Here is a 922,746-nt window from a genome sequence, read left to right on the forward strand (position 1 = left end):
TGCTATGGCAAGTATACTCGAAGATATTATTGATAAAACGGAGCAAACGGAAGAAGAAAATGCCTATATCTATACATACACTGGCTATGATAAAACAGTGTATAAAGCTTTTGAAAAACCATTCTCCGTCGAGCTAACCGGATTCGACTTAGAAAACGATACAGATTTAGACGTCTCAATTACTGTCTCTAAAGACACATTTACGATAGAAAGTATGGATTATGAAATTTTAGCAGAAAATGACCTAGGTTCGATCTTTATGACGGTTTCGGTCGATTATTCAGATATGAATCAACTTGATCCAATCGAGATCCCTGAAACAGTGATTAACGAAGCTAACTAGTAAGGCGTCTATCACTAAACATTTCCGAGCTTTCCCACATGTAGTTCACTAGTTGGAAGGGTTCATCTTGTATTTAGCTTAATAAGACTATTTTAAAGGGGCGATCCACTTATGGACCACCCCTTTTAATCTCTTATCTCATGTCAGTAGCCAGACCAGCCAATGGTTATCCTTGATGATTCAATGCTTGTTTTAAGTCTTCTATTAAATCATCTGCATCCTCAATCCCTACTGAAATACGCACAAGACCATCTGTAATACCTAACTCAAGACGTCTATCCCGTGGAATTGAGGCATGCGTCATTTTAGCTGGAAGACTGATTAAGCTTTCCACTGCTCCTAAGCTTTCTGCAAGGGTAAAGTAGGTTGTTTCTCGCAACACTTTTTCTGCTCGTTCGCCACTACCAACATCAAATGATACCATACCGCCAAAGCCATTTGATTGGCTTTTATGCACATCATGACCAGGGTGACTTTCTAAACCTGGATAATAGATTGATTGAATATCATCTCTTGATGATAGATACTCAACGATTTTTGCTGTCGTTTTTTCTGTTTGCTCCATCCGTAAGCCTAGCGTTTTGATCCCTCTTATTAATAGCCATGAATCTTGTGGCCCTAGAATACCGCCGACAGAGTTTTGAATAAAGTGTAATTTCTCAGCAAGCTCTGCAGAGTTAACAACGACTAGTCCTGCTACCACATCACTGTGTCCACCTAAGTATTTAGTGGCACTGTGAAGGACGATATGAGCACCATGGATCATCGGATTTTGCCAGTAAGGCGTTGCAAAAGTATTATCCACGATAAACAATAAGTTATGTTCATTGGCGATTTTGCTTACCTCATTAAAGTTAGTAATCTTTAATAACGGATTTGTAGGTGTTTCTACAAATATAGCCTTCGTGTTCTCTTTAATCGCTTCTGTAATAGCTTCAGGCTTGCTCGTATCGACAAATGTCACGTCTATATTAAATCGTGTCATCACTTTGCTCATAAGACGGTACGTACCGCCGTATACATCATCTGTAAAAATGATATGGTCACCGCTGTCGAACAACATGATCACCGCAGAAATAGCTGCCATTCCTGACCCGAAAGCAAACCCGGCATGTCCTTGCTCTAAATCGGCAATTAAACTTTCTAACGCCTCACGCGTCGGGTTCCCTGTGCGTGAGTATTCATATTGAAAATTCCCAACCCCATCTTGTTTGTACGTACTCACTTGATAAATTGGGACAGACACAGCCCCTGTATGTTTATCTCCAACAATTCCACCGTGAATTAATTGTGTTTTCTTCTTCATATTATCTAACCTCCATATATATCGGTACTTAAATAGCGTTCACTGCTGTCAGGAAAAACGGTCACAAGAGTCGCACCTTCCTTTGCTTTCTCCGCTTCACGTAAAATGCCAGCAAAAGCAGCTCCCGATGAACTACCTACCAACAAGCCTTCTTTTTGAGCCAATTGTCTAACCATGTGAAAGGCCTCGCGATCTGTAATCGTATGAATGTCATCAAAAAAAGACCGATCCATAAAGTCAGGCAGGAATTCCATCCCAATTCCCTCTGTACGGTGGGGACCTGATTCACCCCCATTTAATACCGAGCCTTCTGGTTCCACAATGACCGTTTTTATGGAGGCGTCCTGTTCTTTTAAATAATTGGCTGTTCCCATAAAGGTACCACCAGTTCCGGCGCCAGCCACAAAAACATCGATATTTCCCTTCAGGTCCGCCATGAGTTCTGGACCGAGGGTTTTGTAATACGTTTGCGGGTTAGCAGCATTAGCAAATTGTGCTGGCGAAAATGAATTAGGCGTTATTTTGAGTAACTCGTTTGTTTTTGCAATAGCACCGGCCATTCCCTCTTTAGTGGGTGTATTTACAATAGTAGCGCCTAACGCTCTCATTAACTGCTGTTTCTCTTGACTAAATTTTTCTGGGACCACACATATAACCTTTAACTCTGTCCCTACCGCAGCCAATGCCAGCCCAATTCCTGTATTCCCTGCCGTCGGTTCAATGACAGTTCCCTTAGGTGTTATTTTCCCTTGGCTTATCGCATCTCGAATCAATTCTTGTCCAAGCCGGTCTTTTACACTACCTCCCGGATTAAAGGCTTCAAGCTTAGCATACACCTTCACATTAGTCGGTAAAGGAATGCGTGTAATTTCAAATAATGGTGTTTCACCAATTAATGAGTGAATACCGCTGTAAATTGTCATCGTTGCACCTCTTCTTTACATACCCGCTTTTAAGCAAATACGCGGGACCATTCATGCTTTGCAGCTAGCATATCTTTTGCTAACGCCTGTGCCCCTTCTAAAGAATGGGAAGCCGCCCAACCGCACTGCACTTCATTGCATGCCGGTACTTCTGTCGCTGCTAAAACATCATGTAACGTTTTTTCGAGTAATGTTAAGACATTCTCGTAACTGTCATCATTAATAATCGCTAAATAAAAGCCAGTTTGACATCCCATCGGACTAATATCAACAATATACTCGTGATGATTACGGGAAAGTTCAGCCATTAAATGCTCTAGTGAATGGAGCGCTGGCATTTTCATATGTTCCTTATTAGGTTGGCAAAACCTTAGATCATATTTATACAGTTTATCCCCGTTAGCTCACTCCGTCGTTCCTGCTAAACGCACATAAGGTGCTTTCACCTTCGTATGATCTAAGTTAAAGCTTTCAACATTCATCTTTTTAGTCATCCTTAGTCCCTCCTTTTCTCACAGATAACCGGCCGTAAAACTCCCACAAGAGATAAAGCTATACAGGCGGGAGATAACGGACGCTAATGGCCTAATTAACTCCACTACCAATCAGTGTGATAAAAACGGAAAACGTCCACTGATTGAAGGGCCGTTTTATGATTTCACCGCTTCCATCATCCAAACAAAGCTGTTCATTTTTTTAAAGTCCACAGTGAAGCCCTCTTGTTCAAATAAAGTTTGTAAAGTAGGGATTGTCGTATAATATTCAGTTTGTAAGTCTTGTGCCAAGTTCAAATAATTCATGGATTCTGCCTTTTTAATCATATCATGTTTGGCCTCATCATTTATGAAAATCGTATCAGCAAACACAACTTTCCCCCCTTGAGATAGTAACTGGCTATAAACTGCCGCTGCTTGTGATTTTTCTTTATCTGTAAGGTGATGGAAAGCATAAGTAGACACGATCGAATGAATCGGCCATGGCGGCTTTGGATAAGATAAGAAATCACCATCATAAAGTGCTATAGATAGCTTTTCTTCAGAGATTTTTCTCATTTTTTCAGACGGTTCAACACCCATGTATTTATAAGGTTTCTGTCGTAAAAGAGAGGCTAGGTTACCTGTACCTACTCCAAATTCTAAAATATTACCGGTAGCGCGTTGTGCGACCTCCTCTAAAATCGTATCATAGCCTTCAAATACGGCACGATACTCTTCTTCGACGCCTTGTACTGTTTTATCATAATTATCCGCCCAGCGATCAAATAGCTCCACGAATTCTCTTCCCAAATTAATCACTTCTTTCCAATAACATATAATACCTACCTGTTTAATGAGGATTACTTCTATTTATTATATGTGATAATGCACGAAAAGTGAAGGATTTAGCTTAAGAGAGATAACCTCTATTTAATGAGAAATCTAGAAGAATTAAAAGTTTCTTATGGGATCAAAGCGGCTAGTTTAAACCTCATTTAAGCCCGAGCACTATTTGAAATGATGCGTTACTTCTTTGTTGTATGTAAAAAAACGCGCACAATAGACCCAAAATAGGGCTATTGTGCGCAACGAAATTTTTAGGCTAATGATGAACTTTCTAAGCTTATCTTATTTAGTGGGGCATTTCTTCTTCATCATCCTTATTTCCTCTTATATAGGCATATTTATCCTCCAGTTCAGTTAATGTTAAGCGACTTAAATCACGCGTATCTGGCTGACTATCCTCATCTCCATGGAATTGTACTAAGCGGGTAATAATAAATTCTTTTCTTTTTTTAATTGCTTCTTGTAGGTATTTAGACATGGTCATCCTTCCTTTCCTTTATCTTAATGTCTTTTCTTCATTTACAAATGGACGCTAGAAGCTTAACTTACTTTGTCACGATACGAAGATATAAGCGTAATGTTCCGTTTCCTCTGGTCTCTATTCTTTACATAAGTGCTATTTTATAAAACTTCGCGAGCAATCGATTACAAATACCCGTTTGTAACTCATTCACTTAAAACATCCATACAAAAAACCTCTCCTAATTAATAAGAAGAGGTTACACGCTTTTTCCGTTTCATCTCTTCTTATCTTTTCAAACAATCACGTGTTTGCTGGAATTGGCACAGACCTGAGTTATTTACCAAGTAGCTGCCGAGGTTTCGCAGGGCCAGTCCCTCCACCTCTCTGGATAAGAATCAATTATATATGTGAGTTGTTATTTAATTTACAGCACTCAGTATCACCTGTCAACAGCTGTAACGTATCTTAATGATTTTTTAACCGCAACATCATATCAGTGTATTAACAAAACAATTCAGTCATTTTCTTTACAATGATCCTGTCCGTCAGAAAAAGACACCCATCTCTCAAGACGAAGGTGTCATTTCCCGGGAAATTATTAAGTTATTCTCCATTAACTGCACGTTTTCGATAGGTGACAACGGTGAGAATACACATAGCGATAAGCCAAAGCACGATGGTGCCAAAATAACTGCCTAAGTTTGTCCAACTAGCTCCTTCTTCCACACGTAAGGCTAAAAACTCTAGCTGAAAATTCGGGAAATATTCTAAAAACGACAGGATTGGATATTCACCGATAATTTCAATTAACAAGGTTCCCATTCCTAAAAGAAACATAATTGGTACAATCACAATAGATGCTTCAATCAGTGACCGGGTGACGAGGCCAAGCCACGTACCGAGTGCGATGTAAAAACTAATCACCAGGACAAAAGCGGTGATAATGATTGGTGCATCCCCAAGTGAATACCCCATAATGCGCATACATACAATTAAAGTAACCACCGTCATAATAGTACTTACGAGACTTTTCCCAATAAGAATTTCACCAATAGAAGCAGGAGACATCATCAGTCCTCTCAGCGTATTCTTTTCTTTTTCTTCTGCTATGAGAGCACTTTGGACAAATGTCGCTACTGTAGCAAAGGTTAGGTTTATAATTAAATAATGCATTTGCAATATGAGTTCATCTTGTCTTGAGAAAAGGAAAGCTAAAACAACGGGCGTAATAATCGTTGTGAGTACATACATATTTTTAGATAAATCTTTCAAGTCTTTATTAAAAATGGCGTACATTCTTTTCATTGAAAATGTCATACCAATTCCCTCCCTGTAATATTCACAAAAATGTCACCTAAAGTTGGTTCATTGGACGTGATAGCCATTACCTCTCCACTTTTCATAAGGTCATACAGGGATTGTGCGCTTTCTGTTCCCATTGATAAAACCCGTTTCTCTCCATTGGCTAATTCTACTGTTACCGTGTTGTCTGAAAACTGCCGCCGAAGTTTTCTTGGTTCATCAAGAAGTTGCACACGGCCTTTATTTAAAAACGCTACGCGATCGCACAATGTTTCCGCCTCAAACATGTCATGTGTCGTCAAAAAAATCGTCGTTCCCTTTTTATTCAATTCTCGTAATCCATTATGGATATGTTGCGAATTAGACGGATCAAGAGCTGCCGTCGGTTCATCAAGGAAAAGTAATTCTGGTTCATGCAAAATAGCCCTGGCAAGGAGCACTCTTTGAGTCATGCCCTTCGACAACTTCGACACTTGTTTTTTCTGTGAGTCTGACAGATTCACAACCTTCAACACATCACGTATTCGCTCTTTCGGATTCGGAACCTCGTACAACTCGGCATACAATTTCAGATTTTCATAAACATTTAGTCTTTGATATAAACCACTGTTATCAGTCATGATTCCCAAACGTTTTAGGTACTTTGGGGTTCCTACTGCCTTAGAGTCAACATTAAATAACGTGGCTTTTCCGCTAGTCGGAAGAAGTTGCCCCGTTAAAATTTTAATCGTCGTTGTTTTCCCTGCGCCGCTTGGGCCGAGAAAGCCAAAAATTTCTCCCTGTTTCACATCAAATGTTAGTCCATCCAGCGCTTTTTCATGAGAGAAATGTTTATTTAATTCCTCCACACTTATCATTGCGTTCATCATGCAGCCTCCTCATTTAATTGCTTTCGTTACATCATAAGCTTAGAGAATAGTGAGAGGAGGCGCAGCTGTTTTTCGATGAAAAGAGTATTTTAACAGTTGAATGGCGTTATTTTAACCCCAATATATCCTTTAATTCCGCCATTTTGTTTTTTGAAAGGGGAATTTGTGAATGTCCTTTGTCATCAATAATAAGGCTATAGCTATTTCTCGTCCACGTCATCACTTCTCTTACTTTTTGTAAGTTAACTATATAAGAACGATGACAGCGAAAAAAGCCGAAAGACCGTAATTTATCCTCTAACTCCTGCATGGTGAAAACACACTTAAAAGATTCATTGCGGATGTGTAAATGGGATTGACCACTATAGCTTTCTATATAGTCAATTTCTGTTGGATCAAACAGAATGAGTTTGTCGTTTACTTTCGATGGAATTTTGTTAATTTTAAAATCTGTTAGTTCGTCAATAGAAGCAGGGGGATCGGAATAGCCTGTCTTCATGTCCACAGTTTCTAATCCATTTTCATTAAGACGGTACACAGATTCACCAAAAGTTATAGCTGCCTCCATGTTACTTGTCAAAATTAACAGTGATTTCCCCTCTTCTTTAAGTTCATAAAGAAGATTAATGAAAATCCGTTTTGTTTCTATGTCCACATTTTGATCTGGCTCTTCTATCACCATAACCAGAGGATTTTGAAAATATAGCTTCGCCATAGTCAAGCGTCTCATTTCAGAATATGACAGATGCTTAGCTTTCGTTTGCAATCGATGTTCAAGCTGGAGTTTACGAGCGACAATATCAACCTTTTCCTTTGATTGAAAGAGTCTTTTTAAAAAAACAAGGTGATCTTTCACACTTAAACGTGGATATACGCCCTCCTCAAGAAATATCACACCCAATTCTGGCATATACGTCCAATCACCACTTGTTAGTTCACTGTTTCCAATACGTATTTCCCCACCTGTAATCGGGTCATTTCCAGTCAGCCAATTTAACAGTTGCTGGCGACCATCAGTCGTTGTATGAACTGATACTATTTCTCCTTCATTTATTGAAAGATGAAAAGGTGAAAAAACAATTGTATTTTCCCGCCGTTTTTCCACGTCTTTCATTTCAAATAAAACCATGACCCTTAACCTCCTCGTACGTGATACTATGCTTATCATACACTAATTTTTAAGATACAGGGCTATTTGATCAATGATCAAATAGCATTTAAACACCTTGTCCCAGTGTCTACTTCTATCGCTTCACTAACATTAAACGTATGATTTTATCCTTTTCTTTTCTCAGTAAACCATTGAGTTGAAAAATCAACGGCCTGTCGGAGTGAAAATAATCGTGTTTCAGCTTGACCCACTTGTCCTTTTACAACTTCATACTTCTGTTCAAAGGCATTACCCATTTTAGAAAACTCTTCTTCGGCAAGTATAATATCACGATACGTCATCCATTGGCTTTGACCGTTACATGTGACCGGGGCTCCCTGCCATTGTAAGTCATACGAGGGAGCACGATATTCTCCTAGATGAAAGCACGTATTAGTATCATATTGGGTGCCTAAAAATAAGACATAAGCATCCGCATCATATAATTTGGCTAGAGGTGACGCTTCACCTAATCCAAATGCTATTGGGTGATCCGCCATTATTTCAGCATTACTCTTTCCCCAAGCCGCAAAAGACAATGAAGGATGACCACTCCTTATAACACCAGGCCATGTCCGGAATAATTCAGCGATTTGTCCCATCCCGCATGTGGGGGTCTTATCAGGGTCATACGTTGGCATCGTCGACCTAATCTCTTCCCACCACTCTTTCGGTACAGCAGGTGACTGCCAATTTTTCGGATCACTTAAATCACCGCTTTGCGTAGGCATAACAAGTGTCCCTTCCTCGGTTACTACCTCTATTAACGCCTGTATCACAGCTACTGAACCACCGTTTGTCCACCCAAGGGCTGATAATGAGGAGTGGACGAGAAGAGGCTTCCCGCCTTGAACCCCCATCTGCTTTAAGCTGTCTGATAGTGACTCAACGGTATTCATCTTATCTGTCGTTTCAATTAACTGCTTCATTTTCGTCCTCCTCAAGGGACGCTAATTCAATGTAAAGCGCCTCCCTTTTCTTCTCTAATGCTTGATATTCATCGGCTGATCCCATCTCTTCTTCTAGTGCGTACAACTGGCTTTCCACTTGTTCAAGCGCCACTTCCACTTCGCCTACTGTTCGTCTCGTTTTTTGACTAACTAGCGCTGGCGTACTAGATGAGAGTATTTCCTTTTTCTTCACGTCCTCCATTTCTTTCATTTTCCGTTTAGCCCACTCATAATCCCCCTCAAACACGTGCAGCTTTCCCTTATTTAACCAACAAACACGGTCAAACAATTTATTAATGAAGTACCTATCATGTGACACCGCTAATACCGTACCATCGAACGATTCAAGGACTTCTTCTAAGACATCCCGTGACTCAATGTCAAGGTGATTGGTCGGCTCATCAAGTACAAGAAGATTAATATCTTGATACATTAACTGTGCTAGCCGTAGTCGCATTTTCTCTCCGCCACTAAGCTGAGAAATATTTTTATAAACGGCATAGCCAAAAAACAAAAACCGTGCTAAATGGTGACGAGCCTCCTCCTCTGACACAGCCACCACCTCACGATACACTTCCATCACAGATTTACCTTGCAGGACGTTATCATGAAATACGTGTTGAGCAAGGTAGCCAATCTTCACTCCGCTGCCTATTTTGACACTCCCCCTATCTGGCGTCAGCAAACCTAGAATAATGTGAAGAAGGGTTGATTTACCTGCACCATTGTTTCCAATAATGACGATGCGCTCTTTATACCGAAGATGCAGTGCAATATTTTGTAGCACGTTTTTTGTGTTAAAGACTTTCGAGAGATTATCCATTACAAGCACATCTGTACCACTTCGGTGAGTAGCCTCTAGGTGTAAAGCCATTTTCTTTTTGTCGATGGGAGGACGAGCTATTTTCGTCATTCGTTGTAAGGCTCTCTCCATATTCCTCGCTCGTTTGTGTAGCCCTTCATTAGGGGGATTCGCTCTATTTGCCCAGTCTCTTAAACGTTTAATGGCTTCTTTCATTTTTTTAATCTTTTTTTGTTGCTGTTCATATTTTTGAAACTCATCTAACAGCCGTTTTTCTTTTTCTTTCACATAGCGTGAATAATTCGTATGATAAATTGTTAGTTCGCCCTCTTCTAAATCCATTATTTTTGTCACCGTATCATCGAGAAAATAGCGATCATGCGAGACAATAACAACCGTTCCATCCACTCCTTTTAAGAAGCCAGTCAACCATTCGACAGCCTCTAAATCCAGATGGTTAGTCGGTTCATCTAAGAGTAATAGATCGGGTTTTTTAAGTAAGAGGACAGCTAAACAAACTTTTGTTTTCTCACCACCACTAATGCTGTTAAATGCGGTATCAAGGAGAGCCATTAGGTGAAGACCACAAGCAACTTTATTTAATTGACTCTCTATTTCATAACCTCCAACAGCACTAAAATGCTCTTGTTTTTCTCCGTAAAGACTGGCTAGCTTCATTAAAGCTTGTTCATCTCGTTCATCAGCCATTTGCTTTTCTAGCTCAATTAATTCTTTTTCCATCGCTCGCAAATTTTCGAAGGCTGTTAAAAGGACCTCCCTTACTGTCATTTCTTTAGGATAATGAGGTATTTGTGCTAAATATCCTATCGCCGTTCCTTTTTTCCAATGTATATGGCCACTAGTTGGTGTCTCTTCACTTGCTAATAGACGTAATAACGTTGTTTTCCCACTTCCATTCCGTCCTACAATGCCGATACGTTCTCCAGCTTTTATCTCAAAAGTAATATTAGTTAATATAGATTCACCAGTAAATGACTGGGTAATATTTTTCCCGCTGCATCTAATCATCGATTAGTCCTCCTTTTTATTTTACCAACACAAAAAACCGTGAGGAAGAAAATCCCCACGGCCCTAAATTTACATAAATTGTCTACAAAAAACACACATTTTACGTGTCTTCTGAAGACATGCGACGACATGTGTGACATAGGTGCAAACCTACATAACACCACTATAGCTTAAGTTTTTGCCTATAGAAAAAGAGAGCTTTAAGTAAGCTCTCCCACGTCGCTCGTTCTTATTATATCTTGGGATAGAGATGCTCTTACTGTTTTATTACTTTTTATGAAGTTGCTAAAAAAGGGCAGACTTCCCCCTTTGACGGCAACAGCATAAAAAACAGCACGAACAATATATAAAAATGTGACATAACGTTGTCGTGCTATGTTAAAAACAGCTTGATTCATCTCTATCCACCTCCGTTCTAAATTAACTCTACTCTTAGAATAGCTAACGTTTTGTTAATCGTCAAGTCCACTATGTCACATTATCCAACTAACTTCCAACGACTTAGTTAATCGATAGTTAACATAGAGCTATTGTCTCATCCATTTCCAAATCTCTTTAGGAGTAGCATTTTTTCCGTACATCAAAATACCTGTTTTGAAGATCTTCCCAGCTAATTTCATTAACAACCAAATACTTATGACAAGCACGACTAGTGCTAATATAAGTTCAATCCAAGGCCATTCTTCCAATATGGCTAATCGAATGAGCAAAACACCTGGAGCTGTTACAGGAATGAAGGAACCTACTTGAGCAATCAATCCTTCTGGGTCGTGTAAAATTGGCCCAATTAGAATAAATGGCAGCCATGGGAGCATGAAAATAAGCCCTTGAAAATTACTTGATGCTGTCATATCCTCCACGGTAGCCCCGATACCTACAAAGATAGCTGCAAACAGTAAGTAACCTGCTAAAGCGATGAATATTAAGACGGCTAGTTCAGGCACAAACAAATAAGTCATAACAGGGAGGTCAAATCGCCAAACGATTATTGGAGAAGCGACACCAATCCATACGATACTTTGAATAAGCCCTAATGCAAAATAGCCAATAATTTTTCCTTGCATAAGCTCTGTCGGTGTTAGTGACGACAACACCATCTCTGCTACCTTTTCTTTCTTCTCTTGAGACGCGCTTTGAAATATCATCATCCCTGTAATGACGACTGAAAATAAAATGAGTCCAGCGAATCCTGCCGGGATAATGCGTTCAAATGACGGCCCCATGTCTATGTCATTTTCATTCATTTCTGATGAAGTATCGGCGCTTTGTCGCTCTAAGGCGATCGGATTAACGGCAACGGCTACTTCATCATCTGTAAAGCCGTACTCTTCCAGCTGAGCTGCTTTTATAATCGGTTCAATCGCCATAAGCTGACTAAACTCAACCTCACCCAATTCTGTTGAAGCAAACACGTCAATCGTACCGGACGTTATGTTCTCTTCTGTTAAAGGAAGATACACCGCTCGTTCAGCCTCTTTTACTTCTTCTAACGCTTGCTCAGAATCAGCTGCTCTATGGACGACCCAATAATTCGCCATGTCTTGTACCAATCTTTCAATATCTTCTGTCACGCCTAACTCATCTGTAACATACACATCAACAATGAGCTCTTCTTGGTCATCGTCAGATCCTTGAAATAACGTGGGAACCGTAAAAAAGAAAATAAAAATTAGCGGCGTTAAGAATAATGAAATAAGAAATGACTTATGTTTTAAATTTCGTTTCACTTCCCACTTAGCTACCTTTAAACTGTTACGCATACGGCACCTCCTTATGACTGTCCTTTCCTGTGGCAATATCAATAAAGATTTCATGTAACGATATACGGTCAATTGCCATTTCTTGAATGGAGAGTGTTTTAGGAAGCTGTGGAATCCATTGGGAGGCATCCACGTCTCCATCTAAATAAAGCACTGATTTCCCTTCCGTATACTCAATACGCTGAACATTCGGAATTTTCTCTAAGAGAGTGCGATCATTAGCCCCTTTTATCGTACACTTAAAGTTAGCATACTGTTCCTTAACGTCATCCATTGTGCCGTAGATAACTTTTCGTCCTTGGTTAATCATGTAGAGACGATCACACAGCTCTTCCACTAGATTCATTTGATGAGAAGATAATAGAATCGCCGTTCCTTTGGCAGCGAGCGCGATGATTTCCTCTTTAAATAATTCTTGGCTGACGGGGTCCAGACCAGAAAACGGTTCGTCTAAAATGAGAAGTTCCGGTTCGTGGATAATGGATGCGATTAATTGCACTTTTTGTGCCATCCCTTTGGATAGCTCTTCCACAGAGCTTTTTTCTTTCCCTTCAAGCCCTAATTTTTTTAAATAGGTTAATGCTCGCTCCTTCGCTTTTTTTACAGGGTAATCTTTCAGTTCAGCAAAGTAGAGAAGCACATCCATCACATTGACATTTTTATAAAGTCCACGTTCTTCAGGTAAATAGCCGATGGAATGTCTCGGTAAATCTCCTTCTTGGTGGTTATGGAACGTAATCGTCCCCTCATCTGGATACATAATGCCCATGATGTTGCGGATTGTCGTGGATTTACCTGCGCCATTCGGGCCTAAAATAGCCATGATTTCTCCTCTGTTGACGTGAAAGGAAATATCTTTTATAGCTTGCGTGTTTTTAAATTTCTTACCCAATCCTTCCACACTCAATACCTTTTCCACATTTATCACTCCTTCATTTTAATGACCTCACACCTTCTCCTTTTGCCTATTCTCTTTTAAAAGCGCGTGTAAAATATCTGTGAAGCTAAGAGACTGGCGCATAACAACCTCATAATCTTTATTAGCCAGTATTTGCTCTGTTTCTGGTAATGCTTTTGTCATAACCTCGCATGCCGTACCACTAAGCTTTACGTCTATGACACCGGGGAGGTTTCGTAATTCTTCTTCTCTAGCAGTAACCCATATTCGACCGTATTGTTGCTGAAGCTCATCCTTTTCGTATGTCCCAGTTATCCCTCCCCCGTACATACATACAATATAATCTGCAAATTCTTTTACTTCTTCTGGGATATGGGTGGCAAATAATATAGCTCTTTCCGGATCTTCATCAAGGTAATTGACCCACAACTCTCTCATTTTAACTTGACTTTCTATATCTACCCCAGCTAACGGCTCATCCATAATAAGTAGCTTTGTTCTCCGTGCTAAGGCGAGTACAAAAAGTCCTTGTTTTTGCATACCAGTAGACATCGCATCGAGCCGTTTTGAAAGTGGCAGATCAAATATGTCTATTAATCTTTGAAAAGCCTCCTCATCCCACTCTTTAAACCCAATTCTGTAAAGGTCAGCTAACTGAGATAATGTAAAGTAGTCATAGCCAATCATTGTTTGGGGAACGTAACCGATGTGCTCTTTCCACTCCACATCCTTTATGTGAGAACTAAACCGCATAATTGTTCCGCCATCATTAAAGACCATCCCTGTCAATATGCGCAGTAATGTGCTTTTCCCTGCGCCATTGTTACCGATTAAAGCTGTCACTGTTCCCGGCTCAATCTTAAAATCAACTGGTCCGAATGTAAAGGTCTTATCAATTGTTTTCGTCACGCCTGTCATTTCAATCATACTGGTCAGCCTCCTTTAATAGTTCTTGAAATAAGCGAGATAATTCGTCATGTGAATATTGATAGCTTTTTCCAATACGGATAGCTTCGCTTAGCACCTCTTTAACCGCTTCCTGTTTTTGAATATCCTGATCCTCAATGTCTATTTCTTCCACAAACGTCCCTTTACCTTGAATGGTTTTAATATAACCATGTTGCTCCAAGTTTTGATAAGACCGTCGGGTTGTAATGACACTACATGATAAGGTAGAGGCTAACTTTCTAATTGAAGGAAGTGCCGTGCCAGCTGGTAATTTCCCACTGACGATTAACGCTTTTAATTGAGTTTCAATTTGGTCGTAAATCGGTGTTCTGCTATTTTCATTAATCGTAATCGGTAATAGTTCAGACATGGTAATCCACCTGCCTCATACTGACAGCGATTCGCCGATTCCAAAGGCTATAACTTGCAAGCAAGCTTCCCACACATAAGAATACATACTGTCTTATAGGTGTATGTTTTAGCTCAAAGCTCATTAACTGTCTTATCATGCTAAGACATCTCCTCTGCTAAACATCATAATTAGTCCTTTTCATATAGCGTTTCATATAATAGCACCATGCCCATGTAGCAATCATCGGCAATGGGAGCACGAGAAAAGGAAAGAGAGTTGGCATCGTTTTTATCCCTAATAACACCCATTCAAACAAGAAGGACCCAGTCATAAACCGCACTCCCAATACAAGTATGCCACCAAAAAGGACAATGACAATAAGCCAGAAGAATATTTCTACTGGTTTCATCACGTCACCTGGCTCGGCCGCAGGGATCATGCCGGCTAACACGAGAACGAGTAACACCCATACAGATGAAAAGGATATAAAATGAGGAAACATTTCCGTCAGTGTCTGTTGCGGTAAAAGACGATGAAAAGTTATAAGAAAGATGATACTCCACCCTAGTATCATGATACTATTCGCAATCATTCTGCTAGTCATGATCGTTTCAGGCTTAATCGCCATCTGCCGTAACATCAATTGAATAGGCGCCACATGCAAATTGTTTTTTACTTCCTTTAACGTGAATGCCTTAGGTCTATACAAGTATGCGTTTATGATGAGACCAAAGATAAACACGATGTCCAGCCCCATCACTTTATTCTCTGCTTGGAGCATTTCTGGCATCACCTGCGCACCAAAATACCCTGCCAAAATGGCTAGTGCACCATTTAATAAATAAAAGTAGAATGGGGTATTCGTCCATTCATATACTATTAATTGTCGACACTGCTTCCAATTCACAACTGTGACCTCCCTACCATATTCTTTAAAAGGCTAAACTGTTATTATCTATATATACAGTAACACACCTAAAGAACACAGTTCAAGATTTTTTTCCTAGGACAAGTCATCGTTGTATGTTTCGTATTTGGCATCTATAAGCAGAACTTAGCATCTAAGTCATTTACGTAAAAATCATGAGTTATAGAACGAACTTTCAATCAGTGGGGATTTGCGCTCTTCCACACTGATTAGTAGTTGTGGCAATCAAGACATTAGCGACCGTTAACTCTCGTCTAAATAGATTTAGCTTTTCACTTTATGTTAGCAGGGTTTTACGAACGCTTATCTGTGATAAAGTTCGTGCTCTCTCTCTATTGACTCTTTTTCTGTCCCAGTCGTATCGACATCCAATTCAATCTTATACACCCTCTTGAATGCTAACAAAATTAGTGTGTGTCCCTCCCTTATGTAATACGTATTAACACGGTTAAATTGGGCGCCATTCATATTTTTTAATAGTTTTCATTATGTATCGTTTCCTGATTGATCCCTCTCAGTTTAGCAACTACAAGGTACAACACTGGAATTAATACGACAATCCATGCATAGCCAACCCAGCTTTCGAGCAAAAAGTGGTACACCTCTGACGCATTCTCACTCATATGCATACTGAATCCAAAAAGAAAAAAGCCTATTGCAGGAACAAGCACGCGGTAATCTCTTAATCCACATACTTTTGCAGCAACGAGGGTAGCACTATAAAAACATATACACACTTTAATAACAACAGCATAAAACCATAGCGATATAAAAAACGGATCAACATTCTCTAAAAAATCAGCCACACTAATAGATCTCAGAAGTTCGTGTCCTGAATAAGTCATTTCCGCTGAAAGATACGGTCCAAATCGCATAATAATGTTTATTGTAAAAGGTAGAAAGACGAAAGTCGTCAAAAGCGAACCGACAAAAACACTTTTAATCGTTTTTTGCTGGCGGGCTAACGCATGATAAAAGAATACAATAACGACCATGTCTGCATACCACGGCGTTGTATACATGGCAGATTGTAATAAAACAGGTTTTATGACATGCGTTACAAATGCGATAGACATATCAAAATTTAGATCTTTCCCTAGTAAAAAGGGGATGATTAATGAACTGAAAATGGTAAACAGAAAGAATACTTGTGCAAAACGGAAAATCGGTTCTATTCCAGCTCGAACCGCCACTACAATTATGAACGTTATTAAAAATGCTATCATGGCATTTGGCGTACCCGGCAAGAAGGTTTGCACAATAAAATCGTTAAACTGTCTGACATAAAAGGCTGCTAAATGGAAGAAAAAAAAGCCTAAATACGCCATAAAAAGATAGTGCAAACACTTCCCGAGAACGAGATGCCCATCATCAATAAATGACGTGCTAGGCAATGAACGACATAAAATCACAGCTGCCCACACGATCACTCCCCCTATAACATTAGCCAACAACATCCCCGCCCCAGCGGCATAACTTCCCTTTTCTATTAATGGACTCATGAGAAAACCGTGGCTTCCAAACACAAAAAAGAACATCCCCATCATCAACTGTGTCTGTGAAATTCTCTCCAAATGACGCGTCATATCGTGAGCCATTCCAATGCGATGATATATTGAATGGGACGGAATATATCATGAATCACGAGGTTAGGTGTCGTAACAGCGGAAATGTCATACAACATAACCCATGCTGCATAGCCAACTGACATGACATAAATGCCAAGTGACAAAATGTATGTCCGTCTATCCATCCGACGCTTTTTCAGATAACGCCATTCGTAAATCATCACGAAGGCACTCACTAGCAGCAATACGATCACTTCGCTCACCTCTCATTTAAATCTCAATTTCCTCTTTTGCCCACGGTGGATTTTTCACTGAACCTGGTCTGTTAATTTTGATCGTGACGTCACAATCTAACATAACGTCACTATATTTCTCATGCCATTGTGGCCTAACCTCTTCCCAATAGTCAGGATAATACCATTCTATATATTGTCCGATATTAAAAACATCTGCTTGATGGACTTGGGTTTCTTTGAATGCGCCTTCAATTCTTTCTTTTATTGCAGCTGCAAATTGTTTTTCAAGTTTATGAAGAAGAGACGGCACTGTAACATCAATATCAGAATCGACTGCTAATAGATCATCATCTACTTCAATGGTCAGTTCAAATAGAACATTTCCATCTTTTATCTGGGGTTTCTTTTTTATGTCCGCATATAGGACAATGATACTCACCGGTTTTCCATCCGTGAACGAGTCTATTGTTATCACTGCATCCTCTGTTCGGCGTTCAAACCACATAGCACCACGCATAAGTGGCACTGATAGCTCACCTACCATTCTACCTTCATGAAAAAGAGCAGCCCCTCCAGTTCCTACCCATGTACTTTTCTCTCCCCCTTCACTTATCATCGGTTTTTCCCCTATCGTTAGAAGAGGAGCTAGCGTATTACCGCCATAATGATACGCCCTCATAAAATCTTTTACCTTCACATCAAGGGTCACTTCATGATTCACAAATTCATGGATCACCTCGGATGGCAGTCTCTCAAAGACCGGTGTTAAACTTGCAATGTCAGCTGCTTTATCTGACGTAATAAACACGGATGCCGTTAAGTGGAAATCTGGTTGGCGCGTGAAAAACTCAAGCGATTCATACACCCCATTTTCAGCAAATTCGCTACTAAAGACAATGACTCGTGTATGCCCCCAAGTAATTATTCGAGGTAAATCTGCTTGGATTTTTCGATAGGCTGTAGGAATATTTTCTGCTGTTTTTGTCACAGTAGCATATAAATCCCCACCATCAGCGGTTCCTCCGATGTCTCCAGGAATCATCCGTGTCGTTAACGGAAATCCAAGGGTAAGCTCTACAAGACCCTCTTCTGTTATATCCAAGTAGACAGCTGTCACTAAAGCATTATCATTAATTTCTATTAGTGACCAGCACCCTGGCATGATCAGAATTAAAACTATTAAAACTGTCCCTCGCCATTGTTTTTTCATCATGGTTTTTCTTCCTTGAGTTTGTGAGTGCCTGTTAAATCTTCTGTTCTGGCTTTGTTATGAGCAGTACCAAACAGGCTTGGTCGATTTTTCATCATTGTCCAAGGGACACGCACAAAAACATCCTTCCATTCAGACCAATTTAACGGCGTGAGATAAGGGGTACCGAGCGAACGTAACGTACATAAGTGAAGAATAATAAGAACGAAACAGATCATGATCCCGAAAACACCAAATACACTGGCCATAACAAGAACAGGAAAGCGAAGGAGACGAATTGAAGTACCTAAATTATTATGTGGGACCACATAAGAAGTGATTCCCGTCAATGACACAACGATGACCATAGGCGCTGAGACAATCCCTGCTTGAACAGCAGCCGTCCCGATTACGAGGGCACCAAGAATAGAAATGGCTTGTCCTAACGGTTTCGGAATACGAACACTCGCTTCCCGCAACACTTCAAAGGTCAGTTCCATCATCAACGCTTCCAATAATGCTGGAAATGGGACGATGTCTCTTGCTGCTGCAATGGTTAACATCAAGTTTGTGGGAAGCACCTCTGCATGAAACGTTGTAATCGCTACATATAATGAGGGAAGTGTTAGAGATAGTAGAATGGAAAAGAAACGAATCCACCTTACCCATGTGCCAACCATTGCTCGTTGATAATAATCTTCAGCTGCTTGCATTAACATAAAAAATGTGACGGGCGCTATCAAACAAACGGGTGACCCATCTAACAAAATGGCGATTCGACCTTCCAATAACGATGCCGCTGCGACATCCGGTCGCTCAGTATTCTCTAGCTGTGGAAACGGTGACATTGGTTCATCTTCCAGAAAAGCTTCTAAGTAACCTGAATCTAGTACACCGTCCAACTCAATCTTTCCTAGTCTTTCTTTCACTTCATGAACCAATTGTGCCTCACATACTCCGTTAATATATAGAACAGAAGCTTTTGTGTGAGTTAATTCTCCAAAACGCAACATTTCAACTGTTAACTTTTCACTTTTAATCTTCCGACGAAGTAAGCTTATATTTGTTTTTAAATCTTCTACAAAAGCTTCCTTAGGCCCACGTATGACGTTTTCATTGGTCGATTCATTCACTTGGCGCATCTCATATTTGCCTAATGGAAATGACGCCATCGTCACTTCTTGATCCATCAGTAACAAAACGGAGCCGTCCAATAATTCTTGCAAAGCGTTTCCGATGTCATGACAAATACGATAGCCAGCAACTGCAAGGTGCTTTTTCAAAAATACATTTTCAAGTAAGTCATGAAAGGATTGCTTTCGCTCATGACTTCTTATCAATGGTTCCAACACATACCGTTGAACACCTTCACGACTTACGATCCCTTCAATGTATACTAATGCACACGGTTGGCCGCTCCAGGTTGTAAAACAGTGATATACCACATCTGTCGACTTACCAAGCTGCTCTTGAATAAGCGCTAATTTCTCATGCAATATAACCTTGTGGGTCATTTAGTTCTCACCTACCAGCCTCCTAGTTGTTTTTCAGTATTTGTCCTTACAGGAAAATTATGCATACCATTCTTTTAGAGCAGACCTATCGTTCACTTTAAGTGTGGCTAAACGATGTTTGAAATTTCAAAACCGAACTTCTTAGTATTTAAAGCCATAAAGATCCATATTCAATTAAAGGTGGCTTCGTGAGGGGATGAATGGGGCCGGATAAGTCTATCCTTAGTTGAAAAGACTGGCACTTCGCAAAGGAGAAGTCTCCTTATAGTATTTAAAGCTACGTGACAAGACGGTGAAAAAAGTACTGGTTCACGCCTTAGGGATCGTGAGGATCGGTTTTTATCATGTGGAGGATCAGGTTTAGAACCCACTCTGAGAAATAGACGGAATAAATTCTCTTAAATAGTCATTAATCATGGCAATAGCTTAAATAGACGGAGGGATTCCGCTAATGAGCCGTAAAATATGAGAAATGGGGCATTTTGCTTTAGATAATCGGAAAATTTCCTCTTATATTCTCCATAATGAGCTCATCCCTCCATATAACCGAAAAATCTCCGCTTATTTTACTTCCCCAATGACGCGATTATTGCCAAAACTTCTTATCTAAAGATAAAGAGGGGCAGGTTCTAAAACGAACTTCATTCTTCTCCCACTGATCGGGAGTTGGGTAGCGTCCGTTATCTCCAGCCTATATAGCCTAACTTATCCTTCTGTCTTGATCCGGGAGATTTACGAACACGTTGATAAAATACAAAAAGGCGAGATATACTCTCACCTTTAACCGTCACTGCTCATAATCATCATTTAGTTAGCAATCATCATCATTTTCGCCACAACTTTCACCGCTGCTAGGCCATTTTGCTCGTTCCGTTGTTTCGAGTAGGTGTTTGATTTCTTCGTAGTCCATCATATCTTCAATTTTATAGCCATTCACGTAAATTGAAGGCACGACCTCAACGTCTAATCCACGCGTCACTTGCCTTGTTCGTCTGATAACATCATAATCAAGCTCAATCTCTTCCCACTCATTCAAGTCAAATTCTGAAGCTAAGCTTTCAATATACGCTTCTGACCCCCAATGGGCGTCTTCAAATGTTTCATATATTTTATGAGTGACATCAAAATATTGTTCAGGATAACGCTGTGCCACCTTCTCTGTAAATTCTGTCAGCGCCAGCGATTCTTTACTTAAAAATACTTGGGGCAAAATATAAAACTTTACATCTCCTGAATCAATATAATCGTCCTTCAACTGTCCATAAATCTCTTCTACCCATTCTTTACAATAAGGACAAGCATAATCTAACACGAAAATGACCTCATTTTCTGCCTCTTCTTCCCCCAAAAAGAGTCGATCCTCTATTAAATCAGCCGTTTGATAAGCCGTTGGTTCAATATATTCTCCCTCTTCCTCCCCTAAAACTGGCTCATCCTGATCAGTTGCCGGCCAAAAGACGACGATAACAAAGCTTAGCACGATGAGTAGAACAGCAATCATACCTACAATACTCGCAAACAGATGACTAACAAATGTATGTTTCATTCTATTATCACCTCGTTTTATTATCACAACTATCGATAGCATAGCTTATTAGCCTATTGTATAGCCGCTACCTTTCTTACAATCTCATGACTGTTTAGAACAAATTTAAAGAATAATCTTTTTCCATAGTGATACGGAAAAAACCTAGATTCAAATGTAAGCGCTTTTAAAATAAAATAAAATGTATAAACATCTAAAACATTTTACTAGAGAGGGGTTTACTAAATGAATATTTTGTTATGTTGTGCAGCCGGTATGTCAACAAGTCTTCTAGTGAGCAGAATGGAAAAAGCCGCAAAAGAGCAAGGGAAAGACTACACCATATGGGCGGTGCCTGGCGAACAGGCACGAAAACAAATTGACAAGGCTGATGTGTTGTTACTGGGACCCCAAGTGAGGTTTATGCTTAACGATATGGCTGAATTAGGAAAATCCAAAGGAGTACCCGTGGATGTTATTAACACCCTTCATTATGGTACAGCAGATGGTGCAGAAGTGTTAAAGCACGCAGAGTCAATGGCAGAAAAATAGGAGGGGATCACCGATGAGTAACTTCACTACACTATTAGAACGTAAGGTCATGCCGTTTGCAGGAAAGCTCGCTGCTCAAAGGCACCTCCAAGCTCTTAGAGACGGTATTATCCTTACAATGCCACTTATTATTGTTGGCTCAGTATTTTTGATTTTAGCCAATTTACCTGTTCCTGGATATACAGACTTTATGGCAAACATATTTGGTGACGAATGGGCCACCAAACTTCAATACCCCGTCGGTGTGACATTTGATATTATGGCGCTTATCGCAGGTTTCGGCGTCGCCTACCGGCTGGCAGAAAAGTATGAACTAGATGCCTTAACTTCTGGCGCCATTTCTTTAGCAGCTTTTTTATTGGCTACCCCTTATCAAGTGTCATTCATACCGAGCGGAGAATCGGAAGCCATCCTAGTGGATGGAGGGATTCCCCTAGCTTTAACTGGAAGTCAAGGACTGTTCATTGCTCTCATTATTGCAATGGTATCAACTGAAATTTACCGTTTTATTGTTAGTAAAAATTTAGTTATTAGAATGCCCGACGGCGTACCGCCTGCTGTAACTAAATCATTTATAGCTCTCATCCCAGGGTTTGCCGTCATTACAACGATTTGGATCGCCAGAATTGTGATTGAGATGACACCATTCGGTGATTTACACAATCTCGTTTTTCAGGTTGTTGGTGCCCCCCTCTCTCTCGTAGGAGGATCTCTTTTAGGCAGTCTGGTCGCTGTATTTATTATGATGTTTCTCTGGTCAGCAGGCATTCACGGCGCCAATATTGTAGGCGGTATTATGGCTCCAATTTGGTATGGCGCAATGGATGAAAATAGACTCGCTTTTCAGGCTGGGGAAGAACTACCGAATATATTTACACAGCAATTTTTTGAAGTATTTATTAATCTCGGGGGAAGCGGCGCAACCTTGGGCCTTGTCTTAATGATGTTGTTTTGGGCTAAGAGTAAACAAATGAAGCAACTAGGTAAACTAGCAGCAGGACCAGCGGCCTTTAACATCAATGAACCGGTGATTTTCGGAACGCCAGTAGTGCTAAACCCGATGCTCATCGTTCCCTTTATTTTGACCCCCTTAACATTAGTCGTCACAACGTATATAGGGATGTCCACTGGTTTAGTTGCTAAGCCAGCCGGGATTGCTGTTCCGTGGACGATGCCACCCATTATTTCTGGTTATCTCGCTACAGGGGGGAGTATTTCAGGTTCTATTATGCAGATTATTAATATTAGCATCGGTTTAATTATTTACTTTGGTTTTTTCAGACTATGGGATAGACAAAAATTTGCGGAAGAAACAACATCCAGCAGTAAAACTTCGAATAAAAGCCATGGATAACATAATTAAAGTCACGCGAATAGAAAAGGAGTAACCATATGGAAAATTTAGAGTCTACTATTTTTCAACTTATCCTTCACGGCGGTGACGGAAAAAGTCTTGCCATGGAGGCTCTGGCTGAAGCTAGAAAAGGGGACATCCCCTCTGCCAAAGAAAAAATTGATGCATGTGTTGACGCCTTGAATGAAGCCCACCATATTCAGACGTCACTCATCCAAAAAGAAACTAGCGGCAACCTAACAGTGATCTCACTTCTTATGGTTCACGCACAAGATCACTTGATGAATGCCATAACAGTCAAAGATATGGCAATAGAAATGATAGAGATTTATGATAAAATGAATCAAATCTCTCATTACCAACACGATAATCAATAGCCTGTTTAGTATTGATATTTTTTGAGGAAGGTAACTCTTTCACATGACTAACCCTCTCCCACTTAAACTACTAATAAGTGGGATGATTACCTTTCCGCCATCACACGTAATTTCGCACACCAAAGAGGGGAGGAGACATGTTAACTCAGCGTAAACAAGCTATTTTTAATGAACTATTGAAAGCAGACAACCCTGTCAGTAGTGATGACATTGCCTCTATTATTCACGTCACATCAAGAACTGTGCGAAACGACATTAAAGAGATGGAGCCTACACTTGTGGAAAATGGCATGAGACTTCAATCCATTCGAGGGCAAGGCTATCACCTTAAGGTTATTCACGAAACTACGTTTAAAAATTTTGTCACTCTCCTTTCAAGGAATACCAAAATTTCGCCCGAAACTCCCGCTGAACGGGTACGTTTTATGATTATAAGACTGCTATTAGCCAACAACTATATTAAATCAGACGATCTGGCTGCCGCTCTGCATATCAGTGAATCGACAATAAAAAATGATATAAAGGCGCTGAAAAAAGAATTAGAACGCTTTCATATCTCCTTAGCCCATAAACCAGGCCACGGCCTCCGTCTTCAAGGAGAAGAACGCCAACTTCGGTTTTGCATGTCTGAATATATCATGAACAGACGAGAGGTTGAACCAGATATCATCTCTTGTCCTGACACTCTTTTAGACCAAAAAATTCTCAAAATTATCCATCAGACAGTCTATAGTCAGTTGCAAGCTTCCAACATTCACCTGTCAGATGTGGCGATTAAAAATCTCATTATTCATATTGCGATTGCCTGCAAACGAATTAAAGAGAAAAATTATGTGGATATGGACAGTCCCGGATTAACTGATATTTGTACAAAACAAGAATTCCATATTGCTGAACTTATTCTTCATAAACTTGAAATACAGCTTAATGTCACTTTTCCAACATCAGAAATTGCTTATATTGCCCTTCATTTACTCGGAACTAATTTACGTAGTTTTTCAGATATAAATTCTTGTGAGTTAAAAGATATAATGGCTGAAGATATCTATCGTTTAACGATGTGTATGCTAAATAAAATAGACGAGAAACTTCATTTACGTTTATTCGACCAGGAGTTGATAGTTGCCCTTTGTACCCACTTACGTCCTGCTATTACGAGGCATAAATACGGTATGAATTTGCGCAATCCCTTACTACACGAAATCAAAAATCACTATCCAGTGGCGATGGAAGCTGCCATCATGGCTAGTCTTGTACTTAAAGAAGAACTGGACATCGATATCCACGAGAACGAAATTGGCTTTATTGCCCTTCATATCGGGGCAGCTATCGAACGAAAGAAGCTAACTAGTCACCGCAAAAAATGTATGATCGTCTGTGCCACAGGGATAGGTACCGCGAAACTTCTCTACTATAAATTACAAGCGAGCTTCGATGGGAAACTGGAGATCATAGGCACAACTGGCTATCATCACCTTCATAATTTAGAAAAGCATTCCCTCGATTTTATTGTTAGTACCGTACCTATTCGAAAAAATATTGGTATACCTGTCGTTGTCATTTCAGCTATTCCAACAAAGCATGATGTTGATCGTATTAGTCATGTTTTGAAAAATACCGACAGCACTGTCTCATTTAAATCCTATATTAATGAGGACTTTATTTTTCTTAATCACTCTTCTGAAACAAAAGAGGAGACTTTAACGTTTTTAGCTAAACAATTAATGACCAAAGGTATGGTTAATGACGGCTATTATGACGACTTAATGAGCCGGGAGAAGGTGTCCCCTACTTCGTTCGGCAATCTTATAGCTATTCCGCACCCACTTCACCCTCAAACGGAGCGGACTTTTTTAACATTTTGCACATTAAAAAAACCGATAAAATGGGGAGCGCAATCTGTCCAACTTATCTGCTTATTAAATATTGAAAAAAACAGTGACGAAGACTTTCAGCAAATGTACAAATGGTTAGCCAACCTCTTAGATAACTTTCAAAAGATTAAAGATTTAATAAAATGTACGAATAAGCAAGATTTTTTACACGCGCTTTATAAAGATAATACCTCATGTTAATAATCGTCATGACACTTTATAATTAAAAAGCTGTGGGCCAACTCTTATCGACCCACAGCTTTATTATCTGTTTAGCGATTAAATAACGCTTTTACATCCACATTTTCCCGTTTTTCTGGTGGTGCTTCAAACATTTCTCTTGAGGTAAAGCGGAAGAAACCAGCAATGATGTTTCCAGGAAAAACAGCGATAGATTTATTGAATTTACCGACATGCCCGTTATAGTTACGACGAGCTGCTTGAATTTGCTCTTCGATTTCATTAATAGACCGTTGAATGTGCAAATAGTTCTCGTTAAATTTGAGTTCTGGATAGCGCTCGATTGTGACAGTAATAGCTTGCATTTCTTTCGTCAACTGGTTATGCGCTTTGATTTTTTCATCTGGATTGCTTGCTTTTAAAATACCTTGACGTAGCCCAACAACATTTTCTAATGCTTCAATTTCTTTATCCGTCGCTTGACGCGCTGTTTGTATTAAGTTATCAAGCTGATCCACCCGTTTCATTAGAAAAGCATCGAGATCCGCAAATGCATTATCAACATTTACATTAAGCTTTTGAAAACTGTTGTAATTCATAATAAGGAAAAGTGCCACTACAACTAGTACGATGATTAAAATAACCATTATTATCCCCCTCTATTCTTTAGACCAAATACGTAAATTTAAGTTCAATTCGTCAACTAACTCTAATGATTTATTAATGTCTTCATAATACTCCTGCACTAGGCTCTTATTAATTGGGGTTAGAAGACCTGATTCGAAATGTTCTTTACCTGTGGAAAGTAAGAAATACATTTTTCCATCTCTAAATGAAAAATAGGCCACATTCCGAGCATCTTGACTCGCTCGTCTCTGATCGCCACCTACATTAAGCCCCACTTTAACTGCCTCTTTTAAAGTTTCTGGCTTTGGTGTGTCCTGTGGCTGAACCTCTCTTTTCTTCGTAGCAAACTCGTAGAGACGTCTCATAAATCCTGGTGTTAGAATATATCGCGCTTTAATTTGATCTGTTGTGCGAACTGTGAACTTATCCATAAATTCCATATCCTCTAACTCTACTTCTTCTAGACGTCGCCCTTTTTCACCCGATAAGAAACGAGGTAACGATATCTTCAACCCTTTTTGTTTCGGTACAACCGTTGTTAAACCTTCAAAATCCTTATTAAAATCTACAACAAAGATCATGCCTTGGAAAATGGTCGTAACCCGTTCCTGTGTTTTCCCATTTTTGTCTTTGTATTTCTCTACCTTCTCGGCTTTAATCTCTGAGAACGACAGCTCCGTTTTCGTTCCTTTAATACCATTAGCATCAACATCGTCATTTCCTACAAAACCTTTTATTAAATCATCCCCTGAATAACGATTCGGGTCATCTTTAAAAATATTTGATTTTATAAATTGATTGCGATGTACATAGCTCTTCGGTTTGTACGTAAAATTAGGATTAAGGAATTGAATAAGTGCGGTAAGAAGTTGTTCTTTTATCTTGACTCGCATTTTCTTTCTTTGCTCATAAACATCCTTAAACAAATACGCGCCATATGCAGCCAATGCCGCTATCACATAGATTCTAAAACCATCAAAGAAAATGATCATGGCAAGTGCTACCAGGGCAGGTATGATGAGTTTTTTCGCCTGTTCTTTTGCTAAAGACATCGTTTTTTGTCGCTCTTCCTCCAACTTTTCTGCTATTGGTTGAAGATCTTTTTCATAGTGTTCGTCAAATTCTGCTTGTGTTTTTGAAAATCTCTCAAGTTGGTAAGTAGCATCTTGTTTCCCTATTTTCATCCACTCCTTTTTTGTAGTTAATTATAAGTACGATGTCGAACTAGGAAAAGATTCACAGGATCATCATAATATATCCCATTAAAGGTTGTCATTAGTACATATATCACATGCTCCTCCAGGTACTTTCCGACTTATTTTAATAAATTATTACCAAATACCCCCACTTCCACTGACTCTAAAAGTAAAAAAGAGATATTTAATCCTATTTAAAATCCTTTTATTTCCTTTTATTTCTTTTAATTAGGGCTCTTTTTTTCTTGAAAAATGTTGGGTTTTATATATTTCTGTCATATAAATGACTTATCTTATAAAACGAACCTTCAATCAGGGGCGCTTTCGTTCTTCTTCCACTGATTGGTCATTGCGTGAATCAGGACACGAGCTCCCGATTAAATAGCTGAGCCGGAGTTTTACGGACGCTTATTGTGATAAACAGATCTTAGAAAACAATTTGATCGGATTTTTCTACTTGCTAAAACTTTAAAATGTAGTTTCTTACATAAGCACAACGTAAACATTGCCTTTTCTATAATGTATCGTTGATTGAAGAGCACAAATGGATCATCATTGAGATACCTAAAAAGACCATGACCCATAAAATCGGGTCATGGTCATATTACATTGTTTGAATAACAATAGGTCTTCGAAGACACTGTTTTGAGGGACATAATTATTCAATTAACTGAAAGGTGCCTAAGGCGGGCGTCGTCACATTATCTATCTTCTGGTACCTGTGTTGAAATATGCCAAGTAACACCATATTTATCTATTAATTGGCCGTAGGCAGGGCTAAATTGTGTCGCTTGCAGCGTCATAATGTCTTTTCCTCCCTCTTTCAAATTTGAATAAATCTCTTCTGCTTTTCCAGGGGCGTCTACATTTATCGCCACTGTCACATTCGTTCCTACTGTATGGGGTTGACCAGGGAAATTATCAGATAGCATTAAATCTGACTCTCCAATCTTAAGATGCGCATGCATAACACGCTCCTTTGCGTCAGAGGGTACAGGCATACCAGCATCATCTGGTAAATCTCCAAATGTCATAACACCAAGTACTTCAGCTGCCAATGCTTTTTCGTAAAATGACACAACTTCTTTTGCATTGCCGTTACATATCAAATACGGGTTTATACCTAAAATCATCACGATTCACCCTCCACCTTTATTTTGGTTAGTTTATTATGAACGTACAAGTGACTGTTTATGTTTTTTTCAACCTTGTTAGCCTATCACCTTAAAGATTGTCAACTTTCATAAAATGAACCTTCAACCAGTGGGGGGGGTTCGCTCTTCTCCCACTGATTGGTAGTTGAGTGAATTAGGACATTAGCCTCGTTATCTCCCGCCTAAATATTTTAGCTCCGCTCTCTACTTTGAGCCGGGAGTTTTACGGACGGTTTTCTGTATAAAATTTTTTGAGCAAAGGGGCGAGAGCTGTTGGTGCCACATCATGATCTTGCCCTTGTAAAATGTGATATTCTCCATCGTTAAGATGTTCTACCAGTTTTTTTGCACCATCATGAAAAAATGCTTCACTATGTTCGCCCGCTATCACACATGTAGCACACAATACGTTAGACCATTTTCCTTTAGGTAATGGCATTCCTTTCGCCACATCTTTTACAATCATGCCATCATAAGGTAATGTATGAGCAACATCCTCAAACTCTTGCCACATAGGGTCACGCTGCATCGGTTCAAGATACTGATTCGGTATTAATAACGCCTGTGACATAAAGATAGTAACAGCTTTTGTCCGATCCCCTTGTTGAATCGCGTCATTCAGTTGTTCAACGTAATGACTCGGAAGAGGTGGGCGACTTTCATCAAGAATGAGTGGCGGTTCAAACACTGCCAGTTTTGTTAGCTTGCCTGATAATTTATTCGCTGCCTCAAGAGCCAGCACCGCTCCAGAAGACATACCAAACAACGAGGCACTTCCCCCTTCATTATTAATCAATGCCTCAATATCTTCTATTTCTTTCATCACGGTATAAGGAACCGTATCACTACTTTCTCCCCGCCCACGACGATCGTAGTTAATGACGGTAAACTGATCAGCTAACAGTGATACCAGTTCCACCTGTTTTGGATGGGAACGATAGCCGAGAGCCCCATTCACAAGAATGACGACTGGGCCAGCTCCTACTTGATCATAAACAATGGCCGTGCCATCTTTTGATAAGACAGTTTTTTTAGTCATCACTCCGCCTCCTTCAGTTATGATTCCAAATTCAATTGCCACGAAACACCAAAACGATCATCCACCCACGCAAATTTGTCACTAAAACCGTAATTGGCTAGTGGCATGTGAACCTGTCCACCATCGGAAAGTGCCTTGAACACGTTAGTGATTTCTTCGCCACTACGACACTTTATATAAAAAGAGACGGCAGGTGTAAAGGTCCATTCATGTTTCACATTACTATCTATACACATCATATCTTGACCGTTTATTGAAAAAACGGCATGCATCACACTTCCTTCTTTACCTGCTTCCCCTGCCTTATAACGCGTTACATTTACGATTTTTGAATTTTCAAAAATTGAAGTGTAGAAATTCATTGCTTCTTCTGCTTGACCGAAAAAAGTCAGAAACGGCGTAACTTTCTGTGTGAACCCTTTCATAAATATCCTCCTTAATTATCAATACAGCCCACATATTATCCTCGTTTATAAAACGATCCTTCAATTCATAAGGTGTTTTTCGTTCTTCTCCCACTGTTTAATCGTTGAGTGAATCAGAACATTAGCGTCTGTTAAGTCGCTCCTAAATAGATTTATCTGCTCTATTTTGAGGCAGGAGTTTTAGGAACAGTTATCTGTGATAAATAAGTAAAACATTACCACAATTGAAACCTTTAGTTTTTACATGCGTTAGCCCTCGTATTTCTGTCTTAAATAGTCGGTTTCCGCTCCCTAAAACAACTGGATTGACAATGAGTCTATATTCATCAATAACCCCATTTCTCATAAATGTCTCAGCAATATTTGCTCCACCAAATAAAACCATATCTTTTCCTGGCTCCCTTTTCAGCCTGAGTAACTCTTCTACTGCCTTCTCCTTTACGAGCCTAGCATTCCAGGTTACCTTATTTAACGTTCTTGAAAATACAATTTTATTTAATTTATTCATTTTCTGTGCAAAAGCGCGATCTTCTGCTGTATTTCCGCCAGCGTTCTCTGCGGCTGGCCAATGATTTATCATCAATTCATAGACAGTACGTCCATAAAGGAGTGTATCTACTGTTTCTAAAAAATCAGACATATACTCCTGCATGTCCGCATCCCATACATGCCAGGAGATATCTCGATTCGTACTTTCAATATATCCGTCTAATGATACGGCCATTGACAAAATCACGTTCCTCATCGATATCCCCTTCTTTTTTCAGGTTCAAAGATATCAAGTTTGTTACCATATAAGTCCTCAAACCCAACCCCTTTTCCCCCGGTACAGATTGAGGGACCCCATGGAAAATGATACCGCGAGCTTTCATGTTCGCAAAGTCTTCCTCTATATTATCCGTTTCAAACATGACTATCACTTGGCTATCGGCTTGCTTTCCAACCAAACTCTTTTCTTCCGGGGTCTCAGCTTGAACGAATTCTAATACCGTTTCATTGTCATCTGCCGGTGAAACCGTCACATAACGCCATCCTGGAGAGAATTCTTCATCAGCACGTATGTTAAACCCTAATTTTTCCGTATAAAACACTTTAGCCTTCTGTTGATCATGAACAAATAGGGTACATTGCAAGACTGATTTAATCATAACCTACACCTACTCTCTCAACTGAATACAGGACATGAGTCACATCCCGATCACTAACCGTCTCTTTAACCGTTAAGGGAATGCGTTCAGAAAGGGACGTAAACAATCGGGTGCCTTCCCCCAACAAAACAGGAATATGATGGATATGCAATTCGTCAACAAGCCCCGCTACCAAACATTGCTGGGCTGTTCTGGCACCGGCCACACCCACATTTTTTCCTTCTGCCTTTTCTTTTGCCTCCCGTACTGCACGTTCAACCCCACTCGTGACAAATGATATAGGTGTGTTCCCTTCTGGCGGTGCTATTGATGGACGATGTGTCAAGATGACTACTGGAACTCCCGCCGGATGGTTACCTTCCCATCCACCTACCACATTATAGGTTCGTCTCCCCGTTAAAATAGCTCCTGTAGAATCGACTGATTTATCAAACACCTCTCTACTAATTCGATTCATTTTGAAAAATGAACTATGTCTACTTTCCAATTGACCATTAAACAGCCACTGTTGCAAAACCGCTCCACCTTCACCTAGTGGCTCTTTTTGGCTATCATTTACTCCGGCAATAAATCCATCCAGCGACATAGACATATCAACGACAACCTTGCCCATTGGAGCACCTCCTTTAATAGCCTTTTCTCTACTAGCGATTCGCTGCGTTTAACCGTCAAGACAAAACGATATATTGAAGTTATTGCTTTTTTGTAAGGACCGTCAAATATATGATTTAACTTCTCTATTACATGTCAAAGTGACACAGCAGTTACTCACTGTCACTCACACGTCTTTCTTTTCAATCACAAACGAGGTCAGCTCTTTTATTTTTCCACCCTTATGCTTGTTCATCTTGTAAATGTCACAAAATTCGTAAGCTGTCACATTACCCGAGGGACTTGTTCCTTCTATCACCCCATTAACAGCAGCTGTGGTCCCATGGGTAATCACCGTGTCGATCGTGAGGCGATACGTTGTGTCACTTTTCATGTTCTCTAAAAATCTAATGACTTCTTCTTTCCCTTTAACTTCTTTCTCACCGACCATCCGCCATACAACATCCTCAGCTAAACCATTTGCTATCGATGAGATATCATGTGCTGCAAAAGCGTGATTAAATGATTCGAGAAAATTATGAAAGTCTGATTTCATCACATATGCCCCTTTCGTGTTTTAACGTTATTTCCCTTAATCATATCAGAATCTGTTTTCGTAAATTTCTTATAGATTGCTTTATCACGGGCGCTAATGTCCTGACTCACGCAACGTCCAATCAGTGGTAGAAGTACGAAAGCGTCCACTCCTTGAAGGTTCGTGTTATATATGAAGCCGACTCAAAAAGCTCTTCATCAGTAAGGGAAGGGAAATTAGTATGGGTGGATCGTCCAGTTTAGGTGGGTAAAGCATGACATCTTGATGAGGGATAGAAGAAAACGGCTTGACCGTAATAGGGTATTTGGTTCTTGTTCGTAAGGTTTGATAAGGAAGCATGTAATCAATGGAAGTCATCCCCCACGAGACAGACGTAGCCATAAGGTAATATCTACCGGGTTTAACCTGTGTAAACCGGAAGTTTCCTTGGTCTAAGATGAGTGTGCCATAAAGCGGTCTCCCTTCTGGAATAGGCTTCGGAAAAAGACCAATGAGAATGATCCCCTTAAAAGGTTCTGATGTGCTCATCGTCCCTGTCATATCAGCGTATTCTCCTACATAATTGATCGATGACGTTGACCAGTTAGACAGCTTGCTTAGTGCTTCAAGATGGCTTGGCGCTTCGTGCGCTGTCTTACGAAAACGAGAAGGAGATAGACCTATTCGTTGAGTAAAACGTGTAGTGAACGTGCCAAGACTCTGCTGTCCAATTTCTAAACCGATATCACGTATAGTTAAGTCTGTTCGCAATAAGAGATCTTTGGCTTTTTGCATGCGTAATGATGCCACATAGTAGATTGGGGATAGACCTGTTTTTTGCTTAAAGAGCCGTGAAAAATGATAGGGACTGTAGGAAATATGGCGGGCTAAATGAGATAAAGACAAAGGGTCGTCTAAGTGTTGCTTCATATACAGAATAGCGTCCTCTATTTCTGAATAGTGATTGACCTTCGACATTCGTCTCCTCCAAATCTAGTTTAATTTTAAGAACATTCATCATGATTATTAAGCACTCTAACAACTTAGTAATATAGTTAATATTCTTTCTTAACATTGAAAACCCTTTTTTCAGTCAGTCTTAATTAAGGCTCACACATCCATCAGGGGAATGACATGATAAACCGGCTCCTCATAAGGGTGGATGTCTTCAATGATTTCTTTAACAGCTAGCACGTTGTTACAGTGGGTTTTAAATGTGACAAGGCATTCTGTGCCGTGGGATATCTTCCCTTCTTCCCCTTCAAATGGTTCGGCTCCTTCCAACGGTCTCCAATAACAATGAACATGGGAATAAGAGATAACATGATCATAATTCCCCTGCCTAATGACAGCTGCTTCATTTAATTTATTTCTCAATAATGCTATGTATCCTTCTGGCATAAGAACCTCAATTTTTACGTGTGTGAACTGCATGTGTGCTGAGCCTCCTAAATCTTCGTCATTTATGAGCTGATTCGTTATGTATCCACGTATATCGTTGCTCGTCAAAAACAATTATATGATAAGAATAACGTCTTTTCCCATCAAAAAGAACCCGAAACATTTTTAGATTAACGTCTCGGGTTCCAGACTGATCGCTTTAAAGCATTTAAATTGTTAAGGGGACCTGATACTTGCTCCTGTTTTCTCCACTCTAAAGGTGACCGAGTGTTTAACGGGACAGGGAGCGTCTTTCCGAATAAATAACTCCTAAATGGGAGGATTGATGTTAATTTAACAACTAAGATAGACAATCCTATACATGTTACCGTCGCAATAATTAAGTACAGAAAAGGATGTATAAGATTTATTTGAGGCATAAAGTGAAGGAAGACCGTGTGCAACAAATAAATATTAAAAGAGTATCTGCTAATGATGAGTATAAGTGAAGGTGTCTTATTCACTTGGGAAGCGAGAAGTAAAATAAACGCTATAACTGCTGTCGTAAACAGGACGTAATCAATTCTTTTCGAGGAGACAACAGATAATATGTCGGTGCGAACGAGTCCGAAAATGAGCACAGTAATGAGAAATGGAAGCACGTATACATACTGTTTATAAGGTTTTAATTTTTCTATGATGGTGTGGTAATGCTTACCACTGTAATAACCGACTGTAAAATAAAACAACCAACCGAAGACAGGTAGCCAATGACCTCTCTGCCAAAAGTACTCACCTAACCCAGAGGCTGGGGGTGGCGTGAAGTGAAAGAATGACAAATAAGCCACATTTATAACAAAAGAGCCTACCAATACTAATCGTGGCGACCATACTTTTAACCGCTTCTCCATCAACATATGTAACAGATAAAATTGAAAAATAACGAGTACAAAATAACCGGTATAGCCTCCCATAAAGAGATTTAGAACCACCTGATTAATAAATGAACCGCCTATCTCCCTCGTAATAGTAGCGAAAATAACGCCCATAAAAATAAAAGGCACTAACAAAAACTTAATCCGCTTCACAAAAAAACCTTTCGGCACACCGTTGGCATAAGAACAAGAAAGTAAAAACTCCGAAATAAAAACAAAAGTAGGGGTGCCAAATAGAAATATAAATCTTAAAGCAATTAAAAAGTATTCTTCTGCTTGACTCATTGTATCGACATAATGAGATAACGTCGTCGTAATACTATGCGTTAAAACAACTGCAAGACAGGCTATGGCCCGCAACCAATAAATTTCTTTTATGACATTAGATCTACCCAATACAATGCCCCCCTGCCTGTAAAAGCGTCTCTAATTTACCCTTCGCAAAAAGCAAAGAGTCTTTAGGGGTTTTTGTTCGATTGTCCGCATCTAACAAATAAGTCAGGTCATGAGGGGCTAAGGCATTATCTCCTATTAACACCTGTAAAGGACCAATCCTTCATGATTATGAAACAAAAAAATGGACAGCACGTCTCCCTCTTTTATACTCATAAATTTTTTAATTTCTGAGGGGATTCGGATTGTACCATTTTTGTTTACACTCATCTCATTATGATACGATTCAGGCCCAGGGCGAACAATTTTTATTTCATGTTGATTATCACCAAAAATAACCGAAACAGACTCCCTTTGTAGGAATGGAAGCTTCTTTCTGAGTTCGTAGGGCAGGCGAACAGTTTGGTGTCGACTAAACGTACACGTTAAATGTGTATTTATAAGGGTTAAGTGATGTGCATTCTCCATAATGATCCTCCTCAAAAGCCGATTATAACTGTGAGTTTAGGAGATAAATATGAAAAAAGTTTAAAGACTGACCACGGATCAATAACATTGTATAAGACCCCTCCCATTACAAGTTGCGAGTTCGACTTAAACAAATGTTTAATACCTCTAGACTTATCCTTTTGTAAAGAACCTAATTTCCCCATGATACACAATTACTTCACGGCACTTTCCTGCACAAAAAAACAAGCATTAGCACATCTTTGGCAATGGCTCTTAATCGTACTTCTTGTATTCAGATCTATATACTTTGTAAATAAGAGGACAAATACAATTGATATCATGAGTAAATGGTATTCACCGTTCTAATACTTGTTTGGCATACAAACACATGTCAGCACTTCCCAATCAAGAACATATACACTCGGCCATCATGTACCTTGCACTCTTTTAAACAGGCATTAAATAAGTGATGACAAGCTTTGAGTCAATCGTTTAATAGTGTCATTTATCTATCATCAGTTTGGGATATCATTTCTTCCCTGCTCATCCTATGTACTTGTTTTATTATCCGAAAATGATGATCATTAAACAAAAAAATAACTTACAATTAAGAGGGGCGCCCAACAGCAACTCATGAGTGGAAAAATGGTTGGTAACGTGTTCTATTGATTGTCCGTTTTCTCGTTGACTCGTCTTCACTCTCTCCAATCAGTTTAATGACTTCTCACAAGACACCATTGACCTTCGCGTCTTTTCCCTAGAATGGACGTTTTATTTAGCTCACTAATTGGTCACTTACTCCTACTAAGACTAAGTGACACTACTTCGCTTTTATGTACATATAAAAGCTTGAGCCTTTCCCCGGTTCACTTGTCACATCTACAAAGCCATCATGCGCCTCAGCAATTTGCTTAACGATGGCCAAACCTAAACCAGTCCCTCCATTGTTACGGCTTCGTGATGGGTCACCTTTATAAAACCTTTGCCAAATGTAGGTTGTTGTCTTTTTATCCATTCCTTCACCTGTATCAGTGACTTTGAAAACGACGTTATCTTTTTCTAGATGACACGCTAAGCAGATTTTCCCGCCCACAGGCGTAAAACGAATCGCATTCTCTATTAAATTTATTAATGCTTGAGCCACTCTAAACGAGTCTAGCATCACAGTAGTGTTTTCCAGATTAGGGTCGATAGCTAAGGACGCTGTAATTTCTTTTTGATCGAACATGATTGCTCGACTTTCAATCAGAGCTTCCAGCCAGCTTCTAACATATAGTGGCGCCACTTCTAATTGAATTTTCCCTTCTTCTAATTTAGTTAACAAGAAGAGGTCACTGACTAGATTTTCCATCCGTTTGGCTTCTTCATAGATGACACTGAGGTGTCGCCGCCAGTCTTCCTGTTCTGCCTGAGTAGCATCTTTCATTAATGCTGAATAGCCTTTAATATACGTAATTGGCGTTCTTAAATCATGAGAAATATGAGAGATAAATTGCCTTCTTGAATCTCTAAACTCTTTTAATTGGATTGTCATTTGCCGAATATTTTCACCAAGCCTACCTACTTCATCTTTACCAGTCACATGCAACTCAATATCAAAATCTCCTTTAGCAATATCTTCAGTACGTTGACTCATTTCATTTAGAGGATTTGATATTTTGCGGGTTAAATATGAAACTAGAACGTAACCAATCCCCAACGTTATCGCTCCCATCACGACCAAAAGAAGTAGGAGCTTTAATCGCGCACTGTTTAACTCCTCGGTATCTTGATCAATAAAAACGTATCCAGTGGCTTCCCCTTCATCATTGCGAATGACAGCCGCCCCCCACACATGAGGAATATGGAATGCCATTTGCATCTTTACCTCGTCTATCATCACGTCTTCGTCAACAGCCTCAAGCCTCACTTTGGCTGTTTCTATAAACTCTAAATAATCTTCTATAAATGCAGTTAACACATTATCTGTAGAAAAAAGCACCCGACCTTCACTGTCTGTCATGATCAAATAACTATTTTTTCCTGCTTCTAGCTGATTTAAGTACTGATAGATATCCTCTCCTCGCTGTTCTGCTAAAAGGATTTCTGCGTGAGCACGTAACCGCTCCTCCACTTCATTCTTCAAATGCTCTTGATAGAAGTTGGTCGTTATCCAATGAGCACCGCCCACTATGAGTAGAACGAGCACCATCAATACAGCCATCACCCATGTCGTGATTTTCTTCGCAAGGCTCTGTTTAACCGCCCTAATCAATGTGTTTATCATCTTCTATCACCTTATAACCGACTCCCCAAACCGTCTCAATAATTTCTTTATTATATCCTTCACTTTTCAACTTTTCCCGGATATTTTTAATATGGGCATCTACGGTTCGCAAATCCCCATCGTAACTCATGTCCCATTCAAGATCTAAAATCTGTTCTCGACTATAAACGCGGCCTGGATTAGAAGCAAGCCGATTTAGAATCGAGAACTCTTTTTTTGTCATCACCATTGATTTATCATGATATGTTATCTCATATTTATTAGGGAAAAAATGTAGTCCTGCTATTTCAAACGAATAATCCGTGTCTCTTTGTATAAAGGACCTTCTAATGACAGACGTAATTCTAGCTACCAATTCCTTTGGTTCAAATGGTTTCACAATGTAGTCATCAGCGCCTAAATGTAAGCCTTTCACCACCCTGTCAGTATCACCTAATGCTGATATAAGAATGACAGGTATACGCTTATCCAGTTCTTCTCTTAGTGCTTTTAATAATTCAAAACCATCAATTTCCGGCATCATAATATCTAATAATACAAGGTGGATGTCATTCTCTCTAATAACATTCAGCGCTTCCAAGCCATTGTTAGCTTCTAGTGTCGTGTAATTTTCTTGACTTAGACAAAGCTTTATTAATAGACGCATTTCGCCTTCATCATCAACGATTAAAATATTTTTTCCTGTCATTCATATGTCCTCCTTTTATTTTCTATAGCACAAGACCTTATATGCTGTTTCACGCTTAATAAAAAGGCTCTCTCTTGTAGATTGAGCCTTCATACCTTATTTTAATGATCCCCGTGTGCTCCGGAAATTTCAAGCTTTTCGTCTAAAATTCCTTGAACTTGAAAAGGCACCATCGTCTGGTCAGCTAATAAATACGAATGATTATAAGGGCCAGCCATTGGATTATCTTCAAATGTGGGCCTCACTTCAGCTAAATAGTCGAAAAGGTCATCACTTATATTGTTATTTTCTAGCCAGATAAGTGGTGCATGTTTCCCTAAATGACCTAAGGAAGCCCCTGCAATGGCCATCTCCGGTTTGTCAGATGACACAAAACTAAAGCCATGACCTGGGGTTGTTTGTCCCCACCCCACAAGTGTCTCTTCATCACGATATTTTGCAAATTCAATAGCCATTTGTTCAGGCGTGTTACCTGCTATACGCTCTACTTCCCCAAATTCAGCTAATTCAGTCAATGTTTCATCACTGATGGTCTCTTCATCTCCTAGTACGTACATGGCCGCTTCGCCACCTCGTTTTTCAAGCGCTTCTCGTGTTTCATCGGGTAAGCCATTAGCGCCTACATATAGTAACGACTCATTCATATGGGCAATCCAATTACTAGCAATCATTGTATAGAGCTGAGCCTCTTCCTCAGAGGAACCGATCAAAACAGCGTTCGGTGTCTCTTGAATAATGTCTGAAAAATACTGATCAACCTTAGCAGCAAAAGCGGCATTATTGTCCGCATTAAGCTCTTCAATACGGTAATCCTCCAGCTGAGAGCGTGCCTCTTCAGACATGTCCCCTATCACCATCAATTCAACCCCTTCATTATTTCCTTTAGGCTGAAGTCTTTCAATTTCTTGAGCTACCTCTTCTTCAATTTGACCATCTTCCATAAATAAAATGGGCCCATCATTAGGATGATGGATTAATGTTGTGCTTACAAGCGATTTTTGCCAATCATCAAGTGGTGCGATAATCACTGTATTAGGACGGTTTTCGTCATGAGTAGCCGGCCAAATAAGTTGTGACACATAGATAGACATCGTCAATTCAGCCGCTGTATCAAGCCTCGTCACATTTTTTGTTTGTGCATGGTGCACACTTTCATCAGCCAAAGGATTCATTTTATCAGGAGGTGAAGCAAAGTCATGATGCTGATCCTCATCATGTCCATGATCATTTATATCCATCTCATTTTGTTGCTTATTATTCTGTTCCAAATCATGAGTATCATTTTCGTTTTTTTCGTCAGGACTTACCTCCTCGTTAGGGTTTGCACATGCCGACATGATAAGTAGTAATGTTAAAGTAACAAAGGTTAACCTTATTTTTTTACTAATTGTCATTTGTCATTCCTCCTTCATTTAATCACTGCGAGCTTATGTCCTCCACCACTGATAAAAGAGAGAAAACACCCTCCTCTTCCAACGTTCATTTTAGCTTTTCGTTATACTTTCCCGAAAACCTCATACGCCTTTTCTACTTTTTCACACGTTTGATTTCAGTCTCATTAGCACCCACACCCTTTTATTTTCTTAAGCGATTATCAAGATGTCACAACTCCTGCAAGAAGGGAAGAGAAAAATATCGTATAACTACCCTAAATAACCATTTAGTTTTTAATAAGGACAAGTGATGGCAGTCATTCATTAATCTCATTTAGCTGACGATAGACCTGCAAAAAAGCGTACACTTAGAGTTTAAAATCAATACATTTTCTATTTAGAATTGGTTCACATACTACAAATAAAACGAACCTTCATCAGTGGGAGGTTTCGTCCTCCCCCCACTGATTAGTGGTTGAGTCAACCAGGACATTACCGACCGTTAGCTCCCGTCTAAGCAGATTTCTCTGCTCTCTATTTTGAGACAGGCGTTTTACGGACGGTTATCTGTGATAAAACGAAACTTCATCAGTGGGAGGTTTCGTCCTCCCCCCACTGATTAGTGGTTGAGTCAATCAGGACATTACCGACCGTTAGCTCCACCTAAATAGAATGACTCTTCTTTCTATTTTGAAGCGGGAGATTTACGGACGGTTATCTGTGATAAAACTGGCTAATAATGAAAATGGGACGGACACTGTTTACTATAATGCTGCTTTTTGAAGAAAATATGAAGATTAACTTCTTCATTAAAAGAAGCAAGGGGCACACCTGTTAATTGATTAAAAGGAGTGTATAGACAAATATGATGATGGCGACCTTAGTTTTTATCGTCTTAGTGAGTCAGAGCATCAGCCCACTTATAATAAATAACCATGACGCATACGCAAACAACATCCTATACGTTGAGAACCAGCAAATAGCTGAATCTCAAGCTTATACAACACTGAATGAACGTTTAACCGAACTGAGCAGTTCAGAGAGTAAAACTAGCAAACAAGCCACCCCAACTGTTAATGCGGACAGTTTAATTAACGATGCTAAAGGGTTAATTGGTTCACCATATGTTTGGGGCGGTACAACACCTGAGGGCTTTGATAGTAGTGGTTTTATTCATTATGTTTTTAAACAAAACGGGATAACCCTCTCTCGTACGCACCGTGAATATTGGGAGGAAGGTGAATCTGTTTCTGAGCCAGAACCGGGTGATGTTGTCTTTTTTGAAACATATCAGCCTGGCCCCTCACATGCAGGAATCTACATTGGCAATAACGAATTTATTCACAACAGTTCTTCAAAAGGCGTGATCATAACGAGCATGGATAACCCTTACTGGAAACCAAGGTATATTGGCGCCAAACGGTATTTTAAACCTTGAAGCTGTGAGACTTTACATTAATGGAAAAAGGCTTAAGAACAACGCATATTTCCTTAAGCAGTTTTGAAGGTTAATGACACCTTCACTTCTTCACCAAAATAACCTTCTAATGTTCATTCCCATAGCCATGTGGATTGACAAAAGTGGCAACCGTCACTAAGATGATGACATGGTGGTGATAATATGATAAACACTCGCTTGTCAGTCGCGATTCATATATTAGCTCTTATTACGACGCAACATGAAAGGCCAATGTCTTCTGATTTTATTGCTGGTAGTGTTAATACTAACCCTGTCGTAGTGAGACGGCTTAGCAGTTTGCTTAGAAAAGCTGATATTCTGACGTCTAGACCTGGTCAACCTGGAGCCAAATTAACGAGAGCCCCTGAAAACATCACATTGCTTGATGTCTACAAAGCGGTGCAAACACAGGATGAGCTCTTTGCCATTCATAATAAGCCAAATCCCAATTGTGACGTAGGTAGCCATATTCAAGCAACTCTCGATAAAACGTTTGACCGTGTTCAACAAGCGATGGAACAAGAATTAGCCAATCAGACGTTAGCCGATGTCATTAAAGAACTAGCTAATCAAATAAGTTAAAGCAATTGACAGAACAACAACTTGTAACTAAAATAGTTACTAGACCTCCTTTTAGCGAGGTTATTTTTCCAATTCGAATGTAACAATATAAGTTACAGTATGAATGTGTATACGAGTTTGGGAGACATTCTAATTCTATAAACACCCATGTGTAACTGTAACATGTTGTCACCCCACACTTTTATGCTACGATCAAAACAAACTCAAGGAGGTACGTACATGAAAATTGCAATTATCGGTGCTAGCGGGAAGTCTGGCAGTCTCATTATGAAAGAAGCGTTAGATAGAGGACACACTGTTACAGCACTCGTAAGAAACCCATCAAAAGTGACAGAACCTAATGTTAATGTCGTTGAGAAAGATATTTTTGATATCACAACCGAGGACATTAAAAACTTCGATATTGTCGTTAATGCGTTCAACCCTCCACATGGCAAGGAAGAACAACATATTGAAGCGGGAAGAGTATTAAATAACGCCTTTAAAGGAGCTCCTGACACTCGTTTAATCATTGTGGGCGGAGCGGGAACACTGTATGTGGATGAAGAAAAGAGCACACAACTAATTGATACGCCAGATTTTCCTGAGGTGGCAAAGCCCACCGCATCCAATATGCGTATTGCCTTTAATGAGCTATTGAATGAAACAGGTCTTACGTGGACATTTGTAAGTCCAGCTGGCTTTTTCGATCCTAATGGTAAACGCACTGGCTCCTATCAGACAGGAAAAGACCATGTGATTTTAAATTCCCAAGGAGACAGCTATATTAGTTATGCAGATTACGCCATTGCCATTGTCGATGAGATTGAGAAGCCCCAGCATATTAATGAGCGCTTTACTGTTGTCGGTGAGGCTCAGTAAAGCTTTCCACTACCATATCATCACTTCAAAGCTGTGAGATTCTCTATTCTCACAGCTTTTTGTGTGAATAGAGACAGCCTTTCATTTTTAAAGCTTTCTTGCTTACCTATAATTAGTGAGCATTTTATTTTTAAAGTTACATAACAATATGCTAAAGTTATGTTATGACACATTAAAACAGACGGAGGACAAGATGGAATACGTTCACCCGATTAAAGATGTCCGAAAAATTCGGTTAATGAAAAAACTTCTTAAGCTAAGATCAACTCGGGACCACCTTTTATTTGTACTCGGCATAAATACCGGATTACGCATTAGTGAGATGCTCCCCCTCACGTTTGGCGACATACTCATTGAGAGAGAGACATTGACATCTTTTATTACCATCCGTGGTAACACTATATTTTTGAATACTCGTGTGAAAGATGCTCTTAAACTACACATTTCTCACACTGCTTATACACGAGACGATTATTTATTTAGATCAAAAAAAGGCTCAGCCCCTATTACTAGGCAACAAGCGTACCGTATGATTCAAGAGGTTGCCAGACAAGCAGGGATAAAAGAAAAGATTGGGACACATACATTACGAAAGACCTTTGGGTATCACGCCTATCGTAAAGGGATCGCCATTTCACTTATTCAGCAACGCTTCCATCAATCTACACCTGCAGAAACAAGAAGATATATTGATGCCGACCGGTTTGATCCGATTGAACTAGACGTTAACTTATAGGGAACGTTATTTTTGAAGAGGGGAGGAGTGCCAATTGTTTTTAGAAACATTCTCAACTGAAGCGTTCATTTTTCTAAGCGCGTTTATCTTAATTAGTGGTGTCCTCGTTGCTAAGTTTTCTAATCGTTTGGGAGTACCTGCCCTTGTGTTATTTATCCTTGTCGGTATGCTAATTGGTAGTGATGGGCTCGGTATCGTCTATTTTGACAGCCCACAGGTGGCGCAAACAATTGGGATTTTTGCCCTTATTATTATTTTATTCGAAGGCGGCTTGCAAACGAAATGGGAGACTGTTCGTTCAGTCGCCGTCCCTTCTGCCTCTCTCGCCACGTTCGGCGTGCTGTTCACTTCGGCTATCGTCGGTTTTGCAGCTTACCTTATTTTTGATGTGACTTTTCTTGAAGCCCTTTTGTTCGGTGCTATCGTTGGCTCTACAGATGCGGCTGCTGTTTTTGCTACTTTAAAGGAACGTAACATTAAAGCTAAAATGGGTGCTACCCTTGAAGCGGAGTCAGGTGCAAATGATCCGATGGCTGTCTTTTTAACACTATCCTTTATTGAGCTTATACGTTACCCAGATATGAGTATCTGGACGCTAATCCCATCATTTTTTTGGCAAATGGGCATCGGACTTGGGATTGGCCTGTTACTAGGAAAAGTGGCTTCTTGGTCGATAAACCGAATAAAATTAGAATCTAGCGGCCTTTATCCACTGTTTGCTGTCGCCTTTGCGTTACTCACATTTAGTTTCGCTTCATATATAGAAGCCAGTGGCTTTCTCGCTGTTTACGCGGCAGCATTAGTTGTGGGTAATTCTGAATTAACGTATCGTTACTCTATTTTCCAAGTTAACGAAGGGTTCGCATGGATGGCACAAATCCTTATGTTTATTATTCTCGGTCTATTCGTATTCCCAGGTCAACTTTTCACCGCAACTGTGATGTTAAATGGCTTCTTATTATCATTTATCCTGATTATCATTGCCCGTCCAGCTGCTGTCTTTTTATCAACGCTTGGAATGTCGTACACACTGAAAGAAAAAGTGTTCCTTTCCTGGGCAGGATTGCGCGGAGCTGTACCGATCGTTCTTGCGACATTCCCTATTGTAGCCGGGCTGGAAAATGCGCAACTCTTCTTTAATGTGGTATTCTTTATCGTTCTAACGTCTACGCTCATTCAAGGCTCTAGCATTACCTATTTAGCAGAAAAATTAAAGCTCACTGGACCTGTCAAAGACAACCCGCACCATTCTATTGAACTTATTTCGATGGGTAAAGCAAATGCCGAAATGATCCAGTTTAAAACGACGAAGCAGTCAGCTATTGTAGGGAAAAAATTACATGAAATATCCTTTCCACAAAAAGCGAATATTAGCGCGATTGTAAGGGATGAGACATTGATTACACCATATGGTGAAACAGAAATTAAAGAAGAGGACTTCTTGTATATCCTCGTATCGTCAAAGTATAAAGAACCGTTAAAGAAAGTGTTAGAAGAAAAGAAAAAACAACGGCTAAAAAATTGAACGTAACGATATATTCAATATAAAACCACGGAGTTTATAATCTCTGTACCCTCCCCGTCTTGTGTACTCCAGCTGTTGAAAAGCATCTTTTCAACAGCCTTTTTGCTTTTTATCACAGATAAAATGCCACCTCAAAATAGAGAGATAAATATCTTCTTAAAAACAACTATTAAAGCACCAATTTTTACAATATGTCATTGAACAACTAGTACCCTTTCAATCATTCAGACCACATCAGCTATATCTAGCTAGTAAAATTTGAGCTAAACTAACTATACGAGGCTAATGAAAAAAATTCGTATTAGTTTTTCTATTGAATGCGTTAATATAGGTGTAAGAATTCTGAATCAGTTCAGAAAGGGGAGGATTAACTTATGACGATGCATATTGGTTTTTGCGGTTATTCCCATCACACAAAGGGTTATTCCCAACCTAAATCCGAATTATCGAGTTATCTTATCCGCTTACAAACAGAAGGATTTTGCGAAATTGTCGTTAATAATAGAAAGATGCCTCTCAAAAAAGGTGGACTCCTTTTAACAAGACCTGGAGATCTTTATGAAATAACAATTGCAGGCAGCCAAAATAGCGGTGACTATCATTTAATATGTAAAGGTACTTGGATCGATGACTGGTGGAAACGTTCTGAGAAACCAACCTTCTCTCAAATTAACTTAGATGAAAAACTACTTGCATTATGGCGGCACCTAATTGTTGAAGAACGTAGACCGTCAGGCGAAGAAGATAAGGAACTCTCTGGATACTTACTAAAAGCACTCTGTTTATCACTCGAACGTGCTGTTCATGAAACAGGCTCATTGGTCAGCCGCCCTTATCCAGTGACACGAATGCTACGATATATTGAAGAGCATGCAACGAACACATTCAAGGTGGAAGATGTAGCACAATCTGCGGATCTGAGTGTGTCTCGAGCTGCCCACCTGTTTAAAAGCTGTGTTGGTAAAACAATCATCGAATATGCTGTAGACATACGGTTATCTACAGCGATTAATCAAATGAAATATACGACGATGACACTGGAGCATATAGCTGAAAACTGTGGATTTGGCACTTACCCCTATTTTCATAGAGTATTTAAAAAGAAGTATGGGATATCACCTGGAGAATATAGACGTCAGGAATAAAACGAACCTTCAATCAGTGAGCCTGACTGTTAATCCATTAGCCAGATGTTCAAAAAGCTAATTGTGAGTTTTACGTACTAAAAGGGTTCTATATGGATTTTTAGGAGAGTAATCCCCCACCTAAACTTAAGTTTTGAGGTGGGGGATTACTCTCCTTTTTTTCTATTGAGTTAAAGTTGTAGAACTGAGAAATATAACACATCAATAGCCAAATAGTATATGTTTTTATTAAATAATCTATAGTTATATGTGAATTTTTCCCCTATTATAGAATCATATTTATCATAATGACACTCTTAGAAGATTATAAAGCAAATCTTCAATCAGAACATTAGCGTCCGTTGTCTCCCACCTGTAAAGGTTTAGCTCTTCGCTTTACTTAGGGCCAAGAGGTTTACGCACAATTACCTGTGATAAAACTCAGTCAACAAACGTACAAAGGATTATTAATCACTATATTTCCCATAAAAGGAGTGTTCATTTTGTTAAAAGAAGCCATTTACCACAGACCTAAAAATAATTACGCTTATGCATACGATAAGGATACGCTCCATATCCGCATACGTGTAAAAAAAGGGGATGCAACAAATGTAGACTTAATTTACGGCGACCCTTATGAATGGGACAATGGTCGTTGGATCAATGCTTCAAAGCCTATGTTATTAGAAGGTTCTGATCACCTATTTGATTATTGGTTTATAGAAATGAAACCAGAATTTGGCCGCTGCCGTTATGGATTTGAATTGCATAGTGAAAATGAACGCTTAATTTATGGTGAAGGGGGATTTTTTAACAGCATTCCAAACGATATAAATTTTTATTTCTGTTTTCCCTTTTTAAATGAAATTGATGTATTTAAAGCTCCTAAATGGGTCAAAAACACTGTTTGGTATCAAATTTTTCCTGAAAGGTTTTCTAATGCTGATCCTAAGCTTAATCCTCCTAACACATTACTATGGGGCAGCAAAGACCCTTCCCTTACCGATTTCTTCGGTGGTGATTTTCAAGGAATTATCAACAATATCGACCATTTAGTGAAACTTGGTATTACTGGTGTTTACCTCAACCCGATTTTTAAAGCAGCTACGAACCATAAGTATGACACAATTGATTACTTTGTAATTGATCCTCAGTTTGGTGATAAGATAACATTTAAAAAGCTAGTAGACACTTGTCATGAACATGGAATTAAAGTGATGTTGGACGCTGTTTTCAATCATAGCGGATTTTACTTCGCCCCATTTCAAGATGTTTTAAAAAATCAAGAAAAGTCTAACTACGTTGATTGGTTCCATTTAAGAGAATTCCCTGTTACACCTTTACCAGAACCGAATTACGATACGTTCGCCTTTACCCATGAAATGCCCAAATTAAATACCGAAAATCCTGAAGTAAAAGACTATCTTCTTCGTGTTGCAAAATATTGGATTGAAGAGTTTGATATTGACGGTTGGCGATTAGACGTAGCTAATGAAGTGGACCATCAATTTTGGCGGGAATTTAGAGCGATTGTCAAAAGGATTAAACCAGATGCTTATATCCTTGGGGAGATATGGCACGATGCTATACCTTGGCTTCAAGGGGATCAGTTTGATGCTGTCATGAACTATCCGTTTACGAATGCTACATTACGCTATATTGCAAAAGGTGACATTAACGCTGAAGAGTTTGCTAATCAAATCACCCGTGTATTAATTAGTTATCCAAAAAATGCAAATAAAGTGGCATTCAATTTACTTGGCAGTCATGATACACCGCGGATTTTAACGATGTGTCATGAAAATAAAGACAAACTTAAGCTTTTGTTCCTCTTTCAGCTTTCTTTTATTGGCACACCTAGTATTTACTATGGAGATGAAATCGGGTTAACTGGTGAAAATGACCCCGACTGTCGAAAATGTATGGAGTGGGACGAAGCTAAACAAGATCAAGAGTTATTGGAGCTAGTTCAGAGATTGATCTCATTGAGAAAAGAACACGCTGCATTTGGTAACAGTGGTGAATTTTCTATATTGGAAACAAACAATGAAACGAACCATATGACGTATAGCAAAAAAAATGCCAAGGAAACAATTATCATTACTATCAATAACTCTAAGAATCCAATTAATATAACAATCCCATTCGATTTCACAAACAAAAAACCAACTGATCTATGGCATAACAAGCCTTTAAAAGAAACGTCAAAGATCGAGTTGCCCCCATATGGATTCAGTATTATTCAAGTGAGAAATAAATAAAATGAGCCTTCAATCTTAGCGGCCGCTCTCTCCCGCTTAAATAGGTTTAGCTTTTCTCTATTTTGAGCCGGGAGTTTACCGGGCGGTTATCATGATAAATAGCTATGTAGTATAGATCATTTATCATTGTTTGTGATGAAAATTCAGTTGTGAATGCCATTCAAGCAACTATAATTTTCGAAATATTCATTCAATTATGTTGTGCCCTTTGATTGCCCCCCAGCCTTAGAACATCGTTTCACGTCATGTTAAGACCTCTTATGAAAAAATGCGTTTATTAGCTGCTAGTGAAAAATGCCTGTTTAAATAGGTCAGGATGCATGGGAGAGATTGAATAATTTATATCCGATTCAGTAACATTTAAAACAAGCAATAGTCATACGCTTTATCTTTTAGGAGACTGAAGAGCTTCATTTCTCGTTACGTGGTGCTGACGATCATAACAAAAAAGTCTTGAAAATGACTGAAAGCGTGAGGTAAATGAAGTCTATGTCTAATACTTCTCATGAGAGAAACAACATATTAGGAGCCGGATATGCTGAACACACACAACCATATGATATGTATATAGAAAAGATGGATAGTTACTTGTTCAGGATACAGAATGAAGGAATTGCTAAATACACCTCAATGGATGCAGATAACCTAGAAGTGCTTAAAGCAGGGGATTTTATCATTGTTCCCCCAGGTCGCCCATATAGATTAATGATTAATCCCCAGGTGCAACTTGATCAGACAAAAAGAGTGTATAGCTTCGATTATTTTCTGTTTCTTAAGGGGGCATGGATAGACCAATGGGCACAAAAAATGGAGCGCCCATCCAAGCTAAAAGTACCTTTAAACCAAGGTATTATTACTTATTTCCGTCAGCTAACCCACGAACATTTAAGACGTGGAGACGAAAGCAAAGAAATCTGTGATCACTTATCAAAAGCGCTCTGCCTGACAATCGATTGCATCATATCCAACCAACTGTCTTTTAATGGTCATTTCTTTATCGCTTGTCAAATGAAACAATTTATTGAGAAAAATATCACTACCCCATTTAAAGTTGAGGATGTTGCCAAACACGTAAATTTAAGCGTTTCTCGTACGACTACGTTATTTAAAATGGCATTTGGTAAAAGCATTATTCAATACACGTTAGACCTTCGTTTAGACATAGCTCGCGAACGCATTATGCTTGGACACTACCATCTCCAACATCTCGCAGAATCTTGTGGCTTTCAAAATTACAATTACTTTTATAAAGTATTCAAAAAGAAGTTTAACCTCTCTCCTAAAGAGTTTCGCACCAAATATTATCATTCTTTGGATTAAAAGAAGCAAGTGAAGAGCGAACTCGTTTCAACTTGCTGAAACATCGAGATGACTTCTCGACGCCACCTTACTAAAAGTCCCCACTTACACTAACGGTAAGGCAAGGGTATATAACCCTTAAAAACATGTAGGATTAAAACAGCAACTACCTTATCACCGCCTTCACCTAGTAATCGCTCAATATATTAAGACAAAAATGCTCAGAGCTTAGTACTCTGAGCATTTTTAAATATACCTAGTTGTTTTTAAAGGGTGGCGCCACAATTTTAAAGGTTAAATGAAGATAAGAGCTGAAGCGACCACATCTCTTTTAAAACAAATTTACAATCAGTGGACGTTTTCGTTCTTCCCCCACTGATTGGTAGTTGAGTGAATCAGGACACGAACGCCCGTTATTCCCCATCATAATAGATTCAACACATCTCTCTACTTTGAACAGGGCTTTTACGGACAGTTACCTGTGATAAGGGAAGTGGGAATCATACCTCTGCCCCTAAGTTCACGCTTAAATCTACACGCCACGACCTTAGATTTCCTTTTGGGTATGTCAATAGTTTACCCACTTATATCTTTTTGAGGCTCTACTAAGTTCCGAATCCACTTCTTCGAGTAGAGTCTCCCCAATCCTAGTCCCAGTCGAATGACTTCTTCTAATGTAAGTAGGAAATACACCCAGTAGACTGGCAATCCAAACACAAACGCAGATATGAATGCTACAGGTACCCCAAATCCCCAGGTCGTTGTCGTATCAATTACAAACAAATATTTTGTATCGCCTCCACTGGCTAAAACACCATGAGCCACAATCATATTTGACACTTTGACCCAAAATAATAGTGCAAAAACGATAATAACTGCGATGGAAAGATCGTGTGCTTCAGGGGAAATTTGATACAATGACACATATACGCTTGCACATAAAATAATCAAACCCGATAAGCTGATCGTTACGATGAGCCCCATTTTAAAAAATCGTTTGGCATATAAAAATGCCTCGTCATTCTGATTACCACCTAACAAATTTCCTACTAAAACGGTAGCGGCACTTGCAATACCAGATGCTAAACCAATACTTAATAATTGAATCGGCTCTGATACAGCCATTGCTGTAATTTCACTAGTTCCCATACGCCCATAGACAACACCGTATGTTGCTTCACCTGTTGCCCAAAAGAATTCAGTTAACACAATGGGGTAAGTAGTGATAGCAAATTTTTTCATTAAGGTTTTATCAATTTGAAACACGTCAAAAAAGGAATAGGCACCTGGTAGGCGTCGAGCATATATAATAGCCAGCATCATAGCAAATTCAATTGTTCGTGCAATGAATGTTCCAACTGCAGCGCCTTGAATACCTAATTCAGGCAAACCAAAATTTCCAAAGATAAGCATATAGTTCAATAATACATTGAGCCCAACAGAAATACCGCTCATGACCATAGGCAATTGGGCATGTCGTGTACTACGTAAAACAGCTGAATAGATGACCGTTAACATCATTGGTATATAACTTAAACTGACAATTTGCAAGTAGATACTTCCTGCTTCGATAATGGCCATATCCTTCGTAAACAAACTCATAATATGCTCGTTGAAAAAGAATATCATGATGGCAAAAGGTAAACAAATCGCGCCACCTATGACTAAGCCCAATCCCAACACGTGCCTAACCCTTGATCGATCTTTACTCCCCCAGTATTGTGCCACATAAATAGATACACCTGAGGCTATACCTGTTAAAACAAATAGCAAAATTCGAAAGAGTTTATTTGAAATACCTACCGCAGAGATCGATGCATCACCTAGTTGACCAATCATGACTTGGTCTGTCATATTAAGCGAGGCCATAATAACACCTTGCAAAGAAACCGGTATAGCTATCGCTAATACCGTTTTCAAAAACTTCTTATCCATAATGTTGTACCCCTTTATTTCCTTGTTCTATATGTTAATGTACACTATAACGAAATCAGACCTTTTTTCAGTGTGAACCAGACTCTATGAATTATGAACAACACTCATTCCACACTTTTCATTCCTGAAAAAATGACAGCTTGAAGTGGATTAATCCTAATAAGCTCGCTATGATTAACACTTCGCTTGGCAATTTGTTCTTCTGTATGAATCATCATGTCATAAGAAAAATATGAAAAAACAATGTGGTTTAGTGTTACATAAGATCTTTGATCCCCTATATTTAAACATAAGAGTAGTACGTGCTCTTCATTTTCATAGCCATAGATAACCAGTTCCTCAGGCGAGTCTGCCACAAAAAAATTTTCGACGAGCAATAAGTCTCGATGCTTTTTTTTACATGTATCTAAACTTTTAAATAGGTGAATCATCGCAGGAGCACCTTGATTGTTCCAATCAATGATCATTTTATTGAAAAAAGCCCTTGGGATACTTTCCCCACCAGTATTATCTGAGAGTCCACAATTCAACGGTTGTCGTTCATTTACTTCTTGCCCTGTCGTAATAAACGGAACACCATTTGGTAGAAAATGATTAAATACTGCCATAGCCCGTGCCAATTTCACTCCACCAGGTCTACTAACTATTCTCGGTGTATCGGCTGTTTCGGAACAAGCAAATATAGGCAACTTTAATGATGGTAACTCTTTGATATAGCCAATAAGATCCGGCTTGTTCAGCCTAGTCATCATCTCCCAGCCACTACCAAGCATCATGGTGTAACCATATTCAAACGTCCTCTTATGATTTTTGTTAAAAAGCTCTTCACTAATTAAAATTGCATCCGGCTTCTCTTCTCGTACAATGTGAAACAAGTGTTGCAACAAGGACACTGGTAGAGCGTGTCCAATATCTATTCTAAATCCATCAACCCCGTACTCTAATAAATTAAATGTGATGACTTCTTCTAAAAGATTCCAAAGCAATTGGTTAGGCATTTTCCCTGGAAACACATTTGATTTAATCGTATCGAATAGTACATAAGGGGGTTGATATGAGTCCAAATAAGGACGTACTTCTGGTGCCTCATCTAAATAAAACCTTAAAAAAGTAATGTCTGTCCATACAGGTTGCTCGTCGTTTATCCAATCTGAATGTGCTGGTGCTGTCGTAATCTCAAATTCTTTTTCTATTAACTCTAATAAATCTTCTCCCGTTTGTTTCGATTGTTTTTTCAATTTATCCCACAACTCTGGATTTATCACATCTGGCGAAGAAGAAAATTTCCTTAAATGTTCCTTTGTCTCAGAAGCTGTATATACCCGTTCGAGATGGTCATGCGTACATTCTTCGAATACACCTAACCCCGGTATTTTTGGCGGCTGAAATCCACTTTCATATTTTTTATAGATCCAATAGAACCAATCTGGATGATCATATATTAATGCGCTGTTTCTGGCCGCCGTTTTTGGGATAAAATCTTGAACAACTTTTATGCCCTGCATGTGACATGCTTCTACTAAAGCTTTGAATTCCTGATGAATCGTAAACCCTTTTAAATCATCTAAGAGAGGGTCATGTAAGTTTGCATCCAAATGAAAATAATTTTTAATTGCATAAGGAGATCCTAAGTCACCTTTTGGATGCATGTCACTATATTCATTAATAGGAAGTAGATATAGGATGTTTACCCCCATTTTTTTCAATAGGGGTAATAAAATAATCATCCGTAAAAAAGTTCCCGATTCAATATGACCATCTCGATTATAATCCCATGCCGCCGTGTACCTTACAAGCGATGAATAGATGGTTGCTTCTCGATATTCTAACGCGTGTTTATCGTTTGGATTGTTAGAATAATCCGATATATATTGAAATAACTCAAAGAAATAATGAAAAGGATTCACTTTAATCTGCCCAGATTGCTCTACTTCAGTATCCCTATAGCCGATTTCATTCCATATTTTCGGAATCCAAAAGTCAACCTTGTTTTTTTCAAGACGTTTCTCTTCTACAAACCGATATATTTGCTCAAAATTCTTTCGTTCACTCGATGTCAATTCACTCATGGCCCTTTCCCCACCTCTTTTATATGTTTACAAACTGAGACAGCATTCGATTAAAAAATGAAAAGTCTGTAAATCGATTGATTGTGATGACGGGATCGTGCATGTCTTGAACGTTAGACATGGCATGTGGGTAAAATAAAACTGTTCCAACATGTGCAGAAAGAGCTGCTTGTACACCTATTGCACTATCTTCAACTACTAATGCATGCTCAGGAGAAACAATTAACTTGTGCAAAGCTTTCGTGTACGGTTCTGGATCAGGCTTGGTGTTTACAACACTTTCCCTAGTAATTAAACAAGAGATACTGTCTAGTACTCCTATGATTTTCAAGTTTGCTTCTGCCACTTTTCGATTTGCTGTTGTGACACATGCTATCTTTATACCAGAGATTTTCAGCGCCTTTATTAATTCAGAAGCATAAGGACGTTCCATTTTACGATCAATGATTTGCACATATCTGTCTTCTACCTGTTGCATCCACTCACTTTTATTAGTAGTAACACGTCGTAGTTGAAGTTGATCAAACGTCTCTTCTAAGCTTAAACCTATTAACTCTTTACTTTTATCAATTGATATGACGTGACCTATTTCACTGCATATATCATTGACTGCTTGATGATGATAATGTTCACTGTCAACTAATACACCGTCGATATCGAAAATAACAGCCTCAAAGTGATGTTTATGCCTCATTTTCCTCTCCTTCAGGTTGAACGAGTATCTTTATCGCTGCGTCACATGCTCGAAATGCTTTATCTTCAAGGGACAGTCCTAAAAGTTTTACTGCTTGATGAAATTTTCTAACTGGTAACTTATGAGTGATTAATTTAGATCCAGGAATAGCGCCGTTTGCTAATAATGCTAAAGCTTCATTGAAAGAGTTGTTCAGACTATCTATTGATCCGTAAAAGCTGATACTTTCATCTGCAATCCAACCAAGGTCAATCCCAACCACTTGTTGTTTTAGTGCAATAGATAATACTTGCCCACCCCTAGATAGATGATGTAAGTAGTCATGAACAGCGCAACCCGAAGTATCGATGACCACATCTATTTGAGTGCCTGTCCCATCAAACACATCTAACGTTCCTTTTAAGTTTGTCGCCAATCTCCATTTAGGATCTATCACATCTTTGACTAGATGTTGTCTATTAATCTGATTTTCTACCACGACACCTGAATATCCCTTTGCCGCTAAAGCCAAACTATATAACAAGCCCATCGGTCCCCCACCGATAACAACGATGTTCATAGCGGTATGAAGCGTTAAGCACTTTATACCTGTTAAGACACAACTCAGCGGCTCCGTCAGGGTAGCTACTTCATAACTCAAATTGTCTGGTAGCTTATACAAGAAAGAATATTTTGTTTTGTGATAATTTGTAAAAGCACCATCACTGCTTACCCCTGTTTCCAATTGCGTTTTCGATTCACAATGGTTTTTTCGATTAGTTCTACAAAAACGACAATGACCACAATAATATGTGGGATCAACGACAACACGCTCTCCCACCTGAAGGTTTGGGACTGATTCACCTATTTGAATAACTTCCCCTACCGTTTCATGGCCCAGAATGGTGCCAGGTAAAGCTGCTTCATATTTACCTGTTATAATATTAAGGTCCGTTCCACAAATACCTGTCATTTTTACCTTTATCAACACTTCATCCGGCAATATGGTGAGATCAATTTTTTTATCCTGAACTTTGACGTCCCATGGGCCGTTATAAACAACTCCTAACATAACTAACGCCTCCCTATATCACTTCATCTAATGATTTTTTTAACATTTCGATGATCTCATATATCTCAGCTTTACTAGTTATAAGCGGAGGGCGTACTTTGACAACATTCCCAAAGCCATAACGAGAGGAACGAAGGATTAACCCATTTTTAAGACTTGTTTCCACTATTTTTTGTGTCATTTTTGGATCTTCATGCCCCTCACGATCGGAAATTTCCAATCCCCACATGTATCCTAATCCCCTAACATCAGAGATAAACGGGTACTGATTCATCAATTCAGTTAATTCCTCTCCCAATAAATCTCCATTTCCCCTTACATGTTCAAGAATATTTTCTTTTTCCAGTACATCTAAGTAAGTTTGTGCGGCTGATATGGCTAATAAATTTGCTCCTGAAGTAAATGAGTGTTCATAGCTTTCAAACACTTCTAAGCGTGATTCCATGAGAACAGCAGCAACTGGTATACCAATTCCCCCTAGTCCTTTCGCTAAAGTGATGATATTAGGTTTCATGTCAAAGTGATTACTAGCAAACATATGACCTGTTCGACCAAGTCCTGTCTGAACTTCATCAGATATTAGGATAATATCGTGTTCATCACATATTTTACGAATTAATTGAAAGTATTCTTTTGGAGGAACAATGTTTCCTCCGTTCCCCATAACAGGCTCAATAATCATACAAGCTACTTGATTTGATGAGGAATATTCAATAAAATCATTAATTCTTTCTGCACATAAAAGGCCACAATCTGGGTAAGTTTTTCCGTAAAAACAACGGTGACAGTACGGTGCAGGTACTTTAAGCGACTCCTGATAATTTAGAGATGGAAAAGATTCTCTTCGAAATGCGTTACCTGAAATTGATGTAGTTAATGCCGTCTGTCCATGATGTGACAACATCAAGCTTAATACACCCGTTTTCCCACTTGATTTCATCGCCATCTTGATAGCTGCTTCGTTTGCACTTGAACCAGTCAGATCTCTCATAAAAATTTTATTAATATTTTCTGGAGCTTCATCGAGTAACTTGCTAAAACCATTTTCAACAATAGGTTTTGTATAGGTTGAACTCGCATGACTTGCCTTTTTGATCTGGTCTGTTAAGGCATCTACCATTTCGGTGTGATTATAGCCCAACGGTAAGTTAAAAGTACCTGATGCTGCATCGATATAACTTTCTCCATCGATCTCAAATCTAATTCCATTGCCCGATAAGTGAGCTAATTTAATTTCGTTTTTAATGGCAAATGTCCTCATTGTGTAGATGTCCCCTTTCTTTTACCTATAAGGTCACTAGTCACGCTTTCTTTTTTTTCGAGCGCAAACGTTTGCTCATATGGTGCAAAAAAATACTTCCTTAAGAAAGATAAATAGGTTTCTCCCGTTTTGCTGATTGATACGGCCACCTAATATGTCTGTAACCTCTATTTCCATTTTTCTACTAGTTCCGTATCTTAAAAAATAAAGGCCCTCTACATGTCTTACGTCAAATTCATCTCAATCATTTGTTCCTTGGTATACTTGTCCTATCCTTCTAACTCTCCTTTTTTCATCCCTCCACGTTACTTACTTCCACAAACCATCATACATGTTCAATTCAAACATCTCCCCTCCTTTATTTAGTTATTAAATCATACTATTTTTGCCTTTTACATTAACAAATACTACAAAAAATGAACTATTTAACTATAATTCATCAATTTATACAAATGGGCATACACATAGCAAAGTATGAAGATAGTAACGAAGAAATTAGTCCATGACTATCAGATAGGGATTTATCTGTCATTTTATTGAAAGCTCAGTACTAGCCGAGTGACATTAGCGGCATTCGCTCGCTACAATCACGTTATGCGTGTGTATGTAAGTATTATCAACTGACGAACGCTATATGACGAACAACATAATGGGGCATTATCGTGTAAAAAACGTTACAATCTCATGTACTTTTTTCCTTGCAAAAGACATATACATACTAATATCCTCACTCCAAAAATGAAACCGCTTGCATTATTTTGTAATCGCTTTCTAAATTATAATAGAAATTAAGAAATTAGCAATAATTGAGGTCACACTCTGAAAACCATTTTTTACGGTCATGCGTGTTGGACGCCTTCTTAGCTACCTGCCCTTTTTAATAGTACTAGACTCAACATTACCTAATTTCCCCCTTTACTACTGGGAATTTTCTCGTCTTGTTAAATTATAATCATTCATTTGAAGGGTTAAGGAGCGAACAAAAAAGATCATAATAGAGGAGGATAAAAATGATGACTAAGAAAATAGGCCTGTTGCTTACTACTGGACTTACTGTCGCAATTTTGTCTACTGGCTGTCTACAAAAGACAAATACACCTTTAATATTTGACGAAGAGGATTTAAAGACGATTGAACCACACGGTGTCTATTATGAAATATTTGTAAGATCCTTTTATGATTCAACAGGAGATGGCATTGGTGACTTCCAAGGAGCCACATTACAGCTTGATTATTTACAAGAGTTAGGTGTGGAAGGCATCTGGTTAATGCCAATTAACCCGTCACCTAGCTACCACGGATATGATGTGGTTAATTATATGGATGTAAATCCAGAGTATGGGACACTCGATGATTTTAAAAAATTTGTTGCAGAAGCAAACAAAAAAGGAATAAAAGTCATCAAAGATTTTGTGGTCAACCATTCCAGTGAGGAACATCCGTGGTTCCAAGCTGCATTAAAACATGATGAAAAGTACCGTGATTACTATGTGTGGGCAGATGAAGATGCACATATTGGTCAAGAAGGTGAATGGGGTCAACAAGTCTGGCACGGTACAGGAAACAATGTATATGAAGGGATATTTTGGGAGGGAATGCCTGATTTGAATATGGATAACCCAAAAGTCCGAGAAGACATTTATGATATTGGTACTTTTTGGCTTGAAGAGGTTGGTGTTGATGGGTTCAGGTTAGACGCTGCCAAACATATATACAGTTCTTACCACGGAGATGATTATCAAGAGAAAAACCACCAGTTTTGGCGAGAATTTAGAACTGAAATGGAAAAAGTTAATCCCGATGTAATTCTTGTAGGCGAAATTTGGGATACAGCTGATGTTGTTGCACCCTATTTAGATGGTGGCTTACACTCCGCTTTTAATTTTGATTTATCGGGACACATATTAACTTCTGTAAAATCGGAAAGTGATGCAGGACTAGTGACAGAACTTGAAAAAACGAGAAATTACTTCACTACAAAGTCTGAAGATTTTATTGATTCAACTTTTATTACCAACCATGATATGAACCGAACGATGAGTGAATTAGCCAATAATATGGATCATGCTAGAATGGCCGCCTCGTTATTATTAACATTACCAGGAAACCCTTATCTCTATTATGGGGAAGAAATCGGTATGGAAGGTGAGAAGCCTGATGAAGACATCCGTTTGCCGATGAGGTGGTACAAAGATTCAGAAGATACAAAGCAAACGACATGGAGAGCTGATCGTTATCATAGTAATGACACTGATAATGCCATTGATGTAGAAAGCCAACTGCAAGATGAAAATTCCCTGCTCCATCACTATAAATCCTTAATTTATGCCCGTCGAGCTAGTGAAGCATTAATTATGGGTGAAATAAAAAGCACATCTATTACAGAAGATGGGATAGTATCATTTGAACGAATAGCAGAAAATGAAGAAAAACTTGTTATACACAACTTAAGCAATGTAACGAAAGAAATCAACCTTAGTGATGACCTAACTGAGTATAAAAACTATTTTTTCTATATCGGAGAATTAGATGATATTAGGTTGAAAGATAACGTAATAGAAATACCTGGCTATACAACTGTTATTTTAAAGAAGTAACTACTTAATCATTCATCAATATAGTAAAACAGTAAACATAATTGACTAACAAACTGGGACTAATCAGTTCACTAAAGTGAAAAAAACTTCCGCTAGTCAAACATGATAGTCGGAAGTTTTTTAGTTTGACTATACGAGGATGGGTGACGTATTCTCGTCTATTTATTTCCTCAAGCTCACCACTATGTGCACGTTGAAACGTATTTTCATCTTTTTCTTTGCCAAAAAGCCTTTCGCCATCTTCAAACTGCCTTCACAACGATCGTCATTTTCGCGAACTTGTTTAAGCAAGCTGAAACATCTAATTCAGGAGGCGTCTCGACGCCACCTGATTAAACGTTCCCACCTCCCCGTTAAGGTGGGGACTATCGCCCTTAAAACATTTAAGATTTAAGCCTCACCTAGTTTCATTCCCAAACGCACTGTATGACTAGCTGCGTCTTAGCTCTTTCACTCATTATCGTTATTTTCCAACTAGCTTTATTAAAATTATTTCATGCTTAGGGTGATGACATCATGAAACACCATTATAGCAAAATAGTGCATGTTTTAATTAGATAATCTATTTTTCTTAGAAGTTATATCGCTTATGATGAAGTCAAATAGGAAATAAGCAAATTGATAATGACATTGAAAAGGAATGGCACTATCGATTTTAAAATGATGAAGGACACAGAAAGTCATGGCCTGATTTTACTTAAATGGTGACTATAACAAAGGTGAGGAGAGAATCAACATGGTCAAGGTGACCGTATGGAATGAAAATCGTCATGAACAAAAAAAACCGCTTGTTAGAGACATTTATCCAGAAGGCATTCATGGCGCAATCGTTCACTTTTTAAAGGAAGATTTTGAGGTGATAACAGCTACATTAGATGATGACGAACATGGCCTTACTGATGACGTATTAAATGAAACGGATGTATTGCTTTGGTGGGGACATATGGCTCATGAGGAAGTAGATGATGCAGTCGTTGCAAAAGTAAAACAACGTGTCCTTAGTGGAATGGGTCTAATCGTTCTTCATTCAGGTCACTTTTCGAAAATTTTCAAATCACTAATGGGGACGACATGTGATCTTAAATGGCGGGAAGCTGGCGAAAAAGAAAGGTTATGGGTAATTGATCCAAGCCATCAGATTGCAGAAGGAATTGGCAACTATATTGAGCTTGAAAAAGAAGAAATGTATGGGGAACATTTTGATATTCCTCCTCCAGAAGAAGTCCTGTTTTTAAGCTGGTTTGAAGGAGGAGAAGTGTTTAGAAGTGGGTGCACTTACCGAAGAGGAAAAGGGAAAGTTTTTTATTTCCGACCTGGACATGAAACGTATCCAACTTATTACCACAAAGATATCCAACAGGTTATTAAAAACGCGGTTCAGTGGGCCATACCTACGAAACGAGTAAAGCCTGTTTATGGGAATGCAAAACCTTTAGAAGGTATTAAAAACTAATTAAAGAATGGGAGAGAAACCAAGTGCGACAACTAAAAATCGGAGTAATAGGTTGTGGGAGTATTGCAAAGCATCGGCACTTGATTGAGTATGCGCAAAATGAACAAGTAGAGATTGTTGCGGTATGCGATATTGTAAAAGAGCGCGCAGCTGAAATTGCAACGTTATATAAAGCAAAAGCATACACAAACTATGAAGAGCTAATTGCCAATAAGGAGATTGATGCAGTCAGTGTTTGTACCCCAAACTACTTGCACGCACCGATGACGATCGCGGCGTTAAAAGCTGGAAAGCATGTGCTATGTGAAAAACCAATGGCCACATCAAAGGCAGAAGCAGAAGACATGATTCAAGCTGCAAAAGCATCTGGTAAGAAACTCATGATCGCTCATAACCAGCGTTTCGTACCAGCGCATCAAAAAGCGAGACAATTCATTGAACAAGGTGAACTAGGGAAGATTTATAGTTTCCGTTCTGCTTTTGGTCATGGTGGGCCTGAAGGATGGAGTGCAGACGGTACTGATAGCTGGTTTTTCAAAAAAGAAGAGGCATTTATTGGCGCCTTGGGTGACCTTGGTGTCCACAAAACCGATTTATTACGATTTCTTTTAGATGAAGAGTTTGTTGAAGTAGGCGCATTTGTTGAAACAAGTTCTAAGAAAAAGGCTGATGTGGATGATACAGCTGTTTGTGTACTGAAGTCACAAAGTGGCATTATCGGGACGTTAGCAGCTAGCTGGTCATATGTGTCACAAGAAGATAATGCAACGGTTATTTATGGAGAAAAAGGCATCATGCGTTTATTAGATGATCCTGTTGATTCTCTCGTTATTCAGTATCAAAACGGTGAAGTGGCCAAATATGAGCTTGGTCAAATTCAAACGAATGAAGCCGGGGGCCAAACATCCTCAGGTGTGATTGACCGCTTTATAAGCTCAATCATGAATCAACAAGAATCACCGGTATCAGGGGTAGAAGGATTGCGTTCTCTTCAAGTTGTATTAGCGGCACTTGAATCACAAGAAACGAGCAAAATTATTAAAATATAGCGTAAGTAGCTGCCATCATTAATGAAAGAAGGCAATATGACGAAAGCATGACTTATGAAAGAGTTATATCGAACGATTACGATAAAACGAACCTTCAATCATTGGGAGTTTTAATTCTTCCCCCCATGATTGATAGTAAGTGAATTAGGACATTTACGCCCGTTATCTCCCGCCTAAATGATTTAGCTCTGATATCTATTTTAAGCTAGGAGTTTTACGGACGATTATATGGGATAAATGAGGAGGTTATGCGTTATGAAATTAGGTGTGTTCACCGTTTTATTTTCACAGAATAATTTTGAAGACATGTTAGATATCGTTCAAAAATCAGGCGTCCAAGCGGTAGAAATCGGTACGGGATGTTATCCAGGAAATGCCCATTGCCATCTCGATAAGCTATTAGAGAGTGAAGAATTACGTAAAGATTATTTAGAAAAAGTTGATTCTCGCGGCATCCAAATTAGTGCCTTTAGCTGTCATGGTAATCCCATTTCTCCAGATAAGTCATTTGCAAAAGAATCACATGAAACATTATTGAAAACGATTAAACTAGCTCATTTAATGAATGTTCCGGTTGTGAATTGTTTTTCTGGAACAGCAGGTGATTCTGATGAAGCTAAGTATCCAAACTGGCCTGTATCACCATGGCCAAATGAATATGCCGATGTGTTGACGTGGCAGTGGGAAGAAAAGCTCATTCCTTATTGGAAGGAAGTTGGACAGTTTGCCGAAGACCATAACGTAAAAATTGGTTTAGAACTTCATGGCGGCTTTTTAGTCCATACCCCATACACGCTTTTAAAATTAAGAGAGGCCACATGTGACGCCATCGGTGCTAACCTTGATCCGAGTCACATGTGGTGGCAAGGTATTGATCCAGTAGCAGCAATTAAAATTCTAGGTAAGGAAAATGCGCTTCACCACTTTCACGCAAAGGATACGTACATTGATCAAGAGAATGTCAACATGTACGGATTGACAGATATGCAACCTTATGGAGATGTTCAGACAAGAGCATGGACATTCCGTTCAGTAGGGTGTGGCCATAGCCTTCAAGAGTGGTCAGATATGATCAGTGCATTACGCACTTATGGATATGACTATGTTGTCAGTATTGAACATGAAGATCCACTCATGTCCATTGAAGAAGGGTTCCAACGAGCCGTAACAAACCTCAAATCCGTCATCATTGAAGAGAAGCCTACGGAAGCTTGGTGGGTGTAGAATTCGTAAGGAGAGTGGAGACATGGGAATGAAACTTGGCATTATCGGTTACGGGGGCATGGGTTATTGGCACGGCGAATATGCCCCTCGCGCCGGAGTAGACGTCGTTGCCGCTTATGACGTTGATCCAAAACGTTTAGAGATGGCGAAAGAAAACGGCATTAAAGCTTATGTTATTTTAGATGATTTTTTAAAACATGATGGCATGGATTTTGTTGTCATCGCAACACCTAATGACGTTCATAAAGAATTAGCGATCAAAGCGATGAATGCAGGAAAGCATGTCATGGTCGAAAAACCAGCCACTATGTCAGTAGCTGATTGGGATGAGATGGTAGCTGAAAGTGAGAAAACAGGTCGTATTTTAACTGTCCACCAAAACCGCCGCTGGGATAAAGATTACAATGTGATGCGCAAAGTTGTCGAAGAAGGAAAAATCGGTGATGTTTTATCTATCGAAAGTCGCGTATTTGGTACCGGTGGTGCATTCTTCGGCTGGCGCAGCTTCACAAAATACGGGGGCGGCATGATTTTCGATTGGGGCGTTCACCTCTTTGACCAATTATTAGATATGTACCGTGATACGAAAGTAACGAACGTCTATTCCAAACTCATGACTGTCCTTGATCAAAAGGTAGACGACTACTTTAAAGTGATACTGACATTAGATAATGGGACGTTGTTACATGTAGAAGTTGGGACATACGCATTTCACAAACTACCACGTTGGTATGTGATTGGCAATGAAGGCACCTTACAAATTGATGATTTTGATTGTGAAAAAGGGGGTTATACGAAACCGAGCTATACTGATACACCAGTGGCTGAAGTCGTTGTCATGACATCGGCAGGCCCAACACGTATGATGGCCCCTCGTCCACCTGAAACAAAAGAAGACTTTCCATTACCAGAGCTAGAAACAGATTGGACTGAATTATATCAAAATTTAGTAGGTGTGATGGCAGGTAAAGAGGATCTAATTGTTAAGCCTTATCAGGTTAGGAGAGTACTAACTTTGATGGAAGCCATTTTTCAATCAGCTGAGGAAAACCGCTCATTAGAAGTCAGTATTTAATCATATGATAAGCTTAATTAATATGTTACGCCTAGACGAATGCAAAAGAATATCTATTAGAGATGAATCGCACCAAATCGTATGATTAACAGTTCGAATAAACGCTGGGAAATAGACACTCTTTATTTCCCATGTCGTTTCTCCTCTATTAAATAGGCCTCTCTCCATTCGAGTCCTCTTGATCTCCGTCTTAAAACAATTAGCATTCCCCCTATGATGTAGGTTCACCCTTTGCGTTTAGTAGTTAATTTGAACTTTCTTCATTCTTCTTATCTTCCGCTAAGGACGGTCGCTTTCTCAGAAGCTCGTCATCAAACTATTATGATACGGTAAACCTTTCGTATCATTGGACTTTCAGGCAGCCCTGTTCTTCTGGGAATCACCGTCTTACGTTTCAGCCACTTTTCCCCATGGCATAAGAGAAGATCCCCACACTCCTTTTCTATCATTTGTTAATAGTGAGGCAGAAGAAACTACGAAAAAGCGAAAAGACACGAGTTACTTATCCTATAGCGTAGTATTAAAACAGTAAATACTAAATATTAGTAATTGGATATAATTTTAAAAAAATTCATAATTATTTATCATATGGTTTTTTTTTCATTTGTAATATATAATCAAAAAGCACCAGCAGAAACCCCTTCTAACGAGGACGATGGTAATAATAGAAAGGTGGTTTATACAATGAATGCTCTTCCTGTTTTAATTTTAGCTATAGCTGTTATTGGATTAATTGTGTACATTATAATTAAACTATTAAAAAAGCTTTAAATACTAAGGGGATCATTATGATCTTTGTAGTTTCAAAGAACAAAATCTCTTTTTGTCCCAGGCTGTTGAAGTTGTCTTTTCAATAGCCTTTTTATTTCCAGCTTCATTTAACAGGTAGAACCAGTTGAAAAACAGAGGTAAGCTTTAAATGAACTATTAAAGTTAAGACTTTCAGGAAAAAAATGGAAGAAGGTACGGATACAATGATGGAGTATTATTTTCTTTTTGTTTTCTTATTTATTGTTATCATCGGATTGATCTTATACGAGGTTATTAAACTCTTAAAAAAGCCTTAAACAAATAAAAAGAGCCTATCTAAATTAAAATAATAGTGAACGGAGGCGTTATATAGCATGGATTATACTCTAATTCTTATCCCAAGTATTATTGTCATTGGGTTACTCGTATACGGGTTAATTAAACTGTTTCAAAAGCTCTTAAACAAATAAAAGTAATAGTTTTTACAGCTTGTAAAAGCAAACGAATGCCCACCCTGTTGAAAACAATTTTTCAACAGTTTTTTTCATTTCATAAGCTTCCTCTGCTAAAATTGTAAATAAAGTCATTTATGTTCGTTGCCCCACAATTAAGATACATTATCTCTTAACAGTCATTCTTTACTAATTCATGAAGGCTCGTTGTCTCTTCATTACAAATGCAAATTTAAATGCCATGTGGCAAAAAAATACCACAATGACTTTGACAAAATACCAGCGACATTGTAAAATACTCAACATAGAGTATACAAAGGAGAATATACAGAGATGACACGATTACTCGTTCTTGGCATGCTCGATATGCATCCCATGTCAGGCTATGATGTTAAACAGATGCTACAATTAAATGATGCAGAGCGTTGGGCTGGCGTATTAATTGGCTCCATTTATCATGCGTTAAAAAAGTTAGAAAAAGAAGGTCACATTGAAATAACGAGTATTGAACATACAGGCCATCGCCAAAAAGCGATCTATCAAATAACTGATCAAGGGCGCAGTCACTTACATGAGTTAGTTGTAGACACACTCTCCTCACCAGCAGTTGTTTATCCGTCATCTCTATATTCTGGGTTATCTTTATCACATAAATTAGATAGTGAAGAAGCATTAGATGCGCTTAATAAACAGCAGGCTCATCTTGAAGAGGAGCGCCGTGCTCTCCAACACGGCCTTGAACTAAAAAATGCCACGATGCATAATACGATTCCACCAATGACTAAGCTCATTTTTGACCATATGTTCACAGTTATTGAGCAGCAACAAGTCTTTATAAATAAAGCGATTAACTTATTAGAAAACGATGACTAGCTCCTTCCTCGCGAGGGAGCAAAAAAATACTTTAATAGTCAACGTTGAATAAGCAATACTAAATATAGGAGGAGAAGTTTATGAAACAGTTAATTAAAGCGCGCGGGTTAAAAAAGACTTTTCGTCACCAATCCGTTGTGAAAGGCATTGATTTAGATGTACATGAAGGGGAGATAGTGGCCCTTATTGGCTCTAATGGTGCCGGAAAAACAACTACTATTGCCCTTTTACTAGGGATGATGAAGCCTGACGAAGGTACAATCATTCCTTGGATAAAAGATTACCAGCATCATGTTGGCGTCCAATTGCAAACGACGCCTTTTTTTGAAGGATATACGGTGGAGGAGAACTTAAAACTTTTTGCTGCGTTATATAATCGAAGGCTTTCTAAAGAGGACATTGTCCAAAAACTAGATGAATGCGGGCTTACAGATTCTATAAAAACGCCAGCAGTCCGCCTGTCGCTAGGACAACAAAAGCGATTATCACTTGCTATTACCACCATTCACAATCCGAAATTAGTCGTACTTGATGAGCCGTCTGCTGGTCTTGATCCTCTGGCTCGTCATGATATTAAAAAGATGATGTCACAGTTAGCAAAAAATGATGTCACTGTTTTATTTTCTTCCCATGACATGGATGAAGTCATGGAGGTGGCTCACCGCCTCATTTTCATGCATAACGGTACCGTGATTGCTTACGGAAAAATCGATGAATTATTAACGGACCATGATGTTGATAATTTGGACGCTCTTTACATTAAACTAGCGCAGCAAGCTACGGAAGGAGAATAAATGATGCAAATTGTTTTCGCACTTACATTAAAAGCCTCTGCAAGAGATCCTTATTTAGTGTTTTGGTCACTTATACTCCCTATTGGCGGCGTTGTCGGCTTATCCTTAATAAGTGACTCACCTGCTTATAATTTAGGTTTACTAGCTGGAATGACGAGTATAAGTATCTTATTTTTCACACTTATGACCACATCTTACGCTGTACTCGCTCAACGTCGCAGAGGTGTTTATCACCTTCTCCATGTCACGCCGATAGCTCTATGGAAGTATGTCCTTAGCCTCTCGTCAGCGTGGACAGTAACAGGCCTTTTTTGTGGCATGATCATTTTAACGATTGGGAGTCTAGTCATTGATACACAGCTCACAATGACCGCCTTTTTACTCGCATCATTCATTATGATGATAGCTGGACTTGGTTATGTGTTTCTTAGCTTTTTCATTGCTAGTCTCAGTCAAAACGAAGGTCATATCAGTATTATTACCAATATCATCACCATCCCGTTAATCCTTACAAGTAATGCGTTTTATTCTTTGCAAAACGCCCCTGCTTGGGTAACTACCCTTAACAGATTCAATCCATTTCAATGGTTCTTAAACGGGATTCAGAGCTCACTCACACTAGACATCAGCCAATATGTCGTGAGCCTAGCTTTGCTTTTATTGGTGGTACTTTGCGCATTGCTTTTAGCTGTGCGAACGTTTCGATATAGTGCCTAATAAGATAAAGATCGATACTAGCACACGCATTCTCTCAGTTCACCGGAAAATCAACTTTCCCCGGGCCCAAAATACGACTAAGCGAGCCCTCATCTTAAGAGGGCTCGTGGGGACCAAAAACAAGAGGCATAGGCAGGTAGTATCTATTGTTCTTGTTAGTTCTACTGTTTGAAACTCCCATTCTCATTTTCTCAATCTACACACGCTCTACTTCTTCACTCATTGATTCACTTGGTAGTTATCAATTTCACTCTTCATATAGCTCCTATTCACCTAACTTTGCTACTTTCGTAGTTCACACATTCTTTCTTCCGCCTTCTCATTCATCACTTATAACTATACCGAACGCTTTAGAAAACCCAATCGCTTGCTCAGAAGTCACGATACAGCCAGCCAATTTATCGAATGAAATCGTGATGTTATCAAATTCACACGTCGTGAAGTCGATCCCATCGAGACTCGTCTCAGCAAAATTTGAACTATCTAGTTGACATTCTTTAAAATCTACCTTTTTAAAAGCAGACTCGTAAAAATCGGCTTGGCGCAATGAACACATGCTAAATTGAACATGGCGCTGGTTACTAAAACCAAAGGCGGCCATATTGCCCATGCAATCATCAAATGTCACATGTCTTAGGGCTGCCCCCGAAAAATTGGCCCCTGTCAGCTTCGATTGCTTAAATTCAGCACGATGAATGACCGCATCACTAAAATCAGCATTAGAGAAGTTACATTTATCAAAAATCACATCCGTGATCTCAATTTGAGGAAAAGTGACATTCTCAAACGACACTCGGGAAAAAATAAGTTGATCAAAATGGAGGCGCTCGGCTGTTTGATACATATAATCTTCATCTGTCACATTATGTCCTTGATAATATTCCGCTTCGGTAAATGTAGATGGTAAGCTTCCTTCTAACAATGCGGGAGGTAGTTTAGGGCGTTGAATCTTAACAGACATAGTGTTAAAGCTCCTTTTCATATTGAGTTGTTGTATAAGCGTTAGACAAAATAGCTATATAATGCGGCAAGCGTGCGTAACATATGACGATCTCAAAATAAGACACACTCTATCATTTCGTTCCTCATGGCGATTATCCTTCTTCTTTCCCCTGTTTCGGCTCAGTTAAGACAAGCAATGATGAACGGTTCTATTGTTCCTCCGGGTTAAAACAAGTCTCTCAAAAAAGACTATCCTTTCCGCTTGACTATGGTGTAGCTCCATACTTTAGGATAGGTGTATTGACTATTTACACACTGGAGCTGATCACCATGACTATTTCAAAAGGAATAGGAAGAGAGCATACAATGAAATCATTGCTTTCATACGCTGCACCTACTATAGGTGTTATGATATTTGTTTCTATCTACACAATGATTGATGGTATCTTTGTAGCACGTTACGTGAATGCCACTGCATTATCTGCAGTGAATATTTTCATGCCTGTATATGCCTTAATCTTTGCTATTGCTTTAATGCTTGGTACAGGAGGAAGTGCCATAATCGCAAAAAAAATGGGCGAAAAGAAGTTTCAGGAAGCAAGGAGTAACTTCACGCTTATCGTCTTATTCGGTACTGTCATTGGCCTCTTGATCATGAGTTTAGGGTTATTATTTATTCAGCCATTGTTAGCGCTGATCGGAGCGACAGCTGATGAACAGCTTTTTAATTACACGTTTACTTACGCAAAAATATTATTAATGGTCAGTCCATTAATCACCATTCAAATGATGTTTGAAAACTTTTTTGTAACAGCAGGAAAACCCAATTTAAGTTTGGTTATCACACTTATCGGCGGAAGTTTGAACATTGCTTTAGATTATGTATTTATCGTTGTCATGAATATGGGAATTGAAGGGGCCGCCCTTGCAACTGCTATAGGCATTACCATCCCTGCATTTATCGGGATTGGCTACTTTTTATTCGCTAGACATAATATGCTTTATTTTTCCAAGCCAAAAGTTGATTGGAAAGTCATTCTAAACAGCTGTATTAACGGTTCTTCCGAAATGATAACTAACCTCTCCCTTTCATTTATAACTTTTGCTTTTAACCTGTTAATGCTTGATTATATTGGGGTAGAAGGTGTGGCAGCTGTTACAATCATGCTTTATTTAATGATGTTTTTAACCCCTGTTTTCATGGGATACTCTGTTGGTATTGCACCCATTATTAGCTATAATTACGGAAGCCAAAATAAGACACAGCTTAAACATATTTTTAAGATTAGCACGCTCGTAATTGGTATCAGCTCCATAGCCGTGTTTGCCCTATCCCTTTTGTTTGGGCCTTATCTTATCCAATTTATGGTTGAAAAAGGGAGTGACGTTTATCATATCGCCATTGACGGTTTTCGGATATTCTCTATCGGTTTCTTATTTATGGGAATCAATATCTTTACTTCCATGTTGTTCACTGCTCTTTCAAACGGGAAAGTGTCTGCTTTCATCTCACTGCTAAGAACATTCGTTTTCGTATTAACTGGGCTGTGGGTGTTACCATTATTATTAGGCGTTAACGGGATATGGCTGGCGATCCCATTAGCAGAATTTCTGTCGCTTATCGTCTGTACCATTTTTCTATTGAAACATAGAAACGTGTATAATGGCTCTAACAATGACTCATTACTTAAGGGGGAAATGAAGGTTTTATGACCATAAACCCACACGCTCATTTAACGACTGGCCAATTTGCAAAGCTAATGGATGTCAGCAAAGATACTTTGTTTTATTATGATAGAATTGGTGTGTTTTCACCGGAGATTATTGCTTCTAATGGTTATCGCTACTATTCTATCTACCAAGCAGATGTTTTCAACGTCATTTGGACACTAAAAGAATTAGATATGCCCTTAAAAGAAATTAAAGCATACCTTGATGACAGATCACCCAAAAAGTTGATTCATTTACTTGAGAAAGAAGCAAACGTTATTACTGCGAAAATCGCTCATCTGGAGAAAATGCGAAAGTTGATCGTAGACAAGATGACTGTCACAAAAGGAGCATTAGAAGTAGATACTTCAAAAATTATTATTGAATATAAAGAAGAGGAAGAATTCATTGTCATTACTGACTCAAAACCTTTAACAAACGCTAAAAACATCTATGATTCATTACAGACTCACTACAAATATTTAAATGAACATCATATTGAGACGTCCGCCTCTGAAGGATGGATGATCAGTGTTAAAAATGTTCTAAATGGAGAATCAGTTAACTATAACTATCTCTATTCAAAAGTAACTGAACCGACATATGCCCATCTCAAAATTAAAAAAGGGTCTTATTTAGTCGGTTATCATGATGGTTATCTTAGTATTGATCAGGCCTATGCCAAATTAGTAAAGTATGCAAAAGATAATGATCTCGTATTGCAAGATTATTTCTACGAAGAACTTCTGTTAGACGAGTTATCTGTTAAAGGCTTTGATAAGTACTTAATAAAGCTATATGTGCACGTTCTTGATTAAAATAGACTTTAAAAATAACTCACAATAGACGTGGCTGTACCAAAAGCATTGACTTTTTTGGGCAGTCTCTCTATTTTACCGCGATCACTATTATGAAAAGATTGGAACCCTGCTTTTACCCAAGGATACCACTGTAAGATCGGCGCCACATTACCTTGCCGTGTCTTAGTAGTCCGCCGAGTCATATTCCGCCTCCTCAAGAAAACCACCTTGCGGGATCTTCAGCTATTGCTTTTGCCGCTGGCGTTGCCCCCTGCCTTTGCGAGTATGTATCTTCCACAATTGATGTCGTGACACTTCCCGATCTTTAACGACACCAGCTAGCCCGCAAGTATGACATCCATAATAAAAACACCGGTAATCCCACCAATGACAACCAAAATTAAATTAACCTTTAACGCTGCAAGAATGAGCGCAGCAAGAGATCCCATAATAGCTGACTCAATATTTTCCACAGAGAAGAGAATATCAGGGAAAATAAGACTGGCCAATACAGCATATGGCACAAATTCAAGAAAACGTCTCATCCTCACTGGCAATTGGACCTTTTGTAAAAACACCATTGGGAGCATGCGTGGAATGTAGGTCACTAATCCCATTCCGATGACTAAAAAGATTAAGCTAGTCATGAGACTCACCTTCTTTCTCAGGGAAAATGGCTACGCCGATACTTGCTGCGATGACAGTAGACAGGATCACTCGCCAACCGTCTGACAATTGGATCATATCCGTCCAATAAATCAGGGAACTGATCGTGATCGCGATGAAGACAACAATAACTACCGAGCTAGATTTTTTTAGCGCTGGCACTAATAGGCCAATAAACATAGCAAAGAGAGCGATCCCCATACTGTTTTGTACGGATTGTGGTAGTCCCGACGCAAAAAATACCCCAATCCATGTCCCTATATTCCAAGCGGAAAAGGCAATGGTGTTTAGGCCGATGAGGTACATGGCTGGTAGATCTTTTTCTTCTTGGATTGATGCAACACTAAATGTTTCGTCTGTCACGCCGAATGATAGGAGAGACAATTGTTTCTTCGATGTGGTATCAGACACGCGTTGTGATAGCGAAGCAGTCATGAGGAAATGACGTAAATTCAGGATGAATGTCGTCAAAATAATTTCCCAATACATCACCCCAGCCATGATGAGATTCACACCGATGAATTGACTGGCACCGGCAAAAATAATGAGCGACATGAGAATTGTAACGAGATCTGGAATACCAGAAGCTTTAGCTAGGAGGCCAAAAGCAATGGCAATAGGAATATAACCTATGGCAACTGGAACACCTGCCTGCATCCCCCGCTTAAAATAATGACGGTGTGAAGGTTGTTTATAATCTATCGCGTCAAAAGAGTCTTTTTTCATAGTTTGATTAGACATCGTATCACCTCTTCGATACAATATAATATAGCATATTTTTTAATTAATATAAAATATATTATCACTTTTGTATGTTATAACATCCCTTTGTTATGGAAGGTGAACGTGAATGGATCCCATTAATATTACGATCGCTGAAAAATTAAGAAAAATTCGTAAGGAAAAAGGCCTGAGCTTGGATAAAGCAGCAGACCTAACCGGTGTGAGCAAAGCGATGCTCGGCCAAATTGAGCGAGGGGTATCAAATCCAACCGTCTCTATTTTATGGAAAATCGCTAACGGTTTAAAGGTCTCCTTTTCTTCTTTTGTGGAAGAAGATGAGCCTGCCGTATCCCTTGTAAAAATGGCGAATGTCAAACCTGTCGTTGATGAAGGCGGCAAATACCGTGTCTTCCCACTCTTTCCTTATCAGCAAGACAAATCGTTTGAGTTTTATACGATTTTCCTTGAGGAAGGGCACAGTCACAAGGCAGAGGCACACCATGCCGGCGTGGAAGAATATATAACTGTTTCAGAAGGGGAGCTGATCATTGACGTTGACGGGCAACGCTATACAATTTATGAAGGGGACGCCCTCCGATTTAAAGCAGACAGAGCCCATGTTTATATCAATGAAAGCACTGGTACGACACGCTTTCATCTCGTGATTTATTATCCACATTAAACTTAACGGAATTTCCACACGAGTTCTCTACGACTTGTCACGTGCGTCTTTTCAAAAATCGCTTTCAAGTGATCTTGGACCGTGTATGGAGAGATATAACAAGCTGCGGCAATTTCTTTAGTTGATAAGCCTTTCATCACTTTTTCTAAAACCTCTCGCTCTCTATTTGTCAGACGGTAAAGGTTTGTTAAATAAGGGAAAATAGCGTCCCGCTCAGCTCGTTGGATCAGCACGGCCAATGATATGATTTTTTTGTCCACGATTAAGGGCGTTGCTTCTAGCGTTAAAAAGGCCTCTCCTCTTAATCTCATCATAACTTTTTTATTCTTCAGGCTGGCTGTCGCAGCTGAACATATAGCTCTTATTGGCCTCGGTACGAGCCTGCTCCCCTGGATATTTTCCCGTTCCCTTAGCTTATCCAACCACATTGTTCCTCGCTCATTTCCAGCCATGAGTTCTATCTTTTCTGAAAAAGTTAAGACACCAGTATCTTCAGTAGATTTCTCCTGAAAGCTTAGAGACAATTGGTTTTCTATGCTCTCAAGTCCCTCAGCTATCGTCTGGGAAAGTTGAGATAGTATCTCCTCATCTTCGTCATTAAAAAGAGGGTGTTGATGCCCTCTAAATAACGTCATAAATCCTTTACACTCATGTTCTTTCATTACAACAACGCGTAGCTCATCAGTGAAACCTGCTGGACGTAAAACTTGCTGCCAACGGACACACGTCTTATTGTTTAACTGCATCGCTTGTCTTAAAGCTGCTGCACGACTATTGGAGGCAACTAATGCCTTATATGAATGAAGATCTTCCTGACGATATTCATTTTCAAACAAACGAGCATGAAGTTCCTCAATACACTCATCCGTCACCGCCCCTGTGGACAGTAACGTGTCTTTATCAACTGTTGTAAAACAACCTGCTTGATAGGGAACGATTCGCTTTAGACCATGAAGGATCCGTCTCTGATAATCACTTAACGATGTGGCTTTACTCTCGATCATCGTCAATGCGTTCTTTGCCTTTTCTATCTCCACCTTGTGCCTCCCTCTTAAACCCCACATTTCTGGGATCGATAAACGCTCATCATCTACTTATAATTGAGAATGATTCTTACTTAAGTTTAACCAATTACAGACTAAATAAAAAGAGGTGTTATTATGAAACATGCAAACATGAATTGGAACAATGATCATAAAGTGGCAACTTATCGAGAATCCATTCCATTAAAAATCCCCGCCTATCATACATTGCATACGATGATGTCTTCCTTTCTTACAGCAGGCATTAATGAGAAAGAACCCGGCATTTTAATCGTGGGCGGTGGCGGTGGAAAAGAACTAGATGTTCTGGCAAAACGCCATTCTCATTGGCACTATACGATCGTCGATCCTTCAAATCGTATGCTTGAACTGGCTGCCCGTGTTAAAGAACAACTACCTTTCCCGCATTCAGTCACCTTATGTCATGGTGACTTATCAACTGTCCCCTATGAGCGGCTTTATTCTGCCATTACTTGCTTACTTGTGGCCCATTTTATTGAAAATGAAAAGAAACCCGCTTTTTTGCAAGACATGTATCGGCGTTTAAAACCTGGTGGTATGTTAGTCATAACAACGATGAATGACTTGGAGAATCACCCTTCTAGATTAGTGTATGAGAACGCTTGGCTAGATTTTATGGAGCTGAAGGGTTGCTGCTCGGGACAGTGGAACACGTTCAAATCATCATTTGGCAAAACCACTCATTTAATGGCAAGTGACACATTTGAGCAGTTACTTACTACCACAGGTTTTCAACCACCTACACGGTTTTTCAGTTCATTTTTAATTGATGGATGGATAGCATTTAAGGAGGCGTAAAATATGAAGTCATCTATTGTCGTCATCGGTGGGTATGGGCAAACAGGAAGGACTATTTGTCAGGCTTTAAGCGACTACTATCCCGGTAACGTCTATGCAGCTGGCAGAAATAAAAAGAAAGCAGAGGCTTTTTCATACGAAACGGATAACAAAGTACGGCCATTTTGCTTGGATGTCAATGACATGACGGATTGGGATTGGCTTGATTCAACGAAACTTGTCATTGTCTGTTTGGACTTACACTCAACTTTATTGGCCGATAAGTGTGCCTCATCTGGCACTCATTACATGGATATCTCTTCGAACGGGATATTATTTAGCAAACTGAAGGAAAAAGCCCTTCCTCCAACACAATCTACGACGCTGTTAAGTGTTGGCCTAGCCCCAGGACTCACTAATTTACTGGCTCAGCACACCACAAATCTATTAGCTGACACAGAGCATATAGATATTAGTATTATATTAGGAATGGGAGATACTCATGGTGAGGCAGCCCTTTTATGGACAATGAAGCATTTAGCTTCCTCTTATCCAACGTTCACCACCTCTGGTCATAAAAAAGTAAGAAGCTTTTCAGGGAGGAAAAAAGTTGATTTTGGCAACACATTAGGTGTCCGCTCAGTGTATCGTTTCCCCTTTTCTGATCAACAGACATTACCTTGCACCTTAAATGTACCATCTGTCACTACCCGTCTAGGATTTGACTCATCCGTTTTAACGAACGGATTAGCTGTCATGCGTAACACAGGATTGTTGGGCCTATTAGCACATGAGCGGTTCACCACATATCTTTCTCAGTTCTTAACACGATATAAGAAGGGATCTGCTCTATTTGCTGTTAAAGTTGAAGCATCTGGGACACTGAATGGTCATCATACGAAACGAAGTGCTCTTGTAATAGGTGAAAATGAATCGCTTATAACAGCAAAAGTTGCCGCAGCAGCGGGAAGATTCCTATATGAAGACCTCCTTCCCCCAGGGACGTATCATAGTGACGAACTTTTCTCACTTACTGATACAGATGATGCATTATTCTTAAAATTGAAAACTGACTCTAGAGAAGAACCTGTCTCATCGATCGTTAAACATGAAAAAAACAGAGACAACTTCTTTTACACGCTCCTAACTTGACAAGTAGAAAGTGGTGCAATCAATTGACGTATTCCCCTTGCCCTTTCATGAAAAAAATGATACATTACATCATTAAGAGGTGATCACCATGGTTTTTGTGAATCCGTTGGTACAACTTCATCATCATAACTATTAGTCTTGCTAGCGATTTTTAAATCGTTTATAGGAAGACTATTTATACTGCAACCGCATGTGATAAGTTTAAACAACTTTTATCACGTGCGGTTTTTTTGTCATAGATAACCGTCCGTAAAACGCCACTGATTGAAGGTTCGTTTTATGTTGATGGAAAAAATAAAATAGAGGAGAATCAAGATGAAGAAAATGGCTTATCAAAATGTGAAAGGGACACAAGATTATTTACCACAAGCTGAAACAATCAGGCGGACAATTCGCCAAACGTTAGAACAGACGTTTATCACGTACGGCTATCAACCGTTAGAAACGCCGATTTTAAATTATACTGATTTACTTGCATCTAAATATGGCGGAGGAGCTGAAATTTTAAAGGAAATGTATCAATTAAGCGATCAAGGTCAACGGGATTTAGCCTTGCGTTATGATTTAACAATCCCCTTTGCTAAAGTAATTGGGTTAAACCCTTCTTTAAAAATGCCATTTAAACGTTATGAAATCGGCAAGGTTTTTCGAGACGGACCAATAAAAACAGGCAGGTTAAGAGAGTTTACACAATGCGATGTGGATATTACGGGCACCTCTTCTATTTTGGCTGAAGCCGAATTAATGCTAATGGCGTTAGATGCTTTTAAAAAGTTAGATTTGAAAGTGACGATTCAATATAATAACCGAAAATTATTAACAGGTCTACTCGCTTTTTTGGATACACCATCCGATCTGATAAATGAGACGATTTTGATACTTGATAAATTAGAGAAGATAGGTACTGAAGGCGTTATAAGCGAGTTAATGAAAAAGAACTTGCCATTAAATACTGTTCAAAAAATTAAGCGGTTTGTAGATGATTCTCACAACACTGACCTGACTTATTTAAAGAATGTCGCAGGGACAAATGAGACTTTCACACAAGGGCTAGAAGAATTAGAGGCCTTATCAACGTATTTAACGTACCTTAACGTGAATGACAAGTGTTCATTTAACCCTTTTTTAGCAAGAGGACTAGATATTTATACAGGCACTGTGTATGAAGTCTTTTTAACTGACAGTTCGATCACGTCAAGCATTGGGAGCGGTGGGAGATATGATCGTACGATCGGTGGACTTATTGGGGGAGACGACGTTTTTCCTACTGTGGGACTTTCCTTCGGTCTTGATGTTATTTACACCGCTTTAAAAGGTAGAGGCTCTGATGAGCGCGGCGAATCAGAGTACCTCGTCCTGCCTGTTACAACTTCCACAACTAAAGAAGCTCTTGCAGTGGCACAATTTTTACGAACGAGAGGTTACCAAGCGAATATTGAGATGAGTGGGCGAAAACTGAATAAAGTGATGGAAAAGGCTAATAAAGACAACATCCGTTATGTGGTAGTCATCGGCGAGGATGAGGTGCGACGCGGGGTGATGAACGTGAAAGATATGAGCACCGGAAAAACAGAGTTAAAAGCATTTAACTACGCTGCTCCCCTTTAAGGCATAAGTAGCTAGACCTTTATACAATGCTTATATTGTCCTTAGTGTCCTTAGAATAATTTTAAAAGCAGCTCAAGAGATCAGTCCTCCATGAGCTGCTTTTTCTGTATGTTAATCGGTATTATTATTTCAGATCCTTTTTAAACACATAGCTGGCTTTATCGTAAGCCATTTTTTTCTCATAAAACCGATGAGCATTTGTTCGTTTCAAGCCTGAAGAGAGTGCCACTTTTTTGTAGCTATGGGCCCTTGCCCACTCCTCTACATACGTCAACAGTTTTTCTCCGCAGCCATTAGATCGGCTCGCATTATCTGTAACAAGATCACAAACCCAAACAAATCGCGCATAGTATAACGTTATCATCGGTTTAAATCCTGCAACAGCAACCATTTTATCATTGTCAAATAAAGCGACTAGCCGGTACTGGTCATCTGCCATCGCTTCCTCTACGAGCGCTACATAGGTGTCCCTATCAAGGTGCGTGCGTAACTGCTTCATAATCGGGAACGTTTTTATAATATCATCACGCGTTGTCATCTCAATCACGTTTTCGGTAAGCATCGTATCCCTTCCCTCCTAAGGTTTTATGATATGACTCTTTAACCGTATATAAATGATAGCATACTCTTCTTTCCAAGCAATTCCTCTAACTAGAATATTTTAGCTTTCTCCCCCAGTAACATAACCACGAACAAATGCCCAACAGACTGGAAATCTCTTTTTCACCAGAAGGCACATACAAGTGAATGGGATGGCGCCACCTGAATAGCTTGGAAAATTGCTTAAAGACCTTTAATTCAGCACATATTAAAACAAGACAGCTCGTTTTAACGAATTGTCTTGTTTTCTTATCGTGCGTGCACCATCTATTGAACGAAGCCACCGATTAAATAATCATCTTGAATAAAGACCATATACGTGCCATCTTCTAAGCGACTTACTGTCACATCTACTTCAACAGGGTCTGCGCCATATATATGCATGTCCCCATATAAATCAATTAAAATTTCAACGTTTCTTTCAAAAATGTCCTCTTGATCCACGTCACCTGCTTCGACTTCCTCAATCAATTGTTGTTCAGCAACCGATTGGACAGCCCAATCTTGGAGCCCCTCGATTGATAATGTCACAACAATTTGCTGATTTGACGTCAATTGGGAGTCGACGACCTCGTAGGATGTTTGTGAAAGTGCCTCCATAAACGCATCTGTTAAAGCATCGATAGCGTCACTGGAAACCACTTCCCCCATATTTGCTTCTGTGTTTAACCGATAAAATTCTTTGAAGCTTTCTTTTTGTCGGTCTCCTTCCGATTGTTTCTCTTCAGGAGAACCAGAACCTGCTGCGTTCTCTCCAAAAACTTCGGCATTTTGATAAACGGTTGCTTCAATAAGTGCTTCTAAATAGTTAGCGGCTTCTTCTTCATATAGGGCTTGTTCTTCTTCACCGACTAACGTGTCTAACATGGCAGGTTTTTTTATCTCAGTAGTATTATGATTAGAATACGTATACGTATTTTCACCTATCACATCCGTCGTTATATCTTGTGATGTAACAGTATAATCTAGCACCTCATGAATTTCTTGAATTCTATCAGTCTCTTGATCTATCGTAATGGTAAGCTCTATCTTATTTGCAGAAACATCTGTGAATTCTGGTGCACTTAGGTCTTGTTTCCTGATTTCTTCGGCTAAACCTTCTGCATATAGTTGCTGCGCCTTATCATCCCCGATATACGTAAGAAGGTAGGCATCGTCTGTCACTTCCAGTTCAAATTTTTTTTCTATTTCCGCATCAAACTCTTTTAATCGTCTCATAGGATTTTCATGATGTTCTATAAAGTTCGTCATCACTGCTTTGTAACTATCGGCACTTGTTGCTTCAGGATGCATCACTGAGCCATTTATAATAATGCCTATATTATCACCCTCTTGATATAACTCTGCATACTCATCATCAGTCACTAAATAATACGTCTCATTTTTGTAATCTAGACTCATCATCCAGCTACTTTTTATGTCATCGACTTCTATATCAAATGACACATCCATAGAGTCCGTTACTGTGTGGACATCACTTGCAGTTTTAAACACCTCATCGGCAGCAGGCTCAGACTGACAAGCCACAACAGTAAAAAGACTAATAAATAAACAACCACCTAAGAATAATTTTTTCATATTTCCCCCTAAATCGTCTCTATTATTCGTTTGACCTTATATAACCCTGTCAATAACTTACTCAGTTTACCATTTTTTTGAGTGTTTGGATGTTCTCTATGCCATGCCAATCTAAAATAGTCCTTTAGACCTTCCCAACATGCTACAAGTATCAAGGGTTCACTTTTTCTAGAAGATTGTTCTATTAAAATAAACAATTCCTAAGACCTATAATCACGCACTAGATTAAGTCGTTAGAATCATTTTTACAACTAAATTAAAATTGTGACAAAAAACGACAACTTCTTAGTAAAAAATTTGTTAGGATATTGTTTGTTTGGTTTAATTGTCGAATAGCGGTTATTCGTTACAACCTCCTCACGTGACAAATAAGGGGCATTTTCATACTTCTGAAGTACGCACGCCTTTATTTATGAGCAGTATAGGGGTATTTTTATTTAACACTCTTCTACTTTATTAAAGAGAAAATGTGTTTATATATTATATTTTTTTAAAAAGGGGTTATAGAAATGAAAAAAACAAAAAAAATAATTTTAATGATGACATTAGGTTGTCTAGCTATTCTCGCAACAGCATGTAGTCCTACCAATGAACTTGTCGATTACTGGAACGACCACTACCTCGTTAATTATGCAGAACCTATAGATGAGTTTTTTGATAATTTAGCTGAGTATGAGAACTCAGAAATTATAAGTCAAGAAGATGAGATTGCAGCTATTCATGCTCTTCAAGAACAGCATGCTAATATTATTGCTACACTTGAAGACTTTGACATTTCTCATGATGAAACACAAGAGGTCCACGATATGCTATTAAGTGCTAATAAACATCGAACAGAAGGTTTAGCATCACTTGAAGAATCTATCTCCGCTTTTTTTGTAGATGACTGGGAAACAAATGAACAAGAGTGGGCCAACTACTATGAAAGCTTCACTAAAGCTAACGTTGAAGAAGAAAAATACCATGAAAAATGGGAAGAACTAATCGAAGAGTTTAATATAGAGGTTGAAGAAGAATAACTTAAAGCTGCCAAATTGGCAGCTTTTTATGGTCTTACAGTACCCTCTATACAGGACTATACACTATTTGGCAGTGTAAAGATTTTATTAAAAAATTCCCCCGTGCATTGAGTAATAGAGGTTACTTTGCTATTATCACCAAAGATATAATACTTGAACAGAAGGTGAAAAAATGGCTAACCACTCTCAATATACGTTTAAAACCTTATGGGAAATCTTTTTAGTATCATCACGCCTTGGTTTCACGTCATTTGGCGGACCAATCGCTCATTTAGGCTATTTTCACGATGAATACGTCCGTCGACGAAAATGGCTCAATGAACAGAATTATGCTGACCTCGTCGCATTGTGCCAATTCCTCCCTGGCCCAGCTAGCAGCCAAGTAGGCATCGGAATTGGTCTATTTCGTGGTAGCATTCTCGGGGCCATCATCTCATTCATCGGGTTTACATTGCCATCCGTTTTAGCTCTAATGGTATTCGCCCTTTTTTTACAAACATATGGCTTGAATGATACAGGCTGGATTAATGGGCTTAAACTAGTCGCTGTAGCTGTTGTTGCTCATGCCATTATAGGTATGGCAAAAAACTTAACTCCTGATACTACAAGAAAAACCATTGCCTTACTTGCGGTTATACTAACCGTGTTGTGGCAAACTGCTTATACACAAGTCGCAGTAATCTTAATTGCAGGGATGCTCGGCTATATCCTTTATCGTCAGAGTGTTACTGACTCGACCAGAGATGAAAGTGTTTTTCCATTATCGAAACGACTAGGTATTATCTGTTTAACGTTATTTTTTGGGCTCTTATTTGTTCTTCCAATACTGAGAGAGGTTACCTCTTATAACTGGATAGCAATCGTAGATAGTTTTTATCGCTCCGGTTCGCTTGTCTTTGGCGGAGGCCATGTTGTGTTGCCCTTACTCGAAAGAGAATTTGTTCCGACAGGCTGGCTTAGCGAAGAGCAATTTTTAACTGGGTATGGCGCTGCTCAAGCTGTTCCAGGGCCTCTTTTCACTTTCGCCACTTATCTCGGGACGGTTATTGCCGGGTGGCAAGGAGGGTTATTGGCAACTGCTGCTATTTTCTTGCCTGCTTTTTTACTTATTATCGGGGCACTCCCTTTCTGGAATGAGTTGAGGAAAAACCCCCATATGAAGGCTGCCTTAATGGGGGTAAATGCCGCTGTTGTTGGCATTTTAATTTCTGCTTTCTATGTCCCTATTTGGACGAGTACGATTGTGACTGCTTATGATTTCGCTTTTGCAGCGTTACTTTTCTCTATGCTCGCCTACTGGAAATTACCAGCGTGGATCGTCGTCCTAGCTGGAGCTTTCGGTGGTTTACTTATAGCTCTCATTTAACCCTTTCATAAGTAAGTGCTGGCGCTATCTATCTCGCTACCTTTGTCTAAACTTAGTCTGGCCAGTTGCCACAACTCACATTCTCATATCAACACACATAATTCTTCACGTCAAAAGCCTCTATGTGTGTATTCCTCCCTCTTTTAACTGAAAAATGACCTTTAAAAAAGGCTATGCTCGAATTGCTAATAGCAACCCGGCATAGCCTTCTGAAAATATTGCCATCTCTTTTTGCTCATAAAATCCATCTATAAACGTGATAATAACTTTTGTGGCAGCGTTTAATACGTTTGCTGAGAAATGGGGGATCAGCATGGTTGTCACGCAACTCTTTATTACTCTGGTGTTGATTGGAGCCATTACGTGGGTGATTGTAAAATTGACACAGGTTAAGCCATCTCCCGTTCTTGCAAGATCTTCACAGCGTTCAAAGGAAAGCCCATCTTATGAGGAGGAATTTGCTATGGAATATGAAGAAAGAAGAAAGATCGAAAAGGCTGTCGATAAAGAAGTTGCTGAAGAGCTAACACCACTTAAAGATCAATTAAAAAGTATCCAAACTAAAATGAGTGAACTGCAATCTTCACAGCAACAAGGCGGGAGTACGAGCCAAACGCAACAACAGGCTAATGACCTCGCCCAACAGTTACAACAGTTTAGTTCTCAAGCTCAACAGCAACAGCAGCAGACGATTCAACAACTTCAGAAGTCCATTCAACAGGCCTCTCAAACGTTGCAGGGAGTGGATCAATCTTTACAATCTTTCGGCGTATTAAGTCAAATAACTGACCAGATGAATCAGTCCCAAGATCAGCTGACTCAACAAATGAATCAGCAAAACCAACAAAATCAACAGAGTCAGCAATCACAATCCCAAACTAATGGTCAGTCTACCTCACAAACCTCGAGTCAATCTACGCTTCAATAAATCACATCAGAGGTACGAAGGCAGGTTTAAACTGCCTTCGTTTTTGATACGTTACCTTAAAAGCAGATAGCTATTGTCGCTCAATTTATAATTTAAATTTAGAAATGCTTTCCTGCATTTTTTCTGCAAGCTTTGCCAGTTCTTCACTTGAATGGGCAATCTCTGCCATAGACGCTGTCTGCTCTTGCACAGATGCTGTCGCTTCCTGAGTGCTGGCTGCATTTTGTTCTGAAATGGCAGATAAATTATTAATTAAATGAATGATCTCTTCTTTTTTATCTTGCATTAAATGATCCGATTCCAACATATTGGTCATCGCTTGCTTCATTTTTTCAACTGCTCCGTCAATGCCTGTAAATTGAGCATTCGTTGTTTCTAAACTCGTTAATTGTGAACTTGTATTTTCATCCACTAAGTTCATCGTTTTCACCGAGTTTTTCGTTTTCTCAGTTAATTCTTGTATGATCGTGACAATTTCTTCAGTGAAATCGTTCGACTGTTCAGCGAGCTTACGTACTTCATCAGCGACAACGGCAAAGCCTTGTCCTGCTTCTCCTGCTCTCGCTGCTTCAATAGCAGCATTTAAGGCAAGTAAATTGGTTTGTTCCGAAATACCTTTAATCATTTGACTAGCTGACGCGATTTTTTCTGCACTGGCATCTGTCGTTACAATCATTTCTTTTATTTCCTTTATGGATTTCGTATTCACTTCTGTTTTTTCCACAAGGTCTCTCAAACTTTCTAACCCATCATTTTTCAATTCACTGACATGGCCAGTGGCATCCATTACAGTCGTCACAAGATTCTTGTTATTATCCATTAAAACGCCCAATTCTTGCACTTGCTCTGAGCCTTTCTCTGTATCAGAGGCCTGCGCTGAAGCACCTGACGCAATGTCTTCAATCGCTGAAGACACTTCACCCGACGCATTCGAAGAATGTTGGCTTGTCGCTGTCAATTGTTGCGAAGCAGCCGACACTTGCTCTGAAAGCTGGCCTGTCATTTGAATTAACCCAACAAGATTACGTCTCATATTAGTTAATGATTGAATAATTGTCCCTATTTCATCTTGGCGTCCCGCGTATTTTTCCAGAGCACTATTTGATGCTTCTGATAAATCGTAATTTGCTAATCGTTCAATTTCTCCTGTAGCTGTCATCAATGGTTTGCTAATCGTGTTACTAACGAAATAAGTAGCGACGATCGCAATGATCAATAAGAACACCGAGACCAATAATAAAACCGTCCTTAATTGCACAAGTTCTGCTAAAAGATCTGCCTCATCCACTTCGATAGCAAGCACCCAGTTCGTTCCTTCAATTGGCGCATAACCTACTAGAATTTTCTCCCCTGCAAAGGTATGATCTCCATACCCTGTTTCTCCGTGCTGAATATGGTTTTCAAATAGAAGTGAAAGCCCTTCTATAGATTCACCTTCTTCCTCTTCTTCTGAAACGTCTTCATCGGCTTCAATATCCGCCATCCCCAACAGATTTAATTGCATTTCTACAATACCAGGTTCATGGTGCGCCTGAAACGTCCCCTCACGATTCGCAATGAAGGTCCGAGTAGATTCGTGTCCTTCAAAATCAAATTCATTAATTAAGTTTGTCAGAAAAACAGCATCTTGTTCGCCATATAGCACCCCGGCAATTGATCCATTTTCTAATACAGGCACCGCGTAAGTGATGATGGCATTTCCTGAATTCTCATTGACTATAACATCTGAGACAATCTGCTCACCATTTAATGCTGTGGATAAGTAATCATGCTCTGCTAAATTGATTTCTGCACCTGAAGTAGCAAAATTGGGAGCGCTCTCACCAGCTTCAATATATGAAATGCTGTTAAAGTTCGTCGCCTCCAATTGCTCAGTAAAGAACGATATTTTCTCACTTTCTGGCACGTCTTCAGTAATAATTGGATTGTGAGAAGCCCCCTCTAGATAAGCTAATTCTGCTTGTAAGTTTGCATTGAGAAATCGTGTCATTTCTTCTGCAGCACTTGATAAGCCTATTTCCGCCTCACTTCGTAAACTGGATGCACTACTATAAATAGATATTCCTGCTAGTCCAATAACTGTTAACGTAATTAACCCTGTAAAAAAAATAATGAGTCTTGCTCTAATTGATTTCACGTCTTCTCCTCCTAGTTGATATCCCTTATGGTTTAATATAGTCCTAAAGACTTACTCTTCTTATTATGTCGGTACACAAGTTAAGGGTCTTTATGTCTAATACACTGTTAAGTGATTATTTGAAAAAGGAAAGATAAAAGTCCTAATAATGATTATCGAATTATAACCATTATTTTCATAAGACATGATTATAAGGAAGGTAAAGACAGCAAAAAACCGGGAGAGAATCTCCACCGGTTTTGCCCTTATATGGATTTGAATACTGATTGATTAAGCTTGTACTTCTTCCTTTGTGTTTCCTTGTGACTGCTGTTCTTCTTGATAGGCTTTTTTATCCACTGCACGGAAGAATGGAAAGTAAATTAATCCCGCGATGATAAAATTAATCATCTGCATGACAATGAGGATAAACCCACCTTGCAAAAAGGCACTGACGATAACAGGTGTTCCTAAAGGCAGATGAGCACCTGCCACGTATGGGACGAGTCCAGCTGACATAGCAGCATACGGGATAATGGCACCTAGTAATGGCCCAACAATAAATGGAATAGCGAAATAAGGATTCAGCACGATTGGCAGACCGAAAATTAACGGTTCATTAATGCCAAAGAAAGACCCTGGAAGCGCTAAGCGTCCTAATGTTTTGTACCGCTTACTTTTAGCCCAAAAAGCCATTAATAGACATAAAGATAAGGTTAAGCCTGATCCACCTGCAATAACAAACGTCATGAAAAATCCTGTGTTGACGATGTTAGGCAGTGCTTCACCTGCTGCTAGTGCATCTAAATTTTCTACTCCTAACGGCATCCAAATACTATAATAAATCGGTAAAATAACTAACATCCCATGAATTCCGAGCAACCATAACACTTGAACAACTAAGGTTAGAATAATAAGTGACCAGAAACCACCACCTAAATTTTGTAATGGCGCTTGAACAAAGGAATAAATAAAGTCATGGGCACTCCCGAAGTTGGTATTTGCGAAAATGACATTGACAATAGTAAATAAGATAACAATTAAAATCGCTGGAATTAACCCTGCAAATGTTTTAGATACCGTTGGCGGAACCCCATCTGGCATTTTGATTGTAATGCCTCTATCCACAATAAAGACATACAATCTGGCGGAAATGAGACCGACAATAATGGCAACGAATAAGCCTTGCGCTCCTAGAAATTGAAAGGGTAAAACCCGTGACTCATCTTCCATAAACGTAAATGGTGTCAATAACAAGAAGGAGATGAGTGAAATAAGTCCTGCTGGTGCACCATCTTTATTAAATGAGACAGATAGTCGATAAGCAATAAAAAACGCTGCGTAAATCGATATAATATTGATTGTATAAATGGACGGAAGTTGTAAAATATCTTTTAAGCCTGTGTTTGTGATGAATTCCTGATAACTTTCAATAGCCATACTTGCAAGTAATGTAGAGAAAGCCCCGATAATTAATGCCGGCAATGTGGATAACAGCCCATCAGAAATCGCTTTCAAATATTTGTTGCCGCTAATTTTCCCTGCTGTTTCCTGAAGTTTCATCTGTAATTCTTGTGTTTTCATTATTATCACCTCGAAGGAGATTGTTCGACTGATTCCTCAGCCGAATCGACTCAATTATTATTTTCAATCGTATTTAGCGCCCAATCCAACACTTTTTTTCCATTCATTGTCCCGTAATCTAGACTATCAATCACCTCAACAGGAATACCTTTTGAACTATAGTCACTTTCATATTGCTTCTTTAAATAAGACACTTGTGGGCCCAACAAAAGTATGTGAGCATCCTCGATATACTTACTCACATCTCCTCCTGATGAGGCATTGATGTTAATCTCTTCCTCCTTTTCTTTTGCTGCTTCCTCCATTTTGTTCACAAGCATGCTCGTAGACATTCCTGCTGCACAAACTAACAAAATATTTTTCATCGTGACCTTCCTCCTTAAAATAATTTTTGCTCTATGCCATATTTGGATTCATGAAGTCCTCAAGTTTGATTTCTTCTGTCTAGCGAATTTTCTTCTCCCAGATGGATAGGCTTGTCCATTTCGCCTCCATCCATCTGCTAGTTTATTAATGTACTACGTTTATCCTTATCGACTCTCATCATTTTTTTCATACAGCGCAATAAATTCATTGGCCATATCTTTTACAGTCATTGCGTTCATTAAATGATCCTGAGCGTGAACCATAAGAAGAGTCACATCTGTATTTTCTCCTCTCGCCTCTCCTTGAATTAGATCCGTCTGCACCCGATGAGCCTTGGCTAAATCCTGCGCTGCCTCGTCTATTTTTTTTCTTGCTTGATCATAGTTACCTTCTTTGGCCTCTGATATTGCTTCCATTGATTTACTGCGGGCATTACCGCCATTCACGATAATCCCCATAATTGTCTCTTGATAGTCCATGTGCCCTCACCTCATACGTCAATTGTTTTTAGAAAACAGGATTCTTCACCGCTCTATAGAGAAAGGCTATCCCCGTTGTTATGACAATCTTTCTATTAATACTCAACTCTTATTTATCATGATAAAGGGGAATCGCTTACATTTACACATAACTCTTTTCCTTTAGAAAGAGGAAATCGTTTAAGATACCCTACAACGGAGCTCCCACTATTTAATATAAAACAAACCTTCAATCAGGACATGAGCGTCTGTTATCTGTGATAAAAGTGACGGGCGTCTGTCCAAACATCATTTCCTCAGCTCATGCCTTCACGTCAGCCATTCACATCACGGGTTTGTAGGAGACATTATTAGCTTGTCCCTTGAGTCAATTAATAAAGAGCTAGGAGGTCTCAATTTTCACGTCCCAACTCTTGTTCGCTTCGTACTGACTATTTTGTTATTTAGTTCACCGATTCAAAAATAGCGATCAGTTCATCTACCGTTTCACTGTTAATGAGCTGTTGTACGGTCTCTTTTCGATCAACAATGCGCACGAGTTTGTCATACATCGGTTTAAGTTCATCTTTATTTTGATAACTGACATTTAATAAACAGACAAATTGGACTTGCTTTCCTCCCCAATCCACTGGTTTTTTAAGTGTACAAATCATCCAAAACGTGTCATTTATCTTTGGGTCAAGGGGATGGGGGATCGCTACATAATTACCAAAACTAGTTGGTGATGCTTCCTCTCTTGCTAGCACTGAAGTGATATAGCTTTCATCCACTAATCGATCCTCCACTAATTTTCTACCAAGAAATTCAATGACCGCTTCCCTCGTTTGAAATGATTGCTGCAAAAAAACATAGTCTTTCTTTAAATAGTTATGGATGACGCTCTGTCTTTTCGTCATGATATCCTGTATTTTATCTAAGTCGTCATTGCCTAATATCGTGCTTACTACAAGACTCGGCACGCCTACGTTATCTTGAATGGGAATGGTACTAATGATGAAGTCTATATTTTCCAACGAGTAATGCTTCAAATTATAATATTCCGTTGTGCCTACGATCCTTAACTCGTCTCCAAACTGAGAACGTAATTTATAGTAGAGAAGTTGGGCACTCCCTGCGCCTGTAGCACAGACTAATAAGCACCTTTTTGTTTTTTTACCGGCATGACTTCTTTCAATGGCTGCCCCAAAATGGAGGGCTAGATAGCCAATTTCGTTCTCATCTATCGTAACGCGTGACTGTTTCTCAACCGTTTTAGATGCAATCACTGCTGCTTCAAAAGCAAATGGATAATTGGTTTTAATCGCTTCAAGCATTGGGTTTCTTAAATTCATGCCATAGTGAAACCTGTTCATCGCCGGCTTTAAGTGCAGTGCCAACGCCCCAACAAGCTCTTTATCTCCTGTTAAACTTAAACCGAGCTCATGATCGACCTCTTTAATCATCTGATGAACGATTGTGTAAATAGTCGAATCAATATAATGTGTGACCTCTTCCTCTTTTATGGACGGATGGAGTAGCATCTTAGTCCCTAGCAAATGCATAGCGACATAAGCAATTTCGCTGTCTGGGAAATTGACGCTTAAGCCTTTTTCAATGTTTCTTATAAGCTTTCCAGCAATTTTATACTCCTTTTGATGTTTAATTGTATCGAAGTCTTTTTTTATCATACTCACATAGTTTTCATCTCTTATACGTTTACATGCTATGGCGATATGAATAACGAGGTTTTGTAGCCCAACATCTGAGAGAACGAGCTTGTACTCTTTAGCATATTCCATAATTTTTTCGCGAATCATTTCGATCTCTTTCGGCGGCAGGATAATTAAATGCTTACCCGATATACCGAATTCTAGCTTATTTCTGTCAAATAAATATTCAGCCATGCAAAAGCGGATGTTTTTTTCTTTTCCAATAAGTTTTAAGCCAAAATTAGGTTTCTTTTCTAGCTTTAAGTCATATTTATCAAGAATAATTTTCACATCACGAATATCATTTTGAATGGTTGATCGGCTAATAAACAAATTATCAGCTAGTTCATCCAATTTTACATAATCATCCTGTAAGAGAAGTGTTTTAACAAGATAGGTCATACGATCTTCAGGCTCAACAGGTACTTCTTGTCTGTCGCTGTCAATATCTCTTTTAAGAAAGTTTTTGAATTTAACGTCATTCGTAATGTCAAGACGATAGCCTCTACCTTTTAATGCTGTAATGATAGCACCATTACGTGTCAAATAATGATCTAGTTGTTTAATATCATTTCTTATTGTTCTGGAGGTCACTTGAATGTGGGAGGCTAATTGTTCGCTTGTTACAGGTTCTCGTGCTCCCATAAGCTGTTTTAAAATGATCTGCATGCGATTATTCATGTTCGCCCCTCCTTGTTCTATATGATCCCCACTTCTCCTATCTAACACTATTATAAAAGCGCTTTCTAGTTCATTTAACATAACATTTTTCCTTTACGTATAGGAAAATCATTGTTACTACGTCATAAACTGAATCCGTTACTGGCGGACGCTTTCCGCGGGCAACGCTTCAGCCTCCTCATTCGCCAAAACACGCTCACTGCGGGGTCTTCCGCTGTTGCTTTTCCCGCTGGAGTCGCCGCCCTCCACTTCTTCGAGTGAATTAAAAAAAGAGTTTTCAAACCTTGCTGTAATTAGAAAATCAGTTCAAAATCTTATTCACCAGGAAGGTGGTTATGATGAATTTCATTTTAGAAGAATCCGCACAGCTTATCGGGCAATTTGATTCACCGGTCACACCAACAATATTTCAGGATGGAGAAACAATGTTCGTCCCCCTGGATATAGACGTGTCTCCGTTTGACAACTCAAACACCAAGAAGGAAGGGGTGAGTCGCAAGTATAAAGGGTGTGATGGTTATGCACCGAACTTCAGCTACCTTTTGGAATGAAATAGTTTGTTCAGCTTACAAAAAGTGCTTTTTGTGAGGCCTATTTAGTAAGTTTATAAAACAATCCTACATAAGAGTACCGTTGATATGACAGGAATTTACGAGACTCCTGCGGGAAAAGCGAGCCAGGCGAGACCCCGCAGAACGAAACGGAGTGGCGTTTGAGGAGGCTCGCGGTTCGCCCGCGGAAAGCGAGTAAATGGATGGCATATCAATACCTGACTTCACGGATTCAGGCATAAACTAATATACCAAATAATTAACCCTACGGGAGTGAAAACGTGACTAAGCTTTCCCTAGATCGAAGTAGTGTGACTCCTAAATGGCTTGAATTCGAACATATGGCATCTAAAAGAAGCTTTGTAGAAAACATTAGAAAAGCTACAGCCGTCCCTCTAAACATGAGGATAACTGTAGCTTATTGTACCTTTTCAATCATGGTTACGTTTCTATGTTATTGATAACTTTAAATCATCTCTTTACGGCTTATTTGTGCTAATAGATACGTTCCGTCTAATATGGGAATATCTTGGGCATCACCATTTAGTAGGGCTAGTGCGCCTTTGTAATGTTCGTCTACAGGTAAATCGATAATCTGTCCACCCGCTTTTTTCGAATCACCTTTTGGCTCACTCATCATCCAGTTGATACGATCATCGTCTGTTGAGGTAAAATGAACGGATTTAGGTGATTGACTCAATCCTGTTCCTAATGCTTTTAAAACGGCCTCTTTTCGAGTCCAATACGTATAAAAAACGTTTGGTTTATCTGCAGGCACTATATGATTAAAGTGGTCTAGTTCTTCATGACTAAGTATCTCGGAAACGGGTAAGTTCTCGATGTCTGTTTGAATTTTTTCAATATCAATGCCAACACGAAGGCATCGAGAAAAAGCAACAACGACTTCTTCTCCTGAATGAGACACAGACCAATAAATGTTTTCAGCTGGCAAGCGAGGCTGGCCGTGCGGTTTACCACACGTAGGGCACGTACGGATGATCGTTATATCAAGGGGATTTATAGCTAATTCCTTACCTAAAATAAATCTTGTCAAGACAGCACCAAGGACAAACCGTTTCCTGTCTATCACTTGGCGATACCGCTTTGCTCGTTGTACTTCCTCATGAGTAAGCATGTCTTCATAGTCCGGATGGTAGGCATGTGTCTTAATACTCCAAACATAACAGCCCTTTTCTTTTAATGGTGGAACAGTCGTTAATTGCGCCCATTCAGACATGGTTAGCGCCTACCTTTCTTAACATATAACGAACCTTCAATCAGGACATTACTGGCGGTTAGCTCACGCCTATATAAAGAAGGCTATCTCCAAAGCGCTGTATTTGGAGATAGCTTTTGAACTGAACTCTATTTTTCTTTCAAACTCGCTGGAGTTATATCTGACCAGTGATGTGTAACATAATCTACGCACGCTTCTCGGGTATTTTCAGAAAACACAACGTGCCAGCCTTCAGGAATTGCCATCACTGCTGGCCACAATGAATGTTGTCCTTCTTCATTTATTAAAACCATGTAATGATGTTCTGTACTTTCAAACGGATGTGCCAAAATGTCTCTCCCCTTTCACTAATTTTATGTGAAATGAACAGTATGCTTAGATTGATGAAGCTTCTTAGAAATAACACGGCCAATTTTTGCAAGCGGCTCTGGCTGACACATATCTTTATGTCGGCATGCCATATCATATTTCATCAATTTCCCGCTCACATATGGTTTCCATGTGTTAGGGTCAATTGGATCAAACCACTCTGGAATAATCGTTGATTTAAAAAATAACACATCCCCATTGAAAGGTTTTGGTTTGTATTCACCAAGCAGCTTAACTGAATTGGCGTACGTGAGCTTTAAATTTCTTATCGTCTCGTCGTCGAGACTAGCGAGTGCACTTCCATCACTACGGAGAATCTCAATCGTCCTTTCCATCGTCAACTTTCCTTCACCGACATTATCAGGATCATAACCTCCTAAAGCTAACAGGGCGACGAGTGCCTCCTCCTCACTCGGTTTTTGCATCATCGGAAGAAAATGACTCGGATAAGCATCTAACATCGCTACTAAGTCAACCTCCTCACCTCGCCGTTGTAACTCAACTGCCATGGCGTGTATGACATTTCCACCGAGCGACCAACCGACCAAATAATATGGTCCTTCAGGCTGAATTTTTTTCATATGATGAATATAGTCCAGAGCCATTTCTTCTAATGTGTTCGGTAATTGACCACCATGACTAATTCCTTTCGCTTGTATGCCATAAAGCGGCGTCTCTGCGTCTAAGGATTTCATCAGTCCTGCATAGCACCAGCTAAGTCCACCAGCAGGATGGACACAAAATAGCGGTGGTTTGGTGCCTGTGGCCCTTAAAGGTACTAAAACATCCAAGGCATTCGTGCTTTCACCCATTTCAAGCTTACTTGCTAGTCCTGCTACAGAAGGGGCATCAAATAAATCCCCAATGGTCAATTCAATGCCGAGAGTATCTCGAATACGACTCATCAGTTTTACCGCTAGCAATGAATGACCACCGAGCTCAAAGAAATGATCGTCAATACCAATCTCAGGGATTCCTAAACAATCAGCAAACAATTCACACAACAATTCCTCTTGTGGCGTTCTCGGCCCAGTCCCTATGACTTGTTCAGAAAAATCAGGAGCCGGTAGCTCTTTTCGATCAAGCTTACCGTTTGCCGTTAACGGCAGTTTGTCCATTATCATCATGACTGAAGGGACCATATAGTCTGGCAAAAATTCGCTAGCATATTGTTTAATGCTCGCTGGTTCGAGCTTCTCTTGTGGCACGATATAAGCCACGAGCCGCTTATCACCTGCATGTCTTTCCTTGACATCCACGGCTGCTTGAGCAATGCTATGGTGAGCTTCAAGTACCGATTCAATTTCCCCTAATTCAATTCTAAAACCACGTAATTTTACTTGATGATCGGATCGTCCGATGTACAAGAGTGTGCCATCCGTGTCGCGTTTGGCCACGTCACCTGTTCGATACATTCTTTCTCCATGCTTGCCAAATGGATCTGCTACAAAACGGTCAGACGTAAGATCTGGACGACCTAAGTAGCCCCTTGCCAATCCCTCACCAGTAATATACATTTCTCCAGCAACACCGTCTGGCACTGGCTGTAGACATTCATCTAGCACATAAACATGTAAATCAGGGATCGGTTCTCCTATGACACTCTCACTCCCATCAAGAGCCATTTGTTCTGTTAATGCTACATAACTAACATGCACGGTTGTCTCCGTAATCCCATACATATTGATCAGTTTCGGCTCATCCTCGGCATGTCGTTCATACCAGGTTTTCAATCGGCGCAATTCCAATGCTTCCCCGCCAAAAATCACGTATCGTAAATGTAGACGCTCAGAGCTTGTTTTATCTTGTGTGTCAGCGTGAATGAGTTGATAGAAAGCAGAAGGTGTTTGATTTAGAACAGTCACCTTTTCTGCCACAAGAAGTCGTAAAAATTGGTCTGGCGCTCGGCTCACTCCATAAGGAACAATAACGAGTTTTCCTCCATGAAGCAAAGCCCCCCATATTTCCCATACTGAAAAATCAAAGGCATAAGAGTGGAACATCGTCCAAACGTCATGCTCTGAAAACTGGAACCAATGGAAGGTCGCTTCAAACAGCCTCACCACGTTTTTATGTGGAATGACGACTCCCTTTGGCTTTCCTGTTGAACCAGAGGTGTAAATGATATAGGCTGCATGGTCAGATGAAAGTGGTGCAAGTCGCTCATCATTCGTGAGATTTTCATAACTTTCCATAACCAATGATTCCTGTATCCTTTTGTCATCAAGTTTAAGTTCGTCATGCGCTAAACGAGACATCAGCCCCTCGTTGGTCACTACCATCATCGGTTTGGCGTCTTCCACCATATAAGTAAGCCGCTCTTTCGGATAATCGGGATCTAACGGTAAATACGTTGCGCCAGCTTTTAACACAGCCAGAATAGCCACAATTAAGTCATGGGAGCGAGGCAACGCCAATGCCACAATACGATCTGGCCCCACCCCTTTTTTTAGAAAATGGCGTGCTAATTGATTGGCTTTTCGATTTAACGTATCATATGTCAACACTGTGCCATCTACTGTGACAGCTATATTATCAGGCGTTAAATTTGCCTGTTTTTCAAAGAGCTGCGGAATGGTCAATGACTGTGTCACAAGTTCGAAAGCATGGGTGCCTTTTAAAGTCGCCTCTTCTTCTGGTAACAAGATAGGATAACCACTAATTGGCTGAGTAGGGTCCTTCACTAACTCTACTAGTAATTGAGTAAACCGCTTGGCAATAGCCTCAACTCTTTCTCGTTTAAATAAATCTGCACTATATTCAAAAAGCCCTGTTAGACCAGCCGGTGACCCGTCTACCGTTTTCGTTTCTCTCAACTCTAATGTGAGATCAAATTTAGCGGATCCGACACTTTTAATATCAAAGTCACTGGACACTCCCGGCAAATCAAGTGATGGGTCTGGCGTATTTTGAAAGACAAACATCACCTGAAATAACGGATGTCTCGCGCGAGATCTAGATGGGTTCAACGCTTCTACAAGGTGTTCGAATGGAAGTTCCTGATGCTCATAAGCACCTAAATTAGTTTTTCTCACGCGTTGTAAAAGCTCGGTAAACGTAGGGTTGCCAGACAAATCTGTCCGTAAAACAATGGTGTTCACAAATAAACCTACAAGCTCTTCAAGTACATCATCTTGCCTTCCTGCCACAGGTGTACCAATCGGAATATCATAACCCGCCCCTAAACGACTGAGAAGGGTAGCAAAGGCTGCCTGTAATAGCATAAAGAGACTGACGTGATGCATTTTTGCTAAAGTAATTAGCTGCTCGTGCTGTTCCGCACTGAGGTTCAACGGGACTACTCCTCCCAAAAAACTGGACTCTGCCGGGCGAGAAAAATTAACTGGCAGCCTCAGCTCATCAGGAAGGTCAGTCAATTGTTCTTTCCAATAGGCCATATGTCGTGCAACAAAGGGAGAATTCGAGTGGTGAGTGCCTAAAACGTCGTGCTGCCAATACACATAGTCACCGTATTGGACAGGCAGCTCATCCCAAGTTACTGCCCCTTTAGACAAGCGTTCCCTATAGGCATGTGAGATATCTTGTAATAACGGTGTAAATGACCATCCGTCCACAATGATGTGATGCATTAACAGTAATAAGACGGCGTCTTTTTCAGTTGTTTTAAACAAATGTATACGAATAGGCGGTTCCTCATATAATTCAAAGCCATATGTGATAGCACTTTCTATATACCTCGCTAACTCCGTTTCCGTCACATTGGCACATCTCACTTTTGGCCGAACATGTCCTTTAGGCAAGATCTGTTGCCTAGCTGTTCCATCATCATTGGGAAAAATCGTTCTAAGCGTTTCATGCCGATCAATCACCTCATGAATAGCATCTTGCAAGCACTCTTTATCTAGCTCCCCTGTTAAACGTATGACCGCTGGAATATTATAAGTGGGACGAGGTCCTTCCATGTAATGTAGGAACCAAAGCCTCTGCTGAGCAAATGATAACGGCAAGTGATGAGAGCGTTCAACTCGTTTAACAGCTGGTATTGTGTCTTCTGTCCCTTGATTGATGACTTCCGTTAGTTCTGCCACTGTCGGTGCACCAAATAGAGCCCCGATTGGAAGATCAACTTTAAACATGTCACGAATACGGCTCATCACACTGACAGCATGCAATGAGTGCCCCCCTAAATCAAAGAAATGATCATCAATGGTTATATGAGAGATCGACAAGACCTCTGCAAATAACTTGCACAATAACTCTTCTTGAGATGTTCTCGGTTGGCGTCCACCCTTATGACTCTCCATCTCTGGAAGAGGCAGCGCTTTACGATCAATCTTTCCATTTGGTGTCAAAGGGAAAGATTCAAGTGGCACAACCGCAGAAGGCACCATATAGTTTGGTAAAGACGCACTAATATCATGCTTTAACCTCACGTCATCAAAAGTATCTCCAACCAACGGGACCACATAGGCCACCAGTCGTTTATCTCCTTGGGAATCTTCTAGGCTAACAACTGCTGCCCGTTCAATATAGGATTGGCGTTGAATGGCAGATTCAATTTCGCCCAGTTCAATACGAAAACCACGTATTTTTAATTGAAAGTCAGCTCGTCCAATGTAATGTAGTGACCCATCATCTTGCCAACTCACTAAATCACCTGTTCGATACATGCGACTACCCGCACGACCGTAAGGATTAGCTACAAACCGATCGAACGTCAAATCAGGTCGATTTAAGTAGCCTAAAGCAAGACCATCACCGGCAATATATAATTCCCCTGGTATGCCTGGAGGGACAGGCTGTAAATGATCATTCAGCACAAATACGTCCGTATTCCAGATCGGCCTTCCAATAGAAGGTGTTCCAGTCACATGAAATGAAATAGGCTGCAACGTGGACCAAATCGTCGTTTCTGTCGGACCATATAAATTTATGATGGCACACTGTTCATTTACCAGTTGATGACACAGCTTTTCCGATAAGGCTTCACCTCCAACTAACACTTTGAGACCACGTATACTCTGAGGTGTATATGTGACGAGCAGATGCCACAATGTTGGTGTAGCTTGCATGACTGAAATCTGTTCCTCTTCTAATAGTTGTGATAACTGAGACGGGTCTTTCACTGCATGTTTATTCGCAATGACAAGTCTAGCGCCACTAATTAATGGCAAATACATCTCTAAAGCAGATATATCAAACGCGATCGTTGTCACCGCCAGAAAGTTATCCGTTGTGTGCAGTCCTATCTTGTCATCCATCGCCATTAAAAAATTAGTAAGACTATGACGTGAAATCACGACTCCCTTCGGCTTGCCTGTAGAGCCAGATGTATAAATCACATAAGCCGGTTGTGCCGCTGTCACAGCTTTTGCCGTGTAAGGACCGTTTTCTTGATTCAGTTGCTCGATTGTTTTTGACTCATCAAGTTTGATGACGTCCATATAACTTGTAAGTGGCAGCTTCCTTTCCTCTTCAACTGTTGTGACGGCACATATAGGACGTGTATTCTCCACCATGTAATGGAGCCTTTCCACAGGATAATCCATATCCAAAGGTAAATACGCTGCCCCAGTTTTAAGAATAGCTAACATCGTGATCACAGTATCTTCCGTCCGAGGCAAGGCAACAGCTACGTAATCACCTGTACGAACTCCTTTATTTTCAAGCAGTTTGGCCAATCGGTTGATACGGATAGTCATTTCTTGATATGTTAAGTACCTATTTTCACATTTTAAGGCTAGTTGATGAGGCAACTTCGCCATTTGTTGTTCTAACCGCTGTATAAAATCACCATTCACTGTTTGGGCTGTGTTATTTCTTCCATTTGTCAGTACGAGTTGTTTTTCTTCACGTAATAGCACGTCGATTGAGGCAATAAGTGTAGTAGGTACCTGCTGACTAAGTGTCTGGAGCAAAGAAAGAAATCGCTGATGATGTGTTTGTAACTGTTCTACCGTGTAACTTGCCGCATTAGCTTCAAAATCAACCGACATACCATCGCCGCCAAGTCTGACGTTAATAGCCAGATCATCTACTGGACCTGTTGCTAACGGATGAATGTATCCTTTATGTCCTGCAAAATTTAACGTGTCATGAAAGGGCATGATGTTTACCTGTGGTCCAAATAACTGCTGACGGTCAGTCACTCGTTTTAAATCACGGCGTAATTGTTCATGGCGATATTTATGATGTGGTTTAATTCGAATAAACTCTTCTTTGATGGCTGTAATCAGTTGTGTTAATGTCATCGTATGTGTCACAAAAACGCGAAATGGTACGATATTCATGGCCATACAAGGGGTATTAATCGCTGCAGGCTCTAAGCGATTCATCACTGGTAACCCAATAATAATCTCTTCATTTCCTATCATTTTATAAAGATAGAGGGCAGTCGCTGCCATAACTAATTCATAACTATTAGCTTGAAGGTTCTTTTCGGTTTTCTTTAGATCCTCCACGTCTGTTTTCGTCAAGCATGCATTTGCTCGCACTAGCTTTGTTGCCCTCTTCCCATGACTTGAAGCAAGCGTGGCAACTTCCGAAAAAACTTTAAAATGGTTATTCCAAAAATCACGATCGTGTTCCTTTTTCTCAGACTCCTTATAGTGAAGATCCGCCTCTATCATTTTCATAAAGGAAGTAAATGTATTGTCAACCTTATTTCCTTGTATGAGCTGTGTATAGACAAAGGCCACTTTCTGAGACAGGAGCGAAAAACCATAACCATCAATGGCAATATGGTGAATCTTTTGGTACCACCAATAGCAATTATCTGCTATTTTAAATAAGACTTGCGTAAAAAGGGCGTCAGACATTAAATTTATTGGTTCCGCTATATCCACTTCCATCCACTGCAAAGCCATTGATTGAGGGTCCTTCTTTTGGCTGAAGTCTTTAAAGTGAAAGGTGATAGGATCAGATAAGGCAATAACTTGATAACTCTCTTCTCCCGTTTGATTAAACGTGGCATGAAGAGCTTCTGCTTCTTTTAATACAAGACGAACAGCTTGTTCGAAATAACGCGGATCAATGGCTCCCTCAATCGCCACATACTCCGCTGTATTATATAAAGGGTTCCCCTGGTCCAACTGTTGAGCGAACCAAATACCTGCCTGTGCTTCTGTTAGAGGCAGACGTTTTTGCTGTTGATCCATTTATTTTTTACCTCCCTCTTAACATTAATCGAACCTTCAATCTCTTAGTTTAGAAAAAATACGTTCATCTAAATTACTTAGTAAGATTAATAGATTGTTTCTGATGTTGCTGTAAGTAGAGCCCACCACTGCTCTAGCGTTGGTTGTTCAGCTAAATCAGTAAATGTCACCTCTGCCCCTCCCTGTCGCCATTTTTCAACAAGACTCATTATCCTAATAGAGTCCAAGCCTTTTTCGATCAAATTGTCACGTAACGTCATACTCTCTACTGATTCATCCATGATTTCAGCTACTTGCAGACGTAAATCATCCTTCGTCTCTGGTAAGGCGGAAGGGATTGCTTGTACAGGAGTATTCTCCTGCCAGTCCTCGATGAGTTGGTCTGTGGAACACACAACCCCGCAACGTTCTGCTACATAAGTGATGGCCATCCGATGATACTCAGCTGAAAAGTCTGCTATCGCATCTGTGATCATAAAAGGCTGGATATCCTCCATAAATGCCTCACCTGCTGTCATTAAGCAGCCTATATGCGCGTATACACCACATATCATCAGTTGATCTCGGCCCTTTTCTCGTAATATTTCAAGCAAATTCGTCTGCTTAAAGGCACTATAACGCCATTTCGTTAGTAATATATCGTTACCTGTCAGTGCCACCGAGTTATGAATCGCTGTTTTCTCCTCGTTATCCGGCACACCTTTTCCCCAAAAGTCATATAAGAGTCCCCGTTTTTCCAATGTTTGACCACCTGGCTGCGCGGAATAAATAACTGGAATATCTAGACGCTCACATTCTATTTTCAGTTGTTGAATATGTTGAATAAGTTCAGTAAATGGGGACGTTTCTTGATCATATTTGTCTAAAAAGTAATTCTCCATATCATGGATAAGAAGAGCAGAACGCTTTGGATCAGCATTCCACGGTACTTTATTTTCAGGGAGATTTGTCTTCGTTGGCATCTGATAAGGTTTAATCGTCGGTATTGCCATTAAGTCACTTCCTCTCTAAAATGGGTCATCACTAGCATGATAACGACAATTTTTTAGCTTCATTTTTTATTACGTTACTTTTTCGCCATATTATGTTCATTCAATTTAACTTTAATGAGACGTCGTAGCTCCTTTTTATTTACTTTACCTATCGCTGTTTTCGGAAAATTTGCCATCCATTCAATACGATCAGGCATCTTATAATCAGCCAGTCCTTCCGTTCGTAAAAAGGCTATCAGATCAGTTTCTTTCAAGTCTTGATCTCTAGAGATAACAAAGGCGCATGATTTTTCACCAAGCCATTTATCAGGCATGGCGACGATAGCCACATCTCTCACTGCTGGATGGGCCAGCAAATAATTTTCAACTTCCTCAGCAGCAATTTTTTCACCTGCACGATTAATTTGATCCTTCACGCGATCTATTACTGTTATATAGCCGTCCTCCGAGACACGAACTAAGTCCCCAGTTCGATAATAGCCATCTGCCGTAAAAGCCTTCTCATTATGCTCCTCGGCTTTATAATAGCCTCTAATGGTATAGGGGCCCCTTGTCAACAACTCGCCGATCTCTCCTTGTGCCACTTCATTATCTTCTTCATCGACGACACGAATGTCGTCATAAACTGACATTGGTTTTCCTTGTGTCTGTATAATCACGTCATCGGAATCATTAAGACGTGTGTAATTAACGAGCCCTTCTGCCATGCCATATACTTGTTGTAATGTACAACCAAAGACAGGCGTTACTTTTTTCGCAGCTTCCGCACTGAGTTTAGAACCTCCTACTTGTAGGACACGAAGGGATGATAAATCATAATGCCGTGTCGGAACTGCTTCAAGCCAAATTAACGCAAGAGGGGGTACAATCGCTGTTATGGTGACCCTTTCTTGTTCAATAAGTGGAAATGCTTCATCTGGGCTTGCTCCTTTAGAAAGGACAACTTTTCCTCCCGCATACATCGTTCCGAGCACGCCAGGTGAGCTTAACGGATAGTTATGAGCCGCTGGTAATACGGCTAAGTAAACGCTTGTCTCATCCAGTTGGCAGACGTCTGCACTCATTCGAAGACTATACATATATTCGTTATGTGTCCGGGCAATCATTTTCGGCAAGCCTGTGCTTCCACCTGACAATTGGAAGAATGCCACATCGTCTGCCTTTATGTCTGGTAATGCAGTCTCATTTTCATACAAGTTGTTTAATGAATAAAAATCGCCGCCATCCTCATCTGCCACGATAATGGTATCCACGCTTGTGACGTCTGTTTGTATTTTCTTAGCTAACTGTTTGAAGCCATAACCGTATCCATCTCCTGGAATGATATATGCTTTCGCTTCACTAAATTCACAAAAATAACGAATCTCACTGTCACGATGGGAAAGGAGTGAAAAAACAGGGATAGCGCCAAGTCGGAAAAGGGCGAAAATCACCTCTATAAAATCCAATGTATTCGGCAATTGAACGACGACCCGGTCCTCACGAGATAGTCCGATACGTTGAAGCCCTGCCGCCAACTGATTCACTCGGTTGTCTAATTCTTTATAGGTAACTCTTGACTGATGATCGACGATGGCCGTGCGGTCGCCGTATATGCTAGCACGATCGCTTAACATTTGACCGAACGTTTTGTCTTCCCAGCAGCCCAATTCTTTATAACGCGTTTTTAACTTTTCAGGCCAAGGCTTATAATGTTTCAGCATCCTTTCTCCCCCTTATCAAAACTGCCTCATCTCGAGACATCCCAATCGCTTGCAGCATCGTTTGGAATTTAGCGGAGGTCTCTGCTAGTTCGCCTTCTGGAGTAGAGCCGTTAACAATGCCAGCCCCTGCGAAAAGCTTCAGCGAATAATCTGCCACCTCCGCACATCGAATCGTCACTACCCATTCACCGTCTCCACGACTGTCATTCCAACCAACCATGCCTGTAAACAACCCACGATCAAAAGGCTCAATCGATTGAATCGCCTTTTTAGCAGTGATAGTCGGTGTCCCGCATACTGCTGGTGTCGGATGAAGTGCTTGAGCTAATTGAAGCGACGTCACTTCTTCAGATGCCAGCGTGCCTTCAATAACAGAAGATAAATGCCACATTGTTTTTGTATGAAGGAGCGACGGCTCTTCTGGCACATGGAGTGACTTACAAAAAGGTTTTAACGCTTCCACTACCGAGTCCACAACGACTGCATGCTCATGACGATCCTTTACAGATTTAAGTAAAGCGGATGAACGCTGAGCATCCTCATCCGGATTATGACTTCTTGGAGCAGAGCCAGCTAACGGATTGGCAGTTACTTTTAATCCGTTTTTTGAGATTAATAGCTCTGGACTTGCCCCAATTAACGCTCTCTGACCACTATCTAACGTTGTATCGTCATTTAGGTTCACAGCGAATGTATAGCCGTCAGGGTTCGCCATAGCAAGTCGATATAATAAGTCTCGGATGTTTACTTTTTCTTCCGTTTTGACTTCAAGTGATCGCGATAGGACAATTTTTTTCAGTTCTCCCGTGCTAATTCTCTTTAAGCCTTGATTGACTGCCTGTTCGTATTCCTCAGGCAATGGCACAGGTTTAATCGTGTATGACGACACCGGAGCTTCTCCTGATATATTCGTCATCTGTTTGAAAGGCAGAGCATCAGACCAACTTGTAAAAAGTGGGACCTTTAAATACGCTTGTTGCTCAGAATTGAAAGGTATAGCCCCTACTACTAGCGGATTCTCACTCAATCCATAGCGCTTAGCTTTATCTAATGCGGCATGCACCTGCTCTTGTAAGGAGTGATACTTAGACATAGCATCGTCTCTTAGACATGTGAAGACACCATTAGCCAATAATGTATGATTTGAAGAGGCTAAAAAGAAAGAAGATTCAGGCGTATAATCGTAAAGCAATTGTTCAGCTTTCTCTATATGTGGCATGCTTGTTTTCATCACATGTACCTCCATCCTGATTTAAACTCCAAGTGTTGCCCCACCATCAATACGAATGTCATGCATTGTAATATGACGCGATTTTTCAGATACGAGAAATAAAACAGCATCAGCAATATCTGTAGGTTCAGCTATTCTTTTCAACGGAATTCCCGTGCGATACTCTTGCTTATTCCCATTAATCACACGCTGTCCTCCATTGTCGTCTTTCCACATGTTTCGTTGCATAGGAGTATCTGTAGAGCCAGGAGATACACTATTACACCGGATATTATGCTGCGCCAATTCTAAACCAAGACACTTTGAGAACATCGTCGCTGCCGCTTTAGATGCAGCATAAGCTGACATATCCATCCGTGGTATATAAGCCGCATTAGAACCTACTGTCACGATCACGCCATCCTGGCGAGTGATCATAAACCGGCTGATAGCTTGCGATATATAAAACAAAGCGGTTGTGTTAACGGCAAATGTTGCATGCCAATCCTCCGTAGATAACTCATGTATAGCGCCTGTTTTTAAAATACCAGCAACATTCACTAAAATATCGATGGGACCAACTGTTGTCTCAATCGTTTGTATCAGATGATCAACACTTTCTTTCTCTGTCACATCGCACTTAAAACGGTGAACAGTTTCTTCATTTTCTGCTAACGATTGAGGCGGTTTCTCAACAAATGTCTCGCTACAATCGACCGCTGCTACTGTCGCTCCTTGATTTACCAAAGCTCGAACGATGGCTGCGCCAATCCCTTGTGCCCCGCCGGTGACAACAGCCACCTTTCCAGCTAACCCTTCATAAGTCATCGACTCCACCTCTTTTCATTTAAATTAATGATAATGATAATCATTATCATTTATGTGTATTTTTATAATACTGGTTATGCTCATTAAAATAAATGGTTCTTTTTTACTCTTTTTACAAAAAATAAATTGTTAACGGGTGGGTTCAAAACTTGAAGTATGTTGTTTGATTGCGATGATGAGGTAACAGAAATAAGAGGATAACATTGTGCCGTGAGATAAAAGCGAACCTTCAATCAGGACATTACCGGCGGTTAGCTGTGATAAAAATGATTAAAGACGGTATCCTCCCTGTTTTTAAAGCATAACAGGGAGGCGATCACGACTAGTTAATAGTTAGGAAGACAAGTTTTTCGCATCTGACATAGATGTTTTCTAAGGATCGTATGAATAGCGTATCGTTCGATTAATAAGGGGAAGCATGACAGAACCATGCCCTTCACCGGCAAATTCCACGTATTCAGACGTTAACCCTAGCCTTTCATACGGTTTAAGGATGCCATACATGTTCACAGCACACTGACCGATATTGCTTTTATGATAGCGCTCTTGTTCGCCTAAACCTATTACAACATGAGCCGATATATGTTGATTCACTAGACGATTCGGAAATTCACGGGCTAACCGTATCATTTTATCTGGATGCCAATGGATAGAAGGGCTTCCAGCAACATAATAGTGAAAGGAATATGGGGAGGATAACAAGGCATAAAGAACAAACAACCCACCTAGGGAGTGACCGAATAGGGTCTGTTTTTTTTTATTAATAGAATAGTTCCCTTCTATCAGCGGCTTTAATTCGGTATCTATAAATGACAAGAATTGCTCGGCTCCTCCATGTGGTGGCCACTTTCCCCCATCAGGCTTTAACATAACCGGGGAACCAGTTGTGTAATCAAAAAATCGTTCAGACGAAAATAAATGGTCGGTTTGGTAGCCGATAGCAACAATGATGGCGGGAGACACTCCTGTTTTCTCCTCCCTTTTCGACTGCATCGTAACAGCTTCAAAAAAAGTGCCAAAGACAGCATTCCCATCTAATGCATAAATCACTGGATAGCCATCAGGAGGTGGTTCTGTTTGTGGCACGGACACTAACAGGCGGTAATGACGGTTTCCATGTGAGACGATCTCGTACTGTCTCGTACCGGACAACATGACCTGGCTATTAGGAAAGTCACTCAAATTCATAACTATGACACCCTTTACACACTTGAAGTAGATTCTATTTTTTACATACGTACTTTAAATAATAAATAAACAAAATAAGGGACACCGATAATTGCAATAACAATTCCTACGGGTATTTCAGCTGGAGCCACTACCGTCCTTGCGATAAAATCTGACCCTATGACCAGCAACATTCCGATGAGTCCACAAACAGGCATGATATTTTTATGTTCATTGCCGACGATAAGTCTTGCCATATGTGGCGCCATTAAACCAACGAACGAAATACTGCCTGCGACTGACACACACGCACTAATAAGTCCGATACTACTTAATAACAGGATCGACTTCTCTTTTTCGACAGAGACACCAATGCTTATTAATGACTCTTCACTCATTCTAAAAAGATCTAGCATATACGTACGTCGCATAATCACAGGGACACAAATGAGAAACCACGGAATCACAGCCAACACAAACATCCAATTTGCACTGTAAATACTCCCTGATAGCCAGACTGTGGCCATTTCAAAATCTTGTGCCTTCATTTTTAATGATAGAAATATCGTAAACGCCCCAAAACCTGCCCCTGCAGCAATACCAGTTAATAGTAAACGTTGTGGATCCAATCTGCCTTGTTCCCATGAAATGAGATAAATAATCAAGGCTGCTGCAAGCCCCCCGACTAAGCCATAAATTGGCATTGTTAAAGTAAAGAGCCATGACGTACTAGAGACATAACCTTGGAAAAAGAACATGAAGACTACTATCGCTGCACCAGCGCCACTATTAATGCCTAAAATACCTGGATCAGCAAGACCGTTCTTTGTAATGCCTTGAAGTACACCTCCAGCTATGCCTAATCCTAAACCGATAAGACCTGCTAAAATGACGCGAGGTAACCGGAAGTGAAAAATGACGAGATCAATATTTTCAGACACATTTCGCCTTAAAAAAGCATCGATTAACTGTTGCAATGACACATCATAAATACCTACGGATAAGCTTATGTAAAAAAACACGATTAAGCCTATGCCACCTACTAACATAGCTGTCCTTAACTTAATAAACTTATTAGCGATGACTCCCCACTCCCCTCGTTTTAATTAAATAGAGAAAGAATGGGACCCCTATCATAGCTGTCACTACCCCAATAGGCGTTTCAAACGGATAATTGATATACAAGCTTAAGGAATCACTTAATGTTAGAAAAATACCGCCAATGACGGCTGAACAAGGAATCACCCACCTATAATCTGTCCCAGTAAAAAAACGGGTAATGTGTGGAATAATTAAACCTACAAAGCCTACTTTCCCTATTAAAGCGACGGAGATACCGGTCATAATGACGACAGAAAGCATGGTCAATGCTTTAATAAGACCTTTTCGTTGCCCAAGACCTACTGCTGTTTCATCACCTAATGACAGGATCGTCACAGAATTTGCCAAAGCAAGTGCTAATAAAATACCTGCTACAGCAAATGGGATCGTAAACCAAAGCAAGTCTGGACTCATTTGATGGATTCTCGCATTGTACCAAAAGCTCATCGTTTGCGAGACTTGAAAATACGTAGCTAATGCGGCTGAAATACTGCTAAAAAACGTCCCAATAATAGTTCCGATAATGGCCATTTTCACTGGCGAAAGTCCATTTCTGACGAGAGAAGCAATACCAAACACAACGCCGGTTCCTAAGGCGGACCCGACTAATGAAAGCATGACCATTTGAAGCGACGTTAACGCGGGTAAGAAAATAACCGACAATGTTATGGCAAAGGCAGCCCCATCTGATACCCCCATAATGGAAGGGGAGGCCAGATAATTCCTGGTCATCCCCTGCATTAAGGCACCGGACATAGCTAACAATGCCCCAATTAACATGGCCCCAACTGCTCTCGGCATACGAGAAGTCATAATAATAGTGTGAGTCACATTGTCGCTATCGAATGATAGAAAGGCCTCTATCACATCAGCAGGGTGAATCACCGTTGAGCCACTGAGAATAGATAAGAATATGACTAAGGTGATTGTGATAGGCGAAGACAAAAGAATGATATAACGTAAGTGACGTTTAACTCCCATAATAACCTCGTTCAGCTCTTATTCAGCCAGCGTCTCTTTCACCACATTTAGAAATTCCGTTTTACTCCAAGCTGTTCCTCCCGCTGCCAATGGATCAATGGCATTGACGTAGACGTTATCGGTTTTAACAGCTTCAATGCTATTCCAAATATCATTGTTTTCCAGCTCGTTCAAAGCTTCTGGTGCATCAGCATTTTCAGTTTCCTCAAATTGCACATAAATATGGTTTGGATTCATTTCAGCTAATTTTTCTAATGTGATCATTTCTTGGCTTTCTGCTGCCGCTACTTCACCTGGCACAGTTAAACCTAAATCACTATATAATACTGGGTTAAAGTACACATCTTCCCCGTACACAAAAATGTTGCCACTTCTAATTCTAACCATGATCACCTGCTGATCTTCTAGCGACTTAGCTAAACTTTCAGAAAGCTCAGCCGCATCAGCTTCATACTCCTCAATAATGCTTTCTGCCTCTTCTGTCTTTCCAGTTATTTCTGCTGTCACAAGTAAATTTTCTTTCCAATGTGTTGCAATATGAGAAATAGGAATCATCGGTGCAACTGAAGTCAAATTATCAACCACTTCAGGTTGGAACTTCGATGTCCCTAAAATCACATCAGGTTCTAACTGAAGCAATGTTTCATTACTCGGCTGCATTTTATCACCAATTTCAGTCGCTTCTGACATGGCGTCCCCTAGATACTCAGGGAATTCACCCGCATGAGCCACAGCACCAATCGGGGTAATGCCTAAAACAGCGGCATCTTCCATGGCCTCCTGACTAGCAGCAACTATTTTGTCTGTAGGTACCACCACACGATAATCTTCACCGAGATACGTCACGGTCGTCTCTTCTCCCTCAACCGCTTCGTCTGTGCCACTATGATTCTCATTATTTTGTTCAGCAGCATTTCCTTCTGTATTATTCGGACTTGCCGCTTCCCCTTCTTCATTCATTGTTTCTTCATTGCCACAAGCTGCTAACACAACGCTCATCATTAGCACAAGCGGTAGTAACTTCTTAAACATTCTTTCATCTCTCCCTTTTAGAGTTAACTATATGTGATAATGATTCTCAATTAGAATTATAAATGAGCCTTTGTAGATTTAACATGGACAAATTCCTATTTTATAGATGGATATTTTCCATATTCCTATCCTGTTATTAGCTAAAATCGGTGGGTGTTGCTGAAAATTTAAGGTTGATTGCTGAAAAATTAGAGGGAGTTGCTGATTTTTCAAGGCGCGATGCTGATTATCAAGGGATGATCGCTGAATTTTCTAGGGCCCATGTTGATACCAAGTTTAACCGAGTACAGCTAATACTTCATTCAATACCCGATCGTGGGCACTAGCTGAATATTCCCTCCAAGGGTCAGAGGAAATGAAGTGAATAGAATGATTTCTTACGGCCCTAATATCGTGCCATAACGATGATTGTTTCAGACTTTCCCAACTTTCAAGCGTCTTCGTTTCTTGGCAAACATTCAAAAGGATACTATCTGGATTTAGATGGATAATATCCTCTATGTTGATAGGATCATTCCGCTTGAACGACTTCTCACACGGGCATAAAGAGAGATGTAAATCACCGTAAAGGACATCTTCAATCGTCCGACTATTGTCATAATAGAGAGCACCCCTATGAAATCGTAAGGGCATAATCGTTCCGCCACCTTGGGTATTTTTCAGCTGCTGTCTCGTATAAGCCACTTTTTCATCGTAATGTTTTAACCATGTTTGCGCTTCTTCCTCTTCACCCAAAACGACTGCAATTAATTGAAACTGTTTGCGCCAATTAACTGACTGAGGATAATAAATAACTGGCGCAATTGTATCTAAATAGGCTTTTTCTCCTTGAGTAACGTTATCTTTAGCTAGGATGACATCCGGCGAATGCTTTTCTAAAAGAGCAATATTCGCTTGCCAATCTTTATTAACTTGGAAAGCACTTAAATGAATGGGGATGTCCTTGCGATAGTGATGAAAATAGTACGACGTCCACTTAGGGTGAATTGGGGCAGCAAACGGATAGATATTTAATGCTAACAGGTGACCAACTGAGAAAAAATCATAGGCGGCTATTTTTTTTGTCCGTCTCTCTCGATAGGCAGAAGGTGACACCCCGACTAATTGTTTAAATTTGCGGCTCAAATAGTATTCATCATTATAGCCGACTTCATTGGCAACATCCCGTATTTTAATATCCTTAACTAACAATGATTTTGCCTTATTTATTCTCAGTCTTGTGATATATTCCGTGACACTAATACCAAACTCTTTTTTAAATAAAGACGAAAAATATTTTGGACTAACGTCAATTCTAGAAGCAAGATGTTCAATAGACATATTTTCATGAAAATGATCTTCCATATACAAACGGCTTTTTTCAATCGCTTTGAGTGTATCCTTTGGAGCTGATTCTTTTATATGGTGAATGATCACGTGCAACAATCTTTCGAATAATATTCTTTGCTGAAATAAATCTATCTTACTATTATCTTCTTTCTGGTGTATCAGCTGCTTTCCTATCTCCATCATATAAGAGGTATCACTTACGGCACACCTTCCTCTTAGAGGGAATCTATCGCTTTCTTTATCTTGTAATCTCACAAATGGACGAGGACCATCATTCATATCTATAAAACACTCAAATGTCATTAAAAGATACTCAAATGGTTTATGTTTTGCTTTCAGGCTGTAAACTTGAGATGGATGAATGATACACACCTCTTCTTTAAATAGCAAAAAGCTTTCTTGATCTATAGTAAGGCGTGCCTTTCCACTCTTAACAATAAGAAGTTCAAATGTGTTGGTCAGTTTCGATGATTCCTTAGTCGTTTGAATGACCTCCACATCTAACAATTTATAAATAAAGTACTCCCAGTTAGTAGAAGATTCATGGTGGGTATGTTCGCTCGTCATTTACTCATCAACTCCTTTTCTCATACGAAGGTCGTCATTACAGATAGTGATAATGATAATCATTATCACTAATTATATCCGACTTAGATGCTTTTTGCATTAACGACTTTTCTCACTAGTTCACTAATCATGAGATGTCCTAATGAAAAAGAGGCATTCTCACTTACATGAAAATGCCCCCTTTTTTATTGATATGTGATAATATCTACTTTAAATCCTGCCGTTTCTTCACTGGAATCCATATAGCACTTTTGTGCGTTGAAAGATCCTCCTTCTCGTCTTCTGCATGCCAAAGTATTTCCGGGCCTTCTGCCGCTTCATATAATGAAGTCGGAAACCATTCCGAATATATTTGTCCCCATGTTTCTTGCAATGCTTCCGGATAAGGTCCTTCCACTTCAAACACTGCCCACGTCAATGACGGAACTTCTAGTACTGATAAGTGATCAGGAGCCGCTTTTGTAGTCGCGGCAGCAATATAATAATCCAATGTTCCCCCATCTTCTCTTCCTTCAGAAAAATTGGTACAGACACTTAATAATCCTGAAGGTGTTATATTAGATAGTTGTTTAATTTCTAACGCAGTATCCTCGGATAACGTCTTCCATAAAGAAGCTATTACTTGATTCTCTCCACGGTAAACAAGTGGAACCCGTTTTTTCACGCCCACAATACTAAAATGCTCTTTCTCTTCTAAACGATAGTTCATCTCATTCCCTCCTTTTATCGTTAATTGAAAGGTCATTTTAGGAAAAGCTTTCAAAGTAAGATCGCCTAATCTCACCTCTGATGGTTTTACATTGTGAACACTTTGGAACGCTCTTGCAAATGCATCAGGTGATTGATAGCCATACATCATTGCCACATCAATAACACGTAACGATGTCTCCCTCAATGTCAAAGCAGCCATTGTGAGACGTCTGCGGCGAATGTACTCAGATAGCGTTACCCCTGCTAGAAATGAAAACATTCGCTTGAAGTGATACTCAGAACAGCAAGCGATTCTCGCCACCTCTTTAAAATTAATCATCTCGGTTAAATGTTCCTCAATATAGGCCATGGCCTCATTCATTTTCTCTAGCGATTCCATGTCAACGACCTCCCTTTCTCTTAGAGAATATCATCCATTCCCACTCATCCACCGACTTCTCGTGCACATAAATGTCGGATCCAGTAGCCGCATGTACTTTTTTCCAATTAACATTTAAAATAACATTAACATGACATATTTAAAGGAGAGAATAATGACCTATATTCACATAAGTAAATCACATTTAAACGACCTGCATATTTGCTGTGCACTCGGTGCTAAGCAGTATTCAGCTGCTATCGACGCAAAAAAAGCATGGCTCAGTGACCGTATGAAGGAAGGACTCGTTTTCTACCGACTAGATGACAGGGCAAAGGTTTTTATTGAATATTTACCGGCAGAAGCAGCCTGGGCACCTATCCACGCTCCTAATTATATGTTTATTAATTGTCTATGGGTGTCTGGCCGCCACCAAGGGGGCGGCCACGCTACCCATTTGTTAGACAGATGCAAAGAAGATGCCATCTCACGGGGAATGGATGGTATCGTCCATATAGCTGGATCGAAGAAATTTCCCTTCTTAAGTGACCCACGCTTTTTGAAACATATGGGCTTTAATGTCGTTGATAAAGTTGCCCCTTACTTCCAGCTATACGCACACAAATTTCATGAACGTGGTGTCCAACCCACATTTAAAACCAACAAACCGCTTCCTGTAAAAGAACATGGTATTGATATTTTTTACACTGTCCAGTGCCCCTTCGCAAGCGGATTATTATCTGACTTAGAAGCCGTTGCGTTGGCTAAAGGTATCCCCTTTCACACTTATGAGATTACTTCGAGGGAAGAAGCGCAAAAGGCCCCTTCACCATGGACAACCTTTTCCATATTTTATAATGGCACATTTCAAACGCATCGCATGATGAGCGTTACCAAGTTCGAAGACTTCCTAGAAAACATTTCTACTCGCGGGACTGAAGTCTAGCACTATCGTTTCTTTTTCACCGACGGCCAATAACGACGTTCAACATGTTTGCTCATCGTCTCGAACACGGTCTTCCACTGTTCTTCACGCAATTGATTAATGCTCGTTTCACGGCTCACGTTCAATGTTTTTACAAGATGTGTTACTTGACGTGGGGTAAAGATGCCGCTAAGTGCCCGTGACAACGGCTGCTTCGGATAGGCGAGTGCATAGCTGACTAACGCATGAAAATGTTGGCCGTTCTTATAAGAAACGAGTGGTGTCGTTTTTCTTCGTATTTTTAACACAGCTGATGACACACTCGGAGGAGGCGAAAAATAACTTGCTGGAAGACGCTTTATAATCTTTAAATCAAACCACATACGCCACAAGATAATGTCAGGATTTTTCTGCGGGAAGCTTGTGAACCTTTTAGCTGCACCATATTCCATAACAATAACCCCATTCTGAAGCATTGACGCCGAGTCACTGAGGAGCTTCTTCATAATCTCCGTTGTAATAGCATAAGGGATATTGGCAACCACCTTAAACGGTCGTTTAGGAAGAGGAAATCCTAAGATATTTTGATGAAAAACGTGAATATTGTTAAAACACTTAGCTTTTTCCTTTAAATATGTGGCAAGTGCCTTATCATATTCCACCGCTAACACTCCACAACCTCTATCACTCAAAGGAAATGTCAAAGCGCCTTTACCTGCACCTATGTCTACGACTGTATCTTCAGAACCAATAGACGCAAGTTGAATTAGTTCACGTATCGTCGGCTTATGGTGCATAAAATGTTGGCCAGAAAAATTGGGACCTTCAATACATTTTCGTACCTTTCTGTTTCGTTTATTGTGTTTTCTCATACTCTACACGCCTCCAAATAATTAAAATCACAGGCGATCTGCCTGTGATTTTAGTAAATGGAAGTAACGAAAAGCTAGAAAGATGTATGAAAAAACCTCGTATACTCTACGTGGACGCCCTCTTAGTCAACATTAAAATGAGCCTTTCCCTAAAACATGGTGTACTGGGCTCTAATTTTTGAATACCACTTACCGCTTTAAAAGCATTTTTCTAAAAAACCCCGTCAGAAAAACCCTTTTTTGCGCGACTTCTTTGACTCGATTTTCCAGACGAAAAAAATAAACGGAGGATGACAAGACGTCTCCTCCGTTTATAGCATATAACCTCTAACAAGAACTAAAGGTCGATGATAGTAATGGCACACAAAACATGTTTATACTAATGTATAAAAAGGCAGACTACTTCCTTTTACTCTGCACACAGGCAGAGCCTTCAAACGCTATTCAATTAGCGGTTTAAAGTTTGGAATCTAAGTCTGCTAAATAACATGAATTGGAGCCTCCGTTCTTTTGTAAGATAGCCTTAGCTTAGCATAATGAGTTACTTTTAAGCAATAGACAATATGTGTATGGTGTCATCAAAGTATATTAGTTGATAACACCTACTCCAGAATGTTGTTCAACAGACGACTTAGCTTGAGTAGCTGATTGGACTTGGTAACTATATGGTGGTGTAAAGTTTGTTGTAGAGCTTAAATGACTATTCGGTGTATTAACAAATACATTTCCACGTAAATTCCAATATCCAGTACTCGGACTTCCATAGAACCAACCAACAGGCCCTTTAATAAAACCAGTCGTTGGGTCAGCTTGTCCTGATCCTACGTTGTCAAAATAGTTGTTTTCTACAAAGACACGGGCCCCTACACGACTGTTAATCGCTGTATCGTTAATGTCTTTAAAATAGTTATTGAACATATGGACATCAGCGTATCGAATAAGCGGGACACGTGAATTAAGATTATTAAAATAATTGTGATGGTACGTAATTTTATCTGGCGCTAATGAGGCATTATCAGTATGACCGACGAGCATCGTTTTCCAATGATTCTCAAACTTATTCCATGAAACCGTAATATATTCAGCGTTTCTTTTTATGTCTACGAGACCATCGTAATAATCTGAGTCTCCATTACCTGGAAATTCACTATAAAACTCGTTGTGATCGATCCACACGTTTTTACTCTCATCTGTCACTTCAATAGCCGTGCCTTCTCCCTCTCGCACATGATGAATTGATACATTTTGGATAATGATATTATGGGCGTTTGATAGTCTTATCCCAATGCCATCAAACTCTCCATTTGTTCCTACACCGATAATAGAGATGTTTTTAATTTCATGAGCTTTTCCACGGTGATTTTTAACATCTATAAGGGACTGTGGGGAATTTCCTTGTGTAATCGTTCCGTTTACATAAATCGTTAATGGTTCATCAGGGTTATTACTTCGGCTGCGATTATCTATCAATTGCTGAATTTGCGCTCCGGTGCTTGCATATTCGACACGGCCGCCTGCACCACCGGTTGTCCCTCCATTCATTGACGCATAGCCTTGTGGTCCGTTAGAAGTTGGCTGATTTGAAGCAGCTTGCGAGGCAGGAGAACTAAATGAGATAACTGGTAAAACGAGAGCTAATGCCAGTAACAATTTAAAGACTTTAGTCATGTTACTCACCCTTTCATTTTTGTAAGCGCTTCCTTAAATTCACCTCCTTATTAAAATTTAATAATTGACCCCATATTTTCACCAAATCTCTTAATCGCATCAATTTCTCATCTATAAACGAACCTTCACTCAACACAACTGCCTCCGATATCTCCCGCCTAAATAGAGTTACCTCTCCTCTCTATTTTGCCCCAGGAGGTTGACGGACGCTTATCTATGATAAATCTAAACTTCTTAGAAAAACGGCCATGGGATCGTTTAGTCATCATTGTTTAAACCTTAATGGTGAAAAACTAAGTTTACTCTATCATAAAGATAATCTATTACTGTTACATCATATTGTTATTTTTGTTACAATTTAGTAACTATTATTTTTGAGTTTATGAGTATGTATTTGGCAAGTAAGGAAATACGCTGATCCTTATTTTTATCCATATACGCCATGAGCTTGACACGGAGCCTCTATAAGTCATGGGATTAGGCAACACGGCAAGCTTGGAGCTCGTCTGGTATAATAGCCACCTATCATGACCCCTTCTCCGTATAAAGCCGTGATTATTCATGGTTTGCTGCATACGCTTTTGCTAAATAATGAGTATTATATAGGAATATATTATAAATAATTCCAATTATAATTTAGCAAATTTATGAATAACTAACCATAGAGTTTTATACCTATTTTTGTATTTTAATAGCAATGGTTTTCTATTACTTTTATATATCACCACCGCTTCAGGACTTTAAATGATATTAAAAGTGATATTATTTTTATCTTCCCTTTACCTTCACGCGCTTAATTATCTGCCATCTTGGGAAAACAAGAGTATTTACTAATCATCTATATTAAGTTCGTTTTCTAACATAGTACTATGACCGGTTTATTTAGTGGACACTTCTATCGGGAATCCCGACTGAATGTTTATTCACTTTTAAAATTTTGATTGTCAGCTGACCTTTTAATTATTTATAAAATGAACCTTCAATCAATGGGCGTTTTCGTTCTTCTCCCACTGATTGGTAGTTGAGTAAATCAGGGCTGCATCCGTTATCTCACCCCTATATAGATTTATCTCTTCTCTCTATTTTGACACGGCGTTTTATGGACGGTTTACTGTGATTAAAAAATCGCCTGATCCTTAACCATGTAAGTAGTTCTAACACACATGAAGGAGGCGAAAGATTTGTGTTCTTTTTTATGGCCCGAATTATATATTTTTTCACCAGCACATCATAAATAATATACCTGGTTTTAAAGGAGGTTTTGGACGGGCTATCAACTTTTTCTTTGCATAACATAACTTTAAGGAACATTAAAACTAGATACCACCAATTACAATAATTTACAATTAAAATCTTAATAGAGCAGAATTGCCATTAATACAACCTCGGTTTAATGTCTTTACCTAGATAAGAAATCTTGTCAATAATCGCGTCGTTAATGAGAGTAAATAAACGGATTTTTTTCGGTTAGATAAAGGAGAGGGGCCATTTAGGGGGGATATAGAGGGAAATTTTCCGATTATTCAAAGCAAAACAACCCATTTTTCAGATTTACCGGGTCATTAGCGGAATATCTCCGTCTATTTAAGCTATTGTCATCGCTAATATCTATTTAAGGGGATTTTTTCCGTCTATTTCTCAGATCGGGTTCTTAACCTGATCCCCCAACCGATAAGGAATCCCCACGATCCCAGACGGAAATCAACCTCTTTTTTTCAACTGAAGGAGAAAGCACTTTTTCACCCTCTTCTCACTTAGCTTTAAATACTAAGAAGTTTGGTGAAATTACAAACCACATTTATGGACATTTAATGAGATTTGTTATAAAGATAATTTTATTTAACTTGTGAATGCTAGAAAAAAAGATATAAATATGACAAGTCGCTGTAACTTTATTAATAGACTTCTTTTACTTGATAGAGTCTATCCTTTTACATACAGTCCTTCTATAAAACGAACCTTCAATCAGTGGGGGTTTTACAGACAGATCCTGCGATGGAATAAGGAGAGGACACCTAATCGTTAGGCGCCTCTCCTTTAATTTTTATAATCTCTTAAAAGTGTCCATTAATATTTAAATAGAGCCGCCACTACTTGGAAACCTGCTCCAACTGACCAAAATAAGACATAATCGCCCCTTTGTATTCGTGCCTCTTCCAAAGAATCGTGAAAAGCAAAAAATGGACTGCTCGTCCCTGTGTAGCCGTATTTATTACCAACATAAGCAATCCGTTCATCATCGAGTTCAAAATGTTGTTGGAATTTTTCAATATTACTTAAAGCAAACTGGGATAAACAAAACATCTTAATATCTTTCGCTGTTAAGTTGTTACGAGCAAGTAACGTCTCTATCATATCAAATGTTGGGGGCATACATACAGCGCCATCAAAAGGGAGCCATTTTATGTAGTCAGCTTCAGCAGTTCCTCGTAATGCTTGTGACAAACCACTTTCGGGGTATTTTATTTTATCACGGGTGGCGGAGTTATTAAAACTAATACTATCAATAAAGCCGTTTGATTCAGTCGTTTTTTCGAGAATCACTGCCGCTGCCCCGTCCCCATAATTAGCATACGTAATTTCTTCTTGTGGATTACTGATGAGACTATTGAAATCGGAGCCAACAATGAGTGCTCTCTGCATATACCGATTTGAGTTTAAATAGTGCGCCGCTTGCTCCACTGCTACCGTCATTCCCGCACAGTTGGCATTTGAATCATAGACTATCGTCTCATGGCTAGCATCAATAGCGTCGTGAACATACATCGCATTTGAAGGAAAAGTGGTTTCAGGCACTTGTGTGGAAAAGACAATCATATCCAAGTCCCTGCCTGTGAGCCCAGCTTTTGCTAATGCCCTCTTACTAGCATTTATCGCCATCGTCAAACCATTTTCATGATCATTATCAATAATGTAACGCTTTTCCCTCCCCATATGAGCGAGAAATTTTCTAATATCTTTTCCTTGCCTATTAAAGTGATCAATATAAAAATCATTATCTACAACATTATCAGGGTGATAAATAGCCACGTCTTTAATCTTAATATGATCCATGAAATCTCTCCCTTTACATATATTTCCGACAAACCAACTTAGACATATGCCTTTTTGTATTTAACGACTGAATCGTACTCACCTATCTCACTCTTCCCCTGACAAAGCCCACGATTATTTCTCTATATGAAAACAAGACTTCCTTATTGAAAGTCCTGTCGTCACTCATTCTTCAAACAAAGCGGGCATTATGACAAACTACTATCTCTCTGCCTTTTGATAACGTAGTCACTATCTGAAATGTTACAGTTCAACTATTTCTGCCGTCGTCAGCTTTGTGTTTCTCGCAAGGCGGCTAAGTTGCATTTTTAAAACAGATGACTTGACGTTAAGGATAACCTTTTTAAAGCCACTTTCTTTATACAATGTAAAAGCACCTTCCATAGACGGGACCATTTCTTGCTGTAAAATGTCTAACTTTGAGCAATCAATGTCTAAGGTGTACTCAGTGGCATTGATTTTATCCACTATTTTTTGATATTCATTCACAAAGTTCTCCACATCTTTTGGACTGAATGTCCCATTCACTTCCATCTCTACTTTTTTAGCAGGTGTGTTTAAACCTAATTTGTACTTTTCACTCAACGCATTCATCTCCTTTTTACTTCATTCTCACTTATGAGTATAATAGCCTATAAATTATAATAAATAAAGATTATCCATCTTTTATAAGAGAATTACCCAGTATAAAAATCTACTAAAATTACAATTTTAGCATTTTAAGTAGATCATAAGATACATTCTTTTTATTGGCTAATGTCCAGACTATGTTTGTAAGAATCACCCTCACTCCGCTCACAATTAAATCTTATAAAACCAATCTGCAATCAGTCGGTATTTTCGTCCTTCTCCCACTGACTAGGAGTTGCGTTAACCAGAACATTAGCGGCTATTATCTCTCCCCTCTATGTTGAGGCGGGAGGTGTGCGGACACTTAACTGTGATAAAAAGGGAATGTCACACTTGCGTTTTAACCTACAAAAGTTGAACAATGATAAATTGCCTCTACCGCACCACACGGCCTTTTTACAGATGTGCGTTGTATAGTAAATTGGACAATGTTCATTTGAAAAATCCGTTAGACATTTAGTCAGCAATTAATTGTTCGTAATTGCGGACGGTCCCACTCGGAAAAAAGCTGAATCAGTAGACTCATAAATTCATGCACATCATTCATATGTGACAAGTTGAGCCATAAAAGATTTCATTTCTTCGGATGTTTTATTTAACTTTTCAATATCATCCATAAACTCTGTAATTAATTTTACTTCCTGCTGAGAAGAGTCGTTTATATCATTGAAATCAAGCTGCATTTTTTCAATAGAGTTTTTAATATTACTTAGTGAACTTTCGATATTTGTCGTAGCTTGCTTTGTGTCTAATGATAATTTACGTACTTCATTTGCCACTACTCCAAATCCAGCGCCTTCTGCGCCTACCCTTGCGGCTTCAATGGCTGCATTTAAACCAAGAAGATTTGTTTGCTCAGAAATACCCCGGATTACACTTGTCACATCTGTCACCTTCGCTGAATTTTCTACAGCATATTTGGCATTTTCTGATATTTGTTCACTCGATGCAGACAACTCTTCTGAGTGAGCAGCGATATGCTGTATTTTATCTAGCAGCTGACTAGAAATGCCTTGCATTGTATCCATAATATCTTCTAATTTTTCTTGACGCTTCCGGCTTACCGCCACGTTCATTCCTGCTACTAGACGTCCCTCCTCATTTTTAATAGGGAGTGAAATAGAATCAAACGATACTCCAAACTCCTCAGCTGGAACTGGGACAACAACCGTTTTATTCGGGTCAACCATTTGAAAATCCACGTACTTAGGGGGTAATGGGTCCCCTTTTTTATGTTTAAAATCAAGCTCATTACTTGGGCTGTAAAACACATACTCTTTATCATCAAAAATAGTAATCATTACCTCTTCACGCATGATTTCCTTAATATAAGGCACCGAAGCGATGAGCGCTTGGACGATATCCATAGTGAAAACTCCTTCTAAATATTTCTATATTTTTTACGAATTCGTGTCAATTTTAACACGTTAATCGAGACTTTAATAATAGGACTTTTTATCTATTTTTAGGATATTCAAGATATATTCAATGAAATAGTGACTAAGTTCTGAGAGTATAGAATCATTACCATGATACACACATTATTAATTGAGAGGGTTGAAGGAAATGACAGATTTACAAGGAAAAATTGGAATTGTAACAGGGGGCGGCAGCGGAATTGGGCGTGAAGTCGCTTTAACGCTTGCTAAAAGAGGGGCTCATGTCACAATTGCAGATATTTCTGAAGAAGGCGGTAACGAAACTGTTCAGCTGATTGAAGCATTAGGTGCTAAAGCGCTCTTTGTAAAAACAGACGTCAGCCGTCTTGATGATGTAAAAAATTACGTTCACACAACACTCAACACGTTTAGTCGTATAGATATGTTTTTTAACAACGCAGGGATTGAAGGCCAAGTCATTCCTCTTGCTGATTACCCAGAAGAACTTTTCAACAAAGTCGTTGATATCAACCTTAAAGGTGCTTTTTACGGGATGAAATATGTCATCCAAGCGATGTTAAAAAATGGCGGTGGGGCTATCGTCAATACTGCATCTAATGCAGGGATTGTTGGCTCTCCGGGTGTTAGCCCATATGCTGGCACAAAACATGGCGTCATTGGGCTAACTAAGACAGCTGCCGGTGAATATGCGGCGCAAAATATACGCGTGAACGCTATCGCCCCTGGTCCTACAGCGACCAATATGATGGAGCGTTTTACTCAAGGGTCAGAAGAGGCTCATAATCAAGTTAAAGCCGGTATTCCAGCTGGAAGATATGGGACTCCTCAAGAAGTAGCTAATCTCGTTGCTTTCCTTCTTAGCGATGAGGCACCCATTATTAATGGTGCCGTTTATCCAATTGACGGCGGGCTAACTGCACTGTAAGACAAAGAAAAATAAAGATCATTCAATCGAAACCGTTAATGACCGACACTACTAAAAGCACTGAAAAATGCTTTTAGGTTGGCCAGAGATCCTACCATTAAAAAAAGACTATCATTCACTTAAAATGGCACCAATCACTTCAAATATGATTGGTGCCATTTATAACTTATATATACGCCGTTACGTTCATTGGACATTCAATTTATAGAGAATGTAGTTTTCTTCACCCGAGCTTTCTTCTTCGACAAGCTCTCCAGTTAGGTTCTCCCCACTCTCACCATAATGAGTCACGATGTAATCTAATTGATTATGTCTGTATGGCTTAAATTCAATGGCAAGGTTCATTTCCGCTTCGTCATCAATATCATCAGGATAATTAACAGATGCTGCAAAGGTGCCATCAGGGTTAATTGTCACCACATTTGAATAGCCAAAGGAGATATAATCAGGGAGCTCTACTTCAATATGGATATTCGCGCCCTCCTCCAAGTTTGTCCTTCCAGTCATATAAAAACGTTCGTCATCACGTTCAACTTCAACGTCATCAATCCAAACGTCTACATCCCCTTGATCTTCAGGGAAATTCCATTCGGGTGTTTGTGACGTAAGAGTAACGAATTTATCGTCTTCAGGAACATAGGCTAATTCTGATTTTAATTCATATACTTTTCCTTCCTCATCGCTATCCGCCACATATCGAAATGGCCCTTCTATAAGCTCCAATGATTCCCCATAATGAGCTAAAATCTCATCTGACTGACGGCCAACTCCAACGCTCACTTCAAGCACAATTTCTGTATCGTAAACTTGTGGATGCTGCAATTTTGTCTCAAAAGAACCATCTTCCTCAACATCTACGGTCGTATCATAGCCAACAAATGTATAATCATCAGACTTCGCTCGAATTCTAACAGTCGTTTCAGGCAATAAATTCGACTGACCGTTCACTACATAATGATCTTCCTGTTCTTCAATCTCAATCTCCCACCAACTATCGAAGTCACCTTGATCCTCAGGAGCCTCTTCTACCTCTTCATTAGCCACTGTTGTTTCCACTGGCTCTCGATTATCATTATTATTATCTTCAGTCTCATTTAAATTGTCCGCCTCATTATTACTAGCGGTATCCTCTTCACCCCCTGAAGCATTATTACACCCGACCATAACGGTCATCAACACACCACATATAAGTAATAATTGGGATGATTTTTGTCTAAACATATGCGTCCCCTCTCTAGTTAATAATATATGACTTTATAACGAACAATAGCCATTAAAGGCAATTATACGTAACAGATGCTACACCAATCAACCCCAATCTTGGATCCCCTAGCCATTTCACCATATTCCAGTTCAGGGCAAGAAAGCCTTTAGAGCAGCATAATCACACTTCTCTAAAGGCTGAACTAACAAAGCTATGGCAACTCATTTCCTGCTGAACGATATAATTCATACCACTCTTCACGGGATAATGTGATATTTGACGCTTGGCAAATTTGCTGAATTCTGTCGGGGTTCATCGATCCTATCACAGGTTGCATTCTCCCCGGATGACGCAAAATCCAGGCAATAGCGACCGCAGATGAGGTAATTCCTTTCTTTTCTGCTACTTCCTCCAGTTTAGCGTTCACTTTTGGATAATCGGTGTTTCCGATAAAAACACCTTCAATCATCCCATGCTGGAAAGGGGACCATGCTTGTACCGTCATATGATGAAGACGACTATATTCCAACAAATGACTATCCCTTACTACCGCTGCTTCGTTAAACATGTTTACATTTAATCCGGCATCGATCATAGGTGTATGGACAAGACTGAGTTGGAGCTGATTAATAATCAATTCCTCTGTCACATACTTTTTAAGTAAATCTACTTGCAGAGGATGGTGATTGCTCACACCGAAGTGGCGCACCTTTCCGCTTGTCTTTAACTCACTAAACGCTTCAGCTACTTCCTCCGGTTCTACTAAAGCATCAGGGCGATGAAGCAGCAAAATATCGAGGTGATCAGTTTGCAAGCGCTTTAAACTATCCTCGACAGAGGTCATAATATGTTTCTTTGAGAAATCAAAAAAGCCATCTCTAATACCACATTTTGATTGAAGAATAATGTCTTCACGCCGTACAGAAGACTGCTTTAAGGCTTGAGCAAATACGTCTTCAGATTTCCCCCCTCCATAAATATCAGCATGATCAAATAAATCAATGCCTGAGGCGAATGATGTTTCAATGACTTCCGTTGCCTTTTCTAACGATAACCCGGCCATACGCATACACCCTAGAGAAATATCCCCCGCTTCTAAGTTACTGTTACCTAATGTCAACTTACGCATGTCTTCACTCCTTATAATCAATGATACTAATAGTTTAGCGTATTTATGCCAATCTATCTAATTTGTTAGTTGAAAAAGAGGATGAGCAGTGCCATAATAATATAATCTTAAACGGATAATTGAGGTGACATGATGGAGATCACACATATTAACAGTCAACATGAACTAGAAAAAGCATTTGCTATTCGACAAGCGGTCTTTGTGGACGAACAAGGGGTATCTCTTGAAGAAGAATTCGATGAATACGAAGAATTAGCTGATCACCTTCTTGTTTGTACAGAAGGTCAAGCTGTAGGCACAGGTAGAATACGATTTGTCGAAAAAAAGGCCAAGCTTGAGCGTATTTGTATTCTTGATACTCATAGAAAAGAGGGAATCGGAGCTCTCATTATTAAGGAATTAGAAACTATCGCATTGAAACAAGGCTACAAACACTTTACCCTCCATGCCCAAACACATGCCAAAGGATTTTATGAAAAGCTCGGCTACTCTTCATGCTCTGACACGTTTATGGAAGAGGGGATTCCCCATATCATCATGGAAAAAAGGATCAGCCGAACTACTAGCAAATAGGCCGTCTCCACCAAAAGCTGTCAAGAAAACAGCTGAATCGGGAGACAGCCCACCTTTTTATCAAGAAAGCCTACTAACCACTTAACGATATTCTTTCACATGCGCAAATGATTAACGCCTTTCCATCAAGTTAGCACCAACACCCATACACACAACACCGAAGAGTAAGAGCATGGCCAGCGGTTGTGCTAAATCCATGACCCCGTACCTATTAAGAACTGCTTGGTGCAATGCTTCCATGCCATACGTGATTGGCATGGCTTTTGTTATCATGAGAATGATATCATTCGTAATTACCTCAAGCGGCCAGAATGCACCGCCTAACATAGCCATACTGACAGCTACGAGAGGAATCGCAACTTGAAGCTGTTGAGGCGACCGCACGATACCTATTAGTAGGACCCCTAAGGCGACAATCGCAAATACAAAGCATGCTGTGACCACCGCAATAACACCAAATTGTCCATTAAAACCAAAGTCTAATGTCATCTGGAAAAATAAAAATAAGATGAGTATTTGAGCATATCCGATGACAAAACTAAACAACAAATTGCCAAGGTACATCTGCCATTTTTTTAAAGGGGACAGAATCAAACGATCCCATGTGCCTGAGCGTTTTTCTTCCGACACATTCATTAAACTGAATAAAACCGTATAAATGGAAAAGAACAGCGTCATCCCAAACAGCACTTGCAGCCTATCTGCTTGTGCAAATTGATCGTCTTCTCCTAAGTGGGATGACGTTACCAAGTGTAATACTGGTTCCTCAAGATTGTTGGCAACATCTTCACGGAAAGTGTCATCCATTACTTGCCTTTCAGCTTCCTGCAATCTCATTTCTTCTGCAAAAACCCGATGAACATGCTGTTCCACCATGTGATAACTTACGTTTTCTGCCACTTTCACAATCCGATAATCGTCTTCATCTATTTGTAAAGCGAACTCAATATTACCCTTAGCTAGTGACTCTTTCGCCTCTTCTTCTTCAACCCAATCAAACACAAACACATCAGATGCGTTTAGCTTATCGTCCCATTCATCTCGTGTTTGGTCAGATAGCGATGGGGTTGAAAATGTCGTCACTGTCATCGTAGCATCCCCTACTCTACCCGCTAATAAAAACACAAACAAAACGGTTAAGCCCACCATTGAAAGGACCCAAACAGGCTCTCGCCACAATCGTTTCCATTGTAATAAAAAAATCGCAATCATGACGCTGCCTCCCTCCTTTTTGGAAATACCACGAGGCTTATCACAAATAGCAGAATAGCCATACAAATAACTTTCGCAAGTGGTGATATGATAAGTGATAGATCAACACCTTGCATCCATAGTAAAAAGCTCGTTAAAGCCGCACCATTTGGTGTCCATTCACCAACTGTTTGTAATACCCCGGAAACCGGAAAGAAGCTTCCACCTGCAAATGCAAGTAAACTAACTATGCCTGCTGAAAAGACATTTGATATAGAAGCACTTGTAAATCGAAGTGTCAGTGACGTTAATAATGTTGCCACACTACCGACACATAAAGAAAAAATACCTACAATTAACAACATCCCTGCAACAAATTCAACCGAATGAAATGTAAAGGAGTTGAATAAAAGAGCGGATAAACCAAATAAAATAAGTAATTGGAGACAAACCACTAAGAATGTGGCAAAAAATTTACCTAACAAATACACAAATGGATGCTTACCAGACAGTAAAATTCGATTAAATGCTTGCTGTTTCTTTTCAAGCAAAGCTCTTTCAGAAGTAGCAGAGGCCGTATATAAGGCGAACATAACTGCCATGCCAAGCGTATAGTACTCTAAGGATTGTATAGGTTCCCCTGCTGATACTGTCTCAGTACCTCCTAATTCATCATTATCTTCTGCTCCTGACACATAATTGCCGTTACTGGCATGAGCAATGGCTGTTTCAAAATTTAACGACCGTGTAAAGTTATCAAGTATATTACTGATGACCTTCGCGCCTAATGACCGATAATCAATGACCGTCAAATCGAACGTTTGACCATCCCCTTGATTTAAAAGCATTTTTTCTAAAGAGTGATACGTAAACCCTTCAGGAATCGTTAAAATCGCTATAACATCCTCATTATCTAGCGCTTTCTGTGCTTCTTCTGCTGTCATTTCTGTCTTTTCCACAATGTCACTGATTTGTCCGCTTTCCAACATACTCTCTAAGATCAGGAGGGGATGTGAGGACATTGCCATCGCCTCCAACTCTCCCTTTGTATCATCCGCTAAGTTAGAACGATCCAATTCAGCTGTAAATTGTGTAATGCCTTGTTCTACCTCGTCTTCGATGACGATTCCTAGCTCTAATGATAGCGTTTGACTGTCACTTCCCATAATCCCTTGCAATGAAAACCCTAAAATTGCCGTCAATACAAAAGGCATTAATAGCAAGGTAAGTAATCCCGTTTTATCTCTTATGAGAACGAGAATATCCTTTTTTAAAAAAGAAACCATCTTCTATTCACCCCCTTAATCTCTCAACGTCCGTCCTGTTAAATGTAGAAAGACGTCTTCAAGTGTTGGTGTTTGAACAGTCACATTGATTATTTGAGCATTATGAAGCTCAGCCGCCTGAAACACCCTACTTAACAGCCGTTGTCCCCTAGGAACGATTAACTTTAATCCTGTTTCTGTTTGGGTAGTTTTTAACACCCCTTTTATACTCTGGAGTTCAGATAATAGCTGTTCTGCATCAGTAGGTTGAGCTAAATCAATTAAAATAGCTTCTTCTGCAGATAAAATCTGTTTCAATTCATCTTTCGTTCCTGAGGCAATCATTTGACCGTGATCCATAATGTACACTCTGTCACAAAGCCTTTCGACCTCTTCCATATAATGACTTGTATAAAGAACAGTCATCCCTTTTTCTTCATTCAATTCTCTGACCGTCTCTAAAATATGATGCCTCGATTGCGGATCAATACCTACAGTCGGTTCATCCATAATAAGAATATCTGGTTCATGTAACATAGCGATCGCCATGTTGATACGTCTCTGCATTCCTCCTGAGTAAGTTTTAACTTGATCTTTTTGACGTTCTTCTAATCCAACCTGGCGAAGAACGTGTTGGATACTATCCTTTAATTTATTTCCTTTTAAACCATAAATCTGCCCGAAAAAAGCTAAATTTTCTGTGGCTGTCAATTCTGGATAGAGGGCAATATCTTGAGGGACAACACCAAGTACTTTTCTAATATGGTCCGGGTGCTTAATAATACTTTGGCCATGTATTCTTATATCTCCTGAAGAAGGCTTAACGAGCGAAGAAATCATGGATATAGTTGTAGATTTTCCAGCGCCATTAGGGCCTAACAATCCGATTGACTCACCTCTATCTAAATAGAGGTTAACCTTATCAACAGCAACATGTTTTTTAAAAACTTTTGTCAGGTCTTCTGTTTCCAACATAGCAGTTCATCTCCTTTACTCACTAGACGTTATTATGCCCTTAGTTACTCACGTCAAGTGATCAGTATCGTCTTATTTACACACAAAGTATACAAAGAAAAAGGCAGTGTTCCTACTGCCTTCCGTCATGACTTTTTCTCTTATACATGACCTGAGTCATTTTTATTGTGACATGTGGAGATAAGATTTATGATAACTCGTTTACTTATCTTTAACCTAAACGACGTTGTGCCTAATAGCATAAATAGCTAGCTGAGTTCGGTCACGCAGCTCTAGTTTATCAAGGATTTGACTAATATGATTTTTTACAGTCCCAACGGATAACCCTAATTCTTCTGAGATTTCCTTATTGCTTCTGCCTTCTCCAACTCGTTTTACAATATCTAACTCCCTCGGCGTGATTGTAGGATCAATCTCATGAGATATTGTCTGGTTAATTAACTTTGGCATCATTTTTGCTGCCACGAGACCTTCTAATTGAAGACCACCTGCTAAGCAATTTCGAATTGCACGAATGAGTTCTGTCGGCTCAGCATCTTTTAGCATATACCCTACTGCACCACTTTTCAGCGCTTCTAAAGCATATTCATCATCGTTAAAGGTGGTAAGCATCATCACTTTAGTATCTGGCCATCGGCTATTAATCGTTCTTGCCGCTGTTAACCCATCCATTACCGGCATGCGAATATCTAATAGCGCAAGATCAAATATAGCTGTTTCACATAACGAAATGGCCTCTTCCCCATTCGCCGCTTCTCCTGTTACACGCAACGTATCATCTGTCTCTATCATCATTTTTAATCCTTGGCGAACCAAACTTTGATCTTCTGCGAGCAAAATACGTATCACACATTTTCCTCCTTATTTAAAGGTAATACGCCACTCACCATAAAACAGCTGTCACTATGGCTTATATGACATTCGCCGCCTACCTCTTTAATTCTTTCTTTCATGGACGTGATGCCAAAGCCTTCACGCCATGGCTCTACATATGTTACAGGGTTGGAAACTTCAAAGCGAAAAACTCTTCCCCCTGGCACCTCAAATAGGATCTTGGCTTCGCGAACGTGACTGTGCCTCATGACATTTGTTAGTGCTTCCTGAACAGCACGATATATAGCAATCGTTTGATTATTTGTTAACGGTGCTGTAAAAGCTCCGTGTTTCACAGAGAAGTGAATTCTTAAATAACTTTCCGCTTCCAGCTGGCGTATCAATCGGATAATTGCCGAAACGCCCCCAATTTCTTTATCCTTCATCGTTTTAACTGCCCGTCTCGTTTCCTCTAGGCTCTCTTTCGCTAATGTTTTTAAGTTAGCAATCCGAGATCCCGTCTCGTGATCAGACTGCATTCTCTCCACTTCTAGTTGCATCACTAAAGCTGTGAGCTTGTGACCTACCGAGTCATGAATTTCACGACCAACTTCTATTCGTTCCTCTTCACGTGCCTGACTTTCATCAGTGGCTACTCGTCTTTTCAACTTACGATATTCACTAAGCAATGCATCATACCGAGCCTCCTGGTCTATTTCCAAAATACGCATGTTTTTAAGTATTATTAAAGCTACTGTTAGTAACACGCTGTAAAAACTAATAAAAAGGAGCGAGAAGCCACTTATTCCGATCAAAGCGGGAATCGCCACCCCAGCAAATAACAGGGTACCTACAATGCTTGCATAGAGGAGAGGTAATAGATAAAAAGCGTGTCCAGCCAAAAGTGACATCAACAGTAAGGCGTATAAGTTCATTTCTCCCTCTCCGTTAGGCCAAAATACTATCACCATCACACATGCAGCCCCACATTGAACAAGTGTTAATAGCCGAGCGTGCTTTTGTACTAAAGGAAATAAAAAATATAATGCAAAGAAACAAGCACTACTTAGTAAGCTCCACGTCACACTTACCGATGAAATAAATTGTTGCTGTCTTACCGCTAAAAACCAAGCGATTCCGATAAATAAAAGCCATAACCAAAATGAACGCATGACGTCACATCCCCACTAACTATTAACACCCTCGTGTTAAATGATAAGATTTGCTGCGCAATCGGTTTTTACGATTGTAGCCATGCCGCTGTCTGACACAATCGTCCAGATTGTACATCCATCCGCCTAGAATTATCACCATTTTATACGAAATAAGCAAGATAAAAAAGTCTATCCATCATCTGCTGTTTCTTGGTACACCTATGGACCTTAAACATTATTTACTAGTGAGCCATGAGCATGATTTACTTACTCATCCCCCATACTATAAACAAATAGGAGGTGATTGATAATGGTGGACAACAACAGAAACAACAGAAACAACAGAAACAACAGAAACAACAACAATAACAATAACAACAATAATAATGAATTAAATGTGGATAATGTGAATGAGGAATTTGCTTGTGAGAATGATGCTCAAGACCTAGACAACAACCGCAACAATAGAAATAACCGAAACAACAATAACAACAATTAACATGGTAGGCGCTTAACGCATTAGAACGCACAACAGTCCCTTGTGCGTTCTTTTTCATAACGCTTATCGGCTTGGAGGTATATGAATGAAAGCCGTCACTTATCAAGGTATTAAAGATGTGGTCGTTAAAGATGTGGCAGATCCAACTTTGCAAAAGAAAGATGATATCCTTGTAAAAATTACGAGCACAGCTATTTGTGGCTCTGATTTACACCTCGTTCATGGCATGGTACCAAACTTTCCTAAAGATTATATTATTGGTCACGAACCGATGGGAATAGTAGAAGAAACAGGGACGGAAGTAACGAAAGTAAAAAAAGGTGATCGTGTTATCATCCCATTTAATATTTCATGCGGACAGTGCTTTTATTGTCAAAATAAATTAGAAAGCCAATGTGACCATGCCAATCCCCACGGTCAATCTGGTGCCTATTTCGGTTTTTCTGACACATTCGGCGGCTATCCAGGGGGACAAGCTGAATTGCTAAGAGTCCCATATGGAAACTTCGTGCCATTCGTTGTACCAGAAAATAGCGAACTGGAAGATGACAAACTTCTTTTCTTATCAGATATTGTCCCAACTGCCTGGTGGGGGGTAGAACAAGCAGAGGTATCTTCTGGAAATACCGTTATCATACTTGGTTGTGGGCCTGTCGGATTACTGGCTCAAAAATTCGCATGGATGAAGGGCGCCTCTCGTGTTATCGCCGTTGATTATATTCAGTACCGGCTTAACCATGCCAAAAAGACAAATCATGTAGAAATATTTGATTTCACTAAACACGATGAACTTGGCACTCACCTAAAAGAGATGACGAAGGGAGGAGCAGATGCTGTCATCGACTGCGTGGGAATGGATGGAAAAAAGACGGCTGTTGAAATGGTCGAAACTGCTTTGAAACTTCAGGGTGGCTCAATGGGACCCATTCAATTGGCTAGCCAATGTGTTAGAAAAGGTGGCATTGTAAGTATTGTGGGGGTTTACGGCACGCGTTACAACATGTTTCCCCTCGGTGATTTTTTTGCAAGGAATATCACATTAAAAATGGGGCAAGCTCCAGTCATCCACTTCATTCCTGAGCTCTATCATAAAATCAAACAAGGGGACTTTGATCCAACTGATATCATTACGCACACTCTTCCCTTAACAGAAGCTGCCCATGGATATGATGTCTTTGACGAGAAGCATGACAACTGTATTAAAGTCGTGCTAAAACCATAACAATTAAAAAAATTGTTTAAGGCATCTAACAGGTCGTTCCTATGTCTTTTCGTATATATGTCCTGTTACGTTTAAAATACAAAATAAGCTAACACAACTAAAACGATCGGTATCATAAAGGAAACTGCATTTATAATGACCCCTGCAATAGCCAGCCCCTTCCCTCGATGAAGGGAGCTTCTCATTTCCCATAATGCAAAAAGGCCGATTACAAACCCTACGATACTCAGCGCCATAGCTACTAATGACACATAGACAAACATTAACGAAAGGACAGCCAATACAAACGAAAGGACGGCCTTTATATTTACTTTCACAGCTCGGATGCCAACATGTCGTCCAGTCATAGTCCTCTCCTTCAAACTTTATTTCTCGTATCTTCCCTTATATATAAAACCAACCTTCAATTACCCAGCTTTCGTCCTGATTGTTAGTTGAGTCAATCAGGACATGAGCGTTCGTTATTTCCCGCCTAATAGCATTACCTCTCTTTTTTGCCCCGGGGGTTACGGTTATCTGTACTAAATTTAAACAAACGTTTCATTAAATAGCCTACACATTAGAGCTCTCTAGTGACACACTTTACTTTGATATTTTCTTATCGCTTAAAGTCATCAACCAATCATCAAGGTTTTTTTTGTGATAGTAAACATTGCCATTTATTTTCATAGGAGGGACATCTGAATACGCATTAATGAGTGATCTAGCATCCTCCTTATATCCATTTTAAAGGACATATACATTTTTTCGTTAAACATTTATGAATAAAGTTATCACTATTATAATAGATACAGGCTTTCCAATGTTAGGACTAAATAATACATCTGAACTTATGATGAAAGCATTCTGAATTGGTATAAATGAGTCATGTCATAATGATGTTTTTAATGTCATAACACGAATTATATGCGGATGATAAAACGAACTTTCAACGGACGGTTGATTATCTGTGATAAATAGTGGCCGAAACGTAAGACAGTGGCCCCTTGAGGATTAAGCACAGACTTTTATTCTCATTTGAAAAGTTACCTTATTTATAAAAGAGAAGCCCCTGGTTATGGTAAACTATTTTCAAGGTAGCAGATCTAATTTACGTACGTATACGTGATACATAAAAAATAAGGGGTGAGGAGTTGACATACATAATCATCGTGTTTTCCTTATCCATATCTACGGCTGTCTCTGTTTTAACTTTAAAAAGGAAAAATAATAAATGGTTAGCGTTATTCATGGCGTTGTGTTCAAACACTTTATTATTAGTTGTAGCTACGTTGCTTGTCCCCCTTTTAAATGATGAGGTGAGACTGTTTGGCATCGGTCAAACTAACCTTTATCTCCTTATACTTTTTATCCCAATAATTACTTGGGTAAACTTTTTAATCCTTGAACTTCTAAGAAACAGAGGGATTAGAGCCGAACAGTGAAAACAGGAAATTGTCGAAAAACCCTCCGCTTTCCCTAAGCAGAGGGTTTCTTGACACATTGGGTTAGTTTTCTTTTACCACCGTTTGGGCAGCTCTATCAGCTCGTTTGAAATCACCACTATAGTAGACTTCTTGAGCAGAACTAAGCCCATTATGACGTTCATTTATTTTCTTGTGCGGCCACGGTTTGTTTTCCATATTATCTGCTCCTTTCTATCGTGAGAATTAGTTACACTCTTCCCCTAGACCAGATCATCTAAACCTTTTTGGATACCGTTTGACTCCTGAAGCACTTTTATGTATTATTTATATCGTATAAAGCGATATAAATAATAACATGGTGAAGGAGAAAAAATAGATGAAAGAAGCCACGCAATTAAACGAGAAATGGACAGATATTTATTATGCATTACACTATCCACACAATGACAAAATAACCCACCAAGCTGTACGTATCTTACAGCACATCCAAAAAAGTAGTCACTCAGGAATAAAAGATATTGCCTGTTATTTAGCTCTTTCTCATAATACTGCTTCAGAACATGTTAAACGCCTCATTGATAAAGGGTATATTATAAAGACAAAAGCAACAGAGGACGAGCGGAAGGTAATATTACAACTCACAACACGAGGAGAAAATATTTTACATACTAACTCATGCCTAGATGAAGAAAAACTAGCCGAGATTTTCCAATCATTAACGCCTGATGAAAAACATATGATCTTAAAGGCTTTTAGCTTATTAAGTGAGCGTGCAAAACAATGTATGTGACGATAAAGATTTTAACATCAGCAATTATCATCGCGATTATCTCTGAAGTAGCTAGACGTTTTCCAGTCTATGGTGGTATCCTTGCAGCGCTTCCCTTAGTTAGCTTATTAAGTATTTTGTGGCTCTCTGTACAAGGGGAATCACCTGAAGCTTTAAGCCGTTTCGCGTCAGGTGTGTTATATGGCCTTCCTGCTACTGCTATTATGTTAGCGGTCATCTACTTATCATTGAAACACTCTCTCCCACTAGTATTCTCCTTAGCACTAGGTCTAACATCGTGGGGGATTACTCTCATTGTGCAAAATAGTGCTATCAAGCTTATTTCTAGCTTCACTTGATTTTTGCCAATTACAATTATATAAAGCTTATTAATAGAAACACGCCAACAATGAGCGTATATTTAATTGGGAAACCACGTCTTCTTTTTTTGAACACATCATGTCTAATATCATATGCCCAGCTGCCTAGTAAACAAACAATTGTAAGCAGTGACATGACTTCAAGAAATACAAAAGCTCGAAGAAATATTCCCGTAACTATGACGATAAGAATAAGTGCAGCCAAACTAATTGGTAAAACTTCTAAAGCACATCTTTTAATTATTTTGTTCATAGTCGTCTCCTTAATAATGGTGATAGGACATACTATCTAAGTCTCTTGTGCTTAATAACGCACGATAAGTGCCGCTTTTAATAAAGTAATTCTACTTGTTGGTTAACTATTAACCTCATTATACTACTTTAGACCTTTATTAATAAGCCCTTATCGCTATGCGTTGAGACCTAATTTATAAGTGATGATTACCAGTTTTTCCACTTATGACATTCACTAAAAAGAACAAACAGGCAACGTTTTTTGAGCATGAACGTCACAGTTGATCAACACAGTCAAGCGAACAATCGGCCGAATATGAACCTTCGGAAAATCTCTGTCTATACGAAGAAGATCAAGGGATGAGGCGTTTTTTACAGGGGTGTTTTGAATGATGCTAAAACATACTTATACACCATGTAAAAGCCATATGTTCCACCGCCTTTATGGCCAGCTTTTTATCATTTAAGCAAAAGTTACATGTAAAACTATTGTGAGGCTAACCGAAATACCGTAGACATTATGATATTCCCCTCCCTTTATATACGACAGACATGAACGATTGGGTTTAGAATATACTTTGTAATAAAGCCACCACCATGAACTTGGAAGTGCAATTTACCCAATAATTAGTTGATATATGATGTTTAAACATCCACAAAAGCCTTATTTACGAAAAGTAAGGACTAACGTATCATTATTATATAACTATAAAACAAACCTTCAATCAGTGGAGGTAAAGTGAATCAGGATATTACCGGCTGCTAGCTCTCCTCTCTCTTTTGACGTAGGAGCTTTACGGATGGTTATTTGTGACCACCACAAAGTAAATAGTTTTAAGATATTTATTTCTTCCATGTTTTTTAGTATTAATAGAATTCAAAACTACCTTGTGAAACACTAACATCACGTTAATCACTGCAAGATTAACATTAGACTGGAGTTAATAATATGCCAATGGAAGAAAGTTTTAATTTTTATATCGTGGCACTCTCGATTGCCATTTCTATATTTGCCTCCTATTCGGCTTTAAGCATCATTGCGAAAGTGTCGGCATCTCAAGGTAAAATGCGATGCTTTTGGCTCTTATCAGGCTCTTTTGTAATGGGTGCAGGTATATGGTCCATGCATTTCGTTGGTATGATCGCTGTCACTTTACATGTTCCTGTAACGTATGACGTCAAACTCACACTTTTATCGTTAGTGGTTAGTGTCTCAGCTTCATTGATAGCCTTTATCATCACATTTCCTAAAGCCATAAACTTCCTGCATATTTGGATAGGTGGCTTAGTAATAGGAAGTGGTATAATAACGATGCATTATATTGGTATGGAAGCAATGATTATGCCGAAGGAAATGAGTCATAGTCCAGGTCTATTTTCTATATCTGTGGCGATCGCTCTCATTGCTTCATATGTCGCCCTTTTCCTTTTTATTAAATGGCGTGATCAAACAGGTTCAAGCTGGTTAAAATGGCTGTCGGCAATCATCATGGGTTTGGCCATTTGCGGCATGCATTATACGAGTATATTAGCTACCCAGTTTCACCCTCATTCCGAAGTCACGGATATAGTAGAGGAAGCACCTCTTAATATTTATTTACTTTTAGCTGTCACTTTAGCTATCCTTCTTATTTTAGCTGTCTCATGGGTTATAATTTTGTTCGATCGTCATGTTCTTGCTAAATTAGCTTATTCAGATACGATCACTGGACTGCCAAACCGAAATGATATGCACCGCTACTTTCAAAGTCTGCAAGAAAGGGAGGTCATTTCGCTACTTCTAATCGACCTTGATCAGTTTAAAGCGATTAATGACACACTAGGTCATGACACAGGAGATATTCTTGTCAAATATGTTGGGCTCCGCTTAGAACATTTTACTGATCACGATCATCATGCCTTTCGCATTGGAGGAGATTCCTTTTTAATCATTATTCAGCGACACTCCAAAGCACATGTTGAAAACATCGCTAACGACTTATTAGTCAGCTTACAAAAGCCCCATTTCATTGAAGGCAATGAGCTACGAGTCACTGCAAGCATCGGAATTAGTATAGGCCCCGTTCACCTAGAAGGTCGTTCCACGTTACTACAGCGAGCTGAAACTGCCATGTATCAAGCTAAAGCAGCTGGAAAAAATCAGTACTGTATTTATAACGAGGACATGGGTAAGGGAGAAGTACGAAAATTTGAACTTCAAAAAGACTTACAAAGTGCCCTAGACTATGAGCAATTTTATCTTGTTTATCAACCAAAATGGAACACTCTCAGTCATTCTTTAATTGGATTTGAAGCGTTAATTCGATGGCACCATCCTCGGGACGGCCTTATTTCTCCAGGGGAATTTATTCCCATTGCTGAAGAAAGTAGCTATATCATCCCGCTAACTAAATGGATATTAAAAACCGCCTGTATGCAAGCAAAACAATGGGACTCAGAAGGGTATCACCTTCCCGTATCCGTCAACTTATCTTCTAGTCATTTTCGCGCTGACAATGTGGCCGAACTTGTTCGAACTGTCTTAAATGAAACTGAGCTGAGCCCACACTTGCTTGAATTAGAAATTACTGAGTCGATGATGTTATATGATCTAAATAACGTCATTGAACAATTTCAAGCCATTCGTTCACTAGGTGTTAAAATTGCCATGGACGATTTCGGCACGGGCTATTCATCTATAGGGTTACTTGATCAAATTCCATTAGACACGTTGAAATTAGACCGTGTTTTCACACGTAACATCGACACTAAAAGTAAAAGAGCCATCGTTCGCGCCATCATCCTCATGGCAGAAAGCCTGCAAATTCAAGTCATTGCAGAAGGGGTGGAAACGCAGGAACATGTGGATTATTTAACGCAATTAGGCTGTCATTACATGCAAGGCTACTTCTACGCCAAACCAATGAAAGTAAACGACATAAATGAATGGCTTCCCCGACTATCTGCTAACATCGAATAAAAATGGCCCTTGATAATCGTCATGTTTCACAAAAGTAAGCCCCGTACGGGGCTTACTTTTTATCACAGATTAACCGTCCGTAAACCTCCCTGAACAAAATAGAGAACGGGAAGTAACGGCCGGTAATGTGCTGATTGAAGGTTCGTTTTAGATGGATGACTAAGCCAATCCTTTCTCTTCATCTTTATCCTCAGGCGGCGCCGTCCCTCTTACAAAAACATGATTCATTAACAATATAGCAACAATTCCCATAAAACTAAAAATAACCGTTAGCACACCCGATCCCACCCATTCGCTCAACATAATAAATCCACCGGCGGAAGCAACACCTGCATACGTGAAAAACATATAAAATCCTAAAAAGGTGCTTCGAGCTTGGTCAGGAATCATGTTTGCAAGTAAAACTTGCTTTGTGGGAAGATACATAATTTCACCAATAGAGGCAAAAGCCATCGCAATCAGTAAAATAAATACCACATCACTATGGCTTAAAATCACATACCCTGCAGCATACATAGTAAGACCTGTTACCAATACGACACGTTCATTTAATCGCTTTATAATAGAGACGATGATAGCTGTTAAACAGACGATAATTAGTGTATTTTGAGACTTTAACAAACCGATAAGTTGCGTGCCGTCCACGTCTAACGGTATAAACGGGGCCACTGCTTGTGGCGTAGTCATTTCATTTACAAATCTTATTCCCATCACATTCGTCAATTGCTCCTCAAGTGATACAATAAGTAGGTGCGCTCCTACAAACACTATAAACAAGCGATGACCAGCCAAACGTTTTAACAGTATTAGTCCTCCCTTATTCCCATTAAAATTTGGCCAATTGCTACAACTCCTCACCTTTTTTTCTGGTACATGCGTTTCACGAATACAACTAGCCGTGACGATAATTGAAACACATGTACAACTAGCAACACCGAGAAATAAATAAAAATGGTGGTTTGCGAACAAGAAAGCACCAGCCATCCCGCCAATGGCAGTGGCTAAATTGCGAAGCCAGTAGGACAATGTATAGATCGTCCTTCTTTCTCCCGGGGCACTAGCGTCAATAATGAGCGCTTGATAAACTGGCTCTGCCGCTCCAGTGGAAAATTGAATGAAGAGATACAAGACAAACGTGATGTAAGGCAAAGTAAGCCACGCTGAGTTTACGAAAGCTACGGCTAAAAAACCAACAGCAACGACGCTTTCAGCTAGTAATATCACTTTTTTCCTGCCTACCTTATCTGCCCAAAAGCCACCACACAACGTTCCAATGACACTGGCAATCATAACGCCGATAAACATCATTCCGGTCGTAACGCGACCAAGCATGGATAAAAAATACACGATGATATAAGGTAAAACAGACATCGTCCCTATCGTTGTTAAAAATTGAAGACATAATCGTATTTGTATAGCCCGATCCACGTGGAATATGTTCATCATTATCTCCTTAAATATAATGATCGATTAATCAATCATTTATTTGTGTAAAAAAAGGACCTTTTTAATGGTATCTCGGTCCAAATAATTGCAAAGCGATTGGAATAAACTTTGCCCATAGATCACTTGCGGGTTCATCGATTAAATTTAATCTAAGTCCCATTAATAAACTTGTATAACCAGTCACCGTATGCTCTATTTCCTGCTCCAATAAAACTCCTTTCTGCTGACCATTCTCTACAAGGCGAGCCACTTTCCCTTTTAGCGTCTCATGGAAAGCGTCCAATTCCTCAAACGTCTCAGGAAACAAATTGTGATGGCTGATCACATAGGAAACAAGATTTAAATAAGCACTTAACGAGGCATATGTCGCAATATGTTGGCCAATCATGTTCTCAAGCTCCTCTAATGGCTTTTCTGACGCATCATCAAAATCTAATATCTTTTTGGAAAAATGATCTAGTGGTTCCGTGACAGCCGCATGAAATAACGTCTCTTTCGTCTCAAAGTATGTAAACACGCTTCCGAAACTGATTCCTGCTTTTGCAGCCACTTGTTTGATCGTCGTGCCTTCATACCCCGCCTCTGCAAATAAGACAATCGCAGTCTCTAAAATGCGTGCTCGCTTTTGCTTCATTTTTTCTTTCTGTGCTTCTGACAATGGCATAATTTATCTCTCCCTAAACTTCACGATTGATTACTTAATCATTCATAAAGTATATGGGATTCCCCTTCAAAAGTAAACCGCTTTTAGCTATATATTTTTATGGTGAAATAGTAGAAAAGCATTGTTCTGACTAGCTATCTGCGCAGTAAACTTTTTTAAAATTCTAGTAAGTTTTTTTGTTACATTATAAAACGAACCTTCAATCAGTAGGCGGTCTTCGTTCTTCTCCCGCTGATTGGTAACTGAGTGAATCAGGACATTAGCGTCCGTTATCTGTGATAAACCATCATCGTTTTATTATAATCACTAGCCAACATAATTTAAAAATGACACTATGCATCACCTTGTTGTGCCATTTTCACTTGCCTTATCATATAGGCATACTTTGGGCCGTCTCTTTTAAATATTTAACCATCCTTAACGTGCTAAGTGTATGATGAATGTCAAACTTCACGCCACGCTGTCTCTTTACATGAGTCAATAACGAAAACGGGCCTTTACCCTCGCTGTTATTTCCAAATCCCCTGGTTCAATAGGCGTCGCCATCATCGTTTCCATAGCTAGCGTTCTTAACGGCCGTACCAAATCATAACTCTCCTCCTCTATTTTGACGGGTGTCGTATCAAGTGTTAAATTGAGCGTATCTGATAAGCTAACCGCCTTCGCTACCGCATCTTCTACCGCCCTATTTAAAGCGATTTTATAGTAGTAAGCATCATCACCTAGTGAAAAAGAAATATGAGAGATATAATTAGCTCCTGCATTTACAGCTAAATCAACGATGTCACCTAACCCCTCAACTGTTGGAAGTGTGACAGTGACTTGATTTGTAACATCATACGTATCAAAAACCTGTTGCCCATCGACAAAATGGTAGCGTGGTTGCACAGTGTATACGGTCGTTTGAATGTTTTCCTTAGGAATACCAGAGTCCCCTAACACATCCATTACCTCTCCCATTATCAAGGCATTACGCCGCTGCACTTCACTAAGCTCATCTCCTTCTGTTACGACCCCAATCTGAATAGTCGCAGTGTCAGGTATCGTACGAACTGCACCCTCTCCCATAACCGTTATACTACGAGACAAGGAAGAATACCTTTGCTCTCCATATAGATAGTACATCTAAATCCCCCTTTCGCACTTTTAATGAATGTATACATCATTAATAAGGAATTTAGTCTAAATAAAAAATGGGACAGTGTTCAAAAGTCACCTTTTGAACACTGTCCTTCTTTATAACATCATCATGCAGCTTACAAGGATGCTGATGATTCACCTGCTGATCCACTATTTTTTTTAGCTATTTTATTGACTATTAAGTTAATGGCACCATCCCCAGTTACATTCGTAGCTGTACCAAAGCTATCTTGTGCCATATACAAAGCAATCATTAAAGCGATGGCCCCGCCACTGAAACCAAGCATTGTTTCTAAAACACCTAATGCCGCCATAATCGCACCACCAGGTACGCCAGGGGCCGCGATCATAATAATCCCGAGCATAGCTATCACAGGTAGCATTTCTCCGATCGACGGAATACTATACTCACCTAATACTGACATGACAGCTACAGCACAAGTCACAATCGTAATAACACTACCAGACAGGTGGATAGTCGCACATAATGGTACTGCGAAATCAGCCACTTCTTCTTTCACATTATTTTTCTTTGTTTGCTTTAACGTGACAGGAATCGTCGCTGCACTACTCATCGTTCCGACACCTGTAAAATAAGCTGGAAGCATATTTTTAATAAGTTTAAATGGATCTTGTTGTGTCAGGATACCTGCTACAACATATTGAATCGTAATCCACACCCAATGAGAGATAATCACCATAAGTAACACGATACCAAAGACTTGAAGTGTGTTAAAAACCTCACCTTCAGCCGCCATTTCTACAAAAATCCCAGCGATATAAATAGGCAAGAATGGAATGATAATTTTAGTGATAACGAGTTCAATGATCTCTTTTCCTTCATCGAAAAACTTCCTGAGTGTCTCGCTATTCGTCTTCGCTATCCCTATACCGAATAAAAATGCTGTAACGAGAGCTGTTACCACTCCCATCATAGGCGCAATTTCTAGTTCAAAAAAGCCTGCTATACCTGATCCTTCTCCTACTTCGGATTCTGTAGCATGAATAAATGGCATAACTGTAGAGGCCACAATGAAAGCAAAAATCCCAGCAAGTATTGTTGAAGCATAAGCCGTTCCAACGGTAGCCCCTACCAATCGTCCAGAGCTACTTCCAAGCTTGGAAACACCTGATACGATAAAGAATAAAATAATAAAAGGAATTACAAACCCAATAAATTGACCGAAAATATCTTTAATCGTCACAAATAATTGCGTAATCCACTGCACATCCATAAGACCAATTAAAATACCGGCAATAATCCCAATAACTAACTTAGCAATGAGCTTCATCGTTTTTCTCCCACCCTCATTATTCTAAATATTTAGATATAACTGCCCTATTATAATGCGTAATTACCGACAGAAAAACAAGTCTTTCATAAATATTCAGAACAATCGGAATTAACTAATTTATATCAACTATCCTTAGTTTATGAGTGTGTAACCGCTTTAATGTCCTCTCAGAAAAAATAAAAATATTTCTCCAGAGGACACTCTGCTTTCTAGCCTTAAATTGGTTGTAAATGGATGTGTTGCTACTATTCAGCATTTTCCTTAGCTCACATCATACTTCTATTACCTTCTTTTCATGACATAAGCTCATTGGAAACTTGTCCCTGACAAATGGCAAAAAACACCTCTTTATGAGTGACTAAACATCACATGAGGCGATTTTTATCCGTATCGTATAGTGTGATAGAAGACTTCTGCTACTTATACTCTAGAATTAAAGCTCTTTGAATGCCCTTAACTTCGGGACTCTTAGCCATAAAGCATAAAGAAATTCAGCTCATGGCCATTTTGTTTTAAATAATTGTAGAGTTGAGAACGGTGATGAAACACATGCGTCACGACTTCAATCAGCCATTTAATTTGCACAACACCTTCCTCCATATAGAATGCTTTAGTGGACTTCGTTAGTAACTCTTCTTCACTTAACGACTGTATGTATGATTTGAATTGCTCAAAATTATACCGAAATTCTTCCACTAATCGAGCTGGTTCTGTGATTTCCGCAATGCGTAATTCTAATGACTGCACCTCTTCTTGAGATTTCTCTTGCATGATCATGAGGTCTGAGGCAGGAATTGACACGAGGTGGTGGACAACGTCTAACAATGTACGCATATTATCTGCCGGCCGAAAACGCTTGTCTGCTTCATCCATCCGGAAAATTAACTTTTCACTCGTTTTAACTGCTAGTTCCAGCTCATCTAAAAGATGGTCTCGAACGTTTAATACACTACTCATAGCTATCATCCTCTCTTTTAACTAATCCCTAAAGCAAGTTTAATCTTCTCTGAAATACTCGTATTGTAAAAAACGGACATTCCTTTGAACTAGTTGACATTCTTTTACTGCCTCTACTGGGGAGATGCCATAATACCTTTTAAAATCACGGATCATATGTGGCTGATCAAAAAAACCATAGACTAAGGCGAGCGCAGACCAATCGATAGATGGTGATGTTTGCATATAATGTACCATCGCCTGAAACCTTACAATTTCGCTAAACCTTTTCGGAGTAACCCCAATCCAATTTTGAAACTTTCGATTCAATTGGCGCGTGCTTATAACTTCCTTTTTTGCAATGGATTGAATTTGTGCACTTCCTCTCGATCTAAAAATATGATGAAGGACGCTTTTCATCGTATTATCCGTCCTCATCCTTTCCCAACTGAGCAAAGAAAGTAAAAACGCTTCAGCAAACCTTACTTTACCTACCAAGCTCTCCTCAGCAAAAAGTTGCTCTGCAGCTGTACTTTCACTTCTAGGTAAAAGAGCATCCAGCTCACATAATTGATTCTTTAAACAACTTAATGGCGTTTGAATAACACCGTATGCGCCACCGGGAAAGAATCGAATACCAAACCTACGTACGCGATTGTCCATACTGTACGAGATCACAAATGGCCGCTCCATTAACCCACAATATCTCACATAATAAGCATTATCAGCGATATGGTGTTCAAATAAAATATCACAGCATCCGTCCGGAATGACACGATCAACTGTTGTCTTACTAGCAATCTGCAATCTCGAATTGTCATTGTCTCCTTCAGGCTCTGAATACCAGTAACATGACACATAAGGACGCAAAGCTTCTGAAGGCGCTATTTCAGTATATGAACTCACAGCAGTTCGACCATTCGCTTGAACAGGATGAAACATTCTCTGTAATTTATCATCCATTAAAATCCCTCATTTTTCTGTCGTGTCTTCACTTTAACTATACGCTGAGAACGGAAAGAGCTCAATACAAGGCATTTGTCATCCTAGTTAGTTTGAGTCTACTTTTTTAATGCTAGAAATTAAAATCGTAGGCTATTTAATACGAATAAGGCTTAATTAAACGTTTGATTAACTAAAAGGTGTCCTATTTTAACCCACGTCACACTTAACTCTCTTAAATAACGATCGTTATTTGCCCGATCACAAAACGAACCTTCAATCAGGGGACGTTTGCTTTCTTCTCCCACTAATTGATAGTTGAGTTAACCAGGACTTTAGCAGCGGTTAGCTCCCATCCTATATTGATTGTGCTCTCTATTTTGAGCCGGAAGCTTTACGGACGGTAAATAGGGCTCATGACGAGTCCAAAATTCTCACACCTTACAAGAAACTGAATTAACGTTATAATAGACTAAACGAATGGCCATTGGGATTTATCTTAATGGGTAAGGAGGAATATGTGAATGTCTTTAGAAAAAGTGTTAACAATCGCTGGTTCAGATAGTAGCGGTGGTGCAGGAATTCAGGCAGATTTAAAAACGTTCCAGGATCTCGGTGTATATGGTATGAGTGCCCTCACAACTATCGTGACGATGGATCCTGATAATAATTGGTCCCACGGTGTTTTCCCTCAACAAACGGACACCGTACAGCAACAATTAAAGACGATCGTTGATGGCATCGGTGTCTCTGCTATGAAAACGGGCATGCTCGGTTCTGTAGAGATCGTTGAGCTTGTATCAAACACGATTAAAGCGAATAAACTTAAAAATACTGTTGTTGACCCTGTCATGGTTTGTAAAGGTGAAGATGACGTCCTTCACCCTGAAACGGCAGAAAGCATGAAACAGCTGTTAGTCCCTAAAGCAACCATTGTGACCCCAAATTTATTTGAAGCTTGGCAACTAAGCGGGGTTGGGCCAATTAAAACAGTCGAGCAAATGAAAGAAGCTGCTGAAAAAATTCATCGTTTAGGTGCTTCACATGTTCTAATTAAAGGAGGAAGTAAGCTGAGCCACGACAAAGCAGTGGATGTCTTATATGACGGTCATGCGTTTGAGTTACTAGAATCTGATAAAATTGAGACACCTTATGTGCACGGGGCTGGCTGTACGTATTCAGCTGCCATTACAGCGGAACTAGCGAAAGGCTCTGACGTAAAAACGGCTGTGCAGACAGCAAAAGCGTTTATTACCGAAGCCATTAAAGCATCGTTTAAACTAAATCAATTTATCGGACCTGTCAATCACGGCGCTTACCGCCGACAATTAAATGGCTAATAGGAAATAGGGGGATGCCTCAGCATTTTGGGGTGTCCTTTTCTTAATCGATTTTTTAATAACCTTATTAATGTTTCAGTTCCTTTTCAACATGTTTTCCTTGCTTTCTTAAGGACGGCGGGATTCCATTCCCTACATATTGCTCTCCCCTTATGAACTCATCGTTAAATCTCATATATGCTAAACAAGCGGTATTCGATTTGCTTTAATCCTAACTGGCACTCACTCTCATCGTTGTCTCGCGCACTGACCTTAAATTTCTCTACTTCTAATTCAATATCTTGGTAGTCTTCTAGCTCCCCAAGCATTTGCATTTTCCACTTTCGATTGTCATATTCCTTTTTGAACGCTTCCATACTTATTATCGCTTCACGCCATTCATGATTTTCCACTTGCTGTTGCATATGGCCAATATAGTCGAACAAAACCTGATCTTTTTCAGATTTCATGATTTCCCCTGTATGACAACCTGCAATAAGTGTCAAAATAAGAATCATCCTTGCGAGTTCACTGACTCTAACCATGTAATCACTCCCTGATGTTAAGTGTCTATATCAGTTTTCCCAACAACGACTAAAAATACATCTCACACTACTAGGAGGTTGTCATGACTGATCTAGGAAATGTCCTCATCCGCGGTATAATCGGCTTTGTATTATTACTCTTACTAGCACGCATAATGGGCAAAAAACATATCACTGACATGACGTTTTACGAGTACATTGTAGGTATTGCTATCGGGAGTATCGCAGCTGAATTAACATTCAGCCCTCACGTCAGAATGTCTAACTTTATTTTAGGTATGATCGTTTGGGCGCTCTTGCCTGTGATGGCTTCGAAAATAGAATTACACTCATTTCGTTTTCGTAAACTCTCTGAAGGTATGCCCACTGTTCTTATTGAAAACGGGAAAATATTAGAGGAAAACTTAAAAAAGGAGAGCTTAACAGTAGATGAGCTTATGATTCACTTGCGCCAAAAGGATGCGTTTTCTCTTGCTGATATAGAATCTGCTGTCATGGAAAAAAGCGGCCTTATTAGCGTTTTAAAGAAAAAGAATAGGCAACCCGTGACACCTAAAGACATTGGACTCCTTACGCCAAAAGAGTCGTTTCCTACTATCGTGATCATCGATGGAAATTTACTGGAAAGGAGTTTACAAGAGCATGGTTATACAAAGGAATGGCTCCTAGCAGAACTGATGAAACAAGGTGCAAATGATCCTCATGATGTTTTCCTTGCGCAAATTGATTCATCGGGCAATCTATATGTGGATTTTTATAACGACAACGACACACATGCTCCTAAAATGAAAGAGAAGCTATTAACGGCTGCAAGCGTAAAACAACTTCAAGCAGATTTAAAACGTTTTTCTATGGCATCAACGAATCAACAAGCGAAAACGTTGTATCAACACCATGCCGATCACATGGATCAGTTAATTAACGATCTATCAACCTACATGGTAGACTGACTTATCGTTTAGCTATATCATTGCTTAAAACACGGCTTCTTTACAGTTCTTTATACAGTGAAAGACGCCCTTCTATATACATAAAAACACTCGTCACCATATATAAAATGAACCTCCAATCAGTTGGGATTTTCGTTCTTTTTCCACTGATTGGTCGCTGAATGAATCAAAACAGCTCCCGCCTAAATAGCGTTACCTACCTCCCTCTCTATTTTGAGCAAGGGGGTTTACGGACGGTTATCTGTGATAAACTGATCTCCCTTTTCTTCTAATCAATCACTCACAAGTAAACCCTCCATTGAATGAAGATGGAGGGCTAAGTTATTCAGAGCTAACAGCTGCCTGTTGTTCGCTGGATGCCCGCGGTACCGTTTTCTTTATTTTAAAGGATAGTATGAAGCCAACGACGGTGAGTACACCGATCATACCCAGGGCGATAATTGCTCCAAATATATCCGGTCGTGCCACAATATCTCCAGCAGTTTGCTCTGCAGTGGTCATGGTACTGACTAATAAGGCGGTCCCAATTGACGCTGCCATCTGACGTATCGTGTTCGTCATGGCTGCACCATGTGGAATCCATTTACGCGGCATGGCATTTAACCCAGCAGTATTGACGGGCATCATCACCATAGAAAAACCAAACATGCGAACGGCGTACATAATCGTTAAATACATGAGCGACGTCGTTGTATCAATAAATAACAGGGCAAATGTTGAGATCGTCATAATCATTAAACCGGGAATGGCCAATGCCCTTGCCCCAATTTTGTCAAAAATCCTGCCGGTAATTGGTGCCATTAACCCGGCTATAAGCGCCCCTGGAAAGAGGACAATACCTGCTTCAACTGCTGAAAAGCCCCTCATATTTTGCATATACAGAGGAATGATCGTTTCAAGACCGATTAAACCTAAAAATCCGATACTACAGATAATTGTTGAAAGAGTAAAGATGCGTTTTTTAAATACCCGAAACTCAAGCATTGGATGAGCCATTCGCAACTGACGTAGGATAAATGCCACAACAGCGATCACAGCGACTAACAATACAATAATGGTAATCGGACTTCCCCATCCGTTATTGCCCGCACTTGTGAAACCGTACAATAACCCGCCGAACCCAAAGGACGATAATATAATAGATATAGGATCTACTTTCGGGTCCTTAAGATCCGTAACATTTGGCATCTTCACATAGGCCACCACAATCATGATCAGAGCTAAAGGAAGAATCCCATAGAATAAAAAGCGCCATTCATAATTAGAAGTCACCCATCCTGAGAGCGTGGGGCCAATAGCTGGCGCGAACGAAATGACTAAGCCGATATACCCCATCGCTGCCCCTCGGCGTTCTACAGGGAATATTAACAAAAAGACCGTTTGCATCAGCGGCAGCATGACGCCTGCGCCCGCTGATTGGATGATCCTTCCTGTTAACAGCACAGGATAATTCGTTGCGACAGCCCCTATCAACGTGCCTAGCGTAAAAATCCCCATCGCTGTCAAAAATAGCTGACGAGTCGTAAACTTTTCTAACAAAAAAGCAGAGATAGGAATCATAATACCGTTTACAAGCATAAAAACAGTTGTTAACCATTGTGCTGTATTCGCTGTAATATTCATCTCCTGCATAATCGGTGGAATGGCCGTAATCATCAGTGTTTGGTTTAGGATGGCAATAAATGAGCCTGCTATTAGTAACGCTGCAATCAAAACTTTACTGTAATTCTCTGTCTGTGTCATAAAAATCCCTCTTCACTATCTAAAATAGACTGTCCACCACCTTCAACCTTACCTTTTACTAACGACGATCAAAAAGACACCCAGCATAACACCTTGGCCAGGTTAACAGTTAATGTGAGTGAAAACAGATTGCCCCTATAAAACGAACTTTCAATCAGTGGTGCTTTCGTTTCCATTCCACTTATTGTTAGTTGCATAAATCAGGACATGAGCGTCCGTTGTCTCCCGCCTATATAGATTTATCTATTCTCTATTTTGACCTGGGAGTTTTACGTGGTTATCATCTATGATAAACGAAAGAATAAGCTTTATGTACCTTCCCTCTCCGTATCCTTTAAAATAACCGTATGATATTTCGTGTAACTAATTAAAATTATACTCCTCTTAACGGAACGTGACAAATGTATTTTTAACCAACAAAAAAGCTTGAGGTAACGAGTGTAAATCGTCCCCCAAGCTTAAAATTCATATATCTCACTATTCTAACGGTAAATCAAATTCTAATTCTAGACCTTTAAACAGATCTTGAGCTTCAGCGTCTCTAAAAGGGCCCACTTCTAATTTTAGTTCATCATAAATGTTAAAATATTTTTTCTGAAAAATAAATGTCAAATAAGCTTCACCTGATTGTCCTGGCTCTAGATCATTTTGTGACACTGCGCTTCCTGTAGATGATAAGTAACGTCCTTCACCATCATTTGCATTTACCATAGAATCTAACATGAATAAGCTCACTGTTTCATCTGACTCATTATCAACGAGTAACTTGGCTGTCAAAATAACGATGTCTTCTCCCTCAAAATTACTAAATCTTGCTTCATTGGCCTCATTAGGAACGAAATCCACATACTGAACGCCTTCCACTGTTGCCGTTACTCCCTCAAGTTCTTGAGAGTCATTTAAATCAGCCACCTCAGCAAACAATGTTTTTTCTCCCATATTGTTTGCTGTAAAATCATCACGGTAAAAATCATGTGCTTCCGTTGCTTCTCCCGCTTGTTCTTCAGTCACGTTAAAATCAAACGTTTGATCTCCTCCAAGGGAATCACTGTATTCTCCTGTTTCAGAAGCATTGCCTTCGATGATATAACGAGCACCATTTTCTAACATTTCGTCAAACTGATCGTTTGTCACACGAGATGCGAACCAAAATTCTTGTTCTGTATTAGCTTTAAACATATTGACATCAGCATCTGCCTTTAATTGACGTTCTTCAGGAACGTACATTCTTGCTGAATGAACAACATTATGATTATCTGCAAGTCTAATCCCTAAATTAGCATTATAGTACACATCATTATCCCGTGTATTTTCGAGCGTTGCTTTTGCTGTGACAACATAACCTTCCCGCTCATCGCCAAAATTGTTAGCATGATTAGCATGCATATCTGTCACTTTAACTACTTCATATGCTTCAACGGTAATGGTAAAACCATCCATATCGTTTACATAATTAGCATCAGTATTCGTATAAATAAGTTCTAAGTCTCCGTCTGTTTCCTCACCGACAAAGGTATTGAAGATTTCTCCTTCTGTCACTTCTGTCTCTGGTTGTTCGTCAACTTCTTCATTTTCTTCATTGTTAGTTTCTTCTTCGTCATTTACTTCTTCATTTTCTTCCGCATTCTCGTTCGCCGCAGCGGCTTCATTCTCATTATTGTTTTCGTCGTTCGCTCCACATGCTGCTAAAAGAACAAGTGTGGATAAGGCAACTCCTACTAATTTTTTACTGCGTAGCATACTAACATCCTTCCTCTTTCTGCGTAATAAAGAACATTATGGCATAAAGCGCCCTATTTCACATCCTCCTAAAAAATCAGGAAATAAGTCGGTATTTTTACAAATTTACTCCTGTATGATTACATAATATTAACTTAGATAATCATAAATCTATGACTTTTCACTAGTAAACAAGTTGATATCCTACCACATATTGATATATAAAGGGGATTTTTCATGTTGTTGGGACCTTTTCACTATTTCGCTCTTAACGACTTTGATCTATTCTATTAGACCTATAATTATTAAGTCTCATTTTTTAAAACATGAAACACCCTTTTGCTAGGCGTCTTTCCTTCATGACACCGCCCTCAATTAAATTCCCCCATACGTCACCGTGTTAGACGGGTCCTTCGTTCGCTCAGGATCCCCCTTATTTTTCTACCGAGACGATAGACACCATAGCCAACAAGGCTTCCAATTGATTGTAATATAATCTACATCAAAAACCCCTATTGCCACGATCCCTAAACAGCTTAATAAATGCCGTACACATCCCATAATAAAGGCTATACTAACACTTAAAACCAACACTTTTGACCACCGCATCATATTAAAATACCATCCTAAGAAAATGCCCAATGGTATAAAATTAAAAGCAATCATACATACATACTTGATGACGAATTGAGCTACTTCTATACTTGTATAATTTAAGAAATAAATAATCATTTCCAAAAATCGAAACGGTTTTAACTGAGGGTCCATCCATTCTACCCCCACCGGTGGAATATGAATAACAAGAAAGTATGAATCCAATAGAACAACCAAATAGCTTAAAAACAAATAAAAAACGAGCCTCCTTTTCAACGATTTTTTCGGATGTAACAAAAGATCATAAAAAATATAAATTCCTAATGCTATTGTAAGGCTCACAATACTACTTATAACCACAGCGTTCATCTCTCCTGGAAAGCCATTCATTGGTTCAAAGGATAGCTCCTTGTTTATTGTCACAATATGTCACTATACGGGGTGGAAGATAGTTATACAATAAGCGGTCTTACCTATTTTATTTACGATAGCGCCATGTTTCTTCAAAGCTATCACGCTCATTTCATGGCAAAATCATCGTTTTCATTAAGACTAACCGATTATATTCCCCCTTTAAAGTAACGATTTTTAAGTGTTTAGCCGTAAGTGCTGCTATTTCAGTTCACAGCCCTCTATCACAAATACCGTTTATTGACCTACACCCTTTGACCCATTTCTTTGAAACTATGGTAAACACATTGTCTTTTCCCACATTTCACATTAAGATTAAAGAAAACTGGCCAAATTTTTGTTCATAGATTTAGATAAGCTGGCTTGTTTTCTCGCTCATCCCCTTATATGCAAGTAAGGATGTTCACCTATCACTACCCACTATCTAAGGAGGCGTTGGATTGAATGAAGAAAAAGACGAGTCTTTCTGCACTGAGTGCCGTCGCAGCACTAACATTATTTTTAACAGCCTGTAACACGGATAACAATCTAGAAAACAATGAAAACAACAACAATACTGGCAATGACACGAACAACCAAAATAACGAACAAAATGAAGCTGGTGAAGAAGCGTTTAATTTAACGATTTTCCACACGAATGACACTCACGGCCGTACAAATATGTACCCACAATTAATCACCACATTAAATGAAGCGAAAGAAACTTATGGAGAAGGGTTGCTCCTTGATGCCGGTGATGTCTTTTCAGGCACACTTTATTTCAATGAATTCAGAGGCCAAGATGCTGTTGAGTTTATGAACCTTATGGAATATGATGCTTTCGTCCCAGGTAACCATGAATTTGACCTTGGAGATCCAGAAGAAGGGCATTCAGAATTAGCAGAGTTCTTTCAAGCAGCCGAATTCCCAATTGTTGCAGCGAATATGGACTTTTCTACAGATTCAAGCTTTGACGGTATGATTGGCGACAGTATCAGTTCTGATGCTGAAGGCGGTACGATTTATGATGGTATTATCATTGAACATGAAGGCGAACAAATTGGTATCTTCGGATTAAATACAGAAGACACGTTACATATTTCCAGTCCTGGTGAAGTGACATTCAACGATTATATTGAAACGGCACAAGACATGGTAGACCAATTTGAAGCTGAAGGTGTGAATAAGATCATAGCGTTAACCCACCTCGGTTATGATACAGATCCTAACGTAGGTAACGATCTCCTTCTCGCTGAGCAAGTAGAAGGAATCGACGTGATTATTGGCGGACACAGCCATACACAAGTGGATCCTCCTACCCTTGTTACTGAAAATGCCGATGGAGAAGCTATTGAACCGACTGTTGTGAGTCAGGCAGGTGAATATGGCCAATTCCTTGGTGTAACCATAGTGGCGTTTGATGAAAATGGCGTTGTCGTCAGTTCTGATGGTGAGCTTCTTGCTACCGAAGACAGAGAACCTGACAGCGAAGCAGCTGAACTGCTAGCACCTTATACAGAACAAATCGAAGAACTTCAAAATGAGCCTGCTGGCTCTACAGTCATAAGTGAATTACCTAACCCTCGTCATGGTGAAGATGGCGAAGAGGGTGACCCAGAAAGTGTTCGAGCTAATGAAACAGCTCTCGGTAACTTAATCTCTGACGCCCAATTAGCGGCAGCTCAATCCGTGGAAGAAAACACGATTATGGCGTTACAAAATGGCGGTGGCATTCGTACGCCGATTGCAGAAGGTGACGTGACGATTGGCGAACTCATTGAAGTACAGCCATTCGGAAATCGTCTCACCCTCCTCGAATTAACAGGGGAAGAGTTAATTGAAGCTTTCGAAGCAAGTGTTTATGACACACCGGAAGAAAATGGCGGTTTCCTCCAAGTGTCGTCCGGTACCCGTCTCACGTATGATAGCAGTGAGGAACCAGGACAACGGGTTGTGTCACTTGAAGTAGACATTGATGGGGAATATGTAGAAATAGACGAAGAGGAAACATACACGGTGGCAACTAACAACTTTACAGCCACTGGCGGTGATGACCATGCCGTCTTCGGAGCAGCTTATGACGATGGCCGCGGGACAATCGTTGGCTTTACCGATTGGGAAATGCTGCGTGACTACATGGCTGAACTTGGTGACGTAGATTACCATGTTGAAGATCGTCTCATCGATCTCTCTTCTGAAGACGAATAAATTAACTGATCCCGTCCTTTCAACGGACGGGATCGTTTTATAGTTTATACTAATCTTTATACACGACATAGGTTTTAGCCAGTTTGTCATGCAAGCCTGTTTTATTTTTGGTCAGACCGATCATAATAAAACCCGCAAAAAGTAATACATACGATAGCATTTGTGCAAAATATCTCCCAATCGCTTGACCGATAGATAGTTTCGTGTAGTGACCATTAGTAATTTTTAAGCCAAACACTACTTTACCTAAGGTAGCTTGATAAGATGTGAGCGGCATAGCGATGAAATACAACGTGCTTATGAAAACATACGGTATATAAAGAGCGGGAACCTGTTGGATTTCTGTCGTATCAAAAACCAGCACGCCAGCAAGCCAAAAAGGCATAAATACAAGCAAACTGTCAATCACATAAGACCCCAGTCGCACCCAAAACCCCGCGTGGCGATAATTAGCCATCTTCGACCTCCCTCTTTTACAGTGACTATTTATATTATACACATATGTCTTTCCCCCATTCTACAGCTATTAACCAACCTAAAGGCCTTTCCCATGACATGATCACCATTTTTGACCTTTCATCCTAAAATCATTTACTTACAAACAAAAACGTTTTCAGCTGATTTAACGACATGGATTTCCCTAGCTTATTGATAGAATCGACCTCACATTAACAGTAAAAAAGGTGCCTTTTAAGACGTAATAGAACGCCTTGCAGGTCACCTTTTCCCCTTAATTTCATTAATTTCTCTGTTCTGCTACAACTAAAGACATGAGCGTATGCACAGCTACACATAGAACATTTTCATGATAATCAAAGTTAGGTTGATGATGTAAACCGGCCAATGGGGAATGATAGAGCATATAGGTGGCTAATCCCCCTTGATCCTGCACAGCCTTCATCATCAGAGTAGCATCTTCAGATCCCCCTACCACACCGTCATCTATTATCTTTGTGACGATATGACTGTCTGTCAGTGCCTGTTTAACCTTGCCAACCCACTCACGATTAGAAGGAACAGATATACTTTCTCCCTGCTTCTTTGTCTCATACGTCACATTTTGCATACGAGCCGCTCCTTCAATAATACGATGCGCCTCGTTACTAATAAAGCTGTTAACCTCTGTTGTGCTTCCCCGTGTTTCAAACCCTATTTTGGCATAGTCTGCAATAATATTTTTCCCTTGTCCTCCACTTATTTGACCAACATTGATACGACTATCTCCTGCATGATGTCTCGATATACCATGCAATCCAATCGTCGCGTGTGCTGCAGCTAGTATAGCATTTGCCCCGCTATCTGGATTGGCACCGGCATGGGCTGAGCGCCCGTGAAAGGTCGTTTCGTATTTTGTTGAGGCGAGCTGGCCGTGTGTGGTAGCAGTGACAGTTCCCAATTCTCCTTCCATAATATGCCCGCTCAAAAATAAATCGACACCATCTAGCCATCCTTTCTCCACCATTGACCGCGCACCTCTCAACCCCTCTTCTGAAGGCTGAAACAATAATGTATACGTCCCAGTCAGTTCGTCTAAATGTTGATCTAAAAATTGTGCAAGCCCTAAACCAATTGCCGTATGACCATCATGAGCACACGCATGCATCGTCTGTTGCCTATTAGAACGAAAGCCTTCTTTTTCAGGGATATGATCTTTAAGTTCAACCTCTTGAATTGGAAGAGCATCAATATCAAAGCGAAACGCCATATGTTTACCTGGCTTCCCCGTCTCAAATTGGGCCACAACGCCTGTATGGCTTTGTGCGATCTCCTCTAAAAATTGAGAAGGACCTAGTTTCTCCTCTGCAAGCCGGTAGTAGAATTGTCGAATCTCTTCTGTAGGTAAACCTAACCGCTGATCTGATTTTGTCACTGCCTCTCCTGTATACACGTCACATTTCAACGGCTCCAATGCTTCTTTAATGTAAGAGGATGTGAGAAATTCACACCACCCTAACTCAGGGTGTTGATGTAAATACCGTCTCCATTTTGATAGTTTAGGTTGCAGGGATTTGCTATAATCATGTAAATAAGACGTACTTAAATCGTTCGATTTTGTCATCACTATAAACTCCTAACTTATAATTTATTTAAGGGGGCTATCATGTATCGTATTGCTATTATTACGGCTGTCCATTCACAAGCATTTATCGAAAAATCTTTGAACAAGGCCTTCCCAAATATTGATTTTATATACCTTTCATACTCTGATACTGAAGATGCTTTAAAGCATTATTACCAACACAAAGATTATGTGAATGGCATGCTTTTTAGCGGGGAGTTAACTTATTACTTCGTTAAACAGGAAATTTCACACTTCTCCCTGCCAGTTAGCTACTTAGAACTTACTCAAGAAGATTTTTACAAAACATTATTACCGCTTTTCAATGACCACCAACTAAAACTAGAACGAACCTGTATTGACTTCTTAAATAATGATAATGATTATATGGGATTGAAAGATATTACAGAGCCAGATAAGTTCCCTTATATTTTTGATGATCACTTATTTAATACATTATCTCCTACAATTGTAGATGATGTGGTAAATAGGCATAAAGAGCTCTATCATAATGGCAAAATTGACCTGTCTATCACGCGATTTAGTAATGCCACTAAAAAACTCAAGGCACTAAATATCCCAACGGTATTTCTGTTCCCATCTTCAAAATCCATTGTTAAGCAAATGCATACTCTTATAGCGGATATTAAAGGGGTGAAACTATTAGAAAATCAAATTGCGGTTGGAAAGTTAACTTTTTCTGCTACTGGACCTCCAGAAGATCTAGAAATCAAACAATTACATTTACATCGTCTCATATTAGAATTTGCTAAAATGAAAGGCTCTTCCTTCTTTGTCCAAAATAATCACGATCACTTTATTATTGTGACGACCTATGGGGAGCTTAAATTGATCACCAACATGTTAAAGCATGCCGAGCTTTTCGATTATCTTCAAAAGCACGCAGATGTGACGATAAAAATAGGTTGGGGTGTTGGTGGTTCAGTAGAACAAGCTCAAAAAAATGCTGATCAAGCGAAAAGTCTTCAAGGGATCTCCGGCCCATATATTGTAAGCGAAACGGATGTGTATGGACCATTAAGACTAGCTTATACCCCTGAAAAGACTGATGACAGCGAATTGGTACATATTAGTAACTATCACCATATTTCGCCGCATCACCTACAGCGGTTGCTCTATACTCTTGAAAAACTGAGTACCGATCATTTAACATCTGAAGATTTAGCAACACATTTAGGCATTTCCACTCGGAGCGCCAACCGTGTTCTGAATAAATTCGTAGATCAAGGCTTAGCTAAAGTGAAACATCAATCTGTTGGAAGAGGACGGCCACAAAAGGTATACGTGATTGATATTACAAAGCTTCAAGGTTAGCTTAGTAATACATATAAACCCCGGGCCCGACAGGTAAGCCAAGCAAGCTCCATATGACAAACAAAATAATCCAGCAAATTAACATGATAATAGCGAAAGGCAGCATAGCAGAAAATAATGTACCAATACCCGTCCTATAATCATACTGTTTCATTAACCCTAAAATTAAAATAGCGTAAGGGCTTGTGGGTGCCAACAGATTAGTGGCAGAGTCACCTATGCGAAAAGCCATTTGGATGTACCCTGGATCAAAGCCGATATTATAAAAAATCGGTAAGAAGACAGGTGCTAAAAGGGCCCACTGAGCTGAACCACTTGTGACAAATAAATTAATCACAGCGCAAAGAATGATGAACAAGACAACGGCCGGCAATCCTGTAAAATTCATGCTCTCCATTAAATTTGTACTACTTACTGCAATGATGGTACTCATGTTAGTCCAATTAAAATAAGCAATAAATTGAGCTGCGAAAAACACGAGTACAATGAAACCACTCATTTCAGCTATTGACTTCCCCATTAAAACGGGAACATCAGATAAAGAGGTCAGTGATTTAACAGTAAAGCCGTATGTGAGTGAAATAATGAGAAAGAACCCGAGTAAAAGAGGCACAATGCTTGAAAGAAATAAAGAATCTAAGAAGCTATCGCCCCCTCCACGTAAGAGGGCATTTTGCGGAATGGTGAGTATCGCTATAAAGGTCACATACAGGATTCCTGATAAAGCCGCATAACGGAGTCCTTTGATCTGTTGTTTTGAAATATGTGATTCTTTATGATTTAAAAATCCTTCTTCTGCCATTGACGAATTATATTCTCCAAACCTCGGTTCAATATATTTCTTCGCCACAAAGGCAATCACAACAACTAACATGCCTACTGATATCATCCCAAAAAACCAGTTAGCCACAGGTGTCACAGCACGAGCCGTGTCATTATAGCCCTGAATCACTTCTGTTGTAATACCTGATAGCAAAACATCTGTCCCTGCAATGATTAAATTCGCTGTAAATCCACCTATCGTAGCTGCATATCCGATCAGAAGACCTGCTATCGGATGGCGGTTTAGAGAATAATAGATCATCGCTGCCATAGCAGGAACAATCACAACCGCAGCATCTGACGCTATATTTCCAATTATCCCTGTAAAAATGACAGCATAGGTTACAAACCTACTTTGCACTTTTGTAAGTGAGACTCGCATAAACGTTTCGAAAAAACCGACCTGTTTAGCTAAACCAATCCCTAACATCATGACAAGTACTAAGCCAAGGGATGAAAACCCCGCAAAATTACTAATGAGAGACGTTAATATATAATCGATTCCTTCAGTAGACATAAGATTTTGCACGTGAACAGTTTCACCAGTTAACGGTTCCACGACGTTCACTCCTAAGGAGTTTAACAGCCAAGATATTAGAATGATAGCAAAGCTAAGATAAACGAAAAGCATGGCGGGGTGAGGTAACTTATTTCCCCCTTTTTCAATCACATTCATGAGTCTTTGCACAAAACGACTCTCTTGTTGCGATCCTTCTACTTGCAGATTTGCCTTCATAACCATACCTCCTCATCTCATTTAATGGGCTGTGGCTTTATACCATCAGGGATAAGTGATTCATACTGATCTCTACACCTTAACAGTCGATGCTCTTGCTGAGCTTTTTTTAGCACCTCTGGTGACGTAAGCAAAGCTAAACCTGTTCTTGCCATAACTTCAGCAGCATACATCATTGCTTTATGGGCAATTGTCGTCTTACCATGCGATACTATTTGCCATGAGTGCAATGTGGCCCCAAATGCATAGCAATTACTAAAACATTGTACAGTGGGGGCTATATGGCTCACATCACCTACATCGCTTGATCCATGGAGAAGCTGCGACTTTTCACTATAAGGAAGTATCTTATTCAGTAATGGCGGCGACTCAGATAGTAGGGTGTTCCACGTTTCATGCTCCCGTTCATCGATCATTTGAAAAATTTGCTTCTTATTTGATTCAATTTCTTCAGGCCGATAAGTGCTCACGTATTCTTCAGCAAGTCGCTTTTCAGCATCTGTATAATGAGGTAACGTCACCTGCTTCATCTGTTCATACATCAGTTTTTCAAGTGTTTTGTTCCGTACAACCCCAGAGCAGCCCTTATCAAATCGCGTCTTAACTGTTGTGTCGGTCATCATGGCCGCACCTTTTGCGATATTGACAACCCGTCTATAAATATCCTTTAACTGGTCATTCTGAGGCGCCCTCATTAAATAAAGCACTTCTGCTTTTTCCTGAACGACGTTAGGTGAAAGCCCCCCAGTATCTGTGACCGCATAATGAAGTCGTGCGTCTTGAACAAGATGCTCACGTAAGTAATTTACCCCTACATTCATCAGCTCTACAGCATCTAAAGCACTCCTTCCCAAATGAGGAGCGGCAGCAGCATGGGCAGCCCGTCCTTTAAATTCAAAAGCAATTTGATAATTGGCTAGCGTGTTCATTGAAAAAATCCCGTTAAACGTGTATGGATGCCAGCTGATTGCTACATCGATATCATCGAAAAGCCCTTCTTTCACCATAAAAGCTTTTCCAGAGCCCCCCTCTTCTCCTGGACATCCATAAAACCTAATCGTTCCTGTCCTCTTATTCTTCTCAAGCTCGTAGCGTAATGCTATAGCAGCTCCTGCGGCCCCAACACCTAGTAGATTATGGCCGCACCCATGCCCATTAATATTTCCCGTAAAGGGAGCAGGGTGTGTCGTACCAGCGGCTTGACTCATATGGGACAAGGCATCGTATTCCCCTAAAAAAGCCATAACCGGCTCTCCCTCTCCATATTCAGCTATAAACGCTGTTTCAATCCCCCCTATATTGGTTTTGACTGTAAATCCATGGTTGGTTAATAGTTTCTGCAAAATACTCATAGACGCTAATTCTTCAAATCGCAGTTCAGCTACTTCCCATATCGCATCGCTTGCATCTACCATCTCCTTTTGTATCGCTGCTAGATAGTCAGAAATGCCTTTTTTAGTCATGTATCCACCCCATTATTAATATTTTGAATTTTCAGTTTTATTAATCTTATACTAGATTAATAGTGAAGTCTATATTTATGACAGATTATTAGACACGTCTAATAATAAAGCCAACCTTTAATCAGTAGGAGCTATACGGACGGATACCTATGATAAACACTACTTATTCAATGCCTATAAATAAATCATTTGCCAATAAAAACAGCGCACCCTAATGAAAAGGGTACGCTGAATAATACGTTTCCATATAAAGTTAAACTTCAATCAGTGGGATAATTAATGAGAATAATGTCCTTATTAAATGACGAGCTGGCTTTCGTTTTGAAAAATCATGTCATGATGTTTAAAATAGTTTTCTAAATCACCTTGATACACGAGGTGAAACCTCTCATTCTCTATAAGGTCTTGAGGCGTCATAAAGAATGGCTCTTTCGTATAATTTAGAATACCGCATTCCTGAAGAAGGGTTGCAACAAACTGGGAACAAAAAAACGCATTTTTACGTATAAAACGTTTCTTAATTGTAATAGCAAATAAACCTAATAAATTATAACTGTATAAGTGCTTTTGCCTATCGATTTTATGAATAAACTGTTGCATGCTTTCGAATTGTTCAGTCGTGACATCACAGCTGTAAATAGCACACCTTGCCTGTTTAAAATAATGGGCACTCAAATTCTCTTTTACAAACCCCCCGATAAAAGGGTTTCTAGGCGTCTTTCTCCCGAAACTGTACACCTCAATCAAATGCTCATCAAACGCAATTGACGCATGATTATAGGGGGCTTTTGTATAAAGCTTAATCATCTTTGTAAGCAGTGTTCCTGTATCAGTAAGAAGGATGTATATTTTATTTTCGCGCATGTTGATCTCCCCTATAACTCGAAAAAATTGAACTATTACTCATGTAGCAACAGTCGTAGTGCATTTTGTTTTCAAAACGTAATAGACTTCTCTTTCCTAAGGACACCTTCATGTAGGAAAAGAATGCCATGATACTTATAATATATAATCTAGCAGCATAATGGAAGACACTTCCGGTTTATTTCTTCATAAAACTTTAGTCTTACTTATGCTCACCATTGAAATTGATAGTTGAATTCCCAGATGATGTTCTGTTCATACTCTATCTCACACTAAATGTAAAAAAAACAGCAGCAGCAGCACGCCTAAGTCATGTTCGCAATGTGTTACTGTACTCGCACCAATCATCCAAAAGAGCAACCTCACTCGTTTGTAGGGCACATGTTACAACCTCACACGATATAGTTACGATTTATTTCACAGTTAGTTTCATTCTAAAAAAATAGCGGTTAGTCTCCCGTTACCGCTATTTCTGATAAATAGTTAAGTCGTTTTATGCCATTCATATATTCCCCTATGACTAATGGCGTTCCGACATCACCCATTAGTCAACTTCAAAAAATACCTCTATTAATTGGATTCTGAGATGAATCGTGTTTTAATCAATAGCCACTTCGTATACATGCCGATCATTCCACGGTTGGACAGGCCGATTATTGGTTGGAAAGATCTCTGCGAATGTGTCAATTTGTTCTTGCGAGACGGAAATTGTTTTTTCGAGGACAACCCATTTTACACCTTCAGTACAAGGAGGCGTTGTAAGAGAACCACCATAGTGAAAGCCTTCATGGCTGCTTGGCAATAATGCATTAAGATCGATAGCATCCGTTAATTCAATCGTTTCATCCATCTCTTCTTGTGGCATTTCAGCCCATAGCTCTGTTAATGCGTCGTTCACATCCCCTTCTTCCATTAGGACACCCAGCACTGCCAGCTCCCCCTCTTGATTTTGATGGACAAAATGAAGCTCCATGTCTAAGTGTTCTCCATTTTTTTGGTGTTCAGAAGGGACATGGAAGTGAAATTGAATTAATTGATAATCCTCATCCTCTATCGAGATAGTATTATCCTCTGTTAGGGCATTAGCTTGAATCGTATGACCGTTATTTTCGATCTCAAACGAGCTCGGCTGATAGGCGATGCTGATATGAGCATCAGTAGTTGTCACCTCATCTGTCTCAATGTTGATCGGCGATTGTTCCTGCTCTTGTTCACATAATTCATAAGAGGCGTCTAACGATCCCCAATGCGTCGGTCCAGTTTCTCCAGTATATGACCAATGCCCCTCATGTTCGTCTTTTATTGCCTCTTCATGAGTGCCACTGCCATTTAATGAGTTAACTTCTTCGTCTCCTGATTGCGCTGTAGAACAGGCCGTTATGACGACACTTGACACTAAAACGACTACCACGCTTCCCCACCCTACTCTTCTTTTCATGTCTGTTCCTTCTTTCATGACGTCATTTTTCACTTAATCAACCAAGGTACAGGTAGCTACATAGTCATTATCCTTTGTGTTAGGCAGCATCCGGCTGATCACTTCTTTTGCCAATTGACCTTTACCAAAAAATGACTATGGAATAGCGTTATTATACTCCCATTTAATACGATAAAACATAGTCGTTAAGAATTATTTTTATAAAAGTAGATATAGGGACTATTCACTAACAACGGGAACCTTAAATAAAACCTACATCCGTGATGACATAATTTGCTCTTTGTATCAAACCTCAAAATCTTATGATTTAACTTTGTAGAGTGAATACTCGAATCCGTTACTGGTGGACGCTTTCCGCGGGCACGGCCTCAGCCTCCTCGACGCAAAAAACGCGTCTGTGGGGCCTTCGGCTCGCGCTGTTCCCGCTGGAGTCGCCACCATTCACTGCTTCGATTAAATAGAAAATTCTAAATGAAGTAGCCTAAAATTTTGTTAGAACTGGAATAGGGACTATTATTGAACATGGTACTTGTGAGCAGTTCTATAGTAAATTAAAAACGGACTTAGACCTTGAACGATTCCCTTCAAAGAGATTTTGTACAAATGATCTCATTTTACACTTGGGTTGCTTTGCTTATAATTTACTTCGTATTATTGGACAAGAAATCTAAAAGAAGAGGATGCCCGCTGAAGAAAAAATTCGTCGACGAGTGAAAACTGTGATTCAAAATTTAATGACACTTGCATCAAAAATGGTCTCACACGCAAGAAGGCTATATTTAAAGTTTGGTACTCACAGTCCGTGGTTTCCTATATTCAAACGAATATATTTATGTTTTCTCATTAAATAAATATCATTAACAGTGATTCTGAGCCTGAAAAATGATCAGTTTATCAGGCTTATTAAGCCCAATACAAATTATATATAGAAGTTGATATGACAGGAATCTAGGAGACTCCTGCGGGATCAAAGGCAAGGGTGAGACCCCCACAGACCGCAGGTCGAGGAGGCTCACCAGCCGCCCGCGGAAAGCGAGTAGATGGATGGCATATCAACACTTATCACGGATTCGGGTAAAAAACCAGCACTGCCATTAGTCATCAGACCAATGACAGTGCTGGTTACGTAAAACGAAGCTAAACATTTTGATCACGCCATTCCTTTTGGATCAATCGCTTGTATCACCTCATCGGTTAACAGCCCTTTTTCCATAAGGATTTGTTTAATCGTTTTATTCTCCTCATCCGCACTCATGCCAATTTGCGAGGCCATATCATAGCCTAAAGACGGGCTGAGTCCTGTGACGAGTGATAAGCTCTCATTCATCCACCTTTCACAATTGGCTTGATTCACATCAATGCCGTTAATACATTTTGGGACAAGCGTATTGATGGCATTGACCATTAAGTCGATCGCATGGAGGAAGGTATGGGCAATGACTGGCATCATTACATTAATCTCTAATTGTCCGGCAATACCTGCCGTAGCAACGGCTGTTTCATAGCCAATCACTTGGCAGCACACCATGTGTGTCATTTCTAATATCGCTGGATTGACTTTCCCAGGCATAATCGTTGATCCAGGCTGGACTGGCGGCAGCGTAATTTCGGCTAATCCTGTCCGAGGTCCTGAGCTAAGTAATCGTAAGTCGCTCGTTATTTTAATTAAATGGGTCGCCAATTCTTTCAGTGTGAGCATACACCGAATAGGCTCATTCATATTTTGCATAAATGAAAAGATGTTAGCTGGTTCGCGAAACGGCATATTCGTCCGCTTTCGAATTTCTTCCATCACCTTTGGTATGTAGCCAGGCTGTAAATTCACCTTTGTCCCTATAGCATTTCCACCTAAGCCAATTACATATAGCCCATCTAATCTCTCTGTAAGCTGTTGCCTCACAGTATTAACGGTTTCAGCATAACCTGAGAACTCCTGCCCTAATCGAATGGGGACACCGTCGTGTAAATGAGTTCTTCCCGCTTTTAAGATAGGCATAAACTGATCGGCTTTCTTTTGGAAAGCTTCTTGTAACTGGTTAAGAACAGGAAGGAGCCGTGCTGTTATCTCTTCGGCGGCAGCCATGTTAAGCGCTGACGGGAACGTATCGTTAGTGGACTGGGACATATTGACGTGATCATTTGGGTTAACGCGCTGCGTGCCGCCCACAAGCTCTGTTGCTCGGCTTGCGATCACTTCATTGACATTCATATTTTGCGACGTCCCTGCACCTGCCTGATACACGTCTACGACAAACTCATTATCCCACTTTCCCTCAATCACTTCCTCAGCTGCTTGAACGATGGCTTTTCCCATATCGGGGGCTAATGTCCCCATCGCCATATTAGTCGTGGCACTGGCCGCTTTAATAATGCCTTGCGCTTTTATAAACACCCGCGGTAATGTGATGCCGCTAATGTTAAAGTTGTCGATCGCTCGCTGCGTCTGTGACCCATAGTAAGCTGATTTAGGTACCATAATACTTCCTAACGTGTCATTTTCCATACGATACTGACTTGAAGCATCCATTGGCTACTCTCCTTCTCGTTCAAGACATTTACTTATCTTGTCGTTAGTGTAGCCATTCTCGGATGGAATAAACACGTGCACTCATATAGGGATGATGGATTTTCCACTTAGAATTAAACGTGAGACGTCTTCTAATTTCCATAATAATTTTTCACATGTTTTTCTTATAAACTCAACAGCATTGCATAAAACGAACCTTCAATCAGTGAGAGGAACTCCACTGATTGGTAATTTTAAAATCAGACATTAGCAGCCGTTAGCTCCCCCCTCTATTTTGAGCCGAGAGTTTTACGGAGGGTTATCTGTGATACAATAATGTCATCATTTTAATGATTCTAGTTGTTTAGAGCCAAAGAAGAGAACCCAGGTAGTGGATTTAGAGGATTACCATAGAGTTAAAGGAACATTAATCTAGATAACATTCGTGACATCCTATAATAGGTTGGCTTATCATTATTAAAAACCTTGGTTTAAATGTCTTTACCTGTAGAGAAGGTGTCTTGTCAATAATCGAGTCATTAGTGAGAGTAAAATAAGCGGAAATTTTTCGGTTAGAAGTAGCAGAGAGCTCATTTTGGTGAATATAAGGGGAAATTTTCCGATTATCCAAAGAAAAACGACCCATTTTTTAGATTTCCCGAGCCATTAACGGAATCTTTCCGTCTATTTAAGCTATTGGCATAGCTAATGACTATTTAAGAGAATTTTTTCCGTCTATATCTCAGAGCGAGTTCTTAACCTGATCCCCCAACTGATAAAAGCGAATCCTCAGCCTCTTTTTTCCAAGTTAAACGTTATCGGATAACACGTTACTTAGCTCAAAGACTGGCTATCATGATGCGCCCAGAAAAGACACTCACTTACAAGTTGTCTACAAAAAAGTGAACGGAGACATGAATAAAATGAAAAAGATCTTTTTAGGAACTTTGCTTTTAATCATCATACTAGCGGCAATTGCTTTCATCATTAACATCAACACGTCCCCCTCCGATGAGAACGAGACACGTCTTTTATTTTCAAACAATTATATGAGCGCTGCCTTAGAGGAAGAAGAGACGATCCCTTTTAATATTTTTGCGCTGAACGACCCAGACAGCCAGAAAAATTTTGACAGTGAGGCCGTTGCTGACGTCTCTTTAAATAATGAGAATATTGAGATCGTGGATTATACGATTGATGCTGGTATGACTGATGAAGGCTATCAATTGATCAACTTTATCTTGACATTAACCGTCAATGGCGATGAAATAGAAAAAGCCGAGACACTGTCCTTATTCTTCGAAGACGGAGAGACACTTACGTATGATATAGGGGAAGTGGTTTTGACAACTTATTCGGTAACAGAAGATCTTGAACAAGTGGGAGAAAACACAATCGCCTATCCCGAGCCTAGTCTAGACGTCCATTTAGAAAACACCCGAGACCAGGCCATAGAGTTAATCTCAATAAGTGATACAGGTGAAGTGATAAGCTATGATTTTAACCAACATGAAACCATCGCTGCGGATGAGACGTACCATTTAGTGATTGATAGTCTTCATACTGAAAAGATGTATGATTTTTATACGCTCACCCCTCTCTTAACCTATGAAATGGGAGAAGAACTAAAAAGCTATGTCATGGATCCTGTTTTATATGGTATCCTCGATCAAGACGAAGTAAAAGTGAGAAAAATATTAAGCCACAATGATATAACCATTCAGGATAATTAAGTCCTTTTAAAACCACATAGCCGATGAAAGTAAAAACAAGTGATTTAAGGGGCATATCCTATATCTCTATAGTGAATAGATGAAGGGGCTTCTTCCCAAACCAAACAGCTTGATTTGGGAAGAAGCCCTTTTTCATTTCCTCAGCTACTTTTGGACATGACATAATGCCCCTTCCGCATTTTTATTTTTCCCACCCCATCCGCTGGCGAAGGGAGGTAATATGGGCGAGATGATGACGACCATGCCACGCATAAATACCAATACTAATACCTAATTTCACAATACCTGATTCAGGGTGACGGAATGTTTTTTCTAAATCAACTGGCTCTAAACTCGTTAGAAGGGTCGTCCATCTGTTATGCAAAGCGTCTAATAAAGCTAATGAGACATCCACCGGCATTGAAGCATCCGGCAGCTCCGCCCATTCAGCTTCCAAATAAGGCTTAATCGTTGGCTTGTCTTCGGTAAGTGCCCATTTACATCGAATATACGCGTTCATATGACTATCTGGCAAGTGATGAACCACTTGTCTAACCGTCCAGCCGCCTTCCCGATAAGGTGTATCAAGCTGTTGATCAGTTAATCCTTTCACAGCTCCCCTCAAGTCTTCGGGGAACTTGGCCATCTCTTCTATCCACCCGTTTACTTGCTCTAGTGAATAAGCATTTTCCTCAAATTGACCGATTGGATAACGAAGATCCTCCATCTATACCTCCACCTTTCTTTTTATGTGAACTTGTTTCGACGCCACCTAATTAAACGTTACCGCCTATGCTACGCATTGAGGGGAGCTATAACCCTTAAAACATTTAAGGATTATACTTCACCCCGTTTTTGTCATGCCAAGCATGTTGCCATTTACGGAGAACAACCATTTGCCCTGTATGATAAGCGGTGTGAGTCGTCAAGTGAGCGATGTCAACTGCCCAGTCAAAGAGCTTTTGCTCATCTGCTTCTCCCACTACTTTCACCCATTCCGAGGTGATCACTGTTAAGCGTTCGACGGTATCATACCAACTCATTCCCTCACTGCCTTTAAACGTATTATCTTTGTGGATTTCATCGTCTTCTGTTCCTTTAAATCGCTTTAAGTAACGGTCACTATAATAGATAATATGATTGGTCAGCTCACATATCGAATAATCGGCCTCCTGTGGCTTCCACATCGCCTGTTCCTCTGTCAACTCATCAATGGCATTAAGCGTCGCCACATACCACGCATTTTCACGATGACACGTTTTTAACTGCGCTAACATACTCGTTTTAAGCGTCATACGTCCTCCTCCATTTTTGAATTTTGTTATGTTGATAACATTCAACATGAGCTCCTTTTAGTCCTTCTAACACTTACATGGGAAAAAACCGATCTCATAAAAAGATCGGTTACGCCTAATAGAAAACGAGATAAAACGAACCTTCATTCAATGGGAGTTTTCGTTCTTCTCCCACTGATAAGGAACACAAGCTAACGTCTTCGCGTCCTGCGAAAACGCTTTTGTGACCAACATCCTGTTGGCCCGAGTCAATCAGGACATTAGCTCCCGCCTAAATAACGTTACCTCTTCTCTCTATTTTGAGCTGGGAGGTTTACGGCCGCTTATCGTGATTAAAAAGCACCTCTCTAATACGCCTACCGTAAGAAGAGGTGCGAGTAAAATGGGTACGTCATTTGAAGGGGCTCTTCACTTTAATAGATGACCACAAAACACCCTATTAATTAACTCGCCAGATTTGAAAATAAGATCTCATGTGTTGGCAAACTCTTGTCAACAAGCTGAAAACATCGAGAAATCAGATGGCGCCTCAGCACCACCTAAGCTACGCCTTGAGGAGAAAATGCCTTTAACACATTTAGGATTAACGATCGTTATGAACTACTTATTATCAGCCGTAAGTGCTGTTGAGACCTTTTCGTCATTAATATGTTTCCCTAATACTCTAGCCAGAATCATATTTGGAATTAACAGAGCGAGCACAATAATTAATAGGATGCGATAGTTTATAGATAACGTCCCAAGGTCTATTAATGAGATAATGAGAATCAGAATACTTCCCATTAGAATCCCTAAAAGAATCCCTGCACTTATATACAGCATCACTTGCGTCGTGATGATTTTATTGATGCCTTTTTTAGTCACACCTATCGCTCTTAAAATCGCAAATTCTTTACGTTTTGAAAGCACATTGTTCATTAAAGAATTACATATACCGATAATAGCCGATATCACTAGTGTGCCCATGACGATAATAAAGATGGCCCACCTTTGCAAAAACATACGACCCATTTCAGCGGAAGTTTTTTCATAGCTATTTACTTTCAACTCAGGAAATTGTCTTTTAACCTCTTCTAGTTCCTGTAAGGTGCGAGAGACATCTGAAGAATCCACAAACATCTGGTTAAATTTAATAAAGTCATCCTTGAAACTCTCATTAGACCAATCCATATAAATAGGTGCATCTTCCTCATCGATTTCTCCACCAACTCGAAAAGTCCCTTTAGGAATAATTTGCTGGTCATCTTCTGAGAATAACCCTAACGGAATTTGATCACCTACCTCTAACTCATTCTCTTTGGCGAAATCATGTGAAATTAACACCGTCGTTTCCAATTCTTCCTCTGAAAGTACACGATCACTTTGTTCAGCTAACACAATATTTAGATCTCCTAAGCGATAATCTATCGACGTATAGCCATTATCACTTTTATATTCTACTAACCCAAATGTGCTCAAAACACTGGCGTTTGTCACACTTTCTAACGCTGTCACAGCCTCTCTTAACTGTTCGTCGTCAATTTGTGTCTCGTAATCTAGCCGACTTTCCAATACAATTGGCGTTGGAAATTGACTTTCTACATAATCTAATTGATTTTGGTGGATCGTATTTAACATCACAGACCCGAAAATGGCAATCACCATTAAGGAAGAAATCGCTAATATAATGAGCGTATTCTTTTTCATTTGAGGAACCATATTTTTAACAGCTATATATGCTTCCTTACCAAACCATCTTTTCACCTGTGGCAATATCCACATAAGCCCCTGATTAAGATAAACAGGGAAGATCATATAAATACCCATCATCATTAGAAGAGCTGAAACTAAAACAAATTGCGCATAATAAGGACTGACAATACTAAAAGCCATACATATTAAGGAGAGAATGATCACTAATTTCGCTAGCTTACTTATCGTATTTGGCGATCGATAATCGAGCTTTTCATTTTGCTGCATAATTTTGATCGGTAAGATCGTCGTACTTCTATAAACAGAAATCATAATAAACAGTTGAAAAACGAGCAAACAGACGCCACCAATTAGAATGGCACTTATTACGTTATACGTCACTGCCGCTGTAGGTAAATCAAGCCAATTTTCAATAACCCTTTTCGACAGACCTTGCCCGACTAACGTACACATAATACCTAAAGAAACCCCAGCCACATTAATTATACTTCCTTGAATGAGAATCACCTTACTCACCTGTGTGACTGTAGCACCAAGGGCACGTAAGATGGCAAGTTGATTTCTTAATTTATACAGCAACAGTTCTAGGTTCGAAACGACTAATAAAGAAGCCACGATAAGGACAAGGAAACTCAAGACAATGATAAAGGTCATCATATTAGCTAGATTCTCTTTAACATAGTGGTCTTCTTCCGTTATATCAATCCTAACGTGAGGATTGTTTTCCCGTATATCGCTAGCAAGCTCCAATACATTGGCATTGTCATGAGCTTTTACTAATAGATATGTCGCCTCAACATCTACAGCTTCGTTCTCTCGCAGAAACTCATTGACGACTTCGTGCTGTAGAATAAGAAGATCTGGTGTACTCACCGCACCCTCAATATCATCTATAATTTCATTTAAGCGAAAAGTGGCACCTTCAATAGCCAAAGCCTCTCCTACTTCTAGTTGAAGAGCTTCCGCTAAGTCTTTATTTAAGATGGCATCTTCTTTACCCAAATCATATGTAAAATGATAGCGACTTTTGGCAAGGTCATCATTTTCTACACCAACAGTGTATAGTGACACATTGGATTCATCGAGAGTCAGATGAGAAATAGATACTTTAGACATGGCTTTCATGTCGTCTAATTTAGCTAAGTCATCAATAAAGTCTGATGTTAATCTGTCCTCTTGCTCTATATTAAAACCGACAGCCAAGTCCATATCCCCGTAAAGGGCTCGCAAATCATTCTCTAATGTTTCTTTTGAGCTAAACGTGTATAACAACATCGTCATCACAAGCGTCGTCGCAATGAGGATACAGACGATTGAGGAAATAATAATCCATTTATTTCTATAAATGAGCTTCAATGCAAGTTTTCTTAAATTGGACATGTTAGTGATCACTTTCTGTCAGTTTTTTGAACTTAGCTAAAATCATATCTAAGTCATTCTTTTGTGTACATTTATACTTATCTTTTATTGTCCCATCCTGGAAAAATAGCACTCTATCAGCATATGTGGCAACCGTCGGGTCATGAGTCACCACAATAATACTTTGATTGAATTTATCTCTCATTTTGACGAGTACATTCAAAATATCTTTCGATGTGTTAAAATCAAGATTTCCGGTTGGCTCGTCCGCTAAAAGAATCGGCGGCTCTGTAATGATAGCTCGCCCAATCGCTACACGCTGTTGTTGGCCACCTGAAAGCTGGATCGGCCGGTGGTTACGCCATTCAGTTAACCCCATTAGCGCTATGATGTCCGAAACTTTTGTATCAATCTCTTTTTGGTCCATCTCCTTTAAAATTAACGGTATCGCTATATTTTCTTCCACCGTTAAATCCTTTAACAAGTGAAAAGACTGGAAGACAAATCCAATATTCTCCTGCCTGTATAATGACGCTGATGGCTCACTAAATTGATTTTTATCAAATTGCCCTTGCAGCTTCACCTTACCTGAAGTTGGTTCATCAAGTGCTCCTAATATATTTAATAATGTGCTTTTCCCCGATCCACTTGTCCCCATCACCGCTAAAATCTCACCTTTATATACTTGAAAGGAGACATTTTTTAATGCTTGCACCTTATAATTTGGACCTTCATACTCTTTTGATAACTTTTCGATTTCTAAAACGGCATCTCTTTCATCCATGCTTATCACCAGCTTCTGAAGTGTTAGTAAATTTATATTTTGATTAGATTGTTTTTGTATAAAACGAACCTTCAATCAGTGGGAGTTTTCGTTCTTCTCCCACTGATAAGGAACACAAGCTAACGTCTTCGCGTCCTGCGAAAACGCTTATGTGACCAACATCCTGTTGGCCCGAGTTAATCAGGGCATTAGCCGCCGTTATCTCCTGCCTAAATAGAGTTACCTCTCCTCTCTATTTTGAGCCGGGAGGTTTACGGACGCTTATCTGTGATAAATAGAGATTTGTGCATTCCCTCACATAATCCTATGTATTTTTAACTCTCTATTTATAAAATCCTAATAATAGAAGGCACATGGGAGCCAATGTCGTGACAGTATGACATATTAAGAGGCTATTACGCCTTAAAGCTATATATTGCTTTCAAGCCCGTCCTTCTCAAACTATCTCATTGCTAACTTAATATTATCGTAAAAAAATCTATTTTCAAGGTATTTTTGGCAAGTTTGCTAACCTATTCCTCTATTTTTTGAATTTGTCATGTTTTAACTTCACCAATAGTAGCCCCTCACAGCGTCCTCTTAAGTTATTAACGAAAAAACCGACCTTCTCGTCTTAAGAAAATCGGGTACCGTACATTTCCATATGATATTTTACAATTAGTCCATGGGGTTGCATCTGCTATCAAAGGGTATCTATTACCGGTAACGATGATGTATCGGGGTAAACAGATCGTCCTGACTATTTCTCACCACTGAAAAATGGTCCACATTGTAATGACCATGAAGAGCTCCTCATGTATCTGGAACCCTGCTCCTTTTCCACCAGCCACATCTAAATCTCTTATAAAGGTAACACTGACTGAGTCATGTATCGCTTTTTCAATCACACTATTAATGTTCGCAATGAGCCTCTCTTTTTCAAAAACCGCTTGTTCCCCTTCCATATTTCCCTCTATTAAATCTTGTTGCGCATCAATAACTAGTAAAGCCTGGTTCAATTGCATTCCTCCCTTGTTAGTGAGAGTCGCACTCCTAGAATTTCAATCCGTGCACTCATAGAGAGTGCGACTTTGTTGATTTATTTCATATGTTGAATTAATTGGTGAGTTACAGATTCTAATTCTTTGAATCTTTGTTATAATTTAATAAGTAAATATATAGATAAACCTATATGGAATCCAAAATTACCTACAATTGAGATTATATCTAATTCATTCATCTTAGTCCCCCTTCACAAAAGAGAACAAACGTTCCTATATTAATATTTTACATTAGGAGTATAATATAATCAATACTTTTATGATTTTTGTTAGATAGCAAATATATTATTAATGTATTGGGTATCAAATTTTAAAAAAGGGGTCGATCATTATAGACACATGGTTCATGATATCTTTTTTAGTAATTATGTTAGTAATACTTATAAGTGAATCTGGAATATTTAAGAATAAGCCAGTAAGGCATCTAATAGCTATTATAGCTTTAGCAGCGCTCTTAATTTTGGTTACTATTCAATTTGTTTTTCTAGAGGTGAATATATTTAATCTATTTGATTTTTCTTCTTTTATTATCATACTATTAAGTGTTGTAATTTATGGATACGGAAGCTACAGAATTTTCAAGCATTTCAAGATGTGGAAAGAAAGAAAAGGTGTTATTTAAAACACCTTTTCTTTTTATTTTGGATATGCAATGTAAGACCTTGTAATAGTTTTGGTTGCTATTTTTGCATTTTTTTCAGTTAACGCTGTCCATGTATACTTCAACTTATTATCTTTTGTATGTTCAATTTTCAAGCGTATTTTTTGTCCTGCTCTAGGAGATGGCAATTTATCCCATTCAGTATCGTAAGTATAGTACTCTCTTACAGCTTGTGAAATCGCAATAGTTGTAGCTGCTACTGTAAAGGCTATTCTGCCGGTCAACCCTGTCCCTATAAGGACTAAATTTAATATAAGCTTTCCTTTTTTAATTTTGTCTATATCACTTTTAGTATAAGTTTTTGTTGAAGTTTTCGAGCCGCTTAAACGTACCCATCTAAAAATATGGTCATGCTGATGTCCTCGAGACGTCTTTATTGAGACCTTATACTCTCCAAAATAAGGACATTGTATTGTTACGTTCCCACTGTTTTGTTTACTCGTGTACGTTTTGGTATAAATTGTCTTACCGTCCCCTGCACGTTGAACAGTCAACACTTTTTCTTGATTAGTACTTCTACTCCATTTAATTCTTAAAGATTTCGTTCCTGTTTTCGTAGCTGTTAAATTAAAGTCTGTGTTACCTCGGTTTTTTGCCATATGTTTCACTCCTTTGTTTGGTATGTCTTAATCTTAACTGCTAATCGATTATTCAAACTTTATAAAAACTACATGAAATCTCATATTTAACTCTATTAAAACTCTAATACCATCTTTTATATTGTGGCGTTCCTCATTCTACCATTACGACAAAGCTACCACATAATTTTGCACAATTAGCATAAAATCACACTTTAAGTCCGTAACGCAACGCATTTAATATTAACTTTGTAAAACCAAATAAATATATTTTCAAAAATCTTTTTATATAATAGTATTGCGAGGTGATATAAAATCTCCTTTAATCTCGAAGAGCTTCTGCAGAGAACACCAGATAACAACATGAGATTTTAACCTTTCACAATGGTGGTTGGTATCTCGCCTTTTAAATCTTCCTTAATAGCTTCTTGTACTTTTTCTAACAACTCTTCACGATTGATTGTACCTTCCTTAAAACCATAAAAAGCCCCAAAAAAGTGAGATCCCATGTATTTCCAATGCTCTTTTGCACCTCCCATAGCAATCACTAAAGCAATTTGTGTTTCTTCTAAAGCATCGGAAAACATTTCGTTTACTGGGTCTGCCGCCCTAAGTTGTTCTAAAACTTGATTGATTTGTTCGTCTTTTTCATATTTCAACCCACGCACTCCATAAAGAGTGCGACTCCTCGTTATATCGCCATTCGTCAGCATCATCCTGTATTTCAATCCACGCACTCATAAAGAGTGCGACCTTGTGTTTGGTTGTACTATTCATTAACAACTAATTTCAATCCACGCACTCATAAAGAGTGCGACCTATCAACAGGAAGCGAGAAAGTCCATTCAGGAGATTTCAATCCACGCACTCATAAAGAGTGCGACATTACACTTAAAGGAGAGGATAACATGATTAACTGATTTCAATCCACGCACTCATAAAGAGTGCGACCCTGAGACTAGAGATATGTTAGGTGGAAAAAGTATTTCAATCCACGCACTCATAAAGAGTGCGACAATGTATATGGCCCGTCGGCACAAACGGTTGTGTTATTTCAATCCACGCACTCATAAAGAGTGCGACTTAACGAGATGGACGCGACTCTTCCCGGCGAGGTGATTTCAATCCACGCACTCATAAAGAGTGCGACCGAATAAACGTAGATGCGCTCCCTGAGTAGGTCTATTTCAATCCACGCACTCATAAAGAGTGCGACAGGGAAAAGACAATAACAAAAATCGAGTTGTTTATTTCAATCCACGCACTCATAAAGAGTGCGACAATTCCATTAAGTGAGTTTGATGAATCCGTTACAATTTCAATCCACGCACTCATAAAGAGTGCGACCCTGTCGTACCAACACTCTACCATCACCTGTATGATCATTTCAATCCACGCACTCATAAAGAGTGCGACGCGACCCAATGCAAGCTATTGCCTCCCGTGTGTCTATTTCAATCCACGCACTCATAAAGAGTGCGACATGGGTAACATGCCACAAATACAAGCGACTATAATTTCAATCCACGCACTCATAAAGAGTGCGACGTGGCCAATAAATAATGTATAGGACATAAATAAAAATTTCAATCCACGCACTCATAAAGAGTGCGACAGCGAAAACATCCTAATATAAGGGAATATTCCGCCCACTTTAGGGTAAGTTTCGCTCTATCTTTATAAAAACACACCATTCCTTTTAAATCCATTACACACTTTTACATATTCCGCTCTATTTTCGGTGCGGGTCCCCTAGGGATTTTATGTGCGCTTAGGGTTCGCACCATTAAAAAATGAGTGGATCTTCTAACTTTAGTGATGGTTTAGTTCCGATATGGTCCACTTTTGTTTTGTAGTTGTTTCCTAAGCGATAGATGCGCAAACTATCTTTTTCTTCGTCAATTAAACTTGTTAGCTCCAATTTTAACGAGGTTAGTTGTGCCGAATCAACGATACATTCAAAAACGGAATTTTGCACGCGCTGTCCATAATTTTGACAGGCTTTGGCCACTTTTCTTAGCCTCGTCGTGCCTCCCATACTTGACGTTTGCACATCATACGTGATTAAGACAAGCATCTTGTCACCTACTTCCACAAGAATGGTGGGTATTCATCTAAATCTCCACGCAAGAAACGCGCTAACATTAAGGCTTGTGCATAAGGAACAAGTCCCCATGACATTTTTTCTCCGAGATAAGGGTGGGTAATTTTTTCTTGCTTCTTCGTTTGCCACGCCTTTAAAAATGTTTTACGCGCTTCATCAGTCATCAAGACAGCACCGTTTTCTTTTTTATAGAAGCCTTCCGCAGTCATCTCCTTACGATTAATAAGTGACAGTACAAAACGATCTGCATAAATACTTCGTAACTCTTCCATGAGATCTAATGCAAGCGACGCTCGCCCTGGGCGGTCTTGATGCATAAAACCTACATAGGCATCAAGACCGACAGTTTCCAGTGCAGCCGCAACATCATTGGCAAGTAACGTATAGGCAAACGACAGCATTGCATTCACGTTGTCTTTTGGTGGTCTTCTCGATCGTCCATGAAAGGAGAAATGATCTTTTTGCTGTAAAATCATATCATCGAACACTTTATTGTAGTTGATCGCTGCTTGCCCTTCCCAGCCACGCAAACTTTCTAAATTATCACAGCTACGGGCTTCCTGTAAAATAAGGGACATAAGCTGAGACACTGTTTTAAACTTGTCAACATCAACACGTAAGGCATGTTCCCTCGTCATTCGTTCAAGTATCCATTTGCTATTGTATATTTTCCCTATAATAAAATTTCGTGCAATGCTCGTTGACTGTTGTTCATTTTCGGATATACGGTATTGGGTCTTTCTTAACACGACATTACCCCGACTTTCTCCCACCACTCTCGCTAAAAAACGCCCGTTTTTCGTTAGAAACGTGATTGAAATGTTTCGATCTGCACAATAGCCCATTAAAGCGGGGCTTGCACCTGTATACCCAAAACTGACAATGGCCTCCAAATTATGCAGAGGGAGTCTACCGAGCTTTTCTTGTTCTTTCAACAACACGACGTTATCACCGTCAAGTGATAAATACGTATCAGGCTGAGTCACATACAAAGTATTTAATAACTTTTTCATTCGCCCAGCCTCCCCTCTATATAACTTTTCACTGTGCGTTTGGTCATCAGTTTTGGCAAACATACATGTTGTAATGAACAATTTTTACAAAAGGGGCCTGTTTTCACTTTTGGGGTGTGCCGATTCCCATAATAATGATGCATTTCTTTCGCCATTTTAATCACATTATTTCTTAATTCATCCGTGATTGGCACTTCCACGCGATGCTTAATCTCATTGTAAAATAAATAGCCTTTGTCAATGCGGCATACAAGCATTTCTTCAAGACACATGGCTTGAGCGACTAACTGAACCACATCTTCGTCGCCTTTCTTCGGTTTCCCACGCTTATACTCAACAGGATATGCTTGATAAGTTCCGGTTACACCTGAAAGACTTACACCGTCTCGGTGCTCCACAAATTCGACTACATCGCAAATACCACTTATTTGGAGCTGTCGAGATTGAATTGGCATCGCTCGGACAGTCAGTTTACTTCCCCGCTTTTCCTTAATGAACGGCTGATCCGCTTTTCGATGGAGGTGTTGCCCTTCAATCGTTCTCACATTTTCTTCCCATTGCTGTTCGATATGTATCAGCGCCCACTGCCTTTTACAGAATTGAAAATGCTGCAAGCCTGACAACATCAAATAGTGGTCTTCCTCATTACTGGCCATCGATAACATCAACATTTAAACCATCTAGTTCGTCCAACTCAATGCGATAATCATCAATGGTTTTTGGTGTATCTATACGCGATTCTACTTTTAACGAACGGTGTACTTTAGCAGATGAGTATTGCCCAAGTTTTGAAGAATGCTCCCACCAATACACTTTATAGACTTCCATACTGCCATCAGGGCGTGCCGAAGAACTGTCATTTTCAAAAAGTGTGATGAGAGCTTGCTTGATTTTGTCGGCATCCTCATGTGTAAAGCCCGTTTTCTCAGCCAGTTGGGTATTAATACTTCCTTTGAACACATAAACGCCAAAATCAACACGGTGCTTCATCCCCATTGTGTCAGAGCTACGTTTTTCCCCAGTAACAGAGTTAACACTTTTCGTGATTTGAGTGCTAACGATGTCAATTGGATCAACGCTCGTCGCTGTATGAATGGAAACAGGTCCACGGACGCCGACGGATAGGTTCGCCCCTTTAAAGGCAAATACTTGTCCGAAAGCACGAACGTCCAACCATTGTTGACAAGTAATGGTTGCAAACTCATCAGAAGATGCATTTTTCGCTTTCAACATTTTCGCCAACTCCGGGTGAGCATCTGCCCGGTCTCGTAAACTTTTAAAATCATCTATCTTTCTATCATCAGACTGAACAAATATAGCTTCTCCCATGTCCTGCAGACGATTACGAACCTTTCGTTTAATCGCCACATCGGAGATTTCTCCATGTCCATCATAGTTTTGGCGCGGGCGATTGCCGTTAAGCGGATCACCATTTGGATTTGCTTTAGAAACAGATACAACAACGGCAAAATCAATCTTGTGGTCAAGTGTACTCATCAGTTTGTTTCCTCCTCTTTTTTCTTATATAAGTCACGACGTTGGCTATAAAAACCTAGCAAATATTTTTCAGTTAAAGGCGTGTTGTTAAATTCTTCTACGCTAAATTGATCACTAATCTCGTCAATTAATTTTGATAAATAAGTTGCCTTTGTCCCCAATTTAGCTTGATATGGCTGGAGACTTTCCTGAATCGTTTTCCAAGTACGTCCAGGATTCTTTGAAAAAGAGTTCATATAACGAATGGCATTGGTTGCTCTCGTTTCATCTTTACTGAGCGCCCCTCTCTCTAGTACATCGGCAACTGCTAGCAAACGTCCAAACAAGTAACTACGATCCGTTGACTGTTTATCCAGTGGCACAGTCCACTCCTCCTTCTTTTCCATGTACATCTTTCGAATAAGTGCACATGTAATACTCAACGTTTTTTCCCATTCCCACCGCTCCATTGAGACAGGGTTTGATGCTCGTTGAAAAGCACTTCTGACAATGTCTTGCGGAATGGGGCGTTTATCAACGATACAAGGGAGCATGCGTTCCATTAGCCCTTTGACGATTTTTTCGCTGGCCCTTGGTCCATATGCAGCAAACGCAATATCTTTCGTTGCGGGTGCCCCGTAAAATGAAACAAAATCCTTTCCGTCCTTTCGATACCGATGTTCCCATGCACATGCATCATGCCACTGTTCTAATCGTTCTAAATAAAGTTCTTTATTTAGATGCCGATAATATAGGACCGCCATTCTTCCGGTTGTGGCAGAATCAATCACAAGAATGTTGACCTCGGGTTGGTAGTCTAAGTCATGACAATACCCTGCGATTGCTTTTTTTACTTCACCTGCAAAAATCTCTCCCGTATCTGGGTCCCTTTCCAATTCCCTAGTTGTATGAGCCATAATATCCATCGCATCGTCATCTAAGTTAGGCACAGGACTGTTGTCATTACTCCAAATAAGAAAAACTCGATTATCGATCGTTTTCCCTTGACGATGGATCAGCCATTTTAGGGCATTATGAGCTTTTTGGGACACATCATAGCTAATGCCAACCGCTTCTCGGCTTGTCTTAAAACGGCCTCGAAATGTAAAACCCGTATTGTCATTGGCAGATATTAATTTCGCTTTGTCTGCTGCATGGCGAATTTTGTTCGCATGCCGCTCTGTACTAGGAAGCCGCTCACCTGTCACGTAACAAATATCCTCTTCTCCTAATTTGTCACGATAATAAGCGATGAAAGAATCATACATGTCTGTGTCTTTCCACACGTCATCTAACGACTCAGGATGGTAAACATTGAACCTTACGAATGCGCTAAATTGGTCGGTAGCTCCACTTGAAAAAATAGCCGGTTTTTCACCGATTTTTTCTTCATATGTTTTGTCCCATTTTTCAATCAATTGCTCATTTTCATCAACTACAAGCACCCGCTCACTGACCAAATCCTCAATTAATCGGCCTTTCTTCAAATACGTATATATGCACGTCACCTTTTCCGTGGCATACGGTGAGTTTGCCCACTCAGCTAATTGATTGATATAGGCATCAAAGGGAACATTGTCTTGCTTTTTAACTGTCCCTCCATACTTGAGAAAGTCACCCGCTACATAACTTAATTTGTCGTGAAGTGGGTACGGTGCCACTTTTGAACCTGACCGACTAGCCGCTTCATCTGTACAAGGAATTAATGTACTTGCTTTACTTAGTACCCGTGCATCTTGGAAGTCCCCATCTTCATCAATCGTCACTTCAATATGGGCATTTTGCGTCGTATGAGAGACTGGCAGCAATGTATACTCCCGATCCTCTCCCTTCTTCACCGTTTTCCCTACTTGATCAAGACTCGCTTCATATGTTTCATATAAGTGAAGTAACCAACTCATCTTATTCACCTCCTAAATCATGGAGTAATTGCTCAGCGGATTGGATATTCTCAGAATTAAATACTTTCGGCTCCATCTCTTTGATAGGACGAACAATCGGACACTTTTCTGGCTTTGGAAACTTAATATAGCCATTCTCCATCACGGCAGACCATAAACGCACATCTAACTGGCTTTGTCCGGTCTCATCAGGATAGTTAAACCCGTGAACCATTGTTCCTAAATGGTGCTTTCCCTCTTCATCATAAAAACCTGTACCACTCCCAAACTCACATGGCGCCACATACCCTTGGCACTCTCTGGCTCCAAGGAAAATATCTCGACGTCCTCCTGCTTTTAACGAACGTTGCAAAATACTGTAATGCTTACCGTCTATACGATCGAAAGCCAAATCTGGACGATGAGGATTAAATTCAAAATGGGCGCGGATTTGGTAATGAACGTCCTTTAAATACGTATAATTGGCAAGTGTATTCCCACCACCGTAATCGATCGGTCGGACAGCCTTAGACTCCATTTGAATCGGCTTCATAACACGAAGCTCGTCAATGACAAACATAATCGTCGGTTTCCAGTAAATACTCTCAGCAATTCCTTTCAGAGCTTGGTACGTCGGCACGCTATACGAAAGCTTCTCCCCGCCAATTTTCGTGAGGGGATCCGTAAAAAGAGCGTAATCACCGAATAATTCAAAATGAAACTCGTTTTTCATAGGTTCGTTTCACCTCCTTGTTAAAATAAGATGGGCAGCCTGACATACCTTTTCATATCAGACTGCTAGATTTTCAAGCTAACACGTTCTTTTTTCGCTTACTTTAGCTATTTTTAATACAACTTTGGCATGGCGAAGATCTACTTTTACACTCATTGTCACTGTGTTGTTTAACTTCATATCGTATCACTATCTAACCTACACTACTTATATATAGATTAGATGATGGGTGTACTTACTTGTTATTGAATTATCATATTAAACACAGTTCTTATTTGAATGAATGTCAAAATTCGAACAATGATTGTGACCTTCACTTCAGACCGACGCTTTCCCGAGGGCTTGTCTTCAGCTAACTTTTGCTCAATACCACCTAGCAAAAGTGGATCTTCAGACTGCGCTCAACCCTCAGGGAGTCGCCGTCTTACATTTCGGTCACTTTTTATCACAGATAAGCGTCCATAAAACTCCCGCCTCAAAATAGAGAGGATAGAGCTAAATCTATTTAGGCGGGAGGTAACGGACACTAATGTCCCGATTGACTCGGGCCAACAGGATGTTGGTCACACAAGCGTTTTCGCAGGACGCGAAGACGTTAGCTTGTGTTCCTTATCAGTGAGAGAAGAACGCAACCCCCCCATTGATTGAAGGTTCGTTTTATCATCCGCATATTAAATGAAAGTTATTGCATATCATTCGTGTTATTGCTTTTTTAAAAACAGTATTATGAAATCGACTCATTTAAAGGACTTTATCATCTTCTTAAGATCAAGATCGCTATTAATGTGGAATTCAATTAAGAATTTAGGAGGGACAAGATAGGCTTTTTACCATGACATAAACCCCATCCCTCCTTCTCCTGTCATGTCCACTCCGTACTCATCGCTATACCAACCTTCTTTTAATTCAAAAACCATACCATCTAAATGTCTCACGATGGCGTTTTCTTGTATCAAACTTTCCATCTCCTGAGGATAAAGGTTAACGGTATATTGCTGTGCCGTTTTCAATACTTGCGATAAGTCGTCAAGCCACTCATCACTATTAAGTTGTGCAATGATCTCTTGCCCCTCCCCATATGGTGCGATAACTGACGTGGTCTTCTGCTCAATCACATGAAAATGGGCGGCTGCTGTTTTATAACTGCCATTTAACAGGAGTGGAAAAGCTGTACCAGTCTTCTTTTGATAGTAGGTCACATAGCTGTTTTCTTTATTGAGAGACATGAGGAGCTTTGTCATTTCCTTATCTACTTCTTTAACATAGTAATTTAAATTAACGTCCAATTTACGATAGTAGTAAAGAAAATACTCCCTTATGGCTGCTTGAGAGAGGATACTCCCTTCATATTTTTCAGGTTTCCTTTTAAACCTTGTCAGGATGTTTCCAGTAATCCCCTTCCCCACTTCAATTTCTTTCAACTTCGACAGTTTTTCTTCCATATGATCAATGACATACACGTGCCGAAGCTGATCCTCCCCATGTCGATTGCATCGCCCGGCTGCTTGGGCAACTGAATCAAGACCAGCGAGTGAACGTATAACACATTTAAAGCTCACATCCACACCTGCTTCAATGAGTTGAGTCGTGACGCAAATAAATGGCGTTCCTTCCTTAAGTAATTCTCGAATGGCCGCTAACTGATTTTTTCGATGTGCCGCACACATGGAGGTACTTAAATGATAGATAGGGAATGGACTATCTTTTAACCTTTCATATAAATCTTTGACGACTGATTTCGTATTTAAAATGACAAGGGTACTTCCCCACGAAGATACCTCCGTTTGGATCCACTCAGCTAACTTCTCATTGGTCAGCGGCTGATCCGTTTTATCAACAATATCGACCCGTTTAAAAGCCTGTGACACGTCTGATAAGTTGTGAACGATCTCTCCGTCTCTCTCTTTCAGCAAGCTATGTGTCACATTTTCCAGTGTAGGTTGGGTTGCTGTGCAAAGAAGGATACTCGAATGAGCAAACTCTTTTAAAAAATTTAGTGCCTCATTAAAAAGGGAGACACACGTCGTCGGTACTTTTTGGACCTCATCAAAAATGAGGACAGAATGGCTCAAGTTATGTAATCGGCGCGTATTGCGGTTGCCTTTGCCATAAAAAACATTAAGGAATTGCACAAGAGTTGTAAAAATAATGGGACTCTCCCAATTATCACGGGCAAGCTTCAGCTTCTCCTTTTTAGTAATGACACCATCATCCGGTTCATCTCCTGTTTCCTCTTCCTCAATCACATTGGAATGGTGCTCTAAAATATGGCCTTCATCTTCTAAAATATCTCTTACTTCTTGGGCATTCTGTTCGATGATCGTCGTGAAAGGCACAATATAAATTATCCGTTGTTTATGATGTTGTTGGGCATGTTTTAACGCATAGCGAAGGCTAGCAAGCGTCTTACCGCCCCCAGTGGGAATGGATAACGTGTAAATGCCTGATGGTCTTTCTGCAAATAATTCGCATTGTTTCGACATCTTGGCCCGCAATACATTAATTGGTTCTTGCGCTTTGCTGTTGTTTTGTAAGGCGGCAAGGTGGTTTAGTAATCGGTCATGATAATGCGCGAACAACCGGTGATGCTTAAGAGGCTTTTCTTCTTGAACTTGGTCTTCAAACATCCGCGTATTTGTACGATCTGCATCTATTAAACAACTAAATATGTATTTTGTAAGGAAAAAAGTTTGTGTCGGATCTAACGTCATAAATTGCGTTAACTCGCTAATTGCCGCTGTCACGTAGTGTTTAAAATCTTTTTTCGTCATCGTGTCTGCAAAAAAGCGCTCTTTAGCTAAGTCGTATTCTGGAAGTTCTTTTTCTTGCACTCGTCTTAAAAAATCCGATTCACATGTAGGAGAGATATAGTCATGGAGGTTTGCGTGATGTGAAATAATCGCATTGCCAACAATTTCGGCAAGCAGCTTTTCGTGTGGTGTTTGAGCTTTAGTATGATAATACTCAAACAGTAACCTACCGCCAGCGGTGGCGTGATCCACATCGCCTCGTTTGAATAGTGTTTTTTCTGGTTCCCAAACAGCTTGATATAGATACGTTTGAAAGCGGTCACTGTACTTCCCTAAGTCGTGAAGCAGCCCTGCTAAGCCGGCCACATGCTTGAGCCCCAATTTGGCACCAAAACCTTCTGCCAATTGTTTAGTCTCGAGCAAGTGCTCTTTCAACGCCTGTACCTTTTCATCCTCTTCTCGGACGTGAGCCCTATACATAGCCAATTCTCCCTATACTTTCGACTTAATTATGTACATTTTACCATATATTTTGGGAGAATCCAGCATAAAATAGACAAAATTCCCTGTTTTTCTATTAAAGTAACTTTTCTATTTGCCAAATATATAGTCTAAAAGACTTAATAAAGTCCAATTTAATGTTGAGTGTTTTTGATTAGCAAAAGTGAATTAGATGTTTTAAAAAAATTTTTGGCGCGTTAATTGTGGCTGTTCTGTCATCTCATAATAAAAAATAACCACCTATAGCCTAACTAGCTAATTAAGTGGTTATCCCCTATGGTGGACAAATCGTCCCCCCGTTGAAGAGCTTCTACACTATATCGTTGGTGTTCTTGCATAATCCACAACACTCATAATGAGTGCGACTGACACTACTACTAAATTCATGTATGAAATTATGATTTCAATCCACGCACTCATAAAGAGTGCGACCTTCTCCTAAAATTTCACCAACTGTCATACTGTCATTTCAATCCACGCACTCATAAAGAGTGCGACGCCGGTCCTTGCGGCGGGTAATCGTTTTTACTTATTTCAATCCACGCACTCATAAAGAGTGCGACAAAGCAGGAGACACCAGCTTTCCAAACACCAACGAGATTTCAATCCACGCACTCATAAAGAGTGCGACGACAATAAACTACGAACCTAGCGAATCGCAACGAGATTTCAATCCACGCACTCATAAAGAGTGCGACTAGCAGATTATGAGTATTATATCCAAACGCAGCGTATTTCAATCCACGCACTCATAAAGAGTGCGACTAGCAGATTATGAGTATTATATCCAAACGCAGCGTATTTCAATCCACGCACTCATAAAGAGTGCGACTGCGAAAACATCCTAATATAAGGGAATATTTCGCCCACTTTAGGGTAAGTTTTGCTCTATCTTTATAAAAAAACACCATTTCTTTTAAATCTATTACATATTTTTACATATTTCACTCTATTTTCGGTGCGGGTCCCCTAGGGATTTTATGTGCGCTTAGGGTTCGCACCGTTAGAAAATGAGTGGACCTTCTCAATCTGATGGGTTAATCGATATGTTCAAATTTTGGAATCTGTAACTGCATTTCCTAAAATCGTGAATCACCTCTGCTAATTCCGGTCACATGCTTTAATCCAAATTAGACACCAAAAAGTTCTTCCAATCATTTAGCTTCGAGCAGACGTTCTTTCAACGTATGTACCTTTTTATCAGATTTCCGAACATGAGCGATATACATAGCCCAAATCTCCTCACATCTTATGACGTAATTATGTACATTTTACCATAAATGAAAAGACTTTCACTATACCCCCTCTTAGATCATTTCATCTCTCCAGTCTTAATGACTGCATTCCAAGGCTACTTCTCGCATACTCCCCACACTCCCAATAAGGCTTTGCTTTCATTCCGTATAAGAAATATTTGCTTTATAATGCGGGACGATCTGAGGTATATAAATGTAAGATATTATTTATTACAATTTTTCTTGTTAAATACAAAAATATAGGTATTATAAAGTAGAGGATGTTGCTGATTAACAAAATGTTAACACTATTGATAGTTTTATTTTGTCTAGTTTTATTAATGGTTGTTCTTGGAATTATAGAAGGATTGATAGTAAATAGGCAGTCTGTCACTTTTAATTGGCAACTATTATTCTTTCAAATAATAAGCAGTATGATTATTCTTTCTGGATTCTCTTTAATCGGCTTTTTAGGTGCATTTATCACGCAGCGAGTGTACGGTGTTTTAATTGCAACGATATTACCTGTATTATTAGATCAGTTATCTGGATACCTTCCAATAGCTCAGTATTTTACTTTAAGCCATTATACTTCATCACTGATTGGGAATTCTTTTTATAATTTAAATAATGATCCACAAATTCAATATTACAACCTTAGTTCTTTATCTTATGAAAGCAGCCTTCTGATCAGTCTATTAATCATTCTATTGATGCTTTTTATTTACAGCTTTTTTAACTTGAAAAGGAATTTTAAAGCCTAGGAAGGAGGGACTTTTATATGAGAAAGATATTAATCGGTACTTTATTAACAGTTATCATTATTTTTATTGGTGTAAATGCTTTTTCAGATAGTGACTATAAATCAGATGGTCTTAACATTAATAATACTTACGTGGATGGATCAACGGAGTTGGTCACTGACATCAGCGTTTCAGGAAACCTGTTACAAAATAAAAAAATTCAGTTCAAGGTATTGTTGGAAGCAAATAATGTTATAAGTCTGACGAAGGAAGAGAATACAAGTGATATGACTTTAAACATTACAACTAAGAATGGGGATATCATTTTTTCAGAAACAATAATCGAAAGCCATGGCTTCTCTTTTGACGCAGTCGCTGGAGAAGGAGAATTAGAGTTGGAATTAAGCGATGGCGATCATGAATTTGAGATAATGATTAATGGAGAAAATCAATGAATGCATGGATAAAAGCAGAGAGCATCAAAATTAAAAACAATTTCCTGTTAATTACTAGTCTAGCTTAAAACATGCTATATTCTTATCGCTAGTTTTTCACTCACAAAAGTGACTACTTTATTTAGTTGGGTTGTGCATATTTTTTTAGGTGACCCAGGCCAGTTATTTATTTCACAGATCATTTTTCAAATCGTTTCAGTGAGTCTTATTTGTTTTTTTGGGGAGAATTAGCATTTGTAGTTGCACTTTTAACTAAAAATGTTGCATTTAGTATTGGAGCACTATTTTTATTAAATGCCCTCGAACCATCACTCTATCTTTCTTTTAATGAGAATTTGCTTAAATATTTTATAGTATTTAATCAGAAAGGGCTTTTGTCCCATATTTTCTCTAACTTAATCGAGGGTAGTTATATTATCGTACCTAAAGGTAATTATCCTTCTATTCTATGGAGCATCCTTTACCAAGCTATATTAATTAGTGTTATCCTATTTGTTTGATACCAGTACAATAAAAAAAAGCCCTATAAATAGTTAAGGAAGCAGGGAAGCGTTCTCTGCTTTTTTCGTGTTGGGAGAAAACTTGTTCCGATCTAAGAATCATCAACTAATCGGGTTAAGTATGGCTTTTTAGTATCTGGTCCAATCCCTTTTGAAACTTCTTTTCTAGAATGCTGACAAGGCTAGCCCTCATTGGTCACTATTAAATATAGGTTATATCCATTACCTAATACTGGTTTGGTCCATCGTTTTAAGCTGGAGGGTTAATACGTTTTCTTGACAGTATAGTGATTATGAAATTTAAAAGTATTTTTTGACTGTACGAGACTTCCAATTATAGTGTGACATGGGATTTGGAGTTACACCTTAACCGATATACCATTTCATCCACGCACTCATAAAGAGTGCGACGAAGAGAGAAGCGGTGGGAATCTGTTTACAGGTTTATTTCAATCCACGCACTCATAATGAGTGCGACATACCCTCTTTTTTCTGTTTAGGAGGGGCATAAAGTATTTCAATCCACGCACTCATAAAGAGTGCGACCGTGGTGAGTGGACAGGCAAGGAGATAACTAGCGATTTCAATCCACGCACTCATAAAGAGTGCGACTTTTATTAGGATTGGAACTGGCGAAGCTGAGAAAATATTTCAATCCACGCACTCATAAAGAGTGCGACATGAGCTTATTAATTATGACGATGACCGCAAGCAAATTTCAATCCACGCACTCATAAAGAGTGCGACTTAGATGCGGCAATTTTGAAGATTTTAATGAGAATTTCAATCCACGCACTCATAAAGAGTGCGACTGCGAAAACATCCTAATATAAGGGAATATTTCGCCCACTTTAGGGTAAGCTTCGCTCTATCTTTATAAAAACACATCATTCCTTTTAAATCCATTACACACTTTTACATATTTCTCTCTATTTTCGGTGCGGGTCCCCTAGGGATTTTATGTGCGCTTAGGGTTCGCACCAAAACTTCCCCTTTATTTTTGTCAATGTTATATTTGCAGCATAATACGCTCTTACAGTCCATAACTCAAAAAAAGTATTCTCTCTCTCTAATACCAATTTTAACACATGTTCATTCAACCCTTCTAGCATATACGTAACTCCACGATACGATATCTAACAAAGAGATCATTGTGTCCAATTCTCACCTACCTGCGACTAATTTTTTTCACCCCACCCTACGGCAAGTGGCCCTGATAATTTTCCACCAAAAAACGTTTTTTCTACTTCTACTACCCCTAACTTTCAAATTCGCAATAGGACATCAGCTATGACTATGCTGCAAAACACGCTCATCATGTTCGTGAACGTGGCAACGTAATAAGTTAATAATGATTATAGCTCATTGGGGGGGTTACTTTCCTTGTGGCACTGTTGCTTCGCTGAACGCTATTTCTTCGATGACCTCACCTGAGGCAGAGATGCCATGAAGACTTGCTTCCGTATAATCTTCCTTCTCACCTATGTAAAAAAAACAGTAGTTACGTCCAAGTACCACCAAATCGACAGATTCTTCCCAAATAGCTTTTTCCTGCTCTTCTAGCGCTTTAAATTCTCTAGATTTATTGCTCATATATACAGGAAGGGATATCATGGATTTTTTAAAATAGCGAAATATCCATAGTCACTATTAAGCTGTTCGTCATCTGTTTATCCCTCTGTCTAATTCGGACCTTCAGTTAACTTTAGTCACTTTACCTGATAGAAAAATACCCTAGAAAGACATCTAATCTCGATAATGAACCGTTAAATCATCATCTATATAGACTTCCCCATTAACTTGTCCGTCTTTTGAAAGTCCCCTAATTGTCGTGCCAGAAAAGTCTACACTCTCGCTTGGAATGAAATGCCATGAAAGATTGTTATTGAGAATGATATCCTGTCCACCATAGTGGGTCCCATCTTTTGTTTCGATTTCAATCTCTACCACGTCATCAAAAATTCGACCTACGATCACAGTTGATTCTGTCAATTCACTAACGGCAGCCGTATATGGTGCTTTCTGCGGCTTATCTTTCCACCCCGCCCTATGACTAGTGGCTCTGACAATGTCCCAGTCAAACAACGTTTTCTCTAACTCTACTACCCCTAACTTTTCACGAAACGGATGCCCCCAATGATAGGTGGCAATAGCGTATTGCTTGTCAACCAGTTCAATATCTACTTCATACAAAAATATATTAAACTCATTTAACACTTCTTCAATGTCTTCGATGTCATCACTTTGAAAGAATATATAAGTAAAAAAAGATATTGCTACAACACAGGCTATCATGATCATATATTTTCGTTTGAGCACAAGCAACCTCCTACACCTAAATTAGTTTAATTTACTTCTTCATTTTGCGGTTCTTCAAACCCTAAATCTATTAATACCTCCAAAAATCTACCATCAGCTAATCCACTTAAAATATACCTTCTAATTAAACGCTGACTTCCTAATTCACTTCCTAATTCACTTTTAGAAACAATGCTTGCATCATCATACATTTCATTTACAAGGACATGGAAAGACGAAAAATTTTCAGAAAACACCTCATTTACTGTAAGCCAGTCACCTTTTTTTATGGCCTCTTCTGGATAAACGATGACGGAATAGACCTCTGATAAATTCCTCCAACGACGTAAAGTGTCTTCTGTTTCAGCGGTTGGGATATAAACAAAATCATCACCATTCTCGTTCGTTTCGTATACATAATCTAGCTGATATTTACCGATTATATAATGGTAGTTTATAAATTCCTCTTCTTTTTCACTTTGATAGTTTTGAAAAAGCGTCAATCCAATAATGATTAAGCTCGGAATAATCATTATGATAAAGCTAATGGCAATTTTAAGTATTGTCCCTTTTGTAAACATCTCATTGTCACTCCCGTGGTATCTACCCATTTTCAGTTACCTTTTTCATTGTAGGACTCTCTCTAAATTCAATTACTCTACAAACTATCACTTACTCCCCATTTTGCTAATTCATTATCTTTTGCTTTCTTATACTACACCAGCTAGTTAAACGCCATTTTATTAACTACTTAGTATTTAATTATTAAGGTCTAACCGCGCGCCATTAAATACGCTTTCGTCCATTTCTGCAATCACGTTACCTTCCTCATCATATGCCTTCATCACGACATCAGATAAATTGTCATTTTCAGTTATTAGATACCATGTTCGCCCTACTATATTGTCTTCTTTAATTGTAGCCAAAAGCCCATCTGGCTCCTCTTTAAAATATACCTTTATATCAGACGTTTCCCCTCCCACATATCCAGTCAACACCGTGTATTGATCAAACTCCCTATAGAAAACCCCACGCGTCATGCTACGGGGAAACCTTTCACTCGACGATTCCACCATGTCCCACTCAAACCATGACTTTGATAACGTCATGACACCAACATTTCTACTACGCCATTCGAAAATCACAATCGCATCTGACCCACCATCTAGCATTTTAATCTCTATTATGCTTGCCTCTCCATAGACAGAACGTACTTCATCTCTAATTTGATCTTCATCACTTTTTAACGTGACAAAAAAGAAAACAGCATACCCTAATAAGATAATAAGACCAATGATAAGGACAGTGACTAGTCGCTTTTTCAATGTAACACCTCTTTTTGTACTTTAATTATTTGACTTATTAATAAAATCCTTTAATCCTGGGAGTTCTTCATCAGCAAGTATATAACTCTGGATCGTTCCTGATCGAAACCCCCTTTCTTCTCCATCAACTTCCCCTATATTGTTCACATCCTCTATAAATTGCTCATAAGCCACTAACCAGTCATTTTGTTCTATCGCTTCTGCGGGATAATTTATTTCTGAAAAATCCTCTGAGACCCATTTCCAGCGTTCCAGAATCTCTTGTGTAAACTCGGTAGGATATAACTCTATATGAGGTGAGTCATCAACCATGTAATAGTCACTTGATAGATGGAAGTCACTAACAATGCTCGAATAGTATCTTAAAACCCCATTTTCCTCTCCATCTTCTTCCCTGTTCGCATAATAATGAATTGAAAAATGCGCAATTACTAATACCGCTACTAAAATGAAAAATCGTTTATAATCACCCACATGGTCACTCCTTATTTAGTCATCTTCTGTTCGAACCTGTTTTCAAATGGAAGTTTTCTCAACTATCTCGTTAAGTGTTAAACCATTTTTTTAGATCGTTCACCTATAGAACGAACCTTCAATTAGAGTGAGTTTTCGTACTTCTCCCACTGATTGGCCGTTGCATGAATCAGGACATGAGCATCCGTTATATCCCATCTAAAATAGATTTATCTTTGCTCTCAATCTTGATAGCAGGAGTTTTTACGGAAGGTTATCTGATAAAGAAATCAACGCAATTTTATTTCTTAGTCAAAGAAATGACTAAGTTCAATGTGCTTTGAACTTAGCGCTAGTAGTCTCAATTGCTTAAGCATGAATAATTAATAAAAATATGTTCTTGTGTGAGATATTTCCTACTTCACCCTTTTTTCCAGGGCCTACCGATGTATATTTTTAACCGCTGTAATTTCTTCAATCACTTCCCCTGATTTTGACAAACCAGTAATGGTGGCCTCAGTAAAATCATCATCTTCGCCGATGAAGAACCAGTACTTTCTCCCATAGTCATCCTCTATTAGTGTTCCAGAATAAGTATGACCGCTTGTAGATAAAATGGTAATGTCCTCTATATCGGCGTTGTCCACTCGACCTCTCAAGACAGTCTTAGCACCTAATTCTGTCAATTGGGCTTCTAGCCTATCTTCACGTGATATATGAGTGGCATGGGCACTTTTAAACTCCCACGTAAATTGTGTTTTCTCAAGTTCCATAAAAGCCAGTTTTCTATGGTGAAGAATATTGCCCCATTGATAAAAAACGATGGCATGGTCATTTTCAATAAATTCAGTATGCAGGATATAAGGTCTCTGGTTAAGTGAATGGACTTGTTCTTCAATTTGTGTTAGATCATCAGCTAGCATTTTTATCGTGACGATAAAGCCTATGATCACACTTACTATTAAAAACACGCCACTTATAAGCTTTATTTTAGACATACACGTCCCTCTCTATCACTCTAGTCCCATTTCGGATTGATAGTCTTCGTTTATACCACCACGATTACCTGTTAGAATAAATCTCTCAATATCATCAGGATTCGGAGTAGATGCTTGAAATTCAGTATCTTCACGATATAAACGGCGAAGTCCTGCTAAACTATTTGTGAAAAACTCATTTACTGCGAACCAGTCATTTTCTTGAACAACTTCTTCTGGATAAGCCATATAGTTGATATCAGCATAATAGCGCGACACTAACTGCCACCTTTCTAGAACCTCATCCGTGTAGCCAGTTTTTACAAACGCCACATCCAGTGGTGGTTCATTGCTGTAATAAGCCACATCAAGGTAAAAGTTGTTGACCGTTGTATTATAAGCATTTAGAATTCTCACATTCTCATCGTCCTTTGATTCTTTATTATCTAAGTAGACTTCTAAATACGTTAATCCTGCTAATATTAGAATAACCCCCAATGTGATCATGACCCAGATATTCTTTAAACAAGTATTTAATTGCCTCATTAATTTAGTCACGACATTTATTCCCCCTCTCTTAAGATTGTTAAAACACGTATGTATCGTAAAGTGCTCGGCCATTGCTCTTGTTCTCTCACATTAAAAAGTCAATGCCTACTATTATAAGGAAATTAAACGGTTGTCGTAACATCCAAAAGTCATAATGGGGGTGCACATTAGACCGATTACCGTCAATCGTGTAGTTCTAAAGACACCGTTTGACTAAAAGCCATTCAAAAAACTGCATCGCCTTTCCTCTCGATGCAGCTTAATAACCCATGAACCATTTGAATCATTAACAATCGTTCATCCCTTTGTTTAATTAAGCTCCTTCTTCGGTTCATCCGGGGTATGAATAACGGTTTAGACTAAGCGCCCCATCTCTACCGGCTTTAATTAAGCGGGTTACTGACTGATACCTCTTCAATTGTTTCTCCGTCTCCTCCGTAAACTTTTACTGTAGCACCAGAAAAACCTTCATCCTCTACTATTAAAAACCATATGTTAAGTCCTTCTTGTTTTTCAGTAATCGTTGTTTCATATGTCCTGCCATCAGCTGTTTTCACTATAACATCATCAAAATCCGTATACATATCTCCTTTTAGAATGGTCCTTTTGGTTAGCTGTGAATGGTGGACAGCTGTTCTTCCTTCCAAAACACCAGATCTTATTTTTTCTACACTTATGACCTTCCATCCAAATAGTGTTTTCTCCAATTCTACTACCCCTACTGCCTCGAAGGAGACCCTCTCATAAAAAGCTATGGCATAGTCTTTTTCCACCAACTCAACATGCAAAACATCGATATGCAGAGGATCTAAATCAATCACTTTGTCTTTAATTTGCTGCTCAGCGTTTATTGCACTCATCATTATAAAGTAAGTGACTACCATTAAAGTAAGGCCTAACGCTACAAAGACAAAATATTTAGCCTTTGAATCCAACATCATGTCACCTCTTACTTTCCTCAGGAAGAACCCCTGACTCTCTTTCTCTTTTACTCATGACTTTCTTCCTTTAAATAATCTTTCAAATTATCCCTATCACTTAAGTTATTAGAGAATATGTAGTTTTTAATAGATCTCGGGTGTATTAGATCCGTTTTATCCGATGCTTCATATATGTCATCATAAGCAGTGAGTGTCTCTATCCATGCTCGCTCTACTTCCACCCAGTCGTTTCTTTCCACTGCTTCTGCTGGAGGATAGCTAATATCTTCAAATGCGGCTGCAACGCTCTCCCACCTCGAAAGCAGCTCCTCTGTTAACCGAGTAGGAGAAAGCTGGTCAGATTCAGGCTTTTCTGTTTGATAGTGGATATTTAATTCGAAATCCTTCGCTAGAAAAACAAGTTCATGAAAATAGTCATTCTCTTGCTTTATATGTCTGTGATGTTGGATGGCTACGAAAATCATGAACATGACAATCATAACGCTCCCACATAGCAAAAACGTGTGTGTTATCTCTTTGCTTCTATCCCTCATATATGAATGCTCCTTTCATAAGTTTTTCACTTACTATAACGTAAATGCTAATAACAGAGGCACCCCCTCTTCTCACACAAAACGCCCCACGTAAGTTGATTAATTCCGTGATAGAAGCTGAAAGTCCTTCACGTTCTTCACCAATGTATACCTTTATGTTAGAAGTATTCCAGCCTATTTTTCCTGCCAACACTGTGTATTCATCGTACTCTCTATAAAATACCCCGTTACTCATTGAATTTGGTAATCGTTCGCTCGATGATTCCTGCATTTCCCACTCAAACCATGACTTTGATAGCGTCATGGCTCCAAGGTGGTCAAAACCCCTTTCAAAAATCACAATGGCAGACGATCCTTCATCTGACATTTTAATCTCCACTATTCTTTTCCATTTCTGCTATACCAAACATTCTCAGGTTCATGTTGCCCCATTCATAAAAAACGATGGCATAATCATCTTCAATGAACGCCACATCGAGTACATTATAGATTGGCTCAGGGTATCTCAATGGTGTCAAGGCATTTTCTTCTAAATAGGCGCGATCGTCTACTGATACTAGGTTAATGATACCGACAAGTAGGATAATAACAATAATTACACCACTGACCAACGTCATTTTTCTTTTTATTGACACTCTTTTTCTCCTCTCTGCATGTGAATAGTTATCTATCCAATCCTAACTTATCTTTTAGATCTTCATCCATACTTATATAGCTACCCGTTTCTATATAACTCATGATGATTCCAAAGCTAGGATTAGCCTCTCTAAACTCTTCCTCCCCCATTTTACTTTTATATTGTTTTCTAATACCATCATATGCTGCTATCACTTCACGCCAGTCGTTGCGTGCGATCGCCTCTTCTGGATACGACAAAAACGGATACACTTCCGTAATCGCCTGCCACCGCTCAAGAAACTCTTCCGTACGATCTGTTGGTGAGAGTTCTACTTGGTAAGAGGAACCGTCACGATAATAAGCAATATTTAGGTGATAAGACAAAGCCAGTGTATGTTTATAAGAATCGAATCCGCTATTGTCCTCTTGCTTGTTTACGACAAATACTATTGTCATTGATACAGTTAATATAAATACTATTAATAGAATCGTGAGCCATTTTCGCTTAATTTTTTGCATAAATGTCTATTCCTTTCTACTTAATTAGATAAAGTTTGGCTTCTCAACGAAATAGTGAGCAGCCTATCCTGATGATGACGTCTTAAAAACACCTACTCATTCACATATAAAACGAACCTTCAATCAGGGGGAGTGAGTCAGGACATTCTCGGCCGTCTGCTCCGCCTAAATAGCATTACCTCTCCTCTCTATTTTGAGCTGGGAGGGTTACGGACGCTTATCTGTGATAAAGTCAATGCCTACTATTATAAGGAAAAGAAGGGACCGTGGTAACAGGCAAAAGTCATGTTCTGGGGAAAATGGAAGGAAGATAAGACAAGAAGGGTAGTTCTAAAGACTCTCGTTAACTTTCTGATTCTATTAAAAGTCTAAAAAGCTACATTGGGAAAGTTCCAATGTAGCTTAGTAACACTATAATCCTTTAGCTTGTTTACTCGACTGTTCGATTGAGCCCCTCATTCGGTTCATCAGGCATCTTTACTTCATTTAGTTTGTCACCATTTTTATCGTACGTGGTGACGATCGCTCCTGCTAAATCCTCTGTGTCGGAATAGTAAAACCAACGTCGATATGTATTTTCCCCTTTAACGATTGGTGCTGAGTATGACTCACCATTTTGAAGTTCCACAGTCACACTATCCACACCTGAATAAACTGCTTGTTGGATAATTGAGAAATGCATTAGTTCGATAAATTGTGGATTTCTCTCAACATCTTCAGTGTTTGCACTTATAAATTCCCAGCCAAACCACGTTTTCTTAAATTCCATGATCCCTGCATGCCAATCTCCCCGCTCATAAAAAGCTAATGCATACTTACCGTCTATTTCAATATGGGCTATATCTGGTATCGGCGTCCAGTAAAATTCATGTACCTTATCTTCTATCATTTGAGAATCATCTTTAATAACTAAATAGATAGAAAGGACTCCGATGAGCAGCACCATACCAACACATATAGCTAAACCCTTTTTAAATTTTTTGGACATTGTTCCACCTCTATTTAATGACATTACTGTGCTTCTTTCTCATAGTCTATCCCCGCTTCTTCAAACGCTTGTTGTAAATTGTCTGAGACGGAATCATTATAAATAAAACCTCTTATTCCCCCTTGTTTATCAAGCTTTTCTCGTTCCTCTTTTTCTTTTGTATCACGATAATTCTCATATTCAGTCAAACATTCCCTTAATATGTCATAAGCCTCAAGCCACTTATTTTCTGATATTAAGTCTTCAGGGTACTCAATGACTGGTAACGCTTCGGCGGCGATCTTCCATCTATCAACAACAGTTTGTGTCTCTGCTGTCGGATAAAATGTTACTTCAATTGAGCCATCATCTAAACGTTCATAATACGCACCTAGCCTGAAATTATTCACTACAATTTCATGCCGATCCCTCTCCCATACTTCTTCAAGCTTCTTTTCTTTTGCTTCATTATACTTAATAATGCTAAAAATTATTGTCATTATAATAAGAACCGTGATGACTAGTTTTAGATGTCTTTTTGTCATATTAAATTCAACCTCGCCTTACAATATAGTCATTACTAAATAATAGATTGATGCTTTGATGCTTGACACTGGTGTTACTCACCTATAAAGCCAACCTAATATTATATGGGGAAAAGAAAGACCTCTGTTAACACCCAAAAGTCATGGAGGAAATGAAAGTAAGATAAGAGGAAGGCATGTAGCACTAAAGATAGAAAGGAACTCGTTTAAAAACAAGCAAAAAGCTACATCAGCATCTTACCCAATGTAGCTCCACCTATAAATCAATAACTATTAATAGTCATTATCGTTCTTATACTGTGTGACTACTCCTCCACTCGGTTCATCAGGAATCTGTATTTCTTCCACTACTTGCCCGTCCTTATCATACGTGGTGACAGTGGCCTCTGCTAAATCCTCAGTGTCGGAATAGTAATACCAACGGTCGGGATTGATCGCATAAATCTCCTCACCCGTCCCATTTCCTTCCTTTAATAACGCCGGGTATGTATCACCATTTCTCAGCTTTACGTGCACCTCTTCTATATTAGGGCGATCTGAGTAATGAATAACAGAATAGTTTTCTAATTCAACAAATTGTAGACCGCCATATATCAATTCGCTTACTCCACTCGTCATTTTCCACCCTAACAGCGTTCTTTCAAATTCTATGATACCTGCATGCTGATCATTTCCCCATACATAAATAGCTAACGCATAATCATCATCTATCATTTCGATATGAGCGATATGTGTTCTCCATTGATTTAACGAATAAATCTCTTGTTCTATTTGTTTATAGTCATCTTTTAAAAAGAAGAACCAACTGATAAATAGAAGTAACGACACACCACATATAATAAGTGATATTTTTAGCTTTTTTGACATTTCCCTATCCCGCCTTACTCGATATTATGATTCACAAATGGTCGTGCTCGCTTACTCATACTCAATTCCCGCCTTATTAAACTTTTGTTGTACGTGGTCTCTCACACTACCAGAATAAATAAACGCCATAATTTGTTCAAATTCATCACCTTTGTTTTCCACTCTCATTTCATGACGCCATTCTTCCATAATCGCATCCGCTTTTAACCAATCATTATTGTTGATGGCTTCTTCTGGATAGATCACTTCTTCATAAATATTAGCGATAATTTCCCACCTCTCCATGATCAATTCGGTAGTTGGGGTCGGATAAAACGCCACTTCAATAGGGTCTGTACTCGTAAAATAAATTCCTAAGGAGTTCTGACTTGCTACTTCCCAGTATTCTAGTAACTCTTCATTCTCCACCATATCCTGGATAGCTGTATGATAGATGATTAAGAAAGCTGATATCACCATGATGGTCGGAATCAATATACTTTTCCAACGTTTTTTCATTTTTTCACCTTTTTCTTTTTTCAATTAAAAAGCTACACCGGCTGATTGCCCAATGTAGCTGACTCCATATTTATTTACCTCGTTACCATCAATCTAGTCCACTGTCCCACTCAACCCTTCATTCGGTTCAGCAGGCATCTTTACTTCATTTAGTTTGTCACCATTTTTATCGTACGTGGTGACGATTGCACCTCCTAAATCCTCTGTGTCAGAATAATAAAACCAACGCCGGTATGTATTTTCGCTGTTTACTATTGGGGGTGAGTATGTCTCACCATTTTGAAGTTCCACAGTCACACTGTCCACATTTGGATAAATTGCTTGTTGGATAATAGAGAAATGCGTTAGCTCGATAAATTGTGGATTTAACTTGGCATCTTCAGTAGTTGCACTTAAAAGTTCCCAGCCAAACCATGTTTTTTTAAGCTCCATGACTCCCGCATGTGATTGCCAATCTCCTCGTTCGTAAAAGGCTAACGCATACTGACCATCTATTTCAATATGGGCTATATCTGGTGTTCTTGCATAATAAGACACGACCTCATCTTCTATCATTTGATGATCATCTTTTATAACCAAATAGATAAAAATAGCTCCGATAAGCAGCCCCACACCACTACATATCGTCAGTACTTTTTTTAATTTATTGGACATTGTTTCACCTCTATTATCATGACATTACCGTTCTTCTCACTCATAGTCTATTCCGGCCTCGTCAAAAGCTTGTTGTAAGTTGTCTGAGACGTCATTACTTCCAATAAATCCTTTAACATCATCTTTTAATACAAACGTTTTTTGTCCTTCTTCACTTTTACTTTCATAGTACTCATCATATTCAATTAAAAGGTCTCCTAACATGTCATAAGCTTCAACCCACTTATTTTCCGATATTAAGTCTTCTGGATACACAATGACTGGTAACACTTTTGCAGCTAACTCCCATCTGTCTACCTTGTCCTGTGTAGCTTTGGACGGGTAAAAATTCGTTTCAATTGACCCATCCTCCAATCGCTCATAATACGTACTTAGGTCGAAGAAGATTACTACATATTCATACAAGCTTACTTCCCTCGCTTCTTCCTGCTTTTCCTCTTTTGCTTCTTGACACTTGTTAATACTAAAGATCACAGCGCTTATGATGAGAACCATGATGGCTAGTTTTAGATGTCTTTTTTTCATACTTTCACCTTTTCTTAATCGTCATCTTCTTGTTTTGTTGTAATCTCTTCAAGCGTTTTCCCATCCAGATCACCATCCAATATATAGTCGATCAGACCTATGTATAAATTACTTTCAGAAAATTCGGCTCTGACTTCCCCATAAACATCACCTACTTTATTCCAATCCTGATTGCGAACGGCTGCTTCAGGGAATGGTATATTAGGATTAACATGGTGAAGTTCTTCCCATCTGTCAATTCTCTCATACGACCTATCAGTAGTAAACAGCTGATACTGAGCATCAGAATATTTGTTTGTAGTTACAACCATCACTTCCATCTCAAGTGCATCTGCATTAATTTCTAAACCTTTTCGGTCTATCCTTGTTTCAAGGTCTTTTTTTCCTTCATAAAAATCCCCAAATGTCGACATAGCATCTAAGCCAATACCAACTCTCGGAATTTCACTCAATATTCTACCCGGCATTTCTTTCATCCAAAAGTTTTGACTATATCCTTCATACTCTTTTACTAACTCTAATTTTTCATCTTTTCCTAACTCTGCACCAGCCAACCTTCCATTGTAAATATTAACAGTATAAGTGTCCGACCTCATATATTGGTCCATCAAGTAGTGGGTTCTTCCCGAATCATATGAATATTTATTCCCTACTCTAATTTCTCCTGTCATCATATATTTATCTGGCTCATCCACAGATGCACTATCTAATTTTATCGTTATATCTAATTCTTCTAAATTGTCTTCCCTAGTTCTTAGCTTGGCAGTATTAATATAAGCTTTCGAATTTTTTAAAATGGCTAAGTACCCGTAAAGTAACTTATGGCCATTATCTGGTTCATAGTTACTTATTAATAAATAAGCTTGAAGTTCCGCAATATACTGATCGAGATCTTCTTCTGACTTTAGCAACTGATTTAAACGTGCTTCTACTTCTTCAAAATTCTCACTTCTAATTAACTCTGAAATCTCTTCAAATTCTTCAATCTTTTCATCCGTTAGTACTTCATTTTGTATATACTGATACAATATCTCCCTTTCAGCATACGTTAAGCCTTCTTCTGTTAACATTTTCTCCATTAAACGGGCGCACAGGACATCATCTTTAAACATAGCGGATTGTAGCTTCTCTATATCTAAAGCACCTAAGTTCGCTCCACCTTTACCTAAGTCACCTTTGAATGAATCTATCGTAGTAGAAAGTGCGATAAAGCCGTCTGTAGCTTGTTGAAAATTCGTTGCCGCTTCGCTATCCACTTCAACCATGTTCTCCCAGTAATTTGTTATTGCCGTGCGATTAAGTTTTGCAGCCTCATAATCTGCTTTTAAGTGTACGTCTTCATTTCCCCCTATGGCAACAAAGGCGTTTGTATAAGAAATATATTCTCCCATGACCAATGTATATTCAGTTAGCATGTCATTCAATTGTTGTCTATCTGCAATATAATTCCCCATATGACTCACCTCACATTTGTAATGTTCTTAGTGTACTTCTAGAACTGGCTATTTCCGCTTTTAATGAATGTATCCGGCTTCGGTTACTCGCCATGAGTTGGTCTAACTGCATTAATTTCGCCCGTTGGTTCTCTATCTGTTGTTCAAGGTCCTTTGCTTTTAATTCTTTATTATTAATTCTATCAGCCATTGTCAAAAGCTTAGATTGCTGCTCTTGTTGAATATCTACCAAACGGGCTTGCATTGCTTCAAATGCCTTGCTTTCTAAACGTCCGTGCTCAAAGAATTTGATTTTTTTCATCCGGGACCCTGCACCTTGTGTAAGCTCCTCAAGCTTTTCCAATTGTTGATCCATCTTCTTGATTTGTTCCAGTAATTTTTCTAATTCAACTTCAAGACTATGAATGACTCCCAACGTCTGATCATAAGCATTCTGATGAGATACATTCTGAGAATAAAGGGAGCTTAAACTATTTTCTCGAGAAGTAATTTGACCTTTGTACTTAGAAATTAACTGACTATTGTCCATTACGGTTATCACCCTTTGATAAATCGTTAGGAAAATTTAAAGCAGCTTCTTTAAATTTTCCTGCTTTCATTCTTTTCATATAATGTCAAAGCCTTTCTTACATAACCTTATTGTCCTTCAACATAATTATTCACTCGTCTTTCAAAGCTAGTGCTAATTTCTGCATCTTTTTCTTCAAACTTTTCGATCGACGTATCTAATGTAGCCAATATTTCTGTCATAAGAGACTGTGTTTTTTCTAGTGTCTTAAAGACATTTACACGCATATCTTCGTGGGCTTTTTGCGCTTCTCCTTCCCACGAAGCTGTGGCAACGTATAAATCATAAATTTTATCCTTCACATTATCCATACGTTCTGTCGGTACTTGTCTCGCTTTTCCTATTAAACTTTCAACAGCAGCTGGATCTACTTTTATTTGTAAAGTCATCCTATCACCTCATATATTTAATTGATCAATGTCATTAAGTCTGCTTTGATACTGTTCCACTACTAACTTTATCTCCTCAAAGGATAAGAGATATCTCGTTTCTAAATAGCTTCTTACTAATGTGCAATAAGTAGTGAACACTTCTGCTGATTGACCAGTAAAGGCTCCTTCACTCTCCATAATCTCAAGAGGCGTAAAAAAGTCATTTAACATGCTTTCCATTTCATCTTGAATTGCTTGGTATGTGGACAGTATTTCTTTAAGTTGGTCATCTGATATTTTTATTTTCTCCGGTCCATTTAATTGTGCTATCGCTTTAAATTCTGCCATGAAAAGTCCCCCATAAATAGGTATTTATCTATATAATTTACACACAAAGTCAATGCCTACTATTATAAGGTAAAAGAAGCAATCTAAGGAACATACGAAAGTCATGATTCCATGAAAAAATTGGGTTGATAATAATAAAAGACGTAGGTCAAAAGTTGTTCAATTCATTACTATTTTATTGGGTAGCTGAAAAAGAACCGCTCTTCATATGAAAACCTTGCAGGGATGTTTCATATTGGCGTGCTGCTTTGGTTATGTGCCACGTGGGATATCATTAAGACCAGTCTTTCCCCACCCTGACTTACATCATCTGACGTGGGGTCATTCCCGTCAAAATCGGTTGAGTTTAACACGAAAACGTCTCATTATTGTCTATCCTATTAGCCTTGCACTGTTAATAGGCAAGAATAGGTCTAAAGTCCAATTTCCGCAGTGAGAGGCAACATAAGGAAATTAGCTGACTGATATATCCAGTCATATAAGACATAGAAATATAAAAAACGGAATATCTTTAATCCGCACCAGCAAAAGGATTTGTGTTAAAAAGTGGGGATCGCCACTACAGACAAAATCGTCCGGGAAATGATGGGACAAGTTGTATAAAAGACGACTGCGAAGAGACACTAAAGCAGGCATTCACGACTATGGTGTGAGACTGGCGAAACATCATCTCAGTCATTTATCGTCTTTTTCCCGTGTAGGTCATGTGGATTAAACGTGGTATTAGGAACGTGTATTTATGGTTCCTTCATATGTTTCAAACGTCATCTTTTCCGTTTCCTTCTATATTAATATACAAAAAATCTGATGAACCCAATTATGAAGGGTTCATCAGATTGTATGAGGGGTCAGTGCTATGAAGATTATCGTTGTGCTATGTTAGGCAAACAAAGGGGCAACGGTGTTTTCACTGCCAACTATCCGAATTTTTGTTTTCACCATTTCTTTGGCCGCTTCTTTGGCTTTTTGCAAGTATGCCCGTGGATCTAGGCTGTCTGGATCGTGGGCAAAATGCTCACGGATCGCTTCGGAATAGATGTTTTTCAGTTCGGTAGATACGTTCACTTTCGCCATCCCCAACGCCACACAACGGCGAACATCTTCTTCTGGTACAGCTGATCCACCGTGAAGGACAAGGGGTACGTCCACCATTGTCGCTATTTCTGCAATCCGTTCAAAATCAATTTCCGGTTTGCCTTTGTAGATGCCATGAGCTGTGCCAATTGCTGGTGCCAGCGTCGGTACACCTGTGGCCTCAACAAATTGCCGACATTCTTCAGGGTCCGCTTTCTCAGCATCTGCTTCGTCCACGATGATGTCATCTTCCACACCGCCCACCTTGCCAAGTTCTGCTTCCACATTTACGCCTAAAGATGTGGCTAATTCTACTACTCGTTGAGTTCGGGCTACGTTTTCAGCAAATGGGTGCATGGAAGCGTCGATCATAACCGATGTGTAACCGGCCCGAATAGCGTCCTTAATAATGTCAAAGCCCGTACAATGATCTAAATGCAACCCTGTGGGCACTTGGTAATGTTCGGCTGCCGCTTTGGCACATTCCACGATATTTTTGGCGCCAAGGGATTGAATCGTGCCAACGGTCGTTTGCAAAATGACAGGGGACTTTAATTCAGCTGCTGCTTCAAGTACCCAGAAAATACTATCAAATGAATGAACATTAAATGCTACGATGCCATGTTTATTCGCTTTTGCTGTCTTCAGCATCAGTGTTGTAGAGTATAAGTCCATTATTCCCCATCTCCTTTAATAACTTTGTGGATGAGTGCGGCTATTTCCTTAGTAGATTGCGCCCGTAAAAGCGCTTGTCGCACCTTTTCATCCATTAAGGCCCCTGATAGGGCTGATAATGCTTGTAAGTGAGTCGTGCCAGCTTCTGCCTCTGGGATGAGGAGTGAGATAAAAAAGAAAGCTGGTTGACCATCAAACGCCTCCCATTCAATTTTCGTTTCCGTGCGAACGACGATGATCGCCGGTTGTGTGATCGCTTCTGACTTTGTATGAGGAATGGCAAATCCCTCTTGAAAGCCCGTTGTACTTTGGGATTCCCGTTGTTTTAGCCCCGCCGCTACGGGATTTGTATCAGTGGCAATCCCGTTTTGTACAGCTAACTCCGCAATCGTTTCAAACACACCCTCTTGGCTTGATACAGGTGATTGTATGACAACCTGATGTTCTGTAATCATCATTTTCTCTCCCTTTTCGTGTGCTTTATCCTTTAATAGGCTCGCTTCCCGCAATTTTTTTACGATAAAGGCCAAATATTAGGCCACCTATGATAGAGCCGGTGAAAATAGCTATGAGCCACTTTATTGCTCCTGTCACAACAGGTAAAACAAGGAATCCTCCGTGCGGCGCAGGCACTTGTACGCCAAAGTAATATGTCATAATGGCCGCAATGGAAGAGCCGAACATTAAGATTGGTAAGACGACAATCGGGTTTTTCGCAGCAAAGGGAATCGCCCCTTCGGTGATATGGGTTGAACCTAGAACAAAGTTAACCATGCCCGAGTTCCGTTCTTCCTTTGTAAAGTACTTTCCGTAAAAGAGAACAGCAAACGCGGTAATAAGAGGTGGTGCAATACACGCGGCTGATACACCTGCCATGAAATAAAGGTTACCTTGAGATAAGAGCACCGTGCCGGTTACATATGCGGCTTTGTTAACAGGTCCACCCATGTCAAAGGCACACATGGCTCCCACAATTAATCCCAATAAAAGAGGGCTGGACGTTTGCACAGATGATAAGAAGGTCATCATCCCTTCGTTTAACGCTGCAACGGGAGACATCAGCATATACATCACCCCGCCAATGAGGAAAATACCGAGTACAGGGAAGATAAAAATCGTTTTCAGTCCATCTAACGCTTTCGGCAACTTTTTAAAGAGATATTGTAAGAGTACGATTAAATAACCTGCGGCAAATCCAGCAATGATACCGCCTAAAAATCCAGCGCCTGACTCCACAGCTAGCAAACCACCGATAAACCCAGCCACCATACCAGAACGTTTGCCAATGGCTTCAGCTATATAAGCTGCCAAAATTGGCACCATGACACTAAAGCTTAAGCCGCCAATTGTGTTAAGAAATCCGGCAAATGCGTTATATGATTCATGGTCTGGATCGGCTGAATAAATACCAAACAAGAACGAAATAGCAATGAGGACCCCGCCTCCTACAACGAAAGGCAACATATGGGAAACCCCGTTCATCAGCGACTTATAAATGGACCGTCCAATATTCCCTTTTCCACCGGTAGATACGTCATCGCTGCTTGCACTTTCGCCGCCATCCTTCGCTTTGTATATAGGGGCTTTTTGGTCAATTATTTGCTGAATTAAATCTTCGGGATGGCGAAGAGCTTTCGCTACAGGGACATCCACGACCCGCTTCCCATGAAAACGTTCAGCATTGACATCTTTATCAGCTGCTACAATGACGCCATCGGCTTCTTCAATTTCCGATGCTGTTAAAGCGTTTTCAATTCCAACCTGACCATGTGTTTCTACTTTAATGTCAACCTCCACATCCATTTCTTGTGCGGCTTTCTTCAATGCAGCCGCCGCCATAAATGTATGGGCAATACCTGTTGGACAACCTGTTGCAGCGACGATTTTCACTTTTGCCATATCGAACTCCTCCTTCTTATATGAATCTGTTTAAGTAATTCTGGCACATCATACAAATCACTAAGACCTTTTGAAAAAGCAGTGGAAGCACCCGTTGCCGTGGCATACATTAAAGATTCTTCTAAGTCCGCGCCACTTTTTTGATATCCGATGAACGTTGCCAGCAAGGCATCTCCAGCACACGCTGTATTAATGACTGTGCCTATGGGGGAAGATGCCAGGAGACATGTGCTGTCATTTATGAAAATACTTCCTTCAGCCCCTCTGGAAATAAGCACTTGCTTTGCCCCTTGTTTAATAAGTTCTGATCCGTAATAAATTAACTCTTCTTCATTAAGGCGATGGGTAATGCCAAAAAAATCTGCCAACTCTTCTTCGTTCGGTTTCAATAAAAAGGGTTTGTGGCGCAAAATACCTGAAAGTGACTGGATACTTGTATCAAGCACAAAGGCAATACCTTTGTCTTCACAAATTGCTGCCATTTCTTCCAATATGGACTCAGGCACATTCTTTGGTAGGCTTCCTGATACGATCAACGTATCGCCTTGTTGAATCCTCCTGATTTTTTCTAGTAACTGGTGTTGCGCTTCTCGTGCAATAGTGGGGCCTTGGTTCACGATTTTGTATTCTGTATCAGCATTGATAAAGACATTAATGCGTGTCACCCCGTCTGCATAAACAAAATCAGTCATGATCCCCATTTTACGTAATGACTCTTCAATGTAACGTCCCGTAAAACCAGCGATAAAACCCAATGCCACACTGTTAATCCCCTGTTTTTCAAGCATAATGGACACGTTGACACCTTTCCCATTTGGCTGATAATCTTCGTCCATCGTTCTATTGACCGTTTGAGGTTCCAACCTGTCAAGTTCAACATAGAGATCAATGGCGGTATTCATCGTACACGTATAAATCATGGCCTCACCAACTTTCTTAATGCCCTTTATTGTTGATGAGTTCATTATGGCATACGCTGTGATGTAAATGTTTTCAGTTTGTGAACATGAAAATAATCCCAAGACAAGCACATCCCTTGCTGTATATGAAAAAAACCGTCTTCAGCTCTCCTGAGACGGTTTTACATTTTCGTTTGTACGGATGACATAGGCATCAAGTAATACTCTGGCAATAACATTTAAGGCTAAGCGTGAACGGACTTCATATTCAGGGATCGCCGATTTGTCACTGCGGTAACCAAGGAGGGTGATGTCTGACAATCGGTTCAGGGAAGAATGAGCCTTTGTCGTTAATGTAATCGTCGTCACTTGACGAATGGTTAAGTTTTGGCAGGCTTCGACCAGCTCCCCTGTTTCGCCATTTAAGGAAATGAAAATCGCCAAATCAGTTTGATGGTTCATTTTTCGGGATTTGATACGAATAATATTTGGATCATCATGCATTTCACATGTTTTATCAAGCACTTGCAATTTCACCGCCATCTCATGGGCTATCAATTGTGAAAAGCCCCGGGCGAAAATGTAAATCTTTTTGGCATCGTGCATTTTCTGCACAGCATCTTCAATTTGACCGATGCTTTGTAATTGAATCGTCCGCTGAACTTCTTCCTCATTCTTGTGAAGGGCTTGTTTAATAGCATGGTCTATCCCACTTAAACTCCCTTCCTTATCAATCATCTGTTTGTCTTGTTCAAGTCTGTACTTAAACGATGTATAACCTTTATAGCCGATTTTTTTCATCAAACGGACGATCGTCGCAGTCGATACTGCCGCCCGTTCACTTAATGTCACGATCGACATAGTCGCAATGTCATCCAAATGGTCATGAATATACGTCAACAAATACCGTTCTGTTTCACTTAATCGTTCAAACGTCTCGCGGGGAATATTAAACAAAAGCTGTTCCATAAGAAATCCCTCTTTTATGGTCTATTTGTTATGTATAAAAACTGCTAGTCATCAGGACGTATCCTACTACAGAAAATGCGCGCATAAGACTTTTTTATTATGATCTATTGCCTATTTTACTAGATAATCAAGCTCATACCATAAAACTTTTTAACTTAAATGACAGGTGACCAGTTAAAAAGATTTAAGACGAAGGTGAAATATGGTTATATAGCAAGGCGATGATGGCGGAACTGCGGGGGTAAATTCACCCGTACTTTTTACTTTACGCCAATGGTTGGTGTGTTCTATTATCATGCTAGCTTCTTTCGCCCCGTTTTTATTAACCGCCATGAATAAAGAGATTGTTTCCAAATATCATCCATGTTATAATGACCGCAACATAACACGAAAGGACTGATGGGTGGACAATGGATAACTAAGCCTATTTTTAAACGTTGAATCGCATTATTTCAACTGATAAAAAGTAGGATTAGTCTGCCCATTTTTACATGTAACCTATCTAGCCATTCGCTAAGTAGCTTATTAAGTGCGGTAATCAATGACTAATCCTTCCAACATAATTGGGAGGATTTTTTAGTTCTCCCGGAAAAAGGAGAGGATCTGTTTGAAAGAATTATTACAGCTAAACAATGTCAGCTTCCATGTGAAAGATCACGTCCTGTTCCAAAAGGTCAGTACCCATGTGCAAGAAGGCGATATAATCGGACTCATTGGTAAAAATGGGTCTGGGAAATCCACGTTTTTACACATGTTAAATGGTGATGTCTCTCCCACTACAGGGGAGATTAAATCAATAGTAAACGCCCTTAATATCGCGATGGTTGAGCAAGAAACGGTAGCGTATGTAAGTGGTGACATGACAAAAAAGGAGGTCACCTTATTAGAGAGTTGGCGTGTGCCTAACCGGCCCTATACACAATTAAGCGGGGGTGAAAAAGTGAAAGCACGTCTTGCAAAAGGGCTGGCATTAGACGCTGATATCCTCATGTTGGATGAACCGACGAATCACCTTGATGACGACAGTACCGCCTTTTTAATCAATCAACTTAAGGCGTACCGCGGGACGGTTATCCTCGTCTCGCATGACCGTTATTTTTTGGATGCTGTCGCCACCAAAATATGGTCACTGGAAAACGAGAGATTGATTGACCATAAAGGAAACTATACGAGCTACATGAAAGCTAGGAAACAAAAGCGTGAATCCCAGCAACGCCAATACGATAACCAACAAAAAATGGTGGCACGTATAGAAGGTCAACTAAAGGAACTCACCTCATGGTCGCAAAAGGCCCATGCACAATCGACGAAAAAGGAAGGCTATAAAGAGTATTACCGTTTGAAAGCCAAACGGATGGATGCTCAAGTAAAATCTAAGCAAAAGCGCTTGGAAAAAGAATTAGAAAAAATAAATGCGGCTCCTGTGGAACAAGACGATGACGTTCATTTTGCCATGACCGCCAATACAAAAGTAGGGAAACGGTTTTTAGAAGTAAAACAGCTGACAAAGTCGTTTGACGACCACCCTCTTTTTAAAGAGGCCAGCTTTACGATTCAACACGGAGAAAAGGTCGCTCTTATCGGCCCAAATGGCAGTGGAAAAACAACCTTTTTGAACATACTGATGGGTCACGAAACGGCTCAAGGGGATGTGTGGCTCTCACCCTCTGCCACGATCGGTTATTTAACACAAGACGTCTTTGACTTGCCACTGGATCAAACGCCTTCCCACTTGTTTGCACAAGACACTTATAAAGAGCGGGGCAAGGTTCAAAACTTAATGAAACATCTAGGATTTACTGCCTCCCAGTGGACACAACCTATTCGACATATGAGTATGGGAGAGCGGGTGAAGTGTAAACTTATGACGTATATTCTCGAAGAAAAAGAGGTGCTCGTGTTAGATGAACCGACAAATCATCTCGACCTCCCCTCACGAGAACAGTTGGAAGAGACGTTATCACATTATAACGGTACCCTTCTCATCGTCTCACATGATCGCTACTTTATTGAAAAAACGACCAACACGAGACTCGTTTTTTCCCAACAGCGGATTCAAAAGCAGCTTACTGACGACAAGCCCTCCCCTGAGCGTGACACGACAGCCGATAAACGGCTAGCTCTTGAAACAGAACGGCAGGACGTGTTAGGTAAATTGAGTCTGGCAAATCCCACAAGCCAAGACTACGCCGAGCTTGATCGGAAATTTAACGAATTGACGAGACAGTTGAAAGAGTTGGATTCCTAATAGTAATAATCCCCCTTTAAGACGGCTTCGTCTTAAAGGGGGATTTAATGGTTTTGCTTGTTTCACCCTGTACGTGTAAGTAACAAATAGTCTTGACTATAGGGGGGAGTCGCCCCCCTATTGAATGCTGAAGTGTCGATTGTTTTGTAACAGATAACCGTCCGAAAAACTCCCGTTGATTGATGTTCGTTTTATCACATGCAAAGAAAGAGTCATCGTTGAGGTGGCCGTCTCACTGATAGAAGAAGGGATTTTTTTGACACCCCATTCCCCTGTGCTCGCTCTGTCTCATCATTTAAATAAAGAATCATTTTAATGGTATAGCTTACTAGAAAATTAATATAAAAAGATATTAAAGAGTCTTTATATCTCTAATTAGTTCTAAAAAATAGCGGGTTCACATATAACCGCTATTTTTGGCAAGATCAGCTATTTTTTGCTCTTTCAAATAATCTTCCATGTTCTCTTCCGCCGATACCATCACCTTCTGAATCAAACATTCTGGTCCATGGTTCAAGTTGCAGTCAAACAATGAAGCTGTACCTTCAATTGCGTGAATGACATCAAGGAACGAAATCTCTTCCCAATTCCGTTTTAATCTATAACCACCATTGGCACCTGAAACGGACTCAACCATTCCCGATTTGGCGAGTTTCGTCAGTATTTTCGATAAATACGTAGGCGAAACCTTCTGCCGATCCGCCAGTTCCTGAACACCGACAAACTTATTTGGCGTCGCTACTGCAAGAAAAAGCATGGTATGTAGGGCATAGTCTGTCGCTTTCGAATACTTCATAATGCAGTGTTCACCTCTATTAAAGACTTTACATATCCATGATAACCCCCATATTAAGTAGCGTCAAGTTTTAGCTTATGCCTCGGCTCTTGTAAGTCTACCTTCTACATAATGACAGTGAGAGAAGGACGAAAACGCTCACTGATTGTAGATTCGTTTTATTGTAGGTCCACGTAGAAAAGGTGAAAAGGACTATCCAGCAAACATGCGCTGAATAGTCCCGATTTTTCCCCCTAAAGATGTCTGCTCACGATAACGTGCTAACCGCTTCGTTAATTGGCACATCACCAGTTACCACTTGAAATGCCTTGCCAATGGTTGCATCGTTCTCTAAGCTGGCCACGATCACTTTTGCCACATCTTCCCGTCGTACCTCTCTTATTTCTGATTCTTGATGTGTTTTTATCTGCCCAGTTCCTTCGTTATTCGTTAAAGCATCAGGATGGATGATCGTATAGTCTAAATCTGTGTCCTTTAACCACTCATCTGCATAATGCTTTGCTGCTACGTACGGTGCAAATGACGATGGTGCTGCTTGAATGGCTTCTCGCCTCCCATTTAAGTCAACATCATAATGAATGGCTTTACAAGATTAACTTTTAAACAATAAAAATATATTGAATATAATGGATAATAGTGTATAATAAATCCATCATTCCTGATTAATTACTAGATTACTAGAAGGAACGACCACACTATGTGTTTAAGGAGGGTATTATTAGTCCCCTCCTCTTTGAGAGGATGACCTTAAGTGATAGACAATAATTTTGTTCATGTGGTCGGTATCATTTTTCTTGCCATTATAATTATTGGTGACCTCATTATAAATCGACATAGCCAAAAACCCCTACTATGGCGCCTTGTTCTCTATAGTTTTTTATACTATATAATGAGTGTCATTAATTTAACTATTTTCCCTATAGATCCTTATAACTTTGGATTTATAGTCGAGCCGCAGCTTATTCCTTTTTACTTCATTTATGAGTCGATTCATTACGGTATCCAAAGTGCTTATGTGTACAACCTTATCATGCTGCTGCCTCTTGGAATATATATCCCATTGTTATTCCCAAAGATGAGAAATGTTATTAAGACCACACTAGTTGGGTTGTTTTTTTCCATAATAATAGAAATAACCCAATTAATAACAAATCGGACATTTGGAGCCATGCGGCAATTTAACGTTGATGATCTTATTTTGAACACATTAGGCACAGCTTTAGGCTTCTTTATTTTTTGTTTATTATGGAAAATATTAATAAAATATCGTATCCATGCTTATCTCGATAGACAAGAAAAAGCTTAAGAATACTTCTTTTGATAGGTTAGAAAGTAGACTTGACGTATATTTAAGGTGAAAAAGACTATTCAGCGTATAGGTCGCTGAATAGTCCCGTTTTTTCACCCTAAGATATCTGCTCACGATAACATGTTAACCGCTTCGTTAATTGGCACATCACCAGTCACCACTTGAAATGCCTTGCCAATGGTTGCATCGTTCTCTAAGCTGGCCACGATCACTTTTGCCACATCTTCCCGTGGTACCTCTCTTATTTCTGATTCTTGATGGGTTTTTATCTGCCCAGTTCCTTCGTCATTCGTTAAAGCACCAGGATGGATGATCGTATAGTCTAAATCCGTCCCTTTTAACCACTCATCTGCATAATGCTTTGCTGCTACGTACGGTGCAAATGACGATGGTGCTGCTTGAATGGCTTCTCTGCTCGTATCAAAGGACGAAATCATAATGAACCGCTTGACACCAGCCACTTTGGCGGCTTCAATTGTTTTCACCGCTCCGTCCAAATCGATCAGGATCGTTTTATCCTTCCCTGTATGTGGGCCGGAACCTGCGGTAAAGACAATGGCATCAACACCTTCAGCCGCTTTAGCAATAGGCTCCACATCATCCTCTAAATCAACGATCGCCGTTTCGGCCCCTAATTTTTCAAAAAAGGGCGCCTGTTCCTCCTTACGAATCATGGCTCTAGCTTCCAAGCCTTCACTCTCTTTAATGAAGGATACAAGATGTTTTCCAATTTGACCGTTCGCACCTACAACAAGAACTTTCATGCCATACATCCTTTCAATTCATCTCATTAGTCTATTTACCTCTATATATTGGCGTAGCATTATTTCTACTATTTTAAAAAACTCTAGGTGCGCGACACTCACAGTCTTGCTCTCGCTTGAGTGGCGCTAGTCCAGCAGGTGAGCGACACTCACGGCCTTGTTCTCGCCTGAGTAGCGCTTATTCAGACAGTTCGCGACACTCACAACCTTACTCTCAGCTGAGTGGCGCTTATCCAGACAGTTCGCGACACTCACAACCTTGCTCTCAGCTGAGTGGCTCTAATTCAGCCGATTCACGACACTCGCAGCCTTGCTCTCGCCTGAGTGGCGCTTGTTCAGCCGATTCGCGACACTCGCAGCCTTGCTCTCGCCTGAGTGGCGCTTATTCAGACAGTTCACGACACTCACGGCCTTGTTCTCGCCTGAGTGGCTCTAATTCAGCCAGTTCGCGACACTCGCAGCCTTGTTCTCGCCTGAGTGGCGCTTATTCAGACAGTTCACGACACTCACGGCCTTGTTCTCGCCTGAGTGACCCTTATTCAGCCGGTTCGCGACACTCGCAGTCTTGCTCTCGCCTGAGTGGCTCTAATTCAGCCGATTCACGACACTCGCAGCCTTGCTCTCGGCTGAGTGGCGCTTGTTCAGCTGATTCGCGACACTCGCAGCCTTGTTCTCGCCTGAGTGGCCAGTTTTGTTACTTCCCCGCCACTCTTGGCCTTTTTTCTAAAACGAAGATATTAAAAGGTAAATATTTACGCAACCTTAACACGATTAACTTCAATTAAATTTTACCGAGTGGAGGGTAAACAAAGCAACCTAGACGACTCGCTTAACACGAACCCACTATATTATCTTTATAATACCTCGTACATATTGGCGATTCTTAGTCATCAATTGGCAACGGTGCCTCAGGAGAAACGAAACCTTTGTCACGCAACTCTTGCCAAAATGCGCTCGGTATCTCTTCATGTAATGCTGCGATATTTTGTTCAATCCGTTCTGGTCGGGTAGTTCCTGGGATAACGGCTGCTACAGCTGGATGAGCCGCTGAAAATTGAAGGGCCGCAGCAATCAAGTTTACATCATGTGCATTAGCTATTTCGTTTAACTTGTCAACTCTTAAGCTGATCTCAGACGAAGCTTCACTGTATTCATAATGCGAACCTCCAGCAATAATGCCAGAACCGTATGGCGCACCGACGACAATATCTACTCCTTTTTCTTTTGCTAATGGCATAAGTCTTTTTAAAGCATGTTCATGATTTAGAAGTGTATACCTTGTCGCTTGAAGCGCAATGTCTGGCTTCGTTTCCTCCAATTCTAAGGCAAGCTCAATCGGCTCAGTTCGATTGACGCCTATTCCCCACGCTTTAATCACGCCTTCATCCCGAAGCCGTGTCAGTTCGCGAAAAGCCCCTGTTCTTGCCTCTTCAAATTTGGACAGCCACTCATCACCGTGAAAATCCGGTGAAATATCATGGACGTAAACAATATCAAGCCGGTCTGTCTGAAGTCTCTCTAAACTCTGCTCTATCGACTTGCGTGTCCCCTCCGCACTATAATCATCAACGACCTTATTCTGACGTCCATATTGAAACAAACCATCTTTCTTTTCTGTTTCATCAAGAACCACACGACCGACTTTCGTACTCAACACGTAGTCATCTCGCTCATAGTGTGACAGCACCTCGCCTAAACGCATCTCCGCAAGACCTGCGCCATAAAACGGTGCCGTGTCAAAATAACGGATGCCGTGTTCCCAAGCTGCTTTTATCGTCTCTTTTGCTTCCTCTTCTGGAATCACACGATACATATTACCTAAAGGTGCTGTACCAAAGCCTAGTTTTCCTTCTTGTTTCAGATTGATCATAATCTGTCACCACCCATTGAAAATAGTTTATTAACTTCTACTTCTGTCACATAGCTCTAAGCTCTCACTTATTTCAAATAACCGGAAAAGCAGAACATTAAACATATTAAAGCCAAATAACTAACAAATTTAACCACTATATAGGAAATAGGGCAAGACAGGAATTCACTAGGTACCCGCCTCTTCTTTGCGATCATAAAGCGAACCTTCAATTTGTGGTAAGGTTGAACGTTTAGCTGTGATAAAAAGAAAAAACGGTTAAACATACGCGATACTTTCACGATGTCTAACCGTATAAACAATAATGTGAATGTTTGATGATGTTTACCAAACTTTTTTAGCAACACTTAGTTATTAACCCATCATACTCTTTGTAAGCTAAAGCTAAACGCATATCAATATTCTTCATATATATCATCAGCATGTTTGAAACGAATGTCTTCAGAATTTAACGTCGCCATTTTATCGCTTCGATCTTCCCTATCACCTGGTAATGTACCTTCTGGAACTAAATCTTGGTTATCTTTAAAAACCGTCTTCTGTTGTTTCTTATTATCGCTGTTCATTTTAACCACTCCTATCCATAAAGTGTCTGAATCGATATTATCCCCAAAGGTTTCTTTTTTAGACTAAGAAGCGGGTTAGAAAAGATTACGATGCTATAGCTCTTTAATTATTGGGTCACCAGTATGGCCGTTCAACTCTTCATTGACAAAATGTTAGAATATGTATATACTTGGAACAATTACACAACCTTTATGTTGAATGCCTCATAGACGGGGCTGAAGGAGTTTGTTTTATGAGTGTGAGTGTTCTTAACTAGTCCATAACCGGATATGTACGAATAGTTTAAAACCGTCAACAATGTCGGTTTATTTGCGTTACCTATTCGTACACGTTAAGAACCAAGCAATCGATAAATCGATACAGCACCCGTCTGTTTTTTTTCAGACTGGGCCTGTTCAACGTAAAGGGCGGCTAAACGCCTCAAGCGACTGCTTGAGGCGTTTTTTGTGTATATTTTTTTTAAGAAGGGACGATCGACGTCATGAATCATACATCATTAAAACAACTGGATTATCAACATATTTTAGATACTGTCGCCACATTCGCCCATACTGAGCGAGCTAAAGAAACCATTCGCACGAGTGAACCGAAGTTTGTAAGGAAGCATATTGATCAAATGTTAAACGACGTTTGGGAAGCTTACCGCATTATCACGATTAGTTCAAGCATCCCCATTCACTCACTGGATGACATGTCAGCTTACCTTCAACAGGCAAAGAAAGGATTGTACTTACAACCTAGTCAATTACAACGCGTCCTCTCCTTCCTTGAGCATTGCCGCAAACTTAACACGTTTATGCGCGATAAAGTGCCTGTAGCGCCAAACGTTGCCAATTATGTGTTATCGATAAACGATATGAGTGATACTGAAAACGCCATCGCTGGCAGCCTTCGTCACGGTCAAATTGATGATCATGCTTCACCAGAACTGGCAAATATCCGTCGCCACCGTCGGATAAAGCAAGCAGAAATAAAAGAGAAAGCAGAAGCAATATGCCGTTCAAAAAAATGGGCTCCGTATCTTCAAGACAGCCTCGTTGTTGAGAAGAACGACAGGTTAACCATTCCGGTAAAAAAACAATATCGTTCGAAAGTATCCGGCACTATGATTGACACGTCTTCATCTGGCGCTACTATCTTTGTGGAACCAAAAGAATTAGCCACTCTCTATGAGCAATTAAATGACTTAACTATGGCGGAAACGTATGAAGTGGAAACGATTCTTTATACGTTAACTGCCAGCATATTAGACATAGAAAGCGACTTGCATATGGCCATGGACATTATGCATCACTATGACGTCCTCTTCGCCAAAGCGAAATATGGTCAATCCATCAACGCCGTTATTCCGAAGCTTAATGAAGACTACATGATCCACCTTGATGCAGCACGCCATCCACTACTAGGAGAGCAAGCTGTCCCATTGTCCCTTAAACTAGGCATACGAGACCGTGCACTGGTGATTACCGGTCCAAATACAGGGGGAAAAACGGTGACGTTAAAGACTATCGGACTGCTTACGCTTATGGCACAAACGGGGCTGATGGTTCCGGCTGGCCCCAACACATCGCTTCACGTCTTTCAAAAACTATTTGTCGACATTGGTGACGGTCAAAGCATTGAACAAAATTTAAGTACCTTTAGTTCTCGCCTAACGAATATTATTGACATTTTGGAAATAACTGATGATAAAACATTAGTCCTTATTGATGAACTAGGCTCAGGCACCGATCCGAACGAAGGCATGGCTCTCGCCCATATTATTCTTGAACAATTATATGCTAAAGGGGCGACGATTGTAGCCACGACTCACTATCGCGAGTTAAAATCATTGGCACAGACACACGATGGATTTCTAAATGGCTCAATGACCTTTGATGTGGACACATTGCAGCCCACTTATCGGCTTTTATTAGGGGAGACAGGGAATAGTCAGGCATTCGATATCGCCTTCAAACTAGGTCTTCACCCAACACTCATTCACCGGGCTCAACAATTATGCGGAAATCTGGTCGATGAGACATCCTATTCCATAGCAGACATCGACCAAACGCAAAAAAGGCGTTATGACAAACAACTGGCCACAACGAACTATGTGAGGACACAACAGAAAAAGAAAAAAACAGCTATCCCTTTATTTAATCAGGGAGACAATGTCACAGTATCCCCCCATCAAGAAGTAGGCATTGTTTATAAAGGTCCTGATGAGAAAGGAGACTACATCGTTCAAATTAAAGGGGAAAAACACCGCATTAACCATAAGCGGCTGACCCTTCACATTCCAGCAAGTGAGCTATACCCACCAGACTATGACTTCGATATTATTTTTAAATCGGTGGATTATCGCAAAACAAAACACCTGCTTGAACGAAAACACGTAGATGGCCTCGTCTTAGACGACGAAGAGTAATAAGGGGTAAAAATGTTAGAAGGGACTGTATCGACGTTATGATACAGTCCCTTTTAAATCATGCACTCATAAAGAGTGCGACAAAGCATCTATCAAGACCGAACTTTAATTACTTATTTCAATCCACGCACTCATAAAGAGTGCGACAGCGAAAATCTCCCAATTTTCAGGAATTCACTTACCGTATTTCGAGATTTCTTTAAATTATGCCTTAAATGAGAGAGTTATTCCCTATCATTCAGGTTTTTCTTGGTGCGGGGCCTCTAGGGATTTTATGTGCGCTTATGGTTCGCACCAGTTTTAATCGGTGAACTTCAATCAGGACATTAGCGCCTCGTTATCTCCCACCTAATTAGTATAAAAAGAAGTGCTGCCGCTAGCAATTCAAAAAAGAGAAGTCATATACCCAATAGAAATCCAGAAGTATTTAAAGCTAAGTGGGAGGACGATGAAAAAAGTGCTTTCTCAACCAGTTGATAAAAAGCTAATTTCCTTCTGTCATCGTGAGGATGTCCCCTTATCGGTAGGGGATCAGATTAAGAAGCCAATATGAGAAATAGGCGGAAAAAATCCCCTTAAATAGTCATTTGCCATAACAATAGCTTGAATAGGCGGAGAGATTCCGCTAATGACTCGGAAAATCTGAAAAATGGATCGTTTTATTTTGCATAAACGGAAAACTTCCTCCTATCTTCCCAAAAATGAGCTCTCCCCTGCAGCTAACCGAAAAATCTCCGCTTATTTTACTCTCATAACTCAATCAATTATTGATAAGCCGTCTTATCTAAAGGTAAAGACATTTATACCGAGGTTTTTTATTAATGACAAGCCTCAGGTGGTAACCCGTCTAAATCTGCCTTTAACCGGGTATTCCCTTCTTTATCTCTAAACAATTAGGATTATTAAACTGAAAATTATGACATTATTGATACAATGCTAGTGAAGTTAATTATATAAAAATAATTCGAAATGTAAACCATCATTCCCCATTCGTGACCATAACTTTAAAATTGTCTCTATTTTGAGCCGGGCGTTTTACGAACGGGTTAGCTGTGATAAATGTCGAAACACCCTAAGCACGAAAAACTCCCCCACCGTGACAGAGCTTATACCTGCCACCTATATATTGGGGAGCTTAACAAAGGCACCATTATTCACTCCTGGACGACGATTTTTTTTCGATCGTAAACGACTACACCTAGTATGGCGACACTTAAAATGGCGCATACCATATACATCCTCGAGTAGGAAAGCATATCCGCTACCGGTCCCATAATGATACCGCCTAACGAGACACCTAGATCCGCCATGGCAATGAACAGCCCTAATAACACATTGCGACTCGCCTCAGGTAGAACAAAGCTTAAATAAGTGGTTAACGTCGGGTACAGCAGTGCTTGCGCGGTCCCTATCAAAACCGCCCCTATGTAAAAAAAGAAGGCGCCGCCGTAAATGGCTATGCTAACACTCTGTGACCCTAACGCTAATAAAAGCATCGTCCCGATCATAAAAGGGGCATGCCACTTGCCATCGGAAGGTATTCTTTTCCTTAATGTAAAGCGAGCAAACACTACGGTAGCAGCCATAATCATAAGGAAAATCCCAGCGTTCCCCTTGTCCACTTGAACAGCATACAGAGGAATAAAAATAGTGGTAGCTCCAAATATAAGGGAACCGACTAACATGAAGGCACTACTTCGACATAAGTCTGGATTTTTAACTAACTGACTTAATGACTGAACTATGCTACCGCTTGAATGAGCTTGGTCAGTCATAGGTTTGGTTTTAGGAGTATCTACGTTAGCACTAAAACCAAACAAACCAGTCAACATGGCGATGGTGACCATAACGATGGCGAAGTATCCCATCCCGCCTTGCCAAATGCCTATTGCCAGCAGCGGCCCAATAATTCCTGGTATATATGAAAATAACGAATACAGGGAAATCCCTTGAGACCGGTCTTCTTCCGGTAAAGCATCGATAATCCCTATTTGTAATGCCATTGAAAAAAACGCTGTGGAAACCCCTTGCATCATGCGCGCAATCAGATAGCCACCCAATCCTGTTATCGTATATAAGATTAAAGCCAAACCATTGAAAACGAGTATAAAACGTAATACTTTTAGCGGCCCATGCTTTTGAATAATTTGTCCTGCCCACGGTCTAAAAAACATCGTCGTAAACAAGTAGGCTCCCATTATAATGCCAATGGTTGTATTCGTCGCTCCTAGTGCTTCCCCACGTAAAGGAATAAACACATTTAAAATAGCATTGGCACTAAAATAAAAGAGTACCAATAGATACAAACGCAGAAAAGGCCATGACATGGCTCCATTCACACTTTTCCCCTCCAAGCTGTAACTATTCTCTCTAGCATTCGTTCAGACATTTGCTAGCGAACACCTCTCGTTTATTCAATAAAAAGCTTGTCTGACATATCGAACGAACCTTCAATAATTGGAGGTTTTCGCTCTTCCCCACTGATTGATAATTGCGTCAATCAGGACATTACCGCCCGTTATCTCTCCTCTCTATTTTGAACCGAAAGCTGTACGGACGGTTATCTGTGATAGATCATCCTCTCTAGCGGTTGACGTTAAAACGTAATTAACGCCTTTAAGAGCCGCTTGGCATATGGTGAGGTGACATACTTCAATTGGTCAATTGCGATGATTTCCTCCACTTGACCCTCTTTGAAAATCAATACTCTATCACACATATAAGCAGCGGCTTGTATGTCATGAGTAATAAAAATATAGCTCATCTTATACGTCTTTTTTAACCCTTTTAAGAGCTCCAAAATCTGTAGTTGAATAGACATATCTAACGAGCTGATCGCTTCGTCTAATATCAGCCATTCAGGCTCTGTTGCAATCGCTCTTGCAATGCATACCCGTTGAACCTCCCCGCCGGATAATTCATGAGGGTATGTCGTTTTGTAGGAAAGACTTAACCCTACGTCATGTAATAATTGATCCACTTTCTGACGAGTGTTTATTTTGTTCTTACTCATCATGAGTGGTTCCATAATGGCGTCCTCAACTGTAAAAAAGGGGTTGATAGACGATTGATAGTTTTGAAACACGGCACTCATGCAGCCTAATCTGACCTGTCTGTTGGTAACAATTTGTCCGTTTAACGTGATGTTTCCTTGATCCGGTTTTTCAACCCCTAACAGCATACGCCCTAATGTGGATTTGCCACTGCCACTCTCACCGATAATGCCTAGACATTCGCCAGCCTGACAGTCAAAACACACATTATGCAGTACTTTCTGCTTTTTGGAAGAAAACATCCCGCCTTTTTTGTAGGACTTGGACACATGACTAACCTTCAGCAACGATAGCGTCTCCTTCCATTATTTTCTTAAAATGGTCACTTAACGCTAATCTAGTCGACACTAAATAGCGGGTATACGCATGCTCTGGGTCAGAAAAAACAGCTTGTGTCTGACCTCTTTCAACAATCTCACCATTCCTCATCACTAACACGTTGTCCGCTAGCTTTTTCACAATAGCTAAATCATGAGAAATAACTATCATAGAACAGCCCATCTTTTCCCGCAGCGCCATGAGCTGTTCTACCACTTCAAACTGTGAAATCGTATCAAGCGCGGTCGTTGGTTCATCAGCAAAAATGATATCAGGCTCTATCACAATAGCTAACGCAATCATCATTCGTTGGAGCATACCACCAGACAGTTGATGCGGATATTGCGTCATAATATGAGCTGGGTTTTTCAGCATGACACTTTCCATCGCTTTCATCATTCTTTCTTCCATCTCTTTTATACTCCAACGAAAATGCTGAGTGAGAATCCCTTTTACATAACGTCCGATCACACAAGAGGGATCAAATGCGCCCATGCCATTTTGTAAGATCATATACAGGTGTTTGCCTCTCAGTCTTCTCATTTTCTTTTCCGCAAGTGTATTAACGTTGTGACCGTTAAATAAAATCTCTCCTGATTGCCTTAACGGAACTTTATTCAACTTCATAAGCGCTCGGCACGTCACAGATTTACCGCTTCCGCTTTCTCCAACAATCGCCAGGCAGCTTCCTTGCTTTAAATCGAAAGAACTATTATGAATAATCGCTTGTCCTGTGTGGCTATTCCAGACTTTTAGATTGTTAACGTTTAAAAGTGTTGTCATCATCAGATCACCTCTTTTTCCTTGATCACAACTTTTGAGAGAGGTTTGCCGCCGACTTTACGTTGCTTAGCGTTGATTAATTTGGGATCTAACGCCACTTGAAGCGCATCAGATAAAAAATTAAAGGCTGACACGACAATGATAATGGCTAAGCCAGGTGCTAACATGACTTGTGGTTGCGTAAACATAATGTCTCTCGCCTCGTTTAGCATCATCCCCCACTCAGCATTAGGCGCTTGAATGCCTAAGCCTAAAAACGAGAAACCGGATATTTGCAAAATCATTGACCCGATAGCACTGCTTGATATGACCGCAATATCTAAAAACGTAACGGGTAACAAGTGTTTGTACATAATGGTCACATGACGCATGCCGATTGCCTTGGAAAAAGTCACATACTCCAATTCAGCGTATTGCATGACAGACGTTCTAATGACACGAGCAAACCAGACCCATTTCACTAAAATAAACGCGATTAATATATTTTCAAGACCGACGCCAAAAATACCGACGAAGGCTAATGTCATGACGTAACCGGGGAAAGAGAGCATCACATCACAGCACCTCATAATAACAGCATCCACTTTCCCTCTAAAATAACCGGCTAAAAACCCTAAAAGGGCACCGATTAGTACAGACACAATTAACGCTACGAGCACGGCCAATACACTGGGACGAATACCATATATCAGTCTGGACAACACGCATCTCCCTAAGTGATCATTACCTAAAAGGTATGACCATGACGGTGAGGCATGTCTTAAAGCCATGTTCACGTCGTTAGGGGGATGAGGCGCACATAAAGGAGCAAAAATGCCGACAACAACCGTGATGACAATGATTATGAGAGAAATAGCGGCTAACTTGTCTTGACCTAGTTGTTTTAACAACTTCATTTAAAGATCATTCCTTATCTTCGGATTCATCGCCGCCGTTATAATGTCAGAAAGCGTATTAAATGCGATGAATGCCACTGCTAATATCAAAACATACGCTTGAATAATCGGGAAATCTCGGCTTAAGATCGCTCTCACCGTTAAACTTCCTAGCCCTGGCCAGGCAAAAACATTTTCTATCACCACGGTACTTCCCAATATAATCGGCACTGCCATCCCAAAAATAGACATAGCCACTTGTAATGAATTTCTTAAAATGTGTATCGTGATTGTTTTTTCTGGTAACCCGCACGCTCTCCCATATAACACATAATCTTCATTCAAGTTACTTATCATCGACGTTCTCACATTTCTAAAATAAATACCTGCATAACTTATGACGATGACCGTCACAGGGAGGATGTAGCTTTGATAAGACGTCATGCCATTTGTCGGTAATAAATCCAACTTAACAGACACAAACCATATCATCATGGATGCAAGCCAATAAGACGGGATCGCTGTAAGGAAAAAGGATACACCCCTGATCGACTTATCCATCACCCTTCCTTCCTGCAATGCGCAGATCACCCCTAATAAAATCGACAAAATGATGATGAAAAAAGAGGACACGATTGTTAATTTAAATGTATTGAGGAAAGCCGGCCCTAATAAGGACCAAACCGGTTTTCCCGTCACATAGGACGATCCAAAGTCCAGCTGTAAAGACGCTATAAGCCAATTAAAATATTGGACTATGAAAAGTCTATCCATGCCTAATTCTTCTTTCGTCTGCGCCATTAACTCATCTGTAATCGTCGGCACTCCTTGCGCTTTCAAAACCACTTCTGCTGGATCTAATGGCGCAAGATTAATGAATAAAAACGTTAAGAACGAGATGATTAACAGCATGGGGATGGCGATAACGACTCTTTTTACAATATACCTTCCCATAAAAATCTCCTTCCAAATTTAGCAGACAATCTCACTTTCTTTATAAAACGCTCCTTTCATCAATGGCTGCTTTCGCCCTTCCTCCAGTCAAAGAGGACATTATCGGCCGTTAGCTCACGCCTAAATAGACCTCGCTTTTCTCTCTATTTTGAGGCGGGAGCTTTACGGACGTTATCTGTGGGAGAAATTCTCCTATTTAAAGGACATGTGCTCAAATGGCAGCTCGAATTGTGTTTGCTTAAAAGAAACACCTTCTAGCTCTGCTGGCGCCACTACCGTGAGACTGCCATTTGAAATAGGAATAAACACAGCTTCGTCATGGACGATCGTCAAAATATCCCCGTAGAGATTTTGTCTCATGTCTTCATCCGTCGTCACCATTACCTCTTCTATTTTTTGATAAAGTGTGTCGGCTTCCGCAATCCCACTTGTGGTATGAAGATATGAGGCTTCTGATGTAAACGCAGCGATCGTGCTTTGCGGATCATACGCCAACCCCCATGTTTGATTAAATAACAACTCATACTCTCCTGTTGACCGTCTATTAGCGATTGAAGTGGATTCTTCTCCGACAATCTCTAGTTGAACACCAGCTTCTATTAAAGTGGCCTGAATAAATTCAGCCTGTGTTTTTTGTGAAGAAGAGTGACTATCATAATAAAGCGTCATCGTTAATGTGTTCCCGTCCTTCATTCGCACGTTAGACCCATCCTCTAATAACCAACCTGCTTCATCTAAAATGTCCGTCGCTTTTTCTAAATCAAATGATCTTACGTCCAAATCCACATCAGCATACATGATATTAGAAGAAAAGAGGGTGTCCGCCACGGTTTCACTACCATCTAAAATCTCCTCCGCAATCGTTTCCCGATCAATGGCATGCCAAATCGCTTCTCGTACAGCTCGTTCACTCACTGGGCTCTCATCTTGACTACTATTGGCCACGATCATTTTCGTGTTCATGGCATCACTTCTAATGAGTTGGTACGCCCCCGAAGCTACTAATTGATCAATCGCTTCCACATCCAGCGTGTCAACACCGCGATCATCCGTAAAAACAAAGTTTACTTCCCCTTTTTGTAAAGCTAAAAACGTCGTTTCTCCTGCTGGGAGCACTTTAGACGTAATCGTCTCTATGGCAGGCTCCCCTCCCCAATAAGCGTCATGGGCGGTGAAGGTGGCGTACTCATCGACTTTATGATCTGTTAACATGTATGGTCCGGTCCCATGAAACCCACTTACACCCTCTTTTGTTTCCCCATCTATAAAATCGTTTGGAGAGATAAAAACGTAAGGTCGCGTCATGGATAACTCAACTAACGTTGGATAATACGCTTCAGATAATGTCAGCTCAACCGTGTACTCATCAACGACACGGCAATCTTCTATTTGTGTAGATAATTTAATCCATGCATGCGTCTCCGCATTAGCTTGTACGGCCTCAATATTTTTCTTCACCGCCTCGGCATTAAACGGTTCCCCATCATGGAAGGTCACATCTTCCCTTAAATGAAATGTGTAGACGGTGCCGTCATCAGATATCTCCCAAGACTCCGCTAATAGCGGCTTAATACCCTCCTCTGTATTTTCAACGAGTGATTCATATATCATCCCTTGGGCTGGCATTGACCCTGTATACAGATGAGGATTCATATCATTGATATCTTGTGCCGTAGCATAGACGATTTCCTCTTGAGCCTGGGTGCTTGCCTCTATGTCAGCATCCGACTCCTCTCCCCCTGCGCAAGCTATTAACACCCTTCCGATTAAAACTATAAAACTTACAAACATCATCTCTTTCACTCTCAATGTACGTCGCTCCTTTACCTTGCGTTAAGTATGAACATTCTTGCATTCCTATCATTGAACATGTTGGGTAAAATCATGGCTCCCTTTTCCATTATGAAAAGGCCACTTTTACTATGTGAGGTCTGGCTGGCCTTCGTATTGGGCGTTCCGCTCGTTTTAAGAAAAACGAAACGTTTACTGTTTTCATAAAAAACTTCAATTAGTCGCCGTTTTCGTCCTTCTCCTACTGTTAAAGGAGCGTCAATCAGGACATAGCGCCCGTCTTAATAGATGTCGCTCTCCTCTCTATTTTGAACCGGCAGCTAGTATATTTTAAAGGGACAGGTCATCTCTCTTTTTTAGGAAGTGACGGATTTTAAATTTCGGACGATCATCGCCACATCATCATGAAACGTTTGAACACGGAAAGCATCAGATAAAGGCTTTCCATCGTGAGATTGTGCCGCATTACGAATGGCCTCTTCATATGTTTGTATGAAGTGATCGATTGTGTCGCTTTTTACTTGTAAATGATGGGCAATTCCTTGGATGATCTTTAAACGGTAATAGTCTTCCTTAGGCATTCTTGGTATATCTAAATACCCTTCTCTGTTAACGAAAACGGGTCTTATAGGAACCGCAGAAAAATCAAAATAGCGGCCATCCTTATCCGGTTCGGAAAAAGGGTCAATCAGCAAAGATGTATAACGGATATACACTAAATACTCTTGATGGATTGGAGCTAACTGATTAAAATTTTCTATATCTTCCCGTGGTAAGCTTTCCGGTCTTACTGGGTAATTGTCCTCTGTCATAAACTTCAGCAAGTTGATGCCGTCAATGTTAAGCGCCTCTAAAATTCCCATGATTTCTTTCCATTGGGCCAACATATGGCGAATTAAAGCGTACGTAATCGGGCCTTCTGGAAACATTTTGTATACGTATGTTTTCGTTTCTTGCTCTTCAAAAATGTGACGAAGTGAGAAATCATTCATAAATAATGGCGGATGAACGTATAAGGAGATATTTCGCGATTCTGCCTCAATAGGTGATCTCATCACGTTTACATTCACCCCTAATGTGTCATAAAGGTCACATAATGTGTTAACATTTTCCGATTTACCATGCGTAGAACCGATAGAAAGGTTATGTTTGACCGCTGTCGTTAAAACACGATTAGACGGCGTATCATCTCGCCATCTTGTATCCCCCAAGTACGTTGAAAAGCTGATAACCTCTATAGTGTCATCAAAAGCACTCATATAAGCGTCCACTAAACGATTGGAGCCGAACGTCGGGGAAATTAAGACGACACATTTGACTCCTTCTAAAACCGTTTTATCCAACTGCTTGAGTACATCTAGATAAGCATCTGTTGTGACTGTCAGAATGAGCGTATCCCAATCACCTTTAACCGTTTCATAGCTTGTAAACACCTCGTCAACCGCGCAATCACCTGCCAGGTTGTCATTCTTGCTGTTTTGAGTGGTCACGTCTAGACGTTGATGCTGGTCTGTTAAAGCGTCAAAAAAAGCGTCGGAGCGAACAGATTTTCTTCCGGCGATACCAATTTCACACGTGAGATGACGTTTAATAATCACCGCAAGTTGAACCGCAACAGGTCCCGTCCCTAATAGTAAGACTCGCTTAAAAGCATTCATCTGATCCTTCCTTTCTCAGCATGTCTAAGCTATGCCTTTTGATACAAAATAATGTCAAATACATGCTCTGGACGTACGATTGTGTTGACTTTCCGCCATTTATGCTTATCTACCTCTCGGCTTGGGTAATTAAATAACGATTTCAACTGGTCACCATAACGCATGGCCACCACTACGTCATTACGGGTTAATGGATGTAAGTGATCTAGTAGATCGTACTTTTGTTCAACAGTGGAACTAAAAATAACATGAGAGACCGTTTTTAGCTTATCTATGTTTTCTATTGGTGACTGTTCTAACCTCACATTTAATCCTTTTCCTAGTTTTTCAACGACTTCTCTGCCAAGTTGTACCGCCTCGTCATCAATATCGATCCCAATCACATCTGCTCCTGTCCGCTTAGCAATTAGCAATAGTGTCATGGGGAATGCACCTGAACCGACTAATAAGACCTTTGACTTCGCTGTGACATGAAAGCTACCAAACTCACTTTCTATACTTGACTCAATGTTTTTAAAATAGTCTGTCATGCTTTCATGGTGATTTAATAGTTTTAATGCGCGGTATTTCTCCATAATTGCCACACAGCGCGCTGATTGTCTTCTTAAGTTCACCACAAGTTGTGCTAACTGAGCATTGTCTTCATGTATGAGCTGTTCCCATACGTTTTTATTCGCCTCATGTGTAATGAATGTGGAATACTCATCGATTAACCTCTCTAACTCTGGACTGTAAGTCATCGTATCATCATAGTTGCCTGCTAAATCATCAAATTTAGTTAAAAGCCTACTCAAATACCCTTGAAAGGTTGTTAACGTATTCATTTCTTCACCCCAATATGCTTAGTTAAAGGTTTATGTAAGCTGTTCCTTTGGCAACGAGCTCAACACTTCCTTCAATGTTAAGATCGCGTATTTCTCCAGCTATATAATCCCCTGACACCGTGATAGAGCCACCGGGCTGGCTAATATCCGCTACAGTCTTCCTTTTATTTTTCCAAGTGAGATAGGCTCCGATAGAAGCTGTCCCAGATCCACAACCTCTTTCCCAAATCATGCTATCGAGGTGTGGCACATAGATAAGTGGTGCCAATTCATTGGATATAGGGCTATACATTAAAATACCGATTAGATGGGTGTTTAGAGTCCCTCCTAACAGCCTTGCTAACGACTCTGCTTTGTCCTTTAGTGAGTCATTGAAGGTGTCAGCCTCTATGATGAGATGAATCGCTTCTCTATAGGTGACGAACGTGACAGACAGCTCACTTCCTTCATAGTGTAAGGTCGTTTGCTCTAACGTTGTAGGAATAGGCATGTTCAGTTGACAGTAATACTTATGGGGCGTTCTCCTCACTTGGCACGTGATTAAGTGATCTGTGCCCGTAACTTCTAACACGATATCTAACGTTTCATTAAGTTCCAGCCCTTGTTCGACCGCCTTTAAAGTGCCTAATGCCATGCATGCATTACCACAAAACTCACCTCCTGCCATGCGAAGTAATGCGGACGCTTTTTTGTTTAAAGGTGTTTTAATAAACCCCACTTGTTCCCCATACACATTCTCGTAGGCCATTATTTTAGTGGCGATTTTTTCATAGTCTTGCACCACATTGCTATCATCAATTAGAATTGTCATGTTTTGAGTCGGGTTAAATTTCACAAAATCTATCTCTCGCTTCATCTTCACCACCCTCTAAACGCCATTCATATGACTTATTAATAGGTTATTCGTTGATAATCGTAATTATTACGATTTGCTTTATAAAAGGATTATAGCATAATATTGGCAGTCGTCAACTTTTAATTTAAAAAAGTAAATCCATTTAATAATAGAAAGAACACCTGTCAAAAGTGACTCATCCAGTGATCTTCTGATAGAGATGGGCGACTAAATGGGGCGATAAAATCTTTTCTTATAAGGGGAATTTTCAGACGTCACTGAGGCACTAGGAACCACCGTCATTTACTCCATCCCAGACGATTGATCATTGCCGCTTGTTAGTGTTGAACATTCGATTATGTCAGTTATTCACGGTATATAACTGAAAAAGAAGGAATGCCTCAGTGGCATCCCTTCTTTTAAAGAGCGTATTTAATCATTTAAGTACGGTGCTCTTATGGTTAGTTTAAGTCTTCCAGAGTCTACTCAATAATTTCTCTTTCGAAACTAAAGGGACCCTCGCTTTCAGCCAAAAATGGGTGTCATTGCAATATCGGCTCCACATTCGCTGACCTGTCTTAGTTCATAAAGAAAATACCGATAATAAGAGCCATACTCACTATCCCCCAAAACGTTGTTCCTACTATCCACAAGATGATAGGTGTATTAGCATTTTTATGATTATCAGCGTTTTCTTGTATAAAGGCGAGCTTTCTTTCCATTTTTCCCTTCATAGAAATGACAACAACAAATCCGATAATGATGAAACTAACCGTTAGGAATAAAACCATTTTTATCCCCCTTTTTGTGACCTGCTCTTTGCATCTCCCCCTAGTTTAACATGTATGCACGTATGAATTCCCGTCAATAGAACAATTATTTAAACTCTTTTTCTGTAAATGCTCTTGATTTTTTTCACACATTTTATAAACGCCCTAGTCAACACAGTCATAAATGAGCACAACTTGAAAACTATTAAAAAATGATTTTGTATAACTGATAACCTATGAAGAGAGACACTCCCCAAATCATGATCGCAGATACTTTGTTAATCATTCTTACAATCTTTCCTTCTTTATCAATAGATCGTATGGTTTTACCAATGTATGCAAGGGCAAAAAAGGAGACCCAAGATACGAGAATACAGGCCGCTGCGAATGCTATTTTCTCTGGAATTGCGGTATACCTTATAGAGCTAGTTCCGATGACTCCCACTGTATCTAAAACAGCATGAGGGTTTAAAATCGAGACGGAAATAGCAAACATGGCTTGCTTTTTACCTGTCATGGCGGCATGTTTTTTGTTCACTTCAGATGTATTGCTATTCCAGATCGACCAGCCTATATAAATTAAAAAGAAAAAACCAATAGCAAAAAAGATTAACTGGAAGGCCGGTATTGTCATAACGATGACCGACACACCTAGAACTGCCAATATTATTAATAACGTATCACACAGAGACGCTGTGATCACTGCAGGCAAAGCAAATTTGACTTTACTGTGGGCAGCGCCTTGATTAAATAGAAAGATATTTTGAGGGCCTAAAGGCAATATTAAGCCAAAAGATAATATCATGCCGTGTAAAATTGCTCCTAACATTTAAAATCCCCTAACTCATCTATTTTATTTTTGCCGTTGATAACGGCTGATTTTTTTGGTTGCATCACTGCAAATATCTTCTATGACACTTTTAAATCCTGGTAGGAATGTTTTAAAAAAGCCTGTGCAATGATGGGCTTTTTTATAATCATAGTCTTCCATTAAAATTAAATGGACTTTCTTTAAATTGTAGTGTGGAACTGCCGGAAATAAATGATGAACTAAATGATAATTATCATGGTGTGGGTGCAAAAGAAAGATTTGAATAGGATTGCCAAAAGTATTACGGCTGGCATATAACTCGTGGTCATTTTTTAGACCAGAATGTTCCGCCATTTCTGCCCAATATCTAATGACCTGAAAAGTCGTTAATAAAGGAACGAACCAGAACAAAATAATATGTAACCAAAAGTTAAAAATGATACTGCATGTTATTATAATACACCAAAATATGGGCTTTGCAACTTTTTCAGAAAGCGGCTCTTCTTTAGACATAACATTCACTTTTAAAGTCCCGTAAATATATTTTGGCACGTGAGTTAATGTTAATGGCTTAATGATGTGTTTAAAAATAAAAGTCTTAATACTTTTTTGTGGTTTATCCAATCCAATAAGCGAATACCTTTGAGTGTCTGGGTCCTTGTCAATATTCCAGAGATGTCTATGGTGAGCATGGTGAGAGTTGCAATAGGCTGTAAACGAAGTGAAAACAGGAAAGGCAACAAAAAAACACGTTATCCATTTGTTCATTATTTTATTTTTGAACAGAAGAACGTGGCTGGCTTCGTGCATTAAATTATCAAAAGCTCGCATTCTACTTCCGATAATCGTAATGGCTATCAAATAGGACCACCAGTTTGATAATAATATGGCGCCATAAGCCGACGCTATTATGACTAGCCAATCAAATAAGATGGAAAATAGATTCGTATAATTATTACGTGTTTGAAGCGCTCTTACTTGATTTACAATCTCTTTAGAGAATGTTGCTTTCTTTAATTTTTTGTCCTCACTCGTCATTACAGTCATTGGTCAACCCCTCCATCATCATAGATTCTACCCAATCTTTAAATGGTTAATGTCTACATGTTCATCTATTTCACAGCAATGACCGCGCCTATACTTATCTTCTTCTCTAATGTTATCTGCCCTTTTTTCTCCTTTTAAAGTTCTATTAGGAGCATAAGTGTTATATTAATCAAATGTCACTATTTTAATAACTAGACATGTTCCAAGTTATTCATGATTCGGTTTTTACACGCCTTTTCTCTACTAAGTAGCAGGATTCTCTCTTGTTGCGACACTCAATGCCCTTCTTACGGCTGAGTGGCGCTGGTTCTCTCTTTTCGCGACACTCGATGCTCTTCTTTCGACTGAGTGGCATGGCTTCTCTCTTTTCGCGACACTCAGTGTGCTTCTTACGGCTGAGTGGCGCAGATTTTCCCTTTTCGCGACACTCAGTGTTCTTTTTACGGCTGAGTGGCGCTGGTTTTCCCCTTTCGCGACACTCAATGTTCTTTTTACGGCTGAGTGACGTGGTTTCTCTCTTTCCGTGACACTCGATGCTCTTCTTTCGGCTGAGTGGCGCTGGTTTTCCCTTTTAACGACACTCGATGCCCTTCTTTCGACTGAGTGGCGCTGGTTTCTCTCTTTCCGTGACACTCGATGCTCTTCTTTCGACTGAGTGGCGCAGGTTCTCCCTTTTCGCGACACTCAATGCTCTTCTTACGGCTGAGTGACGCAGGTTTTCCCTTTTCGCGACACTCGATGCTCTTTTTTCAACTGAGTGGCGCTGGTTTTCCCTTTTCGCGACACTCAATGTTCTTTTTCTGGCTGAGTGGCGCTGGTTTTCCCCTTTCGCGACACTCAATGCTCTTCTTTCGACCGAGTGGCGTGGATTCTCTTTTTTCACGACACTCGATGCTCTTCTTTCGACTGAGTGGCGCAGGCTTTCCCTTTTCGCGACACTCAGTGTGCTTCTTACGGCTGAGTGGCGCAGATTTTCCCTTTTCGCGACACTCAGTGTTCTTTTTCTGGCTAAGTGGCGCCAATTCACACAAGTGACGATGACTATAAAAGATTATATCCTACAAAATTATCCTAAATCAACCATAATTTATTAATTATTAGTAAATTTATTCTAAAGGTGTGTAATAAAGGAGCAAGCTGGTGAAGAGAGTATGTCGTGTCAACAGTGGGGGACTTCACTAAGTGAAATAATCAATAAACCATAGTAAAATTTAACTGACAGCACATTTAGAAAGGACGGGATGTAGAGTGGGTATAAATTTTCATAGTGATAAGAATAGCACGACTTATACAACTCGCAAGGCTGACAAAACATGGGTGGAAGCTATAAGAAAACTCGTTCCTATTGAAGAAGTGTCTTATGCTGCAGATATTGGCTGTGGTGGTGGTATTTATTCTAAGGCGTTATCGGATATGGGAGTGGATGAAGTCACTGCCCTCGATTTTTCTAAGTCCATCCTTAACGGAGCGAAAGAAAACTGTAAGGACTATCAAACTATTTCTTTTAAACATGGCAATGCTTTTGAAACAGGTTTAGCTAGTCACCATTATGAGTTAATCCTTGAGAGGGCTTTAATTCACCATATAGAGGATTTAAACGCTTGTTTTAATGAGGCATTTAGGTTGTTAAAAGATGGTGGTTACTATATTTTACAAGATCGTACGCCAGAGGATTGTTTAGTAAAGGGTGAGGACACTCATATTAGAGGGTATTTTTTTGAACTCTTTCCAAAGTTAGTTGAAGTAGAAACGAGCCGCAGACATCATAGTCAACATGTCATTGACATGCTAAAGAAAGTTGGATTTAAGGATGTTGAGGAAGTTAAGTTGTGGGAAACACGACATGTTTATCATACTAAAGAGCCGTTACTAAATGATTTGTATGAAAGGACTGGACGAAGTATTTTACATGAATTAGAAGATGACGAGTTACATTTAGTAATCGATCATATAGATCAATCATTACCTAAAAATACACCTATCGTTGAGAAAGATAAATGGACCATTTGGAAGGCAGTCAAGTCGGTTTAGTAGTTTGAGCTATTCTTTTAAACAAAGGGTGTCATATCAGTATTGTCATAAAAAGCGAATAAGAAATATTCGCTTTTCTTATTCGATTATATATTCTACTCCGTTTTCATCCGTGTAAGATTCTAAAATTATGTCGTCATTTTTATCTTTATAATAAAAGTACGTATTGGTATCGTTTTCTATTTTTATGCTTACCATATAGTTTCTTAATCCTGGTAAATTAGCTATAAAAGCTTCACTAGATTCTATACTCTCTGTTGGAATCTTCATTTCAACCATGACGTGTTCAATTACATCACTCTCTAGTTTATTCTTTGCGTAGAAAATATACCCTGAAATACCGATCCCAATCATTAATATAATCGATATTATAATCCTAAATTTTCTTTTCATTTTCATCATCCTTTTCGAAAATGGCACAATAGAGGTAATATCATGAAAAGATTTTTAATATTGTTTTCAACTTTCCCTTTAAAAATCGTCATGGTGTGCGTATTAAATATGTGTTTTTTAAGGAACACGTCTACTCTATTAAAATCATTATCTATTCCAATTGCTAAGGCGCCGTTAAATGCTAATTAGGTTAAACACGATTTAAATGTGTGTCTTTAAAATCAGTTGGGTATTTCAATCCCAATCCAACCGCCCTGTCCATACCAATATGAGCAGTCCATATTATCCCTATCGCTAAGACAGTTTGATTTGATAACACTAAGCCACATATGACAACGCCAATTGATAAAATGTATGTATGACATATGTTATAAATCACAGCACCCATCTTGTTATTAATCACATACCCTAGCATCGATATATCTGGAACTAATAACAATAGCACAAATAACACCCAGCTCAACTGATTATACGAGTAAAAATAAAGACTGAGTGATAAGATCACAAGCCCTTCTATGTGCAAAATTATTTTATTCACACCCATTCCCCATTCCTTCTTTATTCATGAGTAAAAAGCGGTCTCTAGGAAACGATGGCTCTTTTTTAATGTTGTCATGTCGATTAATCATTTTAGAAAGCGACTGTACATCGATCTTCCACTACAGCATGATGCTTTCTCAAGGGCTCATCTTCAGCTTATTAATCACCAACGTTATCATTCTTAACATGGTTAGACGTCCGCCATTTCATCACGCTTCTTCCATGGTTAGATCTTCACCAAACGTACGCTTATCTAATTCGCCCAACAGCTTATCTCTATCCTTGCGTTTAACCTGCCCTAACGCAATGGCAAACGGAGCGAAATTCATAGCATCATTTAGTTTGTTCAACCATCTTGTTGTTTTCGTCATCTGAAGACGGTATTTTTCTTCATCCTCTAACATAATTTCTAGTATTTTAGAGCCGTTGACTTTGATCAAGTTATATCCTCTTATATCCTGCCATGCAATAGGAATTGGATTCTTTGATGCAGCACTTGTGATTAATTCTTCCTTCGTTAAAATCAGATAAGGTTTTGAAGTCAGTTGTTGTTTAACTAACATTATGAATAAGAAGGCAAAAAATAAGCCTGTAACAGCCCCTAAAGCACTTATGACATAATCGCCATCATTAAAGGTAACGACACACATTAAAAACCCCAATGCTATAAAACGAACCTTCAATCAGTGGGAGTTTTCGTTCTTCTCCCACTGATTGGTAGTTGAGTGAATCAGGACATTAGCGTCCGTTATCTCCCGCCTAAATAGATTTATCTCTCCTCTCTATTTTCAGGCGGGAGTTTTACGGACGGTTATCTGTGATAAATGCCAAACACAATAGCAGTAGTATGAAATTTTTACCCTTCGATGGATAAAATTGTAGTTCTTCCATAATCCCCTTCAACCTCCAAATTCTCTATAAGTGACACTATATTATAACCAGTGCACACTATTTTTGACAACGGGATATCTGCAATTAACCAACGATGGGCATGTTGTTTAGTTACGCTACGCCATAGATTAGCAGATGAGAGATTGGGCCGCTAATGTGTTTATACCCATCACACTCACACTCTCTCATTCCGAACCTTTGTCTTTACGAGACCACACAACCACGGGTATAAGTGCTAAGGACAAAATCCCTCCAGCCAGTGATAGCATTTCAAAACTGGAACCAGCCACAACCATTCCTGACATGGCACCACCAGAAGCACCAGCTAATGCTATAAAAACGTCGACTGTCCCTTGGGTTTTAGCCCGTATTGAAGGGGCTGTTGAATCGATAATCAGTGCTGTTCCGCTTATCAAACCAAAATTCCACCCTAAACCAAGTAAAGAAAGGGCCACTATTAAGAGAATCATAGAATCTCCTGGCGCAATAGCTCCCACAATCCCAGCTAGCAGCAACGTAGCACCAGAAGCAATGGCCATCGTCGTTCGACCAAGTTTATCAACTAGAACGCCAGTAACGAGAGAAGGAAGGTACATCGCCCCTATATGAAAGCCAATTACAAGTCCTACTGCACTCAATGCATGGCCGTGGTGACTCATATGTATTGGAGTCATTGTCATAATAGCTACCATGACAATTTGAGTAAGGACCATCATAGTAGCCCCGACCACAATCCCGCGTTTATTTTCCATTTGCCCAGTATGTGCTGAGATCCCATTAACATTCTTTTCTTCTTTATCCCTTTCGATTGCCCTAGCTATAATTAAAGGATCTGGTCGAAGCATGATAAAAAATATAAGGCCAGCTATAAGAAATGCCGCAGCTGATAAGATAAACGGGCCTGCTAGTGACGGTACACCAATTGAAAGAGCGACATCCCCCATGACATCTACTAAGTTTGGACCTGCCACTGCACCGAATGTAGTAGATACCATGGCTATACTCACTGCCGTGCCTCGTTGTTTGTTAGTTGCTAAGTCGGTACCAGCATAGCGAGCTTGTAAATTAGTCGCCGTACCTGCACCATAAATGAATAGGGAGGCGAGTAATAGAAACACACTATTTAAAGTAGCAGCCAGTACAACCCCTACTGCTCCAAGTCCACCTGTTATAAATCCTGTTGCAAGCCCCATCCGTCTACCAAAACGGTTAGAAAGTCTTCCTACTGTTAACGCCGCTCCTGCTGAACCTAACGTAAATAACGCAGCTGGAAGGCCAGCAAATGCGTTTGTTCCAAGCATTTGTTCTGCAAGTAATGCGCCAACTGTTATGCCAGCAGCTAACCCTGCACCACCAAATATTTGTGAAATCACGACAATGATTAACGTACGCTTATATAATTGTTTCTGTTTCTCTGGCTGATCGACATATATGTGTGCTGAATGAGTCAATTTATTCGACATGTTGAATACCTGCTTTTCCCTTAGTTTACTTATCCCTTAAAAGAAAGATCTCGTGTGAATTTAACAGGCTTTACGGACGGTTATCTGTCATAAAGAAATCATTACCCTTGCTCATTGTTAACACGTCATGCTTTCCTGTTAAAACGCCCTTCTACCTCTCTGGATTAACTCTAACAATTGTTCCAGAAGGGTCAGAAATCCAGTAACCTTTTGAATCCTCATGCACCTCTACTTCATCTCTTCTATTAATATTGTTCTGCTTCAAATACACGTCAGCTTCTTTCAGATCATTAGTCTGAATTTCTAACCATACGTCCTGTTGCGCATAATTGTCCATACAATCCAACCATAATGTAACATCACCAAATTGAAAAGCATGTGACTCCGAATTAAACCCTAAATATGGAAGCTTAATGACATCCTTGTAAAACTGAACGGTTTCTTCATATTTAAATTTAGGAATCTTCAAAGCAATGTTATGGCCGCCTTTAAATTGTAGCACGTCCTTTTCCAAATGGTTAACCTCCATTTCGTTGGCATATTCTTTTATAGTATCATCATATGTTTTTCCTTAGCATCCCATTTCTTAGGGATTGTTCATTTTGGTAAGCTGTTTTTTAAAAGTCGGTCTTAGAATGCCAACTGACATGTTGCTTCACCTAACGCTGTAAAACACCTGACCTGCGCCTTCTTTTTTCCTGCTAATCACTTCTATTACGATAACACGTCGGTATGGGCGAGAAGATGCTGGTGTAGACATGCGTAAGAGCGTGCCTGCACTATATATTATCATCCTCGTATTGAGGGAACTAATAGACTCATTTTTATTGACGGATTATCTTCTCAATTCATGAGGTCCACCTAAAGCAGTTTAAGTTTTTTGTTTTTTCAAAAAAAGAGTTGCCATGCCTCACCGCTTTAGATATGTTTATTTAAGCAAAGGTATTTTAATGAAAAGAAGACGTGATTGACGTGAGATTATGATGAAAAAAAGGAGGTAACATCATGAACAAACGATTTTGGCCTTTATTGATGTTTTCACTTATTATTCTTTCAGGTTGTCTCTTGAAGGGTCAAGCAGATCCTGACTTCTCAAGAGAAAAATATGATAGCTGGTATGAAAAAGACCAATATGAATTGGCTTTAGAAGATCTGAACGAACGATTAGAAGCATACCCTGAAGATCCATACCTGCATAATGAGAAAGGCTATGCTCTCCAATCTATTGGGCAGCATGAGGAAGCTTTAGAATCTCTAAAAAAAGCAACTGAACTTAATGACCAACTGGATGCCGCATTTAATAACAAAGCTTGGGCATTAAATGAACTCGGTGAATATGAACAAGCGATTGTGGCTGCACAAAAAGCGATCGATATTAGTGATAAGGAGCCCGAACAATTTATTAACATGGGAAATGCTCACTTCTCGCTTGAAAGGTATGAAAAAGCGATAGAATATTATGATGAGGCTTTGGCAATTGATGATCGTACACCATTTGCTCTATATGGTAAAGGGATTTCGCTTTACTTCCTATTTGAAGATGAAGAGGCCCTTCCTTATTTAGAAACATTCATCGAAGGCAGCCCCGAAGATACTGACGGATTATGGTATCTTGTTTACACCCATGAGTCCTTAGGCGAATATCGTGATACGATTACTTACCTCAATAGAATTATTGAACTAGATGAAGAACAACGATTAAATGCTTTAGATTATAAAGGCTTCATGCTTACGTATGCAGGTGATTTTGAAGACGCTGAAGACATCTATAACGCTATTATCGAGGAATATCCAAATGAAGCCATAGGCTATTACGGAAAAGGTGTCGCCCTTGTACAACAAGGAGAGATCGATCAAGGACTAGAGGAATTAGCTAAATCAATTGACTTAGAAGATGCCTTCAAAGATACAGCCTACACTGACCCGCTATTATCAACCATTTATGACGACGAGACGTTTATTGAGTTGACAGATTATTAATGAGAGTAGAAGTGGCTTCCTTATACACTAAAGCTCTCGATTGCTCTTCTCCTATTCCATATGTCTCTTCGTTCAGTAGTTATGTACGATTGATTGCTTGACTTCACATAGGAATGTAATTCAAAGAAGCCACGGTAATTTATGCTACCATGGCTTCTTCTTTGCTACCTTTTTGGGTTTTTATCCCCAAACCCTATCAATGCGATTACGAACGGAATACTAAATGTCCAAACAGGTACAACACGTCTTCCACTTAGCTCATTTATAAGGAGCCAATTTCTCATATATATATCAACTAAAATGATGAAAAGGACAAGAATTAAGGCTATGGTTAAGTAATTAAAATTATATTTCATTGCTCTTCCTTTCTCTCTCTTATTATGGTCGCGTCTTACTCGTTTTTGCATAGTAGACCCCGTCTAAATCCCCGTTGATACTTTTAGGTGCATAAGCATTTACATACTTTCTATCTTTATATTGACCAAGCCAATTATAGCGCTCAACATATCCCCACGTTCGATTCATATAAGGTGCCATTTCCCACCATCCATATTCTTTTGGATTTAAATTCATCTTTCTTGAGGTAGAAATTGAGCGTTTATTATGCCATGTGAATCCTGCATTAGCTTGTACCTTCGAAGCTTCTGCCGATTTCAATGAAATGGAATACGTACGACTTTGTGTATTATTTATATCGTAAGTAAGTGACGTCTTATTACTTGTTCCATTGTAATCTACTGGAGATACTCGTTTTCGCAAACTTGTTCTTAGCACACCTTTTGTATAGCCACTTCTTTTAAATTTGTAGGTATCCTTCGTCATGCCTCCTCCTGTATTCAGGATATCGACATTTCCAGAATTAACAGGAACAGATTCTGAGATTTCGTCTATTGCCTCATGTGCTTCTTCTGCAGCTTCCTCTACAATCTCCAAGTACTCATCAACTGTAAGCTCTACCCATTCACCATCTCTCACTTCGTAAACAGCCTGTACTACGTCCCCATCAAGAAGAAACAGTCCATCTTCCTCTTCACTAAGCACTTCAATATTCTCTTCTGCAAAAGCGTTTCCTGTAAAAATAAGCGATGATATAAAAGCAACTACAACCAATAAGAATTTTTTCATTCTTTCCCTCCTTTTCTAATATATTGATTAATATTCAATTAGATTGTTAAAATTCCTTTATTCTGTTTAAATATAGTTATTAATACCTAGTAAAATAAATTATGATATCCCTATCTTTTTTTCATTTTCTCATCCCACGGTTATTTATGCTGACAGAAAGATTGCCTCTCCATCTTAATAAGTAATAAGATTGGGTAATCAAAAACACCTCAAAAAACATCTTTTGTGATAATTAAAAAGAACCCGCTTGAACAAAGACTGCTCAAACAGGTGTTGATTACGGGTATTCCTATGTCTATTAAAGCATTCGAATATCCATTAGGTTTTCAGATTATAACTTCACTGCCCCACCATAAGCTCTGCTGCCTCCATTGTCATCTCACTTAAAGTTGGGTGAGCATGAATCGTGAGAGCGATATCTTCTGCCTTCATCCCAGCTTCAATCGCAACACCCATTTCAGCGATCGTATCAGCCGCATTAACCCCTACGATTTGAGCACCGATTAATAAGTCATCGTCTTTACGCGCAATCAGTTTCACAAACCCTTCCGTTGCATTTAAAACTAGGGCACGACCATTTCCTGCGATTGGATATTTCACTACTTTCACATCAATCCCTTCTGTTTTTGCTTGCTCCTCATTGTAACCAACAGTGGCGAGTTCAGGATCTGTGAAACATACAGCTGGGATAGCTAAGTAATCTACAATTGATTTTTCGCCAGCGATAGCTTCAGCAGCTACTTTACCTTCATACGAGGCTTTATGTGCCAGTTGTGGACCAGAGATGATATCTCCTATTGCATAAAAATTTGGTACTGACGTACGGCATTGTTTGTCTACTTTTAGTAGCCCATTCTCTGTCAATTCGATGCCTGCGGCTTCCAGACCCAAGTTATCTGTATTTGGGCGTCGACCGACAGTGACTAATGCATAGTTAGCTTCAACGGTTTTCTCTTCTCCCTCGGCTTCATAGGTTACAATCACACCCTTTTCCTTCTCTTCTACACCTTTAGCTGATGCACCAACAACCACCTCTACACCTTTTTTCTTTAAGCTTTTTCTCACAAGTTGTGTCATGTGCTTGTCGAAGCCAGCTAAGATGTCGTTGCCCCCTTCAATGATTGTGACGTGAGAGCCTAAGTTAGCATAAGCCGAGCCTAGCTCAGTCCCAATGTAACCCCCTCCGATGACGACTAATTTTTCTGGTATTTTCGGGAAAGAAAGGGCATCCGTTGAGTTGATAACACGCTCGGAAAATGTGAATGTTGACAGCTCAACCGGCCGGGAACCTGTTGCAAGGATGGCATTATTAAAGGTGTAAGTTTGTACGTTCGCACCGGCGATGACACGTACTGTGTTTGCATCTACGACGTATGCTTCGCCTTTCACAATGTTAATTTTGTTGTCGATTAATAAATGCTCAACACCGTTTACTAATTTAGAAACGACCCGTCTTTTGAATTGTTGCACGTTTGTCCAGTCAAGTTTTGCCTCCTGTGTTAAAACACCCATATTATCTGAATGCGTTGTTTGCTCCAACCGGTGTCCTACTGAGATCAACACTTTTGACGGGATACAACCGACATTTGAACAAACTCCCCCTAAATACTCTCTTTCTATAATCGTTACCTTTTGTCCCATTTGAGCAGCGCGAATAGCCGCCACATAACCTCCTGGACCTGCACCAATGACAAGCGTATCACTATGATTCATCTATGTTATCCTCCTTAATTCTTTTGTTAATACAAATCTTCAATCAGTGAGCGTTTTCGCTCTTCCTCCACTGATTGGTAGTTGAGTCAATCAGGACATTACCGACCGTTTGCTCACCTCTATAATAGAGTTAGTTCTCCTCTCTATATTGACCTGGAGCTTTACGGACGGTTATCTGTGATAAAACGAACCTTCAATCAGTGGGATTTTTCGCTCTTCTCCCACTGATTGGTAGTTGAGTCAATCAGGACATTACCGACCGTTTGCTCACCCCTAAAATAGAGTTAGCTCTCCTCCCTATTTTGATTTGGGAGCTTTACGGACGGTTATCTGTGATAAAACGAAAAATTTTCTCCCAAAAACTGTTATCTTTCACACAATTGTCATGGCCTTTCGTTTCAACTTTAATCACTTGTTTAAAATTGCTATGAGTTAATAAGACATTCACATTCGAAATCGGCACTTTCGTATCCTGAGTTCCGTGTATGGCAAGCGCTGGAGACTGTTGGTTATTCATTATTTTTTCTAGACGCCATTCTTTTCTAGCTTTTATAAAAACACCACCTCGTATTAAAAACCAGCTGATCAATAGCCAGCCAAATGGTCTATAAGGGAGCGTGATATTGCCCGCCATTGATTGACTAATATTTTTTAATGAGGTGGGCATTGAATCGGTAATAAGTGCTTGTATTCTCTCATCAGTGGCGTTTACAATACTTGCGGCCGTGCCTCCCATTGAATGCCCTAAAACATAGATGGCGTGACTATTAATATCTGTCCTTTCCTCCACATAATCAATCGTTGCCTTGATACTTTGGACAAATGATTTAATACTTACTTGCTTTTGTATTGCATCACTTTGTCCGTGACCAAGGACGTCCATCATAATAACGTCATAACCGCTAGCTATGAGGGGATCGACATACCGTAGCATGTTTGATTTATGAGAGCCCCACCCATGTACTAATAGAAAGCAACCTCTTACGCCTTCACTTTTAATAAACCAGCCTCGCATTGTCCCAATATCTAGCTCAACTTCAATGTTCTCGTAAGTTGAATTCGGATATGTTTGAGCTTCTTTCTTTTTCGGTGTGAAAACATGACGAATGATATAGCGTCTTAAAAATAAACTCATTCCTACCCCTACGAAAGCCATGAATAAGGCATATTTCATACTAATCCCTCCAAAAAGATACTTTACGGTCTCTTTTTTATTCTAAAAAAAGACGGCGTTATTGACGATCAGCCGCCATCATTGAAATAAACTGCTTCAAATGATTTATTATGATAGTTGTTAGGTGCTCTTCTTTCTTTAAACGGTCTAATACGAGTCCACCTTCAAGTGTTGACACAATATATATGGCACTGTCATATGGCTGTAAGGACTGCTTCAGCTCCTGACGTGTCATACCCTCTTCTATCATTGTCACCAACCCGTTTATCATCATGTCCATGGCCTCATGAATCGCTGGCAGTAACCCCCTAACATCCAAATCATCCATTTCTATAGCGGCGTTAAAAATAGGACACCCGCCTACTATCGGTTCCCCTTTAGTTAATTGTAAAAAAGCCTCCACAAATGCGAGTAATTTGTCCGTGGCATGCTCATGTTGTGAAACACTCGTCATTAAATGCGTCCGCATCATGTCGGTAGAAAAATGAAACGACTCGACCATCAGCTGCTCTTTATCTTTAAAGTGCCGATAGATCCCCCCCTTTTGAATACTTGTTTCTTCAATAATGTCATTCATCGTCGTTGTCATGTAACCTTTTGTGTTAAAAACGGGAGCAGACTTTCGAATAATGTGCCGCCTTGTTAATTCACCTTTTTTCATTGACACCCTCCATAAAACAAACCTTCGATCAAAATATTAACGTCCGTAACCCCCACCTAAATGGATTTCGTTTTGCCCTCTATTCTGTGGCGGAAGTGAACGGGCGATTATCCGTGATAAAAAGATACCATTTAGTCTTTTTTAATATATAGGAAACGGGATTTAAATGCAACAATTTATTTGCTGTGATTATTTAAAAGGTGTATCGAGACCACGAGTCCTTCAATTTCCCCTCCATAACGACTTATATATCCCTTCTTAAAACGTTTTTCTCTGATAAATAGTCGTAGTAATTCTCCAGGAAGCAACATAGAAAAACATAACAACTACAGCCGCCCCCGTATATATAACCGGAATAGATAAACTGTTAATAAAATCCGTCATTGCTGTTAAATTCTCTGCCAAAAATATTACAACAGACGGTCCTATACCTGCTAATAGAAGAAAACTAACGAGAACAACGTAAAAAATATAGCCTGGCTTAAAAATATAAAACAGTGGAAAAGTGAACGCCGAAAACAACAGGAATAAACCAATGGCAATATCCGTTATCGTATAAGAGGTATTCGAAACAAATAATGCTACACTTGCCACACCGATAGCTAAAACCATATAAATAATAGCCCCGATATAGCGTGATGCGATAATTTCCTTACGGGTATAAGGTAAGGAGTTTAACAAAATATTCGTCTCTGCTTTTTCGTCGTAAGCAAATGCATTAAACGGAATAAAAATACTGGCAACAAGAAAAGTTAAAGCCGGGTGAGATTCCATAATAACAAAAAACATGATAAAAGGGATGAAGATTAACAATTGTCGTTTCTGTAATATGACATCACGCCTGACCAAATTAAACATGTTGTATACCTTCTTTCATATAATACATAATATCTTCCAATGATGCCTGCTCAATGACAACCGAATCTCCGAATATCTTTTTTACTGCTTGAATATTATCCGTTAATGCCTCAAAGCCTGTTGGCGCACGATGTACATAGAATAAAGCCTTTTCCGTGTCTCTATCCAAAAGATCCATACTTCCTTTAACAAGGGCATAGTTTTCTGTTGCCTCGTGAATGGACTGATGAAATATTAATTCGCCTCTATTTATAAAAGCAAGGTAATCTGCAATCCGATTTAAATCGGATGTGATATGGGTAGAAAAGAAAATGGTCCGATTACCATCCACCATGATTTCCTGTAACAAATCAAGCAATTCCCTTCTAAAAATAGGATCAAGTCCCGCTGTCGGTTCGTCCATAATGATTAACTCAGCATGATGTGACAGAGCGATAGCGAGTGATGCCTTCATTTGCATCCCTTTTGAGAACGTTTTTATTCGTTTGTTAAGCGGTAAGTCAAATTGTTTCACATAGTGATAAAATAGTGTGTCATCCCATTGTTTGTAAGCTGGTCCAACAATACGCTTAATGTCTTTTAAGTTCAATCCTTCAAAAAAGACATTGCCATCGTATACAAACCCGATACGTTCCTTAATCGCCTTTTCATGTGTCTTATAATCCAAACCAAACACCTTCACTCTTCCCACATCAGGCTTTAATAAATTCATCATCATTTTTATCGTTGTCGACTTCCCCGCACCGTTTGCACCTATAAACCCTGTAACAAACCCCTGTTTCACTTGTAGATTAATGTTTTTAACAGAAAAACCTTTGAAGTTTTTCGTGACATTTTCAATTTCAACCACATGCTCCATCTTGTCACTCCTCATATAAAAGTTTCAGTAATTGTTGCAACTCATCTAAAGATAATCCAATTTCCCTGCTGTTCGTGATAACTGCAGTAAGTTGCTCTTCAATGACTTTGAGCTTTTTCTCTTTTATAATCTCTAAATTTTGCTCTGCCACAAAAGACCCTTTTCCAACGATGGAATAAATAAATCCTGCTTTTTCTAATTCCTCATAAGCACGTTTCGTCGTTATTACACTAATTTGTAAATTTTTTGCCAAAACACGCATGGAAGGTAAAGGCGTCCCCTCTTGGAGTTCCCCTGCTAGAATAGACGATTTAATTTGATTCGTAATTTGCTCATAAATCGGCTCCTTTGAACTGTTAGAAATAATGATTTGCATGCCAATCCCTCTTCTTTATTTTTATAATCACACTTGAGCAAACATCCTAGGCTACTGAATTAGTAAAGCCATAGTAAGTTACAATTTCTAACGTTGTTTTATAACCAACATTATATAATGTATATATACTATATATATTATATACTCACTTAACCCTATCATGCAACCATTTGGAGGAATGCCATTTTTCAAAATAGATGTTACAATCCGAATTATGACTGTGACCTTCACGTCAGACGGACGCTTTTCCGAGGGCTTGTCTTCAGCTACCTTTTTATCATCCGTATGTTAAATAAAATCACAAGATATTAGTCGTTTTACCACTCATGAAAAGGCTGAAAAAGTACTTTTTCTTCACAAAAAAGCATTTAGATACTCCTATCTAAATTAAAAACAATGGGAAAAATCCCAACTTTATTTCAAAGCTAAAGTTGTTGTTAAACGACAATAAAGTTTGGCTAATCCCCTTTGATAGTTGGATTAACAACACCTTTAATCAATCACGCCAAGCTAAGCATTCAGCCTGATTCCTATAAATAATGGATTAATGTCGTAGCGATGGAAAAGTAAACGAATAAACCGACTAAGTCATTGATTGTTGTAATGAAAGGACCAGACGCCACTGCTGGATCTATTTTAAATCGGTGGATAATAAGGGGGATGACTGTCCCTGTTAACGTTGAGATGACAATCGTTATAAATAGGGACAGGCCGATAACACTTCCTAAAATTAAATTTGCCCCAGGGATAACAAGGGTTATGACGGATACTAATAGCCCACACACTATTCCCATTAGCCCTCCTGTTAATAATTCTCGTTTCAACAACTTAACAATCCCTTTGCGATCAAACTTCTCCAACGCCAGTCCTCGGACAACGATCGCCAAGGATTGTGTCCCTGTATTTCCTGCCATATCAGCAATTAGTGGAATAAACACCGCTAAAATAGCAACTTCCGCCAACGTCCCTTCATACCTTCCAATCAAACCTGCTGTGAACATTCCCACGAATAATAATAGAACCAACCACGGCAGCCTTTTTTTCGTAGCCGTCAAGGCATTCACATTTAGGTCTAGCGCTCCTTTTACGGCTGCTAATTGGCCAATATCTTCTGTTGTTTCTTCTTCAATAACATCGATAATGTCATCGACCGTGACGATGCCTATCATTTTTCCATCATTTGTGACTACCGGAACAGCTAATAAGTCATAGTCTTTAATAATGGTAGAAACCTCTTCTTGGTCTGTTAAAGGAGAGACAGAGATCACTTGTTCTTTCATTAAATTTTCAATGGTGTCATCGGCTACAGAAATAATCAATTCACGAAGGGAGACGATGCCAATCAACTTATCTTCGTCATTTGTGACGTATAAATAATAAATTGTCTCAGCATCCATACCTTCTTCACGTAACCGCTCCATGACTGCCAACACTGTGTCCTTGGGAGCCAATGTAATAAACTCCGTAGTCATGATTGATCCTGCTGTTTCTTCTTTATATGATAATAATTGCTTAATATTATTAGCTTCCTTTTTCCCCATTTTACTTAATAGAAATGAAGCGATACCATCTGGAATTTGTCCAAAAAAGTCCGTAATATCATCTGCAGCAAGCTCGTTTAACATATTTAGGGCAAACGCATCTTCCAGCTCAGAAAACACTGTTTTTTGCTCGGCTAAGGCTAGACCTTGAAAAATGCCCGCAAATTCTATAGGTTCAAGGTAATCATACACACGCTTTCTTTTTTCCTCACTCATTTGTTTAAAAATATCAATTTGATCGGTAGGGTGAAGGTCTAAAAACTCCGTTCGAAAGCTTTCTTTTTCGTTTTTTTTCAAATACAAAAATAGATAGTAGGTAAATTCTTCTCTGTTCTTAATATTTAATGTTCTTTCCATCCTGTTCTCCTCCTTTCTAACCCTTATAGGTGTTCTACATTCACCGTTAATACGAAGTCAATTTTTTTAATGAGATAATATATTTCCGTTGTATACTGTTTTTCAGGGGCTGAGAGTCGTAAGTCAATTTGTTGATTGCCGTTATCTAAGTCTTTTAACTTAATATCTCGAATTCTAATATCACTTTTTTCATTTTGATTGAGTCCTTGCCCCTTTTGCTCTATCGTTTTAATCAGTTCCGTCATTTTATAATTTGGCTCCATAACTATTTTCACAGCCACGTCTCTTTCCCGTAACGTAGCAGGACCGACGGATTTAATAATCAGTGGTAAGACATTAACTGCGATGATGAGCAAAATGACTGCAATCGTCGCTTCTGAGTAAAAACCCGCTCCCACGGTAATTCCTAACCCTGATGCTGCCCATATCATCGCAGCACTCGTTAATCCGGAAATCACATCATTGCTCCTCCGAAGAATGACACCAGCACCAAGGAATCCGACACCACTGACAATTTGCGCTGCTAAACGCATCGGATCAATCGCATTGTACGTGGGTGATGCAAATTGATAAAATGATTGTATCGACACGACCGTCACTAAACAGCTAGCAACACTAATGACCATACACGTTTTAAGGCCCAGTGGCTTATGTTTTAGCTGCCGGTCAATACCGATTAACATACCAAAAAATAAGGCAAGAGATAGTTTAAATATCATTTCTAGTTCGAACGTCATCGTCGTACCTCCTTTCACAGACACGTTATAAAAAGCCACGCTTTAAACTTTTAAAAAACCATTTTTTCTATATACTTTTTTGAATAACACAGCCATTCTCCACAGTGATCATTATTTTATCAACCGAAGTCTAACAACGTTATCCACTGACTAACCGGTTGATAGATATCAATAGTATTGAGCTAAATACAGCTTTAGTATTAAGAGCAAGCAAAACGCTAGAAGGTTTCTTTGCATCACCCGCTTGAATCATCCCTTCGAAGAATTTAGACCAAGCTTTACAATAAAACCATTCCCTCTGTAACCTATACTCCAATCGTTAGACACATGAAGCAATTGGCGGGGCCATACAGATACAAATGGAAAAGGGGACCGTGATTAACACAACCCCTTACCAGTGGAGGCAAAAATGGGCCATGTGTTTTCACCTAATGTTAATAATGCATTGGATTGGTTATATCTCCTCGAATAGTGGGGACTACCCATATCTACTTCCCACCTCCTTTTATCAACATAAAAACCATCTTCATACGAATGAAGATGGTTTAGTCACAGTTAATCACATGGATTATGAGCACACTTAAAAAAAGCACACCTATCCTACTTAATCCTTCCTCCATTCGTAGAGCTTTAGCACTGTGCGGCATAGGACTATGTCCAGCTACATTAAAAACCACCTTATGTCGATAGTTTCTGTTGACCCATTGGCGTCTTTGGACATTTTTGGGCAGCAGCGTATCTCCTGCACAGGAGCCTCACCTAACGAGGATTATTAAATTAATTTCACAATGAACAGAGTACATCATGAGCAAATATCTGTCAACATTTTTTCATTTTTTTACAATAAACATTATTGCTATTTCATAAAAGGCCCCTTCAATCAGTGGGTGTTTTACGGACGGTTAACTATGATAAGAACCAACCTCGACTATACAAACTTCGCTTTTTTTAAAAAAATGAAGTCGTTTTGCCTATTTTACCAATGACCCATCATCAACTAAATCTGATGGTAATGGACGTGGTTGATACGGATTAATATGGACGAACACTCTTTTAATATCACTGTGCTTTGTAAGTAATACCTTTTTCACTTCCTTTGAAATGGAATGACCTTTCTCTACACTAAGAGTGGGGTCTACACTCACTTTTATATCGATGACGATATAATGACCGTGTGTTCTAGCTAATAATTCGTCCACCCTTTTGACACCATTGATTTTCTTCACTGTCTCAATGAAAGGTCTCGTATTTTCTACATCAAGAACTTGCTCCATCACAATTAAACTAGATTCCCTCGCCAAAGAGTATCCAACTTTAATAACAATTAAAGACACGAGTACACCGGCTAATGGATCTAAATACATTAAAAAAGGATAGTTAAAGTGCTGGCCCACTACCGCTCCCAGCACACCTATAAAGGCTGCGATTGACGAGAGAGCATCTGACCGATGGTGCCACGCTTCTGCTAATAAGGCTGAACTATTTATTTTTTTGGCCAGACGCGCTTTGTATTGAAAGAGTAACTCCTTAATTACAATTGAAATGATAATGGCTACTAAGGCGATCCCTTTCGGTGCAACTGGTATCCCACCAAATAACGCTTTAGATGATGACAGAATAATTTCAACACCTACTATGATTAAAAGAATACCGACAATGATCGTTGCCACATTTTCCGCTTTTCCATGACCATATGGGTGATCTTTATCTGGGGGCTTTTGCGCCGTTCTTATGCCAGCAAGCACGGCAATGGACCCTGCCACGTCTGAAGCTGAATGAGCAGCATCTGCGATTAAAGCCCGGCTTCCAGCCAGCCATCCAACAATGCCTTTCATGATAGCTAATAGTCCATTTAGAATAATGCCTACCCATGTCGCTAATTCTGCTTGTTTTAAACGATTACTCAATTTCAATCACCACCACACATGTTATCCATACCCATTTAAACCCCTACCGCTATTACAAATTTATCCTATCAGACGACTACCATGTGGGTCTAGAGCAACGTTCTTGCGGTGGCTTAAGTAATATATATCTAGTCAAATAACTTTCACAACAATAATAGTTTTGCCTTAAGTAAAACTGGCATTAAGAACAACACGATTCGATTTCTACTAGAATGAATGTGCCCTTCCCTTCAGACGGACGCTTTCCCGAGGACTCGTCTTGCTACCTTTTGCGCGCGATAAACCTAACAAATGGACAGACTGCACTTAATCCTTAGGAAGTCGTCTGATGTTCTGTCCCTTTTACATTCGTATATTAAATAAAACGAACGTTCAATCAGGGCATTAGCGTCCGACATTACCACTCCTCTCTGAGGCGAGGGTTTTATGGACGCTTATCTGTGATAAAGTTTGATTCATCTCCCCAACCTAAGGCATTTAAGTAGCAAACGTTCTATTGGACATAATGAGTAGCCCCCTCTTCCCTATATCTCTTACCTCTACCAACACATTAAAGCCATGTGTCGTTCTACATCAATTCAGCCATTTAACTCTAGCCTATGATGGAGCCACTAATGTCAAACAGGCAAGAGCTCTAGTTGAAATGATACTAATTATGTTATTCGCACCGTTCGTTTGGACAGCTCTGACTATACCCCTCTTAATCAACAGATAAGAGCAAATATGAAGTTCCTATGTATGTTTCTTACTATGTTGCAAACCTTGCGTTATTTTATTGACTCTCCAGATATCAACTTCTGCTTAATACTCTTGTTTATTTCCATTTGTTTTATTTTGACATGAAAAACGATTATTTATATTGACGGTTACCGGTACTGTGGTAAAATAAAGTAATAAATCGGCGATGGAGATCCGCCATTAACCGCTCAATTTTGAGATAATGACTCCTGCTAAGTAACCCTTAGCAGGAGTCTATTTTTTTTCACCTAGAGGAGGGACATGATGAATAGACTCAAAGAAAGAGATTTTATTCTAAATAGCTTTCATATCCAATCTTTATTTTTTTTAGGAAAATGGTTAATTATTAGTGGGATTATTGGGGTACTTGCGGGATCTGCTTCAGCCCTCTTTTTAACTAGTCTAGATTGGGCAACAAATATGAGAAATAACACACCCATTTTAATACTCTTTTTACCGATTGCCGGTGTTATCGTTAGTTATATGTATATGAAATTTGGGGGCACAGCTGGTAAAGGAAATAACCTTATTTTAGAACAGATTCATAACAGCCAAGACGGTGTGCCACTCAGGATGGCACCTCTAGTTCTCTTTGGTACCATTATGACACATCTGTTTGGAGGTTCTGCTGGTCGTGAAGGTACCGCTGTTCAGATGGGAAGCAGTTTAGCAGATGCAGTATGGAAATACTTAAAGTTACGTGCGACAGATCGTAACATCATATTGATTTGTGGAATTAGTGCAGGGTTTGGTTCTGTTTTTGGGACCCCTTTAGCTGGAGCGATTTTTGCATTGGAAGTATTGGCCTTTGGAGTCATTCGCTATCGAGCATTAATTCCTTGTTTTTTTGCCGCTTTAATAGGTGATAGAATTACTAGTGCTTGGGGCGTTCCGCACACCCATTATAGCCTTGGCGTCATCCCTGAATTTTCAGTAATCTTATTAATAAAAATTATCCTAGCGGGTATCATTTTCGGTTTAACAGCCCTATTATTTAGTAAATTGTCACAAGGGTTTAAATCACTGTTTTCGACTTATTTCAAAAACCCAATGATGAAAAGTTTTGTAGGTGGGGCTATCGTTGTCACTATTGTTCTAATATTAGGTACTAGAGATTATACTGGGTTAAGCCTTCCATTAATTCACGAATCATTTGAAGGAGACGTTTCACCGCTTGCATTCTTCTGGAAAATGTTATTAACAACAATTACTCTTGGGGCAGGATTCCAAGGTGGTGAAGTTACCCCCCTGTTTACGATTGGTGCTACTCTAGGAAACACGCTATCTAGCTTTCTTGGTGTACCTACACCTTTACTTGCCGGATTAGGATTTATCGCTGTTTTCGCAGGAGCTACCAATACACCTTTGGCATGTTTTATTATGGGAATTGAGTTATTTGGAGCAGAGGCTGCGGTCTATCTATTCACGGCCTGTGCCATCAGTTATATGTTTTCTGGACATACAGGTATATACACCTCGCAACGAGTTGGAGTAGCTAAATGTCATTCTCTTGAACATCATGAAGAAAGTTCACTAGGTCATTTACCAAAATCGCCTAAGTTAAAGGAGGGTGTAGGATGGTCACGAAAATATACTTCTTAATTTCTGCATTTCTTTCTATTTCCCTTATATTTTTTTTCCTTAGGAAACCTATACTTATAGGAAAAGAACAAGGAGAGTCAACTTTAAAGGGACAGTTAAAAGGAAACTCTTCTATGCTATTACCTATTACAAAGACTGGAACTTATCATCTTGAGTTACAACTGATAAGTGGAGAGTTACTTCTCGCTCACAGCTCCTACAATATAGCTACAAATAGTTGGGTTATGATTTCAAAAAAGGAAGCCAAAACATGTATTAATAAAAGCAAAATACTCCGAATAGATTTTTCTATTGAAGAGTTCTCAGGTGAATTGGACAAAGTTGAATTTATTAATCCTAAGCTTTTTAAGCCTTGTAATTTCAAATACACTTGGAAACAGGAAAAATCAGTAGCAACATAAAATTATGAAGAGCTATACATAAGATACATTCTTATTGTATAGCTTCGTTGTTTTTCTTCCCCTAAATCGTTAACCTGATCGACAGGAACTATATATATCACTAAAAGAAACAGAGAAGTTAAACTCACAAGATATTTGAGTATACTTGTTTGTTGAATGTTGAGTCTGATCATGAAAAGGCTCTCTGCAAACATTGACCAAAGTTGCAATAATGGCTGTGACTTTCACTTCAGACTGCACTTAATCCTTAGGGAGTCGTCTTATGTTCTGTCCTTTTTTATCACAACTAACCGTCTTTAACCTCAGGCACAAAATAGAGATGAGAACGAAAGCCCCACTAATTATCACCCTCATACTAAAGAAAATTTATTCCAATTTATACGTGCTGTTGTATTTTAAACATCATGATGAAATTGCCTCACTCAGTTACTACCAGATGTATGATGTCTTAATATGGCGCCTTGCCTGTTCAAGGTTCAGCGATATGTCAAAGCAAGTCTTACCACAGGCGCTCTCACCGTCAAAATAACCTCTAGCTTCCTGCCCACTCGCGTTGAAAGGACGATTCAAAGAAAGTCGTGCCATTTAAAGCGTTATGAGGATAACTCAATGTTTACTTTTAACTTTTTTAAAACCCTTTCATTTTTATGGAAGTTGATGTATTCTTGAAACAAATTCAATTGAAATAACTAGGGGAGTCCAATGAGTTGGGCTGAGACAGAAACGCGTTAAAGTTTCTTGACCCTTTGGACCTGATCTGGATCATACCAGCGTGGGGAAGTTAGAAAGCTCATCTTTTTTTATGAATTAACTTCTACATATAAAGCCGGGTCTACTTTTATGGATTCGGCTTTTTTATGTTGTTTTATGGCATGTCCCACTCGATATGTTCTTGGTCTCGTCCCTTACTACATTTTTTAAAAGGGAGAGATTGAATCAATGTCAACATCTTCATTCAATGAACAAAACATTGCCATCATGTCTAGCTTTTCAGGGAGTAAAAAAGTATATGTAGAAGGTTGTAGACCTGATATGAAAGTACCGATGCGTGAAATTGCGTTAAGCCCGACTACTGGTAGCTTTGGGGAAGAAGAAAATCCGCCAGTTCGTGTTTATGACACAAGCGGCCCCTATACAGATAGTCATTATGCCGTTGATATAACAAAAGGTCTCCCTACGCTTAGAAGCAAATGGATTCGAGAAAGAAATGATGTAGAGGAATATGAAGGGCGAGAGATAAAGCCCCAAGACAATGGCTATCAAGATGGACATGATCCTCGTGCACATCGTAACGTATTTCCTGGTTTGAAAAGAAAGCCGTTACGTGCAAAAAAAAGCCGAAATGTCACACAACTTCATTATGCTAAAAAAGGGATTATTACACCTGAAATGGCGTTCATCGCAATAAGAGAAAATATGAAACCTGAATTTGTTCGTGATGAAGTAGCAAGAGGGCGAGCGATTATTCCTTCTAATATCAACCATCCAGAGACAGAGCCTATGATCATAGGCCGACATTTCCATGTTAAAATTAATGCGAATATTGGTAATTCAGCTGTTTCTTCATCTATTGAAGAAGAGGTGGAAAAAATGACTTGGGCGACCCGTTGGGGGGCTGATACTATTATGGACCTTTCAACAGGAAAAAACATTCATACGACACGGGAATGGATTATTCGTAATTCCGCTGTCCCAGTTGGTACGGTACCTATTTATCAAGCACTTGAAAAAGTGAATGGAATTGCGGAAGACCTAACATGGGAGATTTATCGTGATACACTCATCGAACAAGCAGAACAAGGTGTGGATTACTTCACTATTCATGCTGGCGTTCTTTTAAGATATGTGCCTCTCACAGCAAAGCGTTTAACAGGGATTGTATCGAGAGGTGGATCGATCATGGCGCAATGGTGCCTCTATCATCATAAAGAAAGTTTCTTATATACTCATTTTGAAGACATCTGTGAGATTATGAAAACGTATGATGTGGCTTTTTCTTTAGGTGATGGCTTACGCCCTGGCTCAATTGCAGACGCAAACGATGAAGCTCAATTTGCAGAGCTAGAAACTCTTGGGGAACTAACCAAGATCGCTTGGGAACATGATGTACAAGTGATGGTAGAAGGACCTGGGCACGTGCCGATGCATCTTATAAAAGAAAATATAGATAAACAACTAGAGGTATGTGAAGAAGCACCTTTTTATACACTTGGACCACTGACTACTGATATAGCCCCTGGATATGATCACATTACATCGGCTATTGGGGCTGCCATGATTGGATGGTATGGCACGGCGATGCTTTGTTATGTGACACCAAAAGAACACCTAGGTTTACCAAATCGAGACGATGTTCGAGAAGGTGTAATCACATATAAAATCGCCGCACATGCTGCCGATTTAGCAAAAGGACATCCTGGTGCTCGTCAAAGAGATGATGCTCTATCAAAAGCGCGATTTGAATTTCGTTGGAGAGACCAGTTTAATTTATCATTAGATCCGGAGTTAGCATTGCAATATCACGACGAAACGTTACCTGCCGAAGGGGCCAAAACAGCGCATTTCTGTTCCATGTGTGGACCGAAATTTTGCAGTATGAGGATCTCCCAAGACATCCGGCATTATGCTAAAGAAAACAAGCTAGACACAAAAGAAGCCATCGAAAAAGGAATGAGAGAAAAAGCGAACGAATTTAAACAGTCTGGAAAAAAGTTATATCAGTGATTCATATGGGATGCCATTCTGTCGCTGCCGCAAAAGTTGAAGCAGACATGGCTCGAATAAAAATAGTTTGGTAAACTGTATGCGCCACAAATAACAAGATATGCCCATCAGTTTAAAGGTCAAAATTAAAAGCAGAGTTAGCTCTCTGCTTTTAATTTTGTTATTCATTATCGCCACAAAAGTTATACCTAATGCCTGAGAAACTTATGAAAAAAATAGCAATTCGGTATAATGTAGAGGATTTATTGGAAGCATTGATTTATTTCTCTTCTCGTTTACGCTCTAAAATGGACCGCAGTTCGTCCAGTTCTTCTTTCGAGAGAGATTCTTCTTCGATAAACTGAACCAGCATCGGTTTGAACGTCCCACCATAGATTCTTTTAATGAAAGACTGTGCCTCTGCGCGTTTGCATTCATCTTCCGAGTATAACGGGAAAAAGGTATACACTTTTTGATCTTTGTTAACCCCTACGACCTGTTTTTTCGTTAATCGATCGAGAAGCGTTCGAATTGTTTTTGGTTTCCAATCCGTTTGTTCTTGCATAGCCTGGATCACTTGATTGGCAGTCTGAGGGCTATTTTCCCAAAGGACTTTCATGATCTCCCACTCGGATTCAGAAATACTAGGCAGTCGATTAGACATCTCCTTCCTCCTTCTATTCACATTATTTATAAATCCCTTTGCTACTTAATATGGCTTGCGTAATCTCAGCAGCTTTACTTCCATACGCATGATCTTGATGTTGGATATTCGTTGCAAAGAAATACGTATCCGTTTCGGTTTCGACGAATCCTATAAACCAACCGTTTACAGCTCGATCATTCACAATCCCTGTACCGGTCTTTCCAAAAAGCGTGCCTTCTTGAGTTTCTTCTAACTTTATGGCCTCTTTAACTAATTGTACATTTTTTTCTTTAAAATGATATTCATTCATATAAAATGATTGAAGGAGTTCTACCTGTTCAATAGGCGAAATCTTTAAAGACGATTCTAGCCAATACTCGTCTAACCGTCCCGACAGATCTTTATTACCATAATCGAACATTTCCAAATAATATTGAATACGATCTCTTTGTATTTGTCGATCTAACTCTTGAAAGTACCAAGTGACCGAGTAGCTCATGGCGGTTCTTAAGTCGTGATTGGCATGCCATTCCTCATAATCATACTGTAAGCCGTCCCACTCTAATAGTGAATCATCTCCTGTAATCACACCTTCCTCTAACGCCATTAACGCGGTGAACATTTTATAGGAAGAGTTAGGAGAGACTCTCATGACACTTTTTTCTCGGTTATAAATTTGATATTCATCGTTGCTCGCACTGTATACTACAAAACTACCTTCATTCTCTCCAAAGTATCGACTCAAATCTTCATATATCGCCCGCTGATCATCAAATAAATAGCGCTCACTAGAAGAAGCGGTTACCGATAAAAGAGGGAATTGAGCGATTAAAAACAGCGTGATAACGATAAAAATAAACATACTTTTTAATTTTAATAGTTTCGATTCTTCAGTAAAAGAAGCAATATGGATCATCCGTCTTTTTATATGTTTTTCAGAACCTAATAATGGCGTTGCTAAATTTAAAATAGCTGATTCCTTATTCCTCTCCACAAATCGAATGATCGTCTTTCCATACTTTTCAAAATCGCATCGATCTATTGAATGTAGCACTTCCGTGTCGCAAGCCATTTCCCGATCAAGACGCATTATTTTAAAAGCTTTCCATACAAGCGGATGAAACCAATAAACAATCTGATATAGGACAAATAAAAAATTTACTTTAATATGCTTGCTCTTATAATGGTGCAGTTCATGTAGCAAGACATAGTTTATTTCATCATCAGATAAATAGGATGCCATATCCTTTGGCAGTAAAATATAGGTGTTAAACAAACCGAATGTCATCGGGGAACGTACACTCGAAGTCTCTAAAATCTTTGGACGCTTCTTTACCCCAAGCTTTCGTATACAGTCGCTATATAATTTTTTCACCTTTACATTTTTTATTTCTGTGGCAGCTGATATAAGACGTTGTAACTTTGCATAATGATACAATGCCAAAAGGAAGAAAAGGACCATACCTATAACCCAAATAATGATGAAAAATGATTGGACGAATGAATGGTCAAAACGGCTGACAGAAGTGCCAAAATCATTCACCCAATTTTCCGATTGATCCACTAAACGCCAACTATCCTGAGTCGAAGAAGACGGCTTTCCTTCACTCTCATGGATCAAAGACAAGCTTGGGATCTCTACAAGGTGAACGGGTATAAACGGGAAGGTTAAAGCAAAAATAAGCAAAAACCATAAATGATAGCGCCATTTTGCTGATAATTGTTTATAAAAAAATTTCCTTAGGAGTAGGATTACCGTGATGGTTACCGTTGATAACACAAGAAAAAGTACTATATGTGGCAATGTCATTTTTATTATCTCCATTTTTAGTCATTTTTCTTTCCCCTCTCACTAAAACAATAAAATTCTAACATTTAGATTTAAAGTTGTAAATTTCTGTTGACATTTTAGATTACATGCGTAATATTAGATTACAGGTGTAGTCTATAAACTATTGGCTCCAACCATTATTTTAAGACTCATCAAAATAAATAAAGTCGAAAGGAGATTAATATGAAGATCACAAAATTAACATGTACCATTCTCTTAGGAACCTTTCTATTTTTCGGATGTTCGAGTGACCAGGAACAGGCCAGTTCTGATCAACAAGAATCTGAAAAAACCACTCCGACGGTAGAAGACACCTTTAGCCAATTAGAGGGAGAATACGATGCCCGATTAGGAGTTTATGCATTAGACACGGGTACAGGTAAGACGGTTACATATCGTTCTGATGAGCGTTTTATCTATGCATCTACCCACAAACCACTCTCTGTTGGCGTCCTTCTTCAGCAAAAATCGATAGCGGATTTAGATGAACTCATCACCTATTCAAGTGAAGATTTAGTCAACTACAATCCGATAACAGAAAATCATATCGATTCAGGATTGACATTAAAAGAGCTTAGTGATGCCTCGATTCGCTACAGTGATAACACAGCTGCCAATTTAATTTTTCATGAAATCGGTGGACCGGAAGGCTTTAAAGAAGGACTTCGAGCCATTGGAGATAATGTAACCGAGCCTGAAAGAATAGAACCTGAATTAAATGATGTAGAACCTGGGGACATTCAAGATACGAGTACACCGGAAGCATTGGCAAAAAGCCTGCAACAATTTACTTTAGGAGATGCACTAGCAGACGATAAACAAGCGTTACTAATCGATTGGCTCAAGAGAAACACAACGGGTGACGCTCTTATCCGTGCAGGCGTACCAGAAGGTTGGGAAGTTGGGGACAAAACGGGCTCTGGCTCTTATGGGACTCGCAACGACATCGGCATCATCTGGCCGCCAGACAGAGACCCGATTATCCTTTCCGTACTAACAAGTAAAGAAGAACGAGATGCAGAGCACGATGATGCCCTTATCGCAAGAGCAACAGAAGAAGTCATTAACATTCTTTTTGAGACAGAGTAATGAGTATACGGTTGTTATCAAACTGTAAGGCTAGGCATAGGGGAGAACCGTTTGATTCAGTTCTCCCCTGATTTTCTTCTTTGGGTCGCTCGTTTTCTTAGAAGTGAGAAAGGGAGTGGCAGAAAATAAAATGGTAAATTAAAACCCTAAATAGGCCCCTACTATCCCCATAATTCCTAATAATGCATGGGTGATGGAATTGGTAACCTTATTTCAGTTTTCAATAAAAGTGGTATTACAAAACAGGCATTAATGAATATTGTCATGAATGGATAACGGGAATGATAGTTGTTGCTTTCAATGATGAAATGCTTAGTGATATGAATATACACGCTGCTCTTCTTCTGTTGTTACTTAGTAGTTATCTTCTGGCTTCTTCCAACGCTTCTGACAACAGTCATAATAGCTGTCGTTTGAGGCTTTGTAGGTCGTGCGCGTTACCCCGATTATATAAATGATGAGCAAAGATGCTAAAAATTAGTGGACAGTCATCCTATAGTTTTCTTTTTCTTCAAAAAAGGGTATACTGTTATTAGAAATAGAATAAATTAAAAACGACTGAAGATGTGCTAGCATCTTCAGTCTATACAATAGCTAGGTTCCCTTCAAGGGGACTGGCACCAAGCAGAAGAATAATCCACCTGAGCCGCCAAACTCAAGGGTGGATTATTTTTTGTGGTTAAAAGCCAGTAGCGCTATAACAAATATGCCAAACGACAACATAAGCGATAATGCTTCAAACACAGTTATCATAGCACCACCCCCTTTCCTGCCTACTGGGGATGATACCGTCACCCTTAAGTAACCTATTTATGCCATTGTAATCAAATTATAGCATTTACAATAGAGAATTGATAGAACGACTAACATACCAACACCATCTTAAGGTAATATCGCTTGATCTTTTACCTTCTTCACCTAGGATCTAAAAACACCCCTTTAGACAATGATATCTAAAGGGGCAAACCTGTAATTTTAAAATAAGGTATGATCAAAAACGACTGCTAACGTTGTGTCAGTTAAAAAGAACCCGTTTTAAAAAAAGTTTGATCTTTTTCTAGGTATGGCATCCTGAAGTCGCCATTTCGTTCAATTTATCTCATACCGAAATAGCTCATCCTTTAAATTGTAATGTATCGTATCATTTTTTTGCTTAGATTTTTGAAATTCAGATTAACGTGTTCTATCACTTACTCTACCAATTTTTTAAAATATGCCGTGCGTATAATAAGAAAGCTCAGCGTAAACAACAGTAAAATAATGCCTACACCAACCGTAGTCATCTGGAAAAAGGCGGTTGAAAATGCATCACGAATACTGAATAACACGGTAAATAATAACATCGCAGCGATTGTAAACGGGACAAAAATCAGTATGGATAATTCTCTTGTCACAATAACACGCACTTCTTTCATAGATAGTCCGATTTTGCGCATGCCCAAGTACTTTTCTTTTTCTCCCGCTAAAGAGGTCTGCAAGTAAAAATAAAGAATACTCATGGCTGCACTTAAAAAAATCAGACTAAGCATAAAACCAATAAAGAAGATGACCCTCTTTACAAATAACTCCTCAGCATATAATGCAATTTTAGAGGAGACATATCGCTCACCTGGTACTGTCATAATTTGTGCTTCTATTTTTTCTGCTACATCCCGTTTCTCTGTCCAATCCTTCAATTCATAGGCAAACACATGATATTCTGGATAATTGAGTGCGTCATAAATCGCATCTGGTATAACATAATATACTGCTCGAAAGCCTGATACAAGAATCATCCGTTCTTCTAATCCTACGTATTGAAGAGGGTCATCCACATAATCCTGAATGGCATCCGTATTTGGCATCACCCCCGCATTTCCTGCCACAACATAATATTCATTGTCGCTAAGTGTTATCGCTTCGTGTGTACCAAGTGCATTGAAATACGTATTCGATAGGAAGCCAATCCTGCGGTCTTCGTCTGTTTTGAACGCAGATTGATAAGCATCGACATCTCCCTCTGTTTGCTCAAGGGTTGTCTCCATAAATTCAATGTCTTGCTGTTCTTTTTCTATAGGGTTATTTGGATGTGAAATATATTGAAAGCTATACGGATAGACAGCTTCCGTATTTTCTTCGACATTATAATACGAACTATACAAAACACTCGTCGTCACAAATACGGCAAGCAGTAAAATACTGAGCAAATAAATGACATGAGCATGTGAATTGCCTTTGGCTTGTAAATTCGATACAAATAACATATTTGTTTTTTTGTAATACGAGGCGCTTTTTTGCAATCTCCGAATCGTAAACAAGATGCCTTGGGTTAATACAATATAAATCGTCATTAACAGACTGATAAACAACATCATAATATAAACAATGCCTAAGCTTTCAACAACATCTGGGCTCACTTTGAGAGGTAGTAATAAAACTGCACTCACTAAGATGGATAAAATAAGTCTCCATGGTGTTGGACGTATTAATTTTTCCTGTGTGACATCTGCTTTTAACAGTTGTACAGCTTCTTCCTTCTTGATAAATCGTGTCGTTATTTTGGAAACAATTAAAAATAAAACACTAAATAAAATGAATGTCATGGCAATAGCTTGTATTGGTACATACATGCCAAAGCTATCTGCCTCTAAGACATTTTTAACGACCATTAAAAACAGAGGAGAAACGATTAATCCAACAACAATGGCTGTTATAATTGCAGCAAAAGCAATCAGCATATTTTCTCGGAATACCATTTTCTGCACTTGCTTCGTCGATGCTCCAGAAATGATAAAGACGCCAAGGCTTTTGGTTTTCTTCTTTAAAAAAGCCAGCATCGAATAAATAATAAATACAAAAGAAAAAATATAGACAATCATACTACAAAGGATCATGACGATTCCAAGTGTGCTATTCGTATCGATAGCTTCCATCATCGGATGAAATGCCGTAATCAAAAAAAAGAAAAAGACTAAAATCGAAAAGACACTGCTCAGAAAATAGGAAATATAGGTCCATTTATCCCGTACTATATTTTGAATGACAATATGATTAAAGCTCATGATAGCCACCGCCCAGAAATGTCAGTGTATCTACAATTTCTTGATAGAATTGCTGCTTGTGGTCACCCTTCTGTATTTCATTGTAGAGCATCCCGTCTTGCATAAAAATCACACGCTCAGCAAAACTGGCAACATACGGATCATGTGTGACCATTAATAAAGAGGTTTGAAACGTTTCGTGAATGGATTGAAATAGTGTCATCACACTATTGGCTGCTTTAGAGTCCAGATTCCCAGTCGGCTCATCTGCTAATAATAAACTAGGCTCATGAATAACTGCTCGTGCAATGGCCACACGTTGCTTCTGTCCCCCTGAAATCTCAAAGGTTCTCTTCTTCATAATGTCTTCAATCCCTAAAAACTTAACGACTTCCGCTAAACGGGTTGTCATTTCTTTTCCATTCACGGCATCGAGTGTCAATGGTAATAAAATGTTTTCTTCTACAGTTAATGTGTGAACCAAGTTAAAATCTTGAAAAACAAAACCCAATTCACTTCGTCGAAACTTTGCAAGATCTTCATCATTCAGTTCATATGGATCTTTTTGATTAATTGTCATAGAACCATTTGTCGGACGGTCTATCGTTGATATACAATTTAAAAATGTCGTCTTCCCACTTCCAGATGGACCCATTACAGAGACAAATTCATTACGTTTTAGTTGAAAGTCAATGCCTTTTAACGCTTTATAGTTCACCTCTCCCACATAATCTTTATGGAGTTGTTGAACATTTAAAATGATGTCTGACATATATACCACTCCTGTTTTTCTTTTCATTGTTAACTTTAATATACCGAAGTCATCCATTCCTTAACATTTAAAAACATGACGGCAAAGTGACACTATTGACACATTTAAAACGGCTACCTCAATCGGCAGCCGTACGAATACTTTTCGAAAGTTCAACGGTAAAAGTGGTTTCTTGATCATGAGACGTTAACTCAAACGGATGATCTAGCGTCACCAAAATCCTTTTGACTAAGTATAAACCTATTCCTGTTGCTTCATTCCTTTTCCGTCCTTTTGAACCTGTATAGAACAAATTGAATAAGCGGTTAATCTCGCTCTTTGGAATGGTTTCCCCTCTGTTACGAATCGATAACTGACCATTCCTGTAATTAATATGAACAGTAGAGTGCTTCTCACCATATTTAATCGCATTACTAAGCAGTTGGTAGATAACTACTTTCATCCACTTCCGGTCTGAATAAAGTATAACGTCTTCCGCTATTGTCACCTTAGGGAATAGTTCTTCCTCAATAAAATAATCTTTTAAATCATTAATAACTTCTTGTATGATTTTCTTTAATGGCATCGCTTCAATTTTCAAATCAGATAGTAATTGGGTAGAGCGGCTATACGACAATAGCTGATTTAACGAAAAGTTTATTTTATCGCATTCAGCTTTTACTTTCTGCCATTCTCCCAACGATTTGACGTCGTTTATTTGGTTCGATTGAACAAGCAATTGCATGACAGAAATAGGCGTCTTCATCTGATGCACCGCATGTGAAATAAGGAGCTGCTGCTCCTGTAAAAAATCTTGATACGCGTCCTGTTCTTTTAAGAGCAAAGAAGAAAATGCCTGTAACTGATTGGCATATGCTTTTTCTATTGGAGCATGTGGACGATAAACAAGAAAACTAGCTTGGTCGACATTTTCTTTCTTTAATTGTATATACATTTTTTTACGACGAAGATAGCGAATAACAAGCAGACTAATTAATAAAGTGATAGCTAAAAAACTAAAATAGCCATAATGATTCTCAAAACCATCTAATTGGTCAATGATAAAAGGCAAGCAGATAAACGTTATCAGATACAAAAGAATAAAGCTGAGATGGTCCTTTATAAATAACGTCATGTGTCTTTCTCCATTAATTGGTAGCCGATTCCTCGAATCGTCTTAAGTTCTAAGGAGGATTGGACATTTTCTAATTTTTTTCGCAATCTTTTGATGTTCACTGTGAGTGTATTTTCTTCTACAAATCCTTCTTCATCCCATATAACAGAAAGGAGCTGCTGTCTTGTGACAACATTTGGACAAGCCTCAAAAAACATATGACAAAGCTGGAGCTCTTTTACCGTCAATACTTCCTCCTGCCTCGGTGTAGATAAACGTACTGTGTCCAAATTTAAGGTAGTATTCCCCACATGTAATAGTCGTCGTTCTGCAGTTTTTGCATACTCTCCATAGGAACGTCGAATTTGCCCATTGATTTTTGCTACTACGACATCCATTACAAAAGGCTTAGTAATAAAATCATCTGCACCATTTTCAATACCATATATCTGGTCTAGTTCACTCATGCGAGCAGACAAAATCATAATTGGACATGTGGATATCTGCCTTATTTTTCTTGACCAGTAATAGCCATCAAAGTAAGGAAGGTTGATATCCATAATAACTAAATGCGGTTCTATTTCTTGAAAAACATCCAAAACTTTTTTAAAATCTTCTATTGCGTGACACTCATATCCGTATTTTCCAAGACGCTTTTTTAATGTATCAGTAATACTTATTTCATCCTCCACAATTAATATTCTATACATAAAATCCCCCGCCTCTTTATTCTCGAAATTTTTATGTAAACATCGTATTTGTGAATTGATTTTATTTCCGAACGTTATGACTCATTTCCGACAGATGGACGCTTTCCGCAGGGCTCGTCTTCAACTCACCCACTGCCAGTTCCACTACCTTCTTTTATTCACTCATCAATTTAGAAACAAAAACACCCCTTTAGATAATCATATCCAAAGGGGTAAAAATGTCGCAACTTTTTTATAGACATTGTGACTTTGTTTTAAATATTTTATCTTTTTTACAAACGTCGCAACTTTATTTCAAAGCTACAACACATGTAGCTTTGGAATAAAGTTTAAGCAGAAATATCTCACAAACCCACAACCTTACGTTAACTTAAAAGTACCCGTTTGAAAAAAAGATTGATCAAAACGGGTTCTTCATGTTTGTGAAACATTACGCATCTTTTGTAAGAAAGTTTGATCATTTTCTGTGATTCGATCTTCATCATAAGCACTCGTTCGATGAAGAAGTGCTAACGATTATCCAACACTTTATTTCGTTTAACCAGTGCTTCACTTACTTCTTTTCTTGATTGCTGTTCGGATATTTCAAAGGCAGTTTCTTTTCGAGGAACCCTTGCTCTAAATTTCCCATTCTGTGAACCCATTGATTTTTGGATATTGCATTCTTGACATTACAATATTCACAAGCTGAAGTAATGATTTTTGATTATCTACAACTTTTAAATTATCACTTGAATACATTAGTAACTCATCAGAAACTAATATAATCATTTTAAATCTTGCCTTTGAAATGATAACGTTAAGTCTTTTATGGTTTTAAATAAACTCTTAGGCAATCAAAGCTTGGTCACTTAGAACATAGCTGCAAATCATAATATCTCTTTGCCACCCTTTCCTACTCATTCGCCATTTTAAACTCAATTCCTCTCCATATCATTATTTGTTATGGCAACTTATAAGTATACTTCCTCCACAGCCATTCCATTGGCCCAGATTTATATCGACTTAACCAGTATCGGCTCATGAATACTTGAATCGTAAATATCACCACTGCAAGTAAAAAGCCACCAGCCGGATCAACCGATCCAAATAAACCTAGTCCATAGCTGTAAAAAAGTGTTGTACAGATCAACGTTTGAAGCAAATAGTTAGTAAAGGCCATCCTTCCAACAGGCTGCAAAAAAGCAACAATAACCCTAAATCGTTGTGATCGCATACACACATAGAGAGCACTTACATAGAAAAGAGCTAGCGCTGGCCCACTTACAGAATACCCGATATACTGAATCACATAATAAGGTGAGCTAATCGAATCGACATAAGATTGAGCCCAAATGGACAATAGAGCAAAGGGAAATCCAATACAGAAGCTATAATTCCGAATTCGTTTCATCGTCCCTTGATGTTGCTTGGCATTGGTAATTAATCGACTTTGCCATGCGTACATACCAAGTAGAAACAGGCCAAGAATGACAGGAGCCATTAGGATATATCCTTGATAAATCATGGCTATATCAACTAAGCGCTGCATAAAGATCTCCCAAGCTGATCCATTCGAATAAGCGTATAGAGCTTGATCATACATATCTCCAGCTACTTGGGGAAAGGAATCTCCTGAATCAAAACCTATTAACAATAAGAGAGACAGCAACACCAACGGCATGATTAATAATGCTCCCGACCAAACGAGCAATGTCCTATTCTTCTTTTTCAAATAAAAGGGTAGGAGAAAAGCGATGAGGGCATATAATGTTAAAATATCTCCATACCAAAATAGGAAGAGATGAATGAGTCCAACAACAAGAAGAAAACGAATCCTCCTTCTATAGATTGATCCTGCGTGCACCTCTTTCCTTTGGAGTTTTGAAAGGAACAAAGCAAACCCAACTCCAAACAAAAAAGAAAACAAACTAACAAATTTAAATTCAAATGCCACCGCCATAATGACCACAACAATCTCATTTAATAGACCCTCTGATTTTGATAAACCTAGTATATCCACAAGCAAAGCTGGTGTAGAAAAATAGCTCATATTTACAACGAGTATGCCAAACAACGCTATTCCTCTGAGTACATCTAACTCTAATAAACGTTCCTTCTCCTGTGTTGGAGCTACTTTACTCTCCATCATCCCCCCTCCGTATCATCTAACTCTTGCTCTGACGTTGTAGCACACGTTCCTATGATAAAAGTAATAACCAAAACGATTATTCCAGTAAACCATTTCACTTTCCCTTCACGACCTTTCTTTTCATATGTATAATAATAGTAATAATCATTATCAATTATAGGAATAGTCACTATAAAAAAATATCCCACATAGTTGGGATATTGATTATAGCTAGGGGGATTTATGCTCTTAGTAATCGTTACACACACATTTTAGCACCTGCTGGATTTCATGTTGAGCTGCGTACCGCATTAATCTGTCAAGGAAAGTGTTGGGGATATGTAACACTTTTTCGTTCCAAGCATCAGCTCGCTTTTTCAAAAGAAGATCAACAACTCATCCAAAGACTACTACCTACTTTAACGAAAACCATGGTTTATATTCTGAACTAAAACCTGAGCCGCCGCCTTCTTTTATCCATTTCTCAATTTTAGATGTTCTTTTTCTTTTCGACATAAAAGCACCCCTTTAGATAATCATATCTAAAGGGGTAAAACGGTTTAACTTTTTATAAACATCGCGACTTTTTTTCAAAGCCACACAACACACATATGTTGTTTTATTATTTATTCCACTGTCACACTCTTCGCAAGGTTACGTGGTTTATCCACGTCGCAACCTCTGTGAAGGGCGGCATAGTAAGAGATAAGCTGTAATGGCAGGACGCTCACCAATGGTGTGAGGTAGTCGTGGACTTTCGGGATGACGATGTTGTCGTCGTCTTCCTGGAAGCCTTCCATACTGATCATGCAAGGGTTAGCGCCACGGGCTACAACCTCTTTCATGTTACCGCGTAAGTTAAGGTGCACATTCTCTTGCGTGGCAAGACCGATAACTGGTGTGCCTTCTTCAATAAGTGCAATCGTCCCGTGCTTTAATTCACCACCAGCAAAGCCTTCTGCTTGAATGTATGAAATCTCTTTAAGCTTTAATGCTCCTTCCATACACACATGGTAGTCTGCGGCACGCCCGATAAAGAAGCAGTTGCGCGAGACGCTGAGATAATCACGGGCAATCTGTTCAAGAACGTCCTTCTGTTCTGTGAAGATTTCCATGGCGTTCGCTACGATACCAAGCTCTTGCAACGGATCGAAGTTCATTTCCATACCGGATGCACGGGCAGCATCCACCGCCATGATCGCAAGCACAGCCATTTGTGCTGTGTACGCCTTCGTTGACGCTACGGCAATTTCAGGACCTGCATACGTGTGTAAAGTGTAGTCTGCTTCTCGGGATAAAGTTGATCCCGGAACATTTGTAATTGTTAATGTACTGTGGCCTAGCTTTTTCACATTCACGAGAACACCACGGGAGTCCGCTGTTTCACCGCTTTGTGAAATGAAAATAAAGAGTGGTTTTTGACTTAATAACGGCATGTTATACAGAAATTCGCTAGCAATGTGCGTTTCAACTGGAATACCAGCAATCTTTTCGATTAATTCTTTACCCACAAGGCCTGCGTGGTAACTTGTACCTGCCGCAATAATATAAATACGGTCCGCTCCTAGAACAGCTTGACGAACGTTTTCATCGAGCTTAATGTTCTCGTTATCATCTTTATATTTCGTGATGATGTTCCGAATAACGAACGGCTGTTCATCAATTTCTTTGAGCATATAGTGAGGGTATGTGCCTTTTTCAATGTCACCAGCATCTAGTTCAGCAACATAAGGAGCACGCTCTACGGTATCACCAGCAAGTGTTTTAATTGTCACATCGTCTTTTGTCACGATGACGATCTCTTCATCCATAATTTCAACGAATTCATTCGTCACTTGGATCATCGCCATAGCATCACTTGCTACTACGTTCACACCATCACTCACACCTACAAGAAGTGGACTTTTATTTTTTCCTACATAAATTGTGTTTGGATCTTCAAGGTCTAACAGAGCTGTAGCATAAGACCCTTTCAATAAGCTTAACGCTTTGCGGAAGGCTTCTTCTGTGGAAGCACCTTCATTAGCGAATTTCTCCACTAATTGGACGATGATCTCTGTATCCGTATCACTGACCATCTCCACGTCAGAAAGGTAATCTCTGCGCACATGTTCGTAGTTTTCAATCACTCCGTTATGAACGATCGTATACCGAGCACTTGTACTTTGGTGCGGGTGAGCATTCAACTGGCTTGGCACACCGTGTGTTGCCCAGCGTGTATGTCCGATTCCGACAGTAGCTGACTGCGACTGATCAACGATGTCACGTAATGACGCGATACGTCCCTTCTCTTTATAGACGTGAATGCCGTCATGATTTGAGATCGCGATACCTGCAGAGTCATAGCCTCGGTATTCTAATTTTTCAAGACCTTTTAAGAGAATTTCCTTTGCATCCTCTGTTCCTACATATCCAACAATTCCACACATACTATCATTTCCTCCCTCGGTGGGGCAAGAAATGCTCGGGGCATACTTGCCCCACTCTTTATCTTTGTTAGTTGTTATATTTGGAATCATCGGTACATCAGCCATTGTTCAGAAAGTCGCCTTTCTGGTTTGGGCTCATGCTTTCGGTTGCGATGAACAACCGGGAGGCATCCGCCGAACATTTCGATAAACCTCCACCTCGTCAGCTGTGTTTTTCTCGATCTCACAGCCCTGGCGCTTTGTATTGCGTTGTCTTACTTGTCTGACCTCCTCTCATGTGTTGAATAGCCTAATCATACTACAGGTGTAAAATTGTGGTCAATGTTTTTTTAACCGAACATCATCATAGTTCAGTTAAATAGGGAAAGAGTCCCTTGTCACACTATATGCGTGTTACATCTAAATGGTCATCACTTTTAATAAAATGGGCACAATAAGCGAGTACGTCTATCTAAATTACCACACTTATATAACCTTTATACGTCATTATGAAAGGTGTTCGCTGACACTGAACGTCAGCGGTGTTAACGTCTTTGTAAATGGTCTCCAGTGTCAAAGAATGACTTGTCAATAAGTGAATTTTACGATGCGGGTGTGAGAATGAGATGCTGTCACGCATTCTTTCTATAAAAAGATTTGATTAAGAGGGAAGACCCATGATTTCTTATAAAATGGTTTAAATGGGCTTAAACGGGTAAGGGTTAATATAAGTCTCTTCCTGTTTCTTAAAATGAACACACCTAGAGTGAAGATACCCCTTTTAAACGAAATTGGCCCTTTTCTCCTAAATTTTTTAGATGCTACATGTTTCTTCTATATAAAACAAACCTTCAATTAGGACATTAGCGTCCGTTAGCTCCGCCTAAATAGATTTTCTCTCCTCTCTATTTTGAGACGGGCGTTTTACGGATTATCAATAGTTAAGCATTGAGAAGTAGACCTGCGCCGGGACACCTTGTGCCCCAATCGATTCGCAGCTTAGTGCAAAAGATGTCAACAATGCTTATGACGAAATTAGCTTTTCATTCAATTGTATTCGTCATGATAGCGCTTTACTATTGAATTAGACAAGGAACATGTCTAAATGCCTAAAAAGAGGAGGAAAACGATAATGGCACAAGAAAAAGGGTCAATACGTACTCGTGTTCAAAAGTTCGGTAACTTTTTAAGTAGTATGATTATGCCGAACATCGGCGCGTTCATTGCCTGGGGGTTGATTACTGCACTTTTTATTCCTGATGGCTGGTTCCCGAATGAATCGTTCGCTGAAATGGTCGGACCAATGATTACGTACTTATTACCATTATTAATCGGTTTCACAGGAGGTAAGTTAGTTCACGGTACACGTGGGGGTGTCGTAGGGGCAACAGCTACGATGGGGGTTATTGTAGGCGCAGAGATTCCTATGTTTATCGGCGCAATGATTATGGGACCACTCGGTGGTTTTGTCATTAAACAGCTCGATAAAGCGATTGAAGGCAAAATTAAGCCTGGTTTTGAAATGTTAATTAACAACTTCTCAGCTGGTATCTTCGGTGGTGCCCTTGCTATCCTCGGTCTCGTAGGTGTAGGGCCGTTAGTTAATGCTTTCAGCCAAGCGGCAGGTGTAGGGGTAGAAATAATTGTAGACGCAGGTTTATTACCGCTTGCAAGTATTCTCATTGAACCTGCGAAAGTGTTGTTCTTAAATAACGCTATCAATCACGGTGTTCTGACACCACTTGGCCTTGAACAGGCTTCTGATGTTGGACGCTCGATTCTATTCCTGTTAGAAACAAATCCGGGACCTGGTCTTGGTATTCTTCTTGCATATATGTTCGTCGGTAAAGGAATGGCAAAACGTTCTGCACCAGGCGCAGCAATTATTCACTTTTTCGGTGGGATTCATGAAATCTACTTCCCGTATATTTTAATGAAACCAACGTTAATTATCGCAGCTATTGCTGGCGGCATGGGCGGGGTATTCACGTTTAACTTGCTTGGTGCTGGATTGCCTGCCAGTCCATCTCCAGGTAGTATCATCGCTTATACTATCTTAATTCAACCTGGTAACTATATCGCAGTATATGCAGGCGTCATTGTCGCTACCGTTATCTCCTTTGCCGTTGCGGCTGTCATATTGAAAGCGAGCAAAAATAAAGGTGAAGAGGATCTATCGGAAGCAACATCAAAGATGGAATCGATGAAAGGTAAGAAAAGTTCAGTGTCTTCTACTTTAACTGAGGGTGACCATGATGAAGTTAGTGCGGACACAGTCAACAAAATTATCTTTGCTTGTGACGCTGGTATGGGGTCCAGTGCAATGGGGGCCTCCATCCTTCGCGATAAAGTAAAGAAAGCGGGTCTAAGCATTGAGGTCGCTAACACAGCCATTAGTCAATTACCTGATGATGCTGATGTGGTGATAACGCACAAGGACTTAACACCACGAGCCAAACAAAAGCTTTCTTCTGCTCATCACATTTCGGTCGATAATTTCTTGAGCAGTCCAGAATATGATAAGCTGATCGATCAGCTAAAGTGATACAGCCTATCGCTGTAACGGAGTGATTAACCATGATGTATGTGTCTGCTAGGGACCGCTACATTTTAGATAAACTAATTGAACAACCTGAGGGAGTGACGATCCGGGAGATCGCCAGCTCCCTTCAAGTCAGTGAGCGAACCATTCACCGTGACTTAACGACGTTTGATGCGCTTCTACGCCCTTATGAATTAACGTTGAAGAAAAAAACGGGTAAAGGAATTTACCTACAAGGGGCTAAGGAACAAATTAAGCAGTTCGCTCAAGACTTACAAGATTCAAAGCATGTGGATTTCATGCCTGAACAGCGTCAGGTGATCATTACGTGTAAATTGCTAGAAGCGTTTGAGCCTACAAAGCTGCAATCCCTCGCTTCAGATCTAAATGTCACTGTGGCGACTGTTAGTAATGATTTAGAAAAAGTCGCTGAATGGCTGGCCAAGTACGATTTAAACCTAAAGAAACGGCGCGGATACGGCATCCAAGTCACTGGTCTTGAATCAGCAAAACGCCGCGCCATCAGTGGTATTCTTGCGGAAAACTTCGATGAAGCTGACATTCTCCAATATATCCGGCGACAACTGCCTTCAGAAAGTGCTGCAGTGAGTCAGTCGATCGCTGGACAATTACTTGGCTTTATAAATGTGGAGAAGTTGAAGCAAGTGGAGGAAGCGGTTGAAAGAATCAGCCGCTCTTTAGATTATCGTCTGGCAGATTCCGCATACATTGCTCTTGTTGTGCACTTAACACTCGCTATTGAACGTATTTTAAAAGGCGAAAACATTCAAATGAACGATGAGTTAATGGACCGTCTCAAAGGAAAAAAAGAATTTAAGCTTGCAGCAGAAATGGCACAGCAGCTTGAAGACACTTTTTCGTTAAAAATCCCTGATGCCGAGGTCGGGTACATTACCATGCATTTACGGGGGGCAAAGATACGGCAAGATACGGCCGTCTTGTTTACCGAAGAAAATATGGATACGGCTATGATTGCTAAAAAGCTAACGGAACAAGTTAGTCAACGGGTAAAGATAGACTTGCAGAAAGATCTGTCCCTCTATCAAGGACTGATGGCTCACTTAGACCCAGCCCTTTATCGCTTAAAACAAGGCATGCACATTTACAATCCTTTGCAGGACAAAATACAGCAAAACTATCCTGAACTTTTCACGATTGTTAAAGAAGCTTTTCAACAGGTCCTCACAGACCTTCCCATTCCCGATGAAGAAATTGGCTTTCTCGTCCTTCATTTCGGTTCAGCGATTGAACGGGATAATCAGCGGAGAACCCATGAAGCCGTGGTTATTTGCTCCAGTGGTATTGGGTCATCCAAGATGATCGCAAGTCGGTTGCAGAATGAATTTCCTGCTATTACAAAGGTTAAAAATATGTCCCTGTTTGATTTAGATGATATGAAGCCTGAAGAACTCGATTTAGTCATCTCCACCATTCCGTTAGTAGATTATTCGGTGGATTATGTCCAGGTGAACCCCTTCTTAACAAAGGAAGACGTGTTAAAAATCCAAGAGTATATCGACAGGCAAGAACGTCAAAAAACCATGCCGAAACAAACGGTGCCATCTATCAAAAAAGAATTGAAAAGCACTCATGCAGCACAGAGTGTATTTATGAAAATGCAACAAAGTCTCACCTGCACAGTGGCATTGCTAGAACATTTTAGACTTATCAAGAGCACAAAAACTGGCTCGCTCTGGCCCTCTCTTACAGAAACGATGGAGACATTAAAAGAAAAAGGCCTCATTACTCATGTCGAGGCTGTCATAAGCAAACTAAAAGAACGCGCTAAAATGTCTGGGTTAGGGCTGCCTAACACCACTATGGCCCTTTATCACGCAAGAAGTGAACACGTCTTTCAGCCACTCTTTCTCATACATGAATTGGCACAACCCGTCACCGTTGACGCAATGGATTCACGCACCATTGAGATGAAAAGGGTGCTGATTATGCTTGGTCCAGTCGATATGACGCAGGAAGAGACTGATATATTAAGTTCAATCAGCAGCATGATCATCGAAAATGATGACAGCCTTCACTTATTTCAATATGGAAGTGAAGAGGACATCTCACATTTCATCAGTCATCGGTTGATGACGTACTATCAAAATTATTTTAATGAAGGAGATTCATAATCATGAGTAAACCAATCTTACCGAAAGAAAATGTTAAATTAAGCGCTGCTATTTCTACTAAGGAAGAAGCAATTCGTGAAGCTGGTCGCGTTCTCGTCAAAGGCGGCTATGTGGATGAAGCCTACGTGGATAAAATGTTTGAACGAGAAGAGCTCACATCTACGTTTATGGGTAATTACATTGCTATTCCACATGGAACAGAAGATGCTAAAGATACTGTTCTTGCATCAGGTATCTCCATTCTTCAGCTAGCCAGTCCCATTGATTATGGTGATGGCAATCAAGTAAAAATGATCTTTGGAATTGCTGGGAAAAACAATGAACACCTTGATATTCTTTCTAAAATTGCAATTGTGTGCTCTGATGAAGCTAATATTACTAAAATGGTGAATGCGTCCAGTGAAGATGAGCTTTTATCCTTGTTTAGCGAGGTGAATTAACATGCAGGTTGTTCATTTTGGCGCTGGTAATATCGGACGGGGCTTTATTGGCAAAATTCTAGCGGAAGCAGGATATGACATCATCTTCGTAGATGTGAATGAGACGATTATTAACGAGATCAATGTGCAGGGACACTATAACGTGTTTTATGCTGAAGAAGAAAAGCGCTCGTTTACAGTAAGTGGTGTAAAGGGGCTCCATTCAGTCCATGATGAGGAAAGCGTGATTCAAGCTATTACTGAAGCGACGTTAGTTACGACTGCCGTCGGTGCTCATATCCTTCCTCATGTCGCTCCTGTTATTGCGAAAGGACTCATTAAACGCGTGATCATGACAGACGACCCGTTAAATGTCATTGCTTGTGAAAATGCGATCGGTGGATCAGATCTTTTAAAAGAAGCGATTCATAACCATCTTGAAGAAGATACTACTGAGCATATTGAGCGTCTAATTGGTTTTCCAAATGCGGCCGTTGACCGTATCGTACCTAATCAGTCTCAAGCGAATGTTCTAGATGTCCTCGTCGAGCCATTCTTTGAATGGGTTGTGGATAAGAGTGGAATTAAAGGAGAGCTTCCACCGGTTAAAGACATCCATTTTGTTGATCAGCTTGAAGCCTATATTGAAAGAAAGTTATTTACAGTGAACACAGGGCATGCTCTCGCCGCTTATGCTGGATATAAAGCCGGCAAAAAAACCGTGCAAGATGCATTAAATGATGACACTATATTAGCCTCTATCCGAAAAGGCCTCCAAGAAACCGGCCGTTTAATTGTGGAAAAACACGGCTTCAACGCTTCTGAACATGACCACTATATTGAGAAAATTCTCGGGCGATTTTCTAACCCTTTCATTATTGACGAGGTGACTCGTGTGGCTCGTCAACCTATCAAGAAATTAGGCTACAATGAACGGTTAATTAGTCCTGTACGACAGTTAAAAGAGCGCAGCCTATCAGCCGATGGCTTAATAGCTGTCATTGTAGCTGCCCTTCAATATGATTATTCAGAAGATACTGAAGCTGTCGAATTACAACAGAAAATAAAAGAGAAGGGTGTTCAAGCGGCCTTTTGTGAGGTTTCAAGATTATCTCCTGAAGACAGTATTACTGCAGAAGTGATATCTCTTTATAATCGCTAGAGAAATAATGCCTTGTATAAAACATGAGCGTTATCTTCATATTAAGTTTATATGAGCGACTCATTCTATTGAGTCGCTTTCGTCGTGTTATTACGGTAACTACAATAAAGAGTAGTGAAGCCATCATCTCGTTATTAATTTTACCCGTTCTTTTATTTCTGTCACCACAAGCTTTCGTCAAACTATGCCCTTCGCATTTTTAAGTAAATTCAGTGTGAATGCATGTATTTTGCTTCTTGTTGGACCAACTGCTGATTTAATCTTTGTCTTATATACGGTTTATTCCTATTGCCTTAAGCATGTGCCGAGTCACTTAGGCATATTCTTTCATAGTCAATTAACACAAAAAAGGCCAACGTAGCAGCAAATTCCTGCGCAGTCAGCCTCCCTTTATGCGTCTATTCTAATGACCCTAGTTCGCGTTTAACAACGCCAACAATTTTATCCACATATTTATCGCAAAGCTCTACAGTTGGAGCCTCTGCCATAACACGGACGAGCGGTTCTGTACCAGATGGTCTGACGAGCACTCTTCCTTCACCGTTCATTTCACTTTCGACAATATTAATTTCATCAGCGATAATACTATTATTATGGAGAGCGTTTTTATCTGCTACACGAACATTAACGAGCTTTTGCGGGTACTTCGTGACTTCCGCAGCAAGCTCAGACAATGCTTTACCTGTCGCCTTCACAATTTGAACAAGTTGAAGAGCTGATAACAATCCGTCTCCTGTCGTGGTGTAATCTAAGAAGATGATATGTCCCGACTGCTCACCACCCAGGTTAAAGCCGCCTTTTCTCATCTCTTCCATAACATAACGATCACCCACAGCTGTTTGCTTCGTATCAATATCTGTATGTTCAAGCGCTTTGTAAAAACCAAGATTACTCATGACAGTTGTCACAATCGTATTATGCTTCAACTGTCCTTTTTCCTTCATATACTTTGCACAAATATACATGATTTGGTCGCCATCAACGATGTTGCCATTTTCATCAACCGCAATTAAACGATCCGCATCTCCATCAAAAGCAAGGCCAATATCAGCGCCTTTCTCTTTCACGAGAGCAACTAGCTCTTCCGGGTGAGTTGAACCGAATCCATCATTAATATTAACTCCGTTTGGTGAAGAACCAATACAAGAGATTTGGTCAGCTTCCAAATCAGCAAACAAATGGTTCGCTAAAGGTGAAGCCGCTCCATGAGCACAATCAATGGCAATATGTAAGCCAGAGAAATCTTCTGTAACTGTCTGTTTGAGGAATTGTAAATATTTTTGTCCACCCTCAAAATAATCATTAACGGAACCAATTTCTCCGCCAACTGGCCGTGGGAGGTCGTCTTCCATATCATCCTCTTGTTCTAGTAGTTTTTCGATCTCTTCTTCTTGACTATCAAGTAGTTTAAAGCCATCAGAGCCGAAAAACTTAATCCCGTTGTCCTCCACAGGATTATGAGAGGCAGAAATCATGACCCCTGCGTCAGCACTGAGCGCTTTTGTCAAAAATGCCACGCCAGGAGTCGAGATAACTCCGAGTCGCATAACCTCTGCGCCGATGGATAAAAGGCCTGCTACGAGAGCTCCTTCAAGCATATGACCAGAGATACGAGTATCCCGCCCAATTAGAATTTTAGGTTTATCCGTTTCTTTCGTCAGAATGTAGCCACCGAACCTCCCCAGCTTAAACGCAAGTTCAGGTGTAAGTTCTTTATTTGCAACCCCTCTCACACCATCAGTACCAAAAAATTTACCCATTCATATCGCTCCTTCAGAAGTTAAAAATTCAATATATATATATCACCGAATATGACGCCCTTATTCATTCAGGACGTGTCCTCTTCCTCATGCTCATTGTTCACATTTTCTGATTCTTCTTCTTCATTATTGTCGTCTTCAGGCTCTTCTTCCTCATTATTGTCTTCCTCATCATTTTTTTCTTGATTCGTGTTTGCCTGACTGACGCTTCCCCGAGGTGTTTCAGTAATAATAAATGTGACTGTCATGCCTTGCTGAGGAAAGCGAAGATTCTGCGGGCCACTAATCTCAATATTTGCTTCATGCTCCCCGGCTTCTAATCCCTCTACATCTAGAAGAGCTTGTAATTCAGAACGTTCCAATCTTCCTAAAAGAGTCGAACTTCCATTAACGATGAGATCGAATTGACCATCGTCAGGAGAGGTTATCTCTATTGATTGATTATCTTCCAACCCTTCAACATCAATCGAAAAATCAGAAAACTCTCTTTCCTCTTCTTCAGTTACTTCGATATCTACGGTAACTGTTTCTGGACTAACGCTTTCCACGCCGTCTGGCAAAGGGACTTCTAATTCGAATGTATCATCTCCAGAAATCTCGCTTAAATCAATGTTAGGTAGATCGACAAAGGTAATATCATTAATAACCTCCACTGGGCCATAAATCGTCACATTTTCGGGATTTAGTCTGACAGTATCTATTGCCATACCATCGGGAAGCTGTCCCTCTCTCCCAAGCCTAACTGGCACTTCCTTATTCGGGCTTGTGACCGGCACAGAAACTTCAACAGCTGGTGGATCTGCATTTAACTCTAAATCGTTGCCATTCTCATCATAAAAAATGACCGCCACGGATTCCTCAAATGAGGAATCTCGGCTAGATAAATCTATGACGGCTTTCGCTGATACAATCTGTTCAATCATCCCTTGAGCAGCTGTAATATCAACGGTCGAAGGGGTCACTTCGGGGGTTCCAACCACATACCCTTCTTCCATTTGCCCTTCATTGATGAGCTCTACCTCCACGGGGAAGGACACCGTCTGTTTCTCTTGAATCGTCACCCTAACGGTCATAGGAACGATAGAAAGCGTGAGATCACTAGGGAACCCACTATGCTGCACGCGTTCATAATAAACACCCTGTTCTTTGTCAGTTAAGTCTACATACACTTCCTGCTGTGGCTGAGTGACTTGGGCTAAAGTCAAGATATTTTGCGGTCCCCTCAGTGTCACTTGTACCGTTTCTGGCGCCTCAGTAAGTACATAATTTTCCTCGTCATAATAGACTGTTAACGCCACTTCTTCCATGACTCTTGAGCCATCAGTTATACCGGGAATCCCCCCTGGCTGATTCGGAGTGCCATCCATATTGACCATGAGAAATAACATGATGGCAATCACTAGTGAACTCAGTTTAATGAACCAATTTCTATTAAACCATTTATCCATTTTTCTTCCCTCCCCATTGCCAACGGGAAGATGAACCGTTACCTTCTGGCTTTAACAGTTCTTTTTCTAATAAGTTTCGTAATGCTTCCTCATCTAAACTTCGATGGAGCTCTCCATTTTTTGTCACGGAAATGCCACCTGTTTCCTCAGATATGGCAATCGTGATAGCATCCGTCACTTCACTGACACCTAAGGCTGCTCTGTGCCGTGTCCCTAACTCTTTCGAAATAAATGGATTTTCTGATAATGGTAAATAGCATCCTGCGGCCATTATCTCATTATTTTTCAAAATAACAGCACCATCATGAAGCGGTGTATTTGGGATAAATACGTTAATAAGAAGTTCGGACGTCAGTTTAGCATGCATACTGATACCTGTCTCCACATAATCTGTCATCCCTGTTTCTCGCTCCAACGCAATCAGTGCCCCAATTCGCCTTTTCCCCATATAGTTAGACGCTTTAATAATATGTTCAATCGTTTGTTTAATTTCATCATCATCGGCAATGGAGCTGGAATGAAAGAAGCGCCCTCTTCCAAGCTGTTCTAAAGCCCGCCTTAATTCAGGCTGAAAAATAATAATAATAGCTAACAACCCGTATGTAACAGCTTGCTGCATAATCCATTGCAATGTATTTAAGCCGAGGTAGCCACTCAAAAACCACACAGCCAAAATGACTGTGATCCCTTTAACAAGCTGAACGGCACGTGTTCCTTTTATCACCATAATTAATTTATATATAACAAAGGCTACGAGCAGGATATCCGCTATGATAGCCAAAGCTCTAAAAAATGAAATGCCTTCGATCAGATTCATCAGGTTCGTCATGTTCGTTCCTCCAAAATGCCATACTCAGCAAACATGTACTCAACTCGTATATTATAACATATTTTCATGCTGTATCATTCTAACTAAGATGATTAATGTTTCTGCTGGCTTAATATAAATATAGAGACATTTTTTAGACGCTAAAAGAACACAAAACGTTTCTTGATTACTTAAGGAAATTTAATGCATGTTCAAATTTACGATACCCGATCAATCTCATCAAACAAAAACGACTCATACAGGGATGTCGTATTACAGACAGATGTTTTCCCATGGGCTCTACTTTAGTTAAAAAATATGAAAATATGCCCCTCTTTCTCCCACTGATTAGTCATTGATTCAATTAGGACATTACTGGCCGTAGCTCACGCCTATATGGATGTCGTCTCCTCTATTTTGAGCAGGGGGCTTTACATGATAAAAGCATACAGTCTTTTCTGTATGCTTTATTCTAAGTTATTTTGGCTATCGTTATGTGTCTCCTTCTCTACAAAGCTAACTACTTCAGAAAAGAAGGATTTCGTTTGGTACCATAGCCACTCCATGGCTTGATTGATTTCCTTTATTTCTCCTGTTACTTGGTCTGCTGAGGCTAAAAGATGTTCTCCGTTAATGATAGTAATATTCCCTGTAACCTCACCCTCAATTTCTATATCCCCGTTACGAATGATTAAATCCCCTTCAATATTTTCTCCTTCAGGGATAATGACGACGCCTCGCTCCTGATCAACGATAAATCCGCCATCTCCTTGAACGACAATCTCTTTATTGTCATCAGAAAAGGTAGCTGAAAGGCTGATCACGAACAGAAGGAAAAATGTTGCTGCCGCTAAGATAAATGGATGTTTCCTCACCCAGTGCTTCCATTTATATGTTTTGGATTGTTTCGGTAATTGCTTCATAACATTTTCGGTAAAATTAGCCGGTGCTTCAAAATGGGAGCCACTTTGGACAAGGGCGATGGTTTTACGTAATTCCTTAAGATCTTGTTCACAATCCTTACAAGTCATTATATGTTGTTCAAATTGCTTTTTTTCAAGCAATGTCATGTCTTCATCTAAATATTGATGGATAAGAACTTTATTTTCCTTTGAACAGGCCATTCCTGTCACTCCTTTCCACGACTATGAATGTTTAAGCCGCTTACGCAACGCTTCTCTCCCTCGATGTATCCTCGTTTTTACCGTTGCGACTGGAAGATTTAATATCTCACTAATCTCTTTTAAAGAGAGGTCCTCTAGGTACTTTAGAATTATAGCTGACCTATATTTAGGTGGTAACGCCATGATTTCCTGCTGTACCCATTCCTGCATTTCTAATTGGACAACCTGATCTTCAGGTAATTCTTCTTCTGATGAGATTTGTGAATAATATGTAAGATCCTCTGTTCCTGCTACTTGATCTTCCAGGTGAAAGTCCGGTTTTTTCTTCCGTATTCGGTCAATGGCCAAATTCGTAGCGATTCTGAACAGCCACGTAGAAAATTTCCGATTAATATCGTAGGAATCAATGTTCGTGTATGCCCTAAGAAACGCTTCCTGCGCTACATCTTGTGCTTCATGAACGTTTCCTAACATCCGGTAAGCAATATGGTACACTTTATCTTTATAAAGATCCATTAACTCTCCGAAAGCTTGTTGATCCCCTTTTTTAACTTCAACAATAATTTTTTTAACAACAATATCCATACCGCATAACCTCCGCTTCACTGCGGTTACCTTGTATACGTTCACGCAAATGAAAGGTTTCAATTTAATACACAATCTTTATTTTATCACTTAAAAGCAAAAAAAGAATAGAGGGTTTCCATTAAATCCACGTTTACTAAAAAATTGTAAAGGGTATTATAAGAATAAATATTTAAACTTTAGTGACAGATGTTCCCTACTGTACAACCATTGGTGCACACTACGTGTAGAAGGGGGTCATTGACGATGACTGTGGCTGTTCAAAATCTTTCTAAACACGCTTTACTCACGGAAATCGAGAAAACCCGTTCAAAGATGCACTATCTTACAGCTAAAAAACATCGCACATCTGAAGAAGTTGTGGAAATAAGTACACATTTAGATAAACTCCTAAACCAATACCAATCGATGCAACTAAAAAATAACAGCTCGCTCTTATGACAGAAGAATAGGCTTGTAGCCAAAATATTATCGGGCATACAAGCCTTCATTTTTCTTTATAAACGACTTTTAAACTACCTATATATCACGAACACATCCTGACTAAACATAGTGTAGTGTGGCTTTTTATTTTGTGAAGGCACCACGAACTCTCCTTTAATCCTCTCGTCAATTCTTCACGTTGATCTATGCCTCACACGCCCTTCAAGGTAGTCCTTGTCACTTTATAACGAACCGAATTATTAGAAAACATTTTCATCTGACAAAACACCCCTATTTAGCACAACTCATCCAGCGATCTTCCGCTATAGACGGATACTTTCCCAAGGGCTTGTCTTCAGATAATATATTTGTATTCGACTTGACCGTGCTCCACTCTTTTCGTATGATCAGAAGTTCAACAAGTGAATCACCGATAGCTGGGGAAGGAAACGGATCAAACGAGTCTTCCTTAGGAGAAAAAGAAATGTTGCAGCTAGCAATCGAAAGGGAGAAGTGAGAAAACCGTGGAGGTGCTTTATAAAAAGATACTGATTCCCAACTCTGGGGTCGTGAGGGGCCGCTCTTATCGGTTTGGGGATAAGGTTAAGAATCCAATTAGAGAAATAGACGAAAAAAATCCTCTTAAATAGCTACTGGCCCTGACAATAGCTTAATTAAGCGGAGAGACTCCGCTAATGACCCGGAAAATCTGAGAAATAGGTCTTCTCGCTTTGGATAATCGGAAAATTTCCTCTTATATTCCTAAAAATGAGCTCTCTCCTGCATCTAACCGAAAAATTTCCGCTTATTTTACTCTCACTCGATAGTGACAAGACATCTTATCTAGGGTGTATTTCATTGTTCGATTTTAGGCGTTAAAAATGTCTTTGGGACCTTCATTCAAACGATTATAAAAACCCTAGAGATAGCCTCCAGGGATTAGTCATATGTATGGTGGAGCCTAGCGGGATCGAACCGCTGACCTCCTGCGTGCAAAGCAGGCGCTCTCCCAGCTGAGCTAAGGCCCCGTCGTGTAGTTATAGATATTTCACGACTAAATATATTTTCATTGATTAGGTATGGTGAGCCATGGAGGATTCGAACCTCCGACCCTCTGATTAAAAGTCAGATGCTCTACCAGCTGAGCTAATGGCTCACTGTCTTAAATAACTGATTGGCTGTTTACGGTTCTGTCCACTGAGGCTCTTAAAAAACTTTATAAAACGAACCTTCAATCAGTGGCAGAGACTTTAGCAGTCGTTATCTCTCGTCGAAAAGGTTTCTCTATATTTGAGCCGACAGTTTTACGGACGATTATCTGTTATAAAATAAAAAAATGGCAGGGCTAGCAGGATTCGAACCTGCGAATCACGGAATCAAAATCCGATGCCTTACCGCTTGGCTATAGCCCTATGTATGTCAAATGGTTGTTTACCCTCACACCAATAAATCCGTAATAGTTACTATCTCCCTCTTTCTAAAAATATATACGCCAATCATTAGAAGTAGGAGGAATGCTTATAGGTAGTCAACATAGAAAAACAAATTGTGCATTCACACAATTCGCTAATATAAAATAGTTGGTGACCCGTACGGGATTCGAACCCGTGTTACCGCCGTGAAAGGGCGGTGTCTTAACCACTTGACCAACGGGCCAAATCTCCTTTTTAATATGTTCCCTCATTTTTAAATGACGGGGGAACCTTTACCAAAAAAGATAATAACAAATATATTTAAGTTTGACAATACTTTTTATAAAAAAAGTATTATTCAGTCGTAATAAATCAAAATACGGCGTTTTTAACAGTCTTTTGTCACCTTGATACTCAATTAAATTACACCATTTCGGGATTAACAATAGAAGATGAAAGGAAAAATTTAGACAACAACAGGTTGCCACACATAGCCAGTTTTCTATTGACCATGCAAAAAAGGAATCCTTTATATCGGATCCCTTGTCATTACAAGCTTTATCTGGAGCTTCCTAGCGGGCTTGAACCGCTGACCTCATCCTTACCATGGATGCGCTCTACCAACTGAGCTAAGGAAGCATGGCTCCACAGGTAGGATTCGAACCTACGACCGATCGGTTAACAGCCGATTGCTCTACCACTGAGCTACTGTGGAATAATGTTTTATTGGTAATAAGCGGCGAATATCTTCGTCAGCTTCGCTCTCTCATTTCTTCACGTATGTCTAATACGCTCAGTCACTCTTTCCCTTGCTTCCTCGATCTTCTTGCTTCTTCCCAATAAAATAATATTGGCATAACTGGCGAATCTTCGACGCACAGGACGTGCTAGTGCAGGCGTTGTCACACGACGTGACGTTCTTAGCCTGTATTCCTTTAAAACAAGCAGCGGAATCACAAATAATTTACTCAAAATCCCCTGAAATATGTAGCCTACACCCTTTAAGGGTTGAGCTTAGCGACGTCCTACTTTCACAGGGGGAGAGCCCCCAACTATCATCGGCGCTGGAGAGCTTAACTGCCGTGTTCGGCATGGGAACGGGTGTGACCTCTCCGCGATTGTCACTAAACTCCGTCTCCACAAAGTATAACTTTGTGAGACAGTAGCTATCATACTATTTTTTTTCATCCATTTCAAGTAGTTGTCCAAAAAAATATCCAATAAGATAACTTTTAAAGTAATCTCACTTCAAGTACTTGGATGGCGCAAGTACTTAAGGACTTCCTTAGGTGGTGCCAACCTTTTATAAAGCTTATATATAACCGTATATCTCGCTTCCATCGCTTGGCGAATTTGCCCGTCAAGCCGCTCATCCATGAGGTCAAGTAAAAGCTCTTCTAGCTCCCTTTTTAACATATACTCAAATTCTTCCGCTTCTTGCTCTTTCAACATAAATCCAATCACGAACAGCCCCCCTTTTCGTCGTCTTAAAAATTATTTTCCTGTTTCACTATTTTTATTCATAATTGCCTGTCCTGCGAATACATATGTGATAAAGACGGACAAGGGGGCACAAAACGCATGAATTTCATTTGGATATGGCGCGCTAAATCATTAAAGCGATTTATGATTATAAGTATTGCAGCCTTTTTTACAGCAGGAATTTTATACGTTGAATCACCTCTTCTACCGGTATTTTCTACGGGGGATAAACCTGTAGCCATACATCGCGTAGAAGCTGAGCGACCAGATTTGGCACTGACGTTTGATATTAGCTGGGGAGAAGAACAATTAGAACCAATTTTAGCTGTCTTAAAAGAGGAAAAAGTTGAAGAGGCCACTTTTTTCGTCTCTGGCGCTTGGGCTGAGAGACATCCAGACCTTCTAGAAAAAATTGATGAAGCTGGTTACGAAATTGGCAGTCACGGTTACCGTCACGAGCACTATACATTATGGGAAGAAGAAGATGTCAAAAAAGATATTCAAAGAGCCCATAATGCCATATCAGAATTAACCGAAGAACAACCTAAGTATCTACGTCCACCAAACGGAAGCTTTGATGACAGGATTTTAGAAGTAGCCGAGGACCTTAATTATGATGTCATACATTGGAGCATTCATACACACGATTGGGAAAACCCTGGTGTGGATACAATCGTAGCCAATGCCACAACGAACGTAGAGAATGGAGATATTATTCTTTTCCATGCCTCAGATTCCGCTAAACAGACCGTAGAGGCACTCCCGATCGTTCTAGAAAAACTTAAGAAAGATGGTTTCTCATTCGTCTCTATCTCTCATTTATTATCAGGGGCTTCAGTGGATGCTAAAGAAATTGATTAGCCCACACATTTTACTCCCCTCTTCAAACGATAAATCTTCAATCAGTGGGCGTTTTGGTAGATGAATCAAGACTTTAGCTCCCGCCTAAATAGAGTTGTCTCCACTCGCTATTTTTGAGACGGGAGCTTTACGTAGGTTACCTATGATAAACAAAAGTCCGCCCCCTATTTAGGATGGCGGCTTTTTGTTATCGTTCATTTTTTATATCTTCCACACTCGGCTGCTTCCCATTTGGCTGACGATGTAAGCGGTGGAGTACAAGGATTTGCCATGTGTTAGCCACAAGCAATGGTACAATGGCATTTATCATGAAGGTCACGTCATTTTCCCTTAGGGCTGGAATCCATTCGATCGTCGTCACTACGACGATGAAAAAGACCGTCGGAACAAATGCTGTCCGCTCTGTTTCTTTCCTCTTTACATAGGCTACAATGAGACCGTATGCAAGAAGCATTAATGGCATTACCGCATACCCACGCATGGACTCCCCTTCAGCCGCAAAAAAGTAATGTCTGAAAAACATTAAATCAAATAAGGCAAAAACAATGAGAACAATTTGTACCTTATTCCAAAGGCTAACCGATTTGAAAATACCTAAGCCGAACCGATGGATGGTTAAATAAGCAAAAAAGCCCATCTGTGCAATCACGGTCCAAATAGCCGCTGTAATAGCCACCATGACGACACCGCCAAAACTTAAGTTAGCCATATCACTTATATGGGTTTGCCAATCAAGTAATAACCCAATTATAAAACCTGCGGAAGTCCCCATAATAAAGGTTGAGTTAAATAAAAATACCACTTTTCTTGAATTCACGTCCGTTCTCCTCCAATCACACCCTATATTGTATCAAAGTTTGGACGTAATACCCAGCTTTTTCAACACGCTTCCGTTTGTTTTCAGTATCGTTAATTTTTCCTTTTTGCCCCTTTTTAAATCACCACATTTCCAACATTATTTTAACTATTAGTGACAAACGCAAATACCTGCGTTATAAGAGTAGCCGAATAAATAGCTTAAAACATATTTCCAAACTCTCTAATGAGAGGGACAATCCACCTGCATAAAAATCAAAGTATTTTCCCATATTAACACTAGTGATGACCATAAAGGAGGGATCAATATGCGATGTTATTCTGCCATGATTTTCTTTATAATATTATCTTCTCTTTTCGCCTCGGCTTGCACGGTAACAGACGATCAAGGGCAACAAGCGGATTATGAAGCGACGAAGCAAATGGTCGTGGATGTGTTGCAAACAGAAGAAGGAAAAAAAGCGGTTCAAGAAGTGGTACAAGATGAAGAAATACAGGAACAGCTTATCATGGAGCAGGACTTTATAAAAGAAACGATTCAAACGACTTTGGCATCTGAAGAAGGACAGGAGTATTGGCAAGAGGTGATGAAGGACCCTGAGTTTGCGAAAACATTCGCAGAAAGTATGCAGGAGGAGAATGAGAACTTATTAAAGGGATTGATGAAAGACCCTGAGTATCAGTCCATGATGCTTGACATCATGAAAGATCCTGAGATGGAACAAAATTATGTGGAACTAATGGAAACGAAGGATTATCGTGAACAAGTGAGAGCTATTGTCATGGAAGCGATGGAAAGTCCGTTATTTGTTGCTCGTCTCAATGAGTTGTTACAACAGATGGCGAAAGAAGAACTCAAAAGTGGGGAAGCACCTGATAATGGTGGCGGTGAAGGAGAAGAAGGCGCTCAAGGTGATGGTGGTTCGTAACCGATAGAACCTTCACATACGTGCCTATATTGCTCACTTAAAATGAAAGCCTGTTCTGACAAAAGGTCAAAACAGGCTTTTTTGCTCGTCAGGATTCAATCTTTTTAATGACGTTATCCGCCATTTTCATGTAAATCTTTCCTATAGGATGAGATTCATCGTATACAGATGGGGCGAAATCATTTTCATCGATGTCAGGCTGACCTAACGGAATATGAGCTAAAACTTCCGTTTGTAGTTCTTCGGCAAGTTTCGGTCCGCCTCCTTTACCAAAGACGTATTCCTTCTCCCCTGTAAGCTTGCTTTCAAAATAAGCCATGTTTTCTACAACACCTAGAATATCATGCTCCGTTTTAATCGCCATCGCACCAGCACGAGCAGCTACAAATGCAGCGGTTGCATGGGGTGTCGTGACAATGACTTCCTTTGAATGAGGGAGCATGGAATGAATATCAAGTGCTACATCCCCTGTTCCTGGCGGTAAATCAAGAATGAGATAGTCAAGGTCTTGCTCCCATTCCACTTCATTAAAGAAGTTATTAAGCATTTTTCCGAGCATAGGCCCGCGCCAAATGATTGGAGAGTTATCTTCCACGAAGAAGCCCATAGAAATGACTTGCACACCGAAACGTTCAACTGGGTAAATACGCTGTCCCACTACTTTCGGTCGTTCTTCAATGCCCATCATATCTGGAATACTAAACCCGTATATATCGGCGTCAATAATCCCGACCTTCTTGCCTTTCCGCGCTAACGATGTGGCTAAGTTAACTGACACTGTGGATTTTCCCACACCGCCTTTTCCGCTCGTCACAGCAATGAATGTCGTATGCTTGCTATCTAACAATGAGGTGCTGTTACTCTCTTCCGTTTCAGCGCCATGTTTGGCAAGCTCCTCGTCAGACAGTTGCTCGAATCGCAAACCGACAGACTCGGCCCCGGCAGTTTTCACGGCGTTCACCACTTCTTGCTGTAGCTGCATCTGTTCAGCGGTTCCTGGCTGCGCCACCGCCAACTTGAGGCTCACAAGCTCCTTTTTAATTTTAATTTCTTTCACAGCTCCGATTTCAAGCAAACCTTTATTCAAATGTGGGTCTTTCACAGGCTCTAACGCTTTAAGCACTTGCTCTTCTGTTAACATGAAGACACCATCCTTTATTCATTATGTATGCACTCCCACTACGTCGCTATTATAACATATATGTACACCGACTATGGTGATACATCGCACACTCCTTTTGTTTTAACTCAGATGAAAGACCCTTACATCTAAGAAAAGGCGATGCGTCATTGAAATCCTCTACAAGACACGTTTACATTATCATATACGCTTGAGCACCGATTCATGCCTCTGGACCACTAGTACAGAGAATGAAAAATGGCCCTCATCCAAGTAAGAGTGAGGGCCATTTTTATTTATCCAGTCTTAAGGTTCGGGAAAGGGCTCATTATTGGCATATCGTAAAATCCCATGATAAATAGAAGCGGCCACCTTTTTTTGATACGCATCAGTACTAAGAAGTTCTGCTTCTTCTGGATTAGATAAAAATCCTACTTCCACGAGAGCACCTGGAATGGCTGCTTGTTGAATGAGATACACATTGTGAATGGGCTTCGGTAAGCGGGTCGTATTTTCTAAATTACGAATCAGCTCAAGTTGAACATGTTTAGCTAACGCTTCGTTCCCTTCAATAGCACGGTTATAAAACGTTTGAGCGCCCGACCAACGTGACTCCCCAATGGCATTTAAATGTAGGCTAATGAATAAATCAGCATCTGATTGGTTTATAAGGCGAACTCGCTCTTTCAAATCCTCCACCTTACGAGAGCGAACACGTTTGGTATCAGGTGAAGCCAAGTCTTTATCTTCTTCACGTGTCATGAGGACGAGGGCGCCGGCTTCCTGCAAATAATCACGCAAATATAAACTAATAGCTAAACTCACATCTTTTTCTAAAAGGCCGGATTTAGCACTCGCTCCGCCATCAATTCCGCCATGCCCAGGATCTAAAATAATGTATTGCCCGGAGAGGGGCAATCCATAACCTGATGAATCTTCCGTCGTTATTAATAAAGGTGTTATTGCCAGTACAGTGGCAATGACAAGCGTTAACGTCAGTATTCCCCACCATTTTTTCATTCATTGTCCCCTCCCTGCCTGTACTATATATATGGGACAACTAAGAAAATATGTGTGGTTTACGACAGTTAATATTAATGTAGCTTCAATTGATGTCGTTTCCGTCCTTCATCAAAGCCTTGGCGCCACCACTCATATATAAAACCAGTGGCCACTTCTTTATATACCGCGGTTTGTGCATCATCTAATTTAAGCCATGCTACAAACTGAGCAACTGTTTGGTCAATTTGCATGTTTATCTCCCCCGCACAACGACGCATGACCGTAAATTCAGGTTCCCCGTAGTAACCAAAACGGGCAAACTCAGCTCCCAAGAGGAAAGCATCAATACCCACATCCAAGCAAAAATCCTGGAGGTACAATTGCGAAACAGTTTCCTCCATCTCATGTGCGAAAAACCGACGTTGGACATCTTTTTTCATGTCATTTATCGATAACGTCCGGAGCATGCTTCGTTGATATTTCCATTGCTTTTCCTTCCGCTTTTCTCCTAACGTAAAAATCACATTCATCCCCATTGCTACTCCCCTTTTTTCTCTCTTTTCGTACCCTTAGTGTCCATTGAAATGCTTATTTCATAACGGCAAATATCTGGTATAACAGGGAGCGCAAGAGGTGTATTATGTAAAATACTTTACTAAAGCTATGCCACGTAATAGCATTCTCACAGTTGGGAAAAATGAATGTAAGCAGTCAATGCTCATTACCAAATACAACGTAGGTTCTTCTATTCGCCAGTCCATAGTAGTGGGGTCATTGTGTCCATCCTTCTTTGGTGCAACAATTCTAATGATTGGATTCATATCGGTTTCATTTCATGTCCCTATAAAGGTTCTAGTTGACCGCTTTGTAAAACGAGTAATTTCATACCTGTCTTGCTCACAAAAGGGGCTCAAGCCTTAACTTTCGTTGAACAGTTTAAAAACGACAACATCACGTAAAATCCTAGGTTCCTGCATATTACTTTTTAGGTTAAACAACCGGGTTATCGTGATACGTGTTAGATCTATCCAGGCAACATCTAGCTAGTATAACATTCCCGCTGATGGACACATTATAATAAAAAAAGCGAGGTACTTACTGTAGGACTTTATAATGAACCTTTAATCAGTGGTATTTTCGTTTTTCTCTCACTGATTGGTAGTTTTTAGTGATCGTTAGCTTACGCCTAAATAGATTTTTTCCTCTCTATTTTGTCACGGGCGGTTACGGACGGTTATTTGTGATAAAAAAGAACCTTCCTTAGTTCTAAGAAGATTCCTGTCTTATCTGTTCGAGATGACGCTTTTTTGTAAAGGGGAGTATGATACCCACTAATATGGGGACAAAAGGGAAACGCTCATCAGTCAAACTAAAATAGACGAACAAATTGATTGGAATGACACACCCGTATAAGAAGATAAATAACAATATATAAAAACGTCTCCAGCGCCTCTCTCTTTTAGACATCTTATCACCTCAATGGTTATCAACTTTCATAATGGTTATTTTAGTTAGACATAGTTGCCATGGACTAATTTATCTAGGCAATCTTCTCAATGGAGCGTTTTACGGACGATTGTTATCTATGTTAAAGATCAAGACACTCGTGTTGCATAAATAAATTTGTCTTAATGATTGTCTCTTATCGATTAGGGGCTCAGGTTAAGAACTTGATCTGAGAAATAGACGGAAAAAATACTCTTAAATAGTTATTAGCAATGAAAATAGCTTAAATAGACGGAGAAATTCCGCTTATTAACTCGAAAAATCTGAAAATAACTCGTTTTGCTCTGCATAAGCGGAAAAATTCCTTCTATATACCCAAAAATGAGCTCTCTCCTGCATTTAACCGAAACATATCCGCTTATTTTACTCGCACTAATGACGCAATTATTAACAAAGCTTCTTCTTTAAAGGTAAAGAGGTGAATAGGTTTATAAAATAATGACATTTTTATGCCATGCTAGTGAGATCAAGGGTATCCGTTAAAGTGGTGTAGTGTGTTCTCAGACCATCAGCCTCGTTACGAATGGCATCACTACGAAAGACAACGAGCAATGAGTCACTGTCAGGTTCTTCAACCTCATAGTCAAATCCAACTGTCAGTGTTTCCCCTGGCGCTATTTGCGTGAAATCACCCTCCCCTTTATGAAGGCTGATCCCTTGAACTTGTTCATCATCTGCATGCTGATCAGCATCTGACCGATTAATAGTCTCAGTATAAGAAGCATTATCTTCTGATAAATGAGTCTCTTTCGTCATCTCATCGACAAAGATATGATTCGTTTCTAATGTCCAGTCGCTTCCATTAGTGATTTCAACCTCAATATAATAGCTATGATCTGTTTGTTGGTCGCTAGAGATAATGTGAAACTGGACGTCTTCGTTTTTGACGGTTTGGGATGATTTTGTGTTTAAGACAAATAAAGCAGTCACTATGAGAGTACTGATCACAAATAAGAAAGTGCCTAGTGTACGTTTCACTTTCTCTCCTCCTCGTAACCCATTCTATTTCGCTGAAGACACGAAACCATTTTCTCATTTGGCCATTTATGTTGCAACACATAGATAAAGAACCTAACAAACCGTTAGCAAGGATCTAGACATAATTTGAACGACTTTGTATTACAACCAGTTCACCCATCTGTATAAGCAAACCTCTCCCGAGGGCAAGTCTTCAGGGGTAAAGGATGCGACAAACCTTATCCTAATATCATTCGAAAATTAGATCTCGCTTCGGGAGCCTGTTAAGGTAACTATTTTTTTACCTAGTGTTTGTTTATTAACTGTTTCGTGTTGTAACTTTTGTAGTTGGGAAAATTTATTGTAGTTAGTTTCTATATCTGCATTTATATCCACTTCTCTTTTGAATGCCATTAAGTTTGTATCGTTTATGTAAAGATTTCCTCATGATAAAGGAGTTTTTCTGTTAGCAACAGAATAGTTCCTTTGAACATAGATTTTTATTGAAGGAGTTGGTCACGTCATGACACAACAGACATTAATTTTCGCTCATCGTGGGGCATCTGGTACTTACCCGGAGAATACGATGGACGCTTATAAAGCTGCCGCTGAAGCGGGAGCTGATGGATTGGAAGTGGATGTACAATTGTCGAAAGACGGTGTCCCTGTCCTGATCCATGATGAAACCGTTAATCGGACGACAAATGGAGAAGGCTGGGTGAAAGATCTGACTTATGAAGAATTACAGACAATGGATGCTGGCAGCTGGTTTCATGACGATTTTTCCCATGCGACCATACCATCATTAGAAGAGTTACTCATCTGGTTAAGGGGACAGTCGTTACAATTAAATATTGAATTAAAAACGGGAATCGTTGACTATCCTGGGATAGAGAAGGCCGTCATTGAACTTATAAAGCATTACGATCTGATAGACCGTGTTATTTTGTCATCGTTTAATCATTATAGCCTCGTAACTGTTAGACAACTGCACCCAACTATCGAAACGGCCATTTTGTTTATGGAAGGCCTATATGAGCCATGGAATTATGCTAAAACAGTAGGTGCTCAATCACTACACTGCTCGTTACCGGTGGCAGTCCCTAAACTACTCATGGCAGCCGCAGAAGCTGACACACCTGTCAGACCTTTTACAGTCAATGAGCCCTCACATATGAAAGCTCTTTTTCAAGCTAAGTGTGCTGCTATTATGACTGATTGGCCTGAACAAGCCCTGCAAGTACGACAGGAAATAACGAAAACATCATGAAGGGTGGTGCGTTTGAATGGGGACAAATCGTATATCCTATGGCAAGATCGCTGTCATCGGATGTGGCTTTTTTGCTTTAACCCTTATTTGGACGTTTTACAATGCCTATATGCCTCTTATTCTCGGTGACTTTATTGAAAGCCGGGCAATTCGAGGTGGGATCATGGGGCTTGATAACGTTCTTGCCGTCTTGCTGATCCCAATCATTGGAGCGTGGTCTGATCGTGTCAAAACACCGCTTGGCAATAGACTTCCGTTCCTCATCGTTGGGATGCCATTAGCCGCCTTGTTTTTTATGCTTATTCCTTACAGCGCCAAGTCAACGTTATGGCTTTTGTTGGTGGTGGATATTCTCTTTCTACTGGCTATGACCATTTATCGAGCACCGGTGATTGCGCTCATGCCTGACCATACACCCCCACAAAAACGCTCCTCCGCCAACGGTATCATTAACGTTATGGGCGGTATAGGTGCGATTATCGCTTTATTCGGATTATCACAACTTTATCGGCTGAATAGCGCTTATCCTTTCCTTGTAGCAGGTGGGTTATTACTTCTCTCATTCATGCTGCTGTATCTGATTGTGGATCGTAAACCACCTTATGCAGAAACGTCTTCTGATGATATGGCAGGGATGAAAAAAGACGGTTCCTATATCCACGGACTTAAAACACTTTTCGTTCCTTCCTTTAGAGGTGAGCTGTTTATTCTACTTGCTATCTTTTTTTATTTCATCGGGTACGCTGGCGTGGAAGCGCAATTCACCGTTTATGCAGTGGAATATTTAGGTATGGCGGAAAGTACGGCTGGGGTAACACTTGGCTTTTTCAGCTTGTCATTTGTGTTATTCGCTATTCCTGCCGGTTTAATTGGAAACAAATGGGGCAAGACACCTGCCATGCTTATTGGGCTAGTCGGTTTACCGCTTATCTTTATATGTATTCCTCTTATTCCATTTATCACTAGCATATGGCCAATGGCGGATACCGTTCTTTTACAAATTCTCCTGCTTACCGGCGGGTTGTTCTGGGCCTTTATCAATGTTCAAGCTTATCCTCTCGTAGCTGACTTAGGTGGGACGAAAAAAATCGGCTATTTTACAGGACTCTATTATCTATTTTCCATGGCTTCTTCCATCGTGGCTCCCGGTTTTTTAGGACTTCTCATGGATATCTTTTCACACCCGGCTCTGTTCTATGGTGCCGCTGTCAGCTTTATTATCGCGTTTGGCTTCCTTAAAGCAGGCAGTTACCTTACTCGTTCAGGCTCCAGATACGTCTCCTCCCAAGCAAAATAAGACCGCCCAGAATTGGGCGGTCAACCAACGTTAGAGGGTCCAATATAGCAAAATCATCCCCCTCCTACACCTCATAAAATGTAGTTCCCTTTAGAATAATGGATAATTCTCTTCCACTCGGACATTCGTGTAAAACGGTGGCCGTGGGCCGATTTTCGGCATGGCCCATGTGTATGGGTTGTGGTTATAAAGCATTTGCACCGTTTCATCGGAATCGTTTACTAGTAGCAGCCACTCTTCTTGTTGGGTCATTCATCATTCCTCCTCTCACACTTATCGTTAGCCTATGCATACATGCGTAAGATGAGCACGTATCACAATTGGACATTCACACAATTTTCTTCAATACATAGAGTGATAATGATATTTAACTAGGAGGCCAGTGATTATGACAAAAGAACGTGATTACCCACTTTATCCAAACTACGGGAAGGTGACGCGATATGAAGATATTCCGATCAATGTCCCTGAACAAAGACAACTGAGACAGCCTGGTTACGAAAAGCTAATGGATCCACCGCCCATTATTGAAAGGCCAGATAATAAGGGAAGTGGCAAGCTAACAGGCAAAACCGCTCTCATTACCGGCGGAGACAGCGGAATCGGAGCCGCTGTTGCGATTGCGTTTGCAAAAGAGGGGGCAAATATCGCTATCTCGTATTTAGATGAACACGAAGACGCTCAACGCACGAAAGATCGTGTGGAAACAATCGGCCAGCAATGTCTTCTGATGCCCGGCGACTTAAGGGAAAAAGAACAGAACCTCGCCATTGTAGCCGAAACCGTTCAAACATTTGCTGACCTTCACATCCTTGTTAATCATGTAGGAATTCAATTTCAACAGCCAAGCTTACTCGATATTACTGACGAACAGTTTGATGACACATTTAAGGTGAACATCTACTCGCACTTTTACACGACTCGGGCTGCCCTTCCTCATATGCCTGTTGGCAGTTCGATTATTAACACCGCTTCTGTTGTGGCTTTTGCTGGTGAACCACAAATGATTGATTACACGGCTACTAAGGCTGCCAACGTTGGTTTCACTCGGGCACTGGCCAACAATGTGGTTGATAAGGGGATTCGTGTCAACGCTGTCGCTCCTGGGCGTACATGGACACCGTTGATTCCTGCCAGCTTTTCTTCGGATGAGGTCGCTATTTTTGGTTCGTTTAATCCGATGGAGCGCATGGCCCAACCGTTCGAGCTAGCCCCAACATACGTCTATCTCGCCTCGGATGATTCTCGTTTCGTCACCGGTCAAACCCTTCATGTGAACGGCGGTGAATGGACGTCTTCATAAGTAAAAGCTGAGACAAATGGGCCACTTCATATGGTATTTTTGGAAGCGTCATAGTCTTGTAGGTACCACACCTACGACCATTCTCGTTGAGGTTCTCATGGAAAATCTTATCCCTCTAGCAATGAAAGGTTAATTTAAAGTTATTTTGCAATCAAAACATTTGACTAAAAAACAGCCTGCCGCTAGACCTCACATTAAGCGACAGGCTATTTCGTTATGGTTTAACTTCATTTACCTCACGACAGTCATTAAATGATCGCCATGTTTGACCGATTTGGCTTCAGTTAGTGACAATTTAGCGTCACCTAAGTTCGTCACGACAATTGGGGTTACTGTCGTGTAACCAGCGCCTTTAATTTGAGCAATATCAAACGTGGTCAAGAGCTGGCCTTGCTCTATACGTTCACCTTGTTTAACATGAGAGGTGAAGAATTTGCCCTCTAATTGGACGGTATCCATCCCAATATGGATCAGTAATTCTACCCCATTGTCCGTCGTCATGCCTATTGCATGTTTAGTTGGAAAAAGTGTCGTGATTGTACCGTTAGCAGGAGCATAGAGTTTCCCATCTTGCGGCTCCACCGCCACCCCTTGACCTACCTCACCTGATGAGAAGGCCTCATCCGCCACATCACATAGAGCAAGTACCGTTCCTTGAAGCGGACTCACAATGTTTTCATCAGTTTTTGGCACATTTTTTTCATCGTCTGTGCCATCAGGGTTAATCGGTTCCCCTTCTTCAAGTGGGGTCAGCTCTTTGTTAACGCCACCGAATAAGTACGTTAGTACAAAGCCTAAGATAAACGCCACGACGATGGCGACCATAACGGCCCAGAAAGCCGTCGTCATACCCTCATCTGGATCGATAAAGGTTGGAATTCCGAAGATACCAAGTCCACCAATCATATATATCCGAGATCCGAATAAGCCGATAATGGCACCACCGATAGCCGCCGCGATTAAACTTATGATAAATGGTCGTTTTTTCGGTAACGTTATCCCGTAGATCGCCGGCTCTGTCACCCCAAAAATACCTGAGATAAACGCTGGTATACTCAGTGATTTTAACTTTTGATTTGTTGTCTTTAACCACACCCCAAGAACTGCCCCAATTTGAGCAAAAGAAGCAGCAAACGTCATGGCTAATACCGGATCTGATCCCATCGTGGTGATATTATTAATGACGACAGGTACGAGCCCCCAGTGAAGTCCAAATATAACGAGAACTTGCCAACCTCCACCAATAAGAACCCCTGCAATGATTGGACTTAAGTCGTAAACTAAAACGGTTATTTGACCAATGATTTGACTGGCCCATGTGGCAATCGGACCAATGACAATAAATGTGACAGGAACGACCACAAGGAGCGTGAAGAAAGGTACTAAAAATGTTTTGACAACATCAGGAATGACTTTTCTAAATCCTCTTTCCACTTTCGATGAAAAATACGTGGCAAGGATAATCGGTATAACGGAGGAGGCGTAATTCATTAATATAACCGGTATACCTAAGAAAGTAACATGAACAGGCGATTCAAAAAGTGTCCCTGTAAACAATGTGTATAACGGTTCCGTCTCCATTAAGGGACCGATCGTTGGATACACGAGCGATGCCCCAATAGCAATACCGATAAACGGGGCGCCGCCAAACTTTTTACTCGCAGTATAACCTAAAAATATCGGAAAGAAATAAAAGAGGGAATCCCCTACAATAGCAAGTATTTGATAGGTTCCCATCGAAGGATCTAACCAACCAATTTCATTAAATAGGGCGTTAAACCCTTTAATCATCCCTGTTGCAGCAAGCACTCCTAAAATTGGGGTGAAAATACTGGCAATGATGTCGATGAAACGATTAAATAAATTTGTATCCTGATTATCATCTTGATCACTCGCCTGTCCTGCAAACCCGCCGATCTCTACGACTGCTTTATACACATCAGGGACATGGTTACCGATGACAACTTGGTATTGACCACCACTTTTCATGACAGTCACGATACCATCCATATTTTTCAATTCTTCTGTTTGGGCTTTTCCTTCATCTTTTAATTTAAACCGAAGTCTCGTAATACAATGAACGACACTCGTAACATTTTCTTTTCCACCTACCTTATCAATAATATCCCTTGCTAATTGTTCATATTTCATAGCCATATCTCCCTACTTTCATCAATTGTCATAACCCAAAATAAAGCAAGCACTCTCTGTCTATTTAAAGTGCTCACTTCCAGTTTTGTTTATTCCTCACATCATGCTCCTATGGAAATGACTCTCTTACTTATTCGACTATTTAAATACGCAAAAACCGTCAACATTTCAACGTTGACGGTCTCCTGTTTCAAGCGTGATACAATACGTCGTTCAAGATACATCTCGTGGTAGCTCTCCTGAGTAAAGTGGCTTTATAACGACGTTAAAACAACTCTTCCAAAAAGGGCTACGCTCATAGCCAATTGATTAAACATACAAGACGAGGTACACTTTTTATATCACGTATTAAGTAGGTGCAGGGATGAATCATCGACAAAATGAACTACTTAAGCTTTTACTTATGAAAGAACAAAAAACGATCCAAATTAAAGAGTTGGCTAAACAAGTGGGATGTGCGGAAAAAACAGTACGTAATGATCTGGATCGCTTGGCGTCCTACTTACAAGAACACTTCAAGGCTTCTCTCATCCGTAAGCCCGGTCTCGGTATTGATATCCAAATTAGTCAAAACGAACGACTGAAGCTGTTAAACACCCTCTTATTAAACGAACCGAAAAAGCAAGACGAACGCGTGTTGGAAATGACGTATGACGTATTAACGAGCGAAAAAGCGAAAACTTTACAGGAGTGGGCCGACCGCTACTACGTGTCAAAGGCAGTCATTAAATCTGATTTAATTACCATCACGAGCTGGCTTCAAAAGTTTCATTTAAATCTCGTGTCCAAACAACGCCTAGGCCATGTAGTCGAAGGGACGGAATTACATAAGCGAAACGCCTTAGCCCGTTTACCCGAGCTCATTCCAAATGCCTCACAATCGAACGTCATATTGGATTTATTTATGCCTTATGAAATCACGCTTGTCAGAAAAGCACTAGAGGACATGCAGAGTTCCTCCTCCCTTCGTTTCGCCGATGGTGTGCTTGAAAATTTAGAAGTACACACGCTTATCATGATTAAGCGAATACGCCAGCAAGCGACAGTATTTGTTCAAGAATCTGAAAAGTCAGCGGTTTATCAGTATAAAGAATACGGCTATGCACAAGCGTTTTTCCGTCAGCTCGAATCAGCGTTTCGCCTCAGATTTCCAGAGGAAGAGCTTGTTTACTTTACGTGGCATTTAATTAGCAGTAAACGCCTTGATGACGATTTGGCAAACAGCCTCCACTTCAATGATGACGTGTCAAACACAGTACTAGCTCTTATTACAAAAATGTCACAACTAACGCTCACACAGTTTGAAGATGATGAGATTCTTGCTAATGGACTTGCTTTGCATATGCACTCTGTCATAAACCGGATTAAATTCGGCTTTCCAATCACGAACCCGCTACTCCAACAAATTAAACAGATGTATCCGTACATGTTTAATATGGTGATTTTAACATTTGAAGAGCTTAAAACGACACATGAACTAGATATTCCCGAACATGAAGCGGCCTACATCGTCCTTCATTTCCAAGCGGCTATCGAGCGAATGGCTGGGAAACGTGATGCTAAAAAAAGGGTCCTCATCGTCTGTCATATGGGTGTTGGCATGTCACATTTACTAGAAGCAAAGCTTGCGCAGAGTTATGACGGAATTGACGTAGTAGCGTGTGTCGGACAAGCAGATATGCCGGAGTATCTCAAACAACACGATGTGGATTTTATTATCTCCACGGTCCCTATCGATATCCCATTGGTAGATCACATCGTTATTTCACCGCTATTTAATCAGCAGGATAAACAGGCATTGAATCAGTTCATAGAGCAGCTCAATAAAGCACCTGAAGATGTCGCAGGTCACCATGTGATCATTCGCTCTACTGCTGAAGACCTTGTCTTTTTTAACGTGACTAAGGACCATCGATACCAAGTGGTCGAAATGCTTGCTACTGCCTTATTTAATAAAGGCTATGTTCAGCGTGACTTTATTCATAATGCCGTTAACCGTGAGCGAAAATCAGCCACAGGTGTTGGCGGTGGCATTGCCATCCCCCATGGTGACCCGGCATTCATCCGTACGTCTGCCCTGGCGATAGCCATTATTAAAAAGCCAATGGCGTGGGGAAACGAAGACGTCTCACTCGTATTCATGCTCGCCTTGGCAAAAGAAAACCAGCAGACACACCGAGCCATCATCGCTAACATCGCCTCACTCAGTGAAGCGCCTTTAGTCGTTCATAAACTGACAGCGGCCAACGATTTTGACATGTTTACATCCATATTAGAAGAACACTCGTCATAACTGTGGGCGTCTCTCCCACTGAGAGGTAGTTACGCGAATCAGAACACTAGCGTCCATTATCTCTCACCTCACTAGATTTATCTCTGCTCTCTATTTTGTTGCGGGCGTTTTACGGACGGTTATCTGTCATAAATGATTCTTCGGCTAACATCTTAGTCCACTGCTGCCACTTACGTCATAGTGCGCTCATTACCAACACCGTCCCTATGTTTTACAGGAAAAAGAGATTGTAAGCGCTAATAAATTCATTTTTACTGTCACTTCCGGTAAAAACAAAAAATTTAAAACCTGTGTTCCTCCATTAAGATATAAGTAAGCGATAACATAACTAGTTTTAATAGAGGAGGAAATAGCGATGGGAAAAATATTGGCTGTTACGGCTTGTCCAGTTGGTATTGCACATACGTATATGGCGTCTGAAAACTTGCAAAAAGCAGGGGAAGCTCTAGGCGTCGATATTAAAGTTGAGACGCAAGGTTCCATTGGGGTGGAGAACGCGTTAACGGATCAGGAAATTGCTGAGGCAGACGGGATCATTATAGCCGCAGATAAAGAGGTGTCAAAGGAACGGTTCGTTGGTAAAAAAGTGATTGTCACAGGAGTTCAGGAAGGGATTCGGCAACCAGAAAAACTCATTAAGCGGATTCAAAATGGCGATGCCCCTGTGTATAAAGCAGAATTGGCCACTTCCCAAGCGTCAGGAGAAAAGCAGCGCAAGGAAAATCCGATTTACCGTCACTTAATGAATGGCGTCTCGTACATGGTCCCTTTCATCGTCGTCGGTGGTTTGTTAATTGCACTGGCCTTGACGCTTGGCGGAGAACAAACACCAGGTGGCCTCGTCATTCCAGAAGATTCGATATGGAAACAAGTTGAAAGTCTTGGTGCTACATCCTTTATGTTTATGATTCCTATTTTAGCCGGGTTTATTGCTGTGAGTATCGCAGATCGCCCTGGACTTGTTCCAGGAATGATCGGCGGTTATATTGCCGCAACTGGGGACTTTTATGGAAGTGAAGCAGGAGCTGGTTTTATCGGGGGGATCCTCGCAGGCTTTTTAGCAGGATACGTCGCGTTAGCCATTAAAAAGATAAAAGTGCCAAAGTCTGTTCAACCTGTTATGCCAATTATTTTTATTCCAATCATTTCAAGTGTCATTATCGGTTTATTATTCATTTATGTGATCGGTGCTCCGGTTGCCCAAGTGTTTGAATCATTGACATTATGGCTCGCCAGCATGCAAGGCGGTAGTTCGATCGTGTTAGCACTTATTCTTGGTGCCATGATTGCGGTGGATATGGGTGGTCCATTTAATAAAGTGGCTTTTCTATTCGGCGCAGCGATGATTGCTGAAGGTAATTATAGTATTATGGGACCGATTGCCGTGGCAATTTGTATTCCACCGCTCGGTTTAGGTCTCGCTACATTTATTAACAAGCGAAAATTCAGTGCCACAGAGCGAGAAGCTGGTAAAGCCTCGTTTACGATGGGATTCTTCGGGATTACTGAAGGAGCCATCCCGTTCGCCGCTCAAGACCCGTTACGTGTTATTCCGAGCATTGTGACCGGTTCCATGGTGGGCTCTGTGATTGCGATGATGGCTAATGTTGGTGACAGGGTGGCGCACGGAGGTCCGATTGTTGCGGTATTAGGAGCCGTAGACAATGTCTTGATGTTCTTTGTTGCCGCGATTATCGGGGTTCTTGTGACGGCGTTTATGGTAACTGCATTGAAAAAAGATGTGGATGCTTTACCTCAAACAACAAGTGCAAGTCTGAATGGCACAAAGCAGACGCAGGCCCCGACTAAAAGCAAAGTGACTCCGTCTCATTCACAGGTGCAAAAACTGACGGACATTACGAATTTACAGTTGATTGATAGTGATTTAATAGGTAGTACACGGGATGAAGTGATCACGTCATTAATTAATAAATTAGATGAAGCCGATGTTCTCTCATCAGCTGACGATTTTCAAAAGGCAATCCTTCGCCGCGAAGAACAAAGCTCCACAGGGCTTGGCATGAATATCGCCATCCCTCACGGAAAATCCGCTGCTGTGAAACGACCTGCTATCGCTTTCGGTATTAACCGTACCGGTGTTAATTGGCAAAGTCCTGATGGCAGTGAAGCAAAATTAATTTTTATGATTGCCGTTCCTGAAGAAGCAGCAGGCGATGAACACTTAAAAATTTTACAAATGCTGTCCCGCAAGCTCATGGACGAGCAATTTAGAGAACAGCTTCTTGCAGTCACTTCAGCAGAAGAAGCTTATGACTTGCTCGATACCATTCACTAACCAATCGTTAGGGGGTCCTTTACAAGTCCCATTAGCCAGCTTAAGAGAGCCTTTTGCTCCCTTTAAGATGAACCTTCAATCAGTGGGAGGGTTCTTCCCTCTCACACTGATTGGTAGTTGAGTCAATCAGGACATTACCGTCCGTTAGCTACTGCCTAAATACATTGAGCTCTACCCCTTATTTTGAGCAGGGAGCTTTACGGACAGTTATCTATGAAAAATTCTTTAGTATGGAGGTTTTACAAGATGTATACGACTGAACCACTATTTTTACAACCGGTCTTTCAAGAAAGAATTTGGGGAGGCTCAAAGTTAAAAGATGAATTTGATTATGACATTCCTTCGTCACAAACAGGAGAAGCTTGGGTCGTTTCGGCTCACCCCCATGGGCCGAGCGTTATTAAAAATGGCCCTCTTGCCGGGAAAACGTTAGCTGACGCCTGGAAAGATCATGGCAATTTATTTAATAAAAAAGCTGATAATGATGAAGCCTACCCCCTCCTCGTTAAAATACTTGATGCAGCAGATGATCTATCAGTTCAAGTTCACCCTAATGATTCATTTGCACGAGATGTAGAAGGCGTACCTTATGGCAAAACTGAATGTTGGTATGTGCTGAGTGCTGAAGAAGGAGCAGAGCTTGTGCTAGGCCATCAAGCTCAGTCAAAAGAGCAATTAGCAAACATGATGGATGATGGGGAGTGGGATAACTTATTACGCCGCGTTAACGTAAAAGCCGGCGATTTCGTGTATGTTCCAAGCGGTACGATCCATGCTATTGGTAAAGGGATCGTCATTCTTGAAACACAACAGAGTTCCGATATTACCTATCGCGTGTACGATTACGATCGGAAGGATGCATCTGGTCAAAGACGGGAGTTGCATTTGGAGCGAGCGAAAGATGTGACAACTGCGCCACACGCAGCTGCAGATGTTGTTCAAACAGAAACTATTCATGGGGGATTAACAGAGAAAAGACTTGTGCAAGAACACTATTTTACGGTTTACCACTGGCAGTTAGCCGGTGAAGCACAACGTCGGTTAGAACAAGATTATTTGCAAGTGAGCGTCATTGAAGGCACTGCTCAGTTATCAATCGGCTCCAATACGTTTACCATTGCCAAAGGCAGCCATTTCGTCATACCAGCTGGCGTCCGAGAATACCACCTTTCAGGTAATGCAGAAATGATTGTCTCTCACCCTTAAAATAAGGTGTCCCCACAGTGATATTCGTGGGGGCGCCTTTCTTTTGAATACGGAGTAACCTAGTAAATTGGTTACAGCGAAAAACTGCACCTCCAATTTGTTAAATGTGATCAACAATGGGGGTAGTTCAGTTAGTAAAGCGATTTCCACGTCTTCTAAGTGTGGCTATACTTAAAATCTTGTGACCAACACCACGACAATGACGGTTTATTGGTGGTTATGCTCCTGCTCTCGTGGAGGCTTTGCTTCCCGCTGTTTTTTTGAAATGATTGAATTTAATAACGTCCCTACCACTACCGCTCCAAAGATGACCAATAGAATGTCTAAACCTGTTTGAACAGGACCACCAAACGGGTACTCTCTCGTCGTTAAATGGCCAACGGCTAAAATGATAAATAAGATAACCATACCGATTTTCACAATAATCCTCCTCCTCTTCAGCTCGTTATAACTGCCATTACCGTTATGAGGCGGATTCAAACGTTTTACTTTCTGACTAGTTTCAAACATTTAATCTAATAAATAGCTTTGAGCTCCCCTCAGTCATTTATAAGCGCAGCTTTTTATTCCGTTTTTTCTGCTCGGCTTTTTTAATCGTCTCCCCAGGAGCGATTTCAAATAAGCGACTTTTTGGTTCATAAATTTTTTGGGAAGGCCAGAGGCCATGATGTCCAGAGAAAATGAAACTCGTTAAACAAATCACAAAAAAATAATCAATCCCTTTAGCATCAAACATTTCTACCGCTAGCAAAAATGCTGCAATTGGCGTATTAGCCCCTCCACAAAAAGTTGCAATGAGCCCAACACCCGCAAGGAAGGAGAGAGGAAAATCAACAAATTGATAGAGGGTATTCCCTAAAGTAGCACCGATAAAAAACAGCGGGATAGCTTCACCACCTACAAAACCTGTTCCTAGTGTCACCGCAGTAAAAATAAGTTTGGCAAGGAACGCAAAAGAAGGGACGTCCTGTTTAAACGATTGTTCAAGCATATCTAAACCACGGCCGTTATAGTCATAAGACCCAACAAGTATGGTGAGCAAAACGATGATTATGCCACCCACCAACGCCCGTATCATATGATTTTTCTTCGTTAGCTTCTCAGAAAAAGTGTGGATGCCGTGTCTAAGTTGGCAGTAAAACACACTGACAAGGCTAAAAAGAATGGCTAATAATATCACTTTGACAAAGGCGCCAATAGAGTGTTCTGGAACAGCCTGAATAATAAATGTTTCGTGCGTTACTCCCCACACGTTTTCAGTCACAAAATGACCGATAAAACTAGCTGTCATACACGGTATAAGCGCTTCATATTTCATCCTTCCTAAAGCGATCATCTCCATACCAAACACTGCTCCAGTAATCGGTGTCCCGAAAGCAGCTCCGAAGCCTGCACTTATACCACTCATCAGCAAAATTTTTGTATCAATTTTCGGTACTTTGAAATAGGTGTTAACTGTCTGGGCCACACTTCCCCCCATTTGGATCGCTGCCCCTTCCCTTCCTGTGGAACCGCCGAACAATACAGTCAAAAATGTGCCAAAATAAACGAGGGGACCAAGCCTTTTCAACATAGGATGACGCCCATGCACCGCTTCAATAACAAGATTATTTCCTTTATATAATTCATTGCCACTCTTTGTACCAAGCACTATGTACATAAAGCCAAGGACAAAACCGGCTAAAGGCAGACAATAAATAAGCCACGAATTTTGCTCTCTCACTTCACCAAGCCAATCATTTGTTGTTAACAAAAATGCGGTTGTAGAACCAATGATTAAACCGATAAGCCCACCTAAAAACAGCCACTTTAATAAAGTTGCAATGAATGTTTTATTCAGGAACACGCCTCTCATTTCAAATGGTCCTCCGGTTGTTTTTTATGCTTATTCGTCACGACCTCTGAAAACAAATGGCTTGAGGCAGGCTTATTTTTCTTTGGAAGATCGTGATCTACCTGAGGCAACGCTACACGAAGGGCATCTATAAGCTGTTGAATATCTTCTTTTGTTGCCGGTTCCTTTTCAGGCTTAAACATATAGCCTAATTGCCCATTAGATTCGATGGTCGCCCATTGAACATCATGGATATTTTTAATGCCTTGCTGTCTCAATCGCACTTCAAGCATATCTACAGTCAACCTTAATTTTTTTAAATTTTGTTCAACAATACGCCCATTTTCTATGACAATTATTGCTTTACTATAGAAAAAACTCTCGAGCGTATCATTTTTCATCACTAAATATTCAATAAATAGAAGGGTAAGGACTAGCAACAACGTAATGATTAATGTGATCCAAATATTTCGATCGCCAACAGGCTGAATAATTAACGACCCAACCGCAATCATTAACACAGTTTGTGCCACCGTTAATTGCGAAATGGACTTTCTTCCAGCAAGTCTCAAAATAAGCACGCCGCCGAATACAATGACGACTGCTTTCCATATGAAATGTAAGTCCATATTGAGCCCCCTATCTCCAAAATACATTATTTTATTTTTTACGATAATGGATGATTTATGTAAAAATGATTGAGATAGGAAAAGACAGCTAGTCGAAAACGAATAAGACCATCACTAAAACTGGACGAAATTCTCGTATTCTTCCTTCATTAGAAAAGAATTTAAAAGCTTCTTATTCCTCTTACATATCTGATATAGAGACTAATGATGCTCCGTAAACTTTCATGGATAATCCCTGTCCTGAAGCTTAGTTTCCCTCTAGTTTCATTTATTACAATCAAACTCTCATAGCCGCTATTTTGCGATCATTGTTATTTTGTAACGTTACCTCATTTATATTTAGAGGCTCTGAACAAGAAAATCCCCCTATGGTAATAGCTAGGGGGAATTCGTGTGTTAAAATTAGTTTTTTATCAGTTTATCAGCAAATTCGGCAAGAATGTCACAATTCCAGGAAATATAATAATCAGTAGAATAGCCACGAGATAAATAAATACAAAGATAAGAATATGCCTCATCATTTTTAATACATTCGTGCCGGCGACCTTCGCTGCAAGAAGACTTGATAATCCATAGGGAGGTGTGACAGTTCCTAAACGAATGGCCATTACGGTAACGATTCCTGCTACCACAGGATCAATTTGAAGACCTTGCATAACTGGCAACAGCAGCGGCACAAAGATAAGCATCGCCGAATTGGGTTCCATAAATGTGCCTAAAAAAACATATAGCATGGTCAGCATTAATAAAAATAACAGCGGGCTAAAATTATTTTCCAATAAGAAATCAATCAATGGCTGCATCGCTTGGTAGTAAGTTAAAACCCAAGATAACAGTGCAGCTGCCGCAATTAAAATATAAATTGTTGCTGAATCTATAACGGCTTTCCGCGTTACCGCCATGTATTCTCTAACATTTCGTTGTTTGCGAATAAAGAATGCGACGATAAAGACATAGATAACGGCAATACTAGCTGCCTCAGTTGCTGTAAAAACGCCAGACATAATCCCAACAATGACAATTAAAAATAAACTTAATGGGAAAATCCCCTTCTTTAAGGCAACAATTTTTGATAGTTTTTCATCTTCTGCTAAGCCAATTTCTTTATTATCTATGGCCCCAACATCATTTTTAGCCGCATAAAGATACGCATAAATCATCTGAGTAATTCCAATTAAAATACCAGGCACAATCCCTGCAATAAATAATGCAGCGACTGACGTTTGAGCTAGTGCGCCATAAACAATGAGTAATATACTCGGCGGGATGATCGAGCCAATTGTCGATGAAGCGGCAGTAACTGTTGCTGCAAATTCCCTACTATACCCCGCCTTTATCATGGCAGGAATGAGAATTCGTCCTAATGACGCAACATCAGCAACCGATGACCCCGATATCGCACCAAAAAAAATACTTGTTATAATATTCATATGCGCTAGACTTCCTTTGAACTTGCCTACTAATGCTTTTGAAATATATATTAAGTCATCCGTCACTTTCGTTAAGTTCATTAAAGCTCCAGCAAAAATAAATAAAGGAATTGCTAGCAAGGTAAAGCTTGAGAATGATTCAATCATAATGGAACTCACTTGTGTTAAACTGACAAGTGGCTCTAGCAAAATAGGAACTGATGAGGCAATGATAATACTGAAGGCAACGGGTACGCCTAATAGTAAACAAACAAAAAAGATAGCAATAATGGAAAGCAGTATCACTGTTTCTTCACCCCTTTTCTACTAAACACATTTTTAAACTGTTCGAGGTGAAAATACGACATGAACAGCGAACCAACTAAAAAGGCTGAATAATAGTAAATAAGGGATGGAGGAGATGATAGAAACCGGATAGAAACCAATTCACTTCGTGACAAACCAGAATTAAACGCAGCCACCCCTATGAAAATTAAAATACTGATAGCAAAGAGAACTAACACATAGACAATCATATTTTTTATACGTACGTGACTATCACTCATATAATCTGATAAGATGTCAATCTCTAAATGTAGTTTTTCTTTTACAGCAATAGCAGACCCCATAAAAACAAGCCACATAATAGAAAATTTACGGACTACTTCAATTTCAGGAATAGAATAAGAAAATACATATCGGGCAATAACACCTATAAAAAGGGATAGAGCTAACGTTATTAGCATCGCAATGCTTATGGCACTAGCCACTTTGCTTATCAACTCTTTTAGCTTCTTCATTCTTAATCACACCCCCATATTCAAAGAAGACAGGGAAGGTATAGCGGCTCCATCAACAAGTTTTGGAGCCGTTCCTTCCTAGCAAAAAATTTAGTTAAAAATATCTTCTACAATATCAAGAACATCGTGTTCTTCTGCTATCTCTTCCATTTGAAGTCGTGATTTTTCAATGAATTCTTCACGGTCTGGGTCAGTAAATGTAACACCAAATTCGTCAATTAATACGTCCATACTTTCGTCTGCCTGTTCAAATGCTTTCGCAATGTATTCTGGTTGTATAATGTCAGCTGCCTGCTGGATTGCTTCTTTATGCTCATCACTCAAGGACTCATAGCGGTCATTATTCATGACAATAAACCCTAATGTGAGGTTGTGCTGGGTACGTGCTACATACTCTCCAACTTCCCCGAAGCGTTGCTCAATCATAGCGTCTAGACTGTTTTGCGAGCCTTCAGCAACGCCAGTTTGAAGAGCCGAATACACTTCATTAAAGTCAATTGTCGTTGGATTTGCTCCTAAATTTCTCCACCATTCCATTTCCGCAGAACTGCCTCCACTTCTCATAGCTCGTCCTTCCAAATCAGATGCAGTTTCAATAGGAAATGTACTAATAATATTTCGTTCTAGACCACCTGCAAACATGACATTTTTCAGGCCTGGACTTTCTATAAGTAGATCTTCAAAATAGGAAAGCTTTCCATCACTATTCACGATTGTTTCATAATGTTCTTGATCTTCAAAAAGGTAATTTGTACTTAAAATATCAAAGACGGGATTGTGCTCAGCAAACCATCCTGTATCAGAATAAATCATGTCAATATCTCCGGAGATAACAGATTGGTAAAGGCTAGAAGCATTGCCCACCGTTCCCCCGGTATGGACAGTAAACGTAATTTGCCCATCACTTTGGTTTTCAATCTCTTCTGTAAACGCTACCAAAGTTTCCGCCAACAAAGAATCACTTGGATTAATTGTAGCTGCTACTAATTCAATACTCTCTCCACTGTTAGTTTCATTCTGACTATTGCTGTTATTGCTATTTGTTCCATTCGCATTACCGCACGCTGTCAACACAAGTATCAATGCAACCGCACTAGAGACACCAACCAACTTTTTCAGGGAATTCATTTTCATTTTTCATTCCTCCTTGTAGGTTTTAATTTTAGCGATAAAGAACTTGTTCATCGACAATTACATGTTGAATATACTGCCGTAAATACGTAAATGTTATATGAATTTTTCCTTCTCTGTCCTGTTTAATAGAAGGATACGAAAATTCTGGTTCGCTGTTTATATCTTGACTTTCTATAACCGATTTCACATGCTTCCATGTCAAGCCTTCATCCTCAGAGACGGCAATGGAAAGAGGGTTTCTAACCACACCCCAAATGGCATCTGACTGATTCTCTTTATTAACACCGACTTTATCCATGTCACTTGGATCAAACCATGGTGGCCTATTTTCCTTTGGTGGGCGCTCTTCAGCATTTATATTGTTAAATACCATCACAAGTTGTCCTCTGGACAGCTTTGTCGCTTGAATAGAAGCATTGTTATTAGGGAGGTGTGTAGGAGATGGCTTGCTCCACGTAAAACCTAAATCATTGGACACCGTCCGATAAATCTTATCCGCTTTACGACTTCTGAAAAAACCAACGAGCCGTTGACCTTCTAAATGCACTAGCGACAAGTGAACAAGACCTTCACTTCCTTCAATTTTAGTCTCTTCCCATGTGTTACCGTTATCTTTAGACCTTTTTACGACACTATAATCATTTCCTAAAAACCCATTCGTTGATTTCAGACAATAATACGCTGGTAAAATAATGTCATTATTTTCAGTAATAACGGGCGGATTTCGGACAAACGTTCCCGGTTTATCAAATAAATCTTTAACCTTACTCCATGTCACCCCTTCATCATCTGACACGCTATATCTGACAACGGAAGAATCCTGATGCACCGCATACTGTGCCGTATAGATTAACCAAATTTGCCCATTAGGATTTTTAAATAGAATAGGATTTTGCTCGGATCTTGTTGAATCGTCAGAAACAGCTTGAGGTGGATGCCATGTTCGGTTCTCTTTAGAAAATGTTGATACCATAACCGTAATATCCGCCTTACCTTCTTTAGAGCCGCCGAACCAAGTACAGAGTAAATCACCACTGTCTAGTTCCAACAGGTTAGAGGCATGATTATGTGGATAGAGAATAGGTATCTTATACTGTTCATCAATAAATGTTCCAAGCATAGTAGCCCTCCTTAATTCATATAGGTTCCGCCATTAATGTTGATGGTTTCCCCTGTGATAAAGCCTGATAAATCAGAAGCGAGAAATAATGCTGCACCTGCTATATCTTTCGGTTTTCCTAAGCGCTTCAACGGCACCTTAGTTAGTACATTTTTTCGATATTCATCATGCCATTGTTGAACCATTTCTGTCTCAATAGGCCCTGGTGAGAGCCCATTTACCACAATATTATAAGGCGCCATTTCTAAAGCAAGATGCTTAGTTAAATAATCCACAGCTGCTTTTGAGGCGCCATACGAGGGTGCTGCATTCGGGTGGCCAGATTTTGCCGCAGTAGAGCTGATGTTAATGATTTTTCCTTGCTTTTGTTTGATCATATATAGGAGTACTGCTCGTGAAAAATACAAATTACCATTTAAATTAGTATCAATGACACGTTTCCAATCATTAATAGCCATATCAAGCGTTGAAGAGCGTTGATTGACACCGGCATTGTTCACTAAAATATCTACCCGCTGGAACTGGTTTATTGCTTCTTGGACCACTTTCTCCGCCGTTTCTTCTTCTCTTACATCGCCAGACATGGCAATACATTCAACACCTTTTAGACTTATATCTTCATAAAGTGCCTGTAGACGGGCATGGTTAGTTCCTGTCATGACTATCTTAGCCCCATTTTCTGCATAGGTTCTTGCGATTTCCCGTCCAATACCCCGGGTTGCTCCTGTGATAACGGCTACTTTGTCTTTTAACATCATACCCGCCCTTTCTTCGCGTTTATTCTATGCATGAACCTAATTCCTTAGGGGCCATCTCAGCAGCTATTTTAAGTGCCTCAATCATACTCCTTGCATCAGCTTTTTGTTTTCCTGCAATATCAAAGGCTGTACCGTGATCCACGGATGTACGGATGACGCCACCACGAAGGCCAACGGTAATATTAACCCCCTCTTCCAATCCCAATACTTTAATAGGAACATGCCCTTGATCATGGTAGCAGGCAACAACGATATCGAAATCTCCTTTTACAGCTCGATAGAATAGGGTATCTGCCGGATAAGGACCAGAAACTGAAATACCCTCTTGTTGCGCTTTTGTTATACCAGGGACTAATTTTGTTTCCTCTTCACCATGACCAAATAATCCGTTTTCACCTGCATGTGGATTGATTCCGCACACAGCAATTTTTGGTGACGTATACCCTGCTTTTCTTAAAGCTGTATCAGCTAAACGTATTACTTGATAGGTGCGCTCTTCTGTAATTGATTCGATAGCATCCAACAAGCCAAGATGGGTTGTCAAATGGATGACTTTTAATTTAGGTGAGCTAAGCATCATTGAATATGTCTTTGTGTTCGTAAGTTCTGCTAAAATTTCAGTGTGGCCTGGGTAAATATGTCCTCCTTTATGCAGGGCTTCTTTATTTAACGGTGCCGTAGAAACACCATGTATTTTAAACGTCTTTGCTAACTCAATAGCTTTTTCTAAATAACGAAAAGCTGCATTTCCAGCATCGCCAGACACACGACCGTAAGGAAGATCTGCTGGTAATAGATCTAAGTCAATACAATCAATGCTACCATACTGAAAGTGAGCGTCATCCACATCTCCTATCGTATTGATCTTTAAATCAATCTCTAATAATTGAAGTTCCCTTTGAAGGATTTTCTCATCACCGATAACAAATGGCCGACAGCGTTCATAAATGGCTTCATCACGGAAGGCTTTACAAATAATTTCTGGACCTACTCCTGTGCAATCCCCCATCGTTACTGCAATAATCGGTTTCATTTTGCTCCTCCTTCCCGTTAAGGTAATAGTTTTTGATAAATGCTCTTTATATCATCAATTGTCAGTTCCTTTGGATTATTATTTAATAATCGCGTCACCTTGGAAGCAGCCACCGCTAATTCATCTAAATCCTCATTTGTGACACCGAAATCTGCTATATTTTGAGGAATATTTAGCTTTGCAGTCCAAGTTTCAATAAGCTCTACGACGTCTCTAGCTACCTTCTCTTTTGGTTTCCCTTCAATTGATAACCCCATAGGTTCAGCAACTAAATTTAAGCGGTCTATGATGGCATTCATGTTAACATTCATAACGTGTGGCAGTAACATGGAATTAGCTTCTCCATGAGGAATATGATATTTCCCTCCGAGTGGATAAGCCAATGCATGCACTGCAGCTGTACCAGCGGCTGTTAAAGCCATTCCTCCATACATAGAGCCAACTAACATTTTCTCCCTTGCTTCTATAGAAGAGCCATTTTCATAAGCAATTAAAATACTAGATGAAATGAGTCGAATAGACTCCAATGCAAACATATCGCTAAATGGATTTGCTTTATTAGAAATAAAGGACTCTAAAGAATGGGTAAAAGCATCCATACCTGTGGCCGCTGTTATGGACTTAGGTAAGCTCAAGGTTAATGATGGATCAAGGACAACTAAGTTTGGAAGTAGATACTGACTGACTATCCCGACCTTTAGCTCCTCATCAGGAAGTGTTACGATAGCATTTGGTGTCACTTCCGAGCCTGTACCAGATGTTGTTGGGATTAATATGGTTGGAACACCTGGCTTTTCGACTTGATTAGTCCCGAGCATGTTCTCAACTGAAAGGGAGTTTGTCATAAGAACAGCAAGAATTTTCGTAGCATCTAGTACACTACCTCCACCAATACCGATCACCACATCATATCGTTCACCTTGAATATTCTCATAAACTTCTTCTATATTATCAATTGTCGGTTCCGGTAATATGTCAATATTCACGTCCACTTTTGCTCCCATAGTAAGCAGCTGATCTTCAATGATATGAGTAAATCCTAGATCTTGAATAGCTCCTTGGGTAACGATAAGAGCGTGACCAATCGAGTCCGATAGTCCTCCAAGAGGTTCTTTAAGATCTTTTATTACATGAGACCCTAACATAATGTGTTTCGCCGTTTGAAAATGAGCTTGCTTCTTCATGACTACACCAACTTTCTCATTTTTGCCAATATTTTGATAATACTTGTCGTAACTGTTCTTCAACTTCTTGACTGACGTCACGAATGGGATGTATTGGCGCCCCTACTTTTATTCCCTGGACTTCCAGTGCTTTTTTTATCACTGCTGGAATGGTACCTTTTGAAAAAAGGGCTCTAATAGGAGCTAATTTTTCTTGGGCCTGACGTGCTTTGTCCCTTTCACCTTGTTTCCAATACTCATAAATGTTATTAACAACGCTTGGTACAATATTTGCAGTAGCGGCTACAGCCCCTGTACCTCCCGCTTCTAAAGTATCGAGAATGAGAGAGTCGGTTCCAGCGAGTACGACAAATTCCTCCTCTGCTGTTACCCGGATATAGTTCTCGATGAGCTCAAACTGTCCGCTACTATCTTTAATCCCGACGATGTTTTTTTCCCTCGCTAATTCACATACTGTTTCCGGTTCCAATGTCACACCCGTCTTTTTAGGGATGTTATACATGAGAAGCGGAAGTTCTACCGCTTTAGCTATTGCGCGATAATGATCAATCAATTCATCTTGAGTCGGCTGGATAAAGTAAGGTGTGATAATAGACAAAACGTCTGCACCAGCTTCTTTTAATACTTTGCTCAACTCTATGACTTCCTTTGTGCTGTTGCTACCGGCGCCAACAATCAGAGGAACTGCACCATTTACTTCCGTTGCCACCGTTTTTGTAAATGCTACTTTTTCTTCAGTGGTGAGCATATGAAATTCACCATTTGTGCCGAGAATAAATAATCCAGCTGCTCCCTTGCCAAGTAATTCACGTGTCAATTGCACCGTTACAGAGTGATTAATGCGTTGGTCTTCGGTGATGGGCGTTACCATTGCTGGAATAATGCCATGTATCATTGTCTATTTCCCTCCTAGCGCCAGATAAGCATGGACCAATGAATGTTCTTCGCCGAACCCTCCAGCTTTTGTAATTGTTAATAGCTCATATTTCCCTTCCAATACTCCAACCGGAACACCTTCTTCAATCACATCTATAAGATGGAATTGATCACATCCAATGTGTTCAGCTACCCTTTTAGCTGTATCACCACCTGTAAGGATCGCCCGACCAATGGATATGCTCTCCATTAATTGTTTCACTAAAATACCTATGCTGCTCGATATCATGTAACTTAATTCTGCGTTAGTGATTTTTTTCTCTTTAGCAAGCTTTTGAACGCCTCGTCTAGTCTCAGTATCAGCCATAGTATATAAAGCCACATTTTGTTCACTTCTATACGCCATCATCGCTCGTTGATACGCTTTTTCCAGTTCTTTTTTTTTCGAATCCTCTGACTTCAGAAGATTGGCGGTAAGAATATCTATTCCTACGATTGATGTTTCTTCAAGTAAATAGTCTAATTGCTTTCTCGTCATATCGTGTACGCTTCCTACGCCGATTAAAATAGGTCCTTGGCCAAAATTAAGTTTATTTTTAGGTACGTCTGCTCCCTTGGATAAATACATAGCGAGTTGCTCGGCCATTCCAGCAGATCCACACCAAACAAATGGTTCAATATAATGAAGGAAAGAATGAAAAAGTGTATGGAGGTCCTCACGATTGGCAGAATCACACACGATAATTTCCACATTATCTTGTCTTAGCTCATGAATTTTTTCTTGAACATGACTCTTGCCATTTGAAAGGTCATCAATTGTAATTGAGCCAATTTTTCTATCCGATGTTTCTTCGATGATTGTTTGGACAGCTGAGCTTTTAATAGGGGTACTTACATCGTTAGCAAAATAGGTTTTTTCTAATAAATGATTTCCAACATAAATATTCCCATTTCTTATTATGCGATGATTGTCTGGATATCCAGGTGCCATTACAATGAATTTTGCATCACTATGGTTCAAAATAGCATCCAATTCGACACCAATATTCCCTCTCATGGTTGAATCAACTTTTTTATAAATCCACTTCATATCATATGATTTTACTGCTTCAAGTGCCTGTTTCACCTTTTCATAAGCTTCATGATAGGGTGATGAACGACTGTCCGTATCCAATACGAGTATGTCTATATCCTTATCTATCAATGCCTCTTTATTTATAAGCACTTTTGTCTGAAGATGTCTTCGTGCAAATTGCACCCCTGTGTCATTTGCACCTGTTAAGTCATCTGCAATGATTAAGACTTCCATCTCATCACCTCCCGCCAAATAGAAAACGCTTTCAATGTAATTTCATCTTAAGGGGAGGTAAAAAAAATTTCAACTAATTAGCTGAAAAAAATATATTATTAAATTTAAATAAGTATTTTGTTTTATTTTGCAACAAAAAACCTCAATAACTTATTGAGGTTTTATCGATCTATTCATTTTTCGCCACAATGTCGAACGATTCATTCCTAATCGCTTCGCTGTTTTTGATTGATTTTCACCTTCTTGTCTATACACTTCTTTAATCACATCTCGTTCAATCCCTTCCATCGTTTGCTGAAGATTAATAGGTACAAAGGTTCCGTTTCCATATGAAGGTTCATTTTGTACTTCTTTTAACGTTTGCTCTACGTGTTTGATATAAACATCCGAGGATCGTTGAACAAGTCGTTTAACAACCTTCCTTAGTTCAATCATATTACCATACCAAGGGTAGTTCAGCAGCTTCACCATAGCCTCCTTTTCAAGTCCAATCACCTGTTTTCCATATAACTCATTGAAGTAGAGAATAAAGGTATGAATATAATGCTCTAATTTTTCTTCACGGGAACGCAAAGGAGGAAAAAACAGTTCAAACTGTTTAATCATTTTTTTCAAATTCTGCTGAAAACGTTCGGTAACTTCAATGAATCGTTCCTCCCCTCCCACCATCGAAAATACCGATTGAAAGGAGCCATGCTCAATAGCTTCTGCTAGTCTTTTTTGCTGCGTTGATGTTAGCTTTTCTAAAAAACAAAAATGCACTATATCTTGCTCATTAAACTCACCTAAAAAAGTCATCACGCGATTGAAAGTACTTGTACTGGGATGATTAAAACTAATTTCTGTAATCGTCCCCTGTTTAAAACGTGGGCTCTCCCATAAAATTCGGAGAAGCATTCGCTTTCCAGTCCCTCGTTCACCTACAATCGTAAAAGGGTTGTTGTTAGACGTTTGAATAATGGTGTTTATTGCGTCATGATAAAGGGCGTCAGATGCAATTAACTGAGGGATATTTTCCATATTTGAATCGTAGAAAATGACTTCAGCTTCTGATTTATCAAAGGCGTCACTTCTTTCAAATTCAATAAAATTATAAACCGTCAGTGCTGAGTTGCTTACTCGGCCAATATTCATACGATATGGTTGGCGAAATGGACTGTCACTAACAAAAAAAGTAATTGGATAATCGTGCATTTCTTGCTTTAAAGCAATCGAAATATTTGGGTGAAGCGCTAAAAAATTTGACTGCTGAATACTTGAAAATTGTTTCCTTAACGCTGTATTTGCAAAAATCACTTCTCCATCTTCTGCTAAGAGAGTTACAGGATTCGTCAATTGATTTAATAAACGATCAAATAGTTCTGCTCTTGATGAATACTTTGATATTTCATATTTCAATCGTTTAGCTTTATTAAATGCTTCGTATACTGACTCTTTTCCAGATGTAATCAAAACACCTTGTACACCAAGGGCAGTGGCGTTTTTTACTGTTACTGCATCCCCAACAATAATTTGTATCCCTTGTTCTTTAAGCTCTTTTAAGGTGTCGATAACTTCTGATTCTTCCTTAACAACTCTGTACTCAACATCGACATTAATTACTGACGAAACCGCTTCAAAGCTATAAATTACATTTTTAAAGCCGACCATTCCAATTTTTGCATGATAACTCTTTAGTAACGTCAATATACGGAGAATATCATAGCCGGATATATCAATATCTATAACAGGAATGGCTGTGCTTTCTCGCAACACTTTCGCTGTTCCACCTCTACTAATAATGACATCAAAGGATTCCTTTGACCTTTTATACTCATTCAGTAAACGCTTACTTTCGTCCAAATCAGCAACATGTATGCTAATTGTAAACTCCCATAGTTCATGTTCCATAGACTTAATTAATTCTGCTAACCCTTTATACGGCGCAATTAATAAAACCTTCATTCAAGCAACCTCCCTAAGGTGCTATTAAATAAAATCTACTTTTAAAAGTTACTTGAATTTTACAACGAAACAGTTGAATTATGCAAATAAATATAAAATTTACAATTATATATTTTTAAAATATCTATAATGTATTAAAACGCAACACTTCTTTCTTGTCTACTGATACATATTACGTCATTTAACTGGTCCTTTTAATTTACCTCAACTCTTTTCAGCTGCAGTTCATTGTTATTAAATTTCTGCCTAATAATTAAAGGTTCTAGTGGACTATATCGATGTAAAACATTTTTCTACTACTTTATACTGTTTAGCTTAGAGAGTCTTCAACTCGTTGACAATCAAACGTATTTTTTCGCTCCTGTATAATTTACAGTTTCGCACTTCTTATCAAAACTGTCGCATTGATATGAACACCCTTTGGTCCACCTATATACATAAAAACAATGGTGATACCAGCTTATGAAGAAAATAAAATAAGCCACGCGTGTTGTTAACAAACAGGCTGTGGGGCAATGATTAAGGCGATTTTAGAACGAACATGTTGTTCATGAGATCTGTCCCTTCATCTGGTCATCCAGCTGCTCTTATGCTTATCCGTCACCACTTCTTAAAAAGCTATAAGTCATCAATAGATGAAGAAGACTACTAGCTAAAAACGAACAAAAGATTAATTTAAATATTTTTCCATTTTAATAGTTTTTACATAACTTATAACTAATGACCTTTTATAAAAATAGAACTATATACTTATCAATATTTTCCAAACATTGACGATATTACAAATGGAAGGAGGAGTGGATAAAACAAGGACTAAAGACCTTGGAAAAGAGGTAACAGAGACGTTAAAGCTCATTTTATTAAAAACCTGTTATCATTTTTTCAGTCGGTTAATACGTGCAGTTCTAAGAGATCCATTGGTTGTAAAAGGTTTTCACTTCTACTGAGTAAACAGTATTAGGTGTTACGTTTTAAAAAATTTATGAAAATGAGGGATATCAATGAAGCTATTAAGACTTTTAGTCGTAGTTGCCCTGACTCTTATTTTGACTAGTCCTAGTTTGTCAGTACACGCCAATGAAAATCAAAAACTAGCACATTTAGAAACTGACACTACCGTATTTGATGCCTTTAGTGACGTAAGCGAAAATCCTACGTTGACGAAAGATACAGATATCGATACCTTGCTAAAAGCTGCTCCTGAACTAAGCACACACGATGCGTCAACTCAAAATGACCCTTATGAGCCAAATGATACAATAGACACAGCCGCTTCTATACCTTATGGTTCAACGATTCGTGCCAATATTAGTAGAGAAGATGATATCGACTGGTATCGGGTCCACTTAACTGCGGGAACAGATGTGGCTTTTCTGTTAAAAGACATTCCTAGTGGCACGGACTACGATCTCTATGTATTCGATCCAAACTTAAATTATGCAGTCTCAGAAAATCCCGGAAATCAAGACGAAAAGTTATACCTTTCAGTTCAAACAACAGGCACTTGGTATGTAGCTGTAGTCCCTTATGAAGGCTTTAATCCCGATGAAGATTACAGCTTATACGTGGGCAATGCATGGCGAAATGGCAGCTATTCAACCCCTACCTCCATGACCTTCAACTATAACGCCACGAATGTTGGAAGGATGCTTCCTCATCAAACATTAGACTTATCAAACCAACCGACGATTCCAGATACAGCGCTTGTGACAAGTATTACATTTTATACGGCCAGCTCTTCTGGTAATTGGGGGAATCAAGTGAAACACATTTATTCCTATCAAACTGGACGTTGGTATGAAACATTCGTAGGGCTAAACTATGTCCTCGATCTGCCAAATAACCTTGTGTTAAAACAGCAATGGCCGATCACCACAAGTGTGGAGAGACTTTTTACGTCAACAGCCAGCTATAGGCCAGGGATAAACTTCGCTTATCGTTATCTCATTGACTGACAGGATCATATTATGGTTTCAGCTTGAGGGGAGACATTAGAAAGTTAATTCGAACTTTCTCTCTCATACAGTCGTATGTCGCTGCTACCAACAGTGAAAATGAACATCCCAAATCTCAAACAGTTAGAAATATAGAAAGCACTTTCACCAAGATGAGTTGAGGCGCTAAAAGGCATGGAACGCTTTAACTAAAATCGGGGATAAATACTTGTTACCCTTTCTATATTTATGGCTAAGACATTGAAAATGGCGCCAAATTAAAGCGCCTTATCCGGCAAAAATATGTATTTACTAGGTTTCTTTCATGTGAGTCACACGGCTCACATGAAAGAAACTTTTTATATTATACGTTTTAGTTACTCAGAGAGAAGGTTCGGGATTGATTTATTTTGTATTTTTTCAATTTAATGGTTTAATAGTGTATACTATAGAAAACGAGTTAATGAGGAAAGTTAACGCCTAAACTTAGTCCTGCTCCCACTTCATAGTTCTTACTAGTTAAGCTAACATAATGACGTTCTAAGTGACACTACATAAGACCCCAACCTATAAAAAGAAGGAAAAGACTCACCAGTGAGAAGGACTTATGAGTATTAATATGACGGTTAAACTAAGCTCCAACCTACACATAAATTAAATAAGGAGAGGTTGAACAATGAAAAAAGTTTCGGTGGATATTGAAAGTAAACGATTAAACACTCCTCCCCCTGTAAGTGAACGAATCCTTTCACCTGATTTAGCTCGCGGTACGATGCTTTTACTTATCCTCTTAGCCCATGCTCCTTTGTTATTGTTTGGCACCTCTGCAACTGGGTTTGCACTCATTATAAGGCCTGAAGGGACGACAACTTTGGACAAAATCATCAACTTTGTCAGTTACTTAGTCGTAGATAATCGTGCCAGACCGATGTTTGCCGTCTTATTTGGGTTTGGTATGGCTTTGATCGTGGAACGCCAGCTAACAAAGGGACAAACCGTTAAAGGAACAAAACGATTATTACACCGGCGGGCATGGCTATTAATCCTTTTTGGTTTTGTAAATTCTGTCATTATCGGCGGCCATGATATCCTTGCCATTTATGGCACCGGAGCCCTTCTACTAGGCTGGCTATTGTTTCGATCAGACCATGCGATGAACTGGACGCTGTTATCCTTAACGTTCTTTTTTGTCTTTTTAATGCCCATCGTATGGGTGTACTTTGCTCATGCAGGGGAGCCATTTTACAATATCACTGCCATGACGAGTTATATGGATATTGTACAAGATCGCTTCTCATCATTTTTCCTCACCCCAATCGCTCACTTTCTGATGCCTATATTAATCCCTATTATTACCGGAGTATGGGCAGCACGAAAAAAGCTCTTCACAGAGCCCGAACGCCATCGGCAATTACTTCTTTCCATCGCTGTGGTAGGTATTACGCTCTCATTCATCGGGGCCCTTCCCTACGCTATCAGCTCCGCTTTTGCCCTGGATATTCATCCAACTATTGGCGGTGTTGTGTATGCGGTGCACATGTTAACGGGATTAGCTGGAGGATGTGGCTATGCTGCCATTTTCGCCCTACTTGGACCTGCTCTTAACCCTAATAAACTAGCTATTCGCGCAATAGCTGCATTAGGAAAACGTTCTCTCACATTTTACATTTATAATGAAGCTATGTTAGTTTTCCTCCTCTCTCCAGTTGCACTTGGTTTAGGCGGTTTGTTAAACAGTACAGGTATCACAATCTTGGCCGTCATCATTTGGCTTTCCGCTGTCTGTTTAGCATTCATGTTAGAAAAAAGAGCCTTGAGTGGTCCTCTGGAAACCGTGTTCCGGCGAATGATCTATTCAAATAGAAAGAAACCAGCTTTACAACAAAAACATGGTTAATTGAAGTAGTAGTATATTTATGCACCCAAAACAGATTCCCCTTTTCTGGGATATGGCATTTTCATAGATCGCTCTCATTGACTTTTCTTATTTAGGCTGGCAATCATTAGTTAAATAGAAAGGTTTTCCAATCTGTGTTAGACTATTACGTAGATACACCTTAGGAGGCCTAACACAAATGGAGATATTTATTGCTATAGCCATCATCGTTTCTATCTTATCTATTGACGGTAAACTAAAAAAGAACAATGCCAATCAAGAGGAAATTATTGCCCTTTTAAAGGAAATGAAAAATAAGTGACCTAAGTAAATGGAAGCTTGAAAAAACGAATTCATTGATATTGACCTTTATCATGGGCAAAGTATTGAAGATGATACTGTCCCCCTGTACATTTTGCACAGTCACACTTGAACTTTCACGAATAGCATAGAAGTAACTGATATGTTAAGGTGTGATTACTGTGGGAGTAGATGACCAGAAGCTTTTAGTTGGTGCGTGGTTAAATGCTATTGGAACGATTATTTCTGCTGCTGCCGAAGTAAGAACTCTAGCCGGATTTGATGATATTAACAACAAGCTTGTGAGCATCGGAGAAGGATTACAAGCAGTAGGGACATCTATCGCTGGGACAGTGGCAGAAGACAACCCGTTAAATTTTGCAGGAGACTGGATTGACGGTGCTGGTGCTGCCCTTGCCTCAATTGCGGCGTATTTGCAAGACATTGATGAGGAAAATGGTGTAGAGAACCTCCGACTTGAAGCATTAGGGGATGCTTTTCAATCAATGGGAGCTGCCATGAGTGCGTTAGGTGATTATTCTACCGGAGAATATGACTATGCTCTTGGTAACACCTTGGAAAGCTTAGGTGCAGGGTTGGAAAGTATTGGTACCACTTACGAAATTAGAGGACTGGAAGGTGGCCAGGCTATCACCACTATCGGGGCAATCATCCAAGCTACTGGGGCTAATTACAATGCCCTTCTCTTATCGAAAGAAACATTAGAAAATCGCGAACATAACCCTATTTAAATATAGTCTATTTTCTATTACTGGGCCCCTAACGCAAGAAAGACCTCACTCAGTGGTATGTCATGTTTATTAAATGATTTTAACGTACTTCCGAAAGGAGCCTCTCCCTTTTCTGCGAAAGGCGTAGTTCAAAAATTACCTCTTTTGTCCTTTTCACCTAATTAAAAAGACAATTAACTTAATGAAAACGCTTTACTTATTCGCGTTTTCATATTACGATATGTATGTAGACCAATTGGTATATTTTTTTCAAGGAAGGACTCTACTAGTATGAAACGAAATTCACGTGAAGATATGATTAAGGCAACAGCGTATTTACTTCAATCTAAAGGATATTTTGGAACTGGTTTAAATGACATTATTAAACTTAGCGGTGCACCAAAAGGGTCGATATATTATCATTTCCCTAATGGGAAAGAACAATTAGCAAAAGAAGCTATTGAGTGGACGAAACATAGTGTATCTCAGTTTATTGCAGAAAAATTAAAGGACTATTCTGATCCTACTGAAGCTATTCAACATTATATTTTAGATAGTGCTGAACGATTTGAGAAAGATAGTTATTTTCAAGGAGTTCCTATCACAGCCATTGTCCTAGAAACTTCTGACGTAAGTGAAGAGTTAAGGGAAGCATGCCGCAGTGTATTTGACGCATGGCATCACATTTTTGCCGACAAGCTTCTCAATTATGGTTATGAGCCCCGCGCAGCTTATGAGATTGCCATGACAGTAAATGCCATGATTCAAGGAGCATTAGTGATTTGCTTAACGAGAAATGACAGTACGCCTCTAAAAATTGTGGCAGAAGTTATCCCGCCGTTACTGAAAACTTAATCTAGCTTTCATAACGGCGTATAAATTGCACTTATTATGTAGACCGGTCTATTTCAAGAAAGGAGGACAGGACATTCTGAACCACCGTTTTTTAAGATATAAAAGGCAAAAAATTTAACTTGGAGGGATTGCCATGCATGCTATTAATGACATTTATCAGGCGAAAGAGTATATAAGAGGATTAACTAAACATAAACCTGAAATTGGTATCATACTAGGGTCTGGTCTCGGTGACTTGGCTGATGACATTGAGGAAGCTGTCATTATTCCATATGAAGATATTCCTTATTTTAGCAAGTCAGATGCCCAAGGTCATGCTAATCAATTAGTCATTGGGAAATTAAAAGGAAAAACCATTGTAGCTATGAAAGGAAGATACCATTATTATGAAGGTTATACATTAGATGAAGTCACATTTCCGATTCGTGTCATGAAGGCCCTAGGAATTGAGACATTGATTGTCACCAATGCTTGTGGAGCAGTGAATACGTCGTTTAGTCCTGGGGATCTTATGCTCATAACAGATCACATTAATCTTGTTGGTGTGAATCCACTTATAGGAAAGAACAATGAAGAGCTAGGACCAAGATTTCCTGATGTCTCACAAGTATATAACAAAGAGTTAAGAAACATGAGTAAGGAAATTGCAAAGGAACAAGGTATTACATTGCGAGAAGGCGTTTACGGCTGGTGGAGTGGGCCTGTATATGAAACCCCCGCTGAAATTAGAATGATTCGAACATTAGGAGGCGATGCGATTGGCATGTCCACTGTTCCTGAAACTACTGTAGCTGTTCATGCAGGCCTTAAAGTTTTAGGTATTTCGTGTTTAACGAATATGGCATGTGGCATTTTGGATCAACCATTAAGTCATCAAGAAGTCATTGAGGTAGCCGGTCAAGCAAAGAGTAAATTCATTCGCTTCATAACAGAAGTGGTCCAGAAAATTTAGTATTTGATATGTCGTTCAGCTGCTAATTCGGAACCATCAGCAGCTGAACCTAGACCTACGAATATCTGAATTTTCATAATAATCAAAAAGGATGGTGGCTTATGACTATATTATGGGGTTTATTTGGGTGTAGTATCATTATTCTCATCTCCATTTTAATGTTGGAAAATAAGAAACGCATTAATGTCCGCGCTGTCACAATTGGTTTTATCTTACAGGTCATTTTCGGTATTTTAGTTTTGAGATGGGACGTTGGGCAAAATGCTATTCAAGTAGCTTCTGATGGCGTTAATAGTCTGATAGGATATGGAAATGAAGGGCTAACTTTCGTATTTGGTCCCTTAGCAGATCGTAGTGGAGATGTAGGTGTTTTCGCAGTCACTGTTTTAGGAATGATTATCTTCTTAACCGTTTTAATTGCCTTGCTTTATTATTTTGGTATTATGCAGCACGTTGTTCGTTTTATAGGAGGATTTATCTCAAAGCTCATGCAAACCTCTTACGCTGAATCAGTGGCTGCCGCTGCTAATATTTTTATAGGCAATACGCAAGCACCTCTTGTTGTTAAGCCATATATAGCCACTATGTCACGGTCACAAATCTTCTCAGTTATGGTAGGGGGACTTGCTTCTGTCTCTGGTGCTGTGTTAATGGGGCTAGCAGCTATGGGAATCCCCATCCAATACCTTCTATCAGCAGCGGTCATGTCAGCTCCTGCCGGATTAATGATTGCTAAGTTTGTTATTCCAGAAACTGAGGAAATCGATAATGAAGAATGGAAGCAAAGTGATGACACTATGTCAAAAGCTAAAGAAGATACAAATTTAATTGACGTGATCTTTGTAAACTCAAAGGAAGGCTTGCATTATGCCGTGAATGTAGGGCTCATGCTCATTATGTTTATTAGTTTAATTGCTTTAGCAAATGGCATACTAGGTTTTGGTGGCTCTCTTGTGGGACTAGAAAACCTTTCATTAGAACTTATTTTAGGCTACCTTTTCGCTCCCATTGCCTTTTTAATTGGCATTCCTGCAAGCGAAGCCGTTATAGCTGGTAATCTTCTCGCACAAAAAATGCTATTAAATGAATTTGTGGCATTTGCCTCTTTTTCCACAGGTTTAGAAAACTTTTCAGAACGTTCAATAGCTATCTTAACGTTTGCCTTAAGCGGCTTTGCTAATTTTGGTGCCGCTGGTAGTATTGTAGGAATGCTATCTAGAATGGTCCCTAAGCGCAAACAGGAAGTTCAACAATTGGCAGTAAAAGCACTCATTGCTGCTACATTGGCCAATTTACTAAATGGTGCTATCGTGATGATTATACTCTAGCTCATTAAAAGACTAACTAAAAAGGATGAGGGTTATGCAGGAAATAATACTTGCGTTAATTGCTGGCCTAATCGTCGGCATCGTCTTTACATGGATTAAACTCCCTATACCATCACCACCTGCCTTGCCAGGTGTTATCGGCATTTTAGGCATCTATTTAGGACATAAGATGATGAATTATGTCAGTGCCTTTTTATCATAAGGGTGTTAAACATGAAAGAGGCGGGACAAAAACCGCCTCTTTTGTTTATTTTCTTTGAAAAGATTCTATAATCCCCCATACAAAAAAAGCAATTCCAAACACTAAAGCAATAACAGTAGCAACAATTAAACCGTTCGGGACATAAGACATATACCTTGAGAATTCTTCCTTGTGCCACTCAGAAGCACCGATTGCTCCAAATGCACCACAGATAAATTGTGTTGCATAAAGAATTGAAGCCATAAATAAAAACGCTATCCCTATAATTGTTTTGTTCATAATTTCCGTTTCCCCTTTACCGAATATTGTCAGAACTTAACTACACGATATTGACGTTCGACCCATTTTTTTGGATAAACGTATTTTGTAGCAGATGCTTTTCCTCGTCGATCGTATTTTTGTTCTTGCTTAACTTTATATGTTTTATATACATGTCTGTATTCTAATCTGTATTTTCCACTAGGGTATGAATGTGTTGAATAGCTGACAGTTCTTGACCAACTTTTACCTATGTCAAATCCTACATATGAACTTAACACTTTTTCCGTTACTGTTAGTGAACCAGAAAAAGTGTTCGAAACGGATTTTGTATGAGAAGCAGTCAAAACACCGCCACTTAAAGTAGAGGCACCAGCATATTTCCACCCACTGTATGTATGGCCAGTATAGGATTTACTAACAGCATACCATTTTTTAGATCGAGGAGCGAATGGCGTTATTTCCGAACCTTTGTTGATATTTTCGACAAGTTCACTCTCTTTGCCTTGAAAATCATGAAAAGGAACATTATCATCCATTAATTCCTCATCAGGAACTGTTTCTCTATAAAAATCTACAACGGTTTCACCTTCACTTAAGTCATCATATAAAAAATCATTACTAGCTTCTTCTGCACTTACCTCGGTATTAAAACATAGAGCAAATACAACGGCTATTAGTCCGAATAAAATCAGTACTTTTTTCATGTTTTTCCTCCAATATTATATTTTTACAGAAATTACGAATAATATTAGACTATCTATCTTATTCTTATTAGTCAATAGAATTCCAGAAAATTTTTTTCATTAATCTAAAGAAGTGAAAACTTATCTGGAATTATAAAACTAGAAAGCCCAAAGCCCAAATCAATAGAAAAGCTCCTAATCCTAATTTAAGGAGTAATTGGTTGCAAACCTCAAACTCTAATGTAATAATATAATGAACACTCTATCTAAAGGTGATGTTAAATGAGCAAAAAGAGACAAGATTTAATAAACCACGCAGAGAGATTATTCTATGAAAATGGGTTTCATTCCGTAGGGCTTAAAAAAATTATAACTGAAGCAGATGTTGCGTTAATGACTATGTACAACCACTTTACCTCTAAAGAAGAACTCATATTAGAAGTACTAAAGTATCGGGAATTAAGGTACTTTTCTCTTTTAAAAGAACTAGTAGAAAAAAATACAAATTCTAAAACAACTGCTCTGTTATTAGCTGAGGGACATATGACTTGGATACGCAACCATAAAAATGGCTGTATGTTTTTAAGAGCTAAAGAAGAATACCCATCCGAGGAAAGTGAGATTAACCAATATGTTATCACTCATAAAAAATCACTACTCACTTTTTTAAAGAATTATAATCTTAATCATCAAGAAGCAATACGATTAACCATATCATTGGAAGGCGCAACTTCACTTTCTGAAGTTCTACCTGTAGAAGAAGTCTCCCAAGAGTTAATGTTTACCGTTAACAATTTATTTTTAAAGTAAATTCAATATAAATTTACTTTTTTTATTCTAAAATTATAGTTATCGTTCTATCTATTTTTAGGTGGTGAGAAAATGTGGGTAATTGTATTACCTGGTATAGCTATGATTGGTGTGACCTATGCCTTTGCAAGATTTAATTTTGGACTATTCTTGCCAAATATATCATCATCCCTTGGAATAACAGCAACTGAAGCAGGAATCGCAAGTTCAGCTGCCTATATTGCTTTTACACTAGCTTTACTAACTTCCTCATATATGATTAGTAAATTCAATGAAAAAAGAGTTATTCAATTTGCTGGAATAAGTGCGACTATCGGTTTACTTGGAATTGCGTTTTCTTACGAATTCAATCTTCTAGTTTGTAGTACATTTATTGCAGGGTTAGGTAGTGGTTGGGCTTCTCCAGCTTTTAGTCAAGTTGCAAAAAACTCATTGAGTGAAAAAGATAGTGATAGGGGAAATACGTGGATTAATACTGGAACCAGCTTCGGACTTATTTTATCTGGTCCCGTGGCTCTTTTATTTACTGAACAATGGAGGCTTTCCTTTATTCTCTTTGCATTCATCACAGTGCTAGTACTAATATGGAATACTATCAGTATACCTCTGAAAGAGAATTCATTTTCTGAACAAAATTTATTCAAAAAGTCCATACTAAAAAAAGCAAAGTTTTTATTAATTGCATCCTTAATAAGTGGATTTTGCTCATCAATTTTTTGGACATTTTCTAGAACCTATTTACAAGTCAGTTACAACATGAATAGTCATGAAAGTGTCTCCTTTTGGGTTTTAATGGGGGCATCAGGAATCGTGGGAGGGATAGCTGGAGGTGCTATCCATAAGGTTGGTCTAAGTTTTTCCTATCGCACTGTTCTTATAGCAATGTCAATTGCTACAGCTATAATCACAACCTCTAATATATTGGCTATTTATCTTTCAGCTATTTTATTTGGCATATCATATACATTTTTGACAGGAACTTTGATTGTTTGGGGCACACGTATTTTTAAGTTCATGCCATCAATTGGAGTTAGTTTAGCCTTTCTATCGTTAGGTATTGGACAATCGGTTGGTTCTGCAATTGCTGGGGATATGATAACTATGACTTCATATGCTTTTAGCTTCATTTTATATTCAGCTATTTCTTTTATTGGGCTGCTAGTACCCATTAAATTGAAAGATATTTAAAGGGCATTCCTTTATATACATCGGAATGCCCTTTTATAATAGTATATCATCACATACTATTGTATAAAAAAGCTGATTATCTTTTACAAGACGAGCTTTTTACATTGGAAAATCATCCTTCACAATGAATTAATAACTTTAGACCATTTTATCAACTCTTGATAAAATAAACTCCCCATTACTTGAATAAGCTTTTTTATCTTACGCTTAACATTTCATTTAAAAACCCTTAGGGTAACAGGGACTTAAATGTTGGATTATCTCGAAACATCTGATAATTGGTTGGCCATGAAGTGTGCCACATCGACTTCGGTATAATCACTCTGATCGCCTATGATGAGGTGGGTAAGGACACTATAGTAAAGGGCAAAACGGATCATGTCAGCCGTAGCCTCTCCACGCATCATCCCATGTAAGATCCCAGCAGCAAAGCTGTCTCCTCCACCTACTCTATCAATCACGTCAAAACTAATGGGGTCCGCTGAATAGAGTTTTCCGTCGGTAAAGTAATAACCGTTTAGCCGATGCTTCCCTGACGAGAGAATTTCCCGACGTGTTGATGACGCTGTCGTGACACCATAGTCATCAGACAACTTGTGATAAAAACTTTCAAGCTGTGCTTCATAGTGATCACCTTCGATTTTCCACCCAAACAGCCACGCGAAATCTTTCCAGCCGGCAAAGACATGGTCCACATAAGGGAGAATTTCCTTATAAGCTTTTGCCGCTTCTTCAGCAGGCCATAGTTTACTACGGTAGTTAAAGTCAAAGCTCACCTTTACTCCTGCCGATTGTGCCGCCTTAACAGCTGCTAACACAACGTGATGCATGGACTCAGACAAGGCTGACGTAATTCCCGTGATGTGTAACCAATCTTTGCCGAAAAAAAGTGATGGCCAATCGACCTCTTGATCAGCAAGACGCAACACAGACGTATGGGAACGATCATAAACAACATTCGCCGCTTTCAGGGAGACACCCGGCTCCAAATAATACGACCCGATTCTTCCTCCCTTACGAATGATGGTATCCGTCTCAACCCCTGCTTTCTGAAGATGCAGGATCATCGCTTTCGCAATAGGATGACGCTCCGGCAATGCAGTGAAATAACTAACTTCGTGCCCTAAATGGCTAAGACCAATAGCCACATTCGCCTCTGCACCTCCGTAAAAAACATTGTAGCTATCTGTCTGGGAAACTGGCTTACCATCAGCTGGTTGCAGGCGCATTAACATCTCACCAAATGTCAGAACACGGCTCACGATGATCGCCCTCCAACAGCGGAAACAAACCGTTCTGCCTCTTCGGTAACCGCTGCATAATCCCCTGTCTTCGCTCCCTTTGTAATCTCCCCACCAACACCAGTCATGACAGCACCAGCTTGGAGCCATTCGCTCACATTATCAAGGGTGATACCTCCTGTTGGCATGATATTCAAGTGTGGCAGCGGTCCTTTTACATTACTTATAAAGCTAGGGGCATATGATTGGCCTGGGAATAATTTAACCACCTGGGCGCCGTATTCAAGCGCTGTCACCATTTCTGTAATCGTCATGCAACCTGGGAGATACGGAATCTGGTATCTGTTACAAAGTAATGCCGTTTCCCGATCAAAGGTGGGGCTCACGATAAAACGGGCGCCAGCTACAATCGCAATCCGTGCTGTTTCGGCGTCAAGGACTGTCCCCGCCCCAACGATGGCATCGTCGTATTGCTCGATTAAAGTTTTCATTACTTCATCTGCCCCGTTGACCGTGAACGTGACTTCAAGGACCCGGATGCCTCCCAAGTAGCAGGCATCAGCTGTTTTAAGCGCTTGTTCAGTGGAATTACCACGAATCACAACAGCAAGCTTATGATCGATCATGTCATTTAATACGTGAAACACCTGCATCGAATCACTCTCCTCTTAAACACCGGAATAGGCAGAAAATCCGCCATCGATAGGAACGACAATGCCATTAACAAAGCTTGATGACTGATCAACCAGCCAAAGAAGGGTCCCTAAAAGCTCTTCAGGTTCACCGAAGCGGCCCTGCGGCGTCTGACTGAGGATTTTTTCAGCCCGCTCAGTGTAGCTGCCATCCTCATTCTTTAACAACGCCTCATTTTGCGCCGTTAAGAAAAAGCCTGGTGCAATGGCATTAACGCGAATACCAACTTCGGCAAAATAGGTGGAGAGCCACTGCGTAAAGTTACTGATTGCCGCCTTCGCACCACTATAAGCTGGAATTTTCGTCAATGGACGAAAAGCATTCATCGATGAGATATTAATAATGGAGGCATTCGTTTTCCCTGCCATATCCTGAGCAAACACTTGTGTAGGTAGAAGAGTTCCAATAAAATTTAATTTAAAGAGCCATTCTACTGAGCTTGGATCGAGATCAAAGAAGGTTTGCTCAAGTTCATTCGTGATATTTTCTACCTTTAATTTTTCGTCAGTTGTTGTTGCCTTTGGATGATTTCCGCCGGCACCGTTAATCAAAATATCACATGTCCCGAATGTCTTAGTTATCTCTGCACGTGCTTTTTCCAACGCTTCTCTATTCAATACATCCACAATAAAGCCAGCTGCATGACCACCTGCTCGATTAATCTCACTCACTACCTTCTCATTGGCATTCTCATCTAGAGCAAGGATGGCCACTTTAGCACCAAGCTCTGCCAGTGCCTTACTCATAACGGACCCGAGAATACCCGATCCTCCGGTGATGACAACGACTTTATCCTTTACATCAACTTTAAACGGAACTGTCATCCTCAAGTCACCTGCCTTTTCTCTGACTTCGTTGCATGAATAATGCCATTAAGATACGTTGCACCAAGCGCCCGATCATACAAGCCATACCCTGGACGACCAGTTTCTCCCCAGATCATCCGTCCATGGTCGGGACGAATCGGTCCTTCATACCCATCAGCAAGTAGTTTTTGAATAACCCCGACCATATCGAGAGACCCGTCGTTAATCGAGTGTGACGTTTCCTGGAATGACAATTCACCTGTCCATTTCACATTACGGGCATGAACAAAATGAATACGTCCCTTCGCTGCTTCAACAATTTCCACTAAATTATTTGCAGGATCAGCCCCATACGAACCCGTACAGAAAGTAATACCGTTATTTTTCACGTTGACCGATGACAGCAATTTCTTCACGCTGTCTACATTTTTCACAACACGTGGTAAGCCAAAGATTCCCCATGGTGGATCGTCAGGATGAATCGCCATTAATACGTCTTCCTCCGCGGCAACTGGTATGATCTGTTCAAGGAAATAGATCAAGTTATCGAATAGTTGCTCTTCTGAAATATCTTGGTAAGCATCGATGATTTTCTGAAGCTGGTCGGTCTGATAGGAAAGATCCCAGCCTGGAAGTGTCAGTTCACCACTTAACGGATCGAGGTCCTTAACGGTTTTTTCGTCATATTTCAAAGAGTTAGAACCATCTGGAAGTGGCGCATCCAATTCCGAACGGGTCCAGTCGAACACTGGCATGAAGTTGTAACAAATGGTCCGCACGTTAGCCTTTGCGAGGTTACGGATCGTTTGCTTGTAATTTTCGATCCATTGATCCCGTGTTTCAAGCCCCATTTTAATGTCTTCATGCACCGGAACACTCTCAATAACATTAAGCTTCATATTATGCGCTTCAATTTTCTCTTTAAGGGCGATAATTCTTTCATACGGCCAAACCTCACCTGCGGGAATATCATAAATAGCCGAGACAATCCCTTTCATATCAGGAATTTGACGTATTTTATCAAGGGTTACCGGATCATCATCTCCGTACCAGCGAAAACTCATTTCCATACTATCACTCCTATATGGTAGATTAATATCTTTAATTCACAATCCAAAATAGCGTTTTGCATTGCCATAACAAATGCTTTCCACATAGTCACCAAGCAGCTCCATATCGTATGGAATCTTTCCTTCCTCTACCCATTGTCCGAGAAGTTGGCAGAGAATCCGCCTGAAATACTCGTGTCGTGTAAAGGAAAGCATGCTGCGTGAATCGGTCAGCATTCCGACAAAGTGTTTTAACAAACCGACGCTAGCTAACGTCTTCATCTGGTCAACCATGCCATCATAATGATCATTAAACCACCAAGCTGTGCCAAACTGGACTTTTCCAGGAACGTCCGAATCCTGAAAATTACCAGCTGTCGTAGCAAGTAAAATATTATCTCGGGGATTTAACGTGTAAAGAATGGTTTTTGGTAAGAAACCTTTGCTTGCAAAGGTGTCAAGCATCTGATTAAGGGGATTCGCCACAGGGGCGTCACCGATTGAATCAAATCCAGCATCCGCACCTACCTTGTCATACATAGCTGAATAATTATTTCGAAGTGGACCAATGTGAAACTGCATCACCCAATGCCTCTTATAGTAGCCTTTAGCTAATTGTGTAAGCGTGTGCGTTTTATATTTTCTCACTTCGCTAGGCGACAGCTCTTCACCATTCAATCGCTTATTAAATATAGCCGTTACTTCCTCAGTCGTCGTCTCTTCATAATACATCTCATTAATTCCATGGTCAGAGGCACGACAACCGGCTTCCTCAAACACATCCATCCGCTTTTCAAGGGCTAAGAGAAACGCCGAGTAATCTTTAATCACAATGTGTGCTGCTTCTTCAAGAGCCTTCAGCCAGTCCGTAAAACCGTCTGCTTCGATTAACAAACCCTTATCTGGCCTAAAGGACGGAGCCACCACAACACTATAACCTTCCTCTTTAAGTTTCCGATGGTATTTAAGGCTATCGACTGGGTCATCTGTCGTACCGACAAATTCCACTTGTTGCATCTCGAGCATTTTGCGTGCCGTTAATCCTTCATGTTTGAGAGCCTTATTCGTGAGGGCAAATACCTCATCCCCTGTCTTTTCGGACAGCAACCCATCATAAGCAAAGAATCGTTTCAATTCTAGGTGGGTCCAGTGGTAAAGGGGGTTCCCCAATGTATTTGGAACGGTCTGAGCCCAAGCGTCAAACTTCTCCTTTGAAGAGGCATCCCCTGTAATCACCCGTTCATCGATACCATTCGCCCGCATCGCACGCCATTTATAATGGTCTCCCTCAAGCCACAACTCAGAAATCGAATCATACTGGCGGTCATAATAGATATCCGCTGCACTGAGATGATTATGGAAATCAATGATCGGCATTGCTTTTGCATAGTGATGATAAAGCTCTACAGACACAGGGTTTGTCAGCAAAAAATCTTCCGTAATCATCTTCTCACCTACTTTACTCTAAATCTCGTTTAATCGTACCTGCCTCTTCGGCCTCCTGACCATTGATGAACACTTGTCGTCCGTTACGGTTATTGAAGGTGAAGTGAAGTTTCTGTAAGGCCGGTGTGTAGTGACCATCAACCATATAATGAAGATTCACCGTCTCAGGCGTTTCCTCCACTTTTAATTGGAAGTAACAATAGTCCCCATCCTGATATTTCTGGGTTAAACCGTCATCATCATAAAAACGTCGTTCAAATGATGTATGCCCATTCGTTAAATTAATCGTAAATTCACGGTCAACCTCCTCAGCACCAAAACCGCCATCATGAGCTAAGACCGCTAATGGCAAAATCGAGCCTTCTTTCATGAAAAATAACGGCTGATCCATTGGAAGCTCGACATTTACATAACTTCCACCACGATATGACTTTCCGGTCAGGTAATAAATCCAAGAGGTCCCCTCTGGCAGATAGACGGATTTCTGTGTCATGTCTTTTTCCGTTGCAGTCACAACGAGAACATCGTCACCTAATAAAAACTCATCGCTCTCCTTATAGGCCTCTTCATCATCTTCATAATTGAAGAATAAAGGCTTTACCAACGGTTCATTATTTTCTGAAGCCTGATGAAGCAAGTCATAAATATATGGAATGAGTCGCGCTCTAAATGTCATCAGTCCCGACACATCGCTAAGATACTCTTTATACATCCAAGGAACATTAACGGTTTTGTCATCGTTCCAGGAGTGGATCGTGAATCGCGGGTGGAAAATGCCGTTTTGGATCCAGCGGACAAATAGTTCAGGTTCAGGTGCGTCACCGGCAAAGCCGCCCACATCATGGCCAAAATTGTAGATGCCTGACAAACTTAGGCCAACACCTGTGCGAATATTGTACTTCAGCGTCTCCCAGCTTGTTCGGTTATCGCCCGTCCACGTTTGTGCATAACGTTGCATTCCTGGACAACCAGAGCGTGAAATCAAGTAAGGACGTTCACTTGAGGTAAACTCCTTTTGCGCTTCAAGAGAAGCCTTCATCATAAGCAATGTCATGACAGGCCGGTATTCGCGAATAGAGCGCTCCTGTCCAAATCCATGAATTCGTGCACGATTATCCCAAATTTCATACTCGTTGTTGTCATTCCACGTTGAAGAAATGCCATAGCTGAGGAGTTGCTCCTTAACTTTTGTTTTCCACCAGTCAATCGTTGCCGGATTGGTAAAATCGAGATAGGATCCTCTTTCATCCCAAAATTGAATCAGTTCAGGCTCATCCTCTTTCGCTTGTTTGATAAATAACTCTTTCTCTTTCCCCTCTTCATAGAGAGGGTGGTCAATCAACATGGCCGGTTTAATATTGGCACAGAGTCGAACACCGGCATCCACAAAATCTTGAAACAGCTTTTTGGGATCAGGAAATTTATCGCGATTCCAGTTAAACACATATCGTTTATCACCAATGGATGTGTAGCCTGACGAGAGCTGAAAAGAGTCACATGGAATATCGTATGTCTGACAATCATGAATAAATTGATAGAGCTGATCTTGAGCATCATCCGCATCCGTATAGGTCATAGTCGAGCCTGAATAGCCAAGGCTCCATTTAGGCCCCATAATGGTCTTACCCGTGAGCCACCCATACTGTTTCAACACATCTCTTAGACTCGTACCGGAAATGAAATAGTAATCAAGATCACCACCTTCTGCATGATAATAGCGATAATAACCATGGTAGTTATCCATTTCATTGCCCATATCAAACGTACTCGTTGATAAATTATCATACAGTATCCCGTAGGTTGACTCGTTTTTCACCATATAAAATGGAATGTGCTTGTAAAGGGGATCTGTATGCTGTGGGTCATATCCCATCGGGTCAAAATTTTTCATACGATAGCGTCTGCCGTACCGGTTGAGATCTCCAGTTTTTTCACCGAGACCGTAATAGCGGTCTGACGAACTGCGAGACATATAATGGTACACGCCGTCTCCAAGATCACCTTTGTGATTATACGAGACAGTATCACGATCAGCCGCCACCTGGACCCAGTTATCATGCTTTTTCTCAAACCAGGTCAGCTTCAGTTCAGACAGACGAATGACAACTTTCAGCTTTTCTGTTTCCAGCGCCAATTCATCTCCATCCTGACAAGCCGAATAGTCAGGCAAGCTGAAAGGACTCACATCCAGACGGTCTCTCCCTTCAAACGGTACATCTTCAAGTCCTGGGGCAATCATCCATGTTTCAGGGGTGGTTAGCTCATCTCCAGTTGTCATAAGAACTCTAAAGACAGTGTCTTCAAGAACCATGACCTGAAGTGTTTTATTCACCTCCTTAAGGTGGACCGATACTATATGATCCTGCTTATTTACGACGGCCTTATCCGTCGTCACAATCGTTTTATCCACTTGAGCGGCCTCCTTACATTAAGCCAAATAATTTAGGAATAAATAAACTGATTTCCGGAATGTAAACGATAAAGAGGAGAGTAATAATCAGAACAACAAACATTTTTAACAGTGGTCTGATCACATCCTCTATTGGGACATCACCGACACTACACCCGATAAACAACGCACTTCCAACCGGCGGTGTCATAATCCCAATTGCGAGGTTAAACACCATCATAATCCCGAAGTGAACCGGATCAACCCCCATCTGTGTAGCAATTGGCAAGAAGATCGGTGTGAAAATAAGAACGGCTGGTGTCAGATCCATAAAGGTACCTATTATGAGTAAGACGACCATCATAATAAGAAGGACAATCACCTTTTCATCAGATACACTAAGAATGAGTTGACTGATCGCTGCCGGAATACCAGTCACTGCCATCGCCCATGACATGATCGATGATGCACCTACAAGAAATAGTACGATTCCCGTCATAACGATTGATTCTTTCATAATGATCGGAATATGGCGCCATGTTAGTGATTTATAAACGAGCGAGAGGACGAGTGAATAAAGTACGGCAACAGCAGCCCCCTCAGTGGCAGTGAAAACACCGGCGACAATTCCGCCTATTACGATGAAGATAAGCATTAAACTCGGCAAAGCCTGTAGTACAACTTGGACGCCTTCTTTAAAGGTCGGCTTCGGTGAAACAGGGTACTTTTCTTTTTTAGCGATAATATAAGCGACGATCATTACAGCTAACCCCATCATAATCCCTGGCAGATACCCGGCCATAAACAAGGCACTGATAGACGTTCCGCCACTAACTAACGAGTAAATAATGAGGACACCACTTGGCGGGATCAATAATCCGGCTGGTGATGATGCAATATTCACCGCTGCAGAGTAGGCTTTATTGTAGCCTTCCTTTTTCTGTAATGGCGCCATCACACTACCGATAGCAGCGGCAGAAGCAACTGCTGATCCTGAGATTGAGCCAAATAACATATTTCCCACAACGTTTGTATGCGCAAGGGACCCAGGCAAACGACCAGCAAGTAGCTTGGCCAGATTCACTAACCTCAGGGCAATTCCCCCGTTATTCATAATACTCCCTGACAAGATAAAGAAAATGACGGCAAGTAGGGCAAAACTGTTAATTCCCCCGACCATTTTTTGGGCGGCTGTAAACATGATAATATCCGTCGGCAAGGCCAGAAAGACCGTAGCAACTGAGGCGATACCAATACTAATCGAAATAGGTACGCCTATTGCGAGAAAGATGAAGAATGTAACAAATAATAATAATGATGCTTGTAGGGCCATTTCCATCGTTTACACCTCCCGGTCATCTGGAGAACCCAGGACAGCTATGTCTTCATTTTCTTCAACCTTGTATCCCTTTGAACGCTCCATTATATTGATCAATTGATAAAAAATCATCAGCACGCCTGAAATCGGTAAAATGGCATAAATAACACCCATTGGCCAGCGAAGAATCGGTGACAGCTGTCCCATCGTCGAGTCTACAATGGCATATCCTCCGCGAACGAGAATCGTAAAAATAAAGATGATCACAATGACATCAATGACGATTTGTAAGCTCACACCTTTTTTACCGGTGAGTTTGTTTTTCAGAAAAACAATGGCTAAATGTTGATTACTACCAAATGCATAGGTGGCACCAAGAAAGGCTACCCAGATTAATAGAAAACGAAGCAACTCTTCAGTAAAAGTACTCGGTGCACCGAGCACATAACGGCTGAACACCTGCCAGATAGCTCCGAATACAAGAATCGTTGTCAGTATGGACGCAATAATCATAACCATATAATTCAGCGTGGATTTAAATCGTGCTAAGGCTCTTACCATTAGCCTCATTCCTTTTCTGTTTCTTTATTTCCCAAACGCCCTTTATATCCCTTCATTTACCGGTGGCTAATAACGCTGCCACCGGTAATTACCAGACGACGTAAAATCTAGTTCGATCATGGCCATGACACTTATTTCAGTATCGCAATCTTAGAAAGCGCTTACTTCAAAAAGCTAGATAACCTATCTTAACGCTTCAAACGCATCTAATAACGTTGCAATCTTTTCATCTTCACGGTACTTCTCATGGACTGGTTGGACAGCTTCAAAGAATGCCTCCTGCTCTGGATAATAGAATTCTACACCCATTTCTTCAGCTTCCTCCATTGCTTCATCAATGGCATCAGCCCACACCTCAATCTGATACTCTGTTGAACGGGCAGCGGCATCACTTAAGATGTCCTGTTGATCAGAGGACAGACCGTTCCAAGTACTACTGCTCATCACAAGCATGTCTGGAATACGCGTATGCTCATCGAATGAGAACGCTTTTGCCACTTCGCCATGTTGGCCTGTTGTCAATGCTGTTGGATTACTCTCGGCACCATCCACAACGCCTTGTTGAAGTGCTGTATAAATTTCACCATAAGGCATTGGTGTCGGCGCTCCACCCATTGCCTCCAACATATCAATCTGAGTCTGACTATCCATCACGCGAATTCTCAATCCTTGAAGATCATCTGGATGCATAATCGGTGTGTCACGTGTATAAAAGCTTCGTGCTCCAGAATCATACCAAGTTAACCCGATAAAACCTTCGTCCTCAGTATCCATATAGAGATCCTGAACAGCCTCAGATGCCATTGATTCGAAAAAATGATCTTCGTCAGCAAAGACATACGGTAAACTAAACGCTGAATAAGCCGATGAGAAGTTCTCTAGTGCTCCTGCACTCACCTTCGTCATGTCAACGCCTCCGACTTGAACTTGCTCAAGCACTTCACGCTCATCACCTAGAACAGCGTTAGGAAAAATCTCGATGGTCATGGCTCCACCTGATTCCTCCTCAACAATCTCGGCAAAATTCGCTAAACCAAGGTGAACAGGATGATCCTCAGCCAAATTGTGACCTAATCTGAAAGACTCGCTTTCTACGTTTGCTGTATTGTTATTACCATTGTTTTCTTCAGTAGCATTGTTGCCACCATCTGTGTTTGCGCTTTCATTTTCGTCATTGACATTATCATTACCGCAGGCTGCAAGCACTATAAGTGTCGATAAGGATAACGCTGTGAGCAAAGACTTTTTCATACTATTTCCCCCTTTAATTTTAATTGTTAGTCCACTTAACTAACTATTGATTTAGATTATAGCAAGGGTTATAATTAAAAGCAACCGCTTTCAAATTTTTAATTTTTATTTCTTACAATTTCATGAACTGAGGGGACTAAACAATGGAAGTTAAAGCATCAAAATTCATTAAAGATAAAAACAGGAAAAAGATTTTGGAAGAAATTGTTCGAAATCGACGTATTTCCCGTTCGGAACTTTCAAAGATTACGACACTGAATAAAGTGACCACCTCCGCCCAGGTTAAATCGTTACTGGACGATGGACTCATCTCCGAAGAAAAAGTGGTGCATGCTACAACCTCAGGTAGGCGCCCGTTGAAACTGACGTTAATTGCCCAGTCTGCCTATTTCTTAGGAATAGACATCGATACCCATCACATTAACTTTCTCTTAAGTGATCTAAACGGCTATCCCATTCATAATGACATCGTCGCTATTAACGATAACGACTTTGATTCTGTTATGAAAACCTGTCTCACCCATATTAAGAAATATCAGGAGTTGGAAATTATCAAAGCATCACAGTACGGGCTTGCTAACATTGTTTTCGGTGTCCATGGGATTGTCTCAAAAGATGAAAAAATCGCCTTCATCCCCCAGCACCAATGGTCCAACTGTTCGATTAAAGCTTACTTCAAAGACATTCTTGATGTTCGGGTCATTACTGAAAACAGTACGAACCTTTGTGCCTATGCTGAATACACGTTCCAAAAGGAAACAGACAACTTAATCTCAATTAGTACGTATTCTGGCATTGGACTGGGCCTTGTAAATAATAATGATATTTTCAAAGGATTTCATGGATTTGCTGGGGAAGTGGGCCATATGATTATTGAAAAAAATGGCCTTCAATGCAATTGTGGTAATAGGGGATGCTGGGAGCTTTATGCCTCGGAAAAAGCATTGCTAGCACGTGTTGGGAAAGGACAGAAAAAAGGACAAGTGACCCTGTCAGAGCTTGAAGAGCTTTACAAATCAGAAGACGACCTTACCATCACAGCCGTTCAGGAACATCTCGATAACCTCGCCATTGGTCTGAACAATATTCTCAATATATACAACCCGGAGTCAATCGTTATTAACAGCGGTTTAACAACCATCATAGATGATCTTGAGGCCGCTTTAATCGAGCGCCTCCAGTCAAAAATGAACAATTACAGCACTCTAAAAGTCTCCCATGTCGGCAAAAGTGCTTGTGTCATCGGCGCTTGCGCCTTAGGTATCCGTGATTTCCTTAATATTGATGACCTTTACATCGATAGCTCTCAATACGATGAGATCATGGCGAACTCACTGCAAATGATTGAGTGAACACTTCCTCATTGGAGGCTTACTTGTATGATAAAGCTGACAACGAAAATGGGATAAACAGCATCTGCGTTGAAGCACTCAGAGCGCCTTCCAATCAATGGGGTCGCTCTGAGTTGCTTTATTTAGCTGGTCATTTAGACAGCCATTGCACTGGGTGCTAGTTTTAAAGCTTAGGGGTAAATGTTTACGTTTTGAGGCCACGGACAGCAAGAGATGGGTAGTTATTAAGCTATCGAAGCTGTCAAACAATGGACAAAATATAACGCCTCTACTTTAACTTATTAGAACTAAGATAATCGTCATAATAAACGCCTGGGCACCTGTTATCCCTAAATCATTTTTCCAATACGTTTTTGCAAAAGGACGCCGCTTCCCTCCTAATAAGCTAAACCCCCTCGCAATTAAAAAACCACATAACCAGATGGAAAAAAACACAATAAAAAATCCGATGATATCACCTTCTCCTTTCAAATAATGGTCTCTGCTACAGACGGACGCTTTCCCGAGGGCTTGTCTTCAGCTAACTTTTGCGAAAAAATCACCTGCAAAAGTGGATCTTCAGACTGCGCTTCATCCTCCGGGAGTCGCCGTCTTTCACAGTGAACAAACATTAGAGAACCAACACCGCTTGTTTATTTGTGTGAAAACGCCAATATAAAATGGATTCATTTAGTTTAACAAATCATTGATTAACTAGAGAGAACTGTGTATGATTTATTTACTTTTTCTTATAATGTTGTTAATTTTATCTATAATTTTCTTATCTAAAGGACTTAATATCCATCTTAAAAGACTCAAAATCAAGCCTATAATAGCTATAAACAGTAAAATAGTAAATCCCCATTCTATGCTTTGCAACATACCCCTCCTTGCATATCCAATAGATTCATGATAATTTTTACATATTATCAATCATATAGAAACGTTTTATTTATCTTTAGTGGTCTACTCTTAATGTTAACAAAATTACCTGTTAGCTTGCATATAGAAAATAAAGAAGGCGATGTCTCTTCAGACAATGGGATTACTCAAAACAACATCGTTGAAGCCCTTGAATATTGTAAGCTTAACTATGAAGACATAAACAAAGAAGACATTCCCAACCAACCAGAAGCAACTACCGTAGAAGAATTTGAAGAAATAATTGAACAAGTTGAAAAAACGCAAATGCTCGATCACATGATAGCATTCATGATATTAACCAGATACAAAGAAAAGAGGGGTACTATGCTGTCTACTGAAGGAACGGAATTTTTAACAAAGCTCAGAGAAAAACTTGCATCTGTCGGAAAGAACAATGGGGACATTAATAATAGAATCGATGAAATGGAAAGGCGTTTAATAGAAGCTGAAGCTCATGGAAAATCTGTGGATGACGTCATTGGAAACCCACAAAGCCAACTAATTAAAGATTTGAAATCAGAAATGACAGGTGCCATAAAGGGCATTTTTAAGGTTATAGCGATGCTTTTTATCTTAATGATAACCTTCTTCGTTTACTTCACTGCTATCAGAGGGTCTTTTCAATTACATCTTTATCATATTGGAACAATAGCTGGTACGGGAATTATCTTATATATCATTTATTGTATTTTTCTGTACAATATTAATTCTCTTTTCATCAAAAACAAAGCCAAATACATATTCATATCCCTGATTTCCGTATTATTTATGATTGCCATCACAATCATTACTCTCATATATTTAAATGTGAATCAAACAACGATTTCACCCGCTACACCGACGCAAAACACGTTGATATTGATGACATGCATCATCATATTTATACATTCTTGTCTATTTTTCAAATCAACATTATTATTGGGCATTATTCTTTTAACTTCAATTGCTCCCGTCATAGCAACTTATTATCCTAATTTGAGAGCCCCGCTTGAGATTCACCCTGCTCTCATATGGATCCCTTTAGTCATTGGCTGCATCGCTTTATTTTCGTTTATTATATGGTGTGCGGTAGATGATAGATTTAAAGGAACATTACCCAGAAAGATTATTGATAAATTATCTCAGTAAAATTTGATTTAGGAAAAGATTATGGCACTTTGAGGAAGCACAATAGGTGTAAAATATGAAGGAAAAGGAGTTACGGGTGGATGCTGATTTTGACCTGAATTAAGGTGGTTCATTTTTCAATAATCGTTATTTTAAAAGCGCCAGAAATAGGAGGTTTAGAGAATCCGACTGGTGGTTTAAAATTCACCTTGAGTTTTTGAGTTTCCTTAAATTCATGTTTATTTATATTATTCCCCTCAGTATCAATAATCTCGGCATCCTTCGTATTTAAATATATCTTTTCATATTCATGAAATATTAACTTATTGCTTTCTAAATGCAAGAATTCACCTTCATCCAATGGATTGACCTCTCTGACATAATAATATTCCGGTTTTATAAATTCATATAGTAAAAAGGACACTCACCCAAACGCTTTGGGATGAGTGCCTCTCTGTATTTTATTTACTGGGTTTTGTCCCAGCCCCTTTTCCTGAACTCTATTTAACTGGTGGATTATTATTTTTCATCCAACGAAAATATTAGCCACGATTAGCATTACAAGCGCTGTGCCCCAAGCTAAAGTCGTTGGTACTGACCAGACAAGCATTTGTTCTTTTACGTTTTTGATTCCCATCATTCTGTTAACTACCCAGAACAGGCTGTCATTAAAATAAGAGAAGATCATCGCCCCTAGAGTAGCCGCTTGTGCTGCTAGCACCATATTGACATCCATTCCAACGAGAATTGGGGCTGATATAGAGGCAGCTGTAATCATCGATACTGTGCCTGAACCTTGAATGAGCCGGACAATCGTTGCGATAAAGAAAGGAAGCAGCACCGGTGGCAGGGCTGTAGCAGCAATTTGCTCGGCAATATAGTCTCCGCTCCCGCTTACACGCAGTACTTCTCCAAGTGCCCCACCGGCCCCAGTGACCAATAGAATAATACCTGCTGTCTTAATCCCTTCCTCCATGCGATCGATCGCTTCAGCTTGTTTGATTTTACCGAATAATCCGTAAATTGCAAAAATTAAGCCGATGGCAACAGCAATTACTGGAGATCCGAAGAACTGAATGTACTCGACAGTTGTCCCTTCCAAGCCAAGAGCGCCTACAGTCGTGTTAGCGAAAATTAACATAATCGGAATAACAATCGGCGCAACTGAACGGGCCAGTGAAGGCAAGTTCTTACTTTCCTGAAGCTCATAGTATTCATCGAGAGTGGACGGCATGTCAGGACGGTGATAATCAAGGCCGTCTTCCGTAGGTAGCTGGTAAATCCTCTTTCCGATCCATTTTGCGTAATAGACGCCAACGACAATAATCGGACCGGCAAAAATAAGTCCCCATAATAACATAAGTCCAACATCAACATTAAATATACCTGCCACACCTAACGGACCAGGAGTTGGTGGTACAGCATGGTGAGTAGCAGCTAATCCAACACCGAGTGCAACACCAAGTCCTACGACTGATTTTCCAGTTTTCGTTGAAAGCGCTTTAATAAGTGGCATTAAAATAACAAAGGCAGAGTCAACGAATATTGGGATAGAAACAATATAACCAGCTAAGGCCATTGCCCATTCTTCTTTTTTCTTTCCAAGCCATTTTATAAATGCATAGGCCATTCGTTCGGCCGCTCCCGAGACTTCGAGTATTCGCCCCATCATAACCCCTAAACCGATAACGATCCCAATGGTGCTCAATGTATTTCCGAACCCCTGTGTAATGGCGGTCACCACATCAGGGGCTGGCATGCCCCCGATGATCCCTGTGACTGACGCAGAAATCAATAGTGCAAGAAAAGCGTGAATTTTTGTTTTTAAAACTAGTACAATTAGCAGAAAAACCCCGATGACTAAACCTAATATCATTTGTGCTCCTGAAACTTCCATTATTGCCCCCCTTAGCTATATACCTTATTTTACCGTGTAAAGTGTGGTGCGTATTTTGCTGAAAGCTTAATGCATTCTTCCATGCTGACAGAGCTAGCAATGCCTTTTCCGGCAATATCAAAAGCAGTACCATGGTCTACAGAAGTACGCAGGAACGGTAAGCCGTTTGTAATAGAAATTGTTTTTTCAAAGTCTGTCATTTTCGCTGCAATATGCCCCTGATCATGATAAAGAGACAGAACGGCATCGTATTTCCCTTGAAGAGCCTGATGGAAGACAGAGTCTGCTGGTACTGGGCCAACCGCTTCTATCCCATCTGCCACAGCTCTTTCGATGCCTGGGCTAATTTCATCCACTTCTTCACGGCCAAATAATCCGTTTTCCCCACTGTGAGGATTAAGGCCGGCAACAGCAAATTTACGGCTTTCCACGCCTAAACGTTGAAGTGCGTCGTCGCACCGTTTCAAGTAATCGTGGACACGGTCGGCTGTCATTTGTGCAATCGCATCTTTAAGAGACAAGTGCCGGGTTAAAAAGAAGATTCTCATATTTCTAACCTCAAACATTGTTAACGGATCGTCTGTATCAGTCATTGAGGCAAGCATTTCAGTATGTCCGATATGTGGAACATCTGCGGCTTTTAGTGATTCTTTATTAATCGGTGTTGTAGCGATAACATCTGCCGTCCCGTCGTTTGCCAGCTCCACTGCTTTTTGAATATATTCAAAAGCAGCTTGGCCGCACTGGGCCTGGACCTCTCCATACTGGAATTCGTCAAGGTTAACGTTATCCATTGACAAAACATCGATTGTGCCAAATTCAAACGTTGCTTCGTCCACAGACCTTACTTCATTCATTGTAAGGTCAAGATTCATAATTCCTGCGGCCTTCTCTAAAATAGCCGTATTTCCGATCACAATGGGGTTGCCTGATTCAAACACCTCTTTTTTCGCTAACGCTGCTACTGTAATTTCCGGTCCGATTCCTGCTGGATCTCCCATTGGAATTGCAATTACAGGTGTTTTAGCCATAAGTCATTTCTCCTTTATATGTGTATTTATCTCAGATAACCGTCCGTGACATTCTCGTCTCAAAATAGAGAGGAGAACCAAATCTATTGAGGCAACGGACGCTAATAATCCTGCTTCACTCAACTACCAATCATTTCCTCCCGCTGATTGAAGGGACGTTTTATATCTCATTAAGTTGAAAGTGTTTCTCACTTACAGCGACGGTTAAAACTTAGTCTGTAGAAACTTGATGCTGTCATAAATCGCTTTTTTATCCCCTACCATACCTCCTTTTGTGATAATAGGGAGGCCGTCGAAATAACCGCCAATCATTTTCCCATAAGCGGCAAGAGGCAGAACTTCGTCAAGAAGCTCAATACCGCTTGCTCGGCTCACAGAGCAAAGGGATGCTGTGACATCACCACCACTGGAGAAGCAGCCTTTAAACATGGCACTTTCATCCTCCAGCACCTGTCGACTAATCTTAGCAAGCCCATCGGTAATCCTTTTTGCGAGTGCCTGTTCACTGGCCTTTTCCTGTTTCGCCTTTTCTTCCAGATTCAGCAGGGAATGCCCGGGGAGATGAGTTGTTAAAATAAGAACTTCCTGTTTTTTATCAGCAAGAACGGCTTCTGTAGCCCGCTGAATTTCCTCATCCCAGCTGCTTGTGTAGCTGGCAAGTTTATCAGGGTCCACATAGACGGGTTCAGCGTTTAGCTTGCCTGTAAGGTAGCTAAGCTGCTGTCCTGTTAGCTTAGTGGCGCTTCCTACAGCTACGAGAATTCTTTCCTGTTTTGCCTGCTGGCGCATAACCGCCTTTGAGTAAGCAGCCGTTAGCGGTCCTGGATCGGCAGAAATGATACATCTATCAAGCCGGCACATGGCTTCTGCAATAACTTCGATCTGATCGTTGGTAGTAGCATCACAGACAACGATCCTGCAGCCTTCCGAGAATGAGGCATCGATAGATTTACTTAACTCGTCAGCCCCTTTTAATACTTCCTGAAGGCCTAAAAAGCCAACCTTATTATCAGACTGTATTTCCGTTAAGGCAGGGATATAAGATTGTGTTAATGGCTGAACCGGATCATTAGCGACGTCTGTCTGTTGAAGAGGAACGCCATCAACGATCAAATATCCGCCAATAACAATTCTCCCTGAGTCAGGAAAGGAAGGAACGATAACGGCAACCGCTTCTTCCCCTAGCTGCTCCAGCATTGTATCAATTTCTGTACCGATATTGCCTCTGTAAGTGCTGTCGATTCGTTTTGAAAAAAGTTTAGCTCCCCAACGCTTAAACTGGTCGATTGCCTGGATCGTACGAGACCGGGCAACGTGTTTTGTCTGGTAACGGCTGTCCGTATCGACAATGACAGCATCATAGTTGATTTCTTCAGGAAAGGGGGCCCCTTGTACCATTGTGGCAGATTTAAATCCTTGTTTACTCAATCGGACCCCGGTAGCATTCGCACCAGTTAGATCATCTGCGATAACTCCTATTCTCATTGGCATTACCTTCCTTCTGTGATGGTACCCTTATGACTGTATCGTGGTATGTTTCTGCCTCTTTCATAGACACATTGTCATTTGTGATGATTCCCTGTAATGTTTCCAGTCCGCACACGGAAGCGAACGAGCTTTTACCGAATTTACTATGGTCAGCAACTAGCCAGGTCGTTTCTGCCGAATGTACCATCAGTCGTTTAATCTTAGCTTTTTCCAGGGTCGGCGCGGTAATTCCGGCAGCGGGATGTAATGCGTGCGCCCCTAGGAACAGAAGGTCCACATGAATGCTCTCCAGCAGGCTCTCTGTGTGTGGTCCAAACATAGCCCCAACTTGGTTTTGCAGCTCACCACCTGTAATGATCGTATGTACTGACGTGTTTAGGAACTCGGCAGCGATTAAAATATCATTTGTTATCACTGTTAAATTTGATCTGTTTTTCAGCACGCGGGCGATTTCATGAGTGGTCGTGCCTGAATCAAGAATAATCGTATCTCCAGGTCTCACAATAGTTGCCGCATAGGCAGCGATTGCTTTCTTCTCCGGGAGCTGCTGTTTTTCTTTATTTTCATAGGATGTTTCGTCAATAATCCCTTTTGCAGGTACCGCGCCTCCGTGAGTACGGATCAGTTTATTCTCCTTTTCAAGGTGCATTAAGTCCCTGCGGATCGTCATGGCGGAAACGCCGAGCATTTTTTCCAGATCCTCAATATCCATTTTTCCTTTTTCCAGCACTTCTTCTTCAATTAACTTTCTTCTTTCGTTTATGTTCATTTTTTTCACCCTTCTGTTTAAAACAAACATAATATATTTTATATTATGCTGTTTATGTTCGTTTATGTCAAATATTTTTTTATATTTGATCGTTTTTATCATTGTAACGTAATTTGTGTCGTTGTTATAGGGGGAAAAGGGAAGGCATTTGAACGTCTTATAACATAGGGGTGCCGTAATGGCTGACAAAAGCTTGGCAACGTGGCCTGCGATAGGTAAAGTGTGATTGTGTGGAGGGTCTTCATGGATTAAGGCCGACTGCCTTACTTGAATGAAAAAATGGGGAGTCTAGCCTTTAAGGCGTACACATATCAGTTTATTATTTGCATCTAGTTCTTCCATCAAAGATGTACAAGCTTGGTTCCACCATACGAATATTCAAATTACGATGGCATTTACACTCATGTGGCCGATGAAGGCTAATTGTGACCAAAATGTCGGTGAGGGGCTAAGATAAGGTTCATAATGAAATAAGGTTCGCACTTACGGCGGCGAACTTGAGGAAGTCCGCCATTACAGATCCCCCCCATCACCTAATCAAACAAAACGCTTCTGACTATCATTTTTGATAATCAGAAGCGTTTTTTACTCTTTAGAAACCGTTATAATTTTTATGATTAATTTGCTTTTTTAACCCATTCAGCTATTGTCACTGTACGCTTCGCTTGATGTTTAACAGCTGCTTCAACATCCTCAACCATCTTGCCATCTTGACCTACTGTGACGCTAACGCCGTATGGATTTCCTCCAGACGTGAATTGAACTGGGTCAGTGTAACCAGGCGATGCAATTAAGGCGCCCCAATGATGCATTGTCGTGTAAAGACCTAAGATAGTTGCTTCTTGACCACCGTGAGGATTTTGAGCGGAACTCATGGCACTAACAACTTTGTTTACAAGCTTTCCGTTAAACCATAAACCACCTGTTGTATCTAAAAATTGTTTCATTTGTGCCGGCATATTTCCAAAACGTGTTGGTACACTGAAAATAATCGCGTCTGCCCATTCAAGATCATCTAGCGTAACTTCAGGTACATCTTTCGTTGATTCAACATGTGCTTTCCAGTCTTCGTTTGCATCGATCACTGATTGTGGCGCAAGTTCAGGTACTTTTAATACTTTCACTTCAGCACCATGTTCTTTCGCACCTTCTTCAGCCCATTTGGCTAATTGATGATTAGTTCCACCCATGCTGTAATAAATAACTGCTAATTTAACATTTGACATTTCATTCGACTCCTTTGTTTTTCCAAATATTTTTTCCAAAATCCCCATAATACTAAATCACCCTTCTATTAATAGAATAAGTTTATAAGAACCACCTCCACTGAAGATGACCCTCTTCAATGTACACATGTTCTTTATCCTGTCATTTCAAAACACGCCATTTACCTCTAATTCATTTTTCTCTTTTTCGAGATATTTAAGCTGATTCTACAAAGGATTTTAATTGATGTTTATTCTTAAAGACTAATTGATCTAAAGAAGACAACTTACTACCATTTAACACTAGATGTGCTGCAACAACTAGTAATACTAAATCAAAAGCATAACCATTTAAAAAGCCACCTTCTAAATTAACTGTAAAAATAGCGCCAATCATGATGAGTCCCATCAATGCAGCTGCAATGCGTGTTCCTAAGCCTAAAATGAGCGCAATACCACCAACTAATTCAATGATAGCCACAACATACGCAAGTCCTCCAGGTAAACCAATACTGTCAAACCACCCTACTGTATTTTCTATACCTCCTTGAAACTTTGCAGCACCATTTCCTAAAAATACAAGCCCTAACACCACTCGCAATAATAAATTTCCAATTTCGTTTTTGTTTGACATCACTTTCTCCCTCCGAATTTCCGATTTTATATTTCTGTTTAGTATATTACCATTTAATATATTACGAATTCAAGACTTTTAAAAAATCAATTTTATTACCTGCATAAAAACCTTCATTCTCTTACGGATGACCTACAATTGTTGTTATGTAGGTCCATTGTTAATTTGTCATGCACCCATTATTTTCACTTTTAAATGTATGTTACAAATTCACTAACAGGCTTTCGATAACCGCGTGGTTTCCTACTCTCAACCTTTTCTTTACCGATTGTTATCATCATAGCTACTTCGTAATGATCACTTAAATGTAAAACTTCTTTAACCCCCTTTGGATCAAATCCTATCATCGGACAAGTATCCCAGCCTTTTTCTTTCGCCGCTAGCATAAATAACATGGCTGACAAGGAGGCATTCCTTATTGCTTCATCTCGTTGGAACCCTTGACCTCTAGACTCATAAAAAGAAACTGTATCATTAACCATATGATCATATTCTTGCTTATTTACCATTCCTAACATCTTCAGACCTTCGTAGATATCTGAAGCTTGTTCAAAAGCTTTTTTATCTCCCAAAACGATGATTACCGCTGAAGCACTCAATACTTTATGTTGTCCGTATGCAGCTTCTTGTAACCTTTCTTTAACTTCTGGATCTAACACTGTGACATAGTTTGTATGCTGAAGATTAAAAGCTGAAGGTCCTAATTTAACTAAATCAAAGATTTCATTTAATTCTATTTTCGTAATTGGAACGTCAGGTAAAAAGTTACTAGCTGAACGTCTTTCTTCTATCAACTGGATAAACTCAGACATATTTTACTCCCCTCTAGTTACGACCCCCACTAACAAAGGTATCGGAATAATAATTAATTAGTATATTATGAATTCGAGATATATTGCTAAAAAAAATTATAATTCGATGCTCTGGGCATGGAATCCTAATTTTTTTAATTGCTCAATGACCATCATTTTTTCTTTTTCATCTAATCCACTACATATTTCCTCAATTGCATCACGATGCTTTGGAAAAATGTCATTCATTACATCTGTTCCCGCTTCTGTTATTGCTGCATATGTGATGCGACGGTCTTTTGGGCAGGGCTTTCTATCAATAAATCTTTTCTTTTCTAATTTATCTACGACATATGTGATACTACTACTGGCAATCAAAACTTTTTCACCAATTTTTTGTATTGGTTGATCCCCTTTACTGTATAACAATTCAAGAACCGCAAATTCCGTTGGGTTTAATCCAAAACTTTTGATATTTTCCTCAACACGCTTTTTTACGGATTGTAAAGCACGGTTCAACACAATAAATAACTTTAAAGACAAATTTTCCTCTATATGTTTGTTGTCTTGAATTTCCACAATCATCATTCCTCATGAAATTATCTCGAATTCGAAATAATTGTACAATACATTATTTCATTGTGTCAAGTTAATAGGCGAAAATAAATTGCTGACGTTTTAGTGTTACACTTAATCGAGTTGAATGACCTAGAACTACAACCTGTCATACTTTGTGGAACTTAACTTCCAAAATCATACTTTATAAAATAATTTATGTATTTGAATCGATTTCATAAATCATGGTTTTATCGTTATTTCTGAACGTTATGGCCCATTTTCACTAAAAATGGACGCTTTCCGGGGGCTTGTCTTCAACTCATTCTGCCTTTGCAAAGCTCAGTTAGAATGGATTTTCAGCCTTCGCTTCCTCCCACAGGAGTCGCCATCTTTCGTTCCAATTTTTCGTTTCTAAGTAACAAACATTTTAGCAATTATGGGTGAATTCTTTTTCACACAAGAAACTTCTGAAATCAAATAAGACAAACCTTATTTTAAACCCTCAGCAAAGGTAGAATATCGCTTTCCGGGGGAAATAAGGGCTCCTCGTCCCTCCAGATTTAAAGACAGACATTAAGATGATCATATCTGTACTACACACGGCGTTAGCAGTATTTCTGTACGCAGGAGTTACCGCATATACTAAAGCAAAACGCTGAGAATCTAGCGACATTCAGAGCATTATCCAAGATTATTGAGCAGCTTTCATGTGAGCGTGGATGATAGCATTGACACGAGTGTACTAGGAAACGTTGTGCTCAGGCGCATTTTGAGCCTTATCTAACTATACGCCAGTAGAATTCAGGAGTATGGCAGTCCTAAGTGTTTTTTCATCTTGTTTTTCTAAGTCCGTTCAGTTGAACATAATAAAAATAGTTACTATCAATTTAATTCAAATCAACAGTAACTCAAGGGGCTTGCATATAAAATTCACTCAAACTCTTAATAATAGATTATGTTTTTTTATTCAATAGGTTTTGAGTTGTCTTTTCTTACTAATTTTCTAATCAAATAAATCAATCCCGCGACAGCTAATAATGTAATAATACCTCCCGGGAGTCCAAAGCTTGATAGCATAATTGTAGACCCTCCTTTATTTTTTATTTCGGATTGATTGTAAAGGTACCACCAGAATACTCAACAGTTACAGTGCACCATGTTGAAGCATAAGCTACTATAGCACTATATCTATTCATTGAGTTCAAACTATTATTTTTACCAGAGGCGGAAATGGTGAATTAACTATACAGCATATGAACTAGTGAGAAACGGAAATTTGCTCTTAATTTCTTCTGCGCTTAGCTTTGATAGTCCTTTTTGGTACGCTTCTTTTTCTGAGATAGTATCAGCACTACTTGTACTTCTAGAAGATAAACTTAAAATTACAGCAAGCCATAAAAATTAATAGTTTTTTAGCTTTACGCTGTCCGCTCCACCATTTGATTTAACTAAGGAATCCTATTAATTTTATTATAAGATAGCTCACTATGTATTTAGTCTCTTTCTACATTATTACACAAAATGTCAATAGATAGAAACATATTGGGATGGAGAGGCCTCTTAATCAAGAAACACTTCTTAGCATTTTCACTCACAGCTTTAATGAATCCTTCTATCACTTTGTTGTTTGCTACTGGTACTTCCATCAGAGATGTACAAGCTCGGCTCCGCCATACGGATGGATACCAATTATCATCAAAAATACAGTTGATTAGTCAGAGAATAAATACAGATTAAATAAAAAAACATTATTATTCAAAGAAAATATGTAATCCTTATTATAGCTGATGCAGACACTGATAAGAATATTCTAAAAGTCCAACCTGACTTTTTTATAACTTAAATTCATATCGACTATACCCACTCTACTTAAGGGTTCGGAATATGAAGAAACATCGTTGATTTTAAAGGTTTTCCAATAAATATAAAACACTATCTTTCAGCAAATTTAAATAAAAAATGCCATGAATGCAAACTATTTTTTCTTATTATTTATAAAATGCTATCTTTTTAAAGACGTTTCTAAATGAAGCATCTTTTATTTTAAATACTCATGACACAAATCATGATTAAATATAATACAGTGTTATAGAAGATTGACCATACTCCATCGGACTAGTACAACTAACCAGTTATTATCATTAAATAATTGTAAATGTTTAACTCAAAATAATTAATTAGTATTTATTTTATTGAGATAATGACATTATCAATATTTCATGATGGGGGGGGGCTATTATGAAGATAGATAAAATTAAATTAAAGGGCTTTAAAAAGTTTAAAGAAATAGATATTGATTTCAATTACAGAGAATGAAGTTGAGAAATCAACTATTCTTCGTGCAATTGACATTGTATTAAACAAACTAACTTCCTTTATGCAGATAATTCTGTACATAAATTCATTAAATTACAATTGACAGAAGATTTTTATACTCATCAAACAGGTATTAAAATTGTCTATGAATTTAATACAGATTTTACTAGTGAGGTAAATTTAGAAGAAATTGCCGATAATAGAATTGTTCCTAATGAATACTACAAAGCAACATGGAACACTTTTCAAGGAAAAAATTACAAAAGACGTATGTCTCCTATCAAAATGATATATTTAGATAACTCAACATTTAAAACATGATATTTTCGGTAATTACGCTAGGCAGAGCTACAACGCTAACATTGAAAAGAAAGATCATATAAGTATATCCTCTTTAAACAAATCTTGTCTAAGTTTCGTGAAGAATTCGATCATTTATTAACACTTCGAGAAAACTTGTGTTTGCATGTTTTTTGTTTCCTTTAAGATAACCATTATATATGACAATAACCCAATTTTATAGTATAATATTGTATTAATTGGAAGAAAGGATGCGTTTTATATTGGAAATTAGTTTATTAAGTACTATTATCACTACAATAGCTGCAATTTTTACAATTATTCAAATTACTAAGGAGCTTATTAAGCCTAGATCTTCGGCTTTACTCATACAAGAAAATGCTAGTGGAGATAACATTTATATTGATAACTCCACATCAATAAGCACCTCTACCACTATAAATAATCCTCCTATTGAGAACTATAGAAATTATGGCTTTGAAAGCAATGTTTTAAGGGTAGGTCTTGGCTTACTAGTAACTAGTATTTTGCTAAGTATTTATTCCTTAACTTATGAGTTTATTTCTTTGATTTGTTTTTTATTTCTAAGTATAAATATTTACAAGGATACTATTGTCCCTTTTGAAAATAAGCGGATTAAATTTCAATGGGTACTTCAGAAAATTACATATATTATCATGGTTTTTATTCTCTTCTTTATTCCCAAATCAGTAGTAGAGGTTATTGACCAAGTACCAGCCTTACACTTCGAATCTTTCGAAAGCTTATTGAACTCTCTAATTTTCAACATTAAGTTTACTTGGAAACTATATAATGATTCGATGTTAATTGTCCTAAGTGTAATTTGCCGTGTCCTAGTATCTCTTGGACTTATTTATTACTTCGTCGTCTCGATGGTAAGTAAACGAAAGATACATGAGGCTTATAACCTAAAAAGCTCTATCACTTTTATTATCATGATTTTATTAATAATTATAGGTTCAAATGTAGAGTACTTTTGGAATTTAGCAGAACCTTTAAGACATAATATAGAAATGTGGTTTAATCCACCTCAATAAAATCAATTGTCCGCTTATTCGCTAAATCGAGATACCACCGACGATCAAGTTTACCCGGTATCTCTTTTTTTGTTATGTCATCATTTTTAATAAAACAACGTTCGGGGCAATAAGCTATTTTTCGTTAGAACCCTTTTTTACTTTTCATTTCTTTATCGCTTTTATTAGTTGAAGCAAACACGCGAAATACCCTTTCATTTATTCGCTTCCTTCCATATCTTTCATAGTCATACTTGCTACTGATTTTCACGATCTTTTGAAACTTAATTAGTTCTTTGCAATTGAAAATCGTTTTTTCCCAATCGATTCCGTGAACGGTAAGCCCGAACTATAAAAAATAAGCGCTCCTTACGGAACGCATGGGAAATAGCCGTATTTTTCAATTTTTTTGAATATACGGCTTCGTTTATTTACTGCATGCTACTTGAATCATTTTGGACCAAAGGCATGTACTGATTTAAAATATCAGGTTTTTGATGGATATCGCTATTCGGTAAATCGGTCAAAAGTGTCTTTATGTATTCGTAGAAATCGATACCGTTACTTTTGGCCTATTCCGCGATACTCAAACAGATCGCATTTGCCTTTGCGCCAGCTTCACTGACCGAAAAAAGCCAGTTTTTTCTGCCTAGAACATTAGGGCGTATGGCGTTTTCGGCTGGATTATTATCGATCTCAATGCGACCGTCGTTCAAGAAAACTTTGAGGCCATTTGCTCGATTCAATGTGTATTCAGCTGCCTTGGTGAGGGCATTTTTTCCAAAGAAAGGTGATTTTTCAACCCACTTAAGAAGAAAATTTTCAACGATTGGCTTCGAGTATTTTTGACGCTTTTTCCTACGTTTACTGGAGATGAGTGTTTAAACGTCCTTTCTAGTTGATATAACTCATCACAATACTTGACATCGATTCGGCCATGTTTACTGTCATATTTTAACCAATAGCGCCCAACAATTGGCGAAGGTAATGCCGCCAATTATATCATAGGCAGAGTAACCATCACAAAATGATCTTTCCAGAATAACCCTCTATGAAAGACCGAACTCGTGATAGGGGGCTTTGGAAAAGAATCATGGTGGGGCCTTGGCTTGCACACTTCGATAGACCCTGTTATAGGCGTTAGATTGACCTGATTTCCCATCAAAACGACGGATAATTTGTGAATAGGTTTCGTCGACATGTAAGACAGATTTAGACATCATCTTCTCTTTCATTCGCTCGTAAATCGGTAATAGCCAGTCATGTACTGCACGAATAACCTAGTTAGAAAGGTTTTTATCATTTGTATTTAGTCCGTAACGTTCCCATTCATTGACCTGACGATAAAGTGGTAAGTATAGCGCAAATTTATCATGGATGACTTTGGCCAGTACGCTAGGCTTGCGATGCTACGTTGAATAGCTGGCTGTGACGCTTTCCCACGTTTTATTTGTGCCGACTTTTACAGTGTTTACATTCATATGCATGCTCAATGTGCTGCACTTTCTTCATTTTTGCAGGAATAAATGCAGCCTCTTCACGGGCAACACTATGACCAATTTCAAACATATGATTTTGGCAACAGTCACATACGATGTTTTCTGGATTATAATAGGATAGGGAGTCGCCACAGGATGTACTTCGTTATTACTTTAACCAAGGCTAATTGAATAAGATTTTTGAATTCTAAATGATGTAACCTTTTGGCTCCACTTTTGTCACGACCTACATTCCTACATAATTCTTCCATCGTCTAAATATTGAATCGCAATTGAAATTAAAGATAGACAACGTTTATAAAAGTAATCACTGTGCCGGTTATCTTCGATGTTAATTTTAGTGGTTTCATGATGACGAATCCTGAATTTATTACCAATTTGTGTAAGTTCTTGAAACTCTTTTTCAAACATTGTTCTGTAGGATTCTTCATGATTACTCATATCATCCACTATTCTTTTAACAGAATTTTTTTATCTAGAGTCGGAGAGTAATAAGTTTTCAGTCGTTCTAAAGCATCCCATAACTTCTCGACAGCAATTTTTAAATTACCTTCCTCATAATAATTAGCTGCTTCTTGAAGTAACTCTTTAAGACCTACCTCATGAACAGGGATATGAATATCGTATTTTATTTGACTAATAAATTTACTTTCCATTTTTCCATCAGTTAGCTTCAAAGAAATATTAATTAATTTCAATATTTGATTAAGCTTTATTTCAAAGTCCGTATCCTTATTGTATTTAGCAAACATCTCAATTACATCTAAAACGCAATACGGCGACCCATAACATACAAAATTTTCTAAACTATCAGTTTTTATATACTCTTGGTTTTCATTATAGCATTTAGGTTCATAAAACTGCTTAATCTCATTAAAAACTTCGTCACTGACTCTCGTATTGTAATTCCAGCCTGTTTCATCGGTTATCTGATATACATTATCATTTTTTTTCAAAAAATGATAAATTTGCTTTCGCGCATGACGTTTAATAGAGAATACTATTTTTCGATCTTTTATTGCCTGTTTATTACGTTGTGAAAAAGGAATAAATAATTTGTTCTCATCAGACTCAAAAATTCTCCATCCATATTCTTCACGATTTGATATCCTTCTAATTGGATAAAGCTCATATCCATCGTTTTGTAAAAGCTTGTTAACTTCATCAAAAAAATCTTTCCAATAACCTTTTTCATCTCTAACAACAGGATGGAATATTTCACAAATAAATCTTAAATACACTTCATCGCTTCCTTCTTTTAACTGGAAACGTTCATCTTCGAATACCCAACAAAATGGATAGTCATCATTATTTATAGTATGTTGCCAGATATCTTCTTTAGCATCTTGAAATCTTGGGTCAGTAGTTGGAAGACTAGTTAAGTCATAAATTCTTTCAAGAAACTCAAGTTCTTCCAATCGACCAAAATAAGGATAAAACAGCTTTTCTTCAAACCAAGAAATTCTTTCAATGCCATTTTGAAACAAGTCTAAGATATCACGTCTAGTTATTTCAGTAATCCTATTCATTTTTTTACCACCTTTTTAAAACAAACATAAAAGTACTCTATCAAACCAAATACATTTCTAGTTGAAATTAGAGATATTACAACTCTTCATGTATCCATATAATAACGGCTATATAGAAGGTATAAATAATACACAAAAGTTATTAAAAGTATGGCTGAAGGGATAGAGAGTTTTGAAAGGCTACGAAAGAAAATCCTGTGGAAACAAGTGGTTAGAACTCAAGCGAATCAACCCACTTAAGTTCTAAGACTCAGATTGGAAAAATCTACATCACAACTTTTGACAGAGGGCCTGAAATCTGAATAATAAACACTATTATATGTTTCTTGACCAGAATGAGGTCAAGAAATATTTGTTACTTTACCTGTTCTTGAAGGACTTCTTTTAGCAATTCGATCGCACTTTCTTCTGTCGGATCGTTTGTGCCGAGTTCACCACGGAAGGCTTTTGCAAGTATAGATGCCTTCAGATCCTCAATTGAAGTTACACTTTTCAAAATAGACATTGAGCTCTCTTCTTTTCTAACGAGATTTTCAATTTTATTTATCTTTTTCTTTAAGACATCCATAGGTGGTAGTATAATTTCGTGTGACTTGAGTTTTTCAAACTCAATACTATTAACAGTTGTACCAGACTTAGAATAATTATGTAATAAATTTTTCTCATTACCCTTTACGTACCACATGAGATATTTATTTACTATTTCATCGCCGGAATCAAAAACTTTCAAGTCTTGGTTCACTGCACACTCTGTAAGTAAAAATCCCACAGGGAGTGTTCTTTGCAAAATACCGCTTCTAACAACCATTACTACAGAACCTTTTTTAGCCAGTTTCGCTGATGAGTTTTCTAACCCTTCTTTAGTTATATAATCTTGTGTTCCAGAAATATATGTCTTTTTCATATCTTTAGCTGAAATCCACGGTATATCTCCATTCCAGTAATCATCTTTCGATTTACTAGGAGTTCCACCACCAAAAATATTAAATAACTCTTTTATTTTTATAGTTTTCCAGCTTTCTTCGGTTTTATTCTTATTCGCCTGCTCATCTAAAGTAGCTTTAATAAGGGTAGCTCGACGAAGTTCAAAGGTTTCCTTTGCTTCATCAATCAACCGCTTTGCTTCGTCAACTTTATTTAAAAGACTTTCCACTTTGTCAGCAATTCGTTTTTGTTCATTTAATGGCGGTAATACTAAAGGAGATGGATTTAAAGTTCTCCCTGATATTACAGGTTGAGCAGAAGAACTACTATATTTTTTTAAATCGTAATACGACAACATCCAATGAAGAAAATGTTCATCAAATATGCCACTGTTATATTTAACGATGAATGCATTATCAGTAATCCATGCTTTTGAAGGTGTTTTATGTACACTGCCACAATAGAATCCTACTCTACCTATAACAATCGTAGGAGAATCCACATTCCATTCTGAATGAAATCCAGTCACACCATTACCACCATATACCGGTATAATGCCGTCTTCATCCATTTGTTTTTTTGTTAATGACTTCCCAGACGCAATAGATAATACACTGCCAAATTTAACCCAAACCCAATTCCCTGGCACTTCATACGGCTGCTCTTCCTCAGGCACCAACGCTTCCTCCAACAATTCCTCTACTGTCTTCTGCTTCTTAACCTTCCTACTCATCACTACCCACCCCAGATGATTCAGCTACTTTCAGGACATCTGCTTTCGATTGGTTATAGCTTGTCCCTCCTTCAACCTCTCGAAGCTCTGCTACAACTTCATTCAACAATCCAACTGCTTGCTCTAACTTGGCAATCGCTTCTTCTGCTGAATCAATAGGGTCCGGTAAGTTTTCATAAGCTGATAAGGACTCATCTGCAATAAGTCCAATATCTAAGCTGTTATCCTTCTTTTGTATCTCTTCACGAGTAAAGACGTTAAAGCGTTCATCCTTTATACTTGATCTGTCCTCTGCTTCATACGCTGTTACAAATGCTTCAAAATGCTTTTCTGTTAATGGTGTACGTTTACCGAATTTAGGCATATTCGTTCGAAGATCATACACCCACACGTCTTTTGTATTGTCCTTGTCAGTGACACCACGGGTAAAGAACAACACATTCGTTTTAACACCTTGTGCATAAAAGATTCCAGTAGGTAATCGTACGATCGTGTGTAAGTTACACTTGTTCATTAAGTCTTCACGAATTTTCGCACCAATACCACCTTCAAACAGTACGTTATCTGGCAAAACAACAGCAGCTCGTGCTTGTCCATCTGGTTTTAACGCACGATAAATATGCTGTAAGAAGTTTAGCTGTTTGTTCGTTGATGTGAATGTTAAGTCATCACGAGTTGGCCGTTCACCGCCTTGTTTTGTTCCGAATGGCGGGTTAGTCAGAATCACATCATAATTTTTCAAGCTTTTACCCATTTCAGATAACGTATCACCCAATGTAATGTCACCTTGAATGTCATGTAACATGGCATTCATTAAGGCAAGGCGATGGGTATCCTTTACAAGCTCCACGCCCGAAAATGCTTGATGTTTTTGGAATTCCGCTTCTTTTTCACCTAGATCAAAATAATCATCCGTTTGTTCACGGACGTGGCGATCAGCGGCGATCATGAATCCGAACGTCCCTGCTGCCGGGTCATGACACCGTTCTCCAGCTTGTGGATTGACAAGTTTAACGATCACATCAATCAGAACACGTGGCGTGAAGTATTGGCCCGCTCCTGATTTTGTTTCACTTGCATTCTTTTCTAATAGACCCTCATAAAGGTCACCTAAACCTTCTTCTTTTGCACTATACCAATCAAGTTCATCAATGGAACGGACAATTTTTTCAAGGTTTTTCGGCTCATCAATATTCGTCTTGGCATTCGTATAGATTTGCTTAAAAAGCGCATTATCGTCATTACCTAAATCAATTAAAAGCTTTTGGTAATGGGTTTTCAGTTCAATGCCATGACGTGTTACGAGGGATTCCCAACGATAGTCTACCGGGATTGCCCCTTCATTGTTAGTTTCTTTCATCATTTTGAGAAAGAGTAAATACGTTAATTCTGTTACGTATTGATGATACGTAATCCCGTCATCACGTAAGACGTTACATAAGTTCCATAATTTCTGTACAATTTGTTGGTTACCCATATTTTAAGCTTGCTCCTTTTCATCATTAACATAGAGTGCATAGTTGATCTTACACACAATATCGTCCAGTTGTCCATCAAAGATCTTATTCAGTTGCTTATAGCCACCACGACTCTTAAATGGTTCCACATCAAATGCTTGTTCCGGGTCTGGATCGAGAACGGATTCTTTTAATAACTGCTTTTCTATTCTCTCCAGCCATGATTTTTGTATTTTCGGCCATGCTTTCATGCCATAGATTTTTTTCATGGCATTTTTAATGCGCTCTTCATGATCAATTAATGGATCACCTAGGGCTTGTTGACGGATAAAGCTAATAATATCGGCAGCAATGTCCTCATTTTTTGCATCTCGCCATGCTGTTTGTAGGCTTTTTTCCGTAAACCCTTTTTGGTCTAGGGCAATGCGCAGCTCACGTAGTTGGTTACGGGTAAGCTCCTTTGGTCTTGTACACACAATTTGCAAAGCAGGGATGATGTTCATGTTGTCTTCTATAAACTGGTTAAAGCTTTGTAAATAGTCTTCTGGTTTTTCTGCCTTACCGTATCCGCGCGTGACCTCTTTCACTTCATCTTCATGGGTTGAGATATATTGCAGGACAGGTCTCCCTCTATTCTCGTCAAGGTACTGCAGGATAGTTTGATGAGTTGTTAGCTTTTCTATGACTTTTTCCGGCTCTGATTGTTTCACCCAATCGACGAATTCGTTAATGGTTTGGCCACCAGACAGCACTTTAAAGTCTTCATGATCTTTTTCTTCCCAACGCTGTTTTTTCCGTTGGATTTTAGCAATAAGCTCATCTTTATGCTGCTCTTGTTGCTGTTTATCTTCAAGCTGTTCTAGTTCCTCCGCGATTTGTTGGACGGTCACTTTAGGACTTTTAACGACCGGTTTCATTGATGTATACGGTTTAAGTGACTCGTAAATGCCAACTGCGTCATATATAGAGAAATGATCTTTGCCGATGTCATCTTGCCTTCTCGTGGCACGACCTAACATTTGCTCATAAAGAATACGAGAACGGACTCTTCTTAGAAAGACGATGTTTGTAATTGACGGCACATCGACACCAGTTGTCAGTAGATCAACCGTTACGACGATATTCGGTAATCGTTCATTTTTAAACAGTTTAATCGCTTGTGATGGGTTCTTAATTGAACCGGTGATTTTCATGACGGCATTATCATCAATTGGGCCATGAATCTCTTCTAATTCTTCTGTAAAAATCCGCACAACCATATCAGCATGATCATCTGTCGCTGCGAAAATTAACGTTTTTCCAAGTCCAGTAGGATCAATATAGTTAGCTAATTCAGCTAAAATGACCCGATTAAAATTTTCAGTGATAACCATTTTATTAAATTGCGTCACTTCTAAATTCACTTCGTCCTCAAGCAATGCCGTTTCTATCTCACCGGTTTGAGTGTTATATACATCTACCGTTTCACCTTCAGACCATGAAATACCCGTTTTCTTTAAGACTGTCTCAAATTGATAAGGGGGCTCATGATCAATAAGATACCCATCGACAACAGCTTCACGATAGGAGTACGTAAAGACAGGCTCACCAAAGATATCAACCGTGTGTAGGGCTGGTGTAGCGGTTAAGCCAATTTTGGTCGCATCGAAATACTCTAACACTTGGCGATATTTACTGACGTAATCTTGATGGTCCCTAAACAACGCTTCAACCTCAGACATGTCTTTATCTAATGTGTACCCTCGGTGTGCTTCATCCACAATAATACAATCATATTGATCAACGGTAGGCGTGTCAGCATCATGTTCAGAATAGAACAACCGTTTTAGCATGCCTTGTACCGTTCCAATGTGAACTTTTGTTTCTGGGTTTGGTTTTATATCTTGTAACGATTGCAGTTCAAAAATTTCCGTAAATGACAGGAAGTTCTCTAGCTTGGAGTCTTTAAAAGCCGCTTCTGCTTGTTCTCCTAAGGCAGACCGGTCCACTAAAAATAAAATCCGCTTAAAACGATTATGTTTGATTAACCGATAAACAAGGCCAATCGCCATTCTCGTTTTACCTGTCCCTGTTGCCATGGCAAGTAAGATGGCGCGTTGCTCGCGTTCAATTGCTTTTTCAACGGCCTTGATTGCCTTCTCTTGATAAGGTCTTAAATTCAAATAAGCCAACGTTTCATCATGGAGCTTTTTATTAGCTCGATCTGCGTCTAACGTCAACAGCTCTTTAAGACCTTGTGGTGAATACCAGGCTTGAAGAGGACGGGGATGATTAGTTGGTTTTCTCGCATCTAAAAACCATACCCCTGATTTCTCTGCAAACTGTTGTCTGTATGGCTGACCATTGGTTGCGAATAAAAATGGCACAAAATAGTCACCATACGGCTCATAAATCACCTCATCTTCTACTTTTTTGACTAACCGCGCATAGTCTTTCGCTTGTTCAATATCAGAAGGAATGTTTTTAAGTTGTCTTTTCGCTTCGACGATCCCGATAAATTCGAGACCAACAAATAAAGCATAATCGGCAAACCCTTTTTTTAGTGGCCATTCAGCAATCGCTAAATTTTTACCCTTTTCAGGCCGTGTGCCTTTTCCATACCGAATCCGTTCTGAGTCTGCTTCCCATCCAGCATCACGGAGCTGTTCATCAATTTTTATACGGGTTTCCTCTTCGGTTAAATTCAAATGGCTACCGTATTTTCTAGAATGCTTCTTTCTTTCTAACTTATCTTTATCTGGTACAGCTAATTGTGCGTGTCGGAGCTTTTCAAGTTCGCTCTCCAGTTTGGCTACTTTCTCATCATAGGTAGCCGAGAGTTTTTTAAGCTCTTCCTCATCTACTTTATGGGTTGGAGTAGGTTCCTTGTACGTTGGTTCTACGAAGTCCCAAGCGCCATAAACTTGCATGAACCAAACGGCAAGGCGATATGCCATATGTAATAGTGCCTGTCCTTCTTTTTCAGTACCATATCCTTCATGCATCGCCTTATTCCCTTTTTTACGAATGATCTCAAGAATATCAATCAAATCTTCCGTAATCAGGTCTTCTCTTCTTAATGCACTTATTCTATCAGTTTGTTTCGTATCATATGTTTCTTTAATCTCTTCGTAAGCTAGGACATACTTCGTTAACGTCTCAGCAAATACGCGAAGTTTCATCAAGGTTGTGTTGGGATCATTAAATACGTTACTCTCTGCTGTCTCACCTAAGTTCGCTAAGATCTCCCATTTATCAGAAAGAAAATGAAAATTACTGTTACCCATAATACACCCCCTACTTTTATCACGATATCCCAAATTATATCATATAACTTTTTTACTATTAATAGGGACTCCTGCTTTCTATTGGGACTTCATTATTAAGGGTCTATGGGCGATCTCTCTCGATCAATAGACAAAAGAAAGTGATTTACGTTAACCATTTCCTTTTGCCTTTCATCATGGCCCTCATCTTTCCGAGAAGTTAAGCTCATGGTCTTCCTACCGCAATGTTTGTTCTAGATAGATCGGTATCTTTTTATAATTATTTTTTCATCTCGAAAAACCCCGGTAAACCCCCACAGGTAAGTGTAACCACTTTCCTCTCGTAGTTCCTGACCGTTGCCCCGAGATTTTGCGTCCGGCTTCCTTCAGATTCTAGATCACCCTAGACACCCTTGCCATTCGCTAACAGTTCCCACTGCCAAGCCTGTAGTGGACTTTCGCCACTTAGCTGTTAGACATGCCGGCACACATCAAAATAAACCCCGACCTTCTTAGGCGTTTTTTTCTTGCTAGAAAAGTATATTATCAAGCTACAAGGCAGCTAAAAGCCGTTGGTAAAAAACGCTTTGACGCATTACCCCGGGTATTCGAACATCTTATTAACCAGAGCAATGATAAAGATTGAGTAGGGGTTCACGTCCCCTACTCTTTTTTTATCCATTGACTAATAGTCTCTTACATGACCTTTATGTGCGAATGACTAACGACCTATATCATGCGCATCCCCTTAATATAAATACGTCTATTTCCTTATTTAACCTGCGTTCTCTTTCCATTATTATGTAGAGAAGACTACATAATTTAATAGAAAGCGAGCGGCTATTCTATGACTACGAAACAATTAGATGTAGATAAGGTTCATGAAGCGATTGATACAACGATTCAGGCGCTAAACGAAAAAGAAGATCAACTGCGCGAGATGGAAATCGCCCTTACTAATTTTGTGAACTTAGAAGCTGAGTTTAGAGGACAGGGTGGACAAGCTATTCGCGATTTCTATGCTACGTGTCACATCCCTTTCATTCAATTGTTAAGACTGTTCTCAGAAGATTATGAACACATCCTCCAGCAGATCAAACAATCTTTAGACTTTGTGGAACCAGCACCAGGCGGATTTATCGATCAAGCGTTTATAGAAAACGACGTCCAAGACGGGCTTGATCGGGTCAGTCAAACGGCCATGGCATTAACAGATTCGGCAAATGAGACACTAAGAAGTATTCAAGATATTATCTCTATCCCTCTTATTGATGATAGCGATGTCCAGCAGACCATTCATGTGGCTAAAAAGGAAGCCAATTCGGTTGTAGACAAAGTGTTGCAATTCGACCATACGGGTACCGTCTCGTTGCAGTCTATCAAGGACAACTTGAAGACATTAGGTAAGTACGTGATGGAAATGCATGAAGCCATGGGTGGCGGACATCTCAGCGTTAAAGATTTTTCAGTCGACCAACTCCATTACTTACCCACGCACAGTAAACTGACTGAGGTATTACAAGAGCGATCAACAGAGATTAAATCAACAGCTGATCCACGGGAGGAAGAACTGGTGATCCTCGAAGCTGAACGAGCAGCCATTGAAGCCGAGGAGCTAGCGCGACTCGAAGCAGAACAGGCTGCCATCGAGGCCGAGGAAGCACGCTTAGCTGAACAGCAAGCCTTGGAAGAAGTAGAAGAAGATAAATCGTGGTGGTCCAAAACAGTCTCAGCTGTCACGGATACGGTGGAGAAAACGATTGATACGGTTGGCAATGCGGCATCAAGTGCGTATAATTATGTCACAGAGAACCCCGCAGCCAGTCTTTCCGCCGTCGTTGATTTCGTGCCGGTCGTTGGTAATTTAAAAGCCGGTATCGAAGCTGCCACAGGATACGATCCTCTCACCGGTAGGCGCTTAGAGCCTTGGGAGCGTGCGGTAGCTGGTGGCGCTATTCTAGGCGGTGCGGCTGTAAAAGGCGCTTCAAAAGTTGCCAAGTTTGCGAAGAATACGGATAAGGTTGGGGATGTGGCCAGAGTGTCTACGGGTAATGCGCCAGTGCCTATTAAACAAGGTGGCGGTAGCAATCCTAAAGATTTTGTCAACCCACATTCTGAAAAACATATGTATGACCCAAGCAGACCATCTACTCCCAATAGGTCACAGTACGGGGAAAATGTAGATGTTTCCAAACTAAGGAAAGAAACAGTGGCTAATCCTGATAAAGCTTATTCAAACTGGCCCAATCCTAATAATCCAAACCCAAACAAAATAACTAAGTATTATAAGGAATTTGAAGGAAATATCAGTACACCTAATACACCGACTGGGAGTCATAGGGTATTTGATAACATAGGTAACCCAACTAGAAGCTCACATTTTCCTTATGTTCCAAGAAAATAAATATTAAGTAGGTGAGATACATGAGTAATTTGCTGTATCATGCATATTTGCCAGAAAATCACGATCATCATGTTTCGTTGGAAGAAATCATGAATGATGGCATTAAATCTTCTACTAAGTCAAACAATAGATATAGTAATGGTGGCATAGTGAAATTTGAGATAACAGAACTATTAAGACCTTCCAATACACCTGATTGGCTTAACTTTAAAGAAGCAATAGGTGTTGATATAACCAATCGTTTTTCCAAATCTTTTTGCTTTCCTATATTTACGGATAAAATCCTAGTATTTGATGGTGATATTTCTTTGTCGATCTATGATCAAGCATTTTATGAGGATTTGAAAGATTTTGATGAGGAAGCTTTTAATTTTGATACTGGAGAAACTATTGAACACTGGATTAAACTATACTGGGACAGTATGATGACACTTGAAGAGTATTTGATAAAGAAGCCTTATACAAAATCAGAATTGTTAATTTTTGAATCTATACCTAAAGACATAATTAAAATATGCGAAGAATAATTGTATAAAACTGGTGGATAAAGAACTGTCCTCTGTCTACTTGACTGGGGAAATAATAAAACGGATTAAGTGGCTTTAGCTCTATATTCCATAGGGCTAAGGCCATTTAGTCGTTTTTGATATCTATTATGATTGTAAAAATGGATGTAATCACCTATTGGCTAGAGATACTAGCGAACTTAGAAGAGTCTATAATCACATACCGAATTCTGCTTTAAAAGAACTTATTGAATTAAACAAAAAAATGTATCGAGAAATGAGGAAATAAAATGAATGATATTTTCGTTAAATCACTTTATGAGTCTATTGTTAAAGAGAATCTTCAACTGTACAAAGACATGTATGAAACAACAAATGTTACTTCTAAAACAGATGATTATTGGAGAAAAGCTATTGGTCTTTACGATAGTTTAACAGACGAAAATAAAGAGGCATTAATGAAGATAATTGAACAAACGATGATTGATAGTATTTCAAATATGCTAAGGGTAATTGATGGAAGTTCGACTTTGGAAAATTGTTCGTTAGAACCTAAATTACTGCTTGATTCTAAAGATACAAAAGGGGAACTCCAAGACTCGTTTTTAGAATTCATAGAAGAAATAGATAGTGATAGCTGATTGGATTTTTTATTTCAGAGATCTTCTTAAGCCTAAGCTACCGTGATACCCTTACGAGACATAGCGGACGCAAGAAAGATATACATGAAAGATGGCGTCTTCACATCTGAAAAGGAATATTCACTTAAGCAGGAAAAAGGATTAGAAGCTCCTGAGAGTTTATTTGAACAAGAAGATATAGATGTCTTTGATATTTATAGAAATTCAGTATTATAACCACAAGAAAAGAAGCGGCCACAGATCGTTCTTTTTTTATTTACATCATCACGAATAACCTGAAACACGTCTGTTTCAGGAAAAGGTCCGTCCTTCTCCCCCTTGGGTCAGTACAGCATTGAAAGATGGTTCTTTATATAATGGCGATCGCTCTATTATTCGTGGCGCAGTTTAGTAGATTTTCCGGAAAATCAAAATACGATATCGTATGCTGTACGCACTACATATCGTAGTGTAAGTAAAAAAATAAAAAGAGCAGGTGTTTTATCACCTTACCACTCAACCAATTGAAGAAATTATGTTTTCTTATGGATAATATTTTTTCTTGAATAAAGTACCTTGAGCATAATAACAAAATGTACAAACCATAAAATGATTAATATACCAATAACCGATTGTTTAAAAGCAGAATACTCCCCCCATCTTTGTAAATCTAGCACCATTATAATAAGAAAGACGCTTATTGAAGTTAATAATATAATAAGTTTCTGATTTTTCATAACTTACTCTCCCCCTGTAATTAAAATATTTCTTTTCAAGTATCCCTTTAGTTTATCATCATTTTCCAGTTATAGTTACAAAAAAAGAGCTGCAACATTGCAACCTGCAATTTTACTAACACTCTCCATTAGTTTGAGCAAATGTTTCACAAACTCCTTTGTAACTATTCATTTGGACAAAGTGTTAAATTACTTTAACCTTCATGAGGAACAGGTTAGTCCTTATTAACATGGATGAAACACCCCTTAAAAGCTACCTTCACTCTTCTCCCTGTTTGATGAATACGGACAGCCTAAAACGTATTCAACTATCGCATCCGTTTGTTAAAGATAATATTATTCTATATCACTTGTGTATTTTTCTGGTAACAGATCAATTGCATTACATTTAACTAATTCTCCATTGTAAAAAATAATTACATCAGTATCTTTTCCGTAGTCACTAATTAACTCCCGACACATACCACAAGGTGCGACAACCCAGCATTTTTCTATATCTTCGTGAGGATGAGGGTGAGCTACTGCTACAATAGTATCAAACTCGTGTTCACCTTCTGAAATGGACTTCCCGATTGCCATTGCTTCTCCACATACTGTAATTCTTCCAACGTTTGCTTCTACGTGAACAGCTGAAAAGATATTACCTGATGTGGTTCTAACCGCTGCACCAATGTGATGTCTTCCATACCTATAATTATTTTCAATAACTTTTTCTGCTTCTTTAATTAGTTCATAATCATTATTCTCAAGTGATCTTACTTTTAGCATAATTTTTCCCCCTGAAATATCTTTATAACTTTTCCCCCATTAGTTTAAATGCATTTCTTCACAAGCCCTGATTATTCATAACCTAATTTCAACATAAATAACCAAATCCCTTTGTAAAAAAAGGGGTCCAAATAACTTTATTAAGATTTAAAAGGGAAGAGGGAATTTTAAATTAAATTCCCTTTTGATTTTTTACTCTTCGGGAAAATATCTCTTAATTATTTCATTCGTTGTAGTCCCCTTTAGAACTAAACGAGAGACCAAAAAATATGCAGCTAAAATTCAGTTAGAAATCGATTCAAAGAGCATAAAAGCTCAATAGAATCATAAATTTGAAGAGGTCCAAAAAGACAGTTAGATTACTTAGTTAGCGATAAAGAAACAGAATGCCAAAAATATTATTCAACATTTTCTTGAATTAATTCAAACACAACCACCAAACCATACTTTTTTCCGCTTACTTGCTTATACTGAAGCAAGTAAAGGAGAGCTATTAGTTCTAAATTGATCTGATATTGATTTTATAGATAACTATAAATCGCTGCTCTTTAATAAAACGCTGTTTTTGGGCTCATAAGGGGGCTATTAGGATTGAGATGTACCTCTTCCACCAGCTGCCGTTCCCTTAGGTGAAATGTTTTCAATTTCCAGATAATCCTCCTGGGTTAGTTGAACTTGCAGAGCCCCTAGGTTTTCTCTTATTCTTTCCGCTTTTCTAGTGCCAGGGATTGGTACAATTTGATCCCCTTGACCAAGCAACCATGCCAAAGCAAGTTGAGCAGGGGAATAGCCTTTTTTACTAGCTAACTCTTGAATTTTAGTGACGACTTCTACGTTTTTGATAAAATTATCACCTTGAAACCGCTCATACTGACGTCGATAGTCATCCTCTGGTAAATCTTCAAATTTTTTAATCTGACCAGTTAAAAACCCCCGACCTAACGGGCTGTAAGGCACTAAACCTATTTCGAGTTCTTTTAATAATGGCAGAATCTCATCTTCTACTTCTCGGCTCCATAAAGAATATTCCGTTTCTACGGCTGATAGTGGATGAACCTTGTGCGCTCGTTTAATAATATCTGCAGGAGCTTCCGATAATCCAATATAACGGATTTTTCCTTCTTTAACTAGCTCGGATAAAGTGTCCACGGTTTCCTCAATGGCTGTATTAGGATCTAAACGATGCTGATAATAAAGATCTATATAATCTAATCCAAGGTTATACAAACTCGCATCCACTGATTTCTTAATGTATGCCCGATCACCCTTATAGCCTTGAGTATGTGTAATACCAAACTTTGTAGCGATAATTGCTTTCTCACGCCTATCCTTTAGCGCACGTCCAACTAATTTTTCGTTTACGCCAAATCGTTGCTCTGCATAATCACCATAAAGATCTGCTGTGTCAAACATGGTTACACCCATATCCAACGCTTCGTGAATGACACGTACGGATTCGTCGTCATTTGGCATGAGCATCGTACCAAGACCAAGTGCAGATACCTCTAATCCTTGTTTTCCAAGACTTCTTTTTGCAATGTTTTTATATGCCATTCTCTCGACCTCCATAAAAGTTATTGTATCTCTTTTGACTTATTGCTTTACGATTGAAGCAGGTATTTGTATGTCTGCAGGGCGAGTCACCCGTTCACCCATAATTGCAGTAAATTTTCGTGGCATAAATCGACTAGCTTGAGCGATCCAATAATTTTTGACGCCGTCTATGATGTAGCTCCGTTTTTTATCAATTCCTTTAAAACCAGCTTTCACGACCGATTCAGGAGTCCCATTAATTCCTCCTGGCATATTTTGTGTGCCGATAACATCGAAAAATTTCGTTTTTGTTGTTCCAGGGCACAGTGCCAAGACACTCACGCCAAGGTGTCTATTCTCTGCGAAAAGTGATTCGGTGAATGACAGAACAAATGCTTTTGTTGCTGCATAGGTAGCCATGTAAGGGATCGGTTGAAAAGAACTTAGCGAAGCAACATTAACAATAATCCCCGTCTTTTGTTGTTGCATGTATGGTAAGAACTGATGCGTCATACCAACAATCGTAGATATATTAAGGTTTATCATCTCTTGTTCCTGGTCGTTTCGGATCGTTTCAAAACGGCCATGAGTGCCAAATCCAGCATTGTTAATTAAAATATCAACGTTTAAATTGAGATCTTCAATTTGTTGTGCCAAAGATGCTACTGAATCCGCTTTCGATAAATCTGTTGGTAAAGGATATGTGCGAATTCGATAAGCACTGGATAACTCTATTGCCAATGCCTCTAACTTTTCTTTTGAGCGTGCCACTAAAATGACATCGCTCCCTTTAGACGCTAATTCCTTTGCGTATTGTTTTCCAATTCCGCCTGAGGCGCCCGTTACTAGTGCCACTTTTCCTTTGTAATCAAACAAATGAATGCCTCCTTTAAAAGTAAAGTTGAATAAACAAATATTAGAATGTTTATTCTAACAAAGAGTATAATACCTTTGGAAATAATGCAAGAGAAAACTTTCGACATCGTAGAAAATTACCGTTTTAAGCAATTTTATTAGTTTTTAAATAAAAACACTTAAATTGACTAATCTCTTGTTTGTGATAAAATATAGAATATACATTCCGATAAGAGGTGCAAAATGGGAAAACGAGAAGATATATTAACTGCAACATTAGATTTAATAACAGAAGAAGGTTTACAATCAGTGACATTTTCAAAAATCTTCACGAAAGCAAATGTTGGTTCAAGCACGTTCTATCATTATTTTAGTAATAAGGAGGACGTAGTGAGTGAGGTTTTTGTTAACGCACGGACGCATATGGGTGAATACATCCTAAAAGAGTATGATGATACTTTAACAACATACGAAAAAATGAAGGCAATATTGTTTAATATGGCCGAATTTGGATTTAGTCACCCTCAAGAAATGTTATTGATAGATAATTATTGTGATTCTCCTTTTATACCAGAAGAGATAAGAAAACAGCCGGTTCCTGCGGATGAAATTATCTTACAAATTATCGTAGAAGGGCAGAAGCACGGCATCGTACGTGACATGGATCCAATTTTTAGTTGTCATATTGTGATTGGCATTATCACATCGGTAATAAAAGGAGACTTAACGGGGAAATTTCGCCTGGATGAAAATAAAATTAAACAGACGGTTGAGATCTGTTGGAAGGCAATTAAAGTTTAACCTATAAAAAAGGGCATCCATGTATCTGACTTTATCAAGGATGATCTCGCTTATGATAAAGAAAAAGGAGAAGTGCTATGCCCTTTTTTGTAATGGCATGAATGTGAATAGCGAAAGTTGTCCCCAAGTGATTTACAGACGCTTGGCGGTTTTGTTCTCTCTACATTTTTCGTATTGTCCAATTTTCAAAAATAAGAGTCTCATTTAACATATTTAATCCCTTGACATAGAGTGTGCTCTAGCTGATAAGCTTAATTAAATTTAAATAGAAGAGTCAATTTCATCATTCTTCTTTCATTACAAAACTGGCCATTACAGCTCTTTTGTACCTTAGCAAAGTATTGAGCAACCCCTTCGCTGTAAAAGTAGAACCCCATAAAGGCTTGTTTGTCTTCAGTTAATGGAGGTTTTGCTTCCTTAAGGATTCACCTACTGTCATTACAAGTTAACTAATTATTCACGCTCGATTTCACTTAATTAATTAACGAAAATGACTCGGTTATTTTTAGTATTTCTCATGATGAAATTGATTCAGAAAGGAGGATGGCGTTTGAAAATTGGCCAACTCGCCAAAGAGACTGGATTATCAATTCACACACTTCGCTACTATGAAAAAGAGGGTATTCTCCCACCGGTTAAGCGTAATGAAAAGGGTATTCGCATTTATGATTACGAAGACGTTGAATGGATCAAATTTGCCCGTTGCCTTCGTGAGGCTGGAATGGGAATTACAGAAATGAAGAAATTTGCTCAATTAACCCAACAGGGGGAAAAATCAAAAAACGAGCGGATAAATCTGCTTAGACAACGAAACACTCACCTTCAAAATCAGATAAAAGAATTAACGCGCTACATGGAACTTATAAATCGCAAAATTGACCTATATTCTTTATCAACAGAAGATTAAAGAGGAGGGACTAATAATGAAAACGATATTGATTACTGGTACATCAGCAGGAATTGGAAGAGCTACAGCCTTACATTTTGCACAAAAAGGGTGGCATGTCATTGCAACGATGCGTTCTCCTGAAAAAGAGAAAGAGCTTACTAAGATTGAGAATATTTTTGTCACCGAGCTGGACGTTGAAATGAAAGAATCAATTGACAAAGCGATTGAGCAAGGAATTAAGACATTCGGTAATATTGATGTCATTGTAAACAATGCGGGATACAGCGCATTTGGAATATTCGAAGCTGCAACAGAAGAACAAATTCAAAGACAGTTTGACGTCAATGTTTTTGGTTTGATGCGAGTAACAAAAGCGATCCTCCCCCACTTCAGAAAAAATCATCAGGGCCTCATTATTAACATTACCTCTGAGGGAGGCAGAATTACCCTTCCACTGTTTTCACTTTACCATGCTACCAAATTTGCCATAAACGGATTTACGGAATCTTTAATGTACGAACTAGCTCCTCAAAATATTCGGGTAAAGATTATAGAACCAGGACCAACAAGAACTGAGTTTACAGGCAGGTCTATGGATACGCTTCAGAGTAATCAGCTGACCGAATATAGTGATTTCGAGCAAAAAGTCGGATCAGTTTATGAAAGCTTATTTGACCTTCAAGAAGTCCCACCTCCGAATATTGTTGCTGACTTGATTTACAAGGCAGCAAGTGATCCAACCAATCAACTGAGATACAATACTGGCTCAGATTTATTAATGGAACGTGAGGAAATGAAAGATGATGAATTTATAAATAAAATGAGTAAAAGATTTAATATTGAAATTCCGTAATTTTTCAAGCAAAAGCTAATACTCCGATTACATTTATTGGTACCAAGAAGAAAAGCGTACAGCTTTAACAAATCATCTTAATAGATAATTTACCTTTTTCCAATAAGTTTCTCTTTTTATTACGTAACTTTTACATTTCAAGGTGAATTACCTTTCTTCCTTATTCAAGAATATGGCCCTACTCATTAGGAAAGAGCGTAATTCTTTTTTTAGAAATACGCCCGATCGTAATATAAGGTCAGCCAGTTTTTTCTGGTTGACCTTTTGTTGCATAATAATTAAACAGATGCTGTATATTCGTTCTTTCCGAAAATTCAGGGACGTTTTCTTCTCTAAAGAGTTCTTTCTTGGTAAGGTGTGCCTTTCCCAAGCTCACAGTACTGCTTCAAGCTCAGCAAAAACATCGCCCAGTTGTAATTGCAAAACTTGTAACATGACGTAATTTCCTTCCACTGGGCATGGCTAAAATCAACCTTTGTGGTACCGTTAGATTCAGTTAATTCAAATGTGATCGTAGTCCCGATCCATTCCAGATCGGCATCAGCGTCCACGCATTCCCAGCTGACTCGCTTGTCCGGAACAAGCTCAATAACTTTCATTTTGGCTGTATCATTAGGACCAAAGCGAAACTCATTCACCTTTCCAACGACCGCTTCCACTTTCAGATCCTTTGTCCATACTTCAGACAAACCTTCCTTCGTTGTTAATGCTAAGTATACTTGATGGGCTGGTGTGTTTATTTTTTGCAATTGCTCAATACTTTCCATACGATTCAACCCCTCTTTCATATTATAATCCCTTTAAAATAACTAAAACTATACATTCGGTGAAAGTGTAACATATTTTAAGAGGCATGATTTATTAAATATTGCTATTAAGGCGATTTCATTATTCCACCAATGAATGCTTAATCGACTATATACCGAAGTCATACCGTTCAAGTATATCATTGTCTTGTCCGAGATTTTTCTTATAGTATGTTTCTATATTCACTTCCCAGTGCGGCAGTTAAAGGAGCTTAAAAAGTTGCCAAGTTTGCGAAGAATGCAGATAATGTTGGGGGTGTTGTCAAGACAACAAGTAATTTAAACAGAAAAGGAACACTAACAAAAGTTAAAGACTTGGCAGACCTCCCTCGTTCACAACAGCTTACTCGGCAATGGCGGGTAGGAGATGATATTACTAAAAAAGGATATGAGTCTAAAAATTATAATTATAGTACAAATAAGACGCATCATGGGCGTTACTATGATACGATACACCTCATGGTAAAAAAGTAGTAGTCGAGCATACAAATGACAAAATAGCTCATACACATGCTGGAAGACCCCATCCAGATGAAAATCAATGCAGGACAGAAAGCCGCAATGAAGAAATTAGGAGATAATTATAATTTAAATACTGCACCTGCAATTGATGTTCCAAAGAAGGTGGGGTACACCATTAAAGGACCTTATGGAATAATTTCAAGAAGTACAAAAGGAATAGATAATCCTAGACAGTTATTGGCTATAGATACTAGGGAGCTTAGAAGAGTCTATGATGACATACCAAAATTCTTCTTTAAAAGAACTTATTGAATTAAACAAAAAAATGTATCCAAAAATGAGGAAATAAAATGAATGATATTTTCGTTAAATCACTTTATGAGTCTATTGTTAAAGAGAATCTTCAACTGTACAAAGACACGTATGAAACAACAAATGTTACTTCTAAAACAGATGATTATTGGAGAAAAGCTATTGGTCTTTACGATAGTTTAACAGATGAAAATAAAGAGGCATTAATGAAGATAATTGAACAAACGATGATTGATAGTATTTCAAAGATGCTAGGGGTAATTGATGGCAGTTCGACTTTGGAAAATTGTTCGTTAGAACCTAAATTACTGCTTGATTCTAAAGATACAGAAGGGGAGCTCCAAGACTCGTTTTTAGAATTCATAGAAGAAATAGATAGTGATAAATAAATGGATTTTTTATTATAGAGGTCTTCATAATGAGCACATTTTAAATATTTAAATAGTTGAATTGAATTCGATTACCTTGATTGGCTTTATACCTTTCAAGGTTTATTTGTGATATTTGGGAACATGGTACTGATGATATGAAAAAAGTTATGGAGGTGATTAGTTAAGAAAGAGCAGTGGTTTAGGTGGTAGTGTTGTATCGAATCATATTTTAAAAGGTGTAGGTAAAATAAAATGGTGCATTAAAGAAGCCCCTGCGGACGACCTTGATAATGGATGGAGGTTTTTGTCTGATAGCGATACAGAGGAATTTCTTGCAGATGCATCAAATATGTCCATTTGTGACTGGGGAATTGTTGTTGAAATTGAGCCTGCAATTATGAGTATTTTTGATATGCCAGTTGGCACAGATATCACTTTAATAAGAGAAAACAATAAAATGTATTTTGTTCATACTGATTCGGGAGAAGAAGTCATTTTATAAAAAGATGGTCATTAAACCGAGAAATTAAAAAACCTCCCTGCTCCATAAGAGCAAAGAGGGCTGAACCTTTTGATATAAGGTTTATTAACGTTTTGAGAACTGAGGTGCACGACGTGCTGCTTTAAGACCGTATTTCTTACGCTCTTTCATACGTGCGTCACGTGTTAGGAAGCCTGCTTTTTTAAGTGGCTGACGGAAATCTGGGTCAGCTTTAAGAAGTGCACGGGCAACGCCGTGACGGATAGCGCCTGCCTGTCCTGTGTATCCACCGCCGTCAACGTTAACGAGCACATCGTATGTGCCTTCCGTTTGAGTTTCAACAAGTGGTTGTTTTACGATAACTTTTAATGTTTCAAGGTCAAAGTAGTCGTTGATGTCACGGTTGTTGATCACGATTTTACCGTCTCCAGGTACGAGACGAACACGTGCAACAGAGTTCTTACGACGACCTGTTCCGTAGTATTGAACTTGTGCCAAGAAAATTCCCTCCTTCTATATTAACCGCGTAATTCTAATGTTTCTGGCTTTTGAGCTTGGTGTGGGTGCTCGCTTCCAGCATAAACATTTAATTTCTTAGCCATTTGACGGCCAAGAGATCCTTTTGGAAGCATGCCTTTAATAGCAAGCTCGATTAAACGTTCTGGTTTACGGTCACGCATTTCACCTGCAGACATTGATTTCAATGAACCAGGGTAGCGGCTGTGACGGTAGTACATTTTGTCTTGAAGTTTGTTACCTGTTAAGTGAATCTTTTCAGCGTTAATCACGATGACGTGATCACCTGTGTCAATATGCGGCGTAAAAGTGGGCTTGTGCTTACCGCGAAGGATGCTCGCAACTTCAGAAGCTAGGCGTCCAAGTGCTTTACCTTCAGCGTCAACCACGAACCACTTGCGCTCCACGTCTTGTGGCTTTGCCATATATGTTGTACGCATTCGTTATTTCCCTCCTACTAGTCAAAAAACTATCCAAATCTAACTGTCATTTCAACGATCGATTCCGTACCCGGGGCTAGTGGGCATAAGAATACCATAGATCATCATATAATATATGAAGGGCCATGTCAACCTGAAAATACACCAGGTTTCGTTGTTATTGAATTTTTTTTACGTAATCAGCTAATATCTGTTCGTCATAAAACACTTGAGACAAATATAACCCGTGGGCAGGTGCGGTTTTTCCAGCCAGTGCCCGATTTTTCGCCGCCATAATCGTCTCTATTTCATCCCACTGACGTGTACCGCTTCCTACTTCTAACAATGTCCCCATTAACACGCGCACCATCTGATATAAAAAGCCGCTGCCAATGAACCTGAACGTCCAGTCATCGCCCTCTTTTGCGATGTCTATCAAATAAATCGTCCGCACTTTATCCACCACATCGGTTTTCGGGGATGAAAAGCTCGTAAAGTCATGTGTCCCAATAAATTGGCTGGCTGCCGCTTGCATGGCCGCCATATTAAGTGTCCTGTCAGTATGACAGATATAGCGTCGCTGAAACACATTATAGTCAGAGCTAGTCGAAAGCCGATAAATATATTCTTTCCCTACTGCATCGTAGCGAGCGTGAAATGACTGAGGAACATGCCTACACGTATGCACGTAAATGTCATCTGGCAGTAAACTATTTAAGGCCTTTGGCCAGCGGTCTTCAGGTATCGTTAATGGTGTATCAAAATGAACAGGCTGACGAATCCCGTGAACACCGGCATCCGTTCGTCCCGATGAGGTGGACGGCCAGCTTGGCGTTTTATGAATTGTCGCTAATGCCTTTTCGACCTCCCCTTGAACCGAGCGATCCTGGGGCTGTCTTTGATAACCATGAAAACGAGCCCCATCGTATGATAATGTTGCTAATACCCGTTGCATTGACTTTCACCTCTATCCTATCCATTGCAAAATAATCGTCATGAGTGAAAACAAGACGAAAACACTTATCACAAGCGTGTCTTGTCTCTTCCATACTAGTTGCCTGTATTTCGTTCGCCCCTTCCCGCCAGCATAACCTCTCGCTTCCATCGCTGTAGCTAAATCTTCTGCTCGTTTAAACGCTTGGACAAACAGTGGTATGAGGATCGGCACGATCGCTTTAAGACGCTGCCAAAGAGAGCCTTGAGAAAAGTTCGCTCCTCTTGCCATCTGGGCTTTTGCAATTTTAGATGTTTCTTCTAATAACGTGGGAATAAACCTTAATGCAATTGACATCATGAGCGCTAATTCATGAGTTGGTATCTTCATTTTTGCTAAAGGCTGCATAAGCCTCTCCATGCCGTCTGTTAAGTCTACAGGTGTTGTGGACAGTGTTAATAGCGTCGTCATAACAATGAGCAGAAGAAGACGGAATCCGATTAACGCCCCCGTGCTCACACCACCAGTATAGACCGTCATCCAACCAGCATCCCACAGCACCGTTCCTTCGTTTGTCATGATCAGGTGCAATATAAAAGTAAAAAGAATGATAATGGCAATAAATCGCATCCCTTTCATGTAAAAACGAAGGGGAATGTTAGCCAAAACAAACGCTGTAATGGTAAGTAGGCCTCCACTTATCAGGACAGCAGGATGCCTGCTAGCAAAAAGAAAGATGACGAACAGCATAACAGCTATTAACTTCGATCGTGGATCAAGACGGTGAATGACAGACTCTCTAGGGACAAACTGGCCAATAATCACATTATCAAACACGGCTCGCCACGTCCTTTCCTAAATAGGCGAGCAGTCGACTGACGGTGTCATCGAGCGTAAAGGCTTGTGTATCAATCTGTTCACCGCACTTGGCCTTAAGCAATGACAATAGCTTGACGGACTCTGGCACAGCCAACTTTAATGCTTCCAACTCGTCTGTTTTTGAGAAAACCTCTGCTGGCGTACCTTTCATATTGATACTCCCCTTATCCATGACGATAATGTCATCGGAATACAAGGCAGCATCCTCCATATGGTGGGTAACCAGGATGATACTTCGTTTCTCTTCTGCCTTAAACCATTCATAGAATAATTGCATCATCATCTGATGTGCTTCTGGATCAAGGCCTGCTGCTGGTTCATCGAGAATAAGTAGTTTCGGTTCAATGGCGAGGACACCAGCGATAGCCACACGGCGCATTTGTCCGCCACTTAAATCAAAGGGAGAACGGTCAAACAAATCATCTTGTATCCCGCACATCCTTAAATAATGAGCTGCTTTTTCCTTGGCATCCGCTTTTGAAAGACCATAGTTTTCAGGGCCATAAGCGGCATCTTGCAAAACTGTTTCGTGAAACAATTGGTGCTCGGGAAATTGAAATACCATACCGACCTGTTTCCGAAGCTCAAAGAGGCCTTTTTGCTTCGTATGTGCTTGAATCGTCCAGTCACCTATCGACACTTTTCCAGACGTAGGTTTCAATAGCCCATTTAAATGTTGTACGAATGTTGATTTCCCTGAACCCGTATGACCGAGAAGTGACGTGAAATGTCCTTCAGGAATCGTCACGTTCATGTCATGGAGCGCCTTCTTTTCAAACGGTGTGCCCGCCATGTACGTATAGGTTAATGTGTTTGCTTGTATGTCCATAGGGCCTCTACTAGCTCCTCTCTCGTGAGAGCGTCTCGTCGTAAGTCCACACCATGCTTTTTCAGTTCAGTCGTCAACTGGACGGAAAAGGGTGCTTTTAAATGGGCTTCACGTAAAAAAGCCACGTCTGTTAGAAGGTGAGCTGGGGTCCCTTCTTTCAACACTTGACCATCTTTTAACACTACGAGTCGGTCAGCAAAGACAGCTTCTTCTACATCATGGGTAATGGTGATGATGGTCATATTCTCGTTCTCATGGAGATTTTTAATATAGGTTAGCACCTCGGCTCGTCCAGATGGGTCGAGCATTGAGGTAGCCTCATCAAGAATGATCACAGCCGGTTTTAGCGCCAAGGCTCCAGCTAAAGCCACACGTTGCTTTTGTCCCCCTGAAAGTTGGTGGGGTTCTCGCTTTTCCAACCCTTTTAACCCAAGTCGAGAAATACTATGAGATACACGCCTTCTCATGTCCTCATACGGGACACCGGCGTTTTCCAAACCAAAAGCCACGTCATCTTCAACAGTAGGTGCGACAATTTGGTTATCTGGGTTTTGAAATACCATTGCCGCTTGTCGTCTTATTTCCGTCCATGTATCAGAGCTTTTTGTGTTATGACCAAACGAGATGACGTCGCCTTCATTAGGAGTATATAACGCGTTAAACATCTTTGCCAGCGTAGATTTTCCCGAGCCGTTATGACCAAGTATCGTGAGCCATTCCCCCCGTTTAATGGATAGGTTAATGCCTTTAACAACGTACGGGCCGTCGTCACGGTATCGAAAACTGACATTTTTCACTTCAATTAGCTTTTCCGTACTCATAGTACCTCCATTTTTTAAACGGTGCGACCTGTTAGTATTAGCGATAGGGTTCTAGCTATTAAAAATAGAGAGAGTCCTTTTGACTAGTTTATTAATTAGTAGAGGGTGTCTCATCCTTTTATATCCACTCATATATATACGATTATAAGTAAAAAGTAAAAAAGGGCTCAGAACCCTCATCTGTTACCAGATGCAGTGTCCCGCCCTTTGGAAGAATCAATGTGCTTATGTTACACAAGCTCAATGATGGCCATTTCTGCACCGTCTCCACGGCGAGGCCCAAGCTTTAGAACTCGTGTATACCCGCCTTGACGATCTTCGTAGCGTTTAGCGACGTCTTCAAATAGTTTCTGAACAGCGTCTTGTCCGCTCTCTTCATCTGCTACTTCTTTACGAATAAAAGCAGCTGCTTGACGACGTGCATGTAAATCACCACGTTTACCTAATGTGATCATTTTTTCAACAACTGAACGAAGTTCTTTCGCTTTCGGCTCAGTCGTCTCAATGCGCTCGTTAATAATTAAATCAGTCGCTAAGTCACGGAATAACGCTTTACGTGCACTGCTGTCACGACCTAATTTTCTGTATGCCATGTTAGTCCCTCCTTCTCAGCTGAATATCTATCTTCTTCAGGACCGATTTGATCGCTCAAACCGGAAAAAGTAGATTATTCTTCGTCACGAAGACCGAGGTTCAGTTCTTGCAGTTTCTCCTGCACTTCCTCAAGAGACTTACGTCCGAGGTTACGAACTTTCATCATGTCTTCTTCAGATTTCTGTGTTAGTTCTTGTACTGTGTTAATTCCTGCCCGCTTAAGACAGTTGTAAGAACGAACAGACAAGTCTAACTCTTCGATCGTCATTTCGAGGACTTTTTCTTTCTGATCCTCTTCTTTTTCGACCATAATTTCGGCATGTTGGGCTTGGTCTGTTAAACCTACGAAAATATTTAAATGTTCATTCAAAATTTTCGCACCAAGTGAAACAGCTTCTTCCGGGCGGATACTTCCGTCAGTCCACACGTCCAATGTCAGCTTATCGTAGTTCGTGATTTGACCGACACGGGTATTTTCAACTTGGAAATTCACACGGGAAACCGGTGTGAAAATAGAATCAACCGGAATAACTCCGATAGATAAATCTTCTGAGTTATTTCCTTCAGCCGGTACATAACCGCGTCCTCTTGCTGCTACAACCTTCATTTGGAATTGAGCACCTTTAGAAAGAGTGGCAATATGCAGGTCCGGGTTTAAAACCTCCACATCACTGTCATGCATTAAGTCTGCTGCTGTGACGACTCCTTCACCTTGAGCATCAATTTCCAACGTTTTTTCTTCTTCTGAATAAATTTTCAGTGCAAGTTTTTTAAGGTTTAGCACGATCGTTGTTACGTCTTCAACCACGCCTTCTATCGTGGAAAATTCGTGGAGAACGCCGTTAAATTGAACACTTGTTACAGCAGATCCAGGCAATGAAGAAAGCAGGATTCTGCGGAGGGAATTTCCCAGTGTTGTTCCGTATCCGCGTTCAAGAGGCTCTACGACAAACTTTCCGTACGTGGCATCTTCGCTCAGTTCAACTACTTCAATTTTCGGCTTTTCTATTTCGATCATTAAACAAACCCTCCTTCAAAACGTCGAAACCCCGGTTGTGAATGAGGCACAACCGGAATCCCTCATTGGGCACACCTAGACCTGTCACGAAACCGTCAATACTTTCCGTATCCTGTTAGGACATTGGTTCTTACACCATTATTGACATAGGTATGACAATTCATACCTCTGATGACACTATACTCTACGACGTTTTGGTGGACGGCAACCGTTATGTGGAACGGGAGTAACGTCTTTAATCATGTTCACTTCAAGACCAGTCGCTTGAAGGGAACGAATAGCAGCTTCACGTCCAGCGCCAGGACCTTTAACAGATACTTCAACAGACTTCATACCATGCTCCATCGCTGCTTTTGCAGCCGTTTCAGCTGCTGTTTGTGCAGCGAAAGGTGTGGATTTACGTGAGCCTTTAAAACCTAACGCACCAGCACTTGCCCAAGAGATGGCATTTCCTTGTGGGTCTGTAATCGTTACAATCGTATTGTTGAACGTTGACCGAATGTGCGCAATTCCGGATTCTATATTTTTACGTTGACGGCGCTTGGCGCGAGTCGTTTTTGGTTTAGCCATAATCGGACATGACCTCCTTTACCTTATTTTTTCTTGTTCGCTACAGTCCGACGAGGACCTTTACGTGTACGAGCATTGTTCTTCGTTTTTTGTCCGTTTACAGGCAAACCACGACGATGACGAATGCCACGATATGATCCGATTTCGATCAGACGTTTAATGTTAAGTGATACTTCACGGCGAAGATCCCCTTCAACTTTAACTCCGTCTACAACAGAACGGATCTTCCCTAATTCATCTTCAGTTAAGTCACGAACGCGTGTATCTTGGGAGACACCAGCTTCTTCGAGAATCTTAATCGCTCTGGATTTACCGATTCCGAAAACGTACGTGAGAGAGACGACAACTCGCTTATCACGAGGAATGTCGACACCAGCAATACGTGCCATACTTTACACCTCCTATTAATTTAGCCTTGTTTTTGTTTGTGTTTAGGATTTTCGCAAATGACCATGACGGTACCTTTTCGGCGAATAACTTTACATTTTTCACAAATGGGTTTCACTGATGGTCTTACCTTCATGTTTTTCTACCTCCTTATAATGCGGAGTGACTATCTAAACCTGTTAGGTTATTTATAACGGTAAGTGATACGACCACGCGTTAAATCATACGGAGATAATTCTACCGTCACTTTGTCTCCAGGTAAAATTCGAATGAAGTGCATACGGATCTTGCCTGAAACATGAGCGAGGATTTTATGTCCGTTTTCTAGTTCAACGCGGAACATAGCATTAGGAAGCGGCTCAATGACCGTTCCTTCTACTTCAATTACATCTTCTTTGGCCATGAATTTAGTCTCCTTCCTTCAGTAAATTATCATCAATATATGTTGAAATTGCAAACCGTAATTTGGCATTGGTGACACGACCCGTTTCAACAATGCTATTCTTTACTTCCGGTGCAATGATGTTCACTCTTTCAATGTGCTGAATGTTTTTCTTTTTTGCCCGGTCTACTTTCCTTTTATCCCCGTCAGCAACCTTGACAAAACGTTCATTCACCACGTCAATTATAAAAGCGAATTGATCTTTGTCCCTTCCGTTAAGAATTCTCACAAGCTCTCCCACTTGTGGAACAGAATCAGGATCTTTCATTTAGTGACCACCTTCATCCCTATAGGGCTTTTGTCAAAATTTCATATCCTGTGTCAACAATAGCAATTGTGTGTTCGAAATGGGCACACATTTCTCCATCCGTTGTCACGACCGTCCAATTGTCTTTTAAGGTGCGGACATGACGTGTTCCTGCATTTATCATCGGTTCAATGGCTAGGACCATGCCGTTTTTTAAGCGAGGGCCTTTACCAGGAGGACCGAAATGCGGAATTTGCGGATCTTCATGGAGATTCTGACCTACCCCGTGCCCGACATATTCCCTTACGACAGAAAAGCCATGTGCTTCCACATACGTTTGGATCGCATGAGAAATATTCGACAGCCTTTCTCCTGGCCGGGCTTCTGCAAGTCCTTTAAACAGTGACTCTTCAGTTACATCAAGGAGCTTGCGGGTTTTGTCATCAATGGTCCCAACGGGGTACGTCCATGCGGAGTCTCCGTGGTAACCCTGATATTTGGCACCGATATCTATACTGATAATATCGCCATCCTTCAGGACACGATCGCCCGGAATGCCGTGTACTAATTGATCATTCACTGAAGCGCAGATGCTTCCGGTAAATCCATTATAGCCTTTAAAAGATGGAATCGCATCATTTTCACGAATAAATGTGTCCGCGATGTGATCTAGTTCCTTCGTGGTTATACCAGGTTCAATGTGCTTTTGAAGTTCCCGGTGCGTCAAGGCCACGATATTGCCTGCCTGCCGCATAATGTCTAATTCCCGGGGTGTCTTACAAATGATCATTGACGGCTTCCTTTCAGTAATGCATCAACGTCTTCAAACACTTTATGAATGTCTTGTTGACCATTAATGTTTCGCAGGTAGCCTTTCTCACTGTAGAAATCCACGAGAGGCTGTGTTTGTTCGAGGTTAACCTCTAACCGTTTTCCAACCGTTTCAGGCTTATCGTCTTCCCGTTGAATCAAGTCACTTCCGTCTTTATCACATTTTCCCTCGACCTTTGGAGGATTGAAAATCTCATGGTAAGCTGTTCCACACTCAGGGCAGATCCAGCGCCCCGTAAGACGTTTGAAAAGATCCTCTTTCGGTACTTCGATATATATCACATGATCTAATTGGCGCTCTAATGTTTCGAGCATGCTGTTCAGAGCAGAAGCCTGAGCGACAGTACGCGGAAAGCCATCTAAGAGGAAGCCTTCTTTGCAGTCGTCTTTGCTTAAGCGTTCCTTCACAATACCTACAGTGACTTCATCGGGAACAAGAGCTCCCTCATCCATGTATGCTTTTGCTTTCACACCTAATTCTGTACCGTTTTTAATAGCTGCACGGAACATATCTCCGGTTGAAATGTGAGGAATACCGTATTTATCAACAATCTTATCTGCTTGCGTTCCTTTACCAGCACCTGGAAGTCCCATTAAGATTAAATTCATCTGTTTCCCTCCACCGTTCTCACAACCTACGATCGAAGGCAAAGGGAGAAGTTCTCCCTTATTACTTAATAAAGCCTCTGTAGGATCGTTTAATTAATTGACTTTCTATTTGCTTCATCGTATCTAGTGCCACACCTACAACAATCAACAATCCTGTACCACCAATTTGAATGGCTGGTGGAAGACCTGCCACTTGAGTGAAAAACACAGGAATAGTTGATACAACTGTAAGGAACAAAGCTCCGACAAATGTCAAACGATAAAGGATTCGCGTTATATATACTTGGGTTGTTTTACCAGGACGGACACCAGGAATATACCCGCCTTGTTTTTTCAGGTTATCTGCCATCTGTTCAGGATTTACCTGTACAAATGTATAGAAATACGTAAAACCGATTATTAGCACTGCATAGACGAGAAGTCCAAACGGCTGTGTATAATCGAAATTATTTGTAACCCAGCCCGCTATTGCATTTTCATCTCCGAAGAATCCAGCCACTGTCGGTGGAAAAATAAACAGAGACATGGCAAAGATAACTGGAATTACCCCTGCTGCGTTTACCTTCAACGGCAAGTGGGTAGATTTACCACCTTGCTGTTGTCCGGCAACCAACCGCTTTGCATATTGAACAGGAATCTTTCTGAGAGCCTGCTGCACAAAAATAACACCGACGACGATCGCTAAAAGGGCTAGGAGAAGTAACAATACAGTGACGATGTTAATAAATAAGGCATCTCCTGCGTCTTCGAATTGAGTTACATATAATTGATTAACTCCATTCGGAATCCCAGCAGCAATCCCGCCAAAGATCATGATCGAAATCCCGTTTCCTACACCATTTGCTGTAATTTGTTCCCCCAGCCAAAGTAGAAAAGCTGTTCCAGCAGTGAGGGTCGTAGCTATCAGCAAATAGGTAGTCATTGTCGGGTTCGGTACAAGACCTGGAAAAATGTTATTAAAGCCGATAGACATTCCTAAGGCTTGAATAAACGCAATAACGATCGTCCCGTATCTCGTTACTTGAGCTAGCTTCTTACGACCAGCCTCCCCTTGTTTAGACCATTCGGCAAACTTAGGAACAACGTCCATTCTCAACAATTGAACAATAATAGACGCCGTGATATACGGCATAATCCCTGTGGCAAAGATGGAGAAGTTTTCAAGCGCTCCCCCGCCAAAGGCATTTAAGAACCCAAAGGCGTTCATTTCTCCACCGAAATCCAGAATGTGAGCATCCACACCGGGAGCAGGAATATGGGCTCCAATCCTGAAGACGATAAGCATCGCCAGGGTGAAAAAGATCTTCTTTCTTAAATCACCAACACGAAAAATATTGGAGATTGTCTGAAACATTAGATCACCTCAATCGTTCCGCCAGCGGCTTCGATCGCTTCCTTTGAAGATCCTGAAAATTTATGAGCTTTAACTGTAAGTTTACGGTCAAGTGTTCCATTACCTAAAACTTTGATTCCGTCTTTTTCGTTTTTAACGACACCTGTTTCAACAAGAAGTGCTGGTGTGACTTCTGTTCCTTCGTCAAAACGATTTAACGTTTCAAGGTTAACAATGGCATATTCCGTACGGTTAGGATTTTTAAATCCACGTTTCGGTAAACGTCTGAAGATAGGCATTTGTCCACCTTCAAAACCTGGACGGACACCACCGCCTGAACGAGCGTTTTGACCTTTGTGACCTTTACCGGCAGTTTTACCGTTACCAGTTCCTACACCACGGCCTTTACGCTTGCGCTCTTTACGAGAACCTACAGAAGGTTGTAATTCGTGAAGTTGCATGTTGACACCTCCTCAACTGTTTATCAATTACGCTTCAATTTCTTTCACACTCACGAGGTGAGAAACTTTGTTCACCATGCCTCGCATCGCGTCGTTATCTTCCTTTACGACGGTGTGGTTGACTTTACGAAGACCAAGTGTCTTCACTGTCACTCGCTGATCCTCTGGACGACCGATCAGACTTTTTTTGAGGGTGATTTCTAGTTTTTTTGCCATGCCAAATCCCTCCTTAACCTAGCAACTCTTCGACAGATTTGCCTCGTAGTTTTGCCACATCTTCTGGACGCTTTAAGCTTTCAAGCCCCTGAATTGTCGCACGTACCATGTTAATCGGGTTATTTGATCCAAGAGATTTGGATAAAATGTCACCAACACCGGCTAATTCCAATACCGCACGGACAGGTCCGCCTGCGATAACTCCAGTACCTTCAGATGCAGGTTTTAGTAATACACTGCCTGCGCCGAATTCACCAGTGATCTGATGAGGAATAGTCGTTCCTTTGATCGGTACGCGAATTAAATTTTTCTTGCCGTCTTCAATGGCTTTACGAATGGCTTCAGGCACTTCTTGTGCTTTACCCATACCAAATCCAACGTGTCCGTTTTTATCTCCAACGACAACGAGTGCTGCAAAGCGGAAGCGACGTCCACCTTTAACAACCTTTGCAACTCGGTTGACCGTTACGACTCTTTCTTCAATTTCCAATTTATTAGGATCGATACGCAATGTCTTTCCCTCCTTTTAGCCTTGATTAAAACTTGAGGCCTGCTTCACGAGCAGCGTCTGCAAGTTCTTGTACACGACCGTGGTAGAGGTAACCGCCACGATCAAATACTACTGTTTCATGACCTTTTTCAAGGGCACGTTTTGCAACGAGTTCGCCCACTTGTTGAGCTGCTTGTTTGTTTCCACCGTTTTCAATGTTCAGTTCTTTATCTAAGCTTGAAGCACTAGCTAGAGTGGCACCTGCCACATCGTCGATCAACTGTGCATAAATGTGCTTATTAGAACGGAAAACATTTAGACGAGGACGTTCAGCAGTTCCTGTGATCGTACGACGAACGTGGGCATGTCGTTTCTTACGCACCGCGTTCTTGTCAGTCTTTGAGATCATCGAACGTCATTCCTTTCTTTCCGTTAATTAGAGATTACTTCCCTGTCTTACCTTCTTTACGACGTACATATTCACCTGCGTAACGAACACCTTTTCCTTTGTAAGGCTCAGGACGTCGTGTGGCACGAATATTAGAAGCAAGAGCTCCTACACGTTCTTTATCGATACCTTTAACGATAATTTCAGTGTTGGATGGCACATCAATTTCAAGACCGTCCTCAGCAACGAATTCAACTGGGTGGGAAAGACCAACGTTAAGAACAAGTTTACTACCTGTCTTTTGCGCACGGTAACCAACCCCCACAAGCTCAAGCTTTTTCTCAAAGCCATTCGTTACACCTTCAACCATATTGTTGATAACACTGCGTGTTGTACCATGAAGGGCACGGTGATCTTTATGATCAGAAGGACGCTCTACAGTGATTTGGTTATTTTCGTGTTTTACAACCATGTCATGGTGAAGTTCACGTTTCAATTCACCTTTAGGTCCTTTAACAGTAATTGTTGTGTTGTCGAATTTCACTTCTACGTTAGAAGGAACTTCAACTGGTTTTAAACCAACTCGGGACATGTCTTACACCTCCGTTCTCTTAAATGCTTAATTACCAAACGTAAGCGAGTACTTCGCCGCCTACTTTATGTTGTCGTGCTTCTTTGTCAGTAATGACACCTGTAGATGATGAAATAATCGCGATTCCAAGTCCACCAAGGACACGTGGAAGCTCATCAGATTTTGCATAAACACGCAAACCTGGTTTACTAATTTTCTTAAGGCCGGTGATAACTTTTTCGTTATTTCCACCGTACTTAAGGAAAAGACGAAGGATACCTTGTTTGTTATCCTCGATATATTCGTAGTCGCGGATAAAACCTTCGCGTTTTAGAATATCAGCGATTTCACGCTTGATTTTTGAAGCCGGAAGCTCTAGGCTTGTGTGTCGAACTGTATTCGCATTACGAATGCGAGTAAGCATATCAGCAATTGGATCTGTCATGACCATCGTATTTACCTCCTTCCCTTAAACGGAATTACCAGCTAGCTTTTTTAACGCCCGGAATTTGACCTTTATATGCAAGTTCTCGGAAGCAGATACGGCAAAGTTTAAACTTGCGAATCACACTGTGAGGGCGTCCACAACGTTCGCAACGAGTGTATTCTTGAACATTAAACTTTTTCGCGCGCTTCTGTTTTGCGATCATCGATTTTTTCGCCAAGGTCTTCACTCCTCTCTTTGGCAATGATGTTATTTTTGAAACGGCATGCCCATTTGAGTGAGAAGTTCACGTGCTTCTTCGTCTGTGTTGGCTGTTGTAACAATGACGATATCCATTCCGCGAACTTTATCAACTTTGTCATACTCGATTTCTGGGAAAATCAATTGTTCTTTTACGCCTAATGTATAGTTACCACGACCGTCAAATGCTTTTTTAGAAACACCACGGAAGTCACGTACACGTGGTAGAGAAACAGCGATTAGTTTATCAAGGAAATCATACATACGTTCACCACGTAATGTCACTTTCGCACCGATCGGCATCCCTTCACGAAGCTTAAATCCAGCAATAGACTTTTTAGCTTTCGTAATCAATGGTTTTTGACCTGCAATAAGTGTTAATTCCTCAACAGCCTTATCCAAAACTTTAGAGTTTTGAACTGCGTCACCCACACCCATGTTTATAACGATTTTCTCTACTTTTGGTACTTCCATAACAGACGTGTAGTTAAATTTTTCTGTAAGTGAAGGAGTGATCTCCTTACTAAACTTTTCTTTTAAACGACTCATTGAGTTGACCTCCTTTCAGCCACTGACGCTTACTTATCAAGTGATTCGCCAGATTTTTTAGCAATACGTACTTTTTTTCCGTCTACTTCTTTATAACCTACACGTGTTGGCTCACCCGTTTTTGGATCAATAGGCATCACGTTCGATACGTGAATAGGAGCTTCTTGATTCAAGATTCCGCCTTGCGGATTTGCTTGGGATGGCTTAGCGTGTTTTTTTATCATGTTGACGCCTTCCACGAGCACACGTTGTTTACTTGGGTATGCTTCAAGGATTTTACCTTCTTTGCCTTTGTCTTTTCCAGAGATAATTTTCACGTTATCTCCTTGTTTGACATGCAATTTTGGTTGGGACATGAGGGCACCTCCTCTTATGACGATATTTCCGAGCATTTTTATTTAACATTAAAGTACTTCAGGAGCTAAAGAAACGATCTTCATGAATTGGTTTTCACGTAATTCACGTGCAACTGGTCCGAAGATACGAGTTCCTCGTGGGCTTTTATCGTCCCGAACAATAACCGCAGCGTTTTCGTCAAATTTGATGTAAGTACCGTCTGAACGACGAGCACCACTTTTCGTACGTACGATAACAGCACGCACTACTTCACCTTTCTTGACAACGCCACCAGGTGTTGCTTGTTTGACAGTACAAACGATGACATCACCAATGTTAGCTACTTTTCGGCCGGATCCACCAAGGACTTTAATACAAAGCACTTCACGTGCTCCTGAGTTATCTGCAACTTTTAATCTGGTTTCTTGTTGAATCATGGACTTCTTTACCTCCCTTCAGGTAAGTAAATAAAACTTTTAAACTTAAACGATGACAGCTTCCTCAACGATCTCTACAAGGCGGAAACGCTTATCTTTGGATAACGGCTTTGTTTCCATGATACGTACGATATCGCCTGCTTTTGCTGAGTTGTTCTCATCATGTGCTTTAAACTTTTTAGAGTATTTAACACGCTTTCCATAGAGTGGCGCCTTTTTATAAGTCTCAACGACGACAGTAATGGTTTTATCCATTTTGTCAGAAGTGACACGGCCGACATAACTCTTACGGTTGTTACGTTCTTCCATCGTGCAAACCCTCCTCTCAGGTCTATTCGTTAGTGATTCCGAGTTCTCGTTCACGTAAAACTGTTTTTGCACGGGCAATGGCTTTTTTAACCTCACGAATGCGCGCTGGGTTATCTAACTGTCCAGTTGCAAGCTGAAAGCGAAGGTTGAAAAGCTCTTCTTTTAATGACTTAGACTTTTGCTCGATTTCTGCAGTGGTAAGGTTTCTGATCTCATTAGCTTTCATTTCCGTCACCACCCACTTCTTCACGTTTTACAAATTTCGTTTTAATCGGTAGTTTATGAGAAGCAAGGCGTAGCGCTTCGCGAGCCACTTCTTCAGATACTCCCGCTATTTCAAATAAGATTTTCCCTGGCTTAACAACAGCTACCCATCCTTCAGGTGCCCCTTTACCGGAACCCATTCGAACTTCTAAAGGTTTAGCCGTATAAGGCTTATCTGGGAAAATTTTAATCCATACTTTACCGCCACGTTTCATATAACGAGTCATGGCAATACGTGCAGATTCGATTTGTCGGTTTGTGATCCATGAAGCTTCAAGTGCTTGTAAACCATATTCACCGAAAGATACTTCTGTTCCGCCTTTCGCACGTCCGCGCATTTTACCACGGTGTTCACGACGGAATTTTACACGTTTAGGCATTAGCATGATTATTTTCCTCCTTCCTCTTCCTTCGTTCCTTTCGTTGGAAGGACTTCACCTTTGTAGATCCATACTTTCACACCGAGCTTACCGTACGTTGTATCTGCTTCTGCAGTTCCGTAGTCAATATCCGCTCTCAATGTGTGTAATGGAACAGTTCCTTCACTATATGATTCAGAACGAGCAATATCGGCACCGCCAAGTCGACCAGAAACTTCTGTTCTTATCCCTAGCGCACCTGAACGCATCGTACGTTGGATTGTTTGTTTCATCGCACGACGGAATGAAATACGATTCTCAAGTTGACGAGCAATATTTTCAGCAACAAGTTTGCCATCTAAGTCAGGCTTTTTAATCTCGTTGATGTTAATGTGTACTCGTTTACCTGTTAATTGATTAAGTGCTTTACGTAATGCTTCAACTTCAGATCCACCTTTACCGATAACCATTCCTGGCTTCGCAGTGAAAATCGTCACGTTTACGCGGTTTGCCGCACGCTCGATTTCAATTGTGGATACAGAAGCTTCAATAAGACGCTTTTCCAAGTATTCACGAATTTTAATGTCTTCGTGAAGTAGGTCAGCGTAATCTTTATCAGCGTACCATTTTGACTCCCAGTCGCGAATAATACCGACACGAAGCCCGTTAGGATTTACTTTTTGACCCACACTTATCCCTCCTTCTTTTCTGTTAGAACGACCGTAATATGGCTCGTACGTTTGTTAATTCGACTCGCACGCCCCATTGCACGTGGGCGGAATCGCTTTAGTGTAACACCTTCGTCTACGTATGCTTGGCTGACAACTAGATTGTCAGGTTCCATTTCATAGTTATGCTCTGCATTCGCCATGGCTGAGTTTAAAAGCTTCTCAATAACTGGAGATGCTTTTTTTGGTGTGTGACGCAAAATAGAGATCGCTTCACCAATTTCTTTACCACGAATCAAGTCAGCAACTAAGCGAACTTTGCGAGGAGCAATACGCACTTGTTTTGCAACTGCTTTTGCTTCCATGGATAGAGTACCTCCCCTCTTTTATTAGCGTCGTGTTTTCTTGTCGTCTGAAGCATGGCCTTTGTAAGTTCTTGTTGGTGCAAATTCACCAAGCTTATGTCCGACCATATCTTCTGAAATATAAACGGGTACATGTTTACGTCCATCATATACCGCGATTGTGTGTCCAATAAATTGTGGAAAAATTGTGGAACGACGGGACCAAGTTTTAATAACCCGTTTGTTGTCAGTGTCCATTGCTTCTACTTTCTTCATCAAATGATCATCGACAAAAGGTCCTTTTTTCAAGCTGCGACCCATAAGTGTACCTCCCTTCGTGATTGCGCTACGGCTCTTAATAAGAACCGTAGATCAACCCCGTTATTTTTTACGACGACGTACAATGTACTTATCCGTGTCTTTGTTTTTCTTACGCGTTTTGTAACCAAGAGTTGGCTTACCCCATGGAGACATTGGTGATTTACGACCAATTGGTGCACGCCCTTCACCACCACCGTGAGGGTGATCTACTGGGTTCATAACAGAACCACGCACTGTTGGACGCTTACCCATCCAACGTGAACGACCTGCTTTACCGATTTTAACAAGCTCGTGTTCAACGTTACCTACTTGACCGATTGACGCACGGCAAGTAGAAAGGATTAAACGTGTTTCTCCTGAACGAAGTCGTACAAGAACGTAGTCTCCTTCTTTACCTAGAACTTGTGCTTCAGCTCCAGCTGAGCGTACAAGCTGTGCTCCTTTTCCTGGACGAAGCTCGATATTGTGAATAACAGTACCAACTGGAATATCTCTTAGCTGCAATGCATTACCGATTTTGATATCTGCATCTTTACCAGACATAATTTCCATACCTACTGTTAAGTTTTTAGGAGCGATAATGTAGCGTTTCTCTCCGTCAGCGTAGTTAATAAGTGCAATATTGGCAGAACGGTTTGGATCATATTCGATCGTAGCAACGCGTCCTGGAATTCCATCTTTATCACGCTTAAAGTCAATGATACGATATTGGCGCTTATGCCCACCACCTTGGTGGCGTACAGTTAAACGACCTTGGTTGTTACGGCCTCCACGCTTAGTAAGTGGCGCAAGTAAGGATTTTTCCGGCTTATCAGTTGTAAGATCTTGAAAATCCAGTGTTGTCATACCACGGCGACCGTTTGTGGTTGGTTTATACTTTTTAATTGCCATCAGGTTTTCCCTCCTTCGCTAGTTATTGTTTACGCACCTTCAAAGAATTCTAGTTCTTTGCTGTCCGCAGAAAGTTGTACAATGGCTTTTTTGCGCTTGCGGGTATAGCCTGAATGACGTCCGAAACGCTTGAATTTACCTTTGTAGTTCATCGTATTAACGTTCACAACTTTCACACCGAAAATTTCTTCAACAGCTAACTTAACTTGTGTTCTAGTCGCACGAGGGTCAACCTCAAACGTATATTTTTTATCTACCATTAGATCAGCTGTTTTTTCAGTGATGATGGGGCGCTTAATAATATCTCTTACGTCTGCCATTATGCAAGCACCTCCTCTACTTGTTTCACAGCGTCTTGTGTGATGATGAGCTTCTCATGACTAAGAAGATCAAGAACATTCACGCCTTCTGCTGTCACAAATTTTACTCCTGGAAGGTTACGAACAGATAGAGCAACTGAATCATTGTAATCAGCTGTCACAACAAGTGTTTTTGTATCTGCTGTTAATCCAGATAGGATTTGTTTCATTTCTTTTGTTTTCGGTGTTTCAAGGCTCAATCCTTCCACTACGCGAATATTTTCATCATTCACTTTGGAAGAAAGAGCAGATTTTAAAGCAAGTCTGCGTTGCTTTTTAGGTAATTTATATCCGTAGCTGCGAGGTTTAGGACCGAAAGTCGTTCCACCACCTACCCAGATTGGTGACCGAATAGATCCGTGACGAGCACGGCCTGTTCCTTTTTGGCGCCATGGTTTACGTCCACCGCCGCGTACGTCTGAACGGCCTTTAGTGTAATGAGTTCCTTGGCGTTGGGATGCTTGCTGCATAACAACGGCTTCGAATAGAACACTTTCATTAGGTTCAATACCGAATACGTTCTCTGCAAGTTCAATATCGCCTACTTGTGAGCCAGCTTGGTTATATAAAGTAACTTTAGGCATCTGGGCTCCTCCTTTCCTTCTCGTTATTAATCAGCTTTAATTGCTGATTTCACAGTCACGTAGCTTTTCTTCGCACCAGGAACATTACCTTTTACGAGAAGAATGTTACGCTCTGTATCTACTTTTACGATTTCAAGATTTTGAATTGTCACTTGCTCTCCACCCATACGGCCCGGAAGTAGCTTACCTGGACGAACGTGGTTAGGGTCAACAGGTCCCATAGAACCTGGACGACGGTGATAGCGTGAACCGTGGGACATTGGCCCTCGGGATTGGTTGTGGCGTTTGATAGCACCAGCAAATCCTTTCCCTTTAGATGTTCCGGTTACGTCAACCGTATCTCCTTCTGCAAATGTATCAACTTTGACTTCCTGACCAATTTCATAATCCGCTACATTTAACTCGCGGAATTCTTTAACGAAGCGCTTAGGGGCAGTATTTGCTTTATCAGCATGACCCTTCGCAGGCTTAGTTTGACGATGAGCTTTCTCATCTACAAAACCAAGCTGAATCGCTTCATAGCCTTCACCTTCAACCGTTTTCTTTTGCAGCACTACGTTCGGTTCTGCCTGAATAACCGTTACAGGTAAAGCTTCTCCAGTTTCAGAGAAAATTTGAGTCATACCTAATTTTCTTCCTAAGATTCCTTTGGCCATTCGTCACACCTCCTATATGTCTTTTCTTAAATTTTAATATTTATAGTTTAATTTCAATGTCAACGCCTGATGGCAGATCTAATCGCATGAGTGCATCGACAGTTTGTGGTGTCGGGTCTACGATGTCAATTAGACGCTTATGAGTTCGCATTTCGAACTGTTCACGAGAGTCTTTGTACTTATGAACCGCACGAAGAATCGTGTAGATAGATTTTTCTGTAGGAAGCGGAATTGGTCCTGATACGCTAGCACCGGAACGTTTAGCCGTTTCTACAATCTTCTCTGCAGATTGATCTAAAATTCTGTGATCATATGCCTTCAAACGAATGCGAATTTTCTGTTTTGCCATTATATTACCTCCTTTTTTCGCCCATTTTTGGAAATAGACTTGCTCCCCGGAAATTTCCTCGCACCCTCCCATGGCAAAGGGGCCGGGTGTGTCAGCAACCTTCCGGATCTATGCCTGCCAGTGGCCAACATTAGACATTATACACGAATGCATAAGGGTATGCAAGACAATTAACGTCATTTGTTGGTCCGGCCACACTTTTTCTATTATACAAGGTCACTTTGTTGATTTCAAGCTTTAATTAACAGGCTTATTTTAACAACTTTTTCTATTAACATAGCTTATATGTCTTTTAAATAGCTTCCTTGTATTTATAGGTGGAATTTAGCGTGAAATAAGCCTTTTATTTCGTTTTATAGACAGTTAAAAAAATCCAGCAAGAACACTAAGTGTCCTTGCTGGATTGTAATGTATCTTATTTAATAACTGAATTACTCAGTAATTGTTGAAACAACACCTGAGCCAACTGTACGTCCACCTTCGCGGATTGAGAAACGAGTTCCTTCTTCAATAGCGATTGGTGAGATAAGTTCAACAACCATTTCAATGTTGTCTCCAGGCATAACCATTTCAACACCTTCTGGAAGGTTGATGACACCAGTTACGTCAGTTGTACGGAAGTAGAACTGTGGACGGTAGTTAGAGAAGAATGGCGTATGACGTCCACCTTCTTCTTTAGATAGAACGTATACTTCAGACTTAAACTTAGTGTGTGGTGTAATTGTACCTGGCTTAGCAAGCACTTGTCCACGGTTGATGTCTTCTCGAGCAACACCACGTAGAAGGGCACCAATGTTATCACCAGCTTCTGCATAGTCAAGAAGTTTACGGAACATTTCTACTCCTGTAACAGTTGTTTTCTTAGACTCTTCTTCAAGACCGATGACTTCAACTTCGTCACCAACGTTAAGCTGTCCACGCTCAACACGGCCAGTTGCAACTGTACCACGACCTGTGATTGAGAAGACGTCCTCAACAGGCATCATGAATGGCTTATCTTTGTCACGTTCTGGTGTTGGGATGTAGTCATCTACTTGTTGCATAAGGTCAAGGATCGCTTGCTCGTGATCAGCATCGCCTTCAAGAGCTTTAAGAGCAGAACCTTTAACAACTGGAATGTCGTCACCAGGGAAATCGTACTCAGAAAGAAGGTCACGAACTTCCATTTCAACTAGTTCAAGTAGCTCTTCATCGTCAACTTGGTCAGTTTTGTTTAAGAATACCACGATTGATGGTACACCAACGTTACGAGATAAAAGAATGTGCTCACGAGTTTGTGGCATTGGGCCATCAGCAGCAGATACTACTAAGATAGCTCCGTCCATTTGTGCAGCACCCGTGATCATGTTTTTAACATAGTCAGCGTGTCCTGGGCAGTCAACGTGTGCATAGTGACGAGCATCAGTTTCATACTCAATGTGTGCAGTGGAGATAGTGATTCCACGCTCACGCTCTTCTGGAGCACCATCAATTTGGTCATACGCCATTGCAGTACCTTTTCCTGACTTCTTATGAAGTACGTGAGAGATAGCCGCTGTTAAAGTTGTTTTACCGTGGTCAACGTGTCCAATTGTACCAATATTGGCATGTGTTTTGGAACGATCAAATTTTTCTTTTGCCATGATCGAAATCCTCCTTATTGTTTAAAAAGTTTTTTTATTTTAGGAGAAAGATGAAAGACGTCAATCCATCACCTTTCTAAGCTTACAATAAAATCGTTAGTGAGACAATATATCTCATTATTGACCTGAAGATTTCTTAATGATGTCTTCACCGACACTTTTCGGAACTTCTTCATAGTGGTCAAAATGCATTGTATATTGACCGCGTCCTTGTGTGTTAGAACGTAAAGACGTGGCATATCCAAACATCTCTGCAAGTGGCACCATCGCACGGACAATTTGAGCATTTCCGCGAGCGTCCATTCCTTCTACACGGCCACGACGGGATGTAATGTCTCCCATAATGTCTCCCATGTATTCTTCCGGAACAACGACTTCCACTTTCATGATTGGTTCAAGTAGAACCGGATTACACTTGTTTTTAGCTTCTTTAAGTGCCATAGAAGCAGCTACTTTAAATGCCATCTCGTTTGAGTCCACATCGTGGTAAGAGCCATCATATAAACGTGCTTTAACATCGATAAGTGGATATCCTGCTAATAGGCCGTTATCGAGTGATTCTCTTACACCTTGTTCTACTGAACCGATGTATTCACGTGGCACAACCCCACCGACGACGTTATCTTCAAATTCAAAGCCTGCGCCTTCTTCATTTGGTGAGAATTCGATCCATACGTGACCGTATTGACCACGTCCACCAGATTGTCGTACAAATTTCCCTTCACACTTAGCCGCTTGGCGAAGTGTTTCACGATAGGAAACTTGCGGCGCACCGACATTAGCTTCAACTTTAAATTCACGTTTCATTCGATCAACGATAATATCAAGGTGAAGTTCACCCATACCGGCGATGATCGTTTGTCCCGTTTCTTCATCAGTATGTGTCTTAAATGTCGGATCTTCTTCAGCGAGCTTAGCAAGAGCCATACCCATTTTATCTTGATCAGCTTTTGATTTAGGCTCTACAGATAACGAGATAACGGGTTCAGGGAATTCCATTGATTCGAGAATAACAAGGCTTTTCTCATCACAAAGTGTATCACCTGTTGTCGTATCTTTCAGTCCCACACCAGCCGCAATGTCACCAGAGTAACATGTCGGAATTTCTTCCCTATGGTTGGCGTGCATTTGTAGGATACGTCCCATACGTTCACGTTTACCTTTAGAAGAGTTACGGACATAAGAACCTGCATCAACTTTACCTGAGTATACACGGAAGAACGTAAGCTTACCTACATAAGGGTCAGTTGCAACCTTAAATGCTAAAGCTGCGAACGGTTGGTCGTCTCCAGATTTACGGACAACTTTTTCTTCTGTATCAGGGATATGACCTTCAATATCAGCCACATCTGTTGGTGCAGGAAGGTAATCTACAACTGCATCAAGCAGTAATTGAACACCTTTATTTTTAAAGGCTGAACCACAAAGCACAGGATAGAATTCAACAGCACACGTCCCTTTACGGATGGCTGCTTTTAATTCGTCAGTTGTGATTTCTTCACCTTCTAAGTACTTCATCATCAGTTCTTCATCAAGTTCTGACACGGCTTCAACAAGCTTTTCACGGAATTCATTCGCTTGCTCTTGGTATTCTTCTGGAATTTCACGAGCTTCACTACGTGTTCCTAGATCATCGAGATAGACATATGCTTCCATGTTAACTAAATCAATAATCCCCTCAAACTCATCTTCTGCACCGATAGGTAATTGGATCGCCGCAGCATTTGCACCTAAACGGTCAGAAAGTGTGCCAAGTGAGTAAACGAAGTCTGCACCGATTTTATCCATTTTGTTGACGAAGACGATACGAGGTACGCCATAAGTCGTTGCTTGACGCCAAACTGTTTCTGTTTGTGGTTCAACACCGGATTGGGCATCAAGAACCGCAACAGCACCATCCAAAACACGAAGTGAACGTTCAACTTCAACAGTAAAGTCCACGTGTCCTGGAGTATCGATAATGTTAATACGATGGTTTTTCCATTGGGCAGTCGTCGCAGCAGATGTAATTGTGATGCCACGCTCCTGCTCTTGTTCCATCCAATCCATCTGTGAACCGCCGTCATGAGTTTCACCAATCTTGTGAATACGGCCTGTATAGAAAAGAATACGTTCAGTTGCAGTTGTTTTACCGGCATCAATGTGAGCCATAATCCCGATATTACGCGTCTTTTCTAAGGAGAACTCTCTTGCCATTGGTCAATTTCTCCTTCCTTTTTCTCAAGATGTTTAATTGTATTAAAGGGTCGTCAATTCAAAGGGATTATATACCCGATGAACTGACCCCTTTAGTTGAGATACTTTTTTGGTTACGTTGTATAGCTTACCAACGATAGTGAGCGAACGCTTTGTTAGCTTCAGCCATTTTGTGCGTATCTTCACGCTTCTTAACAGCTGCACCAGTGTTATTAGCAGCGTCTAGGATTTCGTTAGCTAAACGTTCTTCCATGGTTTTTTCACCACGAAGACGAGCGTAGCTTACGAGCCAACGAAGGCCAAGCGTAGTACGACGCTCAGGTTTCACTTCGATCGGCACTTGATAGTTAGCCCCCCCTACACGGCGTGCTTTAACTTCAAGTACTGGCATAATATTTTTCAATGCTTGTTCGAAAACTTCTTGCGGGTCATTACCGCTACGTTCACGGACAAGATCAAATGCTTTATAAAGAATAGTTTGTGCTTTACCTCTTTTTCCATCAACCATGATGCGGTTGATTAAACGTGTTACTAGTTTAGAATGGTAAATTGGATCAGCAAGCACGTCTCTACGAGGTACAGGTCCTTTACGAGGCATTGAAGTCCCTCCTTTCGATTATACTAACGGATTTTCATCCTTATTTTTTAGGCTTCTTAGTTCCATACTTAGAACGGCCTTGCATGCGGTTTTCAACACCGGCTGTATCAAGGGCGCCACGCACGATGTGGTAACGTACCCCCGGTAAATCCTTTACTCGTCCACCACGGATAAGAACAACGCTGTGTTCTTGAAGGTTGTGTCCGATTCCTGGGATATATGCTGTGACCTCGATTTGGTTAGTTAATCGCACACGAGCATATTTACGAAGCGCTGAGTTCGGCTTCTTCGGTGTCATCGTACCTACACGTGTACAAACACCACGTTTTTGTGGAGAATCTTCATCAGTTTGCACTTTTTTAAAGCTGTTATAACCTTTATTTAAAGCTGGAGAGTCGGATTTTTGACCTTTTGATTGGCGACCCTTACGCACTAATTGGTTAATTGTAGGCATATTTTTTCCTCCTTTCTATATTAAATGCAAGCCCACTGGTCCAGGTGGTTCACTAATGGGTAAAAGGAAAGTTTTCACCGACAGCGTCGCCGCCGATAAAAACTTTTTTTACTTTTTAATTGCTACAATAGCTGCATTCACATCGATACCACAGGCTTTTCCAAGCTTTTTCATAGAATCGACGGTGTGAATGGCAACGCCTTTGTCTTCGGCCAGAACCATCACCTTTGTTAAGACATGACGATCTGCGTCATCTGCAACAATCAGCTCTTTGACCTGCTCATTTTCCAGTGCCTTCAATGTCTGCTTCGTGCCGACGACTTTATTGGCTGCCTGGGCTACTTTATCATAAGACATGTGTTGTTATCCTCCAAAGTATCAGGTATTTGGCACACTTAGATATAGTACCACCATGGATTTTCCATGTCAACACTTAATTTAATTACTCTTTGGCTGTAGTCATTCCTTCTACTGTATCTTCAGTGTTTCCGGAACCGTTCGTTTTCGCTGCAGCCATTTGACGATATCGCTGCATACCAGTCCCTGCAGGAACGAGTTTTCCGATAATGACATTTTCTTTCAGACCTACAAGTTCGTCGCGTTTTCCTTTGATCGCTGCATCTGTCAGCACTCTTGTCGTTTCCTGGAAAGAGGCTGCAGATAAGAACGAGTCGGTTTCAAGAGACGCCTTTGTGATTCCGAGTAAGACAGGACGTCCAGAAGCAGGTCGACCATTTCTTAATAGGATATCTCTATTGGCTTCATTAAATTGGTGAATCTCCACAAGTGAGCCCGGAAGAACATCTGTATCTCCGGCATCAATGACACGAATCTTTCTCAGCATTTGACGCACCATCACTTCAACGTGCTTGTCACCAATTTCAACCCCTTGCATCCGATAAACTTTCTGAACTTCACGGAGAAGGTATTCTTGGACACCATGAACCCCAGACACAACGAGAAGCTCTTTTGGATCGATAGAACCTTCCGTCAGTTCTTGCCCTGGCTTCACTTCGTCGCCTACGTTTATTTTCAGTCTTGCACCATACATTGTCGTATAACTACGGGTTTCAATCGCCCCTTGGACAATGATTTCTTTCTTCTCGCCAGCATCTTTAATATCAGTAACTTTACCTTCAATTTCAGAGATCAAAGCCTGACCTTTAGGATTTCTAGCTTCAAATACTTCCTGAATCCTTGGTAAACCTTGGGTAATATCATCCCCGGCTACCCCACCTGTATGGAATGTACGCATCGTTAACTGAGTACCTGGCTCACCGATGGATTGCGCAGCAATAATACCAACCGCTTCACCGACTTCAACATCAGATCCTGTGGCAAGATTTCGGCCGTAACATTTTTTACATACGCCATGCTTTGTATCACAAGTAAAGGCAGACCTAATATAGACTGTTTCAACACCCGCATCTTCAATAGCTTTAGCCATGTCCTCAGTGATGTTTTGGTTACGTTCTGCAAGGATATCATTCGTTTCCGGATGATAGATACGTTGGAAAGAGACACGTCCGACGAGACGATCATACAGGCTTTCGATAACTTCGTTGCCTTCTTTGATCGCTTTAACCTCTAGACCACGATCTGTCCCACAATCATCTTCTCGAACGATAACATCCTGAGCAACGTCGACAAGACGACGTGTCAAGTAACCAGAGTCCGCTGTTTTGAGGGCTGTATCAGCAAGACCTTTTCGGGCACCGTGCGTTGAAATAAAGTACTCAAGAACGGTTAAACCTTCACGGAAACTGGACTTGATTGGGAGTTCAATAATACGCCCGGACGGGTTAGCCATGAGTCCACGCATCCCAGCAAGTTGCGTGAAGTTAGATGCGTTACCACGCGCTCCTGAATCACTCATCATAAAAATCGGGTTCGTCTTATCTAATGTACCGAGTAGTTTATCTTGAATGACGTCTTTCGCACGACTCCAGATCTCAATAACTTTGTCATAACGCTCATCTTCTGTAATAAGCCCGCGGCGAAATTGCTTCATAACCCGCTGAACTTTCTCTTCGGCACCATCAAGAATATCTTGTTTATCTTTTAAAACCACGATGTCAGATACACCAATTGTAATACCAGCTTTCGTGGAGTGATAGAAACCTAAATCCTTCATCTTATCAAGCATAATAGATGTTTCGGAGATTTTAAACTTTTTAAATACTTCAGCGATAATGTCTCCTAGGAATCCTTTTTTAAACGGAAGGACTAGCTCCCTTTGGGCAAACTCTTCTTTAATATTGGTTCCCATTGGCACAAAGTACTTGTCAGGTGTTTCAATCTCCAAGTTAGTAGCCGTCGGTTCATTCATATAAGGGAACGACTCCGGTAAAATTTCGTTAAAGATAATTTTACCTACAGATGTGAGTATTAAGTGGTCCTCATATTTTTCTTTAAAGTTAGATTTATTTAATGATTTGACCGGAACAGCAATTCGTGTATGAAGATGAACATAACCATTTTGATAGGCTGTAACAGCTTCGTCCGGTCCTTCATAAACATTCCCTTCCCCTATCGCACCTTTTCGTTCCAACGTCAAGTAATAGTTACCTAAAACCATATCTTGTGAAGGTGTTACAACAGGCTTTCCGTCTTTAGGATTCAGGATGTTTTGTGCTGCGAGCATAAGCAAGCGAGACTCTGCCTGTGCTTCCGCAGATAGTGGTACGTGTACAGCCATTTGGTCGCCATCAAAGTCGGCATTATAAGCTGTACATACGAGTGGATGAAGCTTAATAGCTCGGCCTTCTACAAGTGTCGGTTCAAAGGCCTGAATCCCAAGTCTGTGCAAGGTAGGTGCACGGTTAAGCAAGACCGGATGCTCTCTGATCACTTCTTCTAGCACATCCCACACTTCCGGGTGGACACGTTCCACTTTACGCTTTGCGCTTTTAATGTTATGAGCAAGCCCTTTACTTACGAGTTCTTTCATAACAAATGGTTTAAATAGCTCGAGAGCCATTTCTTTCGGTAAACCACATTGATACATTTTTAGATGCGGACCTACCACGATAACAGAACGACCTGAATAGTCAACCCGTTTACCGAGTAAGTTTTGACGGAAGCGCCCTTGTTTACCTTTCAACATATGTGATAACGATTTGAGCGGGCGGTTACCCGGTCCTGTAACCGGTCGGCCACGACGTCCGTTATCAATGAGCGCATCCACAGCTTCTTGGAGCATACGTTTTTCATTTTGAACAATAATATTTGGTGCACCTAAGTCTAATAAACGCTTCAAGCGGTTGTTACGGTTAATAACACGTCGATATAAATCATTTAAATCAGATGTAGCAAAACGTCCGCCGTCTAATTGTACCATCGGTCTTAATTCCGGTGGTATAACAGGTAGAACATCTAGCACCATCCAAGACGGATTATTACCAGAATGACGAAATGCTTCTAATACTTCAAGTCGTTTAATCGCTCTTGTTCGACGTTGTCCTTGTGCCGTTTCCAACTCTTCTTTAAGAAGGTTGGCTTCTTTATCAAGGTCAATATCCTCTAGTAATTTGCGGATAGCTTCAGCACCCATTTGGGCTGTGAAGGAGCGACCGTACTTATCAATATAGTTGCGATATTCTTTTTCCGATAAAAGTTGTTTCAGTTCCAACGGTGTATCACCTGGCTCTGTCACAACATAAGAAGCAAAATAAATCACTTCTTCAAGGGACCTTGGTGACATATCTAACACAAGTCCCATTCGGCTAGGAATACCTTTAAAATACCAGATGTGAGAAACAGGGGCAGCTAGTTCAATATGCCCCATGCGCTCACGACGGACTTTAGCTCTTGTGACTTCTACGCCACAACGATCACATACAACACCTTTGTAACGGACACGTTTATATTTCCCACAATGACATTCCCAGTCCTTTGTAGGGCCAAAAATACGTTCGCAGAAAAGACCGTCTTTTTCAGGTTTTAACGTACGATAGTTTATCGTTTCTGGTTTTTTAACTTCTCCCCTGGACCAAGATCTGATTTTATCAGAGGATGCCAGGCCGATTTTCATATACTCAAAATTATTCACATCTATCAAGGGGCTAACCTCCCTTTCAACATTCAAGATCTCCCGTTACGCGTTTGACTCACCGCTGGATTCTAGATTTAAATTCAGCTTATCATTGGATTGCTCATCTTCATCGTCTGTTTCAAGCATTTCAATCTCTTCGTCATTGCTTGAAAGCATCTTAACGTCCATTCCGAGACTTTGAAGCTCTTTAATTAATACTTTAAAGGATTCAGGAACTCCAGGTTCTGGGACGTTCTCACCTTTTACAATCGCTTCATATGTTTTCACACGACCAATTGTATCATCGGATTTTACCGTGAGAATTTCCTGAAGTGTATAAGCAGCTCCATAAGCTTCGAGCGCCCAAACTTCCATTTCACCGAAACGTTGACCACCAAATTGAGCTTTACCACCAAGTGGTTGTTGTGTCACAAGGGAGTATGGCCCCGTTGAACGAGCGTGTAATTTATCATCAACCATATGCGCTAGTTTAATCATGTACATCACACCGACTGATACGCGGTTATCAAAAGGTTCCCCTGAACGTCCGTCATATAGCACCGTTTTACCGTCTCTTGCCATACCAGACTCTTCAATCGTGCTCCATACATCTTCTTCACGAGCACCGTCAAATACTGGCGTCGCAATGTGAATGCCTAACTGTCTTGCAGCCATTCCCATATGCAGTTCAAGCACCTGACCAATGTTCATACGAGATGGTACCCCTAATGGGTTAAGCATGATGTCAATCGGTGTACCGTCTGGCAAGTATGGCATGTCTTCTTCAGGAAGAATACGTGAAATAACACCTTTATTACCATGACGTCCAGCCATTTTATCGCCCTCGTGAATCTTACGTTTCTGAACGATATAAACACGTACAAGTTGGTTCACACCTGGTGGTAACTCGTCCCCATCTTCGCGGTTGAACACTTTAACATCAAGGACGATTCCGTCTCCTCCATGTGGAGCACGTAGCGACGTATCACGAACTTCTCTTGCTTTTTCACCGAAAATAGCGTGTAAGAGGCGCTCCTCTGCTGTCAATTCTGTGACCCCTTTTGGTGTCACCTTACCAACGAGAATATCACCGTCTTTTACTTCAGCCCCAACGCGGATAATCCCTCGTTCGTCAAGGTTTTTCAAAGCATCTTCCCCAACATTAGGAATATCACGGGTAATTTCTTCAGGACCGAGCTTCGTATCACGAGACTCAGATTCATATTCTTCAATATGAATAGATGTATAAACATCGTCTTTGACGAGACGCTCACTTAAAATAATGGCGTCCTCGTAGTTATAGCCGTCCCATGTCATGAAGCCGACAAGGACGTTTTGACCAAGGGCCATCTCACCTTTTTCCATTGATGAACCATCAGCCAAGATTTCACCTTTCTCAACGATCATGCCTTCGCTCACAATCGGTCGTTGGTTGTAGCAAGTCCCTTGGTTAGAACGTTCAAATTTCATCAAATTATAACGCTGAACATTCCCTTCTACTTCTTTACCATCAACCTCTTCAATAATACGAATATCCACATAATTTGCTGAAACTCGTTCAACTCGACCTTTTGTTTTAGACACAACGGCTGCACCTGAATCCTTTGCAGACACATATTCCATCCCTGTTCCTACAAGTGGAGAACGGGGCTCTAATAAAGGTACAGCTTGACGTTGCATGTTCGCACCCATAAGCGCACGGTTAGAGTCGTCATTTTCTAAGAAAGGAATACATGCTGTAGCAGCTGATACTACCTGTTTAGGTGATACATCCATGTAGTCAACACGGTCACGAGGGACAATAATGTTTTCCCCACGGAAGCGGCAGATGATATTCTCTTCAATAAATGCACCATTCTCATCGAGTTTCGCATTCGCCTGTGCCACTACATAGTTATCTTCTTCATCAGCAGTTAAGTAATCCACTTGCTCAGAAACAATACCTGATTCATGATCGACCTTTCTATATGGTGTTTCAATAAAACCAAATTGGTTGACCTTTGCAAAACTTGACAACGAGTTAATCAACCCGATGTTCGGTCCTTCAGGCGTCTCAATTGGACACATACGTCCGTAGTGAGAATAGTGAACATCTCGCACCTCAAACCCTGCACGTTCACGTGTCAAACCACCCGGTCCAAGAGCTGATAACCGGCGCTTATGTGTTAATTCCGCAAGCGGGTTCGTTTGATCCATGAATTGTGAAAGCTGAGAGCTACCGAAGAACTCTTTAATCGATGCAATAACAGGACGGATATTGATTAATGCCTGTGGCGTAATCATATTAGCGTCTTGTATGGACATTCGTTCCCGAACAACTCTTTCCATTCGAGAAAGCCCAATTCTAAATTGGTTCTGTAAGAGCTCTCCAACTGATCTAAGACGTCGGTTACCTAAATGGTCAATATCATCGGTATTTCCTACACCATGAAGTAGGTTAAAGAAATAACTGATAGATGAGATGATATCTGCCGGTGTAATATGTTTAATGGATGTATCGATTTCACCGTTGGCAATCACCTTAATCGGAAGATCCTCTTCACCTGCTTTTTGCGAATAAATCATGACCGATTGAATATCGACATCTTCATCATCAATCACACCGCCTTGAAGGTTAATGCGGCGGAAACCAACATTGTTTTCAAGGTATGGAATTAGTTTATCTAACACACGACGATCGATAAGAGAACCTTCTTCAGCTAGAATTTCCCCTGTATCTGGATCCACGAGTGTCTCAGCCAAGCGCTGATTAAATAAACGGTTTTTGATATGAAGCTTTTTATTCATTTTATAACGTCCAACATTTGCTAAATCGTATCGCTTCGGATCAAAGAAACGGGATTCTAACAGACTTTTTGCACTGTCCACTGTTGGCGGTTCGCCAGGGCGAAGTCGCTCGTAAATTTCTAAAAGCGCTTTTTCCGAGCTGTCCGTGTTATCTTTTTCTAATGTATTACGTAAGTACTCATCTTCTCCTATTAAATCAATGATCTCTTGATCAGTGCCAAATCCAAGCGCTCTTAAGAGAACTGTTGCAGGAATCTTACGCGTGCGGTCAATTCTGACATACACAACGTCTTTCGCATCAGTTTCTAGTTCAAGCCATGCACCACGATTCGGAATAACTGTCGTAGTGAAGCCACGCTTTCCGTTTTTGTCTATTTTCTGACTAAAATATACACTTGGTGATCGTACGAGCTGGGATACAATAACTCGTTCCGCTCCATTAATAACGAATGTACCAGTGTCTGTCATGAGAGGAAAATCCCCCATAAACACTTCCTGCTCTTTAACCTCGCCTGTTTCTTTGTTAATCAGGCGAACTTTGACGCGAAGCGGTGCGGAATATGTCACGTCACGTTCTTTTGATTCATCTACAGGATATTTAGGTTCACCTAAGCTATAGTCAATAAACTCAAGCACTAAATTCCCTGTAAAATCCTCGATTGGTGAGATGTCTTGAAACATCTCGCGAATACCCTCATCAAGAAACCATTGATAAGAAGCTGTTTGGATTTCTATTAAGTTTGGAAGATCCAAAACTTCATTAATCCTTGCATAGCTTCTTCTCTCGCGGTGCCGTCCATACTGAACTAGTTGACCTGTCAACTCATTCACCCCTCAAACCTAACGTTTTTATCATCAAAAGGACTGCATGGAGTCAATGCAAACATCCTTTGACAGATACATAATAACAGCGTACATAGTTAGAAAACTCACTTCCTGGCTAATCTTTCGGACGAAAGTCTTCCCATTAACAACTTTAAAAAATCTTAAAGGAAAAAAGGATTTCATAGAAACGTTGTAGAAAGTTATTTGTAAGTTATATTTAATATTAAGAGAAAAAGAGGTGTCGAGTTTTCTGATGAAATAACCATACTCATAACCGAAGTAGGTCATTTACGTTTACTACCGAGCACATACAATAAAGTGATGTATACTCTATCCACATAAATGTGAGCCTCTATGAAAAAGGCGCCTTAAGAGCCGCAGACGTAAAGAAACGTTTGCAACACAACTAGTCACTTTCAAAAGCGCTACATACCTCTATTGGCTATAATAAACCTCTCCATCCTATTCCTTCAAAATAATAACTTGTTAACTTATAAAAGTGAAATAAAGAAAAAAAGGGTTATAAGGTCTTCTACCTATAATACATAAAAGACGTTCATAGTTTGTCCAAACCACCCTTTTTTTAAACATTGCACTTATTCAAATCTACACGCCCAGTGAAAAATCCAAGTAAAACGCTCATTCTTCGATAATAGAGCAGACATCGCCTATTATCATTCATGATCATACGCATTAAATAATGTTAACACAACAGGAAGGTTGGGTCAATTATTTTTTCCTCGGAAGACAAAATATCCCTTTGATTTCACTTCCACATTAACTTCAAACCCTAACTCCTCGAGTTTTTTTAGAGTGGAGGCTGCTCCCTGTTTCTTCTGAATAACCACCCATATATCCCCATTTGTCTTTAACATTCTTTTCGCTTGTTCATAGATGCTAAAAATGATCTCTTTACCTGCTCGGATAGGAGGGTTAGTGAGAACAACCGAAAAAAAGTTATCATCAAACCCATCTAATAAGTTATTTCGCTCAACCGTTACATTCGACACTCGATTTAATGTAGCATTTTCTTTTGCCAATTGCACAGAACGCTCATTTATATCCACCATATAAATCTGAGTATCTTGATGAGTTGAAGCCACCGTTAAACCAATAGGCCCCCATCCACACCCAACATCAACTATAGGCCCTTTCACCACAGGAGGTTCGAACGCTTCAATAAGAAGTCGCGAACCAAAATCAAGACCGCCTTTAGAAAAGACGCCACGATCAACGTGGAATTGATAAGATTTTCCTTTAATAACTTCTCTTATCGTTTTACGTTCACTTTTTGTTTCCGGTTGTTCAGAAAAATAATGGTTAGCCATAAAAGACACTCCCTCCGTTCTGGCAAGTGGGAATTAAGCCATTATCGTACCTAAGTATGTTCATCTCCATTATGGAAATCAATACGCAAAGTTAAACACCCTAGGCATTCGTCCCTTTACTAATAGTCTCTCAATTAGATACTAAAACCCGCTTTGTACGATGCAAAGCGGGTCTCGATCATCTGATTATTACTTAAGTTCGATAGAAGCGCCTGCTTCTTCAAGCTTACCTTTAATTTCTTCAGCTTCAGCTTTTTCAACGCCTTCTTTAACTGACGCAGGAGCACCATCAACAAGTGCTTTCGCATCTTTAAGGCCAAGGCCAGTGATTTCACGAACCACTTTGATAACACCGATTTTAGATGAACCAGCATCCGTAAGAACAACGTCAAATTCACTTTGTTCTTCAGCAGCAGCACCGCCACCGCCGCCAGCAACTGCAACTGGAGCTGCAGCAGTAACGCCAAATTCTTCCTCAATAGCTTTTACTAAATCATTTAGTTCTAAAACTGACATTTCTTTAATCGCATCGATCATTTCTTGCTTAGTCATGATTATATTCCTCCTGTTTAAAAAGTATTATGCCGTTAGGCACCGATTCTTAAAGGTGTGATTAAGCACCTTGTTCTTCTTTTTGTTCTGCAACAGCTTTTGTTGCCAAGGCAAAGTTGCGGATTGGCGCTTGCATAACATTGAGAAGCATAGACAACAAACCGTCGCGGGATGGAAGTTCCGCAAGAGCTTTAATTTCGTCTAAGGATGTTACATTACCTTCGATAATACCTGCTTTAAGTTCTAATGCTTCATGTTCTTTTGCAAAACCATTAAGAATTTTAGCAGGAGCAATCACATCGTCATTACTAAATGCAATAGCTGTTGGACCTACTAAGTGCTCATCAAGTTCTGTTAGTTCCGCATTTGCTGTAGCACGACGCACCATCGAATTTTTGTAAACTTTGAAGTCTACATTTGCTTCACGAAGCTGCTTACGAAGTTCAGTCACTTCAGCAACATCTAGACCACGATAATCAACAACGATTGTCGCTTGGCTTTCCTTTAATTTCGTTGTAATTTCATCAACGAGTTGGCTTTTCTTTTCGATTATTGCGCTCATTTTGACACCTCCCAATAAAGACTGGTCACACACCGCTTGCGAGCAATATAAAAGCCCCCATGCGCAGACATGGAGGCAGTATAATCAATTCCCTATAACGAGTCATAGGACGTCGATGCTACAAACCTCGGCAGGATATTAAGCACTGCGTGCCCCTGCTGTCTACGGCATGATCAATTAAATTCACAATCATCAGTATAACCCCCTGTTAAAGGGAAGTCAACTACAGTTTGAATTCAGATATATTTATTTTAACACCAGGGCCCATTGTAGCTGATAAAGAAACGTTACGAAGGTAAGTTCCTTTTGAAGCTGCTGGCTTAGCTTTTAACAATGTATCAATCATTGTTTTAAAGTTTTCTACAAGTTGATCATCGCCAAAAGAGACTTTACCAATAGGTACGTGAATGTTACCGGCTTTTTCAACGCGGTATTCTACTTTACCCGCCTTGATTTCGTTAACCGCTTTTTCCACATCGAATGTTACTGTCCCTGTTTTAGGGTTAGGCATAAGTCCTTTAGGACCTAAAACGCGCCCTAGTTTACCAACTTGTGCCATCATGTCAGGGGTTGCAACGACAACATCAAAGTCTAACCAACCTTGGTTTACTTTGTTAATAAGGTCTTCTTCCCCAACAAAGTCAGCACCTGCTGCTTCTGCTTCTTTCGCTTTATCACCTTTAGCGAAAACAAGAACACTTTGTGTCTTTCCTGTTCCGTTAGGTAAAACGACAGCGCCACGAATTTGCTGGTCTGCTTTCTTAGGATCTACACCTAATCGTGCAGCCAACTCAACAGTTTCGTCGAAATTCGCTGTTGCTGTTTTTTTAACTAGCTCTATCGCTTCTTTAACACTGTACACTTTTTCACGATCTACGAGTTTCAGTGCATCTTGATACTTTTTACCTTTTCTAGCCAATGTTGTTTCCTCCTTAATTGTGGTTTTATCGGTTAAACCTCCCACTAATAAAGGTTGCGACACCTAATTACAGGTAGGGCCTTAGCCCTTTCTCGCAACCTCCATCTACCTGCACGAGTCAATTAGTCTTCAATAACAATCCCCATGCTTCGGGCTGTACCTTCAACCATACGCATAGCTGCTTCTACGTCAGCTGCGTTTAGGTCAGGCATTTTTGTTTCTGCGATTTCTTTCACTTTATCACGCTTTAGTGTAGCCACCTTGTTTTTGTTCGGCTCACCAGACGCCGTTTCAATACCAGCTGCTTTCTTTAAAAGCACAGCTGCAGGCGGGGTTTTTGTAATAAAAGTAAAAGAACGGTCTTCGAATACCGTGATTTCTACAGGAATAATTAAGCCCGCTTGTTCTTGCGTTTGCGCGTTAAATTCCTTACAGAATCCCATAATATTAATACCTGCTTGACCTAGTGCCGGTCCAACTGGCGGCGCCGGATTAGCCTTTCCAGCAGGAATTTGTAATTTAACTACTTTAATGACCTTTTTAGCCACGAGACACACCTCCTTAAGTCCGTGATGTGGTAAACCGAGCTTGCTTGCTCTCCCACTCATTAGCCCTGCTTATTTGCAGGAAAAAACGTGAACAGTTAGTCCACGCTAATTAACAACATTCAAATTTTATCACTTCATACGCAAGATAGCAAGAAGCTTTTATAAAATGAATCAGATTTTTTCGACCTGGTTAAATTCTAGTTCGACCGGTGTCTCACGACCAAACATGTTAACATGTACTTTTAGTTTTTGTTTTTCGGCAGAAATTGTTTCGATCGTACCAATAAAGTTCGCAAATGGTCCTTCTTTTACCTTCACCGATTCTTTTAACTCAAATTCCACATCAGGTTTCGGCGCATCTACTCCCATTTGACGAAGTATCGCATCGACCTCTTCAGGAAGTAATGGTGTCGGTTTCGCTCCACCACCAGAAGATCCGATGAAGCCAGTGACGCCAGGTGTATTTCGGACCACATACCATGAGTCATCAGTCATCACCATTTCCACGATGACATAACCCGGAAAAACTTTCTTCGTGACTTGCTTTGACTTACCATCTTTTATTTCTGTCTCTTCTTCTACAGGGACGATGACGCGAAAAATTTTATCCGCCATGCCCATTGATTCCACACGCTTTTCCAAGTTTGTTTTTACTTTATTTTCATATCCGGAATAGGTGTGAACTACATACCATTTCTTCTCCATGATTGTTCAGGACTGTGACGTCCTTCCCTCCTCTGACGGAATCATATTTTCGTAAATTTGTTGACTTAATTAGTGATTAAATTAAGTAATGATGCTATGCCATAATCTGCGATTGCAAAAAATATCGCAATAAAAATAACGGTAAATGACACAACAATTGTATATTTCGTTAATTCTTTTTTCGTCGGCCACGTGACTCTCTTCATTTCTGTGGATACATCTTTTAAAAACTTAACAGGGTTTTTAGTCGTACTCCCCACATTAACACACCTCCAATAGAATCACTTACTTTGTTTCGAAATGTGGTGTATGCTTCCCGCAAATTTTACAGTACTTCTTTATTTGAAGCCGTTCCGCACGGTCTTGGTCTGTTTTTGAAGTAGCATAATTTCTCGACTGACAGTGCTGACAGGCAAGTATGACTTTCTGCGACATCGGTTACTCTCCTCTTTTACCGTACACGTATACATACTAGTAAAATTTATCATAGGCCACACTGACATGTCAACGGAGTACCATGTCTTTATCTTCGACTGTTCAAGAGTTTTTAAACCTTTAATTTTAAAAAGCACGTCTTTGATCTTTTGCGGTTTCTCTTTATAAATAAGCGATTAATAGCAACACACTATATTTGAGCCACTTTCATAATATAGTGCACAGACGGACGCTTTCCCATCGACTTGCCTTAAGCTAAAAGGGTGATAAAACTTTTCGTATCGTTAGATATTCAGTCGTTTCTAGTCCTCCGAGTCACCGTCTTTCACTACAGCCCTTTTACAAGGGCGGACATTTGAATTAGTTCACCTTCATTGTTCAATTTTCTCGTTGAAAAATTAATTGTGACGTTCATTTAGCTAACAATTAAGAATGCATTAAGAAAAAGTGTTTCTTAATGCTCAGTAGGGTTTGAGAACTTTTTAAAAATAGAAAAACGAGCGTAATCTAGCACTTACGCCCTTTTATTTACACAGTCCAGAAATTTTTTAAAGTTTAACTCCTTTGAGCTCCACATAACGTTCAAGTTTTCTTTTCACCCTTTGAAGAGCATTATCAATTGATTTCACATGACGGTTCAAGTCAGCCGAAATTTCCTGATAACTTCGTCCATCCAAGTAGTGCGTAAGAACTTTCCGTTCGAGGTCACTCAAAATTTCTCCCATTTTGTCTTCAATGTCATCAAACTCTTCTTGATTAATAAGTAATTCCTCGGGATCACTTAGCTTCGATCCACAAATAACATCTAACAATGTCCGATCTGACTCTTCATCGTAAATAGGCTTGTCTAAGGATACATACGAATTTAACGGAATATGCTTCTGACGGGTTGCTGTTTTAATGGCAGTTATGATTTGCCGCGTAATACAGAGCTCAGCAAATGCTTTAAAAGAAGAGAGCTTGTCCCCTTTAAAGTCACGAATCGCTTTGTAAAGGCCAATCATGCCTTCTTGCACAATATCTTCGTGATCTGCTCCAATTAAAAAATAGGAACGGGCTTTTGCACGTACAAAATTCTTGTACTTATTAATTAAGTACTCTAGTGCAGCACTGTCCCCTTCCTTAACATACTCTACTAAACTTTCATCTTCCAATTGGCGAAACTTCTCCTGCAGTCCTGTTTCTATGAGGTTTAAAGCCACCGCAATCCCTCCGACCCTGTCTTTTCACGTATGGAAAAAGATAATCGCTTCCATTGTCAAGATGAAAGCGCCTTAATACGAATTACCTAAATATAACATCAGTATACAGGATGGCTAATAATAGCGTCAAGCAGTCATCTCTTGCCTCGACGCCATTTTTCAAAAACTTCTGCCATTTCGTCAGTAATCGGCAATTTTGTTTTTATTTTCGACTTTTTTGTTTTTGATACTTCTCTTTCAATCCCTTTTTCTATTTGTTTCATTTCCGTTCTGAGTTCTCTCGCTGATTTGCGGTATGCGCCACTTGCAAAGATAACACGCTGCTCCACAAAATCTGAGGTAGCTACGTAAATTTGGGTATCTATCCGCTTCAAGTCATTTACGAGCTTTTCTATTCGTTCATCTGCCGTTTCCTTTTCTTTCGTATAAATAACCGTAATTGCATAATTTTGGAGTTTTTTCCCTAGCCCAGAAACCATATGAGCATCGAAAATGACGGTCACTTCAATACCTGTGTACGCTTGGTATTCAGCCATATATTGAATAAGGAGATCACGAGCCCCCTCCAAATCAGACCCCTGTAGGGCTTTTAACTCCGGCCAATCGCCAATGATGTTGTAGCCGTCTACTAACAACACTCGTCTCATCTTATGTCGTCTCCATCGGTCGTCTCCGCATTACTTCATACATGAGAAGGCTTGCAGCAACTGAAGCGTTTAATGAAGTTACTTTCCCTGCTAAAGGAATACTAACGAGAAAGTCACATTTTTCTTTGACTAGCCTACTTATACCTCGGCCTTCACTTCCAATAACAAGACAGAGAGGCATGTCTACATCCACTTGACGATAATCCGCGTCTCCTTTTGCATCTGTGCCGATAAACCAAAGCCCTTCTTTCTTTAATTCCTCCATCGTGCGCGCCAAATTCGTCACTCGAGCTACAGGTACATGTTCGATAGCACCTGCTGATGCTTTTGCTACAGTTGACGTGAGACCGACAGAACGTCGTTTCGGAACGATGACTCCGTGAGCTCCAGCAGCATCTGCTGTTCTTAAAATTGAGCCAAGGTTATGAGGGTCTTCAAGCTCGTCCAACAATAAGAGAAAGGGCGATTCATTTTTCGCACTAGCTCGTTCGAGAATCTTTTCTAAATCTGTATATTCATAAGGGGCAATTTGTGCCACGACACCTTGATGTGCTGCTTCTACTGCCATTTGATCCAGTTTCTTTTTTGGCACAAACTGAACCTGTATCCCTTTCTTCTTACTCAATTGCATAATTTCTGACATATGACTTTTTTGTGAGCCTTCAGCTATCCAAATTTTATTAACCACATGCCCCCCTTTAATTGCTTCTGCTACGGGGTTCTTACCAGCAATAAAATCATGCTTGTCAGCCATATTAATCCTCCTTTCCTTCAATCAAGTTAAAACTTTCGCTTACAATGGTATCCATTCTGCTTTCTTGGTCAGTTAAATATAAATAACCGATTAATGCCTCAAATGCTGTACTTAAACTATACGTAGCAGGGTCCGTATTTCTCGGAATCGTGCCTGATTTAGCATTCCTTCCCCGCCGTACGACCGCTAACTCTTCTTTTGTCAGTCTTTCTTTTTCAATAAGATAGGCAATGACGAACGCTTGCGCTTTAGCTGAGACATACCGCGTCGCTTCTCGATGTAATTTATTCGTTCTTACTTGACCTTGAGCGATTAAGCGATATCTTACATACATATCAAATACCCCATCACCCATATAGGCAAGCGCCAGAGCATTTAATTGCTCAGGTTCACGAATCGTTTCGTTCAGTTTCATCGTCATCCCCGCTTCCATCTTGTGCCTTGCGGGGTGTCTTCTAAGATTATATTCTTAGCTTTAAGTTCCTCACGAATATCATCAGCACGAGCAAAGTCACGATTTTTTCTAGCTGTTATCCGTTCTTCAATTAATGCTTCTACCTCTTCATCAAGCAATTCAGGATCTGTTTTTAGAGTGAGCCCAAGCACATAAGCCATATCGTCTAATTCTTTTAAGAAGGCTTTTAGGACATCTCGGTTTGTCTGTTTTTCTTCAAGGTAAATATTAGCCAATTTCACAAGGTCAAATATCGCTGCCACAGCATTAGCACTGTTAAAATCATCATCCATCGCTTCGATAAATCGTTTACGAAGACCAATGATATCACCAGTCCATCGGTCCGCTTCAACACCTAAACCAGCTGTTTCTTCCAATCGGTGAGAGATATTTAAATAGGTTGTCTTTATTCTCTCTAAACTGCTTTTAGCACTGGCCAATTGATCATCACTAAAGTTAATAGGACTACGATAATGCGCATTTACAATAAAAAATCTCACTACTTCTGGATCAAATTGACGAATGATGTCATGAACAAGAATGAAATTGCCTAGAGATTTAGACATTTTTTCATTATCAATGTTAATATACCCATTATGGATCCAATAGTTAGCCATTTTCTTCTCGTTTAATGCTTCTGATTGTGCTATTTCATTCTCATGATGTGGAAAAGATAAATCCTGACCACCTGCATGAATATCAATCGTATCACCTAAATATTTTTTCACCATAGCTGAGCATTCTATATGCCAGCCAGGTCTTCCATGCCCCCATACACTTTCCCAAGAAATTTCGCCAGGTTTAGCCGCTTTCCATAAAACGAAGTCTAGTGGATCTTCTTTTTTCTCGCCAACTTGAATTCTCGCCCCCGCTTGAAGGTCATCAACGGATTGTTGTGAAAGCTTTCCATAGCCATCAAATTTTCGTGTGCGAAAATACACATCCCCCTCCGATTCGTAAGCATAGCCTTTATCAACAAGCTTTTCAATAAAGCTAATAATTTCGGGCATTGTGTCAGTTACTCTCGGATGTTCATCTGCTTTCTTGACCCCTAAAGCACCTGTATCTTCATAATAGGCTTTAATAAAACGTTCAGCTACTGCCATCACGTCTTCACCCATTTCCTCAGCCGCTTTAATAATCTTATCATCTACATCTGTAAAGTTAGAGACGTATTGCACGTCGTAGCCCTTATACTCAAAATAACGTCTGACCATATCGAATACAACGGCTGGTCTCGCATTGCCAATATGAATATAGTTGTATACGGTCGGCCCGCAGACATACATCTTAATTTTCCCTTCTTCTATCGGTTGAAAGATCTCTTTTTTACGTGTCAATGTGTTGTATAGCTTAATAGCCATATGATGACCTCCTTAATGTGTCGTACGTTTTTCAATTTGTGTTGCCTCACGCTTTTTTAGTTCTAGTAATTCTTTTTTAACTTCTAACAATTCTTCCTCCAACGCTTTAAACTTGTCAGCGACTGGGTCAGGTAAACTAATATGATCTAAATTGTCTTTAATTTTTATCCCATCTTGGACAACAATTCTCCCAGGGATACCGACAACGGTAGAGTTGGGCGGTACTTCTTTAAGGACGACGGAGCCTGCACCAATTCTGGAATGGTGACCAATCCTCATTGACCCAAGTACTTTGGCTCCAGATGCTACCATGACATGGTCTTCTAATGTGGGATGGCGTTTCCCTTTCTCTTTTCCAGTTCCTCCTAATGTGACTCCTTGGAAAATAGTGACGTTGTCACCGATCTCACAGGTTTCCCCTATAACGACACCCATGCCATGATCAATGAATAGTCTTTGACCAATTTTAGCCCCTGGATGAATTTCTATCCCGGTAAAAAAGCGACTCACTTGTGAAATAAAGCGGGCGATAAAATACCATTTTTTATTCCATAGCCAATGAGTGAAGCGGTGACACCAGATAGCATGGACCCCAGAATAATTAATAATTACTTCTAATCGGTTCCTCGCTGCTGGATCTTGTTCTAGTACCACATCCACATCATTCTTTAATGTTTTAAACAAGGAAACCCCTCCTCCCTGTGTGATGAGATAAGTTAGATCTGTAAACAACTATGATGAAAGGCGAAACGACTAAAGGGTATATAATCCTTCAACTTCATTTTTTAGACGTCGATCGACTAAGCTTTTGCACTCTTTCCTAGGCCAGACTCGCTCTTTCTCATCAGTATTATAGCCAGTAAAAGTGTATAGGCGACCGTCATACTCGGATTAAAAAAAGCATCCCTGTGTCCTTCGACACAGAGACGCTTAATAAACGCGGTTCCACTCTGTTTGAGCACATGTCGCTTTACATGTACTCCCCTTTTGAAAGATAACGGTTTTCACCCGCTCCTACCTACTAAAGGTTCATTCTCGTTAAGAAGGAGACTCCGAGGTGCATTTCAGAGGGGACTTCATAAACTGCTTTCAGCCAGGGCAGTTCTCTCTTTAATGAGAGCCATCCTCTTACTTTTCCTCATCAGTTGCTTTTATTATAAATGTAAAACATCTTCTACACGCTTTTTAACAACCGATCTCCCAAGCAGTTCTATCGTTTGCATGAGATCGGGTCCGTGCACCTGTCCTGAAACAGCTACTCGTATCGGCATAAATAATTGTTTCCCTTTATGTCCAGTTTCTTTTTGAACCGCCTTTACAGCTTTTTTAATTTCTTCAGCTGTAAACTCAGTCAGTTCATCTACTTTAGTCATAAACGCAGTGAGCACTTCAGGAACTTGCTCACCTGATAAAATTTGTTTAGCTTCTTCATTATACGTGATACTTTCTTTAAAAAACAACTCTGTTAACCCAATGATGTCGGCTCCACAGTTTAATTTTTCTTGATGAAGTGTAATAAGGTGATAAGCCCATTCTTTTTGTTCCTCACTCATCATCTCTGGCAAGCGCCCTGCTTTTTTAAGATGAGGCAAGGCTAACCAAACCACTCGGTCCTTATCGGCGTCTTTCATATATTGATTATTCATCCAAGCTAGTTTTTGTGTATCAAATACGGCAGGTGCTTTAATCACCCGGTCAAGGGAAAATTGACTAATTAGGTCGTCTTTGGTTAGAAGTTCTTCTTCCCCACCTGGTGACCAGCCAAGAAGGGCAATAAAGTTGACGATGGCCTCTGGTAAATAACCTAAATCCCGATATTGCTCAACAAATTGAATGATCGTCTCATCGCGCTTACTCATTTTTTGTCTGTCTTCATTTAAAATTAATGACGCGTGGGCAAATTTAGGCGGTTCCCAACCGAAGGCATCGTATAATAGTATCTGTCTTGGAGCATTAGATAAATGTTCTTCTCCTCGGATCACGTGCGAAATTTTCATGAGGTGATCATCGATGACTACGGCAAAATTATAGGTAGGTACCCCATCTTGACGCACAATGACAAAGTCTCCAATGCCATCACTTTCAAACGTAACACGCCCACGTACTTCGTCATCAACTGTAATTTCTTGAGATTCAGGCACAAGAAAACGGATAACCGGTTTACGCCCTTCCGCTTCGTATGCTTTTCTTTGATCTTCAGTTAAATGACGATCTCTCCCACTATATTTAGGTGTTTCACCTCGTGCTCGTTGTGCTTCCCTCTCAGCTTCAAGCTCTTCTGTTGTCATGTAGCAATGATAAGCTTTTCCTTCTTTTATGAGTTGGTTGACGTATTGAGTGTAAATATCGAGCCGCTCCATGCTTTTATAAGGAGCGAACGGGCCGCCAACATCAACACTTTCGTCCCAATCAATACCAAGCCATTTGAGGCTCTCTAATAACTTTTCAGTCGCTGCCTCCACATTTCGTGCTTGATCTGTATCTTCAATACGGACGATAAATTTCCCATTTTGATTTCTTGCATAAAGATAGTTAAAAAGTGCAGCTCTTGCTCCACCTATATGTAAGTGCCCTGTTGGGCTTGGAGCAAATCTTACACGAACTTGCTGAGTCATAATCGACACCTTCCATTTCTAAAAATGTACGTTTCCCTTTAGTGTAACTTATTTTTTCATCAGATACTAACTGTTTGTGTCTACCTCTATGTCAACAGGAAGGCTTCTAAAACAGCAGAACAGAACATCTCTTTTGGAAAAATTCGTTAACCTTTTTCTTAAATATCATTCTCCATTCTACTCTTTTCAACATTCCCTTACCATTACTGGCCTCTGACGTTAAACGACAAAGTCTCATCAGAGCTCACATGATGTCCTTTTTTACTTTATTAGTAGCACCACTACTTGTGAGGCAATGCCTTCTTCTCTACCGGTAAAACCGAGCTTCTCTGTTGTCGTGGCCTTTACATTCACCTGAGAAGGCTCAGCTTCTAGCAATTCGGCAATCCGCTCTCTCATTTGATTAATATAAGGTGCCATTTTAGGCTTCTCAGCCATTATCGTACAGTCAATATTCCCTAACTTGTAGTCGTATTTTTTTACTAATGTCCATACATGGGCTAAAAGGTTAGCAGAATCTGCATCTTTGAAGTTAGGATCTGTATCAGGAAAGTGCTTTCCGATATCTCCTTCCCCTATTGCTCCTAGACAAGCATCAGCGATCGTATGTAATAGCACGTCGGCATCTGAATGACCTAATAACCCTTTATGATGAGGTATTTGAATACCGCCTAATATAAGGGGTCTACCTTCTACTAACTGATGTACGTCAAAACCTTGTCCTATTCTCATGTGTTAGTTGCCTCCTTACGCTTCTTGATGATGGCTTCAGCAAAAAGCAAATCTTCTGGTGTTGTGATTTTCAAATTTTCATAATTTCCTTCTACTATCGCCACTGGTCTATTTAAATACTCCATGAGACTGGCGTCATCTGTTCCTACAAATCCTTCATGAGCCGCTTTTTTATGCGCATTTTTGATCTCTTCTAAATGAAAACCTTGCGGGGTTTGAGCTGACCAAAGGGCGGATCTATCAACTGTTTGTACAATTTCGTTATCATCCACAAGTTTTACAGTATCTTTTACAGGAACAGCGATAACAGCTGCCCCTTTCGCATCTGTTGTTTTGACAACATGATGCACGTCCTCTAGTTGGATGAACGGTCTTGCACCATCGTGAATTAACACGATTGGATTGCCGTCGATCTTTTGCAAGCCACAGTAAACACTTTGCTGTCGTTCTTCTCCCCCAACCACAATATGTATAACGTTTTTTATCTTATATTCTTTTATCAATGATCTAATGGATTCTTCCTCATCCTTATTAACTACAATGACAATCCCTTTACATAGAAGATCCTCCTCAAACACACGAAGCGTGTGAATCAGGAGGGGTATTTTATCTATTAATAAAAATTGTTTGTTTTTCCCTGCATTCATTCGTTTACCTTGACCAGCTGCAGGAATAACCACGTAATAGTTTTGCATAAATAACCTATCCTTTATTTTTTGTTTTTTAAAATAAAAGGTAGAAAAGATCGGATGGTCTCGACACTGAACCGTAGCATTTTAACGTTGGCCTTGACACGCTGTCCGATCTTTTATGCCTATTAAAGTGCTTTTTCTAATAATTTTGGTTTAGCAAAAATCATGCGCCCAGCAGATGTCTGCAGAACACTTGTGACAATAACCTCAATGTTTTTGCCAATATAATTTCTGCCTTCTTCCACAACGATCATCGTTCCGTCATCTAAGTAAGCAATTCCTTGATTTTGTTCCTTACCATCTTTAATGACTTGAACGCCCATCTCTTCCCCTGGGAGAACTACTGGCTTGACTGCATTAGCTAGGTCATTAATGTTTAACACATCAACCCCTTGCAAGTCACATACTTTATTTAAGTTAAAATCATTTGTAATGACATAGCCTTCAAGAACTTTCGCTAATTTAACAAGTTTGCTGTCTACTTCCTGAATTTCTTCAAAATCACCTTCATAAATTTCAACTTCTACAGGTAGCTCTTTTTGAATTTTATTTAAGATATCTAAACCTCTACGTCCACGATTACGTTTTAGAACATCTGAAGAATCAGCTATATGCTGCAATTCTTCAAGAACAAATTCGGGAATGAGCAGAGTACCTTCAAGAAATCCCGTTTGGCAGATGTCAGCAATACGCCCGTCTATAATAACACTCGTATCAAGGATTTTTAGTTTTCCTCTCTCAATACCACTTTCGCTATCAGGATTTTTCTTAGAATCTTTAGAAGATGACCTGTAACTTGGGAAGAGCCCCATTAGCTCGTCACGCTTCTGAAATCCGACTTGAAATCCTAAATAACCAAAAAATACTGTTAAAACAAGGGGTAACACTGAGCTTAAGATAGGTATCTCCACACTGTCCAGTGCGACCGTAATCAGAAATGCTAGCATTAGACCAAGCACTAAACCAAGTGTTCCAAAAAGTAAATCTGTTACTGGAAATTTAACAAGAGTCTCTTCGATAAATCCAATAAAGCTAACGATATTATCTACAAACCACACGAGAGATAAATATAGAATAAGTGCACCAATGATCGCACCGGTGTACCCATTGATCAGCCACTCCGGAGCTGCATTAATATTAATAAGACGAATCAAATCCGGTATAAAAATATAGCCGATCGTACCGCCAGTAAATAAAATTAGCAATTGAATCATTTTGCGAAGCATGTACGTCACCTCCTTTTACTATTATAGACAACCCTTCTAAATACAAACATAAAATGATTAAAATCACAAAAAGTTACATATTAAATCATAGTCATACCATACCACTGGGCTTTAAAATTGTCAATTATAGCAAATAATCAATTATATCTCTCATTGATAGTATTCGTCAAGAGTTGATTTTTTATGACAGTTTTCTTTTAAATATGTCGGTCTATAAATAATTGTTCTTGGATCCGAACGAGTCCATCTTTTATTTTTTTGGCTCTCGCTTCTCCAATACCATCGACATCATCCAACTCATCAATGGTTGCTCGTAAAATAAAAGGTAATTCATTAAAACTGGCAATCAAGTTGTCTATGACCATTGGAGGGATTCTAGGGATTTTGTTAAGGATCCGGTAGCCCCGTGGATAAACTGTCTGCTCAGCTAAATTCGCCACCCGACTGTACCCGAGTAGCTTGACTATCACTTGATCATCGAGCAATTCGTCAGTGGATAACCTTTTTAATTTTAATAAAACTTCTTCAGGGTCCAATTTATCATCTTTCATATAATCTTTAATTAATAGCAATGCTTCCTTTTCAGTATTTAAAACGAGTTCTTCTAGTTGCATCGAAATGAGACGCCCTTCATTACCTAGCTCGTTTACGTAGTTTAAGATTTCCCCTTTAATGCGCAATACCATCTCAATCCGATGCATCACTTGAGATACTTCCTGAAATGTAACTAATTCCTCAAGTTCTAATGCCCCTAAATTTGTGATGCTTTGGTCAAGAACCGACTTGTACTTTTCAAGTGTTTGGATAGCCTGATTAGCTTTTGTAAGAATGACACCTATATCTTTTAAAGCATACCGATGCTCACCTTGATAAAGGGTAATGACGTTTCGCCTTTGCGAAATAGATATCACAAGATTACCAGTTTGTGTTGCCACGCGTTGAGCCGTCCTATGTCTAATACCCGTCTCTGTGGACTCTATTGTATTATCCGGCACAAGCTGGGTGTTTGCATAGAGGATTCTACTTCCATCTTCACTAAGTATAATCGCACCATCCATTTTTGCCAGCTCATAGAGGTAAGCAGGAGAGAAATCACTATTTATGAAGAAACCGCCATCCACAATAGGTACCATCTCATTGGTGTAGCCTAAGACGATTAACCCGCCCGTTTTTGCTCGTAGTACATTATCGATACCCTCTCGTAAAGCTGTTCCTGGCGCTACCAGCTTTAGCACATTGGCGATAAAACCGGCTTTATAGTTCAAACTTTGGTGATCCACTGGATACCCCTCCTAAAGTCACGTCAATCGCTTCATTCACACTACTTACGCCTGTCACTTCTATACCTGAAGGGATCGTCCAACCCCCTTCATTTTTTTTAGGAATGATCACACGTTTAAATCCCAGTTTTACCGCTTCATTAACCCGTTGTTCAATCCGTGTCACTCTTCTCACTTCTCCGGTTAACCCTACTTCCCCTACAATCGCATCCGCTGGAGCAGTTGGTGCATCACGGAAACTCGAGGCAATTGAAACTGCTATAGCCAAGTCGATGGACGGCTCATCAAGCCTGACGCCCCCTGCTACTTTGACATACGCATCATGATTCTGAAGCATCATTCCTACTCTTTTTTCAAGTACAGCCATGATAAGAGAAATTCGATTATGGTCAATACCTGTTGCCATACGCCGAGGATTACCGAAGCTTGTAGGTGAGATAAGTGATTGTATTTCTACTAAAACCGGTCGCGTTCCTTCCATAGAAGCCACCACTGCTGAGCCAGCTGCTCCTGTGGATCGTTCTTCCAGAAATATCTCCGACGGGTTTAGTACTTCTTCAAGTCCTTCTTCTTTCATTTCAAAAATACCAATTTCATTTGTGGAGCCGAAGCGATTTTTCACTGCGCGAAGTATGCGGTACGTATGATGACGTTCACCTTCGAAGTATAAGACAGAGTCAACCATATGTTCGAGAATACGAGGACCTGCAATAGAACCTTGTTTTGTGACATGCCCTACAAGAAAAATGGCAATGCCTTTTGTTTTTGCAATACGCATAAATGCTGAGGTACATTCTCTTACTTGAGAAACACTCCCAGGAGCACTTGTGATACTTTCTAAATATACGGTTTGGATAGAATCAATTATAACTAATGATGGCTTCATTTCTTCGATCACTTTTTCAATGTTATCTACATCTGTTTCTGCTAAAACAAATAATTGATCATTGCCGATGCCAAGTCGGTCAGCACGTAATTTCGTCTGCTTTGTTGATTCCTCGCCTGAAATATAGAGAACGCGTTGTTTACGTTCGGAAAGAGTAGAGGAAACTTGCAATAAAAGCGTCGATTTTCCAATACCCGGATCGCCTCCAACTAAAACAAGTGATCCAGGCACAATTCCGCCACCTAGTACACGGTTTAATTCATTAATATAAGTGCTTATACGAGGTTCTTCGGTGCGTTCAATAGCAGTAATAGGTTCTGGTTTTACCGTTCGTTTTTCTCCTGTTGAGAATCCCCGTTTTGGGGCCGATGAATCTGATTCAATTTCTTCAACGAGTGTATTCCAATTTTGGCAGCCAGGGCATTTCCCCATCCATCGGGTGGATTCGTAACCACAATCTTGACACACGAATTTAGTTTTTCTCTTCGCCATTCGTTGACCGACTCCTTTAAAAAATAAACTATGTGGGTATCATTTTAGCACGTAAAAATGGTTTATAGGGCCGTTAGTTTAATCCGGGTTTTATCATTATGTACGATTTATAATAATTATGAAGTAAAAAGGAGAAGTTTCTTAATTTAAGAACTTCCCCCTTTCCGTCTTTATAACACTAACGTAAAATCTATATGTCAGAAGTCTTTAATCGGGTGGCAGAATCTCACTTTTCCTTTTCATAAATTATGATTTAGCTTTAGATTTCCTCGGCTTTTTTGAGACGACAACATACTCATCATCTTTAACGTCAATGGCTACCGATTGACCTTTGGCTAACTTACCTCTAAGAAGTTCCTCGGACAATCGATCTTCAACTTGCTTTTGTAAAGCACGGCGCAATGGGCGAGCACCGTATTCAGGATCAAATCCTTCATCGGCAATTTTCGCTTTTGCTTTTTCTGTTAATTCAAAGTTAATATCCTGGTCTGCTAAGCGTTTTTGCAGTTCATTGGCCATAAGGGTCACAATTTCTTTGATGTGCTCTTTCTCAAGAGAGTGGAACACAATAATTTCGTCTATACGGTTTAGGAACTCTGGGCGGAAGCTTTTCTTCAATTCGCCCATAACCTTACCTTTCATGTCTTTATAATCTTCTCCAAAGCGGTGTGCAGTAAATCCTAGACTTTTTTCTTGTCTCAGTACACTTGCGCCTACGTTTGATGTCATAATTATGGCTGTGTTGCGGAAATCAACCCGACGCCCTTTAGAGTCTGTTAAGAAGCCGTCTTCTAGTACTTGAAGTAATATATTAAATACTTCTGGATGCGCCTTTTCAACTTCGTCCAGTAATATTACTGAGTAAGGTTTGCGACGGACCTTTTCAGTCAACTGTCCACCTTCTTCATGACCTACATACCCAGGAGGTGAACCGACTAAGCGGCTTGTCGTATGTTTTTCCATAAATTCGGACATGTCAATACGAATAATCGCGTCTTCATCACCGAACAACGATTCAGCAACAGCCCTTGCCAATTCTGTCTTACCTACACCTGTTGGTCCAAGGAAAATAAATGAGCCGATCGGACGTTTTGGATCTTTGAGACCGGCACGAGCACGACGAATGGCTTTTGAAACAGCTTCAACTGCCTCGTTCTGTCCAATAACTCGATTATGAAGGATCTCTTCCATTCGAAGAAGACGGTCTGTTTCTTCTTCGGCTAGTTTACTTACTGGCACCCCCGTCCACGTAGAGACAACAGATGCGATATCTTCCGTCGTCACTTCTGAATCTTCTTGTCCTTGCTTTTCTTTCCATTCATTTTTTAAGGAATCTAGTTCTTCGCGTAGCTTTTGTTCCTTATCTCTTAAAGAGGCTGCTTTCTCAAATTCTTGGCTTTGCACAGCTGCATCCTTTTCCTTACGAAGTTCTTCAAGATTGTGCTCTTTCTCCTTTAAGTTAGGCGGAGCTGTATAAGATCTAAGTCGCACTTTTGAGGCCGCTTCATCTATTAAATCAATGGCTTTATCCGGCAAAAATCTGTCTGATATATAGCGATCTGATAATTGTACAGCCGCTTCGATTGCATCATCCGTAATAGTGACACGATGGTGGGCTTCATAACGATCTCTTAACCCGCTTAAAATCTGAATAGATTCATCTGTTGTCGGCTCATCTACTTGAATCGGTTGGAAGCGTCGCTCAAGGGCAGAATCCTTTTCAATGTATTTTCTGTATTCATCAAGTGTTGTGGCACCGATACACTGTAACTCTCCTCGAGCAAGAGACGGCTTTAGAATGTTAGATGCATCAATGGCGCCCTCAGCTCCACCTGCACCAATTAACGTATGAAGTTCATCAATAAAGAGAATAACATTTCCCGCTTGCCGAATCTCTTCCATCACTTTTTTCAAGCGGTCTTCAAACTCTCCCCGATATTTGGTTCCTGCTACTACGGTCCCCATATCTAGCGTCATAACTCGTTTGTTTCTAAGAGTCTCTGGTACTTCATTATTAATAATTTGTTGCGCAAGCCCTTCAGCAATAGCTGTTTTACCAACACCAGGTTCCCCTATTAATACTGGATTATTTTTAGTACGTCGGCTAAGGATTTGAATAACGCGTTCAATTTCTTTTGATCTTCCAATCACCGGATCAATTTGATCTTCTTTAGCTATTGCCGTTAAATCCCTTGCAAGACTATCAAGTGTCGGTGTGCTAGCATTTGTAGCCCCCGTTCCTCCACCTGCTTGCTGCTGACTATTAGCTGATTCACTTGAACCTAAAAGCTGTAGCACCTGCTGCCGTGCTTTATTTAAGCTAACGCCTAAATTGTTAAGAACACGTGCTGCCACACCTTCTCCCTCACGAATCAACCCTAATAAAATATGCTCAGTCCCTACATAAGAATGTCCAAGTTTTCTCGCCTCATCCATCGATAATTCTATGACCTTCTTCGCTCTTGGCGTGTAGTGAATCTGTTTAGTTGTTTCTTCTCCTTTACCGATTAAATTCTCCACTTCAACTTGGATTTTTTCTGAACCCAACCCTAAAGCTGAAAGCGCCTTAGCAGCAATCCCTTCTCCTTCACTTACTAAACCAAGCAAAATATGCTCAGTTCCTATATTGCTATGACCTAATCGGCCAGCTTCTTCTTGAGCTAATGCTAAAACCTTTTGCGCGCGTTCTGTAAATCTTCCAAACATCATATATAGACACCTCCATAAATTAATTAAATATCTCCTTCAAGTTTTAATCGTTCTCTAATAATGGCCGCTCTGCGTTCGTCACGCTGAGAGGTCCCTAACTGTTCACCTGCATATTGCTGTAGAAAACCCGGTTGGGTCAATATCATTAATTCATTTAAAATCTTGCCATTTACATCTTTTATGACTCCTATATCAATACCTAGTCTTACATCGGACAATCGTTGCATGGCTTCTTTTGATTCCATACTTCTACTATATGACAAGATACCATATGACCGATAAATTCTATCTTCAAGCTGATTTTGCGATTCTTCACTTAATAACTCTCTAGCTGCCCGTTCATGTTGTATTAATTGTTTTACAACACTTCTTAAATCCTCAACAATATCTTGTTCAGATTTTCCAAGTGTTGTCTGGTTAGAGATTTGAAACAGGTTACCCAGTGCCTCACTACCTTCCCCATAAATCCCACGTACGACAAGACCTAATTGATTAATGGCTGGTAATATTCTGTTAAGATTTTTGGTAAGGACTAGAGCTGGCAGATGCATCATGACTGAAGACCTTAAACCAGTCCCTACATTAGTAGGACAGCTTGTAAGGTACCCTCTTCTTTCATCAAATCCAAAATCAAGTTTTTCCTCCATCCAGTCGTCCATACTATTTGCAAATTTTAAAACTTCATCTAGCTGGAAACCTGATAATAAGCACTGAATTCTAAAATGATCCTCTTCATTAATCATAACGCTTAAAGACTCATCTTCACTTAGAAGGACTGCCCCTTCTTTTGCACTGTTAGCAAGATTAGGACTAATTAAATGTTTCTCCATTAAAACTCTTTTTTCATTTTCTTTCAAATCATTCATTTTTAGAAGTTCTAATTGGCCAAACTGACGATGAGAATGGTTAGCAAATTTATGGTCCACTTGATGTTGAATACCTTGCAACTGCTCTTCAGTTGCTAATATTGGAAAAGGAACGTTTTGTAAGTTTCTAGCCAATCTAACACGGCTACTTATGACAATATCTGCATCTGGTCCTTCATTTTTCATCCAAGGACTAACCGCCTGACTAATAAATGATTCTAGGGACATGGTTATTCACCCCCCTTTTTATGCAGGGTTGTTTCTAGAGAGCGTATCCGATCTCTTGTTTCCGCCGCTTCTTCAAAAGCTTCATTTTCAATCAACTCTTTTAATCGTTCTTTTAATTCTTCTAATTCGCGATGAACATGTAAGTCTTTCCCTTTTCGTTTAGGTATTTTACCTTGGTGACTAGCATTCCCTCCATGAATACGTTTAAAAACAGGGTCTAGCTTTTCATCAAAGCTTTTATAGCACTCCGCACATCCAAACCTTCCTAATTCAGCGAACTTTTGATATGTCATACCGCAATGTGTACATTTTAACTCAGGACGTGGTGTATCAAATGATTGCTTTTTTGTTGAGGAAAATGGTTGATCCGCATCCAGAAGACCTGATAACAACTGGTGAATAGAAAAACTATTAGAACCAGGGATATACTCCCCTTTGTCTTTCGCGCACGTTTCGCAAATATGAAATTCTGTCTTTTCACCATTTATAATCTTTGTGAAATGCAGGCTTGCTGGACGCTGTTGGCATTCTTGACAAAGCATGTTAATCCCTCCCCAATTAAATTAATCATGTTCTTTATACTTTAAAGTAGTGAGCATTGCTTTCAAAATAGTTGCCCGTAATTCATCCCTGAACGGGAGTTGTATATGAAGGACCTCTCTATCTAAAGCACTTTGCATAATATTCGCTTCTCTTTTAGTAATAGCCCCTTCTTCAAATAGCCTCATAACAATATTAGTAGCAGCCGTTTGAGATACACCGTGACCAATCAACTCGATTAATTGGTCAAATAGGGCAAGCTGGTTGGCTGCCTTGACTTTAATTATTCGTATGTAGCCGCCGCCTCCACGCTTACTTTCAACCATATACCCCTTTTCCACAGTGAAACGTGTTCGAATGACATAGTTAATTTGAGAAGGCACACAATCAAATTGCTCTGCTAACTCACTGCGTTTAACTTCGATAACTTCTTGCTTCGTTTTTTCAATTGTATTTTTAAGATAGTGCTCGATAATATCCGATATATTTCTCATCTGGCCCCCTCCTCCACTAAAAGCTTTGATATCAACCTAAGGTTATTCATAAATAATCTATGTAATTCCTTTATCTATTGCACCATTCTGACTTTGACTATATTTGACTTTAATTATATTATAACGTTTTTTATAAATCACGCAACTTATTTGCTCTAATCATTAGTTATAATCGTCATTATTTTACTTTTTCATTCTATTCACATTTAATTGTAATGCGATGTATAAAGTCAAACTGATGTAATTCCTCTGTCATGTTGTTTAAGCTAGCCCCCTCTTTATATTCCACTAAAAACCGATATTCAATCAACGACTTTTCATATTCGCTACTTTTTTTCTTCTCCGATATTATCCCTTTTAATTTTATTTCATGTCCTTCTATTGTTCTCACTAATTCATTTAACTTCACATATTTTCCCTCTGTTAAAATTATAAGTTGATATTTTGGATCTTGTTCTCCTCCAAACCTAAAAGGGGCCTTACCTAAAAGAAATAAACTTAATATGACAAGACACGTTGTTATAATGGCAGGCTCATACATACCAGCGCCTACAGTCAATCCAATTGCCGCCACGACCCAAATAGAAGCAGCTGTCGTTAAGCCTCTCACCGTATAGCCTTGCACTAAAATTGTTCCTGCTCCTAAAAAGCCTATTCCCGAGACCACATAAGAAGCAAGACGAGATGGATCAAATGTAACCACATTTTTATTTTCAATAATATACTCTTCAAAACCGTAAAAGGCGAGGAGCATTATTAAACAAGAACCTACACTTACTAATAAATGTGTTCGAAATCCCGCCGGATGCTGATGAAACTCCCTTTCAACTCCAATTAACCCACCTAAAATAGCGGCGGTTATTAACCTTACTATCATAATAGTTAAATCATTTTCAAACATTTGCTGGTCCCCCTTTTACAATAACGTTCATTCCTGTGAGTCATTATTATTCAACTTAAACTTCATTACCCTTTACCTTTTTAAATAAATCGGATTTAATCTTAATCATAATTTATAAGAACCATCCTCTTTTCTGTTAAGGATCGTACTTAGCGTATCAATGTTATATAAAAAAAGAACATTCTCCTAAAAGAATGTCCTTAGTCGCTCAGCAACGTCCTACTTTCACAGGGGGACGCCTCCACCTTTCTTCGGCGCTCTGCGGGATTGGCTGAACGGCGCATCTCTTCGTCACCTACATTCGTCCAGTGCTCATGCCCATAGGGCACTCCGCGCTTCCCTCTCTTGCTTCCTCGACCTGCTTGTCCTTCCAATCCCTCGTATCAGCGCATCATTCTATACATACAAAAAAGACATCCTCATAAGAGAATGTCTTTAGTCGCTCAGCGACGTCCTACTTTCACAGGGGGAGAGCCCCCAACTATCATCGGCGCTGGAGAGCTTAACTACCGTGTTCGGCATGGGAACGGGTGTGACCTCTCCGCGATTGTCACTGAACATATCAAGGTCTTATCGACCTTTCAAAACTGGATAACGGGACTGATAGGACATCATGTCTTAGAGAAAAGACGACTTGCTTTTGGTTAAGCCCTCGATCGATTAGTATCTCTCAGCTCCACATGTTGCCATGCGTCCACCCGAGACCTATCAACCTCATCTTCTCTGAGGGATCTTACTCACATAAAGTGATGGGAAATCTCATCTTGAGGGGGGCTTCATGCTTAGATGCTTTCAGCACTTATCCCTGCCACACGTAGCTACCCAGCCATGCTCCTGGCGGAACAACTGGTACACCAGCGGTGTGTCCATCCCGGTCCTCTCGTACTAAGGACAGCTCCTCTCAAATTTCCTGCGCCCGCGACGGATAGGGACCGAACTGTCTCACGACGTTCTGAACCCAGCTCGCGTGCCGCTTTAATGGGCGAACAGCCCAACCCTTGGGACCTACTTCAGCCCCAGGATGCGACGAGCCGACATCGAGGTGCCAAACCTCCCCGTCGATGTGGACTCTTGGGGGAGATTAGCCTGTTATCCCCAGGGTAGCTTTTATCCGTTGAGCGACGGCCCTTCCATACGGTGCCGCCGGATCACTAAGCCCGACTTTCGTCCCTGCTCGACTTGTAGGTCTCGCAGTCAAGCTCCCTTATGCCTTTGCACTCTACGAATGATTTCCAACCATTCTGAGGGAACCTTTGGGCGCCTCCGTTACCTTTTAGGAGGCGACCGCCCCAGTCAAACTGCCCACCTGACACTGTCCCTGAACCGGATCACGGTTCGAGGTTAGAATTCCAGTACAGCCAGGGTAGTATCCCACCAATGCCTCCACCGAAGCTGGCGCTCCGGCTTCCAAGGCTCCTACCTATCCTGTACAAGCTGTACCAAAATCCAATATCAAGCTACAGTAAAGCTCCATGGGGTCTTTCCGTCCTGTCGCGGGTAACCTGCATCTTCACAGGTAATATAATTTCACCGGGTCTCTCGTTGAGACAGTGCCCAAATCGTTGCACCTTTCGTGCGGGTCGGAACTTACCCGACAAGGAATTTCGCTACCTTAGGACCGTTATAGTTACGGCCGCCGTTTACTGGGGCTTCAATTCAGAGCTTCTCCCGTAAGGGATAACCCCTCCTCTTAACCTTCCAGCACCGGGCAGGTGTCAGCCCCTATACTTCGCCTTGCGGCTTCGCAGAGACCTGTGTTTTTGATAAACAGTCGTTTGGGCCTGTTCACTGCGGCTCTCGCAGGCTATTCACCCGCAAGAGCACTCCTTCTCCCGAAGTTACGGAGTCATTTTGCCGAGTTCCTTAACGAGAGTTCTCCCGCGCGTCTTAGAATTCTCTTCCCGCCTACCTGTGTCGGTTTGCGGTACGGGCACCAGTTTCCTCGCTAGAGGCTTTTCTTGGCAGTGTAGGATCGGGAACTTCGCTACTTTAGTTCACTCGCGGTCACAGCTCAACCTTACGACAAGCGGATTTGCCTACTTGTCAGTCTCACTGCTTCGACGCACACATCCAACGGTGCGCTTACCCTACCTTCCTGCGTCCCCCCTTCACTCAAATGGAAACGTGGTGGTACAGGAATATCAACCTGTTTGCCATCGCCTACGCCTTTCGGCCTCGGCTTAGGTCCCGACTGACCCTGAGCGGACGAGCCTTCCTCAGGAAACCTTAGGCTTTCGACGGAGGGGATTCTCACCCCTCTTTTCGCTACTCATACCGGCATTCTCACTTCCAAGCGCTCCACATGTCCTTACGATCATGCTTCTACGCCCTTGGAACGCTCCCCTACCACAGCCACCTGACGGTGGCCATCCATAGCTTCGGTGATACGTTTAGCCCCGGTACATTTTCGGCGCAGAGTCACTCGACCAGTGAGCTATTACGCACTCTTTAAATGGTGGCTGCTTCTAAGCCAACATCCTGGTTGTCTAAGCAACTCCACATCCTTTTCCACTTAACGTATACTTGGGGACCTTAGCTGATGGTCTGGGCTGTTTCCCTCTTGACTACGGATCTTAGCACTCGCAGTCTGACTCCCGAGGATAAGTGATTGGCATTCGGAGTTTGACTGAATTCGGTAATCCTGTGGGGACCCCTAGTCCAATCAGTGCTCTACCTCCAACACTCTTCCCTCGAGGCTAGCCCTAAAGCTATTTCGGGGAGAACCAGCTATTTCCGAGTTCGATTGGCATTTCACCCCTACCCACACCTCATCCCCGCACTTTTCAACGTGCGTGGGTTCGGGCCTCCATCCAGTGTTACCTGGACTTCACCCTGGACATGGGTAGATCACCCGGTTTCGGGTCTACAACCACGTACTTTGGCGCCCTATTCAGACTCGCTTTCGCTGCGGCTCCGTCTCTTCAACTTAACCTTGCACGGGATCGTAACTCGCCGGTTCATTCTACAAAAGGCACGCTGTCACCCATTAACGGGCTCCAACTACTTGTAGGCACACGGTTTCAAGATCTATTTCACTCCCCTCCCGGGGTGCTTTTCACCTTTCCCTCACGGTACTGGTTCACTATCGGTCACTAGGAAGTATTTAGCCTTGGGAGATGGTCCTCCCTGCTTCCGACGGGGTTTCACGTGTCCCGCCGTACTCAGGATACACTCCGGAGGAGTGACCGTTTCGGCTACAGGGCTTTTACCTTGTCCCGCGGACCTTTCCAGGTCGCTTCACCTACGATCACTCTTTGTAACTCCGTATGGAGTGTCCTACAACCCCAGAAGGCAAGCCTTCTGGTTTGGGCTGATTCCGTTTCGCTCGCCGCTACTCAGGAAATCGCATTTGCTTTCTCTTCCTCTGGGTACTAAGATGTTTCAGTTCCCCAGGTCTGCCTTCTCACACCCTATGGATTCAGGTGTGGATACCGCCTCATTACAGGCGGTGGGTTCCCCCATTCGGATATCTCCGGATCAACGCTTACTTACAGCTCCCCGAAGCATTTCGGTGTTCGTCCCGTCCTTCATCGGCTCCTAGTGCCAAGGCATTCACCGTGCGCCCTTTCTAGCTTAACCTCTTAAACCGCAGATCATCGACAGAGCGCGTCGTCAGCTGCGTTCGCTCACCATCCTCACGTACCTCAGTACGTTCCGGTGTTGCGCTCACTTGCTTCCTCGATCTCTTTGATGCTCTTTGTTTAAGCACACTTCTGGCTTATCACCAGGTGGCTTAAACCCTTTCCTTTATTAAAAAGGCGGTTTTAGGCGTCTTAATGGCCTTTTTCTAAGACACTCGGTTCTCTCATCGTTTGATTAAATCAAGCGATTGTGAACCGGTGATGTCATTTATCAGTCTTTCGTTATCCAGTTTTCAAAGGTCGATTCTTACCCAACGGGTAAGTTTTTCTATCTGAGAGTTTAACCTCTCAAAACTAAACAAAATAGCCAAAGCAAAGTTTTAATAAGCTGAGCTTAATAGCTCCTTAGAAAGGAGGTGATCCATCCCCACCTTCCGGTAGGGATACCTTGTTACGACTTCACCCCAATCATCTGTCCCACCTTCGGCGGCTGGCTCCAAAAGGTTACCGCACCGACTTCGGGTGTTACAAACTCTCGTGGTGTGACGGGCGGTGTGTACAAGGCCCGGGAACGTATTCACCGCGGCATGCTGATCCGCGATTACTAGCAATTCCGGCTTCATGCAGGCGAGTTGCAGCCTGCAATCCGAACTGAGAATGGCTTTATGGGATTCGCTTAACCTCGCGGTCTCGCTGCCCTTTGTACCATCCATTGTAGCACGTGTGTAGCCCAGGTCATAAGGGGCATGATGATTTGACGTCATCCCCACCTTCCTCCGGTTTATCACCGGCAGTCACCTTAGAGTGCCCAACTGAATGCTGGCAACTAAGATCAAGGGTTGCGCTCGTTGCGGGACTTAACCCAACATCTCACGACACGAGCTGACGACAACCATGCACCACCTGTCACTCTGTCCCCCGAAGGGGAACGCTCTGTCTCCAGAGGTGTCAGAGGATGTCAAGACCTGGTAAGGTTCTTCGCGTTGCTTCGAATTAAACCACATGCTCCACTGCTTGTGCGGGCCCCCGTCAATTCCTTTGAGTTTCAGCCTTGCGGCCGTACTCCCCAGGCGGAGTGCTTAATGTGTTAACTTCGGCACTAAGGGTATCGAAACCCCTAACACCTAGCACTCATCGTTTACGGCGTGGACTACCAGGGTATCTAATCCTGTTTGCTCCCCACGCTTTCGCGCCTCAGCGTCAGTTGTAGGCCAGAAAGTCGCCTTCGCCACTGGTGTTCCTCCACATATCTACGCATTTCACCGCTACACGTGGAATTCCACTTTCCTCTCCTACACTCAAGTCCCCCAGTTTCCAATGACCCTCCACGGTTGAGCCGTGGGCTTTCACATCAGACTTAAGAGACCGCCTGCGCGCGCTTTACGCCCAATAATTCCGGACAACGCTTGCCCCCTACGTATTACCGCGGCTGCTGGCACGTAGTTAGCCGGGGCTTTCTCGTGAGGTACCGTCAAGGTGCCGACCTATTCGAACGGCACTTGTTCTTCCCTCATAACAGAACTTTACGATCCGAAAACCTTCATCGTTCACGCGGCGTTGCACCGTCAGGCTTTCGCCCATTGCGGATGATTCCCTACTGCTGCCTCCCGTAGGAGTCTGGACCGTGTCTCAGTTCCAGTGTGGCCGATCACCCTCTCAGGTCGGCTACGCATCGTCGCCTTGGTAAGCCATTACCTTACCAACTAGCTAATGCGCCGCGGGCCCATCTTGCAGTGTGAGGATAAATCCCCACTTTTACATTCGGATCATGCGATCCAAATGATCATCCGGTATTAGCCCCGGTTTCCCGGAGTTATCCCAGTCTACAAGGTAGGTTGCCCACGTGTTACTCACCCGTCCGCCGCTCATTCCACCGGCTTCACCCCGAAGGGATCCGCCGGCTTCCTGCGCTCGACTTGCATGTATTAGGCACGCCGCCAGCGTTCGTCCTGAGCCAGGATCAAACTCTCCGATAGAGTTCGATGTCTCTGACATCATGTCCAAACTTTCGTCTGGCGTTGTTGAATGTTTCCACTCAACGCTTTGTTTCTTTGACGGGATATTTTCATATCCCACTTTGCTTGGCTTTTTGTTTAGTTTTCAAAGGTCAAAATATGGTGGAGCCTAGCGGGATCGAACCGCTGACCTCCTGCGTGCAAAGCAGGCGCTCTCCCAGCTGAGCTAAGGCCCCTTATAAATTCTGGTCGGGAAGACAGGATTTGAACCTGCGACCCCTTGGTCCCAAACCAAGTGCTCTGCCAAGCTGAGCTACTTCCCGATCAATTAAAATTATGGCGCGCCCGAGAGGAGTCGAACCCCTAACCTTCTGATCCGTAGTCAGACACTCTATCCAATTGAGCTACGGGCGCAAATTATGGTGCCGAGGGCCGGACTTGAACCGGCACGGTAATCACTTACCGCAGGATTTTAAGTCCTGTGTGTCTGCCAATTCCACCACCCCGGCAGGACTTCTAACTATTTCATTTTATAATATATCTGGAGCGGAAGACGAGATTCGAACTCGCGACCCCCACCTTGGCAAGGTGATGTTCTACCACTGAACTACTCCCGCAATATGGTGCGGGTGAAGGGAGTCGAACCCCCACGCCCGAAGGCACTAGATCCTAAGTCTAGCGTGTCTGCCAGTTCCACCACACCCGCAAAAAAAAATGGTGAGCCATGGAGGATTCGAACCTCCGACCCTCTGATTAAAAGTCAGATGCTCTACCAACTGAGCTAATGGCTCATATTTCAATTTAAAAAATTATAAATGGTGCTGGCCAGAGGACTTGAACCCCCAACCTACTGATTACAAGTCAGTTGCTCTACCAATTGAGCTAGGCCAGCATGAAAATGGTGGAGGATGACGGGCTCGAACCGCCGACCCTCTGCTTGTAAGGCAGATGCTCTCCCAACTGAGCTAATCCTCCAAATATAATGCTCAGCGACGTCCTACTTTCACAGGGGGAGAGCCCCCAACTATCATCGGCGCTGGAGAGCTTAACTACCGTGTTCGGCATGGGAACGGGTGTGACCTCTCCGCGATTGTCACTGAACATATCAAGGTCTTATCGACCTTTCAAAACTGGATAACGGGACTGATAGGACATCATGTCTTAGAGAAAAGACGACTTGCTTTTGGTTAAGCCCTCGATCGATTAGTATCTCTCAGCTCCACATGTTGCCATGCGTCCACCCGAGACCTATCAACCTCATCTTCTCTGAGGGATCTTACTCACATAAAGTGATGGGAAATCTCATCTTGAGGGGGGCTTCATGCTTAGATGCTTTCAGCACTTATCCCTGCCACACGTAGCTACCCAGCCATGCTCCTGGCGGAACAACTGGTACACCAGCGGTGTGTCCATCCCGGTCCTCTCGTACTAAGGACAGCTCCTCTCAAATTTCCTGCGCCCGCGACGGATAGGGACCGAACTGTCTCACGACGTTCTGAACCCAGCTCGCGTGCCGCTTTAATGGGCGAACAGCCCAACCCTTGGGACCTACTTCAGCCCCAGGATGCGACGAGCCGACATCGAGGTGCCAAACCTCCCCGTCGATGTGGACTCTTGGGGGAGATTAGCCTGTTATCCCCAGGGTAGCTTTTATCCGTTGAGCGACGGCCCTTCCATACGGTGCCGCCGGATCACTAAGCCCGACTTTCGTCCCTGCTCGACTTGTAGGTCTCGCAGTCAAGCTCCCTTATGCCTTTGCACTCTACGAATGATTTCCAACCATTCTGAGGGAACCTTTGGGCGCCTCCGTTACCTTTTAGGAGGCGACCGCCCCAGTCAAACTGCCCACCTGACACTGTCCCTGAACCGGATCACGGTTCGAGGTTAGAATTCCAGTACAGCCAGGGTAGTATCCCACCAATGCCTCCACCGAAGCTGGCGCTCCGGCTTCCAAGGCTCCTACCTATCCTGTACAAGCTGTACCAAAATCCAATATCAAGCTACAGTAAAGCTCCATGGGGTCTTTCCGTCCTGTCGCGGGTAACCTGCATCTTCACAGGTAATATAATTTCACCGGGTCTCTCGTTGAGACAGTGCCCAAATCGTTGCACCTTTCGTGCGGGTCGGAACTTACCCGACAAGGAATTTCGCTACCTTAGGACCGTTATAGTTACGGCCGCCGTTTACTGGGGCTTCAATTCAGAGCTTCTCCCGTAAGGGATAACCCCTCCTCTTAACCTTCCAGCACCGGGCAGGTGTCAGCCCCTATACTTCGCCTTGCGGCTTCGCAGAGACCTGTGTTTTTGATAAACAGTCGTTTGGGCCTGTTCACTGCGGCTCTCGCAGGCTATTCACCCGCAAGAGCACTCCTTCTCCCGAAGTTACGGAGTCATTTTGCCGAGTTCCTTAACGAGAGTTCTCCCGCGCGTCTTAGAATTCTCTTCCCGCCTACCTGTGTCGGTTTGCGGTACGGGCACCAGTTTCCTCGCTAGAGGCTTTTCTTGGCAGTGTAGGATCGGGAACTTCGCTACTTTAGTTCACTCGCGGTCACAGCTCAACCTTACGACAAGCGGATTTGCCTACTTGTCAGTCTCACTGCTTCGACGCACACATCCAACGGTGCGCTTACCCTACCTTCCTGCGTCCCCCCTTCACTCAAATGGAAACGTGGTGGTACAGGAATATCAACCTGTTTGCCATCGCCTACGCCTTTCGGCCTCGGCTTAGGTCCCGACTGACCCTGAGCGGACGAGCCTTCCTCAGGAAACCTTAGGCTTTCGACGGAGGGGATTCTCACCCCTCTTTTCGCTACTCATACCGGCATTCTCACTTCCAAGCGCTCCACATGTCCTTACGATCATGCTTCTACGCCCTTGGAACGCTCCCCTACCACAGCCACCTGACGGTGGCCATCCATAGCTTCGGTGATACGTTTAGCCCCGGTACATTTTCGGCGCAGAGTCACTCGACCAGTGAGCTATTACGCACTCTTTAAATGGTGGCTGCTTCTAAGCCAACATCCTGGTTGTCTAAGCAACTCCACATCCTTTTCCACTTAACGTATACTTGGGGACCTTAGCTGATGGTCTGGGCTGTTTCCCTCTTGACTACGGATCTTAGCACTCGCAGTCTGACTCCCGAGGATAAGTGATTGGCATTCGGAGTTTGACTGAATTCGGTAATCCTGTGGGGACCCCTAGTCCAATCAGTGCTCTACCTCCAACACTCTTCCCTCGAGGCTAGCCCTAAAGCTATTTCGGGGAGAACCAGCTATTTCCGAGTTCGATTGGCATTTCACCCCTACCCACACCTCATCCCCGCACTTTTCAACGTGCGTGGGTTCGGGCCTCCATCCAGTGTTACCTGGACTTCACCCTGGACATGGGTAGATCACCCGGTTTCGGGTCTACAACCACGTACTTTGGCGCCCTATTCAGACTCGCTTTCGCTGCGGCTCCGTCTCTTCAACTTAACCTTGCACGGGATCGTAACTCGCCGGTTCATTCTACAAAAGGCACGCTGTCACCCATTAACGGGCTCCAACTACTTGTAGGCACACGGTTTCAAGATCTATTTCACTCCCCTCCCGGGGTGCTTTTCACCTTTCCCTCACGGTACTGGTTCACTATCGGTCACTAGGAAGTATTTAGCCTTGGGAGATGGTCCTCCCTGCTTCCGACGGGGTTTCACGTGTCCCGCCGTACTCAGGATACACTCCGGAGGAGTGACCGTTTCGGCTACAGGGCTTTTACCTTGTCCCGCGGACCTTTCCAGGTCGCTTCACCTACGATCACTCTTTGTAACTCCGTATGGAGTGTCCTACAACCCCAGAAGGCAAGCCTTCTGGTTTGGGCTGATTCCGTTTCGCTCGCCGCTACTCAGGAAATCGCATTTGCTTTCTCTTCCTCTGGGTACTAAGATGTTTCAGTTCCCCAGGTCTGCCTTCTCACACCCTATGGATTCAGGTGTGGATACCGCCTCATTACAGGCGGTGGGTTCCCCCATTCGGATATCTCCGGATCAACGCTTACTTACAGCTCCCCGAAGCATTTCGGTGTTCGTCCCGTCCTTCATCGGCTCCTAGTGCCAAGGCATTCACCGTGCGCCCTTTCTAGCTTAACCTCTTAAACCGCAGATCATCGACAGAGCGCGTCGTCAGCTGCGTTCGCTCACCATCCTCACGTACCTCAGTACGTTCCGGTGTTGCGCTCACTTGCTTCCTCGATCTCTTTGATGCTCTTTGTTTAAGCACACTTCTGGCTTATCACCAGGTGGCTTAAACCCTTTCCTTTATTAAAAAGGCGGTTTTAGGCGTCTTAATGGCCTTTTTCTAAGACACTCGGTTCTCTCATCGTTTGATTAAATCAAGCGATTGTGAACCGGTGATGTCATTTATCAGTCTTTCGTTATCCAGTTTTCAAAGGTCGATTCTTACCCAACGGGTAAGTTTTTCTATCTGAGAGTTTAACCTCTCAAAACTAAACAAAATAGCCAAAGCAAAGTTTTAATAAGCTGAGCTTAATAGCTCCTTAGAAAGGAGGTGATCCATCCCCACCTTCCGGTAGGGATACCTTGTTACGACTTCACCCCAATCATCTGTCCCACCTTCGGCGGCTGGCTCCAAAAGGTTACCGCACCGACTTCGGGTGTTACAAACTCTCGTGGTGTGACGGGCGGTGTGTACAAGGCCCGGGAACGTATTCACCGCGGCATGCTGATCCGCGATTACTAGCAATTCCGGCTTCATGCAGGCGAGTTGCAGCCTGCAATCCGAACTGAGAATGGCTTTATGGGATTCGCTTAACCTCGCGGTCTCGCTGCCCTTTGTACCATCCATTGTAGCACGTGTGTAGCCCAGGTCATAAGGGGCATGATGATTTGACGTCATCCCCACCTTCCTCCGGTTTATCACCGGCAGTCACCTTAGAGTGCCCAACTGAATGCTGGCAACTAAGATCAAGGGTTGCGCTCGTTGCGGGACTTAACCCAACATCTCACGACACGAGCTGACGACAACCATGCACCACCTGTCACTCTGTCCCCCGAAGGGGAACGCTCTGTCTCCAGAGGTGTCAGAGGATGTCAAGACCTGGTAAGGTTCTTCGCGTTGCTTCGAATTAAACCACATGCTCCACTGCTTGTGCGGGCCCCCGTCAATTCCTTTGAGTTTCAGCCTTGCGGCCGTACTCCCCAGGCGGAGTGCTTAATGTGTTAACTTCGGCACTAAGGGTATCGAAACCCCTAACACCTAGCACTCATCGTTTACGGCGTGGACTACCAGGGTATCTAATCCTGTTTGCTCCCCACGCTTTCGCGCCTCAGCGTCAGTTGTAGGCCAGAAAGTCGCCTTCGCCACTGGTGTTCCTCCACATATCTACGCATTTCACCGCTACACGTGGAATTCCACTTTCCTCTCCTACACTCAAGTCCCCCAGTTTCCAATGACCCTCCACGGTTGAGCCGTGGGCTTTCACATCAGACTTAAGAGACCGCCTGCGCGCGCTTTACGCCCAATAATTCCGGACAACGCTTGCCCCCTACGTATTACCGCGGCTGCTGGCACGTAGTTAGCCGGGGCTTTCTCGTGAGGTACCGTCAAGGTGCCGACCTATTCGAACGGCACTTGTTCTTCCCTCATAACAGAACTTTACGATCCGAAAACCTTCATCGTTCACGCGGCGTTGCACCGTCAGGCTTTCGCCCATTGCGGATGATTCCCTACTGCTGCCTCCCGTAGGAGTCTGGACCGTGTCTCAGTTCCAGTGTGGCCGATCACCCTCTCAGGTCGGCTACGCATCGTCGCCTTGGTAAGCCATTACCTTACCAACTAGCTAATGCGCCGCGGGCCCATCTTGCAGTGTGAGGATAAATCCCCACTTTTACATTCGGATCATGCGATCCAAATGATCATCCGGTATTAGCCCCGGTTTCCCGGAGTTATCCCAGTCTACAAGGTAGGTTGCCCACGTGTTACTCACCCGTCCGCCGCTCATTCCACCGGCTTCACCCCGAAGGGATCCGCCGGCTTCCTGCGCTCGACTTGCATGTATTAGGCACGCCGCCAGCGTTCGTCCTGAGCCAGGATCAAACTCTCCGATAGAGTTCGATGTCTCTGACATCATGTCCAAACTTTCGTCTGGCGTTGTTGAATGTTTCCACTCAACGCTTTGTTTCTTTGACGGGATATTTTCATATCCCACTTTGCTTGGCTTTTTGTTTAGTTTTCAAAGGTCAAAATCATACAAACATTAGAGAGTAAAAATTACCTCTCTGTTTTTACAATCGCTGTTTTTGGCGACTCAATTAATATAACATCTTTAACCTTAACAGTCAACAACTTTTTCAAAAAGTGTTTTTGCAAGTTTGTCGCCTTGGCTTGCAGCGACGAATAATAATATACCATGTTTTAAAAACTAAATGCAACATTTTTTTAAAAAAAATTTAACTTTCTACTTCCCTGCATTGATGCTATCATTTTTCAACACTTTTTCCTATTCCCATAAACAACTAAACATACACTACCTCTTCAAGAGAGTTCCCCTAGGTTACTTCCTCAAATACACCTTTTAAAAATTCCCGCCAATTGAGACTGCTTTCAAATTCTAGTTGTAATATAATCATTATCTTTATTCTCCATGACACTAAATTGTAATTTTAGCTAACCGTTAAAGATCTCCTGCACACAGGGGTGTGTGCAGGAGATCGAAATTAGGAATTATTTTCAGGCCCCTCATCTTTATGCCTCATTTGTGGGAAGAGAAGAACATCTCGGATAGATTGTGAGTTAGTCAAAAGCATCACTAGTCTGTCTATTCCAATACCTAATCCCCCTGTTGGAGGCAATCCGTACTCTAAAGACTCTACAAAGTCGTCATCCATCATATGAGCTTCGTCGTCCCCTTGCTCTCTTTCTATAAGCTGAGCTTCAAATCGTTGTCTTTGATCAATAGGATCATTTAATTCAGAAAAAGCATTGGCGTGTTCACGCCCAACAATAAACAATTCAAAACGATCTGTAAATCGAGGGTCAGTCTCATTCTTCTTTGCTAGTGGAGAAATAGCAAGTGGGTGCCCGTATACAAAAGTCGGTTGAATTAATTTCTCTTCAACAAACATTTCAAAAAACTCATTTACAACGTGCCCGAAGCTCATCGTATCTTTCACAGGGACATTATGTTTCTTAGCTAATTGACGAGCTTCTTCATCAGTCATGTCTGACCAGAAGTCAACGCCAGTATGATCCTTAATAGCATCAACCATATGAACCCTGCGCCATGCGGGCTCAAGATCTACTGTTTCATCACCATATTTAATTTGAGTTGTCCCAATGACTTCTTTAGCAATATGGGAAACTAGATTTTCTGTCAATGCCATAATATCTTCATAATCAGCATATGCTTCATATAATTCAATCATTGTGAACTCTGGATTATGTCTCGTTGACACACCTTCATTACGAAAAACACGCCCAATTTCGTATACTTTTTCTAGTCCGCCGACAATTAGGCGTTTCAAATGAAGCTCAATGGCAATTCTCATATATAACGTCATATCCAACGCATTATGATGGGTTACAAATGGTTTTGCTGCCGCCCCACCAGGAATACTATGCATCATTGGTGTTTCTACCTCAAGATAACCATGATCATCAAGGTATCTACGCATTGATTGTAATATTTTGCTGCGTAGAACAAATGTATCTCTTACTTCAGGATTAACAATTAAATCTAAATAACGTTGACGATAACGTTGCTCTACATCTTTTAGCCCGTGATATTTATCAGGAAGGGGACGTAAGGATTTCGTAAGAATTTGCAAACTTTTAGCTTTAACCGATAATTCTCCCACTTTCGTTTTAAAGACAATGCCACTTAAACCGATGATATCTCCAATGTCAGCTCGGGTGAATAAATCATACTGTTCTTCCCCCACTTGGTCTTGGCGTACATAAATTTGAATTTGTCCTGAAAGGTCTTGAATATGAGCAAAGCCTGCTTTTCCTTTCCCTCTCTTTGTCATCATACGACCAGCCAGTGTAACAGTTATACTTTTTTCTTCTAGCTCCTCTTTTTCATATGAGTTATAGCTCTTTTGAATATCAAAAGCATTATGAGAACGTTCAAAACGGGAACCAAATGGGTCAATTCCTAAATCAAGCATATTTTTTAACTTTTCAATCCGTACCTGCTGTTGATCTGTGGCATCAAATTCTTGTGTCATCGCTACCCTCTCCTAATTGATTCAAATTTTAAAACGTGTGGTATTCTTTAATCATTTATTTATGAACACAGTGAACAGTTGCATGTATCTCGTTAAGTAAGTCATGAACATATGTATGTTTCATATTAATTTTTCACAATTATAAGCAAATAATGACGTTCTTAAACGTAAGAAGAAAACTGCCAGTACACGACTGGCAGTCCGGTTAATCTCAGAGGTATTATAGGAAAGTTCGTTCCTCTTGTCAACTTATTATACTTTTGCAGGTGTCTTTTTCGGCTTCTCTTCTAATATTCCCGAAAGGTTCGTCAAAACTTCCGCCATCGCTTCCCGTGTCGTCAACTGGTTAATTTCATCCCGAATACGCGCAGCCCCACGAAGACCTTTTATATACCAAGAAGCATGTTTACGCATTTCACGCACTGCTACTTCTTCACCTTTAAGCTTAATAAGTCTGTCCATATGAAGAATACATACTTCCATTTTTTCTTGTGGAGTAGGCTCAGGAATATTTTCACCAGTCTCCAAATAATGAATTGTTCTGTATAGCATCCACGGGTTCCCAAGTGCAGCTCTACCAATCATAACACCATCTACACCGGCTTCATCCATCATACGTTTAGCATCTTCTGGTGTTTCGATATCACCGTTACCTATAACAGGAATATTAACAGCTTCTTTTACTTGGCGAATAATATCCCAGTCTGCTTTTCCCTCATACATTTGATAACGAGTCCGACCATGCACTGCTACAGCTTTACCACCTGCTGCTTCTACCGCTTTAGCATTTTCAACGGCATAAATGTGGTCGTCATCCCAGCCTGTTCTCATTTTTACTGTGACAGGCTTATCAGCAGCCTTAACAGCAACCTCTACCATTTCATAAATTTTATCTGGGTTCAAGAGCCATTTGGCCCCTGCATCACAAGACGTTATTTTCGGAACAGGACAACCCATATTTATATCTATAATATCTGCATTTGTTTGTTTATCTACAATTTTAACTGCTTCAACGAGTGTTTCTTTTGTCCCTCCAAAAATCTGTAGACTAAGTGGTTTCTCTCTTTCATCTACGTAAAGCATTTTAAGAGACCGTTCATTTTTATGAAGGATGGCTTTGTCACTTACCATTTCCGCACAGACAAGCCCCGTTCCAAATTCTTTAGCTATCAAGCGGAATGCTGGATTGCACACGCCAGCCATGGGAGCTAGAACGACGGGGTTTTTCATAGTAATATCCCCTATTTTCAACATCATTTTCACCTCTTACTTACTTTATAGATGTCAGTTCGTCATACGTGACATTCAACACGGTGATGACACGTATCAATAGCTCTTCTCCCGGTTCACGAGTTCCCCTCTCAACTTCCCCAAGGACTGACACAGAAATACCGAGCATTTTCGCAAACTCTTCCTGGGTAAAGCCTTTCAGTTTACGAAAGGCCCGTATTCTTCTCCCCCAAATGAGCTCTTCCATTTACGAACACCCTCTTTATCGGTTAATTGATTTACATATTCATCAATCGTCCGTTCCTCTTTTAAACGCAGGCAAGGCTCAATTTCTTGCAAAGGTATTAATACGAACCCCCGTTCAAACATTCGGGGATGCGGAATCTGTAATGATTCTAATTTTATATTTTCTTCGTTATAGAGTAAAATGTCAAGGTCAATTGTCCGTTGCCCCCATCTTTCTTGACGCACTCTACCGCCTGTCTCTTCAATTTTCTGAGTTATTTTCAGTAATTCAAGTGGCGATAATGAGGTTTGGATTTTAATAACCATATTTAAAAAAGAGGGCTGGTCTGTGACCCCTACTGGTTCAGTTTCAAAGATAGAAGAGCATTTAATAACGTGAATAGATGGACACTCATTTAACCTTGAAACAGCTTTTTTCAAATGCACTTCTCGATCACCGTCGTTAGAACCTAATGCAATATAAACTTTTTTATTCCCCAACACGCGGTCAGACACCTTCCCGTTCTCTACGAATTTCAACAGCCACTGCTTCGTAATGTCCTGGAATAGGAGGATCGGGCTTTATGACTTTTACCGTGCAAGCATCAATAATTGGAAATTTCTCTAACAGTGAGTTAGCCAGCCGTTCAGTTAATGTTTCTACTAACTGGACAGATTCTCCTTCTATAATGTCTTTTGCTGTTTCATATACTAAAGCATAGTTGACGGTTTGATTTAAGTCATCACTTTTCCCAGCAGGTCTCGTGTCCATTTCAAGGGTAACATCTGCATAAAAGCGTTGTCCTAGCTTATTTTCTTCCGTAAATACGCCATGGTAACCATAAAAAGCCATACCTTGTACTAATATTTTGTCCATTCCAATTCACTCCTTTTAAGTCGTGTGACTCATAGGCTCCTCAGATTTCCCAACCATCACGTCCATCATTTTAGCCATACGGCTTATTTCAAGTACATCGTGTACACGAACAATATCACAGCCTTTTTCAATCCCTAAGCATACTGTTGCTCCTGTTCCCTCCATACGTTCATGAACTGGAAGGTTTAAGGTTTGTGCAATGAGAGATTTTCTAGAGGTTCCTAACAATAATGGATATCCTAAATCCGCAAATTCATCAAGTTTCCGCATGACTTGAAGGTTGTCATGATAAGATTTTGCAAATCCAATTCCCGGATCAAGTATTATTCGTGAATCTTTTACGCCAGCTTTATGACAAATATGGATACTTTCTGATAGATCGCTAATCATGTCCTTAATTAAATCATGATAATGGGCTTTTTCCCGATTATGCATGAGAATAATCGGAACATCATATTCGGCAGCTACATAGGCCATATCAGGATCAGCCTTACATCCCCAAACATCATTAATGATATTAGCACCTGCTTGAAGAGCCGCTTCTGCCACCTTCGCCTTATACGTATCAATTGATAAAGGCACTTCAACAGCTCGTCTAATCGCTCTCAAAGGCTCGAGGACACGCCTCAACTCTTCATCTTCCTCAACTTTTTCGGCTCCCGGGCGCGTTGACTCTCCTCCGAGATCAATCATATGAGCACCTTGGGCCACCATGTTTTTCGCACGTTCTCCAGCTAAGTCAGCACCATTAAACTTCCCTCCATCAGAGAAAGAATCGGGTGTTAAATTAAGAATCCCCATTACATAGGTTTTTGCAGAAAAATCTAGACGATAACCATCCCAAGCTATTACAGATTTTGTAGTCATTCTTATCACCTACTCCTTTTATATATCGACTATTTATAGGTTTAGAAGTAAGTCCTTCTTGGACCACAACCGCCTCTTCCAATATGAATAATCGTTCTGCAACAAACGGACCATCTCTCCATTATTTCCCGGGAAACGACACTGTTCCCAAAAATGAATTGGGACGATTTCTTGAATAGCGTTTGTGACAAAAATCTCATCAGCTTCTAATGCAGCTTGAAGACGAAACTTCCCTTCTTCTACACGTACTTCTTTCTTTTTTAAGTTAGCCATGACAAACTGCCTTGTAATGCCGTTAAGACAGCCACATGAAAGGTCTGGTGTGTAGACAATGCCATTCTGCACCCAAAATAAGTTGGATACAACGCCTTCTGAAAGATACCCGTCTTCAGTAAGAAATATTCCCTCCACATCTGTTCGGTTACCTATTTCTCTTCGACCTAGTACATTATTTAAATAGTGGTGTGATTTTAAGCGGTAATCAGCTTCAGGAGAATTGCGTCTAATAGTTAATGTTTTTGCTACTTTACTTTTTGACAGTTTTTGAGGTAAGGGCTTCATAAAAACGATTGTTTGCGGCGTTGTATATAACTCAGTAGATAAGCCAATTTCACCAGGGCCTGCCGATACATTCCAACGAATATACGCATCGTTTAAATTGTTAAGCCGCAGTAGTTCCTTAATTATTGCTGCCACTTCTTCACGATGATAATGGTTTAAAACAATTCCCATTTTTTCTGCACTTTTAGCTAGACGGTGAAAATGGTCATCCAATAAGAATGGATGACCATTATAGGTACGAAAGGTTTCAAAAAGCCCTAGGCCATATAAGTATCCGTGATCCAAAGGGGAAATGACTGCTTCTTTCTCGTCCACATACTGGCCATCTAGATAGAGGTACATACCATTTGAAACTCCTTATACGTATCTAGGAAGTTACGCAACAGCTGTTTCCCTGCACCTGTCATGATAGATTCTGGATGGAACTGAACCCCTTCAAGTGGGTATTCTTTATGACGAATAGCCATAATTTCCCCTTCGGCAGTCTGCGCAGAAACCTCAAAGCAATGTGGCAATGTATCAGGTTTAACAATAAGGGAGTGATACCTAGTAGCTATAAACGGTGTTTCTACATTGGCAAAGATAGTTTTACCGTCGTGAGTTACTTCTGATGTTTTACCATGCATTAAACGTTCCGCTCTTATAACATCACCACCAAATACTTGAGCCATCGATTGATGCCCTAAACAGACACCAAGAATAGGTATTTTCCCAGCAAAATGCTTAATCGCTTCCATACTAATACCTGCTTCATTAGGTGTACATGGTCCAGGCGAAATCATTAAGTAATCTGGTTTAAGTGTCTCAATATCTTCAATAGTCAACTGGTCATTCCGCTTAACGATAAGTTCTTCTCCCATTTCACCTAAATATTGAACAAGGTTATACGTAAATGAATCATAATTATCAATCATTAAAATCATTATTTATTCCTCCTCAGCTCAATCTCTTCCTCACTCATCTCTTTCGCTTGCCATAAAGCTTTTGCCTTCTTTAATGCCTCTTTATATTCTGCAGCAGGCTGTGAATCAATAACGATACCGGCCCCTGCCTGTACATGAACCAAACCATCCTTTACAATCATCGTCCTGATCGTAATATTTAATTCCATATCACCATTAAATCCTATCCAGCCAAATGCTCCAGTATATGCTCCACGTCGAACAGGCTCTAATTCTTCAATGATTTCCATCGTCCGAACTTTCGGAGCACCGGTAATCGTCCCTCCTGGGAATGTGGCTGCCACGACATCCAAAGCATCATGTTCAGGAGATTTAATCCCTCGAACGTTAGACACAATATGCATCACGTGAGAATACTTTTCAATTACCATTAACTCGTTCACTTCCACAGAACCATAGTTGCAAACTCGTCCTAAATCATTTCTTTCTAGATCCACAAGCATAATATGTTCGGCCCGTTCTTTTTCATTTTGCAATAGCGTGTTCGCTAATGCTTGATCTTCCTGATCATTTGCTCCTCGTGAACGAGTTCCAGCAATTGGCCTAGTGGAAACGGTGCTCCCTTTTACTTTTACAAGCAATTCCGGTGAGGCACTTACATATTGGACATGCTCGGTGGACATAAACCCCATGTAAGGCGATGGATTCACCTGTCTGAGACAATGATACATATGGAGAGGTTCACTTAACGCCCGCTTTGATTCACGTACTGATAAGTTTACTTGGAAAACATCACCTTCACGAATATACTGTTTTGTTTTTTCTACAGCTTCAATAAATTCAGATTCTTGAAAAGACCGTTCAGGTATAGGACAAGACACTTCAGATACCGTAAAAGTATAAGGCTCCCGCCCAAACAAGTGGGCATCCTCACTTTCCTCCGCTGCAGCTAGCCAGCGCTCGCGCATAGTTCGCAATTTCCCCTCGGCTGCTTCTTCACTTTCACAAGGTACAGTAACGATTAACCAAAGCTCTTCGGTTTGGTGATCAATCACGTAAACCTCGTCAAATGCTAATAAATATAAATCGTCAGTAGCTAAATCATCTTTGGCCAGATTAGAGAGCTTTTCTATTTGTCTTACAAGATCATAGCTGAGTTGGCCAATCAGTCCTCCTTGAAAATCAGGAAGGGTATCATCAGTATTCAGTTTATAAGAGCTTAGCCATTCACGTAACGACGATAAAAGAGGTCCCTGTTTCTCGCTAATACCTTCCTTAGTCTCAATCGTAAGAAGGTAGTCTTTCCCTTTAATAATCGCCCAAGGTGAGACCCCTATAATAGAATATCGTCCCCCTCTGCCACTTTCGAGCAAGACATGATTTTTTTCACCATGTACAAGCTTCATGTATGTGTTAAACCAATCACCGGCTACAGTTGACAGTCGCACTGTGTCGCCAATGGCTTTATAACTAATTGCGCTCATAGTTTGTCCACCTCACGCTAATAAAACGTTCCATCCCTTTGTTATTTAAAAAGCGATATTGTCTTTCAACCATTATACGGGGCTTTTCATCAAGGCGCAATCATCATAGCCTTATGACAGATCAGCTCGTGCTTTAATTACCTTCGCTTTTTTAAAACCTGCTCAATCTATCTTCATATTAAGTGATTTTACAGGGCAAAAAAGAAAAGGCATCAGCTCATTGAAGTGCTCTTCGTTGCTTACACATCCGAAGCCAACGAAGTTCTTCAAAGCTGACGCCCTTTTTTCAATCACTTAACTCTCTTCTTCAAACTGATAAAGTGGTGTGCTTAAATAGCGCTCTCCATTACTTGGAATTACCGCTACAACTTTCTTCCCTTTTCCGAGCCGTTTAGCAACTTCTAAAGCGGCATAAATAGCTGCACCAGAAGAGATACCACTTAAAATCCCTTCCTCTCTAGCAGCTCTCCTTGCGTATTCGAATGACTGCTCAGTTGTGACTGTCATGACTTCATCATATAAGTCCGTATTTAAGATTTCCGGAACGAAACCGGCCCCGATTCCTTGAATTTTATGCGGTCCTTTTTGACCTCCTGATAAAATTGGTGAATCAGCTGGTTCTAGTGCAATAAGTTGCATATTTGGAAATTTCTCTTTTAAGACTTCCCCTGCTCCTGTTATTGTTCCCCCAGTACCAATTCCTGAAACAAAGGCGTCAAGCTGTCCGCCTACTTGCTCTAATAATTCTTTCCCCGTCGTTTCACGATGAACTTTTGGGTTAGCTGTATTTTCGAATTGCTGAGGCATAAAATACCCATGCTCTTGTTGCAATTCTGTGGCCTTTTTAATCGCCCCACCCATCCCATCAGGACCAGGCGTTAATACGAGTTCCGCTCCGTAAGCACGCAGAAGATTTCGTCTTTCCATACTCATCGTTTCAGGCATGACTAGCACCGCTCGATAACCTTTTGCAGCAGCTACCATGGCTAAACCGATTCCTGTATTTCCACTGGTCGGTTCTACAATTGTATCTCCCGCTTTAAGAGCGCCTTTTTCTTCAGCATCCTCAATCATGGCTAAAGCAATTCGGTCTTTGACACTGCTACCTGGGTTCATAAATTCTAACTTCAGGTAAACATCTGCATGGTCGTCACTTACAAGTCGTTGCAGTTTAACTAAAGGTGTATCACCGATCAGTTCAGTGATGGAATTTGCTACTTTTGCCATTGATTCTCCTCCTTAAATCCAAGTAAGTTCATTGGTTTAATCTTAGATTGAGTTTAACAAAACTTAACAACAAGGTCAAGGCAAATATTATGAATCTTCAGAACGTTTTTCCTCAAGAAGTTTTTGAAGTTCTTCACGAGAAAATGTATATATTTCATTACAAAAATGGCATGTTGTTTCTGCACCGCCATCTTCCTCAATCATGTCTGTTATATCTTGTTCTCCCAAACCAACAATCGCATTAGCGATACGTTCTTTAGAGCAATGACATTCAAATAAAGTCGTCATCTTTTCCATAATGCGGTGATTATTTTCCTCAGTTAGTAAACCTATGATTTGTTCTGGCGTCTTACCTTGTTGTATGAGCGATGAAATAGGTGGCATTTGACTTAGTTTTTGTTCTAATAGATCCACTGTTTCACTTTTCACCCCTGGCATCATTTGAATGATAAATCCCCCTGCTGCCTCTACCTCTTCTCCTTGACCAATAATAACACCTAATGCGACAGAAGATGGGGTTTGTTCAGATGTTGCAAAATAATACGTGAAATCCTCTCCTAATTCTCCGGAAACGAGTGGCACACTCCCTGTGAAGTGTTCTTTCATACCGAGGTCTTTTACAACTGAGAGCGACCCTTCTGTGCCTACAACAGCTGAAACATCCAATTTCCCATTTGACTTCCTCTCTGGATCAAGATGAGGCTGAGTTACGTAACCCCTTGCGGTACCGTTAGCTTTCGCATCCACGATAATAGGGCATGCAGCTCCGTTACCTTCTATCTTTATTGTTAGTTTTTCGTCCCCTTTCAGCATTGCTCCCATCATCGTGCCTGCTGTAAGTGCTCTACCTAATGCTGCCGTGACAGTGCGCCATGTTTTTTGACGCCTAGCCGCTTCTTTCACCATTTCAGTTGATTGTATGGCATAAATTCTCACAGTATCTTCAAACGCTAATGCTTTAACTAAGTAATCTTTCATTGTTATCAATACTCCTTTTAAACACACATCGTGTTACGTATTTCGGTTTTTTCTATATATTAGCTGAAGTCCCTTTAACGTCAGCCATTCATCCACAATCGTAATAGCAGTTGTCTCTTTTTTTACTAAGGCAGCCAACTCACCTGTAGCAATTACTTTTAAATCAGCACCCATTTCTTCTTTTATACGACTAACCATCCCCTCAACTTGCCCCACCATCCCATAAAGAAAGCCTGATTGCATAGCATGAACGGTGTTTTTCGCAATGACATTTGGTGCTTTAAAAGTATCAATGTCAGGTAGTTTCGCCGCATGTTGAGAAAGGGCGTTCATAGAAATAGACATACCTGGCGCAATAGCCCCTCCTGCATATTGATTGTTTTTCGTAATGTAGCAAAATGTCGTAGCCGTGCCAAAGTCAATGATGATCAACGGGGCACCATAATACGCTATACCTGCTACAGCATTAGCAATACGATCGGATCCAACTTCTTTAGGGTTATCATAGAGTATGTTAAGGCCCGTTTTAATTCCGGGCCCAACGAACATTGGTGTCAAGTTGAAATAAGACTGACATACCAGGATTAAACGCTGATCAAGCTGGGGCACAACTGATGAAATAAGGATATCGTGTACCTCACTAGCATCTATTCCCCTTAATTGAAAAAGCTGATGAAAAAGAGCGATATATTCATCTGTCGTTTTACCTACATTCGTTTCAACTGTCCAATGTGATAAGAGCTCTTCCTCTTCATATACCCCTAAAGCAATTTTTGTATTCCCAACATCCATCACAAGATTCATACTACATCCCCCCATTTCTCGTAAAAAATACAAAAAAGTGCCCCGAATGACCATGTTCCATCTTTCGTTAAACCTTCGAAGCCACTCTTATGAAGGATTGGTTTAACCTACTTTGATGGATGACACGGCGTTGAGGGACACTTTCAGTCATTTATTCATCTTATTTTTTATCGTCGTCTTCATTTTTACCTTCATCATCGGACTCTGTTGAAGTGGATTCATCACTGTCATAGCGAGAACCAAGGAAATCTTCCATGGCATCTTTCTCTTCTTCTTTGCCTTGGATATTCACTGTTACATCATCAGTATGGTCAGATTCACCATTTAATTTCTTTGTTACATGGTGATCATCTGGAAGCTTTCCTTCCTCGATGAGTGAGCGGATTTGTTCAGCATCCAACGTTTCGTGCTCTAATAACGTTTTTGCTACAATCTCTAAGCTTGCCTTATTTTCAAGGAGGATTTGTTTACATCGTTCATAAGACTCCTTCAATATACGTTGGACTTCCATATCAATTTCATGAGCAATCGCTTCACTATAGTTCTGTTCATTATTAATATCTCGTCCAAGGAAAACTTCCCCTTGAGAGCTACCGAATTGAACTGGTCCTAGTTTATCACTCATTCCGTATTCCATCACCATTTTTCTGGCAATGCCTGTAGCACGCTGGAAATCATTATGAGCGCCTGTAGACACTTCATTAAACATGACTTCTTCTGCCACACGTCCCCCAAGTAAGCCGACAATTTTATCAAGGAGCTCCGGTTTTGTCATGAAGTATCGGTCTTCCTTAGGCAACATCATCGCATATCCGCCTGCTTGGCCACGAGGTACAATGGTCACTTTGTGAACCATATCTGCACTCTCTAATTTAACCCCAACGACGGTATGACCTGCTTCGTGATAAGCGACAATATTTTTCTCTTTTTCAGAGATGACACGGCTTTTTTTCGATGGACCGGCAATCGTTCTATCGATCGCTTCTTCCACCGCCTCCATATCAATCTTCTTCTTATTAGCACGAGCAGAAACAAGCGCTGCTTCATTTAATAAGTTTTCTAAGTCAGCACCAGAAAAACCTGGCGTTCGCTGAGCAATTGTCTTTAAGTTAACATCATCTTGGAGCGGCTTGTTTTTAGCATGAACTTCTAGGACCGCTTCACGCCCTTTAACATCAGGACGACCAACCATGATTTGACGATCAAAACGTCCTGGACGCAATAAAGCAGGGTCAAGAATATCTGCACGGTTTGTGGCTGCAATGAGAATAATCCCTTCATTGACGCCAAAACCGTCCATTTCAACTAGTAATTGGTTCAAAGTTTGTTCTCTTTCATCATGTCCACCGCCCAGGCCTGCACCACGTCGGCGTCCAACCGCATCAATTTCATCAATAAATATAATACACGGTGCATTCTTCTTCGCATTTTCAAATAAATCTCTAACACGAGACGCACCTACACCAACGAACATTTCAACGAAGTCAGACCCACTAATTGAGAAGAATGGTACACCTGCTTCTCCAGCGACCGCCCGCGCAATCAATGTTTTACCTGTCCCTGGAGGCCCTACAAGAAGTACCCCTTTAGGAATGCGAGCCCCTATATCTGCAAATTTCCGCGGCTCTTTTAAGAAATCAACGACTTCAACTAACTCTTGTTTTTCTTCATCAGCCCCTGCCACATCTTTGAAACGGGCTTTTTTCTTATCTTCACTCACGAGCTTGGCTTTACTCTTACCGAAGTTCATGACTCGGCTACCGCCACCCTGAGCTTGGCTTAACAAGAAGAAGAAGAGAATGAATATAATGACGAATGGGATAATCGCCGTAAAGAAATTCACCCATCCGCTAGGCTCCTCAGCCTGTTCAAACACTAGCTCGTCTAATCCTTGTTCCCCAGTTGAGGCAATAACTTCTTCTAAAAAGGCTTGAAGATCTGGTACATTCACTGTAAAGTACTCATCATCTTCTGCACCTCTTAGTTGACCTCTAGCTGCATATACATCTAAACGGGGCTGAATCGACAACGATTCAATATTGTCATTTTCCAGCTCCTGTCGAAATTCGTTAAATGTCATTTCTGTTGTTTCATCAGGGTCCCCTTGGAACACACTGACTACTCCGACAATAATTAAGAAAATCAATACATAAAAGATCGTATTTCTAAAAATCCGATTCATCCTGAACCTCCTCCCACGTCAAATACACTTAGGTAATAGTATCATACAAATGTCATCATTCACAACGAATTAACTTTGATAAATCTCAGGCTTCAACACACCGATATAAGGGAGATTTCGGTAGCGCTCAATGTAATCAAGACCATAGCCTACAACAAACTTGTCAGGAACAGTAAAGCCTGCAATATCAGGGTGAATTTCTTGAGTACGCCCTTCTGGTTTATCAAGCAAGGTAACGATTTTAACTGATTTAGCCTGGCGATAGTGAAACAACTTTACTAAATAACTAAGTGTGTTACCACTATCTATAATATCTTCAAGGATGAGGACATCTCTTCCTTCTACTGAAGTATTAAGGTCTTTTACAATTTTGACCTCACCTGAAGATACTGTTTCGGTTCCATAGCTTGACACATCCATTAAGTCAAATTCAATATGTGTATCAATTTTTTGAATTAAATCTCCCATAAAAGGTAAAGATCCTTTTAGAATCCCAACGACCAACGGAAACTTCCCTTCATATTCTTCCGTTAATTTTGCACCTAATTCACTAATTTTTTTCTGAATATCTTCTTCAGAAATTAATATCTCTTCAATGTCTTCTCGCATAGTCTTTACACGTACCTCCTATAATGTGCATGATCATTTTTACCAGTTACATACAATCTCATTATGTATTAGCGCGATAAGTCAATTGCACAATATTCTCTGACTTATCATCTACAACTCCTTCATTTGAGCGCTTCAATGAAGGCACCCATAATATTGTACCATGACTATCGGTAACAATGGGCCAAAGATCACGATCTCCTTTAGCAACTTTCGCCTCAATAAAAACATCCTTTAATTTTTTCGTTCCTTTCCCTCCAAAGAAAGACATACGGTCACCGGCACGACGCGTCCTGACAATGAACGGCAAAGATACTTTATTTAAATCAATAAAGATGTCATGGGGGTCATTTTTTAACGGCATTTTTCCATTCAAAGTATCAGCAGATATTGTCCCAGTTGCCCACGCCAGTTCGCCAGGGAGAGGTAAAACTAATTCCTTATTCTGATCCCCTGATTCCTCTTTTAAAAAGGGTGTTTTTATTGAGAAAATTAAGCTTTCATATGACTTTTCTACTGTTATATTTTTAGGCAAATGGACTTCCCCAGACGGATGTTCTTGCCTTATTAAATCAAGAATAGCCTCGATATGAGAGCGATCAAATTGTAACTGATGACTTATTAAAAGATAGTTTAATATTAGATGAATGGCCCGTCTTTGTAAAGCTTTAGCCACTTCATCAAAAGCTTCAAGTGAGACAACTATTTTATGAGATCCTTTAAAAGCCATTACTTTATCAACGACCCGCTTTGTCTCGTGATGAAGCCATTCTTCTTCATCTGCCAAAACTTCGGACTGCCACTGAAATACGTGATGGGCCTTTGGATTCTCTTCTTTTATAAAAGGAAGTACATGGTGTCGAATACGATTTCTTAAATACTTATCTTCATCATTTGATTGATCTTTGCGATATGGGATGTTATAAGTAGCACAATACTCTAGAAGTTTGTTTTTTTCCACTGCTAACAAGGGGCGGATAATATACCCTCCGGCAAACATCCTTTTTACTGGAATCCCCTTCCTTCCGGACAAACTCCCACGCAATTGCCTCATTAACATCGTCTCAATTTGATCATCGCCATGATGTGCGGTGACAAGCTTAGTTGTACCTAACTTATGCATTAAGTGTTCAAACCATTCATAACGGCATAGCCTCGCTGCCTCTTGTGTCGACATGGCTTGTTGACGTTTCTTTTTCTTGACATCTGCTTCGTATAGATAAAAAGGTAACGAATATTTCTGACAAAAAGATGCTACCAATGCCGCATCTTTTTTGGATTCCTCACTTCTTAGACCATGGTCCACATGTGAAACACTTAATAGAATCTTTTTTATGTTACTTAGTTCCATTAAGTAGTGAATTAACGCCATACTATCTGGTCCACCAGATACCGCAACGAGTAAATGGTCTCCCTCCTCAATTAAACCATGCTTAGTAATGAATGAGTTAATGGCCTGCTTCATAACGGTTCCCTATCCCTTTCCCAAATGAGAAGATCGATAATGCGAGTACGAGTCCCCCTGCAATTGCGCCAGCTTGTAGCATTGTTTCTACTCCGTACTCGAGCCCTTGTATATAATCCCCTTCCACAAATGATAACATTGTAAAATATGCTCTACTTCCTGGGACAAGAGGAAGTATCCCAGGAATAGACAGTGTTGTCACTGGGATGCGAATTTTCTTTGCTAGAAGATGGGCTATAGTCGCAGCAGACAATGAGGCAAGTAAGGTAGAGAAAACACTTGAGGCACCAAACGCTATTCCTGTCTGGAGGACAAACCATGTAATAACACCGATGCCACCACCGAGGAGAAGAGCCCGTTTTGGCACACTGAAAATGATGCCGAATCCGATAACGGCAGCAAAAGTAATAACTAATTCTAATAATAACTCCATATGTGCCTCCCCCTTACAAAAATAGAGAAATTGTGAGTGCGATACCACTGGCTATTGACAATGATGTAAGTAACGCTTCTACCCCCCGGCTCATTCCTGCAAGCAAATCCCCTGACAATAAATCACGCACCGCGTTTGTCAATTGAACGCCAGGCACAAGAGGCATGAGAGAGCCGATAATAATTTGGTCAACACTACTACCTACCCCTGCATAGACTAAAAAAATGGCAACCGAGCCACCAATAAAAGCAGCCGCCATTTCAGCTGCAAAACGCACTTTTAGATAACGCTCAAATTCTACTAAAGTGACACTAGCCAGCACAGCTGCAATATAGGCTGGTAATAAATCCACGAGCCTCCCCCCAAACAGGTAGGAAAAGCCACTTCCTGCTACTCCTGCAGCTAGATGAATAAGCCAAATCGGATAATGGATGGGTGTCTTATGTATCTGTAATAAACGCTCATGAGCCGCACCGACCGTCAATTCACCCGCTGTGAATTCTCGGGAAACTTGATTCACTTCCGTCACTTTATTTAAATCTTGCATCCGGTCATCAATACGGACCATTTGCATGAGATCTTCCTTACCCTTTCGCTCTTCAAAAGATAGAAATATACCCGTTGTCGTTGTAAAGCAGTGAACATTCGTAAACCCCGAAGCTCTAGCCATTCTCTCTAGTGTTTCTTCTACACGATATGTTTCTGCCCCATATTTCAACATGATTTCCCCTGCCAACAAGCACATATCCATCACTTCATCAGCGGCTTGCATACGTTACACCCCCGATTCTATCCAAACCCCATACTGTTATGAATATCATTTATCCCGTCAAGTATAGAATATATAGGATAAGAAGAAAAGAGGCAAAAATAGCTGTTTCCTTAAACCCGCTTCTTTTTTTACTACTACGAGCGTGTGAAGAATTAATGGCAGACGCACTTTTTTGTTTCACCAGAGAGGATATTCGTTTCTTTTTTCTGGGGGGAGGCACATTAGCCTGCTGTGTTCGTAACACTTCCATCACGTCCTTTTTCATCTCAAGTGCATGCTCATATCGCTGGGTGATTCCTTTTTCAATAATGGGTGCATAAGGAATTAGGCTAGCTTGTCTAGATGTTTTTTCTAAAATGACACGTGTTCCTTTAACACCTTCTTTATAAAAGCGAGAAGGGTAACTACGATTTACCATTAGCATCGCCACGGAAAACAAATCATATGCGGGATCTGCTTTACGATCACCAGCCCCCCAATAGCCTCGATCAAAGAATTCTGTGTATTCTTTAATAGAGCGTCCCCTTTTGGTCACACCACCTGGGTCAATCCACCTCAATTGATATGGATTAGATGTTATAAGTAAATTTTCAGGCTTTATATCACCAAAAACCCAACCTTTATCATGCATTTTCTGTAAATCACCTAATAATTGCATAACAAAAATGCCAAGCCATTCAATGCCTTTATTCCTTACAAAGGGTAAAAAAGGCTCGCCATGAATATACTCCATGGCATAAAACGTAATATTACCCTGGGGTGTTGCAACATCATCCATATCAAGGAAAGAAGGTCCGAGCGATAACCCTTGGACCTTCGATATTTGCCTAAGTACATGGACTTCGGAGGAAACGGACATGGCATTATGTGCAACCTTAAGTGCCATCAGCTGCTGGCCACGTCTTGCTAAATAAACTTTACCAATAGCTCCTTCCCCCAAAATTCTGAGAATGACGTATTTTTTTCCATGCCATCTTCCTGTAATGATTTGTCCAGGATAAAAGTTATTGTCCAGACTCTTCGATGAAGGCTGTTTCATCATTTGTAACGCCTTTCTTCATTCGCTTACTATAAAGTTTCACCGCTTCCATAATAGCTGGCCCCGTTGGCGTCACTCCTGATGTAGACAGCTTTTTAAAAGCACCTTTAAGCGAATCCAATTGTGGTGTCCATGATAAAAGTTTCTCTACCGGACTCCTTTTCCCGGGAAATGAATACAGGCAGAAATAGTTCTCTCCTTCTCGAGACTTGAGGCTTAGCGACAAATCTAACAATGCCTCTTGGACACGAGGCAGCTTATTTCTCATACTAGCACTTGTATCCACTAAAATAACCATATCAAGCTGAGAAGTCTCTCCTAGTTCATCGACTACTTCCATTAATTCTTCTCGCTTTTCAGGTGCTAAATCTTCCATCTCTTGATCTTTACCAAGGATCTGTGAAATTTCTCGGTTTACAACCCCATGAATGGTTTGTGTCATCCCTTTCTTCGTAACCATCTGGACGGTTTGTGAAAGTGCCTTTGCATATACAACATCACTCATACCACCTCCAGCTGCAGCAATATCATTTACCTCCGACATACCTCTTTCATTTTCATCATCGTCATCTAATATACCAATGACATTGACGCATAGCCCCTCTTCTTTGGCAATCGCAGCCATTGCCACTGGATCTTCCCCAGCATTAGAGCAACCATCAGTGATTAACAAAATTTGTCTAATTGTACCACGGCTCATAAGCCCACTCCTATCTTGTTTTTTAATTAGTTTTTACAAGATTCAGAGATTTTATACTCTGTTTTAAGCCCATTCCTTTTCAGGGGCTGAAAACGTGGCCCACTCGGGTAAATAATGATCGACTTTTGCTACTAAAACGGTCATATCATCATGTATTTCCCCATCAGCATCACGAATCATTTTTTCCATAAGTAAATCCGCCACTTCTTGAGGGTCTTTCGTCATCATTTCTCTGATCATTCGCTTCATTCTAACATCCTTATTTTCTACATGTTTGGAGGCCTCATACACACCATCACTCATCATAATTAACAGGTCACCTGCCTTAAGCTGTTCAGATACAACATCCACGTCCATCTCTCTAATCATGCCAATTGGCAAATTTCCTGCCTCTAGAGACATCACGTGATCTCCACGCTTGATGTAACTAGGTGTTGAGCCAACTTTAAGAAATTTTGCCTTTCCAGTTTGTAAATCAAGCATAGCAAGATCAAGCGTGGAGAAAACTTCTTCGTTTGATCTGAGAGATAGGACAGAGTTAATCGACTTTATAGCGACTGTCTCATCAATCCCAGAAAGCAAAATTCTCCTCAATAAATCAATGGTTTCTTGACTTTCGATGTGTGCACGTCGCCCGTTGCCCATGCCATCACTAATGGCCATCGCATACGTGCCTTCTCCAATTTCCATCGTCGAATAACTGTCCCCTGATACCCATTTACCTCCTTTCGCAGTATGGGCGACTCCTTGATTAATAACAAACGTTTTTGTTGAGGCGAATACAACCTTTGTTTCTGGGCCTGTGGAACGTGCAGCTTCGGTGTGCTTCACGATGACACATTCACGTAAAATATCTGACAAAAGTGGCGCAATCACTTTTTCAGCTTCATTGTAAGTATTAGATGGAATGATCATTTCCACATCTACATTTCCAGGTTCAAGGCTATAAATATCCACTAAGTCTACATCCACACCCGCTTCTGACAAACTGTTTTTAATATCTATCTCTTGCTGTTCATGAACTTTTTTCTCCCTTTGAATATCTTTCGCAAAATCTTCCATTACTTGTGATACCCCAATCAATTGCTCTGCTACTAATTGCCGGCTCTCTAAAAGTTGATTCCTCAAACGCATTTCGCCATCTCGTTCTTTTAATTTTCCATTAATTGTATCAACTACTTTTGTGTCAATAATACAATGCTTCTTCCACACTGCTGCCAAAGCTCTGTCCTTTATGTCACCATCCTTCTCACACGCTCCCATTATCTGCTCCATTAATCCGTATGTTTTATCAAAGTCCCTTGCCCAACACTGCTGTTTTTTCATGCACGTTTGACATGTAGCTTCTGTCACACTGCTTAAAAACAAATCTACCTTGCACTCCGTTTCTTCACCTTCCTCCGGTTTTCCATGAAAGGAAAAAGTCCGCGACAAGCTGAGAAACAAATCAGAAAACTGTTCTACCTTCCCAGCAGTGACATCTCTAATTTTCCTTAAATACTTTTGTTGCTCCTGGGTATATTCCACAGTGCCCGGTATATAGCCAGCAAGACTGCTTGTCCATTTTTTTGGTGTCAAATAAAAGAAGGCAACCGCTGTAAGGCTCTCAAACAACGTCACATTTAATGACGATTGGCTATCGGCATACATCGCCATTAATAAACTTGCAATGACTAGCCCTATTGCTGTCCCCACCTTCCCTCCTTCCTTCAACAATCCACCGAGCAGACCTGCAAAAGCCAGTAAACTCATTGATATAAGTTGAGAGACACTTGCTAATGATAAAATCAATCCCATGATAACGCCCACGGTAGCCCCAATCGTTGCCCCACCAGAAAAAGCAAAGATAAGTACTACATATCTCGCCACAATATGTTCCACAGACATTTGATAAATAAGCCATCCTACAGTTCCAGTCAGAAGTGATCCGAGCAGTATAACAAGACACACGACTTCTTCATGTCTTAAGTTCATTTGTTTTTTTCTTTCAAAAACTAGAGGGATGCTCTGAAAAAAGATAAGTGTCACGACTAGAGCTAGTCCACCTTCAACTGAGGCAGTAAACAGGTGATACATAGATGTTCCTTCTTGAATAACAAGGCTCAAATACCTCGTTCCCGCTACGGCTAAAAATACGGTTAACGGTAAAAAATTCTTACTTTTATTTACCTTTTCTATGACTGCTTGTAAAAAGAAATATAATAAAATCGCAACTGTCGTATGACCGGCATATCCAAACGACAGACTTGTAGAACCAGCAATAAGAGCAAAAGCAGCTGGTAATGTTAAATTTCGCCTCCATTTAAATACGACAGCCAAAAATGGAATTGCAAATGGAAGTAGCTGTAGCAAAATGACTGACCGACCTAATAAGAAGCCAACTCCCATAATAAGAAGAAGCCGTTTTAGCGCTTGAATTTTTACTTTATCTATCTTTTTTTCCATTAAAGATAGCGCCTTCCTTGCCACAAATTCCTTTAAACCTTCAACCACTGAAACAGCTTGTCCATTCAATTTAGTCACACTCTGTACACCACTTCTAACAAACATTCTTCCACCACCCTGTTTTAAGTTCGTTCTCTAATTAAAACATGGTAGACACACAAATTTTGTCAAACAAATGGTGGCAACTATAAAAACTCTTCGACCTTTATCTACGCCATACGTCTAGCAATCATAAGGTGAGACATATTGATGACTTACTCAACATAATGTCTGTCTTCCTGCAAAATATTAGGTCAATTTGTTTATTGCCGTCATTCTCGTAAATTGCCCTGCCTTTTTGTCGCACTTTTTGAGTGTCATTTAACGAGCTAATCAGCATAACGTTAACGAGACTCTCTCTGAGAAACTTTTTAGGAAAGCTTGATACGCAAAAAAAGCCAGTAACAACATACAGGCAATTGTTAGTGGCTTTAAGTTATTGAGTTGGATTGGTACATCACTCTATTATATCAATCAGCAGTAAGTTTTATTATCCGCGTTTGGTATTTCGCCCCCCGCGTTTAGATTCAGTATTTCGTTTCAATGAAGAAAGTCTCTCTTCGCTATCTTTTAAAAATCGATTCATCTTATCTTCAAAGGACAGTGACGGCTGCTCTTTACGTCGTGGCTTAACTGGCTGTCGAGCGGTCCGTTCCGCTTTTTTTGCTCCTTCTTCAGACGCCTTTGCTTTACGAATGGAAAGTCCAATTTTACCGTCCTTTTCTACATTCATAACTTTAACTGTCACTTCATCGCCAACGGTTAAGAACTCATTAATGTCTTTCACATAACTATCAGCCACTTCACTGATATGCACGAGGCCTGTACTCCCACTGGGCAATTCAACAAAAGCACCGAAATTAGTAATTCCAGTGACTTTCCCTTGACACTTACTGCCTACTTCGATGGACATGTAAAAAATGCTCCTCCTTCATGGAACTAATATATCATTTACTATATTATACAAATGTGAAGAGATCGGTGTCAATTGTCCTCCGTTGACTGGCGCGGAAGCTGGAATAATATCTCACCATCTTGTGTTAAGAAATAATCCCGTCTCGCTAGTTCAGCGATGTACTCTGGATCATTTAGCCATTTTATTTCTTGTTCTAGTTGTGAGGCTTCCTTTTCCCTAACAACAAGTTCCTCTTCCAAACTCTCATTTGTCTCCTGTTGCTTTTGAATCGACACATGCTGCTGATACAGTACTGATCCCCCGGCCCCCAAAATAATAAGGAATACAACAGCAAACACGGACAATCGCCGGACTAAGCCTTTTTGACGTCGTAACCGTTGCTCTTCCATTTGTACTTGCTTTTCCATATACTCAGATGTTAATCTCCGGATTTTTTTCTGATTATCCTGTTGCATGTTTTCACCCCTTTAATTCCTTTATTTCTTTTTTATGTGAAATAAAATCAATAGTCGTTTTATAAGTAACAGTACCGCTTTACGTTGTTTTAAAAAAGGGTGTGCTAGTTTATTATCTATAAATTGCCCCAGAAAAATAATAGGCCTTAAGGTCCATTTAAAAACAAAAGAAACTAGTCCCCATATTGTTATTAACACTATCATACCTAAGCGAAGAAGGAGTTTCAACAGACCTTTTATTGGATTTATAAAAATTACATAGGTCAAATGAACTAAAAACGTGTACACAGCGTGTATGACTTTTAACACTCTTTCTAGCACTCGCCTATATACCCCTTCAAATATAGCACGGTAGACAGCATATCCGAGTATGATTGACAGCAACAAATAGACACGTACTTCTCCATTGTTAATGTTCAATAATAGAATAAAGTACAAGAGAGCTTGGGCAACCCAAAACAAAAAATCGTTCATTATCCTTGTCCACTTAAACATGTGACGCTTTCCTGAAATTCTTTCGTAAGTATCAAAGGAGGCCCCGAGCCAAATACCTGTGGCAACACTAGACACCATAGATACCATTTGTATATCTAAAGTCACTTAAATAACTTCCCAAATAAGCCCTTTGTTTTTTCACCGTGAAGCTGATTTAAGTAGACGAGGTCCTCTATCGTCCCTTTAATTGAGACATTCCCCTCTTCCACATCGAGGTTTTTCATTTGTAGATCATGCCCACGAATAGAGAGAAACCCCATATCCGTCTCAAGCAAAAACTCTTCACTGTCAAAGCTCTCTACCTGCTTAACACCTGTTATATCTAATAACCTTCTTGATTTTAAAATTAACTGGTGGTCGCGGCCATTACGCCCTCCTCCAGATGGGATATGATGATATGATTGTTCCATTTCCATCCTCCTCTATACATTCTTTACTGCTAATGTATGTAGAAGCTGATATAAATAGAACAAGCCCTTTTAGTTATTATCTACCCGCTCTTCTTTTAAGATACTGTAGAAAGTAGCTGCGTCCTCTTTCTTAGCTGATTCTTCTACACGATCAATTCTAATTGTCATATGCTTTTGACCGAATAACACCTCTAATTCATCCCCTGGCTTTACTTCTGTCCCTGGCTTTGCCGCCTGCCCATTTACTTTGACCCTGCCTTGACTAGCCACTTCTTTAGCCATAGTTCTCCGTTTAATCAGGCGTGACACTTTTAAATATTTATCTAACCTCATGTCATTACTCTCCTTTACGTTCCTCTTGTTTTGCTTTTTCCCAAAGTTCATCTAATTTTTGTAACGTGACGTCATCAGCTCGTAAGCTATCTTTCGCTAATTGATCCTCTATATAGTTAAAACGCCGGCGAAATTTATTATTCGTTTTAGTGAGTGCTTCTTCTGGATCTATCTCATGATATCTTGCCAAGTTAACAAGGACAAATAAGACATCCCCTAATTCTTCGACAGCGTCATCGTTAGCTCCTTCTTTTAGTGCTTGAAGCCATTCAGATATTTCCTCTTGGAGCTTCATCCACATAGGTGCTTCATCCGCCCAATCAAATCCCACTTTAGCTGCTTTCTTTTGTAACTTGAAAGCTTTAAGAAGGGCCGGTAAAGCTGAGGGAATATCGTCCAGTAAAGACATGTTCCGTTTGTGTCCCTTCGCTATTTTTTCCTGTTGTTTAATCTCTTCCCAATTCGCTACAACTTCTTCTGCATTATCTGCGTTCTTGTCACCAAAGACGTGAGGGTGCCGTCTTATCATTTTTTCAGTTAATATACTGATGATATCCTTTATATTAAAATACCCTTCATCTTCACCTATTTGTGCATGAAGCAATACTTGTAGTAACACATCACCGAGCTCTTCTGCTAAATGGTCGTCATCGTTTTCATCTATAGCATCCAATACTTCATACGTTTCTTCTAGCAAGTATTTTTTTAATGATTGGTGCGTTTGTTTTTTGTCCCATGGACAACCATTCGGTCCCCGCAATGTTTTTATGACGTGCTGCAACGTTGAAAATTCCCCATATAACAAGGTGTCATCTTTAACTGGCGCAAGATAAACAGCTGTTAAATTACTGAGTGTCGTTACTCTATCTAATTCATACAACGGAACAGTCCGCACACTCTCTTGAGCCGTTCCAGCCGCTGTCACAACATGTACTATGTAATCGTCTGGAAATCGTTCCATTAATGTTAGCTTCACATGAGAAGCACTCATCTGATCATATACTTGCGCCACAATTGTATGGCTCGATAAGTCAAGGCTTGACGGGTCCATCGTCATCCCATCCACTAGCTGAAAACCATCGATGGGATCGATTTTTAAGCTCGTAAACATAGCATCAAGAAAACTGTGACCACCTTCAATGACCACGTTTATATTTTCACCGTGCGCCAATAACCGCTGCACAGTTGCTTCTGCTACTAACGGATGACCAGGTACAGCATAAACAATCTCACCTTTAATCTTGACCGCTTCTACTAACTCTTTCACTATGTGTTCATACACCTCTTCAAATTGGTCATAGGTTTTATATATGGTATCAAAACTTTTAAACGTCACACCTTCCCTTTTTAGTTCGGCAACAACTGGATGATCTTCTGTTCTTAAAAAAACTAGTTCTTGTTTTATAAGTTTTTTATAAATTCCAACAGGTAACTGATCTAAATCTCCTGCACCTAATCCGAGTATTCTAATCGTGGAACTCATTTATATTCACCCTTCCTATGACTTACTACCTTTAACTTTATAAGGGATTTTCCGCCCTATTTTAGGTAGGGCTTCCCATTCATCTTGTGTGAGAATACTAAACTGTTTGATTAAAAAGAGAAAGATAACGCCTCCGAAAACGGAAGCTGTTACGGCTTTAATGGCTTCATTCAGCCTTCCTTCGATAGTCAACGCACTAAATCCCCATAAGTATAAGTTTACCACTAGTGTCATGATCGCTAAACTGACAACCCACTTCATCCAAAAACTCAGTGGAAATGGCCGCCATAACCGATAGTTTGATAAGATATATACAGAGAGTAGCACCATGCCTGTCATGGCAATTACTGAGCTTACAGCTGCCCCTAAAATACCTATTTCACCAATAAGCCACCAATTAAGTATCAGCTTAACTGCACAGCCTACAAGTAAAACGAGGGCGGAATGGCCTGATTTACCCACAGCATGTAAGAGGGCGGCAATCGTCATAAAAAGGGCCCCGAAAAAGACAAGCCACGCAAATACTTGTAAAACAACTGTCCCTTCTTGATCCATAAACATCATCTTATTAAGTGATGGCATGATAACAGACATGCCAGTTGCTGCCGCTCCACCAAAAACAATGCAGACTTTAATAGACCTAGTAATGTCACTTTTTACTTCAGTGAAATCTTTCTGTTCATAGGCTTTTGCAATAACAGGAACAGCAGCATATGAGAAAACAGTCGTCACCACTGCCCCAAACTGAACAAGCGGCCACCCTCTATCATAGATCCCCTTATGAATAGCAGCATCACTATGAGACAAGCCAGAAGTAATAAGCTGACGAAAAACAGTGAACGTATCAGTTAACTGAAAAATAACGAGCACCATGGCGCTGATGGAGACAAAGATGCCTGACAGTAATAAGTCCTTTAAATCAGGCCTCCAAACCCTAGACCATTCTCTTTTCATCTTTAGTGGCGACAGTGATAATGGTAAGGACTGTCGATACTTCAATGCTAATAGGAGGAAAAGAGCCACACCTGCTAACCCTCCAGCTACAGCTCCTATCCCTGCTGAAGTCCCTGCTAAATAAGGATCACCTTGTCTCATAGCTATGATAGCAATGAGGAGGATGACCGTTACTCTCACAGCTTGTTCTAATACTTGGGAAATAGCTGATGGTGTAGCAGCACCTATTCCTTGATAAACACCTCTTCCTAAAGCTAAAAAAGGGATAAGGAAAAAAGACGGGCCAATCCAACGAATCGCTGCTGTCAAATTCGGATCTCCCATCACTATCGCGAGTGGTTTCGCCATTACCATAATGATTCCACCTATGAGCGTGTGTAAAAAAAGTAAGCAAATAAATACAAACATTAATCGGTCCGTATTGAGTGTCTGCTCGTTTAATGATCGCCCTGTATGTTCCTTAGCAACCATCCGTGAGATGACTAGAGGAAATCCATATGTCCCCAAAACAAAGGCTATCCCATAAATAGGATAAACTTGTTGGTAAACATAAAACCCCTGATCCCCTGTTATATTTTGATATGGTATTTTATAAAGTGCACTTAGCCCTTTAGCGATAAATGCAGCTAATGATAAATAGACGGCCCCCTTCACCCATGTAAGTTGGTTAGTACCATGATGACGTTGCCCTTCCATAAAGCAGCCCTCTCTAAACGTAAATAATTATATGCTATTATAGCATACGAAAAAGGCTATAATATGGCTTCAAAGTATCATAATTTTCCTATCAACAGTCCCTCAGTAAGTTTTATTAGTCAGTTGACTACTCTTAAAAACAGTCCAGTTTAGTTATTCAATAAACAAAGGGTTTGAAAAAAATGAAAAGACTGCCCTTATGAGTTATGGACAGTCGTCTAATTGCATATGAGATTATGCTATTGCTCCATTTGTCTTGCTAAAAATCCTGCTGCAGTTTCCGCTAATTTTTGCTCAACTTCTCCTATCGATCCACTCCCTTTACTAATGAGCGATACTGCCCCAATAGGATCCCCATTAGCAATTATCGGTGAAATGCAATAGCCATCCATCGGTTCACTCGTGTCTCCCGCAATGACATATTCCCCCTTCTCTGACTTGACATTGGACTTTCTTTCTTCCATCGCCTGTTCAACTAAGTCACCAATGGCTTTATTGTGATAATCTTTTTTCGAGCCCCCTGCAACAGTAATAAATGAATCTCTGTCAGCTATAAGTACGATATGATTCAAACTGTCATAAAGCGCTTCTGCATATTCTTTAGCAAAATCGCCGAGCTCTGAAATTGGTGAATATTTCTTTAAAATCACTTCCCCTTCCCTGTCGACAAAAATCTCTAGTGGATCCCCTTCACGTATACGAAGAGTCCGCCTGATTTCTTTCGGAATAACGACACGGCCAAGATCATCGATACGACGCACTATACCCGTTGCTTTCATCAATGCATTGCCTCGCTTTCTTTGTTGTAATGACTGGATGTCTATTCAAGCTCTTATGGTTCAGAAGCTAGTCCTTATTATCTGAAAAATAAAAAGAACTATTCACCAATTGAAGAATAAAGTTGTTTATTTACCTATGGAAGAACTAGCCATTAACGTTTGCTATGGCGTCACCGTCTCTTTACCCTTAAAGTCCCCACTATTTAAATATTTAAAAGGCCCACCTCTTAAGTTAATAAGTAATCAACTTAAAAGAAGAGCCTTCCCTTTATAACATTATGTCATTAAGCATTTGCCACTTCATCTTTTCGTACTTCGTCTAACTTTCCAAGCACTTGTTCAAGAATCTCCATATATTCACCATCTGTCAAAGACTTTGTTTTCAGGTGTATAACAATTTGACTCCCCGCCATGGATAAATGTAATTTTGAAGATAGCTTGTTAACGAGAGTGAAGAGCTTTGCTCCATCGATCCTTGCTGTTGCTTCTTCACTAAGAACCACTTTACATTGCTGATTTTTCTCCGAAATAGATTCAATCCCTTCCTGTTTAGCGAGTAGCTTAACTTTAGACACTGCCATGAGGTAACTTACTTCAGGCGGGTAATCACCGAAACGGTCAATCATTTCATTTTGTAAGTCTAACAGGTCTCGTTGAGAGTTGATGGATCTAAACCGCTTATACATATCAATCTTCTGTTTAGAATCGGCAATATATGATTCAGGAATGTACGCATCTACTTTTACATCCAGCTCGATGTCTGGCTCCCTCACAGACTGAGATTTTTCTCCGCCATTCCCTTGATCCTTTCGCTCGTCTATAGCATCCTTCAACATTTGAGAATAAAGGTCAAATCCTACCGAGGCAATAAAACCGTGTTGTTCCGCACCTAGTAAATTACCCGCTCCTCGAATTGACAAATCTCGCATGGCGATCTTAAAGCCGGAACCGAGCTCCGTAAATTCTTTGATTGATTGTAGGCGTTTTTCAGCGACTTCCGTCAACACTTTGTCCCGTTGATGAGTAAAGTAAGCGTAAGCAACACGGTTGGAACGTCCTACTCGTCCACGAAGTTGATAAAGCTGAGAAAGGCCCATTCGATCAGCGTTATGGATGATGAGAGTATTAACATTAGGAATATCCACCCCTGTTTCAATAATGGTGGTCGTGACAAGCACATCTGTATTTCCTTCCAAAAAGTCCAACATAACCGTCTCTAATTCATTTTCTGTCATGCGCCCATGGGCAAACTGAATATTCGCTTCCGGCACAAGCATAGAGATTTTATCGGCCATCGATTCTATATCCTCTACACGATTGTATAAAAAGTACACTTGCCCGCCTCGCGCAAGTTCCCGTTCAATGGCTTCTCTAACCAGTGACTCATTATAATCCACCACGTACGTCTGGACGGGAAACCGATTTTCTGGGGGCGTTTCTATAACAGATAAATCTCTGACTCCAAGCATGGACATGTGCAAGGTTCGTGGAATAGGAGTAGCTGTTAGCGTTAGGACGTCGACGTTCGCTTTCAGTTGCTTAATTTTCTCTTTATGCGTCACTCCAAATCGCTGTTCTTCATCGACAATAAGCAAACCTAGTTTTGCAAAATTTATATCTTTAGAGAGAAGGCGATGTGTACCAACGACGATATCACACGTGCCATTTTTTACTGCATCGGCTGTTAATTTTAACTCTTTTCTTGTACGAAAGCGGCTTAACAAGCCGATATTAACAGCAAAGTCTTGAAAACGCTCACGAATCGTTTCATAATGCTGTTGGGCCAAGATAGTTGTCGGTACAAGAAGGGCCACTTGTTTTCCATCCATGATGGCTTTAAATGCTGCACGAAGTGCCACTTCTGTCTTTCCATAACCGACATCCCCGCACAACAATCGATCCATTGGACGTTCGCGTTCCATGTCAGCCTTTATTTCTTCAATTGCTTGGATTTGATCTTCCGTTTCCTGATATGGAAACGATGATTCAAATTCTTGTTGTTCAGGTCCGTCTTTAGAGAAAGCATGCCCTTTTGTCCGTTCACGTTCTGCATATAGTTTAATTAAATCATCAGCAATATCTTGTACAGAGGATTTCACTTTCTTCTTAACTTTCTTCCAATCACTTCCACCAAGAGCATAAAGTTTCGGATCTTTTTCTTCAGAACCAACGTACTTTTGGACTTGATCGATTTGATCAACGGGAACATATAGCTTATCGTTTCCCGCATAAGAAATATGCATATAATCTTTATGAATATCTCCTACTTTAAGCGTCTCAATCCCTAAATATTTCCCAATACCATGGTTAACATGAACGACCCAATCGCCAACTTTTAATTCTGAGTAACTTTTTATCCTTTCAGCATTAGAAAGTTTTTGTCGGCGTTTCGGTTTACGCGTTTGTTTCGTAAAAACTTCTTCTTCAGTAATCACGATTATCCGTTGCATAGACAATTCAAATCCTGCCATTAGATGGCCTGGACTAATTTGTGCCTGTCCTCTAGCCGGCTCTTGCTCTTTAGACACAATGGCTGCTTCAATCTCGTAATCTTCTAAAACGCTTTTCATTCTTTCTGCTCGTTCCTCTCCAGAACAGAGAAACACAATGGAATAGTCCGCATCCTTCCACCGATCAACTTCATTTTTTAATAAATGAAGTTGACCGTGGAAATTTTGCATTGATTTACTTTGAATATTAACAATATTTTGTGGCTGTGTAGCTGGTACATGACGCAAGAAAAGACTCAAATACAACTTTGGCGCATCACTTTGTTGAATAATAGCATCCCAAGAACGAGACATATCAAGGCCTGATACCATTGCTCCTTGAGATAGCATGGTCGTCTGCCATTCAGCTTCTTCTTTTTCTAGACTCTGGACCATTTCCTGTACACGACTTACCTCATCGACAAAGACTGCCCCCCCTGAAGGTAAATAATCCATAAGGGTCCACTCTTTCTCGTAATATAGAGACATATATTTATACATCGCATCGAACATCGTATGCTGCTTAAGCCAATCAATTTCCATGCTTACTTGCTCTGCTAAATTCTCTTTGACACTTGCATCTTTCACCTTTTTTAACGTAGAAGCTAATTCAATTTCTAGTTTTTCAGCCCCACGTTGAAAATGGTCGTCATCCATTAAAATCTCTCTAGCAGGCCCAATTGTGACTCCTGTCACTTGCGTTTTGGAGCGCTGAGTTTCCACATCAAAAAATCGTATGGAGTCAATCTCTGTATCAAATAATTCAATTCTCACAGGATGCTCTTCAGATAAAGGATAAATATCGATAATACCACCTCGAACACTTAAATGACCGGGTGCAGACACCATATCTACTCTTTGAAAACCCATGGATACACATTGAGTAATTATCTTGTTTAACTGAATATCTTCTCCAGTTGTTAATGATAGCTGACGTTCCTGCCACATAGCAGGTGGGGGCAACAGACGTCTTACACCTGCCACCGGGGCGATGACTATGGCTTCTCGATTAGAAGACCACTGATTAAGTGCGTCCATTCTTTGCCCCCTCATTTCTGGACTAGCTACAGCGATTTCTGATGAAATGAGTTCATTTACGGGATAGAGATAAACATGCTCCTCCTCAATGACGGACGTTAGGTCTTCATATAACTTTTGTGCTTGAAATAGGTTATGAGTAATGATTAACTGAGATTTCCCTGTTCGTTTAAATATGGCTGCAAGCATAAGTGAGCGCGCCGACCCTGTAACTCCTGATATCATTTGCTCAGACAGGTTCGCTTCCAACCCTTCTGTGATGCTTACTAACTCATCACTGTTATAAATTGATTTAATAAGCCCTTCCAAGATTTCTCCCACCTTTATCTCGTCCATTGTACTATCATACTTTATTCCTTCTGAATTATTTCACGTATGCGCCACTCTGACAATGAGTCTACTATGATACATTCACACAACTTCTTACTAGAACTATTCATATAACTACTTACTATTTATAAAGACATAAGCGTTTAAATATCAAAACGCTCTCTCTTTGAAAAGACCCATTCATCTTCACATGACACCACACCATTCAAAAGACGTGTGTTAGTTAAATGCTATGTTACCTTCACTTTTTTAACGCTGCCTCTTTACAGGAGGGGCAACGTCATCTTATCAACTACTATTGCTGATCGATTTAAAGATAGTTATTATATGAGAAAAATGCTTTGGCGTATAAGCCAAAGCTTGTATAGACCTCTCTTGTATCAATTAAGAAAGGATTCCTGCTCATGATATGCAGGGTATTTTTCAAGTGTTCGTTCACACTCTTCACAAATAATTTTAATATGAACATGTCCTTGTTGATCATAATCAATCATTTCCTGTTTGTCTTGATCACTTAATTGCTCTATTCCAAGTTGGCGCCCATCTACATCAGCATCAATTGTGCCCATTTTGTGCCCGCAGTGGCGACAGTAATAATGAATAGCCATGATGATCCCCCTTATAGCATGTCGAATCATCACTAGTATGGACACAAGAACATAAGACTATTCAGCTTCCTTAGGTTACTCAAACATGTAGATTACGATTGATTATAGTCGTTCATGACTTTTAGAAAATCTGTTTCAGTCCACTTCTGTACGGCTTGGGCTGCCCGATCAACCGCATCATCGATATCTTCTCGTTCTTGTGGGGGAAAATTCCCCAAAACATAATCTGGTACCGATACCCCTGGGTCAGGGCGACCGACGCCAACTCTTATTCGCTTAAATTGATCAGTTCCTATATGTTGAATAATGGATTTCATGCCATTGTGCCCTCCATGGCCACCCTTTTGGCGCAGTCGGATTGTCCCCGGTGGTAAATCTAAATCGTCGTAAATGACGAGTAAGTCTTCAGGCGTCATTTTGAAATAATTCATAAGTGGCCCAACTGATTCACCGGACAGGTTCATATATGTAAGTGGTTTTAATAAGTATATTTTCTCTGTACCTATTCGTGTAACCCCATATGCGCCTTTAAACTTTGCCTGATTAAGTTCTACATTGACCAGTTGTTGACACTTATCAATAACTTCAAAGCCGACATTATGCCGTGTCCGCTCATATTCTTTCCCCGGATTACCCAACCCTACGACGAGTTTCATTATTCCATTCTCTCCTTCATTCTCTCCAGCCCTTCCTTTGAAAAGCTTCTTTAAAAACATAATAGGTCTCTCCTTACGAGATGCGGCTTCTTTCATTATACTGGATTACGGAAGGAAAGTTAACTAGGTTACAGAAAAGAATAAAGAATGAAAAGGGTATAACCTGAGTGGTTATACCCTCCCCATCATCATTTAATCTTGCTTCTCCTCATCTGAACCGCTCTTTTCAGCCTCAGCATTAGGGTCCCCATCCACCAATTCAGGCTCTCTTCCTTCATCGACTGCTGGTTCTTCAGGTTCTTCATCTGGAGGGAGAATAGAGACGACAACTTCTTCTGGTTCACTATTAAATTCAAAGTTTGCTCCACTCTTTAAGTCTTTAACTAATAAAGCGTCATTTACATCCAGATCGGTTACATCTACTTCTATACCATCTGGTAAATCAGCCGGCAAAGCACGTACAGAAAGCTCATAAACAGCTTGTTGTAGTACGCCACCGTCTTTTACCCCTTTAGATTCGCCTATCACATGAACAGGGACGTCAGCATCCATTTCAGATGTCATGTCAGCTGCATAAAAATCAATGTGAAGATACTCATTTTTTATAGAATCATATTGCATGTCATAGATCATCACATCTGTTTGTGTCCCATCTATATCGAGCTTAAAAACACCCGTTTTCCCTTGAGAGCGAAGGGTTTTAATAAATGCCACTTCTTCAACGGCAACGGCTTTATTTCCAAATGCTTTACCGTAAACAACTGCAGGAATGTTACCTGCCTGCCTTATTTTTGATAATCGCGATCCTCGAAAATCTTCTCTGACTGCTGCTTGTAAAACTGTAGCCATATTGAATCACCTCGTCATTTTTTAGGTCTTTCTATGGTTTTCCCATCCTTCATTCAATTAAAACCTCTTTTTATCGAATTATCGCTGGACACCAGTATAAAACCACTTACGATGATGCTTCTATAGTTGCTACACACGTCAATATTTAGTCAAATAAACGACTGACAGAGCGTTGTTCATGACAGTAAATAATCGCTTTAGCTAAAAGAGGTGCCACTGACAATTGGGTAATTTTCCCTGTTTTTTTCTCTTCTGGTAAAGGTATCGTATTGGTGACCACCAATTCTTTAATTTTAGAGTTTTCAATACGCTCAATCGCTGGGCCTGATAATACCGGGTGAGTACTACATGCGTACACCTCTTTTGCACCGTTCTCAATCATGGCATTAGCTGCTAACGCCATAGTACCAGCAGTATCAATGATATCGTCAATAATAATCGCTGTTTTCCCTTCAATATGTCCAACGATATTCATCACTTCAGCCATGTTTGGCTTCGGTCTTCGCTTATCAATAATCGCAATAGGTGATTTTAGCCGGTCTGCCATTTTTCTTGCACGTACAACACCACCGTGATCAGGGGAAACAACGACAATATCTTCTAGATTTTTTTCCTCAAAATAGTTGGCCAGTATAGGAACACCAACGAGTTGATCCACAGGAATATCGAAAAATCCTTGAATTTGAGAGGCGTGGAGGTCTAATGAAATAACTCTTGTAGCACCAGCAGTTTCAAGTAGGTTAGCTACAAGTTTAGCTGTAATCGGTTCACGGGAACGCGCTTTTCTATCTTGACGGGCGTAACCATAGTAAGGTAGCACGACATTAATATTATTAGCTGATGCTCGTTTTAAGGCATCGATCATAATAAGCAGTTCCATAATATTTTCGTTAGCTGGAGAGCTTGTAGATTGAATGACGAAAATATCACATCCGCGAATACTTTCTTCAATATTAATTTGAATCTCACCATCGCTAAACCGAGTAACTGAACTCTCTCCCATTTCAATACCGATTTCTTTCGTTATTTCATGCGCCAACTCTGGGTTAGAGTTCAACGTAAATACCTTCAAATTGTCGTCTTTATACTGAGCCATCTTTAGTAAAACCTCCATCATTTTTTAACTAACTTTGATCGCGTTATTTATTTATATAGCCCTCTTTGGTCGTTTGACGCTCTCGGGCAATTGCTAAAGATTTTTGTGGTACATCGTCTGTAATTGTTGAGCCTGCTGCTATATATGCGCCTTTTCCGACAGTGACAGGCGCAATTAAGTTTGAGTTACACCCGATAAATGCCCCGTCTTCTACCGTTGTTAAAAATTTATTTTCACCATCATAATTAACGGTAATGGCGCCACAACCTACATTAACACCTTCACCAATTTTTGCATCACCTAAATAGCTTAAGTGGGAGGCTTTACTCCCTTCTCCCATGGACATTTTTTTCAACTCAACAAAATTCCCTACTCTTACCTTGTCAGCTAATTCTGTTTGGGGACGGAGATGTGAAAATGGTCCAATTGAAACGTGACTCCCTACATCACTGTTATGCACCACTGATTGTTTGACAACAGTACCATGGCCAATTCGACTATCTTTTATTTCAGTGTGAGGACCAAGCTCACAATTGTCACCGATAGTCGCAGTTCCTGATATAATCGTGCCCGGTGAAATAATCGTATCCTGACCGATGACAGCGTCAGCAGAAATATACGTCTGCTCAGGGTCTATTAACGTGACTCCTTCTCGCATCCATTTCTCATTAATTCGCTTTTTCATCCATTTTTCAGCTTCACTGAGAGCTACACGGTCATTGACACCCATCGTCTCATAGAAATTATTAGTTTGATAGGCTGACACTTTTTCATTGTCCTTTTGCAAGATTTCAATAACATCTGGTAAGTAGTACTCGCCTTGAGAGTTATCGTTTCCAACACGCTTTAGGGCTTTAAAAAGAGCTTTGTTATCAAAACAATACGTCCCTGTATTTATTTCTTTTACTTGTTTTTCCTCACTGGACGCATCTTTATGTTCTACAATTTTCTTCACTGCTTGTGTGCTGTCCCTTATTACTCTTCCGTAGCCTGTTGGATCTTCTGCTAATGCTGTTAAGATCGTCGCTTTTGCCCCTTGTTCCTCATGATGTGTAAAAAGAGCTTCCATCGTTTCAGCTGTCAGTAGCGGAGTGTCTCCACAAACAACAATCGTGGTACCTTGTTCATCTCCTATAGTCTCTTCGGCCTGCATAACAGCATGTCCTGTTCCAAGCTGCTCCTTTTGCAAAGCATATGCCACTTTATCACCGAGAAGCTCTTTAACCTTTTCAGCTCCATGGCCGACGATTGTGACTGTTTGATCAATTCGACATACGTTTAATTCGTCTAAAATATGTTGAACCATTGGTTTACCACATACTGGATGAAGCACTTTATATAACTGTGATTTCATCCGTGTTCCTTTTCCTGCTGCTAATACAACGGCAAATCTTTTTGTCATGTCTTAACCTCCAGGGCCTGATTTTCCCTTATGAATATATCTTAAAATGTCCATCATTTCAAGGCTTTGCTTCTGTTTAATTACGCCTTTTACTGTTGCTATGTTTGTTTTTAATTCAAGATTAGTAGGAGATACACGTACTTGCGGCAATGTCATTTCCCTTAATAATAAATGTTTTTTTATGAATAATAATGACTGATTGGGCTCAAAATGCTTTTTTACAATGCCCCTCACTTAAACTTTTCAAAAGATAATGTGTGACTTATAAATGTTAGAGCATAAAAATAAACCCGGGCCAAATGTCTTGAACTGACCTAGAAAAATGAGATTTAAAAAAACACCTAGGCTGCCATACTCCTGAATTCTACTGGGGTATGGCAGTTTAACTTTTTAAATGGTCGTATATAATTGTAATAATACATGTACGTTTCTACTTTTTCTAGTACAATAGAATTTGTAAGGTGCACTCGTTGCTGAGTGCTGAATTCTTCCGACTTTAGTGAGGAATGGAAGGATTCAATGACGGCATTATCAAAGCAGTTGCCTTTCCGAGACATGCTTGTGGTAATGCCTTTTTCTTTTGCTTTTTCTTGAAATTTATAGGATGTATACTGAGCTCCTTGGTCACTGTGTAATAGGACGCCATAAGTCTCCCTACCTCTACAAGCATCTTCTAAAGTGTTTATCACGAGCGAGAGATCTTGTTTATCACTGATTCGATAGGCAATAATTTCGTTGTTATACAAGTCCATTATGGTTGATAAATATAGCATCTTTTCACCATAAGGTAAGTATGTAATGTCAGTCACCCACTTTTGATTCGAACTCTCTGCGGAGAAATGTTGTTCTAACAGGTTCCCAACCACAAGTTTACTTTCCCCAGCTATATAGGATTGTCGCTTTGGCTTTACGCGACATTGGATATTAAACTTCTGCATGATCTTCTGAACGGTGTTTCGATTGACGTTAATATGATGTTCCTTTTTAAGAAGATCCCTCACCATTCGATGCCCGACTCTATATTTAAATTCTTTACAAATAGTTAATACCAATTGTTCTAAAGGTTTAGGTTTCCAAGATGTCTTTCTCCAACGATAATAAGTTGACTGGGAACATTCAAACAATCACAAATCGACGTAATCGTGTATTTAGACTTCAATATTTCAACCAATTCTACGAATGCTTCTGGCACCACTTCCTTTCGATTTCCTGGTACTTTCCCAACAGTTCTTCTCTCATTTCATAATAGGACAATTTTCTTTTTAACAGGTCAATTTCGCTCATATCCTCTGATCCTTTTCCATACTTATACTGCTTTCCAGCAGGTTGAGCTAATCGTTGTTCTTCTCCTTTTCTATACCATCTCATCCAAGTCTTAATCTGTGTTTTATTTTTAATGCCAAAGCGTGCCATCAATTCTTTATTCGTATACTCTCCTGTTAACTTTAATCGAATAACCTCTTTTTTTATTTCTTCTGGATAAACATTATTTTTTCGGCCCATAAGAAAAACACCTCCAAATTTGTCGTTAAGTTTATATACGACTATGGGGGTGTTTTTTCCTTGTCTCATTTAATTAGGTCACTCTATCTTACTTGGACCAGGTTTAAACGTTTTATAACTATTTTTATGAAGCACCTGCCTCTTCATATGCTTCTTCATCTTCTCCGGCTCGTTCATATTCCCCTAATACAGCCGATTGAATTTTTTCCCGTGTTTTAGACGAAATAGGATGAGCAATGTCCCTGAATTCCCCATCTGGCGTCCGTTTACTCGGCATTGCCACAAACATGCCATTGTTGCCATCAATTACCCGAATATCATGAACGACGAATTCATCGTCAATTGTAATAGATGCAATCGCAAGCATTCGGCCTTCCGTATTAACTCGGCGCAGTCTCACATCAGTCACTTCCATAAGTTTGCCACCACCTTTTCCCTATGAAAATAGATTCCTATTGTAACCGTTTCGATACAAAATGGAATTATCCTTCTTTTTTGATCAAAAAATCCTAAAAAAAGGGTAGGTGATAAACTGGTCAGTAAAAAATAGATGAAGGGTCATAGTTAAATTGCTTTATGTTTTCAATTATAGGCCTTAAAACATCGTTAATTAAAAATAGTACCACGCTCAACTTGAATCTGTTGGTTCTTTTCATCTACTCGTGAGAGCTTTGTTAATGAAGTATAAGTACTCACAAGCTTCTCCTCTTCATGAACAGCTTCAGTTAGCACACCCACTCCTGCCACCGTGGATTGAAATTCTTTCACAAGATCCATCATCCCACGGATCGTCCCGCCTGCTTTCATAAAATCATCCACAATGAGAACGTTGGAGTTCGGAGCAAGGCTTCTTCTGGCAAGCGACATTGTCTGGATTCTTTTAGTTGATCCAGATACATAGTTTATACTTACAATCGAGCCTTCCGTAATTCTTTGTTCATGTCGGACAATGCAAACAGGAACATGGAGATGCGTAGCCACAGCGTATGCAATCGGAATTCCCTTCGTTGCCATTGTCATGACGGCATTTACATTACTATGCCGGTAATAAGACGCGAATATCCTTCCTAATTCTTGCATCAACGCGGGATCTCCAATAATATCCATCATATATAAATACCCGCCGGGTAATAACCTCTCTGGATCTTGAAGTTTGTCGCACAGCTGATCGATAAGTTGTGCTGCTTCTTCCAAATTAACTGTCGGGATAAATGTTACGCCACCAGATGCCCCAGCTGATGTAGCAACTGTTCCTAAATGTTTCTTTTCCAAAATATCTTTAACGATACCGATGTCCTCACTAATGGATGATTTTGCTGATTGGTATCGACTAGAAAAAAATGTTAATGGTATAAGCTGATGTGGATGCGCTAATAAATAATGTGTCATATCCACTAAGCGCCCGCTTCGTCTGTATTTCATTCATGCACCTCCGCTAAATCCGAATAATTTATCAGTAATATATCATTTTTATCCGGAATTAACAAGAGTCACTTCTTGAAATCCTCGTAACGTTCACCTAAAATACGAACTACAAACACTTCTTCCATAAATCCTTTTAAACCATTGTATAACCTCTCTGCTTTTGCATCACTGCGAGTTAAAGAAAAGACAGTAGGGCCACTTCCACTCATCACCGTTCCATCTGCACCGAACTGAATAAGCTTCTCTTTAATCATGTTGACTTCTGGAGCAAGCTTGAAGGTTGCTGGTTCCATGACGTTTTCTAACCGCTGACACATCCCATTAAAGTCCTGTTGTTCAATTGCTTGAATCATTCCTGCAGTATCTGGATGAGACATATTATCTAGTTGTAAGCTACCGTAAATATCCTTTGTGGATACACCAGCTTGCGTTTTGGCAAGGACTACCCAACACGAGGGGGGTGGCGTCGATATAAAACTGAGCTTCTCCCCTCTTCCTCTGGCGACAGCTGTACCACCGTAGACACAAAACGGAACATCTGAGCCAATTTGGAGGCCTATACTAGCTAATTCCTCTAATGAAAGCCCGAGATTCCACATCTCATTAAGGCCACGTAACACAGCAGCAGCATCTGTACTTCCTCCAGCTAGTCCTGCTGAGACGGGGATTTTTTTATCGATAAAAATAGCGACACCCGTTTGAATATTAAATGCTTTTTTTAATAAATATGCTGCTTGATAAGCATGATTATGTTTATTAGCTGGCACATGGCCTTTATTAACTTCTATTCGAATATCATTACTGTTCAATAATTTTAGATGGATTCTGTCAGCCAAATCCACTGTTGTCATAACCATTTCCACTTCATGGTAACCATCTTCTCGTTTTCCGAGAACATCCAAGGTTAAGTTTATTTTCGCTGGAGCTTTAAAGACTCTTTCCATGTTATCACCTGCTTCTTCTGTTGCAATCTTTCGTTATTTTACCATTAGTTATCGACCCATACTACCTTTTCTCTCCACGAGCAGGATCTAAAGCCATTTTCAACGGCTTTCTTTCTTTTCATATAAGCGTTTGGATTGTCCTGAGAGCAACAAAAAAAGGCCAGTGCTTAAGCCCTGGCCTTTGTGCCGCTACTGGTTTTCTGGCTACTTTTTAGCATGCTCCTGAGCGATTTCAATCGCTCGCTTTACCATGTTACCAGCATCTCTCGAACGAATTCCGCCCCATCCTTCTTTCTTGACGGTATCATAAAATCCCAGTTCTTTTGCAAGTTCTTCTTTAAACTGATCTGACATGACACCACGGCGTCTACTCATTGGCAACCTCTCCCCTTTACCAGTGCGACATCCTTAGTTTGCCCAGAGAATGTTATTTGACGTTAGTAATTTTTAGTTAAATTAAATAGCCCCCCATCGTTCATGGGGAGCTACTTTTGCCAGCGATTTCTTTTCGATAGCACAAAAAAAAAGCTAAGACGTCATTTAGATTATTTTTTGCGCTATCGTGTTCACAACTTAAGCTTCGTCTGCCAGCTCTTCAGGCATCGTTAACTTAACTGTTTCCGTGAGTACGTCAGTATAACTATAAGAGAGTCTTTCTACAGAATGTTCACTACGATCCAGTTTGACCGTAAACACTGCAGGATAAATACCTTCCAATAAACCTGAGCGTTCAATCATTTTTTTACGCCCACCATTTGCTTGAATCGTAATCTTCTTCCCTACATTTGCTTCTAAAACCTGTTTAATCTCCAATAATGTTTTCGCCATCCACCACACCTCACTTAGAGAAAAGTATAACACGAAGGTGGACAACTGTCAAGCAAAACTAAAATTATAACAATGCGTACCATCAGTGTCAATACATTTCTCATTATTTTTCATATTTATTAGGATGACCTATATTTTTTATATTATGTGCCGACCTGAACGACGCTCATTATCATCATGTTTATCTGCAAAGAAAGGGGCTCCTCTTCTCATAGCGCCTACGGACTCAAGACCGCCTAATCCTTTTTCTCCAGAAAGGGTGGTTTTTAAAATGTCCCATACACTAATTCGGTCTGTAAATGGGGTTAAGCTAACTTTCGATACAACATATACAGGGTCCAAGGCGTGAATATTCACTCTTTTAGGTGAGCTTGCAAAATTTGCCCCTGCTTTCAAAATAGATTGAAAATGGGACTGACAAGCTCCTGCAAAGATCATAAGATGGTCCATATAAGGCACCATTTTTCGTGCCTCCCGAACGGATTCTGCGAAATACTTAGAATTACGATAAGCTTTAATATCCGCTTTATCTCCCCGTGATTGAATGTACGCATCATGGCCTGTTATGACAAGCAAGTCAGGTCTGACCATATCGATTAAAGCAGCAATTTGCTCGGGCATTTCCTTTTCGGGTAAGTAGACACCATACACAGGGACACCGAGTCGGTCATAAACATCCGTACATTTTTTCAAATATAATTGATCACCGTCTAGGTGAAGAACTTTTCCTGGCATTTCGAAATAAGAGTTTTTTTTTGTGTAGCCCGATGTCATTTCATAGTCATTTTGTTCTCTAACCAGCTTGCGCTCCTGGCGAAATAAGTGATAGCAGCTGTCTTCTTTGACCTTTTGTTTCTTTTTTCTCTCTTTACGTTCCTCTTCTTGAATAAAGACAAGGTCATCAATTGGAGCATCAGCCACAAGACGCACTTCTTCCCCATGTAATTCGGCTATGTCTCCATTTAATTTATGAATTCGGAATAAGACATCACAATCATAAGATGAACGGCCTACAATTTGACCCACTTTGAACTCTGCCATCAAAAACGCCTCCTTCTAAGCTAATATATGCAAGGAGACTATAAGGTGCCACGGGAGGCTTATATCGTTACGATTCATTCTATTCATTTTCACTCATATTATTTTCAATACGGGCGAATTCCTCCATTGAAAGAGATTCTCCACGTCTTTTTGGATCAATATTTAAATCCTGTAGTTTCTCTGCTACTACCTGTTTACTTAACGTATCTTTAAAATAGGCAGAAAGATTATTTAATAATGTTTTTCTTCGTTGAGCAAACGAGGCTTGTACGATTTGAAAAAAGCGTTCTTCATTATTCACTCTAACAGGCGGCTTGTCTCTAATTGTAAGTCTTAAAATAGCTGAGTCCACATTAGGCTGGGGAATAAACACGGTTTTAGGCACAGTAAAAACGGTCTCTGCCTCTGCATAATATTGAGCTGCAATTGAAAGAGACCCGTAATCTTTTGATCCCGGAGCAGCAGCAATTCGCTCTGCTACCTCTTTTTGAAGCATCACAACAATCACTCTCACCGGTAGCTTATCCTCAAGTAATTTCATTAATATTGGCGTCGTAATGTAATAAGGTAAATTCGCTACAACTGCCACATCCTGACCTTCATAAAAGAACTTGGCCATCTCTTCTCTCACGTTTGCTTTCAATACATCTTTATGAATCACATTCACGTGTGGGAAGGGGGCTAACGTCTCCTTTAATATGGGCATAAGCCGTTGATCGATTTCAAAAGCTAACACACGTTCCGCCACTTTAGCCGACTGTTCAGTCAAGGCACCAATGCCTGGTCCAATTTCTATCACTCCTGAGGAATCCGATAAACTGGCTGCCTCAACAATGTTCCTTAAAATATTCGTGTCAATGAGAAAGTTCTGCCCTAAGCTTTTTTTGAATGAAAAGCCATGTTTCTTTAAAATTTCCTGTGTTCTCGCTGGTGTGGCAATATCCTTAACCATGTCTATACAGCTCCTTCTCAACATTGGCCAGCGCTCTTTCAAAATCCTCTTGCGTGACTCTAAATTGTTTTAGTCTTTTATATAACTGTTTGCCATTAGTATAACCGATCCCCAGCTCTTTACCGAGTAGCTCACGGCGGCGTTTAGCTGAACCACCGGCAATTAAACCTGCCCTCTGTAAAGAAGCTTGAGTGACATCATTTGTTTGTGCCTCGTCATGTTCCTCACTAAACGATGGTTTGGATGCTTCGAGAGCTGACCAGAGATTTTCCTTCGAAGCATGCTCAATACCAATTTTTTGTCGCCTCAAATCCCTTGCAACCTCTTTTGCTAAAAAAGCATGCTTACAACCAGGAACTTGCTGATCAATCGTTTTTCTTATCTTTTCGCCAGGGTAGTCGGGATCTGTCATTATAATGACACCCCGCTTTTGTAATGCGAGGCGAATTTTTTCAATTGTTTCTAGGGAGATTGCCGAGCCGTTTGTTTCAATCGTATCGCAATCAAACCAATTTTTAAGCGTGTTCGTATCGTTTTTACCTTCAACTACAATCATTTCCTTAATTTTTTTTGCCATGCTATATCCCTTCTTTTCTTGCTGTCTCTCTTGTTTTTCTATTTGAATCGATTTCATAAACCATCGTTTTATCGTTATTTCCGAACGTTAAGACTCATCCTCACTACAGATGAATTCTTTTCCGAGGGCTTGTCTTCAGCTAACTTTATATTATCTATCCGCATATAAATAATATTCAATAGATATTAGTCGTTTTATTGCTTATAAAACGGCCTTTAATTAGGGGCGTTTTACGGACGATTGATATATTGTCATTATGGAATTCACTCAAGTAAAATCCAAGATGATGGGCATCAATCAGTATTTTCTCTAAAAAATTTAATTTTTTTTCTTTTTTTCGAAACTTTATGATGATCTCTTTCGTCTTTATATATAGAAGCGGTTATTCACCGAGTATGAGAATTGTTATTGAAAAAAGAAAAACACAGAGGGTAAGCCTCTGTGCCATTATCATATCATATTAGTCCAATACACGTAATTCAACTGTTCGTCTTCCAAATGCCCTGACTTGGTCACGATTAGGGATGAATATATCAATTTTATTACCTTGAATAGCACCACCCGTATCTCCAGCAATATACGTTCCGTGTCCCTTTACTTCCACACGAGATCCAAGTGGAATAACATTTGGGTCTACAGCAATAACGTTAGCATCAGGATTGGCATTTAAATCTATTCCTGTTGACGTCACGCCAGAACATCCATTGCAATTTGCCGTATACGCAGTGGCAGTGAACGTTTTCCATTCGTTACTGGAAGAACTGTCACTTGATGAAGAGCCAGAATTTGAAGAGGAATTAGACCCACGTGAGACCGTTTCAGGCGGTTGCTGAGTACCGACAGCTACTATACGATCTTCACTCTCTTCAACGACATTTTCCTTTACAAGTTCACGAGAAACTTCCTCACCGTTCTCAAAAACAACTTCATAATGCTTTTCTACTTTTCCTTGCTGTCCCTGTTGCTTCACTTTCTCTGATCCTTTTTCTAATGAAGAATCATTTTCTGTGACAGTCGCAAAGTCTACAGCTTCTTCCACAACATCGGTGACCTTTTCTACCCGGATAACATTTATATCCGTCTCTTCTACGAGTCTCTCGTCTTCAGACGGTTCAACGCGGTCCAGTTCTTCTAAGGTGATGCTTTCTTTTTCTAAAAAGTCAGCGACCGTTGTCGAAGTAGTCCAAAGTGTTTCTTCTTCACCATCAGAAAATAGTGTAACTTGAAATGCCGAATCATAATGGATATTTAATCCTTCAACGATTGGCTCTTCCACTGATGGTTTAACATCATCGTATTGCCCCACCTCAATATCCAGTTCATCCATCAATTCGCCAACCGTCTCACTCGTTGTAAATACGGTATCCTCTTTCTCATCAAGATGGACATAAACTTCTTGGGCGTTTTTATATATGATCGTCATTGTGTCATCTATTGCTGTATCTGTAGCTGGTTTGATAAGATCATGTTCGCCTATTTCAATGTTTTGTTCATCCAGCACTTCCCCTACCGTTGATGCATGTGTATAGACAGATAGTAATTCGCCATTTGTTTCAACCATCACTTCTGTCTTTGTAATTTCATAAATAGCTAAGACAAGAACAGTCATCAACGTTAGGACGCCAACACTGGATACGGCAATCTTCCGCCATGCAAAACGCACAGGAAGCTGCTTTGTCCATTGAATCATAGTTGAACCCCTCCTTCACGAAAACGAATTATACGCTGCCCCCTTTTTCTTGTCAACTTTCTCTTTAATAATTCTTTTGATGAGAGACTATCCTGATATCCAGGTAAAAATAACTAAATTCACTCGTATCAATACCTACTTCACTTCCATTCCCTAATTTTTGTCTGTTTTATTAAATTCATATGTCATCACATATTATCACCCACTATATTGAATTTTTAGTCCTTCAACAAGAGAATCTTATCGACACTCCAAGAGTATGTCAGCGATGGACATTGTAGAACCCCGAATAAAAAAAACGAATAGGGACAAGTTTGTCACCATTCGCCATAATTTCATGTCAAGATATCCCGAAAAGTCTTTTAGCATTTTCGGTAGTGATTTGTGCCACTTCCTCATAGGAAAGCTCTTTTAATTCGGCTATTTTTTCGGCTACTAACGTCACATGGGCTGGTTCATTCCGTTTTCCTCTATAAGGATGCGGGGCGAGGTATGGGGCATCGGTTTCAATAAGCAAGCGGTCCATCGGGATGTTCTTAGCTACTTCTTTCGGCAGTTTGGCATTCTTAAATGTCACTGGCCCTCCAAATGAAATATAGAAATTCATCTCTAGACATTGTTGCGCAATCTCGCTGTCACCTGCAAAACAATGCATAATACCCCCTACCTCTTCCGCTTTCTCTTCTTTTAACACTTGCACAATATCTTCGTGTGCCTCCCTATCATGAATGATGAGCGGAAGTTTTAATTTCTTTGCTAATTGAATCTGTTTTCTAAATGCCTCTTTTTGGACGTCAACAGGTGATTTATCCCAATGATAATCTAAGCCCGTTTCGCCAATAGCCACTACTTTCGGGTGCTTAGCCAGCTCCTCTATCCATGTTAAGTACTCATCAGTGAGATCGATGGCGTCTACTGGATGCCAACCGATTGCTGCATACAAAAAATCATAGTGATCAACTAAGTCCATGGCTTTATTGATTGTTTTTTCGTCAAACCCTACTACAAGCATCATTTCGACACCTGCCTGTTTCGCGTTTTCGATGACGTGATCCACATCATCTGAAAATTGATCAGCATTTAAATGAACATGTGTATCAAAAAGCATGGTTTCCTCCTTTTTTAGGTAACAAACGCCCTCCAGATCAAAAATGATGCCGGAAAGGCGTTAAATCAGTGCTTTACCAATGTGCTAATTAGTGTGTAATATCGTCACTATCTCTTACTTAACTTGCGAGCCGTTTGGTAGGTTTTTAGCGACTGTGGCTAATGTTAAATCCTTATCATTAGAGCCAGCAAGAATCATACCTTGAGATAGTTCCCCTCGAAGCTTGACGGGCTTTAAGTTCGTTACACAAATAACTTTTTGGCCTACTAATTGTTCAGGCTCATAAAATTTTGCGATCCCTGAGACGACCTGTCTTTTCTCATAACCTAAATCAAGCTGTATTTTTAGTAGCTTATCTGCTTTCTTTACTTTTTCAGCTTGAATAACTTCTGCGACACGAAGGTCTACTTTAGAGAAATCCTCAATCGTGATTTCATCGACTTCAGGCACAGCCATATCTGTGTCTTCATCTTCAGTCTTCGATTCTTCTGAAATAGGCGTACCACCCATCATCTTTATAATTTCAGCCACTTCTTCTTGAACGTCAAGACGTGGGAAAAGTGGCTCCCCTTTTGTAATGACGGTCGTGCCAGATGGGATTTGACCAAATGTTCCTAATGTTTCCCAAGTAGTTAGTTCATGCGAAATGCCTAATTGCTCCCACACTTTTGGTGGGGTTTCCGTTAAAAATGGTTGAAGAAGGATCGATATCTGGCGTAAAGATTCTACTAGGTGGTGCATAACCGAACCTAATTGGCTTTTTGCTTGCTCATCTTTAGCAAGAATCCACGGTTGTGTTTCATCAATGTATTTATTTGTACGGCTAATAAGTTGGCCAATTGCCGTTAAAGCCACGGAGAATTCCATGTCTTCCATCGCTTTTTCCACTTTGTCAATGGTAGAAGAGACAAGATCAACAAGTGACTCATCAAAGGAGGTAGCATCCTTCACATAATCAGGTACTTGTCCATCAAAATATTTATTAATCATCGCTACAGTCCGATTAAGTAGATTTCCGAGATCGTTAGCCAAATCATAATTTACACGATCCACAAAACCTTCCGGTGTAAACACGCCATCAGCTCCAAATGGCACCTCTCGAAGTAAATAATAACGAAGGGCATCCAAACCATATCTGTTGATTAATGGGACAGGATCCACCACGTTTCCTTTTGATTTAGACATTTTACCGTCTTTCATTAGAAGCCATCCATGCCCAAACACTTTTTTCGGTAGAGGAAGGTCAAGAGCCATCAGCATGATTGGCCAATATATTGTATGGAATCTCACAATTTCCTTACCTACAAGATGGACATCCGCTGGCCAAAAAGTCCGATAGTCTTTATCATCCTCACTGCCATAACCTAATGCTGTAATATAGTTAGAAAGGGCATCAATCCACACATAAACAACATGCTTTGGATCTCTATTAACTTTCACTCCCCAATCAAATGATGTTCTTGACACAGCTAAATCTTCAAGACCAGGTTTAATAAAGTTGTTTATCATTTCGTTTTTACGTGACTCCGGCTGGATAAATTCCGGATTCTCTTCATAAAATTTTAGTAAACGATCGGAGTATTTACTCATTCTAAAAAAGTAAGATTGCTCCCTCACCCACTCTACGGGATGACCGCTGTCAGGACTTTTTCCACCAATAATCTTTCCGTCATGGTCATATTCTTTGTCATCGAGCTGTAAATCAGTATAAAATGTCTCGTCAGAAATAGAATACCATCCTTCATATTCACCAAGGTAAATATCCCCTTGCTCTAGTAACTGGTCAAATATTTTGGCGACGACTTTTTTGTGTCGTTCTTCCGTCGTACGAATAAAATCATCATACGAAATATCGAGTTTCTTCCATAGATCTTGAATACCAGCCACAATGTCGTCTACGAATTCTTGCGGTGTTACACCATGTTCCTTCGCTTTTTGTTCAATTTTTTGACCGTGTTCATCTGTTCCTGTTAAATATCTAACATTATAGCCACGAAGACGCTTATACCTTGCCATTGCATCCCCTGCAACCGTCGTGTAAGCATGGCCAATATGTAGTTTTGCACTTGGGTAATAAATTGGCGTCGTAATATAAAACGTTTTATCGTTCTCTGCCATTGTTTCATCCTCCTTAAATGTTTTAACATCATAAAACGAACCTTCACAGAGGAAGTTTTCGTACTTCTCCCACTGAGGGGTCGTTGAGTGAATCAAAGCATTAGCGTCTTTTATCTGTGATAAAAAACAAAAAAAACCCGTCCGCCATAGGGACGAGAGTTTACCTCACGTGGTACCACCCAGATTTATTGACAGCTGTGCCGTCAACCTCTTACTAGCTGTGATTCCTTTAAACAGGTCGCAGCTGGTTCTCTGTCTAACGTGCAGCACCGTGTTTATCTTACCTAGTTGATAACTCAGGCTCGAAAAACAGTTCCTCTCAAGACCATATTCAAAAGGGCTACTCATACCGGCTTTCAGCTTTCCCGGCTCTCTGTTATGAGCTTCCTTTTTACTCATCCCATCATCAGAAACTAATATATTTAACTTTTCCATTCACTTATGTCTCACTCAGAATATACCTAAGGGAGAATCAACTGTCAAGATTTCCGTAACTCTCCTTTATTTTAACCTACTTTGTTAAAAAATAACTCTTATTCTGTTAAATTGTTCTGTAAAGTGGGTATACCCAAATAGACATTCTTAATCACGGCATTTGACGATCATCAAATAATAGTTCGTTTTTTTACAATGAATGTTGTGTCAGTTATTAAAATGTGACAAATCAGATACATTACCGCTAAAACACACTCGATTTTTGTCGAAATAGCAAGTATAATGACAGATATACTTAAAAGTGATATAATGACGTTGTTGTATGAATTTGTATGCCAATAAAAAATAAAGGTGTCTGAATCGGTCTTTTGTACTAATTACTAAAAAATATAAAATTTTTATCATTTTTTAATTGACTTCTTCTGGAAGAGTTGGTATTCTGAGTTTACAAGAATTTTGTCGAATAATGACGCTGGTTTTATCTCCAGTGAAATAGACAAAAATAAAAATTGAGAGGAGATTTATATTATGAAATCTACCGGTATTGTACGTAAAGTTGACGAATTAGGACGCGTGGTTATTCCAATCGAATTACGCCGTACTTTGGATATTGCTGAGAAAGACGCTTTAGAAATCTACGTTGATGACGAGCGTATCGTTCTTAAAAAGTATAAGCCAAACATGACCTGTCAGATTACTGGGGAAGTTTCTGATGACAACCTTTCTTTAGCAAATGGAAAAATCATTCTAAGCCCAATCGGTGCTAAAGAAATTGTAAGAGAGCTTGAAAACTACATTGAAAAGCAAGAAAAATAAGTAGATTTTATAAAAGAGACCATCCTTTTAAAAGGAGGTCTCTTTATTTGTTTTCCATAAATTCAAATGCTAAGTTTTTAAGCTTATGCATAAGTCTAACTAAGTTGCCACGCCCTCACCCTCGCCTATAAATAACACCACTCGAATAATATGTTGCTCTTTATCTTGAGCTCATTAATAGTCAGTATGCCAAATCGTTTAGTAGAGGAGATCAATAAGTTTCCTAGAGGCCTCCTCACTAGCAACATATTCATCTGTACTTTCGCCTATATATTTTAAAACTATTCTATCTTCATCATTCTTGCCTAGATGAATGCCTTTTTCGGCATTATCATCATATACTAACCACACATCATAATCATAGATTAATTCTTCATCACGTTGTTGCCTTTTTTGAGTACTTTTGATAAGTTCTCTGAATATATCAAGCTCTTTCTCTTCCGAAAATAGATGTTCAAACTCTTCATTCAAGGAATCCAAGGATTTAAACTCAGATAATCGTACTTCTTTTAACTCATCCACTTGCCCTGCATCATACATCGCTTCACCGTTTGCCTGACATGCACTTAAAACAATTATCATCAAAAGGTAAGCATAAATGATTCTTTTCATTCTTAATCTCTCCTTAATAAAAATAAATAAAATACATTTATGTAAAAATTATCCTTAAATATAGTTCTAATTATACTATGGGTAGAAAGAATATAACATCTGGACTACGTAATGACAGCAAAGATAGCTTAGAAAAACTCTCATTACCTTTTGCGATTATGAGTTCTAACTACTATAAATCTCGCAAGAATTATAACCCGAGTAAAGAGCAGTCTGCTGTTTATACAAAAAATAAGGACATATTGTCCTCAATTAACTTTTAGGCTACTTTTACATTTTAAAAACCATCTCCCACATCACGAGATGAGTTCCCTTTTTTACTCGTATTACCCTAACCTAGTCTTCTATAGCAAACAACGTTATCATTCCTCTTCCTTTACATGATAAGCTTGATAAACTTCCCGCTTGGGCATTTGTCGGTCTTTGGCTACTTTTTTAATGGCCTCCTTAGAGGTGTCTCCATCTTTTTCAATATATGTTTCAATGTGACTCATAAGCGTCATATTTTGCCACCATGGTGTTTCTTCTGCCATCGCACGCTCTTCTTCAGAGGCCCCTTCAATAACGACGACACATTCTCCTTTGATTTCCGTATTATTAAGGTAGTCTCTTACTTGTTCCATGGTACCGCTTATGATCGTTTCATAGTGCTTCGTTAGTTCTCGGCATACGACGACTCGTCGATTCCCCATCACTTCATAAACTGCTGATAGCATCTCTTTTAAACGGTGAGGTGCTTCATAAAAAATTAATGTAGAAGGTGTGGTGACCCACTTTCCCAATTGGACTTTCCGCTGTTTTTTATGGCGGTCCACAAAGCCAATGAATGTAAAATTATCAGTAGGAAGTCCTGACGTCACAAGGGCCGTCACAGCTGCATTTGCTCCAGGAAGGGCGATAACCCGCAGTTGTTCCTGTCTAAAGCGATGGACGAGGTCTGCCCCAGGGTCGGAAATGGCTGGCATGCCAGCATCACTAACAAGTGCCACCATCTCACCATTTTTAACTCGCTGCACAAGTTCATCTTCTCTTTCCCGCTTATTATGTTCATGGTAACTAAGAAGCGGCGTATCAATCTCAAACTTATGGCATAATTTCTTTGAATGACGCGTATCTTCTGCCGCAATAATATGAGCTTCTTTTAATACCTCAATTGCTCTAAACGTCATATCCTGCAAGTTACCAATTGGTGTTGGTACAAGATAAAGGGCTCCTTCCTGTTGGTCGTTTTCTAGTATAAAACTTCGTTGCTCATTCATTCCGGATTAACCTCCTGCCAACTTTGTATAAGTTGTTCTTTTTCTTTTCGGGTCAACGCCTTTATTTGTCGTTCTCGCTTTAGTGCATCTGATTTAGTTGTGAGACATTGCTCATATACGAGAGAAAGTGGGCCTCGGCCACGTGTATACTTGGCTCCTTTTCCATTCTCATGTACTTTTATTCTCTTACAAATATCTGTTGTGTATCCTGTGTAATAAGTATCATCCTTACATTTTAAAACATAAACATAATGCTGATCACTCATAATGTCTCTTAAACTCCTTTGTATAAGTGTGATCTTCCCCATAAACAATCCACGGGGGAAGTACTTTAATACTAGGGCGTCCCTCTTTTACGGCTTCGATTAATACCATATTGGCTTCCTTATTTTTGTTCGGGTGCACATATTGTAGTCGCTTAGGCTCTAATTGATACTGTTTCATTATGGTCACGATTTCAACGAGGCGCTCGGGTCGATGAACGAGAGCCACTATTCCTTTCGCCATCAATAATTTTGATGCAGCTCTTATAACATCTTCCAGTGTACACATGACTTCATGCCTGGCAATTGAGAGATGCTCATTAAGATTTTTCCCCTTTTCGGCTGTAACAGGAAAATAAGGGGGATTACATGTCACTATATGATAACTTCCATATGTTACGGTTTCTTGAAGTTCTCGAATATCAGCTTCTATCACATTAACTTGGTTATGTATGTTGTTATGCCTCATGGATTTCATTGAAAGTTTTGCAAGTAACGGCTGAATTTCTACTGCATCAATAGATGATCTCGTTCTGAGACTCATTACAAGAGGCACAGCACCTGTTCCCGTACAAAGGTCAATAATACGGCTCTCCCCACGTTTAGGAAGCGTCACGAATTTAGCTAATAAAATCGCATCCATAGAATATGAAAAAATATCTGAACGTTGATAAATTTGGCGTTTCAACCCTGGAAGATAATCAAGCCTCTCGATCGGCATATCCTGTTTCATTATTTATTACTCCTTCACATACATGACTGTTATCGTCTTCTTTTTAATGGAGATAATAGAATTCCCTAGAATATTGATGCAGTTAAAAAGCCTTTCCTGTTTATGGAAAGACTTTTTAAGTTTATCACTCTTCATTTTTTGTTTAGAAATGACAGGCAGAAGAGACAATCTCCTTCTTTTCGAATGCTACCATAATGTAAATTACAGATATGGAAGCCTTCTTCATAAAGACGAGCCAGATTATCGTAACCTTCTCCGAATCCAGCTTGAATTCTGTCGTCCGCAATGCTATTTTCATCGGTGTGATTGCTCTGGTGTTCTTTAGTTGTTTCTCTCATCATTCGCTCTCGTAAATGATCGTTCTCCATCTGAAGATGGGTATTTTCCTCAAGAAGTAATGCTAACTGATCCTTCAGCTCCCCTAGTTCATGGTGAAGATCACCGATTCGCTCCTCCATTTGACTGACGCGGGCAAATATCTCATTTTTATTCACGTGTCCCACACCTCGTTATTTCGTGGTTTCCGTGGCTATTGCTCCTTCTTGCAGAAGCTCATCCAAAGTATATTCAACGACTTGTCCTGATTCAAACAATTCCACTTGCACAAGTCTCTCTAACATATTTAGTCCAGCAACTTTTCCTCTACCCATACTCGTTTCAATTTTCTCATTCAAGTCAGGCAATTCTTTTTTTGCGGATTCATACATGTCATTTTCATACTTGAGACAGCACATAAGCCGTCCACATAACCCTGAAATTTTTGTTGGATTTAAAGACAGGTTTTGATCTTTCGCCATTTTTATTGAGACTGGCTCAAAATCCCCTAAAAATGTTGAGCAACATAGCATCCGTCCACATGGACCTATACCACCTAACATCTTCGCTTCATCACGAACCCCAATTTGTCTTAATTCAATTCTCGTTCTGAAAACAGATGCAAGATCTTTAACGAGTTCGCGAAAATCGATGCGGCCATCAGCCGTAAAGTAAAACAACACCTTATTACGATCAAATGTGTATTCTACATCCACGAGCTTCATTTCTAAATCGTGTTCTGCAATTTTTTCCAGACACACGTTAAAAGCCTTCTGAGATTCTTGTTTGTTCTCAGTAACGGTGAGCTTGTCCTTTTCTGTCGCTAGACGAAGGACATTTTTCAAAGGCAGGACGACATCCTTTTCGTCCACTTCCTTCACCCCGATGACTACCTTACCAAACTCCACCCCGCGGGCGGTTTCTACAATGACATAATCATCGCGATTTATATTAAATTCGCCAGGGGAAAAGTAGTATATTTTCCCGGCTTTCTTAAATCGGACACCTACAACTTGATGCACGTTATCCCTCCTGTAACCGAAGAAGCAATTGCTCCATTAATAGCTGGGGAGCAGTATTTGCATCCAATCGACGCTTCGCATCCATGACTGCCTGGAGGTTATGTCCCAGCTTCATTTGTGACAGCTTTAGCGCTTGATCCTGAAGCTTGTCCTCTTGATCTATATAAACGATTTGATCCGTTTGTTCTACTTGTACCCGAATCACATCTCTATACCAAAGCATCAGTAAATCAATGCCTATCTGCACATCTGTTTTTTCCTTAAAAAAAGGAATCCATTCTTCCTGCAGCGTTATGAATACATACCTTGGACGCAAAGTAAGATCATCAATTAATTGTATCACTTTATTTCTTGCCTGTGCAATCCAATCATTTTGGCATAGTTGGAGAGCCTCTTCCATATCAGAAGTCAGTCTCGAAGCTGTAAGTGCATCTTTTTCATTAATAGTATGAATCGTTACTAATTGGTGAACCAATTTATCGACAGGTAGAGGCGCAAACGAAAGAACTTGAGCTCGGGAAAGAATGGTTTTTAATATCCTCTGGATATGGCTCGTTATCAATACAGCCACCGCTTCCCCATCGGGTTCTTCAAGTACCTTTAACAAGCTGTTCGCTGCTGCATCTGTCATTTTATCCGCTTCATTTACAATATAAAACTTTTTATGGGATTCCATACCTCGTAAACTAAACTCTTTTTTTAACTGCCGAATCTGTTCCACTTTAATCGTGGTACCGTCAGCAGAAATTTCATGAAGATCCGGGTGGTTACCAGAATCTATTCTCTGACATTCTTTACAAGATTGACAAGGTTCTGAACCTGTTTTCTGTTCACAGAAATAAGATTTTGCCAACAGAGAGGCTACCGCTTTTTTTCCTGTCCCTCGTCCCCCTGAAAAGAGATAGGCATGTGCAAGCCGCCCCTTTGTGACACTATTTGTTAACATTTTTACAATTGCCGGTTGGGTTTCGGCCATTTCCTTCCAATTTCTCATGGCAATAACTCCTCAACTAGTTAAAAGTATTGCTCGAAGACGACTCTTAGTAAGGCAACCTTGAACGATCACACTTCCGCCCCCTCAGAAATACCAGTTATGTCAGATCATGCTTTTAAAATTTTTCGAACTGTTCTACCGGTAAAATAAAGACAGTGGCTCCCCCAACTTGAACTTCTACTGGATAAGGCACATAAGAATCAGCATTTCCACCCATTGGGGAGATAGGAGCTACAAGCTGTTCCCTTGCCTGGCAATTTTCCTTAATAATACTAAGTACCATGTCTACGTCTTTATCTTGAACCCCAATCATAAAGGTGGTGTTTCCAGCTTTAAGGAAACCTCCAGTACTGGCTAACTTTGTCGCTTGAAAATCATGTCCCACCAGTGCCTCTGACAGTCTATTACTATCTTTATCTTGAATAACCGCCATAATAAGTTTCATGCCTCTCACCCTCCTCAAGACCCTAGATTTATAAAAACATAATGCTATCCCTATGTTAGCTAAATAATACTGTTTCTTTTATTATACGCAAGTCACGGCATGAAGTTAATCTTTTGTTAATCCTGTTAACGAAGAATAACTAAAATAGAGCCTTCATCTTGCTTATTAGTCATCACTTTTAGCCCTCAATAAACTGCTTAATTTCTTCCCAAGTCTCCACCATCACCTTTTCTAATGGATGCGAGGCATCAACCATGCGAATTCTTTCCGGCTCTTGCTTATGAAGCTGATGATAAGCCCCCCTGACTTGTTCATGAAATTTTAGAGATTCACGATCAAGACGATTAAATTCTCGACCATCGTGGTTTGTAATTCTGGCTAGACCTATTTCAGGAACAACATCAAAAAATAATGTCAAGTCCGGTAATTTACCTTCCGTTGCAAATAAATTAATATTTCTAACATCATCTACCCCTATCCCTCTAGCAACACCTTGGTAAACAAGGCTACTATCCACGAAACGGTCACAAAGGACTAGTCCCCCCTTCTTTAAATGAGGCAGGACCGTCTCGACAAGGTGTTGTCTTCTTGCAGCCGCATATAGCAATGCTTCCGTCCGACTGTCCATTTCAGTGTGAACTGGATCTAAAATCACTTGCCTTATTTTTTCGGCAATGAGACTTCCACCAGGCTCACGTGTTGCCAGCACGTTATACCCTTCCTTTACAAGTCGTTCATTTATACGAGAAAGAACAGTTGATTTCCCTGCCCCTTCACCACCCTCAAACGTAATAAATAACCCTGACACTATGCATTCTCCTCTATATTGAAAATATCTTAATTCCTTCTTCTATCCAGTGCTTTCCTGTTTGGAAAGCTGCTTTCATTTCAATTAAGTCTGCTAGCTGTTCCAAATGATTATATGTGATTTGTTCCCCCTTTATAATGAGGGGAATTCCTGGAGGATAAGGTGTGATTGTTTCTGCCGCAATGGCTCCCTCACTTTTCTCCCACGGGCTAACATCTTGAGTTGCTGTAGTCATCTCTTCAAATGGCAGTCGTTGAGCTGAGACAGGTTTCTTCTGGGAATCATGTTGCAGAGGTTTCCATCGTTTAAAATGGCCTTTTTCCACTAAAGAATGTTGAAATATCCGTTGAAAAAATGGGACCCACTTCTCTGTCTTGTTGCTATCCCACGTAAGCGGTAATGTTAAAAGAAGATGATGTGGTGAAACAAGTTCGGGATACACATTCTCTTTTTCCATTCTTCGCTTCCATAAATAAGGTAGCCCTTGTAAAGGGGTAATAAAAACCACTTTTAAAGGGTCTTGTGTAAATTGATTGATTGTTTGAGACGCACAAAACCACTCGTGATCCGTTTTAAACGCTCTTTTAAATTCATTCATTTTAAGAGCTTTCTCTTTCCAATCAGCACTACTGATGGTAGCAACGTACGCTCTAGCAAGGTCAAGTGACGCCATTAATGGATATGACGGGCTGCTCGATTGTAATAATCGCAAGTAATAAGACAAATACTCCGCTGTTATGGAGGTGCTATTAATATGTAGCCAAGAGGCCATTGTCATAGCTGGTAATGTCTTATGCGCTGATTGGATGACGACGTCTGCCCCTGCAGCCACAGCACTTTCAGGCCAACTGTTTTTATTTGCTGTCAGAAGATGAGCCCCATGTGCTTCGTCTACACAAATAACCATATTTGCGCCATGGGCTGCTTTAACATGAGAAACTAACGATTGTGTATAACCTTCATAAGATGGCTGAGTAATAAAGACAGCTTTTGCCTCTGGATAACGCTTTATCGCTTCTTGTAATGTTTCAATAGACACGCCTAACACTAATTGAGATAGTGGGTCTCTTTCCGGTTCAATAAAAATGGGGTGGGCCCCTGCCAATTCTATTCCATGGAAAACTGACTGATGACTGTTCCGCTGAACGATCACCTTATCGTTTCGCTTAAGAAAAGTAAGGCTCATTGCTAAATTACCTACTGTTGAACCCCCCACTAGAAAGTGCGTTGACTGAACCCCGTAAAGTTCAGCAGTCAGTCTCTCCGCTTCCGCAATAACCCCTTCAGCATTATGTAAATCGTCCAAACCGGTAATTTCAGTTTGATCGATTGTAAGTATTGAGCTAAATAGTGACTTTTCCTTCCCAAATACATCACCATTTTTATGACCTGGCACATGGAACGAGTTCGGTGTTTTATTAGCATGTTTAATCAATTTATTAAATAATGGTTTATCACTTTGCTTCATAAAATGCCTACTTTCTCTTATGTTCCTTCTTACTATTATAACGAACTCCGTGACATATTGCCTTTAAAAATAATACAAGCCTTTTAACTCAATTTTTTATAACGTAAATAAAACAAATTGGGCGTTTCCGGCAATTTTATATTAAACTTATTTTATAAAAAAAGAAGCTAGGTTATTTAGTGACCTGCTTCTTTTTTCCATGTATAAACATCTCAGTTTCCAATCCTTTTAATCGTTCTACATATTCACTATAACAATCATCTGTGACATCTGCACGAACCATTTCTTTTTCACACTTATGACAAATAAATACTCCCAAAATGTGTATGCCGTCTTGCTTTTCTTTTTTACATATCAGACAATCTTTCACAGACGTCCTCCCTGTACGTAACAATTCTTCCAAAACAGGTTCACCCCCTTTTGATCAGTATCGGCCAACCTATCATCCTCTAAACCTATAAATTGTGCCATGAATTGCTACACTATATGCTTATAATCTTGTTCTAGTGCATTAACATCCTCATTTCCCATTATTAATAAGGCTTTTTTAAACCTAAAATCTAGTATTAATATTGATAGTTTCGTTCCTAAAGTGAGGTAATTTCTTGTTATTCTTTCATTTCGTTGTTAATTGATAGTTTTTTAACACTATCAAAAGCTATTATGTGTGAAAATATGGAACAAAAGGAGGTGACATATTTTATTATATTAAAATGTAAGCGCTTAAATTCTAACTATCCTCTTAGAGTATTCATTGCGTATGTCAATCTAATTTTGGAAAGGGAGTTGAACGTATGCGCAAAAAAAATTTTATGTTAGTCCTTATTTTTATGTTGACGTGGTCATTTATGTTACCATCCTTTGAGTCCCAATCTCACACCGCTTATGCTCATAAGGGTAAAGGTGTAAAAGGTCTTCAAATTACGAATGTGACAGCTGATTCCGTTACGTTAGATTGGAAATCTTATAAGAAGGCTGATAGTTACCATATTTATTGGGCTGATAAAGATACTGAAAACATGACATATAAGCATATAGATACCGTGAAGGATACCTCATATACATTTGAGCGCTCTACACACGTGGAGCACTATTTTAAAGTCACTGCAGTTCGTAATGGCAAAGAAGTGGCCACTTCTAAAACCGTTGTTTCCCATACTGGAAAAGAGTTCAACATTCAATTGGAAAACCTTGATAGAGGGTTGATCGCCTTACCAAACGACGATGGCATTTTCTTAAGTTGGCGTCTATTAGGCCATGAAGTGGATGGTTATTCTGATAATGGAATGACCGGTGCTCATTTTAACGTGTATCGAGATGGGGAAAAAATCGCCAACGTGAAAGACAGTACAAATTATACTGATAAAAAAGGGGAAAATACATCTGAGTATACCGTGAAAGCCGTCATAAATGGGGAAGAAATAGATGCCAGCCAATCAGTCATACCCTGGGAAGAGGACTATTATGATCTCCCATTACAAAAACCAGAAGATGGTGTCACACCAGTTGGTGAGGCCTACACGTACCATGCAAATGATATGAGTGTTGGGGATGTGACAGGAGACGGACAATACGAATTTGTTGTTAAATGGGATCCATCTAATTCTAAAGATGTTTCTCAAAAAGGATATACAGGTAATACGTATATTGATACGTATACCTTCGATGGACAACTGTTATACCGGATTGATTTAGGTGTCAATATTCGTTCAGGTGCCCATTATACACAATTTCTCGTGTATGATTTTGACGGGAATGGTCATGCAGAATTAATGTTTAAGACTGCTCCAGGGACAAAAATAATGCGGTTTGATGAAAATGGTAATATCGTTTCTGAAAATTATATCACTATGCCAAGTGAAGACATTGAAGCTGGGTACAGTCACGATGATGATTATCGTATGAGTAATGATGACTATATCGAACATCTCGTTCAACTGTTCATGAATTGGCATGAACATGAAGAAGTGGTTAACGAGCAATGGCCTAAAACCTTAGAAGAAAGCTTTGGCATTGAGAATCGTTATTCTTACCCTTTATCACGTGGAGATGCTGAAAGTCTCGTAGACTATTTTATTGACGAGTACGCACCTGGGAGAAGTGGTCGTAATGAGCTTCGAGACTTTGAAGGTTTTATACTTGAAGGCCCAGAATATTTAACTGTTTTTAATGGAGAAACCGGTGAAGAATTAGAGACCATCCACTATAAACCTGAACGTCATGATGACGGGCTTATGTGGGGAGATTATGCTATGGCTCGTATTGAACCTGGTAATCGCGTCGATCGCTTCCTCGCAGGGGTTGCATACTTAAATGGAGAAGAACCGTCAGCCATTTTCGCTCGTGGTTATTATACACGAACAACCCTTGTTTCCTATGACTGGGATGGTGAATCACTCCATGAAAAGTGGTACGTGGACAGTGGGTGGGCGCCAATGACTAATCCTTTTAATGACAGTCCCCATGGCGTAGATGGCACAGATGAGGAGTTTGGGACGATCACGACTCAAGGAGCCCATTCTTTAAGTGTAGCTGATGTGGATGGTGACGGGAAACAAGAAATTATCTATGGTGCCGCAACAATTGACCATGATGGTTCACTACTTTACAGTTCTAAAGATACACTTCCAGAGGATAGTGCTGATCCAGGCACCACTGTGCGCTTAGGTCATGGAGATGCCCTCCATGTAGCGAATATTAACCCAGATAGACCTGGCCAGGAAATTTATATGGTCTTCGAAGGAGGTCCTTGGGCGCCATATGGGTATGCGTTACGAGATGCAGAAACGGGCGAAGTCATTTACGGTGATTACACTGGTGAAGATACAGGACGTGGTATGGTAGGCGATATTGATCCTACTAAGCGAGGATTAGAAACATGGGCTGTCGGCCTCTGGACAGCAGATGGTGAGTACATTGGACCTGAAGCGCCGGGAACGAATATGAATATTAAATGGTCTCCCAACATGACCACTCAAATCATCAATGGCGCTATCGATGTAACACCAACCATCGATGATTGGCAAGAAGGCAGACTGCTCACGGCAGAAGGTACGTTAACGAATAATTATACGAAAGGAAATCCTTCGCTCGTGGCGGATATTTTTGGTGACTGGCGTGAAGAACTTCTCGTCCGTACAGAAGATAGCTCTGCCATTCGTATTTATATGAATAACGAGGAAACAGACAGAAAGCTCTACACATTAATGCATGACGCCCAATACCGCACTGGGACCGCATGGCAAAACGTTGGTTATAACCAGCCGTCATATCCAAGCTTTTATTTCGCCTCTGATATGGATTGGAAATACGTCCCTATTCCTATAGCTCATTATCCTGGCTTAGAGGACCAACCATCTCGTGATCCTTTTGAGGTGTTAGAAAGCGCAACAAACGATTATATCTCTGATGGCAGTATTAAAGGACCTCTCATTCGACAATTAGAAAACGCTCTTCGGCAAGCCTCCCAGCAAAGGGAACGAGGGAATGAAGGTCAAGCTGTCCACTTTATAAAAAAGTACACTGAGCATTTAAACAAAAAAAAGAATAACCGTTATGTGACGTCTGAGGCTAAGGAGATACTGACTAAGCTAGCTGAAAAAGTGATCGAAGAATGGTCATAATTCAAAAAAAGATTTACAGCACAGTCTCACCATGTTAGTCTATTAAAAATGTTTAAACATTTATAGGCAATGAAGAGAAGAGTAAATAATACGTTGTTCTATACAGAGAGCCCCAGTTGCTGAAAAGGGGAAAGAACTGCTTTATTGAACCAAGCCTCTGAGCCCCACATTGGAACGATTTTAGGGATAATGTGGCGGGTACTCCCGTTACAGAGTCAAGGTATAAGCAAGTTCATCTTGCCGTACCTGATAGGCTTATGGAAGTTTATAAGTAAAATCGAGGTGGCACCGCGCGGACGACCCACGCCCTCAAGACATTTGTCTTGAGGGCGTTTTTTTATTGAATAAATAATCACTTAGTGTTGTTGATTGGAGGGTATGTTTATGATGACTAATAAACACAACAAATGGGTTTATCCCGGTATTTTACTTATGGCTATAGGGGTTTCACATATTGGTGAATGGGTATTCCTTATCGCTATGAACCTTATCATATTCGATATGACAGGGTCCCCTTTTGCTATCACCATTTTATATGCTACAAAACCTTTAGCCGCAGTAATGACGATGGTATGGGCTGGTGGTCTCATTGACAGGTTAAATAAACGCCGGCTTATGATTATTTTAGATGCCAGCCGCGCATTTCTTATTTGCTTACTCCCTTTTACTTCTTCCCTGGCTATCATTTATATGATGATTTTTATAATTAATATGGGCAGTGCTATCTTCCAACCCGTTTCCCTTACTTATATAACTAAGTTAATTCCTAAAGAAAAAAGGAAACGGTTTAACTCATTATACAGCTTAATGACCTCTGGCGCTTTTCTAATCGGCCCAGCTTTGGCAGGAGTCATGTTTATCTTAGGAGACCCACACTTCGCTATTTTTATGAATGCTATTGCATTATTACTATCAGCTATTGTGACTTGCTTTCTCCCTGACCCTGAGAAAGGAACGCTAAACCCCCCAATATCCCCCTTTTCCTTTTATGAATTAAAAAAGGACTGGATATTGGTGATACATTTTAGTTTTTCGAATCGTTATATAATGAGCATCTATTTTTTATTTAGCTTAACAATGGTCATTATGACGTCGGCTATCGATTCACTTGAAGCAGCTTTTGCTAAAGATGTTCTCTTGTTAACTGATGAGAGATATGGTTTTCTCGTGAGTATAGCGGGCGGGGGAATCCTTTTAGGTGCCTTCATAACCACATTTGTTGTTTCCTATATTTCAACTCATTTTTTAATTGGCTTCGCCAGTCTTTTCGTAGCCTTTGGCTACCTTATTTACGCTACATCTTCCTCCCTTCCAATGGCAGGAGTCGGCTTTTTTATCATTGGCTTCTTTATCGCATTCGCAAATACTGGTTTTCTAACATTCTTTCAAAATAACATCCCTGTTAAAGCAATGGGACGCATTGGCAGTGCTTATAGCTTTATTGAAGCTACTCTAACAGTTGCCGCCACACTTATGATTGGTGTCTCAGCTTCTATTTTCTCGTTACAAACGGTTGTTATATACGGGAGTATCACAATGTTAACTTTCGCTTTATGTTTATGTGTGATAAACATACTTCCTATTAAACACATAAAAAAGACACTCTCATAAGAGAATGTCTTTAGTCGCTCAGCGACGTCCTACTTTCACAGGGGGAGAGCCCCCAACTATCATCGGCGCTGGAGAGCTTAACTACCGTGTTCGGCATGGGAACGGGTGTGACCTCTCCGCGATTGTCACTGAACATATCAAGGTCTTATCGACCTTTCAAAACTGGATAACGGGACTGATAGGACATCATGTCTTAGAGAAAAGACGACTTGCTTTGGTTAAGCCCTCGATCGATTAGTATCTCTCAGCTCCACATGTTGCCATGCGTCCACCCGAGACCTATCAACCTCATCTTCTCTGAGGGATCTTACTCACATAAAGTGATGGGAAATCTCATCTTGAGGGGGGCTTCATGCTTAGATGCTTTCAGCACTTATCCCTGCCACACGTAGCTACCCAGCCATGCTCCTGGCGGAACAACTGGTACACCAGCGGTGTGTCCATCCCGGTCCTCTCGTACTAAGGACAGCTCCTCTCAAATTTCCTGCGCCCGCGACGGATAGGGACCGAACTGTCTCACGACGTTCTGAACCCAGCTCGCGTGCCGCTTTAATGGGCGAACAGCCCAACCCTTGGGACCTACTTCAGCCCCAGGATGCGACGAGCCGACATCGAGGTGCCAAACCTCCCCGTCGATGTGGACTCTTGGGGGAGATTAGCCTGTTATCCCCAGGGTAGCTTTTATCCGTTGAGCGACGGCCCTTCCATACGGTGCCGCCGGATCACTAAGCCCGACTTTCGTCCCTGCTCGACTTGTAGGTCTCGCAGTCAAGCTCCCTTATGCCTTTGCACTCTACGAATGATTTCCAACCATTCTGAGGGAACCTTTGGGCGCCTCCGTTACCTTTTAGGAGGCGACCGCCCCAGTCAAACTGCCCACCTGACACTGTCCCTGAACCGGATCACGGTTCGAGGTTAGAATTCCAGTACAGCCAGGGTAGTATCCCACCAATGCCTCCACCGAAGCTGGCGCTCCGGCTTCCAAGGCTCCTACCTATCCTGTACAAGCTGTACCAAAATCCAATATCAAGCTACAGTAAAGCTCCATGGGGTCTTTCCGTCCTGTCGCGGGTAACCTGCATCTTCACAGGTAATATAATTTCACCGGGTCTCTCGTTGAGACAGTGCCCAAATCGTTGCACCTTTCGTGCGGGTCGGAACTTACCCGACAAGGAATTTCGCTACCTTAGGACCGTTATAGTTACGGCCGCCGTTTACTGGGGCTTCAATTCAGAGCTTCTCCCGTAAGGGATAACCCCTCCTCTTAACCTTCCAGCACCGGGCAGGTGTCAGCCCCTATACTTCGCCTTGCGGCTTCGCAGAGACCTGTGTTTTTGATAAACAGTCGTTTGGGCCTGTTCACTGCGGCTCTCGCAGGCTATTCACCCGCAAGAGCACTCCTTCTCCCGAAGTTACGGAGTCATTTTGCCGAGTTCCTTAACGAGAGTTCTCCCGCGCGTCTTAGAATTCTCTTCCCGCCTACCTGTGTCGGTTTGCGGTACGGGCACCAGTTTCCTCGCTAGAGGCTTTTCTTGGCAGTGTAGGATCGGGAACTTCGCTACTTTAGTTCACTCGCGGTCACAGCTCAACCTTACGACAAGCGGATTTGCCTACTTGTCAGTCTCACTGCTTCGACGCACACATCCAACGGTGCGCTTACCCTACCTTCCTGCGTCCCCCCTTCACTCAAATGGAAACGTGGTGGTACAGGAATATCAACCTGTTTGCCATCGCCTACGCCTTTCGGCCTCGGCTTAGGTCCCGACTGACCCTGAGCGGACGAGCCTTCCTCAGGAAACCTTAGGCTTTCGACGGAGGGGATTCTCACCCCTCTTTTCGCTACTCATACCGGCATTCTCACTTCCAAGCGCTCCACATGTCCTTACGATCATGCTTCTACGCCCTTGGAACGCTCCCCTACCACAGCCACCTGACGGTGGCCATCCATAGCTTCGGTGATACGTTTAGCCCCGGTACATTTTCGGCGCAGAGTCACTCGACCAGTGAGCTATTACGCACTCTTTAAATGGTGGCTGCTTCTAAGCCAACATCCTGGTTGTCTAAGCAACTCCACATCCTTTTCCACTTAACGTATACTTGGGGACCTTAGCTGATGGTCTGGGCTGTTTCCCTCTTGACTACGGATCTTAGCACTCGCAGTCTGACTCCCGAGGATAAGTGATTGGCATTCGGAGTTTGACTGAATTCGGTAATCCTGTGGGGACCCCTAGTCCAATCAGTGCTCTACCTCCAACACTCTTCCCTCGAGGCTAGCCCTAAAGCTATTTCGGGGAGAACCAGCTATTTCCGAGTTCGATTGGCATTTCACCCCTACCCACACCTCATCCCCGCACTTTTCAACGTGCGTGGGTTCGGGCCTCCATCCAGTGTTACCTGGACTTCACCCTGGACATGGGTAGATCACCCGGTTTCGGGTCTACAACCACGTACTTTGGCGCCCTATTCAGACTCGCTTTCGCTGCGGCTCCGTCTCTTCAACTTAACCTTGCACGGGATCGTAACTCGCCGGTTCATTCTACAAAAGGCACGCTGTCACCCATTAACGGGCTCCAACTACTTGTAGGCACACGGTTTCAAGATCTATTTCACTCCCCTCCCGGGGTGCTTTTCACCTTTCCCTCACGGTACTGGTTCACTATCGGTCACTAGGAAGTATTTAGCCTTGGGAGATGGTCCTCCCTGCTTCCGACGGGGTTTCACGTGTCCCGCCGTACTCAGGATACACTCCGGAGGAGTGACCGTTTCGGCTACAGGGCTTTTACCTTGTCCCGCGGACCTTTCCAGGTCGCTTCACCTACGATCACTCTTTGTAACTCCGTATGGAGTGTCCTACAACCCCAGAAGGCAAGCCTTCTGGTTTGGGCTGATTCCGTTTCGCTCGCCGCTACTCAGGAAATCGCATTTGCTTTCTCTTCCTCTGGGTACTAAGATGTTTCAGTTCCCCAGGTCTGCCTTCTCACACCCTATGGATTCAGGTGTGGATACCGCCTCATTACAGGCGGTGGGTTCCCCCATTCGGATATCTCCGGATCAACGCTTACTTACAGCTCCCCGAAGCATTTCGGTGTTCGTCCCGTCCTTCATCGGCTCCTAGTGCCAAGGCATTCACCGTGCGCCCTTTCTAGCTTAACCTCTTAAACCGCAGATCATCGACAGAGCGCGTCGTCAGCTGCGTTCGCTCACCATCCTCACGTACCTCAGTACGTTCCGGTGTTGCGCTCACTTGCTTCCTCGATCTCTTTGATGCTCTTTGTTTAAGCACACTTCTGGCTTATCACCAGGTGGCTTAAACCCTTTCCTTTATTAAAAAGGCGGTTTTAGGCGTCTTAATGGCCTTTTTCTAAGACACTCGGTTCTCTCATCGTTTGATTAAATCAAGCGATTGTGAACCGGTGATGTCATTTATCAGTCTTTCGTTATCCAGTTTTCAAAGGTCGATTCTTACCCAACGGGTAAGTTTTTCTATCTGAGAGTTTAACCTCTCAAAACTAAACAAAATAGCCAAAGCAAAGTTTTAATAAGCTGAGCTTAATAGCTCCTTAGAAAGGAGGTGATCCATCCCCACCTTCCGGTAGGGATACCTTGTTACGACTTCACCCCAATCATCTGTCCCACCTTCGGCGGCTGGCTCCAAAAGGTTACCGCACCGACTTCGGGTGTTACAAACTCTCGTGGTGTGACGGGCGGTGTGTACAAGGCCCGGGAACGTATTCACCGCGGCATGCTGATCCGCGATTACTAGCAATTCCGGCTTCATGCAGGCGAGTTGCAGCCTGCAATCCGAACTGAGAATGGCTTTATGGGATTCGCTTAACCTCGCGGTCTCGCTGCCCTTTGTACCATCCATTGTAGCACGTGTGTAGCCCAGGTCATAAGGGGCATGATGATTTGACGTCATCCCCACCTTCCTCCGGTTTATCACCGGCAGTCACCTTAGAGTGCCCAACTGAATGCTGGCAACTAAGATCAAGGGTTGCGCTCGTTGCGGGACTTAACCCAACATCTCACGACACGAGCTGACGACAACCATGCACCACCTGTCACTCTGTCCCCCGAAGGGGAACGCTCTGTCTCCAGAGGTGTCAGAGGATGTCAAGACCTGGTAAGGTTCTTCGCGTTGCTTCGAATTAAACCACATGCTCCACTGCTTGTGCGGGCCCCCGTCAATTCCTTTGAGTTTCAGCCTTGCGGCCGTACTCCCCAGGCGGAGTGCTTAATGTGTTAACTTCGGCACTAAGGGTATCGAAACCCCTAACACCTAGCACTCATCGTTTACGGCGTGGACTACCAGGGTATCTAATCCTGTTTGCTCCCCACGCTTTCGCGCCTCAGCGTCAGTTGTAGGCCAGAAAGTCGCCTTCGCCACTGGTGTTCCTCCACATATCTACGCATTTCACCGCTACACGTGGAATTCCACTTTCCTCTCCTACACTCAAGTCCCCCAGTTTCCAATGACCCTCCACGGTTGAGCCGTGGGCTTTCACATCAGACTTAAGAGACCGCCTGCGCGCGCTTTACGCCCAATAATTCCGGACAACGCTTGCCCCCTACGTATTACCGCGGCTGCTGGCACGTAGTTAGCCGGGGCTTTCTCGTGAGGTACCGTCAAGGTGCCGACCTATTCGAACGGCACTTGTTCTTCCCTCATAACAGAACTTTACGATCCGAAAACCTTCATCGTTCACGCGGCGTTGCACCGTCAGGCTTTCGCCCATTGCGGATGATTCCCTACTGCTGCCTCCCGTAGGAGTCTGGACCGTGTCTCAGTTCCAGTGTGGCCGATCACCCTCTCAGGTCGGCTACGCATCGTCGCCTTGGTAAGCCATTACCTTACCAACTAGCTAATGCGCCGCGGGCCCATCTTGCAGTGTGAGGATAAATCCCCACTTTTACATTCGGATCATGCGATCCAAATGATCATCCGGTATTAGCCCCGGTTTCCCGGAGTTATCCCAGTCTACAAGGTAGGTTGCCCACGTGTTACTCACCCGTCCGCCGCTCATTCCACCGGCTTCACCCCGAAGGGATCCGCCGGCTTCCTGCGCTCGACTTGCATGTATTAGGCACGCCGCCAGCGTTCGTCCTGAGCCAGGATCAAACTCTCCGATAGAGTTCGATGTCTCTGACATCATGTCCAAACTTTCGTCTGGCGTTGTTGAATGTTTCCACTCAACGCTTTGTTTCTTTGACGGGATATTTTCATATCCCACTTTGCTTGGCTTTTTGTTTAGTTTTCAAAGGTCAACTACAAGTAAGATATTATTTGAAAAGAACATCTTATTGTTTTAAAGCGACTAGATCATCATATCATTTATCACCATATGATGTCAACACTTTTTTTCGTTAGCCGCTTATTCGTTAAGTCTTTTTATAGCGACAAGAAATAATATACCATGAACACAAATAAACGTCAATGTTTTTCTAAAAAAACTTTTTTAGCTATTGAATAATTAATATATCCGTAAAAATTAAAGCAATGATTCCTGGCACACCAAGGAAACCAGAAACTGACGCTGTAAATAAGTTAATAGGTAAATGATAGTCGAATAGGCCTCCAAACGTATTTAAAAAGAATAATAATAAAGCCCCGACTAAAAGGCGAATCGCCCCCGTTCCAATCATTTTAAGAGATTTTACTGGCGCACCTATGAGAAGTAAAAGCAATATTAGACCAGATAACAAAGATAAAACAACAATCGGTTCCATGACAAAACTCCTTTTCATATCAAGATTTATACTTCCATAAGTTAAGAGAAGCTAATATGCTTACGCTCGTCCAATCTGAAAGGAAGCTAAAACTAATATATGCAAGGAAATCATATTTAGAATACTTTATTTATCTAGCTCTTTAATTGAATCAACCAATACACTTACACTTTTTATAAAAACAAATACGTTCAATTTAAATAGTGTCATTTTAAGACAAGAGTTGTTAATGCCACTGAAAGAGTCTCACGCCTTTCGTTAGCACTAACAATGCTCTGTACAAAACCAGTAATTAAACTATTACGGATTTGCCAGTTCATATAAGATTATTTTTGAGCAAATTTCATCTAGCTAACCTCAAGCCTTTATCTATATGAGCTCAAATTGATGTCATAAAACCAGAACCTTTAATTTAGTAAAAAGATGTCTTTCTTACCCTAGCTTCTTTTAATAAAAATAAATATTTCGCACGTTCCAATCGCGCTTTGCTGTCGATATGGCCATCTATATCTACCGAGCTTCTGACATATGATTCATACTCATCAGCTTTTATTTTAATACTGTCTAATAGCTGAATAAGTTCTGTATCTTTTTGTCGCCGAAGTTTTCGTTTCTTTTTTTTACCGAACATTATCCATCACTACTTTCAAGTTTTTGTTAGCTTTTCCTCTTCAAAAATTTAACACCATCGCTTAAAGCTCACGTCTTCCTTCAATAGCTTTAGACAATGTGACTTCATCTGCATATTCAAGGTCACCACCAACGGGAAGTCCGTGGGCGATCCTGGTAACTTTAATGCCTGTTGGTTTAACAAGGCGGGAGATATACATAGCTGTGGCTTCTCCCTCAATATTTGGGTTAGTCGCTATAATAAGTTCCTGTACCGTTTCGTCATGTAATCTTTTAAGCAGATCTGGGATATAAATATCTTCCGGACCAATGCCATCCACTGGAGATATGGCGCCGTGTAACACGTGATACAAACCACTGTATTCTTTCATTTTCTCCATAGCTATGACATCTTTTGATTCCTGAACAATACATATTATAGAACGATCCCTAGCTTGGTCTTCACAAATTCTACACGGATCCGTATCCGTAATATGATGGCAGATAGAGCAATATGTCAATTCACGTTTAGCATTTACTAATGCTTTTGCAAAATCAAGTACGTCATCCTCTTTCATATCTAACACATAAAAGGCTAATCGTGCTGCTGTTTTTGGCCCAATGCCCGGCAATCTCATAAATCCTTCAATTAGTTTTGAAATAGGTTGTGGGTATTGCATTTTGGGATGACCTCCTTTCAAGTTTAAAGCCTAATTGTCCCTTTTAGCTGCAAGCTCTCTTACATTAAACAGGGTGTAGGCCAATGTCGTTGTTGATCTGTCTTCTTTATTTTACTGCATAACAGGGTGTCTAACAGTGTCATTGTTATTTACACACGCCTCTTAATTTAACGGATTAAACCATTAATATCTGCTTAGGTAGCGTCCCGTGATGTTCGCGTATTTATTTTTCGTTAGAAAAGACTTGGTTTTTCACCAAGTCTTTTCTCTTTATTTATATAAGTATTGCAATACTACATGAGTCCTGGAATGTTCATACCTTTTGTGAATTTACCCATCTTTTCATTCACGAGGTCATCCACTTTAGTTAGGGCTTCGTTTGTAGCTGCTAAAACTAAATCTTCAAGCATTTCCACATCATCTGGATCTACCGCTTCTTCATTAATTTGGATATCTAAAATTCTTTTTTCACCACTTGCGATTACTTTTACCATGCCACCGCCTGCTGTTGCTTCCACTGTTTCTTCTTTTAATTGTTCCTGTGCTTTCGCCATATCTTTTTGCATTTTTTGCATTTGCTTCATCATGTTACCCATATTTTTCATGTTAACATCTCCCTTTTTAATGTGTTTTACTAATCCTTTATCTCCAGTAAATCTCGGCCGACTAATTTAACAGCTTCATCGATAACAGGGTTTGCTTCTTCCTTACTATTTTCAGATGACGAAGACGCCCCCTCCGTGGTGCCATCCACTTTCTGTTCTCTGACATAAGCAGCCTTCACTTCCTCCCAGTGAGGTTCAAGAATTGTAAGCATCGTCATATCGTGTTGTGTCACCACAGTCGCCGCTTCCTCAACTAGTTCACGAAATTTTTCATCCACCATATCACGGTGCATCTCATTTCGGAAAGCAAGCACAAATTGATTGTCAGAGCAAGCTACTGGTTTACAGTCGTTCAACCAAGCTGAAGCTGGAACACTTTTTTGTTTTACTTGTTCTATAACCTGCCCCCAGCTACTATGAATCGTCTGTAAGTGTTGTTTAGTGGCCTTATGTAGCATTCCTTTTACTTTTTTAGCATGCTCCCTACTTTTCGTACTGTTAGGCACAGATTTTGGTTTTGGCTTCGGCTTTGATTCTCCAGAAGTGCTTCCATTAGCAGAAATGGTAACACCACTCTTTTGAAGGTGTTTAATGCTAGCTTCCAGTTCGTCAATTTTAGACTGTAAAGTTTTAATCGCCTCGTTCTCATCGTTAGCATTGGCGCCAGTTGTTAATGTTCCTTTGTTTTTTTGAGCTGATTGGACGATAAGAATTTCTAAAAATACTTGAGGATGACTAGCCCATTTCATTTGCTGTTGGAAATGGTTAAGACTTTCGATCATCTGATAAATCCACTGTATATCAAGACTCTCAACCACTTGTTTAAACGCATCGTCCCCAGTAAGCCTATCCTTAGATTCATCCAAGTCCGGTGCAGCTTTGACCATTAAAACATCTCGCAAAAAGAAAATAAGGTCTTCAACAAAACGGTTAGGGTCTTTTCCTTCTTTCATTAACTCATCAACTGCTTGGAGACCATCTGCAACGTCACCACTGTAAATAGCTTCTATAACACGATATAGCAACTGCTGGGATACAGCACCGATAATTGATAAAACGTCTTCTTGTGTCACAGTCTCATCAGCATAGGAAATTGCCTGATCTAACAAACTCAAAGCATCCCTCATGCCTCCTTCAGATGCCCTAGCTATTAGAGCTAGTGCACCCTCATCAACCTGAACGTCAGAACTTTCTAGAATTTCTTCCATCCTCTTTAACATGGCATGGGCTGATATTCGCTTAAAATCAAAACGCTGGCACCTAGAGATAATCGTAAGCGGAATTTTATGCGGTTCTGTTGTAGCAAGAATAAAGATGACATGTGGTGGTGGCTCTTCTAACGTTTTCAATAATGCGTTAAAGGCACCTGTAGACAGCATATGCACTTCATCAATAATATAAACTTTGTAACGTGCCGCACTAGGGGCAAATTTCACTTTATCCCTAATATCTCGAATTTCATCGACGCCATTGTTACTTGCAGCGTCAATTTCCATGACGTCTACAATACTGCCGTCTTGGATACCTTTGCAAGTAGCACATTCATTACAAGGTTCATCAACAGGCGCTTTTTCACAATTGATTGATTTAGAAATTATTTTAGCTGCGCTTGTTTTCCCCGTTCCACGCGGCCCCGTAAACAGATAGGCGTGTGAGAGCTTTTCCTGAAGTAATGCATTTTTCAACGTTTTCGTGATATGTTCCTGACCAACGACATCTGTCAATTGTGTAGGGCGCCACACACGATATAATGCTTGATAGCTCATCACTCTTCAACCTTTCCTCTATTACCAGTGTTGTCAAAATTAACTCTCTAGAACTTCGTAGATATTTTTTCTTCTCTTTGAATGTTACATTATATCAGGAAGACAAAAAGACATACGATGGCAGTTAGCTTACTATATGAAATAACTATTTGACTTTCTCGTTCGTTTACAGCTCATTCCTATTATACCGATTCAAGCAGTTCATTTCAAAATGAATCTCTTTTATATTGAGTAATTTTATCTTGTTTTTTATGGAGAGGTCTTTGTCAATTATTTATTGAACCTCATGAACATTATCCTCTAACTATTTAGAGATTAACGTGAATTGAGTTACCACAAAGCCGCCTCCCCATTAATCGAAAGCAAAAAAGCCATCCGATCAGGATAGCTTTCTAATTATAATAATTTAAATGCCGTGCACCTTTCGTCGATCACAGCTTCTCAAGCGTTACCTGAGCAGTTTGCTCGATCCAGGCAACTCCGCGGCACACGGAACGACCCGCTTACTGCTGCTTCCTTCCGGACCTGACAGGGTTCACGGGATTCCGTTGCGCAGAACCCGGATGTCAACACCACTTACTCAGGGCAGACCATGAGAAACTGCAACCTCGGAAAGGGATTCAGCCTCGCTATAGCGGATTGCGAGTACAGGGCACCGCTACCTCCCCGCTTAGCACGACAAAATTGATAATGTTTTTAGGCATCACTATGAGCGACGCAAATATTAGTATAAAGGTTTTTTAATATAATTGCAATAGAGAAGCTACTCCCAACAACAGATAATGTCACCCATATAAGGTAAACAATAACACTATATCTATCGAACTACTCCTCCGGATCAGTTGACTCCTGTTGTTCCGTCTCGCTTAATTCCGCTCGCTTTAACTTTTCCATTAGAATATGGGGAGGCGTATGCATTACGTGTTCTAAAGGCATGTTTAACTTTTTGGAAATCATTTGAGCTGTTTCTAATGATATTTGGTTTGGTCTCACTTCCAATTCCTCCTTCTTTAAAGTATTTAATATCTGGCTAGCCATCACTCTAATCGTGGCACTTTTTCCTCTTCTTTTTCCTTAGGGCTTTGAAAAAGTTTGTTAACAATTCGCCCGTTTCTTCAGCTAATATGCCTCCCGTTACTGGACAATAATGATTAAAGCGCGGCTCATCCAAGAGGTTCATAATCGTACCGCAACAGCCTGCTTTTTCATCTGAAGCACCAAACACCACACGTGCAATCCGTGATTGAACAATAGCTCCTGCACACATTGGACAGGGTTCCAGTGTGACATACAACGTACAGTCTTCAAGCCGCCAGCTAGATTCTGATTGACATGCCTGTTCGATCACTATCATTTCAGCGTGTGCTGTCGCTTGCTGATTAGACTCCCTCTGATTAAAACCTCTTGCAATTACCTCCCCATCTTTTACTATAACAGCACCAATAGGCACTTCCTTCAACGCCTCCGCTTTTTTCGCCTCTCTGATGGCTTCCTTCATATAAAAAATATCTTCCTTTTGCTTTCTTGTTTCCATATTAGTGTTCACTCCTAAGTCTACACAGAAAAGTTTACGCAATTCTGATGAAGAAGGCAAATCTATCTCTGTTTAATTTTGAAAACTGGATGGAACAAATATCACAATGAATTCTCAAAACGAACAAACGAATAATGACACTTTCATGTTTTTAAAATCGGGCTCAGTGAAAGGGAGTGAGCCGGAAGAGCAACGTCGTCTGAAAAGCCCTTCGTCCGAAAGAGTTTATCACAGTAAACGGATCGTACGTAAAACGCCCGCTCAAAATAGTTTAGAGCTAATCGATATAGGCGAGAGATAACGGACGCTCATGTCCTGATCGACACAACTACTAATCAGTGGAAGATAAACGAAATCACCCACTAATTGTAAGTTCGTTTTATCACATCATTTAGCAGAATTCGAGCCCTCGAGAAAGTGTCCGTCTGTAACGGTAGGTCTATGTAGAATCTTTTTTACTAGTTTTTTTGTATGAGAAAAGTGCTTCAATCTCAAAATAAAACTCGCTTTCAGCGAGTTTTATACCGTATCTTTTATCTACTTATTAAATGGGCTTGGCCCCTTATTTGAATACTAGCATTACGAAGGTTTATTCTATCTCTTATTGCAAAGCGGTGATGTGTTCCACGATGTAGTCTTTTGTCACTGATCCGATTATATGGTCAGCTATAACGCCCTCTTTATCGATAATTATAGTTTCAGGCTGACCGGTTATTCCATAGTGTTCGGAGACACTTAAGTCAAAATCAAATAAATACAGTTTGTCCTCATAACCAGTACGATCGATAAATCTTTCCACAGCTCTTTTGGATTCCGTCTTGACGATAGTAAATACAAGTACGTCATCTGCATATTCCTTGCTAAGGGCAAGCATGTCAGGTGCTTGTGACTCACATGGTTGACACCATGTAGAGAAGAAATTTAATATGACAGTTTGTCCTTGAAAGTCAGACAGCTGATAAGATGTATTGTCATACCCTTCGAGAACAAAGTCATAAGCTTTATCACCAACTCCTACCGTCTCACCTTGAACTTTCAATCCGACAACAAATACAATAAGAATACCGATGACAAATAGACCAGCGATCCCCTGCCCCAACTTTACTTTTGCCATATGTCACCCCCCCTTAAACAGACTCCTCACTCATCATTTAACTCTCGCAAAAATGATATCTCTTTCATTGCTTTTTGCTGACGCTTACCAATCACCCACATATAACTTGCCATCAACAGCCACGTGATAGCATAGGCAGCAAATAAATAAGTCATCTTCACGACCTCCTTAGCTAATCATTTTCTCCCGTTTTTTAGCTTTCATCGATTGGACATATAGATTTAGTTTCTCCACATACAGTCCCTTTTGTAAAAGCACAATATAAACCAGCGTAAGTGTCATCACAGTAAATATGAGGGTCACGAGCATACCTGGATCTAAGCCTCCTCCCGTCTCTGTCCCTTCTGAAACAACAACTGGGTGCAAGTTAGACTCCCACCATCTAATAGACATGTAAACAATAGGAACATTGGCAAAGCCAATAATGCCAAATACAGCTGCCAACCTGGCGCGCTTTTGCCACGCCATATCCAAATTCCTCACCATAATATAAGCCACGTACATAAAAAACAAAATTAATGTGGTCGTCAATCGCGGCTCCCATGTCCACCAAGTATTCCACGCAGAACGAGCCCAAATCGGTCCAGTTGTTAATACAATGGCAGTAAAGACTACTCCGATCTCACCACTCACACCAGCAATCAAGTCAAAAGATCGTTTCTTTGTCACGATATAAAGCAAACTGAAAATAAAAACAATAAAAAAGGCAAAAAACGCATTCCAAGCTGAAGCTACATGAAAATAAAAGATTTTCTGCACCGGACCCATAACCCTTTCAACAGGTGACCATATGAACACGAGATATAACGATATGATTACCATTGGAATAGAAAGTAACAGTAGCACATTGTGTAGCTTGGATGGCGCTAGGTGAGATAGATCATGGTTTTTAACGGTCATTTTTACACCTCCAACACATAGTCGAACAATAAAAATCCTGCGGCAAAAAATATGACATCGTAAGCTGCTATCAACTGAAGCCAACTTAATACATCTTGAGTTCCTTCCTGTCCTATTAATACGATTCGAGTTGCTTGAACACCAGCTATCACAACCGGCATTACAAGTGGAAATAATAACACTGGTAACAGTATCTCACTGCTTGTTGCATGAGCTACGAGCGCAGCAAGTAACGTCCCCACAGCAATGAAACCAAAGGTCCCCAGAGAAATAATTATTAACAGATATCCTAGTCCCATGTAATCTACTACGTGAAAATCAAATAAAATGAATAACAGCGGAATAGAGATAAGTTGAACGATCAGAACAAATACAAAATTGGCAAGACACTTACCTAAATAAATACTAGCTGGGTCCACTGGAGCAGCCATTAACCCATGAATGTTATCATGCTGCTGTTCAGCCATAAAAGAGCGATTTAACCCAATAACGCCAGAAAAAATCGTCATCACCCATATCATTCCTGGAACGAGTGCTTGCACAGCCTGATTTGAGGGGTCAAACGCAAAGCTGAACGTGACGATAACAAGCCCAGAAAATATAAGCATTGCTGATAACGTTTGCTTTGTCCGCCACTCCATAGAAAGATCTTTCCATGCAATGACTAAGGCAGGCTTTAATAACGTTCTCAGCATGTTATCTTCTTCCCTGCATACAATGTTTGAATCCATTCAACGGGACGCCCAACTATATTCTCGTCTTGAGAAATTTTCCCTTTTTTTAACACGACAACTCTGTCACATACACCATTTATTTGATAAAAATCATGAGTGACCATAATCAAAGTGACGCCAATAGTCTTCAACTTTAGAAGTAACTCATTTAAAAAGGCAACCCCTTGTTGATCTAGGCCTGTATGGGGTTCATCTAATAGCAAGATTTCAGGATCATGGAGGAGCGACCGAGCAATCGCAAGTCGTTGGATCATCCCCCGTGAAAATAAACGCACTGGCTCGTGCTTAAAAAAAGAGAGCCCCACAGCATCAATCAGATGATTAATTCTTTCATCTGGGTTTGCTATATTATACAAGCGAGCAAAAAACTGCAGATTCTCGATCGACGTAAATGCCTCATAAAGAAAACTGCGATGACCAAGGTAACCAATAAGTTTTCGGTTCGTGTAATCTTCTTTTTTCATCACCTGGCTATTGATAACGACTTCTCCTGACGTTGGTTGAAGTAAACCGGCTGCAATTTTCAACCACGTACTTTTGCCAGCACCGTTTGATCCCAATAGGGCCACGGCCTCCCCTCGTTTCACGGATAAGTCAACACCTCGGAGAACCAATTTATCACCTAGCGATTTGGTTATTTGCCGTGTCTCTATCATCATTTTCCTCCTCTTTAGCTAAGTCATAAAATCATTAAGCTTTTTTTTAATTTCATATAAATACTCTCTGTACTGCCTTGACTTTAACTCATATTCGGCTTCTGTTATTTTCCCTTCGTGATAGAGCGTATCTATCTCTAACAGTTTGTTTAACGTTATTTTTTTCTTTGTCATGAGCTGTTGGAACCTTTTTTCTTCATCCGTGTTTTCCCACGTTTCTTTATTAGATTTGGCTTTATGTTTAAAATGAATTGCCAAACAAGCTCCTGTGATGATTATCATGAGGAAAATAGCGGTCATAAGATGAGGCTCAAAACGATTGAGCGGTGACGTATACCACATTTTCATATGACCTTCAGGGTGAAAATTAGGGGTATACACAGGGGGGACAGAAGCTCCTAACCAATCCAGCATAAGTTACTCCCCCTTTCGCTGTGTCTGCAATTCCTCTAATTCCTTGGTTATCTCAAGGTCATACGTGGCTTCCGTTTGATGGGGCCCCTTTTTACCCTTGTGTTCTACTTCTGCATAGGCCTCCTCTTTTAATAAGGTAACCGCTATTTTTTCATATTGAGACTTTAACTTGTCATACTCACTCTCAGGCACTTTGCCCATGTTATATTCCATATCAAGTTCATTAAGAGTTGCATAGATTTGCTCTAGTGTAATCGTATCTAGATCATCCTTGAGTGAACCGGCCTGCCATTCTTTTTGCGATGCAAAAAATGGTTGAATAACGAGGTAGAGACAAAGGCCAATAAGAAGAGCACCCACCACATACGCCACTAAAAATCACATCCTTTCATTGAAAATGAATGTTTACAAACTCTTTTTACTATCCTATTGAGTCTTGTTAACAATTCCTTGTATATAAGTCATCGAACATCGTTAAAGATGGTGACGTTTCTCCTCTTCAATGAGTGCTTTCATGATGTCATTCTCAGTACTGTCTTGAGATACACCCTTCTCCTGCCCTTCTCTCGCTTCATCTGTTAATTGTTTATGGCCTTTCACTTGTCTCGTTACTCGTATAATAAATGCCGTTGTTCCTGCTCCTAAGGCGATAAAAGGAAGAATCCATGCGAGGAGACTAAATCCTGTTTTATTCGGTTCACGAAATCCCTGTTCTCCATACATGGCTTCATAGTCAGCAAGAATATCCTGTTTACTAAAGCCCTCATTAAGCATTTCTGCAATTTCCTCATAATAGCGTTGCATCGTCGTACACGTGGCTAGATCATGTTCGCTGTGTCCTTCCATAGCTAAGTGACTGGCAATGTCCTTCACTTCAGGAGAGTTGATCGTATAAATATCCTGACTTTGTACATGATTATAGGTTGGCATCATAATGAATAGAAGTATGCAAACGAGCAGCCATCGCCTTCGAATCATATTTATCACATCCGATCTTGCTATTTTAATTTTCAGCCACCCCTTTGGACAAAGTTAATACACATTTCTTTCAGGACCAGTGTATCGCGGGTTAACCTGGCCATATCGACCACCCCATATAGCAAAGACAGCTCCTAAAACAAGGACAAAACTACCGATCCAAATCCACTGAACGAGGGGGTTAATTTTCACTTGAAATGTGGCACGTCTGTCCTCCTCCCAGCCGCTTAAAACCACATATAAATCTTCACGGAGTGTACTCCGAACCGCTACTTCCGTTGAAGGCTCCTCCCAATTTAAATAAAAGACACGTTCTGGATAAATATAACCGAGATCTCGACCATGTTTTTCAATGGCTAATCTAGCAAATACACTCTCATTGACGCCATCACTTCGCTGCCCTAGCTGCTCATACGTAAGCGTATAATCACCGATTGTCAACGTTTCACCTATAGCTAATGTGTCCATACGTTCAACATCAAAATTAGCGCCTACAATACCGAAAGCGATTAAAGCGATGCCTAAATGGACGATGTAACCTCCATAGCGACGCCGACTTCGAATCATTAAACGAAATAATGCCACAGGTACGGCCTCTTTTGTTACGTGGCGTCTTGCTCTTGTTCTACGAATAAATTCCACAAGATGAGTTAATATCATAAACGTGATAATGGTAAACCCGAGGACAGGATAAGCGTCTTGTACTCCCATAACTACAATAACAATAGCGACAGCAACACTGATAATAGCCGGGATGAGGAATTTATCTTTTATATTCTTAAAGCTTGCACGCTGCCATGCAATAAGGGGACATATTGCCATAAGAAACAAGAGCGAAAGTAAAATTGGTGACATCACTGTATTGAAAAATGGCACGCCAACCGTTACCTTTGTTCCCCGTACCGCTTCACTCACTAAAGGAAAAACGGTACCCCAAAAGACTGCAAATGTACCACCAAGCAGTATGAGGTTATTAATTAAAAATGAACTTTCCTTTGATACATAAGCTTCAAATTGCCCCGTATCCTTTTTTATTAATTGATAGCGGCTCATTAACAAGTACATAGAAAAAATAACCATAAATGCCATAAACACAAGGAAATAGGCACCTAAATTCGTCTCACCAAAGGCATGAACCGATGTGAGAACCCCACTTCTCACAAGAAATGTTCCAAACAACGTTAGGGCATAAGATAGAATAATCAAGCTTAAATTCCATATCTTTAACATGTTTTTACGCTCTTGAATCATGACAGAGTGTAAATATGCCGTCACCGTAAGCCAAGGCATAAATGACGCGTTTTCTACAGGGTCCCATGCCCAATAACCACCCCAACCAAGCTCTGTATAAGCCCAATAACCACCAATAACATTACCTAGTGTTAGAAATGCCCAGGCAATAATCGTCCACCTTCTCGTCATTTGAATCCAAAAAGCATCCATATTTTTTACAATAAGTGAGGCAATTGCAAAAGCAAATGGTACAGCCAGCCCCACATAACCTAAATAAAGGGTGACAGGGTGGAAAACCATCCCTGGGTCTTGTAGCATTGGATTCAAGCCCCTTCCTTCCACTGGGGTATTCTCTAAGATGGCGAAAGGTTGGGTGACAAAGCTTAATATAAAATAAAAGAACATGATGTTTAATAAGAGGATACTTGTAATGTAGGGTGTCATGGGATTGCGCTTCATTTTTTTTGAAAAGGTAACCATCGCACTGTACATCGTGAGGAAAAATGTCCATAACAATAACGAACCTGCGTTACCCGCCCATAATGCGGCTAATTTATAGATGAGAGGTAAATCTGAGCTTGTATAGTGAGCCACATACTCAAATTGAAATTGGCTTGTTCCTAGTAGTACAAACATTAACACCATTGACAGACTGGCAAGAATAAAAATACCCATCGTAGCACCTTTGCCACTGTCAATAAATCGTTGATCTTGTTTATTAATCCCAAGGATATACACGATAAAAGCATAGATGGATAAAAAGAAAGCCAGGTAGATGGTGATATTTCCGATTACATGCATAGTACTCACCTACTTTTGCAAAATATGATTGCTACTCTATTAGTCGTCATCGATGTTTAATTGCCTATCCATCTCACGGTGAATATCTGGATCATAGTCTTCAGGGTCCTCTCCTTCATAAACAGATGGACATCGCGTTTGAACTTTGTCCGCTTCAAAAATACCGTCTGAAGTGACATATCCATGTACAATGACAATCACATCATCCGAAAAATTATCAGGCTGTACACCATGGTAATAGACGGATAGTTTATGTCCCTCTTCATCTTGTATATCAAATTGCAGTTCAATAGCATCCGCATTCCAAACAACCGAGTTCTCTATTAAAAAACCCTCAGTGGTAATGTATTTCTCTTCATATTCCTTGCCATTTTCGTTTAAATGATTAATTGGCACTTCCGCTCCGCTAGATGTTGGAGTAGCAGTAATAAGTAAGACAAGTATGCTCATAAAGATAAGACTTCCAGCCAAAATAACTTTCGTATTTTTTTTCACTTTTCATTCCTCCTTCACTAATGATTTCGTTCGTGCTTGATTATACGTTTCTTCATCGATTTCTCCACGAATGAGTTGTTGCCTTAATGCTCTAATCTGTTCGGCTTCAACGTCCTTTGAGTCAGACGGTTTAATTGTTTCTATGTGATGTTTAGCACGTGCTCTAAAACCAAAGAAAACAAATAAACTAGCAATAATAAGTGAGATACTAATCATAATGGCGCCTTCCAATTCAATAAGAGGTCGCGTTTCTCCTGCCGCTTCCCCCGAGGCATCATTCGTTTGAAATTGTGCATGAATCTCATCATTAGGAACCATTTGGTTTTCTAATGCTTCCAAGGTTGTAAAATGATCAGCTTTATCATAAGAAATTAGAAACGTAAATCCTTCTCCTTCCTCAGCCTTTTCTTTCTCAAAGGCATAAGCTGGAACACCAAACATTTCTAACTCTCGATCAGGTTCTTCAGATACCGTAAAGTCCTCTGATCCAAGAGGTTCAAAGATAATGATACTGACGTCATCAGCTCGCCTTTCAAGTTCATAATGATAAGAAAAAGTGTATGTGTCATTGGACACTTCATAAGGATCAATGAAGTACTCTATGACAAATTGATAATTATCGCTAGACGCTATGGACCCTTCTGTTTCCCACACAATCTCTTGAGCTTCAGTGTCTACGGAAGCTTCCACATCGTGTACAATGCCTTCTTCATCAAAAATGCCGACCATAGATAATGTAAACATATGGTTATCGCTAGGAACTGGGACTCGTATTTCTCCATCATAGGAAGATTCGTTTTCATTTTCTAAGGTCCCATGCTGGCCAACAAGCACTGCTGGTCGTCCTTCTTCCCATCCATCAGGCTCCACATATTGTGGCATGACCTGAATAACCAATTCTTTGTATGTAAGCGTTGAATTTGCCATCTCATCTTGAGCTGAAGCGACCCCAAAAGTGAAAATGACGTTAAGAAAGCTAAGTAGGAAAGCAATTCCACATAACCTTGTACGTTGGAGCCCCATAAAGCCCCTCCTTCCTTTTCATTGAAAGTTTTATTACAGACAGATAAATGTCCATAAAACGTCTGGCTCAAAATAGAGAAGAAAACTAAATTTATTTAAGCGGCAGGTAACGGACGCTATGTCTTGATTCACGCAACGACCACTCAGTAGGATAAGAACGAAAACTCCTTTGATTGAAATGTCGTTTTATGTGGCATTAATCTACAATAATCAAATCATTCACTTAGATGACCGCGTCCTCATAAAGCTGTATGTGGATAAAATCGCCTTTAGTCTACAATGGCTATTAGGTTAGAATAGTTATTCCATTTTTATCCTAGCATGTGTGCTCTCACTTTTTTCAGTAAAAAAATGAACGGTCTGTGAAATTTTAAAAAATCCCTTAAATGTGATTAACGTCACTAAATGGTAAATGTTTCAAAATGTTCACATTTTCAAAATTTATTCCTCGCAAAGCTTATTTATAATAATAATTAAAAAGGAGGTGTAAAAAAGTAATATCTATTTTATTTTGGGGAGGGTGACACATGCTAAAGCACATGAAGCTTATTACGGCGCTTTCCGTCACGTCTGTACTTTTGTTGGCATGCGGAGATACAGAGAACACAGCCACTAAAGAATTTGACAATTCAGGAACAGATGTGACGAATGAACAAGGTGAGGAAACGGTCCATTCAAACGCTCACGATGACAATGATCCCTTTAGCGAGTTGATTAGCTTGTTTCAACCATTAGGAGACATGGAAATTCCTGAAGATAACCCAATGACGGAAGAAACCATCGAACTCGGTAAAACGTTATTTTTTGACCCTCGACTATCTGGAGATAATTCGTTAAGCTGTGCCTCCTGTCACATTCCTGCTCTGGGGTATGGAGATGGTAAGCCTCTTTTTGAAGGCTTCGATGGTGTTGAAGGCCCTAGAAATACCCCTACCATCATTAATTCAGGTTACTATACATCTCTGTTTTGGGATGGACGGGCAGATTCCTTAGAATCTCAAGCACTGGGACCTATTGAGTCTGAAATCGAAATGAATCAAGATTTAGATGAACTAGTCGTCCAACTATCAGAAATTGCTGGTTATGTGGAGAAATTTGAAAACGCTTTTAATGATGACATTACGGTTGAAAACATAGGAAAAGCACTGGCAGCATTCCAACGAACGATCGTGATTGATGACACACCTTTTGATGCTTTTTTAGCTGGAGACTACGATGCCCTAACAGAGGAAGAAATTAAAGGTATGGCGCTTTTCGCTGGTGAAGCCTCATGCATAACATGTCACACAGGTCCAAATTTATCTGATGATAACTTCCATAATATCGGTATGGAAACAGATGATAAAGGGCGTTACGATGTGACTGGTGAAGACGCGGATATTGGGGCATTCCGAACACCAGGCTTATACGGTATTGATCATCGCGGTCCCTACATGCATAACGGGAGCATTGAAACGTTGGAAGATGTAATAGACTATTATGATCGGGGAGGGGACGATCATCCTAATAAGAGTGCGTTAATGCAAGAGCTTAATTTAACAAATGACGAGAAAGAGGCTCTTCATGCTTTTTTATTAGCATTATCTGGCGAGAGCCCACATGTTGATGTCCCTCCTCTTCCAGATTATTGACCTCACAACGATTGACGGACGGATAGATAGTCTCATTCAATAACTGTCTATCCGTCCCCAAAGCTTTCCTTATAACTACCTATGTTCTTTTTTCCTCATCATACTAATCGTCTAATTCCAACACATTTGGGAAGTTATCGTTTGTTGCGTGAGTATGTTTTAAATCTGGATCTTCTTCGTTATAAACTGCCTGAATTGTTTCTTCTATTTGAGCCTCTAACTCTTCTAGGTCCACATCTAATTTAATTAACTCTTCAATAGCGATACTTATCGCTTCATTTGATGCATCAGAGGAGGTTCTCATAGCATCCATCCCCCCTTGAGGATTATGAAAGCCATCAGAATTTTCAGCAGCGATAATATCCCAAAACCACTGTCCTTTTCGAATATACCATTGAGCTTCCTCAATACGCTCTTGTGGAGCTCCAACCGTAATCATCCGATTAACGTAATAATGGGCTCGCACTGAATGATCTTGTGTTTCTTCCATAGCTTCCAGGTGGCGTGATTGAATATTTTCAACCCTTTCCACTAAATCAGCTTCTGATTTATCCGAATGGCACGTTCGACATGTTTGTTCAACGTTATCCATTGGGGAGCTCCAATGATGCGAAGTTATTTTTTTACTGCCATCTGTTCGTTCATAAGGCATGTGACAATCTGCACAAGACACCCCTGCTTCCCCATGTGGGCCATAACTCCACAACTCAAATTCGGGATGCTGTGCTTTTAACATAGGCGCGCCAGAAATACTATGAATCCAATCGTATTCGAAGCCATCCTCTTTGGCTTGATTTTCTTTATATTCAAACATTTCTTCTGGCTTTAACCCATTATCCCAAGGAAAGGTGACCTTTTTTTTATCCGGTTCAAAGTAATATTCCACATGACATTGGGCACAAACATAACTTCTCATATCATTTTTTGTGGCTTCTGTCACATCTATCCCCTGTCTAGCCATGGCATTTGTAAAAGATGGTCTAGTTATACGCAGCTCCATTGTCACAGGATCATGACAATCAGAACAGCCAATAGAAAGATGTCCATATGTGCCTAATTCATCACTTTCAAAGCCTTCTCCATACGCCAATGTTAGTGGGACGATCTCCTCTTTAAAATTAGCACTCCAATAATCATCCCCCATCTCATCTAAAAGCGCTGGAACAGCTGTACTTTTACACGTCATACACGACCCTATTGAGTCATCATTAATACGGGCTATGGACATAACGTCTTCTAACGCATACGTATGTCCCCTCGTTTTGTTATACTCTAGCATAAACCCATAGTTATGAAACAAAATAGGGAGGTTCGGTTCAATATCTTCAGCAAATTTTGATGTATTGTCGTTTTCAGGCACCATATTTTTTAAATAACTTTCATATTGAAGTGGAAACTCATCTTTAAAAGCTGAGTTTACGATTTCGTCAGGTGATAATTGCGTCGTATACATATCTTGATCTGTGGACGTCTCGGACTCACTACAGCTCACCATAAGCGTTGTAAAACTTATCATAAGGAGAGCAACCAGCCAGTGTACGGGCATTTTTTTGATGGTCGCCATGACCTTATTACCTCCCTTCACAAAAATCAACGTCTTGCATCATAACTGCCCGGATCAAACCAATCTTCTGGTTTATGTCCCCCATTCCCATGAGGAACGTGCCGATGGCAATCTACACAACCCCCTTCCTTCACATCATGAAACGCCACATTATCCAAACCTGCTTCATGGCATGTTATGCAATTTTTATCGATGACTTCCTGAGATTGGGCAGTGGCATGAATATTATCTGGAACCTGATCAGACCCGAGTGTATTCATATACATGTGGCTTGCCCCAGCTTTTGCTTTAAAAACAAGCTTGGCTGTTAAACTATCATTGGGCGCATGACAATCATTACACGAAAGCGTGGCATGATTTGAATCCATAAAAGAATCGTAGTAGTCGTCCATAATATGACAGGTGGAGCAAAATTCTGGAGAATCCGTTGCTTTCATAGAGCCCACCGTCCCTGCAAACAACACAATCCCTATAAAAATTCCGCTTAATACTAACAGCAACTTTTTCCTCACTATAAGCTCCTTAAATGCTCTCAACCCCTTCCCCCCCCTTTTTTAAAAAAGTTATTCTTTCTTAATAGCAGGCAGTTTTTTTACTTCTAAATGATACGTAAAACGAACCTACAATCAGTGCACGGATGTCGTTCTTCTTCCACTGATTGGTCGTTCAATGAATCAGGACATGAACGTCTGTTATCTCCTATTTTGAGTCGGGCGTTTGACGATAAAACCTTTCTCCACCATTGGACCTTCAGACGTGGCTGATCTTCCGATAATCACCGTCTTTCAAAACAGACATGTAAAGTTATCATTGGTCGATTTTTCATGGTGAATATTCTTAAAATGAGTCTCATCCACTTACCATTGTATAAAGGCCCCCGCACACATTTACGTGATCCACGTCACATTAAGTTTGACTAAAAAGTGACTTTATTTATTAAAACTTTGAGTGAGTACTAATAAACTCTCCCTATGACTTGAAAAATGAGAAGTTTAATTAATTTGAGGGCTGAGCTGAACATTTAATTTCTACTTTAATAGGGTTGTATAAATGTTATTTGAAATTAAGAACTAAAACATACAAACAAATACAATAATCTGATACATACTGGGGTTTGAATCGCCCAAACTTTTAAATGCTAAAAAGTTGGTGCTTAATCTACTTGAGAAGTAATTCGATGGCTTTTATTTCATGAGATGCGTTCTTATAGCTTGGGGGAGAAGGTTAAGAACCGGTCTGAGAAATAGACGGAAAAAAATCTCTTAAATAGTAATGAGCCATGACAACAACTTAAATAGACGGAGAGATTCCGCTAATGACCGGGAAAATCTTAGAAATGGGTCGTTTTGCTTTGCATAACCGGAAAAACTCCCCCTATATTTCCCAAAATGGGCTCTTTCCTGCATTTAACCGAAAAATATCCGCTTATTTTACTTTCGCTAATGACTCGATTATTGAGAGACTTCTTATCTAAAGGTAAAGAGGTGAACAGGTTATAAAAAAGGGCATAATGGCAAGCCTGTCCTATTAGGATTTCACTTGTCTTTTTGTCACTAATGTAATTTAGTTTTAATGTTTCTTAAAGTCAGGTGGTCCCACCTTTAACCTGTTATTCCTTTTTGACTGACTTATTTATGCAATACTAGTACTTCTACTTGAATGAATCCCTTAATTTATAATAGACGTGAAAATCCTAATTAGTGTGACCTTCACTTCAAACTGTAATTAATCCTCAGAGGCATCGCCGTCTTACGTTTCGATCTCTTATTACATCCATAAAATTTATTGTATATTATTAAAACACCAGTCTGAATTTACTCCTTAGTGAACAATACAAAAAAGATGAAGGTAATGGGCCTCCATCTTCAAGCAATCTCTTATATTTTTAGCTGAATTTTAAAGTTCTTACCATGAATTTCTTCCTCAAAAATTCTAAGTAACCTTTTCCGTAAAAGCAACATTTTAGCTAAGGATTGCTATGACATAGAAATTGCAGGCTAACGGGTGAACCTAGGATTAAAGGCATCTTTAATGGCTTCACCGATAAAATGAATGGCAAGAATAGTGAATGTAATAGCTAAGCCAGGCGGTACCCACACCCACCACATAGCCCGAATGACATGAGGTTGGCGAGCTTCTTGCATCATATTCCCCCAACTTGGCGTCCCATGAGGCACTCCAAATCCTAAAAAGCTGAGAGCGGTTTCTGCAACAATCATAGCGGCTAAAAGTAGCGAAGCTTGAACAATAATTGTCGTCATGATATTTGGTAATATATGTTTCCTGATAACTCTATGTGGTCCACATCCAATTGAAATCGCAGCCATCACATACTCATTTTCTTTCTCTGACATCGTTTTACTACGAATAATCCTTGCAGCTCCCGTCCAAGAAAGACCACTTAATACTAAAATGAGAGACCATATACCTGCATCACGTACAATAGACGCTAAAACAATCACAAAAACTAAAAATGGAAAGTTCATCATAAAATCTGTGAACCTCATTAGGATAGCATCAACCCATCCACCATAATAACCAGATATGGAACCGATTATCGTCGCAATGGTCATAACTATTAGCGTACAAATAAGTCCAATCGTCAGTGAAGTTCTTGCTCCATAAAGAAGCATCGTCCACACATCTCGCCCAGCATTATCTGTACCTAACAAATAATCACCACCCGGAGGGAGATTCCGATTGCTAATATCAACACGAGTAGGGTCAGTTGGAGCGATCACAGGGGCTAAGTAGGCTAAAACCAACACTACAAGAAGAAAAAGAAGACTAATGACTGCCAATTTATTACGAAGCAATTTCCGCCAAGCTATCTTCCAAGGTGATGGGCCTATTGATTGTATTTTACTTTTACCATGGGTAGCTGTCATGGGCCTCCCCCTATTTCAACCTTATTCGTGGATCAATTATGCTATATAGAAGATCAGCGAGCAAATTCCCTACTAGTGTAGCAAGTGATAGCATAAGAGTAATAGCTACTACAACAGAGGAATCTCGTCTCTCAATAGACGTAATAAGAAGTTCTCCAATACCACGGAACGAAAAGACAGTCTCTATAATGACAGCCCCACCGATGATACTGGCAATATCAAATCCAAAAAGCGTCACTATTGGAATAAGTGAATTTCTTAAAATATGTTTATAGTAAATATTCTGTTCAGAAATTCCCTTTGCCCTCGCTGTAAGTACATACTCTTTTTGTGCATTATCAATAATGTCATTTCGTAAAAATTGAGTATAGCTGGCTGTCGTTACCCCTCCTAATACGAGTGCAGGAAGGGCAACATGATGGAGACGACTTAAATAATAAGACATCGTCCCTTCCTCTACGCCTGCTCCTACACTACCTGTAGTAGGAAACCATCCAAGCTGAAAGGAAAAAATAAAAATAGCAAACATAGCAGCAACAAAGCTCGGAATAGCCAACATCACATAATTTATCCCTTGAATACCATAATCACCAATCGTATGAGGGTGTCTTCCTGCATAGCTCCCCATCAAAAAAGAAAGTATATACGTAATTATCAGCGATAAGACGGCCAACAACAAGGTATTTGGCAACCGCTGTCCAATCACGTCGGTTACATCCATTCGATGAACATGTGATCGACCGAAATCCCCTTTTACTACACCTGATAGCCACCGCCCATATTGAACAGGTATCGGGTCATTCAATCCAAGTTCTTCCCGCATCCCTTCAATATAATCAGCATTTTGATTAGCCGGGTCAATTTGACCAGAAAGAGCATCCCCCGGCATCATTAAGGCCAAACCGAATACAACGATAGAGATCATCAACATGATTGGGATCATGATAAGGACTCGTTTTAAAATATAGAGTAACATGACAATTCCCCTTATTTCAGTGACTTACTGTCGTTTGTACCAAAGGTGAGCATCCGTAACAGCATCTGCAAGATCAGGGGTTACACCACCTGTACTATGTGACATACCATAAATATTCACTGGGGAACTTAACGGTATAATAGGCAATTCCTCGTTCACGAGTTGATGCCATTCTTGATAGACCTCACGCCGATATTCATCATCAAAAGCCTCCATACTAAGTCCTTTTTCTATTAATTTATCAGATTCTTTATTTACCCAACGCGTATAATTCCATAAATCATCTGATTTCCAGAGACCAGTAGGATCTGGGTCAGACGTAAGACTCCAAGCACCTAAAAATAAATCTATATCAGGGTCATCTCCTTGTACTAAATCATAAAAAAGGTTGTAATCATACAATTGACCATCATGCAATTGGGCATTAATTCCTACATCTTGTAAGTTTTGAATAATATATTGTGCTCTTGGTTCAGCAATGTTAGAAGGGCTATCCATAACCGTCAAATTCACCGTAAATTCTTCTCCCTCTGGTGTTTCAACAAATCCATCACCCGTTATATCATCATAGCCAGCTTCCTTTAGTAACGCCATCGCTTGCTCAGGATCATACTCGTATTGGTTCAACATGCCTTCGTCAGGGTAAGCCCAGCTGATAACAGACTCTGGCGCATTAATCACTGTCCCATATCCTTCACTGAACGAATCGATCATACCTTGTCGATCAAGTGCATAGGCAAACGCTTGCCGTAATTGTTTACTTTGGAATTTTTCATTATCCATCACGTTTTGCCTTTTCTCTACATCCCAATGCCCTAGTTTAAACCCTAAATATGCGTAAGATAAAGCCTCAACTTCTTCAAGTATCACACGTTCGTCATCTTTAAGGGTAACAGCTTGAGAAGCTTCTAACTTTATAATATCTATCTCCCCTTGCGTTAAAAGCTCAGCTGCTTGGGCGCCATCTACAATACGATAATTAACGCCATCAAGATTTGGTTTGCCCTTCCAGTAATCATCAAACGCTTCAAATTCAATAAGCTCGCCAGGAATGATTTGTGTCACCCTATATGCTCCTAGCCCAACTGGTTTTTGTCTTATTTCATCAGCATCCTCAAGTTCACCTACCTCCAAATGCTCCAAATACGCTTTTGGCATCGGATATGGCCAAAGTTGCTCAATAGCATTTGGGTATGCTTCATTAAATGTGACTTCAAGGGTATACTCATCGATAATATTAACCCCACTTAAAGAATCTGCCTCACCTGTATGATAATCGTTGAAGCCTTGAATGATATTGACATTAGAGACACGTGGACCGGTATAATCTGCATGAGCCATCACTTCCCAAGCAAATTCAAAATCCTCAGCGGTAAGCTTTTCTCCATTATGCCACTTCACATTCTCTTCAATAAAAAAAGTCACTGTTTTCTTATCATCTGACCATTCCCACTTTTTAGCTAAATTTGGTTCTGGTCGCAAGTCTTCACCCGTTTTAAATAAGCTGTCTGGACTAAAGATATTTAGAGCAATACTATCATTAAAATTTTCATAATGTGCCCAATCTAACACACCGGAAAAAGATGATGTCTCCCCATATGTTAAAATACCACCTTTGGGTTCTTCCCCTTTTTCTATACTATTAGCTGAATTTATATCATTAGTGTCCCCTGAGTTGCCTTCACATGCTGTTAAACTAAAGACTGTTAAAAGTACACATATAACAATTATTTTTTTCATCGTTGTCATTCCTCCTAAATAAGTGAGCTGACCATAACAGCATTATTTATAAAGCAAACACGAGACGGTGTGGTGTTCCATCATTTCTATTAATTCAGGCTTCTTAGCACAACATTCTGCCACCGCTTCAGGGCATCCTTCAACTTGGTATTTCACCTGATAGATTATTTCGTTTACGTTTCTGCTTGGGGATAGCAGAATTAGAACCTTAGTAGACAGAGGCATCGGTGTATTAAAAAGCCTGTCTACATTCGCCTTCTCCGCAATTGTCCAGCATACAGAGAACCCGCTCTGCTATTTCCGCTACAACTCCAAGAATGCGCAATTAACCTAGATCTGCCTATAATTTTTGTTTGTACTGTTACATCCAAAGGAGTCGTTGGTTCATTCCAATTATATAACTTAGGCTGACAAGAGCGCTCTCTGAAGTGGCCCACCAGAAAGTTAATGAGGATATTACTTGATAATCTGTTTCGGCCTAGCAATTCCAACTTGTTTTAGTAGAAATATATTTTTACGGCGAATTGCCCTCCTAAGACATCTGTGCATATAAACAAGTACTTCACTCAATTAAAAAAATAGTAAGAACAGAATTGAATGCTGGCATTGGCTTCTGAAAAATCATACTTAATTACATTTCCACGGAGACGATTCATATCCTCCTCACTTAACAGGATAAGGTTTGTCCCATTATAGTAAATCTCTACCTTTGTTGAGAGTGACAATAACACTAACCTGATTCACCTACGGCACAGAAGTTTAATGACACCTCTTTAACCGTATAATACTTGCCGCCCTCAATATAAAACCCCTTGTGTAAATTTTTTATATCAAGAAGTTCCTCACGATGGCTTAAACACTCCCCTCTCCTACGTCGCTGCAATCAAGGATTGTTTGGCTATCTTTTCAATTACTTTTCCAAATATTCCCCATCTGACATCAGTTAAAACTATTTAAATATAAAATGTTTAAGCTCATTTATCAGTATAAGTTCCGTTAAAAACACGCTACCTATCTTGATATTTGTTAGTTGATTACATCCTTTATCATTAACTTTTCAAAACTTTCACTAATAAATTATACACGCTTTCACATTTTTTTGGGATATTTTTATGAAAATTTATACATAAATCATCCTTCTTTAAGATAGCAATAATGGTATTTATTATTTTCAGAACATATTATAAAAAACTCACCCTTTCGAAAAAGAAAAGGGTGAGCCCTATTATTATTTTTTAATTATATTTTTTCCACCCATATAAGGGACTAAGACGTCAGGAATATGCACTGTACCATCTTCTTGTTGGTAATTCTCTAAAATGGCTGCTACAGTTCGCCCTATTGCGAGTCCAGAACCATTCAACGTATGAACATATTCAGCTTTAGCCGTTTTGTCCCGTTTAAAACGAATATTAGCACGCCTTGCTTGGAAGGCTTCAAAATTACTACAAGAAGAGATTTCACGATAGGTGCCATTACTTGGCATCCAAACTTCAATATCATACTTTTTAGCAGCGGTAAAACCAAGATCGCCGGTACACATGTTTAGTACACGATACGGTAACTTTAATAATTGAAGAACTTTCTCCGCCTGAGACGTTAATAGCTCCAGTTGCTCATAAGAGTCTTCCGGTTTAACAAAGCGAACAAGTTCTACTTTATTGAACTGATGCTGACGAATAAGGCCACGAGTATCACGGCCTGCTGAGCCGGCTTCAGAGCGGAAGCAAGCACTGAAAGCTGCATACGCTTTAGGAAGTTCATTAACATCCATTATTTCGTCCCTATGCATATTTGTTACAGGTACTTCGGCTGTTGGAATAAGGAAGTAGTCCTCTTCTCGAATTTTAAAAGCATCCTCTTCAAATTTAGGTAATTGCCCTGTTCCTGTCATGCTGTCACGATTAACCATGTAAGGTGGCAGAACTTCTGTATACCCATGTTCATCCTCATGTAAATCCATCATAAAGTTAATAAGTGCCCTCTCTAAACGTGCTCCAGCTCCTTTATAGAAGGCAAAACGACTACCTGTCACTTTAGCTGCTCGTTCAAAATCAACAATGTTCAATTCTTTGGCAATATCCCAATGAGCTTCTTCATCAAAAGAGAAAGAAGGGATCTCTCCCCATTCACGTACGACCGTATTGTCATCCTCATCTGCCCCTACTGGCGTACTCTCGTGAGGGATATTTGGTAGAGTTAACAATAAATGAGTGAGCTCCTCATCTAATTGCCGTTGCTCTTCATCCAACTTTTTAATCTCAGTTGATACTTTTTGCATCTCTTCAATAACATGACTGGCATCTTTCTTTTCCCGTTTCATTTGAGATATTTCCTGGGAAACGGTATTTCTCCGACTTTTTAATTCTTCAACATGCTGAATAACACGACGGCGTTTTTCATCCAGTTCTCCGAAAGTATCTAATGCTGTAATGTCCTCGTTACGTTGAGCAAGCTTTTCTTTCACCTCATTGAAATGGTTTCTTAATAATTTTACATCTAACATAATAATGGACCTCCTTTTTATTGTATGACACTCTGAGAAAGTTAACGGTAAAAATAAACCTTAGCATCACCTTATAAGACGTTATGTCCTTTATGGATTTTCTCAATCGTTAAAACAAGAAGAACTAGCATTATTTTGGGTTCATACTATGACACTTTCTTCTAAATAATAAAAAACCCCCATCCCTGAATAAATCAGGGACGAGAGTTAACCCGCGTTGCCACCCTGGTTAAAGCAGATTATACCTGCTTCCACCTTGTCCTCTCTAACGGTCGAGAGCCCGCACCAGCCTAAAGATATTAAACGTGTGAACATCACGCCTATTATACGTTCAGCTAGTGTGCTCGAGGATGGATTCACGGAGCATTGACACCGGCTTTCAGCAGATACCGGTTCTCTGAAGACAATGTTCTTCCGTTACTAATTCCTGTCGTCACATTTACTTATAAGTTTAGTAATTATAGCATAACCGATTGTCACGATTAAAATCAAGTATGGATCTGGTGATAGTTACGGACCATCTGTACAAAATGCTGATGCATCCGATTATCCTCTGTTAATTCAGGATGAAAAGAACAAGCCATGAATGGGCCTTGCTTAGCAGCCACGATATCACCATCAAATGTGGCAAGTACATCTACTTCTGGACCAACGCGTGTAATAATAGGCGCACGAATAAAGATCGCTTCCACATCCTCACCCACCTGCTCCATTTTTAATGAAGCTTCAAAGCTTTCGCGTTGTCGGCCAAATGCATTTCGCTCTACCGTCATATTCATTACCGATAAATGGGGCTCTGTTTGACCTACAATTTCAGTAGCCATAAGGATAGCACCTGCACATGTGCCAAAAATCGGTTTCTCCATTTTAGCAAATGCTTGTAGGGGTTCATAAAAACCATATAAATTAATGAGCCTCCGCATCGTCGTACTTTCTCCACCAGGAAAAACAAGCCCATCAATCATATCAAGCTGTTCTTTTTTCTTCACAATTGTAATGGTTACGTCAGAGGCATGTAACGCTTTTACATGCTCTCTAACTGCCCCTTGAAGGGCTAGGACACCGATGTTAATCATGGTGGCACACACCTCTTTCATTTTCCTCCTGGGTCTTTACCAACCACGGTCCTGCATCCGGTCTTTCTTTTCAATGGCCGAAATTTCAATCCCCTTCATAGCGGGACCTAACCCTTTTGATAATTCAGCAATTAAGGCATAATCATCGTAATGTGTGGTAGCTTCAACAATGGCTTTAGCAAATTTCGGTGGGTTCTCAGATTTAAAGATCCCTGATCCAACAAAGACACCATCAGATCCAAGCTGCATCATCAGTGCAGCATCAGCCGGAGTAGCCACACCCCCAGCAGCAAAGTTAACGACAGGTAAACGACCATTACGCTTAATGTCTAGTAAGATTTCATAAGGGGCACCTAAATTCTTTGCTTCAGTCATTAACTCATCTTCTGACATGCCAATAACTTTGTTAACTTGAGCTTGCATAAGACGTTGATGACGAACCGCTTCAACAATATTACCTGTCCCAGGTTCACCTTTCGTTCTAATCATAGAAGCTCCTTCACCGATTCGACGGGCAGCTTCTCCTAAATCACGAGCGCCACATACAAAAGGTACCGTATAATCTCGCTTATTTAGATGAAAGACTTCATCAGCAGGTGTTAATACTTCACTCTCATCAATATAATCTACACCTAGTGCTTCAAGAAGACGAGCTTCTACAATATGACCGATACGCGCTTTAGCCATGACTGGAATTGAAACGGCATTTTGCACTTCTTCGACAATGAGTGGGTCAGCCATTCTTGCTACGCCACCAGCTGCTCGAATATCTGAAGGCACACGCTCAAGTGCCATGACCGCTACCGCTCCAGCTTCTTCAGCAATTTTAGCCTGTTCAGCGTTCACCACGTCCATGATGACACCGCCTTTTTGCATTTCTGCCATACCTCGTTTTACACGATCAGTCCCTACTTGTCTATCCATGAGGATCCCCCTTTAGATTAGTAATTTATTATCTGCTTAAATTACATACCTTCTATTATAACTAAAAATCCGATAAAATTAATAGGGTTTTATTTATTATAGTCAGAAAAGTATAAACGTTTAACTTAGAACCAGCCACGCACAGTATCAGCGACAGTGGACCATAAACCAGCAAAAAAGTTACCAATTCCTTGTAACATAAGTGAAAACCAGCCTGCACGCTCCACATTTTCGGTTGTCACCACGTCTACAGAAGTGCTACCTTCTTCTCCTGGCAAGTACGCTTCATCACTTTCACCATTATAGGTTACAACAAGTTGTCCAACTACTGTCCCTTCTTCAATAGGTGCTTCAAGTTTTCCAGAGGCGGTAAAAAGACTTTCATCGACTTCAAATGAATAGGAGTAAGCTTCTAGATCCTCCTCCTGAATTACCATTGTGATAGCCTCACTAGATGCTATCGCGACATCATCCTCTTTCCCTTTGGCAACTGGGACTGTTTCATGGCCTTCCAGCGTCATGTCTGCTGGAAATAGTTCGTGTGCAGAAAAATTATTGAAGCCCCATGACATAAGTCGTTCAGTCTCATTAAATCGTTCTACTTCGGACTGAGCCCCCATCACGACACTGACAAATCGCTGACCATCACGCTCTCCTGTTCCAGTAAAAGTAAAACCAGCTGCATTTGTATGACCTGTTTTTAGACCATCAATATACTCATTATCTAATTCCGTTAATTGTGTACCTTCAAGCATCCAGTTCCAATTCTGCATTGTCACAGCATCTTCTGTGCCATCACGGAAAATCTTTTCTGGAATACTGGCTGTTTCAAGGACTTCAGGATAATCATTAACTAAGTGATAAGCAAGAACTGCGGCCGCTTTAGCGGACATGTAATTATCTTCATTTTCCCCAGTACCTTCGGGATGATTCCCATTTAACAGATGATTTGGTAATCCAGTTGAATTAACAAATTGAAAATCACCTAATCCTTCGTCTGCTACATCATCTATATTTCCAATACCATATTCTTCTCCTGCGTCACGAAGTGTCGTCCCCATACCAATTTCTTTTCCTGTTTCATTCATGCGTTCTACAAAGGCACCTTCAGACCCTTCGATGAGCTCTGCCAGAGCCATTGTTGCACCATTTGCAGAATATATCGCTACAGCTTCATATAATTCTCTTACAGTATATTCTTCATCGATTCTCATCGGTACATTCGATAAACCGCGATCATGGGACAATCCTGCTAAATATTCACTGACAGGGACAATATCATCCCAAGCAATTTCCCCATTATTAATCGCTTCTAAAATAATGTACTCACTCATCATTTTTGTCATACTCGCTGGCGGTAAAGCCTGATCTGCATTTTGTTGATACAAAATCTTTCCGCTACCTGCATCTACAAGTATGACTGTGTCAACACCTGCATCATAAGAGGCATCGGCTGTTCCAGCAACTGTAAACATACTGGATATCGTAACTAATACAATTAACAACAAAAAACTTAATTTTCTCACCACTTTTTCCACCTCTTCTTACGATCTAATATCTATATAAATCACCTTACCGTGATGGCTTTTAATCTGTTTATCGCAATAGTGAACAAACGTCATTTTACCATATTCCTCACTAAAAAAATAGATAGGGGAGACCCCTATCTATTAGTTTATTTCAACTTACCCTGAATAGTTTGGTGATTCTTTTGTAATTTGTACATCATGTGGGTGACTTTCACGAAGTCCTGCGTTTGTAATTTTAATAAAATGAGTATTTTCTTGTAGAGCTGTAATTGTCGCCGTTCCACAATATCCCATGCCTGCTCGCAATCCCCCTACAAGTTGGTGAATAGTATCGGCTAATGGTCCTTTATATGGTGTACGTCCTTCTATTCCTTCAGGAACAAGCTTTTGCTCATTCTCTTGGAAATATCTATCTTTACTTCCTTTTTCCATAGCCCCTAGTGAGCCCATTCCCCGATAAACTTTAAACTGCCTACCTTGGAAAATTTCTGTCTCACCTGGACTTTCAGCAACACCAGCAAGCAAGCTTCCTAGCATGACTGCGTGGCCACCAGCAGCTAATGCTTTTGTTATTTCGCCAGAATACTTAATGCCACCATCTGCTATAATAGGTACCCCATGTTTACGAGCTTCACTTGCACAATCATATACAGCGGTTACTTGTGGGACACCGATTCCTGCTACTACACGAGTCGTACAGATGGAGCCTGGGCCAATCCCTACTTTCACAATATTAGCGCCAGCTTCAATTAGGTCTCTTGTGGCTTCAGCTGTCGCCACATTTCCAGCTACAATATCAAGATCTGGATAGGCATTTCTGACACTTCTAACTTTATCAATGACACCTTGTGAATGACCATGAGCTGTATCAATAACTAAAACATCAATTCCTGCTTCCACAAGTGCTTTAATACGAGCATCTGAATCCCCACCTACTCCTACAGCAGCACCTACTATTAACCGTCCCTGTTGATCTTTAGCTGAATTAGGAAATTCAATTGCTTTTTCGATATCTTTAATTGTAATAAGTCCTTTTAACTTACCTTCATCATCCACTAATGGAAGTTTTTCGATGCGATGCTTTTGCAATACCTTCTGTGCTTCTTCAAGAGTCGTACCCACAGAAGCAGTGACAAGGCCTTCGCTGGTCATGACATCTTTAATAGGAATAGAGTAATCTTCAATAAATCTGAGATCACGATTGGTAATAATACCAACTAATTTCTCATTTTCATCCGCAATAGGTACACCAGAAATACGATACTTACCCATTAAATGCTCAGCATCAAATACTTGGTGGTCTTCTGTTAAATGGAAAGGGTTCGTAATAACACCACTCTCAGATCGCTTTACCCGATCAACTTGCTCAGCTTGCTCCTCAATAGACATATTTTTATGAACAATGCCTAGTCCACCTTCACGTGCCATAGCAATAGCCATTCCTGCTTCCGTCACTGTATCCATTCCAGCGCTAATCACTGGAATGTTTAATTGAAGCTTATCCGACAACTTTGTTTTAACCGATACATCCCTAGGCAAAACTTCTGATTTAGCTGGTGTTAGCAACACATCATCAAACGTTAAACCTTCTTTCTCAAATTTTTTCTCCCACATGCCTTCATTCCCCTTTCACAAATTGGCCAAAATATTATTAGTAGATTAACAATAGGATAAACTACTGTCAAGACAAGGATTATAGTTTAAAGATTCAGTCTTTTATACAACCGACAACAATGACTCAAAAAGGAGCTATTTATGGTCAAACAACCACCCTTTACGACATTATTTCAATCTGCAGATTTTGCAAAAAACTACCTAACTAATCACTATAAAGCCTATTTTACCCATCCTGAAGAAAAAGCATATAAATGCTGTTACTCATTCGTTTATTACATCGATCTCGGCTCTCATTATTTTGATCAAGGTAAACGTGCTCCCCTTTCCATTAAACCGGTCCTTCTATTTTATGGCCTATCTAATTGGTTAAAAGCAGCGTTATTAACCATTGATCCTGATTATCCAGCCACAACTCAAGTATTAGCTCATGGTCTATCAGCAAGAAAGCGGAAAAAGCAGGGCTATGAATTCCTTTCAGATGAAGTTAGGTACCAAAAAGAAGGACTATTTCCTTATTTATCATCAAAGTTGTTTAATATAAAGCAAGTAACCGGTGAAAAAATAAAAATGCGCCACTTGCTATTCAACATTCCAGAAATGCAGACGATTTTATTTTCACTATTTAATGAAACTGGGCTTGTACCATTAAATGTGATGACTGCTCCAGACAATTACTTACTTAAAAAGGCATGCCTAAATTTTAAAGATCATGAGTTCCAAAGATGGCTTCGTCTCGTAAACGATTTATCTGATCCAAACATAATTGTTCAAAATAAAGAGGAAAGTATTCATTTTAGAATACAACCTGAGACTTTATCACAATTGTGTCTTATTCGAGCAAGTATGAGCGGCATAGTATATATCCCTCGTTATCCAGAAGAGATACCACGTACACCTGAATTACTCGTTCATTATATGCTGCTCTATCAGCTAAGTATGATTTGCCGTTATGAGACAGAATGGTGGGGAGACCTTATTTATTCTTTCTCCTCTAATGACCTCCCAGTAATTACAAAGTGGTTAGAAGTCTCCCAATCCAAAAGTCCTTGGCTCATTAATCAATTCTTTTTCCCTAAAAAGGAGTAGAGTAACGATTTACTTTACTTCAAGTAATGCTTACATTTATTTTTAAACCCTCACTTAAAAAAATTTCTATATGTCGTTTATCATCTTATCTCTGAATAACTAACCCTATCTCAAATGTTATTTTTTATTAAAAAAAATAACATTTGAGGTGCCACTTATTGAAAATGAGGCTTGGATTAGAAAAAAATAGAATGACTTCAGCTATACTCAAAAAAACAAATTACTATTTCTTTACTTAAGTTAATGGCATTTAAAAAACGGCCCTCTCTCCATTAGCGTTCCTATTAAAAATATTTACTTAATTATGGTTTAATGAATTTTGTACGGTCCCTTTTTATCACAGATAAACGTCCGTAAAACGCCAATCTCAAAATAGAGAGCAGAGATGACTTCCCAAGGGGGAGGCCTCCAACTTTCTTCGGCGCTCTGAGGGATTGGCTGAATGGCGCATCTCTTCGTCACCTACATTCGTCCAGTGCTCATGCCCATAGGGCACTCCGCGCTTCCCTCTCTTGCTTCCTTGACTTGCTTGTCCTTCCAATCCCTCGTTTCAGCGCATCCATTCCTATACATACAAAAAAGACACTCTCATAAGAGTGTCCTCAGTCGCTCAGCGACGTCCTACTTTCACAGGGGGAGAGCCCCCAACTATCATCGGCGCTGGAGAGCTTAACTACCGTGTTCGGCATGGGAACGGGTGTGACCTCTCCGCGATTGTCACTGAACATATCAAGGTCTTATCGACCTTTCAAAACTGGATAACGGGACTGATAGGACATCATGTCTTAGAGAAAAGACGACTTGCTTTTGGTTAAGCCCTCGATCGATTAGTATCTCTCAGCTCCACATGTTGCCATGCGTCCACCCGAGACCTATCAACCTCATCTTCTCTGAGGGATCTTACTCACATAAAGTGATGGGAAATCTCATCTTGAGGGGGGCTTCATGCTTAGATGCTTTCAGCACTTATCCCTGCCACACGTAGCTACCCAGCCATGCTCCTGGCGGAACAACTGGTACACCAGCGGTGTGTCCATCCCGGTCCTCTCGTACTAAGGACAGCTCCTCTCAAATTTCCTGCGCCCGCGACGGATAGGGACCGAACTGTCTCACGACGTTCTGAACCCAGCTCGCGTGCCGCTTTAATGGGCGAACAGCCCAACCCTTGGGACCTACTTCAGCCCCAGGATGCGACGAGCCGACATCGAGGTGCCAAACCTCCCCGTCGATGTGGACTCTTGGGGGAGATTAGCCTGTTATCCCCAGGGTAGCTTTTATCCGTTGAGCGACGGCCCTTCCATACGGTGCCGCCGGATCACTAAGCCCGACTTTCGTCCCTGCTCGACTTGTAGGTCTCGCAGTCAAGCTCCCTTATGCCTTTGCACTCTACGAATGATTTCCAACCATTCTGAGGGAACCTTTGGGCGCCTCCGTTACCTTTTAGGAGGCGACCGCCCCAGTCAAACTGCCCACCTGACACTGTCCCTGAACCGGATCACGGTTCGAGGTTAGAATTCCAGTACAGCCAGGGTAGTATCCCACCAATGCCTCCACCGAAGCTGGCGCTCCGGCTTCCAAGGCTCCTACCTATCCTGTACAAGCTGTACCAAAATCCAATATCAAGCTACAGTAAAGCTCCATGGGGTCTTTCCGTCCTGTCGCGGGTAACCTGCATCTTCACAGGTAATATAATTTCACCGGGTCTCTCGTTGAGACAGTGCCCAAATCGTTGCACCTTTCGTGCGGGTCGGAACTTACCCGACAAGGAATTTCGCTACCTTAGGACCGTTATAGTTACGGCCGCCGTTTACTGGGGCTTCAATTCAGAGCTTCTCCCGTAAGGGATAACCCCTCCTCTTAACCTTCCAGCACCGGGCAGGTGTCAGCCCCTATACTTCGCCTTGCGGCTTCGCAGAGACCTGTGTTTTTGATAAACAGTCGTTTGGGCCTGTTCACTGCGGCTCTCGCAGGCTATTCACCCGCAAGAGCACTCCTTCTCCCGAAGTTACGGAGTCATTTTGCCGAGTTCCTTAACGAGAGTTCTCCCGCGCGTCTTAGAATTCTCTTCCCGCCTACCTGTGTCGGTTTGCGGTACGGGCACCAGTTTCCTCGCTAGAGGCTTTTCTTGGCAGTGTAGGATCGGGAACTTCGCTACTTTAGTTCACTCGCGGTCACAGCTCAACCTTACGACAAGCGGATTTGCCTACTTGTCAGTCTCACTGCTTCGACGCACACATCCAACGGTGCGCTTACCCTACCTTCCTGCGTCCCCCCTTCACTCAAATGGAAACGTGGTGGTACAGGAATATCAACCTGTTTGCCATCGCCTACGCCTTTCGGCCTCGGCTTAGGTCCCGACTGACCCTGAGCGGACGAGCCTTCCTCAGGAAACCTTAGGCTTTCGACGGAGGGGATTCTCACCCCTCTTTTCGCTACTCATACCGGCATTCTCACTTCCAAGCGCTCCACATGTCCTTACGATCATGCTTCTACGCCCTTGGAACGCTCCCCTACCACAGCCACCTGACGGTGGCCATCCATAGCTTCGGTGATACGTTTAGCCCCGGTACATTTTCGGCGCAGAGTCACTCGACCAGTGAGCTATTACGCACTCTTTAAATGGTGGCTGCTTCTAAGCCAACATCCTGGTTGTCTAAGCAACTCCACATCCTTTTCCACTTAACGTATACTTGGGGACCTTAGCTGATGGTCTGGGCTGTTTCCCTCTTGACTACGGATCTTAGCACTCGCAGTCTGACTCCCGAGGATAAGTGATTGGCATTCGGAGTTTGACTGAATTCGGTAATCCTGTGGGGACCCCTAGTCCAATCAGTGCTCTACCTCCAACACTCTTCCCTCGAGGCTAGCCCTAAAGCTATTTCGGGGAGAACCAGCTATTTCCGAGTTCGATTGGCATTTCACCCCTACCCACACCTCATCCCCGCACTTTTCAACGTGCGTGGGTTCGGGCCTCCATCCAGTGTTACCTGGACTTCACCCTGGACATGGGTAGATCACCCGGTTTCGGGTCTACAACCACGTACTTTGGCGCCCTATTCAGACTCGCTTTCGCTGCGGCTCCGTCTCTTCAACTTAACCTTGCACGGGATCGTAACTCGCCGGTTCATTCTACAAAAGGCACGCTGTCACCCATTAACGGGCTCCAACTACTTGTAGGCACACGGTTTCAAGATCTATTTCACTCCCCTCCCGGGGTGCTTTTCACCTTTCCCTCACGGTACTGGTTCACTATCGGTCACTAGGAAGTATTTAGCCTTGGGAGATGGTCCTCCCTGCTTCCGACGGGGTTTCACGTGTCCCGCCGTACTCAGGATACACTCCGGAGGAGTGACCGTTTCGGCTACAGGGCTTTTACCTTGTCCCGCGGACCTTTCCAGGTCGCTTCACCTACGATCACTCTTTGTAACTCCGTATGGAGTGTCCTACAACCCCAGAAGGCAAGCCTTCTGGTTTGGGCTGATTCCGTTTCGCTCGCCGCTACTCAGGAAATCGCATTTGCTTTCTCTTCCTCTGGGTACTAAGATGTTTCAGTTCCCCAGGTCTGCCTTCTCACACCCTATGGATTCAGGTGTGGATACCGCCTCATTACAGGCGGTGGGTTCCCCCATTCGGATATCTCCGGATCAACGCTTACTTACAGCTCCCCGAAGCATTTCGGTGTTCGTCCCGTCCTTCATCGGCTCCTAGTGCCAAGGCATTCACCGTGCGCCCTTTCTAGCTTAACCTCTTAAACCGCAGATCATCGGCAGAGCTCGTCGTCAGCTGCGTTCGCTCACCATCCTCACGTACCTCAGTACGTTCCGGTGTTGCGCTCACTTGCTTCCTCGATCTCTTTGATGCTCTTTGTTTAAACACACTTCTGGCTTATCACCAGGTGGCTTAAACCCTTTCCTTTATTAAAAAGGCGGTTTTAGGCGTCTTAATGGCCTTTTTCTAAGACACTCGGTTCTCTCATCGTTTGATTAAATCAAGCGATTGTGAACCGGTGATGTCATTTATCAGTCTTTCGTTATCCAGTTTTCAAAGGTCGATTCTTACCCAACGGGTAAGTTTTTCTATCTGAGAGTTTAACCTCTCAAAACTAAACAAAATAGCCAAAGCAAAGTTTTAATAAGCTGAGCTTAATAGCTCCTTAGAAAGGAGGTGATCCATCCCCACCTTCCGGTAGGGATACCTTGTTACGACTTCACCCCAATCATCTGTCCCACCTTCGGCGGCTGGCTCCAAAAGGTTACCGCACCGACTTCGGGTGTTACAAACTCTCGTGGTGTGACGGGCGGTGTGTACAAGGCCCGGGAACGTATTCACCGCGGCATGCTGATCCGCGATTACTAGCAATTCCGGCTTCATGCAGGCGAGTTGCAGCCTGCAATCCGAACTGAGAATGGCTTTATGGGATTCGCTTAACCTCGCGGTCTCGCTGCCCTTTGTACCATCCATTGTAGCACGTGTGTAGCCCAGGTCATAAGGGGCATGATGATTTGACGTCATCCCCACCTTCCTCCGGTTTATCACCGGCAGTCACCTTAGAGTGCCCAACTGAATGCTGGCAACTAAGATCAAGGGTTGCGCTCGTTGCGGGACTTAACCCAACATCTCACGACACGAGCTGACGACAACCATGCACCACCTGTCACTCTGTCCCCCGAAGGGGAACGCTCTGTCTCCAGAGGTGTCAGAGGATGTCAAGACCTGGTAAGGTTCTTCGCGTTGCTTCGAATTAAACCACATGCTCCACTGCTTGTGCGGGCCCCCGTCAATTCCTTTGAGTTTCAGCCTTGCGGCCGTACTCCCCAGGCGGAGTGCTTAATGTGTTAACTTCGGCACTAAGGGTATCGAAACCCCTAACACCTAGCACTCATCGTTTACGGCGTGGACTACCAGGGTATCTAATCCTGTTTGCTCCCCACGCTTTCGCGCCTCAGCGTCAGTTGTAGGCCAGAAAGTCGCCTTCGCCACTGGTGTTCCTCCACATATCTACGCATTTCACCGCTACACGTGGAATTCCACTTTCCTCTCCTACACTCAAGTCCCCCAGTTTCCAATGACCCTCCACGGTTGAGCCGTGGGCTTTCACATCAGACTTAAGAGACCGCCTGCGCGCGCTTTACGCCCAATAATTCCGGACAACGCTTGCCCCCTACGTATTACCGCGGCTGCTGGCACGTAGTTAGCCGGGGCTTTCTCGTGAGGTACCGTCAAGGTGCCGACCTATTCGAACGGCACTTGTTCTTCCCTCATAACAGAACTTTACGATCCGAAAACCTTCATCGTTCACGCGGCGTTGCACCGTCAGGCTTTCGCCCATTGCGGATGATTCCCTACTGCTGCCTCCCGTAGGAGTCTGGACCGTGTCTCAGTTCCAGTGTGGCCGATCACCCTCTCAGGTCGGCTACGCATCGTCGCCTTGGTAAGCCATTACCTTACCAACTAGCTAATGCGCCGCGGGCCCATCTTGCAGTGTGAGGATAAATCCCCACTTTTACATTCGGATCATGCGATCCAAATGATCATCCGGTATTAGCCCCGGTTTCCCGGAGTTATCCCAGTCTACAAGGTAGGTTGCCCACGTGTTACTCACCCGTCCGCCGCTCATTCCACCGGCTTCACCCCGAAGGGATCCGCCGGCTTCCTGCGCTCGACTTGCATGTATTAGGCACGCCGCCAGCGTTCGTCCTGAGCCAGGATCAAACTCTCCGATAGAGTTCGATGTCTCTGACATCATGTCCAAACTTTCGTCTGGCGTTGTTGAATGTTTCCACTCAACGCTTTGTTTCTTTGACGGGATATTTTCATATCCCACTTTGCTTGGCTTTTTGTTTAGTTTTCAAAGGTCAACTACACTCTTTTCTTTCATAAAAAATGAGTGCGCTTTCTCTGTTGTTGCGACTTATATATCATATCAAAATCTACTCCTTATGTCAACACTGTGAGAGTGTGATTTTCACCAGAATTAATTTTGATTTGTTTTTTCAGCAACGTTTAATAATATACCACAAAAAAATATAGTAATGCAACTCTTTTTTTAAAATAAATCATTCTTTCTATATTTATATACACCTTCCATATTTAAATTAAACTAACTATTTAAGTGCCTTCATAATCCATATTGTATGGAAGGATTTATTTAATGGTGCATGTCACGATTATTTTAATATGGGAATGTTTATTGATCAAAAGAAAAAAGAAGGGATATACCCCTTCTTCCAAGAATTATTACACATTAATTTCTTCTTCTCTATGGAAGTCCAATAATTCTTCCTCGATAACAATCTCTGGGTGCTTCAATAAATCGAGTAATATTTCTCCTTCATCAATTAGTTTAAGTATTGGACGTGTCGGATGCTGGTAATTTTGATAAAGGACTTCTCCGATCATCCCGTTATTCAAACGGACTTTTCTTCCAATAGATAAATCTACAGTCATTTGAATAAGGTGGTTTAGTAAAGAGTGATCTAATTTGCCGAATTGGTCCACTTTCAATGAATCAATCACTTTATAAGGGGACTGTTTAGACCGATAATATCTTTCAGAAGTCATGGCATGGAATACATCAGCAATAGCAATCACTTTTGCATATTTGTGAAGCTTACTTCCCTTTTCTTTTAGAGGGTAACCACTTCCGTCCTCTCTTTCATGATGTTGTAGAATTCCAACTAACGCATTTTTAGTAAGCCCTTGGGTATCTTCTAACATGCGATAACCAATGATTGGATGCTTCTTTACCTCTTCATACTGTTCAGAAGTTAAAGTGCTTTTTCTCTCAAATGCGTTAAATGGTAACTTTGCCATACCACAATCTGCTAACAGTCCTGCAATCCCTAATTGAATCACTTCTCCGTTTTTCAATCCTAATCGTTTACCCAATAAAGCACTAAAAACACTGACTGCAACTGAATGAAAATAAATATAATCTTGCTTTGTACTATAGTGATGGAGTTGCATTAAATCACTTTTAGTGGGGGACTGTTCATATAACGGTAGGAAAACGTTCCTCACAGCAAAAGCATCAACTTTTACGCCACCTTTCCAATCATTAAACAACCTTTTAAACTGTTGGACAGCTCGTAAATAATAGTCAATAAAAGTATCTTCTTTTTCAGGAATGTCTTGTTTTAAATCTGACTCTTTTTCCTCTAACTCTAAACTAATCCCTTCTCCAGGCTTAAAAACCTCACCATTTACAAGGATAGGCTCTACCTTTACCCGTTCAATTAAAAATACAACTAGCATTCGTAAATGCTCTTCCGTTAGAACGGTTTTCTTCCGTAGCAATGGTGTATTCGATCGTTTATAAACATCTTCAGCTAAAATGCATCCAGGGATAAGATTTTGTGTTTTCACATTCATTATTAATGCCCGCCCTTCGTCCATGTTACTTCTATATTGAAAGTAAACTAGGAAAAAAGTCAACTATTTTACCAAAAAATTCATTACAAACATCTTAATTACAAACAAAAAGGCCTAATTCAATACCTGTAAATCCTATTTTAAATTCTTATCGTCACTGAGATAATGTGCGACCTGTGCCAAATGACCCACATGTGTAATATCTTCTTTTAAAAGCGGTATACACAATGTCGGTATGCCGCTAAATACCGTTTCAATCTCCTTTAAGTAAATATGTTGTTGTCTTTTTTGCGCTTTGAAAAAAACTCCTTCAACTTCTTCTGGAAGAATTTTATTAATGATAAGAGCGCTTACAGGGAAGTCATGACGTTTTAAGGTTGTAACAGCGCGAAATGTTTCTTGGATAGGCAATTTCTCTGGATTCACAACAAAAACAAAAGCTGTTTCTGTTTTATTTAGCAACGTATGACGTACCTTTGCAAACATCTCCTTTCGTTCTTCCAAAACACGATAAATAGGATCGTCAACAGGTTGCCCGTCAAAAATTAGCTGTGTATAGTTTTCCATTGTTTTTCCCCGACGTTCTATCATGCCATCCATCCAAGCTCCCATTAATTCAGGTAATGTTATAAGTCGGAGTGTATGACCAGTTGGTGCTGTATCAATAATAAGTAAATCATAATGTTCTTTTTCCTCAACAATTAATGTCGTTAATCGTTGAAACAGTGCTGATTCCTCAGCTCCTGGTGCTGTTTTAGCTAAGTCCAACTGTCGATTGACTTCGTCGATCAGCGTGGCTTTTACAGCATGTTTTAAATGTTGTTTCACTTGAGATATATAGCGATCTGTTTCTTTCTCAGAATCTATTTCAATCACTGATAAATTTTCAGCCACTTTTTTAGGTTTATGACTTAAACTCGTATGAAATAAATCAGCTAAATTATGAGCTGGATCTGTAGAAATTAATAGAACCTTTTTTTTATTTTTGGTTGCGGCTATTGCAAGGGAGGAAGCAGTCGTTGATTTTCCCACTCCTCCTTTTCCTCCACAAAAGATAATTTTCTTATTTAACATCATTTGCAGCACTTTATTCATTTATACCATCCCCCTTACAGTTTCACCCTTTTTATTACTAATTAACAGCAGCGAAAACCGCTAAGAGGTGATTTTTCCATTCCCATTCTTAAATGCCAATCATGAAACTTATCGAGCATATATGGATAAAGCTCTAATGTATAAAACGATACAGGGTTAGGGATACCAAGTGCTTCCGAATAAAGAAGTAGAAAAAAAAGATCATCTTCATCTCTTAATTCACGCAGTATTTCCGTGCGATGTCCTTGACGTAATATATCATCATAAAGTTGTAACCATTGCTTAATGCCCATGTTAACCCCCTTTAATTATGTTGAGAAATGATCATTATTGGTATTTTTTCGCCATAAGCCTGAAAGTGCTTCTAACAATATCCACAAAGCAAATACTAGAATAATGGCTCCAAGTAGGAATAAAAGCAGGTTCATATTTTCTCCTTCAGCTATTCCTGACCATTCCATAAAAACTTGATGAGTCATAGCCCAGACTGTCATAATCATTAAGAAAATCATTGGGATCAGAGTAAATAAGTAGTTTCTGCCTTGCCGTTTAAGCCATAGCGTGACAAGTAGCAGTGTAATCCCTGCTAATAATTGATTAGATGTCCCGAACAATGGCCAAAGAACATATCCGCCTGAACCAAAACCTTGTGGACCCTCTGGTAGAAGAACAAGAGCTGCACTTGACGTCACTGCCACCGCTGTCGCCACATGCATTTTCGTTAATGGCTTAATGTTATATTCCTGTCCTAATTCAGAAATGATATAACGCATCAACCTTACTGATGTATCTAAAGTAGTCGCTGCAAAGCTTACAACAATGATCGCCACGATCGTTGTCGCAATATCTGCTGGAAGGAAAATCCCCGTTGCAAGTACTCCTGATCCTTCAATAAAATAACCTAGGCCATTAGCATTGGCTGTATCAAATGATGAGTAAGCGCCTATAAAGTCATTCTCTGAATTAAAATAAGTGACAACGGCTAATATAGCCGCAAGAGCTAATAAACCTTCTCCGATAGCACCGAAATACCCTACAAACCGAGCGTCAGGTTCTTTGTTTAATTGTTTACTAGACGTGCCGGAAGCCACAAGACCATGAAAACCAGAAATAGCCCCACAAGCAATAGTGATGAATAACAGTGGAAACCATGGAATATCTGTACTTATATTCGAGGCAGGTGCTGTTATTGATGGGTTAGAAAATAACAGACCTAAGTATAAAATAGCTAACCCTACAACTAGCTGATGGGAATTAATATAATCTCTTGGCTGTAGAAGTTTCCATACCGGTAAAGTGGAAGCGACATATACATAAATCATTAAAATGATAATCCAAATGAAAAATGAAAAGGCAACGCCGTTTAAGCCAAATGCCACAATCGTTTCTTCTCCTCCGAAATATCTCGGCAAATCGATTTGTAAAGCAGGGATACGTGAAGAAAGGATAGCTGAAAAATACATAATGACGAGAGCACATAAAGAAGGAAGTAGCATGCCACCCCTTTTTTTATAAACGGTATAACCAATCCATATTGCTAGAGGAATTTGAATAAATACAGATAAGACTGCTGCGGGGAACTGGATAAATAAATTAGAAATAACCCAAGCAAAGACAGCGTTAACCATTAACACTAAAATAAGAATAATAAACAAGAACAGTAACTTTGCTCGTTGACCAATGATTTTACTTGCCAGCGTCCCAACAGACTGCCCTTTATGCCTAACAGAAAGAACTAAAGCACCAAAATCATGAACCCCCGCTGCAAAGACAGTTCCAAGGACAACCCATAAAAAAGCTGGAAGCCATCCCCAATACACTGCTATTGCAGGCCCTACAATGGGTGCTGCGCCAGCAACAGATGTAAAATGGTGTCCCCAAAGCACCCATTTATTTGTAGGAACGAAATCAACGCCATCTTTAAAAGCATGTGCTGGGGTTTGGTAATTTGGGTCTAGTTGATAAATTCGAGTGGATAAAAATTTCGAGTAATATTTGTAGCCGAGAAAAAAAATCAAGATACCACATACTGCTACAGCAACTGCATTCATTCTCATCTCCTCCTCGTAACAAATCGTATAGGCATGTTCATTATGCCATCCCATGAGGTAAAAATGAAAATCAATAGCAGCAGATGAGCGCCCAAAATAAAGCGCTTTCAAAACATTTCTCTTGAATGCTCATTCATTCTTATTATTTAAACTAATTAATCCTGCTCTTCGGTGGACAGTACATCCATCAAAATTAGCCTGTTCATGCCTGGAAAAATATCTTGTTTTGGACGTCCTTTTTTGTGTCCATTATGTTAAATGAGTTTTAATTTAAACCAGTTGCTTATAAAACAAACATTCAATCAGTGGGGGTTTTCATTTTTCTCCCACTGATTTGTCGTTGCGTGAATCAGGACACACCCGCCCGTTATCTCCCGGCTATACCGATTTAGCTCTCTCCTCTATTTTGAGCCAGGAAGTTTACAGAAGGTTATCTGTAATAAAAAACAAGGGCTGAATCCTTGCTCGCGGCATTCGATTGTATTTTTGACAAGCAATCTAAAATAACAAAATATGAATTAAAAAATGGCTCTCACATAAGTGAGGGCCATTCTTATTCACTGGGTTTTGTCCCAGCCTCTCTATCTATTACTGCTCTTCAGTTCCTTCATCTGATGACTCATCATCATTTTCTAGTGTTGTATCTTCAGTCTCAGAGCTAGTGACGATTTCAGTATCATCCGTCATCTGTTCTTCTAGTTCTTCTTCATCACCATCATCTACATTCACGCGGGCAACTGTGGAGACATACTCTTCATCTCCCACACGAATCAGGCGAACCCCTTGCGTATTTCTACTCGTTTGCGAAATCTCTTCTACGTGCATTCGAATAATAACACCATTCGTTGTAATAACCATTAAGTCGTGATCGTGAGAGACGACTTTAAGGGAGATAAGATTACCATTTTTATCCGTAATATTACATGTTTTAATCCCTTTACCACCACGGCTTTGTTGACGATATTCTTCAGCTGGTGTCCGTTTACCGAATCCTTTTTCAGTGACGATAAGAATATCATGGCCTTCTTCAATAATATCCATGCCAACGACTTCATCATCTTTCTGCAACGTGATCCCTTTAACACCAGCGGCTGTTCGTCCCATCAATCTTACATCATTTTCATTAAAGCGGATCGACATCCCTTTACGAGTTCCGGCAATGAGTTCCTTACTGCCATCTGTTAATCGCACACCGTGCAATTCATCTTCATCACGAAGTTTAATAGCAAATAATCCTCCACGGCGAATGTTAGCAAATGCTTTTAATTCTGTTCGCTTTGAAATGCCATACTTAGTCATAAAGAAAAGGGAATGATTTTCTTTTTCAAAATCAGAAATCGGGATAATCGTACTAATGTACTCACCCTTTTCAATTTGCAACAGGTTAATAATCGGTATCCCTTTAGACGTTCGTTTTTGTTCAGGTACCTCATATCCTTTTATTCGATATACTTTACCTTTATTCGTGAAAAATAGGAGGTGATCATGTGAATTCGTCACGAAAAGGTGACGCACGAAGTCTTCATCATGAGTTCCCATTCCTTGAACACCACGACCACCACGTTTCTGACTACGATAGGTTGAAACTGGTAATCGTTTAATATAGCCATGGTGTGAGACAGTGATAACGACATTTTGACGTGGGATAAGATCTTCGTCTTCCATGCTGTCTTCACCTAAAGTAATGATTGTGCGACGATCATCTTCATATCGGTCGCGCACTTCCATGAGTTCTTCACGTATAATCTCAAGTACTTTTTCGTCATCACCGAGAATAGCTTTATATTCAGCAATTCTCTCTGCTAATTCTTTATATTCATTTTCAATTTTATCTCTTTCCAGACCTGTGAGACGTTGGAGTCTCATATCCAAAATAGCTTGTGCTTGATCATGGGACAATTCATATTTCTCAATTAATCCATTACGAGCAATTTCGGTCGTCTGTGAACTACGAATTAAGCTAATAACATCATCAAGATGATCGAGAGCGATCCTTAGTCCTTCAAGAATATGAGCACGTGCTTCCGCTTTCTTTAACTCATACTCAGTTCGTCTTCTTATAACAACTCGTTGATGTTCTAGATAGTGATATAACGTTTGTTTCAACGAAAGTACCTTCGGTTGACCATCAACGAGGGCCAACATATTAATACCGAAGCTCGTTTGCAATGCCGTCTGTTTATATAAATTATTTAATGTGACATTCGCATTCATATCACGACGGAGTTCAATGACGATCCTCATTCCCGTTCGGTCTGACTCATCTCTTAAATCGGTAATACCTTCAATCTTTTTATCGCGAACGAGCTCAGCAATTTTTTCAATAAGACGCGCCTTATTCACTTGGTACGGTAATTCGTTTACAATGATTCTCGGCTTGCCATTATGCTCCTCAATCTCTGCTTTCGCCCGTATAAGAATGGAGCCTTTCCCTGTTTCATAGGCCCGTCTAATTCCTGATACACCAACAATTTCAGCTCCAGTAGGAAAATCAGGCCCTGGAATATATTCCATCAGTTCAGGAACGGTTATTTCAGGATTTTTACTTAAAGCCAACACCCCATCAATGACTTCTGATAGATGGTGAGGGGGAATATTGGTGGCCATACCTACAGCGATACCAGATGTGCCATTTACAAGTAAGTTAGGAAATCTTGCTGGCATAACAATAGGCTCTGATTCAGACCCGTCATAGTTATCCTGATAATCGATTGTATCTTTATTAATATCTCGAAGAAGTTCCATCGAAATTTTTGACATTTTAGCTTCCGTGTAACGCATAGCTGCTGCTGCATCGCCATCGACAGAACCGAAGTTTCCATGACCATCTACGAGCATGTAACGATAGCTGAAATCTTGAGCCATTCGAACCATCGTTTCGTAGACAGCTGAGTCACCATGGGGATGATATTTACCAATGACTTCACCAACAATACGGGCGGACTTTTTATATGACTTGTCCGCTGTAATACCAAGTTCATTCATAGCGTACAAGATACGACGATGAACCGGTTTTAACCCATCACGGACGTCTGGTAGAGCCCGGCTTACGATGACGCTCATTGCATAATCCATAAAGGATGTTTTCATTTCTTGACTGATATTAATTTCTATCACTCGAGACTGATCTTGATCAGACATGTTTGTACCTCCGTTCACGAAAACCATCTAACCCTTCGTTAAACTTAACTAATCATGTTTTGTTATGTATTGAAGGTGTCGGTTTTTTCGCTATTTTTAACACAGGAACCATGCAGGCCACTTTTTTCCTGCATGGTCATCTATTTTTTATACGGATAGAACATAACTTTAGCTATCCGTTATCAGGTCCCACCTCTTTATACGATATAGACAGTCTTAAAGTAAACATTAGACGTCTAAATTTTTCACGTAATGGGCATTTTCCTGAATGAAGTCCCTTCTCGGCTCAACTCTGTCACCCATGAGTGTTTCAAATACTTCGTCAGCCAGCATAGCGTCGTTTAAACTCACTTGTAAAACGGTCCGCATGGACGGATCCATCGTGGTCTCCCACAGCTGTGTTGGATTCATTTCTCCAAGACCTTTATAACGCTGTAAACCCGGTTTAGGTGTCGGTGAAAGCTCCGCTACAATACGCTCCATTTCTTTTTCATTGTAAGCATAGTGGAGACTTTTTCCTTGTGTTACCTTATATAACGGTGGCTGAGCAATATAAATATAGCCATGTTCGATCAAAGGACGCATGTAACGATATAAAAATGTTAACAATAGCGTACGTATATGGGCACCATCCACATCCGCATCGGTCATAATAATGATTTTGTGGTAACGGGCTTTTGATATATCAAAATCTTCCCCTATCCCCGTACCTAATGCAGTAATAATCGCACGAATTTCGTTGTTAGATAAAATTTTATCAAGCCGAGACTTTTCCACGTTGAGAATTTTACCACGTAAAGGAAGAATGGCTTGGAAATGACGGTCCCGTCCTTGTTTTGCGGAACCACCCGCTGAATCACCCTCAACGATGTACAGTTCACTTATGGAAGCATCACGTGATGAACAGTCAGCTAATTTCCCTGGTAAAGAACTCACTTCAAGGGCTGATTTACGTCGCGTCAATTCACGAGCCTTTTTCGCTGCATCCCTTGCGCGCGAAGCCATGAGCCCTTTTTCCACGATTTGTTTAGCTACGGTAGGATTTTCAGCCATAAATTTCGTCATAAATTCTGAAAATAACGAATCTGTAATCGTACGTGCTTCACTGTTACCAAGCTTTGTTTTCGTCTGTCCTTCAAATTGTGGATCAGGAATCTTAACAGAAATGATCGCTGTTAATCCTTCACGAACGTCGTCTCCAATTAGGTTTGGATCGTTCTCTTTAAATAAGTTATTTTTACGTGCATAGTCGTTGATCACGCGTGTTAAACCCGTTTTAAAGCCCGATTCATGTGTTCCGCCTTCATGTGTATTGATATTGTTCGCAAATGAATACAAGTTGCTCGCAAACCCATCATTGTATTGCATAGCTACTTCAACACTTAACCCCTCTTTTTCTGCCTCTACAAAAATAGGTGGCTCGTGTAATGGCGTTTTTGTTCTGTTCAAATGCTCTACGAAAGATTGAATACCACCTTCATAAAAATATTCAGCAGTCTTAGTGTCTTCGAGGCGCTTGTCTGAAATAAAAATGCGCAGGCCTCTGTTTAAGAAAGCAAGCTCTCGCAAGCGTGTAGCCAATATGTCATATTCAAATTCAGTCGTTTCTGTGAATATATCTTTATCGGGCTTAAAACGGATGATCGTGCCGCGCTTTTCCGTTTCACCGATTACTTTTAAATCTTCTTGGGGAATCCCTCGTGCGAATGCCATAAAATGGACTTTTCCTTCGAGGTGAACTTCTACTTCAAGATGGCTAGAAAGGGCGTTAACAACTGAAGCCCCTACCCCATGGAGACCACCGGATACTTTATAACCACCGCCTCCGAATTTCCCTCCGGCGTGTAGCACCGTCATAATGACTTCGACAGCAGGCCGACCCATTTTTTCATGAATGCCTACTGGTATCCCTCGTCCATTATCTTCAACGGTAATGGAATTGTCTTCTTCGATTGTCACATGAATCGTGTCACAATGACCTCCCATTGCTTCATCGATACTGTTATCGACAATCTCCCACACGAGATGATGAAGACCCCGGCCGCTTGTTGAGCCGATATACATACCAGGTCGCTTACGAACAGCTTCTAATCCTTCTAAAACTTGAATTTGACTTTCATCATAAGAATGTTGTTCAACAGTCAATTTTCTTCACCTGCACTTCTCCTGGCAACTGGCTGCCAAGTAATATGATCATTAGATGTTCATCAAGACAATTTTCAAATAAAATTTATTTTAAAGTGTGAGCATTTAGACGTCCTCTTCTGACAGAACAGTAATTGTTTCTGCCCGACGTTTTAATGTATGAGAGGAAATAGGAGATAAATATATATCCTTTTTAGTGATCACCATTGATTTCGGTGTATCATCAGTCACTCTAATCGTGGCCTTCCGTTTTTTATGATCTTTCATCATCTCTTGATTTTCTTCTGAGAGGTCTTGACTATTATGATCAAGGATGGCAACGATACTTTCTGCCTTTAAAACCATGTCGCCACCTAAATGAATAAACATTGTTTCACATCACCCTTTTTTACTGTATGATCCCGTCAGTCACATAAAATGTGTCAGCTTCTTTCATAAGCTCATGATCAATGCCTCCGACACTTGTCGTCGTCACAAAAGTTTGGACCTTACCTTTTATTGTGTTTAGTAAATGGGATTGGCGTTGATCATCAAGCTCTGAAAGAACATCGTCCAAAAGCAAGATAGGATAATCACCAGTCTTTTCTTTAATAAGTTCAATTTCTGCTAGTTTTAAAGACAAAGCGGTGGTACGCTGTTGGCCTTGTGAGCCGTATGTTTGAATATCTCGGCCATTTACTAATAACGTTAGATCATCTCTATGAGGGCCGATAAGCGTCGTACCACGTTGCATTTCTCTCTCTTGAAGTCCATGATACTGTTCTTGCAAAGTTATCATCATTGTGGACAAATCCATATCTTCTGATACGTGTGAAGAGGGATTGTACACCACGTCTAATTCTTCTTTTCCATGGCTAATTTCATCATGAACTTGTCTGGCCCATGATTGTAGTTTTTCCAAAAACTCATAACGTTTTGTTATGACTTGGGCAGCCGATTGAACCAATTGCTCTGTCATCACTTCTAACATAGTGGCGTCAGCATTAATTTTCCGTTGTTGGACATCTTTTAACCACTGATTACGTTGCTTAAGTACTTTATGATATTGGGATAAATGGTAAAGATAAATATTGTAGATTTGCCCCATTTCCATATCGAGGAACCTCCGACGGACTTGAGGACTTCCTTTGACAAGTGTTAAATCTTCTGGGGCAAACATGACAATGTTGCATGATCCTATATAATCACTTAATCTTTTTTTTTCGATGTGATTAAGCTTCACTTTTTTCCCTTTATTAGAAAACACCACTTCCATGTGAAGTGGTCCATTTCTATTCGTCAAGTGACCTTCAACTTTGGCAAACGGTTGATCCCAGCGAATTAATTCTTTATCACGAGGGGTTCGATGTGATTTCGCCAGGGCAAGTACATAAATTGCTTCCATGAGATTCGTTTTCCCTTGTGCATTTTCACCGAGAATGACATTGACTCTATTTTTAAAGTCAATGGACAACTCTTTATAGTTACGATAGTCCTTTATCGTCAGTGTGTTAATGTGCAAAGGGATCCCTCTCTATTCATCATGATTAGCAATATTAATCGCACCTATCTCATCAATCGTCACACGATCTCCAGGGTAAAGCTTTCTTCCTCTTCGCTGTTCTTCTTCGCCATTTACCCAGACAGGTACCTCTGAAAGGAACCATTTAGCCTGCCCACCCGAATCAATTACAGCCGCTTCTTTTAATGCTTGTCCCAGTGTGATGAATGTATCTGAAATCACAATCGTTTCTTCCAAAATAAAGTCACTCGCTTTCTTTAGATCACTGCTTAACTAACGCACACGAACTATTTCACTCTATATTGTACTAAAAGATTTCAATAAACGCCAATCTGTTTTCAGAAAAAAAAAGTGGATGGGCTCTCAACTCCTTGTTCAAGCTCATTTTTTATTCATGATCTGACTTACCTCAATGTATTTCATCATTCAAAATTTCCCTAATAACTGTGACCTTCATTTCAGATAGACGCTTTCCCAAGGGTTTGTCTTCAGCTAACTCTTGCTCGATAAACCCTTGTAAAAGTGCTCTTCAGACTGCGGTTCATCCTCAGGTTATCGCTGTCTTACGTTTCAGCCACTTTTCACATCCGGATATCAAATGGCATTTATTTCATATTATTCTTTTCGTTACTTTAACAACATCATTTTGAAATTGAATCCATTTAGGTAGCTATAAATAAATTATCCCCTCTTATATTTAGTTGGGGATAATGACTTACAGTTCCCTATTTTAACAAACAAATTGAAAAGACTTCCGCCTTAGACTGTACGGCGAAAGTCTTTAAACTCAACTATTTTGGCATCTAGTACGTTCTCACTGGAGAGAACAGATGTAGCATGTGATCACGATCAGCTGGTTTCATAACAAATGGACTCATAGCACCAGTAAAATCAATGGTAATCTCAGTTGATTCAATAACTTTTAACGCATCTATGAGATTTTTGCCGTTAAAAGAAATTCGCAATTCTTCTCCTGAGTAGTCAAGTGTATGAACTTTCTCTGTAACTTTTCCAACTTCTGGTGTCACCGATGTAATTTCGAGTTCTTTATTTTCTATTGTTTTAACATTTACGACATTATTTTTTCCCTCTCTAGAAAGGAGAAGCCCTCGTTCAATGGCAGCTAATAGGTATTTAGACTCCAGTTTCACACTAGTTTTTGAATGGTTAGGAATCATATTTTTAGTTGCAGGATAATTCCCGTCTAATAAACGTGAGAAAAACAAAAGGTTTGTCGATTTAAATAAAATTTGATTATCTGTCACGATAATATCAATTAATTCATCCGTATCATCAATAATTTTACTTAATTCAGACAAGCTTTTCCCTGGAATGACAACATTTGAAAAAGCCAGTTCTTCAGAGTTCGTTTCCACTTTTGCGTGGCGCATAGCTAAGCGATGGCTATCCGTAGCCGTGCAAGTTAAAATACCATCATCAATAGCCCAATGGATACCAGTCAAGATTGGACGCGTTTCCGCAGTGGAAACCGCAAAAGCTGTTTGCCTAATTAAACTTTTTAGTAAATCTTTAGGCATTTTAAATACGTTGTCTTCTTCAATTTCTGGGAGGCGAGGGTATTCAGCCGGATCAAGACCATTTAAATTAAAAACAGAGTCACCAGATGTTAGGCGAGTTAAAAATTGGTCTGTAACCATTATTTCTAAAGTATCTTCAGGTAGTTTTTTAACAATTTCAGCGAAGAACTTTGCATTTAAGACGATTGACCCTTCTTGCTCAATTGTAACGAGTTCTTGATCATCTATTTCTTTAGGAATAAATGATTCAATCGATATGTCAGAATCGCTCCCCGTTAATGTAACACCATCGTAAGAAGCTTCAATTTTGATTCCTGTCAAAACTGGAATAGTCGTTCTGGAAGAAATAGCTTTTGAAACATGTTGTACGCTTTGAACGAACTGATCTCGTTGAATAGTAAATTTCATTTTCTCTTCCTCACTTTCTTTTTAAAATAGCTTGTATATTAACAGTCTATTAGTTAGTTATTCTTAATAAAAAATATAGTAGTTATCGTAGTAATACCTGTGATTATGTGGATAAGTGTAGAAAAACTGTGAATTTATTAGTTATCCACCTGTGGACAAGCTGTGTATAAACTCATGAAAATTATACACAGTTTTCACACCTCATGAGCGTAATTGATCTTTGATATCTTGAATTTGTTTTTGCAATTCTTCGTCTGTCGTGAAAAGTCTAGAGATTTTTTCATGAGCATGGATGACAGTGGTATGGTCCCGCCCACCAAATTCATCACCGATTTTAGGGAGGGAATTGTCTGTCATCTCTCGAGACAAATACATCGCAATTTGTCGCGGATAAGCAACGGTTTTTGTTCGCTTTTTTGCTTTTAAATCATCAACTTTAATCTGAAAAGTAGCAGCCACAGATTTTTGTACATCCTGAATCGTAATTTTTTTAGGTTTTGAGTTTGGAATAATATCTTTTAGTGCCACGGCAGCTAAGTCTGCATTCATATCTTGATTAATTAGTGACGAATAAGCTACAACACGAATGAGAGCCCCTTCAAGTTCTCGAATATTTGTATCGATTTGGTTTGCAATATAAAGCATGACTTCATTTGGAATATCAAGGTTTTCTGCTTTTGCCTTTTTACGTAAGATGGCAATTCGAGTTTCTAGGTCTGGCGGCGTAATATCCGTTATTAATCCCCATTCAAATCGTGAGCGTAACCGATCTTCAAGAGTAGGTATTTCCTTTGGTGGCCGGTCGCTTGAAATGACAATTTGTTTTCTTTCTTCATGGAGGGAATTAAATGTATGGAAAAATTCCTCCTGTGTCTGTTCTTTTCCCGCTAGAAATTGAATATCGTCTATTAAGAGTACGTCCACATTTCGATATTTATTTCTGAAATGGACTGCTTTATTATCTCTAATAGAATTAATAAACTCGTTTGTGAATTTTTCAGATGATAAATAAACGACTTTAGCATCTGGGTTATGGTCGATAACATAATGACCGATAGCGTGCATTAAGTGCGTTTTTCCAAGACCAACGCCACCGTAAATAAACAGAGGGTTATACGCTTTTGCCGGAGCTTCTGCGACTGCAAGTGAAGCGGCATGAGCGAAACGGTTACCGCTTCCGATTACAAACGTATCAAATGTATATTTAGGATTAAGCATATGTTTTGGCATTTCTTCATTTGCTGTTACTTGAGGTTTAGGTGCTTGTTTGGCTTTTTCAAAAAGCTCTAAATCATCATTCTTGTCTTCTTTCGGTAAAATGAATCGAGCTTCTAACTCAGCACCCGTTAATTCATGCAATGTTTCTGTAATAATGCCAAAATATCGGTTTTCAAGCCAATCTCGGGCAAATTCATTGGGGGCAATAACAGTAATTGTGTTAGAACTTTGATCAATTGAATCCGCTTTGGTGAATTTAAACCAAGTATCGAAGCTAGGTTTACTTACTTTATCTTCAATTTTTATTAAGGCTTGTTCCCATAAATCATTTAAATTTTCCAATCCTTGACCCTCCTTTGCCAGTTACTGTTACACAACAGAAAAGCGAACTCATCAAATGAATTCGCTGCTTGTACAACGAATGTATAACCAAAATGAATGAAACTGAATAAATATGCTTGTGTAAAAACTGTGAATAAACATTATATAAGAAGAGAGACAACATGTACACGATATACACAAATCTGTGGATAATGTTACACAGAGAGTTGAACAACTATCCACAAAGTTGTTAACAGTTGTGGATAGTTTCTATTTTAACACAGGTTTTCCACGAGAAAAAACAACAATATAATATCAAATAAATGAAGTGTTGACAATAGGTCCAAGAAGTTATCCACAGCATTCAAGGGGTTGTGGTTGAAAGTTGTCCACATCACAATATCCTGTGTAAAAGCTGTGAAGATGCTTGTGGAAACGTGTAAAAAAACGACAAAATTTGTCCACAGGTGAGGTAAAAAGAAATAATAACTTTTTTAACTAAGGAAAAATAGGTATAAAACGAACCTTCAATTAATGGGCTTTTCCCACTGATTGGGCGTTGCGTGAATCTGGACATTAGCGTCCGTAAGTAAGTTATCTCTCGCCTAAATAGATTTTATTTGGAGCAGGGAGTTTTATGGACGGTTACTTGTGATACAACTAATAGCGATTTGTATTAAATGATTCTTCTTAGTGATAAATATTGTGGATATCTTAGTTAATTGCAGTGGGTCATTTAAATTTTTAAAAAAGATTCTACATATTTTAAAATGTGTGGAGATCCAAGGGACAAACAGTTCTTGTCCTTTAGAATGTATTGAATAGTATGGTGGGGACTTGACATAAAAGGCCCTGTTTCTTATAATTTACAAGACTGTCTAACTCGGTTAAGTGCAAAGGTAACTAAAATACCACATACGGGTAACCAGACTTTTATAACTTCAGATAATGTATGAATTATCATCCTCAGGAGGTGGAATAGATGGGTAAACCAACATTTAATCCAAACAATCGTAAGCGTAAAAAGAATCACGGCTTTCGCGCACGTATGGCAACTAAAAATGGTCGTAGAGTGCTAGCAAATCGTCGTCGTAAAGGAAGAAAAGTGCTATCTGCTTAATGAGGCCGCTTTCTAGCGGTCTTTTTCTCTGTAAGACAGACCGTTTTTAAAAATGCGCCAAAAGACACCTATCATCATTAGGGGAGACACCAGATCACGACTTTATCTTTCAAAAGAAAAAGGGGCTGATCTGGTTTTCTTTTTGTAAAGCATGGGGATGGTTGTTTTTTGATAGTTCTTATTAAATTTAGGGAGCATGTAAGAGACTACATAAAACGAACCTTTCAATCAGTGGGCGTTTTCTTCTTTCTCCCACTGATTGGTCGTTGAGCGAATCAGGATCTTAACGTCCATTATCCTAAATAGAATTTATCTCTGCTCTCTATTTTGACGTAGGAGTTTTCCGGGCGGTTATCTGTGATAAGTGAAGAGTTTAACGGACTAAGTGTCATTAAAAGATGAGAGGTTAATTGTCATAAAGAGAATGGCGATATGCACAAAATTTCTTTATAATGTAGGTTAGGTTAAAATTGTTCTCTCGTTTGATAAGGAATAGTGTAGAAGCTGGCGAAACAAGATGAGGTGCAATAAATGAACAAAGAATACCGTTTGAAGAAAAATGAAGAATTTCAACATGTTTTTCAACGGGGGAACTCTGTCGCTAATCGACAGTTTGTAGTCTACCAAGTAAAAAAAACAGAGCAAGACACAATTAGGATTGGCTTGTCAGTTAGTAAAAAATTAGGGAATGCGGTTGTCAGAAATCGTATTAAACGTCTCATGAAAGAAAACCTTAGAGGATTTGTCTCGAGCCTTCACCAAAATCGAGATGTGGTAATAATTGCTCGTCATCCGGTTGCGGAGATGACGTATGATGAGATCAAGAAGTCATTAAATCATGTGTTAAAAGTAGCCAGGCTGTTTAGAAACAACAGGAATATGAAAGCCTGAGGTGAGATAACATGAAATGGGTGTTAATCGGGCTGATTAAATTTTATCAACGGTGGATTTCACGTTTTACACCGCCAACGTGCCGTTTTTATCCGACTTGTTCTCATTATGGAATTGAAGCGATCAGCCGTTTTGGTATTCTTAAAGGGGGGTGGCTTACGTTGAAGCGTATTTTAAAATGTCAGCCTTTTCATCCGGGGGGATTTGATCCTGTTCCAGAAAAAAAGAAGAAAGAATCGTAAGCGAACACATGTATCCGGTCACTCTCATAAGGTTTATCGGTTTTGTGAATCAGCCATACTGGTGATAAACTTTTGTAGGATGACGTCATTATAGATTATATAAAAGCAGGAAAAGAGATAGGAGGACATAGAGTGGCAAGGAAATTAGGCTTAATGTCGCTCTTGATCGGGCTTATGGTCGTTATGACCGGGTGTTTTAACATTGAAGAACCGATTAGAGCAGAAAATGATGGGATATGGGATTCGTTCTTTGTTTACCCGTTATCGTGGTTGATGACAAACGTAGCAGAGGCGCTAAATAATAGCTACGGATTGGCAATTATTATTGTAACGATTTTACTTCGTATTTTAATATTGCCATTAATGATCAAGCAAACAAAGAGCACTAAAGCAATGCAGGCCCTTCAGCCTGAAATGAAGGAACTTCGTGAGAAATACAGTGCGAAAGACCAGCAAACACAGCAAAAGCTCCAGCAGGAAATGATGGCGCTCTTTCAACAGCACAAAGTGAATCCGTTAGCTGGTTGTTTCCCAGTGTTGATTCAAATGCCAATTTTAATTGCATTTTATCATGCAATTATTCGAACACCACAGATTAATCCAGACGTGGATCCAAGCTACACAGGGGCACCACAGGATTTTCTATGGTTTGAACTCGGTTCATCAGATCCGTACTATATTTTACCACTTGTTGCTGGTGCAACGACGTTTATCCAACAAAAAATGATGATGGTACAGGATAATCCACAAATGCGGGCGCTTATGTATATTATGCCTGTTATGATTATTGCATTTGCTGCATTTTTCCCATCAGCATTAGCATTGTACTGGGTTATCGGTAACTTATTTATGATTGTCCAAACTTACTTTATTACAGGTCCAAATGTAGGTAAAAGTAAAGAGGCCAACTCAGGAGGAGCGAAGACCAAGTGAAAAAGGTGACTGTATCAGGGAAAACGGTAGAGGAAGCGGTTGAGTCAGGGTTAGAAAAGTTGGAAGCTACATTGGAAGACGTTGAATATAATGTTCTGGAAGAGCCACAAAAAGCATTGTTTGGCCTTCTTGGCGGAAAACCAGCTGTTATCGAAATGAAAGTAAAGCCCGATCCCTTGAAGGAAGCACTTGTATTTTTACGGGAAACGATAGATAAGATGGGTGTTTCCGCTTATGTGGAACCTGAAGAGCGTGAAGAAGGGACTTACTTAAATATATCTGGCACTGATATTGGCGTGTTGATTGGCAAACGAGGACAAACACTTGATTCATTGCAATATCTTGTTAACCTTGTGGCCAATCGTGAGTCAGATAATTACGTACGGTTGTATTTAGACGCAGAAGGCTACAGGGAGAGACGTAAAGAAGCATTAGTCACGTTAGCGGGGCGGCTTAGTGAAAAAGCTGTTCGTACAAGACGGGAAGTACGTTTAGAACCAATGAATGCCCATGAACGTAAAATTATTCATACGGCTTTGCAAAATGTCCAAGGTGTATCAACGTACTCCGATGGGCAAGAGCCCCATCGACGAATTGTTGTCGTACCGAAGTAATTCTCATCCATCCACAGATTCAGTCATCTTTAGATATGGTCAAAAGAAAAACTAAAAGAATGAGCTAAGAAGTTCTTATATTAAAAGCCTTAAGCTAAGATACTTTAGCTTAAGGCTTTTAAAGTGGTTAAACCGGCTTAGTCGATGTTTTTCCATTCTTCTACACGATCTTGGTTCTCATCGATCCAGGCTTGGGCTGCTTCTTCAGCAGAGAGGTCATTTTCGGCCATATCCAACATAACAGCGTTCATATCTTCTGCGTCCCAATAGAAATTATCTAATACTTGGTATGCTACAGGATGGTCCTCCTCTAAACCTTCTCGCACCATAGTACGAATCTCCTCTTCTTCAGCGTATATACCTTGAGGGTCTTCTAAGAAATGGATGTCATATGAATTAAACTTCCAGTGTGGTTGCCATGCTGTTACAACAACAGGCTCTTCATTAGCAATGGCCGCATCTAGTGCCGCAGTCATTGCAGCATCTGAGCTAGGGACGACGTCAATATCTAAGTCATATGCTTCGATAACATCCTCTGTAGCAAGCATAATACCTGCACCAGCATCAATGCCAATAATTTCATCCACCACATCAGAAGAAAGGTCATCAATACTTTCAATATTCATATAATCCGGTACAGCAAGGCCTGTACGATTCCCTTCAAGGTTAGGACCGAGATCCACTAAGTCGTCACCGTATTGTTCATACTCAGACGCCATGTCTGATGGTAGCCATGCACCAACAAAACCGTCAGCATCCCCTTCAGCTACACTTATCCACATCGGTGCTTGTTCTACTACTGTAAGTTGGACATTGTAACCCATCTCTTCCAAAACGAGGCCAATTACGTTTGTGGATGCCAGTTCCGAATCCCACGCTACGTAAGTTAGCTCAATTTCTTCACCTTCGGGATCATAAGCGTTGTGGTCATCGGCTGATCCTTCGTCATTTCCCCCGCAAGCTGACAAGAATAGTACTGTGCTTAAAGAAAGTGAATAGATTGCTGTTTTGCTTAAATGATGGTTTAACATAAGTTCCTCCTAAGTTTTAATTGAAAATTTCCAATATTCCGAATTTTATAAAGCGTATACAACCCCGATCTACCAAATGACTGTTCATAGATAGTTAGGGCGTATATGGTTTAAATGAGATGCACCATTACAATCTTCAGGTTACTCGCATGACTAAATACAGATTATCTCTTACATAAATGCTATTTCTCTTCATTCACTGGTGGGTAAAACGGGATGATTTCAAAGATTTCTCCTGTTTTAACCATAGCAGCTAAGCGTTGAAGCCAGTAATAATATGGCTTCGAGCCTTCGAGAACATCGTATATTTCTTGAGCTTCCTGTTTTACCTCATCAGAAATGGATTCTGACTGAATAATTGATAATAATTGTTCTTGGGCAGTGCGTATTGCCTCGAGATTTAAATCCACTTCCCTTTCCCATTTATGACTAAAGAAGTTCGAGAAAAAGCGGAAGAAATCACGTTCTGCTACATACGTATGTTTTCGTTGTCCCCGTCGAAACGTCTTTTTGACCACATTGAAATCTTGCAGTTTTTTAACCCCGGTGCTCATGCTAGGCTTACTCATACCAAGCTTGTCCCGCATTTCATCCAATGTCATATCGCCTTCAAAGTACATCGTTCCGTAGAGTGATCCTGCACTTCGGGTCACCCCATAAAGATCCATTGTCTCTGCAAGAGAATCAATCACTAAGTCTTTTGCATCAGCAATTGTCATACGCGCATCGTCATCGTGAAATTCGGCCAATCGATAAGACCTCCTTTCAATTACATTCAAATTTTTAAAAATAGTGTTTACATTGTATATGGTACTGATATTTTCTGAGATGTAAAGGGGGAGAAAATTCTAAAACCGTGTCAATCCATTGTCACGTAAAGTTTAGAAAGTTTTTTAAAAAAATTTTTAACAAACTTAATATTACTTAAATTAAGTTTTTATCACAGATAACCGTCCATAAAACTCTCGTCTCAAAATAGAAAGCAGAGGTAAATCTATTTTGACGGGACCTATTGGACGGTTATAAAGTGGCAAAAAGGAATTTTTCTTTAAACCAAGTTCTCTTTTCTACTTAATGGAGTCGATTTTATAATGATGTTTTTAAAGCAATAACAAGAATAATATGCAAAAGGTTTTATTTAATATGTGGATGATAAAAAGTGACCTAATCGTAAAATAGCCACTTCCTGAGGATTGAGCACAGTCTGAAGTGAATATCACAGTCATTGTTCGAATTTTGACATTCATTGATTCAATTAGATCAACAATAGTAGATTCGCCATACATGTAGCCAATTCTTGTTACAATTTAAAGAGGTTAAACGAAACGGGAGAAGTGGCAAGAGCTATCAGAGCTTTAGAAATTGGTAGAGATAGGCCGGATGAACAGACAGGAACAGCAATACAACAAAAACAAGAATTAGTAGAGGAGCTAGGTGATGTATTAGGTAATATTATTATTATCGCAAATAAATATGACATAGCGCTTGAAGATGTTTTTCAATCCCACCGTAATAAGCTAGAAAAACGTTATAACAGTAACGAAATCATCATCAATGATTAGTCATCCTACATATGCTAGTGATCGTTAACGGAATAGTAAAAGTAATCGGTAATGGAAGTCTTTGCAAAAGCCGAGAAGATAAATGCCTACTGCTACCTATAAATGAGCCCTCTCATAATTGCTGTTTCAGAGAAGTCTCTTTGAATAGAGAGTGGGGGCCTGAGTTTAATAGTGAGCGTTTTTCCATTGAAGTAAACGTTAAGTGGATAGAGGGATGATACAATACCTCAAAATCAATGTGCATAAGTAGGGCCTACATAGGTTATCCACATGTGGATAAAAAGAGACTTGAAGGTATTATTTTTAAAAAAGTGTAATTCTCGCTTTGTTAAGGGTAATACTGAGCACTGATAGATCCAATGGACTAGGTCAAAGAGTTTATAAGGGTTCCCTTACATAAATCCCCACTGGAAATGAAAGTTTTTTATAACGAACAAGATGGTGTTTTTAAGTTAAGAGGAGAAAGATCAAAACCTAGGCGGTAAAAAAGGATATATCTCTTCCATGAAAGGGAATAGTGTGGTATTCTATTTAGTTGGAATCACAAAAAAAGTGCTTTCGACATTAATAGGTAAAAATATCCTTTATTTTCATATAAATGAGGCCAAAGAGTGACAAACGATTAGAAAGGAGGGGTGTCATAATGGAAATGGACACAATTGCAGCTATTTCAACCCCAATGGGCGAAGGGGCAATTGGGATTGTTCGTGTGAGTGGGCCAGATGCGTTTAATATTGTAAACCGGCTTTATCAAGGAAAAAAACCATTGATTGAGGTAGACTCACATACGATTAACTATGGTCACCTCATTGATCCATTAAGTAGCGATATTATAGAAGAAGTCATGGTGTCTATTTTAAAAGCACCACGTACGTATACGAAAGAAGATATGGTAGAAATTAATTGTCATGGTGGGCTTATTTCCGTTAATAAAGTGTTACAGCTTGCATTAAATGAAGGTGCTCGATTAGCCGAGCCTGGTGAATTCACAAAACGTGCGTTTTTGAATGGTCGTATTGACCTTTCTCAGGCAGAAGGGGTTATGGACTTAATTCGGGCCAAGACGGACCGAGCTATGAATGTGGCGATTAATCAAGTGGAAGGGAAGTTATCCAAGCGTGTTCAAACGCTTCGTCAGGCCTTACTAGAGACTGTTGCCCATGTAGAAGTGAATATTGATTACCCTGAATATGACGCTGAGGAAATGACTTTGGAAGTCCTACAAGAAAAAGCGTCTTATGTTAGCTCAGAAATCGATCGCTTGCTGCAAACGGCTCACCAGGGGAAAATACTGAGGGAAGGGTTATCAACGGTGATTATTGGTCGCCCGAACGTTGGTAAATCATCCTTACTAAATAATCTCGTTCACGAAAATAAAGCGATTGTAACCGACATACCTGGGACGACACGAGATGTCATTGAGGAATACGTCAATGTCCGTGGTGTGCCCCTTCGTTTGTTAGATACCGCTGGGATACGCCAAACAGAAGATATCGTGGAGAGATTAGGCGTTGAACGATCACGTAAAGTCGTAAACGATGCTGAACTCGTTTTACTTGTGCTTAATTATAATGAAGAATTAACAACGGCTGATGAAGAATTGTTCCAGCTTTCTGAAGGCCGTGATACAATCATTATTGTTAATAAGACCGATTTACCGGAGAAAATCGATATGGAAAGAATTCAGTCATTGGCTGGCTCACGTCCAATTGTCACCACATCATTATTAAAAGATGAAGGTGTAGATGAATTAGAAGAGGCGATACGACACTTATTTTTTGCTGGTGATTTAGAAACGGGTGATATGTCTTACGTGTCAAATTCTCGGCACATTGCTTTGCTAACGCAAGCGAAAAAGACTATTGAAGAAGCACTTGGGGCAGTGGAAGCTGGTATGCCGATTGATATGGTTCAAATAGATATTACGAAAGCGTGGGAATTACTTGGTGAAGTCATAGGAGAGAGTGTCAGTGAAAGTTTGATAGACCAATTATTCTCTCAATTTTGTTTAGGAAAATAGATATGAAAAAAGGAGGTTCGTATGATGAGTTATCATGGTGGAGAATTTGATGTGATTGTCATCGGAGCGGGGCATGCCGGAGTTGAAGCAGGGCTTGCATCCGCTAGAATGGGTGCGAACACATTAATGTTAACGTTAAATTTAGATGCTGTAGCATATATGCCGTGTAACCCGTCAGTTGGCGGGCCAGCAAAAGGAATAGTCGTAAGAGAAATTGATGCATTGGGCGGGGAAATGGCTCGTAATATTGATAAGACGCATATTCAAATGCGAATGTTAAATACGGGCAAAGGCCCGGCTGTCCGCGCATTGCGTGCTCAAGCGGATAAATTCACGTATCAGCATGAGATGAAGCAAACGATCGAAAATACGGAAAATCTGCTCCTTCGTCAAGGAATGGTTGAGCAGTTAATTGTTGAAGATAATAAGATTCGTGGTGTCGTGACACAAACGGGAGCGGCATACCATGCCAAATCAGTCATCGTCACTACGGGCACATATTTGCGTGGGAAAGTGATCTTAGGTGATCTTGCTTATGAGAGTGGGCCGAATAATATGAAGCCCTCTGTCAATTTATCTTATCATCTTCAAGAACTTGGTTTTGAAATGGTGAGATTTAAAACAGGTACACCGCCACGAGTGAATGGTCAAACGATTGATTACGAGAAAACAGAAATCCAGCCTGGAGACGACATACCAAGGGCATTTTCTTATGAAACCACATCGTTTATTACAGACCAACTTCCTTGTTGGTTGACCTATACCAATGAATCAACTCACGAACTTATAAATGGTAATTTAAATAGGTCACCGATGTATTCTGGTATGATAGAAGGGACAGGGCCGCGATACTGCCCATCAATAGAAGATAAAATTGTACGGTTTAATGATAAACCACGTCACCAAATTTTCCTTGAACCGGAAGGGCGTAATACACAAGAAGTCTATGTCCAAGGTCTTTCAACGAGTTTGCCAGAAGACGTTCAACACGAGATTTTAAAAACAATTCCTGGCTTAGAAAACGTTCGTATGATGCGTCCAGGCTATGCAATTGAATACGATGCTATCGTGCCGACGCAATTGTGGCCGTCGCTTGAAACGAAAAAAATTGAGGGATTATTTACGGCAGGTCAAATTAATGGGACGAGTGGCTATGAAGAAGCCGCTGGACAAGGGCTAATGGCAGGCATTAATGCTGCGAGAAAGGTGCAAAATAAAGAAGCACTTATTCTTGATCGGTCAGAAGCGTATATTGGTGTGTTAATTGACGACCTTGTGACAAAAGGGACCAATGAACCGTATCGACTACTCACATCTCGTGCAGAATACCGGTTATTGCTCCGTCACGACAATGCCGATTTGCGTTTAACAGAGAAAGGGCACAACATCGGGCTTATACCAGATGAGAGATATGCCGCTTTTGTTAATAAAAAAGCCGCTATTGTAGCAGAAATAAAGCGATTAGAAAAAACGATTATTAAAGCAGATGAGGAAGCGAAGAAAGTCGTCGAAGAAGCGGGTTCGGCCCCAATGAAAGAAGCGGTAAGTGCTGCGATGCTATTAAAGCGACCGGAACTAACCTATGATCATGTGGCACGGCTTGTACCTGCAACAGAAAAAATAGATGCAGATGTAGCCGAGCAAGTGGAAATTCAAATTAAATATGAAGGTTATATCTCTAAACAAATGGAGCAAGTAGAGCGGCTGAGAAAAATGGAGAATAAAAAGCTACCGGAAGATTTGGATTACATGGCGATTAACGGGATTGCGACAGAAGCAAGACAAAAACTAGCAGAAGTGAGACCGCTCTCCATTGCCCAAGCCTCAAGAGTATCAGGTGTTAATCCATCAGATGTCTCGGTATTACTTGTGTATATGGAGCAAGGGCAGTTAAAAAAAGTAGCGCATGAGGAACCGACAGAAGCATCGGGCTAATGGATGAGGTGAACATGGAAGATGAATGAAGGCCAGTTTAAAGAAGCTCTAGAACAGCAAGGGATAGCGTTAAAAGAAGAACAAATGACGAAATTTCAACGGTATTACGAGATTCTTGTTGATTGGAATGACCGTATGAACTTGACCGCTATTACAGATAAGGAAGAGGTCTATTTAAAGCATTTCTATGATTCGATCACCGCTGCGTTCTATAAAGACTTTACGGAGCCGCTGACGATAGTAGATGTAGGAGCAGGAGCGGGGTTCCCGAGTCTCCCGCTTAAAATTTGCTTTCCACAGATTAACGTGACGATAGTGGATTCTCTTAATAAACGTATTACCTTTTTAAATGCACTTGCGTCTGAGTTGAATTTAAAAGGTGTGTCTTTCTATCATGACCGTGCCGAGCAATTTGGGAGAAAAAAAGATCATAGAGAACAATATGATATGGCCATTTCTCGCGCGGTCGCGAGATTACCTGTTTTAACAGAACTTTGTTTACCTCTAGTAAAAAAAGGGGGACAATTTATTGCCATGAAAGGGGCAGGTGCTTCTGAGGAGCTTGAAGATGCCAAAAAAGCGATACAGATCCTTGGTGGTGACGTCACACACACACACCAATTTCAGCTCCCGATAGAAAAAAGTGAGCGGTCGATTATTAACATTAGGAAAGAAAAAGCGACCCCAAAAACCTATCCGCGTAAACCAGGAACACCGAATAAACAACCAATATGTTAATAAATCACCCTTTACTGATACGTTTTCAATAGATAGTAAAGGGTGATCTATTTAGGAATTAACTCAAGACCCGTTCAAATTAGGATGTGTAAATTTACCCAATCGATTATTTTTTTATAGATGAAATGACATTTCTCACGTATACTTAAAGATGGAAGTAAAATGTGCCAATAATAAATGAAGATGTAACACCTGCTTTCCTGCTAAATGTTTCACGTGAAACATACTAGCTATTTTGGAACAGCGTAACGAGGTGTTATAGCCCTTTCTATATAATGTGTATATTTGATAAATTAGATTGGGGAGTTTTCTGAAGGTGGTGTCGCCATGAAACAATCATTTTCAAAGCTATTTGGATTAAATGAGAAAAATGAAGGAATAGAAGACAATGTCATAAGTGAAACTGAGGAAGTGAAACAGCTTCCTGTTGCCGACATTGTTCCAAACCGATATCAGCCACGAACAGTTTTTCATGATGATAAAATAGATGAGTTGGCGCAAACGATTAAGACTCATGGCATTATTCAACCAATCGTGGTAAGAGAACGCAACGGTAGATTTGAAATTATTGCTGGGGAGCGTCGGTGGCGGGCAGTGACCAAACTCGGTTGGGAACATATCCCTGCTGTCATTAAAGATTTGGATGATACGAAGACGGCTTCAGTAGCATTAATTGAAAATCTTCAGCGTGAAGGATTGACGTCAATTGAAGAAGCGATGGCTTATGCCAAATTGCTTGAGCTTCATGGCTTAACTCAAGAAAGTTTAGCGCAACGTCTCGGGAAAGGCCAATCGACCGTTGCTAATAAATTAAGGTTATTAAACCTTCCAGCATCGGTTCAAGATGCCCTGTTAAATCGACGTATCACTGAAAGACATGCGAGAGCACTTATCGGCTTAAAAGATAAAGAGAAGCAAGAGAAAGTGTTAGAAAAAGTCATTGAGCAGGAACTCAATGTTAAACAAACAGAGGAATTGATTGCGAAATTATCTGAAGAGGCGCCTAAGAAAAAGCGAAAAGCGATACGGAAAGCTGTTTCTAAAGATACCCGTCTTGCCATGAATACCATTCGAAAATCAGTAGATATGGTTGCACAAACCGGCATGACTATAGATACAGACGAAGAGGAACACGACGATTTCTATCAATTTACTATACGAATCCCTAAAAAGTAAGTCACGAAGAGCCGTTCCGCATACCCGTGCGCTAGCGGCTTTTTCAACGGCTAGACGGTTCATAAATACTATCATGAACAGGGGAGGTGCATCGAGTTTGTTAGATAGCTTATTTCATCCTCCTCCCTCGGCCATGTGTGCGAAGGGGTTTCACAGGCGAACTGAGAACGAGACCCTCTGTAAAATCGACGTAATTTTTATGTTGAAAACGAAACGTATAGAACAGTCGGGTAATATATAGGACAACTTCGTCCTATATTTTTAAAATAGCGTAAGATTTTTAATGTTTTTCAGAAACGATTTTAACTATTCGTCTCATTTCGTGATAGAATAAAAGATATGATTAAAAAACGAAAAGGGACGTACTCTCACAGGGCATAAAAGCAGGCTTTATTTGTACGTTACGACGTAGCAAGCCTGCTCTATTTAAGTTCGTTTTATAACGAATAACTTTAGATAAACGAGACTTTGTTAATTATTCTGAAACTGGTCATAATCAGTGTTTAGACAAATTGAACACATGTCTCATGTAAAGTAATGTAAAAAACAGCGTATGCAGTTAGGTAGGTGACAAGATGGGGAAAGTCATAGCCATCGCAAATCAAAAAGGTGGAGTCGGCAAAACGACAACAGCAGTGAATTTGAGTGCGTGTCTCGCTCATGAAGGAAATAAAGTCCTTATTATTGATATTGATCCTCAAGGGAATACCACAAGTGGCATTGGCATAGATAAAGGCGATATTGATGAATGTATCTATAACGTTCTTGTGGAAGATCAAAAGGCAAGTAAAGTTGTTGTGCCCACTGTTATGGAAAATTTATTTATCGTGCCTTCAACGATACAACTAGCTGGTGCGGAAATTGAGCTAGTTCCAACGATTTCGAGGGAAGTTCGTTTAAAGCGAGCTATAGATAGCATTAAAGAAGATTATGATTATATCGTGATTGACTGCCCACCATCATTGGGTCTTCTCACCATTAATTCATTAACCGCATCCGATGCTGTCCTTATTCCGGTTCAATGCGAATATTATGCATTAGAAGGTCTTAGTCAATTATTAAACACGGTCCGTCTCGTACAGAAGCATTTAAATCATGACTTGGAAATTGAAGGTGTGTTATTAACGATGCTCGATGCTCGGACAAATTTAGGCATCCAAGTTATTGAAGAAGTGAAAAAATACTTTCGGGAAAAAGTGTTTCAAACCATCATTCCAAGAAATGTCCGCTTAGGTGAAGCGCCGAGCCATGGCGAACCTATTATTACGTATGACCCTAAATCGCGTGGGGCAGAAGTGTATTTAGATTTAGCGAAGGAAGTGATGGCTCATGGCTAGAGGGCTTGGGAAGGGAATAGGGGCTTTTTTCCCTGATGCGACAGAAGAGCAAGAAGGGAAAATAGAAGAAATTAAAGTAAGTGATTTACGTCCTAATCCTTATCAACCGCGGAAAACATTCGAAAAAGAAGCCATACAGGAGTTAATGTCTTCTGTTAAACAGCATGGTATTTTACAGCCACTTATTGTTCGTAAAAGTATTAAAGGCTACGAAATTGTGGTAGGAGAACGACGTTATCGTGCTGCAAAGGAAGCAAAGCTTAAAGTTGTACCTGCTGTGGTTAAAGAGTTATCTGAAGACGAGATGATGGAAATTGCCCTTATTGAAAACCTCCAACGTGAGGACTTAAATCCTCTTGAAGAAGCAAAAGCTTATCAAAAATTGATGGAGCATTTGCAAGTGACACAAGAGGATTTAGCTAAACGATTGGGGAAAAGCCGCCCGCACATTGCAAATTATGTGCGATTACTACAGTTACCACAGCTAGCTCAACAGTACCTCTCAGAAGGGAAGTTATCAATGGGGCATGCAAGAGCCCTGCTAGGTCTAAAAAATAAAAAACAATTAACACCTTTGATTCAAAAAGTGTTAAAAGAACGGATGAGTGTTCGCCAGTTAGAAGAGTGGATTCAACGATCAAATGAAAATGTTTCACGTGAAACATCAAAGAAGAAGCTCTCCCCCTTCTTAAAAGAGAAAGAATCAACTTTAAAAGCTTTTTTTGGTACGAACGTTCAAATTAAAAAGGGAAGAAAAAAAGGAAAGATCGAGATAGATTTCTTTTCTGATGAGGATTTACAGCGCATATTAGAACTCCTCCATCAGTCGGAAGACGAATAAGGTTTTATACCTGCTGACCCATCTCTTAGTCATCAAGTGACACGCATGTGTCGAAAGACGGCTGGGGATAAGGGTCTTTTTATGTCAATGACTCACATAAACAGATGGGAGTGACGACCTAGTTTGACATTGATTCAGAGGTATAAGGGACATTGGAGTGTGAAGAGCTTTAAACATAAAGCAATTATGGGAGGGATATGGCAGGATGATCTATTTCGATCAGGCAGCGTCCAGCTTTCCGAAGCCTGCAGGGGTGGCAGAAGCTATGGTTGAAGCTGTGCAACTGTTTGCTGCAAACCCAGGGCGAAGCGGCCATCAATTAGCAAGACAGGCCAATGAAGTAGTAGAAAAGACACGGGAAAAACTAGCTTTATTGTTTCATCATGAAAGTGAAAGACACATCGTGTTTTCGCTAAATGCCACGACAGCATTGAATCAAGCTATAGAAGGTCTTATGTGGGAACCTCATGACCATATTATCGCTACACAGCTAGAACATAATGCGGTGCGACGGCCATTAGAACGGTTAAAAAAAGAAAAAAATATTCACGTGACTTATGTTCAGAAGGATAGTGGACAAGAGTGGGCAGAGCTGATTGAGGCTACTATGACCGAGCATACGAAGTTGGTGATTGTCGCCCATGGCTCGAATGTAACAGGTGAGATTCTCCCATTGAAAGAGATAAGTGAGGTTGTCAGTGAGCATAACGCGCTATTATGTGTTGATGCCTCTCAAACAGCAGGCATAGTCGATATTAATATGGCGACTATGGGGATTGACATGCTTGCTTTTCCTGGACATAAAGGATTAATGGGACCCCAAGGAACGGGCGTTCTAATGGTGAAAAAAAATGTAACGCTGAGACCGCTTATCGTAGGAGGGACTGGTGATGCGTCTGAATCACCTGAACAACCTGAGACTTGGCCAGAAAGATTAGAAAGTGGCACGATAAACACCCCTGGTATCGCTGGGTTATTAAAAGGAATTGAAACAATACATGACATGGGGATAAAGACTATTTATGAACATGAAAAAAAGCTGGCAATCCGTTGTATAGATGGATTAAAAGCTATCGGTGGTATAGAGATTGTGGGGCCGGATACACATCATGAAAGACTTGGTGTCGTATCATTCTTAGTAAAAGGGGTTGACCCCCATGAAATGGCCATCATATTAGATAATCATTATCACATTGCTGTACGAGCCGGACTCCATTGTTCGCCGCTTGCACATCAGGTTTGTGGCTCTAGTGAAACAGGCCTCGTGCGTGCTAGCTTTGGGTTATATAATACATTAGATGAAGTAGATACCTTTTTATCAGCTGTGGCTGAGATAAAAGAGGGGTTGCTAGAATAGGAGAAGCAGTATGGTTTTATTCGGAACACTTGTAAATGGAATTGCCATCATCGTTGGGGCTTGGTTCGGTATAAAGATAAAAGGGTTTTCCCCTGCTATGAGAGATACCGTGATGAAAGCGATTGGACTGGCGGTCTTAGTATTAGGTTTAACGATGGCATTAGAAGGTCAGCAATTTCTCATTACTATTTTTAGTTTGGCACTTGGGGGAGTTATTGGTGAAAGAGTGAATATTGAAGGGAAACTAAATGAAGTAGGGAACTGGATAGAAAGAAGAATGAAACGAACAGGTGGTGGTAAAGTGGCAGAAGGGTTTGTGGCTGCTACTTTACTATATGTCGTTGGGGCAATGGCCATTATTGGCGCTCTAGACAGTGGGATGCGACAAGATCATTCTGTTCTACTTATAAAATCAGTTCTCGATGGTTTCTCATCGATTGTTTTTGCGGCTACGATGGGCATTGGTGTGATGTTTTCAGCAATTCCTGTTATTATTTATCAAGGTGGGATAGCGTTAGCAGCAACTGTTATGACAAAGAACATTCCTCAGCCTATTTTTGACGTTGTTATAATGGAGTTAACAGCGGTTGGAGGGGTCATGATTATTGGCATAGGTTTAAATATATTAGGTCTTCCAAAAATAAGGGTGGCCAATCTATTACCAGCTTTAGTGATTGCCGTTACCCTAGCCATTGTTTATTATATTTGGTTTTAAAAGGGGTTATATACGTCTAAAGTGAATTACCAGTGAATTTTATAGAATGATATGGAATTGCCTGTTATCTCATAAGTTATGATGAGAAACAGGCAATTTTCGTTTGGCTTGTGAGTGTCTAAGTTAAAAGGCTTGTTAGGGATAACCGTTTTAAAGAGAGAACGAAGGAGGTCTAAAAAGCACTGTTTTTAGACCTCCTTCGTTGCCTGTTAATGCTCTCTATAATGAAGAAGCAAATAAATAAATAATGTGACCTTTACTGCGTTTCATAACCGTGAGGATCAAGACTCCTTAAAAGTGCCGTTCTTCCTTGTTTAGAGGATGACATAAATAGCTAGTCTAGTAGAGAAGAGGGAGAGCTTTGTCAAAGAGGATGGCATATTTTTTCAAGAAATCATTATAATGCACCACGAGAAGGGTGAAGAACTTGAAGTCTATTTGCTTGCCAACATGCTGCACGCCATAATGCTGTTGATAGCGTATCTGCTAATGCCATGACAAGGGATAGTCTTGTATTTTGCAATACGAGCAGTTCCATGTAACCACCTACATTGACGATACCAGTTAAATGAATATCACCAACGGGAGGAAGGTTCTTTTTTGCAGCAGCTCCGGGCATAACTGGGCCTTCTTTTACTGTGAGCATACCGACACTCTCGGTTCTGCCAAGACAAGCATCAAGGGCGATTATGAAAGGCCGATCATATGTGTCATGGATATGAGCCAATGTATCTTCAAGATTTTTCGCATGAACTGGGGTATCCAATGAGCCGTAAACGTTATAAAGTGGTGAACGTCTTGTAAGCAGCTTTGTGCCTGTAAGTGGCCCTAATGAATCACCAGTAGAGCGATCACTACCAATATTCACGATGACGACAGGAGTCTCAGGGGATTGAGGCAATAGATTAAAAATACACTTAGCCAATTCCTGAGTTGCAAGGGGGTCATCGACATGGACTCGGAAGGAAGAATATTTTTTTTCTTTCATAAATTGACCATAAACCATCATACAACCCTCATTTCAAAAATAGTAGTAACAGTATACGGATACACATTCAGAACTATACGTCGTAAATCGGAAAAAGAGGGATAAAAGTGTGGAAATCGGGATTTAAATGGATGTTTCTTATAATAGGGACGATGATTGGAGCAGGCTATGCATCTGGAAGAGAACTATGGGAGTTCTTTGGTTATGAAAGTGATTTAGCTATTCTTTTGTTCGCACTATTATTTTTCGTTTGCTGTCATGTCATTATGACCATAAGCCATGAAGAACAATCTGAACATTATTTACCTGTTCTCGAAAAACTTATGGGCAAAAAATTGACAAGCCTTTATGATGGTATGATCATTCTCTATCTTTTTTCCACCACCGTTATCATGCTGGCCGGGGGAGGCGCCACCTTAGAAGTACTCCATATCCCTTATTGGCATGGAGTAGGCATTATTTCGGTGTTACTGGTCATTTTATTCATTTGGGGGCTTAACGGGATGACAGCTATGAATAGTTTAGTTATTCCTATCCTTATTTTGTTCCTCGTAAGCACTCTTGTTGTCTTTCAAAGGACGAGCGGGGGGAGTATGGGGATGGTATGGTCAAGTCAGAGTAATTGGCCGTCGGCTTTTACATTCACAGCTTTAAATATGTTGCCCCTTGTGGCTGTAATAAGTGCAATAGGTAAAAAAATAAAGCACCGAGGTGAACGTTGGATAGCAAGTTTAGGCAGTGCTATTGTATTGGGGACTATATCGCTTTTATATAATCAATCTCTCATTGCGGTAGCACAGGAAGTGATGTTATATGAAATCCCGTTATTCGCTATCCTTAAAAATTACCCTTATTTTATGGTGCTTGTCATGTCTGGCTTATTGTGGGCGGCCATTTATACGACAGCTGCTTCAGGCTTACTTGGTTTGTGTACAAGGTGTCAACCGTTTTTAAAGTTGCCTTTTTGGCTCGTGGCTTTTTTATTTCTCATGTTGATGATACCATTGACTACTCTTGGATTTTCACGGCTTATAAGCATATTATATCCCTTATACGGCGTCATGAATCTCTATATATTAGCTGCCATTATGCTTTATCCTATTTTACACAGATTTGATAATGGGGCAGCTTAATCATCCTTAGACTAGAGAGTGTGTAGAAACATCGTGTATAATTAGAGGTATCATATAACAGGGGGAAATAGAAATGAGTGATAGACCATTTGAATTACATGATGTCGTTGAAATGAAAAAGGCACACCCGTGTGGAGAAAACCGTTGGAAAATTATACGGATGGGGATGGACATTCGAATTAAATGCCTCGGATGCGATCATAGTGTTATGATTCCGAGAAAGGAATTTGGGAAGAAACTGAAACGAATACTAGAGAGGCCATCCGAAAACCTTTCTTAAAAAGACGTCAACGAAAAGTGGCGTCTTTTAGTTTTGCTTTAGAAGGTAGCTCACGACATGATATGAGTTATATACCAACGTATACAAAAGCTAGCGTGCCATGAGATAAAAGGGACTGCATGTGTTGTGTAAGCTTCTATCTGAAAAAGGAGACGACATTGAGGCATTTTATAAAAATGTGAGTGGTGATGCTAACATTATTCAGTGTTTAATAGATGAAGTAGCTAAAAACAGCTCCAAAAGGGAGTTCTCTTTTTGGGAGACATGCACCGATCAAAACTGTATTCCAATACGTCCCTTCCTAGCAACAGGGCCTTATCCCATTTTAGAAGGAATCAAGCTTTGTTTAGCATGATTTAGCCAATGAAGAGGGATCATCTATGATTAACTCAAAAAATAGATAGTGGAGATAATAGGTGGAGTGTGGACAAGGTTGCCATTTGGCTGCGAACTCTCTATAATTAACAAGGATGTCATCGTAAAAATAATAGAAGTTGCACGACATAATGGTGAAAATATTGCTTACTAAAAAGCTAAAATAAAAAGGAAAACTTAAGAGGATTACTCATTAAATGAGAGGTTAAGTTTTTCGAAAATAAAGGGAGTATGATGTATGGCTTTAACAACGGGAATCGTAGGTCTTCCAAACGTAGGGAAGTCCACTTTATTTAACGCTATTACGCAGGCGGGAGCAGAGTCCGCAAATTATCCATTTTGTACAATTGACCCGAATGTAGGGATCGTTGAAGTGCCAGATGTGCGGCTTAACAAGTTAACAGAGATGGTAGAACCTGATAAAACTGTCCCGACAGCATTTGAATTTACTGATATCGCAGGCATTGTTGAAGGGGCGAGTAAAGGAGAAGGTCTCGGAAATAAATTTTTGTCTCATATAAGACAGGTTGATGCAATTTCCCATGTGGTGCGCTGTTTTAATGATGATAATATTACCCATGTGTCAGGTAGTGTGGACCCTATACGTGATGTGCAAGTGATAAATCTTGAACTTATTTTAGCAGATTTAGAAACTGTGGAGAAAAGAATTGGTAAAGTGGAGAAGATGGCAAAGCAGAAAGATAAAGAAGCCATTGTGGAATATGAAGTTCTCGTGAAGCTCCGAGATGCATTTGAGGAAGAAAAACCAGCTCGAAGCATTACCTTCACTAAAGAGCAAGAAAAGCTCGTAAAGGGACTTCATTTACTGACATGGAAGCCGGTTCTTTATGTAGCCAATGTAAGTGAAGATGAACTATTAGATACTGAAGGTAATCCTTATGTGCAAAAAGTGAAGGAATTTGCTGCGAAAGAGAGCTCTGAAGTCATTGTCGTCTGCGCAAAAATCGAATCTGAAATTGCTGAACTTGAAGGAGAAGAAAAAGAAGAATTTTTGCAAGACCTAGGGATTGAAGAATCAGGCCTTGATCAGCTTATCAAAGCAGCCTATAGTTTGCTAGGATTGGATACGTACTTTACAGCAGGTAAACAAGAAGTACGTGCGTGGACAATCCGCCGAGGAACGAAAGCCCCTCAGGCAGCAGGTGTTATTCATACAGATTTTGAACGGGGCTTTATTCGAGCTGAAGTTGTTTCCTATGATGATTTAACTGCAGCTGGCTCTATGGCTGTAGCTAAGGAACAAGGAAAAGTACGATTAGAGGGGAAAGACTATGTTGTTAAAGATGGAGATGTTGTTCATTTCCGTTTTAATGTTTAATGGGGATGTCATCAGTTAAAGTGTAATTGGTGATAAATGCTTTAGTTTGATGATATATAACGTTTAAGAGAGGGTTAAGAGTCTTAATCTTTTCTTGTACTACTCATTATAGTCTGATATAATATTATCTTGCGAGCAAAAGGGAATTTTTATTTGCTCCTTGCTCTTTCCGAATGAGAGAAAGGGCCTTAGACCAAAAGGAGGTGACAGAACATGCGCAATTACGAAATTATGTACATTGTACGTCCAAATTTAGAAGAAGCGGCGATCAAAGAAACGATCGAACGTTTTAACAAAATTTTGACAGACAACGGCGCAGAAGTGACTGAAACGGAGGAAATGGGCAAGAAACGTCTTGCTTATGAGATCGAGGATTTCACGGAAGGGTTTTACGTGCTTTTAAAGCTTAAAGCCGGAAAACAAGCGCTTGATGAATTTAATCGTTTAAGCTCAATCAACGACAATATTTTACGTACACTAACTGTACGTGAAGACGAATAGACATAAGCATTAGATCATAATTCCGGGGAGGAGTTCGGATGATAAACCGTGTCGTTTTAGTGGGACGTTTAACGAAAGACCCTGAACTGCGGTACACTGCCAATGGCATTGCTGTCGCATCTTTTACTTTAGCTGTAAATCGCCCATTTTCTAACCAACAGGGAAATCGAGAAGCGGATTTTATTAACTGTGTGGTTTGGAGGAAGCAAGCCGAAAATGTCGCTAACTTCTTGAAAAAAGGAAGTCAAGCAGGTGTTGACGGCCGCATACAAACACGAAGTTTTGATAATAACGAAGGGCGTCGTGTTTTCATGACAGAAGTGGTGGCTGAAAGCGTTCAGTTCCTTGAGCCTCGTGGTTCAGGTGGATCTGGCGGGGGAGGCCAGTATGCAGGTGGCGGCTATGGTGAAAGCGACAACAGCGGTTATCAAAACACTCCAAACCAGGGCGGTTTTGGGCAAGGTAATCAAGGAAGCCAACCTAACCAAGGTGGTTATGGCGATCAAGGGTCACAGAATGATGATCCATTTGCTGGAGACGGAAAACCAATTGACATTAATGATGATGACCTGCCGTTCTAATTAATGGCTAGATGGACATTTTTTAAAGAAGGAGGAATAACACATGGCACGTCGAGGTCGACCAAAGCGTCGTAAAGTTTGTTACTTCACAGTAAACAAAATTAAAAAAATCGATTATAAAGATTTAGACTTACTACGTAAGTTTATCTCTGAGCGAGGAAAAATTCTTCCACGCCGAGTGACTGGTACTTCAGCTAAGTATCAACGTCAATTAACTCGTGCTATCAAACGTGCACGAACAATGGCATTATTGCCTTTCGTTACCGAATAGAGGTAGTTATAAATCACGACAGGGTTAATCACTCTGTCGTGATTTTTTATTACGGCTATATACAGCTACTGGGACGTAGGCTAGAGAATAGCTGACACTAATGTGAAAGTACTCAGTTAATTGAGAAAGCGATGTTTCATATTATTTGATGTATGGGAATGGCGATTAAGAGTGTGACTTATGAGAGAATACTTAAACATGTCGGTGTCGCACTTCTCATAAAGAAGTGGGAGTAGGACCTTTTAGAAATGGCATGCCGTAAAGTCATTCCAAATCTTGAGGATGTTGTTCATTAGCGTAGCATGGTAAAATAAAGGATATGCAAGCAGAAGAAAGTGAGATGAGGAAGGCTTATGAAGAGTCAAAACGTCGTACGAGAGGGCGCTATATCTCTCGGAATATACATAGGAACGCTACTCATATCTTTGCTCGTTCCGTTAGTAGGATTAGTTACCTTTTTGTTTTTACCATTTCCTTTTATCTATTTTTCATATAAGTATGAATTAAGAGCCGGCGTGGTGCTGGGACTGTTATCGTTTTTGTTACTTGCTATTTTCTTTGGCCCGTTAGCACTCCCTATAACGTTATTATTTTCTGGAACAGGTATCGTGATTGGAGAATTATTTCGGAAAAAAGCAGGAGGATTCCCCGTTCTTCTTGGCGGTTCACTCAGCTTTATTGCTTCTATTGTTTTAATCTATATAGGAACAATTATGTTTTTGGGTGTTAATCCAGTGGAAGAATTACAAAGTACGATGTATGAGCAAGTCGACATCATATTAGAGATGCCGCTTATCGACGGGCAATCAGAAGAAGAAGCCCTGTCAGAAGCGGTGCATGATATTATTCAAGAAATCGGGGTTATTGCACCCTTTTTAATGATTATAATTGGAGTAGGTTGGGCGTTTGTTACTCAGTTAATCGCCTATTGGCTGTTAAGGAAGAAGGCATATCCGGTGGTAGGGTTCCCGCCAGTTCGAGAGTGGGGTTTTCCTAAGTCATTTATATGGTATTATTTGATTACCTACCTTTTTATTATAATAGGGGTTACAGAAGGAACTGCCATGTATACAGCTATAGCTAACTTGATGCCGATGCTTGAGCTGATTATGGTCATACAAGGGTTTGCGTTTATCTTTTTCTATACGAATATGAAACGAATTAATCGTGTTTTACCCATTTTTTTAGTTATCCTTGGCGTCATTTTTCCGATTTTTCTTCATGTTGTAAGAATCTTAGGTATAATTGATTTAGGCTTTGATTTAAGAAAAAGAATCAACCCGCAGAATTAGGAGTTGTGAGGAATGCCCAAATTTCTGTTAAGAAGATGGCATGGTTATCACGTCATGACATTATTCAGTCTATTAGTGCTATTTATTGGGATTGTTATGTATTATCAATGGCATTTGGGACTGTTAGGAGTTGTCTGTGCAAGTATTGTCATTTTTTTAATGATGCGTGCTAGACAACAATTTGAAAAAGAATTGGGAGAGTATGTCTCCACGTTGTCCTACCGCGTAAACAAAGCGGGTGAAGAAGCCGTCACCAAATTACCTATTGGTATTCTCCTTTATAATGAGGAGAGGCATATTCAATGGACAAATCCTTATTTAACTGAGTTGATGGAGCAAGAGCTTATTGGCGCACCTATCTCTGTTTTTTCAAAAAAGTTAATGGAAGACGTAGATAGCGAAAAAAAGCTCTTCTTAACAAGTATCAGTGATGAAAATTACCGTGTTTTTCATGAGCCTGATGAGCGGCTATTGTATTTTATCAATGTGACAGAAGAGCAAGAGTTTAAGAATTTATTTGAGCGAGAGAAAACGGTTATCGGCTTGATTTACCTTGATAACTATGATGAAGTGACACAAGGAATGGACGATCAAGTCCGCAGTAAACTATTATCTCATGTGACAGATGCGTTAAACCGATGGTCAAAAACTCATGATATTTTCATAAGAAGGACATCATCTGATCGTTTTATTGCGATTTTTAATGAAGAAGCTCTACAGGCTTTAGAGGAAAATCGATTTACGCTATTAGATGAAATTCGAGAAAACACGGGTAAGGAAAAGGTGTCCTTAACGTTAAGTATCGGTATAGGCAGCGGTCAGTCATCGTTACGGGAATTAGGAAGCTTGGCGCAATCAAGCCTTGATTTAGCGCTAGGGCGTGGTGGTGACCAAGTTGCTATAAAAGAGAAGAATGGTAAAGTGCGCTTCTATGGTGGAAAATCTAATGCCATGGAGAAGCGGACAAGGGTTAGAGCTCGTGTCATTTCACATGCCATTCGTGATTTTGTAAAAGAAAGCGACAAAGTGTTTGTGATGGGTCATCGCAACCCAGATATGGATGCCATTGGGGCGGCTATCGGCGTGTTGAAAATTGCTGAAGCAAGCGGAAAAGATGGATTTGTTGTTTTAGATCCTAATGATATCAACCAAACAGTCTATAAATTGTTAGAAGAAATAGAAGACCATGATGATTTATGGGCGCGATTTATTACACCAGAAGAAGCGAGAGAAGAAGCGACGGAGGATACGTTACTTGTCGTCGTGGATACACATAAGCCGTCGCTCGTTATCGAACCTAAATTGTTGGATAAAATTGACCGCAAAATTGTTATCGATCATCATCGTCGAGGTGAAGACTTTATTGATGATGCTGTACTCGTATACATGGAGCCTTATGCCTCCTCCACGGCAGAGCTTGTGACAGAGCTATTGGAATATCAGCCGTCGCATCCAGAATTAGGTGTACTAGAAGCGACAGCGTTGCTAGCTGGAATCATTGTGGACACGAAAAGCTTTGCGATTAGAACAGGGGCACGGACATTTGATGCAGCGTCATATTTAAGAAGTAGAGGTGCCGATACTATTCTAGTTCAAAAATTGATGAAGGAAGATCTTGATCAATACGTTAGGCGTTCCAAGCTTGTGGAAAATGCGTATATCTATTCAGGTGGTATGGCCATCGCCAAAGGCTCTCCTGAAGAGCCATACAATCAAATTCTTATTGCACAAGCTGCTGATACCCTCTTGACGATGAATGATGTTGTAGCATCTTTCGTTATTTCTGAATTAACAGATGGACGAATTAGTATTAGTGCTAGATCGCTTGGTGATGTGAATGTTCAAGTGATTATGGAAATGATGCAAGGGGGCGGCCATTTAACGAATGCCGCTACACAGCTTGATGAAGGTACAATTGAAGATGCTGAAGAACGATTAAAAGAAAAAATTGACGAGTATTTCAAGGGAGGACAATCAACATGAAAGTCATCTTTTTGAAGGATGTAAAAGGAAAAGGAAAAAAAGGGGAAGTAAAAAATGTGTCAGAGGGATATGCAAGGAACTACCTTCTAAAAAACAACCTCGCTGTAGAAGCGAATAAAGGGAACATGAAGACACTAGAGAAGAAGCAAGAAAGTGCAGAGCGTCAAGCGGAAGAAGAATTAAATGAGGCTCAAGCATTTAAAGAAAAACTGGAAGACATGACAGTAGAATTAAAAGCAAAAGCTGGAGAGGGCGGGCGCTTGTTTGGAGCGGTAACGAACAAACAAATTGCTGAACGCTTGAAAAAAATGAACATGAAAGTTGATAAACGAAAAATTGAGATGGATGAACCTATTCGCTCATTAGGCTATACGAATGTGACGATAAAAGTCCATCCTAAAGTAACTGCCACGTTGAAAGTGCATGTAGCGGAAGAGTAATTTTTTCATGTGAAATGAGGGGAACACGTCATGACCGACTTCTTTGCCGACAGGACACCACCACAAAATATTGAAGCGGAACAGGCGGTGCTAGGAGCGATCTTTTTAGAAGATCAAGCTCTTATCACCGCCTCTGAACGTCTGATTCCGGAGGATTTCTACCGGGTTGCACACCAACGTATTTATTCGGTGATGCTTGAACTGTCCTCAAAAAGTGAACCTGTCGATCTTGTGACAGTCACGTCAGAGCTTGAGACTAAGAACTGGCTTGAGGAAACCGGCGGCGTGTCTTATTTAAGTGATCTTGCCAATGCTGTACCAACAGCAGCGAATATTAGTTATTACAGTCAAATCGTAGAAGAAAAATCTCTCTTGCGTAAGCTCATACGAGTGGCGACTAACATTGCAACAGAAGGTTATGCTGCAGACGAAGATGTGGAAGCCATCTTAAGTGATGCAGAAAAAGCCATTTTAGAAGTAGCTCAAAAAAGAAGTGCCGGTGAATTTGCAGATATAAAAGATGTGCTTATAGAAGCATTTGACAAAATTGAAATGCTTCAGCATACAGCTGGAGAAGTAACAGGAATACCAACAGGTTTTACAGAACTTGATCGAATAACCGCTGGATTTCAACGAAATGATCTCGTCATTGTAGCTGCTCGTCCATCTGTAGGGAAAACAGCCTTTGCTTTAAACATCTCACAAAATGTGGCGACTAAAACAGATGAAAATGTGGCTATTTTTAGTTTGGAGATGGGAGCTGACCAGCTCGTCATGAGGATGCTGTGTGCAGAAGGCAATATTGACGCTCAAAGGCTTCGTACCGGCCGTCTTGAAGACGAGGATTGGCAGCGGCTCACGATGGCAATGGGAAGCTTATCAAAAGCAGGCATTTATATAGATGATACACCAGGGATAAAAGTGAAAGATATTCGCGCTAAATGTCGTAAACTAAAAAAAGAGCGTGGACTTGGCATGATCATGATTGATTACTTACAGCTCATTCAAGGAGATTCACGTAGTGGCGAAGGCCGTCAACAGGAGGTCTCAGAAATATCCCGTGAGTTAAAAGGATTAGCGAGAGAACTGGAATTACCCGTTATTGCCTTATCCCAGCTTTCTCGTGGTGTGGAGTCTCGGCAGGACAAACGTCCGATGATGTCCGATATCCGGGAATCAGGAAGTATTGAGCAGGACGCCGATATCGTTGCTTTCTTATATCGAGACGACTATTATGATCAAGAATCGGAAAATAAAGATATTATCGAAATAATTATAGCTAAACAACGTAACGGTCCTGTGGGAACAGTGGAACTCGCTTTCGTGAAGGAATACAATAAATTTGTAAACTTGGAGCGTCGTTTTGATGAAGGTGATATGCCACCTGGGGCTTAAGATTTGAGGATAGAAAAGAGGGATTAACCTATTAGTCTAATAGGTTAATCCCTCTTTATATGGATACTAAAGGGCGTATCAAGATATTAACTCATGTGATAAATGTATGAACTTAAAAGCATACTGCTAGAAGAAGCGTTGAGATCATCTTCAACTCTTTGCTGTTTCTACATGGAAACTTGTTTAAACAATATTTCATCCCCGTTTTAACAAATATAATTGTTATTTTGGACATGCCTCTTAATTTTTAGAGAAGAATATAAGATCTACCTTTCCGTTTTGGCTGAAAGATAGGTCGTATGGCGGGTTTAATAGAACGTGGGCAATAAATATCAATGACTTATGTCACAATTTAGACATGAGATTGCAACGATTTGTTCACAGTTAACACTGCTACTACAGTATAAATCACTATATAATAAAGTCATAAGAGAGTTAGTGATCACTAACTATTATTGTGAAATGTTGAACGTAGTGTATAGCTTGAGCAGGGTCTTATTCATTTTTAATCTGGTGATCTACTTACTTCTAAAAACTAATTCCTAGGGAGGAAGACATTATGTTTATCGATTTCTTAAGAAATAACAAAATTGCAGCAGGGATATTAGCCGTCTTACGCGTGTATATTGGTTGGCAATGGTTAAGTGCCGGATGGGGGAAAATTACGGGTGAACCGTTTGATGCTAGTGGTTATTTAATGGGGGTTGTGAATAACGAAGCTGTTATTGAAACATACCCAACATACCACGCTTTTATTGAAAACTTTGCATTACCGAACGCAGGGGTATTTAGTTTTATGGTCGCTTGGGGAGAGCTTCTAGTCGGTCTTGGTCTCGTAGTAGGTGTTTTAACAACTGCAGCTGTATTCTTCGGTATGACAATGAACTTTGCTTTCATGTTTGCTGGTACAGTGTCAAGTAATCCATGGTTAATCCTTTTATCCATCTTTGTAATTGTAGCTGGTTATAATGCAGGACGTTATGGTGGAGATCGCTGGGTAATTCCTTACATCCGCACGGTAGTGTTTAAAAACAAATTCACAAAACGTGAAGTACAGGCTGCATAAATTTATAAGATAATCATTGCACTCTCACTGTGTGAAATCTTAAACAGTGGGGGTGCTTTTATATGCAAAAAAATAATTGTGCTTGCACATTATAAAAAAATATTAAGGGAGGTAAGCTATAGTATTAGACATCTAGAAAAAAATAAACGAATAAAAAATTAAATTTAGTCGGCAATGTTCGGATTAACGTTGACTATCTGCGGGCATATTGGTAAAATAGCGGTGGTTACAAAGTGATTTACATATAATATACTATTATTAAATAGTTTCTGGAGGTGCGCGTTTATGCCATCGGTTGTGGTTGTAGGAACGCAATGGGGAGATGAAGGAAAGGGTAAAATTACGGATTATTTGTCTGAGCATGCTGAGCTAATCGCAAGATATCAAGGGGGAAATAACGCAGGGCATACGATCGTTTTTAACGATACGAAGTATAAATTGCATTTAATTCCATCTGGGATTTTTTATCGTGATAAAACATGTGTTATTGGAAACGGCATGGTAATCGATCCTAAAGCACTTGTAACAGAGCTTAACTATCTACATGAACGACAGGTTAGCACTGATAATCTACGAATTAGTAATCGTGCCCACGTGATTTTGCCGTATCATCTAAAGTTAGATGCCCTTGAGGAAGATAGCAAAGGTGCTAATAAAATTGGTACTACTCGAAAAGGTATCGGCCCAGCCTATATGGATAAAGCGGCACGTGTAGGAATCCGAATCGCAGATTTACTGGATAAGGAAACATTTAAAGAAAAGCTTGAAATAAACTTACGTGAAAAAAATCGTCTTTTTGAAAAAATGTATGAAGTAGAAGGATTCAAAATTGACGATATATTAGAGGAATATTATGAGTATGGTCAACAGTTCGCAAGCTATGTAGCAGATACCTCTGTCATATTGAATGATGGTTTAGACGCAGGCAAACGCGTGTTGTTTGAAGGCGCACAAGGTGTCATGCTTGATATCGATCAAGGTACCTATCCATATGTGACGTCCTCAAACCCTATAGCTGGCGGCGTGACTATTGGCTCAGGTGTAGGGCCATCAAAGATAAACCATGTGGTTGGTGTGTCAAAGGCCTATACAACACGAGTAGGGGATGGCCCATTTCCAACAGAATTAACCGACGACATTGGGGATAAAATCCGGGAAGTAGGCAATGAGTATGGCACGACTACCGGTCGTCCACGTCGTGTAGGGTGGTTTGATAGTGTGGTTGTTAGACATGCCCGTCGGGTAAGTGGGATTACGGACTTGTCTTTAAACTCCATTGATGTTTTGACAGGTATTGATACGTTAAAAATCTGTGTCGCCTATAAATATCGTGGGGAGGTTATGAACGAATTCCCTGCTAGCTTGAAAGTACTTGCAGAATGTGAACCTGTCTATGAAGAGCTACCTGGTTGGAAGGAAGACATTACAGGCGTTAGATCGTTGCACGATCTACCAAGAAACGCGTTATTCTATATCGAACGTATTTCCCAACTGACAGGTATCCCATTGACAGTATTTTCTGTAGGCCCAGATCGAAAACAAACGAATCTCGTCCGAGGTGTGTTTGCATAATCTGTCAACATCTGTCAACGAAATAGCTTATCCCGTATAAAATGAATCAAAGGGGTCTGCTTAAAATGAGCAAGACCCCTTGATTTATGAGTAAGTTTCCGCTAAAGTAAGAGAGGCGTTAAAAAACGTATTATTATTTTTTAAAAAAGTATTGTGTGATTACATAATTGGTGATAAGATATATCTTGTCGCTAAAACGTGATCAGCATTCTAACAGGATATAAACGAAGCGTTCAAAGAAACAAAATGACTGAAGGCATGACTGTAAGGGTGATTGCCCTCAAGAAGACGTAGAGCGTCAAGAACTGCGAGCCATTAGCTCAGCTGGTAGAGCATCTGACTTTTAATCAGAGGGTCGGAGGTTCGAATCCTCCATGGCTCACCATTTATGTAAGTATTATATCCGATGGCCCGTTGGTCAAGTGGTTAAGACACCGCCCTTTCACGGCGGTAACACGGGTTCGAATCCCGTACGGGTCACCATAATTAAATTATCTATTGACTTAATCCAGGAAGTCACGTATAATTTATCATGTTGCTTATCATAATATGATGAGTGGCCGAAAAGTAACAATTAGTTATAATATTATTGTCGCGGGGTGGAGCAGTCTGGTAGCTCGTTGGGCTCATAACCCAAAGGTCGGTGGTTCAAATCCGCCCCCCGCAACCAATTTAAGTTGTTGTTACTACGTCGAAAAATCTTCGAAGTAAAACAACATCAGTAGTACTGTAAAGTGCAACCAATTTGCTTTCGCTACTACGTCGAGTAACGACAAAGCAAAACGACTGTCAAATGAAAGAAGTTGGACAAGACAATAGAAAAGTTATTGTCATTTAACTCTTGTCATACTGTATTTTGTTTTTTGAATACATATATTCGGAGTTTTTTATTTTGGTCCCGTGGTGTAGCGGTTAACATGCCTGCCTGTCACGCAGGAGATCGCGGGTTCGATTCCCGTCGGGACCGCCATTTAATTTACAATCTAGAATGGTTACACAAAGTAAACGAAAGAGGTTTACTTCACAAGCTTGATAAGGCTCGGTAGCTCAGTTGGTAGAGCAACGGACTGAAAATCCGTGTGTCGGCGGTTCGATTCCGTCCCGAGCCACCATTGTGCTGGCCTAGCTCAATTGGTAGAGCAACTGACTTGTAATCAGTAGGTTGGGGGTTCAAGTCCTCTGGCCAGCACCATTTAAAATGTGATCCTATCCTTTTATTGGATGGGTTTTTTTGTGCTTAAACATATCTAATCTATTATATGTGTTCATTTGTTAGTTGCATATTTCTTTCGGATAACATAATGTAACATAATGAAGACAATGTCCTTACGTTTTAGAGGAAAATAGGCCTGTCTGATAACATATGGTAAAATAGCTGTGCTTTCACATTTTATAGGAACAAATGATTTAAAAAGTGGTACATGGATATCGATAATCGCAGAGAAAAGTGAAAATTGTAGAAAGATGAAGAGTACGAGATGAAGTATTATATTTATTTCCCCGGAAATAAACATTCGTTACAGGAATGAAAAAGTAGAACAATGTCGGATAACGTTTGAAGAAAGAAAAGCGATTCATACATGATTCGCTTGTTAGGAAGATTCCCTGATATGCTTCTTTATATTAGAAGACGTTATAGGAGATAGGAAGGTCCTTAAGTCGACTACTGTCATGAGATCACTTAAAATAAAGAAGAGAATGGATTAACAAGATTCAACGGTCTTGGTTCAATAAGGTAATAGGACATGATTTTTTTATGTGGTAGAATAAAGAGAGTCACAGGCCGGGAAGGAGCTGGAATGAGATGGACAAATATAAAATACTAGTTGTGGATGATGAAAAACCAATTGCAGATATATTGAAGTTTGGATTAGAGAAGGATGGTTTTGACGTTGTATGTGTGTATGACGGTAATGAAGCGATTGAGAAGACAAAGGAGTATGTTCCTGATCTTATCTTATTAGATATTATGTTGCCGTATAAAGATGGTATGGAGGTGTGTCGAGAAGTAAGAAAAACATTCGATATGCCGATTATCATGCTGACAGCCAAGGACTCTGAGATAGATAAAGTACTCGGTCTTGAGCTAGGTGCTGATGATTACGTGACAAAGCCGTTTAGTACAAGAGAGCTTGTAGCTAGGGTTAAAGCTAATTTGCGCCGAAGAAACCAAAGTAATCAAGATTCCGAAAATGAAAATAAAAATATTGAAATCGGACCGTTAGTCATTCAACCAGACGCTTACCTTGTCACGAAAAGAGGAGAAGCGATTGAGTTAACTCATCGTGAGTTCGAACTTATTCATTATTTAGCCCGTCATATGGGACAGGTGATGACACGGGAACATTTGCTGCAAGCCGTCTGGGGATATGACTATTTTGGCGATGTGCGCACAGTGGATGTGACCGTTCGACGATTAAGAGAAAAGGTGGAGGATAACCCGAGTAATCCATTATGGATTGTAACACGTCGGGGAGTAGGTTATTACCTACGACAGTCTGAGCAGGAGAGTTAAGTATGGATAAAATTCGCTTTTACAAATCAATACACCTTAAAATCGTTATCATTTATGTGTTATTGATTCTGATTGCGATGCAAGTTATTAGTGTGTATTTCACCCAACAGCTTGAAGATTACTTTGAGAGTAATTTTAATGAGCAGTTAACTGAACGAGTTGAACTCGTTGCCTATAATGTGCAACAGGAAATGTTGCGAGATGAGGATGAAGAGGAGTCGTCTTTAAACTCACGAATTGATCGGCTCATTCGTGAGTTTTCAATGGACAATACAAATGTTCAAGTGGTGGATCACAACAGTGTGGTAATCGCGGCTAATTTGGATAATGCGATTTATACAGGCCAGAGGACGACTGACCATCGTGTGAAACGAGCTCTCGTAGGTTTTCGGGCCGAACCCGATGTCATGCGAGACTCTGAAACAGGCGAACGTATGCAAGTATTAGCCCTTCCTGTGGAAACAGAGGACCAGCAAATTCTCGGGGCTATTTATATTGAAGCGTCCATGGAAGAAATTTATTATCAAATGCAGCAAATTAATCAGATTCTTTTTACAGGTACGGGTTTAGCGATGATTTTAACGGCTGCTTTAGGCATTTTTCTTTCGCGTACTATTACTCATCCTATAACCGATATGAGAAAGCAGGCCAAAGCCATGGGGGAAGGCGTTTTCTCGAGAAAGGTTAAGGTGTATGGTGATGATGAAATCGGACAGTTGGCTGTTACCTTCAATGAATTAAGCGGAAAATTAAAAATGGCTAATGCTACCACCGAGGGTGAGAGACGGAAGCTTTCGTCTGTTTTAACCCATATGACCGATGGTGTTGTGGCGACGAATAAAAAAGGCGAGATTATGCTGCTTAACCGAAGAGCTGAAGAGCTATTGAATAAAAGTCAGGAAGACACGATGGGGTCAGATATTATCACCATATTAAAACTGGATCATTTCATGAAGCTGAAAGACTTATATAACATGACAGATCCTATTCTATTGGACTTCGATCATCAAGAGGAGGAGACGATTGTTGAGGCGCATTTCTCGGTCATTGAAAATGATGAAGGAGAAGAGAATGGTTTAATTGCCGTCCTTCATGATGTGACTGAGCAGGAACTTATTGAGCAAGAACGAAAAGAGTTCGTCGCCAATGTTTCTCATGAGCTAAGAACCCCTCTTACATCGATGAAAAGTTATCTAGAAGCTCTTGCAGACGGTGCAATAGAAGATCCTGAGGTGGCACCTCATTTTGTCCAAGTCACCTCCACTGAAACAGAGCGAATGATCCGACTTGTGAATGATCTTTTACAGCTATCGAAAATGGACAGTAAAGATTATCAAATGAATTTAGCTCGTCTAAATGTCACGACCTTTATTAATCAAGTTATTGATAGATTTGATATGTCTACTAAAAATCAAAATATCCAATTTAAAAGGAAACTTCCAGATAAGAGTATCTCAGTAAGTGGGGATCGAGACAAATTAACGCAGCTTCTCGATAATATTTTGTCCAATGCGATAAAATATTCTCCAGAAGGTGGCACAATCACTTGTTCTTTAAAGCCTGAGAAAGAGAGAGTTGTCATCAGTGTAAAAGATGAAGGTGTTGGTATTCCTAAAGAGAATGTGGGACATGTTTTCGATCGGTTTTATCGCGTAGATAAAGCCCGCTCTCGTAATTTAGGTGGTACAGGATTAGGTCTGGCGATTGCGAAGGAAATAGCTGTTGCCCATGGGGGGAACATTTGGGTAAGTAGTGAATGGGGGAAAGGAACAACATTCTCATTCAGTTTACCGTATGAGGAAGATGTGGTGAATGATTATGATTGAATCTATTAAAACGACTGTGCTTTGGATTCTTATCCTCTCAAGTATCACATTGACCTGGCTTCTATGGACCTATCAGCCAGAGTATGATGCCCTCGAAGAATCCAATGAAACCTATGTAGAAATTGAGGATCTTGGAGATACTCGAACGTTATCTGAGGTCGTTCAACCGAGACAAATTATTATTCATCGTGAAGACGAACAATCGATGATATTGCCACTCAACGATGTTTACAAAGACATTCTTCAGGAGCTTGAAGAGGTAGAAATAGATTATGTGTATCCGCAATGGGAATCACAAGCACCATCGATAGAAAGAGAGTTCACAGGGATGGAGCTCATTTTTGATGATCCTCTTGAAAGCGAGTGGATCGAGGCATTTTTTACGATGGATGAAGAGCACCTAGCGATTGAACAGGTGGATCGCATCACCTTTCTCCTAAATCCAGAAGATGAGGAGAATACAGACTTACTCGTACAATTCGTAGATATGGCAGGTGAGGCAGTTTACGAATCTGATATTTCTTTAACGATGAGTGACTTGGAAGAGATGTATGAAGGAACGGCCGATAAGCAAGTTTCTGTTGAAAAGTATTTATTCAGAGGGGAATCTGAAACTTTCCAGCCAGTGAGTTATGTCACGACTGAGTCTGTCTCATTAGAAAAATATACGTATGAAACGACGGATTTAAGTGCTAAAGCATTTACCCAAATTTTATTTAATGATCCGTCAGTGATCGAAAATTACCCACAAGCTGGTCAGGGAGAAACGTATACCGATGGAAATAGAATTATGAGCTTAAATGAGAGTAATAGTATTCTTCATTTTGTAAGACCAGACATTCGTGGAGGAAGTCCAGCCGATGTGCCGTCAGTGATTGAAGATAGCCTTGACTTTATTAATAATCATTCTGGATGGACGAATGATTATTTGGCTGATAATTGGACTGAAACAGATTTAGATGACCATGCTTCATTTCGCCTTCATGTTCAAGGATTACCTGTGCTTGCCTCCAATCAAGGACAAGATCACTATTTCATGATTGATGTGACCAGAGCAGCTAACTCCATTACGGAATATACACGCCCAATGTACCAGCTTGCTAATGAGCCTCTTGAGAAAAGCGGCAATGTGACGCTGCCATCTTTTGAGGAGGTACAAGAGCATATTCGTGAATATGAAGCGTTTGGTAATCGTGCTGTGGAGGATATTACGATAGGTCACTATATGGTGAGGCAACGGTCGTATGCCACGTTTGAACCTGGTTGGTATGTGAAGATAGATGGACGTTGGACAATGTTAGACTTTAGGTCTAATGCCGATTTGGAGGTGTCAGTCTATGGATTGGAGTAAAACGAAAACGATTTTTATCGTGACATTCCTTTTACTGAATGCCTTCCTTGGCTACCAACTATACGGAAAAATGGCACACGAAAATCTCAATGTGTTAATCAGTCCAGCACTACAAGAACGATTGGAAGAAAACGATATTGAAATTAACATTAGTAATGCAGAAGATATTTTAACTGCGGCCCCTATTACAGGCCGATTGGCTACGTTTGATGAAAACTATTTACGAGATAATCTTCTAAGGCAAGACATTTCAGTGGTAGATGAAACGACGGTATATGCAGAAATGGATCGACCTTATAAAATGGTAGACTCCAATATACCAGCTAACGTCGACGCATTTTTAGGGCAATATGTCTATTTAGGCGAAGAGTATGAGTTCGCAGACTACAATGAAGAAGAAAATTATATCGGACTTTACCAAACCTACAAAGATCGTAAAATCGATCAGTATGAGAGAGGCGATTACCATATTGTTCTGCATTTAAATGATGACTTCCATGTAGAGTCTTATACTCAGAAGTATATGGAGATTACCGAACAAGAGAATAGACAGCAGGATTTACTCTCGCCTTTAAAAGCAGTGGAACGACTGTTAAATCAACAATATCTTGAAACGAATACTGTGATTGAACAAGCACAATTAGGCTATTATAGCTTAATTCAGCCAGATGACAGCTTTCAAGTATTCGTACCCGTGTGGCGAATCCAAGCGAACGAGGACTATTTTTATGTTGATGCGTTAAATGGAGAAATTCAATCGATCAACTAACTGGAGTGAACGAACTTATGACGCTAAGATTTAGTGTACTTGCCAGCGGTAGTACTGGTAATGCGATCTACGTTGAAACAGACAAGCAGCGGTTGCTCATCGATGCAGGTCTGAGCGGGAAAAAAATTGAACAGTGTTTTAGCCAAATTAATCTTTGTCCTTCAAAGCTTGATGGTATTCTTGTTAGCCATGAGCATAGTGATCATATTAAAGGTGTTGGCATATTAGCTAGAAGATACAATTTGCCGATTTACGCTAATGAGAAAACGTGGGAAGCGATGCTCCCTTCAATAGGCACTATCCCCCTCGAGCAAAAGTATCATTTTGCCACAGGGACAGCGAAAACGTTCGGTGATTTAGATGTGGAATCGTTTGGAGTCTCACATGATGCAGCCGATCCGATGTTTTTTTCTTTTTACTATGAAGGCCGTCAGTTAACAATCTTAACGGATACGGGCTATGTAAGTGATCAGATGATCGGTATGTCTAAGGGAGCTAACAGCTTGATTTTTGAATCAAATCATGACATGGATATGCTACGAATGGGAAAATATCCGTGGAACATAAAACGGCGTATTTTAGGTGACGAAGGCCACGTCTCTAACGTTGATGCTGGTATTGCCCTTACAGATATTATTAAAGACTCGAAAGCGGATATTTATTTGGCACACTTGAGCCTTGATAATAATATGAAAGAGTTGGCCAGGATGACCGTCCAGCAGACGCTTGAAGAAAGTGACATCGAGGTTGGTCGGCAAGTGAAGTTGTTTGATACAGACCCTTATGTTCCTACCGCTTTAAAGGTTGTATAATTCCGTAAAAATACATGTTTAAACCGTTTTGTGATGGGAAATCCTATGCCTATATGGAAAATTATCAAATTTCAGCTTTATTAATAGACGAACTCATTACTAGTTTAATAAAATAAAATCACGTAAGATAATACCCATCTTTTTTCCCAGGTCTGATGATATATTTTTTCTAGCCTGAACTGGGTGAAGTATCTCATCTAGCGTTTTTGCTTTAAAGTGTCATCATTGCCTGAGAGACCGTCCCTGTCAGGCAGGGGTGGCATTCGTTTAAGTTACAGAAGACGTCTTTAGACGAACACACTCCTTTGATAGTAAAAAATGAGTGGATAATGCTTTGCAAAAAGTTAAAGGCACGGTACCTTTAGTTAATTGTAACAATGCGATAGGTATAGGTTTGACTATTCTTAAAAGGGGGTTTTATTAATGGGATACTACGATGATCATACGTCACAACCAGACGATCAAAAACCTACTCCAAAAGGAAAGAAGCGTTCTGGACTCTATGGATTTGTCGGCGCAGTTTTAGGAGCATTGATTGTGGTGTTCTCCATCCCAGTACTTGCAAACAATGGGGTACTACCGTATGAAGTGACACCGAAAAATGTGTCATCTACTGATAATGATGAGGCTGTCTCTACTGGGGTGGATATGGAAGCAGTAGAAACATTAAGCTTAGAGACCACCTCGGAAGTGATAGAAGCGGTAGATCGCGTGTCTGATGCTGTCGTAGGCGTGGTCAATATGCAGCAATCTTCTGGTTTGTTTGGCACAGAAGATAGTGAGTCAGAAGGCACGGGATCAGGTGTCATTTATAAGGTCGAGGGTGACTATGCGTTTATCGTTACCAACCAACACGTTATTAACGGAGCAAGTCAGGGTTCAAGCGACATTGATGTGACACTAGGAGATGGTTCACGTGTACCAGCTGAGCTCGTCGGTGAAGATTTATTAACAGATTTAGCCGTCTTAACGATCGACTCTGAAGGCATCGAAACGGTTGCTGAGTTCGGTGATTCTGAAAGCCTTCAGTCAGGAGAACCTGCTATCGCTATCGGTAACCCTCTTACTTTTGAAGGAACCGTTACTCTCGGGATTATTAGTGCGGTAGAACGAAGCCTCCCAGTGGATTTAACGGGTAATGGACAACCTGATTGGAACTCGGAAGTGCTGCAAACGGATGCCGCTATTAATCCAGGGAACAGCGGCGGTGCCTTATTGAACATTCAAGGCGACGTGATCGGAATTAATTCAATGAAAATCGCCCAATCCGCAGTTGAAGGCATTGGCTTTGCGATACCAACAGCTGTGGCCATGCCAGTCATTGAAGACCTTGAACAATACGGTGAAGTTCAACGTCCACAGATGGGTATTGCCCTAAGGTCACTTCAAGAGATTCCAAGCTTCCATTGGCAAGACACGCTTGGCTTACCTGAAGAAGTTAAGGGTGGTGTGTACGTAGAAGCGGTTGAAGCTGATACACCTGCCGCTGAAGCTGGTCTTGAAGAAGGGGACGTCATTACAGCGCTCGATGACACAGACATTACCGATTCACATGACTTACGAAGCTTCTTATATAAAGATGTGAACATTGGTGACACGATCACGGTGACTTACTATCGTGACGGTGAAGAACAAACCGTTGAACTGACGTTAGATAAGCAAGTCTTTTAATACGATGAAAGGATTGGCCCCGTAAGCACTTCTTATGCGGCCAATCTTTTTTAGTTTTGTGAGGTTTGGCACTTTAAGGATGTCGTTTGGCAGACAACACTCTTCATTATTTTTCTAACCTCATAAGTCGGATGTGTGAGCCACAACTTGTACTGAGCATTAATTAGGGAACAATTAGCAGGAACGAGTATGTTATGATAAATAATGACACATAAAGACACCTTTCAATTCAGTTATACACAGAGGGGTGTGGATAACTGTCGTGTCAAGTGGAAAACTGTTGTTCGTATTTATATCATAGTAGAAAGACCTATGGAAAAAGAGGTGAGAATATGGAGATTTACTGCTGTGAAGAGCACGTAAACGAAGGGTTAGAAGAATCCTTATCAGACGAGGGCTTACCGCCGAAATTTGAAAGGATTTCAATGGAAAAATCATCATTACAAAAATGCTTCATATGTCATAGTGAAGCGGACTATAAAATAACGCCTATGTCGTCATGATTTCAGTGAGATGTGTATAACAGCTGTGGAAAACGTGTGAATAAATGAAGTTACTCACATACTTATCCACAACTGTGCGTTATTTAAAACATCATCTCGTTTTTTGTGGCAAAGATGGCCATTTCGTGTAAGTAAGTGAACGATTGAAAGAACGATGAGGTGACGCATTCCTGTGCTGACCGCCTCGGTAATATACATAATTGTGAGCTATGATAAAGTTCTCCCTAAAACAGTATGTGATTAAAAGAGTCATGGGGGAAACGTGAGTTTAGGATTATAATGAGAGCTTTTTTAATATAGTTATGTGCGAAAGAGGTAATGTTATAGAAGTCATACTGATTAAAGTTGTCTATTCGGGCGGGGTCCATAAGGGTTTTAACATGGAAGAGCTGAGAATGATGGCTTTGTGGCATGACGTAATAATAATATTGAACGATCGGTTTATAAAGGGCTATTTTAGAGAGGTTAGCGATAACGATGTTTTTAAGTGGATTATCCACAGACAACCTGTTCACTATAGTTGATAATAGTGAGTTTTTAGTTGTTATCTGTGTATATGTGGATAACTTTTGTGGATAAGGTGTGCAGAAAGGGGATAACTGTGAACATTTCAATCATATCTGTGGGTAAATTAAAAGAAAAATACTTAAAGCAAGGCATTAGCGAATACGAAAAACGACTAGGGGCCTATGCTAATATACAAATCATCGAGGTTGCCGATGAAAAGGCACCTGATAATATGAGTGACGGTGACATTCGCCAAGTGAAAAATAAAGAAGGCGAACGGATACTAGCCAAAATCAAACAAGATACATACGTCATTGCCCTTGCCATTGAAGGTCAATCATGGTCCTCGGAAAAACTGGCAAAAGAAATGGACAAGCTCGCAACATACGGCAAAAGTAAAATCGCCTTCATAATCGGCGGCTCCGTCGGTCTAAGCGACGCTGTGCTCCAACGCGCCGATACCCACCTTTCTTTCTCAAGCATGACCTTCCCACATCAGCTCATGCGCTTGATCCTCGTCGAGCAGATTTATCGTGCGTTTAGGATTAATAGTGGGGAACCGTACCATAAGTAAATGAGGTTTTTTCTAATAGACTTTAGAAGTGGAGCATAAAAAGTATTTTCAAAACCATCAAAAAAGCTTGTAGAAAAACGAGGGTTTTCTCTACAAGCTGAAAACTTCAAGGAATCATTCCTTGGAGCTTTTTTATTGCTTATGTTTGGCTTATGACTTTGATCGCTTTGACTATCTGTCGTATCGAACCGAGATGATAGGCGGAGTGAGCGATTGCTCCCAACAGACCATTCGATGTCTGTTCATCAAAGGAGTCAAATGAATCAATTTTTTTAAGTAGTTTAGTATATTCTTGTTGAAGTTCGTTATTAAATTGTGCCCATGTGATTTTATCAACGTTTGTGATTTTCCATGATGCTTCCCAGTCCTTTATGGGTTCTTCCCCATTTAAGTAGGAATTCACAACCCATAAGTAATAGCGGGTATGATGGGTTTGTGCGGCGATTGTCGTACCATTGACAGGTATCGAAGCATCTTCTGCGGATAATTTTTCAAGCGTTCCGAATAAACCGCTTGCTGGCTTCGCTTCTGTGTACCAGCTTGCATTTTCTTCAGGTCCATCAAATGTTTCTTTCAACAATGTTCTAACAGCTGCCAACATCGCATTGTTCATCTTATTACCTCCAGAATTTTTATATAACCATCAAAACTACTCTTGATGGTTATAGTTTAACTGAGTTGTATCTAACTGTCAATTTATATTATGATGGTTATAGAAAAGGAGTTTTGATTATGTCGAATACGAACCTTTATATGATGGTCGGAGAACGTTTGTGTATGGATTTCATCAATACCGTCAGTTGGCGGGAAAATGCTGAGAAAAGGCGGGATTGGTTTACGAGTTACGCCAAATTGGTCGACTGGTGCATCCATGCTGAAGTCTTGACCGAACAACAAGCAAAAGCTCTTCTTTTAAAAGCGGAGGAGGAACCGTCTGAAGCTTGTGATGTTCTGAAACAGGCAATCGAAATGCGGGAAGTCATGTATCGAATTTTCAAGTCCATTTCAAAGAAAACATCTCCACACCCGCAAGATCTGGAACGTTTCAATGAATCTGTGAGCCACTTCTATCAAACTTTGCAAGTAATTCATGAAAAGAATCATTACACTTTGAAGTTCAAGCATACCGAGAAAAACTTTGAAACTATGCTCCCTCCCATTGTGCAATCTGCTGTAAATTTACTTGTTTCTAAAAACGACCTAGAACGAGTCAAACAATGTGAGGGGGGGCCTTGTGGATGGTTATTCTTCGATTCGAGCCGGAACAGGAGCCGCCGCTGGTGTTCAATGGCCGATTGCGGCAATCGTGCCAAAGCACGACGGTTTTACAAAAAAGAAAAGTGACCATACTCGGTCACTTCCCTTCTGTCGGACAGATAAATGTCGTACAGGTAATCAAGCATGTTGCTAGTGGTACAATTGAGGAAAAGATAAATGAACTGCAAGAAAAGAAAAGGCATTTAATAGAACAAATTATCGACTCAGAAGAAAAAGCCTATTCTACTCTCACCGAAGAGGATATTCGTGAAATATTGATGATTTAGAAATATTCACTTTATGGTTCTAAGGGTAACGGTTTGGCTACTGTATTGTATATTAATACGTTAGTGCTGCTTTTTTATAAGTTATATGATTATAAAAACCATCATTTAGATATATCATAGAGAACCGTACCACAAATAGAGGCAAAAAAGTTGTGAATAAGATGATATTTTTTCCTATTTTCTAAGTCGTTTTTCGTCTTAGACATTTTCTTTAAGGGTAAAATATTAACACTTATATGAATAGAGAGGCTTCTTATTGGTTTTTAAAACTGATGAGTGCCACTTTTTTTATGAGTTAAATTCTATCACAATAGGAACATATTAGAGGTCTACTAGCAATGCGAAACTAGTTCCCAGTGATCAGACAGGTTTTCTCGTTTAATTATCCAAATAAAGCGCTCAATAATTAACATTTTTAGCAAGATTATAAGTATAATCGTAGTAGGTTTTTGAATAGAGGTGGACAATAATGGCACATGCAGTATTGTTAGTTGAAGATGATATAGAGATTAGTGAGATGGTGAAAACTCATATGATGAAGGAAGGCTTCAAAATTATTCAAGCATATGATGGTGAATCTGCACTTCAATCTTTTTCAAATGGGGCAATTGATTTGATTATACTTGATTTAATGCTTCCGAAGGCCAATGGTATGGATTTCTTACAAGTAGTAAGAAAACAAAGCACTATTCCGGTCTTAATCATGTCGGCAAAAGATAGTGAGGCAGATAAAGCGATAGGTCTTGGGTTAGGAGCGGATGATTATATTACGAAGCCGTTCTCTATGGTTGAATTGACAGCTAGAGTAAAGGCGGCTATTCGCCGAGCTACAAATTACTCAAAATCTGTTGAGAAAGATGTAAAAACAATTATTCATATCGGTCAACTAACTATTGACCTAGAAAACTATTTAGTTACAAAAGAAAATAAGGAAATCAAGCTAACCTCGAAGGAGTTTCAAATTCTAAAGATGTTTATGTGTTCACCAAATCGTGTGTTTACAAAGGCGCAAATTTATCAATCTGTTTGGCATGAAGACTATTATGGGGATGAGAATGTAATTAATGTACACATGAGACGGCTAAGAGAAAAGATTGAAGATGATCCTTCTCATCCAAAGTACATTAAAACAATATGGGGTATTGGCTATAAGCTTGGAGAATTTTAATATGACTATTTTATTGGTTTCCATTATTTTTATTTTACTTACAGTTGTCTTATTACAGGTGAAAGTTGCTCGAAAAAAACAAGCTCAGCTTCAATATGTTCAAGAGAAACTAAAACAAATCCTTACAGAAAAAACAGATGAGAAGCTCATTTTACAAACAGATGATATCACTTTGAAGCTTCTATTAATTGAGATGAATCGTCTATTGGAATACAACCAAAAGGTTGTTGCTAAATATAACAGAATGGAAATAGCTAAGCGAAAAATGCTGTCAAATATATCGCATGATTTAAAGACGCCTCTAACTGTTGTGTTGGGCTGTATGGAGATTATACTGGGAGATGCAAACCTATCAGAAAAAGAAAGAAAAGCTCATCTTGAAAAAGTATATCGTAAATCTCAGGAAGTGTTAGATTTAATTAATAAATTTTTTGATTTAGTAAAATTAGAATCAGGTGATCAGGACATGCCCTTACTTCGCCTTGATGTAAACGAACTTTGCAGAAATAACATATTATCATTTTATGATATTTTAACATCAAAAGGGTTTGATGTAGATATTTCTATACCTGAACAATCCCTTTACATATTTGCCAATGAAATGGCGCTTAACAGAATCTTACAGAATCTTATTTCAAATGCAATTCGATATGGGAGTGATGGTAACATCATTGGTATCGAAGTTCGGTATGATGAGGAAGCCCTCTTCATTGACATTTGGGATCAAGGAAAAGGTATTCAAGCGATCGATAAGGATCAAGTATTTGAAAGAATGTTTACTCTTGAGGACTCTCGAAATAAACAGTACCAAGGGAGCGGTTTAGGATTGACCATTACTAAAAGATTAGTAGAAGAAATGGGAGGTGAAATTTCACTTTCCAGCATTCCATTTGAGAAAACAACATTCACGATCCAATTTAGACGAGTTAAATATTAACTAAAATAAATTAAAGTAAGAAACAAGTAAGAATTAATTAATAAAAATGAAAGTTCTCCTCGGTAATATGAAGATAAGAAAAATAGAGAGGAGTTTTAAGGTGCCATACATTTTACAAACCCACCACTTAACAAAAGCATTTCAAGGTAAGGAAGTCGTATCAAATGTCAATATGAATGTAAAAAGAGGAGAAATTTACGGGTTTCTTGGTCCAAATGGAGCAGGGAAAACAACGATTATGAAAATGCTTATGAATTTAGTAAAGCCTACAAGTGGAGAAATAAATATGTTTGGTCAGCGAGTAACAAATCAATCGTATGAGTTATTGAAACGAATTGGTTGTATTATTGAGTATCCCGTATTTTACGATAAGCTTACCGCAAAAGAGAATTTAGATTTACATTGTGAATATATGGGCTATTACGATAAAAAAGCAATTGATCAAGCTTTAGATTTAGTGAATTTAAAAAACATTGATAATAAAGCAGTAAGAGATTTTTCTCTCGGAATGAAGCAGAGGTTAGGGGTTGCTCGAGCAATTATCACAAAGCCTGAACTACTCATACTAGACGAGCCTATAAATGGACTAGATCCTGTTGGAATCAAGGGGTTACGGAGCCTATTTCAAATGCTATCAAAAGAATACGGGATAACGTTGCTTGTATCAAGTCATATCCTAGGAGAAATAGAATTGATTGCTGATACTGTTGGTGTTATTAGTGAGGGGCAATTAGTTGAAGAAGTATCAATGAAAAACATTAAAGAGAAAAATACAAATTATATTGAGATCAGTACGAACGATAGTAAAAAAGCTGCTCTTGTTCTAGAGGATTCTTTGAATATCTCAAACTACAAAATTATTGACCAATCAATAATTAGAATATATGAGTCACATATTTCTCAGAATGAAGTTTCAAAATCATTGATTTTGCAGGACCTCTTCATTAACTCGATCAATGTCAAAAAGTATTCCTTAGAAGACTACTTTGTAGCCTTAATTAATGGCGGTGACAAAAATGCTTAAATTAATCTGTTTAGAAATGAAAAAGCATAAAATGTTTGGATATATCAAAGCTGCGTTTATCGCAAATATAATTATGATTTTATTAGCGTGTATTATACCCATTATAGAAAGAATGGAAGGCGAAGAGTATTTTATAAATTTCGAAATGATGTTTATGATGATCAATACGATGGTAAGAGGAACATTTATTATTTTTTCTGGGGTACTCATTGCGAAGTTGATAATTGATGAATATAAGAAAAAAACGATGCAACTCTTGTTCATGTATCCCCAAAAGAGGCATAAGTTTATCCTTGCAAAGCTTCTCATCGTCTCACTCTTTACATTCTTGTCCGTTGTTTTATCTAACTTTATTGTTAGTGCTGCTTTTTACGGAATTAATTCAATTGCTCATTTAATCACAGATCAATTAACGTTGGAGATTATTTTGGAGCAAGCAATAACGGTATTGTTTAGTGCAGTATCTTTAGCAGGAATCGGTTTAATCCCACTATACTTCGGTATGATTAAAAAGTCTGTGTCGGTAACAATTGTATCAGCAATATTATTATTTAGTGTAATAGGATCCAACTTTGCAGGGTTTTCTTTATTTAATGTTGTAGCAATTCCAGTCACTCTTTCAGCCATTGGATTTATTATCGCCTATCTGTCTTTTAGGAACATAGAAAATGTAGATGTTCTTTAAATTTATTCTAGTGCCGTTTTTCATAGAGTATTTATTGCATGATTATTTCTATGCTCTGTTTCAGAATAGCCTTTACTCAGGTACGATGATGATGGCCTGGCTATGGCAATTGTGTTTACAACTCCTTATTACTTCATTGCGTTGAAATCATATGATTTATCTTAGAGTAATGTTTGTGTTAAGCGTTTTTTGAAAAGATATTTGGAAGTGGATTGTTGTATGACAATCTTATTAATCGTTGTAAGTATTGCTATAGTTGATCTGATGGACATAGTAAATAGTAGTTGGGAAAGCGAAAAAAACAAGTCGTTACAACAGAATAAGACATGGTTAACTACCCTTATCGGTTTTGTGTCGGATGGGAGGTTTATTAGTTCGAAAGACCACTTCTACCTATAGTGGTCTTTTTCTGAAGGTAAATTAATAGTTAGACTTGTAATCTCTAAACGTCTCTCCTCTCCATAAAATGGTGATAGCGATAATAAATCCACCAATAGAAAAAGACAGAATGACTAATTGAATATCAAATCCTCTAGAAACGAGTAAAGTTACACTTGCATAGGCAAGTGGATCAAACCCGTTCATGGCTAAAAAGACAATACTCATGACCCTCCCCATAATCCTGGGATCCGTATCTTCTTGTGCTGAAGTGAAAAATGGGATGAATACAAATGTCATGGTAAATCCAATTAAGAACGCTAACGCTGTTAAAACATACAAATTAGGAATTTGACTAAAAGTGATAGTTACGATTAATGTTGCAATTAAGCCTGCAATCGTCATAGACAGTTAAGCAAATTCTCTTACATTAAAAAACACTGAGATGAACTGGTAGTGTCGAGACGAAACCTTCATCAGGAATAGTTCTCCATCATTTGATATAAGTAATTTCGAAATTCTTCAACATAGGTTTTAGGCTCTACAACTTTAAGGTGAGTGCCGAAGCTTGCTAAAAATTGAAATCCCGAATGGTTTTGAGGGACATAAATGGTTGCTAATAAAGATCCAGAACTATGGTTTTCAATACTCCTTCGACCATACCTTTCGACGATTTGATCTCTTATGCTAGATGATATCCATGCCTTAATCGCCACTAGTTGTGGCAGATAACTGGCTTCATGCCCTTGCCCTGACCAATCGTCTCTAGGATGAAATGCACGTTCCTCCACAGTAATATGGTCGATCCGAGATAATTTGAATGTACGATATTCCTGTCGATTTAAACAGAATCCTTTCAAGTACCAACTTGATTCGCTAAAATGCAGCTCATAGGGCTCGATCATCCTATTCGTTTCAGCCCCATCTTTATCTGTATAATCAAACGAAATCAGCTTTTTCTTTAAAATGGATTCTTGACATGCCTTTAAGGTTTCAAGAATCTCGGACCGACCTTCCCAATCATAAAACGACATTTGAATGGAGCGATTCAGAGACAATGGACTGACCATTGCCTCTATTTTATTTATAGTTCTTTCAACTTCATCAGTAAGGAGGATTTGTTCCAATCCGCCGAGCGCAGTTAATATATTCTCTAAATCGGAGTTGCTTAAAAGACGTTTATCCACCTTGTACTCATCCATTATACGATAGCCGCCTTTGACCCCATTAACAGAGTAGATGGGGATGTTCGATAAGCTCAATGTTTCCATATCGCGAAGGATCGTCCTTTTGGAAACATTGAATAGTTGTGAGAATTCCTTTGCAGATACAACCTCTTTTTTTTAGCAATATCATGATAATCGAAATGAGTCTCTCTATTTTGGTCATAATTTACCTCTTTGTCTACATGATTTCAGAACGGTGACAATCAGATGTCACCTTTTTTCTATTATACTACACGTATCACAAGAAGGAGGTTATGCTTGATGGATGCTATTGCGTATTTGAATTTTGATGGGGTTGCCGAACAAGCGATTGAATTTTATTCGGAAGCTCTTCAGGCAACTGAAGTAAAAAAGGTGAATTATAAGGACTTTCCTCAAGATCCAAGCTACCTACTGCCCGAAAATGAATTGAATATGATTATGGAGTCTTCGATCGAATTCGCGGATGGGAAAATCATGATGTCGGATTTGCTGACTTCCATGAGGAACGTAACAGGTGAGTTAGTGAAAGGAAACAACGTATGGATTAGTTTAGTCAATCTGGATAAACAAAAATTGGAGAGGTACTTTAATAAACTGTCGGTTGATGGCCATGTAATTATGCCATTATCCAATACTCCCTGGTCCTCCTGCTTTGGAATGCTGGTGGATAGATTTGGGGTTGGCTGGAAGTTCAATTGTGATGCCGATATGTTTCTTGATCAAGTGATTTCCAACAGGCATGGAAATTGAAAAGTTGCTGCCAGCCAAGTCGAAAAAAGATCTTAGGATTTGGCTGCAGGAAAATGCTAAGATTGAAAGGTCATGCTGGGTCTTGGTTTGTATGAGGCCAATTCCCGAGGAGAGGGTGTTATATTTGGACGCTGTCGAGGAAGCACTGTGCTTTGGATGGATCGATGGCGTTAAAAAGAAAATGTCTGAAACAGAGTTGGCTCAGAGGCTTTCTCCTAGGAGCAAAAAGAGTGCATGGACGGAATTGAACAAAGAACGTGTCCGCCGTCTTGAAAAATTAGGATTGATGACAGATGAAGGAAGGAGGGTTTTGCCTGATTTGGATCCGCGATCATTTAGAATAGATGAAGTGATCGAGCAGCAGATAAAAGAGGATCAGCGAGTACATGATCATTTCAGGGCGTTTCCGAATCTTTATAAAAGGGTTCGGATCGACACGATACAAAGCGCAAAGAATCAACCGGAATTGTTTAGGAGTAGATTAGACAAATTCATAACGAACACAAGAGAAAATAAAATGTACGGTCAATGGAATGATTTTGGACGTTTGCTCGATTATTAAGATGTTTAAGGGGGGAAGCTGAGTTTGACAAATTTATGTGAGGACCCTTTCTACTCCACATAAGTCATTGTCAAAAAAATAATATTCAAATAAGCATTTGGCAGCCCTCTGGCCGCTATTCCCGGTTATGGAGAACCTTATCGCAAATAGTGATAAAGAAGAGAGTCGGCATTGTGTTCGATAATCAGTGCTTAGATAAGTTATTTCCTAACATAAAATAAGCAACATGAGAAGATTAAAAGATGCTAAAAGCCTCTGGTAAACACCAAAGGCTTTTAGCATCATTTTAATTAGTTTATTGCATCAACTAGTGCTTTTCCAAATTCCTCAGCGCCATCTGGTCCGTCACCTGTGATAACATCACTATGTGCAATAACATGTTTCTCAACATACTTTACATTGTTTTCTTTCAATTGGTTTTTTTGTACATCAACAGGGTAGCAAGTTGCTTCTCTATCTTTAAGTAACCCAGCTTTCACAACAGAGACTGAACCAGCACAAATTCCAGCAACAAGCATTTTATCATTGTGTGCTTTCTTTAAATACGTGGATAATTCATCGTTACCCCATAGATGATCAATGGTACCAGAACCACCAATGACAGAAATAACGTCAAAGTCGGTTGCTGGAGTGTTGGAGAAGACCTTTTCGGAAATTGCTTTTCCTTCAAAATCACCAATAACCTCTCCAGTTTTTGTGCTTGCAATTGTTACTTCAACTCCTGCTTTTTCAAGTGCCTCTTTTGGTTTAAATAATTCATCTTCATTAAACCTGTCGGGTGGTATGATTAAAAGTGCTTTTTTACTCATGATTGTTATTCCTCCTAAAATAGTTTATCTTTAATTCACACATTAATATTACAACCTGATAGTTACCCTGAGAAGAATGCACTTTTTTGTAACAGAGTAACTTTAAAGTAACTATATGAAAGGAAGGCAGAAAATATGTCGGATACACTAAGAGAGGAAATTAAGGAGAAGATAATAAATGGAAATTACAACTGTGAAAAAGAACTTACTTTATCGATTATTAGTGGGAAGTGGAAAGTTGTAATTCTATGGCATTTAGGTGTTGAAGGACCGCACCGCTTTACTGAATTGCAAAGATTATTTCCAAAAATATCCCATAAAATATTGACGAATCAATTAAAAGAATTAGTGGAAGATGGCATTGTGCATCGGGAGGTTTACCCAGAGGTCCCGCCTAGAGTGGAATATTCAATGACTGGGTTGGGAATGACATTACTTCCAATTGTGGAAATGATGTATGATTGGGGAAAAAAACGAATAGAAGAAATCAAAAGAGAAATAGAGAAAGTGAATTAAAGGGTGAACTTAAAAAATCAGGGACTATCAGGAGAGACCAGAAAGCTGAAACTGCATGGAAAAGAGAGGTTGGGAATGTCATAATCACATGAGTGGTCTCCTTATAATCGTCCTAATAGACATAAGCCAGTGGACCATAAAAGCTCCTAACCATCCAACCCTGAACGGTAGAAGCTTTTTTTTATTAAACTCAATCAGCATTAGGGCGGCAAACCCAGTAAACGAAATGTTTTCCGATGCTTTAGAAGAAACACAAATTGCTTTAGTGATTGCTATGGGAGGTACAAAAGAGTATTGGGGATACATGGAATTTTACTTTTTTGGGTCTTTTTATGGTTTTAAGGAAGGTGCAATCAATCGTGAAGAGTTGTTAGAAAGAGCACAAGAAGCTATTGAGGAAGATTTAAAAGGCGAGATACCAACCAACGTTGTGAAAGGTTAAAACCTCATGTTGTTATCTGGTGTTCTCTGCAGAAGCTCTTCGAGATGAAAGGAGATTTTATATCACCTCGCAATACTATTATATAAAACGTATAATAATAGAATCTCGTTGATTTTAGTATGATTACATTTATCAAGGCTGTAGATGCTATTGACTTTATAGGCTAATTAAATCATAACTACATTTAAGTTAATAAATAGAAATTGGGTGAAACGCTTTAAAGGAGATGAAATTATGAAATATATTGTTATAATATTAGGCTTATTTTTATTAGTAACATCTTTATACGGTTTAGCTACCGATAGTACTATGCCTGATTGGATCAATTATATTAACGTAGGAATTATTATTTTACTCCTAGTACATATATTTATAAAAATACCAACTAATAAAACTACTAAATAACAAAGCGTACTTCCTTAAAACAGAAGTACGCCTTGTTTTATTTATATCTGGTAATCTTGTGCCTCGGTGCTCCCCAACCAGCAATAATTAACCCATTCAAACCCATCAAAAACACGTTGATTTAGCTGGGTACGTTTAAGCGGCTCGAAAACTTCAACAAAAACTTATACTAAAAGTGATATAGACAAAATTAAAAAAGGAAAGCTTATATTTAATTTAGTCCTTATAGGGACAGGGTTGAAGGGTTGGCCGGTAGAATAGCCTTTACAGTAGCAGCTACAACTATTGCGGTTACACAAGCTGTAAGAGAGTACTAAACTTACGACACTAAATGGGCTAGGCAGGACAAAAAATACGCTTGAAAATTGAACATACAAAAGATAATAAATTGAAGTATACATGGACAGCGTTAACTGAAAAAAATGCAAAAAAAGCAACCAAAACTATTACAAAGTTCTACATTACATATCCAAAATAAAAAGAAAAGGCGTTTTAAATAACATCTTTTCTTTCTTTCCACATCTTGAAATGCTTGAAAATTCTGTAGCTGCCGTATCCATAAATTACAATACTTAATAGTATGATAATAAAAGAAGAAAAATCAAATAGATTAAATATATTCACCTCTAGAAAACAAATTGAATAGTAACTAAAATTAAGAGCGCTGCTAAAGCTATAATAGCTATTAGATGCCTTACCGGCTTATTCTTAAATATTCCAGATTCGCCTATAAGTATTACTAACATAATTACTAAAAAAGATATTATGAGCCATGTGTCTATAATGACCGACCCCTTTTTTAAAATTTGATACCCAATACATTAATAATAGTTGCTATCTAACAAAAATCATAAAGTATTAATTATATTATACTCCTGATGTAAAATATTAACATAGGGATATTTGTTCCCTTTTATGAAGGAGGGACTAAGATAAATGAATTAGATATAATCTCAATTGTAGGTAATTAAAGATTCCCTGTAAGTTTATCTTCAAGCTCTGTAATGCTACCACATAGTGATTCGGAATATTTGATGATTTTTCTCAATAAGCGCTAATCTTTTTTTCCCGCAAGCACAAACTATTTTGATAATATTGGAAGGGAGAATAAAACAAAACTTAAGGGAGTGTTTGTTATTAAGGCTATTATTTTCGATTTTGACGGAACTTTAGCGGATACCTTACCAATTTGTTTTGATGCTTTTCAGAATGTTTTTAAAAAATTTGATGATAAAGACCTTTCTTCAAAGGAAATTAAAGCGATGTTCGGGCCGTCTGAAACAGGGATTATAAAGGAGAATCTATCAAATAGTAATAAAGACCAGGCTATCGAATTGTACTATGAAAAATACGCAGAACATCATCACGCATTAGTTGAGCCTAATGATGAGATTAATGAGTTAATAAAGTACTTAAAAGGCAAAGGGTTAAAATTAGGCATCGTGACGGGAAAAGCAAAAAGGAGTTTGGATATTTCCTTACAGGCACTTCAAATGGAAAATATGTTTGATGTTATTATAACAGGTGATGATATTATTAAGCCGAAACCTGACCCTGAAGGGGTAAATAAGGCATTATCGCTACTAGACGTAAAAAATAAAGAAGCTATGTTTATTGGCGATAGTGATGCAGATATACACGCAGGCGTTAAAGCCAATGTTCTTACAATAGGTGTTCAATGGTTACCAAATTATCAAACATCGGCATTTTCAATAGAGCCTCACTTATCGTTTAAAAGTGTTTCTGAGTTTACTAAATTTGTGACTGGGTAGTTTTATGTATTGGCGCTATTCGAACGTATAAAAACGCTCCACTGAAAGATTACAGCCATTATACTCTGGAAAACAGCGCCTATTTGTTGACTATATTAATCGATAAAAGATAATATCTTTTCTTTCAAGCCTCCAATACTAGTAAAAACAATATAACTTTCTGAGGTTGTTTTAATAACAATCCTATCCGTGTGTCCATAAGGAAAACCAATTCTTATTGCCTTTTTATCTTCACCACCATATGTATCGTCATTCAACACATCCGTGATTTCAGATAATGGTATGTCAATTTTACTTAATTGCCACTTAATAGTTAGGTTTGTGTCATTTTTTGATACCTTAACATCCATGGCTTTCACTCCAATCATAGTATTTAGTAAATATACGTTAAATCTAATTAAAACGTTTCAACTGTTCAGGTAAGTTTTTTGTGTAATCTTTAGTATGAAACATAAAACTCTTTTGTTCTGACTGATTTTTGACTTAGTATATAGAGGCTTAAACACCCACTTATCTACCTTTCCAACTTCAAACACTCTTAGATGGAAAAAGATTATCTTAACGTAAAAGAGTAATAGATTTCACCTTGTTTTCTCATGGAAAGACATGCAAACATCACCTATATAAGTTCAATAAGTGTCTTATCTATCAATTTTGTTTCTTATCGTTTAAAAGTCACAGCACCTGACTTTTCACAACTGTAACTTAAATAGTTAGTAAATCTATTCACGAAAATCCAACGGGATTAACCATCGGATATCCTTGTTGCTCTTCAGGTGACAGGTACAAGTGCAAACGATAAAATAGAATCAATGGTTCTCATAACTGCCAAAGATGCTTCACGGAAATTTATATATGACTGTATAGACTTAATTAAGTCTATGCTATGAGTTTGATCTAGATAAAAAAATAAAGGTTATATAAGGGGATAATCTGCGTCATGAGTATACATAATTATAAAAAAAGACGGTCGATAAAAAGTTATTTTTTTGAAAAGTACTTATTTTTACGAGGAACTAAAGAGGGTTTTTCTAGTATAGAAAACACGAGAAAATTTATTGCACAAAGAGGCATTGAAAATACAAAACCGTATGTTATTGAAAATGTTACTTTTTCAAGTACTATTAAAGAACAAACGATTGATGGTATAAAAGTTTTCACATTAAATGATCAAAATTCTCTACATCAAAAAGCGATCTTATATATCCATGGAGGTGCTTGGACAAATCAACCTTTAAAATTCCACTGGAAATTCATGGACAACCTAGCTCAATCACTAAACGCAAAAGTCATTGCTCCAATATACCCTAAAGTGCCCCATTTTAACTACAAACATACCTATCCTCAAGTGTTAAATCTGTATAAGGAGATACTGGAAAGCGTTGAAAGCCCAAAGCAGTTGACGATCATGGGTGATTCCGCAGGTGGAAACATATCACTTGGTCTGGCGCAACTTTTAAAGCTTGAAGGTTTGTCACAGCCTAAAGACATTATATTATTTTCTGCGTGCGTTGATATGGTTTTAGACAATCCTCATATACCAGGATATGAAAAAATCGATCCTATGTTATCAGTAGGAGGTATGCCGGTCATTACAAAGATCTGGGCGGATGATAAAAAGTTAGACGACCCATTAATCAGTCCAATATATGGTGATTTTGGTGGTCTTACTAAAGTCACTCATTTTATTGGAACACACGAAGGTTTATATCCGGATGCATTACTATTTGATGAGAAATTATCGAAACAAGGAGTGGAGATAAATACATTTGTTTATCCAAAAATGAATCATGTGTTTGTGATTATGCCAATCCCTGAAGCGAAAGATGCGCAACGAAAAATTGTTAATATAATAAGAAAAGATTGAACAGCTTAAAATGCTTTAATACAACAAAATTTATTGCAAAAAATAATGGGGAAAAATGATCGGAAAAAGACAAGTGAAAATGTATTGAAGGTTCGTTTTATCACAGATATCCGTCCGTAAACCCCCGTCCCACTTTAAAAAAGAGGGATATCCTGATCACGCAACGATCACTCAGTGGGAGAAGAACGAGAGCGCCCACTGAGTGAAGAGTCGTTTGATATTAGAAATTCACATCTTTCCCGTAAAAGGCTGAAACATATAACTGTTTCATCTCTTCAACTGACGTTTCACGAGGATTTGTTCCTGTACATGGATCTGTCATAGCATTTTTGGCCATTTCATCGACATGCTTATTAAAGAGTTCTTCTGTGACACCAAACTCTTGAAGACTATTCGGTACATTCATTTCAGTATTTAGATGACGAATATATGATACTAGGGCATCGACTAATTCATCATTTGTATCCCCTTCAAGGTCTAATCTTTTGGCAATGGTTGCAAAGCGGTCAGCTACCACTGTTCGATTAAATTGAATGACATACGGTAAATAAATCGCATTTGCACACCCATGTGGGATATCGAATGTTGGACCACTTTTGTGTGCTAAGCTATGCACGTTTCCAAGTACAGCATTAGCAAACGCCATACCAGCCATCGCTTGCGCATTATGCATGTCTTGTCGAGCTTCCTGGTCACCATGATAAGAATCTAAAAGATTGTTTTTAACTATTACTGATCCTTCAATTGCGAGTGCATCAGTGAATACTGTCCTTGGCTTTGCAACATATGCTTCAACACAATGTGTGAAAGCATCCATACCAGTATAGGCCGTAATCTGCTTTGGCATCGACTCTACCATCACTGGGTCAATAATGGCAATGTCTGGCGTTAATTCAAAATCGGCTAATGGATACTTAATATTCGTTTTCTCATCTGTAATAACGGATAAATTGGAAATTTCGGCTGCACTACCACTTGTTGTTGGGATTCCAACGTATTTTGCTTTTGTTCGAAGTTTTGGTAGGGTAAAAGGTTGTGCCGCTTCTTCAAAAGTGAGAGACGGATGTTCATAGAATAACCACATCGCTTTCGCTGCGTCCATGACAGAGCCGCCGCCAATTCCGATTACCCAGTCAGGTTCAAAATCATTTAATACATCTACACCTTCTTTTACCATTTGAACGGTTGGCTCTGTATTGACGCCTTCGATGACACGGTTCTCAATGCCAGCGTCTAAAAGTAAGCCTTGAATACGCTCTAGATTACCGGTCTTCTTTATTGAGCCTCCTCCAATGACTAACGCTGCTTTCTGGCCCTCTAACTCTTTTAACTTATCAAGTGAATTTTCTCCATAATAAATGTCACGTGGAATGGTAAAACGGTTCATAATTTTGCTCCCTCCAGTAGTGATTGGTTTACATTAAGAAGTATAAATCAGTATAGTTATAACTGGGAAGAACTTACTTAAAAGTGGCATAGTATCAAAAAAGTAACTAAAGGATGGAGTGATACCAATCGTACGTGATTTTAACCAGACGTTTAATTGTGAAAAAGAGCTAACCCTTTCTGTCATTGGTGGTAAGTGGAAAATGATTATTCTGTGGTATCTAGGTAAAGAAGGAACAAAAAGATTTAGCGAATTGAAAGCACTCCTTCCAAATATCACACAAAAAATGTTAACAAATCAGTTAAGGGAATTAGAAGCCGATCAAATTATTCATCGCGAAGTGTACCCTACCGTCCCTCCAAAAGTAGAATATTCCCTCACAGAACATGGGGAAACCTTGATACCTATTCTTGAATCGATGTACGAATGGGGAAAGAACTATTTTAATACGGTCGTTCGTGAAAAAACTTCCGAGGAAAAATAAAAGTTGTATTGAGGTAAACTTTAGGACCATAACTATTTTGATTATCGCCCTTACCACAGAACCGCGTCTTATTCAGGGACGATGACGAGCTATTAATTCATGACAGCCTTAAAGTATTTAGAGTAACTTACACACTTTTCTTGACAAGCTTTGGCTTCATTGGCTTTAACGAACGCGCAATTAAATTTATATAAAGCTTATAACTCTTTTTCAAGGTATAATTTGTCAGAATAAAGCAACACCGAGACATCACGTCTGAACATCAAACTAACCTTCAATCAGTGGGCGTTACCGTCCTTCTCCCACTGATTGGTTGTTGCGTTAATCAGAACAGTAGCGTCCGTTATCTCCCGCCTAATTAGATGTATTTTTCTCTCTATTTTGAGGCGGGAGTTTTGCGAACGGGTTAGCTGTGACAAATTGGTTATTTAACACCGTAAGCTTTCCCGTAAAAAGAAGGGTTCAATAAGAATAACGTGTTTTTTCTCTTGAGAAACACAATGTGGACCTGGCTGCAAAAATAGCGGATTCTTGGCTCATATCTCATGCTCACAGAGGCTTTAATGAGGTTGGTTTTTCGCTCCCCATTCACATAACCCTTCCATGATAGGTAATAGTGTTTTTGCTTTATCAGTGAGCTGGTACTCGACCTTTGGAGGAATTTGAGGATATTCTTTTCGTTCCACCATACCGTCTTGCTCCAGTTCTTTAAGTTGTGAACTCAACATTTTATACGTAATGACCCCAATCTGTCTCTTCAGTTCGTTGAAACGAACTGGTTCGTTTTCAGCTAAGAGATAAATAATAACCATTTTCCACTTACCACCAATTATTGACAATGTATAACCGAAGGGAGTATCTTGTATTTTTTTAACTTTTCCTTTGTATTCAGCCATACCCATATTGTCACTATCCTTTCTGGTAGTACCTATCAATAAAGTGCGTACTACTTTTTTATTTGTCTTTATTTTATACTAACCATACTTTGAACAACAGGAGGGTGAATATAATGATTACGAATACGTATAATCACGGTGTGGCATGGGAAGAAGGTAGCGGCATTTCACAAGGGTATTCAGTCAACGGTATGATCTACATTTCCGGGCAATTATCCCACGATATGGAGAGCACGTTCATCGGCGCGGGAGATATTGAGGTGCAGACTAAGCAGACGCTAGAAAATCTTGATCGTGTATTGACAGGGTTTGGGGCGTCGAAGGCTAACCTCGCTTATGTTGAGATCTATCTGACTAATGTGAAAGAACATTTTGAGCCTTGCATTAAACTGTTTAGAGAATATATGGGGCAACATCGGCCTGCGGGCAGCCTCATTGGCGTAACAGAGCTAGCGTTTCCTGAGCAACTGATCGAAATCAGCGCTATTGCTCATTTGAATTGACTGAATAGGCCATCCCTCTACGGATGGCCTAAAATATTGCCGTACAGATAGCGAGCAGAATCGTATCTGGATCTTGTAAGTGTGTGAGATTGTATATACTTCGGACAGTTTGAATATATCTCTTCCGTTTTAGTGTAGATTAGATTAATATTCTTTATAGACTCACAAGGAAAAGTTGAAAAAGAAGTATTAAACGATGACGGGGAAGTTATTGGTACACTGGGAAGCGAAAAAGTTGATGACTACTCTGTTATTAGCCCACAAGCTAAGACAATACCTAAAGGGAAAAATATAAAGTTTATTAGTATGCTGCTACTGTTAACTACCATTTCTATGTTACAGTAAACGTAAGCATATCAACTGGTTTAGGAAAAATAGTAAGTACTTCAGATGAATGGTGTCTTGTTGTTCCACCAGGTATACTTTAAAAATGACTTCCCCAGTAAACACCAGTCTTTGGATTTACGGAAGAGTCAAAGATGGTAAATTTAAAACTGGCGGAAACTAAAAAAGGAAGTTGATACTATGGAGAATAATATTATAATACCGATAATAATTCTTTTCATAATAGCATTGCTTATCACTTTTATTGTAACACTATCAAAAAACACCAAGAAAAAAAATAGAATCTAACAGCAAAAAACGAACAGAACGCGATTGTTTTCACTATACAATCGTTTTTTGTTGATTTCCTTTTATTTACTTGCAGGAAATCCTATCGCCTACGTTGTCACTAGCAAGCTGTCGCCTGCTAATACCGATAAAACTTCCTGCTTTTTCTGCCATATCCCCATGTAGGTTTTTTATAAATCAGATTCCAGTTTCATATCATTAATCAGTTGTCTATTAACCTCTTTTCGTTCTGATTCTGTTAGCAATCTCTTCTCCCTCTCGATATAATCGGACTGCCCCAATTGTACATAATCGCATACACATAATTGGTTTTGTATTTGTCCAAATCACCTGCATACCTTCATGGCGTCTTTAAAGGTCCGGAGTTAACAATGATTTGCTTGCCTTTCAAAAATTATCTTAAATTCGTGGCACTTAAACGAAATACTTGCCAAATTAAAAAAATAGTTGTATATTAATTGATACCTCAATTATTGATGTATCAATTAATTTTTGAAAAAGAAAGCGAGGAACTCATTTTGACAACATGTTGCTCACAAGAAGGCGAGATTTTATACCAACTGCAAATTGTAAACAAAGTCATTGGTATGAAGTTTGAAGCATGCACTGGCATCAGTCAATCTCGTCTGGAATTGTTGGCATTGCTCTTCCAGGTTGAAGAAATCAATCAGAGCGATCTGCAAAAAAAGGTAAATATTGATGGTGCAGCTGTCACAAGGCACTTGAAACAGCTTGAAGCTAAAGAAATAGTATTAAGAAGAAGAAAGCCTGAGGACAACCGTGTCATACTTGTTCGCTTAACTGAAAAGGGACGGGAGCTAATCGAGTCGTCCAAAAATGAAAAGGAGCGTTTCATGAAGGAGATGCTAGTCAATGTCAGTGCCGAAGAACGCAGTATGCTAAAAAAGGTGTTATCACAGATGCAGAAAAATATACAAAATATTAAAGCATAGAGGAGAGTTTAAAGATGGGAAGTACATTAAAAACGAATGATTTTATGAAAATTATGAAAGAGCGTCGCTCAATTAGGAACTATGACCCAACAGTTAAAATAAGTAAAAAGGAGATGACGGAAATATTAGAGGAAGCAACTACAGCACCTTCATCAGTAAATGCACAGCCGTGGCGTTTTTTAGTCATTGAAAGCGACGAAGGCAAAGAAAAGCTTGCAAAATTAGCCAGCTTTAACCAATCTCAAGTTACTACGTCATCTGCCGTTATCGCAGTATTTGCTGACATGAACAATGCAGATTACTTAGAAGACATTTATTTAAAAGCTGTAGAGCTTGGATACATGACACAAGAGGTGAAAAATAGACAAATCGAAGCGCTTACTGCACATTTTGAAAAGCTTCCAGCACAAGTAAACCGTGAAACCATTCTAATTGACGCCGGTCTAGTCTCCATGCAACTTATGCTGACGGCTCGCGCACACGGCTACGACACAAATCCGATCGGAGGTTATGATAAAGAAAACATTGCTAAAGTCTTTGAATTAGAAGAAGAGCGTTATGTACCGGTTATGCTTTTGTCCATCGGAAAAGCGGCTGAAGAAGGGTATGCCTCATACCGCCTTCCTGTTGAAACCATTGCACAATGGAAATAATTCGAATAGATGTGAGTAAATAAAAGGAATGAGTGTGTGTGGAAATACTTTCGGCAATATTAGTGGGAATTGTAGCACTAGAACATTTATTTATTATGATACTAGAAATGTTTTTTATCAAATCAAAGATTGCAAAACGATCTTTTAAATTACCAAAGCATTTAGAAGGGGATCCGAATGTAGCTGTTATGTTTGCAAACCAAGGGTTATACAATGGCTTTTTAGCCGCTGGACTAATTTGGGGGCTCATCGTCGGATTCACGCCAATCGGTTATCAAATCCAACTGTTTTTCATCATTTGTGTCGTGATAGCAGCGATATTCGGAGGTTTAACCTCAAACAAATCAATTATTGTGAAACAAGGGCTCCCAGCGATTCTTGCACTAATGACTCTTTTGGCTGTAATGTAAAACAACATTTTATTAAATGGGTGAGACAATCAGAAGATACCTCTCAAAACCATATTTATTAAGTAACTACCCGTCCGTTTTTACGTTCGGGTAGTTACTTTTTTGAGTGGGTCCGGCATGGGGCCCTATCCCCATTTTAAAGATATTGAATGGCACGACGAAAACAAAATACTTTTGTTAGTTATATTAACTTCATTCCTGAGTAAAAATCTCTTCAATATCATCTAACATGAGTTCAGCAGCGATTATTCCACCAGCTGCATTCCAAGTGATATCACTCACTTTATGTGCGTTGTCTTCTTTAACGACATTTAGATTTTGCCATAGGGGATCATTTGTCCATTCTTCTTCAACTGCGATTGAATCGGCATATGTAAAGTAAAATAAGACATCTGCGTCCATTTCAGGAATTAATTCTTTATCTACTTCAATTGCAAAATTCCCCATTGGGTTGTCTTCAGTAAAAAGTTTCTCTTGGTGCTCTGCACGTTTAAAGCCAAGTTGTTCAAATATAACACCTGAAAAAGAATCTGTGTAGTAAATACGAGTAGGACGAGAACTAAAACGAACAATTGAAATTTCTTGGTTAACCTTATCTCCAAGAGTTGTTTTTAGTGCTTCTACTTTACTATCATAATCAGCCATAATTTCCTGGCCTTCTTCAACTAAGTTTAAGGCTTCGGCATATAGTTCGAAGTTAATTTTCCAATCGCCTGTAAGGTCTTCAGAAAAAACAGTTGGAGCAATCTCATTTAATTGATTATAAAAGTCTTCTTGACGAATTTTATTTCCGATAATTAAATCAGGCTCTAACTCGGCAATTTTTTCAATATTCACTTCCGTTTCATCCCCAACCACTTCAACGTCATCCATGTCAGCACTAATGTGTTCGTACCAAGGATCGTGATCCCAAGACATAACAGCGCCTACAGGTTTAACTCCTAGTGCTAGTAATGCTTCTGTTCCTTCATTTGTTAAAATAACGACACGTTCTGGCTTATCTGGGATTTCAGTCGTACCCATCGCATGTTCTACTGAATAACTTCCCTCATTCCCCTCGTCTGTTTCTGCTTTTGATGTGGTATCATTTGTATTTCCGCAAGCTGCTATCACAAAAAGTGAGAAAATTGAGACTAATAACAATAACTTACCTTTCATCTATCATACCCCCTTGTGTATTTTAATTGATAATCATTATCAATCCATAAACACTATTTTAAATACAATGAAAAAAACTGTCAATATATAATTGAGAATAATTTTCATTATCATTGACTGTATTATTAATATCTTCTAAACTATCAATATATACTGATTAGGATGGATCATACGAAATGAACCTAATATTATTGAATTCAAACAAAATAATAAAATTAGTCATCGTCACAATTGCTCTCATCCTGTTAATGGGGATGAGTATTATTATGGGGTATACGAATACATCAATTATGCTGACATATGAAGCGTTTACTTCTTTTGATGGAAGTAATGAGCATTTAATCATTCAAACGGTTCGGTTACCTAGAGCATTAATTGCAGCATGTGTAGGTGCTTCCCTTGCAATAGCAGGTGTGTATATGCAAACCTTGACGAGGAATCCTCTGGCCTCACCAGGAATATTTGGGATAAATGCTGGGGCAAGTTTTGCAGTTGTTTGTGTGCTTTCTGTCTTTAATGTTTCAAGCCTTAACGTCTTTACATGGGTAGCGTTTTTAGGTGCTGCGGTTGCTGCCTTAGCCGTATACTTTGTTGGAGGTGTGGGGAGGCAAGGGTTAACACCAATGAAGATTACACTTGCAGGAGCAGCGATAACAGCTTTATTTTCGTCTTTTACACAAGGAATTTTGGTGACAAACGAAGCAGCGCTTGATGAGGTCTTGTTTTGGTTATCTGGTTCTATCCAAGGGAGGAGTCTGACCATTTTAGTGACTGTTTTCCCTTACATATTAATTGGATGGTTGCTGGCTCTCATAATGACGCCAATGATGAATGTATTGGCTATGGGAGATGACGTAGCTAAAGGGCTAGGGTTAAAGGTCGGACTGTTAAAACTAACGGTAGGCTTAATTGTCATTTTACTTGCTGGTGGATCTGTTGCGATTGCAGGACCGATTGGTTTTATTGGGATAGTTATTCCTCATATCGCCCGAAGTTTGATAGGCACGGATCATCGATGGTTAGTCCCTTTTGCAGGTCTTCTGGGGGGCGTTCTTTTATTAGCTGCAGACATAGGCGCTAGATATATTGTGATGCCTCAAGAAGTACCAGTGGGCGTAATGACCGCCTTCATAGGAACACCATTTTTTATTTATATTGCAAGGAAGGGGTTTAATAAAAGATGAGAGGATATCGTAGTATTCGCATAGGTAAGGATAAGATATCCCTGCTTTTAGACACAAACACCTTCTTAAAGTTAGTATTCCTGATAATGATAACCTTGGCCATTTTTATTATAAGTATGAGTTTAGGCCAAGTTAAGGTCCACCCATTTACAGTTGTCAGTTTATTGTTTGGAGGAGGATCAGAGCTAGAACAGCTCGTCATCTATCAGTTTCGATTACCAAGAATTATTGCAGCCATGTTGGTAGGAATGGGATTAGCCGTAGCAGGGGGAATTCTCCAAGGTATGATTCGCAATCACTTAGCAGCTCCAGACACAATAGGCGTCACAGCAGGAGCAGGGATGGCAGTTGTCGCTTTTTTATGGCTTTTTAGTGACGAAAGGTATTCCTTAATTGTAAGTATAAAATGGTTGCCTGTCGCGGCTTTTGTAGGAGCTTCTATCGTTGCTTTTGCTGTCTATTTCTTATCATGGAAGGAAGGTGTCACCCCTATCCGACTTGTACTTATTGGAATAGGGATTGCAGCTTTAATGCAGGCAGGAACAACGATGTTTATGGTATTAGGCCCGATTCATATGGCAAGTCAAGCAAACATTTGGATTACAGGTAGCTTAAACAGTGTCACATGGGAGGATGTCAATGTCCTTCTTCCATTTACCGTTATATTAATCATTTTGGCTTTTATTTCATCACGCAATGTAAACGTTCAAGCACTGGGAGAAGATATTGCAACAGGAGTTGGAAGTCCTGTTCAGCGTCATCGATTTATTCTATTAATGATTAGCACAGGTTTAGTAGGGACAGCTGTTGCAGTGGCAGGTGGTATTGGATTTGTTGGACTGATGGCACCACATATGGCACGTAAGCTTGTTGGCTCTTCGTTTGGATCATTATTGCCTGTATCTGCTTTTATAGGGGCAACGCTTGTTATGCTGGCAGATTTAGTGGGGCGTACATTATTTTTGCCATCTATTGTTCCTGCTGGTGTATTTACTGCCACTATAGGTGCTCCCTACTTTATTTATCTTTTAATGAAAACAAAAAACAGTTAGTAGACGGGGGATGATGTGCGTGCAAAGTATTTTACAAACTGAAAAACTCACCCTTTCTTACGGCGAGACAGTCATTATTAAAGAATTAGACTTGTTGGTTCCTAAAGGGGAGATTACAGTATTTATTGGTGGTAATGGCTGTGGAAAATCTACTCTCCTTCGCTCCATAGCTCGTCTATTAAAGCCCGAAGGAGGAAGTGTCTTACTTGATGGAGAAAGTATCGCAAATCTACCTACAAAAGAAGTTGCTCGGAAATTGGCTATTCTTCCGCAGTCGCCAGAGTCTCCAGAAGGATTATCTGTTTTACAGTTAGTGAAACAAGGTCGGTATCCTTATCAGAATTGGCTTAAGCAATGGACAGAAGAAGATGAACAGCAAGTAGTCAATGCCCTGACAGCGACCTCTTTATTAAGCTTAAAGGATAGACCCATTGATGAGCTATCAGGAGGTCAAAGACAACGGGCATGGATAGCCATGACACTTGCCCAAAACACAGATATTATATTGCTTGATGAACCAACGACTTATTTAGATATGACACACCAGATTGATATTCTTGATTTATTGTATGATTTAAACGATCAAGAAGAGAGAACGATTGTAATGGTGCTTCACGATTTAAATTTGGCTTGTCGTTATGCCCATAACTTGGTAGCAATACGAGATCAACAGGTCGTGGCAATGGGTAAGCCCGAAGATGTTGTAAATACTGAACTTGTCCAACAAGTTTTTGATATGCGGTGTGTTGTCACGGTTGATCCTATCATAGGGACACCACTTTGTATTCCATACGGGAAAGGGCGATCTATTGTTACTACAAGTTAAGGCTATAATGCGCCTATTGTATTTAACTTTTCATACAATCATTTTTTGGAATGGTGACGCCCTTGTGAAGTTACGTCTAGGCTCATGAAGAGATCATCAGCAGGGTGATCATTTTTAACGTTTATCCGATAAAACGCACTGAACTACCCCCCCTGTCAATTAGACAGGGGAAATAATAAAAAGGAATCTAGCTCTATATTCTATAGGGCTAAGGCCATCTAAACGTTTTTGTATCTTTCATGATCATAAAAATGAATGTACGCATTTATTGCCGCATCAAGTTCCTCAAATGTCTCATATTTATTTAAATAATATTTCTCCTATTCCAGACACCTCAAACTTTTTTTAAATCACATTAGAATCAATTTCATAATGAATTTTTTAACGCCAAAAATAATCCCAGTTAAAGATCTCCCATATCCGCAAATATTCAGGCTACAGTTTCAAAGCAAAAAGAACCATATATTGGTATATTATTTGGGGTCGCTTTTCTAACACCATAAGTAACTCTAAAAATGTGTATAATATGAAAAAATATTATAAGCATTAAGTTAAAATTAGAGACATAATTGATGAAGTAAACGAAATGGAAAATAGCTAAATTAGCTGGTGTTTCTCCTACAACAGTGTTTAAAATAATGAACAATTACAGCGCTATTAGTCATGAAACGAAGGAGAAGGTTACTCGGGGTGTTGAAGAGACTGGATATATAAGCCAACTTTTCGCTATGCTTCTTTCTTAAGATAAAAGTATTGCTTTTTTATAATTTAGGATATATAATTAAGGACGAAAACGGTTTCGTTAACGCTTACAACAAGGTGTTATTCATTTATAATATGACTAGTTTAGTTGTTTCTAGCTGAACGTGATAACGATGCTAGTGAGTCATTCTGCTATGTTAATATAATATTTTTTTAATTATTTACGAAACCGTTTTAGTCAATGTGTTTTCCTGTGATAGAATATTTATCTTGTCTTGAAATAAACTATTTAAACAGTGAAAACCAAGAAAGGGGTTATGTGGTGGCAATGATTCAATTTCCGAATGAGCTAAAACAGGGAAGTACAACCGTTTTGAGTCAATAAAAGGCTTAGCTCATAAGGCTGTGAGGGAGCTGTCGATATGGAAGACCTTTTCGAAAAAACTAGGGAAAGAAGTGGAAGCGGATAATCGGTAACAACTTTTATCGTTATTAAGAATATTTCCAACTGATAATAACAAAGGGATTAAATTTCTATCATTATTCAGTTGTGTGGCCGAGAATTTTCCTAAATGAGGTTGGCTAGATACCCCATGTAGAATGACTTGAGCCTTTAAAACAATAAATAAGAGGATATGAATTGCACGTAACAGTGCTAGTGTTCTCCATAGAATGTTTATTTCATCCGTATTTAAAAGAGCGTATCCTTCCATGGTGGATTGGTTTAAGAAAAAGAGGGGTTGTTTTACCTGTTTAAAAAAGGTGCCATGAAGATTAGTCGAAGGTCATAAAGAGAGGTAACTGTCATGTCACGTTACTAATTCAGATGATTTTGAAAGCGCTTCATATGGTTGCGGAGTTCATAAGATATATTTAATTGATGTGAAGGGGGAGAGTTAAAAAATTTCATTTTATTTATCCTGTATGACTGGAATATAAAACCGCTTAAAGGAGGAAATTTAAAATGTTGAAATTAGGAAAAGTAGGTCTGTTCTCATTAGCATCTGTCGTTGTTTTGGGTGCATGTGGTGGCGCAAATGATGGTAATAATGGTGGAAATGAAGAAGCTGATACTGATGCAAACGAAGAGGAAGTCACAATAGAGCAGATTGGCAGTGAAGATGCGGATGTGGAACTGGTATTTTGGGAATTTGGAAATACAGGTTATGATGTCTTAATTGAAGAGTACGTGGAAGAGAATCCACACGTCACCATTAACCTTCAAAATAGTGACATGAATGATCTACATGATAATTTGTTTACTTCTATTTCAGCGGGAACCGGCGCTCCTGACATCTCCATGGTAGAAGAAGCGCAAATTGGTAGATATTTAAATGCGCAAGAGTCATTTATTAATCTTTATGACCATGATGCTGACAATGTAGAAGGGGAATTCCTTGACTGGGTATGGCGTGGAGCACAAAGTGGTGATGGTGATTTCCAGTTTGGCTTACCAACAGACATTGGACCTACCGTTATGTTCTATCGTACAGATGTATTTGAAGAAGCAGGATTCGATTCTTCTCCAGAAGCTGTATCTGAATTAGTAGCTACTTGGGATGATTTCCGTGATGTAGCAGAACAAATTAATGAGGATACTGGCAAGCTAATGACGGATAGTGGAGAACTTGTTTTTAATGCACGCCGTGATCAGGCAACACAACAATATTTTAATACTGATGGCGAGTTAATTGTTGATGAACATGATCAAATGAGAGAGGCATTTGATTATACAGCAGATTTGTTAAATGATGGGTTAGTTGGTGACATACCATTATGGACACCAGAGTGGCACAGTGGTATGGCTAGCGGTGAGTATGCAACCATGCTGGCCCCGGCTTGGATGCAAGGTGTTATTAAGGATAATGAGCCGGAAGAGGGAGTTTGGTCAATTACGACATTACCTGAAGGTGCTGGAAACTGGGGCGGTTCGTACTTAACGATCCCTGCTGAAACTGAACATGCGGAAGAAGCATACGCATTTATCGAGTGGCTAACAGCCCCTGAACAGCAATTAAAAGCGTTCCTTGGGTATGGACTATTCCCGTCCACACCAGCTGTGTATGATATGCCTGAATTTTTAGAGTACGAAGATGACTACTTTGGAGGCATTGCTACAGCTCAAGTGTTTGGTGAAGCAGCGCAAGCCGTTGAGCCTGTATTCAAAGGCAGACAATACTATCCGGTAGATGATGAGTTTAAACAAGCAATAGATGATGTTGCAGGTGGTGTTGACCCAGAAGAAGCTTGGCAAGAAGCACTAGACAGAACTGAAAGAATTTTAGCAAGATAGTCATTAAACTAGTGAGGGGTATAGCTGATACCACATGCTATACTCCTCTAAAAATTAGCTTGTGTTCCTTTGGCAGAGAGAGGACTAGTACAAGAGTTTCAACGAAAAAATCCATGCCCACTCATGAAGATATCTTGTTGAAAACGGGTTTCGAGTGTGGCTTATAAAATAGTGACTACATCTATGAGATATACTCGAAAATCAACAAGAAAATCAGAGTAGACACACCTTTTTCGACATGAAGGAAACTGTCTATGTAAGGAGGCAAAAGTAGTGACTACTAAAATGAAAAAACGAAGAATGTCAGATCAAAAAAGAACAGCGTTATCCGCCTACTTATTTATATCTCCATTCTATATTTTGTTTGCTATCTTTGGTTTATTTCCAATGATTTTCAGTTTTTATTTATCTTTCTTTCGTTGGGATGGCCTCACTCCTATGGAGTATGTAGGATTTAGCAATTTTGAATTTATTTTTTCCGATCCTGCTTTCTTTTCATCAATAAAAAACACATTCTTAATTGGAATAATGGGAACTCTGCCGCAAATCATAGTTGCTTTATTCCTGGCATTTGCATTAAATTCACAGCTCGTCCGTTTTCGAAATTCGTTTCGGACACTGGTGTTTCTACCGTATATTACATCGATTGTTGCAGTAGCTATTATTTTCGGTGTTATCTTTAATAATCAGCCATTCGGTTTTGCCAACTATGTTTTAAGTTTCTTTGATATAGGTCCAATTCGGTGGAATGCAGAGTATTGGCCGGTCAAAATCGCAATTGCATCGATGGTGTTTTGGCGTTGGGTAGGATACAATACGATTATTTTCCTGGCTGGTATGCAAAGTATTCCAAAGGATCTCTATGAAGCGGCAAAAATAGATGGGGCAACGATCTTGCAACAAATCCGTCATATTACGATACCGATGCTAAGGCCGGTTATTATGTTCGTTGTCTTTACGGCGACGATCGGAAGTTTGCAGTTATTCACAGAGCCTTTGATCTTCTTAGGAAGAGGGTTACGTGAAGAAGGTATAACAGTGGTAGCTTATTTATGGAGAGATGCCTTTGTCTATAATTCATTTGGATCAGCCTCTGCTGCTGCAATTGTTTTATTCTTTATTATCATTGTATTAACCACCATTAACTTCTTAATTACGAGCCGTATCGGCAAATCTAAGAAAGTTGGTTAGGAGGAGTCTCAAATGGCAAAAAAAGAGGTCGGGGCATCAAAATTGTCGCCTAAAAAAATGTTAGTATATCTATTTTTGACTCTAGGGTCTATAACCTCTCTATTTCCTTTTTATTATATGCTGGTTATGGCTACAAGGCAAAATAGAGAAATAAACCAAGTGCCACCACCATTTACACCTGGGAGTGACTTAGTAAGTAACTTCCAAAAGGTGTTGGATAATATCGATTTCTTTGGCGCGATATGGAATACCTTTTTTGTTGCATCCAGTGTAACCATCGGGACGTTATTTCTTTGTTCGTTGGCTGGATATACATTTTCTAAATTAGAATTCAAAGGAAAAACGATTTTATTTACGATGATCTTGGTAACGATGATGGTACCGCCACAGCTTGGGCTAATTCCGCAATACTATATTATTACGACATTAGGCTGGTTAAATGATTTTAGAGCGATCATTATACCTGGTTTAATCAATGCTTTCGGTATTTTCTGGATGAGGCAGTATATGAAAGAAAGCGTTCCTTACGAAATTATTGAATCGGCAAAAATTGATGGGTGCTCAAACTTCCGAATTTACTGGAATATCGTGGTTCCAATGTGTTTACCCGCATTTGCAACTTTAGGCATTATCGTATTTATGCATGTGTGGAATGACTTCCTATGGCCGCTCGTAGTTTTGCGTGATCCATCAGTGCATACAATTCAAGTTGCCTTACGGGCGCTTAACGATGCGCGATTATTGGATTATGGCATGATCATGTCAGGTACATTTTGGGCAACTGTTCCATTAATTGTTGTGTTTTTACTATTTAACCGGTTATTTATTGAAAGCTTATCAGAAGGTGCTGTGAAGAGTTAAGTTGACAATGAAGGGGCATTAACGTATGCGTCTTGTTATAGTAGGGCTATTTTCAATAATGTGAATAGCAACTATAGCAAGGCGCCATTTCCAATTTAGAAAGGTTTGAGGTGTTACAAATGGGAAGACTCATATTTCAAATAGCTGACCTTATCTACCGGTTTGTTTCACTAAATATTCTCTGGTTAGTCTTTACGCTGGCTGGACTTGGTATTTTCGGTGTGATGCCGTCAACAGTGGCACTTTTTTCAATAGTAAGAGAGTGGGTTCGCGGAGAGAAAGATATAGCCCTTTTTTCAAAGTACTATGCTTTCTTTAAAGCAGAGTTCGTCCGATCCAACATCCTCGGATTATTTTTTCTCGTCGTATTTTACGTCATCTACGTCAACTTTTCATTTGTTTCTTATTTTTATGCAGCATCGGTTGAACTATTTATTTATATAGTGATCTTCTTTTTTGCAGTGATTGCATTCATGACGTTCATTAATTTATTTTCTGTCATGGCTCATTATGAATATAAGACATGGCATTATCTGAAGGCTTCTGCAGGCTTAGTATTTTTACATCCGGTAAAAACTATTTTGCAGATTGTCTGGATTGTGGCATACGTCATTATTGCCGTTAATTTTCCGAAAGTCTTTGTCGTTATAGGAGTCAGTGTGTTTGCTTATATTTTGATGAGTTTAAACTACTCGACTTTTAAAAGACTAGGCTCAACGTAAATGGGTGTCGAGAGAAGACAACGAGGGTATGAAGGTCAATTTCTCATTGAGGGGGACGAATGAATGTATACGTTAACAGAGAATCAAAAGTTTGAATTGAAAAACTATCAGGATTTAGCGCCATTTTCAAGTTTTTTACCGGGGATTGCCGGTATAAATGGTATCCCCATGTGGGTGTTTTATGTAAATCGTGGTCAAGGGATTGCCAGTTTTGGTATCCAAGATAAAAACCATGCAATGATAGAATTTTACCCTGCGGACAAATCGTATCAGCTGACGCAAGTGCAAGGGTTTAGGACGTTTATAAAATGGATGAAGGATGATGGCACAACGACATTGTTGGAGCCGTTTTCAGAAACTAGCAAGAAAGATCCGCTTGTTGAAGAAAAAATGAGTATATCTGAAAACATGTTGGAATTGGAATATGTACATAAGCAGTTGGAGCTCACTTTTCAAGTGGAATATTTCATTCTTCCAGAAGCACCGGTAGCTGCTCTTGTTCGCCATGTTAAGCTAATAAGCACATCAGAAAATCCGAGACAAATGGAGATTGTGGATGGACTTCCAGCGATTTTTCCTAGCGGGGTCCCGCATGCAGTTTACAAAGAGCTTGGGAATACAATCAAAAGTTGGTTTGATGTGGCGAATTTAGAGGAGGGTATTCCTTTTTACCGGTTAAGGGGCAGTATTGAAGACTCCTCAGAGGTGAAGGAGGTCCATCAAGGGAATTTTTATTACAGCATATCCCATTACCGTGACGAAGAAAAAGTGATAAAGCCTATTATTGATAGGGATATTCTTTTCGGCACCGATACATCTTTACAATTTCCGGAAAAATTTCTATCCCAACGTTTAGATCAAATGCTAAACCAGCCGCAGCAGGCAACAAATAAAGTGTCTTGTGGTTTTTCTACTTCTAGTATTGAGCTGAAAAAAAACGAAGTATTTCAACTGTTTACTGTTGTTGGTCATGCGAAGACGCTACAGACTGTTCACAATTACGTAAAAGAAAATCTAAGTTGTGAGACATTATTGCAAAAGAGAGATAAAGCCAAGACTATAACGGATGAGATTACGCGCAAGGTAAAAACGCAAACAGCCCAGCCACTGTTTGATGCGTACATTCGCCAAAGTTATTTGGATAATGGGCTTCGTGGAGGATTTCCGATAACGTTTGAAAAAGGCGATAAACATAAAGTGTACTATTTATTTTCACGGAAACATGGTGATTTAGAGCGGGACTATAATTTTTTCTCCATTAGTCCAACATATTATTCACAAGGTAATGGGAACTACCGTGACATTAATCAAAATCGACGTTGTGATGTGTTATTTGAACCTAAAGTAGAAGATCACAATGTTAACATGTTTATGAATCTTATTCAATTGGATGGCTATAATCCACTATCGGTTAAGGGATTACGTTTTCAAATGGCTGATATGACTGAGTTATCCTTATCTAAGTATGTTGTAAACGGGGAAGAAAAGATAGCACGTTTCTTTAAGGATAGTTTTACCCCAGGGGAATTAAAGCACTTTGTGGATGAGGAAGGGGTTGAGCTCTCTGTCCCGTTCGAGGTTTTTTTAACAGAAATGCTACTGTCGGCAGAAGAAGTCTTTCAAGCTGAATTTGCGGAAGGATACTGGATTGATCACTGGACATATAATTTAGATTTAATTGATAATTACTTGGCGATTTTCCCGGATAAAGAGTCAAACTTCTTTTTTGGACGCTTGTACCGCTTTTTTGACAGTCCGGTAAGGGTGAAACGGCGCAGTGAAAAATATGTGCTCACAAAAAATGGGGAATTGCGTCAGTATCATGCCAATGAGAAAATAAAAGAAAAAGTGGAGGCATCCGTGAAAAGCGGAGGTAATCTTTGGGTTCGTAAACATGCAGGTAAGGGGGATATTTATGAAACCAATCTATATTCCAAGCTCCTCCTTTTATCCCTTGTGAAAGCATCGTCAATGGCACCTCTCGGGTTAGGAATTGAAATGGAAGGGGACAAGCCGGGATGGAATGATTCATTAAATGGTCTTCCGGGCATGTTCGGTTCAAGCACCTCGGAGTTATTTGAACTAAAGCGGTTAATTGATTTACTGCTTTCTGTAAAACATGAAGGTGAGATTTGCTTGCCGGAGGAAGCTGGAAAGTTCTTAACAAAGACAATTGAAGCGATGGAAAAAGCGGACAGCGGTTCAGAAAAAAATGAATTGGAGTATTGGAACCAAGTGACAACAGAACGGGAATTGTACCGTGATACAATCTATCAAGGTATAAGCGGCGAAGAAACCCGTTATTCTTTAACCGAGGCGAAAGAAATATTGCAAGTTTTAAGGAAACGGGTTGAGGAAGGAATTGAGAGGGTAAAAGGTTATGCAAATGAGCGCGGACTGATTCCAACCTATTTTTATGCTGAAGTAAAAGCAGAAGCGCTGAAGGAGCCAATAGATATTCAATCATTGGCATGGGTACCGAAGCCAGTGACACCGTTTTTAGAAGGTATTGTTAAACAATTAAAGCTGTCTGAAAATAAAGATGAGGCAAAGCAGCTGTACGAGAAAGTAAAAGGCTCCTCTATTTATGATAATAAGTTGGGAATGTATAAAACGTCGATGAGCATTGCAGAAGAACCAATGGAGCTTGGCCGTGCCAGGTCGTTTACTCCAGGGTGGCTTGAAAACGAGTCGATTTTTTTGCATATGGCATATAAGTATCTTTTAGCAACTATCCAGGCGGGGCTGAAAGAGGAATTTTTTGATGATATGCAAAAAGCATTGATACCGTTTTTATCTCCGGAAGTTTACGGAAGAAGTATCTTAGAAAACTCGTCGTTTATTGCCAGCAGTGCCAATCCGGATCCTGCACTGCACGGGAGAGGGTTCGTCTCCCGATTAAGCGGATCTACAATTGAAATATTGACTATGTGGTTCACAATGATGGTGGGGCCACAGCCGTTTACGATGAAAAACGGGCGTCTTTTCTTCCAATTAGTGCCTACTTTACCTGGGTGGATGTTTGACGAGAACGGCAATGTATCGTTTACCTTCCTCGGAAAAATTGACGTTACGTATATGAATAATACGAAAGCAGATACGTTCGGACCTGAAGCTGTAACACCTTCGAAAGTGGAACTGTTTTATGAAGATGGGCAGACGGCAATTTTGTCTCCTAAGGATCTAGTTGGAGATATAGCACTGGCTATTAGAGAAGGGAAAGTGGCGAAAATGATGATTGTTTTAACGAAATAGGGATGGTTTGCTGTTCCAATAATAAGAGTGGTACCTTCACCAACAGTTGGTGGGTATCACTCTGTTAAGTTTAACCCTTAGATGTTCTAAGGGTTATGATAGTTTTAAACGGTGTCCGCTAGTTTAAAGGCTATCAGGAAAGGCGCCTTAAGTGCTACAGCTAGGAAATCGAAATCCTCCCTAAAGTCCAGAAGCATTTAAAGTAAAGGGAGCAGACGATGAAAGAGGTGCAGATGTCGGCCTCTGATATCGTGAGGATTCGCTCTTATCGGTTGGGGAATCAGGTTAAGAAGCCGATCTGAGAAATAGACGGAGAATATTCTCTTAAATAACCATTAGCTATAAAAGTAGCATTAAATAGACGGAAAGGTTCCGCTAATGACCCGAAAAATCTGAGAAATGGGTCGTTTTGCTTTGCATAATCGGAAAATTTCCCCTTATAATACCCCAAATGACCTCTCTCCAGCATCTAACCGGAAAATATTCGCTTATTTTACTTTCGCTAATGAGTCGATTATTGACAAGACTTCTTAGTTTAAGTGGTGGAAGAATGACCTATCCTCCGCTATATAATAGAATAGTCTTGATTAGATTTAATAAAGTACTATAAATGAAGAGGCTGTAGTGAGTAGCGGGATTTTTCATATCTCGAATTTAAACGAATAGGAAAATTGGATGGGAGGTTCATTAATGAGGAAAGTGGAAGTGACACCGTTTAATGAAAAATGGTCCTTATTGTTTGAAGCAGAATTAGAAAAGTTATATAGGATATATGGAGACCAACTCATTGAGGTGCATCATATTGGTAGTACCTCTGTGCCTGGATTAAAAGCCAAACCAATTATTGATATGATGCCTGTTGTAAAAAATATTCAGATTGTGGATGTATATAACGAAGAGATGATGGCGATTGGCTATGAGCCAAAGGGGGAGAATGGGATACGAGAAAGGCGGTTCTTTCAAAAAGGTGGGGATAATCGTACGCACCATGTTCACATTTATCAACATGGAAATTATGATATCAAACGCCATCTCGCTTTTCGTGACTATCTTAGAACGTTCCCTGAAATGACACAAGAGTATGGCAATTTAAAGCACGAACTGGCCAATAAGTATCCCTATAATATTACAGCTTATATCGCGGGTAAAGAGCATGCTGTTAAGGAAATTGAAAAGCAGGCATTGCAATGGTATGAAAAAGGCCAATCTAAGTTTTAGCAATGTATTGCTGGAATGAAACACAGTTTCATTATGAGATAGCTCGTGATTTTTAGCGGGTGTCGTTTTAGAGTCTATAAATAAGGGTCTTATGGGTTTAGGTGTATTATGTGATGCTTATCCCTACCATAAATGCTTGAATGACGATACTGACCTACCTAAATAGAATTTATTCGTTGCGACTGCTGAAAAAGCCTTATCGTAAAACGGTGAGTAGCCTCTAAATTTCACGGAAATTGCTGTTGAAAAGATTTTCTTATCATGCGACATAGAGGGGGGGACCTCCGAATTGACTTAGTGGTTACTCACTAGAAACGATATTTCGGGAATGTACTTTTTTGAAAGACATAGAACCGTGCAGAAAAATGTAGCCATTAAAAAACGCCTTAAGGAAAATAACAATGCCACATTGGGGCTACTTGTCGGTGATTATTAAAAGCGACTATCAGTTTGATTTATCTCGAGTAGTAGTCTTTGGTAGTAATACAACAAACGATTTTTCCGTTTCACTTTCTTGATAAACATATACTTTACCACGATGTCTTTCAATAATTTTTTTTACAATCGAGAGGCCTAACCCACTGCCATTTATATTTCGATCTCTCATACGATCCACTTTGTGAAATCGCCTAAAAATACGTCCAAATTCCTCTGATGGTATTGGGATGCCATTATCTTTAAAACGTACTTCGATATAATGTTGTGACGTGCTGATATGGATACTAATCTTACCGCCTGGTGGCGTGAATTTAATCGCATTAGACATTAAATTGATCCACACCTGATTCATTAAATCCTTTTCGGCAACTAGTAATGTTTTTTCGGCATTCATTTCCACCTGAAGCTTCTTTTGTGTCCATTGGGGTTCTAACGTAAATACTATCCGTCTGATTTGTTCTGCTACATTATATTGAATAGGTTGAGAGGTATGCTTGTTAGAGTCTAACATTGTCAATTTTAATAAATTATCACTTAACCTAGAGAGTCGATCACTTTCCTGTTGAATAATTGTTAAGGCTCGCTGTTGATCTTTTGGAGGCATGTCGTCATTTAAAAGCATAGAAGAGAACCCTCTTATTGAGGTTAAGGGTGATTGAAATTCATGTGAAACGTTTGCTACAAATGCTTCTCGCTCGCGTTCTAATTGTCCCAATTCAGTAGCCATATGGTTAATGTTAACAGCTAAACTACCTAATTCATCGCCTCGTGTTGTCGGAAGGCGAACATTAAAATTTCCCATCGAAATTTCTTTTGCTACGGACGTCACGGCGTTTACAGGTCTGACCAAATAGCGCGTGGCGATTAGCACTAACACAATGCTAGTCAGCACTATAAGAATAAGGAGAGTCATTAACTCAAGAAGATTCCCCTCCGGATAAGCTTCAATTAATGTCATCTGATAAACAGTCCCATCACGTTCCCATGGGATGGTATAAGCAGATATTTCTTTTTCAAGTTTAGATAATTGCGTTTCTTTTGGCAGATTAAACGTTTGAACATGTGATGTCTCTTGATCTATTAATTGTATGGCTAAAGAAGATGTTTGGGCTAAATGATTCATAAAAGCCTGAAAATCCTCTGGTTGCATCTGTTCATAAAAATCCATGATTAGCTCGGCTTTTTCTTCAAATATCTCTTTTTGGTCCTGGCCAGTTTTTTCAAAAAAAAGTAGGATAGTTAGTAGCAAGCTAAAAGCCACACTGAACATCACTATCCCTAAATAAATTGCCACGGTGCGAACATATAATGTTTTAAACATGTTTCGTCTCCAATCGATACCCTAGGCCTCGTACAGTGACAATTTCAAAGCTATCTGTCAGCTGTGAAAAGCGTTCTCTCAATCGCTTTACGTGTACATCTACCGTTCGTTCATCACCTTCAAAATCAACGCCCCATACATGCTCAATTAATTGCTCTCGTGTTAATCCGCGATTAGGATGAGAGGCTAGTTTAAACAAAAGATCAAACTCTTTAGGAGGAAGAGTGATCGAAATGTCATTTACTCGAACAACACGCTCTGTATTAATATAAAAATCTCCCAGATGCACAGAATAACCTTTCTCCATTCGAAATCTCCGTAGCAATGCTTTGATTCTATAGCTTAATTCTAATGGGTCAAATGGCTTTACCAAATAATCATCTGTTCCTGACTGAAAGCCTTTTACTTTATCACTATTTGCCCCTTTTGCTGTTAGCATAAGGACAGGAATTTCGTAATAGTGCTTTATTTCACGGCAGACGCGCAAGCCATCGACTCCTGGAAGCATAATATCCACAATAGCACCATCTATAGGAGTTCGTTTCAATATGGTTAGAGCTTCCGTTCCACTTCCTGCTTCTATTAGATCATACCCATCTGCCCGAAGCGCTAACTTGACTAATTCCCTAATATGCGGATCATCATCAATAATTAGTAGTGTGCTCATAAAGATTTCTCCTGTCTTTTTAATGACTCTTTTGAACCAATGTCATCATACAAAACAACTTAATAGAATGATCTTCTACTACAGAACAGAGGCTTTCCCGAGGGCTCGCTTTCAGCTAGATTTATTAGACCTTCAGCGTCACTGACCCTCCCGGGAGTCACCGTCTTTCACTGAAGTCCTTTTGAAAAAGCGAACATATGATATCGTTAACCTTTCATTCTTGCTATTGTTAGAATTTATTTGCGAATCACTTGAATCGATTCCATAATCATGATTGTATCGATATTCGAACGTTATGACTGGTTTTCACTCCAGATGGCTGCTTTCCGTGGGGCTCTTCTTCAACTCATTCTGCCAATATCAAGCTCAGTCAGAATGGGTTTTCAGACGTCGCTTCCCCCCACAAGAGTCGCCATTTTTCGTTCCACTCTTTCGTTTCTAAGCACCATTTCATTACTCATTTCTAATATCGTTCGTTATATTGAGCGTGACATTGCATTATGATATTCATTCACTTAACAAAAAATTTAGTCTATTAAAGCATACCACTTTTAATGACTTAAGGACTTACATCTTTCATATGTTTGTGAAAGAATTCCAGTAAATTCTGATTAATTTTCTCTAATAGTGCGGCGTCGTATTCAGCTAAACCAAAGTAAGAAGGGTACAGCATGGCATCCGAAAAACTTAAATGATCAGCTTCTTCCAAAACAACGGTAACACCATTATTTTTCATCGCACCTTCTCTTCTCCTTTTTTCGTCTTCAACAAAATCTTTAGCCCACTGTGGGTATTCCTCTTTTGGTACAGGGTTGCCTTCCTCATCATTAAGGATCATTTCGTCAGAGCCTGTTAGTAGCATAAAAGGGTGAGCAAGACCTTCCTCAATAACAGGTCCATAAAAGAAGCCATCCATATTGACTCCTGCGATAATTTGTGGCTCTAGGTCCATAACCTGGGCGGTTACAGCCCCGCCAAATGAATGCCCGAACATACCCATGCGTGAGATATCTAGTCTTCCCGTCATGAGTCCCTGTGGATCGTGTCCATTCAATTCATTAATTTTATCAATAGAAAATAAGATATCTTCAACCCATACCATTATCTGCTCATCAATTTCTTCATTTTCTTCCGATAAAACCATTTCCCCTTCAGCCATTCGCCTTTCTGGAAAAACCGTTGGGATTTCAGCATGGTAAGGGTGATCAATACCAAATACAATATAGCCATGGCTAACCAATGCTTCTATTTGACTAGTATACATATAAGGTGAAAATCCGAACCCTGGTGATAATATTAAAACGGGATATTGGTCAAGCTTATCGGCAAGTGGCACACCTGTGTATGTATGATGTTCCGCTTGAAGAAATGATTTGAGAAGCCATCTGTTATCTAAAGAAAGCTTGTTAGCGACTATACTTGTGGTCTCAGAATCTAAAGCATAAGGGGCCTTTTTAGCTCCGTCGGTCAATTCAGCTGGATACCAAACTCGTATCATCAACTCTCGGTGATCAACAGGAGGGTCTGCATACATTTCCTCTCGGCTATTATCTATCCAATGATAATTCGTCACCCCCACAGCATAGGGACCTCTTGGCTCAGGAATTTTGACAACGGAGTAAAAATAAAAAGAAACCATTAATGTGGCTGCTAACAGAAAGGTACTTATACTCCCAGCCACGACTCTTTTCCAAAAACTCGGCTTAACAGGCAAGTCCGAGTTTTTCTTCATCAACCTGATCGCTATCTCTACTCCAAATAAAGCTAGCACGATATAAAGCGGGATAAGCTGAAACCTAAATCCTTCTAATACTGCATGAGAGAGTAGCAAGGCAAGCCCTAGTATACCGACTACTACCCTTTTTTTTGTCTGCATCCAAAAGCCGAATACATACCCATAAACCAACAAACACGCGATAATAAATAAACCAATTTCAAATATTTTCATCATTTATGACTCCCTTCTATATTTTCAAGAAGAGAGTAACAGAAAAACATGAACAACAGATGAATAATTTAAAAAGACAAGATCCTGTTTTTTGCGCCTAAAGCTTAATCTAATAAGCTACTTTAGAGACTAATAATTTATGTAAAAGCCCATTATGTCTAACGAATTAACATCATCTTAGGGTGGGAGAATATCCAGAGACAAACGGGGATTGAATAAAGTTTAGGTACCCCTAGTTATAGTAACAGTTACTTTCACTTCTAAATCTTCATAACAATCAATACATCATGACATCTCTCTTCATAAAGGGTTTGAATGAAGGGGGCGGGAAATGGCGAGAGAAAAAAAAGCAGGAAGCAAGAGAGTTTCGCCTGCCGGTGGCGGAATGGACGTTTTGGAAATTTCCTGATGAGGGGCTCTCTTGTATTTGGGTATATTAAGTGAAGGAGGCGATTCATTAACAGTGATTGAGCGGACTCTACCTGACCCCACGATCACTACACGATTATTTTACCTGCCCATTTCTTGTTGTGAGTAAAAGAAACAGTCAACCATTTTTTATACTTTAGGTTTTTCGTTTGTTCACTTATTTCTTCACGGATTTTATCTTGGTCAGCAACCGTTTTTATTTTAGATTCCTTATTAAGGACGAAATCTATTTCAATATAAAGCATATTGCCGGCCTTAGAAATTCGCAGTATAGACTCTTCGATTTGGTAGTGGTTTTGAATATTGTCGGTTACCTCTTTCACGTTTTTCTGAATAAATTGGGCTGGCGCCATATCTAATACTTCCCTAAAGGCCTTTATCATTTCAACAATCGGCACTTTGAGGAAGTAACCCATCACTATAAGAACCATTAACGGATCGACGTAGGGGATGAAAGCAGAGTAAGATGTACGTGATATAAGGGAGGCTATTAAAAAGCCTAAGAGAACAGCCGCACTTAATAGTGTATCCATTTTCCACTGGTTGGCCTCAGCTGTGATAAAGCCTGAGACCATCTTTCGTTTATTTAAAATAACGTAAACGATCCAACAACCTATCGTGGACATGAAGGAATATAGAAGGGCAAAACCAAGACTAATTTCTCTCCCTCCTGACAGGATCGCTTGTATCGCTGATATGACAGCTATTATACATAAGATCAAGATGGCAGTATATTTAACGATGATGGAGATGGGTTCTAACACTTCTTTGCCATATGGAAAGCGTCTTGTATCACTTTTAGTCATAAATTGAGCCATCAGCAAAGAGAACATTGATAAAATAACACTGATGAAGGAATAGACACCATCAAAAAAGATCATCTGGGAGGAACTCATTATTCCCCAAATTATGCCTATTAGTGCAAATAAAAGGGCACCGATGACTGATAGTGTTAATAATTTTCTTTCTAATGCTAAAGTATTTAGCATATATAGCACCTCGTTAATAAATTATTCTATGAATGACAGTCAGTCATAGCGCTTTTTACAAAAGTAGTTATCTCATTTTTTGTCGTGTTGATTGCTTCTGTACTTTGGTTAGCTAAAACATATGTTTCTGCTGAGGTTTCAATCACATTGATTATCATTTTAGCCAGCGAAGAGAGCCTTATTGTCGATTTAATCATTCCCTTTGTCTGCGCGTTAACTAATTGGTCTTCTAACCAATGGTAATAAGGCTGATAAATCTCTTCCCAACGCCCAAAGGAATCATAGTAGGCTAAACCTGAGTAACAAAATAAAATAAGCTCATGATATTCTTCCGTAATATCAAATGTTACGTCAACGATCATCTCAATTGTGTCAAAGATAGATGCTTCCTCATCATGTCTTGCTTTAATTTCTGTTAAAAGAGCACTGAGAATCTTTTCTGCAATAGCAGGGACGACGGCACTTTTCGATTCAAAATATAAATAGAAAGTTCCTTGAGCGACCCCTGCTTCCTTGACTATCTGGGAGACAGAAGCTTTTTCAAATCCTTTTTCTTTCATAACAGTGAGCGCTGCCTCAATGAGCAAGTCGTATTTATTCGTTTGTTGACGCATGTATCAGTCCTCCAAATAAGGTGAAATTTAAAATGACTGACTGTCATTCATTTAAAATGATATCATACGACTCTTTTTTTCTCAAGTTATCACGATGTATCCATTTCCTTTGTTGTGAAGGCATCAATACAGGCACATTTTTAAAACTTTAAATAGAGGTACACGTTTAATTATCGTTCCTCACGATCTGTTATTAGAATAATGGTAAATGATTTTAGGATAAGAAGAGGCGGAGAGCATGACAGGCAAACGTCATGTTGGCTCTCCACCTTATTATAAAAATAAATGTCTTTATTCTCTTAGGAAAAGTTTAGGTCTCAGGCAAATGCTACCGCTGAAATTGTTCCGATTCTGTGGAGCCTTTAAGGGCAGTTGTAGAGGAGGTCCCCCCTGTCACAACTTGAGCCACATCATCGAAATAGCTTGTGCCTACTTCTCGTTGGTGCCTAGTGGCGGTATATCCGTGTTGCTCGCTTGCAAATTCAGCCTGTTGAAGCTCAGAGTATGCGGCCATTCCGCGTGTTTTATAGTGGCGAGCAAGTTCAAACATGCTGTGATTAAGGGCGTGGAAGCCTGCAAGTGTAACGAATTGAAATTTATAGCCCATGTCACTCAACGTTTTCTGGAAACTCTCAATACTGGCATCATCCAGTTTTGCTTTCCAGTTAAAAGAAGGGGAGCAGTTATATGCGAGTAATTTGCCTGGGTATTTCTCATGGATTGCTTCAGCAAATCGGCGTGCTTCTTCTATATTAGGTTCAGCTGTTTCGCACCAAAGTAAGTCGGCATATGGGGCATAGGCTAAGCCTCTAGCAATCGCTTGATCAAGGCCAGCTGTTGTTTTGTAAAAGCCTTCTGCCGTACGTTCCCCTGTTAAGAAAGGGGCGTCATAATCGTCCACATCACTTGTGATAAGATCAGCGGCATTGGCATCTGTACGGGCAATCAAGACGGTTGGCACATCCATCACATCAGCGGCAAGGCGGGCAGCAATGAGATTACGAACCGCAGTTTGCGTTGGTAAGAGCACTTTTCCACCAAGGTGGCCACATTTTTTTTCGGATGAAAGCTGATCTTCAAAATGAACCGCTGCTGCCCCTGCTTCAATCATGCTTTTCATGAGCTCAAAGACATTTAACTGTCCACCGAAACCTGCTTCAGCATCAGCGATAATCGGTGCAAACCAATCGATTTGGTTGTGTCCTTCCATATGATGAATCTGGTCGGCACGTTGCAGCGCGCGATTAATTTTTTTAACCACCTCTGGGACACTGTTAGCAGGATACAGACTTTGATCAGGGTACATACTTCCAGCAAGATTCGCATCTGCTGCTACTTGCCAGCCGCTTAAATAAATCGCTTTTAATCCTGCTTTGATTTGTTGCATCGCCTGATTTCCTGTTAAAGCGCCAAGTGCTGGAATAAAATCCTCAGTATGAAGAAGCTGCCAAAGTTTCTTAGCCCCTTGTTCAGCAAGTGTGTAGTCAATCTTAATAGATCCCCTTAACCGAACGACATCATCAGCTTTATACGGTCTCATAGTACCGTGCCATCTTTCGTCTTTCTGCCAGCTTCTCTCCAGTTGCAATATGTTGTCCTTACTCATCGTCTCATTCCTCTCATTATAATTTTTCATAAGCGGGAATTGTTAAAAATTCCTCGAAATGCTCGGTAAAAATAAGATGTTCCAACAACTGTATAGCTTCTGGAAAACGATCACGTTCAAAGTGCTCTTGCCCCACTTCATTCGTTATTTTTCCAATTTCATCCTCGATCAACGTTCTAATCATTTCAGCGGTCACATGGCGCCCATCTTCAAGAATGGCTTTTGGGTGGTGAAGCCATTGCCATAGTTGAGCTCTAGAAATTTCAGCTGTCGCGGCATCCTCCATTAAGTGATCTATCGGAGCAGCCCCTCTCCCTGATAACCATGAGGCTATATAACGGATGCTGGCACTAACATTTGTACGGACACCACCTTCAGTAATGTCTCCGTTTGGCATGTCGAGCAAATCTTCTCCATTAACGGTCACGTCTTCACGCTTTCGATGAATTTGATTGGCTGTGGGCATATGCTCATTGAAAACATCAAGGGCTGTTTGGATCATTCCTGGATGAGCAATCCACGTGCCATCATGGCCATCTTTTACTTCCCGTTCCTTGTCTTCGCGGATTTTGGCAAATGCAGCAGCATTAATGTCTGGATTGTCTTTCGCAGGAATATGTGCTGCCATTCCTCCAATGGCATGAACATTCCGTTTGTGGCAAGTTTGAATCGCTAACAGTGAATAAGCTCTCATATTTGGGACGGTCATGGTGACGGTGGAACGATCTGGTAGGATGACATCCTGCCAATGACGGAACTTCTTAATAATGCTGAAAATGTAGTCCCATCTCCCACAGTTTAATCCAGCCGAATGTTCCTTTAATTCATACAAAATCTCATCCATTTCAAAGGCCGCTAAAATCGTTTCAATTAACACAGTCGCTTTAATTGTCCCTTGGGGAATGCCCAGTTCTTTTTGTGCAAACACAAACACATCGTTCCATAATTTAGCTTCACGATGATTTTCAATTTTAGGCAGATAAAAATAAGGACCGCTTCCCTTTTCAAGTAACGCTTTTGCGTTATGGAAAAAATAAAGGCCAAAGTCAAATAAGCTTGCAGATATACGCTGTCCGTCTACTAAAAGGTGTTTCTCTTCTAAGTGCCATCCTCTTGGCCTCACTTTTATGACGGCAGGATCACCATGAAGCTGATAATGTTTACCGTTTTCATTTGTATACGAAATAACGCCACGGATAGCATCTCTCAAATTTATCTGTCCTTCTAGACAATTGGTCCAAGTTGGGGAATTTGCATCTTCAAAGTCTGCCATAAAGACTTTTGCGCCAGAGTTTAACGCATTAATGACCATCTTTCTGTCTACTGGGCCTGTGATTTCTACCCGACGGTCAAGTAAATCTGGCGGTAAGGGTGCGACGGTCCAATCCCCTTCCCGAATAGCTTTCATTTCGGATGAGAAATGAGGGGTGTGACCTTCATTAATTGCCACTTGCATTCTTTTTCGGTCAAGTAATAGTTCCTTTCTTCTCTCACCAAAGCGACTCTCTAAGAGATAAATAAAGTGAAGTGCTTCGTCGGTTAATATGTCTTCATATGCGGCATGTCGTTCTCCGAGTATTTTAATCTTTTCATTAACTGTACTCATACAAAACAACCCCTTTGCATTTGTTATTTAACAGGTGGCGCTTATTCACTTTTTTTAGTAAGACAGCGTTCACATTCCATAAAGTAAGACTCTGTCAGCTCTTTAAGTGGTTCGCCGCATTCACCGCAGGCTTTTTTAGCCATAGATTTAAAGGAAGGACACGTCTTTTTCATCATTCGTTTCTCACCCCTTTTTATAGTACAGTTGTTTAATTTAATTTCTGTTATATAACATTATACATAGCAGAATTTAAAAAGTACACACATTTTTCAAAAAAATGTTTATTAATTTTTATAGAATTTAAAAGTAGCTTTCTTTCTTTGCAATGGGATACGAGAACATGGAGAAATAAGTAACAAGCTAAGGTGAAAAAAGGACATGGGGGCTATACGTTAACGGTTAGGGGGGAGCGACTGAGATAAAATGAGGATAGGAGAGGGTTTCTCACGTTTGACTCAAAACTTATAGTTAAGACAATCACTATACATAGACAGATACGTTCTCACTAAATTAACGGATTCAGACAGAATGACTAGCGTCTTTTCTGCCTGAACATTTATCACAAATAACGGACGCTAATCTCCTGATGACTCAACTAATAATCAGTGGGAGAATAACGCCCACGCCCACTGATTGAAGGTTCATTTTATTAAGGCCATTTGAAATTATCCATTTTTGCTTATTTAAACACTTAAGTCGATTTCTAATAATGTTTTTAAAGCAATAACACTAATATTATGCTTAAGACGGCGACTCCCTGAGGAATGAGTAGCCGTTTTTGCCAGAGTTAACAGAGTGAAAGTTAGCTGAAGACAAACCCTGGGGAAAGCGGCCGTCTGAAGTGAAGGTCACAGTCCTTGTTCGAAATGTGCACTCATTCACTTATTAAATTTAAGGTGATGGATAAAAATTAGTCCGGCATATATAAATGCTTATATAGCAACAAAGATCTAATAACGCCCGATTGAGAGTAGCTTGGTAAGCCAATGCCTCTAGGACGGCCAGAGCTATAGAGTAATTCAGGAAGGAGTCCGCAAAATGCGCTATTATCATAATTGTGATTAAAATACCGCCAAGCTTCGTTGACGTCATTATCAATCAAAAATGCTTGACCTAACCAAAAAGTTGGTCCTGTCCATGGCTTTAAATCTCCTTCTTCAGTGACTAAACTTTCATGTCGCCAAATACCACCAATGAACGGATCTTCTAGCCTTTGCCTCATAGCTTTTATCGTAGGTTGTAACCACTCTTTTGGAAAAATAGGATACTCTGAAAAGAATAAACTGACAGAAGCATCTAATAATTTTGTCTCTAGTGATCGTGTGACAATGCCATTATGAACGTTGTGCCGTGAAATGGCTTGAATTAATTCGGCTGCACCTTGCCTATATTGATTAGCTTTTTCATTTTCTGAGACAGCCTCAGCCATTATGGCAGCTTTGCTTAAACCAAATGCTGAAATGGCAGATGTCCAAGTCATATGTTCAAAATGCTCGTCTAAGTGAGGGCCGAATGTTTCCCAAATACCTGCATCCGGGAGAATGAGCCCAGTGCTATCTCTGTTTTTTAATATCCAATCGGTCGATTGTTTAATGATAGGCCACATATCTTGCAGCAATGACGAATCATTGGTTAAAGACCATACTTGCCAAATGCCATATAATATGAGGCCTGTTGTATCATTTTCGAAGGCATGCTCATTTGGTAGCTTTGTCACGACATTATAGGCAAAATAATAGTTGCCGTCAGGGCGCTCAATTAAATAACTGAGTGTGGCGTATAATGCTTTTACAGCATCTTCTAAGTGTCCTGCTAAAGCTAAAGTTGCCGCTACCCATAAGCTATCACGAATCCATACATTTCCGATATACGGTTTAAACCCAATGATAATCGGTGTGCCATCACTTTGTAAGCTCATTTTTATTAACGTGTTGCTGACTTTCCAAAAATAATCGTATTTTTCTGGAAGTGGACCGACATCGACTGTTTGTGTGTGGCGCAGTTGCCAATAACGTAATGTTTTTTGTTCGCTTTGTTTAACCTCACTTCGCGTTCGTTCTAATTCGTGAAGTGCCTGTTCTTTCGAATCGCCCGCAGCAAAAAGTTGGTAAACTGGTGGACTATAATCCGGTCCAGGTAGCGGTTGAGTTGGCATGGTGAAAACTAACGGAGTAGGGAGGAGGCTATGTTCAAAAATAGTGATCCGTTCCCCTGTGACAGCTTTACCGATGTCTCCACTGATACCGTCGATAACAGGAAAAACCGTCACAGCGAGCCACTGATTTTCCGAAATTCGAGATATAAAGATATTATCAAGTCGTTGAACAATGTTTTTCAGATGGATGACAGGGTAAATTGACGCTTTGGATTGGTTGCCTCGCAGGGTTTTCGCACTAATAGATCGCACTAGTGAATGTGTGTTAGGTGGGGCCCAAGTCTTTGTTTTAACAACGGTATTGCCTTTATGGGACACGACTTCGTAAATCCCAAATCCATCGACATATTTCGTATCATTGATGGAAACAATTTCGCCGATTTGCCCTAATTTCTCTTGGACAAAACCATAAGGATCATACCATACTTTTTCATTGTGATCTTTGACTAAAACATAGGAGCCATTGTCATCTAACAGAGAACTTGACATGTCAAAGTATTTAAAAAAAAATTGATTTATCCTATCAACTGGACGGCAGCCTACATCATATTGTTGAATCCATGCCAATACGTTGCCATTAGAAATAGGGGCATTATTATTTTGATTTTTGCCAATAAAATAATTCACTAAAGTCACTCCCTTCGAAATCAGTATGTCTTTAATCATATTAAAAAGGCGTTTGTTTTATTAGAAGAATGAAGATGAAGGTCTATGAAGTCATTTACTAGAATCTTAAGTAAAAGAGGGTTGGCGTGTTATACGGAATGGCATATCATCAGTGATATTCATTCAAGCTAGTCCTTTAAATAATCATGTATCAACAATAAAAGAAACATAAAAAAGTAGGATTGTTAAGAAGTTAACTATGTTATAATATAACCGATGGTTAGTAACCGGTGGTTGTACAATTGCTTAGTGAGGAGGGAAATAAAAAGTGTCTTTAGAAGCTCAGGCTAAAGAAAGAATTTTACTTGCTGCGCAAAAATTATTTACTCAAAAAGGGTATGAGCAGGTGACTGTGAGGGAGATAGCAAGAGAAGCAAAATGTTCTCACACAAGTATTTACGTTTATTTTGAAGATAAAAAACAACTTTTAGAAGCATTAGCTGAAGAACCCCTTAATCGATTGCGAAATAGTATTCAAAATACGCTTGCATCTGATAAGTACGGACCACAAGAACAGCTGACTAGGTTGTCAAAAATGTTTGTTCATTTTGGTCTAAGTTACCGTAATCTTTACCAAGCCTTTCTAACTTATGAAGCCAGTCGAGTTGATATTGAAGAAACGATTTGGGAATTGAATGAAAAGAGGTTAGAGCTGTTTGTACATTTAAAAAGTGCCGTAAAGGGCGTTTTCCCTAATGCTGATGAGAAGCAATTGCTAGATTTAAGTCGGATGATTTATTTTTTATTACATGGGATTATTATGACCTACAAAAATGTAGACGAACATGTAAATGGCATCATTAGACGTGTCTTTCCAATTGTGGAAAGGTCAATTAATTACCTTATACAGGGAGGCGTATATGATGAAAATAATCAAGGTCTCACAACACGTTTACAAAATTGAAGCTTGGTTTCTACTGAAAATGAGCGCTTGGCTAGTAAAGGCTAATAATGGGGTTTATATAGTGGATACGGGCATGCCATTTATGGGAAATCGCATTATAAAAGAGGCAGAGAAGTTAGGGGAATTGAAAGCCATTTTATTAACGCATGGACACTCTGATCATGTGGGAGGATTAAAGAAAATACTAGATAAACATAACTTGCCAGTTTATAGTCACGTTATGGATATAAAGTACATGGAAGGAAGAGAACCATTTCCAGGACGTAAGAAGAAGGAACATCTTGTTGAACCGGGGATTGTAAAACCGTTAAAACAGAATGAAGATGGGACGTTAGAAGCTGTTGAGAATCTAGTACCCTATCATACACCAGGTCATTCTCCAGGACACGTCAGTTATTATCATACACTAGATCGCGTCCTTATAGGAGGGGATTTATTTACTTCAAAGGGAGGTAAACTTAGGCAACCAATTAAAATGTTCACTGCTGATATGAGCCAAGCGATAGAAAGTGGGAAAATCGTTAAGGAATTAAAACCTGAAGTTGTAAGTATATGTCATGGGTCTGATATTAAACAACCTCATAATCAAATTAACGCATATCTACAAATGTAATAAACAATTAATACCATTTTAATTAATGGTATTTTTTTTAATATTTCGTATTTTTTTGAAAGAATATGTTGAAATGCGGATAAGTCAATTTTCATTGGTTCTCTTTTCACCTTATTTAAGTAAGCGTAATAACATCAGAACTTTAAAGCGCAACTAACGTCATTAGCTGGACTTTAATAAATTTTTTGTCTGATCAACCAAATAAAAGGGCTGTCACCTAAACTCACATGTTTAGTGACAGCCCTATCTTACTGACTTATGACTTATGTTTACAACTTGCTTCCGTTCGTTTCGATAACTGTTTTGTACCAATTGAAGGAGTCTTTTTTCATCCGTTTCATTGAGCCATGTCCTTCATTATCTCTATCAACGTAGATCATACCGTATCGTTTTTTCATTTCGCCTGTTGTAAAGGAGACGATATCGATAATGCCCCAAGGTGTGTAGCCGATAAGGTCCACGCCATCATACGTGACAGCTTTTTCTAAAGCTTGAATATGGGAGCGCAAATAAGCAATCCGTTCTGGGTCATGGATTGATCCGTCTTCTTCGACGGTATCAACTGCGCCAAAGCCGTTTTCAACGATAAACAAAGGAAGTTGATAGCGATCATACAACCGATTTAACACATATCTTAAACCGATTGGATCGATTGCCCAGCCCCAATCACTGGCTTTAATATACGGGTTGTCCACGCTATTTGGCAGACCGCCATTTACGATATCGCCCGTATTGTCATTCGTGACATCACTCTTAACAGTTGTAGACATGTAATAACTGAACCCTAAATAATCAACGGTGCCATTTTTAAGAATCTCATCGTCTCCATCCTCAAACACGACATTTAAGCCTTCCCGTTCAAATTCCTTTAAGGCGTAATTTGGATAGTAGCCCCGCACGTGAACATCTGGGAAGAAGTAGCGCTGTCTCATCATTTCCTCAGCTAGCATCACATCATCTGGATTGGATGAATAAGGGTAAATAGGGACGTGTGATACCATTGCCCCGATTTTAAAGTTAGGATTAATCTCTTTTCCTTTTGCGACAGCTAGGGCACTTGCCAGTAATTCATGGTGCCCGGCTTGATACATCACCTCTTTAGCATTTTCACCCTCTTCTACCATCACACCCGAATTTGTCCATAAAAATAGTGGGTTATTTACGTCCATCTTGTTGTTAATTTCATTAAAAGTCATCCAGTACGTGACTTTATCTTTATAACGCTCAAAGCACACTTCAGCAAATTTCACGAAGAAATCAACCATTTTACGGTTGCGAAATCCGCCATATTCACGAGCTAAATGCAGCGGCATTTCAAAGTGAGACAAGGTAATAACAGGCTCAATACCATGTTTAATTAATTCATCAAACACGTCATCATAAAATTGTAAGCCTGCTTCATTTGGTTCTGTTTCGTCACCTTTAGGAAAAATTCGGCTCCAGCCGATAGACGTTCTTAAGCATTTCAACCCCATTTCGCCAAATAAAGCGATATCCTCTTTATAGTTAGAATAGAAGTCAATGGCTTCGTGGTTAGGGTAGAATTCATTTTGTTCAATTGTGTCAGTGATTTTTCTTGGTACACCATGGGCTCCGGCTGTCATAACATCGACGACGCTCGGTCCTTTTCCGGCTTGATCCCAACCACCTTCAAATTGGTGGGCAGCTAATGCACCGCCCCATAAAAAATCTTTCGGAAGCTTTTCCATTATTAATTCCTCCTATTTAATCACAGTAAATAATGTGTCTTTTAACGTAGCGTCTTTAAGCTCTTCAATAAGAATCTCTTCATAAGCATCCTTATTCGTAATAATGATCGGCGTTATCGTCTCTAAACCTTGCTGATGAATGGCTTTTTTATCAAAGGTGAGAATGACATCGCCTTTTTTAACCTCATCACCTTCTTTGATCTTTAGCGTAAATGGGCTTCCGTCTAATGTCACAGTATCCAATCCGATATGCACGAGTAATTCTACCCCGGAATCGGATCGTAAGCCAACGGCGTGTTTAGTCGGAGCGAGCATCACAACGGTTCCGTCAAATGGGGCATATAATGTGTTGTCAGATGGCTCTATGGCTAAGCCTTCTCCCATGGCACCTGAACTAAACACCTCGTCTCGAACATCTGACAGAGGGATGACAGTGCCGTTCAGTGGGGAAGTGACCGCTTCCTCATTAGTTGTTGTATCAGTAGATAACCCTTTGCCACTTTGTCCTTGCTCATTCACTAAGCTGTTATTCCCAGCTTGCTTGGCCGTATCTTCTCCGTATCCAAAAATTTGGATTAAAACGACAGGGAGAATAATGGCGATGGCAACCCCAATTAAAATGCCCCAAATGGACGTAGGATAGTCTGCGTCTATCGCATTCACGATTGTTAATGGTCCTGGGAGTCCAGCGTATGCGAAATAATAAGGTTTGAAGAAACTAGCGACGATCGCCCCGATAGCACCGGAAATACAGCCAAAAATAAATGGCTTTTTAAATCTCAAGGTGATCCCGTAAATAGCTGGCTCAGTAATACCAAACAGTCCTGTTACCCCTGCTGAAACACCAACTTTTCGAGTTTCTTGACTTTTTGCTTTAATGATAACACCGAGGACAGCCCCTACTTGAGCGATGACGGCGATGGTTTGATACGCTTGGAAGGAATCTTGCCCATATAACTCAAAGTTAGCTAGAACCATCGGTGTAATGCCCCAGTGAACCCCAAAAATAACGAGCACTTGCCAGAAAGCCCCAATAATAGCGCCTGCTAGAGCTGGTGCATAATCTGCTAAAAAATTATAACCGTTAGCAATACCGTTAGCTCCCATTGTCGTCACAGGGCCAATTAATAAAATTGTTAAAGGAACCATGAGGAGCATGCATAAAAATGGTACAAATAATGGCCGTACTATCTCATTCATATTTTTGTTTAAAAATTTCTCAAGGTAAGACAAGATCCATACTAAAAAAAGCGGAGGTAATACGGACGATGTATAAACAGTTTCCGACAAAGCAATACCTAGAAACGTTATTGTGTGACCATCTGCAATTTGCGCGGCTATTTCTGCCCATGTAGGACTCACTAATGCAGCACAACATGCCACAGCAATATACGTATTGGTTTTAAAATGCTTTGAAGCGGTAATGGCAATGAAGATCGGCAAAAAAGTAAATGGCGCCCATGAAATAAAGCTTAAAACCTCGTAAGTGCCCGTTGCCCCAAAGTCATCAAACAGTAGATTAAGTAAAATAAGTGAACCTTGTAAAATACCAGCGGCAGCTAAAATATAAACAAAAGGTGCAAAAACGGCTGACATCGTAGCAATAACTCGATTTAAAACGGTTCCTTTGTTTTCACTTTGACTATCTGATAAGTCCAGATTAACTAAATTCGTAAAGGCCTCATAGACCTCACCAACATGTTGACCAATCACAACTTGGAATTGGCCACTGTTTTCCACTACTGTAATGACCCCAGGCATAGCACTCACTTTTTCTTTCGCTTTAGATTGCGAGCGTTTAAGTACTAATCGAAGTCTTGTAGCACACCGGCTGACGCCTATGACATTTTCTTCTCCTCCCACAGCCTCTAATATATCCTTGGCAAGCTTAGGATAATCTCTCACTTTTTCCGCCATCTTAAAGCCCCCTTTAAGTTTGTCAATACGCTTACATTATAATTGTACCGGTATAATTAATCAATACCCAAATAAAATTTTTGTTAGAATATAATAGTGTGGAATGAGCTTTTAAGGTAGGTATGCTATAATTTTGGTAATACATTAGAAAACAATGGAGAATGCGTATGTTAAAGTATCAGCAAATCGCCACAGAAATCGAAAAGTATATAGAGGACCATGCCCTTCAACAAGGTGACAAGCTGCCAGTTTTAGAGAAACTGATGGCTCAATTTGACGTGAGTAAGAGCACGATTACGAAATCATTGGACCTTTTAGAGAAAAAAGGGGTCGTCTTTCAAGTAAGGGGAAGCGGTATTTTTGTACGGAGGCATAAGAGAAAAGGCTACATAAGTTTACTGTCTAACCAAGGATTTAAGAAGGATCTTGAGGAGTTCACGATTACGACAGAAGTAATTGAATTAAACGTTATAAAGCCTAGCGAGGAAGTGGCACTTAATTTGAATATAAAGGCGGACGATGACGTCTATTCGGTCAAAAGAGTCCGTTATATTAACGGGCAGACACTTTGTTTAGAGGAGTCGTTTTATAATAAAGCGATTATTACGTATTTGAATAAGGAAATTGTATCTGAATCCATCTTTCATTATATAAGGGAAGGATTGGGGCTGAAGGTCGGCTTTTCCGATTTATACCTTCATGTGGACATGTTAACTGAAGAGGAAGCGGGCTACCTCGGATTGAAACAGGGTATGCCTAAATTGTATGTTGAAACGGTCTTTCATTTAACGAATGGTCAGCCATTTGATTTCTCAAAAATCACATACAACTATGAACAATCACAATTCGTCATTCAAGCGGACAGTCACTTTTTGTAGACTGTTCTTTTTTTTGTTTATTAATTGAATTTTAAACATGCACGGTGATAAATAGTCTCTAAAACCTCTTGTTTTGAAAAAAGGCTGAAGATGATACCCTAGAAAGCGTTCGTTTGTAACGGAGAGAAAGATCACTGTTTAAGTTGTTTTATGCAAATGTATTTGTGTAGTGATATTAGTTCAAGTAAGGGAAGAGGAAATTCTACGTTTTTACAAAAGAGAGATCGGTTTCTTAAAAGAAAAAATAAAAGATGATAACTTATAGGCTGTTAATCTACCTTTTTTCAAGCTTCTATTGAACTCTCTTACAATGGTTTACAATTAAAAGGAATAGATGTACGCTGATCCATAGATGGAGATAAATAGAATTATTTAAAATTGTTGTTTTTAAGAGAGTTGTTCACAATCTATTTTTTTATGTCAAACTCATCTTCCGTTTTAACATACATGAATGAATGTTGATGTTTTGAAGGGGGTGAGGGAGCTAATAAAAGCAAGTCAATCAGTTTATTTAGAAATGGACGTCAGTCAGGAGAAAGACAAAGGGTTTGTTTTTACATTATCTTGAAGAAAATTAAAGGAGATGTTTTGCTATGATGAAAAAAATGATGTTAGGTATTTGTTTATTGACGGCTGTTACATTTACAGCACCTTTAGCTTTACCATCAACAGCAGAAGCCAATTGGTCATCGTGGTCAGATACGTCATTAAACTCTTCAGATGGTTGGAAAAGAACAGGGGCTTTCTCAGGGAAAACAACGTCGAGATTAGAGTGGAGTGCGGTTGCTAGTACAAAGACTATGTGGAGTAACCCTCAGAAACGGATGGTTAACTCTAATAATGCTTTAAGAGGAAATGCCGTTACGCTTTCAAACACAAATCAGGTGTACACCAATAGTACGAATAACGCATTACCTGGCTACAATTATTATGCGCAAATTAGACCGGCCTGGAATCAAGTTGGTACAGATACTATTACAAGCAGACATAACGCACATTAAACCAATGATAATAGTGACAGCGGGAGGGCTGCTTTCGCTGTTACTCCTTTATAAAGGATGGATGTCAGATGATAAAACATGAGTATTTACGTTACATAAAATCCCGTTTTAATATACTTATTTTATTAGCCATTTCTCTCCCTGTGATCGTCAGCTATTACATGACCCGCATCGAGAAAAATGATTGGAAAGAGCAAATTGCTTTAAACCCTGCAGATTTAAATATAGAAGGTGCTAAGCTTACACTTGAAGGGTATAATGGGATGGCTTTTTTAGATCATTTTTTATTTTCGCCCGATTTTTATATCGTATTTGTCGTTATTTTACTTATCGGGTTTGGTATACACCTTTGTGCAGTATCCTACTATCATTTAAATGCGGGAATGGGCGCTATCATGGTGTCTAAAATGGGATATAAAAAATATATTTTATCTCTACTTACAGCTCAATGTCTTTATATCATCACATTTATCTTAGTCTACTTTAGCTTATTAGCTCTCTTAAGCTTAATACTATGGGGAGGTTATTCTGATTTTCTTATTACGGGGTTAGGTGAGGTAAATGGGGCAAATCATTTTTTAATGATGATAGGTCATATTATTCTATTAATCATTTATACGTGCCTTGTTGTTTCGGCTACGTCATTACTAACTCATGTTGTGAAGAATAAATATTTACTGCAAATTATGCCATTTATATTTTACTTTGTGACGTTTATTTTATCATCGTTTCTCGGCAGTGTCTTATATGAGTTAGGTTATTCACTCTATCAAGCGACGTGGTATTTTGTAAGTGATCATTACCTGCTAGGTATTTATTTTTATCAAGCATCAGATGCAGGTTTCCAAAGTTTTGTATTGTCGGTAGTGACACTTCCTTCACTGTTAATTATTTTCTTACTTGTTTTGGCTATAACGAATATTAAAAAATACGAAAAGAGTTATTTACTATGATTTTGAATAAGGGCACTTATATATGGTTTCTTTTTTATACGGTGACGCTCGTGTTTGTGACGGTCCAATTTATAGAAGTAACAGCAGTTCAAACATTCGATTATCTCATGTTTGAAGAGCTATTAATAAGACCACAAAAATTACTGTTTAATACGACACTATTTTTCGTGTTATTTCTTTACGTCACAAGAAAGGAGTTTCTTAATCCACTTTTAGTTAGTCGTTACACGAAGAAACTCCCCATTAAAATGATCACGTACGGCATACTTATCAGTGCTGTGTTTGTGATAAGTACGCTAACTGTTCTTTTAAGCGTTGTCTTCGCTAAGGGGTTAGCGATAGAGCTGAATCTGTCGTTAATAGCACCTCTTTTAAAATTTATACTGTATTGCCTATTTGTTTATATGACGTACGCAGTGGTCTATCTTATGACCAATAAAAAAATACCCTCTTTATTTATAAATATAGTCATAAGTTTCGTTTTACTCATTACCTACCACGGGATTGTTTTTTTTACCTATATGACAGATGATTCAGTGTTAATAAAAGCGTATTGGACAACGCTATCATTTGTAACCCCTATTTTAATGTACTTTATTTATTATATAGGGAAGCGCAAGGAGATATTAAATTGAGAAAATATATCATCTGGACGTTACTCATTATGTCACTTATTAATTTCGCGTCTGTAAAAACAACAGATATGTCGGGTTTTTCGGCAGTCTTTCAAGGGCTTGCGGGGGTAGATTGGGCAACAGGCCAAGTATCTACTTTTTTACTCGTATTAAATTTAGGTATTCAAGCCCTCTTCGTCTTTTTCATTATGACTAAGGTAGATGAGCTCCTTTCATTAGGCCCCTACCTTGTTGTCAGAAGTTCCAGAAAAGCATTTTTAAAGAAAATCCAGTTGGAACTACTGGGTGTTGTGAGCCGACTAACGAGTTTAATGCTAGTAGTCAATCTTGTATTCTCTTTCCCCTTAAACACAGGTGAGATTAAAGCTCTTATATTTGTTTTTGTTGCCTATTTGATCAACTTTTTATTTTGGGGGAATGTCGTTGTTGGCTTGCTGTTACTGTATGTAAGTAAGTCTTGGGTTTATTTCAGCGTGATTATAACTTTATTATTTTTGCAAATAGGATCTGCTCACAGTTTGTATACCAGCTTGTTTGTAGCGGGCTCCATAGACGTATTGGAAAATACGTTGCTCGTTTTGGTAGGGAAATTTATTATTCTCTTCGTTTCTTACGTTCTATTAAGTCGGCTAGTTAATCACTATGAATTTAAAGGAGATAATAAGCGATGATAAACGTGCAAGCAGTTTCAAAAACGATTAAGGAAAAGGATGTCTTACAAGACATAAATATAGATTTTGAAGAAGGGAAGGGTTATTTAGTAAGAGGGCATAACGGTAGTGGAAAAACGATGTTGTTAAGGTTGCTTTGCGGTTTAATAAAGCCTTCAAAAGGTGATGTGTCCAACGATAAACCTTATACATTCGGTGTGATGATAGAAAATCCAGATTTTTTAGAAGGCCAAACAGCGCTTTATAATTTGAAGTACTTAGCAGCAATAAATAAGAGAATAACGGAAGAGGAGATCCTCAAGGCGTTAAAAAAAGTAGAGTTGTATGATCAGCGTCATGAACAAGTAAAAAAGTATTCATTAGGAATGAAGCAACGGTTAGGTTTATGCCAAGCCATTATGGAAAAACCAGATATTTTATTACTTGATGAGCCATTTAACGCATTAGATGATGACAGTTATAAGCGTGCATTATCCTTGCTTAGTGCTTTAAAAGAAGATGGAAAGATGTTAGTTGTCGCAGCACATGATCAAGAGCTTGTTACTCATCCGTTGTTTGATGAGGTTATTGTATTGGAAAATGGATGTATAAAAGAGAGAATAAAACGAGAAGACGGGGATGTGTCTCTAGATTCGTCATCGGACGTGGCTAAAGATTGAATGTTGAAAATTGCGCGAATGAGACATGGATAAGCCATCTATTTGAAGGTGGGGAAATAACGGCCGCTAATATCCTAGTTGAAGTTTCGTTTTATGGCTGTTGAATAAGTAATGATGGCAAGAATTCCCCTCTCTTTGTGAAAATGCATAAAGAGAGGGGGGCTGATTAGCGTGATTAGTTTTGGAGGATATGAAAACCTGCCGGCAACGGTTCAGGCCTTTGGCAAGTGCTCTGCATTTTATAATACGTTTCTGAGGAAGAGGCTGTGTGAAAGCCATGCATTGCTTCTAAAACGTGGTAACCTAACTCCCCATTGGCGCGATGCGGTGTGTCATTAAGAATAGAATGAACCATATCAGCAATTCCAATCCCACGGCTGTTTTCAGTATTGTGCTCCGATAATGGAAGGCTGACAAACTCCTTTTTGTCTCGTTTACGTAACTTCACAGGGCCACCAAATGTGTTAGGATCAGGTACGAGAAGAGTGCCTTCATCACCATATATCTCAATATGTGGGAGAGATGAGCCACCGAAGGCATCGAAGCTTGTGGTGATAGATGCTACAGCGCCATTGTCAAAATCAATGATTCCTGCGATATGGGTAGGCGTTGAAACTTGTATTTTTTCCCCATATTTAGGTTCACTTAAAATCGTCCGTTCGGGGTAACTCACACGAGCAGACCCTGATAGTCGAGTCATTGGGCCAAGTAAGGCCGTTAAAGCTGTTAAATAATAAGGCCCCATATCGAACATTGGGCCGCCGCCAACATCATAATAAAACGCAGGGTCAGGATGCCAATGTTCATGACCACGGCCGATCATGAAGGCTGAAGCGCCTACTGGTTTACCTATTTCCCCCTGTTCAATCGCTTGGAGGGCTGTTTGAATACCAGCTCCTAAGAAGGTATCGGGTGCACAGCCCACTAGTAGTCCTTTTTCTTTTGCGAGTTTTAGCATATGTTGCCCTTCTTCCAGAGTCACGGCTAACGGTTTTTCAGTATAAACGTGCTTTCCTGCTTCCAATGCACGAATACAAACTGGCCCATGTGCATCAGGTGTCGTTAAGTTAATGATTAGCTCAATGTCATGATTTTGCAGTAATTCATCTGTTTTGCAAACATTGGGGATATGATAGTTTGCAGCTTGAGCTTGAGCTTTTTTATGGTTTAAATCTGCACATGCGACAATAGTAAGGTGATCTAATTTATGACAATTTTCCAAGTAAATTGAACTGATATTTCCACAACCGACAAGACCTGCTTTTATCATGGTCATGCTATTCTCCTCCAATAATTTATCATTTTAGTGCCAGACTTTGGTTTCTTTTCCTTTGTCTACGAACGGCTAGTGTCAACTCTTCCTTCAGCGGCCCACAACAGCCCACGACGCATTATCGTTGTGACTTCAGGCTTTCTGATAATGTCTGCTTTATGGCCTAATGAACAATAAAAGACCCTTCCTTGTCCCCAGCGTTTTGTCCAGACAACAGGCATATCAACCGTCTTGTTGTAAACGTGAGGGCCTTCGCTGACAGGGAAACGGGTGGTAGCGAGAACTTCTACTGCAGGGTCCACGTGCATATAATATTGTTCACTGCATACGTTAAAATCGTCGATCCCATTAAGAAGAGGGCTGGAAGAATGTTTAACGTGAACGGTGTATTCAACACCGTCATCGCCGGGATGAGCTACCCAGTTCCCACCTGTGATGAATTGCCAAAGGACATTGTCACGAAAAGAATCACACATGCCACCGTGACACCCTGCTATGCCGACACCAAGTTGAACAGCATCAGAAATATGATGAACATAGTGATCCTTTATCTGTCCCATGGTCCAATGGGGGACGATTAAATCGAAGGACTTTAGTTTTTCCGCATCAGCATAGGCTTCAAGTGTGTCTGACATCTCGACGTGAATATTTTCTTCCATGAGTATGTCCTTAAAAATATGGGCGACCTGCTCGGGTTCGTGCCCATCCCAGCCACCCCAAACGATAAGTGCTTTTTTCGCCATCGTTAAAACCTCCCTATCTATGTTTTTAAAAAAAGATGTGACTAAAGACTCCTTGGTCTTATTAAATTTAAATCAATGTGTTAGCCCGAATGCGAGGATACTAGTCACGCATCTGGCGGATGGCTTTGAGTAGACACATTGTTTACCCTCCTTTGATAGAACAGATTATGGGGATGTTTGATTACATCATAATGTCCAATGGTCTTGATTAAAATGGATGATACAATGACAATATGTACGATACTGCTATTATCTTCTTTGGAAGGAGATGGGTTTCCGTGGCCATTAAATTTTGCGGTTATTCTCTGCATACTCAACGCTTTGATATGAAATTTAAACCGCGTATACCAGGTTATTTGTTGCGTCTGCAAACAGAAGGTAAATGCAAGGTTATATTGAATCAAAAAGAGCTTGTAGTAGAAAAAGGGACTCTCCTATTGATACATCCTGAAGATACCTTTGAATTAAGTGTGGAGAGCGGAGGAAATAGCGGAGATTATCATGTGTTTTGTGAAGGTAGTTGGATTGACTCATGGTGGTGCCGGTCCGGTAAACCTTCTTATAGTCAAATCGGTCTTGATGAAAATATCCTCGGTATCTGGAGATATATGATTCTTGAAGATCGGCGTTCAATTTCTGAGAAAAATGAAGAAATTCTTCACTATTTACTGCGATTATTATGCGTATCCTTGGAACGGAGCGCTAATGAAACAAAACTACATTCTCATCGTCCCTATGCTGTTACAAGAATGATGAGATACATTGAAGAAAACGCCAGCTCGAATTTAAAGGTAGAAGATGTGGCACAGCATGCAGGTCTAAGTGTTTCGCGTTCAGCACATCTTTTCAAGAGTAGCTTAGGAAAGACGATCATAGCCTATTCCCATGAAATCCAATTGTCAGTAGCGATGGACCTTTTAAAGCATACAACGTATACATTAGACCATATAGCAGAAGAGTGCGGATTTGGAAGCTACTCGTACTTCTATCGTCTTTTTAAAAGGCAGTATGGGGTATCCCCTGGAAAGTATCGCTTAAGTACGAAGCACAAGGCATTTCATGCTATTTAGTAGTAAAATGGGAAGCGAGCTAACATCTCTAAAGTGACCATACCCATGTCTTGTCATTTTATATAATGGCTTTGTTAAAATTTAATGTTGATATCTAAAGAAGAATAATAGAACTTCCTATTTGGAAATTCTTATGTAGGTTTATTGTCTTGAATTAACGTCACTTATTATTAAGAGTCTCTTCAACTCTATCTAACCATTCATTTATCAGTGTGTTAAAAAGTTGCGGTTGTTCAATTTGTAAGTTATGACCCGCTTTATCTAATATTCCAAAAGTTCCCCGGGGATATTTACTTTGTAATTCAAGTGCATCCTTATATCCAACAGTAGAGTCTTGTTTTCCCAAAAGAAATATACTAGGTTTACTAAAATCAGATTGGTCAATCTTAAAGGAGAAACTATAATTTTTTTGGACTCTTTCTAGAAAGGGTCCATCTCCAATATTAACTCCACTCAAAATTTCTTCTCGATACCTTAACCAAGTGGACTCATCAAGGACAACATTATTGTTTCTAAAGTCCTCTAACTCCTTCTTTGTTAGTTTTCCAATAAATTCTACATCTGTTTGTACTATTTTGTGCTTCTCAACGGTTCTATCTTGAGCATAGGGTTTAATAACTGGGCAAATGAATGCCGCACCAAGTATTCCTTCTTTTTGTTTATGAATAATACCCCTAGCTAAATAACCCCCATAAGATTCACCTACTATTAGATATTTTTCGTCGGGAATTATAGCCTGAATAAAGTCTATTACAGCATTCAACATTTCGTCAGAATTACTAATCCCGTTATAATTTTTTGTTAATCCCATTCCTGGAAGGTCAATATAGATTCGCCTCCATCCCCCCCTCTTCTCGAATACAGGTTCCATACAACCACTCATTAAACGATGGTCTGGTGAAAACCCGTGTATCATTATAATAGGTGTTCCTGTCCCTAAATCTTCGTAATATATTTCTGCTTGGCGAACTTTACAATAAGCCATTTTGAATCCTTCTTTCTTGATAGATTTTCTTTTCTTTGTATTTAAAACATCCACTTATTTTTAACGTTAGTTAAATTAAAGAAATAATGTTTATACATTGAATTTTGATAATCTAAATGTATTATATGTTTCCGAATTTGGGATTGAATAACCTTTTGTCATCAGATTGGTCAATGTAATTTCATTCACTGGTGATGGATCTCTAATACTTGAATCCAAGCCAAATAATTGTTTAGAGACTTTCGTGCTACACCGTTAAATCGCTCCATCCATCTGGATGGTAGTTGCTGACGTTCTAGATGTGATAGAGGCCCTTTGTATGCACACTTTTCCATCAGACTTGAATGGATATATAGACATACCTTTTTCAGAGTATAAGAAATAGATCTCGTCCATTTCAACAATACCTTGAAAATTTGATAAATTCCATTTGTTTTAGTGATATTAAGAGTTTGTGCCTCCGGTAGAATATAGTGACGTGAATAACATTCCCGATTAACTTCACAGATTTGCGTAAGGAATATCCTTTAATCATACATTCAATGATTGAGATAACCAATTCGATATAATGCCGTATTGGTGGGAACGGAAAAAGATTTTCCACAATTATCATAATAGATCTATAATAGTGACGCGAAGACGTTAGCAGTGAGGCAAGGTAATTAAAAGAGGTATGAGACATGGACTAAAGTCTTAAGCTGTTTCTAATTGTTAGAATAAATCGCGCTGTTTTTTAGTCAGATCTCACCTTGTTTAACATGGATATTTATTATATAAATGATAAATGGAGGTAGGACATGACTAAAGTAAAACTTATTTATTTCTTAACATCACTAGTATTAATTGGGGTTATAGTATTTTTTTATTTAACGCCTGGACAGGAGGAAGTAGAAGCGTCTTATACTGGGGAGGTTCCTGGAGAGAATATGACGATGTATTATGAGCTAACTAAAACAACGGCAGAATCAGCCGAAGTAGGTGATTGGCTTATCGAAGTCTATTGGGAAAATACAGGGATAGATGATCCCATAACATGGTATCGCATGAAAGCAGAATGGCCAATTAGCATTGCATGGAATCAGACAAATTCTAGCCGTACCTACTCCTCCAAAATCTATTTAGATGATGAGGACCCCGTTCTTCGTTTATATGGGACTTCAACAATGGATTTGGCGGAGATAGAAAAGGAACTAAATCAATCAAGCTTTGATGTCAGTTTTAGTACAGCAGATGATGAGTTTAATGAAACATTTTCTTTTAGCCAAATAGAGATAGAATAAGAGAAAAAAGAAAGTGTTTATTTTCAGTGGTAAACCCACCTGTTTATAGATAACCCTCATGGTTAGTCAGCTAATCGTGGGGGTTTTTATAATGCTCGGGATTTTTTGATTCAAGTGGTGGGGGGTTAGTAAATATCATAGATAATAAGCTTAATATCTCGATTGAAGGAAGAGTCCTCAAACAAAGACAAATTATTATAAGTAGCCAAATGATTTGTATGTTTCCTGGATATTTGTAGAAGCTAATCGTATAAAGCTTATATAAAATGAGAGATATAGAAAGGAGACAAAATGGCAAAGGTTAATTTAGCTATAATTTATTACAGTTCAACAGGAACAAATTATCAATTGGCACAATGGGCAGAAGAAGGAGGGCGCGCTGCTGGTGCAGAGGTCAAAGTGTTAAAGGTACCGGAATTAGCGCCCGAAGAAGCAATTGCGTCAAATCCAGCGTGGCAGGCACATATTGAAGCGACGAAAGCTGTTCCTGAGGTCACACTAAATGACTTGGAATGGGCAGATGCCATTGTGTTCAGTATCCCAACACGCTTTGGCAACGTGCCAGGACAAATGAAACAATTTTTAGATACGACTGGTGGGCTCTGGTTTAATGGTAAATTAGCGAATAAAGCAATTAGTGCCATGGCTTCTGCAAGTAATGCTCATGGCGGACAGGAAGCAACGATTTTATCGCTTTATACAACAGTACATCATTGGGGTGCCATTATTGCATCTCCCGGTTATACGGACCCAGTTCAATTCTCTTCTGGCGGCAATCCATATGGTGTGAGTGTGACGGTGGATCAGGAGGGGAACATGCAAGAAAATGTAGAAGAAGCGGTGAAATATCAAGCGAAACGAACGGTGCAAATAGCAGAATGGATCAAAAAAGGAAGTGCTCAATGAGCGAATAGCTAAATTTAGTAGGTTGAATATGGGGTATAATTCTATAAAGTGGCTAAATGTCGCTGAGAGAAAAATAAGCTCAGCGACAAAGTCTGAAGAAGCACTTAAGTAACGGGTCCCTATCTACACCTATTGGAAAGAAGGTTTTAAGTACGTTTACTTAAGACCTTTTTTTGATATAAATCGATTGCTTTCTTCATGATGTTTTAAGGCTATAACACGAATAATATGCGGATGATAAAAGTGACTGAAACGTAAGATCGACGACTCTATGAGGCTGAAGACAAGCCCTCAGCAAAAGCGTCCGCCTATAGTGAAAGCCACATTCATTATTCGAATTTTGACGTCTTATTTTGAATTATTTATAGTAGAAATCTGAATTCGTATAAAAAAGCAGTAGGGCGGTCGTTTATCTTTATTTTTTGTAGGTTCTGTAAATTTCCTTTTACCCTCTTTCATTTATTGATTATGTTGTAGAGCAAATACATACTCTTTTACACTGTGGGTTTTAGAGAATATACAGGTGTTTGTGTCGTGCAAACGAAAAAATGGGAAGTGTTAAAGGCGACAGGAATTAGGAAAGTCTACAAGTTGGCAGAAGGATCGTAGGTGAATCTGCTAGTTGATAAATCACCTTATACTATCATGCTGATGTTCTGATTGAAGGTCCGTTTTATACATGATTCGGAATAAACAGACGTTTCTAAAAAATAGTTTTGCAGTTTTCTTTATTATTAGGTAATATTGAAAAGGTGATTGTTTGTGCAATGGTTAACAAGTTGAACGGCAATTTAACAGTTGAATTGTCAAAATATTTTATTTAAACACATTTTTTGAATAACTGACGAGCACGGATAGAAAGTGAACCATATGTGCCAACAATGGCTCTAAAATAGTTTCATGTGACGTCGTAGTGGAGGATGTAATGAAGAAGATATTACCAGTAAAAGAAGTACTTGCTTTAGGTTTTTTTATGTTCGCTTTGTTTTTAGGGGCAGGGAATTTAATCTTTCCACCCCACTTAGGCCAACAAGCTGGTGAAGCAATGTGGCCCAGTATTGGTGGTTTTTTAGTGACGGGGGTAGGCCTTCCCTTATTAGCCATCATCACTATCTCGCAAGTTGAAGGGGACTTAGATGTATTGGCAAATAGGGTTCATCGTATTTTTGCCCTTATTTTTCCAGTTGTTATTTATTTAACGATCGGTCCGTTTTTTGGTATTCCGAGAACCGGAACTGTTGCTTATGAAGTAGGTGTCGTCCCATTTCTGTCGTCAGCTAACGCGCTCACGTTATTTTTGTCGACACTCGTGTTTTTCGGGGTAACCTTTTGGCTTGCTCTTAATCCGGCAAAACTCGTGGATCGGGTCGGGAAAGTATTGACACCGATTTTATTCACGGCCATTGTAATTCTTGCTATTAGAGGGTTTACTTCACCATTAGGAGACGTAGGCCGTGCAACTGGTCCTTACATAGATGGGGCGTATTTCACAGGGTTCATCGAAGGGTTTTTAACGATGGATGCCATGGGGGCTCTCGTGTTTGGGATTGTGATCATTAGCCGTATTCAAGAAAAAGGGGTTATCAATGTTCCAGATGTGAGATCATATACCATTAAAGCAGGAATCATTGCAGGAATCGCGTTGTCGTTTGTCTATGTGACGTTAGCTTATATCGGCGCTACCAGTGTTGACGTTATTGGCCATATGGAAAATGGTGGGGCTGTTTTAATCGCAGTAACCGCTCGCTTATTTGGACCTTTTGGGACCGTTTTGTTAGCCATTATCATAACAGGCGCATGCCTAACCACGTCAGTTGGTTTAGTCTCTGCATGTGGTGAATTTTTGAGTAGCCGTTTGAAAAATGTCTCTTATCCTGTGATTATAGCTGTTATCAGTTTATTTAGTTTGACGATGGCCAATTTAGGTTTGACTCAACTTATTTCATTTTCTTTACCAATATTGATTGCGATGTATCCTGTTACAATCGTCTTGATTGCCCTATCCCTCATTCATACCGTGCTACCGCTTTCCCGTCCTGTTTATTGTGGGGCAATTATCGGTGCCTTGTTGATAGGGATTTATGACGGACTAGCTACAGCTGGATTAAAAATGGGGGAAATTGCTGACATAGTTGGCTACCTTCCTCTCCATGCCGAAGGAGTAGGATGGATTGTGCCAAGTATCATTGGTGGACTTCTCGGCTATTTGTACAACGTTTTAAAACAGTAAGGCGATATAAAAGGTTTAATTGTCTCTCATCACCGTGACAATTAGGCCTTTTTGTTATTTGTGCTTGCTTCATTCGAGGGACATATGCTGCTAGTCCCTGTAGAACAGGTGTTACAAAAAATAGACCGTCGACTATCTCTTTTCGACAGGTCTTGACAATGCCATCCTACCATGGTACTAATTAAGAAAGCGATTACAAAAAAGAATAAATGGATTGTTACTGTGCTGCAGGCAAAACCTAAGTTTGACAAAGGGAACCTTTAAGTGAGGGACCCCTATTTCAAAGTTGGGTTTTTTTAATACGTAGGGCAAGCGTTACGGGAAAAAATGTCATGATATAAAGCGAGTGGGGGACTATGAGGATAAAAAAAATACTAAATAATAATGTCGTTGTCACCACGAACGATCAAGGTCAAGAAATTGTTGTGATGGGCAAGGGACTAGCTTTTATGAAGAAAGTGGGTCAAACAATCGAGCAATCTAAAATTGAGAAGACATTTGTTCTTGAGAAGCATGGCATGTCCGAAAAGCTTGTGACATTACTACGCGAAACCCCGGAACTGCACTTTAACATCGCTGCAAAAATATTAGATTACGCCACATCTCAGCTGCCGTATAAACTGGATGATTATTTGTATGTTGCTTTGACCGATCATATTAGTTTCGCGATTACTCGCCACCATCAAGGGATCGAGATGAAGAATCCCCTGTTATGGGAAATACGCAAATACTACAAACAAGAATATAACATTTCTTTAAAGGCGTTAGACATCATTGAAAAAGAGGCAGGTGTCACGTTATCAGAAGACGAAGCGGCCTCCATTGCCCTGCATTTAGTAAATAGCCAACTTTCAGGTGAAAATATGGCCACAGCCGTTCAAGTAACAGAAATGGTTAATACGATACTCACAATTGTTAAATATCATTTTAAAATGGAGTTAGACGAAACATCAATTAATTATGAACGTTTCTTAACTCACTTGCGCTTTTTTGCCATGAGGTTTATTCGGCAAGAACGTATTGTAGAGACGAATGATCACTTCTTATATGAACAATTACATGAAAAATATCCTGAAGCATTTCAATGCAGTGAAAAAATCAAGTTGTATTTAGCAGAAAGTTACAAGTGGCATATTTCAAAGGATGAAATGGTCTATTTAACGGTCCACATTCAAAGGGTGACGAAGAGGTATGAATATCACAGGTAAGTTCAATAAAATGGATGATATATAAAATAAAATGTCTTATAATAAAAAATAATCTCAATGAAAGCGTTGACATTTTGGAGATGAGAGAATATACTGAAATCAGAAAGTAACTAAATACCTAGTGGGAATGTTACCTTCATAGGGCATAACCTGATTTGACTTGCTATACAAATGTCTAATTTGTATTTCAGGTCAGATCAGGTTTTTTATTTGCCAAATATAAAAGAAAGTGGGGAAAAGACATGAAATACGAACAACTGGCAAAGGATATTATTGAAAAAGTTGGCGGAGTTGAAAACGTTAAAAGTGTTGTTCATTGTATTACAAGGCTGCGCTTTAAGCTCAAAGATGAAAGTAAAGCGCAAACTGACGCGTTGAAAAACATGGCCGATGTGGTCACTGTTATGCAAAGCGGCGGCCAATATCAGGTGGTGATCGGCAACCACGTACCAGATGTGTATAAAGCTGTCGTGGAAGTAGGTGGATTTTCTACACAAAAGGAAGCAGAGGAAGAAGACGATAAAGACACGAACTTATTCAATCGATTAATTGATATTATTGCAAGTATTTTTACACCGGTCCTCGGCGTTTTAGCGGCAACAGGGATGATCAAAGGGTTAAACGCCTTATTCTTGGAGCTTGGATGGTTAGCCCCAGGTCAAGGCGCTTATGAGCTTCTTGAGATTATCGGGGATTCACTCTTCCACTTTTTCCCGATTTTCTTAGGCTACACAGCCATTAAGAAATTTGGCGGTGCACCGTTTATTGGGATAGCTATTGGGGCGTCACTCGTTCACCCGGGCGTGGAAGCTTTAATAGCAGGAGATCCATTGTATGTGTTGTTTGGAGGTACGATTTTTGAATCACCTGTTTACATTTCGTTATTCGGAATGCCAGTTATTTTAATGAGCTATGCGTCATCCGTTATTCCAATTATTTTAGCAGCATTCTTCGCTTCACGTGTAGAGGCATGGGTTAAGAAGATCATTCCAGATGTCGTGAAAATGTTCTTAGTACCGTTTTTTACATTAATCATTGTTGTACCAATTACCTTTATCGTAATTGGACCGGTTGCCACTTGGTTAAGCCAAATCCTTGGCCAAGCAACAATCTTTATTTATAATCTAAGTCCAGTTATTGCAGGTCTGTTCGTCGGTGGTTTATGGCAAGTGATCGTGATATTCGGATTACACTGGGGCCTCATACCGATTGCCCTTAACAACTTAACAACGATGGGGGCAGATCCAGTCCTAGCCATGATGTTTGCCACCACATTCGCACAAATTGGTGCAGTTCTTGGTGTTTGGTTGAAAACACGTAACCAACAATTAAAAACACTTAGTATTCCAGCCTTTATTTCTGGGATTTTCGGTGTAACAGAACCGGCGATTTATGGGGTTACCCTTCCGAAGAAAAAACCATTTATCTACAGTTGTATTGCGGCAGGTATCGGGGGCGCGATTATCGGCCTAACAGGTGGGGCAAGTTACCGACTAGGTGGATTAGGTATTTTCCAAATCCCATCATTTATCGGGCCTGAAGGTCTTAACATTACTGTGTGGGGGCCGATTTTCGCAGCATTACTAGCCTTTGTTCTTGCCTTTGTGTTGACATACCTTTTCGGTGGCGTGAATGATGATGAAGCGCCGATTGAAAAAGCAGGATTAACAGCATCGGATGCACCAGTTGAGCCTAACGTGGCACCAACAGGCGAAAAAAAAGATAGCGAAGTGATTGCAAGCCCATTTTCAGGGGAAGTGGTGCCTCTAACAAACATTAAAGATGAAGCGTTTTCTACAGGGGCATTAGGAAAAGGGGCCGTTATCATTCCATCAGAAGGGAAGTTGTTTGCGCCAGCAGCAGGGACCGTATCAGCGTTGTTCCCGACAAAGCATGCTATCGGCATCACGACTGATAACGGAGCAGAGCTTTTAATTCACATCGGTATGGATACTGTTCAATTAGACGGTCAGTTTTTCTCGGCTAATGTGAAGCAAGGGGAACGCGTTGAGAAAGGCCAGCTATTAATTGAGTTTGACATAGAAGGCATTAAAGCGGCCGGTTTTGACTTATCCACACCAATTGTGGTGTCTAACAAGAGTGACTATAATTTAATGACCACTGAGGAAACACATTTAAAGCCTGGTGATAGTTTAATTACACTAGTAAGGTAAGTGAAAGTGGTGTGACATGAAGGAAGGGGCCTTATTTCCTTCCTTCTCTTTTTTTACTCATCGTGAGTATAGCGTCAATAGAGGTGACAGAGATATTAAATATCTTATGACCATTTAGACATGTACGAGCACGGTTTTAACATAAAAATAGGCCTCTAGTGGAGATACTTAAATGACAAGCATTATTGAAAGGGAGCGATGAGACGATGAGTCAATTAGCGAGATTTCCAGAAGGTTTTTTGTGGGGAGGTGCTGTGGCAGCTAACCAATTAGAAGGAGCCTACCAAGAGGACGGGAAAGGACTGTCAACGGCTGATGTGTCACCGAACGGTATTATGAGTCCACCTGATTTTTCGATGGAAACATTTAATTTGTATCATGAGGGAATCGATTTTTATCATACGTATAAAGAGGATATTGCGTTGTTTGCAGAAATGGGATTTAAGGCGTTTCGGCTGTCGATTGCTTGGACGCGAATTTATCCAAATGGAGATGAGCAAACGCCAAATGAAAAAGGGCTAGCATTTTATGATCGTGTCATTGATGAATTGTTAAAGTATGATATTGAGCCTGTTGTGACAATTTCTCATTATGAGATGCCTCTGGAGCTCGTGAAAAAATATGGTGGCTGGAAAAACCGAAAATTGGTGGCGTTTTATGAGCGTTATGCGAAGACGTTGTTCGAGCGTTATCATAAGAAAGTCACCTATTGGATGACATTTAATGAAATCAATGTGAGTCTCCATGCGCCATTTACCGGGAGTGGGTTATTATTTGAGGATGGAGAAAGAAATGAGCAGGCTATTTATCAATCGATTCACCATTTATTTTTAGCCAGTGCTCTTGCTGTTAAAGCTGGGCATGCGATTAATCCGAAGTTGCAAATCGGGTGTATGATTGCGTCGATGAACACATACCCGTACACCTCGAAGCCAGAAGATATGTTTAAGGCGCTCCAGCAAGATAGGCATACACTCATGTTTTCAGATGTACAGTCACGAGGCTACTATCCGACGTATGTGAAAAATTACTTAGAAGAACAGAACATTACCATCCAAATGGAGGATGGTGATGATCACATTTTACGAGAGGGTACCGTGGACTATATTGGCTTTAGTTATTATATGTCATTCGTAGCCACGACCGATCCGGAACATTTGAAGAACCAGACTGGTGGAAATTTATTACTAGGGGTGAAAAATCCCTATTTAAAAGCGACAGAATGGGGATGGCAAATTGATCCTGTTGGCTTGCGTACAGTGTGTAATCAACTGTACGACCGTTATCAAAAACCACTGTTCATTGTTGAAAATGGTATGGGAGCTGTAGATAAACTTGAAGATGATGGGACGATCAATGATGACTATCGCATTGATTACTTACGAGCCCATATTGAACAAATGAAACTAGCCGTCGGTGATGGTGTTGACTTAATTGGTTATACCTCATGGGGTCCGATTGATTTAGTCAGTGCTTCAACGGCTGAATTGAAAAAACGCTACGGGTATATTTATGTGGATCGAGATAGCGAAGGAAAAGGCTCTAATAAACGCTATAAAAAGAAAAGCTTTGATTGGTACAAAAACGTCATTGCGACAAATGGAGAAGTGTTAGATTAAAACACTCTTGGCTGTATGTCATCTAGCTGTTGCCAGACTCTTTAAAACAGAGACTGACAACGGCTAGGTTTTTTATAGCGTGAAGGGAAAGAGAGGAAAGGCGGATTAAATGTAAGGAATAGAAGGGGATTTATGGGGGGGAATTGAACTCAATATGTAGAAATGACTAGTTTTTTTCATAGTGAGTGTAGAAGGCTGTGGGAGTCAATTCGTATAAGAATTGTTGGATTTTTCGTAGAGAGGCAAAGGTGAATAAAGTGAAACTCATTGCATCAGATTTAGATGGCACACTGTTGAATGAAAGAGCGGAAGTTAGTGATGAAACAGCGCAAGCGATTAAGCGAGCCCAAAAGGCCGGAGTAAGTGTTGTCATTGTGTCAGGGCGGTCTTATAGCTTTGCAAAAGCGCCGTTACAGGAAGCAGGATTGAATTGTCCGATCATTAGCTTGAACGGAGCTGAAACCTATGATGAAGAAGGTACGTTGTTGACAAGTGTACCACTGGACAAGTATGTTGCTGTAAAGGTGGATGAAGTGTGCAGTGAACACGGACTTTATTATGAAATGTTTACGAACAAAGGCGGTTTTTCCACGGATTATGAGCGGTTTTTAACTGGCGTGCTTGATATTTTTAAAAGTGCCAATACAGCCGGTGTGGACGATGACACTATTTTGCAATTCGCGAAAAAACGTTTCCGAGAGGAGAGAATCGAGCTTGTTGATGATTTCAGTGACGTGATAAAGGATAACACGACTGATATTTATAAAATTCTTACTTTTTCAATGGACAAACACGTATTAAACACGGTTCGAGAACGATTTAAGGAGACGCCGGAGCTTGTTATGACCACATCAGCAAAAGGCAACTTAGAATTTAATGCACCTAGGGGGCAAAAAGGCTATGCACTTGCGCATTTTGCTAGCACTTTAGGTATTGATATGTCCGATGTGATGGCACTTGGCGATCATTTCAACGATGTCTCGATGCTACAAATGGCAGGAATAGGAGTCGCCATGGGAAATGCAGAAGACGGAATTAAGCAAATATGCCGTTATCATACCATATCCAATAAAGAGCACGGTGTAGCTCACGCCATCCAAAAAGCCCTCGAAGGAAAACTAGAAGAAATGAGAAAAGACGATATATGAAGACATACCCAATATATCTAATGGGGCGATAGATTGAGTGAAAGACTAACGTACCACTTGTTGTAGTGTGAGTAATGGCATCCGTTGTCACATTGGAATAGAGATGTTACCCTCTAGATACATGTAAAAAAGTTAGAGGGAGGGACGACAATGCAGAATAACTCTGACTGGACAACGATCGAAGAAGTGCGAGGAACCATTCAAAATACGTATGAGGGATGTCAATTAAGAACAAAAATCGAACTGAAATCATGGGCTCATCATTCAGAAAACTGTCACGCAAACGGTGAATACCCTCTGCCGTTTCTTAATTATGTCGCCGGAATGCGAGATGTGGATTACTTGGAACAAGTGAAGGGAAACGAGCTAGATTGTGACGACCTAGGCGGTAAAGATGATGTTATTAAGTACTTGATGAAGCGGATGAACCGATCATGACGCTCCAGTCTTAAGAGATAGGAACTTTATGAAGAAAATAGCGTCGTATAAGGTAATTGAGTGTCTCAGATGCGGGCTAATTCAGGACATTCAGGAGGAAATAGACGTGTGATTACCTGCTCAAATGCGGATAGGGGAAACTGAGCAAAAAATAGGTGTATAAGTTTCCCCTTTCCCCACCTTCACGTTACATTGCTTCAAACCATAACTTTAACACAGATGACCGTCTGTAAAGCGCCAGCTAATGTCCTGATTTCACTCAACGACCAATCAGTGGGAGAAGAACGAAAACACTCATTGATTGAAGGGCCGTTTTATAAGGATTCATCAATTGCCTTAACGATACTTTCGCAAATTTCATGGGTGAACAAGGAATCCTCTATGGATGGGTCAGGCTGGCGGTTATTGGTTACACAGTCGATAAAGTAATCGACAATGTTGTAAAAGCCGCGTTTATACAAAGTAGGCTCCCAATCACCAAATTTTGATATATTAATATTTTTATTATGGTAGTGTGTTGTTTCAACGAGGCTATTCACCACGTATTTATGGTGGCCGGTTGTGTATTCAATGATTTCTTCATTCACCGCACCGTTTCTATTCATGATACCAATGGCATGACAGTTATCCCCGATTAACTGGATGATAAGATTGTTAAGCATCTCCCCATCCTTTTGGAAATCAACCTTTACCTCTTTTACTTCCGTATCCATCAGAAAGCGAAGTGTATCTACAACATGAACAAAATCATCCAAAATAAATCTTCGCACAAAGTCGGGAGAGGAGAAACGATTTTTTTGAATCATAATCATGTTCGCTTTTCCGTGCTGTTTGAGCTCTTTCACTTTTGGGATAAACCTGCGATTAAACCCGACCATCGCAATCACACCAGATTCCTTTGCTAGTTTAGCGACTTTTTCAGTTTCCGATAAAACGGTGGAGATAGGCTTGTCAATGTATGTATGAATGCCATTGGCAAGCAGTTTTTCCGCTGTCTCCACATGAGCATCCGTCACAGTACTCACGATCGCTGCATCGATATTTTTAGTAATGAGTTCGTCTACTGTGTGAGCGGTTTCGTCAAAACGATATTTTTTTGATAAAGCGTTAAGTGTCTCGGGATTGCGGGTGCATAGGACGACCTCGATCCCTTCCTTCTCTGCCAATACTGGCAAATAGGCTTTCTGAGCAATGTCGCCTAAGCCAATGATACCTAATCTCATGTGAATCCCCTCCATTATTCTCAAAGTTATTAGTCTTATGTTAAGCTTAACACACCTCCAAACGAACTGCGTTAACTTTAAGATCTCCCTTTAGTCCGGCGTTTCCATATGGCATTAATCCCCATGACAATCATAATGATTTCTTCCGTTTTCAGTTCCTCTGTCACGTTACAAATCTCAAAAGCATTTTTTACTGACAAAACATGATTAGTCAATTTGAACGTTGCAACGACCATTTCTTTTTCATTAGTAATGGTAAAATCCCGTGAAAAAGATGGGGAAAAGATCTTGTACGTGTGTCCCTCTGTCGTATATGCGAATTTCTTTTTGAAAGAGAAGGTATTTCCTTTTAAAATACCAAGTTGCTCATCAGTAGGTCCGAAAACGAGCCATTTCATAGAGAAAAATTTAAATTGTCCTCTAGCTAAGATCTCCCCAGTACGGGTTGTTACGGCGACCTTTGAACTAAATGCGCTATTAAAATCTAACTGGGCCACTTCTTCTTGATGGCTATTTTCAATACTTGTTAATCCAGCAGTGAAAAAATTATCAGAAATATAAACCGTCTTATCCATAGTAAATGACGCGACCTCCTAAAATTAGATTCATGTAAGGGATGGTGTTTAATTGACACGTTTAGCGGTGTAGGGGCAGAATTTAAGAATATCTAGCAATTCTTTTCTCATAGAGTTTACTAGTGAAGGGCTAACTAGAGTTTACTAGATAGACTTTCTAAAATAAACGCCCCATGTTGGAAAATAAGAGTATGCTCCCTGGTAAACGTCAGACAAACTAAACTTTCGAGATTGAAGAAAGGATACTTGTTTGAGATTCAACCGTATTAAAAAAGACGGGAATGTCCCCCGCCTTAATGTGAGATTAACTTATAAAGTCCTTTTCTTAAAATAAAAAATAGCGCCTGTAGCAATTAAAAGCGAAAGAAAGCAGGCAAGTAATAGATAATGAAGCCACGAGGACCTAGCGTTCGTTTGTTCTGTTAGGGTCTTGGTACTAGAATCTGGTCCTTCATCAAGCCCCTCTTCGTGCCGTGAAGCTGACTTTTCACCCTCAATAGTGACGACAGTTTCTGCCACTATAATACTTGCTTCCTCAAAAGCGCTATCGTTATTTAGAGAATGAACGGTTTCAGGCGGATAGGCATCGCTAGTAGCACGTTGCAAAGTGGGAGAATGCCCGTTGGCGACTTCAGGCTCTTTATTTGAAGTGGCTGAACGGTATTCAGTCTTAATTATTGCCTCAGATGCAACTTCATTATCAGCCATGAAAGGAAGTGACGGTGTAATGATAGGTGATGTCACCTTTGCTACTCTTTCCTCAGTGTTACTAGGAAGTGGGTAACTGTCGTTGTCATCTGTCCTATTTTCATCTTCATCCTCATAAATTGGAAAAGTACGGTTACTGTCGCGCTCATCGCTGTCAGAGGGCGTTTCTTCATCATAAGAGTCCTCAGGTAAAACAGGTATAGGAACAGGCGAAAATGGTGGGACCACTTCAAAGTGTATAGGTTTAACTATAAGCAGAAAGGATTTGGCTTTCTGAAAGTTGCCTTTTGAAATGATAGCTGTTAACGGCACCGGTACTTGACCATTTACTGGATTTGTGACATGCCCAGTTGATGAAATAACGGCAGGGCGAGGACTATACCATACAATGGACGAGCCATGACGACCTGTTGTTTCGAGAATCACATTTTGCAACACCCGATCATATGAATCCGTACCTTGAAAAATGACTTCTAATACTGCGGCGTCCATGTCTACCGCTGATTTGTCAGACAAAGGGGCAGGGGGCTGCTCAAGCTCAAGTAAAAAATCAGACGTCCTCCTCACAATGGCTTCATAGCTACCCGTTTTTTTACTAAAAATAGCAGTTACCGTATACCAATGATGGGTGGCTAATTCGGTTAAATCTATGGATGCATGATCGTAAGCTCGAACATCAATGCCATCTAATTCTTCATTAATAAAATGAGTTCGTGACGAATCGTGAACCTGTTCTAAATAACCTGTAAATGTGATGAGCTGACCGTCATAGGCATCCAAAAGGTCAGGTTCTTTGTAGTTAGACAGATCAATAGTTTTAACACTAATCGGTTGATTTTCTTCAATGACGTCCACTTGTGAGATGATGAGCTGGACAATGCCATCTATTGAAACATCAATGACACCACTAGCGCGAATAAGATCCCCTTCATTTATCGTAGGAAACGCATCTGGATGTTCATTAAAAAGGTGGATTCCTGCTTCCTCATCTTGAATATACACGGAGAAATCCGTCGGGGAGAAAAGGCTGCCATCACTATTGGCAACACCTTCAATGGTGACTTCTTGACCGTACAGACTTCTGGCGGCTTTAATGGAAGTGATAACATCAGAAGGGGCTTCCTCGTCAGGTGAAGGCTCAACGTGCTCCTCATTGTCATCATCTGGTTGAGGTTCAATCGTCTCTTCCTCTTCTTCATGGTCTTCTGGGATCTCCTCAATGTCATCATCAGGGTTGTCAGTCTCATCAATAGGACGGCCTGTGATGATAATATCATCTATGCGATTAGAGCCAGTGGTGCTCAAACTATGACCGATTCCAACGGCTTCTTCAGATGTTTTCAACCACCTAAGAAAGACAGTCTCTCGATTGTTTAATTCTACAGGTAATGATAATTGGTTAACCTGTCCTCTAAACCAGTTATACTCTACAGTTATGTTTGAATGGGGAAGAGGTAGCCAAGTATCATTATCCAAGCTATATTGAATCTCGAAATCCCTTGGCCCTGTATTGGAGCCATATTGCTTTGAGGATACGGTTAAATGTTCAAACCCTACGGTGGCAAAGTCGATTAACCAATACGAGTCTTCTAAAGTGTTCCATCGATTAGAATTAATCGCTCGGGAGTTCTCCCCGAATCCAAGAACATAACCAGCTAAATTTGCCCCTTGAAGCGAGATTTCTCGATTTAAATTGCTTTCAATTCCTCCTGTAGCGGTAGAAGTTTCCTTGTCAAAATCCCACTCTACAAGTGTAATATCGTGGGAAGATCCATTCCCCGCTTTCACTAAGGAAGGATAAACACCTCCAATAAAGGGCGACAACATAAGACTAATAATAAGAGACACAGACAGCAGCCTCTTTTTATGTTTAAACGTCCACATAACACTCTCCTTTAAACAGTCAAATTGATTCTACATAATGTACGATTGTTTAGAAGTGAACAATCACAGCCGGTGTAGAATTTAAACGAGCTCATTACTTGAATGATTAAGTTGAAACGACTATATACCTATTTTCGTCCGGGTCTTTAGATGATCGATAGTCATTGTATCATCTATCAAGTAGTTCTTTAGGCTTTTTTATATGTGTCTTTTGATTTTAAAAAAGGGATTAAAATTGTAGGCGACAAATATAGCTTGAGGTAATAAAGAGTGTGAGAGCTTGCGTGATGAGGCATATAACTAAAAGGGAGAATCGATTTTTAAACGTAATTAGAAGGTTGAAAGATTGGGTGAAGTCATACAGGGGGGATCTTTAATATTAAAACAAGTGTACCATTATTTTCACGCTAAACAACTGTTTCCAATTATTTTAAAAGATACTTTGCAGTTAGAACTTTAATGGCATTATTTATAATTAACTATTGTTACTATGTTATTAAGGCACGTATCGCAAAAGTGAAGAGATTGTTAAGTGCCAGGATTCTTATAAAACAGATGATCTTTCTGATTTTGTGGTGGATGAGTTTGCCTTATGACAAAGAAGAAAATGGCCACATAGAAAAGGCGTGGCTCTTGTGTAAATGGCACAACTACAATTGCCTCAAGTGGTATCACAGTAAAGCAAAGAAGGAATAAAGACCTAGAATTTGAAGCTGTAAACGCAATTGTTTCTATACAAAACATGACTTTCGCTCGGTTCCTTACATTGTTTATATTACCTTATAATAGTAGTCATTGCCTTATAATAACAGCTATTGGTGCCCTCTGTCTGTGACTATTATCGGTGAGAAAAATAAATGAAAATGACCTTTTCCTCAAGGCATTGTACATAAGATTAAGGAATGATACGACGTGATTTATAAGAAAAAACATAAAATATGGTTGTTGATTATCGCCATCATTGTTTGCTTGTTTGTGAATATCTACGAATATGGACAAAAAGCGAATGAAGGGAAAAATGAGCTTGAACTGAAATTGGCTGCCTATACAGCGGAGCGACTATACTTGGATATCAAATATCCAGATAATAATGCCAGTAATATCGAATATATTGTGGGTGACTCTGGACGGGATTTTTTTGAAAGATGGGAATTAATAACTGAAGTTTATCCTGAGATACCTTACCCTAGGGAAGCAATTGAACAAGAAAATTGGGAGGTTGTGGACTCATTTTATACGAGAACGTATCGTATGATCCAATCAATAGACAGACAACTTGACGAGAATTTCTCCCCGATAGAAGCTGATTATATGAGTTCCCCACTTTACACGTATTTGACAGCAGGCTGGTTAAATGAAGAATATAGAGAAGAAATTGGTATTTCAGATGAAGATGTTTTGAAATATATTAGATGAAGTTGATTATTATAGATGGAAGAGGAAAAATCTAGAGAGGAACTGACTAGTATGCAACTAAAATATAAGTTAATAGTCTCGGGCATTATTTTTGTGCTATTGGCTGGAGGCTACTTACTAAGTATAAAAGAAGAAGAGACGAGTAGACGGCAGGTGGAAGACGAAATTAAAGTACAACTAGATGCGTTAAATCATAGTATTCCTCGAATTTTAGAGCTCGAGATGATGGATGATCATGCTATTGTTTTTTATCGTTGGGGACTCAGTAACTCTGAGAAATTTGGAGTGGCAGAGTTTAAAAAAGAGAATAATGGCTGGTCATTTGAAAGTGGCTTCAGCACGGGGGAATACCCTAGTACACAGAGTGTTGAGTTGGCAAACTATCATCTTGTTATTGGTAACAGGGGCGATCGAGACGCGGTTGAGGTTGTTGTAGAGAATGAAGGGAAAGCAGAAACACCAGAGGGGCCAATTGGACTATGGTACCTCATCTCCGAAGAACACGATTATTCTGAAGCCAATGTACAGTGGCTTGATGGAGACGGGAAGGTTCTAAAAGAGTTGCAGTTAGGTCAATCCGATTGACGGTATGAGACAGATTAAATGCCTCCATGTACGTTGAAACGATGATGGGAAATGAGGAAGCAGAGTTAATTGAACACGATTATGGATACAAGTTATGGTTTTTCGTCATGGATAGCACCGAGAACTATAACGAAGCGACTGTTAAATATATGGACAAAAGGGAAATGTTTTAGAAGAAGTGGCAGTTGGGGGTGATTAAATCCACATTGTTTAAGTGGTTTCGCCTTGTTATAAGTGTGGATAAAATCACGCAAGGAGGATCATCATGCCAAAGCACGTGAAAGACATTCAGACGGCTGTTGATTGGTTGTTACAATCACAAAAGACAGTTGTGTTCACAGGTGCGGGAATGTCAACGGAGTCGAACATTCCTGATTTCCGTTCTAGGTCGGGCTGGTGGAAGCAGATTGATCCGCGGACGGTGGCAACGACAGAAGCTTTGACTGAAAATTATCAGTTGTTTCATGCCTTTTATACAGCACGGATTCAAGCATTGAAAGATGTGTTGCCACATGAAGGCTATCATGTATTAGCACGGTGGGAAAAGCGTGGGTTGATTGATCTTATAGGCACGCAAAATGTAGATGGTCTGCACCGGAAAGCAGGAAGTGACGCTGTAGAGGAGCTGCATGGGTCTATTCATATGATCAAGTGCCACAGTTGTGGAAAAAAAGCATCTACGGCATGTTTTATAGACGGACATGTGTGTGAAGCATGCGGCGGCAAACTACGGCCCAATGTGGTGTTGTTTGGTGAAATGCTCCCACAAAGGGCATGGCAGCGAACACTGAGTGCGATTGAAAAAGCGGAGTTAGTCCTCGTCATTGGGACGAGCCTCGATGTGTACCCGGCGAACCAATTGCCGATGATGACGGATGGTCGGGTTGTAGCCATCAATAAGGAAGCGCATGCTGGATACACCTTTGATTTAACTATTGAAGGGAAAGCGGGCGAATTACTGGCCCGCATGGATGAGGTTATGCAATCGTAGTCTACTGCGGTACGGTCGTTTGGGCGAGAATGTGTTTAATAAGTTGCTCTAACATGTGCGGTGTATGGACGAATGCACTGTCACAATGAAGCCGCTCGGTGCGTTGATGTGGGTCTTTGCCGAATGGCCCTACATTTAACACAGGTGCTTTTAATTTTGCCATGTCATTGAATGGAATATCGTATGTTTTGCCCCAGACAGGGGTGTTTTTTTTGTAGACGGTCATTTCATCATCGAGGCCGGTATAATTCACGTAGCTCAAATCGCAGATGCCGTTAAAGTAATGAATATGTTTTAACGCTGTTTCATAGTCAGCGGCAGCTTGGGCAATTACGCTAATAGCTGTTTGAATCGTTTCGTCATGAGATGAGTTGACTGCTGGGTAATAAGGCGGTGCAAATAGGACGACGATCGCCGGTGCCAGCTCAGGGCATTGGAGCATTAAGGCGTCTGCCATGCCTAATGATTTTTCCCGATCATCCCACTCGGAATGTTGCTCTACAGCGTTCATTAAGTCGTTGATAAAGGCGGAGCTGAATTTCTTTTCTGCATGAGCTAACACATCTTCATAACGTAGGACTTGCACATCTCTGACACCGTCGATCTGTTCTCTCTTGCAAAGTTGGCGATAGGCGGTTGTGCATTTGTTGGCTGCTTCGTTAGCGACGTCCTCAAATAAATCTAAGACATCTCCAGCGTGGCGATTCATAAGAAAAACATTATAGAGGGCAGAAGCCCGATAAGGTGTTTGAGTGGAGTACTCGAGTTTGAGATCTTTCTGATGCAAGGAGACAGGGAGCGGTGTGGCTTCCCCAAGATCGTGCTCCTGAAACTGGCTGTTCCATTCGATTTCTTGTGTCATGAATGATGCAATATAGTTGGCGGTGATCCCGCTTAACGGCTCCCCAACGTGCGTTTCTTTACCGAAAAAGAGGGCTGCTGGCATGATTTTTCCCATTGTACCTGTATAAATGTAGTGGGTTTTGTCTCCTGGGTGTAAGGCAAAAGAGGGTTCGCTGTTTAAAAATAACGTGTAGTCCAGTTGATAGGTGTCAGCTAAGTGTAATAGTTCGTGAACGGCAATGCGCATACCAGCGGAGTTCACCTCTTCGTCAGGTACAGTTAGAAGCAGCAGGTTGATCGGCCAGTTTTCAGCACTTACTTGATCGAGCAAGGCCATGTGGAGGGCGAGGCCCATTTTCATGTCCATCGTGCCTCGGCCGAATAGGTAGTTGCCGGATTCAAGGTCTTCTCTTGCGGCGATAGGAAGGGTATCTTTACGCTCATGCAGCTTTAAGGTAAGTTCTTCTGGGTGGAAAGCGAGCGGTTCTAGTTCGCCGTATTCTTCAGTTTGAACAGTGTCGAAGTGGCTTAATAGCACGATGGTTTTTGTGGCATGAGGATGCTTGTATAAGGCTGTGAGCAGTTTTCGACCGGCATCCACGTCTTGTAAGGAGATGTGATCAGGATGGGCCTTGAAGTAAGGGATCTTCTTTAGTTTTTCTGTTAGTTTGATAGGGAACTCTTTCTCCCCTTCGGTAAATGTCCGACTCTCCCAGCTAACGAGCTCGCATAGAAGATGTTTTAAGCTGTCTGGTGTGGACCATAATCGCTGACTCATAAAGACAACTCCTTTCGTTTCTGTGGCACTATCATACATACGTTTTGAAGACTCGTAAAATTCACACAATTGTTCTTATATCATATCATGAGACAGCTTGTGGTGCGCCTACTTTTCTAAAAATAGAGAATTTAGATAAAAAAGCATGTCATATTATCTCTGAATAGTTGAGAGGCGATGAGTGTCATAAGAAATTGGTGAATTTAATGCCAGTAAGAATATGCTTGTTCCAGGAGTGTATTTTATGTTTTGAGCAGGAATGATGGTTATAGGTACGCCAAAAGTGATTGGGATAATTGTCAAAGTTGAAAAAGGGTTACGATTATGAGGAGGCAACTAGAGGTGATAAGATCAAAAAGAAACGTCCGACTCCTAATAAGTACTGAGAATTTTGAACATTCCTATCCCCTTAAAGTAAAAGGTATACGTTCGATGGTTCACCGAACGTATACCGAGACAAGTTGGCTTTCAGAAAGGAGGTCTTTATTAGCGGTTAAGGTTTAAAAATAACTTTAATGTTGCCGTCCTCTTTTTGGTCAAATATATCGTACGCTGTCTGGGCTTTTTCTAGTGGCATACGGTGTGTAATAATATCCGTTGGATCAAACTCATTATTTTCGATCATGTTATATAGCTTTGGCATCATATGAACCACAGGAGCTTGGCCCATTTTTAGTGAGACGTTTCGAGAGAAAAAGTCGCCAATTGGGAAGTTGTTAGCTTCTGTCCCATAAACGCCTGTTAATTGGACGAGCCCAAATTTCCGTACGGCCTTTGATGCTGTAACAATGGGACTGATCGTGCCGAATTGGTTGTCCCCTTGAGATCCAAATGTTTCTCCTGGAGGAACGGTGCCATCCATACCTACACAATCGATGACAACATCTGCGCCGCCCTTCGTCGTTTCATTTAATATATCACCAATTTCAGGTGATTGACTAAAATCAAAGGTTTCCACATTATTCGTTTGTTTAGCATGGTCCAACCGGTGAGAGACTTGGTCGACAGCAATGACACGATCTGCCCCTTTTAGCCAAGCAAGTTTTTGTGTCATTAGCCCTATTGGACCACTACCTAATACGATGACGGTATCCCCTTCTTTAACTTGTTCAACACTCCACCAAGACGTGGGGATGACATCGGAAAGCATGACGAGACTTTCGTCATCTAACTCACTGGATGTAGGGACTTTAAAGGATGTTTGGTCGGCGTAAGGTACGCGCAAATATTCTGCCTGACCTCCTGGGTAGTTACCAAATTGCTTCGAATAGCCGAAAAGTCCCCCATTGTCACTATGAGGATTTGACTCGTCACATTGGCTTTCCATTTGGTTTTGACAATAATAACATGTGCCACAGCTCACGTTAAAAGGGATCACAACACGGTCACCTTTCTTTAAACTTTTAACGTTAGGCCCTGTTTCTTCTACTATTCCCATCGGCTCGTGACCAATAATGTAATTTTGTTCTAAGGGAATACCCGTTTTTAATAAGTGTAAGTCTGATCCGCAAATACCAGATGCAGTGATTTTGATTATCATGTCATCGCCAGTCTGAATTTTTGGTGTTTCCACCTGCTTTACTGCCACTGTATCCTTTTCTTGAAAAGTTACTGCCTGCACACGCTCCACACACCTTTCTTTGTAGATTGAAAAACATCATATAGGATGTTTGGTTGATTAATAAACTGTTAATAAGAAGGTTTGAGTGTTTGCTTTGTTTAATGGGCTGTTTTAGGCCTAATAGCCGAAAGAAGCTCATGTAAAACATTCAGAGAATAAAGCATGCAATTAACATACTTTTTCATAGGTAGGGAGTCTAGGAGTAAACCAAATTTTAGTGGAGGTATCGTACTTAATGAAGCGAATACCACCCCGTCTATACAGAGGGGTGGTAGCTGATAATTTATACGAAGTCTATACGAAGTAAATCGCGGACATTTTCAATATGATTAAGGATCGTGATTTCTGGGCTTCCAGCGAACAAGAGACCGACAGCTTCATTGTCTGCATTCGTGACTAGAGAACCGCTATCTCCACCTTCTGAAAAGTGCGTTGTCAAAATTTGATCGTGGAATCGTGCTACGCGGTTTCCTCCAAAGTTAACATCTATGGTCGCGTCGACTGAGGTAACTTCCGCTGTAGTATAGCCTGTCGTACGACCAGTTTTTTTGACGATAGTTCCCACTTCTAAATCGTCCTTTCGTTTCCACCCTTTCACATAACCATTCCAATAAACTTCTCGGTCTAGCTCTTGAAGAGAGCCTTCAGCAATGGCAGCATCCACTAAGTTGTTATGTTCCTCTAAAGGCTTATCTGGGGTAAAGTCGATCGGTACAAATCGGCTGAGTTTCGCAATTTGGTCATCGGGAGCCTCGCCGCCGTCCACTGGACCGGGCTGTAAAATCGGGTCTCCTATGCTTGCGGCGTTGCTATTAGCTAGGACGTGATTGTTGGAGAGAACATAATACGTGGTAGGAACGTGTTCATCCTTATTGAAGACGACCGCACCTATAGTACCTGCTGTAATGTCATAATGTCCTACACTCCAGCCGCCTTTTACTGGTCTCATTCTTGACGTAAGTTCGTTGGAGGGGAGGGTACGGAGAAATTCTTTCTCTTTAAGTACTGGTTGAATAGTCGGCATACCAATTTCTATCACATCTGTTTCCACACCATCTACCGTCTCGGGAATGACATCATCTGCTTCTAACGTGCTAAGTGGTTTTTTGCTCGTGACATAAGTGATTAAAGCTGGCTTTCCAGTAGGTTTTCCATCCTTGATTTTCACACCAATTCCGACGCCAACGACATGTTTTTTGCGTAAAAATGCAGCTTCGTTCCCCTTACTTTTCACTTGCCTGACCTTCTCAATCTCCTCTTTAGGCAGATGTGGCATAGTTTTTCCCTCCCTTGTTTTTTTGAAAAAAGAAAGTTATGACAGAGATGTTGGTTTAATGGTATTCGTTACAAGCTGTCTCTATCCCTTCAAAAAAACAAAATTTTTCAAATTATCTATAAAAAATTATTATTATACTTTAATATTCACTTTTATTTAGCTGTAAGGATGGAGCACCTAACTGATTTCGTGGGTTTGAGAATGGGGGTGTGAGTCGTCCTGGGCTTGTGTGTTCCCCCATAATAGCTTGTGACATAGAAAACCACTACTTCCTATTAATATTAAGGCCACAGCCACTCCTTGATAGACAGGAGAAGCTCCCCACAGATGAACGAGCAAGCCGCCGATCAGTGGTGCTAACAAGACAACAAATCCGCTTAATGAACTGTAAATACCAGAGATACGGCTAATCGTTTTTTCAGTGGATTCTTTTTGTAAAATATAGCTGGTGCTAACGGTAAAAAGGCCGACACCTAGCCCAGCAAGAAAGCCGAAAAAGAGAGGGAGGTAGCTCGGCATGCCTTCATAGATAAGGCTCATCCCACCGAACCCACATCCTATTAGTACGAGACTGCCGCCTAGGTTGATCCCATAATGAAGTGTTCTCTGTCTTTGTGACAGGATGATCATCATCACGGCCGCCCCAGCACCAGCTGCAGCCATAATCCATCCAGTTAACTCAGGCTGATCAGGGGCAAATTCTCGTAACAAAACAGGGAGTTGTACGTCAACGAGTTGGATTGCTGTCATAGCTAGGAAAGCAAAGAGGAAGCTGACGGAGAGCCGCCGATTAGTGAGAACTGTTTGCCAACCGTCACGCCATGATGCCCAAAAAGTTTCTGACTGTTTAATGGATTTTGCTTCTATATTTTCACGAGGAATGGACTTTTTATCCATCCTAATTAATATGATAGCTGATACGAGATAAGCAAGCGCATTTATAAGGATACAAAGTCTTGGTGAAAAGATAGCGCCAAGGGCACCACCAGCTAAGGGGCCGATAATTTTTGTTAGCTCATTAGCTGTTCCAGTCATCGTAATGGCTTTAACGAGAAGCTTTTCTGGCACGATATATTTAATTAAAGCTTGTTGCGCTGGAAAGTGAATGACTGTAAGTGTGGCACGCAATAATAAGATGAGAAGTGCCAGCCATGGAAAAGGTGTAAAAGCTAGCGCTATTGTAAGCAATGCCGTTCCTATATCAGCATAGATCATTAAATGAACCTTATTAAAGCGGTCAGCGATTATGCCAGCAAACTGGCTTAGAAGGGCATTTGGAAGGGCATAAGCGATCGGAATGAAAGCCATTATGAGTGGTGACACGTCCCAAATGTAGCCAAATAGCATAAGGATAGCTACCATATCGAACCAACGTCCCATCATAGAGGTGGCGTAAGAAGCGAATAAGCATATAAAGGCGTTATTTTTCCATAAAGAAGTCTCTGTCATAGTATCTCACTCATTTCTTAATCATGATGTGATAAGTGTAATGGTTCAATGTCAGAGGAGTATCAGAGGGGAAATAAGAAGAAAATTTGCTGAAATTCTTGAAAACTTTCTTTACATCGTGATAGACTTTTACAAGTTTTTATTATAAAAAGTGTTGAAATAGTACTTTCATTAAAAGCTTTTTGGATAGATGACAGAGAACAAGAAAGCATCTTGCTGAAAAAAGGCTGGGAATGGCCAATGTGTGCGGGCCAAAGAATTGCCGCCGCACACTAAAGAGTGACAGTTTTTAAACACTTAATAAATTTAACAAGATTGGCAGGGTGTTAGTATGACAATGCAAGTCACCACACTTGGGACGTTGTTGGCGTTAGTCGTTACGATTGGTTTAATTTTAAGACAAGTAGCACCTGCATATGCCATGATGGCAGGTGCATTTGTAGGTGGCATATGTGGTGGAGCTGCCTTAAATGGGACGCTACATATTATGTTAACCGGTGCTGAAGGGATGGTCGGTGTCGTCTTACGTGTTCTTGCAGCAGGAGTGCTGGCAGGGGTGCTTATTGAGTCAGGAGCAGCAAAAAAAATTGCAGAATCGATTTTGAACGGTTTAGGAGAAAAGAAAGCTTTACTTGCAGTGGCAGGAGCGACTATGATATTAACAGGCGTCGGTGTGTATGTGGCGGTTGCTGTATTAACTATTGCGCCAGTGGCTTTAGCTATAGGGAAGCGAACTAATATGTCAAAGTTGGCTGTACTTTTAGCCATTTCTGGTGGGGGAAAAGCAGGAAATATTATCTCCCCCAATCCCAATTCAATTGCAGTGTCTGATGCGTTTGATGTGCCACTGACAACCGTCATGTTTGCAGGTGTGCTCCCAGCAGTCGTGGGGGTGGGTATTGCGTATATGATGGCACGAAAGCTGCGTCATGTGGGCGAAGCAGTAGAAAGCAAGGATATGACGACCGAGGAAGATAGTGAGGATATGTCATTAATGAAAGCTTTATCAGCCCCAGCGACAGCTATTTTTTTATTATTATTGCAACCGACTGCTGGTATTGTGATTGATCCTTTGTTTGCCCTTCCTGCCGGTGGCGTTGTAGGCACTCTTGTTATGGAAAAGGGCAGCTATTTAAATCAATATATTCAATCGGGATTAAGTAAAATGGCAGGAGTGGCAATTTTATTGTTAGGAACAGGGACATTGGCTGGCGTGATTTCGAACTCAGCTATCATTGGACACATTTTAAATGGTATTGACACCTTTCATATTCCAGCTTACGTTCTAGCACCTTTATCAGGCATTATTATGTCAGGTGCTACAGGTTCAACAGCTGCCGGGACCGCTGTGGCCGGAAGTGTGTTTGCACCGACAATGATGGAATTGGGGCTGCATGGTTTAGCAGGGGCAGCCATGGTCAATGCAGGTGCTACCGTACTCGATCATATGCCCCATGGAACGTACTTTCATATTACGCGTTCAAGCGTTCATATGGGTATGAAAGAGCGCTTTAAGCTGTTGCCGTATGAGACTGTGATCGGTTTAGTGCTTGCCGTCGTGTCAACGCTTATTTTTGGCGTGTTAGGTGTCCTATTTTTATAAGGAAAGCTAACCAGTGAGTGATTAAAGGGAATACAAGAGCACAGGCAAACGCCATTCGGAATATGGCGTACAGCTATCTCGTGTAGCTGTACGCCTTTTTTCTTTTTGGGGAGTGTTAGGGCTTTATATGTTCTAAAATAATCTGTTCACTATGTGCTGCGATGAGAGGGAGATCCATATCGTCTGTGAGTTCTCCCCATAAACGTGTTAGCTCTCGTTCTGTTTGTCTGTCTTCCACATAGTGTTCTAAAAAGAATAAAGCCGTTCTTAAAGCTAAAAAAAGGTGAGAAGTGAAGCGTGTTTTTTTCGTGATTTGCAGACCTTTATGAATAGCAGCTCTTCCTGTCACAACCTGTTCCTGGGTAATGAAAAACAACCCTTGAATGACATAGTACAATCCTAGTTCTCGTTGATACGGTCTTTCTGCAAAAAATACCGCCATTTTTTTCATAAGGATTTCAAATTTGGTCGGCTGCTTTTGAGCTATGCTCAAGAACATATGCATGAGCTGTAAGTAAGGATAAAAGCCGTGACTGACAGAAGAGACATTGTTATCAGCCTCTGTTAAATAGTGTTCAGCTTTAGCGAGGTCGCCTACCCATATGGCGAAATGCGGTGCCGCTAACGTTTGTGCTTCGTCAATGGAACGAGTGGAAAATAGCTGATTTTGTAAGGACTGTTCAAATGCACGAAACAACCTCTGGCATTGCACGTCATCACAAAAAATAAAAGCTACATGAAATACATATAAAGCTTTTTCAGAAAAAGGGAGCTCTTGATCATAGAGAATAGCTTGAAAATCACCTTTTATAAAGGCTTTATGAAACCTCAGCCATTCATCTAACGAGATGCCAAATGCCTTGTTTAAAACTAATGCCTCTAAGGCTTCTCCTTGCCCATATAAATGATATTTTGAATAAAGCTGTGAGGCGATCTGCTTAAATTCGTCATCGTGGGCTAAAGGTGAATTTTCTTCATGTTCATGAAGGATCAGTTGATAGCCGTAGCCTTTAATTGTTTCAATGCTAACATATTGCTCCCAAGGCTTTAATTTTTTCCTAAGGCGATAAATATGGTCATCGACAGTGCGGTCACTGGGGGATTCTAACGGCCAGACTGCGTCAAGCAGTGCATCGCGACTAAATGACTTGCCGTCATGTATATATAAATAATGAAGTAACGCATACTCTTTTCGTAAAAAAGTAATCGTGTCATTGCCGTGCGTTACAGTTAAATCATTTGGTTGAAAAATAAACGTCATAATATAATGTCACCTCTTTTATTAAGCATGTTCCGACGCTATAGTATGACAGAATGATATTCTTCTATCTCTTGTTTGAATCATGCTGATTTAAACGTGACAGGAAATTTTACCTGACTTCATATTATCACTCTAGAACGTGGGAATCTATCGAGTACTTTAATAAGATATATAGACAAGGACTTTGTTGTAGACAAGTGATGGTAGTGTAGGGAGTGGATGAATTAGACTAAACGATAGATTTAATTTTCAACAAAGCCCTGATTAAAGATGATAGCGGAACAATTGTAGATATTGATCTGAATATAATTGAGAATGAACTAGGATATGTTTCTAAAGAATATAAAGAACTTCTAGAAGATTCAACCACTTGGCGGAAACCTATGCAATTTTCAAATAACATCGACCAGACGCCTCCTGTGCCGCCCATCAACATAGGGGTATCAAAAAAACACATAAAGAATCATCAGTAATTCCCTTTCATGATTAGAGAGGTTGCACTGTGAAGGAGGTTCTTATAAGCTAGTTAGAGATAGTGACAGATATATCACGATAGATATGGCAGGTGACGGAATCTGAAACGGTTAGTAGGGCTCTTTTTTAGAGACGAGGCGACGAGTGAGAAGGAGAGCCAATCAGGGAAAAAAGCGTTGTATATCACGTGTCTGTATCTCGTTGTTGCATTGTTTTTCTATTCACGATACAACTTGTGGCGAGAAGGAATTGAGCTGTTTTTTGTCCTTTTAGTCCCTATGGGCGTGTTGATTTATGTGCTAAGTAATGCCATGATCGCAAAAAGGTGGCGCAGTAAAAATATATCAGAGATAACCGTCCGTAAGATTCCTGGCTCAAAATAGAGAGCCGAGGTAAATCTAATAATGTCCAGATTCGCTCAACTTTCAATCAGTGGGATTTGCAGAAGAATACCAGACCGTTATGAATACTCAGTTGCAGGAAAGAACCGGTGAACGGTTGCGGTGCTTACAAAAGAAGGTCACAAACCGGTTAAAAAGTGTTATTGATTCCCCCTCTGGGATGGTGAGGCTTCGTTCCTATCGGTTGGGGGATCAGATCTGAAAAATAGACGGAGAAAGTCCCCTTAAACAGTCATTAGCTATGATAATAGCTTAAATAGACGGAGAGATTCCGTTAATTACCCGAAAAATCTGGGAAATGGGACGTTTTGCTTTACATAATCGGAAAAATTCCTCTTATATTTTCAAAAATGCGTTTTTTTCAGCATCTAACCGAAAAATCTCCGCTTATTTTACTCTCACTTATGACACGACGATTGACCAAACCTCTTATCTAAAGGAAAAGACATTTAAACTGAGGTTTTTATTAATGACAAGCCTACCTATTAGGAATGTTCCAAGTTATGTTATGCAAAGAACAGTCCCTTTACAATGGATAATTCAGGTGTTAATCCGTCTAAATTCACCTTTAATCGGGTATTCTCTCTTCTTTGGCTCTAAACAACTAGAATTATGACATTAATAATTTGAAAATAGGCAAGCAATGAACCAGTAAACATACTAAATTTAAATATTTTATTCACTAAAAGACTGTAACATAAAGGAAAAATAAAGTAGTGAGTTACTGGAGGGAGCCACGACCTTTTCCCTCAGAAAGCAATGTTAATAAAAGGGCTGATTTAATGGATACAGTGACTAATACTTAGCATTGCCAGCCTAACGACTAACATTTACTTAATCAGAAGCTACAGCTAAGGTTTAAATAGGGGGGAAATCATGAAGGTGGCGTTAGTAACTGGAACAAATAGCGGATTCGGGCTCCTTATTTGTCTAGAGCTTTTAAAGGCAGATTTTCATGTTGTAGCCACTATGAGGACGATCGAAAATAGTGGGGAGCTCTTACAGCGGGCGGAAGAACTTGAACTACAGGCATATTTAGATGTGAAAACAATGGATGTAACGAATCACAACCACATTAGCTCAGTTAAGCAAGAGGTGGAGAAGACATATGGGCACGTGGACGTGTTAGTCAATAATGCAGGTTATTGCCAAGGAGGTTTCTTGGAGGATGTGTCATTGACTGAATGGCGAGCACAATTTGACGTCAATGTAGATGGGGTGTTTCGTGTGACCCAAGCCTTTCTTCCGTTACTAAAAGCATCCACCTCAGCACGGATTATTAATATAAGCAGTGTCAGTGGGTTGTTCGGTTTTCCAGGATTGTCGTCCTATTGCAGTTCTAAATTTGCCCTTGAAGGACTAAGTGAAAGCCTACGGTTGGAATTACTTCCTGACAAAATCTATGTGTCCTTAGTTGAACCAGGTTCTTATAAGACACGTATTTGGAAGAAAAGTTTAGCTCATATAGAGGCAGGTAAGATGAATGATACGCCTTTTAAACGAACCGTTTTAAAGGAAGCAGAGAGGTCAGCATCAACAGAAGCAGATCCTGTTGACGTAGCACGCTTAACGGCTTCGATTGCATGTGCCAAAAAACCGAAGTTCCGTTATCCTATTGGTAAAGGAGTTAAACAGCTGTTTCATATAAAAAAATATGTGCCGCAGAGCTGGATTGAAAAAGTTGTCATGAGAAAATTACGGTAAGTACTTGTTTTTCTTTCCTAGGATTGATAGTATATATAGTAATATTTTTCTAGGAAAAAGATATTCAATCGATGATAAAGAAAGTAGTGCTATAGAAGGGATTAGCGAATCAGGGGCGGTGAGAGCCTGATACCGGCTATCGCATGAAACGCACTTTTGAGATGCTTTTCTGAACGTCATTAAACACAGTAGGAAAAGCCGGGTTAGCCCGTTAACGCGATAAGTGGCTTCTATATTTAATGCTAGAAGCAATGTGAGTGGTACCGCGCGAGTTTTCAAGCTCTCGTCTCTTTAAATTTTTAAAGAGGCGGGAGCTTTTATTATGGTTAAAGGAGGAATCTGAATGAATTTAAAACACGACATGGCTAACGTTATTTATCATGCATTGGAAGGAAAGGTTGAAACGGAGCGTGTCTACCAATTGATTGAAACACCGAAACATGCCCATTTAGGAGATCTGGCGTTTCCTTGCTTTCAATTAGCCAGCGTTTTTCGAATGCCACCTAACGAACTGGCGACGAACTTAGCGGTACATTTGACATCTCCGTGGATAGAACACGTTGAGACGGCTGGTGGCTACCTGAATATTTTCCTAAAACGTTCGTATGTCACGTCACATGTGATTAACGAGGTAAATACTCTCTCAGAAGCTTATGGTGCTTCACGGATGGGGGAAGGGCATGCTTTGACGATAGATTATTCCTCACCAAACATAGCGAAACCCTTTTCCATGGGGCATTTACGGTCAACGGTTATTGGACATGCATTAGCACAGCTAGCAGAGAAATGCGGGTATAAAACAGTTAAAATTAACCACGTTGGTGATTGGGGGACACAATTCGGCAAGCTTATGGCGGCTTATTTAAGATGGGGAGATGAAGCCCAAGTGAAAGCAAACCCTATTCATGAATTGCTAACACTGTACGCTCGTTTTCATGAGGAGGCAGAGCACTCACCAGAGTTAAATGATGAAGGACGTTATTGGTTCAAAAAGCTTGAGGAAGGTGATCGTGAAGCCGTGTCATTATGGACATGGTTTCGAGAAGAATCGCTGCAAGCTTTTTCCACAATTTACGAAACGCTTGGCATTACTTTTGACTCCTATGATGGAGAAGCCTTTTATAACGATAAAATGGATGACGCCGTGCGTCTCCTGAGAGATAAGGGCTTATTAGTTGAGTCCGATGGGGCGGTAGTGGTGCCATTAGAAGGGCTGCCGCCGTGTTTGATCAAGAAACGAGATGGGACAACACTTTATGCCACGCGTGACTTAGCTGCTGCCATTTATCGTTACCATACATATGAGTTTACGAAGTCTTTATATGTGGTTGGAAACGAGCAAAGCTTACATTTTCAGCAGCTATTCAAGGTGTTAAAGAAAATGGGTTATACATGGGCTGACACAATGAATCACATCTCGTTTGGTATGATGTTAACCGACGGGAAGAAAATGTCTACGCGAAAAGGGCAAGTGATCTTATTAGAGGAGGTCATGAATGAAGCAGTGGCTCTTGCATTGGCCAATATTGAAGAAAAAAACCCGTCACTGGCTAATAAAGATGAGGTCGCAAAGCAAGTAGGTATTGGGGCTATAGTCTTTCATGACTTAAAGCACGACCGCAGACATGATATTGCCTTCTCATTGTCAGAGATGTTGAAATATGAAGGGGAAACTGGCCCTTATGTCCAATACACACACGCAAGAACGGCTTCTTTACTTGAAAAAGGTGGCTATAAGGAGACACCTGATATTGTCAAAATAACAGATGAGTCTTCTTGGCCAGTCATTAAGTACTTAATGGCCTTTCCTGAGGTGATAGAGCGAGCTTTTAATCAACACGATCCTTCACAGGTTGCTAAGTTTATTATTGACTTGGCACAGGCGTTTAATCATTACTACGGAACAGTTAAAATACTGGCAGACGATGATGAGAAGGAGAGTCGACTTGCTCTTGTATCATCGGTTAAAGTGGTCTTACATGAAGGATTGCGTTTATTAGGTATTAAAGCACCAAATAATATGTAAATCAGCTCTTTGGGAAATATTACGTTTTTATTATGAAAATAGTCAAGTGTTAACACGCTTAAGGAGTTATTTATTTTTGTTCTAATGGTAAAAATCACTAAGTCCATCCTCCTTCTATCGATGTCGAAAAAACAATCATTATGTCGATTGAAGTCGAATTTTCCCCGATGAGATGTTTCGTTTTACAGATGTTGGTTTAAGCGAGCCTATGCTAGAATTGGTAATCGTAAAAGCTAAATGAACGTGAAGCGAAAGAGGCTGTTTAATTGATTGAGAGATTAAAGGATGGGGGAGCAACGTGAAAAAACTAATGATGACACTCACTATTGGGACTGTGCTTGTGGGATGCGGATTGAATGATGACGATGGAAGTGGAGAAGGCAACGAACACAACGCATCTACAGAAGAGAATAAGCCATCAGCCGAAGAGATGGCTGACTATAGTGGTTTATTCCAAAGTGACTCTTCTAGAGATGTACTGGCAGAAATTACTCTTTCCCCTTCAGAAAATCACCAAATTCCCACAGTGGCCATTGATGAGCCATTCCCAGAAGATGAAGCTGAAGATTACAATCATTCCGAACGTGAAATTGCCAAAGAATATATGGATGATAACGGCAGAATTTATTTCCCGCTAAAGGATCACCCATTTAGAAACATTACCAGTGTTGATGGCACAACTACTTATTTAGCAAATTATCATGATAGCTTTATTCATTTGCTTGATGCAGAAGCGTATGTCTTAGATGACGATATGATAGAGGAAGCCTACCACTTTTTTATTACTTATTCTAGTGATGGAAATTATCGAACGTGGGAAGAAGCATCTAATTTAGAGAGGGGGATCATGCAAATGATTTACCTCACCGCCCCCAATGTGAACGAGTTAGGAGAATTACTCGCACAAGATATCTATGCTGGAGACGACTTCGTGCAGATCAATCACACATTCACTAACATCGGATCACCAAACATGATTTTACCTACAGCACAAACGACGACCGATATGCCATTATTTGAAGATATGCTTAAAATTCATGTCCTCTGGGGAGAACTAGGTCAATTTGAACAACCAGAAGAAAATAAAGAAGCATACACAGCCCTCTACAACGATTTACATCTGGAAATGACAAATATGGTAGGGACTATAAACACGACATTGGCTAAATAAAAGGGGGAAGAGAGGGGGCAATTGCCCCCTCTCTTTGATGATCAGAATGTGTCTGGGAATTTAGGGGAGTGCTCAAAAGTCGGGGTGTGATGGTATAACATGACGATGTGCTACTAAAATCCGGCGGGAGTTGCTGAAAACTGCGCCAGTTCTGCTGAAAAATGAGGATTAGTTACTGAAAAACCGCTAGTTAATGCGGGAGCTCCTAGCCTAACCGTCTTCGTAAAGACGTTGTTTCCTGCCCCCAACCGTAAGCGAATGTTGGCCCGTTCTGCTTCAATTGTGGTTGCTAAACGCATAGTTATGGTAAGCTCTGCTACACCGTTTTCATCTGCTTCTATCATGCCGATAGCATGGTAACCATAGTTACTAGGCCAAGATCCATCCGGTTGTCTAATTTGCGAAATGGCTCTCCCACCGTCTAAATAGACTTGTATTTGCCCGTTGTCAATAGAGGTACCAGGTGCCATATTAGTTACTTTTACGGTCACGTCAAAAGGGGAACCGTCAGTTGGTAAAATGTCTGGCGTCTCAATGGCATATTGAATATCGACAGGAGGGGCGACATCAGACCCGAATGAGCCATCTGCAAAGGTGGATTGATCATACCAGAGGTAACCAGCGTTTGGTAATCGCCATGGTTCAGTTTGAGGCTCTGTAGAAAACTCTGGTGTTTCCATGAGAAGCATTGGAGATGGCTCATCTAGAATGAGGCCTTTGTCAGAGAAAGTTGTATAGTCCTCTTTTTCGGACAGCCAGTCAACGAGATTAACGAGAAGTTCACCGTTATCTAAATCGGTAAACCCATCATATGTTCTTTTTACGCCGCCATGTTCCTCATTTCGATATTTTGGTGTGCTATCTTCAACAGGAGAGGAGTCCCCGATAAAAGCAGATTTACCTTGGTTTTTCTTCCCGATTGCGACAAATGGTCCTTCTTCAATGCCGCCATCAAAATAAACCCCTTCATCTACGGCATTACCCCATTTATTTTCCCCTTCTGTAAGACCATCAGGTAAATAAACGATACCTTTAGCAATCTCAGGATTCGTGATAGCTAGTGTAGAACCTGCATGAATCGAAATGTCATGAATGCCTTCCGTAATGCCGAATGTTTCCTCTGCTGGAACGATAACGTTCGCCACAGTATTATCGACGGCATTGTAACGAATATGGACACCAAATTCATCGCTTAACCATTGGGAGCTTTCTACGCCTTCCATGGCGGCAATTTCCCCTGGTGACATCCCTTTTGTTGGGTCATCGTAAGCACCTCGACGCCATCCATTCATAATTTCATTTGAATCCCATCTATTTAAGTTACGATCAGCATTATAGTGATCTGCGATAAAGAAAACACCACCGCCTTCTTCAGCAAAAGATGCGATCGTGTCCTGTTCAGAGGTTGTGAAAGGGATCTGTGCTTCTGGAATAACAAAGACATCAACCTCCTCTAAATCATGATGAGAGAGAGGATCGTGGCTCCGGTGTTCTTTTACTAAATAGCCTTCAGCTACGAGTGCATCTGCAAAATCAGAAAACGCCCCATCAATTACCCAATCTGATTGGCCAGCAGTTTGACCATGGCTATTGTCAAATAAAACGGTCTTGCCATTTGGACTGTTCGGCTCAAGTACTGGAGCAGGGTCGTTTGGTCCTTCTGCCCCGACATGGATCGACATTGTCAAATAAAGGACCATTGTGAGAATAGAATAAATGCTTTTTTTAATCAACGCATTAACCTCCTATTAGTACGGTGAATCTCTCACCTTAATGCTTAAAAAATACTATAAAAAAAGAGAGAATAGCGTTTTTTTACATAGATTAAATGATGTTTACTAACGGTTAACACTATCAATATAATAGAGACAAAATTTACAATTAATTAACATAAAAAACCATTTATTTATGGTACACTACTTCATGTGTTGGATGAATAGATTGGCATTTTGTTAGTACATACAACTATTGGAGGGGTTCAACAATGACATTTTATAAAACGAGTACGTTTGTGTTAGGTATGTCCATTCTTTTTCTATCAGCTTGTGGGTCAGATTCTGCTGACGGCCAATCAGGGTATGAGCCAGAGTCATTAACGGTGCAGTTCGTACCTTCCCAGAATGCCGAAACATTGGAAGCGAAAGCAGCTCCTTTAGAAGATTTATTAGAGGAAGAGCTCAATATTGATGTAGAAGTGAGTGTGTCGACAAATTATACAACGGTTGTAGAAGCGATGGCATCAGGTCAGGTAGATGTTGGTTTCTTACCACCGAACGCTTACGTGCAAGCACATGATGAACAAGAGGCAGCAGAGGTTATATTACAGGCACAACGGTATGGCGTGAATGAAGATGGGTCTCCGACAGAGGACTTAGTTGATTTCTATTTATCTATGTTTATAACATCGGCTGACTCAGAGATTGAGAGTGTAGCAGATTTGGAAGGGAAAACCATTGCTTTACAAGACTTCACCTCTTCTGCTGGTTACGTATGGCCAGCGGCTGCATTGATGGATGAAGGGATTGATCCATTGACAGATATTAATCCACTTATTTTACAAGGACACGATGCGGCAGTGACCGCCGTTTTAAACGGTGAAGCGGATGCAGCGGCTATTTTCCAAGATGCACGGAACGTGGTCGTGAATGATTTTCCTGATGTGTTTGAAGAAACAAAAGTGATTGCTTTTACAGAAGAAATTCCTAATGACACGATTTCTGTAAGGCCTGATATGACTGACGAATGGAAGGAACGTATTCAGCAAGCCTTTATTAACATTGGTGAGTCAGAAGAAGGAAAAGAGATTATTAGAGACATTTATACACACGAAGGATATGTGGCATCTGAAGATGGGAATTTTGAAATCGTGCGTGAATACGCAGATCGTGTTAAGACAGAAGAATAGATGGGCAATAGTTAAATCTATTTGTACAGTAGAGGTGCATAGGAAGGACTAGTTAATTAAGGTGACATAAGCCCCTTATGCGGTCTTATGTCACCTTCTGTTTTAATGATAAACAACTACTTTAAAAAAGGTTGGGTGCATGTGATTGAATTAACGAACGTCTCAAAACATTACCCTAATGGTGTTAAGGGGCTAGCCAATATAAATGTCACAATTAATAAAGGGGAATTTGTGGCAATAGTAGGTTTGTCAGGGGCTGGAAAATCGACGCTACTTCGGTCGATTAATCGTCTCACTGAAACGTCATCTGGCGACATTCTAATCGATGGAGAATCCATTACAGCTGCTTCAGGGAAAAAATTGAGATTGATGAGACGAGATATTGGGATGATTTTTCAAAGTTTTAACCTCGTGAAACGTTCAACGGTCATAAGAAATGTCCTCTCAGGAAGAGTGGCCCATAATGGCACACTGAGAACTCTTTTTAATTTCTTTCCTGAAAACGATGTGAAGCTTGCATTAAAATCATTGGAACGCGTCAATATTCTAGAAAAAGCGTATGCTAGGTCCAGCACATTGTCAGGTGGACAGCAACAGCGCGTTTCAATTGCGAGAGCATTAGCTCAAGAGGCAAAAATCATCTTGGCTGACGAACCGACAGCGTCTTTGGATCCAGTGACAACAAAACAAGTTATGGACGATTTAAAGAAAATCAACGAGGAAGACGACGTCACGATTATGATCAATCTTCATTTCGTTGACTTGGCAAGGCAGTACGCAACGCGAATTATTGGATTACAAGCAGGTGAGGTGGTATATGACGGTCCAGCGCATGAGGCGACAGATGCCGTTTTCGAAAAAATTTACGGGAGGCCGTTGCAAGAAGATGAATTGCTAGGGGAGGAAATAGGATGACCCAGTTAGAATTAAATGGTTCTGTCCCGGTAAAACCACCAAGAACGTCCTTTTACCTTTTTTTATCAGGTTTGGTCATAATCGTATTTTTAAGTGCTGTTTATATTGAAGCAGATCCTGTGCAGTTCGCGTTAAACAGTGCAAACATGTTGGACTTGCTCGTACGTATGGTACCACCGGATTGGTCTTATTTTGTGACAACAACACCTGCCATGCTCGATACTATTCGGATGGCTTTAATAGGGACAACGATAGGGACAATTTTTTCAATCCCAATCATGTTTTTATGTGCAAGAAACATGTTTTCTGCTCAATGGCTTGTGCAGGGGTGCAGACTAGCGCTTAATATATTGCGTACCATTCCTGACTTGCTTTTAGCAGCTATTTTTGCAGCAATTCTGGGGTTTTCGCCATTGGCTGGGATAGCGGCTCTCGGTGTTTTTTCTATCGGAATCATTGCTAAGCTCTCCTATGAAGCGATTGAAAATATCGATGATGGCCCTTTAGAGTCGATGACAGCTGTGGGAGCTACTAAGTTACAATGGATTGCCTTTGGGGTGATCCCACAAGTTTTACCCCATATTGTGTCTTATATTCTCTACACCTTTGAAATTAATATTAGAGCAGCGGCGATATTAGGGCTTGTAGGAGCAGGAGGCATCGGCTTATTTTATAATCGAGCGCTAGGTTATTTCGCCTATGACCAAGTGATGGCTCTCATCCTATATACACTAGTCGTGGTTGTTATCATCGATTTTATTAGTTTAAAGATAAGGGAGCATTTGTTATGAGAGCGTCACATTCGTTGACAAAACAGAATTATATGAGGAGAGCGAAGTTCATTCTCCTGTTTATCATCATTAGTTCTATGTACATATGGGCGTTTGCTGGTATTCAGTATAGTGGCTTACTGGACAGTGCATGGCCAGTAACGAAAAGCATTATAAGTGGATTCGTATCGCCTGACTTGGAATACATCTATAACCGGGAGGGGGAGGACTTGCTGAGAGGGTTAGTCGAAACGTTGGCTATTGCCGTGGTGGGAATTGCATTGTCAGTTGTTCTAGCTGTTCCAATTGGTTTGTGGGCAGCGAGAAATTTAAGTTCCCGCTATTACCTTTCTTCAAGTGGAAAAGTGTCATTGAGCTTTTTACGAACCCTCCCTGATATTGTATTGGCTCTTTTATTTATTAAAGTCGTAGGTCCTGGGGCATTTGCTGGTATGCTAGCTTTAGGCATCGGAGCTATTGGGATGCTAGGAAAGCTTTATGCAGAAGAGGTAGAGGGAATGGATCCCGGTCCCGTGGAAGCCATCATTGCGGTAGGGGGCAACAAATGGCAACAATTAGCCTTCGGTGTCATCCCACAGGTTGTTCCGGGATTTATTTCCGCCACACTTTACCGCTTTGAAATCAATATGAGGTCCGCTGCCACTTTAGGCGTTATCGGTGCAGGCGGTATCGGTACCCCATTAATTTTTTCAATTCAATCCCGTAATTGGGAGCGGGTGGGCATCATTTTAATTGGCATTGTGATTGTTGTCCTCATCGTGGATTTACTATCAAGCTACTTAAGGAAAAAAATTGTTTAAGAGTGTCACTTAGTAACATTGAGAAGTAAATCAATGTCGTAATGGGTATGCCAACATAGATTAAAAGAAAGTTTGCCGCGGCACACAACTAAGCTATGAAAAGCGGCGTGAAATAGATGTTTTTAACCATGCCATTCCTGTACCAAATAATCCGCCAGCTGCATCTAAAATAACATCAGCCACCATACCTGAACGGGAGGGAATAAACGTCTGACGGTATTCGTCAAGAGCTGCATAAGCTATGACGATACTCATGGCGATGATAAATGAACGGAAATATCTACCATTTAGTTTGATACTAGCTAAAAACACGAAAAAGCCGAGTAGCGCAAAAAGGGTAAAATGGGCAGACTTACGCAACACAAACTCCAAAAGGCCATCGACGCCATGGGTGGCCAAACTAACCTCTTGACCAGAATAGGTAAACTGCACCTGCTGTAATAGAGTCCTTAGTTGATCTAGAGAGAAGTTGGCTCTGGCCAACTCGATAACAGTAGAGCTGTTAATAGCCAGAAAAACAGCTCCTATTGAAATAATTATCAAAGTAAGATAAACAAAGGTTTTCAATGTTGTTTTAGCCGCTGATTGTCGGGATTTCCTAACACGAAAAAATGTGACCAGCGCAAGGAGGACGAGGACAGCACCCATTATGATGATGGCATAAGGATAGGTAAACATGAACATGAGTATTGTTTCAGCTCCTGTGTTAACAAGCTGAAGGATAGAACCGGCTGTTACTCTTACCCCATTCTCGTCAGTCACCGTATCGAGAACAGGACTAATATCCTGTTGGTCAGATGTTTGGGAGGAGGCAATGAAAATGATAGCCATGACTATTACAATAGGCACGAGATTAATGATAATAAATTTAATGTGTTTCATGGTTATTTCCTCCGATAGTACGTTACATGATAGTTAGCGAGTTATTATAGTGTAAGTGTTCGTTTTGAGTAAAAGTAGATAGTCAAAAGGGATTTGTTCCCCATTGAGCCGCTGTCTTAATAAATGTCCGTTGCTCTAACTTTAGCTGACTGACAATAAACTCCGCCACATCCTCTGCTTGGGTAAACTTATCTGGCTGTCGCTCACTAGTGCTTTTCCCTCGTACTAAATCTGTCTCCACAAGACTTGGAGTGAGCGTGCTTACGCGAATGTTATGACGTCTTACTTCTTGCATGAGAGCTTCACTCAAGCCGATGACAGCAAATTTAGATGCACTGTATGCACTAGATCCTTCAGTGCCTTTTAGGCCTGACATGGATGAAATGTTGATAATGTCACCACGGTCTTTATGAATCATCGCTGGCAGAACGGCTTTCGTCGTATATACGATGCCTAATACATTCGTATCGAGCACCTTTTTCCAATCATCTGTGGAAAGGTCGATAAATTTCCCTCGCATGGCAATAGCTGCATTATTTATAAGGATATCGATGTCTCCCAATTCGTTCTCAATCTTTTTAACAGCCTGTTGAATGTCTGCTTCATTTGCTACATCAGCTGGGGCTGTAACAAATGTGGCATCACGTTCATTTAACTCGTGTCTGATCGCTTCAAAGCTGTTTTCAGAACGAGCGATAAGACCCAATTCTACACCTTCTTTGGCAAGAGCTATCGCGGTTGCTCGGCCAATTCCTCTGCTTCCACCTGTTATAAGCGCTTTTTTTCCTTTTAGTGATTGCACCTTTAAGCTCATCCTTTCTTTTCTCCAATTTAAGGTTATGTCGAGTATATGCTTGAGACAGAACAACGGTCAACTGAGAAGGGATGAGATGACAATGACTAAAGCCAGCAGACCTGTGAAAGTCAGACTGGCTTACATGATGTTATTCATGCTTAGCATGGGTAAGGGCTTGGTTAATTAATGTTTTAACGTGGTCATCATCACAGCTGTAATAAATATATTGACCATCTCGCCGTGTTTTGACTAAACTAGCCTGCCTCAGCGTACGTAACTGATGAGAAACGGCAGACTGGGTCATATCGAGAATCTCAGCCATGTGGTTCACCGAGCACTCTTCTTCAGAAAGCATATGAAGCAATTGTAGCCGTGTAGGATCTGCTAAAGCACGGAACATCGAAACAGCTTCGTTTATCGTATCTTCTTGAAGAATGTGATGATCTTGTTTATCCATTATGGTTCCTCCTGCTAAATAAAATCGTAGATCATGCATGTTTATAGTCGTATTATAACGATTTTAGTAGCAAGAGTCTAAGAAGAGAGGAGGTAACGGGTTATATGGCAGGTAATAATTATCGCTAGCTCTTCTAGTATGGTTGCGTAACACAGTTAAAATCGCCAGCAGTTTCAATTTGGATTGCTCGGTTTTGAATATTTGCATGGTTGCTAATCCATCGATCCACCTCGTTTAAAATACGTTGGTGGTTGTCACTGAACGTGTTGTCAATCACTAAATGGCACGAAAAACTGTGTACGTCACTGGATAAACTCCACACATGTAGTTGATGAACATCGATGACTCCAGTTATGGCCATTAAGCCTTTTTTTAGTTCTTCTATTTGAATACCTGATGGCGTCCCTTCCATTAAAACATGAACCGTCTCTTTTAATAAACGAACACCCGAGAGTGCGATGAGCATCGCAATTAATAAACTTAATAACGGATCTGCCCAGTACCACTGGAAGGCCATGATTAAACTACTGGCAAGAATAGCAGAAACAGACCCTAACGTATCACCTAATACATGGAGGTAGGCGCCTCTCATATTTAAGTTTTCTTTTGTATTTTTCCCTGAAAGAACCATTAAAGCACCAATGTTTGCCACAAGACCAATAATGGCAATTATCATCATTGGGCCGCTACTCACGATTGTGGGGGCTGCTAAGCGTCCAATCGCTTCAAAAATGATGTAAACACTCACGCCAATAAGCATGAGAGCGTTCATAAGGGCGGCTAAAATTTCAATACGGTGGTTTCCAAATGTTTTTTTATTTGTGGCGGCTCTTGCGGCAAATACAATTGCTACAAAACTAATTAATAGATTGATAAAATCGCTAAACATGTGCCCTGCATCTGCTAACAGTGCAAGGCTTCCTGTCAAAATTCCTCCGATAAGTTCAATAAACATCCAGCTTCCGATGATGATCATGGCCCAAATAAGGCTTTTTTTATTTTTTGAGCTGTGATGATGGTGGTGATGACCACTCATATTAATCACTCCTTTTTTATATATGAATATATGAGCATTTGTTCATATTAATTATAAATGGTGACCTCTTAAGTGTCAATTCACACTTAGTGTATTTTTATATAAAAGCACAGCAAATAAGGGGAGAACTTTTTGGGAGCAATAAAATGAGACACAAATTAAGAGAGGATGGTCACGCGTACTCTCTTCTTTCCAAACTGAGAGGATGAGGGAGCTAAAATCTAAAAATGAGAACGCCCCAACGTGGGAGCGTTCTCACATATGTTAGCACATTAGTATTGGATGGCATTCAATGAACGGACGAGCCCGTTACCATATTGATATGAACTACCAAGGTTTTGTGCGGAAGCATTTAAGATTTGTCTTAATTGAGCATTTGATAGATTTGGTCTTGCTTGCCATACTTGGGCAGCCACACCTGCAACGTGCGGAGAAGCCATTGAAGTACCATTGTATGAAGCATAGTTTCCACCAGGTGTTGTACTTAGGACACTTACGCCAGGAGCTGATAGTTCCACTGTAGGGCCTGTACTAGAGAAGTTCCCCCGCACATTATTAGAATTTGTTGCAGCCACAGCGATAACTGAATTATAACGCGCTGGATAACCTACTGTGTTTGTGTTTCCAGCAGCTGTTCCACTGTTCCCAGCGGCAGCAACTACGAGAAGGCCACGATTGTAGGCAAGGTTACAATACTGCTCAAGGATTGAGGAGCTTGAAGACCCACCTAAGCTCATATTAATGATGTCCATACCGTTATTAATTGACCATTCAATTCCTTGGGCGATACCGGCATATGAGCCACTACCAGAGTTATTGAGTACTTTTACAGCATAGAGGTCTGCTTGAGGAGCCACACCGATAACGCCGATGTTGTTGTTAACGGCACCGACAGTACCAGCTACATGGGTTCCATGTCCGTTACCATCGTTGTAAGGAGAGTCGCCAAACACTGAGTAGCCTCCACGTACATTGGCTGATAAATCTGGATGAGAGCGATCAATACCAGAATCCAAGACAGCTACTTTGACGTTATTACCTGTATAACCTTGTGATTGAGCGGCAATGCCTTGAACGCGAGTGATACCCCATGGTGTTTGTTGTTGGTAGGCCTTCGCTTCGGCATTTTCTTCTACCGTTTTAATTTGAGGATGATTCTCAAGGCTGTTTACTTGAGTCTCACTGAGCTCCACATGTAAAACAGGCAGTAACTCGAACTCATAAAGTATATTGCTTTGAGAAATACCAATAGACTTCATGACACTCATGTCAGCGCTGTCTTCCTCAAACATGACGAGATATTCTTTCGTTCCGCTGCCACTGTTTCGATCTGTTGAGTCTCCAGACGCGAATCCTGGTGTCGCACTAAATACGAACATTAATGCGATAGCCACCCATGCTAATAATAACTTTTTCACATCTACCCTCTCCTTAATAAAATTACCGACACATCCTATAAAATGGCATGTCTGGTAGTGACTATAATAATCTAAAAATTCACATTAATCTAACTCTATTATAGGTCAAAATGGTGAATTACTAGGTTAATAGAGAAGGTAGAGGGACATTATAATCACTTTTCATAAAAAAGTATGAATATATTAATTTTTCTATTTTTTGAAGTATATATCACTCAACTGTTTTTAATAATCTCTATTTCCTCAACGAGTTCTTGAATAACTTTCGGCACAGGATGAAGCTGATAAATCCACAAGGCATCATATAATAGCTGAAGACTTTCTTGTTTTTTTGAGGGATGTAACCGAAATAAAGAGCAGCCTTTTTGATAGAAGAGATGGCCTAATAAATATAATTGATCCTCGTTAACACATGTTTTAATGCCTTTATTGGCGTAAAATAATGACTCACGATAATTTTTTCTATCGTAAGCGTTACGACTAGCATTGAATAAAATTCTAATAATTAATCGATACTCTCGACGAAGAGGGAGCCTTTCTATTTCGTTTAATAAGGTTGTATAAATATCTGCGGCTAAATCAAGACGGCCAATTTCACTGTAAACGATAGCTTTAGATGACAAAATATCAATGTCCATTTCAGACATTTTCTTTTGGTTATCTGGTCGTAAAGCTAAGGCTTCATCCAGTAATAGGAGAGATTTTTTACTATCTTTCTCCATATGGAAAGCACAAATTCCCTCCCGCCATAAAAAATATTGCTGTAAATGTGGTTTTTTAAAAAGTGGGTTTGTTTTTTCTAATTGAATCGTTTTCATGACGTCCTCATATTCGTGATGGCGAACAAGTTGATCAATATGATTAATCGTTTCTTTAACATAATCAATACCATTGCGTGAGATGTCATCGAAAAAATAGTTTAAATCAACACCGAGCCGGAGGGCGAGCTGATGTAGAAGAGGAGCTGTGGGAGTTGCTGTATGCTTTTCAATTCGGCTAATTAACCCTTGAGTACATATCCCGTCACTAAGCTCTTGTTGAGACATATGTAAATGGTCTCGTAAATCTTTAATTCTATCCCCGATTAAATAATCCATTGGCCAAGCCCCCCAATTATTAATATGTTAATGGTTAAGTATCATTATAAGAGATTCTTGCCTAAAAATGAAGATAATGTCAGAATATTCTCTGTTTTCGAAGGTACAGAACTTTTATTTTTATGGCATAATAAAAAAAATTAAACGGGGAGGAGCCATTTATGAAAAAATATGCTGTGATATCTGCTTTGGTATTAGTCTTGTTGTTTCCTACTGTGTCATCATACACTGCCGATTTTATGCCCCAAGCGCCACCTAGATATACCCATGGATAACGTGTGTTTCTATTGAGTAAAAGCCCCATAAGTTGCCACTTATGGGGCTTTATTTAATACATTAGTTTTAGTGTCGTTTTCAGTTTTGTATTTGTGAAAAAATTTATTTTTCCAGAAGCAAAGAAAGCATCTTCTCATATATCAGAAAGGGGCTGGTCATCAAATGATCATCATCGCCACTGCAATACCAATGGCACCGTATAAGAGTGTAAAAGGCAGGTTGCGAAGTGTAATTCGGTAAGGGTTTTGTTCTGTGTTTATAGACGTTAGCGTCAGAACAACGCCAAATGTACTAGAGCTTGAAGTAGCAAGTGCACCCACGATGAGCACAATGCCAATCGCTACCGGATTAAAGATATGAAATAATGGTGCTAACACTTCAAGTAAAATAGCAATAGTGCCCACAGGATGAACACCAATCATCGCCATAAAAAAGTAAGTAGCTAAAATAAGTATGAGAATCATAAGAGGTGAATGATCGAAAATAACAAATGGCCGTTGAACATATTGTAATAGCGTCGTCTCATTTAAGCTGTTAGTAAAAAAAGCAAGGGTAATAAATAAGATGACGAAGTTCTGCGTTTTGTTTGTCTGTTGCTTCCATACTTCAAAGCCAAATACTTTAAATAAGTACCAACGTTTAATAATAATCGCCCACAAGCAAGAAAAAGGGACGATAACAAGTGTAACTGTGAGAATAAAATTTAATTGAAAGAGATGACTAAGTGATAGAACGATCGTCAGGAATAAAATGAGAGCGGCAAACAGTTTTAAGATCTCTTGAATAATTTTTTGGAGTGGTACGTCATGGGAACTTTCTAATGCTGGTTCATAGGCAATCGATTTAAAGCGATACCGGCCAATGACCGAGTCGACTAAAAGAATGAAAAATGAAATCCCAAGTAGCCAAGGCAAATAAATTAAGTAACTAACACCAGTAGCATCTACAGTAATAGCTACAATAATTTCCATCGGACTCCAAATGAGAGCCATTGTGAATGCACGAATCGTCGCCCGGCTAATGAAATTATCACGTACAGCTTTACTCATGTTTTTCATGCTTTTTAATAAAACACTTTGAGACAGGTTAACGGCTGATAAATTAAGAAACGTCATCAAAATATAGGTAGTTAAAACACTTCGTGAATATAAGCTTCCTAGATGATGAACCTTTTCTTTCATAAGACCGTTTATATGTTGATCGTATTTACCTACATGCACAACACTATTAATCCACGGCAAAACCATTAAAAAAGCAAGCAGTTGCATATTTGTCGTAAAAAACAGGGGAAGCCCTTTTATGGACAGTCCCGCTGTTACATACATCAGACTTCCGCTTGCCATGAAGGCACCACCGAGAACTTTAAACAAGGTGGAACCCTGTTTAAAAGAGATCACAAGCATGGTGATAGCGAGAAGACCAATCACATAATCCAGAGTGGCAGAGCTTAAAAATCGGTTTATAATATAAAGTATTAGGACAGATGAGTAAAATAAGTATAAGCGATCTTTCATAATATTCCTCTTTCCAGTCAGTATGGCTCTCTACCATACTCACGAAGTAATTAAACGAGTGTGCTTTTATATGAGAATACCTCCTCCCTTTAGCAGCGACAATTAAAAATCTCTAATTAGAATATGATTAGCTGAAACTAGTTTTGTAAGTAGTTTGTCCTCAAGCCTTTGCAAAGCTAATACTCTAACCCTACCTAACGATGGGGGATTTAATCAAGTTAAAGAACAATATATCGGAGAAAACAGATCGACGACTACCGATAAAAAAATTAAATTGACCAGTCATATTCTTTGAACGATATAATGATCCTCCAGCTCAGGAACTTCCATCTTTTAGCTGAAGGGTGGAGGCTGGGTAGGGGTAATTTTACTGGCTCAATTATCAATCTAGTATTAGGTGTAGCTGTTAGTGTTAGTGGTGGAGTAGGAGCATCGAAGCGGCCTAATAACGACTGGATTGATATAATGTAAAAGGGTGATGCTAATGAGAAATCTATTAAAGGCTCTTTTAATCATAATAGTAGGAAGTACTTTCTTTTATTTTTATAACATGATTGTCCCTAAAAATGTATTATATTTTATAGTTATTATTCCATTTATCATATTGGGATATATAGGTTTTAGAAAGCTATTTCGAGAAGGGTTATAATCCAACTTCATTTTAAGAGAACGCCAGATCGTTAACATGAAAGAGTACAAGTTAAGACTTAAATTATGTTGATATTAAGGGGGGCTAACAACATCCATTTGTGTGTTAGTATCTTTCTTTAAAATATGTGGAGGCTTATTTAAAAGAGATAGTAAGCATGGCGATAACGAGAAGGGTCATCACATAAACAAAGGCACTGTCATAAAGACTAATTGTCATACAGTCAGTAATAGCCGTATGAAGTCCATCGCAAGACTGAGGAACTTAATGGAAAAGGTGTGATATAATAAAACCATACTTTTGGCTGGAGGGAAAACGGATGGACTTCTTTTTTTACATTGCCGTGATAGTAGGGATGTATTATCTCTATGAAGCTTATAATAGCAAGAAAAAATATAAAATAAAGGAAAGAGAATTAAGAGTTGAAGAAAAACGTATTGAACTGGAAAAGCTGAGATTAGAAAAAGGGCTTTCTAGTAGTGAGACCCAAGATGTTGAAGCGACAAAAGAAGAACGGTAAAAGGATAACGGATAAGGGACATATGGGAGGTTTAGTGTAAGCACTATATGTATGATGTCTCTTCCTAATCGATCGAAAAATTCATAATTTTGCGACATATCCTTGTTTAACGTTTTAAAAACAAGGATATGTAAACGTATCAAACTGCTGTCTCACGAATAAAAGTGGGGCGGCAGTTCCTTTTCTCCCTTATTTCCCCAATGCTAACGGTCGCCGCTAATGTCCGGATTCACTCAACGTGGAAGAAAAGTGAAAACGCCCACCGTTTGAAGGGAAGGTTCATTTTATTACCTAAAATAGACAAGTCACTAGAAACACAATTATATGCAAGGGGAAGATGTTCACCTAAATTTGAGCTGCCTCACGTCTTAATAAAAATAGTCGATTAAAAAGGACGGTCAATGGATGTTAGGTAGGAGAAGATGTCTCACCTAGAGATTAATGGTATCTATCTAATAAGTGTAAAGGCCTAGTTCTTATTGAGTGGTGGGGACTTTCTACAGCTGATTATACATAAAATTATAAAGCTGTGTAAGCTGTCCATATAAGAAAGAAAGCGTTATATTATGAGCTGAACTTGATAGTGTTTCTTACTTATCTGCAAGAAAAAATTAGTTCGTTGGCACCTTAAAGCGTTATTCATACCATGATATTGTTAAATGCGTGATATTGAGGTTGATATTTCAAGTAATGAATATATTAGACAAGTTTTAACAAGAACATGATTACCTTAGCATTTTAAGAAAGAAGGGTCCTTATGGAAGAAGTTGGACAAAAGGAAGCGAACAGTCTTAATGAACAAATAGATCAAACCGTATCGGTTGGTGAATGGATGTTGCTGGGGATTGTGACAGTGATCCCTATCGTTAATATCATTATTCTGCTTTTTTTAGCTTTTAGTGAAAAGGTTAAACCGAATATGAAAGGCTACGCTATTGCCTCGTTAATTATTATAGGTGTGTTGACGGTCGGGATGTTAGGATTGCGCTATCTTTAATGTAGTTGTTTAAAAAAAGTCACAGATTATCGCCTTCGCTGAATGATACACAGCGAATAGAGAGTCTGTTCAGTTGGTTATCTAGAAGGAGCCATAACGATGTATAATAAGTGTGACTATAATAACCATTCTCCACACCCAGATCACTTTGAAGTGAGAGAGGATACGACAGTAGGAGAGTGGGTTGGACTTCATATAGTGCTGTTTATTCCTGTAATAAATATCATTATTCTCATGTTAATGTTGTGTAATAAAAGACTTAATAAAAGCTTGAGACATTTTGCGGTAGCGACATTACTTATGTTGCTCATCAGCTGGCTGGTACTTTTATGGGGTGAAAGGATCATTCACATCAGTGATTTTCTTGGAGGACGAGGGTTATTTTAAAAAGCAAAGTTATACTTAATTTATTAGTTCGCGTAATGGTCCGAACTATTTAAGTACTTTCAGATAGGAGAAATAATGGCACAACATGTATCAGAGAATATAGTGGAGAATCGAACGGCGTCAGTTCAAAGTTGGCTCTATATTGGTATTCTCACATTAATACCAGGGCTCAATATAGTGATTTTTCTAGCCTTAGCGGTTAGTGAGGAACCTAATAAAAGCTTGCAAAATTTTGGACGTGCAGCACTGATCAATATCGCGATAGCAGCCCTCGCTATTATCATTGTGAGCGTGATGTTGTCGTTTAGTATTAAAAGAACCTTAACAGAATTATTACCTTGGTGGGTATTTGGGTGGAGCGAGGGGAAAGACATGAGTGAGGACACGTCTAAGAAAGAACTGGTGACTAACACCACGTCAATTAAAGGATGGCTGTATATTGGCATTTTATCGCTTATTCCTTTTGTGAATATTGTCGCCTTTTTCTTATTAGCTTTCATTGAAAAAAATAATGCTAGCTTGAAAAATTATGCCCGTGCCGCGTTATTGCAAGTAGGAATAGCTGTGGTCGCCATCATCATTGTAAGCTCGTTCCATTCGATTAGTTTGGACGTGATAGAAAGAGAGATATTACATTGGATATCAATCTAAAGATAACAGATGGAGAAAAAATGGAGAAGGGGACGTCTGGAAAATTAGTCGTAAAAGACACCACGTCCATTGGAGGTTGGCTTCTAGTTGCCACCTTAACCATCATTCCAATAGTGAATGTCATTACCTTTTTAGCATTTGCCTTTAGTGATGAGCATAACAGAAGTTTGAAAAACTATGCTCGAGCTGGATTAATTAGTCTTTTCATCGGTGTAATGACCGTCTTTATTGTTGGTATCGGGTTACAAGTTGATTTTAACAAGATGGTGGACTTACTTCCAGATTGGTTCACCTATTTAAGAGGCAACCCAGCTGAACAAGAAGTATAAGGAATGCCTCAGAATAGTAAATCATTATCTGTATGTTGTGAAAACATGTTAAAATAGATAGCAGTTAAGAGAGGAAATGGAGGAGACAGTATGGGGAAAAGATTTTTATTTTTTATTATGACAAACATTCTCGTTATGACGACGATCGTCATCGTATGGTCTATCATTACGAGGTTTACAGATTTAGGTACCACGTTTGATACAGGTGGTCCAGGTTTAGGAATCGATTACGCGTCATTAATGGTATTTAGCTTGCTTGTAGGTTTTGCAGGCTCATTTATTTCGTTAGCTATGTCTCGTTGGGTGGCTAAAAAAATGATGGGTGTGAAGGTGCTTGACCCAGACGGATCGTTATCACAGCACGAACGAGAGATAGTGGAGAAAGTGCACCGACTGTCTCGTGCAGCTGGCTTAACTCATATGCCAGAGGTAGGTATTTACCATTCTGCTGAAGTGAATGCATTTGCTACAGGCCCATCTAAAAAACGGTCATTAGTGGCAGTATCTGCCGGTTTGTTAAACAACTTGGATGACGATGCAGTCGAAGGGGTTATCGCTCATGAAGTGGCACACGTTGCTAACGGCGATATGGTGACGATGACGTTATTACAAGGGGTTGTTAACACGTTCGTTGTCTTCTTCTCTCGCATTGCCGCAATTATTGTGTCACGTTTTGTACGATCAGAATTACAATGGATTGTACGGTTTGCAGCTATAATCATCTTCCAAATTCTATTCTCCATTTTAGGCAGTATGGTCGTGATGGCCTTCTCACGTTATCGGGAATATCATGCCGATAGAGGTGGCGCCGACCTAGCTGGACGAGATAAAATGGCACATGCTTTAAGGTCATTAAAGGCGCACGTTGAACGGGCAACAGTCAATGATCAAAGAGATGATTCTGCTGTACAAACAATGAAAATCAATGGTAAAGGCGGTATGATGAAGCTTTTCTCATCACACCCTGATTTAGATGATAGAATTGCACGTCTTGAGCAACGTTAAGATTAACTAGCGAAAGCGTTACGCTCTAAAATAATGAAAAAGGGCTGTCCCATAAGCAAACACTTATGAGGAGAGGCCTTTTTTTAATGGTGTTATGGAAGAAAATGTATTAGAGTCAACGCTGCGTTTTTTCCTAATAATAATGACCACAGAGGCATGTTAATCATCGCTTTAAAAAAATTTCAAAATTTAGTCACTTAACCTTAGGACATTACATTGTATAAATTAAAGTCTAATGGTAAAACTGTTGAAATGACAATAATAGATAGGAGTGCCCACTATGGATAAAACAGATTCACAAAAAATAGCGAAAGAAATGTTAGAAAATCAAAAGAAAGAAAACGAAAAGGCAAAAGAAAAGGCCAAAAAAGCGCTGAGTCGATAAGGATACATCATAAATAAGAATGATTAACGCCATATTAACATATGCTTTCATTGTGACGTTCACTTAACTTTAGTCGTCATGACATCAGGTGAAATACTTTTACATGGAAAGCCGCTGAAAAAAGACGAGGCAATGCCCAACAATTGGGGAGAGTTGCGGAATATAAGCGGGGAAGTGCTGAAAAGAGAAGAGATAATGCTGAAAAAAAGAGGGTTAATGCTTAAAAGAGAGACTACGAAAGCCGATTATCTGATTAACCCCCAAGATTACGTTAAAGTCATTACAAATGGGACTTATGCGAAAATTTGTTTAGTAACTCGCAGCAGATCCATAATAACTCCTGAATAAGGCTCACATTTAGTTTGCCTGATTCTGTGTCGTAATTAAACTTCTCTCGATTTGAATCATCTAAGTGTAACGATATAATCCACTCGCTGCCATCTTGAAGTGTACGTTTCCATGAGATGCTATTGTCTAAAATAAGCGGTGATTGGTAGGTTGTGTGAATAGCTTGAACAAAAGTGTTATCGGTGTTTTTAAATGGAATAAACTCTAAGAACTCCGCCTTGTTAATGCCATACCCATCGATAAACGAGAGCCCGGTGTCATCAATTTTGTAGAGGGAATAATTAATGCCAAAATTGATATTGTCTAGATTAAATTGATCTTGTACGAGCATTGTCAGCTTGTTTTTCAAATTGAACAGAAATGTCATGGCCATATCACTGCGTTCATTAAATAACTTTGCTAATTCTTCACTGGCATTTAATTTCTCTAATAATTCTTGAATGACAGCCTCATTATCGTCTATAATTTCTTGTTGCATTGCTAGCTCTGTTTCGAGCTCTTCATTATGAGGGGCTTTCATCTCCTGCATAAGTTCTTTTTTTAATGTGGCGATGAAATCTTTTTCTTTTGCTAATGCAATGAGTGACTTATACTCTTTTTCTCTTCTCTTTTCGTAGACGCGAATATGAAAGAAACGACTACCAATCCGACTCATTTCCTCAAGCAAGCGACTTCTTAGCCAAGCTATAAATAGTCCTACAATAACGATAGTTAGAATGACAAGTGATGGTAATGGTAAGTCAAAAATAGTTTCTATATTATCCCATAATACTGTCATCATACTGACAGGTAGGAGGGCGAGGAATAACCCTCTCCATGAAAATAGTTGTTGGAGCAATTGGACGCAATAGTCGATGGCATTTTTAAACAAAAGAGGAAGGACCGTTTTTTCATTCGTTTTCGACGCGTCATGTAAATGGTTAAGAAGGCTGTTGAGCTCTTTTGAAAATACTCTTAGCTTTCGTTCCACATCTCGTTTCATGCGGACTCCTTTCTCATGCCGTGTTCGACCACCATACTAAAATATGAGACAAGAAAGAGGGAATAAATGTTCCTCTTTATTCATGCATATGCACTCATACAGTGTTTCATATCTTTTTCCAGAAAATTTTTATAATGGTATTTTCATGTACATATGAAACTTGCATATTAGATTATATGTACATAAAGTTACGATATCCATCAAAATGTCATCATTCTTTAAGAAAATTGACAGAGAAGGATGTTTTTTACGGCAAATTGGTATAGACAACTGATTCACTACGTGGTATTTTAACGAAATAAGGTCGTTATAACTTCTTTTTTAGTTGAAAGAAAAATGTGAGCTCTTACAATTAGAGTATGATCAAGCCCACAAAGTGTGACCGACATGCTACAAGTCATGGTTGACGTTAAGGAGGACATATTATGCATCGCGACTATATTGACGAAATGATTCACAGATTAGAGAACTTGAAGAACAAACAAGGAAGGTCATTAAAAAATGTAGGAAGAAAGCTGGCAGAAAGGGTCGAAAACGGAGGAATTGTGCATTTATTTGGAGCAGGTCATTCCCATATGTTAGCGGAAGAAGTGTTTTACCGAGCCGGTGGTCTCGTACCGGTGAATCCCATTTTGGAGGAAAGCTTAATGCTTCATGAAGGTGCTGTACGGTCTTCCATGCTAGAAAAAAAAGCGGGCTATGCAGCCACATTTTTGAGCGATACGTCGATTCAGCCAGAAGATGCCGTCATTGTTATTTCCACATCAGGGAGAAATCCCGTTCCTATTGATGTGGCACTGTATGCTAAACAAGTTGGCTGTTATGTGGTGGCAATAACGTCCACAGCTTACAAGTCACACGTTTCTTCTCGACATGAGAGCGGACAGCACTTATGTGAGATAGTAGAAGATGTGTTACATAATTTGAGCCCAGTAGGAGATACGACATTAACACACGATCGCGTCAATGTGCCTTTTGCTTCTGGTTCTACAGTGATTGGTGCAGCCATTATTAATAGTGTGTTTGCAGAGGCAATTGTTCATCTTGCTGAGAAAGGAATAGAACCTCCCGTTTTTTTAAGTGGTAATATTGATCATGCAGAAGAACATAATCAGTCACTGATTAATAAGTATCAAAAACGAATTCCACTACTTTAGCTCGCCTTAGCGCTATGTGTGAAAATTATTATTGGAAGTGAGTAGAAGCATTTTTGTTTTGTGACTATTTATCCCACTCTTAAGGAGCAGTAATCCCCCTCAAAACTTAAGAAGATCGAAACGTTAAGGTGGGGGATAAACTGCCTCTAAAGGTCCGATAAGTTAAACTAACAATCAGCGGAGGGAAACCCCCACTGATTGAAGGTTTGTTTTATCCTCTACTCATACTAAAATATAACTGAACTACGTTAAAAATGGCCCCTTCCCTTCGAAGTAGTAAACAGTAATGATTCGTGAAGGACATCTTCGAAAACATCAGCATTTTAATCCAGAGAGAATGCTATAATAGAGGGAGACGATAGAAGGATGGGGGAACGGTATGAGGCTTGAGGAAGTGGTTAACAGGCATTATCATCAGCTTAATGATAATGATATGTATATTTTAAAATATATTTTAAATCATGCGCAGACGTGTTATCAGTTAAGCATTAATGAGTTGGCGAGAGCATGTAATGTCTCTAAATCTTCAGTGCTTCGTTTTACACAAAAATTAGGTTTTTCTGGTTATAGTGAGTTCAAGGTTTTTCTAAAGTGGGATAATCGGCGGGAAAAGACGGACTCACACTATATAGAGCCGCTGTATACGGATATTGATGCTACATTAAATGATTTATCTGATAAGTCATTTGATGCGATTAGCGAATTGCTTTACCAAGCTAGAACCATTTTCGTGTACGGTTCAGGGGTGGCACAAACGAATTGTGCGTTGGAGTTGCAGCGGCAGTTTGCTAATGCTCAGCGTCATCTTGTGGTGATTCATGACCAAACGGAGTTCGAGATTATCCAACAAAGCATGACACCTGAAGATGTGATCATTATTATTTCACTGTCAGGTGATACGCCAGCGCTCATACCCCAAGCAGAATGGCTAGCAGCGAAAGGCGTGCCGATCATATCGGTAACCAATCTGAAAAACAATAAAATTGCCCAAATGGCTACACATCATCTGTATGCAACAAGTACATTTACGTCAGTGACAGCCTACCGAGATATTATCTCATTTGTCCCTTTCTCCATTGTTCTTGAACACATGTTTCGTCATTATTTAACGTATGAAGAAAAAAGGGATCATCCTGATCAGTAGTCACATTGTGGGGATAGCAGGTTTACCACGTCCCATGTCACTGAATAAGCGCCTCGATTCAAGACAGCTATGGCAGCTGATTGTTACTTTCAAAGTGAACGTCCTTTCCCTTACAAATGGAAGATGAGTGTTTAGTCATTCTGATTAATGTTACGATGTGGCATATTATACTAACTCAGCACATCACTTAATGATTAAGTGGTGTTCTTTTTGTTGTTTGATAACCTCATTTTTCAGGTGAGTAGACGACTACATTCATTATTTGAGTGGACGTCGACAAAAACCGCTGTTCTGGTAAATGGGATTATTTGTATTGAAAAAGATAAGCAGATATTGACTGCTCTCCTCCCGTTCTTTTTCCACCTTTATCCCAGTCTTAAGGGGCAGTAAAACCCCCACTGATTGAAGTTTAGCTTTATGTGGCGTGATAAGGGCCTAGAAAGGAAGACAGTATGAGAAAAGAGTTTAATGAGTGTCTTGATGTTCGTGGGAATGCCTCTTATCCACCGTATTTATAACTTTAACGACAGCAAAAAAGGCTGGGACAAATCTAGCTAAGAAGTAATTGTAGAAAGGGTCGGATCATCAAAATAAGATGTTTGGTTATAATATTTAAACATAAGGACACCCCCGGTAAGTTATTATGTGGTTACTTTAATTTTACCGGAAGGTGTCCTTTAGATTTCAACAAATTAGATGATTGTAGCGAAAGGGGAGAGACGCCCTCGGGAAAAGCATTCGGCGAAGATCCCGCAGGGCGGTTTTCCCGAGGAAGCTGAGGCAATGCCCGAGGCAAGCGAGCATCCTGTAGCGGAAATCAACAACAAAGTTTAGCAGAGTATAAAAAGGAAAGAGAGACACCCACCCAATTTATTGGGATGAGTGCCTCTCTATTTTTTATTTACCGGGTTTGGTTCCAGCCCGTTAGTCTTTATGTCTGATTAAGAAAGGGTTGGCCAAAATTCTTTATTAGCTTCTATTAGATCATCTAACAGTGCTTTAGCAATGGTGACACTAGGGACTGTACGTGATAGGGTGAGTGCTTGCCATAGTTTTTGGTAAGAGCCTTCTACCCACGCTTCAACAACGAGCTTTTCAACAGAAACTTGCTGTTCCATTAAGCCTTTTTGAAATTGTGGGATGTGGCCTACTGTTAATGGTTCCGGTCCTGTGCTTCCTACCAAGCAAGGGATTTCTACCATTGCTTCTGGGTGCATATTTGGAATGGCGCCGTTATTTTCAACGATTAATAGCATACGCTCTTTCGTGTTGTAAGCAATGGCTTTAGCTAAATCGACAATATAAGAAGCATGTTCATCAATATGAAGCGCTGTGTCTGCAGCTGTTCCTTTATCAATAATACTTTGACACTCTCCAAATACGAATTTCTCCCGTCCTTCCATTACTTCGTTTGCCCGAGTATGATCTGGATTGGAGTGGGCAACGACCTCGTCAGGGAAAAAGTAATATTTTAAATACGTATTAGGCAGTGTTTCTGGGTCGATATGTTGCACATCTTTTGCTTTAGCAAACGTATCATTCCAGCTGTCATCGGCATGTTGCTTTGATTTGTCAGCTGTGACATAGCCATGTTCGGCTACGTGAGCCCGTAATATTGGAAGTAAATCGTTGCCTTCCTTATCACGAATGTCGTACCACCAACCGAAGTGATTCAAGCCGTAGTACTTAACAACCATGTCTTTACGTGATGCTAAACCGAGGATAGAGGCCATCAATTCTTCAATACCAATTGGCATATCACAAATGTTAAGCACCTTTGAATGAGGACGAAGACGTCTTGTAGCTTCGGCAACGATGGCAGCTGGATTTGAATAATTAAGCATCCATGCGTTCGGTGAATAACGTTCCATATAGTCTACTAGCTCTAATACAGGGCCGATGGAACGCATACCGTATGCCATACCGCCTGGTCCGCACGTTTCCTGGCCTAGAACCCCGTGTCGGAGAGGGATTTTTTCATCTTGCTCACGCATTTTGTATTTCCCAACACGAATATGTGCCATGACGAAATCAATGTCTGAAAAGGCTTCCTCAGGATCAACGGTGCTCACAAATGTCATCTCTGGTGCTCTTTCTTTTAGTAAAATACGGCAGGCCTCTGCCACTGTCTCTTGACGTTCTTTATCATTATCGTAAAATTTAATAGTGTGGATTGGGAACGTATCAAGATGTTCTAAAAGCATAAGCACGATTCCTGGTGTAAATGTACTTCCTCCACCTGCGATTGTAATAGCATGTTTTTTCATAATAAATTCCTCCTTAGTTAATCGGCCACAGACTAGCGACCAGAAAGCTCTTCAAAATAATCTCTTACTTGTGATACGGAAAGGCCGACGATGATTTGAATATTAGTGCCGTTCACCACAAGCCCGTGAGCGCCAGCCTCTTTAAATTCGGCTTCGCTTTTCAGTTTGCCAGTATCATGAACGGAAACGCGTAGTCGCGTAGCGCAATTCGTTACTTCTGAAATGTTCTCTTTGCCGCCTAGCAGCTGTAAAAAATGATCTGCTTGACGCTCATAATCATTTTTATACGTCTGAACATCGGAAGTGGCAGCCGTGTCACCAGCTTTTTTTGCTTGGTAATCTTTCTTTGTATAAAGCTTCGTTTCATTCGATTTACTGTCCCGTCCTGGTAAAGGAATATTAAATCTTAAAATTAAGAAACGGAATAAGAAGAAATAAATCGCTGTAAACGACAAGCCAACTGCAAACTGAATAAGGTACATAGACCAGTGGTTACTAAATAAAGGCACCCAGTTTGTGGTAGCAATTTCAATCAGACCACCGCCCATATTACCAACGACCCCTAGAGCATACATCGTTGCCCCCATTGTGGCGGCAAGGACAGCGTGAATAGCGAATAAATAAGGTGCGATGAATAAGAACGTAAATTCAAGTGGCTCTGTAATACCAGCAAAGACCGATGTTAATGTTGCCGCTAATAGTAACGCACCCACTTTTTTTCTGTTCTCCGGTTTTGCTGTGGCATAAATAGCTAATGCAATACCTGGGGCAGCAAACATTTTTGAGTTACCGTGTAGAAGGAAACCAGCCTGTGGAAAGACATCCTTTAAAGGTTCTGTCGTCTGAGCGAATGTTCCTAAGTTCTGAATCCAGTAAGCTGTAATACCCTCCTGTACGACTGCTGGACCATATTGGAATGGTGTGTATATAAAATGGTGCAAGCCGGTTGGGATTAAAATTCTTTCTAAAAATAAGAAGATCCAGACACCTAATGTGCCAGCGCTTTTCATAAATCCTTGTAAGGATAAAATTGAATCTTGTACCATCGGCCAGAAAAAGCTTGTTAAAAGAGCGAGGGGAAGCATCAGAAAGAATGCAACCATAACCACATACGGTGTCCCTTGGAATATTCCTACTGCTTCAGGCAATCTTTTCTCGTAATAACGATTATGAAGCCAAACGACGATGCCGGAGATCACGATGGCACCAATAATACTCGTATCAAGCGTTTTAATTCCGGCAATATAGGTAAGCCCGCTCGTCCCGCCGACCTCAGCGGTGAAATCAACACCTAGTGCAGGTCCCCAAATCTCTAAAATACTGTTAACGTAATAATTGAATACAACATACGAAACGAATGCGGCTAAACAAGCTCTCGCAGCAGCTTTTTTAGCTAAGGAGATAGGCAATCCAATCAAAAAGATGAGAGGCATTTGATTGAATATGGTCCATCCGCCATTTTCAATTAAGGTCCATACTTGATACCATAAATGATCTGGATCAGCTAACGATCCAAAAATGGCTTCGTTCTTAAATAATGTTGCAAGTCCGACAACGATACCGAAAAAAGGAAATAAAAGTACGGGAACAATCATGGCACTTCCAAAGCGTTGAATGTTCTTCATCATGGAAAAAACACCACCTTTTCTTTTTAGTTGTTAAGACGATTTAATTGTATATTTGAAAACGCTTTATCACAATGGCATCAAAGGAAAGAGGGAGTTAAAAGCTAATTCGGGGTATTTTCCCACATGCCGGGAATTTTCCCAGAGGTAGTGATATGATCATATAAGAGTGAAAGGAGACGTTAGAATGATAGAAACTAAAAGGCTCTTGATACGGCCGTTCGTAAGTGATGACTTGCCAGCTTTATATGCTATCTTATCAGATAAAGAGACAATGACCTACTACCCGAGACCTTTTAATGTTGACGAAACACGAAGCTGGATAGAACGGAATCAACAAAGATATGTGGATGACGGGTTCGGATTATGGGCTGTGGTATTAAAGAGAACGAACGAGGTAATTGGAGACTGTGGTCTCGTATTACAAAACGTTGATGGCACTAAAGAAGTGGAGATCGGCTACCATATATCCAAGCATTATTGGGGGGAAGGCTACGCTACGGAAGCGGCAACAGCATGTCAACACTATGGGTTTTCGACTTTCAAATTGTCTAAGCTCATTAGTATCATCGATCCAGCAAACAGTCCTTCTGTTCGGGTAGCTGAAAAGACAGGCCTTACATTTGAAAAAGAAGCGTATGTGTTTCATAAATGGCATCATATTTACGCTATTCAACATCAAGGTCCTATGTGATAGAAGTGAGAAGGCTGAGCTAAGATTGGATAGAGGATATGTCTAGGGAAAGGCGCTCGTTTCTAGCGGAAGTTTATTATATTAGTCGTTGGTTCACTAAACTAGGAATGTTCTAAAGAATCCAGTGAAAAAACTATATCCTTATTGGATAAAATCTCAACAATCTTTTAAAATAGGGTGTGACGACACTTTATGAGAATGTTAAAAATAGTCTTAGTTTTAATTGCCTTATCAGTTCTTACAACGAGTGTCTATTCGTTCTTATCAGAGCGACCTGTACCTTTTTGGGTATTTCCTTTAGTAGGGGTGATGTTAAATCGTCCTAATTATCATCTCATTAAAATCAAAAACGTCAAAACCATAGTTTTTTAAACGGCTTTTAGCAAAATGTCTAAAAGTCGTTTCTTTTGTATATCGTGTTTAGCATTCTAGACTTTTGGAATGGCAATTTCTTTTAATGTAAGAAACTTCTAAAATAGTTGTAGACAGGCTGTTTATTTATAGTATCAAGAACACGTGACTAGCGCTCTGTTGTACACGTTAAGAGAGAAGCTAGTTTTAATGGTTGTCAGATAAATAACATGTTTGTATTTGTCCTTCATGGCAGTCGTTTAGGGAAAGTTATTAACATGAGGATACCCCGTGTTTTGTTGAACAATTAGTCTAACCGAGAGGATATAAGCCCCATAGACAAGAATCGAGAGCTAATAACCGTTAGCTTTTAATAAGGCCTTTATGAGGCTAAAAGCGACGTTTGACTTTCTTTTTGACTATGTTAGTATGAACGTGTTCTTTAAATGAACATGTTCATTAAATGATCTTGTTCATAAAACTTTATGGGAGGTATGTGAACTACATGACTTATTCAAAGGTTGAAAAGTCCATTTTTTGGCCCTCATTATTATTAATCTTAGGTGTCACGGTGCTGCTCGTTATTTTCAGACAAGATGCTGGGCCTACCTTAGAATCATGGCTTGAGCAAATTACGTATCGTTTAGATTGGGCGTTCGAACTTTTAACAATTGGTTTATTCATTATTTTATTATGGTTGATGTTAGGAAAGTACAGCCGAGTTAAGCTTGGTGGTGTGGATGATCAGCCGGAGTTTTCCAGGTTCAGCTGGGGAGGTATGTTGTTCTCTGCAAGTATGGGAACGAGTATTATGTTCTGGTCCATTGTTGAACCACTCTATTACTACACGTGGCCGCCATTTGGTTTGGAAGCAGAATCACATGCAGCTGCGGAGTATGCAGTCAGTTATGGATTATTTCATTGGGGGATTTCAGCATGGGCGCTATATGCTCTACCAGCTGTCGTGATGGCTTATAGCTTTTATGTGCTAAAAAATCCGTCATTAAAAATTAGTTCTGCCTGCCGAGGTGTGCTTGGAAAACATGCAGATGGCTTTGTTGGAAAAGCCATTGATGTTCTCGTTATTTGGAGTATGATAGGCGGTTTAGGGACATCGCTAGGTCTAGGTGTGCCAATGGTGTCTGCTGTACTCGGAAATTTAGTAGGGGTTGAACCCTCATTAACGTTGAATATTGTGATTATTATCATTTGGACGTTTATTTTTAGTACGAGTGCTTATTTCGGGCTTTATAAAGGGATTCGTAAATTAAGCGATTTGAATATTTATATGGCGCTTGGATTAGCTGTTTTTGTCATTATTGCAGGTCCGACGCTCTTTATCCTATCTTATTTTACGAATAGTCTCGGTGTCATGCTCGATAACTTTTTGTTGATGAGTTTGTATACAGATCCGATTAATCAAAGCGGATTTCCACAATCGTGGACGGTCTTCTATTGGGCTTGGTTTGCGGCAACGGCTCCGTTCATAGGGATTTTCGTTGCAAGGATTTCAAAGGGAAGAACAATACGGGAGCTTGTATTTAATGTTCTCTTATGGGGATCGTTAGGCAGCTGGTTGTACTTCGGTGTTTTCGGTGGCTATGCAATGGATTTACAGCTATCAGGTACGTTAGATTTAATAGGCATCCAAGCAGAATCAGGTGACCCGTCCGTCATTGTTGCCGTGTTAAATTCCTTACCAATGCCAGTACTCGTGTCTGCTTTCTTTGTAATTCTCGGCTTTATATTTTTAGCTACGTCGCTTGACTCTGCCAGTTATGTCATTGCAAGTGTGGCCACTGAAGAGTTGGGGCCTGAGTCACAGCCAGCACGCTGGCATCGTCTTATGTGGGGGATTCTGTTATCGGCTTTAGCCATTAGTCTTACGATGACGGGCGGATTAAATGTGGTTCAAACATCCTCTGTGCTCGTGGCGATACCTGTCCTACTTATGTATATTCTTATGACTGTCTCCTTGATAAAATGGTTAAAGAAGAATGAAGATAAACACGTTTATCACAGATAACTGTCCGTAAACCCCTCTGGTTCAAAATAGAGCGGAGAGTGGGAGGTAACGGCCGGTAATGTCCTGATTCACTAAACTACCAATCAATGGAGAAGAGAGAAAACGCCCACTGATTGAAGGTTCGTTCGATGTTAAGGGCGGGAAGTAGGGAGGCCAGACGAAAATGGTAAAGGGGAAAAAGGAAATTCAACGGGCTCGTATGTGGCGGTATTTTCTTGATGCTGCAACGGACGTGATTGAAGAAGAAGGGATTCAAAACGTCACCATTCGCAAAATTGCAGATCGAGCAGGCTATACGAGTTCCACAGCTTACAACTATTTTAAAGATCTCTCTCATTTAAAATTTTTCGCTGCGATGCGTTTTACGACGGATTATTTAAATGAGTTGCCAGATTATATGGCGAAGGGGAAAAATACGGTAGATAAGTGGCTGTATGCATGGGAGTGCTTTTGCAAGCATTCCTTTGAACAACCGGAGATTTATTCTGTCATATTTATGGGGAATCTCGGTGTAGAACCAGAGGAGCTTCTTGATCATTATTATGATGTATATAAAGATGATTTAAGCGGGTTGCCGGAAACGATCCAAGCTATCATTATGCAGCACAATTTCTCTAAGCGGAGCGCTCAATTCATACAAGGTGCTGTGGAGGAGGGCTTTATAAAACAAGAGGATGTGACACTTATTGCTGATATGACGCTGATGATATGGAAGGGTATGATGAATACCTATATGAATCATCGACGGACGGACACGAAACAAGAAGCGGCGGCTCGAACGGTCCATTTCGTTCAACAATGTGTGATCCGGTCAATTGATCCGTCGAGGCGGGATGAATTGGCGTTTAACCTGTAACAAATGAAAGGATGACAGACGTGGTTTTTAACATTAAAGATTCGCAAAAACGAAGGGTGAAAACAGATTTTCCCCGAGAGATAGAGAAAAAGGCGCATAGTTGGATTCCCATGTCAGACGGGAGGAAGTTAGCTGCTACTATTTGGTTGCCAGTAGATGCTGACGAGAACCCTGTTCCAGCTATTTTGGAATATATTCCTTACAGAAAAAACGATTTTACCGCAATTCGTGATTCTGTCAGACACCCTTATTTTGCAGGGCACGGCTATGCCAGTATTCGTGTGGATATTGGCGGAACCGGTGATTCAGATGGCTATTTAAAAGATGAATATTTAAAGCAAGAACAAGATGACGCCTTAGAAGTGCTCAGCTGGATTGAACAACAAGCATGGAGTACTGGTGCAGTAGGTATGATCGGAAAATCGTGGGGAGGATTTAATAGTCTTCAAGTGGCCGCACGTCAGCACCCGGCCCTTAAAGCGATTATTACCCTTTGTTCAACAGACGATCGTTATGCGGATGATGTCCATTATCGTGGTGGTAATGTCCTTGCTTCAGATATGCTTTGGTGGGCATCCACAATGTTTGCCTATAATGCTCGTCCTCAAGATCCAGAGGTAGTTGGTGAAGCCTGGAAAGAAAATTGGCTCGAACGCTTGGAGAAAACACCACCTTTTGTAGAAGAGTGGTTGCGTCACCAGAGACGGGATGATTATTGGAAACATGGTTCTGTCTGTGAGAACATTGAGGATATTACGATACCGGTCTTCGCTGTAAGTGGCTGGCAAGATGGGTACACAGATGCTGTTTTTCGGCTTCTACAAGATTTACCTGGTGAGAGTAAAGGTTTAGTTGGTCCTTGGGCCCATGAATACCCGGAAGTAGCAACACCAGAACCGGCAATTGGATTTTTACAGGAGTGTCTTCGTTGGTGGGATCACTGGTTAAAAGGTGAGGATACTGGCATTATGAAGGAACCTAAGCTTACCTCATGGATTCAAAATAGCGAAAAACCGCAAGTTACGTATGAGGAACGGCCAGGGAAATGGGTCGCAGATAATAGTTGGCCTTCTAAACATGTGACTAACCGTGCGTACTGGTTATGGAACGAGAAACTTGGGAAAGCCCCAGTTGAAAAAAATGAAAAGACACTCATTCCGAGCGTGCAGGAACATGGCTTTTATTCAGGGGTATTTTGTCCATTCGGACAGCCAGGTGATTTACCAGCAGATCAGCGGTTGGAAAATGGGAAAGCTGTGACCTTCACATCTGAGCCTTTGGAAGATACGATAGAACTGTTAGGCCACCCAAAATTTTATGCGGACCTGTCGTCTGATCAAGAAGATGCTTTCATTGCGGTTCGGTTGATGGATAAAGCGCCAACAGGAGAATCTACCTTAATAAGCTGGGGTATGCTTAATTTGACACATCGCCATTCTCATGAGTATCCGGAAAAATTAGTAAAGGGAGAACGTTATAAAGTAGAGGTGAAGCTGGATGCTCTAGGCCAGCAAATACCGAAAGGCCACCGTATTGAAATAGCGGTAGCCCCTACTTATTGGCCGTCGGCGTGGCCATCACCAAAACCAGTGAATTTGACCTTATACAGTGGGGAGGCTACCCGTTTACAGCTGCCTGTGAGATCACCTCAGCAGCAAGATGAAACAGCAGGCGACTTTGATGCTCCAGAAACGGCACCTGTTATGGAACGAGAGATTATCCGAAAAGAAAAGCGGACGAGACAGGTGATCCATGAACCCATAACAGGAGAATGGACACTTAGTGATTATTCGGATGAAGGCGAGCGTCGTTTACCAGAGAATGGTCTACAATATGGTAGTGTTAATAAAAATGTATGGTCTATTCGCGAAGGAGACCCTCTGTCTGCACGTAATCGCTGTGAATGGGAGCTGACCATCGGCCGTGGACAGTGGCAGACGAAGGTGCAAACATGCAGTGATATGTGGAGTGATGAGACGACCTTCTATCTCGTTAATAAGTTAGTAGCTTTTGAAGGAGATAAAGAGATTTTCTCAAAGACATGGGAGACAGAAATTGACAGGGACCATGTTTAATTCAGGACCAAATGTTTAAAACGGTTAAAAAAAGATTTAAAGGTACGGTATATAAGTGAGTTTAACGATAAAAATGTTCGTTAATGATAGGTGCGATAACCTATCATGGACAGAATGGAACAAAATATAGCTACTTGAACAATGGCAGACGGTCTAGCTTTAAGGTTGGACCGTCTAGTTCATTTATAAGTGATGGTTTTAGACTAACAATATAAATCATCTCTTCTCTATAACCTTCTATTGTGATGAGAAGAAATCAATCAAATCACTTCATTTTTGATGACTTCCCTATCATTAATAAGACCTCCCTCTTGCGGCTAAGCAGTAGTTGAGGTTATAATTGATAATGATTATCAATTACTGATGTAACGTCTATGGATCACCTCGTTTGTCCCTCAGAGTGTAGGTTCGGCCGTTCTTCTATTAGGGGGTTTTAAGGTTGCTTGCTCGTTTCTTTTCTTATTACAAGCCTTATAAAGGGCTATTTATTTTAGACTTTTCTTGTGCTGTGTTCGTTGGTTTGTTAGAACTGGCTTTTCCTCTTGCGGTTAACCAAGTTATTGACCGGCTTTTACCTGAGGGAAACTGGTTAATTATATTCTGGGCGTGTGTGGGGTTACTCTTCATCTATGCTTTAAATACGGCGATGCATTACGTTGTCACGTATTGGGGGCACATGTTGGGCATTAATATTGAAACGGATATGCGGAGAAAGTTGTTTAAACATATGCAAAAGCTGTCTTTCGGTTACTTCGATAATAGTAAGACAGGGCACTCAATTTCTCGACTAACAAAGGATTTAGAGGAAATTGGTGAAGTGGCTCACCATGGTCCTGAAGATGTCTTCGTCGCTGTAATGACGTTAGTCGGCTCATTAGCGATCATGATGACAATAAATTGGAGACTTGCGCTCATTATTTTTACTGTGGTACCGTTAATCGTGATTTTTGCCATCTACTTTAACAAAAAAATGACTCATACTTTTCGACGTATGTTCAAGGATGTAGCCGATATTAATGCGAGAGTGGAGGATAGTATCGGAGGCATTCGCGTTGTTAAAGCATTCGCTAATGAAAAGTATGAACAAACACAGTTTGCCAAAAATAATGCGCAATATCGTCACACGAAGCTCGCTTCCTATAAAATAATGGCTCAAAATGTCACAGCTAACTATATGTTGATGCGGCTTGTTACTTTACTTACATTAATGTTTGGTACGTGGTTTGTTATTGGTGGTAATTTAACATACGGTGAGTTTGTGGCCTATATTTTATTAACAAATATTTTAATTAACCCTATTCAAAAAATTAACGCGGTTATTGAAAGTTATCCTAAAGGTATCGCAGGATTTAAACGCTATACAGAAGTGATTGACTTACAGCCTGATATTTCGGATGCAGAGGACGCAATAGAAGCTGATTTAGATGGCCATATTACTTATTCGAATGTGACGTTTGGCTATAAAGGCTTGGAGAAAGTGCTTAACGGCATTAACTTATCCATTGCAGCCGGTGAAACTGTGGCATTTGTCGGACCTTCAGGAGCAGGAAAAACGACACTGTGTAGTCTTCTTCCTCGCTTTTATGATGTAGATGAAGGGGCTATTACAATTGATGGCATTGATATCCGTAACATTAAGCAAGAGTCATTGCGGAGCCAAATTGGGATTGTTCAACAGGACGTCTTCCTGTTTTCAGGAAGTATTAAAGAGAACATTGCTTACGGAAACTTGATGGCGACAGATGAGGAGATCATGGAAGCGGCTCGGAAGGCTCGCCTTGATGACTTTATTGAAAGTCAGCCAGATGGGTTAGAGACGATCATCGGTGAGCGGGGGGTTAAGCTTTCTGGAGGACAAAAGCAACGTTTATCGATCGCCCGAATGTTTTTAAAAAACCCACCTATTCTCATTCTGGATGAGGCCACCTCGGCGTTGGATACAGAAACAGAAATTGCAATTCAAAAATCATTAACGGAACTATCAAAAGGACGAACGACTTTGGTGATTGCTCATCGGCTAGCAACGATTAAACATGCGGACCGCATCGTTGTGGTGACGAAAGAGGGCATTGCTGAACAAGGTCATCATGATGAATTAATAGGTTCAAATGGTGTTTACAGCCGCTTGCACCACGCGCAGTTCAGTTAAATAGATAATGAAAGACTTTGTTATGTGGGGTGCATAACAAGGTCTTTTTTGTTAAGAATTTAAAGCCAATCACCTAGAGACTTCGGTGGACAAAGGACAAGTTACCATCGATATTTTTCGCTTCGCCCCCTTATACTAGTCACCACCATGTCTTCAATCTCATCAAGATGAGGGCATTGTAAACGATAGCATAAAGAGTAAGTCGTAATTTGTAGACAGCTTTCAGTTCCTGAATAGCTCCCTATTTTAATCAGTTTCTTACTGCCTTGATATTTCGTCTGTTCGGTTTGTCTGACATCGATAATATCTTTTATAGGAATTTTTATACTTGCCATTTGCCACTGAACGACGAGATTATCGCCCACAGTTTTAACACTTACATTCAACATATTCGCTTCTCCCTCTCATCTTCTTATAGTATTTTACGGCTTTAAAAGGCCAAAAGTTCACTAGTTCACACATATCTTTTTAAAAAAGATAAATGTCACGTTTTTATACTATATATTGGTTACAAGTAGTCCTAAATGGGGAATTAGATCGTTAATAGGACTAAATATCTAAATGAACTTCAATGGTGTCGAATTTTGCCGATAGAATTACTGTATTGGTATTGGTATTGGAATGTAAAAATAGAAAGGAGCGTTTTTATGAAGAGGAAAAGCAGTATCCAAAAGAAGATACTCATCTTTGTGCCGGTAGTGATTGTTGCCATTGTCACACTATCATTGTTCAGTTATTTTTTTGCTAAATCGCAATTACAAGCTCAAATTTCAGAAAAAATGGGCCATTTATCAAGTGAGGTCGTTAATGATATAGATCGACAACTTATTAGTCACCAACGTCTTGGGGAAGCGTTAAGTTCTGTAGCTGGAGCTAATGGGACAGATTTTTCCCATGATGATTATCATGCTTTATTTGAACGAATGCTCCCGTTAAATGAGGACACATTTGGCATGGGGGTATGGTTTGAGCCTTACGCCCATGATTCAGATACAGAGTATATGGGACCATATGCTTATAAAGATGGTGAGAACGTCGTTTTTACAGATGAATATGAAACGGCAGAATATGATTATCCAAGTCATGAGTGGTATATAGCGGGGGCAGAATCAGGTGAGGTATCGTGGACAGCCCCTTATTTCGACGAAGCTCTTGATACAACGCTCATTACGACAAGTATTCCATTCTATTCGCATACAGGGTCACTGGCTGGTGTGATATCCAGTGATATTGATATAGGGAACTTACAAACGATTGTTGAAACGATTGATACAGGCACTGAGAGCGGCGAGACATTTTTGCTAGGATCTGGTGAGGAGTTCATTGTTCATCCTGATGGGGGGACACAATTAGAGGTGACAGTGGCTGATGATGGGGAACTTTCTTCTCTTCACGATGCTATGGCAACCCAAGCCTCAGGCGTCCACACCGTTGCCTTAAGCTCTGGTGATGCTCACGTCTATTATGAACATATCCCACGAACAGACTGGACGCTAGGGCTTGTTATTCCAGACGATGAAGCCTATGCGGCGTTAAATCAGTTACTTTTACAAATCATTATCGTCTCAGTTGTCATCATTTTGGTGTTTGTGATGATTGCGCTTATAATAGCGAAGAAAATTACGAAACCAGTAAAACAGCTTAATGATGAAGTAAGTAAAGTAGCTTCAGGAGATTTATCAGTGCACCTTGAGCCGTCAACGTCAGATGAAATTGGCGAATTGACGGACAACTTTAACGGGATGGTTAAAAACATTAGAGAACTCGTTACATCTGTTAAAACGTCAATTCATACTGTGGCAGATTCTACGGAACAATTGAGTGCTGTATCGGAAGAAACAACCGCATCAAGTGAGGAAATTAATCGGGCAATGAGCGATGCTGCTAATGGGGCATCAGAAGCGGCGAACCATGCTGAGAGTACTAATGAACAAACGGTATCATTGTCTGAGCAATTGACTAATTTAGTTAAGCAAACGAACCAATTAAAAGGGTTCTCAGGGGATGTGCAGTCCCTAAATGAGCAAGGATTGACCCAAATGGGACTTTTGAAAGAAAAATCTACCGCCTCAAAAAATGTGGTCATGTCTGTGGAAACTGTCATTCAAAAGCTATCAGCTAAAATGACGGAAATAGGGACTATTGTCAATACCATCAGTGACATTTCTGAACAAACGAATTTACTGGCGTTAAATGCATCTATTGAGGCAGCCAGAGCAGGAGAACAAGGTAAAGGGTTTGCGGTAGTAGCTGATGAAGTGAGAAAGCTTGCAGAACAAACATCTCAAGCGACAGAAAATATTAGTCACACAATTAAAAAGGTCCAGTCTGAGTCGAAGGACGCTGAGAAACAAATCTCATCTTCAAGGGAAATGTCAGAAGCTCAAAATAAAGCGGCGGAAGACTCCTCCCAGCTTTTCGAAACGATATCTGAGAAAAATGACCAAATGATTAAGGCAATTGGAGAAATTGGAAAAGATATTGATAACATTGATGCTTATAAAGACAATGTCGTCGAATCCATTAGTCATATTGCGGCTATTTTACAAGAAAGTGCGGCAGCCTCTGAAGAAGTTAGCGCATCTACTGAGGAGCAATTAAAAGCATTACGAACAATCACCACATCAGCTGAAAACCTCCAAGAATCTGGTGAAGCCCTCGAAAGATTGATTGAACGATTCTCAACGGAGCGTCATGAATCAGTGGAAGATGATGTGGAGGAAACGCCTTAATTAAGTGGTGTATCGAAAATACCAAGTGAAGACATATTACGGTGAAGGAACTTAGAAGAGGAAAGGTTTCTTTAGCAATCATTTGAAAGAGGATAGGAGAGTTTTAATGGAAAAGGGCTAATAAAGTGCCCTTTTCCATTTTCTTTATTATGTGTAGAAAATATAATATCATCTTCTTGCTCAACAATAGAGTGGAGAGCTAACGCCATTTAGGCGGGAGATAACGGACGCTGATGTCCTGATTCACACAACTCCCACAGATTAAATGTGTCTTTTATTCCCAATTTGAAAAGAAGAAGTCATATTCCATATGGATAAAAGCTCAAACTAAGTGAGAAGAAGGTGGAAAAAGTGCTTCATTAGCCAGTTGATAAAAAGATATTATTCTCCTCCTCTAGGGTAGTGAGAATCCGTTTTTATCAGTTGAGGGTCAGGTTAAGAACCCGATCTGAAAAATAGCCGGAGAAAATTCTCTTAAATAATCATTAGCCATGACACTAGCTTAAATAGGCGGAGGGATTCCGCTAATAGCCCGAAAAATATGAAAAATAGATCGTTTTTATTTGCATAACCGGAAAATTTCCCCTTATATTCTCCAGAATGAGCTCATTTCTCCCTCTAACCGAAAAATATCCGCTTATTTTACTCTCACTAATGACTCAATTATTGACAAGACTTTTTAATCTAAAGGCAAAGACATTTAAACCGAGATTATTAATGACAGGCCCAAGGTAAAGCGTCCGTCTCCCCAGTCATCATTCGAACTTTGACTAATGACATTAATTAAAACACTCATTGCATTGAAACTACTTCGGTTATAGGACGTTTGCTTTTTTAAATTGATCAAGCTATGTTTAAGGTCATGGAATATCATTTTTTTGCTTCTTATTTTATTAAGCAACTCCTATATAATAGAAAGGGTAGCGAGCTTCACTATAAGGGAGGTAAACATTCGTGCAAAAAATACTTATTGTCGAAGATGACCCAAAAATTGCTAACTTACTACAAGCATACATAAAGGATTATGGTTACAGCGTTGTAACGGTACAGACTTTTGATCGTGTGTTGGAAGAGTTTCGTGCACATAATCCCGACCTCGTTCTACTCGACATCAACTTACCTAGCTTTGATGGGTATTACTGGTGTCGGCAAATCCGATTAGAGTCCGTTTGTCCAGTCATTTTTATTTCGGCAAGAACGGGTGAAATGGACCAAGTTATGGCACTTGAAAATGGCGGTGATGATTTCATCACAAAACCATTTCATGCCCAGGTGGTGGTGGCAAAAATTCGTAGCCATCTGCGAAGAGCCTATGGGGAGTACGCAGCAAAAGGGCAGGAGCGCAAAATGACGCATAAAGGCCTGACATTTTATCCTGAACGACTTGAATTATTATATGGGACACATAAGGTGACATTGTCGGCTAAGGAAGCGGGTATTATTGAACATTTAATGGAGCGCTTTCCAAGAGTCAGCGGACGGGAGGATTTACTGGAAACACTTTGGGACGATCAAACGTATGTGGACGAAAATACTTTAAATGTGAATATGACGCGCGTTAGGAAAAAGTTTAGTGACCTCGGACTTGATGATATGGTGGAAACGGTAAGAGGAGCGGGATATCGTCTGAATGACATTTGGGAAGAGGATCTGGAGTCATGAAGCTGTTTCTTAAAGAGCACTCACTTCTTATTGTCATTCAAATCATCCAGCTTTCTGGCGTTATTGGCGTCCTTTGGCTTGATGGCTACCGAGATTTTCAATTATCGGTTTACGCTATTTTTTTAGGGTTAGTCGTGTTAACAGGCTATCTTGCGTATCATTACATTAGTCATCGGCACTTTTATGCACGCTTGAGTAAGCCGCTCATGTCACTTGATGATTCATACCAAAAAACAGAAGACATGCCGATGGCTAAAGCACTTGATCAGCTGTTAAAGGCCCAGTATAAGCATTATCATAAGCAAATCAAAACGTTAGAAAAACAGCAAGAAGAGCATTTAACTTTTATCGACCAATGGGTTCATCAAATGAAGACGCCATTATCGGTTATTGATTTAACGGCAAGAAACGTGGAAGAGCCAGAGTCTTCAGATATTCGAGCGGAAACGGACCGAATGAAAAACGGATTGAGTACCGTCCTCTACATGGCGAGATTAAGGACGATGGAACAGGATTTCCATTTTAAGCCTGTTTCCTTATCTACTCTCGTAAAAGAGGTGAATCATGAGAATAAACGGTTTTATATTCGCCATAATGTCTATCCTGAAGTAAGACAACAATCCCCTCACATTACAGTAGAAACGGATGAAAAATGGTTGATGTTTATCATTTCTCAGCTCGTAAACAATGCCGTTAAATACTCCACTGATATCGCAAGTAAAATGACGATTGCCATCTATGAAAAAAATAGAGAAGCCATTCTTGAAGTGACCGACTTCGGCGTAGGGATTCCGACACAGGATATAAAAAGAGTGTTTAACGCCTTTTACACGGGTGAAAATGGAAGGACGTTTAGGGAGTCAACGGGGATGGGACTTTATCTCGTTAAAGAAGTGCTTGATCAACTCGGCCATCGTATTGAGTTAGAATCAAAAGAAGGAGAAGGAAGCACATTCCGTATCATTTTCTCTTCTGCGCAAAACCTTACAAGCGTGTAAGGGAAATGAAAGATGAATCGATAGTGACTTAGTCAGTATGAGCGGTAAACTGATCACAGATCAAAATAGGGAAAGGAGATCTTGTGATGTTAAATGTCAAACAAGTAAGCAAAATTTACGAAGGTAAAATACCTTATAAAGCGTTAACGAATGTTGATTTTACAGTGGAAGAAGGAGAATTTGTGGGGATTATGGGGCCTTCTGGAAGCGGTAAGACGACGTTGCTTAATTTAATTGCGACGATTGATGAACCTACCACAGGTGAAGTCGTTATCGGTGGTCACAATCCTCATTTATTAAAAAAGGGGAAGCTTGCAAAATTTCGTCGAAATGAACTAGGGTTTATCTTTCAGGATTTCAATTTACTACACACATTAACCGTGGAAGAGAATATTGTTCTTCCTCTTACGCTGGATGGGAAAAAAGTGGCGGATATGAAACAGCGAGCAGCAGATGTGGCAGCGAAGCTAGGAATTAGCGACATATTAGGGAAACGTACGTATGAAATATCAGGCGGGCAAGCCCAGCGAACGGCAGTGGCACGGGCTATGATTCATACGCCCAAACTTCTACTTGCCGATGAACCGACTGGCAACCTTGATTCTAAGTCTTCCAAAGATGTCATGACCCTTTTAGAAACGATTAATACTGAAGAGAAAGCGACAATGCTACTGGTGACACACGATCCGCAAGCCGCCAGCTATTGCAATCGAGTTATTTTCATTCGAGATGGTAAGCTCTTCTCAGAAATTCATCGAGGCGACCATCGCCAAACCTTCTATCAAAAGATTATTGATACATTGTCACTGCTAGGAGGGAATGATAATGACTTTCCGTCAGTTCGCATTTAACAATGTCATTCGCAATAAGCGTTTATATATTGCTTATTTCCTCAGCAGCTTATTCATGGTCATGGTATTTTTCACATTTAATATTTTCGCTCATCATCCGGTGTTAAGCGGTGGCATCATGGAATCGGGGATAGGACAAAACGCGAGCTTTGGGATGGATGTGGCCGCTGTTATCATTTATATTTTCTCTTTCTTCTTTGTTCTCTACTCTATGGGGGCTTTTCTAAAGTCTCGGAAGAAGGAATTCGGGTTATTGATGCTCCAAGGGATTTCAACTTGGCAGATTCGGCTGCTGGTTTTTTTAGAAAATATCATTATTGGCTTTCTTGCAACAATAGGTGGGATCTTAGTTGGGCTCTTGTTTGCGAAGGTGATTCTGTTAATAGCTGAGAATATAATTGTTATTGAAGAGTCATTGTATTTCTATATTCCTTGGCAAGCGGTTGTTATGACATTTATCTCGTTTACGGCCTTGTTTCTTTTTATCTCCTTTTTTATATCAATAGTGGTCAAAAACCATAAGCTAATCGACCTCATTAAAGGTGATAAAAAATCAAAAGGGGAACCAAAAGCCTCAAAATTTTTAACAGCGGTAGCTGTTATTTTACTTGGTAGCGGGTATATAACAGCTTTTATTGTTGAAGGTGAAGCTGTCATTATAGCGATGCTCCCTGTTATTATCGTCGTTGTCATAGGGACATATTTTTTATTTACACAGTTAAGTGTCTTTATTATTCGTAAGCTCAAAAGTAAGCAATCTTTGTTTTGGAAAAAAACGAATATGCTCTTATTTTCAGATTTGGCTTATCGGATGAAAGACAATGCACGAACCTTCTTTATGGTTGCGATCATTTCAACGGTGGCATTTAGTGCAATCGGTACGTTGTTCGGATTTAACAATTTTATTACACATGGTTTAAAGAATATGTACTCTTTCACGTATACACCTCACGCAGACACAACTGACGAAGAAATAGAAGAAACGCGTGCATATGTAGAGACTGTATTAGCGAAAGGACATATTGAAACAGTTAATAAACAGCCATTACTTCATTTCTATGAATTTAAGGAAATGGACAACAGATCTTCTATCCTCATAACACCAGAATCGCAGTATAATGACATGGCACAGCTTCTCGGTTACGATACAGTGAGGATAGCCAAGGATGAGGCCTTGTTAGCCACATTAGATGTGGCTATGGGTGGTTACGACCTCCCTAATATGGACGAGATTCCACTAGAAACAGGAGAAGAACTTACTGTTACTGACACGCTTCAATCAGGCGTTTTTCCTGACATTGTCTATTATATCGTGCCAGATGAGGCCTTCGACAAATTACCTGAACCTAGCTCTCAGGAGCCCTATTATGTTTGGCACGCAGTGGACGCTGATCATGACACGCTCGTTGAAGCAGGAGAAATTATGAGGAATCATTTAGACACGTATGAATTACAACCAAATGATTTTACACTCTATGAAGTGAGTGCCATATATAGTCCAATCTTATTCATCGGTCTGTTTATCGGTATCGTCTTCTTTGTCTCAGCAGGAAGCTTCCTATATTTCCGACTTTATTCCGATTTAGAGGAAGACAAACAAAAGTTCCGAGCTATTACAAAGTTAGGATTAAGTGAAAAAGAATTGAAGAAAGTGCTTACAAGGCAAACTGCAATTCTCTTCTTCACCCCGATTGCAGTGGCGCTCATACATGGTGCTGTTGCTCTAAACGCGCTATCGAATGCTTTTCAACATGATCTCTTTCTTCTCTCTGCCACTATTCTAGGTATTTTCTTTACTATTCAAGTCATTTATTTCATTATCGTACGGTATTTTTACATTAAACAAATTAAACAGGCAGTGTTTTAAATGCCTCTTTAAAAACCTTTTTTAGAAGGTACTGTCCCCCTAAAGTTAGACTTGAAAATCTAATTTTAGGGGCTTTCTGTTTAGAGAAATCTATCTTTTATTCTAGAAAAATCTCGTAAATTAGCTTTTTATGTCACCTAAGTGTACTGTCGTGGGTGGAACGTCTCATTTTTAATAAGGAAAGCTATTTATCCCCTACTCTATGATATAATTGCAACATTATGAAAACGTTTTCTTATTTTGAATAGGGGGTGATAAACTTGGAGTAAGGAGGTTTTATATCCATTTGTGCAAACGATTGCTTCGATTAAAACATTGGGAGTGAGAAAAGGATGTATAGAACGGTAACCTTCTTCATGCTAAGTATTATAATGCTTTTATCAACTTTCGCACCTCATAGTGTTAATGCAGATAAAGACACGATAGATGTGACAGAAACAGAGAACGAGACTTTTTCTTGGGATAACGCTACCGTATATTTTGCCATGACAGATCGCTTTCTTGATGGTGATCCGACAAATAATAACTCCTATGGGCGTCCGCAGGAAGATGCGTGGGGGCAAAATATCGGGACCTTCCATGGTGGTGATTTCCAAGGGTTGACGGATAAACTTAATGACGGTTATTTCACTGATCTCGGCATTAATTCCATCTGGATTTCGGCACCTTATGAACAAGTGCATGGCTGGGTTGGGGGCGGGCCAGACGGTGATTTTGCTCATTACGCTTTCCATGGTTATTACGCTCTTGATTATACGATGACCGATCAAAATTGGGGAACAGTAGAAGATATGAGAGAGTTTGTAGATACCGCTCATGAAAATGGGATTCGAGTGGTTTTGGATGTGGTAATGAATCATCCAGGATATAACACGTTGCAGGATATGCATGAATACGGGTTTGGCAATCCTGGAGTATCCAATAATTGGACACCTTCCTCAGGCCAATCGTGGCACGATGTGCACAACTACATTAACTATAATGATGCTAATGCATGGCGTTCATGGTGGGGGCAGTGGGTAAGAGCCGGTATTGCTGGTTACCCCTCTTGTGGAAATAATGATCGGACACAATGCTTAGCGGGATTGCCTGATTTTCGAACAGAATTAACAAACAGTATTGGGTTACCGCCATTACTTGAAACAAAATGGGAAATGGAGCGTGACGGAAGCTATGACGAGTGGATCGTTCCTGCGGCAGATGACTTAAGAGCAGATCTAAATATGGCTCCTGCTGATTATATTGTAGAGTGGTTATCAGCATGGGTTGCAGAATTTGGTATTGATGGTTTTCGGGTAGATACTGCTAAACACGTAGAGTTGCAACGCTGGGATCAATTAAAAGAATCGGCCAATGAGGCTTTATGGACGTGGCGTGAAGAAAATCCGGATGCACCAGGAGCTGATTGGACAGATGATTTTTGGATGACAGCGGAAGTGTGGGGCCATGGTGTCGGAAGAAGTGAGTACTTTGATCATGGCTTTGACTCCGTTATTAATTTTACATTTCAAGGGGAAAACGGCAATGGACCGGCTTATAACTTAGCAACAATGGAATCAACGTTTTCACGCTATGCAAATGCGATTAATAGTGACCCTGGTTTCAATGTGTTAAGTTATCTTTCGCAGCATGATACCCACCTGTTTCCGCGAGACAACTTGATTGATGGTGGAACGTATTTAATGCTTTTGCCTGGTGGCGTACAAGTGTTTTATGGAGATGAAACAGCCCGCCCATACGGACCGACCGGCTCAGACCCTGATCAAGGAACACGGTCATCAATGAATTGGGATGAGGTTAATGAATCGGTACTACACCATTGGCAGATTATGGGTCAATTTCGAAACAGTCATATTGCCATTGGCGCTGGTGAACATGAACAGATAGGAAGCAGCCCCTATACCTTTAGTAGAACCTATCAAGATGACGATCTAGAGGATAGCGTTGTAGTGGCAATAGGAGCGTCAGGAGCAACAACTATCGATGTGTCATCCGTCTTCTCTGATGGTCAGACTGTCCGTGATTTTTACACGAAAGAAACAGCTGTTGTGAGTAATGGAGAAGTGACGTTTCAGGCACATGATTACGGTGTTATTCTTATCGAACGGGCTGGAGAAGCACCCCCAACAGTGACAGCCTCGCCCCAAGGTGGTGAGTTTGATGAAGAATCCCTTGAAGTAACGTTGCATGTGAGTGGGGCAGAGTCGGGCATGTATACTTTGGATGGCTCAAACCCTGCTGATGGCGGAATGGTCTATGAGGATGGTGACGTCATAACGATAGGGGAGGATCTCGCCGTTGATGAGTCCGTGACGTTACAATTGTATGCCGAAAATGACGCAGGAGAAGCAGAGGCAGATTATACATTTACAAAAACACCTCCCTATCCATCAGTAGCAGCCGATCCCCCTGGAGGAACTTTTACAGGTGATGGCGTAGAAGTGACGCTATCAGCAAGAAATGTAGAGGAGGCAAGCTACGTTCTTAATGACAATGAAGCCGTCGTTTATGAAAACGGTGATACACTCCTTCTAGGTGAAGGGGCAGACATGGGGGACGTTATCACGCTCACTTTAACTGGTGAGAACGAGTACGGGACAGCTGAAGAAACGTATGAATTTACAAAGGCAGAAGGATTAACCCTTTATTACCGCACCGATTGGAGTCAACCACATATTCACTATGCCATTGATGACGGTTCTTGGACTGATTCCCCAGGAGTGGCAATGGAACCTTCACCGTTTGAGGGCTATGCGATGATAACTCTTGATATAGAGGAACAAAGTAGGGTCACCGCAGCATTTAACAATGGTTCTGGTCAATGGGATAACAACCAAGGACAAGATTATCACATCACCTCAGGCGTTTTCACGCTAGAAGATGGTCAAATTCGCGAAGGTGATCCTGAATCACCAGCAACCGTGACCCTCTATTATTATACGAACTGGTCAAACCCCCATATTCACTATGCAATTGGCAGTGGAAATTGGACGACCTTACCTGGGAAAGCATTAACAGCCTCTAGTAACTTTCCAGACTATTACGAAGTGACCATTCCTTTAGAGGACGCTAACAGCTTGACTGCCGCCTTTAATAACGGGGGAGGCTCGTGGGATAACAACCAAGGTCGTGACTACACCTTTAAACAAGGCATTCACACAGTAAGAAACGGTCGAATCACAGCAGGAGTACCTCGCCAATAAGAAGAAAGGCGTCCGAAATGGGCGCCTTTTCTTTGGTAGATGAGACGGATGAGGAAGAGGGAGGGTTGTCGGGAAAAAGGGGAGGAGGTTGCGTAAAAAATGAAGGTTGATGATGAAAAAAGGGGGGGAGTTGCGTAAAACGGGAGGCTGATGCAGAAAAATGGAGGGTTAATGCTGAAAAAAGAAGAAAAGTTGCTGAAATACCATTATCCGACTTATTTATAATTTGTTAAACCGATAAATATGCCTAGCATAATCCACAAAACGGTATGGAACATAAAAAAACGCCACTTTTTCTTACTTTTTTGACCCCCATCAAGAAAGACAAGTGAGAAGTCTTTCTTATAAATAAAAGGGTATAAAATATAAAAACCAAAACAAATAATTGGGTAGGTGAGGAATGGCTCCCAATGATACCATGCACCAGTAAGAAAAGAAAAAGTAAAATAGAGTAAACTAGTTGCCCAAAAAGGCATTAGAAAGAAAACAATCAGTCTAGATTTGTATGAAAATTTCATTGGATATCCCCCAAACTTAAAAATGAACGAGAGACGTTAAAGTAGTCCACGTCCCAACAAATAGCCAAAAAAGGGTGTGGAAAATAAAATATGACTTGTGTTGTTTTACTTTACAGACGAATGATAAATGAGCGTCTCTAACGAAAATGGCTTCGAACTTTTCTTTAGAAAAGAACGGATAGCAAACATAGACAATAAAAGTGAGTACAAGAACCGTCAGCATAGTATCAATGTTAAGTAAAGTCCGTTTAATAAGTGACTCTGCCAAGTTAGTTAGCAATGCCGCCCATATTGGCATTAAGATAAAAGCAATTAATCTATTTTTAAAAGTCAGCATATGAATGTCCCTTTTCACTAGATTTGAATGACTTGTTGCAGGTGGTATTAGAAAGGCCCATAAACGTGGTCACTTCAATCCAGCTAACTAAACCTTGTGGTCCGCTAGCTTCTCGACATGAAGACTCCTAACTTTATTACAGAAACCGTCCGTAAAACTCCCGCATAAAATAGAGAGCAGAGCTAAATTTATTTAAGCCGGAGATAATGGCTGCTAATGTTCTGATTCATTTAACTACCAATCAGTGGAAGAGGTACGGAAACACCCACTGATTGAAGGTTTGTTTTATAAATGAACGAGAGATGCTAAAGTAGATGCTGTGCCAACAAAGAGCCAAAGGAGGCTGTGAACAATAAAATATGATTTATATCGCCTTATTTTACGAAGGAATGATAAATTAGAATCTTTAATGAAAATAGCTTCGAACCTTTCTTTCGAGAAGAACGGATAGGCAATATAAACTGTCAGGGCTAAAATAACAATCGAAGGGAATCTATCTAAATTTGGCCATGTCCAAAGAATGAGTGATTCTGAAAAAATCGTTAAAAAAACTGCCCAACAAGGCATGATGATGAACGCTATTAGTCTATTTTTTAAAGTGAGCATATAAATGTTCCTTTTTACTAAGATATACCTACGAAGAAACGTAGGGGGGGTTAATTAGTGAGTCCCATAATTGTTGCCACCACTATCCAAATGATCGTATGAAAAATAAAATACCCTCTGTGTACTGAAAGTTTTTCGGCCAACGAGGTTGCACGGCTAGTATGAAATACGTCCGAAAACTCTTTTTTATAGAAATGAGAATATAAAAAGTAAAAACCAAAGCAAAAAAGAACATAAATAAGGAACTCGTCTAAACTTAACCATGAGCGATTAATTAAGGATTGTGTTAGTAAGCCTATTATAATCGCCCAACAAGGCATAAAAAAGAAAGCAATCAGTCTAGATTTGTATGAAAGTTTTTTTCCCTTCATTGGATATCCTCCAAGTTAAAATAGAATGACGGCCTCTATGCCAGTCCACGCCCCAACAAACAGCCATAGGAGAGTTTGCTCAATAAAAAACGATTTATGTCGTCTTATTTTACAGTCGAATGATGAGTGAGAGTCTCTAACGAAAATGGCTTCGAATTTTTCTTCAGAAAAGAACGGATAGCAAACATAGACAATAAGAGCGAGTATAAAAATCGTTATCATTGTATCAACGTTAAGTAAAGTTCGTTTAATAAGTGACTCTGCCAAGCTTGTTATAAAAGCCGCCCATAAAGGCATGATGACGAACGCTATTAGTCTGTTTTTAAATGTTAATTTGCGCTTCTCCATAATGACTTCCCCTTTAGTTGTAAAAATCAAATTTATTAAGCCACTTTTTAAAAGCATTATCAGCTTTATCTTCATAATCAATCGGTTTGACACCGCCATGCTTATCAACGGTAATGTAAACACGGCTGTGCCACGTCTCACCATCATCCTTACTTAACCACACTAATATTTCCTGTTCGCCTTTTTCAGGTATCGGTGTGCCTACAATAGGGATTGAGACGATAAAACTGTCTATAGCATAATTTTTGGGACTCCACGGGTAAGAGGGGTTTTTATATTTGTCAAAGTATTTTAAAGCTAAATAGTATTTTATACTACTTAGGGTAATTTTGGAAGTTAAATAATTTATAGCTGTCTGCTTGGTCCCAGTTGTGATTTTGCATCATCGAGACGACGGTATGTTTGCAAACTTTAAAATGGCTATTATATTTTTGCAATTTTTAACTTACTCAGTTATTTGAAACTCTTTCCCCCCAGATTCCCAAACAAATCCGGGGGGAGCGCATGACGGTTATTTTTTCAATAGTAAGTAGACGAAATACGGCGCTCCGATAAGGGATACGACAATTCCTGCAGGCAATCCATCTGGGTCAGTCAAATTTCTTCCGATCGTATCGGCAAGGAGTAACAGCCATCCCCCAATTAAAATAGCAAGGGGAATCATCCGTTGGTGGACGGGCCCGATGAGAGCTCGGGCAATATGGGGCGCCATCAGTCCTACAAAGGCGATACCACCAGTGACTGAGACGGCAGAGGCGGCCAGTGCGACCGCTGTTAACAATAGCGTGATCTGTTCCCGCTTTATTGCGACACCACGGCCGATAGCTGTCGCTTCACCTAATCCAAGAAGGTTTAAGCGATTCGCTTTAAAAAGGCTATAAGGAATGAGAATAATCAACCATGGAAGTAGTGCATATATAAATGGCCAATCTGTTCCCCATATGTTACCGGCCAGCCATGTGGCAATGAAGTCCACTCGTGCTCTGTCTGCTGACGAAACGAGAACGACCATCACACCTGATAAGGCTAATGAAAACCCGACACCTGTTAGAATAAAGCGGACAGGGTTTAGACCTAGACCGGATTGACGTTCATAGGAAAACGCGTAAATCGTGCCAGCTGTTACTAAAGCGCCAATGAACGCAGCTAGCGGCAGCATATAAATAAAGGTGCCTGCTTCAATTGGAAAATACAGAAAGAAAATGGCCACGGCTACGCCTGCACCTGAGTTAATCCCAACAATCCCAGGGTCTGCTAAATCATTCCGTGTGAGTCCTTGAAGAATGGCACCTGACAACGCCAATGCCATACCGGCTAAGAAAGTGATGATCATACGCGGTAATCGAATGGAAAATAAAACAAACTCCTCTTGAAATGTTCCTTGACCTAATAAAACAGGTATGAGTCTGTCAAAGGATAATGTGGCGTATCCAATGCCTATACTGAGCATACTCGTTACCGTAATTAATAATATACAAGTGATCATAATCACGCGTTGTTTTTTAATTTGTGCTGGATGTCTCATTTAAAATCCTTTCCCTCCTTTTCTAACGACCCATAAAAAGAAGGGCAGGCCGATAATAGCAAGGATAGCTGCTACTGGTGCCTCATAAGGAGCACTAATCGTTCTAGCAAGCGTATCTGCCATCAGCATAAAGGTCGCACCTATAATGGCTGACATTGGGATGATAAAGCGATAATCTGTCCCAACGAATGAACGGACAATGTGGGGGACCATCAAGCCGACAAAGGCTAGATTCCCGGCTAAGGCTACTGACGCTCCAGCTAAAAGGATGATAACGATAAAGAGTAACGCTTTAATAAGCTCAGTTTTTTGACCAAGTCCTGTGGCCACATCGTCGTTTAAGCTTAGGATTGTCACTTGTCGTGATAGGAGGATGGCAATTAATAAGCCGAATAAAATCACGGGAATGACGATTTGAAGCTGTGCCCAGCTTGCGCCGAGTAACCCACCGGAGGTCCATAGAGATACTTCTCGTGATATTTTAAAACTAAGGCCGATTCCTTCAGCAATAGCGTGCAAAAAAGCGGAAACAGCAGCCCCGGCTAAGACGAGTCGAAAGGGGGACATGCCCCCTCTTTTAACACGCCCAATGCTAAATACGAGTCCGGCTCCAACGGCAGCTCCAATAAAGCACGCTATCATGATACCGACATAGTTTGTCGTTATGAGTGCGATTGTAACAGCCAATGCGGCGTTGGCTCCAGCTGTTAAACCAAGTAGCCCTGGATCGGCTAGTGGGTTTCTCGTCATACCTTGCATTACAGCGCCAGCTACTGATAAGGCAGCTCCTAAGAAAATAGCGGCTACCCCACGTGGAAGCCGAATTTCTCTTATCATGGTGAGGGAGTCCCCCGCTTCGTTCGTCATTAAGGCAAGCCAAACGTCACGCATGGGCACTTGAGCGGCACCTAGCATTAAAGATAGCGCAAACATCATCAAAAGGATGACACATCCAATAAAAAAAGTAATGGGAAAGGATAAACGTGTTTGCAACATTTTTGGCATAAAAATCCTCTTCTTTACTAAGTTTTGAATCGACTAGTAGGGACAAGGCTCCGATAGCCTAGCCTGCATCGTCTCCTTAAAAGCAGTGATTTTAGAAAAAGTATGTATCTCTATGTTTAGTTTAACAGATGAATGAGTTTATGACAGATAACCGTCTGTAAAACGCCTTTCAAATAGAGAGGGGAGCTAACTCTATCTAGGAAGATGATAACGGACGCTAAGCCCTAATTCACGCAACTACCAAGAACGGCCCTGCCACTGATTGATGGTTCGTTGTTTTAAGAAGTGGCATATTATCAAACAGAAAAAGAAGGTGCTTTTAGTTGTAAGCACCTTCCCTCCGCACCTAACATTTAGTGATCCAAAAAGTGATTTTGGAAAAATTCCAGTTGATAATCGAGTGAGATTGGATCATTGAAATAGACCGCCTTAGCATTAGCTTCAAACACGCGGCCATTTTGGACGGCAGGGATGTTTTGATACGTTTCTGTCTCTGTAAAAGAGTTATCTGTATCGTCATCTTTACTAAAAATCATGTAGTCACCTGCAAAATCAGGAAGCACTTCAGGTGAAAGGGCATAATAACCGTCTTCTAATGCCATCTCTTCAACTTTTTCAGGCATCTCAAGTTCCATCGCTTGATAAAGAACTTCTGTGCCCCGCCCCCAATTATCGCCGTAAATATACAATTGTTTATTAAAGTTTTCAAAAACAGATACGGTTGCGTCTTCACCGATATGGGCTTTAATGTCTTCTCCAGCTGCCTCTGCTCTTTTTTCGAAGTCATCAACCCATGCTTGTGCTTCTTCTTCTTTGTTCAGCAATTTTCCAATCTCAATATGCTGGGTTAAATAATCGACCTGTCCATAAGTGAATGTCACGGTAGGTGCGATTTCTTCCAATCTATCTACATTATTAATATTATTAAGTCCTACAATTAAGTCTGGTTCTAGTTCAATGAGCTTTTCTAAACTTTCATCGCTCACTGTTTCCACACCTTCCAGTTCTTTTTCAAAGAGGGGGCTGCCTTTTGACCAATCATCAACCCCAACTAGATTAACATCTAAAGCGATAACATTTCCGGTAAATGTGGATAGAACAGCCACACGCTGTGGATCAGCAGGCACCTCTACAGGACCGTTCTCCGATTCATACGTTATCGTCTCGCTGTTATTTTCAGGTGAGTTATTTGTGTTGTTGCCTGTATTTTCTTCACCGTCGGCATTTTCTGCTGCACCACATGCATTAAGAATGAGCAGCGACAGTGCGAATGGAATGAACATTTTCTTCATGCTGTTGAGTCTCTCCTTTAAGTAAGTGATAGGTCATACACATCGGCTTGTGGGTTCGAGGATCACGGCCGATCACGGCGTCAATATGAAATACTTTTCTAAGGACGTCGGCACAAATCACATCTTCGCAGTGACCAGAAGATAAAATATGCCCGTCTTTCATCGCGATAATATGGTCAGCGAACCTGGCTGCTTGGTTTAAATCATGAAGTACCATAATAATCGTCCGCTTTTCTGAGCGATTTAATTCTTCTAGCAATTCTAAGACTTCTAATTGGTGCGCCATATCTAAGTAGGTTGTTGGTTCATCAAGAAAGATCATTTCCGTCTCTTGCGCAAGAGCCATGGCGATCCATACACGTTGACGCTGGCCGCCAGATAAAGCATCCACAGGACGGTACTTGAATTCCTCAGTTCTCGTAACCTCAAGAGCCCAATCAATCACGTCACGGTCATGTTTCGTAAGGCGCCCCATTCCACGCTGATAAGGAAATCTGCCATAAGAAACGAGCTCACCAACTGTAAGGCCACTTGCACTTTCAGGCGTTTGCGGAAGAATGGCCATTTTTTTCGCTAAATTTTTGGTATTCTCTTTAGAAATGTGCTGGCCATCAAGGATAATGGACCCTGAAGCATGGGGAATGATACGCGTAAGTGCTTTCAGCAATGTTGATTTCCCACAACCATTTGGGCCTATAATCGTCGTGATCTTCTCATCTGGTATGTACATATTTAAATCTTTAATAATCGGTTCTTCTCCATATCCCACAGTGATGCTGTCCGCAAATAGACGGTTCATTCCTCTCCACCCTTTCGTCATAATCGTTTCTAATACGCAATCATCCTAACGACGCCATGTTATTAAATAACATCTTCAAATGAGATGTCACGTTAGATTATTAAAAAAACGTTGATAATGATTCTCAATGTCATCTACAATAAGCATAAGTGTTACGGTTTTTAAAGTCAATGGAAATTTTCAAATGGTCGCCATTGAATCTTGAAAGGGGTGTTTTATTATGAAGGAGTTAGATGTTTTCGATGTGACGATTATTGGCGGGGGGCCTGCTGGATTATATTCAGCATTTTATAGTGGATTGAGGGAAATGAAAACGAAACTAATTGAGTATCAAGCTGAACTGGGTGGCAAAGTGAGGCTTTATCCAGAGAAAATGATTTGGGATGTTGGGGGACTGCCACCTACCACGGGAGACGCATTTATTAATCAACTCATTAATCAGGGACTTACTTTTAAGCCATCCGTGCATCTGAATACGAAGGTCACACATATTAGTAAGCACGAGGACGGTATTTTTTACATAACAACTAATAACGGGGAATTGCATGCTTCCAAAACAATCGTTATAGCGGTAGGAGGAGGAATCATTACACCTCAGAAACTTGCCATTGAAGGGGCCGGACGATTTGAACTGACGAATCTCCATTACACGATTCAATCGTTATCGCGTTTTAAAGGAAAAACGGTGCTTATCTCAGGCGGGGGAAATGCTGCTGTTGACTGGGCAAATGAACTTGAGCCTGTGGCCGAAAAAGTATACTTGACTTACCGCAAAGAGGCGCTAAAGGGTCACGAAGCTGAAGTAAGTCGTTTGTTGAACAGTTCTGTGACGTGTTACTTCAATACATCCGTGACAAAGCTTATTGCTAAAAGGTCGGAGGAAGCGATAGACCGTGTGGAACTCTTACGGAGGGATACGGGGGAAGCGATGGAGCTAGAAGTGGATGAGGTAGTCATTAATCATGGGTATGAACAGGACACGTCGTTATTAAAAAATACAGGATTGCCAATAGAACTACAAGATGAGCACTTTATTGCTGGAGGGCCGAACAGTAGCTCCTCCGTACCAGGTATATTTGCCGCTGGAGACATTTTGAGGCATGAAGGAAAACTTCATTTAATAGCCGGGGCTTTTCAGGATGCTGCTAATGCTATTAACCAAGCGAAACAATTTATTGAGCCTAAAGCTGAGAAATCAGGTCGTGTTTCTTCACACAATGACGTTTTTAAGAAATGGAATGCTGAGCTAAAAAAAGAGAGGCAAAACGCACGGTAGGAAACGGAATGTTCAATATTTTATAACACGCTTAGTTTTAATGATAATGGCTGACAGTAATGTGAAGATGCAGCACCATATGAATAGCTACTTTATAATGACATTGCTAACAAGCTAACAAGGAAACGGTACGAACACTTCTTAATCATGATTCATCAAATGGCACCGATCATTAAATGTAACTGATCGGTGCCATTTGTCTGTTCTTTAGCTAGTTGTATTTTCTTCGATCAAGCTAGTCACAGGCACATCGAATTCATTTTCTGGTTGAGTAAGTGAGAAAATGCGAGCTGTATCAGTCACGTGATCAACATGCTGAATATATATGGGGGTGCCATTGTAAGTCACATGCTTCATGTCTGGAGAGTGAGCAATTTCCTCTGCCCTTTGTTTGTTCATGTGTTTACCTCCATCCTTTTTAAATGTTTATATTAAGGCCCTTCTTCAACAAGACCATCAATGTCCACTTCCTGTAGGTGATCCATTTCATCTAGCGGAAAGACGACGGCTGTGCGGCTACTGTCATCAAGTGATTCAATGTAGACTGGAACGCCTTTATAACTTACATTAATCATGGTAGGTGCTTCGATAATTTCTTTTACACGCTGTGTCTCCATCGTAACCTCCTCGTTTATCTGTCGCTCAGTATTTTACACCTTACTTTAAAAAAATATGACTGGAGCCATTTTCCAGATGCCGTTACTCTTTAAAGAAATGAAATTGAACAGTGTAGGACGCAGTTACGTCACTATGACAAGGAAACGTTGTGTCAGCTGGCTGTTTTTTATTAACAATAGACATTCCATTTAAAAGTTGAAATCTCCATGATATTAACTGTCACCCAATCAGCATGTCGTCTAAACTGAAGCATGTCAAAATCCATGGTATTCCGATTGATAAATAATGTTTAATAACAAAAAATTCAAAAATTAAGTCTTCTTTGTGAATAAATGGCCATTTTCGACAAATGATTCTCATTCTCAATTAAACTGAATTCAAAAATTATCGTTTGAAATGGGAGGAAAAAAGGGTGGTTAAAGAAAACTTATGCACCGTTAATCCATCGGTAAAATGCAAAATAGTAAGTATTCCTGACTTACCGATGTTGGCGTGTCTTGGTGTTCATATAGGGACAGAGCTGACTGTCGTGGTTAAAAATTGCTGGAGGGGACCGGTCGTTATAAAGCTAGCTGGGAAACGTGAGATAGCGATCGACTTTCACGTGGCATCACAAATCATTGTGGAAGAGGTGGGGCTACGTGAGCTGTCACTCTGAACATCATATAACTAATCACTCATCTTCTCGTAAAAGAGTACTGCTAATGGGGAATCCGAATGTCGGGAAGAGTGTAATCTTTTCTACTTTGACGAAAAAAAGAGTGATGACAGCTAATTATTCAGGGACGACTGTCTCTGCTATGGAGGGAAATTTGATTCATCTGAAAGAATCGACTGTTCTTATAGATGTGCCTGGTATTTATTCATTAACAGCTCTATCTGAAGCAGAAAAGGCAGCCGTCAACATACTAAATGACGGGGCAGATCTCATTTTATACGTGCTTGATGCTACAAACCTTGAACGCAATTTACAATTAGCGTTAATGTTAAAGCAACAAAAAATACCTGTTATTTTTATGCTGAATATGATGGATGTTGCTGAACGTAAGGGGATTCACATAGAAGTCAAATTATTAGAAAGACTGTTAGGAGCTCCAGTTATACCGACTGTAGCTGTTAGGAGAAGCGGGTTTACGCGGTTGATGACAGAAATTAATCGTACGTTACGCAAAGGACCTTCAATAGATGCTAATTTTGATCCTAATTTAACACCTGCAAGCATTGTGAGCAATGTACAGTCGATCAAAGATTATCGATCAACGAGGCTTGATTTGTTGGAAAAGTGGACGATCCAGCCTCACACAGGAATTCCTTTAGCAATCATGATTGTTCTTCTTGCTATGGTGTTTGTAGTAGGCGTAGGTAAGGCTGTAAGAAGTGTTATTTTTTTGCCTTTATTAAATAACTATTATATGCCATTCGTTGATTGGCTCGTATCGTTATTGGTTAATCAAGATACCGTTATCCATTCAGTACTAGTAGGGGAATTTGGCGTACTGATTAAAGGTGTGGAATGGCCTTTAACATTAATTTTACCGTATGTTTTTTTATTTTATATTGTCCTTTCTTTTTTAGAAGACAGCGGGTATTTACCACGCTTAGGTATTTTGATCGACGGATTACTTCGACGTTTTGGCCTTCAGGGACATAGTATTATTCCTATATCGATGGGGTATGGTTGTGCCGTACCTGCTATTGTCGGTACAAGAACAGCAACAAGCTTAAAAGAACGACTTATTATGTCTTCCTTGGTAAGTCTGGCTGTTCCTTGTATAGCTCAGACAGGGGCATTTATTGCGCTGTTAGGGGACCACTCATTTCTTTTATTGTTAGCTGTTTTTCTATTGTCATTTATTATTATGTTTATAAGCGGTTCGATCCTTAATCAATTGTTGAAGGGAACGCTCGATCCTGTACTTATCGAGGTACCTAACCTGCTTGTGCCTGACTCACATACGATGTGGAATAAAGTCAAGCTACGGACAAAACACTTCATGATTGAAGCAGAAATTCCCATGGTCATTGGTATATTAATTGCGGCATTAACAATTGAAACAGGCGCCTTGTCCTACGTGAGTTTTCTTATTGAACCTCTCGTTGTCAATTGGCTAGGGCTGCCTGCTGAAGCCAGTGTTGCCTTAATTCTTGGAGTTGTAAGGAGAGAGCTGGCAGTTCTTCCGCTTTTAGGGATGGATTTAACGTTAGGACAAATGTTTGTCGGCGCAGTAGTTGCTCTCCTTTATATCCCATGTATGAGTGTCTTTTTTGTTTTAGTGAAAGAATTTAAGTTGAAATGGGCGCTGTCTATTTCAGGAGCGACAATCTTACTGGCATTTTTAGTAGGAGGTATGATGCATTTCCTCATAACAGCAGCAGAATGGTTTTTGGCAGGAGGAGGCTACTAACATGTCAATTATAACGTATTGTACGAAATTATGTGAGCAAGCGTGTTGTACGATACCACCGTGTGCGCATGTTTTTGGTTGGTACTATCAGTCTGTCATTGAGAGAGAAATTGCCCTCTGCCAAATGAATGTACATGATCGTGTATTGTGCATTGGTGGCGGCGCAACCCCTTTCTCTGCCTGTTTATTTGCTGCTAAAACAGGTGCACAGGTGACTGTTATAGATAAAGAACCTTCAGTCATTTCTCAAGCAACTAAGTTTGTAAAGTTAATGCACCTTGAGGATCATGTAACAGTTTTACATCAAAATGGCTTAGACGTGTGTCCAACACATTTTTCAGTCATTCATATAGCTATGCAAGTGACACCGCTAGATAGGATAAAGGATTATCTGTATACTTCTATGGCTAGTACAGCAAGACTCATTGTGCGACAGCCCAAGACGCGTGTGAAACACCATTACTCTGTTCTTGAAGAAAGTGAGTACGCAAGGGCGACAGCTGCCGTTGCCCATTCAGGAAAAATGATTGCTGCTTCAATCCTTTTTATCAAGCACATCCAACAAGAGTATTTAGCGTGAAACGAATTTTAATCATTGCTATTATCATTGGGCTGTGTTTGTATATGTTTTCTTCTTTTGCATGGCGTAATTGGTGGGAAGCGCTTAGCCATGTGTCTGTGACGGGGTTACTATGTCTTGTGTTTCTCCAATTTTTAAGCTTCAGTTTAATGGCCTTGCAATGGAAACGATTGTTAAAACCGTATTGTGAAATGACACTTAAAGAGCTCCTTAAGTTATTGCTAATGTGTGCTTTTATAGAAGGGATTACGCCTTCGGCTAAATTGGGAAGTGAAGCCTTCAAGGGTGTCTACTTCAAACAACATTGCGGGGTATCTTTTACAAGAGCATTGGTCCTTATTACTTTGCAGAAGAGTATTAGCTTCATAGCATTTTGTCCATTAATTTTCCTATCAGTGTATATGGTATTTGCTCAATTAAACCAGTATTTTAAAGACGTGACACTGTCTGTTATGAATGGGCTTCTCATCTGTTTAATTAGCTTGGCAGTATTAACAGGTGTGGGGATACTGTTATGGAAGGGTGTGCTAAAAACGCGATTCAAGGAGTCTATTCAAAAAGAATTAACTCTAATAGAAACTAAAGAAGTGTTCATACAAAGTGGTCTATCCATTGTTATTTGGCTCCTTTTTCCGTTAAAGGGCGCCATTTTGGCAGCCATATTACCCTTTAATTTGTCGTTTATTAACATCGTTGCGATTGTTGTTATTTCATATGGAATGGCACTACTCCCACTTACGCCAGGAGGTATTGGCACATTTGAAGTAACAATGGTGACATTTATGACTGGCTTGGGAGTCCCTCTGGAAGAAGCAGGAATATTTGCTATTCTCTTTCGTTTTATTACTTTCTGGATCGGTGTTGGAGCTGGCGCAACCGTTAGTGCTTATTCGTTGAAACCATTACAAGGACATACTCTAAAAAGAGGAAAGGCTAAATAGGTGGAGAAGCCATGGTAAACCCGTATTGAAACGACATATGTGTATAAATTGAATAGGTTCACCACTCCGAACGACCGTGTGTGAAGAATGTCAATGACAGGGGAAGAAATCGATCCCTCAATAGTGTGCGGAAGAAAGCTTGCTAATTGCCAGTGAAAATAGACGGAAATGACGATGTGAAAAACGATCGTATGAGCATTCTAGCAGAAATGGGTTGCATGACCTGATAAGTGGCGTCTAAACCTCCCGATCGCGTTCGGCTAAAGTTAAAAAGTCGCCTATCATAACTACTTACATTGTAAGAGAGATAGGCGACTTTACATTTTTATTTCTCAATAGATAAGAGACGGCCCATTTTTAGGCCAACCATATCGTTTATGAGAGTGGTAGTGAAACATACGGCGGATAACAAAAGGTCATATCAAAACAGTAAGGTGTCTTTATAAGAGCTACATATCCCGTTACTAGGAGAGCGTCCTAACTAGCTTTATAATAAAGATGGACATGCTCTTTTATTGGTCTCAGGTCGGGTACCTTATCAGTGTCGGTTTTTTCGACTATTTTTAAAATTTGGATGAATGCCAGCGCTATTTCCTCATGACCTGATGTGATCCCCTCGTTAAATTCAGTAATAATATTTAAATGATGAGAGTCATTGTTAATGGCATCAATATGGGGCTCAATAGCCTCAACTGTTTTCACATGCTGGGAGACCCCTTGAAGGTAATGGTTCTTGACAAATTTCATTTCAGGCGTTTTACATTCTAATTGTTTAATGTTACTCGAGACTCTTAATGCTGACGTTAAGTAGCGATCATGATGATGAGAGATCGTCATTTGAACATCGATGGCATTTTCTAATTGATTAAGATAAAAAAAATAACTTTCTTCATTTTCTGCTGCAATTGCATGAAAAAAGGCAGATAAATCTTGCACTAGTAATGTGTCATCTGAGCTGACAGATAGACCAACCTCTGACCAAGTACTGTTATGACGTGTGGACGTCTCCGTTTCTTCAGAATGCTTCGGTTCCTCGATGTTAGTATTTGTGACATCATTGTTTTGGCTGCAGCCTGTCACCACATTTGTTAAAAAAATAAGTATTGTAAAAAATAATAAAGGTCTTGCCAAAGTCTTTCTTCCTTTCTCAGCTACATTCCCGATCTAATAGTCCTAGTTTAGTCTAGTAAACAGTATCTTTCTACAAAAAACAAGCCATTTCTAAAAAAGAGGATGGGAGTCATGCCTTTTTTAGTGGTGACTAAAAGTGGAGATAAATAATGTCGAATGATGTCATAGAAACGCTACTAAAGATTCATATAAAGGGGCCTTTTCTGTTTACTATAGGATGGCATTTAATGAAAAACGCAGCCATCTATATAAGTTTGCTTATTTACCTATAATCAGTAGTTTAATAGCCTTAATACCTAATTTGATAAATTTATTACTGGAAAATAGATAATGAATTAAAAAGACCTATGACAAAAGACTTATATTGAGTAATGTGTCCCGATGATAAGCTCGTTAACTATACACGATGTTGAATGTGTGGAAAGGAGTATCAAACATGGCGCGCATATTAAAGAGCGAATCTGAGGTGCTATGGCATGGACAAAGCGTCCATGCGAATGAGCGAGAAGTGTAAAGGGAAAGGTTGAGGTTCAGTTCACAGTTTGAAGGTAAGATGGTGATTAGTTGAGTTGCTTAGCCGCGAGATTTCCTACGATAGGAAACTTATAAATTTCCCCTTTATAGGCTCTCAACATCCCTAGAATCCAAAAAACAAGCATCAACATTCCCGTCAAAAAACTGAAGAGTAGTCCGGCAAAAGGTATGAATCTGCCAAAGGATGTAAAAATATATAACGGAACGAACGCCATGATGGATTGCATAGCATGAAAGCGTATAAATTTATTTTCCTTTTCGATGACAATGAAAATAATACCTGTTATGAAAGTGAGTGAGTAAGCAAGTAAACCACCAATATTATTTGTAAGACCCGTAGAAGAATATGACTGTTGATCTGACATTGTGTCAACCCCTTTCCGATTTGATAGACAGAATGGATTATAACATAGTATTGGACATTATTGACGATATTTGTAGAAAATTGCAAACTTTTTTTGGGAAACATAGAATTAAACACTATTTTAAGTTTTAACTAAATGAAAAAACGGCATCGAGATATAGACTATGACTTTATACATAAGACTATTGATTTGGGCAAATTATGTCTAGGAGTTTATGCTTAATTTGATGAAAATGTAACCGTACTACACTCCTGTTTTGTCTTTTTCGTCTTTTTTACTTCCTGTTGAAGCGATACCATTAGAAGGGTTAAGTAAAGGGGATTTATGATAAAATAGGAGGATAAACGAATGAACCAGGACTTGCAGCTTATTAGTCGAACTAGAAAAGAACGTATTACGTCAGCACGAGAAATAGCTAAGAAAAAGAGAAAATTCAAGAGGAATGGTCGTGTACTTGCTGGCACAATGGCGGCCGGCGTATTGTTAAGTGGTATAAAAGGGGCGGAAGTGACAGCAACTGAACGGACATATAACGTCCAGCAGGGAGATACACTATACAGTCTTGCCCAACGCTACCAAGTGACGGTAGAGCAATTGAAAAATATAAATGGCCTTACATCAGATTTAATATATACAGGTTCACAATTAACGGTGCCAGGAGAGCATGTTACACGAGGGAAAGCTATTAACATTAAAAAAGGGGATACATTATATAGTATCGCTCGTCGTTATGGCTTAACTGTAGAAGACTTACTATTAGCTAATAGCCTTAAATCAGATCGCATTAATGAGGGGCAAAAACTGATTGTACCAGGAAAGAATAGCTCTGGGTCGACGACATGGGTGACAGAGTACAAGATTTCACGGGGCGATACGTTGTTTTCGCTGGCAAAAAAGTATGGTACAACTGTCAATAAGCTTAAAAAGAATAATGGTTTATCCTCTGATAATATTTACGTAGGTCAGACTATTTTAGTGCCGGGAAAGGAAAAGACGGAACGTGAAGATTCGGTCCCTGAAAAGCCACAGGCACCGCAGGAAACGACCGTACATATTGTCCAATCCGGTGATACATTATTCAGTCTAGCAAAAACATATGGGATGACAGTTGATGAGATTAAGCAACTTAATTATTTGGCATCTCATAATATTTATGTAGGCCAAAAGTTGACGATGACAGGTACTCATGAAGTAGAATCCCCATCGGAACAAGTGACGAAAGCCATATATACGATTGCACCGGGAGAAACACTATGGAGCGTGGCTCAACGATTAAATTTAACAGTCGATGAAATTAAAGCGTCGAATAGTATGAAAAATGATTATGTTATTATTGGACAGGAAATTGTTATAGAAAGCTCAGATCTTGTGAAGGCAACGGCTATTGTAACGGGGGCTGTCGATAAATCGTCAGTAGAATTTGAGATGAATGGGGAGACAAAAGTCCTTACAGTGCCATTTAATACGGCTGACATGTTTGAACAAGTTGCTGGGCAAGAAGTCACGATTATTTATCAAGAGAAGCGTCGACCAGCACTTGTATCAATTGAGAACTAACTGAGCTAAAAAAGTGGGAGTGAGGTCCTTCTAGGAGGGTGAAATGATATGCAGATATGGCGATCATTGTTTATGCTCTTTCTGAATGTTGTCATAGGAGGCGTGTTAGTTGGCTGTTCACAGTCCATAGATACACATGGGAATAATGAGAATGATGTTCTACTAGAAATTAACGACGACTTAATAAAACGTCAGGAACAGCATGAAGAAGGCAATATATGGCTGATGGAGTATGCTCATGAGATTGGATTCTCTCTGGACGCACCTGCAATAGAAGGATCTGAAGTCAATACTACTTTAGAAATTAAGGGAAGTATTGAAGAGGCAGAGAAATTAAACGATGATCACATTTATTTGCAAATTGCTTATGAAGGTGAGTTTGAAGACGAGAGTATTCCGAATGTGTTTTATCATTTCATCCCAGTAGAAGAAGGGCATTTTTCGGAGGAAGTGGCACTTCATCACGGTGAAGGGGAATATAATGTCCGTGTTCATGTCTCTAGTCATGATGAAAGCGAGAGAGAGTCTTACTACGCGACTACGTCATTTAATGTTGTAAATAAAGATAAGGAGATTGCTAGGGAAATAGAGTATACACGATTCGGAACGAAACAAGGGGTAGAGTTAGCTTTTCCTGAGATGGGTTTAAGCGAGGAGTCGGGTTCAGTTTATGTCTCTGGAGAAGTTCCTGAAGATTACTCGGGGGATATGGTTTTTGTCCACGTGGAACAAGGTTCTCAAAACGAGCGTGTTATCCTTCCTGTTGAGGGACGAGAGTTTTCAGGTGATATTCCGCTTTACTTCGGTGAGGGTGTGCATTTAATTAAAGTACAGACGATGGCTGAGGAAGATGAACTTTATTATGATGCGGCTACGTTCTATGTGACAAATAAAACAGCCATTGAGTATACTCGTACGACACATTTTAATCAGTATGTGGAACGCGGGGTGACAATAGACGAACCGGCACTAACTACCGAATTAGCCCGTAGTGGGTTAACCTACTCTATTAGTGGAGAAATAGATGAAACGGTTCCTGGTGCAGATGACATTTCTCATATTATTGTTACCACGTTAAAAGAGGAAGATGGGGAGGAAGTAGAAGCTGGATATGTCCTACCTGTGGAGGATTACAGCTTTGCTGGTGATATTTATTTTCGCTTTGGTGAAGGTACCTACGACGTGATTATAAATGTGCCTGAACGTGATCAACAAGATCAATCAATGTTTTACTATAGTGGTATCATGAAAGTGACTCATGAGATCAATGATATAGAGGATAAGCGTAGTACCTTGCCCTCGAGGGGAATTGAGGCGGATCACCCGTTGATTATAGAAAAAGCCAATGCTATAACAAACGACATTGAGGATGAACGGGAAATAGCGAAAGCTGTCTATGAATTTGTGGCCACACATGTGGACTATGATGTTGACAAAATGGAGCGAGATACTTTTAATATTGGAGATAGTGCAGTCAAAACGTTAAAATCGGGAACAGGTGTATGCCAAGATTACGCTTTTTTAACGGTTGCTTTACTACGATCAATTGGTATGGAAGCGAACTACATTGAGGGAGATGCAGGTCTGAGGCATGCATGGGTTGAAGTGAAGGTGGATGGGGAGTGGCTAACCATGGACCCAACTTGGGGGGCTGGTTATGTCGTTGATGGTGAATTTATTGAACACTACCGTCTCGATTACTTTGATCCTGATCCTGATGTGTTTGCTGAAACGCATACTCGGAAAGGCGTTTTATATTAGAGAAGTAGAATTAAGGTTGGCTCAACTTGAAAAAATGGCTGTATTTATTCACAATTGTTAGCCCACTCTTTCATTCTCATTGATCGCTTACAACTTAACAATAAGTAGGACTGTATCAAAGCAATTCATCCTGAGTTGCTTTGATTTTTCATTTTAGTCAGGAAGTCCAATGAATATCGGTTTAATCCAACATAAACAGATAAACGACTGAAAGGATCCGGTGTAGTTATCTTTTAGTTGCCTTTGATATACTATTAAAAAGTGCTTATTTAATATGTGGAGATAGAGGTAGATGTGGGGGGAGATATCGTGTTTAAAAAAGTGTTTACGACTGTCTGTTTATTAGGTATTACCCTTACTATAAGTGGCTGTCATTCGGATGAAGAGAAGGTAGATATTTATGTTTTAACAGCTGCAAGTATGACAGAGGCCATGGAAGAAATAAAGAAGCTTTATGAAAAAGAGCATGAAGGTGTGGCGCTTATCCCATCGTACGGAAGCTCAGGCCAATTGAAGGATCAAATAACTCAAGGAGCTCCGGCACACCTGTTCTTACCAGCTGCGCTCACTTGGATGGAAGAGTTAGATAGGGAAAGTGTTATCCTAGAATATGACCCTTTATTAGAAAATGAGCTTGTTCTGATCAAAGGCAATCATATAGAAACGGATATGACAACACTAGAAGAGCTAGTGGCTGATGAGATTGCTAGTGTGGCAATTGGTCATCCTGATATAGTACCCGCTGGAAGTTATGCCATACAAGCACTGGAAGAGCGAGAGCTATATGAGGCCCTTTCAGACAAAATCATTTTTGCTTCAAATGTGAGAGAAGTGCTGACATACGTTGAAACTGGAAACGCAGATGCTGGACTTGTGTATAAGACAGATGCATATTCGTCGGACGATGTAGACATCGTGACAATAGTGGGGGATCATGACACCATTTTATACCCGGTTGGCTTGCTTGAAGATGCCGCTGAAATAACAGAGGCTCGAGATTTCTATGAGTGGCTGCAAACGGAAGAAGCACTCGCTATATTTGCGTCATATGGGTTTGGTGTACGTTAGATGACTATACAACAATTTCTAACACCGGTTGTTATATCATTACAGGTCATTGTAGTCGCAAGTATTCTCTCTTTTGTTACGGCATTATTAGCAGCATGGTTTATGAAGGGTAAATCTTTTCGAGGACGTAGTCTCATTGAAACAGTTATGATGCTTCCGCTTGTACTACCGCCAACGGTTGTCGGTTTTGGGTTGCTCGTAATTTTTGGCGGACAAAGTTGGATAGGACAAGCGTTTGAATGGTTATTTTCGACGCGGATCGTTTTTTCTTACTGGGCTGCTGTTATTGCTGCGGCTGTAGTTGCCTTTCCACTAATCTATCAAACGTTAATCAATGCTTTTGAAAATGTCGATACAGAATTAGAGCAGGCAGCAAGACAAATGGGGGCTAATGAAAAACAACTTTTCATGTATGTCACATTTCCTCTTGCTTGGCGATCCGTCATCACAGGTTATATGCTGGGTTTTGCGAGAGGACTAGGGGAATTTGGAGCTACCATCATGTTTGCTGGCAATATACCTGGACAAACTCAGACGATGCCAACGGCCATTTACTCGGCAGTACAAACTGGTCAGACAGAGGCTGCTTATTATTGGGTAGTGGCGCTCATTTTGTTTTCGTTTGGATTACTTAGTCTTGTGTTGCGTCTAAGGGCAAAAGAATGATGTTTAAAATATAGTTGCCAGGGTATCACTCATACTAACCGTTTTTAAGGAGGTTCAAAAGGATGAGTGAACACGATAAGCGTGAAGAAAAGGTAGAGAAGAAAGAGGAACCAGGACGGGTGGGGGCCACTTTCATTAAATACGCCTTCATCACCGTTATTTTATTAATTATTCTTTACTTTATAGCAAATTATTTACTCCCAATGTTCCCTGGTGGTGGAAACACAGGTCTTTATTAAGTGGCTAATGTCATGGAAGCGTGCGAGTAAAAAATGAAACAAAAGCCTGCTGGACACGGAAAGTCAGCAGGCTTTTCAGTATATAGTATAATAATTAGTGCATGAGACATATTCACGTTAACGGGCAAAAAACAATGACTTAGAGCGAATCCTTTTGTTTAAAGAATGTGAGCAAAATAATGATTTTGTCGATTGGATGTTGTAAATCCTTTACAGATCGACTATGAGATAGGGTGAGTATCCCAAGGTTTTAGTTCTGATAAAATTGTCGCAAGCTCTTTACTTTGCTTCCTTCTTTCTTTTCTGCGCTGAATTCTGGCAGGCGCAGTTTCGTTTAAATAAATTTCTTCTTTTGTTTCTGGTACAACTTTTGGAACCTTCGCAGGAGTACCTTTGTTGTTTAAAGCGACAAACGTTAAGAAACTAGTTGCAGCTAATGTTCGTTTACCAGTTAGAAGATCTTCTGCAACGACTTTAACAAAGACCTCCATGGAACTCGTCCCTGTCCACGTGACATGAGATTCGAGACAAACAGAGTCAGTTGGTCGAATGGGAGACAAAAAGTCCACAGAATCTGTAGAAGCTGTCACACATTCTGTTCGGGAATGGCGTGCAGCGGATATAGAAGCGACATCATCAATATCCCTCATTAATTTACCGCCAAAAAGTGTATTGTGATTGTTTGTATCCTGAGGGAAGACCCTCCCGGTTTTAATCACCTTTGAATCACGACATGCTTTTTCTTTCATGCTGTAGTTACCTCCGTTTAAAATGAGTGTCAATTTTAAAAAGTATACCATTCATTGATAAATAATCAAAAAAGATGCGAGACGTCTCATGACTTATACAATGAAATGAAAGTGTTCCCGTTCCCGCTCTTTACAGTGTTGAATACATAGTGGTAAGGAAAAATCAACACGTAATAATGCTTATAGGGAGGTTTGGAGTTATCTTTCGGCTGATTACTTTTTCAGCGTACGTCTAACATTAACGACGGCTCCATATGCAATATTAACAAAAATAGGTTATGGAGGATTTAGGATAATGACACATAGTCAGAGAGTGAAAGGGAAAATGATAGATCATGAGACACGATGTGCTCATTATCATACAGAGGTAGATAGAGTAGCGATCAAATTCAAATGTTGTATGACCTATTATCCTTGTATAGAATGTCACCGTGAAACGGCCGACCATCCGGTTACCCGTTGGGAGCAGAAGGAACTCAAGGAAGTGGCCATTTTATGCGGAAGTTGTTGGAAAGAACTAACGATTGAACAGTATGTATATGGACAAGACCATTGTCCTTTCTGTAACGCGGGGTTTAATTCGCGGTGTTCACGTCATTATCATCATTATTTTGCTATGACGCCCTTAACCTAAGTGTCATGGGAAGGGTGTTTAGCTTAGGATGTTAGATATATTTTAGAGAGGTCCGCAACCCTTGTTGTAAAAAAAGAGTGTATAATGTAGGAAGTATGTTCATATAGAAAGGGGGGGATGATACTTGCATTGGACTGATATTTATCCGTATTATTTGCTTCTTATGGGATTTTTTTCGTTCATGCTTGCCATCTTGACGTTAAGATATCCCCGAACTCCTGGTAGATTTTATTTTGCATCATTATTATTTTTATCATTTTTGCTCGTGACATTGACTGCCGCTGAGCTTTATCACTCCTCGTATACAGTCATGTTATGGCTCAGAAATAGTCAGCAGATCCCTATATTTTTAAGTGCTATATTACTCCTCGCTTTAGTCAGAAGTTACTTAGGAAAGCCAGAAAAAACGACAGCTCGCATTGTAATTGTCCTTTCTTTACCAGTTATTGTGTATTTTTCTCTTATAATCACGGATCACCATCATCATATTATGAGAACGTGGGTCGATATCACCCAAATAGGCTCCTTAACTGAAATAAACGTTAACCCTACCTTCATAAACTTAATGTTTATTGCATACTATCAATTTGTGGCTATGTCAGCGGTTGTTGTTCTTCTATTAAATATAAGAATGTTTTCTGAAAAATTAAGGAGAAAATTTGTGTTTATGTTTACTGGAATTAGTATTCCAGTTTGGCTCCCTGCTTTAAGCATGGCTCTTCCATTTAAAATTCCTGGGACGATGTCTATCTCCTACACGCTGGCAGGTTTGTTCGTTTTTATCGCATTTTTTCGTTATCAAATTATGTCGGTATGGCCGATTGCGAAAGATAGAATTTTTGAACAAATGAGTGATGGGATTGTGCTATCTGATAGCTATAATAGAATTGTGGATATTAACCCAGCAGGGGAAAAAGTATTACACTTAATTAATCCTGATAAAACAACGCACTCTTGGATAGGAGAATATTTGCCTGCCCTTCTGGAGAGCTATCCATCTCTTATTAATAATTATATTAATAACAAAGATTTAGCGGATGAGATAGAAATTGTAGAAGAATCGAAAAAAATATTTTACTTAGTGAGATTCCATCCCATTCGTCATTCAGGTAAGGAAGAGGAAGCGATACTCACCATATTCACAGATGTTACAACTAAAAAAATGTTTGAGAATGAATTATTAGAAAAGGCAACGACAGATTATTTAACTGGGCTTCATAACCGACGTCATTTTGTGGATTCGTTTGAGCGTTTTAATATAGTCAAAGGGCGTTGTAACACTAAAGTAGCGTTATTGTTACTGGATATTGATGATTTTAAAATTATTAATGATACATATGGACACCAAACGGGTGATGATGTACTTGTTGTTTTTTCAGAACGTTTAAGAGATTTCTTTTCGAATGGTGCTGCAATCGGAAGAATCGGAGGGGAAGAGTTTGCGGTTTGTCTCATTGACAAAGATGACGATGAGATCATCAATCTTGCACGAAGATTTAGAGACCATTTAGTAAACACACCGCTCCATCTAAAGGGACATGAGGCCTTGCCGGTGAGAGTGAGTATAGGAATGGCCACAGCATATAAGGGAAGCAAGACGTTTGAATGGATGCATAAAGCGGCAGATGAGGCGTTATATAAAGCGAAAAACAGTGGGAAAAATCAAGTCATACCGTATCTGGAAAAGGAAACAGTCCATCAGTAAACGACCGTTTATAAATCAGTATTAAATGAGGTGCACATCTATGACATTATTGTACGTTACCGCAAACCCGAAACGTGTGGAAGACTCATATAGTTTACAGCTTGGAAAATGCTTTCTGGACGTGTTTAGAAAAAACTGCTTAGACACAGACATAACTCAGCTTGATCTTTTTGCAGTCCACATACCGCCATTAGAAAAAGAGGCGTTGGCTGCTTGGGAAAGATTTGAATCAATTGACCGTGATATACCCATTACAAACCCATTTGTAGAACAGTTTTTACAGGCGGAGATTGTCGTCTTTGTCACCCCTTTATGGAATATGAGCTCTCCACCTCAAGTAAAGGCATATATCGACCAGTTAATTATTCCTAAAAAAACATTCTGCTTTACTGAGGAGGGAATAAAAGGATTAGCGCATGATAAAACGATCGTCCATATACAATCTTGCGGAGGTGTGTATTCTGAGGGGCCGCTGGCCTCATTGGAGCATGGCAATACGTATCTCCAAACAATCTTTAGCCTCATAGGTGTTAAAAACTATCATCACGTCAGTATTGAAGGAACGAGTACCTTTCCTCAAGAGGTAGAAGAAAGGTTTGAAAAAGCAAAAGAAGAGACACGTCAGTTAGCAGAAACATTAAGCGATAGGCGTACAGCGAAATGACACCCACACGTTTTTGAGGTTAGGAATCCGTTAGTGTTACAAAGCATGCTGTTAAAAGTGGTGTTCTTTAGTTGATTGTTGTAGCGTTCACCCTCTAGATACTCGTGCAATAAAAGTTCCTACAAAAGGGCTCCATGATATAACCCACGCCCAATAAAATAGTGTCCAATCTTCCATCCATTCACGGGAAGAATACGGGTTGGTGTCAAATGTCAATTCGGTTAACGCTCCTGCATATTGGCCGATAGTTTTGGTGAAATGATCCAAAATAAACACTGTCGGCCCAAGGGTGAGGGCGATGACTAGCAGGAGTCCTGCTAGAGATAGATTGCCAACACTTAAATGACGCATCCCCTTATTTAATCCTGTGAACAGAAATAAGAAAAATAACCGTTATGACAGCAATGATAATGAGCTGGATAGTGAGAGTGTCCTCCCAACCAAAAACCTGTGAAAAGCCGTTACTTACTTGTATTGTACTGAGCCCAAATGAAGTGGCAATACCAACGGTGGTAGCAATGATCGCAATAATATCAATGAATTTCCCTGTTTTTTTAAATACATGATCGCCAATTAGAGGATAAAAAGCTGAGCTAATTAGACCAGGGAGTTTTTTTCGATATTTAGCAAAGGCCAGTCCAAGTGCTACGATGGCGTAAATTGACCACGGATGAAAGCCCCAATGAAACACGCCATAAAGCAACCCTTGTGCAGCTGCGTATTGTGTCTCTGCTTCTATTCCATGAGGTGGGCCGATGTAATGAGACATAGGCTCTGCTACTCCCCAGAAGACAAGTCCTACCCCCATGCCTGCAGCGAACAACATACCTACCCATGTAAAATAATGATATTCCGGCTCATCTTCTTTATTACCTAGCTTCATATGACGATATGGACCAAAGCCGAGAAATAAACAAAACCCTACAAAAAATGCTGTGGCTAGTACATATAACCACCCGAAATTTTGAATCATCGAACTCATAAGTGATTCCATCACCGTTTCCATACTGACAGGACTAACAAGCCCCCAAACAACAAGGATAAAAATGATTACCCCTGATATGATAAAAACGAGGCTGCTGTTTCCTTTTGTAGACGTAATACCATTTTAATCACCTCGTTAAGCTGTAGCCGTGAATAAGGATGTTTAAACACAAGGCCTAAAATAGATGAAAAGTGGGATTACACTGTCACAACCAAAAACCGTCTCCATAATGGAAACGGCTGGTTTTTAGTATTTAGTAATTCGGTTGACGTTCACCTGATTCGATTTCTTCTATATAGTGGCAGGCAGCTTGATGCCCTTCAGCCATATTAAGATCACTTGTTCGTAACTCAGGAATTTCTTCTTTACATTTATCAGTTGCAAAAGGACACCGCGTGTGGAAACGACAGCCTGATGGCGGATTAATTGGTGAAGGGACATCCCCTTTAAGAATAATTTGTTCCTTCTTTTTACTTGGATCAGGAACAGGGATGGCCGACAACAATGTTTTTGTATACGGGTGCTTAGGGTTGTCAAAAAGTGATTTTTTATCAGCAATTTCCACGATTTTTCCGAGATACATAACGAGGACTCGGTCAGAGATGTGTCTCACAACACCTAAATCATGGGCGATGAACAGATAAGTTAGGTTGAGTTCCTTTTGCAATTTCTTCAGCAAATTAAGTACTTGAGCTTGAATAGAAACATCAAGGGCCGAAACAGATTCATCGCAGATAATCAACTTCGGATCAACAGCCAGTGCTCGAGCGATACCAATACGCTGTCTTTGTCCACCACTGAATTCATGTGGAAAACGGTCTAATTGGTGAGAACCAAGACCAACTGTTTCCATTAGCTCAAGCATTCGAGCTTCACGGTCTTTTTTAGGAAGTACATTTTGGATCTCCATAGCTTCACTTAGCACTTGTCTTACGGTTTGGCGTGGATTAATCGAAGCATAGGGATCTTGGAAAATAATTTGTAGATCTTTACGCATTTTTCGCATTTGTGATTTGTTTAAAGATAGCAAATCTTCTCCCTGGAACGTTACCTCACCTGATGTTGGTTCATCTAGGCGCAAGATCGCTCGCCCAGTTGTGGATTTTCCACAGCCAGATTCGCCAACGATACTTAACGTTTCACCGGCCTTTACCGAAAACGTGACATCATCAACAGCTTTGACATCATTAATTTTCCTGCCAAAGATCCCGCCTTTAATAGGAAAATATTGTTTAAGATTTTTGACTTTGAGCAGTTCCGTAGTCATCTCTCACGTTCACCTCCGGGCCGTCCCATTCGTCGGTATGAATCCAACAGCGGACTTGGTTTTTGTCATCAATATTTTCAAGTGAAGGAAGCTTCTCTTCACATAACTTTGTAGCAAAGGGACACCTAGGTGCAAATCTGCAGCCTTGTGGTAACTCATCAGGTCTTGGGACCATTCCTTTAATTACTTCTAACTCATCTTGATCAATATCATGTCTTGGTAATGATTTTAACAACCCAACTGTGTATGGGTGTTTAGGCGCTTTGAAAAGGGTATGAACATCTGCATATTCAACAATTTTACCAGCGTACATAACCGCGACATAATCACAGGTTTCAGCTACGACACCAAGGTCATGTGTGATTAAGATCATCGACATGCCAAGTTCACCCTGCAGACGATTAATGAGACGAAGAATTTGTGCTTGAATTGTTACATCTAATGCCGTTGTTGGTTCATCGGCGATAAGCAACTCTGGATTACAGGCTAGTGCAATTGCAATCATCGCCCTTTGACGCATACCCCCTGATAGTTCATAAGGGTAGGCTTTTAACCGGTCTTTAGGGGATGGAATTCCAACAAGTTCAAGCATACCTAATGCTTTTTTCAAAGCTTCCTTTTTTGAGAGTTTTTCATGAATCATATATGATTCAGCAATTTGATCGCCTATTGTAAAAACAGGATTTAAAGATGTCATTGGCTCTTGGAAAATCATTGAAATTTGGTTACCGCGAATATGTCGCATTTCTGCTTCACTTTTAGCAAGAAGATCTTCCCCGTTAAAGGTGATAGAACCGCCTTTAACTTTTCCGGGAGATTCAATCAGGCGCATGATTGAAAGGGAGGTAATACTTTTCCCCGAACCGGATTCTCCAACGATACCAAGTGTTTTACCACTAGGAACATCAAAGCTGACGCCATCCACTGCTTTCACTTCGCCCTTACTAGTATAAAACGAGGTTTGTAACTCGTTAACGTCTATAATGGTTTTAAGGTTATCCAACATATGTCACACCTTTCTGTACTGACCGTCATTAATCTAACTCGACCCGCTTGTTTAAGAAGCGGTAAGAGATATCAACGAGGAAGTTTACTAGAACAAAGAGAAGTGATAGAACGAGTACAGTTCCTTGTACAATTGGGAAATCCCTTGCGTTAATTGCATCTACAACAAGGCGTCCCAATCCGTTAATCGCAAAAACTGTTTCAGTTAAGACAGCTCCGCCTAACAACGCACCAAATTGAAGTCCTACCACTGTTACAACAGGGATTAAAGCATTTCTTAATGCATGTTTATAAATAACTAAACGTTCTTTAACCCCTTTAGCACGAGCTGTTCGAATGTAATCTTGATTAATAATCTCAAGCATACTTGACCGCGTCATGCGGGCGATAATCGCTGCCCCTGCAGTGCCTAACGTTATAACAGGGAGTAAAATATGTTGTGGCGTTCCCCAGCCAGAAACGGGAATAGCCTCAAAATTGAGTGAAATATATTGGATAAGCATAAGACCTAACCAAAAGTTTGGCATGGATAAGCCAAATAAAGCAAAGATCATAATAAACATATCTGAAATAGAATTTCTTCTAGTAGCTGACACAATACCAGCAATAAGTCCTAAGAAAATACTCAATATTGTACTGTAAAAGGCTAATTCGACTGTTACCCAGATTCTTGAGCTGATTTCACCTGACACAGAGCGACCACTGCGGATTGAATTTCCGAAGTCCCCTTGCACGGCATTCGTAATGAAATTCCCGTATTGAACATAGTAGGGGTCGTTTAAACCAAGTCGTTCTCTCATCTGCTCTACCTGTTCTTCATTCGCTTGCTCACCAGCAATGATCTGAGCAGGGTCCCCTGGAATTAAGTGCATCATAAAGAATACAACGAGTGATACACCAATGAGGACTGGGATAGTCTGGAGGATACGTCTAATAGTATATACTAACATGGAGGTTCACCTCTCTTACGATTTAATTTTTGGATCCAGTGCATCACGCATACCGTCTCCAAATACGTTAAATGCTAACACAACAAGGACGATGGCCAGTCCTGGGAAAAGTGCCACATGAGGGTGTTCCCACATGTAGTTTCTTCCAGCAGCAAGCATTGCTCCCCACTCTGGGGTTGGTGGCTGAGCGCCTAAACCAAGAAATGAAAGTCCACTTGCAGCAAGGACTGTTGTAGCAATACTTAATGTTGCTTGTACAATAATCGGTGACGTAATATTTGGTAAAATGTGTTTGAAGATAATTCTGAAATCTGAAGCACCTAATGCACGAACGGCATCTACGTACTCTAATTTTCTTACTGATAATGTTGAACCTCTCACGATCCTAGCGAATGTAGGTACGGAAAAAATGGCAACAGCGTAAATAACATTTTCAAGGCTAGCGCCCAATACGGCAATAATTCCAAGCGCTAATAGAATACTAGGGAATGCTAATAGAACATCCATAATCCTCATTAACACAGTGTCTATCCATTTGCCATAATACCCGGCAATGATCCCAATAAGAACACCAGCTATTAACCCAAGTGCCACAGCTGAAAAGCCGATATAGAAAGTAAGTGACATGCCGTGAATTAATCGCGTAAAGATATCTCTTCCTTGGTGATCTGTCCCAAACCAGTGTTCAGCAGAAGGTCCTTGAAGTCGGCTGCTTACATCAGGTAGTAACGGATCGTGCACCGTAAAGTAAGGTCCGATAAATGATACGATTAAAAGGAAGATAATCATGAATCCACCGGCCATAGCTAGCCGGTTAGCACGAAGCTTTCTCCACATTATTTTAAGATTTTCTAACTGTGGATTAATTTTTTTAGCTTCTGTCGTCGACGCAGTAACTGTAGTAGGTGTATCTGCCATTCGTTAAACCTCTCTTTCATTTATTCTTTCTAAATAGTCTCATAAAATAATGAGTAAAGGATGTGTTTTCTAAGGTAATCTAATAATAGTAGAGAAATGCATTAAATTATTATCCTATCAAGACAAACCTTTCTCAGCTATTTTAAAAGGACAGTCATGTTAATGGGCTTAGAAGGTAAGATTATCTACCATTAACTTTTGCTTAATTAGAAAACGCCTTAAAATTCAGACAAATAAGCTTCATTACGTCAGAAAAAGACAGAACTGATACGTAAAAAAGCTTATTCGGAAAAATTATATCATTTCTCAACTTTTTCACAAGGTCTTCCCCAAAATTCGTGATGTTATTTTTATGCAATAGTATTTTTCAAATTATACTGGATATTGTCGAAACAGTCAAAGGATAAAAGAGGAAGGGGAACTGTAACACTTTAAACCGTTAATGTACTACGAATAAACATGCGTTACAAGTTATGGTTAACCCTATATTTGAAAAATTTTATTTTTTAGATTTTTACATCTTTACATCTTGTTTTTTTTAGGTGTATAGTGTAAGTTATATCTTGTCAGACTATTACAAAATTAAGACGACATGAAGGGGGAAATACAATGTTTAAGAGCAAGACGTTAAAAGCTGCGCTTTTATCGGTCTCAATGGTGGTTGCTTTAGGTGCTTGTGCCAGTGAGCCGGATAATAACGCAGGAAATGACGCAGCCCCAGCAGATAATGGGAATGCTAATAATGCTGAAGGCGGGGACGCCACAGACGCTGATGTAGATACGGATAACCTTGTTATCGGGACACTATCAGATGCGGAAGCGATGGATCCACACGGTTCCAATGATGTTCCTTCAAGTAATGTACAAACGAATATTTTTGAGACGCTCGTAAAACACTCTGCAGATATGGAGTTGGAGCCGTTATTAGCGACAGAATGGGAAGCGACAGCTGATGATGTGTGGGAGTTTACACTTCGTGACGACGTCACATTCCACGATGGTTCAGAATTTAACGCTGACGTCGTAAAGGCGAATATCGAGCGTATTCTTGATGAAGATGTGGCATCACCACGTTCTTTCTTATATAACATGGTAGAAGAAGTTGTCGTCGTTGATGACTATACAGTAGAATTTCATACGGCGTACCCTTTTGCACCACTTCCATCTCACTTAGCCCACAATGGTGGCGGGATGATCTCATTAGAAGCGATTGAAGCTGACTACGAGGCGATGGAAGATGGCGGTCAACCTGGTGACTACATTAATGAAAACCCTATAGGGTCAGGCTTCTTTAAATTTGAAGAGTGGCAAACAGGTGATCGTGTTGAACTTGTCCGTAACGATGATTATTGGGGCGAACCTGCTCAAGTTCAGTCCGTTACGTTCAAAGTTGTACCAGAAGACTTAACACGTATCGGTGAGCTTGAGACAGGAACAGCGCATATTATTGATCCTGTAAGCCCAAGTGATAAAGCTCGTGTTGAAAACACAGATGGTATTCATGTTGATGAAACAGAAAGCTTAAGTCTTTCTTATATCGGTTTCAACTTACAAAAAGAGCCATTTGATGACCCGCTTGTACGTCAAGCTCTGTCAATGGCAATTAATAAAGACGACATTATTGAAGGTGTCCTTGAAGGAACAGGTACGCCTGCTGTAGGGCCTATCGGTGAGCAAGTATTCGGTTTCAGTGATGAAGTCGAGGCGTTACCTTACGACCCAGAACGTGCCCAAGAGCTTTTAGCTGAAGCAGGTTACGAGGATGGTTTTGAAACAACAATTTGGACGAATGATAACCGTGAGCGTATGGATATGGCTGAGCTTGTCCAAGCCCAATTAGCTGTTATCGGTGTTGACGCTGAAATTGAAGTGCTTGAGTGGGGTGCGTACCTTGATAACACAGCTCAAGGTGAGCACGATATGTTCATTCTTGGTTGGGTAACGGTAACAGGTGACGCTGACTACGGTATGCACGCGTTATTCCACTCCGACAACCACGGTGAAGCAGGTAACCGTTCATTTATCTCTAATGATGAGCTTGATAACCTACTTGACCAAGCGCGTGAAGAAACAGACGAATCAGCACGTGAAGCGTTATATAAAGAAGCGATGGAAATCCTTGTGGACGAAGCACCAATGCTTTACATTTATCACCAAACGTACTTAGACGGTGTGCGTGATGAAGTGCAAGGCTATTGGAAGCATCCAAATGGTTTATACCAATTGCATGACGTTTCTATCGAAAACTAATTCGCTATAGCTGTTTAACGTCTGAAAGCTTCGGCTTTCAGACGTTTTTTAGTGAATTAACATTAAATAGGAAGTTTGGTTACACAGTTGTTAGTATGTTGTACATTTAATTAAAACGTCTAGCTGTTAAGCGGTGAAATTAACTCAGAATTTATTTTTTCTAGTATCTTGCCGAATTGGTCTTAATCTAGTATACTTATTTTACAATTCTTCTCAAGGAGAACATTTGTATTCTGTGGGAGGACACTACTATTTGATAATGAGAAGGAGTTTGCGGAAGATGAAGGTCGTAAAATTCGGTGGAAGCTCACTTGCGAGCGGCGTACAATTTAATAAAGTAGCAAACATTATTTTATCTGATTCAGAACGAAAAATTGTTGTCGTGTCAGCTCCGGGGAAGCGTTATTCTGATGACATAAAAACAACGGATTTATTAATTACACTGGCTCAAGCGATTATTGAAGATGGCGATGGAAAGAAAGTTTTAGAGGCAGTGCTTCAACGTTTTGCAGATATTGTATCAGATTTAACTTTAGATAACACGTTACTGACCAATATAGACCAAGAACTCGGAAAGTTAATCTCCCAGTATAAAAATGATGCTCCTAGACTTATGGACGCTCTTATGGCAAGTGGAGAAAACCAAAATGCCAAGCTCATGGCTGCTTATTTGTCGAAGCGGGGAAAAGAAGCGACATATGTGTCGCCAGAGGAAGCTGGTTTACTTGTAACTGATGATCCTGGAAATGCTCGTATTTTGCCTGAGGCTTATGAGAAGTTGAGGAAGCTTAAACAGATGAGCGGTATTTTAGTTATTCCTGGGTTTTTCGGTGTTTCAAAGCAGGGACATATTGTGACATTTCCGCGAGGGGGCTCCGATATTACCGGCTCGATTGTAGCTGCTGGTGTGGAAGCGGAAGTATATGAAAATTTTACTGACGTTGATTCCGTTTATTCTGTTAATCCGCAACTTGTTAATTCCCCTAAAGAAATGAAGGAAATTACGTACCGTGAAATGCGGGAGCTTGCTTATTCCGGCTTTTCTGTTTTTCATGATGAAGCATTACAGCCTGTCGTAACAAAGAAAATACCAGTCTGTGTTAAAAATACGAACCACCCTGAAGCTGAGGGGACTAGGATTGTGGCTGAACGTTCACAAAATGGCTGTCCAGTTGTAGGAATTGCCAGTGATAAAGGTTTTCTCAGTATTAATATCACTAAGTATTTAATGAACAAAGAAGTGGGCTTTGGTCGTCATCTATTAGAAATATTAGAAGATGAATGTATTTCCTTCGAGCATACGCCCTCAGGAATTGATAATATATCGATTATTTTACGGGACCATCAGCTTCGTAATGGTAAAGAAGAGAGAATCCTTGAACGAATCCGTACCGAGCTAAAGGTTGAAGATGTTCAAGTAGAACGGGATCTCGCCATGGTGATGGTGGTAGGAGAAGGCATGTGTCGTACTGTAGGGATTGCCTCAAAAGCAACTGAGGCCCTCGCTGAGGCAGGTGTGAATATTAAGATGATTAACCAAGGCTCTTCCGAGGTGAGTATGATGTTCGGGGTGGATGCGAAGCATGCGGACTTAGCTGTTCAAAGCCTATACTATAAATACTTTACCCCTGTTAATCACATATAAAATGCCAATTTAGAGGGGCAGTCATCATGAGTTGAGTAAAAGGATAAAAATTATTTATACCGTTAAAGAAGCAGTCTTAAACCGAATAGGTGAAAGACTGCTTCTTTTAGTACTAAAACCTATTTTTTACCGAAATAAAATAACCCGAACAACAACCAAAATAATGTGATAATAGCCGATAAAATAAGAATAGCAGTGGGGCCAAATTGGAATATAAGCGGTAAGGAAGCAGCTGTGAACAAGCCTCCTCCAACAAATGGTTCAAATAAAATTTGCTTATAGCCAAACCCTTCTAATGCAGGTGTTTTATTTTCAGGATCTGCGACTTTCATAAGTAATAACCCTGTAGCGGTAATACCAGTTGCTTGCCCAAAATCGCCAATTCCCCGTTCAAACCAATAGGATGGGATCATCTTTGGAGCCAGAACAAGAAAGGCAAAAATGTTCCAGATGATACCAACTACAGCTAAACTGACAAAAGCGATAATGTTCTCACCGATAACGGATAGCGAAATGGTGGCGAGGGCACTTATAATAAGGATATCTAATGAAAAACCGCCAATTCGATTAATCATTTTTCTGTCAATTACTCTAAATTTATCAAATCTATCTGAAAATGCTTGCGTAATAATGCCTCCTGCCATAGCTAAAGGGAATAACGGCACATAAATCATTAAGTAAACATCTGTCCATGCGCCCCACGTATAAGCTTCAAGGAGTATGAGCCCTTCTAGCAGCAGCCATCCTACAAAGATAGCGATCCCCACATAAGCAAGGTGTAAGGATAAAGGTTCAATCGATTCTGGACGCGTTGTCATATCTGCCCCTGAATCTCGATTGTCTAGCTCAACAATACCATTTCTTCCTGTGCTTGATAGTTTTTGAGCCCCGCCTACATATTGGCCGTGTCCTTTCCGGGCACCCCAATTAATGAGAATAATGCCGACGATAACGCCAGTTAAAATTCCGACGGTAGCAAGGCCTATCGCTAAATCTTGTCCTTCTGCAAAACCAAGCTCCGCAAACGTGTTGCCAAGCCCTGCAGCCGTACCGTGTCCACCGACAAAACTAATTTCTATTAAAGCACCAGCTAATGGATTAACACCAAAAAAAGGCGTTAAAATGAGTAGTACTAACAGGAGACCAATAACATATTGCCCCCAGGAGACCATTTGCCCCATAGCGACTTGGGGCCCACCAATATGCCAAACTTTACTTAAACTTGGCAGTGATTTTCCGAGAAATAGCGTAGCGAATACAATGTTAATGAATAGACCCGGTAATGCTTCCCAGACGTCAAGCGTAGCGAGATTAATGAGGCCTTGAGATAATAAATGATCGTCTGAAGTTAAAGCTGTCATTAAGCGACCTAACACTTCAGGGCCTACTAATAAAGCGATGAGACCAGCGATAATAGAAGACGGTAGGTAAAGTTGCTGGAGTAGTGGGGTATAGACTCTTACCCATTTTCCAATCACGATGAAGAGTCCTAATAGTATAAAAGCAAACCCAATTTGTTCAGCTGACATAAGTGTCCCTCCTTCATGGGGTTAATACCCAGAAAGAGGGAAGGTAAGACATCATTTTTTATTTTCACACACAATTTTAACATTTTGTCCCTCGCAGCTTAGTTCCACTATCGCTAGTTGTACTCGTGAGAGAGAGGTTTTCATTCCCATATATAGGGTGTTTCCTGGTACACGTAATAGTTCAGCCAGTTAGAAAATAGTAAATGGGCATGTGAACGCCACCTATTTAATGGCTTCTCATTAGGATCGTTATTAGGAAAGTAGTGTACAGGGAGATGAGCACTTAATCCTCTATTTAGATCTCTCTCATATTCTTCTTTTAAAGTGTCAGTATCATATTCTAAATGCCCTGTTGCCATAATGTGTTTGCCGTCCTGAGACATAATAAGAAATGGACCTGCTTCTTGAGAGGAGGCAACTAATTTAAGCTCAGGATGTTGAATAAGTTCTTCTTCGGATATGTTTGTATATCTAGAATGGGGGGCGATAAATTCATCGTCAAAACCGCGTAATAGCTTAATTGGGTTTTCTCCATGATAAATACGGTGGTGAAAAATCCCTGAGCACTTCTCTTGGAGAGGAAATTTAGTTATACCGTAATGATGGTATAACGCTGCTTGTGCACCCCAGCATATATGCATAATAGAGGTGACGTGTTTCTCAGCCCAATCCATTATGTCTATTATTTCTTCCCAATAGTGAACATTCTCAAAGTCTAGATGTTCAATAGGAGCTCCTGTAATGATCATCCCGTCAAAACGTTTGTGGTGAATGTGGGCAAACTCAGTGTAAAATTCTCTCATATGAGAGGCGCTCACATTTTTTGCCTCGTATGTGGCTGTTTTTAAGAATGTGATGTTGACTTGTAATGGACTGTTCCCTAAAAGTCTCAGAAGGTGAGCTTCTGTTTTTTGCTTTTCAGGCATGAGATTTAAAATGACAATATTTAATGGGCGTATATCTTGCGTAATTGCCCGTTCGTCATCCATGACAAATATATTTTCTTTTTCTAATATTTGAGCTGCCGGTAGGTGCCGAGGAATTCTGATAGGCATGACGAACATCCCCCCTAGGACTAATTTCGAATGGTTTAGAATTTTCCGATAAACATTATTATAACAGGTGACAGAAAATCTACAATGGGATTTGCATGAGGAATTAAAAAACATAGAACAAATCAATGAGATTGTCTGACTAATGCTAGTCATTTTCCGCAAATGAGATATTATCTACAACATAGTTCTCTAAGGAATTTTAAATAATGACATTGGCGATAGATTCAAGAGGTGTGATAGAGGATTAGCGGGTAATATAGGATGAAATAAAATTGAGAGTGATCACAGAAGGTGAAAGATATAAAGGAGGTAACGAGTAGGTTATTTCTCTTTTAGTACTAAACATGTATAAAAAAGGGTTCTTCTTGATCTTGCTGGACCCTATTGCTTATGGAAGAAGTATTCGCTTATAATGAAACCATTGTATTTAATTAAGAATAGTAGGTGGCGTATAATGAAGAATAGAAAACTGTTTTTTTTCGATATTGATGGCACGTTATTAGACCATGACAAACAATTACCAGCATCAACGGAAGCGGCTGTCAAACAATTGATAGAAAAAGGCCATTTTGTAGCTATTGCGACAGGAAGAGCCCCGTTTATGTTTAAGGAACTTCGTGAAAACCTTGGGATTACATCCTATTTAAGCTTTAATGGCCAATATGGTGTTTTTGAAGGGGAGCCCATAATAAAGAAGCCATTGGATAAAGATGAATTAGCCCGTTTAACGGTTGAAGCAACGAAGCGAGATCACCCACTAGTCTACATGAATGAACGTGATATGAAAGCGAATATTCCTTACCATCCTCAAATTGAAACAAGCATCGGTACACTTCATTTTGAGCACCCTGATTATGATCCTGCCTTTCTTGAAGGACGAGATATTTATCAATCACTCATCTTCTTTGCGGAAGATGAAGACCATTTCTACATAGATAACTATGAAAAATTTGATTTTGTCAGATGGCATGAGTATTCATCAGATGTGGTTCCTGCTGGAGGATCGAAAGCCAATGGTGTAGAAACGATGATGAACAAGCTCGGCATGACAAAAGAGGATGTTTACGTTTTTGGTGATGGGCCGAATGATGTAGAGATGATAAATTTTACCCCTAATAGTGTAGCGATGGGCAACGGGGTAGACCAAGTAAAAAAAGCTGCTTCTTTTGTAACGAAGGATGTTAGCGACGATGGAATCGTTTATGCGTTAAAACATTTAGGAATATTATAATTAAAAAAGCATCTTACATTGTTAGATATTCTTAACAATGTGAGGTGCTTTAGTTTGTTAGCATTTTACGAAAGTGAGGATGAAGCTTTTTTGTTTTTTGTTATTAATGGTCGTGATGAATGATATAGCTTGCTGTCAGAAGGGGGCCCATTGATAATTGTTTCAGCGAGAAGCTTTGCAAGAATCATACTATAGACGGTTCCATTGTCACCAAAAGCAAATAGAAAGTAACAATGAGGGTAGTCAGAGTACTCACCAATAATTGGGAGGCCATCACGGGTGCCGCCATAAAAAGCGGATGATGCAAAGTCTGCCTCCACGTGAAGATGAGGAAATAGCTTGTTAAATTCTTTAATAAGCTTATTCCGCTTATTAATTAGTTTGCTATCTCTGGCCTCAGGGTAATTGGTGGGATCATCAAGACCACCGATAATGACGCGATTATCAGCTGTCGTTCGAATATACGTATAAGGTCGGGCTGTTTCCCAAATGAGCGAACGTTCATACCAGCCATTAAAGCGATGTAATGGCTTTGTTGTCACGGTATAAGTGCTGACAAAGGAGGTATTTGGCTCTTTACGTATATCTGTTCCTTCATATCCGGAGGCAATGATCACTTTCTTTGCATGGATATTGTGTCCAGTGCGGGTTTGGACATTCACTTGATCGTGTTGACATGTCATTCCGTTTACTGATGTATTTTCGTAAATAGAGACACCTTTGGTATGAGCATACTCCAGTAAGGCGTGTGTAAACTTAAAAGGGTTAATCTCACCATCCTGTTCAAAGAGTATAGCCCCAGCCTTGCTAAATGAATAGTGTGAAGAAATGGTGGCTTCATCCCACATAGCAATGGGACAGTGGTGCTTGAGGAGAAAGGCCGCTTCCTGTTTTAGTTTTATTAAATCATCATCCGTACTTGCGAAATAGAGACTTTTTTTTCGCCTAAATTCAAAAGGTGTTGAGCAGATTGTTTGTGCTTCTTCTATGTCGTTAATTGCTTGATTACATAAGTGAATATGGCGAGCAATAGGGTCTTCACCAAAACTGTTAATTAAATCTGTAAACATTTTTTCGCCAGCATATTGAATCAATGCCGTGTTAGCCGCTGTACTGCCTGACCCAATGAGATTTTTTTCAACGACGACAACATCGAGGTGATGGCTAGCGAGATAATAAGCAGACTGAGCCCCCGAAGAACCTCCCCCAATGATCAGAACATCACAATTTAAATCCTCTGTGAGTTGAGGATAGGTAGGGGGAGACGGCATTGTAGTGGGCCAATAATATGTGCCAGACTGTATATCCAAAGGAAGCACCGCCTTCTAAAGATTTTTAGTTTAATATGCCCCAATTTGGGATAGGTCCATCTTCCATTTCAAGGGAAATAACTAAACACTTTAACATCTGGTACTTTTCTTATATAATATGGATTGGATTAACTTATGTTGGCCCCGTAGCTCAGTGGATAGAGCGTAGGTTTCCTAAACCTTGCGTCGCAGGTTCGATTCCTGCCGGGGCCGCCAACCGTTGTTGTAGCACGGTTTATGTGCGATGATTCAACGTTAATACATAACGACCGTCTAACGGTCACATAGTCGAATAAAAGGCGTAATCTGCCCCCTTCCGAAAAATCTTTTATATTGCTATCGATGACTTGATAAGATGAGATGGTAGCCAGGTGATAAAACACCCGCTAAAGCGTCATAGAACGTCTTAGCGGGTGTTATCATGTTGTTATCTTCTTTTTATTAAAGCTTGGATGGGACAGCTTCCAGAGTAACGGTCACACCTTCAGCGTCAACCGTAAGTAAGTCAATTTGATGATTAGGGAAATGCTCTTTCACTTGTGATTGAACATCTTTGCCTTGCCCTTTTGGGGCGAAGAAAAGAACGATAGGACCTGCTCCACTTAGTGTCACGCCATAAATAGGTAAATTTTCAGCCATTTCAACAGCTTTCTGCCATTCTGAAATATACGGCATACGATAGGGCAGATGAAATAAATCTTTCATCATCATTCGGCCAACTAATTGCCAATTATTTTGTAAGATGGCTGCTACTAAGACATTGCTAATGCTGCTTACTTGAACAGCCTCTTTATAAGGTAAAGTCTCAGGTAGTGTCTCACGGGATTCCCGTGTGCTTAATTCATAGTCAGGAATAAGTGCAATTACATCAATATCGGGTGTACCTGCCAAAACAATGTTGGTGTCATCTTCTCGGTGACTACCGATAATAAGACCGCCGTAAATAGAAGGAGCTACGTTATCCGGATGTCCCTCGTAGATGCTCGCCCAACGGGTTTTTTCCTCAGGGGAAAGTGTGAGGGCTAATAGTTGGTTAGCGAGTTCGATACCAGCAACTATAGCAGTAGCACTACTACCAAAGCCTCGGGAGAGAGGGATCTCACTCTCCATCATGACTTCAGCTTGTGGAAGCTCCTTATTATATTCGTCAGCGATCCACGCAGCGATTTTGTATATAAGGTTCTCTTTTCCCTCAGGTATACCATCAAGGTTATCTGAACATGTCTTAAAGGCCCAATTATCACTAGGTGTGACATACAATGTCAAATATTTATTCAACGCCATACCAATTGAATCGAAACCAGGGCCTAAGTTAGCGGTGCTTGCTGGTACTCGGATGGAAAAGTTGACGAAGGCAGTCATTGGTTGACACGACCTAACATATGATCAATGACCACGGATTCATCATTTGGAAGGGCCACTGGTTTAATAGGTGCTGTATCAATTGCTGTATTAGGGTCTTTCAAACCATTACCTGTTAAAACGGATACCACACGAGACCCTTTTTTAATTTCGCCTGACTCTAATTGTTTCTTTAATCCTGCTAGAGAAGCTGCAGAGGCGGGCTCTGCAAAAATCCCCTCTTCACGAGCGAGGAGTTTATATGCTTCGACAATATCGTCATCAGTGACGAAGTCAATTTTACCGGAAGACTCCTCAGCTGCTTTCACTGCTTTGTCCCAGCTAGCAGGGTTACCGATACGAATGGCTGTAGCCAATGTTTCAGGATTATCGATAACGCGGTTTTTCACAATCGCTGCTGCACCTTCCGCTTCGAAGCCGCGCATTTGTGGTAAACCGGTTCCTTTCTTTGCGTTATATTCTTGAAATCCTTTCCAATAGGCTGTGATATTACCAGCATTACCTACAGGGATTGTCAAAACATCTGGAGCGGACCCTAACGCATCGCAGATTTCAAAGGCAGCTGTCTTCTGGCCTTCGATTCGAAACGGGTTTACTGAGTTTACGAGTGTAATAGGAGATTGTTCAGCGAGATTCCTCACCATTTGAAGGGCGTTGTCAAAGTTGCCTTCAATACTAAAGATTTCAGCCCCATAAACGACAGCTTGAGCTAGTTTTCCCATGGCAATCTTTCCTTCTGGAATGACGATTAAACAGCGTAGTTTCGCTTGAGCGGCATAAGCCGCAGCGGCAGCTGATGTGTTTCCGGTAGAGGCGCACATAATCGCTTCACTGCCTGCCTCCTTCGCTTTAGCTACGGCCATGACCATCCCTCGATCTTTGAATGACCCAGTTGGGTTGGCGCCGTCATATTTCACGTGGAGATCGATTCCCCATTTTTTTGATAAATGTTTTAATGGTAGAAGAGGGGTATTCCCCTCTTGTAAAGAGAGCATCGGTGTTTTGTCATTGACCGGTAAATATGCTTTATATTCTTCAAGTAATCCTCGCCACATCATGTTATTCTCCTTCCACACGGTAGCTGCTTTTAACGTCTACGACCACATCCGTGTCATTCAATTTAGTTAAAACCGTTTCGTAGTTCTTTTTTGAAACGGCGTGCGTCACCAAGATAATTTCAGCTAGCTTACCATCGTTAAGCGGCACTTGCAAAATCTTTTCCAGACTAACACCATGCTTATCAAATAAAGAGGTGAGAGCAGAGAAGGTTCCAGGGACATCTTTCGCGTGAATACGCATAAAGAATTTAGAGAAAATATCGTCGTCCGTTTTAAGTTTTTTGTCGAATTGAGGAATAACGACACTGTTACCATTAACGCCAAGGCGTTTATTTTTTAAAACTTCCACAAGGTCTGACACCACAGCTGTTGCCGTAGGAAGCTGTCCAGCTCCAGCCCCATAGTACATTGTTTCGCCAACGGCTTCCCCATAGACGTATACGGCGTTAAATTCATCATCCACGGACGATAAAGGATGATCATGAGGAACCAGTGTTGGCTGTACACTGACTTCCACTTTATCCCCGGATCGATTAGCGATCCCCACGAGCTTCATCGTATAGCCTAATTGGTCACCATATGAAAGGTCTTCACTTGTAATAGTTGAAATACCTTTCACTGACACATCGTCTAAATCAAGGTTCATAGAAAAGCCGAGAGTTCCAAGAATAGCGATTTTTCTCGCCGCATCTAGGCCCTCTACGTCAGAAGTAGGATCAGCTTCCGCATAACCGAGGGCTTGTGCCTCCTTTAGCACCTCGTTATAGACGCGACCTTCCTTTGACATTTTCGTTAATATATAATTGGTCGTGCCATTGACGATCCCCATCATTTTCGTAATACGGTCTGAAGCAAGCCCTTCAACGAGAGTTCTTAGAATAGGGATACCTCCTGCAACACTCGCTTCGTAAAATAAATCACAGCCCTGTTTATTTGCTAATTGTAGTAATTCACTGCCGTGGAGAGCCATAAGGTCTTTATTAGCTGTAATAACATGCTTACCGTTCTCTAAAGCGTGACGGATGTAACGTCGGGCCTCGTCAATGCCGCCCATTACTTCAACAATGACATCGATCTCGTCATCATTAAGAATATTCTCAGCGCTCGTAGTTAATTGCTCTTGATTCACATCAACCGAGCGTTGTTTGTGAAGGTTACTTACTAGGATTTTTTTAACGGTAACAGAACAGCCTAACTGATGCTTGAGTTTATCTTGATGATTTTGGATAATTTGTAAAACGCCTGTTCCTACTGTTCCAAAGCCGAGTAATCCTATATTCATATTTTTAGTCATAATACTATCCACTCCTGAAAACGTCTCTGTTTAACGTACATTTGTATTTGTATAAAGGACATTATAGAGAGGTTTAGCTAATAAAACAACCGTTTTTATAAAAAAACACAAAAATTCAGTCAATGTCCTAAATAATTGGCTAATGTAGTGTGCGTTGTCATGTCATAATGTAAATGTCATCATATAATTCACTAGGCTCATATCTGAAATGTTTTAATAGGATATGCTATTATGGAGGGGACTAGTCATTCAATGCATACATGGTAAAGGGGATAACTATGAAGCAACATTATACAATTCATCGCCATTGTCATCACTTTAATTGGGATAATGCCCTTGAGCCCGTACATGTCATAACACCGGGTGAGCGGTTAAATTTCGAAGTAACAGATGCCTCGGCAGGGCAGCTGACTCCCGCTTCGACCACTGAGGACCTCGGTCGAGTAGACTTCCAACGAGTAAACCCTGTGAATGGCCCCGTGTATATTGAAGGAGCCATGCCTGGAGATACGCTAGAAGTGGAAATTGAAAGCTTTGGTCCACAGGACTGGGGATGGACGGCGGTTACGCCAGGCTTTGGCCTGTTACAGGCGCAATTCCAGGATCCTTACTTGAAAATATGGGATTTAAAAGCTGATAAAGCTGAGTTCCTGCCGGGAATTGAAATACCGATCGCCCCATTCCCTGGAACAATTGGTGTGGCGTTGCCTGAGCCCGGGCCGCATAATATCGTGCCTCCTCGCAAAAACGGAGGGAATATGGATATTAAACATTTAACAAAAGGTGCTAAGCTCTACTTACCTGTATGGGTGGAAGGGGCCTTGTTTTCTGTCGGTGATACGCATGCCGCACAAGGAGATGGAGAAGTGTGTGGGACGGCTATTGAAGCACCGATGGACGTTCAGCTTCGATTTAAGTTACATAAGCAAAAACAAATTTATGAACCACAATTTACCACACCTGGCTCTCTTAATACGGGGACTGAAGAAAAAGGATATTTTGCGACAACGGGTTACGGAGAAGACTTATTAACGGCCACTAAAAAAGCGATTAGTTTTATGATTGAACACCTTGTAGGTCATTATGGCTTATCGGATGTTGAGGCCTATGCACTGTGCAGTGTGGCAGTGGACTTAAAGCAAAGTGCGGTGGTCGATATGCCTCACTACCTCGTCTCTGCCTACTTGCCGTTAGCCATTTTTAAATAAAGAAAGAAGGAATAATAGATGATTAGATACGGTGTCATTGGGACAAATTTTATAACAGATTGGTTTGTGGAAGCGGGTCAAGTGACTAACGATTTTAAATTAACAGCCGTTTATTCACGAACGGAAGAGAGAGCGAAGGAGTTTGCGCAAAAGCATGGTGCCAAGCATACCTTTACACAGCTTGAAGATATGGCTGCAAGTCACGAAATAGACGCTGTTTATATAGCAAGTCCCACAGCATTGCATGCTGAACAAGCGATCCTTTGTATGCAGCACGGTAAGCATGTTTTGTGTGAAAAGCCTATAGCGTCACACGATAAAGAGGTTGCTGACATGATTCAAACAGCTGAAAAATATGGTGTTGTATTAATGGAAGCAGTGAAAAACACAGCGCTTCCTAATTTCAAAAATCTCCGTGAGGCCATCGGTAAAATCGCGCCAATTCGCCGCATTGTCACTAATTATTGTCAATACTCTTCAAGATATGATGCTTATAAAGAAGGGAATGTCCTCAATGCATTTAAACCAGAATTGTCAAATGGCTCAATTATGGATATCGGACTGTATTGCCTCTATCCCATCATAGATTTATTTGGTAAACCTGAAAATGTTCAAGCTACTGGTATAATGCTTGAATCAGGTGTAGACGGTGAAGGAACGGTCATACTAACTTACCCTGAAATGGAAGGGGTGGCAATGTACTCTAAAATTACGAATTCACGCTTACCGTCTGAAATTCAGGGAGAAAACGGGACGGTCGTGATCGATCATATTCAGACGCTATCTGATATACGTATTTACTATCGAGACGGATCAGAAGAGATCATATCTGAAGATCAAATAAAGCCGACGATGACATATGAAATTGAAGCATTTCATAAGAGAATTAGCGGTGAATTAACAGATGACGAAATAAATTCTTTATCCACGTCTCTATCGACGTCTCAAGTCATGACAGAAGCGCGAGATCAACTAAAAGTTCGCTTTCCTGCAGATCAAAGCAGATAGTAAACGTGCGGTGAATTTTTAGACGGTCATAGTATAATCAGAATCCCACGATGTGCTTAAAATATGAACGGTCAGCTCATTTAAGTAAAATGGTGGGGGTAGAAAGTGTGGAGAGATATTCTTTCCGCACTTTTTGACTTGTGCAAATGTGGCAAATGATGAACAGGCGTATAAACCCCTCTTTTTTTATTGTTTTTAACATATTAACCAAAATTATGAATAAACCCCCTCATGATGATAGCTCCCAAAACAACGACTAAAGACACTGAAAAAGGTAAAACAATCACCTCACTAAAGCCATGGTAAAGTGCGTTAGGAGTGAGAAGACTAAGAAGAACGCCGAAAGAACTAGTAAAACTACCAACATGGTAAAAAGATAGTAGAGCTAATGGATTTGTCAAAGCATGTCGTCTTCTAATTTATAGAACGCCATTTAGGTTCTTCTGTCGTTGTGTTAAAAGGGTTTGTAGGTGATAAAGAAGTAAAGGAAACAAAGCTAAATATGACAATTTAATAAAAAACAAGTAAGTAGAGCCGTGTTAAAAATTCAGGGAGGAATACCCACCCATACCCCATGAACCCTCAGTTCTAATGACCTGTTCATCTAATACTTTTCTAGGTGAATTAAGAAAAAGTGTCGTTTTTTGTTAAAAACGGTTGTATAATTGCGATAATTCAAATAACAGCTTAGTGATCCTCTAACAAGGTGGGATGCATGTGAAGAAATACCAAGAGATGATGTATAGCCAAATACGAGAAACACTTAATAGTTGGCACAGTGAAAAAATTGTGCATAGACACGATATTTACCATTTTTTACATAATGTTAGAAGGACGGCTGATGTTATTGAGATGAAGGCTCTATCTGAAGAAGTCATGGCTCTTCTAAAAGAGATAGATACACAATCAGAACAATGGTGGAACAAATCTGAATGGTTACCAATTGTAGAGCGTATTGAAAGAATATGTAAACCTGACTTATTAATTGGAGAAAAATCAAGGGATTGGTCTCTTTTGGATAGGGTAAGGCAAAAGGAGCTGCCCTTCATTCTTGTTATTGATCATGACTTGAAATTCATAAAGGGAATTAAAACATTTCTTGAAGAGGAGGGTTTCAAAGTCGTCACGGCTTTATCAGGTAAAAAAGGTTTTGAGCTGTTTTATCAAGTGAAACCGAGTTTAATTATCTTGGGTCACGTACTACAGGATATGAATGGTATTGCATTTCTTGAACAAATGACTGTAGATGCGCAAAAGGAGATGACTTCAATTGTTATGGTCAGTTCTTCTTGTTGTGAGAAAAATCGTGTCAAAGCCTATGAACTAGGAGCAACAGATTTTATTACTATGCCATTGAACATGAATGTTCTTGTCCCCCTCCTACATAATCGTATTCGTTATCGCCAGCATATCATTAAGCAAATTGGTGAAGATGAATTAACGGGAGCGTTTAATAGAAAATATTTAGAGTGTGAGTTATCTTACCAATTGACCATAGCGAAGCATGATGACAAAAATAAGTTATTTTCATTCGTAATAGTTGATTTAGACCGTTTTAAAATAGTAAACGACCAATTCGGACATGTGAAAGGCGATGAGGTTTTAAAAACATTTGTTAACATGTTTATGCTAATTAAAGAACCGGCGGATACGATTAGTCGCTATGGCGGTGAGGAATTTGCCATTGTGATGCCGGATACGACTGAGGAAGAAGCACTTAAACGCATTGAAGCTTGGCGAGATATATTTAACAAGAAGACTTTTATGGCAGGAAAAACATCTTTTAAGGTGACGTTTTCCGCAGGGATCAAAGAAGTAGGAAAAAAAGATGATCAAATAAAAAGTGTCATAGAGAAAGCAGATAAAGCTTTACATTTTGCAAAAAAAATGGGTAGGAATAGAAGTGAATGTTATAAAGAGACCTTAGAATACGTTGACTTTAAAGATTTTGTTACCATCATTATTGTGGATGACGACGAGATAGTCAGGCAAGTGATGACTTATCACTTTAAAAAACGAGGAGAAGTGGCGGGGCGCCGTGTGAAAGTTCGCACATATTCAGATGGTATTTCGCTTTTAGAAGGGACTTGGTACCAACCTGACAAGCAGTTTATGATTCTATTAGATGGGAGAATGCCGAAGATGGACGGGATAGAAGTGTTGCAAAAACTACGAGAGACTTATGGCAATAAAAACATTGTTATCTCTATGCTGACTGAAAAAGGTGAAATAGATGTTGCAAGAGCATTGAATCTGGCGGCCGATGATTATATGTTTAAACCTTTTAATGTGAATGAAGTGACCGTTCGCGTAGACAGGCTGATTGAAAGAGTGCTTAATTGATGGTTAATAATACATTACTCATAGTGGGTGTCTTACTTATCATCCAATTAAGTCTGCTCATTTACTTATATACGGAAAAAAAATCGATCATTAAAAGAAATGATGAAGCCAACAGCTTATTTCAACAGCTTTTCCCTAAGTACCTGCCATTTTTAACAGGTGATTCCGATATAGAACCATGGCTTCCTCAAAAATCAAAATTAAAGCAGGTAGTGTTGGAGAGGATTCTCACTGGCTTTGCTCATGTTGTGACCGATCCCGTTGGAAACCAGCGAGTAAAGGAAGTGGCAGAGTGCCAGTTGTTAGATTGTTATCGTAAAACTCTTAAAACAGGAAACTGGTCTGAACGACTAAATGCGCTTTATTTAATAGAAGAGTTCATGATGGACGCTTTACGAGAAGATATCAAAGAGCACTTAAACTCAGTTGAGACGATGGATGAAGAATATAGACAAACATTACGGACACTAGCGTCTTTTGAGGAAGAAAGTTTGCTTGATTATATTCTTAGTCATCCCCATATGTCTCAGCGGCTGATTAAAGAAATAATGCGAAGATTGCCTCTGAATATTTTAATAGACTTAATGGGTATGATCAAAGAGAAAGGTGAAGAGACTCCTGGGGCCGTTAAATATGCGTTTATCGATTATTGTGGAGAAGCCGGTTATTATGAATTATTGCCATTTGTTGAATCAATGCTTGGCGACACCTCTAAGGAAACGCGTATTAAAGCATTGAAAAGTCTCTATCACTATCAATATTGCACGAGTCCAGAGTTGATCATCCCATTCTTTACCTCTGTAAATTGGGAAGAGCGTTTATATGCGGCGAAACTAACAGGGGAGATGAATCTAACTGAGTTTAGTAACTACCTCATGCTACTTGCAGGTGACAGAGTGTGGTGGGTGAGATTTCAGGCATGCGAAGCGATAAAACAAATGTCAGATGGAAAGATATTACTGACTTATTTAACTGAACGCCATGAAGATGTATATGCACAGGATATGGCAAAGCAGTCGCTAACAATGAGAGTGGGGGGACATGTATGATAGACAAAGAGTGGCTATCACTCCTCACATTGATACTTGCGGTTATCGCTATCATATATATGGTTACAGTAGGTCTCATTTATTTAATCTTATTTTTGATCGCAAGTTCGCGTATCAAAAAGGAACGTTTTTTAAATCAGGAAGAGTATGTAGAGGAACTTACATCTAATAAGGATACGTTTCCAGTGTCTGTTCTCATACCAGCTTATAATGAAGAAGTTGGCATTTACACTACCGTCCGCTCTATGCTTGGGTTAAATTATCCACAATATGAAATCATCGTGATAGATGATGGTTCAAAAGACAATACGAGTGGAAAAGTGATTGAAGAATTTAAAATGACGGAAATTGATGTAGCTTTACGGAAATATTTTAACACGAAGGATGTCATCAAAGCTTATCAATCGACAGTGCATCCGAATATATTTCTGTTAAGAAAAGAAAACGGAGGCAAGGCGGATGCCTTGAATGCTGGGATTAATTTCTCTCGTTATCCTTATTTTGCAGCAGTAGACGGTGATTGTATTCTAGATCACGATGCCCTCCTTAAAGTAATGAAACCTATCATTGATTCAAACGGTTTAGTCACAGTTACGGGCGGAACCGTCCGTATTGCCAACGGGTCAACTATTACGAGAAGCCAAGTAGAAAAAATAGCTCTCCCTAAAGGGCCGATAGTACTTATGCAAATTATCGAATATTTTCGCGCCTTCTTAATAGGGCGGCTTGGGTTAAGTCGATTGAATATACTATTGATTATTTCTGGGGCTTTTGGTGTCTTTGAAAAAAAGAGAGTCGTGAAAGTTGGTGGTTACAACACTAAGACCGTTGGCGAAGATATGGAACTCATTGTCCGTATGCACCGTTCGATTAAGGAAGAAAAGTCGAACCAAAGAGTCGAGTATATACAAGATCCTGTATGCTGGACAGAAGCCCCTGACAATGCGGCAGTCCTTCGTTCTCAGCGGAAGCGGTGGCAACGGGGTTTGGCAGAGACCATCTGGCTTCATAAAAAGATGCTGTTTAACCCAAAGTATAAGGGAATTGGCCTGTTTTCGATGCCCTATTATTTAATTGTGGAATTATTAAGTGCCGTCTTTGAACTTGTTGGTTATGTTGTGATTATGAGTGGACTGTTGTTTTCTTTTGTATCACTGGATATAGTGATTGTCATGTTTATAGTGACTGTTTTTTATGGCTCCTTGTTATCATCATTGGCCGTCTTATTAGAGGAATGGACTTATCATAAATACCCTGATACCAAAAGCTTAATTGTCCTTTTTTTCTGGGCATTAACAGAATCATTTTGGTATCGTCCCCTCATGGTATGGTGGCGCTTTTCTGGTTTAATTCAATCGTTAACAAAGAAGGCGGATTGGGGCAATATGAAACGAAAAGGTATTTCTACTGATTAATGAGAGTGGGAAAAAGTGAATCACATAGCTTGCAAGAAATTTCCTCTTCTTTTTTAGACTATGATAACGTGTGAATTGCTAGATGAAAATTAATGAATAAAACGTGATACGACGTTGTTTTCTAATCTCATACTAAAAATCAATAGGTATTTAAACCCCATTTACAGCTAGTAAATGGGGTTATAGTGCTAATGTCCTAAAAACGCTATACTTTTTGTTTAGAAGGCATGTATAATGGCTTTAATATAGGCCATAACGTAACAAGCTTAAGGATCCTTTAACAAGGTGTGATAGATGTGAAAAAATATCAACAAATGATGTACGATCGAATCAAAAAAACGGTCGGAAATTGGCGAAATAAAGGAAACGTTCATGAATATGAAGTTTACCACTTATTGCATAGTATCAAAGGGACAGCTGGCACGATTGGGATGGATAAGCTCTCAGAAGAAGCAGAAGCTTTACTTGATTATACTGATGTCGAATCAGAGAAGCTATGGGGAAAGACAGAATGGTTACCGTTTGTGGAACGGATTGAAAGTGCTTTTGAACCGTCCCTATTTCATGATAAAACCGATGAAATGACACAACCAATAAACCTTGAAACACCAGTGAGTCAGGCAGATGTACCGTTTATTTTAGTTATTGATGATGATGTGGAGTTTGTTACCCACACCAAAACCTTCCTTGAAAGGGAAGGGTTTCAAGTTGTCATTGCTTTAACGGGAGAAAAAGGATTAGAGCTGTTCTATCAAGTGAAACCGAGCTTGATCATCTTAGACCAAGCCCTTCCAGACATCGATGGTATAGAACTTCTTAAACAAATTTTCGTAAAAGCTCAAAAAGATGTGGTACCGATCGTGATGGTGGGGACATCTGATTATGAGGGGAATCGCATTAAAGCTTATGAAATGGGGGCGACAGATTTTATTGCTAAACCCTTAAATATGAACGTTCTTGTCCCTTTCCTTCATAATCGTATACGGTATCGAAAACATATGCTGAAACAGATAGGTGAAGATGAATTAACGGGAGCGTATAATCGTAAATATTTAGAACGTGAACTTTCTTCTCAGTTGGTAATGTTGAAGAAGGATGATAGAATGGCGGCTTTATCGTTCATTATTGTGGACATTGATCATTTTAAATCTGTTAATGATCGCTTCGGCCACCCAAAAGGGGATGAAGTGTTAAAAGAATTTGTCCATTCGTTTATGAAAATCAAAGCGCCATTGGATACAATTAGTCGTTATGGTGGTGAAGAATTTGCCATTGTGATGCCTGGTACTTCCAAAGAGGAAGCCTTTGAGCGTATTAAAGCGTGGCGCCAGTTGTTTAGTAACGTCACATTTACTGCAGGGGATAACACGTTCAATGTCATGTTTTCAGCAGGTATTAAAGAAGTGACGGTCAATGATGACCACTTAAATCGAATTATTGAGCAGGCTGATAAAGCCTTATATCATGCGAAAGAGACGGGAAGAAATAAAACGCAGTTTTACGAAGAAGCGCTGGAATATACGGAATTAAAAGATTTTGTGACGATTATTATTGTGGATGATGATGAGGTAGTAAGACAAATGATGACGCATCATTTTAATAAAAGGGGAGAGGTAGCTGGACGCCCTGTTAAAGTACGAACATTTCCAGATGGGGTAGCATTCTTAGAAGGATCTTGGTATCAAACTGACCAGCAATTTATGATTCTTTTGGATGGGAGAATGCCGAAGATGGATGGTATTGAAGTCTTGCAAAAGTTGAGAGAAACATACGGCAATAAAAACATTGTCATTTCTATGCTCACAGCAAGAAAGGGAGAGGTTGAAGTCGCTAGAGCGCTCAACCTTGGAGCGGATGATTACATGGTAAAGCCTTTTAATGCCAATGAGGTGGCTGCCCGTATCGACAGACTACTTGAAAGAATGTTTAACTAATGCTTGAACTCGTTTTATTACTAACACTCGGCCTTTTCGTGTGTCAACTGCTCTTACTTGTTTACTTATATACGACGAAAACGTGGGCAATAAAAAAAGATAATACAGCTAACCGATTGTATCATGAGCTGTTCCCTGATTACCTCTCATATTTAACAGGAGACACTGATATAGAACCTATACTTCCTAAAAATGATGAGTTAAAGCAAAAAGTACTTGAAAGAATTCTCTCAGGGTTTACTAATATTATGACTGACTCAGCAGGGAAGGCGCGTATTCAGCAATCAGCTGAAGCACATTTAGCTACGATTTATCGTAAGAAGCTCAAATCTAGTAATTGGTCTAAAAGAATGAATGCTCTTTATTTAATTGAGGATTTTATGATGCTTTCATTAAGAGAGGATGTCAAAGAACATCTTCATGCCATTACGATTATCGATGAAGAATATCGGCAAACATTGCGAATATTGGCGTCGTTTCAAGAGGAGAGTTTACTTGAATACATGTTTAGCCGTCCCAATATGTCTATAGGATTAATCAAAGAAATATTACGCAGATTGCCTCTGAGCTTTTTAACAGACATAATGGTGGTGCTTAAAAAAGATGAGGATGACGTTCCTTACGCGATTAGACAAGCTTTCATAGATTACTGTGGGGAATCTGGTTATTATGAATTTCTTCCTTTTATTGAATATATGCTTACCCATCAATCTAAAGAAACGAGGATTAAGGCGTTAAAGAGCTTACATCAATATCAATACTGTTCTAACCCCACTATTATTGTCCCATTTTTTACGTCAGAGCATTGGGAAGAGAGACTACATGCGGCTAAGCTAACAGGGATGATGAAGCTCACAGAGTTTAGCGATTATCTCATTCTTCTTGCAGGTGATCGTGTTTGGTGGGTGAGATTTCAAGCATGTGAAGCCTTGAAAAAGATGACAGATGGGGAAATTCTGCTTGCCTATTTAAGTGAGCAACATGAAGATATGTATGCAAAAGATATGGCGAAACAAACGCTAACGATGAGAGCGGGTGGACAAGTATGACCGGCGAGGAATGGGTATCATTAATCGTCAATATAACAGCTGTTAGTGTCATCCTTTATATGGGGTTAGTTGGGCTCACCTATTTGATTTTATTTTTAATTGCCGGCCCGCGAATCAAAAAAGAACGTTTCTTAAATCAGCAAGATTATGTAGAAGAGATGGTATTTAATAAGGATACTTTCCCTGTGTCAGTACTGGTACCAGCTTACAATGAAGAAGTCGGTGTATCCACTACGGTCCGGTCGATGCTGGGTCTGAGTTACCCACAATTTGAAATCATTGTCATAGATGACGGATCAAAAGATAATACAAGTGGCAAAGTGATTGAGCAATTTAAAATGAAGGAAATAAACTTAGCTCTACGTCGATATTTTGATACAAAGCAAGTGACGAAAGCCTACCAATCGACATTATATCCGAACTTATTTCTATTGAGAAAAGATAATGGGGGGAAAGCTGATGCCTTAAATGCCGGCATTAATTTCTCACGCTATCCTTACTTTGCAGCAGTAGACGGGGATTGTATTCTTGACAGTGATGCTCTCCTAAAAATCATGAAACCAATTATTGATTCAAACGGCTTAGTGACAGCTACTGGTGGGACGGTTCGTATTGCAAACGGTTCAACGATTACGAAAAGCCAAGTTGAGAAAATCGTCCTTCCAAAAGGCCCCATTGAGTTGATGCAAATTATTGAGTATTTTCGAGCTTTCTTAATTGGTAGATTGGGATTAAGCAGAATGAATATCCTGCTGATTATTTCAGGAGCCTTTGGTGTTTTTGAAAAAAATAGAGTTGTTAAAGTTGGCGGATACAATGCGAAAACGGTTGGGGAAGATATGGAATTAATCGTGCGTATGCACCGGTCGATTAAAGAAGAAAAATCTAAGCAAAGAATCGAGTATATACAAGATCCTGTTTGTTGGACAGAAGCACCTGATAGTGCGGCCGTCCTTCGTTCACAAAGAAAACGTTGGCAACGGGGATTAGCAGAGACTTTATGGCTTCATAAAAAAATGTTGTTCAACCCGAAATACAAAGGGATAGGGCTCTTTTCTATGCCTTATTATTTATTAGTGGAATTGTTAAGTGCTGTTTTTGAACTCATCGGTTATTTTGTCATTTTATTCGGCCTTATATTTTCTTTTGTATTAGTGGATGTAGCGATTGTGATGTTTTTGATGACCGTGCTGTATGGATCACTTTTATCCTCATTAGCAGTGTTACTTGAGGAATGGACCTACCATAAATACCCTGATACAAAAAGTTTGCTTGTGCTGTTTTTTTGGGCGTTAACAGAATCTTTTTGGTATCGTCCTTTAATGGTGTGGTGGCGTTGTAGTGGCTTGATTCAAACATTTACTAAGAAAGCCGATTGGGGAAACATGAAACGAAAAGGAATCTCATCTGATAGCTAATGGTTGGAGGTAGAAAATGAGTAAAATTCTTGTAGCAGACGATAGTGATATTTTAAGAATGTTAATTGTTGATACATTAGAAGAAGAAGGAGAATGGGTTGTTGAAGAAGCGGAAGATGGGAGAGAGGCGCTAAACAAATTAGAGACAGGCATTTATGATTTAGCGTTACTTGATTATATGATGCCAGAAATGACAGGTATCGACGTATGTGAAAAAGTATCTCCAGCTGTAAAAGAACAAACGAAGCTAGTGATGCTTACGGCTAAAGCGCAAGAGAAAGATCGGCAAGAGGCAAGGGAAGCAGGGATTGTTTACTTCATCCCGAAGCCATTCAGTCCTGAGGAACTAGTCAGAATTATTAAGGAGCTTCTCTCATGAAAGGAAGCTACATGTGGAAGCGAAAAGGCATAAGAGCTTATTTTTTACGAACATCCCTGCTTCTTTTAACTGTTATTCTTTTCATTATAGGGGCGTTAAGTGTTTACACGTACCATGAGCAGAGTCAATTAGCTGAAAAAAAGCAAGAGTTAAGAGACAAAGCAGAGCTTACAGAAAGCATTAATAGTACATTAAATAACCTTATCTTTCGTGGAAGAACCTATTTAGCATTTCAAAGTGAAGAAGACTTGGAACGGGTCTTTATCCATTTATCTGGGCTGGACCTATTGCTTAATCAAATGAATGCTTACACGTTGTCAGCAGATGAGGAAGTGCTTTATCGTCAGCTTGAAGAATTCATTGTTAATTATGAATTTTCTTTAATGCCCCAAGCCATATCGTTTGTAGAAAATGATGATTATGAAGGGCTGCGGGAATTTTGGAATGAAGGAACAAATGAGTCTGTTATGAGCTACCTTTCGCGCACAGCCGCGATGGAAAATAAACTATCATCTCAAGTGACGAACCTCTATGATGAAACAGTTGAAGCGGCTAATTTTCAAAGTTTTTTAGGCTTAATTTTAATGGGCGCGACGATGTTGCTTTATATGATAGCTCTTTCAGGTGTGTTAACCCGATTAGTTAAACCTCTGGAAAGCTTGACTGAAGCAGCTGATGATTTGGCAGCAGGTAGAGACGTCACACTAGAAATTGTGGATCGGCAAGACGAGCTCGGATCATTGTCAAATGCCTTTCATAATATGGCTAGGAGTATTAGTGAAAAAGAAGAAGAGTTAACTGCGCAATATGAAGAATTGCAATGCCAACAGATAGAATTACAGCAATACCTTACGTCTATGAAGACGTCCAATGAAAAACTTGAATTATTCAATCAGCTAAACCATGCCATCTCACTTAGTCTAAATAAAGAAGCTTTTATCACCTCCATTTTTAATTACATTAATAAGCTTTATTTATTTGATAAAAGTATTTTTACGCTCACTTCTGAGCGGATTTATAAAGCGAGGGGAGCTTCAGAAAAAACGGTAGATCGCTTTATTCAATCGGATAAAAGTGATTTAATTATTCGCTTGCAACAGGATCGTCATGTGGTAATTAAGCGAAAATCGGAAAATGCTGAACAAGGAATGGCTGATGACCCGATTGATGTGTACGATCTTTATTCAGGCGTGATGGACGCTGAAAAGAAAGTCATGGCAATTTTTTCTGCAACACGGATTGGTCAACCGTTTTCAGATGAAGAGATAAGTGAAATAGACGGTATTATGAATAGGGCGTCACTTGCATTAGAGCGCACGGTTATTTATGAAGAAATGGAGACATCGCGTAAACTGAGTCAGGATATTATTGATAACCTTAATGAAGGCATCATGTTTGTCTCCGTTAAAGGCGAGGTACTGCAATATAATGAGGCTGTTTGCCAAATGGTCAAGTGTGAGGGTGTGCTTCGTGAGGAGAACGTGGATCTACATGGATGGTTTGATAAGTTTACTAGGTATGTTCAAGATTCCGACGGTTTAGCAAATTTTATTAGCAAGTTTATTAATGACGATATTCATGGCACGATGAACTATCAATATGAAGTAGAAACAGATCGGGACGTCCGAGTCATAAACGTCTATGGCACGAGTGTGTATCATAATCAGGAGAGAGTTGGCACCATCTTTGTGCATCGGAATATTACGAAAGAATATGAGTTAGACAAAATGAAATCTGAACTCGTAAGTACTGTAAGTCATGAACTGCGAACCCCTTTATCAAGTGTACTTGGTTTTACAGAGTTATTGCTAACTAAAAGCTTGAAACCGGAAAGACAAAAGAAGTATTTAGATACGATTTATAAGGAAGCGCAGAGGCTGACGAACTTAATTAATAATTTTCTCGATTTACAAAGGATGGAAGCTGGTACACAAGCTTATACTATGGAAACAAAACGAATGGACAAGGTCGTTATGGACGTCATGAACAACTTTAAACACGAAAAACAACACTATTTAAAATTTGTTGATGAAAGCTTAGATGCTAGAGTGAAGATGGATGAAGCTAGGATTCAACAAGTGCTTACAAATCTTCTGAGTAATGCGATTAAGTTTTCTCCCGATGGCGGAGATATTACAGTGACCCTAAGAAATCATGATAGTATGTTGATGGTCACCGTGGAGGACGAGGGGCTTGGTATTCCAGAAGAGCACATGGATACACTTTTCAGTAAATTCCAACGAATTGACCAACACGATCGGAAAAAAATCGGTGGTACAGGGCTTGGGTTGGCTATCTCTAGGGAAATCATTGAAAATCATGAAGGAAGTATATGGGTTGAATCTGAATTAGGAAAAGGAACCACTTTCTCCTTTAACTTACCACTTATGCGTCACGTGATTACGGCGACAGAGCAAGAAGGCGCTCCTATTTCGCAGAAGGGCTCTGTAATGATTGTTGAGGATGACGCCAGTTTAGCGCTCTTACTTTCTGAAGAGCTTAAAACAAACAGATTTCGAGTTATTCACCATTTTGATCCAGTGAGTGCTTATCACGATAGTGTTCAACAATCATTTTCCGCTATTGTTGTCGATTTAATGCTCGGTGAAGAGATGGATGGCTGGGACTTAATTAAGAAACTAAAAGAAACACCTGAAACTCAAACAATTCCTATTATTATCTCATCTGCTCTTGATAAATCCGAAGATAAAATGAGGGAATTTGGTATTAAAGATTATTTGACAAAGCCTTATCCACCTGACGAATTGTCCAAAACACTGCTACAATTCGTTAGCTCAAACGAAAGGAAAGAAGGAGAAGTACTGTTCCCAGATGACTCTCCACCTTCTGTTTCATAAGCTTATATTTATTAAGAGAAGAGGTGTCCTACTAGCGTACGAGCTTTTGGGGGCATCTCTCTTCGTTTTATAATAATGAGGCATCTAATGGAAGTGGGTGGGAGTGAGATAAATCAGATGTTGTTTAAGGAGTGAAATAAAAAGCCTCGCCTTACAGCGGGGCTAAGTAACAGAAATGTTTTATTATAATCTGTATAGTTTTAGGTAAGAAGTCTTGTCAATAATTGAGTCATTAATGAGGGTAAAATAAGCGGAGATTTTTCGGTTAGATGGAGAAATGAGCTCATTCTGGAGGATATAAGGGGGAATTTTCCGGTTATGCAAAGAAAAATGACCCATCTCTCAGATTATCCGGGTCATTAGCGGAATCTCTCCGCCTAATTAAGCTATTGTCAAGGCTAATAACTATTTAAGAGAATTTTTTCCGTCTATTTCTCTAATCGGATTTTTAACTTGTTCCCAAAACCGATAAGAGCAATGGGTATTATGAATGGTAGTGAGTTCTAACATATTAAATTTAGTGATATTTTCCTTTTTAGATAAATTTCAATTGGTCCGAATGGAATCGCCTCTTCCTATGTAGTGTTGAGCTAACATAGAAAGAGTCGGTTACCTTTTTAATAAAATCAGGTTGATTACGTCATAAAGGCTGTCATCTCTTGAAGGCTGCCAACTAAATGACGATGTGACTTAATCAATTGATTCGAAAAATTGCTGCATCATACGATAAGATTGCTTTAACCTTTCCTCATACTCTGGAAGCTGCCAATTGACCCACGTGTAACGAGCACTTTGCTTGTCACTAAAGTGATCTATAGTGGCGTTATCATTTGCCACTATAGCAGTTACGTCTAGACCATCAATCGTTATAGAGGCTTCAATCCCTTCTTCCCACATATCCCCGATAAATTCTTTCTGACTTGGGTCGCGAGCGTTTAATAGCATCCAAGGAATCCGGATTTCTTGGATGCCCGTTTCCTCTGAATAATAATAATCCGCTAACGAATCATAATCTGGATCTTGAGGGTCACCGACACCAAATCGAAGCTCTCCTGTTTCATAGTCTTCAAATGGAAAGGTTTCTCCTGTGTCAGGTCTAATGAGTGCTTTATTTAATGCTAATCGAATGGGATGGAACGTCTTATGCTTATTTTTCATGTCATTCTCTGTGTAGTCAATCATGTCCAATCGTCCAGCATAGTCATAAAAGAAAGAATCGTAATCACCGACGATTTCAAGCGCTGCTTCTGTTTCACTCTTAATAGTCAGACGGAAGTCAGCTAGGAACGGCTGATCATCATTTCCTTCAATAGTCTGAATCGGAACACCTTGTTCTTCACGGACGCTTATATAAAGCTCATATTGATGGTCTTCCCAAAAGGCGTCACTTAACTCGTCAAAATGTGTTTTAATGTACACATAGCGTTCGTCATGATCCATCGTCATCTCCCGCATGTGGCCATCTTGCTTCTCAAAAAGACGATAACCATCTGTCCAATCATCTCGGCCATTCACTTTCACTTTCAATCGATCAAAGCTTAGGAGGCCGAATTGCTGCTCATTCGTTTGGGCATTTGACCAAAAGGGACGCCTGTCTGCGTTATCATAATCCATCGTGTTCCATGTCCGCTTAAACCATTCATCTTGCCACGTAAACACAAGACCACCCAACATCTCCTCTTCTAAAATATCGTCGAACAAGCGAATGAGAATCTCCCCTTGCTCTGATTCCGATATAAATCCTTGATCCCAACCGAACGGGTTACGATGTGTTTGCCCCCGAGAGGCAGGGATGCCAAACTCGGCAATTAATACTGGCATCTCATGGGCAGCGTGGAGGTCGTGTAAATAGCCTGCATAGTTATTGGGCTCTCCTCGATGATCAATAAATTCTGTGTATTTTTCTTCTAAGTTTAAAAAATCAGGATAATAAGGATAAACGTGATAAGACGCAAACATGCCAGCTTCTGCAATATCACTTTTTACTTTAATTGTATTTGGATCTACAGACGCCATATCCTCTTGTTCATTTGGCTCTGCCGGCTGATCAAGGTTGTCTGTCGTCACCCAGTTTGTGTAACTGAGCGGTCTCATACTGGCGTATTCTTCAATTTCATAACGGGTCAGGACCTCGAACTGTTCAGCGAGCCAAATTTCCATTGGAGCAGCCTCTTCTGTGTAGACATAGTCACCTTGATAGTCAGGCAAACCGTCATAATCAGTCGCCATTTGATCCACCATAAACGGGTACCACTCTATACCAATAATCCATCCGATCACATACGGCGAAATGTCTATGTTGTACGTTCCTGAAGCATGGCCTGGCTCAGGTGGGACGACCGCATTCCCGTGTATGACGTCCACCACCTTTTTCATTTCAGCTTGAAAGGTTGCTACAATCTCTTCATCAAAGGCGTCCAGCGTTTCTTCTAATGGCTCCTCATCAATCCATATGCCATGCAACAAATAAATAGGCTCTTCGGCAGTAAGGTTGTAATCATACAAGGCTTCATAAAAAGCTGGTGGATGGAGGGTATATATACGGATAGCATTTGCATTCATTTCTCCAATAAGTGTGAACCAACGGTCATACTCATCACGGACAATGCCCGCTTCACCAGGGAATGTTCCAGGCTTGCCCATGCCAAGGTTGACGCCTTTTAATGTGAGCATCTCCCATTCACCGTCTTTAAACACTTCGTACATATTCTCGTGTATTCGGGCGGGATAGGAGATATTATGATGTTCCGCTTGATTCACACTAGTCACTTCCTCCTTTGTCAAGGCGTCATTCGCTGGATCAGGCTGTGCCATGTCAAAAATACGGGTCATCATCGGACTATAGGTGTTCCAAAAGAAGCTTGTCTCAACAGAAAACTGCTCTGAAGCTAAAAGTCCTTTTAGCTGCTGAAACCCTTTTGCCTGATAAAAGGAAGGGATTGCAGTTATATCAGCGTAATCACCGGCAAAATAAAAAACATTCGCTTCATTTACATGATGGTGTAGGATAGCTGGAAAAGTAGCTGGAATGCCAGCATCAGCTAATGTTTGTTTGGCGTGATTCGTCAGATCCCACTCATAATAAGCGAGTACATGTTCTTCAGACTCAGGTTCAAGAATGTCGAACCAGTAATGGTAAGGCTGACTCACGGTTAAATCAAACATCTCAGTCCCTCTGTCAGTGAAAGCTAAACGGATATCAGGTGTGTTTACATCACCGTTTTCTTGAGACAGTACGATTACGTCATTTGTAAACTCATTAATAAGAATGAATCCCTCACCATGATAATCCCAATTGTTTTCTTCGCCTTCGTAAAGGGATATGAGCCATTGGGGAACCTCCCCTGTTTCTGTGGACAGATCAATGGCATAACGCCCTATCCAACCTGACCAATCCACCTGCAAAAAACTCGTCACACTTTCCCTAACGTCGGCACTCGTTGGAGATGCAAACGAATTAAATTCCATAACGAGATCTGTCCCGTGTTGTTCAACGGCATTTTTAATTAACTGCCACTCATCAAGTTGTAAGCCCCCGTTTATGAGAGTAGGAGGGGTATCATCATTTTCTGCCTCTTCTTCGTACCACGGCACCTCTTCTTGATAAACGCCGTACGTATCCGCCACATAGATCAAATCTTTTTCATTTAAATTTCCAGGGAAGGGCGTAATCTCAAAAGTCTCCTCTTCTTCATTTGGTTTTAATCCGATGTAGTCTTCGGCAATTGTGTAACGTTGGCCGTTTGAGTGTGTAAAACGGTGATGGTTCAAAAGCCAGCTAATACTTCGGTGCTCTCGATAGCTTTCATCAGGAACAGTTTTATTAATAATCGCTACATCAAGAGGTCGTTCACTTGACAACGACCAAATAAAAACAGGTGATAAACAGATCATGACAATGATAATAATAGTACTTAAAATAAGTTTAATCATGTAATCTCCTTCGTGGCTAGCAGGAGTATTTTAACGCCAGCTTAACCACACAAATAATCAATTATATATCCTTATTATAAGGCTAATGACCTACCTGAGACAGAGGCTTTTACGCTCCCTTAAATTGACAAATGGTAAGAAAGATCTAACGCATGCATGTCTGAGATTGTCACAAATCATGCTTTGACTTTTTCTAGAAAATCAACGATAATTAGTTTGGTTGATAGACGTTTTAACACTAACGGTTGCACGTGTAACTGTTTTGATCATAATTAAAGGAGGTGAATACAGATGATGGTAGAATTTTATCAAGATTTTCTTCCTGTCCTCATTACGGTTAGTTTATATATGACTTTTGCTGGGGCCCATATGATTCGTTTCATGGCCCATAATTCAGCAGCTGCTGGCCGGTTTATCATGCAAAAAAAGTTACCGTCTTGGCATACACAACTACTTCCAGAAAAAATGCTGGAAGATCGGCGCGGTGCCCGTCTCTCATGGTTGACGAGAATGACTGGCCGGAAGGAAGGGCCTGAAGATGATGCTGACTATCTATCCTCGAAGGAAAGTTTATTACTAACACTTCGAGGAGGATTTACGTGGGAAAAACATCTGTATTCACTCGTCATAAAAAGGCCATTGTTCTCATTGCAGCAGCCGTATTAATGATGCTGACGCTGAGTGGCTGTCAAGCAAGTACTGAGCCTATCGATTCTGAAACAGCAGGGTTCTTTAATCATTTTGTTGTGTTTCCGTTCTCATTTGCGATTAAATTTCTTGCTGGGATTTTTAATGGAAGTTACGGATTATCGATTATCTTTATGACGTTTATTATTCGCTTGTGCCTGTTGCCGCTTATGATGAAGCAATATAATAATCAATTGACAATGCGGGAAAAAATGGCTGTGCTGAAGCCAGAAATGGACGAGGTGCAAAAAAAATATAAAGATAAGAAAAACAGGGAAGACCAGCAAAAAATGCAGCAGGAAATGATGGCTCTATACCAGAAGCATAACTTCAACCCTTTAACTTCAATGGGTTGCTTGCCGATGCTGATTCAATTTCCGATTCTTATCGGGTTTTACTGGGCCATTATGAGAACACCTGAAATAGCACAGCAAACCTTCTTATGGTTTAACCTAGGGGAAACGGATATGATTCTGCCGTTTATTGCAGCTGGGGTTTATCTCATCCAGTTTAAAGTGTCACAAAAAGGCATGGATCCAGCTCAACAAAAACAAATGGCGATACTAGGTTATATCACGCCGGTTATGATGGGTATGTTTTCATTCAATGTGGCTGCGGCTCTACCTTTATATTGGTCTGTGGGTGGACTTTTCCTCATCATGCAGACACTATTATTCAAATGGCTTTATCGTGAAAAGAACGAAGCATTAAAAGCAGTTGTTGCACCTAAATAACAATAAAAAAGCCCGCTATATCCTTGTATAAGGATGCAGCGGGCTTTACATATTACTAAATAGAGGCAAACGAGAGTGGCGGTAGTAGTCCAGTCTCTTGTAGTATTGATAAACATTATAAGAACTTACCTATGATCAATCGTTTCAGGATAGAGATCATGCTGAAGCAAGCGTTGCTCTGCAAAAGCTTCCCATTTTGAATCGGGTTTCCCATAATTAACGTAAGGGTCGATGGAAATGCCGCCACGGGGGGTGAACTTACCCCATACTTCAATATAGCGAGGGTCCATTAATGACACGAGGTCATCGAGAATCGTATTCATGCAATCCTCATGAAAATCCCCATGATTTCTAAAGCTAAATAAATAAAGCTTTAATGATTTACTTTCCACCATTTTTTTATCAGGGATGTAACTGATATAAATTGTGGCAAAATCAGGCTGTCCCGTTTTTGGACAGAGACTTGTAAATTCAGGGCAGTTGAATTTTACAAAGTAGTTACGGTGCGGATGCCGGTTTTCAAATGCCTCCAAAATCTCTGGAGCGTAGTCTGTTTTATATTCCACCTGTGTATTACCTAATAATTGTACTTCTTCTTCTCGGCTGTGAGCCATCGTAATTCCTCCTCAGTTGAAAGATATGATGTTAAGGAACGGTGATGATTTCCTTTATTTTAAGGTTTATACCTTTGTGAAAATACCAGCTGTTCAACAATTTACTGTAGCATAACCGGGAGAAAAAAGTAAGTAGGAACGATATAATAGAAGTTATACAACCATAGTGTAGGTGGAAATTTTTAATCAGGCGGGGTTGAGAACCACCTGATTTCTCGATGTCTTAGCTTGCTGAAACGAGTTTACTATGTCACCGTGCCTTCCTTTTACTGAAAAAGTTTTGTATGATAGACGTTGATGAACGGAGGGACATATGGATGGAAACGACCATTAAAATAAATATGCGTTTTTCAAAAAAGTATCGAGCTGGGTATCCACTGTTACTTAAAGAAGCAGTTGTTAACCCAAACAAACTCGTTGAAGAAGGACAAATTCTAAATGTTATTGACGAAGAAGGAACATTTATTGGGAGAGGTTATTATGGCTTGCAAAATAAAGGACTTGGCTGGATTCTCACCGATAAAAAAGATGAAGCTGTTGATGAAGGGCTATTCCGACGTAAATTGATCAAGGCATTTGGAAGGAGGCGTCCGTTTTTTGAAGACGAGCGTACTACTGCTTTTCGTCTCTTTAACGGAGAAGGGGATGGTATTGGCGGATTGACAATTGATTATTTTGACGGCTACTATTTGATAAATTGGTACAGTGAAGGAATATACCGCTTTAAAAAGACGATTATAGAGGCTCTCGCGTCACATTCTGCCTATCGGGGGATCTACGAGAAGAAGCGATTTGCTACCGATGGTAAATATGTAGAAGACGATGATTTTATTATGGGGGAACGGGGAGAGTTTCCACTTATCGTGAAAGAGAACGATGTGAACATTGCTGTCTATTTAAATGAAGGTGCAATGGTCGGGGTGTTCATGGATCAGCGACACGTTCGTGAAGCTCTGTTTAATAAATATGCAAAGGGAAGAACAGTCCTTAATACGTTTTCATATACAGGTGTGTTTTCAGTATTTGCTGCGTTAGGCGGTGCTGAAAAAACCACAAGTGTCGATTTAGCGAATCGGAGTCGGGAGAAAACGATTGAACAGTTTAGTATTAATAAAGTAGATCCAGCCAATCAGCACATTATCGTTGAGGATGTGTTCGCCTTTTTCAAACGGGCGGAGAAGCGGGGCGATCGTTATGGACTTGTTATTTTAGACCCGCCTAGCTTTGCCAGATCTAAAAAATATACATTTAGCGCTGCAAAAGACTATTTAGGATTATTACAGCAAGCCATTCGCCTCACTGAAGAAAATGGCATTATAGTTGCTTCTATGAACCATGCTGGTGTGAGTCGAAAAAAATTTCGTAGAGTTATCGACCAATCATTTAGAGAAGAAGGGGTAGGCTATAAAATTTTAGAATCGCATAGTCTTCCAGAAGATTATCGCATAAATCAAGACTATCCAGAGGGTAATTATTTAAAAGTCGCTATCATTAATCGACTGGGTCACTGGGAGGAAGAATAAGTTTCATGCGGGTTTGACAGCATGATGTTAATATGAGATCTACCACCAAAAAACCTAGCTGAGGCAATTTTGCCCGTGCTAGGTTTTTGAAGGTGTTCAATGCTATTATTTGTTCTCTGTATTGAACTTTTGAACCGAATGTTGTAATTGTTCAGCCATTTTAGACAATGATTCAGACGCACTAGCCACTTCTTCCATAATAGCGGTTTGTTCTTCGCTCGTTGCAGAAACGCTTTGAATACTACTGGAAACGTCGTTGGATATCTCTGTTAATTCAGAAATGGTTTTAACGTTAACGGAAATAGCTTCGTCCATCATCGCCAATGCTTCTTTAATGCTATTAACTCTGTTAGAGGAATCGATCGCTGTTTTTTCAATTCTTTCAAACGATTCATTAGCTTGATTAACAGCTTCAGTACCTTCCTTCACAGCTTGATACCCTTCAGTCATAGTTTCAACAGAAGCGATAGCTTGATTTTGTACTTGTTCGATTTTTTCTTTAATCTGATTAGCGGCAGTTCCAGATTCTTCAGCTAATTTTCGTACTTCATCAGCTACGACAGCAAAGCCTTTCCCATTTTCTCCTGCTCGAGCTGCTTCAATTGAGGCGTTAAGAGCTAAGAGGTTCGTCTGGTCGGCAATACTAGTAATGATCGTTACAATTTCACCAATTGCACGCGACTCTTCTTGCAGCTTTGAGACAACATCTGCAGATTGGCTAACATGCTCGTTAATCGCCGTCATATGGGTTATCGCTTGATCAATAGAAGTAGCGCCTTCTTTAGCAGCATGGGCCGTTTCTTCTGACATTTGAGCTGTGGTTGCCGCTTCATTGGCTACTTCGCCCATCTCAACAGACAAAGCTTTACAATAATCATTTAAGCCTTCCATACGTTCTTGTTGATCCCCTGATGAGGATGCGATCATTTGAATCGTTTCACTTACATGGGAGATGGATTCACTCGTCTGCTCGGAACTCGCAGAAAGTTCTTCCGATGTGGCAGCCACTTGGGTTGCTTTATCCCCAACTTGGGAAATCATCATACGTAAGTCACGAACCATTTTATTAAAATGTTCCGATAGCTGGCCTAACTCGTCTTTAGACGTGACGTCAATATCCTCAATGTTTAAGTTGCCTTGTGCCACCTTTTCTGCATGGTCTGCCAGTGCTGTAACAGGTAGGCTGATTTTACGAGTAATGACAATAGAAATCACGATAGAGGCGATAATCATACCGCCAGCTAGGATGAGAGATATGATAATTCCCCGGGTACTAGCTGCACTCACAAATGAGGCATCACGATCTAATCCAAAAATGGCCTCCGTTCCTTCAACTGGTGAGAAATAAGATTTAAATGTTCCGAATTCATCTTCATAGATCTCACTTATAGCATCCGTTCCTCCCATAGCTGTGTGCATATCATCAGAGAAGGTGTAGGTCTCCATCGTCTCATCGTATTGGCTTAAGGCAATGATATACTCTTCATTACCTGATTGACCCAATACGTAAGCATTTGCTACACCTGAAGACTCTTGGAAACTGTTAACCTCACTCTGAAGTTCTGCAAGGGCATTGCTGTCACCTTCATGAGCCGCTTGGACTAATTGACTGTCAATACTATCGCTCATCAGGCTCATATTCACTGTCAAGGCGTCTTCAAAGCTAGGAATCACATAATCATCAATTAACTGGCTGGAAAAGTAATATATGACACTGCTAAAGATGAGAGCAAAGAGAATCATAGGTCCCATAATACCAAGAAGAAACTTTTTAAATAACGATGATGAAACGTTTAACATGAGAACGTTACCTCACTTTCTGTTGATTTAGTTGCTTCTACCGCTTCTTGTATAAAGGTGATCACGTCAGGAATGTGATCTGTTTCCGTATAAGGTGAGATCGTAAAAAACTTAGAGACGTAAACCGGCTGCAATTCCCCATCATTTTTACATGGGACAAGATCAAATTTCTTTGTGTCACCTAGGAAAATACGGGCTCTATGGGCACCGAAATATTCGAAGAGAGCTTCATTTCTTTTATTTGTTTCCATTATTTGTTCTTTCGTTAACTGGCCCTCTACTTCCATTTCCCAATTGTTAGTCTTGCTATACAGCCTAAAGGCTGTCACAGGACCGGGGTTTAATGGATTCGTGACACATAACTCAGGTAAAGTTGCTTGAAGCTTTTCTCGAAAAACAAGATTGACTCTTACATAGTTAGCCAACAGTATTTGATAACCTTCTACCCCGAAAAGTTGTAACGCTGCCATAATGGCAATGGAGCTGGCCATTCGTGAGCATTCTAATGTGTAGCTTGTGTGATAGTCACCGTAACCTCTGTCACCGACATATGGTGATTCGGCAGCATCTAAATCAATTAATGACAAATCTTCTTTGTTTTTCACTAAGAAAAGACTGGTTGCATAAGGTGTTTGACCGAGCTTTTGGAAATCAAAACATAAGCTGTCAGCTAAGTGTAAATGCTGCATTTTAGAGGTGATTATCTGCAATCCAGTAAGCACCTTTTCTTCAAAGTTTAACGGATTTACCTTAAAATCGTACGCGTTAAAAAAGGCATAGAATCCTCCGAGAGCTGAGTCAGCATGAATATGAACAGGAGGTAAGCCATGCATATCTGTAAGGGCATTTGTCGTATCTTTGATTGCCTGAATATTGTCAATACCAAAGTTATCAGTTGTACCAGTTGTAGCCACAACGTAAACAGGTTTACCTCCTTCTTCAATCACTTTTGCCATTTTAGAGGCAAGATCTTGTTCGTCCATGGCGTGATCTCGCTTTGTACGAACCTTAATCACATGGCTTCGTCCAATACCAGTGGCTTCAGCTGATTTAATTAAACTATAATGGGCTTGCTCAGAGGAGAACACATACAGATTATCAGGAACACCGTGCTCCACTGCATCAGGACAATGTTTTGCAATAGCAAGGCGGAGTCCCGTAAAGACAGCTCCTTGTCCACCCCATGTTGTATATCCCCAGCTCTCATTGACATCAAAGCCAGCAATACGTGACATCATGGCAATGACTTTCGTTTCTGCCTCCGCACCGGCCGGACCATAAACATCCCATAAATTATTCCCATTCAATAGGGAGGCTGTTAGTTGACCTATGAGTCCGGGAATACTTGCCATCGGAAGGACATTCGTCAAAAAGTATCGGGAATGATAGGGGTGCCCTGTCATTAAGCTTGTCATACTGTCTACTAAGTGAGACAGACTTTCACCCTGTAGGGGGACTTCAGCTGTTTGGATGAGCTGCTGATAAAAATTTGTTTCACGCTGTTTCTCATGTCCTAAACTAGCGTAATCTGGACGCTTCATCCCATCCATTTTTTCTAGAAGAGTGGTAATTAATTGCAGGAAATTCTCTCTGCTTTCACGATTGCCATCTTCACTAGGGAAAAGCTTTTGCACGTCATTAAGTGATTTCATTCAGTAACCTCCAATCATATTTTTAAACATAAAAAAATCCCCACTTTAATAATGGGGGTCCGGTAACATACGTAAAACGCTAATATGTTAAGCAACTCAGCCATCTTAACTTTTTAAAAGCGTTAGACCTGGAGCTTTGCGTCCCTGTTTTTCAACAGGTTTGCCCATTATTATTGTGTTATATTGAACATAATTAAAAGTATCACAATAGGACTAAAGTAATCAATACATTTACACATTTGTCACAAAATATGCCATTAAATGCTTGTAAGTCCTATCTTTAGGTCATGGATAATTAGTGAATGATTAGGCCTTTCAGAGGGGATGGCTACAAAAAAGAAATAAATGAAATTACGCAACGAGTGAAAAGTAAGGTCATCCATAGATATCCAGTCTTATTTATGATATAACGAATAATAGACATGTTATTTAAACAGATTAGTTACTTTTGTCGACTGCTCAGTCGTATCGATGTTAATAAAGTGGCTCTAAAAATGTAGACTATTTTAAAGATGGTAATCATGAACAGAACTTTTGTGATAGAAAGGTGTAGAGACATGAGTGAAAATGTAAATAATTCATCACATTTCATTAAGTATATTGTGCAAGAGGACTTGGATGAAGGAACCTACGAGCATGTAGTGACACGGTTCCCACCAGAACCAAATGGCTATTTGCACATCGGTCACGCCAAATCAATCGTCTTAAACTTTGAGTTGGCAGATGCTTTTAACGGCAAGACGAATCTTCGGTTTGACGATACAAATCCATTGAAAGAAGACCAAGAGTTTGTGGATGCCATTAAACAAGATATTCAGTGGCTTGGTTATGAATGGGACGGTTTATTTTATGCGTCTAATTACTTTGAAGAGATGTATGAACGTGCCGTATTGCTCATTAAGAAAGGCCTCGCATATGTAGAAGATTTAACACAGGAAGAAATCCGCCAGTATCGGGGTACCTTAACTGAGCCAGGTAAAGAAAGTGAGTCACGAAGCAGGAGTGTTGACGAAAACCTTGCACTTTTCGAAAAGATGAGAAAAGGTGAATTTGCCAATGGAGAAAAGGTGCTTCGGGCTAAAATAGACATGTCATCACCGAACATTAACTTGCGAGATCCTGTCATTTACCGAATTTCTCATACTGAACATCATAATACCGGTGACAAGTGGTGTATTTATCCAATGTATTCCTATGCGCACCCACTTGAAGATGCCATTGAAGGTGTAACACATTCCATTTGTACGTTAGAGTTTGAGGATCAGCGGCCATTGTATGACTGGGTAGTGGAACATACAGAAATAGAAGGTACGCCAAAGCAAATTGAATTTGCTCGGTTGAATTTGACAAATACGGTCATGAGTAAGCGTAAATTGAAACAGCTCGTGGATGAAGGCTATGTGGATGGCTGGGACGATCCGCGAATGCCTACCCTGTCAGGCCTAAGACGCCGTGGATTTACCGCTGATTCTATTAAAACATTTTGCCGCGAGATCGGTGTAAGTAAAGCGGACAATCTTGTAGACGTACGCATGCTAGAGCATTTTGTTCGTGAAGATTTAAAATTACAATCACCGCGCACGATGTCCGTTTTAAAACCCTTGAAAGTAGTCATTACGAACTATCCAGAAGGGGAAGTGGAGTGGTTGGATGCTGAGGTTAATCCTGAGAATGAAACGATGGGGACACGGCAAATTCCTTTTTCACGGGAAATTTATATTGAGCAAAGTGATTTTATGGAGAACCCGCCAAAAAAATACTTCCGCCTCTTTCCAGGTAATGAAGTGCGTTTAAAGCATGCTTACTTTATTAAATGTGAGCAAGTCATTAAAGACGAGGAAGGCAATGTCATTGAGCTTCGCTGTACGTATGACCCAGAGACGAAGAGCGGCAGTGGTTTTACAGGACGTAAAGTGAAAGGGACACTTCATTGGGTTGAAGCAACTCATGCGAAAGAAGCCGAATTCCGCTTATATAATTCCTTAATTGATGATGAAAAAAGCGGTGACGACTTCCTTGATGCCGTTAATCCTGAGTCATTGGACGTTGTCCATGGCTATGTAGAGCCGAACATGGCTGACGTCAAAGGGAATGATAAATTCCAATTTTTCCGTCACGGTTATTTTAACGTTGATCCGAAAGATTCTCATGAAGATAAGCTTGTCTTCAACCGAATTGTTGAGTTAAAAAGTTCATTTAAGTTATAAGCGGAGCAAAATAAGGGCAGATAACAAAAGCTTGTAGCTAGCGAACTGTGTACAGACAAAAAATAAAGAAAACACTTGGGCAGGAGATTATTTCTTCTGTCCCTTCGATTTGAGTGGTCATCTCCTCTTTTAGCATGATGCCTTATAAGCCGGCACGTTTAATTCCCCCAAGTGACGCCACGCAAAAAGCGTCTCCCCCACATGTTGATAATAGGTTATCAACAAGCAAATGTTAAAAAGGGGGAGACGCCTATATCACTTACCGAAACTTACATTTAGTTTCTTAATGCTTCAACCACTTTATCGGCCGTGCTTTGACTGGACATTGGGTTTTGACCAGTAATAAGCTGACCGTCATGCACTGAATAATCGCTCCATTTATCGCCACGGACAAATTTGCCGCCACGGGCTTTTAACTCTGATTCAAGTAAGAAAGGAACGGCATCATCTAATTGCATTTCCCGTTCTTCCTCATCCGTAAAGGCCGTTATTTTTTTCCCTTGGACGAGAGGGGTGCCATCTTTGTACGTAACATTTACAAACGCACTCGGTCCATGACAAACCGATGCAAGAATCGTCCCGTCTTCTGCGTGTTCTTGCAGGAGTCTTTTCAGCATTTCATTTTCAGGAAAATCAAAAACGGTGCCGTGACCACCAGGTATAAAGACGGCATCGAACCCAGAGATATGTTTATCTGATAACTTCTCTGTATTAGTAAGCTTTGATTGTGCTTCTTGCCATTCAAATTTTTCCTCATCAGGCAGACTGTTCGGGTCAAGGGGGACTTGCCCACCCTCAATGCTTGTAACCGTGACATCAAAGCCGTGTTTAACAAATGTGGCATAAGGTGCGGCATATTCTTCTAACCAAAGGCCAGTGGCTTGGTCATTTATTGTTGAATGACTCGTTAACACCATCAATATCTTCTTAGTCATCATTAGCCTCCTTAAAAAGTTTCTCCTAATCTATTCCCATATGTACAAACAGACTAAACCTGTGTAAAGAGTTCAGATGGGGAGCGGTGTTATTAATAGCATTTGTTATAAGCTTTTAGCGCTGTTAGCATGTCTTTTTCATGTGTGTCGGTGGTAAGTTTGATCCCATAAATAAAGGCATTTTTATCACGTTTTTTCCAAAGAGGACGCCCCTGTACGGTTAGGAAGCAGTGTGCAATAGTGAATGTGAATGTCACTTCTAACTGTTTATTAACAGGAAGGTCAAGAGGCGCTTTTAAGCGTAGACCACCTAAACTGGCATTTAGAATCGTCCCTTTAGCTTGAGAAGAGCGATAGGGTTTCCCATTCAATGAACTTATAAAGAAAGTTGTATCAAGCGGGTGTCTAAATTCACATCGCATCGCTTCTTGTCGTTTATACCTCATGAGGCACCCCTTTCGAAATGTTTAATGACAATCACATGAAAAGGCGAAAAGGAATGTTATACCTTCTTTACCCTAGTGATCATCAATTTAATCATATCTCATCACATGCACTCACATGAGGTAACAGGAAGCAGTTTGGTGTTTTCCCCTTTAACTTTAATGTACATTTATTCGGGTAATGGTTTTAATGGTTCGTTAGCAGGACCTTCAATAACATGACCATTAACGTCATACCTAGAGCCGTGGCAAGGGCAATCCCATGTTCGATCACCGTTGTTCCAATGCACCTCACACCCTAAGTGTGTGCAAGTCGTATCAACGACGTGCATGTCCCCATTTTTGTCACGATAAGCACCAGCCCGTCTCCCGTTAACTGAAACAATTCCTCCTTCCCCAACACCAATATCGTCAATTTTTTTCGGTGCAGGCTTTAGCTTATCCGTAAAGAAACGCATCGTGGCATCAGAATTATGTTTTAAGAAATGTTTTAAGCTCGGATTAATTAAGAATCTGTTAGGGTCGAATAAGGCCATTTCCTCCGTTTCATTACCCACTACGTAATTTTTAAGCATAATAGCGGCAGCAGTCCCGCTTGTCATCCCCCATTTTCGATATCCAGTGGCCACAAAGGTGTTTGGTTCATTGTCCGTGAGAACACCTACATAAGGAATATTATCCAATGTGTATAAGTCTTGTGCTGACCAGCGATAGGGAAATTCCGTGGCGCTAAAAACATGCTCCGCATAGGATTGAAGTGCCTTATAGTGGTCAAATTGATCCTTACCTTGCCCCGTTTTATGGCTTTCTCCACCGATAAGTAAATAATTATCTCCATCAATAGTAGCGGAACGAATTGAACGTTTTGGAAGGGCGGTGTCGACACTTAAATACATGCCTTGAATGTTAGGAGCTTTAGCGGCAATAACATAAGAGCGCTCAGCGTGCATTTTCGTAAAATAATAGTTATTAGCATCGTAAAATGGAAAGTGAGTACATGACAAAACGAAATCGCTAATCAGGTAATTACCTTGTCGCGTTTCCAATACGGGACGATCTCCTTCTACCATGCCGGTTATTGTCGTGTTTTCATATACTCTTCCACCACGTTTTTTAAATGCCTCCAACAAAAAAGTTAAGTAGTGTAAAGGATGAAACTGGGCTTGCCCCATCATAGCTAAAGCTGTCTGTACAGGTTCATTGAAAGGAACCTCAGAGAGTCTCTCATGAGGAATTCCTAATGCTTCATAGGCTTTTATTTCCTTTTGGAGTGCGGTGGCACCTTGAGAGGAGGTGGCATAAAGAACAGCATCTTGCGTCTCAAAACCACAGTCTATCTTATGAGTGCGTACAATCGTTTCAATAAATTTTTTTGCCTCCTCATTTACGTTATAATAGGTGCGTGCTTTGTCAATGCTCGTATGTTTAATGAGTTCATGATAAAACAAGTCGTGCTGTGCTGTAATCTTTGCTGTGGTGTGTCCAGTTGTACCATGCAAGACTTTATCTGCATCAAGTAAAATCACATCAAACCCCTCGTGGACAAGTAAATAGGCAGCAGTTATCCCGGTAATACCGGCACCTACAACGACAACGTCGGCTTCCACGTTTTCTTGTAATGGTTCAGTATTAGAAAAAGAAGTAGATGCAATCCAGTATGATGAAGGGTCCTCAGGTAACTGAGATAAATGGTCATTAGTCATTGGCCTTCCCTGCTTTCTGTCCGTTTTTATTATTAGTCTCTGATGCTAGGCGTGACTCTATTCTTAGAAATGAAGAATTTTATTTGTGACATAACATTGTATGCCACAAATAAGGGGCAGTAGTGCAAATTGACTTCCATTAAAATAGTTAGTTGAAGTAGCTAGAGGACTCAAGACACTTAGCAAGATGATAAGGTAAATTAGGGGAAATGTAGGTGGCAAGTGACAACTATTAAGAGGCTCTAAAAACGAAGCAAAAATCTCGACATGAGATTAAAACATGTTATAATCTAGTAAACGATTTCAGTAAATTGTAAATACGTTGTTCAATGCCTTGTTAATATAAGCCGTAGTAAACAAGAGAGTGCCATGAATAAGCGATAAATAGTGTCCATTTTGATGGCAGTCGGTGTTAATAGCGGTTGATTTTATCCAAAAACTGAGTAATAAAGAAGGTGCACCGATGTCGATGGGAACGATAGAAAATTTAACGCCTTTTATGACGTTTTCCAGAGAAGAATGGGCAAAGCTCCGGCAGTCTTATCCTATGGAAATTACCCCGAGAGAGATCGAACGTCTGAAAGGGGTTAATGATGTTCTTAATATGCAAGAAATAGCTGATATATACTTACCGCTGACACGATTGATTAACCTTCATGCTGTTGCATCGCAAGAGTTATACCGCAGCCGCTACGTGTTTTTGCATAAGCAGGAAAAGAAAGTACCTTACATTATTGGGATTGCCGGAAGTGTCGCTGTAGGGAAAAGTACCATTGCCAGGGTGCTACACACTCTGTTATCCCGTTTTGATCACCATCCCAATGTGGACCTCGTGACAACAGATGGCTTTCTTTATGCGAATGCTGAATTGGAACGGCGAGGAATCATGAATAAAAAAGGCTTTCCTGAAAGCTACGACGTGCATGCCCTGTTATCATTTTTAGAAGAATTAAAATCAGGAAAATCCAGAGTTGAGGCCCCGGTCTACTCTCATATAACCTATGATATTGTCCCAGACGAAAAGCAGGTCGTGTCTCAGCCAGACATTGTTATTATTGAGGGTATTAATGTTTTGCAGCCTCCTAAAAGTCCAGGGAACGTCTATGATGATTTAGTGTACGTGTCGGATTACTTTGACTTTTCTATCTTTGTAGATGCAGATGAAGCCAACATTTTAAATTGGTATGTTGAACGGTTTAAAACGTTACGACAAACGGCCTTTAGGAATCCGGCCTCCTACTTTAAAAAATATGCTGCTCTCAGTGACACAGAAGCCTTTGAAACAGCTAAGAGCATATGGGATAACATAAACAGAAAAAATTTACACGAGAATATCTTACCTACTCGTCATCGCGCAGATTTAATTTTAAAAAAAGGGAAGCACCATTTAGTCAGTGAGATTAAAATGCGGAAAATCTAATAATAGAAAAAACCTTGGTGCCGTATGTGATATGCCCAAGGTCTTTCTGTTAAGGAGCTTAAAATAGATTTAGTTTTTCAATGCGTGCAGCCGCTTCACGGAGACGCTCTTCACTAGCCACAAGACCGGCACGAACGAACCCCTCACCATGATCACCAAAGCCTATCCCTGGTGCCACAACCACGTGGGCTTTTTCTAATAAGAGATCAGCAAATTCCTCTGAAGAGTAGCCGGCTGGAACAGGAAGCCAAGCAAAAAATGTCCCTTTTGGAGCTGGTACGTGCCAGCCTGCTCGTCGTAAAGCGTCAATGAAGAGGTCGCGACGCTTCTCATAGGTTGTGACGAGTTGACGGACGGCATCCTGAGGACTGACTAAAGCATGCATAGAGGCTTGTTGTACAGCGCCGAATAAACTCATATATTTATGGTCCTGCATAAGGTTAATTGTTTCGATGACAGAGGCATTACCAACAGCGAAGGCCGCACGCCAACCAGCCATATTAAATGTTTTAGACAAGGTATACATTTCGATACCGATCTCTTTTGCCCCTTCAGATTGGAGGAAACTTTGTGGTTTTTCACCGTCAAACCCGATGGCAGCATAAGCGAAATCATGGCATACGCAAATATGGTGCCTTTTAGCAACCTCAACTGTTTCATTGAAAAATGACGGCGTAGCCATCCCGGCTGTAGGATTATTTGGATAATTTAAAAACATTAGTTTTGCCCGATCTAAAATGTCTGAAGAAAGGCTAGCATAGTCTGGTAGAAAGTCATGTTCTGCTCGTAAAGGCATAAACGACGTAGACGCTTGGGCTATAGCGATCCCTGACATGTAGTCAGGATAGCCAGGGTCAGGGAGCAGAGCTATGTCTCCAGGATTCAATAGGCATTGGCTTAAGTCGACTAACCCCGTTTTAGACCCTGCTAAAATAGCTACTTCTCGTGCGGGATCAAGTGAGACATTGTACTCTTTTTTGTAAAAATCACTGATCGCTTCTTTTAAAAACAGTTGACCGCGAAAAGGAGAATATTTATGATACTCGGGATTATCGGCTGCATACTTCAACTCGTCAACAATATGGGTGGGAGTCGGTAAATCTGGATTTCCTTGACCGAGATTTATTACATCATGTCCAGCGTCTGTTAAATCATGGGCTTTTTTCACAAGCTTAGCGAAAAACTGTTCAGGTAATCTTTTTACCGTATCAGAAGGCTCAAAACGTCTCATAAGTGTCACACTCCATTATTTATAAACTCATTAAATGTTAAATCGGCAAGGGACCGATACAATAAGATAAACGAGCAATTTTACTTATTAATAGCCATTGTACGTTATTTTGGTAAAGGAGAGAAGTGGTAAAGTTTGAAATCTTGACACTTTACGTAGACTAGTGTCATAATTTGCATAATTATTCATGTGTCGAACAGAAAATATAATGAGATTAATTGATTGTAGAGGTGAAAAGTGTGAGTCAGATAACTGTACAAGGGGCACCAAATATATATGTGTGTGAAGCAGGAGCATTAACTAGGATGGAAGAAGTGATTAAAAAGCAAGGGTTTAAGAAAGGGGCGCTTATTCATGGCGTGAAATCATGGGAAGCTTCTCATGAGAAGTTTGCATCGCTGGATCTCACTCTCACTCATATGCTATATGGTGGAGAATGCTCAAAGGTGGAAGTTGCTCGAATGGAGCAGGCTGTCCTCGCTGAACAAGCCGACCACTTAATAGGTGTGGGAGGCGGGAAAGTATTAGACCTTGTTAAAGCGATAGCTCATACTGTAAATAAGCCGTATATTCTCGTACCAACATTAGCATCTAACTGCGCCCCGTGGACACCTCTGAGTGTTTTCTATGACGAAAATGGAAAGTTTATTAACTATGAAATCTTTCCTCATAATGCGTTTATGGTTGCTGTAGATCCGGAAATTATCATTCATTCACCTAAAGATTATTTGAGGGCTGGTATAGGAGATACGATTGCTAAGTGGTATGAAGCAGAGGTGCTTATCCGAGACATGGCGCCCAAGCCTCTTGCTATAGAAGTCTCTATACATGCTGCACAATTATGTCGTGATGTCCTTATTGATGAAGGACTGGACGCCATTAAGGCATTGGAGGAAAAAGCCGTCACGCCGTCATTTATCCGTGTGATAGAAACGATCATTATGGCAGGGGGGATGGTCGGTGGTTACGGGGATCGATATGGCAGAATTGCCGGTGCTCACGCCATTCATAATGGCCTAACAACACTTCCTGAAACACATTCTTGTTTACATGGTGATAAAGTGGCTTACGGTATTCTTGTCCAGCTTGCTTTGGATAATAACTTAGAAGAAGTCACGACATTATTGCCGTTTTATAACAGATTAAACTTACCTGTTAGTCTGACTGATCTTAACGTGTCTGGAAATTTAGCTGATGCTTTTAATAAAACAGCGTCTGCTGCTACTAAAGAAGGTGAGTCCATTCACTTTATGAAACACTCATCAATGGAAGCTGTGGAGGCAGCGATGAGTCAATTGGAAGAGCACGTTCAGTCTTACTTTAACTTGGCAAAGTAGTGGCGTCACGAACATATACGAACGAAAGCAACTTACAATGGTTGTGACTAGAGAAGGAGAGGGAAATGGGCTTAAAAATAGCACTTATTCAGATGGATATTGCCTTTGGTCAGCCTGAAGCTAACTACAATAAGGTGAGTGAGCGCTGTCGGGAAGCAGTTGAAAAAGGCGGTGCGGACATCATTGTTTTACCTGAGTTATGGACGACAGGTTATGATTTAGCTGCTTTAGATCAGATTGGAGATAACGAAGGGGAGAGGACATGGTCGTTTATCTCAACGTTAGCAAAAACCTACGACGTTCATATTGTTGGCGGTTCAATCGCCAAAAAAAGCGGGAGTCATATAACAAACACAATGCTCGTGGTTGATCGAGAAGGAAAGCGCGTTAAGGAATATAGTAAAGCACATCTTTTCCGTCTAATGAATGAAGAAAAATACCTCATACAAGGAAATGACGATGGCTTATTTAAGTTGGACGGCCATTTATGTGCCGGCGTCATATGTTACGATATCCGTTTCCCTGAGTGGATTCGTACCCATATGCTGCAAAACACGAAGGTATTATTTGTTGTGGCTGAATGGCCGGAGTCAAGAATCGACCATTGGCGTGCGCTCTTAGTGAGCAGAGCGATAGAAAACCAATGTATTGTTGTAGCGTGTAATAGGATTGGCTCAGATCCTAATAATGTCTTCGGTGGTAATTCAATGATTATTGGCCCATGGGGAAACGTCATTAAAGAAGCAGGTAATGAAGAGACGATCTTATATGGAGAAGTAGAACTAGATGACGTTAATCACGTAAGAGAAACCATTCCAGTATTTGATGATAGACGAATCGAGTTGTATAAGAACTAAAGGAATATCAACTCGTTAAAGTGGCTATCATAGATAACTGTCCGTAAAACGACCGTCTCAAAATAGAAAAGAGAGATAACGGTCGATAATGTCCTGATTCGCTCAACTACCAATCAGTAGGAGAAGAAGGAAAGCCCTAACTGATTGAAGGTTCGTTTTATTCGACAAAGTGATCTAATATTCTAAAAAAACTGACGTTATTTTAAAAAATCAATTGACATTTTATCTGACACTGTGTAAAGTTATGATAACACTCAAACAATTAAATACACTTTCTTATCCAGAGAGGCGGAGGGACTGGCCCTATGAAGCCTCGGCAACAGACTTTCAAGTCCATGTGCCAACTCCAGCAAGCGTTAAGCTTGAAAAGATAAGAAGAGACAGGATTTAGGCAAACCTCTTCTTATTTTTTAAGAAGAGGTTTTATTTTACCTGGAGGGCAACAAAGCTAAAAGAATGACGGGGAAAAGGGTGATAGAGTGCCGTTTTGAATTTTTATAAAATTCCGTTTATTCAATCAGGTAAATGTCTGCGCGATAGTGTGAGTATCCTTGTTCCTGAGTGGTCTGTTCTATACAGAGAATACAAGTGATATCAAGTGTGTAACAGCCCTTGCCTCACTGTCAGTCATGGTTAAGAAATTAGTTGTTAACATTCTAGTCATACCCAATCTTAAATTCTTACAGTTATTATTCCTTATTTTATTAGTGCGAGAATGTTACAACTACACCAACGGCAGCACCGTCTAAAATGCTATTAAAATACAACAAAGAGAAAAGGGGATGTAACACATGAAAAAATTATTATCAATTACAACAGTGTCATTGTTAGGAGTACTTACTGCATGTGGTGGTGGAAACTCTGAAGGGGAAGCATTATCTGAAGAAGAAATTTCAGTGGGTGTCACCGCAGGCCCACATGAAGAAATCATGGAGAAGGTAGCTGAACTAGCGGAAGAAGAGGGACTTACTATTAATGTAGAAGTATTTAATGAGTATGTTATGCCTAACGTGGCGTTAGATGAAGGCGATTTGGATGTGAATAGTTTCCAACATATGCCGTACCTCGAAAACTTTAGGGAAGACAGAGGTTTAGATATCGTAGACGTGGCGACAACAGTTAACTTCCCAATGGGGCTTTATTCAGTAGAAGTGGATGATGTGGCTGACATTGAAGAAGGCGATACAATCGGATTACCGAACGATCCGACAAACGGAGCTCGGGCCCTCATCCTATTTGAAGACGCAGGCCTTATTACGCTGGACGAAGAGGCAGGTGTGGCGGCAACTGTCCGTGATATCGAGGAAAATCCTTTAGACCTTGAATTTGTAGAATTAGAAGCATCACAAATTCCACGTCAATTAGATGAAGTGAAAGCCGCGGCAATTAATACGAACTATGCCATTGAGCATGGTTATGTGCCGACTGAGGATTCTGTGTTTATTGAACCGGAAGATTCGCCTTGGGTAAATGTGATTGCTGTTCGTGCTGAAAATAAAGATGACGCTGTAGTCGCTAAACTTATTGAGATTTATCAATCTGACGAAGTGAAAGAATTTATTGAAGAAAACTTCGCAGGCTCAGTTGTTGCCTCTTGGTAATTTAGAAGCTAGACGATTGAATGTCCCGATAAAGGGACATTCTGTCGTTTATCGCAGATAACTGTCCGTGAAAATCCTCCGTCCAAATAGAGCAGAGATAATTCTATTTAGGCGGAAGTTAACGGGCGCTAATGTCCTGATTGACGCAACGACCAATCAATGAGAGAAGAACGAAACAGCCCTCTGCTTGAAGAGACGTTTTATCAAGTATAGAGTCATATTTCTTCATACAGTAAATGTACGTTTACTTAAAGACTATTTTTGTAACGTGAGGAGTCGTTATCGTGATACAACTTAACAATATTTCAAAAGTATTTTCAACGAAAAAGCACGATGACGTAGTCGCTTTAGCCAATGTGTCGCTAGAAGTGAAAAAAGGCGAGATATTTGGCGTGATCGGGTATAGTGGCGCCGGAAAAAGCACGCTCGTCCGTTGTGTAAACCTCCTTGAGAAACCTACTTCAGGAGAGGTTATCGTCAATGGCCAACATTTAAATGATATGTCAAAAGAAGATTTACGGGCAAATAGGCAAAATATCGGTATGATCTTCCAAGGGTTTAATTTGTTAAAAACAGCGACTGTTTATGATAATATTGCCATTCCGTTAAAACTGGCGGGTGTGGCTACAAATGAGATACCTCAGCGTGTTGATAAATATTTACAGGTGGTCGGTCTGGCCAACAAGAAAAATGACTTTCCAAATCAATTGTCTGGTGGTCAAAAGCAACGCGTAGCAATTGCAAGGGCGCTCTCTCATGAGCCTGACATTTTACTCAGTGATGAAGCGACCAGTGCATTAGATCCTGAAACAACAGATGCCATATTAGAGCTACTATTAAAGATTAACAAAGAATTTGGTATTACAATCTTACTCATTACACACGAAATGCATGTTATTCAAAAAATTTGTGACCGTGTGGCTGTGATGGAAAATGGTGAAATCATTGAACAGGGAGATGTGATTGACCTTTACTCCAATGCTAAAAATGAGACGACTAAACGCTTTATTCAAAGTATTTTTCCCCATGACATTCCTAACGATATACTGGATGAATTAAGTCAAAAAGGGCCTGTTATTAGTTTGACTTTTGTAGGAACATCAGCAAATAAACCAGCTCTGTCAGCTGTCTCGAAAAAATTTAACGTCCATACAAATATTTTATCGGGCAATATTGTGCAATTAAAGGACAAACCGTTCGGTAAGCTTATTGCTCACATTGAAGGGGATAAAGTGGACACAGATCAAGCCCTTGCGTATTTACGTGATGAAGGCGTTCAAATAAGTGAGGTGACAGTGTCATGATTGGCTTAATAGAATTTTTTGTACACTTTCCTGAGTTTCTTGATCGATGGGGCGATATTATTTGGAGCAGTACGCTTGAAACTTTTCAAATGGTAGGAGTATCATTATCCATTTCGGTTGTTATTGGGTTGCCATTAGGAGTTCTACTCGTTTTAACACGACCTGGTAAAAGCATGGATAATCGGTTGCTGTATTTAACACTTAACATCGTGATCAATATATTACGGTCAATTCCGTTTATTATTTTGCTTTTCTTCCTATTGCCGTTTACGAAGTTAATAGTCGGGACGTCTATCGGCGTAAAAGGGGTTATCCTCCCGCTCGTTTTTTATACAGCTCCCTATATTGCGCGATTAATGGAATCAGCCTTATTGGAAGTGGATAAAGGTGTTTTAGAAGCTTATGAAGCAATGGGAATTAAAACCCGTCACATTATATGGCATGTCATGGTGAGGGAAGCGAAGCCGTCGATTATTTTAGGCTTAACGATAGCGGTTATTGGCTTAATTGGTGCCACAGCGATGGCTGGCCTGGTAGGAGCTGGGGGATTAGGTGACTTAGCTTATCGTTACGGTCATCTTCGTTATGAACCAGAAGTTATGTATGTGTCCATTATCGTTCTGATTATCTTAATCCAAGGAATTCAATCAATTGGTAACTTGTTAGCGTCTAGAGCAAAGAAGGACTAATTTAAAGGGGGAACTCTGTGTGGCAGCTTTTGATGTATCTGGTGATTATACAGTGACTGTGGAGGAATGGGAAGCATTAGCGAAGCGTACGTTACCAGCACCCGCTTTTGACTATGTAGCCAGTGGATCAGGGGCAGAGGAAACCTTGACTAAAAATACGGACGCATTTCGTAGGTGGGATATTGTCCCGAAAGTCCTCACTGATGTGTCGGAAAGGGACTTGTCTGTCCACTTACTAAATGAGAAGCTAGAGACACCACTGATGCTAGCACCTGTTGGCTTTCAGACGATCATTCATCCAGAAGGTGAGCTAGCAGCGGCAGGAGGAGCAGCTGAATTAAAGGTTCCTTTTGTAGCCAGTACCGTGTCCTCTTTCTCCCTTGAAGAGATTAGTGCTAAAATAAATGGCCAAGCCCCCTGTTACTTTCAATTGTACTGGCCAGCGGATGACAATGTGGCTGCCAGCTTTGTAGCACGCGCAGAAGCAGCTGGTTATGCAGGGATTGTTGTGACGGTCGATACGCCCTTGCTTGGCTGGCGGGAAAAAGATATGCATCATCGCTATTTTCCGATTGAGACAGGCGCAGGCATCGCCAATTTTCTTAATGATCCTGTTTTCCAAGCAACATATAATCAGGATGGAGAGCTGCATGGGAACGAACAGATTCCAGCAATTAAACGCATCTTATTAAGACAAAATTTAACATGGGATAGATTAGCCTGGCTAAGACAACAAACCACATTGCCTATCATACTGAAGGGGATCATGGATGAAGAAGATGCCCTGTTAGCACTTGACTACGGAGTAGATGGGATTATCGTGTCAAATCACGGGGGAAGGCAGCTTGATGGCACGGGTAGTGCGCTTGAGGCCCTCGCTCTCATTGCCGATAAAATTCAAGGCCGGATACCACTTTTAGTAGACGGAGGCATAAGAAGAGGCCCCGATATTATAAAAGCTCTTGCTTTAGGCGCTGATGCAGTGCTCATCGGTAGGCCATATATCTACGGATTGACTGAAGGGAAGCAAGGGGTAAAAGCGATACTTACAAGCTTGCTAAAGGATTTAGATACGTCTCTTGCCATTACAGGGAGAACTCATATCTCATCAATAAATCGGTCGGTTGTTAGACAGTATCAAGGGTTTAAGTAGCAAGCAAACATGTGAAGTTGCACTGTTTTCTTAGAGGCAGCTTCTTTTTTTTGAATTCTGTATAATATAACTAGGAATGGTCAAACCGATGAACGGGATCGGTGCATTCCTGACAAGCAATCTGTTATAATAAAACTCAAATCTTTCCTGAAGGGAGAGAAGCTTATGTATCCGATGTTTTCACCTTTAGGCGATCGTGCCATACGTATTACGTTTAGTGATCGGTTGAGCGAAGAAGCCAATGCAGTAGTAGGTCGAATGTATAACCGAATAAAACAAGCAACACTCTCTTATATGACTGAAATGGTGCCGGGGTATGTGACGTTAACGATGTATTATGCTCCAGAAAAAGCGCCTGCTTATAAAACCTTGATACATGAATTACGGCGAATTGTAGATATGACGTCATCAGAGATCAAGCAGGAGAGAAAAACACGTCATATAACACTTCCAATCCTGTATGGGGGAGAAAAAGGTGTTGATTTAGAGGAGGTTGCTCAATATAATCAGTTAACACCAGAAGAGGTTATTAAGCGTCATTCTACCACTATTTATCATGTATACATGATGGGATTTGCCCCAGGATTTCCTTATTTAGGAGGTATGGATGAAACTATTGCGACCCCGAGAAGACAAACCCCTAGAGGGCACGTAAAAGCAGGTTCAGTAGGAATCGCTGGCGCGCAAACAGGTGTTTATTCTATTGATTCACCAGGAGGTTGGCAAATAATTGGTCATACCCCGGTGAAGTTGTTTGACAAAGAGAGCTCTCAGCCTATATTACTGCAAGCAGGTGACCGTCTTTCATTTAAGCCTGTTACGGTGACGGAATATGACGATATTTTTGAGGCATGTGAGAAAGGAATCTATCAACCTGAGATCGAATTGAGATAGAGTGGAGGTGGAAACAATGAAAAGAAAGTCAGTCGATTTAAATAGTGATATCGGCGAAAGTTTCGGCCTCTATCGTATTGGGCAAGATGAGGAGGTTCTGTCATTTATTACATCAGCTAACGTGGCTTGTGGTTACCACGCAGGAGATCCTAATGTGATGCATCAAACAGTTAAGCTGGCGAAATCACAAGGTGTCGCCATAGGTGCCCACCCTGGACTACCTGATTTACCGGGCTTTGGACGGCGTGTGATGGAAGTGACACCAGAAGATGTGTACAACATGACAGTCTATCAAGTAAGCAGTCTACAAGGGTTTGCGCAGTTGTACCAAGAATCCCTCCATCATGTTAAACCGCATGGGGCATTATATAATATGGCAGCGAAAGATCCTGTTATAGCTGAAGCGATTGCTTCGGCTGTGCGAGATATTAATTCGTCATTAGTTCTTTTTGGCCTTGCAGGAAGTGAACTTGTCCGTGCAGGAAAGAAATTTGGGTTAAAGGTAGCGGAAGAAGTATTCGCTGATAGAGCATATGAACCTGATGGATCATTAAGGTCCCGTACAGAAGAAGGAGCTATCATACATAATACACAAATAGCAAAAGAGAGAGTGTTACGTATGGTTGCTGAGGGAGTGGTTTTAGCTACAGATGGCACAGATATTCCCATTACGGCAGACACGATTTGTGTCCATGGGGACGGTGAACAGGCACTCACCTTCGTTAAAGAATTGCGAGCGATGTTTTTAGCACACGACATAGAGGTGAAGGCTGTGACGCGAACATGATTTCACTTATTAAAGTAGAAGAATCAGGGTTACATACGACAATACAGGATAGTGGAAGATATGGGCAACAGGAATATGGAATAGTCCCCTCTGGACCTATGGATCCCTTTGCCTTCAAAATGGCCAACCTGTTAGCAGGGAATGCTTTTGATGAAGCGGCGATTGAAATGACCATGGTCGGGCCGAGTTTAACATTTTTAGAGGACACCGTTATCGCTGTAACGGGGGCACACTTATCTCCTACCGTTGATAATGAAAAATTACCTATGTGGACGAGTGTTTATATTCGGAAAGGACAAACGCTGAGATTCGGTAAACCCAAATACGGGGCAAGAGCGTATCTGGCCATAACCGGAGGAATGAAAACAGATAAAGTTCTAGGCAGTAGATCAACCCACACTAAATCCCAACTTGGTGGAATTAAAGGTGAGGCGCTTGAAACTGGGGATGTGGTACCAGGGATTCATTACGATAAAGATGAATTAGATAAGCGAAAAGGGAAAAGTCTTGCTCATAGTTTACGTCCGGTTTACCAGTCTCACCATATGGTACGTGTTATACCGGACGTTCAAGAAGCTTATTTCAAAAAGGAAGACGTGTCAACCTTTTACACACACGCTTATAAGATTACGCCTCAATCAGACAGAATGGGTTATAGGCTAGAAGGTCAGAAAATAAGAAGAAACATTAACGAAGACATTTTATCGGAAGCAGTGGCTTTCGGCTCTATACAAGTCCCTAGTGACGGTAAACCAATTGTACTAATGGCGGATAGACAAACAACAGGAGGCTATCCGAAAATTGGAACGATTATTTACCACGATTTATGGAAAGTTGCTCAGCTCTTGCCTGGTCAAACGATCTCATTTCAAAGAGGGACAGTAGAAGAAGGACACAGATGGCAACTTTACGAAGATAATTTATTTAAAACATTGCAAATGGCATGTCAACAAATTTAATGAAAGGGTGTTTTATAATGAGTAAACAACCAATTCAAACGACAGAGGCACCGTCAGCGATCGGTCCGTATTCACAAGCTGTTCAGCTAGGAGACATGATTTATGCCTCAGGTCAAATAGGGCTTGATCCGGAGACAGGCGAACTTGTTGATGGCTTGGAAAATCAAACCCATCGTGTTATGAAGAATGTCACAGCTGTTTTAAAAGCGGCAGGATGTGAAATAAATGATGTTGTGAAAACACTTATTTTTATGCAAAACATGGAGGATTTCACAACAGTTAATGAGATTTATGCATCCTATTTTGAGGAGCCTTATCCAGCTAGGAGTGCCGTTGAAGTGGCTCGTATGCCAAAAGGAGCCTTGGTAGAAGTAGAAGTGATTGCTAAGAAGAAATAAGAAGAGAGGTTGTTCTTTCATAGAACAACCTCTTTTTAAGAAGGCGTGGTTTGTTGCTGAAAAACCCCCCATTAATGCTGAAACATTTATTGATGTGTTAAGCGCCAAATTTCATTTAACACTGGCATGGCTTCACGTTCCTCATCTGTGACGAGTTCCCATTTGATTCCCGAAGGCTTACTGTCTGTTGCTCCTGTCTCAAGGACTTTATCTTCTGTGACGATATAATCTAGTGTGAGGTCAAAATCATCTGTGCTAAAATCGTCGTTAACGAGTTGAACCGAATTGATTGTGCCGATCACAGGCATCGGAGGATGACCTAGTTCGCGAAGAATGGCATATTCCCGGTCCGCATATCCTTCCCCTTTACCGATTCTACGTCCATCAGGATGGACAGCTACGGAACCTGCAAACAATAAATCTACAGTCGGCAGCTCATGTAATGGTGTGACGTGTCCGTATTGATGGATATGCTTTAAGCTAGCAGCTTTTTTCTCTTCCCCAGGCGGCACATTCTCAGGTTTTACTTGAATAAAACCATCCTTTAATCTCGGAGTTGGCACAAGCAATGTTTTGCCATCTTTTATGACTTGAGCACGGATGGGTAATTGTGGAGAATCAGGATTGACCTTTACAACGTGTGCTGCCTTATAAACATCTAACTGAAATACGAGAGCAGCCGCTTTTTCTGCCCCTTTAAAATTAGGGATTCTTCCTTTTAAAGGAAATGGAAACCTTCCGACTTTTTCGTTCATCATTTTTTCCCATATATGCTCTCTAACGGCTTGTTTATCAATTGGCATACGTTATCACCTCTTCTTGCTAATGTAATGGATTTCCTATACAAAAACAAATAAAAGCTCTGACCATTCATGTGAGTCAGAGCTTCGTCATTAAAAAATAATATGGGCGATTGCTACGATAATTGGTAATGAAATAATCGTTCTTTCTAGAAAAATAATAAATAGCTCTTTTAAATTTAACGGAATTTTTGAACCTAGTAATACACCGCCAACTTCCGATAAGAAGATTAATTGAGACACAGAGAGAGTGGCGATAATAAAACGCGTCATCTCACTTTCAATTCCTGTTGCAAAGAGAGCAGGAAGGAACATATCAGCAAACCCGACGATAATCGTTTCAGAGGCAGCCGCAGCTTCAGGGACTTGCATGAGCTCAAGAAGTGGAATGAACGGCATCCCAAGCCACGTAAATAGCGGGAATGTCTCACTTTCAGCGATCACAAGAGCGATCGTACCAAACGCCATAATAACAGGTGCAACACCGAGCCACATATCAAGAACATTTTTACTGCCATCCTTAAAGAATGATACAATACCAGGGCTTTTGGAAGCTCTTAACTTTGCTAAATGAAAGCCGTATTTTAAATTTCCGAAAGATTGGTTAGCAAAAGCATCCGGCACCGTTTCATCTAGCTTACTTTCCTTACCATCAATATATTCTTGAGGTTTTCGGGATAATGGTGGAATCCTTGGCATGATTAAAGCGGTCACGATGCCTGTCACAATAACAGTTAAATAAAATGGGAAAAACATATGCTGAAGGCCAACTTTGTCAATGACCACGAGAGAAAAGGTAATGGAAACGACAGAGAATGTTGTGCCAATAACAGCTGCTTCCCGCTTCGAATAAAAGCCTTCTTCATATTGCTTGTTTGTTAAAATAACACCAATGGTCCCATCACCTAGCCAGGAAGCAAGTGAATCAATCGAAGATCTGCCTGGAAGTGTAAAGAGTGGGCGCATAATTTTAGCTAGCATACTGCCAAAAAACTCAAGAAGACCAAAATTTAGAAGCAACGGTAGAAACAACCCTGCAAATAAGAAAATAGTAAATAAGAGCGGTAATAGATCGCCTAGTAGGAGACCGCCTGTGTCAGCAGAATAAATCGCTTCAGGCCCAATTTGAAAAAGAGTCAAAATAGCAAAGATGGTCGCAACTAATCTAACGATAAACCAAAATGGTGTGACATCAAATAGATTTTTTAAGAAGGTGCTATCTTTAATAGTTTGCTTAGGTGCTAACTTACAAATGACTGTCCCTAAAAAACTAACGAGTATAACACACGTCATTATAGTAGGAAGGTAGCTTATAAGCATCCCTTCTAATCTGCTAGATAATAATGCAATTGGAATGGTAAATCCATCGCCAGTCGGCACTGGCGTCATAAATAAACCGACACCGATCAGTGACGGAATAAGGAATTTCCATATAGCAAACGGCGATGTTTTTTGTGTATGATTAACAGCCATGTCTTTCACCTCATAATAAATAATTATTCAATAAAATTAATTTTAATGTATAATGATGACTAAATCAACCACTAAAAAGAATAAATATTCTTTTGAGATGATCTTTCACTTAAAAGAGAGGGAAAGAATACTATTATGACTAAATAATTCATTCTGGCTATTCTCAATAGGAGAAAATTTGAAGGTCATATGTTATTATCATGCTGTTTTTAAGTGAAGTGAGATCGATTATATGGCGGTCTTCACAGGAATAATACGAAGAGAGAAGGCTCTTTATTGACTCATCAATGCTCTCTAAGAACGCTATCCCGAAGAGCTCGAGTGATTTACTCGTCCGTAAAATGTCTGCTTCAAATTTCAGGAGGAAGATGACGGACGCTAATGTCCTAATTCACGCAATTACTAACCAGTGGGAGAGAACGAAGGCGTCGCCCACTGATTAAAGGTTCTTTTTATCACGTATTTAAACATATCACGAGATTTTAGACACAATTAAGCAACAAGTTAAATAGCCCATTCTCCTTTAAGAAAGACAGCTTCTGTTGTTCCGTCGCTTAGCACCCCTTCAATATCCATGTCAGCAGAGCCGATCATAAAATCAACGTGAGTAATGCTCGTGTTTAAACCAGCTTTTCGCAACTCATCACTTGACATTTTAGCCCCATCTTTTAAGCACGTGGAGTAGGCACTGCCAAGGGCAATATGGTTTGAAGCATTTTCATCATACAGTGTGTTATAAAACAGAATGCCAGATTGAGAGATCGGTGAACTGTGTGGAACGAGCGCTACTTCCCCAAGGCGTGTTGCACCTTCATCTGTTTCTAATAGGTGTTTCAATGTTTCTTCACCTTGTTCTGCCGTAAAATCAACTACCTTTCCATCTTTGAATGTTAAGGTAAAATGATCAATAACATTACCGCCATAATTCAATGGTTTCGTATTAGTCACTGTGCCATTTACGCCATCGGACTTTGGTGCTGTAAACACTTCCTCTGTCGGCATGTTAGCTACGAAATGGACCCCGTCTTGTGTAGGTCCGCCCCCGCCAAGCCAGATGTGATTGTTAGGCAATTCAATTGTCAAGTCAGTCCCAGGGGATTTGAAATGCAGCTGTCGGTAATTTTTATTATTTAACAAGGCAGCTTTTGTTTGTAAGGTGTTGTCGTGTTGCTTCCATTCCGCCACAGGGTCGTCAGTATTAATACGTGTCGCTTCAAACAATGCTTCCCATAATTTACCCATTTGTGTGTCCTCAGGTTCATTAGGGAAGACTTTTGCGGCCCAAGCTGGAGATGGTGTAGAAATAACGAGCCAGCTCACCTTATCTGATTGTATGTATGAGCGGAATGTGTCCATCGCTTGACCTTGAACTTTATTCTGGGTCGCGATTTTTTCACTATCTACGCCCTTCAATAGATCAGGGTCTGTTGACTTTATCGTCATGAAGGCTGCCCCGTTTTCAGCCATTGTTTCATATCCTTCTGCTTTCCATTTGGGGTATTCTTTAAAAGATTCAACTGGCGCTTTATCAAAGCGGATACGGGTTAGTTCTTCATCATGCCACTCCACATGAACAAGCTTTGCTCCAGCATCATACGCCTTATGAGCGACTTTACGGGTGAACTCAGCGCTACTTAACGGAGCATTAATGACAAGTGTTTGCCCAGATTGGATATTTACACCGATTTTGACAGCTAATTCAGCATATTTATCTAACTTTTCTTCAAATGTAGACATTATGGTCATCCTTTCCATTTTCAAGTGTCTTATTAATTTTATCAGCTTTTTAAGAGGAAAGAAACTTCGGGACTCTAAAAGAGTAAGCGATTTTAAATGTACGATTAAAGTGTAAAAGAAACGGGTAGGGCATTAACTAACCGTACCTATAAAATGAACCTTCAATCAGTGAGAATTTTAGTTCTTCCCCCACTGATAAGGAACACAAGCTAACGTCTTCGCGTCCTGCGAAAACGCTTGTGTGACCAACATCCTGTTGGCCCGAGTTAATCAGGACATTAGCGTCCGTTATTTCCGGCCTAAATAGAGTTAGCTCTCCTCTCTATTTTGAGCAAGAAATTTTACGGGCGCTTATCTGTGATAAATCTGTAAAAGCATGTAAATCGCTGTAATACAATTGATGAAAGGTGTTCTTCCCTTTATAATTGGAATGATATTTTCATTTTTAAAGGAAGGTGACGTTTGTACGTATTTGTCGCTTTTCCTAGATAATATACAACTAGAATGAAAGGATTGTCCTCAGATGAAAAGCTTTTTAAATGCACATCGTTTTATGTTGTTTTGTCTAGGAGTCCTTTGGCTAAAAACATTTATTGTCTCTACTCTGATTTTCGACTTAACGATAAATCAGTTTCTAGAAGCTATTGTGTTTGCTTTGAATCCGTTGGCATTTTTACTTGTCGTATTTAGTTTGGGATTGTTGCTTAAAGCAAAATACCAAAGACTCTATTATTTTTCAGTGAGTATCTTATTAACGATCATTCTTTACGCTAATGCTGTTTATTATCGTGAATTTTCAGATATTATTACACTCCCTATGCTGGTGATGGGAGGAAATATGGGTGACTTAAGTACAAGTATAGTGGAACTTGTTCAATGGTATGACGTACTATTCTTTGTGGACTTGATGCTTATTGCTACTTTAATGGTGAAACAACCGGACTCACTTGTAGTCAACCGAGTGTCTTTTAAGAAAACCCGTTCAAAATATGCTGTATTAGCTATTGTAGTGGCGACAATTGTTGGTGCTGGACAGATCGATTTAGGTGAACAGCGTAGTCATTCATTTAATAGAGACACAGCTATTGAAAGTATGGGAATTTATAATTTTTATGTCTATGATGCTTACCTCCATTTAACAACCCGATCTCAAACGGTTTTTGCTGATCGTGATGATTGGGAGATGATTGATGAACATTTGGCAGAAAATAACGTTAAGCCTAATGCTGATTATCATGGGGTAGCAGAAGACATGAACGTCGTCGTCCTGTCGATGGAATCAGTGGAGGCATTTGTAATAAATGAGACGATCAATGGTGAGGAAATTACTCCATTTTTGAATGAATTAATTGAAGATAGCTTTTATTTTGAAAACTTTTATGACCAAACAGGTCAAGGAAAAACATCAGATGCCGAATTTATGATTAACAACTCACTTTATCCTTTAGGGCGTGGTGCTGTGTTTCACACACATTCTGATAATGAATTAACACCGTTCCCGCGAGCTTTACAACATAATGGCTACTATACAGCTTCTTTTCATGCGAATGACAAGACCTTTTATAATAGGGATATTATGTACGAAAATTTAGGATATGATCATTATTTTGATATTCAATCCTATGAGGTAACAGGTGAAAACTCAGTGGGATGGGGTTTGAAAGATGTGGCATTTATGGAGCAGTCCATGGCTTATATGGAAGAATTACCAGAACCGTTTTTTGCTACGATGCTTACATTAACAAATCACTTTCCTTATGAATTAGATGAAGAAGATCATTTTGTTGATCCGTATGACTCGGATAGTGATATTCTCAATCGGTATTTTCCCACGGTCCGTTATACAGACGAAGCGATCAAGACATTATTTGATGAGATGAAGGAGCAAGGCCTCTATGACAATACGATATTCGTGTTGTATGGTGATCACTATGGTATTGCAGAAAGTCACTATAGCCAGCTGTCTGAGTTTCTCGGCTATGACATTACACCGGATGAAGCCATGAAGTTAAATAGAGTTCCGCTCATTATTCACATTCCAGGAATGGAAGAAGAGGCGAAAACAATTGACACTGTGTCAGGACATGTGGACGTGATGCCTACACTATTGAACCTCCTAGGCGTTTCAGAAGAAGAGCATGTTATGTTCGGAAGAGATTTATTAGCGGAAGGCCGGGATGATTTTGCTGTTCTGAGAAATGGAAATGTGGTGACAGATGAGGTCATTTATACGAAAGAAACATGCTATGATGCCTTAGATGGTACAGAGCTGGATAGCACATACTGTGAAAAGGACTTGAAGCGAGGTCAGCATGAACTTAATTATTCTGATGAGATTATTTACAGTGATCTGATTCGTTTTAAAAGGTGATTGTCAGGTAATTTCTTATTCTTTTATAACGTGAGATGTAGGCGGGATGGAGGTGTTCACTTCCTATGCCCGCTTTTTCACATTCATTAGGTTAACACCTATATGTCACAGATAACTGTCCGTAAAATACCCGTCTCAAAATAGAGAGCAGAGAAAATATATACGGCCGCTAATGTCCTGATTCTCGCAACTACTAATCAGTGAGAGAAGTACGAAAACTTAATTGAAGGGTGTTTTATGGTAAAAGAGGAAATAAATAAGTCATTTTCCTTCATATAAGTCATACAGTATGTTATATTAAATTATTAAAATCGCTATGAGTCTATGGATGCTTCGTGGGGTAACTAAATGTTAATTCAGGAGGTGATACGGATGGTTGGCTATTCTAGTCCGTTTGCAGGAAGGTATTTGCGATATGTTCTTTCAATGTTACTTTTTGGACTTCTTGGTCCGGTAATGCTCTGGCAACAGGGTGTGTGGCCTGTCATAGTCAGTTTATTACTTGCTGCTTTATGCACGCTTGGTTACGATTCTGCCACTCATTTATTTGTACGGGTCAAATCATTAAAGATAGTCAATGAAAAGCCTCTTCTTTCAATACATGCTATAAAGATTGGACCTGAAAGTAAAGGATTTATTGTGTTAACAGATCGTTTTGTTATTTTCGTACCACTGTGGAAAAAAATTAAGACAGTGCTTCATACAGATCACATTGTTCGCCATGAATTTGAAGGGGAACGTCTTGAAATAACTGCAAAGTTTCGAAATAAGCATAGAACATTTGAATTTTATGTCTCATCCCCGGAGCGAGTTAAGCTATTATTAGAGGAAAAAAGTGGGCGTTCTTTGCCTTATAAATATGATAAACATCAGAAACATCCCAATGTTTAAATGTTTCGTACAAGAAAATAGGCGACGTGTAGATTCGAGGAATGCGGTTGAGAGAATAGTTTCAGGCAAAGGAATTGTCATGAGGATACCTCATTCTTCAGTCGTTATGCGTATTTAGCTAGATTAGCGCTAAAGACCTTATTTGTTAAAGCTAATTGTCTCATCACTTCGGTGTCTTAAAATAAGGCATGCTCGAAGGCGGCTATTAGAGAGCTCTGCTCATATAAGATTTGATTTCCCAGCTATTATGGAGCGGGTCACATTGCTTTTATTAAAAAAGCTGCTGAGGGTAGTTTAATCTCCCTCAGCCACTGGATAGGTCCAAAACCGTTCAATTGTTAACCGTTCAATTATGTCTTTATCTTCTGCTTTATAACCTTGTTTCATCGCCTCAATCATACCAGCCGTCTGTGAGGTGTGAGCTTCAATAACCTTTATTTTTTGTGCTGTATATGGCGTAATGTCATTAATGACATCAGGCTCTCCGAGCATCTCTTCACAACCGTTTGAAAAGGCAAGGGCGTGTACTTTAGGACGAGATCCTTTTGGTAGCCGCTGGACAGCTTGAATAACGGCCGCTCCTGTCGCATCATGGTCAGGGTGAACAGCATACCCTGGATAAAAGGTTATAATGAGGGAAGGATCAACTTCCTCAATCACATCGAACAGGCGATTTTGTAGAGCTATTTGGTCGGTGAATTCTACCGTTTTATCACGCATCCCGAAACGCCTTAAATCTGTGATACCTAATAATCGTGCAGCTTCTTCCAATTCTTTTTTGCGAATAGAAGGGAGGGTTTCACGATTGGCTATAATAGGTCGGCCCATATTTCGGCCCATTTCTCCAAGTGTTAAGCAAACATATGTGACAGGTGTCCCTGCTTGTGTGTGGGATAAGATAGTTCCTGCAACCCCGAAAGCTTCATCATCAGGGTGAGGAAAGACAACGAGAACATGTTGTTCCAACAAGATCACTTCCTTTCCATTTTATTTAGGGAATGGAGAGGCACTCATTTGCAGTGCTACAGCTAATTTTCCCTCTGCGTCATGACCAGCTAAAAGGAGACGTCCCTTACTATCTAACTCCCACTCAGTAAGTCCCTCTGCGTATAGCCAGCCTTGCTCTGTTTCCAATCCTATCCGATAAGGTCCCTTACCAGTAATTTTTCCTTGTAAAAACGTTAACTGTACATTTCTAATAAAGGCGCCAGCTGAGAAAAATGCCTCATTTTTATGGGTAGCATAGGCCCCATTTGTCGTTTCTAAATGAATATATAGCGCTTGTCCTGCTACTTTTATCAAATGTTCTTGAACAAGCTTGGGATCTATTGGTTTCATGTAAAATCCTCCTTCCTTGTGTCATCTAAACCCATGTTAGCTTCCCAATCATTATACGCTATTAAACTGAATTATCAGCACTATGTTTTTTTAAATCAAGTAAAGCGGTGTTTAAATAAGCCGCAATTTCTTTCATGCCAAAAATATTGGCCTTTTCTTCTGCTTGAGGGTTGTAATTCGTATTTGTGTTGACATCATATGTGTAGATTTGTCCGTCTGTATCGGTAATTTGTTCAATACCCGCAAAAGTGATGCCATTATCAGTAAGAAATGCTTCGTATTTTTCAATAAGAGGGCTAGAGAAGTCAGTGATGATGTCAAATTTAGCTTTTGGTGCGTCGCTGTTAGTACCATCGGCTGGACAAAACTGTTCACCGATTTGACAAGCATCAGCTGGGCACAATTCAAACCCTTCGGACGTGTCTACTTTTACTGCATATAAAAATTTGCCTCCTACGAACTCACAGCGTGTAATGGAACTGTCTGGAGCTTGGATGTATTGCTGTAAAAGCATGATTCCATCGATTGAAGGCTCGACAACGTGATTTTCAATTGCTTTCTTGAAGTCGTTTACATGCTCGAAACGTTGCACACCAAGCCCTTTACCTGCTCGGTTATGCTTCGTAATAAACGGTGTTTCAAATTCATCAGCGGCTTTAAGTAAGGCGTCTACCCCTACGGCAGCCGTTGTTTTAGGGACGCGTATCCCATGTTTTTTTAAGGCTTCATATTGGGCTACTTTGCTTACTTCAAGTCTTAATGCTCGCGAGTCATTTAGCACTGTTCTACCATGAGATTCTAGCCAAGTTAGCACAGCACTTGTAAGTTCTGGTGCATAGCGGTGGCCGCGTGTATGTGAAGAGGCACTCATCCGATTATAAAAAATCCCAGCTGGTGGTATATCATCAAGCGGGAGAGTTCCTTCATGTAAATGCCAACTTTCATAAGGCGTGTTCAGCTCCTCTAGAGCCGTTAATAATGGTGCCGTCCATTCGTCATTTTCATGTATGATATAAATTTTCATCAGTTCTTGTTCATCCTCTCAAGGTGTTCTTTCATAACAGAAACCGTCCGTAAACCTCTCGCCTTAAAAATAGAGAATGGAGACAACTGGGACGTTAGTGTCTTGATTGAAGGTTTGTTTTATATTTTAACAAGAGAGATCAGTTGTGCAAAATAAAATCGCTTATTAGTATTAGAAGGCGAGTTGTATGATCAGTTTTTTTGCAGGAACTGGTGTACATTTTTGTGAAAAGACTATCCGCTTTTTGGAATAAATGGGCTTCTTTATAATAGATACAAATTATTTAAAAGAGGCCTTCCAGATGTTGGATGTGTTATTAATGTGCTTACATTACCAAAAAAATCGTTAAATTTCATATAGATAATATATTCATAGGTATAAGTGCTTGTTTAAAGTCAGAAAATAGTGAATAATATATGAAATAGATCATAAGTCTTAGAACAAAAGGGGTGTTTTAAATGATGCAATCAATAAAAGGTAAGCTGGTGATCTTCACTAGTTCACTTATTATAGTAACTATGGTTGTAACGTCATTGATCATTTATTTTCAATTGAGTCAATCAATTGAAGAGCGCGTAGAAAGTACAGCAGGCGCTACTGCTGAAGATTTAGATGAATTTATTAGGACTTATTTAGAAAGATTTAGTCTTTCAACTAGGTTGCTAGCAGAAGATGAGCGAACAGTCTCCTTTCTTGAGGAGAATGGGACATCAACTGAACTATGGGAAAGTTTAGTGACTTCCCATGAAACCTTTATGCAAAATGAAGAAGGAGGACAGCTTGTTTATGTTGGGTTAGAGAGTGGCGAGTTTTTCTCCACACCAGAAATTGAGGTTCCAGAAGGTTTTAATGCGGCAGAGCGCCCGTGGTATATGGCAGCAGTGGAACAGCCGGATGACATTGTGTGGACAGATCCATATATCGATGCGGAGACAGGTGAATTGGTTATCACTGTAGCAAAAGCTGTCAATGTCCCAGAGAGCGGTCAAGTAGTGGGTGTACAATCCATAGACCTCTCGCTAAATGGCTTAGTGTCGTTACTTGAAACACGAGATATAGGTTACAATGGTGAGTTGGCACTTATTGATAGTGAAGGGATCATCATTGCTCACCACGACCAGTCACAAGTGGGAGAGAGTATGGCTGAGGACACTCATTTAGCAGCTGTAACTACATCAGAAGCAGATGCAGGTAGTATTAGCTCTGGAGGGAGGACGGCCTTTTATGAGGAGGTAGATGGATACGGGTGGAAGGTAGTGTCTATTTATCGTGATAGTGACTTGTATTCAGAGTTAAACGACACGCAGTATACGTTTATTATAGTAGGTATTATCGCAGTTATTATAGCTATTATTGCCTCTTATATGGCAGCAAGTAAGCTCGCACACCCAATTCGTCAATTAAGTGATCAAGTTAAAAAAATAGCAGCAGGAGATTTTTCCATCAAGATGAAGGTAAAGGGGAAAGACGAAGTGAATCAACTTACCCACTCAGTCAATGAGATGAGTGAAGAGCTGCGTAACTTGATTGGGTCTATTCAAGGATCGGCAAATCAATGTAAAGCGATGGCAGAGGAATTAAGTGCTGTGTCTGAAGAAACGTTAGCCACTAGTGATGAAATATCATCGGCTATTAATGAAGTGGCTGAAGGGGCATCCCATCAGGCGGGAGATATTGAATCTGTCAATAACCAAATGAAAACGTTGGCGGAGCAAGTGGATCGTGCAACGTCCCAAACTACTGAGATGAACGGTGTATCTCAAAATATGAAAATGGTGAATGACAAAGGGTTTGAACAGATGAAAGAATTAGAAGAACGTACAAAAACGTCACGAGATGAGTTTGAAAATGTCACAAGTGCGGTTAAAGAATTAACAATGAAAGTTAATGATATTGGACAAGTAGTAGATACCATATCGCAATTTGCCGATCAAACGAATTTGTTAGCGCTCAATGCCAGTATTGAAGCGGCTCGAGCAGGAGAGCATGGCAAAGGGTTTGCTGTTGTTGCTGATGAAGTACGTAAGCTAGCAGAACAATCGATCAGTGCTACAGAAAAAATCCGTGCAAATCTAATAGAAGTGGAGAAAGAAACAGAACGAGTTGAGAACTCTATGGAGAAAGCAAATACTATAAGTGCAGACCAGCACCGGGCTGTTAGTGATACACACGAATCATTCACTGATATTATTCAACAGATCGATATATTAACAAACACATTGACGGATCTGACAGAAGATTTAAGAGGTGTGGATAAGCAGAAAGAAGAGATTCTAGGTGTGATCGAAAGTATTTCCAAAGTCTCAGAAGATGCTGCCGCAACTGCTGAGGAAGTCTCCGCTTCTTCTATGGAACAAACAAAGGCGATTGAAGCAGTCGGAACGACAGCTGAACAACTAAACGACCTTAGCACTGAATTACAGCAAAAAACGAATAGGTTCCAGTTATAAATAGATTAATAAATGACTGCTTATACATGAACCAAAATGTTTAATCATACATTTAATTAAAGTCCAAATAGAGAGAGCTATTAACATTAGCTAGCAAGTAGCAGAATAAAAAGTATGTTAATTTTAAATGATAAAACCCGCGGGCCCGCTCTGAAAGGAGAAGGGTCCGTTTTAATACAGTCAAAGACTTAATTATAAACAATTTTTTATGAATTAATGGGTGACATTGTCCCGGCCCGTTAAGAGACGTATAATAGAGAGTAAAATGAGATAAACGTAATATGAAATGAGAAAGTGATCTATGGAAGGAGACGTCAGCATCGTTATGACAGACAATGAAAAAAAGTTGCATGAACAAGCCTACGAAGAGGTAGAGAAAAAGCGCCACATCGATAAAATAGACCCGTATAGACAAATTTTTCATGTAATGCCACCGACAGGTCTGTTAAATGATCCAAATGGGTGGATTAAATGGAAGGGAACTTACCACTTATTTTATCAATGGTATCCGTATGATACGACCCATGGTTCTAAATACTGGGGACATTATTCATCAAAAGATCTTGTCACTTGGAAAGAGGAACCTATTGCATTAGCACCGAGTGAATGGTACGAGAAAAACGGCTGTTATTCAGGTAGTGCTGTTGATAACAATGGCGTTCTCACGCTGATATATACCGGGAATGTCAAGGATGAAGAGGATAGACGTGACTCGTATCAATGCGTTGCTACATCCACAGATGGCACTCATTTCACGAAACTAGGGCCTGTTATTGAATCACTGCCAGATGGTTATACCGCTCATTTTCGTGATCCGAAAGTGTGGAAGCAAGGCGAGCTTTGGTATATGGTGTTAGGCGCCCAAACGGTTGAAGAGAAAGGAAGAGTTGTCCTCTATACATCTAAAAACCTAACTGATTGGGAATTTAAAGGGGCTATTGCCGGAGCTGGCATTGGAGGTATCACTGATTTTGGATATATGTGGGAATGTCCTGATTTGTTTTCATTAGATTCTAAGGATGTTTTAATTATTTCGCCACAAGGGCTTGAACAAGAGGGCATTCATTATCAAAATAAGTTTCAAGCAGGCTATTTTATTGGGGAAGTTAATCTGGATAACGCCATTTTCCATCATGGTGATTTTGCAGAGTTGGATCATGGGTTTGAATTTTATGCGCCTCAAACAACGGTGGACGAAAACGGACGACGACTATTAACGGCATGGATGGGAGTGCCAGAACAAGATGAAGAAACGCAACCGACGGTGACAAACGGTTGGCTTCATTGTTTAACTATCCCTAGAGAACTGCATATTCACGAAGGACGTCTTTGGCAGACTCCTGTAAAAGAGCTTCAAAAACTACGTCATGATCAAGAGAGCATCACGCAAACCTTGTCTGCTAGTGACCTGCTAACGTTTGGAGATTTAGCAGAGACAGCAATGGAATTTGTTCTTACAGGTCTTGAAGAAATCAAGGGAATCTTCGAATGGACGTTCAGAAATGAGGCACGGCTTATTTTTAATGCGGCTAGTCATATGCTAACGCTTGAAAGGAGAAACACGCGAACGCATTTAACTGAACAGCGTCACGTTAGAATAGACTCCTTAAAACGCCTTCATGTGTTTATGGATGCTTCGTCGCTAGAAATATTCATCAATGGAGGGGAAGCGGTTATGAGTGCTAGATATTTCCCATCCCCAAAGGATAAGTCTCTTACGATGAGAGCCGACGAACAAGTCATGATCTCTCTAGACAAATGGGTGCTTTCATAAAAACATCGCGTAATCCCAATTAAATAAAAAGTCGCAACTGTCTCATGGGACAGTTGCGATTAAGTCGTGTTATCGTGCTAACGCTTTGTCTAAAGCTTCTTTGATTCGTGTTTCATCAAAAGGTTTAACGATAAAATCAATAGCCCCTTTTTGAATCGCGTCAACAACCATATTTTGTTGGCCCATTGCCGAACACATAACGACTTTAGCATTGGGATCAAGTGATTTTATTTTCTCCAGTGCCTCAATGCCATTCATTTCAGGCATCGTTATATCCATTGTGACGAGGTCGGGACGGTGTTCTTCATATAAATCAACCGCCTGTTTGCCATTTTCAGCTTCGCCAATGACTTCATAACCGGCATCGGTCACCATTTTTTTTAATGTCATTCTCATAAACGCAGCGTCATCAGTAATTAACAGTTTTGCCATTTTACAGCCTCCTATGAATCTATTAATCAATAGTATTGCTTACTTTTTCAAAAAATGTAGGATGATAGATTCACAATAATGAATAGTGTATACAAACTAAAGTCCTTTATATTATGCCACAAAAGCAGTATTTTAAAAAGAGGAGTTTTCTATCTACATTTAAAAACTTACGACTTTATTATCATGTAAATAGAAAAATGGTGTAGTGACAGGGTCTAAAGTCTGTTAGGAGAGAAAAAATCAACACGTAAGTAGCTTTTTAAAGGAGTATAAAGTCCTATTAAAATGTTTCTTTAAGCGAACGATACCTGTCAGTTGTTAACGACCACCTTGATAGTGATCAACGTCATTGGACTGTCATCACAATGTTGAAAATGATGAAAGAAGTGATCAAATGCTACCACTTAAAAACGATTGGAAGGACCAACTTGGTAACGAGTTCAAGAAACCTTATTATCTCCAGCTGCGCGCATTTTTAAAGGAGGAATACAGGGAACAAACTGTGTATCCGTCAATGTACGATATTTTTAATGCTTTACATACCACTTCGTACGAGGAGACGAAGGTGGTCATTATTGGTCAAGACCCTTATCATGGCCCTGGTCAAGCTCACGGTCTGAGTTTTTCTGTACAGCCAGGCGTTAAAGTGCCACCATCATTACAAAATATTTTTAAGGAGCTCCATGCCGACTTAGGTTGTCCAATTCCACAGCATGGCTACCTTCAATCGTGGGCAGAACAGGGTGTCTTGCTCCTTAATAATGTTCTAACTGTTAGGGAAAGAACGCCGCAATCTCATCAAGGACAAGGGTGGGAAGTGTTTACAAGTGAAGTGATTAAAGCATTGAATAAGCGTGAACGACCAGTAGTATTCATTTTATGGGGGAAACATGCCCAACTGAAAGGTGAACTTGTGACGAACGGTCATCATTTAATAATTGCGTCACCTCATCCAAGCCCCTTCTCAGCTCATCGGGGTTTTTTCGGAAGCAGACCGTTTTCACGGACGAATGAATTTTTGGCACGCATCGGTGAGGAATCGATTAAATGGGACTTACCTATTACGGTGACTAAACGAGGTGAGGAGGATAAGCATGAATAGTTTGGCAGATAAAACAGTCTTAAATAACGGTGTGGAGATGCCTTGGGTTGGCCTTGGAGTTTACAAAGTAACAGAAGGAGATGAAGTTAAAGCAGCGGTCAAAAGTGCCTTGAAGATAGGATATCGTAGCATTGATACGGCTTCCTTTTATGGAAATGAAGAAGGTGTTGGCCAGGCTATCGCTGAATCAGGGATTCCAAGGGAAGAGATTTTTGTTACCTCAAAAGTGTGGAATGATGAGCAAGGTTATGATGAAACATTAGAAGCCTTTGAGCGGAGCCGGCAGAGACTTGGATTAAATGTCTTAGATTTATATTTAATTCATTGGCCTGTGGCTCACACGTATAAAGAGACGTGGTGTGCCCTTGAGAGGTTATATACTGAAGGAAAGGTTCGAGCTATCGGTGTCAGTAATTTTCTGAAACATCACTTAGAAGAGCTGCTCGATGAAGCTCGGATAATACCAGCGGTTAATCAAATAGAATATCATCCGTGGTTGACACAACCTGAGTTGCACCGTTATTGCCATGATAAGGGGATACAGCCGGAAGCATGGAGCCCCCTGGCGAGAGGTAAGAAATTTGATGATCCTATTCTCAGTGAGCTTGCTGAGAAATACGATAAAACACCTGCACAAATCTTACTGCGGTGGGATCTTCAGCAAGGTGTTGTGACAATTCCAAAATCTGTGAAGGAGAGTCGAATAAAAGAAAATGCCAACCTATTTGATTTTCAACTAAGTGAAGAGGATATGGTACTTCTTAATACCTGTAATTGTGAACTGAGATTTGGGAAAAATCCAGAGATCTTTGGGTAATGGAGATGAATAACAGCCTTAGGAGAAAGGGAGTAGTTACGAATGACTCAACCACGTATAGGTTTTATTGGCACAGGTGTCATGGGTAAAAGTATGATTCGGCATTTAATGAAAGGTGGATATGACCTTTATATTTATAACCGTACGAAAGAAAAAGCAAGAGAACTTATTAATAAAGGAGCTCATTGGTGCGAGACGCCTGGGGAGCTTGCTGAGTCTGCACCTATTATATTTACGATCGTCGGTTATCCCTCGGATGTGGAGGAACTCTACCTTGGTAAGGATGGCTTGTTAAACCGAGCATCTCGTGGGACTACCCTTGTTGATATGACAACGTCAAAGCCGGCACTTGCACAACGCTTGTATGAGGAAGCGAGTAAACGGGAGATGCATATGATGGATGCCCCAGTTTCAGGAGGAGATGTGGGAGCGAAACAAGGCACGTTGGCTATTATGGTGGGTGGAGAAAAGGATGTTTTTGACACACTTCTCCCTTTATTTCGACTTTTTGGTGAAAATATTCAACTTCAAGGAAGGGCTGGAGCTGGCCAATACACAAAAATGGCGAATCAGATTGCTGTAGCTGGAACCATGTTAGGAGTTAGTGAAGCATTGGCCTATGCAAAGACATCTGGGTTAGATCAAGATAATGTATTAAAAAGTATCCAAACTGGGGCAGCAAGAAGCTTTGCTTTATCAGAACTGGCTCCTCGTATGGTCAAAGGAGATTTCGAACCGGGCTTTTATATTAAACATTTCATTAAAGATATGCGGATTGCGATCGAATCAGCAGAGGAGCTAGGTTTAAAGATGCCGGGACTCAGCTTGGCAAAAGAGTTGTATGAAAAACTTGCCGAAACCGGTCAGGAGAATGCTGGGACACAGGCATTGTACACCTATTATATCAATCATTAATTTCAATATTCATCACTAATCATAACAGGTTTAAGGGTAGGAAGTTTATATTCATAGTGAAACGCTGGATAAGCTCCCCTGTATCTGACGAGATAACAATCACTTTTAAACAAACTATTACAGCTTGATTGATTACCTGACTCAAAAAATAACCTGTATATCCTCCTTTAGGCATTAAAAAACCGGATCTGTAGGGGGTTTATAAGGTTCTTAGGAGAGTAAGCTCGTATTTAAAAGGAAGTCAGGTGTCGATTTATTGCGAAAAGTGTCGTATTATTAAACAAGACTTAGTCTATACAGAATATCAATGAGAGAAAGTGAACGAAGTTAGGGGAATCAAAATGTTCCGAACATTAAGGGCTAAACTGTTAATTGTGTTTATACTTATTACGTTCATACCTATGTCGGCTGTGGGCGTCATCAGTCATACATTACAAAAACAAGAGATTACTAATAATATAGAGCGACTTATATCATTACAGAGTTATAGTTTAACAAAAGAAGTTCAGCGATTCATTGAGGAAAAGCTCATGGATGTAGCGTATTTCGCTCAAAATCCTGTGCTCATAGATCCAGAGAGCACAGAACTGGAAGTAAGGGAGCAGCTTTATACATTTTTAGATACCCATGATATTTACGGGAGTATTATTTTGTTAGACGAAGAAGGTGTCGTCACAGCAGGAGTAGAAACATCTGTCATTGGTCAAGATTTAAGTGAAAGAGAGTGGTTCCAAAAAGCATTAGATGGCGAAACGTCGATGTCAGATCTTTATGTTTCTCCGGTATTAAATGAGCCTATGCTCGTTTTAGCGGCGCCTATTTATAATGCGGAGGATGAGCTTATTGGCGTTGTCTCTCCTTCATTTAAACTTGGTTTTGTCTATGATATGCTGCAAAACTATACTGTGGAGCAGCAAGAGGCAGGCTGGGGAGGCTACACATTCATTCTAAATAGCGAAGGGGATGTGGTCGGTCACCCTGACGGAGAAAAGCTACTAACAGCCAATTATTTTGAGCAGAAAAATATTCCGCGTGAAACAGTGGAAGAGTTAATTAATAATTATGAAGTGGCTGAAACAGTGGATGGGGAAGTCTACTCTTTTTCAACGATGCACCCAATCCCCGGATTTGACCATGTTTGGTATGTGGGAATTGCCATGGAGGAATCTGAACTGTATGCGCCGCTCAACGGATTACTCATTGGGTATCTCGTCGTATTCAGTATGGTATTAATTATTTTGACGTTCGTTGCTTATGGTCTATCTAAATATTTGTTAAGGCCTATTGGTCACCTTATAGAAACAACGAAGCGTATGGCAGCTGGTAGCCGGGATAACCAGCAGTTTGTGAATGCTTACGAAGAAGTGAATCAGCTGAATGAGACATTTAAACAGATGACCATGGAGCTTGATGAGAGAGAGACATATCAGAAGAAAGCTGTAGGTGTGATTGAAGCGACGGATAATGGTGTTATTGCCATTGACAGAGAAACGAAACAGTTGACACTGTTCAATAGAAAATGTGAAGAAATATTTGACGTGCCAAAAAATGATGTGATTGATAAAACAATAGAGCACTTGATGGATGAGTCCCCGCATTTTGAATCTTTAGTCGAAAAATCTCACTTGTTTGAGTTACTTGATAAAGAGGAAATAGTGACACAGTTTGAAGTGGATTGCCCTAGTGGAGGGAGTCATAAGACATTATTTTTAAGTGTGACAACATTACCGGGTGCTGAAAATGCTCATGATGAATTACTCATTGTTTTTTATGATTTAACAGAAAAGAGAAAAATGGAAAAAGAATTGCTTCGCTCTGAGAAATTAAAGGTTGCTGGGGAGATGTCAGCTGGTTTTGCCCATGAAATTAGGAATCCTCTGACAACAATTAAAGGATTTATTAAATTGTTTGATGAACAAGACGGCAAAATGAACCCTAAATATTATAAACTTGTCATGGATGAAATTGATAGAGTGACAAAGATCGTGAATGAGCTTTTAAACATTGCTAATCCAAATGTCTGTGAGGAAAAAACAAAGGTGAATATAGATCGTATGCTAGAGAATATATTAACATTATATGAAGGACATATGAATCGCCATCACATTAAATCGGAAACATTTTTACACGGGTCTTTACCTGATATAGAAGCAGACTCTAATAAACTGAAACAGGTTTTTATAAATTTAATTCAGAATGGCATCGAAGCCATGCCAGACGGTGGACAGATGAATATCCATACAAAACTAGGACATTCTGAAAACAGTGAAGAGGTTATTGTTATTCGAATAGAAGACACTGGAGAAGGTATGGATAAGGATACGATGGATAAGCTTGGGACACCTTTCTTTACAACAAAAGAGACAGGTACCGGTCTCGGTTTAACAACGAGCTTTAGAGTGATTGAAGAGATGACAGGAACGATAAAAGTGTCATCTACACAAGAAAAAGGCACGGTGTTTACAATTTCGATCCCAGTGCATGGTCCATCTGTAGAGAGGCAAAATAAGCATTAATCGAGAATGTTTCATGTTAGACAGACGTCAGGGAGTATGACGTCTGTTTTATTTGTCACAGATAATCGTCAGTAAAACCGAGCACTCAACTATTAATCAGTGGGGGAAGACCGAACGCCCGCTGATTGAAGGTTCGTTTGACGTGACTGTAGTGAATTATTTCATTTTTTGAGCTATTCGTGATACATTGAAACTACTGATGTAAAGGATGGGCGGTCATGTAGGAAACGGGGAGCCACTCGGTTAATTGGCTGTTACTTAGTTGAGAAAATATTTAAGGGACATGACATGAAAAGAGATGCAACCTATCGGGAAGAAGTACCCCTTTGCTCGTCATTCGAGGGCAAGGGAATATATCATGTTTTTCGAACAGGGACAACGTAGTGTGTAGGATAAAAACCAGAACAGGCTGTTCCTGCACTTATTCCGTTCTTTTTTACTAACTGAACAGCGCAACGAATGGCAAACAGGAGAAAAAGTGACTGAGATAATAGGGAAACCACTATTTATTTCGTTTGTTGGTCTGCTCAAAAAAAAGCCTATTAAAGAGTTAGATGTAGCCCCTGCCAGCTAGCTATATCTCAAAAGGAAAGTAATGGCGCTCATATATGGGGGTCTGATCAATTCGGGCGACTTGGAAAGAGTCACATATTTGGAGGTATTTTCATATGCCAATCTTTAAAGACGAGGAGAGAGGATTATGACGACAACGTATCATGACGTGTGGGATTTGGACAGTATCTTTTCTGGGGGCAGTCACTCACAGGAATTTAAGGGTTATTTAAAAAGCCTTGAAGCGACGTTGACGTCTTTTCAAACTGAACTGGATGACACGAAGAAAGCAAACAATACCAATACAGTATTATGGGTTGAGTATCTAGAGAGATCACAAAAAATAAGTAAAAAAGTAAGGGAAGCTAGTGCTTTCATTAGTTGTCTCACTGCTCAGGACGTAACGGATGAGAAGGCAAAGTTGTTAGGGGGAAAAGTGAAGCAACTTTCCTCAAAATATGCCTCGATTATGACATCGATTGATGAACAGCTCTTAGCCTTTAGTGAGTCACAGTGGCAAGATTTTATTTCACAAGAAAAAATACAGGAGATCCTTTTTAATGTGAATGAGCGGAGAGAACAGGCGAAAGAAAAGCTTTCTGCTGATAAAGAGAGGCTTATTCAACGCCTTTCTATAGATGGCTATCACGCATGGGGAGACATGTACAATGTGATTGTTGGCCGTTTGAAAGTGGCCGTCGAGGAGAATGGCGAAACAAAGCACCTTTCTATCGGGCAGGCCGCAAATAAGATGTCAGATAAAAATAGAGAGATGCGCAAGCATGTGTTTAATAGGTATGAGCAGGCATGGGAAAAAGAAGCGGATCTCTTTTCTAACACACTTAATCATTTAGGAGGTTATCGGCTTGAAACATATGCAGCTCGAGGCTGGGAAGATGTTTTAAAGGAGCCGTTACAGATTAACCGCATGAAGCAAGAGACACTTCATACGATGTGGGAGACGATCACAAAGAATAAAAGTGACTTTGTAAGGTATATGGAGAGAAAGGCTGAACGACTTAACATTGATAAGTTAGCTATGTATGATGTGGCGGCGCCATTATCGCAAAAGGTGACGAGCATAAGTTTTGATAAGGCAGCGGCGCTAATCATTGAACAATTCCATTCTTTTAGTCCTAGAATGGGTGATTTTGCAAAGCATGCTTTTGAAAATCAATGGATTGAAGCGGAAAACAGAGAAGGAAAGCGGCCTGGAGGATTTTGCACCAATTTCGCTGAAAGTGGTGAATCCCGTATTTTTATGACGTATGATGGCTCGGCGTCTAATGTGGCGACGTTAGCTCATGAATTAGGTCATGCCTATCACCAGCATGTGATGAATGACTTGCCTCAGCTTTCACAACGTTACGCCATGAATGTAGCTGAAACAGCGTCCACCTTTGCTGAAACAATCGTAGCTGATGCCACTATTCAGCAAGCTAAAACAGATGAAGAAAAAATTCAATTACTCGATAATAAGTTAAATCGCGCTATAGCCTTCTTTATGAATATACACGCCCGCTTTCTTTTTGAATTACGTTTTTATGAAGAACGCAAAAGTGGCCCTGTGAGCAAAGGGCGTTTAAATGAAATAATGCAAGATGCTCAAGAGGAAGCTTATTGTGATGGGTTAAGTGAGTACTCACCCCATTTTTGGGCATCAAAATTACATTTTCATATAACGGGTGTCCCCTTCTATAATTTCCCTTATACATTCGGTTATTTATTCAGTACTGGTATTTATGCAAGAGCTCAGAAAGAAGGTCAAGCATTTGAAAAAAAATATGTGGACCTTCTAAGGGACACGGGACGCCTCAATGTCGAGGAGCTAGCGAAGAAACATCTTCATGTAGATTTAACGAAGCCGGACTTTTGGCAAGAGGCTATTGACGTAATCAAAAAAGACATGAGGACCTTTATGGCACTAACTGAAAATAAATGACTGGAGGAACACAATGGACATTTCAGCGAAGCTTGTGCTGAAAAAAATGGATGAAGAGATGGCAAAGTTGAAACAGGCACTTAACCAGTCTCCAAATTCAAGCCAATATCGAGAAAGTGCTCAAGCATTAAAAACGTATTGTGATTTACTTTTAGATTCTGAGCTGCATCTGTACGACACAAAATCGAATCACCAATCATCACTCTCAGATGAAGCTGTTAAACACGCGATGTATGGAGACTTGGAAGAGGGGCGGCATGAGCGGACATTACGTCAAGGAGCCGCTAAAAAAAACACGACAGATCCCATTTATGATGAGGGAGATAGTCCTTCAAGTGATAGTTTATTTGACTTTTAAAAGCCTATAGTGATTAGTTTATAAGAAAAGATCCGGTGCAGAGTTTAAAGCCTGCAGCCGGATTTTTTCATGTGAGAGCTGGGTTTTTCCACTCTACAAGTACAGCGTAATTTTTGGACTCCTCATCTTCTACGTAATGAGGTAGAATCTGCAACGGCTTAAGTCCTTGACGAAGCATAAATGTGAGAACAAGATCATGAATAAGGCCCTGCTCCACGTTATTGACATAGGATTCAACATCCAAAGTATTTGAGTAACGATGGTAACCAGGAATACGGCACCCTGCTACATATCGTGTTAAGCCTAACTGTGTCACGAGTTGCTTACGAGCGTCATACAAAGCTTTGGCTACACCTTTTCCACGAAAATCTGGTCTCACACATAAATCAATCCCGTAAAGTGTGTCACCGTTAGGCTCGTGTGAGGACTGAATATACCCTTTATCGGATATATCTTCCCACGTATGAGGCGAACCATCATACGTCGTGATAAGCGATGTGGCGGAGCCAGCCGGTTCACCATTTAATTTAGCAAGTAAAGCACCTTCTGCGAACGTGTTAACATGTGCGTTAATATGCGCTTTTGACCACCAGAGCTCCTCTGGAAAAGGGGGAGGGAAAGCTTCCTTCTGAATTTGAAGTAGATCTTTATAATCCGACATTTTATACGGTGTCACAACTAGATGTTCGTTCATTTGTATCGCTCCCATCAGCTTTACTATGCTGATTATAGAAGAGATAGCCAGTTATCTGCAATAGCTATCATACATATTTTTTTTGAAAGAAGCCAGCCTACAAACTAATAAGAGAAGGGGGATGGTTAAAATGTTAGGTAATAATGATTTTATAGGATTACCGGTTTTTTTTAGATATTTCTCAGGTAATGGCACAGATATGAAACTTGAAGAAGATAGGTATGACCTTTTTATTAATGGAGAGCATATTGGCCAACATACATTATATGCGGAGAAAGAGGACGTAACAGATATTTCAGATTTTCTCGATTTGCAGGGCTTCCATCATGTCCAAATGGATGTAGAAGGAGATCACATTCTGATTCATTGTGGAAATAAAGCTGAAGCTGATCAGATTGAGGAAGCCCTTCGCGTATTTATAACGAATCGATAAGCTTTACTAAAAAAGAGACGGCATAAAAAGCACGTCTCTTTTACGTTTTAGCCAACGTATGGTATGTTATGGATGACGAGCTTTAGATGGAAAGGAGAGTCTGATGTGTGATGAAATTATTTCTATTATTAGGAAGTTTAAATGGTTTTTTATTTGTAGCGTTAGGGGCATTTGGTGCCCATGCTCTGAAAGATCGATTGGAGGCGAACGGTTATGTAGAGACGTTCCAAACAGGTGTCCAGTATCACATGATCCATGCGCTTGCTTTAATAGGAGTGGCTATTCTGACACGCTATTTATCAGCTACTGGACTTGTTCATGGAGCAGGCTGGGCCTTCTTGGTAGGAATTATCTTATTTTCAGGTAGTCTTTATGCGTTAAGCTTAACAGGCATTCGTGTATTGGGTGCTATTACACCGCTTGGTGGTGTGGCGTTCCTCACTGGCTGGGTACTATTATTTGTGGCTGCTTGGATGGAGTAATAATGGTGACACAAGGCGTTTTGCTACGAAGAACAGTGAGGGGTAGAAGATCCTTTCAACGTTGTTTGTCGTGAGAGGTTATCCATGCCATTTATATAAAGGATGTCCCTTAAAAACCGCGCGAGGCGTTTTTTTGGAACATCCTTTTACTCATTTATCACAGGTAAGCGTCCGTAAAACGCCACTGATTGAAGGTTCGTTTTATAAGGTTACTTTTATCGTGGTGAATATGTCGCTAATTGCTGTTGAGCACCGTCGAATGGATAGTCGTATTCAATCTCATCGTCAAACGTGACATAATCTAAATTGATCATAAGTAATAAATAACGTTTATCTGTCTGAGGGTCACTTATAATAATATGATCTCTTCCAGCCGCTTCAATCACACCTTTAAATATTTTCGCATTCCATTTCTCATTATTTTCATACGTCATATAAAAAGTACCAATACGTCCTCGATTTAAACGAAGAATGTTTTCAATGTACGATTGTTCTAATGGCAACATACCAGGTTGATCAGGTAAGAAAGGTTGTTGGAACTGCTGCTGCATAAATTGTGGCGGTGGTGGCATCGGAGTGCCTGGCTGGAATGGGAATGGTTGCTGCATATAAGGCATAGAGGTCATAGGTTGCATGGGTGCCATCGTGCTAGGCTGTTGTTGCCTTGGCTGGTCCGCTCCGTAATTGCCGAATCCTGAGCTTGGATAAGTTGAGCCTTGTTGAGAAAACATTTTATCACTCCTTTAATATGTGGTATAGACAGACGGACACTCAGACGGAATCGGTCTATAAAAGCAATGCAGTTTATATCGACCTGAATTCCATTGTCCCCACCATTGTTCGGGACAAGGGCCATCAGGACGGAAAAACCATAAATCAAATTCTCCTGGCGTGAAGCGTTCACCTTGTACGAGTCTTCTCGCCAGACGAATCTCTCTTTCGCGTGGACTCTGATAGAAATAACCCTTCTGGACGGCCTCAAAGCCCCCAGGCGATTGGTAAGCCATTCTATCAATTGTATTAATATCTTCAAAATCAAGACATCGAGCTCGCACTCTATTAACCATCACATTACCTGCACTTAGCATTCCTGCTTCGCCTTCTCCTTCAGCTTCAGCACGCATAAGTCGGGCTAACACAGCAATATCTTGCTCTCGTGCTTTAATAACAGCCACAACACACCTCCTTTAAAACTGCGGCTTGGTTGCCTGCATATAAGGCTGATTCATACTAATGCCATTGTATGTACGACATGATAGACCTATGCCTATAAATACACTGTAGATCATGCTATTTTGAAAAAAATCATATTTATCGCAGCTGCCCGTAAAGCTCACTGGTCAAAATAGAGAGGAGAAGTAAATCTATATAGTCTGGCTAACGTCCGATAATATCCTGAATGACGCCATTACCAATTAGTGAGAGAAAAACAAAAATATCCACTGATTGAGGGTTCATTTTATGAATATATGAGAGAAGGAGGATGTGCTGTTTTTTTATTTGTCGGTTTACGGGGCACATCTCAAAAGGGGGGAGGAGGGAGAGCAAGAAAGAAAAATAAGAAGACTAAAAAATCCCCAAACCAAGAGTGAACTGGATTTTGGGGACAGGATGTCTGTTAGACGTAAAGGTATTGTTTGATGGCGTCCTCTTCAAGAAGTGTGCCAACATAAAAAGAGCCAAATTCACCATAACGGGCACTCACTTCATCAAAGCGCATTTCATATACGAGCTTCTTAAATTGCAAGACATCATGGGCGAATAAGGTGACTCCCCATTCCCAATCGTCAAAGCCGACTGAACCGGAAATGATTTGTCGTACTTTGCCGGCATAACTTCTTCCAATCATACCGTGGCTTCTCATCAACGATTGACGCTCTTCCATGGATAGCATATACCAATTATCGTTTCCATTACGACGCTTGTCCATCGGATAGAAACAAACATATTCCCACTTCGGCAAGATGGGTTTTAAGCGGGCTTGAATTTCAGGATCCTGTTCAGGATCTTTATCTGATGGTAAGTAGTTACTTAATTCAACAACGGATACGTATGAATAAGTAGGAATCGTAAATTCTGCAAGTCGTGTTTTATTAAACGCTGTTTCAATCTCAATAAGTTCATCCATTGTTGGGCGAAGGACCATAATCATGAGATCTGCTTTTTGCCCAAGAATGGAGTATAATGTGTGACTCCCTTCAAAAGACGCCTGTGCGTCATCCCACTTTTTTAAAAGAGTTAAAAACTCCGCCATAATCGATTCTCGTTCTTCTGACGATACTTTTTTCCAGTCTGTCCAGTTAATTTTACGGAAATCGTGTAGCACATACCATCCATCTAATGTTTTAGCCGGCTCTGCCATATCTCGTCACTCCTGTTCTTTTTATATCGTGCCGTAATCTATCTTACACTTCATATTATACAAAGGTGTATAGTGATTGCCAAACAGCTTGCTCGATAAGACACATGCTTACCAAACAGGACGAAGAGGCAAGTTTAAAACGGATAGGATGTCAAAGGGACACCTTATCCGTTTCAACACTAATGTTGTGTTATATATGTGAAGCTTATTATCGTGATTTCTTTAAAAAAGCGTTAATGGCATCACTATGGGCTTGAGACTTTCCAGCCATGTACTGGTACTCTGCTTCACGATCTAGCACGTCTTGTAAGGAACCATTAAGGCCATTTTTCATCATGGATGTCATCGCACTATAAGCAGGTTGTGGCACTTGTTTAATTTTCTCAATAAACTCATAGGGTTCACCAATTTGATAGATAAGACCAATCCGATGGGCTTCTTCAGCTGTAATGGGTTCCCCGATCCCAAGTTCAATGGCTTTACCTAGACCGAGAATGCGTGGAAGGTAATAGGAGGTGCCGGCATCGGGGGCGAGCCCTATCTTTAAAAAGCTAAGGGCTAGCTTAGCATCAGCGCTTGCAAATCTAAAATCACATGCAAGAGTAAGGCTAAGTCCTGCACCTACGGCTACACCGTTAATATAAGCTATCGTTGGTTTGTCCGTGTTATCGATCAGAGGAATGAGTTGATTAAAGGTCCGTTTCAGATAGTCACTGTGATTAAAGTTCTTTAGTGTTTCTGTAGGGATACTTTTTAAATCGGCACCACTTGAAAAAGCATTTTTGGCCCCAGTAAGAACGATGACTTTTACCTTATCACTAGTACTTGCCTGGTCCCAAACATGATATAACTCCTTATGCATTGTTTCATTGAGAGCATTTTTTACCTCTGGTCTATTCAGTGTTATGGTGGCGACACCATTTTCAATATGATAAAGAATGGTTTCCATTGGTTTCCTCCTAAATGAATTATTAATTTTAGAGCTAACCTTCTGATGATGAGCTAGACAAGAAACTAAAGTGATCGCCCTAAAAGAGTTCCTTCGTAAATAGCATTTTTGGCATCAAGCCCTTGAGCATTTTTAGCACCTCCAATCACATAAAAAGGCTTCTCTAGTGATGATTCTTGCAAAGAAACTCCGTCATTTGGTAGCTGGCCAGCAGCTAGAGCGATCATCGTATCGGATAAGGTGTGTTGTTTATTTTCTATAGTAAAGGTGATAGAGTCGGCCGTCATGGCATCATACGTTGAAATTCCGCCAATCATATTCACACCTGCTTGTTTGAGCTCCTTTAACGTAGCCCAACGCGTTGTTTTACCGGTACCTCTAGCGAATTTAGTACTTCGCTGTAGAAGAGTAATTGTTTCAACACCTTTATCTTTTAGGAACAAAGCTAAGTCACAGGCAATACCTCCACCTCCAATAATGGTGACATGATGATAGGGGACAATACGACCTTCAAAAAGATCTCTATAGCTAGGGGTAGGCTGGTCATCAATGCCTTTAATGTGTGGTTTTCGAGGAATAATTCCGGTGGCAGCGATGATCTCATCTGCGTCCTTTAATAGAGGTGAGTTGTTGTCCACGTGAGTGTTAAGGTGCAGTTCAACATTTAATTGGTCCAGCTGTGTTTTGTAATAACGAAGTGTTTCGTTAAATTCCTGCTTACCAGGAATGAGCTTAGCAAAGTTCAATTGTCCCCCAATATAAGGTTTGTCATCAGCTAAAATCACGTGATGGCCTCGTTTAGCAGCAACCCGTGCGGCCTCCAGTCCTGCTGGCCCAGCGCCAATGATGAGAAGGCGCTTACGTTTAGTCGCTGGTTTCATATGCAGCTCCGTCTCCCGGCCGGCTTCTGGGTTGACAAGGCAAGAGGCCGTTTTGCCTTCAAAAACATGATCGAGGCAGGCTTGATTACAAGCGATACATGTATTAATATCACTGAAACGTCCTATTTTAGCTTTGGAGAGGAGAGCAGGGTCTGCAAGAAAAGGACGAGCCATGGAAATAAGCTCTATTTTTCCTTTCTGAATAATAGCAGCAGCATCTTGTGGATCGTTAATTCGATTGCTAGCTACAACGGGAATGGATACGGCCTCGGCAATCCTTTCAGCAACTGGCAGGAAGTGCATTCTTGGAACTTTCATTGATATAGTAGGAACCTGCGATTCGTGCCAACCGATACCCACATTAAGCACATCGGCACCGGCTTCTTCCATCGCTTGCGCCCATTGTATGGTCTCTACTTCTGTTGTGCTGTTATCAATAAGATCAAGTCCTGACAATCGGAAAAAAACCGGATAATGAGCCCCTACCATATCGCGAACAGCTGTCACGATTTTAGTGGGAAATGCTAATCGTTTTTTAAGGGAACCTCCCCATTGATCCGTGCGCTTATTTGTCACCGGTGAAACGAATTGATTGATTAAATAGCCTTCAGAGCCCATGATTTCCACCGCATCAAAACCAGCCTCTTTTGCACGCCAAGCCCCAGTAGCAAAGTCACTAATGGTTTGTTCGATGTCCTCGTGAGATAATTCTTCAGGGGTGTCAGGGTTAATTGGTGATTTGAGAGGGGAAGGGGCAACAGGTGATTGACCTATTACATCCTTATAGGCGTAACGACCTGCGTGAAATAATTGAAGTGCGATCGCTCCACCTACTTTATGAATAGCTTGGGTTAAGTGTGCCCATCGCTCAATATCATCGTCATCATAGATAGACATAAAATCAGGGCCTCCACTTCCTACAGCATTCACTGCCGCGCCACCTGTCACGATTAAGCCAACGTCATGGGTAGCACGCTTTTCGTAGAAAGCTGTTAACTTTTCCAATCCATTCTCCAGTCCTTCAAGACCGACATGCATCGATCCCATGATGACACGATTTTTTAAAGTCAAAGAACGAATTTGCAACGGTTGAAATAGCGCCTCACAGTTCATATTTAACCTCCTAAATAAGATATAAATGAGTGAATGCTCATTCATTATACTAAATAAATGAATGCGGTTGCAAGATTAATATCATGCCAGTCAAAGTAAGTTAATTAAGAATTGGGTAAATAATTGAAGGAGACTAACCGATAAAACAGTGGGATTAAAAAAATGGATGGCATAGACGGGGGATTAAGCTAGTAGGCTCTTGTCCTGATTCACTAAACTTCCAATTAATTAGGGGAATAACGAAAACGTCCATTGATTGAAGGTTCGTTTAATATGAAAAATTACAAGGTTTGAATTTAAGGGGGAAACGGTAAAATAAGACTTAATTGTGTTCAGAAAATTAAAACTTTTAATAGCAAGCGGTCCCATTAATTTATTTTTTTCTCCAGAAGGAGTATGCTAATAGATAGTGAGTCATAAAGGAGGAATTCCTGTGAGCGATATGTTTACAGCTATACAAGAAAAAGTAAAAAAAGCCAACCCTTCTATCGTATTTCCTGAGGGAACGGATGAGCGCATACTTGAAGCGACGGTGAGGTTGAAAAAGGATGGCATATTAAATCCTGTATTAATAGGAAATGAAGATGAGATAAAGGCGAAAGCTGAGGTACACAATATAGATGTCTCAGACTTAACGATTTATGATCCTGAAACATACCCAGGCTTTAGTGATTTAGTAGACGCTTTTGTGGAACGTAGAAAAGGAAAAAATACGAAAGAAGAAGCAGAAAAAATCTTAAAAACACCTAATTACTTTGGTACTATGCTCGTCTATACAGATAAGGCTTCTGGTCTTGTGAGCGGCGCAGTCCATTCAACAGGTGATACGGTGAGACCGGCTCTACAAATTATAAAAACGAAAGCTGACGTAAAAAAGACGTCAGGTGTGTTTGTCATGGTTAAAGGAGAAGAACGCTATATATTTGGCGACTGCGCCATTAATATTGCGCCTGATAGCAATGACTTAGCGGAAACGGCTATTGAAGCAGCTAAAACCGCTAAAGTGTTCGGAATTGACCCTAAAGTTGCGATGCTCAGTTTCTCGACAAAAGGTTCAGCGGTAAGTCCAGAAACAGAAAAAGTCATCGAGGCGACGGCGTTAGCTAAAGAAAAAGCGCCAGAACTTACATTAGATGGAGAGTTTCAGTTTGATGCAGCCTTTGTGCCAACTGTTGCGGCTAAGAAAGCGCCAGATTCTCCTTTAAATGGACAAGCAAATACATTTATATTCCCTAGTTTAGAAGCAGGTAATATTGGCTATAAGTTAGCACAACGCCTTGGGAATTTTGAAGCGATCGGACCAATTTTACAAGGCCTGAATAAGCCAGTAAATGATTTGTCCCGAGGTTGTAATACAGAAGATGTTTATAAGCTTGCACTCATCACAGCTATGCAAGGCATCAACTAATAACTATGGTAGTCAGGGCCCTCTCATAAGCAGTTGCTTATGAGAGGGTCTTGTTGTGTTATTTGCTTAGACTGCTATGAGAAAAAATATGGCACGCTTTTTACTACTGAAAAGGGGAGTATATGTTTAACCAATTCTCTAATACAGCTTGTGACTGCTCAATTAGCTTTACATTATTTAAGGTGAAAAGTGTAGTGGTGTTTATTGGGAGAGAACTGTTCTACTCTCTTAACCGGCTTAGAAGAGTCTCAAGGGCAGATTCATTCGTAGTCTCATACATAAATCTAAAAGGGTCTCCCTTTTGTAAAAGGCGATCAGCGACGTTCTTAACGGTAAAGTGAGAGGGGGAAAGATCCTCATTAACTTCTTCCCAATAGAGTGGAACAGACACCGTTCCTTCTTTTTCACCTCTTGGTGAGTAAGGGGCAATGAGTGTTTTTCCGGCATCATGCTGTAAATAATCGAGGTATAAGCGCTCGCCTCGGTTCTTTTTCAAACGCTCAGTCGTGAATAGGGAGGGGTCCTGCTCACATAGAAAATGACAGAGGAAAGAGGTGACTGTGCGAGTCTCATCATATGAAAACCTCCCCTTTGGTAATGGAATATACAGTTGCAACCCTTTTCGGCCAGATGTCTTAATGAAGGAAGTAATATGACACTCATTGAATATCGCTCTAAAGCGTTGGGCGGCTTCAATGGCTAACGGAAAATGGTTAACTGAAGGTGGATCCAAGTCCAAAACGATTTCAGTTGGTTTACGTTCCGTGTAAGGCTGAAATGGAATGTGAAATTCTAAAGCGAGCTGATTTCCTAACCAAAGAAGGGTGTCCATGCTATTACATGTGATATACGTTATATCATCTTCTTGAGTGGTGTTAACGAAGTCAGGGGCGTAGTCAGGAATGTTTTTTTGATAAAAAGCGTCACCGTCTACACCGTGTGGATAGCGGATAACTGTCAGCAAGCGGTTGTGCAGAAAAGGAAGCATGGACGGGCCGACTTGTTGTAAGAAGATCAGGTAATCGTCTTTTGTCATGTGACAGTTTGGCCAAATTGGTTTGTCACGATGTGTGATCACCACAGGAGAGGGGAGTGGATAAAGTTGTCTCTGCATCTGCTCCCACGTGCAGTGATCAGGGTGTTCCTCTAATAGAAACGATGAAAAACGGGGCTCACGCAAGTGGGAACCGTCAAAATCAATGCACCCAACGCTTACACAAATCGAAGGTGTCAGTTGCCAAGTAGTAGAAGTCATCCGTTGTCCGTTTTGTGTAAAAATGGATATAAGTGTTTGACGCTCTTTATCACTAAAGCCGTGTTTCACATCAACAATTGGGGTTAACGTATCCTCCCTGTAGACTGCTCCCTGGAAATAACCATTAAGTTCGTTATACTCTAATAAGATCACATTGATCAATCGCCAGAATTTCTTTTTTAACCATTGTTTACTTCTGACGCCTTCTTTGTATGACGATGCGGCCTTTTTAGCGATGAGCCCTTCTCCATTAAATTGAACGATCTTGTCCCAGAGACGGTCCATTGACGTAGAAGGATTAATGTACTGAAGGTAACGGCTGTCTTCGGGTATAACGGATAATGGAAGGTCGAGTGTCTTAAACAAGAGAGATAATTGCTTCTGTCGTTGCTGTAAAGGTATTGTTAACAGAGATGTCCCATTGATTTTTAGTAAATCAAACACAACAAGGTGGCAAGGAAGTGTCGTTGCTAATTGCTCAATCGCTGTTACTTTCTTCATTCTGCTCCTTTTTTGCACGGTAGAAAAATGACTTTTATAGCTATTCACTAAATGGACTAATTCACCATCAAGTTGAAGGGGGACATACGGCTGTAAAGCATTTGTAAGCTGCTGGATAAAGGCTTCAATCTCGGGAAAGGCAGGGTTTAAAACCTTGCCAGTTTTGCTTAATAATTGCACGCTATTTGTGTCTATAAGAAGAAGACAGCGAAAACCATCATATTTCACTTCATACTGCCAATCATCACCTTCAGGTAACTGTGTGGCAGGCGTTAAACGCATTGGTATCATGTCATCTCCCTCCTCTCAGATAACTGTCAATATTTTAGCCAAAAATCGCCTGCATAATCCCACCAAAAAATTAGCAGGATAGTAACTAAAAACAGGTGATGTCATGCATACGATGTGGAAAGGAACGATCAGCTTTGGTTTAGTCAATATTCCAGTTAAGCTTCATGCTGCAACAGAAAATAAAGACATCAAATTAAGACAACTTCATAAAGAATGCCATACGCCGATTTCTTATGAAAAAGTATGTAGCAGATGTGAAAAGGAAGTGGCAAACGAGGATATTGTCAAAGCATACGAATATGAAAAAAACAAATTTGTTGTTCTTGATGATGAGGATTTACAAAGCTTACGGAAAGAAAGTGAAGATAAAGCAGTCGAGATTATCGATTTCGTTAAATTAGAAGAAATAGATCCTATTTATTTTGACAAAAGCTACTTTCTTGCACCGGATACCGGTGGGGGAAAAGCGTACGTGCTATTAAGGCAATCATTAGAAGAATCAGGAAAGATAGGTGTCGCTAAAATCATTATTCGGTCAAAAGAGCAATTGGCCATCGTCCGTGTTTATCAAAACACATTGGTGATGGAGACGATTCATTTTCCTGATGAAGTTCGTAATGCTGGAGAGGTCGCCATCCCTGACAATCAACAAATTACAAAAAAGGAACTGGATACAGCGCTCATGCTTATTAAGCAACTGACAACCCCATTTGACCCAGAAAAATATCAAGATGATTATCGCAACGCCTTGCTTGATGTGATTGAACAGAAACGGGCAGGAGAAAAGACGGTAGAGACCACTGGGAAGCCAGCACCAGCAGCATCAAATGTGACCGACCTCATGTCTGCATTACAGGCATCTATTGATAAAAACAAAAAGAAAACAGGGAAGCAAGGCACAACAAAGAAACCAAGTTCACAAGCAGGCGTGAAGAAAAAAGCCCAATGATGAGAGATAATAATAGGGAAAAATATGCTATTTAAGGATGACTATTTTTATATAGTTGTTGAAACATGTTTTCAAAAGGCTGAAAAAACTGGTTTTCGTCGGGATACTTCTAGCTAGTGAAAGATAATATAACTTTTTAAGCATCCTAGTGCAAATTACCATGATCTAAATTTATCCCACTCTAAAGGGCAGTAAAACCTTCACCTGAAAACTTAAGAAGATCGAAAAGTTAAGATGGGGGATAAACTGCCCCTAAAGGTCGGATAAGTTAAACTAACAATCAGTGGGGATGAAGGGAAACTCCCCCTGATTGAAGCTTAGCTTTATGAATCATGGTTTTTTAAATATAGTGGTAAATGGCATACAGCGGTGAGAGAATGCGATCATGGTAGTGGCGGTGGTAGGGGAAGTAGAATTGCAACAAAAATAAATTTACATTTTTCAGGTGATTTTATCATAAAACACGATAGTTGCTTATCGTTACGGTTTTTTATCTGTATTTATCCTTTTTTGGTATTCGAGGATAAGTTTATCTAATTCATGACTGTGTTTTAACGTCATATGATTGGTAAAACCATTGGCTAGTCCTGACGCAACCATTTCTTTTCTTTTATATTCAATCCCTTTTTTTAATACGTGAAGTTTCGTCATGGTTAATCTCCTAAATAATACAAATATCAACCTAGACTTACAGTATCAAAAAAATAACAAATGTAAAAGGTTAAAATTGACTGCTTTTCTAGTGATATCGTTATAAATAGAGACGTAATATAAACTAAAACTGAAGAAAAAGTCCTATTCTTTTCATTAGATGTATCTCCTCATTAAAGTTTAAAATTGGAGAGAGGGTCATGGTAACTTTATCTACGAGGAACTCCTTTCCCAGAAAAGGAAATCTAGCAAATCTTTATTTGTTATCATAAACCATTTTAAACTTTCGTTAAAGGAAAATAAGTCATTTATGAAAATATATAGTTATTATTCTTTTGTCTGTTAGGGATGGGATATAGAAGGAACATCTAGGTTGTTAAAAGAACCCTCATTATGACCCAAAATAACAGGAGGTCTTGTATGGTGGAACATACATTTTAGTATCGTTTTACCCAAAAATAGAGCTCCCCCTCGAATAGGAGGGGGGTAGATCTACCGATGAGGATTCATCTCAACGCCCCTGGTAGTTTTTCCAAAGTCTTGAGCTTTCTCCTTCTTTTTAACCATCAAGGAAATGGACCCGAACAAAATACAGCTGTAATACGTGATAAAACGCCATAAGAACAGGCTTAAGACAAGTGTTGTGGGATCAAGGATCAGACCAAACAACAGTGAAAAGCTTAATTCAGCACCGCCACTCCCGCCAGGTATCGGAATTAGCGAAGAAAACATAATGATAAAGGTGTGAAACGCAATAATTTGTAAAAGGTCAAGCGGTCCCGCACCGACTCCTTGTAGCACAAAATAAGGAATACTGAAAAACAGCCACAATTGCAATGTTGTTAGTACACTGCATTGTAACAACAATTTCAAATCAACACTTATTCGTTTGCTTTCTGCATGAAATAAATTCATTTTTTGCTCAACGTTATTTTTCAATGATGAATATGTTTCAGTCTTTGTGAAAAAAGAAACGGGTTTTAATAGAAAGTGAACGATTAAAGAAGCTATTTTCTTGTTTTTTCCTACCACTATTAAAGCCACAATAAAAAGCGTGTTAAGAGTAAATCCCATCAAAATTAACACACTCATTTTTGGAAGCGATCCGTTAAGCAAATAGTGGTATCCGAACAACAAGACGATAAGAGAATTTACAACGAGCATCCCTTGATAAACAATGAGTTTTATTAAAAGGACAGAGCTTGCGGCACCAGCATCCATTCCGTTTTTCGTCAGTATATACAGTTGAGCCGGTTGGCCGCCGGTGGCAAGAGGTGTAATCGTATTAAAAAATTGCCCTACCAAAGTGATTCTAAATGCTTCCCCGATAGTTGAGTGAATGGTCACTTTCCTTGAGATCCGATGGAGGATGAATGCCTCGAGCAGCCAATACAAAAACATAGCGAACATACCACCAAAAAGCCAACCGATATGGGCGTTTTTTAATCCCTCCCAAACGGAAGCAGTGTCAACTGTTCGAAAGTGATAAGCAATAAACCCAATACTAATAGTGAAGATAAGGATGATATTAAACAGACGTTTTTTCATTTTCTTTGATTCCTGCTATCTCATGATAAAAGTCTTTCCATATTTTCCAGAGTCGCTCCTCGGAATAGTAGGCGGCTCCTTTAGTTGCAAGCTCCTGTGCTTGTTCATAATAGGAAGGATCATGTTTTAATTGCTCAATAGCGGCAGTAAAGGCTTTATTGCTATTACCTTTAAGGTAGTAGCCGTCTAATATGACAGTGTATAATTCCAAATCTCTAATCAAAACGGGAAGACCGCAGCTCATTGCCTCAAGAATGGTCATCGGAAAAAGCTCGTTATAGGACGGCAAAAATAGCATATCTGACAAGTTATAGTAATCGCTCATGGTTGAGCGGTCGATGATGCCAGTGAATGTGACATTAGCTGGAGGATTGTCATAGATCTTCTTTAATTCCTTGTAACCCGCGGTAATTTTTCCGAAAGAAAACCCGCCTGCCCATATAAAGTGAACATCTGGTAAATAATCAGCGACTTTGATAAAATCCAGTATGCCTTTTCGATGCTGTACTTGTCCCGCTCCCATAACGACAAAGGCATTTTCTGCTATTCCGTACTTTTTACGTTTGGCTATTTTGTCCTTTTTCTCAATGGGATGAAACGTTTTATTGGAGACAAAATTAGGAATGTATTTTATTTTTTCTTTTTTAATACCGTACGCTTCAAGCTTCGGGATAAATAGGGGGTTGACGACGACCAGCCAATCCATCCGCTTGTAAAATGATATTAAATATCGGCTAAATAAGGATTTTGTTCCAAGAGGAAGTTTCAAGCTACCCTCTAACGTCTCTGGAACAAAGTGCACATATCCCACTTTCGTTCCCCTCTTTTTGTTCCCAAACGTAGACAAGTAAAACGGGAAATCGACTGTATGATAATGGGTAATATCTGCAGAGGTATTCTTATTAATTGTTAAGTAATAAGTCTTCTCATAATTGGCAAGTAAATTAGTAAGTTCTTTGTAGGCGGAAGCCACTCCTTGACCTTTTACTTTTTCTGCTGATGACATCATATTAAGTTTTAGCATTATAGTTCCTGCCTTCTTCTTGTTTTATTATTTTCCGATCATAAACAGAGAGCGCATCCAACGTCTGTGTCCCGTTAGTCTTGATGACTGTTTATACAGTTGGTTTTTTGCTGTCACGACTTCCCGGTACACGTCCAAGATGTTGTTGCCGAAGTTGGCGACAGATAAACATTGACTTCTTTCAAATGCTGTAACAGCCATTCTTTTTAAATAAACTTCATCAGATAGAGCATGAATGACGGCATCGGCTAAACCTTCGTTTGTTTGATAGACAAATCCCGATTCTCCGTCAGTTACTAAGGCGTCTAGACTGGGATCGGCCTTTGCCACCACCGGCGTTTTCGAAGCGATGGCTTCTGACAAGGTCAGTCCCTGTGTTTCGGATGTGGAGGCACTAATAAACAAATCCCCTAGTTGGTAATAGTTATTCACTTCTTGCCATGGAACAGCCCCAGTAATGACAATAGAGCTTTCAATTTGAAGGGTGTGTGCAAGATCCGTTAATTGCTTTTTCATCGGTCCGTCACCAACAATGACAAGCTTAGCGGCAGGGTGTTCATTTAGAATTGCTGGCATTGCCTGCAAAATTGTCTCGACGTTTTTCTCCTGAGATAAGCGGCCGACAGATAATAAAATGGGGCCTTCATGGATACCTAATTGCTCTTTTAACTGATCTACCTCGGGCAGTTGTTGCTTTTTTAGTTTAAATTGATGAAAATCTGTCCCTGTGGGTATGACCTTAATGTCGTTGTTGACACCATAATTTTCTAAAACGGTTTGTACTTTCTCGGACGGAACGATCGTTTTGTCCATCTTATTGCAATAAAATTTGCTTACTTTCCTTACTGTGGACGGCTTTACGAACTTCCCATTGCCAATATAATGCAAGTAGTCCTCATACATCGTGTGATAGGTGTGTACGATTGGTAAATCGTATTTTCTAGAAGCAAAAACCCCCATCAGGCCTAATGAAAATTCTGTATGAGTATGAATAACATCAATGTCGAGCCGATTCACGAGTCTTGCTAGCTTGAATAATCCGGCAACGGCAAGCCGCCTTTCCTTGAAAAAGATGAACGGCAAACTTGAAAAACGATAGACTCTGCCTTTCTCTGCTTTTATGTCGGCATGCGGGTCAGTTGATGTAAAAATGTATACGTTATGACCACGTCTTGCCAATTCCTTTTCTAATAGATTAATTGACGTCACAACGCCATTGATTTGTGGATGATACGTATCGGTAAATAGTCCAATATTCATAACTTTTCCTTCTTTCTCTAAAAGGATGACATTTATCACAGATGTCTAGATAGGGGAGAACGGCCGCTAATGTCCTGATTCACTCAACTACTATTAGTGGGAGAAAAACGAAAACTCAACTGATTGAAGGGGTGTTTTATAACGTGTCTGTGCGTAAAAATCTACTATATTTGTTAAAAAACGTCGGCGTTTTCGCTAGTATCTTCAGCTTATCACTGTGTTTTCATAGTTTTTTCAAATAAATTCTCTCAATCTGTTCTCTATTTTTATCTTAATGAGGTCCTATCATTTTTGCGATTGGTTATTCTTAAATGAAGCTTACATTTTTGTAAGAAAACAAGGATATTTTAGTATAATCGCTCTGGGGGAGTAGATGACCCTTAAGGAGGACAAGAGGAAAATAGTTTCTATATCTGCTTGTTATTTTATGAGATTGACATGATTAGGGATTATTTGACGATTACTTACATAATAGAATTACGTTATAATAAAAGAAATTTAGGTCTAGAATCCTATACGCAGTGTGTTTACTGGGGGGGGGGAAATGGTGATTAAGGTTGTCTTCATAATCTTCTCTCATGAAAAGGGCCGTTGAAACAGGTACTGTGGGAAATGAGTACACCTTAGTAAGAAAGGAAAAACCTTCATGGCAACGATATTAATTGTAGAAGATAATGAGGATTTGAGAACGTTTGTGTCGGATCATATAACGAAATTTGGCTATGATAGCTATTTAGTAACGGATTTTAAAGAGGTATTGGGTGACTTCTTGAAGGTCACTCCGGATCTTGTGTTGCTCGATATTAACCTACCCTATTATGATGGTTTTTATTGGTGTAGACAAATTCGGAAACATTCCAATTGCCCGATTATCTTTATCTCTGCTCGAGAAAGTACGATGGATCAAGTTATGGCGATTGAACATGGAGCAGATGACTACATCACAAAACCATTTTCTTTTGAAATTGTCACAGCCAAAATCAAAAGTCAGCTCCGTCGAACATTAGGTGAGTATGCAGAACTCCAAGGTGGAAAAGTGATTAACTTGCATGGATTGAAATATTACCCCGAAAAGCTAGAGCTCGTGTTTCAAGATCACATTCAGGAGCTGTCGAAGAAAGAGGCAGCCATGATTGAATTACTGCTAGAGCGAGGAGAGCGAGTAACAAGTCGTGATCGGTTAATGGAGAAGATGTGGGACACGGACTTATTTGTTGATGAAAACACCTTAAACGTCTACATTTCAAGACTTCGCAAGCTGCTTAAGGAAATGGGCATTCATGATGCGATTGAAACGGTCCGCGGGGCAGGATACCGTTTAAAGAAAACATGGGATTGAGAAAAATTATGAAGATTTTTTTGAAAAGTCATTTTATATTACTATTAGCCGTCATGACCCAAGGCGTTTTTACATGGAGCTACTTTTGGTTTATTGGATTTCACGCTTGGGGACATGTCATATACAGCATTTTCATTCAATTGTTATTTATTCTAGGGTATTTGACGTATTGCTGGATAGAGGATTACAAGCTATATCACTGGATTCAGTCGTCAGATGATACCACAAGGCTTATTCCAAGCTTAGGCACTAGTTATTTTTCCAAGCGTCTTCATGAACGGATAATAAAGGAAAAGGAAAAGGCAGATCGGAAAATTGTCGAAAGTGAAGCGGAGATTAAAGAAAGAGTGACATTTATGAATCAATGGGTTCATCAAATGAAAACACCGATCTCGGTCATTCATTTAATGATCCAGGATCAAGATGACCCCGTATTTCAGGATATGCGTAAAGAACTATTTAAATTGGAGGAAGGATTAAAAACAGTTCTTTATTCCTCTAGGCTTTCAATGTTTGGAAAGGATTATCATATCGAATCGTTCCCCATTGCCCCGTTTCTTAAAGAACTAATAAAAGAAAACAAACGACTGTTTTTTCAATTTAATGTTTATCCTCATTTAAAAGAAACCGAGGAGAGAAGCATTTTATCAGATAAGAAGTGGTTGAAGTTTGCCATAGAACAAATTCTCTCTAATGCTGTCAAGTATTCAACAAAGAAAGCTAACCGGGTGGATTTGAAAGTGGAAAAAGTGAATAAACGTGTCTTGTTAACGATTACTGATTACGGAGTCGGTATTCCTGAGCAAGACGTTAGGCGTGTATGTGATCCTTATTTTACAGGTGTGAACGGGAGGAAGTATCATGAATCAACTGGAATGGGGCTTTATTTAGCGAAAGAAATCCTAGGTAAACTGGATCACAAAATGACTATTACATCTGAGGTAAATAAAGGAACCACTGTTTGCATTGATTTAAGCAAATAAAAAGTGAGACCTTGCTGAGTGTCCAGCAAGGCTTTTCTACGTAGATATTTGTTAAAAGTAAGACGGAAACATGCTCTATTGGCGTATATTTTAAACCTTAAAAAAATGTAAGGTTAATTTAAGGAAAGCAAATCGCAACAAGGTTACACCCCATCTAAAATGAAGATATGGAGGTAACAGATATGGAAGACGTGTTGAAATTGAATCAAATTCATAAGATTTATGAAGGAAAAGCGCCGTTTCAAGCATTAAACAATATATCGCTAAATGTGGCGTCAGGTGAATTTATTGGAATTATGGGGCCATCTGGAGCAGGGAAGACGACTTTATTAAATCTCATTGCAACACTTGAACGGCCTACATCTGGCAATGTGATTATTAACGATCAGCAGCTTGATCAGTTAAATAAGGAACAACTTTCCATTTTTAGGAGGCGTACGTTAGGGTTTGTTTTCCAAGATTTTGTTTTACTCGATACGTTGACGTTAGAAGAGAACATCATGATGCCGTTAGTGTTAGAAAAAGAAGACCCTTTAATCATTAAAAGAAAGGTCAAAAAGATTGCTGAAAAACTAGGAATTGCATCTCTTTTAAACAAACGTCCATTTGAAGTGTCTGGTGGACAGAAACAACGCACAGGGATTGCAAGAGCGATCATTCATAATCCAGATTTGTTGCTAGCGGATGAACCGACGGGGAATTTGGATTCAAAAACGTCTCAAGCAGTATTGGAAGAGATGCTTAGGGTTAATGAAGAGGAGAACATGACCATGCTCATGGTAACGCATGATCCGATTGCCGCAAGTTATTGTGAGCGGGTCATTTTTATTAAAGATGGTGAGTTGTTCAATGAAATCTATAAAGGGAATAATAGAAAACTATTCTTCCAGCAAATTATAGATGTCTTGTCGATGCTCGGAGGGAATGAGAATGAATTTTTATCAGCTCGCTACTAAGAACGTGCTGCGTAATCTCCGTTCTTACTTAGGTTTTTACTTCAGTAGTTCTTTTGCAGTCATGGTTTTTTATATGTTTGCCATGTTTGTTTTTCACCCAACGGTAGAAAGTAGCACCATCGGGAAAGTAGCACAAAGTGGCATGAAAGTAGCAGAATGGATTATTTATCTATTTTCAATTTTTTTCGTTCTCTATTCTGTACGAGCTTTTATGCGAACACGCAAGAAAGAATTTGGAGTTCTGCTGATCATGGGGATTTCTCAGAGACAGCTCAACCTTTTGTTGACTACGGAAAATATGATTATTGGGGTGGGATCCATTGTCAGTGGGATTGTAGGTGGAACAATTCTAGCAAAAATGTTCTTTGCTGTGGGGGCATATATGATTGAAATGAGAGAACCTTTAACGCTATATCTTCCATGGAAAGCGATGGGACTTACTGCAGGGGTTTTTCTTCCTCTTTTTTTCGTTATATCGCGAATTCTTCTCTTGTTTATCCGAACGGAGAAAATTGCCGCGTTTTTGCAAGGCTCAACAAAATCAAGAAGGGCAACTAAACCATCGGTCCCTCTATCGCTCTTGGGGAGTGTTTTATTTAGCATCAGTTATTTAATCATGTTTTTAACGCCTTTAAATGATGTCGTTATCATTCTATTACTACTCATCATTTTATCAGGGATTTATTTTTTCTTTAACCAGATAAGTGTGTGGCCCTTACATCTGTTAAAGAAGAACAACAACACCTATTTAAAAGGTGTCTCTCTATTAACAACGACTGACTTAGCAAATCGATTAAAGGATAATACTAGATTATTATCTATTGTTACTGTTATTTCAACCGTTGCCTTTGTTACGACGGGAGTATTGGCTACCGATCAATCAGATGAAATCGTGGAATTGGTGGAAAATGCGATTTTTGAAATTGATTATTATTCCATAGAGGGTAACGAAAAAGAAGCAGAACACCTCGAGCTAATTAAGTCAACTCTTCAAGAAAGTGGATTTGACTATGACCTTAAAATAATGGACATTGGCGTATCCATGACGTATGAGAATTTTATAGGTTTTGTTCCCCTCCGTGTTATATCTGAACGAGAGTTAAAAAAACACCTTCCGAATCACGATATTCCAACCCTTGATGACAATGAAGGCGTTTTATACCTCGATTATTGGAATGCTCGTTGGAATCAGGCGATACCTGAAGTGCTAAACTTACTTGATTCATCTAAAACGGTTAAGGTACAACAGGTGAAACAGGATACGTTTTTTAATGATAGGCTACTCGTTGTAAACGATCAAACCTATAAACAATTCAGAGAAGATTTGGTGGAAGCTACCATGTACGGGTTTACTTATCCCAATTGGAAAGAGAGTTTGGATGAAATTGAAAGGTTGCTGTTAAAGGTCGAACAAAATGCTCCTAGTTATGATAATGAGTATTATATATATTCCAAGACATTTGACTACTTCATTATCTCACAAGTGCCTAGCTTACATTTGTTTATTTGCTTATTTGTTGTCGTCGTTTTTTGTTTTGCGGCAGGAAGCTTCTTATATTTTCGGGTGTTTACTGATTTACAGGATGAGAGTGAGAAGTATAAGGCGTTGTTTAAGATTGGTTTAACCGAACGAGAAATGCGAAAAAGTATGACTCTCCAGTTAGCCATCCTATTCTTTCTTCCATTTCTAGTGGCCGCCATTTTGACTATTTGTGTCATGGTCATTTTGTGGAAATATGAGGTGTGGGATGCTATCGGCCCTACGCTTAAAACGATTGCTGGTTTTATGGTTCTACAACTCCTCGGCTTTACTATTGTGAGACAATTGTATCTTAAAAAAATAATGGAACTAATCGATACAGAAAGTTGGTGAAAATAACATTCAAAATATTATAAGATTTTTGGAAGGCGGTCATGTTTATTAACTCGTCTTCTATCTCTTGATGAAGGATATGCAAGACGAGAGCATCATATAATTAAGCGACTGATAACGATAAAAAGGAGCAATATTTTGAATAGCAACTGCTTACGTACTTGAAGGGAAACAAAATGACAGGGTGCGATATAGGAGGGGAAGATAATTAATAGGAAAGCACAGACCTATAGAGAGGGTCTCTATAGGTCTGTGTAGTTGTCTGTTTTTATTTATCCCACTCTTAAGGAGCAGTAAAACCCCGCTATTGAAGCATAGCTTTATCACAGATCGTCCATAACACGCCACTGATTGGAGGTTCGTTTTATTCAGTCATATCAATTAGTCTTTTATACTCTTCCGTCTCCCCGTTTACAAGGTTGTCCCACTTAATTAACCCGATGTTTTCCGCAATATAAAAGTAATCGGTACTAATCTGTTGACTGCTATAGGATCTTTCTATTACTGCTACATTTCTGACGTTGCCAGCAGGGGTTTCAAACGTTTCTAACACGTCGATAACAGTGTATGTTTCCGTTACAGAGGCACTCAAATTTGCATTAAGACTTTCTGTTTCCCATTCTTTTCCTTTTGTAATGGGTTTCTCCAAGACGATTTCATTTCTGTGATTAGAGACCAATTGTAAGACATCTACTTCGTTATTTCCGCCAAATTCTATTTCCAAGTCTCCACCAGATTGAAAGGTAGCTGTTCCTTTTAAATAAATTCCTCCCGCCCCTATTTGCTCGTAGAGGGCTTTTTCCGTGTTCTCTCCCGAGAGTTCTTCAACTTTTAGGTCTATAGTTAAATCGGTAACAGGATATTCGTACGTGTATGTTTTATCAACATCTGGCAGGTAGCTAATAGTATGTCGGTTAAAGTCGAACACGCTATTAATCACAATGTATAAAATTATAAATAGAACGCCTAAGGTAACACTAATCTTGATTTTGGTCATTTCCACACAACCTTTGATTTAAATAAACTAAGTTCATTCTACTTAAAAAATAGATGATTTGAAAGCCCTATATCTGTCATGAGGAAAGTGGTTAATGATGACTTTTAATTATGAAGATTAAAAGAAGCGTCAAAAGGCAGAAGAGGGGACTTATTTGTATCAACAGTACGGATAGGTTTGTTTTTTTAATTTAGGTTTGTAAAACGTCACTTCACATTAAGTGCCGTTAACCAAGGGGAGACAATCAAAACGTTACACAATACTGATATTGAACCGTGTGTTCGATGTGATAAAATTTATTTAATACTCGAAGGCGATAGGAGGGATGGCATGAATATTATAGAAAACCCACATAGATTGGGGACCTCTAAGTGTGAACTTTGGTTGTGTCAATTTTTGCACTTCTTAACGTGCAAAAAGTCAAAACGTTTAGAAAAGATAATACTTCAAATAGAGGAAGATTTAGAAGCAATAAAAAACAAAATAGTTTAACGAGATTCTACGTGGACCACGGTCATCATTTACTTTAAAAAGCAATGAAACTTGTTTCAGATAGCTGAAACATCTATAATCCTTAAAACATTTAAGGTTAAATAATTCTTCATTAATATAAAGAAAAAGAGCGTCCCTTTTTAGACCACTATTTCTTATCCACTACTAGTAACCTCTATGATTTTGATGCCATTAGACGGTTTAATTCGTTAATAACATCATCCAATGCGGTCTTGATACGGAGAGGCCTCTCATCTGTCTCTATCTATTTTTCCCATTCTCTGTCACTAGCAAGAATGGGTGTTTTATCACAGAAACCGGTCCGTAAAAATCGCTTCAATATAGAGAAGAGAGCTAAATCTATATAGGCGAAAGATAACGGACGCTAATGTCCTAAATCTACTCAACTACCAATAGTAGGAAGATAACAAAAACTCCCACTGATTGAAGTTTAGCTTTATAATTTAGGAATATTATTCCTTAAATAGTTACATATACTACTGGCTTCTAGCCTCGAGAGGAGCACTGTTTTGAAACATAAAAAAGTCGTTATCGCAGGAATAGCATTATTCGTGTTAGTGATGCTAGGGGGAGGTCTGTTTATGAATAAGAATTCAGGTGACTGGTCAGAGAGACACCGAGAGGACATTGAAGAGAATGTTAGAAATTATGTGGAAAGATATAAGCTAGATCCTGATAAAGTGGAGATTGATAGAATTAGGGAGCCGATAAAATTTCCTACTGGAGAAGAAGAATTTAGGGTAGATATTCGTTATCATGGAGAACCTTTCTTTTCTCACACTTTAATTGGCCATCCTGACACTTTAAGTATAAGTGATAAAAATTTGATCATTTCACTTTTTAATGAATTATACTTACATGAGAGGTACGAAGATTTTAAACCGGCGATGGACTACTTGAAGAGTCTAGGCGTTAGTGACCCTTTACGTCCAACTGACACGAAAATTCAATACTTTAAAACTAGTCTTGGTGTGTCTGAACAGATAAAGGATGATATAATTAATGCATTTTATGAAAGTAATTATGATTTAAATCAATTCAGGTCATACATACAGGAAAATTTAGATAAATTCATCAGATTGGATAGTAATATTTCTATTTACGGAACAAAGGAAAATATTGATGAATCTTTAGCAGAAGAAATAAAAGCAGAACTCATGGAGATTCTTCCTCATTCTAACTACCATGTTCAAGTTGGTGTAAGAGATCCATCAACTGGCGTAGGTGAAGAAGGATTATTCGATTATTTAAAAATAAGAGGAGTTGAAGTTGATTGATTGTAAAAGGTGAAAATACAGAAGCTTTTACTGATGCAGAACATCAACTAATAGGTATGAAAATTAGCTACATTTCAGAAGAGAATGCTTCTTATATAGATGAAAGTAGTACGGAAGCTGAAATAACTCAAATACTTGATAAAACAATTGAAGATTACAGAATAGCCTTAAATAATAACAACATAAACTTTGTTGACGACGTCCCTCAATACTTCAATACAACTGCAGAAGTTGAAAGTAGCAGTTATTTGATGGAGGGAATTCCGGCAAGAGAAATTGAATCTGGCAATCATATTAATGCAATTACAAAAGGAGATCCATCAAATCCGGATGAGAGTAATGTTCTTTGACAGGAGGATGGATTTTTTAATGTTTTGGTCTGGTAAAAATAATACTATCACAATTCTTTAGTCCTATTACTTTAATTAGGAGCATTTACTCATTTTCTTTTTTATTGTAGAAAATGAAGTTACAGGTCATTTATAATTTAGGAATATTATTCCTTAAATAGTTACATATACTACTGGCTTCTAGCCTCGAGAGGAGCACTGTTTTGAAACATAAAAAAGTCGTTATCGCAGGAGTAGCATTATTTGTGTTAGTGATGCTAGGGGGAGGTCTGTTTATGAATAGTCAGTCAGGTGAATGGTCAGAGAGACATCGAGAGGACATTGAGGAGAATGTGAGATCTTTTTTGGAGTCACATCATCTTAATCCGGATGATGTGGAGATAGAACAAATCACCGGTCCCATTCGGTTTCCAACTGGAGAAGAGGAATTTTCTGTCTATATAAAGCATTGGGGAAACCCTTATTTTTATATGGTTTTAAAAGGAAATCCTGATTCCCTAACGGTGAATCAGTCTAGTGAAAGAATGATTCGTCAGGTATTTAATGAATTATATTTACAAGCAAGATATGAAGAGTTTAAACCAGCAATAGAGTATTTACACCGCTTAGGGATTGAAGACCCTCTAAGACCTCAAGACGCCATGAACCAATATATGCACACAAACGTAGGGTTAGATAACGAAATACAAGATGAAGTGATACAAGCTTTTCGTGAAAGTGATGATGGATTTGATAAGTTGATTGATTATATCAATGGAAATTCAGATAGAATTATTAGGTTGGAAAAAATTGATATAAGAGGTGAAAAAGAAGAAATTGATAGTCAAAAGGCAGAAGAAATAGAAGAAACGTTAAAAGAATTATTGCCAAAAGGGGATTATCGTGTAGAAATTGGCGTGAAGGATTTTGAAACAAGGGAGCTTGAGGGCTTTCGAACAGATATAATAATAAGGTAGTGAGGTGAATATGTGTGAATTGGGAAGGCGAACCGAAAAGAGTAAAATCTTTTACTGATGCCGAACATCAGCTTATTGGTATGAAGGTAAGTTATCAGGCAGAGAATATTGTTAGAGATTATGATATCTCAAATTTTAATATTGATGACATCGAGGAATTAATGTTAGTTGAATATCAAGAAGCATTAGGAGACAATTCAATTCGATTTGTTGACGACGTCCCTCAATACTTCAATACAACTGCAGAAGTTGAAAGTAGCAGTTATTTGATGGAGGGAATGCCTGGAAGAGGAAAAGAAGTTGAAACTGGCAATCATATTAATGCAATTACAAGAGGAGATCCATCAGACCCAGATGAGATTGTCGTTGTTATACCTGGGACAACATTTACGGATATACTGGATTGGGAACAGACAGTACATCATACGCTCAACAATAGAACGTTTGATTACAGCGAAGAAGCGATTGAATATGTTGGTGATTTAATTGAAAAATACCCTGACGCTAAAATAACAGTGGATGGGCATTCGATGGCAGGGAAAATTGCGATGCAAATAGGCATGGCTTACCCTAATGTTCAGGTTAATGCCTATAATCCAACCGCTTTAGATAAAGAATTTCGTAAAATGCTTGATGATGATGTGCATTATGATAATATCAATGTCTTTGTCTATGATGATGAAATAGCAGGTATTGAACGGATGATCCGCTATACAGATGGGTCTGGTAGAAGTATGGAAGGGATGCCCTTTCAGGTGTATCATATGAAGGATGATAGACCTGAGTTTAGGAACAGCCTTCAAATGCTACCTAACAGAATTCTAAATGGAAAGATTGAACAGCATTCAAACGGTGCTTATCGAGGGCTGGATGGGTCCTTAATTGATATCTTTAAACTCTCACCTTTCACTTATACAAACGGTGCTATTGGAGGGACAGAGATAGAATTCAACAAGCAACGGTATCTCGATTTAGCAAACTTGCTAGAAAGTGAGATTGTTCCTCAACTGAAGAAAGCCTTAGGGCTTCATGAAAGTATGGAAGAGGATATAAGTGGAGAAATACGCCGGATCATCGATAAAGCTGAAAGTGGTATTATGGAAATTGAATATGATAAGGATGTTATTGGAACAACAGCGTGCGGTGATCCTAGAGTTGATAAAATAAGTGAGTTTAAAAGTAACTATTTAATCGATGGGAAATATAGATGTTATGATAATTCACGTTTAACTCAGTTGCTTGAAAAGAATCATGAATTACAACAAAGACTATCCCAGTTTGCATCAAGGCTGCAAGAAACAGCACACCACTTGGAGATTATGGATATGATATCAGCAGTAAATATAAAAGGAAGTAAAAGCCAATGATACTATGGATGAATAAAGATTATATGGAAAAAACGAACTTTAACGCTGAAGTTAATGGCTTTTTAAAGACCGCTAAAAACGAAATTGAGGCGTTAAGTGAGAGAGAAAAAAATCAAGATGAAAGAAATCAAGAGATCGTCACACAAATGTATCTCCTTGAAGTTATGATTCAATCTATGTATTTAGAAATCGATACCTCTATGCGTGGGAAATATCGAGATGAAGTCCTATTAGAAATGTTTTGGATTGTGATGGATATGTACCATTTAAATAAAGAATGGGAAAATTTCCGTAAGACATTTGCATAATACATAAAGGATCCACCGAGATCGGGTAGGTTGTTAAATGTTAAGAAAGTAAACAGCCTTTTTCTCGAATGAACCTTCAATCAAGACCTTCCCGTCCGTCATCTCCCGCTTGAGCCGAAGTTTTACGGACGGTTAGCTGTTATAATAAGTGACTGAAACGTAAGATGGCGACTCCTGGAGGATGAAGCGCAACCTGAAGTGAATGTCATACTCATTATTCGAATTTTATTATTTGATTTAAAACGCTAAAGTTCACATAAAAACGTTGAGACATTATCAATAAAAAACACTTATGTCCCAACGGTCAGTCATAAGGTACTTCCCATTTAAGAAAGATCAGGGAATGGTAATTTCTCGTTTCGTTTGACCATGCGTGCGATGTTATTTTCATAAACAGACCAATCTTCTTCGTTCAACTGATAAGTTGTTAAACGATCGCTTAATTGTTGGAGCTGTAATAATAGCCGATGATTCAGCACCTCTGCTGTGTAATGATAACCTGCTAATTCTTCAAGTGACGCCATTTTTTCTGGGGAAATGTGCGGATACTTAAATTTTGTCTCTGCTTTGTTTACTGCATATTTATAAAAATCGCGAATAAGACTAGCGCGTTGTGAGCCGCTTCCATTCATCGCTAAATAAATTTGCACTGCTACCCCACCCCGTAATCGGCGTTGAGAAATGCCGGCAAATTTTTGACCGTTAACGCTTAAGTCATAACGGCCAGGGCAATAAGATTCTTTAATTTCACCATCGACGATGTCCGTACCCAGCTCCTCGATAAGCCCACGGGTCAGTCCCACCATCATCTCGTAGCCTTGATCAATTGTCAGTCCTTTTTCCTCTTTGAAAATAAGAGACAAGTTGTAAATGCCAGGGTCCAGCACGACTGCTAAACCACCTGAATTTCGTACAATCACATCATAGCCTTCATTTTGAAGATACCTAATACCATGTTCAATAAAAGGAAGACGGCTATCTTGAATACCGAGGACAACTGTTTTGTCGTGAACCCATGACCGGGCGAATGCCGTATCATGGAGATTGGCCGCTTTTTGACATAATGTATCATCCATTGCAAAAGAATGGATTGGATTCATCGTTAAACCAGAGAAAGCTTGATCATAGAACAGCCAATGTTGCCGGTGAAGTAGTTGATTTGTCATAGTTTGAACTCCTCTGTCATTCCTTGAAAGATAGCATTTTAAGAGCTATACCGAGAAAATTATATCATATTTCTTTTGAACAGATTAAACAAGGTTATTGCAATTTACTATCAAGAAGTTGTAAAATACATCAGTAACCATCATAGAGGAGATTGACTTAAAAAGGACGTGGTGTCAAATGGCAAACGAATTTAAAATTTGTGATGATTGCCAGGCCACTAATATTAAAACATTACTTCCGAAGTTAAAAAAATTAGATCCAGATGCGAACATAGATATCGGGTGTCAATCATACTGTGGACCGGGACGTAAAAAGGCTTTTGCATTCGTCAATGACCGTCCGGTAACGGCGCCAGATGAGGATCAATTAATTGAGAAAGTAAAAAAGCGAATGAAATAATGTGTGGCCACGTTATGGATATATACAACTAAGCTTCAATCAGTGGGGTTTTACTGTCCCTTAAGAGAGGGATAAAGTTCAAAATGACGATTCTGCAGACGGGTGAGTGATCACGGCCGCCTGCAGTTTTTTTACGATTAATTAAAGAATAAGTCCTTTTCTTGTTAAAAAATGGCGTCTAGTAGACGGAAGCGGGTGCCAATTTTACAGCTTGTCTAGTATAATAAAATGAGATTAACTAGAGCTGAACGTCACAGTTAGACATGGAAGGGGTCACCGACGACATGACTAGGCCAGATGGTAAACTCGAAGAAGAAAAAGTATTTAAAGATCCAGTTCATCGTTACATTCACGTAAGAGATGAACTTATTTGGGAACTCATTGGCACGAAAGAGTTTCAAAGACTAAGGCGTATCAGGCAACTGGGTACGACGTATGTGACGTTTCATGGTGCTGAACATACGCGCTTTAATCATTCGCTCGGCGTGTATGAAATTATGCGGCGGATGGTCGATATTTTAGAGCGAAAAGGGGTATGGGATGCTGATGAACGTCTTGTCTGTTTAGCATCAGCTTTATTGCATGATGTGGGACACGGGCCCTTTTCTCATTCGTTCGAAAAAGTGTTTCATATGGATCATGAGCAGTGGACGCGTCGCATTATTACGGGAGAAACGGAAATTAATGAGGTCCTTAAAAAGATGGGTGATGACTTCCCAAACAAAGTAGCAGATGTTATTGCCAAAACATATGATAATAAGCTGTTAGTTAGTTTAATTTCAAGTCAAATTGATGCGGATCGAATGGATTATTTATTACGGGATGCGTTTTACACAGGCGTCAGTTACGGCCAGTTTGATATGGAACGAATATTACGGGTGATGCGCCCTGAAGAAGATCAAGCGGTCTTTAAACATAGTGGTATGCACGCCGTAGAGGATTATATTATGAGTCGTTATCAAATGTACTGGCAAGTGTACTTTCATCCCGTGACACGAAGTGCTGAAGTGATCCTCTGCAAAATATTAAATCGCGCTAAAGAATTACTTGAGGAAGGGTACGACTTTCAGATTACCCCCGTTCACTTCATGTCGATGTTTAGCGGTCAGGTAACGTTAAATGATTATTTGAAATTAGATGAATCCATCATCCTCTACTATTTTCAAGCATGGGAAGATGAAAAAGACACAATTTTAAGCGACCTATGTCAGCGGTTTATGCACCGACGCTTATTTAAATATGTGGAATGTAATCCAAGTAAGCAAATGCTTATTTGGCCGGAACTGCAAGAGCTCTTTAAAAAAATAGGGCTCAACCCAGACTATTACCTTGTCATCGATTCCTCCTCTGATTTACCGTACGATTTTTATCGGCCAGGAGAGAAAGATGAACGATTGCCGATTCATCTATTAATGCCAAATGGAGAATTGCGAGAATTGTCTAGAGAATCTGATGTGGTAGAAGCGATTTCTGGGAAAAAACGCACGGACCATAAGCTCTATTTTCCTAAAGATTTGTTAACCGACCACACGCCGTTTCGGGAAGAAAAACAACGGATTTTGTCATTACTTTTAAATCAGGAGGGATAGTTGTGTTGAATGAACATGCGAAGCTTTTAGCACTATTCCAACAAACTGGGGAAATTGTTGGTCGGAAAAAGCTTCAGAAGATGATTTACATAGCTAAAAAGCTAGGCTTGCCGTTTTACGAGAAATATCAGTATCATATGTATGGTCCCTATTCTGAAGAGTTGACGCTGAGAGTCGAGGAGATGACCCAATTGGCCTTTATTTCCGAAGTGAAGGAACAAAAAGCCGGTTACCAACAATATCGTTATACGTTAGCGGAAGCAGGGGCTGAATTTTTGAGGGTGGCAGGCGGGGAGTTTCCTGATGTTTCTCATGTGCTGAAACATCTCAATGAACAAAGTGCTAAATTTCTTGAATTAGTATCTACTGTTCTTTTCTTTGAGGAGTTACCGAAAGAAGACGTGACGAAAAAAGTGTTTAAATTAAAAGCGAAGCAAAACTACACAGAGGAAGATATTGCGGAAGCCTATCACTTAATTGAAGCCTTAAGAGGCGAAGTGACGGCCAGTGGGCTTATTAACGTGAGTAATGGTGGTCAATAAAGAGAACGGTTTGTTCCTGTAGTTTAGACGACGTTTAAAAAAGGACTGTGAGACAAGAGAAAGTCAGCTTGTCTTACAGCACTTTTTTCATGTTTATAGACTGTTTAAGCTTTATCACTAGCCCGTGTGCCGCCAACGCCAAAATGGGCTGGAGACATTTCTTCGATGACCACAGACACTCTTTCTGCTGACGCTTGTGTTGTTTCGGTGACGGCTTCTGTCACTTTTTCCACGAGGGCACGTTTTTGGTCATCTGTACGTCCTTCAAGCATTTTTATCGTTACAATTGGCATAACTGATTGCTCCTTTCATCACATGAGTGTGTCTATATTTAACCATTCATTTTCCTATCTTTCAATACCTCTGTCGGACAATGTGACTTCTTTAGGTGACGTATTGATAAGGGTCAAGCGAGAGGAGGGGTGCCAGTTGTGCATGACAAAAACGTTCTATGATAAACTAGAGGAAACGATGATGACTCGGTGAAGGTGAGGGATAATACATGAATGAAGCAGATAAAGAGAAAAATGAAAAAATTAAGAAAATGAGCAAAAGCTTTAACATTTTAAGCAATGATTCTACTGATGGTCACGGGGGATTTGGGGTTGGGACATTAAATTTAAACAACATCACCCCTGTGTTTGTTGATGTTAAAGCAGGTGAGGCATTTGTGGATATGGGTGCTTTACATGCCCGGAGTGTTGTGGAAAAAGGGATTAAATTTTTAAAAGATAAAGAGGAAGTGCCGAATGGCCGCCCATACTGGCTAGTGTGGGTAACGGTTGAACCAGTAAACGGCGGACCAGCATATGTGGGTGTGACAGGCTGTGAAATGACGGTTGATAGAGACATTCGCAGAGGGTACAAAAGCTTGCCTGAACACGTTAACAATATGGATAAATCGCTTAAACGAAAAATCATCGTTTCTCACATGGATGACACATCAAAGGCTATATTAAAAAGATTTTTGATGGACTTTGATGCAGGTATGTGGGAGCGGGCAGATGCTCAGTTAAAGGAAGATCTAAGCACAACATAAAGACAAAATTGAGGTAGGGAAAGTATGAATGATATGTGATTTTCTAAATTTTGTCTTGCTTGATCTCCTTTCCTTTTGTAAACTATAGCCACATGCTCATAGAAATACTAAGACAAAAAAACAGACGAAGGTGAATCTCTCTCGATTCTCTTCGTCTGTTTTTTATCATCATGGTATTAGTCATTTAGTGTGACCCAGTCAAATAATTTATCTAGCCATTTTTCTTTTTTCTTATCTTCTCTTTGACGGAACTTTTCTCGTAATTCGTCATTATTCCCATCGTTATCTTCGGTGTCATCAATATGCTCTATACAATATTCTGATGGTTCGGAGCCGCTTAAAAATAGCGTGGGTCGGCTGACTGGACAGTCTTCAGTAGCTAACAAGCCATTGAAAGGATTAATGTTTACTTCAACCACGTTATCAGGAATAGGGAAAGAGAGTTTTAAATCATTTTTTAACGCATTTTTCATGAAAAGTGCCCAGATTTGCTTTGAATGCTGGGCATCATCTCCTTCTAATGCTCTAGCATCGTCATAGCCAGTCCATACACCTGTCACTAGTTGAGGTGTAAACCCAATCATCCAGCTATCTGATTGGGTCGACCCGCTTTTTCCAGCGACAGGTCTGTCTTCAAGAATGTCTGCGATACTTCCTCCGGTAACAGACGCATAGTCAGCTCCTAAATCAGGTTCAAACATCCCTTTCATCATATTCGTCATGATTGCTGTGTAAGCTGGGTCTAACGTCTGCTTGCGTTCTGTTTTTGCTTCGAAAAGGATATTCCCATCCCGGTCGACTATCTTCTCTACGAACCGAGGCGTGATGTGATAACCGCCATTTGCAAAAGGGCTGTAACTACTCGTCATTTCCATAATCCCTACGTCACTGGTGCCAAGCGCAAGTGAAGGAACAGGGGACATCTGACTAGTGATACCAAACTTGGCAGCCGTGTCCACTAAATCTTCAAACCCTAATAAAAAGTGAGTTTTCATTGCGTAAATATTATCAGAGACAGCAAGAGCTTGGAGCATCGTAATATAATCATCTGCGTAACGGTGGTTAAAATTACCGGGATGATACTCTTCTCTACCTTCGTCATAAACAAACGTTGTTTCCTCACTTTTTAACATGGAGTTAGGTCTCAACCCATGTTCTAATGAGGCATAGTACAGAAAAGGTTTTAGCGTGGACCCAGGGTGGCGTTTAGCTTGCGTTGCGCGATTAAAAGTGCTTTCATTATAATTTTTGCCCCCTGCGAGAGCTCGGACATCACCCGTACGAGGATCAAGCGCTACGAGCGCGGTTTCTAGCTCTTCATCTAAAGAAAGCTCCTTAGCAATAAGACGTTCAGCTTCTTTTTGCATATCTGTTAACAACGTTGTGTAAATAGTTAATCCCCCACCATCTAAAACGGTCATATCAAAGTCGTGCTCTTCAACAAGCCACTGGCGAAGGGCATCTTGAAAATAGGGAGCGATACGTTTGCCTGTCATCGTGCTCTCTTCGGCAAGCTGAATGTCTTCTTCTTTAGAGATCTCGATTTCTTTTTCTGTTGCTACACCCATCTCTCGCATGGCATTGAGTACGACATGTTGTCTGTTTGTTGCTTTATTTAAATCGACGAAAGGAGAGTAGAGGCTCGGTCCCTTGGGAATGCCTGCTAACATGGCTGCTTCGGCTGTCGTTAATGTTTCAGCATTTTTTTGAAAATATAAATTGGCAGCTGCTTCAATACCGTATGCGCCGTGTCCGTAATAAATCGTATTGAGGTAGCCTTCTAAAATCTCTTCCTTCGTATAATGAAGCTCAAGCCTGAGAGCATAAAGAGCCTCATTAAACTTTCGAACCCACGTTTTATCATGTGATAAAAAAAGGTTTCGAGCGTATTGCTGAGTAATGGTACTCGCACCTTGAGATTTGCTACCCGTTGTAAGATTAGTTAGAATGGCTCGTCCAATTCGAATAGGATCAAAGCCATAATGATCGTAAAAGCGTCTATCCTCAATGGCAAGTGTGGCATTGAGGATGTCCTCTCCCATATGGTCAAGTGGAATCCAATAACGATGTTCACCTTGACTAAATTCCCCTATCGTTTGTCCGTCGGCTGAATAGACAATACTTGTTTCAGGAACAGTTAAAGAAGGTGCTTCCATGTTATAAATATATAAAATAAAAGCACTCATTGTAAGAAAGGCAAAAAAGATAACTAATAAGCCTGACCAAAGTATTCTTTTCCACAACCGCCGGCGTCTTCGCTGGGCTGTTCTTGTTAAAACTTCCATTCTGTTCCTTCTTTCTGACAATGCTGGTCGTCGTCAGTTCTTTGTACCGTTATTACCACAGTTTTCCACACGATATTAGATGTTATACGTGTGAAAAAACAAAGAGAAAATGGTTTCTATTTTTGCGCAATTCGGCTATACTTTTCCTGTAGTTTTTTCAAAAGAGAAGAGCTACTTTTATCACAGATAACCGTTCGTAAAGCTCCCAGATCAAAATAGAGTAAAGAGCAAAATCGATATAGGGTGGATGGAGCTAACGGTCGATAATGTCCTGATTAAACTCAACTACCAATCAGTGGGAGAAGGACGAATGCCCACTGATTGAAGGTTCGTTATATCACAGATAACCGTCCGTAAACCTCCTGGCTCAAATATAGAGAGGAGAGCGACATTCATTTAGGAGGGGGCTAACGGCTGTTGAAGTCCTGATTCACTCAACTACAAATAGTGGGGAAGAACGAAAACGTCCACTGATTGAAGGTTCATTTACGTGATGTCTTTTTTTGACGAGATAACGAGATGAAGAACGATATGTATGAGGTTGAATGAAAGGATAGATGAGTCAAAAGAAAATTGGTTGACATTATGATAAGAGGTGATTGAAATGAGTATTTGGTTTACAGAAAAACAGACAGAGCATTTTGGCATAACGGCGAAAATTAAACGGACGTACGTCAGTGAAAAAACGCCTTATCAGCAGCTTGATATGGTGGAAACAGAAGAGTTCGGCAATATGCTGTTACTGGATGGCATGGTGATGACGACTGAAAGAGATGAATTCGTCTATCACGAAATGGTAGCCCATGTCCCCCTCCATACTCACCCGAATCCAGAAAACGTTCTCGTTGTAGGTGGTGGGGACGGTGGTGTGATACGTGAAATTCTCAAACACCCAGAAGTAAAGAAAGCCACTCTCGTGGAGATTGATGGTAAAGTTATCGAATATTCTAAAGAGTTTCTACCGAGTATTGCTGGTAAATTGGATGATCCTCGTGTAGAGGTGAAAGTGGCAGATGGATTCATGCATATTGCAGAAAGTGATGCCGTATATGATGTGATCATGGTTGATTCAACGGAACCTGTCGGACCAGCTGTGAATTTGTTTACAAAAGGGTTTTATGAAGGCATTGCCAAAGCGTTGAAAGAAGACGGCTTGTTCGTTGCTCAAACGGACAATCCATGGTTTCATCAAGACTTAATTCGTAACGCGTACCGTGATGTCTCAGAAACATTTCCCGTCACACGCCTTTATACGGCCAATATTCCCACATATCCAAGTGGATTGTGGACATTTACGTTAGGGTCAAAGAAACATGATCCGTTACATGTGGCTGAGGAGCGCTTTCGCTTTCATGATATCGATACAAAATACTACACAAAAGATATCCACAAGGCGTCCTTCGTATTACCTAAATTTGTAGCTGACTTAACGGAAGCTTAACAGGAGGACATGAGTCATGTATTTTGATGAAGGCTATTCAGGGCGAAAATTTATTATGGCGGATAAAACATATGAAGAAAGCCAGATCGTCATGTTTGGGATACCGATGGACTATACAGTTAGTTTTCGGCCAGGTTCACGTTTTGGCCCTAATCGTATTAGAGAAGCATCTATTGGGCTAGAAGAGTACAGTGTTTATTTAGATAAGCATTTAGAAGAACTAGCTGTTCACGATGCTGGGGATATGCTTTTGCCATTTGGAAATGCAGCCCGCAGTTTAGATATGATTGAAGGTTACGCAGATCAGCTGCTAGAGGATGGTAAGTTTATCGTTGGTCTTGGAGGCGAACACTTAGTGTCATGGCCTGTTATGCGTGCCGTCTTCAAAAGACATCCAAATTTAGCAATCATTCATATTGATGCCCATGCGGACTTGCGGGAATCCTACGAAGGGGAAGTGCTATCCCATTCCACACCCATTCGTAAAGTGTGTGAGTTAATTGGTGCTGAGAATGTTTATTCATTCGGCATCCGTTCAGGTATGAGAGAAGAATTCCACTATGCTCAAGAATCGGGTATGCATATGAGTAAATTTACAGTAGCAGAACCGCTGAAGGCCGTGCTTCCTAGCTTAGCGGGACGCCCCGTGTATGTTACGATAGATATTGATGTCCTTGATCCAGCTTATGCCCCTGGCACAGGAACAGCAGAAGCTGGGGGGATTTCATCAACAGAATTATTAGAGGCTATCCATGCCATTGCTGGCTCTGAAGTGACAGTCGTGGGTTGTGACCTCGTTGAAGTGGCCCCAGTCTATGACCATGCTGAAAAAACGGCGATTGCTGCAAGTAAATTTTTAAGAGAAATGATGTTAGGTTTTCCTAAACCTTAACCGTCAGCCCTTTTATGGCTTACCATGGCCTTAGAAGGGCTGTTTTAAGTGTGTTGAATCAATTTCATAATGACGTTTCATGAGCAATAAAACGACTAAATCTATCTATTAGATTTATCAGAAAAAACCGTCCGAAACCTTCTAGCTCAAGATAGGAGCAAGAGCGACATCTATTTAGGCGTAAGCTAACGGCCGCTAATGTCTTGATTAACGCAATTAATAATCAGTGGGAGAAGAATGGAAATGCCCACTAACCGTCCGAAGTGAGGACGGCCACATTCATAATTATCTTATTTTGAATGATGGGATTCCGTTGTGTTAGCTAAGACATAGTCATTATGACCATATTTCTTTCGGAGAGTTTGTCATGTAACTGAGGTACGATGTACTCTCATTCATTTGTCTGTCGGGTTTTAGTCATAAAGGCGAAATCCCTTTAAAATGGCTTGAACGGTAGGTTCTATTTTCGTTATAATAGTAGAGTTATTAAATGGAGATAAAAGGAGAATGTAAGCTTATGCCTTCAACGGGATCGACTGTCTTAATAACCATTCATACGACAGTTAAAGATGGGAAACGCAAAGAGGTTCATAAAATGGAGGCATCAGGTCGTCTATTCCAGCGTGGTCATATCCTTGTATTGCGTTTTACAGAACCGAGAGAGGAAGGGCAGGAGAGGACGACAGATCAGACCATTAAACTTAGTGATGGCCAAATGCTCGTTCAGCGAAAAGGGGCTATTACGATGAATCAACGGTTTATCCCTGGCACGGAAACAGAAGGAACCTATCACAGCTTATATGGCCCGTTGGCGATGCGGACATCAACATCGGAGGTTACCTATGACTGGGATGAGATAGCGGGTGAAGGTGACATTCATCTTCGGTACGGGCTAGTCATGCAAGGAGCAAGTACGGGAAGTTATCATATGCACGTGGAAATTAAGGAGGTATAGATATATGAGTCAAGTGGAGCAATTGAAAGAAGGCTTAAAAAAGGAATTAGCTGAAGCTACTGTTCGAGCTGGCCTCGCTTCAATTGAAGAGCTGCCAGAGATCGTTATAGAGACACCTAAAGACAAAACCCATGGCGATTTTGCGACTAACTTAGCGATGCAGTTGGCACGAGTAGCTAAAAAAGCACCTAAAATGATAGCGGAGGATATTGTAGCTCATTTTAATTATGAAACAGCGTCTGTAGAGAAACTTGATATTGCAGGACCAGGGTTCATTAACTTTTTTATGAAAAAAGATTATTTGACTGAGATCGTCAGTACCGTGCTAGAACAAAAAGACGATTTTGGAAGCACGAATGTAGGGAATGGGAAGAAAATTCAAGTGGAGTTCGTCTCCGCGAATCCAACAGGGACCCTTCATTTAGGACACGCAAGAGGGGCCGCAGTTGGCGACTCTCTATGCAACATATTAGAAAAAGCCGGTTATGACGTGGCGAGAGAATATTACATTAATGATGCAGGTAATCAAATTGATAATCTCGCATTATCCCTTGAAGCACGTTATCTTCAAGAGCTTGGTGAAGATGCGGCAATGCCAGAGGATGGCTATCAAGGTAAAGACATTATCGGCTTTGCTAAAGAGATTGTTGACACATATAATGACCGCTTTAAAACGAGCGACCGTGAAGAAAGACTCGCCTTTTTCCGTGAATATGGTCTTAAGCGTGAATTAGACAAGCTCAAAAAGGATTTGGCTGATTTTAGAGTGAATTTTGATAACTGGTTTTCTGAGACGTCGTTATACGAGGATGGTAAAGTAGAACTTATCTTGGAAGATTTGAAAAAGAAGGGTAAAACGTACGAAAAGGAAGGAGCCATTTGGTTCCAGTCCACTGAGTACGGTGATGATAAAGACCGTGTTCTTGTAAAAAGTGATGGTTCTTACACGTATCTAACGCCTGATATTTCTTATCATAAAGATAAATTTTCTCGTGGATTTGATGAATTAATTAATATTTGGGGAGCGGATCATCACGGATATATTCCGCGGATGAAAGCGGCTGTTCAAGCGATGGGCTATGATGAAGATCAGCTGGGTGTGCAAATTATTCAAATGGTGAACTTATTTGAAAATGGAGAAAAAGTGAAAATGAGTAAGCGAACAGGCAAAGCGGTTACAATGCGTGATCTTATGGAAGAGGTAGGGATTGATGCAACTCGTTATTTCTTTGCCATGCGTGCTGCTGATACCCATTTAGACTTCGATCTAGACTTAGCTAAGTCCCAATCCAATGAAAACCCAGTATTTTATGTTCAATATGCCCATGCGCGTATTTGCAGCATGCTACGACAGGCAATCGATAAGGGCTATACAACAGGGTCATCAAGTGACTTAAGTCTGTTGACAGCTGAAAAAGAACAGGATCTTATGAAAAAATTAGGTGAGTTTCCTGAAGCGGTAGCTGATGCAGCGACCCGTCGTTCACCACACCGCATCACTCATTACGTGCATGAGCTTGCTCAAGCGTTACATAGCTTTTACAACGCTGAAAAAGTCATAAACGAAAATGAGGCACTGACGAATGCACGTCTATCTCTTATGGAAGCTGTTAGGCTGACATTGAGAAACGGGCTTGCCCTTGTAGGTGTTGAAGCACCTGAAAAAATGTAATCATTATCAGTATCTTACAAAGAGCTGTTGAGAAAAATCTCAACAGTTTTTTTTGAATTAAATGTTGTGATGACAAAGCTTACGAGCAACTATGTGCTGAGTGACTCAATTAAGTAACAAAAGAACGATTCAAGGTGGGCAAACAGTATGAGAAAATCAAGGTATGTTTATCACAAGTAAGCGTTGTGAAACGCCTGGCTCAAAAGTGAGATGGGTGGTAAATCTATTGTGGTGGATGCTAACAGCTGCTAAAGTCGTCATTGAAGGATCATTTTATTTCGTTTTAGGCAAAAAACTAACACTGTAGTTGTAAAGAAATATGACTAATGTGAGAAAAATTCATCAAATATCTGGATGTACGTACCTCTTTCTGTTAGGATATAAATGTTGGTTTTAATACACACTATGAATGGATGACTATTCTAGCTAGATGCGTTATCTTTAAAAAGAAGGTGAAGGATATGCAAGAAGTTATTTTAGCTTTAGTAGCAGGACTCGTTGTTGGTTTCCTTTTTGGCTTAATCAAACTACCTATTCCGGCGCCACCAGCATTAGCAGGGGTGATGGGGATATTTGGTGTATATTTAGGTTATAAGTTATTCCAATGGGTGACGGCATCATTTTTCGGATAAATAATTAAAATTAGCACATGCTACCTCTATCAGTTAAAGTGAGTGGAGGAAAGCATATGCCATGGACGAAAGATCGACATCAAGCAGCTATATATTTTGAAAAGGAGGGGAGAGGTGTTCCGCTCCTTTTTGTGCATCCTCCTGCGATGGGGCATGTCACTTTTCGCAGACAAAAAAATGGTCTATCAAAAAAGTTTAAAGTCTTAACTTTGGATCTTCGTGGGAATGGGCGAAGCGGAAACGATGACACCCCCCTTTCGATGGAACTACTTGCCGAAGATGTGATAAGGGTACTAGATGCAGCTAGAGTAAAGCGGGCATTTATTTGCGGCTATTCAAATGGAGGATCTATTGTTCAAGAAGTGGCTATACGTTACCCTGACAGAGTGTGTGGCATTATTTTGCTTGGTGGGTTCTCCGAAGTCAATAGTTTTTTATTACGAAACGAATTTCGTGCGGGCATACTGGCAGCTAAAGCAAAACAAATGACGTTGATTAGCCGTGTATTAGCAGTAGCTCATGAACGTGATAGCGAGAAAAAACGGCAACTAAGACATTATATTCGTAAGATGTCTCCGTCTGTTCTTGAAGAATATTATCGGCTAGGCTTAGCCTATAAATCAACCGAGAGACTAGAGTGTATCTATTGTCCTGTCCTCCTCCTTTATGGCAGGAGAGATGATTACGTTCATCATTACCGACATCTTTTTCATAATAACGTGACGGGGCCAGTGGAACAAGTCCTAGTAGATGATGTTGGCCACCAGCTCCCGACGAAAAAGGCATCAGCTGTCCAACAAGTTATAACACGGTTTATACTGCAATATCGCTAAAGGCTTTCAGTTAAAATTTTAATAAACGAAGACCGTTTAAGATAACGAGAATCGTACTTCCTTCATGTCCTAATACACCAATAGGAAGGGAGAGCCCTTGAGTAAAATTAGTGATGAGAAGCGCTATGATGACAGAGACAGAGAAAATAAGGTTTTGAGTAATAATGCGATTTAATTTCTTGGAGAGCTGGTAAGAGAATGCTATTTTTTTTAGCTCACTTTTCATAAGGACCATATCGGCAGTATCTATTGCCACATCAGTACCACAGCCCATCGCTATGCCAATATCCGCTTTAGCCATTGCAGGAGCGTCATTGACGCCATCTCCAACCATAACAATAGGTCCATATGTTTCTTTTAACTGGGTGATCTTCTTGACTTTATCAGCAGGTAAACAGGAAGATATCCAGTCGCCCACACCAGCTTCTTTAGCAATTGCTTGTGCGGTTGTTTCCTGATCCCCGGTGATCATAATCGTTTGAAGCCCTTGGCTCTCCAGGTAGTTAACAAGCTCTTGTGCGTCCTCACGAATGGCATCTTTAATAGCTATTAAACCAATTATCTGGGTATTTCTAGCAATATAAACGAGCGTTTTTCCTTCGTTTTCCCACTTGTTTGTAAGCTCTGTCAGTTCTTCTGTGAGGGCCGTTTCTTTTTCCTTTTTAAGCGACGTCATCAATTTATAGTTGCCAATTGCCCACTGATCTTGGCCGATAGAGCCGACTATTCCAAACCCAGTCATATCTTGACTCGAAGAGATAGTCACCTGTTGGTGTGTACCATTCTTTTCACAAAAAGTGACGATAGCTTTAGCTAAAGGATGATTTGATTGTTGTTCAAGGGCGATCACGTAAGGCGTAATATCTTCTGGAAGAGAACAAAACCAATTGGTCACCTTAGGCTTTCCTTCTGTAATGGTCCCTGTTTTATCAAAGGCTACGACAGCTGTTTTAGATAACTGCTCTAGATATGTTCCACCTTTCATGAGGATACCTCGCCGTGCCCCATTAGATATAGCAGAGAGAAGGGCAGGCATTATAGAAGCGACGACGGCACAAGGAGAGGCAACCACGAGAAACACCATTGCCTTGTAAAAAGTCTCTTGAAAGGGAGTGTTAAAAGCAAGAGGCGGTAAGACAAGCATGATGGCCATTCCTAAAAGCACTGCTATCACATACGGGCCTTCTATTTTCTCAATGAATAACTGGGTAGGGGGACGACTAGCTTTCGCTTGCTCCACAAGCTTGATCATTTTTTGAAAAAGTGTGTCGGCATTTTCCTTCATCACCTCAACCATGATAGGGCCACTTCCATTCATTGTACCGGTATAGACATCATCTCCTTCTTGTTTACTTACAGAGAGTGGTTCTCCTGTAATAGGTGCTTCATCTATGACCGTTTCACCACGAATGACCTTCCCATCAGCAGGAACCCTTTCACCACTACGTATTAGAATCGTATCACCTATTGCTAAATCTTCGACAGAGACAGTCATAGTTCTTCCATCGTTAAGCCACTTGTTCGCTTCTAAAGGAGCCATTTCTACAAGCTTTGACAAGTCTTTTTTGCTTTTGTCCCACGTGTAAGTTTCTAAAGCACCACTTAATGAAAAGATAAAAATTAAGATTGCCCCTTCGTTCCAATATCCGATTGAAGCGGCCCCCAGTGCAGCAAGAATCATCAAAATTTCCACGTTAAAAGCCCGTTCATTCACTAAGTCTGTAATCCCTTCTCTTGCTTTGTAAAACCCACCTATTACGTAGGAGAGGACGTAACTTAATAACGCAACAAATTGCCAAAGGCTCCCTTCATACAGATCAGCGAGCATGGCGATCAGAAGACAGGCACCGCCTAAAAGTGACAGTGTTAGCTGTCGATGTGTGAACGCACTGGTCAAGCATTTTATCATGTAATCAATAGGGACTTGTGAGTCTTTTTTAAGAGATGTGCCTAATTTCATGTAATCATCATCCTTTCTAATTGATAAAGACATTCATCGTCATTTGCCCCTTAAACGCAGAAATTGCTGCCACCCCATGGGTGACAGCAAAAAATAAGCGCTCAAAAGACCTTGAATTAATACCTATATAAAGTTGTTAACACCATTATATGCTGAATGTTTAAAAATGGGAATCTTTTTTTGAGATGTTGCATCAGATAACGAGAATGGGAGGAGGATGATTATTAGAAAATGGCGACGAGACTAACGTTTGAAAAAGGCAGAATCCTCTAAATCTGTAGGGACAGCGGAAGGATTCTGCAAGGTAGCGAGAACACTTTCAAAGCAGGATGAATTGGGCTTTTTAGTGTCTTTTCAACCTATAAAAAGTAAGAGATTAAGGTGGCCAATTTTTCTTTTGTTTTTTCCCACAAAGAGCGGTTTTGAACATGCGCCATCGTAATTGGCTCAGAGCTTTCAATTAGATCCTTCTCGATCTCAGCCTTCGCGTCACGTGTCCATTCTGAATCCTCAATGAAGCAATTAATTTCTTTATTAATAAAGAAGCTTCTTTTATCAAAATTTGACGTGCCGATACATATTAAAGCATCATCTACAATAATCACTTTGGCGTGATAAAATCCCTCATAAAATTGGTGAAAATGCACACCAGCCTGGAGTAAAGCAGGGAAATAAGGATAGGCAGCGTCCTTTACAAGTGGGTGATCCGGGTATTTAGGGAGGAGAACGTTAATCTCCATCCCTTTTTCTGCAAGATCAATCAATTTAGCAGTCAGTGATTTATCAGGAATAAAATAAGGCGTGCCAATAAAGATGGACTTCTCAGCTTTGTCAAGCATGCCATGGATGGACTCAATTACGTGTGAGCCATCAGTGGTAACCATAGTGAGAGATGTCGGTCCTGCTTTAAGTGTTTTGCTAGTTAATGGCTCAAGAGACAATAAGTCATTAGAGGCAGTGTTCCAATCTTTTACGAATTGTTGTTGAAGATCCTGACACGCCTCACCTTGTATGTACAAATGATAGTCACGCCAGCGGCCCTTTTTAGGATCCCGACCTAAGTATTCATCGCCTACATTGTAACCGCCTATATACCCATGTTCACCATCAATAATAGATACTTTTCTATGGTTTCGTTTATTGATAGAGTAAAAAAGAAAGGGGAAAGCAGGTACGTTTGTTATAGCTACTTGAACACCGGCTTTTTTTAAAGAGGCTTTCTCTTTACGTGAAATATGATCGCCACCCCAGTCAACGAGTAAGCGAACGTCTATCCCTTGCTGAGCTTTTTGTTTAAAGAGATCAAGAAATTTCTGCCCGATATGATCACTGCGAAAAATAAAGAATTGAATATGTATATGGTGGTGGGCTTTATCAATCGTACTTAGCATGTGATCAAATAATGAATCACCGTGTGTAAATAAAACAGCTTGACTTTTTCGAATGACACCGTCTTTATATGGTGATAAGGTAGAGCGTTGGCGCTTTGTTCCTAGTATTAAATCAACCGTTATCCATGTAACGAGAAGGAGACATACAATAAAGATGTATAGCCACATAACTGTTCCCAACTTTCGTATATAAATGTATCATTACTATTCCCAGAAGAAGATAGGACAATGCAAGTAATTTAGTATATCTACAATAAATTAAATGAATGAGTATTCATTCATGGTGTTTTTGTGCTATACTAAAAGAACAATTTAACCAAGGAGAATAACTAATTAAAAGGGGATGGTTGTGTGAGCCTCGTTTTTATTAATTGGATTTTGTTTAGTGTTGTAACCGTTTACGCCATCTATTTGTTTGCCTCTCTTGTCAAAACGAGACGAGATTATATTAAGCTAGGGCAAAAGCCAGAATTTATCCTTTCGAAAAAGGAGCGTATAGAGGCTGTCATGACGATGGTATTCGGACAGAAAAAGCTTCTAAAAGATAAAAAGAGTGGGATCATCCATGTAATGCTTTTTTATGGATTTATTCTCGTGCAATTCTCAGCAATTGATGTGATTTGGAAGGGATTGAGTCCAGGAAGTCACCTCCCCCTTGGACCATTCTATCCTGCATTCACACTATCGCAAGAGTTAGTAGTGGTGATGATATTAGTTGCGGTAGTATGGGCTTTTCATCGTCGCTATGTGGAGAAACTAGTAAGGTTGAAACGTAACTTCAAAGCAGGGCTTGTCCTTATTTTTATTGGCGGATTAATGATTTCTAAGTTGTTTGCTAAAGGAATGGAGATGATTTGGCTTGATAAGCAAGCCACTTTTGCAGAGCCTATTGCCACAGCTATTGCCACAGCTTTTGGTTGGATGAGCGAGGGGGCTGCTGGAGTTGGGTTTTTCGTATTTTGGTGGGCGCACCTTTTATTTCTTTTAACATTTCTCGTTTACATTCCTCAATCAAAGCATGCTCATTTAATTGCGGGTCCCGCAAATGTGTGGCTTGGCCCAACCCATAAAAAAGGTCAGCTCGAAGCAATAGATTTTGAAGATGAAGAGTCAGAGAAATTTGGAAAAAATCAAATAGAAGATTTTGATCAAAAGCAGCTACTTGATCTTTATGCCTGTGTGGAATGTGGGCGCTGTACGAGTGTTTGTCCCGCTACAGGCACAGGTAAAATCCTGTCACCAATGGATTTAATCGTAAAAATGCGTGATCATCTCACAGAAAAAGGAGCGGTTGTGACATCAAGGGCCCCATGGATGCCAAAGTTTGCTTTTAATCATACGTTAGGCAATCGTTTGGCTTCAGCAGGTGGGAAGGAAGCTGCCGCAACACTTGAGGAGAATCCTTATGACACGAACCTTATAGGCGAGGTCATTACAGAAGAAGAACTTTGGGCGTGTACCACTTGTCGTAACTGTGAGGACCAATGCCCTGTTATGAATGAGCATGTAGATAAAATTATAGATATGCGTCGCTACCTTGTTTTGACTGAAGGACAAATGGATCCAGAGGCTCAGCGGACAATTAAAAATATAGAAAAACAAGGTAATCCTTGGGGGATTAATCGGAAAGAACGGGAAAAGTGGCGGGAGCAGGACGAGACGCTAGACATACCTACCGTCAAAGATATGAAAAAGCGAGGCGAGGATTTTGACTACTTATTCTTTGTAGGCTCAATGGGTTCTTACGATAATCGAAGTCAAAAGATTGTAAGAGCATTTGCAAGGATCATGAATGAGGCTGGTGTGACCTTTGCGATTCTTGGGAATAAAGAGAAAAACTCAGGTGATACACCACGGAGAATTGGTAATGAGTTTCTTTTTCAAGAACTGGCCACTGCTAATATTCAAGAGTTTGAAAAAAATAATATTAAAAGGATTGTCACTATCGATCCGCATACGTACAATACGTTTAAAAACGAATACCCAGACTTCGGTCTTGATGCAGAGGTCTACCATCACACCGAATTAATTTTCAAATGGCTGAAAGAAGGAAGAATCCGTCCCAAAAAAGAAGTTAATGAAACGATTGTTTATCATGACTCCTGTTATCTTGGGCGTTACAATGATGTCTACGACCCTCCTAGAGAAATTTTAAAGGCAATTCCAGGCGTCAAACTTGTAGAAATGGAACGAAATAGAGAAAATGGTATGTGCTGTGGTGCTGGTGGAGGCATGATGTGGATGGAGGAAAACACGGGCACACGTGTGAATGAGGCCCGTACAGAACAGGCGCTTGCCACATCACCAGGAGTTATTGGAAGTGCTTGCCCTTATTGTTTAACGATGCTTAGTGATGGGACGAAAGCTAAGGAAATGGAAGATAGTGTTAAAACACTTGATGTGGCAGAAATCGTAGTCGCTTCTTTGCAAGAAGAGACATCATTATCACATATTTAAAAAAAAGGCATAACATTGAGACGAGAGATTTGGAACACATTTATTTTAACTCTTATGTGAGTTTAAGAGGGCAGGAGCAGACGACTGATGCTCCTGTCTTTAAGTATTGCAGGAACCGAAAAGGTACTGCAGAGCTTCATGACCTACCTCTATAAATGCAACGGTGTCAGACCCGTTTGATGCGTCGACTTTGGCAATTAAGCCTCAAAAGAGGTAGTCGGTTTGATCGGAATTTACTAATAGCATCAGCGATATGATTCTAATCATTAAAAAACTTCATCACTCTCTGGCATAAATGATACAATTGTGTTTATAATGGAAGGTATGAGTTTACAAATTGGCCAACAAATGAGCGGATTCGTTATATTGTGGTAGGATTTGCTTACACTAAGTTGCCTTCTGGTGTTGTATTGTTATAAGGGCGATTTAGGTATGGTTTAAAACAGCAACGTCTCTTAACTTAAAACTAGGATGTATGGGGAATACGTTGTGTTTCTCTCTGGATTGTTAAGAGCCGCATACATCTCTTTGTAAAACTAACCGTGACTATATTTTGGCGAAAGGAAGTGCTGATTATGAGTATAAAAGATTTTAGCAATGAACAGCTTGAAGAAACGTCAATGCTTCAGATTGCATATGAACTTCTTTTGGAGGAGAAAAAACCGATTGATTACCACGCCCTTCTCAAGCAAGTTGGGGATGTTAAAGACATGACCGAGGAACAACTGAACAAACGGATTTCACACCTTTATACTGAAATGTCCATAGATGGTCGGTTTGTTAACATCGGGGATAGCCGATGGGGATTACGTTCTTGGTATCCATTTGACCAAACGGAGGAGGAGCTGTCTCAAACAGCTACTAAAGAGCGTAAACGTAAAGCGAAAGAAGAAGACGACTACTTAGACGAGACAGAAGACTTCGATCAATTTGAAGATCTTGAAGATGAACTTGATGAACTTGCTAATGAAGAGGATACGGATTTTGACGAACTTGATGAAGATGATTTTGATGATAAGGATTTAGATGAAGACAGTGAAGAAGAGGATGTTCGTTAAAAGGAACTTGACTTTTTCCCTCGATATCGCTAGAATCATTTTTGGGCTTTACAAAGATTTTTATTATAATATGACTTGATATACATGTGAGAAAGATATGAATATTTGTCTTTTCTCACTCTTAAAAGCGCCCCCGTTATGACTACATAACAGGGGGGCTTTTGCTTTTTTACACCTATCTCACTGAACGGGTATAACTAAATAAATGGACTGGATAATGTAAACTAACAATCAGTGATAACACCAGGTCAGTCAGTATACCTTAAGAAGGACAAGTTATAGGTAGCCTTAAGAAGGGTAAGCAAGTTTACTTGTTTTTAATAAAGCTTTCACCCCGGTAAAACTACAAAAAAGTGAGGGATTTAATCATGTCTACAAAGTATATTTTTGTCACCGGAGGAGTCGTATCATCACTTGGAAAAGGGATCACTGCTGCCTCTCTAGGCCGTCTATTAAAAAATCGCGGTATGAAAGTGACGATCCAAAAATTCGACCCGTATATCAATGTGGATCCAGGAACTATGAGTCCTTATCAGCATGGGGAAGTGTTCGTGACGGATGATGGCGCGGAAACAGATTTAGACTTAGGTCATTATGAGCGTTTTATTGATATTAATTTAGGTAAATATAGCAATGTGACAACTGGGAAAGTCTATTCATCCGTGCTTAAAAAAGAGAGACGTGGGGATTATCTCGGTGGCACTGTGCAAGTCATCCCTCATATAACAAATGAAATTAAAGAACGAGTGCTTTTAGCAGGAAAAGAAAATGCGCCAGATGTGGTTATTACGGAAATTGGCGGAACAGTTGGAGATATTGAAAGTCTGCCTTTCTTAGAAGCTATTCGTCAAATGAAGGGAGAAGTGGGAGCAGACAATGTGATGTATATTCACTGTACCCTTATCCCTTACTTAGCAGCAGCTGGAGAAATGAAGTCAAAGCCTACACAGCACAGTGTGAAAGAATTAAGAAGTCTCGGTATACAACCCAATGTGATTGTTGTGAGGACTGAGCGACCAGTTCCAGAAGACATGAAAGACAAAATTGCGCTCTTCTGTGATATTGACAAAAATGCTGTCATTGAAGCCATTGATGCGGACACGTTGTACAAAGTCCCTCTTGAGCTACAAAAACAAAAGCTCGACGATTATGTATGTAACCACTTAAACTTACCGTGTCGAGAAGCTGATATGGCCGAATGGATCGCCCTCGTTGATAAAGTTACAAATCTGTCTAAAAAGGTCCGCATAGGCTTGGTAGGCAAGTACGTTGCCTTGCCGGACGCTTATCTGTCTGTGGCTGAAGCAATGAAGCATGCAGGTTTTGCTTTTGATGCTGATGTAGAGATCGAATGGATCGATTCCGAGGAAGTGACGAAAGAGAATGTAGCGGAAAAATTAGCTGGTGTAGATGGGATCCTTGTACCTGGAGGGTTTGGTGATCGTGGTATCGAAGGAAAGATTCATGCCATTCAGTTTGCGAGAGAGCAGTCAGTCCCGTTTTTAGGAATATGCTTAGGGATGCAATTAGCTTCAGTAGAATTTGCCCGTAATGTCCTCGGTTACGAAGGGGCTAATTCAGCCGAATTGAATCCTGAGACGCCATACCCAATTATCGACCTTCTTCCAGAACAAAAAGATGTGGAAGACTATGGTGGAACATTAAGATTAGGTCTATACCCTTGTAAACTGCAAAAAGGGACGAAAGCTTATGAAGCTTATGATGAAGAAGTTATATATGAACGTCACCGTCACCGCTATGAATTCAACAATCAATATAGAGAAGAAATGGAAGCGAACGGTTTTACGTTTTCTGGCCTGAGCCCAGACAGCCGCCTTGTAGAAATTGTTGAACTGAGCGATCACCCATTTTTTATCGCTTCACAATTTCATCCTGAATTTGTCTCACGACCGACGCGCCCACAGCCGTTGTTTAGAGAATTCATCCGGGCAGCAAGCGAAGAAAAAGCTTAATTAAAGTGTTCGTAGTAGGCCATTTATTAAGCCGCTGTCCTAAAGAGACAGCGGCTTTTGTATACTATTATAGCGGAACGACTTTGTCTCCAGCGTCCGCATAAGGGAATAATGAGAAGTGGAAGAAAGACGCTCAGTCTTCTTCATGTTCCTCAAGAATATCTGTTACAGCAAAAAATAAGTGGTAATAAATGTACAGGCCTATGAGCAAGTGGGGAGAGCCGATACGTCTTCCTGATTCTAACGGGACTAAGCCGTGCTCGATACCAGTAGGAAGCATAAAATCAATATCCGTAATGACTGAGTCAATCTGAGGAGTAGAGCTAATAGCAATTACGGTAGCCCCATCTTTTTTTGCTTTGGCTATGAGTGTTAATAAGAAAGGGTCTGACATACTTGTATAAGCAATTACAAGCGTATCCATAGGGGAAAAATCCTCTATTTGCCCGTTATGAATAGGTTGGCTATCCTTAATGCGATCTTCGGCAGAACACGCTTGAGTGACTACGCCGGACATTTCAATATCGCTAGCCCAATACACGCTGCCATCACTGATGACACTTTGCGCCATTAGTCTTGCCGCATCTTCTATCTCCTCTGTCAGCTCACCTAAGCGATCTATCAATCCAGTTAATTGTGTATGAAAAATTTTCAAAGTCAATCATCCTTTCAGCGACTACTAAAGATATTGTAACAAGATGAGTTCTCATGCGCACGACTAATATGACGTACTCACTTAGTAATCAGCAAAGTAAAACGGTTGTAATTTAACGTTTTTTTCATTATAGTTTAGCTGAAGTCATACTGAAAATGTATAAATTACAAAGTAATCAAAAAAATTTAATTTCAATAAAATTAAAGGAACAGCTACTATGGAAAGCGAAACTAATCTAAAAGGCGAACATCGACTGACTAAACTAAAAGCTGTTACAGTAAACGTGGGAAATGAGAGAGGAGATTGGTTAATGACACATAAACTTCTAATCGTAGACGATCAATTTGGCATTCGAGTGTTATTAAAAGAAGTCTTTGAAAAGGATGGTTATGAAACATATGAGGCCTCTAATGGGAAACAGGCATTAAATTTAATAAAAGAGAAGCAGCCTCATCTCGTCTTGCTCGATATGAAAATCCCAGGAATGGATGGACTTGAAATTTTACGCGAAATAAGGGAACGTAACTTGGAAGCAAACGTTATTATGATGACAGCTTATGGCGAATTAGAAATGATTAATGAAGCGAAAAAATTAGGTGCTATTGCGCATTTTGCCAAGCCGTTTGACATTGATGAAGTCCGTGGGAAGATACGAGATTTTTTTAACGGAGAAAATTGACTTATGTTTGTCAAATAAATTCTCATAATAGACACGTGAAAAATACAAGCTATATGCTATAATAGGGGGGTGAGTCTGCCTTAAAGTTGAATGAGATCGCTCTGAATAAGGGAATTCGACTTTAGTACATAAACGTCCGAAACGTACAAATAATAAAGATTGGACCCATTTTGGCTGGATTCGATCATATTATTTGTATGTTTGTTTGTGAAAATTACTGTCAGGTAGACAAATCATGCACGTGAAATCAAAGGAGGATTTTGAAAATGCCTTTAGTGTCAATGAAAGAAATGCTTGAAAAAGCAAAAGAAAACTCTTATGGAGTAGGACAATTCAACCTGAATAACCTTGAGTTTACTCAGGCAATTTTGCAAGCTGCTGAAGAAGAGAAGTCACCTGTTATCTTAGGTGTTTCTGAAGGTGCTGCCCGTTATATGGGAGGATTCCATACAGTGGTCGCCATGGTTGAGGCGTTAATGGCTGAGTATGAAACAACTGTTCCAGTTGCTATTCACTTAGACCACGGTTCAAGCTTTGAAAAGTGTGTTGAAGCGATGTATGCAGGTTTCACATCTGTTATGATCGATGGATCTCACTTTCCATTAGAAGAAAACATTGCTTTAACTAAAAAAGTTGTTGACGTTGCTCACACACTAGGTGTTTCTGTTGAAGCTGAACTAGGACGAATCGGTGGTCAAGAAGACGACCTTATCGTAGATGAAGCTGATGCAGCTTATGCTATTCCTGCTGAGTGTGACCAATTAATCCGCGAGACTAATGTAGATTGCTTTGCACCTGCATTAGGTTCTGTCCATGGTCCTTACAAAGGGGAACCGAACCTTGGTTTTGACCGAATGGAAGAAATCTCTAAATTGACTGCTGTACCTTTAGTCCTTCATGGAGGAACGGGTATTCCTACACACGATATTAAAAAAGCTATCTCATTTGGAACAGCTAAAATTAACGTAAACACTGAAAACCAAATTACATCTGTAAAGCGAGTTCGTGAAGTGTTAAACGAAAATCCGGACATGGTTGACCCACGTAAATATCTTGGGCCAGCTCGCGAAGCGATTAAAGAAACAGTCATCGGTAAAATGCGCGAATTTGGTTCTTCTGGCCAAGCGTAAGACATAAACTAACTTCAATGCACCAGTCGTGAAACGATGTTGACAAACAAATATGTTCATCGGCTGGTGTTTTTTAAATACAACGAGTAAGCGTTAACATTATGACTGCTGGAGGGGTGGAACGGTGAAATTTTTCATTGATACAGCTAATTTGGAAGAAATAAAAGAAGCGCACTCACTGGGGATATTAGCAGGTGTTACGACTAACCCGTCTCTCGTGGCTAAAGAAGGCGTTGATTTCCATGAGAGATTACGAGAGATAACGAAGCTTGTCAATGGTTCTGTCAGTGCAGAAGTCATTGCTGAAGATGCGGCGGGAATGATTGAAGAAGGGAAGGAATTAGCGGCAATTGCACCCAATATCACGGTGAAAGTACCGATGACATTAGAAGGTTTAAAAGCTGTTCGGACGTTCAGTGATCTAAACATTAAAACAAACGTGACATTAATCTTTTCTGCAAATCAAGCCCTTCTCGCAGCGAGAGCGGGAGCCACGTATGTGTCACCATTTCTTGGGCGCCTTGATGATATTGGGCATGACGGATTAGATCTCATCACGACAATTTCAGAACTATTTTATCTCCATAATATTGATACGGAAATAATAGCTGCCTCAATTCGGCACCCGCAGCATGTGACAGAGTCTGCATTACGTGGGGCTCATATCGCCACCATTCCGTTTAACGTGATTAAACAATTAGCTAAACATCCTTTAACAGATCAAGGAATTGAAAAATTCCTCACTGATTGGAAAAACACAACGACATCATAAACGACAAGACTAGGAGCCCCAAAAGTATCACTTTTTGGGTGCTCCTTTTTTAATAGAGAAGATTCAAACGTTTTGAAAGCCAAATCACTTAAAGGCTACCCCTTCCTTCTTCAAAGAAAAAGTATTTAACCTGACAGATATTATCATAATGACTATAGCTGTTTTCCTTACAAATATATTTAAAGTACAATTGTCTCTTCGCCTCATGCATTACCTGGAGTACGGTTGGACGGTTGGTTATAAGGACTTTAATTATAAATAATACACAGGGCTTCTGTTCAAAGAGAAAATAGCGTATAGTAGAAGTGAAAAGACTATTTTATGTGCTAATAACTTGTAAAAAAGTGATGTTAAAACTTTAAAGTACATCCTTTTTTATGTACAGGCTATTTATTAACGCTAAACTAATATGGATAAGACAAATAAACGCACATAAATTAGAACGAGTTTAGGGCCTTCGAAGTCTTCTAAACACAATGTCTAACTACTTATAGCTCATGTCACATCCAGGCCCAGTCAATTATGCATTATGGAAGGGAAGCTGTTTTAATATGGAAAAATTATTAATTGAAGGCGGTCATGAATTAAAAGGGACCGTTCAAGTGAGCGGAGCAAAAAATAGTGCAGTCGCCCTTATACCTGCTGCAATTTTAGCTGATTCTACAGTCACAATTGACAATTTACCAAACATATCTGATGTTGAAACATTAGCGTACTTGCTTGAAGAAATTGGGGGCACAACCAAATTAGATGGAGATACTCTTGTCATTCACCCCGAGAAAATGTTTTCGATGCCCCTCCCAAATGGACGGGTGAAACAGTTACGAGCTTCGTACTATATGATGGGAGCAATGTTAGGCAAGTTTAATAAAGCTGTGATTGGCTTGCCAGGGGGATGTAACCTTGGGCCACGGCCGATAGATCAGCATATTAAAGGGTTTGAAGCTCTGGGGGCTAAAGTGACAAACGAGCAAGGGGCTATTTATCTTCAAGCGGAACAGTTGACAGGAGCACGTATTTACCTTGATGTGGTAAGTGTTGGAGCAACAATTAATATTATGCTAGCGGCAGTAAAAGCCAAAGGCAAAACAGTCATCGAAAACGCGGCAAAAGAACCGGAGATTATTGACGTGGCTACTCTATTGTCAAATATGGGAGCTAATATTAAAGGTGCTGGAACGAATGTTATTCGTATTGAGGGAGTAGATGAGCTTCACGGCTGTCGACATTCCATTATTCCCGATAGGATTGAAGCTGGAACTTATATGATTGTGGCTGCGGCGATGGGAAAGGGTGTCAAAGTAGATAATGTTATTCCACTTCATCTTGAATCTTTAAGCTCTAAACTGAGGGAAATGGGTATTTTAGTAGAGGACGGCGATGATTTCATTTACATAGAAAATCGAAAGTCACTGTCACCGATAGATGTTAAAACCCTCGTTTATCCCGGATTTGCCACGGATTTACAACAGCCGTTTACAAGTCTGCTTACAAAAGTTAAAGGAGCGAGCATTGTAACAGACACGATTTATAATGCCCGTTTTAAGCATATTGATGAACTGCGTCGAATGGGGGCGAAGATTAAGGTTGAAGGTCGTTCTGCTTTAGTGAACGGAGGGACGCCATTACAGGGAGCTAAAGTGAGAGCTTCTGATTTACGGGCAGGCGCTGCGCTCGTTGTAGCTGGTCTCATGGCTGAAGGAGTGACAGAAATTACTGGTGTCAATCATATTGACCGAGGGTATGCTGCTCTCGAAGAAAAATTAATAGGACTTGGAGCTAACATTTGGCGTGAATCACTTACTTCTCATGAACTAGAAGAAATCGAAAGCTCTTAGTCACAGAGGTAGGTAGCTATTATTAGGAGAGATTGCAGATATCGCTATGCTCTCCTCCTTTTTTCTTATTGTATTATGAATGATTTGAAATGTTTAATTGTCATGACTCTTTAACCTGATCTATCGTGAAAAATTAGGTGGCATATTATGATAATCTGAAATTATTAATAAAACGACCTAACTATAGACATGAAAAAATGGCATTAATTAAGAGACCTCATGAAAGTTCATACATAAATATAATAGTGATACTGTATTTAAAAAGGAGAGGACAACGATGGAACGAAGCTTGTCAATGGAGTTAGTACGAGTCACAGAAGCAGCAGCATTAGCCTCTGCTAGGTGGATGGGGAAAGGTAAGAAAGAAGAAGCCGACCAGGCTGCTACAGAAGCAATGCGTGATGTTTTTGACACGATTCCGATGAAAGGAACTGTCGTTATTGGAGAAGGAGAAATGGATGAAGCGCCAATGTTATACATTGGTGAAAAGCTCGGCAATGGCTTTGGTCCTCGTGTGGATGTGGCAGTTGACCCTCTTGAAGGTACAAATATTGTAGCTAATGGCGAGTGGAATGGCCTTGCCGTTCTTGGTGTCGCTGATAAAGGATGCTTACTCCATGCCCCTGACATGTACATGGACAAGATCGCTGTGGGCCCAGAAGCGGTCGGGAAAGTTGATATTAACGCTTCTGTGGCGGACAATTTAGCAGCAGTAGCAAAAGCGAAACAGAAAGATGTTGAAGACGTTGTGGTAGCCATTTTGCGGAGAGAAAGGCACGCGCACTTAATCGAAGAAGTCCGAGAAGCAGGGGCAAGGATAAAATTAATGGGAGATGGCGACGTGGCAGCAGCCATTAATACAGCTTTTGAAGATACTGGCGTTGATATGTTGCTTGGCTCTGGTGGAGCCCCGGAAGGTGTCTTAGCAGCCATAGGACTAAAATGCCTCGGGGGAGAATTTCAAGGAAAACTCCTTCCGCAAAATGAAGACGAGCGAAAACGATGTTTAGAGATGGGGATTAACGATATTAATAAAGTTCTGTTTATGGATGATCTCGTTGGTGGAGATGATGCTATTTTTGCTGCAACGGGTGTAACAGATGGCGAGTTACTAAAAGGTGTCCAATATAAAGGTGCGAAAGGGACCACGCAGTCCCTTGTTATGAGAGCCAAATCAGGAACTGTACGATTTGTAGATGGGAAGCACTTATTAACGAAAAAACCAGACCTTGTCATACGCTGAGACGTTAAGTCTCAGCTTCACCTCATGAAAAAAGACTATCGCCCTCTTGTTTTCAGTGGGAAATTATGCTTAGATAAAGAGTGGAGTGACAGGTTACATTTTAGGCAAGTAATCACGGGATAGCCTAAGGTCATTTCACGAAGTACTCTATCCTGCCTCAAGATACTTCTACTCATTGCTTCAGGTTAGATAACACCCTTCATTCATTTAAGATCCAGACTAAAATTCTCTTAAATTTATAAAAGACCGTTTAACGATGAATTTTTTTGGCTAATAAGAAGTCAGGAACCTTAAAAAGAACGAAAGCATTTTGCAGGTTGGATAAATAGACGCGCATTAACAAACAGATTAAGAAAAGGTGTGATGAAACGCATGGGCGTGACTTTAAAAGAAATGGAGCATATGAAGCTCAAAGAATTATATGAACTGGCTAAAGAACATAAAGTTCAATATTATAGCCAACTTACAAAAAAAGAACTTATGTTTGCTATTTTCAAGAAACAAGCAGAGAATGAAGATCTGATGTTCATGGAAGGCATTTTAGAGATTATCACATCTGAAGGCTTTGGTTTCCTGCGTTCAAATACGTATAAGCCAAGTTCTCAGGACATTTACATCTCTGCTTCCCAGATACGCAGGTTTCAATTAAGAAATGGTGATACGGTGTCTGGGAAGGTCCGTAAACCAAAAGAAAATGAACGATATTATGGTTTGCTACAAGTAGCTGCAGTCAATGGGGAAGATCCTGAAAAAGCGAGTGAACGACCACATTTCCCTCAATTAACACCTTTATACCCCGAGAAAAAACTGACCCTAGAATATCAATCGAGTATGATCGCTTCCCGTGTGGTAGATATGATTTCTCCTGTGGGGTTTGGACAGCGTGGGTTGATTGTTGCCCCGCCTAAAGCAGGTAAAACACTATTATTAAAAGAAGTAGCTAATAGCATAGCAAAGAATCATCCAGATGTTGAGTTGATGGTTTTACTCATTGATGAACGGCCAGAAGAAGTGACAGATATGGAGAGGTCTGTTAAAGGTGAAGTGGTTAGCTCCACATTTGATGAAGTGCCGGAAAACCATATTAAAGTGGCGGAACTCGTACTAGATCGTGCCATGCGTCTTGTTGAAGCTAAAAAAGATGTTGTTATTCTAATGGACAGTATTACGAGGCTTGCTCGAGCATATAACCTCGTTATTCCACCAAGTGGCCGAACTTTGTCAGGAGGCATTGACCCTGCTAGTTTCCATAGGCCCAAGCGTTTCTTTGGTGCGGCAAGAAACATTGAAGAAGGCGGGAGCTTAACAATTTTAGCCACTGCGCTTGTTGAAACAGGCTCTCGTATGGATGATGTTATTTATGAAGAGTTTAAGGGAACTGGAAATATGGAGCTTCACCTTGACCGTAAATTGGCAGAACGTCGGATTTATCCAGCTATTGACATACGACGTTCTAGTACTCGCCGTGAAGAGTTACTCCTTCCTAAAAACCAAATTGAAAATTTATGGGCTATTCGTAAGACAATGAACGACCAGCCAGACTTCTTAGATCGTTTTCTTAAAAAGGTTCGTAATACGAAAACAAATGATGAGTTCTTTGATACATTTGAAAAAGAAAAATCAGGAAGTACTCGTCCCAAAAATACGACAGTATAAACGAATAAAAAATGTTCATTGTGGCAGGCGGACAAGCTACAATAAATTAAACAAACGTTTGATGAAGAGAAAAGAGAATGTCATTTAACGTGACAAAGAAACGGGTTGTCTTTGTCCGTTTTTAAAGTAACTCTTGCATTCTCTGTATTCACTTGATATAATTTCGTCATGTGTGAATAAGGTCTCGAGAGACTGGAATCGTAACTCTGTTTCGAAAGATTCAGGGCGGAAGGAGTTGAAAAACATGAAACAAGGAATTCATCCGGAATACCGTAAAGTTGTTTTTAAGGATACAAGCACAGGCTTTATGTTCTTGTCGGGGTCTACTAGCCAAACGGAAGAGACTGTTGAGTGGGAAGATGGAAACACGTACCCGCTACTTACTGTTGAGGTAAGCTCGGATTCTCACCCATTCTACACAGGTAAGCAAAAGTTTGCCGATGCTGGTGGTCGTGTGGATCGTTTCAAAAAGAAATACGGTATGTAAGTTTAACCGTATGGCAAAAACAGGCAGACTCTTGTCTTGCCTGTTTTTTTATGCGCCTTTTTCCATGGGGGGCATTTACAATGAAAATGAATAAGAATAAAATACGCTATCTGAATTATTTTCTTATACCTATCCATAAACAGTTTTTATAGTGACAGGTAACATCAGATAATTCTATATTAAGGTGTACTGATTGAATGTCACGATTGGATTGTCAGCACAAACAAGGGGTTATATGCCCGTCTGTAGCAGATAATTCATGCATGAGTCGTTCTTTACAGATCTATTTTGTCTGATGAAGTTGGTTCTAAATAAGTATAAATTAAATTAATATTCAAGAGATTTTTCTCACCTTTTTAAAAACAATGAGATTGTCCTATTTTCGAAAAAGTCATTGTTTTAATTAAGAGTGGCAAATTATAATAGAGAGGTCACATGTTACATATCAGTGGCATTTTTCTTTTTGGTTTTAGGGAGTCAGTTAGATACACACACCTTTGGATCCATTATGCGAAAAGCCGCTCTAAATTAATGGTGTTCTACCTATAGGGAACTAATGACTGATGAAAGTAAAGAAAACTTTGGGCTTCTACGAAAAGTGTTTTGTTGTTGGGCCGAGTTTTAAGACGGGGGAGTCGACATATGCATTTAACTAGAAGAGAAGGCTGGTTAGAAGTCGTTTGTGGCAGTATGTTTTCTGGGAAATCAGAAGAGTTAATTCGACGAGTGCGCCGAGCCAGTTTTGGGAAACAAAAAATTCAGGTGTTTAAGCCTAAAATGGATAATCGCTACAGTGAAAAGGAAGTCGTTTCACATAACGGAACTAAAATCTATGCGTGGCCAGTGGGAAAATCCATTGATATTTTACACCAACTAGAGAATGATACCCAAGTTGTGGCCATTGACGAAGTTCAGTTTTTTGACGAGGATGTTGTGGGCGTTATTCAACATCTAGCGGATGAGGGTATCCGTGTTATAGTTGCGGGTTTAGACCAAGATTTTCGTGGAGAGCCATTTGGACATGTACCTACGTTGATGGCACTTGCCGAAACGGTTACTAAGCTCCAAGCTATATGTTTATCGTGCGGATCACCAGCAAGCCGTACACAACGGCTTATTGACGGAAAGCCTGCGTCTTATGATGATCCCATTATTCTTGTAGGGGCTTCAGAGTCATATGAACCACGATGTCGCCATTGTCATGAAGTACCAGGCAAACCTGAGATTAAACCTGTTACAGGGCAGTCATTGCCAGCGAATAAGTAATGAGAGTAACCGCAGAGTTGTTCTGCGGTTTTTTTAATGATAAGAAAATATAGTGTTTTTACTGATTTCAACATTGCAAGCGGACGCTTTCCGTGGCGCTCGTCTTCAACTTATTCTGACTCAGCGAAGCTTGCCTAAAATGGATTTTCAGACTGCGTTGATGCTACCGGAGTAAGTATCCGCCTGGCTTTCTTCAATCTAAGTATAAGCGCCATAATCTCTATTTAGAGAAAATACGTGGTAATGATAAGTATATCAAAGACAAGTATTGCTAATATTTCCTCATCTGTCCTGTATGGGTTTCTTTTTAAGAGGTAAACATAGTAATAAAGGCGGGTGAGAGAACTTTATGAAGGCAAAGAAAATCATGATGTTTATAATGGTCGGAATGATATTATTAAGTGGTTGTAATCGTCCAAATCCACCTGAAGTAGAGGAAGGGGCAGCCGGCTATCATGACCAAGAGCAAGTAGTGGAACAGCAAAAGGACTGGACGAGAAGTATGTTCGGTCCTGGCCCTATTAATTATGATTTTATCGAACGGCAACATGAGCCATACCAAATATCAGAAGCTAATGTAACAGGGAAAAGCTATCGCTCTCTTAACTCACCGAGACAAACAGAAGAAGATGATCAGAAGTTAATAGAGGATATTATTTATGACTTGGATGGCGTGGTCCCTGGTATGGTTATTTTAGTTGGAGCCCAAGCATGGGTCAATGTGATGCCTGATGATGCTAGTCCTCAATCGTACACGAAAGAAGAGGAAGATCGATTAAAAGATAAAATTGAGAATGAATTGAAAAAAGTCAACCCTCGTTATCAGTATCGTGTGATTCTTAATAAATTTGAATAGGCGTGTAGTATTTGACACACATTCTCTTAACCTTAATAGGGAGCGGAATTGCGGAAACACAACGTTACAATTAATTGAAAGGGGTTAATCCCGGTGAAGAGACTCAATGTTGAATCGCATTGAGTCATACCACCGTGATAAACCATTACATAAGTATTTAACTTTAGGTCTCAGTCTTTAATGTCATAACGCTACTGGACATAAGGTTATAGTCTTCGTGCCCCTTGTTGAATAGGGTCCCATGGCGAGTTAAATGGCGGGGCATAGCTTAAATCAAGGTTTTCTAAATCTTCTGTTGTCATTTCGTGATATAAGGCAGTAGCTGCCACGTCTATACGTTTATCCACACCTATTGCGCCAACGGCTTGAACACCGAGTAGAACGTCTGTATCGCGATTTTTAATCATGTGAATGAAGAGTTGATTATTACCAGGATAATAACTAGCATGAGTGGTTGTTGTGTAACTTAACTTGCAACACGCAATACCTAATTCAGTTGCTTCCTTTTCATTTAGTCCCGTCTTCCCAATCGTGACGTCAAAAAATTTGACAATCGCAGATCCTACCACTCCTTTAAATGCTTTTCTGTTACCGGCCACATTCGCACCAGCGATCCGACCTTGTTTATTTGCATGTGTACCGAGAGGAATATAGTCGTCTCGTTGTTTTAAGCGATGATAATGCGTGGCACAATCTCCAGCGGCATAGACGTGAGGAAGTGTTGTTTCCATGTACGGATTAACGACAATGGCACCAGACTGATGAAGATGAATGTCTGTGTTAGTGAAAAAATCAGTGTTTGGTTTTATACCGGCTGCTACGATAACCATGTCAGTCTCCAATGGCCCATTATTTGTTATCACTCTCTCGACTTGTCCATCCCCTTCAAAACCGCTCACTGAAGTTGATAGAAGGACCTCGACGCCGTTTTTAATAGCTTCTTGTTTTATTTTCTCTGAAATATCAGATGCGTAAATAGAGGATCCGATTTGATCTGCTGTATCAATAAGGGTTACTTTTCGACCAGAAGCTACTAAATTCTCAGTCACCTCTAGTCCGATATAGCCTGCCCCAATCACAGTCACATTCAAAACATTTGATGTTAACTCATCGATTATTTTTTGGGCATCCGGTATAGTTTTTAATACATGAATGCCAGCTAAATTCTTTCCTGTAAAAGGTGGCACGACTGGTGAGGCTCCTGATGCCACAATTAATTTATCATACGGCAAGGAAAAATTCTTAGCTGAGTGACCCTCGTAATAGGTTCCTATGACACGTTGCTTCTTATGGTTAATCTCTTTAACCTCGTGATATATTCGAGCGTCAATGCCGTATCTTTCCTGAAAAACTTCGCGCGCCCTTACAATTAGGTCGTTATGGCTCTTTATAATACCACCGATATAGTAAGGTAGACCACATTGACCATATGAATATATCGCTCCTTTTTCAAGGACGGTAATTTGCCATTTTGGTTGAGCCCGAACGATTTGCATTGCTGCACTCATTCCTGCTGCATCACCACCAATAATAACGATGTTCATCAAGGGTTCCTCCTTAAAAGTAGTGCTTATTATTTTCCACTAAACATGCCAAATCAAACAAAACGGCTTCTGTATGGACAACTAGTAACACGAAAAACGAGTAGTGATTAAGAACTCATTGATTTTACGCAACATAAAACCTATACTATAGAAAGACTAAAACAGTCATTTAAAATGAGGTGAAGAATGTGTTTGACCGCCTTCAGGCAGTAGAAGATCGTTATGAAAAACTGAATGAATTATTGATGGATCCAGATGTGATAAGCGATACGAAGAAGCTTCGTGATTATTCGAAAGAGCAATCAGATATACAAGAAACGGTGGAAACATACCGCCAATATAAAGAAATTAAGACACAGTATGATGAAGCTAAAAGTATGCTCCATGAAAATCTTGATGATGAGATGCGTGACATGGTGAAAATGGAAGTGGAAGAGCTTGAAGACCAACTCCCACCACTTGAAGAGAAGCTTAAGTTACTTCTCCTCCCAAAAGATCCGAATGACGATAAGAATGTCATTGTAGAAGTACGCGGAGCGGCTGGTGGAGATGAAGCTGCCTTGTTTGCAGGGGATTTATTCCGCATGTATACGCGATACGCTGACTCCCGAGGATGGAAAACAGATGTCATTGAATCGAATGAAACGGGCATCGGAGGCTTTAAAGAAGTTATATTTACAATAAATGGCAAAGGTGCTTATTCACGAATGAAGTATGAAAACGGGGCACATCGTGTACAAAGGGTCCCATCGACTGAATCTGGTGGCAGAATTCACACATCAACAGCAACGGTGGCTGTTCTCGCTGAAGCAGAAGATGTGGAAGTAGATATCCATGAAAAAGATATCCGCGTTGATACGTTTGCATCGAGTGGACCTGGAGGACAGAGTGTAAATACGACCATGTCAGCAGTAAGACTTACTCATATGCCTACTGGAATCGTTGTGTCATGTCAGGATGAAAAATCTCAAATTAAAAATAAAGATAAAGCTATGAAAGTATTGCGGGCTAGAATTTATGATAAATTTCAAAAAGAAGCACAAGCTGAATATGATGAACATCGTAAATCTGCTGTTGGTACAGGGGATCGCTCCGAGCGAATTCGTACTTATAACTTCCCGCAAAGCCGTGTAACGGATCATCGAATTGGTCTTACCCTACAAAAGTTGGACCAGATTTTAGAGGGGAAGCTCGACGAGATTATTGATCCTCTCATTATGGAAGAACAATCACAAATGATGGAAAATGCGGAGTAACCTATGAGCCTACCAACGACAACTAAAACTTACGAAGCCCTCAATTGGGCTTCGTCTTTTTTACAACAACATAATTACGAAGAGACAATCGGCCACATCCTATTGATGCACCATACCGGATGGAGTCGTACAAGGATGTTAACAGAACAACAAACGGTCCTATCGTCCGACCTTTTTGCAGCATTTCAGCATGATGTACGCCGTGCTGCATCAGGAATTCCTGTTCAACATATAACCGGGAAAGAAACATTTTATGACCGCCACTATCATGTAAATAATCATGTCCTTATCCCACGTCCGGAAACGGAAGAATTAGTAGAGACACTCCTGACAACGTTAGACAATCACAAACACCTTTTTAACAAAAATGAGGAGGAGCCACTGACTATTGTGGATGTAGGGACAGGCAGTGGTATTATTGCTATTACAATGGCCCTTGAGCTTCCAAATAGTCACGTTTTTGCTTCAGATATCAGTGCTGAAGCACTCGTTGTGGCGAAAGGGAACGCCCGGGATCTTGGAGCTGGAGTGACGTATATACATGGAGATTTACTACTTCCTTTTATAGAAAAAGGTTTCAAATCAGATGTTATTATCTCGAACCCACCTTATATACCTATTGGCGACAAGGCGCGTATGAAAGAGAACGTGAAAGACCATGAACCATTAGGAGCACTTTTTGCGGGCGAAGACGGGCTCGATATTTATCGACGACTCGTTAACCAAATCCCACGCGTTCTGTCTCATCCAGGTATCGTAGCACTTGAAATTGGCTATAACCAAGGAGATACTGTTACTGAGCTACTACAACAGGTACTACCTCTAAATACTTATATTGAAGTTATTAATGACATAAATGGAAATGAACGAATTGTCTTAGCCATTGTCCCTTAAAGCTATTCTTTGAAAAAGATTGCTTAATGATGATTTGTGGACAGGCGTTAATGTTTGAGCTAACTTTTTAATTGGAAAAAGTGGCTTCTAGTCTTTTAATATGAAGCGACCGGGACCCTTCAGTCCGGTCGTCTTTTTATTTGTAAATTTTCCTCCTATTATGTCGAACGATTATAGGTTTACCCACCCATTAGCTTGCCAAGAATAGCAAGTATAAAGGGGAGGGAGTAAACGTGAAACAAAGACATAGCTTAATAGATTGGAAGAAACGCCTACTTGTGGCCTTATATAGTTCGTTTATTGTGACAGTTTTTTTATTATCATGGGAAGCGCATTTTTTTAATCCGCAGTATGAGACGGCTTCTGCAAATGTTATTTCATCTTCCGGAGTGCAGATAGAGATTCCAGAAGAAGCGATTAGATTAAGAATTAAATCGAATAGTCAATCTCCAGAGGACCAACAATTAAAGTTAACCATACGTAACGAGGTGAATCGATACATCCGTTCGTGGACAGAAGAAAGCAGTGATGTGGATGAAGCTAGGGAAATAATTAAAGCAAAATTACCAGAGATAGAAGAAGTCATAAAAAAAGCAATGATTAAAGCTAACGTTTTCTCATCGTTTACTGTTGATTTGAAAGAAGTGGACTTTCCGACGAAACAGTATGGAGATAGGATTTATCCTGCGGGTGATTATGAAGCGGTTTATATTGAAATTGGAGAAGGTCTAGGTGACAATTGGTGGTGTGTATTATTTCCGCCTCTATGTTTCATAGATTCTGGAGGCGAAGAAGCGAATGATGAGGCTGAAGAGGAAGAGACCGATGAAGATGTTGAAATATCGTTTTTTCTTGTAGAAGTCATCCAGAGTTTATGGACAAAATTGACGACTTGACCATTTAAGTTAAACGCGGACACTCATTTTTCTATCATATTCCTCTGTCTTTTGAATAGACTCGTAGTACAAGCTGGTCATCGTATAAGGGATATAAAGGTTATTAGGTTGAAAATACACTATTTTTCAAAACAGGAGATACCCTTTATCACAGCTAAGCGTCCGTAAGACATCCGGCTCAAAATAGAGAAGAGATAAATCTATTTAGGCGGGAGATAACGGATGCTAATGTCCTGATTCAGTCAATTACCAATCAGTTGGAGAAGAACGAAAAAACCCAATGATTTTTGGTGATTGGTTTTATCTGTTTATACGATCTTGGTTTGTTTCACGACTCGTTTACTAAAATTCAGTTAAGGACTTTACATCTCTTAAGAGGAACAACTGTAAAGTCTTGAAAAGGAAGGGATAAGAGTGACGTTTATTATACGTGAAGCGCGAGAAGATGATGTATTAAAAATTCAACATTTTATAAGTAAAGCCGGTGTCTCACTCGAAACAGTGCCAAACGGATGGGAACCCTACATTTTGGCAGAAGATACAATGGAATCTATCGTCGCTACAGCTGCCCTACAGGTGATCCCAACCAATGCTTATTTAATAAGGAGTTTGGTTGTGGATTCTGAGCAAGTAAGTGGAAGTTTTCTTATCAAAATGCTAGAAACCACAATACAGTATGCCAGAGAAAAAGGTGCCCAATGTGTATACTTTATCGTGAAACAGGGTGGCGATATGATGGAAAGCCTCGGATTCACTTTGCTTTCTAAAGAGGACATTCCAAAGGAATTAAAGCAACTCAATGAGGTCAAGGATTATTTAAAGAAAGGCTATCCTGTGTACTGTTTACAGGAAGTTGGGGATAAGTAGTCTATCTATGCACACATGTTCCACAGGTTATAAACAACAACCAAAGGGTTATCCACAAAATTTTGTGGATAACCCTTTGGTTGTTACATATACATCATCACAGATGGCGTCTGGCGAAATACGTTGTTGCTTACTATTGAATAAGTGATTTATAAGCAATCTATTGACATATTCGGTAAACAGCAGCAAAATAATGTGAGAATGAGGAGGCAGAACGAATGGAACAATTAACAAAACAATGGATTGTGGATACATCTGTGGATAACCTTGTTAGTAACTCTCATATTGTAGAGGCAGCTCATGAGTTAGTATCACAACAAGTGGTTGCTTTCCCAACAGAAACGGTATATGGATTAGGAGGTGATGCTACTTCTGATTTGGCGATAGAACGGATATTTGAGGCGAAAGGGCGACCGGCCGATAACCCTCTGATCGTCCATATTGCAGAACGTTCTCAGCTGAAAGATTATGTCAAAGAGATTCCACCGCTAGCTGATAAATTAATGAGTGCTTTTTGGCCAGGACCGTTAACCATTGTCTTTAAACACAATGGGAACCTATCGAAACGGGTTACAGCAGGATTGTCTACAGTGGCTGTGAGAATGCCTGATCACCCTATAGCTTTAGCTCTAATTAAGGCGGCAGGTATCCCTTTAGCAGCACCTAGTGCTAATCGTTCTGGGCGTCCAAGCCCAACTTTGGCGTCTCATGTTAATGAAGACTTGAAGGGTAAAATTAAAGGTATTATCGATGGAGGAGCGACAGGTTTAGGTTTAGAATCGACTGTTGTCGCATGTACTGAAGATAAAGTAACGATTTTGCGGCCAGGTGGGATAACAAAAGAAGATTTAGAAGCAGTTTGTGGCCATGTGTTTTACGATTTTGTGTTAAAGAAAGAGGATGAAGCACCGACCTCACCAGGGATGAAATATGTGCACTATGCACCGCATGCGCCTCTCACCTTAGTGGAAGGGACAGATGCGTTCCTTCATAAAACAGCAGAGGCTGCGTATGAAAAAGGATTGAAAGTAGGTTTACTCGTTACGTATGATTATCAGTTTGCTACAAAGGTTCATAAAAAAGTTGTGATCGGGTCACGGGATGATTTAACTACGATTGCTCATCATTTGTATGAAGCATTGCGAACATTTGCTGAAGGGGAGGTAGATGTGATTTTCTCTGAAGTATTTCCTGAACATGGACTGGGGCGTGCCATCATGAATAGGTTGAAAAAAGCTGCAGGGGGAAGGATGGTTACTGAGTCGGATAATTGACGTTAATAAACTCTGTTGGACATGCATACATTGGAGTAGCTAGTCCGAGGGGTTGATAGAATGTCTGATCTGGTGACTGTCGCGTTGATGGCATTGGCTTTAAGTATGGATGCTTTTTCTATTTCGGTTGGAATTGGTTTGTTAGGGATGAGATATAAACGTATTGTCCTCGTAAGTGCGACTGTTGGTTTTTTTCATATGATTATGCCAGTTGTGGGTATTATTATCGGTCGATTATTATCAGAATATATGGGGGCCCTCGCTTTTTTCATCGGCGGTAGCGGCCTTATTGTTTTAGGCATGCAGATGATTATTTCCTCGGTTAAAAAAGAACCTTCATCACTATTTTCACCAATTGGGACAGGGCTTGTGGTGTTTGCCATGAGTGTGAGTATGGATAGCCTCTCATTAGGACTTACACTTGGAGTACTTGGGGTAAACACTTGGCTAATTAGCACTTTCTTTGGGGTTGCTAGTGCTTTTTTCACCGGCCTTGGTTTAATGATCGGGAAGAAAGCCGGATATTGGTTAGGGACAGGTGGTGAGTGGATTGGGGGTTTTGTTTTGCTAATCTTTGGGGTAAAAATGATACTAACCCCTTTTTAAAAAGTAGGACTTGTTTTAACAATCCAGAAGGAAGTTTGCCTGAATTATGATAAAATAAACATAGGAACTTAGTCCCTTTAATTTGAAAATTATCTGGGATGAGTACCTGTGAAATGAGAAGGATGTGGCAAGGATGGAAAGGGTTTTATTTGTTTGTACAGGTAACACATGTCGAAGTCCGATGGCTGAGGCTATTTTTGAGCAGAAAAAAACCAAAGAAAATTTACAGGCTAAATCAGCCGGTGTGCATGGTATGGAAAATGTGCCAATGTCAGAAGGGACGCGTTTAGCATTAGCTAAGCGAGGTATTATGGAAAGTCATCAATCAAAAGCATTATCACCTGAGCTTATTCGCTGGGCAGATGTAATTCTTACGATGACAGAGGGTCATAAAAAAATTGTCCAAGGAACTTATCCAGAAGCCTCACCTTATATCTTTACACTTAAAGAATTTATTATCACGGATCCTGATAAGGTTAAAAAGATGGAAGAGCTTGCAGAACACCGAGCACAAATAGAGCAAAAACGAGCTGCTTTTTTATCTGATAATGAGGGGAAGGTAGCAAAATATAATAAAGAAAAAGAGGTTCACAACCAGTCTACAATGGAAGAGGAATTATTGGATTTATTACACCCTCATCAGACAGCGATAGATAGGATTGAATGGGACCTTCCTACTCTTGATTTTCCAGATCCGTTTGGGGGAGAACAAGAGACATATGAAGAGCTCTATCAAGAAATGGAACAAGCTATTGAAGACTTACTGACGATTTTGAACGATCGCTCTGATTTGGAAGACTAAAAAGACAAGGGTAAACTTGGGGGGAGAGCTATGAGAGTGAGGGGTTTGGGATTAAGGGGAAAGATGGTTTTAGGTATTTGTTCTGTTGCGGCCATTACATATGCGATAAGTGCGTTTTTTATCTTTTTTCTACATGATATCATTGGAGAATCACTAGGTTTAAACCCAGATAGTTTTTTAATTGCAGTCCTCATATTAGGCGTCATCTGGTGTGGTATTTTAGGCTATTTTGGTGCGGGCTTCATCGTCAAACCATTAAAGCAGCTTGAAACAGCAGCTGTTAAAGTTGCAGAAGGGGATATACGACATAATGTGGAAGTACCGAGGTCGCAGGATGAGCTCTATGCATTGGCTATAGCTTATAACCATATGATTGATAGCCTTAGATCGATGGTAGCGGATGTTAACCGTAATTTTAATGCGACTAATGAAAAAGTTCTTAATATTAAACAGTCTTCTTCAGATGCTGCTGCACAGGCTGAATCCATTAGTCGCACTGTAGGCGAAATTTCTTCAGGTGCAGAGGGCTCAGCGCACGCTATTCAACAAACAGCAGAACGGATAGAAGAGGTCACTGTTATCGGAGCGCAAGTTCAATCACACGCCTACGATTCTGATAAAATGTCTAAAGATATGCTAACGGCACTAAAAGAAAGCCGAGATATGATTCAATCACTTGTAGCGGGCATTCAGCAATTATCTAATACTCACCAAGCTTCATTAGATTCTGTTCAACGACTAGAAGGGAACGCTGCAAAAGTTGGGGAGATTGTGTCTCTTGTTGGAGAAATGGCAGAACAAACGAACCTACTTGCTTTAAATGCCTCTATAGAAGCAGCAAGAGCAGGTGAACAAGGGAAGGGCTTTGCTGTCGTAGCAGATGAGGTAAGGAAGCTTGCAGATCAAAGTACAACGGCTGTCCAAGGCATTTCAGAGCTTGTAAAAAATATGCAGAATGATGTGAGCCATGTAGCGTCACAAATTAAAGATCAAGTTGAAGCTGCAAATTTGGAAGCGGTTAAAGGAACAAAAACGAATGAAACCATTGCGGAGATGGGGGACTCCGTGAATGAGGTTGCCAGCTCTATAAAGGAAATACTTGAGCTTATAGAGAAACAAATGCATTATGTGGAAACCACCGGGGAAGAGTCACAAAATGTCGCAGCAATTGCGGAACAAACTTCTGCTGGAGCTGCCGATGTAGCAACAGTTATTGATGACCAGACGGCTGTTATACTGGAAGTGGCTACTTCCGCAGAAATTTTACTTGACCAGGCGAATGACTTGAAAAAAACGATCAGTCGATTTACTGTTTAACATATAGAGGAGGATGTCAAATGAAAATAGTTATCGCATCAGACCATGCAGGATATGCTTTGAAGAAGGACATCATACACGTGGTAGAAGAACTAGGGCATCAAGTAGAGGATGTAGGATGTGATTGTGCTGACTCCGTAGACTATGCTGATTATGGTATACCAGCTGCTGAAATGGTAGCAAACGGAAAGGCTGACAGGGGTATCATTATTTGTGGGACAGGTATTGGCATGTCTATCTCAGCAAATAAGGTGAAGGGTATTCGATGTGCACTCGTTCATGATTTATTCTCTGCTAAAGCGACAAGAGAACACAACGACACCAATGTCCTCGCTATGGGAGAACGTGTTATTGGTCCCGGACTTGCTCAGGAAATAACAAAAGTATGGTTAACGACCCCATTTGAAGGTGGACGTCATGCACGAAGAATTGACAAGATTACGGACTATGAAGAAAAAAGTGAAGGATAAGTATCCTTCACTTTTTGATACCTTCTCATCATTCTAGTAGGAACCTCATGGCAGTTTTTCTAAAGACATGGTAAAGTCTTAGTCGTAATGCTCTCAAATGTCTTAAAAAATCCACTTTTTGAAGGGGGGTACACACGTTGAGTGAGTTAAATACTAATGAAATGTCCAAATCCCTGACTCAAGCGCTTGAAGAATTCCAAAGCGAAGCTCATTTACAAAAAGACCAGCTATTTATAATTGGTGCTAGTACAAGTGAAGTGTTAGGGGAGCGTATAGGGAGTTCTGGCACGATAGAAGTGGCAAGAGCCTTATGGAAAGCGATTAGTCACTTTCAGAAAAAGACTGGTGTTGCATGTGCTTATCAAGGTTGTGAACATATTAATAGAGCACTCGTTATAGAGAGAGAAACAGCGGACAGGTTTAATTTAGAGCCTGTTAGTGTCATTCCTCACCAGAAAGCTGGGGGCTCAATGGCAGCTTATGCATTTAACCAGATGCGTGATCCCGTTGTAGTTGAAGAGTTGAAGGCACATGCTGGTATTGATATTGGTGACACTTTTATAGGTATGCATTTGCGAAAAGTAGCTGTACCAGTTCGAACAAGTATTAAGGCTATTGGCTGTGCTCATTTGACATTGGCACGAACAAGGCCGAAGCTAATCGGAGGAGAACGGGCTGTGTATACACGAGATTTATCTGATTGCTGATAAGTTCTTTATTCACGCTCTTCTGGGAGTCACCGTCTTTTACTGTAGTCCTTTTTAAAAACGGACATTTGATAACGCTTATTTATAATTGAATGAATGTCATAATGCCATGTCACGCTCAATATAACGAATATTATTGGAAATTAACAATAAAAAGTTCGTCTATTAGAAGCGAAGAGTTGGAACTAAGATGGCGACTCCTGTGGGAAGGAGCGACGTCTGAAAAATTCTGACTGAGCTTTGTAAAGGCAGAATGAGTTGAAGACGAGCCCCGCGGAAAGCGTCCATCGATAGTGCAAATGAGTCATCACGTTCCGAAGTAACGATGCAACCATGATTTATGAAATCGATTTAATCATTCGATTTTTCGTTTGAACCTTTTATTTGTGACATTCAAGTTGTTCATGATCCATGATGATTAGATATGTTTAGTAAGTGGGTTCCAGGAGGATAGAACGTGATGGCCTCTTAGATCAAGATTTACATGACAACCGACAATAACCGTCAATTTTGTCAAAATCACATGTAAGGAAATTTTTAATTAAAAAAGAACAATTTGAAAACGTATACATACGTCTGACAAGTCCAGATACCTTTTACATATGAAACATAAACGTTTAGAATAGATAGCAGATTAAAATTCACCCACGTGTACTAGAGTCAAGCCGCGTGGAACATCGCTTAGGGAGGGTTCGACAAATGGCATCAAACAATCAACGGGAATTAGCACACGTCAGCAATCAAGACAGTGACGTGTATAATGCAATGACAGCAGAATTGAAGCGACAGCAAGAAAACATTGAATTAATCGCATCAGAAAACTTTGTCTCAAAGGCTGTTATGGAGGCTCAAGGCTCTGTTTTAACGAATAAATATGCTGAAGGCTATCCGAGTAAACGATATTATGGCGGTTGCGAGCACGTCGATGTGGTAGAAGATATCGCGAGAGAACGGGCAAAGCAAATCTTTGGTGCAGAGCATGTTAATGTTCAACCACATTCGGGAGCCCAAGCGAACATGGCTGTTTATTTTGCATTTTTAGAGCATGGTGATACGGTTCTAGGAATGAATTTATCACATGGAGGGCATTTAACACACGGAAGTCCAGTTAATTTTAGTGGTAAAGATTATTCATTTGTTGATTATGGCGTCGAGCAAGATACTGGTTTAATCAACTATGATGACGTGAGGAAAAAAGCACTTGAGCATAAGCCGAAAATGATTGTAGCCGGTGCCAGTGCTTATCCACGGGCAATAGACTTTGCGAAATTTAAAGAAATTGCCGATGAAGTGGACGCTTATCTTATGGTGGATATGGCGCATATAGCAGGTTTAGTGGCTACAGGAGAGCATCAAAGCCCTGTACCATATGCAGACTTTGTGACAACGACAACACATAAAACATTACGAGGCCCCCGCGGTGGTATGATTTTATCCAGAGAAGAATATGGTAAAAAGATAGACAAAGCGATCTTCCCTGGTTTGCAAGGTGGCCCGCTTATGCATGTTATTGCCTCAAAAGCTGTTGCACTAGGAGAAGTTTTAACAGATGAATTTAAAACATATACAAAACAGATTAGACTCAATGCCACTTCTTTGGCGGAATCGTTAACTAAAGAAGGAATCAATTTGGTCTCAGGTGGTACAGATAATCACCTTGTCCTCTTAGATTTAAGAAGTCTATCCATTACTGGAAAAGTGGCGGAGGAAGCACTTGATAAAGTGGGTGTCACAACAAACAAAAACACGATTCCATTTGATCCTGAAAGTCCTTTTATTACAAGTGGTCTTCGAATTGGAACGGCAGCTGTCACATCTCGAGGATTTAAAGAAGAAGATTTAACAGAAGTAGGGAATATCATCGCCCGCGTATTAAAAAATGTTGAGGATGAGTTGGTTCTTAAAGAGGCAAAAGAAGCAGTGAGACAGTTAACAGACCGCTATCCATTATACGAAAATAGCTAAATAGTTCTAGATAGGAGCGCTACCTGCTACACTGAGCGCTCCTTTTTATGTTCACTTTTTGAAATAGAGCTTGAATCTAGCTCGTAGATTATGTAGAATTTCATAGGAGTATGTCAAAACGAAGCTTTTATTGATAAGCTGGATAATCTATTTTAATGGTGTAAGGCTAAAAGCTACTAATGGACTAAATTTAAGAAAACATTCTTTTTACCTTAAGTAAGAAGCGTGGATTTCTTAACTAATGAAGGAGCGGGGTTAACATGGGGAAAGTATATGTCTTTGATCATCCACTGATTCAACACAAGTTAACGTATATTCGTAACAAAAATACGGGTACTAAAGAATTTAGAGAACTGACTAACGAAATTGCTGGACTAATGGCTTTTGAAATAACACGAGAGTTGCCATTAAGAGAAGTTGATGTGGAAACACCAGTAGGTCCGGCAAAATGCAAAATGATCTCTGGGAAAAAATTAGGTATTATTCCAATTCTTCGAGCAGGACTTGGGATGGTAGATGGTATTTTGGAATTAATTCCAGCAGCGAAGGTCGGACACGTCGGGCTATATCGAGATCCAGAAACGTTAAAACCTGTGGAATACTATGTGAAGCTTCCTAAGGATATTGAGGAGCGAGAGTTAATTGTTGTGGACCCAATGCTGGCAACAGGTGGCTCTGCTATTGAAGCGATTAATGTAATGAAAGCCCGAGGGGCAAAAAACATAAAACTAATGTGCTTAGTGGCCGCTCCAGAAGGGGTCGAGGAAATGAAAAAAGTGCATCCTGAGGTTGACATATATTTAGCAGCTTTGGATGAAAAACTAAATGAAAAAGGATATATCGTTCCAGGCCTTGGGGATGCAGGAGACCGCTTATTTGGAACGAAATAAAAATGAAAGAAGAAGATGTTTTATTTAGAGAGCAAGGTGCCATGTGAAGGCACCTTGCTCTTTTTCCTGTTGGTACCAATCGATGATTCACAGGCGATATTTTATTGTTGTCGTTGCCATAAATGAAAGATGGAAAAAGACGCATGTAATTGATTGAACAGTGTTTGTATAATGTGTAAGGCATAAAAAAATAGACGATGATTAATGGAATAACTAAAGAATGCAAAAGAAAGCCAAGCAAGAATAAAAAATAAGCAAATGTAAAACATAATAGGCAGGAAACTAAATACAGAAAGGAGTTATCCATTGAATTCTTTAGCCTCTTTTCTC

804 protein-coding genes, 22 tRNA genes, 13 rRNA genes, 1 other RNA gene, 14 pseudogenes, 3 CRISPR repeat arrays, 6 riboswitches and 5 other annotated features (2 of these 868 running past the window's edge) are annotated in these 922,746 nt (G+C 40.1%); of the genes and pseudogenes, 312 read left to right on the top strand and 542 right to left on the bottom strand.

What is annotated here, in order from left to right; translation table 11 throughout:
- Positions 1-343, top strand: partial view of a DUF6612 family protein gene (locus BK581_RS10810; protein WP_078578184.1) — the 3' portion only. 392 nt of this gene lie to the left of the window's left edge; 343 of the gene's 735 nt are visible here — the last part of the coding sequence; its start codon lies off the left edge, out of view; it ends in the stop codon at positions 341-343.
- Positions 344-509: 166 nt separating this feature from the next.
- Here BK581_RS10810 and BK581_RS10815 read toward each other — a convergent pair whose 3' ends face one another.
- The 22 genes and pseudogenes from BK581_RS10815 to BK581_RS10910 form a co-directional block, all read right to left on the bottom strand.
- Complete coding sequence (locus tag BK581_RS10815) at positions 510-1,649, bottom strand: bifunctional cystathionine gamma-lyase/homocysteine desulfhydrase (protein ID WP_078578185.1); 1,140 nt, start codon at positions 1,647-1,649, stop codon at positions 510-512.
- 5 nt (positions 1,650-1,654) lie between these two features.
- Entirely contained in the window at positions 1,655-2,572 is a 918-nt protein-coding gene (locus tag BK581_RS10820; RefSeq protein ID WP_078578186.1) for a PLP-dependent cysteine synthase family protein, read from the bottom strand.
- A 29-nt stretch (positions 2,573-2,601) separates the two neighbouring features.
- Positions 2,602-3,066, bottom strand: a pseudogene (locus BK581_RS10825) (S-ribosylhomocysteine lyase).
- A 156-nt stretch (positions 3,067-3,222) separates the two neighbouring features.
- Positions 3,223-3,858 (bottom strand): class I SAM-dependent DNA methyltransferase, encoded by a 636-nt coding sequence (locus BK581_RS10830; RefSeq protein ID WP_078578187.1) that lies wholly within the window; start codon positions 3,856-3,858, stop codon positions 3,223-3,225.
- 322 nt (positions 3,859-4,180) lie between these two features.
- Positions 4,181-4,372: a hypothetical protein gene (locus BK581_RS10835; RefSeq protein WP_078578188.1), complete on the bottom strand. Its 192-nt coding sequence runs from the start codon at positions 4,370-4,372 to the stop codon at positions 4,181-4,183.
- Positions 4,373-4,638: 266 nt separating this feature from the next.
- Positions 4,639-4,752: riboswitch (SAM riboswitch) on the bottom strand.
- A 208-nt stretch (positions 4,753-4,960) separates the two neighbouring features.
- Entirely contained in the window at positions 4,961-5,674 is a 714-nt protein-coding gene (locus tag BK581_RS10840) for an ABC transporter permease (protein ID WP_078578189.1), read from the bottom strand.
- Positions 5,671-6,525, bottom strand: coding sequence for an ABC transporter ATP-binding protein (locus BK581_RS10845; RefSeq protein ID WP_078578190.1), 855 nt, complete (start codon positions 6,523-6,525; stop codon positions 5,671-5,673). The genes BK581_RS10840 and BK581_RS10845 overlap by 4 nt, the downstream gene beginning before the upstream one ends.
- Positions 6,526-6,634: 109 nt before the next feature.
- On the bottom strand, positions 6,635-7,657 hold the full coding sequence (locus BK581_RS10850) for a LytTR family transcriptional regulator DNA-binding domain-containing protein (RefSeq protein ID WP_078578191.1): 1,023 nt from the start codon (positions 7,655-7,657) through the stop codon (positions 6,635-6,637).
- A gap of 146 nt (positions 7,658-7,803) precedes the next feature.
- Positions 7,804-8,607, bottom strand: a complete 804-nt coding sequence (locus tag BK581_RS10855; protein WP_078578192.1) for an AAC(3) family N-acetyltransferase — start codon at positions 8,605-8,607, stop codon at positions 7,804-7,806.
- Positions 8,591-10,459, bottom strand: coding sequence for a ribosomal protection-like ABC-F family protein (abc-f, locus tag BK581_RS10860; protein ID WP_078578193.1), 1,869 nt, complete (start codon positions 10,457-10,459; stop codon positions 8,591-8,593). The genes BK581_RS10855 and abc-f (BK581_RS10860) overlap by 17 nt, the downstream gene beginning before the upstream one ends.
- A 200-nt stretch (positions 10,460-10,659) precedes the next feature.
- Complete coding sequence (locus tag BK581_RS10865; RefSeq protein WP_078578194.1) at positions 10,660-10,857, bottom strand: RAxF-45 family protein; 198 nt, start codon at positions 10,855-10,857, stop codon at positions 10,660-10,662.
- Positions 10,858-10,986: 129 nt separating this feature from the next.
- The gene (locus BK581_RS10870; protein WP_078578195.1) at positions 10,987-12,219 is read right to left on the bottom strand and encodes an ABC transporter permease; all 1,233 of its coding nucleotides are present in this window, start codon (positions 12,217-12,219) and stop codon (positions 10,987-10,989) included.
- Positions 12,212-13,138, bottom strand: coding sequence for an ABC transporter ATP-binding protein (locus BK581_RS10875; RefSeq protein ID WP_078578196.1), 927 nt, complete (start codon positions 13,136-13,138; stop codon positions 12,212-12,214). The genes BK581_RS10870 and BK581_RS10875 overlap by 8 nt, the downstream gene beginning before the upstream one ends.
- Positions 13,139-13,165: 27 nt before the next feature.
- Positions 13,166-14,044 (bottom strand): ATP-binding cassette domain-containing protein, encoded by an 879-nt coding sequence (locus BK581_RS10880; RefSeq protein WP_078578197.1) that lies wholly within the window; start codon positions 14,042-14,044, stop codon positions 13,166-13,168.
- On the bottom strand, positions 14,037-14,435 hold the full coding sequence (locus BK581_RS10885) for a GntR family transcriptional regulator (protein WP_078578198.1): 399 nt from the start codon (positions 14,433-14,435) through the stop codon (positions 14,037-14,039). Before BK581_RS10885 ends, BK581_RS10880 begins: the two co-directional genes overlap by 8 nt.
- Positions 14,428-14,574: a hypothetical protein gene (locus tag BK581_RS20130; RefSeq protein ID WP_169837669.1), complete on the bottom strand. Its 147-nt coding sequence runs from the start codon at positions 14,572-14,574 to the stop codon at positions 14,428-14,430. Before BK581_RS20130 ends, BK581_RS10885 begins: the two co-directional genes overlap by 8 nt.
- Positions 14,575-14,592: 18 nt before the next feature.
- Positions 14,593-15,324, bottom strand: a complete 732-nt coding sequence (locus BK581_RS10890; protein WP_078578199.1) for a hypothetical protein — start codon at positions 15,322-15,324, stop codon at positions 14,593-14,595.
- 494 nt (positions 15,325-15,818) lie between these two features.
- A complete protein-coding gene (locus BK581_RS10895; RefSeq protein ID WP_078578200.1) occupies positions 15,819-16,943 on the bottom strand; it encodes a GerAB/ArcD/ProY family transporter in 1,125 nt (374 codons plus the stop codon).
- The gene (locus BK581_RS19955) at positions 16,928-17,167 is read right to left on the bottom strand and encodes a hypothetical protein (protein ID WP_143709665.1); all 240 of its coding nucleotides are present in this window, start codon (positions 17,165-17,167) and stop codon (positions 16,928-16,930) included. The genes BK581_RS10895 and BK581_RS19955 overlap by 16 nt, the downstream gene beginning before the upstream one ends.
- Before the next feature lie 16 nt (positions 17,168-17,183).
- Positions 17,184-18,362 (bottom strand): Ger(x)C family spore germination protein, encoded by a 1,179-nt coding sequence (locus tag BK581_RS10900; RefSeq protein ID WP_078578201.1) that lies wholly within the window; start codon positions 18,360-18,362, stop codon positions 17,184-17,186.
- Entirely contained in the window at positions 18,359-19,852 is a 1,494-nt protein-coding gene (locus BK581_RS10905) for a spore germination protein (protein WP_078578202.1), read from the bottom strand. The genes BK581_RS10900 and BK581_RS10905 overlap by 4 nt, the downstream gene beginning before the upstream one ends.
- Before the next feature lie 811 nt (positions 19,853-20,663).
- A complete protein-coding gene (locus BK581_RS10910) occupies positions 20,664-21,398 on the bottom strand; it encodes a thioredoxin domain-containing protein (RefSeq protein ID WP_169837673.1) in 735 nt (244 codons plus the stop codon).
- A 225-nt stretch (positions 21,399-21,623) separates the two neighbouring features.
- On the opposite strand from BK581_RS10910, the gene BK581_RS10915 reads away from it, so the two are divergent.
- The 4 genes from BK581_RS10915 to BK581_RS10930 all read left to right on the top strand — a co-directional run bounded on the left by BK581_RS10915 (position 21,624) and on the right by BK581_RS10930 (position 25,735).
- Entirely contained in the window at positions 21,624-21,929 is a 306-nt protein-coding gene (locus tag BK581_RS10915) for a PTS sugar transporter subunit IIB (RefSeq protein ID WP_078578204.1), read from the top strand.
- A 13-nt stretch (positions 21,930-21,942) separates the two neighbouring features.
- Positions 21,943-23,283, top strand: coding sequence for a PTS cellobiose transporter subunit IIC (gene celB, locus BK581_RS10920; RefSeq protein ID WP_078578205.1), 1,341 nt, complete (start codon positions 21,943-21,945; stop codon positions 23,281-23,283).
- Positions 23,284-23,321: 38 nt separating this feature from the next.
- Positions 23,322-23,660 carry a PTS lactose/cellobiose transporter subunit IIA gene (locus BK581_RS10925; RefSeq protein WP_078578206.1) on the top strand — a complete coding sequence of 113 codons (339 nt, stop codon included), beginning with the start codon at positions 23,322-23,324 and terminating at the stop codon, positions 23,658-23,660.
- 137 nt (positions 23,661-23,797) lie between these two features.
- Positions 23,798-25,735 (top strand): BglG family transcription antiterminator, encoded by a 1,938-nt coding sequence (locus BK581_RS10930; protein WP_078578207.1) that lies wholly within the window; start codon positions 23,798-23,800, stop codon positions 25,733-25,735.
- 71 nt (positions 25,736-25,806) lie between these two features.
- Here the strand turns inward: BK581_RS10930 and BK581_RS10935 are convergent, their stop codons facing one another.
- The 16 genes from BK581_RS10935 to BK581_RS11015 all read right to left on the bottom strand — a co-directional run bounded on the left by BK581_RS10935 (position 25,807) and on the right by BK581_RS11015 (position 39,935).
- Positions 25,807-26,361: a LemA family protein gene (locus BK581_RS10935; protein WP_078578208.1), complete on the bottom strand. Its 555-nt coding sequence runs from the start codon at positions 26,359-26,361 to the stop codon at positions 25,807-25,809.
- Between the two features lie 12 nt (positions 26,362-26,373).
- Positions 26,374-27,525 (bottom strand): DUF3137 domain-containing protein, encoded by a 1,152-nt coding sequence (locus BK581_RS10940; RefSeq protein WP_078578209.1) that lies wholly within the window; start codon positions 27,523-27,525, stop codon positions 26,374-26,376.
- 713 nt (positions 27,526-28,238) lie between these two features.
- Positions 28,239-28,670: a VOC family protein gene (locus BK581_RS10945; protein WP_078578210.1), complete on the bottom strand. Its 432-nt coding sequence runs from the start codon at positions 28,668-28,670 to the stop codon at positions 28,239-28,241.
- A 244-nt stretch (positions 28,671-28,914) separates the two neighbouring features.
- Positions 28,915-29,730, bottom strand: coding sequence for an alpha/beta fold hydrolase (locus tag BK581_RS10950; protein WP_078578211.1), 816 nt, complete (start codon positions 29,728-29,730; stop codon positions 28,915-28,917).
- A 17-nt stretch (positions 29,731-29,747) separates the two neighbouring features.
- Complete coding sequence (locus BK581_RS10955; protein ID WP_078578212.1) at positions 29,748-30,155, bottom strand: VOC family protein; 408 nt, start codon at positions 30,153-30,155, stop codon at positions 29,748-29,750.
- 190 nt (positions 30,156-30,345) lie between these two features.
- Positions 30,346-30,900 carry a dihydrofolate reductase family protein gene (locus tag BK581_RS10960; protein ID WP_078578213.1) on the bottom strand — a complete coding sequence of 185 codons (555 nt, stop codon included), beginning with the start codon at positions 30,898-30,900 and terminating at the stop codon, positions 30,346-30,348.
- Complete coding sequence (locus BK581_RS10965) at positions 30,851-31,303, bottom strand: VOC family protein (RefSeq protein WP_245829006.1); 453 nt, start codon at positions 31,301-31,303, stop codon at positions 30,851-30,853. Before BK581_RS10965 ends, BK581_RS10960 begins: the two co-directional genes overlap by 50 nt.
- Entirely contained in the window at positions 31,296-31,916 is a 621-nt protein-coding gene (locus tag BK581_RS10970; RefSeq protein ID WP_078578214.1) for a dihydrofolate reductase family protein, read from the bottom strand. The genes BK581_RS10965 and BK581_RS10970 overlap by 8 nt, the downstream gene beginning before the upstream one ends.
- 165 nt (positions 31,917-32,081) lie before the next feature.
- Entirely contained in the window at positions 32,082-32,450 is a 369-nt protein-coding gene (locus tag BK581_RS10975) for a nuclear transport factor 2 family protein (protein ID WP_078578215.1), read from the bottom strand.
- 165 nt (positions 32,451-32,615) lie between these two features.
- Positions 32,616-33,407 (bottom strand): helix-turn-helix domain-containing protein, encoded by a 792-nt coding sequence (locus tag BK581_RS10980; RefSeq protein WP_078578216.1) that lies wholly within the window; start codon positions 33,405-33,407, stop codon positions 32,616-32,618.
- Between the two features lie 132 nt (positions 33,408-33,539).
- Positions 33,540-33,863, bottom strand: a complete 324-nt coding sequence (cutA, locus tag BK581_RS10985; protein ID WP_078578217.1) for a divalent cation tolerance protein CutA — start codon at positions 33,861-33,863, stop codon at positions 33,540-33,542.
- 137 nt (positions 33,864-34,000) lie between these two features.
- A complete protein-coding gene (locus tag BK581_RS10990) occupies positions 34,001-35,140 on the bottom strand; it encodes an acyltransferase family protein (RefSeq protein ID WP_169837675.1) in 1,140 nt (379 codons plus the stop codon).
- A gap of 135 nt (positions 35,141-35,275) precedes the next feature.
- On the bottom strand, positions 35,276-35,605 hold the full coding sequence (locus BK581_RS10995) for an AbrB/MazE/SpoVT family DNA-binding domain-containing protein (RefSeq protein ID WP_078578219.1): 330 nt from the start codon (positions 35,603-35,605) through the stop codon (positions 35,276-35,278).
- Positions 35,606-36,407: 802 nt separating this feature from the next.
- Positions 36,408-37,853 carry a sensor histidine kinase gene (locus BK581_RS11005; protein ID WP_078578221.1) on the bottom strand — a complete coding sequence of 482 codons (1,446 nt, stop codon included), beginning with the start codon at positions 37,851-37,853 and terminating at the stop codon, positions 36,408-36,410.
- Positions 37,834-38,541, bottom strand: coding sequence for a response regulator transcription factor (locus BK581_RS11010; protein WP_078578222.1), 708 nt, complete (start codon positions 38,539-38,541; stop codon positions 37,834-37,836). Before BK581_RS11010 ends, BK581_RS11005 begins: the two co-directional genes overlap by 20 nt.
- A gap of 101 nt (positions 38,542-38,642) precedes the next feature.
- A complete protein-coding gene (locus tag BK581_RS11015; protein ID WP_078578223.1) occupies positions 38,643-39,935 on the bottom strand; it encodes a cell wall-binding repeat-containing protein in 1,293 nt (430 codons plus the stop codon).
- An 844-nt stretch (positions 39,936-40,779) separates the two neighbouring features.
- On the opposite strand from BK581_RS11015, the gene BK581_RS11020 reads away from it, so the two are divergent.
- From BK581_RS11020 to BK581_RS11055, 8 genes are all read left to right on the top strand, one after another.
- The gene (locus tag BK581_RS11020) at positions 40,780-41,352 is read left to right on the top strand and encodes a C40 family peptidase (protein ID WP_078578224.1); all 573 of its coding nucleotides are present in this window, start codon (positions 40,780-40,782) and stop codon (positions 41,350-41,352) included.
- A 183-nt stretch (positions 41,353-41,535) separates the two neighbouring features.
- Complete coding sequence (locus tag BK581_RS11025; RefSeq protein WP_078578225.1) at positions 41,536-41,955, top strand: Rrf2 family transcriptional regulator; 420 nt, start codon at positions 41,536-41,538, stop codon at positions 41,953-41,955.
- Positions 41,956-42,174: 219 nt separating this feature from the next.
- Positions 42,175-42,816: an NAD(P)-dependent oxidoreductase gene (locus BK581_RS11030; RefSeq protein WP_078578226.1), complete on the top strand. Its 642-nt coding sequence runs from the start codon at positions 42,175-42,177 to the stop codon at positions 42,814-42,816.
- A gap of 193 nt (positions 42,817-43,009) precedes the next feature.
- The gene (locus tag BK581_RS11035; RefSeq protein ID WP_078578227.1) at positions 43,010-43,552 is read left to right on the top strand and encodes a tyrosine-type recombinase/integrase; all 543 of its coding nucleotides are present in this window, start codon (positions 43,010-43,012) and stop codon (positions 43,550-43,552) included.
- A 34-nt stretch (positions 43,553-43,586) separates the two neighbouring features.
- Positions 43,587-45,077: a potassium/proton antiporter gene (locus tag BK581_RS11040; protein WP_078578228.1), complete on the top strand. Its 1,491-nt coding sequence runs from the start codon at positions 43,587-43,589 to the stop codon at positions 45,075-45,077.
- Between the two features lie 374 nt (positions 45,078-45,451).
- Complete coding sequence (locus BK581_RS11045; RefSeq protein WP_078578229.1) at positions 45,452-46,222, top strand: AraC family transcriptional regulator; 771 nt, start codon at positions 45,452-45,454, stop codon at positions 46,220-46,222.
- Between the two features lie 482 nt (positions 46,223-46,704).
- Positions 46,705-48,462, top strand: a complete 1,758-nt coding sequence (locus BK581_RS11050) for an alpha-glycosidase (RefSeq protein ID WP_078578230.1) — start codon at positions 46,705-46,707, stop codon at positions 48,460-48,462.
- Between the two features lie 489 nt (positions 48,463-48,951).
- Complete coding sequence (locus BK581_RS11055; RefSeq protein WP_169837677.1) at positions 48,952-49,782, top strand: helix-turn-helix transcriptional regulator; 831 nt, start codon at positions 48,952-48,954, stop codon at positions 49,780-49,782.
- 555 nt (positions 49,783-50,337) lie between these two features.
- Here the strand turns inward: BK581_RS11055 and BK581_RS11060 are convergent.
- The 5 genes from BK581_RS11060 to BK581_RS11080 all read right to left on the bottom strand — a co-directional run bounded on the left by BK581_RS11060 (position 50,338) and on the right by BK581_RS11080 (position 56,771).
- Entirely contained in the window at positions 50,338-51,696 is a 1,359-nt protein-coding gene (locus BK581_RS11060; RefSeq protein ID WP_078578232.1) for an MATE family efflux transporter, read from the bottom strand.
- A 104-nt stretch (positions 51,697-51,800) separates the two neighbouring features.
- Positions 51,801-53,765, bottom strand: a complete 1,965-nt coding sequence (locus BK581_RS11065) for an alpha-amylase family protein (RefSeq protein ID WP_078578233.1) — start codon at positions 53,763-53,765, stop codon at positions 51,801-51,803.
- A 19-nt stretch (positions 53,766-53,784) separates the two neighbouring features.
- Complete coding sequence (locus BK581_RS11070) at positions 53,785-54,459, bottom strand: HAD family hydrolase (RefSeq protein WP_078578234.1); 675 nt, start codon at positions 54,457-54,459, stop codon at positions 53,785-53,787.
- Positions 54,449-55,510 (bottom strand): zinc-dependent alcohol dehydrogenase, encoded by a 1,062-nt coding sequence (locus BK581_RS11075; protein ID WP_078578235.1) that lies wholly within the window; start codon positions 55,508-55,510, stop codon positions 54,449-54,451. The genes BK581_RS11070 and BK581_RS11075 overlap by 11 nt, the downstream gene beginning before the upstream one ends.
- 13 nt (positions 55,511-55,523) lie before the next feature.
- Positions 55,524-56,771, bottom strand: coding sequence for an aspartate aminotransferase family protein (locus tag BK581_RS11080; RefSeq protein ID WP_078578236.1), 1,248 nt, complete (start codon positions 56,769-56,771; stop codon positions 55,524-55,526).
- Positions 56,772-57,781: 1,010 nt separating this feature from the next.
- Between BK581_RS11080 and BK581_RS11085 the strand changes: the two genes are divergently transcribed.
- The 8 genes from BK581_RS11085 (at position 57,782) to BK581_RS11120 (ending at position 67,755) form a co-directional block, all read left to right on the top strand.
- Positions 57,782-59,368: an alpha-amylase family glycosyl hydrolase gene (locus BK581_RS11085; protein ID WP_095995549.1), complete on the top strand. Its 1,587-nt coding sequence runs from the start codon at positions 57,782-57,784 to the stop codon at positions 59,366-59,368.
- 736 nt (positions 59,369-60,104) lie between these two features.
- On the top strand, positions 60,105-60,821 hold the full coding sequence (locus BK581_RS11090) for a ThuA domain-containing protein (RefSeq protein ID WP_078578237.1): 717 nt from the start codon (positions 60,105-60,107) through the stop codon (positions 60,819-60,821).
- Between the two features lie 23 nt (positions 60,822-60,844).
- Positions 60,845-61,870, top strand: a complete 1,026-nt coding sequence (locus tag BK581_RS11095; protein WP_078578238.1) for a Gfo/Idh/MocA family protein — start codon at positions 60,845-60,847, stop codon at positions 61,868-61,870.
- Between the two features lie 255 nt (positions 61,871-62,125).
- Entirely contained in the window at positions 62,126-63,094 is a 969-nt protein-coding gene (locus BK581_RS11100) for a sugar phosphate isomerase/epimerase family protein (RefSeq protein WP_078578239.1), read from the top strand.
- A gap of 22 nt (positions 63,095-63,116) precedes the next feature.
- Complete coding sequence (locus BK581_RS11105) at positions 63,117-64,169, top strand: Gfo/Idh/MocA family protein (RefSeq protein ID WP_078578240.1); 1,053 nt, start codon at positions 63,117-63,119, stop codon at positions 64,167-64,169.
- A 1,535-nt stretch (positions 64,170-65,704) separates the two neighbouring features.
- The gene (locus BK581_RS11110; RefSeq protein WP_078578241.1) at positions 65,705-66,244 is read left to right on the top strand and encodes a PadR family transcriptional regulator; all 540 of its coding nucleotides are present in this window, start codon (positions 65,705-65,707) and stop codon (positions 66,242-66,244) included.
- A gap of 80 nt (positions 66,245-66,324) precedes the next feature.
- A complete protein-coding gene (locus tag BK581_RS11115) occupies positions 66,325-67,038 on the top strand; it encodes an ABC transporter ATP-binding protein (RefSeq protein ID WP_078578242.1) in 714 nt (237 codons plus the stop codon).
- Positions 67,039-67,755, top strand: coding sequence for an ABC transporter permease (locus BK581_RS11120; protein WP_211273959.1), 717 nt, complete (start codon positions 67,039-67,041; stop codon positions 67,753-67,755).
- Positions 67,756-68,074: 319 nt separating this feature from the next.
- Here BK581_RS11120 and BK581_RS11125 read toward each other — a convergent pair whose 3' ends face one another.
- Positions 68,075-68,716 (bottom strand): pentapeptide repeat-containing protein, encoded by a 642-nt coding sequence (locus BK581_RS11125; protein ID WP_169837679.1) that lies wholly within the window; start codon positions 68,714-68,716, stop codon positions 68,075-68,077.
- A gap of 311 nt (positions 68,717-69,027) precedes the next feature.
- On the opposite strand from BK581_RS11125, the gene BK581_RS11130 reads away from it, so the two are divergent.
- Positions 69,028-70,410, top strand: a complete 1,383-nt coding sequence (locus tag BK581_RS11130; protein WP_078578245.1) for an MATE family efflux transporter — start codon at positions 69,028-69,030, stop codon at positions 70,408-70,410.
- A complete protein-coding gene (locus BK581_RS11135) occupies positions 70,407-71,225 on the top strand; it encodes a MerR family transcriptional regulator (RefSeq protein ID WP_078578246.1) in 819 nt (272 codons plus the stop codon). Before BK581_RS11130 ends, BK581_RS11135 begins: the two co-directional genes overlap by 4 nt.
- An 8-nt stretch (positions 71,226-71,233) precedes the next feature.
- Here the strand turns inward: BK581_RS11135 and BK581_RS20135 are convergent, their stop codons facing one another.
- The 3 genes from BK581_RS20135 to BK581_RS11145 all read right to left on the bottom strand — a co-directional run bounded on the left by BK581_RS20135 (position 71,234) and on the right by BK581_RS11145 (position 72,614).
- Positions 71,234-71,410, bottom strand: a complete 177-nt coding sequence (locus BK581_RS20135; RefSeq protein WP_169837681.1) for a hypothetical protein — start codon at positions 71,408-71,410, stop codon at positions 71,234-71,236.
- Positions 71,411-71,545: 135 nt separating this feature from the next.
- Positions 71,546-71,854 (bottom strand): AzlD domain-containing protein, encoded by a 309-nt coding sequence (locus BK581_RS11140; protein ID WP_078578247.1) that lies wholly within the window; start codon positions 71,852-71,854, stop codon positions 71,546-71,548.
- The gene (locus BK581_RS11145) at positions 71,847-72,614 is read right to left on the bottom strand and encodes an AzlC family ABC transporter permease (protein WP_308240406.1); all 768 of its coding nucleotides are present in this window, start codon (positions 72,612-72,614) and stop codon (positions 71,847-71,849) included. Before BK581_RS11145 ends, BK581_RS11140 begins: the two co-directional genes overlap by 8 nt.
- Before the next feature lie 109 nt (positions 72,615-72,723).
- Between BK581_RS11145 and BK581_RS11150 the strand changes: the two genes are divergently transcribed.
- Positions 72,724-73,278, top strand: coding sequence for a helix-turn-helix domain-containing protein (locus tag BK581_RS11150; RefSeq protein WP_078578248.1), 555 nt, complete (start codon positions 72,724-72,726; stop codon positions 73,276-73,278).
- Between the two features lie 2 nt (positions 73,279-73,280).
- On the opposite strand, the gene BK581_RS11155 is transcribed toward BK581_RS11150, so the two are convergent.
- Complete coding sequence (locus BK581_RS11155; RefSeq protein WP_169837682.1) at positions 73,281-74,315, bottom strand: helix-turn-helix transcriptional regulator; 1,035 nt, start codon at positions 74,313-74,315, stop codon at positions 73,281-73,283.
- A 123-nt stretch (positions 74,316-74,438) separates the two neighbouring features.
- Here BK581_RS11155 and BK581_RS11160 point away from each other — a divergent pair, with 123 nt between their 5' ends.
- The 3 genes from BK581_RS11160 (at position 74,439) to BK581_RS11170 (ending at position 77,879) form a co-directional block, all read left to right on the top strand.
- Complete coding sequence (locus tag BK581_RS11160; RefSeq protein ID WP_078578250.1) at positions 74,439-75,140, top strand: class I SAM-dependent methyltransferase; 702 nt, start codon at positions 74,439-74,441, stop codon at positions 75,138-75,140.
- Positions 75,141-75,143: 3 nt separating this feature from the next.
- Positions 75,144-76,271, top strand: a complete 1,128-nt coding sequence (locus tag BK581_RS11165; protein WP_078578251.1) for a saccharopine dehydrogenase NADP-binding domain-containing protein — start codon at positions 75,144-75,146, stop codon at positions 76,269-76,271.
- A 315-nt stretch (positions 76,272-76,586) separates the two neighbouring features.
- Entirely contained in the window at positions 76,587-77,879 is a 1,293-nt protein-coding gene (locus BK581_RS11170; RefSeq protein ID WP_078578252.1) for a histidine--tRNA ligase, read from the top strand.
- A 124-nt stretch (positions 77,880-78,003) separates the two neighbouring features.
- Here the strand turns inward: BK581_RS11170 and BK581_RS11175 are convergent, their stop codons facing one another.
- Positions 78,004-78,441 carry a GNAT family N-acetyltransferase gene (locus tag BK581_RS11175; RefSeq protein ID WP_078578253.1) on the bottom strand — a complete coding sequence of 146 codons (438 nt, stop codon included), beginning with the start codon at positions 78,439-78,441 and terminating at the stop codon, positions 78,004-78,006.
- A gap of 305 nt (positions 78,442-78,746) precedes the next feature.
- The gene (locus BK581_RS11180; RefSeq protein WP_078578254.1) at positions 78,747-80,057 is read right to left on the bottom strand and encodes a DUF6612 family protein; all 1,311 of its coding nucleotides are present in this window, start codon (positions 80,055-80,057) and stop codon (positions 78,747-78,749) included.
- A 509-nt stretch (positions 80,058-80,566) separates the two neighbouring features.
- Between BK581_RS11180 and BK581_RS11185 the strand changes: the two genes are divergently transcribed.
- Together BK581_RS11185 and BK581_RS11190 are read left to right on the top strand one after the other, a co-directional pair.
- Positions 80,567-81,076, top strand: coding sequence for a hypothetical protein (locus BK581_RS11185; RefSeq protein ID WP_078578255.1), 510 nt, complete (start codon positions 80,567-80,569; stop codon positions 81,074-81,076).
- Between the two features lie 172 nt (positions 81,077-81,248).
- Complete coding sequence (locus BK581_RS11190; RefSeq protein ID WP_078578256.1) at positions 81,249-82,442, top strand: chromate transporter; 1,194 nt, start codon at positions 81,249-81,251, stop codon at positions 82,440-82,442.
- A gap of 171 nt (positions 82,443-82,613) precedes the next feature.
- On the opposite strand, the gene BK581_RS20140 is transcribed toward BK581_RS11190, so the two are convergent.
- Positions 82,614-82,757 carry a hypothetical protein gene (locus tag BK581_RS20140; RefSeq protein ID WP_169837684.1) on the bottom strand — a complete coding sequence of 48 codons (144 nt, stop codon included), beginning with the start codon at positions 82,755-82,757 and terminating at the stop codon, positions 82,614-82,616.
- On the opposite strand from BK581_RS20140, the gene BK581_RS11195 reads away from it, so the two are divergent.
- Complete coding sequence (locus BK581_RS11195; protein ID WP_211273960.1) at positions 82,756-83,370, top strand: hypothetical protein; 615 nt, start codon at positions 82,756-82,758, stop codon at positions 83,368-83,370. The genes BK581_RS20140 and BK581_RS11195 overlap by 2 nt on opposite strands.
- An 85-nt stretch (positions 83,371-83,455) precedes the next feature.
- On the opposite strand, the gene BK581_RS11200 is transcribed toward BK581_RS11195, so the two are convergent.
- The 5 genes from BK581_RS11200 to BK581_RS11220 all read right to left on the bottom strand — a co-directional run bounded on the left by BK581_RS11200 (position 83,456) and on the right by BK581_RS11220 (position 90,284).
- A complete protein-coding gene (locus BK581_RS11200) occupies positions 83,456-85,507 on the bottom strand; it encodes a methyl-accepting chemotaxis protein (protein WP_078578257.1) in 2,052 nt (683 codons plus the stop codon).
- A gap of 270 nt (positions 85,508-85,777) precedes the next feature.
- Positions 85,778-87,070: a PTS sugar transporter subunit IIC gene (locus BK581_RS11205; protein ID WP_078578258.1), complete on the bottom strand. Its 1,293-nt coding sequence runs from the start codon at positions 87,068-87,070 to the stop codon at positions 85,778-85,780.
- Between the two features lie 50 nt (positions 87,071-87,120).
- Complete coding sequence (locus BK581_RS11210) at positions 87,121-87,435, bottom strand: PTS sugar transporter subunit IIB (protein ID WP_078578259.1); 315 nt, start codon at positions 87,433-87,435, stop codon at positions 87,121-87,123.
- A 165-nt stretch (positions 87,436-87,600) separates the two neighbouring features.
- Positions 87,601-87,915 carry a PTS lactose/cellobiose transporter subunit IIA gene (locus BK581_RS11215; RefSeq protein WP_078578260.1) on the bottom strand — a complete coding sequence of 105 codons (315 nt, stop codon included), beginning with the start codon at positions 87,913-87,915 and terminating at the stop codon, positions 87,601-87,603.
- Between the two features lie 443 nt (positions 87,916-88,358).
- Complete coding sequence (locus tag BK581_RS11220) at positions 88,359-90,284, bottom strand: BglG family transcription antiterminator (RefSeq protein WP_078578261.1); 1,926 nt, start codon at positions 90,282-90,284, stop codon at positions 88,359-88,361.
- Between the two features lie 335 nt (positions 90,285-90,619).
- Between BK581_RS11220 and BK581_RS11225 the strand changes: the two genes are divergently transcribed.
- On the top strand, positions 90,620-90,835 hold the full coding sequence (locus BK581_RS11225; protein ID WP_143709666.1) for a hypothetical protein: 216 nt from the start codon (positions 90,620-90,622) through the stop codon (positions 90,833-90,835).
- A gap of 466 nt (positions 90,836-91,301) precedes the next feature.
- Here the strand turns inward: BK581_RS11225 and BK581_RS11230 are convergent, their stop codons facing one another.
- The 13 genes from BK581_RS11230 to BK581_RS11290 all read right to left on the bottom strand — a co-directional run bounded on the left by BK581_RS11230 (position 91,302) and on the right by BK581_RS11290 (position 111,559).
- Positions 91,302-92,072, bottom strand: coding sequence for a 4'-phosphopantetheinyl transferase family protein (locus BK581_RS11230; protein WP_078578263.1), 771 nt, complete (start codon positions 92,070-92,072; stop codon positions 91,302-91,304).
- Positions 92,073-92,200: 128 nt separating this feature from the next.
- Entirely contained in the window at positions 92,201-92,401 is a 201-nt protein-coding gene (locus BK581_RS11235) for an MbtH family protein (RefSeq protein WP_078578264.1), read from the bottom strand.
- A 24-nt stretch (positions 92,402-92,425) separates the two neighbouring features.
- Positions 92,426-99,559, bottom strand: a complete 7,134-nt coding sequence (locus BK581_RS11240) for an amino acid adenylation domain-containing protein (protein WP_078578265.1) — start codon at positions 99,557-99,559, stop codon at positions 92,426-92,428.
- A gap of 86 nt (positions 99,560-99,645) precedes the next feature.
- Complete coding sequence (locus tag BK581_RS11245; protein WP_078578266.1) at positions 99,646-100,551, bottom strand: isochorismatase; 906 nt, start codon at positions 100,549-100,551, stop codon at positions 99,646-99,648.
- Between the two features lie 74 nt (positions 100,552-100,625).
- Positions 100,626-102,254, bottom strand: a complete 1,629-nt coding sequence (locus BK581_RS11250; RefSeq protein ID WP_078578267.1) for a (2,3-dihydroxybenzoyl)adenylate synthase — start codon at positions 102,252-102,254, stop codon at positions 100,626-100,628.
- Positions 102,238-103,485 carry an isochorismate synthase DhbC gene (dhbC, locus tag BK581_RS11255; protein WP_078578268.1) on the bottom strand — a complete coding sequence of 416 codons (1,248 nt, stop codon included), beginning with the start codon at positions 103,483-103,485 and terminating at the stop codon, positions 102,238-102,240. The genes BK581_RS11250 and dhbC overlap by 17 nt, the downstream gene beginning before the upstream one ends.
- Before the next feature lie 21 nt (positions 103,486-103,506).
- Positions 103,507-104,292: a 2,3-dihydro-2,3-dihydroxybenzoate dehydrogenase gene (locus BK581_RS11260; RefSeq protein ID WP_078578269.1), complete on the bottom strand. Its 786-nt coding sequence runs from the start codon at positions 104,290-104,292 to the stop codon at positions 103,507-103,509.
- A 372-nt stretch (positions 104,293-104,664) separates the two neighbouring features.
- Positions 104,665-105,480 (bottom strand): alpha/beta hydrolase, encoded by an 816-nt coding sequence (locus BK581_RS11265; RefSeq protein ID WP_078578270.1) that lies wholly within the window; start codon positions 105,478-105,480, stop codon positions 104,665-104,667.
- 41 nt (positions 105,481-105,521) lie between these two features.
- Positions 105,522-106,508, bottom strand: coding sequence for a FecCD family ABC transporter permease (locus tag BK581_RS11270; RefSeq protein WP_078578271.1), 987 nt, complete (start codon positions 106,506-106,508; stop codon positions 105,522-105,524).
- A gap of 25 nt (positions 106,509-106,533) precedes the next feature.
- Complete coding sequence (locus tag BK581_RS11275) at positions 106,534-107,541, bottom strand: FecCD family ABC transporter permease (RefSeq protein WP_078578272.1); 1,008 nt, start codon at positions 107,539-107,541, stop codon at positions 106,534-106,536.
- Between the two features lie 18 nt (positions 107,542-107,559).
- On the bottom strand, positions 107,560-108,573 hold the full coding sequence (locus tag BK581_RS11280; protein ID WP_095995550.1) for an ABC transporter substrate-binding protein: 1,014 nt from the start codon (positions 108,571-108,573) through the stop codon (positions 107,560-107,562).
- A 276-nt stretch (positions 108,574-108,849) separates the two neighbouring features.
- The gene (locus BK581_RS11285; RefSeq protein WP_078578273.1) at positions 108,850-110,469 is read right to left on the bottom strand and encodes an AraC family transcriptional regulator; all 1,620 of its coding nucleotides are present in this window, start codon (positions 110,467-110,469) and stop codon (positions 108,850-108,852) included.
- A 205-nt stretch (positions 110,470-110,674) separates the two neighbouring features.
- Positions 110,675-111,559: an AraC family transcriptional regulator gene (locus tag BK581_RS11290; protein WP_078578274.1), complete on the bottom strand. Its 885-nt coding sequence runs from the start codon at positions 111,557-111,559 to the stop codon at positions 110,675-110,677.
- Between the two features lie 154 nt (positions 111,560-111,713).
- Here BK581_RS11290 and BK581_RS11295 point away from each other — a divergent pair, with 154 nt between their 5' ends.
- Positions 111,714-112,484 carry a GNAT family N-acetyltransferase gene (locus BK581_RS11295; RefSeq protein ID WP_078578275.1) on the top strand — a complete coding sequence of 257 codons (771 nt, stop codon included), beginning with the start codon at positions 111,714-111,716 and terminating at the stop codon, positions 112,482-112,484.
- A gap of 2 nt (positions 112,485-112,486) precedes the next feature.
- Here BK581_RS11295 and erm read toward each other — a convergent pair whose 3' ends face one another.
- The 5 genes from erm to BK581_RS20450 all read right to left on the bottom strand — a co-directional run bounded on the left by erm (position 112,487) and on the right by BK581_RS20450 (position 120,054).
- Positions 112,487-113,335: a 23S ribosomal RNA methyltransferase Erm gene (gene erm / locus BK581_RS11300; protein WP_078578276.1), complete on the bottom strand. Its 849-nt coding sequence runs from the start codon at positions 113,333-113,335 to the stop codon at positions 112,487-112,489.
- Between the two features lie 588 nt (positions 113,336-113,923).
- Positions 113,924-115,003 (bottom strand): pectate lyase family protein, encoded by a 1,080-nt coding sequence (locus BK581_RS11305; RefSeq protein ID WP_078578277.1) that lies wholly within the window; start codon positions 115,001-115,003, stop codon positions 113,924-113,926.
- 2,067 nt (positions 115,004-117,070) lie between these two features.
- Positions 117,071-118,057, bottom strand: a complete 987-nt coding sequence (locus BK581_RS11310) for a ketoacyl-ACP synthase III (RefSeq protein WP_078578278.1) — start codon at positions 118,055-118,057, stop codon at positions 117,071-117,073.
- Between the two features lie 243 nt (positions 118,058-118,300).
- A complete protein-coding gene (locus BK581_RS11315) occupies positions 118,301-118,642 on the bottom strand; it encodes a hypothetical protein (protein WP_078578279.1) in 342 nt (113 codons plus the stop codon).
- Between the two features lie 584 nt (positions 118,643-119,226).
- The gene (locus tag BK581_RS20450; protein WP_078578280.1) at positions 119,227-120,054 is read right to left on the bottom strand and encodes a methyl-accepting chemotaxis protein; all 828 of its coding nucleotides are present in this window, start codon (positions 120,052-120,054) and stop codon (positions 119,227-119,229) included.
- 199 nt (positions 120,055-120,253) lie between these two features.
- On the opposite strand from BK581_RS20450, the gene BK581_RS11325 reads away from it, so the two are divergent.
- Positions 120,254-121,012: an SDR family NAD(P)-dependent oxidoreductase gene (locus tag BK581_RS11325; RefSeq protein WP_078578281.1), complete on the top strand. Its 759-nt coding sequence runs from the start codon at positions 120,254-120,256 to the stop codon at positions 121,010-121,012.
- A gap of 186 nt (positions 121,013-121,198) precedes the next feature.
- On the opposite strand, the gene BK581_RS11330 is transcribed toward BK581_RS11325, so the two are convergent.
- Positions 121,199-122,233 (bottom strand): hypothetical protein, encoded by a 1,035-nt coding sequence (locus tag BK581_RS11330; RefSeq protein WP_078578282.1) that lies wholly within the window; start codon positions 122,231-122,233, stop codon positions 121,199-121,201.
- A gap of 194 nt (positions 122,234-122,427) precedes the next feature.
- The gene (locus tag BK581_RS11335; RefSeq protein ID WP_078578283.1) at positions 122,428-123,345 is read right to left on the bottom strand and encodes an aldo/keto reductase; all 918 of its coding nucleotides are present in this window, start codon (positions 123,343-123,345) and stop codon (positions 122,428-122,430) included.
- 129 nt (positions 123,346-123,474) lie between these two features.
- Between BK581_RS11335 and BK581_RS11340 the strand changes: the two genes are divergently transcribed.
- Positions 123,475-123,918 carry a GNAT family N-acetyltransferase gene (locus BK581_RS11340; RefSeq protein WP_322788436.1) on the top strand — a complete coding sequence of 148 codons (444 nt, stop codon included), beginning with the start codon at positions 123,475-123,477 and terminating at the stop codon, positions 123,916-123,918.
- A gap of 111 nt (positions 123,919-124,029) precedes the next feature.
- Here the strand turns inward: BK581_RS11340 and BK581_RS11345 are convergent, their stop codons facing one another.
- The 5 genes from BK581_RS11345 to BK581_RS11365 form a co-directional block, all read right to left on the bottom strand.
- Positions 124,030-125,130 carry an ABC transporter permease gene (locus BK581_RS11345; RefSeq protein ID WP_078578285.1) on the bottom strand — a complete coding sequence of 367 codons (1,101 nt, stop codon included), beginning with the start codon at positions 125,128-125,130 and terminating at the stop codon, positions 124,030-124,032.
- Positions 125,127-126,395 carry an ABC transporter permease gene (locus BK581_RS11350; RefSeq protein WP_078578286.1) on the bottom strand — a complete coding sequence of 423 codons (1,269 nt, stop codon included), beginning with the start codon at positions 126,393-126,395 and terminating at the stop codon, positions 125,127-125,129. The genes BK581_RS11345 and BK581_RS11350 overlap by 4 nt, the downstream gene beginning before the upstream one ends.
- Before the next feature lie 15 nt (positions 126,396-126,410).
- Positions 126,411-127,349: an ABC transporter ATP-binding protein gene (locus BK581_RS11355; RefSeq protein WP_078578287.1), complete on the bottom strand. Its 939-nt coding sequence runs from the start codon at positions 127,347-127,349 to the stop codon at positions 126,411-126,413.
- A 216-nt stretch (positions 127,350-127,565) separates the two neighbouring features.
- Positions 127,566-128,198: a response regulator gene (locus BK581_RS11360; protein ID WP_078578288.1), complete on the bottom strand. Its 633-nt coding sequence runs from the start codon at positions 128,196-128,198 to the stop codon at positions 127,566-127,568.
- Positions 128,195-129,334 carry a sensor histidine kinase gene (locus tag BK581_RS11365; protein WP_078578289.1) on the bottom strand — a complete coding sequence of 380 codons (1,140 nt, stop codon included), beginning with the start codon at positions 129,332-129,334 and terminating at the stop codon, positions 128,195-128,197. Before BK581_RS11365 ends, BK581_RS11360 begins: the two co-directional genes overlap by 4 nt.
- 566 nt (positions 129,335-129,900) lie before the next feature.
- Between BK581_RS11365 and BK581_RS11375 the strand changes: the two genes are divergently transcribed.
- Positions 129,901-131,037, top strand: a complete 1,137-nt coding sequence (locus BK581_RS11375; protein WP_078578291.1) for a zinc-dependent alcohol dehydrogenase — start codon at positions 129,901-129,903, stop codon at positions 131,035-131,037.
- A gap of 71 nt (positions 131,038-131,108) precedes the next feature.
- Here BK581_RS11375 and BK581_RS11380 read toward each other — a convergent pair whose 3' ends face one another.
- Complete coding sequence (locus BK581_RS11380) at positions 131,109-131,384, bottom strand: DUF4190 domain-containing protein (RefSeq protein ID WP_078578292.1); 276 nt, start codon at positions 131,382-131,384, stop codon at positions 131,109-131,111.
- A 1,140-nt stretch (positions 131,385-132,524) separates the two neighbouring features.
- A complete protein-coding gene (locus tag BK581_RS11390) occupies positions 132,525-132,659 on the bottom strand; it encodes a YfhE family protein (RefSeq protein WP_078578294.1) in 135 nt (44 codons plus the stop codon).
- Positions 132,660-132,819: 160 nt separating this feature from the next.
- On the opposite strand from BK581_RS11390, the gene BK581_RS11395 reads away from it, so the two are divergent.
- Together BK581_RS11395 and BK581_RS11400 are read left to right on the top strand one after the other, a co-directional pair.
- The gene (locus BK581_RS11395) at positions 132,820-133,233 is read left to right on the top strand and encodes a MarR family winged helix-turn-helix transcriptional regulator (protein ID WP_078578295.1); all 414 of its coding nucleotides are present in this window, start codon (positions 132,820-132,822) and stop codon (positions 133,231-133,233) included.
- A complete protein-coding gene (locus BK581_RS11400; RefSeq protein WP_078578296.1) occupies positions 133,224-133,571 on the top strand; it encodes a DUF3147 family protein in 348 nt (115 codons plus the stop codon). The genes BK581_RS11395 and BK581_RS11400 overlap by 10 nt, the downstream gene beginning before the upstream one ends.
- Positions 133,572-133,587: 16 nt before the next feature.
- On the opposite strand, the gene BK581_RS11405 is transcribed toward BK581_RS11400, so the two are convergent.
- The gene (locus BK581_RS11405; protein WP_078578297.1) at positions 133,588-133,845 is read right to left on the bottom strand and encodes a hypothetical protein; all 258 of its coding nucleotides are present in this window, start codon (positions 133,843-133,845) and stop codon (positions 133,588-133,590) included.
- A 930-nt stretch (positions 133,846-134,775) separates the two neighbouring features.
- Between BK581_RS11405 and BK581_RS11410 the strand changes: the two genes are divergently transcribed.
- The gene (locus BK581_RS11410) at positions 134,776-136,785 is read left to right on the top strand and encodes a bifunctional diguanylate cyclase/phosphodiesterase (protein WP_245829008.1); all 2,010 of its coding nucleotides are present in this window, start codon (positions 134,776-134,778) and stop codon (positions 136,783-136,785) included.
- 159 nt (positions 136,786-136,944) lie between these two features.
- Here BK581_RS11410 and BK581_RS11415 read toward each other — a convergent pair whose 3' ends face one another.
- The 6 genes from BK581_RS11415 to BK581_RS11440 all read right to left on the bottom strand — a co-directional run bounded on the left by BK581_RS11415 (position 136,945) and on the right by BK581_RS11440 (position 143,229).
- The gene (locus BK581_RS11415) at positions 136,945-138,231 is read right to left on the bottom strand and encodes an MFS transporter (RefSeq protein ID WP_245829010.1); all 1,287 of its coding nucleotides are present in this window, start codon (positions 138,229-138,231) and stop codon (positions 136,945-136,947) included.
- 61 nt (positions 138,232-138,292) lie between these two features.
- The gene (locus tag BK581_RS11420) at positions 138,293-138,895 is read right to left on the bottom strand and encodes a TetR/AcrR family transcriptional regulator (RefSeq protein WP_078578299.1); all 603 of its coding nucleotides are present in this window, start codon (positions 138,893-138,895) and stop codon (positions 138,293-138,295) included.
- Between the two features lie 477 nt (positions 138,896-139,372).
- The gene (locus BK581_RS11425; protein WP_078578300.1) at positions 139,373-140,020 is read right to left on the bottom strand and encodes an SIMPL domain-containing protein; all 648 of its coding nucleotides are present in this window, start codon (positions 140,018-140,020) and stop codon (positions 139,373-139,375) included.
- 131 nt (positions 140,021-140,151) lie between these two features.
- Positions 140,152-141,327, bottom strand: coding sequence for a dicarboxylate/amino acid:cation symporter (locus tag BK581_RS11430; RefSeq protein ID WP_078578301.1), 1,176 nt, complete (start codon positions 141,325-141,327; stop codon positions 140,152-140,154).
- Positions 141,328-141,798: 471 nt separating this feature from the next.
- A complete protein-coding gene (locus tag BK581_RS11435; protein WP_078578302.1) occupies positions 141,799-142,287 on the bottom strand; it encodes a DinB family protein in 489 nt (162 codons plus the stop codon).
- Between the two features lie 39 nt (positions 142,288-142,326).
- Positions 142,327-143,229, bottom strand: a complete 903-nt coding sequence (locus BK581_RS11440; protein WP_078578303.1) for an AraC family transcriptional regulator — start codon at positions 143,227-143,229, stop codon at positions 142,327-142,329.
- A gap of 503 nt (positions 143,230-143,732) precedes the next feature.
- Here BK581_RS11440 and pdxK point away from each other — a divergent pair.
- On the top strand, positions 143,733-144,548 hold the full coding sequence (pdxK, locus tag BK581_RS11445; protein ID WP_078578304.1) for a pyridoxine/pyridoxal/pyridoxamine kinase: 816 nt from the start codon (positions 143,733-143,735) through the stop codon (positions 144,546-144,548).
- Positions 144,549-144,712: 164 nt separating this feature from the next.
- On the opposite strand, the gene BK581_RS11450 is transcribed toward pdxK, so the two are convergent.
- Positions 144,713-145,072 carry a DUF4363 family protein gene (locus BK581_RS11450; protein ID WP_078578305.1) on the bottom strand — a complete coding sequence of 120 codons (360 nt, stop codon included), beginning with the start codon at positions 145,070-145,072 and terminating at the stop codon, positions 144,713-144,715.
- Between the two features lie 83 nt (positions 145,073-145,155).
- Between BK581_RS11450 and BK581_RS11455 the strand changes: the two genes are divergently transcribed.
- On the top strand, positions 145,156-146,022 hold the full coding sequence (locus tag BK581_RS11455) for a DUF421 domain-containing protein (RefSeq protein WP_078578306.1): 867 nt from the start codon (positions 145,156-145,158) through the stop codon (positions 146,020-146,022).
- A gap of 321 nt (positions 146,023-146,343) precedes the next feature.
- Here BK581_RS11455 and BK581_RS11460 read toward each other — a convergent pair whose 3' ends face one another.
- From BK581_RS11460 to BK581_RS11470, 3 genes are all read right to left on the bottom strand, one after another.
- Entirely contained in the window at positions 146,344-147,765 is a 1,422-nt protein-coding gene (locus BK581_RS11460; protein WP_078578307.1) for an MDR family MFS transporter, read from the bottom strand.
- A 477-nt stretch (positions 147,766-148,242) separates the two neighbouring features.
- Positions 148,243-149,505 carry a DUF5068 domain-containing protein gene (locus BK581_RS11465; protein WP_078578308.1) on the bottom strand — a complete coding sequence of 421 codons (1,263 nt, stop codon included), beginning with the start codon at positions 149,503-149,505 and terminating at the stop codon, positions 148,243-148,245.
- Positions 149,506-149,925: 420 nt separating this feature from the next.
- Entirely contained in the window at positions 149,926-150,468 is a 543-nt protein-coding gene (locus BK581_RS11470; RefSeq protein WP_078578309.1) for a hypothetical protein, read from the bottom strand.
- A 465-nt stretch (positions 150,469-150,933) separates the two neighbouring features.
- On the opposite strand from BK581_RS11470, the gene BK581_RS11475 reads away from it, so the two are divergent.
- Positions 150,934-152,676 (top strand): bifunctional metallophosphatase/5'-nucleotidase, encoded by a 1,743-nt coding sequence (locus tag BK581_RS11475; protein ID WP_078578310.1) that lies wholly within the window; start codon positions 150,934-150,936, stop codon positions 152,674-152,676.
- Between the two features lie 49 nt (positions 152,677-152,725).
- Here the strand turns inward: BK581_RS11475 and BK581_RS11480 are convergent, their stop codons facing one another.
- Complete coding sequence (locus tag BK581_RS11480; RefSeq protein WP_078578311.1) at positions 152,726-153,133, bottom strand: RDD family protein; 408 nt, start codon at positions 153,131-153,133, stop codon at positions 152,726-152,728.
- A gap of 282 nt (positions 153,134-153,415) precedes the next feature.
- A complete protein-coding gene (locus BK581_RS11485; RefSeq protein WP_078578312.1) occupies positions 153,416-154,735 on the bottom strand; it encodes an amidohydrolase in 1,320 nt (439 codons plus the stop codon).
- A 42-nt stretch (positions 154,736-154,777) separates the two neighbouring features.
- Here BK581_RS11485 and BK581_RS11490 point away from each other — a divergent pair, with 42 nt between their 5' ends.
- Entirely contained in the window at positions 154,778-156,070 is a 1,293-nt protein-coding gene (locus tag BK581_RS11490) for a helix-turn-helix domain-containing protein (protein WP_078578313.1), read from the top strand.
- 1 nt (position 156,071) lies between these two features.
- Here the strand turns inward: BK581_RS11490 and BK581_RS11495 are convergent, their stop codons facing one another.
- The 4 genes from BK581_RS11495 to BK581_RS11510 all read right to left on the bottom strand — a co-directional run bounded on the left by BK581_RS11495 (position 156,072) and on the right by BK581_RS11510 (position 161,393).
- On the bottom strand, positions 156,072-157,628 hold the full coding sequence (locus tag BK581_RS11495) for an AbgT family transporter (RefSeq protein WP_078578314.1): 1,557 nt from the start codon (positions 157,626-157,628) through the stop codon (positions 156,072-156,074).
- Positions 157,629-157,645: 17 nt separating this feature from the next.
- Positions 157,646-159,091, bottom strand: a complete 1,446-nt coding sequence (locus BK581_RS11500; protein WP_078578315.1) for an amidohydrolase — start codon at positions 159,089-159,091, stop codon at positions 157,646-157,648.
- Between the two features lie 297 nt (positions 159,092-159,388).
- On the bottom strand, positions 159,389-159,955 hold the full coding sequence (locus tag BK581_RS11505; RefSeq protein WP_078578316.1) for a hypothetical protein: 567 nt from the start codon (positions 159,953-159,955) through the stop codon (positions 159,389-159,391).
- A gap of 598 nt (positions 159,956-160,553) precedes the next feature.
- Complete coding sequence (locus BK581_RS11510) at positions 160,554-161,393, bottom strand: carbonic anhydrase (protein WP_078578317.1); 840 nt, start codon at positions 161,391-161,393, stop codon at positions 160,554-160,556.
- 518 nt (positions 161,394-161,911) lie between these two features.
- Between BK581_RS11510 and BK581_RS20315 the strand changes: the two are divergent.
- Positions 161,912-162,244 (top strand): annotated as a pseudogene (locus BK581_RS20315) (transposase); the annotation flags it as partial.
- A gap of 299 nt (positions 162,245-162,543) precedes the next feature.
- Here BK581_RS20315 and BK581_RS11515 read toward each other — a convergent pair.
- Positions 162,544-163,920 (bottom strand): class II fumarate hydratase, encoded by a 1,377-nt coding sequence (locus BK581_RS11515; protein ID WP_078578318.1) that lies wholly within the window; start codon positions 163,918-163,920, stop codon positions 162,544-162,546.
- Between the two features lie 902 nt (positions 163,921-164,822).
- On the opposite strand from BK581_RS11515, the gene BK581_RS11520 reads away from it, so the two are divergent.
- The gene (locus tag BK581_RS11520) at positions 164,823-165,632 is read left to right on the top strand and encodes a hypothetical protein (protein ID WP_078578319.1); all 810 of its coding nucleotides are present in this window, start codon (positions 164,823-164,825) and stop codon (positions 165,630-165,632) included.
- A gap of 181 nt (positions 165,633-165,813) precedes the next feature.
- On the opposite strand, the gene BK581_RS11525 is transcribed toward BK581_RS11520, so the two are convergent.
- The 14 genes and pseudogenes from BK581_RS11525 to BK581_RS11590 all read right to left on the bottom strand — a co-directional run bounded on the left by BK581_RS11525 (position 165,814) and on the right by BK581_RS11590 (position 183,456).
- Complete coding sequence (locus BK581_RS11525; RefSeq protein ID WP_078578320.1) at positions 165,814-166,338, bottom strand: YfiT family bacillithiol transferase; 525 nt, start codon at positions 166,336-166,338, stop codon at positions 165,814-165,816.
- 103 nt (positions 166,339-166,441) lie between these two features.
- Positions 166,442-166,906, bottom strand: a complete 465-nt coding sequence (locus BK581_RS11530) for a DinB family protein (RefSeq protein ID WP_078578321.1) — start codon at positions 166,904-166,906, stop codon at positions 166,442-166,444.
- A 600-nt stretch (positions 166,907-167,506) separates the two neighbouring features.
- Entirely contained in the window at positions 167,507-169,978 is a 2,472-nt protein-coding gene (locus BK581_RS11535; RefSeq protein ID WP_078578322.1) for an FtsX-like permease family protein, read from the bottom strand.
- A 1-nt stretch (position 169,979) separates the two neighbouring features.
- A complete protein-coding gene (locus BK581_RS11540) occupies positions 169,980-170,741 on the bottom strand; it encodes an ABC transporter ATP-binding protein (RefSeq protein ID WP_078578323.1) in 762 nt (253 codons plus the stop codon).
- Between the two features lie 696 nt (positions 170,742-171,437).
- Positions 171,438-171,739, bottom strand: a pseudogene (locus BK581_RS11545) (isochorismatase family protein).
- A gap of 678 nt (positions 171,740-172,417) precedes the next feature.
- On the bottom strand, positions 172,418-173,041 hold the full coding sequence (locus tag BK581_RS11555) for a hypothetical protein (RefSeq protein WP_078578325.1): 624 nt from the start codon (positions 173,039-173,041) through the stop codon (positions 172,418-172,420).
- 350 nt (positions 173,042-173,391) lie between these two features.
- A complete protein-coding gene (locus BK581_RS19960) occupies positions 173,392-173,679 on the bottom strand; it encodes a hypothetical protein (RefSeq protein WP_407690335.1) in 288 nt (95 codons plus the stop codon).
- Positions 173,680-173,741: 62 nt separating this feature from the next.
- A CRISPR array of direct repeats spans positions 173,742-174,635; the repeat unit is 32 nt; unit sequence ATTTCAATCCACGCACTCATAAAGAGTGCGAC.
- A 171-nt stretch (positions 174,636-174,806) separates the two neighbouring features.
- Entirely contained in the window at positions 174,807-175,097 is a 291-nt protein-coding gene (gene cas2 / locus BK581_RS11560; RefSeq protein WP_078578326.1) for a CRISPR-associated endonuclease Cas2, read from the bottom strand.
- Positions 175,098-175,105: 8 nt separating this feature from the next.
- Positions 175,106-176,137, bottom strand: coding sequence for a type I-C CRISPR-associated endonuclease Cas1c (cas1c, locus tag BK581_RS11565; protein ID WP_078578327.1), 1,032 nt, complete (start codon positions 176,135-176,137; stop codon positions 175,106-175,108).
- Positions 176,134-176,793: a CRISPR-associated protein Cas4 gene (gene cas4, locus BK581_RS11570; RefSeq protein WP_078579922.1), complete on the bottom strand. Its 660-nt coding sequence runs from the start codon at positions 176,791-176,793 to the stop codon at positions 176,134-176,136. Before cas4 ends, cas1c begins: the two co-directional genes overlap by 4 nt.
- Positions 176,783-177,634 carry a type I-C CRISPR-associated protein Cas7/Csd2 gene (gene cas7c / locus BK581_RS11575; protein ID WP_078578328.1) on the bottom strand — a complete coding sequence of 284 codons (852 nt, stop codon included), beginning with the start codon at positions 177,632-177,634 and terminating at the stop codon, positions 176,783-176,785. The genes cas4 and cas7c overlap by 11 nt, the downstream gene beginning before the upstream one ends.
- Complete coding sequence (gene cas8c, locus BK581_RS11580; RefSeq protein WP_078578329.1) at positions 177,634-179,514, bottom strand: type I-C CRISPR-associated protein Cas8c/Csd1; 1,881 nt, start codon at positions 179,512-179,514, stop codon at positions 177,634-177,636. Before cas8c ends, cas7c begins: the two co-directional genes overlap by 1 nt.
- Before the next feature lies 1 nt (position 179,515).
- Complete coding sequence (cas5c, locus tag BK581_RS11585) at positions 179,516-180,226, bottom strand: type I-C CRISPR-associated protein Cas5c (protein ID WP_078578330.1); 711 nt, start codon at positions 180,224-180,226, stop codon at positions 179,516-179,518.
- An 827-nt stretch (positions 180,227-181,053) separates the two neighbouring features.
- A complete protein-coding gene (locus tag BK581_RS11590) occupies positions 181,054-183,456 on the bottom strand; it encodes a CRISPR-associated helicase/endonuclease Cas3 (protein ID WP_078578331.1) in 2,403 nt (800 codons plus the stop codon).
- A 421-nt stretch (positions 183,457-183,877) separates the two neighbouring features.
- Positions 183,878-184,309: a CRISPR direct-repeat array (repeat unit 32 nt; unit sequence ATTTCAATCCACGCACTCATAAAGAGTGCGAC).
- Between the two features lie 1,184 nt (positions 184,310-185,493).
- Between BK581_RS11590 and BK581_RS11600 the strand changes: the two genes are divergently transcribed.
- On the top strand, positions 185,494-185,910 hold the full coding sequence (locus BK581_RS11600; protein WP_078578333.1) for a hypothetical protein: 417 nt from the start codon (positions 185,494-185,496) through the stop codon (positions 185,908-185,910).
- A gap of 879 nt (positions 185,911-186,789) precedes the next feature.
- Positions 186,790-187,222: a CRISPR direct-repeat array (repeat unit 32 nt; unit sequence ATTTCAATCCACGCACTCATAAAGAGTGCGAC).
- A gap of 562 nt (positions 187,223-187,784) precedes the next feature.
- Here BK581_RS11600 and BK581_RS11610 read toward each other — a convergent pair.
- The 27 genes from BK581_RS11610 to BK581_RS11740 all read right to left on the bottom strand — a co-directional run bounded on the left by BK581_RS11610 (position 187,785) and on the right by BK581_RS11740 (position 206,936).
- Positions 187,785-188,003, bottom strand: a complete 219-nt coding sequence (locus tag BK581_RS11610; RefSeq protein WP_143709669.1) for a hypothetical protein — start codon at positions 188,001-188,003, stop codon at positions 187,785-187,787.
- 153 nt (positions 188,004-188,156) lie between these two features.
- A complete protein-coding gene (locus BK581_RS11615; protein WP_078578336.1) occupies positions 188,157-188,729 on the bottom strand; it encodes a hypothetical protein in 573 nt (190 codons plus the stop codon).
- Between the two features lie 26 nt (positions 188,730-188,755).
- Complete coding sequence (locus BK581_RS11620) at positions 188,756-189,289, bottom strand: hypothetical protein (RefSeq protein ID WP_078578337.1); 534 nt, start codon at positions 189,287-189,289, stop codon at positions 188,756-188,758.
- A 177-nt stretch (positions 189,290-189,466) separates the two neighbouring features.
- Complete coding sequence (locus tag BK581_RS11625; RefSeq protein WP_078578338.1) at positions 189,467-190,033, bottom strand: hypothetical protein; 567 nt, start codon at positions 190,031-190,033, stop codon at positions 189,467-189,469.
- Between the two features lie 21 nt (positions 190,034-190,054).
- The gene (locus BK581_RS11630) at positions 190,055-190,507 is read right to left on the bottom strand and encodes a hypothetical protein (protein WP_078578339.1); all 453 of its coding nucleotides are present in this window, start codon (positions 190,505-190,507) and stop codon (positions 190,055-190,057) included.
- A 419-nt stretch (positions 190,508-190,926) separates the two neighbouring features.
- Positions 190,927-191,484 carry a hypothetical protein gene (locus tag BK581_RS11635; RefSeq protein ID WP_078578340.1) on the bottom strand — a complete coding sequence of 186 codons (558 nt, stop codon included), beginning with the start codon at positions 191,482-191,484 and terminating at the stop codon, positions 190,927-190,929.
- Between the two features lie 15 nt (positions 191,485-191,499).
- Entirely contained in the window at positions 191,500-192,021 is a 522-nt protein-coding gene (locus BK581_RS11640) for a hypothetical protein (protein ID WP_078578341.1), read from the bottom strand.
- Positions 192,022-192,395: 374 nt separating this feature from the next.
- The gene (locus BK581_RS11645; RefSeq protein WP_143709671.1) at positions 192,396-192,953 is read right to left on the bottom strand and encodes a hypothetical protein; all 558 of its coding nucleotides are present in this window, start codon (positions 192,951-192,953) and stop codon (positions 192,396-192,398) included.
- Between the two features lie 47 nt (positions 192,954-193,000).
- Positions 193,001-193,432 (bottom strand): hypothetical protein, encoded by a 432-nt coding sequence (locus BK581_RS11650; protein ID WP_143709672.1) that lies wholly within the window; start codon positions 193,430-193,432, stop codon positions 193,001-193,003.
- Between the two features lie 43 nt (positions 193,433-193,475).
- A complete protein-coding gene (locus tag BK581_RS11655) occupies positions 193,476-193,853 on the bottom strand; it encodes a hypothetical protein (protein ID WP_078578344.1) in 378 nt (125 codons plus the stop codon).
- A gap of 1 nt (position 193,854) precedes the next feature.
- Entirely contained in the window at positions 193,855-194,121 is a 267-nt protein-coding gene (locus BK581_RS11660) for a hypothetical protein (RefSeq protein WP_078578345.1), read from the bottom strand.
- A gap of 28 nt (positions 194,122-194,149) precedes the next feature.
- Entirely contained in the window at positions 194,150-194,623 is a 474-nt protein-coding gene (locus BK581_RS11665) for a hypothetical protein (RefSeq protein ID WP_078578346.1), read from the bottom strand.
- Positions 194,624-195,053: 430 nt separating this feature from the next.
- Complete coding sequence (locus BK581_RS11670; protein WP_143709673.1) at positions 195,054-195,611, bottom strand: hypothetical protein; 558 nt, start codon at positions 195,609-195,611, stop codon at positions 195,054-195,056.
- A gap of 23 nt (positions 195,612-195,634) precedes the next feature.
- On the bottom strand, positions 195,635-196,135 hold the full coding sequence (locus BK581_RS11675) for a hypothetical protein (protein ID WP_078578348.1): 501 nt from the start codon (positions 196,133-196,135) through the stop codon (positions 195,635-195,637).
- Between the two features lie 273 nt (positions 196,136-196,408).
- A complete protein-coding gene (locus BK581_RS11680; RefSeq protein ID WP_078578349.1) occupies positions 196,409-197,002 on the bottom strand; it encodes a hypothetical protein in 594 nt (197 codons plus the stop codon).
- 51 nt (positions 197,003-197,053) lie between these two features.
- Positions 197,054-197,500, bottom strand: a complete 447-nt coding sequence (locus BK581_RS11685) for a hypothetical protein (RefSeq protein ID WP_143709674.1) — start codon at positions 197,498-197,500, stop codon at positions 197,054-197,056.
- 93 nt (positions 197,501-197,593) lie between these two features.
- Complete coding sequence (locus BK581_RS11690; protein ID WP_078578351.1) at positions 197,594-198,154, bottom strand: hypothetical protein; 561 nt, start codon at positions 198,152-198,154, stop codon at positions 197,594-197,596.
- 36 nt (positions 198,155-198,190) lie between these two features.
- Positions 198,191-198,679, bottom strand: a complete 489-nt coding sequence (locus BK581_RS11695; RefSeq protein ID WP_078578352.1) for a hypothetical protein — start codon at positions 198,677-198,679, stop codon at positions 198,191-198,193.
- A 14-nt stretch (positions 198,680-198,693) separates the two neighbouring features.
- Positions 198,694-200,133: a hypothetical protein gene (locus tag BK581_RS11700; RefSeq protein WP_078578353.1), complete on the bottom strand. Its 1,440-nt coding sequence runs from the start codon at positions 200,131-200,133 to the stop codon at positions 198,694-198,696.
- A gap of 10 nt (positions 200,134-200,143) precedes the next feature.
- A complete protein-coding gene (locus BK581_RS11705) occupies positions 200,144-200,662 on the bottom strand; it encodes a hypothetical protein (protein WP_078578354.1) in 519 nt (172 codons plus the stop codon).
- Between the two features lie 107 nt (positions 200,663-200,769).
- On the bottom strand, positions 200,770-201,090 hold the full coding sequence (locus BK581_RS11710; protein WP_078578355.1) for a WXG100 family type VII secretion target: 321 nt from the start codon (positions 201,088-201,090) through the stop codon (positions 200,770-200,772).
- 9 nt (positions 201,091-201,099) lie between these two features.
- Positions 201,100-201,420 carry a hypothetical protein gene (locus BK581_RS11715; RefSeq protein WP_078578356.1) on the bottom strand — a complete coding sequence of 107 codons (321 nt, stop codon included), beginning with the start codon at positions 201,418-201,420 and terminating at the stop codon, positions 201,100-201,102.
- A gap of 879 nt (positions 201,421-202,299) precedes the next feature.
- A complete protein-coding gene (locus BK581_RS11720; RefSeq protein WP_078578357.1) occupies positions 202,300-203,169 on the bottom strand; it encodes a class II fructose-bisphosphate aldolase in 870 nt (289 codons plus the stop codon).
- Positions 203,169-203,699 carry a PTS sugar transporter subunit IIA gene (locus tag BK581_RS11725; RefSeq protein ID WP_245829013.1) on the bottom strand — a complete coding sequence of 177 codons (531 nt, stop codon included), beginning with the start codon at positions 203,697-203,699 and terminating at the stop codon, positions 203,169-203,171. Before BK581_RS11725 ends, BK581_RS11720 begins: the two co-directional genes overlap by 1 nt.
- Positions 203,650-205,068: a PTS fructose transporter subunit IIC gene (locus tag BK581_RS11730; protein WP_078578358.1), complete on the bottom strand. Its 1,419-nt coding sequence runs from the start codon at positions 205,066-205,068 to the stop codon at positions 203,650-203,652. The genes BK581_RS11725 and BK581_RS11730 overlap by 50 nt, the downstream gene beginning before the upstream one ends.
- Positions 205,056-205,988 carry a 1-phosphofructokinase gene (pfkB, locus tag BK581_RS11735; protein ID WP_078579924.1) on the bottom strand — a complete coding sequence of 311 codons (933 nt, stop codon included), beginning with the start codon at positions 205,986-205,988 and terminating at the stop codon, positions 205,056-205,058. Before pfkB ends, BK581_RS11730 begins: the two co-directional genes overlap by 13 nt.
- Positions 205,989-206,129: 141 nt before the next feature.
- The gene (locus tag BK581_RS11740) at positions 206,130-206,936 is read right to left on the bottom strand and encodes a MurR/RpiR family transcriptional regulator (protein ID WP_078578359.1); all 807 of its coding nucleotides are present in this window, start codon (positions 206,934-206,936) and stop codon (positions 206,130-206,132) included.
- Between the two features lie 607 nt (positions 206,937-207,543).
- Here BK581_RS11740 and abc-f (BK581_RS11745) point away from each other — a divergent pair.
- A complete protein-coding gene (abc-f, locus tag BK581_RS11745) occupies positions 207,544-209,184 on the top strand; it encodes a ribosomal protection-like ABC-F family protein (RefSeq protein ID WP_078578360.1) in 1,641 nt (546 codons plus the stop codon).
- Positions 209,185-209,581: 397 nt separating this feature from the next.
- Here abc-f (BK581_RS11745) and BK581_RS11750 read toward each other — a convergent pair whose 3' ends face one another.
- Positions 209,582-209,980, bottom strand: coding sequence for an Rrf2 family transcriptional regulator (locus BK581_RS11750; protein WP_078578361.1), 399 nt, complete (start codon positions 209,978-209,980; stop codon positions 209,582-209,584).
- A 247-nt stretch (positions 209,981-210,227) separates the two neighbouring features.
- Entirely contained in the window at positions 210,228-210,560 is a 333-nt protein-coding gene (locus BK581_RS20585) for an NAD(P)H-binding protein (RefSeq protein WP_078578362.1), read from the bottom strand.
- A 171-nt stretch (positions 210,561-210,731) separates the two neighbouring features.
- Between BK581_RS20585 and BK581_RS11760 the strand changes: the two genes are divergently transcribed.
- Entirely contained in the window at positions 210,732-211,286 is a 555-nt protein-coding gene (locus BK581_RS11760; RefSeq protein ID WP_078578363.1) for a VanZ family protein, read from the top strand.
- Positions 211,287-211,399: 113 nt separating this feature from the next.
- Here the strand turns inward: BK581_RS11760 and BK581_RS11765 are convergent, their stop codons facing one another.
- From BK581_RS11765 to BK581_RS20145, 3 genes are all read right to left on the bottom strand, one after another.
- Positions 211,400-212,053 carry an SDR family oxidoreductase gene (locus BK581_RS11765; protein WP_078578364.1) on the bottom strand — a complete coding sequence of 218 codons (654 nt, stop codon included), beginning with the start codon at positions 212,051-212,053 and terminating at the stop codon, positions 211,400-211,402.
- A gap of 883 nt (positions 212,054-212,936) precedes the next feature.
- Positions 212,937-213,923 carry an aldo/keto reductase gene (locus BK581_RS11770; RefSeq protein ID WP_211273961.1) on the bottom strand — a complete coding sequence of 329 codons (987 nt, stop codon included), beginning with the start codon at positions 213,921-213,923 and terminating at the stop codon, positions 212,937-212,939.
- Between the two features lie 395 nt (positions 213,924-214,318).
- A complete protein-coding gene (locus BK581_RS20145) occupies positions 214,319-214,489 on the bottom strand; it encodes a hypothetical protein (protein WP_169837687.1) in 171 nt (56 codons plus the stop codon).
- 482 nt (positions 214,490-214,971) lie between these two features.
- Here BK581_RS20145 and BK581_RS11775 point away from each other — a divergent pair, with 482 nt between their 5' ends.
- Positions 214,972-216,900, top strand: coding sequence for an endonuclease MutS2 (locus tag BK581_RS11775; protein ID WP_078578365.1), 1,929 nt, complete (start codon positions 214,972-214,974; stop codon positions 216,898-216,900).
- A 1,154-nt stretch (positions 216,901-218,054) separates the two neighbouring features.
- Here the strand turns inward: BK581_RS11775 and cntE are convergent.
- From cntE to BK581_RS11835, 12 genes are all read right to left on the bottom strand, one after another.
- The gene (gene cntE, locus BK581_RS11780; protein ID WP_078578366.1) at positions 218,055-219,239 is read right to left on the bottom strand and encodes a staphylopine family metallophore export MFS transporter CntE; all 1,185 of its coding nucleotides are present in this window, start codon (positions 219,237-219,239) and stop codon (positions 218,055-218,057) included.
- A 257-nt stretch (positions 219,240-219,496) separates the two neighbouring features.
- On the bottom strand, positions 219,497-220,240 hold the full coding sequence (locus tag BK581_RS11785) for an ABC transporter ATP-binding protein (RefSeq protein ID WP_078578367.1): 744 nt from the start codon (positions 220,238-220,240) through the stop codon (positions 219,497-219,499).
- Positions 220,227-221,054: a staphylopine uptake ABC transporter ATP-binding protein CntD gene (gene cntD / locus BK581_RS11790; protein ID WP_078579926.1), complete on the bottom strand. Its 828-nt coding sequence runs from the start codon at positions 221,052-221,054 to the stop codon at positions 220,227-220,229. The genes BK581_RS11785 and cntD overlap by 14 nt, the downstream gene beginning before the upstream one ends.
- Before the next feature lie 2 nt (positions 221,055-221,056).
- Positions 221,057-221,950 (bottom strand): staphylopine uptake ABC transporter permease subunit CntC, encoded by an 894-nt coding sequence (gene cntC, locus BK581_RS11795; protein ID WP_078578368.1) that lies wholly within the window; start codon positions 221,948-221,950, stop codon positions 221,057-221,059.
- Positions 221,951-222,883 (bottom strand): nickel/cobalt ABC transporter permease, encoded by a 933-nt coding sequence (gene opp1B, locus BK581_RS11800; protein WP_078578369.1) that lies wholly within the window; start codon positions 222,881-222,883, stop codon positions 221,951-221,953.
- A 192-nt stretch (positions 222,884-223,075) separates the two neighbouring features.
- Positions 223,076-224,677: a staphylopine-dependent metal ABC transporter substrate-binding lipoprotein gene (cntA, locus tag BK581_RS11805; RefSeq protein ID WP_245829213.1), complete on the bottom strand. Its 1,602-nt coding sequence runs from the start codon at positions 224,675-224,677 to the stop codon at positions 223,076-223,078.
- A 353-nt stretch (positions 224,678-225,030) separates the two neighbouring features.
- Positions 225,031-226,332, bottom strand: a complete 1,302-nt coding sequence (locus tag BK581_RS11810) for an opine metallophore biosynthesis dehydrogenase (RefSeq protein WP_078578370.1) — start codon at positions 226,330-226,332, stop codon at positions 225,031-225,033.
- A gap of 29 nt (positions 226,333-226,361) precedes the next feature.
- On the bottom strand, positions 226,362-227,156 hold the full coding sequence (locus BK581_RS11815; RefSeq protein WP_078578371.1) for a nicotianamine synthase family protein: 795 nt from the start codon (positions 227,154-227,156) through the stop codon (positions 226,362-226,364).
- Between the two features lie 22 nt (positions 227,157-227,178).
- Positions 227,179-228,012, bottom strand: a complete 834-nt coding sequence (locus BK581_RS11820) for a hypothetical protein (protein WP_078578372.1) — start codon at positions 228,010-228,012, stop codon at positions 227,179-227,181.
- Positions 228,013-228,569: 557 nt separating this feature from the next.
- Positions 228,570-228,782, bottom strand: a complete 213-nt coding sequence (locus BK581_RS11825; RefSeq protein WP_245829016.1) for a hypothetical protein — start codon at positions 228,780-228,782, stop codon at positions 228,570-228,572.
- A gap of 184 nt (positions 228,783-228,966) precedes the next feature.
- Positions 228,967-229,590 (bottom strand): LysE/ArgO family amino acid transporter, encoded by a 624-nt coding sequence (locus BK581_RS11830; protein ID WP_078578374.1) that lies wholly within the window; start codon positions 229,588-229,590, stop codon positions 228,967-228,969.
- Between the two features lie 24 nt (positions 229,591-229,614).
- Entirely contained in the window at positions 229,615-230,619 is a 1,005-nt protein-coding gene (locus BK581_RS11835) for a fatty acid desaturase (RefSeq protein WP_407690336.1), read from the bottom strand.
- Positions 230,620-231,867: 1,248 nt separating this feature from the next.
- Here BK581_RS11835 and BK581_RS11845 point away from each other — a divergent pair.
- A complete protein-coding gene (locus BK581_RS11845) occupies positions 231,868-232,650 on the top strand; it encodes a class I SAM-dependent methyltransferase (protein WP_078578376.1) in 783 nt (260 codons plus the stop codon).
- A gap of 78 nt (positions 232,651-232,728) precedes the next feature.
- Here the strand turns inward: BK581_RS11845 and BK581_RS11850 are convergent, their stop codons facing one another.
- From BK581_RS11850 to BK581_RS11870, 5 genes are all read right to left on the bottom strand, one after another.
- Positions 232,729-233,043: a hypothetical protein gene (locus BK581_RS11850; RefSeq protein ID WP_078578377.1), complete on the bottom strand. Its 315-nt coding sequence runs from the start codon at positions 233,041-233,043 to the stop codon at positions 232,729-232,731.
- Positions 233,044-233,233: 190 nt separating this feature from the next.
- On the bottom strand, positions 233,234-233,581 hold the full coding sequence (locus BK581_RS11855; RefSeq protein ID WP_078579929.1) for a DUF4260 domain-containing protein: 348 nt from the start codon (positions 233,579-233,581) through the stop codon (positions 233,234-233,236).
- A gap of 211 nt (positions 233,582-233,792) precedes the next feature.
- A complete protein-coding gene (locus BK581_RS11860) occupies positions 233,793-234,266 on the bottom strand; it encodes an STM3941 family protein (RefSeq protein WP_143709675.1) in 474 nt (157 codons plus the stop codon).
- Between the two features lie 393 nt (positions 234,267-234,659).
- Positions 234,660-235,937 carry an MFS transporter gene (locus tag BK581_RS11865; protein ID WP_078578379.1) on the bottom strand — a complete coding sequence of 426 codons (1,278 nt, stop codon included), beginning with the start codon at positions 235,935-235,937 and terminating at the stop codon, positions 234,660-234,662.
- A gap of 151 nt (positions 235,938-236,088) precedes the next feature.
- Positions 236,089-236,451: a hypothetical protein gene (locus tag BK581_RS11870; RefSeq protein ID WP_245829018.1), complete on the bottom strand. Its 363-nt coding sequence runs from the start codon at positions 236,449-236,451 to the stop codon at positions 236,089-236,091.
- 491 nt (positions 236,452-236,942) lie between these two features.
- On the opposite strand from BK581_RS11870, the gene BK581_RS11875 reads away from it, so the two are divergent.
- Positions 236,943-237,917 (top strand): tetratricopeptide repeat protein, encoded by a 975-nt coding sequence (locus tag BK581_RS11875; RefSeq protein ID WP_078578381.1) that lies wholly within the window; start codon positions 236,943-236,945, stop codon positions 237,915-237,917.
- A gap of 378 nt (positions 237,918-238,295) precedes the next feature.
- Here the strand turns inward: BK581_RS11875 and BK581_RS11885 are convergent, their stop codons facing one another.
- The 10 genes from BK581_RS11885 to BK581_RS11930 all read right to left on the bottom strand — a co-directional run bounded on the left by BK581_RS11885 (position 238,296) and on the right by BK581_RS11930 (position 249,225).
- Complete coding sequence (locus BK581_RS11885; RefSeq protein ID WP_078578383.1) at positions 238,296-239,042, bottom strand: hypothetical protein; 747 nt, start codon at positions 239,040-239,042, stop codon at positions 238,296-238,298.
- A gap of 339 nt (positions 239,043-239,381) precedes the next feature.
- Entirely contained in the window at positions 239,382-240,755 is a 1,374-nt protein-coding gene (gene lpdA / locus BK581_RS11890) for a dihydrolipoyl dehydrogenase (protein ID WP_078578384.1), read from the bottom strand.
- Positions 240,756-241,071: 316 nt separating this feature from the next.
- Positions 241,072-241,929: an alpha/beta hydrolase gene (locus tag BK581_RS11895; protein ID WP_078578385.1), complete on the bottom strand. Its 858-nt coding sequence runs from the start codon at positions 241,927-241,929 to the stop codon at positions 241,072-241,074.
- Positions 241,930-241,987: 58 nt separating this feature from the next.
- Complete coding sequence (locus BK581_RS11900) at positions 241,988-242,590, bottom strand: TetR/AcrR family transcriptional regulator (protein ID WP_078578386.1); 603 nt, start codon at positions 242,588-242,590, stop codon at positions 241,988-241,990.
- Between the two features lie 258 nt (positions 242,591-242,848).
- Positions 242,849-243,448: an ABC-2 transporter permease gene (locus tag BK581_RS11905; RefSeq protein WP_078578387.1), complete on the bottom strand. Its 600-nt coding sequence runs from the start codon at positions 243,446-243,448 to the stop codon at positions 242,849-242,851.
- Positions 243,441-244,307 carry an ABC transporter ATP-binding protein gene (locus BK581_RS11910; protein ID WP_078578388.1) on the bottom strand — a complete coding sequence of 289 codons (867 nt, stop codon included), beginning with the start codon at positions 244,305-244,307 and terminating at the stop codon, positions 243,441-243,443. The genes BK581_RS11905 and BK581_RS11910 overlap by 8 nt, the downstream gene beginning before the upstream one ends.
- 4 nt (positions 244,308-244,311) lie before the next feature.
- The gene (locus BK581_RS11915) at positions 244,312-244,683 is read right to left on the bottom strand and encodes a GntR family transcriptional regulator (protein ID WP_078578389.1); all 372 of its coding nucleotides are present in this window, start codon (positions 244,681-244,683) and stop codon (positions 244,312-244,314) included.
- Between the two features lie 530 nt (positions 244,684-245,213).
- Entirely contained in the window at positions 245,214-246,581 is a 1,368-nt protein-coding gene (gene mgtE, locus BK581_RS11920) for a magnesium transporter (RefSeq protein ID WP_078578390.1), read from the bottom strand.
- A gap of 23 nt (positions 246,582-246,604) precedes the next feature.
- Positions 246,605-247,318, bottom strand: coding sequence for an MgtC/SapB family protein (locus tag BK581_RS11925; protein WP_078578391.1), 714 nt, complete (start codon positions 247,316-247,318; stop codon positions 246,605-246,607).
- Positions 247,319-247,925: 607 nt separating this feature from the next.
- A riboswitch (M-box (ykoK) riboswitch) is annotated at positions 247,926-248,092 on the bottom strand.
- A 197-nt stretch (positions 248,093-248,289) separates the two neighbouring features.
- Complete coding sequence (locus tag BK581_RS11930; protein ID WP_078578392.1) at positions 248,290-249,225, bottom strand: cation diffusion facilitator family transporter; 936 nt, start codon at positions 249,223-249,225, stop codon at positions 248,290-248,292.
- An 891-nt stretch (positions 249,226-250,116) separates the two neighbouring features.
- Positions 250,117-250,182: riboswitch (Fluoride riboswitch) on the top strand.
- Positions 250,183-250,227: 45 nt separating this feature from the next.
- Between BK581_RS11930 and BK581_RS11935 the strand changes: the two genes are divergently transcribed.
- The 3 genes from BK581_RS11935 to thiC all read left to right on the top strand — a co-directional run bounded on the left by BK581_RS11935 (position 250,228) and on the right by thiC (position 254,690).
- A complete protein-coding gene (locus BK581_RS11935) occupies positions 250,228-251,565 on the top strand; it encodes a voltage-gated chloride channel family protein (RefSeq protein WP_095995551.1) in 1,338 nt (445 codons plus the stop codon).
- A complete protein-coding gene (locus tag BK581_RS11940; RefSeq protein WP_078578394.1) occupies positions 251,541-251,966 on the top strand; it encodes a hypothetical protein in 426 nt (141 codons plus the stop codon). The genes BK581_RS11935 and BK581_RS11940 overlap by 25 nt, the downstream gene beginning before the upstream one ends.
- A 681-nt stretch (positions 251,967-252,647) precedes the next feature.
- Positions 252,648-252,762, top strand: a riboswitch (TPP riboswitch).
- A 143-nt stretch (positions 252,763-252,905) separates the two neighbouring features.
- On the top strand, positions 252,906-254,690 hold the full coding sequence (gene thiC / locus BK581_RS11945) for a phosphomethylpyrimidine synthase ThiC (RefSeq protein ID WP_078578395.1): 1,785 nt from the start codon (positions 252,906-252,908) through the stop codon (positions 254,688-254,690).
- A gap of 259 nt (positions 254,691-254,949) precedes the next feature.
- Here the strand turns inward: thiC and blaI are convergent, their stop codons facing one another.
- Together blaI and BK581_RS11955 are read right to left on the bottom strand one after the other, a co-directional pair.
- Positions 254,950-255,333 carry a penicillinase repressor BlaI gene (gene blaI / locus BK581_RS11950; RefSeq protein WP_078578396.1) on the bottom strand — a complete coding sequence of 128 codons (384 nt, stop codon included), beginning with the start codon at positions 255,331-255,333 and terminating at the stop codon, positions 254,950-254,952.
- Positions 255,334-255,355: 22 nt separating this feature from the next.
- Complete coding sequence (locus BK581_RS11955) at positions 255,356-257,125, bottom strand: BlaR1 family beta-lactam sensor/signal transducer (protein WP_078578397.1); 1,770 nt, start codon at positions 257,123-257,125, stop codon at positions 255,356-255,358.
- Positions 257,126-257,329: 204 nt separating this feature from the next.
- Here BK581_RS11955 and bla point away from each other — a divergent pair, with 204 nt between their 5' ends.
- The gene (bla, locus tag BK581_RS11960) at positions 257,330-258,235 is read left to right on the top strand and encodes a class A beta-lactamase (RefSeq protein WP_078578398.1); all 906 of its coding nucleotides are present in this window, start codon (positions 257,330-257,332) and stop codon (positions 258,233-258,235) included.
- 666 nt (positions 258,236-258,901) lie between these two features.
- Here the strand turns inward: bla and BK581_RS20320 are convergent.
- The 8 genes from BK581_RS20320 to glmS all read right to left on the bottom strand — a co-directional run bounded on the left by BK581_RS20320 (position 258,902) and on the right by glmS (position 268,369).
- Entirely contained in the window at positions 258,902-258,988 is an 87-nt protein-coding gene (locus tag BK581_RS20320) for a putative holin-like toxin (protein ID WP_078578399.1), read from the bottom strand.
- Between the two features lie 437 nt (positions 258,989-259,425).
- Entirely contained in the window at positions 259,426-261,276 is a 1,851-nt protein-coding gene (locus BK581_RS11970; RefSeq protein ID WP_078578400.1) for an FtsX-like permease family protein, read from the bottom strand.
- Positions 261,266-262,027 (bottom strand): ABC transporter ATP-binding protein, encoded by a 762-nt coding sequence (locus BK581_RS11975; RefSeq protein ID WP_078578401.1) that lies wholly within the window; start codon positions 262,025-262,027, stop codon positions 261,266-261,268. The genes BK581_RS11970 and BK581_RS11975 overlap by 11 nt, the downstream gene beginning before the upstream one ends.
- Before the next feature lie 118 nt (positions 262,028-262,145).
- Positions 262,146-263,141 carry a sensor histidine kinase gene (locus BK581_RS11980; protein WP_078578402.1) on the bottom strand — a complete coding sequence of 332 codons (996 nt, stop codon included), beginning with the start codon at positions 263,139-263,141 and terminating at the stop codon, positions 262,146-262,148.
- Complete coding sequence (locus BK581_RS11985) at positions 263,138-263,830, bottom strand: response regulator transcription factor (RefSeq protein WP_078578403.1); 693 nt, start codon at positions 263,828-263,830, stop codon at positions 263,138-263,140. Before BK581_RS11985 ends, BK581_RS11980 begins: the two co-directional genes overlap by 4 nt.
- Before the next feature lie 943 nt (positions 263,831-264,773).
- Complete coding sequence (locus BK581_RS11990; RefSeq protein WP_169837691.1) at positions 264,774-265,958, bottom strand: DUF418 domain-containing protein; 1,185 nt, start codon at positions 265,956-265,958, stop codon at positions 264,774-264,776.
- The gene (locus BK581_RS19965) at positions 265,958-266,131 is read right to left on the bottom strand and encodes a hypothetical protein (protein WP_169837693.1); all 174 of its coding nucleotides are present in this window, start codon (positions 266,129-266,131) and stop codon (positions 265,958-265,960) included. The genes BK581_RS11990 and BK581_RS19965 overlap by 1 nt, the downstream gene beginning before the upstream one ends.
- Before the next feature lie 435 nt (positions 266,132-266,566).
- Entirely contained in the window at positions 266,567-268,369 is a 1,803-nt protein-coding gene (gene glmS, locus BK581_RS12000) for a glutamine--fructose-6-phosphate transaminase (isomerizing) (protein ID WP_078578405.1), read from the bottom strand.
- A gap of 31 nt (positions 268,370-268,400) precedes the next feature.
- On the opposite strand from glmS, the gene BK581_RS20150 reads away from it, so the two are divergent.
- The 5 genes from BK581_RS20150 (at position 268,401) to BK581_RS12020 (ending at position 274,624) form a co-directional block, all read left to right on the top strand.
- A complete protein-coding gene (locus BK581_RS20150; protein WP_169837695.1) occupies positions 268,401-268,559 on the top strand; it encodes a hypothetical protein in 159 nt (52 codons plus the stop codon).
- A gap of 921 nt (positions 268,560-269,480) precedes the next feature.
- Positions 269,481-270,893, top strand: a complete 1,413-nt coding sequence (locus BK581_RS12005; RefSeq protein ID WP_078578406.1) for a PTS mannitol transporter subunit IICB — start codon at positions 269,481-269,483, stop codon at positions 270,891-270,893.
- Positions 270,894-270,925: 32 nt separating this feature from the next.
- Positions 270,926-273,043: a BglG family transcription antiterminator gene (locus BK581_RS12010; protein ID WP_078578407.1), complete on the top strand. Its 2,118-nt coding sequence runs from the start codon at positions 270,926-270,928 to the stop codon at positions 273,041-273,043.
- 2 nt (positions 273,044-273,045) lie between these two features.
- The gene (locus tag BK581_RS12015) at positions 273,046-273,483 is read left to right on the top strand and encodes a PTS sugar transporter subunit IIA (RefSeq protein ID WP_078578408.1); all 438 of its coding nucleotides are present in this window, start codon (positions 273,046-273,048) and stop codon (positions 273,481-273,483) included.
- A gap of 1 nt (position 273,484) precedes the next feature.
- Positions 273,485-274,624: a mannitol-1-phosphate 5-dehydrogenase gene (locus BK581_RS12020; RefSeq protein WP_078578409.1), complete on the top strand. Its 1,140-nt coding sequence runs from the start codon at positions 273,485-273,487 to the stop codon at positions 274,622-274,624.
- Between the two features lie 398 nt (positions 274,625-275,022).
- On the opposite strand, the gene glmM is transcribed toward BK581_RS12020, so the two are convergent.
- The 5 genes from glmM to sigW all read right to left on the bottom strand — a co-directional run bounded on the left by glmM (position 275,023) and on the right by sigW (position 280,349).
- The gene (glmM, locus tag BK581_RS12025) at positions 275,023-276,384 is read right to left on the bottom strand and encodes a phosphoglucosamine mutase (protein ID WP_078578410.1); all 1,362 of its coding nucleotides are present in this window, start codon (positions 276,382-276,384) and stop codon (positions 275,023-275,025) included.
- A gap of 68 nt (positions 276,385-276,452) precedes the next feature.
- Positions 276,453-277,832 carry a CdaR family protein gene (locus BK581_RS12030; RefSeq protein WP_078578411.1) on the bottom strand — a complete coding sequence of 460 codons (1,380 nt, stop codon included), beginning with the start codon at positions 277,830-277,832 and terminating at the stop codon, positions 276,453-276,455.
- Entirely contained in the window at positions 277,825-278,661 is an 837-nt protein-coding gene (gene cdaA, locus BK581_RS12035; RefSeq protein ID WP_407690337.1) for a diadenylate cyclase CdaA, read from the bottom strand. The genes BK581_RS12030 and cdaA overlap by 8 nt, the downstream gene beginning before the upstream one ends.
- Positions 278,662-279,107: 446 nt before the next feature.
- Positions 279,108-279,764, bottom strand: coding sequence for a zf-HC2 domain-containing protein (locus BK581_RS12040; protein ID WP_078578412.1), 657 nt, complete (start codon positions 279,762-279,764; stop codon positions 279,108-279,110).
- Positions 279,765-279,785: 21 nt separating this feature from the next.
- On the bottom strand, positions 279,786-280,349 hold the full coding sequence (sigW, locus tag BK581_RS12045) for an RNA polymerase sigma factor SigW (RefSeq protein ID WP_078578413.1): 564 nt from the start codon (positions 280,347-280,349) through the stop codon (positions 279,786-279,788).
- A 246-nt stretch (positions 280,350-280,595) separates the two neighbouring features.
- Between sigW and BK581_RS12050 the strand changes: the two genes are divergently transcribed.
- Positions 280,596-280,790 (top strand): aspartyl-phosphate phosphatase Spo0E family protein, encoded by a 195-nt coding sequence (locus BK581_RS12050; RefSeq protein WP_143709677.1) that lies wholly within the window; start codon positions 280,596-280,598, stop codon positions 280,788-280,790.
- A gap of 934 nt (positions 280,791-281,724) precedes the next feature.
- Here BK581_RS12050 and BK581_RS12055 read toward each other — a convergent pair.
- From BK581_RS12055 to BK581_RS12090, 9 genes are all read right to left on the bottom strand, one after another.
- Positions 281,725-281,800: transfer RNA gene (locus tag BK581_RS12055), tRNA-Ala, on the bottom strand.
- 52 nt (positions 281,801-281,852) lie between these two features.
- A tRNA-Lys gene (locus BK581_RS12060) sits at positions 281,853-281,928 on the bottom strand.
- Between the two features lie 181 nt (positions 281,929-282,109).
- Positions 282,110-282,184 (bottom strand) — tRNA-Gln (locus BK581_RS12065).
- A gap of 169 nt (positions 282,185-282,353) precedes the next feature.
- Positions 282,354-282,428, bottom strand: a tRNA-Glu gene (locus tag BK581_RS12070).
- A 319-nt stretch (positions 282,429-282,747) separates the two neighbouring features.
- Positions 282,748-282,823, bottom strand: a tRNA-Thr gene (locus BK581_RS12075).
- Between the two features lies 1 nt (position 282,824).
- Positions 282,825-282,899 (bottom strand) — tRNA-Asn (locus BK581_RS12080).
- A gap of 59 nt (positions 282,900-282,958) precedes the next feature.
- On the bottom strand, positions 282,959-283,156 hold the full coding sequence (locus BK581_RS19970; RefSeq protein ID WP_143709678.1) for a hypothetical protein: 198 nt from the start codon (positions 283,154-283,156) through the stop codon (positions 282,959-282,961).
- Positions 283,157-283,196: 40 nt separating this feature from the next.
- Positions 283,197-283,313, bottom strand: a 5S ribosomal RNA gene (gene rrf, locus BK581_RS12085).
- A gap of 119 nt (positions 283,314-283,432) precedes the next feature.
- On the bottom strand, positions 283,433-283,648 hold the full coding sequence (locus BK581_RS12090; protein WP_078578415.1) for a hypothetical protein: 216 nt from the start codon (positions 283,646-283,648) through the stop codon (positions 283,433-283,435).
- A 117-nt stretch (positions 283,649-283,765) separates the two neighbouring features.
- Here BK581_RS12090 and pdaB point away from each other — a divergent pair, with 117 nt between their 5' ends.
- The gene (gene pdaB / locus BK581_RS12095) at positions 283,766-284,527 is read left to right on the top strand and encodes a polysaccharide deacetylase family sporulation protein PdaB (protein WP_078578416.1); all 762 of its coding nucleotides are present in this window, start codon (positions 283,766-283,768) and stop codon (positions 284,525-284,527) included.
- Positions 284,528-284,714: 187 nt separating this feature from the next.
- Here pdaB and BK581_RS12100 read toward each other — a convergent pair whose 3' ends face one another.
- Positions 284,715-285,344 (bottom strand): KinB-signaling pathway activation protein, encoded by a 630-nt coding sequence (locus BK581_RS12100; RefSeq protein ID WP_169837697.1) that lies wholly within the window; start codon positions 285,342-285,344, stop codon positions 284,715-284,717.
- A 307-nt stretch (positions 285,345-285,651) separates the two neighbouring features.
- On the opposite strand from BK581_RS12100, the gene gerD reads away from it, so the two are divergent.
- Positions 285,652-286,272 carry a spore germination lipoprotein GerD gene (gerD, locus tag BK581_RS12105; protein ID WP_078578417.1) on the top strand — a complete coding sequence of 207 codons (621 nt, stop codon included), beginning with the start codon at positions 285,652-285,654 and terminating at the stop codon, positions 286,270-286,272.
- 88 nt (positions 286,273-286,360) lie between these two features.
- Here the strand turns inward: gerD and BK581_RS12110 are convergent, their stop codons facing one another.
- The 4 genes from BK581_RS12110 to BK581_RS12125 all read right to left on the bottom strand — a co-directional run bounded on the left by BK581_RS12110 (position 286,361) and on the right by BK581_RS12125 (position 290,878).
- The gene (locus tag BK581_RS12110) at positions 286,361-287,413 is read right to left on the bottom strand and encodes an Mrp/NBP35 family ATP-binding protein (RefSeq protein WP_078578418.1); all 1,053 of its coding nucleotides are present in this window, start codon (positions 287,411-287,413) and stop codon (positions 286,361-286,363) included.
- Positions 287,414-287,698: 285 nt separating this feature from the next.
- Positions 287,699-288,412: an N-acetylmuramoyl-L-alanine amidase CwlD gene (gene cwlD, locus BK581_RS12115; protein WP_078578419.1), complete on the bottom strand. Its 714-nt coding sequence runs from the start codon at positions 288,410-288,412 to the stop codon at positions 287,699-287,701.
- Positions 288,413-288,486: 74 nt separating this feature from the next.
- Entirely contained in the window at positions 288,487-288,930 is a 444-nt protein-coding gene (locus BK581_RS12120) for a DUF2521 family protein (RefSeq protein ID WP_078578420.1), read from the bottom strand.
- Between the two features lie 1,417 nt (positions 288,931-290,347).
- On the bottom strand, positions 290,348-290,878 hold the full coding sequence (locus BK581_RS12125; RefSeq protein WP_078578421.1) for a hypothetical protein: 531 nt from the start codon (positions 290,876-290,878) through the stop codon (positions 290,348-290,350).
- Positions 290,879-291,380: 502 nt separating this feature from the next.
- On the opposite strand from BK581_RS12125, the gene BK581_RS12130 reads away from it, so the two are divergent.
- Positions 291,381-292,127 (top strand): glycerophosphodiester phosphodiesterase, encoded by a 747-nt coding sequence (locus BK581_RS12130; RefSeq protein WP_078578422.1) that lies wholly within the window; start codon positions 291,381-291,383, stop codon positions 292,125-292,127.
- A 16-nt stretch (positions 292,128-292,143) separates the two neighbouring features.
- Positions 292,144-293,424 carry an MFS transporter gene (locus BK581_RS12135; protein WP_078578423.1) on the top strand — a complete coding sequence of 427 codons (1,281 nt, stop codon included), beginning with the start codon at positions 292,144-292,146 and terminating at the stop codon, positions 293,422-293,424.
- A 90-nt stretch (positions 293,425-293,514) separates the two neighbouring features.
- Here the strand turns inward: BK581_RS12135 and BK581_RS20155 are convergent, their stop codons facing one another.
- Positions 293,515-293,676 carry a hypothetical protein gene (locus BK581_RS20155; protein ID WP_169837699.1) on the bottom strand — a complete coding sequence of 54 codons (162 nt, stop codon included), beginning with the start codon at positions 293,674-293,676 and terminating at the stop codon, positions 293,515-293,517.
- Between the two features lie 136 nt (positions 293,677-293,812).
- Here BK581_RS20155 and BK581_RS12140 point away from each other — a divergent pair, with 136 nt between their 5' ends.
- Complete coding sequence (locus BK581_RS12140) at positions 293,813-294,727, top strand: SDR family oxidoreductase (protein WP_078578424.1); 915 nt, start codon at positions 293,813-293,815, stop codon at positions 294,725-294,727.
- Positions 294,728-294,958: 231 nt separating this feature from the next.
- On the opposite strand, the gene BK581_RS12145 is transcribed toward BK581_RS12140, so the two are convergent.
- Positions 294,959-296,878, bottom strand: coding sequence for a beta-glucoside-specific PTS transporter subunit IIABC (locus BK581_RS12145; protein ID WP_078578425.1), 1,920 nt, complete (start codon positions 296,876-296,878; stop codon positions 294,959-294,961).
- 364 nt (positions 296,879-297,242) lie between these two features.
- Between BK581_RS12145 and BK581_RS12150 the strand changes: the two genes are divergently transcribed.
- The 3 genes from BK581_RS12150 to manA all read left to right on the top strand — a co-directional run bounded on the left by BK581_RS12150 (position 297,243) and on the right by manA (position 302,673).
- Positions 297,243-299,171, top strand: coding sequence for a BglG family transcription antiterminator (locus tag BK581_RS12150; RefSeq protein WP_078578426.1), 1,929 nt, complete (start codon positions 297,243-297,245; stop codon positions 299,169-299,171).
- A gap of 355 nt (positions 299,172-299,526) precedes the next feature.
- On the top strand, positions 299,527-301,467 hold the full coding sequence (locus BK581_RS12155) for a PTS fructose transporter subunit IIABC (RefSeq protein WP_078578427.1): 1,941 nt from the start codon (positions 299,527-299,529) through the stop codon (positions 301,465-301,467).
- A gap of 246 nt (positions 301,468-301,713) precedes the next feature.
- On the top strand, positions 301,714-302,673 hold the full coding sequence (gene manA / locus BK581_RS12160; protein ID WP_078578428.1) for a mannose-6-phosphate isomerase, class I: 960 nt from the start codon (positions 301,714-301,716) through the stop codon (positions 302,671-302,673).
- Between the two features lie 207 nt (positions 302,674-302,880).
- Here manA and BK581_RS12165 read toward each other — a convergent pair whose 3' ends face one another.
- The 13 genes from BK581_RS12165 to BK581_RS12225 form a co-directional block, all read right to left on the bottom strand.
- Positions 302,881-303,093 carry a hypothetical protein gene (locus BK581_RS12165; protein ID WP_078578429.1) on the bottom strand — a complete coding sequence of 71 codons (213 nt, stop codon included), beginning with the start codon at positions 303,091-303,093 and terminating at the stop codon, positions 302,881-302,883.
- Positions 303,094-303,220: 127 nt separating this feature from the next.
- A complete protein-coding gene (locus BK581_RS12170; protein ID WP_078578430.1) occupies positions 303,221-304,528 on the bottom strand; it encodes a chloride channel protein in 1,308 nt (435 codons plus the stop codon).
- A complete protein-coding gene (locus BK581_RS12175; RefSeq protein WP_078578431.1) occupies positions 304,525-305,136 on the bottom strand; it encodes a DUF421 domain-containing protein in 612 nt (203 codons plus the stop codon). Before BK581_RS12175 ends, BK581_RS12170 begins: the two co-directional genes overlap by 4 nt.
- A gap of 413 nt (positions 305,137-305,549) precedes the next feature.
- Entirely contained in the window at positions 305,550-306,851 is a 1,302-nt protein-coding gene (locus BK581_RS12180) for a TRAP transporter large permease (protein ID WP_078578432.1), read from the bottom strand.
- Positions 306,848-307,345, bottom strand: a complete 498-nt coding sequence (locus tag BK581_RS12185; protein WP_078578433.1) for a TRAP transporter small permease — start codon at positions 307,343-307,345, stop codon at positions 306,848-306,850. The genes BK581_RS12180 and BK581_RS12185 overlap by 4 nt, the downstream gene beginning before the upstream one ends.
- A 90-nt stretch (positions 307,346-307,435) precedes the next feature.
- Positions 307,436-308,479 (bottom strand): TRAP transporter substrate-binding protein, encoded by a 1,044-nt coding sequence (locus tag BK581_RS12190; protein ID WP_078578434.1) that lies wholly within the window; start codon positions 308,477-308,479, stop codon positions 307,436-307,438.
- Between the two features lie 28 nt (positions 308,480-308,507).
- Positions 308,508-309,599: a sialidase family protein gene (locus BK581_RS12195; protein ID WP_078578435.1), complete on the bottom strand. Its 1,092-nt coding sequence runs from the start codon at positions 309,597-309,599 to the stop codon at positions 308,508-308,510.
- An 11-nt stretch (positions 309,600-309,610) separates the two neighbouring features.
- Complete coding sequence (locus BK581_RS12200; RefSeq protein WP_078578436.1) at positions 309,611-310,357, bottom strand: SDR family NAD(P)-dependent oxidoreductase; 747 nt, start codon at positions 310,355-310,357, stop codon at positions 309,611-309,613.
- A gap of 19 nt (positions 310,358-310,376) precedes the next feature.
- Entirely contained in the window at positions 310,377-311,390 is a 1,014-nt protein-coding gene (gene pdxA / locus BK581_RS12205; protein WP_078578437.1) for a 4-hydroxythreonine-4-phosphate dehydrogenase PdxA, read from the bottom strand.
- Positions 311,391-311,407: 17 nt separating this feature from the next.
- The gene (locus BK581_RS12210; protein WP_078578438.1) at positions 311,408-312,574 is read right to left on the bottom strand and encodes an iron-containing alcohol dehydrogenase; all 1,167 of its coding nucleotides are present in this window, start codon (positions 312,572-312,574) and stop codon (positions 311,408-311,410) included.
- A gap of 16 nt (positions 312,575-312,590) precedes the next feature.
- Complete coding sequence (gene dapA, locus BK581_RS12215; protein WP_078578439.1) at positions 312,591-313,469, bottom strand: 4-hydroxy-tetrahydrodipicolinate synthase; 879 nt, start codon at positions 313,467-313,469, stop codon at positions 312,591-312,593.
- Between the two features lie 3 nt (positions 313,470-313,472).
- Positions 313,473-314,759, bottom strand: coding sequence for a four-carbon acid sugar kinase family protein (locus BK581_RS12220; RefSeq protein WP_078578440.1), 1,287 nt, complete (start codon positions 314,757-314,759; stop codon positions 313,473-313,475).
- Between the two features lie 150 nt (positions 314,760-314,909).
- Positions 314,910-316,703 carry a sigma-54-dependent Fis family transcriptional regulator gene (locus BK581_RS12225; RefSeq protein ID WP_078578441.1) on the bottom strand — a complete coding sequence of 598 codons (1,794 nt, stop codon included), beginning with the start codon at positions 316,701-316,703 and terminating at the stop codon, positions 314,910-314,912.
- 1,001 nt (positions 316,704-317,704) lie between these two features.
- Between BK581_RS12225 and BK581_RS12230 the strand changes: the two genes are divergently transcribed.
- The 8 genes from BK581_RS12230 (at position 317,705) to BK581_RS12260 (ending at position 324,881) form a co-directional block, all read left to right on the top strand.
- The gene (locus BK581_RS12230) at positions 317,705-318,658 is read left to right on the top strand and encodes a PPC domain-containing protein (RefSeq protein ID WP_078578442.1); all 954 of its coding nucleotides are present in this window, start codon (positions 317,705-317,707) and stop codon (positions 318,656-318,658) included.
- A gap of 655 nt (positions 318,659-319,313) precedes the next feature.
- Positions 319,314-320,534: a DUF418 domain-containing protein gene (locus BK581_RS12235; protein ID WP_078578443.1), complete on the top strand. Its 1,221-nt coding sequence runs from the start codon at positions 319,314-319,316 to the stop codon at positions 320,532-320,534.
- A gap of 178 nt (positions 320,535-320,712) precedes the next feature.
- Complete coding sequence (locus BK581_RS20455) at positions 320,713-320,835, top strand: hypothetical protein (RefSeq protein ID WP_257822610.1); 123 nt, start codon at positions 320,713-320,715, stop codon at positions 320,833-320,835.
- Between the two features lie 160 nt (positions 320,836-320,995).
- Complete coding sequence (locus BK581_RS12240; RefSeq protein WP_078578444.1) at positions 320,996-321,565, top strand: DUF6944 family repetitive protein; 570 nt, start codon at positions 320,996-320,998, stop codon at positions 321,563-321,565.
- A 270-nt stretch (positions 321,566-321,835) separates the two neighbouring features.
- Entirely contained in the window at positions 321,836-322,399 is a 564-nt protein-coding gene (locus BK581_RS12245) for a TetR/AcrR family transcriptional regulator (RefSeq protein ID WP_078578445.1), read from the top strand.
- A 133-nt stretch (positions 322,400-322,532) separates the two neighbouring features.
- Complete coding sequence (locus BK581_RS12250; protein ID WP_078578446.1) at positions 322,533-323,351, top strand: purine-nucleoside phosphorylase; 819 nt, start codon at positions 322,533-322,535, stop codon at positions 323,349-323,351.
- Between the two features lie 101 nt (positions 323,352-323,452).
- Positions 323,453-324,679 (top strand): NupC/NupG family nucleoside CNT transporter, encoded by a 1,227-nt coding sequence (locus tag BK581_RS12255; RefSeq protein ID WP_078578447.1) that lies wholly within the window; start codon positions 323,453-323,455, stop codon positions 324,677-324,679.
- Between the two features lie 34 nt (positions 324,680-324,713).
- Complete coding sequence (locus tag BK581_RS12260) at positions 324,714-324,881, top strand: XapX domain-containing protein (RefSeq protein WP_078578448.1); 168 nt, start codon at positions 324,714-324,716, stop codon at positions 324,879-324,881.
- 45 nt (positions 324,882-324,926) lie between these two features.
- Here the strand turns inward: BK581_RS12260 and BK581_RS12265 are convergent, their stop codons facing one another.
- Both BK581_RS12265 and BK581_RS12270 read right to left on the bottom strand, forming a co-directional pair.
- A complete protein-coding gene (locus BK581_RS12265; RefSeq protein ID WP_078578449.1) occupies positions 324,927-325,160 on the bottom strand; it encodes a hypothetical protein in 234 nt (77 codons plus the stop codon).
- Between the two features lie 29 nt (positions 325,161-325,189).
- On the bottom strand, positions 325,190-325,846 hold the full coding sequence (locus tag BK581_RS12270; protein ID WP_078578450.1) for a hypothetical protein: 657 nt from the start codon (positions 325,844-325,846) through the stop codon (positions 325,190-325,192).
- Positions 325,847-326,107: 261 nt separating this feature from the next.
- On the opposite strand from BK581_RS12270, the gene BK581_RS12275 reads away from it, so the two are divergent.
- The gene (locus BK581_RS12275) at positions 326,108-326,635 is read left to right on the top strand and encodes a TetR/AcrR family transcriptional regulator (RefSeq protein WP_078578451.1); all 528 of its coding nucleotides are present in this window, start codon (positions 326,108-326,110) and stop codon (positions 326,633-326,635) included.
- 72 nt (positions 326,636-326,707) lie between these two features.
- Positions 326,708-327,823, top strand: coding sequence for an MFS transporter (locus tag BK581_RS12280; protein ID WP_078578452.1), 1,116 nt, complete (start codon positions 326,708-326,710; stop codon positions 327,821-327,823).
- 257 nt (positions 327,824-328,080) lie between these two features.
- On the opposite strand, the gene BK581_RS12285 is transcribed toward BK581_RS12280, so the two are convergent.
- The 9 genes from BK581_RS12285 to BK581_RS12325 form a co-directional block, all read right to left on the bottom strand.
- The gene (locus BK581_RS12285) at positions 328,081-329,085 is read right to left on the bottom strand and encodes a sugar kinase (RefSeq protein ID WP_078578453.1); all 1,005 of its coding nucleotides are present in this window, start codon (positions 329,083-329,085) and stop codon (positions 328,081-328,083) included.
- Positions 329,082-329,717 (bottom strand): bifunctional 2-keto-4-hydroxyglutarate aldolase/2-keto-3-deoxy-6-phosphogluconate aldolase, encoded by a 636-nt coding sequence (locus BK581_RS12290; RefSeq protein ID WP_078578454.1) that lies wholly within the window; start codon positions 329,715-329,717, stop codon positions 329,082-329,084. Before BK581_RS12290 ends, BK581_RS12285 begins: the two co-directional genes overlap by 4 nt.
- A 15-nt stretch (positions 329,718-329,732) precedes the next feature.
- The gene (locus BK581_RS12295; protein WP_078578455.1) at positions 329,733-330,581 is read right to left on the bottom strand and encodes an SDR family oxidoreductase; all 849 of its coding nucleotides are present in this window, start codon (positions 330,579-330,581) and stop codon (positions 329,733-329,735) included.
- A 2-nt stretch (positions 330,582-330,583) separates the two neighbouring features.
- Positions 330,584-331,633 (bottom strand): mannonate dehydratase, encoded by a 1,050-nt coding sequence (gene uxuA / locus BK581_RS12300; protein ID WP_078578456.1) that lies wholly within the window; start codon positions 331,631-331,633, stop codon positions 330,584-330,586.
- Between the two features lie 36 nt (positions 331,634-331,669).
- On the bottom strand, positions 331,670-333,058 hold the full coding sequence (uxaC, locus tag BK581_RS12305) for a glucuronate isomerase (protein WP_078578457.1): 1,389 nt from the start codon (positions 333,056-333,058) through the stop codon (positions 331,670-331,672).
- 13 nt (positions 333,059-333,071) lie between these two features.
- Positions 333,072-335,468, bottom strand: a complete 2,397-nt coding sequence (locus tag BK581_RS12310) for a glycoside hydrolase family 31 protein (protein WP_078578458.1) — start codon at positions 335,466-335,468, stop codon at positions 333,072-333,074.
- A gap of 13 nt (positions 335,469-335,481) precedes the next feature.
- Positions 335,482-336,780: a TRAP transporter large permease gene (locus BK581_RS12315; protein ID WP_078579932.1), complete on the bottom strand. Its 1,299-nt coding sequence runs from the start codon at positions 336,778-336,780 to the stop codon at positions 335,482-335,484.
- Positions 336,781-336,789: 9 nt separating this feature from the next.
- Positions 336,790-337,326: a TRAP transporter small permease gene (locus tag BK581_RS12320; RefSeq protein WP_078578459.1), complete on the bottom strand. Its 537-nt coding sequence runs from the start codon at positions 337,324-337,326 to the stop codon at positions 336,790-336,792.
- A 183-nt stretch (positions 337,327-337,509) separates the two neighbouring features.
- Positions 337,510-338,577, bottom strand: a complete 1,068-nt coding sequence (locus BK581_RS12325) for a TRAP transporter substrate-binding protein (protein WP_078578460.1) — start codon at positions 338,575-338,577, stop codon at positions 337,510-337,512.
- A gap of 143 nt (positions 338,578-338,720) precedes the next feature.
- On the opposite strand from BK581_RS12325, the gene BK581_RS12330 reads away from it, so the two are divergent.
- Entirely contained in the window at positions 338,721-339,929 is a 1,209-nt protein-coding gene (locus tag BK581_RS12330) for an ROK family transcriptional regulator (protein ID WP_078578461.1), read from the top strand.
- A gap of 273 nt (positions 339,930-340,202) precedes the next feature.
- Here the strand turns inward: BK581_RS12330 and BK581_RS12335 are convergent, their stop codons facing one another.
- Complete coding sequence (locus BK581_RS12335) at positions 340,203-340,400, bottom strand: hypothetical protein (RefSeq protein WP_078578462.1); 198 nt, start codon at positions 340,398-340,400, stop codon at positions 340,203-340,205.
- Positions 340,401-340,883: 483 nt separating this feature from the next.
- On the opposite strand from BK581_RS12335, the gene BK581_RS12340 reads away from it, so the two are divergent.
- Positions 340,884-341,960, top strand: a complete 1,077-nt coding sequence (locus BK581_RS12340; RefSeq protein WP_078578463.1) for a hypothetical protein — start codon at positions 340,884-340,886, stop codon at positions 341,958-341,960.
- A 109-nt stretch (positions 341,961-342,069) separates the two neighbouring features.
- Here the strand turns inward: BK581_RS12340 and BK581_RS12345 are convergent, their stop codons facing one another.
- From BK581_RS12345 to BK581_RS12385, 9 genes are all read right to left on the bottom strand, one after another.
- On the bottom strand, positions 342,070-342,300 hold the full coding sequence (locus tag BK581_RS12345; protein WP_078578464.1) for a hypothetical protein: 231 nt from the start codon (positions 342,298-342,300) through the stop codon (positions 342,070-342,072).
- A 165-nt stretch (positions 342,301-342,465) separates the two neighbouring features.
- Positions 342,466-343,836, bottom strand: a complete 1,371-nt coding sequence (locus tag BK581_RS12350; RefSeq protein ID WP_078578465.1) for a GntP family permease — start codon at positions 343,834-343,836, stop codon at positions 342,466-342,468.
- A gap of 29 nt (positions 343,837-343,865) precedes the next feature.
- Complete coding sequence (gene pdxA / locus BK581_RS12355; protein ID WP_078578466.1) at positions 343,866-344,867, bottom strand: 4-hydroxythreonine-4-phosphate dehydrogenase PdxA; 1,002 nt, start codon at positions 344,865-344,867, stop codon at positions 343,866-343,868.
- 204 nt (positions 344,868-345,071) lie between these two features.
- A complete protein-coding gene (locus tag BK581_RS12360) occupies positions 345,072-346,358 on the bottom strand; it encodes a four-carbon acid sugar kinase family protein (RefSeq protein WP_322788437.1) in 1,287 nt (428 codons plus the stop codon).
- Positions 346,327-347,124, bottom strand: coding sequence for a DeoR/GlpR family DNA-binding transcription regulator (locus BK581_RS12365; RefSeq protein ID WP_078578468.1), 798 nt, complete (start codon positions 347,122-347,124; stop codon positions 346,327-346,329). The genes BK581_RS12360 and BK581_RS12365 overlap by 32 nt, the downstream gene beginning before the upstream one ends.
- A 617-nt stretch (positions 347,125-347,741) precedes the next feature.
- A complete protein-coding gene (gene wrbA, locus BK581_RS12370; protein WP_078578469.1) occupies positions 347,742-348,398 on the bottom strand; it encodes an NAD(P)H:quinone oxidoreductase in 657 nt (218 codons plus the stop codon).
- A 148-nt stretch (positions 348,399-348,546) separates the two neighbouring features.
- Complete coding sequence (locus tag BK581_RS12375) at positions 348,547-348,963, bottom strand: DoxX family protein (RefSeq protein WP_078578470.1); 417 nt, start codon at positions 348,961-348,963, stop codon at positions 348,547-348,549.
- 191 nt (positions 348,964-349,154) lie between these two features.
- Positions 349,155-349,775 carry a nitroreductase family protein gene (locus BK581_RS12380; protein WP_078578471.1) on the bottom strand — a complete coding sequence of 207 codons (621 nt, stop codon included), beginning with the start codon at positions 349,773-349,775 and terminating at the stop codon, positions 349,155-349,157.
- 96 nt (positions 349,776-349,871) lie between these two features.
- Entirely contained in the window at positions 349,872-350,339 is a 468-nt protein-coding gene (locus BK581_RS12385; RefSeq protein ID WP_078578472.1) for a MarR family winged helix-turn-helix transcriptional regulator, read from the bottom strand.
- A 2,852-nt stretch (positions 350,340-353,191) separates the two neighbouring features.
- Here BK581_RS12385 and BK581_RS12395 point away from each other — a divergent pair.
- The gene (locus BK581_RS12395; RefSeq protein WP_078578474.1) at positions 353,192-353,986 is read left to right on the top strand and encodes a hypothetical protein; all 795 of its coding nucleotides are present in this window, start codon (positions 353,192-353,194) and stop codon (positions 353,984-353,986) included.
- A 406-nt stretch (positions 353,987-354,392) separates the two neighbouring features.
- Here BK581_RS12395 and tnpC read toward each other — a convergent pair.
- A pseudogene (gene tnpC / locus BK581_RS20610) lies at positions 354,393-355,579 on the bottom strand (IS66 family transposase); the annotation flags it as partial.
- A 119-nt stretch (positions 355,580-355,698) separates the two neighbouring features.
- Positions 355,699-356,993 (bottom strand): annotated as a pseudogene (locus tag BK581_RS12405) (AbiJ-related protein).
- Positions 356,994-357,063: 70 nt separating this feature from the next.
- Between BK581_RS12405 and BK581_RS20615 the strand changes: the two are divergent.
- Positions 357,064-357,233, top strand: a pseudogene (locus BK581_RS20615) (transposase); the annotation flags it as partial.
- Positions 357,234-357,348: 115 nt separating this feature from the next.
- On the opposite strand, the gene BK581_RS12410 reads toward BK581_RS20615, so the two are convergent.
- From BK581_RS12410 to hsdR, 3 genes are read right to left on the bottom strand one after another with little or no spacing between them, the layout of a single operon-like run.
- Entirely contained in the window at positions 357,349-358,650 is a 1,302-nt protein-coding gene (locus BK581_RS12410) for a restriction endonuclease subunit S (protein ID WP_078578475.1), read from the bottom strand.
- On the bottom strand, positions 358,643-360,127 hold the full coding sequence (locus BK581_RS12415) for a class I SAM-dependent DNA methyltransferase (protein ID WP_078578476.1): 1,485 nt from the start codon (positions 360,125-360,127) through the stop codon (positions 358,643-358,645). The genes BK581_RS12410 and BK581_RS12415 overlap by 8 nt, the downstream gene beginning before the upstream one ends.
- A gap of 3 nt (positions 360,128-360,130) precedes the next feature.
- Complete coding sequence (gene hsdR, locus BK581_RS12420; protein ID WP_078578477.1) at positions 360,131-363,373, bottom strand: type I restriction-modification system endonuclease; 3,243 nt, start codon at positions 363,371-363,373, stop codon at positions 360,131-360,133.
- 826 nt (positions 363,374-364,199) lie between these two features.
- Between hsdR and BK581_RS12425 the strand changes: the two genes are divergently transcribed.
- Both BK581_RS12425 and BK581_RS12430 read left to right on the top strand, forming a co-directional pair.
- Complete coding sequence (locus BK581_RS12425; RefSeq protein ID WP_078578478.1) at positions 364,200-365,756, top strand: T7SS effector LXG polymorphic toxin; 1,557 nt, start codon at positions 364,200-364,202, stop codon at positions 365,754-365,756.
- 20 nt (positions 365,757-365,776) lie between these two features.
- A complete protein-coding gene (locus tag BK581_RS12430; protein ID WP_078578479.1) occupies positions 365,777-366,283 on the top strand; it encodes a DNA polymerase III in 507 nt (168 codons plus the stop codon).
- 65 nt (positions 366,284-366,348) lie between these two features.
- On the opposite strand, the pseudogene BK581_RS12435 reads toward BK581_RS12430, so the two are convergent.
- Positions 366,349-366,441 (bottom strand): annotated as a pseudogene (locus BK581_RS12435) (IS3 family transposase); the annotation flags it as partial.
- Positions 366,442-366,552: 111 nt separating this feature from the next.
- Between BK581_RS12435 and BK581_RS12440 the strand changes: the two are divergent.
- Positions 366,553-366,903 carry a transposase gene (locus BK581_RS12440; RefSeq protein ID WP_078578480.1) on the top strand — a complete coding sequence of 117 codons (351 nt, stop codon included), beginning with the start codon at positions 366,553-366,555 and terminating at the stop codon, positions 366,901-366,903.
- Positions 366,904-366,987: 84 nt separating this feature from the next.
- The gene (locus tag BK581_RS20460; protein WP_257822655.1) at positions 366,988-367,119 is read left to right on the top strand and encodes a hypothetical protein; all 132 of its coding nucleotides are present in this window, start codon (positions 366,988-366,990) and stop codon (positions 367,117-367,119) included.
- Positions 367,120-367,955: 836 nt separating this feature from the next.
- Here BK581_RS20460 and BK581_RS12450 read toward each other — a convergent pair.
- The 3 genes from BK581_RS12450 to BK581_RS12460 all read right to left on the bottom strand — a co-directional run bounded on the left by BK581_RS12450 (position 367,956) and on the right by BK581_RS12460 (position 370,796).
- Entirely contained in the window at positions 367,956-368,387 is a 432-nt protein-coding gene (locus tag BK581_RS12450) for a cytidine deaminase (RefSeq protein ID WP_078578482.1), read from the bottom strand.
- A 585-nt stretch (positions 368,388-368,972) separates the two neighbouring features.
- A complete protein-coding gene (locus BK581_RS12455) occupies positions 368,973-369,941 on the bottom strand; it encodes an aldo/keto reductase (RefSeq protein ID WP_078578483.1) in 969 nt (322 codons plus the stop codon).
- A 39-nt stretch (positions 369,942-369,980) separates the two neighbouring features.
- Positions 369,981-370,796, bottom strand: coding sequence for an SDR family NAD(P)-dependent oxidoreductase (locus BK581_RS12460; RefSeq protein ID WP_078578484.1), 816 nt, complete (start codon positions 370,794-370,796; stop codon positions 369,981-369,983).
- A gap of 222 nt (positions 370,797-371,018) precedes the next feature.
- Between BK581_RS12460 and BK581_RS12465 the strand changes: the two genes are divergently transcribed.
- From BK581_RS12465 to BK581_RS12475, 3 genes are all read left to right on the top strand, one after another.
- The gene (locus tag BK581_RS12465; protein ID WP_017473620.1) at positions 371,019-371,576 is read left to right on the top strand and encodes a TetR/AcrR family transcriptional regulator; all 558 of its coding nucleotides are present in this window, start codon (positions 371,019-371,021) and stop codon (positions 371,574-371,576) included.
- 550 nt (positions 371,577-372,126) lie between these two features.
- Entirely contained in the window at positions 372,127-372,483 is a 357-nt protein-coding gene (locus BK581_RS12470) for a MerR family transcriptional regulator (RefSeq protein WP_245829030.1), read from the top strand.
- A 16-nt stretch (positions 372,484-372,499) separates the two neighbouring features.
- The gene (locus BK581_RS12475) at positions 372,500-373,318 is read left to right on the top strand and encodes an SDR family oxidoreductase (RefSeq protein WP_078578486.1); all 819 of its coding nucleotides are present in this window, start codon (positions 372,500-372,502) and stop codon (positions 373,316-373,318) included.
- 332 nt (positions 373,319-373,650) lie between these two features.
- Here BK581_RS12475 and BK581_RS12480 read toward each other — a convergent pair whose 3' ends face one another.
- Positions 373,651-374,085 (bottom strand): SRPBCC family protein, encoded by a 435-nt coding sequence (locus BK581_RS12480; protein ID WP_078578487.1) that lies wholly within the window; start codon positions 374,083-374,085, stop codon positions 373,651-373,653.
- A gap of 570 nt (positions 374,086-374,655) precedes the next feature.
- On the opposite strand from BK581_RS12480, the gene BK581_RS12490 reads away from it, so the two are divergent.
- The 3 genes and pseudogenes from BK581_RS12490 to BK581_RS12500 form a co-directional block, all read left to right on the top strand.
- Complete coding sequence (locus BK581_RS12490) at positions 374,656-374,898, top strand: hypothetical protein (protein WP_245829033.1); 243 nt, start codon at positions 374,656-374,658, stop codon at positions 374,896-374,898.
- 38 nt (positions 374,899-374,936) lie between these two features.
- Positions 374,937-375,287 carry a transposase gene (locus tag BK581_RS12495; RefSeq protein WP_078578488.1) on the top strand — a complete coding sequence of 117 codons (351 nt, stop codon included), beginning with the start codon at positions 374,937-374,939 and terminating at the stop codon, positions 375,285-375,287.
- Between the two features lie 205 nt (positions 375,288-375,492).
- Positions 375,493-375,771: pseudogene (locus BK581_RS12500) on the top strand (immunity protein Imm33 domain-containing protein); the annotation flags it as partial.
- Positions 375,772-375,855: 84 nt separating this feature from the next.
- Here the strand turns inward: BK581_RS12500 and rpsI are convergent.
- From rpsI to metG, 130 genes and pseudogenes are all read right to left on the bottom strand, one after another.
- Entirely contained in the window at positions 375,856-376,248 is a 393-nt protein-coding gene (gene rpsI / locus BK581_RS12505) for a 30S ribosomal protein S9 (RefSeq protein ID WP_078578490.1), read from the bottom strand.
- A gap of 20 nt (positions 376,249-376,268) precedes the next feature.
- On the bottom strand, positions 376,269-376,706 hold the full coding sequence (gene rplM / locus BK581_RS12510; RefSeq protein ID WP_078578491.1) for a 50S ribosomal protein L13: 438 nt from the start codon (positions 376,704-376,706) through the stop codon (positions 376,269-376,271).
- Positions 376,707-376,863: 157 nt separating this feature from the next.
- A complete protein-coding gene (gene truA, locus BK581_RS12515; protein ID WP_078578492.1) occupies positions 376,864-377,640 on the bottom strand; it encodes a tRNA pseudouridine(38-40) synthase TruA in 777 nt (258 codons plus the stop codon).
- 12 nt (positions 377,641-377,652) lie between these two features.
- On the bottom strand, positions 377,653-378,456 hold the full coding sequence (locus BK581_RS12520) for an energy-coupling factor transporter transmembrane component T family protein (RefSeq protein WP_078578493.1): 804 nt from the start codon (positions 378,454-378,456) through the stop codon (positions 377,653-377,655).
- Entirely contained in the window at positions 378,449-379,327 is an 879-nt protein-coding gene (locus BK581_RS12525) for an energy-coupling factor transporter ATPase (protein WP_078578494.1), read from the bottom strand. Before BK581_RS12525 ends, BK581_RS12520 begins: the two co-directional genes overlap by 8 nt.
- Positions 379,303-380,148, bottom strand: coding sequence for an energy-coupling factor transporter ATPase (locus BK581_RS12530; RefSeq protein WP_078578495.1), 846 nt, complete (start codon positions 380,146-380,148; stop codon positions 379,303-379,305). The genes BK581_RS12525 and BK581_RS12530 overlap by 25 nt, the downstream gene beginning before the upstream one ends.
- A gap of 230 nt (positions 380,149-380,378) precedes the next feature.
- On the bottom strand, positions 380,379-380,741 hold the full coding sequence (gene rplQ / locus BK581_RS12535) for a 50S ribosomal protein L17 (RefSeq protein WP_078578496.1): 363 nt from the start codon (positions 380,739-380,741) through the stop codon (positions 380,379-380,381).
- Positions 380,742-380,815: 74 nt separating this feature from the next.
- Positions 380,816-381,760: a DNA-directed RNA polymerase subunit alpha gene (locus tag BK581_RS12540; RefSeq protein ID WP_078578497.1), complete on the bottom strand. Its 945-nt coding sequence runs from the start codon at positions 381,758-381,760 to the stop codon at positions 380,816-380,818.
- Between the two features lie 177 nt (positions 381,761-381,937).
- Entirely contained in the window at positions 381,938-382,330 is a 393-nt protein-coding gene (gene rpsK / locus BK581_RS12545) for a 30S ribosomal protein S11 (RefSeq protein WP_078578498.1), read from the bottom strand.
- 23 nt (positions 382,331-382,353) lie between these two features.
- Positions 382,354-382,719 carry a 30S ribosomal protein S13 gene (gene rpsM, locus BK581_RS12550; RefSeq protein ID WP_078578499.1) on the bottom strand — a complete coding sequence of 122 codons (366 nt, stop codon included), beginning with the start codon at positions 382,717-382,719 and terminating at the stop codon, positions 382,354-382,356.
- Positions 382,720-382,739: 20 nt separating this feature from the next.
- Positions 382,740-382,853 carry a 50S ribosomal protein L36 gene (gene rpmJ / locus BK581_RS12555; RefSeq protein ID WP_003322638.1) on the bottom strand — a complete coding sequence of 38 codons (114 nt, stop codon included), beginning with the start codon at positions 382,851-382,853 and terminating at the stop codon, positions 382,740-382,742.
- A gap of 48 nt (positions 382,854-382,901) precedes the next feature.
- On the bottom strand, positions 382,902-383,120 hold the full coding sequence (gene infA, locus BK581_RS12560) for a translation initiation factor IF-1 (protein ID WP_010896341.1): 219 nt from the start codon (positions 383,118-383,120) through the stop codon (positions 382,902-382,904).
- Between the two features lie 4 nt (positions 383,121-383,124).
- Positions 383,125-383,427 (bottom strand): KOW domain-containing RNA-binding protein, encoded by a 303-nt coding sequence (locus BK581_RS12565; RefSeq protein ID WP_078578500.1) that lies wholly within the window; start codon positions 383,425-383,427, stop codon positions 383,125-383,127.
- A gap of 19 nt (positions 383,428-383,446) precedes the next feature.
- Entirely contained in the window at positions 383,447-384,196 is a 750-nt protein-coding gene (gene map, locus BK581_RS12570; protein WP_078578501.1) for a type I methionyl aminopeptidase, read from the bottom strand.
- Positions 384,193-384,846, bottom strand: coding sequence for an adenylate kinase (locus BK581_RS12575; protein ID WP_078578502.1), 654 nt, complete (start codon positions 384,844-384,846; stop codon positions 384,193-384,195). Before BK581_RS12575 ends, map begins: the two co-directional genes overlap by 4 nt.
- Positions 384,847-384,907: 61 nt before the next feature.
- Positions 384,908-386,200, bottom strand: coding sequence for a preprotein translocase subunit SecY (secY, locus tag BK581_RS12580; protein WP_078578503.1), 1,293 nt, complete (start codon positions 386,198-386,200; stop codon positions 384,908-384,910).
- Complete coding sequence (rplO, locus tag BK581_RS12585; protein WP_078578504.1) at positions 386,200-386,640, bottom strand: 50S ribosomal protein L15; 441 nt, start codon at positions 386,638-386,640, stop codon at positions 386,200-386,202. The genes secY and rplO overlap by 1 nt, the downstream gene beginning before the upstream one ends.
- A gap of 27 nt (positions 386,641-386,667) precedes the next feature.
- Positions 386,668-386,856 carry a 50S ribosomal protein L30 gene (rpmD, locus tag BK581_RS12590; protein ID WP_078578505.1) on the bottom strand — a complete coding sequence of 63 codons (189 nt, stop codon included), beginning with the start codon at positions 386,854-386,856 and terminating at the stop codon, positions 386,668-386,670.
- A 13-nt stretch (positions 386,857-386,869) separates the two neighbouring features.
- Positions 386,870-387,367 carry a 30S ribosomal protein S5 gene (gene rpsE / locus BK581_RS12595; protein ID WP_078578506.1) on the bottom strand — a complete coding sequence of 166 codons (498 nt, stop codon included), beginning with the start codon at positions 387,365-387,367 and terminating at the stop codon, positions 386,870-386,872.
- 25 nt (positions 387,368-387,392) lie between these two features.
- Positions 387,393-387,755 carry a 50S ribosomal protein L18 gene (gene rplR, locus BK581_RS12600; RefSeq protein ID WP_078578507.1) on the bottom strand — a complete coding sequence of 121 codons (363 nt, stop codon included), beginning with the start codon at positions 387,753-387,755 and terminating at the stop codon, positions 387,393-387,395.
- Positions 387,756-387,789: 34 nt separating this feature from the next.
- Positions 387,790-388,326 carry a 50S ribosomal protein L6 gene (rplF, locus tag BK581_RS12605; protein WP_078578508.1) on the bottom strand — a complete coding sequence of 179 codons (537 nt, stop codon included), beginning with the start codon at positions 388,324-388,326 and terminating at the stop codon, positions 387,790-387,792.
- A gap of 31 nt (positions 388,327-388,357) precedes the next feature.
- Positions 388,358-388,756: a 30S ribosomal protein S8 gene (rpsH, locus tag BK581_RS12610; RefSeq protein WP_078578509.1), complete on the bottom strand. Its 399-nt coding sequence runs from the start codon at positions 388,754-388,756 to the stop codon at positions 388,358-388,360.
- 28 nt (positions 388,757-388,784) lie between these two features.
- Positions 388,785-388,970, bottom strand: coding sequence for a type Z 30S ribosomal protein S14 (locus BK581_RS12615; RefSeq protein ID WP_078578510.1), 186 nt, complete (start codon positions 388,968-388,970; stop codon positions 388,785-388,787).
- Between the two features lie 29 nt (positions 388,971-388,999).
- On the bottom strand, positions 389,000-389,539 hold the full coding sequence (gene rplE / locus BK581_RS12620; protein ID WP_078578511.1) for a 50S ribosomal protein L5: 540 nt from the start codon (positions 389,537-389,539) through the stop codon (positions 389,000-389,002).
- A gap of 29 nt (positions 389,540-389,568) precedes the next feature.
- Positions 389,569-389,880, bottom strand: coding sequence for a 50S ribosomal protein L24 (gene rplX / locus BK581_RS12625; RefSeq protein ID WP_078579934.1), 312 nt, complete (start codon positions 389,878-389,880; stop codon positions 389,569-389,571).
- A 63-nt stretch (positions 389,881-389,943) separates the two neighbouring features.
- The gene (gene rplN, locus BK581_RS12630) at positions 389,944-390,312 is read right to left on the bottom strand and encodes a 50S ribosomal protein L14 (RefSeq protein WP_078578512.1); all 369 of its coding nucleotides are present in this window, start codon (positions 390,310-390,312) and stop codon (positions 389,944-389,946) included.
- Positions 390,313-390,357: 45 nt separating this feature from the next.
- The gene (rpsQ, locus tag BK581_RS12635; RefSeq protein WP_078578513.1) at positions 390,358-390,621 is read right to left on the bottom strand and encodes a 30S ribosomal protein S17; all 264 of its coding nucleotides are present in this window, start codon (positions 390,619-390,621) and stop codon (positions 390,358-390,360) included.
- Between the two features lie 22 nt (positions 390,622-390,643).
- The gene (gene rpmC, locus BK581_RS12640; protein WP_078578514.1) at positions 390,644-390,847 is read right to left on the bottom strand and encodes a 50S ribosomal protein L29; all 204 of its coding nucleotides are present in this window, start codon (positions 390,845-390,847) and stop codon (positions 390,644-390,646) included.
- Entirely contained in the window at positions 390,837-391,271 is a 435-nt protein-coding gene (rplP, locus tag BK581_RS12645) for a 50S ribosomal protein L16 (RefSeq protein WP_078578515.1), read from the bottom strand. Before rplP ends, rpmC begins: the two co-directional genes overlap by 11 nt.
- Positions 391,272-391,273: 2 nt before the next feature.
- Positions 391,274-391,933 carry a 30S ribosomal protein S3 gene (gene rpsC, locus BK581_RS12650; RefSeq protein WP_078578516.1) on the bottom strand — a complete coding sequence of 220 codons (660 nt, stop codon included), beginning with the start codon at positions 391,931-391,933 and terminating at the stop codon, positions 391,274-391,276.
- A gap of 2 nt (positions 391,934-391,935) precedes the next feature.
- Complete coding sequence (gene rplV, locus BK581_RS12655) at positions 391,936-392,277, bottom strand: 50S ribosomal protein L22 (protein WP_078578517.1); 342 nt, start codon at positions 392,275-392,277, stop codon at positions 391,936-391,938.
- 24 nt (positions 392,278-392,301) lie between these two features.
- Positions 392,302-392,577, bottom strand: coding sequence for a 30S ribosomal protein S19 (gene rpsS, locus BK581_RS12660; protein ID WP_078578518.1), 276 nt, complete (start codon positions 392,575-392,577; stop codon positions 392,302-392,304).
- Between the two features lie 60 nt (positions 392,578-392,637).
- Complete coding sequence (gene rplB, locus BK581_RS12665) at positions 392,638-393,468, bottom strand: 50S ribosomal protein L2 (RefSeq protein ID WP_078578519.1); 831 nt, start codon at positions 393,466-393,468, stop codon at positions 392,638-392,640.
- 29 nt (positions 393,469-393,497) lie between these two features.
- Positions 393,498-393,788, bottom strand: coding sequence for a 50S ribosomal protein L23 (gene rplW, locus BK581_RS12670; RefSeq protein ID WP_078578520.1), 291 nt, complete (start codon positions 393,786-393,788; stop codon positions 393,498-393,500).
- Positions 393,788-394,411: a 50S ribosomal protein L4 gene (gene rplD / locus BK581_RS12675; RefSeq protein WP_078578521.1), complete on the bottom strand. Its 624-nt coding sequence runs from the start codon at positions 394,409-394,411 to the stop codon at positions 393,788-393,790. Before rplD ends, rplW begins: the two co-directional genes overlap by 1 nt.
- Positions 394,412-394,437: 26 nt before the next feature.
- Positions 394,438-395,067 carry a 50S ribosomal protein L3 gene (gene rplC, locus BK581_RS12680; protein ID WP_078578522.1) on the bottom strand — a complete coding sequence of 210 codons (630 nt, stop codon included), beginning with the start codon at positions 395,065-395,067 and terminating at the stop codon, positions 394,438-394,440.
- A gap of 40 nt (positions 395,068-395,107) precedes the next feature.
- Positions 395,108-395,416 (bottom strand): 30S ribosomal protein S10, encoded by a 309-nt coding sequence (rpsJ, locus tag BK581_RS12685; protein ID WP_095995552.1) that lies wholly within the window; start codon positions 395,414-395,416, stop codon positions 395,108-395,110.
- A 431-nt stretch (positions 395,417-395,847) separates the two neighbouring features.
- Complete coding sequence (tuf, locus tag BK581_RS12690; RefSeq protein WP_078578524.1) at positions 395,848-397,038, bottom strand: elongation factor Tu; 1,191 nt, start codon at positions 397,036-397,038, stop codon at positions 395,848-395,850.
- Between the two features lie 117 nt (positions 397,039-397,155).
- Complete coding sequence (gene fusA / locus BK581_RS12695) at positions 397,156-399,234, bottom strand: elongation factor G (protein ID WP_078578525.1); 2,079 nt, start codon at positions 399,232-399,234, stop codon at positions 397,156-397,158.
- A 127-nt stretch (positions 399,235-399,361) separates the two neighbouring features.
- Entirely contained in the window at positions 399,362-399,832 is a 471-nt protein-coding gene (gene rpsG, locus BK581_RS12700) for a 30S ribosomal protein S7 (protein ID WP_078578526.1), read from the bottom strand.
- Positions 399,833-399,872: 40 nt separating this feature from the next.
- Positions 399,873-400,286 (bottom strand): 30S ribosomal protein S12, encoded by a 414-nt coding sequence (gene rpsL, locus BK581_RS12705; RefSeq protein WP_078578527.1) that lies wholly within the window; start codon positions 400,284-400,286, stop codon positions 399,873-399,875.
- Between the two features lie 108 nt (positions 400,287-400,394).
- The gene (locus BK581_RS12710) at positions 400,395-400,643 is read right to left on the bottom strand and encodes a 50S ribosomal protein L7ae-like protein (protein WP_078578528.1); all 249 of its coding nucleotides are present in this window, start codon (positions 400,641-400,643) and stop codon (positions 400,395-400,397) included.
- Positions 400,644-400,728: 85 nt separating this feature from the next.
- Positions 400,729-404,346 carry a DNA-directed RNA polymerase subunit beta' gene (gene rpoC / locus BK581_RS12715; protein ID WP_078578529.1) on the bottom strand — a complete coding sequence of 1,206 codons (3,618 nt, stop codon included), beginning with the start codon at positions 404,344-404,346 and terminating at the stop codon, positions 400,729-400,731.
- A gap of 36 nt (positions 404,347-404,382) precedes the next feature.
- Positions 404,383-407,928, bottom strand: a complete 3,546-nt coding sequence (gene rpoB / locus BK581_RS12720; protein ID WP_078578530.1) for a DNA-directed RNA polymerase subunit beta — start codon at positions 407,926-407,928, stop codon at positions 404,383-404,385.
- A gap of 728 nt (positions 407,929-408,656) precedes the next feature.
- Positions 408,657-409,259 (bottom strand): class I SAM-dependent methyltransferase, encoded by a 603-nt coding sequence (locus BK581_RS12725; RefSeq protein ID WP_078578531.1) that lies wholly within the window; start codon positions 409,257-409,259, stop codon positions 408,657-408,659.
- Positions 409,260-409,448: 189 nt separating this feature from the next.
- Entirely contained in the window at positions 409,449-409,811 is a 363-nt protein-coding gene (rplL, locus tag BK581_RS12730; protein WP_078578532.1) for a 50S ribosomal protein L7/L12, read from the bottom strand.
- A gap of 61 nt (positions 409,812-409,872) precedes the next feature.
- Positions 409,873-410,373 carry a 50S ribosomal protein L10 gene (gene rplJ, locus BK581_RS12735; protein ID WP_078578533.1) on the bottom strand — a complete coding sequence of 167 codons (501 nt, stop codon included), beginning with the start codon at positions 410,371-410,373 and terminating at the stop codon, positions 409,873-409,875.
- Positions 410,374-410,411: 38 nt separating this feature from the next.
- Positions 410,412-410,559 (bottom strand) — a sequence feature (ribosomal protein L10 leader region).
- A 37-nt stretch (positions 410,560-410,596) separates the two neighbouring features.
- The gene (gene rplA, locus BK581_RS12740) at positions 410,597-411,337 is read right to left on the bottom strand and encodes a 50S ribosomal protein L1 (protein WP_078578534.1); all 741 of its coding nucleotides are present in this window, start codon (positions 411,335-411,337) and stop codon (positions 410,597-410,599) included.
- 77 nt (positions 411,338-411,414) lie between these two features.
- The gene (rplK, locus tag BK581_RS12745; protein ID WP_143709683.1) at positions 411,415-411,840 is read right to left on the bottom strand and encodes a 50S ribosomal protein L11; all 426 of its coding nucleotides are present in this window, start codon (positions 411,838-411,840) and stop codon (positions 411,415-411,417) included.
- 171 nt (positions 411,841-412,011) lie between these two features.
- Positions 412,012-412,545, bottom strand: a complete 534-nt coding sequence (nusG, locus tag BK581_RS12750) for a transcription termination/antitermination protein NusG (RefSeq protein WP_078578536.1) — start codon at positions 412,543-412,545, stop codon at positions 412,012-412,014.
- Positions 412,546-412,610: 65 nt separating this feature from the next.
- The gene (gene secE, locus BK581_RS12755) at positions 412,611-412,805 is read right to left on the bottom strand and encodes a preprotein translocase subunit SecE (protein ID WP_257822680.1); all 195 of its coding nucleotides are present in this window, start codon (positions 412,803-412,805) and stop codon (positions 412,611-412,613) included.
- Positions 412,806-412,830: 25 nt separating this feature from the next.
- A complete protein-coding gene (gene rpmG / locus BK581_RS12760) occupies positions 412,831-412,980 on the bottom strand; it encodes a 50S ribosomal protein L33 (RefSeq protein WP_078578537.1) in 150 nt (49 codons plus the stop codon).
- A gap of 548 nt (positions 412,981-413,528) precedes the next feature.
- The gene (gene sigH / locus BK581_RS12765) at positions 413,529-414,182 is read right to left on the bottom strand and encodes an RNA polymerase sporulation sigma factor SigH (RefSeq protein ID WP_078578538.1); all 654 of its coding nucleotides are present in this window, start codon (positions 414,180-414,182) and stop codon (positions 413,529-413,531) included.
- A gap of 134 nt (positions 414,183-414,316) precedes the next feature.
- The gene (locus BK581_RS12770) at positions 414,317-414,829 is read right to left on the bottom strand and encodes an NYN domain-containing protein (protein WP_078578539.1); all 513 of its coding nucleotides are present in this window, start codon (positions 414,827-414,829) and stop codon (positions 414,317-414,319) included.
- A gap of 1 nt (position 414,830) precedes the next feature.
- Positions 414,831-415,583, bottom strand: a complete 753-nt coding sequence (rlmB, locus tag BK581_RS12775) for a 23S rRNA (guanosine(2251)-2'-O)-methyltransferase RlmB (RefSeq protein WP_078578540.1) — start codon at positions 415,581-415,583, stop codon at positions 414,831-414,833.
- Between the two features lies 1 nt (position 415,584).
- Positions 415,585-415,998 carry a Mini-ribonuclease 3 gene (locus BK581_RS12780; protein WP_078579936.1) on the bottom strand — a complete coding sequence of 138 codons (414 nt, stop codon included), beginning with the start codon at positions 415,996-415,998 and terminating at the stop codon, positions 415,585-415,587.
- Between the two features lie 2 nt (positions 415,999-416,000).
- Positions 416,001-417,401: a cysteine--tRNA ligase gene (gene cysS / locus BK581_RS12785; protein ID WP_078578541.1), complete on the bottom strand. Its 1,401-nt coding sequence runs from the start codon at positions 417,399-417,401 to the stop codon at positions 416,001-416,003.
- Positions 417,402-417,413: 12 nt separating this feature from the next.
- The gene (cysE, locus tag BK581_RS12790) at positions 417,414-418,085 is read right to left on the bottom strand and encodes a serine O-acetyltransferase (protein WP_078578542.1); all 672 of its coding nucleotides are present in this window, start codon (positions 418,083-418,085) and stop codon (positions 417,414-417,416) included.
- A gap of 235 nt (positions 418,086-418,320) precedes the next feature.
- Positions 418,321-418,556: a binding site (T-box leader), on the bottom strand.
- Entirely contained in the window at positions 418,556-420,016 is a 1,461-nt protein-coding gene (gltX, locus tag BK581_RS12795; RefSeq protein WP_078578543.1) for a glutamate--tRNA ligase, read from the bottom strand. Its footprint overlaps the feature before it by 1 nt.
- A gap of 261 nt (positions 420,017-420,277) precedes the next feature.
- Positions 420,278-420,748, bottom strand: coding sequence for a 2-C-methyl-D-erythritol 2,4-cyclodiphosphate synthase (gene ispF, locus BK581_RS12800; protein ID WP_078578544.1), 471 nt, complete (start codon positions 420,746-420,748; stop codon positions 420,278-420,280).
- Positions 420,745-421,443 (bottom strand): 2-C-methyl-D-erythritol 4-phosphate cytidylyltransferase, encoded by a 699-nt coding sequence (gene ispD / locus BK581_RS12805; RefSeq protein WP_078578545.1) that lies wholly within the window; start codon positions 421,441-421,443, stop codon positions 420,745-420,747. Before ispD ends, ispF begins: the two co-directional genes overlap by 4 nt.
- A 122-nt stretch (positions 421,444-421,565) precedes the next feature.
- Positions 421,566-422,666, bottom strand: coding sequence for a PIN/TRAM domain-containing protein (locus BK581_RS12810; protein ID WP_078578546.1), 1,101 nt, complete (start codon positions 422,664-422,666; stop codon positions 421,566-421,568).
- Between the two features lie 197 nt (positions 422,667-422,863).
- On the bottom strand, positions 422,864-423,946 hold the full coding sequence (gene disA / locus BK581_RS12815) for a DNA integrity scanning diadenylate cyclase DisA (protein ID WP_078578547.1): 1,083 nt from the start codon (positions 423,944-423,946) through the stop codon (positions 422,864-422,866).
- Complete coding sequence (gene radA, locus BK581_RS12820; RefSeq protein ID WP_078578548.1) at positions 423,921-425,324, bottom strand: DNA repair protein RadA; 1,404 nt, start codon at positions 425,322-425,324, stop codon at positions 423,921-423,923. Before radA ends, disA begins: the two co-directional genes overlap by 26 nt.
- Before the next feature lie 246 nt (positions 425,325-425,570).
- Positions 425,571-428,033: an ATP-dependent protease ATP-binding subunit ClpC gene (gene clpC, locus BK581_RS12825; protein ID WP_078578549.1), complete on the bottom strand. Its 2,463-nt coding sequence runs from the start codon at positions 428,031-428,033 to the stop codon at positions 425,571-425,573.
- Positions 428,034-428,056: 23 nt separating this feature from the next.
- Positions 428,057-429,127 (bottom strand): protein arginine kinase, encoded by a 1,071-nt coding sequence (locus BK581_RS12830; protein ID WP_078578550.1) that lies wholly within the window; start codon positions 429,125-429,127, stop codon positions 428,057-428,059.
- 2 nt (positions 429,128-429,129) lie between these two features.
- Positions 429,130-429,669: a UvrB/UvrC motif-containing protein gene (locus BK581_RS12835; protein ID WP_078578551.1), complete on the bottom strand. Its 540-nt coding sequence runs from the start codon at positions 429,667-429,669 to the stop codon at positions 429,130-429,132.
- Between the two features lie 21 nt (positions 429,670-429,690).
- Complete coding sequence (locus tag BK581_RS12840) at positions 429,691-430,161, bottom strand: CtsR family transcriptional regulator (protein ID WP_078578552.1); 471 nt, start codon at positions 430,159-430,161, stop codon at positions 429,691-429,693.
- 196 nt (positions 430,162-430,357) lie between these two features.
- Positions 430,358-431,062, bottom strand: coding sequence for an MgtC/SapB family protein (locus BK581_RS12845; protein WP_078578553.1), 705 nt, complete (start codon positions 431,060-431,062; stop codon positions 430,358-430,360).
- A 441-nt stretch (positions 431,063-431,503) separates the two neighbouring features.
- Positions 431,504-431,620: ribosomal RNA gene (rrf, locus tag BK581_RS12850) — 5S ribosomal RNA — on the bottom strand.
- Positions 431,621-431,702: 82 nt separating this feature from the next.
- Positions 431,703-434,641, bottom strand: a 23S ribosomal RNA gene (locus BK581_RS12855).
- Between the two features lie 411 nt (positions 434,642-435,052).
- Positions 435,053-436,619: ribosomal RNA gene (locus tag BK581_RS12860) — 16S ribosomal RNA — on the bottom strand.
- Positions 436,620-436,758: 139 nt separating this feature from the next.
- Positions 436,759-436,834, bottom strand: a tRNA-Ala gene (locus BK581_RS12865).
- A 10-nt stretch (positions 436,835-436,844) separates the two neighbouring features.
- Positions 436,845-436,921 (bottom strand) — tRNA-Pro (locus BK581_RS12870).
- Between the two features lie 14 nt (positions 436,922-436,935).
- Positions 436,936-437,012, bottom strand: a tRNA-Arg gene (locus BK581_RS12875).
- 6 nt (positions 437,013-437,018) lie between these two features.
- Positions 437,019-437,107 (bottom strand) — tRNA-Leu (locus BK581_RS12880).
- Positions 437,108-437,140: 33 nt separating this feature from the next.
- A tRNA-Gly gene (locus BK581_RS12885) sits at positions 437,141-437,215 on the bottom strand.
- A 4-nt stretch (positions 437,216-437,219) separates the two neighbouring features.
- Positions 437,220-437,304, bottom strand: a tRNA-Leu gene (locus tag BK581_RS12890).
- 9 nt (positions 437,305-437,313) lie between these two features.
- Positions 437,314-437,389: transfer RNA gene (locus BK581_RS12895), tRNA-Lys, on the bottom strand.
- A 25-nt stretch (positions 437,390-437,414) separates the two neighbouring features.
- Positions 437,415-437,490: transfer RNA gene (locus BK581_RS12900), tRNA-Thr, on the bottom strand.
- A gap of 7 nt (positions 437,491-437,497) precedes the next feature.
- Positions 437,498-437,573 (bottom strand) — tRNA-Val (locus tag BK581_RS12905).
- 9 nt (positions 437,574-437,582) lie between these two features.
- Positions 437,583-437,699: ribosomal RNA gene (gene rrf / locus BK581_RS12910) — 5S ribosomal RNA — on the bottom strand.
- A gap of 82 nt (positions 437,700-437,781) precedes the next feature.
- Positions 437,782-440,720: ribosomal RNA gene (locus tag BK581_RS12915) — 23S ribosomal RNA — on the bottom strand.
- 411 nt (positions 440,721-441,131) lie between these two features.
- Positions 441,132-442,698, bottom strand: a 16S ribosomal RNA gene (locus BK581_RS12920).
- Together the 16S, 23S and 5S rRNA genes with 9 tRNA genes alongside form the textbook arrangement of a ribosomal RNA operon.
- A gap of 608 nt (positions 442,699-443,306) precedes the next feature.
- Positions 443,307-444,818 (bottom strand): lysine--tRNA ligase, encoded by a 1,512-nt coding sequence (gene lysS / locus BK581_RS12925; protein WP_078578554.1) that lies wholly within the window; start codon positions 444,816-444,818, stop codon positions 443,307-443,309.
- Between the two features lie 252 nt (positions 444,819-445,070).
- Complete coding sequence (dusB, locus tag BK581_RS12930) at positions 445,071-446,072, bottom strand: tRNA dihydrouridine synthase DusB (protein WP_078578555.1); 1,002 nt, start codon at positions 446,070-446,072, stop codon at positions 445,071-445,073.
- Between the two features lie 16 nt (positions 446,073-446,088).
- On the bottom strand, positions 446,089-446,295 hold the full coding sequence (locus tag BK581_RS12935) for a helix-turn-helix domain-containing protein (protein ID WP_078578556.1): 207 nt from the start codon (positions 446,293-446,295) through the stop codon (positions 446,089-446,091).
- On the bottom strand, positions 446,247-446,774 hold the full coding sequence (gene folK, locus BK581_RS12940) for a 2-amino-4-hydroxy-6-hydroxymethyldihydropteridine diphosphokinase (RefSeq protein WP_078579937.1): 528 nt from the start codon (positions 446,772-446,774) through the stop codon (positions 446,247-446,249). Before folK ends, BK581_RS12935 begins: the two co-directional genes overlap by 49 nt.
- A gap of 7 nt (positions 446,775-446,781) precedes the next feature.
- Entirely contained in the window at positions 446,782-447,150 is a 369-nt protein-coding gene (gene folB / locus BK581_RS12945; protein ID WP_078578557.1) for a dihydroneopterin aldolase, read from the bottom strand.
- Between the two features lie 15 nt (positions 447,151-447,165).
- Complete coding sequence (gene folP / locus BK581_RS12950; RefSeq protein ID WP_078578558.1) at positions 447,166-448,017, bottom strand: dihydropteroate synthase; 852 nt, start codon at positions 448,015-448,017, stop codon at positions 447,166-447,168.
- Between the two features lie 33 nt (positions 448,018-448,050).
- Positions 448,051-448,920: an aminodeoxychorismate lyase gene (gene pabC, locus BK581_RS12955; RefSeq protein WP_078578559.1), complete on the bottom strand. Its 870-nt coding sequence runs from the start codon at positions 448,918-448,920 to the stop codon at positions 448,051-448,053.
- The gene (pabA, locus tag BK581_RS12960) at positions 448,905-449,501 is read right to left on the bottom strand and encodes an aminodeoxychorismate/anthranilate synthase component II (RefSeq protein WP_078578560.1); all 597 of its coding nucleotides are present in this window, start codon (positions 449,499-449,501) and stop codon (positions 448,905-448,907) included. The genes pabC and pabA overlap by 16 nt, the downstream gene beginning before the upstream one ends.
- Positions 449,501-450,964 carry an anthranilate synthase component I family protein gene (locus BK581_RS12965; protein WP_078578561.1) on the bottom strand — a complete coding sequence of 488 codons (1,464 nt, stop codon included), beginning with the start codon at positions 450,962-450,964 and terminating at the stop codon, positions 449,501-449,503. The genes pabA and BK581_RS12965 overlap by 1 nt, the downstream gene beginning before the upstream one ends.
- A 294-nt stretch (positions 450,965-451,258) precedes the next feature.
- On the bottom strand, positions 451,259-452,191 hold the full coding sequence (gene cysK, locus BK581_RS12970) for a cysteine synthase A (protein ID WP_078578562.1): 933 nt from the start codon (positions 452,189-452,191) through the stop codon (positions 451,259-451,261).
- A gap of 87 nt (positions 452,192-452,278) precedes the next feature.
- Complete coding sequence (hslO, locus tag BK581_RS12975) at positions 452,279-453,169, bottom strand: Hsp33 family molecular chaperone HslO (protein ID WP_078578563.1); 891 nt, start codon at positions 453,167-453,169, stop codon at positions 452,279-452,281.
- 33 nt (positions 453,170-453,202) lie between these two features.
- Positions 453,203-453,973 carry a type III pantothenate kinase gene (locus BK581_RS12980; RefSeq protein ID WP_078578564.1) on the bottom strand — a complete coding sequence of 257 codons (771 nt, stop codon included), beginning with the start codon at positions 453,971-453,973 and terminating at the stop codon, positions 453,203-453,205.
- A gap of 160 nt (positions 453,974-454,133) precedes the next feature.
- Complete coding sequence (gene ftsH, locus BK581_RS12985) at positions 454,134-456,155, bottom strand: ATP-dependent zinc metalloprotease FtsH (protein ID WP_078578565.1); 2,022 nt, start codon at positions 456,153-456,155, stop codon at positions 454,134-454,136.
- A gap of 69 nt (positions 456,156-456,224) precedes the next feature.
- Complete coding sequence (gene hpt / locus BK581_RS12990) at positions 456,225-456,764, bottom strand: hypoxanthine phosphoribosyltransferase (protein WP_078578566.1); 540 nt, start codon at positions 456,762-456,764, stop codon at positions 456,225-456,227.
- 61 nt (positions 456,765-456,825) lie between these two features.
- Positions 456,826-458,229, bottom strand: coding sequence for a tRNA lysidine(34) synthetase TilS (tilS, locus tag BK581_RS12995; protein ID WP_078578567.1), 1,404 nt, complete (start codon positions 458,227-458,229; stop codon positions 456,826-456,828).
- Complete coding sequence (locus BK581_RS13000) at positions 458,213-458,662, bottom strand: threonine/serine exporter family protein (RefSeq protein ID WP_078578568.1); 450 nt, start codon at positions 458,660-458,662, stop codon at positions 458,213-458,215. The genes tilS and BK581_RS13000 overlap by 17 nt, the downstream gene beginning before the upstream one ends.
- A 13-nt stretch (positions 458,663-458,675) precedes the next feature.
- Entirely contained in the window at positions 458,676-459,434 is a 759-nt protein-coding gene (locus BK581_RS13005) for a threonine/serine exporter family protein (RefSeq protein WP_078578569.1), read from the bottom strand.
- A 49-nt stretch (positions 459,435-459,483) separates the two neighbouring features.
- Entirely contained in the window at positions 459,484-460,476 is a 993-nt protein-coding gene (locus BK581_RS13010; protein WP_078578570.1) for a protein kinase domain-containing protein, read from the bottom strand.
- Positions 460,439-461,173 (bottom strand): vWA domain-containing protein, encoded by a 735-nt coding sequence (locus BK581_RS13015; protein WP_078578571.1) that lies wholly within the window; start codon positions 461,171-461,173, stop codon positions 460,439-460,441. The genes BK581_RS13010 and BK581_RS13015 overlap by 38 nt, the downstream gene beginning before the upstream one ends.
- A 63-nt stretch (positions 461,174-461,236) precedes the next feature.
- The gene (gene spoIIE / locus BK581_RS13020; protein WP_407690351.1) at positions 461,237-463,642 is read right to left on the bottom strand and encodes a stage II sporulation protein E; all 2,406 of its coding nucleotides are present in this window, start codon (positions 463,640-463,642) and stop codon (positions 461,237-461,239) included.
- Positions 463,643-464,147: 505 nt separating this feature from the next.
- Positions 464,148-464,570: a S1 domain-containing RNA-binding protein gene (locus BK581_RS13025; protein WP_078578573.1), complete on the bottom strand. Its 423-nt coding sequence runs from the start codon at positions 464,568-464,570 to the stop codon at positions 464,148-464,150.
- Between the two features lie 71 nt (positions 464,571-464,641).
- On the bottom strand, positions 464,642-465,028 hold the full coding sequence (locus BK581_RS13030; protein ID WP_078578574.1) for an FtsB family cell division protein: 387 nt from the start codon (positions 465,026-465,028) through the stop codon (positions 464,642-464,644).
- Between the two features lie 21 nt (positions 465,029-465,049).
- A complete protein-coding gene (gene yabQ / locus BK581_RS13035; protein ID WP_078578575.1) occupies positions 465,050-465,628 on the bottom strand; it encodes a spore cortex biosynthesis protein YabQ in 579 nt (192 codons plus the stop codon).
- Positions 465,625-465,933: a sporulation protein YabP gene (gene yabP / locus BK581_RS13040; RefSeq protein WP_078578576.1), complete on the bottom strand. Its 309-nt coding sequence runs from the start codon at positions 465,931-465,933 to the stop codon at positions 465,625-465,627. Before yabP ends, yabQ begins: the two co-directional genes overlap by 4 nt.
- Before the next feature lie 69 nt (positions 465,934-466,002).
- The gene (locus tag BK581_RS13045; protein WP_078578577.1) at positions 466,003-466,266 is read right to left on the bottom strand and encodes an RNA-binding S4 domain-containing protein; all 264 of its coding nucleotides are present in this window, start codon (positions 466,264-466,266) and stop codon (positions 466,003-466,005) included.
- Between the two features lie 4 nt (positions 466,267-466,270).
- Positions 466,271-467,749, bottom strand: a complete 1,479-nt coding sequence (gene yabN / locus BK581_RS13050) for a bifunctional methyltransferase/pyrophosphohydrolase YabN (RefSeq protein ID WP_078578578.1) — start codon at positions 467,747-467,749, stop codon at positions 466,271-466,273.
- A gap of 15 nt (positions 467,750-467,764) precedes the next feature.
- A complete protein-coding gene (locus BK581_RS13055) occupies positions 467,765-469,399 on the bottom strand; it encodes a putative polysaccharide biosynthesis protein (RefSeq protein ID WP_078578579.1) in 1,635 nt (544 codons plus the stop codon).
- Between the two features lie 239 nt (positions 469,400-469,638).
- The gene (spoVT, locus tag BK581_RS13060) at positions 469,639-470,178 is read right to left on the bottom strand and encodes a stage V sporulation protein T (protein ID WP_078578580.1); all 540 of its coding nucleotides are present in this window, start codon (positions 470,176-470,178) and stop codon (positions 469,639-469,641) included.
- 284 nt (positions 470,179-470,462) lie between these two features.
- A complete protein-coding gene (gene mfd, locus BK581_RS13065; RefSeq protein ID WP_078578581.1) occupies positions 470,463-474,014 on the bottom strand; it encodes a transcription-repair coupling factor in 3,552 nt (1,183 codons plus the stop codon).
- A 401-nt stretch (positions 474,015-474,415) separates the two neighbouring features.
- Positions 474,416-474,643 (bottom strand): anti-sigma-F factor Fin family protein, encoded by a 228-nt coding sequence (locus BK581_RS13070; RefSeq protein ID WP_078578582.1) that lies wholly within the window; start codon positions 474,641-474,643, stop codon positions 474,416-474,418.
- Positions 474,644-474,735: 92 nt separating this feature from the next.
- Entirely contained in the window at positions 474,736-475,299 is a 564-nt protein-coding gene (gene pth / locus BK581_RS13075) for an aminoacyl-tRNA hydrolase (RefSeq protein WP_078579938.1), read from the bottom strand.
- Between the two features lie 192 nt (positions 475,300-475,491).
- Positions 475,492-476,148: a 50S ribosomal protein L25/general stress protein Ctc gene (locus BK581_RS13080; RefSeq protein WP_078578583.1), complete on the bottom strand. Its 657-nt coding sequence runs from the start codon at positions 476,146-476,148 to the stop codon at positions 475,492-475,494.
- Between the two features lie 145 nt (positions 476,149-476,293).
- Complete coding sequence (locus BK581_RS13085; protein ID WP_078578584.1) at positions 476,294-477,244, bottom strand: ribose-phosphate diphosphokinase; 951 nt, start codon at positions 477,242-477,244, stop codon at positions 476,294-476,296.
- Between the two features lie 43 nt (positions 477,245-477,287).
- Positions 477,288-478,646, bottom strand: coding sequence for a bifunctional UDP-N-acetylglucosamine diphosphorylase/glucosamine-1-phosphate N-acetyltransferase GlmU (glmU, locus tag BK581_RS13090; protein ID WP_078578585.1), 1,359 nt, complete (start codon positions 478,644-478,646; stop codon positions 477,288-477,290).
- A 341-nt stretch (positions 478,647-478,987) separates the two neighbouring features.
- Positions 478,988-480,149: pseudogene (locus BK581_RS13100) on the bottom strand (IS3 family transposase).
- 124 nt (positions 480,150-480,273) lie between these two features.
- Positions 480,274-480,564, bottom strand: coding sequence for a septation regulator SpoVG (spoVG, locus tag BK581_RS13105; protein ID WP_078578587.1), 291 nt, complete (start codon positions 480,562-480,564; stop codon positions 480,274-480,276).
- A 191-nt stretch (positions 480,565-480,755) separates the two neighbouring features.
- On the bottom strand, positions 480,756-481,571 hold the full coding sequence (purR, locus tag BK581_RS13110; protein WP_078578588.1) for a pur operon repressor: 816 nt from the start codon (positions 481,569-481,571) through the stop codon (positions 480,756-480,758).
- Positions 481,572-481,639: 68 nt separating this feature from the next.
- Positions 481,640-482,518: a 4-(cytidine 5'-diphospho)-2-C-methyl-D-erythritol kinase gene (ispE, locus tag BK581_RS13115; protein WP_078578589.1), complete on the bottom strand. Its 879-nt coding sequence runs from the start codon at positions 482,516-482,518 to the stop codon at positions 481,640-481,642.
- Positions 482,519-482,722: 204 nt separating this feature from the next.
- Positions 482,723-482,893 (bottom strand): small, acid-soluble spore protein, alpha/beta type, encoded by a 171-nt coding sequence (locus BK581_RS13120; RefSeq protein WP_078578590.1) that lies wholly within the window; start codon positions 482,891-482,893, stop codon positions 482,723-482,725.
- 198 nt (positions 482,894-483,091) lie between these two features.
- Positions 483,092-483,346 (bottom strand): Veg family protein, encoded by a 255-nt coding sequence (locus BK581_RS13125; RefSeq protein WP_078578591.1) that lies wholly within the window; start codon positions 483,344-483,346, stop codon positions 483,092-483,094.
- Between the two features lie 138 nt (positions 483,347-483,484).
- Positions 483,485-484,387: a sporulation peptidase YabG gene (gene yabG, locus BK581_RS13130; protein ID WP_078578592.1), complete on the bottom strand. Its 903-nt coding sequence runs from the start codon at positions 484,385-484,387 to the stop codon at positions 483,485-483,487.
- Positions 484,388-484,466: 79 nt separating this feature from the next.
- Positions 484,467-485,339 (bottom strand): 16S rRNA (adenine(1518)-N(6)/adenine(1519)-N(6))-dimethyltransferase RsmA, encoded by an 873-nt coding sequence (gene rsmA / locus BK581_RS13135; RefSeq protein ID WP_078578593.1) that lies wholly within the window; start codon positions 485,337-485,339, stop codon positions 484,467-484,469.
- A complete protein-coding gene (gene rnmV, locus BK581_RS13140) occupies positions 485,332-485,916 on the bottom strand; it encodes a ribonuclease M5 (protein WP_078578594.1) in 585 nt (194 codons plus the stop codon). Before rnmV ends, rsmA begins: the two co-directional genes overlap by 8 nt.
- 460 nt (positions 485,917-486,376) lie before the next feature.
- Positions 486,377-487,606, bottom strand: a complete 1,230-nt coding sequence (locus tag BK581_RS13145) for a G5 and 3D domain-containing protein (RefSeq protein WP_078578595.1) — start codon at positions 487,604-487,606, stop codon at positions 486,377-486,379.
- Positions 487,607-487,946: 340 nt separating this feature from the next.
- The gene (locus BK581_RS13150; RefSeq protein ID WP_078578596.1) at positions 487,947-488,714 is read right to left on the bottom strand and encodes a TatD family hydrolase; all 768 of its coding nucleotides are present in this window, start codon (positions 488,712-488,714) and stop codon (positions 487,947-487,949) included.
- Positions 488,715-488,828: 114 nt separating this feature from the next.
- Positions 488,829-490,832 (bottom strand): methionine--tRNA ligase, encoded by a 2,004-nt coding sequence (gene metG / locus BK581_RS13155; RefSeq protein WP_078578597.1) that lies wholly within the window; start codon positions 490,830-490,832, stop codon positions 488,829-488,831.
- Between the two features lie 963 nt (positions 490,833-491,795).
- Between metG and BK581_RS13165 the strand changes: the two genes are divergently transcribed.
- Complete coding sequence (locus BK581_RS13165) at positions 491,796-492,083, top strand: AbrB/MazE/SpoVT family DNA-binding domain-containing protein (protein WP_078578599.1); 288 nt, start codon at positions 491,796-491,798, stop codon at positions 492,081-492,083.
- A gap of 198 nt (positions 492,084-492,281) precedes the next feature.
- Here BK581_RS13165 and BK581_RS13170 read toward each other — a convergent pair whose 3' ends face one another.
- The 11 genes from BK581_RS13170 to BK581_RS13220 form a co-directional block, all read right to left on the bottom strand.
- Positions 492,282-492,695, bottom strand: a complete 414-nt coding sequence (locus BK581_RS13170) for a hypothetical protein (RefSeq protein ID WP_078578600.1) — start codon at positions 492,693-492,695, stop codon at positions 492,282-492,284.
- Between the two features lie 362 nt (positions 492,696-493,057).
- A complete protein-coding gene (gene rsmI / locus BK581_RS13175) occupies positions 493,058-493,954 on the bottom strand; it encodes a 16S rRNA (cytidine(1402)-2'-O)-methyltransferase (protein ID WP_078578601.1) in 897 nt (298 codons plus the stop codon).
- A complete protein-coding gene (locus BK581_RS13180) occupies positions 493,951-494,220 on the bottom strand; it encodes a GIY-YIG nuclease family protein (protein WP_078578602.1) in 270 nt (89 codons plus the stop codon). Before BK581_RS13180 ends, rsmI begins: the two co-directional genes overlap by 4 nt.
- Positions 494,213-494,950, bottom strand: coding sequence for a tRNA1(Val) (adenine(37)-N6)-methyltransferase (locus BK581_RS13185; protein WP_169837703.1), 738 nt, complete (start codon positions 494,948-494,950; stop codon positions 494,213-494,215). Before BK581_RS13185 ends, BK581_RS13180 begins: the two co-directional genes overlap by 8 nt.
- A 131-nt stretch (positions 494,951-495,081) precedes the next feature.
- The gene (yabA, locus tag BK581_RS13190) at positions 495,082-495,444 is read right to left on the bottom strand and encodes a DNA replication initiation control protein YabA (RefSeq protein ID WP_078578603.1); all 363 of its coding nucleotides are present in this window, start codon (positions 495,442-495,444) and stop codon (positions 495,082-495,084) included.
- Positions 495,445-495,459: 15 nt separating this feature from the next.
- Positions 495,460-496,287, bottom strand: coding sequence for a PSP1 domain-containing protein (locus BK581_RS13195; RefSeq protein ID WP_078578604.1), 828 nt, complete (start codon positions 496,285-496,287; stop codon positions 495,460-495,462).
- A 1-nt stretch (position 496,288) separates the two neighbouring features.
- Entirely contained in the window at positions 496,289-497,281 is a 993-nt protein-coding gene (holB, locus tag BK581_RS13200) for a DNA polymerase III subunit delta' (RefSeq protein WP_078578605.1), read from the bottom strand.
- A 115-nt stretch (positions 497,282-497,396) separates the two neighbouring features.
- The gene (locus BK581_RS13205; RefSeq protein ID WP_078578606.1) at positions 497,397-497,726 is read right to left on the bottom strand and encodes a cyclic-di-AMP receptor; all 330 of its coding nucleotides are present in this window, start codon (positions 497,724-497,726) and stop codon (positions 497,397-497,399) included.
- 178 nt (positions 497,727-497,904) lie between these two features.
- Positions 497,905-498,534: a dTMP kinase gene (gene tmk, locus BK581_RS13210; protein WP_078578607.1), complete on the bottom strand. Its 630-nt coding sequence runs from the start codon at positions 498,532-498,534 to the stop codon at positions 497,905-497,907.
- Positions 498,535-498,547: 13 nt separating this feature from the next.
- On the bottom strand, positions 498,548-500,002 hold the full coding sequence (locus tag BK581_RS13215; RefSeq protein WP_078578608.1) for an aminotransferase class I/II-fold pyridoxal phosphate-dependent enzyme: 1,455 nt from the start codon (positions 500,000-500,002) through the stop codon (positions 498,548-498,550).
- 172 nt (positions 500,003-500,174) lie between these two features.
- Positions 500,175-500,405, bottom strand: a complete 231-nt coding sequence (locus BK581_RS13220) for a sigma factor G inhibitor Gin (RefSeq protein ID WP_245829037.1) — start codon at positions 500,403-500,405, stop codon at positions 500,175-500,177.
- A gap of 391 nt (positions 500,406-500,796) precedes the next feature.
- Here BK581_RS13220 and BK581_RS13225 point away from each other — a divergent pair, with 391 nt between their 5' ends.
- Both BK581_RS13225 and BK581_RS13230 read left to right on the top strand, forming a co-directional pair.
- On the top strand, positions 500,797-503,625 hold the full coding sequence (locus BK581_RS13225) for a rhamnogalacturonan lyase family protein (RefSeq protein WP_078578609.1): 2,829 nt from the start codon (positions 500,797-500,799) through the stop codon (positions 503,623-503,625).
- A 60-nt stretch (positions 503,626-503,685) separates the two neighbouring features.
- Positions 503,686-503,939 (top strand) — a binding site (T-box leader).
- 73 nt (positions 503,940-504,012) lie between these two features.
- Complete coding sequence (locus BK581_RS13230) at positions 504,013-505,236, top strand: MFS transporter (RefSeq protein WP_078579941.1); 1,224 nt, start codon at positions 504,013-504,015, stop codon at positions 505,234-505,236.
- A 16-nt stretch (positions 505,237-505,252) separates the two neighbouring features.
- Here BK581_RS13230 and rrf (BK581_RS13235) read toward each other — a convergent pair.
- The 22 genes from rrf (BK581_RS13235) to BK581_RS13340 form a co-directional block, all read right to left on the bottom strand.
- Positions 505,253-505,369 (bottom strand): 5S ribosomal RNA (rrf, locus tag BK581_RS13235).
- Positions 505,370-505,450: 81 nt separating this feature from the next.
- A 23S ribosomal RNA gene (locus BK581_RS13240) occupies positions 505,451-508,389 on the bottom strand.
- Between the two features lie 411 nt (positions 508,390-508,800).
- Positions 508,801-510,367, bottom strand: a 16S ribosomal RNA gene (locus BK581_RS13245).
- Between the two features lie 329 nt (positions 510,368-510,696).
- Positions 510,697-510,963, bottom strand: a complete 267-nt coding sequence (locus BK581_RS13250) for a pro-sigmaK processing inhibitor BofA family protein (protein WP_078578610.1) — start codon at positions 510,961-510,963, stop codon at positions 510,697-510,699.
- A gap of 412 nt (positions 510,964-511,375) precedes the next feature.
- Complete coding sequence (locus BK581_RS13255) at positions 511,376-511,594, bottom strand: DUF2508 family protein (protein WP_078578611.1); 219 nt, start codon at positions 511,592-511,594, stop codon at positions 511,376-511,378.
- Between the two features lie 61 nt (positions 511,595-511,655).
- The gene (gene recR / locus BK581_RS13260) at positions 511,656-512,252 is read right to left on the bottom strand and encodes a recombination mediator RecR (RefSeq protein ID WP_078578612.1); all 597 of its coding nucleotides are present in this window, start codon (positions 512,250-512,252) and stop codon (positions 511,656-511,658) included.
- Between the two features lie 293 nt (positions 512,253-512,545).
- Positions 512,546-512,857 (bottom strand): YbaB/EbfC family nucleoid-associated protein, encoded by a 312-nt coding sequence (locus BK581_RS13265; RefSeq protein ID WP_078578613.1) that lies wholly within the window; start codon positions 512,855-512,857, stop codon positions 512,546-512,548.
- 29 nt (positions 512,858-512,886) lie between these two features.
- Positions 512,887-514,623 carry a DNA polymerase III subunit gamma/tau gene (gene dnaX, locus BK581_RS13270; RefSeq protein WP_078578614.1) on the bottom strand — a complete coding sequence of 579 codons (1,737 nt, stop codon included), beginning with the start codon at positions 514,621-514,623 and terminating at the stop codon, positions 512,887-512,889.
- 413 nt (positions 514,624-515,036) lie between these two features.
- Positions 515,037-515,302: signal recognition particle sRNA large type (gene ffs, locus BK581_RS13275), an RNA gene on the bottom strand.
- A gap of 146 nt (positions 515,303-515,448) precedes the next feature.
- On the bottom strand, positions 515,449-515,616 hold the full coding sequence (locus BK581_RS13280; RefSeq protein ID WP_078578615.1) for a YycC family protein: 168 nt from the start codon (positions 515,614-515,616) through the stop codon (positions 515,449-515,451).
- A 49-nt stretch (positions 515,617-515,665) separates the two neighbouring features.
- Complete coding sequence (gene tadA, locus BK581_RS13285; protein ID WP_078578616.1) at positions 515,666-516,157, bottom strand: tRNA adenosine(34) deaminase TadA; 492 nt, start codon at positions 516,155-516,157, stop codon at positions 515,666-515,668.
- Positions 516,158-516,758: 601 nt separating this feature from the next.
- Positions 516,759-517,271, bottom strand: a complete 513-nt coding sequence (locus tag BK581_RS13290; protein WP_078578617.1) for a TlpA family protein disulfide reductase — start codon at positions 517,269-517,271, stop codon at positions 516,759-516,761.
- Between the two features lie 26 nt (positions 517,272-517,297).
- Positions 517,298-517,426, bottom strand: coding sequence for a CcmD family protein (locus BK581_RS13295; protein ID WP_078578618.1), 129 nt, complete (start codon positions 517,424-517,426; stop codon positions 517,298-517,300).
- Between the two features lie 13 nt (positions 517,427-517,439).
- The gene (locus BK581_RS13300; protein WP_078578619.1) at positions 517,440-518,171 is read right to left on the bottom strand and encodes a cytochrome c biogenesis protein; all 732 of its coding nucleotides are present in this window, start codon (positions 518,169-518,171) and stop codon (positions 517,440-517,442) included.
- A gap of 2 nt (positions 518,172-518,173) precedes the next feature.
- Positions 518,174-518,866: a heme exporter protein CcmB gene (locus BK581_RS13305; protein WP_078578620.1), complete on the bottom strand. Its 693-nt coding sequence runs from the start codon at positions 518,864-518,866 to the stop codon at positions 518,174-518,176.
- On the bottom strand, positions 518,860-519,564 hold the full coding sequence (ccmA, locus tag BK581_RS13310) for a heme ABC exporter ATP-binding protein CcmA (RefSeq protein ID WP_245829040.1): 705 nt from the start codon (positions 519,562-519,564) through the stop codon (positions 518,860-518,862). Before ccmA ends, BK581_RS13305 begins: the two co-directional genes overlap by 7 nt.
- Positions 519,565-519,579: 15 nt before the next feature.
- Positions 519,580-519,975 carry a hypothetical protein gene (locus BK581_RS13315; RefSeq protein ID WP_078578622.1) on the bottom strand — a complete coding sequence of 132 codons (396 nt, stop codon included), beginning with the start codon at positions 519,973-519,975 and terminating at the stop codon, positions 519,580-519,582.
- A 3-nt stretch (positions 519,976-519,978) separates the two neighbouring features.
- Entirely contained in the window at positions 519,979-520,347 is a 369-nt protein-coding gene (locus BK581_RS13320; protein WP_078578623.1) for a hypothetical protein, read from the bottom strand.
- Positions 520,348-520,449: 102 nt separating this feature from the next.
- Positions 520,450-520,953, bottom strand: a complete 504-nt coding sequence (locus BK581_RS13325) for a cytochrome c-type biogenesis protein CcmH (protein WP_078578624.1) — start codon at positions 520,951-520,953, stop codon at positions 520,450-520,452.
- A gap of 54 nt (positions 520,954-521,007) precedes the next feature.
- On the bottom strand, positions 521,008-522,987 hold the full coding sequence (locus BK581_RS13330) for a heme lyase CcmF/NrfE family subunit (protein ID WP_078578625.1): 1,980 nt from the start codon (positions 522,985-522,987) through the stop codon (positions 521,008-521,010).
- A 39-nt stretch (positions 522,988-523,026) separates the two neighbouring features.
- Complete coding sequence (locus BK581_RS13335; protein ID WP_078578626.1) at positions 523,027-523,482, bottom strand: cytochrome c maturation protein CcmE; 456 nt, start codon at positions 523,480-523,482, stop codon at positions 523,027-523,029.
- Between the two features lie 3 nt (positions 523,483-523,485).
- Positions 523,486-524,505, bottom strand: coding sequence for an SHOCT domain-containing protein (locus BK581_RS13340; RefSeq protein ID WP_078578627.1), 1,020 nt, complete (start codon positions 524,503-524,505; stop codon positions 523,486-523,488).
- A 527-nt stretch (positions 524,506-525,032) separates the two neighbouring features.
- Here BK581_RS13340 and BK581_RS13345 point away from each other — a divergent pair.
- A complete protein-coding gene (locus BK581_RS13345; RefSeq protein WP_078578628.1) occupies positions 525,033-526,136 on the top strand; it encodes a cytochrome-c peroxidase in 1,104 nt (367 codons plus the stop codon).
- Between the two features lie 103 nt (positions 526,137-526,239).
- Here the strand turns inward: BK581_RS13345 and BK581_RS13350 are convergent, their stop codons facing one another.
- The 10 genes from BK581_RS13350 to guaB all read right to left on the bottom strand — a co-directional run bounded on the left by BK581_RS13350 (position 526,240) and on the right by guaB (position 540,953).
- On the bottom strand, positions 526,240-527,700 hold the full coding sequence (locus BK581_RS13350) for an ammonia-forming cytochrome c nitrite reductase subunit c552 (protein WP_078578629.1): 1,461 nt from the start codon (positions 527,698-527,700) through the stop codon (positions 526,240-526,242).
- 26 nt (positions 527,701-527,726) lie between these two features.
- Positions 527,727-528,236 carry a cytochrome c3 family protein gene (locus BK581_RS13355; RefSeq protein WP_143709684.1) on the bottom strand — a complete coding sequence of 170 codons (510 nt, stop codon included), beginning with the start codon at positions 528,234-528,236 and terminating at the stop codon, positions 527,727-527,729.
- Between the two features lie 1,461 nt (positions 528,237-529,697).
- On the bottom strand, positions 529,698-530,588 hold the full coding sequence (gene opp4C, locus BK581_RS13360; RefSeq protein WP_078578630.1) for an oligopeptide ABC transporter permease: 891 nt from the start codon (positions 530,586-530,588) through the stop codon (positions 529,698-529,700).
- Positions 530,589-530,598: 10 nt separating this feature from the next.
- Entirely contained in the window at positions 530,599-531,564 is a 966-nt protein-coding gene (gene opp4B, locus BK581_RS13365) for an oligopeptide ABC transporter permease (protein ID WP_078578631.1), read from the bottom strand.
- 24 nt (positions 531,565-531,588) lie between these two features.
- Positions 531,589-533,304 (bottom strand): oligopeptide ABC transporter substrate-binding protein, encoded by a 1,716-nt coding sequence (gene opp4A, locus BK581_RS13370; RefSeq protein WP_169837705.1) that lies wholly within the window; start codon positions 533,302-533,304, stop codon positions 531,589-531,591.
- A gap of 1,228 nt (positions 533,305-534,532) precedes the next feature.
- Positions 534,533-535,810, bottom strand: coding sequence for a serine--tRNA ligase (gene serS, locus BK581_RS13375; protein WP_078578633.1), 1,278 nt, complete (start codon positions 535,808-535,810; stop codon positions 534,533-534,535).
- A gap of 193 nt (positions 535,811-536,003) precedes the next feature.
- Positions 536,004-536,253, bottom strand: a binding site (T-box leader).
- Positions 536,254-536,298: 45 nt separating this feature from the next.
- Complete coding sequence (pdxT, locus tag BK581_RS13380; protein ID WP_078579942.1) at positions 536,299-536,886, bottom strand: pyridoxal 5'-phosphate synthase glutaminase subunit PdxT; 588 nt, start codon at positions 536,884-536,886, stop codon at positions 536,299-536,301.
- Positions 536,887-536,922: 36 nt separating this feature from the next.
- Positions 536,923-537,810 carry a pyridoxal 5'-phosphate synthase lyase subunit PdxS gene (gene pdxS / locus BK581_RS13385; RefSeq protein WP_078578634.1) on the bottom strand — a complete coding sequence of 296 codons (888 nt, stop codon included), beginning with the start codon at positions 537,808-537,810 and terminating at the stop codon, positions 536,923-536,925.
- Between the two features lie 125 nt (positions 537,811-537,935).
- Positions 537,936-539,336, bottom strand: a complete 1,401-nt coding sequence (locus BK581_RS13390; RefSeq protein ID WP_245829043.1) for a D-alanyl-D-alanine carboxypeptidase family protein — start codon at positions 539,334-539,336, stop codon at positions 537,936-537,938.
- A gap of 159 nt (positions 539,337-539,495) precedes the next feature.
- Positions 539,496-540,953 carry an IMP dehydrogenase gene (gene guaB / locus BK581_RS13395; protein WP_078578635.1) on the bottom strand — a complete coding sequence of 486 codons (1,458 nt, stop codon included), beginning with the start codon at positions 540,951-540,953 and terminating at the stop codon, positions 539,496-539,498.
- Between the two features lie 141 nt (positions 540,954-541,094).
- Here guaB and BK581_RS13400 point away from each other — a divergent pair, with 141 nt between their 5' ends.
- The gene (locus tag BK581_RS13400; protein WP_078578636.1) at positions 541,095-542,042 is read left to right on the top strand and encodes a YaaC family protein; all 948 of its coding nucleotides are present in this window, start codon (positions 541,095-541,097) and stop codon (positions 542,040-542,042) included.
- A gap of 608 nt (positions 542,043-542,650) precedes the next feature.
- Here the strand turns inward: BK581_RS13400 and rrf (BK581_RS13405) are convergent.
- From rrf (BK581_RS13405) to dnaA, 14 genes are all read right to left on the bottom strand, one after another.
- Positions 542,651-542,767 (bottom strand): 5S ribosomal RNA (gene rrf, locus BK581_RS13405).
- A gap of 82 nt (positions 542,768-542,849) precedes the next feature.
- A 23S ribosomal RNA gene (locus BK581_RS13410) occupies positions 542,850-545,788 on the bottom strand.
- Between the two features lie 411 nt (positions 545,789-546,199).
- Positions 546,200-547,766: ribosomal RNA gene (locus BK581_RS13415) — 16S ribosomal RNA — on the bottom strand.
- Positions 547,767-548,279: 513 nt separating this feature from the next.
- The gene (locus BK581_RS13420; RefSeq protein ID WP_078578637.1) at positions 548,280-549,413 is read right to left on the bottom strand and encodes an HD-GYP domain-containing protein; all 1,134 of its coding nucleotides are present in this window, start codon (positions 549,411-549,413) and stop codon (positions 548,280-548,282) included.
- A gap of 135 nt (positions 549,414-549,548) precedes the next feature.
- Positions 549,549-550,508, bottom strand: coding sequence for an ArsA family ATPase (locus BK581_RS13425; protein ID WP_245829046.1), 960 nt, complete (start codon positions 550,506-550,508; stop codon positions 549,549-549,551).
- Positions 550,509-550,549: 41 nt separating this feature from the next.
- Complete coding sequence (locus tag BK581_RS13430) at positions 550,550-550,801, bottom strand: cory-CC-star protein (protein WP_078578638.1); 252 nt, start codon at positions 550,799-550,801, stop codon at positions 550,550-550,552.
- Positions 550,802-550,816: 15 nt separating this feature from the next.
- Entirely contained in the window at positions 550,817-552,559 is a 1,743-nt protein-coding gene (locus tag BK581_RS13435; RefSeq protein ID WP_078579945.1) for a carbon starvation CstA family protein, read from the bottom strand.
- Positions 552,560-553,147: 588 nt separating this feature from the next.
- Entirely contained in the window at positions 553,148-555,700 is a 2,553-nt protein-coding gene (gyrA, locus tag BK581_RS13440; RefSeq protein ID WP_078578639.1) for a DNA gyrase subunit A, read from the bottom strand.
- A gap of 228 nt (positions 555,701-555,928) precedes the next feature.
- Positions 555,929-557,845: a DNA topoisomerase (ATP-hydrolyzing) subunit B gene (gene gyrB / locus BK581_RS13445; protein ID WP_078578640.1), complete on the bottom strand. Its 1,917-nt coding sequence runs from the start codon at positions 557,843-557,845 to the stop codon at positions 555,929-555,931.
- 105 nt (positions 557,846-557,950) lie between these two features.
- Positions 557,951-558,214 carry an extracellular matrix regulator RemB gene (remB, locus tag BK581_RS13450; protein ID WP_078578641.1) on the bottom strand — a complete coding sequence of 88 codons (264 nt, stop codon included), beginning with the start codon at positions 558,212-558,214 and terminating at the stop codon, positions 557,951-557,953.
- A gap of 19 nt (positions 558,215-558,233) precedes the next feature.
- Positions 558,234-559,346 carry a DNA replication/repair protein RecF gene (recF, locus tag BK581_RS13455; protein WP_078578642.1) on the bottom strand — a complete coding sequence of 371 codons (1,113 nt, stop codon included), beginning with the start codon at positions 559,344-559,346 and terminating at the stop codon, positions 558,234-558,236.
- Between the two features lie 12 nt (positions 559,347-559,358).
- Positions 559,359-559,583 carry a S4 domain-containing protein YaaA gene (gene yaaA / locus BK581_RS13460; protein ID WP_078578643.1) on the bottom strand — a complete coding sequence of 75 codons (225 nt, stop codon included), beginning with the start codon at positions 559,581-559,583 and terminating at the stop codon, positions 559,359-559,361.
- Positions 559,584-560,149: 566 nt separating this feature from the next.
- Positions 560,150-561,292: a DNA polymerase III subunit beta gene (gene dnaN, locus BK581_RS13465; protein ID WP_078578644.1), complete on the bottom strand. Its 1,143-nt coding sequence runs from the start codon at positions 561,290-561,292 to the stop codon at positions 560,150-560,152.
- Between the two features lie 201 nt (positions 561,293-561,493).
- On the bottom strand, positions 561,494-562,852 hold the full coding sequence (gene dnaA / locus BK581_RS13470; RefSeq protein ID WP_078578645.1) for a chromosomal replication initiator protein DnaA: 1,359 nt from the start codon (positions 562,850-562,852) through the stop codon (positions 561,494-561,496).
- Between the two features lie 961 nt (positions 562,853-563,813).
- On the opposite strand from dnaA, the gene rpmH reads away from it, so the two are divergent.
- From rpmH to jag, 5 genes are all read left to right on the top strand, one after another.
- On the top strand, positions 563,814-563,951 hold the full coding sequence (gene rpmH, locus BK581_RS13475) for a 50S ribosomal protein L34 (RefSeq protein WP_078578646.1): 138 nt from the start codon (positions 563,814-563,816) through the stop codon (positions 563,949-563,951).
- Positions 563,952-564,482: 531 nt separating this feature from the next.
- Entirely contained in the window at positions 564,483-564,842 is a 360-nt protein-coding gene (rnpA, locus tag BK581_RS13480; protein ID WP_078578647.1) for a ribonuclease P protein component, read from the top strand.
- Positions 564,843-564,853: 11 nt separating this feature from the next.
- Positions 564,854-565,084 carry a membrane protein insertion efficiency factor YidD gene (gene yidD, locus BK581_RS13485; protein WP_078578648.1) on the top strand — a complete coding sequence of 77 codons (231 nt, stop codon included), beginning with the start codon at positions 564,854-564,856 and terminating at the stop codon, positions 565,082-565,084.
- A gap of 132 nt (positions 565,085-565,216) precedes the next feature.
- On the top strand, positions 565,217-566,017 hold the full coding sequence (gene spoIIIJ / locus BK581_RS13490; RefSeq protein WP_078578649.1) for a YidC family membrane integrase SpoIIIJ: 801 nt from the start codon (positions 565,217-565,219) through the stop codon (positions 566,015-566,017).
- Positions 566,014-566,631, top strand: a complete 618-nt coding sequence (gene jag / locus BK581_RS13495; RefSeq protein WP_078578650.1) for an RNA-binding cell elongation regulator Jag/EloR — start codon at positions 566,014-566,016, stop codon at positions 566,629-566,631. The genes spoIIIJ and jag overlap by 4 nt, the downstream gene beginning before the upstream one ends.
- A 137-nt stretch (positions 566,632-566,768) precedes the next feature.
- On the opposite strand, the gene BK581_RS13500 is transcribed toward jag, so the two are convergent.
- Together BK581_RS13500 and cudC are read right to left on the bottom strand one after the other, a co-directional pair.
- Positions 566,769-567,662: a glycine betaine ABC transporter substrate-binding protein gene (locus tag BK581_RS13500; RefSeq protein WP_078578651.1), complete on the bottom strand. Its 894-nt coding sequence runs from the start codon at positions 567,660-567,662 to the stop codon at positions 566,769-566,771.
- Between the two features lie 182 nt (positions 567,663-567,844).
- A complete protein-coding gene (gene cudC, locus BK581_RS13505) occupies positions 567,845-568,381 on the bottom strand; it encodes a choline uptake/conversion transcriptional regulator CudC (protein ID WP_078579946.1) in 537 nt (178 codons plus the stop codon).
- A 603-nt stretch (positions 568,382-568,984) separates the two neighbouring features.
- Between cudC and BK581_RS13510 the strand changes: the two are divergent.
- The 9 genes and pseudogenes from BK581_RS13510 to BK581_RS13550 all read left to right on the top strand — a co-directional run.
- Positions 568,985-569,224 (top strand): annotated as a pseudogene (locus tag BK581_RS13510) (MazG nucleotide pyrophosphohydrolase domain-containing protein); the annotation flags it as partial.
- A 643-nt stretch (positions 569,225-569,867) separates the two neighbouring features.
- The gene (gene mnmE, locus BK581_RS13515; RefSeq protein WP_078578653.1) at positions 569,868-571,244 is read left to right on the top strand and encodes a tRNA uridine-5-carboxymethylaminomethyl(34) synthesis GTPase MnmE; all 1,377 of its coding nucleotides are present in this window, start codon (positions 569,868-569,870) and stop codon (positions 571,242-571,244) included.
- Positions 571,245-571,268: 24 nt separating this feature from the next.
- A complete protein-coding gene (gene mnmG, locus BK581_RS13520; RefSeq protein ID WP_078578654.1) occupies positions 571,269-573,179 on the top strand; it encodes a tRNA uridine-5-carboxymethylaminomethyl(34) synthesis enzyme MnmG in 1,911 nt (636 codons plus the stop codon).
- Positions 573,180-573,200: 21 nt separating this feature from the next.
- A complete protein-coding gene (gene rsmG / locus BK581_RS13525) occupies positions 573,201-573,917 on the top strand; it encodes a 16S rRNA (guanine(527)-N(7))-methyltransferase RsmG (RefSeq protein ID WP_078578655.1) in 717 nt (238 codons plus the stop codon).
- 327 nt (positions 573,918-574,244) lie between these two features.
- Positions 574,245-575,093 (top strand): nucleoid occlusion protein, encoded by an 849-nt coding sequence (gene noc / locus BK581_RS13530; protein ID WP_078578656.1) that lies wholly within the window; start codon positions 574,245-574,247, stop codon positions 575,091-575,093.
- Positions 575,094-575,668: 575 nt separating this feature from the next.
- Positions 575,669-576,430, top strand: a complete 762-nt coding sequence (locus BK581_RS13535) for a ParA family protein (RefSeq protein WP_078578657.1) — start codon at positions 575,669-575,671, stop codon at positions 576,428-576,430.
- Complete coding sequence (locus tag BK581_RS13540) at positions 576,423-577,271, top strand: ParB/RepB/Spo0J family partition protein (RefSeq protein WP_078578658.1); 849 nt, start codon at positions 576,423-576,425, stop codon at positions 577,269-577,271. The genes BK581_RS13535 and BK581_RS13540 overlap by 8 nt, the downstream gene beginning before the upstream one ends.
- A 205-nt stretch (positions 577,272-577,476) precedes the next feature.
- Positions 577,477-578,628: an aminotransferase class V-fold PLP-dependent enzyme gene (locus BK581_RS13545; RefSeq protein ID WP_078578659.1), complete on the top strand. Its 1,152-nt coding sequence runs from the start codon at positions 577,477-577,479 to the stop codon at positions 578,626-578,628.
- Between the two features lie 10 nt (positions 578,629-578,638).
- Positions 578,639-579,343: a DUF554 domain-containing protein gene (locus BK581_RS13550; RefSeq protein WP_078578660.1), complete on the top strand. Its 705-nt coding sequence runs from the start codon at positions 578,639-578,641 to the stop codon at positions 579,341-579,343.
- A 397-nt stretch (positions 579,344-579,740) separates the two neighbouring features.
- On the opposite strand, the gene yyaC is transcribed toward BK581_RS13550, so the two are convergent.
- Entirely contained in the window at positions 579,741-580,352 is a 612-nt protein-coding gene (yyaC, locus tag BK581_RS13555) for a spore protease YyaC (protein ID WP_078578661.1), read from the bottom strand.
- 86 nt (positions 580,353-580,438) lie between these two features.
- Between yyaC and BK581_RS13560 the strand changes: the two genes are divergently transcribed.
- The 26 genes from BK581_RS13560 to rlmH all read left to right on the top strand — a co-directional run bounded on the left by BK581_RS13560 (position 580,439) and on the right by rlmH (position 603,087).
- Positions 580,439-581,464, top strand: a complete 1,026-nt coding sequence (locus tag BK581_RS13560) for a YkvI family membrane protein (RefSeq protein WP_078578662.1) — start codon at positions 580,439-580,441, stop codon at positions 581,462-581,464.
- Between the two features lie 73 nt (positions 581,465-581,537).
- A complete protein-coding gene (locus BK581_RS13565) occupies positions 581,538-581,744 on the top strand; it encodes a DUF951 domain-containing protein (RefSeq protein ID WP_078578663.1) in 207 nt (68 codons plus the stop codon).
- A 613-nt stretch (positions 581,745-582,357) separates the two neighbouring features.
- Positions 582,358-583,458: a redox-regulated ATPase YchF gene (gene ychF / locus BK581_RS13575; RefSeq protein ID WP_078578665.1), complete on the top strand. Its 1,101-nt coding sequence runs from the start codon at positions 582,358-582,360 to the stop codon at positions 583,456-583,458.
- Positions 583,459-583,671: 213 nt separating this feature from the next.
- Positions 583,672-583,959 (top strand): 30S ribosomal protein S6, encoded by a 288-nt coding sequence (rpsF, locus tag BK581_RS13580; RefSeq protein WP_078578666.1) that lies wholly within the window; start codon positions 583,672-583,674, stop codon positions 583,957-583,959.
- 38 nt (positions 583,960-583,997) lie between these two features.
- Positions 583,998-584,540, top strand: coding sequence for a single-stranded DNA-binding protein (gene ssb, locus BK581_RS13585; protein WP_078578667.1), 543 nt, complete (start codon positions 583,998-584,000; stop codon positions 584,538-584,540).
- 43 nt (positions 584,541-584,583) lie between these two features.
- Positions 584,584-584,811 (top strand): 30S ribosomal protein S18, encoded by a 228-nt coding sequence (gene rpsR, locus BK581_RS13590; RefSeq protein ID WP_078578668.1) that lies wholly within the window; start codon positions 584,584-584,586, stop codon positions 584,809-584,811.
- 353 nt (positions 584,812-585,164) lie between these two features.
- Positions 585,165-586,103: a YybS family protein gene (locus BK581_RS13595; RefSeq protein ID WP_078578669.1), complete on the top strand. Its 939-nt coding sequence runs from the start codon at positions 585,165-585,167 to the stop codon at positions 586,101-586,103.
- Between the two features lie 12 nt (positions 586,104-586,115).
- On the top strand, positions 586,116-588,086 hold the full coding sequence (locus tag BK581_RS13600; RefSeq protein WP_078578670.1) for a DHH family phosphoesterase: 1,971 nt from the start codon (positions 586,116-586,118) through the stop codon (positions 588,084-588,086).
- On the top strand, positions 588,083-588,526 hold the full coding sequence (rplI, locus tag BK581_RS13605; protein ID WP_078578671.1) for a 50S ribosomal protein L9: 444 nt from the start codon (positions 588,083-588,085) through the stop codon (positions 588,524-588,526). Before BK581_RS13600 ends, rplI begins: the two co-directional genes overlap by 4 nt.
- 30 nt (positions 588,527-588,556) lie before the next feature.
- Positions 588,557-589,921 carry a replicative DNA helicase gene (gene dnaB / locus BK581_RS13610; RefSeq protein WP_078578672.1) on the top strand — a complete coding sequence of 455 codons (1,365 nt, stop codon included), beginning with the start codon at positions 588,557-588,559 and terminating at the stop codon, positions 589,919-589,921.
- Positions 589,922-590,480: 559 nt separating this feature from the next.
- Entirely contained in the window at positions 590,481-590,987 is a 507-nt protein-coding gene (locus tag BK581_RS13615; protein ID WP_078578673.1) for a DoxX family membrane protein, read from the top strand.
- A 285-nt stretch (positions 590,988-591,272) separates the two neighbouring features.
- Positions 591,273-592,559: an adenylosuccinate synthase gene (locus tag BK581_RS13620; protein ID WP_078578674.1), complete on the top strand. Its 1,287-nt coding sequence runs from the start codon at positions 591,273-591,275 to the stop codon at positions 592,557-592,559.
- A gap of 309 nt (positions 592,560-592,868) precedes the next feature.
- A tRNA-Lys gene (locus BK581_RS13625) sits at positions 592,869-592,944 on the top strand.
- Between the two features lie 23 nt (positions 592,945-592,967).
- A tRNA-Glu gene (locus BK581_RS13630) sits at positions 592,968-593,042 on the top strand.
- A 110-nt stretch (positions 593,043-593,152) separates the two neighbouring features.
- A tRNA-Met gene (locus tag BK581_RS13635) sits at positions 593,153-593,229 on the top strand.
- Between the two features lie 224 nt (positions 593,230-593,453).
- A tRNA-Asp gene (locus BK581_RS13640) sits at positions 593,454-593,529 on the top strand.
- A 66-nt stretch (positions 593,530-593,595) separates the two neighbouring features.
- Positions 593,596-593,671 (top strand) — tRNA-Phe (locus tag BK581_RS13645).
- Between the two features lie 4 nt (positions 593,672-593,675).
- Positions 593,676-593,751: transfer RNA gene (locus tag BK581_RS13650), tRNA-Thr, on the top strand.
- A gap of 612 nt (positions 593,752-594,363) precedes the next feature.
- Positions 594,364-595,074, top strand: a complete 711-nt coding sequence (gene yycF, locus BK581_RS13655) for a response regulator YycF (RefSeq protein WP_078578675.1) — start codon at positions 594,364-594,366, stop codon at positions 595,072-595,074.
- Positions 595,075-595,076: 2 nt separating this feature from the next.
- Positions 595,077-596,900 (top strand): cell wall metabolism sensor histidine kinase WalK, encoded by a 1,824-nt coding sequence (gene walK / locus BK581_RS13660; RefSeq protein ID WP_078578676.1) that lies wholly within the window; start codon positions 595,077-595,079, stop codon positions 596,898-596,900.
- Positions 596,887-598,251: a YycH family regulatory protein gene (locus tag BK581_RS13665; RefSeq protein WP_078578677.1), complete on the top strand. Its 1,365-nt coding sequence runs from the start codon at positions 596,887-596,889 to the stop codon at positions 598,249-598,251. The genes walK and BK581_RS13665 overlap by 14 nt, the downstream gene beginning before the upstream one ends.
- The gene (locus tag BK581_RS13670; protein ID WP_169837707.1) at positions 598,238-599,020 is read left to right on the top strand and encodes a two-component system regulatory protein YycI; all 783 of its coding nucleotides are present in this window, start codon (positions 598,238-598,240) and stop codon (positions 599,018-599,020) included. The genes BK581_RS13665 and BK581_RS13670 overlap by 14 nt, the downstream gene beginning before the upstream one ends.
- A gap of 17 nt (positions 599,021-599,037) precedes the next feature.
- Positions 599,038-599,832 (top strand): MBL fold metallo-hydrolase, encoded by a 795-nt coding sequence (locus BK581_RS13675; RefSeq protein WP_078578679.1) that lies wholly within the window; start codon positions 599,038-599,040, stop codon positions 599,830-599,832.
- A gap of 423 nt (positions 599,833-600,255) precedes the next feature.
- A complete protein-coding gene (locus BK581_RS13680) occupies positions 600,256-601,503 on the top strand; it encodes a S1C family serine protease (RefSeq protein ID WP_078578680.1) in 1,248 nt (415 codons plus the stop codon).
- A 332-nt stretch (positions 601,504-601,835) separates the two neighbouring features.
- On the top strand, positions 601,836-602,006 hold the full coding sequence (locus tag BK581_RS20590; RefSeq protein WP_078578681.1) for a CxxH/CxxC protein: 171 nt from the start codon (positions 601,836-601,838) through the stop codon (positions 602,004-602,006).
- A gap of 601 nt (positions 602,007-602,607) precedes the next feature.
- Positions 602,608-603,087, top strand: coding sequence for a 23S rRNA (pseudouridine(1915)-N(3))-methyltransferase RlmH (gene rlmH / locus BK581_RS13695; RefSeq protein ID WP_078578683.1), 480 nt, complete (start codon positions 602,608-602,610; stop codon positions 603,085-603,087).
- A 139-nt stretch (positions 603,088-603,226) separates the two neighbouring features.
- Here rlmH and BK581_RS13700 read toward each other — a convergent pair whose 3' ends face one another.
- Positions 603,227-603,700, bottom strand: a complete 474-nt coding sequence (locus BK581_RS13700; RefSeq protein ID WP_078578684.1) for a hypothetical protein — start codon at positions 603,698-603,700, stop codon at positions 603,227-603,229.
- Positions 603,701-603,819: 119 nt separating this feature from the next.
- On the opposite strand from BK581_RS13700, the gene BK581_RS13705 reads away from it, so the two are divergent.
- The 7 genes from BK581_RS13705 to BK581_RS13735 all read left to right on the top strand — a co-directional run bounded on the left by BK581_RS13705 (position 603,820) and on the right by BK581_RS13735 (position 608,844).
- Entirely contained in the window at positions 603,820-604,431 is a 612-nt protein-coding gene (locus BK581_RS13705; RefSeq protein WP_078578685.1) for a CGNR zinc finger domain-containing protein, read from the top strand.
- Positions 604,368-604,631 carry a hypothetical protein gene (locus tag BK581_RS13710; RefSeq protein ID WP_169837466.1) on the top strand — a complete coding sequence of 88 codons (264 nt, stop codon included), beginning with the start codon at positions 604,368-604,370 and terminating at the stop codon, positions 604,629-604,631. The genes BK581_RS13705 and BK581_RS13710 overlap by 64 nt, the downstream gene beginning before the upstream one ends.
- Before the next feature lie 469 nt (positions 604,632-605,100).
- Positions 605,101-605,799 (top strand): response regulator transcription factor, encoded by a 699-nt coding sequence (locus tag BK581_RS13715; protein WP_078578687.1) that lies wholly within the window; start codon positions 605,101-605,103, stop codon positions 605,797-605,799.
- 1 nt (position 605,800) lies between these two features.
- Complete coding sequence (locus tag BK581_RS13720; RefSeq protein ID WP_078578688.1) at positions 605,801-606,736, top strand: sensor histidine kinase; 936 nt, start codon at positions 605,801-605,803, stop codon at positions 606,734-606,736.
- A gap of 100 nt (positions 606,737-606,836) precedes the next feature.
- Positions 606,837-607,760: an ABC transporter ATP-binding protein gene (locus BK581_RS13725; protein ID WP_078578689.1), complete on the top strand. Its 924-nt coding sequence runs from the start codon at positions 606,837-606,839 to the stop codon at positions 607,758-607,760.
- A complete protein-coding gene (locus tag BK581_RS13730) occupies positions 607,753-608,445 on the top strand; it encodes an ABC transporter permease (protein WP_078578690.1) in 693 nt (230 codons plus the stop codon). The genes BK581_RS13725 and BK581_RS13730 overlap by 8 nt, the downstream gene beginning before the upstream one ends.
- Before the next feature lie 219 nt (positions 608,446-608,664).
- The gene (locus BK581_RS13735; RefSeq protein WP_078578691.1) at positions 608,665-608,844 is read left to right on the top strand and encodes a hypothetical protein; all 180 of its coding nucleotides are present in this window, start codon (positions 608,665-608,667) and stop codon (positions 608,842-608,844) included.
- Between the two features lie 21 nt (positions 608,845-608,865).
- Here BK581_RS13735 and BK581_RS13740 read toward each other — a convergent pair whose 3' ends face one another.
- Positions 608,866-609,228, bottom strand: a complete 363-nt coding sequence (locus BK581_RS13740) for an MFS transporter (protein ID WP_245829049.1) — start codon at positions 609,226-609,228, stop codon at positions 608,866-608,868.
- A 71-nt stretch (positions 609,229-609,299) separates the two neighbouring features.
- Positions 609,300-610,212: pseudogene (locus BK581_RS13745) on the bottom strand (helix-turn-helix transcriptional regulator).
- Between the two features lie 98 nt (positions 610,213-610,310).
- On the opposite strand from BK581_RS13745, the gene BK581_RS13750 reads away from it, so the two are divergent.
- Together BK581_RS13750 and BK581_RS13755 are read left to right on the top strand one after the other, a co-directional pair.
- Positions 610,311-610,781: a VOC family protein gene (locus BK581_RS13750; protein WP_078578692.1), complete on the top strand. Its 471-nt coding sequence runs from the start codon at positions 610,311-610,313 to the stop codon at positions 610,779-610,781.
- Positions 610,771-611,343, top strand: a complete 573-nt coding sequence (locus BK581_RS13755; RefSeq protein ID WP_078578693.1) for a YdeI/OmpD-associated family protein — start codon at positions 610,771-610,773, stop codon at positions 611,341-611,343. Before BK581_RS13750 ends, BK581_RS13755 begins: the two co-directional genes overlap by 11 nt.
- Positions 611,344-611,633: 290 nt before the next feature.
- Here BK581_RS13755 and BK581_RS13760 read toward each other — a convergent pair whose 3' ends face one another.
- On the bottom strand, positions 611,634-612,152 hold the full coding sequence (locus BK581_RS13760) for a DJ-1/PfpI family protein (RefSeq protein ID WP_078578694.1): 519 nt from the start codon (positions 612,150-612,152) through the stop codon (positions 611,634-611,636).
- 135 nt (positions 612,153-612,287) lie between these two features.
- On the opposite strand from BK581_RS13760, the gene BK581_RS13765 reads away from it, so the two are divergent.
- The 3 genes from BK581_RS13765 (at position 612,288) to BK581_RS13775 (ending at position 615,287) form a co-directional block, all read left to right on the top strand.
- Positions 612,288-612,668: a winged helix-turn-helix transcriptional regulator gene (locus BK581_RS13765; protein ID WP_078578695.1), complete on the top strand. Its 381-nt coding sequence runs from the start codon at positions 612,288-612,290 to the stop codon at positions 612,666-612,668.
- A 55-nt stretch (positions 612,669-612,723) separates the two neighbouring features.
- The gene (locus BK581_RS13770; RefSeq protein ID WP_078578696.1) at positions 612,724-613,110 is read left to right on the top strand and encodes a hypothetical protein; all 387 of its coding nucleotides are present in this window, start codon (positions 612,724-612,726) and stop codon (positions 613,108-613,110) included.
- Between the two features lie 1,541 nt (positions 613,111-614,651).
- Entirely contained in the window at positions 614,652-615,287 is a 636-nt protein-coding gene (locus tag BK581_RS13775; protein WP_078579947.1) for an HAD family hydrolase, read from the top strand.
- Positions 615,288-615,382: 95 nt separating this feature from the next.
- Here the strand turns inward: BK581_RS13775 and BK581_RS13780 are convergent, their stop codons facing one another.
- Positions 615,383-615,637 (bottom strand): SunI/YnzG family protein, encoded by a 255-nt coding sequence (locus tag BK581_RS13780; RefSeq protein ID WP_078578697.1) that lies wholly within the window; start codon positions 615,635-615,637, stop codon positions 615,383-615,385.
- Positions 615,638-616,227: 590 nt separating this feature from the next.
- Between BK581_RS13780 and BK581_RS13785 the strand changes: the two genes are divergently transcribed.
- Entirely contained in the window at positions 616,228-617,154 is a 927-nt protein-coding gene (locus BK581_RS13785; RefSeq protein WP_078578698.1) for an alpha/beta hydrolase fold domain-containing protein, read from the top strand.
- Positions 617,155-617,374: 220 nt separating this feature from the next.
- Here BK581_RS13785 and BK581_RS13790 read toward each other — a convergent pair whose 3' ends face one another.
- Positions 617,375-618,541 carry an iron-containing alcohol dehydrogenase gene (locus tag BK581_RS13790; protein ID WP_078578699.1) on the bottom strand — a complete coding sequence of 389 codons (1,167 nt, stop codon included), beginning with the start codon at positions 618,539-618,541 and terminating at the stop codon, positions 617,375-617,377.
- Between the two features lie 127 nt (positions 618,542-618,668).
- On the opposite strand from BK581_RS13790, the gene BK581_RS13795 reads away from it, so the two are divergent.
- Positions 618,669-619,025, top strand: coding sequence for a winged helix-turn-helix transcriptional regulator (locus tag BK581_RS13795; RefSeq protein ID WP_078579948.1), 357 nt, complete (start codon positions 618,669-618,671; stop codon positions 619,023-619,025).
- A 560-nt stretch (positions 619,026-619,585) separates the two neighbouring features.
- Here BK581_RS13795 and BK581_RS13800 read toward each other — a convergent pair.
- Positions 619,586-619,927 carry a winged helix-turn-helix transcriptional regulator gene (locus tag BK581_RS13800; RefSeq protein ID WP_078578700.1) on the bottom strand — a complete coding sequence of 114 codons (342 nt, stop codon included), beginning with the start codon at positions 619,925-619,927 and terminating at the stop codon, positions 619,586-619,588.
- 107 nt (positions 619,928-620,034) lie between these two features.
- Between BK581_RS13800 and BK581_RS13805 the strand changes: the two genes are divergently transcribed.
- The 4 genes from BK581_RS13805 (at position 620,035) to BK581_RS13820 (ending at position 623,073) form a co-directional block, all read left to right on the top strand.
- The gene (locus BK581_RS13805; RefSeq protein WP_078578701.1) at positions 620,035-620,424 is read left to right on the top strand and encodes a RidA family protein; all 390 of its coding nucleotides are present in this window, start codon (positions 620,035-620,037) and stop codon (positions 620,422-620,424) included.
- Positions 620,425-621,575: 1,151 nt separating this feature from the next.
- Complete coding sequence (locus BK581_RS13810) at positions 621,576-622,010, top strand: MarR family transcriptional regulator (protein WP_078579949.1); 435 nt, start codon at positions 621,576-621,578, stop codon at positions 622,008-622,010.
- Between the two features lie 14 nt (positions 622,011-622,024).
- Positions 622,025-622,663 (top strand): nitroreductase family protein, encoded by a 639-nt coding sequence (locus BK581_RS13815; protein WP_078578702.1) that lies wholly within the window; start codon positions 622,025-622,027, stop codon positions 622,661-622,663.
- Between the two features lie 38 nt (positions 622,664-622,701).
- On the top strand, positions 622,702-623,073 hold the full coding sequence (locus tag BK581_RS13820; RefSeq protein WP_078578703.1) for a DUF1304 domain-containing protein: 372 nt from the start codon (positions 622,702-622,704) through the stop codon (positions 623,071-623,073).
- Positions 623,074-623,265: 192 nt separating this feature from the next.
- On the opposite strand, the gene BK581_RS13825 is transcribed toward BK581_RS13820, so the two are convergent.
- Positions 623,266-624,231 carry an ABC transporter substrate-binding protein gene (locus BK581_RS13825; protein ID WP_078578704.1) on the bottom strand — a complete coding sequence of 322 codons (966 nt, stop codon included), beginning with the start codon at positions 624,229-624,231 and terminating at the stop codon, positions 623,266-623,268.
- Positions 624,232-624,407: 176 nt separating this feature from the next.
- On the opposite strand from BK581_RS13825, the gene BK581_RS13830 reads away from it, so the two are divergent.
- The 3 genes from BK581_RS13830 to BK581_RS13840 are packed head-to-tail and all read left to right on the top strand — an operon-like array spanning position 624,408 to position 627,293.
- Positions 624,408-625,415 carry a FecCD family ABC transporter permease gene (locus BK581_RS13830; protein ID WP_078578705.1) on the top strand — a complete coding sequence of 336 codons (1,008 nt, stop codon included), beginning with the start codon at positions 624,408-624,410 and terminating at the stop codon, positions 625,413-625,415.
- A complete protein-coding gene (locus BK581_RS13835) occupies positions 625,412-626,467 on the top strand; it encodes a FecCD family ABC transporter permease (protein WP_078578706.1) in 1,056 nt (351 codons plus the stop codon). The genes BK581_RS13830 and BK581_RS13835 overlap by 4 nt, the downstream gene beginning before the upstream one ends.
- Positions 626,468-626,486: 19 nt before the next feature.
- The gene (locus BK581_RS13840) at positions 626,487-627,293 is read left to right on the top strand and encodes an ABC transporter ATP-binding protein (RefSeq protein WP_407690338.1); all 807 of its coding nucleotides are present in this window, start codon (positions 626,487-626,489) and stop codon (positions 627,291-627,293) included.
- 218 nt (positions 627,294-627,511) lie between these two features.
- On the opposite strand, the pseudogene BK581_RS20595 reads toward BK581_RS13840, so the two are convergent.
- Positions 627,512-627,595 (bottom strand): annotated as a pseudogene (locus BK581_RS20595) (IS3 family transposase); the annotation flags it as partial.
- A 291-nt stretch (positions 627,596-627,886) separates the two neighbouring features.
- On the opposite strand from BK581_RS20595, the gene BK581_RS13845 reads away from it, so the two are divergent.
- From BK581_RS13845 to BK581_RS13875, 7 genes are all read left to right on the top strand, one after another.
- Complete coding sequence (locus BK581_RS13845; protein WP_143709718.1) at positions 627,887-628,036, top strand: helix-turn-helix domain-containing protein; 150 nt, start codon at positions 627,887-627,889, stop codon at positions 628,034-628,036.
- A gap of 923 nt (positions 628,037-628,959) precedes the next feature.
- Entirely contained in the window at positions 628,960-630,288 is a 1,329-nt protein-coding gene (locus BK581_RS13850) for an extracellular solute-binding protein (RefSeq protein WP_078578708.1), read from the top strand.
- A 285-nt stretch (positions 630,289-630,573) separates the two neighbouring features.
- Positions 630,574-631,479 carry a carbohydrate ABC transporter permease gene (locus tag BK581_RS13855; RefSeq protein WP_095995609.1) on the top strand — a complete coding sequence of 302 codons (906 nt, stop codon included), beginning with the start codon at positions 630,574-630,576 and terminating at the stop codon, positions 631,477-631,479.
- A gap of 12 nt (positions 631,480-631,491) precedes the next feature.
- On the top strand, positions 631,492-632,340 hold the full coding sequence (locus BK581_RS13860) for a carbohydrate ABC transporter permease (RefSeq protein WP_078578710.1): 849 nt from the start codon (positions 631,492-631,494) through the stop codon (positions 632,338-632,340).
- Positions 632,341-632,459: 119 nt separating this feature from the next.
- The gene (locus BK581_RS13865; protein ID WP_078578711.1) at positions 632,460-633,062 is read left to right on the top strand and encodes a YesL family protein; all 603 of its coding nucleotides are present in this window, start codon (positions 632,460-632,462) and stop codon (positions 633,060-633,062) included.
- Positions 633,063-633,125: 63 nt separating this feature from the next.
- Positions 633,126-636,317, top strand: a complete 3,192-nt coding sequence (locus BK581_RS13870) for a hypothetical protein (RefSeq protein WP_078578712.1) — start codon at positions 633,126-633,128, stop codon at positions 636,315-636,317.
- Positions 636,318-637,007: 690 nt separating this feature from the next.
- A complete protein-coding gene (locus tag BK581_RS13875; protein WP_078578713.1) occupies positions 637,008-637,535 on the top strand; it encodes a GrpB family protein in 528 nt (175 codons plus the stop codon).
- A 445-nt stretch (positions 637,536-637,980) separates the two neighbouring features.
- Here BK581_RS13875 and BK581_RS13880 read toward each other — a convergent pair whose 3' ends face one another.
- From BK581_RS13880 to BK581_RS13915, 9 genes are all read right to left on the bottom strand, one after another.
- On the bottom strand, positions 637,981-639,294 hold the full coding sequence (locus tag BK581_RS13880; RefSeq protein WP_078578714.1) for a sensor histidine kinase: 1,314 nt from the start codon (positions 639,292-639,294) through the stop codon (positions 637,981-637,983).
- Positions 639,287-639,961: a response regulator transcription factor gene (locus BK581_RS13885; protein WP_078578715.1), complete on the bottom strand. Its 675-nt coding sequence runs from the start codon at positions 639,959-639,961 to the stop codon at positions 639,287-639,289. The genes BK581_RS13880 and BK581_RS13885 overlap by 8 nt, the downstream gene beginning before the upstream one ends.
- A 559-nt stretch (positions 639,962-640,520) precedes the next feature.
- Positions 640,521-641,912: an alpha/beta hydrolase family protein gene (locus BK581_RS13890; RefSeq protein ID WP_078578716.1), complete on the bottom strand. Its 1,392-nt coding sequence runs from the start codon at positions 641,910-641,912 to the stop codon at positions 640,521-640,523.
- Between the two features lie 494 nt (positions 641,913-642,406).
- Entirely contained in the window at positions 642,407-643,327 is a 921-nt protein-coding gene (locus BK581_RS13895; RefSeq protein WP_078578717.1) for a cation diffusion facilitator family transporter, read from the bottom strand.
- Positions 643,328-643,353: 26 nt separating this feature from the next.
- Positions 643,354-643,941 (bottom strand): TetR family transcriptional regulator, encoded by a 588-nt coding sequence (locus BK581_RS13900; RefSeq protein WP_078578718.1) that lies wholly within the window; start codon positions 643,939-643,941, stop codon positions 643,354-643,356.
- Between the two features lie 328 nt (positions 643,942-644,269).
- Complete coding sequence (gene aceA, locus BK581_RS13905) at positions 644,270-645,547, bottom strand: isocitrate lyase (protein ID WP_078578719.1); 1,278 nt, start codon at positions 645,545-645,547, stop codon at positions 644,270-644,272.
- Positions 645,548-645,563: 16 nt separating this feature from the next.
- The gene (gene aceB / locus BK581_RS13910; RefSeq protein ID WP_078578720.1) at positions 645,564-647,153 is read right to left on the bottom strand and encodes a malate synthase A; all 1,590 of its coding nucleotides are present in this window, start codon (positions 647,151-647,153) and stop codon (positions 645,564-645,566) included.
- 41 nt (positions 647,154-647,194) lie between these two features.
- Positions 647,195-647,329 (bottom strand): protein YhfH, encoded by a 135-nt coding sequence (gene yhfH, locus BK581_RS19850; protein ID WP_095995554.1) that lies wholly within the window; start codon positions 647,327-647,329, stop codon positions 647,195-647,197.
- Between the two features lie 734 nt (positions 647,330-648,063).
- Complete coding sequence (locus tag BK581_RS13915) at positions 648,064-649,935, bottom strand: glycoside hydrolase family 15 protein (RefSeq protein WP_078578721.1); 1,872 nt, start codon at positions 649,933-649,935, stop codon at positions 648,064-648,066.
- 307 nt (positions 649,936-650,242) lie between these two features.
- Here BK581_RS13915 and BK581_RS13920 point away from each other — a divergent pair, with 307 nt between their 5' ends.
- Together BK581_RS13920 and BK581_RS13925 are read left to right on the top strand one after the other, a co-directional pair.
- Positions 650,243-650,878 (top strand): TetR/AcrR family transcriptional regulator, encoded by a 636-nt coding sequence (locus tag BK581_RS13920; protein WP_078578722.1) that lies wholly within the window; start codon positions 650,243-650,245, stop codon positions 650,876-650,878.
- Entirely contained in the window at positions 650,835-651,491 is a 657-nt protein-coding gene (locus BK581_RS13925; protein ID WP_245829052.1) for an MBL fold metallo-hydrolase, read from the top strand. Before BK581_RS13920 ends, BK581_RS13925 begins: the two co-directional genes overlap by 44 nt.
- Positions 651,492-651,760: 269 nt before the next feature.
- Here the strand turns inward: BK581_RS13925 and bglA are convergent, their stop codons facing one another.
- Both bglA and BK581_RS13935 read right to left on the bottom strand, forming a co-directional pair.
- The gene (bglA, locus tag BK581_RS13930; protein ID WP_078578724.1) at positions 651,761-653,200 is read right to left on the bottom strand and encodes a 6-phospho-beta-glucosidase BglA; all 1,440 of its coding nucleotides are present in this window, start codon (positions 653,198-653,200) and stop codon (positions 651,761-651,763) included.
- Between the two features lie 12 nt (positions 653,201-653,212).
- A complete protein-coding gene (locus tag BK581_RS13935) occupies positions 653,213-655,117 on the bottom strand; it encodes a beta-glucoside-specific PTS transporter subunit IIABC (protein ID WP_078578725.1) in 1,905 nt (634 codons plus the stop codon).
- A gap of 167 nt (positions 655,118-655,284) precedes the next feature.
- On the opposite strand from BK581_RS13935, the gene BK581_RS13940 reads away from it, so the two are divergent.
- The 6 genes from BK581_RS13940 (at position 655,285) to BK581_RS13965 (ending at position 659,914) form a co-directional block, all read left to right on the top strand.
- A complete protein-coding gene (locus BK581_RS13940; protein WP_078578726.1) occupies positions 655,285-655,995 on the top strand; it encodes a GntR family transcriptional regulator in 711 nt (236 codons plus the stop codon).
- Between the two features lie 593 nt (positions 655,996-656,588).
- Positions 656,589-656,996 (top strand): hypothetical protein, encoded by a 408-nt coding sequence (locus BK581_RS13945; RefSeq protein ID WP_078578727.1) that lies wholly within the window; start codon positions 656,589-656,591, stop codon positions 656,994-656,996.
- A 68-nt stretch (positions 656,997-657,064) separates the two neighbouring features.
- A complete protein-coding gene (locus tag BK581_RS13950) occupies positions 657,065-657,949 on the top strand; it encodes a hypothetical protein (RefSeq protein WP_078578728.1) in 885 nt (294 codons plus the stop codon).
- Positions 657,946-658,584 (top strand): hypothetical protein, encoded by a 639-nt coding sequence (locus BK581_RS13955; RefSeq protein ID WP_078578729.1) that lies wholly within the window; start codon positions 657,946-657,948, stop codon positions 658,582-658,584. The genes BK581_RS13950 and BK581_RS13955 overlap by 4 nt, the downstream gene beginning before the upstream one ends.
- Complete coding sequence (locus BK581_RS13960) at positions 658,581-659,255, top strand: hypothetical protein (RefSeq protein ID WP_078578730.1); 675 nt, start codon at positions 658,581-658,583, stop codon at positions 659,253-659,255. The genes BK581_RS13955 and BK581_RS13960 overlap by 4 nt, the downstream gene beginning before the upstream one ends.
- Positions 659,252-659,914 carry an ABC transporter ATP-binding protein gene (locus tag BK581_RS13965; protein ID WP_078578731.1) on the top strand — a complete coding sequence of 221 codons (663 nt, stop codon included), beginning with the start codon at positions 659,252-659,254 and terminating at the stop codon, positions 659,912-659,914. The genes BK581_RS13960 and BK581_RS13965 overlap by 4 nt, the downstream gene beginning before the upstream one ends.
- 175 nt (positions 659,915-660,089) lie before the next feature.
- Here BK581_RS13965 and BK581_RS13970 read toward each other — a convergent pair whose 3' ends face one another.
- Both BK581_RS13970 and BK581_RS13975 read right to left on the bottom strand, forming a co-directional pair.
- Positions 660,090-661,190 (bottom strand): Gfo/Idh/MocA family protein, encoded by a 1,101-nt coding sequence (locus BK581_RS13970; RefSeq protein WP_078578732.1) that lies wholly within the window; start codon positions 661,188-661,190, stop codon positions 660,090-660,092.
- A gap of 59 nt (positions 661,191-661,249) precedes the next feature.
- Positions 661,250-661,930, bottom strand: a complete 681-nt coding sequence (locus tag BK581_RS13975) for a ThuA domain-containing protein (protein WP_078578733.1) — start codon at positions 661,928-661,930, stop codon at positions 661,250-661,252.
- A 278-nt stretch (positions 661,931-662,208) separates the two neighbouring features.
- Here BK581_RS13975 and BK581_RS13980 point away from each other — a divergent pair, with 278 nt between their 5' ends.
- Positions 662,209-663,000 (top strand): AraC family transcriptional regulator, encoded by a 792-nt coding sequence (locus BK581_RS13980; RefSeq protein WP_245829054.1) that lies wholly within the window; start codon positions 662,209-662,211, stop codon positions 662,998-663,000.
- Positions 663,001-663,160: 160 nt separating this feature from the next.
- Here the strand turns inward: BK581_RS13980 and BK581_RS13985 are convergent, their stop codons facing one another.
- Together BK581_RS13985 and BK581_RS13990 are read right to left on the bottom strand one after the other, a co-directional pair.
- On the bottom strand, positions 663,161-663,985 hold the full coding sequence (locus BK581_RS13985; RefSeq protein ID WP_078578735.1) for an alpha/beta fold hydrolase: 825 nt from the start codon (positions 663,983-663,985) through the stop codon (positions 663,161-663,163).
- A gap of 90 nt (positions 663,986-664,075) precedes the next feature.
- Positions 664,076-664,590, bottom strand: a pseudogene (locus BK581_RS13990) (IS1595 family transposase); the annotation flags it as partial.
- Positions 664,591-664,782: 192 nt separating this feature from the next.
- Between BK581_RS13990 and BK581_RS13995 the strand changes: the two are divergent.
- The 8 genes from BK581_RS13995 to BK581_RS14030 all read left to right on the top strand — a co-directional run bounded on the left by BK581_RS13995 (position 664,783) and on the right by BK581_RS14030 (position 674,988).
- Positions 664,783-665,265, top strand: coding sequence for a hypothetical protein (locus BK581_RS13995; protein WP_078578736.1), 483 nt, complete (start codon positions 664,783-664,785; stop codon positions 665,263-665,265).
- A 291-nt stretch (positions 665,266-665,556) separates the two neighbouring features.
- Complete coding sequence (gene wrbA / locus BK581_RS14000) at positions 665,557-666,171, top strand: NAD(P)H:quinone oxidoreductase (RefSeq protein WP_078578737.1); 615 nt, start codon at positions 665,557-665,559, stop codon at positions 666,169-666,171.
- A 925-nt stretch (positions 666,172-667,096) separates the two neighbouring features.
- Positions 667,097-668,401, top strand: a complete 1,305-nt coding sequence (gene brnQ, locus BK581_RS14005; protein WP_078578738.1) for a branched-chain amino acid transport system II carrier protein — start codon at positions 667,097-667,099, stop codon at positions 668,399-668,401.
- Positions 668,402-668,757: 356 nt separating this feature from the next.
- Positions 668,758-669,609, top strand: a complete 852-nt coding sequence (licT, locus tag BK581_RS14010) for a BglG family transcription antiterminator LicT (protein WP_078578739.1) — start codon at positions 668,758-668,760, stop codon at positions 669,607-669,609.
- Between the two features lie 242 nt (positions 669,610-669,851).
- Positions 669,852-671,783, top strand: a complete 1,932-nt coding sequence (locus tag BK581_RS14015) for a beta-glucoside-specific PTS transporter subunit IIABC (protein WP_078578740.1) — start codon at positions 669,852-669,854, stop codon at positions 671,781-671,783.
- A gap of 206 nt (positions 671,784-671,989) precedes the next feature.
- Positions 671,990-673,402, top strand: coding sequence for a glycoside hydrolase family 1 protein (locus BK581_RS14020; RefSeq protein WP_078578741.1), 1,413 nt, complete (start codon positions 671,990-671,992; stop codon positions 673,400-673,402).
- A gap of 248 nt (positions 673,403-673,650) precedes the next feature.
- On the top strand, positions 673,651-674,550 hold the full coding sequence (locus BK581_RS14025; RefSeq protein WP_169837711.1) for a Cof-type HAD-IIB family hydrolase: 900 nt from the start codon (positions 673,651-673,653) through the stop codon (positions 674,548-674,550).
- 150 nt (positions 674,551-674,700) lie between these two features.
- Complete coding sequence (locus tag BK581_RS14030; RefSeq protein WP_078578743.1) at positions 674,701-674,988, top strand: hypothetical protein; 288 nt, start codon at positions 674,701-674,703, stop codon at positions 674,986-674,988.
- Positions 674,989-675,302: 314 nt separating this feature from the next.
- Here BK581_RS14030 and BK581_RS14035 read toward each other — a convergent pair whose 3' ends face one another.
- The 3 genes from BK581_RS14035 to BK581_RS14045 form a co-directional block, all read right to left on the bottom strand.
- Entirely contained in the window at positions 675,303-676,211 is a 909-nt protein-coding gene (locus BK581_RS14035; RefSeq protein WP_078578744.1) for a Gfo/Idh/MocA family protein, read from the bottom strand.
- Between the two features lie 77 nt (positions 676,212-676,288).
- A complete protein-coding gene (locus tag BK581_RS14040) occupies positions 676,289-676,786 on the bottom strand; it encodes a hypothetical protein (RefSeq protein WP_078578745.1) in 498 nt (165 codons plus the stop codon).
- Between the two features lie 309 nt (positions 676,787-677,095).
- Positions 677,096-679,378 (bottom strand): immunoglobulin-like domain-containing protein, encoded by a 2,283-nt coding sequence (locus tag BK581_RS14045; protein ID WP_078578746.1) that lies wholly within the window; start codon positions 679,376-679,378, stop codon positions 677,096-677,098.
- Between the two features lie 912 nt (positions 679,379-680,290).
- Here BK581_RS14045 and BK581_RS14055 point away from each other — a divergent pair.
- From BK581_RS14055 to BK581_RS14065, 3 genes are all read left to right on the top strand, one after another.
- Positions 680,291-680,794, top strand: a complete 504-nt coding sequence (locus BK581_RS14055) for a hypothetical protein (RefSeq protein ID WP_078578748.1) — start codon at positions 680,291-680,293, stop codon at positions 680,792-680,794.
- Positions 680,795-680,845: 51 nt separating this feature from the next.
- Positions 680,846-681,379, top strand: coding sequence for a hypothetical protein (locus BK581_RS14060; RefSeq protein WP_078578749.1), 534 nt, complete (start codon positions 680,846-680,848; stop codon positions 681,377-681,379).
- 265 nt (positions 681,380-681,644) lie between these two features.
- Positions 681,645-682,370: an SIR2 family NAD-dependent protein deacylase gene (locus BK581_RS14065; protein WP_078578750.1), complete on the top strand. Its 726-nt coding sequence runs from the start codon at positions 681,645-681,647 to the stop codon at positions 682,368-682,370.
- 1 nt (position 682,371) lies between these two features.
- On the opposite strand, the gene BK581_RS14070 is transcribed toward BK581_RS14065, so the two are convergent.
- The 4 genes from BK581_RS14070 to BK581_RS14085 all read right to left on the bottom strand — a co-directional run bounded on the left by BK581_RS14070 (position 682,372) and on the right by BK581_RS14085 (position 688,337).
- Positions 682,372-683,991, bottom strand: a complete 1,620-nt coding sequence (locus tag BK581_RS14070) for a M20/M25/M40 family metallo-hydrolase (RefSeq protein ID WP_078578751.1) — start codon at positions 683,989-683,991, stop codon at positions 682,372-682,374.
- Positions 683,992-684,484: 493 nt separating this feature from the next.
- Positions 684,485-685,612 (bottom strand): alcohol dehydrogenase catalytic domain-containing protein, encoded by a 1,128-nt coding sequence (locus BK581_RS14075; protein WP_078578752.1) that lies wholly within the window; start codon positions 685,610-685,612, stop codon positions 684,485-684,487.
- Positions 685,613-685,895: 283 nt separating this feature from the next.
- Positions 685,896-686,888: a chymotrypsin family serine protease gene (locus BK581_RS14080; RefSeq protein WP_078578753.1), complete on the bottom strand. Its 993-nt coding sequence runs from the start codon at positions 686,886-686,888 to the stop codon at positions 685,896-685,898.
- Positions 686,889-687,065: 177 nt separating this feature from the next.
- Positions 687,066-688,337, bottom strand: a complete 1,272-nt coding sequence (locus tag BK581_RS14085; protein WP_078578754.1) for an MFS transporter — start codon at positions 688,335-688,337, stop codon at positions 687,066-687,068.
- A gap of 331 nt (positions 688,338-688,668) precedes the next feature.
- Here BK581_RS14085 and BK581_RS14090 point away from each other — a divergent pair, with 331 nt between their 5' ends.
- Complete coding sequence (locus BK581_RS14090; protein ID WP_078578755.1) at positions 688,669-689,940, top strand: GntP family permease; 1,272 nt, start codon at positions 688,669-688,671, stop codon at positions 689,938-689,940.
- 115 nt (positions 689,941-690,055) lie between these two features.
- On the opposite strand, the gene BK581_RS14095 is transcribed toward BK581_RS14090, so the two are convergent.
- Positions 690,056-691,201, bottom strand: coding sequence for a winged helix-turn-helix domain-containing protein (locus BK581_RS14095; protein WP_078578756.1), 1,146 nt, complete (start codon positions 691,199-691,201; stop codon positions 690,056-690,058).
- Positions 691,202-692,952: 1,751 nt separating this feature from the next.
- On the opposite strand from BK581_RS14095, the gene BK581_RS14105 reads away from it, so the two are divergent.
- The 3 genes from BK581_RS14105 to BK581_RS14115 all read left to right on the top strand — a co-directional run bounded on the left by BK581_RS14105 (position 692,953) and on the right by BK581_RS14115 (position 696,977).
- Positions 692,953-693,780 (top strand): SDR family oxidoreductase, encoded by an 828-nt coding sequence (locus tag BK581_RS14105; RefSeq protein ID WP_078578758.1) that lies wholly within the window; start codon positions 692,953-692,955, stop codon positions 693,778-693,780.
- Positions 693,781-693,842: 62 nt separating this feature from the next.
- Positions 693,843-694,074, top strand: a binding site (T-box leader).
- Between the two features lie 49 nt (positions 694,075-694,123).
- Complete coding sequence (gene argS, locus BK581_RS14110) at positions 694,124-695,806, top strand: arginine--tRNA ligase (protein WP_078578759.1); 1,683 nt, start codon at positions 694,124-694,126, stop codon at positions 695,804-695,806.
- Positions 695,807-696,104: 298 nt separating this feature from the next.
- Positions 696,105-696,977: a hypothetical protein gene (locus BK581_RS14115; protein WP_078578760.1), complete on the top strand. Its 873-nt coding sequence runs from the start codon at positions 696,105-696,107 to the stop codon at positions 696,975-696,977.
- Between the two features lie 113 nt (positions 696,978-697,090).
- Here the strand turns inward: BK581_RS14115 and BK581_RS14120 are convergent, their stop codons facing one another.
- Positions 697,091-698,710, bottom strand: coding sequence for a DNA-binding protein (locus tag BK581_RS14120; RefSeq protein ID WP_095995555.1), 1,620 nt, complete (start codon positions 698,708-698,710; stop codon positions 697,091-697,093).
- Between the two features lie 251 nt (positions 698,711-698,961).
- Between BK581_RS14120 and BK581_RS14125 the strand changes: the two genes are divergently transcribed.
- The 4 genes from BK581_RS14125 (at position 698,962) to phnE (BK581_RS14140) (ending at position 702,388) form a co-directional block, all read left to right on the top strand.
- Complete coding sequence (locus tag BK581_RS14125) at positions 698,962-699,882, top strand: phosphate/phosphite/phosphonate ABC transporter substrate-binding protein (RefSeq protein WP_078578761.1); 921 nt, start codon at positions 698,962-698,964, stop codon at positions 699,880-699,882.
- 141 nt (positions 699,883-700,023) lie between these two features.
- The gene (phnC, locus tag BK581_RS14130) at positions 700,024-700,797 is read left to right on the top strand and encodes a phosphonate ABC transporter ATP-binding protein (protein WP_078579951.1); all 774 of its coding nucleotides are present in this window, start codon (positions 700,024-700,026) and stop codon (positions 700,795-700,797) included.
- Positions 700,794-701,588 (top strand): phosphonate ABC transporter, permease protein PhnE, encoded by a 795-nt coding sequence (gene phnE, locus BK581_RS14135; protein ID WP_078578762.1) that lies wholly within the window; start codon positions 700,794-700,796, stop codon positions 701,586-701,588. The genes phnC and phnE (BK581_RS14135) overlap by 4 nt, the downstream gene beginning before the upstream one ends.
- Entirely contained in the window at positions 701,585-702,388 is an 804-nt protein-coding gene (gene phnE, locus BK581_RS14140) for a phosphonate ABC transporter, permease protein PhnE (RefSeq protein ID WP_078578763.1), read from the top strand. Before phnE (BK581_RS14135) ends, phnE (BK581_RS14140) begins: the two co-directional genes overlap by 4 nt.
- A 93-nt stretch (positions 702,389-702,481) precedes the next feature.
- Here phnE (BK581_RS14140) and BK581_RS14145 read toward each other — a convergent pair whose 3' ends face one another.
- The 7 genes from BK581_RS14145 to BK581_RS14180 all read right to left on the bottom strand — a co-directional run bounded on the left by BK581_RS14145 (position 702,482) and on the right by BK581_RS14180 (position 709,864).
- Complete coding sequence (locus tag BK581_RS14145; protein ID WP_078578764.1) at positions 702,482-703,270, bottom strand: VanZ family protein; 789 nt, start codon at positions 703,268-703,270, stop codon at positions 702,482-702,484.
- A gap of 82 nt (positions 703,271-703,352) precedes the next feature.
- The gene (locus BK581_RS14150) at positions 703,353-704,084 is read right to left on the bottom strand and encodes a 3-ketoacyl-ACP reductase (protein WP_078578765.1); all 732 of its coding nucleotides are present in this window, start codon (positions 704,082-704,084) and stop codon (positions 703,353-703,355) included.
- A gap of 130 nt (positions 704,085-704,214) precedes the next feature.
- Positions 704,215-704,523 (bottom strand): ArsR/SmtB family transcription factor, encoded by a 309-nt coding sequence (locus tag BK581_RS14155; protein ID WP_078578766.1) that lies wholly within the window; start codon positions 704,521-704,523, stop codon positions 704,215-704,217.
- 133 nt (positions 704,524-704,656) lie between these two features.
- Positions 704,657-705,559, bottom strand: a complete 903-nt coding sequence (locus BK581_RS14160; protein WP_078578767.1) for a cation diffusion facilitator family transporter — start codon at positions 705,557-705,559, stop codon at positions 704,657-704,659.
- A 272-nt stretch (positions 705,560-705,831) separates the two neighbouring features.
- Positions 705,832-706,938 (bottom strand): S8 family peptidase, encoded by a 1,107-nt coding sequence (locus BK581_RS14165; protein ID WP_078579952.1) that lies wholly within the window; start codon positions 706,936-706,938, stop codon positions 705,832-705,834.
- Between the two features lie 254 nt (positions 706,939-707,192).
- Positions 707,193-708,074, bottom strand: coding sequence for a helix-turn-helix domain-containing protein (locus BK581_RS14170; RefSeq protein ID WP_078578768.1), 882 nt, complete (start codon positions 708,072-708,074; stop codon positions 707,193-707,195).
- A 434-nt stretch (positions 708,075-708,508) separates the two neighbouring features.
- Positions 708,509-709,864, bottom strand: coding sequence for a hypothetical protein (locus BK581_RS14180; RefSeq protein WP_078578770.1), 1,356 nt, complete (start codon positions 709,862-709,864; stop codon positions 708,509-708,511).
- Between the two features lie 968 nt (positions 709,865-710,832).
- On the opposite strand from BK581_RS14180, the gene BK581_RS14185 reads away from it, so the two are divergent.
- From BK581_RS14185 to htpX, 6 genes are all read left to right on the top strand, one after another.
- Complete coding sequence (locus BK581_RS14185; RefSeq protein ID WP_078578771.1) at positions 710,833-711,033, top strand: hypothetical protein; 201 nt, start codon at positions 710,833-710,835, stop codon at positions 711,031-711,033.
- Between the two features lie 757 nt (positions 711,034-711,790).
- Entirely contained in the window at positions 711,791-712,030 is a 240-nt protein-coding gene (locus BK581_RS14190; protein WP_078578772.1) for a hypothetical protein, read from the top strand.
- A 99-nt stretch (positions 712,031-712,129) separates the two neighbouring features.
- Positions 712,130-712,417 (top strand): hypothetical protein, encoded by a 288-nt coding sequence (locus BK581_RS14195; protein WP_078578773.1) that lies wholly within the window; start codon positions 712,130-712,132, stop codon positions 712,415-712,417.
- Between the two features lie 75 nt (positions 712,418-712,492).
- The gene (locus BK581_RS14200; RefSeq protein WP_078578774.1) at positions 712,493-713,068 is read left to right on the top strand and encodes a hypothetical protein; all 576 of its coding nucleotides are present in this window, start codon (positions 712,493-712,495) and stop codon (positions 713,066-713,068) included.
- Positions 713,053-713,397: a hypothetical protein gene (locus BK581_RS14205; protein WP_078578775.1), complete on the top strand. Its 345-nt coding sequence runs from the start codon at positions 713,053-713,055 to the stop codon at positions 713,395-713,397. Before BK581_RS14200 ends, BK581_RS14205 begins: the two co-directional genes overlap by 16 nt.
- A gap of 90 nt (positions 713,398-713,487) precedes the next feature.
- Entirely contained in the window at positions 713,488-714,402 is a 915-nt protein-coding gene (gene htpX, locus BK581_RS14210) for a protease HtpX (protein WP_078578776.1), read from the top strand.
- Between the two features lie 665 nt (positions 714,403-715,067).
- Here htpX and BK581_RS14215 read toward each other — a convergent pair.
- Positions 715,068-716,117 (bottom strand): hypothetical protein, encoded by a 1,050-nt coding sequence (locus BK581_RS14215; RefSeq protein WP_078578777.1) that lies wholly within the window; start codon positions 716,115-716,117, stop codon positions 715,068-715,070.
- 425 nt (positions 716,118-716,542) lie between these two features.
- Between BK581_RS14215 and BK581_RS14220 the strand changes: the two genes are divergently transcribed.
- A complete protein-coding gene (locus BK581_RS14220; RefSeq protein ID WP_078578778.1) occupies positions 716,543-717,274 on the top strand; it encodes an SIS domain-containing protein in 732 nt (243 codons plus the stop codon).
- A gap of 379 nt (positions 717,275-717,653) precedes the next feature.
- Positions 717,654-718,418, top strand: a complete 765-nt coding sequence (locus tag BK581_RS14225; protein ID WP_078578779.1) for a MurR/RpiR family transcriptional regulator — start codon at positions 717,654-717,656, stop codon at positions 718,416-718,418.
- 941 nt (positions 718,419-719,359) lie between these two features.
- Here BK581_RS14225 and BK581_RS14230 read toward each other — a convergent pair.
- Positions 719,360-720,685, bottom strand: coding sequence for a 6-phospho-alpha-glucosidase (locus BK581_RS14230; RefSeq protein WP_078578780.1), 1,326 nt, complete (start codon positions 720,683-720,685; stop codon positions 719,360-719,362).
- A 32-nt stretch (positions 720,686-720,717) separates the two neighbouring features.
- Positions 720,718-722,313, bottom strand: a complete 1,596-nt coding sequence (locus BK581_RS14235) for an alpha-glucoside-specific PTS transporter subunit IIBC (RefSeq protein WP_078578781.1) — start codon at positions 722,311-722,313, stop codon at positions 720,718-720,720.
- A 184-nt stretch (positions 722,314-722,497) separates the two neighbouring features.
- Here BK581_RS14235 and BK581_RS14240 point away from each other — a divergent pair, with 184 nt between their 5' ends.
- The 5 genes from BK581_RS14240 (at position 722,498) to BK581_RS14260 (ending at position 730,461) form a co-directional block, all read left to right on the top strand.
- The gene (locus BK581_RS14240; RefSeq protein WP_078578782.1) at positions 722,498-723,004 is read left to right on the top strand and encodes a GNAT family N-acetyltransferase; all 507 of its coding nucleotides are present in this window, start codon (positions 722,498-722,500) and stop codon (positions 723,002-723,004) included.
- An 856-nt stretch (positions 723,005-723,860) separates the two neighbouring features.
- Positions 723,861-725,381 (top strand): BCCT family transporter, encoded by a 1,521-nt coding sequence (locus BK581_RS14245; RefSeq protein ID WP_078578783.1) that lies wholly within the window; start codon positions 723,861-723,863, stop codon positions 725,379-725,381.
- Between the two features lie 163 nt (positions 725,382-725,544).
- Positions 725,545-726,237, top strand: a complete 693-nt coding sequence (locus BK581_RS14250) for a TetR/AcrR family transcriptional regulator (protein ID WP_078578784.1) — start codon at positions 725,545-725,547, stop codon at positions 726,235-726,237.
- Between the two features lie 20 nt (positions 726,238-726,257).
- A complete protein-coding gene (locus BK581_RS14255; RefSeq protein WP_078578785.1) occupies positions 726,258-728,312 on the top strand; it encodes a CocE/NonD family hydrolase in 2,055 nt (684 codons plus the stop codon).
- A gap of 439 nt (positions 728,313-728,751) precedes the next feature.
- Positions 728,752-730,461 (top strand): ABC transporter ATP-binding protein, encoded by a 1,710-nt coding sequence (locus BK581_RS14260; RefSeq protein ID WP_078578786.1) that lies wholly within the window; start codon positions 728,752-728,754, stop codon positions 730,459-730,461.
- 101 nt (positions 730,462-730,562) lie between these two features.
- Here BK581_RS14260 and BK581_RS14265 read toward each other — a convergent pair whose 3' ends face one another.
- Positions 730,563-730,850: a SunI/YnzG family protein gene (locus BK581_RS14265; RefSeq protein WP_078578787.1), complete on the bottom strand. Its 288-nt coding sequence runs from the start codon at positions 730,848-730,850 to the stop codon at positions 730,563-730,565.
- A gap of 258 nt (positions 730,851-731,108) precedes the next feature.
- Between BK581_RS14265 and BK581_RS14270 the strand changes: the two genes are divergently transcribed.
- The 6 genes from BK581_RS14270 (at position 731,109) to BK581_RS14295 (ending at position 741,774) form a co-directional block, all read left to right on the top strand.
- Complete coding sequence (locus BK581_RS14270; RefSeq protein ID WP_078578788.1) at positions 731,109-733,193, top strand: methyl-accepting chemotaxis protein; 2,085 nt, start codon at positions 731,109-731,111, stop codon at positions 733,191-733,193.
- Positions 733,194-734,147: 954 nt separating this feature from the next.
- Positions 734,148-734,855, top strand: coding sequence for a response regulator transcription factor (locus BK581_RS14275; protein ID WP_078578789.1), 708 nt, complete (start codon positions 734,148-734,150; stop codon positions 734,853-734,855).
- Entirely contained in the window at positions 734,852-735,853 is a 1,002-nt protein-coding gene (locus BK581_RS14280; RefSeq protein ID WP_078578790.1) for a sensor histidine kinase, read from the top strand. Before BK581_RS14275 ends, BK581_RS14280 begins: the two co-directional genes overlap by 4 nt.
- Before the next feature lie 86 nt (positions 735,854-735,939).
- A complete protein-coding gene (locus tag BK581_RS14285) occupies positions 735,940-736,704 on the top strand; it encodes an ABC transporter ATP-binding protein (protein ID WP_078578791.1) in 765 nt (254 codons plus the stop codon).
- Positions 736,679-738,571, top strand: coding sequence for an ABC transporter permease (locus tag BK581_RS14290; protein ID WP_078578792.1), 1,893 nt, complete (start codon positions 736,679-736,681; stop codon positions 738,569-738,571). Before BK581_RS14285 ends, BK581_RS14290 begins: the two co-directional genes overlap by 26 nt.
- Before the next feature lie 332 nt (positions 738,572-738,903).
- Complete coding sequence (locus BK581_RS14295; RefSeq protein WP_078578793.1) at positions 738,904-741,774, top strand: carbohydrate binding domain-containing protein; 2,871 nt, start codon at positions 738,904-738,906, stop codon at positions 741,772-741,774.
- A gap of 215 nt (positions 741,775-741,989) precedes the next feature.
- Here the strand turns inward: BK581_RS14295 and BK581_RS14300 are convergent, their stop codons facing one another.
- The 9 genes from BK581_RS14300 to BK581_RS14340 form a co-directional block, all read right to left on the bottom strand.
- Positions 741,990-742,292 carry a hypothetical protein gene (locus BK581_RS14300; RefSeq protein ID WP_078578794.1) on the bottom strand — a complete coding sequence of 101 codons (303 nt, stop codon included), beginning with the start codon at positions 742,290-742,292 and terminating at the stop codon, positions 741,990-741,992.
- A 16-nt stretch (positions 742,293-742,308) separates the two neighbouring features.
- The gene (locus BK581_RS14305) at positions 742,309-742,629 is read right to left on the bottom strand and encodes a hypothetical protein (RefSeq protein WP_078578795.1); all 321 of its coding nucleotides are present in this window, start codon (positions 742,627-742,629) and stop codon (positions 742,309-742,311) included.
- 656 nt (positions 742,630-743,285) lie between these two features.
- Complete coding sequence (locus BK581_RS14315) at positions 743,286-743,606, bottom strand: hypothetical protein (RefSeq protein ID WP_078578797.1); 321 nt, start codon at positions 743,604-743,606, stop codon at positions 743,286-743,288.
- A gap of 15 nt (positions 743,607-743,621) precedes the next feature.
- Positions 743,622-743,954 carry a hypothetical protein gene (locus BK581_RS14320; protein ID WP_078578798.1) on the bottom strand — a complete coding sequence of 111 codons (333 nt, stop codon included), beginning with the start codon at positions 743,952-743,954 and terminating at the stop codon, positions 743,622-743,624.
- Between the two features lie 13 nt (positions 743,955-743,967).
- Entirely contained in the window at positions 743,968-744,117 is a 150-nt protein-coding gene (locus BK581_RS20160; protein ID WP_169837714.1) for a hypothetical protein, read from the bottom strand.
- Positions 744,118-744,465: 348 nt separating this feature from the next.
- Complete coding sequence (locus BK581_RS14325) at positions 744,466-745,479, bottom strand: FecCD family ABC transporter permease (protein WP_078578799.1); 1,014 nt, start codon at positions 745,477-745,479, stop codon at positions 744,466-744,468.
- On the bottom strand, positions 745,480-746,484 hold the full coding sequence (locus tag BK581_RS14330) for a FecCD family ABC transporter permease (RefSeq protein ID WP_078578800.1): 1,005 nt from the start codon (positions 746,482-746,484) through the stop codon (positions 745,480-745,482).
- Positions 746,485-746,837: 353 nt separating this feature from the next.
- Entirely contained in the window at positions 746,838-747,776 is a 939-nt protein-coding gene (locus BK581_RS14335) for an iron-hydroxamate ABC transporter substrate-binding protein (protein ID WP_078578801.1), read from the bottom strand.
- Positions 747,730-748,575 carry an ABC transporter ATP-binding protein gene (locus BK581_RS14340; RefSeq protein ID WP_078578802.1) on the bottom strand — a complete coding sequence of 282 codons (846 nt, stop codon included), beginning with the start codon at positions 748,573-748,575 and terminating at the stop codon, positions 747,730-747,732. The genes BK581_RS14335 and BK581_RS14340 overlap by 47 nt, the downstream gene beginning before the upstream one ends.
- Positions 748,576-748,795: 220 nt before the next feature.
- On the opposite strand from BK581_RS14340, the gene BK581_RS14345 reads away from it, so the two are divergent.
- On the top strand, positions 748,796-749,851 hold the full coding sequence (locus tag BK581_RS14345) for an NAD(P)/FAD-dependent oxidoreductase (RefSeq protein WP_078578803.1): 1,056 nt from the start codon (positions 748,796-748,798) through the stop codon (positions 749,849-749,851).
- A 207-nt stretch (positions 749,852-750,058) separates the two neighbouring features.
- Here the strand turns inward: BK581_RS14345 and BK581_RS14350 are convergent, their stop codons facing one another.
- Positions 750,059-750,250 (bottom strand): H-type small acid-soluble spore protein, encoded by a 192-nt coding sequence (locus BK581_RS14350; protein WP_078578804.1) that lies wholly within the window; start codon positions 750,248-750,250, stop codon positions 750,059-750,061.
- Positions 750,251-750,282: 32 nt separating this feature from the next.
- Positions 750,283-750,468 carry an H-type small acid-soluble spore protein gene (locus tag BK581_RS14355; protein WP_078578805.1) on the bottom strand — a complete coding sequence of 62 codons (186 nt, stop codon included), beginning with the start codon at positions 750,466-750,468 and terminating at the stop codon, positions 750,283-750,285.
- Positions 750,469-750,881: 413 nt separating this feature from the next.
- On the opposite strand from BK581_RS14355, the gene BK581_RS14360 reads away from it, so the two are divergent.
- Genes BK581_RS14360 through BK581_RS14375 form a run of 4 tightly spaced genes read left to right on the top strand, consistent with a single transcriptional unit; the run spans position 750,882 to position 754,395 of the window.
- The gene (locus BK581_RS14360) at positions 750,882-751,127 is read left to right on the top strand and encodes a FeoA family protein (protein WP_169837716.1); all 246 of its coding nucleotides are present in this window, start codon (positions 750,882-750,884) and stop codon (positions 751,125-751,127) included.
- The gene (locus tag BK581_RS14365) at positions 751,111-752,874 is read left to right on the top strand and encodes a ferrous iron transporter B (protein WP_078578807.1); all 1,764 of its coding nucleotides are present in this window, start codon (positions 751,111-751,113) and stop codon (positions 752,872-752,874) included. The genes BK581_RS14360 and BK581_RS14365 overlap by 17 nt, the downstream gene beginning before the upstream one ends.
- A 1-nt stretch (position 752,875) precedes the next feature.
- Entirely contained in the window at positions 752,876-753,454 is a 579-nt protein-coding gene (locus BK581_RS14370; protein ID WP_078578808.1) for a class I SAM-dependent methyltransferase, read from the top strand.
- Positions 753,451-754,395, top strand: coding sequence for a lysylphosphatidylglycerol synthase transmembrane domain-containing protein (locus BK581_RS14375; RefSeq protein ID WP_078578809.1), 945 nt, complete (start codon positions 753,451-753,453; stop codon positions 754,393-754,395). Before BK581_RS14370 ends, BK581_RS14375 begins: the two co-directional genes overlap by 4 nt.
- A 477-nt stretch (positions 754,396-754,872) precedes the next feature.
- Here the strand turns inward: BK581_RS14375 and BK581_RS14380 are convergent, their stop codons facing one another.
- Both BK581_RS14380 and BK581_RS14385 read right to left on the bottom strand, forming a co-directional pair.
- Positions 754,873-755,526: a hypothetical protein gene (locus BK581_RS14380; RefSeq protein WP_078578810.1), complete on the bottom strand. Its 654-nt coding sequence runs from the start codon at positions 755,524-755,526 to the stop codon at positions 754,873-754,875.
- A gap of 560 nt (positions 755,527-756,086) precedes the next feature.
- Positions 756,087-756,425 carry a DUF4870 domain-containing protein gene (locus BK581_RS14385; protein WP_078578811.1) on the bottom strand — a complete coding sequence of 113 codons (339 nt, stop codon included), beginning with the start codon at positions 756,423-756,425 and terminating at the stop codon, positions 756,087-756,089.
- A 348-nt stretch (positions 756,426-756,773) separates the two neighbouring features.
- On the opposite strand from BK581_RS14385, the gene BK581_RS14390 reads away from it, so the two are divergent.
- The 5 genes from BK581_RS14390 (at position 756,774) to BK581_RS20165 (ending at position 761,716) form a co-directional block, all read left to right on the top strand.
- Entirely contained in the window at positions 756,774-757,982 is a 1,209-nt protein-coding gene (locus BK581_RS14390) for a muramidase family protein (protein ID WP_078578812.1), read from the top strand.
- 48 nt (positions 757,983-758,030) lie between these two features.
- The gene (locus BK581_RS14395) at positions 758,031-759,743 is read left to right on the top strand and encodes a transglutaminase domain-containing protein (protein WP_078578813.1); all 1,713 of its coding nucleotides are present in this window, start codon (positions 758,031-758,033) and stop codon (positions 759,741-759,743) included.
- A gap of 309 nt (positions 759,744-760,052) precedes the next feature.
- On the top strand, positions 760,053-760,811 hold the full coding sequence (gene modA / locus BK581_RS14400) for a molybdate ABC transporter substrate-binding protein (RefSeq protein ID WP_078578814.1): 759 nt from the start codon (positions 760,053-760,055) through the stop codon (positions 760,809-760,811).
- Positions 760,812-761,477, top strand: a complete 666-nt coding sequence (modB, locus tag BK581_RS14405; protein ID WP_078578815.1) for a molybdate ABC transporter permease subunit — start codon at positions 760,812-760,814, stop codon at positions 761,475-761,477.
- A 62-nt stretch (positions 761,478-761,539) separates the two neighbouring features.
- Complete coding sequence (locus BK581_RS20165) at positions 761,540-761,716, top strand: hypothetical protein (RefSeq protein WP_169837718.1); 177 nt, start codon at positions 761,540-761,542, stop codon at positions 761,714-761,716.
- Between the two features lie 221 nt (positions 761,717-761,937).
- On the opposite strand, the gene BK581_RS14410 is transcribed toward BK581_RS20165, so the two are convergent.
- Positions 761,938-762,465: an acyl-CoA thioesterase gene (locus BK581_RS14410; protein ID WP_078578816.1), complete on the bottom strand. Its 528-nt coding sequence runs from the start codon at positions 762,463-762,465 to the stop codon at positions 761,938-761,940.
- 295 nt (positions 762,466-762,760) lie between these two features.
- Between BK581_RS14410 and BK581_RS14415 the strand changes: the two genes are divergently transcribed.
- From BK581_RS14415 to BK581_RS14425, 3 genes are all read left to right on the top strand, one after another.
- A complete protein-coding gene (locus BK581_RS14415) occupies positions 762,761-763,099 on the top strand; it encodes a CHY zinc finger protein (RefSeq protein ID WP_078578817.1) in 339 nt (112 codons plus the stop codon).
- Between the two features lie 124 nt (positions 763,100-763,223).
- The gene (locus BK581_RS14420; RefSeq protein ID WP_078578818.1) at positions 763,224-764,804 is read left to right on the top strand and encodes a histidine kinase N-terminal 7TM domain-containing diguanylate cyclase; all 1,581 of its coding nucleotides are present in this window, start codon (positions 763,224-763,226) and stop codon (positions 764,802-764,804) included.
- Between the two features lie 40 nt (positions 764,805-764,844).
- Positions 764,845-765,468, top strand: a complete 624-nt coding sequence (locus BK581_RS14425) for an FMN-dependent NADH-azoreductase (protein ID WP_169837719.1) — start codon at positions 764,845-764,847, stop codon at positions 765,466-765,468.
- Positions 765,469-765,555: 87 nt separating this feature from the next.
- Here the strand turns inward: BK581_RS14425 and BK581_RS14430 are convergent.
- The 5 genes and pseudogenes from BK581_RS14430 to BK581_RS14450 all read right to left on the bottom strand — a co-directional run bounded on the left by BK581_RS14430 (position 765,556) and on the right by BK581_RS14450 (position 770,593).
- Positions 765,556-766,570, bottom strand: a pseudogene (locus BK581_RS14430) (BCCT family transporter).
- Positions 766,571-766,706: 136 nt separating this feature from the next.
- Complete coding sequence (locus BK581_RS14435) at positions 766,707-767,720, bottom strand: ABC transporter ATP-binding protein (RefSeq protein ID WP_078578820.1); 1,014 nt, start codon at positions 767,718-767,720, stop codon at positions 766,707-766,709.
- Positions 767,686-768,726: an ABC transporter ATP-binding protein gene (locus BK581_RS14440; RefSeq protein WP_078578821.1), complete on the bottom strand. Its 1,041-nt coding sequence runs from the start codon at positions 768,724-768,726 to the stop codon at positions 767,686-767,688. Before BK581_RS14440 ends, BK581_RS14435 begins: the two co-directional genes overlap by 35 nt.
- A 28-nt stretch (positions 768,727-768,754) precedes the next feature.
- Positions 768,755-769,675, bottom strand: coding sequence for a nickel ABC transporter permease (gene nikB, locus BK581_RS14445; protein WP_078578822.1), 921 nt, complete (start codon positions 769,673-769,675; stop codon positions 768,755-768,757).
- Positions 769,676-769,690: 15 nt separating this feature from the next.
- A complete protein-coding gene (locus BK581_RS14450) occupies positions 769,691-770,593 on the bottom strand; it encodes an ABC transporter permease (RefSeq protein ID WP_078578823.1) in 903 nt (300 codons plus the stop codon).
- Positions 770,594-771,202: 609 nt separating this feature from the next.
- Between BK581_RS14450 and BK581_RS14455 the strand changes: the two genes are divergently transcribed.
- Together BK581_RS14455 and BK581_RS14460 are read left to right on the top strand one after the other, a co-directional pair.
- Complete coding sequence (locus BK581_RS14455; RefSeq protein ID WP_078578824.1) at positions 771,203-772,843, top strand: glutathione ABC transporter substrate-binding protein; 1,641 nt, start codon at positions 771,203-771,205, stop codon at positions 772,841-772,843.
- Between the two features lie 280 nt (positions 772,844-773,123).
- Complete coding sequence (locus BK581_RS14460) at positions 773,124-774,488, top strand: aspartate kinase (protein ID WP_078578825.1); 1,365 nt, start codon at positions 773,124-773,126, stop codon at positions 774,486-774,488.
- Positions 774,489-774,607: 119 nt separating this feature from the next.
- Here the strand turns inward: BK581_RS14460 and BK581_RS14465 are convergent, their stop codons facing one another.
- Together BK581_RS14465 and metA are read right to left on the bottom strand one after the other, a co-directional pair.
- The gene (locus BK581_RS14465; protein ID WP_078578826.1) at positions 774,608-776,017 is read right to left on the bottom strand and encodes a sodium/glutamate symporter; all 1,410 of its coding nucleotides are present in this window, start codon (positions 776,015-776,017) and stop codon (positions 774,608-774,610) included.
- A 140-nt stretch (positions 776,018-776,157) separates the two neighbouring features.
- Entirely contained in the window at positions 776,158-777,072 is a 915-nt protein-coding gene (metA, locus tag BK581_RS14470) for a homoserine O-acetyltransferase MetA (protein WP_078578827.1), read from the bottom strand.
- Positions 777,073-777,526: 454 nt separating this feature from the next.
- On the opposite strand from metA, the gene BK581_RS14475 reads away from it, so the two are divergent.
- Positions 777,527-778,303, top strand: coding sequence for a Cof-type HAD-IIB family hydrolase (locus BK581_RS14475; RefSeq protein WP_078578828.1), 777 nt, complete (start codon positions 777,527-777,529; stop codon positions 778,301-778,303).
- A 65-nt stretch (positions 778,304-778,368) separates the two neighbouring features.
- On the opposite strand, the gene BK581_RS14480 is transcribed toward BK581_RS14475, so the two are convergent.
- The gene (locus BK581_RS14480; protein ID WP_078578829.1) at positions 778,369-779,613 is read right to left on the bottom strand and encodes an NAD(P)/FAD-dependent oxidoreductase; all 1,245 of its coding nucleotides are present in this window, start codon (positions 779,611-779,613) and stop codon (positions 778,369-778,371) included.
- A gap of 140 nt (positions 779,614-779,753) precedes the next feature.
- Between BK581_RS14480 and BK581_RS14485 the strand changes: the two genes are divergently transcribed.
- A tRNA-Arg gene (locus tag BK581_RS14485) sits at positions 779,754-779,829 on the top strand.
- Between the two features lie 225 nt (positions 779,830-780,054).
- Here the strand turns inward: BK581_RS14485 and thrB are convergent.
- The 3 genes from thrB to BK581_RS14500 are packed head-to-tail and all read right to left on the bottom strand — an operon-like array spanning position 780,055 to position 783,327.
- The gene (gene thrB, locus BK581_RS14490) at positions 780,055-780,975 is read right to left on the bottom strand and encodes a homoserine kinase (protein WP_078578830.1); all 921 of its coding nucleotides are present in this window, start codon (positions 780,973-780,975) and stop codon (positions 780,055-780,057) included.
- Positions 780,972-782,030 (bottom strand): threonine synthase, encoded by a 1,059-nt coding sequence (gene thrC / locus BK581_RS14495; protein WP_095995611.1) that lies wholly within the window; start codon positions 782,028-782,030, stop codon positions 780,972-780,974. The genes thrB and thrC overlap by 4 nt, the downstream gene beginning before the upstream one ends.
- Positions 782,031-782,034: 4 nt before the next feature.
- The gene (locus BK581_RS14500) at positions 782,035-783,327 is read right to left on the bottom strand and encodes a homoserine dehydrogenase (protein ID WP_078578832.1); all 1,293 of its coding nucleotides are present in this window, start codon (positions 783,325-783,327) and stop codon (positions 782,035-782,037) included.
- A 278-nt stretch (positions 783,328-783,605) separates the two neighbouring features.
- Here BK581_RS14500 and BK581_RS14505 point away from each other — a divergent pair, with 278 nt between their 5' ends.
- The 10 genes from BK581_RS14505 to BK581_RS14550 all read left to right on the top strand — a co-directional run bounded on the left by BK581_RS14505 (position 783,606) and on the right by BK581_RS14550 (position 797,988).
- Positions 783,606-784,535 carry an acetamidase/formamidase family protein gene (locus BK581_RS14505; RefSeq protein ID WP_078578833.1) on the top strand — a complete coding sequence of 310 codons (930 nt, stop codon included), beginning with the start codon at positions 783,606-783,608 and terminating at the stop codon, positions 784,533-784,535.
- A gap of 18 nt (positions 784,536-784,553) precedes the next feature.
- On the top strand, positions 784,554-785,543 hold the full coding sequence (locus BK581_RS14510; RefSeq protein ID WP_078578834.1) for a Gfo/Idh/MocA family protein: 990 nt from the start codon (positions 784,554-784,556) through the stop codon (positions 785,541-785,543).
- Between the two features lie 717 nt (positions 785,544-786,260).
- Positions 786,261-787,886, top strand: a complete 1,626-nt coding sequence (locus BK581_RS14515; protein ID WP_169837721.1) for a GGDEF domain-containing response regulator — start codon at positions 786,261-786,263, stop codon at positions 787,884-787,886.
- Complete coding sequence (locus BK581_RS14520) at positions 787,886-788,935, top strand: HEAT repeat domain-containing protein (protein ID WP_078578836.1); 1,050 nt, start codon at positions 787,886-787,888, stop codon at positions 788,933-788,935. Before BK581_RS14515 ends, BK581_RS14520 begins: the two co-directional genes overlap by 1 nt.
- The gene (locus BK581_RS14525; protein WP_078578837.1) at positions 788,932-790,350 is read left to right on the top strand and encodes a glycosyltransferase family 2 protein; all 1,419 of its coding nucleotides are present in this window, start codon (positions 788,932-788,934) and stop codon (positions 790,348-790,350) included. The genes BK581_RS14520 and BK581_RS14525 overlap by 4 nt, the downstream gene beginning before the upstream one ends.
- A 296-nt stretch (positions 790,351-790,646) precedes the next feature.
- Positions 790,647-792,284: a response regulator gene (locus BK581_RS14530; protein ID WP_078578838.1), complete on the top strand. Its 1,638-nt coding sequence runs from the start codon at positions 790,647-790,649 to the stop codon at positions 792,282-792,284.
- Positions 792,284-793,333 carry a HEAT repeat domain-containing protein gene (locus BK581_RS14535; protein WP_078578839.1) on the top strand — a complete coding sequence of 350 codons (1,050 nt, stop codon included), beginning with the start codon at positions 792,284-792,286 and terminating at the stop codon, positions 793,331-793,333. Before BK581_RS14530 ends, BK581_RS14535 begins: the two co-directional genes overlap by 1 nt.
- Positions 793,330-794,751, top strand: coding sequence for a glycosyltransferase family 2 protein (locus tag BK581_RS14540; RefSeq protein ID WP_078578840.1), 1,422 nt, complete (start codon positions 793,330-793,332; stop codon positions 794,749-794,751). Before BK581_RS14535 ends, BK581_RS14540 begins: the two co-directional genes overlap by 4 nt.
- 16 nt (positions 794,752-794,767) lie before the next feature.
- Entirely contained in the window at positions 794,768-795,130 is a 363-nt protein-coding gene (locus BK581_RS14545) for a response regulator transcription factor (protein WP_078578841.1), read from the top strand.
- A complete protein-coding gene (locus BK581_RS14550) occupies positions 795,127-797,988 on the top strand; it encodes an ATP-binding protein (protein ID WP_078578842.1) in 2,862 nt (953 codons plus the stop codon). The genes BK581_RS14545 and BK581_RS14550 overlap by 4 nt, the downstream gene beginning before the upstream one ends.
- A gap of 690 nt (positions 797,989-798,678) precedes the next feature.
- On the opposite strand, the gene BK581_RS14555 is transcribed toward BK581_RS14550, so the two are convergent.
- Positions 798,679-801,921: a hypothetical protein gene (locus BK581_RS14555; protein WP_078578843.1), complete on the bottom strand. Its 3,243-nt coding sequence runs from the start codon at positions 801,919-801,921 to the stop codon at positions 798,679-798,681.
- 291 nt (positions 801,922-802,212) lie between these two features.
- On the opposite strand from BK581_RS14555, the gene BK581_RS14560 reads away from it, so the two are divergent.
- Together BK581_RS14560 and yidC are read left to right on the top strand one after the other, a co-directional pair.
- Complete coding sequence (locus tag BK581_RS14560) at positions 802,213-802,587, top strand: hypothetical protein (protein ID WP_078578844.1); 375 nt, start codon at positions 802,213-802,215, stop codon at positions 802,585-802,587.
- Positions 802,521-803,342 carry a membrane protein insertase YidC gene (yidC, locus tag BK581_RS14565; protein ID WP_245829063.1) on the top strand — a complete coding sequence of 274 codons (822 nt, stop codon included), beginning with the start codon at positions 802,521-802,523 and terminating at the stop codon, positions 803,340-803,342. Before BK581_RS14560 ends, yidC begins: the two co-directional genes overlap by 67 nt.
- 125 nt (positions 803,343-803,467) lie before the next feature.
- Here the strand turns inward: yidC and queF are convergent, their stop codons facing one another.
- On the bottom strand, positions 803,468-803,956 hold the full coding sequence (gene queF / locus BK581_RS14570; protein WP_078578845.1) for a preQ(1) synthase: 489 nt from the start codon (positions 803,954-803,956) through the stop codon (positions 803,468-803,470).
- Between the two features lie 317 nt (positions 803,957-804,273).
- Between queF and BK581_RS14575 the strand changes: the two genes are divergently transcribed.
- On the top strand, positions 804,274-805,479 hold the full coding sequence (locus BK581_RS14575; protein WP_407690339.1) for a class I SAM-dependent rRNA methyltransferase: 1,206 nt from the start codon (positions 804,274-804,276) through the stop codon (positions 805,477-805,479).
- A gap of 105 nt (positions 805,480-805,584) precedes the next feature.
- Here the strand turns inward: BK581_RS14575 and BK581_RS14580 are convergent, their stop codons facing one another.
- The gene (locus BK581_RS14580) at positions 805,585-807,279 is read right to left on the bottom strand and encodes a methyl-accepting chemotaxis protein (RefSeq protein WP_078578847.1); all 1,695 of its coding nucleotides are present in this window, start codon (positions 807,277-807,279) and stop codon (positions 805,585-805,587) included.
- Complete coding sequence (locus BK581_RS14585) at positions 807,273-808,931, bottom strand: pyridoxal phosphate-dependent decarboxylase family protein (RefSeq protein ID WP_078578848.1); 1,659 nt, start codon at positions 808,929-808,931, stop codon at positions 807,273-807,275. Before BK581_RS14585 ends, BK581_RS14580 begins: the two co-directional genes overlap by 7 nt.
- 87 nt (positions 808,932-809,018) lie before the next feature.
- Positions 809,019-809,106: riboswitch (cyclic di-GMP riboswitch) on the bottom strand.
- Between the two features lie 382 nt (positions 809,107-809,488).
- Between BK581_RS14585 and BK581_RS14590 the strand changes: the two genes are divergently transcribed.
- Positions 809,489-811,138, top strand: coding sequence for a glutamine--tRNA ligase/YqeY domain fusion protein (locus tag BK581_RS14590; protein WP_078578849.1), 1,650 nt, complete (start codon positions 809,489-809,491; stop codon positions 811,136-811,138).
- 275 nt (positions 811,139-811,413) lie between these two features.
- On the opposite strand, the gene BK581_RS14595 is transcribed toward BK581_RS14590, so the two are convergent.
- From BK581_RS14595 to BK581_RS14605, 3 genes are all read right to left on the bottom strand, one after another.
- On the bottom strand, positions 811,414-812,073 hold the full coding sequence (locus BK581_RS14595) for a type 1 glutamine amidotransferase domain-containing protein (protein ID WP_078578850.1): 660 nt from the start codon (positions 812,071-812,073) through the stop codon (positions 811,414-811,416).
- Between the two features lie 92 nt (positions 812,074-812,165).
- A complete protein-coding gene (locus tag BK581_RS14600; protein WP_078578851.1) occupies positions 812,166-812,519 on the bottom strand; it encodes a PilZ domain-containing protein in 354 nt (117 codons plus the stop codon).
- Positions 812,520-812,686: 167 nt separating this feature from the next.
- Positions 812,687-814,219, bottom strand: a complete 1,533-nt coding sequence (locus BK581_RS14605) for an FAD-dependent oxidoreductase (RefSeq protein WP_078578852.1) — start codon at positions 814,217-814,219, stop codon at positions 812,687-812,689.
- Between the two features lie 463 nt (positions 814,220-814,682).
- Here BK581_RS14605 and coaA point away from each other — a divergent pair, with 463 nt between their 5' ends.
- Positions 814,683-815,639 (top strand): type I pantothenate kinase, encoded by a 957-nt coding sequence (gene coaA, locus BK581_RS14610; protein WP_372898823.1) that lies wholly within the window; start codon positions 814,683-814,685, stop codon positions 815,637-815,639.
- 58 nt (positions 815,640-815,697) lie between these two features.
- On the opposite strand, the gene BK581_RS14615 is transcribed toward coaA, so the two are convergent.
- Complete coding sequence (locus BK581_RS14615; RefSeq protein WP_078578853.1) at positions 815,698-816,870, bottom strand: pyridoxal phosphate-dependent aminotransferase; 1,173 nt, start codon at positions 816,868-816,870, stop codon at positions 815,698-815,700.
- A gap of 239 nt (positions 816,871-817,109) precedes the next feature.
- On the opposite strand from BK581_RS14615, the gene BK581_RS14620 reads away from it, so the two are divergent.
- The 10 genes from BK581_RS14620 to BK581_RS14665 all read left to right on the top strand — a co-directional run bounded on the left by BK581_RS14620 (position 817,110) and on the right by BK581_RS14665 (position 826,849).
- On the top strand, positions 817,110-818,207 hold the full coding sequence (locus BK581_RS14620) for an iron-containing alcohol dehydrogenase family protein (RefSeq protein ID WP_095995557.1): 1,098 nt from the start codon (positions 817,110-817,112) through the stop codon (positions 818,205-818,207).
- A 65-nt stretch (positions 818,208-818,272) separates the two neighbouring features.
- Entirely contained in the window at positions 818,273-819,064 is a 792-nt protein-coding gene (locus tag BK581_RS14625) for a carbon-nitrogen family hydrolase (protein ID WP_078578854.1), read from the top strand.
- A 273-nt stretch (positions 819,065-819,337) separates the two neighbouring features.
- A riboswitch (SAM riboswitch) is annotated at positions 819,338-819,441 on the top strand.
- Positions 819,442-819,855: 414 nt separating this feature from the next.
- Positions 819,856-820,665: a MetQ/NlpA family ABC transporter substrate-binding protein gene (locus BK581_RS14630; RefSeq protein ID WP_078578855.1), complete on the top strand. Its 810-nt coding sequence runs from the start codon at positions 819,856-819,858 to the stop codon at positions 820,663-820,665.
- Positions 820,666-820,949: 284 nt separating this feature from the next.
- Positions 820,950-821,969, top strand: a complete 1,020-nt coding sequence (locus BK581_RS14635) for a methionine ABC transporter ATP-binding protein (protein ID WP_078578856.1) — start codon at positions 820,950-820,952, stop codon at positions 821,967-821,969.
- Positions 821,966-822,658: a methionine ABC transporter permease gene (locus BK581_RS14640; protein WP_078578857.1), complete on the top strand. Its 693-nt coding sequence runs from the start codon at positions 821,966-821,968 to the stop codon at positions 822,656-822,658. The genes BK581_RS14635 and BK581_RS14640 overlap by 4 nt, the downstream gene beginning before the upstream one ends.
- 19 nt (positions 822,659-822,677) lie before the next feature.
- Positions 822,678-823,811, top strand: a complete 1,134-nt coding sequence (locus tag BK581_RS14645) for an alpha-hydroxy-acid oxidizing protein (protein WP_078578858.1) — start codon at positions 822,678-822,680, stop codon at positions 823,809-823,811.
- Positions 823,812-823,976: 165 nt separating this feature from the next.
- Positions 823,977-824,705, top strand: coding sequence for a 5-oxoprolinase subunit PxpB (gene pxpB / locus BK581_RS14650; RefSeq protein WP_245829066.1), 729 nt, complete (start codon positions 823,977-823,979; stop codon positions 824,703-824,705).
- A gap of 16 nt (positions 824,706-824,721) precedes the next feature.
- Entirely contained in the window at positions 824,722-825,492 is a 771-nt protein-coding gene (locus BK581_RS14655; RefSeq protein WP_078578859.1) for a LamB/YcsF family protein, read from the top strand.
- Entirely contained in the window at positions 825,489-826,451 is a 963-nt protein-coding gene (locus BK581_RS14660) for a 5-oxoprolinase subunit C family protein (protein WP_078578860.1), read from the top strand. Before BK581_RS14655 ends, BK581_RS14660 begins: the two co-directional genes overlap by 4 nt.
- Before the next feature lie 17 nt (positions 826,452-826,468).
- Positions 826,469-826,849, top strand: coding sequence for a RidA family protein (locus BK581_RS14665; protein ID WP_078578861.1), 381 nt, complete (start codon positions 826,469-826,471; stop codon positions 826,847-826,849).
- 86 nt (positions 826,850-826,935) lie between these two features.
- On the opposite strand, the gene BK581_RS14670 is transcribed toward BK581_RS14665, so the two are convergent.
- The 3 genes from BK581_RS14670 to BK581_RS14680 form a co-directional block, all read right to left on the bottom strand.
- Complete coding sequence (locus BK581_RS14670; protein WP_078578862.1) at positions 826,936-827,652, bottom strand: 5-formyltetrahydrofolate cyclo-ligase; 717 nt, start codon at positions 827,650-827,652, stop codon at positions 826,936-826,938.
- A 90-nt stretch (positions 827,653-827,742) separates the two neighbouring features.
- Positions 827,743-829,122 carry a YjiH family protein gene (locus BK581_RS14675; RefSeq protein WP_078578863.1) on the bottom strand — a complete coding sequence of 460 codons (1,380 nt, stop codon included), beginning with the start codon at positions 829,120-829,122 and terminating at the stop codon, positions 827,743-827,745.
- 504 nt (positions 829,123-829,626) lie between these two features.
- Positions 829,627-830,859 (bottom strand): aminopeptidase, encoded by a 1,233-nt coding sequence (locus BK581_RS14680; RefSeq protein ID WP_078578864.1) that lies wholly within the window; start codon positions 830,857-830,859, stop codon positions 829,627-829,629.
- A gap of 523 nt (positions 830,860-831,382) precedes the next feature.
- Here BK581_RS14680 and BK581_RS14685 point away from each other — a divergent pair.
- The gene (locus BK581_RS14685) at positions 831,383-833,230 is read left to right on the top strand and encodes an LTA synthase family protein (protein WP_078578865.1); all 1,848 of its coding nucleotides are present in this window, start codon (positions 831,383-831,385) and stop codon (positions 833,228-833,230) included.
- Between the two features lie 372 nt (positions 833,231-833,602).
- Positions 833,603-834,121, top strand: coding sequence for a hypothetical protein (locus tag BK581_RS14690; protein ID WP_078578866.1), 519 nt, complete (start codon positions 833,603-833,605; stop codon positions 834,119-834,121).
- A 294-nt stretch (positions 834,122-834,415) separates the two neighbouring features.
- Here BK581_RS14690 and bshB2 read toward each other — a convergent pair whose 3' ends face one another.
- The 3 genes from bshB2 to BK581_RS14705 all read right to left on the bottom strand — a co-directional run bounded on the left by bshB2 (position 834,416) and on the right by BK581_RS14705 (position 836,486).
- Positions 834,416-835,087, bottom strand: coding sequence for a bacillithiol biosynthesis deacetylase BshB2 (gene bshB2, locus BK581_RS14695; protein ID WP_078578867.1), 672 nt, complete (start codon positions 835,085-835,087; stop codon positions 834,416-834,418).
- 21 nt (positions 835,088-835,108) lie between these two features.
- Positions 835,109-835,459 (bottom strand): YojF family protein, encoded by a 351-nt coding sequence (locus BK581_RS14700; protein WP_078578868.1) that lies wholly within the window; start codon positions 835,457-835,459, stop codon positions 835,109-835,111.
- A gap of 61 nt (positions 835,460-835,520) precedes the next feature.
- Positions 835,521-836,486, bottom strand: coding sequence for an ATP-grasp domain-containing protein (locus BK581_RS14705; RefSeq protein WP_078578869.1), 966 nt, complete (start codon positions 836,484-836,486; stop codon positions 835,521-835,523).
- Positions 836,487-836,941: 455 nt separating this feature from the next.
- Between BK581_RS14705 and BK581_RS14710 the strand changes: the two genes are divergently transcribed.
- Both BK581_RS14710 and BK581_RS14715 read left to right on the top strand, forming a co-directional pair.
- Positions 836,942-838,933, top strand: a complete 1,992-nt coding sequence (locus BK581_RS14710; protein ID WP_078578870.1) for a methyl-accepting chemotaxis protein — start codon at positions 836,942-836,944, stop codon at positions 838,931-838,933.
- Positions 838,934-839,234: 301 nt separating this feature from the next.
- Entirely contained in the window at positions 839,235-840,707 is a 1,473-nt protein-coding gene (locus tag BK581_RS14715; RefSeq protein WP_276327424.1) for a glycoside hydrolase family 32 protein, read from the top strand.
- A 69-nt stretch (positions 840,708-840,776) separates the two neighbouring features.
- Here the strand turns inward: BK581_RS14715 and BK581_RS14720 are convergent, their stop codons facing one another.
- The gene (locus BK581_RS14720) at positions 840,777-841,139 is read right to left on the bottom strand and encodes a response regulator (RefSeq protein ID WP_078578871.1); all 363 of its coding nucleotides are present in this window, start codon (positions 841,137-841,139) and stop codon (positions 840,777-840,779) included.
- Positions 841,140-841,533: 394 nt separating this feature from the next.
- Between BK581_RS14720 and BK581_RS14725 the strand changes: the two genes are divergently transcribed.
- From BK581_RS14725 to BK581_RS14750, 6 genes are all read left to right on the top strand, one after another.
- Positions 841,534-842,241: a uracil-DNA glycosylase gene (locus BK581_RS14725; RefSeq protein ID WP_078578872.1), complete on the top strand. Its 708-nt coding sequence runs from the start codon at positions 841,534-841,536 to the stop codon at positions 842,239-842,241.
- Positions 842,234-843,058 carry an aldo/keto reductase gene (locus BK581_RS14730; protein ID WP_078578873.1) on the top strand — a complete coding sequence of 275 codons (825 nt, stop codon included), beginning with the start codon at positions 842,234-842,236 and terminating at the stop codon, positions 843,056-843,058. Before BK581_RS14725 ends, BK581_RS14730 begins: the two co-directional genes overlap by 8 nt.
- Before the next feature lie 42 nt (positions 843,059-843,100).
- Complete coding sequence (locus BK581_RS14735; protein WP_078578874.1) at positions 843,101-843,973, top strand: NAD(P)-dependent oxidoreductase; 873 nt, start codon at positions 843,101-843,103, stop codon at positions 843,971-843,973.
- 341 nt (positions 843,974-844,314) lie between these two features.
- A complete protein-coding gene (locus BK581_RS14740) occupies positions 844,315-846,489 on the top strand; it encodes a PAS domain-containing sensor histidine kinase (protein ID WP_078578875.1) in 2,175 nt (724 codons plus the stop codon).
- A 700-nt stretch (positions 846,490-847,189) separates the two neighbouring features.
- Positions 847,190-848,983, top strand: a complete 1,794-nt coding sequence (locus BK581_RS14745) for a M3 family oligoendopeptidase (protein WP_078578876.1) — start codon at positions 847,190-847,192, stop codon at positions 848,981-848,983.
- 13 nt (positions 848,984-848,996) lie between these two features.
- Positions 848,997-849,341 carry a DUF5327 family protein gene (locus BK581_RS14750; RefSeq protein ID WP_078578877.1) on the top strand — a complete coding sequence of 115 codons (345 nt, stop codon included), beginning with the start codon at positions 848,997-848,999 and terminating at the stop codon, positions 849,339-849,341.
- Positions 849,342-849,408: 67 nt separating this feature from the next.
- Here BK581_RS14750 and BK581_RS14755 read toward each other — a convergent pair whose 3' ends face one another.
- Positions 849,409-850,035 (bottom strand): GNAT family N-acetyltransferase, encoded by a 627-nt coding sequence (locus tag BK581_RS14755; RefSeq protein WP_078578878.1) that lies wholly within the window; start codon positions 850,033-850,035, stop codon positions 849,409-849,411.
- Positions 850,036-850,165: 130 nt separating this feature from the next.
- Here BK581_RS14755 and BK581_RS14760 point away from each other — a divergent pair, with 130 nt between their 5' ends.
- Together BK581_RS14760 and BK581_RS14765 are read left to right on the top strand one after the other, a co-directional pair.
- Positions 850,166-850,468 (top strand): hypothetical protein, encoded by a 303-nt coding sequence (locus BK581_RS14760; RefSeq protein WP_078578879.1) that lies wholly within the window; start codon positions 850,166-850,168, stop codon positions 850,466-850,468.
- Between the two features lie 110 nt (positions 850,469-850,578).
- Positions 850,579-850,950, top strand: coding sequence for a DUF423 domain-containing protein (locus BK581_RS14765; protein WP_211273980.1), 372 nt, complete (start codon positions 850,579-850,581; stop codon positions 850,948-850,950).
- A gap of 215 nt (positions 850,951-851,165) precedes the next feature.
- Here BK581_RS14765 and gerQ read toward each other — a convergent pair whose 3' ends face one another.
- The 5 genes from gerQ to BK581_RS14790 all read right to left on the bottom strand — a co-directional run bounded on the left by gerQ (position 851,166) and on the right by BK581_RS14790 (position 856,255).
- Entirely contained in the window at positions 851,166-851,681 is a 516-nt protein-coding gene (gerQ, locus tag BK581_RS14770) for a spore coat protein GerQ (protein ID WP_078578881.1), read from the bottom strand.
- Positions 851,682-851,693: 12 nt separating this feature from the next.
- The gene (locus BK581_RS14775; RefSeq protein ID WP_078578882.1) at positions 851,694-852,125 is read right to left on the bottom strand and encodes a cell wall hydrolase; all 432 of its coding nucleotides are present in this window, start codon (positions 852,123-852,125) and stop codon (positions 851,694-851,696) included.
- Positions 852,126-852,568: 443 nt separating this feature from the next.
- Entirely contained in the window at positions 852,569-853,312 is a 744-nt protein-coding gene (gene hemQ, locus BK581_RS14780; RefSeq protein WP_078578883.1) for a hydrogen peroxide-dependent heme synthase, read from the bottom strand.
- Between the two features lie 208 nt (positions 853,313-853,520).
- Positions 853,521-854,261 (bottom strand): enoyl-CoA hydratase/isomerase family protein, encoded by a 741-nt coding sequence (locus tag BK581_RS14785; protein ID WP_078578884.1) that lies wholly within the window; start codon positions 854,259-854,261, stop codon positions 853,521-853,523.
- Between the two features lie 65 nt (positions 854,262-854,326).
- Positions 854,327-856,255 (bottom strand): oxidoreductase, encoded by a 1,929-nt coding sequence (locus BK581_RS14790; RefSeq protein ID WP_078578885.1) that lies wholly within the window; start codon positions 856,253-856,255, stop codon positions 854,327-854,329.
- Positions 856,256-856,688: 433 nt separating this feature from the next.
- Between BK581_RS14790 and pta the strand changes: the two genes are divergently transcribed.
- Positions 856,689-857,663 (top strand): phosphate acetyltransferase, encoded by a 975-nt coding sequence (pta, locus tag BK581_RS14795; RefSeq protein WP_078578886.1) that lies wholly within the window; start codon positions 856,689-856,691, stop codon positions 857,661-857,663.
- A gap of 220 nt (positions 857,664-857,883) precedes the next feature.
- On the opposite strand, the gene BK581_RS14800 is transcribed toward pta, so the two are convergent.
- Entirely contained in the window at positions 857,884-859,710 is a 1,827-nt protein-coding gene (locus tag BK581_RS14800; RefSeq protein WP_078578887.1) for a DNA ligase D, read from the bottom strand.
- Positions 859,711-859,813: 103 nt separating this feature from the next.
- Here BK581_RS14800 and ku point away from each other — a divergent pair, with 103 nt between their 5' ends.
- Entirely contained in the window at positions 859,814-860,659 is an 846-nt protein-coding gene (gene ku / locus BK581_RS14805) for a non-homologous end joining protein Ku (RefSeq protein WP_078578888.1), read from the top strand.
- 480 nt (positions 860,660-861,139) lie between these two features.
- Here the strand turns inward: ku and BK581_RS14810 are convergent, their stop codons facing one another.
- The 4 genes from BK581_RS14810 to BK581_RS14825 form a co-directional block, all read right to left on the bottom strand.
- The gene (locus tag BK581_RS14810) at positions 861,140-861,310 is read right to left on the bottom strand and encodes an aspartyl-phosphate phosphatase Spo0E family protein (protein ID WP_078578889.1); all 171 of its coding nucleotides are present in this window, start codon (positions 861,308-861,310) and stop codon (positions 861,140-861,142) included.
- Between the two features lie 492 nt (positions 861,311-861,802).
- Positions 861,803-862,858, bottom strand: a complete 1,056-nt coding sequence (locus BK581_RS14815) for a lysylphosphatidylglycerol synthase transmembrane domain-containing protein (RefSeq protein ID WP_078578890.1) — start codon at positions 862,856-862,858, stop codon at positions 861,803-861,805.
- Positions 862,839-863,882, bottom strand: a complete 1,044-nt coding sequence (locus tag BK581_RS14820) for a glycosyltransferase family 4 protein (protein WP_078578891.1) — start codon at positions 863,880-863,882, stop codon at positions 862,839-862,841. The genes BK581_RS14815 and BK581_RS14820 overlap by 20 nt, the downstream gene beginning before the upstream one ends.
- Positions 863,883-863,909: 27 nt before the next feature.
- The gene (locus BK581_RS14825; protein WP_078578892.1) at positions 863,910-865,142 is read right to left on the bottom strand and encodes a glycosyltransferase family 4 protein; all 1,233 of its coding nucleotides are present in this window, start codon (positions 865,140-865,142) and stop codon (positions 863,910-863,912) included.
- Positions 865,143-865,788: 646 nt separating this feature from the next.
- On the opposite strand from BK581_RS14825, the gene BK581_RS14830 reads away from it, so the two are divergent.
- The 4 genes from BK581_RS14830 to BK581_RS14845 all read left to right on the top strand — a co-directional run bounded on the left by BK581_RS14830 (position 865,789) and on the right by BK581_RS14845 (position 870,293).
- Positions 865,789-866,481 carry a response regulator transcription factor gene (locus BK581_RS14830; protein ID WP_078578893.1) on the top strand — a complete coding sequence of 231 codons (693 nt, stop codon included), beginning with the start codon at positions 865,789-865,791 and terminating at the stop codon, positions 866,479-866,481.
- A gap of 8 nt (positions 866,482-866,489) precedes the next feature.
- Positions 866,490-867,464, top strand: a complete 975-nt coding sequence (locus tag BK581_RS14835; RefSeq protein WP_078579958.1) for a sensor histidine kinase — start codon at positions 866,490-866,492, stop codon at positions 867,462-867,464.
- A 182-nt stretch (positions 867,465-867,646) separates the two neighbouring features.
- Positions 867,647-868,420, top strand: a complete 774-nt coding sequence (locus BK581_RS14840; RefSeq protein ID WP_078578894.1) for an ABC transporter ATP-binding protein — start codon at positions 867,647-867,649, stop codon at positions 868,418-868,420.
- Complete coding sequence (locus BK581_RS14845) at positions 868,395-870,293, top strand: ABC transporter permease (protein WP_169837723.1); 1,899 nt, start codon at positions 868,395-868,397, stop codon at positions 870,291-870,293. Before BK581_RS14840 ends, BK581_RS14845 begins: the two co-directional genes overlap by 26 nt.
- A gap of 364 nt (positions 870,294-870,657) precedes the next feature.
- Here BK581_RS14845 and BK581_RS14850 read toward each other — a convergent pair whose 3' ends face one another.
- Entirely contained in the window at positions 870,658-871,290 is a 633-nt protein-coding gene (locus tag BK581_RS14850; RefSeq protein WP_078578896.1) for a hypothetical protein, read from the bottom strand.
- A gap of 1,022 nt (positions 871,291-872,312) precedes the next feature.
- Between BK581_RS14850 and BK581_RS14855 the strand changes: the two genes are divergently transcribed.
- The 5 genes from BK581_RS14855 (at position 872,313) to BK581_RS14875 (ending at position 876,061) form a co-directional block, all read left to right on the top strand.
- Positions 872,313-873,080: a hypothetical protein gene (locus BK581_RS14855; protein WP_078578897.1), complete on the top strand. Its 768-nt coding sequence runs from the start codon at positions 872,313-872,315 to the stop codon at positions 873,078-873,080.
- Complete coding sequence (locus tag BK581_RS14860; RefSeq protein WP_078578898.1) at positions 873,077-873,430, top strand: hypothetical protein; 354 nt, start codon at positions 873,077-873,079, stop codon at positions 873,428-873,430. Before BK581_RS14855 ends, BK581_RS14860 begins: the two co-directional genes overlap by 4 nt.
- Positions 873,431-873,633: 203 nt before the next feature.
- A complete protein-coding gene (locus BK581_RS14865; protein WP_078578899.1) occupies positions 873,634-874,386 on the top strand; it encodes a hypothetical protein in 753 nt (250 codons plus the stop codon).
- A gap of 14 nt (positions 874,387-874,400) precedes the next feature.
- A complete protein-coding gene (locus tag BK581_RS14870; protein WP_078578900.1) occupies positions 874,401-875,753 on the top strand; it encodes an alpha/beta hydrolase family protein in 1,353 nt (450 codons plus the stop codon).
- The gene (locus BK581_RS14875) at positions 875,750-876,061 is read left to right on the top strand and encodes a hypothetical protein (protein WP_078578901.1); all 312 of its coding nucleotides are present in this window, start codon (positions 875,750-875,752) and stop codon (positions 876,059-876,061) included. The genes BK581_RS14870 and BK581_RS14875 overlap by 4 nt, the downstream gene beginning before the upstream one ends.
- Positions 876,062-876,387: 326 nt before the next feature.
- On the opposite strand, the gene BK581_RS14880 is transcribed toward BK581_RS14875, so the two are convergent.
- Positions 876,388-877,227: a lipoate--protein ligase family protein gene (locus BK581_RS14880; RefSeq protein WP_078578902.1), complete on the bottom strand. Its 840-nt coding sequence runs from the start codon at positions 877,225-877,227 to the stop codon at positions 876,388-876,390.
- A 178-nt stretch (positions 877,228-877,405) separates the two neighbouring features.
- On the opposite strand from BK581_RS14880, the gene BK581_RS14885 reads away from it, so the two are divergent.
- The 3 genes from BK581_RS14885 to BK581_RS14895 all read left to right on the top strand — a co-directional run bounded on the left by BK581_RS14885 (position 877,406) and on the right by BK581_RS14895 (position 879,758).
- Complete coding sequence (locus BK581_RS14885) at positions 877,406-877,627, top strand: DUF1450 domain-containing protein (RefSeq protein ID WP_078578903.1); 222 nt, start codon at positions 877,406-877,408, stop codon at positions 877,625-877,627.
- A 284-nt stretch (positions 877,628-877,911) separates the two neighbouring features.
- Positions 877,912-879,216, top strand: coding sequence for an HD domain-containing protein (locus BK581_RS14890; RefSeq protein WP_078578904.1), 1,305 nt, complete (start codon positions 877,912-877,914; stop codon positions 879,214-879,216).
- Between the two features lie 2 nt (positions 879,217-879,218).
- Positions 879,219-879,758 (top strand): YwgA family protein, encoded by a 540-nt coding sequence (locus tag BK581_RS14895; protein WP_078578905.1) that lies wholly within the window; start codon positions 879,219-879,221, stop codon positions 879,756-879,758.
- A gap of 104 nt (positions 879,759-879,862) precedes the next feature.
- On the opposite strand, the gene BK581_RS14900 is transcribed toward BK581_RS14895, so the two are convergent.
- Positions 879,863-880,051, bottom strand: coding sequence for a 2-hydroxymuconate tautomerase (locus tag BK581_RS14900; RefSeq protein WP_078578906.1), 189 nt, complete (start codon positions 880,049-880,051; stop codon positions 879,863-879,865).
- 209 nt (positions 880,052-880,260) lie between these two features.
- Here BK581_RS14900 and BK581_RS14905 point away from each other — a divergent pair, with 209 nt between their 5' ends.
- Positions 880,261-880,797, top strand: coding sequence for a YwhD family protein (locus BK581_RS14905; protein WP_078578907.1), 537 nt, complete (start codon positions 880,261-880,263; stop codon positions 880,795-880,797).
- A 176-nt stretch (positions 880,798-880,973) separates the two neighbouring features.
- Here BK581_RS14905 and BK581_RS14910 read toward each other — a convergent pair whose 3' ends face one another.
- Complete coding sequence (locus tag BK581_RS14910; RefSeq protein ID WP_078578908.1) at positions 880,974-883,082, bottom strand: transglycosylase domain-containing protein; 2,109 nt, start codon at positions 883,080-883,082, stop codon at positions 880,974-880,976.
- A 604-nt stretch (positions 883,083-883,686) separates the two neighbouring features.
- Between BK581_RS14910 and speE the strand changes: the two genes are divergently transcribed.
- From speE to BK581_RS14940, 6 genes are all read left to right on the top strand, one after another.
- Positions 883,687-884,523: a polyamine aminopropyltransferase gene (gene speE / locus BK581_RS14915; RefSeq protein WP_078578909.1), complete on the top strand. Its 837-nt coding sequence runs from the start codon at positions 883,687-883,689 to the stop codon at positions 884,521-884,523.
- A gap of 16 nt (positions 884,524-884,539) precedes the next feature.
- On the top strand, positions 884,540-885,415 hold the full coding sequence (gene speB / locus BK581_RS14920; protein WP_078578910.1) for an agmatinase: 876 nt from the start codon (positions 884,540-884,542) through the stop codon (positions 885,413-885,415).
- 517 nt (positions 885,416-885,932) lie between these two features.
- Positions 885,933-886,370: a YwiB family protein gene (locus BK581_RS14925; protein WP_169837725.1), complete on the top strand. Its 438-nt coding sequence runs from the start codon at positions 885,933-885,935 to the stop codon at positions 886,368-886,370.
- Positions 886,371-886,374: 4 nt separating this feature from the next.
- Positions 886,375-888,042 (top strand): arginine--tRNA ligase, encoded by a 1,668-nt coding sequence (gene argS, locus BK581_RS14930; RefSeq protein ID WP_078578912.1) that lies wholly within the window; start codon positions 886,375-886,377, stop codon positions 888,040-888,042.
- Between the two features lie 461 nt (positions 888,043-888,503).
- Positions 888,504-888,674 carry a XapX domain-containing protein gene (locus tag BK581_RS14935; protein ID WP_078578913.1) on the top strand — a complete coding sequence of 57 codons (171 nt, stop codon included), beginning with the start codon at positions 888,504-888,506 and terminating at the stop codon, positions 888,672-888,674.
- A gap of 56 nt (positions 888,675-888,730) precedes the next feature.
- Entirely contained in the window at positions 888,731-889,507 is a 777-nt protein-coding gene (locus tag BK581_RS14940; protein WP_169837726.1) for an alpha/beta fold hydrolase, read from the top strand.
- Between the two features lie 10 nt (positions 889,508-889,517).
- Here BK581_RS14940 and BK581_RS14945 read toward each other — a convergent pair whose 3' ends face one another.
- The gene (locus BK581_RS14945; protein ID WP_078579959.1) at positions 889,518-891,467 is read right to left on the bottom strand and encodes a heavy metal translocating P-type ATPase; all 1,950 of its coding nucleotides are present in this window, start codon (positions 891,465-891,467) and stop codon (positions 889,518-889,520) included.
- Positions 891,468-891,826: 359 nt separating this feature from the next.
- Positions 891,827-893,026 carry a cardiolipin synthase gene (cls, locus tag BK581_RS14950; protein WP_078578915.1) on the bottom strand — a complete coding sequence of 400 codons (1,200 nt, stop codon included), beginning with the start codon at positions 893,024-893,026 and terminating at the stop codon, positions 891,827-891,829.
- Positions 893,027-893,209: 183 nt separating this feature from the next.
- Between cls and BK581_RS14955 the strand changes: the two genes are divergently transcribed.
- The 3 genes from BK581_RS14955 to BK581_RS14965 all read left to right on the top strand — a co-directional run bounded on the left by BK581_RS14955 (position 893,210) and on the right by BK581_RS14965 (position 898,346).
- Positions 893,210-895,315, top strand: a complete 2,106-nt coding sequence (locus tag BK581_RS14955; RefSeq protein WP_078578916.1) for a (Fe-S)-binding protein — start codon at positions 893,210-893,212, stop codon at positions 895,313-895,315.
- 575 nt (positions 895,316-895,890) lie between these two features.
- Entirely contained in the window at positions 895,891-896,373 is a 483-nt protein-coding gene (gene rpoE, locus BK581_RS14960) for a DNA-directed RNA polymerase subunit delta (protein ID WP_078578917.1), read from the top strand.
- 368 nt (positions 896,374-896,741) lie between these two features.
- A complete protein-coding gene (locus BK581_RS14965; RefSeq protein WP_078578918.1) occupies positions 896,742-898,346 on the top strand; it encodes a CTP synthase in 1,605 nt (534 codons plus the stop codon).
- Positions 898,347-898,479: 133 nt separating this feature from the next.
- Here the strand turns inward: BK581_RS14965 and BK581_RS14970 are convergent, their stop codons facing one another.
- Positions 898,480-899,001, bottom strand: coding sequence for a DUF2529 family protein (locus BK581_RS14970; RefSeq protein ID WP_169837728.1), 522 nt, complete (start codon positions 898,999-899,001; stop codon positions 898,480-898,482).
- 310 nt (positions 899,002-899,311) lie between these two features.
- Here BK581_RS14970 and BK581_RS14975 point away from each other — a divergent pair, with 310 nt between their 5' ends.
- From BK581_RS14975 to BK581_RS15015, 9 genes are all read left to right on the top strand, one after another.
- Positions 899,312-899,680 (top strand): response regulator, encoded by a 369-nt coding sequence (locus BK581_RS14975; RefSeq protein ID WP_078579960.1) that lies wholly within the window; start codon positions 899,312-899,314, stop codon positions 899,678-899,680.
- Positions 899,681-899,946: 266 nt separating this feature from the next.
- Positions 899,947-900,810 carry a class II fructose-1,6-bisphosphate aldolase gene (gene fba, locus BK581_RS14980; RefSeq protein WP_078578920.1) on the top strand — a complete coding sequence of 288 codons (864 nt, stop codon included), beginning with the start codon at positions 899,947-899,949 and terminating at the stop codon, positions 900,808-900,810.
- Between the two features lie 124 nt (positions 900,811-900,934).
- The gene (gene fsa / locus BK581_RS14985; RefSeq protein WP_078578921.1) at positions 900,935-901,582 is read left to right on the top strand and encodes a fructose-6-phosphate aldolase; all 648 of its coding nucleotides are present in this window, start codon (positions 900,935-900,937) and stop codon (positions 901,580-901,582) included.
- A 551-nt stretch (positions 901,583-902,133) separates the two neighbouring features.
- Positions 902,134-903,420 (top strand): UDP-N-acetylglucosamine 1-carboxyvinyltransferase, encoded by a 1,287-nt coding sequence (locus BK581_RS14990; RefSeq protein ID WP_078578922.1) that lies wholly within the window; start codon positions 902,134-902,136, stop codon positions 903,418-903,420.
- A 277-nt stretch (positions 903,421-903,697) separates the two neighbouring features.
- Positions 903,698-904,663, top strand: coding sequence for a class II fructose-bisphosphatase (gene glpX, locus BK581_RS14995; RefSeq protein WP_078578923.1), 966 nt, complete (start codon positions 903,698-903,700; stop codon positions 904,661-904,663).
- Positions 904,664-905,035: 372 nt separating this feature from the next.
- Complete coding sequence (gene rho, locus BK581_RS15000) at positions 905,036-906,319, top strand: transcription termination factor Rho (protein ID WP_078578924.1); 1,284 nt, start codon at positions 905,036-905,038, stop codon at positions 906,317-906,319.
- Positions 906,320-906,563: 244 nt separating this feature from the next.
- Positions 906,564-906,806, top strand: a complete 243-nt coding sequence (locus tag BK581_RS15005) for a type B 50S ribosomal protein L31 (protein ID WP_078578925.1) — start codon at positions 906,564-906,566, stop codon at positions 906,804-906,806.
- A gap of 642 nt (positions 906,807-907,448) precedes the next feature.
- Positions 907,449-908,072 carry a thymidine kinase gene (locus BK581_RS15010; protein WP_078578926.1) on the top strand — a complete coding sequence of 208 codons (624 nt, stop codon included), beginning with the start codon at positions 907,449-907,451 and terminating at the stop codon, positions 908,070-908,072.
- Between the two features lie 349 nt (positions 908,073-908,421).
- Positions 908,422-908,928: a hypothetical protein gene (locus BK581_RS15015; RefSeq protein WP_078578927.1), complete on the top strand. Its 507-nt coding sequence runs from the start codon at positions 908,422-908,424 to the stop codon at positions 908,926-908,928.
- Positions 908,929-909,134: 206 nt separating this feature from the next.
- On the opposite strand, the gene BK581_RS15020 is transcribed toward BK581_RS15015, so the two are convergent.
- Complete coding sequence (locus tag BK581_RS15020) at positions 909,135-910,472, bottom strand: FAD-dependent oxidoreductase (RefSeq protein ID WP_078578928.1); 1,338 nt, start codon at positions 910,470-910,472, stop codon at positions 909,135-909,137.
- A gap of 188 nt (positions 910,473-910,660) precedes the next feature.
- On the opposite strand from BK581_RS15020, the gene prfA reads away from it, so the two are divergent.
- From prfA to BK581_RS20465, 13 genes are all read left to right on the top strand, one after another.
- Complete coding sequence (prfA, locus tag BK581_RS15025; RefSeq protein ID WP_078578929.1) at positions 910,661-911,728, top strand: peptide chain release factor 1; 1,068 nt, start codon at positions 910,661-910,663, stop codon at positions 911,726-911,728.
- 3 nt (positions 911,729-911,731) lie between these two features.
- Entirely contained in the window at positions 911,732-912,622 is an 891-nt protein-coding gene (prmC, locus tag BK581_RS15030; protein WP_078578930.1) for a peptide chain release factor N(5)-glutamine methyltransferase, read from the top strand.
- Positions 912,623-912,855: 233 nt separating this feature from the next.
- Entirely contained in the window at positions 912,856-913,518 is a 663-nt protein-coding gene (gene spoIIR, locus BK581_RS15035; RefSeq protein ID WP_095995558.1) for a stage II sporulation protein R, read from the top strand.
- 414 nt (positions 913,519-913,932) lie between these two features.
- Complete coding sequence (locus tag BK581_RS15040; RefSeq protein WP_078578931.1) at positions 913,933-914,385, top strand: GNAT family N-acetyltransferase; 453 nt, start codon at positions 913,933-913,935, stop codon at positions 914,383-914,385.
- Between the two features lie 218 nt (positions 914,386-914,603).
- On the top strand, positions 914,604-915,659 hold the full coding sequence (locus tag BK581_RS15045) for an L-threonylcarbamoyladenylate synthase (RefSeq protein ID WP_078578932.1): 1,056 nt from the start codon (positions 914,604-914,606) through the stop codon (positions 915,657-915,659).
- A 60-nt stretch (positions 915,660-915,719) separates the two neighbouring features.
- Complete coding sequence (locus BK581_RS15050; protein WP_245829069.1) at positions 915,720-916,265, top strand: manganese efflux pump MntP; 546 nt, start codon at positions 915,720-915,722, stop codon at positions 916,263-916,265.
- A 133-nt stretch (positions 916,266-916,398) separates the two neighbouring features.
- Entirely contained in the window at positions 916,399-917,067 is a 669-nt protein-coding gene (locus tag BK581_RS15055; RefSeq protein ID WP_078578933.1) for a low molecular weight protein arginine phosphatase, read from the top strand.
- A 30-nt stretch (positions 917,068-917,097) separates the two neighbouring features.
- The gene (locus BK581_RS15060; RefSeq protein ID WP_078578934.1) at positions 917,098-918,384 is read left to right on the top strand and encodes a methyl-accepting chemotaxis protein; all 1,287 of its coding nucleotides are present in this window, start codon (positions 917,098-917,100) and stop codon (positions 918,382-918,384) included.
- Positions 918,385-918,404: 20 nt separating this feature from the next.
- Positions 918,405-918,854 (top strand): ribose 5-phosphate isomerase B, encoded by a 450-nt coding sequence (gene rpiB / locus BK581_RS15065; RefSeq protein WP_078578935.1) that lies wholly within the window; start codon positions 918,405-918,407, stop codon positions 918,852-918,854.
- 161 nt (positions 918,855-919,015) lie between these two features.
- On the top strand, positions 919,016-919,561 hold the full coding sequence (locus tag BK581_RS15070; RefSeq protein ID WP_078579963.1) for a TIGR01440 family protein: 546 nt from the start codon (positions 919,016-919,018) through the stop codon (positions 919,559-919,561).
- A 699-nt stretch (positions 919,562-920,260) separates the two neighbouring features.
- Positions 920,261-921,526: a serine hydroxymethyltransferase gene (locus BK581_RS15075; RefSeq protein WP_078578936.1), complete on the top strand. Its 1,266-nt coding sequence runs from the start codon at positions 920,261-920,263 to the stop codon at positions 921,524-921,526.
- Positions 921,527-921,786: 260 nt separating this feature from the next.
- Positions 921,787-922,416, top strand: coding sequence for a uracil phosphoribosyltransferase (gene upp / locus BK581_RS15080; protein ID WP_078578937.1), 630 nt, complete (start codon positions 921,787-921,789; stop codon positions 922,414-922,416).
- 306 nt (positions 922,417-922,722) lie between these two features.
- Positions 922,723-922,746, top strand: partial view of a S8 family serine peptidase gene (locus BK581_RS20465; protein WP_276327425.1) — the beginning only. 2,280 nt of this gene lie beyond the right edge of the window; the window shows 24 of its 2,304 coding nt (coding positions 1-24); it begins with the start codon at positions 922,723-922,725; its stop codon lies beyond the right edge, outside the window.

Origin of the sequence: Salipaludibacillus agaradhaerens, assembly GCF_002019735.1 — a bacterium.
In the GTDB taxonomy this organism is placed as follows: domain Bacteria; phylum Bacillota; class Bacilli; order Bacillales; family Salisediminibacteriaceae; genus Salipaludibacillus; species Salipaludibacillus agaradhaerens.

Excerpts from the sequence above, each read along its gene's own strand:
- BK581_RS10815 (WP_078578185.1), bottom strand. The coding sequence starts at position 1,649 with ATGAAGAAGAAAACACAATTAATTCACGGTGGAATTGTTGGAGATAAA.
- BK581_RS10820 (WP_078578186.1), bottom strand. The coding sequence starts at position 2,572 with ATGACAATTTACAGCGGTATTCACTCATTAATTGGTGAAACACCATTA.
- BK581_RS10835 (WP_078578188.1), bottom strand. The coding sequence starts at position 4,372 with ATGTCTAAATACCTACAAGAAGCAATTAAAAAAAGAAAAGAATTTATT.
- BK581_RS10840 (WP_078578189.1), bottom strand. The coding sequence starts at position 5,674 with ATGACATTTTCAATGAAAAGAATGTACGCCATTTTTAATAAAGACTTG.
- BK581_RS10845 (WP_078578190.1), bottom strand. The coding sequence starts at position 6,525 with ATGAACGCAATGATAAGTGTGGAGGAATTAAATAAACATTTCTCTCAT.
- BK581_RS10850 (WP_078578191.1), bottom strand. The coding sequence starts at position 7,657 with ATGGTTTTATTTGAAATGAAAGACGTGGAAAAACGGCGGGAAAATACA.
- BK581_RS10855 (WP_078578192.1), bottom strand. The coding sequence starts at position 8,607 with ATGAAGCAGTTAATTGAAACGACAGATAAGATGAATACCGTTGAGTCA.
- abc-f (WP_078578193.1), bottom strand. The coding sequence starts at position 10,459 with ATGATTAGATGCAGCGGGAAAAATATTACCCAGTCATTTACTGGTGAA.
- BK581_RS10865 (WP_078578194.1), bottom strand. The coding sequence starts at position 10,857 with ATGAATCAAGCTGTTTTTAACATAGCACGACAACGTTATGTCACATTT.
- BK581_RS10870 (WP_078578195.1), bottom strand. The coding sequence starts at position 12,219 with ATGCGTAACAGTTTAAAGGTAGCTAAGTGGGAAGTGAAACGAAATTTA.
- BK581_RS10880 (WP_078578197.1), bottom strand. The coding sequence starts at position 14,044 with ATGATTGAAATGACAGGCGTGACGAAAACAATTGATAAGACCTTTACA.
- BK581_RS10885 (WP_078578198.1), bottom strand. The coding sequence starts at position 14,435 with ATGTCTGAACTATTACCGATTACGATTAATGAAAATAGCAGAACACCG.
- BK581_RS20130 (WP_169837669.1), bottom strand. The coding sequence starts at position 14,574 with ATGATAAGACAGTTAATGAGCTTTGAGCTAAAACATACACCTATAAGA.
- BK581_RS10895 (WP_078578200.1), bottom strand. The coding sequence starts at position 16,943 with ATGGCTCACGATATGACGCGTCATTTGGAGAGAATTTCACAGACACAG.
- BK581_RS10900 (WP_078578201.1), bottom strand. The coding sequence starts at position 18,362 with ATGATGAAAAAACAATGGCGAGGGACAGTTTTAATAGTTTTAATTCTG.
- BK581_RS10905 (WP_078578202.1), bottom strand. The coding sequence starts at position 19,852 with ATGACCCACAAGGTTATATTGCATGAGAAATTAGCGCTTATTCAAGAG.
- BK581_RS10910 (WP_169837673.1), bottom strand. The coding sequence starts at position 21,398 with ATGAAACATACATTTGTTAGTCATCTGTTTGCGAGTATTGTAGGTATG.
- BK581_RS10915 (WP_078578204.1), top strand. The coding sequence starts at position 21,624 with ATGAATATTTTGTTATGTTGTGCAGCCGGTATGTCAACAAGTCTTCTA.
- celB (WP_078578205.1), top strand. The coding sequence starts at position 21,943 with ATGAGTAACTTCACTACACTATTAGAACGTAAGGTCATGCCGTTTGCA.
- BK581_RS10925 (WP_078578206.1), top strand. The coding sequence starts at position 23,322 with ATGGAAAATTTAGAGTCTACTATTTTTCAACTTATCCTTCACGGCGGT.
- BK581_RS10930 (WP_078578207.1), top strand. The coding sequence starts at position 23,798 with ATGTTAACTCAGCGTAAACAAGCTATTTTTAATGAACTATTGAAAGCA.
- BK581_RS10935 (WP_078578208.1), bottom strand. The coding sequence starts at position 26,361 with ATGGTTATTTTAATCATCGTACTAGTTGTAGTGGCACTTTTCCTTATT.
- BK581_RS10940 (WP_078578209.1), bottom strand. The coding sequence starts at position 27,525 with ATGAAAATAGGGAAACAAGATGCTACTTACCAACTTGAGAGATTTTCA.
- BK581_RS10945 (WP_078578210.1), bottom strand. The coding sequence starts at position 28,670 with ATGATTTTAGGTATAAACCCGTATTTGATATGTAACGGCAATGCAAAA.
- BK581_RS10950 (WP_078578211.1), bottom strand. The coding sequence starts at position 29,730 with ATGACTAAAAAAACTGTCTTATCAAAAGATGGCACGGCCATTGTTTAT.
- BK581_RS10955 (WP_078578212.1), bottom strand. The coding sequence starts at position 30,155 with ATGAAAGGGTTCACACAGAAAGTTACGCCGTTTCTGACTTTTTTCGGT.
- BK581_RS10960 (WP_078578213.1), bottom strand. The coding sequence starts at position 30,900 with ATGAGGAACGTGATTTTGTCAATGGCCGTATCATTAGACGGATATATT.
- BK581_RS10965 (WP_245829006.1), bottom strand. The coding sequence starts at position 31,303 with ATGATTAAATCAGTCTTGCAATGTACCCTATTTGTTCATGATCAACAG.
- BK581_RS10970 (WP_078578214.1), bottom strand. The coding sequence starts at position 31,916 with ATGGGCAAGGTTGTCGTTGATATGTCTATGTCGCTGGATGGATTTATT.
- BK581_RS10975 (WP_078578215.1), bottom strand. The coding sequence starts at position 32,450 with ATGAAATCAGACTTTCATAATTTTCTCGAATCATTTAATCACGCTTTT.
- BK581_RS10980 (WP_078578216.1), bottom strand. The coding sequence starts at position 33,407 with ATGTCGAAGGTCAATCACTATTCAGAAATAGAGGACGCTATTCTGTAT.
- cutA (WP_078578217.1), bottom strand. The coding sequence starts at position 33,863 with ATGCAGTTCACACACGTAAAAATTGAGGTTCTTATGCCAGAAGGATAC.
- BK581_RS10995 (WP_078578219.1), bottom strand. The coding sequence starts at position 35,605 with ATGGAGAATGCACATCACTTAACCCTTATAAATACACATTTAACGTGT.
- BK581_RS11005 (WP_078578221.1), bottom strand. The coding sequence starts at position 37,853 with ATGATAAACACATTGATTAGGGCGGTTAAACAGAGCCTTGCGAAGAAA.
- BK581_RS11010 (WP_078578222.1), bottom strand. The coding sequence starts at position 38,541 with ATGACAGGAAAAAATATTTTAATCGTTGATGATGAAGGCGAAATGCGT.
- BK581_RS11015 (WP_078578223.1), bottom strand. The coding sequence starts at position 39,935 with ATGACAATTAGTAAAAAAATAAGGTTAACCTTTGTTACTTTAACATTA.
- BK581_RS11020 (WP_078578224.1), top strand. The coding sequence starts at position 40,780 with ATGATGATGGCGACCTTAGTTTTTATCGTCTTAGTGAGTCAGAGCATC.
- BK581_RS11025 (WP_078578225.1), top strand. The coding sequence starts at position 41,536 with ATGATAAACACTCGCTTGTCAGTCGCGATTCATATATTAGCTCTTATT.
- BK581_RS11030 (WP_078578226.1), top strand. The coding sequence starts at position 42,175 with ATGAAAATTGCAATTATCGGTGCTAGCGGGAAGTCTGGCAGTCTCATT.
- BK581_RS11035 (WP_078578227.1), top strand. The coding sequence starts at position 43,010 with ATGGAATACGTTCACCCGATTAAAGATGTCCGAAAAATTCGGTTAATG.
- BK581_RS11045 (WP_078578229.1), top strand. The coding sequence starts at position 45,452 with ATGACGATGCATATTGGTTTTTGCGGTTATTCCCATCACACAAAGGGT.
- BK581_RS11055 (WP_169837677.1), top strand. The coding sequence starts at position 48,952 with ATGTCTAATACTTCTCATGAGAGAAACAACATATTAGGAGCCGGATAT.
- BK581_RS11060 (WP_078578232.1), bottom strand. The coding sequence starts at position 51,696 with ATGGATAAGAAGTTTTTGAAAACGGTATTAGCGATAGCTATACCGGTT.
- BK581_RS11065 (WP_078578233.1), bottom strand. The coding sequence starts at position 53,765 with ATGAGTGAATTGACATCGAGTGAACGAAAGAATTTTGAGCAAATATAT.
- BK581_RS11070 (WP_078578234.1), bottom strand. The coding sequence starts at position 54,459 with ATGAGGCATAAACATCACTTTGAGGCTGTTATTTTCGATATCGACGGT.
- BK581_RS11075 (WP_078578235.1), bottom strand. The coding sequence starts at position 55,510 with ATGTTAGGAGTTGTTTATAACGGCCCATGGGACGTCAAAGTTCAGGAT.
- BK581_RS11080 (WP_078578236.1), bottom strand. The coding sequence starts at position 56,771 with ATGAGGACATTTGCCATTAAAAACGAAATTAAATTAGCTCACTTATCG.
- BK581_RS11085 (WP_095995549.1), top strand. The coding sequence starts at position 57,782 with ATGATGACTAAGAAAATAGGCCTGTTGCTTACTACTGGACTTACTGTC.
- BK581_RS11090 (WP_078578237.1), top strand. The coding sequence starts at position 60,105 with ATGGTCAAGGTGACCGTATGGAATGAAAATCGTCATGAACAAAAAAAA.
- BK581_RS11100 (WP_078578239.1), top strand. The coding sequence starts at position 62,126 with ATGAAATTAGGTGTGTTCACCGTTTTATTTTCACAGAATAATTTTGAA.
- BK581_RS11105 (WP_078578240.1), top strand. The coding sequence starts at position 63,117 with ATGGGAATGAAACTTGGCATTATCGGTTACGGGGGCATGGGTTATTGG.
- BK581_RS11110 (WP_078578241.1), top strand. The coding sequence starts at position 65,705 with ATGACACGATTACTCGTTCTTGGCATGCTCGATATGCATCCCATGTCA.
- BK581_RS11115 (WP_078578242.1), top strand. The coding sequence starts at position 66,325 with ATGAAACAGTTAATTAAAGCGCGCGGGTTAAAAAAGACTTTTCGTCAC.
- BK581_RS11120 (WP_211273959.1), top strand. The coding sequence starts at position 67,039 with ATGATGCAAATTGTTTTCGCACTTACATTAAAAGCCTCTGCAAGAGAT.
- BK581_RS11125 (WP_169837679.1), bottom strand. The coding sequence starts at position 68,716 with ATGTCTGTTAAGATTCAACGCCCTAAACTACCTCCCGCATTGTTAGAA.
- BK581_RS11130 (WP_078578245.1), top strand. The coding sequence starts at position 69,028 with ATGACTATTTCAAAAGGAATAGGAAGAGAGCATACAATGAAATCATTG.
- BK581_RS11135 (WP_078578246.1), top strand. The coding sequence starts at position 70,407 with ATGACCATAAACCCACACGCTCATTTAACGACTGGCCAATTTGCAAAG.
- BK581_RS20135 (WP_169837681.1), bottom strand. The coding sequence starts at position 71,410 with ATGACTCGGCGGACTACTAAGACACGGCAAGGTAATGTGGCGCCGATC.
- BK581_RS11140 (WP_078578247.1), bottom strand. The coding sequence starts at position 71,854 with ATGACTAGCTTAATCTTTTTAGTCATCGGAATGGGATTAGTGACCTAC.
- BK581_RS11145 (WP_308240406.1), bottom strand. The coding sequence starts at position 72,614 with ATGTCTAATCAAACTATGAAAAAAGACTCTTTTGACGCGATAGATTAT.
- BK581_RS11150 (WP_078578248.1), top strand. The coding sequence starts at position 72,724 with ATGGATCCCATTAATATTACGATCGCTGAAAAATTAAGAAAAATTCGT.
- BK581_RS11160 (WP_078578250.1), top strand. The coding sequence starts at position 74,439 with ATGAAACATGCAAACATGAATTGGAACAATGATCATAAAGTGGCAACT.
- BK581_RS11165 (WP_078578251.1), top strand. The coding sequence starts at position 75,144 with ATGAAGTCATCTATTGTCGTCATCGGTGGGTATGGGCAAACAGGAAGG.
- BK581_RS11170 (WP_078578252.1), top strand. The coding sequence starts at position 76,587 with ATGAAGAAAATGGCTTATCAAAATGTGAAAGGGACACAAGATTATTTA.
- BK581_RS11175 (WP_078578253.1), bottom strand. The coding sequence starts at position 78,441 with ATGCTTACCGAAAACGTGATTGAGATGACAACGCGTGATGATATTATA.
- BK581_RS11180 (WP_078578254.1), bottom strand. The coding sequence starts at position 80,057 with ATGAAAAAATTATTCTTAGGTGGTTGTTTATTTATTAGTCTTTTTACT.
- BK581_RS11185 (WP_078578255.1), top strand. The coding sequence starts at position 80,567 with ATGAAAAAAACAAAAAAAATAATTTTAATGATGACATTAGGTTGTCTA.
- BK581_RS11190 (WP_078578256.1), top strand. The coding sequence starts at position 81,249 with ATGGCTAACCACTCTCAATATACGTTTAAAACCTTATGGGAAATCTTT.
- BK581_RS11195 (WP_211273960.1), top strand. The coding sequence starts at position 82,756 with ATGGTTGTCACGCAACTCTTTATTACTCTGGTGTTGATTGGAGCCATT.
- BK581_RS20140 (WP_169837684.1), bottom strand. The coding sequence starts at position 82,757 with ATGCTGATCCCCCATTTCTCAGCAAACGTATTAAACGCTGCCACAAAA.
- BK581_RS11205 (WP_078578258.1), bottom strand. The coding sequence starts at position 87,070 with ATGAAAACACAAGAATTACAGATGAAACTTCAGGAAACAGCAGGGAAA.
- BK581_RS11210 (WP_078578259.1), bottom strand. The coding sequence starts at position 87,435 with ATGAAAAATATTTTGTTAGTTTGTGCAGCAGGAATGTCTACGAGCATG.
- BK581_RS11215 (WP_078578260.1), bottom strand. The coding sequence starts at position 87,915 with ATGGACTATCAAGAGACAATTATGGGGATTATCGTGAATGGCGGTAAT.
- BK581_RS11220 (WP_078578261.1), bottom strand. The coding sequence starts at position 90,284 with ATGAATAATCGCATGCAGATCATTTTAAAACAGCTTATGGGAGCACGA.
- BK581_RS11225 (WP_143709666.1), top strand. The coding sequence starts at position 90,620 with ATGATGAATTTCATTTTAGAAGAATCCGCACAGCTTATCGGGCAATTT.
- BK581_RS11230 (WP_078578263.1), bottom strand. The coding sequence starts at position 92,072 with ATGTCTGAATGGGCGCAATTAACGACTGTTCCACCATTAAAAGAAAAG.
- BK581_RS11240 (WP_078578265.1), bottom strand. The coding sequence starts at position 99,559 with ATGGATCAACAGCAAAAACGTCTGCCTCTAACAGAAGCACAGGCAGGT.
- BK581_RS11245 (WP_078578266.1), bottom strand. The coding sequence starts at position 100,551 with ATGGCAATACCGACGATTAAACCTTATCAGATGCCAACGAAGACAAAT.
- BK581_RS11250 (WP_078578267.1), bottom strand. The coding sequence starts at position 102,254 with ATGCTGAAACATTATAAGCCTTGGCCTGAAAAGTTAAAAACGCGTTAT.
- dhbC (WP_078578268.1), bottom strand. The coding sequence starts at position 103,485 with ATGAAAACAAGCATGCCACATATAGAGAAAGCTGAACAATTGCTTTAC.
- BK581_RS11260 (WP_078578269.1), bottom strand. The coding sequence starts at position 104,292 with ATGACTTATGAAGGGTTAGCTGGAAAGGTGGCTGTTGTCACCGGCGGG.
- BK581_RS11265 (WP_078578270.1), bottom strand. The coding sequence starts at position 105,480 with ATGAATTTGAGTGACTTTCCTAATAGCCAGGTCATGTTGTCCGGTACG.
- BK581_RS11270 (WP_078578271.1), bottom strand. The coding sequence starts at position 106,508 with ATGTTAGTAGGTGGCATAGGCTTAATCGTGTTTTTTTACATAAGCTTA.
- BK581_RS11275 (WP_078578272.1), bottom strand. The coding sequence starts at position 107,541 with ATGGGAGTTAAACGTCACTTACGTTATATCATTCTTTTGTCTTCGCCT.
- BK581_RS11280 (WP_095995550.1), bottom strand. The coding sequence starts at position 108,573 with ATGTTTAAGAAGTTACTACCGCTTGTGCTAATGATGAGCGTTGTGTTA.
- BK581_RS11285 (WP_078578273.1), bottom strand. The coding sequence starts at position 110,469 with ATGACGAGCGAACATACCCACCATGAATCTTCTACTAACTGGGAGTAC.
- BK581_RS11290 (WP_078578274.1), bottom strand. The coding sequence starts at position 111,559 with ATGGAATCGCTAGAGAAAATGAATGAGGCCATGGCCTATATTGAGGAA.
- BK581_RS11295 (WP_078578275.1), top strand. The coding sequence starts at position 111,714 with ATGACCTATATTCACATAAGTAAATCACATTTAAACGACCTGCATATT.
- erm (WP_078578276.1), bottom strand. The coding sequence starts at position 113,335 with ATGAGAAAACACAATAAACGAAACAGAAAGGTACGAAAATGTATTGAA.
- BK581_RS11305 (WP_078578277.1), bottom strand. The coding sequence starts at position 115,003 with ATGACTAAAGTCTTTAAATTGTTACTGGCATTAGCTCTCGTTTTACCA.
- BK581_RS11310 (WP_078578278.1), bottom strand. The coding sequence starts at position 118,057 with ATGGATCATATTAAGATTAAAGACGTGGCTATTTATCACCCTGATAAT.
- BK581_RS20450 (WP_078578280.1), bottom strand. The coding sequence starts at position 120,054 with ATGGATATCGTCCAAGCGCTCATCGCTTCGGTGCCTTATATTAAGGAA.
- BK581_RS11325 (WP_078578281.1), top strand. The coding sequence starts at position 120,254 with ATGACAGATTTACAAGGAAAAATTGGAATTGTAACAGGGGGCGGCAGC.
- BK581_RS11330 (WP_078578282.1), bottom strand. The coding sequence starts at position 122,233 with ATGTTTAGACAAAAATCATCCCAATTATTACTTATATGTGGTGTGTTG.
- BK581_RS11335 (WP_078578283.1), bottom strand. The coding sequence starts at position 123,345 with ATGCGTAAGTTGACATTAGGTAACAGTAACTTAGAAGCGGGGGATATT.
- BK581_RS11340 (WP_322788436.1), top strand. The coding sequence starts at position 123,475 with ATGATGGAGATCACACATATTAACAGTCAACATGAACTAGAAAAAGCA.
- BK581_RS11345 (WP_078578285.1), bottom strand. The coding sequence starts at position 125,130 with ATGATTGCGATTTTTTTATTACAATGGAAACGATTGTGGCGAGAGCCT.
- BK581_RS11350 (WP_078578286.1), bottom strand. The coding sequence starts at position 126,395 with ATGGTTTCTTTTTTAAAAAAGGATATTCTCGTTCTCATAAGAGATAAA.
- BK581_RS11355 (WP_078578287.1), bottom strand. The coding sequence starts at position 127,349 with ATGTTGGAAACAGAAGACCTGACAAAAGTTTTTAAAAAACATGTTGCT.
- BK581_RS11365 (WP_078578289.1), bottom strand. The coding sequence starts at position 129,334 with ATGCGTTCATTTTGGTTATGGCTTTTATTTATCGGAATCGCTTGGTTT.
- BK581_RS11375 (WP_078578291.1), top strand. The coding sequence starts at position 129,901 with ATGAAAGCCGTCACTTATCAAGGTATTAAAGATGTGGTCGTTAAAGAT.
- BK581_RS11380 (WP_078578292.1), bottom strand. The coding sequence starts at position 131,384 with ATGACTGGACGACATGTTGGCATCCGAGCTGTGAAAGTAAATATAAAG.
- BK581_RS11390 (WP_078578294.1), bottom strand. The coding sequence starts at position 132,659 with ATGGAAAACAAACCGTGGCCGCACAAGAAAATAAATGAACGTCATAAT.
- BK581_RS11395 (WP_078578295.1), top strand. The coding sequence starts at position 132,820 with ATGAAAGAAGCCACGCAATTAAACGAGAAATGGACAGATATTTATTAT.
- BK581_RS11400 (WP_078578296.1), top strand. The coding sequence starts at position 133,224 with ATGTATGTGACGATAAAGATTTTAACATCAGCAATTATCATCGCGATT.
- BK581_RS11405 (WP_078578297.1), bottom strand. The coding sequence starts at position 133,845 with ATGAACAAAATAATTAAAAGATGTGCTTTAGAAGTTTTACCAATTAGT.
- BK581_RS11410 (WP_245829008.1), top strand. The coding sequence starts at position 134,776 with ATGCCAATGGAAGAAAGTTTTAATTTTTATATCGTGGCACTCTCGATT.
- BK581_RS11415 (WP_245829010.1), bottom strand. The coding sequence starts at position 138,231 with ATGATGAACATATTCCACGTGGATCGGGCTATACAAATACGATTATGT.
- BK581_RS11420 (WP_078578299.1), bottom strand. The coding sequence starts at position 138,895 with ATGCCATTGTCAGAAGCACAGAAAGAAAAAATGAAGCAAAAGCGAGCA.
- BK581_RS11425 (WP_078578300.1), bottom strand. The coding sequence starts at position 140,020 with ATGTACTATCTATATGGAGAGCAAAGGTATTCTTCCTTGTCTCGTAGT.
- BK581_RS11430 (WP_078578301.1), bottom strand. The coding sequence starts at position 141,327 with ATGAAGCTCATTGCTAAGTTAGTTATTGGGATTATTGCCGGTATTTTA.
- BK581_RS11435 (WP_078578302.1), bottom strand. The coding sequence starts at position 142,287 with ATGAGTAGTGTATTAAACGTTCGAGACCATCTTTTAGATGAGCTGGAA.
- BK581_RS11440 (WP_078578303.1), bottom strand. The coding sequence starts at position 143,229 with ATGGATGATAAATTACAGAGAATGTTTCATCCTGTTCAAGCGAATGGT.
- pdxK (WP_078578304.1), top strand. The coding sequence starts at position 143,733 with ATGTCTTTAGAAAAAGTGTTAACAATCGCTGGTTCAGATAGTAGCGGT.
- BK581_RS11450 (WP_078578305.1), bottom strand. The coding sequence starts at position 145,072 with ATGGTTAGAGTCAGTGAACTCGCAAGGATGATTCTTATTTTGACACTT.
- BK581_RS11455 (WP_078578306.1), top strand. The coding sequence starts at position 145,156 with ATGACTGATCTAGGAAATGTCCTCATCCGCGGTATAATCGGCTTTGTA.
- BK581_RS11460 (WP_078578307.1), bottom strand. The coding sequence starts at position 147,765 with ATGACACAGACAGAGAATTACAGTAAAGTTTTGATTGCAGCGTTACTA.
- BK581_RS11465 (WP_078578308.1), bottom strand. The coding sequence starts at position 149,505 with ATGCTACGCAGTAAAAAATTAGTAGGAGTTGCCTTATCCACACTTGTT.
- BK581_RS11470 (WP_078578309.1), bottom strand. The coding sequence starts at position 150,468 with ATGAATGGCTTTCCAGGAGAGATGAACGCTGTGGTTATAAGTAGTATT.
- BK581_RS11475 (WP_078578310.1), top strand. The coding sequence starts at position 150,934 with ATGAAGAAAAAGACGAGTCTTTCTGCACTGAGTGCCGTCGCAGCACTA.
- BK581_RS11480 (WP_078578311.1), bottom strand. The coding sequence starts at position 153,133 with ATGGCTAATTATCGCCACGCGGGGTTTTGGGTGCGACTGGGGTCTTAT.
- BK581_RS11485 (WP_078578312.1), bottom strand. The coding sequence starts at position 154,735 with ATGACAAAATCGAACGATTTAAGTACGTCTTATTTACATGATTATAGC.
- BK581_RS11490 (WP_078578313.1), top strand. The coding sequence starts at position 154,778 with ATGTATCGTATTGCTATTATTACGGCTGTCCATTCACAAGCATTTATC.
- BK581_RS11495 (WP_078578314.1), bottom strand. The coding sequence starts at position 157,628 with ATGAAGGCAAATCTGCAAGTAGAAGGATCGCAACAAGAGAGTCGTTTT.
- BK581_RS11500 (WP_078578315.1), bottom strand. The coding sequence starts at position 159,091 with ATGACTAAAAAAGGCATTTCTGACTATCTAGCAGCGATACAAAAGGAG.
- BK581_RS11505 (WP_078578316.1), bottom strand. The coding sequence starts at position 159,955 with ATGCGCGAAAATAAAATATACATCCTTCTTACTGATACAGGAACACTG.
- BK581_RS11510 (WP_078578317.1), bottom strand. The coding sequence starts at position 161,393 with ATGAAAAGAAGAGTAGGGTGGGGAAGCGTGGTAGTCGTTTTAGTGTCA.
- BK581_RS11515 (WP_078578318.1), bottom strand. The coding sequence starts at position 163,920 with ATGGATGCTTCAAGTCAGTATCGTATGGAAAATGACACGTTAGGAAGT.
- BK581_RS11520 (WP_078578319.1), top strand. The coding sequence starts at position 164,823 with ATGAAAAAGATCTTTTTAGGAACTTTGCTTTTAATCATCATACTAGCG.
- BK581_RS11525 (WP_078578320.1), bottom strand. The coding sequence starts at position 166,338 with ATGGAGGATCTTCGTTATCCAATCGGTCAATTTGAGGAAAATGCTTAT.
- BK581_RS11530 (WP_078578321.1), bottom strand. The coding sequence starts at position 166,906 with ATGACGCTTAAAACGAGTATGTTAGCGCAGTTAAAAACGTGTCATCGT.
- BK581_RS11535 (WP_078578322.1), bottom strand. The coding sequence starts at position 169,978 with ATGTCCAATTTAAGAAAACTTGCATTGAAGCTCATTTATAGAAATAAA.
- BK581_RS11540 (WP_078578323.1), bottom strand. The coding sequence starts at position 170,741 with ATGGATGAAAGAGATGCCGTTTTAGAAATCGAAAAGTTATCAAAAGAG.
- BK581_RS11555 (WP_078578325.1), bottom strand. The coding sequence starts at position 173,041 with ATGGCAAAAAACCGAGGTAACACAGACTTTAATTTAACAGCTACGAAA.
- cas2 (WP_078578326.1), bottom strand. The coding sequence starts at position 175,097 with ATGCTTGTCTTAATCACGTATGATGTGCAAACGTCAAGTATGGGAGGC.
- cas1c (WP_078578327.1), bottom strand. The coding sequence starts at position 176,137 with ATGAAAAAGTTATTAAATACTTTGTATGTGACTCAGCCTGATACGTAT.
- cas4 (WP_078579922.1), bottom strand. The coding sequence starts at position 176,793 with ATGGCCAGTAATGAGGAAGACCACTATTTGATGTTGTCAGGCTTGCAG.
- cas7c (WP_078578328.1), bottom strand. The coding sequence starts at position 177,634 with ATGAGTACACTTGACCACAAGATTGATTTTGCCGTTGTTGTATCTGTT.
- cas8c (WP_078578329.1), bottom strand. The coding sequence starts at position 179,514 with ATGAGTTGGTTACTTCACTTATATGAAACATATGAAGCGAGTCTTGAT.
- cas5c (WP_078578330.1), bottom strand. The coding sequence starts at position 180,226 with ATGAAAAACGAGTTTCATTTTGAATTATTCGGTGATTACGCTCTTTTT.
- BK581_RS11590 (WP_078578331.1), bottom strand. The coding sequence starts at position 183,456 with ATGTATAGGGCTCACGTCCGAGAAGAGGATGAAAAGGTACAGGCGTTG.
- BK581_RS11600 (WP_078578333.1), top strand. The coding sequence starts at position 185,494 with ATGAGAAAGATATTAATCGGTACTTTATTAACAGTTATCATTATTTTT.
- BK581_RS11610 (WP_143709669.1), bottom strand. The coding sequence starts at position 188,003 with ATGAGCAATAAATCTAGAGAATTTAAAGCGCTAGAAGAGCAGGAAAAA.
- BK581_RS11620 (WP_078578337.1), bottom strand. The coding sequence starts at position 189,289 with ATGTTTACAAAAGGGACAATACTTAAAATTGCCATTAGCTTTATCATA.
- BK581_RS11635 (WP_078578340.1), bottom strand. The coding sequence starts at position 191,484 with ATGTCTAAAATAAAGCTTATAAGTGGCGTGTTTTTAATAGTAAGTGTG.
- BK581_RS11645 (WP_143709671.1), bottom strand. The coding sequence starts at position 192,953 with ATGATGTTGGATTCAAAGGCTAAATATTTTGTCTTTGTAGCGTTAGGC.
- BK581_RS11650 (WP_143709672.1), bottom strand. The coding sequence starts at position 193,432 with ATGATTGTCATGTTCATGATTTTCGTAGCCATCCAACATCACAGACAT.
- BK581_RS11655 (WP_078578344.1), bottom strand. The coding sequence starts at position 193,853 with ATGTCAGATGAAGGATCGTCTGCCATTGTGATTTTTGAAAGGGGTTTT.
- BK581_RS11665 (WP_078578346.1), bottom strand. The coding sequence starts at position 194,623 with ATGCAAAAAATTAAGCGAAAATGGCTCACGATTCTATTAATAGTATTT.
- BK581_RS11670 (WP_143709673.1), bottom strand. The coding sequence starts at position 195,611 with ATGTCCAAAAAATTTAAAAAGGGTTTAGCTATATGTGTTGGTATGGTG.
- BK581_RS11675 (WP_078578348.1), bottom strand. The coding sequence starts at position 196,135 with ATGACAAAAAGACATCTAAAACTAGTCATCACGGTTCTTATTATAATG.
- BK581_RS11680 (WP_078578349.1), bottom strand. The coding sequence starts at position 197,002 with ATGTCAAAAAAGCTAAAAATATCACTTATTATATGTGGTGTGTCGTTA.
- BK581_RS11685 (WP_143709674.1), bottom strand. The coding sequence starts at position 197,500 with ATGAAAAAACGTTGGAAAAGTATATTGATTCCGACCATCATGGTGATA.
- BK581_RS11690 (WP_078578351.1), bottom strand. The coding sequence starts at position 198,154 with ATGTCCAATAAATTAAAAAAAGTACTGACGATATGTAGTGGTGTGGGG.
- BK581_RS11695 (WP_078578352.1), bottom strand. The coding sequence starts at position 198,679 with ATGAAAAAAAGACATCTAAAACTAGCCATCATGGTTCTCATCATAAGC.
- BK581_RS11700 (WP_078578353.1), bottom strand. The coding sequence starts at position 200,133 with ATGGGGAATTATATTGCAGATAGACAACAATTGAATGACATGCTAACT.
- BK581_RS11705 (WP_078578354.1), bottom strand. The coding sequence starts at position 200,662 with ATGGACAATAGTCAGTTAATTTCTAAGTACAAAGGTCAAATTACTTCT.
- BK581_RS11710 (WP_078578355.1), bottom strand. The coding sequence starts at position 201,090 with ATGACTTTACAAATAAAAGTAGATCCAGCTGCTGTTGAAAGTTTAATA.
- BK581_RS11715 (WP_078578356.1), bottom strand. The coding sequence starts at position 201,420 with ATGGCAGAATTTAAAGCGATAGCACAATTAAATGGACCGGAGAAAATA.
- BK581_RS11720 (WP_078578357.1), bottom strand. The coding sequence starts at position 203,169 with ATGGACTTATACTCTACAACACTGATGCTGAAGACAGCAAAAGCGAAT.
- BK581_RS11730 (WP_078578358.1), bottom strand. The coding sequence starts at position 205,068 with ATGGCAAAAGTGAAAATCGTCGCTGCAACAGGTTGTCCAACAGGTATT.
- pfkB (WP_078579924.1), bottom strand. The coding sequence starts at position 205,988 with ATGATTTATACGTGTACGATGAATACCGCCATTGATCTCTATGTTGAA.
- BK581_RS11740 (WP_078578359.1), bottom strand. The coding sequence starts at position 206,936 with ATGGAACAGCTTTTGTTTAATATTCCCCGCGAGACGTTTGAACGATTA.
- BK581_RS11750 (WP_078578361.1), bottom strand. The coding sequence starts at position 209,980 with ATGAAGTATTCGAAAGCGACAGACTATGCCCTACATACCATGCTTTTT.
- BK581_RS11765 (WP_078578364.1), bottom strand. The coding sequence starts at position 212,053 with ATGAAAGTTCTTGTTGTAGGTGCGAACGGTCAAATTGGAAAACATCTT.
- BK581_RS11770 (WP_211273961.1), bottom strand. The coding sequence starts at position 213,923 with ATGATCAATCTGAAACAAGAAGGAAAACTAGGCTTTGGTACAGCACCT.
- BK581_RS20145 (WP_169837687.1), bottom strand. The coding sequence starts at position 214,489 with ATGAACAGCGATAATAAGAAACAACAGAAGACGGTTTTTAAAGATAAC.
- BK581_RS11775 (WP_078578365.1), top strand. The coding sequence starts at position 214,972 with ATGAATCATACATCATTAAAACAACTGGATTATCAACATATTTTAGAT.
- cntD (WP_078579926.1), bottom strand. The coding sequence starts at position 221,054 with ATGACAACACTTTTAAACGTTAACAATCTAAAAGTCTGGAATAGCCAC.
- cntC (WP_078578368.1), bottom strand. The coding sequence starts at position 221,950 with ATGAAGTTGTTAAAACAACTAGGTCAAGACAAGTTAGCCGCTATTTCT.
- opp1B (WP_078578369.1), bottom strand. The coding sequence starts at position 222,883 with ATGGGAAGGTATATTGTAAAAAGAGTCGTTATCGCCATCCCCATGCTG.
- cntA (WP_245829213.1), bottom strand. The coding sequence starts at position 224,677 with ATGATGTTTGTAAGTTTTATAGTTTTAATCGGAAGGGTGTTAATAGCT.
- BK581_RS11810 (WP_078578370.1), bottom strand. The coding sequence starts at position 226,332 with ATGAATGCTTTTAAGCGAGTCTTACTATTAGGGACGGGACCTGTTGCG.
- BK581_RS11815 (WP_078578371.1), bottom strand. The coding sequence starts at position 227,156 with ATGAATACGTTAACAACCTTTCAAGGGTATTTGAGTAGGCTTTTAACT.
- BK581_RS11820 (WP_078578372.1), bottom strand. The coding sequence starts at position 228,012 with ATGAAGCGAGAGATAGATTTTGTGAAATTTAACCCGACTCAAAACATG.
- BK581_RS11825 (WP_245829016.1), bottom strand. The coding sequence starts at position 228,782 with ATGGTTTTATTCCTAACGGTTAGTTTCATCATTATCGGATTTGTTGTT.
- BK581_RS11830 (WP_078578374.1), bottom strand. The coding sequence starts at position 229,590 with ATGTTAGGAGCAATTTTACACGGCATGATATTATCTTTTGGCTTAATA.
- BK581_RS11835 (WP_407690336.1), bottom strand. The coding sequence starts at position 230,619 with ATGACTGTAATGACGAGTGAGGACAAAAAATTAAAGAAAGCAACATTC.
- BK581_RS11850 (WP_078578377.1), bottom strand. The coding sequence starts at position 233,043 with ATGAAAAGAAAATTTAGGATTATAATATCGATTATATTAATGATTGGG.
- BK581_RS11865 (WP_078578379.1), bottom strand. The coding sequence starts at position 235,937 with ATGTCGAATAAATTGACTCATTCAGCACACATATATGTCGATCAGCCA.
- BK581_RS11875 (WP_078578381.1), top strand. The coding sequence starts at position 236,943 with ATGAACAAACGATTTTGGCCTTTATTGATGTTTTCACTTATTATTCTT.
- BK581_RS11885 (WP_078578383.1), bottom strand. The coding sequence starts at position 239,042 with ATGAAAAAATTCTTATTGGTTGTAGTTGCTTTTATATCATCGCTTATT.
- lpdA (WP_078578384.1), bottom strand. The coding sequence starts at position 240,755 with ATGAATCATAGTGATACGCTTGTCATTGGTGCAGGTCCAGGAGGTTAT.
- BK581_RS11895 (WP_078578385.1), bottom strand. The coding sequence starts at position 241,929 with ATGAAATATGCCTTATTCATGGCTTTCGTAGGGGTAGGAATGAGTTTA.
- BK581_RS11900 (WP_078578386.1), bottom strand. The coding sequence starts at position 242,590 with ATGAAAAAAGGTGAATTAACAAGGCGGCACATTATTCGAAAGTCTGCT.
- BK581_RS11905 (WP_078578387.1), bottom strand. The coding sequence starts at position 243,448 with ATGTTTAATTTGGTCAGGCGTGATGTCATATTACAGAAACGACAATTG.
- BK581_RS11910 (WP_078578388.1), bottom strand. The coding sequence starts at position 244,307 with ATGGAGCATGTGGTTGAAATTGAAAATGTCACGAAAAACTTCAAAGGT.
- BK581_RS11915 (WP_078578389.1), bottom strand. The coding sequence starts at position 244,683 with ATGCAAATCATTATTTCTAACAGTTCAAAGGAGCCGATTTATGAGCAA.
- mgtE (WP_078578390.1), bottom strand. The coding sequence starts at position 246,581 with ATGGAAAGAACATTAAATATTAAGAACAGAGAAGAATTTACCTACTAT.
- BK581_RS11925 (WP_078578391.1), bottom strand. The coding sequence starts at position 247,318 with ATGACGTTCGAACTAGAAATGATATTTAAACTATCTCTTGCCTTATTT.
- BK581_RS11935 (WP_095995551.1), top strand. The coding sequence starts at position 250,228 with ATGAATAGACTCAAAGAAAGAGATTTTATTCTAAATAGCTTTCATATC.
- BK581_RS11940 (WP_078578394.1), top strand. The coding sequence starts at position 251,541 with ATGGTCACGAAAATATACTTCTTAATTTCTGCATTTCTTTCTATTTCC.
- thiC (WP_078578395.1), top strand. The coding sequence starts at position 252,906 with ATGTCAACATCTTCATTCAATGAACAAAACATTGCCATCATGTCTAGC.
- blaI (WP_078578396.1), bottom strand. The coding sequence starts at position 255,333 with ATGTCTAATCGACTGCCTAGTATTTCTGAATCCGAGTGGGAGATCATG.
- BK581_RS11955 (WP_078578397.1), bottom strand. The coding sequence starts at position 257,125 with ATGACATTGCCACATATAGTACTTTTTCTTGTGTTATCAACGGTAACC.
- bla (WP_078578398.1), top strand. The coding sequence starts at position 257,330 with ATGAAGATCACAAAATTAACATGTACCATTCTCTTAGGAACCTTTCTA.
- BK581_RS20320 (WP_078578399.1), bottom strand. The coding sequence starts at position 258,988 with ATGATAACTGTGTTTGAAGCATTATCGCTTATGTTGTCGTTTGGCATA.
- BK581_RS11970 (WP_078578400.1), bottom strand. The coding sequence starts at position 261,276 with ATGAGCTTTAATCATATTGTCATTCAAAATATAGTACGGGATAAATGG.
- BK581_RS11975 (WP_078578401.1), bottom strand. The coding sequence starts at position 262,027 with ATGTCAGACATCATTTTAAATGTTCAACAACTCCATAAAGATTATGTG.
- BK581_RS11980 (WP_078578402.1), bottom strand. The coding sequence starts at position 263,141 with ATGACGTTATTTATAAAGGACCATCTCAGCTTTATTCTTTTGTATCTG.
- BK581_RS11985 (WP_078578403.1), bottom strand. The coding sequence starts at position 263,830 with ATGTATAGAATATTAATTGTGGAGGATGAAATAAGTATTACTGATACA.
- BK581_RS11990 (WP_169837691.1), bottom strand. The coding sequence starts at position 265,958 with ATGGAGAGTAAAGTAGCTCCAACACAGGAGAAGGAACGTTTATTAGAG.
- glmS (WP_078578405.1), bottom strand. The coding sequence starts at position 268,369 with ATGTGTGGAATTGTTGGATATGTAGGAACAGAGGATGCAAAGGAAATT.
- BK581_RS20150 (WP_169837695.1), top strand. The coding sequence starts at position 268,401 with ATGCTCGGGGCATACTTGCCCCACTCTTTATCTTTGTTAGTTGTTATA.
- BK581_RS12005 (WP_078578406.1), top strand. The coding sequence starts at position 269,481 with ATGGCACAAGAAAAAGGGTCAATACGTACTCGTGTTCAAAAGTTCGGT.
- BK581_RS12010 (WP_078578407.1), top strand. The coding sequence starts at position 270,926 with ATGATGTATGTGTCTGCTAGGGACCGCTACATTTTAGATAAACTAATT.
- BK581_RS12015 (WP_078578408.1), top strand. The coding sequence starts at position 273,046 with ATGAGTAAACCAATCTTACCGAAAGAAAATGTTAAATTAAGCGCTGCT.
- BK581_RS12020 (WP_078578409.1), top strand. The coding sequence starts at position 273,485 with ATGCAGGTTGTTCATTTTGGCGCTGGTAATATCGGACGGGGCTTTATT.
- glmM (WP_078578410.1), bottom strand. The coding sequence starts at position 276,384 with ATGGGTAAATTTTTTGGTACTGATGGTGTGAGAGGGGTTGCAAATAAA.
- BK581_RS12030 (WP_078578411.1), bottom strand. The coding sequence starts at position 277,832 with ATGGATAAATGGTTTAATAGAAATTGGTTCATTAAACTGAGTTCACTA.
- cdaA (WP_407690337.1), bottom strand. The coding sequence starts at position 278,661 with ATGACGAACCTGATGAATCTGATCGAAGGCATTTCATTTTTTAGAGCT.
- BK581_RS12040 (WP_078578412.1), bottom strand. The coding sequence starts at position 279,764 with ATGGCCTGTTCAAAGGAAAATAAAGTTCTTATCCATCAATATTTAGAT.
- sigW (WP_078578413.1), bottom strand. The coding sequence starts at position 280,349 with ATGGATATTGTTGTTAAAAAAATTATTGTTGAAGTTAAAAAAGGGGAT.
- BK581_RS12050 (WP_143709677.1), top strand. The coding sequence starts at position 280,596 with ATGACTGTGGCTGTTCAAAATCTTTCTAAACACGCTTTACTCACGGAA.
- pdaB (WP_078578416.1), top strand. The coding sequence starts at position 283,766 with ATGAATTTCATTTGGATATGGCGCGCTAAATCATTAAAGCGATTTATG.
- gerD (WP_078578417.1), top strand. The coding sequence starts at position 285,652 with ATGCGATGTTATTCTGCCATGATTTTCTTTATAATATTATCTTCTCTT.
- BK581_RS12110 (WP_078578418.1), bottom strand. The coding sequence starts at position 287,413 with ATGTTAACAGAAGAGCAAGTGCTTAAAGCGTTAGAGCCTGTGAAAGAC.
- cwlD (WP_078578419.1), bottom strand. The coding sequence starts at position 288,412 with ATGAAAAAATGGTGGGGAATACTGACGTTAACGCTTGTCATTGCCACT.
- BK581_RS12120 (WP_078578420.1), bottom strand. The coding sequence starts at position 288,930 with ATGGGGATGAATGTGATTTTTACGTTAGGAGAAAAGCGGAAGGAAAAG.
- BK581_RS12130 (WP_078578422.1), top strand. The coding sequence starts at position 291,381 with ATGACACAACAGACATTAATTTTCGCTCATCGTGGGGCATCTGGTACT.
- BK581_RS12135 (WP_078578423.1), top strand. The coding sequence starts at position 292,144 with ATGGGGACAAATCGTATATCCTATGGCAAGATCGCTGTCATCGGATGT.
- BK581_RS20155 (WP_169837699.1), bottom strand. The coding sequence starts at position 293,676 with ATGACCCAACAAGAAGAGTGGCTGCTACTAGTAAACGATTCCGATGAA.
- BK581_RS12140 (WP_078578424.1), top strand. The coding sequence starts at position 293,813 with ATGACAAAAGAACGTGATTACCCACTTTATCCAAACTACGGGAAGGTG.
- BK581_RS12145 (WP_078578425.1), bottom strand. The coding sequence starts at position 296,878 with ATGAAATATGAACAATTAGCAAGGGATATTATTGATAAGGTAGGTGGA.
- BK581_RS12150 (WP_078578426.1), top strand. The coding sequence starts at position 297,243 with ATGAATCATCGACAAAATGAACTACTTAAGCTTTTACTTATGAAAGAA.
- BK581_RS12155 (WP_078578427.1), top strand. The coding sequence starts at position 299,527 with ATGGGAAAAATATTGGCTGTTACGGCTTGTCCAGTTGGTATTGCACAT.
- manA (WP_078578428.1), top strand. The coding sequence starts at position 301,714 with ATGTATACGACTGAACCACTATTTTTACAACCGGTCTTTCAAGAAAGA.
- BK581_RS12170 (WP_078578430.1), bottom strand. The coding sequence starts at position 304,528 with ATGAGAGGCGTGTTCCTGAATAAAACATTCATTGCAACTTTATTAAAG.
- BK581_RS12175 (WP_078578431.1), bottom strand. The coding sequence starts at position 305,136 with ATGGACTTACATTTCATATGGAAAGCAGTCGTCATTGTATTCGGCGGC.
- BK581_RS12185 (WP_078578433.1), bottom strand. The coding sequence starts at position 307,345 with ATGAAGAAGCTAAAAGAGTTGATAAGCAAAGTGGCTAGTGCCATAAGC.
- BK581_RS12190 (WP_078578434.1), bottom strand. The coding sequence starts at position 308,479 with ATGAAAATGAATTCCCTGAAAAAGTTGGTTGGTGTCTCTAGTGCGGTT.
- BK581_RS12195 (WP_078578435.1), bottom strand. The coding sequence starts at position 309,599 with ATGCTTGGAACATTTATTGATGAACAGTATAAGATACCTATTCTCTAT.
- BK581_RS12200 (WP_078578436.1), bottom strand. The coding sequence starts at position 310,357 with ATGATGTTAAAAGACAAAGTAGCCGTTATCACAGGAGCAACCCGGGGT.
- pdxA (WP_078578437.1), bottom strand. The coding sequence starts at position 311,390 with ATGAAACCGATTATTGCAGTAACGATGGGGGATTGCACAGGAGTAGGT.
- BK581_RS12210 (WP_078578438.1), bottom strand. The coding sequence starts at position 312,574 with ATGAAGAAGCAAGCTCATTTTCAAACGGCGAAACACATTATGTTAGGG.
- dapA (WP_078578439.1), bottom strand. The coding sequence starts at position 313,469 with ATGATACATGGCATTATTCCAGCAATGGTAACGCCCATCACCGAAGAC.
- BK581_RS12220 (WP_078578440.1), bottom strand. The coding sequence starts at position 314,759 with ATGGAAGTCTTAATCATTGCAGATGACTTAACAGGTGCAAATGACACA.
- BK581_RS12225 (WP_078578441.1), bottom strand. The coding sequence starts at position 316,703 with ATGAAGGTTTTATTAATTGCGCCGTATAAAGGGTTAGCAGAATTAATT.
- BK581_RS12230 (WP_078578442.1), top strand. The coding sequence starts at position 317,705 with ATGAAGCTATTAAGACTTTTAGTCGTAGTTGCCCTGACTCTTATTTTG.
- BK581_RS12235 (WP_078578443.1), top strand. The coding sequence starts at position 319,314 with ATGAAAAAAGTTTCGGTGGATATTGAAAGTAAACGATTAAACACTCCT.
- BK581_RS20455 (WP_257822610.1), top strand. The coding sequence starts at position 320,713 with ATGGAGATATTTATTGCTATAGCCATCATCGTTTCTATCTTATCTATT.
- BK581_RS12245 (WP_078578445.1), top strand. The coding sequence starts at position 321,836 with ATGAAACGAAATTCACGTGAAGATATGATTAAGGCAACAGCGTATTTA.
- BK581_RS12250 (WP_078578446.1), top strand. The coding sequence starts at position 322,533 with ATGCATGCTATTAATGACATTTATCAGGCGAAAGAGTATATAAGAGGA.
- BK581_RS12255 (WP_078578447.1), top strand. The coding sequence starts at position 323,453 with ATGACTATATTATGGGGTTTATTTGGGTGTAGTATCATTATTCTCATC.
- BK581_RS12260 (WP_078578448.1), top strand. The coding sequence starts at position 324,714 with ATGCAGGAAATAATACTTGCGTTAATTGCTGGCCTAATCGTCGGCATC.
- BK581_RS12265 (WP_078578449.1), bottom strand. The coding sequence starts at position 325,160 with ATGAACAAAACAATTATAGGGATAGCGTTTTTATTTATGGCTTCAATT.
- BK581_RS12270 (WP_078578450.1), bottom strand. The coding sequence starts at position 325,846 with ATGAAAAAAGTACTGATTTTATTCGGACTAATAGCCGTTGTATTTGCT.
- BK581_RS12275 (WP_078578451.1), top strand. The coding sequence starts at position 326,108 with ATGAGCAAAAAGAGACAAGATTTAATAAACCACGCAGAGAGATTATTC.
- BK581_RS12280 (WP_078578452.1), top strand. The coding sequence starts at position 326,708 with ATGTGGGTAATTGTATTACCTGGTATAGCTATGATTGGTGTGACCTAT.
- BK581_RS12290 (WP_078578454.1), bottom strand. The coding sequence starts at position 329,717 with ATGCAGGTGTTTCACGTATTAAATGACATGATCGATCATAAGCTTGCT.
- BK581_RS12295 (WP_078578455.1), bottom strand. The coding sequence starts at position 330,581 with ATGACAGTTCCGTTTAAAGTTGATGTAAAGGATAAAGTCGTTGTCATC.
- uxuA (WP_078578456.1), bottom strand. The coding sequence starts at position 331,633 with ATGGAAATGAGTTTTCGCTGGTACGGAGATGATGATCCGGTAACCCTT.
- uxaC (WP_078578457.1), bottom strand. The coding sequence starts at position 333,058 with ATGATTACGGAAGATTTTTTGCTGACAAACCCTGTGTCTGTAGAGCTT.
- BK581_RS12315 (WP_078579932.1), bottom strand. The coding sequence starts at position 336,780 with ATGGCCCTACAAGCATCATTATTATTATTTGTTACATTCTTCATCTTT.
- BK581_RS12320 (WP_078578459.1), bottom strand. The coding sequence starts at position 337,326 with ATGGTAAGAGCCTTAGCACGATTTAAATCCACGCTGAATTATATGGTT.
- BK581_RS12325 (WP_078578460.1), bottom strand. The coding sequence starts at position 338,577 with ATGAAAAAGTCTTTGCTCACAGCGTTATCCTTATCGACACTTATAGTG.
- BK581_RS12330 (WP_078578461.1), top strand. The coding sequence starts at position 338,721 with ATGGAAGTTAAAGCATCAAAATTCATTAAAGATAAAAACAGGAAAAAG.
- BK581_RS12340 (WP_078578463.1), top strand. The coding sequence starts at position 340,884 with ATGTTAACAAAATTACCTGTTAGCTTGCATATAGAAAATAAAGAAGGC.
- BK581_RS12350 (WP_078578465.1), bottom strand. The coding sequence starts at position 343,836 with ATGGAAGTTTCAGGAGCACAAATGATATTAGGTTTAGTCATCGGGGTT.
- pdxA (WP_078578466.1), bottom strand. The coding sequence starts at position 344,867 with ATGGCTAAAACACCTGTAATTGCAATTCCAATGGGAGATCCAGCAGGA.
- BK581_RS12360 (WP_322788437.1), bottom strand. The coding sequence starts at position 346,358 with ATGCCAATGAGAATAGGAGTTATCGCAGATGATCTAACTGGTGCGAAT.
- BK581_RS12365 (WP_078578468.1), bottom strand. The coding sequence starts at position 347,124 with ATGAACATAAACGAAAGAAGAAAGTTAATTGAAGAAGAAGTGCTGGAA.
- wrbA (WP_078578469.1), bottom strand. The coding sequence starts at position 348,398 with ATGGGGATTTTGGAAAAAATATTTGGAAAAACAAAGGAGTCGAATGAA.
- BK581_RS12375 (WP_078578470.1), bottom strand. The coding sequence starts at position 348,963 with ATGTCAAACAAAAACGAAATTGGAAATTTATTATTGCGAGTGGTGTTA.
- BK581_RS12380 (WP_078578471.1), bottom strand. The coding sequence starts at position 349,775 with ATGTCTGAGTTTATCCAGTTGATAGAAGAAAGACGTTCAGCTAGTAAC.
- BK581_RS12385 (WP_078578472.1), bottom strand. The coding sequence starts at position 350,339 with ATGATTGTGGAAATTCAAGACAACAAACATATAGAGGAAAATTTGTCT.
- BK581_RS12410 (WP_078578475.1), bottom strand. The coding sequence starts at position 358,650 with ATGAGTAGGAAGGTTAAGAAGCAGAAGACAGTAGAGGAATTGTTGGAG.
- BK581_RS12415 (WP_078578476.1), bottom strand. The coding sequence starts at position 360,127 with ATGGGTAACCAACAAATTGTACAGAAATTATGGAACTTATGTAACGTC.
- hsdR (WP_078578477.1), bottom strand. The coding sequence starts at position 363,373 with ATGGGTAACAGTAATTTTCATTTTCTTTCTGATAAATGGGAGATCTTA.
- BK581_RS12425 (WP_078578478.1), top strand. The coding sequence starts at position 364,200 with ATGACTACGAAACAATTAGATGTAGATAAGGTTCATGAAGCGATTGAT.
- BK581_RS12430 (WP_078578479.1), top strand. The coding sequence starts at position 365,777 with ATGAGTAATTTGCTGTATCATGCATATTTGCCAGAAAATCACGATCAT.
- BK581_RS12440 (WP_078578480.1), top strand. The coding sequence starts at position 366,553 with ATGAATGATATTTTCGTTAAATCACTTTATGAGTCTATTGTTAAAGAG.
- BK581_RS20460 (WP_257822655.1), top strand. The coding sequence starts at position 366,988 with ATGAAAGATGGCGTCTTCACATCTGAAAAGGAATATTCACTTAAGCAG.
- BK581_RS12450 (WP_078578482.1), bottom strand. The coding sequence starts at position 368,387 with ATGCTAAAAGTAAGATCACTTGAGAATAATGATTATGAACTAATTAAA.
- BK581_RS12455 (WP_078578483.1), bottom strand. The coding sequence starts at position 369,941 with ATGGCATATAAAAACATTGCAAAAAGAAGTCTTGGAAAACAAGGATTA.
- BK581_RS12465 (WP_017473620.1), top strand. The coding sequence starts at position 371,019 with ATGGGAAAACGAGAAGATATATTAACTGCAACATTAGATTTAATAACA.
- BK581_RS12475 (WP_078578486.1), top strand. The coding sequence starts at position 372,500 with ATGAAAACGATATTGATTACTGGTACATCAGCAGGAATTGGAAGAGCT.
- BK581_RS12480 (WP_078578487.1), bottom strand. The coding sequence starts at position 374,085 with ATGGAAAGTATTGAGCAATTGCAAAAAATAAACACACCAGCCCATCAA.
- BK581_RS12490 (WP_245829033.1), top strand. The coding sequence starts at position 374,656 with ATGAAAATCAATGCAGGACAGAAAGCCGCAATGAAGAAATTAGGAGAT.
- BK581_RS12495 (WP_078578488.1), top strand. The coding sequence starts at position 374,937 with ATGAATGATATTTTCGTTAAATCACTTTATGAGTCTATTGTTAAAGAG.
- rplM (WP_078578491.1), bottom strand. The coding sequence starts at position 376,706 with ATGCGTACAACATATATGGCAAAGCCACAAGACGTGGAGCGCAAGTGG.
- truA (WP_078578492.1), bottom strand. The coding sequence starts at position 377,640 with ATGCAACGGGTATTAGCAACATTATCATACGATGGGGCTCGTTTTCAT.
- BK581_RS12525 (WP_078578494.1), bottom strand. The coding sequence starts at position 379,327 with ATGGACATACAAGCAAACACATTAACCTATACGTACATGGCGGGCACA.
- BK581_RS12530 (WP_078578495.1), bottom strand. The coding sequence starts at position 380,148 with ATGAGTACGGAAAAGCTAATTGAAGTGAAAAATGTCAGTTTTCGATAC.
- rplQ (WP_078578496.1), bottom strand. The coding sequence starts at position 380,741 with ATGGCATACAGAAAATTAGGTCGTGACAGCAGTGCACGTAAAGCGTTA.
- BK581_RS12540 (WP_078578497.1), bottom strand. The coding sequence starts at position 381,760 with ATGATCGAAATAGAAAAGCCGAAAATTGAAGTAGTTGAACTGAGCGAA.
- rpsK (WP_078578498.1), bottom strand. The coding sequence starts at position 382,330 with ATGGCTAAACCAAAAACGACTCGCGCCAAGCGCCGTCAACGTAAAAAT.
- rpsM (WP_078578499.1), bottom strand. The coding sequence starts at position 382,719 with ATGGCACGTATTGCTGGTGTCGACATTCCTCGTGATAAGCGAGTTGTC.
- rpmJ (WP_003322638.1), bottom strand. The coding sequence starts at position 382,853 with ATGAAGGTAAGACCATCAGTGAAACCCATTTGTGAAAAATGTAAAGTT.
- infA (WP_010896341.1), bottom strand. The coding sequence starts at position 383,120 with ATGGCCAAAGAAGATGTAATTGAAGTAGAAGGAACGGTCATTGAGCCG.
- BK581_RS12565 (WP_078578500.1), bottom strand. The coding sequence starts at position 383,427 with ATGAAAGATCCTGATTCTGTTCCACAAGTGGGAGAGCTTGTGAGAATT.
- map (WP_078578501.1), bottom strand. The coding sequence starts at position 384,196 with ATGATCATTTGTAAGACACCCCGGGAATTAGACATTATGCGGCAGGCA.
- BK581_RS12575 (WP_078578502.1), bottom strand. The coding sequence starts at position 384,846 with ATGAATTTAATCTTAATGGGACTTCCAGGTGCTGGTAAAGGAACGCAA.
- secY (WP_078578503.1), bottom strand. The coding sequence starts at position 386,200 with ATGTTTCAGACAATCTCCAATATTTTTCGTGTTGGTGATTTAAGAAAG.
- rplO (WP_078578504.1), bottom strand. The coding sequence starts at position 386,640 with ATGCAACTTCACGAATTACAACCTTCTGTAGGTTCTCGTAAAGAGCGC.
- rpmD (WP_078578505.1), bottom strand. The coding sequence starts at position 386,856 with ATGGCAAAAAAACTAGAAATCACCCTCAAAAAAAGTCTGATCGGTCGT.
- rplR (WP_078578507.1), bottom strand. The coding sequence starts at position 387,755 with ATGATCTCAAAGACTGACAAGAACGCGGTGCGTAAGAAACGACATGCC.
- rplF (WP_078578508.1), bottom strand. The coding sequence starts at position 388,326 with ATGTCCCGAGTTGGTTTAAAACCAGTTGAAGTTCCTTCTAACGTAGAA.
- rpsH (WP_078578509.1), bottom strand. The coding sequence starts at position 388,756 with ATGGTCATGACAGATCCAATTGCTGATATGCTTACTCGCATTCGTAAT.
- rplE (WP_078578511.1), bottom strand. The coding sequence starts at position 389,539 with ATGAGTCGTTTAAAAGAAAAGTTTAGTAAGGAGATCACTCCTTCACTT.
- rplN (WP_078578512.1), bottom strand. The coding sequence starts at position 390,312 with ATGATTCAACAAGAAACCAGATTAAAAGTTGCAGATAACTCAGGAGCA.
- rpsQ (WP_078578513.1), bottom strand. The coding sequence starts at position 390,621 with ATGGAAGAACGTAACAACCGTAAGAGTTATGTCGGCCGTGTCACTTCT.
- rpmC (WP_078578514.1), bottom strand. The coding sequence starts at position 390,847 with ATGAAAGCTAATGAGATCAGAAACCTTACCACTGCAGAAATCGAGCAA.
- rplP (WP_078578515.1), bottom strand. The coding sequence starts at position 391,271 with ATGCTAATGCCTAAACGTGTAAAATTCCGTCGTGAACACCGTGGTAAA.
- rplV (WP_078578517.1), bottom strand. The coding sequence starts at position 392,277 with ATGGAAGCAAAAGCAGTTGCAAAACAAGTGCGTATTGCTCCTCGCAAA.
- rpsS (WP_078578518.1), bottom strand. The coding sequence starts at position 392,577 with ATGGGTCGCAGCTTGAAAAAAGGACCTTTTGTCGATGATCATTTGATG.
- rplB (WP_078578519.1), bottom strand. The coding sequence starts at position 393,468 with ATGGCAATTAAAAAGTATAAACCAACCACAAACGGTCGCCGTGGTATG.
- rplW (WP_078578520.1), bottom strand. The coding sequence starts at position 393,788 with ATGGCAGACGTAAGAGATATTATTAAGCGCCCCATCATCACTGAAAAA.
- rplD (WP_078578521.1), bottom strand. The coding sequence starts at position 394,411 with ATGCCTAAAGTTACTTTATATAACCAAGCTGGCTCACAAGTAGGCGAT.
- rplC (WP_078578522.1), bottom strand. The coding sequence starts at position 395,067 with ATGGCCAAAGGAATCTTAGGAAGAAAATTAGGTATGACTCAAATTTTC.
- rpsJ (WP_095995552.1), bottom strand. The coding sequence starts at position 395,416 with ATGGCAAAACAGAAAATTCGCATTCGTTTGAAGGCATATGATCACAGA.
- tuf (WP_078578524.1), bottom strand. The coding sequence starts at position 397,038 with ATGGCAAAAGAAAAATTTGATCGTTCCAAAACACATGCCAATATTGGT.
- fusA (WP_078578525.1), bottom strand. The coding sequence starts at position 399,234 with ATGGCAAGAGAGTTCTCCTTAGAAAAGACGCGTAATATCGGGATTATG.
- rpsG (WP_078578526.1), bottom strand. The coding sequence starts at position 399,832 with ATGCCTCGTAAAGGACCTGTACCTCGTAGAGACGTGCTTGCTGATCCA.
- rpsL (WP_078578527.1), bottom strand. The coding sequence starts at position 400,286 with ATGCCTACAATTAACCAATTAGTGCGTAAGGGTCGCCAATCAAAAGGT.
- BK581_RS12710 (WP_078578528.1), bottom strand. The coding sequence starts at position 400,643 with ATGTCTTATGATAAAGTAGCCCAGGCAGCCAATAAAGTCGTCGGCACG.
- BK581_RS12725 (WP_078578531.1), bottom strand. The coding sequence starts at position 409,259 with ATGGCTAACCATTATTTTTCTGAACAACCGGAAACAAAAAGTGAACGT.
- rplL (WP_078578532.1), bottom strand. The coding sequence starts at position 409,811 with ATGACTAAGCAAGAAATGATCGATGCGATTAAAGAAATGTCAGTTTTA.
- rplJ (WP_078578533.1), bottom strand. The coding sequence starts at position 410,373 with ATGAGCGCAATAATCGAAAAGAAAAGCCAACTCGTTGATGAAATTACA.
- nusG (WP_078578536.1), bottom strand. The coding sequence starts at position 412,545 with ATGGAGAAGAAATGGTATGTAGTTCACACCTATTCCGGATATGAAAAT.
- rpmG (WP_078578537.1), bottom strand. The coding sequence starts at position 412,980 with ATGTCGCAGAAAGTCATACTTGCCTGTCAGCACTGTCAGTCGAGAAAT.
- BK581_RS12770 (WP_078578539.1), bottom strand. The coding sequence starts at position 414,829 with ATGAGACGAGTGTTGTTAGTAGACGGCTACAACATCATTGGCGATTGG.
- rlmB (WP_078578540.1), bottom strand. The coding sequence starts at position 415,583 with ATGGCTGACAAGCATGATTTTATTGCTGGTAAGAACCCCGTAGCAGAA.
- BK581_RS12780 (WP_078579936.1), bottom strand. The coding sequence starts at position 415,998 with ATGAAACTGAACGAAACGATTCGTGAACCTGAGCAATTAAATGCTCTG.
- cysS (WP_078578541.1), bottom strand. The coding sequence starts at position 417,401 with ATGGCTATTAAGCTATACAACACATTGACACGTAAAAAAGAGATCTTT.
- gltX (WP_078578543.1), bottom strand. The coding sequence starts at position 420,016 with ATGACTCAGCAAGTTCGTGTAAGATTTGCTCCAAGCCCAACAGGGCAC.
- ispF (WP_078578544.1), bottom strand. The coding sequence starts at position 420,748 with ATGAGAATAGGACAAGGTTTTGACGTACATCAGTTAGTAGAAGGTAGA.
- ispD (WP_078578545.1), bottom strand. The coding sequence starts at position 421,443 with ATGCAAAACTATTACGTGGTTATTCCTGCAGCTGGTCAAGGTAAACGA.
- BK581_RS12810 (WP_078578546.1), bottom strand. The coding sequence starts at position 422,666 with ATGCTTCGCAAAATGATTCAATTGCTAATTTTATTTACTGGCGGTACG.
- radA (WP_078578548.1), bottom strand. The coding sequence starts at position 425,324 with ATGGCGAAGAGAAAAACTAAATTCGTGTGTCAAGATTGTGGTTACGAA.
- clpC (WP_078578549.1), bottom strand. The coding sequence starts at position 428,033 with ATGATGTTTGGAAGATTTACAGAACGCGCGCAAAAGGTTTTAGCATTA.
- BK581_RS12830 (WP_078578550.1), bottom strand. The coding sequence starts at position 429,127 with ATGTCCCTAGAATCATTTATTAGTCAGGCGGTTAGTCCTTGGATGAAA.
- BK581_RS12835 (WP_078578551.1), bottom strand. The coding sequence starts at position 429,669 with ATGCTTTGTCAAGAATGCCAACAGCGTCCAGCAAGCCTGCATTTCACA.
- BK581_RS12840 (WP_078578552.1), bottom strand. The coding sequence starts at position 430,161 with ATGAGAAATATATCGGATATTATCGAGCACTATCTTAAAAATACAATT.
- BK581_RS12845 (WP_078578553.1), bottom strand. The coding sequence starts at position 431,062 with ATGTTTGAAAATGATTTAACTATTATGATAGTAAGGTTAATAACCGCC.
- lysS (WP_078578554.1), bottom strand. The coding sequence starts at position 444,818 with ATGACACAAGAATTTGATGCCACAGATCAACAGCAGGTACGGATTGAA.
- dusB (WP_078578555.1), bottom strand. The coding sequence starts at position 446,072 with ATGTTGAAAATAGGGGATATTACTATGAAAAACCCCGTCGTTCTAGCT.
- BK581_RS12935 (WP_078578556.1), bottom strand. The coding sequence starts at position 446,295 with ATGGAAGAGCTCATTTGGGGGAGAAGAATACGGGCCTTTCGTAAACTG.
- folB (WP_078578557.1), bottom strand. The coding sequence starts at position 447,150 with ATGGACAAAATATTAGTACAAGGTATGGCTTTTTATGGTTACCATGGC.
- folP (WP_078578558.1), bottom strand. The coding sequence starts at position 448,017 with ATGACTACAAAATCTGTAATAGCTTGGGATGGTTATCGTCTAGATTTT.
- pabC (WP_078578559.1), bottom strand. The coding sequence starts at position 448,920 with ATGTACCTCTATCTAGATGGCCAGTATGTGGACGAGAAAGAAGCAGTC.
- pabA (WP_078578560.1), bottom strand. The coding sequence starts at position 449,501 with ATGATTTTAATGATTGATAATTATGATTCATTTACGTATAACCTTGTT.
- BK581_RS12965 (WP_078578561.1), bottom strand. The coding sequence starts at position 450,964 with ATGAGCGCAATTAGTTATAAAGCCATTGGCGACACAGTGCGACTGTCA.
- cysK (WP_078578562.1), bottom strand. The coding sequence starts at position 452,191 with ATGGCAAAAGTAGCAAATTCCATCACTGAACTGATCGGTGATACACCT.
- hslO (WP_078578563.1), bottom strand. The coding sequence starts at position 453,169 with ATGAAAGATTACTTAGTTAAAGCATTAGCGTTTGAAGATACTGTGAGA.
- BK581_RS12980 (WP_078578564.1), bottom strand. The coding sequence starts at position 453,973 with ATGAATCTTGTGATGGATGTTGGGAATACAAAAATTGCTTTAGGGGTA.
- ftsH (WP_078578565.1), bottom strand. The coding sequence starts at position 456,155 with ATGAATCGGATTTTTAGAAATACGATCTTTTATGTATTGATTTTCTTA.
- hpt (WP_078578566.1), bottom strand. The coding sequence starts at position 456,764 with ATGCGAGAAGACATTGAAGAGATATTAATTTCTGAAGAAGATATTCAG.
- tilS (WP_078578567.1), bottom strand. The coding sequence starts at position 458,229 with ATGAAGCAGGCCATTAACTCATTCATTACTAAGCATGGTTTAATTGAG.
- BK581_RS13000 (WP_078578568.1), bottom strand. The coding sequence starts at position 458,662 with ATGGAGTTATTATTAGAATTAGTTATTACTTTTGCTGCCGTTATCGGA.
- BK581_RS13005 (WP_078578569.1), bottom strand. The coding sequence starts at position 459,434 with ATGCAAGCCGCTGATGAAGTGATGGATATGTGCTTGTTGGCAGGGGAA.
- BK581_RS13010 (WP_078578570.1), bottom strand. The coding sequence starts at position 460,476 with ATGATGAAACAGCCTTCATCGAAGAGTCTGGACAATAACTTTTATCCT.
- BK581_RS13015 (WP_078578571.1), bottom strand. The coding sequence starts at position 461,173 with ATGAGCCGTGGTACAATTAGACAAATTTTGTTAATCACTGATGGTTGC.
- BK581_RS13025 (WP_078578573.1), bottom strand. The coding sequence starts at position 464,570 with ATGTCCATCGAAGTAGGCAGTAAGTGTCAAGGGAAAGTCACTGGAATT.
- BK581_RS13030 (WP_078578574.1), bottom strand. The coding sequence starts at position 465,028 with ATGCAACAGGATAATCAGAAAAAAATCCGGAGATTAACATCTGAGTAT.
- yabP (WP_078578576.1), bottom strand. The coding sequence starts at position 465,933 with ATGGAACAATCATATCATCATATCCCATCTGGAGGAGGGCGTAATGGC.
- BK581_RS13045 (WP_078578577.1), bottom strand. The coding sequence starts at position 466,266 with ATGAGGTTAGATAAATATTTAAAAGTGTCACGCCTGATTAAACGGAGA.
- yabN (WP_078578578.1), bottom strand. The coding sequence starts at position 467,749 with ATGAGTTCCACGATTAGAATACTCGGATTAGGTGCAGGAGATTTAGAT.
- BK581_RS13055 (WP_078578579.1), bottom strand. The coding sequence starts at position 469,399 with ATGGAAGGGCAACGTCATCATGGTACTAACCAACTTACATGGGTGAAG.
- spoVT (WP_078578580.1), bottom strand. The coding sequence starts at position 470,178 with ATGAAAGCAACGGGTATAGTGCGTCGTATCGATGATCTTGGCCGTGTC.
- BK581_RS13070 (WP_078578582.1), bottom strand. The coding sequence starts at position 474,643 with ATGGCTATTCATTATTACTGTCGCCACTGCGGGCACAAAATGGGCACA.
- pth (WP_078579938.1), bottom strand. The coding sequence starts at position 475,299 with ATGAAACTCGTCGTAGGGTTGGGTAATCCGGGGAAAGAATATGAGCGG.
- BK581_RS13080 (WP_078578583.1), bottom strand. The coding sequence starts at position 476,148 with ATGGCTACAGTTTTACAAGCAGCAGTCAGAGAAGATTTTCGAGGATCG.
- BK581_RS13085 (WP_078578584.1), bottom strand. The coding sequence starts at position 477,244 with ATGGCTCAGTATAAAGACGACAATTTGAAGGTATTTACGTTGAACTCT.
- glmU (WP_078578585.1), bottom strand. The coding sequence starts at position 478,646 with ATGACAAAAAGATTTGCCGTTGTATTAGCAGCAGGAAAAGGAACACGG.
- spoVG (WP_078578587.1), bottom strand. The coding sequence starts at position 480,564 with ATGGAAGTGACTGATGTGAGACTGCGCCGAGTTAATACGGAAGGCCGA.
- purR (WP_078578588.1), bottom strand. The coding sequence starts at position 481,571 with ATGAAATACAGACGAAGCGGGCGCTTAGTGGATATGACACATTATTTA.
- ispE (WP_078578589.1), bottom strand. The coding sequence starts at position 482,518 with ATGGAAAGAGTCTTTAAAGCTCCAGCGAAAATAAACTTAACCTTGGAT.
- BK581_RS13120 (WP_078578590.1), bottom strand. The coding sequence starts at position 482,893 with ATGAGTAGACGCCGTGGTGTCATGTCAGATCAGTTTAAAGAAGAACTT.
- BK581_RS13125 (WP_078578591.1), bottom strand. The coding sequence starts at position 483,346 with ATGGCGAAAACATTATTGGAGATTAAACAGGTTTTAGAAGCAAATGTA.
- yabG (WP_078578592.1), bottom strand. The coding sequence starts at position 484,387 with ATGGCAGAGTTCAAAGTGGGTCAAATTGTAGGCCGTTCATCTTATGAT.
- rsmA (WP_078578593.1), bottom strand. The coding sequence starts at position 485,339 with ATGGTTAAGGATATTGCCACACCAGCGAGAACACAGGAAATTTTAAAG.
- rnmV (WP_078578594.1), bottom strand. The coding sequence starts at position 485,916 with ATGGCAAAAAAAATTAAGGAAATGATTGTAGTTGAAGGTAAAAACGAT.
- BK581_RS13145 (WP_078578595.1), bottom strand. The coding sequence starts at position 487,606 with ATGATTCAATGGACAAAGCAGCTTCCTGTGCGTTTTGCATGGCGGAAG.
- BK581_RS13150 (WP_078578596.1), bottom strand. The coding sequence starts at position 488,714 with ATGCTTTTTGATACACATGTTCATTTAAATGCTGATCAATTTTCAGAT.
- metG (WP_078578597.1), bottom strand. The coding sequence starts at position 490,832 with ATGGCAGAGAACGATAAAACGTTTTATATTACGACGCCAATTTATTAC.
- BK581_RS13165 (WP_078578599.1), top strand. The coding sequence starts at position 491,796 with ATGAAATCTACCGGTATTGTACGTAAAGTTGACGAATTAGGACGCGTG.
- BK581_RS13170 (WP_078578600.1), bottom strand. The coding sequence starts at position 492,695 with ATGAAAAGAATCATTTATGCTTACCTTTTGATGATAATTGTTTTAAGT.
- rsmI (WP_078578601.1), bottom strand. The coding sequence starts at position 493,954 with ATGAATGAGCAACGAAGTTTTATACTAGAAAACGACCAACAGGAAGGA.
- BK581_RS13180 (WP_078578602.1), bottom strand. The coding sequence starts at position 494,220 with ATGAGTGATCAGCATTATGTTTATGTTTTAAAATGTAAGGATGATACT.
- BK581_RS13185 (WP_169837703.1), bottom strand. The coding sequence starts at position 494,950 with ATGAAACAGGATATGCCGATCGAGAGGCTTGATTATCTTCCAGGGTTG.
- holB (WP_078578605.1), bottom strand. The coding sequence starts at position 497,281 with ATGAGAAATTGGAAGGAAATGGCCGAAACCCAACCGGCAATTGTAAAA.
- BK581_RS13205 (WP_078578606.1), bottom strand. The coding sequence starts at position 497,726 with ATGAAACTTATTATGGCGGTTATTCAAGATAAAGATAGTAATAGACTG.
- BK581_RS13215 (WP_078578608.1), bottom strand. The coding sequence starts at position 500,002 with ATGAAGCAAAGTGATAAACCATTATTTAATAAATTGATTAAACATGCT.
- BK581_RS13225 (WP_078578609.1), top strand. The coding sequence starts at position 500,797 with ATGCGCAAAAAAAATTTTATGTTAGTCCTTATTTTTATGTTGACGTGG.
- BK581_RS13230 (WP_078579941.1), top strand. The coding sequence starts at position 504,013 with ATGACTAATAAACACAACAAATGGGTTTATCCCGGTATTTTACTTATG.
- BK581_RS13250 (WP_078578610.1), bottom strand. The coding sequence starts at position 510,963 with ATGGAACCGATTGTTGTTTTATCTTTGTTATCTGGTCTAATATTGCTT.
- BK581_RS13255 (WP_078578611.1), bottom strand. The coding sequence starts at position 511,594 with ATGTTCGGTAAAAAAAAGAAACGAAAACTTCGGCGACAAAAAGATACA.
- recR (WP_078578612.1), bottom strand. The coding sequence starts at position 512,252 with ATGCAATACCCACAACCTATTTCAAAACTAATTGAAGGATTTATGAGA.
- BK581_RS13265 (WP_078578613.1), bottom strand. The coding sequence starts at position 512,857 with ATGAAAAATATGGGTAACATGATGAAGCAAATGCAAAAAATGCAAAAA.
- dnaX (WP_078578614.1), bottom strand. The coding sequence starts at position 514,623 with ATGAGCTATCAAGCATTATATCGTGTGTGGCGCCCTACACAATTGACA.
- tadA (WP_078578616.1), bottom strand. The coding sequence starts at position 516,157 with ATGGAAACAAGAAAGCAAAAGGAAGATATTTTTTATATGAAGGAAGCC.
- BK581_RS13290 (WP_078578617.1), bottom strand. The coding sequence starts at position 517,271 with ATGGCAAAAGTAAAGTTGGGGCAGGGGATCGCTGGTCTATTTGTCATC.
- BK581_RS13295 (WP_078578618.1), bottom strand. The coding sequence starts at position 517,426 with ATGACTTATTTATTTGCTGCCTATGCTATCACGTGGCTGTTGATGGCA.
- BK581_RS13300 (WP_078578619.1), bottom strand. The coding sequence starts at position 518,171 with ATGACCGTTAAAAACCATGATCTATCTCACCTAGCGCCATCCAAGCTA.
- BK581_RS13305 (WP_078578620.1), bottom strand. The coding sequence starts at position 518,866 with ATGCTGAGAACGTTATTAAAGCCTGCCTTAGTCATTGCATGGAAAGAT.
- ccmA (WP_245829040.1), bottom strand. The coding sequence starts at position 519,564 with ATGATGATAGAGACACGGCAAATAACCAAATCGCTAGGTGATAAATTG.
- BK581_RS13315 (WP_078578622.1), bottom strand. The coding sequence starts at position 519,975 with ATGCTGGATTGGTTAGGAGCTTCTGTCCCCCCTGTGTATACCCCTAAT.
- BK581_RS13325 (WP_078578624.1), bottom strand. The coding sequence starts at position 520,953 with ATGATTCGAAGGCGATGGCTGCTCGTTTGCATACTTCTATTCATTATG.
- BK581_RS13330 (WP_078578625.1), bottom strand. The coding sequence starts at position 522,987 with ATGCATGTAATCGGAAATATCACCATCTACCTGGCTTTCTTTTTATCC.
- BK581_RS13340 (WP_078578627.1), bottom strand. The coding sequence starts at position 524,505 with ATGGGGCTCCAACGTACAAGGTTATGTGGAATTGCTTTCCTACTTAGC.
- BK581_RS13345 (WP_078578628.1), top strand. The coding sequence starts at position 525,033 with ATGCTAAAGCACATGAAGCTTATTACGGCGCTTTCCGTCACGTCTGTA.
- BK581_RS13350 (WP_078578629.1), bottom strand. The coding sequence starts at position 527,700 with ATGGCGACCATCAAAAAAATGCCCGTACACTGGCTGGTTGCTCTCCTT.
- opp4C (WP_078578630.1), bottom strand. The coding sequence starts at position 530,588 with ATGACAGCTACCCATGGTAAAAGTAAAATACAATCAATAGGCCCATCA.
- opp4B (WP_078578631.1), bottom strand. The coding sequence starts at position 531,564 with ATGTTACTCTATATTTTAAAACGAGTCCTTATCATGATCCCAATCATG.
- opp4A (WP_169837705.1), bottom strand. The coding sequence starts at position 533,304 with ATGAAAAAAATAATTGTTATATGTGTACTTTTAACAGTCTTTAGTTTA.
- serS (WP_078578633.1), bottom strand. The coding sequence starts at position 535,810 with ATGTTAGATGTAAAATTATTAAGAAACCATTTCAATGAGGTGAAAGAA.
- pdxT (WP_078579942.1), bottom strand. The coding sequence starts at position 536,886 with ATGATTAACATCGGTGTCCTAGCCCTTCAAGGGGCAGTTAGAGAGCAT.
- pdxS (WP_078578634.1), bottom strand. The coding sequence starts at position 537,810 with ATGGATAGACAAGTAGGGACTGATCGTGTAAAACGAGGTATGGCAGAA.
- guaB (WP_078578635.1), bottom strand. The coding sequence starts at position 540,953 with ATGTGGGAGAAAAAATTTGAGAAAGAAGGTTTAACGTTTGATGATGTG.
- BK581_RS13400 (WP_078578636.1), top strand. The coding sequence starts at position 541,095 with ATGGTCAAACAACCACCCTTTACGACATTATTTCAATCTGCAGATTTT.
- BK581_RS13420 (WP_078578637.1), bottom strand. The coding sequence starts at position 549,413 with ATGAATGTGAAAACACAAAATCTTATCCCTGGATGCATTTTAGCTGAA.
- BK581_RS13425 (WP_245829046.1), bottom strand. The coding sequence starts at position 550,508 with ATGAATAAAGTGCTGCAAATGATGTTAAATAAGAAAATTATCTTTTGT.
- BK581_RS13430 (WP_078578638.1), bottom strand. The coding sequence starts at position 550,801 with ATGGGCATTAAGCAATGGTTACAACTTTATGATGATATATTACGTCAA.
- BK581_RS13435 (WP_078579945.1), bottom strand. The coding sequence starts at position 552,559 with ATGAATGCAGTTGCTGTAGCAGTATGTGGTATCTTGATTTTTTTTCTC.
- gyrA (WP_078578639.1), bottom strand. The coding sequence starts at position 555,700 with ATGTCTGATCAAGATCAGTCTCGAGTGATAGAAATTAATATCAGTCAA.
- remB (WP_078578641.1), bottom strand. The coding sequence starts at position 558,214 with ATGTTTATTCATTTAGGTGGCGACATGGTTTTAAAGGCAGAAAGTATC.
- dnaN (WP_078578644.1), bottom strand. The coding sequence starts at position 561,292 with ATGAAATTTACTATTCAACGAGATCAGTTCGTTCAAAGCGTACAACAT.
- rpmH (WP_078578646.1), top strand. The coding sequence starts at position 563,814 with ATGGGTAAACCAACATTTAATCCAAACAATCGTAAGCGTAAAAAGAAT.
- rnpA (WP_078578647.1), top strand. The coding sequence starts at position 564,483 with ATGAACAAAGAATACCGTTTGAAGAAAAATGAAGAATTTCAACATGTT.
- yidD (WP_078578648.1), top strand. The coding sequence starts at position 564,854 with ATGAAATGGGTGTTAATCGGGCTGATTAAATTTTATCAACGGTGGATT.
- BK581_RS13500 (WP_078578651.1), bottom strand. The coding sequence starts at position 567,662 with ATGTTAAACCATCATTTAAGCAAAACAGCAATCTATTCACTTTCTTTA.
- cudC (WP_078579946.1), bottom strand. The coding sequence starts at position 568,381 with ATGACAATTGCTGATGCAAAAGACTTAGTGATTGATTCTCTTGCAGAG.
- mnmE (WP_078578653.1), top strand. The coding sequence starts at position 569,868 with ATGGAAATGGACACAATTGCAGCTATTTCAACCCCAATGGGCGAAGGG.
- mnmG (WP_078578654.1), top strand. The coding sequence starts at position 571,269 with ATGAGTTATCATGGTGGAGAATTTGATGTGATTGTCATCGGAGCGGGG.
- rsmG (WP_078578655.1), top strand. The coding sequence starts at position 573,201 with ATGAATGAAGGCCAGTTTAAAGAAGCTCTAGAACAGCAAGGGATAGCG.
- noc (WP_078578656.1), top strand. The coding sequence starts at position 574,245 with ATGAAACAATCATTTTCAAAGCTATTTGGATTAAATGAGAAAAATGAA.
- BK581_RS13535 (WP_078578657.1), top strand. The coding sequence starts at position 575,669 with ATGGGGAAAGTCATAGCCATCGCAAATCAAAAAGGTGGAGTCGGCAAA.
- BK581_RS13540 (WP_078578658.1), top strand. The coding sequence starts at position 576,423 with ATGGCTAGAGGGCTTGGGAAGGGAATAGGGGCTTTTTTCCCTGATGCG.
- BK581_RS13545 (WP_078578659.1), top strand. The coding sequence starts at position 577,477 with ATGATCTATTTCGATCAGGCAGCGTCCAGCTTTCCGAAGCCTGCAGGG.
- BK581_RS13550 (WP_078578660.1), top strand. The coding sequence starts at position 578,639 with ATGGTTTTATTCGGAACACTTGTAAATGGAATTGCCATCATCGTTGGG.
- yyaC (WP_078578661.1), bottom strand. The coding sequence starts at position 580,352 with ATGATGGTTTATGGTCAATTTATGAAAGAAAAAAAATATTCTTCCTTC.
- BK581_RS13565 (WP_078578663.1), top strand. The coding sequence starts at position 581,538 with ATGAGTGATAGACCATTTGAATTACATGATGTCGTTGAAATGAAAAAG.
- ychF (WP_078578665.1), top strand. The coding sequence starts at position 582,358 with ATGGCTTTAACAACGGGAATCGTAGGTCTTCCAAACGTAGGGAAGTCC.
- rpsF (WP_078578666.1), top strand. The coding sequence starts at position 583,672 with ATGCGCAATTACGAAATTATGTACATTGTACGTCCAAATTTAGAAGAA.
- ssb (WP_078578667.1), top strand. The coding sequence starts at position 583,998 with ATGATAAACCGTGTCGTTTTAGTGGGACGTTTAACGAAAGACCCTGAA.
- rpsR (WP_078578668.1), top strand. The coding sequence starts at position 584,584 with ATGGCACGTCGAGGTCGACCAAAGCGTCGTAAAGTTTGTTACTTCACA.
- BK581_RS13595 (WP_078578669.1), top strand. The coding sequence starts at position 585,165 with ATGAAGAGTCAAAACGTCGTACGAGAGGGCGCTATATCTCTCGGAATA.
- BK581_RS13600 (WP_078578670.1), top strand. The coding sequence starts at position 586,116 with ATGCCCAAATTTCTGTTAAGAAGATGGCATGGTTATCACGTCATGACA.
- rplI (WP_078578671.1), top strand. The coding sequence starts at position 588,083 with ATGAAAGTCATCTTTTTGAAGGATGTAAAAGGAAAAGGAAAAAAAGGG.
- dnaB (WP_078578672.1), top strand. The coding sequence starts at position 588,557 with ATGACCGACTTCTTTGCCGACAGGACACCACCACAAAATATTGAAGCG.
- BK581_RS13615 (WP_078578673.1), top strand. The coding sequence starts at position 590,481 with ATGTTTATCGATTTCTTAAGAAATAACAAAATTGCAGCAGGGATATTA.
- BK581_RS13620 (WP_078578674.1), top strand. The coding sequence starts at position 591,273 with ATGCCATCGGTTGTGGTTGTAGGAACGCAATGGGGAGATGAAGGAAAG.
- yycF (WP_078578675.1), top strand. The coding sequence starts at position 594,364 with ATGGACAAATATAAAATACTAGTTGTGGATGATGAAAAACCAATTGCA.
- walK (WP_078578676.1), top strand. The coding sequence starts at position 595,077 with ATGGATAAAATTCGCTTTTACAAATCAATACACCTTAAAATCGTTATC.
- BK581_RS13665 (WP_078578677.1), top strand. The coding sequence starts at position 596,887 with ATGATTATGATTGAATCTATTAAAACGACTGTGCTTTGGATTCTTATC.
- BK581_RS13670 (WP_169837707.1), top strand. The coding sequence starts at position 598,238 with ATGGATTGGAGTAAAACGAAAACGATTTTTATCGTGACATTCCTTTTA.
- BK581_RS13675 (WP_078578679.1), top strand. The coding sequence starts at position 599,038 with ATGACGCTAAGATTTAGTGTACTTGCCAGCGGTAGTACTGGTAATGCG.
- BK581_RS13680 (WP_078578680.1), top strand. The coding sequence starts at position 600,256 with ATGGGATACTACGATGATCATACGTCACAACCAGACGATCAAAAACCT.
- BK581_RS20590 (WP_078578681.1), top strand. The coding sequence starts at position 601,836 with ATGGAGATTTACTGCTGTGAAGAGCACGTAAACGAAGGGTTAGAAGAA.
- BK581_RS13700 (WP_078578684.1), bottom strand. The coding sequence starts at position 603,700 with ATGAACAATGCGATGTTGGCAGCTGTTAGAACATTGTTGAAAGAAACA.
- BK581_RS13705 (WP_078578685.1), top strand. The coding sequence starts at position 603,820 with ATGTCGAATACGAACCTTTATATGATGGTCGGAGAACGTTTGTGTATG.
- BK581_RS13715 (WP_078578687.1), top strand. The coding sequence starts at position 605,101 with ATGGCACATGCAGTATTGTTAGTTGAAGATGATATAGAGATTAGTGAG.
- BK581_RS13720 (WP_078578688.1), top strand. The coding sequence starts at position 605,801 with ATGACTATTTTATTGGTTTCCATTATTTTTATTTTACTTACAGTTGTC.
- BK581_RS13730 (WP_078578690.1), top strand. The coding sequence starts at position 607,753 with ATGCTTAAATTAATCTGTTTAGAAATGAAAAAGCATAAAATGTTTGGA.
- BK581_RS13735 (WP_078578691.1), top strand. The coding sequence starts at position 608,665 with ATGACAATCTTATTAATCGTTGTAAGTATTGCTATAGTTGATCTGATG.
- BK581_RS13740 (WP_245829049.1), bottom strand. The coding sequence starts at position 609,228 with ATGACGATTGCAGGCTTAATTGCAACATTAATCGTAACTATCACTTTT.
- BK581_RS13750 (WP_078578692.1), top strand. The coding sequence starts at position 610,311 with ATGGATGCTATTGCGTATTTGAATTTTGATGGGGTTGCCGAACAAGCG.
- BK581_RS13755 (WP_078578693.1), top strand. The coding sequence starts at position 610,771 with ATGGAAATTGAAAAGTTGCTGCCAGCCAAGTCGAAAAAAGATCTTAGG.
- BK581_RS13760 (WP_078578694.1), bottom strand. The coding sequence starts at position 612,152 with ATGAGTAAAAAAGCACTTTTAATCATACCACCCGACAGGTTTAATGAA.
- BK581_RS13765 (WP_078578695.1), top strand. The coding sequence starts at position 612,288 with ATGTCGGATACACTAAGAGAGGAAATTAAGGAGAAGATAATAAATGGA.
- BK581_RS13770 (WP_078578696.1), top strand. The coding sequence starts at position 612,724 with ATGGAAAAGAGAGGTTGGGAATGTCATAATCACATGAGTGGTCTCCTT.
- BK581_RS13780 (WP_078578697.1), bottom strand. The coding sequence starts at position 615,637 with ATGGATGTTAAGGTATCAAAAAATGACACAAACCTAACTATTAAGTGG.
- BK581_RS13785 (WP_078578698.1), top strand. The coding sequence starts at position 616,228 with ATGAGTATACATAATTATAAAAAAAGACGGTCGATAAAAAGTTATTTT.
- BK581_RS13790 (WP_078578699.1), bottom strand. The coding sequence starts at position 618,541 with ATGAACCGTTTTACCATTCCACGTGACATTTATTATGGAGAAAATTCA.
- BK581_RS13800 (WP_078578700.1), bottom strand. The coding sequence starts at position 619,927 with ATGGGTATGGCTGAATACAAAGGAAAAGTTAAAAAAATACAAGATACT.
- BK581_RS13805 (WP_078578701.1), top strand. The coding sequence starts at position 620,035 with ATGATTACGAATACGTATAATCACGGTGTGGCATGGGAAGAAGGTAGC.
- BK581_RS13815 (WP_078578702.1), top strand. The coding sequence starts at position 622,025 with ATGGGAAGTACATTAAAAACGAATGATTTTATGAAAATTATGAAAGAG.
- BK581_RS13825 (WP_078578704.1), bottom strand. The coding sequence starts at position 624,231 with ATGAAAGGTAAGTTATTGTTATTAGTCTCAATTTTCTCACTTTTTGTG.
- BK581_RS13830 (WP_078578705.1), top strand. The coding sequence starts at position 624,408 with ATGAACCTAATATTATTGAATTCAAACAAAATAATAAAATTAGTCATC.
- BK581_RS13835 (WP_078578706.1), top strand. The coding sequence starts at position 625,412 with ATGAGAGGATATCGTAGTATTCGCATAGGTAAGGATAAGATATCCCTG.
- BK581_RS13850 (WP_078578708.1), top strand. The coding sequence starts at position 628,960 with ATGTTGAAATTAGGAAAAGTAGGTCTGTTCTCATTAGCATCTGTCGTT.
- BK581_RS13855 (WP_095995609.1), top strand. The coding sequence starts at position 630,574 with ATGAAAAAACGAAGAATGTCAGATCAAAAAAGAACAGCGTTATCCGCC.
- BK581_RS13860 (WP_078578710.1), top strand. The coding sequence starts at position 631,492 with ATGGCAAAAAAAGAGGTCGGGGCATCAAAATTGTCGCCTAAAAAAATG.
- BK581_RS13865 (WP_078578711.1), top strand. The coding sequence starts at position 632,460 with ATGGGAAGACTCATATTTCAAATAGCTGACCTTATCTACCGGTTTGTT.
- BK581_RS13870 (WP_078578712.1), top strand. The coding sequence starts at position 633,126 with ATGTATACGTTAACAGAGAATCAAAAGTTTGAATTGAAAAACTATCAG.
- BK581_RS13875 (WP_078578713.1), top strand. The coding sequence starts at position 637,008 with ATGAGGAAAGTGGAAGTGACACCGTTTAATGAAAAATGGTCCTTATTG.
- BK581_RS13880 (WP_078578714.1), bottom strand. The coding sequence starts at position 639,294 with ATGTTTAAAACATTATATGTTCGCACCGTGGCAATTTATTTAGGGATA.
- BK581_RS13885 (WP_078578715.1), bottom strand. The coding sequence starts at position 639,961 with ATGAGCACACTACTAATTATTGATGATGATCCGCATATTAGGGAATTA.
- BK581_RS13890 (WP_078578716.1), bottom strand. The coding sequence starts at position 641,912 with ATGATGAAAATATTTGAAATTGGTTTATTTATTATCGCGTGTTTGTTG.
- BK581_RS13895 (WP_078578717.1), bottom strand. The coding sequence starts at position 643,327 with ATGCTAAATACTTTAGCATTAGAAAGAAAATTATTAACACTATCAGTC.
- BK581_RS13900 (WP_078578718.1), bottom strand. The coding sequence starts at position 643,941 with ATGCGTCAACAAACGAATAAATACGACTTGCTCATTGAGGCAGCGCTC.
- aceA (WP_078578719.1), bottom strand. The coding sequence starts at position 645,547 with ATGAGTAAGGACAACATATTGCAACTGGAGAGAAGCTGGCAGAAAGAC.
- aceB (WP_078578720.1), bottom strand. The coding sequence starts at position 647,153 with ATGAGTACAGTTAATGAAAAGATTAAAATACTCGGAGAACGACATGCC.
- yhfH (WP_095995554.1), bottom strand. The coding sequence starts at position 647,329 with ATGATGAAAAAGACGTGTCCTTCCTTTAAATCTATGGCTAAAAAAGCC.
- BK581_RS13925 (WP_245829052.1), top strand. The coding sequence starts at position 650,835 with ATGATGAAAATAATCAAGGTCTCACAACACGTTTACAAAATTGAAGCT.
- bglA (WP_078578724.1), bottom strand. The coding sequence starts at position 653,200 with ATGGAAAAGCTTCCGAAAGATTTTTTATGGGGCGGTGCATTAGCTGCC.
- BK581_RS13935 (WP_078578725.1), bottom strand. The coding sequence starts at position 655,117 with ATGGCGGAAAAAGTGAGAGATTATCCTAAGCTTGCCAAGGATATATTA.
- BK581_RS13940 (WP_078578726.1), top strand. The coding sequence starts at position 655,285 with ATGTTAAAGTATCAGCAAATCGCCACAGAAATCGAAAAGTATATAGAG.
- BK581_RS13945 (WP_078578727.1), top strand. The coding sequence starts at position 656,589 with ATGATGAAAAAAATGATGTTAGGTATTTGTTTATTGACGGCTGTTACA.
- BK581_RS13950 (WP_078578728.1), top strand. The coding sequence starts at position 657,065 with ATGATAAAACATGAGTATTTACGTTACATAAAATCCCGTTTTAATATA.
- BK581_RS13955 (WP_078578729.1), top strand. The coding sequence starts at position 657,946 with ATGATTTTGAATAAGGGCACTTATATATGGTTTCTTTTTTATACGGTG.
- BK581_RS13965 (WP_078578731.1), top strand. The coding sequence starts at position 659,252 with ATGATAAACGTGCAAGCAGTTTCAAAAACGATTAAGGAAAAGGATGTC.
- BK581_RS13970 (WP_078578732.1), bottom strand. The coding sequence starts at position 661,190 with ATGACCATGATAAAAGCAGGTCTTGTCGGTTGTGGAAATATCAGTTCA.
- BK581_RS13975 (WP_078578733.1), bottom strand. The coding sequence starts at position 661,930 with ATGGCGAAAAAAGCACTTATCGTTTGGGGTGGCTGGGATGGGCACGAA.
- BK581_RS13985 (WP_078578735.1), bottom strand. The coding sequence starts at position 663,985 with ATGGCTTATTGTAAAGTTCGCCAAGCAGAAATATATTACGAAGATTTA.
- BK581_RS13995 (WP_078578736.1), top strand. The coding sequence starts at position 664,783 with ATGACTAAAGTAAAACTTATTTATTTCTTAACATCACTAGTATTAATT.
- wrbA (WP_078578737.1), top strand. The coding sequence starts at position 665,557 with ATGGCAAAGGTTAATTTAGCTATAATTTATTACAGTTCAACAGGAACA.
- brnQ (WP_078578738.1), top strand. The coding sequence starts at position 667,097 with ATGAAGAAGATATTACCAGTAAAAGAAGTACTTGCTTTAGGTTTTTTT.
- licT (WP_078578739.1), top strand. The coding sequence starts at position 668,758 with ATGAGGATAAAAAAAATACTAAATAATAATGTCGTTGTCACCACGAAC.
- BK581_RS14015 (WP_078578740.1), top strand. The coding sequence starts at position 669,852 with ATGAAATACGAACAACTGGCAAAGGATATTATTGAAAAAGTTGGCGGA.
- BK581_RS14020 (WP_078578741.1), top strand. The coding sequence starts at position 671,990 with ATGAGTCAATTAGCGAGATTTCCAGAAGGTTTTTTGTGGGGAGGTGCT.
- BK581_RS14030 (WP_078578743.1), top strand. The coding sequence starts at position 674,701 with ATGCAGAATAACTCTGACTGGACAACGATCGAAGAAGTGCGAGGAACC.
- BK581_RS14035 (WP_078578744.1), bottom strand. The coding sequence starts at position 676,211 with ATGAGATTAGGTATCATTGGCTTAGGCGACATTGCTCAGAAAGCCTAT.
- BK581_RS14040 (WP_078578745.1), bottom strand. The coding sequence starts at position 676,786 with ATGGATAAGACGGTTTATATTTCTGATAATTTTTTCACTGCTGGATTA.
- BK581_RS14045 (WP_078578746.1), bottom strand. The coding sequence starts at position 679,378 with ATGTGGACGTTTAAACATAAAAAGAGGCTGCTGTCTGTGTCTCTTATT.
- BK581_RS14060 (WP_078578749.1), top strand. The coding sequence starts at position 680,846 with ATGCAACTAAAATATAAGTTAATAGTCTCGGGCATTATTTTTGTGCTA.
- BK581_RS14065 (WP_078578750.1), top strand. The coding sequence starts at position 681,645 with ATGCCAAAGCACGTGAAAGACATTCAGACGGCTGTTGATTGGTTGTTA.
- BK581_RS14070 (WP_078578751.1), bottom strand. The coding sequence starts at position 683,991 with ATGAGTCAGCGATTATGGTCCACACCAGACAGCTTAAAACATCTTCTA.
- BK581_RS14080 (WP_078578753.1), bottom strand. The coding sequence starts at position 686,888 with ATGCCACATCTGCCTAAAGAGGAGATTGAGAAGGTCAGGCAAGTGAAA.
- BK581_RS14085 (WP_078578754.1), bottom strand. The coding sequence starts at position 688,337 with ATGACAGAGACTTCTTTATGGAAAAATAACGCCTTTATATGCTTATTC.
- BK581_RS14090 (WP_078578755.1), top strand. The coding sequence starts at position 688,669 with ATGACAATGCAAGTCACCACACTTGGGACGTTGTTGGCGTTAGTCGTT.
- BK581_RS14095 (WP_078578756.1), bottom strand. The coding sequence starts at position 691,201 with ATGACGTTTATTTTTCAACCAAATGATTTAACTGTAACGCACGGCAAT.
- BK581_RS14105 (WP_078578758.1), top strand. The coding sequence starts at position 692,953 with ATGAAGGTGGCGTTAGTAACTGGAACAAATAGCGGATTCGGGCTCCTT.
- argS (WP_078578759.1), top strand. The coding sequence starts at position 694,124 with ATGAATTTAAAACACGACATGGCTAACGTTATTTATCATGCATTGGAA.
- BK581_RS14125 (WP_078578761.1), top strand. The coding sequence starts at position 698,962 with ATGACATTTTATAAAACGAGTACGTTTGTGTTAGGTATGTCCATTCTT.
- phnE (WP_078578762.1), top strand. The coding sequence starts at position 700,794 with ATGACCCAGTTAGAATTAAATGGTTCTGTCCCGGTAAAACCACCAAGA.
- phnE (WP_078578763.1), top strand. The coding sequence starts at position 701,585 with ATGAGAGCGTCACATTCGTTGACAAAACAGAATTATATGAGGAGAGCG.
- BK581_RS14145 (WP_078578764.1), bottom strand. The coding sequence starts at position 703,270 with ATGAAACACATTAAATTTATTATCATTAATCTCGTGCCTATTGTAATA.
- BK581_RS14150 (WP_078578765.1), bottom strand. The coding sequence starts at position 704,084 with ATGAGCTTAAAGGTGCAATCACTAAAAGGAAAAAAAGCGCTTATAACA.
- BK581_RS14155 (WP_078578766.1), bottom strand. The coding sequence starts at position 704,523 with ATGGATAAACAAGATCATCACATTCTTCAAGAAGATACGATAAACGAA.
- BK581_RS14160 (WP_078578767.1), bottom strand. The coding sequence starts at position 705,559 with ATGAGTGGTCATCACCACCATCATCACAGCTCAAAAAATAAAAAAAGC.
- BK581_RS14165 (WP_078579952.1), bottom strand. The coding sequence starts at position 706,938 with ATGTTCGTATTTAGTGCGACACCAGGATTCGCGTCTGGAGACTCAACA.
- BK581_RS14170 (WP_078578768.1), bottom strand. The coding sequence starts at position 708,074 with ATGGATTATTTAATCGGGGATAGAATTAAAGATTTACGAGACCATTTA.
- BK581_RS14180 (WP_078578770.1), bottom strand. The coding sequence starts at position 709,864 with ATGAAAGATCGCTTATACTTATTTTACTCATCTGTCCTAATACTTTAT.
- BK581_RS14185 (WP_078578771.1), top strand. The coding sequence starts at position 710,833 with ATGGACTTCTTTTTTTACATTGCCGTGATAGTAGGGATGTATTATCTC.
- BK581_RS14190 (WP_078578772.1), top strand. The coding sequence starts at position 711,791 with ATGGAAGAAGTTGGACAAAAGGAAGCGAACAGTCTTAATGAACAAATA.
- BK581_RS14195 (WP_078578773.1), top strand. The coding sequence starts at position 712,130 with ATGTATAATAAGTGTGACTATAATAACCATTCTCCACACCCAGATCAC.
- BK581_RS14200 (WP_078578774.1), top strand. The coding sequence starts at position 712,493 with ATGGCACAACATGTATCAGAGAATATAGTGGAGAATCGAACGGCGTCA.
- htpX (WP_078578776.1), top strand. The coding sequence starts at position 713,488 with ATGGGGAAAAGATTTTTATTTTTTATTATGACAAACATTCTCGTTATG.
- BK581_RS14215 (WP_078578777.1), bottom strand. The coding sequence starts at position 716,117 with ATGAAACGAGATGTGGAACGAAAGCTAAGAGTATTTTCAAAAGAGCTC.
- BK581_RS14220 (WP_078578778.1), top strand. The coding sequence starts at position 716,543 with ATGCATCGCGACTATATTGACGAAATGATTCACAGATTAGAGAACTTG.
- BK581_RS14225 (WP_078578779.1), top strand. The coding sequence starts at position 717,654 with ATGAGGCTTGAGGAAGTGGTTAACAGGCATTATCATCAGCTTAATGAT.
- BK581_RS14230 (WP_078578780.1), bottom strand. The coding sequence starts at position 720,685 with ATGAAAAAACATGCTATTACAATCGCAGGTGGAGGAAGTACATTTACA.
- BK581_RS14235 (WP_078578781.1), bottom strand. The coding sequence starts at position 722,313 with ATGATGAAGAACATTCAACGCTTTGGAAGTGCCATGATTGTTCCCGTA.
- BK581_RS14240 (WP_078578782.1), top strand. The coding sequence starts at position 722,498 with ATGATAGAAACTAAAAGGCTCTTGATACGGCCGTTCGTAAGTGATGAC.
- BK581_RS14245 (WP_078578783.1), top strand. The coding sequence starts at position 723,861 with ATGACTTATTCAAAGGTTGAAAAGTCCATTTTTTGGCCCTCATTATTA.
- BK581_RS14250 (WP_078578784.1), top strand. The coding sequence starts at position 725,545 with ATGGTAAAGGGGAAAAAGGAAATTCAACGGGCTCGTATGTGGCGGTAT.
- BK581_RS14265 (WP_078578787.1), bottom strand. The coding sequence starts at position 730,850 with ATGTTGAATGTAAGTGTTAAAACTGTGGGCGATAATCTCGTCGTTCAG.
- BK581_RS14270 (WP_078578788.1), top strand. The coding sequence starts at position 731,109 with ATGAAGAGGAAAAGCAGTATCCAAAAGAAGATACTCATCTTTGTGCCG.
- BK581_RS14280 (WP_078578790.1), top strand. The coding sequence starts at position 734,852 with ATGAAGCTGTTTCTTAAAGAGCACTCACTTCTTATTGTCATTCAAATC.
- BK581_RS14285 (WP_078578791.1), top strand. The coding sequence starts at position 735,940 with ATGTTAAATGTCAAACAAGTAAGCAAAATTTACGAAGGTAAAATACCT.
- BK581_RS14290 (WP_078578792.1), top strand. The coding sequence starts at position 736,679 with ATGACTTTCCGTCAGTTCGCATTTAACAATGTCATTCGCAATAAGCGT.
- BK581_RS14295 (WP_078578793.1), top strand. The coding sequence starts at position 738,904 with ATGTATAGAACGGTAACCTTCTTCATGCTAAGTATTATAATGCTTTTA.
- BK581_RS14300 (WP_078578794.1), bottom strand. The coding sequence starts at position 742,292 with ATGAAATTTTCATACAAATCTAGACTGATTGTTTTCTTTCTAATGCCT.
- BK581_RS14305 (WP_078578795.1), bottom strand. The coding sequence starts at position 742,629 with ATGCTGACTTTTAAAAATAGATTAATTGCTTTTATCTTAATGCCAATA.
- BK581_RS14315 (WP_078578797.1), bottom strand. The coding sequence starts at position 743,606 with ATGAAGGGAAAAAAACTTTCATACAAATCTAGACTGATTGCTTTCTTT.
- BK581_RS14320 (WP_078578798.1), bottom strand. The coding sequence starts at position 743,954 with ATGGAGAAGCGCAAATTAACATTTAAAAACAGACTAATAGCGTTCGTC.
- BK581_RS14325 (WP_078578799.1), bottom strand. The coding sequence starts at position 745,479 with ATGAGACATCCAGCACAAATTAAAAAACAACGCGTGATTATGATCACT.
- BK581_RS14330 (WP_078578800.1), bottom strand. The coding sequence starts at position 746,484 with ATGCCAAAAATGTTGCAAACACGTTTATCCTTTCCCATTACTTTTTTT.
- BK581_RS14335 (WP_078578801.1), bottom strand. The coding sequence starts at position 747,776 with ATGAAGAAAATGTTCATTCCATTCGCACTGTCGCTGCTCATTCTTAAT.
- BK581_RS14340 (WP_078578802.1), bottom strand. The coding sequence starts at position 748,575 with ATGAACCGTCTATTTGCGGACAGCATCACTGTGGGATATGGAGAAGAA.
- BK581_RS14345 (WP_078578803.1), top strand. The coding sequence starts at position 748,796 with ATGAAGGAGTTAGATGTTTTCGATGTGACGATTATTGGCGGGGGGCCT.
- BK581_RS14350 (WP_078578804.1), bottom strand. The coding sequence starts at position 750,250 with ATGAACAAACAAAGGGCAGAGGAAATTGCTCACTCTCCAGACATGAAG.
- BK581_RS14355 (WP_078578805.1), bottom strand. The coding sequence starts at position 750,468 with ATGGAGACACAGCGTGTAAAAGAAATTATCGAAGCACCTACCATGATT.
- BK581_RS14370 (WP_078578808.1), top strand. The coding sequence starts at position 752,876 with ATGTCAATTATAACGTATTGTACGAAATTATGTGAGCAAGCGTGTTGT.
- BK581_RS14385 (WP_078578811.1), bottom strand. The coding sequence starts at position 756,425 with ATGTCAGATCAACAGTCATATTCTTCTACGGGTCTTACAAATAATATT.
- BK581_RS14390 (WP_078578812.1), top strand. The coding sequence starts at position 756,774 with ATGAACCAGGACTTGCAGCTTATTAGTCGAACTAGAAAAGAACGTATT.
- BK581_RS14395 (WP_078578813.1), top strand. The coding sequence starts at position 758,031 with ATGCAGATATGGCGATCATTGTTTATGCTCTTTCTGAATGTTGTCATA.
- modB (WP_078578815.1), top strand. The coding sequence starts at position 760,812 with ATGACTATACAACAATTTCTAACACCGGTTGTTATATCATTACAGGTC.
- BK581_RS20165 (WP_169837718.1), top strand. The coding sequence starts at position 761,540 with ATGAGTGAACACGATAAGCGTGAAGAAAAGGTAGAGAAGAAAGAGGAA.
- BK581_RS14410 (WP_078578816.1), bottom strand. The coding sequence starts at position 762,465 with ATGAAAGAAAAAGCATGTCGTGATTCAAAGGTGATTAAAACCGGGAGG.
- BK581_RS14415 (WP_078578817.1), top strand. The coding sequence starts at position 762,761 with ATGACACATAGTCAGAGAGTGAAAGGGAAAATGATAGATCATGAGACA.
- BK581_RS14425 (WP_169837719.1), top strand. The coding sequence starts at position 764,845 with ATGACATTATTGTACGTTACCGCAAACCCGAAACGTGTGGAAGACTCA.
- BK581_RS14435 (WP_078578820.1), bottom strand. The coding sequence starts at position 767,720 with ATGACTACGGAACTGCTCAAAGTCAAAAATCTTAAACAATATTTTCCT.
- BK581_RS14440 (WP_078578821.1), bottom strand. The coding sequence starts at position 768,726 with ATGTTGGATAACCTTAAAACCATTATAGACGTTAACGAGTTACAAACC.
- nikB (WP_078578822.1), bottom strand. The coding sequence starts at position 769,675 with ATGTTAGTATATACTATTAGACGTATCCTCCAGACTATCCCAGTCCTC.
- BK581_RS14450 (WP_078578823.1), bottom strand. The coding sequence starts at position 770,593 with ATGGCAGATACACCTACTACAGTTACTGCGTCGACGACAGAAGCTAAA.
- BK581_RS14455 (WP_078578824.1), top strand. The coding sequence starts at position 771,203 with ATGTTTAAGAGCAAGACGTTAAAAGCTGCGCTTTTATCGGTCTCAATG.
- BK581_RS14460 (WP_078578825.1), top strand. The coding sequence starts at position 773,124 with ATGAAGGTCGTAAAATTCGGTGGAAGCTCACTTGCGAGCGGCGTACAA.
- BK581_RS14465 (WP_078578826.1), bottom strand. The coding sequence starts at position 776,017 with ATGTCAGCTGAACAAATTGGGTTTGCTTTTATACTATTAGGACTCTTC.
- metA (WP_078578827.1), bottom strand. The coding sequence starts at position 777,072 with ATGCCTATCAGAATTCCTCGGCACCTACCGGCAGCTCAAATATTAGAA.
- BK581_RS14475 (WP_078578828.1), top strand. The coding sequence starts at position 777,527 with ATGAAGAATAGAAAACTGTTTTTTTTCGATATTGATGGCACGTTATTA.
- thrB (WP_078578830.1), bottom strand. The coding sequence starts at position 780,975 with ATGACTGCCTTCGTCAACTTTTCCATCCGAGTACCAGCAAGCACCGCT.
- thrC (WP_095995611.1), bottom strand. The coding sequence starts at position 782,030 with ATGTGGCGAGGATTACTTGAAGAATATAAAGCATATTTACCGGTCAAT.
- BK581_RS14500 (WP_078578832.1), bottom strand. The coding sequence starts at position 783,327 with ATGACTAAAAATATGAATATAGGATTACTCGGCTTTGGAACAGTAGGA.
- BK581_RS14505 (WP_078578833.1), top strand. The coding sequence starts at position 783,606 with ATGAAGCAACATTATACAATTCATCGCCATTGTCATCACTTTAATTGG.
- BK581_RS14510 (WP_078578834.1), top strand. The coding sequence starts at position 784,554 with ATGATTAGATACGGTGTCATTGGGACAAATTTTATAACAGATTGGTTT.
- BK581_RS14520 (WP_078578836.1), top strand. The coding sequence starts at position 787,886 with ATGGTTAATAATACATTACTCATAGTGGGTGTCTTACTTATCATCCAA.
- BK581_RS14525 (WP_078578837.1), top strand. The coding sequence starts at position 788,932 with ATGATAGACAAAGAGTGGCTATCACTCCTCACATTGATACTTGCGGTT.
- BK581_RS14535 (WP_078578839.1), top strand. The coding sequence starts at position 792,284 with ATGCTTGAACTCGTTTTATTACTAACACTCGGCCTTTTCGTGTGTCAA.
- BK581_RS14540 (WP_078578840.1), top strand. The coding sequence starts at position 793,330 with ATGACCGGCGAGGAATGGGTATCATTAATCGTCAATATAACAGCTGTT.
- BK581_RS14545 (WP_078578841.1), top strand. The coding sequence starts at position 794,768 with ATGAGTAAAATTCTTGTAGCAGACGATAGTGATATTTTAAGAATGTTA.
- BK581_RS14550 (WP_078578842.1), top strand. The coding sequence starts at position 795,127 with ATGAAAGGAAGCTACATGTGGAAGCGAAAAGGCATAAGAGCTTATTTT.
- BK581_RS14555 (WP_078578843.1), bottom strand. The coding sequence starts at position 801,921 with ATGATTAAACTTATTTTAAGTACTATTATTATCATTGTCATGATCTGT.
- BK581_RS14560 (WP_078578844.1), top strand. The coding sequence starts at position 802,213 with ATGATGGTAGAATTTTATCAAGATTTTCTTCCTGTCCTCATTACGGTT.
- queF (WP_078578845.1), bottom strand. The coding sequence starts at position 803,956 with ATGGCTCACAGCCGAGAAGAAGAAGTACAATTATTAGGTAATACACAG.
- BK581_RS14575 (WP_407690339.1), top strand. The coding sequence starts at position 804,274 with ATGGAAACGACCATTAAAATAAATATGCGTTTTTCAAAAAAGTATCGA.
- BK581_RS14580 (WP_078578847.1), bottom strand. The coding sequence starts at position 807,279 with ATGTTAAACGTTTCATCATCGTTATTTAAAAAGTTTCTTCTTGGTATT.
- BK581_RS14585 (WP_078578848.1), bottom strand. The coding sequence starts at position 808,931 with ATGAAATCACTTAATGACGTGCAAAAGCTTTTCCCTAGTGAAGATGGC.
- BK581_RS14590 (WP_078578849.1), top strand. The coding sequence starts at position 809,489 with ATGAGTGAAAATGTAAATAATTCATCACATTTCATTAAGTATATTGTG.
- BK581_RS14595 (WP_078578850.1), bottom strand. The coding sequence starts at position 812,073 with ATGACTAAGAAGATATTGATGGTGTTAACGAGTCATTCAACAATAAAT.
- BK581_RS14600 (WP_078578851.1), bottom strand. The coding sequence starts at position 812,519 with ATGAGGTATAAACGACAAGAAGCGATGCGATGTGAATTTAGACACCCG.
- BK581_RS14605 (WP_078578852.1), bottom strand. The coding sequence starts at position 814,219 with ATGACTAATGACCATTTATCTCAGTTACCTGAGGACCCTTCATCATAC.
- coaA (WP_372898823.1), top strand. The coding sequence starts at position 814,683 with ATGTCGATGGGAACGATAGAAAATTTAACGCCTTTTATGACGTTTTCC.
- BK581_RS14615 (WP_078578853.1), bottom strand. The coding sequence starts at position 816,870 with ATGAGACGTTTTGAGCCTTCTGATACGGTAAAAAGATTACCTGAACAG.
- BK581_RS14625 (WP_078578854.1), top strand. The coding sequence starts at position 818,273 with ATGGGCTTAAAAATAGCACTTATTCAGATGGATATTGCCTTTGGTCAG.
- BK581_RS14630 (WP_078578855.1), top strand. The coding sequence starts at position 819,856 with ATGAAAAAATTATTATCAATTACAACAGTGTCATTGTTAGGAGTACTT.
- BK581_RS14640 (WP_078578857.1), top strand. The coding sequence starts at position 821,966 with ATGATTGGCTTAATAGAATTTTTTGTACACTTTCCTGAGTTTCTTGAT.
- pxpB (WP_245829066.1), top strand. The coding sequence starts at position 823,977 with ATGTATCCGATGTTTTCACCTTTAGGCGATCGTGCCATACGTATTACG.
- BK581_RS14655 (WP_078578859.1), top strand. The coding sequence starts at position 824,722 with ATGAAAAGAAAGTCAGTCGATTTAAATAGTGATATCGGCGAAAGTTTC.
- BK581_RS14660 (WP_078578860.1), top strand. The coding sequence starts at position 825,489 with ATGATTTCACTTATTAAAGTAGAAGAATCAGGGTTACATACGACAATA.
- BK581_RS14665 (WP_078578861.1), top strand. The coding sequence starts at position 826,469 with ATGAGTAAACAACCAATTCAAACGACAGAGGCACCGTCAGCGATCGGT.
- BK581_RS14670 (WP_078578862.1), bottom strand. The coding sequence starts at position 827,652 with ATGCCAATTGATAAACAAGCCGTTAGAGAGCATATATGGGAAAAAATG.
- BK581_RS14675 (WP_078578863.1), bottom strand. The coding sequence starts at position 829,122 with ATGGCTGTTAATCATACACAAAAAACATCGCCGTTTGCTATATGGAAA.
- BK581_RS14680 (WP_078578864.1), bottom strand. The coding sequence starts at position 830,859 with ATGTCTACATTTGAAGAAAAGTTAGATAAATATGCTGAATTAGCTGTC.
- BK581_RS14685 (WP_078578865.1), top strand. The coding sequence starts at position 831,383 with ATGAAAAGCTTTTTAAATGCACATCGTTTTATGTTGTTTTGTCTAGGA.
- BK581_RS14690 (WP_078578866.1), top strand. The coding sequence starts at position 833,603 with ATGGTTGGCTATTCTAGTCCGTTTGCAGGAAGGTATTTGCGATATGTT.
- BK581_RS14700 (WP_078578868.1), bottom strand. The coding sequence starts at position 835,459 with ATGAAACCAATAGATCCCAAGCTTGTTCAAGAACATTTGATAAAAGTA.
- BK581_RS14710 (WP_078578870.1), top strand. The coding sequence starts at position 836,942 with ATGATGCAATCAATAAAAGGTAAGCTGGTGATCTTCACTAGTTCACTT.
- BK581_RS14715 (WP_276327424.1), top strand. The coding sequence starts at position 839,235 with ATGGAAGGAGACGTCAGCATCGTTATGACAGACAATGAAAAAAAGTTG.
- BK581_RS14720 (WP_078578871.1), bottom strand. The coding sequence starts at position 841,139 with ATGGCAAAACTGTTAATTACTGATGACGCTGCGTTTATGAGAATGACA.
- BK581_RS14725 (WP_078578872.1), top strand. The coding sequence starts at position 841,534 with ATGCTACCACTTAAAAACGATTGGAAGGACCAACTTGGTAACGAGTTC.
- BK581_RS14730 (WP_078578873.1), top strand. The coding sequence starts at position 842,234 with ATGAATAGTTTGGCAGATAAAACAGTCTTAAATAACGGTGTGGAGATG.
- BK581_RS14735 (WP_078578874.1), top strand. The coding sequence starts at position 843,101 with ATGACTCAACCACGTATAGGTTTTATTGGCACAGGTGTCATGGGTAAA.
- BK581_RS14740 (WP_078578875.1), top strand. The coding sequence starts at position 844,315 with ATGTTCCGAACATTAAGGGCTAAACTGTTAATTGTGTTTATACTTATT.
- BK581_RS14745 (WP_078578876.1), top strand. The coding sequence starts at position 847,190 with ATGACGACAACGTATCATGACGTGTGGGATTTGGACAGTATCTTTTCT.
- BK581_RS14750 (WP_078578877.1), top strand. The coding sequence starts at position 848,997 with ATGGACATTTCAGCGAAGCTTGTGCTGAAAAAAATGGATGAAGAGATG.
- BK581_RS14755 (WP_078578878.1), bottom strand. The coding sequence starts at position 850,035 with ATGAACGAACATCTAGTTGTGACACCGTATAAAATGTCGGATTATAAA.
- BK581_RS14760 (WP_078578879.1), top strand. The coding sequence starts at position 850,166 with ATGTTAGGTAATAATGATTTTATAGGATTACCGGTTTTTTTTAGATAT.
- BK581_RS14765 (WP_211273980.1), top strand. The coding sequence starts at position 850,579 with ATGAAATTATTTCTATTATTAGGAAGTTTAAATGGTTTTTTATTTGTA.
- gerQ (WP_078578881.1), bottom strand. The coding sequence starts at position 851,681 with ATGTTTTCTCAACAAGGCTCAACTTATCCAAGCTCAGGATTCGGCAAT.
- hemQ (WP_078578883.1), bottom strand. The coding sequence starts at position 853,312 with ATGGCAGAGCCGGCTAAAACATTAGATGGATGGTATGTGCTACACGAT.
- BK581_RS14785 (WP_078578884.1), bottom strand. The coding sequence starts at position 854,261 with ATGGAAACCATTCTTTATCATATTGAAAATGGTGTCGCCACCATAACA.
- BK581_RS14790 (WP_078578885.1), bottom strand. The coding sequence starts at position 856,255 with ATGAACTGTGAGGCGCTATTTCAACCGTTGCAAATTCGTTCTTTGACT.
- BK581_RS14800 (WP_078578887.1), bottom strand. The coding sequence starts at position 859,710 with ATGATACCAATGCGTTTAACGCCTGCCACACAGTTACCTGAAGGTGAT.
- ku (WP_078578888.1), top strand. The coding sequence starts at position 859,814 with ATGCATACGATGTGGAAAGGAACGATCAGCTTTGGTTTAGTCAATATT.
- BK581_RS14810 (WP_078578889.1), bottom strand. The coding sequence starts at position 861,310 with ATGACGAAACTTCACGTATTAAAAAAAGGGATTGAATATAAAAGAAAA.
- BK581_RS14815 (WP_078578890.1), bottom strand. The coding sequence starts at position 862,858 with ATGAAAAAACGTCTGTTTAATATCATCCTTATCTTCACTATTAGTATT.
- BK581_RS14820 (WP_078578891.1), bottom strand. The coding sequence starts at position 863,882 with ATGCTAAAACTTAATATGATGTCATCAGCAGAAAAAGTAAAAGGTCAA.
- BK581_RS14825 (WP_078578892.1), bottom strand. The coding sequence starts at position 865,142 with ATGAATATTGGACTATTTACCGATACGTATCATCCACAAATCAATGGC.
- BK581_RS14830 (WP_078578893.1), top strand. The coding sequence starts at position 865,789 with ATGGCAACGATATTAATTGTAGAAGATAATGAGGATTTGAGAACGTTT.
- BK581_RS14835 (WP_078579958.1), top strand. The coding sequence starts at position 866,490 with ATGAAGATTTTTTTGAAAAGTCATTTTATATTACTATTAGCCGTCATG.
- BK581_RS14840 (WP_078578894.1), top strand. The coding sequence starts at position 867,647 with ATGGAAGACGTGTTGAAATTGAATCAAATTCATAAGATTTATGAAGGA.
- BK581_RS14845 (WP_169837723.1), top strand. The coding sequence starts at position 868,395 with ATGAATTTTTATCAGCTCGCTACTAAGAACGTGCTGCGTAATCTCCGT.
- BK581_RS14850 (WP_078578896.1), bottom strand. The coding sequence starts at position 871,290 with ATGACCAAAATCAAGATTAGTGTTACCTTAGGCGTTCTATTTATAATT.
- BK581_RS14875 (WP_078578901.1), top strand. The coding sequence starts at position 875,750 with ATGATACTATGGATGAATAAAGATTATATGGAAAAAACGAACTTTAAC.
- BK581_RS14880 (WP_078578902.1), bottom strand. The coding sequence starts at position 877,227 with ATGACAAATCAACTACTTCACCGGCAACATTGGCTGTTCTATGATCAA.
- BK581_RS14885 (WP_078578903.1), top strand. The coding sequence starts at position 877,406 with ATGGCAAACGAATTTAAAATTTGTGATGATTGCCAGGCCACTAATATT.
- BK581_RS14890 (WP_078578904.1), top strand. The coding sequence starts at position 877,912 with ATGACTAGGCCAGATGGTAAACTCGAAGAAGAAAAAGTATTTAAAGAT.
- BK581_RS14900 (WP_078578906.1), bottom strand. The coding sequence starts at position 880,051 with ATGCCAATTGTAACGATAAAAATGCTTGAAGGACGTACAGATGACCAA.
- BK581_RS14905 (WP_078578907.1), top strand. The coding sequence starts at position 880,261 with ATGAATGAAGCAGATAAAGAGAAAAATGAAAAAATTAAGAAAATGAGC.
- BK581_RS14910 (WP_078578908.1), bottom strand. The coding sequence starts at position 883,082 with ATGGAAGTTTTAACAAGAACAGCCCAGCGAAGACGCCGGCGGTTGTGG.
- speE (WP_078578909.1), top strand. The coding sequence starts at position 883,687 with ATGAGTATTTGGTTTACAGAAAAACAGACAGAGCATTTTGGCATAACG.
- speB (WP_078578910.1), top strand. The coding sequence starts at position 884,540 with ATGTATTTTGATGAAGGCTATTCAGGGCGAAAATTTATTATGGCGGAT.
- BK581_RS14925 (WP_169837725.1), top strand. The coding sequence starts at position 885,933 with ATGCCTTCAACGGGATCGACTGTCTTAATAACCATTCATACGACAGTT.
- argS (WP_078578912.1), top strand. The coding sequence starts at position 886,375 with ATGAGTCAAGTGGAGCAATTGAAAGAAGGCTTAAAAAAGGAATTAGCT.
- BK581_RS14935 (WP_078578913.1), top strand. The coding sequence starts at position 888,504 with ATGCAAGAAGTTATTTTAGCTTTAGTAGCAGGACTCGTTGTTGGTTTC.
- BK581_RS14940 (WP_169837726.1), top strand. The coding sequence starts at position 888,731 with ATGCCATGGACGAAAGATCGACATCAAGCAGCTATATATTTTGAAAAG.
- BK581_RS14945 (WP_078579959.1), bottom strand. The coding sequence starts at position 891,467 with ATGAAATTAGGCACATCTCTTAAAAAAGACTCACAAGTCCCTATTGAT.
- cls (WP_078578915.1), bottom strand. The coding sequence starts at position 893,026 with ATGTGGCTATACATCTTTATTGTATGTCTCCTTCTCGTTACATGGATA.
- rpoE (WP_078578917.1), top strand. The coding sequence starts at position 895,891 with ATGAGTATAAAAGATTTTAGCAATGAACAGCTTGAAGAAACGTCAATG.
- BK581_RS14965 (WP_078578918.1), top strand. The coding sequence starts at position 896,742 with ATGTCTACAAAGTATATTTTTGTCACCGGAGGAGTCGTATCATCACTT.
- BK581_RS14975 (WP_078579960.1), top strand. The coding sequence starts at position 899,312 with ATGACACATAAACTTCTAATCGTAGACGATCAATTTGGCATTCGAGTG.
- fba (WP_078578920.1), top strand. The coding sequence starts at position 899,947 with ATGCCTTTAGTGTCAATGAAAGAAATGCTTGAAAAAGCAAAAGAAAAC.
- BK581_RS14990 (WP_078578922.1), top strand. The coding sequence starts at position 902,134 with ATGGAAAAATTATTAATTGAAGGCGGTCATGAATTAAAAGGGACCGTT.
- glpX (WP_078578923.1), top strand. The coding sequence starts at position 903,698 with ATGGAACGAAGCTTGTCAATGGAGTTAGTACGAGTCACAGAAGCAGCA.
- rho (WP_078578924.1), top strand. The coding sequence starts at position 905,036 with ATGGGCGTGACTTTAAAAGAAATGGAGCATATGAAGCTCAAAGAATTA.
- BK581_RS15005 (WP_078578925.1), top strand. The coding sequence starts at position 906,564 with ATGAAACAAGGAATTCATCCGGAATACCGTAAAGTTGTTTTTAAGGAT.
- BK581_RS15010 (WP_078578926.1), top strand. The coding sequence starts at position 907,449 with ATGCATTTAACTAGAAGAGAAGGCTGGTTAGAAGTCGTTTGTGGCAGT.
- BK581_RS15015 (WP_078578927.1), top strand. The coding sequence starts at position 908,422 with ATGAAGGCAAAGAAAATCATGATGTTTATAATGGTCGGAATGATATTA.
- BK581_RS15020 (WP_078578928.1), bottom strand. The coding sequence starts at position 910,472 with ATGAACATCGTTATTATTGGTGGTGATGCAGCAGGAATGAGTGCAGCA.
- prmC (WP_078578930.1), top strand. The coding sequence starts at position 911,732 with ATGAGCCTACCAACGACAACTAAAACTTACGAAGCCCTCAATTGGGCT.
- BK581_RS15045 (WP_078578932.1), top strand. The coding sequence starts at position 914,604 with ATGGAACAATTAACAAAACAATGGATTGTGGATACATCTGTGGATAAC.
- BK581_RS15050 (WP_245829069.1), top strand. The coding sequence starts at position 915,720 with ATGTCTGATCTGGTGACTGTCGCGTTGATGGCATTGGCTTTAAGTATG.
- BK581_RS15055 (WP_078578933.1), top strand. The coding sequence starts at position 916,399 with ATGGAAAGGGTTTTATTTGTTTGTACAGGTAACACATGTCGAAGTCCG.
- BK581_RS15060 (WP_078578934.1), top strand. The coding sequence starts at position 917,098 with ATGAGAGTGAGGGGTTTGGGATTAAGGGGAAAGATGGTTTTAGGTATT.
- rpiB (WP_078578935.1), top strand. The coding sequence starts at position 918,405 with ATGAAAATAGTTATCGCATCAGACCATGCAGGATATGCTTTGAAGAAG.
- BK581_RS15070 (WP_078579963.1), top strand. The coding sequence starts at position 919,016 with ATGTCCAAATCCCTGACTCAAGCGCTTGAAGAATTCCAAAGCGAAGCT.
- BK581_RS15075 (WP_078578936.1), top strand. The coding sequence starts at position 920,261 with ATGGCATCAAACAATCAACGGGAATTAGCACACGTCAGCAATCAAGAC.
- upp (WP_078578937.1), top strand. The coding sequence starts at position 921,787 with ATGGGGAAAGTATATGTCTTTGATCATCCACTGATTCAACACAAGTTA.